The sequence below is a fragment of the Streptomyces coeruleorubidus genome, assembly GCF_008705135.1.
GTDB lineage: Bacteria > Actinomycetota > Actinomycetes > Streptomycetales > Streptomycetaceae > Streptomyces > Streptomyces coeruleofuscus.
In genome coordinates this window covers 508,975-1,431,720 of record NZ_CP023694.1, presented here as the reverse complement: position 1 = coordinate 1,431,720, position 922,746 = coordinate 508,975, and the positions used below count along the sequence as shown (strand labels likewise).

The 922,746-nt window shown below is 71.1% G+C and carries 777 protein-coding genes and 27 pseudogenes (2 of these 804 cut by a window edge); 411 read left to right on the top strand and 393 right to left on the bottom strand.

Annotated elements, in window-relative coordinates; genetic code table 11:
- The 6 genes from CP976_RS06440 to CP976_RS06415 all read right to left on the bottom strand — a co-directional run.
- Window positions 1–634, bottom strand: partial view of a serine/threonine-protein kinase gene (locus tag CP976_RS06440; RefSeq protein ID WP_150479448.1) — the start only. Its footprint begins 1,178 nt before the window's first position; only the first 634 of its 1,812 coding nucleotides appear in the window; its start codon is at window positions 632–634; its stop codon lies beyond the left edge, outside the window.
- 33 nt (window positions 635–667) lie between these two features.
- Complete coding sequence (locus CP976_RS06435) at window positions 668–1,942, bottom strand: DUF6777 domain-containing protein (RefSeq protein WP_308430055.1); 1,275 nt, start codon at window positions 1,940–1,942, stop codon at window positions 668–670.
- Between the two features lie 196 nt (window positions 1,943–2,138).
- Entirely contained in the window at window positions 2,139–3,089 is a 951-nt protein-coding gene (locus CP976_RS06430; RefSeq protein ID WP_150479446.1) for a cytochrome c oxidase assembly protein, read from the bottom strand.
- Between the two features lie 116 nt (window positions 3,090–3,205).
- Complete coding sequence (locus tag CP976_RS06425; protein ID WP_150479445.1) at window positions 3,206–4,231, bottom strand: 6-phosphofructokinase; 1,026 nt, start codon at window positions 4,229–4,231, stop codon at window positions 3,206–3,208.
- A gap of 201 nt (window positions 4,232–4,432) precedes the next feature.
- Window positions 4,433–5,161 carry a type 1 glutamine amidotransferase gene (locus tag CP976_RS06420; protein ID WP_150479444.1) on the bottom strand — a complete coding sequence of 243 codons (729 nt, stop codon included), beginning with the start codon at window positions 5,159–5,161 and terminating at the stop codon, window positions 4,433–4,435.
- Between the two features lie 23 nt (window positions 5,162–5,184).
- Window positions 5,185–6,423: a MurT ligase domain-containing protein gene (locus CP976_RS06415; RefSeq protein WP_150479443.1), complete on the bottom strand. Its 1,239-nt coding sequence runs from the start codon at window positions 6,421–6,423 to the stop codon at window positions 5,185–5,187.
- Between the two features lie 159 nt (window positions 6,424–6,582).
- Between CP976_RS06415 and def the strand changes: the two genes are divergently transcribed.
- The gene (def, locus tag CP976_RS06410) at window positions 6,583–7,131 is read left to right on the top strand and encodes a peptide deformylase (protein WP_150479442.1); all 549 of its coding nucleotides are present in this window, start codon (window positions 6,583–6,585) and stop codon (window positions 7,129–7,131) included.
- A 60-nt stretch (window positions 7,132–7,191) separates the two neighbouring features.
- Here the strand turns inward: def and CP976_RS06405 are convergent, their stop codons facing one another.
- Window positions 7,192–7,836, bottom strand: a complete 645-nt coding sequence (locus CP976_RS06405) for a TetR/AcrR family transcriptional regulator (RefSeq protein WP_086840448.1) — start codon at window positions 7,834–7,836, stop codon at window positions 7,192–7,194.
- Between the two features lie 173 nt (window positions 7,837–8,009).
- Here CP976_RS06405 and CP976_RS06400 point away from each other — a divergent pair, with 173 nt between their 5' ends.
- From CP976_RS06400 to CP976_RS06390, 3 genes are all read left to right on the top strand, one after another.
- The gene (locus tag CP976_RS06400) at window positions 8,010–9,236 is read left to right on the top strand and encodes an acyl-CoA dehydrogenase family protein (RefSeq protein ID WP_150485250.1); all 1,227 of its coding nucleotides are present in this window, start codon (window positions 8,010–8,012) and stop codon (window positions 9,234–9,236) included.
- A 184-nt stretch (window positions 9,237–9,420) separates the two neighbouring features.
- On the top strand, window positions 9,421–10,023 hold the full coding sequence (locus CP976_RS06395; protein ID WP_150479441.1) for a DUF4352 domain-containing protein: 603 nt from the start codon (window positions 9,421–9,423) through the stop codon (window positions 10,021–10,023).
- A 334-nt stretch (window positions 10,024–10,357) separates the two neighbouring features.
- The gene (locus CP976_RS06390) at window positions 10,358–11,023 is read left to right on the top strand and encodes a thiaminase II/PqqC family protein (protein WP_150479440.1); all 666 of its coding nucleotides are present in this window, start codon (window positions 10,358–10,360) and stop codon (window positions 11,021–11,023) included.
- 76 nt (window positions 11,024–11,099) lie between these two features.
- On the opposite strand, the gene CP976_RS06385 is transcribed toward CP976_RS06390, so the two are convergent.
- From CP976_RS06385 to CP976_RS06365, 5 genes are all read right to left on the bottom strand, one after another.
- Complete coding sequence (locus tag CP976_RS06385; protein ID WP_059417701.1) at window positions 11,100–11,336, bottom strand: DUF6213 family protein; 237 nt, start codon at window positions 11,334–11,336, stop codon at window positions 11,100–11,102.
- 25 nt (window positions 11,337–11,361) lie between these two features.
- Entirely contained in the window at window positions 11,362–12,747 is a 1,386-nt protein-coding gene (locus tag CP976_RS06380) for an NADP-dependent succinic semialdehyde dehydrogenase (protein WP_150479439.1), read from the bottom strand.
- A 76-nt stretch (window positions 12,748–12,823) separates the two neighbouring features.
- The gene (locus tag CP976_RS06375; RefSeq protein WP_086840459.1) at window positions 12,824–13,282 is read right to left on the bottom strand and encodes an NUDIX hydrolase; all 459 of its coding nucleotides are present in this window, start codon (window positions 13,280–13,282) and stop codon (window positions 12,824–12,826) included.
- Complete coding sequence (locus tag CP976_RS06370; RefSeq protein ID WP_150479438.1) at window positions 13,279–14,817, bottom strand: ATP-dependent DNA ligase; 1,539 nt, start codon at window positions 14,815–14,817, stop codon at window positions 13,279–13,281. Before CP976_RS06370 ends, CP976_RS06375 begins: the two co-directional genes overlap by 4 nt.
- 48 nt (window positions 14,818–14,865) lie before the next feature.
- Window positions 14,866–15,795: an NAD(P)/FAD-dependent oxidoreductase gene (locus tag CP976_RS06365; protein WP_150479437.1), complete on the bottom strand. Its 930-nt coding sequence runs from the start codon at window positions 15,793–15,795 to the stop codon at window positions 14,866–14,868.
- Between the two features lie 78 nt (window positions 15,796–15,873).
- Between CP976_RS06365 and CP976_RS06360 the strand changes: the two genes are divergently transcribed.
- From CP976_RS06360 to CP976_RS06335, 6 genes are all read left to right on the top strand, one after another.
- Window positions 15,874–16,446: a helix-turn-helix domain-containing protein gene (locus CP976_RS06360; protein ID WP_150479436.1), complete on the top strand. Its 573-nt coding sequence runs from the start codon at window positions 15,874–15,876 to the stop codon at window positions 16,444–16,446.
- A gap of 120 nt (window positions 16,447–16,566) precedes the next feature.
- Window positions 16,567–17,532: an NADPH:quinone oxidoreductase family protein gene (locus tag CP976_RS06355; RefSeq protein ID WP_150479435.1), complete on the top strand. Its 966-nt coding sequence runs from the start codon at window positions 16,567–16,569 to the stop codon at window positions 17,530–17,532.
- On the top strand, window positions 17,529–18,746 hold the full coding sequence (locus tag CP976_RS06350) for an acyl-CoA dehydrogenase family protein (RefSeq protein ID WP_150479434.1): 1,218 nt from the start codon (window positions 17,529–17,531) through the stop codon (window positions 18,744–18,746). Before CP976_RS06355 ends, CP976_RS06350 begins: the two co-directional genes overlap by 4 nt.
- Window positions 18,743–19,825 carry an acyl-CoA dehydrogenase family protein gene (locus CP976_RS06345; protein ID WP_150479433.1) on the top strand — a complete coding sequence of 361 codons (1,083 nt, stop codon included), beginning with the start codon at window positions 18,743–18,745 and terminating at the stop codon, window positions 19,823–19,825. Before CP976_RS06350 ends, CP976_RS06345 begins: the two co-directional genes overlap by 4 nt.
- A gap of 208 nt (window positions 19,826–20,033) precedes the next feature.
- Window positions 20,034–20,897 (top strand): phosphatidylinositol-specific phospholipase C/glycerophosphodiester phosphodiesterase family protein, encoded by an 864-nt coding sequence (locus CP976_RS06340; RefSeq protein WP_150479432.1) that lies wholly within the window; start codon window positions 20,034–20,036, stop codon window positions 20,895–20,897.
- Between the two features lie 161 nt (window positions 20,898–21,058).
- A complete protein-coding gene (locus CP976_RS06335) occupies window positions 21,059–21,253 on the top strand; it encodes a hypothetical protein (protein WP_150479431.1) in 195 nt (64 codons plus the stop codon).
- Window positions 21,254–21,255: 2 nt separating this feature from the next.
- On the opposite strand, the gene CP976_RS06330 is transcribed toward CP976_RS06335, so the two are convergent.
- From CP976_RS06330 to xylB, 6 genes are all read right to left on the bottom strand, one after another.
- Window positions 21,256–22,494 (bottom strand): phosphodiester glycosidase family protein, encoded by a 1,239-nt coding sequence (locus tag CP976_RS06330; protein WP_229876075.1) that lies wholly within the window; start codon window positions 22,492–22,494, stop codon window positions 21,256–21,258.
- Between the two features lie 127 nt (window positions 22,495–22,621).
- Window positions 22,622–23,794: a bifunctional class I SAM-dependent methyltransferase/NUDIX hydrolase gene (locus CP976_RS06325; protein ID WP_150479430.1), complete on the bottom strand. Its 1,173-nt coding sequence runs from the start codon at window positions 23,792–23,794 to the stop codon at window positions 22,622–22,624.
- Window positions 23,795–23,797: 3 nt separating this feature from the next.
- Complete coding sequence (locus CP976_RS06320) at window positions 23,798–24,193, bottom strand: luciferase domain-containing protein (protein WP_150479429.1); 396 nt, start codon at window positions 24,191–24,193, stop codon at window positions 23,798–23,800.
- Window positions 24,194–24,300: 107 nt separating this feature from the next.
- Window positions 24,301–24,903, bottom strand: coding sequence for an N-acetylmuramoyl-L-alanine amidase (locus CP976_RS06315; protein ID WP_150479428.1), 603 nt, complete (start codon window positions 24,901–24,903; stop codon window positions 24,301–24,303).
- A gap of 249 nt (window positions 24,904–25,152) precedes the next feature.
- Window positions 25,153–26,361, bottom strand: coding sequence for an ROK family transcriptional regulator (locus CP976_RS06310; protein ID WP_150479427.1), 1,209 nt, complete (start codon window positions 26,359–26,361; stop codon window positions 25,153–25,155).
- A 15-nt stretch (window positions 26,362–26,376) separates the two neighbouring features.
- Window positions 26,377–27,822, bottom strand: coding sequence for a xylulokinase (xylB, locus tag CP976_RS06305; RefSeq protein WP_150479426.1), 1,446 nt, complete (start codon window positions 27,820–27,822; stop codon window positions 26,377–26,379).
- A gap of 116 nt (window positions 27,823–27,938) precedes the next feature.
- Here xylB and xylA point away from each other — a divergent pair, with 116 nt between their 5' ends.
- Both xylA and CP976_RS06295 read left to right on the top strand, forming a co-directional pair.
- Window positions 27,939–29,105, top strand: coding sequence for a xylose isomerase (gene xylA / locus CP976_RS06300; RefSeq protein ID WP_150479425.1), 1,167 nt, complete (start codon window positions 27,939–27,941; stop codon window positions 29,103–29,105).
- A 247-nt stretch (window positions 29,106–29,352) separates the two neighbouring features.
- Complete coding sequence (locus CP976_RS06295; RefSeq protein WP_150479424.1) at window positions 29,353–29,691, top strand: hypothetical protein; 339 nt, start codon at window positions 29,353–29,355, stop codon at window positions 29,689–29,691.
- On the opposite strand, the gene CP976_RS06290 is transcribed toward CP976_RS06295, so the two are convergent.
- Together CP976_RS06290 and CP976_RS06285 are read right to left on the bottom strand one after the other, a co-directional pair.
- Window positions 29,680–30,963 carry an SWIM zinc finger family protein gene (locus CP976_RS06290; protein WP_150479423.1) on the bottom strand — a complete coding sequence of 428 codons (1,284 nt, stop codon included), beginning with the start codon at window positions 30,961–30,963 and terminating at the stop codon, window positions 29,680–29,682. The genes CP976_RS06295 and CP976_RS06290 overlap by 12 nt on opposite strands.
- The gene (locus CP976_RS06285; RefSeq protein WP_373304900.1) at window positions 30,960–33,842 is read right to left on the bottom strand and encodes a DEAD/DEAH box helicase; all 2,883 of its coding nucleotides are present in this window, start codon (window positions 33,840–33,842) and stop codon (window positions 30,960–30,962) included. The genes CP976_RS06290 and CP976_RS06285 overlap by 4 nt, the downstream gene beginning before the upstream one ends.
- A gap of 224 nt (window positions 33,843–34,066) precedes the next feature.
- On the opposite strand from CP976_RS06285, the gene CP976_RS06280 reads away from it, so the two are divergent.
- Window positions 34,067–34,249 (top strand): hypothetical protein, encoded by a 183-nt coding sequence (locus tag CP976_RS06280; RefSeq protein WP_010040978.1) that lies wholly within the window; start codon window positions 34,067–34,069, stop codon window positions 34,247–34,249.
- Between the two features lie 99 nt (window positions 34,250–34,348).
- On the opposite strand, the gene CP976_RS06275 is transcribed toward CP976_RS06280, so the two are convergent.
- Window positions 34,349–35,206 (bottom strand): hypothetical protein, encoded by an 858-nt coding sequence (locus tag CP976_RS06275; RefSeq protein WP_150479422.1) that lies wholly within the window; start codon window positions 35,204–35,206, stop codon window positions 34,349–34,351.
- 135 nt (window positions 35,207–35,341) lie between these two features.
- Entirely contained in the window at window positions 35,342–35,638 is a 297-nt protein-coding gene (locus tag CP976_RS06270; protein WP_150479421.1) for a hypothetical protein, read from the bottom strand.
- A gap of 98 nt (window positions 35,639–35,736) precedes the next feature.
- Between CP976_RS06270 and CP976_RS06265 the strand changes: the two genes are divergently transcribed.
- Window positions 35,737–36,639: an oxygenase MpaB family protein gene (locus CP976_RS06265; protein WP_150479420.1), complete on the top strand. Its 903-nt coding sequence runs from the start codon at window positions 35,737–35,739 to the stop codon at window positions 36,637–36,639.
- A gap of 35 nt (window positions 36,640–36,674) precedes the next feature.
- On the opposite strand, the gene CP976_RS06260 is transcribed toward CP976_RS06265, so the two are convergent.
- Window positions 36,675–37,274 carry a class I SAM-dependent methyltransferase gene (locus tag CP976_RS06260; protein WP_150479419.1) on the bottom strand — a complete coding sequence of 200 codons (600 nt, stop codon included), beginning with the start codon at window positions 37,272–37,274 and terminating at the stop codon, window positions 36,675–36,677.
- Between the two features lie 152 nt (window positions 37,275–37,426).
- On the opposite strand from CP976_RS06260, the gene CP976_RS06255 reads away from it, so the two are divergent.
- From CP976_RS06255 to CP976_RS06235, 5 genes are all read left to right on the top strand, one after another.
- On the top strand, window positions 37,427–38,200 hold the full coding sequence (locus tag CP976_RS06255) for an MHYT domain-containing protein (RefSeq protein WP_150479418.1): 774 nt from the start codon (window positions 37,427–37,429) through the stop codon (window positions 38,198–38,200).
- A 295-nt stretch (window positions 38,201–38,495) separates the two neighbouring features.
- Complete coding sequence (locus CP976_RS06250; protein WP_150479417.1) at window positions 38,496–41,042, top strand: sensor histidine kinase; 2,547 nt, start codon at window positions 38,496–38,498, stop codon at window positions 41,040–41,042.
- The gene (locus CP976_RS06245; protein ID WP_150479416.1) at window positions 41,039–41,476 is read left to right on the top strand and encodes a roadblock/LC7 domain-containing protein; all 438 of its coding nucleotides are present in this window, start codon (window positions 41,039–41,041) and stop codon (window positions 41,474–41,476) included. Before CP976_RS06250 ends, CP976_RS06245 begins: the two co-directional genes overlap by 4 nt.
- 22 nt (window positions 41,477–41,498) lie before the next feature.
- Entirely contained in the window at window positions 41,499–41,909 is a 411-nt protein-coding gene (locus CP976_RS06240; protein WP_150479415.1) for a DUF742 domain-containing protein, read from the top strand.
- Window positions 41,910–41,972: 63 nt separating this feature from the next.
- Complete coding sequence (locus CP976_RS06235) at window positions 41,973–42,578, top strand: GTP-binding protein (protein ID WP_150479414.1); 606 nt, start codon at window positions 41,973–41,975, stop codon at window positions 42,576–42,578.
- 16 nt (window positions 42,579–42,594) lie between these two features.
- Here the strand turns inward: CP976_RS06235 and CP976_RS06230 are convergent, their stop codons facing one another.
- Window positions 42,595–43,023: a PPOX class F420-dependent oxidoreductase gene (locus CP976_RS06230; protein ID WP_150479413.1), complete on the bottom strand. Its 429-nt coding sequence runs from the start codon at window positions 43,021–43,023 to the stop codon at window positions 42,595–42,597.
- A gap of 104 nt (window positions 43,024–43,127) precedes the next feature.
- On the opposite strand from CP976_RS06230, the gene CP976_RS06225 reads away from it, so the two are divergent.
- From CP976_RS06225 to CP976_RS06210, 4 genes are all read left to right on the top strand, one after another.
- Entirely contained in the window at window positions 43,128–43,541 is a 414-nt protein-coding gene (locus CP976_RS06225) for a roadblock/LC7 domain-containing protein (protein ID WP_086850870.1), read from the top strand.
- A gap of 125 nt (window positions 43,542–43,666) precedes the next feature.
- Window positions 43,667–44,644 carry a DUF6397 family protein gene (locus CP976_RS06220; RefSeq protein ID WP_150479412.1) on the top strand — a complete coding sequence of 326 codons (978 nt, stop codon included), beginning with the start codon at window positions 43,667–43,669 and terminating at the stop codon, window positions 44,642–44,644.
- Window positions 44,645–44,754: 110 nt separating this feature from the next.
- Complete coding sequence (locus tag CP976_RS06215; protein ID WP_150479411.1) at window positions 44,755–45,126, top strand: VOC family protein; 372 nt, start codon at window positions 44,755–44,757, stop codon at window positions 45,124–45,126.
- A gap of 10 nt (window positions 45,127–45,136) precedes the next feature.
- Window positions 45,137–45,922, top strand: a complete 786-nt coding sequence (locus CP976_RS06210) for an Fpg/Nei family DNA glycosylase (RefSeq protein WP_150479410.1) — start codon at window positions 45,137–45,139, stop codon at window positions 45,920–45,922.
- 84 nt (window positions 45,923–46,006) lie between these two features.
- On the opposite strand, the gene CP976_RS06205 is transcribed toward CP976_RS06210, so the two are convergent.
- From CP976_RS06205 to CP976_RS06185, 4 genes are all read right to left on the bottom strand, one after another.
- Window positions 46,007–46,249 (bottom strand): hypothetical protein, encoded by a 243-nt coding sequence (locus CP976_RS06205; protein WP_373304897.1) that lies wholly within the window; start codon window positions 46,247–46,249, stop codon window positions 46,007–46,009.
- A 176-nt stretch (window positions 46,250–46,425) separates the two neighbouring features.
- Window positions 46,426–46,683 (bottom strand): DMT family protein, encoded by a 258-nt coding sequence (locus tag CP976_RS06195; protein WP_373304898.1) that lies wholly within the window; start codon window positions 46,681–46,683, stop codon window positions 46,426–46,428.
- Between the two features lie 119 nt (window positions 46,684–46,802).
- On the bottom strand, window positions 46,803–47,675 hold the full coding sequence (locus tag CP976_RS06190; RefSeq protein ID WP_150479408.1) for an acyl-CoA thioesterase: 873 nt from the start codon (window positions 47,673–47,675) through the stop codon (window positions 46,803–46,805).
- A 37-nt stretch (window positions 47,676–47,712) separates the two neighbouring features.
- Window positions 47,713–50,226 carry a DEAD/DEAH box helicase gene (locus CP976_RS06185; protein ID WP_167537285.1) on the bottom strand — a complete coding sequence of 838 codons (2,514 nt, stop codon included), beginning with the start codon at window positions 50,224–50,226 and terminating at the stop codon, window positions 47,713–47,715.
- Window positions 50,227–50,370: 144 nt separating this feature from the next.
- On the opposite strand from CP976_RS06185, the gene CP976_RS06180 reads away from it, so the two are divergent.
- Window positions 50,371–51,165, top strand: coding sequence for a metal-dependent hydrolase (locus CP976_RS06180; protein ID WP_150479406.1), 795 nt, complete (start codon window positions 50,371–50,373; stop codon window positions 51,163–51,165).
- Window positions 51,166–51,190: 25 nt separating this feature from the next.
- Here the strand turns inward: CP976_RS06180 and CP976_RS06175 are convergent, their stop codons facing one another.
- The 4 genes from CP976_RS06175 to CP976_RS06160 form a co-directional block, all read right to left on the bottom strand.
- Complete coding sequence (locus CP976_RS06175) at window positions 51,191–51,436, bottom strand: type B 50S ribosomal protein L31 (protein WP_150479405.1); 246 nt, start codon at window positions 51,434–51,436, stop codon at window positions 51,191–51,193.
- A 35-nt stretch (window positions 51,437–51,471) separates the two neighbouring features.
- Entirely contained in the window at window positions 51,472–51,942 is a 471-nt protein-coding gene (locus tag CP976_RS06170; protein WP_150479404.1) for a DUF5709 domain-containing protein, read from the bottom strand.
- Between the two features lie 1,003 nt (window positions 51,943–52,945).
- Window positions 52,946–54,727 (bottom strand): ABC transporter ATP-binding protein, encoded by a 1,782-nt coding sequence (locus CP976_RS06165; protein ID WP_150479403.1) that lies wholly within the window; start codon window positions 54,725–54,727, stop codon window positions 52,946–52,948.
- Window positions 54,724–56,544, bottom strand: coding sequence for an ABC transporter ATP-binding protein (locus tag CP976_RS06160; protein WP_150479402.1), 1,821 nt, complete (start codon window positions 56,542–56,544; stop codon window positions 54,724–54,726). Before CP976_RS06160 ends, CP976_RS06165 begins: the two co-directional genes overlap by 4 nt.
- 223 nt (window positions 56,545–56,767) lie before the next feature.
- Between CP976_RS06160 and CP976_RS06155 the strand changes: the two genes are divergently transcribed.
- Together CP976_RS06155 and CP976_RS06150 are read left to right on the top strand one after the other, a co-directional pair.
- Window positions 56,768–58,375: a peptide-N4-asparagine amidase gene (locus tag CP976_RS06155; RefSeq protein WP_190146974.1), complete on the top strand. Its 1,608-nt coding sequence runs from the start codon at window positions 56,768–56,770 to the stop codon at window positions 58,373–58,375.
- A 174-nt stretch (window positions 58,376–58,549) separates the two neighbouring features.
- Complete coding sequence (locus tag CP976_RS06150; protein ID WP_150479401.1) at window positions 58,550–59,929, top strand: cation:dicarboxylate symporter family transporter; 1,380 nt, start codon at window positions 58,550–58,552, stop codon at window positions 59,927–59,929.
- 68 nt (window positions 59,930–59,997) lie between these two features.
- Here the strand turns inward: CP976_RS06150 and CP976_RS06145 are convergent, their stop codons facing one another.
- Window positions 59,998–60,375, bottom strand: coding sequence for a VOC family protein (locus CP976_RS06145; protein ID WP_150479400.1), 378 nt, complete (start codon window positions 60,373–60,375; stop codon window positions 59,998–60,000).
- 85 nt (window positions 60,376–60,460) lie between these two features.
- Window positions 60,461–60,910 carry a MarR family winged helix-turn-helix transcriptional regulator gene (locus tag CP976_RS06140; RefSeq protein ID WP_150479399.1) on the bottom strand — a complete coding sequence of 150 codons (450 nt, stop codon included), beginning with the start codon at window positions 60,908–60,910 and terminating at the stop codon, window positions 60,461–60,463.
- Window positions 60,911–61,015: 105 nt separating this feature from the next.
- Here CP976_RS06140 and CP976_RS06135 point away from each other — a divergent pair, with 105 nt between their 5' ends.
- Both CP976_RS06135 and mltG read left to right on the top strand, forming a co-directional pair.
- Window positions 61,016–62,818, top strand: coding sequence for an ABC transporter ATP-binding protein (locus tag CP976_RS06135; protein ID WP_150479398.1), 1,803 nt, complete (start codon window positions 61,016–61,018; stop codon window positions 62,816–62,818).
- A gap of 43 nt (window positions 62,819–62,861) precedes the next feature.
- A complete protein-coding gene (mltG, locus tag CP976_RS06130; RefSeq protein WP_150479397.1) occupies window positions 62,862–63,707 on the top strand; it encodes an endolytic transglycosylase MltG in 846 nt (281 codons plus the stop codon).
- Between the two features lie 12 nt (window positions 63,708–63,719).
- Here the strand turns inward: mltG and CP976_RS06125 are convergent, their stop codons facing one another.
- From CP976_RS06125 to CP976_RS44645, 5 genes are all read right to left on the bottom strand, one after another.
- A complete protein-coding gene (locus CP976_RS06125; protein WP_150479396.1) occupies window positions 63,720–64,796 on the bottom strand; it encodes an NAD(P)-binding domain-containing protein in 1,077 nt (358 codons plus the stop codon).
- Between the two features lie 102 nt (window positions 64,797–64,898).
- A complete protein-coding gene (locus tag CP976_RS06120) occupies window positions 64,899–65,924 on the bottom strand; it encodes an ABC transporter substrate-binding protein (protein WP_150479395.1) in 1,026 nt (341 codons plus the stop codon).
- A gap of 70 nt (window positions 65,925–65,994) precedes the next feature.
- Window positions 65,995–66,735, bottom strand: a complete 741-nt coding sequence (locus CP976_RS06115) for an ABC transporter ATP-binding protein (RefSeq protein ID WP_150479394.1) — start codon at window positions 66,733–66,735, stop codon at window positions 65,995–65,997.
- On the bottom strand, window positions 66,708–67,577 hold the full coding sequence (locus CP976_RS06110; RefSeq protein WP_150479393.1) for an ABC transporter permease: 870 nt from the start codon (window positions 67,575–67,577) through the stop codon (window positions 66,708–66,710). Before CP976_RS06110 ends, CP976_RS06115 begins: the two co-directional genes overlap by 28 nt.
- Before the next feature lie 131 nt (window positions 67,578–67,708).
- Window positions 67,709–67,792 (bottom strand): putative leader peptide, encoded by an 84-nt coding sequence (locus tag CP976_RS44645; protein WP_349817350.1) that lies wholly within the window; start codon window positions 67,790–67,792, stop codon window positions 67,709–67,711.
- 122 nt (window positions 67,793–67,914) lie between these two features.
- Here CP976_RS44645 and CP976_RS06105 point away from each other — a divergent pair, with 122 nt between their 5' ends.
- The 8 genes from CP976_RS06105 to CP976_RS06060 all read left to right on the top strand — a co-directional run bounded on the left by CP976_RS06105 (window position 67,915) and on the right by CP976_RS06060 (window position 80,932).
- Window positions 67,915–68,337, top strand: a complete 423-nt coding sequence (locus tag CP976_RS06105) for a secondary thiamine-phosphate synthase enzyme YjbQ (protein WP_086604863.1) — start codon at window positions 67,915–67,917, stop codon at window positions 68,335–68,337.
- A gap of 146 nt (window positions 68,338–68,483) precedes the next feature.
- The gene (locus CP976_RS06100; protein WP_150479392.1) at window positions 68,484–71,522 is read left to right on the top strand and encodes a SpoIIE family protein phosphatase; all 3,039 of its coding nucleotides are present in this window, start codon (window positions 68,484–68,486) and stop codon (window positions 71,520–71,522) included.
- Between the two features lie 68 nt (window positions 71,523–71,590).
- On the top strand, window positions 71,591–73,594 hold the full coding sequence (locus CP976_RS43610; RefSeq protein WP_244403662.1) for a sugar ABC transporter ATP-binding protein: 2,004 nt from the start codon (window positions 71,591–71,593) through the stop codon (window positions 73,592–73,594).
- The gene (locus CP976_RS06085; protein ID WP_229876550.1) at window positions 73,591–74,730 is read left to right on the top strand and encodes an ABC transporter permease; all 1,140 of its coding nucleotides are present in this window, start codon (window positions 73,591–73,593) and stop codon (window positions 74,728–74,730) included. The genes CP976_RS43610 and CP976_RS06085 overlap by 4 nt, the downstream gene beginning before the upstream one ends.
- Window positions 74,731–74,778: 48 nt before the next feature.
- The gene (locus CP976_RS06080; RefSeq protein WP_150479391.1) at window positions 74,779–75,942 is read left to right on the top strand and encodes a substrate-binding domain-containing protein; all 1,164 of its coding nucleotides are present in this window, start codon (window positions 74,779–74,781) and stop codon (window positions 75,940–75,942) included.
- Window positions 75,943–76,110: 168 nt separating this feature from the next.
- Entirely contained in the window at window positions 76,111–77,217 is a 1,107-nt protein-coding gene (locus tag CP976_RS06075; protein ID WP_150479390.1) for an FAD-dependent oxidoreductase, read from the top strand.
- A gap of 137 nt (window positions 77,218–77,354) precedes the next feature.
- A complete protein-coding gene (locus CP976_RS06070; RefSeq protein WP_150479389.1) occupies window positions 77,355–78,755 on the top strand; it encodes a cytochrome P450 in 1,401 nt (466 codons plus the stop codon).
- A gap of 695 nt (window positions 78,756–79,450) precedes the next feature.
- Window positions 79,451–80,932 carry an MFS transporter gene (locus tag CP976_RS06060; RefSeq protein ID WP_150479388.1) on the top strand — a complete coding sequence of 494 codons (1,482 nt, stop codon included), beginning with the start codon at window positions 79,451–79,453 and terminating at the stop codon, window positions 80,930–80,932.
- A gap of 21 nt (window positions 80,933–80,953) precedes the next feature.
- Here the strand turns inward: CP976_RS06060 and CP976_RS06055 are convergent, their stop codons facing one another.
- A complete protein-coding gene (locus CP976_RS06055; RefSeq protein ID WP_150479387.1) occupies window positions 80,954–82,942 on the bottom strand; it encodes an SGNH/GDSL hydrolase family protein in 1,989 nt (662 codons plus the stop codon).
- A gap of 313 nt (window positions 82,943–83,255) precedes the next feature.
- Here CP976_RS06055 and CP976_RS06050 point away from each other — a divergent pair, with 313 nt between their 5' ends.
- A complete protein-coding gene (locus CP976_RS06050) occupies window positions 83,256–86,636 on the top strand; it encodes an NACHT domain-containing protein (protein WP_229876549.1) in 3,381 nt (1,126 codons plus the stop codon).
- Window positions 86,637–86,676: 40 nt separating this feature from the next.
- Here CP976_RS06050 and CP976_RS06045 read toward each other — a convergent pair.
- From CP976_RS06045 to CP976_RS06030, 4 genes and pseudogenes are all read right to left on the bottom strand, one after another.
- Window positions 86,677–89,585 (bottom strand): annotated as a pseudogene (locus tag CP976_RS06045) (ATP-binding protein).
- 207 nt (window positions 89,586–89,792) lie between these two features.
- The gene (locus CP976_RS06040) at window positions 89,793–90,800 is read right to left on the bottom strand and encodes a (-)-alpha-amorphene synthase (protein WP_150479386.1); all 1,008 of its coding nucleotides are present in this window, start codon (window positions 90,798–90,800) and stop codon (window positions 89,793–89,795) included.
- Window positions 90,784–92,268, bottom strand: a complete 1,485-nt coding sequence (locus CP976_RS06035; RefSeq protein ID WP_150479385.1) for a cytochrome P450 — start codon at window positions 92,266–92,268, stop codon at window positions 90,784–90,786. The genes CP976_RS06040 and CP976_RS06035 overlap by 17 nt, the downstream gene beginning before the upstream one ends.
- A 271-nt stretch (window positions 92,269–92,539) precedes the next feature.
- Window positions 92,540–95,461 (bottom strand): glycosyl hydrolase 115 family protein, encoded by a 2,922-nt coding sequence (locus tag CP976_RS06030; protein ID WP_150479384.1) that lies wholly within the window; start codon window positions 95,459–95,461, stop codon window positions 92,540–92,542.
- A gap of 232 nt (window positions 95,462–95,693) precedes the next feature.
- Between CP976_RS06030 and CP976_RS06025 the strand changes: the two genes are divergently transcribed.
- Together CP976_RS06025 and CP976_RS06020 are read left to right on the top strand one after the other, a co-directional pair.
- A complete protein-coding gene (locus tag CP976_RS06025) occupies window positions 95,694–95,963 on the top strand; it encodes a hypothetical protein (RefSeq protein WP_229876547.1) in 270 nt (89 codons plus the stop codon).
- Window positions 95,964–96,016: 53 nt separating this feature from the next.
- Window positions 96,017–96,649 (top strand): chorismate mutase, encoded by a 633-nt coding sequence (locus tag CP976_RS06020; protein ID WP_150479383.1) that lies wholly within the window; start codon window positions 96,017–96,019, stop codon window positions 96,647–96,649.
- On the opposite strand, the gene CP976_RS06015 is transcribed toward CP976_RS06020, so the two are convergent.
- A complete protein-coding gene (locus tag CP976_RS06015) occupies window positions 96,646–97,116 on the bottom strand; it encodes an SRPBCC domain-containing protein (protein WP_150479382.1) in 471 nt (156 codons plus the stop codon). The two genes, CP976_RS06020 and CP976_RS06015, sit on opposite strands and share 4 nt — an antisense overlap.
- A gap of 9 nt (window positions 97,117–97,125) precedes the next feature.
- Window positions 97,126–97,569 carry a DUF779 domain-containing protein gene (locus CP976_RS06010; protein ID WP_150479381.1) on the bottom strand — a complete coding sequence of 148 codons (444 nt, stop codon included), beginning with the start codon at window positions 97,567–97,569 and terminating at the stop codon, window positions 97,126–97,128.
- A 174-nt stretch (window positions 97,570–97,743) separates the two neighbouring features.
- On the opposite strand from CP976_RS06010, the gene CP976_RS06005 reads away from it, so the two are divergent.
- Window positions 97,744–98,499: a thioesterase II family protein gene (locus tag CP976_RS06005; RefSeq protein WP_150479380.1), complete on the top strand. Its 756-nt coding sequence runs from the start codon at window positions 97,744–97,746 to the stop codon at window positions 98,497–98,499.
- Window positions 98,500–98,620: 121 nt separating this feature from the next.
- On the opposite strand, the gene CP976_RS06000 is transcribed toward CP976_RS06005, so the two are convergent.
- The 5 genes from CP976_RS06000 to CP976_RS05980 all read right to left on the bottom strand — a co-directional run bounded on the left by CP976_RS06000 (window position 98,621) and on the right by CP976_RS05980 (window position 103,764).
- Complete coding sequence (locus CP976_RS06000) at window positions 98,621–99,463, bottom strand: SDR family oxidoreductase (RefSeq protein ID WP_150479379.1); 843 nt, start codon at window positions 99,461–99,463, stop codon at window positions 98,621–98,623.
- Window positions 99,464–99,542: 79 nt separating this feature from the next.
- Entirely contained in the window at window positions 99,543–100,730 is a 1,188-nt protein-coding gene (locus tag CP976_RS05995) for an NAD(P)/FAD-dependent oxidoreductase (RefSeq protein WP_190147051.1), read from the bottom strand.
- Complete coding sequence (locus tag CP976_RS05990) at window positions 100,727–100,924, bottom strand: ferredoxin (RefSeq protein ID WP_150479378.1); 198 nt, start codon at window positions 100,922–100,924, stop codon at window positions 100,727–100,729. The genes CP976_RS05995 and CP976_RS05990 overlap by 4 nt, the downstream gene beginning before the upstream one ends.
- A gap of 37 nt (window positions 100,925–100,961) precedes the next feature.
- On the bottom strand, window positions 100,962–102,203 hold the full coding sequence (locus CP976_RS05985; protein WP_150479377.1) for a cytochrome P450: 1,242 nt from the start codon (window positions 102,201–102,203) through the stop codon (window positions 100,962–100,964).
- Between the two features lie 76 nt (window positions 102,204–102,279).
- Window positions 102,280–103,764: an MFS transporter gene (locus CP976_RS05980; RefSeq protein ID WP_150479376.1), complete on the bottom strand. Its 1,485-nt coding sequence runs from the start codon at window positions 103,762–103,764 to the stop codon at window positions 102,280–102,282.
- A 121-nt stretch (window positions 103,765–103,885) separates the two neighbouring features.
- Between CP976_RS05980 and CP976_RS05975 the strand changes: the two genes are divergently transcribed.
- The gene (locus CP976_RS05975) at window positions 103,886–104,410 is read left to right on the top strand and encodes a MarR family winged helix-turn-helix transcriptional regulator (protein WP_150479375.1); all 525 of its coding nucleotides are present in this window, start codon (window positions 103,886–103,888) and stop codon (window positions 104,408–104,410) included.
- A gap of 56 nt (window positions 104,411–104,466) precedes the next feature.
- Here CP976_RS05975 and CP976_RS05970 read toward each other — a convergent pair whose 3' ends face one another.
- Together CP976_RS05970 and CP976_RS05965 are read right to left on the bottom strand one after the other, a co-directional pair.
- A complete protein-coding gene (locus CP976_RS05970; RefSeq protein ID WP_150479374.1) occupies window positions 104,467–106,509 on the bottom strand; it encodes a CocE/NonD family hydrolase in 2,043 nt (680 codons plus the stop codon).
- A 48-nt stretch (window positions 106,510–106,557) separates the two neighbouring features.
- Window positions 106,558–107,853, bottom strand: coding sequence for an ATP-grasp domain-containing protein (locus CP976_RS05965; protein WP_150479373.1), 1,296 nt, complete (start codon window positions 107,851–107,853; stop codon window positions 106,558–106,560).
- 211 nt (window positions 107,854–108,064) lie between these two features.
- On the opposite strand from CP976_RS05965, the gene CP976_RS05960 reads away from it, so the two are divergent.
- A complete protein-coding gene (locus CP976_RS05960) occupies window positions 108,065–108,970 on the top strand; it encodes an SDR family oxidoreductase (RefSeq protein ID WP_150479372.1) in 906 nt (301 codons plus the stop codon).
- On the opposite strand, the gene CP976_RS05955 is transcribed toward CP976_RS05960, so the two are convergent.
- Window positions 108,967–111,393 (bottom strand): SpoIIE family protein phosphatase, encoded by a 2,427-nt coding sequence (locus CP976_RS05955; protein WP_150479371.1) that lies wholly within the window; start codon window positions 111,391–111,393, stop codon window positions 108,967–108,969. The two genes, CP976_RS05960 and CP976_RS05955, sit on opposite strands and share 4 nt — an antisense overlap.
- 140 nt (window positions 111,394–111,533) lie before the next feature.
- Window positions 111,534–112,151 (bottom strand): LysE family translocator, encoded by a 618-nt coding sequence (locus tag CP976_RS05950; protein ID WP_150479370.1) that lies wholly within the window; start codon window positions 112,149–112,151, stop codon window positions 111,534–111,536.
- Window positions 112,152–112,262: 111 nt separating this feature from the next.
- On the opposite strand from CP976_RS05950, the gene CP976_RS05945 reads away from it, so the two are divergent.
- Window positions 112,263–112,715 carry an Lrp/AsnC family transcriptional regulator gene (locus CP976_RS05945; protein WP_150479369.1) on the top strand — a complete coding sequence of 151 codons (453 nt, stop codon included), beginning with the start codon at window positions 112,263–112,265 and terminating at the stop codon, window positions 112,713–112,715.
- A gap of 21 nt (window positions 112,716–112,736) precedes the next feature.
- Here the strand turns inward: CP976_RS05945 and CP976_RS05940 are convergent, their stop codons facing one another.
- The gene (locus tag CP976_RS05940) at window positions 112,737–113,687 is read right to left on the bottom strand and encodes a phosphotransferase (protein ID WP_150479368.1); all 951 of its coding nucleotides are present in this window, start codon (window positions 113,685–113,687) and stop codon (window positions 112,737–112,739) included.
- A 174-nt stretch (window positions 113,688–113,861) separates the two neighbouring features.
- Here CP976_RS05940 and CP976_RS05935 point away from each other — a divergent pair, with 174 nt between their 5' ends.
- Both CP976_RS05935 and CP976_RS05930 read left to right on the top strand, forming a co-directional pair.
- Complete coding sequence (locus tag CP976_RS05935; protein ID WP_150479367.1) at window positions 113,862–114,698, top strand: alpha/beta fold hydrolase; 837 nt, start codon at window positions 113,862–113,864, stop codon at window positions 114,696–114,698.
- A 74-nt stretch (window positions 114,699–114,772) separates the two neighbouring features.
- Window positions 114,773–115,429, top strand: a complete 657-nt coding sequence (locus tag CP976_RS05930; RefSeq protein WP_150479366.1) for a DUF5701 family protein — start codon at window positions 114,773–114,775, stop codon at window positions 115,427–115,429.
- 94 nt (window positions 115,430–115,523) lie between these two features.
- Here the strand turns inward: CP976_RS05930 and proP are convergent, their stop codons facing one another.
- A complete protein-coding gene (gene proP, locus CP976_RS05925; RefSeq protein ID WP_150479365.1) occupies window positions 115,524–117,020 on the bottom strand; it encodes a glycine betaine/L-proline transporter ProP in 1,497 nt (498 codons plus the stop codon).
- Window positions 117,021–117,224: 204 nt separating this feature from the next.
- Between proP and CP976_RS05920 the strand changes: the two genes are divergently transcribed.
- The gene (locus CP976_RS05920; RefSeq protein WP_150479364.1) at window positions 117,225–118,775 is read left to right on the top strand and encodes an MFS transporter; all 1,551 of its coding nucleotides are present in this window, start codon (window positions 117,225–117,227) and stop codon (window positions 118,773–118,775) included.
- A 243-nt stretch (window positions 118,776–119,018) separates the two neighbouring features.
- Here CP976_RS05920 and CP976_RS05915 read toward each other — a convergent pair whose 3' ends face one another.
- Window positions 119,019–119,537: an ATP-binding protein gene (locus tag CP976_RS05915; protein ID WP_150479363.1), complete on the bottom strand. Its 519-nt coding sequence runs from the start codon at window positions 119,535–119,537 to the stop codon at window positions 119,019–119,021.
- A 246-nt stretch (window positions 119,538–119,783) separates the two neighbouring features.
- Here CP976_RS05915 and CP976_RS05910 point away from each other — a divergent pair, with 246 nt between their 5' ends.
- The gene (locus CP976_RS05910) at window positions 119,784–121,526 is read left to right on the top strand and encodes a SpoIIE family protein phosphatase (RefSeq protein ID WP_150479362.1); all 1,743 of its coding nucleotides are present in this window, start codon (window positions 119,784–119,786) and stop codon (window positions 121,524–121,526) included.
- A gap of 15 nt (window positions 121,527–121,541) precedes the next feature.
- Here CP976_RS05910 and CP976_RS05905 read toward each other — a convergent pair whose 3' ends face one another.
- Entirely contained in the window at window positions 121,542–122,549 is a 1,008-nt protein-coding gene (locus tag CP976_RS05905) for a zinc-dependent alcohol dehydrogenase (RefSeq protein WP_150479361.1), read from the bottom strand.
- Between the two features lie 110 nt (window positions 122,550–122,659).
- On the opposite strand from CP976_RS05905, the gene CP976_RS05900 reads away from it, so the two are divergent.
- Window positions 122,660–124,375, top strand: a complete 1,716-nt coding sequence (locus CP976_RS05900) for an IlvD/Edd family dehydratase (RefSeq protein WP_150479360.1) — start codon at window positions 122,660–122,662, stop codon at window positions 124,373–124,375.
- Between the two features lie 20 nt (window positions 124,376–124,395).
- On the opposite strand, the gene CP976_RS05895 is transcribed toward CP976_RS05900, so the two are convergent.
- Window positions 124,396–125,607 (bottom strand): cytochrome P450, encoded by a 1,212-nt coding sequence (locus CP976_RS05895; RefSeq protein ID WP_150479359.1) that lies wholly within the window; start codon window positions 125,605–125,607, stop codon window positions 124,396–124,398.
- 139 nt (window positions 125,608–125,746) lie between these two features.
- Here CP976_RS05895 and CP976_RS05890 point away from each other — a divergent pair, with 139 nt between their 5' ends.
- The gene (locus CP976_RS05890) at window positions 125,747–126,403 is read left to right on the top strand and encodes a TetR/AcrR family transcriptional regulator (RefSeq protein ID WP_229876540.1); all 657 of its coding nucleotides are present in this window, start codon (window positions 125,747–125,749) and stop codon (window positions 126,401–126,403) included.
- 15 nt (window positions 126,404–126,418) lie between these two features.
- Here CP976_RS05890 and CP976_RS05885 read toward each other — a convergent pair whose 3' ends face one another.
- The 3 genes and pseudogenes from CP976_RS05885 to CP976_RS44460 all read right to left on the bottom strand — a co-directional run.
- Window positions 126,419–127,078, bottom strand: a complete 660-nt coding sequence (locus CP976_RS05885; RefSeq protein WP_150479358.1) for an FMN-binding negative transcriptional regulator — start codon at window positions 127,076–127,078, stop codon at window positions 126,419–126,421.
- A gap of 39 nt (window positions 127,079–127,117) precedes the next feature.
- Window positions 127,118–127,825, bottom strand: coding sequence for a B3/B4 domain-containing protein (locus CP976_RS05880; RefSeq protein WP_150479357.1), 708 nt, complete (start codon window positions 127,823–127,825; stop codon window positions 127,118–127,120).
- A 93-nt stretch (window positions 127,826–127,918) separates the two neighbouring features.
- Window positions 127,919–128,077 (bottom strand): annotated as a pseudogene (locus tag CP976_RS44460) (EamA family transporter); the annotation flags it as partial.
- Window positions 128,078–128,268: 191 nt separating this feature from the next.
- Between CP976_RS44460 and CP976_RS05870 the strand changes: the two are divergent.
- Window positions 128,269–128,853: a helix-turn-helix domain-containing protein gene (locus CP976_RS05870; protein ID WP_150479356.1), complete on the top strand. Its 585-nt coding sequence runs from the start codon at window positions 128,269–128,271 to the stop codon at window positions 128,851–128,853.
- An 87-nt stretch (window positions 128,854–128,940) separates the two neighbouring features.
- On the opposite strand, the gene CP976_RS05865 is transcribed toward CP976_RS05870, so the two are convergent.
- The 10 genes from CP976_RS05865 to CP976_RS05820 all read right to left on the bottom strand — a co-directional run bounded on the left by CP976_RS05865 (window position 128,941) and on the right by CP976_RS05820 (window position 141,196).
- Window positions 128,941–129,930: a zinc-dependent alcohol dehydrogenase family protein gene (locus CP976_RS05865; protein WP_150479355.1), complete on the bottom strand. Its 990-nt coding sequence runs from the start codon at window positions 129,928–129,930 to the stop codon at window positions 128,941–128,943.
- Window positions 129,927–130,739, bottom strand: a complete 813-nt coding sequence (locus tag CP976_RS05860; RefSeq protein WP_150479354.1) for a carbohydrate ABC transporter permease — start codon at window positions 130,737–130,739, stop codon at window positions 129,927–129,929. Before CP976_RS05860 ends, CP976_RS05865 begins: the two co-directional genes overlap by 4 nt.
- The gene (locus CP976_RS05855; RefSeq protein ID WP_150479353.1) at window positions 130,736–131,695 is read right to left on the bottom strand and encodes a carbohydrate ABC transporter permease; all 960 of its coding nucleotides are present in this window, start codon (window positions 131,693–131,695) and stop codon (window positions 130,736–130,738) included. The genes CP976_RS05860 and CP976_RS05855 overlap by 4 nt, the downstream gene beginning before the upstream one ends.
- Before the next feature lie 79 nt (window positions 131,696–131,774).
- Complete coding sequence (locus CP976_RS05850; protein ID WP_150479352.1) at window positions 131,775–133,130, bottom strand: ABC transporter substrate-binding protein; 1,356 nt, start codon at window positions 133,128–133,130, stop codon at window positions 131,775–131,777.
- Between the two features lie 81 nt (window positions 133,131–133,211).
- On the bottom strand, window positions 133,212–133,973 hold the full coding sequence (locus CP976_RS05845) for a DeoR/GlpR family DNA-binding transcription regulator (protein WP_150479351.1): 762 nt from the start codon (window positions 133,971–133,973) through the stop codon (window positions 133,212–133,214).
- 316 nt (window positions 133,974–134,289) lie between these two features.
- A complete protein-coding gene (locus CP976_RS05840; protein WP_150479350.1) occupies window positions 134,290–135,348 on the bottom strand; it encodes a LacI family DNA-binding transcriptional regulator in 1,059 nt (352 codons plus the stop codon).
- A 108-nt stretch (window positions 135,349–135,456) separates the two neighbouring features.
- Window positions 135,457–137,454 (bottom strand): acetoacetate--CoA ligase, encoded by a 1,998-nt coding sequence (locus CP976_RS05835; protein ID WP_150479349.1) that lies wholly within the window; start codon window positions 137,452–137,454, stop codon window positions 135,457–135,459.
- On the bottom strand, window positions 137,451–139,082 hold the full coding sequence (gene mhpA / locus CP976_RS05830; protein ID WP_150479348.1) for a bifunctional 3-(3-hydroxy-phenyl)propionate/3-hydroxycinnamic acid hydroxylase MhpA: 1,632 nt from the start codon (window positions 139,080–139,082) through the stop codon (window positions 137,451–137,453). The genes CP976_RS05835 and mhpA overlap by 4 nt, the downstream gene beginning before the upstream one ends.
- 33 nt (window positions 139,083–139,115) lie before the next feature.
- Complete coding sequence (locus tag CP976_RS05825; protein ID WP_150479347.1) at window positions 139,116–140,054, bottom strand: fumarylacetoacetate hydrolase family protein; 939 nt, start codon at window positions 140,052–140,054, stop codon at window positions 139,116–139,118.
- Window positions 140,051–141,196 (bottom strand): VOC family protein, encoded by a 1,146-nt coding sequence (locus CP976_RS05820; RefSeq protein WP_150479346.1) that lies wholly within the window; start codon window positions 141,194–141,196, stop codon window positions 140,051–140,053. The genes CP976_RS05825 and CP976_RS05820 overlap by 4 nt, the downstream gene beginning before the upstream one ends.
- 134 nt (window positions 141,197–141,330) lie before the next feature.
- On the opposite strand from CP976_RS05820, the gene CP976_RS05815 reads away from it, so the two are divergent.
- Window positions 141,331–141,966 carry a TetR/AcrR family transcriptional regulator gene (locus CP976_RS05815; RefSeq protein WP_150479345.1) on the top strand — a complete coding sequence of 212 codons (636 nt, stop codon included), beginning with the start codon at window positions 141,331–141,333 and terminating at the stop codon, window positions 141,964–141,966.
- A gap of 9 nt (window positions 141,967–141,975) precedes the next feature.
- Here the strand turns inward: CP976_RS05815 and CP976_RS05810 are convergent, their stop codons facing one another.
- Entirely contained in the window at window positions 141,976–144,546 is a 2,571-nt protein-coding gene (locus CP976_RS05810; protein WP_229876538.1) for an AMP-binding protein, read from the bottom strand.
- A 274-nt stretch (window positions 144,547–144,820) separates the two neighbouring features.
- On the opposite strand from CP976_RS05810, the gene CP976_RS05805 reads away from it, so the two are divergent.
- The 5 genes from CP976_RS05805 to CP976_RS05785 all read left to right on the top strand — a co-directional run bounded on the left by CP976_RS05805 (window position 144,821) and on the right by CP976_RS05785 (window position 150,849).
- Complete coding sequence (locus CP976_RS05805; protein ID WP_150479344.1) at window positions 144,821–145,867, top strand: iron ABC transporter substrate-binding protein; 1,047 nt, start codon at window positions 144,821–144,823, stop codon at window positions 145,865–145,867.
- Between the two features lie 6 nt (window positions 145,868–145,873).
- Window positions 145,874–147,451: an ABC transporter permease gene (locus tag CP976_RS05800; RefSeq protein WP_150479343.1), complete on the top strand. Its 1,578-nt coding sequence runs from the start codon at window positions 145,874–145,876 to the stop codon at window positions 147,449–147,451.
- Window positions 147,448–148,497, top strand: a complete 1,050-nt coding sequence (locus tag CP976_RS05795; protein WP_150479342.1) for an ABC transporter ATP-binding protein — start codon at window positions 147,448–147,450, stop codon at window positions 148,495–148,497. The genes CP976_RS05800 and CP976_RS05795 overlap by 4 nt, the downstream gene beginning before the upstream one ends.
- 161 nt (window positions 148,498–148,658) lie before the next feature.
- Window positions 148,659–149,468, top strand: a complete 810-nt coding sequence (gene nshR / locus CP976_RS05790; RefSeq protein WP_150479341.1) for an NshR/TsnR family 23S rRNA methyltransferase — start codon at window positions 148,659–148,661, stop codon at window positions 149,466–149,468.
- A gap of 169 nt (window positions 149,469–149,637) precedes the next feature.
- Entirely contained in the window at window positions 149,638–150,849 is a 1,212-nt protein-coding gene (locus CP976_RS05785) for an acyltransferase family protein (protein ID WP_150479340.1), read from the top strand.
- A 28-nt stretch (window positions 150,850–150,877) separates the two neighbouring features.
- Here the strand turns inward: CP976_RS05785 and CP976_RS05780 are convergent, their stop codons facing one another.
- The 6 genes from CP976_RS05780 to CP976_RS05755 all read right to left on the bottom strand — a co-directional run bounded on the left by CP976_RS05780 (window position 150,878) and on the right by CP976_RS05755 (window position 157,644).
- The gene (locus CP976_RS05780) at window positions 150,878–152,089 is read right to left on the bottom strand and encodes an NAD(P)/FAD-dependent oxidoreductase (RefSeq protein ID WP_150479339.1); all 1,212 of its coding nucleotides are present in this window, start codon (window positions 152,087–152,089) and stop codon (window positions 150,878–150,880) included.
- Between the two features lie 103 nt (window positions 152,090–152,192).
- Window positions 152,193–153,137, bottom strand: a complete 945-nt coding sequence (locus CP976_RS05775; protein WP_150479338.1) for an RNA polymerase sigma-70 factor — start codon at window positions 153,135–153,137, stop codon at window positions 152,193–152,195.
- A gap of 57 nt (window positions 153,138–153,194) precedes the next feature.
- Window positions 153,195–154,199 (bottom strand): TAXI family TRAP transporter solute-binding subunit, encoded by a 1,005-nt coding sequence (locus CP976_RS05770; RefSeq protein WP_150479337.1) that lies wholly within the window; start codon window positions 154,197–154,199, stop codon window positions 153,195–153,197.
- On the bottom strand, window positions 154,196–155,587 hold the full coding sequence (locus CP976_RS05765; RefSeq protein WP_150479336.1) for a sensor histidine kinase: 1,392 nt from the start codon (window positions 155,585–155,587) through the stop codon (window positions 154,196–154,198). The genes CP976_RS05770 and CP976_RS05765 overlap by 4 nt, the downstream gene beginning before the upstream one ends.
- 26 nt (window positions 155,588–155,613) lie before the next feature.
- Window positions 155,614–156,273, bottom strand: a complete 660-nt coding sequence (locus tag CP976_RS05760) for a response regulator transcription factor (RefSeq protein ID WP_150479335.1) — start codon at window positions 156,271–156,273, stop codon at window positions 155,614–155,616.
- A gap of 21 nt (window positions 156,274–156,294) precedes the next feature.
- Window positions 156,295–157,644 (bottom strand): MFS transporter, encoded by a 1,350-nt coding sequence (locus tag CP976_RS05755; RefSeq protein WP_150479334.1) that lies wholly within the window; start codon window positions 157,642–157,644, stop codon window positions 156,295–156,297.
- 151 nt (window positions 157,645–157,795) lie between these two features.
- On the opposite strand from CP976_RS05755, the pseudogene CP976_RS05750 reads away from it, so the two are divergent.
- Window positions 157,796–158,449 (top strand): annotated as a pseudogene (locus tag CP976_RS05750) (DUF418 domain-containing protein); the annotation flags it as partial.
- A gap of 26 nt (window positions 158,450–158,475) precedes the next feature.
- On the opposite strand, the gene CP976_RS05745 reads toward CP976_RS05750, so the two are convergent.
- Complete coding sequence (locus CP976_RS05745) at window positions 158,476–160,161, bottom strand: ribonuclease J (RefSeq protein ID WP_150479333.1); 1,686 nt, start codon at window positions 160,159–160,161, stop codon at window positions 158,476–158,478.
- 686 nt (window positions 160,162–160,847) lie between these two features.
- On the opposite strand from CP976_RS05745, the gene CP976_RS05740 reads away from it, so the two are divergent.
- The 21 genes from CP976_RS05740 to CP976_RS05640 all read left to right on the top strand — a co-directional run bounded on the left by CP976_RS05740 (window position 160,848) and on the right by CP976_RS05640 (window position 188,322).
- Window positions 160,848–162,326, top strand: coding sequence for a sugar transferase (locus CP976_RS05740; protein WP_150479332.1), 1,479 nt, complete (start codon window positions 160,848–160,850; stop codon window positions 162,324–162,326).
- A 103-nt stretch (window positions 162,327–162,429) separates the two neighbouring features.
- Window positions 162,430–163,746 (top strand): nucleotide sugar dehydrogenase, encoded by a 1,317-nt coding sequence (locus tag CP976_RS05735; RefSeq protein ID WP_150479331.1) that lies wholly within the window; start codon window positions 162,430–162,432, stop codon window positions 163,744–163,746.
- Between the two features lie 16 nt (window positions 163,747–163,762).
- Window positions 163,763–165,016: a glycosyltransferase family 4 protein gene (locus tag CP976_RS05730; RefSeq protein ID WP_150479330.1), complete on the top strand. Its 1,254-nt coding sequence runs from the start codon at window positions 163,763–163,765 to the stop codon at window positions 165,014–165,016.
- Window positions 165,013–166,383 (top strand): Wzz/FepE/Etk N-terminal domain-containing protein, encoded by a 1,371-nt coding sequence (locus CP976_RS05725; protein ID WP_150479329.1) that lies wholly within the window; start codon window positions 165,013–165,015, stop codon window positions 166,381–166,383. The genes CP976_RS05730 and CP976_RS05725 overlap by 4 nt, the downstream gene beginning before the upstream one ends.
- Window positions 166,380–167,933: a Wzz/FepE/Etk N-terminal domain-containing protein gene (locus CP976_RS05720; protein ID WP_150479328.1), complete on the top strand. Its 1,554-nt coding sequence runs from the start codon at window positions 166,380–166,382 to the stop codon at window positions 167,931–167,933. Before CP976_RS05725 ends, CP976_RS05720 begins: the two co-directional genes overlap by 4 nt.
- 3 nt (window positions 167,934–167,936) lie before the next feature.
- Complete coding sequence (gene asnB / locus CP976_RS05715) at window positions 167,937–169,871, top strand: asparagine synthase (glutamine-hydrolyzing) (protein ID WP_150479327.1); 1,935 nt, start codon at window positions 167,937–167,939, stop codon at window positions 169,869–169,871.
- 18 nt (window positions 169,872–169,889) lie between these two features.
- Window positions 169,890–172,061 carry a bi-domain-containing oxidoreductase gene (locus CP976_RS05710; protein ID WP_150479326.1) on the top strand — a complete coding sequence of 724 codons (2,172 nt, stop codon included), beginning with the start codon at window positions 169,890–169,892 and terminating at the stop codon, window positions 172,059–172,061.
- Window positions 172,058–174,001 (top strand): heparinase II/III family protein, encoded by a 1,944-nt coding sequence (locus tag CP976_RS05705; protein ID WP_150479325.1) that lies wholly within the window; start codon window positions 172,058–172,060, stop codon window positions 173,999–174,001. The genes CP976_RS05710 and CP976_RS05705 overlap by 4 nt, the downstream gene beginning before the upstream one ends.
- 8 nt (window positions 174,002–174,009) lie before the next feature.
- The gene (locus CP976_RS05700; RefSeq protein ID WP_150479324.1) at window positions 174,010–175,551 is read left to right on the top strand and encodes a right-handed parallel beta-helix repeat-containing protein; all 1,542 of its coding nucleotides are present in this window, start codon (window positions 174,010–174,012) and stop codon (window positions 175,549–175,551) included.
- Between the two features lies 1 nt (window position 175,552).
- Entirely contained in the window at window positions 175,553–176,791 is a 1,239-nt protein-coding gene (locus tag CP976_RS05695; protein ID WP_150479323.1) for an O-antigen ligase domain-containing protein, read from the top strand.
- 2 nt (window positions 176,792–176,793) lie between these two features.
- On the top strand, window positions 176,794–178,014 hold the full coding sequence (locus CP976_RS05690; protein ID WP_150479322.1) for a glycosyltransferase: 1,221 nt from the start codon (window positions 176,794–176,796) through the stop codon (window positions 178,012–178,014).
- Window positions 178,015–179,259 carry a class I SAM-dependent methyltransferase gene (locus CP976_RS05685; protein ID WP_150479321.1) on the top strand — a complete coding sequence of 415 codons (1,245 nt, stop codon included), beginning with the start codon at window positions 178,015–178,017 and terminating at the stop codon, window positions 179,257–179,259.
- Window positions 179,256–180,050 (top strand): glycosyltransferase family protein, encoded by a 795-nt coding sequence (locus CP976_RS05680; protein WP_086599795.1) that lies wholly within the window; start codon window positions 179,256–179,258, stop codon window positions 180,048–180,050. The genes CP976_RS05685 and CP976_RS05680 overlap by 4 nt, the downstream gene beginning before the upstream one ends.
- On the top strand, window positions 180,047–180,694 hold the full coding sequence (locus CP976_RS05675; protein WP_150479320.1) for a PIG-L deacetylase family protein: 648 nt from the start codon (window positions 180,047–180,049) through the stop codon (window positions 180,692–180,694). The genes CP976_RS05680 and CP976_RS05675 overlap by 4 nt, the downstream gene beginning before the upstream one ends.
- Window positions 180,695–180,697: 3 nt before the next feature.
- Complete coding sequence (locus CP976_RS05670) at window positions 180,698–181,723, top strand: NAD-dependent epimerase/dehydratase family protein (protein ID WP_150479319.1); 1,026 nt, start codon at window positions 180,698–180,700, stop codon at window positions 181,721–181,723.
- Entirely contained in the window at window positions 181,711–182,994 is a 1,284-nt protein-coding gene (locus CP976_RS05665) for a DUF4910 domain-containing protein (RefSeq protein WP_150479318.1), read from the top strand. The genes CP976_RS05670 and CP976_RS05665 overlap by 13 nt, the downstream gene beginning before the upstream one ends.
- A 5-nt stretch (window positions 182,995–182,999) precedes the next feature.
- Window positions 183,000–184,289 (top strand): MATE family efflux transporter, encoded by a 1,290-nt coding sequence (locus tag CP976_RS05660; RefSeq protein ID WP_150485242.1) that lies wholly within the window; start codon window positions 183,000–183,002, stop codon window positions 184,287–184,289.
- Window positions 184,286–185,233 (top strand): glycosyltransferase family 2 protein, encoded by a 948-nt coding sequence (locus tag CP976_RS05655; RefSeq protein WP_150479317.1) that lies wholly within the window; start codon window positions 184,286–184,288, stop codon window positions 185,231–185,233. The genes CP976_RS05660 and CP976_RS05655 overlap by 4 nt, the downstream gene beginning before the upstream one ends.
- The gene (locus tag CP976_RS05650) at window positions 185,230–186,441 is read left to right on the top strand and encodes a polysaccharide pyruvyl transferase family protein (protein WP_150479316.1); all 1,212 of its coding nucleotides are present in this window, start codon (window positions 185,230–185,232) and stop codon (window positions 186,439–186,441) included. The genes CP976_RS05655 and CP976_RS05650 overlap by 4 nt, the downstream gene beginning before the upstream one ends.
- On the top strand, window positions 186,438–186,989 hold the full coding sequence (gene rfbC / locus CP976_RS05645; protein ID WP_150479315.1) for a dTDP-4-dehydrorhamnose 3,5-epimerase: 552 nt from the start codon (window positions 186,438–186,440) through the stop codon (window positions 186,987–186,989). Before CP976_RS05650 ends, rfbC begins: the two co-directional genes overlap by 4 nt.
- A gap of 7 nt (window positions 186,990–186,996) precedes the next feature.
- Entirely contained in the window at window positions 186,997–188,322 is a 1,326-nt protein-coding gene (locus tag CP976_RS05640; RefSeq protein WP_150479314.1) for a glutamate-1-semialdehyde 2,1-aminomutase, read from the top strand.
- Window positions 188,323–188,344: 22 nt separating this feature from the next.
- Here CP976_RS05640 and CP976_RS05635 read toward each other — a convergent pair whose 3' ends face one another.
- The 11 genes from CP976_RS05635 to CP976_RS05585 form a co-directional block, all read right to left on the bottom strand.
- Window positions 188,345–189,004, bottom strand: coding sequence for a phosphatase PAP2 family protein (locus tag CP976_RS05635; RefSeq protein WP_150479313.1), 660 nt, complete (start codon window positions 189,002–189,004; stop codon window positions 188,345–188,347).
- Between the two features lie 90 nt (window positions 189,005–189,094).
- Window positions 189,095–192,193: an alpha-N-acetylglucosaminidase gene (locus tag CP976_RS05630; protein WP_150479312.1), complete on the bottom strand. Its 3,099-nt coding sequence runs from the start codon at window positions 192,191–192,193 to the stop codon at window positions 189,095–189,097.
- Between the two features lie 19 nt (window positions 192,194–192,212).
- A complete protein-coding gene (locus tag CP976_RS05625; RefSeq protein ID WP_150479311.1) occupies window positions 192,213–193,106 on the bottom strand; it encodes a beta-glucosidase in 894 nt (297 codons plus the stop codon).
- Window positions 193,103–194,047, bottom strand: a complete 945-nt coding sequence (locus CP976_RS05620) for a hypothetical protein (RefSeq protein WP_150479310.1) — start codon at window positions 194,045–194,047, stop codon at window positions 193,103–193,105. The genes CP976_RS05625 and CP976_RS05620 overlap by 4 nt, the downstream gene beginning before the upstream one ends.
- A 5-nt stretch (window positions 194,048–194,052) precedes the next feature.
- Window positions 194,053–195,501, bottom strand: coding sequence for an alpha-L-fucosidase (locus CP976_RS05615; protein ID WP_150479309.1), 1,449 nt, complete (start codon window positions 195,499–195,501; stop codon window positions 194,053–194,055).
- An 11-nt stretch (window positions 195,502–195,512) separates the two neighbouring features.
- Window positions 195,513–197,591 (bottom strand): GDSL-type esterase/lipase family protein, encoded by a 2,079-nt coding sequence (locus CP976_RS05610; RefSeq protein WP_229876534.1) that lies wholly within the window; start codon window positions 197,589–197,591, stop codon window positions 195,513–195,515.
- An 81-nt stretch (window positions 197,592–197,672) separates the two neighbouring features.
- A complete protein-coding gene (locus CP976_RS05605; RefSeq protein ID WP_229876532.1) occupies window positions 197,673–198,893 on the bottom strand; it encodes an SGNH/GDSL hydrolase family protein in 1,221 nt (406 codons plus the stop codon).
- Between the two features lie 26 nt (window positions 198,894–198,919).
- Window positions 198,920–202,564, bottom strand: a complete 3,645-nt coding sequence (locus CP976_RS05600) for a beta-galactosidase (RefSeq protein ID WP_150479306.1) — start codon at window positions 202,562–202,564, stop codon at window positions 198,920–198,922.
- Window positions 202,561–204,429 (bottom strand): DUF4091 domain-containing protein, encoded by a 1,869-nt coding sequence (locus CP976_RS05595; RefSeq protein WP_150479305.1) that lies wholly within the window; start codon window positions 204,427–204,429, stop codon window positions 202,561–202,563. Before CP976_RS05595 ends, CP976_RS05600 begins: the two co-directional genes overlap by 4 nt.
- Before the next feature lie 111 nt (window positions 204,430–204,540).
- The gene (locus CP976_RS05590) at window positions 204,541–207,561 is read right to left on the bottom strand and encodes a TIM-barrel domain-containing protein (protein ID WP_229876529.1); all 3,021 of its coding nucleotides are present in this window, start codon (window positions 207,559–207,561) and stop codon (window positions 204,541–204,543) included.
- Between the two features lie 357 nt (window positions 207,562–207,918).
- Complete coding sequence (locus tag CP976_RS05585; RefSeq protein ID WP_150479304.1) at window positions 207,919–208,815, bottom strand: SIS domain-containing protein; 897 nt, start codon at window positions 208,813–208,815, stop codon at window positions 207,919–207,921.
- Window positions 208,816–208,990: 175 nt separating this feature from the next.
- Here CP976_RS05585 and CP976_RS05580 point away from each other — a divergent pair, with 175 nt between their 5' ends.
- The 3 genes from CP976_RS05580 to CP976_RS05570 all read left to right on the top strand — a co-directional run bounded on the left by CP976_RS05580 (window position 208,991) and on the right by CP976_RS05570 (window position 212,144).
- On the top strand, window positions 208,991–210,271 hold the full coding sequence (locus CP976_RS05580; protein WP_229876527.1) for an extracellular solute-binding protein: 1,281 nt from the start codon (window positions 208,991–208,993) through the stop codon (window positions 210,269–210,271).
- Window positions 210,272–210,297: 26 nt separating this feature from the next.
- Window positions 210,298–211,245 (top strand): carbohydrate ABC transporter permease, encoded by a 948-nt coding sequence (locus CP976_RS05575; protein WP_229876515.1) that lies wholly within the window; start codon window positions 210,298–210,300, stop codon window positions 211,243–211,245.
- A 71-nt stretch (window positions 211,246–211,316) separates the two neighbouring features.
- Window positions 211,317–212,144 carry a carbohydrate ABC transporter permease gene (locus CP976_RS05570; RefSeq protein WP_150479302.1) on the top strand — a complete coding sequence of 276 codons (828 nt, stop codon included), beginning with the start codon at window positions 211,317–211,319 and terminating at the stop codon, window positions 212,142–212,144.
- A gap of 62 nt (window positions 212,145–212,206) precedes the next feature.
- Here the strand turns inward: CP976_RS05570 and CP976_RS05565 are convergent, their stop codons facing one another.
- Complete coding sequence (locus tag CP976_RS05565; RefSeq protein WP_086849218.1) at window positions 212,207–212,995, bottom strand: DeoR/GlpR family DNA-binding transcription regulator; 789 nt, start codon at window positions 212,993–212,995, stop codon at window positions 212,207–212,209.
- 188 nt (window positions 212,996–213,183) lie between these two features.
- On the opposite strand from CP976_RS05565, the gene CP976_RS05560 reads away from it, so the two are divergent.
- Window positions 213,184–214,056 carry a class II fructose-bisphosphate aldolase gene (locus CP976_RS05560; RefSeq protein WP_150479301.1) on the top strand — a complete coding sequence of 291 codons (873 nt, stop codon included), beginning with the start codon at window positions 213,184–213,186 and terminating at the stop codon, window positions 214,054–214,056.
- A 63-nt stretch (window positions 214,057–214,119) separates the two neighbouring features.
- On the opposite strand, the gene CP976_RS05555 is transcribed toward CP976_RS05560, so the two are convergent.
- Entirely contained in the window at window positions 214,120–216,033 is a 1,914-nt protein-coding gene (locus tag CP976_RS05555) for a glycoside hydrolase family 5 protein (RefSeq protein WP_190147048.1), read from the bottom strand.
- A 212-nt stretch (window positions 216,034–216,245) separates the two neighbouring features.
- Complete coding sequence (locus CP976_RS05550; protein WP_150479299.1) at window positions 216,246–217,469, bottom strand: metallophosphoesterase; 1,224 nt, start codon at window positions 217,467–217,469, stop codon at window positions 216,246–216,248.
- 412 nt (window positions 217,470–217,881) lie between these two features.
- Between CP976_RS05550 and CP976_RS43605 the strand changes: the two genes are divergently transcribed.
- Entirely contained in the window at window positions 217,882–218,106 is a 225-nt protein-coding gene (locus CP976_RS43605; protein WP_229876380.1) for a hypothetical protein, read from the top strand.
- A 71-nt stretch (window positions 218,107–218,177) separates the two neighbouring features.
- Here the strand turns inward: CP976_RS43605 and CP976_RS05540 are convergent, their stop codons facing one another.
- The gene (locus CP976_RS05540) at window positions 218,178–219,632 is read right to left on the bottom strand and encodes a non-reducing end alpha-L-arabinofuranosidase family hydrolase (protein ID WP_150479298.1); all 1,455 of its coding nucleotides are present in this window, start codon (window positions 219,630–219,632) and stop codon (window positions 218,178–218,180) included.
- Between the two features lie 364 nt (window positions 219,633–219,996).
- On the opposite strand from CP976_RS05540, the gene CP976_RS05535 reads away from it, so the two are divergent.
- From CP976_RS05535 to CP976_RS05525, 3 genes are all read left to right on the top strand, one after another.
- Entirely contained in the window at window positions 219,997–221,427 is a 1,431-nt protein-coding gene (locus tag CP976_RS05535; RefSeq protein WP_150479297.1) for an endo-1,4-beta-xylanase, read from the top strand.
- Between the two features lie 100 nt (window positions 221,428–221,527).
- The gene (locus CP976_RS05530; RefSeq protein WP_150485240.1) at window positions 221,528–222,829 is read left to right on the top strand and encodes an RICIN domain-containing protein; all 1,302 of its coding nucleotides are present in this window, start codon (window positions 221,528–221,530) and stop codon (window positions 222,827–222,829) included.
- Between the two features lie 213 nt (window positions 222,830–223,042).
- A complete protein-coding gene (locus tag CP976_RS05525; protein ID WP_150479296.1) occupies window positions 223,043–224,041 on the top strand; it encodes an RNA polymerase subunit sigma-70 in 999 nt (332 codons plus the stop codon).
- A gap of 26 nt (window positions 224,042–224,067) precedes the next feature.
- On the opposite strand, the gene CP976_RS05520 is transcribed toward CP976_RS05525, so the two are convergent.
- Window positions 224,068–225,240, bottom strand: a complete 1,173-nt coding sequence (locus CP976_RS05520) for an epoxide hydrolase family protein (RefSeq protein ID WP_150479295.1) — start codon at window positions 225,238–225,240, stop codon at window positions 224,068–224,070.
- A 103-nt stretch (window positions 225,241–225,343) separates the two neighbouring features.
- Here CP976_RS05520 and CP976_RS05515 point away from each other — a divergent pair, with 103 nt between their 5' ends.
- Complete coding sequence (locus CP976_RS05515; RefSeq protein ID WP_150479294.1) at window positions 225,344–225,913, top strand: CGNR zinc finger domain-containing protein; 570 nt, start codon at window positions 225,344–225,346, stop codon at window positions 225,911–225,913.
- A 43-nt stretch (window positions 225,914–225,956) separates the two neighbouring features.
- On the opposite strand, the gene adh is transcribed toward CP976_RS05515, so the two are convergent.
- Window positions 225,957–227,474 (bottom strand): aldehyde dehydrogenase, encoded by a 1,518-nt coding sequence (gene adh, locus CP976_RS05510; RefSeq protein ID WP_150479293.1) that lies wholly within the window; start codon window positions 227,472–227,474, stop codon window positions 225,957–225,959.
- A gap of 116 nt (window positions 227,475–227,590) precedes the next feature.
- Window positions 227,591–228,793 carry a sigma-54-dependent transcriptional regulator family protein gene (locus tag CP976_RS05505; RefSeq protein WP_244403660.1) on the bottom strand — a complete coding sequence of 401 codons (1,203 nt, stop codon included), beginning with the start codon at window positions 228,791–228,793 and terminating at the stop codon, window positions 227,591–227,593.
- Window positions 228,794–229,088: 295 nt separating this feature from the next.
- Between CP976_RS05505 and CP976_RS05500 the strand changes: the two genes are divergently transcribed.
- Complete coding sequence (locus CP976_RS05500; protein WP_150479292.1) at window positions 229,089–229,391, top strand: hypothetical protein; 303 nt, start codon at window positions 229,089–229,091, stop codon at window positions 229,389–229,391.
- Here CP976_RS05500 and CP976_RS05495 read toward each other — a convergent pair.
- The gene (locus tag CP976_RS05495) at window positions 229,357–229,845 is read right to left on the bottom strand and encodes a hypothetical protein (RefSeq protein ID WP_086842204.1); all 489 of its coding nucleotides are present in this window, start codon (window positions 229,843–229,845) and stop codon (window positions 229,357–229,359) included. The genes CP976_RS05500 and CP976_RS05495 overlap by 35 nt on opposite strands.
- A 705-nt stretch (window positions 229,846–230,550) precedes the next feature.
- On the opposite strand from CP976_RS05495, the gene CP976_RS05490 reads away from it, so the two are divergent.
- The 20 genes from CP976_RS05490 (at window position 230,551) to CP976_RS05395 (ending at window position 260,816) form a co-directional block, all read left to right on the top strand.
- Window positions 230,551–232,416, top strand: coding sequence for a phage tail sheath subtilisin-like domain-containing protein (locus CP976_RS05490; RefSeq protein WP_150479291.1), 1,866 nt, complete (start codon window positions 230,551–230,553; stop codon window positions 232,414–232,416).
- A gap of 34 nt (window positions 232,417–232,450) precedes the next feature.
- On the top strand, window positions 232,451–232,975 hold the full coding sequence (locus tag CP976_RS05485) for a phage tail protein (RefSeq protein WP_004003113.1): 525 nt from the start codon (window positions 232,451–232,453) through the stop codon (window positions 232,973–232,975).
- A gap of 19 nt (window positions 232,976–232,994) precedes the next feature.
- The gene (locus CP976_RS05480; protein ID WP_150479290.1) at window positions 232,995–233,729 is read left to right on the top strand and encodes a T4 family baseplate hub assembly chaperone; all 735 of its coding nucleotides are present in this window, start codon (window positions 232,995–232,997) and stop codon (window positions 233,727–233,729) included.
- Window positions 233,722–234,474 (top strand): hypothetical protein, encoded by a 753-nt coding sequence (locus CP976_RS05475; protein ID WP_150479289.1) that lies wholly within the window; start codon window positions 233,722–233,724, stop codon window positions 234,472–234,474. The genes CP976_RS05480 and CP976_RS05475 overlap by 8 nt, the downstream gene beginning before the upstream one ends.
- A 228-nt stretch (window positions 234,475–234,702) precedes the next feature.
- Entirely contained in the window at window positions 234,703–235,644 is a 942-nt protein-coding gene (locus CP976_RS05470) for a Pvc16 family protein (RefSeq protein ID WP_150479288.1), read from the top strand.
- 35 nt (window positions 235,645–235,679) lie between these two features.
- Complete coding sequence (locus CP976_RS05465; RefSeq protein WP_150479287.1) at window positions 235,680–237,770, top strand: ATP-binding protein; 2,091 nt, start codon at window positions 235,680–235,682, stop codon at window positions 237,768–237,770.
- Window positions 237,761–238,081 (top strand): hypothetical protein, encoded by a 321-nt coding sequence (locus CP976_RS05460; RefSeq protein ID WP_150479286.1) that lies wholly within the window; start codon window positions 237,761–237,763, stop codon window positions 238,079–238,081. Before CP976_RS05465 ends, CP976_RS05460 begins: the two co-directional genes overlap by 10 nt.
- Window positions 238,078–244,974 carry an eCIS core domain-containing protein gene (locus tag CP976_RS05455; protein ID WP_150479285.1) on the top strand — a complete coding sequence of 2,299 codons (6,897 nt, stop codon included), beginning with the start codon at window positions 238,078–238,080 and terminating at the stop codon, window positions 244,972–244,974. Before CP976_RS05460 ends, CP976_RS05455 begins: the two co-directional genes overlap by 4 nt.
- A 21-nt stretch (window positions 244,975–244,995) precedes the next feature.
- Window positions 244,996–245,667: a hypothetical protein gene (locus tag CP976_RS05450; RefSeq protein ID WP_150479284.1), complete on the top strand. Its 672-nt coding sequence runs from the start codon at window positions 244,996–244,998 to the stop codon at window positions 245,665–245,667.
- Window positions 245,664–246,350, top strand: a complete 687-nt coding sequence (locus CP976_RS05445) for a hypothetical protein (RefSeq protein WP_150479283.1) — start codon at window positions 245,664–245,666, stop codon at window positions 246,348–246,350. The genes CP976_RS05450 and CP976_RS05445 overlap by 4 nt, the downstream gene beginning before the upstream one ends.
- A 9-nt stretch (window positions 246,351–246,359) precedes the next feature.
- Window positions 246,360–246,728 carry a LysM peptidoglycan-binding domain-containing protein gene (locus CP976_RS05440; protein WP_150479282.1) on the top strand — a complete coding sequence of 123 codons (369 nt, stop codon included), beginning with the start codon at window positions 246,360–246,362 and terminating at the stop codon, window positions 246,726–246,728.
- Window positions 246,721–247,860, top strand: coding sequence for a hypothetical protein (locus CP976_RS05435; RefSeq protein WP_150479281.1), 1,140 nt, complete (start codon window positions 246,721–246,723; stop codon window positions 247,858–247,860). The genes CP976_RS05440 and CP976_RS05435 overlap by 8 nt, the downstream gene beginning before the upstream one ends.
- A gap of 85 nt (window positions 247,861–247,945) precedes the next feature.
- Window positions 247,946–248,482: a phage baseplate assembly protein V gene (locus CP976_RS05430; RefSeq protein ID WP_020276139.1), complete on the top strand. Its 537-nt coding sequence runs from the start codon at window positions 247,946–247,948 to the stop codon at window positions 248,480–248,482.
- Window positions 248,483–248,501: 19 nt separating this feature from the next.
- The gene (locus CP976_RS05425; RefSeq protein ID WP_086854391.1) at window positions 248,502–248,846 is read left to right on the top strand and encodes a hypothetical protein; all 345 of its coding nucleotides are present in this window, start codon (window positions 248,502–248,504) and stop codon (window positions 248,844–248,846) included.
- Window positions 248,843–249,235 carry a GPW/gp25 family protein gene (locus CP976_RS05420; RefSeq protein ID WP_150479280.1) on the top strand — a complete coding sequence of 131 codons (393 nt, stop codon included), beginning with the start codon at window positions 248,843–248,845 and terminating at the stop codon, window positions 249,233–249,235. The genes CP976_RS05425 and CP976_RS05420 overlap by 4 nt, the downstream gene beginning before the upstream one ends.
- On the top strand, window positions 249,232–252,342 hold the full coding sequence (locus CP976_RS05415) for a putative baseplate assembly protein (protein WP_150479279.1): 3,111 nt from the start codon (window positions 249,232–249,234) through the stop codon (window positions 252,340–252,342). Before CP976_RS05420 ends, CP976_RS05415 begins: the two co-directional genes overlap by 4 nt.
- Window positions 252,339–256,160: a putative baseplate assembly protein gene (locus CP976_RS05410; protein ID WP_150479278.1), complete on the top strand. Its 3,822-nt coding sequence runs from the start codon at window positions 252,339–252,341 to the stop codon at window positions 256,158–256,160. Before CP976_RS05415 ends, CP976_RS05410 begins: the two co-directional genes overlap by 4 nt.
- Window positions 256,160–258,319 carry a hypothetical protein gene (locus CP976_RS05405; RefSeq protein ID WP_150479277.1) on the top strand — a complete coding sequence of 720 codons (2,160 nt, stop codon included), beginning with the start codon at window positions 256,160–256,162 and terminating at the stop codon, window positions 258,317–258,319. Before CP976_RS05410 ends, CP976_RS05405 begins: the two co-directional genes overlap by 1 nt.
- A 59-nt stretch (window positions 258,320–258,378) precedes the next feature.
- Window positions 258,379–259,923 (top strand): DUF6519 domain-containing protein, encoded by a 1,545-nt coding sequence (locus tag CP976_RS05400; protein ID WP_150479276.1) that lies wholly within the window; start codon window positions 258,379–258,381, stop codon window positions 259,921–259,923.
- Window positions 259,923–260,816 carry a peptidoglycan-binding protein gene (locus CP976_RS05395; RefSeq protein ID WP_150479275.1) on the top strand — a complete coding sequence of 298 codons (894 nt, stop codon included), beginning with the start codon at window positions 259,923–259,925 and terminating at the stop codon, window positions 260,814–260,816. The genes CP976_RS05400 and CP976_RS05395 overlap by 1 nt, the downstream gene beginning before the upstream one ends.
- A gap of 44 nt (window positions 260,817–260,860) precedes the next feature.
- Here the strand turns inward: CP976_RS05395 and CP976_RS05390 are convergent, their stop codons facing one another.
- From CP976_RS05390 to CP976_RS05365, 6 genes are all read right to left on the bottom strand, one after another.
- Window positions 260,861–262,111 (bottom strand): glucarate dehydratase family protein, encoded by a 1,251-nt coding sequence (locus CP976_RS05390; RefSeq protein WP_150479274.1) that lies wholly within the window; start codon window positions 262,109–262,111, stop codon window positions 260,861–260,863.
- Window positions 262,108–263,016 carry a 5-dehydro-4-deoxyglucarate dehydratase gene (locus CP976_RS05385; RefSeq protein WP_150479273.1) on the bottom strand — a complete coding sequence of 303 codons (909 nt, stop codon included), beginning with the start codon at window positions 263,014–263,016 and terminating at the stop codon, window positions 262,108–262,110. The genes CP976_RS05390 and CP976_RS05385 overlap by 4 nt, the downstream gene beginning before the upstream one ends.
- A gap of 28 nt (window positions 263,017–263,044) precedes the next feature.
- The gene (locus CP976_RS05380) at window positions 263,045–263,989 is read right to left on the bottom strand and encodes a carbohydrate ABC transporter permease (RefSeq protein ID WP_150479272.1); all 945 of its coding nucleotides are present in this window, start codon (window positions 263,987–263,989) and stop codon (window positions 263,045–263,047) included.
- On the bottom strand, window positions 263,986–264,915 hold the full coding sequence (locus CP976_RS05375) for a carbohydrate ABC transporter permease (protein ID WP_150479271.1): 930 nt from the start codon (window positions 264,913–264,915) through the stop codon (window positions 263,986–263,988). Before CP976_RS05375 ends, CP976_RS05380 begins: the two co-directional genes overlap by 4 nt.
- Complete coding sequence (locus CP976_RS05370) at window positions 264,912–266,234, bottom strand: ABC transporter substrate-binding protein (RefSeq protein ID WP_150479270.1); 1,323 nt, start codon at window positions 266,232–266,234, stop codon at window positions 264,912–264,914. Before CP976_RS05370 ends, CP976_RS05375 begins: the two co-directional genes overlap by 4 nt.
- A 222-nt stretch (window positions 266,235–266,456) precedes the next feature.
- Entirely contained in the window at window positions 266,457–266,849 is a 393-nt protein-coding gene (locus CP976_RS05365; protein WP_086848662.1) for a DUF5997 family protein, read from the bottom strand.
- Window positions 266,850–266,933: 84 nt separating this feature from the next.
- Here CP976_RS05365 and CP976_RS05360 point away from each other — a divergent pair, with 84 nt between their 5' ends.
- Window positions 266,934–267,725: a LysR family transcriptional regulator substrate-binding protein gene (locus CP976_RS05360; RefSeq protein WP_150479269.1), complete on the top strand. Its 792-nt coding sequence runs from the start codon at window positions 266,934–266,936 to the stop codon at window positions 267,723–267,725.
- Between the two features lie 60 nt (window positions 267,726–267,785).
- Here the strand turns inward: CP976_RS05360 and CP976_RS05355 are convergent, their stop codons facing one another.
- From CP976_RS05355 to CP976_RS05340, 4 genes are all read right to left on the bottom strand, one after another.
- Window positions 267,786–268,550, bottom strand: coding sequence for a DUF4142 domain-containing protein (locus CP976_RS05355; protein WP_150479268.1), 765 nt, complete (start codon window positions 268,548–268,550; stop codon window positions 267,786–267,788).
- Window positions 268,551–268,691: 141 nt separating this feature from the next.
- Window positions 268,692–271,523: a beta-L-arabinofuranosidase domain-containing protein gene (locus tag CP976_RS05350; RefSeq protein WP_150479267.1), complete on the bottom strand. Its 2,832-nt coding sequence runs from the start codon at window positions 271,521–271,523 to the stop codon at window positions 268,692–268,694.
- A 117-nt stretch (window positions 271,524–271,640) separates the two neighbouring features.
- Window positions 271,641–272,336, bottom strand: a complete 696-nt coding sequence (locus CP976_RS05345; protein WP_150479266.1) for an HAD family hydrolase — start codon at window positions 272,334–272,336, stop codon at window positions 271,641–271,643.
- A gap of 12 nt (window positions 272,337–272,348) precedes the next feature.
- Window positions 272,349–272,855 carry an Lrp/AsnC family transcriptional regulator gene (locus CP976_RS05340; protein WP_150479265.1) on the bottom strand — a complete coding sequence of 169 codons (507 nt, stop codon included), beginning with the start codon at window positions 272,853–272,855 and terminating at the stop codon, window positions 272,349–272,351.
- 138 nt (window positions 272,856–272,993) lie between these two features.
- Between CP976_RS05340 and CP976_RS43600 the strand changes: the two are divergent.
- Window positions 272,994–273,285, top strand: a pseudogene (locus tag CP976_RS43600) (FUSC family protein); the annotation flags it as partial.
- Between the two features lie 66 nt (window positions 273,286–273,351).
- On the opposite strand, the gene CP976_RS05330 reads toward CP976_RS43600, so the two are convergent.
- A complete protein-coding gene (locus CP976_RS05330; protein WP_150479264.1) occupies window positions 273,352–274,353 on the bottom strand; it encodes an ArsR/SmtB family transcription factor in 1,002 nt (333 codons plus the stop codon).
- 109 nt (window positions 274,354–274,462) lie between these two features.
- Here CP976_RS05330 and CP976_RS05325 point away from each other — a divergent pair, with 109 nt between their 5' ends.
- The 3 genes from CP976_RS05325 (at window position 274,463) to CP976_RS05315 (ending at window position 276,304) form a co-directional block, all read left to right on the top strand.
- A complete protein-coding gene (locus tag CP976_RS05325) occupies window positions 274,463–274,954 on the top strand; it encodes a peptidase inhibitor family I36 protein (RefSeq protein WP_150479263.1) in 492 nt (163 codons plus the stop codon).
- Window positions 274,955–275,060: 106 nt separating this feature from the next.
- Window positions 275,061–275,963 carry a hypothetical protein gene (locus tag CP976_RS05320; protein WP_150479262.1) on the top strand — a complete coding sequence of 301 codons (903 nt, stop codon included), beginning with the start codon at window positions 275,061–275,063 and terminating at the stop codon, window positions 275,961–275,963.
- Window positions 275,960–276,304: a substrate-binding domain-containing protein gene (locus CP976_RS05315; RefSeq protein WP_268250162.1), complete on the top strand. Its 345-nt coding sequence runs from the start codon at window positions 275,960–275,962 to the stop codon at window positions 276,302–276,304. The genes CP976_RS05320 and CP976_RS05315 overlap by 4 nt, the downstream gene beginning before the upstream one ends.
- 266 nt (window positions 276,305–276,570) lie before the next feature.
- On the opposite strand, the gene CP976_RS05310 is transcribed toward CP976_RS05315, so the two are convergent.
- The 3 genes from CP976_RS05310 to CP976_RS43595 all read right to left on the bottom strand — a co-directional run bounded on the left by CP976_RS05310 (window position 276,571) and on the right by CP976_RS43595 (window position 278,576).
- Window positions 276,571–277,215, bottom strand: coding sequence for a TetR/AcrR family transcriptional regulator (locus CP976_RS05310; RefSeq protein WP_150479260.1), 645 nt, complete (start codon window positions 277,213–277,215; stop codon window positions 276,571–276,573).
- 28 nt (window positions 277,216–277,243) lie between these two features.
- A complete protein-coding gene (locus CP976_RS05305) occupies window positions 277,244–277,648 on the bottom strand; it encodes a PaaI family thioesterase (RefSeq protein WP_150479259.1) in 405 nt (134 codons plus the stop codon).
- A 472-nt stretch (window positions 277,649–278,120) separates the two neighbouring features.
- Window positions 278,121–278,576: an MFS transporter gene (locus tag CP976_RS43595; RefSeq protein WP_229876376.1), complete on the bottom strand. Its 456-nt coding sequence runs from the start codon at window positions 278,574–278,576 to the stop codon at window positions 278,121–278,123.
- A gap of 653 nt (window positions 278,577–279,229) precedes the next feature.
- On the opposite strand from CP976_RS43595, the gene CP976_RS05295 reads away from it, so the two are divergent.
- Window positions 279,230–280,711, top strand: a complete 1,482-nt coding sequence (locus tag CP976_RS05295; protein WP_150485239.1) for an FUSC family protein — start codon at window positions 279,230–279,232, stop codon at window positions 280,709–280,711.
- 168 nt (window positions 280,712–280,879) lie between these two features.
- Entirely contained in the window at window positions 280,880–281,908 is a 1,029-nt protein-coding gene (locus tag CP976_RS05290) for a lactonase family protein (RefSeq protein ID WP_150479258.1), read from the top strand.
- A 105-nt stretch (window positions 281,909–282,013) separates the two neighbouring features.
- Here CP976_RS05290 and CP976_RS05285 read toward each other — a convergent pair whose 3' ends face one another.
- From CP976_RS05285 to CP976_RS05270, 4 genes are all read right to left on the bottom strand, one after another.
- Window positions 282,014–282,937, bottom strand: coding sequence for a sirohydrochlorin chelatase (locus CP976_RS05285; RefSeq protein WP_150479257.1), 924 nt, complete (start codon window positions 282,935–282,937; stop codon window positions 282,014–282,016).
- Window positions 282,938–283,063: 126 nt separating this feature from the next.
- Window positions 283,064–284,047 (bottom strand): N-acetylglucosamine kinase, encoded by a 984-nt coding sequence (locus CP976_RS05280; protein ID WP_150479256.1) that lies wholly within the window; start codon window positions 284,045–284,047, stop codon window positions 283,064–283,066.
- Window positions 284,044–284,721, bottom strand: a complete 678-nt coding sequence (locus tag CP976_RS05275; protein ID WP_150479255.1) for a uracil-DNA glycosylase — start codon at window positions 284,719–284,721, stop codon at window positions 284,044–284,046. Before CP976_RS05275 ends, CP976_RS05280 begins: the two co-directional genes overlap by 4 nt.
- Window positions 284,722–284,832: 111 nt before the next feature.
- The gene (locus CP976_RS05270; RefSeq protein WP_150479254.1) at window positions 284,833–285,930 is read right to left on the bottom strand and encodes a WD40/YVTN/BNR-like repeat-containing protein; all 1,098 of its coding nucleotides are present in this window, start codon (window positions 285,928–285,930) and stop codon (window positions 284,833–284,835) included.
- A 260-nt stretch (window positions 285,931–286,190) separates the two neighbouring features.
- Here CP976_RS05270 and CP976_RS05265 point away from each other — a divergent pair, with 260 nt between their 5' ends.
- A complete protein-coding gene (locus CP976_RS05265) occupies window positions 286,191–286,775 on the top strand; it encodes an Rv1733c family protein (RefSeq protein ID WP_150479253.1) in 585 nt (194 codons plus the stop codon).
- 807 nt (window positions 286,776–287,582) lie between these two features.
- Here CP976_RS05265 and CP976_RS05260 read toward each other — a convergent pair.
- Together CP976_RS05260 and CP976_RS05255 are read right to left on the bottom strand one after the other, a co-directional pair.
- Window positions 287,583–289,661, bottom strand: coding sequence for a HEAT repeat domain-containing protein (locus tag CP976_RS05260; RefSeq protein ID WP_150479252.1), 2,079 nt, complete (start codon window positions 289,659–289,661; stop codon window positions 287,583–287,585).
- 140 nt (window positions 289,662–289,801) lie between these two features.
- Window positions 289,802–291,469 carry an acyl-CoA dehydrogenase family protein gene (locus CP976_RS05255; RefSeq protein WP_150479251.1) on the bottom strand — a complete coding sequence of 556 codons (1,668 nt, stop codon included), beginning with the start codon at window positions 291,467–291,469 and terminating at the stop codon, window positions 289,802–289,804.
- A gap of 75 nt (window positions 291,470–291,544) precedes the next feature.
- Between CP976_RS05255 and CP976_RS05250 the strand changes: the two genes are divergently transcribed.
- On the top strand, window positions 291,545–292,303 hold the full coding sequence (locus CP976_RS05250; RefSeq protein ID WP_150479250.1) for a PaaX family transcriptional regulator C-terminal domain-containing protein: 759 nt from the start codon (window positions 291,545–291,547) through the stop codon (window positions 292,301–292,303).
- A 75-nt stretch (window positions 292,304–292,378) separates the two neighbouring features.
- Here CP976_RS05250 and CP976_RS05245 read toward each other — a convergent pair whose 3' ends face one another.
- Together CP976_RS05245 and CP976_RS05240 are read right to left on the bottom strand one after the other, a co-directional pair.
- The gene (locus CP976_RS05245) at window positions 292,379–293,167 is read right to left on the bottom strand and encodes a pectate lyase (RefSeq protein WP_150479249.1); all 789 of its coding nucleotides are present in this window, start codon (window positions 293,165–293,167) and stop codon (window positions 292,379–292,381) included.
- An 88-nt stretch (window positions 293,168–293,255) separates the two neighbouring features.
- Complete coding sequence (locus tag CP976_RS05240) at window positions 293,256–294,236, bottom strand: pectate lyase family protein (RefSeq protein WP_150479248.1); 981 nt, start codon at window positions 294,234–294,236, stop codon at window positions 293,256–293,258.
- 381 nt (window positions 294,237–294,617) lie between these two features.
- Here CP976_RS05240 and CP976_RS05235 point away from each other — a divergent pair, with 381 nt between their 5' ends.
- Together CP976_RS05235 and CP976_RS05230 are read left to right on the top strand one after the other, a co-directional pair.
- Window positions 294,618–295,700 carry a glycoside hydrolase family 62 protein gene (locus CP976_RS05235; RefSeq protein WP_150479247.1) on the top strand — a complete coding sequence of 361 codons (1,083 nt, stop codon included), beginning with the start codon at window positions 294,618–294,620 and terminating at the stop codon, window positions 295,698–295,700.
- Window positions 295,701–295,797: 97 nt separating this feature from the next.
- A complete protein-coding gene (locus CP976_RS05230; protein WP_150479246.1) occupies window positions 295,798–297,117 on the top strand; it encodes an extracellular catalytic domain type 1 short-chain-length polyhydroxyalkanoate depolymerase in 1,320 nt (439 codons plus the stop codon).
- A 34-nt stretch (window positions 297,118–297,151) separates the two neighbouring features.
- On the opposite strand, the pseudogene CP976_RS05225 reads toward CP976_RS05230, so the two are convergent.
- Window positions 297,152–298,051: pseudogene (locus CP976_RS05225) on the bottom strand (NADH:flavin oxidoreductase/NADH oxidase); the annotation flags it as partial.
- Here CP976_RS05225 and CP976_RS05220 point away from each other — a divergent pair.
- A complete protein-coding gene (locus CP976_RS05220) occupies window positions 298,020–298,391 on the top strand; it encodes an ArsR/SmtB family transcription factor (protein WP_150479245.1) in 372 nt (123 codons plus the stop codon). The pseudogene CP976_RS05225 and the gene CP976_RS05220 overlap by 32 nt on opposite strands.
- Here CP976_RS05220 and CP976_RS05215 read toward each other — a convergent pair.
- The gene (locus CP976_RS05215; RefSeq protein ID WP_150479244.1) at window positions 298,388–299,731 is read right to left on the bottom strand and encodes an FAD-dependent oxidoreductase; all 1,344 of its coding nucleotides are present in this window, start codon (window positions 299,729–299,731) and stop codon (window positions 298,388–298,390) included. The two genes, CP976_RS05220 and CP976_RS05215, sit on opposite strands and share 4 nt — an antisense overlap.
- Before the next feature lie 208 nt (window positions 299,732–299,939).
- On the opposite strand from CP976_RS05215, the gene CP976_RS05210 reads away from it, so the two are divergent.
- Complete coding sequence (locus CP976_RS05210) at window positions 299,940–300,404, top strand: DUF6214 family protein (RefSeq protein WP_150479243.1); 465 nt, start codon at window positions 299,940–299,942, stop codon at window positions 300,402–300,404.
- Window positions 300,405–300,444: 40 nt separating this feature from the next.
- Here CP976_RS05210 and CP976_RS05205 read toward each other — a convergent pair whose 3' ends face one another.
- Window positions 300,445–301,062, bottom strand: coding sequence for a DUF305 domain-containing protein (locus tag CP976_RS05205; RefSeq protein WP_150479242.1), 618 nt, complete (start codon window positions 301,060–301,062; stop codon window positions 300,445–300,447).
- 226 nt (window positions 301,063–301,288) lie between these two features.
- On the opposite strand from CP976_RS05205, the gene CP976_RS05200 reads away from it, so the two are divergent.
- Window positions 301,289–302,791, top strand: coding sequence for an LVIVD repeat-containing protein (locus CP976_RS05200; RefSeq protein WP_150479241.1), 1,503 nt, complete (start codon window positions 301,289–301,291; stop codon window positions 302,789–302,791).
- Here CP976_RS05200 and CP976_RS05195 read toward each other — a convergent pair.
- The 5 genes from CP976_RS05195 to CP976_RS05175 form a co-directional block, all read right to left on the bottom strand.
- The gene (locus CP976_RS05195) at window positions 302,779–303,465 is read right to left on the bottom strand and encodes a TetR/AcrR family transcriptional regulator (protein ID WP_150479240.1); all 687 of its coding nucleotides are present in this window, start codon (window positions 303,463–303,465) and stop codon (window positions 302,779–302,781) included. The two genes, CP976_RS05200 and CP976_RS05195, sit on opposite strands and share 13 nt — an antisense overlap.
- A 156-nt stretch (window positions 303,466–303,621) precedes the next feature.
- Window positions 303,622–304,311 (bottom strand): HAD family hydrolase, encoded by a 690-nt coding sequence (locus tag CP976_RS05190; RefSeq protein ID WP_150479239.1) that lies wholly within the window; start codon window positions 304,309–304,311, stop codon window positions 303,622–303,624.
- A 9-nt stretch (window positions 304,312–304,320) separates the two neighbouring features.
- The gene (locus tag CP976_RS05185) at window positions 304,321–305,013 is read right to left on the bottom strand and encodes a phosphatase PAP2 family protein (RefSeq protein WP_150479238.1); all 693 of its coding nucleotides are present in this window, start codon (window positions 305,011–305,013) and stop codon (window positions 304,321–304,323) included.
- Window positions 305,014–305,161: 148 nt separating this feature from the next.
- Window positions 305,162–306,097, bottom strand: a complete 936-nt coding sequence (locus CP976_RS05180) for a M56 family metallopeptidase (RefSeq protein ID WP_150479237.1) — start codon at window positions 306,095–306,097, stop codon at window positions 305,162–305,164.
- Window positions 306,098–306,197: 100 nt separating this feature from the next.
- Window positions 306,198–306,758, bottom strand: a complete 561-nt coding sequence (locus tag CP976_RS05175) for a DUF5134 domain-containing protein (RefSeq protein ID WP_150479236.1) — start codon at window positions 306,756–306,758, stop codon at window positions 306,198–306,200.
- A 163-nt stretch (window positions 306,759–306,921) separates the two neighbouring features.
- Here CP976_RS05175 and CP976_RS05170 point away from each other — a divergent pair, with 163 nt between their 5' ends.
- A complete protein-coding gene (locus CP976_RS05170) occupies window positions 306,922–308,586 on the top strand; it encodes an FUSC family protein (RefSeq protein ID WP_150479235.1) in 1,665 nt (554 codons plus the stop codon).
- A gap of 365 nt (window positions 308,587–308,951) precedes the next feature.
- Window positions 308,952–309,431: a MarR family winged helix-turn-helix transcriptional regulator gene (locus CP976_RS05165; RefSeq protein WP_150485238.1), complete on the top strand. Its 480-nt coding sequence runs from the start codon at window positions 308,952–308,954 to the stop codon at window positions 309,429–309,431.
- A gap of 106 nt (window positions 309,432–309,537) precedes the next feature.
- Here CP976_RS05165 and CP976_RS05160 read toward each other — a convergent pair whose 3' ends face one another.
- Complete coding sequence (locus CP976_RS05160) at window positions 309,538–310,299, bottom strand: VOC family protein (protein ID WP_167537281.1); 762 nt, start codon at window positions 310,297–310,299, stop codon at window positions 309,538–309,540.
- 178 nt (window positions 310,300–310,477) lie between these two features.
- On the opposite strand from CP976_RS05160, the gene CP976_RS05155 reads away from it, so the two are divergent.
- Window positions 310,478–311,392 (top strand): GNAT family N-acetyltransferase, encoded by a 915-nt coding sequence (locus tag CP976_RS05155; protein ID WP_150479233.1) that lies wholly within the window; start codon window positions 310,478–310,480, stop codon window positions 311,390–311,392.
- 2 nt (window positions 311,393–311,394) lie between these two features.
- On the opposite strand, the gene CP976_RS05150 is transcribed toward CP976_RS05155, so the two are convergent.
- Window positions 311,395–311,787, bottom strand: coding sequence for a VOC family protein (locus tag CP976_RS05150; protein WP_150479232.1), 393 nt, complete (start codon window positions 311,785–311,787; stop codon window positions 311,395–311,397).
- A 70-nt stretch (window positions 311,788–311,857) separates the two neighbouring features.
- Between CP976_RS05150 and CP976_RS05145 the strand changes: the two genes are divergently transcribed.
- Complete coding sequence (locus CP976_RS05145) at window positions 311,858–312,397, top strand: GNAT family N-acetyltransferase (protein ID WP_150479231.1); 540 nt, start codon at window positions 311,858–311,860, stop codon at window positions 312,395–312,397.
- Window positions 312,398–312,424: 27 nt separating this feature from the next.
- On the opposite strand, the gene CP976_RS05140 is transcribed toward CP976_RS05145, so the two are convergent.
- Window positions 312,425–313,108 (bottom strand): glycerophosphodiester phosphodiesterase, encoded by a 684-nt coding sequence (locus CP976_RS05140; RefSeq protein WP_150479230.1) that lies wholly within the window; start codon window positions 313,106–313,108, stop codon window positions 312,425–312,427.
- Between the two features lie 249 nt (window positions 313,109–313,357).
- Here CP976_RS05140 and CP976_RS05135 point away from each other — a divergent pair, with 249 nt between their 5' ends.
- Genes CP976_RS05135 through CP976_RS05125 form a run of 3 tightly spaced genes read left to right on the top strand, consistent with a single transcriptional unit; the run spans window position 313,358 to window position 316,613 of the window.
- Complete coding sequence (locus CP976_RS05135) at window positions 313,358–314,755, top strand: DUF6421 family protein (RefSeq protein WP_150479229.1); 1,398 nt, start codon at window positions 313,358–313,360, stop codon at window positions 314,753–314,755.
- 41 nt (window positions 314,756–314,796) lie between these two features.
- On the top strand, window positions 314,797–315,546 hold the full coding sequence (locus tag CP976_RS05130) for an SDR family oxidoreductase (protein WP_150479228.1): 750 nt from the start codon (window positions 314,797–314,799) through the stop codon (window positions 315,544–315,546).
- The gene (locus tag CP976_RS05125; protein WP_150479227.1) at window positions 315,543–316,613 is read left to right on the top strand and encodes a threonine aldolase family protein; all 1,071 of its coding nucleotides are present in this window, start codon (window positions 315,543–315,545) and stop codon (window positions 316,611–316,613) included. Before CP976_RS05130 ends, CP976_RS05125 begins: the two co-directional genes overlap by 4 nt.
- A 22-nt stretch (window positions 316,614–316,635) precedes the next feature.
- Here CP976_RS05125 and CP976_RS05120 read toward each other — a convergent pair whose 3' ends face one another.
- Window positions 316,636–318,006, bottom strand: coding sequence for a COG1361 family protein (locus CP976_RS05120; protein ID WP_150479226.1), 1,371 nt, complete (start codon window positions 318,004–318,006; stop codon window positions 316,636–316,638).
- A gap of 174 nt (window positions 318,007–318,180) precedes the next feature.
- Between CP976_RS05120 and CP976_RS05115 the strand changes: the two genes are divergently transcribed.
- A complete protein-coding gene (locus tag CP976_RS05115; protein ID WP_167537280.1) occupies window positions 318,181–318,753 on the top strand; it encodes a transglutaminase domain-containing protein in 573 nt (190 codons plus the stop codon).
- Between the two features lie 34 nt (window positions 318,754–318,787).
- Here the strand turns inward: CP976_RS05115 and CP976_RS05110 are convergent, their stop codons facing one another.
- Complete coding sequence (locus CP976_RS05110; protein WP_086853148.1) at window positions 318,788–319,516, bottom strand: lysophospholipid acyltransferase family protein; 729 nt, start codon at window positions 319,514–319,516, stop codon at window positions 318,788–318,790.
- A gap of 185 nt (window positions 319,517–319,701) precedes the next feature.
- The gene (locus CP976_RS05105; protein ID WP_150479224.1) at window positions 319,702–320,118 is read right to left on the bottom strand and encodes a DUF4395 domain-containing protein; all 417 of its coding nucleotides are present in this window, start codon (window positions 320,116–320,118) and stop codon (window positions 319,702–319,704) included.
- Window positions 320,119–320,196: 78 nt separating this feature from the next.
- Between CP976_RS05105 and CP976_RS05100 the strand changes: the two genes are divergently transcribed.
- The 4 genes from CP976_RS05100 (at window position 320,197) to CP976_RS05085 (ending at window position 323,211) form a co-directional block, all read left to right on the top strand.
- Window positions 320,197–320,610 (top strand): thioredoxin family protein, encoded by a 414-nt coding sequence (locus CP976_RS05100; protein WP_150485237.1) that lies wholly within the window; start codon window positions 320,197–320,199, stop codon window positions 320,608–320,610.
- A gap of 83 nt (window positions 320,611–320,693) precedes the next feature.
- Window positions 320,694–321,185, top strand: coding sequence for a flavin reductase family protein (locus CP976_RS05095; RefSeq protein WP_150479223.1), 492 nt, complete (start codon window positions 320,694–320,696; stop codon window positions 321,183–321,185).
- Window positions 321,186–321,404: 219 nt separating this feature from the next.
- Window positions 321,405–322,193 carry an electron transfer flavoprotein subunit beta/FixA family protein gene (locus CP976_RS05090; protein ID WP_086853156.1) on the top strand — a complete coding sequence of 263 codons (789 nt, stop codon included), beginning with the start codon at window positions 321,405–321,407 and terminating at the stop codon, window positions 322,191–322,193.
- A gap of 55 nt (window positions 322,194–322,248) precedes the next feature.
- Window positions 322,249–323,211, top strand: coding sequence for an electron transfer flavoprotein subunit alpha/FixB family protein (locus CP976_RS05085; RefSeq protein WP_150479222.1), 963 nt, complete (start codon window positions 322,249–322,251; stop codon window positions 323,209–323,211).
- Between the two features lie 57 nt (window positions 323,212–323,268).
- Here CP976_RS05085 and CP976_RS05080 read toward each other — a convergent pair whose 3' ends face one another.
- Window positions 323,269–324,174 carry an endonuclease/exonuclease/phosphatase family protein gene (locus CP976_RS05080; RefSeq protein ID WP_150479221.1) on the bottom strand — a complete coding sequence of 302 codons (906 nt, stop codon included), beginning with the start codon at window positions 324,172–324,174 and terminating at the stop codon, window positions 323,269–323,271.
- A gap of 194 nt (window positions 324,175–324,368) precedes the next feature.
- On the opposite strand from CP976_RS05080, the gene CP976_RS05075 reads away from it, so the two are divergent.
- Together CP976_RS05075 and CP976_RS05070 are read left to right on the top strand one after the other, a co-directional pair.
- Entirely contained in the window at window positions 324,369–325,670 is a 1,302-nt protein-coding gene (locus CP976_RS05075) for a DUF6986 family protein (protein ID WP_150479220.1), read from the top strand.
- 145 nt (window positions 325,671–325,815) lie between these two features.
- Entirely contained in the window at window positions 325,816–327,912 is a 2,097-nt protein-coding gene (locus CP976_RS05070; protein ID WP_150479219.1) for a serine/threonine-protein kinase, read from the top strand.
- Here CP976_RS05070 and CP976_RS05065 read toward each other — a convergent pair.
- A complete protein-coding gene (locus tag CP976_RS05065) occupies window positions 327,858–328,691 on the bottom strand; it encodes a hypothetical protein (RefSeq protein WP_150479218.1) in 834 nt (277 codons plus the stop codon). The genes CP976_RS05070 and CP976_RS05065 overlap by 55 nt on opposite strands.
- A gap of 7 nt (window positions 328,692–328,698) precedes the next feature.
- Entirely contained in the window at window positions 328,699–329,763 is a 1,065-nt protein-coding gene (locus CP976_RS05060) for a LacI family DNA-binding transcriptional regulator (RefSeq protein ID WP_150479217.1), read from the bottom strand.
- 160 nt (window positions 329,764–329,923) lie between these two features.
- On the opposite strand from CP976_RS05060, the gene CP976_RS05055 reads away from it, so the two are divergent.
- The 13 genes from CP976_RS05055 (at window position 329,924) to CP976_RS04995 (ending at window position 343,054) form a co-directional block, all read left to right on the top strand.
- Complete coding sequence (locus CP976_RS05055; protein ID WP_150479216.1) at window positions 329,924–330,877, top strand: ROK family protein; 954 nt, start codon at window positions 329,924–329,926, stop codon at window positions 330,875–330,877.
- A 212-nt stretch (window positions 330,878–331,089) separates the two neighbouring features.
- Window positions 331,090–331,563 (top strand): helix-turn-helix transcriptional regulator, encoded by a 474-nt coding sequence (locus tag CP976_RS05050; protein ID WP_150479215.1) that lies wholly within the window; start codon window positions 331,090–331,092, stop codon window positions 331,561–331,563.
- A gap of 10 nt (window positions 331,564–331,573) precedes the next feature.
- Window positions 331,574–331,987 carry a VOC family protein gene (locus CP976_RS05045; RefSeq protein WP_150479214.1) on the top strand — a complete coding sequence of 138 codons (414 nt, stop codon included), beginning with the start codon at window positions 331,574–331,576 and terminating at the stop codon, window positions 331,985–331,987.
- A gap of 119 nt (window positions 331,988–332,106) precedes the next feature.
- Window positions 332,107–334,500: an ATP-binding cassette domain-containing protein gene (locus CP976_RS05040; RefSeq protein WP_150479213.1), complete on the top strand. Its 2,394-nt coding sequence runs from the start codon at window positions 332,107–332,109 to the stop codon at window positions 334,498–334,500.
- A gap of 154 nt (window positions 334,501–334,654) precedes the next feature.
- A complete protein-coding gene (locus tag CP976_RS05035) occupies window positions 334,655–334,930 on the top strand; it encodes a hypothetical protein (protein ID WP_150479212.1) in 276 nt (91 codons plus the stop codon).
- A gap of 50 nt (window positions 334,931–334,980) precedes the next feature.
- On the top strand, window positions 334,981–335,205 hold the full coding sequence (locus CP976_RS05030) for a hypothetical protein (protein ID WP_086600363.1): 225 nt from the start codon (window positions 334,981–334,983) through the stop codon (window positions 335,203–335,205).
- 66 nt (window positions 335,206–335,271) lie between these two features.
- Entirely contained in the window at window positions 335,272–335,502 is a 231-nt protein-coding gene (locus tag CP976_RS05025) for a hypothetical protein (protein ID WP_150479211.1), read from the top strand.
- A 144-nt stretch (window positions 335,503–335,646) separates the two neighbouring features.
- Complete coding sequence (locus CP976_RS05020; RefSeq protein ID WP_150479210.1) at window positions 335,647–336,690, top strand: NUDIX hydrolase; 1,044 nt, start codon at window positions 335,647–335,649, stop codon at window positions 336,688–336,690.
- Window positions 336,691–336,995: 305 nt separating this feature from the next.
- Window positions 336,996–338,027 carry an ABC transporter permease gene (locus CP976_RS05015; RefSeq protein WP_150479209.1) on the top strand — a complete coding sequence of 344 codons (1,032 nt, stop codon included), beginning with the start codon at window positions 336,996–336,998 and terminating at the stop codon, window positions 338,025–338,027.
- 77 nt (window positions 338,028–338,104) lie between these two features.
- Window positions 338,105–339,781 (top strand): ABC transporter substrate-binding protein, encoded by a 1,677-nt coding sequence (locus CP976_RS05010; protein WP_150479208.1) that lies wholly within the window; start codon window positions 338,105–338,107, stop codon window positions 339,779–339,781.
- Window positions 339,782–339,858: 77 nt separating this feature from the next.
- Entirely contained in the window at window positions 339,859–340,851 is a 993-nt protein-coding gene (locus tag CP976_RS05005; protein WP_150479207.1) for an ABC transporter permease, read from the top strand.
- A 27-nt stretch (window positions 340,852–340,878) separates the two neighbouring features.
- Window positions 340,879–341,949 (top strand): ABC transporter ATP-binding protein, encoded by a 1,071-nt coding sequence (locus CP976_RS05000; RefSeq protein ID WP_150479206.1) that lies wholly within the window; start codon window positions 340,879–340,881, stop codon window positions 341,947–341,949.
- A 1-nt stretch (window position 341,950) separates the two neighbouring features.
- On the top strand, window positions 341,951–343,054 hold the full coding sequence (locus CP976_RS04995; protein ID WP_150479205.1) for an ABC transporter ATP-binding protein: 1,104 nt from the start codon (window positions 341,951–341,953) through the stop codon (window positions 343,052–343,054).
- Between the two features lie 97 nt (window positions 343,055–343,151).
- On the opposite strand, the pseudogene CP976_RS04990 reads toward CP976_RS04995, so the two are convergent.
- Together CP976_RS04990 and CP976_RS04985 are read right to left on the bottom strand one after the other, a co-directional pair.
- Window positions 343,152–343,451 (bottom strand): annotated as a pseudogene (locus tag CP976_RS04990) (MBL fold metallo-hydrolase); the annotation flags it as partial.
- Between the two features lie 60 nt (window positions 343,452–343,511).
- Window positions 343,512–344,867, bottom strand: a complete 1,356-nt coding sequence (locus CP976_RS04985) for a dipeptidase (protein WP_150479204.1) — start codon at window positions 344,865–344,867, stop codon at window positions 343,512–343,514.
- Window positions 344,868–345,001: 134 nt separating this feature from the next.
- On the opposite strand from CP976_RS04985, the gene CP976_RS04980 reads away from it, so the two are divergent.
- Window positions 345,002–346,258 (top strand): geranylgeranyl reductase family protein, encoded by a 1,257-nt coding sequence (locus tag CP976_RS04980; protein ID WP_150479203.1) that lies wholly within the window; start codon window positions 345,002–345,004, stop codon window positions 346,256–346,258.
- Here the strand turns inward: CP976_RS04980 and CP976_RS04975 are convergent.
- Window positions 346,242–346,691 (bottom strand): nitroreductase family deazaflavin-dependent oxidoreductase, encoded by a 450-nt coding sequence (locus tag CP976_RS04975; RefSeq protein ID WP_150479202.1) that lies wholly within the window; start codon window positions 346,689–346,691, stop codon window positions 346,242–346,244. The two genes, CP976_RS04980 and CP976_RS04975, sit on opposite strands and share 17 nt — an antisense overlap.
- 192 nt (window positions 346,692–346,883) lie before the next feature.
- Between CP976_RS04975 and CP976_RS04970 the strand changes: the two genes are divergently transcribed.
- From CP976_RS04970 to CP976_RS04960, 3 genes are all read left to right on the top strand, one after another.
- Window positions 346,884–347,609, top strand: coding sequence for a TetR/AcrR family transcriptional regulator (locus tag CP976_RS04970; protein ID WP_150479201.1), 726 nt, complete (start codon window positions 346,884–346,886; stop codon window positions 347,607–347,609).
- Between the two features lie 85 nt (window positions 347,610–347,694).
- Window positions 347,695–348,930, top strand: coding sequence for a sensor histidine kinase (locus CP976_RS04965; RefSeq protein WP_150479200.1), 1,236 nt, complete (start codon window positions 347,695–347,697; stop codon window positions 348,928–348,930).
- Window positions 348,927–349,592: a response regulator gene (locus CP976_RS04960; RefSeq protein WP_150479199.1), complete on the top strand. Its 666-nt coding sequence runs from the start codon at window positions 348,927–348,929 to the stop codon at window positions 349,590–349,592. The genes CP976_RS04965 and CP976_RS04960 overlap by 4 nt, the downstream gene beginning before the upstream one ends.
- Here the strand turns inward: CP976_RS04960 and CP976_RS04955 are convergent.
- Together CP976_RS04955 and CP976_RS04950 are read right to left on the bottom strand one after the other, a co-directional pair.
- Window positions 349,553–349,837 (bottom strand): DUF6332 family protein, encoded by a 285-nt coding sequence (locus CP976_RS04955; protein WP_150479198.1) that lies wholly within the window; start codon window positions 349,835–349,837, stop codon window positions 349,553–349,555. The genes CP976_RS04960 and CP976_RS04955 overlap by 40 nt on opposite strands.
- Window positions 349,838–349,876: 39 nt before the next feature.
- A complete protein-coding gene (locus tag CP976_RS04950) occupies window positions 349,877–350,797 on the bottom strand; it encodes an SAM-dependent methyltransferase (protein ID WP_150479197.1) in 921 nt (306 codons plus the stop codon).
- A gap of 114 nt (window positions 350,798–350,911) precedes the next feature.
- Between CP976_RS04950 and CP976_RS04945 the strand changes: the two genes are divergently transcribed.
- The 4 genes from CP976_RS04945 to CP976_RS04930 are packed head-to-tail and all read left to right on the top strand — an operon-like array spanning window position 350,912 to window position 354,581.
- On the top strand, window positions 350,912–351,907 hold the full coding sequence (locus CP976_RS04945) for a branched-chain amino acid ABC transporter permease (RefSeq protein WP_208838932.1): 996 nt from the start codon (window positions 350,912–350,914) through the stop codon (window positions 351,905–351,907).
- Window positions 351,908–351,917: 10 nt separating this feature from the next.
- Window positions 351,918–352,910, top strand: a complete 993-nt coding sequence (locus tag CP976_RS04940) for a branched-chain amino acid ABC transporter permease (protein ID WP_150479196.1) — start codon at window positions 351,918–351,920, stop codon at window positions 352,908–352,910.
- On the top strand, window positions 352,900–353,838 hold the full coding sequence (locus CP976_RS04935) for an ABC transporter ATP-binding protein (RefSeq protein WP_150479195.1): 939 nt from the start codon (window positions 352,900–352,902) through the stop codon (window positions 353,836–353,838). Before CP976_RS04940 ends, CP976_RS04935 begins: the two co-directional genes overlap by 11 nt.
- A gap of 2 nt (window positions 353,839–353,840) precedes the next feature.
- On the top strand, window positions 353,841–354,581 hold the full coding sequence (locus tag CP976_RS04930) for an ABC transporter ATP-binding protein (protein ID WP_150479194.1): 741 nt from the start codon (window positions 353,841–353,843) through the stop codon (window positions 354,579–354,581).
- A 37-nt stretch (window positions 354,582–354,618) separates the two neighbouring features.
- On the opposite strand, the gene CP976_RS04925 is transcribed toward CP976_RS04930, so the two are convergent.
- Window positions 354,619–355,866, bottom strand: a complete 1,248-nt coding sequence (locus tag CP976_RS04925; protein WP_150479193.1) for an ABC transporter substrate-binding protein — start codon at window positions 355,864–355,866, stop codon at window positions 354,619–354,621.
- A 129-nt stretch (window positions 355,867–355,995) separates the two neighbouring features.
- Entirely contained in the window at window positions 355,996–357,477 is a 1,482-nt protein-coding gene (locus tag CP976_RS04920) for an MFS transporter (protein ID WP_150479192.1), read from the bottom strand.
- A gap of 87 nt (window positions 357,478–357,564) precedes the next feature.
- Between CP976_RS04920 and CP976_RS04915 the strand changes: the two genes are divergently transcribed.
- Window positions 357,565–357,960 carry a MarR family winged helix-turn-helix transcriptional regulator gene (locus CP976_RS04915; RefSeq protein WP_150479191.1) on the top strand — a complete coding sequence of 132 codons (396 nt, stop codon included), beginning with the start codon at window positions 357,565–357,567 and terminating at the stop codon, window positions 357,958–357,960.
- A 5-nt stretch (window positions 357,961–357,965) separates the two neighbouring features.
- On the opposite strand, the gene CP976_RS04910 is transcribed toward CP976_RS04915, so the two are convergent.
- From CP976_RS04910 to CP976_RS04900, 3 genes are all read right to left on the bottom strand, one after another.
- Complete coding sequence (locus CP976_RS04910; protein ID WP_150479190.1) at window positions 357,966–358,694, bottom strand: maleylpyruvate isomerase family mycothiol-dependent enzyme; 729 nt, start codon at window positions 358,692–358,694, stop codon at window positions 357,966–357,968.
- A gap of 55 nt (window positions 358,695–358,749) precedes the next feature.
- On the bottom strand, window positions 358,750–359,628 hold the full coding sequence (locus tag CP976_RS04905; protein WP_150479189.1) for an SDR family oxidoreductase: 879 nt from the start codon (window positions 359,626–359,628) through the stop codon (window positions 358,750–358,752).
- 134 nt (window positions 359,629–359,762) lie between these two features.
- Window positions 359,763–360,935 (bottom strand): MFS transporter, encoded by a 1,173-nt coding sequence (locus CP976_RS04900; protein ID WP_150479188.1) that lies wholly within the window; start codon window positions 360,933–360,935, stop codon window positions 359,763–359,765.
- Between the two features lie 142 nt (window positions 360,936–361,077).
- Here CP976_RS04900 and CP976_RS04895 point away from each other — a divergent pair, with 142 nt between their 5' ends.
- On the top strand, window positions 361,078–362,556 hold the full coding sequence (locus CP976_RS04895; protein WP_150479187.1) for a glutamate-cysteine ligase family protein: 1,479 nt from the start codon (window positions 361,078–361,080) through the stop codon (window positions 362,554–362,556).
- 19 nt (window positions 362,557–362,575) lie between these two features.
- On the opposite strand, the gene CP976_RS04890 is transcribed toward CP976_RS04895, so the two are convergent.
- Genes CP976_RS04890 through CP976_RS04880 form a run of 3 tightly spaced genes read right to left on the bottom strand, consistent with a single transcriptional unit; the run spans window position 362,576 to window position 365,310 of the window.
- Window positions 362,576–363,718, bottom strand: a complete 1,143-nt coding sequence (locus CP976_RS04890; protein ID WP_150479186.1) for a Gfo/Idh/MocA family protein — start codon at window positions 363,716–363,718, stop codon at window positions 362,576–362,578.
- Window positions 363,688–364,398 carry a ThuA domain-containing protein gene (locus tag CP976_RS04885; RefSeq protein ID WP_150479185.1) on the bottom strand — a complete coding sequence of 237 codons (711 nt, stop codon included), beginning with the start codon at window positions 364,396–364,398 and terminating at the stop codon, window positions 363,688–363,690. The genes CP976_RS04890 and CP976_RS04885 overlap by 31 nt, the downstream gene beginning before the upstream one ends.
- Window positions 364,399–364,449: 51 nt before the next feature.
- The gene (locus CP976_RS04880; protein WP_150479184.1) at window positions 364,450–365,310 is read right to left on the bottom strand and encodes a class I SAM-dependent methyltransferase; all 861 of its coding nucleotides are present in this window, start codon (window positions 365,308–365,310) and stop codon (window positions 364,450–364,452) included.
- Between the two features lie 79 nt (window positions 365,311–365,389).
- On the opposite strand from CP976_RS04880, the gene CP976_RS04875 reads away from it, so the two are divergent.
- From CP976_RS04875 to CP976_RS04855, 5 genes are all read left to right on the top strand, one after another.
- The gene (locus CP976_RS04875) at window positions 365,390–365,818 is read left to right on the top strand and encodes a helix-turn-helix domain-containing protein (RefSeq protein WP_150479183.1); all 429 of its coding nucleotides are present in this window, start codon (window positions 365,390–365,392) and stop codon (window positions 365,816–365,818) included.
- Window positions 365,819–365,912: 94 nt separating this feature from the next.
- Window positions 365,913–367,181, top strand: a complete 1,269-nt coding sequence (locus tag CP976_RS04870; protein WP_150479182.1) for an MFS transporter — start codon at window positions 365,913–365,915, stop codon at window positions 367,179–367,181.
- Between the two features lie 500 nt (window positions 367,182–367,681).
- Window positions 367,682–368,173 carry a pyridoxamine 5'-phosphate oxidase family protein gene (locus CP976_RS04865; RefSeq protein ID WP_167537278.1) on the top strand — a complete coding sequence of 164 codons (492 nt, stop codon included), beginning with the start codon at window positions 367,682–367,684 and terminating at the stop codon, window positions 368,171–368,173.
- A 157-nt stretch (window positions 368,174–368,330) separates the two neighbouring features.
- Window positions 368,331–369,107 carry a carbonic anhydrase gene (locus CP976_RS04860; RefSeq protein ID WP_190147028.1) on the top strand — a complete coding sequence of 259 codons (777 nt, stop codon included), beginning with the start codon at window positions 368,331–368,333 and terminating at the stop codon, window positions 369,105–369,107.
- A 117-nt stretch (window positions 369,108–369,224) separates the two neighbouring features.
- Window positions 369,225–370,244, top strand: coding sequence for a LacI family DNA-binding transcriptional regulator (locus CP976_RS04855; RefSeq protein ID WP_150485234.1), 1,020 nt, complete (start codon window positions 369,225–369,227; stop codon window positions 370,242–370,244).
- On the opposite strand, the gene CP976_RS04850 is transcribed toward CP976_RS04855, so the two are convergent.
- Window positions 370,241–374,218, bottom strand: a complete 3,978-nt coding sequence (locus tag CP976_RS04850; RefSeq protein ID WP_150479180.1) for a glycosyl hydrolase — start codon at window positions 374,216–374,218, stop codon at window positions 370,241–370,243. The genes CP976_RS04855 and CP976_RS04850 overlap by 4 nt on opposite strands.
- Window positions 374,219–374,427: 209 nt before the next feature.
- Here CP976_RS04850 and CP976_RS04845 point away from each other — a divergent pair, with 209 nt between their 5' ends.
- The 4 genes from CP976_RS04845 to CP976_RS04830 all read left to right on the top strand — a co-directional run bounded on the left by CP976_RS04845 (window position 374,428) and on the right by CP976_RS04830 (window position 379,432).
- A complete protein-coding gene (locus CP976_RS04845; RefSeq protein WP_150479179.1) occupies window positions 374,428–375,687 on the top strand; it encodes an MFS transporter in 1,260 nt (419 codons plus the stop codon).
- 30 nt (window positions 375,688–375,717) lie between these two features.
- Window positions 375,718–377,181, top strand: coding sequence for an L-fucose/L-arabinose isomerase family protein (locus tag CP976_RS04840; RefSeq protein WP_150479178.1), 1,464 nt, complete (start codon window positions 375,718–375,720; stop codon window positions 377,179–377,181).
- A gap of 258 nt (window positions 377,182–377,439) precedes the next feature.
- Window positions 377,440–378,714, top strand: coding sequence for a cation:proton antiporter (locus tag CP976_RS04835; RefSeq protein WP_150479177.1), 1,275 nt, complete (start codon window positions 377,440–377,442; stop codon window positions 378,712–378,714).
- 430 nt (window positions 378,715–379,144) lie between these two features.
- The gene (locus tag CP976_RS04830) at window positions 379,145–379,432 is read left to right on the top strand and encodes a DUF3040 domain-containing protein (protein WP_150479176.1); all 288 of its coding nucleotides are present in this window, start codon (window positions 379,145–379,147) and stop codon (window positions 379,430–379,432) included.
- Between the two features lie 19 nt (window positions 379,433–379,451).
- On the opposite strand, the gene CP976_RS04825 is transcribed toward CP976_RS04830, so the two are convergent.
- Window positions 379,452–379,952, bottom strand: coding sequence for a hypothetical protein (locus CP976_RS04825; RefSeq protein WP_150479175.1), 501 nt, complete (start codon window positions 379,950–379,952; stop codon window positions 379,452–379,454).
- 262 nt (window positions 379,953–380,214) lie between these two features.
- On the opposite strand from CP976_RS04825, the gene CP976_RS04820 reads away from it, so the two are divergent.
- The 3 genes from CP976_RS04820 (at window position 380,215) to htpG (ending at window position 383,807) form a co-directional block, all read left to right on the top strand.
- Entirely contained in the window at window positions 380,215–380,946 is a 732-nt protein-coding gene (locus CP976_RS04820; protein ID WP_150479174.1) for a hypothetical protein, read from the top strand.
- A gap of 145 nt (window positions 380,947–381,091) precedes the next feature.
- A complete protein-coding gene (locus tag CP976_RS04815) occupies window positions 381,092–381,823 on the top strand; it encodes a class F sortase (RefSeq protein WP_150479173.1) in 732 nt (243 codons plus the stop codon).
- A gap of 85 nt (window positions 381,824–381,908) precedes the next feature.
- Window positions 381,909–383,807, top strand: coding sequence for a molecular chaperone HtpG (htpG, locus tag CP976_RS04810; RefSeq protein WP_150479172.1), 1,899 nt, complete (start codon window positions 381,909–381,911; stop codon window positions 383,805–383,807).
- 12 nt (window positions 383,808–383,819) lie between these two features.
- On the opposite strand, the gene CP976_RS04805 is transcribed toward htpG, so the two are convergent.
- Window positions 383,820–384,065 (bottom strand): twin-arginine translocase TatA/TatE family subunit, encoded by a 246-nt coding sequence (locus CP976_RS04805; protein ID WP_150479171.1) that lies wholly within the window; start codon window positions 384,063–384,065, stop codon window positions 383,820–383,822.
- Window positions 384,053–384,706 (bottom strand): hypothetical protein, encoded by a 654-nt coding sequence (locus CP976_RS04800; protein ID WP_150479170.1) that lies wholly within the window; start codon window positions 384,704–384,706, stop codon window positions 384,053–384,055. Before CP976_RS04800 ends, CP976_RS04805 begins: the two co-directional genes overlap by 13 nt.
- Before the next feature lie 142 nt (window positions 384,707–384,848).
- Here CP976_RS04800 and CP976_RS04795 point away from each other — a divergent pair, with 142 nt between their 5' ends.
- Window positions 384,849–385,235, top strand: coding sequence for a BlaI/MecI/CopY family transcriptional regulator (locus CP976_RS04795; RefSeq protein ID WP_167537277.1), 387 nt, complete (start codon window positions 384,849–384,851; stop codon window positions 385,233–385,235).
- A gap of 6 nt (window positions 385,236–385,241) precedes the next feature.
- Entirely contained in the window at window positions 385,242–386,276 is a 1,035-nt protein-coding gene (locus tag CP976_RS04790; protein ID WP_150479168.1) for a M56 family metallopeptidase, read from the top strand.
- Window positions 386,277–386,339: 63 nt separating this feature from the next.
- Here CP976_RS04790 and CP976_RS04785 read toward each other — a convergent pair whose 3' ends face one another.
- The 5 genes from CP976_RS04785 to CP976_RS04765 all read right to left on the bottom strand — a co-directional run bounded on the left by CP976_RS04785 (window position 386,340) and on the right by CP976_RS04765 (window position 393,111).
- Entirely contained in the window at window positions 386,340–388,808 is a 2,469-nt protein-coding gene (locus CP976_RS04785) for a CBM35 domain-containing protein (protein ID WP_150479167.1), read from the bottom strand.
- A 100-nt stretch (window positions 388,809–388,908) separates the two neighbouring features.
- The gene (locus CP976_RS04780; protein WP_086851056.1) at window positions 388,909–389,733 is read right to left on the bottom strand and encodes a carbohydrate ABC transporter permease; all 825 of its coding nucleotides are present in this window, start codon (window positions 389,731–389,733) and stop codon (window positions 388,909–388,911) included.
- Window positions 389,730–390,653: a carbohydrate ABC transporter permease gene (locus CP976_RS04775; RefSeq protein WP_086851054.1), complete on the bottom strand. Its 924-nt coding sequence runs from the start codon at window positions 390,651–390,653 to the stop codon at window positions 389,730–389,732. The genes CP976_RS04780 and CP976_RS04775 overlap by 4 nt, the downstream gene beginning before the upstream one ends.
- A gap of 2 nt (window positions 390,654–390,655) precedes the next feature.
- Window positions 390,656–391,987 (bottom strand): ABC transporter substrate-binding protein, encoded by a 1,332-nt coding sequence (locus CP976_RS04770; RefSeq protein WP_150479166.1) that lies wholly within the window; start codon window positions 391,985–391,987, stop codon window positions 390,656–390,658.
- 86 nt (window positions 391,988–392,073) lie between these two features.
- Complete coding sequence (locus CP976_RS04765; RefSeq protein ID WP_167537276.1) at window positions 392,074–393,111, bottom strand: LacI family DNA-binding transcriptional regulator; 1,038 nt, start codon at window positions 393,109–393,111, stop codon at window positions 392,074–392,076.
- A gap of 132 nt (window positions 393,112–393,243) precedes the next feature.
- On the opposite strand from CP976_RS04765, the gene CP976_RS04760 reads away from it, so the two are divergent.
- The gene (locus tag CP976_RS04760) at window positions 393,244–395,349 is read left to right on the top strand and encodes an alpha-galactosidase (protein WP_150485233.1); all 2,106 of its coding nucleotides are present in this window, start codon (window positions 393,244–393,246) and stop codon (window positions 395,347–395,349) included.
- Window positions 395,350–395,378: 29 nt separating this feature from the next.
- On the opposite strand, the gene CP976_RS04755 is transcribed toward CP976_RS04760, so the two are convergent.
- The 6 genes from CP976_RS04755 to CP976_RS42780 all read right to left on the bottom strand — a co-directional run bounded on the left by CP976_RS04755 (window position 395,379) and on the right by CP976_RS42780 (window position 402,322).
- The gene (locus CP976_RS04755) at window positions 395,379–396,545 is read right to left on the bottom strand and encodes an acyltransferase family protein (RefSeq protein WP_373304924.1); all 1,167 of its coding nucleotides are present in this window, start codon (window positions 396,543–396,545) and stop codon (window positions 395,379–395,381) included.
- Between the two features lie 231 nt (window positions 396,546–396,776).
- Window positions 396,777–398,417 (bottom strand): cellulase family glycosylhydrolase, encoded by a 1,641-nt coding sequence (locus CP976_RS04750; protein ID WP_150479164.1) that lies wholly within the window; start codon window positions 398,415–398,417, stop codon window positions 396,777–396,779.
- A 123-nt stretch (window positions 398,418–398,540) separates the two neighbouring features.
- Entirely contained in the window at window positions 398,541–399,638 is a 1,098-nt protein-coding gene (locus tag CP976_RS04745) for a GDSL-type esterase/lipase family protein (RefSeq protein WP_150479163.1), read from the bottom strand.
- 101 nt (window positions 399,639–399,739) lie between these two features.
- Window positions 399,740–400,660: an SDR family oxidoreductase gene (locus CP976_RS04740; RefSeq protein ID WP_150479162.1), complete on the bottom strand. Its 921-nt coding sequence runs from the start codon at window positions 400,658–400,660 to the stop codon at window positions 399,740–399,742.
- 68 nt (window positions 400,661–400,728) lie between these two features.
- Window positions 400,729–402,168, bottom strand: a complete 1,440-nt coding sequence (locus CP976_RS04735; RefSeq protein WP_150479161.1) for an MFS transporter — start codon at window positions 402,166–402,168, stop codon at window positions 400,729–400,731.
- On the bottom strand, window positions 402,155–402,322 hold the full coding sequence (locus tag CP976_RS42780; RefSeq protein ID WP_167537275.1) for a hypothetical protein: 168 nt from the start codon (window positions 402,320–402,322) through the stop codon (window positions 402,155–402,157). Before CP976_RS42780 ends, CP976_RS04735 begins: the two co-directional genes overlap by 14 nt.
- A gap of 137 nt (window positions 402,323–402,459) precedes the next feature.
- Between CP976_RS42780 and CP976_RS04730 the strand changes: the two genes are divergently transcribed.
- The 8 genes from CP976_RS04730 to CP976_RS04695 all read left to right on the top strand — a co-directional run bounded on the left by CP976_RS04730 (window position 402,460) and on the right by CP976_RS04695 (window position 413,662).
- Window positions 402,460–403,425, top strand: coding sequence for an AraC family transcriptional regulator (locus CP976_RS04730; RefSeq protein WP_150479160.1), 966 nt, complete (start codon window positions 402,460–402,462; stop codon window positions 403,423–403,425).
- A gap of 163 nt (window positions 403,426–403,588) precedes the next feature.
- Entirely contained in the window at window positions 403,589–405,622 is a 2,034-nt protein-coding gene (efeU, locus tag CP976_RS04725; RefSeq protein ID WP_150479159.1) for an iron uptake transporter permease EfeU, read from the top strand.
- Between the two features lie 47 nt (window positions 405,623–405,669).
- The gene (gene efeB / locus CP976_RS04720; protein WP_150485231.1) at window positions 405,670–406,941 is read left to right on the top strand and encodes an iron uptake transporter deferrochelatase/peroxidase subunit; all 1,272 of its coding nucleotides are present in this window, start codon (window positions 405,670–405,672) and stop codon (window positions 406,939–406,941) included.
- Window positions 406,942–407,183: 242 nt separating this feature from the next.
- Window positions 407,184–408,038 (top strand): ABC transporter permease, encoded by an 855-nt coding sequence (locus tag CP976_RS04715; protein ID WP_150485230.1) that lies wholly within the window; start codon window positions 407,184–407,186, stop codon window positions 408,036–408,038.
- On the top strand, window positions 408,035–408,922 hold the full coding sequence (locus tag CP976_RS04710) for a carbohydrate ABC transporter permease (protein WP_150479158.1): 888 nt from the start codon (window positions 408,035–408,037) through the stop codon (window positions 408,920–408,922). Before CP976_RS04715 ends, CP976_RS04710 begins: the two co-directional genes overlap by 4 nt.
- Window positions 408,923–408,949: 27 nt before the next feature.
- Window positions 408,950–410,602 (top strand): extracellular solute-binding protein, encoded by a 1,653-nt coding sequence (locus CP976_RS04705; protein ID WP_150479157.1) that lies wholly within the window; start codon window positions 408,950–408,952, stop codon window positions 410,600–410,602.
- Window positions 410,603–410,634: 32 nt separating this feature from the next.
- Window positions 410,635–411,702 carry a LacI family DNA-binding transcriptional regulator gene (locus tag CP976_RS04700; RefSeq protein ID WP_373304923.1) on the top strand — a complete coding sequence of 356 codons (1,068 nt, stop codon included), beginning with the start codon at window positions 410,635–410,637 and terminating at the stop codon, window positions 411,700–411,702.
- A gap of 22 nt (window positions 411,703–411,724) precedes the next feature.
- Window positions 411,725–413,662: a DUF2264 domain-containing protein gene (locus tag CP976_RS04695; protein ID WP_190147027.1), complete on the top strand. Its 1,938-nt coding sequence runs from the start codon at window positions 411,725–411,727 to the stop codon at window positions 413,660–413,662.
- A gap of 5 nt (window positions 413,663–413,667) precedes the next feature.
- Here the strand turns inward: CP976_RS04695 and CP976_RS04690 are convergent, their stop codons facing one another.
- The 6 genes from CP976_RS04690 to CP976_RS04665 form a co-directional block, all read right to left on the bottom strand.
- The gene (locus tag CP976_RS04690; RefSeq protein ID WP_150479156.1) at window positions 413,668–415,161 is read right to left on the bottom strand and encodes a tripartite tricarboxylate transporter permease; all 1,494 of its coding nucleotides are present in this window, start codon (window positions 415,159–415,161) and stop codon (window positions 413,668–413,670) included.
- Window position 415,162: 1 nt separating this feature from the next.
- Window positions 415,163–415,702, bottom strand: coding sequence for a tripartite tricarboxylate transporter TctB family protein (locus CP976_RS04685; protein WP_150479155.1), 540 nt, complete (start codon window positions 415,700–415,702; stop codon window positions 415,163–415,165).
- Complete coding sequence (locus CP976_RS04680) at window positions 415,699–416,682, bottom strand: Bug family tripartite tricarboxylate transporter substrate binding protein (protein ID WP_167537533.1); 984 nt, start codon at window positions 416,680–416,682, stop codon at window positions 415,699–415,701. The genes CP976_RS04685 and CP976_RS04680 overlap by 4 nt, the downstream gene beginning before the upstream one ends.
- Window positions 416,683–416,831: 149 nt before the next feature.
- Window positions 416,832–419,945, bottom strand: coding sequence for a M48 family metalloprotease (locus CP976_RS44310; RefSeq protein WP_150479153.1), 3,114 nt, complete (start codon window positions 419,943–419,945; stop codon window positions 416,832–416,834).
- Window positions 419,942–420,475, bottom strand: a complete 534-nt coding sequence (locus tag CP976_RS04670; RefSeq protein WP_190147026.1) for a hypothetical protein — start codon at window positions 420,473–420,475, stop codon at window positions 419,942–419,944. The genes CP976_RS44310 and CP976_RS04670 overlap by 4 nt, the downstream gene beginning before the upstream one ends.
- Window positions 420,476–420,607: 132 nt before the next feature.
- Complete coding sequence (locus CP976_RS04665; RefSeq protein ID WP_150479152.1) at window positions 420,608–422,155, bottom strand: alpha/beta fold hydrolase; 1,548 nt, start codon at window positions 422,153–422,155, stop codon at window positions 420,608–420,610.
- A gap of 364 nt (window positions 422,156–422,519) precedes the next feature.
- Between CP976_RS04665 and CP976_RS04660 the strand changes: the two genes are divergently transcribed.
- From CP976_RS04660 to CP976_RS04630, 7 genes are read left to right on the top strand one after another with little or no spacing between them, the layout of a single operon-like run.
- On the top strand, window positions 422,520–423,635 hold the full coding sequence (locus CP976_RS04660) for a Gfo/Idh/MocA family protein (RefSeq protein ID WP_150479151.1): 1,116 nt from the start codon (window positions 422,520–422,522) through the stop codon (window positions 423,633–423,635).
- A complete protein-coding gene (locus tag CP976_RS04655; protein ID WP_150479150.1) occupies window positions 423,632–424,558 on the top strand; it encodes a DUF6807 domain-containing protein in 927 nt (308 codons plus the stop codon). The genes CP976_RS04660 and CP976_RS04655 overlap by 4 nt, the downstream gene beginning before the upstream one ends.
- Entirely contained in the window at window positions 424,552–425,313 is a 762-nt protein-coding gene (locus CP976_RS04650; protein WP_150479149.1) for a cupin domain-containing protein, read from the top strand. The genes CP976_RS04655 and CP976_RS04650 overlap by 7 nt, the downstream gene beginning before the upstream one ends.
- Before the next feature lie 58 nt (window positions 425,314–425,371).
- Complete coding sequence (locus tag CP976_RS04645; protein WP_150479148.1) at window positions 425,372–426,655, top strand: ABC transporter substrate-binding protein; 1,284 nt, start codon at window positions 425,372–425,374, stop codon at window positions 426,653–426,655.
- The gene (locus CP976_RS04640) at window positions 426,652–427,590 is read left to right on the top strand and encodes a carbohydrate ABC transporter permease (RefSeq protein ID WP_150479147.1); all 939 of its coding nucleotides are present in this window, start codon (window positions 426,652–426,654) and stop codon (window positions 427,588–427,590) included. Before CP976_RS04645 ends, CP976_RS04640 begins: the two co-directional genes overlap by 4 nt.
- The gene (locus CP976_RS04635) at window positions 427,587–428,447 is read left to right on the top strand and encodes a carbohydrate ABC transporter permease (RefSeq protein ID WP_150479146.1); all 861 of its coding nucleotides are present in this window, start codon (window positions 427,587–427,589) and stop codon (window positions 428,445–428,447) included. Before CP976_RS04640 ends, CP976_RS04635 begins: the two co-directional genes overlap by 4 nt.
- 5 nt (window positions 428,448–428,452) lie before the next feature.
- Window positions 428,453–429,046: a hypothetical protein gene (locus CP976_RS04630; protein WP_150479145.1), complete on the top strand. Its 594-nt coding sequence runs from the start codon at window positions 428,453–428,455 to the stop codon at window positions 429,044–429,046.
- 39 nt (window positions 429,047–429,085) lie between these two features.
- Here the strand turns inward: CP976_RS04630 and CP976_RS04625 are convergent, their stop codons facing one another.
- Window positions 429,086–429,793, bottom strand: coding sequence for a phosphatase PAP2 family protein (locus tag CP976_RS04625; RefSeq protein ID WP_150479144.1), 708 nt, complete (start codon window positions 429,791–429,793; stop codon window positions 429,086–429,088).
- Between the two features lie 131 nt (window positions 429,794–429,924).
- On the opposite strand from CP976_RS04625, the gene CP976_RS04620 reads away from it, so the two are divergent.
- Entirely contained in the window at window positions 429,925–430,581 is a 657-nt protein-coding gene (locus tag CP976_RS04620; protein ID WP_150479143.1) for a class I SAM-dependent methyltransferase, read from the top strand.
- Between the two features lie 30 nt (window positions 430,582–430,611).
- On the opposite strand, the pseudogene CP976_RS43585 reads toward CP976_RS04620, so the two are convergent.
- From CP976_RS43585 to CP976_RS04610, 3 genes and pseudogenes are all read right to left on the bottom strand, one after another.
- Window positions 430,612–430,998, bottom strand: a pseudogene (locus tag CP976_RS43585) (HAD-IC family P-type ATPase); the annotation flags it as partial.
- 137 nt (window positions 430,999–431,135) lie between these two features.
- A pseudogene (locus tag CP976_RS44640) lies at window positions 431,136–431,339 on the bottom strand (cation transporter); the annotation flags it as partial.
- A 3-nt stretch (window positions 431,340–431,342) separates the two neighbouring features.
- The gene (locus CP976_RS04610) at window positions 431,343–431,555 is read right to left on the bottom strand and encodes a heavy-metal-associated domain-containing protein (protein WP_150479142.1); all 213 of its coding nucleotides are present in this window, start codon (window positions 431,553–431,555) and stop codon (window positions 431,343–431,345) included.
- A 192-nt stretch (window positions 431,556–431,747) separates the two neighbouring features.
- Here CP976_RS04610 and CP976_RS04605 point away from each other — a divergent pair, with 192 nt between their 5' ends.
- On the top strand, window positions 431,748–432,707 hold the full coding sequence (locus tag CP976_RS04605; RefSeq protein WP_150485227.1) for a hypothetical protein: 960 nt from the start codon (window positions 431,748–431,750) through the stop codon (window positions 432,705–432,707).
- A 3-nt stretch (window positions 432,708–432,710) separates the two neighbouring features.
- Here CP976_RS04605 and CP976_RS04600 read toward each other — a convergent pair whose 3' ends face one another.
- On the bottom strand, window positions 432,711–434,546 hold the full coding sequence (locus CP976_RS04600) for a glycoside hydrolase family 15 protein (protein WP_150479141.1): 1,836 nt from the start codon (window positions 434,544–434,546) through the stop codon (window positions 432,711–432,713).
- A 479-nt stretch (window positions 434,547–435,025) separates the two neighbouring features.
- On the opposite strand from CP976_RS04600, the gene CP976_RS04595 reads away from it, so the two are divergent.
- Together CP976_RS04595 and CP976_RS04590 are read left to right on the top strand one after the other, a co-directional pair.
- Window positions 435,026–435,907 carry an SIS domain-containing protein gene (locus CP976_RS04595; RefSeq protein ID WP_150479140.1) on the top strand — a complete coding sequence of 294 codons (882 nt, stop codon included), beginning with the start codon at window positions 435,026–435,028 and terminating at the stop codon, window positions 435,905–435,907.
- Between the two features lie 13 nt (window positions 435,908–435,920).
- Window positions 435,921–436,781 (top strand): class II fructose-bisphosphate aldolase, encoded by an 861-nt coding sequence (locus CP976_RS04590; protein ID WP_150479139.1) that lies wholly within the window; start codon window positions 435,921–435,923, stop codon window positions 436,779–436,781.
- Here the strand turns inward: CP976_RS04590 and CP976_RS04585 are convergent.
- The gene (locus tag CP976_RS04585; RefSeq protein ID WP_150485226.1) at window positions 436,771–437,904 is read right to left on the bottom strand and encodes a methyltransferase; all 1,134 of its coding nucleotides are present in this window, start codon (window positions 437,902–437,904) and stop codon (window positions 436,771–436,773) included. The two genes, CP976_RS04590 and CP976_RS04585, sit on opposite strands and share 11 nt — an antisense overlap.
- 68 nt (window positions 437,905–437,972) lie before the next feature.
- Between CP976_RS04585 and CP976_RS04580 the strand changes: the two genes are divergently transcribed.
- From CP976_RS04580 to CP976_RS04560, 5 genes are all read left to right on the top strand, one after another.
- Complete coding sequence (locus CP976_RS04580) at window positions 437,973–438,614, top strand: alpha-ketoglutarate-dependent dioxygenase AlkB family protein (RefSeq protein WP_150479138.1); 642 nt, start codon at window positions 437,973–437,975, stop codon at window positions 438,612–438,614.
- A 36-nt stretch (window positions 438,615–438,650) separates the two neighbouring features.
- On the top strand, window positions 438,651–439,892 hold the full coding sequence (locus tag CP976_RS04575) for an ROK family protein (protein WP_150479137.1): 1,242 nt from the start codon (window positions 438,651–438,653) through the stop codon (window positions 439,890–439,892).
- Window positions 439,893–440,021: 129 nt separating this feature from the next.
- Window positions 440,022–440,606 (top strand): TetR/AcrR family transcriptional regulator, encoded by a 585-nt coding sequence (locus CP976_RS04570; protein WP_150479136.1) that lies wholly within the window; start codon window positions 440,022–440,024, stop codon window positions 440,604–440,606.
- A gap of 76 nt (window positions 440,607–440,682) precedes the next feature.
- The gene (locus tag CP976_RS04565) at window positions 440,683–442,029 is read left to right on the top strand and encodes an MFS transporter (RefSeq protein ID WP_150479135.1); all 1,347 of its coding nucleotides are present in this window, start codon (window positions 440,683–440,685) and stop codon (window positions 442,027–442,029) included.
- Between the two features lie 25 nt (window positions 442,030–442,054).
- Window positions 442,055–442,813, top strand: coding sequence for an SDR family NAD(P)-dependent oxidoreductase (locus tag CP976_RS04560; protein ID WP_150479134.1), 759 nt, complete (start codon window positions 442,055–442,057; stop codon window positions 442,811–442,813).
- A 176-nt stretch (window positions 442,814–442,989) separates the two neighbouring features.
- On the opposite strand, the gene ilvY is transcribed toward CP976_RS04560, so the two are convergent.
- Window positions 442,990–443,865, bottom strand: a complete 876-nt coding sequence (ilvY, locus tag CP976_RS04555) for an HTH-type transcriptional activator IlvY (protein ID WP_150479133.1) — start codon at window positions 443,863–443,865, stop codon at window positions 442,990–442,992.
- A gap of 83 nt (window positions 443,866–443,948) precedes the next feature.
- Here ilvY and CP976_RS04550 point away from each other — a divergent pair, with 83 nt between their 5' ends.
- The 3 genes from CP976_RS04550 to CP976_RS04540 all read left to right on the top strand — a co-directional run bounded on the left by CP976_RS04550 (window position 443,949) and on the right by CP976_RS04540 (window position 447,012).
- Window positions 443,949–445,421, top strand: coding sequence for a ketol-acid reductoisomerase (locus CP976_RS04550; RefSeq protein ID WP_150479132.1), 1,473 nt, complete (start codon window positions 443,949–443,951; stop codon window positions 445,419–445,421).
- A 250-nt stretch (window positions 445,422–445,671) separates the two neighbouring features.
- A complete protein-coding gene (locus tag CP976_RS04545) occupies window positions 445,672–446,571 on the top strand; it encodes an NAD(P)-dependent oxidoreductase (protein ID WP_308430114.1) in 900 nt (299 codons plus the stop codon).
- 18 nt (window positions 446,572–446,589) lie between these two features.
- The gene (locus CP976_RS04540) at window positions 446,590–447,012 is read left to right on the top strand and encodes a PPOX class F420-dependent oxidoreductase (protein WP_150479130.1); all 423 of its coding nucleotides are present in this window, start codon (window positions 446,590–446,592) and stop codon (window positions 447,010–447,012) included.
- 18 nt (window positions 447,013–447,030) lie between these two features.
- Here CP976_RS04540 and CP976_RS04535 read toward each other — a convergent pair whose 3' ends face one another.
- The 3 genes from CP976_RS04535 to CP976_RS04525 are packed head-to-tail and all read right to left on the bottom strand — an operon-like array spanning window position 447,031 to window position 449,103.
- A complete protein-coding gene (locus tag CP976_RS04535) occupies window positions 447,031–447,939 on the bottom strand; it encodes a phosphotriesterase family protein (protein WP_150479129.1) in 909 nt (302 codons plus the stop codon).
- Entirely contained in the window at window positions 447,936–448,514 is a 579-nt protein-coding gene (locus CP976_RS04530) for a DUF4865 family protein (RefSeq protein WP_150479128.1), read from the bottom strand. The genes CP976_RS04535 and CP976_RS04530 overlap by 4 nt, the downstream gene beginning before the upstream one ends.
- A 10-nt stretch (window positions 448,515–448,524) precedes the next feature.
- Window positions 448,525–449,103 carry a TetR/AcrR family transcriptional regulator gene (locus CP976_RS04525; protein ID WP_167537274.1) on the bottom strand — a complete coding sequence of 193 codons (579 nt, stop codon included), beginning with the start codon at window positions 449,101–449,103 and terminating at the stop codon, window positions 448,525–448,527.
- Between the two features lie 148 nt (window positions 449,104–449,251).
- Here CP976_RS04525 and CP976_RS04520 point away from each other — a divergent pair, with 148 nt between their 5' ends.
- Window positions 449,252–449,533, top strand: coding sequence for an SHOCT domain-containing protein (locus CP976_RS04520; protein WP_150479126.1), 282 nt, complete (start codon window positions 449,252–449,254; stop codon window positions 449,531–449,533).
- A 206-nt stretch (window positions 449,534–449,739) separates the two neighbouring features.
- Here the strand turns inward: CP976_RS04520 and CP976_RS04515 are convergent, their stop codons facing one another.
- Both CP976_RS04515 and CP976_RS04510 read right to left on the bottom strand, forming a co-directional pair.
- On the bottom strand, window positions 449,740–450,273 hold the full coding sequence (locus CP976_RS04515) for an ATP-binding protein (RefSeq protein ID WP_190147066.1): 534 nt from the start codon (window positions 450,271–450,273) through the stop codon (window positions 449,740–449,742).
- Between the two features lie 183 nt (window positions 450,274–450,456).
- Window positions 450,457–450,780: a hypothetical protein gene (locus CP976_RS04510; protein ID WP_150479125.1), complete on the bottom strand. Its 324-nt coding sequence runs from the start codon at window positions 450,778–450,780 to the stop codon at window positions 450,457–450,459.
- A 400-nt stretch (window positions 450,781–451,180) separates the two neighbouring features.
- On the opposite strand from CP976_RS04510, the gene cds1 reads away from it, so the two are divergent.
- The gene (gene cds1 / locus CP976_RS04505) at window positions 451,181–452,305 is read left to right on the top strand and encodes an L-cysteine desulfhydrase Cds1 (protein WP_150479124.1); all 1,125 of its coding nucleotides are present in this window, start codon (window positions 451,181–451,183) and stop codon (window positions 452,303–452,305) included.
- Window positions 452,306–452,336: 31 nt separating this feature from the next.
- Here cds1 and CP976_RS04500 read toward each other — a convergent pair whose 3' ends face one another.
- A complete protein-coding gene (locus CP976_RS04500) occupies window positions 452,337–452,807 on the bottom strand; it encodes an SRPBCC family protein (protein WP_150479123.1) in 471 nt (156 codons plus the stop codon).
- 64 nt (window positions 452,808–452,871) lie between these two features.
- Entirely contained in the window at window positions 452,872–453,702 is an 831-nt protein-coding gene (locus tag CP976_RS04495) for a DeoR/GlpR family DNA-binding transcription regulator (protein WP_150479122.1), read from the bottom strand.
- Window positions 453,703–453,994: 292 nt separating this feature from the next.
- On the opposite strand from CP976_RS04495, the gene CP976_RS04490 reads away from it, so the two are divergent.
- Window positions 453,995–456,388, top strand: coding sequence for a lipase family protein (locus CP976_RS04490; RefSeq protein ID WP_150479121.1), 2,394 nt, complete (start codon window positions 453,995–453,997; stop codon window positions 456,386–456,388).
- Here CP976_RS04490 and CP976_RS04485 read toward each other — a convergent pair.
- The 4 genes from CP976_RS04485 to CP976_RS04470 form a co-directional block, all read right to left on the bottom strand.
- On the bottom strand, window positions 456,358–458,802 hold the full coding sequence (locus tag CP976_RS04485) for a right-handed parallel beta-helix repeat-containing protein (RefSeq protein WP_150479120.1): 2,445 nt from the start codon (window positions 458,800–458,802) through the stop codon (window positions 456,358–456,360). The two genes, CP976_RS04490 and CP976_RS04485, sit on opposite strands and share 31 nt — an antisense overlap.
- A 227-nt stretch (window positions 458,803–459,029) precedes the next feature.
- Window positions 459,030–459,635, bottom strand: a complete 606-nt coding sequence (locus CP976_RS04480) for an Rv1733c family protein (protein WP_150479119.1) — start codon at window positions 459,633–459,635, stop codon at window positions 459,030–459,032.
- A gap of 176 nt (window positions 459,636–459,811) precedes the next feature.
- Window positions 459,812–460,639 (bottom strand): MOSC domain-containing protein, encoded by an 828-nt coding sequence (locus CP976_RS04475; RefSeq protein WP_150479118.1) that lies wholly within the window; start codon window positions 460,637–460,639, stop codon window positions 459,812–459,814.
- Window positions 460,640–460,684: 45 nt separating this feature from the next.
- Window positions 460,685–461,107 carry a DUF6643 family protein gene (locus CP976_RS04470; protein WP_150479117.1) on the bottom strand — a complete coding sequence of 141 codons (423 nt, stop codon included), beginning with the start codon at window positions 461,105–461,107 and terminating at the stop codon, window positions 460,685–460,687.
- 297 nt (window positions 461,108–461,404) lie between these two features.
- Between CP976_RS04470 and CP976_RS04465 the strand changes: the two genes are divergently transcribed.
- Window positions 461,405–462,667 carry a TerD family protein gene (locus tag CP976_RS04465; protein ID WP_150479116.1) on the top strand — a complete coding sequence of 421 codons (1,263 nt, stop codon included), beginning with the start codon at window positions 461,405–461,407 and terminating at the stop codon, window positions 462,665–462,667.
- A gap of 15 nt (window positions 462,668–462,682) precedes the next feature.
- On the opposite strand, the gene CP976_RS04460 is transcribed toward CP976_RS04465, so the two are convergent.
- Window positions 462,683–463,876, bottom strand: coding sequence for a glycosyltransferase (locus tag CP976_RS04460; protein WP_150479115.1), 1,194 nt, complete (start codon window positions 463,874–463,876; stop codon window positions 462,683–462,685).
- A gap of 39 nt (window positions 463,877–463,915) precedes the next feature.
- Here CP976_RS04460 and CP976_RS04455 point away from each other — a divergent pair, with 39 nt between their 5' ends.
- Together CP976_RS04455 and CP976_RS04450 are read left to right on the top strand one after the other, a co-directional pair.
- Window positions 463,916–464,701, top strand: coding sequence for a glutamate racemase (locus tag CP976_RS04455; RefSeq protein WP_150479114.1), 786 nt, complete (start codon window positions 463,916–463,918; stop codon window positions 464,699–464,701).
- A 116-nt stretch (window positions 464,702–464,817) separates the two neighbouring features.
- Window positions 464,818–465,372, top strand: a complete 555-nt coding sequence (locus CP976_RS04450) for a hypothetical protein (RefSeq protein ID WP_150479113.1) — start codon at window positions 464,818–464,820, stop codon at window positions 465,370–465,372.
- Window positions 465,373–465,384: 12 nt separating this feature from the next.
- On the opposite strand, the gene CP976_RS04445 is transcribed toward CP976_RS04450, so the two are convergent.
- The gene (locus CP976_RS04445) at window positions 465,385–466,410 is read right to left on the bottom strand and encodes an O-antigen ligase family protein (protein ID WP_150485224.1); all 1,026 of its coding nucleotides are present in this window, start codon (window positions 466,408–466,410) and stop codon (window positions 465,385–465,387) included.
- 320 nt (window positions 466,411–466,730) lie between these two features.
- On the opposite strand from CP976_RS04445, the gene lnt reads away from it, so the two are divergent.
- The 4 genes from lnt (at window position 466,731) to CP976_RS04425 (ending at window position 471,764) form a co-directional block, all read left to right on the top strand.
- Window positions 466,731–468,347, top strand: a complete 1,617-nt coding sequence (lnt, locus tag CP976_RS04440; RefSeq protein ID WP_150479112.1) for an apolipoprotein N-acyltransferase — start codon at window positions 466,731–466,733, stop codon at window positions 468,345–468,347.
- 68 nt (window positions 468,348–468,415) lie between these two features.
- On the top strand, window positions 468,416–468,895 hold the full coding sequence (locus CP976_RS04435; protein WP_150479111.1) for an NUDIX hydrolase: 480 nt from the start codon (window positions 468,416–468,418) through the stop codon (window positions 468,893–468,895).
- A 54-nt stretch (window positions 468,896–468,949) separates the two neighbouring features.
- Window positions 468,950–469,750, top strand: a complete 801-nt coding sequence (locus CP976_RS04430; protein WP_150479110.1) for a 3-hydroxybutyrate dehydrogenase — start codon at window positions 468,950–468,952, stop codon at window positions 469,748–469,750.
- A gap of 73 nt (window positions 469,751–469,823) precedes the next feature.
- Window positions 469,824–471,764, top strand: coding sequence for a helix-turn-helix domain-containing protein (locus CP976_RS04425; RefSeq protein WP_150479109.1), 1,941 nt, complete (start codon window positions 469,824–469,826; stop codon window positions 471,762–471,764).
- Window positions 471,765–471,826: 62 nt separating this feature from the next.
- Here the strand turns inward: CP976_RS04425 and CP976_RS04420 are convergent, their stop codons facing one another.
- The 3 genes from CP976_RS04420 to CP976_RS04410 form a co-directional block, all read right to left on the bottom strand.
- Window positions 471,827–473,212 carry an MFS transporter gene (locus CP976_RS04420; protein WP_150479108.1) on the bottom strand — a complete coding sequence of 462 codons (1,386 nt, stop codon included), beginning with the start codon at window positions 473,210–473,212 and terminating at the stop codon, window positions 471,827–471,829.
- Window positions 473,213–473,713: 501 nt separating this feature from the next.
- Entirely contained in the window at window positions 473,714–474,379 is a 666-nt protein-coding gene (locus CP976_RS04415) for a TetR/AcrR family transcriptional regulator (protein WP_150479107.1), read from the bottom strand.
- 16 nt (window positions 474,380–474,395) lie between these two features.
- A complete protein-coding gene (locus CP976_RS04410; RefSeq protein ID WP_150479106.1) occupies window positions 474,396–475,154 on the bottom strand; it encodes an SDR family oxidoreductase in 759 nt (252 codons plus the stop codon).
- A gap of 111 nt (window positions 475,155–475,265) precedes the next feature.
- Here CP976_RS04410 and CP976_RS04405 point away from each other — a divergent pair, with 111 nt between their 5' ends.
- Window positions 475,266–476,213 carry a quinone oxidoreductase family protein gene (locus CP976_RS04405; protein ID WP_150479105.1) on the top strand — a complete coding sequence of 316 codons (948 nt, stop codon included), beginning with the start codon at window positions 475,266–475,268 and terminating at the stop codon, window positions 476,211–476,213.
- A 696-nt stretch (window positions 476,214–476,909) separates the two neighbouring features.
- Here the strand turns inward: CP976_RS04405 and CP976_RS04400 are convergent.
- Entirely contained in the window at window positions 476,910–477,365 is a 456-nt protein-coding gene (locus CP976_RS04400; protein ID WP_150479104.1) for a MarR family winged helix-turn-helix transcriptional regulator, read from the bottom strand.
- 72 nt (window positions 477,366–477,437) lie between these two features.
- Here CP976_RS04400 and CP976_RS04395 point away from each other — a divergent pair, with 72 nt between their 5' ends.
- From CP976_RS04395 to CP976_RS04385, 3 genes are all read left to right on the top strand, one after another.
- Window positions 477,438–478,229, top strand: coding sequence for an SDR family NAD(P)-dependent oxidoreductase (locus tag CP976_RS04395; protein ID WP_150479103.1), 792 nt, complete (start codon window positions 477,438–477,440; stop codon window positions 478,227–478,229).
- A gap of 53 nt (window positions 478,230–478,282) precedes the next feature.
- Window positions 478,283–479,818, top strand: a complete 1,536-nt coding sequence (locus CP976_RS04390) for an aldehyde dehydrogenase family protein (protein ID WP_150479102.1) — start codon at window positions 478,283–478,285, stop codon at window positions 479,816–479,818.
- Window positions 479,819–480,142: 324 nt separating this feature from the next.
- The gene (locus CP976_RS04385; RefSeq protein WP_167537273.1) at window positions 480,143–480,727 is read left to right on the top strand and encodes a TetR/AcrR family transcriptional regulator; all 585 of its coding nucleotides are present in this window, start codon (window positions 480,143–480,145) and stop codon (window positions 480,725–480,727) included.
- A gap of 10 nt (window positions 480,728–480,737) precedes the next feature.
- Here the strand turns inward: CP976_RS04385 and CP976_RS04380 are convergent, their stop codons facing one another.
- Window positions 480,738–482,438: an FAD-dependent monooxygenase gene (locus CP976_RS04380; protein WP_208838931.1), complete on the bottom strand. Its 1,701-nt coding sequence runs from the start codon at window positions 482,436–482,438 to the stop codon at window positions 480,738–480,740.
- A gap of 146 nt (window positions 482,439–482,584) precedes the next feature.
- Here CP976_RS04380 and CP976_RS04375 point away from each other — a divergent pair, with 146 nt between their 5' ends.
- The 8 genes from CP976_RS04375 (at window position 482,585) to CP976_RS04340 (ending at window position 489,681) form a co-directional block, all read left to right on the top strand.
- A complete protein-coding gene (locus CP976_RS04375) occupies window positions 482,585–482,803 on the top strand; it encodes a hypothetical protein (protein WP_150479100.1) in 219 nt (72 codons plus the stop codon).
- Window positions 482,804–482,823: 20 nt separating this feature from the next.
- Window positions 482,824–483,474: a VOC family protein gene (locus tag CP976_RS04370; RefSeq protein WP_150479099.1), complete on the top strand. Its 651-nt coding sequence runs from the start codon at window positions 482,824–482,826 to the stop codon at window positions 483,472–483,474.
- Entirely contained in the window at window positions 483,471–484,142 is a 672-nt protein-coding gene (locus CP976_RS04365) for a fumarylacetoacetate hydrolase family protein (RefSeq protein ID WP_150479098.1), read from the top strand. The genes CP976_RS04370 and CP976_RS04365 overlap by 4 nt, the downstream gene beginning before the upstream one ends.
- Before the next feature lie 37 nt (window positions 484,143–484,179).
- Window positions 484,180–484,923, top strand: coding sequence for a methyltransferase domain-containing protein (locus CP976_RS04360; RefSeq protein ID WP_150479097.1), 744 nt, complete (start codon window positions 484,180–484,182; stop codon window positions 484,921–484,923).
- Window positions 484,924–485,019: 96 nt separating this feature from the next.
- Complete coding sequence (locus CP976_RS04355; RefSeq protein ID WP_167537272.1) at window positions 485,020–486,009, top strand: hypothetical protein; 990 nt, start codon at window positions 485,020–485,022, stop codon at window positions 486,007–486,009.
- On the top strand, window positions 486,009–487,112 hold the full coding sequence (locus CP976_RS04350) for an alcohol dehydrogenase catalytic domain-containing protein (RefSeq protein WP_150479096.1): 1,104 nt from the start codon (window positions 486,009–486,011) through the stop codon (window positions 487,110–487,112). Before CP976_RS04355 ends, CP976_RS04350 begins: the two co-directional genes overlap by 1 nt.
- Window positions 487,113–487,136: 24 nt before the next feature.
- The gene (locus CP976_RS04345) at window positions 487,137–488,024 is read left to right on the top strand and encodes an SDR family oxidoreductase (RefSeq protein WP_208838930.1); all 888 of its coding nucleotides are present in this window, start codon (window positions 487,137–487,139) and stop codon (window positions 488,022–488,024) included.
- A 454-nt stretch (window positions 488,025–488,478) separates the two neighbouring features.
- On the top strand, window positions 488,479–489,681 hold the full coding sequence (locus CP976_RS04340) for an amidohydrolase family protein (RefSeq protein ID WP_229876624.1): 1,203 nt from the start codon (window positions 488,479–488,481) through the stop codon (window positions 489,679–489,681).
- Between the two features lie 115 nt (window positions 489,682–489,796).
- Here CP976_RS04340 and CP976_RS04335 read toward each other — a convergent pair whose 3' ends face one another.
- A complete protein-coding gene (locus tag CP976_RS04335) occupies window positions 489,797–490,564 on the bottom strand; it encodes an IclR family transcriptional regulator (RefSeq protein WP_229876623.1) in 768 nt (255 codons plus the stop codon).
- A gap of 118 nt (window positions 490,565–490,682) precedes the next feature.
- On the opposite strand from CP976_RS04335, the gene CP976_RS04330 reads away from it, so the two are divergent.
- From CP976_RS04330 to CP976_RS04300, 7 genes are all read left to right on the top strand, one after another.
- Entirely contained in the window at window positions 490,683–491,759 is a 1,077-nt protein-coding gene (locus CP976_RS04330) for a cupin domain-containing protein (protein ID WP_150479095.1), read from the top strand.
- A complete protein-coding gene (locus CP976_RS04325) occupies window positions 491,756–492,586 on the top strand; it encodes a fumarylacetoacetate hydrolase family protein (RefSeq protein WP_150479094.1) in 831 nt (276 codons plus the stop codon). The genes CP976_RS04330 and CP976_RS04325 overlap by 4 nt, the downstream gene beginning before the upstream one ends.
- Entirely contained in the window at window positions 492,583–493,305 is a 723-nt protein-coding gene (locus CP976_RS04320) for a maleylpyruvate isomerase family mycothiol-dependent enzyme (RefSeq protein ID WP_150479093.1), read from the top strand. The genes CP976_RS04325 and CP976_RS04320 overlap by 4 nt, the downstream gene beginning before the upstream one ends.
- Window positions 493,306–493,321: 16 nt before the next feature.
- Window positions 493,322–494,875 carry an FAD-dependent monooxygenase gene (locus tag CP976_RS04315; protein ID WP_150479092.1) on the top strand — a complete coding sequence of 518 codons (1,554 nt, stop codon included), beginning with the start codon at window positions 493,322–493,324 and terminating at the stop codon, window positions 494,873–494,875.
- Window positions 494,872–496,932 (top strand): acetate--CoA ligase family protein, encoded by a 2,061-nt coding sequence (locus tag CP976_RS04310; RefSeq protein ID WP_150479091.1) that lies wholly within the window; start codon window positions 494,872–494,874, stop codon window positions 496,930–496,932. The genes CP976_RS04315 and CP976_RS04310 overlap by 4 nt, the downstream gene beginning before the upstream one ends.
- Entirely contained in the window at window positions 496,925–498,583 is a 1,659-nt protein-coding gene (locus tag CP976_RS04305) for a (2,3-dihydroxybenzoyl)adenylate synthase (protein WP_150479090.1), read from the top strand. Before CP976_RS04310 ends, CP976_RS04305 begins: the two co-directional genes overlap by 8 nt.
- A 493-nt stretch (window positions 498,584–499,076) precedes the next feature.
- Window positions 499,077–499,988, top strand: coding sequence for a helix-turn-helix domain-containing protein (locus CP976_RS04300; RefSeq protein WP_150479089.1), 912 nt, complete (start codon window positions 499,077–499,079; stop codon window positions 499,986–499,988).
- Between the two features lie 16 nt (window positions 499,989–500,004).
- Here CP976_RS04300 and CP976_RS43575 read toward each other — a convergent pair.
- The 21 genes and pseudogenes from CP976_RS43575 to CP976_RS04205 all read right to left on the bottom strand — a co-directional run.
- Window positions 500,005–500,199 (bottom strand): annotated as a pseudogene (locus CP976_RS43575) (hypothetical protein); the annotation flags it as partial.
- Window positions 500,200–500,230: 31 nt separating this feature from the next.
- Window positions 500,231–500,353, bottom strand: a complete 123-nt coding sequence (locus tag CP976_RS44305; protein WP_268250167.1) for a hypothetical protein — start codon at window positions 500,351–500,353, stop codon at window positions 500,231–500,233.
- 60 nt (window positions 500,354–500,413) lie between these two features.
- Entirely contained in the window at window positions 500,414–500,758 is a 345-nt protein-coding gene (locus tag CP976_RS04285; RefSeq protein WP_150479088.1) for a hypothetical protein, read from the bottom strand.
- Window positions 500,759–500,962: 204 nt separating this feature from the next.
- Window positions 500,963–501,889 (bottom strand): ABC transporter permease, encoded by a 927-nt coding sequence (locus CP976_RS04280; protein WP_150479087.1) that lies wholly within the window; start codon window positions 501,887–501,889, stop codon window positions 500,963–500,965.
- On the bottom strand, window positions 501,876–502,673 hold the full coding sequence (locus CP976_RS04275) for an ABC transporter ATP-binding protein (protein ID WP_150485218.1): 798 nt from the start codon (window positions 502,671–502,673) through the stop codon (window positions 501,876–501,878). The genes CP976_RS04280 and CP976_RS04275 overlap by 14 nt, the downstream gene beginning before the upstream one ends.
- A gap of 48 nt (window positions 502,674–502,721) precedes the next feature.
- Entirely contained in the window at window positions 502,722–503,828 is a 1,107-nt protein-coding gene (locus tag CP976_RS04270; RefSeq protein WP_150479086.1) for an ABC transporter substrate-binding protein, read from the bottom strand.
- A gap of 153 nt (window positions 503,829–503,981) precedes the next feature.
- The gene (locus tag CP976_RS44455) at window positions 503,982–504,083 is read right to left on the bottom strand and encodes a putative leader peptide (RefSeq protein ID WP_338055604.1); all 102 of its coding nucleotides are present in this window, start codon (window positions 504,081–504,083) and stop codon (window positions 503,982–503,984) included.
- A 143-nt stretch (window positions 504,084–504,226) separates the two neighbouring features.
- Window positions 504,227–504,685 carry an RrF2 family transcriptional regulator gene (locus CP976_RS04265; protein ID WP_150479085.1) on the bottom strand — a complete coding sequence of 153 codons (459 nt, stop codon included), beginning with the start codon at window positions 504,683–504,685 and terminating at the stop codon, window positions 504,227–504,229.
- A 91-nt stretch (window positions 504,686–504,776) separates the two neighbouring features.
- Window positions 504,777–505,676, bottom strand: coding sequence for a TauD/TfdA dioxygenase family protein (locus CP976_RS04260; RefSeq protein WP_150479084.1), 900 nt, complete (start codon window positions 505,674–505,676; stop codon window positions 504,777–504,779).
- Between the two features lie 41 nt (window positions 505,677–505,717).
- Window positions 505,718–506,086, bottom strand: coding sequence for a 4Fe-4S dicluster domain-containing protein (locus tag CP976_RS04255; RefSeq protein WP_150479083.1), 369 nt, complete (start codon window positions 506,084–506,086; stop codon window positions 505,718–505,720).
- Window positions 506,083–507,705, bottom strand: a complete 1,623-nt coding sequence (locus tag CP976_RS04250) for an FAD-dependent oxidoreductase (protein WP_150479082.1) — start codon at window positions 507,703–507,705, stop codon at window positions 506,083–506,085. Before CP976_RS04250 ends, CP976_RS04255 begins: the two co-directional genes overlap by 4 nt.
- A complete protein-coding gene (locus CP976_RS04245; RefSeq protein WP_150479081.1) occupies window positions 507,702–509,012 on the bottom strand; it encodes an LLM class flavin-dependent oxidoreductase in 1,311 nt (436 codons plus the stop codon). Before CP976_RS04245 ends, CP976_RS04250 begins: the two co-directional genes overlap by 4 nt.
- 128 nt (window positions 509,013–509,140) lie before the next feature.
- Window positions 509,141–510,106: an ABC transporter permease gene (locus tag CP976_RS04240; RefSeq protein ID WP_208838929.1), complete on the bottom strand. Its 966-nt coding sequence runs from the start codon at window positions 510,104–510,106 to the stop codon at window positions 509,141–509,143.
- On the bottom strand, window positions 510,103–510,939 hold the full coding sequence (locus CP976_RS04235; RefSeq protein ID WP_150479080.1) for an ABC transporter ATP-binding protein: 837 nt from the start codon (window positions 510,937–510,939) through the stop codon (window positions 510,103–510,105). The genes CP976_RS04240 and CP976_RS04235 overlap by 4 nt, the downstream gene beginning before the upstream one ends.
- Before the next feature lie 4 nt (window positions 510,940–510,943).
- The gene (locus tag CP976_RS04230) at window positions 510,944–511,990 is read right to left on the bottom strand and encodes an ABC transporter substrate-binding protein (protein WP_150479079.1); all 1,047 of its coding nucleotides are present in this window, start codon (window positions 511,988–511,990) and stop codon (window positions 510,944–510,946) included.
- 156 nt (window positions 511,991–512,146) lie between these two features.
- The gene (locus tag CP976_RS44635; RefSeq protein WP_359032849.1) at window positions 512,147–512,239 is read right to left on the bottom strand and encodes a putative leader peptide; all 93 of its coding nucleotides are present in this window, start codon (window positions 512,237–512,239) and stop codon (window positions 512,147–512,149) included.
- A 154-nt stretch (window positions 512,240–512,393) separates the two neighbouring features.
- A complete protein-coding gene (locus CP976_RS04225; protein WP_150479078.1) occupies window positions 512,394–513,176 on the bottom strand; it encodes a sulfite exporter TauE/SafE family protein in 783 nt (260 codons plus the stop codon).
- Window positions 513,177–513,218: 42 nt separating this feature from the next.
- Window positions 513,219–514,448 (bottom strand): acyl-CoA dehydrogenase family protein, encoded by a 1,230-nt coding sequence (locus tag CP976_RS04220; RefSeq protein WP_150479077.1) that lies wholly within the window; start codon window positions 514,446–514,448, stop codon window positions 513,219–513,221.
- 13 nt (window positions 514,449–514,461) lie between these two features.
- Entirely contained in the window at window positions 514,462–515,031 is a 570-nt protein-coding gene (locus CP976_RS04215) for a winged helix-turn-helix domain-containing protein (RefSeq protein WP_150479076.1), read from the bottom strand.
- Window positions 515,032–515,302: 271 nt separating this feature from the next.
- Window positions 515,303–517,279, bottom strand: a complete 1,977-nt coding sequence (locus CP976_RS04210; RefSeq protein WP_150479075.1) for an FAD/NAD(P)-binding protein — start codon at window positions 517,277–517,279, stop codon at window positions 515,303–515,305.
- Window positions 517,276–518,283 carry an amino acid ABC transporter permease gene (locus tag CP976_RS04205; RefSeq protein ID WP_150479074.1) on the bottom strand — a complete coding sequence of 336 codons (1,008 nt, stop codon included), beginning with the start codon at window positions 518,281–518,283 and terminating at the stop codon, window positions 517,276–517,278. Before CP976_RS04205 ends, CP976_RS04210 begins: the two co-directional genes overlap by 4 nt.
- A gap of 598 nt (window positions 518,284–518,881) precedes the next feature.
- Between CP976_RS04205 and CP976_RS04200 the strand changes: the two genes are divergently transcribed.
- The 11 genes and pseudogenes from CP976_RS04200 to CP976_RS04150 all read left to right on the top strand — a co-directional run bounded on the left by CP976_RS04200 (window position 518,882) and on the right by CP976_RS04150 (window position 531,154).
- Window positions 518,882–520,018 carry an LLM class flavin-dependent oxidoreductase gene (locus tag CP976_RS04200; RefSeq protein ID WP_150479073.1) on the top strand — a complete coding sequence of 379 codons (1,137 nt, stop codon included), beginning with the start codon at window positions 518,882–518,884 and terminating at the stop codon, window positions 520,016–520,018.
- Window positions 520,015–520,512: a GNAT family N-acetyltransferase gene (locus CP976_RS04195; protein ID WP_150479072.1), complete on the top strand. Its 498-nt coding sequence runs from the start codon at window positions 520,015–520,017 to the stop codon at window positions 520,510–520,512. Before CP976_RS04200 ends, CP976_RS04195 begins: the two co-directional genes overlap by 4 nt.
- A complete protein-coding gene (locus tag CP976_RS04190; RefSeq protein ID WP_373304919.1) occupies window positions 520,509–521,462 on the top strand; it encodes an ABC transporter substrate-binding protein in 954 nt (317 codons plus the stop codon). The genes CP976_RS04195 and CP976_RS04190 overlap by 4 nt, the downstream gene beginning before the upstream one ends.
- A 21-nt stretch (window positions 521,463–521,483) precedes the next feature.
- A complete protein-coding gene (locus CP976_RS04185) occupies window positions 521,484–522,506 on the top strand; it encodes an amino acid ABC transporter permease (protein ID WP_150479071.1) in 1,023 nt (340 codons plus the stop codon).
- Window positions 522,503–523,309 (top strand): amino acid ABC transporter ATP-binding protein, encoded by an 807-nt coding sequence (locus tag CP976_RS04180; protein ID WP_280117399.1) that lies wholly within the window; start codon window positions 522,503–522,505, stop codon window positions 523,307–523,309. Before CP976_RS04185 ends, CP976_RS04180 begins: the two co-directional genes overlap by 4 nt.
- 10 nt (window positions 523,310–523,319) lie before the next feature.
- Complete coding sequence (locus CP976_RS04175; RefSeq protein ID WP_373304918.1) at window positions 523,320–524,327, top strand: ABC transporter substrate-binding protein; 1,008 nt, start codon at window positions 523,320–523,322, stop codon at window positions 524,325–524,327.
- A gap of 76 nt (window positions 524,328–524,403) precedes the next feature.
- Window positions 524,404–525,672 carry a vanadium-dependent haloperoxidase gene (locus tag CP976_RS04170; RefSeq protein WP_229876288.1) on the top strand — a complete coding sequence of 423 codons (1,269 nt, stop codon included), beginning with the start codon at window positions 524,404–524,406 and terminating at the stop codon, window positions 525,670–525,672.
- Between the two features lie 209 nt (window positions 525,673–525,881).
- Window positions 525,882–527,090 (top strand): LLM class flavin-dependent oxidoreductase, encoded by a 1,209-nt coding sequence (locus tag CP976_RS04165; protein WP_150479069.1) that lies wholly within the window; start codon window positions 525,882–525,884, stop codon window positions 527,088–527,090.
- Between the two features lie 21 nt (window positions 527,091–527,111).
- Window positions 527,112–528,485 carry an NtaA/DmoA family FMN-dependent monooxygenase gene (locus CP976_RS04160; protein WP_150479068.1) on the top strand — a complete coding sequence of 458 codons (1,374 nt, stop codon included), beginning with the start codon at window positions 527,112–527,114 and terminating at the stop codon, window positions 528,483–528,485.
- A 306-nt stretch (window positions 528,486–528,791) separates the two neighbouring features.
- Window positions 528,792–529,358: a PadR family transcriptional regulator gene (locus CP976_RS04155; protein WP_150479067.1), complete on the top strand. Its 567-nt coding sequence runs from the start codon at window positions 528,792–528,794 to the stop codon at window positions 529,356–529,358.
- Window positions 529,359–529,437: 79 nt separating this feature from the next.
- Window positions 529,438–531,154, top strand: a pseudogene (locus CP976_RS04150) (acyl-CoA dehydrogenase family protein).
- Window positions 531,155–531,272: 118 nt separating this feature from the next.
- Here the strand turns inward: CP976_RS04150 and CP976_RS04145 are convergent.
- The gene (locus CP976_RS04145) at window positions 531,273–533,957 is read right to left on the bottom strand and encodes a SpoIIE family protein phosphatase (RefSeq protein ID WP_190147014.1); all 2,685 of its coding nucleotides are present in this window, start codon (window positions 533,955–533,957) and stop codon (window positions 531,273–531,275) included.
- Between the two features lie 200 nt (window positions 533,958–534,157).
- Here CP976_RS04145 and CP976_RS04140 point away from each other — a divergent pair, with 200 nt between their 5' ends.
- Both CP976_RS04140 and CP976_RS04135 read left to right on the top strand, forming a co-directional pair.
- On the top strand, window positions 534,158–535,330 hold the full coding sequence (locus CP976_RS04140) for a PP2C family protein-serine/threonine phosphatase (RefSeq protein ID WP_229876286.1): 1,173 nt from the start codon (window positions 534,158–534,160) through the stop codon (window positions 535,328–535,330).
- A gap of 69 nt (window positions 535,331–535,399) precedes the next feature.
- Entirely contained in the window at window positions 535,400–535,891 is a 492-nt protein-coding gene (locus CP976_RS04135; RefSeq protein ID WP_150485213.1) for a nucleotidyltransferase domain-containing protein, read from the top strand.
- 76 nt (window positions 535,892–535,967) lie between these two features.
- Here CP976_RS04135 and CP976_RS04130 read toward each other — a convergent pair whose 3' ends face one another.
- The 4 genes from CP976_RS04130 to CP976_RS04115 all read right to left on the bottom strand — a co-directional run bounded on the left by CP976_RS04130 (window position 535,968) and on the right by CP976_RS04115 (window position 540,644).
- Complete coding sequence (locus CP976_RS04130) at window positions 535,968–536,936, bottom strand: LLM class flavin-dependent oxidoreductase (protein ID WP_150479064.1); 969 nt, start codon at window positions 536,934–536,936, stop codon at window positions 535,968–535,970.
- Window positions 536,933–538,192: an MFS transporter gene (locus CP976_RS04125; RefSeq protein ID WP_150479063.1), complete on the bottom strand. Its 1,260-nt coding sequence runs from the start codon at window positions 538,190–538,192 to the stop codon at window positions 536,933–536,935. Before CP976_RS04125 ends, CP976_RS04130 begins: the two co-directional genes overlap by 4 nt.
- Window positions 538,193–538,356: 164 nt before the next feature.
- The gene (locus tag CP976_RS04120; protein ID WP_150479062.1) at window positions 538,357–539,631 is read right to left on the bottom strand and encodes a serine hydrolase domain-containing protein; all 1,275 of its coding nucleotides are present in this window, start codon (window positions 539,629–539,631) and stop codon (window positions 538,357–538,359) included.
- Complete coding sequence (locus CP976_RS04115) at window positions 539,631–540,644, bottom strand: sugar ABC transporter substrate-binding protein (protein WP_150479061.1); 1,014 nt, start codon at window positions 540,642–540,644, stop codon at window positions 539,631–539,633. The genes CP976_RS04120 and CP976_RS04115 overlap by 1 nt, the downstream gene beginning before the upstream one ends.
- Before the next feature lie 188 nt (window positions 540,645–540,832).
- On the opposite strand from CP976_RS04115, the gene CP976_RS04110 reads away from it, so the two are divergent.
- Both CP976_RS04110 and CP976_RS43570 read left to right on the top strand, forming a co-directional pair.
- Complete coding sequence (locus CP976_RS04110; RefSeq protein WP_167537271.1) at window positions 540,833–541,831, top strand: LacI family DNA-binding transcriptional regulator; 999 nt, start codon at window positions 540,833–540,835, stop codon at window positions 541,829–541,831.
- Window positions 541,832–541,869: 38 nt separating this feature from the next.
- Window positions 541,870–542,075: pseudogene (locus tag CP976_RS43570) on the top strand (family 43 glycosylhydrolase); the annotation flags it as partial.
- 99 nt (window positions 542,076–542,174) lie between these two features.
- On the opposite strand, the gene CP976_RS04100 reads toward CP976_RS43570, so the two are convergent.
- The 6 genes from CP976_RS04100 to CP976_RS04075 all read right to left on the bottom strand — a co-directional run bounded on the left by CP976_RS04100 (window position 542,175) and on the right by CP976_RS04075 (window position 551,638).
- Entirely contained in the window at window positions 542,175–542,858 is a 684-nt protein-coding gene (locus CP976_RS04100; protein ID WP_150479059.1) for a TetR/AcrR family transcriptional regulator, read from the bottom strand.
- 142 nt (window positions 542,859–543,000) lie between these two features.
- Window positions 543,001–544,656, bottom strand: a complete 1,656-nt coding sequence (locus tag CP976_RS04095) for an allophanate hydrolase (protein WP_150485212.1) — start codon at window positions 544,654–544,656, stop codon at window positions 543,001–543,003.
- A 5-nt stretch (window positions 544,657–544,661) separates the two neighbouring features.
- Window positions 544,662–548,258, bottom strand: a complete 3,597-nt coding sequence (gene uca, locus CP976_RS04090) for an urea carboxylase (RefSeq protein ID WP_150479058.1) — start codon at window positions 548,256–548,258, stop codon at window positions 544,662–544,664.
- Window positions 548,255–549,073 (bottom strand): urea amidolyase associated protein UAAP2, encoded by an 819-nt coding sequence (locus CP976_RS04085; RefSeq protein WP_150479057.1) that lies wholly within the window; start codon window positions 549,071–549,073, stop codon window positions 548,255–548,257. The genes uca and CP976_RS04085 overlap by 4 nt, the downstream gene beginning before the upstream one ends.
- Window position 549,074: 1 nt before the next feature.
- Window positions 549,075–549,971, bottom strand: a complete 897-nt coding sequence (locus tag CP976_RS04080; protein WP_150479056.1) for an urea amidolyase associated protein UAAP1 — start codon at window positions 549,969–549,971, stop codon at window positions 549,075–549,077.
- Window positions 549,972–550,042: 71 nt separating this feature from the next.
- Window positions 550,043–551,638: an amino acid permease gene (locus CP976_RS04075; protein WP_150479055.1), complete on the bottom strand. Its 1,596-nt coding sequence runs from the start codon at window positions 551,636–551,638 to the stop codon at window positions 550,043–550,045.
- Between the two features lie 271 nt (window positions 551,639–551,909).
- Here CP976_RS04075 and CP976_RS04070 point away from each other — a divergent pair, with 271 nt between their 5' ends.
- Both CP976_RS04070 and CP976_RS04065 read left to right on the top strand, forming a co-directional pair.
- The gene (locus CP976_RS04070) at window positions 551,910–553,322 is read left to right on the top strand and encodes a DEAD/DEAH box helicase (protein ID WP_150479054.1); all 1,413 of its coding nucleotides are present in this window, start codon (window positions 551,910–551,912) and stop codon (window positions 553,320–553,322) included.
- A 321-nt stretch (window positions 553,323–553,643) separates the two neighbouring features.
- Window positions 553,644–554,579, top strand: coding sequence for a D-alanyl-D-alanine carboxypeptidase family protein (locus CP976_RS04065; protein WP_190147013.1), 936 nt, complete (start codon window positions 553,644–553,646; stop codon window positions 554,577–554,579).
- A 20-nt stretch (window positions 554,580–554,599) separates the two neighbouring features.
- Here the strand turns inward: CP976_RS04065 and CP976_RS04060 are convergent, their stop codons facing one another.
- Window positions 554,600–556,285 carry a CocE/NonD family hydrolase gene (locus CP976_RS04060; protein ID WP_150479053.1) on the bottom strand — a complete coding sequence of 562 codons (1,686 nt, stop codon included), beginning with the start codon at window positions 556,283–556,285 and terminating at the stop codon, window positions 554,600–554,602.
- A 49-nt stretch (window positions 556,286–556,334) separates the two neighbouring features.
- Here CP976_RS04060 and CP976_RS04055 point away from each other — a divergent pair, with 49 nt between their 5' ends.
- Window positions 556,335–557,102: a TetR/AcrR family transcriptional regulator gene (locus CP976_RS04055; RefSeq protein ID WP_229876284.1), complete on the top strand. Its 768-nt coding sequence runs from the start codon at window positions 556,335–556,337 to the stop codon at window positions 557,100–557,102.
- A gap of 298 nt (window positions 557,103–557,400) precedes the next feature.
- Window positions 557,401–559,821: a SpoIIE family protein phosphatase gene (locus CP976_RS04050; protein ID WP_190147012.1), complete on the top strand. Its 2,421-nt coding sequence runs from the start codon at window positions 557,401–557,403 to the stop codon at window positions 559,819–559,821.
- A gap of 62 nt (window positions 559,822–559,883) precedes the next feature.
- Here the strand turns inward: CP976_RS04050 and CP976_RS04045 are convergent, their stop codons facing one another.
- From CP976_RS04045 to CP976_RS04025, 5 genes are all read right to left on the bottom strand, one after another.
- Complete coding sequence (locus CP976_RS04045; protein WP_150479051.1) at window positions 559,884–561,500, bottom strand: sodium/solute symporter; 1,617 nt, start codon at window positions 561,498–561,500, stop codon at window positions 559,884–559,886.
- Window positions 561,497–561,952, bottom strand: a complete 456-nt coding sequence (locus tag CP976_RS04040) for a DUF485 domain-containing protein (protein ID WP_150479050.1) — start codon at window positions 561,950–561,952, stop codon at window positions 561,497–561,499. Before CP976_RS04040 ends, CP976_RS04045 begins: the two co-directional genes overlap by 4 nt.
- A gap of 145 nt (window positions 561,953–562,097) precedes the next feature.
- Complete coding sequence (locus CP976_RS04035; protein ID WP_150479049.1) at window positions 562,098–562,430, bottom strand: putative quinol monooxygenase; 333 nt, start codon at window positions 562,428–562,430, stop codon at window positions 562,098–562,100.
- A 129-nt stretch (window positions 562,431–562,559) separates the two neighbouring features.
- Entirely contained in the window at window positions 562,560–563,612 is a 1,053-nt protein-coding gene (locus tag CP976_RS04030; protein WP_150479048.1) for an alcohol dehydrogenase catalytic domain-containing protein, read from the bottom strand.
- Between the two features lie 25 nt (window positions 563,613–563,637).
- Window positions 563,638–564,645, bottom strand: coding sequence for an NADP-dependent oxidoreductase (locus CP976_RS04025; protein ID WP_190147011.1), 1,008 nt, complete (start codon window positions 564,643–564,645; stop codon window positions 563,638–563,640).
- Window positions 564,646–565,008: 363 nt separating this feature from the next.
- Here CP976_RS04025 and CP976_RS04020 point away from each other — a divergent pair, with 363 nt between their 5' ends.
- The 3 genes from CP976_RS04020 to CP976_RS04010 all read left to right on the top strand — a co-directional run bounded on the left by CP976_RS04020 (window position 565,009) and on the right by CP976_RS04010 (window position 568,230).
- Entirely contained in the window at window positions 565,009–565,803 is a 795-nt protein-coding gene (locus CP976_RS04020; RefSeq protein WP_150479047.1) for an SCO4651 family lipoprotein, read from the top strand.
- Between the two features lie 213 nt (window positions 565,804–566,016).
- Entirely contained in the window at window positions 566,017–567,264 is a 1,248-nt protein-coding gene (locus tag CP976_RS04015) for an MFS transporter (RefSeq protein WP_150479046.1), read from the top strand.
- 150 nt (window positions 567,265–567,414) lie between these two features.
- The gene (locus tag CP976_RS04010) at window positions 567,415–568,230 is read left to right on the top strand and encodes an oxidoreductase (RefSeq protein WP_150479045.1); all 816 of its coding nucleotides are present in this window, start codon (window positions 567,415–567,417) and stop codon (window positions 568,228–568,230) included.
- Window positions 568,231–568,266: 36 nt separating this feature from the next.
- Here CP976_RS04010 and CP976_RS04005 read toward each other — a convergent pair whose 3' ends face one another.
- Window positions 568,267–570,156, bottom strand: a complete 1,890-nt coding sequence (locus tag CP976_RS04005) for a propionyl-CoA synthetase (RefSeq protein ID WP_150479044.1) — start codon at window positions 570,154–570,156, stop codon at window positions 568,267–568,269.
- A 190-nt stretch (window positions 570,157–570,346) separates the two neighbouring features.
- On the opposite strand from CP976_RS04005, the gene CP976_RS04000 reads away from it, so the two are divergent.
- Window positions 570,347–571,357, top strand: coding sequence for an enoyl-CoA hydratase/isomerase family protein (locus tag CP976_RS04000; RefSeq protein ID WP_150479043.1), 1,011 nt, complete (start codon window positions 570,347–570,349; stop codon window positions 571,355–571,357).
- A 94-nt stretch (window positions 571,358–571,451) separates the two neighbouring features.
- On the opposite strand, the gene CP976_RS03995 is transcribed toward CP976_RS04000, so the two are convergent.
- From CP976_RS03995 to CP976_RS03985, 3 genes are all read right to left on the bottom strand, one after another.
- The gene (locus tag CP976_RS03995) at window positions 571,452–572,465 is read right to left on the bottom strand and encodes an NADP-dependent oxidoreductase (RefSeq protein WP_150479042.1); all 1,014 of its coding nucleotides are present in this window, start codon (window positions 572,463–572,465) and stop codon (window positions 571,452–571,454) included.
- A 222-nt stretch (window positions 572,466–572,687) separates the two neighbouring features.
- A complete protein-coding gene (locus CP976_RS03990; RefSeq protein ID WP_150479041.1) occupies window positions 572,688–572,918 on the bottom strand; it encodes a hypothetical protein in 231 nt (76 codons plus the stop codon).
- A 227-nt stretch (window positions 572,919–573,145) separates the two neighbouring features.
- Window positions 573,146–573,613: a winged helix-turn-helix transcriptional regulator gene (locus CP976_RS03985; RefSeq protein ID WP_150479040.1), complete on the bottom strand. Its 468-nt coding sequence runs from the start codon at window positions 573,611–573,613 to the stop codon at window positions 573,146–573,148.
- A gap of 105 nt (window positions 573,614–573,718) precedes the next feature.
- Between CP976_RS03985 and CP976_RS03980 the strand changes: the two genes are divergently transcribed.
- From CP976_RS03980 to CP976_RS03950, 7 genes are all read left to right on the top strand, one after another.
- Window positions 573,719–574,219: a PaaI family thioesterase gene (locus CP976_RS03980; protein ID WP_150479039.1), complete on the top strand. Its 501-nt coding sequence runs from the start codon at window positions 573,719–573,721 to the stop codon at window positions 574,217–574,219.
- A gap of 188 nt (window positions 574,220–574,407) precedes the next feature.
- Complete coding sequence (locus CP976_RS03975; protein WP_150479038.1) at window positions 574,408–574,998, top strand: TetR/AcrR family transcriptional regulator; 591 nt, start codon at window positions 574,408–574,410, stop codon at window positions 574,996–574,998.
- 227 nt (window positions 574,999–575,225) lie between these two features.
- The gene (locus CP976_RS03970; RefSeq protein WP_150485208.1) at window positions 575,226–575,699 is read left to right on the top strand and encodes a winged helix-turn-helix transcriptional regulator; all 474 of its coding nucleotides are present in this window, start codon (window positions 575,226–575,228) and stop codon (window positions 575,697–575,699) included.
- Window positions 575,700–575,829: 130 nt separating this feature from the next.
- Window positions 575,830–576,324 carry a MarR family winged helix-turn-helix transcriptional regulator gene (locus CP976_RS03965; protein ID WP_150479037.1) on the top strand — a complete coding sequence of 165 codons (495 nt, stop codon included), beginning with the start codon at window positions 575,830–575,832 and terminating at the stop codon, window positions 576,322–576,324.
- A gap of 153 nt (window positions 576,325–576,477) precedes the next feature.
- Window positions 576,478–577,095, top strand: a complete 618-nt coding sequence (locus tag CP976_RS03960; RefSeq protein ID WP_150479036.1) for a DsbA family protein — start codon at window positions 576,478–576,480, stop codon at window positions 577,093–577,095.
- 44 nt (window positions 577,096–577,139) lie between these two features.
- The gene (locus tag CP976_RS03955; protein WP_150479035.1) at window positions 577,140–577,946 is read left to right on the top strand and encodes an MBL fold metallo-hydrolase; all 807 of its coding nucleotides are present in this window, start codon (window positions 577,140–577,142) and stop codon (window positions 577,944–577,946) included.
- 1 nt (window position 577,947) lies between these two features.
- Window positions 577,948–578,358 carry a nuclear transport factor 2 family protein gene (locus CP976_RS03950; RefSeq protein WP_150479034.1) on the top strand — a complete coding sequence of 137 codons (411 nt, stop codon included), beginning with the start codon at window positions 577,948–577,950 and terminating at the stop codon, window positions 578,356–578,358.
- Window positions 578,359–578,402: 44 nt separating this feature from the next.
- Here CP976_RS03950 and CP976_RS03945 read toward each other — a convergent pair whose 3' ends face one another.
- The 6 genes from CP976_RS03945 to CP976_RS03920 all read right to left on the bottom strand — a co-directional run bounded on the left by CP976_RS03945 (window position 578,403) and on the right by CP976_RS03920 (window position 587,027).
- Entirely contained in the window at window positions 578,403–579,263 is an 861-nt protein-coding gene (locus CP976_RS03945) for a 3-hydroxybutyryl-CoA dehydrogenase (RefSeq protein WP_150479033.1), read from the bottom strand.
- Between the two features lie 72 nt (window positions 579,264–579,335).
- A complete protein-coding gene (gene icmF / locus CP976_RS03940) occupies window positions 579,336–582,563 on the bottom strand; it encodes a fused isobutyryl-CoA mutase/GTPase IcmF (RefSeq protein WP_150479032.1) in 3,228 nt (1,075 codons plus the stop codon).
- Between the two features lie 83 nt (window positions 582,564–582,646).
- The gene (locus CP976_RS03935) at window positions 582,647–583,615 is read right to left on the bottom strand and encodes a PDR/VanB family oxidoreductase (RefSeq protein WP_150479031.1); all 969 of its coding nucleotides are present in this window, start codon (window positions 583,613–583,615) and stop codon (window positions 582,647–582,649) included.
- An 18-nt stretch (window positions 583,616–583,633) separates the two neighbouring features.
- Window positions 583,634–584,824 carry an acetyl-CoA C-acyltransferase gene (locus CP976_RS03930; protein WP_150479030.1) on the bottom strand — a complete coding sequence of 397 codons (1,191 nt, stop codon included), beginning with the start codon at window positions 584,822–584,824 and terminating at the stop codon, window positions 583,634–583,636.
- A 28-nt stretch (window positions 584,825–584,852) separates the two neighbouring features.
- Complete coding sequence (locus CP976_RS03925) at window positions 584,853–585,458, bottom strand: histidine phosphatase family protein (RefSeq protein ID WP_150479029.1); 606 nt, start codon at window positions 585,456–585,458, stop codon at window positions 584,853–584,855.
- Window positions 585,459–585,488: 30 nt separating this feature from the next.
- Window positions 585,489–587,027 carry an AMP-binding protein gene (locus tag CP976_RS03920; RefSeq protein ID WP_150479028.1) on the bottom strand — a complete coding sequence of 513 codons (1,539 nt, stop codon included), beginning with the start codon at window positions 587,025–587,027 and terminating at the stop codon, window positions 585,489–585,491.
- Between the two features lie 194 nt (window positions 587,028–587,221).
- Here CP976_RS03920 and CP976_RS03915 point away from each other — a divergent pair, with 194 nt between their 5' ends.
- The 4 genes from CP976_RS03915 to CP976_RS03900 all read left to right on the top strand — a co-directional run bounded on the left by CP976_RS03915 (window position 587,222) and on the right by CP976_RS03900 (window position 590,907).
- On the top strand, window positions 587,222–588,463 hold the full coding sequence (locus CP976_RS03915) for an acyl-CoA dehydrogenase family protein (protein ID WP_150479027.1): 1,242 nt from the start codon (window positions 587,222–587,224) through the stop codon (window positions 588,461–588,463).
- A gap of 59 nt (window positions 588,464–588,522) precedes the next feature.
- Entirely contained in the window at window positions 588,523–589,287 is a 765-nt protein-coding gene (locus CP976_RS03910; protein WP_086847906.1) for an SDR family NAD(P)-dependent oxidoreductase, read from the top strand.
- 3 nt (window positions 589,288–589,290) lie between these two features.
- Window positions 589,291–590,073, top strand: coding sequence for a ThuA domain-containing protein (locus tag CP976_RS03905; protein WP_150479026.1), 783 nt, complete (start codon window positions 589,291–589,293; stop codon window positions 590,071–590,073).
- A 189-nt stretch (window positions 590,074–590,262) separates the two neighbouring features.
- Complete coding sequence (locus CP976_RS03900) at window positions 590,263–590,907, top strand: DUF4328 domain-containing protein (RefSeq protein WP_244403659.1); 645 nt, start codon at window positions 590,263–590,265, stop codon at window positions 590,905–590,907.
- On the opposite strand, the gene CP976_RS03895 is transcribed toward CP976_RS03900, so the two are convergent.
- The 4 genes from CP976_RS03895 to CP976_RS03880 are packed head-to-tail and all read right to left on the bottom strand — an operon-like array spanning window position 590,895 to window position 595,731.
- A complete protein-coding gene (locus CP976_RS03895; protein ID WP_150479025.1) occupies window positions 590,895–591,956 on the bottom strand; it encodes an NAD(P)-dependent alcohol dehydrogenase in 1,062 nt (353 codons plus the stop codon). The genes CP976_RS03900 and CP976_RS03895 overlap by 13 nt on opposite strands.
- Window positions 591,953–593,053, bottom strand: coding sequence for an ABC transporter permease (locus CP976_RS03890; protein WP_150479024.1), 1,101 nt, complete (start codon window positions 593,051–593,053; stop codon window positions 591,953–591,955). The genes CP976_RS03895 and CP976_RS03890 overlap by 4 nt, the downstream gene beginning before the upstream one ends.
- A gap of 27 nt (window positions 593,054–593,080) precedes the next feature.
- Entirely contained in the window at window positions 593,081–594,604 is a 1,524-nt protein-coding gene (locus CP976_RS03885; protein ID WP_150479023.1) for a sugar ABC transporter ATP-binding protein, read from the bottom strand.
- Window positions 594,589–595,731, bottom strand: coding sequence for a sugar ABC transporter substrate-binding protein (locus tag CP976_RS03880; RefSeq protein WP_150479022.1), 1,143 nt, complete (start codon window positions 595,729–595,731; stop codon window positions 594,589–594,591). Before CP976_RS03880 ends, CP976_RS03885 begins: the two co-directional genes overlap by 16 nt.
- A gap of 236 nt (window positions 595,732–595,967) precedes the next feature.
- Here CP976_RS03880 and CP976_RS03875 point away from each other — a divergent pair, with 236 nt between their 5' ends.
- The 4 genes from CP976_RS03875 to CP976_RS03860 are packed head-to-tail and all read left to right on the top strand — an operon-like array spanning window position 595,968 to window position 598,944.
- Window positions 595,968–597,374 (top strand): aromatic ring-hydroxylating oxygenase subunit alpha, encoded by a 1,407-nt coding sequence (locus tag CP976_RS03875; protein WP_229876270.1) that lies wholly within the window; start codon window positions 595,968–595,970, stop codon window positions 597,372–597,374.
- Complete coding sequence (locus CP976_RS03870; protein WP_229876269.1) at window positions 597,359–597,685, top strand: 2Fe-2S iron-sulfur cluster-binding protein; 327 nt, start codon at window positions 597,359–597,361, stop codon at window positions 597,683–597,685. Before CP976_RS03875 ends, CP976_RS03870 begins: the two co-directional genes overlap by 16 nt.
- A 7-nt stretch (window positions 597,686–597,692) precedes the next feature.
- Window positions 597,693–597,908, top strand: a complete 216-nt coding sequence (locus tag CP976_RS03865) for a transposase (RefSeq protein WP_150479020.1) — start codon at window positions 597,693–597,695, stop codon at window positions 597,906–597,908.
- A 4-nt stretch (window positions 597,909–597,912) separates the two neighbouring features.
- On the top strand, window positions 597,913–598,944 hold the full coding sequence (locus tag CP976_RS03860) for an NADP-dependent oxidoreductase (protein WP_150479019.1): 1,032 nt from the start codon (window positions 597,913–597,915) through the stop codon (window positions 598,942–598,944).
- A gap of 36 nt (window positions 598,945–598,980) precedes the next feature.
- On the opposite strand, the gene CP976_RS03855 is transcribed toward CP976_RS03860, so the two are convergent.
- The 5 genes from CP976_RS03855 to CP976_RS42775 all read right to left on the bottom strand — a co-directional run bounded on the left by CP976_RS03855 (window position 598,981) and on the right by CP976_RS42775 (window position 603,626).
- Window positions 598,981–599,295, bottom strand: a complete 315-nt coding sequence (locus CP976_RS03855; RefSeq protein WP_150479018.1) for a putative quinol monooxygenase — start codon at window positions 599,293–599,295, stop codon at window positions 598,981–598,983.
- A 71-nt stretch (window positions 599,296–599,366) separates the two neighbouring features.
- A complete protein-coding gene (locus tag CP976_RS03850; protein WP_150479017.1) occupies window positions 599,367–601,103 on the bottom strand; it encodes a PEP-utilizing enzyme in 1,737 nt (578 codons plus the stop codon).
- 31 nt (window positions 601,104–601,134) lie between these two features.
- Window positions 601,135–601,959: an SDR family NAD(P)-dependent oxidoreductase gene (locus CP976_RS03845; protein WP_229876267.1), complete on the bottom strand. Its 825-nt coding sequence runs from the start codon at window positions 601,957–601,959 to the stop codon at window positions 601,135–601,137.
- Window positions 601,956–603,254: an aromatic ring-hydroxylating oxygenase subunit alpha gene (locus tag CP976_RS03840; RefSeq protein WP_150479016.1), complete on the bottom strand. Its 1,299-nt coding sequence runs from the start codon at window positions 603,252–603,254 to the stop codon at window positions 601,956–601,958. The genes CP976_RS03845 and CP976_RS03840 overlap by 4 nt, the downstream gene beginning before the upstream one ends.
- Before the next feature lie 144 nt (window positions 603,255–603,398).
- Window positions 603,399–603,626 (bottom strand): hypothetical protein, encoded by a 228-nt coding sequence (locus CP976_RS42775; protein ID WP_167537270.1) that lies wholly within the window; start codon window positions 603,624–603,626, stop codon window positions 603,399–603,401.
- Between the two features lie 217 nt (window positions 603,627–603,843).
- Between CP976_RS42775 and CP976_RS03830 the strand changes: the two genes are divergently transcribed.
- From CP976_RS03830 to CP976_RS03820, 3 genes are read left to right on the top strand one after another with little or no spacing between them, the layout of a single operon-like run.
- The gene (locus CP976_RS03830) at window positions 603,844–604,848 is read left to right on the top strand and encodes a thiamine pyrophosphate-dependent dehydrogenase E1 component subunit alpha (protein ID WP_229876266.1); all 1,005 of its coding nucleotides are present in this window, start codon (window positions 603,844–603,846) and stop codon (window positions 604,846–604,848) included.
- A 5-nt stretch (window positions 604,849–604,853) separates the two neighbouring features.
- Complete coding sequence (locus CP976_RS03825) at window positions 604,854–605,879, top strand: alpha-ketoacid dehydrogenase subunit beta (RefSeq protein WP_150479015.1); 1,026 nt, start codon at window positions 604,854–604,856, stop codon at window positions 605,877–605,879.
- Window positions 605,880–605,884: 5 nt separating this feature from the next.
- Complete coding sequence (locus CP976_RS03820; protein ID WP_150479014.1) at window positions 605,885–607,342, top strand: 2-oxo acid dehydrogenase subunit E2; 1,458 nt, start codon at window positions 605,885–605,887, stop codon at window positions 607,340–607,342.
- Window positions 607,343–607,358: 16 nt separating this feature from the next.
- Here the strand turns inward: CP976_RS03820 and CP976_RS03815 are convergent, their stop codons facing one another.
- Window positions 607,359–607,964 carry a TetR/AcrR family transcriptional regulator gene (locus CP976_RS03815; protein ID WP_150479013.1) on the bottom strand — a complete coding sequence of 202 codons (606 nt, stop codon included), beginning with the start codon at window positions 607,962–607,964 and terminating at the stop codon, window positions 607,359–607,361.
- Between the two features lie 143 nt (window positions 607,965–608,107).
- Between CP976_RS03815 and CP976_RS03810 the strand changes: the two genes are divergently transcribed.
- Entirely contained in the window at window positions 608,108–608,797 is a 690-nt protein-coding gene (locus tag CP976_RS03810; RefSeq protein WP_229876264.1) for a TetR/AcrR family transcriptional regulator, read from the top strand.
- Between the two features lie 6 nt (window positions 608,798–608,803).
- Here the strand turns inward: CP976_RS03810 and CP976_RS03805 are convergent, their stop codons facing one another.
- The 7 genes from CP976_RS03805 to CP976_RS03775 form a co-directional block, all read right to left on the bottom strand.
- Entirely contained in the window at window positions 608,804–609,508 is a 705-nt protein-coding gene (locus tag CP976_RS03805) for an SDR family NAD(P)-dependent oxidoreductase (protein WP_150479011.1), read from the bottom strand.
- Window positions 609,509–609,525: 17 nt separating this feature from the next.
- Entirely contained in the window at window positions 609,526–610,680 is a 1,155-nt protein-coding gene (locus tag CP976_RS03800) for a thiolase family protein (protein WP_150479010.1), read from the bottom strand.
- Window positions 610,677–611,120 (bottom strand): Zn-ribbon domain-containing OB-fold protein, encoded by a 444-nt coding sequence (locus CP976_RS03795; RefSeq protein WP_150479009.1) that lies wholly within the window; start codon window positions 611,118–611,120, stop codon window positions 610,677–610,679. The genes CP976_RS03800 and CP976_RS03795 overlap by 4 nt, the downstream gene beginning before the upstream one ends.
- Before the next feature lie 18 nt (window positions 611,121–611,138).
- Complete coding sequence (locus CP976_RS03790; protein WP_150479008.1) at window positions 611,139–612,257, bottom strand: acyl-CoA dehydrogenase family protein; 1,119 nt, start codon at window positions 612,255–612,257, stop codon at window positions 611,139–611,141.
- Window positions 612,254–614,848, bottom strand: a complete 2,595-nt coding sequence (locus CP976_RS03785) for a putative PEP-binding protein (RefSeq protein ID WP_150479007.1) — start codon at window positions 614,846–614,848, stop codon at window positions 612,254–612,256. Before CP976_RS03785 ends, CP976_RS03790 begins: the two co-directional genes overlap by 4 nt.
- On the bottom strand, window positions 614,845–615,477 hold the full coding sequence (locus tag CP976_RS03780; RefSeq protein ID WP_229876262.1) for a hypothetical protein: 633 nt from the start codon (window positions 615,475–615,477) through the stop codon (window positions 614,845–614,847). Before CP976_RS03780 ends, CP976_RS03785 begins: the two co-directional genes overlap by 4 nt.
- Window positions 615,478–615,571: 94 nt before the next feature.
- Complete coding sequence (locus tag CP976_RS03775) at window positions 615,572–616,408, bottom strand: enoyl-CoA hydratase/isomerase family protein (RefSeq protein ID WP_150479006.1); 837 nt, start codon at window positions 616,406–616,408, stop codon at window positions 615,572–615,574.
- 137 nt (window positions 616,409–616,545) lie between these two features.
- Here CP976_RS03775 and CP976_RS03770 point away from each other — a divergent pair, with 137 nt between their 5' ends.
- The 4 genes from CP976_RS03770 (at window position 616,546) to CP976_RS03755 (ending at window position 619,287) form a co-directional block, all read left to right on the top strand.
- The gene (locus tag CP976_RS03770; protein WP_150479005.1) at window positions 616,546–617,763 is read left to right on the top strand and encodes an acyl-CoA dehydrogenase family protein; all 1,218 of its coding nucleotides are present in this window, start codon (window positions 616,546–616,548) and stop codon (window positions 617,761–617,763) included.
- Window positions 617,764–617,858: 95 nt separating this feature from the next.
- Window positions 617,859–618,317 (top strand): SRPBCC domain-containing protein, encoded by a 459-nt coding sequence (locus tag CP976_RS03765; protein WP_150479004.1) that lies wholly within the window; start codon window positions 617,859–617,861, stop codon window positions 618,315–618,317.
- Window positions 618,314–618,664: an ArsR/SmtB family transcription factor gene (locus CP976_RS03760; RefSeq protein WP_150479003.1), complete on the top strand. Its 351-nt coding sequence runs from the start codon at window positions 618,314–618,316 to the stop codon at window positions 618,662–618,664. The genes CP976_RS03765 and CP976_RS03760 overlap by 4 nt, the downstream gene beginning before the upstream one ends.
- 167 nt (window positions 618,665–618,831) lie before the next feature.
- A complete protein-coding gene (locus tag CP976_RS03755; protein ID WP_167537269.1) occupies window positions 618,832–619,287 on the top strand; it encodes an SRPBCC family protein in 456 nt (151 codons plus the stop codon).
- On the opposite strand, the gene CP976_RS03750 is transcribed toward CP976_RS03755, so the two are convergent.
- From CP976_RS03750 to CP976_RS03720, 7 genes are all read right to left on the bottom strand, one after another.
- Window positions 619,288–619,668, bottom strand: a complete 381-nt coding sequence (locus CP976_RS03750; RefSeq protein ID WP_150479001.1) for a hypothetical protein — start codon at window positions 619,666–619,668, stop codon at window positions 619,288–619,290.
- A gap of 68 nt (window positions 619,669–619,736) precedes the next feature.
- Complete coding sequence (locus tag CP976_RS03745) at window positions 619,737–620,372, bottom strand: hypothetical protein (RefSeq protein WP_150479000.1); 636 nt, start codon at window positions 620,370–620,372, stop codon at window positions 619,737–619,739.
- 4 nt (window positions 620,373–620,376) lie between these two features.
- Entirely contained in the window at window positions 620,377–621,081 is a 705-nt protein-coding gene (locus CP976_RS03740) for a YqjF family protein (RefSeq protein ID WP_190147010.1), read from the bottom strand.
- Window positions 621,082–621,181: 100 nt separating this feature from the next.
- Window positions 621,182–621,847 (bottom strand): response regulator, encoded by a 666-nt coding sequence (locus CP976_RS03735; protein ID WP_150478998.1) that lies wholly within the window; start codon window positions 621,845–621,847, stop codon window positions 621,182–621,184.
- The gene (locus tag CP976_RS03730; RefSeq protein WP_150478997.1) at window positions 621,844–623,112 is read right to left on the bottom strand and encodes a sensor histidine kinase; all 1,269 of its coding nucleotides are present in this window, start codon (window positions 623,110–623,112) and stop codon (window positions 621,844–621,846) included. The genes CP976_RS03735 and CP976_RS03730 overlap by 4 nt, the downstream gene beginning before the upstream one ends.
- A 108-nt stretch (window positions 623,113–623,220) precedes the next feature.
- Window positions 623,221–624,066: an ABC transporter permease gene (locus CP976_RS03725; protein ID WP_150478996.1), complete on the bottom strand. Its 846-nt coding sequence runs from the start codon at window positions 624,064–624,066 to the stop codon at window positions 623,221–623,223.
- Entirely contained in the window at window positions 624,063–625,001 is a 939-nt protein-coding gene (locus CP976_RS03720; RefSeq protein ID WP_150478995.1) for an ATP-binding cassette domain-containing protein, read from the bottom strand. The genes CP976_RS03725 and CP976_RS03720 overlap by 4 nt, the downstream gene beginning before the upstream one ends.
- Window positions 625,002–625,279: 278 nt before the next feature.
- Here CP976_RS03720 and CP976_RS03715 point away from each other — a divergent pair, with 278 nt between their 5' ends.
- A complete protein-coding gene (locus CP976_RS03715) occupies window positions 625,280–628,600 on the top strand; it encodes an alpha-L-rhamnosidase (protein ID WP_208838928.1) in 3,321 nt (1,106 codons plus the stop codon).
- 23 nt (window positions 628,601–628,623) lie between these two features.
- On the opposite strand, the gene CP976_RS03710 is transcribed toward CP976_RS03715, so the two are convergent.
- Window positions 628,624–629,406 (bottom strand): alpha/beta fold hydrolase, encoded by a 783-nt coding sequence (locus tag CP976_RS03710; RefSeq protein ID WP_150478994.1) that lies wholly within the window; start codon window positions 629,404–629,406, stop codon window positions 628,624–628,626.
- A 138-nt stretch (window positions 629,407–629,544) separates the two neighbouring features.
- Here CP976_RS03710 and CP976_RS03705 point away from each other — a divergent pair, with 138 nt between their 5' ends.
- On the top strand, window positions 629,545–630,240 hold the full coding sequence (locus CP976_RS03705; protein WP_150478993.1) for a TetR/AcrR family transcriptional regulator: 696 nt from the start codon (window positions 629,545–629,547) through the stop codon (window positions 630,238–630,240).
- A gap of 120 nt (window positions 630,241–630,360) precedes the next feature.
- On the opposite strand, the gene CP976_RS03700 is transcribed toward CP976_RS03705, so the two are convergent.
- The 6 genes from CP976_RS03700 to CP976_RS03675 form a co-directional block, all read right to left on the bottom strand.
- Entirely contained in the window at window positions 630,361–630,972 is a 612-nt protein-coding gene (locus CP976_RS03700) for a TetR/AcrR family transcriptional regulator (RefSeq protein ID WP_150478992.1), read from the bottom strand.
- Window positions 630,973–631,039: 67 nt separating this feature from the next.
- On the bottom strand, window positions 631,040–633,700 hold the full coding sequence (locus CP976_RS03695) for a family 78 glycoside hydrolase catalytic domain (protein WP_150478991.1): 2,661 nt from the start codon (window positions 633,698–633,700) through the stop codon (window positions 631,040–631,042).
- Window positions 633,701–633,766: 66 nt separating this feature from the next.
- Window positions 633,767–635,149, bottom strand: a complete 1,383-nt coding sequence (locus tag CP976_RS03690) for an MFS transporter (protein ID WP_150478990.1) — start codon at window positions 635,147–635,149, stop codon at window positions 633,767–633,769.
- Window positions 635,150–635,254: 105 nt separating this feature from the next.
- Window positions 635,255–637,129 carry a beta-glucuronidase gene (gene uidA, locus CP976_RS03685; RefSeq protein ID WP_229876255.1) on the bottom strand — a complete coding sequence of 625 codons (1,875 nt, stop codon included), beginning with the start codon at window positions 637,127–637,129 and terminating at the stop codon, window positions 635,255–635,257.
- Window positions 637,130–637,232: 103 nt separating this feature from the next.
- Entirely contained in the window at window positions 637,233–638,075 is an 843-nt protein-coding gene (locus tag CP976_RS03680; RefSeq protein ID WP_150478989.1) for an SDR family NAD(P)-dependent oxidoreductase, read from the bottom strand.
- Window positions 638,076–638,101: 26 nt separating this feature from the next.
- The gene (locus CP976_RS03675; protein ID WP_150478988.1) at window positions 638,102–639,307 is read right to left on the bottom strand and encodes a glycoside hydrolase family 1 protein; all 1,206 of its coding nucleotides are present in this window, start codon (window positions 639,305–639,307) and stop codon (window positions 638,102–638,104) included.
- A gap of 142 nt (window positions 639,308–639,449) precedes the next feature.
- Between CP976_RS03675 and CP976_RS44630 the strand changes: the two are divergent.
- Window positions 639,450–639,688, top strand: a pseudogene (locus tag CP976_RS44630) (ABC transporter ATP-binding protein); the annotation flags it as partial.
- A 25-nt stretch (window positions 639,689–639,713) separates the two neighbouring features.
- Window positions 639,714–639,974, top strand: a pseudogene (locus tag CP976_RS44625) (terpene synthase family protein); the annotation flags it as partial.
- Between the two features lie 26 nt (window positions 639,975–640,000).
- Here CP976_RS44625 and CP976_RS03660 read toward each other — a convergent pair.
- Both CP976_RS03660 and CP976_RS03655 read right to left on the bottom strand, forming a co-directional pair.
- On the bottom strand, window positions 640,001–641,035 hold the full coding sequence (locus tag CP976_RS03660; protein WP_229876293.1) for a LacI family DNA-binding transcriptional regulator: 1,035 nt from the start codon (window positions 641,033–641,035) through the stop codon (window positions 640,001–640,003).
- Window positions 641,036–641,171: 136 nt separating this feature from the next.
- A complete protein-coding gene (locus CP976_RS03655) occupies window positions 641,172–641,828 on the bottom strand; it encodes an SDR family oxidoreductase (protein WP_150478986.1) in 657 nt (218 codons plus the stop codon).
- Window positions 641,829–641,917: 89 nt separating this feature from the next.
- Here CP976_RS03655 and CP976_RS03650 point away from each other — a divergent pair, with 89 nt between their 5' ends.
- Window positions 641,918–642,928 (top strand): glycoside hydrolase family 3 N-terminal domain-containing protein, encoded by a 1,011-nt coding sequence (locus CP976_RS03650; RefSeq protein ID WP_150478985.1) that lies wholly within the window; start codon window positions 641,918–641,920, stop codon window positions 642,926–642,928.
- 11 nt (window positions 642,929–642,939) lie between these two features.
- On the opposite strand, the gene CP976_RS03645 is transcribed toward CP976_RS03650, so the two are convergent.
- The 3 genes from CP976_RS03645 to CP976_RS03635 form a co-directional block, all read right to left on the bottom strand.
- Window positions 642,940–643,377, bottom strand: coding sequence for a glutaredoxin domain-containing protein (locus tag CP976_RS03645; protein WP_150478984.1), 438 nt, complete (start codon window positions 643,375–643,377; stop codon window positions 642,940–642,942).
- A gap of 85 nt (window positions 643,378–643,462) precedes the next feature.
- A complete protein-coding gene (locus CP976_RS03640; RefSeq protein ID WP_150478983.1) occupies window positions 643,463–644,956 on the bottom strand; it encodes a tryptophan 7-halogenase in 1,494 nt (497 codons plus the stop codon).
- Entirely contained in the window at window positions 644,953–653,169 is an 8,217-nt protein-coding gene (locus CP976_RS03635) for a type I polyketide synthase (protein WP_150478982.1), read from the bottom strand. Before CP976_RS03635 ends, CP976_RS03640 begins: the two co-directional genes overlap by 4 nt.
- A 109-nt stretch (window positions 653,170–653,278) precedes the next feature.
- Here CP976_RS03635 and CP976_RS03630 point away from each other — a divergent pair, with 109 nt between their 5' ends.
- A complete protein-coding gene (locus tag CP976_RS03630; protein WP_150478981.1) occupies window positions 653,279–653,818 on the top strand; it encodes a phenolic acid decarboxylase in 540 nt (179 codons plus the stop codon).
- A gap of 30 nt (window positions 653,819–653,848) precedes the next feature.
- On the opposite strand, the gene CP976_RS03625 is transcribed toward CP976_RS03630, so the two are convergent.
- The 3 genes from CP976_RS03625 to CP976_RS03615 form a co-directional block, all read right to left on the bottom strand.
- Window positions 653,849–654,094 (bottom strand): non-oxidative hydroxyarylic acid decarboxylases subunit D, encoded by a 246-nt coding sequence (locus CP976_RS03625; RefSeq protein WP_150478980.1) that lies wholly within the window; start codon window positions 654,092–654,094, stop codon window positions 653,849–653,851.
- Window positions 654,095–654,130: 36 nt separating this feature from the next.
- A complete protein-coding gene (locus CP976_RS03620) occupies window positions 654,131–655,555 on the bottom strand; it encodes a non-oxidative hydroxyarylic acid decarboxylases subunit C (RefSeq protein WP_150478979.1) in 1,425 nt (474 codons plus the stop codon).
- Window positions 655,556–655,620: 65 nt separating this feature from the next.
- On the bottom strand, window positions 655,621–656,211 hold the full coding sequence (locus tag CP976_RS03615) for a non-oxidative hydroxyarylic acid decarboxylases subunit B (protein WP_150478978.1): 591 nt from the start codon (window positions 656,209–656,211) through the stop codon (window positions 655,621–655,623).
- A 128-nt stretch (window positions 656,212–656,339) separates the two neighbouring features.
- On the opposite strand from CP976_RS03615, the gene CP976_RS03610 reads away from it, so the two are divergent.
- The gene (locus CP976_RS03610) at window positions 656,340–657,233 is read left to right on the top strand and encodes an AraC family transcriptional regulator (RefSeq protein WP_150478977.1); all 894 of its coding nucleotides are present in this window, start codon (window positions 656,340–656,342) and stop codon (window positions 657,231–657,233) included.
- A gap of 111 nt (window positions 657,234–657,344) precedes the next feature.
- Here CP976_RS03610 and CP976_RS03605 read toward each other — a convergent pair whose 3' ends face one another.
- Entirely contained in the window at window positions 657,345–658,127 is a 783-nt protein-coding gene (locus CP976_RS03605; RefSeq protein WP_150478976.1) for a DUF899 domain-containing protein, read from the bottom strand.
- Between the two features lie 240 nt (window positions 658,128–658,367).
- Between CP976_RS03605 and CP976_RS03600 the strand changes: the two genes are divergently transcribed.
- The 4 genes from CP976_RS03600 to CP976_RS03585 all read left to right on the top strand — a co-directional run bounded on the left by CP976_RS03600 (window position 658,368) and on the right by CP976_RS03585 (window position 670,127).
- The gene (locus tag CP976_RS03600; RefSeq protein ID WP_150478975.1) at window positions 658,368–665,834 is read left to right on the top strand and encodes a non-ribosomal peptide synthetase; all 7,467 of its coding nucleotides are present in this window, start codon (window positions 658,368–658,370) and stop codon (window positions 665,832–665,834) included.
- A 112-nt stretch (window positions 665,835–665,946) separates the two neighbouring features.
- The gene (locus tag CP976_RS03595) at window positions 665,947–668,187 is read left to right on the top strand and encodes an ABC transporter ATP-binding protein (protein ID WP_229876253.1); all 2,241 of its coding nucleotides are present in this window, start codon (window positions 665,947–665,949) and stop codon (window positions 668,185–668,187) included.
- A 315-nt stretch (window positions 668,188–668,502) separates the two neighbouring features.
- Complete coding sequence (locus tag CP976_RS03590) at window positions 668,503–668,727, top strand: MbtH family protein (protein ID WP_150478974.1); 225 nt, start codon at window positions 668,503–668,505, stop codon at window positions 668,725–668,727.
- A gap of 113 nt (window positions 668,728–668,840) precedes the next feature.
- Window positions 668,841–670,127: an acyl-CoA dehydrogenase family protein gene (locus CP976_RS03585; protein ID WP_150478973.1), complete on the top strand. Its 1,287-nt coding sequence runs from the start codon at window positions 668,841–668,843 to the stop codon at window positions 670,125–670,127.
- Between the two features lie 15 nt (window positions 670,128–670,142).
- Here the strand turns inward: CP976_RS03585 and CP976_RS03580 are convergent, their stop codons facing one another.
- The gene (locus CP976_RS03580) at window positions 670,143–670,355 is read right to left on the bottom strand and encodes a hypothetical protein (RefSeq protein ID WP_150478972.1); all 213 of its coding nucleotides are present in this window, start codon (window positions 670,353–670,355) and stop codon (window positions 670,143–670,145) included.
- A 249-nt stretch (window positions 670,356–670,604) separates the two neighbouring features.
- On the opposite strand from CP976_RS03580, the gene CP976_RS03575 reads away from it, so the two are divergent.
- From CP976_RS03575 to CP976_RS44295, 3 genes and pseudogenes are all read left to right on the top strand, one after another.
- Window positions 670,605–670,850 (top strand): DUF5132 domain-containing protein, encoded by a 246-nt coding sequence (locus tag CP976_RS03575; protein ID WP_268250158.1) that lies wholly within the window; start codon window positions 670,605–670,607, stop codon window positions 670,848–670,850.
- 143 nt (window positions 670,851–670,993) lie between these two features.
- Window positions 670,994–671,155 (top strand): annotated as a pseudogene (locus CP976_RS44300) (lipase family protein); the annotation flags it as partial.
- 65 nt (window positions 671,156–671,220) lie between these two features.
- Entirely contained in the window at window positions 671,221–671,583 is a 363-nt protein-coding gene (locus tag CP976_RS44295) for a lipase family protein (RefSeq protein WP_268250157.1), read from the top strand.
- 78 nt (window positions 671,584–671,661) lie between these two features.
- Here CP976_RS44295 and CP976_RS03565 read toward each other — a convergent pair whose 3' ends face one another.
- Window positions 671,662–672,612 (bottom strand): terpene synthase family protein, encoded by a 951-nt coding sequence (locus tag CP976_RS03565; protein ID WP_150478970.1) that lies wholly within the window; start codon window positions 672,610–672,612, stop codon window positions 671,662–671,664.
- A 243-nt stretch (window positions 672,613–672,855) separates the two neighbouring features.
- Between CP976_RS03565 and CP976_RS03560 the strand changes: the two genes are divergently transcribed.
- Window positions 672,856–674,223, top strand: coding sequence for an APC family permease (locus CP976_RS03560; protein ID WP_150478969.1), 1,368 nt, complete (start codon window positions 672,856–672,858; stop codon window positions 674,221–674,223).
- A 126-nt stretch (window positions 674,224–674,349) separates the two neighbouring features.
- Here CP976_RS03560 and CP976_RS03555 read toward each other — a convergent pair whose 3' ends face one another.
- Entirely contained in the window at window positions 674,350–674,799 is a 450-nt protein-coding gene (locus CP976_RS03555) for a spore-associated protein (RefSeq protein WP_086855255.1), read from the bottom strand.
- 388 nt (window positions 674,800–675,187) lie between these two features.
- Here CP976_RS03555 and CP976_RS03550 point away from each other — a divergent pair, with 388 nt between their 5' ends.
- The 4 genes from CP976_RS03550 (at window position 675,188) to CP976_RS03535 (ending at window position 679,445) form a co-directional block, all read left to right on the top strand.
- A complete protein-coding gene (locus CP976_RS03550) occupies window positions 675,188–676,174 on the top strand; it encodes an SCO2400 family protein (protein WP_150478968.1) in 987 nt (328 codons plus the stop codon).
- A gap of 93 nt (window positions 676,175–676,267) precedes the next feature.
- Window positions 676,268–676,993 carry a class I SAM-dependent methyltransferase gene (locus tag CP976_RS03545; RefSeq protein WP_150478967.1) on the top strand — a complete coding sequence of 242 codons (726 nt, stop codon included), beginning with the start codon at window positions 676,268–676,270 and terminating at the stop codon, window positions 676,991–676,993.
- A gap of 98 nt (window positions 676,994–677,091) precedes the next feature.
- Entirely contained in the window at window positions 677,092–677,895 is an 804-nt protein-coding gene (locus CP976_RS03540; RefSeq protein ID WP_150478966.1) for a serine/threonine protein kinase, read from the top strand.
- Entirely contained in the window at window positions 677,892–679,445 is a 1,554-nt protein-coding gene (locus CP976_RS03535; RefSeq protein ID WP_150478965.1) for a serine/threonine-protein kinase, read from the top strand. The genes CP976_RS03540 and CP976_RS03535 overlap by 4 nt, the downstream gene beginning before the upstream one ends.
- 69 nt (window positions 679,446–679,514) lie before the next feature.
- Here the strand turns inward: CP976_RS03535 and CP976_RS03530 are convergent, their stop codons facing one another.
- On the bottom strand, window positions 679,515–680,765 hold the full coding sequence (locus CP976_RS03530) for an SH3 domain-containing protein (protein WP_208838927.1): 1,251 nt from the start codon (window positions 680,763–680,765) through the stop codon (window positions 679,515–679,517).
- A 241-nt stretch (window positions 680,766–681,006) separates the two neighbouring features.
- Between CP976_RS03530 and CP976_RS03525 the strand changes: the two genes are divergently transcribed.
- The 3 genes from CP976_RS03525 to CP976_RS42765 all read left to right on the top strand — a co-directional run bounded on the left by CP976_RS03525 (window position 681,007) and on the right by CP976_RS42765 (window position 681,895).
- Entirely contained in the window at window positions 681,007–681,456 is a 450-nt protein-coding gene (locus CP976_RS03525; RefSeq protein ID WP_150478964.1) for a hypothetical protein, read from the top strand.
- Window positions 681,457–681,546: 90 nt separating this feature from the next.
- Window positions 681,547–681,699 (top strand): hypothetical protein, encoded by a 153-nt coding sequence (locus tag CP976_RS42770; protein ID WP_167537268.1) that lies wholly within the window; start codon window positions 681,547–681,549, stop codon window positions 681,697–681,699.
- A 25-nt stretch (window positions 681,700–681,724) separates the two neighbouring features.
- Window positions 681,725–681,895: a hypothetical protein gene (locus CP976_RS42765; RefSeq protein WP_167537267.1), complete on the top strand. Its 171-nt coding sequence runs from the start codon at window positions 681,725–681,727 to the stop codon at window positions 681,893–681,895.
- Window positions 681,896–681,968: 73 nt separating this feature from the next.
- Here CP976_RS42765 and CP976_RS03520 read toward each other — a convergent pair whose 3' ends face one another.
- Together CP976_RS03520 and CP976_RS03515 are read right to left on the bottom strand one after the other, a co-directional pair.
- Window positions 681,969–682,343 (bottom strand): peptidase M23, encoded by a 375-nt coding sequence (locus tag CP976_RS03520; RefSeq protein ID WP_150478963.1) that lies wholly within the window; start codon window positions 682,341–682,343, stop codon window positions 681,969–681,971.
- Between the two features lie 61 nt (window positions 682,344–682,404).
- Window positions 682,405–682,779: an SH3 domain-containing protein gene (locus CP976_RS03515; protein ID WP_150478962.1), complete on the bottom strand. Its 375-nt coding sequence runs from the start codon at window positions 682,777–682,779 to the stop codon at window positions 682,405–682,407.
- Between the two features lie 270 nt (window positions 682,780–683,049).
- On the opposite strand from CP976_RS03515, the gene CP976_RS03510 reads away from it, so the two are divergent.
- A complete protein-coding gene (locus tag CP976_RS03510) occupies window positions 683,050–683,478 on the top strand; it encodes a VOC family protein (RefSeq protein WP_086855615.1) in 429 nt (142 codons plus the stop codon).
- Between the two features lie 63 nt (window positions 683,479–683,541).
- Here the strand turns inward: CP976_RS03510 and CP976_RS03505 are convergent, their stop codons facing one another.
- Window positions 683,542–684,804, bottom strand: a complete 1,263-nt coding sequence (locus CP976_RS03505) for an MFS transporter (protein WP_150478961.1) — start codon at window positions 684,802–684,804, stop codon at window positions 683,542–683,544.
- A 155-nt stretch (window positions 684,805–684,959) separates the two neighbouring features.
- Window positions 684,960–685,412, bottom strand: a complete 453-nt coding sequence (locus CP976_RS03500) for a YbhB/YbcL family Raf kinase inhibitor-like protein (RefSeq protein ID WP_150478960.1) — start codon at window positions 685,410–685,412, stop codon at window positions 684,960–684,962.
- Between the two features lie 94 nt (window positions 685,413–685,506).
- Between CP976_RS03500 and CP976_RS03495 the strand changes: the two genes are divergently transcribed.
- Complete coding sequence (locus tag CP976_RS03495) at window positions 685,507–686,532, top strand: sigma-70 family RNA polymerase sigma factor (protein WP_150478959.1); 1,026 nt, start codon at window positions 685,507–685,509, stop codon at window positions 686,530–686,532.
- A gap of 188 nt (window positions 686,533–686,720) precedes the next feature.
- Here CP976_RS03495 and CP976_RS03490 read toward each other — a convergent pair whose 3' ends face one another.
- The 4 genes from CP976_RS03490 to CP976_RS03475 are packed head-to-tail and all read right to left on the bottom strand — an operon-like array spanning window position 686,721 to window position 690,013.
- Window positions 686,721–687,824 (bottom strand): CapA family protein, encoded by a 1,104-nt coding sequence (locus CP976_RS03490; RefSeq protein WP_150478958.1) that lies wholly within the window; start codon window positions 687,822–687,824, stop codon window positions 686,721–686,723.
- Window positions 687,825–687,857: 33 nt separating this feature from the next.
- Window positions 687,858–688,313, bottom strand: a complete 456-nt coding sequence (locus tag CP976_RS03485; protein ID WP_150478957.1) for an archease — start codon at window positions 688,311–688,313, stop codon at window positions 687,858–687,860.
- Window positions 688,314–688,369: 56 nt separating this feature from the next.
- Complete coding sequence (locus CP976_RS03480) at window positions 688,370–688,972, bottom strand: DJ-1/PfpI family protein (protein WP_150478956.1); 603 nt, start codon at window positions 688,970–688,972, stop codon at window positions 688,370–688,372.
- 60 nt (window positions 688,973–689,032) lie between these two features.
- Window positions 689,033–690,013, bottom strand: coding sequence for a GlxA family transcriptional regulator (locus CP976_RS03475; protein WP_150478955.1), 981 nt, complete (start codon window positions 690,011–690,013; stop codon window positions 689,033–689,035).
- 171 nt (window positions 690,014–690,184) lie between these two features.
- Here CP976_RS03475 and CP976_RS03470 point away from each other — a divergent pair, with 171 nt between their 5' ends.
- The gene (locus CP976_RS03470) at window positions 690,185–690,841 is read left to right on the top strand and encodes a dienelactone hydrolase family protein (RefSeq protein WP_150478954.1); all 657 of its coding nucleotides are present in this window, start codon (window positions 690,185–690,187) and stop codon (window positions 690,839–690,841) included.
- Between the two features lie 11 nt (window positions 690,842–690,852).
- On the opposite strand, the gene CP976_RS03465 is transcribed toward CP976_RS03470, so the two are convergent.
- Both CP976_RS03465 and CP976_RS03460 read right to left on the bottom strand, forming a co-directional pair.
- A complete protein-coding gene (locus CP976_RS03465; RefSeq protein ID WP_150478953.1) occupies window positions 690,853–692,292 on the bottom strand; it encodes an FAD-dependent oxidoreductase in 1,440 nt (479 codons plus the stop codon).
- 36 nt (window positions 692,293–692,328) lie between these two features.
- Window positions 692,329–693,573 carry a polysaccharide pyruvyl transferase family protein gene (locus tag CP976_RS03460; RefSeq protein WP_150478952.1) on the bottom strand — a complete coding sequence of 415 codons (1,245 nt, stop codon included), beginning with the start codon at window positions 693,571–693,573 and terminating at the stop codon, window positions 692,329–692,331.
- Between the two features lie 271 nt (window positions 693,574–693,844).
- Here CP976_RS03460 and CP976_RS03455 point away from each other — a divergent pair, with 271 nt between their 5' ends.
- Together CP976_RS03455 and CP976_RS03450 are read left to right on the top strand one after the other, a co-directional pair.
- Complete coding sequence (locus CP976_RS03455) at window positions 693,845–694,489, top strand: phosphoribosyltransferase (protein WP_150478951.1); 645 nt, start codon at window positions 693,845–693,847, stop codon at window positions 694,487–694,489.
- Window positions 694,490–694,573: 84 nt separating this feature from the next.
- Window positions 694,574–695,557: a TerC family protein gene (locus CP976_RS03450; RefSeq protein WP_150478950.1), complete on the top strand. Its 984-nt coding sequence runs from the start codon at window positions 694,574–694,576 to the stop codon at window positions 695,555–695,557.
- 19 nt (window positions 695,558–695,576) lie between these two features.
- On the opposite strand, the gene CP976_RS03445 is transcribed toward CP976_RS03450, so the two are convergent.
- From CP976_RS03445 to CP976_RS03425, 4 genes and pseudogenes are all read right to left on the bottom strand, one after another.
- Window positions 695,577–696,767, bottom strand: a complete 1,191-nt coding sequence (locus tag CP976_RS03445; RefSeq protein ID WP_150478949.1) for a CaiB/BaiF CoA transferase family protein — start codon at window positions 696,765–696,767, stop codon at window positions 695,577–695,579.
- Window positions 696,768–696,890: 123 nt separating this feature from the next.
- Window positions 696,891–697,577: pseudogene (locus tag CP976_RS03440) on the bottom strand (helix-turn-helix domain-containing protein); the annotation flags it as partial.
- Window positions 697,578–698,602: 1,025 nt separating this feature from the next.
- On the bottom strand, window positions 698,603–699,577 hold the full coding sequence (locus CP976_RS03430; protein WP_150478948.1) for an alpha/beta hydrolase: 975 nt from the start codon (window positions 699,575–699,577) through the stop codon (window positions 698,603–698,605).
- Window positions 699,574–700,875 (bottom strand): MFS transporter, encoded by a 1,302-nt coding sequence (locus tag CP976_RS03425; RefSeq protein ID WP_167537266.1) that lies wholly within the window; start codon window positions 700,873–700,875, stop codon window positions 699,574–699,576. The genes CP976_RS03430 and CP976_RS03425 overlap by 4 nt, the downstream gene beginning before the upstream one ends.
- 56 nt (window positions 700,876–700,931) lie before the next feature.
- Between CP976_RS03425 and CP976_RS03420 the strand changes: the two genes are divergently transcribed.
- Window positions 700,932–701,918, top strand: coding sequence for an ArsR/SmtB family transcription factor (locus CP976_RS03420; RefSeq protein WP_150478947.1), 987 nt, complete (start codon window positions 700,932–700,934; stop codon window positions 701,916–701,918).
- A gap of 15 nt (window positions 701,919–701,933) precedes the next feature.
- Here CP976_RS03420 and CP976_RS03415 read toward each other — a convergent pair whose 3' ends face one another.
- Window positions 701,934–702,164, bottom strand: a complete 231-nt coding sequence (locus CP976_RS03415) for a hypothetical protein (protein WP_150478946.1) — start codon at window positions 702,162–702,164, stop codon at window positions 701,934–701,936.
- A 116-nt stretch (window positions 702,165–702,280) separates the two neighbouring features.
- On the opposite strand from CP976_RS03415, the gene CP976_RS03410 reads away from it, so the two are divergent.
- Window positions 702,281–703,186 carry a LysR family transcriptional regulator gene (locus CP976_RS03410; RefSeq protein ID WP_150478945.1) on the top strand — a complete coding sequence of 302 codons (906 nt, stop codon included), beginning with the start codon at window positions 702,281–702,283 and terminating at the stop codon, window positions 703,184–703,186.
- A gap of 32 nt (window positions 703,187–703,218) precedes the next feature.
- On the opposite strand, the gene CP976_RS03405 is transcribed toward CP976_RS03410, so the two are convergent.
- Window positions 703,219–703,797, bottom strand: a complete 579-nt coding sequence (locus tag CP976_RS03405) for a TetR/AcrR family transcriptional regulator (protein ID WP_150478944.1) — start codon at window positions 703,795–703,797, stop codon at window positions 703,219–703,221.
- 224 nt (window positions 703,798–704,021) lie between these two features.
- Here CP976_RS03405 and CP976_RS03400 point away from each other — a divergent pair, with 224 nt between their 5' ends.
- From CP976_RS03400 to CP976_RS03385, 4 genes are read left to right on the top strand one after another with little or no spacing between them, the layout of a single operon-like run.
- Window positions 704,022–704,564, top strand: a complete 543-nt coding sequence (locus CP976_RS03400) for a 2Fe-2S iron-sulfur cluster-binding protein (protein ID WP_150478943.1) — start codon at window positions 704,022–704,024, stop codon at window positions 704,562–704,564.
- The gene (locus tag CP976_RS03395) at window positions 704,561–705,553 is read left to right on the top strand and encodes an FAD binding domain-containing protein (protein ID WP_150478942.1); all 993 of its coding nucleotides are present in this window, start codon (window positions 704,561–704,563) and stop codon (window positions 705,551–705,553) included. Before CP976_RS03400 ends, CP976_RS03395 begins: the two co-directional genes overlap by 4 nt.
- Window positions 705,550–707,664 carry a xanthine dehydrogenase family protein molybdopterin-binding subunit gene (locus CP976_RS03390; protein WP_150478941.1) on the top strand — a complete coding sequence of 705 codons (2,115 nt, stop codon included), beginning with the start codon at window positions 705,550–705,552 and terminating at the stop codon, window positions 707,662–707,664. The genes CP976_RS03395 and CP976_RS03390 overlap by 4 nt, the downstream gene beginning before the upstream one ends.
- On the top strand, window positions 707,657–708,805 hold the full coding sequence (locus CP976_RS03385; protein WP_150478940.1) for an XdhC family protein: 1,149 nt from the start codon (window positions 707,657–707,659) through the stop codon (window positions 708,803–708,805). Before CP976_RS03390 ends, CP976_RS03385 begins: the two co-directional genes overlap by 8 nt.
- An 80-nt stretch (window positions 708,806–708,885) precedes the next feature.
- On the opposite strand, the gene CP976_RS03380 is transcribed toward CP976_RS03385, so the two are convergent.
- Window positions 708,886–709,449 carry an NAD(P)H-dependent oxidoreductase gene (locus CP976_RS03380; protein ID WP_150478939.1) on the bottom strand — a complete coding sequence of 188 codons (564 nt, stop codon included), beginning with the start codon at window positions 709,447–709,449 and terminating at the stop codon, window positions 708,886–708,888.
- Window positions 709,450–709,579: 130 nt separating this feature from the next.
- On the opposite strand from CP976_RS03380, the gene CP976_RS03375 reads away from it, so the two are divergent.
- The 3 genes from CP976_RS03375 to CP976_RS03365 all read left to right on the top strand — a co-directional run bounded on the left by CP976_RS03375 (window position 709,580) and on the right by CP976_RS03365 (window position 713,066).
- Window positions 709,580–710,248: a TetR/AcrR family transcriptional regulator gene (locus tag CP976_RS03375; protein WP_150478938.1), complete on the top strand. Its 669-nt coding sequence runs from the start codon at window positions 709,580–709,582 to the stop codon at window positions 710,246–710,248.
- Between the two features lie 82 nt (window positions 710,249–710,330).
- Entirely contained in the window at window positions 710,331–711,380 is a 1,050-nt protein-coding gene (locus CP976_RS03370) for a LacI family DNA-binding transcriptional regulator (RefSeq protein WP_190147009.1), read from the top strand.
- 249 nt (window positions 711,381–711,629) lie between these two features.
- Window positions 711,630–713,066, top strand: a complete 1,437-nt coding sequence (locus CP976_RS03365) for a benzaldehyde dehydrogenase (RefSeq protein ID WP_150478937.1) — start codon at window positions 711,630–711,632, stop codon at window positions 713,064–713,066.
- Here the strand turns inward: CP976_RS03365 and trxA are convergent.
- The gene (trxA, locus tag CP976_RS03360; protein ID WP_150478936.1) at window positions 713,063–713,455 is read right to left on the bottom strand and encodes a thioredoxin; all 393 of its coding nucleotides are present in this window, start codon (window positions 713,453–713,455) and stop codon (window positions 713,063–713,065) included. The genes CP976_RS03365 and trxA overlap by 4 nt on opposite strands.
- Window positions 713,456–713,573: 118 nt before the next feature.
- Between trxA and CP976_RS03355 the strand changes: the two genes are divergently transcribed.
- Window positions 713,574–715,004 (top strand): dihydrolipoyl dehydrogenase family protein, encoded by a 1,431-nt coding sequence (locus CP976_RS03355; protein WP_150478935.1) that lies wholly within the window; start codon window positions 713,574–713,576, stop codon window positions 715,002–715,004.
- Window positions 715,005–715,092: 88 nt separating this feature from the next.
- Here the strand turns inward: CP976_RS03355 and CP976_RS03350 are convergent, their stop codons facing one another.
- Both CP976_RS03350 and CP976_RS03345 read right to left on the bottom strand, forming a co-directional pair.
- Entirely contained in the window at window positions 715,093–716,685 is a 1,593-nt protein-coding gene (locus CP976_RS03350; RefSeq protein ID WP_190147008.1) for an ABC-F family ATP-binding cassette domain-containing protein, read from the bottom strand.
- 141 nt (window positions 716,686–716,826) lie between these two features.
- Complete coding sequence (locus CP976_RS03345; protein WP_150478933.1) at window positions 716,827–717,471, bottom strand: peptide deformylase; 645 nt, start codon at window positions 717,469–717,471, stop codon at window positions 716,827–716,829.
- Between the two features lie 154 nt (window positions 717,472–717,625).
- Here CP976_RS03345 and CP976_RS03340 point away from each other — a divergent pair, with 154 nt between their 5' ends.
- Entirely contained in the window at window positions 717,626–719,035 is a 1,410-nt protein-coding gene (locus CP976_RS03340) for a PepSY-associated TM helix domain-containing protein (RefSeq protein ID WP_150478932.1), read from the top strand.
- Window positions 719,036–719,130: 95 nt separating this feature from the next.
- Here CP976_RS03340 and CP976_RS03335 read toward each other — a convergent pair whose 3' ends face one another.
- The gene (locus CP976_RS03335; RefSeq protein WP_150485197.1) at window positions 719,131–719,421 is read right to left on the bottom strand and encodes a tetratricopeptide repeat protein; all 291 of its coding nucleotides are present in this window, start codon (window positions 719,419–719,421) and stop codon (window positions 719,131–719,133) included.
- A 226-nt stretch (window positions 719,422–719,647) separates the two neighbouring features.
- On the opposite strand from CP976_RS03335, the gene CP976_RS03330 reads away from it, so the two are divergent.
- The 4 genes from CP976_RS03330 to CP976_RS03315 all read left to right on the top strand — a co-directional run bounded on the left by CP976_RS03330 (window position 719,648) and on the right by CP976_RS03315 (window position 723,728).
- Complete coding sequence (locus tag CP976_RS03330; RefSeq protein ID WP_150478931.1) at window positions 719,648–720,613, top strand: pirin family protein; 966 nt, start codon at window positions 719,648–719,650, stop codon at window positions 720,611–720,613.
- A 495-nt stretch (window positions 720,614–721,108) separates the two neighbouring features.
- Complete coding sequence (locus CP976_RS03325; RefSeq protein ID WP_150478930.1) at window positions 721,109–722,068, top strand: hypothetical protein; 960 nt, start codon at window positions 721,109–721,111, stop codon at window positions 722,066–722,068.
- 210 nt (window positions 722,069–722,278) lie between these two features.
- Complete coding sequence (locus CP976_RS03320; RefSeq protein WP_150478929.1) at window positions 722,279–722,863, top strand: DinB family protein; 585 nt, start codon at window positions 722,279–722,281, stop codon at window positions 722,861–722,863.
- A 46-nt stretch (window positions 722,864–722,909) separates the two neighbouring features.
- On the top strand, window positions 722,910–723,728 hold the full coding sequence (locus CP976_RS03315) for an IS5 family transposase (protein ID WP_150478928.1): 819 nt from the start codon (window positions 722,910–722,912) through the stop codon (window positions 723,726–723,728).
- Here the strand turns inward: CP976_RS03315 and CP976_RS44620 are convergent.
- Both CP976_RS44620 and CP976_RS42760 read right to left on the bottom strand, forming a co-directional pair.
- Window positions 723,631–724,017 carry a restriction endonuclease gene (locus CP976_RS44620; protein WP_150478927.1) on the bottom strand — a complete coding sequence of 129 codons (387 nt, stop codon included), beginning with the start codon at window positions 724,015–724,017 and terminating at the stop codon, window positions 723,631–723,633. The two genes, CP976_RS03315 and CP976_RS44620, sit on opposite strands and share 98 nt — an antisense overlap.
- A gap of 198 nt (window positions 724,018–724,215) precedes the next feature.
- The gene (locus tag CP976_RS42760; protein ID WP_167537264.1) at window positions 724,216–724,386 is read right to left on the bottom strand and encodes a hypothetical protein; all 171 of its coding nucleotides are present in this window, start codon (window positions 724,384–724,386) and stop codon (window positions 724,216–724,218) included.
- Window positions 724,387–724,464: 78 nt separating this feature from the next.
- Between CP976_RS42760 and CP976_RS03305 the strand changes: the two genes are divergently transcribed.
- The gene (locus tag CP976_RS03305) at window positions 724,465–725,754 is read left to right on the top strand and encodes a tyrosine-type recombinase/integrase (protein WP_150478926.1); all 1,290 of its coding nucleotides are present in this window, start codon (window positions 724,465–724,467) and stop codon (window positions 725,752–725,754) included.
- Between the two features lie 146 nt (window positions 725,755–725,900).
- Window positions 725,901–728,222, top strand: a complete 2,322-nt coding sequence (locus tag CP976_RS03300) for a tyrosine-type recombinase/integrase (RefSeq protein ID WP_229876248.1) — start codon at window positions 725,901–725,903, stop codon at window positions 728,220–728,222.
- Between the two features lie 119 nt (window positions 728,223–728,341).
- Here the strand turns inward: CP976_RS03300 and CP976_RS03295 are convergent, their stop codons facing one another.
- Entirely contained in the window at window positions 728,342–728,971 is a 630-nt protein-coding gene (locus CP976_RS03295) for a class I SAM-dependent methyltransferase (protein ID WP_150478924.1), read from the bottom strand.
- A gap of 1,143 nt (window positions 728,972–730,114) precedes the next feature.
- Here CP976_RS03295 and CP976_RS03290 point away from each other — a divergent pair.
- The 4 genes from CP976_RS03290 (at window position 730,115) to CP976_RS03275 (ending at window position 735,286) form a co-directional block, all read left to right on the top strand.
- On the top strand, window positions 730,115–730,777 hold the full coding sequence (locus CP976_RS03290; RefSeq protein ID WP_150478923.1) for a (2Fe-2S)-binding protein: 663 nt from the start codon (window positions 730,115–730,117) through the stop codon (window positions 730,775–730,777).
- A 12-nt stretch (window positions 730,778–730,789) separates the two neighbouring features.
- Window positions 730,790–731,770: an FAD binding domain-containing protein gene (locus tag CP976_RS03285; protein ID WP_150478922.1), complete on the top strand. Its 981-nt coding sequence runs from the start codon at window positions 730,790–730,792 to the stop codon at window positions 731,768–731,770.
- On the top strand, window positions 731,767–733,956 hold the full coding sequence (locus CP976_RS03280; RefSeq protein ID WP_150478921.1) for a xanthine dehydrogenase family protein molybdopterin-binding subunit: 2,190 nt from the start codon (window positions 731,767–731,769) through the stop codon (window positions 733,954–733,956). The genes CP976_RS03285 and CP976_RS03280 overlap by 4 nt, the downstream gene beginning before the upstream one ends.
- Before the next feature lie 181 nt (window positions 733,957–734,137).
- A complete protein-coding gene (locus tag CP976_RS03275) occupies window positions 734,138–735,286 on the top strand; it encodes an XdhC family protein (protein WP_150478920.1) in 1,149 nt (382 codons plus the stop codon).
- 51 nt (window positions 735,287–735,337) lie between these two features.
- Here CP976_RS03275 and CP976_RS03270 read toward each other — a convergent pair whose 3' ends face one another.
- Both CP976_RS03270 and CP976_RS43240 read right to left on the bottom strand, forming a co-directional pair.
- Window positions 735,338–736,204 (bottom strand): helix-turn-helix domain-containing protein, encoded by an 867-nt coding sequence (locus tag CP976_RS03270; protein ID WP_150478919.1) that lies wholly within the window; start codon window positions 736,202–736,204, stop codon window positions 735,338–735,340.
- Between the two features lie 176 nt (window positions 736,205–736,380).
- Window positions 736,381–737,123: pseudogene (locus tag CP976_RS43240) on the bottom strand (aldo/keto reductase); the annotation flags it as partial.
- 534 nt (window positions 737,124–737,657) lie between these two features.
- On the opposite strand from CP976_RS43240, the gene CP976_RS03260 reads away from it, so the two are divergent.
- From CP976_RS03260 to CP976_RS03250, 3 genes are all read left to right on the top strand, one after another.
- Entirely contained in the window at window positions 737,658–738,422 is a 765-nt protein-coding gene (locus CP976_RS03260; RefSeq protein WP_150478912.1) for an SDR family NAD(P)-dependent oxidoreductase, read from the top strand.
- Between the two features lie 30 nt (window positions 738,423–738,452).
- Window positions 738,453–739,433, top strand: a complete 981-nt coding sequence (locus CP976_RS03255) for an aldo/keto reductase (RefSeq protein ID WP_150478918.1) — start codon at window positions 738,453–738,455, stop codon at window positions 739,431–739,433.
- 319 nt (window positions 739,434–739,752) lie between these two features.
- A complete protein-coding gene (locus CP976_RS03250; protein ID WP_150478917.1) occupies window positions 739,753–741,009 on the top strand; it encodes an MFS transporter in 1,257 nt (418 codons plus the stop codon).
- A 153-nt stretch (window positions 741,010–741,162) separates the two neighbouring features.
- Here CP976_RS03250 and CP976_RS03245 read toward each other — a convergent pair whose 3' ends face one another.
- The 7 genes from CP976_RS03245 to CP976_RS03215 all read right to left on the bottom strand — a co-directional run bounded on the left by CP976_RS03245 (window position 741,163) and on the right by CP976_RS03215 (window position 748,233).
- Entirely contained in the window at window positions 741,163–742,032 is an 870-nt protein-coding gene (locus CP976_RS03245; protein ID WP_150478916.1) for a helix-turn-helix domain-containing protein, read from the bottom strand.
- A 573-nt stretch (window positions 742,033–742,605) separates the two neighbouring features.
- A complete protein-coding gene (locus tag CP976_RS03240) occupies window positions 742,606–743,979 on the bottom strand; it encodes a metallophosphoesterase (protein ID WP_229876716.1) in 1,374 nt (457 codons plus the stop codon).
- Between the two features lie 495 nt (window positions 743,980–744,474).
- Window positions 744,475–745,017, bottom strand: a complete 543-nt coding sequence (locus CP976_RS03235; protein WP_150478915.1) for an NAD(P)H-dependent oxidoreductase — start codon at window positions 745,015–745,017, stop codon at window positions 744,475–744,477.
- A gap of 276 nt (window positions 745,018–745,293) precedes the next feature.
- Window positions 745,294–745,776, bottom strand: coding sequence for a nitroreductase family deazaflavin-dependent oxidoreductase (locus CP976_RS03230; RefSeq protein WP_150478914.1), 483 nt, complete (start codon window positions 745,774–745,776; stop codon window positions 745,294–745,296).
- Between the two features lie 10 nt (window positions 745,777–745,786).
- Complete coding sequence (locus tag CP976_RS03225) at window positions 745,787–746,632, bottom strand: SDR family oxidoreductase (protein ID WP_150478913.1); 846 nt, start codon at window positions 746,630–746,632, stop codon at window positions 745,787–745,789.
- A 110-nt stretch (window positions 746,633–746,742) separates the two neighbouring features.
- Window positions 746,743–747,507, bottom strand: a complete 765-nt coding sequence (locus tag CP976_RS03220) for an SDR family NAD(P)-dependent oxidoreductase (protein ID WP_150478912.1) — start codon at window positions 747,505–747,507, stop codon at window positions 746,743–746,745.
- A gap of 153 nt (window positions 747,508–747,660) precedes the next feature.
- The gene (locus CP976_RS03215; RefSeq protein WP_167537261.1) at window positions 747,661–748,233 is read right to left on the bottom strand and encodes an ester cyclase; all 573 of its coding nucleotides are present in this window, start codon (window positions 748,231–748,233) and stop codon (window positions 747,661–747,663) included.
- 216 nt (window positions 748,234–748,449) lie between these two features.
- Here CP976_RS03215 and CP976_RS03210 point away from each other — a divergent pair, with 216 nt between their 5' ends.
- Entirely contained in the window at window positions 748,450–749,409 is a 960-nt protein-coding gene (locus CP976_RS03210) for a helix-turn-helix domain-containing protein (RefSeq protein WP_150478910.1), read from the top strand.
- Between the two features lie 116 nt (window positions 749,410–749,525).
- A complete protein-coding gene (locus CP976_RS03205) occupies window positions 749,526–750,245 on the top strand; it encodes a class I SAM-dependent methyltransferase (protein ID WP_150478909.1) in 720 nt (239 codons plus the stop codon).
- A gap of 24 nt (window positions 750,246–750,269) precedes the next feature.
- On the opposite strand, the gene CP976_RS03200 is transcribed toward CP976_RS03205, so the two are convergent.
- Both CP976_RS03200 and CP976_RS03195 read right to left on the bottom strand, forming a co-directional pair.
- Window positions 750,270–750,689 (bottom strand): (2Fe-2S) ferredoxin domain-containing protein, encoded by a 420-nt coding sequence (locus CP976_RS03200; protein WP_150478908.1) that lies wholly within the window; start codon window positions 750,687–750,689, stop codon window positions 750,270–750,272.
- Window positions 750,686–752,656, bottom strand: coding sequence for a heavy metal translocating P-type ATPase (locus tag CP976_RS03195; RefSeq protein ID WP_150478907.1), 1,971 nt, complete (start codon window positions 752,654–752,656; stop codon window positions 750,686–750,688). The genes CP976_RS03200 and CP976_RS03195 overlap by 4 nt, the downstream gene beginning before the upstream one ends.
- Before the next feature lie 97 nt (window positions 752,657–752,753).
- Here CP976_RS03195 and CP976_RS03190 point away from each other — a divergent pair, with 97 nt between their 5' ends.
- Both CP976_RS03190 and CP976_RS43560 read left to right on the top strand, forming a co-directional pair.
- Window positions 752,754–753,146: an ArsR/SmtB family transcription factor gene (locus CP976_RS03190; RefSeq protein ID WP_150478906.1), complete on the top strand. Its 393-nt coding sequence runs from the start codon at window positions 752,754–752,756 to the stop codon at window positions 753,144–753,146.
- A 432-nt stretch (window positions 753,147–753,578) separates the two neighbouring features.
- Window positions 753,579–753,804 (top strand): annotated as a pseudogene (locus CP976_RS43560) (transposase); the annotation flags it as partial.
- 197 nt (window positions 753,805–754,001) lie between these two features.
- On the opposite strand, the gene CP976_RS03175 reads toward CP976_RS43560, so the two are convergent.
- From CP976_RS03175 to CP976_RS03150, 5 genes are all read right to left on the bottom strand, one after another.
- Window positions 754,002–754,829, bottom strand: coding sequence for a class I SAM-dependent methyltransferase (locus CP976_RS03175; RefSeq protein ID WP_150478904.1), 828 nt, complete (start codon window positions 754,827–754,829; stop codon window positions 754,002–754,004).
- A gap of 344 nt (window positions 754,830–755,173) precedes the next feature.
- On the bottom strand, window positions 755,174–755,656 hold the full coding sequence (locus CP976_RS44615; RefSeq protein WP_398659150.1) for an ArsR/SmtB family transcription factor: 483 nt from the start codon (window positions 755,654–755,656) through the stop codon (window positions 755,174–755,176).
- 205 nt (window positions 755,657–755,861) lie between these two features.
- Window positions 755,862–756,275, bottom strand: a complete 414-nt coding sequence (locus CP976_RS03160) for a hypothetical protein (protein WP_150478903.1) — start codon at window positions 756,273–756,275, stop codon at window positions 755,862–755,864.
- The gene (locus tag CP976_RS03155; protein WP_229876611.1) at window positions 756,272–757,078 is read right to left on the bottom strand and encodes a class I SAM-dependent methyltransferase; all 807 of its coding nucleotides are present in this window, start codon (window positions 757,076–757,078) and stop codon (window positions 756,272–756,274) included. Before CP976_RS03155 ends, CP976_RS03160 begins: the two co-directional genes overlap by 4 nt.
- Before the next feature lie 133 nt (window positions 757,079–757,211).
- Complete coding sequence (locus tag CP976_RS03150) at window positions 757,212–758,408, bottom strand: hypothetical protein (RefSeq protein WP_150478901.1); 1,197 nt, start codon at window positions 758,406–758,408, stop codon at window positions 757,212–757,214.
- Between the two features lie 92 nt (window positions 758,409–758,500).
- On the opposite strand from CP976_RS03150, the gene CP976_RS03145 reads away from it, so the two are divergent.
- The 11 genes from CP976_RS03145 (at window position 758,501) to CP976_RS03100 (ending at window position 771,168) form a co-directional block, all read left to right on the top strand.
- The gene (locus CP976_RS03145; RefSeq protein ID WP_150478900.1) at window positions 758,501–759,478 is read left to right on the top strand and encodes an ABC transporter substrate-binding protein; all 978 of its coding nucleotides are present in this window, start codon (window positions 758,501–758,503) and stop codon (window positions 759,476–759,478) included.
- Between the two features lie 71 nt (window positions 759,479–759,549).
- Window positions 759,550–760,632 (top strand): FecCD family ABC transporter permease, encoded by a 1,083-nt coding sequence (locus tag CP976_RS03140; protein WP_229876612.1) that lies wholly within the window; start codon window positions 759,550–759,552, stop codon window positions 760,630–760,632.
- Complete coding sequence (locus tag CP976_RS03135; protein WP_150478899.1) at window positions 760,629–761,636, top strand: FecCD family ABC transporter permease; 1,008 nt, start codon at window positions 760,629–760,631, stop codon at window positions 761,634–761,636. Before CP976_RS03140 ends, CP976_RS03135 begins: the two co-directional genes overlap by 4 nt.
- Before the next feature lie 19 nt (window positions 761,637–761,655).
- Window positions 761,656–762,477 carry an ABC transporter ATP-binding protein gene (locus CP976_RS03130; RefSeq protein ID WP_150478898.1) on the top strand — a complete coding sequence of 274 codons (822 nt, stop codon included), beginning with the start codon at window positions 761,656–761,658 and terminating at the stop codon, window positions 762,475–762,477.
- 57 nt (window positions 762,478–762,534) lie between these two features.
- Window positions 762,535–762,648: a streptamidine family RiPP gene (gene amiA / locus CP976_RS43555; protein WP_244403658.1), complete on the top strand. Its 114-nt coding sequence runs from the start codon at window positions 762,535–762,537 to the stop codon at window positions 762,646–762,648.
- A 102-nt stretch (window positions 762,649–762,750) separates the two neighbouring features.
- Window positions 762,751–763,584 carry a hypothetical protein gene (locus tag CP976_RS03125; protein ID WP_150478897.1) on the top strand — a complete coding sequence of 278 codons (834 nt, stop codon included), beginning with the start codon at window positions 762,751–762,753 and terminating at the stop codon, window positions 763,582–763,584.
- A complete protein-coding gene (locus tag CP976_RS03120) occupies window positions 763,581–765,065 on the top strand; it encodes a CocE/NonD family hydrolase (protein WP_150478896.1) in 1,485 nt (494 codons plus the stop codon). Before CP976_RS03125 ends, CP976_RS03120 begins: the two co-directional genes overlap by 4 nt.
- Window positions 765,062–766,441, top strand: coding sequence for a YcaO-like family protein (locus tag CP976_RS03115; protein ID WP_150478895.1), 1,380 nt, complete (start codon window positions 765,062–765,064; stop codon window positions 766,439–766,441). The genes CP976_RS03120 and CP976_RS03115 overlap by 4 nt, the downstream gene beginning before the upstream one ends.
- 10 nt (window positions 766,442–766,451) lie before the next feature.
- Window positions 766,452–767,657 carry a nitroreductase family protein gene (locus CP976_RS03110; protein ID WP_150478894.1) on the top strand — a complete coding sequence of 402 codons (1,206 nt, stop codon included), beginning with the start codon at window positions 766,452–766,454 and terminating at the stop codon, window positions 767,655–767,657.
- The gene (locus CP976_RS03105; protein WP_150478893.1) at window positions 767,654–769,393 is read left to right on the top strand and encodes an ABC transporter ATP-binding protein/permease; all 1,740 of its coding nucleotides are present in this window, start codon (window positions 767,654–767,656) and stop codon (window positions 769,391–769,393) included. Before CP976_RS03110 ends, CP976_RS03105 begins: the two co-directional genes overlap by 4 nt.
- Window positions 769,390–771,168 carry an ABC transporter ATP-binding protein gene (locus CP976_RS03100; protein ID WP_150478892.1) on the top strand — a complete coding sequence of 593 codons (1,779 nt, stop codon included), beginning with the start codon at window positions 769,390–769,392 and terminating at the stop codon, window positions 771,166–771,168. The genes CP976_RS03105 and CP976_RS03100 overlap by 4 nt, the downstream gene beginning before the upstream one ends.
- On the opposite strand, the gene CP976_RS43550 is transcribed toward CP976_RS03100, so the two are convergent.
- From CP976_RS43550 to CP976_RS03090, 3 genes are all read right to left on the bottom strand, one after another.
- Window positions 771,155–771,352 (bottom strand): hypothetical protein, encoded by a 198-nt coding sequence (locus CP976_RS43550; protein ID WP_229876613.1) that lies wholly within the window; start codon window positions 771,350–771,352, stop codon window positions 771,155–771,157. The genes CP976_RS03100 and CP976_RS43550 overlap by 14 nt on opposite strands.
- A 37-nt stretch (window positions 771,353–771,389) precedes the next feature.
- A complete protein-coding gene (locus CP976_RS43545; protein ID WP_229876614.1) occupies window positions 771,390–771,629 on the bottom strand; it encodes a hypothetical protein in 240 nt (79 codons plus the stop codon).
- Between the two features lie 1,650 nt (window positions 771,630–773,279).
- Window positions 773,280–773,723 carry a hypothetical protein gene (locus CP976_RS03090; RefSeq protein WP_229876615.1) on the bottom strand — a complete coding sequence of 148 codons (444 nt, stop codon included), beginning with the start codon at window positions 773,721–773,723 and terminating at the stop codon, window positions 773,280–773,282.
- Between the two features lie 498 nt (window positions 773,724–774,221).
- Here CP976_RS03090 and CP976_RS03085 point away from each other — a divergent pair, with 498 nt between their 5' ends.
- The 6 genes from CP976_RS03085 (at window position 774,222) to CP976_RS03060 (ending at window position 786,666) form a co-directional block, all read left to right on the top strand.
- Complete coding sequence (locus tag CP976_RS03085) at window positions 774,222–774,785, top strand: hypothetical protein (RefSeq protein WP_150478891.1); 564 nt, start codon at window positions 774,222–774,224, stop codon at window positions 774,783–774,785.
- A gap of 135 nt (window positions 774,786–774,920) precedes the next feature.
- Window positions 774,921–776,438: an ABC1 kinase family protein gene (locus CP976_RS03080; RefSeq protein ID WP_229876616.1), complete on the top strand. Its 1,518-nt coding sequence runs from the start codon at window positions 774,921–774,923 to the stop codon at window positions 776,436–776,438.
- A gap of 92 nt (window positions 776,439–776,530) precedes the next feature.
- A complete protein-coding gene (locus CP976_RS03075; protein ID WP_150478890.1) occupies window positions 776,531–777,604 on the top strand; it encodes a polyprenyl synthetase family protein in 1,074 nt (357 codons plus the stop codon).
- Window positions 777,605–777,656: 52 nt separating this feature from the next.
- Window positions 777,657–778,742, top strand: a complete 1,086-nt coding sequence (locus CP976_RS03070; RefSeq protein WP_208838925.1) for a terpene synthase family protein — start codon at window positions 777,657–777,659, stop codon at window positions 778,740–778,742.
- A 189-nt stretch (window positions 778,743–778,931) separates the two neighbouring features.
- On the top strand, window positions 778,932–785,426 hold the full coding sequence (locus CP976_RS03065; RefSeq protein WP_167537260.1) for a type I polyketide synthase: 6,495 nt from the start codon (window positions 778,932–778,934) through the stop codon (window positions 785,424–785,426).
- A 40-nt stretch (window positions 785,427–785,466) separates the two neighbouring features.
- Window positions 785,467–786,666 (top strand): geranylgeranyl reductase family protein, encoded by a 1,200-nt coding sequence (locus CP976_RS03060; RefSeq protein WP_150478888.1) that lies wholly within the window; start codon window positions 785,467–785,469, stop codon window positions 786,664–786,666.
- A 609-nt stretch (window positions 786,667–787,275) separates the two neighbouring features.
- Here the strand turns inward: CP976_RS03060 and CP976_RS03050 are convergent.
- Together CP976_RS03050 and CP976_RS03045 are read right to left on the bottom strand one after the other, a co-directional pair.
- The gene (locus CP976_RS03050; protein ID WP_150478887.1) at window positions 787,276–788,097 is read right to left on the bottom strand and encodes an SCO6745 family protein; all 822 of its coding nucleotides are present in this window, start codon (window positions 788,095–788,097) and stop codon (window positions 787,276–787,278) included.
- Window positions 788,098–788,102: 5 nt separating this feature from the next.
- On the bottom strand, window positions 788,103–788,984 hold the full coding sequence (locus CP976_RS03045) for an alpha/beta fold hydrolase (RefSeq protein WP_308430107.1): 882 nt from the start codon (window positions 788,982–788,984) through the stop codon (window positions 788,103–788,105).
- A 298-nt stretch (window positions 788,985–789,282) separates the two neighbouring features.
- Here CP976_RS03045 and CP976_RS03040 point away from each other — a divergent pair, with 298 nt between their 5' ends.
- The 10 genes from CP976_RS03040 to CP976_RS02995 all read left to right on the top strand — a co-directional run bounded on the left by CP976_RS03040 (window position 789,283) and on the right by CP976_RS02995 (window position 799,334).
- Window positions 789,283–790,482 carry an acetyl-CoA C-acyltransferase gene (locus CP976_RS03040; RefSeq protein ID WP_150478886.1) on the top strand — a complete coding sequence of 400 codons (1,200 nt, stop codon included), beginning with the start codon at window positions 789,283–789,285 and terminating at the stop codon, window positions 790,480–790,482.
- A 23-nt stretch (window positions 790,483–790,505) separates the two neighbouring features.
- Window positions 790,506–791,132 carry an HAD family hydrolase gene (locus CP976_RS03035; RefSeq protein WP_229876617.1) on the top strand — a complete coding sequence of 209 codons (627 nt, stop codon included), beginning with the start codon at window positions 790,506–790,508 and terminating at the stop codon, window positions 791,130–791,132.
- A gap of 152 nt (window positions 791,133–791,284) precedes the next feature.
- The gene (locus tag CP976_RS03030; RefSeq protein WP_150478884.1) at window positions 791,285–792,808 is read left to right on the top strand and encodes an AMP-binding protein; all 1,524 of its coding nucleotides are present in this window, start codon (window positions 791,285–791,287) and stop codon (window positions 792,806–792,808) included.
- Between the two features lie 84 nt (window positions 792,809–792,892).
- A complete protein-coding gene (locus CP976_RS03025; RefSeq protein WP_150478883.1) occupies window positions 792,893–793,585 on the top strand; it encodes a TetR/AcrR family transcriptional regulator in 693 nt (230 codons plus the stop codon).
- A gap of 142 nt (window positions 793,586–793,727) precedes the next feature.
- Window positions 793,728–794,546 (top strand): SDR family oxidoreductase, encoded by an 819-nt coding sequence (locus tag CP976_RS03020; protein ID WP_150478882.1) that lies wholly within the window; start codon window positions 793,728–793,730, stop codon window positions 794,544–794,546.
- Window positions 794,543–795,355, top strand: coding sequence for an enoyl-CoA hydratase-related protein (locus tag CP976_RS03015; protein ID WP_150478881.1), 813 nt, complete (start codon window positions 794,543–794,545; stop codon window positions 795,353–795,355). The genes CP976_RS03020 and CP976_RS03015 overlap by 4 nt, the downstream gene beginning before the upstream one ends.
- Window positions 795,342–796,565, top strand: coding sequence for an acyl-CoA dehydrogenase family protein (locus CP976_RS03010; RefSeq protein ID WP_150478880.1), 1,224 nt, complete (start codon window positions 795,342–795,344; stop codon window positions 796,563–796,565). Before CP976_RS03015 ends, CP976_RS03010 begins: the two co-directional genes overlap by 14 nt.
- Before the next feature lies 1 nt (window position 796,566).
- Window positions 796,567–797,349 carry an SDR family oxidoreductase gene (locus CP976_RS03005; protein ID WP_150478879.1) on the top strand — a complete coding sequence of 261 codons (783 nt, stop codon included), beginning with the start codon at window positions 796,567–796,569 and terminating at the stop codon, window positions 797,347–797,349.
- Window positions 797,342–798,376, top strand: a complete 1,035-nt coding sequence (locus CP976_RS03000; protein ID WP_150478878.1) for a phosphotransferase family protein — start codon at window positions 797,342–797,344, stop codon at window positions 798,374–798,376. The genes CP976_RS03005 and CP976_RS03000 overlap by 8 nt, the downstream gene beginning before the upstream one ends.
- A gap of 76 nt (window positions 798,377–798,452) precedes the next feature.
- The gene (locus CP976_RS02995; protein WP_150478877.1) at window positions 798,453–799,334 is read left to right on the top strand and encodes an acyl-CoA thioesterase; all 882 of its coding nucleotides are present in this window, start codon (window positions 798,453–798,455) and stop codon (window positions 799,332–799,334) included.
- An 11-nt stretch (window positions 799,335–799,345) separates the two neighbouring features.
- Here CP976_RS02995 and CP976_RS02990 read toward each other — a convergent pair whose 3' ends face one another.
- The 4 genes from CP976_RS02990 to CP976_RS02975 all read right to left on the bottom strand — a co-directional run bounded on the left by CP976_RS02990 (window position 799,346) and on the right by CP976_RS02975 (window position 804,003).
- Window positions 799,346–800,662 carry an aldehyde dehydrogenase family protein gene (locus CP976_RS02990; protein ID WP_150478876.1) on the bottom strand — a complete coding sequence of 439 codons (1,317 nt, stop codon included), beginning with the start codon at window positions 800,660–800,662 and terminating at the stop codon, window positions 799,346–799,348.
- Between the two features lie 83 nt (window positions 800,663–800,745).
- Window positions 800,746–801,450 carry a type 1 glutamine amidotransferase domain-containing protein gene (locus tag CP976_RS02985; protein WP_150478875.1) on the bottom strand — a complete coding sequence of 235 codons (705 nt, stop codon included), beginning with the start codon at window positions 801,448–801,450 and terminating at the stop codon, window positions 800,746–800,748.
- A gap of 89 nt (window positions 801,451–801,539) precedes the next feature.
- Window positions 801,540–802,466 carry an NADP-dependent oxidoreductase gene (locus tag CP976_RS02980; RefSeq protein ID WP_150478874.1) on the bottom strand — a complete coding sequence of 309 codons (927 nt, stop codon included), beginning with the start codon at window positions 802,464–802,466 and terminating at the stop codon, window positions 801,540–801,542.
- Window positions 802,467–802,515: 49 nt separating this feature from the next.
- Window positions 802,516–804,003: an MFS transporter gene (locus CP976_RS02975; protein ID WP_229876619.1), complete on the bottom strand. Its 1,488-nt coding sequence runs from the start codon at window positions 804,001–804,003 to the stop codon at window positions 802,516–802,518.
- Between the two features lie 153 nt (window positions 804,004–804,156).
- On the opposite strand from CP976_RS02975, the gene CP976_RS44290 reads away from it, so the two are divergent.
- Together CP976_RS44290 and CP976_RS02965 are read left to right on the top strand one after the other, a co-directional pair.
- Window positions 804,157–804,624 carry a MarR family winged helix-turn-helix transcriptional regulator gene (locus tag CP976_RS44290; protein ID WP_280117389.1) on the top strand — a complete coding sequence of 156 codons (468 nt, stop codon included), beginning with the start codon at window positions 804,157–804,159 and terminating at the stop codon, window positions 804,622–804,624.
- Between the two features lie 195 nt (window positions 804,625–804,819).
- Window positions 804,820–805,479, top strand: coding sequence for a TetR/AcrR family transcriptional regulator (locus CP976_RS02965; protein ID WP_150478873.1), 660 nt, complete (start codon window positions 804,820–804,822; stop codon window positions 805,477–805,479).
- On the opposite strand, the gene CP976_RS02960 is transcribed toward CP976_RS02965, so the two are convergent.
- The 5 genes and pseudogenes from CP976_RS02960 to CP976_RS02940 form a co-directional block, all read right to left on the bottom strand.
- Entirely contained in the window at window positions 805,463–806,830 is a 1,368-nt protein-coding gene (locus tag CP976_RS02960; protein ID WP_150478872.1) for a phenylacetate--CoA ligase family protein, read from the bottom strand. The genes CP976_RS02965 and CP976_RS02960 overlap by 17 nt on opposite strands.
- Window positions 806,827–808,488, bottom strand: coding sequence for a carboxylesterase/lipase family protein (locus CP976_RS02955; protein WP_150478871.1), 1,662 nt, complete (start codon window positions 808,486–808,488; stop codon window positions 806,827–806,829). The genes CP976_RS02960 and CP976_RS02955 overlap by 4 nt, the downstream gene beginning before the upstream one ends.
- Before the next feature lie 34 nt (window positions 808,489–808,522).
- Window positions 808,523–809,761, bottom strand: coding sequence for a choice-of-anchor Q domain-containing protein (locus CP976_RS02950; RefSeq protein WP_150478870.1), 1,239 nt, complete (start codon window positions 809,759–809,761; stop codon window positions 808,523–808,525).
- Window positions 809,762–810,047: 286 nt separating this feature from the next.
- Window positions 810,048–810,346, bottom strand: a pseudogene (locus tag CP976_RS43535) (DNA cytosine methyltransferase); the annotation flags it as partial.
- Between the two features lie 96 nt (window positions 810,347–810,442).
- The gene (locus tag CP976_RS02940) at window positions 810,443–810,979 is read right to left on the bottom strand and encodes a dihydrofolate reductase family protein (RefSeq protein WP_150478869.1); all 537 of its coding nucleotides are present in this window, start codon (window positions 810,977–810,979) and stop codon (window positions 810,443–810,445) included.
- Window positions 810,980–811,025: 46 nt separating this feature from the next.
- Between CP976_RS02940 and CP976_RS02935 the strand changes: the two genes are divergently transcribed.
- Entirely contained in the window at window positions 811,026–811,523 is a 498-nt protein-coding gene (locus CP976_RS02935) for a hypothetical protein (RefSeq protein WP_150478868.1), read from the top strand.
- A gap of 21 nt (window positions 811,524–811,544) precedes the next feature.
- On the opposite strand, the pseudogene CP976_RS43530 reads toward CP976_RS02935, so the two are convergent.
- Window positions 811,545–811,864, bottom strand: a pseudogene (locus CP976_RS43530) (hypothetical protein); the annotation flags it as partial.
- A gap of 98 nt (window positions 811,865–811,962) precedes the next feature.
- Here CP976_RS43530 and CP976_RS02925 point away from each other — a divergent pair.
- Both CP976_RS02925 and CP976_RS02920 read left to right on the top strand, forming a co-directional pair.
- A complete protein-coding gene (locus CP976_RS02925) occupies window positions 811,963–812,781 on the top strand; it encodes a barstar family protein (RefSeq protein WP_150478867.1) in 819 nt (272 codons plus the stop codon).
- 191 nt (window positions 812,782–812,972) lie between these two features.
- The gene (locus CP976_RS02920; protein WP_150478866.1) at window positions 812,973–813,698 is read left to right on the top strand and encodes a dienelactone hydrolase family protein; all 726 of its coding nucleotides are present in this window, start codon (window positions 812,973–812,975) and stop codon (window positions 813,696–813,698) included.
- Window positions 813,699–813,801: 103 nt separating this feature from the next.
- Here CP976_RS02920 and CP976_RS02915 read toward each other — a convergent pair.
- Window positions 813,802–814,320: pseudogene (locus CP976_RS02915) on the bottom strand (IS5 family transposase); the annotation flags it as partial.
- Between the two features lie 75 nt (window positions 814,321–814,395).
- On the bottom strand, window positions 814,396–814,521 hold the full coding sequence (locus CP976_RS44285; protein ID WP_268250166.1) for a hypothetical protein: 126 nt from the start codon (window positions 814,519–814,521) through the stop codon (window positions 814,396–814,398).
- Between the two features lie 1,047 nt (window positions 814,522–815,568).
- Between CP976_RS44285 and CP976_RS02905 the strand changes: the two genes are divergently transcribed.
- The 4 genes from CP976_RS02905 (at window position 815,569) to CP976_RS02890 (ending at window position 820,850) form a co-directional block, all read left to right on the top strand.
- Window positions 815,569–816,210, top strand: coding sequence for a (2Fe-2S)-binding protein (locus CP976_RS02905; RefSeq protein ID WP_150478865.1), 642 nt, complete (start codon window positions 815,569–815,571; stop codon window positions 816,208–816,210).
- A 12-nt stretch (window positions 816,211–816,222) separates the two neighbouring features.
- Window positions 816,223–817,203: an FAD binding domain-containing protein gene (locus tag CP976_RS02900; RefSeq protein WP_150478864.1), complete on the top strand. Its 981-nt coding sequence runs from the start codon at window positions 816,223–816,225 to the stop codon at window positions 817,201–817,203.
- Window positions 817,200–819,386: a xanthine dehydrogenase family protein molybdopterin-binding subunit gene (locus CP976_RS02895; protein WP_150478863.1), complete on the top strand. Its 2,187-nt coding sequence runs from the start codon at window positions 817,200–817,202 to the stop codon at window positions 819,384–819,386. Before CP976_RS02900 ends, CP976_RS02895 begins: the two co-directional genes overlap by 4 nt.
- A gap of 156 nt (window positions 819,387–819,542) precedes the next feature.
- Window positions 819,543–820,850, top strand: a complete 1,308-nt coding sequence (locus tag CP976_RS02890) for an XdhC family protein (protein ID WP_150478862.1) — start codon at window positions 819,543–819,545, stop codon at window positions 820,848–820,850.
- Window positions 820,851–821,005: 155 nt separating this feature from the next.
- On the opposite strand, the gene CP976_RS02885 is transcribed toward CP976_RS02890, so the two are convergent.
- The 4 genes from CP976_RS02885 to CP976_RS02865 form a co-directional block, all read right to left on the bottom strand.
- Window positions 821,006–821,461 carry a MarR family winged helix-turn-helix transcriptional regulator gene (locus tag CP976_RS02885; protein ID WP_150478861.1) on the bottom strand — a complete coding sequence of 152 codons (456 nt, stop codon included), beginning with the start codon at window positions 821,459–821,461 and terminating at the stop codon, window positions 821,006–821,008.
- Between the two features lie 708 nt (window positions 821,462–822,169).
- Entirely contained in the window at window positions 822,170–822,628 is a 459-nt protein-coding gene (locus tag CP976_RS02880; protein ID WP_150478860.1) for a hypothetical protein, read from the bottom strand.
- A gap of 827 nt (window positions 822,629–823,455) precedes the next feature.
- Window positions 823,456–824,304 carry a helix-turn-helix domain-containing protein gene (locus tag CP976_RS02870; RefSeq protein ID WP_150478859.1) on the bottom strand — a complete coding sequence of 283 codons (849 nt, stop codon included), beginning with the start codon at window positions 824,302–824,304 and terminating at the stop codon, window positions 823,456–823,458.
- On the bottom strand, window positions 824,301–824,798 hold the full coding sequence (locus CP976_RS02865; RefSeq protein ID WP_150478858.1) for an SRPBCC family protein: 498 nt from the start codon (window positions 824,796–824,798) through the stop codon (window positions 824,301–824,303). Before CP976_RS02865 ends, CP976_RS02870 begins: the two co-directional genes overlap by 4 nt.
- 1,208 nt (window positions 824,799–826,006) lie before the next feature.
- Here CP976_RS02865 and CP976_RS02860 point away from each other — a divergent pair.
- Window positions 826,007–826,207: pseudogene (locus CP976_RS02860) on the top strand (hypothetical protein); the annotation flags it as partial.
- 517 nt (window positions 826,208–826,724) lie between these two features.
- Here CP976_RS02860 and CP976_RS02855 read toward each other — a convergent pair.
- The 5 genes from CP976_RS02855 to CP976_RS02835 all read right to left on the bottom strand — a co-directional run bounded on the left by CP976_RS02855 (window position 826,725) and on the right by CP976_RS02835 (window position 831,820).
- Complete coding sequence (locus CP976_RS02855; protein WP_150478857.1) at window positions 826,725–827,825, bottom strand: PDR/VanB family oxidoreductase; 1,101 nt, start codon at window positions 827,823–827,825, stop codon at window positions 826,725–826,727.
- Between the two features lie 23 nt (window positions 827,826–827,848).
- Complete coding sequence (locus CP976_RS02850) at window positions 827,849–828,760, bottom strand: metal-dependent hydrolase (RefSeq protein WP_150478856.1); 912 nt, start codon at window positions 828,758–828,760, stop codon at window positions 827,849–827,851.
- A gap of 87 nt (window positions 828,761–828,847) precedes the next feature.
- The gene (locus CP976_RS02845; RefSeq protein WP_150478855.1) at window positions 828,848–829,771 is read right to left on the bottom strand and encodes an alpha/beta fold hydrolase; all 924 of its coding nucleotides are present in this window, start codon (window positions 829,769–829,771) and stop codon (window positions 828,848–828,850) included.
- Window positions 829,768–830,904: an MBL fold metallo-hydrolase gene (locus CP976_RS02840; protein WP_150478854.1), complete on the bottom strand. Its 1,137-nt coding sequence runs from the start codon at window positions 830,902–830,904 to the stop codon at window positions 829,768–829,770. The genes CP976_RS02845 and CP976_RS02840 overlap by 4 nt, the downstream gene beginning before the upstream one ends.
- 4 nt (window positions 830,905–830,908) lie before the next feature.
- Window positions 830,909–831,820, bottom strand: a complete 912-nt coding sequence (locus CP976_RS02835) for an SDR family oxidoreductase (RefSeq protein WP_208838924.1) — start codon at window positions 831,818–831,820, stop codon at window positions 830,909–830,911.
- Window positions 831,821–831,973: 153 nt separating this feature from the next.
- Between CP976_RS02835 and CP976_RS02830 the strand changes: the two genes are divergently transcribed.
- Window positions 831,974–832,618, top strand: coding sequence for a TetR/AcrR family transcriptional regulator (locus CP976_RS02830; protein WP_150478853.1), 645 nt, complete (start codon window positions 831,974–831,976; stop codon window positions 832,616–832,618).
- Between the two features lie 732 nt (window positions 832,619–833,350).
- Here CP976_RS02830 and CP976_RS02825 read toward each other — a convergent pair.
- Window positions 833,351–833,983, bottom strand: coding sequence for a TetR/AcrR family transcriptional regulator (locus CP976_RS02825; RefSeq protein WP_150478852.1), 633 nt, complete (start codon window positions 833,981–833,983; stop codon window positions 833,351–833,353).
- Between the two features lie 264 nt (window positions 833,984–834,247).
- On the opposite strand from CP976_RS02825, the gene CP976_RS02820 reads away from it, so the two are divergent.
- From CP976_RS02820 to uidA (CP976_RS02805), 4 genes are all read left to right on the top strand, one after another.
- Window positions 834,248–835,447 (top strand): sugar ABC transporter substrate-binding protein, encoded by a 1,200-nt coding sequence (locus CP976_RS02820; protein ID WP_167537259.1) that lies wholly within the window; start codon window positions 834,248–834,250, stop codon window positions 835,445–835,447.
- The gene (locus CP976_RS02815) at window positions 835,444–836,397 is read left to right on the top strand and encodes a carbohydrate ABC transporter permease (RefSeq protein ID WP_150478850.1); all 954 of its coding nucleotides are present in this window, start codon (window positions 835,444–835,446) and stop codon (window positions 836,395–836,397) included. Before CP976_RS02820 ends, CP976_RS02815 begins: the two co-directional genes overlap by 4 nt.
- Window position 836,398: 1 nt before the next feature.
- Complete coding sequence (locus CP976_RS02810) at window positions 836,399–837,274, top strand: carbohydrate ABC transporter permease (RefSeq protein ID WP_150478849.1); 876 nt, start codon at window positions 836,399–836,401, stop codon at window positions 837,272–837,274.
- Between the two features lie 119 nt (window positions 837,275–837,393).
- Window positions 837,394–839,184 (top strand): beta-glucuronidase, encoded by a 1,791-nt coding sequence (gene uidA, locus CP976_RS02805; RefSeq protein ID WP_150478848.1) that lies wholly within the window; start codon window positions 837,394–837,396, stop codon window positions 839,182–839,184.
- A 52-nt stretch (window positions 839,185–839,236) separates the two neighbouring features.
- Here uidA (CP976_RS02805) and CP976_RS02800 read toward each other — a convergent pair.
- Together CP976_RS02800 and CP976_RS02795 are read right to left on the bottom strand one after the other, a co-directional pair.
- Window positions 839,237–839,588 (bottom strand): annotated as a pseudogene (locus tag CP976_RS02800) (transposase family protein); the annotation flags it as partial.
- 305 nt (window positions 839,589–839,893) lie between these two features.
- Window positions 839,894–840,064, bottom strand: a complete 171-nt coding sequence (locus CP976_RS02795; RefSeq protein WP_030933194.1) for a DUF5670 family protein — start codon at window positions 840,062–840,064, stop codon at window positions 839,894–839,896.
- A gap of 313 nt (window positions 840,065–840,377) precedes the next feature.
- On the opposite strand from CP976_RS02795, the pseudogene CP976_RS02790 reads away from it, so the two are divergent.
- Window positions 840,378–840,587, top strand: a pseudogene (locus tag CP976_RS02790) (ANTAR domain-containing protein); the annotation flags it as partial.
- A gap of 107 nt (window positions 840,588–840,694) precedes the next feature.
- Here CP976_RS02790 and CP976_RS02785 read toward each other — a convergent pair.
- Window positions 840,695–841,057, bottom strand: coding sequence for an STAS domain-containing protein (locus tag CP976_RS02785; RefSeq protein ID WP_150478847.1), 363 nt, complete (start codon window positions 841,055–841,057; stop codon window positions 840,695–840,697).
- 214 nt (window positions 841,058–841,271) lie between these two features.
- Here CP976_RS02785 and CP976_RS02780 point away from each other — a divergent pair, with 214 nt between their 5' ends.
- The 4 genes from CP976_RS02780 to CP976_RS02765 all read left to right on the top strand — a co-directional run bounded on the left by CP976_RS02780 (window position 841,272) and on the right by CP976_RS02765 (window position 850,254).
- The gene (locus CP976_RS02780) at window positions 841,272–841,718 is read left to right on the top strand and encodes an ATP-binding protein (RefSeq protein ID WP_150485186.1); all 447 of its coding nucleotides are present in this window, start codon (window positions 841,272–841,274) and stop codon (window positions 841,716–841,718) included.
- A 287-nt stretch (window positions 841,719–842,005) separates the two neighbouring features.
- Entirely contained in the window at window positions 842,006–842,851 is an 846-nt protein-coding gene (locus tag CP976_RS02775) for an RNA polymerase sigma factor SigF (protein ID WP_150478846.1), read from the top strand.
- A 565-nt stretch (window positions 842,852–843,416) separates the two neighbouring features.
- Window positions 843,417–847,691 carry a HAMP domain-containing protein gene (locus tag CP976_RS02770; protein ID WP_150478845.1) on the top strand — a complete coding sequence of 1,425 codons (4,275 nt, stop codon included), beginning with the start codon at window positions 843,417–843,419 and terminating at the stop codon, window positions 847,689–847,691.
- Window positions 847,692–847,788: 97 nt separating this feature from the next.
- Window positions 847,789–850,254, top strand: coding sequence for a SpoIIE family protein phosphatase (locus CP976_RS02765; RefSeq protein WP_373304883.1), 2,466 nt, complete (start codon window positions 847,789–847,791; stop codon window positions 850,252–850,254).
- A 93-nt stretch (window positions 850,255–850,347) separates the two neighbouring features.
- Here the strand turns inward: CP976_RS02765 and CP976_RS02760 are convergent, their stop codons facing one another.
- Window positions 850,348–851,031, bottom strand: coding sequence for a GntR family transcriptional regulator (locus CP976_RS02760; RefSeq protein WP_150478844.1), 684 nt, complete (start codon window positions 851,029–851,031; stop codon window positions 850,348–850,350).
- A 109-nt stretch (window positions 851,032–851,140) separates the two neighbouring features.
- Between CP976_RS02760 and CP976_RS02755 the strand changes: the two genes are divergently transcribed.
- From CP976_RS02755 to CP976_RS02725, 7 genes are all read left to right on the top strand, one after another.
- Window positions 851,141–852,307: a mandelate racemase/muconate lactonizing enzyme family protein gene (locus CP976_RS02755; RefSeq protein WP_150478843.1), complete on the top strand. Its 1,167-nt coding sequence runs from the start codon at window positions 851,141–851,143 to the stop codon at window positions 852,305–852,307.
- Window positions 852,308–852,489: 182 nt separating this feature from the next.
- Window positions 852,490–853,830 (top strand): cation:dicarboxylate symporter family transporter, encoded by a 1,341-nt coding sequence (locus tag CP976_RS02750; RefSeq protein WP_150478842.1) that lies wholly within the window; start codon window positions 852,490–852,492, stop codon window positions 853,828–853,830.
- A gap of 356 nt (window positions 853,831–854,186) precedes the next feature.
- The gene (locus CP976_RS02745) at window positions 854,187–854,936 is read left to right on the top strand and encodes an SDR family oxidoreductase (protein ID WP_150478841.1); all 750 of its coding nucleotides are present in this window, start codon (window positions 854,187–854,189) and stop codon (window positions 854,934–854,936) included.
- A 181-nt stretch (window positions 854,937–855,117) separates the two neighbouring features.
- Window positions 855,118–855,957: a helix-turn-helix transcriptional regulator gene (locus CP976_RS02740; protein ID WP_150478840.1), complete on the top strand. Its 840-nt coding sequence runs from the start codon at window positions 855,118–855,120 to the stop codon at window positions 855,955–855,957.
- A gap of 178 nt (window positions 855,958–856,135) precedes the next feature.
- The gene (locus CP976_RS02735; protein WP_150478839.1) at window positions 856,136–856,729 is read left to right on the top strand and encodes a TetR/AcrR family transcriptional regulator; all 594 of its coding nucleotides are present in this window, start codon (window positions 856,136–856,138) and stop codon (window positions 856,727–856,729) included.
- 106 nt (window positions 856,730–856,835) lie between these two features.
- Window positions 856,836–857,570, top strand: coding sequence for an NADPH-dependent F420 reductase (locus tag CP976_RS02730; protein ID WP_150478838.1), 735 nt, complete (start codon window positions 856,836–856,838; stop codon window positions 857,568–857,570).
- A gap of 274 nt (window positions 857,571–857,844) precedes the next feature.
- Entirely contained in the window at window positions 857,845–858,543 is a 699-nt protein-coding gene (locus CP976_RS02725; protein ID WP_150478837.1) for a nitroreductase, read from the top strand.
- 496 nt (window positions 858,544–859,039) lie between these two features.
- On the opposite strand, the gene CP976_RS44610 is transcribed toward CP976_RS02725, so the two are convergent.
- The 8 genes from CP976_RS44610 to CP976_RS02680 form a co-directional block, all read right to left on the bottom strand.
- The gene (locus CP976_RS44610) at window positions 859,040–859,357 is read right to left on the bottom strand and encodes a molybdopterin cofactor-binding domain-containing protein (RefSeq protein ID WP_373304884.1); all 318 of its coding nucleotides are present in this window, start codon (window positions 859,355–859,357) and stop codon (window positions 859,040–859,042) included.
- A gap of 16 nt (window positions 859,358–859,373) precedes the next feature.
- Window positions 859,374–860,072 (bottom strand): SDR family oxidoreductase, encoded by a 699-nt coding sequence (locus tag CP976_RS02715; RefSeq protein ID WP_150478836.1) that lies wholly within the window; start codon window positions 860,070–860,072, stop codon window positions 859,374–859,376.
- A gap of 232 nt (window positions 860,073–860,304) precedes the next feature.
- A complete protein-coding gene (locus CP976_RS02710; protein WP_150478835.1) occupies window positions 860,305–861,138 on the bottom strand; it encodes an enoyl-CoA hydratase/isomerase family protein in 834 nt (277 codons plus the stop codon).
- Between the two features lie 382 nt (window positions 861,139–861,520).
- Complete coding sequence (locus CP976_RS02700; protein ID WP_150478834.1) at window positions 861,521–862,180, bottom strand: response regulator; 660 nt, start codon at window positions 862,178–862,180, stop codon at window positions 861,521–861,523.
- 189 nt (window positions 862,181–862,369) lie between these two features.
- On the bottom strand, window positions 862,370–863,536 hold the full coding sequence (locus CP976_RS02695; protein ID WP_150478833.1) for a low temperature requirement protein A: 1,167 nt from the start codon (window positions 863,534–863,536) through the stop codon (window positions 862,370–862,372).
- Between the two features lie 36 nt (window positions 863,537–863,572).
- Complete coding sequence (locus tag CP976_RS02690; protein ID WP_150478832.1) at window positions 863,573–864,424, bottom strand: alpha/beta fold hydrolase; 852 nt, start codon at window positions 864,422–864,424, stop codon at window positions 863,573–863,575.
- A 51-nt stretch (window positions 864,425–864,475) separates the two neighbouring features.
- Window positions 864,476–865,291, bottom strand: coding sequence for an oxidoreductase (locus tag CP976_RS02685; RefSeq protein WP_150478831.1), 816 nt, complete (start codon window positions 865,289–865,291; stop codon window positions 864,476–864,478).
- Window positions 865,292–865,602: 311 nt separating this feature from the next.
- Window positions 865,603–866,613, bottom strand: a complete 1,011-nt coding sequence (locus CP976_RS02680; protein WP_229875847.1) for an alpha/beta fold hydrolase — start codon at window positions 866,611–866,613, stop codon at window positions 865,603–865,605.
- Between the two features lie 572 nt (window positions 866,614–867,185).
- Here CP976_RS02680 and CP976_RS02675 point away from each other — a divergent pair.
- On the top strand, window positions 867,186–867,764 hold the full coding sequence (locus tag CP976_RS02675; RefSeq protein WP_150478830.1) for a TetR/AcrR family transcriptional regulator: 579 nt from the start codon (window positions 867,186–867,188) through the stop codon (window positions 867,762–867,764).
- Between the two features lie 356 nt (window positions 867,765–868,120).
- Here the strand turns inward: CP976_RS02675 and CP976_RS02670 are convergent, their stop codons facing one another.
- On the bottom strand, window positions 868,121–869,371 hold the full coding sequence (locus CP976_RS02670; protein WP_229875849.1) for an outer membrane protein assembly factor BamB family protein: 1,251 nt from the start codon (window positions 869,369–869,371) through the stop codon (window positions 868,121–868,123).
- Between the two features lie 80 nt (window positions 869,372–869,451).
- Here CP976_RS02670 and CP976_RS43520 point away from each other — a divergent pair.
- Together CP976_RS43520 and CP976_RS02665 are read left to right on the top strand one after the other, a co-directional pair.
- Window positions 869,452–869,547 (top strand): annotated as a pseudogene (locus tag CP976_RS43520) (ABC transporter ATP-binding protein); the annotation flags it as partial.
- A gap of 63 nt (window positions 869,548–869,610) precedes the next feature.
- Entirely contained in the window at window positions 869,611–870,729 is a 1,119-nt protein-coding gene (locus CP976_RS02665; protein WP_150478829.1) for a substrate-binding domain-containing protein, read from the top strand.
- Here the strand turns inward: CP976_RS02665 and CP976_RS02660 are convergent.
- Window positions 870,686–871,162, bottom strand: a complete 477-nt coding sequence (locus CP976_RS02660) for a MarR family winged helix-turn-helix transcriptional regulator (RefSeq protein ID WP_150478828.1) — start codon at window positions 871,160–871,162, stop codon at window positions 870,686–870,688. The genes CP976_RS02665 and CP976_RS02660 overlap by 44 nt on opposite strands.
- 420 nt (window positions 871,163–871,582) lie before the next feature.
- On the opposite strand from CP976_RS02660, the gene urtA reads away from it, so the two are divergent.
- The 6 genes from urtA (at window position 871,583) to CP976_RS02630 (ending at window position 881,907) form a co-directional block, all read left to right on the top strand.
- Window positions 871,583–872,833, top strand: coding sequence for an urea ABC transporter substrate-binding protein (gene urtA, locus CP976_RS02655; RefSeq protein WP_150478827.1), 1,251 nt, complete (start codon window positions 871,583–871,585; stop codon window positions 872,831–872,833).
- A 114-nt stretch (window positions 872,834–872,947) separates the two neighbouring features.
- Window positions 872,948–873,832 carry an urea ABC transporter permease subunit UrtB gene (gene urtB, locus CP976_RS02650; RefSeq protein ID WP_150478826.1) on the top strand — a complete coding sequence of 295 codons (885 nt, stop codon included), beginning with the start codon at window positions 872,948–872,950 and terminating at the stop codon, window positions 873,830–873,832.
- Window positions 873,829–874,950, top strand: coding sequence for an urea ABC transporter permease subunit UrtC (urtC, locus tag CP976_RS02645; RefSeq protein WP_150478825.1), 1,122 nt, complete (start codon window positions 873,829–873,831; stop codon window positions 874,948–874,950). Before urtB ends, urtC begins: the two co-directional genes overlap by 4 nt.
- Window positions 874,947–875,720: an urea ABC transporter ATP-binding protein UrtD gene (gene urtD / locus CP976_RS02640; protein WP_150478824.1), complete on the top strand. Its 774-nt coding sequence runs from the start codon at window positions 874,947–874,949 to the stop codon at window positions 875,718–875,720. The genes urtC and urtD overlap by 4 nt, the downstream gene beginning before the upstream one ends.
- 5 nt (window positions 875,721–875,725) lie before the next feature.
- Window positions 875,726–876,418, top strand: a complete 693-nt coding sequence (urtE, locus tag CP976_RS02635) for an urea ABC transporter ATP-binding subunit UrtE (RefSeq protein WP_150485182.1) — start codon at window positions 875,726–875,728, stop codon at window positions 876,416–876,418.
- A gap of 278 nt (window positions 876,419–876,696) precedes the next feature.
- Entirely contained in the window at window positions 876,697–881,907 is a 5,211-nt protein-coding gene (locus CP976_RS02630) for a family 43 glycosylhydrolase (RefSeq protein ID WP_150478823.1), read from the top strand.
- A 79-nt stretch (window positions 881,908–881,986) separates the two neighbouring features.
- On the opposite strand, the gene CP976_RS02625 is transcribed toward CP976_RS02630, so the two are convergent.
- Window positions 881,987–882,406 (bottom strand): (2Fe-2S) ferredoxin domain-containing protein, encoded by a 420-nt coding sequence (locus CP976_RS02625; protein WP_150478822.1) that lies wholly within the window; start codon window positions 882,404–882,406, stop codon window positions 881,987–881,989.
- Complete coding sequence (locus tag CP976_RS44280) at window positions 882,403–882,537, bottom strand: hypothetical protein (protein WP_268250147.1); 135 nt, start codon at window positions 882,535–882,537, stop codon at window positions 882,403–882,405. The genes CP976_RS02625 and CP976_RS44280 overlap by 4 nt, the downstream gene beginning before the upstream one ends.
- A 46-nt stretch (window positions 882,538–882,583) precedes the next feature.
- On the opposite strand from CP976_RS44280, the gene CP976_RS02620 reads away from it, so the two are divergent.
- The gene (locus tag CP976_RS02620; protein WP_150478821.1) at window positions 882,584–883,330 is read left to right on the top strand and encodes a phosphotransferase family protein; all 747 of its coding nucleotides are present in this window, start codon (window positions 882,584–882,586) and stop codon (window positions 883,328–883,330) included.
- Between the two features lie 33 nt (window positions 883,331–883,363).
- Here the strand turns inward: CP976_RS02620 and CP976_RS02615 are convergent, their stop codons facing one another.
- Window positions 883,364–884,362: a helix-turn-helix domain-containing protein gene (locus CP976_RS02615; protein ID WP_150478820.1), complete on the bottom strand. Its 999-nt coding sequence runs from the start codon at window positions 884,360–884,362 to the stop codon at window positions 883,364–883,366.
- A 116-nt stretch (window positions 884,363–884,478) separates the two neighbouring features.
- Between CP976_RS02615 and CP976_RS02610 the strand changes: the two genes are divergently transcribed.
- Both CP976_RS02610 and CP976_RS02605 read left to right on the top strand, forming a co-directional pair.
- On the top strand, window positions 884,479–884,898 hold the full coding sequence (locus CP976_RS02610; protein WP_150485181.1) for an MmcQ/YjbR family DNA-binding protein: 420 nt from the start codon (window positions 884,479–884,481) through the stop codon (window positions 884,896–884,898).
- 9 nt (window positions 884,899–884,907) lie between these two features.
- The gene (locus CP976_RS02605) at window positions 884,908–888,039 is read left to right on the top strand and encodes an ATP-binding protein (protein WP_150478819.1); all 3,132 of its coding nucleotides are present in this window, start codon (window positions 884,908–884,910) and stop codon (window positions 888,037–888,039) included.
- Here the strand turns inward: CP976_RS02605 and CP976_RS02600 are convergent.
- The gene (locus CP976_RS02600) at window positions 888,020–888,811 is read right to left on the bottom strand and encodes an ABC transporter permease (protein WP_150478818.1); all 792 of its coding nucleotides are present in this window, start codon (window positions 888,809–888,811) and stop codon (window positions 888,020–888,022) included. The genes CP976_RS02605 and CP976_RS02600 overlap by 20 nt on opposite strands.
- The gene (locus CP976_RS02595) at window positions 888,808–889,779 is read right to left on the bottom strand and encodes an ATP-binding cassette domain-containing protein (protein WP_150478817.1); all 972 of its coding nucleotides are present in this window, start codon (window positions 889,777–889,779) and stop codon (window positions 888,808–888,810) included. Before CP976_RS02595 ends, CP976_RS02600 begins: the two co-directional genes overlap by 4 nt.
- A 187-nt stretch (window positions 889,780–889,966) precedes the next feature.
- Here CP976_RS02595 and CP976_RS02590 point away from each other — a divergent pair, with 187 nt between their 5' ends.
- Window positions 889,967–890,920, top strand: a complete 954-nt coding sequence (locus tag CP976_RS02590) for a sugar-binding transcriptional regulator (RefSeq protein WP_208838923.1) — start codon at window positions 889,967–889,969, stop codon at window positions 890,918–890,920.
- A gap of 85 nt (window positions 890,921–891,005) precedes the next feature.
- On the opposite strand, the gene CP976_RS02585 is transcribed toward CP976_RS02590, so the two are convergent.
- The 11 genes and pseudogenes from CP976_RS02585 to CP976_RS02535 all read right to left on the bottom strand — a co-directional run.
- The gene (locus CP976_RS02585) at window positions 891,006–891,779 is read right to left on the bottom strand and encodes an SDR family oxidoreductase (protein ID WP_150478816.1); all 774 of its coding nucleotides are present in this window, start codon (window positions 891,777–891,779) and stop codon (window positions 891,006–891,008) included.
- Window positions 891,780–891,860: 81 nt separating this feature from the next.
- Window positions 891,861–893,369 (bottom strand): FGGY family carbohydrate kinase, encoded by a 1,509-nt coding sequence (locus CP976_RS02580; protein WP_150478815.1) that lies wholly within the window; start codon window positions 893,367–893,369, stop codon window positions 891,861–891,863.
- On the bottom strand, window positions 893,366–894,355 hold the full coding sequence (locus CP976_RS02575) for a transketolase family protein (RefSeq protein ID WP_150478814.1): 990 nt from the start codon (window positions 894,353–894,355) through the stop codon (window positions 893,366–893,368). Before CP976_RS02575 ends, CP976_RS02580 begins: the two co-directional genes overlap by 4 nt.
- Window positions 894,352–895,245, bottom strand: coding sequence for a transketolase (locus CP976_RS02570; RefSeq protein WP_150478813.1), 894 nt, complete (start codon window positions 895,243–895,245; stop codon window positions 894,352–894,354). The genes CP976_RS02575 and CP976_RS02570 overlap by 4 nt, the downstream gene beginning before the upstream one ends.
- Before the next feature lie 183 nt (window positions 895,246–895,428).
- Entirely contained in the window at window positions 895,429–896,934 is a 1,506-nt protein-coding gene (locus CP976_RS02565; RefSeq protein ID WP_150478812.1) for a sugar ABC transporter ATP-binding protein, read from the bottom strand.
- A 20-nt stretch (window positions 896,935–896,954) separates the two neighbouring features.
- Complete coding sequence (locus tag CP976_RS02560) at window positions 896,955–897,920, bottom strand: sugar ABC transporter substrate-binding protein (protein WP_150478811.1); 966 nt, start codon at window positions 897,918–897,920, stop codon at window positions 896,955–896,957.
- 83 nt (window positions 897,921–898,003) lie between these two features.
- Window positions 898,004–899,017 carry an ABC transporter permease gene (locus CP976_RS02555; RefSeq protein ID WP_150478810.1) on the bottom strand — a complete coding sequence of 338 codons (1,014 nt, stop codon included), beginning with the start codon at window positions 899,015–899,017 and terminating at the stop codon, window positions 898,004–898,006.
- 93 nt (window positions 899,018–899,110) lie between these two features.
- The gene (locus tag CP976_RS02550; RefSeq protein WP_150478809.1) at window positions 899,111–899,920 is read right to left on the bottom strand and encodes an SDR family oxidoreductase; all 810 of its coding nucleotides are present in this window, start codon (window positions 899,918–899,920) and stop codon (window positions 899,111–899,113) included.
- Entirely contained in the window at window positions 899,917–900,897 is a 981-nt protein-coding gene (locus CP976_RS02545) for a transketolase family protein (protein ID WP_150478808.1), read from the bottom strand. The genes CP976_RS02550 and CP976_RS02545 overlap by 4 nt, the downstream gene beginning before the upstream one ends.
- Window positions 900,894–901,775 (bottom strand): transketolase, encoded by an 882-nt coding sequence (locus CP976_RS02540; protein WP_150478807.1) that lies wholly within the window; start codon window positions 901,773–901,775, stop codon window positions 900,894–900,896. The genes CP976_RS02545 and CP976_RS02540 overlap by 4 nt, the downstream gene beginning before the upstream one ends.
- Before the next feature lie 622 nt (window positions 901,776–902,397).
- Window positions 902,398–902,895 (bottom strand): annotated as a pseudogene (locus CP976_RS02535) (ABC transporter substrate-binding protein); the annotation flags it as partial.
- A gap of 1 nt (window position 902,896) precedes the next feature.
- Here CP976_RS02535 and CP976_RS02530 point away from each other — a divergent pair.
- Window positions 902,897–903,388, top strand: a pseudogene (locus CP976_RS02530) (aromatic amino acid lyase); the annotation flags it as partial.
- Between the two features lie 26 nt (window positions 903,389–903,414).
- Here CP976_RS02530 and CP976_RS02525 read toward each other — a convergent pair.
- Complete coding sequence (locus CP976_RS02525) at window positions 903,415–904,023, bottom strand: GOLPH3/VPS74 family protein (RefSeq protein ID WP_150478806.1); 609 nt, start codon at window positions 904,021–904,023, stop codon at window positions 903,415–903,417.
- Window positions 904,024–904,235: 212 nt separating this feature from the next.
- Between CP976_RS02525 and CP976_RS02520 the strand changes: the two genes are divergently transcribed.
- From CP976_RS02520 to CP976_RS02475, 10 genes are all read left to right on the top strand, one after another.
- On the top strand, window positions 904,236–904,850 hold the full coding sequence (locus CP976_RS02520; protein ID WP_150478805.1) for a dihydrofolate reductase family protein: 615 nt from the start codon (window positions 904,236–904,238) through the stop codon (window positions 904,848–904,850).
- Between the two features lie 102 nt (window positions 904,851–904,952).
- Window positions 904,953–906,344, top strand: a complete 1,392-nt coding sequence (locus tag CP976_RS02515; RefSeq protein WP_150478804.1) for an amidohydrolase — start codon at window positions 904,953–904,955, stop codon at window positions 906,342–906,344.
- On the top strand, window positions 906,334–907,374 hold the full coding sequence (locus CP976_RS02510) for a LacI family DNA-binding transcriptional regulator (protein ID WP_150478803.1): 1,041 nt from the start codon (window positions 906,334–906,336) through the stop codon (window positions 907,372–907,374). The genes CP976_RS02515 and CP976_RS02510 overlap by 11 nt, the downstream gene beginning before the upstream one ends.
- 79 nt (window positions 907,375–907,453) lie before the next feature.
- The gene (locus CP976_RS02505) at window positions 907,454–908,203 is read left to right on the top strand and encodes a glutamine amidotransferase (protein ID WP_150478802.1); all 750 of its coding nucleotides are present in this window, start codon (window positions 907,454–907,456) and stop codon (window positions 908,201–908,203) included.
- Window positions 908,203–908,952, top strand: a complete 750-nt coding sequence (deoD, locus tag CP976_RS02500) for a purine-nucleoside phosphorylase (RefSeq protein ID WP_150478801.1) — start codon at window positions 908,203–908,205, stop codon at window positions 908,950–908,952. The genes CP976_RS02505 and deoD overlap by 1 nt, the downstream gene beginning before the upstream one ends.
- Window positions 908,953–909,064: 112 nt before the next feature.
- Entirely contained in the window at window positions 909,065–910,159 is a 1,095-nt protein-coding gene (locus CP976_RS02495) for a BMP family lipoprotein (RefSeq protein WP_229875860.1), read from the top strand.
- Window positions 910,160–910,175: 16 nt separating this feature from the next.
- Window positions 910,176–911,762, top strand: a complete 1,587-nt coding sequence (locus tag CP976_RS02490) for an ABC transporter ATP-binding protein (RefSeq protein WP_150478799.1) — start codon at window positions 910,176–910,178, stop codon at window positions 911,760–911,762.
- Window positions 911,759–912,880, top strand: coding sequence for an ABC transporter permease (locus CP976_RS02485; protein ID WP_229875862.1), 1,122 nt, complete (start codon window positions 911,759–911,761; stop codon window positions 912,878–912,880). The genes CP976_RS02490 and CP976_RS02485 overlap by 4 nt, the downstream gene beginning before the upstream one ends.
- Entirely contained in the window at window positions 912,877–913,812 is a 936-nt protein-coding gene (locus CP976_RS02480; protein ID WP_150478798.1) for an ABC transporter permease, read from the top strand. The genes CP976_RS02485 and CP976_RS02480 overlap by 4 nt, the downstream gene beginning before the upstream one ends.
- 113 nt (window positions 913,813–913,925) lie before the next feature.
- A complete protein-coding gene (locus CP976_RS02475; RefSeq protein ID WP_150478797.1) occupies window positions 913,926–916,913 on the top strand; it encodes an esterase-like activity of phytase family protein in 2,988 nt (995 codons plus the stop codon).
- A gap of 107 nt (window positions 916,914–917,020) precedes the next feature.
- Here CP976_RS02475 and CP976_RS44605 read toward each other — a convergent pair whose 3' ends face one another.
- Complete coding sequence (locus CP976_RS44605) at window positions 917,021–919,453, bottom strand: MFS transporter (protein ID WP_150478796.1); 2,433 nt, start codon at window positions 919,451–919,453, stop codon at window positions 917,021–917,023.
- A gap of 142 nt (window positions 919,454–919,595) precedes the next feature.
- Window positions 919,596–920,075, bottom strand: coding sequence for a MarR family winged helix-turn-helix transcriptional regulator (locus tag CP976_RS02465; RefSeq protein ID WP_373304886.1), 480 nt, complete (start codon window positions 920,073–920,075; stop codon window positions 919,596–919,598).
- A 63-nt stretch (window positions 920,076–920,138) separates the two neighbouring features.
- On the opposite strand from CP976_RS02465, the pseudogene CP976_RS02460 reads away from it, so the two are divergent.
- Window positions 920,139–920,267 (top strand): annotated as a pseudogene (locus tag CP976_RS02460) (2-oxo acid dehydrogenase subunit E2); the annotation flags it as partial.
- A 127-nt stretch (window positions 920,268–920,394) separates the two neighbouring features.
- Here CP976_RS02460 and CP976_RS02455 read toward each other — a convergent pair.
- Complete coding sequence (locus CP976_RS02455) at window positions 920,395–921,429, bottom strand: zinc metalloprotease (RefSeq protein ID WP_150478795.1); 1,035 nt, start codon at window positions 921,427–921,429, stop codon at window positions 920,395–920,397.
- 273 nt (window positions 921,430–921,702) lie between these two features.
- On the opposite strand from CP976_RS02455, the gene CP976_RS02450 reads away from it, so the two are divergent.
- Window positions 921,703–922,221: a YrhB domain-containing protein gene (locus CP976_RS02450; RefSeq protein ID WP_229875865.1), complete on the top strand. Its 519-nt coding sequence runs from the start codon at window positions 921,703–921,705 to the stop codon at window positions 922,219–922,221.
- An 88-nt stretch (window positions 922,222–922,309) separates the two neighbouring features.
- On the opposite strand, the gene CP976_RS02445 is transcribed toward CP976_RS02450, so the two are convergent.
- Window positions 922,310–922,746 carry the 3' portion of a hypothetical protein gene (locus CP976_RS02445; RefSeq protein ID WP_150478793.1) on the bottom strand. 220 nt of this gene lie beyond the right edge of the window, so 437 of the gene's 657 nt are visible here — the last part of the coding sequence; its start codon lies off the right edge, out of view; the stop codon is at window positions 922,310–922,312.

The window sequence follows — 922,746 nt, the reverse complement described above, 5'->3', positions numbered from 1 at the left end:
CCGGCGTCGGCGCTCTGCCGGACGCCCGCTCCGGCGCCAGATACCCCGCCGTGCCGACCAGCGCGGACGCCATCGTGTACCGCGTCTCGCCGGCGTCCGGCTGCACGGAGATGCCATAGTCGGCGAGCAGCACCCGCCCGTACGGAGAACCCGCGCGGTCCGGCGCGAGCAGGATGTTCGCCGGCTTCACGTCCCGGTGCATCACGCCCCGCTCATGCCCCGCGGTCAGCGCGTCGAGCACGGCGAGACCGACGCGGGCGCACTCGGCCGGAGCGAGCGGTCCGCGCCGGGTCACCAGCTCCCGCAGGTCCACGGCGCCGGTCACGTACTCCATCACGATCCACGGCAGCCCCTCGTGCTCCAGCACGTCGTGGACCGTCACCACATGCGGGTGTCCGCGCAGACCGGCCGCGTGCCGGGCCTCCGCCCGGGCCCGCGCGACCCGCGCCTCCCGCTCGTTCCCGGCCTCGGCCGGGTCGCGGAACACGATCTCCTTCAGCGCGACCTCGCAGGCGAGTCTCTGGTCGTGGGCGAGCCAGACGTGCCCCATGCCGCCGCTGCCGAGCCGGCGCAGCAGCAGGTAGCGGCCGGCGACGATCCGGCCCACTCCCGACGTCGGTGATCCTGAGGACATCCGGTGACTCCCGGGTTCGGCGGGGGTGCGGTGCTAGACGGTGGCGCTCGGGGCGGGCGGCGTGGTCGCCGGAGCGGTGGGCACGGGGGCGGTCGTCGCAGGCGTGGTCGTCGCGGGGGCACTGGACGCGGGCGTGCTGCTCACGGGCGGCGGTGCGCTGCTCACGGGCGGCGCCGCACTGCTCGTGACCGGTTCACCGGCGGGAGGAGAACTGGTGGTGCTCGGGGGAGGTGAGCTGGTGACCCGCGGCGGTGAGCCGGTCGCCGTCGGCGCTGCGCTGCTCCTGGGCGCGGCGCTCGTCGGGGGCGGCACGGAGCCGGACGGTGCCTTCGACGGGGGCTGACGAGAAGGCGCGGGGCCGGTACTCGTCGGAGAGGGCCCGGTACTCGTCGGCGGCCTGGAGCCGGCAGGGGGAGTGGAGGACGCCGAGGGCGATGGTGTCGGCGTACGCCCCTCCGTCCGCGACTCCGCCGCCACGCTCAGCGTCACGTACGCCCCGAACCGCAGCTCGGCCCCCGCGGCCGGGTCGGACGCGATGACCCGCGCACGGCCGGAAGGCGGCTCCTCACCCCGGAACGCGACCGCCAGCCCCGCTTCGGCCAGCCGCCGGCTCGCCTCCCCGAACGTCGTCCCGGCGAGGGGCGGCACGGCCCGCCGCTCCGTCGCGTCGAAGCCGGTGTCGGCCTCACCCGTCGTGCCGACGGGCCGCTCGATGCCCCGGCCGGAGTCCTGGACGTCGACGAGGGTGATGCGCTCCAGCTTCCGGGGAGCGGGCCGTACGACCACCACCTCGGCGCGGTCGTAGCCCTGCCACTTCTCGTTGCCGTCCCCGAACGTGACGGATATCCGGCTCGTGTCGCCTTCGAACGGCCGCAGCGGATTTCCGCACGAACATTTGACCGACGGAAGTCCCTGTTCATCGACGAGAATCGCGATTCCCGCCTGGAGCAAGGCCCGGAAGGGAACAGCCTTTCCCTTTTTGTAGTCGTGGTTCAGTGCGAGGGTGTCGTGGCGCAGGAGAACCGGTGTGAGCCGGTCGAGATATCCCGGAATCTCGTCCGCACGCAGATCGAGGGCGGCCGCCCACACCCGCGCCTTGTGATCGTTGCGCGGCTCGGTGAGGAACCGCTTCAGCCGCTCGACATCACAGATCCCCGGCTGCTCGGTCCCGCCGTACAGCCCCGGCGTGTCCCCCTGCTGGAGGCCGCCCGGCACGGCCCGAGACCGCACCTGGGCGTCCCGGCCGAGCCCGCTGTCCTCGGCGAAGAAGGGCGTCAGGGACGGAACTCCCGCGGCGACCGCCTTCACCTCCCACAAGGACCTGCCCGAATCGCACCCCCCGAGAGCAAACAGAAAAGCGACCAGGACAGCGATCCTCCGCATCACCGCTCCCCCCTGCGGTTCCCCCGACGCGTTTCATGCTACTGAAGGAAAAAGCTATTCAGCCGCGTTGTGGAGAAAGAGCAGAGCGAGAACGAGCGGGTGCTTTGGGGCGTGGGAAAAGTCAGTTCCCGCGTGCGTGCAGCGAGCTCAAATAGGCGTTGTACGCCTCGAGTTCCTTGTCCCCGTTCCGGTCGGCGGCCCGGTCCTCGCGCCTGGCCTGCCGCTGGTCCGAGGCGTACCACTGGAACAGCAGCGCGACCAGCACCAGCACGGACGGGATCTCGCTGAACGCCCAGGCGATGCCGCCCGCCGCGTTCTGGTCGGACAGCGCCTCGATGCCGAGCGAGGCGGGCGGGTTCTTGAACGTCTCGACCATCGGCTCGGACGCCATCATCAGCGCGATCCCGAAGAACGCGTGGAACGGCATGCCCGCGAACAGCTCCAGCATCCGCATGAGATAGCCCGGCCGGTGCGGGCCCGGGTCCACGCCCATGATCGGCCAGAAGAACACCAGGCCGACGGCGAGGAAGTGCACCATCATCGCGATGTGGCCCGGCTTGGAGCCCATCAGGAAGTCGAACAGCGGTGTGAAGTACAGCCCGTACAGGCTGGCGATGAACAGCGGGATCGTGAACGCCGGGTGGGTGACGATCCGCATGTAGTGGCTGTGCAGGAACATCAGCAGCAGCTCACGGGGCCCCTTGCGGCCCCGCCCCGCCGTCGGCAGTGCGCGCAGCGCCAGCGTGATCGGCGCCCCGAGCAGGATCAGGATCGGCGAGACCATGCTGATCACCATGTGCTGCACCATGTGCACGCTGAACATGACCATGCCGTAGTCGTTCAGCTGGGTGCACATCACCAGCATGATGCTCAGCACGCCGATGACGAAGGCGACCGTCCGCCCCACCGGCCACTTGTCCCCGCGCCGCACCAGCCGCACGACACCGCACCCGTACAGCGCCAGCGCGGCCAGGCAGGCGATGAGGAAGAACGGGTCGGCCGACCACTCCAGCCCTCGTCCCAGCGTGAACGGCGGCAGATCCATGGTCATGCCGTGCCCGCTGTGATCCATACCGCCGGCTCCTGTTTCGTGGGGGTGTGCAGCAATCTGTCCGCCCCAAGAGTAGAACCGCCCCCGGTCACACAGGTGACCGGGGGCGGTAAGACGTGCTCAGGGGCGCGGGGAACTCAGAGAACGCACTCCGCCTCGGCGTACCGATCCTCCGGCACGGTCTTCAGCGTCTCCACGGCCTCGGCCAACGACACCATCACGATGTCGGTGCCCCGCAGCGCGGTCATCTGCCCGAACTCGCCCCGGTGCACGGCCTCCACCGCGTGCCACCCGAACCGCGTGGCCAGCACCCGGTCGTAGGCGGTAGGCGTGCCACCGCGCTGCACATGCCCGAGGATCACCGGCCGGGCCTCCTTGCCGAGCCGCCCCTCCAGCTCGACCGACAGCTGACGGGCGATCCCGGCGAACCGCTCGTGCCCGTAGATGTCCTTGCCGCCCTCGTCGAACTCCATGGTCCCGGCCCGGGGCTTGGCCCCCTCCGCCGCCACCACGATCGCGAAGCGCTTGCCCGCCTCGAACCGCTCGCCGACCCGCCGGGTCAGTTCCTCTATGTCGAAGGGGCGCTCGGGTACGACGATGGCGTGCGCACCGGCCGCCATGCCGGAGTGCAGCGCGATCCAGCCGGTGTGCCGGCCCATGACCTCGACCACCAGAACCCGCTGGTGGGACTCGGCGGTGGTCTTCAGCCGGTCCAGGGCCTCGGTCGCCACCCCGACGGCCGTGTCGAAGCCGAACGTGACGTCCGTGACCGCGATGTCGTTGTCGATGGTCTTCGGCACACCCACGACGGGCAGACCGCTGTCCGACATCAGCCGCGCGGCCTTGAGCGTGCCCTCACCGCCGATGGGGATGATCGCGTCGAGGCCGAGCTCCTCGACATGGCCCTTGGCCCGCTCCACACCGTCCCGCAGATGGGAGGGCTGGACCCGGGAGGACCCCAGAATCGTGCCGCCGCGGGCGAGGATGCCACCCACCGCGTCGAGGTCGAGCTTGAGGTAGTCGCACTCCAGAAGGCCCTTCCAGCCGTCCCGGAAGCCGATGACCTCGTCGCCGTGGTCGACGACGGCGCGGTGCACGACGGACCGGATGACGGCGTTCAGGCCGGGGCAGTCGCCGCCGGACGTGAGGACACCAATGCGCATAGCCCGAAAACCTTCTCAACGTGGGCCGGGACCGGACCACGTTGTCCGGCTCGAATCCCCGCCACCCTAGCGGCATCGAGGGGCCGGACCGAAGCACGCGTCCGCCTGCTGGACGACCCCGCTCACCTGTGCGGATGTGCCGTCAGACGGGCTGTTGACCAGCAGGTTGACGCGTCCTGGCCGTACGCTGCCGCGCAGTGCTCACGCAGGTTGCTGGGCAGCAGCGATGCGCTCGTTGCGAAGTGCCTCGTACCAGCGGTCGTCGGTCGGCGGCAGCGCGTTGACGTCGAGGGCCAGCTTCAGCAGCAGGTCCGCGATCAGCGGGTTGCGCGCGAGCACCGGGCCGTGCATGTACGTGCCGAAGACGGTGTCGTTGAACGCGCCCTCCGTGCCGTCGCCCGTGCCGTTGCCGTTGCCGAAGCGCACCCGGGCGAGCGGGCGGGCGGTGGGGCCGAGGTGGGTGACGCCCTGATGGTTCTCGAAGCCGGTCAGCGGAGGCAGGCCGAGGCGCGGGTCGATGTCGCCCAGCACGTCACCGACGCACCGCGCGCCCTCGCCGCGCACGGACACCACGTCCAGCAGGCCGAGGCCGGGCTCGCGCTGGCCGAGGTCGTTGATGAACTCGTGGCCGAGGATCTGGTAGCCGGCGCACACGGAGAACACGATGGCGCCGTTCTCCACGGCCCGGGTCAGTCCGCCGTCCCGGCGCAGCCGCTCGGCCGCGAGCCGCTGCGGCCGGTCCTCGCCGCCGCCGATCAGGTAGATGTCGCCGGAGGTCGGGATCGCCTGGTCGCTGCGCACGTCCAGCCGCGCCACGTCCAGGCCGCGCTGCTGGGCCCGGCGCTGCACGACGAGGACGTTGCCCTGGTCGCCGTAGGTGCTGAGCAGGTCGGGATAGATCCAGACGACCCGCAGTTGGTTGTCGCTCACAAAAGTCCCCTGACGTCTCGTGCTCAGTTGCCGACCCGGCGGCGCAGGTCCTGGAACGCCGTGTAGTTGGCGATGACCTCGATCCGTCCCGGCGGGCACGCGGCCACGGCCTGGTCGAGGTTCTCGTACACCTGGAAGTGCTGGTCGGCGACCTCCAGGCGCACCGCGAGGTCCAGCCGCCGGTCGCCGACGACGCAGATCGGGTGGCCGGTCAGGCGCGTGTAGTCGACGTCCCACAGCCAGGAGGTGTCGGTGCCGTCGGCGGAGCGCGCGTTCACCGACAGGATGACCGGGGTGGGCGGCGGGTCGATCAGGGAGAACGTCTCCAGCCAGCCGGCCGGGTTCTTCGCCAGGAGGAGTCTGAGGTCACGGCCCTGGAACTGGACGACGTCGTACCGTCCGGCGACCGCCTGCACCTGGTACATGCGCTCCAGCGCGACCTGCGGCGGCACGCCGAACACGGCGGCGACGGCGGCCGAGGAGGCGGCGTTGGCCTTGTTGGCGCGGCCGGGCAGCTGGAGGTGGATCGGCCACGCGGAGCCGTGCGGATCCAGCACGTGGTCGCCGGAGAGTGCCCAGCTCGGCGTCGGACGGCGGAAGCCGCACTCACCGCAGTACCAGTCGTCGCCCGGGCGCTGCATCACGCCACCGCACGACGGGCAGGACCAGGCGTCGTCCTTCCACATCTGCCCGGCGGCGACCCAGATCACGTTGGGGGAGGAGGACGCCGCCCACACCACCAGCGGGTCGTCGCAGTTGGCCACGACCACGGCCTTGGAACCGGCGAGTCCCTCCCGCCAGTTCTCGGCGAGCATGCGGGTCTCGGCGGCGCGGTCGAGCTGGTCGCGGGAGAGGTTGAGCAGCGCGATGCACTTCGGCGCGGTGTCCCGGGCGACGCCGGCGAGGTACTTCTCGTCGACCTCGATCACCCCGTACCGGGCGTCCGAGCTGCCCGCGAGCGCCGAGGTGATGCCGGCCGGCATGTTGGCGCCGAGCGCGTTGGAGACGACCGGTCCCGCCGCGCGCAGGGCCTCGGCGATGAGCCGGGTGGTCGTGGTCTTGCCGTTCGTCGCCGAGACCAGGATCACGTCCAGGTTCTGCGCGAGCCGGGCGAGGAGGTCGGGGTCGAGCTTGAGCGCCACCCGGCCGCCGATCACCGAACCGCTGCCGCGCCCCGCGGCGCGGGACGCCGCCGCGACCGCCTTGCCCGCGGTCACGGCCAGCTTGGCCCGCGGCGAGAGCGGGTCCGAGTTGCCTGCCATCAGTTCTCGATCCTCCTTGCGTACGCGCCGCGCCTTGAAGCCTGACGGCCACGTGGTGTGGACCTCAGCCTATCGAGATCCATTAGCACTCCCGAACCGAGGCACTGTGGTGAACTCGTGCGGGAGGCGCGGAATGACAGGGACCTTACTCTTGCCGCCATGCGAAACAGTCCCATCCCCGGCGCCCACGGCCACGTGAGACCCCTCACCCTGCACGGAGACCCGCTCCTGCACACACCCTGCGCGGAGGTCACCGAGTTCGGCCCCGAACTGGCCCGCCTCGTGGAGGACTTGTTCGCAACCATGTACGCCGCCCAGGGCGTCGGCCTCGCCGCCAACCAGATCGGCGAGCCGCTGCGGGTCTTCGTCTACGACTGCCCCGACGACGAGGACGTCCGGCACCTCGGCCACCTGGTCAACCCGCGCCTGGTCGAGGCGGACGGAGTGGTGATCCGGGGCCCGGAGGGCTGCCTGTCCCTACCGGGCCTGGAAGCGGGCACGGAGCGCTACGACCACGCGGTGGTCGAGGGGTACACGATGACCGGAGAGCCGGTCACCGTCCACGGCACGGGCTTCTTCGCCCGCTGCCTGCAACACGAGTACGACCATCTGGAGGGCCGCATCTACGCGGACCACTTGACGGGCTGGCGCCACCGCAAGCTGATGCGGCAAGTAGCCCAGGCCTCTTGGCGCCGAGTGGATGGCTGACTCAGGGGCGCGGGGAACTGCGCGAGCAACCCCCACCGGCCCGCAGCCGAAGGGCGACGGTCAGAATCCCGGCCCACCCATTTTGTCCCCGGCAGCCGCAAGACGCCCCCACAACAGATCAGCCAGACTCCGCACCAACTCCGCACGGGAACAGGGCCGTTCCCCCAGCCACCAGTCCCCGGCGGCATGCATCATGCCGACGATCCCGTGCCCCCACACCCGCGCCAGCTGCTGCCCGCCCGGCCCGAGATCCAGCCGCTCCTCGATGACCTGGGCGAGTTCCTCCCCCATCCGCCGCAGCAACGGCGCACTGTGCTTGCCGACGTCGAAACCCTGATCCCCCGGCTGGCCCCCCTCCGCCGGATGCATCAGGAACCGGTACACCTGGGGCCGCGCCTCGATCGCGGCGAGGTACGTGTCCAGCGTCGCCTCGACCCGCTCCCGTCTCTCCGCCGGCGCGTCCAGCGCCGCCCGCAGCGAGTCCAGCAGGGCGTCGGTGTGCCGTTTGGCAAGGGCCGCGTAAAGTCCGCCCTTGTCACCGAAGTGCCGGTACAGAATCGGCTTGGTGATACCCGCTTCCGCGGCGATCGCGTTCATCGAGGCCTGCGGACCGTCGCGCAGCACCACCCGGTCGGCGGCTTCCAGCAGCTCACGCCGTCGGCGGTCGGCGGACCGTTGCTGGTCGGTCCGCTGCGTGGTGTCCATGTGCTCTCCCCACCCGTGCTGTTTCGATGACGCCTGCGCAAACTAACACTCAAAGATGCCCCAGACATCGAACGGGTGCCGACCGGTCGGTAGGAGTTGACGCGGACTACCCACCGGTAACAGACTGGTGTTACCGCAAGTAACATGCACGTGTGCCGCTGAAGGGGACCGACATGGCCGAGTTCACCATGGAGCTCAACGACGAACAGAAGGAGGTCCGGGACTGGTTGCACGGCTTCGCGGCCGATGTGATCCGTCCCGCGGCCGCCGAATGGGACGAGCGTGAAGAGACTCCCTGGCCGGTCATCCAGGAGGCCGCCAAGGTCGGCATCTACTCCCTGGACTTCTACGCCCAGCAGTACTTCGACCCGACCGGCCTCGGCATACCCATGGCCATGGAGGAGCTCTTCTGGGGCGACGCGGGCATCGCCCTGTCCATCGTCGGCACCGGCCTCGCCGCCGTGGGCGTCCTCGCCAACGGCACCGAGGAGCAGATCGGCACCTGGATCCCCCAGATGTACGGCGACGCGAGCGATGTCAAGGTCGCCGCCTTCTGCTCCTCCGAGCCCGACGCCGGCTCCGACGTGGCCTCCATGCGCACCCGGGCCGTGTACGACGAGGCCAAGGACGAGTGGGTGATCAACGGCACCAAGACCTGGGCGACCAACGGCGGTATCGCCAACGTCCATGTCGTGGTCGCGGTGGTCGACGCGGAGCTCGGCTCCAAGGGCCACGCCTCCTTCATCATCCCGCCCGGCACCGAGGGTCTGTCCCAGGGCCAGAAGTTCAAGAAGCACGGCATCCGCGCCTCGCACACCGCCGAGGTCATCCTGGACAACGTGCGCGTCCCCGGCTCCTGCCTGCTCGGCGGCAAGGAGAAGCTGGACGAGCGGCTCGCCCGGGCGCGGGAGAAGGCCAGGCAGGGTGGGGAGCGCGTGAAGAACGCGGCGATGGCCACGTTCGAGGCGTCCCGCCCGGCGGTCGGCGCCATGGCGGTCGGCACCGCCCGGGCCGCGTACGAGGTCGCCCTCGACTACGCCAAGACCAGGGAGCAGTTCGGGCGGCCGATCATCGACAACCAGGGCGTGGCGTTCCAGCTCGCGGACATGCGCACGTCCATCGACGCGGCCCGGCTCCTGGTCTGGCGCGCCTCCTGGATGGCGGTCAACGGCAAGCCGTTCACGGCGGCCGAGGGCTCGATGTCCAAGCTGTTCGCGAGCGAGACGGCCAAGAAGGTGACGGCCCAGGCGGTCCAGATCCTGGGCGGCAACGGCTACACGCGGGAGTACCCGGTGGAGCGGATGCACCGGGACGCGGCGATCTACACGATCTTCGAAGGCACCAGCGAGATCCAGCGCCTGGTGATCGCGCGGACGCTGTCGGGCATGACGATCCGGTAAGCGGCGGTACTCTCGCGCACAGGGCCCCCTCCTGATCGTGGAGGGGGCCCTGACGCGCTTTCGGGCGGACGCGACAACGCCCCCCGAGGTTGCCCCGAACCCCGAAAATTTTCTGGTTAACCGTGCAACCATGCGGTTTCTTCGCGGGTCCTTCACTTATGTGTCACAGAACCCTGGGGGGATCATGAGTAACTACAGCCGCATCAGACTCACCGCCGCAGCGGCGGCCGTGATCGGTGCGCTCACCATCACCGCGTGCGGCACCGGCGACACGGTCGTCGACAAGCCCAAGGCCAAGGCATCGGCCAAGGCCGACAGCGGGCAGAAGGCCGCGAAGAAGCCCGCCGCGAAGGCGAGCGCCGCACCGGAGGTCGCCGAGGCCGGCGACACGCTCGCCCTGAAGGGCATGGAGGCCGGCAGCAAGCTGGACGTCACCGTCGTGAAGGTCGTCGACAACGCCAAGTCCAGCGACGAGTTCATGGCTCCCGAGTCGGGCAACCGGTGGATCGCCGTGCAGTTCCGGCTCGTCAACACCGGGACCAAGGCCTACTCGGACAGTCCGCAGAACGGCGCCCAGGTGGCCGACGACCAGGGTCAGCAGTTCCAGTCCACCTTCGCCGACGTAACGGCCGGACCCTCCATGTCCTCCGACGTCAGCCTGAAGCCCGGCGCGAAGGCGCTCGGCTGGGTCGTCTTCGAGGTGCCGAAGGCGTCGAAGATGGCAACGGTCCAGTTCGCGATGGACTCCGGCTTCGCCGAGGAGACGGGGGAGTGGAAGCTGAGCTGACCCGCGGCGGAGCCCCGGCCCGGCCGCGGTGGCCGGACGGGGCTCACCGGTGGCGGAGACCGCCGTTGCCGAGGATCTCCCGACGTCGCTCGCACCACCCGGCTCCCCGAACCGGACTCCCGCTTCTGCCCGTTGTCGGGGATGCGGACGCGCGGCTCGAAGGCGAGGGTGTCAGCCCGCGCCCGGTTGATCGCCGCGCTCCGGCCGCGCGGCTCAGCCTCGGAGGGTGGTCCACCCACGATCACCCGGTGGGGCGCCGATCTGGCGCGGGACTGCTCCGTATCGCGGACGCCCGTGCCAGGCTCGTTCCGACACCCCCACGACGGAGGACGCGATGACGCACCCGGCCCGGGACCTGCTGACGACGACCACAGCCGAACTCGCCCCGGACCCGCAGTCCAACCCCTTGGTCCCCCGGATCGCCGACGGCACGGCCCCCCGCCCCGCCCTCGCCGCGCTCGCCCTGGAACAGACCTGGGTGATCCCCGCGGACCGCCGGGCGTTTCTGCACCTGGCGGAACGCTCCGCGACGACCGACCCGGAGGCGGCGGCCTTCTTCAGGACACTCGCGGAGGGCGAGGCGCTGGCGGGTGAACGGCTGGACGCCTTCGCGAGGGCGTGCGGCGTGGACGAGGCGGAGGCGGCTTCGTACGAGCCCCTTCCGGGCTGCCAGGCCTACCCCGCGTACGTCGCCTGGCTGGCCCTCAACGCCTCACCGGCGGACGTCGTCCTGGCCCTGACCGCCAACTTCTCCGCCTGGGGCGGCTATTGCTCGACGATCGCCGAGGCACTGCGGGACCGTTACGGCTTCACGGACGAGGCGTGCGGCTTCTTCGACTTCTTCGCGGAGCCGTCCCCGGAGCTGGAGAGCCAGGCGACGGTGGCGGTGCAGGCCGGCCTGGACGGGGGGCGATTGGACGAGACGAGCGCGCACCGCTACGGGCGTCTACTGCAGACGTACGAGGCCATGTTCTGGAACGCGTTGAGTGTGACTCCTTAGGGGCGCGGGGCTGTGCTTGATGTGCGGCTCCGCCGCGTGGGCGCGACCAGCCGCCACGCACCCGCACACGCCAAAACTACGTCGCACCCCCACTGCTGTGCGCGATACAAGCCACATCAATACGGTCGGCCAACTTCGCCAGCTCGATCGTCAACGCGGCGACCGTGTCCTCGTCGAGCCCCGACTCCCCGGCCTCGACAAGCCGCACCCATCGACCCCCCACCGTCCGCAACAGCTTGCTGACATCGGCCGCAGCCACCTGCAAGGTCCCGCGGTCGTCGACGATCAGGGGCAGAGTCACTTCGCGGTTCACAGACGGGATCGTAGCCCCGCAACACTCACGCACCGTGCCAAACGGTCGTGATGTTGCAGAACTCCCGGATTCCGTGCCCGGACAGCTCACGCCCGTACCCGGACCGCTTCACTCCGCCGAACGGGAACGCCGGGTGGGAGGCCGTCATCCCGTTGACGTACACACTGCCCGCCTCCAGGTCCCGGACGAACCGGTCCACCTCGGCCTCGTCCCGTGCCCACACGTTCGAACTCAGTCCGAACGGCGAGTCGTTCGCGATCAGCACGGCCTCGTCCAGGTCGGCCGCCCGGTACAGCGTGGCGACCGGCCCGAACGCCTCCTCCCGGTGGATGCGCATCTCCCGGGTGATGCCGGCGAGGATGGTCGGCGCGTAGTACCAGCCGGGGCCGTCGGGCCGTTCGCCACCGCACAGCACGTCGGCACCGCCGCGCACCGCGTCGTCGACCAGCTCCTCCAGATCGCGCAGTCCCTGCTCGCTGGAGAGCGGCCCCACCTCCGTGTCCTCGGCCATCGGGTCGCCGACCTTCAGCGCCTTCATGCCCTCGGCGAACCGCTCCGCGAAGGCGTCGTAGACGTCCGTGTGCACGATGAACCGCTTGGCGGCGATGCAGGACTGCCCGGTGTTCTGCACCCGCGCGGTCACCGCGACCTGCGCGGCCCGGTCGATGTCGGCGGAGGGCATGACGACGAAGGGGTCGCTGCCGCCCAGCTCCAGCACCGTTTTCTTGATCATCTCCCCGGCGGTGGAGGCGACCGCGCGGCCCGCGGGCTCGCTGCCGGTGAGGGTGGCCGCCTTGACGCGCTCGTCGCGCAGGATGTCGTCGACCGCGGCGGAGCCGATCAGCAGGGTCTGGAAGCAGCCCTCCGTGAAGCCCGCGCGGTGGAACAGGTCCTCCAGGTACAGGGCGGTCTGCGGGACGTTCGAGGCGTGCTTGAGCAGGCCCACGTTCCCCGCCATCAGCGCGGGCGCGGCGAAGCGGACCACCTGCCACAGCGGGAAGTTCCACGGCATGACCGCCAGCACCGGACCCAACGGCCGGTAGCGCACCCGCACGCGCGAGGCGCCGGAGTCCTTCACGTCGGTGTCGGAGGGCTCCTCGTCGGCGAGCAGCTCCTCGGCGTGGTCGGCGTACCAGCGCATCGCCTTGGCGCACTTCGCCGCCTCGGCCCGGGCCTGCTGGATCGGCTTGCCCATCTCGGTGGTCAGCACGCGGGCGATGTCCTGCTGGTCCTCTTCGAGGAGGTCGGCGGCCTTCCTCAGCAGCCGGGCGCGCTCGTCGAACGTCGTCGTCCGGTACGTGCGGAACGTGGCCTCCGCGAGCTGGAGCCGGCGCTCGATCTCCTCCTCGCCCATGGCCTCGTACGTCTTGAGCGTCTCGCCGTTCGCCGGGTTCACCGTTGCGATGGGCATGGCTGACCTCCCTCGGTGCGGGCTGTAGTCCGACCTTCCCGCGTGGCGGAGGGGACCGCAACGCGGGAGCGTCTCCTCAGGGCGAGTGCTCCACCAGGCGGTCGAGAAACGCCGCCTGCGCCTTGACGATCACCGCCCGGGCCCGGTCGAGTCCGAACCACGCCACCCGGTCCAGCTCGGGGAACTCCTGGAGCTGCCCCGACCTCGGCGGCCACTCCATCCGGAACGTGCCGGGCGCGATCGTCGCCGGGTCGAGGTCCGCCTCGATGGCCCAGGCCGTGACGATCTTGCCGTTGGTCTGCCGGACCTCGCCCAGAGCGAGGGCCTCGCCGTCCGGCGGGGGCAGCCCCAGTTCCTCCTCGAACTCGCGCCGGGCCGCCGCCCAGGCGGACTCGTCGGGCTCGTACTCGCCCTTGGGGATGCTCCACGCCCCGGCGTCGCGCCGGGCGAAGAAGGGGCCGCCCATGTGGCCGAGCAGCACTTCGAGGCCGTCGTCGGTGTGGTGGAAGAGCAGCAGGCCGGCACTGCGCTTCACGGGCTCACCTCCGGGTGCGCGGCCAGCAGCGTCTCCACCGTGTCGGCGTCCTCGGGGCGCTTGTCCTCCCGGTAGCGGACCACGCGGGCGAAGCGCAGGGTGACCCCGGCCGGGTAGCGGGTGGAGCGCTGGAGGCCGTCGTAGGCGATCTCGACGACGAGTTCCGGGCGTACGGTCACGACGTGGCCGTTGTCGTCGACGGCGAGCTGCTGAAGCCGCTCGGTCTGCCAGGTCAGCATCGCGTCGGTCATGCCCTTGAAGGTCTTGCCGAGCATGGCGAGGCCGCCGCCGGTGGTGCGGGCGCCCAGGTGGAGGTTGGAAAGCTTGCCGGTGCGGCGGCCGTGGCCCCACTCGGCGGCCAGGACGACCAGGTCGAGGGTGTGGACGGGCTTGACCTTGAGCCAGGACGCGCCTCGCCGGCCCGCGCTGTAGGGGGCGTCCAGCGCCTTGGCCACGACGCCCTCGTGGCCGCGCTTCAGGGTCTCGGCGAGGAACTCCTCCGCCGTGCCCAGGTCGTCCGGACCGGACACCGTGGTCCGGCGCACCCGCATCGGCTCGGGGACCAGCCGGGCCAGCTCGGCGTGCCGCTCGGCGAACGGCAGGTCGAGCAGGTCGTGGCCGTCGACGGACAGCGCGTCGAAGAAGACGGGGGAGACCGGCACCGCACGGGCCGCCGTCGCGACGTCCGTGCGGGAGCCGACGCGGCCGGCGGTCTCCTGGAACGAGCGGGGGCGGCCGCCCTCGTCGAAGGAGATCACCTCGCCGTCCAGGATGAACCGCTCGCCCCGCAACTCCAGGGCGGCGGACGTCACTTCGGGCAGGCGGTCGGTGATGTCGTCGAGGGTGCGGGTGTAGAGCCGTACCGTGTCGCCGTCCCGGTGCACCTGGACGCGGATGCCGTCCAGCTTCTCCTCGACCGCGCAGGCGCCGAGCTTGTCCACCGCCTCGGCGACCGAGGAGGCGCTGTGCGCCAGCATCGGCCAGACCGGGCGGCCGACAGTGAGTCGAAAGCGGTCCAGGGCGGCGGGACCGTCCGCGAGCAGCGCCTCGGCGACCGTCTGGAGGGAGCCGGCGAGCATCACGGCCCGCCGTACGTCCGCCGCCGGCGCCCCGGTCGCCTGGGCCAGTCCCTCGACCGCGACGGCGTCCAGCGCGCCCTGCCGGACCTCGCCGGTGAGCAGCCCGATCAGGAACCGCTGCTCGTCCTCGGTGGCAGCGCCCATCAACTCCCCGACCAGCCGGGCCCGTTCCGCCTGGGAGCCGGGGCCGGCGACCTTGGCGAGCTCCGACAGCCGGGCGTCCACGTCCCGCACGGTCAGGCCCGGCTCGGCGGCGGGAACGACCGGGCGGCTCAGTACCTTCCAGCCGACGCCGATCCGGCCCTGCGGCAGCCGGCCCGCCAGGTACGGGATGACGATCGGCACGTCGTCCGCCTCCGCGTCCCGGAAGAGCTCCGCGAGCAGGGCCGTCTTCCGGGACCGCGCCGAGGTGGCGGCGACCTCCTGGGACACTCGGGCCAGCCGGTGCAACAGCATGCAGCCATGGTGCACCGGAGGGGCCGCCTCTACACCCGGGCGGCCCTTCTACTCCTGGACTGCCGCGTCGAGGTCGGTCATCAGCAGATCCCCGACGATCGCGGCCGCCGCCCGGTACCCCCCGCTCGCCGCGTGCACGACCTGCTCGGCGAAGCCGATCGCGTTGCCCGCGGCCCACACGCCCGGGACGGTCGTCAGCCCGGTCGGGTCGACCACCGGGTACGCGCCGAAGGGCGTCTCGTGCAGCTCGGCGCCGAGCCGCTCCAGCAGGCCGGTCTGCGGGACGGGGCGCGGGCCGACGAACAGCACGGAGCGCGCGTGTGTCGTGCCGTCGGCGAGCCGGACACCGGTGAGCCGGTCGTCCTCGACCACCAGCCCCGCGACCTCACCCGGCACCACGTCCACCCCGGCAGCGGCCAGCCGGCGCAGATCCTCGTCGGACAGCTCCTCCTCGGCGACCGTGTGCAGGAAGAACCGCACGTCCTTCGACCACTGGGACACGATCAGCGCCTGATGCACGCTCGCCGGGCTCGACGCCAGCACCCCGAACGGCTGGTCGCGCACCTCCCAGCCGTGGCAGAACGGGCAGTGCAGCACGTCCCGGCCGAACCGCTCGGCGACCCCGGGAACCGCGGGCAGCTCGTCCTTCAGCCCGGTCGCCATCACCAGCCGCCGGGCCCGTACGGTCCGCCCGCCGGCCAGCACCACGGCGAAGTCCTCGCCCCTCTCCACCTCCACCACCCGGTCCCGCACGAGCTCCACGCCGTAGCGCGCGATCTCCTCCCGGCCGACGGCGAGGAACTCAGCGGGCGGCATCCCGTCGCGCGACAGATAGCCCTGCATGTGCGCGGCGGGCGCGTTGCGCGGCTCGCCCGCGTCGACGACCAGCGTGCGGTGCCGCGCCCGGCCCAGCACCAGAGCCGCGGACAGGCCCGCCGTACCACCGCCGACGACTACGACTGCGTACCTCTCGGTCATGGTGACCACCTCCACTGCCGAGGGTCGCTCCACTGCCACGGGATTGACAAACCTGTTTGCCGAATCTGCAATACCACCATGACTACGGACGAGGTACTCGCAGGCGTCGGCCCCCGGTTGCGGCAGATGCGCAAGGAGCGGGAGGTGACCCTGGCGGCGCTGTCCGAGAGCACCGGCATCTCCGTCAGCACCCTGTCGCGGCTGGAGTCCGGCCTGCGCAAACCCAGCCTGGAACTGCTGCTGCCGATCGCCCGGGCGCACCAGGTGGCCCTGGACGAGCTGGTCGGAGCCCCGCCGACCGGTGACCCGCGGGTGCGGTCGAAGCCGATCGAGATGTTCGGCCGCACCCACTGGCCGCTCACCCGCCAGCCCGGCGGCCTCCAGGCCTACAAGGTGCTGGAACCCCAGCGCAGACAGGAGCCGGACCCGCGCACCCACGAGGGCTACGAGTGGCTGTACGTGCTGTCCGGGAAGCTGCGCCTGGTGCTGGGCGAGCACGACGTGGTGCTGACGGCGGGGGAGGCCGCGGAGTTCGACACCCGGGTGCCGCACTGGTTCGGGTCGACGGGGGAGGGGCCCGTGGAGTTCCTCAGCCTGTTCGGGCCGCAGGGGGAGCGGATGCATGTGCGGGCGCGGCCGAAGAAGTCGTGACGCACGAGATACCAGGTGGCGGGACTCTTTCACCCGGAGACTGTTCCCTGATCGGCAAGCGACCGCTTAGTATGCGAACCGACCCCGGTCAGACGAAGCAGTCCCCCGTGGAGGCCCCGCATGCAGGCATGGCAAGTGCACGAAAACGGTGAGCCGGGTGAGGTGATGCGGCTCGTGGATGTGGAGCCGCCCACACCCGGCGACGGCCAGGTCCTGCTGAAGGTACGGGCGGCCAACATCAACTTCCCGGACGGCCTGCTGTGCCGGGGCCAGTACCAGGTCAGGCCGCCGCTGCCCTTCACCCCGGGCGTGGAGATCTGCGGCGAGACCGAGGACGGCCGCCGGGTGATCGCCAACCCGGCGCTGCCGTACGGCGGCTTCGCCGAGTACGCCGTCGCGGACTCCGCCGCGCTCCTGCCCGCGCCGGACGCCCTGGACGACGCGGAGGCCGCGGCCCTGCACATCGGCTACCAGACCGGCTGGTTCGGTCTGCACCGCCGGGCCGGTCTGGAGGCCGGCGAGACCCTGCTCGTCCACGCTGCCGCTGGAGGGGTCGGCAGCGCGGCCGTGCAGCTCGGGAAGGCCGCCGGCGCCACCGTCATCGGTGTCGTCGGCGGCTCCGGGAAGGCGGCCGTGGCTCGCGAGCTGGGCTGCGACGTCGTGATCGACCGGCGCTCCGAGGACGTCGTCGCCGCCGTCAAGGAGGCCACCGGCGGCCGGGGCGCCGACGTGATCTACGACCCGGTCGGCGGCGAGGCCTACGCCCAGTCCGCCAAGGTCGTCGCCTTCGAGGGGCGCATCGTGGTCGTCGGCTTCGCCAGCGGCACGATCCCCAGCCCGGGGCTGAACCACGCCCTGGTGAAGAACTACTCGATCCTCGGCCTGCACTGGGGCCTGTACAACACCAAGAACCCGAAGCTCGTCCAGCACTGCCACGAGCAGCTCACCGAGCTGGCCGCCCGGGGCGCGATCAAGCCGCTGGTGAGCGAACGCGTTCCGCTCGGCGGAGCGGCCGCCGCCGTGCAGAAGGTCGCGGACGGCCTCACCACCGGCCGGATCGCCGTCGTCGTGGAGGAGGCAGCATGACCAGCGCCGAGGAACTGCGCCGTCGCACACAGGACCTGCTGGCCGCCCACCCCCCGGCCTCGACCGACCGCCTGGACTTCCTCCGGGCCCGCTTCGACGCCGGACTGGCCTGGGTGCACTACCCGGAGGGCCTCGGCGGACTCGGCGCTCCCCGTTCCCTCCAGGCCGTCGTGGACGCCGAGCTGGAGGCGGCCGGGGCGCCCGACAACGACCCGCGGCGCATCGGCATCGGCCTCGGGATGGCCGCGCCGACGATCCTCAAGTACGGCACCGAAGAGCAGAAGCAGCGACTCCTCAGGCCCCTCTGGGTGGGCGAGGAGGTCTGGTGCCAGCTGTTCAGCGAGCCGGGGGCCGGGTCCGACCTGGCCGCGCTGCGTACACGAGCGGTGCGGGAGGATGGGGGCACCTCCCGCTCGAGCGAAGCCGAGAGTGGGGGAGGCTGGGTCGTCAATGGGCAGAAGGTGTGGACGTCCAGCGCCCATGTGGCCCGCTGGGCGATCCTCATCGCCCGCACCGACCCGGACGTGCCCAAGCACCGGGGCATCACGTACTTCCTCTGCGACATGACCGACCCCGGTGTCGAAGTGCGGCCGCTGCGGCAGATCACCGGCGAGGCCGAGTTCAACGAGGTCTTCCTCACCGACGTCCGCATCCCGGACTCCCGCCGGCTCGGCGAGGTCGGTGACGGCTGGCGGGTCGCGCAGACCACCCTGAACAACGAGCGCGTCGCCATCGGCGGCATGCGGCTGCCCCGCGAGGGCGGCATGATCGGCCCGGTCTCCAAGACCTGGCGCGAGCGCCCGGAGCTGCGCACCCACGACCTGCACCAGCGCCTGCTGAAGCTCTGGGGCGAGGCCGAGGTCGCCCGGCTCACCGGCGAGCGGCTGCGCCAGCAGCTCGTCGCCGGCCAGCCCGGCCCCGAGGGCGCCGGCATGAAGCTCGCCTTCGCCCGCCTCAACCAGGAGATCAGCGGCCTGGAGGTGGAACTCCTCGGGGAAGAGGGCCTGTTGTACGACGACTGGACCATGCGCCGCCCGGAGCTGGTCGACTTCACCGGCCGCGAGGCCGGCTACCGCTACCTGCGCTCCAAGGGCAACAGCATCGAGGGCGGGACCAGCGAGGTCCTGCTGAACATCGTCGCCGAGCGCGTCCTCGGCCTGCCCTCCGAACCGCGCACCGACAAGGACGTCGCCTGGAAGGACCTGGCCCGATGAGCGCACAGCCCGACCTGTTGTACTCGGAGGAGGAAGAGGCGCTGCGCGCCGCCGTCCGCGACCTGCTCGCCGACCACTGCGACGCGCCCGGCGTCATCGCCCGCATCGAGTCGGACGCGCCGCACAACCTGGCGCTGTGGAAGGCCCTCACCGACGGCATGGGCCTGGCGGGTCTGCTGGTGCCGGAGGCGCTGGACGGCCAGGGCGCCACGCACCGGGAAGCCGCCGTGGTGCTGGAGGAACTGGGCCGTGCGGTCGCGCCCGTCCCGTACCTCACGAGCGCGGTCGTCGCCACCGAGGCGCTGCTGGCCTGCGGGACCGACGACCTGCTCACCGAGCTCGCCTCCGGGACGTCGATCGGGGCCCTCGCGGTCGCCCTCAACGTCGCACCGGGTGCCGCCTACAAGGTCGTCCAGCACGAGAACGGCCTGCTGCACGGCGAACTGACCGGCATCGCGGACGCGGCCGTCGCCGACGTGCTGCTCGTGCCCGCCGACGACGGCGGTCTCTACGCGGTCGACGCCACCGCCGCGACCGTCACACCCCAGGTCTCCCTGGACCTGACCCGGCCGCTCGCGACCGTCACCCTCGACGGGGCGCCGGGCCGCCTGCTGGGCGACGCCGAGCCCGCCGTTCGCCGATCCCTGCGGGCCGGGGCCGGGCTGCTCGCCTCCGAACAGCTCGGCCTGGCCGACTGGACCCTGACGGAGACGGTCCGCTACCTCAAGGACCGCAAGCAGTTCAACCGGCCCGTCGGCGGCTTCCAGTCCCTCAAGCACCGGCTGGCCCAGCTGTGGCTGGAGGTCGCGAACCTCCGCGCGGCCGCCCGCAACGCCGCCGACGCCCTGTCGACCGGCCAGGACGCCGACGTGGCCGTCACCGTCGCCCAGGCCTACGCGGCGCCCGTGGCCGTCCACGCCGCCGAGGAGGCACTGCAACTGCACGGCGGCATCGGCATGACGTGGGAACACCCGGTGCATCTGTACCTGAAGCGCGCGAAGGCCGACTCGATCGCCTACGGTACGGCCGGAGCCCACCGGGAGGCACTGGCCGGTCTTGTCGACCTCCAGGCCCCCTGAGACACACCAGGCTGACGCCTCGCCGACGCCGCTGAAAAAGGCCCGTCCCACCAGGGGCGGGCCTTTTCGTGTGCCCTGCTCAGGTGAGGTGAACGGATGTGAACGCACGACGGCACTCCGGCCAACTCCCCGCAAGTCCCTGCTTTTTGGTCGTGCCCGAACCCCATACTCGCAGGGTTCCCGTATGGCACTTCCAGGGAGGCAGAGCATGGACCTCACCACCCGTCGCAGAGCCCTCACCACCCTCGGCGCCGCCCTCGCGGGCACGGTCGCCCTCCCCGCCGGCCACGCCCTCGCCGGCGAACGGCGCCACGGGCCCCGCCCGTTGTGGCGCGCTCACGCCCACAACGACTACGAGCACCCGCGCCCCCTGCTCGACGCCCTGGACCACCGGTTCGGCAGCGTCGAAGCCGACATCTACCTGGTCGGCGACCAACTGCTCGTCGCCCACGACCCGGAGGACCTCGACCCGGCCCGCACACTTGAGTCCCTCTACCTCGACCCGCTCGCCGCGCGCGTACGGGCCAACCGCGGCCGCGTGTACCGGGGGTACCGCGGTTCGCTGCAACTGCTCGTCGACATCAAGACCGAGGGCTCCTCGACGTACCTCGAACTCGACCGCCACCTCAGGCGCTACCGGCACCTGTTCACGACGTACGCCCACGGCCGTGTCCTTCCCGGCCCGGTCACCGCCGTCATCTCCGGCGACCGCGCGGCCCGTGCCCCCATGGAGGCCCAGACCGTCCGGCGCGCCTTCTACGACGGCCGGCTCGCCGACCTCGGCAGCCAGGCGCCGGCCTCCTTCGTCCCGCTGATCAGCGACAACTGGACGCTCAACTTCACCTGGCGGGGCGTGGGCACCTTCCCGGACGCCGAGCGGGAGAAGCTGCGGGGCATCGTCCGGGCCGCGCACAACCGGAGGCAGAAGGTGCGGTTCTGGGCGACCCCGGACCTGGCCGGGCCCGCCCGGGAAGCACTGTGGGCCGAACTGCTCGCCGCGGACGTCGACTACCTCAACACCGACGACCTCGCCGGACTGGAGGCTTTCCTGGACGCCCGGCGGGCGGCGTAGACGCGTACGAAACGTCGGACACCTTGGACACGTAGGACACGTAGGACACGGACATCACACGTTCGGCGGACAGGTCAGCCGCCCGGACGGACCCTCCGCTACGCCACACTTACGGCCGAACGCCGTGAACCGGACATAGCGGCGTGGCGGAGGAGTCGACGATGGCCATTTCCATCTCTGTGGTGCTGCTGCTCGCGATCCTGGCGGTGATCTTCGTGCGCAACGGCGGTCTGAAGGTCTCCCATGCTCTGGTCTGCCTGCTGCTCGGCTTCTACCTGGCCAGCACCAGCGTCGCCCCCACCATCCACAGCGGCCTCACGGCGACGGCGGACATCGTCAGCAGTCTGCGGCCCTGACGTCACGTCCCCGAGAACACGCCGATGCCGTTCGGAACGGCCCGTTCGGCGCCGCCACTGGGATGGTTGCGCACGGAGACGGTGCTCGCGCCCGCCTTCCGGGCGACCAGCGTCGACGACCCGCCGCCGTCCAGGCTGAAGGCGTCGTCCGAGCCCAGCTTCCTCATGGTGTCGGCCACTTCGGCGATCGTCAGGCCGCTGCGGTAGGCGGCGGCGCCGTCCAGCGCGAGCAGCAGCATGCGCCGCCCGCTGTCGGCGATCCCCACGGCCGTGCGGACGGCCGACGCCGTGTCGTCCAGGCCCGGCAGCGGCTGCCCGCCCGTGAGGACCGGGTAGCCGCCGAGGGCGAGGCGGTACGCGGCGCCGTCCGTCGCCGCCACGAGACGGTGCTCGACCTCGACCGCTTCGCCGGTGGCCAGCTTCCGCAGCTGCTGGGCCCCGGCCTCCCGGCCGACCAGGACGGTCGTCCCCGCGGCGATGGCACCGCTGCCGGGCGTGTCGGCGGCCGACACGACCTTGCCGTCGCGGACCGTCACCTCGTACGTGTCCGAACTGCACGGCGCGGCCCGGTCCGTGTCCGTGCCGCACGTGGCCCGCACGCGGGAGACGCTGCCCCAGTCGGAGGTGAACGCCCCGACCGAACCCACCGGCAGCGCGTACTGGTTGAGCCCGCCCAGCGGCATCTGCCCCTCGGCCGTACGGACCGAGCCGTCCAGAGCCAGCCGGTCCAGCCGCGCCACTCCGTCGGTGCCGACGCCGAACACGTCCTCGGTGGTCGTGCCGGGCGGCAGCGCGGGCCCGAAACGCTGGCCGTTCGGCACGGCCGCCTTGAGCGTCCGCCCGGCCGCGATCGCCGGGCCGACGCTCGCGCCGGTCACCTCGACGCCCGGATGCTGCGCCTCGGTGATGTTGAAGAAGTCGCCGTTGACACCGGCGACGGCCCCCTGGACGTCGGCCATCCGCGAGACCTGCGCCCGCGAGGCCACCGCCCCGGGATACAGCAGATCGACCCGTACCTGCGGATGGCCCAGGTCCACCTTCAGTACGTGCGCGTGGGTCACCCCCCTGGCCGCCTTGATGTCGAACTCCTCGTACGTGACACCCGGCGCGACCCGTACGCCCTTCTGGACGGCGCCGGCCGGAGCCGCCCCCACCAGGGCCGCACCGGCCAGCGCGCCGAACGCCGTGAGAAACGCCAGTACCGCTCTGCCTGCTCCCCGTCGCCTGCGACGACCTGTCACCGTGCCCCCTGATGCCTCGTCAACTGTCCGGACCCTCAGGGGCAGTGCACCAGACCACGAGGGCCGGCAGGGTGGCTGAGCGCCGACTACGCGGGAACGGCTGAAAAAACGCACCCCTCTGGGTGCTTCAGCTGTCGCCCGTTCCGGTGTCGTACGGCGTGAAGTGAGCAGGCGCGTGGTCGATCGCCAGACCCGGCCGCCAGGCGGTGAGGGCCTGCGCGCTGCACACGAACAGCTCCTCCGGCAGCCGGTCCAGGGCGAACCAGCGCCAGCGGCCCACGCTCTCGCCGGGCTGGTCCGAGGGCTCTCCCCGCCAGGCGGTGACCCGGGAGGCCACCGTCACCCGTACGACACCGCCGGCGTCGTCGAGGAGCGTCCCCAGCAGCCGGACGTCCTCCGGCCGGGCGTCGAGCCCCGTCTCCTCGCCGAGTTCGCGCACGACCGCCTCCCGCAACGACTCCCCTGGCTCCACCGTCCCGCCGGGCAGCTCCCACGTCCCGTGCCGGTGCCGGCCCAGGAGCAGTCCCCGGGGCCCGTGCAGGATGGCGCCGACCCCCAGTGCGGCGTGGGCCACCGGCGGCTTGGCGGTGCGCGGCCGGGAGGAGACGCGCACGGGCCGAGTCACCCGGAAGAGCCGGTACGACGCGTGGTTGCCGTCCTGAGGTGTGTCGAGGACGTCGACCTGCTCCACGCGCAGCCCGTGCTCGGCGAGCAGGGCCGTCCAGAGCTCCGGGCCGAGCACCCACATCTGGACGGTGACGTCCCCGCCGCCGGCCAGCCGCAGGACCTCCGGCCGGGCGACGACGTCGTCCGACGGTCCGTCACCGTGCGAGTTGGTGTGCAGCACGGTGAAGCAGAGCCTGCCGCCCGGCCTTAGCGCCGCCGCCAGGGCGGGCAGCAGCCGGTGCGGGTCGATGTACGGCACCGCGTTGACCGAGTAGATGACGTCGTACGGCTCCGCCGAGCGCAGATGCTCCACCGCGTCGGCCAGGACCAGCCGCAGCCCGGGCAGGGAGCCGTAGCGGGCCCGCGCCCGTTCGTGCTGCCCGGCCGATGAGTCGACCGCGTCCACCAGCGCGCCGTGAGCACGGACCAGATGGGCGGCGTGCCGGGCCGGGCCGCACCCGAGGTCCAGCACGCGTCGGCCCGTCAGCTCCCCGAGCACCTCGATCCCCGGCCCCGCGCCCTCGAACCCCCAGTCGATCCGCGTCACCTCGGGCAACACCGTGCCACGCCGCAGGTGGTGTTCTCCGTACGCACGCCAGGCCTCCGCGTTGACGGCCTCCGGTCGCGTCACCAAGTCTCAGCCGCCCGCCACGGCGTCGCGCGGAAGAACCGCGACACGGTGGAAGTTGCACGCGGCGAGCCCCGGCTCCTCGCCGGCGGGCCGGGTCTGGTGGGACTTGAGGGCGATGCTCACCAGGCTCAGCAGCAGGTCGATGTCCGCCTCGCAGTCGAGGTGGACCGTCGCCCAGCACGATCCGGGAACCAGGTGTATCGCGCTCGAACCGGCCAGGTCGTAATGGAAGCGCTGGATGGCCCGGCGGGTGAGGTGGAGGTCCACGTCCCGTGCCGAGTGGAAGTGGACGATCTCGTCACGGACGGAACGGAGTGCCCGTCCGGTACCGCAACTCGCCGGGCCCGCCATCAGGTCGGGCCAGGCCTGCAGACGCTCCAGGGCGCGCTGGGCCAGAGTCATGGTCCCATCGTCGCGTGCTTACCGTGCCGCAACCAGAGGTTGAGCGATTTGTAACCGGGACGTGAGGTGGGGGCGAGGGGTAAGAGGGGCGGAGAAGTGCGGTGTTCTCAGGCGTACTTGTCGACCAGTCTCATATAGCGCTTCCAGTCCCAGTGGCGGCCCGGATCGGTGTGGTCGCTGCCCGGTACCTCGTGGTGGCCGATGATGTGCGCCCGGTTCCTGGGGATGTCGTACCTCGCGCAGATCGCCGCGGTGAGCCGGGCCGACCGCTGGTACATGGCGTCGGTGAAGTACTTGGGTCGGCTCGCCCAGCCTTCGTGCTCGATGCCGATGCTGCGGGTGTTGTAGTCCCAGTTCCCCGCGTGCCACGCGATGTCGGTCTCGCGCACGCACTGCGCCACGTGCCCGTCGGACGAGCGCACCACGTAGTGCGCGGACACCTTCGTCCTGGGGTTCCGGAAGACGGACAGGGTGCCGGAGTAGGTCGTCTGCGCGACGTGGACGACCACGTAGTGCAGCGGATGGGCGCGGGGGCGGTTCGACGGTGTGTAGTTGCTGCGGCTCGCGGGGTGCCACGCGGCTCCGGGGTGGTCGACTGCCTGGGGCCGGGCGGCGGCCCGTGCGTCGGGGAACAGGGCGTACGGGACGGCGGCGAGGGCGGTGCCCATGAGGAGTCCTCGCCTGCTGGGAAAGGGGGTTGTCCGTTCCATGAGTGTGTGCCTTCCAGGCTCGACGGCGGGTGTCACTTGCTCAACTGCTCGGAGCGGCGGCCATGGTGGTCGCGGCCCGCGTGGATCAAGTTACGGCGCCTGCCGGTCGGCCCGAGGGCAGCGAGGATTTCCGGTGGAGGGACGCGGAGATGTGGACAACTCGCCCACCCGGCCGGGTGATTGACGGGCTTCGTGAGTCGGCTCCAATCGCGTGCCGCTCCTGCTCCGCCTGTAGGTCGGGGCTGGCTCTCAGGCCCGCTCGGCAACGGTGGCCGGATCGTCCAGCACCGCCCGCACGACCGAGTGCGCGGCCCCCAGCAGAGGTCCCTGAGGACCCAGCCGGGACACGGACACGGGACAGGCCGGACCAGCCGTCCGGCGCGCCAACTCCTCCCGCAACGACGGCAGCAGCCACGGCGCCAACCCCGACAGCTCCCCGCCCAGCACCACGCTCTCCGGGTCGAGCAGGTTGACCGCCCCGGTCAGGGCGACTCCGAGCGCGGTGCCCGCGTCGCGCAGGGCACGGCGTACGTCCTCGTCGCCCTCGGCGGCGCGCCCGGCCAGCAGCCCGACCCGGTCCTCGTCCGGCTCCAGTCCGGCCGCGCGCAGCACCGCCTCCTCACCGGCGTACTGCTCCAGACACCCGCGCCCGCCGCACGCGCACTCCGGCCCGTCCGGCTGGACCGGCACGTGCCCCAACTCGCCCGCGAAGCCACGGGTTCCGCGCAGCAGTCCGCCGTCCACCACGACCGCCGCCCCGATGCCGATCTCCGCCGACACGTGCAGGAAGTCGCGCGGCGTGCCCTCGCCGAGCCAGAGCTCGGCCAGCGCGCCGAAGTTGGCCTCGTTGTCCACGGTCAGCGGGAGGTCCGCCGGCAGCAGGCCACCGAGGTCCGTGTCGTGCCAGTCGAGGTTCGGGGCGCGTACGACGGTCCGGGCGTCGCGCGCCACCAGACCGGGCACGGCCACGGCGAGACCGGCCGGCCACAGGCCCTCGCCCTCCGCCTCGGTGACGACCCGGTGGATGAGTTCGGTCAGCTCGGCGAGCACGGGCTCGGGGGAGCGGCCGCGGTTCGCGCCCTGGCGTATCGCGCGCGACCGGGTCGCGCCGCGCAGGTCCACGGCACAGACCGCGAGATGGTCGACACCGACCTCCGCGCCGATCCCCGCCGGGCCGCGTCCGCTCAGCGCGAGCGCGGAGCCGGGGCGGCCCACCCGGCCGGGCCGTTCGGGCCCCAGTTCCTCCAGCAGCCCCGAGCGGATGAGTTCGTCGACGAGGGTCGACACCGCCGCCCGGGTCAGGCCGATCCGCGAGGCGACGGCGGCCCGAGACAGCGGCCCCTCGGCACGGACGGCGTGCAGGACACGGGCGAGGTTGCGGCGGCGCATGCCCTGCTGGGTGTCCGGCAGGGCGCGTCCGGGCCCCGCCGGACGGGCCTCGTGCAGTGGTGCGGTCATGCCTGACGCCAGTCCTCAGTGGGTGTCCGTGGGCCGCTCCAGCAGCGGAGCCGCGTCGGAGAGTACCCCGGCGATCCTGGCCAGCGTCTCCTCGTCCCGCTCGACGGCGTCGAGGACGGGCCCGGCCGCCGTGTTCCAGCGCCGGGCGACCGCCGCCGGGTCCTCCCCGGTCAGTACCCCGGCCGCCTGCGCGGCGGCGCCGAGCGCCACCAGCTCCTTGGCCTCGGGCACCTGCACGGGACGCCCCGACAGCCGCAGGACGGTCTGCTGCCAGGCCGCGCCCCGGGCACCGCCGCCGATCAGCAGCAGGGGCGCCGAGGGGTCCGCGTCCTGGTCCAGGACCAGGTCGAGTGCGCCGAGCAGGGAGTGGACGGCACCGTCGTAGGCGGCCTGGAGCAGCTGGCCGGCGGTCGTGTCGTGGCGCAGGCCGTGCAGCAGGCCGGAGGCGTTCGGCAGGTTCGGGGTGCGTTCGCCGTCCAGGAAGGGCAGCAGCGTCACGGCCGCGCCGGGCTCGACGGTCTCGCGGTCCAGACCCAGCAGCGTCGCGACGCGGTCCACGGCGAGCGTGCAGTTCAGGGTGCAGGCCAGCGGCAGCCAGTCACCGCGGGCGTCGGCGAAACCGGCCACCGTGCCGCTCGGGTCGGCGGGCCGCCGCTGCGACACCGCGTACACCGTGCCCGAGGTGCCCAGGCTCATCACCGGCATGCCCGGACGCAGTCCGAGGCCCAGCGCGGCGGCGGCGTTGTCGCCGGTGCCGGGGGCGACCAGGGTGCCCTTGGAGAACGGCAGGTCGTGGCTGTCGCGCACCGTGCCCGCCACCTCGCCGGGCCGGACCACACGGGGCAGCAGGACCGGGTCCAGCCCCACGTGCGCCAGGATCTCCTCGTCGTACGCCTCCGTACCGGACGCCCACCAGCCCGTCCCGGAGGCGTCGCCGCGGTCGGTCGTGCCCTGCCCGGTGAGCCGCCCGGTGAGGTAGTCGTGGGGGAGGCGCACGGCCTTCGTGGCGCGCGCCGCCTCGGGCTCGTGCTCGGCCAGCCAGGCCCACTTGGTGATCGTGAAGGAGGCGGCCGGGACACTGCCGGTGCGTTCGGCCCAGAACTTGGCACCGCCCAGTTCCTCGGTCAGCCGGCGCGCCTGCGGCGCCGAGCGCACGTCGTTCCACAGGAGCGCCGGGCGCACCGGCTCGCCCCGCTCGTCCAGCGTGACCAGGCCGTGCTGCTGTCCGCCGACCGACACCGCGGCGGCCTCGTGCGCCGCCTCGCCGCACTGGCGCAGGGCCTCGCACAACGCGTCCCACCACTGGCGCGGATCGCTCTCGCGCCCGGCCCCCGAGGAGACGGTGTGCGGCGCCTGGCCGGTGGCGACGACCCGGCCGGTGGCCGCGTCGACGACCAGCGCCTTCGTGGACTGGGTGGACGAGTCCACGCCGACGACGAGCGGACCCTCGGCTTCTGACATCGGGTTTCTCCCTCTGCTCTCGTCCCGAGACACCTTGTCTCTTCCCAGGAAGGTGCTCGCATACTAATTTGTAAATCGGCATGACGAAATAGCCTCAGCGAGCAAGGAGCCGCGGCATGAGCTACCAGCCCACCCCCGAGGACAGGTTCACCTTCGGACTGTGGACCGTCGGCTGGCAGGGACGGGATCCCTTCGGCGACGCCACGCGGCGTGCCCTCGACCCGGTCGAGACGGTGCAGCGACTGGCCGAGCTGGGCGCCCACGGCGTCACCTTCCACGACGACGACCTGATCCCGTTCGGCTCGAACGACACCGAGCGCGAGGCCCACATCAAGCGCTTCCGGCAGGCGCTGGACGCCACGGGCATGAAGGTCCCGATGGCCACCACCAACCTCTTCACGCACCCGGTCTTCAAGGACGGCGCGTTCACCGCCAACGACCGCGACGTGCGCCGCTACGCCCTGCGCAAGACCATCCGCAACATCGACCTCGCCGTCGAGCTCGGCGCCCAGGTGTACGTGGCCTGGGGCGGCCGGGAGGGTGCCGAGTCGGGCGCCGCCAAGGACGTCCGCGCGGCCCTGGACCGGATGAAGGAGGCCTTCGACCTGCTCGGCGAGTACGTCACCTCCCAGGGCTACGACCTGCGCTTCGCGATCGAGCCCAAGCCGAACGAGCCGCGCGGCGACATCCTGCTGCCGACCGTCGGCCACGCCCTGGCGTTCATCGAGCGCCTGGAGCGGCCGGAGCTGTACGGCGTCAACCCCGAGGTCGGGCACGAGCAGATGGCCGGGCTGAACTTCCCGCACGGCATCGCGCAGGCGCTGTGGGCGGGCAAGCTGTTCCACATCGACCTCAACGGCCAGTCCGGCATCAAGTACGACCAGGACCTGCGCTTCGGCGCCGGCGACCTGCGGTCCGCGTTCTGGCTGGTCGACCTGCTGGAGTCGGCTGGTTACACCGGTCCGCGGCACTTCGACTTCAAGCCGCCGCGGACCGAGGACCTCGACGGGGTGTGGGCGTCGGCGGCCGGCTGCATGCGCAACTACCTCATCCTCAAGGAGCGCGCCGCCGCCTTCCGCGCCGACCCGGAGGTCCAGGAGGCTCTGAGCGCGGCCCGCCTGGACGAGCTGGCCCAGCCGACCGCCGCGGACGGTCTCCAGGCCCTGCTCGCCGACCGGTCGGCCTTCGAGGCCTTCGACGTCGAGGCGGCCGCCGCCCGCGGCATGGCCTTCGAGCGTCTGGACCAGCTGGCGATGGATCACCTGCTGGGGGCCCGCGGCTGAGCGCACGCGCGCGCGGGTCCTTGGCATGCGCGGGTGCGGGGCCCGATCGGTTCGCGTGTGCGGGTCCGTTGGCCGGTCATGGGGTGTGTGACCGGCCAACGGGGCCGTAATGCTCCTGAATCACGGTCCGCAGTGCTGTGGAATCACAGTCCGTAATGCTCCGGAATCATGCGGTCCGCGCCATGAGCCCGTATCAACTTCCGTGCGCCCCTCCCGCCTTGAGCGGTGCGCGGCGACGCTGGTCGGTATGGCCATGCCGCCCGTACCGCCTCACCCGCCCGGGCCTCCCCGGCGCCGGAACCCTCTGCTCCTCCTGCTCGCCGTGCTCGTGGCCGTCGTGGCCGTGTCCCTCGTGGTGCTGATGGCCAGGGGAAGCGACGACTCGCCGGACCGGGAGCCGCCCGCCGAGAGCACGAGCAGCACACCGGCTCCGTCCTTCGGTATCCCCACGGAGCTGCCCACCGAGTTGCCCAGCAAGCTGCCGACCCGGCTGCCGTCGGGCTTTGCGAGCCAGTTGCCGAGCGATCTGCCGAGCGGCTTCGAATCGCTCCTGCCGTCCCTGGACGCCGGCGAGTTACTGCCCTGAGCCCGGAGCGGTCTCGTCACCGGCGGCGAGCTCCGCCGACGTCAATGCCGTCGCAGGGTCCTGTGCGGCCCCTCCGGCGGGCAGCCAGCGGCCGCGCGCCTTGTGGTACGGCCACCACCGGCCGTCCCGGCCGAGGCGCAGCTGGATCGGTACGCCGACGACCGTCCAGCGGTTGCCCCGCGCCCGCAGCTCCGGCCGCTCGTCCGCGTCCCAGGCCGATTCCAGGGCGGCACGCGCGCGTGCGAGCGTCTCGCCCTCCACCTTCCACTCCTCGTCGAGCACGGACAACGCGGCCGTACCACCGATGTGCCAGGCCCGGACCGCCGCCGCCAGCCCTTCCCGGCCGCGCCCCGACCCGTCGGCGAGGCGGTCCGCCACCTCTCTCCCGGGCTCGCCGGCGGCCAGCCGTACGGCGTCTTCCGAGACGGACAAGTCCGTGCCGGGAACGTGCCGTTCGTCCGCGTCCCGGAGTGACTCCGCGAGCAGGCGGTGGGCCTGTACGGCGGTGCGGGCGGCCAGGAACTCGAGCGCGGCCGGGTCGATGCCCGGAGCGGGCGGCGTCTCGGTGTCCAGGGACGGCGGCACCCCCGGCTCGGCCGGAAGTTCCGGCAGGGGAGGCAGCGGAGGCAGGATGTCGCCGGCCGCGTACGCCTCGGCCGCGTCCACGCCCGCCTGGACGGAACGCTCCGTGGCGGAGGCGCCGCCGCGCGACTGGAGGTCGTGCAGCAGGGTGGCTTCGTCGCGTCCCCGCATCAGGAGCAGCACGAACGGGTCCTGGTCCAGCAGTCGCGCCACCTGGTAGCAGAGCGCCGCCGTGTGGCCGCAGTGGTCCCAGGCTCCGCAGCCGCACTCCGGCTCCAGATCGCCCAGGCCCGGCAGCAGTTCGACGCCCGCGGCCGCCGCGTCCTCGACCAGGTGCGGAGGCATCTCCCGGTCCAGCAGCGCCGCCACATGACCGGCCCGCTCCACGGTCATGTCCAGGAAGCGGTCCCACTGTCTGGGCGAGAGCTCCTCCAGCAGGACGTCGGCCCGGTGTGCCGTGCGGTCGCGGTCCTGGACGACGGCCGTGAGCCGCCCCGGGCGCACCGACACCGCGCCCACCGCTCCCGCGCGCGCGAGCCGGCGGCCCGTCTTGAGCTGCTTCGAGTCCAGTGCCGTTTCCTCCAGCGCCTTCAGCCAGGCCTGGCCCCACCAGGTCTCGGCGAAGCCCCGCCCGTGCGCGGGCGGCAGCGCGGCGAACGTGCGCTCCGTGTCACCGTCGTACCGAGTCATCGCAGGCCCCCTCGCAGTTCGACCAGATCCGCCAGTTCCGCGTCCGTCAGCTCCGTGAGGGCGGCCTCGCCGGAGCCCAGGACCGCGTCCGCCAGCTTCCGCTTGCGGGCCAGCAGCTCGGCGATGCGGTCCTCGATGGTTCCCTCGGCGACGATCCGGTGCACCTGCACGGGCCGGGTCTGGCCGATGCGGTACGCGCGGTCGGTCGCCTGGGCCTCGACGGCCGGGTTCCACCAGCGGTCGTAGTGCACGACGTGCTCGGCCCGGGTGAGGTTCAGGCCGGTGCCCGCCGCCTTCAACGACAGCAGGAACACGGGCACTTCGCCGTCCTGGAAGCGCCGCACCATGGCCTCGCGCTGGGCTACGGGCGTCCCGCCGTGCAGGAACTGCGAGGGCGTGCCACGGGCGGCCAGGTGCCGTTCGAGGAGGCGGGCCATCTGCACGTACTGCGTGAAGACGAGCACGCCCGCCTCCTCGGCGAGGATCGTGTCGAGCAGCTCGTCCAGCAGCTCCAGCTTGCCGGAGCGTCCGGCGATCACCGGCCGCTCCTCCTTGAGGTACTGCGCCGGGTGGTTGCAGACCTGCTTGAGGCCGGTCAGCAGCTTCACGATCAGTCCGCGCCGCGCCATGCTGCCGGCGCCGGAGATCTCCGCGAGCGCCTCGCGCACCACGGCCTCGTACAGGCCTGCCTGCTCCTGTGTGAGCGACACCGCGTGATCGGTCTCCGTCTTCGGCGGCAGCTCGGGCGCGATCCCCGGGTCCGACTTGCGTCGGCGGAGCAGGAACGGCCGTACGAGCCGGGCCAGCCGGTCCGCGGCGCCCGGATCCTGACCGCCCTCGACGGCCTCCGCGTACCGTCGGCGGAAGGTGCCGAGGCGGCCCAGCAGCCCCGGAGTGGTCCAGTCGAGGATCGCCCACAGTTCCGACAGGTTGTTCTCCACCGGGGTGCCGGTGAGCGCCACGCGCGCGCGTGCGCCGATGGACCGCAGTTCCCGCGCGGTCGAGGAGTGCGGGTTCTTCACGTGCTGGGCCTCGTCCGCCACGAGCATGCCCCACGGCACCTCGGCGAGCCGGGGTGCGTCCAGGCGCATCGTGCCGTACGTGGTGAGCACGAACTCCCCGTCGGCCAGGCCGTCGAGGATGCGCCGTGCGCCGTGGAAGCGCCTCACGGGTGTGCCGGGCGCGAACCGCTCGATCTCCCGCTGCCAGTTGCCCATCAGGGACGTCGGGCAGACCACCAGGGTGGGCCCGGCGGACCGGGCGTCGGTCTGCCGGTGCAGATGCAGGGCGATCAGCGTGATCGTCTTGCCGAGCCCCATGTCGTCGGCGAGGCAGCAGCCGAGGCCCAGTGAGGTCATACCGGCGAGCCAGTTCAGGCCCCGCCGCTGGTAGTCCCGCAGGGTGGCCGCGAGGGCGGCCGGCTGCTCCACGGGCTGCTGTGCCTCGGGGTCCGCGAGCCGCTCCCGCAGGGCCGCCAGCCACCCGGTGGGCCGCACCTCGACCCGGCGGCCGTCCACCTCCGCCCAGCCCGTCAGGGCCGCGCCCAGCGCGTCCACCGGCGTGACCTTGTGGTCGTGCCGGGAGCGAGCCAGGCGTACGTCCTGAGGGTCGATCAGGACCCACTGGTCGCGCAGCCGCACCACAGGGCGCTTGGCCTCGGCGAGCCGGTCCAGCTCTTCGCGGCTCAGCCGCCGGTCGCCCAGCGCGAAGGACCAGTCGAAGGCGAGCAGCGCGTCGGCGGACAGGAACGACGGCATGTCGGCGAAGGCCTTGCCGGACTCCGGTTCGTCGTCGGAAGGCCCCACCATCGCGCGCGTGGTGAACTCGCGGGTCAGCCCCTTCGGCCAGTGCACGTCGACTCCGGCCGCCGCCAGCGCCCCGGCGCCTGTGCCGAGCAGTTCGGTGACCTCCTCGTCGGCGAGCTCGACCGCGTCCGGAACGGTCGCCGACAGCAGGGGCGTGAGAGGCGCCCAGGCCCGGGCCGCGCGGCGCAGGGCGAGCAGGGCGTCCATCCGCGCGCGGGGGCCGAACGCTTCGCCCTCGGCACCGGCCCAGACGTCCGAGGCGTCCGCCACGAGCGCGGCATCGCTCACGCTGTGCACCTGGAGCACGGCCCGGAACGTCACGCCCGTGTCGTCGGCCGCCGCGTCCGTCAGGCCGTCCGGCGTGTCTGTCAGGCCGTCCGCCTCGATCCGCAGCGACAGCCGCACCCCGGCGTCGTGGCCCGCGGCGACGTCGGCGGCCCACGTGCGCTGCTCGGGCAGCCGCACCGGCTCAGATGACGCGTAGGCGGGGCCGCCGGTGACCAGCGGCGCGGCGGGGGAGCGGGGCAGGGTGTCGGCGACCGCGTCGAGGAAGGCGCGCAGGAGCTGCTCCGGGTCGGGCAGCCGCAGCGACCCGGCGTCCGCCAGTGGCACGGCGTGCGCCTCGGGCGGCATGGCGGCGGCGAGGCGGCGTACGGCCTCGACGTCCTGGGCGCGCAGCGGGCCCGTGCGCCAGGCGTCGTGGTCGCCGGGGGACAGGCCCGGCAGCAGGAGCCCGCGCGCCACGAGGTGCAGGGCGTGTGTGGCCGCCGCGCCCCAGAACACGGTGGACCGGTGCCCCTGCGCGCCGATACGCGCGCGCACGAGGACCGGCAGCGCGGCGCGCACCGGCACCAGGACGGCGGGCACGCTCTGCGGCTCGACTCCGTCGACGCCGGGCACGACGACGGTCAGGTCTGATACGGACGCCGACGCCGTCACCGGAGGGGTCTCGCCGTCCGGCCGCCAGAAGGCGACGCTGCCCGACCGCGCCGGGTCGCCAGGCAGGAACGCGGTGCGGCAGTGGGCCAGTTCGGAGAAGTCGGAGGATGCCGGGGGAGTGGGATGCTCGGCTATGGCTGATTCCTCAAATTTGACTAGTTGAGTCGGAGTCGCCGAGGGTACAGCACTTCCCGCAACCTCTGGGTATGACTTGGCTGTGAAGTGGGTCACGATAGAGGTCTCAGGGGTGCCTAAGGGTAGCGCCTCAGGGATGTCTCAGGGTCGCGGTCAGGAACCGCCGCAAGCGCGGGCCCGTTTTCGAGACAGAGAGCGGCAGTGGCCGCGAAGGAGGCGACATCATGTCCAAGAACGCCAAGATCGCCGCAGGTGGTGTGGCGGTCGGGCTCATCCTGTTGATCTGGCTGCCCTGGTGGGCATCGCTCCTGATCATCCTGGGAGTCCCGGCAGCCGCGTATCTCACGCTGGACCCCTCGCAGCGGCGCAGGCTGCGCCGCGCCACCCGCAAGGAGCTGGGCCGTTGACGCGCTGACCCGCGAGGAGTCGGGCCGTTGACGCGCTGACCCGCAAGGAGTCGGGCCGTTGACGCGCTGATGACCGGTGCGGCGCGAGGCCGCACCGGCTCAGTTCGGCCGTACGGCCATCTTGTCGAGGGCTTCGAGGAGACCCGGCAGCTCCGGCCCCCGGCCCACCGGCAGGATCTCGCCCGGTTCCTCGTCCAGCAGCACGAAGGCGATGTCGTCGGTCCTGGCCACGAGCGACCAGCCGGGACCGTCGGCCCGCAGGGTCCGCGCGTCACCCGGCGCGAACGACGACCGGACCCGGCCCAGCGGCGGTGGCGAGTCGATGTAGGTGCGGGCCTCCGCGAGGACGCGCCGGATGCCGCTGTGGCCCTGCTGCCCCTTCTCCCCGCCTCCGCCCGGACCGTCGGCCGCAGCGCCTCCGTCGTCCGGGGTCGCCGAGGACCCCGGGGCCGGGAAGGCCGAGTCGTCGACCTGCTCCCGCCACATCGCCCACTGAAGGGCGATCTCGTCCGCGCCCAGGCGCCGCTGGGCCGGGCCCCAGACGGCGGTGTCCGGCGGGGTCAGCGGGGGCCGGTCGTCGGCCTCCGGGCCGGGATCGTGCGGCGCGGGCACTCCGGGCGCCGCCACGGCGACCGCGAGAGGCCAGCCGGGCAGGGCCGCGACGACCGTGCGCTCGTCGGGCGACAGCTCGTACTCCATCCCGCAGTCCCAGGACGCGATCGCGACGGCCACCAGGGAGACGTCGTCGATGACCACCGTCCACCGGGCTCCCTCGCCGTCCTGGCCGAGCACCAGCCCGTACCCGTCTGCGAGCGGCGCGAGGCCGAGCGCCGCGCACGCCTCCGGATAGTCGTCGCCCAGCACGCTCGGGAACTGCGCCGGCGTCAGCAACACCGCCGTGAGCACATAGAGCGCGTCGTCCGCGGCGGCGACGGTGTCCTCATCCGTCCCGGCCATCCCAGCCTCCCCATCGGTTCGTCCACCGGCGCGCACCCTAGTGCGCGCGGAAGCCGCTTGTCACGGCCTTGCGTGCGCACCAGGGGCTGCCCTTTTCCGGCGGACGGGGCGAATCGGCCGTCCGGTCGGGGCGCGTCACTCCGCCGGCAGCCCCAGCAGCTCACGGGCCACGGTCCGGGGCGATTCGCCGCGTTCCCGTGCGAGCGCGATGACGGCCCGGCCTGCCAGCTCGTTCACCCCGAACGACAGCGCCTCGGGCGAGACCCAGCCGGCCGCCTCGTCGGCCCGCTCCTGGTCGTCCTCCGCGCTCGCCGTGACGTAGGCCGCGGCCGCCTCGAAGAGATTGTGCGGACGTTTGCCCTCACCGGTCTTCGTCTCCGTGCGCAAGGCGTGAGCGACTCTGTCCCCGGCCTTCCGGACCTTGCCCCACATGCTGACCACCTTCCCCCTGTGCGGATGTCCCGCCTGCCGGTCATCTCGCTGACTCCAACGTAAAGTTGGATCTCCGGTGACAGAAGGGGGATGGCACTGTGAAGCGCTTCGCACGGCTGGAACAGATACGGCGGATGGACCCGTACCGGGAGGCCACGGAGATCTACCGGCTGAGCGTGGCGTACGAGTTTCCCTGGGACTTCACCCGCGCCCTGGAGCTGGCCCTGTACCGCACGTACGCCGTCCCGGGCATCGGCCGGCTGCTCGCCGAGACAGCGGAGCTCACGGAGCGGACACAGAAGCGCTACGACGACACGTCGCTGCTCCTGGACGCCGTGGTCGAGCACGGTTTCGGCAGCGACCAGGGCAGGACCGCGATCCGCCGCATCAACCAGATGCACCGCAGCTATGACATCAGCAACGACGACATGCGCTACGTGCTCTGCACGTTCGTCGTGGTGCCCAAACGGTGGATCGACGCCTACGCGTGGCGCAGGATGTCGCGCCACGAGATCGTGGCCAGTGTCGTCCACTACCGCACGCTGGGCCGGCACCTGGGCATCAAGGACATCCCCGAGACGTACGAGGAGTTCGAGAGCTGCCTCGACGGCTACGAGGCGGCCCACTTCGCGTGGGACGAGGAGTCCCGGCGGGTCTCGGACGCCACGCTCGACCTGATGTCCTCCTGGTACCCGCGCCCGCTCGCGCCGCTGCTGCGCACCACGACCCTCGCGCTGCTCGACGACTCTCTGCTGCGCGCCTTCCGCTACAGCCCGCCCAGCGCCGCCACACGCGCGTGGGTGCGTCGCGCTATACGGCTGCGGGGCCGCGCCGTACGTCTGCTGCAGCCCCGGAGCGCCCCGCACTTCGCCCGCCAGAACTGGGAGATCAAGGGCTACCCGTACGGCTACCGGCTCGACGACCTGGGCACGCGCCCCGTCCCGGGCGTCCGGGGCTGCCCCGTGCGGCACGTGGCGGCGCCGGATGCCGAGGCCGGGTGACGGGGCCGGGTGAGGGAGCCGGGTGACGCGGCGGCTCAGTCCTCGCGGACGGCGAGCGCAAGGAAGCGGGAGTCCTCGTCGACGTACGACGTCAGCCGCCACCCCGAACCGGCCAGCAGCGGCCGGAGGTTGGACTCGGCGCGCAGGTCGTCCGGGGTGAGCGGGCGGCCGTGGCGCGCGGCCAGGGCCGCCCTGCCGATCGGGTGGAACAGCGCCAGCACACCACCGGGGCGCACGACGCGCGCCAGCTCCCGCAGATTCTCGGCCGGACTCGCCAGATGCGAGATCAGGCCCGCCCCGAATACGGCGTCCAGCGAGTGCGAGCGCAGCGGCAGCGCGGCGACGTCCGAGAGCAGCAACGCCCCGTCACGGTCCCGTCCGGCCCGCACGGCCTCCCGCAGCATGGCCGGGGTCAGATCGGCCCCGAGCACCACTCCCGAGGGCCCCACGGCGGCACGCAGCGGCGGCAGGGCGCGTCCGGTGCCGCACCCCGCGTCGAGCACTCGGTCGCCCGGGCGCAGTCCGAGCTCGGCGACCGCGGCGGCGTAGGCCGGACCGTCGTCGGGGAACCGGCTGTCCCAGTCGGCGGCGCGGGCGGTGAAGAACTCCTGGACACGCGTCTGGTCGTCGCTCATGTACGGCATGATTCCTCACCGGCACGGATGACGCCTCAGTGCACACGTTCGAGCGTGACCCGATCGTTCCGGTACATCCTTGCGTCATATTCCAACACCTTTCGAAATGCGCCCCCTTTGTGCGCCCCTGCCGGGTCTAGCGTCCCGGGGTCATGGGACACCTGGACCACGCCGCCCTGGGGTGGCTGACCCCCGCGCTGTCGTACGTGATGGCCTGTATAGGCGCCGCCCTCGGGCTGCGCTGCACCGTGCGCGCGCTCGCCGCCACCGGGCGCTCGCGCCGCAACTGGCTCGTCACCGCCGCCTCGGCGATCGGCACCGGCATCTGGACCATGCACTTCGTGGCCATGCTCGGTTTCAGCGTCGCCGGCACCGATATCCGCTACGACGTGCCGCTCACCCTGCTGAGCCTGCTCGTCGCCATGGTCGTCGTCTGCGCCGGCGTCTTCGCCGTCGGCTACGGCCGGGACCGCGGCCGGGCCCTGCTGATCGGCGGGCTCACCACCGGCCTCGGCGTCGCCAGCATGCACTACCTGGGCATGGCGGCCGTCCGCCTGCACGGCGACGTGACCTACGACCCGGTGGTCGTCGGGCTCTCCGTCCTGATTGCCGTCGTCGCCGCGACGGCGGCTCTGTGGGCGGCGCTCAACATCAAGTCGCCCGTCGCGGTCACCATCGCCTCCCTGATCATGGGCGCGGCCGTCAGCAGCATGCACTACACCGGGATGTTCGCGGTGAGCGTGCGCGTGACGCCCTCCGGGGAGGCACTGCCCGGGGCCACGGCGATGCAGTTCATCTTCCCCCTCGCCGTCGGCCTCGGGTCCTACCTCTTCCTGACCTCCGCCTTCGTCGCGCTGTCGCCGACGGCAGGGGAGCGTGAGGCGTCCGCGTCGGCCCAGCGGCCGGTCGAGAGCGTCGCCCGTTAGCCGCGACCGGGGCCCGGCGGGGCGGGCGACAGGTCCTCCGGACGGCACGACCCAAGGTCTGGACGGCACGGCCGTCGGTCCGGACGGCATGCCCCTCGGTCTGGATGGCACGCCCCTGTGGCTGGATGGGCACGGCCGGAAGCCCGGACGGCACGCCCCACGGTCCGAACGGCAAGGCTCACGGTCCGAACGGCAAGGCTCACGGTCCGAACGGCAAGCCCCACGGCCCGAAGCACGGACGGCACGCCCTGAAGCCGGGGCGACACGCCCCGAACCACCCCCGAGCGAGGAGTCCATGCGTACACCCCGTAGGACCCCCACAGCCGGCGCCGAGGCGCCGCTCCCGCCCGTGCGCGGTCGCCGCGCGCATGCCGGACCACCGGCCGACGAGGACTCCGAGGCGCCCTCGGGGGCCGCAGCGGACGGGGTGCCCACGCGCGCGGAGCGCTGGCACATACGCCCCCGTACCGTGCGCGCCAAGATCGTCTGTCTGCTGATGGTGCCGGTCGTCTCCCTCCTGGCCCTGTGGGCCCACGCCACCGTCACCACCGCCCAGGACGTCTCCCGCCTACGGCAGGTCCAGCGCGTGGACGCCATGGTCCGCGCCCCCGTCTCCGCCGCGGTCGCCGCCCTCCAGGCCGAACGCGCCACCGCGGTACGCCGCGCCACCGACCCCTCCGCCGCAGGGAGCGGCGAACTGGACGAACTCGCCCGGCGCACCGACCGGGCCGTCGCGAAACTGCGGCTCGGCGAGAACAGCACCGTCGCCGACAGCGAGGAACTGCCCGCCGGAGTCGCCCGCCGGCTGGAGGCGTTCGTCGCCGGTGCCGAGCAACTGCGTCCGCTGCGGACCGAGGTGCGCGACCGGCGCGCCGGCTGGGCCGAGACGTACGACCGCTACACCCGGACCATCGCCGAGGCTCTCGGCGTCGGCGGTGCCCTCACCGGCATCCAGGACGCCGACCTCGGCTCCGACGCGCGCGTGCTGCTCGAATTCTCCCGGGCCGGCGAGGCGTTGGCCCGGGAGGACGCGCTTCTGGCCAGCGCCCGCCTGTCCGGGACGCTGACCGGGGAGCGGCTCCGGCTGTTCACCGGCGCCGTCGAACTGCGCCGCACCCTGACCGAGTCGGCCGTCACCGACCTGCGCGGCACCGAACGCTCCGCGTGGAACGCCCTCGCAGACAGCAGCGCCTACGCCGGGCTGGGCGACGCCGAGGACGGGATCCTCGCCGGCGGACCGGGAGCCAAGGCGATCGAGGCGGTACCCGAGAGCACCTGGAACACCGCCCACGCGCGCGTGCAGAACGGTATGCGCACGATCGAGGACGACGCCGCACGAGGCGTGGCGCAGCGGGCCGACCCGTTCACGCGGGGACTGCTCACCCCGGCCGGCGCGGCCGTCCTGCTCGGCCTCGCCGCCGTCGCCGCCTCGCTCGTCATCTCCGTACGCGTCGGCCGCGGTCTCGTGGTGGAGCTCGTCAGTCTGCGCAACAGCGCCCTGGAGATCGCCCGGCGCAAACTCCCCGAGGCCATGCGGAGACTGCGCGCGGGCGAGGAGATCGACATCCGCGCCGAGGCACCGCCGGGTCCGTCCGCCGACGACGAGACCGGACAGGTCGCCGAGGCTCTCGGCACCGTCCACCGTGCCGCGCTGCGGGCCGCCGTGGAGCGCGCCGAACTCGCCAGCGGCATCTCCGGCGTCTTCGTCAACCTCGCCCGCCGCAGCCAGATCCTCGTCCACCGGCAGCTGAGCCTCCTCGACAGCATGGAACGCCGCTCCGACGACCCGAACGAACTGAGCGACCTCTTCCGCCTCGACCACCTCACCACCCGCATGCGGCGCCATGCGGAGAGCCTGATCATCCTCTCCGGAGCGGCCCCCGGCCGGGCCTGGCGCAGGCCGGTCTCCCTGACCAACGTGGTCCGCGCGGCCGTCTCCGAAGTGGAGGACTACGCGCGCGTGGAGGTACGGCAGCTCCCCGAGGCGGCCGTCGTGGGCGCGGCCGTGGCCGACCTCACGCACCTCCTCGCCGAGATCATCGAGAACGCCGCCCAGTTCTCGCCGCCCCACACGCGCGTGCGCGTCACCGGAGAACCCGTCGGCAACGGCTACGCCGTCGAGGTCGAGGACCGCGGCCTCGGCATGGGCAAGGAGACCCTCGCCGAGGCCAACCGCCGCATCGAGCAGTCCGAGGCGCTCGACCTGTTCGACAGCGACCGGCTCGGCCTGTTCGTGGTCAGCAGGCTCGCCGCCCGGCACGGCATCAAGGTCCACCTGAGGACCTCGCCGTACGGCGGTACCACCGCGGTCGTCCTGGTGCCCACCGCCCTGCTGCACACCGGGGCGGCGGAACGTGCCCACGGTGAAGCGGAGCGTTCCTACGGCGAAGCGGCGCACGCCCGGCAGCCCGAGGAACGCGCCCACGTGCGCGTGCCCGACGGCATCCCGCATCAGGACACCGCCCCCGACGCCGTCGCGGCACCGGCCGACCGGCGCGCCCTGGTGGCTCCCGTCCCGGCCGCCGTAGAGACCATGAGCCACACACCACCCCCAGGAGTCGCCACCTTGCGACTGCACCGGCCCCAGGAGCAGCCCGAAGGCTCCGACGACCTCCCGCGTCGCGTGCGGCAGGCCAGCCTCGCACCCCAACTGCGCGAGGGGCGCCCCGAGGAGCCCCCGCCCTCGCCCGCACCCCGGGACGACGAACGCACCCCCGAACTCGTCCGGGACCGCATGGCGGCGTACCGCGACGGCTGGACGCGCGGCGGCGGCAGGCGGCCCGGCCGCGGAACCACGCCCGGCCCGACGGGCGACGACAGCTCCGAAGGAGACCCCGCATGATCCAGGACCCGAGCACCCATTCCGCCCGGAGCTCCGGCGAACTCGACTGGCTGCTGGACGATCTGGTGCTCCGCGTGAGCGAGATACGGCACGCCGTGGTGCTGTCCAACGACGGCCTGGCCGTGGGCGCCTCGACCGGCCTCCGACGCGAGGACGCCGAGCACCTCGCCGCGGTCGCCTCGGGCTTCCACAGCCTCGCCAAGGGGGCCGGACGGCACTTCGGTGCCGGCGGTGTCCGCCAGACCATGGTGGAGATGGACGAGGGCTTCCTGTTCGTGGCCGCGGCGGGCGACGGATCCTGTCTCGCCCTCCTCACCGCCGTGACCGCCGACATCGGCCTCGTGGCGTACGAGATGGCACGACTGGTCAAACGTGTCGGTGAGCACCTCGGCACCGCGCCCCGCGTCGGCGCCCGGCCGTCCGCCGCCGGATGAACCGAGAGGGCGGTCCGCGCAGATGACCGAGGACATGATGGGCACCCCGCCCGAGCAGGGCAGCCAGTGGTACGACCACGAGGCCGGCCCGCTCGTCCGCCCCTACGCCATGACGGGCGGCCGCACCCGGCCCGGCCCCACCGGCGTGCGGTTCGACCTGATCGCCCTGGTCACGCTGGACCCGTCCGCGCCCGGCGTGGACGACGTCCCGCTCGGTCCGGAACACCGGACCCTCCTCGACCTGTGCCGTACGGAGACCCAGTCGGTCGCCGAACTCGCCGCGGGCGCGGACCTGCCCGTGGGCGTCGTCAGGGTCCTCCTCGGCGATCTCCTGGAACTCGGCAGCGTCACCGTCAGCCGCCCCGTGCCGCCGGCACAGCTGCCCGACGAGCGCATCCTGCGCGAGGTGATCGCGGGACTGAGGGCGCTGTAGACGCCGGCACACCGCCCACGTACTCACCTCACCCCTTGCCGGCACTCCCGAGAGAAGTGATCAATGGTCTCCGAAGACTCCGACGCCACCGGCGGCGACACCTCCGCACTGGCGTTGAAGATACTGGTCGCCGGCGGGTTCGGCGTGGGCAAGACCACCCTGGTGGGCGCCGTCAGCGAGATCCGGCCGCTGCGCACCGAGGAACTGCTCAGCGAAGCAGGCCAGTTGGTGGACGACACCGACGGTGTGGACCACAAGACCACCACGACCGTCGCCATGGACTTCGGTCGCATCACCATCCGCTCCGGCCTCTCCCTGTACCTGTTCGGCACGCCGGGCCAGGACCGGTTCTGGTTCCTGTGGGACGAGTTGTCGCAAGGGGCGCTCGGCGCGGTGGTCCTCGCGGACACCCGTCGCCTGGAGGACTGCTTCCCCGCGGTCGACTACTTCGAGCACCGGCGCATCCCGTTCGTGGTGGCCGTCAACTGCTTCGCGGGCGCCCGGCGGCACGGCGCCCAGGACGTCTCGCGCGCCCTCGACCTCGACCGGGGCACGCCCGTGGTGTTGTGCGACGCCCGGGACCGCGACTCGGGAAAGGAGGTGCTGATCCGGCTCGTCGAGTACGCCGGGCGGATGCACACCGCCCGGCTTCTCGACTCGGTCGGCTGACCGGGATTCCTCTCCGTCAGTCCGCGACGTCCCGCTCCGCGAGGACCCTGTCGATGGTGACACGGACCAGGAGTTCGCCCGGGACGCCGTTGCGGGCGCCGAACTCCTCGGCGCGCTCCTCGCCCATGTACCGGGCGCCGATGCGGGTGGCCCAGTGCCGTATCTCGTCGAGGTCCTCCGAGACCCGGGCGCGGCCCCGCACCACCACGAAGGAGTACGGCGGCCGGTCGTCGTCCACACACAGGGCGACCCGGCCGTCACGGATGAGATTGCGCCCCTTCACGCTGTCCTTGCCGGTGTTGAACACCAGCGCGTCACCGTCCAGGACGAACCAGATCGGGGTCACGTGCGGGCTCCCGTCGGCCCGGACCGTGGAGAGCTTTCCGGTGCGGGTGCCGTGGGAAACGAACTCCCGCCATTGCGCGTCGGTCATCTTCTCTGCCATGGCTCCCATCCTCCTTGCCCCCGCAGCGGTCGTGGGGAAGGCTGGCGTGGAGATCCTCCGGCCAGGAGGAGAATCGCACGGGGAGAAAACGGGGAGATCGGAACATGGCGCAGAACCAGGGACTGGACTGGCTGCTGGACGACCTGACCGAGCGCGTCCACCACGTGCGGCACGCACTGGTCCTGTCCAACGACGGCCTGGTGACAGGGGCGAGTACCGGCCTGCGCCGCGAGGACGCGGAACACCTCGCGGCCGTGTCGTCCGGACTGCACAGCCTGGCCAAGGGCTCGGGACGGCACTTCGGCGCGGGCAGCGTACGCCAGACGATGATCGAGTTCGACGACGCGGTGCTCTTCGTCACAGCGGCCGGCACGGGCAGTTGTCTGTGCGTCCTCAGCGGCGCGGAGGCCGACATCGGCCAGATCGCCTACGAGATGACACTTCTCGTCAACCGGGTCGGCGAGCACCTCGACGTGGATGCGCGCCAGCCCGAACGGAAACCGGAAACAGGCATCTGACCTGCACGTTCGTCACCCCCGCGGAGTTATCCACAGGCTCGCCACGAGGTGCGCCGAAGCGGCTACGGTTTTTTCACGGCAACCGCACACGGCGTGAGCCGCCGACTCCACGGGGGAGACCGACCATGTCAGGAACCATCGCGAAACCCGACCGCCTCACCTGCGCCGCCAGCTGGGCCGCTCGCCAACTCGACCTGAAGCGGGGCGAGTTCGACCTGGCGGTGAATCTCGGACTCATCCGGACCGTGCCCGACGAAGGAGGCGGAGGTCGACGGGTCGCCCGCGCCGAGCTCGACCGGCTGCGCGCCGAGGACGGCTTCCCGGACGCGCTGCGCGAGCGCGTCGCGACCGCAGGAACCAACGAGGGCGCCGAGCTCATGGACGTGACGCCCACCAGGTTCACGAGCCTCGCGCGCTTCGGCCTGCTGGTGCCCGTGCGCTTCTATCTGAACCGCTACCGCACCGTCGTATGGCTGTATCTGGCCGAGGAGCTGCGGCAGTTCGCGAGCGAGGCGAGCAACGCCCGGCTGCTGACCGGCCGCGCGCCCGCGGAGGTGCGGGAAGGACTGAAGGCGGGGCTGGACCGGCGGCCCCGCAACTGGCGGGGACGGCACATCGGGTTCCTGCTGCGGCAGGCGGGAGACGACCCGTGGGCGCATGCGGCGGCCGTCGCCTGCCTCCTCGACCCGGCCGACGTGGCGGAGGTCGTCGAGGACCCGTACGAGCGCGCCCACCTGGACCGCTGCCGCCCCCGGCTTCCGGCGCACGGCGCGCCCGGCTCACCCGCCGCCGACCGGGCCCAGGAGCTCATGACGGCGAGCGAGCCGGACGAAGTGGCCTGGTTCCGTGCGGATCTCGCCCACACGATGGAAACGGCCCGAAGGCAACGCCCGGCACCACGCCCGGCCCCGGAACCGGCCCTGACCTCGGCGCCGGGACCGGTACCGGCCCCGACCTCGGCGCCGGGACCGGTACCGGCCCCGACCTCGGCGCCGGGACCGGTCGCGGCTCCGGAGGAAGACCGGTCCGTGCCCCCGGCCCCCACGCCTTCCCATGGCGTTCTGGGCTGGCTGCGCCGCAGAGGCCGGCGGCCTGTGGGGTGACCCTGCCCCCGCCTGGGCGGAGGGCACGCCCTGCCGTTCGCCCGATAAGCGATGAGTTTCCGGATGCGTCCCGGTCTGACCTGTGAGGAAACTATGTCCGGGAGGCGATCATGTTCGGTACGACGAAGGCGTACAGCGGTTTCTCCGTGAACGACATCGAGGCGGCCAGGAAGTTCTACGGCGACACGCTGGGACTCCGCGTCTCGGAAGAGCACGGCATGCTGATCCTGCACATCGCGGGTGGCCGGGACATCCTGGTCTACCCGAAGGAGGATCACACCCCGGCGACCTACACCATCCTCAACTTCCCCGTCGACGACATCGAGGCGGCGGTCGACGAGCTGAGCCGAAAGGGGGTGCGTTTCGAGCGCTACGACCACCTCAAGGCGGACGACAAGGGCATTTTCCGCGGCGGCGGCCCGCTGATCGCCTGGTTCACCGACCCGGCGGGGAACGTGCTGTCCGTCCTCCAGGAATCCTGACCCGTCGGTCATGCCCGAGCTGCCCGATGTCGAGGGCTTCCGTCAGGTGCTCGAGTCCTGTGCGAAGGGACGGGTCGTGCGGCATGTCGAGGTGCGGGACGCGGGCGTCCTGCACGGGGTCGGGGTCCGGGGCCTGCGTGACGCGCTGGAGGGCCGCCGCTTCGGCACCCCGGAGCGGCACGGCAAGTGGCTGCTCGCCCGCACCGGCGGCCCCACCCTGGTGCTGCACTTCGGCATGACCGGGCGGCTGGTCTGCGGTCGTCCCGACGATGCCGTCGAGGCCCACGACCGGGTGCTGTTCACCCTGAGCGGCAACCGTCAGCTGCGCTTCCGGGACCAGCGCAAGCTCCAAGGCCTGTGGCTGGCCCGCGACGACTCCGACCTCGACCGGCTGCTGGGGCGGCAGGGCCCCGACGCGATGGCGGTGGACCGCGCGGATTTCGAGGCCGTGCTCTCGTCGCGCCGAGGGCACCTGAAGACCGCGCTCACCGACCAGTCCGCCCTGGCCGGCCTCGGCAATCTGCTCGCCGACGAGATCCTGTGGCGTGCCCGGCTGCGCCCCGACCGCCTGGCGCGTGAGCTCACCCAGGACGACCGCCGCCGCCTGTACAGCGAGATGCGCAGAACCCTGCGGTCCGCCGTCAGCGCCGGCTGCGTGCCGCCGCGGGACTCCTGGCTCACGGGACACCGTGACGACCCCGACCCCAGGTGCCCGCGCTGCGGCAGCGGTCTGCGCCGGTCCCGCATGGCGGGCCGCGGCACGGTGTGGTGCCCCCGGTGTCAGCCGGAGGGGTGATCCGTCCGGCCAGGACCGGTCAGTCCCGGGGGCAGGACAGCGTTCGGGCCGGCCCGGACCGGACAGTCGCCGGGGGCCAGGCCCTCACGGCACTCCCGCCGTCCGGTGGTCCTGGTCCTCGTCCGGCGCCACGAGTGACTGTGTGAACGGAATTCGCGAGAGGGCGAGCACCCCTGCGGCGCTCAGCGCGACGCCGAACAGCTGGGGCAGCAGCCACCACCCGGCGCGGACCGTCTCCTCGTACAGGGTGATGTCGAGGGCGAGGCTCACCATGGCGTCGCCGAGGGTGAGCGCGGGCTGCGAGGCGACCAGGGGACCGGCCTGCATCGCGTTCTCCAGCCGCTGTTCGCACGGTGCGGCGAGAGTGCGTGCCGGGCGTCGCGGGGCAGGCGGGACTTTGCGGACACGCCCTAGTGGTCGCGTCGCTGCTGATGTCGCCGTCGCCGCTCTGCGACGCCCGGAGGGCCGGGCCCGGGCGGCGTGTCTGGGAGGCGCGACGGCGATCAGCTACGCGGTGACTGCACGATCGTCAGCGGTCCGGTCGCCAGCGCCAGCGCCTGGCAGACGGCGGCGCCGATCACCGCGAGGATGCCGGCCAGCCAGACGGGCCGGCGCAGCAGGTCGGTGATCAGCCCGGCCCTGAGCCCCTGGGAGTGCGGCACGGTGAGGGCCGCCTTGCGCTGCAACACCGTCGCGACGGCGTTGCTGAGGGCCGCGCAGACCGCGAAGACGACGGGGAGCACGGTGTGCAGCGTGGTCACCTCCCGGACCGGCGGGCGGGTGATCGCTGGCAGAGTGCCTCCTCCCGCCATGGTCGCCGGAACCGGGCATGGGCGCGATCGGAGCCCCGAAGAGCGGCCCCGACCGGCACATGACCAGGTCAGTCGAGCTTGCGGAAGAGCCCCTCCTGCACGACCGACACGACCAGCCGGCCCTCACGGTCGTAGATCCGGCCCCGGGCCAGACCGCGGCCGCCGACCGCGATGGGCGACTCCTGGTCGTACAGCAGCCAGTCGTCGGCCCGGAACGGGCGGTGGAACCACATGGCGTGGTCCAGTGACGCCATGTCGAAGCCCCGCGGGCCCCAGAGCGGCTCGACCGGGATGCGGACCGCGTCCAGAAGGGTCATGTCGCTGGCGTAGGTGAGGGCGCAGGTGTGCACGAGCGGGTCGTCGCCGAGCGGCCCGACCGCGCGCATCCACACGGCGCTGCGCGGCTCGGCGTCCGCGACCTCCTCGGTGGCCCAGCGCAGCCGGTCCACGTAGCGGATGTCGAAGGGCTGGCGGCGGGCCATCCGCTCCAACTGCTCGGGCAGCGCGCCCAGATGCTCGCGGATCTCGTCCGTGACCGTGGGCAGGGACTCCGGGTCCGGGACCTTGCGGGCCGGCGGCAGCTGGTGCTCGAAGCTGCCCTCCTCCGGCTTGTGGAAGGAGGCGGTGAGATTGAAGATCGTACGGCCCTGCTGCACGGCCGTGACCCGGCGGGTCGTGAACGACCGCCCGTCGCGCACCCGCTCGACCTGGTAGACGATCGGCACGCCCGGGATGCCCGGGCGCAGGAAGTACGCGTGCAGCGAGTGCACGGGACGGTCGCCGTCCGTGGTGCGGCCGGCGGCGACCAGGGCCTGGCCCGCCACCTGGCCGCCGAAGACCCGCTGGAGGGACTCCTGCGGACTGCGGCCACGGAAGATGTTGACCTCGATCTGCTCCAGATCGAGCAGGTCGACCAGTCTCTCGGCCGGGTTCGTCGTCATGCGTGGGATTCTCCTGTGTTCGCTGCTGCCCGGCCGTTCACAGCTGGCCGACGTCGGTGACCCGGACGACCGCGCGGCTCTCCGCGTCCGAGGCGGTCAGGTCGACCTCCGCGCTGATGCCCCAGTCGTGGTCGCCGTTCGGGTCGTGGAAGATCTGCCGGACCCGCCACAGGGCGTTCTCCGGCTCCTCCTCGATGATCAGCAGCTTGGGGCCACGGGCGTCGGGGCCGGTGCCGAGGTCGTCGTACTCGTCCCAGTACTTGTCCATCGCCTCGCCCCACGCGTCGGCGTCCCAGCCGGACTCCGCGTCCATCTCGCCCAACTCCTCGACCTGGTCGAGGGCGGCCAGCTCCACCCGGCGGAACATGGCGTTGCGGACCAGGACGCGGAAGGCACGCGCGTTGGCCGTGACCGGCTTGACCTCGTCGGCCTTCTCCTGGGCCTCCTCGGCGGTCATCACCTCGGGGTTGGCGAGCTGCTCCCACTCGTCCAGCAGACTGGAGTCGACCTGGCGCACCATCTCGCCCAGCCACTCGATCAGGTCCTGGAGGTCCTCGGACTTGAGGTCGTCCGGGACGGTGTGGTCGAGGGCCTTGTAAGCGCTGGCCAGGTAGCGCAGCACGATGCCCTCGGTGCGCGCCAGCTCGTAGTGGGACACCAACTCCGTGAAAGTCAGCGCCCGTTCGTACATGTCCCGGATGACCGACTTCGGCGACAGCGGATGGTCACCGACCCAGGGGTGGCTCTTGCGGTACGTGTCGTACGCGTGGAAGAGCAGCTCCTCCAGCGGCTTCGGGTACGTGATGTCCTGGAGCCGCTCCATGCGCTCCTCGTACTCGACGCCGTCCGCCTTCATCGCGGCCACGGCCTCGCCGCGCGCCTTGTTCTGCTGGGCGGCGAGGATCTGCCGCGGGTCGTCCAGGGTGGACTCGACCACGGACACCATGTCGAGCGCGTACGACGGAGATTCGGGGTCAAGCAGCTCGAACGCGGCCAGCGCGAACGTGGACAGCGGCTGGTTGAGCGCGAAGTCCTGCTGGAGGTCGACGGTGAGGCGGACGACGCGGCCGGTCGCGTCCGGCTCATCGAGCTTCTCGACGATGCCGCCGTCCAGCAGCGAGCGGTAGATCGCGATGGCGCGGCGGATGTGCCGCAGCTGCTGCTTGCGCGGCTCGTGGTTGTCCTCCAGCAGGTGGCGCATCGCCTCGAAGGCGTTGCCGGGGCGGGCGATCACCGACAGCAGCATTGTGTGCGTCACGCGGAACCGGGAGGTCAGCGGCTCCGGTTCGGAGGTGATGAGCTTCTCGAAGGTCTGCTCCGACCACGCGACGAAGCCCTCGGGCGCCTTCTTGCGGACGACCTTGCGGCGCTTCTTCGGATCGTCACCCGCCTTGGCGAGCGCCTTCTCGTTCTCGACGACGTGCTCGGGCGCCTGCGCGACGACGAAGCCCTCCGTGTCGTAACCGGCCCGCCCGGCACGGCCCGCGATCTGGTGGAACTCCCGGGCGCGCAGGGTGCGCACGCGCGTGCCGTCGTACTTGGTGAGGGCCGTGAACAGCACCGTGCGGATGGGGACGTTGACGCCCACGCCGAGCGTGTCCGTGCCGCAGATGACCTTCAGCAGGCCGGCCTGCGCGAGCTTCTCCACCAGGCGGCGGTACTTGGGCAGCATGCCGGCGTGATGGACGCCGATGCCGTGCCGGACGTAACGGGAGAGGTTGCGGCCGAACTTCGTCGTGAAGCGGAAGTTGCCGATCAGCTCGGCGATCTGCTCCTTCTCCTCGCGCGAGCACATGTTGATGCTCATCAGCGCCTGCGCCCGCTCCACGGCCTGCGCCTGCGTGAAGTGCACGATGTAGACGGGCGCCTGCCGGGCTGCCAGCAGGTCGGTGAGCGTCTCCGTGAGCGGGGTGTAGCGGTACTCGTACGACAGGGGCACGGGGCGGGTCGCCGACCGGACCACCGCGGTCGGGCGGCCGGTGCGGCGGGTGAGGTCCTTCTCGAAGAAGGAGACGTCGCCCAGCGTCGCCGACATCAGCACGAACTGCGCCTGCGGCAGTTCCAGGATCGGGATCTGCCAGGCCCAGCCGCGGTCGCCCTCCGCGTAGAAGTGGAACTCGTCCATCACGACCTGGCCGACGTCCGCCTGCTTGCCGTCGCGCAGCGCGATCGACGCGAGCACCTCGGCGGTGCAGCAGATCACGGGGGCGTCGGAGTTGACGGACGCGTCGCCGGTCAGCATGCCGACGTTCTCCGTGCCGAAGATCTTGCACAGTTCGAAGAACTTCTCCGACACCAGCGCCTTGATCGGGGCGGTGTAGAAGGTGACCTCGTCCCGGGCCAGCGCGGCGAAGTGCGCACCCGCCGCGATCATGCTCTTGCCGGAACCGGTGGGCGTCGACACGATCACGTTCGCGCCGGAGACCACCTCGATCAGCGCCTCCTCCTGGTGGGGATAGAGCGTGAGACCCCGCTCACCGGCCCACGACTCGAAGGCTTCGTACAGGGCGTCGGGGTCGGCGGTCCGCGGCAGCTGATCGATGAGGGTCACGCCCCCCATCTTGCCTGGCCTCCTGCCCGATGCGGGAATCGGCTGCGGGCACGAAGATCGCGAACGCTACGCTGTGTCGCCGACGGGATGTCACGCGCCGGTCAACTGGACAGCGGTACACGAGGAATGGGGCGGGCAACGCCGATGATGGGACCAGCACACTCACTGTCGGGCGGCGCCGCCTGGCTCGGCGTCGGTGCGGCGGCCGCCGCGGCCGGGCACCCGATGCCCTGGCCGGTCCTCCTCGTCGGCGCTCTGATCTGCGCCGGTGCCGCGCTCGCCCCCGACCTGGACCACAAGGCGGCGACCATCTCGCGGTCCTTCGGACCGGTGTCGCGCTGGCTGTGCGAGATCGTCGACAAGCTGTCGTACGCCGTCTACAAGGCCACGAAGAAGCAGGGTGACCCGCGTCGCTCCGGCGGGCACCGGACGCTCACGCACACCTGGCTGTGGGCGGTGCTGATCGGTGCGGGCACCTCGGTCGTGGCGATCACCAGTGACCGCTGGGGGGTGCTGGCGATCCTCTTCGTGCACATGGTCCTGGCCATCGAGGGTCTGCTGTGGCGCGCGACGCGCGGTTCCAGCAGCGAGGTCCTGGTGTGGCTGCTGGCCGCGGCCACCGCGTGGATCCTCGCGGGTGTGCTGGACAAGACGGGCAACGGCGCGGACTGGCTGTTCACGGCGCCGGGCCAGGAGTACCTGTGGCTGGGCCTGCCGGTCGTGCTGGGCGCGATCGTGCACGACATCGGGGACGCGCTGACCGTCTCCGGCTGCCCGATCCTGTGGCCGATCCCCGTAGGCCGCAAGCGCTGGTACCCGGTCGGGCCGCCGAAGTTCATGCGGTTCCGGGCGGGCAGCTGGGTGGAGCTCAAGGTGCTGATGCCGGTGTTCATGCTGCTCGGCGGGGTGGGCTGCGCGGCGGCGCTCAACGTCATCTGAGCGCCTGCCGAGCCGGAGGACGGGCTCAGCGGCCGCCGTACCGGCGCTCGTACGCGGCGACCCGGCCCTCCGAGTCCACCGTGCGGGCCTTGCCCGTGTAGAAGGGGTGGCTCTCCGAGGAGATCTCCACGTCCACGACCGGGTAGGTCTCGCCGTCGTCCCACTCGATGGTCTGGTCGCTGGTCGCGGTGGACCGGGTCAGGAAGGCGTAACCGGCGGCCCGGTCGCGGAAGACGACGGCGTGGTAGTCGGGGTGCTTGTCCTGCTGCATGGCTGCTCCTCGTGCGGCTCGGGTCGGTTCTGCGATCAGCCGGGCAGGACGTCCTCGTCGACGATGTGCACGGCTGCCTCCTCGGCCGACGCCGCCGCGCCGTCGATGCCCACGTCCATGGCGACCAGCGCGCTCTCCTCGTCCTCGTGCGCGCCCTCGTCGGGGGCCACGAGCCGGCCGGAGCGGGCGTCGCCGACCTCGTTGTCCAGGAGTTCCCCGTCGGTGCCCTGGCAGTCCCCGAGACCGTCACCGTCCGGGGCGACGGGCTCCGGCAGCTCCTCGGCGAGCCGCTGGTCCAGCGTCTCGCCCCGCTGCCGCTCCGCCGCGGTGACGCCGCTGTGCTCCACGGCCCAGGGCCGCTCGGGAGGGGACCAGCCCCGGTCGAGGGGATCGTCGACGCCGTCGTACTCCAGGGTGTCCTCGGCGTCGAGCAGCCCCGTGTCCTCTCTCTGCTCGGATGGTTCCGGCTGGTAGACGTCGTCTCCCCAGCCGTCGGAGCTCTTCACGGGTACCTCCAGGGGGTGGGGCGGGCCCGTTCACACCGGGGCCCGCGCCGGGCCGCCGCCACACGGAGCACTGACGCCGCCCGCCGCCGGACCGCTGCCGCGGTTCCCGGGCGATCCCCCGAGCCGGTGCCTGTTTCCAGCCTTCCACCCAGCCTCGGGACCGCGCAACGCCACGGAACGCCTCCGGCGGTCACCAACCAGGAGGCCGCGCCGGCCCTGGTCCGTGCCGGCCCTGGTCCGTGCCGGCCCTGGTCCGTGCCGACCCTGGCCCGGGCCGAACCCGGGCCACCTCCGGAGGCCCACCTCCCGAGACGCCCCCGGAGGTGGCCTGCGGCGGAGCCCCCGGAGGTGGCCTGCGGTGGAGCCCCCGGAGGTGGCCCTGCGGAGGTAGCCCCCTAGAGGTGGCCCTGCGGAGGGTGGCCCGCGAAGCCCCCCGCGAAGCGCCCCCCCGCGAAGCGGCCTGCCGGACGTGGCCCTGCGGAGGTAGCCCCCTGGAGGTAGCCCCCTGGAGGTAGCCCCCTGGAGGTGGCTTCCTGGAGGTGACTCTGCGGAGGTAGCCCCCGGAGGTGGCGCTGCCGAGGTAGCCGCCCGGAAATGGCCCTCGGGGTTGCTTCGTGGAGGTGGCCCTGCGGAGGCGGCCCCCCGGGGCGGATCCCCGGGACGGGCCTCCCGGGACGGACTTCCCGGGACGGGCCTCCCGGGACGGACCCCCGGAAGCGGCCCCCCCGGGCGGGACCGTCCGGAAGGCAGGACCGACCCAGATGCCGGTCGATCGGGGCCGGGCCCCGGACCGGACCGGACCGGACTGGGCCTGGCCGGAGCCGACCGTCCGGCCCCGCTCTCAGAGGGCAGGTCGTTCGGGACGCCGTGCCTCCCGGCCGGGCGCCCCGAGGCCCCGCGTCTCACGACGCGCGCCCCGAGGCCTCGCGTCTCACGACGCGCGCCCCGAGGCCTCGCGTCTCACGACGTCCTTGTCACCCTCGGCACCGGCGTCACCGGCTTGTCAGCCGTGCCACGACCTCCACAACGCCGCATACGCCCCATCCGCCGCCACCAGTTCCTCGTGGCTGCCCAGTTCGCTGATGCGGCCGTTCTCGACGACGGCGATGACGTCCGCGTCGTGGGCGGTGTGGAGGCGGTGGGCGATGGCGACGACCGTGCGGCCGTCGAGGACCTTGGCCAGGGATCGTTCCAGGTGGCGGGCGGCGCGTGGGTCGAGCAGGGACGTCGCCTCGTCCAGGACCAGGGTGTGCGGGTCCGCCAGCACCAGGCGGGCCAGCGCGATCTGCTGGGCCTGCGCGGGGGTGAGCGTCAGTCCGCCCGAGCCGACCTCGGTGTCCAGGCCGTCGTCGAGCGCCCGGGCCCAGCCGTCCGCGTCGACCGCGCCCAGCGCCGCCCACAGCTCGGCGTCGCCGGCACCGGTCCGGGCGAGCCGGAGGTTGTCGCGCAGGGAGCCCACGAAGACGTGGTGCTCCTGGTTGACGAGGGCGACGTGGGCGCGGACGCGTTCCGCCGGCATCCGGGACAGCTCGGCGCTGCCCAGGGTGATCCGGCCGTCCCGGGGCGCGTAGATCCCGGCGAGGAGCCGGCCCAGCGTCGACTTGCCCGCACCCGAGGGGCCGACCAGGGCCAGCCGCGTGCCGGGGGAGACCTCCAGCGACACCTTGCGCAGGACGTCCACGCCGTCCACGTAGCCGAAGTGCACCCGGTCGGCGTGCACATGGCGTCCGTCGGGGGACACGGACGGGTCGCCGGCCTCCGGCTCGATGTCCCGGACTCCGACGAGCCGGGCCAGCGACACCTGGGCCACCTGGAGCTCGTCGTACCAGCGCAGGATCATGCCCACCGGGTCGACGAGCATCTGGGCGATCAGCGCGCCCGTCGTGAGCTGGCCGACGTCGATCCAGCCGTGCAGCGCGAACACGCCGCCGACCAGGAGGACCGAGGCGAGCACGGTGACGTGGGTGACGTTGACGACCGGGAAGAGCACCGACCGCAGCCACATCGTGTACCGCTCCCAGGCCGTCCACTCCCGGATCCGGCGCTCGGACAGCGCGACGCGCCGGTCGCCGAGGCGGTGCGCCTCGACGGTGCGCCCGGCGTCCACGGTCTCGGCGAGCGCGGCGGCCACGGCGGCGTACCCGGCGGACTCCGAGCGGTAGGCGGCCGGTGCCCGCCGGAAGTACCAGCGGCAGCCGGTGATCAGCAGCGGCAGGGCGAGCAGCACGGCGAGCGCCAGCGGCGGCGCCGTGACGACCAGCCCGCCCATCAGCAGCACCACCCACACCACGCCGATCGACAGCTGCGGCACGGCCTCGCGCATGGCGTTGGCCAGCCGGTCGATGTCCGTGGTGATCCGCGACAGCAGATCGCCGGTCCCGGCCCGCTCCAGCACGCCGGGCGGCAGCCCGACCGACCGTACGAGGAAGTCCTCGCGCAGGTCGGCCAGCATCCGCTCGCCGAGCATCGCGCCGCGCAGCCGCACCTGGCGGACGAACAGTGCCTGGACGGCCAGTGCCGTCACGAAGAGCCCCGCGGTGAGTTCCAGTCGCAGGTCCCGGGCCCCGTCGGACACCCGCTCCACAACCCCGCCCAGCAGCCACGGACCGGCCATCGAGGCGACGACGGCGACCGTGTTGACGAGGACGAGCAGGAGGAACGCCCGGCGGTGCCGGCGCAGCAGTTCGGCCACGTAGGCGCGGACGGTCGTGGGGGCACCGACCGGCAGGGTGTTCGCCGTCGTCGGAGCCGCCGGATCGTACGCCGGTGGCGCTACGCCGATCATGCCTTCTCCTCGATCTCTTCCAGTTCGTGCTCTTCCAGTTCGTGCAGGACGTCCTTCAGGGCGACGGAACCGGTCAGCGCGACCTCGTCGTCCGTCTCGCGGGTGACCACCGCGCGGTAGCGGGGCTCGGTGTGCACCAGCTCGCGGTGGGCGCCCACCGCCGCGACCTCGCCCTCGTGCAGGAACACCACCCGGTCGGCGCGGTCCAGCAGCAGCGGCGAGGAGGTGAGCACCACGGTCGTGCGCCCCGCGCGCAGCTCCCGCACGCCCTGCGCGATCCGTGCCTCGGTGTGCGAGTCGACGGCCGAGGTCGGCTCGTCCAGGACGAGCACCTCCGGATCCGTGATCAGCGACCGGGCGAGCGCGAGCCGCTGGCGCTGGCCGCCGGACAGGGACCGGCCGCGTTCGGTGATCCGGGCGTCCATGGGGTCGGCGGCGTCCACCGAGCCCTGCACCAGCGCCGCGAGCACGTCGTCGCACTGCGCGGCAGCCAGCGCCGCCCGCGGTTCGACAGCGCCCGACGCGGGCACGTCGAGCAGTTCGCGCAGCGAGCCGGACAGCAGCACCGGGTCCTTGTCCTGGACGAGGACGGCCGTGCGGGCACAGTCCAGCGGGAGTTCGTCGAGCGGCACGCCGCCCAGCAGCACTGACGTGCCCTCCTGCGGCGGGTGTCCGCCCAGTCGTTCCGCCAGCCGGCCCGCCGCGTCCGGGTCGCCGCACACCACGGCCGTGAGCAGGCCGGCGCTCGCGAGCAGCCCGGTGTCCGGGTCGTACAGGTCTCCGGAGGGGAGGTCGGCCTGGCGCGACCCGGCGGTGTCCGTGGCCCGCTCCAGCGCGAGCACGCCCGCGGCCCGTTTGGCGGACGGCCGGGAGAAGGAGTACGCCATGGCGATCTCCTCGAAGTGCCGCAGCGGATAGGTGAGGACCATCACCGAGCTGTAGACGGTGACCAGTTCGCCGACGGTGATCCGGCCCTGGCGCGCCAGGTGCACGCCGTACCAGACGACGGCGATGAGCAGCAGACCCGGCAGCAGGACCTGGATCGCGGAGATCAGGGACCACATCCGGGCGCTGCGCACCGCGGCGTGCCGGACCTCCTGGGAGGCGCGGCGGTAGCGGTCGAGGAACAGTTCCTCACCGCCGATGCCGCGCAGTACGCGCAGGCCGGCGACGGTGTCCGAAGCGAGTTCGGTGGCGCGTCCGGCCTTCTCGCGCTGGACGTCGGCGCGCCGGGTGGCACGGGGCAGCAGGGGCAGCACGGCGAGCGCCAGCACGGGCAGACCCACGGCGACGACGACGCCGAGCGCGGGCTGGTAGACGAGCAGAGCGGCGCAGACCAGCACGATGGTGACCAGGGCGGCGGTGAACCGCGACCAGGCCTCCACGAACCAGCCGATCTTCTCGACGTCACCCGTGGAGACCGCCACGACCTCACCGGCCGCGACGCGCCGGGTCAGCGCCGAGCCCAACTGGGCGGCCTTGCGGGCGAGCAGCTGCTGGACGCGGGCGGCCGCCGTGATCCAGTTGGTGACGGCGGTGCGATGCAGGAAGGTGTCGCCGACCGCGTTGCCGACGCAGGCCAGCGCCAGCAGGCCGCCCGCCAGGGCGAGTTGCCCGCCGGAGCGGTCGACGACGGCCTGTACGGCGACACCGACGCAGAACGGCAGCGCGGCGACGGAGGCGAAGTGCAGCAGCCCCCAGGCCAGCGACTTGAGCTGCCCGCCCAGCTGATTCCGGAAGAGCCACCACAAGAATCGGGGACCCGAACGCGCGTCCGGCACGCCCGGGTCGGGGTACGGAAGGTCTTGAATCTGCATGACGTCCCAGTGGCTCGTGTCAGGGGGGAATGGGGGGTGGAGGGATGGGGGGATGGGGGTTCGGCCGAGGGCAGCAAACCGTGACAGGTTCGCCTCGCCGCGTGGTCGGAGGCAACCGGTTTTCGACCCACCGAACGGAACCGGCCGACAGGGGTGGGAACAGGGCTGCGCGGCGGACAGGAGCTCATTGCGGAGGCGGCGGACTCCCCGTAGAACACCGCCCATGAAGAGACGGATCGTCATGTCCATGCTTGCCGGGGCGACCCTCCTGGCGAGCACCCTCCTCGGGACCGGTCCCGCCCGTGCGGCCGACGTCCCCGCCGAGTTCGGCACCGACTGGCACGACCCGGTCACGGCCGCCCCGCCCGTCGCGAAGCCCGGCGGCAGGGCCTGCGAAGTCACCCTGGCCCAGGCGCAGTTCCGCGACTTCACCCCGTACCGGGGCACGTACACACCGCCCGCCGACTGCGGTGACCGCTGGAGCAAGGTGGTGCTGCGGCTCGACGGCAAGGTCAAGGGGCGCCAGTACGACCGGCTCGGCTACCTGCACGTCGGCGGGGTCGAGATCTTCCGCACCTCGACACCGCAGCCCTCGCCCGACGGCATCGAGTGGTCGGTGGAGAAGGACGTCACCCGCTACAGCGACACCTTCCGCGGCCGCCAGGACGTCGAGATGCTCATCGGGAACGTCGTCGACGACACCTACACGGGTGTCCTCGACGTCAAGGTCACGCTGACGTTCCATCAGGGCCGCCCCGACGGGAAGAGCCCCGACCGGGTCCTCACGCTCGACCAGGGGACCGACGGCGCGACCACCCTCACCACGCCGCGCAACAGCGAACGCGTCGTCGCCGAGGTGTACGCGACCGGCTCCGGCGGCGGCTGCGAGGAGTACTGGTACCTGACGGTGCCCGACCCGGCGCCGTACTCATGCAAGGCGGGCCAGGGCCCCTACCGCGAGGTGCAGATCCGCGTGGACGGCCGGCTCGCGGGCATCGCCGCACCGTTCCCCACCGTGTGGACCGGCGGCTGGTCCAACCCGTTCCTCTGGTACGTGATCCCGGGCCCGCGCGCCTTCGACATCAAGCCGATCACCTATGACCTCACCCCCTTCGCCGGGCTCCTCAACGACGGCCGCCCGCACCGCGTCGAGGTCTCGGTCGTCGGCGTGCCCGAGGGGCAGACCGGCTGGAGCACCCCTGTGAACGTCCTCGTCTGGCAGGACGAGCAGCGCGCCCACGTTCCCGGGAAGCTCACCGTGCACAAGTCGGGCGACCTCACCAACTCCTCGTCGTATACGCCCGCTTCGGAGCACCGGGTCGACACCGAGGGCGCCCACCGGCTGACCGTCGCCGGATACGTCGACACCTCGCACGGCCGCGTCACGACCACTGTCAGCCGTTCGCTCGCCACCTCCTCCGAGCACCGCTGGGTGGACGGCGAGACGACCGATGCCCTCGACGCCACCTGGACCGACGACGAGTCGGTGACCGTCGACGGACGCGGACCGGCCCGCACCACCCGCACCGACCGGACCTACACGATGGACGGCACGACCACCCTCGGCGCGGGCGACCGGCTGCGCACCGTGCTGACCCTCGGCGACCGCGCCACGGCCGTCGAGACGCGCGGCGGCCGCCGTACGGCGTGGTCACGGCTCGACGACTCCTACGCGGGAGACGCCACCTACACGGCGAACGTGCCCCGCGACCAACGGCACGCGGTCGGCACGACGAGCGAGCGCTACCGGCTGTACGGCTCGCACGGTTGCTACGACCGCACGCTGACCACCGTGCAGGGGGTGCTCACGGGGGACCGCCACCGCTGCTGACGGGGCGGGTGTGACCTATGTGACACGCGCCACTTAGGGTGCTTTTACATGGCCGAAACGTTGCGGTCTTGTGCGCGATCAAGACAGCCTCCAGAGTGTACGGCTACGGAATGCGCTTTCCGTATTGCAGAAGTCCCCTCCGGCTTCCGTGCTCCGTCCCCCCAAGGAGGCCCCGTGCCACCGTCCGTACCGTCCCTACAGCGGCGCGTCGCACGCACCCTGCGAACCTCACTCTTCGCGCAGGTTCTCTGCGCGCTCGTCCTGGGAATCGTCGTCGGGAAGCTGTGGCCGGACACGGCCACGGCTTTCCAGCCGCTCGGCGACGGTTTCACCCGGCTCATCAAGACGGTGATCTCGCCTCTGGTGTTCTGCGTGGTCGTCGTCGGCATCGCCAAGGCCGGTGACCTGAAGGCGTTCGGCCGGATCGGGGTCAAGGCCCTCATCTGGTTCGAGGTCGCCTCGACGGCCGCCCTGGTCATCGGCCTCGTCGCCGCCAACGTCGTCGGGCCCGGCAAAGGCATGAACGTCGACCCCTCCTCGCTGGACGCCGCCGCGGTGAACCAGACGACGGGCGGTGGCCAGCTGCCCTCGACGACCGAGTTCGTCCTCAACGCGCTGCCCGAGAGCTTCGTCGGGGCCTTCGCCGAGAACGAACTGCTCCAAGTCCTCATCCTGGCCTGCCTGGTGGGCGCCGCCCTGCTGCACCTCGGGCACACCAAGGTGCCGAAGATCCTGCCCGCCATCGACCAGGCCCAGGAAGTGATCTTCACGGTCGTCGGCTTCATCATGCGTCTGGCCCCGATCGCGGTGTTCGGCGCGATGGCCCACCTGGTCGGCAACTACGGGCTGGGCGTGATGAAGACGTACGCCAAGCTCATCGTGCTCTGCTACGTGGCGGCCGCGCTGTTCGTCGCGCTGCTCGCCGTCGCCCTGCGGATGGTGACCGGGCTCAGCCTCTGGAAGTTCCTGCGCTACATCCGCGAGGAGATGCTGCTTGCGCTCGGCACCGCGTCCACCGAGTCGGTCATGCCGCGCGTGATGCAGAAGCTGCGCCGGGCCGGTGCCCGCGACGACGCGGTGGGTCTGGTGCTGCCCACGGGCTACTCTTTCAACCTCGACGGCGCCTCGCTCTACTTGTCCATCGGCACGCTGTTCATCGCCCAGGCCGTGGGCGTGGATCTGAGCCTGGGCCAGCAGATCACCGTGGTCCTGGTGCTGATGCTGACCAGCAAGGGCATGGCGGGCATCCCCGGCTCGGCGTTCCTCGCCCTGTCCGCGACGGCCTCGTCCCTGGGCGCCATTCCGGCCGGAGCCGTCGCCCTGCTGCTCGGCGTGGACCGCATCATGGACTCGATGCGTGTCGTCACGAACCTGCTCGGCAACTGCGTCGCCGTGTTCGCGGTGTCCCGCTGGGAGGGTGCGCTGGACATCGAGCGGGCCAAGAAGGTGCTGGACGGCGAAACCGCGGCCGAGGACCTGGAGGGCGGCGACGAGCCCGTTCCCGCGGAGGTTCCCGCACAGAAGACCAAGGAGACCGTCGCCGACGCCAGTTGACGACGGCAGGCGAGTGAGCCGCGGTCACCGCCCGGAACAGCGGGCGGCGATCGCGGCTCTTCGTGTGTTCAGTGACGCACCAGGCAGAAGGGATGCCCCGCCGGGTCCGCGTACACCCGCCAACTCCGCCCGTCCGCACCGGCGTCCAGCACCTCGGCGCCCTGGGCCAGCACCTGCTCCTGTGCGCGATCCAGGTCCGCCACGCCGAAGTCCAGGTGGAACTGCTGCGGCCGGGCGGGATCCGGCCACCGCGGCGGCCGGTGGTCCGCCACCCGCTGGAAGGCCAGCACGAATCCGGACGGCGTGTGCAGCGTCGCCCAGCCCTCGTCCAGGGACCATCGCCGGTCCGGCTGGTTGACGACGCCGCCGAGGAGCGACTGGTAGAAGCCGGCGAGTTCCGGTGGAGCGGGGCAGTCCAGCACCACGCACTGAAGGTCGGCGATCATGGCGGGAGTCTAGGGGTCTGTCCGGCGGATCAGACCCCGCGCCTGCGGCCTGACCCGAACGAGACTCTGGCCGCCCTCCCGCGCGTCAGCGGGACCCCACCGGCGTCCCGTCGATCAGCGTGTCCAGCAGCCCTCCCAGGGCCGCGCGCTGCTGCTCCGTCAGGGGGGCCAGGATCTCCTCCGCGGCCGACCTGCGCGCCGCCCGCAGTTCGCGCAGCGCACCCCGGCCGTCGTCCGTGAGCTCGATGCGGATCACCCGCCGGTTCGCCGGATCCGGGACCCGGCGTACCTTGCCGCTCGCCTCCAGCCCGTCGACCAGCGTGGTCACGGCCCGGGGCACCACTTCCAGGCGCTCGGCCAGGTCGGCCATTCGCGGCGGCGACCCCCAGTGCGCGAGGGTGCGCAGCAGCCGGGACTGGGCCGGTGTGATGCCGAGGTCGCGATGCTCCAGATGGCGCTTCTGGATGCGGTGCACCCGGCGGGTGAGCCGCAGCAACTGCTCGGCCAGCAGGCCGTCGGAGTCGGGGGAGGTCATGCGGGAACAATATCAGGATGATGTTCATTGTGAGTATAGGTAACAATGAGCTACGATCCGATTCGCCGCCCTCGCCCCGGCCGTACCGCTCTCTCGAAGGAGCCCATGCACCCCGACCGTGAACCCCCCTGGACCGCACCCGCCGAGTCGAAGGAAGAGCCCCGGCAGGTCCGCCGCATCCTCAGGCTCTTCCGCCCCTACCGGGGCCGCCTCGCGATCGTCGGCCTGCTGGTCGGCGCCGCGTCGCTCGTCTCGGTCGCCACGCCCTTCCTGCTGAAGGAGATCCTCGACGTCGCGATCCCGCAGGGGCGTACGGGCCTGCTCAGCCTGCTCGCGCTCGGCATGATCCTCAGCGCCGTCCTCACCAGTGTCTTCGGTGTCCTCCAGACGCTGATCTCCACCACGGTCGGCCAGCGGGTCATGCACGATCTGCGCACCGCCGTCTACGGCCGCCTCCAGCGCATGTCCCTCGCCTTCTTCACGCGCACGCGGACGGGTGAGGTGCAATCCCGCATCGCCAACGACATCGGCGGCATGCAGGCCACCGTCACCTCCACCGCGACCTCCCTGGTCTCCAATCTCACCAGCGTGGTCGCCACGATCGTCGCGATGGTCGTCCTCGACTGGCGCCTGACCGTCGTCTCGCTGCTGTTGCTGCCGGTGTTCGTGTGGATCAGCCGCCGCGTCGGCAACGAACGCCGGAAGATCACCACCCAGCGCCAGAAGCAGATGGCCGCCATGGCCGCCACGGTCACCGAGTCGCTCTCCGTCAGCGGCATCCTGCTCGGCCGCACGATGGGCCGCTCCGACTCGCTGACGAAGTCCTTCGCCGACGAGTCCGAGGAGCTCGTCGACCTGGAGGTGCGGTCGAACATGGCCGGCCGCTGGCGCATGGCCGTCATCACGATCGTCATGGCCGCCCTGCCCGCCGTCATCTACTGGACCGCCGGCATGGCCCTCCAGCTGGGCGGCCCCGAGGTCTCCCTCGGCACGATCGTCGCCTTCGTCTCGCTCCAGCAGGGCCTGTTCCGCCCGGCCGTGAGCCTGCTGTCGACCGGCGTGCAGATCCAGACCTCGCTCGCCCTCTTCCAGCGCATCTTCGAGTACCTCGACCTGCCGATCGACATCACCGAGCGCGCGGACCCGGTGCGTCTGGACCGGGTCAAGGGAGAGGTCCGCTTCGAGAACGTCTCCTTCGGCTACGACGACAAGGGCGGCCCGGTCCTCGACGGCATCGACCTCACCGTCCCGGCCGGCGGCAGCCTCGCGATCGTCGGCCCCACCGGCGCCGGCAAGTCCACGCTCGGCTACCTGGTGCCCCGCCTCTACGACGTGACGGGCGGCCGCGTCACCCTCGACGGGGTCGACGTCCGCGACCTCGACTTCGACACCCTGGCGCGCGCGGTCGGCGTCGTCTCGCAGGAGACGTACCTCTTCCACGCCTCGGTCGCCGACAACCTGCGCTTCGCCAAGCCCGACGCCACCGACGAGGAACTCCACCAGGCGGCGAAGGCGGCGCAGATCCACGACCACATCGCGGCCCTGCCCGACGGCTACGACACCGTCGTCGGCGAGCGTGGCCACCGCTTCTCCGGCGGCGAGAAGCAGCGCCTGGCCATCGCCCGGACCATCCTGCGCGATCCGCCGGTCCTCATCCTCGACGAGGCCACCAGCGCCCTGGACACCCGGACCGAGGCCGCCGTGCAGGACGCCATCGACGCGCTGTCGGCCGACCGCACCACGCTGACCATCGCCCATCGGCTGTCCACCGTCCGGGGCGCCGACCAGATCGTGGTCCTCGACTCGGGGCGCGCGGTCGAGCTCGGTACGCACGAGGAACTGCTGGAACGGCACGGCCGGTACGCGGCGCTCGTACGCCGGGACGCCCAACTGGAACCGACAAGATGAAAATATGCCGGGTTTACGGCGATATGCGGGTTACCGTGCCCGCATGCAGAAGAACACTCCGCCACGGAGCACGATTCGACTGACGCGCCGGGGCCGGATCGCCCTCGTCGCGACCGGAGCCGTCGTGGTCGGTACCGCCGTGGCGGTGCCGCTGCTGACCCTGGCGCCCGTGGAGGACGGCCGGCCCACGACGCTGGTGATCCCGGAGGGCCGGCGGGCGAGCCAGGTCTACGCCGCCGTCGACAAGGCCCTCGCCCTGCCCCCGGGCAGCACGAAGAAGTCCCTGGCGAAGGCCGCCCTCAAACTGCCGAACGACGCCGCGGGCAACCCGGAGGGCTACCTCTTCCCGGCGACCTATCCGCTCCAGGAGAAGACGACCCCGGAGAAACTCCTGGCGCTGATGGTCGACACCGCGAACGCGAAGTTCAACGGCGCGCCCATCACCGCGGGGGCGCAGCGCAACGCCATGAACGTCTATCAGGCCGTCACCATCGCGAGCATCGTCCAGGCGGAGTCGGCCACCAAGGCCGACATGGGCAAGGTCGCCCGGGTCGTCTCCAACCGCCTCGAACGCGGTATGCCGCTCCAGATGGACTCCACCATCAACTACGCGCTGGGCCGCTCCGCCGTGCGGACGACGGCGAGCGACAGGCGGATCGACAGCCCCTACAACTCGTACCAGCGCATGGGCCTGCCCCCCACCCCCATCGACAACCCCGGCGAGGAAGCGATGCGCGCGGCCGTCAACCCACCCCCGGGCGACTGGCTCTACTTCGTCACGGTCAGGCCGGGCGACACCCGCTTCACCGCGGACTACGCGGAACACCAGCGGAACGTCGCGGAGTTCAACGCGCACCGGAAGGAGGACGGCGCGCGGGCGGCCGGATGACCCACCCGGGCGTCACGCGGCGACCGGCTCCCGCGCCAGCAGTCGCCTGATGTCGCGGACGGCCGCGCGGCCGGCGCGGTTGGCGCCGATGGTGCTGGCCGACGGGCCGTAGCCGACGAGGTGGACGCGAGGGTCGGCGGCCGCGTGCGTGCCCTCCATGCGGATGCCGCCGCCCGGGGCGCGCAGCCGGAGCGGGGCGAGGTGGTCGATGGCGGCGCGGAAGCCGGTGGCCCAGAGGATGACGTCGGCGTCGACGTGCCGGCCGTCCTGCCAGTCCACTCCTGTGGGCGTGACGCGGTCGAACATCGGCTGCCGGTCGAGCACCCCGTCCTCGATGCCCTGGCGGACCGCGTCGTTGAGCGGCAGCCCGGTGACCGAGACGACACTCATGGGTGGCAGTCCCTGCCGTACCCGTTCCTCGACGAGCGCGACGGCCGCACGGCCCGCGTCCTCGTCGAACGGGCCCTCACGGAAGACGGGCGGACGCCGGGTCACCCAGGTGGTGGCGGCCGCGTACGAGGCGATCTCCAGCAGGTGCTGGGTGCCCGAGGCGCCACCGCCCACCACGACGACCCGCTGCCCGGCGAACTCCTCCGGCCCGGGGTACTGCGCGGTGTGCAGCTGCCGCCCCCGGAAGGTCTCCTGGCCCGGATAGCGCGGCCAGAACGGCCGGTCCCAGGTGCCGGTCGCGTTGATCAGCGCCCGCGTCGACCACACGCCCTGCGAGGTCTCCACCAGCAGCCGCCCGCCGGGCCCCTCGCGCACGGCCCGTACGTCCACGGGGCGCCGCACCCGCAGGTCGAAGGCCTTCTCGTACCGGTCGAAGTAGTCGCTGATCACCTCGGCGGACGGCCGGGCCGGATCCGCGTCCGTGAGCTCCATCCCCGGCAGCGCGTGCATCCCGTGCACCTTGCCGTACGTCAGCGACGGCCAGCGGAACTGCCAGGCGCCGCCGGGACCGGGGGAGTGGTCCAGCACGACGAAGTCGCGGTCCGGCTCGAAACCGGATCGCCGCAGGTGATAGGCGCCGGCCAGACCGGCCTGACCCGCGCCTATGACGACTACCTCGACCTCGCGTGTGTTGTTCACGCTTCTACCAACCGTGCCGGGGCCGTGGATCTTCCCGGCTGACCGGTACGGCGAGAGTGCGTGCCGGGCGTCGCGAGGCAGGCGGGACTTTGCGGACGCGTCCTAGCCTTCCGAGGGCCGGGTCGCCGCGGTCGACGGCGGCAGGTCGCCGTTGAACCGGGTGTCGGTGAAGCCGGCGAAGTCCACCTTGCGCGGGATGAGCTTCAACGCCGTGAACGTGTCGGCGATCTCCTGCTCGGAGGCGATCAGCGGCTTGTCGACGGCGACCGCGATCCGGGTCGTGTAGGTGCGCTTCACCGCGGCCAGCGCCACGTCCTCGGGGAGCCCGGTGTCCTTCGCCCAGACCTTCGCCCACTCCTCCTCGTGGTCGTACACCCACCTGTAGGCGCGCCGCAGCCGCTCCAGGTAGTCCTTGACGGCGGCGGCCTTCTTCTTGTCCTTCAGTGCGTCCGGTGCCGCGACCTGGAAGGTGAGCCCGTTCGTCACACCGTCGCCGTCGGTCAGCACCCGGCCCTGCTTGGCCTTCAGGATCTGGGAGGTGTACGGATCCCACACCGCCCAGGCGTCGACCTTGCCGGCGGTGAACGCGGCGAGCGCGTCGGCCGGCTGGAGGTACTTGACCTTGACGTCGCTCAGTTTCAGCCCGGCCTTCCTCAGGGACGCGACCAGCTGGTAGTGCGCGGACGAGCCCTGCGCGACGGCAACCGACCTGCCCTTGAGCTGCTCGGGACTCCTCAGGGACGAGTCGTTCGGGACGAGGATGGTGTCGCCCTTGGACGTGCCGTGCCAGGCGGCCACGACCTTGATCTTCGAGCCCGCTCCGGCCGCGAAGACCGGCGGGGTGTTGCCGACGCCGCCGATGTCGACGGCTCCCGCGTTGACGGCCTCCAGCAGGGGTGGTCCGGACGTGAACGTGGACCACTTGATCTTGTAGTCGAGGTTCTTCAGTTCCCCGGCGGCCCGCAGGATGGCCTCCGAACCGCCCTTCTGGTCACCGACGTCGATCGTGACCGGTCCATGGCCGTCGGTGCCGCCGTCCGACGTGCTGGCGGCCGAGTTCCCGCCGCAGGCGGTGAGCAGCAGGGCGAGGGGGAGGAGCAGGGCGGCGGGGGCGAGACGTCGTCGCATGGTGGTTCCGTTCGTGTCGGTCGTGATGGGGGTGGGCCGTAAAAGGCCGCAGACAAGATGGGCGAGGAGGTCAGGCCGCTTCGGCGGCCGTCGCCTCGACGCCGAGGCGTTCGAGGAGCCCGGCGCGCAGTGCGGCGAAGCGCGGGTCGGTGATGTCACGTGGGCGGTCCAGGTCGATGCGCTGCTCGTGGGCGATGACGCCGCCGTCCATCACCAGGACGCGGTCGGCGAGCAGCACGGCCTCCTCCACGTCGTGGGTGACGAGGAGCACCGCGCAGCCCCGGCGCTGCCACAACTCGCCCACGAGCCGCTGGGCCTTGATACGGGTGAGGGCGTCGAGCGCGCCGAACGGTTCGTCGAGCAGCAGCAGATCGGGCTCGCGCACCAACGCCCGTGCGAGCGAGGTGCGTTGTGCCTCGCCGCCGGAGAGGGTCTTGGGCCAGGCGCCCGAACGGTGGCCGAGGCCGACCTCGTCGAGGGCCTGCTCGGCGACGGCGCGTTCGGGCTTGCCGGGCAGGCCGAGCAGGACGTTGCGCCAGACCTTCTTCCACGGCATCAGCCGGGGCGCCTGGAAGGCGACGGCCTTGCGGCGCGGCACCAGCACGGTGCCCTCGATGTCGCGGTCGAGCCCGGCGAGGATGCGCAGCAGCGTCGACTTGCCGCAGCCGCTGCGGCCGAGCAGGGCGACGAACTCGCCCGGCCGGACGTCCAGTCGCAGGTCGTCGATGACGGCGCGGCCGTCGAAGGCCCGCGTGAGCCCCTCGACATGGACGGCGTGGGGGGTCACCGGCCGGTGAACGTGGGTCGCCATTGCAGCAGCAGCCTTTCGAGGGAGCGGACGATGAAATCGGCGAGCAGGCCGAGGAAGGCGTAGACGACCAGGCAGACCACGATCACGTCGGTCCGCAGGAAGTCCCGCGCCTGCACCATGAGGAACCCGATGCCGGAGTCGGCGTTGACCTGCTCGGCGAAGACCAGCGCGAGCCAGGCGATGCCGAGCGAGTAGCGCAGACCGGTCATGGCGTTCGGCAGCGCACCGGGGAGGACGACGTGCCGCACGAGCCCCCACCGCGACAGCCCGAGGGACTCCCCGGCCTCGATCAACTGGGCGTCCACGCCCCGGATCCCGGCGTAGACGTTGAGGTAGAGCGGGAAGGTCACGCCGAGCGTGATGATGGCGACCTTGGGTGCCTCGCCGATGCCGAACCAGATGATGAACAGCGGGATGAGACCCACGAACGGCACCGTCCGCAGCATCTGCACGGGCGCGTCCACCAGGTCCTCGCCGATCCGGAACAGGCCCGAGAGCAGGGCGAGTCCGGTGCCGACGACCAGACCGAGCAGCAGCCCGGCCGCGACCCGCTGGAGTGAGGTGCCCATGGCCGCGGGCAGCGAGCCGTCGGCCACCATGTCCCCGGCGACCTGGGCGATACGGCCGGGCGAGGCGAGCACGTCCGGCTGCAACGCACCCGTGCTGCTGAGGAGTTGCCACAAGGCCAGCAGCAGGACGGGGCCGGTGGTACGGCGGAGCCAGCGCGGGACGCGGGTGCGGCGGGAGGAGGCGGGGACGAGGGGCTGGAGGTCGAGGTCGGGAGCCGATATAGGCGAAATATCGGGTTCTGATGACATGGGTGGGGCATGACTGATGCTCATGAGGACTCCACGGGGGAGAGCGTGGGCTGGAAGAGGCACGCCTCGCCGCCGCCGCACCGACGGGAGCAGGGGCGCTCAGCGGGCAGGCGGAACCAGGGCGAGGGAACCCGGAGGTGAGGAGGGGAAGGGCGTCAGCAGCCGCGGCGACACGCGGCGGAGGCCACCCGCAGCAGGTCGATGTGACCGCGCGTGGTGAGCAGGGCTGAACGCAACATGCCGCTGAACCTAGCCAGGTGGCATGCGCACGGTCAACAAGCGTCTCGTCCAGTGGACGCCTGTACCGCCGCCCGGGCGGGGGTGATCGGGTGGAATCCGGCTCGTGCGTCAGGATGGGGGCATGTCAGATGTCTTCACCACCCGAGTTCTGAACATCAGCACCGGTTCCACGGAGAGGGTCGTCGACATCACCGGCGACTGCGAGTCCTTCCTGCGGGAGGCGGCGGCCGGGCGGGACGGCCTCCTCAATGTCTTCGTCCCGCACGCGACAGCCGGAATCGCCGTTCTCGAGACCGGCGCCGGCAGCGACGACGACCTCTTGGCCGCACTGCACACGCTGCTGCCCGCCGACGATCGCTGGCAGCACCGGCACGGCAGTCCCGGCCACGGCCGCGACCACGTCCTGCCGGCCCTCGTCCCGCCGCACGCGACCTTGCCGGTGCTGGGCGGCCGGCTGGAGCTCGGGACGTGGCAGTCGGTGTGCCTCGTGGACACCAACAAGGACAACCCGGAGCGGAAGGTGCGGTTGAGTTTCCTGGGGTGAGCGCGGTCCGCCCGGCCGGAGCCGCCGCGGCATGGCGCCCGAACGGCTCCGGCGCACCGTGACGCCCGACCGTAATGCCCGTATTCTCGTCAATGCCAGATTCTCTTCCGAGCAGCGGATGATCGCGGGCGCAAGCGAGGCGAAGCGTGGTTCGGTCCGGCGAGGAACCCAAGCCGGCGGGACGTGCGACTGACGGCACGGGGCCCGCCCGGCTTCGCGAGCGGTTTCTCCAGGGCGAGCAGGTCGACGCGGGTGTCCGGACGTCCATCCTGAACTCGTGGCAGCGCTGCCGCTCCCTGGGGCTGTCGCCGGACACGAGCGACCTCCCCTACCGGGAGGACTTCGACCCGGGGGGCCGTATCGTCCGCGCGGCCGTGCCGGTGCTCGACCGGCTCCAGGACGCGTTCTCCGGCAGTCAGGTCAACATCTCGGTCGCCGACGCGAACGGGACGGTCCTGCTGCGCCGGTTCGGGGACCCGGCGATGGCCAGGAGCCTCCCGGCGATCCAGCGGGTCCCGGGATTCGTCTTCGCCGAGCAGGTCGCCGGCACCAACGGCATCGGCCTCGCCCTGGCGGAGCGGCAGCTCATCCGCGTCTACGGCGCCGAGCACTTCGCGGAACGGTCCCAGGGCAGCGCCTGCGTCGCGATGCCCGTCCGTGACCCGCTCAGCGGACGCATCGAGGGCGTCCTGTGCTTCGGGTATCCGCGTGGTTTCGAACAGCCCGCGCTGAGCGCGGCGATCCGCCGGGCGGCCGAGAACATCGAGCGGCGGCTGCTGGGGCAGAGTTCCGCGCACGAGCGCGCCCTGCTGCGGACGTACCTTTCCACCGGGGGCGAGGGCGGCCTGCACCATGGCGTGGCCCTGGACGCGCTGGCCGACGTAGTGCACCCCCGTGACCAGGCGATCCTGAGGGAGAAGGCCGCCGAGCTGATCTCCCGCGGGCAGCGGGCCGCCGTCGAGGTGGCCCTGCCCGACGGCCGGCGGGTGACGCTCGTGAGCCGTCCGATGGCGAGCGCCTCCGGGGTGCGGGGCTTCGCCATCGAGGCCGTGCTGCCCGGTACCGTGGTGGGGGAGGCCCTCGTCCTGCCGCACCAGGCGGAGGAGCTGCCGGACCTCGCCGCCTTCTCGACCGCCCCACGGCTCGCACGACCGCCGATCACCCTGCCGTCCGGGCATCTCGCCGCCGCGTCCGGCTCGACGGTGGCGCCCGGCGGTGACCGGGGATCCGCGGAGGCCGGCGGTACCGTCCCGGCCGACGGTGGCAGGGGCGGTGACCGGGGACCCACAGGGATCGACGGCACCGCCACGGCGGACGGTGGCACTGTCACGGCCGACGGTGGCGGGGGCGCGGCGGAAGGCGGCAGGGGCACGACCGACGGCGGCAGGGGCGCGACCGACGGCGGCAGGGGCACTACGGACGACGGCAGGGGCCCGGTCGGCGGCGGGGGCGCGGCGGACGACCGCGCCGGCTCACCGTTCCCGGCCCGGGGGCTCGTGATGGTGGGGGAGCCGCATGTCGGGGCCTACGCCCTGGCCGCGCGCCGGCGCCTGGAGCTGCTGTCCGAGGCCAGCGCCCGCATCGGCACCACCCTGGACGTGCGCCGCACCGCCGAGGAGCTCGCCGAGACGGCGGTCCCGCGCCTGGCCGACTTCGTCACCATCGACCTGCCCGATGCCGTCCTGCGCGGCGAGGAGTCCGCCGACCCCCTCGCCGACCTGCGCCGCACGGTGCTGCACGGCGTCCGCGAGGGCCTGCCCTTCACACCGCCCGGCAAGCGCATCGACTTCGGCCCGACCGCGCCCCAGCTGCGCTGCCTGACCAGGGGCGAGGCGGTGCTGGAGCCGGACCTGAAGGCCGCCGCGGGCTGGCTCGCCCAGGACCCCGAGCACACCGCACGGCTGCTCGACCACGTCCACTCCCTCATCGCGGTGCCCCTGCTCGCGCGCGGTGTCGTCCTGGGCATCGCCAGCTTCTACCGCACCGGGAGCTCCTTCGGGGACGACGACCGCTCGCTGGCCCAGGAACTCGCCACCCGCGCCGCCCTGTCCATCGACAACGCCCGGCGCTACACCCACGAACGCACCATGGTCCTGGCCCTCCAGCGCAGGCTCCTGCCGCACGGTCTGCCCGACCAGGACGCCGTCGAGGTCGCCCACCGCTATCTGCCCGCCGAGTCCGACGTGGGCGGGGACTGGTACGACGTCATCCCGCTCTCCGGCGCGCGTATCGGGCTCCTCGTCGGCGACGTCGTCGGCCACGGCATGCTCTCCGCGGCCACCATGGGGCGGCTGCGGACGGCGGCACGCAGCTTCGCCGAGCTCGACTTCTCCCCGGACGAGGTCCTCACCCACCTGGACAACCTCGTGGGGCGCCTGGACCGGGAGGATCCCGACGGCAAGGGCGCCGGCGTCATCGGCGCGACCTGCCTGTACGCCGTCTACGACCCGACCGCGCAGCGGTGCCTCATGGCGCGCGCCGGTCACCCGCCGCCCGCACTCGTCCACCCCGACGGCACCGTGTCCTACCCCGACCTCCCGGCCGGGCCCCCGCTGGGTCTCGGAGGGCTGCCCTTCGACGCCGTCGAGATCGACGTCCCCGAGGGCAGTCAGCTCGTGCTCTACACCGACGGACTCATCGAGGACCGGCACCGCGACGTGGACGTGGTCCTGGAGCAGTTGCGCGTGGCCCTGGCCCATCCGGAGCGCGCACCCGAGGACACCTGCCAGGCCGTGCTGGACACCGTGGCGCCCGCGCATCCGCACGACGACATCGCCCTGCTCGTCGCGCGCGTCCATGCCCTGGACCCCGGCCGGATCGCCGCCTGGGAGCTGCCCGCCGACCCGGCGCTCGTCGGCGAGGTCCGGGCCTCCGCCTTGCGCCGCCTGTCCGACTGGGGACTCGACGAGACCGCGTTCGCCGCGGAACTGATCCTCAGCGAGCTGATCACCAACGCCGTCCGGCACGGCACCGGGCCCATCCGGGTCAGGCTGCTGTACGGGCGCACCCTCATCTGCGAGGTCTCCGACGCCAGCAACACCGCCCCCCATCTGCGCCGGGCGGCCAGCACCGACGAGGGCGGTCGCGGCCTGTTCCTCGTCGCGCAGCTCTCGCAGAGCTGGGGCACGCGCTACCTGCCGGAGGGCAAGGTCATCTGGGCCGAATGCGGGCTCGACGCCGCGTGAGGCGTCCGCCGACCCGCGTACGGGTCCACAGCGGCCGAAAGGTGCCCGAAATGCTGTAATTTGATCGGGTGCGCGACGCCCCTGACACGCCGGTGAAGGCGGCTTCACCCTCCGGGCCGGAGCCCTTGGTCCGTATCCGCGGGCTCGGCAAGCGGTTCGGCGGGACCGTCGCGCTGGCCGGGGTCGACCTCGACGTCCACGCCGGCAGCGTGCTCGCCCTCCTCGGACCCAACGGCGCCGGCAAGTCCACGCTCATCAAGATCCTCGCCGGCGTCCACTCCGCCGACGCGGGACAGATCACCGTGGACGGCGAGCCCCTCGGCAGCCCTGCCGCGTCCCGGAGCATGTCCTTCATCCACCAGGACCTCGGTCTCGTGGAGTGGATGACGGTCGCCGAGAACATCGCCCTGACCAACGGATACGCCCGCCGGAGGGGGCTGATCTCCTGGCGACGCACCCGCGAGCGCTGCGTCGGGGCGCTGCGGGTCGTCGCCGGGCACCTCGACCCCGACGCGCCGGTCTCCGGGCTCGCACCGGCCGAGCGCTCGCTCGTCGCGATCGCCAGGGCCCTGGCGGCCCGCGCGAGGCTCATCGTCCTCGACGAGCCGACCGCCCGCCTGCCCGCCGCGGACAGCGCCCGGCTCTTCGGCGTCCTGCACGCCCTGCGCGACCGCGGCCACGCCATCCTCTACGTCACCCACCGCCTGGACGAGGTGTACGAGGTCGCCGACGCCTTCGCGGTACTGCGCGACGGCCGCCTGGTCAGCCACGGCCGACTCGCCGGCCACAGCCCCGCCCGCCTGGTCCACGACATCGTCGGTGAGGAGGACACCACAGAGGACACCCCACCTACCACCCGCCCTGCCCGACCTTCGCCTGCCACCCGCCCCGCCGGCCCGTCGCCTGCCGACGACCCGGCCCGTCCCTCGCCTGCTGACGGCCCTGCCGCCACTCCGGCCGCTGCTCGCTCGGCAGGGACTCCGGCTGGCGACCACCCTGCGACCCCTCCGGCTGTGGACCGCCCCGTCGCCCCTCCGGCGGCAGCCGAACCCCCCGCTGGGACTCCGGCTGCCGAACGCCCCGCCCGGCCCTCGGAAGCCGACCACCCCGCCGGAACTCCGGCTGCCGACCGCCCCGTCGCCCCTCCGGCGGCAGCCGAACCCCCCGCTGGGACTCCGGCTGCCGAACGCCCCACCCGGCCCTCGGAAGCCGACCACCCCGCCGGAACTCCGGCTGCCGACCACCCCGTCGGACCCCCGGCCGCCGACCACCCCGCCACCCCTCCGGCCGCCGACCACCCGCTCACGCCCCCGGCAGCCGCACTCCCCGTCCTGGCCCTCGACTCCGTACGCACCCCCCTGGCCGGCCCCGTCAGCCTGGAAGTGGCCGCCGGAGAGGTTCTCGGACTGGTCGGGCTCTCGGACGCCGGGCACACCGACCTGGGGCGTGCCCTGGCCGGGGCCCGGCCGCTCCTCGGCGGGCGGGCCGTACTGCACGGGCGGCCCTACCGCCCCCGCACGGTCGCGGAGGCCGTCGCCCTCGGTGTCGGCTTCGTGCCGGGCGACCGGCTGCGGGAGGGCTGCCTCGCCGAACTGACCTTGCGGGAGAACCTCCTGGCCAATCCCCGTGCGGGAGGCCGGCCGGCGCCGCGCTGGATCGGTCCCCGACGGGAACGTGCCGACGCCGCCGCCCTGATCGAGCGGTTCTCCGTGCGCCCCCGCGACAGCGAGGCCCCCATCGCCACCCTCTCCGGCGGGAACCAGCAGAAAGTCATGATCGGCCGCTGGCTGCGAACGGAGCTGCGGCTGCTGATCCTCGAGGAGCCGACCGCGAGCGTGGACATCGGCGCCAAGGCGGCGATCCACCGCCTGCTCGACGAGGCGCTGTCGGCGGGCCTCGCAGTCCTGCTCCTGTCCACCGACTTCGAGGAGGTCGCGAGCGTGTGCGGACGCACCCTGGTCTTCGTCCGCGGATCCGTGACGGCCGAGCTGAGCGGCGGCGCCCTCACCGTCACCGGGCTCACCCGGGCGGCCTCGGCCATGCCCCCGTCCACGGCCGCGACGACCCCATGACCGAACCGCCCTCGCCCTCACCGCCCCGCCGCGGGCGCCTGCGCACCCCCGGCGGGCACCACATCGGCGCCTACGGCCTGCTCGCCCTCACCGCCCTGCTCTACCTGGTCTTCTCCCTCGCCCTGCCGGAGACCTTCCCTACGCTGGACACCGTCGACTCGATCCTCTCCAACCAGTCGATCCCGGCCGTCCTGGCGCTGGCCGCCATGGTGCCCATCGTCACCGGCGCGTTCGACCTCTCCATCGGCTACGGCCTCGGACTGGCCCACGTCATGGTGATGCAGCTCGTCGTCAACGAGGGCTGGCCCTGGCCGCTCGCCTGTCTCACCGTGCTCGCCGGAGGGCTGGTCGTCGGCGTCCTCAACGGCGTCATCGTCGAGTTCGGCCGGATCGACTCCTTCATCGCCACCCTCGGCACCGGCAGCATGATGTACGCCGTGACCGGCTGGATCACCGACGGCAGCCGGATCGTCCCCGGCCCCCAGGGCCTGCCGCCCGCGTTCACCGACCTCTACGAGTCCACGTTCCTCGGCCTTCCGGTCCCCGCCTTCTACGTGCTCGCCCTCGCTGGAGTCCTCTGGCTGGTACTGGAGCGGCTGCCGCTCGGCCGGTACCTGTACGTCGTCGGGTCGAACCCGCGCGCGGCCGACCTCGTCGGCATCCCGACCCGCACCTACACCGTCTACGCGTTCGCCGCCTCGGGGCTGATCGTCGGCTTCGCCGGGGTGCTGCTCGCGTCCCAGCAGCAGATCGGCAACCCGAGCGTCGGCCTCGACTACCTGCTGCCCGCCTTCGTCGGAGCCCTGCTCGGATCCACGGCGATCAAACCCGGCCGGCCGAACGCCCTGGGCACTGTCGTCGCCGTCGCCGTCCTGGCCGTCGGCCTCACCGGCATCGCCCAGCTGGGCGCCGACTTCTGGACGGTGCCGCTGTTCCACGGCGGCACCCTGCTCATCGCCGTGGGCCTGGCCGGATACGCCGCCCGCCGCCGGTTGCGCGGCGGCGCCGCGGCCCGCGACACACCCGCCGCACCACCCCCGCCACCGTCCTCCGCACCGCCACCCTCCTCGCCGCCTCCCTCCCCGCCACCGTCTTGCCCGACGCCGGAGGGCGGCACGGCGGGCACACCGCCCTGACCCCCTCGGCACGTCCCGCCGCGCCGATCCCCTCACAGGAGCCCCCCCGTGCACCGCAACCGCAAGGCCGCCCCCGCAGTCCGCACCGCGCGGCTCGCCTGCTGCGCCCTTCTGGTGACGGCGACCGCCCTCGTCGGCTGCGAACGCGGCTCGTCGGACGGCGCCGAGGAGACCGCGACGGGCCCGAGCGGCTGCCCCGACGTCCAGGCCAGGGCCCAGACCGCCGTCACCCGGGCGGAGCGGACCGACATCCCCTGGGGCGGGCCCACCACCGGCCCGGAGGCGGTGTCCGGCAGGACCATCGTCTACGTCGCCCAGACGATGACCAATCCCGGCGTCGCGGGCGCCGCGAGGGGGGTGCGGGAAGCCGCCCGGGTCATCGGGTGGGACGTCCGGGTGATCGACGGCGGAGGCACCCCGGCCGGTATCCAGGCGGCCATGAGCGAGGCCGTGGCCCTCAGGCCCTCGGGCATCGTCATCGGCGGCTTCGACCCCGACTCGACCGCACAGCAGGCCGCCCGGGCCAACGCGCAGCGCATCCCGCTCATCGGCTGGCACGCGGTCCCCGAACCCGGCCCCAGCCGGGAGCCCGACCTCTTCACCAACGTCACCACCCGCGTCCAGGACGTGGCCCGCATCAGCGCGCAGTGGATCATCTCCGACTCGAAGGGCCGTGCCGGGGTCGTGCTCATCACCGACGCGTCGATCCCCTTCGCGAGGAACAAGTCCGACCTGATCAGGGAGGAACTCACCAATTGCCGCGGGGTGCGGCTGCTCTCCGTCGAGAACATCCCGATCCCGGACGCGAGCAGCCGTACCCCGCGGGAGATCTCCTCGCTGCTCTCCCGGTTCCAGGACCGGTGGACCCACTCCGTGGCCATCAACGACCTGTACTTCGCCGACGCCGCCCCCGCCTTCCGCGCGGCCGGCGAGAAGGGCTCGGGGCCGCCCTACAACATCGGCGCGGGCGACGGCGATCCGTCCGCCTTCCAGCGCATCAACAGCAGGCAGTACCAGGCCGCCACCGTGCCCGAACCGCTGTCCCTCCAGGGCTGGCAGATCGTCGACGAGTTCAACCGCGCCTTCTCCGGCCGCCCGGCCAGCGGGTACACGGCCCCCGTCCACATCGCCACGGCCGGCAACAGCGAAGGCGCCACGACCTGGGACCCGTCGGGGTACCGGGAGGCGTACCGGAGGATCTGGGGGAAATGACGTCCGCTCAGGTGCCCATCCCTTCACGGAACATGCACGGAACCCCGGGGGTCTCTTTAAGTTTCAAGCGCTAATCTCACCGTCAGTCGAGTGGCCGCCGGGGTCGAACCGAGCGGGGCCCGTTCCGCGGCGGCGCTCGCACCCCCCACCAGGCACAGGAGACCGGGCGTGTACGACGGCGATGTAGTGGTGATCGGCGGCGGCTATGGCGGCGTCCGGCTGGCGAAACGGCTGGACGGGACGGCCCGGGTCACGCTGGTGGACCGCAAGGAGGTCTTCTTCCACCGCGTCGCCTCCCTGCGCGCGGGGGTGCGCCCCGAGTGGACGCACACGCCCTTCATTCCGTTCGACCGGCTGCTGCACCACGGCCGCGTGGTCGCGGGCAAGGCCGTCCGCATCGACACCGCGGAGCGGCAGGTAGTCCTCGCCACGGGGGAACGGCTGCCCTACGACGTGGTCGTGATCGCCACCGGCGCCGACTACCCCGAGCCGGCCCGCTTCGTGGGCACCACCGTGGAGGAGGCGGCCAAGTCGTTCGCCGAACACCAGCGCAACGTCGCCACGGCCGAGCACGTCCTCGTCGTCGGCGGCGGCCCCGGCGGTGTCGAACTCTGCGCCGAGATCCGCCTCGCCCGGCCGGACGCCCGGGTCACGCTCGCCCACTCCGGACCGGCGCTGCTCGACTCCACGGGCAGCACCCGGCCGGGACGCAAGGCCCTCGCGTGGCTGGAGTCCCATGACATCGAGGTGCGGCTCGACTCGTTCATGTCGCCCGGCAACGACTTCGGCACCTACCGCGACGGCCGCGGCAACGTCATCGAGGCCGACCTGTCCTTCTGGGCCACGGGCACCACACCCAACACGCTCTGGCTCCGCCTGGCCGGACACGGCGACTGGCTGAACAGGGACGGACACGTCAAGGTCGACCGGACGCTCCGGGTCGAGGGCAGGCTGGACGTGTTCGCCGTCGGCGACGTCAACGACGTCAGCGAATTCAAGATCACCCCCGCCGCCCTCGCCCAGGCGGACATCGCGGCCCACAACATCCGCGCCTACCTCCAGAGTTCGGGCAAGCACCGCAAGGAGCCGCGCTCCTACCGGCCGATCCAGCGCACCCCGCTCATCGTGCCGTTCGGCCCCGCCGACGGACTGACCGTGCTGCCCGTACCGGGCGGCGAGTCCGCGGTCCTCGGCAGCCGCACCACCACCCTGGCCAAGGCGAAGACCCTCATGACGCCCTACATGCGGCGCCAACTCGGTTACACCGCGGCCTGATCCCCGCACGGCCGGCATCACCCCGTGACCCCACCCCCGTCGTTACCCGCCGGTCATCCCTGGGGTAGGGTCCCCACCGTTTCCGGTTACCGGCTGATGGCGTGCCGGTACGGGGCGTGTCGGAGGGTGGCAAGACGATGGAATCCCAGTGGGGTGACGGCGGATCCGTGGACCTGGACGACACACGGTTGGAGGAGCTGAGTCCCCAACCGCTGCTGACCCGGGACTATGAGACGCGCCCCGCGCTCGTGTACGAACGGCTGAGGCAGCAGCACGGCCCGGTCGCGCCGGTCGATCTGCTCGGCGTACCCGCCTGGCTGGTCCTGGGCTACCGCGAGGCGCTCCAGGTGCTCCAGGACAACGACGGCTTCCCGAAGGGGCTGGAGAACTGGCGGGCCCGCTCCGAGGGCCGGGTACCGGCCGACTGGCCGCTCGGCCCGTCCCTGGAGGTCAACCACATCCTGATCCAGGGCGGCCCCGGGTACCGTCCGCTGCGCACCGCCTGGGACGTGGCCCTCAAGCCGTTCCAGGACCCGCGCCACCCCCAGGCCAAGCGCCTCAAGACCGCCGTCACCGCCTATGCCGACGAGCTGATCACCCTGGTCGGACAGGGTGGGAAGACGGGCGTGGCGGACCTGTCCGCACAGTTCTCCCGGCCGCTGCCGCTGATGGTGGCCAGCCATCTGCTGGGCTTCCCCGGTTCGCAGGGCGACGACGCGCTGATGGACATGTGGCGCGTGCTCGACGCGGGCCCGGACGCGGAGGCCGCACTGGAGCGACTGCTGGCGACCCTGGCGGAACTGGCCGCGACGAAGCTGGAGAAGCCGGGCGACGACTTCCCCTCCTACCTGCTGGCCGCGCATCCGGACCTGTCGCTCGACCATCTGGCCCGCGAGCTGTTCATGCTGCTCGGCATGACCTCCGACCACGTCGGCATCCTCATCTCCAACACCGTCGTGGAGGTCATCTCGGGCGAGGGCAGCGTGCGCGCCAGCCTGTCCGCCGGGATGGTCCGTGAGGCCATGAACCGGTCCGTCATGCGCAAGCCGCCCCTGGTGAACTTCGTCCCGCGCTTCGCCGCCGAGGACACCCCGCTCGGCAACTACACGATCCGGGCCGGCGACCCGGTGTGGGTCTCCTCGGCCGCCGCACACGCCGACCCGCTCTTCGCCGACCACGTCGCCTCCGGCACCACCATCAGCACCCGGGCGCACCTGTCCTGGGGGGCCGGGCCGCGCCAGTGCCCGGCGCGGGAGCTCGCCTCCACGGTCGCGGCGGCCGGTGTGGGGCGCCTGTTCGAGCGTTTCGACTACCTCGACCTCGCCCTGCCCGCCGACCAACTGCCCTGGCGTTCCTCCCCGTTCATGCGCGGCCTGCGCTCGCTGCCCGTGCGGTACGAACTCTCCTCGGCGCCCGCGCGGCCGTCGGCGAACGGTCCCGCGCCGGAGGCGGCCGAGGAGGTCCTGCCGGACCAGTCCGCCCGGCAGCGCTCCTCGCTGTGGCGCTATCTGACGGGTCTGATCCGCGGCGGCCGCTGACCGGGAGACCGGGTAGGAACGCCCATGCCGTATCGCCGTTCCTCCCGGTCCCACGGTGACGGTCTCACGCCGCACGCGTGACGAACGGTGCTGTTGCGCGGCTTCCCGCTCTGCGATGCTCGTCGGAGATCGACGGAACAGGGCGCGAGGGCGGGGGCCGGGCAGGTTCACCTCGATGACCTGCCCGCTTCACACCCAGCCCGACTCCACAGCACAGCCGCTCAGCGATCTCCCGGGTGGGAGTGCCGCCGGCGGTCAGCCGCAGCACCTCCACCTCCCGCGGAGTCCGCGGGTTCGCGTCGGCGTCCAGGGCCGCCAACGCGACTCGGGGTCGACGAACCGCTGCCTCCGCACCAGCTTGCGCACCCCGAGGACCAGCCGGTCCGGCGGGGCGCACGGTCCGCCTCCGCGCCAAAGCCACCGGCAGGGGACGGGTCACCCACACCGCGGGCCACCACTACGACGCGGCCCCACCACAGACCAGGCGCCTGCGCCCGAGCAGATCCGGAGGAAGGCGACGGCCTCCGAGGACGGTCAGATCACCCAGACCGGGGGAGAGAGCACCCGGCTTTGATCGAGTGGTGAGGCCCGGGAGCCGGGCGTACCGTCGAACGGTGGACACCGCAGGCAGCAGCCCGCAGCCGGCTACACCACAGACGAGCACCACCAGCGAATCCGGTGGTGGCGGAAACGCGATGGCGCTTCTGGTCATCGCCTCATGCCAGCTGATGGTCGTCCTCGACATCACGATCGTGAACATCGCGCTGCCGCAGATCCAGCGCTCCCTGGACTTCTCCACCACCAGCCTCTCCTGGGTGGTGAACGCCTACACCCTCACCTTCGGCGGACTGCTGCTGCTGGGCGGCCGGGTCGGCGACATCCTGGGCAGGCGGCGCGTCTTCGTCTTCGGCGTGCTGCTCTTCGTGCTCGCCTCCCTGCTCGGCGGGCTCGCCCAGAACGCCGGCCAACTCCTCGCCGCACGCGCCCTTCAGGGCGTCGGCGGCGCCATCGCGTCCCCGACCGCCCTCTCGCTGGTCAGCACGACCTTCCGTGAAGGACCGGAACGCAACCGGGCCTTCGGGGTGTTCGCCGCGGTCTCCGCGGGCGGCGGCGCGATCGGCCTGCTCGCGGGCGGCATCCTGGTGGAGTGGCTGAACTGGCGGTGGGTGCTCTTCGTCAACGTCCCGATCGGGCTGCTCATCGCCCTCGCCACCCCCCGCTGGATCAGGGAGTCCGAACGGCACCCGGGGCACTTCGACATCGCCGGCGCGCTGACCTCCACCGTGGGCATGGTGCTGCTCGTCTACGGATTCATCAGAGCCGCGCAGGAAGGCTGGCGCGACGCCCTCACCCTCGCCTCGTTCGCCGCGGCGGTCGTCGTCCTGACGGGCTTCATCCTGATCGAGAGCCGCTCCAGACAGCCCATCACGCCACTGCACATGTTCGCCGACCGCAACCGCGCGGGCACGTACGGCATCATGCTCTGCCTGGCCGCCGCCATCTTCGGCATGTTCTTCTTCCTGACGCTCTTCGTGCAGAACGTGCTGGATTTCAGCCCGTTGCAGGCCGGGCTCGCCTTCCTGCCGGTCAGCGCGGTCATCGCGATCGGCGCCGGGCTGGCCTCGCGGTTCCTGCCCACGTACGGCCCCAAGCCGTTCATGGTGGTGGGCGCGATCCTGGCGGCGGCCGGACTGGGCTGGCTCACCCTGACCGACGTGCACTCCACCTACGCGGGCAGCGTCCTCGGCCCGATGCTCGTCTTCAGCCTGGGCATGGGCATGGAGTTCGTCTCGCTCACCCTCATGGCGCTCTCCAACGTCTCCACCCGGGAGACCGGAGCGGCCTCCGGACTGCTCAACGCCACCCAGCAGGTCGGCGGTTCCCTCGGTCTGTCCATCCTGGTCACCATGTACGGCACGGCCAGCACCAACGAGGCCGAGAAGCAGGTCCCGCTCTTCCTCCGGCAGGCCACCCCTGCCGAGCGCCTCCGGTTCGAACGCACCGAGCAACTGCCGAAACCCTGGTCCGACGAGGTCCTCACCGCCGGTGTCTCGGCCGCCTTCATCATGGCGGCGATCTTCACCGCCGTCGCCGCGCTGATCGCCCTGATCGTCATCCAGGTCCGACCCTCCGACCTGGAACGCCTCAAGGGAGGGGCGGGCCCCGGCCCGATGTGAGGCCCGCCCGGGGAATCGCCCCTACGCCCCGATCCTCGCCGCGATGAGCGGCGCCAGCCGGTCGGCGACGACCCGGTGCCCCCGGTCGTTGGGATGCACCGAGTCCGTCAGATCGCCCGAGCCCAGCCAGCCGGTCGTGTCGACGAAGGAGACCCGTGTGTCACCGCCGTCGACGGCGGCCTTCACGGCGGCCTCGGTCTGCGGGACGTACCGCCCGCGGAACGTCTCCAGCGCGAAGATCCACGCCTGCGGATACGCCGCACGGACCTTGCGCAGCAGACTGCCGTACGCCGACTGGAACTGCGCGGAACTCACCCCGTGCCCGACGTCGTTGGTGCCGAGGTTGATGACGACCGCGTCGGCCCGGTAGCGGGAGAAGTTCCAGTCGGGCGTGGCGGCGTTCGGGTTGAGCTTGGTGAACTGCCGCTCAAGGCCCACACATCCGTCCGCCGCGGCCACCAGGCATGCCCCGCCCTGCGCGATCTGCGTGTGCTCGACGCCCAGCCGCTCCCCGATCAGCCAGCCGTACGCGGTACGGGCGTTCTGCGAGGACGTCGTGCCCACGGTGATCGAGTCGCCGACGAACTCGACCAGCTTGGCCGGGGCCGGCGCTGCGAAGGTCGTCGCACCGCTGTCGAGGACCAGCCCCTGGAACACCGCGTCGCCCCGGTAGGAACCGGCGACCACCTGGTAGTTGACCTGGAGCGTGTGGTTGCCGGAGGCCAGGGCCGCCGGTGTCAGGTTCACCGTCCCCTTGACGTCGTCGTAGAACTTCACCGGCCCGTTGTCGATCCGTGCCCACAGGTCGATCGTGCCCCGCTGCTTCAGCTTGACCGTCCTGCCGGTGAAGCCGACCCGGTAGTAGGCGCCCGCCCAGTACGGGGTGTAGGCGGTCGTGGAGCCGGTGGTGTCCCAGCGGCCGACGAACTTGATGTTCGGGTCGCCGGGCTGCCCCGGAGCCGCCGCCTTGGCCGTGGCACCGCTGCCGAGCCGGGCGCGGACGACCGGGGCCAGGCGCTCGGCGAACTTGGTGTGCCCCGCCTCGTTCGGATGCCCGTTGCCGTCCTCGTAGTCGGCGCCGTCGGTGAGCCAGCCCGTGGTGTCGACGTAGTGCACCCGGGCGTCACCGGCACTGTTGCGGGCGCTCACGGCGGCCCTGGTCTCGGTGACGTAGCGCTTCTTCAGCGTCTGCACCGCGAAGAGGTGCGCCGCGGGGTACTTGGCACGCACGTCCCGCAGGAACGTGGTGTACGCCGACTGGAAGTCGGCGCCGGACACGCCGTGCCCGATGTCGTTGGTGCCGAGGTTGATGACGACGGCGTCGGCCCGGTACCGGGAGAAGTCCCAGTCCGCGCCGCCGGTGCTGGCCGTCCTGAAGAACTGCCCGCTCAGACCGGTGCACCCCGACCGCGCGACCAGGCAGTACCCGGACCGGGCGATCTGCGTGTGCCGCATCCCCAGCCGCTCCCCGGTCTTCCAGGCGTACGAGTCCAGTGCCAGCCGGTCGGTGAGGGCTCCCGCGGTGATGGAGTCGCCGACGAACTCGACCAGCCCGGTCGGGGCGCCGGCGGCGACGGTCCGCGCTCCGGAGTCCAGGACCAGGCCCTGGAAGACGGTGTCACCGGAGCGGTAGGTCAGGCGCAGGGTGTGGGTGCCGGGGGAGAGCGGCCGGGGAGTGAGGTTCACCGTGCCGCGCACACCGGCGTGGAAGACGTCGGGGCCGCCGTCGATGCTGGCGTAGAAGTTGACCGCGTTCCTGGCCCTGACCTTCACCGTGGTGCCGGTGAAGCCGGTCTGAAGGTAGGCACCGGTCCAGTTGGGCACGGCCGCGGTGCCGGAGGAGGTGTCCCAGCGTCCGACGTACGCGATGTTGGGATCGGACACCGAGCCGTCCCCCGCCGCGGCCCGCGCGGGAGAGCCGCCCGCGAGCGAGAGCAGGCAGGCGAGCAGCACGGTGGTGAGGAGAGCCGGCAGGGCGCGTCTGAGGGAGGGGTGGGGGGAGGTCTGCACGGGGTTCCCTTTCACGTGGGGGGTGGCTGGGAGCGCTCCCATGAGCAGCTTTTCGAGGGAACCAGTGAAACGGTTCAGCGTCAAGTGGTCCGGCGAGGAAGGAAGTTGGGTGTGTGGGTCGGCGTGGTCGGTGCGACGGGTACGGCCGGGTGGCGGGTCCCCGAAGGCTTCGGTCGGGTGAATGTGCCGACCGCGGGCGCCCGGGAGCCCGCCGGCGCGGAACCCTCACAGGGTGAACGGTGGTACGCGTGCTTCCCAGGGTCCTGCTGCCCCGCGACGCGAAGGAGGAGGACTGTCGCGACTGCTCGGGCGGATGCTCCGCGACGGGCTCGGCATGCGCCGCGCGCTGCACCGCCGCCGGCTGATGCGACAGGGCTACGACCGGACCAGGACCTGGCGGGTCCGCAAGAGCGGCGGGTACGTGACGCTGCTTTTGCTGACGTTCCTCGGGGCGCTGGTCCTGCTGTTCCTGGTTGTCACGGCCGTCATCACCCTGTCGCAGGAAAAGAGTTTCGAGTCGCCCACCGCATGGGTGGGCAGACAGTGCGGAAAGGATGGTTTCAGCTGCACCGTCCTCCAGTCCCTCTTCATGCCCTTCCTCACCCTCGCCCTGGCCACCGTCACCTACCTGTTCTTCCGGTTCAGCCATGTGCGCCGGGCCTACCTGCGGAAGGCGCGCCTGGAACCCCACGAACTCGTGGAGACCGCGGGCGGCATCTTCGGCCGGGTCGTCGGCCGGGACCAGCTCTGCTCCGTCCTCATGGAGGACCTGCGGGACCGCCGCTTCCGCCGGACGCACGTCGTCGTCGGCGGTATCGGCACCGGCAAGACGGCGCTGGTCGTGCTGCTGACGCAGCGGCTCGCGGAGCGCGGGGCGGTGCCCGTGCCGCTGCGGCTGCGTGCCGCCGACACCAGGCTCGACTTCCGCGAGCTGGCCTTCGAACGCTTCTGCCGGGAGGTGCAGGCCAACATCCGCTCCGGCGCCGAGGCGGAGAAGGTCTGGCGGCGACTGTGCCAGCAGGGGCGGATCGTGGTGCTCGCGGACGGCCTGGACGAGGCGCTCACCGCCGAGGACCTGACGGAGGAACGCGACACCGTCATCCGGCTGGCCATCCGCCGCGCCAACGAGGAGGGCCTGCCGCTGATCATCACCTCCCGGCCGCACGACTCGCTGCGCGGCATGGAGGCGTCCCTCACCGAGCTGGAGCCGCTGAGCGAGGAGGCCGCCCTCACCTACATCTCGTCCGGGGGCGCCGGGGAGGACCGGCAGCGGCTGGACTGGATCGTCGAGCGGGCCGGCATCGCGGAGGCCCCCACCTACCTGGAGATCGCCGCCGAACTGCACGAGCAGGGACTGCTGGAGCGCGCCCTCGCCGGGCCCGCCGACGAGGAGGCCGTCGAGACGCGGGGCGGCGACCGGGCGTCCCTGAGGTTCCACCTGTTCGAGACCTGGCTCAGCGCCCTCATCAGCGGCCGCTTCGGGCCGCATCTGCCGCTCTCCCCCGAGGAGCGCCGCTCGATCGTCCACTACATGTCCGCGGTGGCGTGCGTGGGACTCGCCCTCGACACCTCCGAGGTGCGGTTCGCCGACGTCGTGGACGAACAGGACCCGGCCCGCTCCCGCTTCCCCGAGATCGTCCGGGAGCTGGCCCGCAGGGTCGGCGACAGCGGCATCGACCTCAGGCTCGCCGCCCACTGGGGCGCCCGGATGGAACTGGTCGAGCTCGGCGGCGACCGCGTCCGCTTCCAGCACAGCGTGATCCAGGCCCAGTTGGGGGCACGCTTCCTGAACGCGGTGATCCACCCGGACGTCCCGGCACAGCCGACCGAGGGCTGGTACTTCCCGGCGGCCCTGCAACGGCCGGGCCGGGAACTGCTGATCGCCATGGTGCTGCACTCCCGGCTGCCCGACGGCGCGTGCGTGCACGATGAGCCGGGCGCGGCCGGCTCCGACGGGACACCGTGGTGCCCGGTGAGCGCCGCGCGGGACCTGCTGATGGAGGCCGCCTGCCTGGCACAGACGGTCAGGAACGCCGGCGACGACAACGACGACAAGCACCACGTACGGCCCCTCTTCGGCCGCACCCTGCACAGCAAGGCCCTGGAGCTGTACGCGGCCGCCCTGGAGATCGACAGCGTCGACGCCCAGCCGGAGCAGCACCTCATCGCCATGCGGCTGTGCACGTCCTGGCCGGATCTGCGGGCCCGCGACCCGCACACCCTGCGCACCGCGAAGGCCCTGCTCGTGTCCCGGTTCGGCGAGGCCATGCGCGGCGTCGCCCAGCGGCAGACCCTCCGGCCCGCCTACCTGGAGATGTTCGAGATCGCACGCCTGGAACCCTCGTACGCGGTCCGGCTGGCCATCGCGCAGGAGATCGGCGCCGGCGGCGACCTCGCCTTCGCCGCGCTCCAGCCGAGACTGCGCGGGCCCCAGGTGGTCGAGGGCATGCGGGTCGAACGGGAACACGACTGGCGGGAGAAGCTGTGGGGCGGGCAGCAGCCGGAGCTGGTGGGGGAACGGGAGACCAGACTGCGCCGGCGGGGCGAGGGCCAGGTCGCGCGCATGAAGAGGGAGCTGAAGGAGCGTGAGGACGAGCGGCGCCAGGAGCGCAGACGGGAACGCGAGGACCGCGAGGCCGAGGAACGGCAGTGGCGGGACAACACCCTGTGCGCCTGGCTGGTCCCGCTGCTCGTCGGTTCGGTCACCACCCACCGGCACCAGGACACCCCGTACGCGTTCCTGGAGAGCTGGGTGCGGCGCGTCGGCATCCCGGCGGACGGTCTCGACGGGCCCGCCGGACTCGACCTCAACGTGGAGGTGGCGCTGGCCCAGGGCTTCAAGTACGCGGCGAACCGCCGGCACCGCCACCCGCACGCCCGGCCCGAGGCCCGCGAGTACCTGAGCGAGCAGGCGTGGGACATGCTCAAGCGCACCCGGTTCTGGTTCACCCGCCTCACGCTGCTGCACGCGCTGACCCTGTGGGACCTGCCCGACGGCGCCGGCGCCGGGCGCCCGTCGCGCGGTCACGGGTCCGACCCCGCCCAGCAGGTCCGTCAGTGGCTGGCCCGGCCGGACGGCGAACCGGAGCATCCGTTCGTGATCGCGGCCGGGAAACTCTGCGTCTGGGCCCTGGAGACCGGGCAGCCCGAACGGTTCCTGTGGATCGACGAGTCGGGCGTCGCCGCGCACGTCGGCTCCCAGACATCCCGGGGCGAGGCGCGCAAGCACAACCTGTGGATCCCGCCGTCCACGGGCTGGAGCGCGCTGCACCCGACCGCGCAGCAACTCCTCGCCGACGTGCTGCTGCTCCTGAACCTGGCCGAACGGGGCGACTGGCCCACCGACCGCATCCGGCGCCTCCAGCACACCGCCCGGCCCGACCTGCCACCCTGCCTCACCCTGGACCGCACCCCGCTCGACCCGGGCCGCACCACCGTCCGCACGGCCTCCTCCCAGGCGGGCTCCAACTGCCGCGACGACTGCGCCTTCGAACTGTGTCCGTACCCGGCCACGGGCCTCGACGGCCACCGAGCGGAACTCGGTGAGGCCTTCTGCCGCACCCAGTCCACCCTCCTGTCCCGCTCCCCGTTCCGGCCCAGGGCCTCCTGGCAGCGCCGCACGAACGTCACGGAGCTGCGGAGGTTCTGGGAGTCGATGGGGCATCGGGCGCAGCACAACTCGAAGCAGCGGTGAGAAGACCGGCGGCCGGGGTGCGTGGCCGGGCTCCCGGTCGCTACCGCTCGTGCCGGGAGCGGTTCGACAGGGCGTCGGGGAGGCCGGATGCGTCCGTGCCGAGTTTTCGGTACACGGAGGACAGCAGTTGCCGTACGCCCTGCTCAGTGAGCCGCAGTTCCTTCGCGACCACCGATGCCGGGTGGCCCAGGGCCGCCATCTCGGCGGCCCTGCGCTCCTGGGTCGTCAGCATGTCCGTCTGCGGGTAGCGCAGGGGCAGCGGGCGCAGTCCGGCGGCGGAGAGCTCCCGCCTGGCCCGGGCGGCCAGACCCTCGGCACCGCAGTGCACCGCGCCTCCAGGCCCTGGTAGAGCCGGTCGGCGGCGTCGTGCAGATGGCCGTTGCGGGCCAGCGCGGCGCCGTGGCCGACGAGGGCGCGGGCCAGTTGGTACGCGGCGGGCGACTGCTCCAGGTGGTCGACGGCCTGCGCGTGCAGATCGAGTGCCGCCTCCCCGCCCGTCACCTCCGCCTGGGCGTGCAGGGCCTGGCCGATCGCGGACGCCGCGCCGAAGTCCCGGGCCCGCTTGACGGCGTCCTCGGCATGGCGGACCGCCTCGTCGGGGGCGGTGCGGGCGAGTGCCGAGGCCAGCCGCAGCTGCCAGGGGCACCATGCGGGGTTGCGCCAGTCCCGCGCCTCCAGCCATTCCCCGACCTCGGACAACAGTCGCGCCGCCTGCGGGAGTCGCCCCTCCGCCAGGAGCAGGTCGGCGTACACCGTGCGGGGGTCGGGGAAGATGACGGCGTTGGGGACCACGTCGCCGTAGTGGTAGCTGTCGGCGAGCCGGCGAGCGTCACCGGTGCGCCCACGGGCCAGCAGGGTCTGGATGAGAATGCCGATGGCGAACCACTGGGCGGGCACCGCTCCTTCGACGCGCTCGGCGGTGTGCAGCCCGGCCCGGACGAGTTCCTCCGCCTCGCGCAGGCAGCCACGGCGGTAGCGGATATAGCCCAGGAGCGTCTGGCCCTGCGCCAGATGGGAGCCGCGCCACCCCATGTGCTCGCACTCGGCCATGCCTTCGGCGAAGAGCTCCTCGGCCCGCCGTGGCTGGTCGCAGTACATGAACAGCAGGGCAACCGCGACGGGCACCTCGAAGCCGCGGTTCTCGTCGGTCCAGCTCATCCCTCCGCCGAGGGCCTCCTCGGCATACCCGAGGGCGGTCCGCCGCGGCTCGCCGCGTACGAGGGCGTCCCACGCCCGCAGACCGAGGATGTAGCGCTCCTCCAGGCCCCGGCCGGGCAGCTTGTCCGCCAGCCGCGCCAGCCGGCGCGAGCGGGCGGAGGAGTCGGGCTCGTCGGCGCGGAACGCGCTCCACACGAAGTGATCGGCCTGCATGCGCAGTTTGACGCGCGCGTTGGTGGCGCGCCGCGCCTCGTCGGCGGCCACGCTTGCGGCCTCGGTCAGCCGGTCGGTGTGGGCCAGCGCCTGGGTCAGCCGGTAGACGATGGAGGCGCGCAGATCGGGGTCGATTCCCGGCTCCTTCAGCGCCTCCCGGAGATGGCTGACCGTGGCCGTGGGCTCGATCAGGAAGGTCGAGCAGGCCAGCTCGTGGAGAAGGGCGGCGCGGTCCTCGGCAGGGGGCGGTTCCCGCAGCGCTCGGGTCAGCACGCGCCGGGCGGCCTCCGGGGCCCCGGCGCGGAGGTACTCACGCGCGGCGGCGCGCAGGCACGCGACCGCCTCGGGCCGGCCGTCGCAGGGAACCTCCAGCAGGTGCCGGGCGGCGACGGTGGGGTCGGCCCCGACCGCCTGGGCGGCATGGGCGGCCGCGTTGTGCATGCCGACCCGCAGGCCCGCGGGGATGTCGCGGTAGATCGTCGTGGCGATCTGCGGGTGGACGAACTCCAGGCTGCCCGCGGGCTCGTCGGTGTCCGCGAGAATGCGGCGGGCGCGCAGCTTCTCGGCCGCCTCGCGGGCCTCCTCGCTGCCGAGAACCGCGAGGTCGGCGGCGACCTCGGGGGAGAAGGACCCGCCCAGGACAGCGCCGGCCCACGCGAAGCGGACGGTGCCCGGGCCGAGCCGCTTGAGGCGCTCGATCAGGCCGGGGCCCTTGACCGCGGCGGCGAGGTCCCGCATCGCGGGCACTTCGTCCTGCGTGCCCCTCAGCTTCCGCTCACGGAGCCTGATGGCCAGTTCGACGGCCTCGAAGGGGCTTCCACCGGTGACCGTCCAGCACTCACCGCAGAACTCGTCCTCGGCTTCCTCGCCGACTTCGTCCCTGATGATCCGCGCCACACCGGCCTCGCCGAGCGGAGACAGCAGGTGCGGACGTCGCTCGTGGCGTTGGACGAGCGTACGGAAACCGGTCGCGCCGGGCGGGAGTTCGTCGGGCCGGTAGCCGACGACGATCAGCAGCGGGAGGTTCGCGACCCGGGGTGCGAAGGAGGCGAGCCAGTCGAGGGATTCGGCATCGGCCCAGTGCAGGTCGTCCAGGAGCAGAACGACAGGCGAGTTCAGCATCGTCAGCCGCGTCATGACCCAGTCGAGGCCGTCGCGTACTCCGGTCGGGTCCGGCACCCGATCGGGGTCCGTCGCCTCGAGACCGAGCGCGGCGCCGACGATGTCGTACCAGCTGCCCAGGAAATCCCGGCGCTCCGTCTCGCTCATGCCGGCCAGGATGGGCTGCATGGCCTGGCGGACGACGCGGAACGCCATGCCCCGCTCGTTCTCGCCGCCCTTGCCGGAGAACACCGTGAACCCGAGGGCGGCGGCGCGGGCACGCACCGCCGCGATGAGTGTCGTCTTGCCCAGCCCGGCCTCGCCGGTGAAGGCGAGCAACCCGCCGCGCGGTACCTGGGGCACGCCGTCGACGGTGTCACGGAGCTCCGCCAACGCGTCGTCGGCAGCCCGGAGTTCCTCGTCGCGTTCGAGTAGAGGCCGGTCTTCGGTGATCGGTTGCCGCAGCCCATGGGCCATGTGGTCTACCGCTTCCTGTCGTTGCTCCCCGCCGGACGGGGCGAGCGTACGCCCTGGTGCAGGCCCCATGGCCGGGTCGGAACAGGAGGTCGACAGAGAGGGTGAATTTCCCGCAGGTGCGGTTCGCGTCTCGGACTTTCGGGTATTCTGCTGTGTTTCCGCCCTTCTCGGGGCCCCTGTGGTGGAAACGACCGGTCGGACAGCGCATCAGGGCACCACGGGTGCCGCCATCGTGTCCGCGTACCGAGGCACGGTCCGGGACCAGAAGTAGCAACCGCGGATCCAGCCGGCCATGCCCTCCACGTAGCCGACGCCGGACGGGCTCAACTCCGGCCTGAACTCACCGTAGAGCTCCTCGAACTCGCGGATCGTGCTGTTGATGTGCCGTGTGGCGAGCGTGACGGCCACCGGCAGGGAGCACCGGTGGGCCCGCTGGTAGGCGAGGGCCAGGTTGATCACGCCGCCCGCCCGCTGTTCCTTCACCGCGGAGAAGAGGTCGGGTATCCACACCGCCGCGTCGGCCGACAGCCGGCTCAGGCGTCGCATGACGGGGTGATGGATCTCCTCCGGGGTCAGTTCGCCCGGCTGTGCGGCCTCGCACAGCGGGTAGAACGGCTCGACGCCCGCGATGAGGGAGCGTACGGACCGGCACAGCTCGCTTCCCACCGGGACGGGGTGGGCCTGGGCCACTGCTTCGTACAGCAGACCGTGCACGTACTCACGGCTGTTCCAGGCCCATCGTGCGGCCTGAGCGGGTGTGCACCGCTCCTGTACCTGTCGGTGGAGGTCGGCCAGGGCCGCCCCGAGCGGGGTGGTGGGGGACTGGCCGTCCCGCAGGATCGCGATGCTCTCGCACAGCATGGGGAGCAGCCGGCCCGGTGTGTGCCGGCCGATGTCCTCCGCGCGGTCGTCGAAGACGAACTGGTAGGCGATCTGGTTGGCCACGATCTGGAGGAGCCCGGAATCCATGGTCGGGCTGTTGTAGGCCGCGAGTTCGGCGGGGCGCGTATAGGAGATCATGGCCGCCACCGCCGGGTCGTCGGTCAGCCCCCAGACGCTCAGCCATTCCTCGACGCCTGCCGCCGCTTCGGACGCGTGGGGATTGCGCTGGAAAGGGAAGGGCATGTAGAGGTTCGCGTCGATCAGTTCCCTCAGGTCGACGACCGGAATTTCCTCCCGCGCGGCGAGCGTGATTTCCTCATGCGTCGCGGACATCGTTGCCACCTGCCGTTCGGGAGTTGTGGACGACGGGTACGACGGTTGTCCCGGGTGCGCGTGAATCCGCCGGAGGCGGTGTGCTCATCGGCGGCCTCGTTCGCGGTTCGCTGACCATGACCAGTCCTCTCGGTCCCAACGACGCCGCGGGCCGCAGCCGTTCGGTGTAGTCGGGCAGATGACGCAGCCGCCAGTGGCGGGCGATGAACGCGACGGCCACCGTGGCCTCCGCCAGCGCGAGTGTCTCTCCGATGCATTTCCGGCTGCCCGCACCGAACGGAATCATCGCTCCGGGCGGGACCGCGACGGCCTGTCCGGGCAGCCAGCGGTCGGGGAGGAAGCGATCGGGGTCGGGGAACACGGCGGGGTCGTGGTGCAGGAGGTACGGGCTGAACATGACGGTGGAGCCCTGCGGGAGAGGGTGCCCGGCCAGCTCCGTCTCCTGGGTGGTGACGCGGGTGAAGAGCCAGCCCGGCGGGCGGTGGCGGAGGGTCTCGGTGAGGACGCGCCGGGTGTGGACGAGGCGCGGCAGCTCGTCGGGGCCGGGCGGCTGCCCTGAAGCGAGCACGGCGTCGACTTCGGCGTGCAGGCGGCGTTCCTCCTCGGGATGCCGCCCCAGGAGCTCCAAGGCGGACGAGAGACACAGGGCGGTGCTCTCGGCGCCGGCGAACATCAGCGTCAGCACCTGGCCGTGGACTTCCTGATCGGTGATCGCCGTCCCCCCGCCATCGGCCCGCGTAGCGGCCAGCAGTGTTGCGAGCAGGTCGTCGCGGTCGTCATGGGCAGTGCCTCGCCGGCGCTGGGCGATGGCCGCGTCGACGATCGCGCGCAGGCGGTCTGAAGCATGCCGGTAACGCCGGTTCGCCGGCGTGGGAACACGGAACAGGGCGTCGACCGGCATCACCGTCCGGACGAACATGCCGCGCACCACGGTGGCCAGGCACCTGCGCATCTCGGCGGCCGTCTCGGTGTCGAGCGAGTCGGAGAAGAGGACGCGGCTGACCACGCGTGTGGACAGGTCCAGCATGGTCGCGCTGATGTCGACCACCTGCCCGGGCCGCCACGCGCGGCACACCGACTCCACCTCCTCGCCCATCAGGCTCACCTGGTCGGCGACGCGGGCCTTGCGGAACTCGGGCTGGAGCAGCCTGCGCTGGCGCCGGTGATCCTGATGCCGGCAGGTGCCGACGCCGTCGCCCAGCAGCATCCGTAACCTGTCGTAGAGCGGACCGCCCTTGTCGAACGTGCGCGGGTCCCTGAGCATTTGGTGGACCAGGTCCGGGTGACACGCCATCCAGGCCCGCTGCGGACCCAGGCGTATCTCGACCAGATCCCCGTGTCCGGGCAAAGAATTCAGAAAAGCCAGCGGTCGACGGACCAAGTCGATACCGTGGCCGATGAATGGGAATATGCCTGGAGCAGTGCCCACTGTCCAATCTCGGGCCGGTCCGGGAAGGGAGCCGCTCATCGAATACCACCTGCCTCAGTTGGCACACGGGATTTTGGTGCGGTCGCACCGACATGATGCTCGCCTCATGTCCTGCCCAGTGGAATCTGTCGACGGCTCGCCGAATCCTTTCTCCGTAGGGGCGCACGGAAGCACGGAGGGGCGTCGAGCGAATCACGGTTGCTGCAATGCGTCCAGCTTTTTTGATTTTCTGTGCACGCAGAAATCTGTGACCCCGTCAGTGCTCCTGGAGAACACCGGCAGTCGCTCCGGGCGACTGCCGGTGACTGGCCTATCGGCCCGGTGCTTCCACGCCCGGTGCGACGGCGGTGCCGGGATTGAAGACGCGGTGGTAGCTCTCCGGTGGCGCCAGACAGCTCGCGGGCAGGCCCCCCGTGTCGACGACGATCTGGTCCACGGCGATCGCGGGGTCGGTCATGAACAGCCGCAGCACGTGTTCACCCGGCTCCGTCACGGTCACCGTGGTGGTCAGCTTCTCGATGCCCTCCTCGACGTTGCGGGCCCAGGCGTCCCCCCGGTTGCCGGTGGCGATCGCCTGGCCGGACAGGAGCGTCGGCGGCTGGTCGTCGAGGGCGATCGCCAGCCGGCGCTTGCCCCGCTCGTCGAGGGAGGGCAGCCGGAAGACGGTCACCGGGAAGGTGCCGGAGCTGGTGAAGCGCACCCGGTAGCGCAGTTCCGGTGACCGGGTGGGGAGGTCCTCGGTGACCGGCGGTGCGGTCGTCGGGACCGCCTCGACGGCGGCCGTACGGCGACCCAGTCCGCGTACGACCCGCCACCGGGCCCCGCCGCGCGCCACCTGGCGGTCGAAGTGCGCGGCGTCGATCGACACATAGCCGTGGGCCTCGACGAAACCGCGGGCACGCTGCCGGGCCCGTTCGCCGTCGTTGACCACCCGCAGGGGCACCTCGGTGATCGTGCCGGTGCCGGTGAAGGTCAGTGTGGGGTGGTGGGTGCCCTCCGGTGCCCGCGGCCAGTCGATCTCCACCCATACCCGTGTCTGGTCGGTGAGTTCGCCGCCCGCTGTGCTGAGCCGGATCCACGGGTGACTCGGCTCGGCCTGCCACTGGAGGGGGAGGAAACCCGTGTTGAAGACGTCGACGAATCGGCGGTCGCGGGTGTAGGAGGAAAAGGAGAGCGGCCGGCTCGCTCCCGTTTCGTTGCCCTCCGCGGCCAGCCCCAGGCCCGAGGTCTCCTGGCGGGGCACCCGCGTGACGGCCGGACGGCCCGGGGCCTTCGGGATCTGCGAGGGGTAGGGGTTGACGATGCCGTCCCACTTGCCGCCCGCGATCTCCGAGTTGTAGCGGCGGGTGATCGCCTGCTCCTCGGCGTGCGCGGCCTCGGCCAGGTCCGCGAAGCGGTTGGTTCCCGCGCCGCGCCCCTGACGGACGGCGAGCGCGTTCCGGTCGGCCCAGTAGTACTTCAGATTCATCAAGTAGGCGCCGTGCACCGGGTACTCGACCAGTTCGTAGAAGGCGTCGCGGTAGGGCTCGGGCAGCTTCGCGCCCAGCTTCCGCACCCGGTCCAGCAACTGCTCGTAGGCGGACAACCGGCGTTCGGCTTCGTCCCCGTGGTGCACCGTCGAGAAGACCGCCTTGTCGATGAACTCCGGGCGCCGCTCCGCCGCCAGGCGGTAGTACTCCGTGCGGATGGCGGCGATCTCCGGGCCGTGGCGCCGGCCGAACTGACGCCCCGCCCATTCCACCAGGAAGTCCTCGACGTTCCCCGGGCCCCAGCGGTCGACGTCCCACGCCATGTCCAGGCAGAAGGACAGGCCGGTCTCGATCGACTTGATGTCACCGACGTTGAAGATCCACATCCGGTCGGCCTGGTGGTCGTGGGCCCGGCGCAGCTCCTGCCACACCTTGCTCAACTGCGTGGTGTCCAGCCACAGATAGCTCCTGGGGCGGCCCCAGTAGGAGAGGTGGTAGTAGATGCCGTTGCCGCCGGCGCGCCGCCGTTCCGCCTCGTTCGGGAGCTGGCGCATGTTGCCGTGGTTGTCGTCCGGCCAGATCAGCGTGACGTCGTCGGGGACCCGGACGCCCGCGTTGTACAGCTCCAGGACCTCCTTGTACGGGATGAAGATCTGCGGCTCGGCCGCCTCGCCCACCTCCTCGGCCAGGATGCGGCGCTGGTCGGTGATGATGTCGTTCATCACCGCGACCTTCTCCGGGATCGTGGTGGCGTACTTCGTCTCCAGCGCGGAGTCGTGCAGTCCGCGCATGCCGATCGTCCAGCTGCTCTCGTAGCCGGCGTTCTGCCGGGCCCGCGCGCGCCAGTAGTCGGAGATGACGGCCGGGTTCACCGTGTAGTCGTAGAGCGGCAGGGTGCCGTCGGGGTTCCGGTGCTCCTCGGCCCACGGCTCCCACTCGTGCACGCCGTTGCGGAGCATGGCCTCGGGGTGACTGGAGCCGACCACGATGCCGTAGCGGTCGGCAAGTTCGGGGTTCTCGCGGTGCTTGTTGAAGAAGTCGGAGTACGGGTGCATCGCGGGCCAGAGGTAGTTGGCCTTGAGGCGCAGCAGCAGCTCGAAGACCCGCTCGTAGGTGCGGGGGCCGATGTTCTTGTCCGGCTCCTGGGTGCGGTGGGACCAGGTGGTGAGGTTCTGCTCGTCGTTGATGAAGATGCCCCGGTAGCGGACGGCGGGCTCGTGACGTACGAAGGGGCCTGCCGGGACCGTCACCGTGTCGCGGCGGACCACCGGCACGTCGGCCCACCAGTACCAGGGCGAGACGCCGATGCGCTCCGAGGTGTCGTAGACGCCGTAGACCGTGCCGCGCCGGTCGCTGCCCGCGATGACCAGGGCGCGGTCCACGCCGGGCAGCGGACGGTCCACGACCCGGGTGACGGACGCCTCCCAGCGGCCCTCGACCCGGGAGACGTCCAGGCGTCCGTGCCGGACGAGCCGGTCGATCACCGGGCTCGCGCCGATCGTCCCCACCACGATGAGGAGTTCGGCCCGCCGGGGCACGCTGTGCAGCAGCCGTGGTGTGACGCCGCCGACCCGTTCCACGTCCGCCACGAGGTCACCGGCCGCGCGGATCACGGCGGGGTCGTCCGCCGCGTCCACGAAGACGTCCGCCGGAGTGCCGTTCCGGAGCAGCGGGAAGTCCGGCCGGGCGGAGGGGGCGGCTTCGGCGGTCGCGGTGGGGAGTACCGCGGCGGGGAGCAGGGGGGCGGCGCCGACGGCTGCCAATCCCCGTAAGAACGACTTCCGTGTGACCTGCGTAGACGAAGATCTGTGCGGCACGGGGCACTGCCTTTCCGCGTCGGACCCGCGTAGGTTCCTCGTCCGGGCCGTCGGCGGGGCCGCGCGCGTGTGGGGTTGGCATGGGCAGGCTAGAAAGCGCTTGCCATCGCACCCTAGGCGAGCCCTCGTGAGGGCGTCCAGAGGTTGGAGAGTCGTGTGCGGCTACACCGCTCCCGCCATGAGGAGCCCCGCCAGCAGCGCCGTGCGTGCCGGTAGATGGTCCAGCAGGGAACCGGCCGTCCTGCCGAACCTCGGCGGCACCCTCCCCAACGACGCCTTCGCGGACATCCTCGGCCTGCCCACCGTGTGGATCCCGCACTCCTACCCCTCCTGCTCCCGACACGCCCCCGAAGAGCACTTGTTGGGCTCGGTGGCCCGCGAAGGGCTGCGCATCATGGCGGGTCTGTTCCGGGACCTCGGTGAACACCCGCCTGACGCCGATCGGTAGGTTGCGGAACGGCGCCGCGGTCCGGCGCTCCGCCCCCACGGAAGGACACCCCTGTGCGTGCGCAACGTCCAAGGTCCACCCTCACCCTCCTCGGCACCCTGACGACCGCGGCCGCCCTGGCGCTCGGGACGGCAGGCCCGGCCACCGCCGCCGAGCCTCCCGTCCCCGTACGTCACGCGGCCGCCGCGCACCGCCTGACGTCGGACCTGACGCCGGTGACCGGACTGCTCGCCCAGCGGCTGCTGCTGGCCGACAAGGTCGCCGCCGCCAAGTACGGCACGGACACGCCGATCGACGACCCGGAGCGCGAGGCGCGGATCCTGGACGACGTCCGCACCCGTGCGGCCGGCCTCGGACTCGACCCGGACGCCGTGGCCGCCGTGTTCCGGGACCAGATCGAGGCGAACAAGCTGGTGCAGCGCGGCCTGTACGCCCGCTGGGAGGCGAACCCCGGCGAGCGCCCCACCGAACGGCCGGACCTGGCCAAGGAGGTCCGCCCGGCCCTCGACCGCATCACCACACAGCTGCTGGCCGCGCTCGACGACACGGAACGGGCCCGGACCCTGCCGTCATGCGGTCACCGCCTGGCCACGGCCGCCGGCTGGTCCGCGTACACCCACCGGCTCGACGGCCTGCACCTGAAGGGGCTCGGGCGGGCGCTGCCGTCCGTCTGCGCCGCGCCTTAGCCGTCCCGGCCGGTTTCGACGAACCGGGCCAGATTCTCCAGGGCCATGCGCGTGCCCGTCTCGTTGTCCGCGGCGGGCACGGCGTCGGGGATCCCCTCGTGGACCATGAGGACGTCGGTGCCACCGCCCTCGGCGTCGGTGAGTGTCGTCGTCAGGGTCATCGTGCCGCCCAGGGCGGGGTCGACGGCCTCGAAGGCGAGCACCTCGACCACCTGCTCGTCCGGCACGAGCCGCGCGAAGTGGCCGTGGTACGTGTCGGTGTGCGCGGCCGACTTGCCGGTGGCGTCCGGTGCCTCGTAGGTGAGCGAGACACGGAACCTGCCGCCCTCCCGCGCGTCGAACTCGTGCACCTCACCGCTCATCCCGGCCGGCACCCGCCATCGCGCGATCGCCTCCGCGCTCACCAGCGCACGGTAGACGTCCGCGCGGGGCGCGCCGACATGCCCGGAGACCCGCGTGGTGTACATGGGCTCACACTAGGCGACCTCGTCCGCCCCCGTCGGCAGTGGCGGTTCCGACTCGAGGCGCCGCAGCTCCTCGTCGGTGAGGAGGCGGGAGCGGAGCAGGAAGCGGACGCCTTCCGGGGCCTCCAGGGAGAAGCCGCTGCCGCGGCCGGGGACCACGTCCACGGTGAGGTGGGTGTGCGACCAGTACGTGAACTGGTCCGCGCTCATCCAGAACGGGGTGTCCCCGGCCACGTGCCCCAGCAGGACGTCCGCGGCACCGACCCGGAACTCGCCGCGCGGGTAGCACATCGGGGCGCTGCCGTCGCAGCAGCCGCCGGACTGGTGGAACATCACCGGCCCGTGGGTCCCGGCCAGCCGCCGCAGAAGGTCCTCGGCGGCGGGCGTCAGTTCGACACGTCCCGTGCGCGCGGTCGTCGGCAGCACGCCGGGGTCGGGGGCGGGTGAGTCGGTCATGGGGTACCTCCCTGCGGTAGGGGTGCCCAGCCATGGTCGCCCGGAAGTATCCGTCTCGGAAACCCGTCCGGGCGCTGTGTGCCGGCCGCAGAATGGGACGTGCACGACGGCGTGCGCCTGCGGGTCTGCTGTGCCGCGCAACCGAGGTCCCGCGCAACCGAACAGGAAGGCCCCATGACCGCCACCGATCCCTGGATACGGCGCTTCTTCCCGAACCCCGCCGCCCCCGTGCAACTGGTCTGCCTGCCGCACGCGGGTGGTTCGGCGTCCTTCTTCCGGCCGGTGGCCCAGGCACTGAACCCCGGTGTCGAGGTGCTCGCCGTCCAGTACCCGGGGCGCCAGGACCGGCACCGCGAGCCCATGATCGACACCATCGGCGGCCTCGCGGACCAGGTGTGCCGGGCCGTGACGGGCGCGGTGGACCGGCCCTTCGCCCTGTTCGGGCACAGCATGGGCGCGATACTGGCCTTCGAGGTCGCCGTACGGCTGGAGCAGGCCGGGCGGGTCGCCGACCGGGTCTTCGTCTCGGGGCGCCGGGCACCGTCGTGCCACCGTGACGAGCAGGTGCACAGGCGTGACGACGCCGGGATCATCGCCGAACTGCGCGGGCTCAGCGGCACCGACCAACAGGTCTTCGGTGACGACGAGTTGATGCGCATGGTGCTGCCGGCCGTGCGGAACGACTACCGCGCTGCGGAGACCTACGTGTGCACGACGGACCACCGGCTCCGCAGCCCCGTCACCGCGCTGAGCGGAGACGACGACCCCAAGACCAGCCAGGACGAGGTACGCGCCTGGAGCGAGCACACCCGGGGCGCCTTCGAGACGGAGCGATACCCCGGCGGACACTTCTTCCTCGTCGACCACGCGCCGGACGTGATCCGCCTCATCCGCGAACGGCTGGCCCAGCCCGCTGCCGCGCCACGCTGAGCGGGTACGGGCCGAGTACAGGCCGAAAGCAGGCGCTTGCGGCGGCGACCAGCCGGACCGTGGCCCGCCCGGCCCGTCGCGGCGTCCTTCCCAGCCGGCCCGGCCGACGTCCCGGCAACCGTCACCCCGTACGCCGCATGTGCCGGCGGATCCATGCCGCCTGCCCGCCGTCGACGAGCAGGTCGCTGCCGGTGATGTACCGGGCCTCGGGGCCGGTGAGGAAGGCCACGGCGTCGGCGATCTCGCCGGGCGTGCCCGGCCGGCCCGCGCCGCACGCGTCGAGCATGCCGAGCATGTGCCCGTCGGCGTCCGAGTCGGCCTCCGCCTTCGCCATGGCGGTGGCGATGACACCCGGGCTGATCGTGTTGATACGGGCGCCGATCCGGTTCCAGGCCAGGGCGGCGGCCTGCACGCGTACGTGGTTGGCGCGTTTGGCGAGGATGTAGGCGGCGGTCGGGTCGTCGCCGAGGGCCCTGACCGCCTTCAGCCCGAGCAGCTCCTCGGCGGGAGCCGTCGCCAGGGCGGCCTCGTCCTCGCCGTCGATCGATGCCATGTGCCCGGCCAGGCTGGCGACACAGACCAGCGAGGTGCCGCGGACGGCGACCTTCTCGAACGCCTCGATCACGTACACCGTGCCGAGCAGGTCCACGTCGAGGATCCTGCCGACCGGGGCGGTCGCGGCGGCGACACCGGCGGTGTGCACCACGGCGGTGATCCGCCCCTGCTCCGCCGCTGTCCGGGCGAGCCGCTCGACCGACGCACGGTCGGAGACGTCGGTGGGCACGCCGTGTGCCGCGTACCCCTCCGTGCCCAGCTCCGCCACCACCTGGTCGAGCCGCTCGCGCGAGTGGTCGGCGAGGATCAGCGTCCGCCCGCTGCCCAGGCGCCGCGCGACCGCCGATCCCATCCCGCCCACGCCGGTGACGACGACCACGTCACCCGGGTCGTCCGTACGGTTCCGCATGTGCGATCTCCTTGCTGAATCCGGAAAGGGCGGGAGCGGCACAGGGGTCCGCTCCCGCCCGGGGTGGTGTGGTGGGGAGTCAGGCCGCCTCGGTCCCGGCGGCCGGAACGGCGTCGGGCCAGGCCGTCCCGCCCGCGATGGCCTGCCGCCAGGCGCGAACGGCCTTGGGCGGCATGCCGACCGCCAGGGCGCCGGTCAGCCGCTCGCCCGTGCGGTAGGCGGCCACGAACCTGCGCTCGGCCAAGTCGCCGTCCACGACGGCGACTTCGTCGTGCCCGCGCAGAAAGCCGTACGCCTGGACCTTCATGTCGTACTGGTCGGACCAGAAGTACGGCACCGGCGCGAACGGCCTGCGCGCGTCCGGTGCGGCGAGCAGGTTGCGGGCGGCGGCCATGCCCTGCTCTGCGGCGTTCGTACGGTGCTCGATCCGCATCGACGTCCCGAACAGCGGGTTGTCCCAGCGGGCCACGTCACCGGCCGCGTACACACCCGGCGCGGCCTCGCAGTACTCGTCGCAGAGCACACCGTCGCCGACGCGCAGCCCGCTGCCCGCCAGCCACTCGATGTTGGGCAGCGAGCCGACGGCTACCAGGACCTCGTCGGCCTCGACCAGTTCGCCGTCCGCGAGCCGCACGCCCCCGCCGGTCACCTCGGTCACGGTGACGCCGGTGCGCAGCTCCACGCCGTGGTCGAGGTGGGCCTGGGAGAGCACCTGGCCGACCTCGGTGCCGACGGCGTGCGCCAGCGGCACGGGAGCCGGTTCGAGCAAGGTCACGCGGGCGCCCAGCCGCCAGGCCACCGCGGCTGCCTCGGCGCCGAGGAACCCGGCGCCCACCACGACCAGCCGGCAGCCCGGCTTCAGCCTCTCGCGCAGCGCGAGGGCGTCGTCCAGGGTGCGCAGCACATGGGCGCGGCCGTCGCCGGGCAGCCGCCGTGGGCGTACCCCGGTGGCCACGATCAGCCCGTCGTACGGCACCCGCGACCCGTCGGCCAGACACACCGCACGGTCCGTCAGGTCCAGCCCGGTCGCGGCCGTCCCCAACCGCAGGTCCAGGCCGAGGGCGTCGAGGTCGGCCCGAAGACGCAGCGGCAGCCGTCCGGTGGTCCACTCGCCGGAGAGGATCTGCTTGGACAGCGGGGGACGGTCGTACGGGGCGTGCGGCTCGTCACCGACGAGGGTGAGCGTGCCGTCGTAGCCCGCCCGGCGCAGGGTCTCGGCCGCCGCGAGCCCGGCGGCCGAGGCGCCGGCCACCACGACGCGCCTCACCCCTCCACCAGCCGGATCGCCGCGGCCGGGCAGACGGCCACGGCCTCGCGCACGTCGTCGAGCAGTTCCTCACCGGGCCGCTCCTCCAGCAGGATCGCGACACCGTCGTCGTCCCGCTGGTCGAAGACGTCGGGAGCGGCCATCACGCACTGCCCCGACGCCACGCACTTCGGTACGTCCAGTTCCACACGCATGCTTGTCACCTCGGTTGTCTCTGGGTGGGGGGAGGGGTCACCAGGCCACGGGCAGGCCGTGCACGCCGTAGGTGGTCCCGGTGTGGTCGAACTCCAGGTCCTCGATCGCCGCGGCCAGCCGCAGCGTCGGGACGCGGCGGTAGAGGGTGCCGTAGACGACCTGGAGCTCCAGGCGGGCCAGGTTCTGGCCCAGGCACTGGTGCGGGCCGTAGCCGAACGCCTGGTGGATACGGGCCGGTCGGGCGATGTCCAGCCGCTGCGCCCCGGGGAAGACCTCCGGGTCCCAGTTCGCGGCGTGCAGGTCGAAGATGATGCCGTCGCCCTTGCGGATGACGACGTCGCCGATCTCGATGTCGTCCTTGGCGACCCTGCGCACGCCGGTCTGGACGATGGACAGGTAGCGCAGCACCTCGTCCACCGCGTTCGCGACCACCTTCGGGTCGTCGGTCTCGCGCAGCAGGGCGAGTTGGTCGGGGTGCTGGAGGAGGGCGAGGGTACCGAGGCTGATCATCGTCGCGGTGGTCTCGTGACCGGCGATCAGCATCGCCACGCCCATGTGGACGGCCTCGGTGTGCGTCATCTCGCCGGCTTGGACGCGGCCGGCCATCTCCGACAACACGTCGTCGTCAGGATCGGCCGTCTTCTGGATGATCAAGTTGTCCAGGTAGGCGGCGAGTTCACCGCTGACCCTCCTGGCCTCGTCCGCCGGGACCGAACCGTCGAGCACCAGGCTGCTGCTGCGCTGGAAGAAGTCGTGGTCCTCGTACGGCACTCCGAGCAGTTGGGCGATGACCAGGGACGGCACCGGCAGCGCGAACGCCGTGAGCAGATCGACCGGGTTGGGGCCGGCGAGCATCTCGTCGATCAGGTCGTCGACGATCTTCTGGACCGGCTCCCGCATCTTCTCGATCCGCTTGACGACGAACGGCCCGTTGACGGTCCGCCGCAGCCGCGTGTGCTCCGGGGCGTCCGTGTTCGTGATGAGCCGCGGTGAGACCGGCGCGATCGCCGCCCGGTGGGCGTTCACGTACGGGAAACCGGGGTCGAGGTCGTCGTCGCTGACGCGCGGATCGGGCAGCAGGGCCCGCTGGTCGGCGTGCCGGGTGACCAGCCAGGGTGTGCTGCCGTTCCAGATCCGCACCCGCGTGATCGGCTTCTCGGACCGCAGCTCCTGTGCGGCCGGGGCCGGGGCCAGCGGGCACTCCGCCGCCCGCGGCAGCGGGTACTCGGGCAGCGGCCCGGAGGCGCCGGTGACGGGGCAGGCCAGGGCATCGGACATGACATCTCCTCAGAGGTGGGGGGAGGGGGAGCCGGCCGCACCCCGGCCGGGGAGCGGTGGCCGAGGGCGGTGTGAACTAGGAGTTCGCGCCGGAGAACTCCGCCTGCTCGGCAGGGCCTTCCGCCACCCGGGCGGGTTCGGCGGCGGCCTGCCGGCGCGGGAGGAAGGAGGCGAGGAAGAAGGCCAGGAGGGCGGCCCCGGCACCGATGGCCATGACCGTCTTGAAGCCGTTCTCGGAGGGCAGCAGGTGGCCGCCGAATCCGGTCGTCATCTGCGCCAGGATGACGCCGGCGAGGGCGCTGGCGAACGACGTGCCCATGGAGCGCATCAGGGTGTTGAGGCTGTTGGCCGCGGCCGTCTCGGAGGCGGGCACGGCGCCCATGATCAGGGCGGGCATGGCGCCGTAGGCGAAGCCGACGCCGCCGCCGATGACGCAGGCGACCAGGACGATGTGCCAGACCTCGGCCATCAGCACGAGGCTCAGGCCGTAGCCGGCCGCGACGACGACCGCGCCGATCATCAGGGTGACCTTCGGCCCCTTCGCCTTGGTGATGCCGGCGGAGACGGCGGACATGGCCATCATCACCAGACCCTGCGGAGCCAGGATCAGACCGACGGCCAGCATCGACTTGCCCAGCCCGTAGCCGGTCTGCTCGGGGAGCTGGAGGACCTGCGGCAGGACGAGCGACATGGCGAACATCGAGAAGCCGAGCGCGACCGAGGCGAGGTTGGTGAACAGCACCTGCCGGCGTGCGGTGGTGCGCAAATCCACCAGTGGCTGGGCGGTGCGCAGCTCGTACCGCCCCCAGACCAGGAAGATCACGGCCGCGGCACCGAACAGCCCGAGCGTCGTGCCGCTGGTCCAGCCCCAGTCGCCGCCCTTGGAGACGGCCAGCAGCAGGGACACCAGCGCGGCGGACAGGCCGAGCGAGCCGGGCAGGTCGAAGCTGCCGCCGGTGCGGACCTTCGACTCGGGTACGACCAGCACCACCAGCGCCAGGGCGGCGACACCGAGGACGGCGGAGGTCCAGAACAGCACGTGCCAGTCGTAGCGGTCGGCGATGAACGCCGCCGCGGGCAGCCCGAGGGCGCCGCCGACGCCGAGCGAGGCACTCATCAGGGCGGTGGAGCCGGCCAGCCGCTCGGCGGGCAGGACGTCGCGGAGCACGCTGATGCCGAGCGGGACGACGGCCGCCGCCAGGCCCTGCATCGTCCGGCCGACGACCATCGGAACGAGCGAGTCGCTCAGGGCGCAGACGACCGAGCCGGACACCAGCAGCACGATGCTGACCAGGAGCATGCGGCGCTTGCCGAACATGTCGCCGAGGCGCCCGACGACCGGGGTGGCGACGGCGGCGGCGAGCAGGGTGGCGGTGACCGCCCAGGCGGCGTTCGACGCCGAGGCGTCCAGGTACTTCGGCAGCTCGGGGACGATCGGGATGACCAGGGTCTGCATCAGCGAGACCACGACGCCGGCGAGGGCGAGCACCGCGACCACGGTGTTCGGTCCGGGCGGGGCGGACGGCCCGGCCTCCGCGTGGCGGGCGACGGTGTCGGACATGGCGGGCCTCCGTGGGGCGGGGGAGCGAGATTGCTTGACTTAGGCAAGCAGATTCGCGTTGCCTAAGTCAAGCAACTTCTTAATGTTGATTAAGTCAGGCAAGCACATCTAGGGTCGTGCCATGTCCACACGCCCCACGGCGGCGCCCGTCCCGACGGATCTGATCGAGATCGAGCGAGCCCTCACCCGCATCGCGTACCTGGCCGGCCGGGCCCGGCAGCACGAGCGTCTGACGGCCGAGTCGGGAGTGTCCCTGGACCGGGCCGCCGCGACGGTCCTGCTGCACATTGCCGAGGGCGACCCGCTGCGCCCCGGGGTACTGGCCGCCCGCCTGTCGGTGGAGGCGTCCCACGTCACCCGGCAGCTGCGGCAACTGGAGCGGACCGGCCATGTGACCCGCGTCCCCGACCCGGACGACCGGCGCGCCCAGCGCGTCCGGCTCACGGAAGCCGGCCTGGACGCGGTCCATCGCATCCAGGAGGTCCGCCGCCGTGGCATGGAGATGGCGCTGTCGGCCTGGTCACCCGGGGAACTGCGGCAGCTCGCCCTGTTCCTCCACCGGCTCCTCGACGACTTCGTCGCGCACACCGAGAGCCCCGTCGACGGCCGTCCGTCGACGGGGCTCTCGCGGGAGGGGGAGAAGTAGTTCCGGCGGCGCCCTCCACACCGGGGGTGGGCACTCCTTTCGCCCAGCGGATCCCGCTACAGCAGGTCGCGCGGTACCCGCTCGTTCCAGGTGCGGGAGAACACCCGGCGGTCGGCCTCGTACGCGTCGAGGGTCGCGTCCACGAAGAAGTCCGTGTCGTCACAGCTCAGCTGGGTCTGCGTCACCACCCGTACGTCCCAGTCGTCCCGCTGGAACCGCATGGTCCACGTGGACTCGCCGCTGACCGAGGTGAAGTCGTCGGCGACCGCCGTGTAGCGCTCGCGGGCGCGGCGCCCGGCCTCCATGTTGATGTCCTCGAAGCGGACCGTGCCCCGGTCCTTCACGATGTCCAGCTCGGAGTGGTAGCCGATCAGGTCCCGCTTGACCTCCCAGCGCTCCTCGGGGGGTGTCACCTGGCTCGTGGCGATCGGGGGAGTGCCCTCGGGTTCGCCGAAGGGGGACGCCGGTACCTCGTCCGGTGCCTCCACCGGCCGCACCGGCAGGGTGAGCGTGCTGGAATGTTCGTGGACGCTCAGCAGGGCGGGCTTCGGCGGTGGCCAGGCCAGCGGCCAGTAGGACGTGGAGAGGGAGAGCCGGATGCGGTGGCCGGGCGGGAACGCCTGGGCCACTCCGTTCAGCGGGACGGTGGCGCGGTAGCGGCGGCCCGGCTCCAGCGGCTCGGGCGACTCCGTGCTGTCGCGGCGGGTGAGGTTCAGGATGCCGTACGAGACACGGGTCGCGGATCCGTCCGGGCTCACGTCGGACAGCCGCGCGGCCACCAGGGCGACCGGTTCGCTGACCGACAGGTCGAGTTCCACGGTCGGCGAGCCGAGGATCTCCACCGGCTCGGTCAGCGGCTCACTGTCGAAGACGAGGGAACCGCCGTCCTCCTCACGCTGGTCGTACGGCAGGTCCGGGGGCGCGTTGTACGAGGCCCACTTGCCCGCGAACTGGCCCACGGACAGCGGTGACTGCACGGTCATCGCGTCGCCGTCGAGGGCGTTCCCCTCGTCCGCCGCCTCCCGCGGAGGCCCGATCGTGTGCCGGGTGAGCGGATGGACGGCCTGCCGGATGTGCGGGGAGGGCCAGTCCGGCTCGCCGACCCAGCGTCCCGGCCGCTCCTCGTACGCGGTGGAGGGGGGCACGCTGTCCTGCATCCACGCTTGCAGCATGGGGCCGTCCATGACGCCGTTGTCGACGCCCTTGAGCCAGTGGTCCCACCACCGTACGAGCTCCTGGAGGTAGCCGATCGCCGGGCCGGGCTCCCCGAGGTGGGGGAACTTGTGCGACCAGGGGCCGATCAGCCCCTTGCGGGGCACGTCCAGGTGGCCGAGCAGCCGGGTCACGGCGTTGGAGTAGCCGTCCGCCCAGCCGCTGGAGGCCAGGACCGGGCAGCGCACGCTGCTGTAGTCCTCGCACACCGAGGCGTGCCGCCAGTAGTCGTCCCGCCGCTGGTGGCGCAGCCACTGGAGGACCCAGGGCTCGGTGTGCTCCAGGCGCTCCTGCCACATCTCCCGCCAGCGGTCGCCGACCACGGCCGGGTCCGGCGGGCAGGTGCCGTAGGCGAACATCGTGCCCGCCTCGGCCAGGTTGTCCGACAGCAGGGCGCCGCCCATGTAGTGCATGTCGTCGGCGTGCCGGTCGTCGGTGAAGGAGGCGATGGCGATGGCCTTCAGGCCCGGCGGCTGCCGGGCCGCCACCTGGAGCGCCGCGAACGCGCCCCAGGAGATGCCCATCATGCCGGTGCCGCCGTCACACCAGGGCTGTTCCGTCAGCCAGGCCAGCACCTCCTCCGCGTCCGCCTGCTCCCGCTCCAGGTACTCGTCGCGCAGCACGCCCTCCGAGTCGCCGGTGCCGCGCAGGTCGACGCGGACACAGGCGTAGCCGTGTCCCGCGAGATACGGGTGGTGGATCGAGTCGCGCACGGCCGTCAGATCTCGCTTGCGGTACGGGATGTACTCCAGCACCGCGGGCACCGGCTCATGGTCCGACGAGGTGGGACGCCAGATGTGCGCGGAGAGCCGGACCCCGTCGGACATCGGGATCGTGACGTGCTCTTCTTCCTTCGTGGCGTGGGGCAGGTTGGTCACGTAACGCATGGAACCCACGTGCTCCTTACTCTCGTGGGGGTTCACTCCGGCGGGGCTTCACTCGGGCGGGGGTTCGTCGAAGGCGAGGCCCAGTGCGGCCACGCAGTGGTCGAACTTCTCCCGCAGCTCCGCCTCGTCCGCACCGCCGGTGTAGATGTGCGCCAACTCGTAGCTGTAGCTGTCCTGTCCGGGGAGGTCCGAGAGCCGGGTGCCCTCCTCGGGGACCACCTCGATGCGCACGCCCGGCGTTTCCCGTTCGATGCGGGCGATCTCCTCGGGCCCGGGCACCCGGCGCACCACGCCGTCGGTGAACCAGCGGTGGTACCACTTCGCCGCCATCGCGTACGGGCCCTCGCCATGCGGCATGCGCGGGTCCTCGCCGAGCGCGAGGCTCACCATGCAGTGGTGGTTGGGGACGCCGTCGACGTACTGGAACAGCTCCGCGTGCGACTGGGAGTGCCGGGGATTGATCTCCAGCAGGTTGATCGACTGCGTCTTCGGGTCGTAGAAGTACTCGATGCTGAAGGTGGCCGAGTCCATTCCGATCTGCCGCATCACCCGCTCCGAGACGTCGTGGAGCTCCGCGATGACCGCCGGCGGCAGCGTCGAGGGGTACTGGTGGCGCAGGAAGCAGGGGGAGTCCGGGTACTGGATGGAGTCCAGCACTCCGTAGACCGTCACCTCGCCCCGGTGGACGTAGCCCTCGACGGCGACCTGGACGCCGGACATCGCCTCCTCCGCCAGACAGACCCGGCCGCCGACACCGTCCATCTCCGGAGGCAGGTCGATGCGTTCGAGGATGTGCTCGAAGGGGCGGCCGATCCGCGAGATGCCCTCGCGGATCTCGGTGACGGCCTTGCGGAACTCCTCTTCGTCATCGACCCCGAAGGCGAGTTCGGACGAGTAGGAGAGCGCGGGCTTGACCCACATCGGGAAGGTCACCTTCTCGGGCGGGCGAGGTGGCTCGGCCGACAGGTCGACCCTGTCGAAGCCCGGGTGCCGGTCGGTCGCCTTCTGCTGCTCCAGCCGGCTCCAGTACTTGTGCTCGCACTTGACCACCGACTCCAGACTCGTGCTCCGCGTTCCGTAGCGTTCGCTCAGCATCGGCACGAGGGTGCTGACCGGGAAGTCCCAGTAGCCGACGATCGCGTCGATGCTGCCGTCGAAGGCGTCCAGCACCTCCACGGCCTTGTCGAACAGCGTGGGCAGATGCACCTCGCCGTACTGGAGTTCCTCGATGGTCAGCAGCTGGTGAAAGCGCAGCCGGTCAGCTCCGGGAACCGCCCGCAGCGTCGGCAGATTGGCTTCGTCGAGCCCGATCACGAAGACGTTCTTCACCGTCTCGTCAGACACGGATCTCCTTCCGACAAGAGGCCCTCCGGCCGGGCCTTCCAAGATCGACTGAGTACCCCTTGCGGGTGCGGCCATGCCGGTCGGCGCGATGCCTGCCGGGCGACAACGGGGAACATGCCTGCCGCCGATGTGGGCACGCGGTGCGGGGAAGAAACGGCGTGACCCGAGGTGAACGGCCGCGCCGTGGACGACACCGGCGAAAGGAAATCCCGTGCAGCCCGAGCAGGAACGGTCCGCACCGCAGGTCGTGTCCGAGCCCGACCCGCCCTACGACTCCGACAAGCAGCAGCGGCCCGGCCTCGAGGCCGATATGCGCACCCGGCCGCGCTACCGGGCGAGCCGCTACCGGGCCAGCGGCAAGCTGGAGGGCAAGGCCGCGCTGATCACCGGCGGCGACTCGGGTATCGGGCGGGCGGTGGCGCTGCTGTACGCGCGGGAGGGCGCCGACGTCGCCATCGTCCACCTTCCCGAGGAGCAGGTGGACGCGGAGCGCGTCCGGCGCGAGGTCGAGGACCAGGGCCGGCGCTGCCTGCTCCTGCCCGGCGACCTCACCGACCCGGAGTTCTGCCGCGAGGCCGTCGAACGGACGGCGGCGGAGCTCGGCGGGCTGAACATCCTGGTGAGCAACGCCGCGTACCTCAACAGCAAGCTCGAACTCGACCAGTTGACCGCCGAGGACTTCGACCTGACGTTCAAGACGAACGTCTACGCGTACTTCCACCTGCTCATGGCGGCGCTGCCGCACCTGGAGCCCGGCGACGCCGTCATCGCCACGGCCACCGAAGAGGCGCTCAAGGGCAGTACGACGATGATCGACTACGCGGCGTCCAAGGCCGCGCTGATCACCCTGACCAAGTCCGTCGCCGTGCACCTGGCCAAGCGCGGCGTGCGTGCGAACGTGGTCGCGCCGGGCCCGACCTGGACGCCGCTCAACGAGGCGGACCAGCACATGCCGCCGGACGGACTCGCCCAGATCGGCAGCGAGGCCCCGCTGGAACGCGCGGCCCAGCCCGAGGAGATCGCACCGACGTACGTCTACCTCGCCTCCGACGCCGACTCCAGCTACACGGTCGGCGAGGTCATCGCGGTGACCGGCGGCATCGTCGACACGCGCTAGGTGTACTGATCACGAGCCCCGCCGGCCTCTCCCGGCAGCGGCTGTTCCGCCCAGATGGTCTTGCCCGTGGGGGTCTGGCGGCTGCCCCAGCGTTCGGAGAGCTGGGCGACGAGCAGCAGGCCTCGTCCGCCCTCGTCGAACACGCGTGCCCGGCGCAGGTGGGGGGCGGTGCTGCTGCCGTCGGACACCTCGCAGATGAGGGCCGAGTCGCGGATCAGCCGCAGTTCGATGGGCGCGCCGCCGTACCGCAGCGCGTTGGTGACCAGCTCACTGACGATGAGTTCCGTGGTGAACTCCGCCTCCGCCAGCCCCCAGGCGGCCAGTTGCTCGCCCGCCATCCTGCGGGCCCGGGCCACGGCCGCGGGGTCGGGCGGCAGCTGCCAGGTGCGCACCTTACCGGCGTCGAGCGCGGCGGTCCGGGCCAGCATCAGCACGATGTCGTCGGCGGGACGGCCGGCCAGCACCGTGCGCAGCACCTGCTCACAGGTCTCCTCCAGCTCCCCGGCCGGGTTGCCCAGCGCCTCGCGGAGCAGGGCGAGCCCGGCCTCCATGTCGTGGTCGGCGGCGTTGATCAGCCCGTCGGTGTAGAGGGCGAGCAGGCTGTTCTCCTCCAGCGGCACCTCGACGGCTTCGAACGGCAGGCCGCCCACACCCAGCGGCGGCCCGGTCGGCAGATCCAGGAACCGTACGGCGCCGTCGGGCGTGACCAGGGCGGGCGGCGGATGCCCGGCCCGGGCCATCGTGCAGCGGCGGGACACCGGGTCGTAGACGGCGTACAGGCAGGTGGCGCCGACCTGTCCCGAGGTCTCCGCCGCCCGCCCGCGCGCCTCCGGGCCCTCTTCCCGGTCGATCCGGATGACGAGATCGTCGAGCTGGGTGAGCAGCTCGTCGGGGGCGAGATCGACATCCGCGAGCGTCCGCACCGCGGTCCGCAGCCGGCCCATCGTGGCCGAGGCCTGGATGCCGTGTCCCACCACATCGCCCACGACCAGGGCGACCCGCGTGCCGGACAGCGGGATCACGTCGAACCAGTCGCCCCCGATGTCAGCTCCGGAACCGGCCGGCAGATAGCGGTAGGCGACCTGCATCGCCGCCAGGTCCGGCGGCCGGTCGGGCAGGAGGCTGCGCTGAAGTGCCAGCGCCGTCCGGCGTTCCCGGGTGTAGCGGCGGGCGTTGTCCACGCTCACCGCCGCCCTGGCGACGATCTCCTCCGCGAGCAGCAGATCGTCCTCGCTGAACGGCTCCGCCGTCCGGTGCCGCAGGAAGTGCACCAGCCCCAGGGTCACCCCGCGGGCGCGCAGCGGCACCAGCATCACCGAGTGGATCATGTGCCTGGACACCGACTCGGCGCGGGCCGGGGAGGACCTGATCCACTCCCGCAGCCCCGGGTCTCCCGGCCGATGCCGCGAGCCCCGGCCGGCGGCCAGCGTCCGCACCGGCAGCGTGTCCACGGGGTAGAACGTGGCGTCGCCCGAGGCGACCACCGACTCCGGGCAGCCCTCCAGCACCGACCGCTGCGCGGTGCGCCGCACGGTGACGGGCGCGTCCAGCGGCACCGGTTCCGGCTCGTCGCCCAGGGCGACGGACTCCAGCAGGTCCACGGTGACGAAGTCCGCGAATCCGCTCACGGCCACCTCGGCCAGCTCCTCGGCCGTCCGGGTCACGTCCAGGGTGCTCCCGATCCGCAGGCCGGCGTCGTTGAGCACCGCCAGCCGGCGGCGGGCCCAGTACTGCTCCGTGGTGTCGAACACGGTCGCGGACATGCCCTGTACCGCACCGGTCTCGTCCTTCAGCGGCGCCATGAACATCGACCAGGCATGCGGCCCGGTCTCGCCCGGAGCCTGGCCGTGCTCCTCGTGGAAGACCATCTCGCCGGTGCGCAGGACCTCGCGCTGGAGGCGGTCGTACGTGTCGAAGGGCGGCCTGGGCTCGATCTCCCAGAGCGTCAGGCCCTTCATCTCCTCCTCGGACCTGCCCATCACCTGGGTCATGATCTCGTTGGCGGCCACGAGCCGGGCCTCACGGTCGTAGACCGCCACCGGCACGGGGAGCTGCGCGAGTGTGAGGTCCCACAGGGGCAGGGCTCCGTGCCCGGCCCGCCTCGCCGTGTGCGCGAGGGTCGCGCCGGTGACGAGCCAGAGCCGTCTGCGGTCCGCGCCCAGCATCGGAGTGCCCTGAAGCCGGACCACGACACGGTCGCCGTCCCGGTGCCACAGCGCGACCTCACCGGCCCAGCGCTGCCCGCCGGCCACATGACGTCGCGTGGCGCCGGGCAGGTCGGCGGCGAGCAGGCGCGCGGCGCCCCGGCCCACGATCTCGTCGGGTTCGTATCCGAGCAGCCGTCGAGCGCCGTCGCTCCACACCGTGATCACCCCACGGGCGTCGACGACGACCGTCAAGTCCTCCGGTACGGGTCCCTGCACGGTGCCTCCGGATGTGACCCCCTGCCGCTTCCCGGCCATCATCTCAGGGAGGACCGCCGACCACCCCTCGCGGCTTCCCGCCACCGCTCCCGCCGGATCCGGAGACGCCCTGACGGTCAGTCACCGCGAGGAGCGCATCATCAGCGGGTCAGGCGTTCCACCAGCAGGAACCCGCCGATGGCGATCATCAGAGCGCCGGAGACACGCGTGACCGCCCGGGCCGCGGCGGGTCTGGTCCTCAGGACGGTGCGGGCCAGGACTCCGACGGAGAGGTAGACGACGGCGCAGGCGGTCATGTGCAGCGTGCCGAGCAGGCCGGTCTGCGTGGCGACCGGCCAGCCGCCCGCGGGGTCGATGAACTGCGGGAACAGCGAGAAGTACAGCAGCAGCGCCTTCGGGTTCAGTCCGCTGGTCCCGGCTCCCTTGAGCATGACCCGCAAGGGGGAGGAGCCCGCCTCGTCGTCGGAGGCCGTCAGGACGGCAGGCTGCCTCAGCACGCCGCAGCCGAGCCACACCAGGTAGCCCGCCCCGGCCAGGGTCAGCGCGGTGAGCAGGCTCGCCGAGTTCGCCACGATCACCACCAGGCCCGCGACCGCGAGCAGGGTGTATCCGGCGTATCCGGCTATCAGCCCGGCGACCGCGGGGACGACCGACCGGCCCCTGACGCCCGCCGTGATCGCATAGGCCCAGTCCGCGCCGGGGGTGAACACCAGCAGCAGATCCACTGCCAGGAATGCCGCCAGCGTCGTCGTTTCCATCGATCGGTCCCTCTCACGTGCCTTGTCGCGAGAGGAAGGCTAGGTCGGATCAGCCCGAAAGTGTTCCCTTCTTTACTCCTTGATCGCGCCATCTGGGGCAGAATCTTCCCCATGGATGCCCTGGACCGGAAAATTCTTACCGAGCTCCAGCTTGACGGCCGTCTCACGGTCACCGAGCTGGCCGCCCGGGTGAAACTGAGCGTCTCGCCCTGCCACCGCCGCCTGCGCGACCTCGAACGCGAGGGCGCGATCCGCGGCTACCGTGCCGTCGTGGACCCGGCCGCCGTGGGCCTCAACTTCGAGGCGCTCGTCTTCGTCACCCTGCGCTGGGAGGACGCCGACACCGTCTCCGCGTTCGAGGAAGGCGTGGCCGCGGTCCCGCACGTGCTCCAGGCGCAGCGCTTGTTCGGCGACCCCGACTACCTCCTGCGCGTCGCCACCACCGACCTGGCCGCCTTCCAGCAGCTCTACGACCAGCAGCTCGCCCGGCTGCCCGGCGTCCAGCGCCTGAACTCCACCCTCGTCATGAAACACATCGTGGACGACCGGCCCCTGCCCGAGTGAGCGGAGCCGGCCGCCTCTCGCTCAGCCGCCCAGGCCACCGGCGAACGGCATCGTCCGCCACTGTTCGACGGCCGGCTGCAACGCGTCGACGAGCATGGGCAGTTGCGGCGCCAGTGCGAGACACGCCACCGCGCGGGACATGCCCACGGCGTTGACGACGCGCAGCACCCCCTCGTCCAGCCGCCGCAGGCCCCGGCGTTCGGCGGCCGCGTTGTAGGCGGCCTCGCATTCGGGGCCGAGTGCCGCCAGGTCCCACTCGACCGGTCCGAACGTGGTCAGTTCGAAGTCGGAGTACAGCTCGCCGTCCTTGGCGGAGACGATGTTGGCCGCGGGGGAGTCACCGTGGATCGGCTGGAACTCGATGCCCGGGAACGCCGCCTCGAACCCCGCGCGTGAGCTGATGACGGGTTCCAGGACGTCCCACTCGCGCCGCGCGCGGTCGAGGTCGGCCGGGGCCAGCAGGTCGGGCCGCCCTTCGAGCGCGGCGAGTCCCTCGGAGACGAACCGCGGTTCGGCCGCCGACAGGAACGGCAGCTCACCCGGGTACGAGCGCAGCGCGGCGTGCAGGTCGGCGACCAGGCCGGCGTGGTGCACGTAATCGGGCTCGACGCTCTGGTCCAGCTCGACGAACTGCCAGAACGTCATCGAGAAACCGTCCCGCTGCACGGGCTCGCGCGGCACGAGCGGACTCGGCGGAATCACCGGGTGCCCCTGTTCCGCCAGCCACGCCACCACATCGAGCTCCAGCCGCTGCCCCGCCGCCTGCGACTCGGGGCCGGAGTACGCCGGCAGGACGGTCGGCACCCGCACCACCACGGGCGACGGAGCGAGGTGCACCACGACGGAGAACACGTCGTAGATCACCCTCGCGTCGGTCACCGTGAGCCCGAGATCACGACCCGCGGCGACGGCCGCGGCGAGAGCGCGGGACTTACGGGCGTCGATCTGATCAGACGTCAAAAACCCTTCCATGCGGCGATGGTGTCACGCCGGTCGCGTCGGCGACGAGGGGTCAACGATCTCCGAACGACTGCTCCTGTGCGCTCCCGGTCAAGCACCGGTGCGCTCCCAGGCAAGCGGCCGCACGACTCCGGGCCTAGCGTTGCCGGGTCCCTCACCAGCCACCCGGAAACGAGGAAGCAACACATGCCGTACATCACCGTGGGCCAGGAGAACTCCACCGCCATAGACCTGTACTACGAGGACCACGGATCCGGGCAGCCGGTCGTCCTCATCCACGGGTTTCCGCTCGACGGCCACTCCTGGGAGCGGCAGACCGCCGTGCTGCTCGACGCCGGCTACCGCGTGATCACCTACGACCGGCGCGGCTTCGGGCAGTCCGCCCAGCCGGCGACCGGCTACGACTACGACACCTTCGCCGCCGACCTGAACACCGTGATGGAGACCCTCGACCTGCGGGACGCCGTCCTCGTCGGGTTCTCGATGGGCACCGGCGAGGTCGCCCGGTACGTGTCCCGGTACGGCTCCGGCCGGGTCGCGAAGGTCGCCTTCCTCGCCTCGCTGGAGCCCTGCCTGCTCAAGTCCGACGACAACCCGCAGGGGGTCGCCCCGAAGGAGTTCTTCGACGGGATCGTCGCGGCCGTCAAGGCCGACCGCTACGCGTACTACACGGACTTCTACAAGGACTTCTACAACCTCGACGAGAACCTCGGCACCCGGATCAGCGAGGAGGCCGTCCGCAACAGCTGGAACGTCGCCGCGGGCGGCGGCTTCTACGCGGCGGCCGCCGCGCCGTCGACCTGGTACACCGACTTCCGGGCCGACATCCCGGCGATCGACGTGCCGGCCCTGATCCTGCACGGCACGGGCGACCGCATCCTCCCCGTGGAAGGCACCGCCAGGCCGTTCCACAAGGCTCTCCCGGCCGCCGACTACGTCGAGATCGAGGGCGCCCCGCACGGACTGCTCTGGACCCACGCGGAGGAGGTCAACTCGGCACTGCTCGCCTTCCTGGAGAAGTGATCCGTCGCGGGAACGTCCCGGCAGACCGGCTCGTTGGACATGAGTTCGCCCACGTCACCGACCATGGGAGCATCGTGCCCGACGCCACGCCCGACACGTCCACCGTCCTCCCCGCACTCCCGGCCCTGAGCGCGCAGGCCGAGCGGCTGATCGAACTGGGGGTGCACGAGATCGCCGGGCTGTCCGCCGACGAGATCCGTACGTTCGCCGCCGGGACCGACGGCGAGGGCGCCCTGCTGGCCGTGCACCCGGACAGGGTCCCCGCCTCCGCCCTGGCGCCGCTGCTGCGCCGCGACGGCAAACCGGGCTTTGTCGTCCTCGACATGCCCGACGTCGACGAGTTCAGACCCTCCGCCGTCGAAGTGCCCGACGCCGCGCTCTACGTCGTCACCGGCGTCGACCGCGGTGACCACATGGCCAACTGGAGCCCGGACGAGGCACTGCCCGCCCTCACCAAGGAGGACCGCACCCCGCTGCTGCTCACCGAGGGCATCCACTGGGTGCTCCAGGAGCCGGCTGCCCTGGAGCGCAACCGCTGCTTCATGACCATCGGGTCCCGGCTGCGCAAGCCCAACGGCAGCATGGACGCCCGCACCCCGGCGATCTGGATCAGCAACGGCACCGGGCGCGACGGCCGCGAGCGGCGCAACGCCCCGAAGGTCGGCTGGTGCTGGTGGAACAACCGGCACACCTGGCTGGGCTTCGCCTCGACGACGGGGCGCAGGTCCTAGGTGTATTGACCCGGGGATAGCGGCGGCGGCCTGTACGACCGCCGCCGCTGCCCCGGGCCTGTGACGCGAAGAACCGCAGCCGTCCGACGGAAGGTCAGAACCTGGGCCGAGGGGCCTGTGCCTCGACGATCTCCGCGGCCTCGGCCCGCGTCTCGACGGACGGCGGGGAACCGGCCAGGGGCTTGTTGGCGGTCTCCTTCATGCACAGGACGGCGATGACGCCGATGACCGCGGCACCCGTGGAGTAGTAGGCCGGCATGAGGGTCGAGTCGAAGGCGCTGATCAGGGCGGTGATCACCAGGGGAGTGGTACCGCCGAAGATCGAGGTGGCCAGGTTGTAGGCCACCGAGAGGGAGCCGTACCGCACATGGGTGGGGAAGATCGCCGGGAGCGCCGCCGACATCGTGCCGAGCATCGTCACCAGGGAGAGCCCCAACAGCAGTAGCCCCAGGGCGATCAGGACGACACTGCCCTGCCGGATGAGCAGGAAGGACGGCACGGACAAGAAGAGGAACCCGAGCATCCCCGCCATCAGCAGCGGCCTGCGCCCGAAGCGGTCCGACAGCCGCCCGACCTGGTTGATGACGCACATCTGAAGCACCATCACGAGCAGTAGGATCAGCAGCCCGTGGTTGGTCTCGTAGCCCAGCTCGTCGGACAGGTACGTCGGCATGTACGACAGCAGCATGTAGTCCGTGATGTTGTACGCCGCGACCAGCGCGAGGCACAGCAGCAGCGGCCGCCAGTACCGGGTGAAGATCTTGCCGAGGTCGGCGGCGGCCGAGGTCTCCACGGCCTCGGCGGCCTCGCTCGCCTTGACCTGGCCGCCCTCCAGCTTCTGGAAGGCGGGCGTCTCGTCCAGCTTCAGCCGCAGGTAGAGGCCGATGAGGCCGAGCGGGGCCGCCGCCAGGAAGGGGATGCGCCAGCCCCACGCCAGCATCTGGTCGTCGCTGAGGAGGGTCTGGAGGACGACGACGAGGCCGGAGGCCCCGACGTAGCCGGCGAGCGTGCCCAGCTCCAGGAAGCTGCCGAAGAAACCGCGCCGCTTGTCGGGCGCGTACTCCGCGATGAACGTCGAGGCGCCCCCGTACTCCCCGCCGGTCGAGAAGCCCTGCACCAGCCGGAAGAAGATCAGCAGGGCCGGGGCCCAGAGACCGATGACGGCGTGCGAGGGGACGACGCCGATGGCGAAGGTCCCCACCGCCATCATGATCATGGTGAGGGAGAGGATGCGCTTGCGGCCGACCTTGTCACCGAGCGGCCCGAACACCATTCCGCCGAGGGGACGTACCAGGAAGGCCACCGCGAACGTCGCGAAGGAGCTGAGCAGTTGGGCCGTGTCGTTCCCCGAGGGGAAGAACACCTTCCCGATGGTCGAGGCCAGATAGCTGTAGATGCCGAAGTCGTACCACTCCATCGCGTTGCCGAGGGCGGCGGCCTTGGTGGCGCGCTTGACCGCCGCCTCGTCGGTCACGGTGATGTCGCTGCGGCGCAGCTTCGGACGGCGTCGTTTCTCGATCGCCCGGAACAGCACCCGGTGTCGTCTCACGGCTGCCGGATCCACCGACTCGTCGTTGTCGGGCGCCGCCATCACGTCGTTCCTTTCGCCGGTCGTCTGTGCCAACCACAACGCCTGCACAGATCTCGCGCGCTCAAACGGACACCTTCGCGCGGCACTCGAATGACTACCGTGGGTGACGGTCGATGCTCGCGGTGGGACCAGCACTGCCCGCCCGCCGGCCGTGGTGTGTCCCTGCCCCGGAGGGGGAACTTGGTTCGCCGGTGCACACCTGGGATGCCTACCTCGGGTGCCTACCCGGTGAGAGGAGCCCATGTGACAGCGTCAGCGGCGGGCGACCCGAACCAGGGCGCGCGGGAGGCCGGGTACGAGCCGGATCCGCACCGGTGGCGGGCCCTGTGGGTCACCCTGGTGGCCGGCTTCATGAGCCTGCTGGACGTGTCGATCGTGGCGGTCGCCCTGCCCTCCGTCCAGCGCGGCCTGGACGCCTCTCCCGCGCAGGTGCAGTGGGTGGTGTCCGGATACGCTCTCGCCTTCGCCCTCGCGCTCGTCACCGCCGGCCGCCTCGGAGACGCGCTGGACCGGCGCCGCATCTTCCTGCTGGCCCTCAGCGGCTTCGTGATCTTCAGCGCGGCCTGCGGGGCGGCCCCCAGCATCACGCTGCTGGTGGTGGCACGCCTCGCCCAGGGCCTGGCGGCCGGCTTCATGGCTCCCCAGAACTCGGCGCTCATCCAGCAGATGTTCCGCGGTGCCGAACGCGGACGTGCCTTCGGCTTCTTCGGCGCCACCGTCGGCATATCGTCCGCCGTCGGCCCTCTCGCGGGCGGGCTGATCCTCGCCCTGGCCGCCGGCGACCAGGGCTGGCGGTGGATCTTCTACGTCAACGTGCCCATCGGCATCCTCGCCGTCCTCCTCGGCCGCCGGCTGCTGCCCCGCACCCGGCGGTCCGGCCGGCAGCACGTGGACCTGCCCGGCGTCGTGCTCCTCGGCCTCGGTGTCCTCGCGTTGATGTACCCGCTGGTCCAGGCGGGCTCCGGCGGCTTCGGCGGGCTGTGGTGGATGTTCCTCGCCGGTGCCGCGATCCTCTTCGGCTTCAGCCGCTGGCAGCGTCGCCTCGTCGAGCGGGACACCCAGCCGCTGCTCGATCCGCGCCTGTTCACCACCGTGCGCGGCTACGCCGTCGGCGCCGGCGTCGGCACGCTCTACTTCATCGGCTTCAGCGGCGTCTGGCTGGTCTTCGCGCTCTTCTACCAGAACGGCCTGGGCTTCTCCCCCCTCCGCTCCGGCCTCGTCGTGACGCCTTTCGCCCTCGGTTCGGCCTGTGCGGCCGCGGTCGCCGGCCGGCTGGTGGACCGGCTCGGCCGCATCCTCACCGTGGGCGGTCTCACGGCCGTGATCGCCGGGTTGGGCGGCACCGCGCTGCTGCTCCGCTTCGCGCCTCTCGACATCGCGCCCTGGGCCGCCGCGCCGGTGCTGTTCCTGGCCGGCGTCGGCAGCGGCTGTGTGATCTCCCCCAACATCACCATGACGCTGCGCGACGTGCCCGTGCACATGGCGGGCGCGGCGGGCGGCGCCCTCCAGACCGGGCAGCGGCTCGGCGCCGCGGTGGGCACGGCCGCCCTGCCCGGCCTCTTCTACCTGGTGCTCGGCAGCGGCGACGACTACCGCGGCGCCCTCGCCGTCGCACTGGGCGCCGGCCTCCTCGGCATGCTGGCGTCCCTGGCCCTCGCGACGTCCGACTGGAGGCGCGACCGGCGCTCGCGCCAGCGGCACGGGGAGTGCCCGGAGGATGTCGCCAACAGCCCCATACACGCCCGGCAGAACTGATTCCGCAGCCGCGCCCACCGGATACGGCGCGCCCACCGGATACGGCGCGCCTACCGGGTACGGCGCGTCCACCGGGTACGAGGCGCCGACCGGGTAGGGGGGTGGGCGTCCACCGGCTACGGGGCGCAAACCGGCTAGGGGGCGCCGACCGGCTGCGGCGCGCCGACCGGCTAAGGCGCGCCCACCGGCTACGGGGCGCGCCCACCACGTACGGAGACCGTCGGCTGCGTACCGAAACCAGAGTCAGCCGGCTGCCAGCACGGGCCCGGGCCTCCCGGCGCCGGCACCCGCACCGGCGCTCGCGTGCTCGTGCGGGGCCAGCCGCAGATAGGCGGTGATCTGCTTGCCCCTGGACCGGCGTGCCACGGCGACCCGTTCGCTGACCGTGTGCACCAGGCGCAGTCCGTGGCCGCCGACGCGGAACCGGTCACCCTGGTGCACCGTGGGCTGCTCCGCCGAGGTGTCCCGCACGGTGATGGCCAGCTGTCCCCGGAACAGTCGCAGGATCAGCTCGCAGGGTCCCGGCGCATGCCGGATGACGTTGGTGATCAGTTCGCTGACGACGAGTTCGGCGTCCACGGCCAGAGAGGCCGGAATCGCGGCGGGGGCGGTGTTCGGACCGTGGGCGAGGAAGGCGCGCAGGGCCAGACGCGCGTCGACGGCGCTTGCCGCGCCGTCGCCCCATGCCGCGCCGAAACGCAGCGTGGCCTGCTCGTCCGCGCCCGGTCGATCTGCCGCCTGCTTCCCAAGCGGGAGGACCATACGGATGCTCTTTCGTTGTGTTCGCCCCTGCCGGGGTTGCTCTGTCGCCCTGCGTTTACCCGGGTGCGCTCCACCCATACCAGGACAGTCACCAGGCGTTCTCGGCAAGCCGCTCCCAGCGGTGGCAGCCACGCGGGGGGCTGGTTTCGACGCCACGGGGCACACGGGGGATGCAACACGGGAGGGCATCCCACGGTGGAAGGCCCACGGTCGACAGAGGCGGCCGATCAGCAAGGAGGCGACGACATGGCAGGGCCGGAGCATACGGAGACCCCCGCACGGCGGTCCGTGGCCGTACTCGACACCTCGCTGACCGGAAGGCTGGACGCCATCGGAACCGGGGCCTACGTCGTCGACGAGGAGGGCCGCATCCTCGCGGCCAACACCCGTGCCCGGGACGTACTGGGCCGGTCCACCGAGGACCTGCTCGGTCATGACGCGCACGACCTGCTGCACCGGGACGCCCACGGGCGACCGCTGCCCACGAGCCGGTGCGGAATGCGGCAGGCCTTCCACGCCGGGCGGACCGCCCAGGCCGACGAGGACTACTTCGCACGCGGAGACGGTTCCCTGCTGCCCATCTCCTGGCTGATCACCCCGTACGACATCGGCGACGACGGAGCCGGCACGCTCGTGCTCTTCCACACCGTCGAACACACGCCGGAAACCAGCCCGCGGCCGGAGCCGACGGGCAGGCCGCTGTCCGAGCTGGAACGGCTTGCCCTGCTGGCCGACGCCACCACGCGGCTGACCTCCACGCTCGATGCCGACGAGGCGCTGGACCGCCTGGTGGGCCTGGTCGTGCCCCGGCTGGCGGACTGGGTGATCGTGGATCTGATCACCGAGCACGACGAGGTCTGGCGTTCCGAAGTGGTCCACGCCGACGGCGGCACCCTGGTGCGCCGGGACGATCTCCAGGGCCCGATGCCGCCCGTCCCGGAGGCGTCCCCGATGCCCCTGTCCAGAGCCCTGCGCGGGGTGGCCTCCACGGTGGCCGGGCCCGGCACCTACCAGCGCGAACCGGATTCCGGCCTCGCGGTCGAGCAACGGCGGCTGTTCGACGTCACGGGGATGCACTCGGCGGCCATCGCGCCCATCCGCAGCACCCGCGCGGTCCTCGGGGCCCTGACCCTCGGCCGGGCCGAGGACCCGGTTCCCTTCACTCCGGCCGATCTCCCGCTGGTCGAGGACATCGCCCGCCGGGCCGGCCTCGCCCTGGACAACGCCCGCCTGTACCAGCGCCAGCGCAAGGTCGCCGAGACCATGCAGAGCCATCTGCTGCCCCAGATGCCGGGAGTCCCGGGCCTCCAGATGACCGTCCGCTACCTGCCCGCACCCGACGCCTCGCAGGTCGGCGGCGACTGGTACGACGCCTTCCCCATGTCCGACGGGTCCACCGCCCTGGCCGTCGGGGACGTCGTGGGGCACGACCTGGAGGCGGCGGCCGGCATGGCGCAGGTGCGCAACATGCTCCGCGCCTACGCCTGGTCCCAGCACGAACCCCCCAGCCGGATCGTCACACGGCTCGACGAGGCACTCCAGCACATCACGGACGTCGACATGGCCACGATGATCTTCGCCCGGATCGACGCGGCGGAGGGCGACGGCCGGTGGCAGCTGTCCTGGACGAACGCGGGTCACCCGCCGCCCCTGCTGATCAGCCGCGACGGCCTGGCGCGCTACCTGACGGACGGACACGGCATCGTCCTGGGCGCCGGAGCCGGCACCCCGCGCCCCGACGCCACGACCTTGCTCCCGCCCGGATCCACCCTCGTGCTGTACACCGACGGCCTGATCGAAGCACCCGGCCACAGCCTCGACGAGGGCCTGGAACGGCTGAGCCGGCACGCCGCCGCCCTCGCCCACCGCCCCCTGTCCTCCTTCACCGACCACCTGCTGCGCCGCGTCCGCCCCGCCGACAACGAGGACGACGTCGCCCTCCTGGCCCTGCGCACACCTGTCCCCAGGGCACCGGCAGCCGGTCGGTGACCCGACTGCGGACCCTCAGGGTTCGACGTGGGTCTTGGGGCCGGGCCCGGAACCGGCCGGGCGCTCGCCGGCGAGGACGGGGCCCACCTCGTCCAGGCCGACGGTGGCGGCGACGAGCGGCCTGGGGTCGACCGATCCGGCGGCGTACGCCCGGATGGTGGCGTCGAGGCCGGGGGAGGCGGACAGGACACCCGTCGCGGTCACGTCCTTGAGGACGAGCGCGCGGGTGTCGATCCTGCTCGGCTCGCCGGCCAGCCCGATGTACACGAGGCGGCCCCCGGGTTCGACCAGTTCCAGGGCCATGTCCGGCAGCAAGGCGGCGTTCGAGGCGTCGACGGCCGCGTCGAAGGGCACGTCCGGTACGGAACCCTCCGTCCACACATGCTCGAAGCCCAGGGAGCGGGCGAAGGCGAGGGAGCTCTCGGTGGCGCCCATGAGGTGCACCTCGGCACCGGACGCGCGCAGGAACATCGCCACCAGCAGCCCGATCGTCCCCGGGCCCAGGACCAGGGCGCGGACCCCGGGCGCCGGCGCGGCGGCCCGGGCGGCGCGCAGGGCGTTGCCGCCGGGCTCGACGAGAGCGCCGAGCACGGCGTCGACGGAATCGGGCAGGGCGTGCAGCGAGGATGCCGGTACGGCGAGTTGCTCCGCCAGCGCGCCGGGCACACCCCCGCGGATGCCGACCTCCCGCCGCTGCTCGCACACATGCTGACGCCCGCGCAGGCAGCGGCGGCAGGAGCCGCAGCCGAGCATGGTGTCGCCCATGACACGGCGGCCGAGCCAGGCGGGATCGACACCGTCTCCGACCGCCGCCACCCGCCCGGCCCACTCGTGGCCCGGCCGCATCGGGTAGGTGGAGTGGCCTTGGTGGAGATAGGCCATCGCGCCGGTGAAGAACTCCGCGTCCGTGCCGCACACACCGACTCGCTCGACATCGACGACGACCTCACCGGGGCCGGCCACCGGCGCCGGAAGCTCCTGGACCTCGTACGCGCCGGGACCGGTCAGGACGAACGCGCGCATCACGCGACGGCTCACCACGGGCGTGACTCGCCCAGGCGGCAGGGCGGAGTCTGCTTATGCTTCATGAGTTCCGGAATCTAGACCGCTGAACCGTCCACCGGAAGGGCTCCATGGAGAGACTCCGCAGCGCGCAGTGGTACGAAGGACAGGACCGCAACGCCTACATCCACCGGGCATGGATGCGACGCGGCGTGCCCGGCGACGCCTTCAGCGGCCGGCCGCAGATCGCCATCGCCAACACCGCCTCGGACCTGACCCCTTGCAACGCGCATCTCGATGAGGTCGCGGCCTCGGTGCGCAACGGCGTGTACGAGGCCGGCGGCATCCCGCTGGACCTGCCCGTGGTGTCGCTCGGCGAGACCCAGGTGCGGCCCACCGCCATGCTGTGGCGGAACATGGCCGCGATGGCCACCGAAGAGATGCTGCGGGCCAACCCCATCGACGGCGTCGTCCTGCTCGGCGGCTGCGACAAGACGATCCCGTCACTGCTCATGGCCGCGGCCTCGGTGGACCTGCCCGCGGTCGTGGTCCCCGGCGGCCCGATGCTCAACGGCACCTTCCGCGGCGGCCTGCTGGGCTGCGGCACCGGCGTGTGGCAACTGTCGGAGGAGGTCCGCGCGGGCACGCTCTCCCAGGAACAGTTCACCCGCTCCGAGTCGGCGATGATCCGCAGCCGCGGCCACTGCAACACGATGGGCACGGCCTCGACGATGGCGCTGGTGGCGGAGGCGCTCGGCACGGTCGTCCCCGGTACGGCCGGGACCCCCGCCCCCGACAGCCGACTGCTGGAGGCCGCGCACCGCACCGGCCGGCTGGCGGTGGACATGGTGGGCGCCGACCGGCGGCCCGCGACGTTCCTGACCGAGGCGTCCTTCCGCAACGCGATCGTGGCACTGGCCGCCATCGGCGGCTCGACCAACGCCGTCGTCCATCTCCTGGCCGTCGCGGGCCGGTTGGGCATCGACCTGTCGCTCGACGACTTCGACCGCATCGGCTCCCGCGTGCCGGTCCTGGTGGACCTCCAGCCGGCCGGCCGCTTCCTCATGGAGGACTTCCACCGCGCCGGCGGCCTGCTCGCCGTCCTGCGCGAGGTGCGCGACCTGCTCGACCCCGACGCGCTGACCGTCACCGGCAGGCCGCTCGCCCACTACCTCGACGACGCCGAGATCTGGGACGGCGAGGTCATCCGCACCCGCACCCGGCCGCTGGTCGCCGAGGGCGGCATCGCGGTCCTGCGCGGCAACCTCGCACCCGACGGCGCCCTCGTCAAACCTGCCGCCGCATCCCCGCACCTGCTCCGGCACCGGGGCCGGGCCGTCGTCTTCGACAGCATCGAGGACTTCCGCGCCCGTGTCGACGACCCCGGACTCGACGTCGACGCCGACTCCGTCCTCGTGCTGCGCGGCTGCGGCCCCAAGGGTTATCCGGGCATGCCCGAGGTCGCCAACATGCCCCTGCCGAAGAAGCTCCTCGCCCAGGGCGTCCGGGACATGGTCCGGGTCTGTGACGGGCGGATGAGCGGCACCGCGTACGGCACGGTCGTCCTGCACGTGGCTCCCGAGGCCGCGGCCGGCGGCCCCCTCGCCCTCGTACGGACCGGGGACGTCATCATCCTCGACGTCGAGGCCCGCCGTATCGACGTCGACGTGCCGGACGGCGAACTCGCCCGCCGGGCCCCCGACCAGGCCACCGTCACGGGCTTCGCCGCTCCCCGGCGCGGCTGGGAACGCCTCTACGTCGACCACGTCCTCCAGGCCGACACCGGAGCCGACCTCGACTTCCTCGTCGGCTCCAGCGGCTCCGAGGTGACCCGTGAGTCGCACTGACACCAGATCACCTCGGGGGTTCACCACGTCACGGGCAGCTCCGTGACGCCACCGGTGAGGGTGGTGCGCACCTCCAGTTCGTCCAGCTCCTTGCCGAGCCGCAGACCGGGCAGGCGGCGGGCCAGCGTGGCGAACACGATGCGCAGCTCCACCCGGGCCAGGCTCGCGCCGATGCAGAAGTGCACGCCGTGGCCGAATCCGAGGTGGGTGCGTTCCGGGCGGTCGGGGTCGAAGGTCTCGGCGTCGGTGTAGACGGAGGAGTCGCGGTTGGCGGAGTTGACCGACAGGATCACAGCGTCGCCGCGCCGGATGGTGACACCGGCGACCTCGACGTCGGTGTGCGCGTACCGCAGCAGCCCGAGGTCGCCGGGCGCGCCCAGGCGCATGATCTCCTCGACGGTGGCGTTGACCCGGCCGTCGGGGTCGGCGGTCAGTGCCCGCCACTGGCCGGGACGCGTGAGCAGGAAGAGCGTGCCCAGGCCGATGCGGTTGACCGTGGTCTCGTGGCCGGCGAACAGCAGCCCGACGCAGAGCTGGATCATGTCGGCGTAGTCGTAGTCCTCGTCGGTGCTCTGCGCGCGGACGAGGTCGGAGATCACGTCCTCGCCCGGCCGCGCTCGCTTGGTCTCGGCGAGAGAGGTCATGTACTCGTTGAACTCGTCCCGCGCCCGGTGGGCTTCGTCGCCGATGGTGTAGTCGGACATGCGCTCCGACAGCGAGGCGAAGCGCTCACGGTCGCTCTCGGGCACCCCGAGCAGCCGGCAGATGACGGCGACCGGCAGCGGGAAGGCCAGCCCGGCCTGGAGGTCCACGACCCGGTCGGGGGCGGCGGCGTGCTCGGTGATCAGCCGGTCGACGCACGTGTCGACCAGGTGCTGGACGTGGTCGGAGAGCATCCGCATCCGCTTGGCCGAGAACGCCGGGGTCAGCAGCCGGCGCATCCGCGTGTGGTCGGCCTCCTCGGTCTCGTAGGTGCCCGTGGGGCCGTCCAGGACCGCGGCGGACGTCAGGCGCGACGCCCGTTCCGGCTCGGGGTGGGAGCGGCCGAGACGCTTGTCGCCGAGCAGGTCGCGCACCTCCTCGAAGCGGGTGACCAGCCAGGCGGGGTCCCCGGCCGGTGTGGTGACCGGCGTGACCGGCGCCTCGCGGCGCAGTACGTCGTACAGCGGCGCGAGGTCGAGGACGTTCGGCCTCGGGAAGGGCAGTTGCTGTCGCTCGGCGGTCACGCTCATGGCGCTCCTCCTGTGATCTCCGCATGCGATCTTCGAGCCGCCCCGACCGTAGCAGTTTGTTGGCAGTAACTGTCATTAAAGTTTCGGTCAGTCGTCTCCCCTGTCGCCCGCGTGTTTAGATCGCCTGATGGAGGACCTCATGGTGGACAGCGGTCGTGCACCCCGCCGGGGCCGGCCGCCGGTGAGCGACGAGCAACGCGGGCGGCAGCGCCTCGACATCTCCCGCCACGCGGTCCGGCTGTTCGCCGAGCAGGGCGTGGCCGCCACCTCCGGCGAGCAGATCGCGCGGGCCGCCGGAGTCTCCGAGCGCACGCTGTGGCGCTGTTTCCCCACCAAGGAGAGCTGCGTCGAGCCGCTGCTCACGAAGATGCTCGACGCCTTCCGGACGGTCCTGCACGCCTGGCCGCCCGGAGTCGGCCTGATCGAGCACCTGCGCACGGCCTACCAGCCCGTCCTCGACTCCTCGTCCGGCGAGGACGTCGAGGCGGTTCTCGCCGTGGTCCGCATGACCCATGACGAACCCGCGCTGCGCGCCGCCTACCTCGTGCTCCGGGAGCGCGCGGAAGAGACGTTCACCGAGGTGCTCGCCGAACGCATGGGCATGCCGCCCGCGACGTTCGAGGTGCGCGTGCAGGCCGCCACCATGAACGCCGTGCTCAAGGTGGCGGCCGACGAGTTCGCCCGTGAGACGGTCGGCCGGGGCATCACCCCCGAGGTGCTGAAGGATCACCGCGAACAACTCGCCCACGCGCTCGGCCTCGTCACCAGGAGACTCTCGGGCACAGACGTCGGCTGAGGAGCTCGTAGCGGTTCAGCGCTCTCGACGACCGGCCTCGGCGGCGTGCGGGTTGTGGGCGCGTACCGCTGCCGCGACCGCGGCGTCGTCGGCCCGGTCGCGCGCTTCGAGGCCCGCGGCGACGCCCTCGATGTTGCTCTGCGGCTGGTTCTGGCTGAGCTTGAACTTGGCCTCGACACGGCTGATGACCACCTCGACGCCGACGATGGCGCGCAGTTGCCGCTCGACGAACTTCGCCGGCGCCTGGTCGACGGACCAGGGCTCGGCGCGCCCGGCTTCGTGCCGGTCGGTCAGTCGGCGTATCCGGCTCTCGATCCAGGCCGGGTCGTCGTGCACGACCAACTGCCCGTACACGTGCGCGGTGATGTAGTTCCAGGTCGGCACCACCCGGTGGTGCTCCTCCTTGGCCGGGTACCACGACGGCGTCACATAGGCCTCGGGCCCGCGCACGATCACCATGGCCTCGCCCTGCACCGGCCGGCGCCACTGGTCGTTGCCGCGCGCCATGTGGCCGATCAAGGCGCCGTGTTCGCCGGCGTCCGGGTCGTACTCGAAAGGCAGCAGGGTGGCCACGAGACCCTCAGGGGTCATGGTGATCAGGTCGGACGCGCCCTGGTTCGCCAGCAGGTCACGGACCGCGGCCTCGTCGGGGACGAAGTGCTTGGGGAGGTACATGGGCTGCCTTTCGCGCGGGCGGTGGTCCTGGACAGAAGCTCAGACGGTGGCCCGGGGCTCGGCCGGGCCGAGGAAGTACACGGCGGTCTGCGCGGCATGCGGGGCGAGCAGGCCCCGCAGCTCCTCCGCCGCGACCTTGAGGAGGTCGCCGTCGTGCGTGGCGCGGAGGGTTTCGAGGACGAAGGCGACGTGCGTGGAGTCCTCGGTGACGCGGGTGCGGTGGGCGTCGCGGTGGTTCCAGTGGCGTGTCAGGACGCCGGTGGTGTCCGCGTAGATGATCTCGCCGGACTTGGGGTGCTCGACGGTGTCGGGTTCGCCCAGCGGTGTGAAGGACTCGGTGCCGTCGGCGTAGCGGATGGTGACGTCCCCGGTGACGTGGGCCAGGTCGAAGGCGCCGGCGGGCAGGCCGTGGCGGACGGAGACGGCGTTGTAGGAGTCGACGGCCGGGTTGATGCGCGGCAGCGTCCCCTTCTTGGCGAGGCGGCGGCCGAGCGCGTCGACGCTGGGGCGGATGCGGCGGGGGTTGGTGCCGAAGGAGCGGTAGGCGGTGTGCCAGGTTTCGATGCGCGGGTCGGTCTCGTCGGCGGGCTGCCAGGTGCCGTCGGCGAGTTGCCGCTCCAGGTCCTCCGCGGCCGTGGCGGTGTGGGGCCAGGAATCGTGGCCGCGCAGGCCGGTGGCGGTGACCAGGGCGATGAGGGTGTCGGGGAAGGCGTCCGCGACGGCGGGGGTGAGGTGGAAGGCGGGCATGGCGGATTTTCCGTTTCTCGCGTCGGGGCGGGCCTTGGTTCGGTGATGCACAGGTGCGGGGCCGCTCAGGTCAGGGGTGCGGAGCCGCTCATGTCAGGGCAGCAGGCCGACCGCTACGGCGGCGGTGCCGAGCCCGACGAGCCGCCCGCGGTGGATCCGTTCCGCGAGCACGCCGCGGGCCGGCAGGACCGTACCGGCCGGGTGGAGGGCGGTGATCACGGCGACGACGGCGAGGTCTCCGCGCGCGCCGAGCCCGCGCCGTAGCCGCCGGGGAAGTCGGCGCATCCGTGGGCGAGCGAGCTGCCCAGGGCCAGCAGCAGAGCGATCACAGGACATCCCTTACCATTCAGTGGAACGACCAGACCGTACAACAGAACGACCGCCCGGTGTCAACCAAACGACCGGACGGTGCAGCCGAATGTTCCAGCGAGGATGGTGATCAGGTGGCCGAGACAGCCGCAGCCCTGCGGACGGTCGCGCACAACGTCAGGGCGGCCCGCATCCGCGCGGGCCTCACGCTGGAGGAACTCAGCCGGCGCGCCCAGGTCAGCAAGGGCGCCCTGGTGGGACTGGAGAAAGCCCAGGGCAATCCCAACCTGGCCACCCTGGTCCGGCTGGCCGACACCCTCGGCATCTCGGTCTCCGCCCTGATGCAGGGATCGCCCGAAGGCCGCGTCCGTGTCGTGTCCGCCGAGGCCGTGGCCCCCCTGTGGACCGGAGAGTGCGGCGGCGAGGCCCGGCTGATGCTCACGACGTCAGGACCGGCGCCGGTCGAGGTCTGGCGCTGGCGCCTGGAACCCGACGAGGAGTACCCCAGCCACCCCCACCAGGCCGGAGTCGTGGAAACCGTCAGCGTCACCTCCGGACGGATGACCCTGATCGTCGATGGCACCGAGCACACCGTCGAGGCGAGCCAGACCGCCACGTTCGACGGCGACACCCCGCACACCTATCGCGGCGCGGGCACGGAGACCTGCCACCTGATCATGACGGTCCATCTGCCGCCCGGCCCCGCCCCGGCGAGCTGACCCGCAGGGGCGGCGGCCGGTCGCGCTCGCGGTCCTACGAGAAGCCGGGCTCAGGGTCCGCGAACCTCATCCGTCACTCCAGTGGGGTCAGGGCAGTACGACGATCTTGCGTCCCTGGCCGGCCGCGAACTGTTCCAGTGCCTGCGGGTACCGGGCCAGCGGAAGCCGGTGGCTGATGAACACCCGCGGATCGAGTACTCCGGCGGCGAAGAGTTCCGCCGCGCGTTCGTAGCTGTGCAGTACCGCCATGGAACCGGTGATGGTGATCTCCTGGTTGTAGATCCGGTACGGCGAGACGGTGGCCGTCGTGGCGTAGTCGGAGACCCCGAACTGCAGGAACGTACCGGCCTTGGCGACCCGCTCCAGGCCGTCCTGGATGGCGGCGGCGTTGCCGGTCGCGTCGACCACCACGTCCCAGCCGCCCGGCTGCCCCAACTCCTCGGCCGACAGCGCCGTGCGGGAACAGCCCAGCTTCCCGGCCGTCGCCAGCCGCTCCGGGTTGACGTCGACGACATCGATCGAGGCGGCACCGGTGCGCTTGGCCAGCTCCAGCATCATCAGGCCCATCGTGCCGCTGCCGTAGATCAGCACATGGGAGCCGAGTCTGCTGTTGAGCACGTCGTAGCCGCGCACGGCACAGGACAGCGGCTCGATCAGTGCCGCGTCCTGGACGTCCACGTGGTCCGGCAGCCGTACGCAGTTCGCGACCGGCGCCACGGCGTACTCGGCGGCGCCACCGGCCACGGTCACGCCGATCGCCTGCCAGCGGTCGCAGAGGTTGTTGCGCCCCACCCGGCAGTAACGGCACTCGTTGCAGTACAGCGAAGGGTCCACGGCAACCCGGTCGCCGATGGCGAGTTCGGTCACCTCGCTGCCGAGGCCCACGACCTCCCCGGCGAACTCGTGCCCCGGCACGACCGGCAGGGTCGGTGCGAACTCGCCATGAAGGATGTGCAGATCGGTCCCGCACAGCCCGCAGGCCGCCACCTCGACCACGACCTCGCGCGGCCCGGGAGTGGGGTCGGGCACAGTGGTGACGGTGACCTTGCCGGGGGCCTCGATGACAGCGGCTTTCACTTGACTGCTCCTAGGGACAGGCCGCGCACCAGTTTGTCCTGGGCGGCGAAGCCGGCGATGAGGACCGGCAGGGAGACCAGGGTGGCGGCGGCGCAGAGCCGGGCGAGGAAGAGGCCTTCGTTGGTGATGAAGCCGACCAGGAAGACGGGGGCGGTGGACGCCTGGGTGGCGGTGAGGTTGACGGCGAACATGAACTCGTTCCAGCTGAAGATGAAACAGATCAGCGAGGTGGCGGCGAGTCCGGGCAGGGCGATCGGCGCGACGACCCGCCACAGGACGGTGAGCAGGTTGGCTCCGTCGACTTCGGCTGCTTCGAGGATTTCTTTGGGGACTTCGGCGAGGAAGGAGCGCATCATCCAGACCGCGATCGGCAGGTTCATCGCGGTGTAGAGGACGATCAGGGTCCAGACGTTGTCCAGCATCCCGGCGTCCTTGACGATCAGGTAGACCGGCAGCAGGGCCGCGATGGCCGGGAGGAACTTGGTGGACAGGAAGAAGAACATCACGTCGGTCCACTTCTCGACCGGCTTGATGGACAGGGCGTAGGCCGCCGGCACCGCCAGGGCGAGCACCAGCAGTGTCGAAATGACGCTGGCCATGGCGGAGTTGAGGAGGAAGGGGGTGATGTCCCGGCTGAACAGTGTTTCGTACTGGTCGAAGGTGAACGGGGCGAGGGGGCTGGGCGGGTTGGTCGCGGCGTCGGCCTCCTGGTGGAAGGAGGTCAGCACCATCCAGGCCACCGGTGCGAAGAACGCCAGGGTGGCGAGCCAGGCGACGAAGGTCCACAGGGGCGTGAGCCGGGCGGTCATCGGGACACCTCCTGGCGGAACAGCGACGCGATGGTGCGCAGGGCGAAGGTCGCGATGACGATCGAGCCGAGAACCACGACGACTCCGGCGGCGGCCGCTTCGCCGTACTCGTACTTGCGGAACATGGTCAGGTAGATCTCGTAGGGCAGGTTGGTCGTCCGGGAGCCGGGGCCGCCCTGGGTGATGGTGTAGACGGCGTCGAAGGTCTGCACGACGTAGATCGTGCCGAGCAGGATGCCCAGTTCGAGGTACTGGCGCAGGTGGGGCAGGGTGATGTGGCGGAAGGTGGCCATGGCCGAGGCTCCGTCGACGCGAGCCGCCTCCAGCACGTCACCGGGCTGGGCCTGGAGGCCGGCGAGGATGATGAGCATCATGAACGGGGTCCACTGCCAGACCAGGGAGACCACGACGGCCGGCATCGGGTACGTGGACACCCAGTCGACCGTCGGACCGTGGTCGGCTCCGAAGAACCGGTAGAGGGTGTTCAGGGTGCCGTTGAGCAGTCCGTAGTCGGGGTTGTAGATGGCGTGCTTCCACAGCAGTGACGCCGCGACCGGCATGACGAGGAACGGTGCGATGAGCATCGTGCGGGCCAGTCCGCGGCCGGGGAAGCGGCGGTCGAGCAGCACGGCCAGGCCGAGACCGAGGAGCACGCTGATCAGCACCACCGAGGCGGTGAGGACGACGGTGTTGAGCACCGCGGTGCGCAGCCGTTCGTCGGTGAAGACGAACGTGTAGTTGGACAGGCCGGTGAAGTGCCTCTCGCCCGGCCGCAGGATGTTCCACCGGAAGGTGGAGATGACGAGCGTGGCCACGAAGGGCAGTTGCGTGACGACGATCGTGAAGATCAGCGCCGGCAGCAGCGGGATGCGGCGCCGCCACTTGTCGACGCCGGAGGGCGTCCGTGGGCCGGCGGGCGGCGGTGCGGTCCTGGGTGGAGTGGTGAGCGTGGTCATGGGTGTTTCCTCTGCCGGTGACGGCCGGGGTGGGGAAGTGGTGCCCGGCCGGCCGGGAGCGCCGACCGGGCCGTGAAGGTCACTTCTGGTAGTTCTTCGCGACCGTCTCGGCGAGCTTCTGGCCGTCGTCGAGCGCCTGGTCCACGCTGGTCCTGCCGGCGATGGCGGCGGAGATCTCCTGGGTGACCTTGGTGCCCAGGTCCTGGAACTCGGGAATGGCCACGTACTGGACGCCCACCGTCGGCCGCGGCTGGGTGCCGGGGTCGGCCGGGTCGGCTCCCTCGATGGACTTCAGGGTGATGTCACCGAAGGACGCGGCGGCCTTCCGGTACTGGGGTATGTCGTAGGTGCTGGCCCGCTTGCCGGCCGGGACGCGCGCCCAGCCGAGCCTCTCGCCGACGAGCTTCTCGTACTTCTTGCTGGAGGCCCACAGCATGAACTGCGAGGCGGCGTCGGCGTTCTTCGTGGTCTTGGGCATGGCCCACGCCCAACTCCACAGCCAGCCACTGGACTTGGTCTCGGCGGTCGGCGCGTAGGCGTACCCGACCTTGCCGGCGATCTTGCTGGAGCTGGGGTCTTCCAGTGACCCGGCCGCGCTGGTCGCGTCGTACCACATCGCGACCTTCTTCTGGCTCATGGCGTTCAGGCACTCGGTGAATCCGGCCTGCGGGGCTCCCGCCTCGCCGTGCTCGCGCACCAGGTCGACGTAGAAGTTGGTCGCCTTCTTGAACGCCGGGCTGTTGACCTGGGCCTTCCAGTCCTTGGTGAACCAGGTGCCGCCGAAGGTGTTGACCATGGTCGTCAGCGGCGCGCCCAGCTCGCCCCAGCCGGCCAGCCCCCGCAGGCAGATACCCCGCATGCCCGGTTCGGCGCCGTCGACCTCGGCCGCGATGTCGGCGATCTGCTGCCAGGTCGGCCGTTCGGGCACCGTGATGCCCTTCGCCTGCATGACGTCCTTGTTGTACATGAGGAAGGACGACTCGCCGTAGAAGGGCAGGGCGTAGAGCTTGCCGTCGGAACCCGACAGGGACGTGACCATGGGCTTGAGAAGGTCGGCCTTGTCGAAGCTCGCGTCCTTGTCGGCGTAGGAGCCGAGTTCGTGCAGCCAGCCGTTCTTCTCCCAGATGGGCACCTCGTAGGCGCCGATGGTGGCGACGTCGTACTGGCCGGCCTGAGTGGCGACGTCCTGGGTGACCTTGTCACGCAGCTCGTTCTCGGGCAGGACGGTGAAGTTCACCTTGATGCCGGTGTCCTTGGTGAAGGAGTCCTTGGTCAGCTTCGCGATGTCCTCCATCTGCGGGTTGCCGACCATCAGCACGTTGATGCTCTTGCCGCCGCCGGAGGCCGAGGTGCCGCCCGCCCCGCTACAGGCGACCAGTACCGAGCCGGCGGCTGTGGCGGTGACGAGTGCGTGGACCATTCTTCGTGTGCGCATGACTGACTCCAGGGGATGGTTGAGGGCATGGGGAACGCAGGCCCCGGCCTCGCGGGGTGCGACGGGGAGATGGATCGGGCCTCAGGCCCGGATGACTTCGGGGCCCAGCAGTGAGTAGCGCTGTGCTTCGGCGGCGGGGAGTCCGGCGTCGGTGACGATCGCCTCGAACTCCGCGACGTCCGCGAAGCGGCAGAAGCTCACGGCACCGAATTTGGTATGGACGCCGGAGAACACGCGGCGTCGGGCGGCCCTCATGACCTGGGCCTTCACTGCGCTGACCGCGGGTTCGGGCGTGGTGAGTCCGTGCTCGCGGGAGATGCCGTTCGCGCCGACGTACGCCAGGTCGATGACGAAGCAGGACAGCATGCGGACAGCCCATGGGGCGACCGTGGCCGGCGTCCCGCCGCGGACACGGCCACCGAGGAGCAGCACGGTGATGTTCTCGGCGGAGGCCAGGTCGCCCGCGGTGGCGAGCGAGGAGGTGACCACGGTCAGTGGCCGGTCGCGGGGGAGCGCGGCGGCGATGAGCTGAGGTGTGTAGCCCTCGTCGACGAACACCGTCTCGGCGTCCCCGAGCAGTTCGGCCGCGGCGGCCGCGATCCGGGACTTCTCGGGGACATGCATGGTGGTACGGAAGGCGAGCGTGGTCTCGAAACCCGCGCTCTCCACGGCGTGGGCACCGCCGTGTGTACGCCGGACCAGCCCGTGCCCCTCGAGCCGATTGAGATCCCGCCGCACTGTCTCCTTGGAGACCCCGAGGTCGGCGGCGAGCTTTCCGACGTCCACGGATCCGGAACGGCGGGCCGATTCCAGTATTCCCCGTCTTCGTTCCTCGGCGTCCACGGCGACACCTTCCTTCCACGGCTCCGGGGCGTCGTGACCGCGCCCGCACATGTCCGGAGCCCGGCCCGTTCGGCCTCCAGTGGCCAAATTTCTACAAGGCGTTCGCCCGTACTGACCAGGTTCGTCGTAGAGCGGTTCGTGACCGAATCTGCCCGCTCTTCGGAGGGTGGAGCCCCTGGTTGATGAGGGGGATCGCCTTGCGGCACAGGAGCCGCTGCCCGCTTGTCGGCCCGGGTTTGTCCGGTCGCTGCCCACTTTTACGGAAGGATCCGGACACGAGGCCGGGCTGAACACTGACTTTCGGCCACCGGCAAGCTCAGGGAGAGGGGAGAGAACCTCGCTCCGCCGGTGGGGCCGTGGTCCGGCGTGGCACGAGTGTGGGGGAGAGGACGACCCGGGTCGTGGGTCGCCGGCGGTCGGTGATGCGGTCGAGGAGGAGGCGGACGGCGCTGTGGCCCATCTCGTGGCCTGCCTGGTCGACGCTGGTGAGTGAGATGGGGCCGAGTGCGGCGAAGGTGGTGTTGTCGTATCCGGCGACGGAGATGTCGTCGGGGACGGACAGTCCGGCTTCGGTGACCGCTTCGAGTACGCCCATGGCGGCGATGTCCGCTCCGGCGAAGACGGCGGTCGGGCGGTGGGGGCGGGTCAGCAGTTGTTTCGCGCCCTGGTAGCCGCCTTCCTGGGTGTAGCTGGTGGAGACGACGTCGGTCCATCGCTCCAGGCCGTGTGCTCGCATGGCCTGGCGGTAGCCGTCGGCGCGCCGGGCGTTGGGCATGTCGGCGAGGCGTGCGGGGTCCGTGTCGTGGTGTTCGATGTGGGCGATCCGGCGGTGCCCGAGGCCGGCGAGGTGGCCGACGATCAGGGAGGCGCCCTCGACGTCGTCGTCCACCACCGTGTCGTACAGGTCGGAGGTGCCGTGCCGGCCGATGACGACGGTCGGCACGGCGGAGGCGATGTGTTCGAGGCGCTCCCGCGTGGAGACGGGGGCGACCAGGATGATGCCGTCCATGCCGCGGTCGATCATGGCCTCGGTGACCTGGGCTTCGGCCTGCTCGCCGTTGCAGCCCGGTCCGAGGAACACCTGGTACTCGGTGTCCTCCAGCGCGTCCGTGATGCCGTCGAGGATCTCGGGGAAGAAGGGGTTGCGGATGTCGGGCAGCATCACGCCGAGGGTGAAGGTCTGCCCGCGCAGGCCCCGGGCGCCGGCGTGGGGACGGTAGCCCAGTTCGTCGATCGCCTGACGGACCTTGGCGCGCATCGCGGGGCTGGCGCCGTAGGCGCCTCGCAGGACCTTGGACACGGCGGTGGTGGACACCTGGGCGTGTCGGGCGACGTCGACGATGGTGACTCTGCGACGTCGTGCCGGCGGTTCCATCCGGGCCCTGCCTTTCCGGGAAACGTTGCCGCCGAGTGTATGCCGGGCCTCTTGACCGCACTCAGGCCACTTTCTAGGGTCTGGCCACACCCTGCAGACACTGTGCTCTCACGCCTCGGTGCTCCTCCGACCGCGGCGGTCGGCTCCGAGACGGGCGTAGTAGCCGACGAGTTCCGGGGCGTCCACCGTGGCGGGATCGACGACCTGCTCGGCGGGCGCGCCCTGGAGGAGGCGCTTCACCGGCACTTCGAGTTTCTTGCCCGTGCGGGTGTGGGGGATGGCAGGCACTTCGAGGATCTCGTCGGGGACATGGCGCGGTGAAGCGCCGGTGCGGATCGCCTCCTTGATCTTCTCGCGCAGGCCGTCGTCCACCGTCACCCCGGCCGCCGGAACCACGAAGAGGGGCATCCAGTAGCCGCCGTCGGGTTCCTCCGCGCCGATGACCAGCGCCTCGCTGATCTCCGGGAGGCGTTCGACGGCGTCGTGGATGTCGCCGCTGCCGAGGCGTACGCCGTTGCGGTTGAGGGTGGAGTCGGAGCGGCCGTGGACGATCACCGAGCCGTGCCCGGTGACCGTGATCCAGTCGCCGTGCCGCCACACCCCGGGATACGAGGAGAAGTAGGCGTCCCGGTAGCGGCTGCCGTCGGGGTCGTTCCAGAAGCACAGCGGCATGGACGGCATCGGGCGCGTGACGACGAGCTCGCCGACCTGGCCGACGACCGGGGAGCCCTCGGCGTCGTAGGCGGCCAGGGCGACGCCCAGGTTGGGAGCCGACAGTTCCCCCGCCCAGACGGGGGTCGTGGGCGCGCTGCCGGCGAAGCCGGAGACGATGTCGGTGCCGCCGCTGGTGGATGCGAGCAGGACGCCGTCGCCGACGTGGTCGCGGACCCAGGGGTAGGCGGAGGCCGGAAGGGTGGATCCGGTGCAGCCGACGACGCGGATCGTCGACAGGTCGTGCACCGAGGGGTCGATGCCGAACTTGGCCATGGCCAGGAGGTATTGGGGACTGGTGCCGAAGACCGTGACGCGGTGGCGGGCCGCCAGTTCCCACAGGACGTCGGGGTGGCCGAGCGGGGCCGGGCTGCCGTCGTAAGTGCACGTGGTGGCGCCGGTCAGCAGTGTGGAGGCGACCAGGTTCCACATCATCCAATGGGTGGTGGTGTACCAGAGGAGGCGGTCGCCGGGGCCGAGGCCGGAGTGCAGGCCCAAGGTTTTCAGGTGCTCGAGCAGGACGCCGCCGTGGCCGTGCACGATGCCCTTGGGCAGGCCGGTGGTACCGGACGAGAAGACGACCCACAGGGGATGGTCGAACGGTACGGCGGCACAGGAGAGTTCTTCCGAGCGGGTGGAGGCGTCCTCCCACGGCACGACCAGCGACGGGTAGGCCCGCGAGGGCCACGGCAGGCCCACGTGGTCCACGAGCAGGGTGGCCTTCAAGGCCGGCAGGGCGTGGGCGAGTTCGAGTGCGGCCTCGCGGCAGTCGTGCGCGGTGCCGTTGAAGAGGTAGCCGTCGGCGGCGATCAGGACGGTGGGTTCGAGCTGGGCGAAGCGGTCGGCGGCGGCCTTGGGGGAGTAGTCCTGGCCGCATACCGACCAGACCGCGCCGAGACTCGCGGCGGCGAGGAAGGCGACGATCGCGTGCGGGGTGTTGGGGAGATATCCGACGACCCGGTCGCCCGCTCCCACGCCCAGGTCGCGCAGGGTGGCGGCGACGGAAGCGACCTGGGAGCGCAATCGCTTCCCGGTCACTTCGTACCCGGAACCGGTCTCGTCCAGGGCGACGATCGCCACCTCGTCGTCCGCGAGGTCGCGCAGCGCGTGGTGGGCGTAGTTGAGGGTGGCGCCGCGGAACCAGCGGGCACCCGGCATCCGCTCCTCGGCCAGCACACGCTCGTACCGGCTGTCCGCGTCGATGTCGAAGTACTCCCACACCGCACTCCAGAAGCCCTCCAGATCGGTGACCGACCAGCGGTGCAGGGCGGCGTAGTCGGCACCGGCCTGCACGCCCCGGTGCCGGGCCGCCCAGTGGGCGAAGTCCATGATGCGGCTGGCGGCTGCCGCCTGCGGATCAGGCGTGTGGAAAGGGGCCGGATGCGGTGCGTTCATGGCGTCGTGCTCCTCAGCAGGCTCTTCTCAACGGTCCGTTGGGAAGGAAAAGGGCTTCGTGTGGTGTGCAGCAGGGACGCCCAGCCGGCCGTACCCCTGAATTCGCGACCGCCGGGCCGTACGACGTCCATCACGACGCGATCCGGCCGCAGCAGCACGGCGTCCGCCCGCCCCTCGCGCAGCCAGCCGCTGAGCCGGCCGTCGTCGCCGAGGCCGGCCACGGACAGGACCCGGGCACCGAGGCCGTCGGCGACCGCCGTCAGCGAGGGGGAGAGCGATACGGCGGTCAGGACGGCGAAGGAGTCCCCGAGCAGCTCGTCGAGGCGGGCGGGCCGCCCGTCGACGCTCACCCAGGGCTGCGGGCAGAAGCCGCCTGTGAGACAGCGTCCGCCGAGGCGGAGACGGCGTGGTACGAGCGGCCCGGCGGTCAGTGCCGGGCTGAGGTCACGGGCAGCAGCCGTGGCCAGGCCGGGGACGCGAACAGCCGCGCCCAGGGCGCCGCGGCGGATCGCCGCGGCGCCGTCCTGGCCACCGGTCATGGCCCAGCCCATGGCGACCGCGAGCCGGATCACATGGCGGGCGTGGGGCTTGCGTTCGCCCTCGTACGTCTCCAGCAGGCGCTCCGGCGCGCCTTGCCGGAGGAAGCGGGCGAGCTTCCAGCTCAGGTTGTAGGCATCGCGCAGGCCCGAGCACAGCCCCTGGCCGATGAACGGCGGGGTGAGGTGCGCGGCGTCGCCGAGGAGGAAGACCCGCCCCCGACGCCAGCGATCGGCGATGCGGGCCCGGAAGGTGTACTGCGCCTGCCGCACCAGCTCGAAGTCGCCGCCGTGCGGGAGATCCACCCACGGAGCGATCAGCTCCCTGAGTCGTTCGTGATCCGGTTCCGAGTCGTCCGGGAGGCGGAACTCCCAGCGGTAGCGGTCCTCGCTGACGCGCATGAACGTCGCCGGCCGCTGCGGATCACAGATCTGTTCGACGCCTTCCCAGCAGCGGACGGGGAGGCTTGTGCGCACGTCGACGACCGTCCAGCGTTCCTCGAAGCGCAGGTCCTCCCATACGGCGCCGATGGCGTCGCGGGTGAGGCTGTTGGCGCCGTCGCAGCCGAGGACGGCGTCCGCCCGCACCAGGCGTTCGCCCTCGTCGTCGCGGTAGGTCACGCGGACCGGGCCGTCGTCGTCCTGCTCGACGCCGACGACTTCGACGCCGCCGCGCAGCTCGCACTCAGGGGCGCGGGCCAGTGCGGTGCGCAGCACCCGCTCCAGTTCGGGTTGGTCGAACATACTGGTCTGCGGGAAGCCGTGCGCTCCCTGGGTGGCCCGCGGGAACTCGGCCAGCACTCGGTGCCGGGCGTCCAGCAGCCGCAGCCCCCGTGCCGGGCGGGCGATCGCGGCGAACTCCTCCTGCACCCCTGCCGCCTGGAGAATGCGGCGGACCTCGTCGTCGGTGGCGACGGCGCGCGGAAGGGAGTAGACGTCGTGGTGACGTTCGAGGACGAGAGTCCTCACACCACGCCGGGCGAGCAGGAGGGCGGCGGTCACGCCCACGGGCCCGGCTCCGACGATCACCACGGGTACGTGTCCCGCTCCGGGCGCGGTCTCCCGTGGTCCGGCGGTTTGGTCGACGGTCATGTGCGGCTCGCTTCGGGTATCGGTTCGCGTCGGTCAGGTCGCGTCGGTCACGGGGGTGCGCTGCTCACCGAGATCGATGCGTCCGTCCGGTGTGGCGATGGTGGCGGTCATGAGGTCGCCGGCGTGCAGGTAGTGCGGGTTGCGGGCCTGGCTCTTGAAGAACGCCTTCCATTTCGCGGCGGGCGGCAGCAGCGAGCCGATCTTCTCGACGGCCTTGGGCGGGGCCTTCAGTGCGGTGCCGCCGGGAGTGCCGGTCAGCAGCAGGTCGCCGGGATCGAGGACCTGGAAGCGGGCGAGCAGTGTGAGCGCCTGCGCCGGGCGGACGATCATGTCGGCGAGGGTGCGGTCCTGACGCGGATCGCCGTTGACCGACAGCTTCAGCCGCAGATCCGGGAGATGGGCGAAGTCCTCCGGCTCCAGCAGCGCCAAGTACGGCCCCGTCGGCGTGAAGCCGGGGTACGACTTGCTCTCGTAGAACTGGGTCTTGGTCAGCTGGACGTCCCGAGCGCTGACGTCGTTGGTGATCACGAGTCCGGCGACGTACGACGGCAGGTCCCGCTCCTCGACGACGGTGCCGACCGGGAGGGGGCTGCCCATGACCAGGCCGAGCTCGATCTCGTAGTCCAGGAACCTCACATGGGAAGGCCGGACGACGGCGGCGTGCGGGCCGCTGACCGAGCCGGACGCCTTGCGGAAGAAGGTGGGCGGAATCTCGCCGGTGAACCCCGAATCACGGGCGTGGCTGCGGTAGTTGACCATCTGGGCCACCACGCGGCAGGGGGTGGTGACCGGGGAGAGCGCCACCAGGTCGGCCACCGGGGTGCCCGTCGCGCCGCTCGCGGCGGCCTCCCGGACGGCGTCGCGGTCGGTGAGAAGGCCGGCGGTGGTGACAGCCTCGGTGTCGATACGGACGGCGCGCGTGTCGCGCACCACCCACCACCCGTCGGCGGTGCGCAGGACGTTGGTGCTCATGAGTTCATCGCTTTCAGCAGGCCCAGGAGCCGGGCCGGGTCGAGTTCGTTGTCGCCGCGCAGGGCATGCAGCACCTCGCGGACCTTGGCGGGAGACGGATGCGCGCCGAGGAAGTCGCGGGTGGCCGGTGGCCCCCATTGCGCGAGGCCGCTCGCGGACATGGGCGACCAGCCGGGTTCGACGTCGCAGGAGAAGAGATCGCCGTCGGCGAAGTGCTCCAGCATGAAGCGGTCCGGGTCCCGCCAGTAGTCGAAGAGCTGGCTGCCCTGGATGTGCCGGCCGATGCCCCAGCTGCGCTGATAGCCACGCTCGGCGAGGTACTCCCCGCCCGCCGCGATCGCGTCCAGGTCGGTGACCTGGTAGGCGGAGTGGACATAGCCCGTCCCCGGCCCGAGATGCATCGCCAGCGTGTGGTGGTCCACCGCGACGCCTCCCTGGTCGCAGCGGATGAACGCCATGACCGGGCCGCGCTCGCGCTGACCGTCCAGGAAGTGGAAATCGCTGACGATCATGCCGAGGGTGTCCAGGTACCAGTCCAGGGCACGGGCGAACACCTGCGTCTGAAGCACCACGTGACCCAGCCGCTGGATCCGTGACGGCTCGCGCGGCGGGCGCTGGGTGACGTTCGTACGACGGTGATGCGTCCCGAAGTTGAGCAGGAGCGGCCGCTGTTCGGGCAGCGCGCGCAGCTCCTCGGCACGGTGTACGACCCGTACGGGGAAGCCGGACGGGTCGAGCAGGTCGACCACCTTGCCGCCGCCGGGCGCGTCGACGTCCCGCACGTCGGAGCCGGTCGCGCGGGCCAGCCGGTCCAGGTCGGCCCGCTCCGCCGCGCGGAACACCGGGCCGATGAAACGGGACGCGGGGCCGCGCCGGATCACCGTGCAAGGCGAGCCGGCGAACGTGCCCCGCAGCCACAGCGCGCGCTCACTGCGGGCGGCGATCCCGAAACCGAAGTCACGCGCGAAGACCTCCGCGCGGTCGAGGTCGGGCTTTTCGAACTCCAGCCAGGCCAGGTCGGCCACCTTGATCAGCGGATTGCGGGAGCGCCCGGGGTGTTCGCCGCGCAGGGCGCCCTGTTCGCTGTGGAGATCCTGGTGGGCTGTTCTGACGTCGGTCCCGCCGACGCGTGTTTTGGACACGGTGCCTCCCAGCGCATTGCCATAATGATGAAATCATCATGTCTGAGGAAACCATCGTCAAGGGTTTCGTCTGAGCCACCTGATGAATCCATCAGAAATGCGATCCTCATCGTCGCCGTTGCTAGACTCACCGCATGCCGACCTCAGCTCCGCCCAGCAACCGCTTCGAACGGCGCCGTGCCGAGACCCGCCAGTCGCTCGTTCGTGCGGCCCGGCAGATCCTGGCCGACACCGGGGACACCGGCGCCAGCATCCAGGCGATCGCGGAGCGCGCGGACGTGGGTTTCGGCTCCTTCTACAACCACTTCGCGTCGAAGGCGGAGCTCTTCGACGCGGCGGTGGTGGACGCGCTGGAGGAGTTCGGTCAGGCCGTCGACGAGCACCTGCGGGAGACCGAGGACCCGGCCGAGCTCGTCGCGGCGGGCTTGAGGCTCAGCGCGCGGATGGTCGACTCCCACCCGGAGCTCATGCGGGTACTGCGCCACCGCGGACTCGGCCACATCCACTCCGACCGGGGGCTGGCCCCCCGAGCCCTGCGTGACCTGGAACGAGGCGTCGCCGAGGGCCGGTTCGTCGCCGTCGACCCGACCGTCGCCCTGTCCGCGCTGGGCGGGTCCCTGCTGTCCCTGGTGGAGCTGAGGTTCGCCCGCCCCGAGCTCGACGCCGACGAGACGGCCGCCGGCCTGGCGGAGATGATCCTGCGCATGCTGGGGGTCCCTCCGGACGACGCCCGCGACATCGCCCGTCGCCCCCTGCCCGACCTGGTCTGAGGTCTGCCGTTACAGCGACCGGACCGTCCGCGTCACCCGGGTCACGACCGCCGCGTAGCCGATGCCGACGGCGAGGGAGGCGAACAGGGCGGTGAGCGGGAAGTCCTCCTGGAGATAGGGGTAGACCTGGTAGTGCGTCAGGTAGATGTAGAGGGAAGCGCTCGCCAGGACGCCGGCGAGTGCGTTGAGCGGCCTGAGGCTGGGCAGGGTCGGCACCCAGATCAGCAGCGCCAGGCCGGCGATCACGAGGGTCGTGCGCAGGGGCTGGTCCTGGAACAGGCCGGGCAGGGTGAGCAGCAGCAACCCCGTCAGCAGCACGCGTCGGCGTACGGTTGCGGCTCGCGCCGCCGCCCACCCCAGGGTGAACAGCCAGAAGACCACCGTGGGGCTCAGCTGGGGACGGGCGGACGCCAGGCCCAGCAGGTCGTAGCGGCCGACCAGGCCGACGGCCGTGAGGGCCAGCGGCACGCCGAACGCGTACCGCCGCTCCAGCCGGTCCAGCAGCGGCACGGCCAGGAGGGCGGCGAGGACGACGAGGAAGTAGACCAGGGCCTCCACGAACCAGTAGGCCCAGTCGAACCGGTCGTTCCCCTGGTCGAGCAGGCTGTTGAGCAGCACCGCGTTGGCCGGGTCGTAGAAGTCCGTCAGGAGTACCGCGCCGGTGATCCACACCATGCTCGGTATCGCGATGCGGGCGATACTGCGCCCCATGTGCCGCAGCCGTTCGCGGCGTTCGGCGCCGGTCAGCTGGAAGCGGGCGAAGTTGTACCCGGCGACGCAGATGAGGATGTGGGCGAAGCCCTTGATCTCGAAGACCTGGACGTGCGAGCCGACGATGAGGACGATCCCGACGGCGCGCAGGGCGATGCCGGTCTCCAGAGTGCGGCGGGTCCGCCAGGAATGCGGGGTGGTCCAGGAGCGCAGTGCCCCGCGCAGTCCCGGCGCCGGGCGGGCCCGCTTCGGCTCAGGCCGCTCGTCCTGTCCTTCCGTTCGCTCCGGCGCCGGTGCCGCCATGGCCCGCAGCTCGCGGATCGTTGCCCTGTGCCAGTCGGTGGGCAGGCGGCCCAGGGCTTCTTCCAGGCGCAGCGACATCTCGACGTAGCACAGTGAGTCACCGCCCAGGCCGGCGAAGCTGCTGTCCTCGGTGACGTCGGTGTGGTCGAGGATCTCCGTGTAGAGATCGAGGAGATCCTGGCCGGTGCCGGGTGGTGCCTCCTGGGCGGGCCGCGTCAACCGCCGTACCGCCTCGTAGTCGGGCTTGCCCGTGGCCAGGCGGGGGAGTCGGTCGAGGACCCGGACCCGTACGGCGCGGGAGGGGAGCCCGCACTCCTCCGCGACCAGCCGCCGGATCCGCGCCTGTTCCCCGGCCCGCCCGAGTGCGGCCACCGCGAGCGCCTCCCCGTCCCCAGCGCAGTACGCGGTGATCCCGTGCTCCTCCAGCAGCGACTCGACGCGCTGCGGGTCGATCCGCAGCCCCAGGATCTTCGCGAAGCGGCTGCGGCGGCCCACGATCTCGTACAGCCCGTCGGGCGCACGCCGGGCCAGGTCCCCGGTGCGCAGTTCTTCCACTGTGCGGCCGAGGGCGAGGTCGGCCGGGCTCTCGGCGTATCCGAGCATCACGTTCGGTCCGGAGTAGAGCAGTTCACCGACGTCCGGACCGTGGCCGTCCGTCGGCAGCAGCCGGAACGAGCCGCCGGGTATCGGTACGCCGACGGCCTCGGGGCGCTCCGCGGCGAGCTGCGGCGGGAGGTAGGCCATGCGGGCCGTGGCCTCGGTCTGGCCGTACATCACGAACAGCTGCCAGCCCGAACGGCGACCCGACTCGGCGTAATGGGCGACGCGTTCGGGAGCGAGCCGGCCCCCCGCCTGGGTGACGCGGCGCAGCCGCGGCAGCTCCATGTGCGCGAAGCCGATCCGGTCGAGCAGGTCGAAGGTGTACGGCACGCCGGCCAGCGAGGTGCCGCGTCCGGCGCGGAACTCGTCCCAGAAGGCCGCCTCGGACACCGACCGCTCGGTGAGGATCAGCCCGGCTCCGCGCAGCAGATGGCTGTGGATGACGGACAGGCCGTAGCAGTAGTGCATGGGCAGCGTGGTGGCCGCCCGGTCGGTGTCGTCGATGCCGAGGTACGTGGCGATGGATTCGGCGTTGGCCTGAAGGTTCTCGTGGGAGAGCCGCACCAGCTTGGGCGAGCCGGTGGAGCCCGAGGTGCTCAGCAGCAGCGCGAGGTCCGGGTGGAGGGCGTGGACGCCGGTGCGGTGCCTTTCGGTCAGGGTCCAGGTCCCGTCGGCCTCCGGGCAGGCCACGACGTCGGGCGCGTACGCCTCCGTCAGCGAGCGGATCGTGCTCTCGTTGTCGCCGGGGACGAGCAGGACCGGGTGTCCGGCGGACAGGGCGGCCAGATACGTGACGAGCGCGTCGACGCGGTTGGCCCCGGCCAGCAGGACCAGCCGCCGGACGGACCCGAGGCGTTCGGCGGTGCCGGCGACCCGCTCGGCCAGCTCACCGTACGACAGCTCTCCCTCCGGCGTGATGAGCGCGACGCGGTCGCCGTAGGCCGCGAGTTCACGCGCGAAGGGCACGCCGTTCGGTCGCAGAGGCCGAACAGGCCGCACGGGCAGCAGACGCACGGGAGACGGAGCCGGGAAGGGCTCGGAGGGGTGGAGCACGGGGCGCGCCCTTTCCGCGGCAACGTCCGCTTTCAGCACAGAACCCTTGACGTTTAGGTAACCCTTACCTTATTCATAGCAGGGTCATAATCAAGCCACAGAAGAATCACAGGTTCCTCTTCGCCCTCGCCGCCACCGACGTGGCCGGCGGCGGCACCGAGGCGAACCCCGCAGGAAGGCACACACCATGCGACGCCCCTCGGTTCGCCGGATGACCGCGCTGGTCACGGCTACTTTGCTGCTCCCCGCCCTCGCGGCGTGCGGCTCCGGCGAGAAGGACGGCGGGGGCGAGGGCGACGCCTCTTCCCTCGTCATCTACTCCGGCCGCAACGAGAAGCTCGTCAAGCCACTTCTGGACAAGTTGGAGAAGGCCGTCGGCACCGAGGTCGACGTTCGCTACGGCGACAGCGCGGAGCTCGCCGCCCAGATCCTGGAGGAGGGCGACCGCACCAAGGCCGGGCTGTTCTTCTCCCAGGACGCCGGAGCCCTGGGCGCCCTGTCCAAGGAGGGCATGCTGCGGAAGCTGCCTGCGGACACCCTCGACGAGGTCGACGAGGCCTACCGCGGCTCCGGCGGTGACTGGGTCGGCCTCTCGGGACGCGTCCGCGTCATCGCGTACAACCCGGACCAGGTCGGCGAGGACGAGGTTCCCGACAGTGTCTTCGACGTCGTCAAGCCGCAGTGGAAGGGCAAGGTCGGTTTCGCGCCGACCAACGCCTCCTTCCAGGCCTTCGTCACCGGTATGCGCGTCCTGAAGGGCGACGACGCCACCCGCGAGTGGCTCGAGGAGCTCAAGGCGAACGGCGCCAAGACGTACGCCCACAACCTCGCCACCCTGGACGCCGTCGAGGCCGGCGAGGTCTCCCTCGGCCTGGTCAACCACTACTACTGGTACGAGCGGGTCGCCGAGAAGGGCGAGAGCAAGGTCAATTCCAAGCTGCACTTCCTGCCCGGCGAGGACCCCGGCGCGCTCATCAACGTCGCCGGCGCGGGAATCCTCAAGGACAGCGGACAGAGCGAGACCGCCCAGAAGGCCGTGGACTACCTGCTGTCGAAGGAGGCACAGACCTACTTCGCGGACAGGACGAAGGAGTACCCGCTGGCCGCGGGCGTCACCAGCACCGTGGAGGACCTGCCCGCATTCGAGTCGCTCGAGTCCCCCGACATCGACCTCGGCGAGCTGGAATCCCTCCAGGAGACGCTGGCCATGCTCCAGGACGTCGGACTGGTCTGACCCGCCGTGCCCACCTCGCCGTCCACGTCCAGACGGGCGCGTACGCCATCCCGTACGCCACGACGAGCGCGCACGGCCGGCCGCAGGCCACCCCTGGTCCTGCTCGTCCCCGGCTGCGTGGCCGCCCTCTTCGCCCTGCTGCCCCTCGGCTACCTCGCCGTCCGTGCCCTGGAACGCGGGCCGGCCTTCGCCTGGGACGTCGTCTCCGACGAACGCACCCTGGGCCTCCTCGGCCGCAGCCTCGGGCTGACCGTCGTGGTCGTGGCCGCCTGCCTCGTCCTGGGGATCTCGCTGGCCTGGCTGACCGTGCGCACCGCACTGCCCGGGGCCCGCGCCTGGTCGGTGCTGGCCACGCTGCCGCTGGCCGTGCCCAGTTACGTCGCCGCGTTCGCCTGGCTGTCGGCCGAGCCGGGCCTCGCCGGATTCGGCGGCGCCGCCCTCGCCCTGACACTGGTCAGCTTCCCGTACGTCCATCTGCCGGTCGCCGCCGCCCTGCGGGGCATCGACCCGGCCCAGGAGGAGGTGGCGCGCTCCCTCGGGCACGGACCGCTGCGGACGTTCCTCAGGGTCACACTCCCGCAGCTGCGACCGGCGGCCGCGGGCGGAGCACTGCTCGTCGCGCTGTACGTGCTCTCCGACTTCGGCGCGGTGTCCCTGATGCGGTACGACACCTTCACCCGGGCCATCCACACCTCGTACCGCGCCTCCTTCGACCGGACCCCGGCCGCCGCCCTCAGCGTGGTGCTGGTCGTGATGACCATCGTCCTGGTGGCCGCCGAGGCCCGCACGCGCGGACGCGCCGGGCACGCCAGGACCGGTACGGGCACCGCCCGCCCGGCTCTCCCGGTCGCCCTCGGCCGGTGGCGTCCGCTCGCCCTGCTGTGGTGCGGGGCGGTGGCTGCCGTGGCCGTAGCCTTCCCGCTGGGCACCCTCGGGTACTGGCTGGCCGTCGGCAGTTCGGCCGGCCGGGACCTCGGCGGCCTCGCGGAGACGGCCTGGGCGACGTTCTCCGTCGCGGCCGCGGGCGCCGGCCTCACCACGGTCCTCGCCCTGCCGGTCGGGGTGATCGCCGCCCGGCACCGGGGCCGCGGCGCCCGTCTGCTGGAGCAGGCGGCGTACGCGGGGCACGCCCTGCCCGGCATCACGGTCGCGCTCGCCCTGGTGTTCTTCGCCGTGCGCTACGCCTACCCGCTGTACCAGCAACTCCCGCTGCTCGTCTGTGCCTACGCCGTGCTGTTCCTGCCGGTGGCGGTGGCCGCCACCCGCGCGGCCGTGCTCCAGGCGCAGCCCGTCCTGGAGGACGTGGCCCGCTCACTCGGGCGACGGCCGTGGCAGGTGCTGCGCGAGGTCACCGTGCCGTTGGCCGCCCCCGGTGTGGCCGCCGGGGCCGCGCTCACCTTCGTGGTCTGCATGAAGGAACTCCCGGCGACCCTGCTGCTGCGTCCCACCGGCATGGACACACTCGCCACCCGGCTGTGGACCGAGACCGGCGCCGGCTCCTTCGCGGCAGCCGCCCCGTATGCCGCCGCGCTGATCCTGCTGGCCGCCGTCCCCTCGTACCTCCTAGGCAGGCACCGGACATGAACGAACTGCACGTCGAAGGGCTCACCAAGTCCTACGGAGCCGGGGAGCCGGTCCTGCGCGGACTCGAACTCACCGTCCCCGCAGGCACGTTGGCAGCGGTCCTCGGCCCTTCCGGCTGCGGCAAGACCACCATGCTGCGGGTCGTCGCCGGGTTCCTGCGCGCCGACGCGGGCACCGTCCGGCTGGGGGACCGCCTCCTGAACGGGCCCGGGGTCCACGTGCCGCCGGAGCGCCGCCGCATCGGCATCGTGCCCCAGGAGGGCGCACTCTTCCCGCACCTGAGCGTGGCCCGCAACGTCGCCTTCGGTCTGACCGGTGCCGACCGCGGCGAACGGCGGCGTACCACGGACGAGATGCTCGAACTGGTAGGCCTCACCGGATACGGCGACCGCATGCCACACGAGCTGTCCGGCGGCCAGCAACAGCGCGTCGCCCTGGCCCGCGCACTCGCCCCGCGCCCCCGACTCGTGCTGCTCGACGAGCCGTTCAACGCCCTCGACAGCGCACTGCGGGCGGGAGTACGGGCGGACGTACGCTCCGCGCTGCGGGCCACCGGCGCCACGGCCGTGCTCGTCACCCACGACCAGCAGGAGGCCCTGTCCACCGCCGACCTCGTCGCCGTCGTACGGGACGGCCGGGTCGCCCAGTGCGCCACCCCTCAGGACCTCTACCGGCACCCGGCGGATCCCTGGATCGCCGGCTTCGTCGGCGACGCCGTCCTGCTCCCCGGCACCGTCGACGTCGACTCCGGCGACACGGCCCGGACCGCCTTGGGCGCGGTGCCCCTCGCCGCTCCGCCCGGCGGCCCGCGCGCCGGCACGGTCCTGCTCCGTCCGGAACAACTCCGCCTCACCGGCGAGGACTCCGTCGGCGCGGTCAGCGGAACGGTCACCGACGTCTCGTACTACGGCCACGACGCCATGGTCACCGTGACTGTCGACGGCCACGACACCCCCATCGGCATCCGCGTGGCGGGCCCGATCCGCGTCCGCCCCGGTGAGCAGACGGGCGTCCGCGTCGAGGGCGAGGCGGGTTTCCACTCGTAGGCGATCCGGCGAGTACGGCACCCGCAGTTTGGCTCGACGCAGCCCAGAAATGTATGATCAGGGCGAATACTTCATGTGCGGGGATCGACCGCGCGGGTCGTCACGCAGGGCGTCACACCCCAGGAATCGCGTCACTGAACACAGCAGCCGGTAGGACGACCATGACTGAGTTGGACACCATCGCAAATCCGTCCGATCCCGCGGTGCAGCGGATCATCGACGTCACCAAGCCTTCTCGATCCAACATCAAGACAACGTTGATCGAGGACGTCGAGCCCCTCATGCACAGCATCGCGGCCGGGGTGGAGTTCATCGAGGTCTACGGCAGCGACAGCAGTCCTTTTCCAACTGAGTTGCTGGATGTGTGCAGGCGGCAGAACATCCCGGTCCGCCTCATCGACTCCTCGATCGTCAACCAGTTGTTCAAGGGGGAGCGGAAGGCCAGGACGTTCGGCATCGCCCGCGTCCCCCGCCCGGCCGGGTTCAGCGACATCGCAAGCCGGAGCGGGGACGTCGTCGTCCTCGACGGGGTCAAGATCGTCGGAAACATCGGCGCGATCGTACGAACGTCGCTCGCGCTCGGAGCGTCGGGGATCATCCTGGTCGACAGCGATATCACCAGCATCGCGGACCGGCGTCTGCAAAGGGCCAGCCGGGGTTACGTCTTCTCCCTTCCCGTCGTTCTCTCCGGTCGCGAGGACGCCATCGCCTTCATCCGGGACAGCGGTATGCAGCTGATGACGCTCAAGGCGGACGGCGACATTTCCGTGAAGGAACTCGGGGACAATCCGGATCGGCTGGCCCTGTTGTTCGGCAGCGAAAAGGGTGGGCCTTCCGACCTGTTCGAGAAAGCGTCTGCCGCCTCGGTTTCCATCCCCATGATGAGCCAGACCGAGTCTCTCAACGTGTCCGTTTCCCTCGGAATCGCGCTGCACGAGAGGATCGACAGGAATCTCGCGGCCGGCCGATAGGCGCCTTTGTCAGTGATGATCACCTCATGCGGCAACGATCACCACTGACATATCGAGGTCAACTGTCGCGCCCCCCGGTAACCCCCCTCGGAGTCCGCGAGGGTATGGCCCTCGACGGCCACCCGTCCAACACTGTGGGAACGCAGTGCGAGTCGGGGGAGGAAGCGGTATGGCGACGCGTACGGAGTCACCGCAGGCGGCGTTACCGGAGCGCCGGCGGCCGGAGTTGGACGCGATGCGGATGCTGGTGGTCGTCGGACTGGTCTTCTTCCACTCCGCGCTGGTGTTCGCGACCGAGGGCGACTTCTACGTCACGAACGCCGAGACCACCGAAGCCATCACGGTCATCGCCGGGTTCGGGGTCGTCTGGGCGATGCCGCTGCTGTTCCTGATCTCCGGCCTGGGTGCCTGGCACTCGCTGCGGCGTCGTGGTGCGGGCACCTTCACCAAGGAGCGCTTGCTCCGGTTGGGCGTCCCGCTGCTCCTCGCGACCCTCCTTCTGAACCCGCTGCCGCAGTGGCTACGGCAACGCTCGTCCGACCCCCACTACGACGAGTCGTACGCCGGTTTCCTGCCGCGCTTCTTCGACGTGCACCTGGAGTTAGACGAGGTGCCCTTCCTCGTCCAGGGTGAGTACTTCGAGACCGGACATCTCTGGTTCGTCGTACTCCTGCTGACGTTCTCCCTGATGCTGGCTCCTCTCCACCACTTCCTGCCCCACGAGCCCTGCCGCCGGCTCGCCGACCGCGTGGCGGCCGTGACCCTGCGCCGACGAGGCGTCGTCCTCCTCCCGGCCCTCGCCTTCGCCGCGATCTGCGCCTTCGCCGGCATGGAGGAGGACTACGCGGGCTGGCACCGCTGGTCGTACCTTCTCTTCTTCGCCGCCGGCTTCGCCCTCGCCACCGACACCCGCTTCCGTACCGTCATGCGTCGCGACGCACGCCCCGCGGCCTGTCTCGGCGCTCTCCTGTTCGTGGCGGCCGCCCCGGGCTTCACCACGGGCGACGACCCCTTCACGGACACGACCCCGCCAGCCGTCGTCTCCCGGGCCCTGTTCGGGGCGGCCGGCTGGTGCCTGGTGGTCGCGATCCCGGGCCTCCTCGACCGCCCCCGCCAACAGCCGTCAGGGGCCCGGGCTCCGACGGCTCCGACGACGCGTCAGCGCGTCTACGGGTACCTCGCCGCCGCCGTACTTCCACTGTACGTCCTCCACCAGCCGATCGTCGTCGCCGTCGCGTACTTCGTGGTGGGCTGGGCGGCGCCGATTCCGGTCGCGTACGTGGTGCTGGTGACGATCTCCCTCGCCCTGACGGTCGCGGCGTACGAGCTGCTGGTACGCAGGACGCGGGTGACGCGTTTCCTGTTCGGGATGCGGGGCTGAGGAAGGACCGGGACGGCCGCCGTGCGAGTCAGGCCGCTGTCCTGACCGGCGAGCCCGCACGGGCCGGCTGCCGTACGACGTGGCGGCGGCGGGTCGGCAGGCCGAGAGTCGGGTTGGTGACGCCCCAGGCCGCGCCCTTGCAGACCAGTTCCTTGTAGACGGCGGCGAACCGGCCCGTCAGGGCCGCCCGGACAGCGCGGTCGTCGGCGGTGACGTACTGGATCAGGCCTTCCCTGCGGCCCAGCGAGATGCACTGGTTGAAGTAACGCAGCGGCGCGTTCGGGAGCTTGCCGCCGGTCAGGCGGGCCGCGATGGCGTCGGCGGCCTGCCATGCCATGGGGGTGCCGGAGGCGCACGACATCCGCAGCGGCTTGTCGCCGGGGCCCATGGCCAGGGCCGCGTCGCCGATGGCGTACACGTCCGGGTGCGAGACCGAGCGCATGGTCCCGTCGACCACGATCCGGCCGGTGTCGGTGACGTCCAGGGTGGTGGCCTCGGCGATCGGGTGGACGGCGAAGCCGGTGGTCCACAGGGTGACCGCGGCGGGGATCGTCCCGCCGTCGGCGGTGGTGACCCGGTCGGCCTCGACGCCGGTGACGGCGGTGTGCTCGTGGACGGTGATGCCGAGCTTGTCGAACACCTTCCGCAGATGCCGGCGGCCCTTGGGCGAGAGCCAGTCGCCGAGCCCGCCGCGGGCGGCCAGGGCGACGTCGAGGTCCGGGCGGGCCTCGGCGATCTCGGTCGCGGCCTCCAGGCCCGTGAGTCCGCCGCCGACCACGACCACGGACTCTCCGGCGTCCAGGCGGGCCAGGCGCTCGCGCAACCGCAGTGCGCCGGGGCGGCCGGCGATCTGGTGGGCGTGCTCCGCGGCGCCGGGGACGCCCTGGTCGTTCCAGCCGCTGCCGAGGGCGTACACGAGGGTGTCGTACTCCAGCTCCTCGGTCTCCGGCTCCCCGGGGCCGTCCGCGTCGACGACGGCGACGGTCCTGCGGTCGACGTCGACGCCGGTGACCTTCGCGAGCTTCAGTTCCACGCCGGTGCCCGCGAACATCTCGCTGAGGGGCAGGGACCTGAGGTCCTGGCCGGCCGCGAGCTGGTGCATCCGGACGCGCTCGGCGAAGTCGGGTTCGGCGTTGACGAGGGTGATGGCGACGTCTTCGCGGTACAGCCGCCTGGCGAGGCGGCCAGCGGCGATGGCTCCGGTGTAGCCGGCTCCGAGGACGACGATGCGGTGCTGCATTTCCGGACTCCTGTCTCGAGCGGGATTCGCCCCTTGAACCGGGCAGCCCGCCGTTTCCTGACAGGAACGCGGTGTGAAGCACGTCACATCACGGTCGGCTGGGTCAGAAGACCCTGAGCAGGGGATCGCCGTGGTCGGTGGCCGCCCATCGCCTGGTCACGCGTTCGAGCTTGTCGGGGTTGACCTGGTTGCGGAACGCGGCGATGCCGTCGGGGGTGACCTCCAGGCACATGACGCCGATGACCCGCCCGTCGAGGACCACCACCAGGGCCGGGCCGCCGTTGGCGGTCGTCGCGTAGACGTCGGGTGAGCCCCCGACCAGGTCGCGCTTGGCCTTGCTGGGTTTGAACAATCCCCGCATGAACTTCGCGACCGCGAGGGCACCCTCGAACGCCCTGGCGCGGGCCGGGACCTTCCCGCCGCCGTCGCCGACCGCGATGGCGTCCTGGGTGAGCAGCCGCACCAGCGGCTCGGTCCGGCCGCTGGTGGCGGCCGCGAGGAACTCGTCGACGATCCGCCGGGCGGCGTCCTCGTCGACCTCGGTGCGGGCCTTGCCCTGCGCGACGTGTTTCTTGGCGCGGTGGAGGATCTGCTGGCTGGCGGCCTCGGTGATGTCGAGGATCTCGGCGATCTCCCGGTGCGGGTAGTCGAACGCCTCCCGCAGGACGTACACCGCCCGCTCGTTCGGGGTGAGGCGCTCCAGCAGGGCGAGGACCGCGAACGAGACCGATTCGCGCTGTTCGGCGGTGTCGGCAGGGCCGAGCATGGGGTCCCCGGCGAGCACCGGCTCGGGGAGCCACTGGCCCACGTAGGTCTCCCGCCGCGCGCGGGCCGAGGTGAGCTGGTTGAGGCACAGGTTGGTGAGCACCTTCGTCAGCCAGGCCTCCGGGACCTCGATGTGGTCGACATCGGCGGCCTGCCAGCGCAGGAAGGTCTCCTGCACGGCGTCCTCGGCCTCGCTCGCGGAACCGAGGAGGCGGTAGGCGATGGCCTCCAGGCGGGGCCTGGCAGCCTCGAACCGGTCCACGTCGTTCATGGTCATGGCCATGGCCGGGATCCTAGCCGTCACGAGCACCGGGCGCCGGACTGCGGCGCAGCGGCGTCGTCAGCCGTGCAGTTCGCGATAGGCGGCGACCGCCCCCGGATGCAGGGGGACGGCGCCCGTGGAGATCAGGCTGCGGGCGTCGAGGAACTGGGTGCCGAGGGCCGGGGCGGGGACGAGGCGGCCGGCCCGGCGGACCAGGACGTGGGTGAGGGCCGCGGCGACGGGGACGGGGAGATCGGGGCGGCAGAGCAGGAGGTTGGCGACGCCGATGGTGGGGACTTCGGGGTTGCGCCCGTACGCCCCGGCCGGCACCGTCACCGCCTCAAGACCCGATCCCGCCGGGCCGAGACCGGCCCGCAGCCGGGGCAGCAGGCCGGACAGGGGCAGCAGACGGATGCCGGGGCGGGCGTCGAGCCCGGACAGCACGGGGAGCGGGACACCCCCCGCGACCAGCAGGGCGTCGATCGTGCCGGACCGCATCGCGCGGGCCGCCTGCGGCATCAGCAGATGCCGGACCTGTACGTCGGTGCCAGGGGTCAGGCCCGCGGCCCGCAGCAGACGGTCGCCGAGCACGGCACCGCCGGACGCGGGCGCGCCCAGCGAGACGGTGCGGCCCGCCAAGTCGGCCACGGTGTGGAGGGGCGCCCCGGAGCGCACGGCCAGCTGGACGTAGTTCTCGTAGACCCTGCCGATCGCACGCAGCGGGACGCGGCGGTCGAACGGCGCGGTGCCGCCGTACGCCGCCCACGCGATGTCCGACAGGGCCGGCGCCACCTCGGCCCGGCGGGCCTGGAGCAGCCGTACGTTGGCCACGCTGCCCTCGCTGTTGACCACCTGGCAGGACAACCGAGGGTAGGCGGCCGTGACCTGGGCGGCGAGCAGTCGGCCGAAGGCCGCGTAGAACCCGTCGGGCTCGCCGGTCGCGATCCGCAGGTCCCCCTCCGGGCCGCTGCCCGGGCGCCGCGCGTCCGCCGTCGCGGAGCCCGCGAGCAGGCCGGCGCCCGCCGCGCCGAGTGTGGCGCGCAGGACGGTGCGGCGGGGCGTGGGGCGGGCGGGACCGGTCATGGCATGTGCCCCTTCGGGAGTACGACCCGGACGCGCAGGCCGTGCGGTTCGGCCGCCGTGAACCGGACGTGTCCGGCGTGACCGGCCACCAGCCGCTCGGCGATCGCCAGGCCGAGGCCGCTGCCGCGTACCTCGCGGTGGCGTTCCGAGCGCCAGAAGCGGGTGCCCGCCCGGGGGAGTTCGCCGGTGTCCAGGCCCGGTCCGTCGTCCTGTACCTCGAACACCGCGTCCGCGCCCTCGATGAAGCAGCGTGCCTCCACGCGGGCGCCGCTCCCCGCGTACTTGATCGCGTTGTCGAAGAGGATGCCGGCCACCTGGGCCAGCTCTCCCTCCGCGCAGGCCATGGGGACGGCCGGGCCGGGGACGAACTCCAGGCGGACCGAGGCCTGTTCGGCCACCGGCTGCCACAGCCGGGCCTGGGCCGCGGCGACCTCCGTCGCGTCGCAGCAAGATTCCCGCGCGTCCGTGACGGCCAGCTCACCGGCGCGGTGCTCGGCGTTCGCCAGCGTGAGCAGGTCGTCGAGGAGGTGCTCCATGCGTTCGAGTTCGGCCGTCACCCCGCTGTACGTGCGGGTGGCGGAGGTGCGCAGGTGGGGCTGGAGCGAGTCGATCCGCAGCCGCAGGGCGGCCAGGGGGTTGCGGAGCTGGTGCGAGGTGTCGGCGACGAGCCGGCGCTGCTGTTCCAGAGCGGTGGTGACCGCGTCGGCCATGCGGTTGAAGCCGGTGGCGAGCTGGCGCAGCTCCGGCGGACCGCCGGCCCGCGCGTGCTCGGGCGGCAGACCGGCGGCCAGCGTGCCGACCGCGCGGTCGAGACGGTGCAGCGGCCGTACGACCCACTGCGTGGCCCGGCGGGCGAGCAGCACACACGCCACGGCGAACAGGCCGGCGCCGACCAGGACGAGCGCCCAGCGCAGGGCGATGTCGTCCGCGGCGGCCCGCACCGAGACCCGCAGCACCACGGCGCCGGACACCCTGGTCCCGGTGCCCACGGGGCGGGCGAGCAGCCGGTCGGCCCGGGACCAGGGTTGCAGCGTCCCCCCGGGCGGGACGGGCTGGTTGCGCAGCGCCGCGTCGACGAGCCGGGCGACGGCCGGGTCGGCGGCGCGCAGACCGCCTGTCTGCACCACCGGGGCGCGGCGGGCGTCGACGACCACGACGGCCTCGCCGTACAGCTCGGTGTAGCGGCGCACGTCGGCGGTGAGCGCGCCGGTGTCGTCGCTCTCGGCGGCCTGCTCGGCCAGCCCGGCGAAACGGTCGAGGTCGGCGGTGCGTGCCGCGACGAGCTGCTGGGTGCGCTGCGCGGCGGTGACGGCCAGCAGCGGGACGGCGAAGCCGGCCACGGCCAGGACCGCGAAGGCCAGGACCACGGTGAGGACACGGGTGCGCATGAACAGGGCCTGCCGTGAGAACCGGCTCAGTCGCCGAAGCGGTAGCCGAAGCCGCGGATGGTGGTCAGCACCTCGGGGCGGCCGAGCTTGGCCCGCACCTGGGTGAGGTGCACGTCGAGCGAGCGGGACACGGCGAGGAAGGCGTCGCCCCACACCTCGTCCATGAGCTGCTGGCGGCTGACCGCCGTGCCGGCCCGGGCCGCCAGCGCGGCGAGGACCTCGAACTCCTTCGTGGTCAGCCGCACCTCCGCGCCGCCGACCGTCACCCGGCGCGCGTCGAGATCGACCTCGACGTCGGCGACGCGGACGGTGCGCGGCGCCGGGGCGGCGGGTGTCGTGGCGCGGCGGGTGACGGCCTCGATCCGGGCCAGCAACTCGGCCAGCCGGACCGGCTTGACCAGGTAGTCGTCGGCGCCCAGCCGCAGGCCGCGCACCACCGACCGTTCGTCGCCCCGCGCGGTGAGCACCACCACCGGCAGGGGGCTGACCGCGCGCAGCTTGCGCAGCACCTCCAGACCGTCCAGGTCGGGCAGGCCGAGGTCGAGCAGCAGCAGGTCCGCCTGCCGGTGACGGGCGAGCACGTCCTCGCCGCGCCGCACCCGGGCCGGCAGGTGGCCGTTGTCGTACAGGGCCTCGGTCAGCGCACCCGCCACACCGTCGTCGTCCTCGGCCAGCAGCACCCGCACGGTCGCCTCCTTCCCGCCTCGTCAGCCGCGAGACCCGGAAACGCCCTCATCGAGGGGCGACCCCTCGGAGGTCTCGCGCATCCGAATGTAGACGAGCAGCGAGATCAGGACACAGGCGGTGACGTAGTAGAAGTACCAGTTCTCGTGTCCGGCGTTCTTGAACCAGAGGGCGACGTACTCGGCGGTCCCGCCGAACACGGCCACGGTCAGCGCGTACGGAAGGCCGACGCCGAGCGCCCGGATCGAGGTCGGGAACAGCTCGGCCTTCACCACCGCGCTGATCGAGGTGTACAGGGAGCTGACGGCCAGCGGCCCGACCATGAGCAGGAACGCGTACACGGGGTCGCTGGTGTGCGACAGCAGGGTGAGCGAGGGCACCACCACCACGGTGCCCAGCACCCCGAACGCGATCAGCAGGGGACGCCGTCCCACCCGGTCGGAGAGCAGTCCCATGACCGGCTGGAGCACGACGAACACGAGCAGCGCGAAGAAGTTGATCCAGGCCGCCGTCGGCTTGGCGATGCCGCTGGTGTTGACCATGAACTTCTGCAAGTAGGTCGTGTACGTGTAGAAGAACAGCGTGCCGCCCATGGTCAGCCCGACGACGACCAGGCACTGCCGCGGGTAGGACAGCAGCAGTCGCAGGCTGCCGCGGGCCGGGCCGCTCTGCTCCTCCTCGCCCTCCGACGCGGCGCGCTCGAAGCTCTCGGACTCGTCCATGCCGCGCCGCAGCCACAGCACGACCACCGCGCCGGCGGCGCCGACGACGAACGCGATGCGCCAGCCCCAGGACTCCATCTGCGCGGGGCTGAGCACCTGCTGAAGGACGATCTGCAGGCCGAGCGCCGTGAGCTGGCCGGCGATGAGGGTGACGTACTGGAAGCTGGAGTAGTAGCCGCGACGGCCGGGCGAGGCCACCTCGGACATGTAGGTGGCGGAGGTCGAGTACTCACCTCCCACCGAGAGCCCCTGCAACAGCCGCGCGGTGACCAGCAGTACGGGCGCGGCGACCCCGATCGAGCCGTACGACGGGGTCAGCGCGACGATCAGCGAACCGGCCGCCATGAGCGTCACCGACAGCGTCAGCGCCGCGCGGCGGCCACGGCGGTCGGCGTAACGGCCCAGGATCCAGCCGCCGATCGGCCGCATCAGGAAGCCGACGGCGAACACCGCGGCGGTGTTGAGCAGTTGGGCGGTCTGGTCGCCGGAGGGGAAGAAGACGGAAGCGAAGTAGACGCTGAAGGCGGTGTACGCGTACCAGTCGTACCACTCGATCAGGTTGCCGATCGATCCGCGCACGATGTTGCTGACGACCCTGCGTTCGTCGCGGCGCGGTTTCCGCGCGCGCTCGGCGGTGGTCTGTGTGGCCATCGGAACTCCCTTGTCTGCGGCTCGGGAGCACACAGAGTCGACGGCGCGAACAGGGTCGCTCAATGCCGGGAGCCAAGTCCTTACAGTCCCTTAGGGCTTCCCCGGTCCGCCGGCGCGGTCGCCCTGCCCATCAGCCATTCGAGCGGCCCACCGGCTCAGCGACGTGGGAGTGCTCGATCTGCTGTTCACCGGCTTCTACCCGCCGATCACGTGGATGGCGTTCGTGATCGCCGGTATGGCGCTGGCCCGCCTCGACCTGTCCCAGGCCGCCGTCCAGTGGCGCCTGGCCGCGCTCGGCGCCGGCCTCACCGTGGCCGCGTACGGCATGTCCTTGCTGCTGGCCGGCAAGGACGCGTTGAGGAGCACGGCGGAAGACGGGCCATCGTCCAGCAGCTCCGGGTCGATGCCCCTCGACAGCGGGTCGCTCGAGTCCCAGGCATCGTCGCTCTTGACGGCCGGGCCGCACAGCGGGACCACGTTCGACATCATCGGCAGCGTGGGAGTCGCCATCCTCATGATCGTGGGCGCGACGGCGGCGATGGACCCCCTGCCGCGACTGCGCCGCCTGGCCACACCGGTCATCGCCATGGGCACCATGTCCCTGACCGCCTACGTCGGCCACTTCGTCGCACAGTCCGCGCTGTCCATGCCCAGCGGGACCAGCACCCAGCAGTCCTGGGTGCCGCTGCTCATGTTCGTCCTCGGGACGATCCTGTTCACCGCGATCTGGTCCCGCTTCTTCCGCCGCGGACCCCTGGAGTACCTGCTCAACGCCGCCACCAAGCCGGCGAAGCGCATCCGATGAGGCCCCTCGCAGGCTTCCACCCGCGTTCAGGCGTCGATGATGACCGGGATGATGAGGGGCCTGCGGCGGTGGGTGCGGAACGCCCAGTTCGCCACGGCGCGGGCGAGGAGTTGTTCGAGTTGGCGGGCGTCCCCGACGCCTTCCTCGGCCGCGGTGGCCAGGGTCTTCTCGATGACGGGGATGACCGGCTCGAAGGTGGCGTCGTCGTGGACGAAGCCGCGGGCCAGGAAGTCGGGGGCCTCGGCGAGGGCACCGGTGTCCGCGTCGACGATCGCCACCACCGTGACCACGCCTTCCTCCGCGAGGGTGAGGCGGTCCTTGAGGGACGCTTCCGTGGCGCCGCCGACTTCCATGCCGTCCACGTAGACGTTGCCGGCCGGGACTTTGCCGGTGATGGACGCGCGCCCGTCGACGAGGTCGACGACGACGCCGTCCTCGGCGATGACGACCCGGTCGGGGTCGACGCCGGTACGGATGGCGAGATCGCCGTTGGCCCGCAGGTGGCGCCATTCGCCGTGCACGGGCATGACGTTGCGGGGCTTGACGATGTTGTAGCAGTAGACGAGTTCGCCGGCGCTGGCGTGCCCCGAGACGTGCACCTTGGCGTTGCCCTTGTGGACCACGTGGGCGCCCCACCGGGTCAGTCCGTTGATCACCCGGTAGATGGCGTTCTCGTTGCCGGGGATGAGGGAACTGGCGAGCAGGACGGTGTCGCCCTTGCCGATGCGGATCTGGTGGTCGCGGTTGGCCATCCGTGACAGCGCGGCCATCGGTTCGCCCTGGGAGCCGGTGCACACCAGAGTGATCTTGTGGTCCGGGAGCTTCTCCAGCTCCTTCGTGCTCACGACCAGACCGGACGGGACCTTCAGATAGCCCAGGTCACGGGCGATGCCCATGTTGCGGACCATCGACCGGCCGACGAAGGCGACCTTGCGGCCGTGCTCGTGGGCGGCGTCCAGGACCTGCTGGATGCGGTGCACGTGGCTGGCGAAGCTGGAGACGATGACCCGGCGCGGCGCGGTGCGCATCACCTGCTCGATCGCCGGGTTCAGCTCACGCTCGGAGGTGGTGAAGCCGGGGACCTCGGCGTTCGTGGAGTCGGTGAGGAACAGGTCCACACCCTCCTCGCCGAGGCGGGCGAAGGCGCGCAGATCGGTGATGCGGTCGTCGAGAGGGAACTGGTCCATCTTGAAGTCGCCGGTGTGCAGCACCATCCCGGCGCTGGTGCGGATCGCGACCGCGAGGCTGTCCGGAATGGAGTGGTTGACCGCCACGAACTCGCAGTCGAAGGGGCCGAAGCCGCGCCGGTCGCCCTCCCGCACCCGCACCGTGCGCGGCCGGATGCCGTGTTCCTTGAGCTTGGCCTCGATGAAGGCGAGGGTGAGCTTGGAGCCGACGAGGGGGATGTCCCTCCGCTCCCGCAGCAGATAGGGCACGCCGCCGATGTGGTCCTCGTGGCCGTGGGTGAGCACCACGGCCACGATGTCGTCCAGCCGGTCCCGGATCGAGGTGAAGTCCGGCAGGATCACGTCCACGCCGGGCTGGGTCTCCTCGGGGAACAGCACGCCGCAGTCGACGATGAGCAGCTTGCCGGCGTGCTCGAAGACGGTCATGTTGCGGCCGATCTCACCCAGGCCGCCCAGGGCGGTGACCCGCAGACCTCCGGCGGGAAGGGGTGTGGCGGCTTTGAGTTCGGGGTGCGGATGGCTCATACCTCGACGTTACCCGGAGAGCGGGACGGGATGATCCATCGCCTGCGTGATCTCTTCCTCCCCTGCCCCGCGTCCCCGCCGACGCCGACCGGGAGTGCCGGGACGCCCCGGAGCTGCCGGTGCGGGAAACCCGGAGAACCCCCGTCATCACAGGTCACAGGCACGCCTTCGTCGCCGACGCCCCGCCGGCGGTCACCGACCTGTGGACACGGCTTCAAATCTTGAGCACAAATTCCACACACCCCTCTCTTCAGAAGGGCCCCGATAGTCTAGATTGACCGTGCTTCCCATGCTGGGACACGAGGCGACAAATGATGATCTACAAGTCCGGTGCGACGGACGGTCAGCGATTGCGTCTCCGGTGCCAGACGTGGAGGTGATCGGTTCTTGGAGCCCGGGAGGGGGCTTCGGGTGCGGGGAGCATCCGAGGTTTCGACGGGTTCCCACACGCACCTCGAGAGTCTGGCAGGACAGGCGAGTCCGCTGCCGTCGGCGCGGGTCGTTCAAGCAGCGCTGAAGCAGCCGGGATGTCATACGCGGGCCAGGGGTCTCCCGCGGGCAAAGAACAGCGCGGCGCGGGGGCCGGGGGTCCCCCGAGGGGAGGAAGCGTGCGGGGGGCGGAGCCTCCCGGGGAGAGGAACAGTGTTGGGCGACATCGTCGAATCACTGGGAACCGGGGGGGTTCTGTGCGGCAGGGGGGATTAGTCGGCCCTTCATCGTCGGCGCGCGGGAGTCTGGCGAATGGGGCAATCAGCAGGCCCGCGATCGACTGGGAGCAGCGGTACCGCCGTACCGTGATCACCAGCGACACGGTGGCCACCGCCTTGGTGGTGGCGGCGATCGGCAACTTCTTCGGGGCCCGGGACGCGGCCAACTGGCACGAGAAGTGGGGAATTCTCGCATTCGGCACCGAGCTGCTGGTGCTGGGAGCGCTCGCGGTGAGCAGGTCGTGGTCTCCGGCCGTGCTCGGCCAAGGGGCCGAGGAATTCCGCCGGCTCGGACGCTCACTGTTCGCGGCGACCGTCGTACTGGCGCTCGGCGGGATCGCCCTCACCTCGCGCAACATCAAGCTCTGGATCTTCGTCGCGGTCCCCGCGATCGCGCTCGTCACCATGACCGCGCGGTATCTGCTCCGCCTCCGGCTGCACAAACAGCGTAAGGAGGGACGGTGCCTGAGACCGGTGCTCGCTGCCGGGAGCCCGGACACCTTGCGCGACCTGATCACCCGTACCCGCAAGTTCCCGCACCTCGGCTGGCGGGTGGAGGCGGTGTGCACGACGGACGGTCGCGGGCTCGACGGTGACCAACTCGACGGAGTACCGGTCGTCGGACAACTGGCGGACGTCGCCAAGCACGTCCGCCACGACGGCTACCGCGTCGTCGCGGTCACACCGGACCCGCACTGGTCACCGGACCGGCTTCAGCGGCTGGCCTGGAACCTCGAAGGCAGCGACACCGAGATGGTCGTGGCCCCCGTGCTGATGGAGGTGGCCGGGCCGCGGCTGCACGTCGACGCGGTGCTCGGGATCCCGCTGCTGCGGGTCAGCATGCCGACCTTCACCGGAGGGCGCCGGGTGATCAAGGGGGTGGTCGACCGGGTGGGCGCGGCGGTCCTGCTGGTGCTGTTCGCGCCGCTGATGGTGCTCGTCGGGCTGCTCGTGATCGCGGACAGCCGGGGCGGGGTGTCCTACCGCCAGCGCAGGGTCGGCAAGGACGGCCGCGAGTTCACCATTCTCAAGTTCCGCACCATGGTCGCCGGGGCTCACGGGGCACGTGCCGAGCTGGCCGACCGCAACGAGGGTGCGGGGCTGCTGTTCAAGCTCCGCCGGGACCCGCGGGTGACCCGGGTGGGAGCGGTGCTGCGCCGGTACTCGATCGACGAGCTCCCGCAGCTGTTCAACGTGCTCACCGGCTCGATGTCGCTCGTCGGCCCGCGGCCTCCGCTACCGGAGGAGTCCGCCGCGTACGGCCCGGACATTCGGCGGCGGCTGCTGGTCAAACCCGGGCTCACCGGCCTGTGGCAGATCAGCGGACGCAGTGACCTGCCGTGGGAGGAGGCGGTCCGGCTCGACCTGCGGTACGTGGAGGACTGGTCGCTCGCCCTGGACACAGTGATCTTGTGGAAGACCCTGCGTGCGGTGATCCATGGGCAAGGGGCCTACTGATGCGCGCGGGCCGTCGTCCGGCCGGCGCGCGGACCGCAGGCCACAAGGGCCTGCTCGGGGGGATCGCAGGCCACCAGGGCCTGCCTGGGGGGAGGGACGGGTCATGAGAGTCAGCGTTTTCGGGCTCGGCTACGTGGGCTGCGTTTCGGCCGCGTGCCTGGCCAGCATGGGGCACGAGGTCATCGGGGTGGACGTGAACCAGGCGAAGGTCGACCTGGTCAACGACGGCAAGGCCCCGGTGGTCGAGGAGCGGATCGGCGAACTCGTCGCCGACGTCGTGAGCACCGGAGCGTTACGCGCCACCGGCGACGTCCGTGAGGCGATCACGGGCAGCGAGGTGTCGCTGGTCTGCGTGGGCACGCCGTCGGAGCCCAACGGCAGCCTGTGCACCACGTACTTGGAACGGGTCACCGAGCAGATCGGCGCCGCGCTGGCCGAGCGGGGCGGGCGGCAGACCGTCGTGTTCCGCAGCACCATGCTCCCGGGCACCTGCCTGAACCTGCTGGTACCGATCCTGGAGAAGTACGTCGGAGGCACGGCCGGGGTGGACCTGGGGGTCGCGGTCAACCCGGAATTCCTGCGCGAGGGCACGAGCGTGCGGGACTTCTTCGATCCGCCCAAGACCGTCATCGGCCAGCTCGACCCGGCGAGCGGCGACGCGGTGATGGCGCTGTACGACGGCCTGCCCGGCGAAGTGTTCCGGGTGCCGGTGCCGACAGCCGAGGCGATCAAGTACGCGGACAACGCGTTCCACGGCCTCAAGATCGGCTTCGCCAACGAGCTGGGCGCGGTGTGCCAGGCGCTCGGCGTGGACTCGCACCAGGTGATGGACGTGTTCCTGGCCGACCGCAAGCTGAACGTCAGCCCCGCCTACCTGCGGCCCGGCTTCGCCTTCGGAGGCTCCTGCCTGCCCAAGGACCTGCGCAGCCTGGTCCACGCGGCGCAGCGGGCCGATGTCTCGGTGCCCATCCTCGCCCACGTGCTGCCCTCCAACTCCGCGCATCTGCAGCGCGCCGTGGAGCTGGTCGAGCGCACCGGCAAACGCAGGGTGGGCCTGTTCGGGCTGTCCTTCAAACCCGGCACCGACGACCTCCGCGAGAGCCCGCTCGTCGAGCTGGCGGAGAGGCTCTTCGGCAAGGGGTACGACCTGCGGATCCACGACGCCAACGTGAGCCTCTCCCGGCTGATCGGCGCGAACCGCGAGTACATCGAGACCCGGCTGCCGCACCTCGCGCAGCTGCTCGCGGATTCCGTCGACGAGGTGCTCGAACACGCCGAGGTGTGCCTGGTCGGGACCAGGGATCCGGCCGTGCTGGCGGCGCTGCCCCACGGCGGCCGCCCGGTGATCGTCGACCTCATCCACCTTCCCGACGCCGAGGCGCGCCGGGCCGAACCGGGGTACGTGGGCCTTGCTTGGTGACAGATCGTCAAATGGCATGGCCGGCGGCGACCGGCCTGCCCGGCGCGCGCTGATCCTGGTGGAGAACCTGTCGGTGCCCTTCGACCGGCGGGTGTGGCAGGAGTGCACGACGCTGCGCGACGCGGGCTGGACGGTGCACGTCATCTGTCCCCAGGGGAGCAAGCGGGACACGGAGCCGGAGGCGGAGATCGACGGGGTGCGGATCCACCGCTACCCGTTGCGCGCGGCCACCGGAGGACCGGCCGGCTACCTGCGGGAGTACGGATCGGCGTTGTGGCACACGGCCCGGCTGGCCCGCAAGGTCGGCCCGGTCGACGTGGTCCACGCCTGCAACCCGCCCGACCTGCTGTTCCTGCCGGCACTGTGGCTGAAGAGGCGCGGCGCGCGGTTCGTCTTCGACCAGCACGACCTGGTACCCGAGCTGTACCTCTCCCGGTTCGACCGCGGCGAGGATCTGCTCTACCGCGCCGTGTGCGCGCTGGAACGCCGGACCTACCGGGCCGCGGACATCGTGCTCGCCACGAACGAGAGCTACCGCGACGTCGCGGTGCGCCGCGGCGGCCGACGGCCGGAGGACGTCTTCGTGGTGCGCAGCGCACCCCAGATCGACCGGTTCCAACCGGTGCCGCCGGAGCCGGAGTTGAAGCGCGGCAAGCCTCATCTGCTGTGCTACCTCGGTGTCATGGGCCCTCAGGACGGCGTCGACTACGCCCTGCGGGCCCTCGCGAAGCTGCGCGACGAGCTGGGGCGGACCGACTGGCACGCGGTGTTCGTCGGCTCCGGCGACGCCTTCGACGCGATGGTGGAGCTGTCCCGGCGGCTCGGGCTGTCGGAGCAGGTGCAGTTCACCGGGCGGATCCCGGACGCCGACCTGGTGCGCTACCTGTCCACCGCGGACGTGTGCCTTTCCCCCGACCCGCGCAATCCGCTCAACGACGTGTCGACCATGAACAAGGTCCTGGAGTACATGGCGATGGGCCGGCCGATCGTCTCCTTCGACCTCCGGGAGGCGCGAGTCTCCGCCGGTGACGCCGCCGTCTACGCGCCCGCCAACGACGAGACCGAGTTCGCGCGACTCATCGCGCTGCTCCTCGACGACCCGGAACAGCGGGCCAGGATGGGCAGGACCGGCCAGGAGCGGATCAGCGGGCCGCTCTCCTGGCGGAACTCGCAAGCGTCGCTGCTCGCCGCCTACGCCGCCGCCTGCCGTGACGACACCCCGGTGTCGGCGGGCGACCCGGTCCGCACAGAGAAGAGGCCGCGTCGTTGAGCGAGGACACCATACGCCTGGCCACCATCGGGCGGATTCTCCGCCGGCGCCGGCGGCTTCTCGCCGTCCTCGCCGTGGTGGGCGCGCTCTTCGGCTACGGCACCTCGCTGGTGTTTCCGCCGCGGTACACGACGTCGGCATCCGTACTGCTGCCGGGGCAGTGGGAAGAGCGTGAACTGCTGACCCAGGTGGACGTCGCGACCAGTTCGACGGTGGTCGACCGCGCGGCCGCCACGATCGGCTGGACGGGCGTCAGCGGCGCCGAGCTGCGGGATCGAGTGACCGCCGAGGCCGCCGACGGGAACCTCATCAAGATCTCCGGTACGGCCGACACCCCGGAGCGCGCGCAGCGGCTCTCCGACCAAGTGGCCCGGCAGTTCGTCGAGTTCGCCGCGCGGATCGCGGGCGGCGGCACCGACGCGGAAGTGGCCACGGAGCCCGAGGCGCTGCGGAAGAAGGTCGAGGAGACCAACCGCCGCATCACCGACCTGGCCAACGCGGCCGGTCCGGGGCAGACAGTGGAGAGCGTGCAGGGCCGCACCGCGCTCGAGAAGCTGCGCACCTCGCTGGAACAGGCCATGACGAAGCTGGACGAGGCCGACCCGGCGACCAGCAAGGCCGGCATGGTCGTCATGGGGCCGGCGGCCCGGCCGACCGGCGAGGCACCGCCGACGAGGACGCAGCTCATCGTCGCCGGGGCGCTGTCGTTGTTCCTGCTCGCGGTCATCGGCCATCTGGCCGCCGCACGGACGAATCGCCGGCTGCGCACCGAACCGGAGATCGCCGCGGCGCTGGGCTCGGCGCTGCTGGGCACCGTCGACGTGCCCGAGGAACAAAGCGGCGCGCACCGGCCGGAAGACCGCGTCCCACGGGCCCGGATCCGCCGCCTCCTCGGTCTCGACACCCGGTGGGACCTGCCGACGCCGCCGGGCTCCGGCGACGAGGCCGGCAGACGGATCCGCTACCGGCGGGTGTGCGCTCGCCTCCGGGACCGGACACCGGCCCCCGGGCGGCTGCTGGTCGTCGTACCGGACGGCGACGAGACCGCCCGCCGGGCCGCCGGACAGCTCGTCGCCGAGGCCGATGGCGATCCGCTGCTGCGGGTGGTGGAGGTCTCGGTGGACCGGCCGATCGTGCCGGACCGCGACACGGAGTCCGGTGCCCTGGTCGTCATCAGCGCGGGCAGCCGGACCGCGGAGGAGCTCGCGGGCATCGCCGAGGCGTGTGCGGACGGCAGGCATGAGGTCGTCGGCGTCGTCGTCGCCGGCACGGTCCGGATCCGTCCGACGAGGTCCGCCGGCCGGCCTCCGGATGACGCCACTCCCGCGCTCGCGGTTCGCGGCCAGGCGACGGGAGGTTCACTGTGACGACGAGCACGACGTCGGAGTCGTCGGCAGCCGCTCCGCTCTTCGACCTCCAGGCGCTGGTGGTGGCGGTGCGCAGGCGCCGCCGCCTCTGGTGCGCGATGGCGCTGCTGGGACTGCTGGCCGGCGCGGCGGTGGCGGTCCTGATGCCGCCGCCGCCGACGGCGGTGACCAAGGTGCTGGTCGCGCATCGGGAGGACCAGCCGAACGACACCGGAACGCTGATCCGCACCGACGTCGAGCTGCTGGGGACCACACGGATCGCCGGCAAGGCCCTGGAGGCCCTCAACTCCCGGGAAGACCCCGAGGACTTCATGCGGGACTACCGGGCCACCGGCTTGACCAACAACCTGCTGCGGATCGATGTGACAGGTGACAGCGACGCGCAAGCGGTGGCCCGGGCCAGGGCGCTGGCCGACGCGTTCGTCGCGGACCATGTGCGGCGGATGCGGGAAACCGCGAAGGCCGAGTCCCAGGCCCTGCTCGACCAGCGTGACCGCATGCGGGACGAGCTCGCCCAGGTCAACAACGCGATCGGAGACCGATCGGCGGAGAGCGACCCGAAAGCGTCGGCGAGCACGGAGTCACTCTTCGCCCGCCGGGCCGAACTCAACTCGCGGATCGCCGACTTCGACCAGCGCGCCGCGGAGGCGCGCACCGGCACGCCGCAGGTCATCTCCGGCACGCAGATCGTGGACGCCCCGCGTGCGGTGCGGCACTCCCTGCCCAGGGCCGCCGCCACCAACGCCGCGATCGGACTCGTCCTCGGGCTCGTCCTCGGGCTCGCGCTGGCCGCGGTCGGCACGGTGGTGGCGGACCGCCCCGTGCTGCGCCGGGACATCGCGGCGAACCTGGGCGCCTCGGTCATCGCGGAGCTGCCCCGCCGGTCGGGCAGGCTGTGGCAGCGCCGACGGACCCGAGCGGCACGGATGAGGCTCACCCGGACCCTGGCCCGCACCGTGCGTGGCTCCGCGGAACCGCTGTCACTGCTGGAACTGGGCTGTGCGCGCGGCACGAGCGCGCTGGCCCTGGACCTCGCCGGGGCGATGGCGGCGGAGGGGCCGGTGGCCGTCATCGACGGTCTGCCGGGACCTCAGCTCGCGAACCGCCGCCCGAAGCCGGGCGACCCCACCGTGGTCAGCGGCGAGCCTGCCGCGGGTGTGTCTCCTCAGGAACGCCGGATCGGCGTCGGATCGGTGGCGCCCGGCACGGCCTGGACCGACCTCCGGTACCTCGGCGCCCGGACCGTGCTCGTCGTGCGTGCCGGGCACGGCAGCGCCGCATGGCTGCACACCGTGGCGCGACAACTGGCGGACCAGCGCATTCCGGTGATCGGGGTGGTGCTGATCGACCCCGATCCGCGTGACCGGACCGACGGCACGCTGTGGGACGGGCCGCACACCGCGCCACGCGGCCGGAGCGAGCGGCCGGCCGGGCAGAACGGTGGGGGTACCTCCCACGCCGTTCAGGCAGTGGGGGAGGGCCCGGTGCGGACGGAACGGCAGCCGCTGTGGGCCGCACGGGTCCCGGACGACGACCAGGAGGCGCGGTAGGACATGTGTGGCATCGCAGGCACTTACCGATGGCCGGACGGGAAGGCCGTGACCGACCGGCTCACCGAAACCCTCGCCCACCGCGGTCCGGACGGGGCGGGCCGCTACGGCCACCCCGTCGGTGACGGCGAAGTGCAGCTCGGGCACCGCCGGCTGGCCATCATCGACCTGTCCGAGACCGGCGCCCAGCCGATGGTCTCCGACGGCCTCGCCCTGACGTACAACGGCGAGCTGTACAACGCGCCCGAGCTGCGGGCCGAACTGGCAGCCACCGGGGCGCGCTTCCGCGGCACCTCCGACACCGAGGTGCTGCTGGAGGCCTGGCGGCGCTGGGGCACGGACTGCCTGCCCCGGCTGCGCGGCATGTTCGCGTTCGGGATCTTCGACGAGCGCACCGGTGAACTGGTGCTCGCCCGCGACCAGTTGGGCATCAAGCCGCTGTTCCTGCTCCGGCGCGGCACGGGCCTGGCTTTCGCCTCCGAGCTCAAGGCGCTCGCCGCCGCGACCGGCGGGAAGCTGGAGGTCGACCACGCGGCGCTGGTGGCCTCGCTGCTGTACTACTGGGTGCCGGACTCGCGCTGCGCGTTCCGCGAGGCGGAGAAGCTGCCGCCGGGGAGCTGGCTGAGATGCCGGCCCGACGGCCGGGTGGAGCGCGGCCGGTTCTGGAACCTGAAGGACGTCGCGGCCGAGGGCCGGGAGCGGGCCCGGGCCGGCGAGCGGCCGGACCTGGCCGCCATCGTCGAGGAGTCGACCCGGCGCCACCTGCTCTCCGACGTACCCGTGGCGACCTTCCTCTCCGGCGGCCTCGACTCCAGCTACCTGACCGCCCTCGCGGCCCGCCACCGTCCCGGGATCTCCGCCTACACGATCGGATTCCGCGCCGAGGACGCCAAGTTCGAGGCGATGCCGGACGACCTGCGCTACGCCCGGCAGGTGGCCCGGCGGTTCGGCGTCGACCTGCACGAGATCGAGATCGCCCCGAACGTGCTCGACCTGCTGCCGCGGATGACGTACCACCTGGACGAGCCGATCGGCGACCCCGCCGCGATCAACACGTTCCTGATCTGCTCGGCCGCCCGGGAGGCCGGAGTGAAGGTGATGCTCTCCGGGATGGGTGCCGACGAGCTGTTCGCCGGGTACCGCAAGCACCTGGCCAACCTGCTCGCGCTGCGCTACCAGCGCGTCCCGCGGCCCCTGCGGCGCGGCCTGTTCACCGCCGTGGACCGGCTGCCGGTCGCCACGGCCCGCCGGGGGTACCGGTCGGTGCGCTTCGCGAAGCGGTTCCTCTCGTTCGCCGATCTGCCGGAGGAGACCGCGTTCCGGCGCAGCTACACCATGTACGACCAGGACGAGTTGCTCGCCCTCGTCGCCCCGGACCTGGCCGGGACGGTCGAGGACGTACTGACCGAGCATGCGGACACCTACCAGGACAACGACCTCGACGATTTCGTCAACCGCATGTGCCTGACCGACGCCCGGATGTTCCTGCCGGGCCTGAACCTCACGTACACGGACCGGTCGAGCATGGCCGCGTCGACCGAGGTGCGGGTGCCGTACGTGGACGTCGAGGTGGTCAGGGCGGCGTTCGCCGTACCCGGCGATCGCAAGATCGTCGGACGACAGGGGAAGGCCGTCCTCAAGGAGGCGGCCGTCTCGGTCCTGCCCCGGGAGATCGTGTACCGGCCCAAGGGCCTGTTCAGTGCCCCGCTGCGCGCCTGGATGAGCCGGGATCTGGCACCGCTGGTACGCGAGGTGGTGCACGACGGCGAGCTCGTGCGTTCCGGGTTGCTGCGCCGCGAGGCGCTGGCGCGGATGGTCGCCGAGGACGCCGCTGGGCAGCGGGACTTCTCCAAGCATCTGTGGCATGTGCTGACCCTCGAGTACTGGTATCGCGACGCGACCTCTGGGTCCGGCCAGAGCACTCGGTCAACGGCTTAGGAAATCAGAGGAGTTCGGGTGAAGCAGGTTGTACAGAACTACAAGAGCGGCGAGCTGGCGGTGCTCGACGTGCCGGTGCCGGGATGCAAGCCGGGTGGTGTGCTGGTCCGCAGCGCCTTCTCGCTGATCTCCACCGGGACCGAGCTCATGAAGGTGTCCGAGGCCGGCATGTCGATGCTGGGCAAGGCCCGCTCCCGCCCGGACCAGGTGGCCAAGGTCATGCAGAGCGTGGCCACCAACGGGGTGCCCGCCACCTACCGCAAAGTGATGGGCAAGCTGGACTCCTACACGCCGCTGGGCTACTCGCTGTGCGGGGTGGTCGAGCAGGTCGGCGCCGGGATCGACGACGTGAAGGTGGGCGACCTCGTGGCCTGCGCCGGCAACGAGCACGCGCTGCACGCCGAGCTGAACTGGGTGCCGAAGAACCTCTACGCCCGGGTGCCGGACGGCCTCGCGCCGCCGCACGCGGCCTTCGGCACCGTCGGGTCGATCGCGTTGCAGGGCGTTCGCCAGGGCGAACCGCAGCTCGGTGAGGTGGCACTCGTCATCGGCCTCGGGCTGATCGGGCAGTTGGTGGTGCAGCTCCTGGCCGCCTCGGGAGTCCGCGTCGTCGGCGCCGACCCCGACCCGGCGCGCTGCGAGCTCGCCGAGCGCCTGGGCGCCCAGGCCGCCGGCGATCCGGCGTCCGCGGCCGTGGAGTCCGCCGTCGCCGAACTCACCGGCGGGCACGGCGTGGACCAGGTGTACCTGGCCGCAGGCGGCGGCAGCAACCAGCCCGTGGAGCTGGCCGCGCGGCTCTGCCGGGACCGCGGCCGGGTCGTCGACATCGGCAAGTGCCGCCTGGACCTGCCGTGGAACGCGTACTACGAGAAGGAACTCGACGTCCGCTTCTCCCGGTCGTACGGACCCGGGCGCTACGACCCGGAGTACGAGCTGGAGGGGCGGGACTACCCGATCGGCTACGTGCGCTGGACCGAGCGCCGCAACCTGGCGTGCTTCCTCGATCTCCTCGCCCGCGGCAGCGTCGACGTGGAGCCCTTGATCTCCCACGTCGCCGAATTCGACGATGCCGTCGAGACGTACCAGCGCCTGAAGGACGGCGACTTGAAGGCCGTGGCCGTACTGTTCCGCTACCCGGACCACACGGCGCAGGCAGAGGCCCCGGCGGTGGCCGTGCCTACGGTGAACGTGCAGCGGAGCCCGGCCCGGGCCGCCAGGACGCCCGTACGGCTGGCGTTCGTCGGCGCCGGGAACTATGCGACGTCCATGCTGCTGCCGCACCTCGCCCAGCGCGACGGCGTCGAGTTGTCCACGGTCGTCACCACGACGGCGCTGTCCGCGGCCAACGCCCAGCGTAAGTTCGGCTTCGCCGAGGCGACCACCGACCTCGACGCCGTGCTCGGCGACAAGTCCATCGACGCGGTCTTCGTCGTCACCCGGCACAGCTCGCACGCCGAACTGACCCGGCGGGCACTCCTCGCCGGCAAGACCGTGTTCGTGGAGAAGCCCCTGGCTCTCACCGAGGACGAGCTGGCCGGCGTGCTCGCGGCGGTGGAGGAGTCCGGCAACGACCGGTTGCAGGTCGGCTTCAACCGCCGGTTCTCGCCACTGCTGCGGGAGGCCCGGCAGCGCTTCGGCACCCGGACGGGTCCGGCGAACCTCCGCTACCTGGTCAACGCGGGCCGGCTGCAACATGGCAGCTGGTACCTCCAACAAGGCGCGGAGGGCTCCCGGTTCGCCGGCGAGGGCGGACACTTCATCGACACGGCGAGCTGGCTGCTCGATGCCGACCCGGTATCGGTGTACGCGGTCGCCACGTCCGGCAACGAGGACCTCCAGGTCGTCCTGCGCTACCCGGACGGGTCCACCGCCACCATCAGCTACGTCACCACCGGCCCGGCCGGCTTCCCCAAGGAGACGCTGGACCTGGTCGCGGACGGCCGTGCGCTGCGGCTCGACGACTTCGTCCGTGCGTCGGTGTACGGCTCCAAGCGGTGGGTCAGTTCGCGGCTGCCCAAGGCCCGGGACAAGGGCCAGTCCGCCGAACTGGCCGCCTTCGTCAAGGCCGTGCGGACGGGCGGGCCGATGCCGGTGCCGCTCCAGTCGCTGGTCGCCACCACGGCGGCCACGCTCGCCGTGCAGGCCGGCCTGGCGGGCGGTGCGCCGGTGACGCTGGCGAGGTCGCGATGACCATGAGCGCGGGCTGGTACCTGCGGCGGCTGTCCCGCATGGGACCGCGGGAGGTCGGCGGCCGGGCGGTCGACGCGGTGCGCAGGCGGTGGTGGCGGTCGGCGCGGCCGGCCTGCCCGAGCGTGACCGGCGCCCGGTTCACCGCCGTACTGCCCGCCGGGACGATCGCCGCGATACCTCCGGACGCCGCGAAACGTCTCATCGCCGAGGCGGACCGGCTGATGTACGGGCACGCCGAGTACTTCGGGGTGGTCCGCGACGACCTGGCCGATCCGGACTGGTGGTGCGACCCGAAGACCGGGCGCCGGGCTCCGTGGGGCTACGCCTTCGACGTGCCGTACCGGGACGAGGAGGCGGTCGGGGACATCAAGCAGATCTGGGAGCTGTCCCGGCATCAGTACCTGACCCAGCTCGCCGCCGCCTACGCGATCACCGGCAACGAGCGGTACGCCGAGCGAGTGGCCGAGCACCTGCGGTCGTGGTGGGCCGCCAACGCGCCGCTGCGCGGGGTGCACTGGATCAGCGGCATCGAGCTGGGCATCCGGCTGCTGTCCTGGGTATGGATCCGCCGGCTGCTCGACGGCTGGCCGGGCGCGGCCGGGCTGTTCGAGGGCAACCCGGTCGCGCTGAACCAGATCTGGCACCACCAGCGCTGGCTGGCCGCCTTCCCCAGCCGGGGATCTTCGGCGAACAACCACGTCATCGCCGAGGCGGCCGGGCAGTTGGCGGCGGCCTGCGCGTTCGGGTGGTTCCCTTCCTCGGCGCGCTGGCGGGCCGACGCGCTGCGCTCGCTGGAGCGGCATCTGCGAGGCAACACCTTCGACTCCGGTCTCAACCGCGAGCTGGCCACCGAGTATCACGGACTGGTACTGGAGCTCGGCCTGGCCGCGGTGGCCGAGGCGGATGCCGCCGGCGTGCCGGTTCCCGCGTCGATCCGGCTGGTGCTGCTGCGGATGACCGACGCGCTCGCGGCCATCGTGGACAGCCGCCTGCGGCCGCCGCGCCAGGGGGACGCGGACGACGGACACGGTCTGGTCGTGGACGGCGCGGGCACCGACCGCTGGGGCTCGCTGCTGGCCACCGGGGACGCCGTGTTCGGCCGGCTCGCGTGGTGGCCGGAGGTGACCGGTACCGATGTGCGCACCCCGCTGCTCGCCGCGCTCATCGAACCCACCGAACCCGCCGCGACCCGCCCGGCAAGCCGGCCGGCGCACTTCGCGGACGCGGGGCTCACCATCCTGCGCGGCCCGGAGGAGATCTGGTGCCGCTGCGACGGTGGCCCGCACGGCTTCCTGTCCATCGCCGCGCACGCCCACGCGGACGCGCTGTCCGTGGAGGTCCGGCACGACGGGGTCGACGTGCTCGCCGACCCGGGGACGTACTGCTACCACGGGCAGCCCGAATGGCGGCAGTACTTCCGGTCGACCCTCGGGCACAACACGCTGCAGTTGAACGGCAGCGACCAGTCCGTCTCCGGCGGCCCGTTCCTGTGGCTCCGGCATGCCAGGAGCCGCGTCCTGGCCGTGGACACCTCCGGCGAGGGGGTGGCCCGCTGGTGTGCCGAGCACGACGGTTACCAGCGCTCCGTGCACCGCCGCCGGGTGGAGCTGACGGCCGCGAGCCGGGAGCTGAGGGTGGTCGACGAGGTGCGCGGCCCGAGCCGGGACGTACGCCTGGCGTTCCACCTCGGCCCGGCGATCGCCGCGGATCTGGTGGGGAACCGGGCGGTGCTCACCTGGGTCCGGGACGGCGAGGGGTGCTCCGCGGTGCTCGACCTGCCCGGGCAGTTGTCCTGGCGGGCGCATCGCGGCGAGACCGGCCCGCCACTGGGCTGGTACTCCGCCGGATTCGGGCGCAAGGAACCCACCACCACGCTGGTCGGCACGGGCTTCGCCGACGGCACGCAAGGGTTCACCACCGAACTCAGGTTCCGCGGCTAGGGGGGCGGGTGGGGATCAAGAGGCGGTACTGGGCGTGGGCGGCGGCACCGCTGGCGCTGGCCCTGCCGGCGGTGACCGGCTGTGAGAGCACGGGCACGGACACGAGCACTGCGGACGCCCGGGCGAAGCCGACCGCCGCGCCGTCGTCCACGCCCGTGGCGCGGGTGTGCGCCAAGCCCGCGGCCGGGCCGGTGAAGGCGCCGGCGGGCGCGGTGACGGTCGACCCCGCGGTGGTCGGTGACCTGGCGGCGAAGACCAGGAACAACCCCCCGAACACCACGTTCTGGCTTCGACCGGGCAAGCACAGGCTCGACCCGGACCGCTACGCCCAGGTCATCCCCAAACAGGGGAACCGCTACCTCGGCGCCCCGGGCGCGGTGCTCGACGGCCGGAAGACCAACCAGTACGCGTTCGGCGGTAGCGCCCGCGACGTCACCATCCGCCACCTGACCGTGCAGCGTTTCGTCGCGCCGCATGACGAGGGTGTGGTCAACCACGACTCGGCCGACGGGTGGGTGATCGAGCATGCCACGATCCAGAACAACTCCGGCGCCGGGCTGATGGCCGGTGCCCGCCAGCGGGTCCGCGCAAGCTGTCTGCGCGGCAACGGTCAGTACGGCATGAACGCGTACAAGGCCACAGGCCGTATCAGCGGTCTGGTGGTCGAGGGCAACGAGATCACGGGCAACAACACCGGCGACTGGGAGCGGCGGCGGAAGGGCTGCGGCTGCACCGGAGGCGTGAAGTTCTGGGCCGTCAACGGGGCCGACGTGCGCGGCAACTGGGTGCACGGCAATCGCGGAACCGGGTTGTGGGCGGACACCAACAACAACGACTTCCGCATCGAGAACAACGTGGTCGAGGCCAACGACGGTGCCGCGCTGATCTACGAGACCAGCTACAACGCCGTCATCCGGAACAACACGATCCGGCGGAACAACTGGGTCGAGGGCCGCAGGCAGGCCGACCGCGGCGACAACTTCCCGTTCGCGACCGTCTACCTGTCCGAGTCCGGTGGCGAACCACGGATCCGAGCCCGCACGGACAAGATCGAGGTCTACCGGAACGTGCTGGAGGACAACTGGTCCGGGATCACCCTGTGGGAAAACGCCGACCGGTTCTGCAACAGCCCGGCCAACACCTCGTCCGGTGACTGCACTTTGCTGGTACGCGACACCGACCGCTGTGCGAACCCGGCGATCGCCGAGCCACCCCTCTACGCCGACTGCCGGTGGAAGACCCAGCGGGTGGACATCCACGACAACCGCTTCGTGCTGGACAAGTCCGTCGTCAAGTGCACGGCGAAGTGCGACCGCATGGCGGTACTGGCCAACTACGGCACCTACCCCGACTGGTCGCCGTACAAGGGCAAGCGGGTGGCCGAGGCGATCACCCACGAGCAGCACAACCGCTGGCACGACAACGTCTACCGGGGACCGTGGAAGTTCGTCGTCCAGGACCCGAGCCAGGTGCTCGACCCAGGGCATTGGCAGGGCCCGCCGTACCAGCAGGACGCGGGCAGCACCTTCGCGGAACGGGCCGGTGGTTGAGATGGACCGTGACCGCACCACCACCACACCGAAGACCGTCGGGATCGTCTGGGGGCTGCTGGTCCTCAACACGCTCGGCTCCGCCGGGGCGAAGACCATCGTCCCGCTGCCCCGCTCCCTCATCCAGATGGTCACCATGGGCGCGCTGGTCGCCGCGTTCGCGCTGGCGCTCGCGGTCAATCTCCGGCTGCGCCTGCGAGCCGGCGCCTTCCTGTTCCTGCTCACCCTGCTGCTGGTGCCGAGCGTGATCTCCAGCGCGCACCTGGAGTCCGGGTTCGGCGCGCTGTTCCGCTGCGCCCGGCTGGCTCTCTTCGTCGGCACGCTGTGGCTGCTCAGCCGCTGGTGGGACGGCGGCACGACGTTCGTCCGGCACCACATCCGGATGTACTTCGCGGTGCTCGGGTCGGTGGCCGCCGGCCTGGTCATCTCACCGGGCGCGGCTCTGCCCGAGCTCTACGGCGGGCGGCTGGTCGGCGCGTTGTGGCCGCTCACCCCGCCGCAGATCGGACAGTACGCCGCGGTGATCACCGGGCTCACCGTGCTGCTCGTGCTGGGCCGCCGGACCGACAGGGCCGGCGCGGCGCTGGTCATCGTGCCGTCACTCGTCCTGCTCGCGTTGACCCACACCCGGACGGCCACGCTCGGCCTGCTCATCGGACTGGCGTTGGCGATCGGCTCGCTCGTGCTGACCAGCGCCGCCGCCCGCCGGTTCTTCACCTGGGCGGTGCTGTGCGCCGGGGTGGCCGCGGTGGGGTTCGCCTCCGCGCTCCAGGCCTGGTTCCTGCGCGGACAGAGCCAGGAGCACTTCACCAGCCTCACCGGCCGGGCCAAGGTCTGGGACGCGCTGCTGGCGGCGCCCCGGACGACCACGGAGCAGGTGCTGGGCGTGGGTCTGGGCGACAAGTCGTTCGGCGGGCTGCCGATCGACAACAGCTGGCTGGCCGTCTACCACGAGCAGGGTCTGACCGGAGTCGCCTTGGTGGCGGCGATCATCATCGTGCTGGGTGGCGTCGCGTTGCTGCGGCCGCCGTCGCTGTCGAGGGCCTGCGCGATCTTCCTGATCAGCTACTGCGCGATCGCGTCGTACACCGAGGCCGGCCTCGGCGACGCCTCACCGTATCTGCTGCACCTGGCGGTTGCCGCCTCGCTGCTCGCGGCACCTGCTCCGGCCGCTCCTCTCGACGCCCGAAGTCCCTCGACCACGCATCCCGTGCCGGCCCGGAGATCGGAGGTGACCTGAGCATGCACGTCCTGGTGGTGCACAACCGCTACGCCTCGGCGCAGCCGAGCGGGGAGAACAGGGTCGTCGACCAGGAGGTGGAGCTGCTGCGCGGGGCCGGCCACCGGGTCGAGGTGTTCGAGCGGCGCAGTGACGACATCGCCGCCCGGTCCCTCCTCGCCAAGGCGGCGGTGCCACTCCTGGTGCCGTGGAACCCGGTGGTCCGCGCGGAACTCGCCGCCCGGCTCCGCAGCGAGCGACCGGACGTGGTCCACGTCCACAACGTCTTCCCGCTCCTGTCGCCCGCCGTGCTGGCCGCTTGCGCCGACGCCGGCGTGCCCGCCGTCGCCACGCTGCACAACTACACCCAGGTCTGCCCGCCCGGCACGCTTCAGCGGGACGGCCGGCCGTGCACCGAGTGCGTCGGGTCGGCCCCGCTGCCCGCCGTCCGGCACGGCTGCTACCGCGGCTCCCGGCTGGCGACGGTGCCGCTCGCGGTCAGCCTGTCGGTCAACCGGCGGCGGTGGTGGTCCGGCGTGGAGCGGTTCCTCTGCATCTCCGCGGCGCAGCGCGACGTGCTGGTGCGGTCCGGCATGCCGGCCGAGCGGCTGGCGGTGAAGCACAACTTCGTGCCCGACCCGGGCGCCTGCCGAACGGGCCCCGGCGAGCACGTGCTCTATCTCGGCCGACTCGCGGAGGCCAAGGGCGTACGGCTGCTCATGGCCGCGTGGGACGAGATCGCGGCGAGCGGCGGCGTGGGCGTACCACTCGTGATCGCCGGCGCGGGGCCACTGGAGCCGGAGGTGACCGCCTGGGCGGCGGGCCGGGACGACGTGCGCTACGTCGGCCTGTACGACCCGGCCCAGTGCCGTCAGGCCATCGCGCGGTCGGTCGCCGTGGTGGCCCCCTCGACGTGGCTGGAGGCGTTCGGCCTGGTCGTCGTGGAGGCGATGGCGGCGGGGGTCCCGGTCGTCGCCGCCGGTCACGGCGCCTTCGTCGAACTCGTCGAGGACGGCGTGACCGGGCTGCTGCACCGGCCGGGCGAGCCCGCCTCGCTCGCGTCCCGCATACGCCGGATCGCGGCCGGGCCGGCCCGCAACCGGGAGATGGGCCAGGCGGCCCGGCGCCGCTACGAGCAGGGGTTCAGCCCGGCCGTCGGGCTGGAGCGCCTGGTGGAGGAGTACCGCACCGCGATCGCGGGACGGACGGAATCAGCGGGGGACGGAATCAATGGGGGGCAGTAGATGACACGATGCCGACTCTGCGGCTCGGCGACGCTGGCGAGCGTCGTCGACCTGGGGGCGACGCCGCCGTGCGAGAGCTTTCTCGCCGCGGACCAACTGGACGAGCCGGAGCCGGCGTACCCGCTGCACCTGCGGGTCTGCACCGACTGCTGGCTCGCGCAGATCCCGCCGCTGATCACGCCGGAGGAGACGTTCAAGGAGTACGCGTACTTCTCCTCGTACTCGACCTCCTGGGTGGAACACGCGCGCACGTTCGTCGACGGTGCCGTACAGCGGGTGGGACTCGACACCGAGGGCTCCGACGCCTTCGTGGTCGAGGTCGCGAGCAACGACGGATACCTGCTGAAGCACGTGGTGGACCGGGGGATCCGCTGCCTCGGCATCGAGCCGTCGGTGAACGTCGGCGCCGCGGCGCGCGAGGCGGGCGTGCCCACGCTCACGGAGTTCCTGAGCCCGGACACCGGCTCGGCCGTCCGCGCCCAACACGGCCCGGCGGACCTGGTCGTCGCCAACAACGTGTACGCGCACATCCCCGACGTGGTCGGGTTCACCCAGGGGCTGCGCGCCCTGGTCGCCGACGACGGCTGGGTCTCCGTCGAGGTGCAGCACCTGCTGACCCTGATCGAGGAGAACCAGTACGACACGATCTACCACGAGCACTTCCAGTACTACACGGTCGCGTCAGCGACCCGGGCCCTTGCGAGCGGCGGACTCACGCTCGTGGACGTCGAGTTGCTGCCCACGCACGGCGGTTCCATCCGGCTGTGGGCCCGGCCGGCCGAGGTGGCGGGCGAGCCGACGCAGCGGGTGGCCGACGTGCTGGACCGGGAGAAGGCCGCCGGGCTGCAAGAGCTGTCCGGGTACACCGAGTTCTCCGCCCGGGTGGCCAAGGTGCGCCGGGACCTGCTGCGGTTCCTCGTCGAGGCGGCCGAGCGCGGCGAGACGGTCGTCGGCTACGGCGCCCCGGGCAAGGGCAACACCCTGCTCAACCACTGTGGCATCCGGCCCGACCTGCTCCCGTACACGGTCGACCGCAACCCCTACAAGCACGGCAGGTTCACCCCGGGCACCCGCATCCCGATCCTGCCACCCGAGCAGATCGCCGCCGACAAACCGGACTACGTCCTCGTCCTGCCGTGGAACCTGCGGGCCGAGCTGGTCGAGCAGCTGTCCTTCGTGCACGACTGGGGCGGTCGGCTGGTCTTTCCCATACCGGAACTGAGCATTGTCGAGGTCAAGGCATGAAGGTCGTTCTGTTCTGCGGCGGTTACGGGATGCGGATGCGGAGCGGTGCCGCGGACGACGTGCCCAAGCCGATGGCCATGGTCGGCCCGCGACCGCTGATCTGGCACGTCATGCGCTACTACGCGCACTTCGGGCACACGGAGTTCATCCTGTGCCTCGGGTACGGGGCCCACCACATCAAGGACTTCTTCCTCAACTACGAGGAGACGACGTCCAACGACTTCGTGCTGCGGGGCGGGCGGACCGAGCTGCTGTCCACCGACATCGCGGACTGGACGATCACGTTCGCGCAGACCGGCATCGAGTCACCGATCGGGGAGCGGCTGCGCCGGGTGCGCCACCACCTGGACGGCGACGAGATGTTCCTGGCCAACTACGCCGACGTGCTCACCGATGCCCCGCTGCCGGAGATGATCGACCGGTTCGCCCGGCGCGACGCCGGCGCGTCGATGATGGTGGTGCCGCCGCAGTCCTCGTTCCACTGCGTGGACCTGGGCGAGGACGGCCTGGTGGGGGGCATCACCGCGGTGAGCGAACTGCCGCTGTGGGAGAACGGCGGCTACTTCGTGCTCCGCCAGGAGGTCTTCGACCACATCCCGGAGAACGGCGACCTGGTCGCCGACGGATGCGCCCAACTGGCCAAGCGCGGACGGCTGGTGGCGCACCAGCACCGCGGCTTCTGGAAGCCGACCGACACCGTGAAGGAGCGGGCCGCGCTCGACGACGCCTACGCCCGGGGCGACCGCCCGTGGGCCGTGTGGGAACGGGACGGCGCGGGGGTGAGCGCGTGATCCGGCTCGGGGCCGGGCGCCTGGACCGGATCGTCGCGGTGGGCGCGCACTGCGACGACATCGCCATCGGCGCCGGCGGCACGCTGCTGACTCTGTGCCTCGCGCGGCCGGGTGTCCGCGTCGACGCGCTGGTGCTCTCCGGCGGCGGCAGCGAGCGGGAGCAGGAGGAGCAGGCCGCGCTCGCCGCCTTCTGCCCGGGCGCCGACCTGCGGCTGACCGTGCACAAGCTGCCGGACGGCCGGCTGCCCGCGCACTGGGAAGAGGCCAAGGCCGCGGTCGAGGAACTGCGCGAGCGCACCGACCCGGATCTGGTCCTCGCCCCACGTACCGATGACGCGCACCAGGACCACCGCGGCCTGGCGCGGCTGATACCGACCGCGTTCCGCGACCACCTCGTCCTCGGCTACGAGATCGTCAAGTGGGACGGCGATCTCGGCCGTATGGCGGCCTACCAGCCGCTGCCGCCGGAGATCGCCGAACGGAAGGTGCAACTGCTGCAGGAGCATTACCCCTCGCAGCGGCACCGGCCCTGGTACCACCGGGAGGCCTTCCTCGGGCTGGCCCGGATCCGCGGCATCGAATGCCACGCGCGCTACGCCGAGGCGTTCGCCGTCACCAAACTCACGCTCAATCTGGGGGGATGAACCGTGCGCGTACTGCTGACCGGACACCAGGGATACCTGGGCACCGTGATGGCCCCGGTCCTCGCTGCCGCCGGACACGAGGTCGTCGGCCTCGACGCCGGCCTGTTCGCCGACTGCGTCCTCGGCCCGACACCCGCCGACCCGCGGGGGCACCGGGTGGACCTGCGCGACGTCACGGCCGACCACGTGGCCGGGGTGGACGCCGTGATCCACCTGGCCGCGCTGTCCAACGACCCGCTGGGATCGCTGGCGCCGGAACTCACCTACGACATCAACCACCACGCGTCCGTACGGCTGGCCCGGCTGGCCCGCGACGCCGGAGTGCGACGCTTCCTCTACGCGTCGACCTGCTCGGTCTACGGCGCCGCCGGCGGCGACGACCTGGTGGGCGAGGACGCCCCGCTGCGCCCGGTGACGCCGTACGCCGAGTCCAAGGTGCGGGTGGAGGACGACCTGCACGCGCTGGCCGACGGCGACTTCACCCCCGTGTTCATGCGCAACGCCACCGCCTTCGGCTACTCGCCCCGGCTGCGCGCCGACATCGTGCTGAACAACCTGGTGGGCCACGCGCTCCTGTCCGGCGAGGTCCTGGTGCTGTCCGACGGCACCCCGTGGCGCCCGCTGGTGCACGCAGCCGACATCGCACGGGCCTTCGCGGCCGCGCTGGTGGCGCCGCGGGAAGCGGTCCACGACCGGGCGTTCAACATCGGCAGCGAGATCAACAACGTCACGGTCGCCGAGATCGCCGGGCAGGTCGCCGAGGCGGTGTCCGGCGCGAAGGTCGTGATCACGGGGGAGACAGGGGCCGATCCGCGGTCATACCGGGTGGACTTCTCCCGGTTCCGCGCGGCGGTGCCCGGCTTCGACTGCGAGTGGACGGTGAAACAGGGCGCGCTCGAACTCGCCGACGCCTACCGGGAACACGGGCTGACCCGGGAGGACTTCGAGCGACGCTTCACCCGGCTGGCCGTGCTGCGCGCGGCGTCCGACGCCGGCACCGTCGACGACACCCTGCGGTGGCGCCCGTGACCGAGACCGGCGAGGAGATGTACGCGCTGGTGGAGCGGCTGTACCCGCTGTGCCGGAGCATCACCGGCGACGGGGTGCGCGCCACCCTGGACATCGTCGGCGAGTACATCCCGCTCCACGTGCACGAGGTACCGACCGGGACCCAGGTGCTCGACTGGACGGTGCCGCAGGAGTGGAACATCCGCGACGCGTACATCGCCGACACCACCGGCCGGCGGATCGTCGACTTCGCCGAGTCCAGCCTGCACGTGCTCGGCTACAGCGTGCCCGTGTCGGCGACCATGCCGCTGGCCGAGCTGCGGGAACACCTGCACACCCTGCCGGACCACCCGGGCTGGGTGCCGTACCGCACCAGCTACTACAAGCCGGAATGGGGGTTCTGCCTGGCCCAGGACACCCTGGACGCGATGCCGGACGGCGAGTACGAGGTGCGCATCGACTCCACGCTCGCGGACGGCCACCTCACCTACGCCGAGCACGTGGTCCCGGGCCAGGTCCCCGACGAGGTGATCGTCTCCTGCCACGTCTGCCACCCGTCGCTGGCCAACGACAACCTGGCCGGCATCGCGGTGGCGACGTTCCTGGCCCGGGCGCTGGCCCGGCAGACGCCGTACTACACCTACCGGTTCATCTTCGCGCCCGGCACCATCGGGGCGATCACCTGGCTCGCGCGCAACGCGGAGCGGGTGGAACGGGTCAAGCACGGCCTGGTGCTGGCCTGCGCCGGTGACCCGGGGCACCTGACGTACAAGCGGAGCAGACGCGGCGACGCGGAGATCGACCGGGTGATGCGGTACGTGCTGACCGCCTCCGAACGCCCGCACCGCGTCACCGAGTTCACTCCGTACGGCTACGACGAGCGGCAGTTCTGCTCACCCGGGTTCGATCTCGGCGTGGGCTCGCTCACCCGGACCCCGTACGCCGGCTACCCCGAGTACCACACCTCGGCGGACAACCTGGACTTCGTCTCCCCGGAGGCGATGACGGACACGCTCGCCGTCTGCCGCGAGGCGTTCGCCGTCCTCGACCGCAACCGCCGGTACGTCAACCTCAGCCCTTACGGCGAACCGCAGTTGGGCCGGCGCGGGTTGTACGACGCGCTCGGCGGCCGCAGCGACACCCAGCAGGCCCAGATGGCCATGCTCTGGGTGCTCAACCTCTCCGACGGCGAGCACGGTCTGCTGGACGTCGCCGAGCGGTCCGGCCTGCCGTTCGGCACCGTCGCCGCGGCGGCCGACGCCCTGCACGGCGCCGGACTGATCAAGGCATGACGCCGATGACCACCGAGGGGGAGAGGACGAGACCGAAGGCGGCGAACGCCGGGCGGGCCCTCGCCGGCCGGCTGTCCTGGGGACTGGCCGACCAGGCGGCCTCCAGCATGTCCAACTTCGCGGTGGGCATCTACGTGGCCCGCTCGCTCGGCGTGACCGCCTTCGGCGTGTTCAGCCTCGCCTGGGTGACCTACGGCGTGGTGCTCAACGTCTCCCGCGGACTGACCACCGACCCGCTCATGGTGCGCTTCAGCGGCGTGCCGGACGCGGACTGGCGCGGGGCGGTGGCCCGGTCGTCGGGTACCGCGCTCGGTGTCGGTGCCGCCCTCGGCGCGGCGTGTCTGGTGGCCGGCGTCGGCGTCGGCGGCCGTGTGGGGCCCGCGTTCGCCTGCCTCGGCGTCGTCCTGCCGGGGCTGCTGTTGCAGGACGCCTGGCGGTTCGCGTTCTTCGCCGCCGGCGCCGGGCGGAAGGCGTTCGTCAACGACCTCGTGTGGGGCGTCGCGCTCGTCCCCGCCCTGGTGGTGGCGGCGCGCGTGGGCAGTGTGGCCGCCTTCGTGCTCGCCTGGGGCGGATCCGCGGCGGTGGCCGCCGCGTGCGGCTGCTTCCAGTCCGGCATCCGGCCCCGTCCGACCGGAGCACGCGAGTGGCTTCGCGCCCACCGCGACCTCGGCTACCGGTACCTGGTCGAGAACGTCAGCAACAGCGGCGCGAGCCAGCTTCGGGCCTACGGGCTCGGCGCGATCGTCGGAGTCGGCGCGGTGGGTGTGATCCGGGGAGCGGAGCTCCTGCTCGGCCCGTTCCTCGCGGTGCTGATGGGGCTGTCGTTGGTCACCGTCGCCGAGGCGGCACGGGTGCTGCGGCGGGCCCCGCACCGCCTCGGCCCGTTCTGCCTCCTGCTGGGCGGCGGACAGGCCGTCGCCGCGCTGCTCTGGGGCGGCGCGCTGCTGCTGGTGCCGGACCGCCTCGGCGCGTTCGTGCTCGGCGGCGTCTGGAGCTCCGCCGCGGAGCTCATCGTGCCGGTCACGCTCGGCGTCGCGGGCGCCGGACTCGGCACGGGCGCGGCGGCCGGGCTGCGCGCGCTCGGCGCGGCCCGGCGCAGTCTGCGTGCCCAACTGCTCGCCTCCGCCTGCTATCTCGGCGGCGGGCTCGGCGGGGCGGTCGCCGCCGGCACGGTCGGCTCGGCCTGGGGCGTCGCCGCCGCGACCGCCTGCGGCTCGGCCGTGTGGTGGCTGCACCTGCGGACCGCCCTGCGCGAACACCGCCAGAACCCCATCCCCGAAGTGAGGACCTCATGACCGCCCAACCCAGGCTGAGCATCGGCCTGCCCGTGTACAACGGCGAGGAATACCTGGCCGAGTCGCTCGACGCTCTCCTCGGCCAGACCTACGAGGACTTCGAGCTGGTCATCTCCGACAACGCCTCGACCGACGGGACCCAGGACATCTGCCGCACGTACGCGGCCCGGGACTCACGCATCCGGTACATCCGCCTGTCGCGGAACATCGGCGCCGCACCGAACCACAACCACGTGTTCACCGAGTGCCGCGGCGAGCTGTTCAAGTGGGCCTCGCACGACGACCTCTACGCCCGCGACCTGCTGCGGCGCTGCGTATCGGCGCTGGACGAGCGGCCCGACGTGATCCTCGCGCACGCCGACCAGGCGGTCATCGACGAGGACGGCCGGGTGAAGGTCCCGTACGAGTACACGCTCGCCACCGCCTCGCCGCACGCCCCGGAGCGCTTCCGCAGCATGCTGTTCGAGCCCGGCGGCGACGACTTCTACGGGGTGATGCGGGCCGACGTGCTGCGCCGGGTGAAGCCGCACGACAGCTACCACCATGCCGACCGCACGTTCGTCGCCGAGATCGCCCTGCACGGGCCCTTCCACCAGGTGCCGGAGCTGCTGTACTTCCGCCGCGACCACCCCACCCGCGCCGAGCGGGCGAACCCTTCCAAGCGCTCCCGGTGCGTCAACCTGGACCCGCGCCGGGCCGGCCCGCTGCACCCGACGCCCCGGCTGCTCGCCGAGTACGTCTGGGGCTTCGTCTCGGCGATCCGGCGGGCGCCGCTGTCCCCGGCCGAACGGCGCGCGTGCCACCGCCACCTGGCCGCGTGGCTGACCAGCCGCATCCGGCCGGGCGCCGGCGAGCGGGTCGAGGACCGCGCCCCGGTCGACCCCGGACGGCACACCGCCGCCGTCGACGCCCTGGTCGCCGGCCGCGAGGGGAGGCGCACATGACCTCGGTGCGGGTGGGGGTGTTCGGCCTGCTCGGCTCCGGCAACCTCGGCAACGACGGGTCGCTCGAAGCCGTGCTCGGCTACCTCCGCGCCGAGCACCCGGAGGCGGTCGTGGACGCGCTGTGCGGCGGACCCGAGGTCGTCGCGGTCCGGTACGGGATCCCCGCGACGCGGCTGCACTGGTACCGCGGGGAGTACCGGACCGCGTCGCGTGCGGGCGCGATCGCGGGGAAGGGGCTGGGCAAACTCGTCGACGCCGTCCGCACCGCCGCCTGGGTGCGCCGGCACGACGTGGTGATCGTGCCGGGCATGGGCGTCCTGGAGGCCACCCTGCCGCTGCGGCCGTGGGGCTTCCCCTACTCGCTGTTCCTGCTCTGCGCGACCGGCCGGCTGTTCGGCACCCGCGTCGCGCTGGTCGGCGTCGGCGCCGCCGCGATCGGCAACCGGTCGACCCGGGCCCTGGTGCGCTGGTCGGCGCGGCTGGCCACGTACCGGTCGTACCGGGACACCCAGTCCCGCGACGCGATGCGGGCGATGGGCGTGGACACCACGCGCGACGACGTCTACCCGGACCTCGCCTTCGCCCTGCCGACCCCGCCGGCGAGCGCGCCCTCGGGCCGGCCGGGCCCGGTCTGCGTCGGCGTCATGGCCTTCCACGGCGGCGACGACGACCGCGCCCGGGCCGAGGAGATCCACCGCCGCTACCTCGACGGGACGACCCGGTTCGTCCGCGCGCTGGTGGAGGACGGCAGGCCGGTCCGGCTGCTCACCGGCGACGCGTGCGATGCTCCGGTGGTCGCCGCGATCCTCGACGCGGTGGACTCACCGCTGGTCACCGCCGCCGAGGCGGCCTCGCTGGCCGACCTGATGAAGGAGACGGCGGCTGCCGACGCCGTGGTCGCGACCCGGTACCACAACCTGGTCTGCGCGCTGAAGGCCGGCACACCGACGCTCGCACTCAGCTATGCGGCGAAGAGCGACGCGCTCATGGACCGGATGGGCCTCGGCGCGTACTGCCACCCGGCGCGCGAGGTCGACGCCGACCGGCTGCTGGAGCAGTTCCGGGCGCTGGAGCGGAAGTCGGCGGAGCTGCGGCGGACCCTCGCCGAGCGGAACCGGGTGGCCGCCCGGCAACTCCAGGATCAGTTCGACGCCTTGACCTCGGCCCTGTTCCCGGCGGCCGACCTCGTGTACCGGGAGGCTCCATGAAAGCGATCCGAGTCCCGGAGATCGCCGGCGCGTACCTCTTCGAGCCGACGCCGTACGCCGACGAGCGCGGCTTCTTCTGCCGCACCTTCGACGCCGACCTGGTCCGCTCGGTGGGCATCGACCCGGACGCCTTCGTCCAGGACAGCCTGTCCCGCTCGGTCCGGGGCGTGCTGCGCGGCCTGCACCTGCGCTCCGGCGCCGGCGAGGCCAAGCTCGTGCGATGCTCGTCCGGCAGGATCTTCGACGTCGTCGTGGACCTGCGGGCAGACTCGCCGACGTACCGGGGCCGGGCCTTCTTCGAGCTGTCCGGCGAGACGCAGGTGACGCTGTACATCCCGGCGGGGTGCGCGCACGGCTTCCAGGCGCTCACCGACACCGCCGACACCTCGTACCGGATCGACCGCCCGCACGATCCGTCCGAGGACGTGACGATCGCCTTCGACGACCCGGAGCTCGCCATTCCCTGGCCGCTGCCGGTCACCTCGATGTCCCAGCGGGACCGGGAGGCGCCGAGTCTCGCCGAGGTCCTGAAGCAGAGAGAGAAGTGAGGCCGGCGTGGACACCGAAGAGTTCCAGCTGCCCAGATCGCGGCAGGCGAACGAGCGGCTGCACGCCATGATCCCCGGCGGCGCGCACACCTACGCCAAGGGCGACGACCAGTACCCCGAGAACCTGGCCCCGGTCATCAGCCACGGCCGCGGTGCCCACGTGTGGGACATCGACGGCAACCGCTACGTCGAGTACGGCTCCGGCCTGCGGTCGGTCAGCCTCGGCCACGCCCACCCACGCGTGACCGAGGCGGTGCGGCGGGAACTCGACCGCGGCAGCAACTTCGTCCGGCCGTCCATCGTGGAGGTCGAGGCCGCGGAACGCTTCCTGGCCACGGTGCCGACCGCCGAGATGGTCAAGTTCGCGAAGAACGGCTCCGACGCCACCACCGCCGCGGTGCGCCTCGCCCGCGCCGTCACCGGGCGCCCGCGGGTGGCCGTCTGCGCCGACCATCCGTTCTTCTCCGTCGACGACTGGTTCATCGGCACCACGCCGATGTCCGCCGGTATCCCGGCGGCGACCACCGAACTCACCGTGGCGTTCCCTTACGGGGACCTGGCCGCCACGGAGGAGCTGCTCACCCGGCACCGGGACGAGGTCGCCTGCCTGATCCTCGAACCCGCCACCCACACCGAGCCGCCGCCCGGATATCTCGCCGGCCTGCGCGAGCTGGCCGACCGGCACGGCTGCGTACTGATCTTCGACGAGATGATCACCGGCCTCCGCTGGTCCGAGGCGGGTGCCCAGGGCCTGTACGGTGTCGTCCCCGATCTGTCCACGTTCGGCAAGGCGCTGGGCAACGGGTTCGCCGTCTCCGCGCTGGCCGGGCGCCGCGAGCTGATGGAGCGGGGCGGGCTGCGTCACTCCGGCGACCGGGTGTTCCTGCTGTCCACCACGCACGGTGCGGAGACGCACTCCCTGGCCGCCGCGATGGCCGTGCAGACCACCTACGTCGAGGAGGGCGTCACCGCGCGGCTGCACGCCCTCGGCGAGCGGTTGGCCGCCGGTGTCCGCGACGCCGCGGCCGCCATGGGCGTCGGCGACCACATCGTCGTCCGGGGCCGGGCCAGCAACCTGGTCTATGCCACCCTCGACGAGAACGGGCAGCCGTCACAGCGGTACCGCACCCTGTTCCTGCGTCAACTCCTCGCGGGCGGGGTGCTCGCCCCGTCGTTCGTGGTGAGCAGCGCGCTCAGCGACGCCGACATCGATCACACCGTCGAGGCGGTGGCCCAGGCATGTGCGGTGTACCGGAAGGCACTGGACGCCGCCGACCTCACCCCCTGGCTCGCCGGGCGGCCGGTGAAGCCCGTCTTCCGCCGCTTGGCGTGACGTGTCGTGTCGTGTCGTGTCGTCAGGAAGGTTCCCGCCGACGGGAGTCGGCCGTCCGGTCGACCAGCCACGCGGTCGCCGGTATCACCGCCAGCGTGGTGCACCAGCCGCCGAGGACGTCCGTCGGGTAGTGCGCGCCCAGGGCGATCTGTGCCCAGCCCATCGCGGCGCCGGCCACCAGCGCCGCGGCGAGCACGAGTGACGCCCCGGCCGTCCTGCCGAGACCGAGCCGGCCGGCCGCGAGCAGCGCCACCATGAGTGCGAGCGCGGTGAGGAAGGCGGTGTGCCCGCTCGGGTAGGACAGGTGCCCGTCGTGGATGGTGCGTCCCACCACGGGCTTGAGTACCTTCGTCGTTCCCACGGCCATGGCCGCACCGACAACGATGAACACCGCCGCGCGAGGACGCCGAAGCAGCAGGCAGCCTGCCACGGCGGCCACGACCAGCATCGCCGCTCCGGCGGGCTCTCCCAGGAAGTCCGTGGCCAGAGCGACGCGCCGCCACGGCGGTCGCACACTGTCCGCCGTCGGCTGGATGACCCACCTGTCCACCCGGCCGGGCTCGTCATGGCCGGCGTACAGGACCCCGAGCGCGACGACCACCAGCGCGGCGAGGGCCGCGATCAGCCCGAGCCACGTGCGCAGCGGCGAAGGCAGCACCGCGGGCGCCGGCCGGCCGGTCACACGCCCACCGCGCCCGGTTCTGCTCCGGCCAGGCGATCCCACGCGAACTCCCCCCAGGGTCCTGGCCATCACCCTAACCAACGAAAGAGATCACGCCACCGTGAATCCGTCGAACGTGGCGATGCCCCGAGTGCCGTTCCAGCCGTTGGCCGCGGTCATGAAGACCCCGACGTCCTGCGCGGCGGCCGCGCCCCCCGGCGTGGCCGTGCCCACCGTCGTCCAGGTGACGCCGTCCCTGCTGGCCTCCCCGGTGTACGAGGCGCCGGACCTGGTCAGCCGCAGCCGCACCGGCGCGGTGAAGGAGCCCGACTGCGCGATGGAGTCAAAACGGCCGTCGCCGTCGGCGTCCCAGCTCAGCACGCAGCCGTTGGACGGCGTGACCGCCAGGTTCACATAGCCCGCGCTCCCCTGAGTGCCCAGGTTGTTGCGGACGACGAGGCCCGCCCGTGCCCAGCCCCCGGTCATGTCCTGGGAGGTGATCGTGACCTCGGCCACCGTTTTGTCGCCGTACGCGCCCGCCCGGTACACCGCCCCGAACTCGTTGGTGGCGCCCCACAGGTCGGCCCCCGCGCCCTCGATGGCGATCTCGTCGCCGGCCTGGCCGAACACCGCGTCGTTGAAGGAGACCGTGCGGTACGGGTCACCGACCCCGGCCGCGGCCATCAGCCGTACCGGCGCCACCGCCTTCCCGCCACCCGCGTACGCCGCCGTCGCGACGACCCGGCCGACCAGTTCCGTCGGCTCACCCGCCAGAGAGACCTCGAAGCGAGCGGCGAACTTTTCGCCGGACGCCACCGACCCCTTGCGCACCGGATCGAGCGGCTTCACCGCCATGCCCTCGGGTGCGGTGACGGAGAGGGCCACGTCGCGTGCCGTCGCGAACCCGTTCCTGTTGGTGAAGGTGACCGTCACCGTCGCGGGAGTGCCCTCGGCCACCGCTCCCCGGTCGGTCCCCGCGGTGAGGACCGCCTGATAGGGAGTGGCGGCGAGCAGGTCGCGCACGCGGCGGGCCAGGGCGTACGGGGAGCCGTTGGGCTCGGTCGGGTGTGTCTCGTGGGCGTGCGCCCAGCGGTCCTCCAGGGCGAACCAGTCGATCGCCGACGGGTCCTTGCCCTTGGTGAGCGCGTCGAAGTACATGGTCCAGCGGGTGCGGTACAGGCCGCCGACCAGCCCTGACCACTCCCGGTTCGCGTAGTCGTGCAGGCCCTCCTCGCTGCTGGCGCGTCCGCCCCAGGTGGTGATGAGGGAGCGGACGTCGTATTCCAGGCGGTCCTTCTCGGCCCGGTCGGCGCCCCAGGAGCGGGCGTCGGCGAGCCACCTCCCGAGCAGGTGCGGGCCGGAGGTCGCCAGCAGGTCCTCGAGGAGGTCCATCCACTCCAGCCAGGTCTTGGTCAGCTTGCCGAACAGGGCCTTGTCCCCGGCCTCGTGTGCGGCCTTGATCTGGGGCAGCAGGACGCGGCTGCGGTTGGACAGGACCTGCCGGGCCACGTCGACGACGTCGTACCGGTAGGCCGAGCTGTCCCTCAACTCCGCGCGGACCGCAAGGAGTTCGGTGAGTGCGGCATCGAAGGCGGTGGTGTCGTAGCGGTCCTGCTCCGGGCCCCAGGCGGCGGCCTTGTTCGCGTTCAGGCTGGGACGGGCGCCGAACAGGCCGTCGGGTGCCTCGCTCCAGCCGTCCGCGCGGGACATGTTGTACGCGGTGTCGCGGATCGTCTGCCAGGCCGCGGCGGCATGCCGGTCCGGGCCGCCGTAGCGGGAGAGGGCGTACGCGGCGAACCAGTCGTCCAGGTCGACGGTGCCGGGTGTCCAGGCCAGGTCGGTGAGGAGGGCGAGGGCGGGCGCGTTGTTGTCGGCGGCTTCCGGCATCGCCGCGATACCGGCGAGCGAACTGTCCTTCTTGTCACGCCACTTGGGGTACTGCTCCACCCAGTCCGGGGCGTTGGCGCCGATCGGGGTGTGGCCGCCGAAGTTCCAGATGCTGCCGAAGGCGTAGGGGGTGCCGCCCCAGTCGCTCTCCCGGTCGGTGACGGTGGTGTAGCGGTCGGACAGGCCGTCCACGATCAGCATCCGGGCCTTGTCGACGCCGTCGAGCAGCGCCTTGGACGGGTTGGACTGCCAGCCCAGGATGGCCCAGATCGCGCCCGGGTGTGCTTTCTGAAGCGCCCCTTCGACGGCTGCCGCGGCTTCGCCCACCGGCACGTCACCGGGGTTGCCGCCCTCGTGCAGCAGGTCCATCTTGTACATCGTGCTCGCGCCGAACCGTTCCTTCTGGACACGGTAGAAGGCGGCGGCCACGTCGTCGAAGGCCGTGGTGCGCGGGTCGAGCCAGTCGGGGCGTTTGAAGGCGCCCCAGTCCCCCTGCGCCACCACCGCCGCGTCCCCGCCGTGCTTGGCGGGGAAGTCGTCCGGCACGCTGCCGTAATAGCCCGGCAGGACCGGCGTCATGCCCAGGTCACGTATCCGGTCGACGATCTTCTCGGCGAGCGCGGCACGTCTTTCGAGGAGCTGCCGCGAGACCGGCCCGCCGAAGCCCGACATGTTCTGGAGCAGCCACCAGGGCTGGTGGGCCGGGGCCGGGATCCAGGCGCGCATCTCGGCGTCGGTGTACCCGAACTGGCGGAACGTGTCGTAGTAGACGGCGTCGCCGCCGATGTAGACGAGCACCCGGTTGACTCCGTGCAGGGCCAGCACGTCCAGCTCGTACTGCCAGGCGTCCCAGTCGCGGTACGGGCCGGTGTAACCCTCGTTGGTGTCGTTGAAGGCGAAGCGGTGCGGCACATCGGCCGTTCCCTTGATCTCCCCGGCGGGCGCCGGGAGGGCGCGCGGCAGGTTCAGCTGATCGCCGGTCCAGGAGACGGAGGCGTGCGCGGTCCGCCGCAGGTAGGTGTGGAGGCCGGTGAGCAGCACGGCGGGGCTGGTGCCCTCCACTGTGATCCGCCCGGCCCGGCCGGTGACCCGGAAGCGGTCGCTGTCGGCGTCGACGGCCCGCAGGGTGACCTGCTGGTAGTGGTCGGGAAGCAGCCGCTTCAGCGCGGCTGCGGCGGGCGCGGTGTCGAACGGGGCGCCGTCGGCCGCGTACGCGCCCAGCGGGCGGGGCAGCAGCGCCGCGCCGCCCAGCACGACCGCGCCGGTGAGGATCCGTCTGCGGGTGACACCTGTGATGCCGAGGTGGTCTCGGTTGTCGTGCATGAACGTCCTTCCGCAGAGCTCAGTCGATCGTCAAGGCGAAGATGTGCAGGGCGGGCAGGCCCGCCTGGATGCCGTCGCTGACCTCGGGCAGGACCACGGAGCGCAGCTCCTTGCTGGCCGTCAGATCGACGCCGAAGGTGAACAGGCTGACGGGATTGTCGTCCCGGCCCGTGGAGTTGTAGCGGTAGGGCAGCACCACCGCGGCGGAGGAGTTGGCCCCGTACCAGTCGGGAACGGTCACCGAGAACGCCTGCTCGGTGCCGTCGGCGTAGACGACCTTGCCGTCGCCCTTGCCCTCGCCCCAGGTGCTGGTGCCGAGGAAGGACAGCCGGGAACCGGAGCCGGACAGCAGCACGGTCTGGCCGGAGGAGATGACGTTGTCCTTGCTCCCGGGCCGCGTGTCCGGCCAGGTGAAGGGCACGCCGTCGTAGGTGACCGTGGCACCCGGAGTCAGGCCCACCGACGCCAGCGCCTCGGCGGACAGAGCGGAGTTCGAGCCGTCGATGTTGGCGACGAGGGCGTCGGCGGAGGCGATCCCCGCGTTGTCGAAGGCTGCCCGCAGCGAGCGGTACGGCAGCAGGGCGGAGGAGGTGGTGCGGGTGCAGTCGGAGCCGTGCAGGTGCACGTCGAAGAGGGCGTGCGCGGTGAACACGATCCGGCCCTCGGCGTCGTCGGCGAGCCGGGTCCGCCAGGTGCGGGTCACCGACCGTCCGGGCGCGAGGTCGCCCAGGCTGTCCCTTTCGGCGGTGTCGTCCACGGCGAGGTAGAGCACGGTGCCGCGCAGCGCGATCCTGGTGGTGTTGGTGAGGGTGGCCGACAGGGTCACGGCCTTGCCCGGCTCGGGTGCGGACGGGGTGAAGGTGAGCGAGACGGGTGGCGGGAGGAAGTCCTCCTCGGGGCGGTAGGTGTTCATGACTCCTCCACGGTGAAGCGGTCGAACACGGCCTGGACCGTCGTGCCGGGGTAGTTGAGGTTCACGGCGCTCGCCACCACGCCGGCGTCCAGGGCGCCGCTCGCGGACGGCACGGTCGCCCGCGCGGTCTCGGTCCAGGAGAGACCGTTGTTGGTGCTGCTGTGCGCGATGTACGTCGTGCCGTCGCGGACCAGGCGCAGCCAGGCGGGGTGGGTGGAACCGCCGCCGCCGGCCCAGGTGTCGAGGTGTCCGTCGCCGTCGCTGTCGGTCATGAACTCCAGGCCGTACGACTTCGACATGGTGAGCACGGCGTAGCCGCCCTTCTCCGGCGCGGTCAGGTCGTTCGCGACGGCGATCCCGTACTTGGCGGTGGGGTTGTCGCTGCCGGTGAGGCTGACCGTCTTGACCTGCACCACGCTCGACTCGGCGGCGGAGCCGGGAAGGAGGATGCCCCCCTTCTCGTCGGTGCCGCCGGAGAAGTCGCGGCCGCCCGCCCAGATCACCAACTGGCTGCCGTACTGGCCGAACTCGGCGTCGTCGGTGGTGGCGAACGTCCGGTACGGGTCCCGGACCCCGTTGGGCCGGTAGGGCACCGTGAAAGTCTTCGCGGACCGCGCGCAGTCGCTGCTGCGCCCGTCGACGTCGAAGACCACGTGCGCGGTGAACGACACGTTCCCGGCCACGTCGGCCGGCATCGCCGTCTCCCAGCGCCGGGTCGTCTTCGCGCCGAGCCGCAGGTCGCCGAGCGGGATGGTCTTCGCCGCCGTGGTGGCGCCCGGGTTGATCAGGTGGAGCACGACGTTGCGGAGCGGGAAGGGGCAGTCGTTGGTGAGGACCGCGGTGGCCGTGATCGTGTCACCACCGGCCGGCTCGGCGGGTTCCGTGGTGACGCTGAGCGTGGGCCCCAGGGTGTCGAACTGGGTGCCGTCAGAGATTCCCATGCCGGTCACCGCGCCCAGTCGACGGTGAAGACGTTGGCGATGCGGCTGGGAAGGGAGGACGGCACGGTGATGTTGATCTTTCCGTCACGGCGGGTCCACCTCAGACTGCCGCTCGTGCCGAGCAGCCGGACCCGGGACGTGGCGCTGATGGGGATGTCGCCGGGCACCGAGAGGGTGCCGCTGGGCGCGCCCAGCACGATGATGTTGAACTTGCCCGGGGAGACGGTGTAGCGGATGCCGAGCGCACTGCCCTCCTCCTCCGCCCGCACCCAGGGCGTCGACCCGTAGATCGCGGGGCCGTTGACCTTCAGCCAGGCGCCGATGTCCTTCAGTCGCTCCTGCATGATCTCGGGGATCGTGCCGTCGGCCTTGGGACCGATGTTGAGCAACAGGTTGCCGTTCTTGCTGACCACGTCGGCGAGCAGCTGGATCAGGAACTCGGAGGTCTTGTAGTCCTCGTCCGGCTCGTGCTTGTTGTAGCCCCAGGAGTAGCCCATCGTCATGCAGCACTCCCACTTCTGCGGATCCATCGTGGGGTTGGTGCGCTGCTCGTACGTCGCGAAGTCGAAGTGGGTGTCGAACCGGTCGTTGATCACCACGCCCTTGGGGCGCTCACGGTTCTTGGCCTGGTTGTAGTAGTGGGCCATGGGTTCTTCGCTGCGCCACGGCGGGTTGCCGGTGGGCCGGAACCACTGACCGTCCGCCCACAGCAGCTCCGGGTCGTAGCGGTCGATGATCTCGTAGAGCTGCTTGAGCTCGTAGTCGCCGATGTAGTCCTCGACCGGCTTGTAGCCGGTCATCGGGATTTCCTCGTCGGTGTAGAAGTTGCGCATCGGCCGGCCGATCGCCGGGTTGAAGTACTCGCCGAGCGAGTAGTACAGGCCCGGGCGCACGGTGCCGCGCCTGCGGGCCGCGGTCATCAGCTCACCGACGAGGTCGCGCTTCGGGCCGTACGCCACGGAGTGACGGTCCGTCACCTTGCTGGGGTAGAGGGCGAACCCGTCATGGTGCTTGCTGGTCAGCGCGAAATACTCGGCGCCCGCCTGCTCGAACAGCTTCACCCAGGCGTCGGGATCGTACTTCTCGGCCTTGAACTGCGGGATGAGGTCGTCGTAGGTGACGTCCTCGCCGTAGGTGTCGCGGTGGTACTTCCACTCGGCGGTGTCCTTGGTGCTCTGGTACCAGAGGTACCACTCGGAGGCGCTTCTCGGCGTCGCCCCGGCGATCACCGAGTAGATGCCCCAGTGGACGAAGATGCCGAACTTGGCGTCCTTGTACCAGCGCGGCACGGGATGGGTGTCGAGGGACGCCTTGGTGGGCTGGTAGTCGGGTATGCCGGAGCCGCCCGGCACCGCCGCGCCGGTGAGGGCCTGGGCGGTCCCGGGCGGGGCGAGGAGCACGGCGCCGCCGACGGCGGCCGCCGTGGTCATGAACTGCCTGCGATTGACTGCCATGGGGAGACCTCTCACTTCGTGCTGGAGAAGGAGTCGAATACGGCGGTGGTGGTCTGGCCGGGATAGTTGAGGTTGACGGCGCTCGCGACCATTCCGGCGTCCCCGGTGCCGCTGGCCGAGGGCACGGTGGCTGTCGCGACCTGCTGCCAGGCCGTGCCGTCGGAGCCGGCGTACGCGGTGTAGGTGGAGCCGTCGCGGACGAGCTTCAGCCAGGCCGGGTGGTACGAACTGCCACCGCCGGCCCAGGTGTCGAGCCTGCCGTCGCCGTCGCTGTCGGTCAGGAACTCCAGGCCGTACTGCGCGGACATGGTGAGCACGGCGTAGCCGCCCTTCTCGGGCGCGGTCAGGTCGTTGGCGACGGCGATCCCGGCCTTCGCGGACGGGCCGCTGCCGGACTGGGCGGCTACCCGGGCGGTCACGGTGCCGGACGGTGACGCGGCGTCGGCGAGGTAGATCGCCGCCTTCTCGTCCTTCCAGCCGGACAGGTCCTGGCCGCCCGCCCAGATGGCGAACTGGCCGTCGTTCTTAGTGTATCGGGCCTCTTCGGTGGTGGTGGCGGTCGTCAGATACGGCGCGCGCACGCCGGACGGAGCGGGGGTCACCGTCGCGTCCACGCTGTCGGAGTCGCGGCGTGTCCGGCCGTCCTGGAGGAAGGAGGTGCGGACGCCGATCTGGTGGGTGCCCCAGGCCGCGTCGGCCGCGGGGGTCACCGTCCAGGTGACGGTGGCGCTGTCGCCCGGGGCGAGAGTGCGTGTCCGCGCGCTGCCGGCCGGTTCGGCGGACCAGCCGTCGGGGAGATCGAGGCGCGTGCTGACCTCGGTGACCGTTTTGGGGCCGGTGTTGGTGACGGTCGACGTGATCTCCGTGCCGTCACCCCCTGCTTGCAGGGTCGGCCGGTACGGGGTGAGCCGCACGCGGGCCGACGGGCAGTCGCGGGCCGCCCCGAGGGTGGTGAGGTCGACCGCGTCGGCGAACGCCTTCATGCCGGTGTCATTGGGGTGCAGATGGTCACCGGAGTCGAACGCGGCGGCGTACCGGGTGGGGTCGTCCGGGTCCCGTACCGCCTTGTCGAAGTCGGCGTAGTCGTCGAAGACGCCACCGGAGTCGCGGACGAACGCGTTGACCTTCTGCCGGTCGGCCTCCTTGGCCTCGGTCCACCAGTCGCCCCAGCCGCGATACGGCACGACGGTCGCGCCGATCAGACGCAGCCCGCGGGCGTGGACACGGCGCGCGATCTCCTTCATGCCGTCGATCACCTGGTCGCCGGTGGCGCCGCCCCAGCTGAGGTCGTTGACGCCCTCGAACAGGACCACCGTCCGGGCGCCGGGCTGCGCCAGCACATCGCGTTCCAGCCGGTCCAGCGCCGACGGGTTGCCGTCGACACCGGCCGTGATCCGGTTGCCGCTGATGCCCTCGTTCAGCACCCCGGCGGTGGACGAACACGCCGACAGCCGCCCGGCCAGATAGTCGGGCCAGCGCCGGTTGGCGTTCGCCGTGGAGGACGCGCCGTCGGTGATGGAGTCGCCGAGCGCCACCACGGCGCCCGCCGCGTTGCCGCCCTGTACGTCGACGCCGGTCAGGAACGGGAAGGTGGAATCGGTTCTGGTGAAGGCGTCCCCGTCGGCGTCCGAGGCGTGGTCGCCGCCGCCGTCGGGCGTCCAGTAGACGGTCTGGAGACCCATCCAGTGCTGGCTGATGTCGGTGAGCCGGCCCGGGAAGTACAGGCTGACGACCAGGTCGCTGCGGGCGGGCACGGTGAGCTGGACCTGATCGCTGGCCGCCTGCTCGCCGGCCGGGATCGTCACCTCGCTCTTCCCGCCGAACCGCAGCCTCTGCGGCTTCCTGACGTCGGAACCGCCCTCACGAAGTCCGACGGTCGCGTGCCCGATCGTCACCGGCTCGGTGGTGAAGCCGTTGGTCAGGCGGATCCGTACGCTCGACCCGCCGGCGCTCACCCGCACCGGTATCCGCACCGTCACCTCCGAGGTGCCCGGGTCGTACGAGGCGTGCTGCGCGGTCGCCCAAGTCCCCGTCCACCCCGGCTGCGTGGTCTCGGCCGTGGCCGGCGCCGCCGGAAGCAGCGCTGCCAAGGTCGCCGCCAAGGCTGTGGCCAGGGCCGCGCATCTTCGGTGTCCACGCAGGCGTGCAAGCGTTCTGGACACGGGTCCTCCTCAGGAACACGCGCGGCCGAGGCCGAGCGCGGTCAGATCGATGGAGTCGGCGAACGCCTTCATCCCGGCGTCATTGGGATGCAGATGGTCACCGGAGTCGTATGCCGCGCCCAGCCGGCGCGGGTCCGCCGCGTCCCGGACCGCCCGGTCGAAGTCGGCGTAGTCGTCGAAGACCCCGCGGGAGTCCCGGACGAACGCGTTGACCTGCTGTCGCCGCGCCTCGGTCTCCTCGCTCCAGCCGCCCCAGGTGAAGTCCTTGTACGGGGTGATCGTGGCGCCGACGACCCGCATGCCGCGCCGGTGCGCCCGGTCGGCGATCTCCGTCATCCCGGCGATGATCCGCTCGGCACTCGCCCCGCCGAGATCGTTGATCCCCTCGAAGAGGATCAGGGTCCGCGCCCCCGGCTGGGAGAGCACGTCCCGCTCGAGCCGGTCCAGGGCGGAGGGATTCGTCCCGGTCCCGGCGGTGATCCGGTTGCTGGTGATGCCCGCGTTGAGCACTCCGGCGCCGGGCAGGCAGGCGTTCAGCCGGGCGGACAGCAGGTCGGGCCAGCGCTGGTTGGTGTCGGCCGTCGAGAAGGACCCGTCGGTGATCGAGTCACCGAGCGCCACCACCGCCCCGGTCCTCGGCGCGGTCACGTCGACGCCGCTGAGGAACGGCCAGCTCGTGGTGGTCCAGGTGTAGGCGTCGCCGGAGGTGTCGGCGGCGTGGTCGCCCGCCCCGTAGTCCGTCCAGTACACGGTCTGCTGCGCCCACCAGTGATCGGTGATGTGCGTGACCTGGCCGGGCAGATGGAGACTGACGACCAGGTCGGCCAGGGCCGGAACGGCGAGTCCGACCGGGTCGCTCACAGCCTGGCCGCCCGCCGGGATGGTGACCGCGCGCTTCCCGCCGAACCGCAGGTCGTACGGGCGGGCCACGGCGGAACCGCCGTCGCGCAGGCCCACGGTCGCGTGCCCGATCGTCACCGGGTCGGTGGCGTAGGCGTTGGTCAGGCGGATGCGTACGGAGGAGCCGCCGACGCTGGTGTGCACCGGCATCCGCACCGTCACCTCGGACATCCCCGAGACCTCGTAGTGCTCGCTGGCCGCGGTCGCCCAGGTCCCTGTCCAAGCGCGCCGATCGTCCTGCTGACCGGCCTCGGCGGGTGCCATCGTCCCGGCCACGACGGCCGAGACCGCCAGGAGCAGAGCCGCGAGCCTGCCGCGCATCCCCTGCATATGACGCCCCTTGCTCAGGCTGGGCATCAGGCACCGCCGCAGGTCAGCTTGGCCTCGGCCCAGTCGGCGTGGTCCGAGGAGACATCGCCGTCCCCGTCGACCAGCAGGTCCAGCCAGCGCGCGCCGGTCACGTCCACGTCGATGTCGGTGCCGCCGTCGGAGCCGCGCACCACCGGGGTCGTGGCGAGGGAGCGGCCGTCGGCGATCACCTTGAAGGAGACGCTGCCGCCGTCGCCGACCTCGTCGTCCACCCCGGCGGTGGCGGTGAACCGGGTGCAGCCGCCGCCGAGATAGACCCGGATCTGGCTGTTCGCATGCACGCCGAGGCCCTTGGCGTAGGTGGTGCCGCCGATACTCAAGGGGCGACCGTCACCCGCCGCGTTCTCCCCGTTGGAGGTGTCCTTCTCCACCGGACCCCAGCCGTTGACCGCCTTGACCAGGGTCAGGTCGCTCACATAGGCGTCGGCGGACAGCCCGGGCGGTGGCACCTGCACGGCCCGTACACCGGTGACGGTGCCCGGGTGGCCGGGCTGGGTGAGCTTGGCGGTCGCGGACAGGACGGCGTAGTGGACCGGTTCGCCCGGTGGGGTGACGGTGTAGTCCGCGGTCACGGTGCCGCCGGGCCGCACCTGGTCGAAACGGGTGGTGTCGCCGGTGGTCGCGGTCCAGCCGTCCGGGACCTTCAGCGCCAGCTCGACCTTCGAGGCGGTCGGCGCGTCCTTCGGCACGCTGAGGGTGACGGGGACCTTGGCGGCGGTGCCGGTGCCCAGGAACGGCTCGGCGTCGACGGTGACACGGGCGCCGGAGTCCGGCATGGCGTACGTCGTGGCGTTGTACGAGGGCGCGGCCACCGTGCCGACCTTGATCCCGCCCGCCGAGGCGCCGAGGCCGACGAGCTTCGCCGAACCCGGGCCCGCGCCGGCCTTGGTGGACCAGACGGCCAGGGCGATGGTGTTGGTGCCCTGCTCGCGCAGGATGCCCTTGGGGATGACGAACCGTGTCTGCGGTCCGGTGTCCGGCAGGTAACGGCCGATCAGCCAGCCGTTGACGAAGATCTGGGCGCGGTAGCCGGTGCTGCCGCCTTCGCCCTCGGCCAGGTCCAGCGCGACCGCGTTGTCTTGGCCCTGCGGCAGGTCGAGCCGCGCGGACGTGCGGTACCAGCGCACGCCGGGCCCGGTCTTGCCGGTCTGCCCGGAGAGGGAGGTGCTCTTCCAACTGCCGTCGGGGTAACCGGAGAGGGACCAGCCGGCCCGTTCCCCGTACAGCCCGCCGTTGTTGTACGGGCCTCGGGCGGTGTCGACCGGGTCCTCACCGCCGCGGCTGCCCTGGATCTTCCAGGTGAGGGTGGAGGCCCCGCCGATCACCTCGGCACTGAGCAGACCGCGCGGCTCCTTGGAGTAGTCGTGACCCCATTCCTCGTTGTGGCCCGCGTTCTCCACCAGGACGGAGAGGACGTTGTCCCCGCCGTCTCCGGCGGACTTCAGTGTGCCCGCCGGGATGCCGAAGGTGTGCGCGCCGTTGCCGGAGCTGCCGAGGTAGCGGCCGTTGAGCCAGACCGCGTACTGGCCGGTGTTACCGGTTTTGGCGTCGAGTGCGAGCGCGGTCGCGGCGCCGGTGGTCTTGAACCGGCCGCGGTACCAGACGTTGCCGTGGTGGAAGCCGTACTCGTCCATCGCGAGGACCGGCAGCGACCCGGCCAGCTCCGGGTTGTTGGCGGTGAGGCGGTCGGCGGTGGTCCAGGTGGAGTCGTCGAAGCCGGGAGCGGACTCCGGTGCCTCCTCCTTGTACTTCCACGTCGTCAGCGCGGGCAGCTCGACCGGGCGCGGCGCCTGGGTGGCGGCGACCTCGCGGCCGTTCCAGGTCACCTTCTTGGCGTCCGCGATGACCTCGATCTTCGCGGCCTTGGTGGAGTCACCGGTCAGCTTCAGGGTGCCGTCCGCCAGTTCGGCCGTACGGACGAGGGACGGTCCGCGTACGAGGACCGGTCCCGAGGCGGTGTCCTGCCGCCACCAGTGGGCGGTCTCGGCGGTGTCGGCGATCAGCAGTTCCATGCCGTTCACCAGCACCCGGGCCAGGCCCTTGTGCGTGTAGTTCAGGCGCAGGTCGCCGCGTTCGGCGTCCCAGGTGGTGGTGACTTCGCCGTCGAGGACGGTGACCTCGGGCCGCTCGGCGTACCGCAGCACGGTCTCGCCGGCCTCGCCCTCACGCCCGTACAGCAGCGCCACGTCCCGGTCGGCGATCCGGGCGTGCGTCATGATCTCCGAAGTGGAGTAGACGAGGCGATGCTTCTCGCCCAAGTCGTAGCCGGCTACGAGGAGTTTTGCGTCCCGGCCGTCCACGGCGATCGTTCCCTGCTGGGGAACGCGCGGGTAGTCGCCGTCCTCGCCCTTCAGCGACAGGGTGGTCTCGTCCTTGTCCTTCACGCGGGTGTCGGCGTGCCGCACGGTGAAGAACTGGGTGCCGTCGTCGGGGTTGACGCGCCGGTCGATGCGCAGGGCGTCGTCGGACGGGGTCGGGGCTTCGGCCTTGTCGGTGCGCGCCAGCGAGGTGACGGAGTTGACCATGTACCCGAGGCGCTTGAACTCCTGGTACTTGTCCGTCAGTTGGCGCGACTCGTTGATCGGAGCGCCGTAGTCGTACGACGTGTAGACCGCGTTGGGGTCGGCGAGCCAGCCCCAGTTGGTGCCGCCGTACGTCATGTAGAAGGACTGGCCGCTCACCCCGGCGGCGATGTTCATCTTGCTGAACACCCGGGTGAAGTCGGTGCCGGTGAGCTTGGCGCAGTCCTGGTATCCGGTGCCGCCCCAGGGGTCGAACGCGCCGCCCTGCGCCTCCGGGATGATCAGCGGGGACTCCGGCTTCCACTCGTTGACGTACGAGTAGTCGGGCAGGTTCCTCCAGGTGTCGGGGTCCTTGCAGTCGAAGCCCTGCGGGTAGGCGTCGAAGCCGTAGATGTCGGGGGCGCCCTTGCCGCTCACCCAGTTCTTGTTGGCGCCGCCGTCATTGACGAAGGTGGGCACATCGATGCCGTCTTCCTTCGCCCAGTCGATGAGGGTCTGCATGTAGTCGGCGTCCTGTCGGCCGCCCTGGTACTCGTTCTCGACCTGGTACAGGATCACCGACCCCGTGCCACGGGTGAGTTGATGGCGGGCGATGATCGGGTTGATCCGGCTCATCCACTCCCGGGCCGCCTTGAGGTACTCCGGCTCGGAGGTGCGGTTCACGCCGGCCTGTGTCTTGCGCCAGGCGGGCATGCCGCCGCCGGAGACCTCCGCGTTGATGTACGGGCCCGGGCGGGCGATCACATACAGGCCCGCGCGCTCGGCCTCGTCGAGCAGCCGCTCCACGTCACGAGTGCCGGTGAAGTCGTACGAGCCGGGCTTGGGGGAGTGGTAGCCCCAGTCGAAGTAGAGCGAGACCGCGTTGAATCCGCCCGCCTTGATCTTCTGCAGGACATCGCGCCAGGCGTCGGGGCTGGGCAGTCGGAAGTAGTGGAACTCGGCGCCCCAGATGTACAGGGGCTTGCCGTCGACCCGCACGGAGTACTGGTCGTAGGTGACGGTGTGCGGGGCCTTGGGCGCCGCCTCGGCCGGTGCCGCTACCCCCGCACCGGCCATAGGCATGACGGTCAGCGCTCCGGCGAGCAGCAGAGATCTCCACTTGCCTTTCATGAGGTCAGCCCCTTCACGACTGCCGCCCGCGCGGTCTCGATGTCGCCCACGTCCTTCGTCCGGCCGTCGAGGTTCCGCGTCGCGGTGGTGAGGGCCTCGGTCAGGGCGTCGCTGTCGGCGCCGCCGTCCTTCTTCCGCAACTGGGCGATGAGTTCGTAGTCCTCGATGCCCTCCTTCAGCTGCTCCCAGCGGATGCTGGACATCGGGCCGTCCTTGCCCGGGTAGACCAGGTACTCGTCGCCCTGCGTGAAGATGTGCACCGGCTGCTTGAAGGGGTCGCTGGTCCAGCTGTTGTACGACCAGCGCAGGAAGCCGTCCAGATTCCGCTGGGCGGAGATCCACGGCAGCATCCGCGACTCGACGGCGGGCGAGAACGACAGCGTGTTGGGGTGGGCCGGCGCGCCGTACACGTAGAAGGTGGTGATCTTGCCGGCCTTGCGCCGCTCGGCGACCTTCTCCTTCGTCATCGCGTCGATGCCGCCCCAGTCGACGGACAAGTTGGACGCGACGCCCTCGGTGCTGATCGAACCGGCCACGGAGATACGGCTGTCGAAGGTCGGCGCGACCTCGTGGACGAAGTCCTTGACGACCGTCATCGTGCTGATGGGCCGCTCGTCGAAGGACAGCCAGGTGTTCTCCAGCCAGCCCTTGTCCTTCAGATGCTTCTCGAAAGCGGGGAGGAACGCTCCCCACGCCTCCCGCCAGCGGTCGCCGCCCAGATCGACGTTCTCGTAGACGGTCCTGCCGGTGCGGGTGTCGGTGTAGGTGAGGTGCTCCTGGTCCTGGAACGCCAGCATGGAGAAGGCGCCGATGTCGGGCCCGAGGCCGGCGCGTCTGGCGGTCTGGACGTACTTGTCCCAGCGGCCGAAGTCGAAGGAGAACGTCTTTCCGTTCCAGCTCCAGCCCACCATGCTGCCGTACGGCGTGGCTGTCTGCGACTCCCGGGTGCCGAGTGACCACTGGTGGTGCCAGGGGTTGTCGACGATGGTGGTGTTGATGACCTTCTGGCCGCGCGACGCCAGGTCGCGGTTGTACTTCTCGATCAGCTTCCAGTGGTCGTCGGACCAGAGCTTGACGCCGTGGTTCTTGGCGATCGTCTCCGGTTGTGCCCATACGTCGAGGAAGAAGTCGTAGTCCTTCGGGTCGGGCACACTCGCGTCGGCGACCTCGATGGTCAGCGGGTAACTGGCCTGGGTGCGGCCGTCGGCGTTGACCTTGACCGTGCCGGTGTAGGTACCGGGCGTGGCCTCTTCGGGGATGTGGAAGGTGAACCACAGCGGCTGCGCCGCGTACGCCGGTACGTCCACGGACGACCGCTCCTCGAGCGCGTCGCCGACCACGTCGGGGTTGCGGTCGCCGGACACCTCCTTGCCGGAGCTGACCTGGTCGATGGTGGCGGACCAGTCGACCTCGCTCTTGGAGCGCTGCACGGGCACGTACTTGACGAACCGGACCTGGGTGTCGGCACCTGACAGTTTCGCCCCGCCGGGCCCGGTGAGGTCGCCGACCACGGCCTTGACGTCGTCGAGGTTCCGGCCGGAGGCGATCGCGAGCTGCGCCGAGACCTGTTCGTTGCGCACGGCGGAGAGCTTGAGCTCCTTGGTGTCCTTGCCCTGGATGGTGGTCATCGGGTAGCGCGGGACGCGTTCCTCCGCGGAGCCGGCGAAGGAGCCGGTGGGGACCCAGGTGATGGTGTCCCTGGTGCCCATGGCGTCGGCGACCTTGACGGTCAGCCAGGTGGTGGTTGCCTTGGAATTCACGTCGGTGTCGGTGGTCGTCATACCGGTGACGGCGATCGCGGTGGTACTGGCGGCCACGACCACGCCCGCCACGAAGCCGGCGACAGCTGAGGATGTACGTGCCATGGAGTGGGTTCCAATTCTCACGGCTGTGCAGGGAGGGGTCCCCGGCAGGCCCCCATGGGGGTGGGAGGCCTGCCGGGAAGCGGGGGGTGGCGGTGGTGCCGGACCGGCGTGTCAGGAGGTGACGGAGAATCCGCTGAAGACGGCTTCGATGTTCTCGCCGGGGTAGTTGACGTTGGCCGCGCTGGCGACCATCCCGGCGTCACCGGTGCCGGTGGCCGACGGCACCTGGGCGGTGCCGACCTGCGACCAGTTCTCGCCGTCCTTGCTGGCGTACGCCGTGTACGTTGCGCCGTCCCGGGTCAGCTTGAGATGGGCCGGGTGGTAGGTGGAGCCACCGCCCGCCCAGGTGTCGAGCTTCCCGTCGCCGTCGCTGTCGGTCATGAACTCCAGTCCGTAACTCTGGGTCATGACCAGCACCGCGTAACCGCCCTTCTCGGGCGCCGTCAGGTCGTTGGCGAGGGCGACTCCGGCCTTGCCGACCGGTGATGCGCTGTCCTGGGAGACCAGCTGGGCCTGCACGGTGGCCTTCTCCCCGGCCGCGTCGTCGCGGTAGATGACGCCCTTCTCGTCCTTCCACCCCGACAGGTCCTGGCCGCCCGCCCAGATGGCGAACTGGTCGCCGGCCTGGGCGTATTGAGGATCCTCGGAGGTGGTGTCGGTCGTCAGGTACGGCTCCTGCACACTGCCCGGGGCGGCCTTCACCTGCGCCTGCACGGTGTCGGACACCTTCGTCGACCCGTTGTAGGTGGCGGTGCCGGTGAGGTTGTGACTGCCCCATCGGGCGTCGGCGGCCGGGGTCACCGTCCAGGTGGTGGTCAGGGTGGCGCCGTTCTTGAGCGAGTTGGCGGTGGTCGGGCCGGTCGCCTTCGCCGTCCAGCCCTCGGGCAGAGCCAGCGCCGCCTTGGCGTTCTCGATGGTCCGGGCGCCCCAGTTGGTCACCTCGGTGGTCACCTCGAACGGCTTGCCGGCGTCGGTGGACGGGGCGTCCGGGGTGATCAGCACGGAGGCGGCCGGAGCGTCGTCGCGCTTGAGCGCCTTGATGGCCTTGTCCGCGCCCTCGGCCTTGAGATCGACGAAGGCCGGGGTGACGCCGAGCGGCGCCGCGTACCCCTTCAGGGTCTTGGGGCCACGGATCACGGTGCCCTGGTTCACGTCGTACCAGGCGCCCGGCGGCAGATGGACGGAGCGGGTGGCGCCGGTGCTCAGCTTGGGCGCGGCCAGCACGGCCGGGCCGAGCATCCACTCGTCGGTGACCGTGTAACTCGCCTCGTCCTTCGGGAAGTCGAAGAACAGCGGCCGCATGATCGGATCGCCGGTCTTCAGGGTGCTCTGCACCTGGTCCCAGATGTAGGGGGCGAGCTTCTCGTGCGTCTTGATCGCCTGCCGGTAGAGGTCGACCGTCTCCTGGTCGTAGTCCACCTTCTGCCCGGTGGTGGTGTCGTTCGTGTCGACCGGGGAGGTCGAGGCGTACATCAGTGGCATCAGCGAGGCGGACTGCGCCCACCGCACCAGCACGTCCTTCGACGGTGCGGGCTGGCCGCCGGAGCCGCCGATCATGTCGGACTCGACGAACGGGTAGCCGATGGTGGAGATCGCCAGGTTCTGGGTGGCGGAGGCGCGCAGGGAGTCCCAGCCGGTGCCCTTGTCGACCTGGCGGGTGACGAAGCCGGCCTCGTGGGCCGTCTGGTTCCAGTGCACCCGGATGCCCGCGCCCTGGAGGTCGAACTCGTCGGCGAGCTGCGTGCCGAGCTTCTGGTAGTCCGTGGCCTGGTGGCCCTCGCGCGGCGCGCACTTCTCGTCGAAGAAGCGGGTGTCGAACTTCAGCCCGTCGATGTCGTACGTGTCCATCAGCTTCTTGAGGTTGCCCTCGTACCAGGCTTTGGCGTCCGGGTTCGCCAGGTCGATGATCCCGGCCTGGCCGTTCCACCAGGTCACTTCACACGGCTTGGTCGTGTCCTTGGCGTCCATGAGCAGGTAGCCGTTGTCGACCGCGTACTGGTAGTTGTCGGAGTCCAGGTTGATCCACAGGGTGACCCAGATGCCGAAGTCGAACCCCATGTCGTGGATCTTCTCGGACAGGCCCTTGGGATCGGGGAAGGTCTTGGGATCCCAGGTCAGATTGCCGTAGTTCGACTCCCACTTGTCGTCGAGCTGGATGGTGTGCCCGTCCAGACCGTTGTCGTGGAGGTCGGTGGTGTAGTCGAGCAGTTTCTCCTGGTCGATCTTGGTGTAGAACTGCGCCCAGGAATTCCACAGCGGCTTGGCGTACTGCTCGTAGGTCGCGTCGCTCTTGGTCGGCTTGCCGACGATGCCGATGTAGTCGCGGTAGACCTCCAGCGGCGTCGACTCGACGAACACGGTGGCCTTGTAGGTGTCGGGCGACTCGACGGTGAAGGTGCCGAGGCCGTCCTTGCCCTTGTTGAGCCGCACGTCCATGACATCCCCGGTGTCGACGCGCAGACCGGTCGACTTGGAGGTGTACCAGAACGGGTCGATCATGTTGTACGACGCCGGGCCGAAGGTCTCGTGGTCGACCTCGCCGGCGTCGAGCGGCCAGGGCTGGTTGACGCCGGGACCGCCCTGCGGGGTCTCCGCCTCGCCGTGGCCGTACCAGTGGCCGGCCGATGACAGGTCATAGGCGAGACCCAGCTGCTTCGGCCCGCCGCCGTGGACCTCCCAATCGAGTTGGTAGCGGTCGGCGAGGGGGGTGATCCGGGCCTCCACCGTGGTGCCGTCGAGCGTGCTGTCGGCGGTGACGGTCAGGACGCCGTTCTTCCACGTCCAGTCCGTGACGTCGGTCGCGTGCTGCCACGTGCCGTCGGCCGCGGTGAAGCGCAGGGCGCCGGTGTCGCCGGAGGCGGTGGCGAGCACGGTCTTCCCGGAGCGGCGCGTGGTCAGGGCGAGTTCGTCGGTGGCCACGTCGAGGGTGTAGCCGGGGGCGCCGGCGGAGGCCGGCACGGAGACCGTGACGGCGTCCGCGGTGGGGGCCACCTTCGGCTCGCCGGTGGTGGCGGTGGGGCGGGCGTCGGCCGCGGCCGCAGCGGGGGAGCCGGTGACGGGCGCCGTCAGCAGGGCGGCGGTCAGGGCAGCTGCGAGCAACGGGCCGCCGGGACTGCTCAGTCGGGGCTGCACTCGTGTCCTCCTGTCGGACAGGACGGTGACTCAGGAGCGGCGGTGCGTGGTGCCGGTGGCGTGCGCAGTGCACGGTCACGAGGAAGCGCGGTGCCGGGCGGGGCTTGCGATCTGCTTGAAACTGCGTGCCGATGCAAGATTCCAACTGATTTCGCTCATGCTCTTGCGGTAATCGCCACCTGTCAACATGTGGGGCAGGCGGCTTCCGGGGTGCTTGGAGCGTTCTCCTGAAGCAGCTGTTGTCGCTGGTGGCGGTCGCTCCGGGGTCCCGCCGAGAGGCCTCGGCGGGACCGGAAACCGTTCGTAACAGGCAGGTAAATTCTGCGAACCCCCGAGATCCTTTCCGGGGGTGCATGGTCAGGCCAGGATCACCGAGCGGGTCAGGTGGCGTGGATTGTCCGGGTCGAGACCGCGTGCGGAGGCGAGGGCGGCTGCCAGTCGGTGCACCACGACGAGGTCCGCCAGTGGGTCCCGGCCGAGTGCCACCAACTGCCCGCCGGTGCGGGCGATGTCGTCGGCGAGACCGGACGGCAGGGCGGCCGGGTCCCCGAACCACCACGCCACACGGCCGGGTCCGGTGACGCTGATCGGACCGTGCCGGTACTCCATCACCGGATAGGCCTCCGTCCAGGCGGAGGCGGCCTCGCGCATCTTCAGCGCCGCCTCCTGGGCGATCCCGTACCCCCAGCCCTGTCCCAGGAAGGTGAACTGCTCGGCTTCGAGGACCCCGGCCGGCAGCGGTTCGTCCAGCGCCGAGCGCCCCTGCTGCGGCAGATGCCCCAGGTCCTCGCCCAGGTGCGCCCGCAGGAGCACCAGTTCCGTGCTGGCGAACCGGGTCTGGACGACCGAGGTCTCGTCGGCGAAGTCGAGCGGGACGACGGTGTCCGCCGACCCCCTCACCGGCGACTCCGGTACCGCGGTCACCGCGGTCGTCGGGGTGCGCCCGCGGAGCCGGCGGAGCAGTTCCAGCACCTCGGTCGTCGTGCCGGACCGGGTCAGCGCGACCACCCGGTCGTAGGCGCGCCCCGCCGGCATCTCGGAGGCGGGGAAGGCGTCGGTCTCGCCGTGGCCGCCCGACTCCCGCAGTGCCGCGTACGCCTGGGCGATGAACCACGACGTCCCGCAGCCCACTACGGCCACTCGCTCGCCGGGCCGGGGCAGCGCGGCGGCGGGGCCGTCGGGCTGCCGGGCCAGTGCCACGGCCTGCCGCCAGCAGTCGGGCTGGGTGGCGATCTCTGTCTCGGTCTGACTCATCGGGAGGTCTCCCCTCTCAGGCGCACGGCGTGACCGATGCGTCATGCGGCGGCTCTTGACACCGTGTGCGTTTCCTGGAGCATCATGTCGTTCAGTGATTGATAGCACCTGGATTCGAGCATAAACAAGCAAGCGGGCACGCAATCAGGCGAGCACGCGCTGGACGAAGCACGCCATGCGTGCGGAGAGGTACTCCGTGAAACGGCACCTCGCAGGCCTCGCCGGAGGACTGGCCCTGGCCCTGGCCCTCACTGGATGCGGCAAGGGCAGCTCCTCGGACAGCGGCGGATCCGACGGCAGGACGATCAAATTCGTCGCCGCGAAGTACGACGACGACACCCAGGCTTACTGGACCGCGCTGATCAAGGACTTCGAAGCCGCCAACCCCGGCTACAAGGTGAATCTCGAAGTCGTCGACTGGGAGCAGATGGACTCCAAGGTCAAGACGTACGTCCAGACCAAGCAGGTCCCCGACGTCCTCAACTACAACAAGTTCTCCGACTTCGCCCGCGACGGCCTGGTCCACAAGGCGCAGGACGTCGTCTCACCCAAGGTGCTGACCGACTTCCTCCCGCTGTTCCGGCAGAAAGCGCAGTACAAGGGGGCTCAGTACGGCCTGCCGTTCATCTCCAGCGCGCGCCTGTTCTTCTACAACAAGGACATCTTCGCCAAGGCGGGCATCACCCGGCCGCCGTCCACCTGGGCCGAGGTCGAGGCCGACGCCAAGAAGATCAAGCAGGCTGGTTACATCGGTCTCGGGCTGCCCCTGGGCCCCGAGGAGGCTCAGGCCGAGTTCCAGATCTGGGCGATGAACAACGGCGGCGGCTGGACCGACGCCTCGGGCAAGTGGGCCGTCGACCAGCAGGCCAACGTCGACACGCTCACCTATCTGCGGAAACTGACGAAGGACAAGCTCACCCAGCCCAACCCGGAGGCCACCAACCGCAAGGACGTCTTCAACCAGTTCGCCCAGGGCAAGATCGGCATGCTGAACGGTGCGGTCTTCATGCGGAAGGGCTTCATCGACCCGGTCGACGCGAAACTGAACTACGGCGTCGCGGCCCTGCCCAGCAAGGACGGCAGTACCCACAAGACGCTCGGCGTGCAGGACTACCTCGTCGCGTTCAAGAAGAGCGACGGGTCGAACAAGGCGGCCGTGAAGAAGTTCCTCGACTTCTTCTACCAGAAGGAGAACGCCGCCGAGTTCGTCTCCACCGAGGGGTTCCTGTCGGTCACCAGGTCGGCCGGTGAGGTGCTCAGTTCCGACAGCCAGAACGCCGCCTACTACAAGCCGTTCGTCGACGCCCTCTCCAGCGCCGAGTTCGCCCCCACCGACGACCCCGCATGGGCCGCGGTCGACGGCGCCGTGAAACAGCGCATCGGCACGGCGGTGGCGGGCGGAGACCCGGCGAAGGTCCTGGGCGAGATCCAGAAGACCGCACAGAAGGGCGACTGACCCCGGTGGCCGTACACGATGTCACCGTGAGCGCCACCGGGGCCGAACACCCGGCCCCGGCGGCGCCACCGCCGCCGCCCTCGCCGCGCCGCGGCCGCAGGACATGGCGCGCGCTGGAGCCCCTGTTGTGGCTCGGTCCCGCCACCCTCCTCATCCTGACCATGGTCGTCTGGCCGGTCGTCGAGATGATCCGTACGTCTCTGACGCGGGTGAGCTCCACGGGTCTGTCCCAGGGGTTCGCCGGAGTCCGCAACTACACCGACCTGTTCGCCGAGGGCGACCTGCCCGGAGTGCTGCTGCGCACCGTCGTGTGGGTCGTCGGGGTCGTCACCGTCACGATGGTGGTCTCGCTCGGCCTGGCCCAACTGCTGAACTCCAAGTTCCCCGGGCGCCGGCTGGTGCGGTGGGCGCTGATCGTGCCCTGGGCCTCGTCCGTGCTGATGACGGCACTCATCTGGCGCTGGATGCTCAACAACTTCTACGGCGTGATCAACCGGCTGCTCATGGACCTCGGCGTGCTGGACGCGCCCGTCAACTGGCTGGCCAACCCGGGGCAGGCCCTGGTCGCGATGATGGGCGTGGCGGTGTTCGTCTCGCTGCCGTTCACCTCGTTCGTCCTGCTGGCCGGCCTGCAGAGCATCCCGGCCGAGGTGTACGAGGCGGCGCGGGTGGACGGCGCAGGCCCGCTCCGCGGCTACCTGGGCATCACCCTGCCCCTGCTGCGGCCCGCACTGGTGGTCGCCGCGATCATCAACGTCATCAACGTGTTCAACTCGTTCCCCATCATCTGGGCCATGACGCGCGGCGGCCCCGGCTTCGCCACCGACACGACCACCACCTACCTGTACAAACTCGCCTTCGACAACCAGGCGGTGGGGGAGTCGGCCGCCATGGCCGTCGTCAACTTCGGGCTGATCCTCGCTGTGGTGCTGGTCTATCTGCGCGTCGTCCGCCGACAGGAGGACACCCCGTGAGCAGGACCGCCGTCATCCCCCGCAAAGCCGCACACCGCGAAGCCGCGCCGCGCAGAACGCGGCGAGGACCGATGAAGTTGCGCACCGTCCTGCTCACCGCCGTCGGATGGCTGGTGGCGCTGGCGTTTCTCGCGCCCTACGCGCACATGCTGCTGACGGCGCTCAAACCGACGCCCGAACTGATGAAGTCCCCGCCGTCCTATCTGCCCTCCCAGTGGGAGTGGTCGAACTTCACCCACATCTGGTCGCTCACCGACCCGCGCGTAGCGGACGCGCTGATGTTCTCGCTGTACGTCGCGGGGGCGTCGACGCTGCTCGCCCTGGCCGTCGGGATGCCCGCCGCGTACTACACCGCCCGGCACCGCTTCCGCGGGCGCGGCGCCTTCCTGCTGCTCGTACTCGTCACCCAGATGTTCGCTCCTACAGCGCTGCTGGTCGGCATCTACCGGGAGATGGTCAGTCTCGACCTGACCGACACCGCTGAAGGCCTCATCCTGGTGAACGCGGCGTTCAACCTGCCGTTCTGCGTGTGGATCCTCAACGCGTACTTCGCGAGCATCCCCCGGGAACTGGAGGAGGCGGCCTGGCTCGACGGCACCGGGCGGCTCGGCTCCCTCACGCGTGTCGTCCTGCCCCTCGCGATGCCCGGTGTGGTGACCGCGCTCGTCTACACCTTCATCAGCGCGTGGAACGAGTACGTGGTGGCACTCACGATCACCTCGTCCAGCGACCGGATGACCCTGACCAAGGCGATCCCCGGCTTCGTCACCTCGTACCACGAGCAGTGGCAGTACCTGTTCGCCACGTCGCTCGTCGCCATCGTTCCCGTGGTGGTGCTGTTCGTCTTCGTGGAGCGCCACCTCGTCGCGGGCCTGACCGCGGGCGGCGTCCGGGGATGACACCGGGACGCGCATCGGAGCCGAGGCCGTGGCCGGGAAGACCACGGAAGCGGCGTGCGGTGTCAGGCGCGGATGACCTCTACACCGGCCGCCGTGAACGACTCGGTCAGCTCGTCCGAGGCGCCCTTGTCGGTGACCAGGACGTCGATGTCCTCCACCGGGCAGATGCGGGCGAAGGCCCGCCGGTCCAGCTTGGAGGAGTCGGCGACCGCGACGACCTGCTGCGCGCGGCGGGCCAGCGCCCGGTTGATGCTGGCCTCCCCCTCGTGGTGGGCGGTCGCCCCGTGGGCCACGTCGATGGCGTCCACCCCGATGAAGACCTGGTCCAGTGCGATCTCCGCGAGCAGTTCGGTGGCCAGCGGCCCGATCAGCTCATAGGACGCCGGCCTGGCCACCCCGCCGGTCACCACGAGCTTCACGTGGCGCCGTACGACCAGTTCGTTGGCGATGTTCAGGGCGTTGGTCACCACGGTGACCGCCGTCTCCGCGCCGCCGGAACTCAGGTCGGCCCGTGTGGCCAGTGCCCGGGCCACCTCGGTGGTCGTGGTGCCGCCGTTGAGCCCCACCACGGCGCCGGCCTTGACCAGCCCGGCGGCCGCGTCCGCGATCCGCTCCTTCTCCGGAGCCTTGCGCGCGGCCTTGTAACGCAGCGGCAGGTCGTAGGCGATCGCGTTGATCACGGCTCCGCCGTGCGTGCGGGTCACCATCTGCTGACGGGCCAGCTCGTCGAGGTCGCGCCTGATCGTCGCGGCGGAGACCCCCAACTCCTCGGCAGCCGGTTCGACTTCGATCCGTCCGTCGCGCGTCAGCATCTCCAGCAGCGCGCTCCACCGGGCCTGTGGTGCCGCCATGTCTCACAACTCCCTGTCGCTGATGTGCGCCCCGATGTGCGCACCTCCATGAAACCACAGCGCTTGATTGGGTGTTTTATGGTCCACAAACGAGCAAAACCCTGCACGTGCCGCAAGTCCATGTTGCTGCCGCCGTCCCTGCCCCTGCGGCTGTCGCGGCCCTCGTGTACCACCACAGGAGGCCGTCCGTGCCGCTGACTCCCACCGCTCACGTGGTGAGCTCCGCGTGCCGCGAGGGACGGGCCGTCGGCGCGTTCAACGTGATCACCCTGGAGCACGCCGAGGCCGTGGTCACCGGGGCGGAAGCCGCCGGCCGCCCGGTCATCTGCCAGATCAGCGAGAACGCCGTGCGGTTCCACGGCGGCCGGCTCGCCCCGATAGCCCGCGCCACCGCCGCGCTCGCCGAGGCGGCCACCGTCCCCGTGGCCCTGCACCTCGACCATGTCACCGACGAAGCCCTGCTGCGTCGCGCCGCGGACTGCGGCTTCGGATCCGTCATGTTCGACGCGTCCGCGCTGCCGCACACCGAGAACGTCGCCGCCACGCGCGCCGCGGCACGGTGGGCGCATGCGCAGGGCCTGTGGCTGGAGGCCGAACTCGGCGAGATCGGCGGCAAGGACGGAGTGCACGCACCCTCGGCACGTACGGACCCCGATCAGGCGCGCGACTTCGTGTCCGTCACCGGGGTCGACGCACTGGCCGTCGCGGTCGGCAGCTCCCACGCGATGACCACACGTACCGCCCGGCTGGACCACGGTCTCATCGCCCGCCTCGCCAAGGCGGTCCCCGTGCCGCTGGTCCTGCACGGCTCGACGGGCGTGCCCGACGCAGAGCTCAGGCAGGCGGTGGCGTCCGGCATGGTCAAGATCAACATCGGTACGGCACTGAATGCCGCCTTCACCGGCGCGGTCCGCGACGCACTCGCCGCGGCACCCGCGGCGGTCGACCCCCGCCCGGCCCTCACCGCCGCGCGCCGGGCGATGACCGATGCCGTTGCGTCGGCGCTGCGGACCCTGTCGGGCGGCGGGTACGGACTGAGACGAGCCGACCGGGGACCGTAAAACCCGACGGCGCCCCGAACCGCTCGGAGGAGCCCGGCACGACGACCCTGGTGGCGCAGCCGGTCAGCTCAGCTTTCGGCAGTAGAGCGCGTCCGGAGTCCGTGCTGAGCCCACCCGACCCGTGTACGCGATCCCGGCCGCGTACTCGTCGTCCGCGCACTGGCCCTTGTAGCGGCCCTGCGCGAAGTCGCCGCCTTTGGCGGCCGAGCCCCTGTTGTCGCCCCGGTCGAACCAGACGGTGCGGCCGCTCGTGCCGAGCGCCCCGACCGGAGCGGCCGCGCACAGGGCGGCGGAGACGGCGGAGCCGCGGACGCTGTAGCCGGTCAGGAAGTGGCCGTCGGCGCACTGGAGTTTGGTGTATCCGGACGCCCAGTCGTGGCCCGGCCTGACGTACCGGTCGTCGGCGACCACGACATGCCCGCCGGCCGGGTCCCACAAGGGGCCGGTGGACACGTCCGAGCACAGGCCCCGGTTGCCGGTGTGACTGAGGCCGAGCAGCCGCTGTCCGTCGGGGCACACGGCTTTGCGGGCGCCAGGGTCCCAGTCGGGCAGGGCCCGTATCCGCCGCGACTGGACGAAGTCGCCGTGATCGGGGCTGAGCATGGACCAGTCGGCCACGGGCTGCACCGGGCCGGTGCGACCCTGGGTCCGGATGAGCCGGGTCCAGGCGGCGGCCCGCCAGTCATCACCGTCGTAGAGGCCCATGCGGCGGCCCTCGGCGTCCCAGTGCAGAAGAGCCCAGCCGTTGCCCTTGCGGTCCTTGTGCCAGCCGACGAGCGGCCAGTACGCGAAGTCGGCGTCGGTACGGATCAGGTGGTCGACGAAGTTCCCGAACCAGGCTCGCTGCCTGTCACCGGTCTCGTCCCGGCCACCGGCACCGAACTCGCTGATCCAGACAGGCGCGGTGAAGTGCCGGTCCGTTTCCGCGGTCACGAAGAAGGCCTGGCGGTCCAGCACCTTGATCAGTTCGGCGGGACTCAGGTCGCGGTAGCGGGGGTCGCTGGTCTCGCCCGTGCCGGTGGCGCCGCTGTGGTTGGGGCCCGTGTAGTCGTAGAAGTGGGCGGAATACACGAGCTTGCCGGAGTCGACGAGCGTGTGGGAGAGGCGGCGTACGGGCTCCAGCGTGGGGCGTTCGTGGGGGAGTCCGTCGACGGGGATGCCGGTCCAGTTGATGCCCTCCACGATGATCAGGAGGTCGGGGTCGGCCTCCGTCAGGATGCGGTCACCGACGCGCTGGGAGGCGGCGAACCAGTCGTGGTGGTCACCGAGCCCCCAGTTGGGGTCGTCCCAGACAGTGCGGCGCACCTCGTTGTAGAGGTCGGCGCCGACGACGCGTTGGTTGTCCCGGTAGCGGCGCGCCATGAAGAGCCAGTCGTTCTCCCAGGTCTCGGCGGACTGGCTCGCGTTCCAGCGTTCGTTGCCGTCGACTCCGCAGCACCAGCGTGTGGTGTTGGTGTGGTTGTTCAGGATCACCGCGAGTCCGGCGGCGGTGAGTTCCCGTACCACGACGTCGTAGACCTGTAGTGGGGTTTTGCCACGCAGGGAGGGATTGGCGGCCACGGAACCGTCCGTGACGGGACGGCTGTCGTGGATCATCTCGTTGGAGAAGGGCAGCCGGATGCTGTTGATTCCGATCTCCCTGAAGCCGGCGATGATCTGGGCCATGGGAGCACGGTCCAGGCCGAGCGGTATCCGGCCGGAGTTCTCCCCCGCGTGGTGGTTGGCGTCCTCGTCCGCGCTTCCCGAGCCGTTCCAGGTGCCGCTGGCTCCGTGCCAGTTGCCGGACCGCAGCTTGAAACGGTCGCCGTCCGCGTCGACGATCCAGCGGCCCCGCGTGCTGAGCGGCGGCGTCCAGTCCGCCGCGGTCGCGGCGATTTCGGGTCGGGCGCCGGCCTCGGGGGCGGGTTGTCGTCCGACTGCTGCCTCGGCCGCGGGCGCCAGGGGCACTACGAGGAGTACGGCGGCCAGTGTGGTCATGGCCCTGATGAAGGATCCGCGCACGGTCACCACCCTGAGGCATGCATTGTCATGGCAGCGTCATCATGAGGGACCGTGCGGCATTGGTCCAGTCCTGCGTGCAGTCCCTCGCTGAAGCGCGGAACCATGCCGACCGGCTGGTCGAGAAGTGGACGGGTACACCAGTGGGAGGAACGGGGAGTCGGCGCGCGAGTCGGGCTCGGCCGAGAAAATCAGGCTGAGCGAACGGCGCCTGACGGGGAGCGGAGCACGAGCAGGGTGATCTCGCTGGGGGCGAAGACACGGAACGGCGGGCCCCAGAAGCCGGTGCCGCGGCTGGTGTAGAGGAGGGTGCGGGGGCCGTGGTGGCTGAGGCCGGCGAGGGCGGGCTGGTCGATGCGGACCAGGTGGTGGAAGGGCCAGATCTGGCCGCCGTGGGTGTGGCCGGAGAGTTGGAGGTCGATGCCGTCGGCTGCCGCCCGGTCGACGAACGTGGGCTGGTGTGCCAGGAGCAGGACGGGCAGGTCGGGATCGGCGCCGTTCAAGGCTCCGGCGAGGTGGGCGCGGTGGCCTGCCAGGCCGGAGGACTCGGCGGTGACGTCGTCCACGCCGGCGACCACGAGGGTGTCGCCTCCGCGTTCGAGCAGCAGGTGGCGGTTGCGCAGCGGCTCCCAGCCCAGCTCGTCCATCAGGTCGACCCAGCCCTGGGCCTCGCTGTAGTACTCGTGGTTGCCGGTGACGTAGACCCGGGCCCGGGTGGCCCGCACGGTACCGAGTGGGACGGCCTGGGCGCGGCGGCGTTCGGCCGTGCCGTCCGCGATGTCGCCGGTGTGGCAGACCAGGTCGGCATCCAGAGTGTTCACCGTCTCGCATACCCGCTCCGACCAGCGAGTGCGATCGAGGGGGCCGTAGTGGGTGTCGGTGATGAGGACGACGCGGATGCCGTCCAACCCGGCACCCAGCCGAGGGAGTTGCACGTCGAGTCGGCGCACGCGCGGCACGCGGCGGGCTTCGGCGTACCCCCAGGCGAGTAGTACGGCGGTGATGCCGAGGACGGCCCAAGTGACGATTCGGGCCCGGTCCTGACTCTCGCCGACGCCGGCCACGGTCAGGGCGAGCCGCAAGAAGACGCCGAGCAGAACGGACCAGGTGAACAGAACCCAGCTGGTGCCCAGCAGGGTGTCACCGACGATCGCCGCCCGGTCCTGCTGGCGCCGGCCGTGGCCGCGCACCATCGCGAGCGGCATACCGACGAGGCCGAGGGCGAACAGGGCGGTGCCGGCCAGCGTGACAGGCAGCGGCCAGTGCTGGCCGGTGTGCAGGAGCACCCAGCAGGGCACGGCCCACAGCAGGACAGGGGCGACCAGGGGGATGTAGCGCATCAGGCGGTGCAGTCGGCTCTGTCGCGGAGCTTGCGCTGCGCTGTCGGCGGGTCGGGTGTTGCTGGTGTCGGTCACGCTTGCCCTCCCTGACCAGGCTGCCGTCTCGCGCACTGTATCCGGTCGCCCTCTGGCCGGCCGGACCGGCGTTCCCGGGCGGGGCCCCTTGGGGCGAAGGGTTCTCCGCGGGAGGGCAGGACTCCGCCGCAGACACCTTTCTTGGCATGAGCCGCGATCAGGGCGCTAGGGCGTGTCCGCAAAGTCCCGCCTGCCCCGCGACGCCCGGCACGCTCCCCCACTGCCTTAAGGGCGTGGGAGGTGCCCCCACTCGCCGCACCGGGCGAACACCCGCGTACAACCAGTACGCGGGCGTCCGCCCGGCACTCCCCCAGCCTTCGGCCGGGGGTACCCCCAGAGCACGCACCGGACGCCGCGGGGCCCGCCCTCCGGGCGAACGACGGGACTTTACGGACACGCCCTAGTGCGCCGCGTGTACGAGCGCATCGCCGCCCACGACCCGAGCGGCGCGGCCGAGGCGATGGTCACCCACATCACCGAAGTCCGGCTCGTCCGCCACAATGCACCAGGCGACCCGGTGTGCCTGCACATTGGCAAGCGCCACCGGCACCACCGCGTTACGGGATGGCCCTCGGGCTGGCGAGCGTTGCCCGACCCCGCGCTTCGTCGCCGTGCGAGCGGTGACGTTGTCGCGTGACCGGGCGGGCTCGGCCTTCCGCCGAGCCCGCCACGCCGGCTCCATACCGGAGCCGGACCCGTGTCACGCCGTCAGCGCCGCAGGGTCAGCAGACCTGGACGGTAGGGCCAATGGCCGTACTCGCCGCCGGAGTTGGGGTTGCGTCCCTGGTAGAGGAACTGCAGGTTGCAGGGGTCGACGGTGAAGGTCTGATCGGCGCTGGTGCGGATCAGTTCGCCATGGCTGATGTCGTTGGTCCAGGTGGCGCCGCTGTTGGCCTTGCCGGCGAAGGGGTTGCTCTCGGTCGCGGCCTGGGGTGTCCATGAGCCGTTTAGACTGGTGGCCGTGAACGAGCGGAAGTAGCGGCCCTGCGAGCCGATCGCCTCGACGATCATGAGGTAGCGGTTCTGGCCCTGGAGCTTGTAGACCTGCGGGGCTTCGAACAGGTTGTTCGTCGTATCGCTCATGATCGTGGTGTAGCTCGAGCCGAAACTGCCCGGGAAGTTCCCGATCGGCATGCTGGCCCGGTAGATCTTGCCGTTGTCACCGGCGAAGAACAGGTACATGTTCTGGCCGTCAGCGATGAGCGTCTGGTCGATGGGGCCGGTGCCGGAACCGGTGATGCTTCCGGAGAAGAGCACCTGCTGTGCTGACCAGCCATTGGGGTTGGTGGGGTCGCTCGACGTCCGGTAGGAGAAGGCGCTCCCACCGCCCCACTGGTAGGCGAGCACCCAGATGTTCTTCGGCGCGAAGTAGAAGAGCGTGGGCGCGACGGTGGAAGTCGACATCGTGTTCTGGCTGGCCGAGGCCATCTCCGGCCAGTTGCCGAACAGGCCGAAGTTCATCGAACCCCAGCCCGCTCCCGTTCCCGCGGCGCCGTGCGTCGTCGCATAGACGAGATGCTTGCCGTTGTAGGGGGCGACGGTGAAGTCCTTGAGCGAGGCCCACCCGGCCTTGGGCTGCGCCAGCGCACCCGTTGACGTCCAGCGGTAGGTCGACGGAAGATCGCACGAGCCGGGGTTGTCGGCGCCGACCTTGACGATCTGCCACTGCTGGTTGGTGCCGCCCCAGTCGTCGTACTGGACGATGTTCGCGTTGTCGGCGGTGGAGCCGCCCTGCACTTCGAGCGCCTTGTTGCTGTGACGCGAGATGAGCCTCACGTAGCCGTCCGAGCTGTCGGCCAGCCGCCACTGCTGGTTGGTGGCGTTCTGGTCGGCCCACTGGACGATCGCGCCGCCGTTCGCGGTGGACCAGTTGTGGATGTCCAGCACCTTGCCCGAGTGGCGGGACTTGATGCGGTAGTAGCCGCCCCCGGAATCGACGAACTGCCACTGCTGCTGGGCCTGATCGTTCCTGGCCCACTGGGTGATGCGGGCGCCGTCGCCGGTCGCCATGTTGTAGACGTCCAGGGCCTTGCCGCTGTTGCGGTTGACCAGCACATACGAGGCGTTGGGGTCCACGGTCGCCGCGCCGGCGGGCTGGGCACCGAGGAAGGTGGCCACGAGCAACAGGGGCGCGAGGACGGCGAGTAAGCGTCTCAGACGCATCAGCGGGCACTCCTTTGGGGCGAGGGTGAGGGGACCCCGGGGAACCATCTCGAAATGTTTCGAAGAATTCCCGGAAGCTTTGACGCCACAAGCTAGGAATGAGGGGCCCTCCGGTCAAGACCTGTCGCCGATCTGTCCACAAACAGCGTCTCGCCCAGCCTCGAATGTTTCGGACGAGAAATCGAAACTTCTTCTGCGAGGAGTATTGACGATGCATCGTCAATCCCTCAATCATCCGGTCTGAGAAACCGGCCGTAGTTCGATATATCGAACCACGTCGGTCCTGAGCAATCTGTGCTGCACGACAGGCGCCACTTCCCCTGCGCTTCAGTCCTTCCTTGATTTCTACCTTGGAGGCACAGTCATGGGCTCGTATGCCCTTCCCAGACCCGCTGTCCGCCGGACGATCCGCGGCCTGCTGCTGGCGCTGGTCGTCGGCGTCCTCGGTGTGGTCACCGCACTGGTCGCGCCGCCGGCCGCACACGCCGCCGAGAACACGCTCGGTGCCGCGGCGGCGCAGAGCGGCCGCTACTTCGGCACCGCCATCGCCTCGGGCAGGCTGGGCGACTCGGCGTACACGACGATCGCGAGCCGTGAGTTCAACTCGGTGACGGCCGAGAACGAGATGAAGATCGACGCCACCGAACCGCAGCGGGGCCAGTTCAACTTCACCGCCGCTGACCGCGTCTACAACTGGGCGGTGCAGAACGGCAAGCAGGTGCGCGGCCACACCCTGGCCTGGCACTCCCAGCAGCCCGGCTGGATGCAGAGCCTCAGCGGCAGCGCGCTGCGCCAGGCGATGATCGGCCACATCAACGGCGTGATGGCCCACTACAAGGGCAAGATCGCCCAGTGGGACGTCGTGAACGAGGCCTTCGAGGACGGCAATTCGGGAGCCCGGCGCGACTCCAACCTGCAACGCACCGGCAACGACTGGATCGAGGTCGCCTTCCGCACCGCCCGCGCCGCCGACCCGGCCGCCAAGCTCTGCTACAACGACTACAACGTCGAGAACTGGACCTGGGCCAAAACCCAGGCCATGTACCGCATGGTCCGAGACTTCAAGCAGCGCGGCGTGCCGATCGACTGCGTCGGCTTCCAGTCGCACTTCAACAGCGGCAGCCCCTACAACAGCAACTTCCGCACCACCCTGCAGAACTTCGCCGCCCTCGGCGTCGACGTGGCCATCACCGAACTCGACATCCAGGGCGCCCCGGCCTCGACCTACGCCAACGTGACCAACGACTGTCTGGCCGTCCCGCGCTGCCTCGGCATCACCGTCTGGGGTGTGCGCGACACCGACTCCTGGCGACCGGGGGACACGCCGCTGCTGTTCAATGGCAACGGCAGCAAGAAGCCCGCCTACACCGCCGTCCTCAACGCACTCAACGGCGGCTCCACTACGCCCCCTCCGGATGGCGGACCGATCAAGGGCGTCGGTTCGGGCCGCTGCCTGGACGTGCCCGGCACCGGCACCACCGACGGCACCCAGCTCCAGCTGTGGGACTGCAACAACGGCACCAACCAGCAGTGGACGCACACCGCCGCCGGCGAGCTCAGGGTCTACGGCAACAAGTGCCTTGACGCAGCTGGCACCGGCAACGGCACCAAGGTCCAGATCTACAGCTGCTGGGGCGGCGACAACCAGAAATGGCGCCTCAACTCCGACGGAACCATCGTCGGCGTCCAGTCCGGCCTCTGCCTCGACGCCGTCGGAGCCGGGACCGCCAACGGCACCCTGATCCAGCTCTACTCCTGCTCGAACGGCAGCAACCAGCGCTGGACCCGCACCTGATGGGGCCTGTCACAGACGAAAGGGTGAGTCGATGAAGACCTACGGTGCGGCTTCCCCCGCCCCTCCACACAGACATCGCTGGTGGTCCCGGATCGCCGCCGTGGTGGCGGCGACCCTCGCCGTCGGCATGCTCACCGCGGTGAATCCGACGCCCGCCGAGGCGGCGACGGTGGACCCCAATGCCTGGTACGTCCTGGTCAATCGCAACAGCGGCAAGGCGCTGGACGTCTCCGGCACGTCCACCGCCGACGGCGCGCGGGTCAGCCAGTGGACGCGCACCGACGGAGCCAACCAGCAGTGGCAGTTCGTGGACTCCGGCGGCGGCTTCTACCGCCTCAAGGCCCGGCATTCGGGCAAGGTTCTGGACGTTGCCGGCGCCTCGACCGCGGACGGTGCCGCGATCCAGCAGTGGGCCGACCACAACGGGGCCAACCAGCAGTTCCGCCTGGCCGACTCCGACGCGGGCCACGTCCGGCTGGTCAACCGCACCAGCGGCAAGGCCGTGGAGGTGCAGGGCGCCTCCACCGCCGACGGCGGCAACGTCGTCCAGTACTCCGACTGGGGCGGCGCCAACCAGCAATGGCAGATGGTCAAGCTGTCGTCCGGTGGCGGCGGCGGATGCGGCAGCGCCCCGACTCTGACGAGCGGTACGCACACGATTCAGAGCGGCGGCAAGAGCCGCAGCTTCATCCTCCGGGTTCCCGCCAACTACGACAGCAGCCACCGCTACCGGCTGATCTTCGCGTTCCACTGGCGGGGCGGAACCGCCGGCGACGTCGCCTCGGGCGGCACGAGCGGGAGCGCCTGGTCCTACTACGGCCAACAGGAACAGTCGAACAACAGCGCTATCCTCGTCGCCCCCCAGGGCCTCGGCAACGGCTGGGCCAATTCGGGCGGTGAGGACGTCACCTTCGTCGACGACATGATCCGGCGCGTCGAGGGCGGCCTCTGTGTCAACCCGGCACAGCGCTTCGCCACGGGATTCAGCTGGGGCGGCGGTATGAGCTACGCGCTCGCGTGCAGCCGGGCGAACGTCTTCAGGGCCGTCGCGGTCATCTCCGGCGCCCAGATCAGCGGGTGCAGTGGCGGCACCCAGCCCATCGCCTACTTCGGAATCCACGGCATCAGCGACAACGTCCTCAACATCGGGCAAGGACGGTCCCTGCGCGACACCTTCGTCCGCAACAACGGCTGCACCTCCCAGAGCCCGCGCGAGCCCGCGCCGGGCAGCCGAACGCACATCACCACCACCTACTCGGGCTGCCGTGCCGGATACCCGGTCCAATGGGCCGCGTTCGACGGAGGCCACGGGCCCGGTCCGGTCGACGGCTCCGGCGGCGAAAGTGGCGTCACCACCTGGACCAAGGCAGAGATCTGGAGGTTCTTCGCACAGTTCCAGTGACACGAACGCACCACTGAGTGGAGCCAGGATGATCCTGGCTCCACTACGTCGACGTCGATCCCGGATCGAAGGACGGAGAGGCCTTTCAGGAGAGGTCCCACGCCCAGGATCACCCCGCCCGCCGAAACAGCGCATGCGGCCGCAGTGATGAGTTTTCGCGCCCGCAGCCGTCACACCTACGACGGGACACGAGCGAGGCGGAAGGACGACGTGATGAGTGCGGACACGCGGCTGGAGGAGCTGGGCGTGAGCGGTCTGGGCGAGGTCGACGAGCCGGCGTTCTCGGGGCTGGCGGAGCGGCACCGGCGGGAGCTGCACGTGCACTGCTACCGGATGCTCGGGTCGTTCGACGACGCCGAGGACACGGTGCAGGAGACGTTCCTCCGTGCCTGGCGGGGGCGGGAGACCTTCGAGGGGCGGTCGACGTTCCGGGCCTGGCTGTACCGGATCGCCACGAACGCCTGCCTGGACCTGCTCGCCAAGTGCCGCCCGGAGCCCGCGGCCGGCGGCGAGGTGCTGTGGTTGCAGCCCTACCCGGACCGGCTGCTCGACGAGCTGCCCGCGGGTGACGCGGACGAGCCGGAGACCGTCGCCGTCGCGCGGGAGACGATCGAGCTGGCGTACCTGGTCGCAGTCCAGCACCTCGCGCCGCACCCGCGGGCCGCACTGATCCTGCGGGACGTGCTCGGCTGGCCGGCGAAGGACGTCGCGGCGTTCCTCGGGGACTCCGTCAACTCCGTGAACAGCGCGCTGCAGCGGGCCCGCGCCGGCATGCGGGAGCACCTGCCTGCCGAGCGGCAGGACTGGACCGGCGGCGAGGAGGACGCCGGAACGCGCGAGCTGGTACGCCGCTACACCGACGCCAGCGTGGCCACGGACATCCCGGCTCTCGCCGCGATGCTGCGGGACGACGTCCGCTGCTCGATGCCGCCCACGCCGGGCCTGCACGTCGGCCGCGAGGCGGTGGTGAACGACTGGGTCGAGAGCGGCTTCGAGGGCATGAAGGGCCTGCGCACCGTCCTCACCTCCGTGAACCGGCAGCCCGCCGTCGCCTTCTACCTCTGGCGGAAACCGGAGGGCGCGTATCTGCCACTGACGATCGACGTCCTGCGCTTCACTGGCGGTGCGATCACCGAGATCGTCACGTTCCACGACGACCGGTTCCCGCGGCTCGGGCTGCCGGACCGCCTGCCGGCGGACGGCACGGAGTAGTCCCGGCATGAACGGCGCATCTGCGTTCAACGATTGGCGGCCAGCACTGCCGCGAGGCCCTCTTGCAGATCTTTGACGAAATACTCGGGAACCTCCAGCGACGGGAAATGCCCCCCGGTTTCGGGGGACCTCCATCGGACGATCTGCCGGTACCGCTCCTGTGCCCAGGCCCGCGGAGACTTCTCGATGTCGCGGGGATACATGGTGATTGCCGACGGGACGTCGACCCGGAGTTCGGGATCGAGCGAGTTGTGGCTTTCGTAGTAAATGCGGGCCGCCGATGCGCCGGTCCGCGTCAGCCAATACAGGGTGACGTCGTCTAGAACGCGGTCTCTGGAAATCGTCTCGAACGGGCTGTCCTCGGTGTCTGACCACTCGGCGAACTTGTCAAGGATCCAGGCGAGAAGCCCGACCGGTGAGTCGACGAGCGAGTAGCCGATGGTCTGCGGTCGGGTCGCCTGCTGCTTCGCGTACGCCGCGCGGTGGCGCCAGAAATCGCGGGTTTCCTCGGTCCACTTGCGCTCGACCGCCGTCAGCCCGTCCGCTGTCAACCCGGGCGGTGCCTCCGCGAACAACGTGTGGATGCCGAGAACGTGCGCCGGGAACCTGCCGCCGAGGACCGTGGTGATATTGCCTCCCCAGTCGCCGCCGTGGGCTGCGAACTTGCTGTAGCCGAGCCTTCCCATCAGTTCCACCCAGGCGGCCGCGATCTTTTCGGTTCCCCACCCGGTGGTGGCCGGCTTGTCGCTGTAACCAAAGCCTGGCAGCGACGGGATCACGACGTGGAACGCCGGGGCGTCCGCATCTTCAGGATCTGCCAGCTCGTCCACCACATCGATGAACTCGGCAATGCTGCCCGGCCAGCCGTGCGTCAAGATCAGAGGAGTGGCATCCGCGCGCGCGGATCGGCGGTGCAGGAAGTGGATTCCCAGATCATCAATGGTCGTGCGGAACTGGCCGATACGGTTCAGGCGCTCTTCGAACGACCGCCAGTTGTACCCGGTGCGCCAGTAGTTCACGACTTCGACGAGGTCGGCGAGAGGAACGCCCTGTTCCCATCGGCGAGGGCCGGGCGCGGCGCGAGAGACCGTCTCAGCCTCCGGTAGTCGCGCCGCGGCTAGTCGCGCGCGCAGATCGTCGAGGTCAGCGTCCCTTGCGTGGGCTTCAAATGCTTGCACGTCGCTGGTCAGACGGGGCATGAGACCTCCCGGCCATCGCGGAACCGGCTACGACCAATCGCGAACCGGCTAAGACGGTTCTAGCAGGCCTCCATGCCAGTGTGCAACCAGCTAAGGTGGTTCCATGCGTACCGGATTCCCTGACTTCCGCCTCGGCAGCGTGCTGGCGACCAGCTTCACGGGGACTCTGTCGGAGCGTTACGGCGACGCTGTGGAGCGCATTCCCACGCCGCACCGCCTCGTCGACTGGCTGGCAGTGAACGGCCTCGCCGTGGACTCCTGCACCACCGCCCAGCTCGAACTCGCCCGGGAACTGAGGGAGTCGATTCACGCCGCCGCGACAGCGGCCGCGATCCAGGACGCTCTTCCTGCGTCTGCTGTCCAGGTCATCAATGACCGCAGCGCTCAGGGTCGGGCCGCGGCGATCCTGACGCCCGAGGGCAAGCGGCGCTGGCAGCTCAGCTCGGCCTCCTGCGTGGAAGACGCCCTCGGCGTGATCGCCGCCGACGCGATCAGCATCATCGCGGGCGAACGAGACGGAAAACTGGCCTTGTGCGCATCGCCGAGCTGCCAAGCCGCCTTCTTCGACACCAGCCAGAGTCGCACCCGCAAGTGGTGTGACATGAACACGTGCGGGAATCGTCAGAAGAAGGCGCGCTTCAATGCCAACCAGCGCCGCAGATCAGCGGAGTGATCGTTACCTCGGTACATCCAGGTCAGGCGCCTTTTTCGGGCGTCTAGAAGAAGCCCAGCTTCTTCGGCGAGTAGCTCACCAGCAGGTTCTTCGTCTGCTGGTAGTGGTCCAGCATCATCTTGTGGGTCTCACGGCCGATGCCGGACTTCTTGTAGCCTCCGAACGCGGCGTGCGCCGGGTACGCGTGGTAGCAGTTGGTCCACACCCGGCCCGCCTTGATCTCGCGGCCCAGGCGGTAGGCGGTGTTGCCGTCGCGGGTCCAGACGCCCGCGCCGAGGCCGTACAGGGTGTCGTTGGCGATCTTCAGGGCCTCGCCGACGGAGTCGTACGTCGTCACCGAGACCACCGGGCCGAAGATCTCCTCCTGGAAGATCCGCATGCCGTTGGTGCCGCGGAAGATCGTCGGCTCGACGTAGTAGCCGCCCTCCAGGCCGGGGACCGCGCGCGGGTTGCCGCCCGTGACCAGTTCGGCGCCTTCCTTCCGGCCGATGTCCAGGTAGGAGAGGATCTTCTCGTACTGGTCGTTGCTCGCCTGTGCGCCGATCATGGTGTCCGGGTCCAGTGGGTCGCCGCCGCGAATGGCCCGGGTGCGCTCGACGCAGCGGGCCATGAAGTCGTCGTAGATCGACGAGGGGATCAGGGCGCGGGACGGGCACGTGCAGACCTCGCCCTGGTTCAGGGCGAACATCACGAAGCCCTCGACCGCCTTGTCCAGGAAGTCGTCGTCGGCCGCCATGACGTCGGGCAGGAAGATGTTAGGGCTCTTGCCGCCCAGTTCGAGCGTGACGGGGATGATGTTCTCGCTCGCGTACTGCATGATCAGGCGGCCGGTCGTCGTCTCGCCGGTGAACGCCACCTTCGCCACGCGCGGGCTGGAGGCCAGGGGCTTGCCCGCCTCCACGCCGAAGCCGTTGACCACGTTGACCACGCCGGGCGGGAGCAGGTCGGCGATCAGCTCGATGACGTAGAGGAGGCTGACCGGGGTCTGCTCGGCCGGCTTGATGACCACGCAGTTGCCGGCGGCCAGCGCGGGGGCCAGCTTCCAGGTGGCCATGAGGATCGGGAAGTTCCACGGGATGATCTGGCCGACCACACCCAGCGGTTCGTGGAAGTGGTACGCGACGGTGTCGGCGTCGATCTCCGCGATGCTGCCCTCCTGGGCGCGGACGACGCCGGCGAAGTACCGGAAGTGGTCCACGGCCAGGGGGATGTCGGCGGCCAGCGTCTCGCGGACCGGCTTGCCGTTCTCCCAGGTCTCGGCGACCGCGATCTTCTCCAGGTGCTCCTCGATGCGGTCCGCGATCCTGTTGAGGACGCGCGCCCGTTCCGCGGTGGAGGTGCGGCCCCACTGGTCGGCCGCCCGGTGCGCGGCGTCCAGGGCCAGGTCGACGTCGGCCGCGGAGGAGCGGGCGACCTCGCAGAAGACCTTGCCGGTCACGGGGGTCGGATTCTCGAAGTAGCGGCCCTCGACGGGGGCGACCCAGTCGCCGTCGATGAAGTTGTCGTAGCGGCGGGCGAAGGTGACGATGCTGCCGTCCGTTCCGGGCTGCGCGTACACCATGGCGGCTCTCCTCGGTGAAGGGCGGTGCGGGGCGGGGGACGGCCCTCACTGTGCTCCTGGGAGGTTGGCGCAAGGTTGGCGCGTGATGACGGCCCGTCAGTCGCGCAGGGCCGCAGTCAGCCGGCCCGCCGCGATCGCACGGCGCGTGTCCTTCGGGCCGAGCAGCCGCAGCGCGTGCTCGTGGACCTCCGCGTCGTACGGGGCCCGTTCGCCGTAGCGCAGGGCGTTTTCCGGGCGGGCACTCGCCAATACGGCCTCCCGTACGGCCACTTCGAGGCGGCTGCGCCACTCCTCGATGCCGGGTGCCTCGGAGCGGGGCAGGAGCGGGCCGCCGTAGCGGAGCAGGGCGGTGTCCGTGTCGCCCTGCTCCAGCGCGCGCAGGACGTCGGCGGCGTCGCAGGAGACGGGGGCGGTGAGGGCGTAGTGGCGGGGGATATCGCGCCGCCCAGCGCCCGGCGCAGGTGGGAGATCTCCGCCTTGAAGGTGGAGGACGTGACCGGCCGGTCGCCGTACAGGGCCGCGCGCAGCCGTTCCGGGGAGAAGCCCCCGGGTTCGAGTGCGAGGAGGGTGAGGATCTCCAGCTGGCGGGGGCGCAGGGGGAGGGGCCGTCCCTCGCGGGCGACTTGTTCGGAACCCAGGCACGTGAGCCGCAGCCGGCTCGGGCGGGCCACCTCCGTTGTCAGGCGGGCCTCGATCGTCGACACCAGCGTGCGGACGGTGGACATGGCCAGGGGGTGCGAGCGGTCCCAGGTGGTCGACAGGTCCAGTACGCCGAGGACGCGCCCGTCCGGGCCGTGGACCGGGGCGCAGTAGCAGACCCATCCGTGCAGGGCCGACACCAGGTGCTCGGCCGAGAAGACGGAGCTGGGACGGCCGGTGCGCAGGGCGAGGGACAGGGCGTTGGTGCCCATGGCCTGCTCGTCCCACCGGCCGCCCGGCGCGAAGTTCACGCGCTCGGCGTGGCGGCGCATGGTCGGGCCGCCGCAGGTCCACAGGATGGTGCCGGACTCGTCGGTGACCGCCGTGACGAACCCGGCGTCCTCGGCGATGCTGCGCAGTTCTCCGGCGAGGCCCGAGACCGGCCGGTACAGCGGTGAGGACGTCCAGCGCTCGTGCACCGGGCCGCCGTCGGTGACCGGGGCGCTGTCCCGCCCGGGGTCCACGCTGCTCAGCGATCGCGCCCAGGACTCGGTCACCTCGTGGCGCAATGCCGCGCTGCCGCCCGGCCGCGCGCCCGCGACGCTCAGCCGCGGCACCCAGCGGGACCACTCGTGCTCCAGCACGGCCCTGCGCTGCCGGAGGTCAGGGCGCTGTGACATGGCCTCTCCCTGCCGTCGTACCGGGAGGACCGGTTCCGGGCGCGGTGCCGGCCCGGTCCTCGGTCTGACGTCAGTGTTACCGGATGCGTACGGCCGCGGTCGAGGAGACCGCCGCAATGCGCAGGAGCCGCCAGAGTGCGCAGGGCCCGGAAACGCCCCCGCCCTGAACGGGCGACCGCCTGACTGGATGTTTGTCCGGTGCCCGCGTGCCGCCGTACGGGTGACGGGTTCACTCGACCCGACGGACGGGGCCCGGCTCGCGTACCACCGGCGCGCCCCGTCGCGTTGCCCGGGCATGGACAGCACTGAGACGGCGCGGCGCCTTCTCGGGAACGACGCCGCTCCCCGGTCGTATGCCGAACTCACCAGCGGATACGGGGGTCATCCGCCCATCTATGCGGCGCTCGTCGCCGAGTGGCAGGCCAGGGGCCACGAGGTCCCGGAGCACCGTGACGGCCAGTGGGTCTCCTTCGCGGCTCCTTCCGCGAGCGAGACCTGGGCCGCCCTCACCACATGGACCGTCGGCCGGCACCCGGGGACGGCCGCCCCCGACGGCACCCGCCTCACCAGCAGTCGGCCACCGCGTGCTCCGCGCTGACCGGCGCCAGCACGGCGAGGGCCTCGGTGGCCTCCCGCAGGGCCGACTCCAGCGTGCCCGGGGCGTGCAGGCTGCCCGTGCCGTCCGGCGGGACGAGCCACTCCAGGCGCCCGGCGGGCCGGTACGGCGGCGGCACGGCGACCCAGGAGCCCCGGCCGACGTGCCGGACCCCGGAACCGACCCACTCGCTGACGGGGTCGGGTGGCAGGAAGAAGCCCACTCTGCGTGCCGCGCAGTCCACCAGGGTGGGGCCGGGCACCTTCAGGGGGTCGCGCCACAGACAGTCCAGGGCGAGCAGCCCGAGCCGGTCGGGGACGCTGAGCACGTCCCAGTACCGCCCCGCCTCCACGAGCACCGTCCCCGTGCCGTAGTCCCACTCCCGCTTGCACTCCTGAGGGTCCCGGGCGGCCGCCGCGAGCCACTCGACGGCTTGCTTCCACATCACGCTCTGCATGGCCACCCCAGGCACAGTCGGTCGCGCCCCGGCGGGCGCACGCTGGACACGGGCCGGTGACCCGCGGGGCCTCGGGCTCCGCGTGCCGGTCCGGCAGTGGCCATGCTCGTAGATATTTCTACGTGCTGGAAGGGGTGGCGCGGTCTGGCGTTTGGGTCGGGCATGTCCCGGTCGAAAGGGGGCACTCGAAGGTGGATCCCGTAAGGCATCGATCAACTCCGTGCGCGTCCATGCCGCCCCGCTGAAACCGGCCATCGAGGGATGGACGACTGGGGGAGGACTCGGGGAGCGCGCCGGGCGGATGAGGCGCCGGTGCCGGAAATGCGGGGTCTCCCAGGCATGCTCTCCGCCCGGCGATCACCGCCGCTGTGCGGGAGGTGTGGATCAGTCCACGAGGGCGCGCGGGCGGGATGTGCGGATCGCGGATTTTTGCCTTCACAAAACCTCCTACTGTGCTGGCCAGAACCCGCCTTGTTCGGTCAACTCCGAACGCAGCAAGGTGGATTGAGCACTTGAGCATCAGGAGTCACAAGCGAGCTGCTTGACCCGTGCGACCGAACGCGCGGGTACTGACGGGGGAACTGATGAGGTGCGCGCGTGTCCACCGCCGACGGGTGGGGGCCAGGTTCTCGCGCACGGCCGCAACGTCTCTCCCTCCTCTCTTGGTGCCTTCATCCGGTGCCCGAGACAGGGATAGGAGGGGGAATGCCGATGAGTGCAGTGAGCGCCGCCAAGCCGACGTATCCCGGCGTCTACGTCGAAGAGCTTCCCAGCAGCACCCGCACCATCTCGACCCTGACCACTTCGGTGACCGCGTTCGTGGGCCACACCCGGCGCGGTCCGCTGAACGAGCCGGTCCGCGTCACCAGCTTCACCGAGTTCGAGCGCCGCTTCGGGGGGCTGAGCGCCCAGAGCGCCGTCGGCTACGCCGTTCACCAGTTCTTCGGCAACGGCGGCACCGTCGCCGTGATCGTCCGCGTCGCCAAGGCCGGCAGCGGCAAGGCCGCCGGCGTCACGCTGGAGTCCACCGAGGGCCACAGCGAGTGCGACGTCCTCAAGGTGCACGCCAAGGAACCCGGAGTCTGGGGCAACGGCCTGCGCGTCGCCGTCGACTACGACACGCCCTGCCCCGACGAGACCTTCAACCTGCGCGTCCACGACGCCAAGGGCGAGGCCCGCGAGAGCTACACCGGCCTGTCCGCCGACCCGTCCCACGGCCGGTACGTACAGACCGTCGTCAACGCCGGCTCCCGGCTGATCCGCGTCGAGGTCGTCGGCGAGGGCCGGCCCGACCCGTCCGGCACCGTCTCCAAGCCGTTCGGGCACGAACTGCCCGACCTCGCCGTGGACCTCACGGTCAAGATCGGCGACGTCGAGCGGGAGTTCACGCTCTACGACCCCGACTACGACGGCGAGGCCCCGCACTCCGTCGCCGAGCTGGCGCTGCTGCTGGAGCGCAAGCTGCGCGCCCTGCCCGACGCGCCCGGCAAGCACGCCTTCGCGGGCGCCGAGGTCACCGCCTTCGGCCGGCGCGTCCAGGTCGTCGCGGGCTCCACCAAGCCCGAGGACGTCGTCCGCTTCCTCGGCGAGTGCGCCAACGACCTCGGCCTGGAGGCCTCGGTCAACCCGCCCGTCTTCCCGCTGGAGGGCGGCGAGGACGGCGAGGCGCCCGGACCGCGCGACCTCATCGGCTCCGAGGCCGACAAGTCCGGCATCCAGGCGCTGCGCGGCGTCGCCGACGTCAACCTCCTCGTGCTGCCCGAACTCGCCGCCTACGAGAAGACCGAGGACGCCGTCACCGTCGTCTCGGCCGCCCAGCGGCTGTGCCAGGAACGGCGGATCTTCCTGCTGGTCGACGCGCCGGGCACCTGGGTCAGCGTCGACACCGCCCGGGCCGGGCTCGCCGCCTTCGACGCCGTGCGCGGCAACCACGCGGGCCTGTACTTCCCGCACCTCCAACTCACCGACCCCCTCACGGGCCGGCTGCGCTCCTTCCCGCCGTCCGGCGCGGTCGCGGGTGTCATCGCCCGTACGGACTCCGAGCGCGGCGTGTGGAAGGCCCCGGCCGGCACCGAGGCGCGGCTCGCCGGCGTGCACTCGCTCACCGTCAACCTGACCGACCGCGAGACCGGCCTGCTCAACCCGCTCGGCGTCAACTGCCTGCGCACCTTCCCGGTGACCGGCCCGGTGGTCTGGGGAGCGCGCACGCTGGAGGGTTCCGACGCCCTCGACAGCGAGTGGAAGTACGTGCCGGTGCGGCGGCTCGCCCTGCACGTCGAGGAGAGCCTCCAGCGAGGCCTCCAGTGGGTGGTGTTCGAGCCCAACGACGAGAACCTGTGGCAGCAGATCCGGCTCGCCGCCTCCTCGTACCTGCACACCCTCTTCCGCCAGGGCGCCTTCAAGGGCGGCACGCCCCGCGACGCCTACTTCGTCAAGTGCGACAGCGACACCACGACCACCGAGGACATCGAGAACGGCATCGTCAACGTCCTCGTCGGCATCGCGCCGGTCCGCCCGGCCGAGTTCGTGATCGTCAAGATCCAGCAGACGTCCGGGCAGTTCGCGCTCTAAGGAACGCTCCTAGGAATCCCTGAGGACATTTTCGATGGCAGAGTTCACGGTCAACGCCCATCGTTTCGACCCGTACAAGAACTTCAAGTTCCTGGTCCTGTGGGACGGTCGGACGGTCGCGGGTATCAGCAAGATCAGTCCGCTGAAGCGGACGACGGAGGTCGTCAAGCACCGCCACGGCGGCGACCCGTCCTCCCCGCGCAAGTCGCCGGGCCGCTCCGAGTTCGAGGGCATCACCCTGGAGCGCGGCGTCACGCACGACCCCGAGTTCGACCGCTGGGCCAACAAGGTCTGGCAGGTCGGCGCGGGCCTCGGCTCCGAGGTGTCCCTCGCGGACTTCCGCAAGGACATCGTGATCCAGGTCCTCAACGAGGCCGGCCAGGTCGCCGTCTCGCACAAGCTGTACCGGACCTGGCCCAGCGAGTACCAGGTCCTCGGCGAACTGGACGCCAACGCCAACGCGGTGGCCATCCAGTCGCTGAAGCTCGAGTGCGAGGGCTGGGAGCGGGACTACGAGGTGCCCGAGCCGGAGGAGCCCTCCTTCCTGAACCCGGCGTAACGCGGGGCTGGGGGGAGGCATGGCCATCACACAGGCGGCCGAGTTCCTGGCCACCTGGGAGACCGGTCTTGACCGGGCCCCGGCCGGGCGGGCCCTGCTGCTGCACGGGGCCGCCCGCCCGGACCTGGGCGGCGACCGGCAGGCTCTGCTGTCGCTGCCGGTGGGGCAGCGCGAGGCGGACCTGTTCGCCCTGCGCCGGGCCCTGTTCGGCGAGCGCATGCAGGTGCGTCTGGAGTGCGCGGCGTGCGGCGCGGACATGGAGTTCGAGCTGGACGCCGGGGAGTTCGCCCGCACCCTGGCCGACCGGGGTGATCCGCTGGTGCGGGTCGCCGAGGACGGCTGGGAGGTCGAGTTCCGGGTGCCCGGCGTCGCCGACCTGACGGCGGCGGCCCGGGACGCCGACCCGCGCCGGGCCCTGCTGGCCCGGTGTGTGGTCACCGCGGTACACGACGGGCAGCCCGTGTCCGCGGACACACTGCCCGTCGCCGTACAGCGCAGGGTCGCCGAGGCGGCCCGGGCCGCGGACCCGGGCGGTGACGTCACGCTCAACGTCGCCTGCCCCGAGTGCGGGGAGGGCACGCGGGCCGAGCTGGACATCGCCTCCTTCCTGTGGACCGAACTGGACGCCTGGGCCCGGGACCTCCTGCTCGACGTCCATCTGCTCGCCACCGCGTACGGCTGGAGCGAGCCGGAGATCCTGGCGCTCAGCCCGCTGCGGCGCCGCTACTACCTGGAGCTGTGTGCGGATGTCTGAGTCCACTGCGGAGGGGCGGGCGGAGCCCGACTTCCTCGACCGGCTGCTCGCCCGGCACGCGGCGCCCGTCGCGCAGCGCCCCGGCGTTGTGCGCGTACGGCCGAGGCTGGCCGGACCGTTCGAACGCACGGAGGCGGTACGGGGCGCCGCACCGGACCCGGACGGCGCCGAGCCGCTGTGGCCCGTCGCCGCCCCGGCCGCCGTCACCCGGCCGGACCGGGCACGCCCGGCGGCCCGCGAGGTCGTCCGTACGGAACGGGAGCGGACGGTTGTACGGACCGAGCGGGCCCCGGCACCGGCCGAGACCGGACCTCGTCCGGCCCCGCCGGCCGAGCCCGAGGGGCCGCTGCTGCGTCCCGTCACCCCGACGGGTCCCGCGCTGCGGCCGGTCCCGGACGCCGTGCGTCGCGCGGCGGGCCGGGGCCCTACCGAGCGGGCGGCCACCGCGAACGCGGCGTCCGTGCCGACCCCCCCTGGCACGGACGCCGCTCCCCCCGCCGCCGTGTCCGCCGCGTTGCTCCCCAGCGCGGCGGACACGGCGGCCGCCCGGGACGCCGTCCGGCAGGCGGCGGCCCGGCGGACCGGGCGTCAGGCCGAGCAGGTGGTGCAGGTGCAGATCGGGCGCCTGGAGGTGACGGCGGGCGGGACGCCCCAGGGCGGTGGCGGCAGGCCCCGGCCACGGGACGCGGAGCGCCCGCGGGCCGCCGTCAGCCTGGCGGACTACCTGGCCAGGGGGCGCGAGTGAGGACGACGAGGCCGACTGGCCGGATGAGCGGGACGACGGGACCGGTCGGCGGGATGAGCGGGACGACGAGGTCGACGGGCGGGACGAGCAAGACGGTGCGACTGGCCGGCGGGACGAGCAGCACGACGAGATCGGCCGGCGGGACGAGCAGGACGACGTGGCCGGCCCGCGGGACGAGCGGGATGACAGGGACCGAGGACAGGACCAGAGAGACCGGGAACGGACGCCATGAGTAACGCACTTGCCATCGCCCATGTCACCCAGGCCCTCGCCCTGCTCATCGAGACCAACCTGCCGCCGGACATCGACATCGCGGTCAAGGTCGAGCCGCGCAAGCCCCCGGCCGACCCGCCGACCGAACCCACCATCACCGTGTTCCTGTACCAGGTCACGCCCAACACCTCACAGCGCAACACCGACCTGCCCACCCGCGCCGCCGACGGCACCCTGGTCCGGCGTGCGGCCGCGCCGCTCGACCTGCACTACCTCATCAGCGCCTACGGCGAGGAGGCGGAGCTGGTCGGGCAGCGGCTCATCGGGTCGGTCGTGCGCACGCTGCACGAGATCCCCGTCCTGCCGAAGGACATCATCGAACTGGCGGGCGAGCGCGCCCACTTGTCCGGAAGCAACCTGGCCGAGGCGGCGCAGCGGGTGCGGTTCACGCCCACCGTGATGGACATCGACGAGACGTCGAAGCTGTGGGGGATGCTCCACCAGACGCCGTACACGCTGTCGGTCGTCTACCAGGCCGCCCTGGTGTTCATCGACGGCCGCGAGGTGCCGGTGCCGGGTAAGCCGGTGGAGCGTCACGAGGTGCGGGTGCTGCCGTTCGGGGCGCCCGGCGCGCCGGTGCCGCCGAAGCTTCCCGAGGCGGGGGAGCGGCCGGCCCTGGGGTCCGGGGGCGCGGAGCCGCCCGCGGAGTCAGGGAGTGCCGAGCCGCCCGAGTCCGGACGGGAGGCGGACACGACCGTCGTGAAGGCCGCTCCTGCCAAGGCTCCCGACAAGGGGCCCGTGAAGGCGGCCGCGAAGGCCCCGGCCAAGGCCGCCGCCAAGGCTCCGGCGCGTGGTCGCCGGAGCGCGACCGCGAAGAAGGCCGCCGCCAAGTCCTCCGCCGAGGAGACGAAGGACGCCGGGGGCCGGGCCGGCGGCGCCGAAGACACGGAGAACTGAGGCGGCGCATGGCAGCGACGGGGGGAGGAGACGACATGGGAGCGCACGGTTCGCACGAGGTGCGGGAGCCGCGGGCGGCCGCCGCACACGGTGGCGGGCCGACGCTGGCCGACGAGATCCGGCGTGTCCTGGCTCGTGTCGACGCGCATGCGGGGCGCGGCAGGGGTGGTGACGGTGGGGCGTCTGGGGCCGCTTCGGCGTCCGGGTCGAGCTCGCTCTCCGGGTCCGCTCCTGCCGCCCGGGCCGGTGACAGCGGTGGCGCGTCCGGGGACACCTCGACGGCGGCAGTCGTTGATGACCCCGACGGCCAAAGGGCCGGTCCCGGAACCGCTCCCCTCGACGCCCTCGTCGCCTGCTTCGGTCTCACCCCCTTCGAGCGCGACCTCGTCCTGCTCACCGCCGCCCAGGAACTCGACCCCACGACCGCAGCCCGCTGCGCCGCCGCGAGTGCCGACCCCGAGCGGGCCCACCCGACCTTCTCGCTCGCCCTGGCCGCCCTGGCGGAACCCCACTGGAGCGCCCTCACCCCCGTGTCGCCGCTGCGCCGCTGGCGGATCGTCGAACTGGACGACGACACCCGGCTGACGACCTCCCGGCTCCGGCTCGACGAGCGCATCCTGCACTTCCTGCTCGGCTCGCCCTACCTGGACACCCGGCTGCACGGCCAGGCGCGCCGCACCCCGGTACCGGACCGGCTGCCGCCGTCGTACGACCTGGCCGCGAGCCGGGTCGCGGCGGGCTGGGCGGACGGCACCCGGCCGGACGCGCCGCTGCTCGTCGAGCTGGTCGGCGGCGACCTGCGTAGCCGCGCCGACATCGCCGCCGCGGGTGCCGCACGCGCCGGACTCGGCCTGTACACGATGAGCGCCGAGGACGTCCCCACCGATCCCGCCGAGCGCGACCGGTTCGCCCGGCTGTGGCAGCGCGAGGCGATCCTGCTGCCCGCCGCGCTGCTGGTCGAGGCCGGAGAGCTGGACCGGGACCAGCAGGCGGCGACCGAGGCGTTCCTGGCCGGGGCCGCCGTACCCGTCGTCGTGTCGAGCACCGACCCGCGCCGCAGCGACCGACCGCACGGCACCCGCGTGTCCGTGCCGCGCCTGGACGACGACGAGCAGCTCGACCTTTGGGCGGACGCCTTCCAGGGCGTCGCCGACCTGGACGACGGCGAACTGCGGTCGCTGGTCGCGCAGTTCCAGCTGCCCCCGCACATCGTGCGCTCCGCCGCCGCCACCGTACGGCGTGAACTGCCCTACGAGGACGAGCTGGACGCCGTACAGCTGGCCTGGCGGGCCGGTCTGGACGAGGCCCGTATGGGCATGGACGAGCTGGGCCGCCGTGTCGAACCGCAGGCCGGCTGGGACGACCTGGTGCTGCACGAGCGGCAGACGAGCGTCTTGCGGGAGATCGTCGCCCATGTGCGCCAGCGCGCCACCGTCCACCAGGAGTGGGGCTTCGCACAGACCCTGCGCCGCGGCCTCGGTGTCACCGCGCTGTTCGCGGGCGGCTCCGGCACGGGCAAGACCCTCGCCGCCGAGGTGATGGCCAAGGAACTCGGCCTCGACCTGTTCGTCATCGACCTCTCCCAGGTCGTCAGCAAGTACATCGGCGAGACCGAGAAGAACCTCCGCCGTGTCTTCGACGCGGCCGAGGCGGGCGGTGCGCTGTTGCTGTTCGACGAGGCCGACGCGCTGTTCGGCAAGCGGAGCGAGGTCAAGGACAGCCACGACCGGTACGCCAACCTCGAGGTCAGCTATCTGCTCATGCGGATGGAGGCCTACCGCGGGCTCGCCGTCCTCACCACCAACATGAAGAAGGCCCTGGACAACGCCTTCCTGCGGCGCATCCGCTTCGTCGTCGACTTCCCCTTCCCGGCCGAGCACGAGCGCGCCGAGATCTGGCGCCGCGTGCTGCCGCCGCAGGCACCGGTCAAGGACCTGGACCCCCGGCTGCTCGCCCAGCTCACCGTGGCGGGCGGCTCGATCCGCAACATCGCCCTGTCCGGGGCGTTCCTGGCCGCCGAGGAGGGCGAGGCGCTCCAGATGCGGCACATGGCCGCGGCGGCCCGGACCGAATACCTGAAGCTGGAGCGCTCCTTGACGCCGACGGAGGTTCGCGGATGGGTGTGAACGGGCCACATCGGGAGAGCGCGGCCGGTCGCCCCGAGCCGCGCGAGATCCGCGTCGACATCGGCGAGCTGGTCCTGGACGGCTTCGGCCCGTCCGTGGACCCGCGGCGGGTATCGGCGTCGTTCGAGCGGGAGTTGACCCGTCTCGTACACGAACACGGGGTGCCGCTGGCCGCGGACGGCGCCGTGTCGCTGGACGGCCTGTCGGGCCTGCCCTCGATGCCCGCCGGGCTGTCCGCGCGCCGCCTGGGCCAGGAGCTGGCCCGCGCGGTGCACGCGGGGCTTTCGGGCCGTGGGGAGGTGACGCGATGACCGCGTCCGCCGCTCAGGACTCCCAGGCGGCCCAGCAGGCCGCCGCCGAGCGCCGCCGCAAACGCAAGGAGCGCGCGGCGAAGAACCGAGCGCCCGAGCCCAAGAACATCGTCAGCGGGGCAGGGCAGCCGCTGGACGCCGGCGTGCGCCGGGAGCTGGAGGAGCAGCTCGGCCACGACCTGGGCTCCGTACGCCTGCACACCGACCGCGACGCGAGTGCTCTCACCGGCATGCTGGGCGCGGACGCGGTGGCTGTGGGCCAGGACATCTTCTTCGGCGAGGGCCAGTACCAGCCGGGCACGGAGCAGGGCCGCGCCCTGCTCGCGCATGAGTTGCTGCACACGATCCAGCACCCGTACGCCGGCGGCATGCTGGCGGCGGGCCGTGACCTGGGTCAGGTCAGCGCGCCGCACGAGGCGGCCGAGCGCGCCGCCGAGGATGCCGCCCAGGCTGTGGCGCGCGGCGAGCAGGTACCCGAGGTCGCCCCGGAGGCCAACACTCCGGCGTGGATGCGCTACACCACCGTCCACGCCGACCGCAATCGGCTCGAGCACCTCGACCCCGCCACGCTGGTCGACCGCCTCGCCAACACGGTCATCCGGTCGCTCCGCACCGACCCGACGGACAGCGCGCAGCGCGTCCGCGCCTCCCTGGCACCGCTCTCGGAGGAGCTTCAGGAGCGCGTACTGGATCGCCTGGAACACCGGCTGCTCACCTCGGAGCACGACTTCGTGGTGGACCTGATCACGGAGATCGACGAGGAAGGCCGGGCGGAGAGCGAGGCCACCGCCCGGCAGCGCGGCCTCCTCGCTCCGGAGATCGAGGAGGACACCGCCGAGGAGGTGCGGGCGGAGCGGGAGAAGGAGCAGGAGGCCGCCCAGGAGGAGCAGCAGCGCACCGAGCGGACGGGGCCCGCTCCCGGCCCGGAGAAGCAGTCCGTGGACGGGGACGGGGCGGGGAACACCGCTCTCGCCGCGGGCAGTACGCCGGAGAACGCGGGCGGCACGATCCCGCAGGGCGGCACTCCGGGCGCGGACGCCGGGAAGGCCGAGGACGAGAAGGACTCCGACCCGCTGACGGGTGGGGACGCGTCCAGGCCCAAGGGGGACGGCGAGCAGCCCACTTCGCCCGCCGCGCAGTCCGAGCAGAAGGCGGGTCGGCAGGAGGCCGGGGCAGGCGAGGCGGCCGGTGCGCAGGCGGCCGGTGCGCAGGCGTCCGGGAAGCGGGACGCGAAGTCCGGCGCGGAGAAGAGCGGACAGCAGGGGCAGCAGCAGGACAAGGGGGACAAGGGGAAGCAGGCCGGCGGGAAGGACGGCGACCGGGCCGGGGCGAAGCAGGCCGAGGAGCAGGCCAAGAAGGAAGCCGGCCAGGACGAGGCGGCGGGCCCGCGCACCGACGCCGAGGACGAGGCCGCCGCCAAGGCTCGCGAGAGCGCCGCCGCGGCCGAGGCGGCCAAGAAGGACGAGCCCGGTCGCGACGAGGGCAGCCCCCAGGTCGCGGGCAAGGACGAGGGGTTCCCCGGCCGCTCCAGCACGCTGGACGGGGCGCGCGCCCAGGACCAGGAGGGCGAGGAGGAGCGGGAGGAGCCCGCCGTCCAGGGCGGCGACTCCGAGGTGGAGGTCGGCGGCGGGGAGGAGAGTGCCTGGGACATCAAACTCAGGCCGGAGGACTTCCTTCCCGAGCAGGACCTCGACGTGTCGAACGTGCCGACCTCCGCCCAGACCGACGAGTCCGCCGGGAACTCCGCCCCGCCCACCCCCTCCTTCTCGGCCCCGCCGCCGACCAGGGCCGAAAAGGTGCAGGCACGGCGTGAGCAGGAGGACGAGGAGGACGCCGAGCGCGAGGCGGCGGCGGAGAAGGACGACCCGGGCACCGAGGACTCCCCGCCCGTGCCCGGTGCCGAGGAGGAGGCGGCGGAGCAGAGCCGCCGTACGGAGAGCGAGCTCGGACCCGAGGAGAGGCCCGAGCCGAAGCCGGCGCCGGGCGTGGCTTCCAAGGACCCGAAACAGGGCGACGATCCCAAGGCCGGTCCGGTCGCCGCCGAGGCCAACACACAGGAGGCCGACGACCGTTCGAAGGAGACGGGCGGCGGTACGGCCGAGCAGGCCGCCAAGGAGGAGAAGGGCACGCCGACCGCGGGCGGACCGGGCGACAAGGCGTCGGGCGGCGACAAGGGCTCCGCGCAGGCCCGCTCCGACACCTCGGCGACCGAGTCCCCGTCGGACACGGCCAAGAAGGGTGCCGAAGGGGAGAAGACGGCTTCCGACGAGGGCGCTACGGGAGCGGCGAAGCCCGAGGAGTCCCCCGGCCCACAGGAGTCGAAGGGCCCCAAGGACGAGGGCGGGAGCGGCACTTCGGGAGGCTCCGCGTCCGGGGGCGGGACGACCGGCTCCGACAACTCGGCTGATACCGGTACGACACCGTCGTCCGGCTCGACGTCCAGCCCCTCTTCGGACAGCGACAACTCCGCCCCGGACACGGCAAGTTCCGGCTCACGAACGGCGTCCCGCTCCTCCTCCCGCACGGAGAAGGCGAGCCCGAGGGCACAGGAACCGCGTACCGAGGCCCCGAAGGAGCAGGCTCCGCAGCCGCAGAACAGGGTCGACTCCGGCGGCGGGGGCGAATCCGGCTCCCGGCCCGCTCCGGCGGCGGCACGCGGTGGGGGCGGCGGTGGCGGCTCGAAGGGAGGCTCCAAGGGCTCCGCGACCAAGGGGAAGAAGGCGTCCAAGGCTGCTCCGGACCTCTCCGGTGTCTCCCCCGAGGAGGGCCTTTCCGCCGCGTCGAACCTCAAGCCGCACCAGGCCGTCGAGGCGATGGACAGTGTCGGCGGCGCCGTGGACAAGGACGTCGGCAAGGAACACGGGCAACTGGCGTCCAAGCCGCCCGCCATGGACCGCCCCTCCGGCGCCCCGAGGACGCTGCACGGCAAGCCGGACGCCGAGGAAGCGGCGCAGTACAACCAGGACAAGGCACAGCGCGCCGAGGACGCCAAGGGCGAGAAGGCCGAGGTCAAGGGCGAGAAGAAGCCGGAAGGCAAGATCGAAGCCGAGGAGATGGAGGAGCCGGACTTCTTCGACCAGATCGGGATGATGGCCGGCTACGCCATCGGTGGGATCGGCGACTGGCTCGGCTTCGACGTGACGGCGGAGGACCTGGCCGCCCAGTTCGCCGGGATGCCCACCAAGGACGAGGCCATGAAGGAGGCGCAGAACGGTACCGCGCCGGGCGTCGACATGCAGGGCCAGGCCGACGACAAGGCCGCGGAGCAGGGCGGCAACACCGACGACAAGAGCCAGGAGGCCGCCGAGACCGGCGCCGACGACGCCGGTCGCAAGATGGGCGAGGACCAGGTCTACCCGGACGCGCCGAAGGAACGGCTCGAGGGGAAGGTGCCGGCCCAGCAGGGCGGCAAGTCGCAGGTGGGCGGCGGCGGTGCGAGCACCGGTGCCGTACCGCCCGAAGCGGCCTCGGAAGTGGCCGAGCACGAACGCAAGCCGCAGTTCAAGAAGGCTCTCAGTGACGGCCGCCAGGGCATGGGCAAGGGCCGGGAGAAGAAGACTCAGGACACCCGCAGGTCCCAGGACGAGCACAAGCGGCAGGTCGACAAGGAAGTCCAGTCCAACACCAAGGAACAGACGGGCAAGCGCGAGGGCGTCCTGACGGACGTGGACAAGCAGCGCTCCGACTGGACCAAGGAGCAGGACGAGGAGCTGAAGAAGCTCGGCACGAAGAAGTCCGACCGCGAGAAGAAGATCCGCGACGACGTCAAGAAGGAAGAGGAGGACACCGACAAGGACGTCGAGACGGAGAAGGAGACCAGCGACAAGGACATCAAGGACAAGGGCGACAAGGCCGAGGAGGAAGCGGAGAAGAAGAAGGACGAGAAGGTCGACGACTCCAAGGGCTGGCTGTCGAAGACGCTCGACTGGATCAAAGAGAAGTTCATCGAGCTGCGGGACAAGGTCGTCCAGATCATCAAGGACGCCCGGAACGCGATCATCGAGGCGCTGAAGAGCTTCAAGGAGACGGTCGAGGGCTGGATCAACGCGGCCCGCGAGGGCATCGTCGAGATGATCAAGAAGTTCATCGAGGACCTGATCGAGTTCGTCACGTCCCTGGTGGAAGCGGTCATCGAAATCGCCCGCCGTATCCGCAAGTTCATCACGGACCTGATCAACGCGGCGCTCGCGTTCGTCACTCAGCTCGCCAACGCGCTGAAGCAGATCATGAAGGATCTGCTGGAGTCCATCGCGAAGCTTCTCAGCGACATCCTGAACGTCCTGAAGAAGATGCTTCTCGACGTTCTCAAGGCGTGCAAGGACGCGCTCAAGTCGATCCTCGACTTCGCTACGAAGTTCATCGCCGCCTTCGGCGAGTTCATGATGATCCTGGTCGACATCCTCTCGGACCCGGGCGGCTGGCTGAGCGGCGCGAAGAACTCCGCGTACGACGGCGCGAAGAACCACCTCTTCAACGAGGTCAAGAGCGCCGTGAAGCAGTGGTTCAACGACAAGGTCAAGGAGATCACCGGCCTGACCGAAGCCGTCTGGAACAAGCTCATGAAGGGCGGCTTCACCGTTGAGAAGATCGCCCAGGAGGTGTGGGACGCGATCGTCCCCCAACTCCCCTTCATCATCGGCGAGATCGTCATCACGAAGGTGCTGGCGAAGCTGATCCCCGGCGCCGGCTGGGGCGCGGCCATCCTGGAGGCCATCCAGGCCGCGATCGGCTCACTGGGCGAGATCCTCAAGGCCATCGGCGCGGTCATCACCTGGCTGAAGTCCGTACGCCAGGGCGGCGCGGGCGTCCTCTTCGCCAAGGCGATAGCGGCCGGCATCGTCGTCCTGCTGGAAATGGCCTACGAGCTGATCCTCAGCGGGATCGGCAAGTACGTGTCGAAGGTGGGGACGCGACTGAAGGGCGTCGCCGCCAACTTGGGCAAGGACAAGGGCGGCGGCAAGGACAAGGCCAAGGACGGGCAGGGCGGGGACGACAAGGGGTCCAACAAGGACGGGGACAAGGGCGCGCCCTCGTCGACACCCCCCAAGACGCAGACGGCCACGCCGCCCCCCGGCAAGAAGTCCCAGGACGCGCCAGGCAAGCCGAAGGGTCAGGACGGTCCCGGCAAGCCGAAGGATCAAGCCGGTCCTGGGAAGCCGAAGGACCAGACCCCTCCCCGCAAGCCGAAGGGTAAGGACGGCCCGGCGAAGCCGACGGACAAGGGGGCGCCGGCCAAGTCCATGGACAGGGACACTCAGGCTCCGTCACCCAAGCCGACGAAGCCCAAGGCCCCCACGAACAAGAACGACACGACCGAGGGCAAGAACAACACCCCGAGCGACAACTCGACCAAGCCGACCCCTTCCACGTCGAAGGACAAGAACGGCAACCCCAAGAACGAGAGCACGAACGACAAGAAGGACACCCGGCCGACACCGTCGCCGAAGCCCACCACGCCCGATCCCAAGAAGACGGACGGTCCGGACAGCTCCAAGAAGGACACCGCTTCGGACGGCAAGGGCAAGGATCAGGGGCCCGACAGCAACAACGGCAAGGCCGACTCGGACCGGAGCGGCAAGAAGGACACCGACGGGTCGAACGAGAAGGACGCCGACGGGCCGAGCAAGAAAGACAAGACCGATTCGGACCGGAAGGGCAAGAAGGACGGCGACGGCTCGGGCAAGAAAGACACCGACGGCAAGGACAAGGAATCGGTCGGCGGCAAGCAGGACAAGAAAGACGACCGACGCAAGAACGAGGACTCTCCGGACGCCCTGGATGATCGACTCGCCCTCATATCGGCTCGCATTCGGGCGTATCTACTCCCAAGATTGCGAGAAGGGATGGCGGAATCGAATTTTGACGCGTCCCTCGTTGCGTTGAAGAACTGGTACCGCCTGACGAGTCTGCGAGCGCATGGCGACCCGGAGATCGATGTGATCGCCAGGCTCAATCCCACGTCGAACCCGGTGGACGCGGTCCGCACCCGTGACCCCAATGACCCGCATCAGCGCCAGCCGGAGATCCGCCTGGACGAAGTGAAGGAAGACGGCCTCCCCGAGCCGGAGATGCCGCACTTCAACAGTTCACGAGCCGACACGATAGAAGCCGACTACCTGAGTCGCGGCGTCAAGAACACCGGCAAGGCCCCGGCCTCGTGGAGCCGACCTGACGGCTGGTCTTACATCACAAAGAACCATCTGTCGGAAGAGAGTAAATGGGTGCGCATGCACCTGCTCCCCGACCGGTTGGGTGGAATGCCGTCGAATAACAACCTCGTACCTGCCCGCGGGCCCGCGACAAATATCCCCATGCGGGCCCAGTTGGAGGACCATGCCTTCGACGCCATCGGAACCAAAAAGCCCATGATCTGGTACAAATCATGGGTAGAATTCCACCCCGACACCGTGGACGCGAATAGGGATAAGCTCGAAGGCTTCCCCAGCTCGATCACCTCTTCCTACGGCTTCTACAAGCAACTGAGCGAGACTGGGGATAAGGGGTCGGATTGGTCTCGAATAGACACTCCGGAGAAATCGGTTTCCTTCACTGACATAAAACTCCCTACGCCGGAGGAGCACGGGCAGCTCCTCATTAATTCAGCTGGAGAGGATGCCATCTGGAACTCCCTCGGCGGCAAGGAGAGCGGCTTCTCGATAACGATTCCGCGATACATCTCCGGAAAAGACAGCAACGGTAAGCAGAAAATGAAGACGGAGAATGGTCAAGACGTGGCGGATCCTCATCCCGTCTACCGCAAAGTTGCTGACATCGAGACATATCTGGAGAGCAGGAAAGGTTCGATGCGCGAGGTTTCAAGGAAGGCGATCGCCGACATCATAGCCAAGCTCAAGGAGCTGGATGAAGCGGGCAAGATAAATTGGGATATTTAAAGGAAGGGAAGGGGAAGGTCTATGTCTGCCAGCTATTTTGACTCTGCTCTTGATGACGCCGTCAGGCGTATGGGGCAGACTCAAGGACTCACCGTGGATGAGTACGAGCGCAGCGAACATCAAAGTGGTCAAGATGTCGACGCCGCACTTCAGGAGTTGATGTCCGTCAGCCCGAACACCCCTCCTGATACTGCTGGAGCCCATCTCTTGCAGGCGGAAAGGGTCTATGTCCGCTGGCACCGGGATGACTACTACCTTGATGGCGAGTTCGCCCTCAAGAGTCTGCACTCCTGCCTCAGTGGAAACTATGTGACCTTTGAGGATTCCCGACTGGCAGAGGATCAGCGGGAAGTGATGCGCGACTTGAAGATATTCGAGGAGGCGCCAGGGTCCGGGCGCATGACGGGGATCCGCTTCCAGGCTGGTGGTACCAGCGAATCGGAGATTTGGTTCTACGACATGAACCAGCTCAAGTTGGAGTCATTGGACATCGACTACACCACGTATCTTGACACCCTGCTTGCCACCGGAGGGGTTGCTGGGTGGCAGTATCTTTTCGCTGACCTGGACTTCAGGAACGACGCCTTTCGCGGCATCGCGAAAGATCTGGGGGAAATGCTCAGTTACTTCCGGCAAGTCTTTCCGGATCGTGACTACGAACCCCTGCTTCATCGCCTGGAGGCCCGCCTGTGACCCGCTACGCAGACATCCCCAAACCCATCCGCTCCGGAATAGTCCTCCTGGACCCCGAACGCGGCACCCCCCAACGCATCATCGTCCTCCAGTTCAACCCCGACACCCTGGAACGCAGCCTCTCGCCCCAGTCGGCAGGAGGCAGTGGTGATTCCGGCGGAGGAGGCAGTGGGAGCGGGGACAGAAACGAGGCCCTCCGCCTCAAGGGGCCGGCTCAGGAAACGTGGAAGTTCACCGCCGAGATCGACGCCACCGACCAGTTCGAGATCGCCGCGCCCGACGGTATCCACCCCCAGCTCGCCGTGCTCGAAATGCTCGTGCAGCCGACCTCCGCGCAGCTCAGGGAAGCGAGCCGGCTGTCGAAGAAGGGGACCATCGAGATCAGTCCGATCGAGATGCCGCTGACCCTGTTCACCTGGGGCAGCAAGCGCGTCATGCCCGTGCGGCTGACGGAGCTGTCCATCAACGAGTCCGCCTTCGACGTCAACCTCAACCCCATCCGGGCCTCCCTGAGCATCGGCCTCAAGGTGCTGACCGTCAGTGACCTGCCGCTCGGCCACCCCGGCGCCGAGCTGTACTACGCGCACCTCGCGCAGAAGGAACGCCTCGCCGGCGCGGCACGCACCGCGGGGCTCGGATCGCTGGGGCTCAGGCCCGGTGACATCGCGGTGGGAAGGGGCTGAGTACCGGACATGGCCGGCATCGAACCGTACGAGAGCGCGCTGGACGCGATACCGGGAGCACACCCGTACCCGCGCACCAGCCGTTACCACGACGCCGAGATCGGGGTGCACCGGCAGCCCGACGGGACCGAAGTGCGTTACACCAAGCGCCGGTTGCTCCCCCCTCTCGACGAGAGCGAGGACACGCAGGTGCACACCGTGCGTACCGGCGAGCGTCCCGACCTGCTCGCCCAGCGCTACTTCGGCGACCCCGGCCAGTGGTGGCAGATCGCCGACGCCAACCCCGTACTGGACCCGCGTGAGCTGACCGCCGAGCCGGGCAGCGAGGTCGACATCCCGCTCGCCGGGCACTTCCCGCGGGGGGACCGGCGTGTCTGAACTGCCGGTGGGGCGCGGCCCCGTTCACGTCACCCTGCACATGGGACCGCAGCTGGTGCGCCCCGTTCCCGCCGAGGTGACCGAGGCCCTGCTGTCGGCGCAGATCACGGCAACCGCGGGGGAGCGCAGCGGTTTCCAGCTGGCCTTCGACCTCACCAAGAACGGGCTCATCAACCGCACCCTGCTGCCTGAGGGCTTCTTCGATCCGAAGACGCGTCTCGTCGTGAACGTCACCGTCCGCGGCACGCCCGAGGTGCTGTTCGACGGGCTGATCGTGCGTCAGGAGGTCGGGGCCAGCAACCAGCCGGGGCACTCCACCCTCACCGTCACCGGCGAGGACCTGGCCCTCGTCATGGACCTGGAGGAGCGCACGGACCGGTACCCCAACATGCCGCCGTCGCAGCGGGTCCTGACCATCCTGCGCCGCTACTCCGGCTACGGCGTCCGGCCCGACGTGTACACCGAGAAGGTCACCCAGCCCCCGCACCAGGACCTCCGCGTCCACTACCAGACGGGCACCGACCTCCAGTACATCAACGACCTCGCGCGGGCCAACGGCTACACCTTCTACCTGGAGCCCGGACCGACCCCCGGACAGTCCAGCGCACGCTGGGGGCCCGAGGTCCGCCTGGGCATCCGCCAGCACGCCCTCAACGTCAACATGGACGCCAACTCCACCGTCGACCAGCTGACCTTCGCCTACGACGGGACGGCGCGGGAAGAGCCGCAGGCCCGCTGGCAGGACCCGGGGACCCGGCAGTCGACCCTGCTGCCGCAACCGCCGATCAGCCCGTTGCGGCCGCCCCTCGGCAAGCGGCCCACCCCCGCCCTGAAACGCAAGACGCTCTCCGGTACCGCCAAACAGCAGCGGGAGCAGGCCGAGGCCGAACTGCTCGCCAGGGCCGCCGTGTCCGCCGACGTCATCTCCGGTTCCGGCTCGCTCGACGTGAACCGGCACGGCTACATCCTCCAGCCGCGCCAGCTGGTCGGCGTGCGCGGCTCGGGCCGTACGTACGACGGCGACTACTACGTCAAGTCCGTCACGCACAACCTGCGCCCGGGCTCCTTCCGGCAGAACTTCACGCTCTCCCGAGAGGGACTCGAAGCACGCAGCCCGTACGTGAGGCCCTGAGCAGCGCCTACACAAGGTCCTGATCAGCGCCTGCGTCAGGGCCCTGATCCACCCGAACCGATCATCACGACCAGGAGCAGTACACATGGCGGCACCCGGCAATCGCTACCTCGGCAAGTTCCGCGGCCGAGTCGTGGACAACAACGATCCACTGCACATCGGCCGCATCACCGTCGAGGTCCCGGACGTCCTGGGGGACGAGCCGTCGACCTGGGCGCTGCCCTGTCTGCCGTTCACGGGTCCGCAGGCCGGCCAGTTCGTGGTGCCGTCGCCCGGGGCCGGTGTGTGGGTCGAGTTCGAGCAGGGCGACCCCAGCTTCCCGGTGTGGACGGGGTGCTGGTACGGGGAGCAGGCCGAGCTGCCGCCCGACGCCCGCCGGCTCGTCCAGCCGGCGTCCCAGGCCAAGCCCGTCGTGGTCCAGACACCCGAGGCGCACAAGATCGTGATGAGCGATCCGCCCGGCACCGACCAGGGGATCCTGCTCCAGGCCCAGGGCGGGGCGTACATCCGCATCACCAAGGAAGCCATCGTGATCTCCAACGGCCTGGGCGCGGAAATCACCCTGCGCGGCGACCAGGTGGACGTGAACGAGGGCCAGTTGACCGTCGCGTCCAAGCGATAAGAACGGGGGAACGAAGAACGTGTCCGGAACATCCGGGAGTCTGCTGGACACCGCCGCCGTGATCGGCTGCCCGCACGGCGGGCGCGTCACGGCGGCCACCCCACCGGCCGGCGGCGTACGCGTCGCGGGAGCCGCCGTCGCCACCACCGCGCACAGCTACGTGGTCACCGGCTGCCCGCACACCGTCGACCGGGTGCCCATGCCGTGCGTCACGGTCCGCTGGACCGCGGGCGGCAGCGGCATCACCGTCGACGGCGCGCCCGTGCTGCTCGACATCTCCGCCGCGCAGTGCTTCACCGCGGCCTTCGTCCCGCAGGGACCGCCCGTCGTCCAGGGCACGCAGCGAAAGGTCACCGTCCGATGAGTCCCACGAGCCGCGGGACACGCCCCCGCAGCGACATCGCCTTCCCGTTCCGCGCGGACCGCCGCGGACGCACCGCGCACGCCACCCACGGCGAGCACGTCCACGACCTGATCGAGCAGTTGCTGTTCACCAGCCCCGGCGAACGCGTGATGCGCCCCGGCTTCGGCTGCGGGCTCCTCGACCTGGTGTTCACACCCAACAGCCCCGAGCTGATCAGCACGCTCGAACTCTCCGTGCAGGCCTCGCTCCAGAGCTGGCTCGGCGACCTCATCGACGTCGAAGCCCTCGACGTCGTCAGCGAGGACCACGTCGTGCGCGTGTACCTGTCGTACGCCCTGCGCGCCACCGGCACCCGGCACGAGGACGTCTTCGAAGGGAGGGCGGCATGACCACCGGCACCACCGCCTCCCGCCGGGCCCGTGTACGGGCCGCCCAGCTTGGCGGCGTCGACACCGTCGAAGCCGGCGACGGCGGCCTGCTGCTCACCGTCACCTTCCTCGGCAAGGCCCCGCACGGCCTCGGCCCCGAGAACGTCCGCATCGACGGCGGCCGGCGCGTCACCGGCATCACCGCCGTCGACGTGAGCGTCGAACGCGAGGAGGACCCCGAGCTCGACGACCGGCTCTACGTCACCCTCGACAAGGCAGGCGACACCTCCCGCTACCGGCTCTCCCTCGTCGAGGCCGACCCGTACGGACGGCCCGGCACCGAGCCGTACCGCGGCTTCGACCAGCGCTACCACAGCGCCACGTTCTCCTTCCGGCCCGACTGCCCGACCCCCTTCGACTGCAAGGACCAGGACCAGCCGGAGCCGGACTTCCCCGCCGCGCCCGTCATCGACTACACCGCCCGCGACTACGACACCATCCGCAAACTGCTCCTGGACCGCCTCGCGCTCACCACCCCCGACTGGGTGGAACGCAACCCCGCCGACCTGGGCACGACCCTCGTCGAACTCCTCGCGTACACCGGCGACCAGATCAGCTACCAGCAGGACGCGGTCGCCACCGAGGCCTACCTCGACACCGCCCGCCGCCGCGTCTCCGTACGCCGTCACGTGCGGCTCATCGACTACGCGATGCACGACGGCTGCAACGCCCGCGCCTACGTCACCGTCCGCACCGCGGACGACCGGACGCTCGCCCCGGGCACCTTCCGCTTCGCCTCCGTCGACGTGCGCAGCCTCGACCCACACGACCGCCCCGAGCCGGGCACCGTCATCGACGAGAGCGAGCTCGGCGACCTCGACGAGCGCGGCTCGGTGGAGGTCTTCGAACCCGTCGTCGCCACCGACCCGCTGGAGCTGAGGGTCGCGCACAACGCGATCCGGCTGTGGACGTGGGGCGGCGAGGTGTGCACCCTGCCGAAGGGCGCCACCGCCGCCACCCTGCGGGACTCCTGGGTGGACCCGGAGACCTGCCGCGAGCGCCGTCTCGACCTCAAGCCCGGCGACGTCATCGTCCTGGAGGAGGTCAAGGGCCCGCGCACCGGCACCCCCGGCGACGCCGACCCCGGCCACCGCCAGGCCGTCCGCCTCACCTCCGTCACGCCCGGCCTGGACCGGATCGAGGACCAGCCGGTCCTGGAGATCACCTGGGCCGCCGGGGACGCGCTGCGTTTCCCGCTCTGCCTCACCACGCGCGGCGGACGCGACTGCCTGCCCGTCGAGGACGTCACGCTCGCCCGCGGCAACGTCGTCCTCGTCGACCACGGCCGGACCCTGGCCGGGCTGCCCGAGACGGTCACCGTGCCGCCCGTGCCCGCCGTGGTCGCTCCCTGCGACCCACCCGCGTTCGGCTGCCGCGACACCGAGGAGGGCAACGCGCCCGCGCGGCTCATCAACGCCCTGACGGACAAGACCCGGTCGGGCCGGGCGCTCGTCCCCGACGACGTCCGCGAACTCTTCGAGGTCGTCGGCGAGCGCGCCACCGCACGCGCCGGCCTCGGCCTGGAGAGCGCCGGGCAGCGGCACGAACAGGTCGTCCCCGGCACGGCGTACGCCCAGACCGCCGCGCTGCGCACCCTGCTCGCCCAGTCCGTCTACCCGGGCATCGCGCCCCGCTTCCGCCCCGTCCTCGGCCGTACGCCCGTCACCCAGGCGGTGCCCTTCCCCGACCCCGGCACCGTCGCCGCCGGGCAGGCCGAGCGGATCGCCGCCATCCCGGGCCGCATCCGGCAGCGGCTGGTCGAACTGTGGCGCAGCGCCCGGGACCGGGACGGGCTCGGCGAGAAGGAGATCGCCGAACTCGCCGTGGTCTACGGCCTGAACGTGCTGGAGCGCTTCGAACTGCGCCGCCACCCGGTCCGCGCCCTGCGCGAACTGCTCTACCGCAGCGACCAGTTGCTCGACACGAAGCTGCGCCGCGTCGAGGTCCTCGCCGCCCGGGCCCGCGCGGGGACCGTCCTCGACGGGCACATCGCCTGGGAGATCGCGCACAGCTGGGGCCCTGCCTACGCGGCCGGACTCCACCCCGAGGAGACGGTACTGCGCGGCTCGGCGACCGCAGCACTCGCCCAGCACCCGCGCCGGGCGCTGCCCGCCGTACGCGTCGAGGGCGACGAGGAGACCTGGGAGCCGCGCCGCGACCTGCTCGACAGCGGTCCGCGCGAGCGGCACTTCGTGGGCGAACTGGAGGACGACGGTCGTATGGCCCTGCGTTTCGGCGACGGCCGGCACGGCGCCAAGCCCACGCCCGGCTCCCGGCTGGCATTGCGCTACCGGCTCGGCGGCGGCACCGCCGGCAACGTCGGCGCCGAGGCCATCAACCACCTTGTCGTGCAGAGCGGTTGCGAAGCCCCGGCCGTCTCCGTGCGCAACCCGTTGCCCGCAGTGGGCGGCACCCTGCCCGAACCGGTCGAGCAGGTACGCCAGTTGGCCCCGCTCGACCTGCGCCGCACCCGGCTGCGCGCCGTGACCGCCGAGGACTACGCGGCCCTCGCGGGTGAACTGCCGGGCGTGCAGCGAGCGGCGGCCGCACTCCGCTGGACCGGCAGCGTCCAGGAGGCGCACATCGCGATCGACGCGTACGGCACCGCGGCCCCGTCGCGGGAGCTGCTCGACTCGGTCGCCCAGGCGCTGGAGACGTACCGGCGCATCGGCCACGACCTCGTCGTGGGCCCCGCCCGCCTGGTGCCGCTCGACATCGCGCTCACCGTGTGCGCCGAGCCGGGCCACCAGCACGGGCAGATCCTTGCCGAGCTGTACCGCGTGCTCGGCAGCGGACGGCTGCCGGGCGGACGGCTCGGCTTCTTCCACCCGGACGCGCTCACCTTCGGCGAACCGGTCCGGCTCAGCCGCCTGGTCGCCGTCGCCGCGGCCGTCTCAGGAGTGGCGAGCGTCGAGGTCACCCGGCTGCGACGGCTGCACGGACAGGACCGAGGAGAAAGGGAGGACGGCGTGCTGCGGCTCGGCCCGCTGGAGATCGCCACGTGCGACAACGACCCGGACCGGCCGGAGAACGGCCTGCTGGCGATATCCCTGGGAGGTGCCCGATGACGGACACGCACCCGGTCCCCGCGACCGACGAGTGCGGCTGCGGCGGCGCCTGCCGCGGCGGCCACGACGAGCGCCTCGCGCCGTCCCCGTTGCACAACCCGCCCGGCCGCACCGCGCTGGACTACCGTGTCGGGGAGTACGGCTCCTTCCTGGCCGCCCTGCTCGACCGGCTCGCCTCACCCGCCTACCCGGCCCTGAACCGGCTCACCGTCCGCACCCCGGACGATCCGGCGATCGGCCTGCTCGACGCCACCGCCGTCCTCGGCGACCTGCTCACCTTCCACTCCGAGCGCATCGCCGACGAGGCCTACGTCCGCACCGCCAACGAGCACCGCTCCCTGGTGCTGCTCGGCCGGCTCGTCGGACACCGGCCGCGCCCCGGCGTCGCCGCCGCCACGCACGTGGCGTACACCCTCGAACGCGACCCGCGCGCCGAGGCCCAGAACGTGCTGATCCCGCGCGGTGCGCGCAGCCACAGCGTGCCCGCGTCCGCCGACGAGGAGTCGATGACCTTCGAGACCAGCCGGGACCTGACGGCCCGCTGGGACTTCAACGAACTCAAGGTCCGGCGCCGCCGTCCCTCGCTCGTCACCCCGCGGGATCTCGAGAAGCGCTCCGAACTGTTCGTCGAGGGCACCGCGCACTCCCTGCGGACCGGCGACCAGTTGCTGTTCGTCTTCGGGGAAGGCGCCGGCGGCGAGCGCAAGCTGGTGCCGGTGGCGGACACGCGCGTCGACCGGGACGACGACGTCACGGCGATCTCCCTGCCGCAGTCGGCGCCGCCGAGTTTGAAAGAACTCGTCGACGAGGTGCGGCGCTGGACGGCTCCGCCGGTGCAGCCGGGGGAGCCGGGGGAGGAGCCGCCGACCCCGGAGGTGCCCAACCCGCGTCCGGTCAGTCGGCTCATCGAGGACTTCGAGGACCAGGTCCTCGCCCCGCTGCGGGCCGACCTGGAGGACGTCAAGACCCCCGAGCGGCTCGCGGCCCGTCTCGCGGAACCTCTCGCCCGTCTCGGTGAGGCGCAGGTGCTGGCCGAGCCGTATGAGGACGTGGCGGAGTGGTTCGAGCAGTTGGAGGCGGTGTTGGCGGAACTCGCGGAGCGGGCACTGGAGTTGGCGCCTGCGCAGGCGGATGAGGTGGGTGCCTCGATGGGTGGTCGGCCGTCTGCGGCGCCGTCTGGGCTGGGCGCGCAGTTCCCCGCGCCCCTGGGGGGCGACTCGCGCGCCGCCGCTTGGGATGCTCTGGGCGCCATACTTCCCGCCCTGCGCTCCACCGCCAACCGGGGCACCACCGGCGTCCGTCAGCTCCCCGGTACCGACGCCGCCCGGCTCCTCTCCGCCCTCAACCCGGGCCTCGGCAGCCTCTACTCGGCCTGGCGCACGGCCGCCGCCCCCGGCGCCCCGCAGCTCCTGCGCGAGCTGCTCGCCCTGCGCGTCACCGCGGCCCCCTTCGGCGCCACGGCCCCGCTCAAGCCGGTCCAGGACGACCGCGGCCGGGTCATCCGCACCGCCGACTGGCCGCTGACCGGAGCGGTGCTGGCGACCATGCGCGTCGTCTACGACACGGCGGGCAAGGCCCCGGTCCGGGCCGAGTTCCAGTACGTCGAGGGCAGCAGCTCCGACCAGCGCGCGGAGAACCTGCCCGTCACCCAGCCGGTCACCTTCACGCTCGGTCCCGGCCAGGTCGAGCTGTCCGTGCGCTCCGGCCAGGACCGCGACCTGAGCTGGCTCAACCGGCGGCCCGCCGACTCCCAGGAACCCGGCGTCACGGCCCGCCTCCACTCCGGCCTGCCCGAGCGCACCCTGTTCGTGTCGCGGCCCGACGACGAGGGCCTGGTCCACGTCGGCGTCCACAACGGCACGTCCGAGCAGATCGCCCTGCGGCCGGGCGCCGCCGAGCAGTTCACGCACGGCGAGCACGAGGTCAGCCTCAAGTACACGGTGGGCACGGCCGAACCCAACGTCGAGATCGTCATCGCCACCAAGCCGGAGCAGGTCAACCGCAGCACGCTCCAGCTCGACACCGTGCACGAGGGCATCACCGGCGGGAGCTGGGTGGCGATCCAGCGGCCCGCCAAGGGCGCCGACAAGGGCGTCCCCGGTGATCCGAAGCTGGCGTTCGTCACCACCCAGGTGAAGGCCGTGCGCACGGCCGCGTACACCAACTACGGCATCACCGGCCGCGGCACCGAACTCACCCTCGCCGACGCCTGGCTGGACGAGTTCGACGTGCTCCTGTCGCACATCCGCGACACCACCGTGCACGCGGCGGGCGAGCCGCTGCGCCTCGCCGACGAACCGCTCGGCGAGGACGTGCACGGAAACGAGATCGAACTCGCCGAGCTGTACGAGGGCCTCAGGCCGGGCCGCACGCTCATCGTCGAGGGCGAGCGCAGCGACATCCCCGGCACGGCCGGGGTACGGGCCACGGAGGTCGTCACGATCGCCGCCGCCGGCCCCGCCGCGGACCCCCGGATCCCCGGCGACCACGTCCACACCCGGCTCACCCTCACCGCCGACCTCGCCCACCGCTACCGCCGCGAGACGGTCCGCGTCCTCGGCAACGTCGTCGAGGCCACCCACGGCGAGAGCCGCGAGGAGGCCATCGGCAGCGGCGACTCGGACCGCGTCAACCAGACCTTCGCCCTCTGGCAGTCCCCGCTGACCTGGCTCGCCGACGACAACCCCCTCGGCGCCACGCCGGTGCTGGAGATCCGGGTCGACGGCGTGCTGTGGCACGAGGTCGACAGCCTCGCCGGACGCGGCCCGACCGAGCGGGTCTACATCACCGGATCCACGGCCGACGGCCGCACCACCGTGACCTTCGGTGACGGCGTGCACGGCGCCCGGCTGCCCTCCGGACACGAGAACGTCCGCGCCCGCTACCGCTTCGGCACCGGCAAGGCCGCGAACGTCCCGGCGGGCCGCGTCACCCAGCCGCTCACCCGGCCCCTCGGCGTCACCGCGGTCACCAACCCGCGCCCCGCCACCGGCGGCGCGGACGCCGACGGCCCGGGCCTGACCCGCCGTACCGTCCCGCTGGCCGTCTCGGCCCTGGACCGGCTGGTCTCCGAGTCCGACTACGAGGACTTCGCCCGCTCCCGGGCCGGCATCGGCCGGGCCGCCGCGCGCGAACTCTTCGACGGACGGCGGCGCGTGCTGCACGTGACGGTCGCGGGCACCGACGACGTGCCCATCGCGCCGGACTCCGACACCCTGCGCGCGCTGCGCGGCGCCCTCACCGAGTACGGCGACGTGAACCTCCCGGTCCGCGTGGACGGCCGGGAGTTGGTCCTGCTGCTGATCGCCGCCAAGGTGAAGGTGGCCCCGGATCACGCCTGGCAGATCGTCGAACCGCGCCTGCGGCAGGCCCTGCTGAACCGGCTCGGCTTCGAGGGCCGGGAGCTGGGCCGCCCCGCCCGCCTCTCCGAGGTGCTGGCCACCGCCCACACCGTGCCCGGCGTCGACTACATGGACGTCGACGTCTTCACCGGCGTGCCCGCCTCCGCCACCCCGGAGGAGCTCACCGAGCTGCTCACCCGGCCCGGCCCGCCCAGGGCGACCGTCCCCGCGCACCCGGCGACGTACGACGAGAAGACCCACACCGTCCGCGCCGGCAACGGCGAGACGCTCTCGGAGATCTGCGCCCGGTACGGCCTGCCGCTGGCCGAACTCCTGCGCCTCAACCCCGACATCACCGACACCCGGCGCCTGCCCGAGGGCCGGTCGGTGTACGTCTTCCGCGGCATCCGCCCGGCCCAGCTCGCACTGCTGTCGCCCCGGGCCGCGGACACCCTGATTCTGACGGAGGTCAAGTGATGTCCCCGGACACCCAGATGGAGACGCCGGCCCCGGTGGTGCCCAGGGAACCCGACGGGCTCGCCGAACTGCTGCCTCGCTGGCACCTGCTGCGCGACGCCGAGGAGGGCGGGCCGCTGCGCGCCCTGCTCGCGGTGATCGCCGAGCAGATCGACCGCGTCCGCGACGGCGTCCAGCAGGGCTACGAGGACCTGTTCGTGGAGACGGCCGCCCCCTGGGTGCTGCCGTACCTCGGCGACCTCGTCGGTTACCGCACCCTGCCCGGCTACGAGCGCGTCCTGACCACCGGTCTGCACGACGGCGGCCGGGCCGCCCTCGCGGAGGCCATCGCCCCGCGCCGGGACGTGGCCGCCACGGTCGCGAGCCGCCGCCGCAAGGGCACCCTGCACCTCCTGGAGGAGCTGTCCGAGCGGGTGACGGGCTGGCCCGCGCGGGCCGTCGAACTGTCCCGGCAGGTCGCCCACACTCAGCCGGTGAAGCTGTACGGCACCGGGGAGCGTGGTACGCGCGGACGCCTCGTCGACCTGCGCGACGGCGCCGAACTCGCCCTCGGTGGCGGCCCGTTCGCCAACGCGGCCCGTACGGTCGACGTCCGCCGCGCCGAGTCACGGCACCGGCAGGGCGGCTGGAGCCCGGCCGGCGTCGCGCTCTTCGTGTGGCGGCTGAAGGCGTACGCACTGACCCGGAGCCCGGCCTACTGCATCGACCGGGCCCGCAACCTCTACACCTTCTCGATCCTCGGCAACGACACCCCGCTGGTCACCAAGCCGTTCCCGGAGCCCTCACCGGCACACATCGCCACCGCCGACAACGTGCCGGCCTTCGTCACCCGCCGCCTCCTGCACGACCGGCTGCTCGACTACTACGGCCCCGGCAAGAGCTTCGTGATCCGCCTCGACGGCGAGGACAACCCCGTACCGCCCTCGGACATCGTGGTCGCCGACCTGTCGGACTGGCGCTACCGGCCGAAGCGCGGCCAGGTGGCCGTCGACCCCGAGCTCGGCCGGATCGCCTTCGGGTCGCGCTCCGCGCCCCGGCAGGGCGTGTGGGTCGACTACCACTACGCGTTCGCCGCCGACATGGGCGGCGGCGAGTACGAACGCGACCGCGAACCCCGCCCGGACGCCGAGGTGTACCGGGTCGGCCCCGGACAGCCGTACCGGCAGATCATGGACGCCTACCGGGCCTGGCAACACGACCGCCGGGCCGACCGCACGGGCCCCGCCGGCATCATCGAGATCACGCACAGCGGCGCCTACCAGGAGCAGCTCGACTTCGACCTCGACCCGGGGGACCGGCTCGAACTGCGCGCCGCCGAGGGCACCCGCCCCGTCGTCCGCCTCCTCGACTGGTACAGCAACCGCCCCGACGCCCTCAACATCCGCGCGGTGTCCGACGACTGCGCCCCGCACGAGCGGCCGCGGGTCGTCCTCGACGGGCTGCTCGTCGCCGGACGCGGCATCAACGTGGCGGGCGCCATGGGCGCCGTCGTCCTGCGGCACAGCACGCTCGTGCCCGGCTGGTCCCTGGAGCCCGAGTGCGAGCCGCACTCGCCCGAGGAGCCGAGCATCATCCTGGACCGCACCACCGCCTGCCTCCAGATCGAGCACAGCATCCTCGGCACCATCGAGGTCATCGGCGACGAGGTGAGCGAGGACCCCCTCGACATCCACATCCGCGACAGCGTCCTCGACGCCACCGCCGACGACCGCGAGGCCCTGTCCGCCCCGGACTGCCGCCACGCCCACGCCGTGCTGCACCTGCACCGCACCACCGTCATCGGCGAGATCCACACGCACGCGGTGCAGATCGCCGAGAACAGCGTCTTCACGGGCCGGCTCCACGTGGCCCGGCGCGGCATCGGCTGCCTGCGCCACTCCTACGTCCCCACCGGCTCCCGCACCCCGCGCCGCCACCGCTGCCAACCCGAACAGGCCCGGGGCATCAGGCCGTCGTTCACCTCCCAGCGCTACGGGACGCCCTGGTACGGCCTGTTGTCCGACCGCTGCCCCGAGGAGATCAGGCGCGGCGCGGACGACGGCGCCGAGATGGGTGCCTTCCACGACCTGTACCGGCCGCAGCGCGAAGACGGCCTCCGGGCCCGGCTCGCCGAGTACACGCCCGCGGGCACCGACGCCGGGATCTTCTTTGTGACGTGAGGCGCGCGCCCGCCACCGACCTTGTGAACCGCACTTCTGAACCAGGGGGGACACCCTTCATGCACGCAGACCTCTCCCGCTCCACGTTCCGCCCGGAGCGGCACTACTCCGCGGTCGTCGCCCAGCAGGGCCGCGTCCAGCTCGACGCCGACCTCAACGAACAGACTCAGATCCAGCTCCACCAGGCACGCGGCCTCGCCGCCGACCTGATCGGACCGCACGGCGGGCCGCGGCACGCCGCCGGCTTCCGCATCGAGTACGTCGGCGGCAAGCACGAGATCGACACCCTGCTCATCCACGGTGGCCGCTACTACGTCGACGGCATCCTGTGCGACGCCGGCCGCCCGGCCGCCGGTGTGCCCGTCACCGACGAGGACAGCGAGGAGCCGGCGCCGGAGCCGCCCGCGCATTGGACCTACTGGGACCAGCCCGACGGCTTCCGCGACCCGGAGAAGCCCGGCGACCGGCTGCCCTCGCCCGCCCAGACGCCGTTCGTCGTCTACCTGAACGTGTGGGAGCGCTCGGTCACCGCGGCCGAGGACCCCGCGCTGCGCGAGGTCGCCCTCGGCGCGGCCATGCCCGACACCGCCGCCCGCCTGAAGGTCGTCTGGCAGGTGCTGCCGCTGTCCCTCGCCGCGCTGGAGATCGAGGAGACCGACCCGTCCAAGGACGTCGTCCGCGCCGCGTTCACCCGCTGGGCGCAGCGCCGGTCGGCCCCCTCGGCCCGGCTCGCCGCCCGCAGCGAGCGGCCCGACCACGCCGACGAGGACCCGTGCCTGGTCAAGCCGGACGCCCGCTACCGCGGCCCGGAGAACCAGCTCTACCGGGTGGAGGTCCACGAGGGCGGCGAGGCGAAGGAAGCCACCTTCAAGTGGTCCCGCGAGAACGGCTCCGTCGTCTTCCCCGTCGACGAACTCGACGGCACCTGGGTGCAGTTGGCGTCCCTCGGCCACGACGACAAGCTGGATCTGGACGTCGGCGACCACGTGGAGTTCGTCGACACCGCCTACGCCTCCCGACTGGAGCCCCTGCCGCTGCTGCGGGTCGAGGAGCTGGACCTGCCGGGCCGCCGCGTCCGCCTGTCCGCCGAACCCGCCCCGGGCGTCGGACGGCTCGCGCACCTGAACCCGTACCTGCGCCGCTGGGACCACCGCGGCGGCCCGAAGCGCAAGGGCCGCAGCACCGCCCTGCGCGGCGGAGCGGTTCCCGTCGCTGAGGGGGAGTGGCTGCCCCTGGAGGACGGCGTCGAGGTGTACTTCGCCAAGGGCGGCGCCTACCGCACGGGCGACCACTGGATCGTCCCCGCCCGCACCGCCACCGGCAGCGTCGAGTGGCCGGTGGACGCGGCCCGCCGTCCGCTGCTCCAGGGCCCGGCCGGCATCGCCCGGCACTTCGCCCCGCTGGCCCTGATCAAGGGCGAGGGCAGCGCCGTCGACCTGCGCCTGGCGTTCGGCCCGCTGGCGAGCAGCATGCCGCCCGCGGACGAGGCCACGCTCGCCGCCGAGGAGCAGGCCCACCGCGAGGAACTGGCCGCCGAGGACCCCTCCCACGGGCGGTCCCAGACCACAGCCGAGGCGGAAGCCGCCGTGGAAGGAGACAACTGATGGCCAAGCCGCTGAGCGCGTCCAAGCTGGTGGAGATCCTCCGGGCCGAGGGCCTGACCGTCCACGAGGTCCGCAACTGGCGCACCCACAACCGCAACAGCAAGGGCCCCTGGGGGCCGGTCAACGGCGTGATGATCCACCACACCGTCACCTCCGGCACTGCCGCCTCCGTCGACATCTGCTACGACGGCTACTCCAGCCTGCCCGGCCCGCTGTGCCACGGCGTCATCGACAAGAAGGGCCACGTCCACCTGGTCGGCAACGGCCGCGCCAACCACGCCGGCCTCGGCGACGGCGACGTCCTGCGCGCCGTGATCAACGAGTCGAAGCTGCCGGCCGACAACGAGGCCGACACCGACGGCAACCGGCACTTCTACGGCTTCGAGTGCGTCAACCTCGGCAACGGCAAGGACCCCTGGCCCGAGGCGCAGAAGGAGGCCATCGAGAAGGTGTCAGCGGCGATCTGCCGCCACCACGGCTGGTCCGAGCGCTCCGTCATCGGCCACAAGGAGTGGCAGCCGGGCAAGGTCGACCCGCGCGGCTTCACCATGGACAGCATGCGGGGGCGCATACGCGACCGGCTCAAGGGCGCCGGAGGCGGCAGCAAGCCGGCCCCGGACCCCAAGCCGTCGCCCAAGCCGTCCTACGAGCCGTTCCCCGGCGCCGCGTTCTTCCACGTCGGCCAGCGCTCCCCGATCATCACGGCGATGGGCCGCCGCCTGGTCGCCGAGGGGTGCAGCCGCTACGAGGAGGGGCCGAGCCCCGACTGGAGCGAGGCCGACCGCCGGTCCTACGCGCTCTGGCAGCAGAAGCAGGGCTTCTCCGGCAAGGACGCCGACGGCATCCCCGGCAAGCTCACCTGGGACCGGCTGAAGGTGCCGAAGTCCAAGTAGGTGACCGGGTGCGCCCCTCCGCGCGGAGGGGCGCACGCCCGTTTTCACCAGCGGGGGAGCCGCAGCTCGTACTCCGGCTGGATCCGCCGCATGTAGCCGGTGTCGTCCCGGCCGCGCATCCCGGAGTCGACGTACCGCCGGTGCAGCCGCTCCAGCTTGTCGTGGTCGAGCTCGACGCCCAGCCCCGGCCCTGTCGGCACCCGGACCTCCCCGTCACGCAGCTCCAGCACACCGGGCACGATCACGTCGTCCGCCGAGTTCCACGGGTAGTGCGTGTCGCAGGAGTGGTCGAGGTTGGGAATGGCCGCGGCGACATGGGTCATCGCGGCGAGGCTGATGCCCAGGTGGGAGTTGGAGTGCATCGACAGGGCAAGCCCGAACGCCTCGCACACGGCGGCCAGTTCCCGGGTGCGGCGCAGCCCGCCCCAGTAGTGGTGGTCGGTGAGCAGGACCTGGATCGCGTCCTGCTCGACGGCCGGCTTCAGATGCTCCCAGGCGATCACGCACATGTTGGTCGCGAGCGGCATGGGGGAGTCCTTCGCCACCTCCGCCATGCCCTCGATGCCCTTGGTCGGGTCCTCCAAGTACTCCAGTACACCGTCGAGTTCACGGGCGACTTCCGTGGACGTCTCCACCGTCCACGCCACGTTCGGGTCCAGACGCAGCGGCTGCCCGGGGAAGGCCTCCGCCAGCGCCCGGATCGCGGCGATCTCCTCGTCGGGCGGGAACACGCCGCCCTTGAGCTTGAACGACCTGAAGCCGTACCGCTCCTGCATCAGCCGGGCCTGCTCGACGATCCCGGCCGGGTCGAGGGCCTCGCCCCAGTCGTCGGTGATGGCCGGACGGCCGTCGAGCGCGGGGTGCTCGGCCCACTTGTAGAAGAGGTACGCCGCGAACGGCACCGCATCGCGGACCCTGCCGCCCAGCAGATCGCTGACCGGACGGCCGAGCAGCTTGCCCTGCGCGTCGAGACAGGCCACCTCCACCGCCGAGGTGGTCCAGCCGCGCTCGTGGGAGCTGGGTACGGTCGGCAGCAGCGCCCCGTCGATCGCGGCGGCGACGGCGGTGGCGTCGAAGACGTCCATGCCGACCACCACCTTCGCCGCGGCCTGAAGCCGCTCCAGCCGGGCGGTGCCGCCCGGGGACTCGCCGAGTCCCACCGTGCCGTCCTCCAGCACGAGTTGGAGGATGATTCGCAGGGCGAGCGGCTCGTGCACGCCGTTGGAGTTGAGCAGCGGCGGGTCGCCGAAGGCGATCGGGGTGACGATCAGCTCCCGGATGCGCGTCTGGCTCATGCGCCGACCACCTCCAGACCACGGTCGATGAGTTTGGACAGCCGGGCGATGTGCTCCGGTGCCGGATCCAGCAGCGGCGCCCGTACGCCGCCGACGTCCAGGCCGCGCAGTGTCACCCCGGCCTTGACGAGCGACACCGCGTACCCGGGGACCTCGTCGCGCAGGGCGACCAGCGGGCCGTAGAACTCGTCGAGGAGCCGGGAGACGAGGGCCTCGTCATTCTCGGCGAGGGCCCGGTGGAAGGCCAGGGCGATCTCCGGGGCGAAGGCGAACACCGCCGAGGAGTACAGCGCGACGCCGATGCCCTGGTAGGCGGGTGCGGTCATCTCGGCGGTGGGCAGGCCGTTGAAGAACTGGAAGTCCTCCGTGCCCGGCACGGCACGCACCGCGCGGACGACGCGGTGCATCCGCTCGATGTCCCCGATGCCGTCCTTGAGTCCGACCACCCCGGGCAGGGCGGCGATCTCGGCGGCCGTGTCCTCGGTGAGCCGGGCGGTGCCGCGCTGGTAGAAGACGACGGGCAGCCCGGTGGCCGCGGTGACCTCCCGGACGTAGCGCACCAGGCCCTGTTGCGGGGCGCCGACCAGGTAGGGCGGCAGCAGCAGGATGCCGTCGGCGCCGGCGCGTTCTACCCGGGCGGCCTGGTCCCGGGCGACCGGCACAGGACCGCCGGCGGCCGCGAAGACCGGTACCCGCCCGGCGGTCGTCCGCACCGCGACCCTCGTGGCCCGCTCGATCTCATCGGCCGACAGGGCGTGGAACTCGCCGGTGCCGCAGGCGACGAACACACCACCCGCGCCCGCGGCGACACCCGACTCGATGTGCTGGGCAAGCCGTTCCTCGTCCAGTGAACCGTCCGCCGCGAACGGCGTGACCGGGAAGAACAGCACTCCGTGGAACTTCATGTCTCCCTCATACGTGGGGGGTGGGTGGTCAGCCCTTCGTGGCACCGGCGGCGATGCCGGTGACCAGCGAGCGCTGGAGGAGCAGATAGACGATCAGGCTGGGGATCAGGGCGATCACCGCACCGGCCAGCACCACCCCCGAACCGACCTCGGGGTCGGTGCGCAGGATGGACAGGGCGACGGTGACCGTGTAGTCGGTGGGGTCCTTGGCGGCGATCAGGGGCAGCAGGTACTGGTCCCAGATCATGATGAAGCCGAGCACCCCGGCCACGCCGAGCGCGGGCCTGCACAGCGGCAGGATGACCTGCCACAGCATCCGCAGCTCACCGACGCCGTCGATACGGGCGGCCTCCTCGATCTCGGCGGGGATGTCCTTCATGAACTCGGTGAGCACCATCACCGAGAAGCCCCACGCGCCGAGCGGCAGGATCACGCCCCAGACGGTGCCCTTCAGATCGAGTCCGACCACGGGCACATGGCCGAGGACCAGGGACAGCGGGATGGCGATGACCTCCTCGGGGAGCATCATCGTCAGCATGAACAGGGTCAGGATCAGCGCCTGCCCGCGGAACCTGTGCCGGGCCAGCGCGTACGCGGCGAGTGTGCAGACGACTAGCTGGAGCAGCAGCCCGCCGCCCGCGATGACCAGGGAGTTGCCGAAGTAGTCCCAGATGCCGCGCTCGCCCGCCACCTGGAAGTTCAGCAGGCTCGGGTGGTGGGGGAGGAACGACAGGGTCGAACCGCTGGCCTTCTCGCTGAAAGAACCGGAGAAGACCGTCAGGAACGGCGCCGCGAAGACGCCCAGGGCGAGCGCGCAGAGCAGGACGCGCAGCGCCCAGGCGGGACCCGGCCGGTCGCTCCAGCCGAGGGCGGTGTCGAAACGGGCGGGGGTGGTGCGCCGCTTCCCCGCGGACTTCCGCTCGGGGGAGGCGGTCACCGGGGTCCGGACGGGCTCGATGGCGGGCGCGCTCATCTCACGTCTCCCCTCTTGCGGAAGTAGTTGACCGTGACGGTGAGCAGCAGCGTCACGCAGAGCAGGAGCACGGAGGCGGCCGAGGCGCCGCCGATGTCGTTGCGGGAGAAGCCGAGGGTGTAGGCGCGGGTCATCCAGACGTCGGTGGACCCGGCCGGGCCGCCGCCCGTGAGGACGTACACCTCGGTGAAGACGCGCAGCCCGCGGATCGCGGCGAGGGTGAGGACGATGCCGAGGGCCGGGCGGATGGCGGGCAGGGTGATGTGCCGCAGCCGCTGCCACAGCGACACCCCGTCCATCGCGGCGGCCTCGTACAGCGAGCGGTCCACGCCCGCCAGTCCGGCGAGGATGATCACCATGTTGTAGGGGGCGAGCATCCAGATGCCCATGGCCATCGTCGCCCACAGCGCCGTGTCGGGGTTGTCGAGGTAGGGCACGGGCCCCAGGCCGAGGAGCCCGAGACCGCTGTTGATCAGGCCGTCGGAGGTCGGGTAGTACATCAGCCGCCACATCTCGCCGACCACCGCGGTGGCGGTGACGACGGGCAGGAAGACGGCGGTACGGATGATCTTCAGTGACCGGGCCTGGCCTTCGAGCAGCAGGGCCAGGAGGAAGCCGGCGACGATGCCGCCGAGGGACATGCCGATGCCGAGGACCAGGGTGTGGCCGATGGCGTCCTGGAAGCGGTGGTCGGTCAGGACCCGCGTGTAGTTGTCGAGGCCGACCCACTGGTCACCGAGGAAGGGCCGCACGTCGAAGAAGCTGAGCCAGACGCCCTTGCCCATGGGGAGGAACTTGAAGACCAGGGCGAGCAGCAGACCCGGCGCGAGGAACAGCCAGGGCAGTACGGCCTTCTTGCCGAGTACGGCTTTCTTGCGGAGGACCCGGGCTCTACGCGGCCCGGGTGTCGTCACGGTCGCGGTCATTTCAACAGGTCCTGGTCCTTGAGGTCACCGGCGAGGGTGTCGTTGAGTTCCTTGAGACCGGCCTTGACGTCACTGCCGCAGTACGTGAACAGGGCGTTGAGGGAATCGGCCGTGTCCTGCTTGATCGGGGCCCAGTCCGGTGCGTTGGGGAACTGCTGCGAGTCGTCCTCGTACGCCTTCTGCACGACGCTCCAGCGCGCGTCGCCCCGCACTTTCGCCGCGTCCAGCGTGGAGTTGACGGGGATCCGCACGACGGGCTGGTGGTCGCCGGTCATGGCGAGCGTCTGGCCCTCGGGGGAGATCAGGAACGCGGCCAGCGCCTGCTCCTGCTTCGCCTTCCCGGTCCTGGCGCCGAAGTAGATGTTCTCGCCGTCGGCCAGCACGTCGTTCCCGGCCGGGCCCGCAGGGGCGGGCAGCACCTCGTACGTGGCCTTGCCGAGCGCCTTGTCGAACGTGGAGATGTTGTACGGGCCGGTGAGGTACATCCCGGCGTTGCCGTCCTGGAAGTTGGTGGTGTTCGCGGTGACGGAGGTGAGGGCGCTGGGCTGGATGACACCGTTGTCACCGCAGAAGAGGTTGTCCTTCATCCAGGTGACGGTGCGCAGGGCGGCCGCCGAGTCCATGGCGGGCCGGTAACCGGTGCCCTCCTTCTCGACGATCCGCACGCCGCCCTGCCACAGCCAGCTCGCGCCCCACCATGCGACATAGCCGTTCTGCGCGCTGCCGGGCACGACCATGCCGTACGTGTCCCTTTTGCCGTCCCCGTCCGGGTCGCGGGTGGCGAAGGCCTTGGCGAGGGCGAGCGTGTCCTGCCAGGTCTTGGGCTGCGGCAGGCCGAGCTTCTCGCGCCAGTCCTTGCGGACGAACAGCGTCATGGCCTGGCGGGAGTACGGGATGCCGTAGTGCCGGCCGTCGCGGCCCACGGTGGACGACCAGGACTTGGCGGTGATCTCGCCGTGTCCGGCGATCGAGGCCGGTGTGACGGGCTTGAGCAGGCCCTGGCCCTGGTAACTGCCCATCAGGGCCGTGTCGTTGATCATGACGTCCGGCAGGTCCTTGGTGGACGCGCGGCTCTGCAACTGCTGGTCGAAGTTCATGACCGGCTGGTAGTCGATCTTGATGCCGGTCTTCTCGGTGAAGGCGGCGAACACCCGCTTGTAGGTCTGGGCGGAATCCGGATCGCTCCGGGTCCACACCTCCAGCGTGTTCGGATCGCCGGCCCGGGCGCTGCCGGAACCGGAGCCGCAGGCGGCCGTTCCGAACAGGAGCCCCGAGGTGGCGAGTGCGGCGGCCAGGCGGCGCCCGCGGCGGAGCCGCATATCGATACAGCGTCGGCGATCCCGCATGGATGCCTCCGTTCATATCCGTGAACCAACTTCACGAATCTAAATGATCGGCCAAGCTACGGATCGTTTCATCACCATGTCAAGACATGGCTGAAAGATTTCACCGAGGTCACACGAGGTCGTGGCAGGGCCCGGAAAACGACAGCGGCCCCAACCGGATGGACCGGTTGGGGCCGTGTAAGAGAAAGTTCGAGGTCAGCCGCTGCGCTCGGCGCGCTCGGCGTTCTTCCTCTTGATGCGCTCCGCCTCCTTGCGGACCTCCGCCTGGGTGGCGCGCTCCCGCTCGAGCCACTCGGGGCTTTCCTGCTTCAGCGTCTCGATCTGCTCGGTGGTGAGGGGCTCGGTGACGCCGCCGCGGGCGAGACCCGCGATGGAGACGCCGAGCTTCGCCGCGACCGCCGGGCGGGGGTGCGGGCCGTTGCTCCGCAGGTCCTGAAGCCACTGCGGCGGGTTCGCCTGGAGCTCGTTCAGCTCGGCGCGCGAGACGACACCCTCCCGGAACTCGGCGGGTGTGGCCTCGAGGTACACACCCAGCTTCTTCGCCGCGGTCGCGGGCTTCATGGTCTGGGTGCTCTGGTGCGACGTCATGAGGCCCAGGGTATCGAGCGTGTGCGCGACCGCTGACCACAGCCGCTGACCACGACCGCTGACCACGGCCGGTAACCTGGCCGGGTGACAGGCTCGGAAGAATCATCGTCGTTCCGGCTCGTGTACGTCCCCGGGGTGATGCCCGACAAGTGGGTGCGCGTCTGGAACGAGCGGCACCCCGACGTCCCGCTGGCCCTGACGCAGGCGCCGGCCGGAGCGGCGGCCGGGCGGCTGCTGGACGGGGACGCCGACGCGGGCCTCGTACGCCTTCCCGTCGACCGGACGGTCCTCAGCGCGATCCCGCTCTACACCGAGCAGACGGTCGTCGTGGTGCCCAAGGACCACCTGGTCACGGCCGTCGACGAGGTCTCCCCGGAGGACCTCTCCGACGACATCGTGCTGCACCCCCTGGACGACGTCCTCGACTGGGAGAACCTCCCCGGACGGCCCGCCTTCGAACGCCCCGCCACCACGGCCGACGCCGTCGAACTGGTCGCGGCGGGGATCGGCGTGCTCATCGTCCCCCTGTCGCTCGCCCGCCTCCACCACCGCAAGGACCTCACGCACCGTCCCCTCAAGGACGCCCCCGAGTCGAGCGTGGCCCTGGCCTGGCCCGAGGACGCGACCACGGACGAGGTGGAGGACTTCATCGGCATCGTCCGCGGCCGCACGGTCAACAGCACGCGCGGCCGCAGGCCGGCTCATCCGGAGGGGAATCCCAAGGGCGGCGCCCGGCGAAAGCCGGTGCCTGGGGAGTCGGCGGCCGGGAGGCCGGCGGCAGCGAAGCCCACAGGCAAGGGTGGCCAGTCGGCCGGTCGGAGCGGGCGCGGCACCCCCAAGGGCGGCAAGCGCGGCAAGCCGCGCCGACGTTCGTAGCCCAGGGCCTGTCCGGCCTAGGGGCCGCCGCCGGAGCGCGGCCCCCGCCCGGTCTCTGGTTCAGCCGGCCGACGGGGACGGCTGCGGCTGCGCGTAGGACGGATTGGGAGCCACCGTCTCCAGATCCTTCAGGTTCTCGGGGATCTCCAGCACCCGGACCGGCGCACCCGCCTGCGGGGCCGGCGGCGTCACCTGTTCCTGGGGCATCTTGGGCGGGGCGGTGATCTGGAAGCTGACCTGCTCCTGGTTGACCATGCCGGTCTTCTCCAGGACCGAGATGTGGTCGAGCACGGTGTCGTTGGTCTGGTCGGCGAGCTCCCGCACGAGGCTGTTCCGGGTGGTCGCCCGGATCTTGGCAACCGTCGGGAAGATGCCGCCGTGCGCGACACGCATGATGTTCACCGCCGTGGAGTCGAACTCCTTGCCGGTGGCGCCCTCCGCCGTCGCCACGAACTGCTGTTGCTGCGGCGACGGCTCGTTGGGCAGGGTGATGCCCAGTTCGAGGGAGATCCTGCGGGCGGTGCTGTCGAGCCGGCCGTGTCCGACGATCAGATGCTCGCCTGCCTCCTTCATCTCCGGCGTCGTGCCCCGCTGGAGCACCAGGTTGCCCAGCGGGTACTCCCACAGTCCGGCCGCGCGCACCTTCACCACGAAGTCGCGGTCCGCCTCGGTCAGCGGACCGTACTGCGTGTTGGCGATGATGCGGTCCTGGCCGGAAGCCGTGTTCTGCACGCCCAGCATGCTCGGGTAGGCGAGCGCGGTGAGCGTAAGGATCAACGCACCGCCCACGAACGCGGTTCCTGCCGTGCTGCGCGAGATGCGCATCGTGCCTCCTGGGATATGAACGGCCCAACGCCAGGAGGTACGGATGCCAGGGGCGAAACAATCACCGCTGCCGCAAAAAATTTTGTGAACCGACCGGGTCCGGTGCCGAGGGTGGTACGGCACCGGACCGGCCGGAAAGGCTCAAGGCCGGTACGAGGCCGCGCCCGCCGTGCTCACCACCTTGTCGCCGTCCGCCCTGCTCAGCAGCCCGGCCGTCACCCACGCGTCCACCGTGGACCGCACCCGTGCCACCAGCGCCCCCTTGTTACGGAACGGCGCGCCCGCCCAGACCTCGTCCAGCAGCGTGGTGCCCTCCGGCTTCGCCGGGTTGGCGACGCCCGAGTCCCGGCCGCCGAAGACGACCTTCGGCTCCGAGCGCCGGAAGTAGGCGTGCGTCGGATCCTCCGTCCCCTCGGCGAACGGCGCCCACTCCCTCCCGTCCAGCGTGAAGTGCAGCGGCTTGCCCGGCACCGGTGCGAGGGAGTGCGACAGATCGCCGGACAGTCCGGCACGGCCGTACAGCCCGACCTTCAGGTACTCCGTCGCGGCGTCGCGGGCGACCAGGTTGACCGGGCCGTGGAACAGCGTTTGCAGCGACGGGTCGTCGAGGGCCTTCTCCACCCGCGTCCGGAACGGCATGGCGATGCGGACGGTGTCACCGGCCCGCCAGGTCCGCGACACGTCGAAGTAGCTCCCGGGCTTCGGAGTCCCGGACACCGCACGCCCGTTGACGGTCACCCGGAACCCGGCGGTCGCCCACGACGGCACCCGCAGCCGCAGCGTGAAGGCGGCACGACGGCCTCCGAAGGCCAGGGTGCTGCCCTGCTCCTGCGGATAGCGGGTGGTCTGCGTGACCGTGACACCCTTCTCGGCCCAGGTCAGCGTGGACGGGCTGTACAGATTGACGTACAGGGCGCTGCCGTCGGACTTCGCGAAGTACACCGAGTCCTGGTACTTCGTGGCGCTCTCCATGCCGGTGCCCTCGCAGCAGGTCGTGCCCTGCTTGGGCGTGTAGTCCCGGACGTGACCGGGCGTCAGCCCGATGAAGTACGTGACGAGCGGCTTCTCCGCGTCCGGCTTGTCCTGCTTCGAACCGAGCACCTGGTTGTACAGGGCACGCTCGTAGTAGTCCATGTACTTCGGGTCCTGATCGTGGAAGAACAGGGTCCGGCTCAGCTTGAGCATGTTGTACGCGCAGCAGGTCTCCGCGGTGGTCGCGCCGATCGTGCCCGCGATCACGTCCCGGGCCTTCCAGAACTCCTGGGTGCTGGTGCCGCCGATGCCGTACATGCGGTGCGGTACGACCATGTCCCAGAAGTTCTTCGCCGACGTGAGGTAGCGCTCCTCGCCCGTCTCGTCGTAGAGCCGCACGTACCCGGTGAAGATCGGGATGTGCTGGTTGGCGTGCAGCCCGTCGAGGACGTCGGTGTTCGCCGCGCAGGCGTCGATCAGCCGGTCGAGGTCGAACAGCTTGGCCAGCGCGAGGTGTTCGGCCTTGCCGGTGATCGTGTGCAGGTCGCAGATCGCCTCGACGATGCCGCCGAACTCGCCGCTGGAGAAGATCCCCCACATCCGCTGGAGCGTGGACTCCGGCAGTTTGGACAGCCGCGCGTACATCCAGTCGCACATGCCGGACGCGAGGTCGAGGGCCCGGTCGTCGTCCGTGGCGGTGTACGCGTCGAGCAGACCCCTGAGGATCTTGTGCGCGGTGTAGTACGGCGCCCACACCTTGGTGTAGTCGGGGGTGGTCCTCGACTCCAGTTCGATGAACTGCGTCTCCGGGTACGCCGCGAGGAACCCGGGGTGGCTGGGTCCGCCCCAGGTGCGGTGCAGGGTGGCGGTCAGGCCCCGGCCGGAGGCGTCCGCGAAGCTTCCGCCCGCCGTCTCGTCGAAGGCGTACGACGCCAGGTCGCCCCGGCCCGTCGAGGCCTCGGCGGCCCGGCGGCTCTGCAGATCGGTGATCTCGGCGGCGGTCAGCGCCCGCGAGAAGACGTTGAACTCCTCGAAGGCGCCCGCGAAGACCGGGTCGGCGGAGAAGTTCGAGCGGCCGAGCCAGTTGTTCTTCAGCGTGCCGAGGGCCGCCGGGGTGAGGCTCATCGAGGTGTTCCGCGCGACGGCGGTGCCGTTGACGTAGAGCGTGCCGGTACCGCCCGCGATCGTGACGGCGAGGTGGCTCCACTGGTTCAGCGGCAGCGCGGCCGTGCCGTCGAGGGCCTGCTCGCCGCCGGGACCCGACGTGGTGATGGCGAAGCGCGGCACTCCGGCCTGGTTGCGGGCGGCCAGATACAGGTAACGGGTGGTGTCGTTCCCGAAGTCGAAGACACGGGTCCAGTTCGCGTCGTGCGTGGGCCGCACCCAGACGGACAGCGTGATCGCCGAGGCCCCGCCGAGCACGGCCGCCGGCAGATCCACGTACTGGTAGGAGCCGCGCACCTGATCCGCGGCGGTCCCGAACCTGCCGGCGACGCTCAGCACCGCCGGGTCACGCCGCAGCGCCGCGCGCACCTCGGTCAGCGCCCCGACCATGGTGCCGATCCGGTCGGCGAACACCCGTTCCTTCGTGCCGCGGTACGCCTGCGCCAGCATGGTCAGGAAGTGGCCGGTGTAGTGGCCCCGCAGATTGCCGTTGGCCTCGCCGTCCAGCCCCTCCCAGCCGCCGGGGGCGACCGCGCCGCCCGTGGCGAGACCGGCGTTGGCGCGGAACACCTGGAGCAGCCGGTTCACGTCGTAACCGCGGGCGTGGTCCAGCATCAGCTGCCGCTTGTCGGCGAAGACGCCCCGGCCGAGGCTGACGTCCTCCAGGTCGAACGGTCGTACGGTCCAGGCGGACGGGACGTCCATGGCTGCCGCCGCGACGACCGCGGCCGCGGGAGCCGCCGCGGCTCGCCCGGCCGTCGTCTCGGAGAGCGCGGGCGCGGCAGCGGCGATCGCCGCTGCCTGAAGAAGGGTCCTTCTGGAGACGGGCCGTGCCATGTGTGCTCCTCCAAGGGTCCACCGTACTCATGGTCGACATATCGAACGCTGTGCGGATGATCGACCAGACCCTAGGGAGGGGACGGGGGAGCGTCAACGGGGCGGGAGGGGTGAAGTTCAGGAAAGGCCGACCGAGTTCAGGAGCCAGTCGTATGCGGCTTGTGCAGTGAACTCCTCCTGGCCGCCCCGCAGAAGCAGACCCGCGGTGGCGAACTCCGGTGCGTCGGCCTGGGCGGCGACGTAGGGGAGGGCGACGCAGCGCATCCCCGCCGCGTGCGCGGCGGCGGCGCCCGGGGCGGCGTCCTCCAGCACCACGCAGGCCGCCGGGTCCGCCCCGAGCCGGCGGGCTGCCTCCAGGAAGACGTCGGGAGCCGGCTTGCCGTGCGCGACCTCGTCAGCCGAGACGACGGTCCGCAGGTGGGCGTCCAGGCCCGTGCCTGTCAGCACCGCCTCGATGGCCTCGGGCGAGGATCCCGAGGCCACGGCCATGGGCACGCCTTCGGCCGCCAGCAACTCGACGAACTTGCGCATTTCGGGGTACGCGCGCGTGGAACTGCGCGCCAGTTCCAGATAGCGGCGGTTCTTGGCGGTGAACAGCTCTTCCACGGAGGCCCGCAGGCCGTACCGCTCGATCCAGTCCGCGACCGTCTCCTGCGTGCTGATGCCGACGTACCGCTCGTGGTCCGTCCAGCCGAAGTCGCGGACGCCGTGCTCGGCGAGGGTCTGCCGACCCGCCTCGTAGTAGTTCGGCTCGCTGTCCACGAGCGTTCCGTCGAGATCGAAGATGACCGATATGCCGCCGAGACTGCTCATGGTTCCAGCATGTCAAAGACCATGATCCCTAGGTCGCCGGGGGTCAGGCCCGGCCGCGCGGCCGATCGACTCCACCAGCGGCAGCAGCCGGTGGGGGACGCGCTCGCGCAGGGCGATCTCGGTGCGGGTGCGGACGACCCCGGGCAGGCTGATCAGCTTCTGGACCACATCCTCCAGATGCGCGTTGTCCCGCGCCACGACCCGGGTGAGCAGATCCCCGCCGCCCGTGATGGAGAACGCCTCGACGATCTCGGGCACCGCCGCCAGCGCGTCGCCCACCTCGTCGAGATGGCCCTGGGTGACCTCGATGTGCACGAACGCGAGCACCGGATGCCCGAGCGCGGCGGGGGAGAGGGCCGGTGCCGTGCCGGTGATCACGCCGTCCCGCTCCAGGCGGTCGAGCCGGGCCTGCAACGTGCCCCGGGCGACGCCGAGGAGACGGGCGTACTCGCGCACACTCGTGCGCGGCTGCTCCAGCAGCAGCCGCAGGATGCGGGTGTCGAGCTCGTCCACGGTCATGCGGTGCCCTCCTCGTGGCTCTGCCGCGGCCGCCTTCCGGCCGCTCCGGCTGTGCCAATGGCCCAGTCTAGAAGGAGGCTGTTGAGCCGGTGGCGTCCGAGATGGTGACAGTGAGGCGTCGATGGCGCTGCGGACCACCACCCGGTGGCCCGGAATCGCACCTTCCTCGCCGTGGTCGGCGCCGGCGTGTACGCGCGCCGCTGGGTCCGCGCGGGCACAGCCTCGGCGTGTTCGTGTTCATGACCTTCTTCGTGGCCCGGTTCCTGCACGCCACCACGGACCAGTTGCCCGAGCTGTACGCCGGGGTCCCGCTGTCCGTTCTCGCCGCCGCCGGAGGTGCGCTTCGGGCTGTGGTGCTACGAGCGCCGCCTGCCCCCCGGCCGCCGTGCCCGCCCCGCCGGGCGGCAGCGGGCTGGCCCGGGTGACCACACCACCTCGCGCGGCGAGAGCCTGGTCCGCGGCTTGCGTGCCGCCGGTACGCACCCGCAGCCTTCGCTCAGGGGGCGGCCGTCGAGGCTCGGGCGTCGGCGCGGAGCATGGACAGACCGGCCGGTGTGAGGGTGTGCAGAACGTTCCCGCCGTGTCGGCTGCTGATCAGCAGTCCCGCACCGCGCAGGACCCCGACGTGTTTGCTTACGGAGGACGGGGAGATCCCCGCTGCGCGGGCGATCTCCCCGGTGGTGGCGCCCGCTCCCGACGCCGCGACGCGCAGTACGGTCGCCCGGGTACGCCCGAGCAGTGCGGTCAGCGGGGTGGTGAGGGTCGCCGCGGCCGGTTCGTGCAGCAAGGGGCAGAGCAGCACGGGCGGTAGCCGGGGGTCGGCCAGGCTGACGGGGTTGTCCCAGCAGAAGTAGGACGGGACGAGCCGGATGCCCCGGCCGCCCAGATGCAGGTCCCGGTCTTCCGCGTAGCGGACGTGGAGGACCGGAGGCTGCCAGCGCATGGTCGGGCCGAGCCCGGCCAGCATCCCCTGGACGCCCCCAGCGAGGAGGTCGCGGCAGGACGACGACCGCTTCGCCTCCAGACGCGCGTGGATCTGGTCGGCGAACGGCCGCACGGCGACGTCGTGGTAGGAGCGGATCGTGGCCACGAGGTCCCGGCGCTCCTGCGTGCCGGTCAGCCGTCGTACCCACGCCGGAGCTCCGACTCTCCGGTCGAGCAGGGCCAGTTCGCGGCCTACCCGGCCGGCCGGTGTGGACACGATGGCGTCGAGCCCGGCGTCCAGCCCCTCGCCGCCACAACCCGGTTGGCTGGGCGTCAGGAAGTCAGGAAAGTACCGGGCTCTCGGAAACAGCGGCAGCAGCACCTCGCGCACGATGCGGTCGAGTTGCCGCTCACGTAATCGGGCATAGGTGGTCCGGTACCACCCGGCGTACGCCCAACGGCCCGCGCGGGTCTGGAAGCGGTGCAGGCTCGCGGCCACCTCCCAGAGTGCGTCGGGTGCCGTGGCCACCCGGGTTCTCGCCAGGTCAGCGTCCGTGAAGTGAATTCGGAGCACGCCGTTCCCCCTTGCGACCACGGCTTTTTCCTCCTGGCGACACAGCATGGCCAGTGGGGTGGAGGTTGGCAATAGTGAAGGCGACCAACTCGAAGAGTAAGGGGGAAAGATGAGGCGTATATTGGCCATGATCGCAGGAGTGGTCCTCCTGCTCGGTGCCATGGCCGGTACCTCGGCGGCCAGTTCGGCGAACGGCTCCGATCAGCAGAACCAGGTTTCCGCGGCGGCATTCAAGTCGGTGAAGATCGCTGCCGCGCCGTCCGGATGCAGTTCAGGAAACTTCTGCTTCTGGCCGAACGCCGGTTATTCGCCGGCGGGAAATCCGGGCGAGCTTTCCGGTAGGAACGCCGACTGGTCCGTCTTCTACCGCGGCGACTGTCCCAACGACAACTGGGACAACTGCGCGTCCTCGGACTACAACAACGGAAACAGCTGCGAAGCCGTCGTCTGGACCGGGAAGTCCTACTCCGGCACCGCGGGCTGGGTCCTCCGCGGCACAGGCGGGAACTTCAACTCCACGTTCAACAACGCCGTCTCCTCGAACAGCTGGGGCACGGCCTCTGGCGGTACGAGCGCGACCTGCGGCGGCCCTGTGCCGTAATCCGGGCTCAGGGTACCTGCCGTTCCAAGGTGTCCGCGGGCAACCGTCCGCGGACACCGCATCTCACCTCCGCCTTCCCATCAACGACCGAGAGGGTCCGGGCACCATGCGACTTGCCTCGCTCGCCTGCGCGATGGCGGGCGTCCTCGCACTGAGCGCCTGCGGGACATCCGCCACAGACAGTGATGCGACCGGCGTCGAACTCACCGGCGTCGAACTCGACCTCCTCACCCGTTCCGGGTCCTTCACCCGGTCCAATGTCGATCTCGCGAACGCGGAATCGAAACTCATATCGGCGTGCATGAAAGCGAAGGGGTTCCGCTACCGTGCCGAAGTGTCGGCCCCGGTGGCCGAATCCGATGAGGAACGCTCCCTGAACATGAAGGAGCGACGCGCCAGGGGCTACGGACTCGCTTCTCAGTACGGCTCCGACAAGGAAACCGCCGGCGCCGCGACCAACGACGCCTACGTGGCCGGACTGTCGAAGAAGAATGCCGACGCATACATGAAAGCTCTGCGAGGAGACACCACCGACTTCCGCGAGATGAGGTTCGGGGGCGGCCGGAACATCACTTTCTCGGCGCGTGGCTGTGAGGCGAAGAGCCGTACGTCTCTTTACGGAAGCCTGGACGACTGGGTCTCCGTCGCCTACTTCCCGCAGAATCTGAACAGCGAGCTCAGCCCCCGCGTGGAGAAGTCCCCGAAGTACCGCAGGGCCATGAACGACTGGCGGACATGTATGCGCGGCAAGGGATACACCTACGCGTCCCCCGACACGGCCTACGATCAGCTCAAGGCCGCCTACCGCGCCAAGGGCGTCACCACCGCCCTGCGAGACCGGGAGATCGCCGTCGCCGTGGCGGACGGCGACTGCGGCGCCGAAGTCCACGTTCCCTCCACCGTCCTGGCCCTGCGCCGCGACCACGCGCAGACGCTGCGCACCACTGACAAGCTCCAGCTACGGCGCCTCGCAGCCATCTGGAAGGCGGCCGCCGACCGCGTCCGGTGACGCCGGCGCCAGCACGTGGTTGTTCGGGTGCAGCCCGGACCCTGTGGGAAGACGCCGAGGTGACGGCGGTCGTCGCGTTGTCCGATGTGCACGCGGCGGCCGCCATACGCGTGGCGCGGGACCGCGGGATGGCGGTTCCGGACGATGTCTCGGTGATCGGTTACGACGACGCGCCCGTGGCCGCCCTGACCGACCTCTCCACGATCCGCCAGCCGATCGTGGAGAAGGGCCGGCAGGCCGCCGTCATGCTGTTGGACCGCATCGCCGGGGGCGGCCGTAAGCGGACTGTGCTGCGAACCAGGCTGGTGGAGCGGGGTTCCACGGCCGCGCCACGCCTGTGAGGCCGTGACACCCCGTTCCTCCTGGCGCGGGCTCCGGGGCTCTTCGACGCAGAGTCTGGGGCTCGGCGGCCGTCCACGTGGTGTCCGAGTCGTGAGCACGCAAGGTGGGCAGGAGCGGTGTGGCCGACCGTGCGTCGCGGGTGAGCAGCGGGCCCGATCCGCGCCCCGTGCGCTCGGCGTGTGCGAGCGCCTCGTCTCTCCAGGCCATCCCTGTGGTGACGACGACCTGGTAGTCACCCATGTCCGCGTCCGTCTTCGAACCTGGTTCAGCCCGACCGCATCACGGCGGACATCGAGGGCCGGGATGGGTGAGACGCGGTGAGCAGAGCGCCGTGCACGGCTGAGGACGCCGCCCGGGTGGCATAGCGAGCGGTGTCCGGAGGCCATGCGTCACGTTCCTGGTGGATCAGGAGACAAACCGCGCCGTGCACGCCGGCACACAGCAGTCTGGCGGTTTCGGTGGTGCTCTCCACCGGTACTCCGGCATCGGCACAGGCTGCGACCTTGTCCCGGAAATAGCGGAAACACGCGTCCTCGTTCCGGCGACTGGCCTCGGTGGCCTCGCCATCCATCACCAGTCGGTACTGGGAGGGGTGGCGAAGCCCGAACGCGATGTAGGCGACGCAGGTTTCGTAGAGCGCCGTCACCGGGTCCGGGACCTCCCGGGACACTGCTTCCAACTCGATGAACAGTGAACTCCACACACGCAGGCACGTGGCGTGGACGAGTTCCCTCTTCGAGGCGAAGTGGAGGTAGACGGCCGGCGGGGTGACTCCCGCGCTTGTCGCCACCGCGCGAATCGTAAGAGCGTCGGCGCCACCGTCTTCGAGCAACTGGTCGGCGATGTCGAGAAGCTGGTCGCGGAGCAGGCCGCCCTGGCCCTTGGCGGCACGAACGCGGGATCCGGTCACAGCAAGGTGCCTTCGGACGAGAGCGGCATCAGGATGTCTTCGGTTTGACGCTGGTGACGACCTGGGTCACCCGGGCGCACAGTTCCCCTTCGGCATCGTGCACGTCGACCTCGACGACGGTGTTGCGACCCACACGCAGGGGACGAGCTGTCGCGACGACGTCTGTGTGTGCCGGCCGAAGGAAGTGCGTGGTCGACTCCACGGTGGCCGGTGCGGCGCCGGCCGGACCGTTGAGGGCGGCGCACACGGCACCGCTCACATCGGCGAGTCCCATCAACGCGCCCCCATGGAGGGCACCGCCCACTGTGGAGAGCGAGAGATCGTGCGCCAGCGTGGCTCGAACGCCGGATGCCGTCATCTCGTCGAACACGACTCCGAGGGTCTTGGCGTACGGCGCGAGCGCGTAGACGTCTTCGGCTTCGAGTGTGGGCACGGGCTGCTCCCATCTGAGTTGAGTACGACAAGTTATCAACGTTAACTCAGGCCGTCGACCCGGGACTTCGGATCGGCACCTGCATGGCAGGTCCCTGTGGTCCACACGGTGCGCGACTGACGTACGACGGCTACGGGGAAGTCCTTTCGCGGAGAGCGGGGCTCGTGTCGCCTGGTGGTGTGCCGACGCGGCCCAGCGACCGGTCGGCTGTGCACAGGGCCAGGAACACAGCGGCCACACCGATGAGCAACCAGGCCATGGCATGCAGTCCGGAACTGGTGGCGCCGCCGCGGAAGAACACGGCGCCCGCCGCCGCCGCGAACATGCGTTTCGAGGAACCGCTGGACCGCGGGGAGGACCGCGAAGTGGTTGTGGCCGGTGCCGGGCACGATGTCGAGGCGTGCGTCGATGCCGTGTTCGCGCCAGTTGGCGCGCAGCGCGTTGATACATTCCATGCGGTTGGCCCCCGCGGTCACGGGCCGGCGCTCGTCGTCCGGTACGAGCTCGGCTGCGTCGGTGTCGTTCTCGCCGATGACCAGTTGCACGGGAAGGCCGTGCAGAGCTGCCGGGTCGGCGTCGGTCCCGAATCCTTGATGACGTCCCAGGGTGAGGCGAAGTCGGCGGACGGTCGTTTCGCGACGGGGTGCGTCTCGGTGGCGGAAGGCTGACCGGTGTGCGACAGCGTGGCGGCGTGGTGCCGGCGGCCCAGGAAGAACCAGGACGTGGCGAGCAGCAGCAGCATGAGGACGGGCGGGATGGCGAACGCCAGGGTGATCCTGCGGTCGACGACGAGCAGGCTGATCAGGGACGAGACGACGATCGTGAGACTGACGCCGGCCTTCACGAAGCCCTGGGCCTTGCCCCGGTGGGAGGGGGCGACGTAGTCGGGGACCAGGGTCTCCGTGATGCCCTTGAACGCGTTGGCCATGGCCGCACGCAGGCCGCCTCTCCCCAGCCGTGGACCGGCGAGAACGGCCCGCGTCACGCATGAATCAGCTGGACTGGAGCGAGGGGACGGTCGGCGACCGGGACGGGTTCGGGGCACCCACACAGCCTTCACCACTTGAATCACCGTCATCCGGCGGCTGTTGTACCAAGCATGTTTATTTCCGCCCAGACGGACATGCGGTGGCGTCCTCCAGAGCTGGTCGTCGAGGTTGGCGCTGCCCCACTGGACGACGGGGGCACCGTGCCCGCGTCGGTGAGGGTCCACTTCTGGGAGCCGGCGCTGGAGGCGGTGTTCTGGACGAGGGCCGACGGCGGTGCCGGCGGTGGTGGAGCCGGCCGGGATGCTGCCCTGGTCTTGGCCGAATCTGATCCATTGGCCTCCCATTGGCCGGGATCGAGACTGATCATCTGTGCCATTGGCACAGTCAATGGGATGACAGTTGAGCCATTGGGCCCCGAGGTGGTTATCTTTGTCCTATCCATGTACTTGCGGCGCCGCGTAGCGCCGGACGGCGACGAGGCCGGGTCCGGACCGCGGTGCCTTCGTCGTGCCTGCTTGTTGCCCGCCACCCGGGACGACCGTGGGCAGGACGCGTACCACCGCGAGGGGGGCGGCGCACCGCCGTGAAGAGGATGTTCGTGGCTCCGGACCCGGGGCGCCTGAGGCTGCGGAACGCGACCCGCGCTGTCATCGGTGTCGCCGCCGCCGTCACCGTTTCCGAACTCTGCGGGCTGTCGCTCACCGCATCGATCACCGGAGGGCTCGCGGCACTGCTCGCCCTCTTCACGGTCACCGATGCGACCGTCCGTGACCAGCGGATCACCACCGCCCTGCTTCCCATCGCCGGATTCCCCGTGCTGGCGCTCGCCACCTCACTGCACGGCATCACCCCGGCCCGCGACGCCGCGTTCCTGGCCGTCGTCTTCTGTGGGGTCTACGCCCGCCGCTGGGGCCCGCGAGGCCACGCGCTCGGGATCTTCGCGTTCATGAACTTCTTCATGACACAGTTCCTGCACGCGGTTCCCGCTCAACTGCCCGAGCTGTACACTGCCGTGGGCCTCGCCCTTTTCGCGGCCGGCGCCACGCGCTTCGTGCTCTGGCCCATCGAGCGTCACACCCCACCCGCGGCAGCCCCGTCGGCCCTGCCCGGCAGCGGATTGGCGCGGCCCACCACCCGACAGGCCTTCCAGGCCACTGCTGCCTCGACTCTCGCGCTTCTGGTCGGGCAGCTGCTCTCCCAAGAGCGCTGGTACTGGGCCGTCGGTACTGTCTGGTGGATCTTCGTCAACACGGCTTCTCGCGGCGAAACCCTGGTCCGCGGTTTCCGCCGGGTCTTCGGAACTGTGATCGGTATCGCCGTCGGGCTGCTGGTCGCCATCCCGCTGCACGGCGCGCCCGCGCCGACGGCCGCCCTGGTCGCCGTCTGTGTCTTCGGCATCTTCTACACCGCCGCCGTCTCGTATTCCTGGATGATGCTGGCAGTGACGGTCATGGTCAGCTTGCTGTACGGCCTGCTGGGCGTGCTGGACCCCGGCCTGCTCGGGCTCCGTCTTGCAGAGACCGGTGTGGGCGCGCTGTGTGCCGCGCTGGCCGTGGCCCTCGTCCTGCCGGTCACCACGCACGCCACGAACGATGCCTGGATCCAGCGGGCCCTGCGCTGTGTCCACGCCTGCACCGCCGAGACCGCCCGGCGCCTGGCGGGCGCGGTCGACGCCGACCCCGCCCCACGGGTGGCGGAACTGGAGCAGCTGCTCGCCCGGGTACGGCTCTCGGTCGCGCCGCTGGTGCACCCGCTGAACCCGATGCTCGGCCGCAAGCGACGCGCCCGGCACGTGCTCGCCCTCCTCGACGCCTGCGCCCGGGAGATCCGGGGCCTGGTCGCCGTCGCCGCGGACCCGGAGGCCTCCCACGACGCCCGGCTGGCCGCCGCCTGCTACCGCGTCCAGGCCGCGGTCGAGGCGCTCACCGACGGCGGAGACGTCTCCCTCCAGCCGGACGACTCCGCCGCGACGGAACCCGCCCTGGCCCACCTGCACGGCCTGGAACGAGCCCTGGCGGAACTCGCCCGCCCCCTCCGCACGCCGCCGTCTGGTTCGCCGCTTGTCGGTGCCTGAGCGCTGTACGGCGCTGAGGGGCCCCGGCCGGGCTCGCTCGGCGGGCGGCTCTCCGCCCCTGGAACGGGTCGGCTCAGTCCTTGACCGTTTGGTCTAGACCGCGCATGATCGGCAGCGCGGGCATTCCGGACGGTCGAGGGACGTGTTCAGGGACGAGAGGGGACAGCGGTGGCGGACGGCGGCAGGCGGAGGGCGTACATCGGGTCGTTCACGGCGGCCGGCGGCCCCGGGATCGTGACGGCGGCCGTCGATGCCGACAGCGGTGCGCTGACCGCCCTGAGCAGCGTCGACGCCGTCCCCGACCCCGCCTCCTTGGCCTTGTCCCCCGACGCGCGGACGCTGTACGCGGTCAGTGAGACGGCCGAGGGCGCGGTGGCCGCGTACCGCGTGGACGGGGACAGGCCCGAGCCGGCCGGACCGCCCGTGCCGGTCGGCGGGAACGGGCCGACCCACCTCAGTCTGTTCGCCGGACACGTCCTGACCGCCAACTACGGCTCCGGCAGCGTCACCGCGATCCCCCTCCGCCCGGACGGCACCCTCGCGCGGTCCCGCGCCCACGTGCTCCAGCACACCGGCTCGGGCCCGCACAGCCCGCGCCAGCAGGGTCCGCACGCCCACCAGGTACAGCCCGACCCGAGCGGCCGCTGGGCCGTCAGCGTCGACCTCGGGACCGACTCCGTGCGGGTCTGCACGCTGACGGACGGCGCCCTCGTCCTGCACAAGGAGACCGCCCTGCGGCCCGGCTCGGGCCCGCGCCACCTCGCCTTCCACCCGGAAAGGCCGTACGCGTACGTCGTGAACGAACTCACCCCCTCCGTCACCGTCTGCCGCTGGGACGAGGCCGAGGGCGTGCTGACACCGCTGGCCGAGACCCCGGTCCTGCCCGGCGCACCGGCCGGCGACGCCTACCCCTCGGGCATCGTCACCTCGCCCGACGGCCGCTTCGTGTGGACCGCCACGCGAGGCGAGGACGTCCTGTCCGTGCTCGCCGTCGAGGGCGAGCGACTGCGGCTGATCACCACGGTGCCCTGCGGTGGCCACTGGCCCCGCGCCCTCACCGCGTCCGACCGCTCCCTCTACGTCGCCAACGAACGCTCGGGCGACGTGACCTGGTTCGCCACCGACCCGCGCACGGGCATTCCGCGACGCGCCGGCTCGATCGGAGTGACGGCGGCGTCGTGCGTGATCCTCGGCTGACGGGGATACGGGGATACGGGGATACGGGGATACCGGGGGGCGCCGCCCCGACGACGAAGGCCCGCCCCTGACCGGGGCGGGCCTTCTCGGCCGTACCGGGGGACGTCAGCGAACCGGCGTGCCCTGAGCCTGCTGCGGCGCGATCCCCAGCGCCGTCGTGTACTTGGCCAGCGCCAGCTTCCCGATCGCCGGGTACGCACCGAGCGACTCGGCGGCGGAGCACTCCGCCTCCTTCGCGGCCTCCTCGACCAGTCCCGGCTCGATCTCCGGGCCGATCAGATACGGCGCGAGGGCGAGCTGCTGCGAACCCGAGGAGCGCAGCTGCTCGGCGACGGACGCGATGGAGCCCTCCTGGTCCAGGGCCGCCGCCATCACCGGCACCGCCAGGCGCGCGGCGAGCAGCATGCCGGTGATCCCGGCCGCCTGCACGGCCTCGTCACCGCCCACGGAGGCCAGGATGATGCCGTCGGCGGCGGTCGCCACGGTGAACAGCCGGGCGCGGTCCGCGCGGGCCAGGCCGGCCTCGGAGAGCCGCACGTGCAGCGCCTCGGCGAGCAGCGGGTGCGGACCGAGGACATCGGTCAGCTCGGCGGCGATCCGGCTCTCCATGACGGCCTGGCGGACCCGGCGCAGCAGCGCGCTGTCCGGGCCGGCGAGCAGCGGCACGACGACGGCGACCGGCCCGTCGGGCTCCCTGACGTCCAGGCCGGCGGCACGCGCCTGCTCGAAGCGGGCGGTGCGCTCCTCGGCGGCGTACGTGAGCACGGCCTGGAGCGTGGGGAACTCCGCGTTGTCCCCGTCGAGGTACCCGATGCGGGCGTCGAGGCCGGGCAGCTCGGAGCGGGCGATGCTCACGACCTCTTCGGCGAGGCTGCGGGTGGCGCTACTGGGCGTGCCCGGCACGGCGAGGACGAGCGCGGGCGCGCCCTCGGGAGCCACCAGCGGCTCCGGGCGGCGGTGCCGTCCGGGCTGGCGGGGTCGCGGCATTCGTACTGGGAGGCCGGACTCGGGTCCAGTGGGGGAACTCATGGCGCCGCATGTTACTGGCTTCTTGGGCTCCCCTGTTCGGGGAGGGGTCAGGTGAGCGGTATCCGTCCGCTTTTGTCTGATGAGTTACGTACGGATTGAATGACCTGCGGATGGTGCGCGATCGGATCAATCACCCGATCGGGTGGTCACGCTCAGCATGGTCTCGTCACCCGGCAGGGTGAGCGGACCGGCGCTCAGCTCGGCCGCCATGCGCACCGAGCCGTGCAGCGGATCGCCCTCGGCCGGCACCCGTCGCGCGTGCGGGAGCCGCTTCGCCAGTTCCTCGTCGAGGGGTGCGAGGAGCGGGTGGCCGATCTTGAACAGGCCGCCCGTGACGGCGACGCGCGAGGCGCCGCCGGGGCACACGGCCGCCGCGGAGTCGGCCATGTGCCGGGCGGCCGCGCGCAGGATGCCCGCCGCCACGGGGTCCTCCTCCGCGCAGACGGCCACCCGGGGCGCGAACGAGGCGAGGACGGCGGGGCGGTCCGGCCGTGGATACAGTGCGCCGGGCAGCCCGGCCACGGGCCCGAACACCTCCTCGGCGCAGGCCAGCAGCCGGGCCGAGCCGCCTTCCCGGCCGTCGTGGGCTCGCAGCGCGGCCTCCAGCCCGGCCCGCCCGATCCAGGCACCGCCACCGCAGTCGCCGAGCAGATGCCCCCAGCCGTCCGCCCGACGCCAGCCCGCCAGGTCGGTCCCGATCGCGATCAGTCCCGTACCACCGGCGATCACGGCACCGGGCCGGGGCCCGAGGGCACCCACGTACGCGGTCACCGCGTCGGCGGCCAGCGCGACCCTCCGCACACCGAACTCCCGCGCCAGGGCACCCGGCAGTTCGGCGCGCAGCCCGGCACCGAGGGAGGCCAGCCCGGCCGCGCCGACGACGGCGGCGGTCAGTCGCACAGGACCGGCCTCGGCGGTCAGGGCGCGCACCAGCGGCACGAGTCGCGCCATGAAGTGCTCCGGGTCGATGCCCCGGTCACCCGTGCGCACCGGCTCGTCGGACGTCCGCCGGGCGAGCGGTCCGCGCTCGGCGGTTCCGACCACCACCCGGAGTCCGGACCCGCCGGAGTCCACCGCGAGGAAGCCGGAGCCTTCCGGCGCCCCGGTCACGGCAGGCGCCAGTCCACCGGTTGGCCGCCCTGACGGATCAGCAGGTCGTTGGCCCGGCTGAACGGGCGGGAGCCGAAGAAGCCCCGGTCCGCCGACATGGGGGAGGGGTGGGCGGATTCCACGGAGGGCAGGTCGCCGAGCAGTGGGCGCAGGTTGCGGGCGTCACGGCCCCACAGGATGGACACCAGGGGCTTGCCGCGCGCCGCCAGGGCCCGGATCGCCTGCTCGGTGACCTCCTCCCAGCCCTTGCCCCGGTGGGCCCCGGGCTTGCGCGGGGCGGTGGTGAGCGCCCTGTTGAGCAGCAGCACGCCCTGCTGCGTCCAGGGCGTGAGGTCACCGCAGGACGGCTGCGGCAGTCCCAGATCGGCGTTCAGCTCGCGGAAGATGTTGATGAGGCTGCCGGGCAGCGGCCGCACCTCGGGCGCGACCGAGAACGACAGCCCCACCGCGTGCCCCGGGGTCGGATACGGGTCCTGACCGACGATCAGGACCCGTACGTCGTCGAAGGGCTGCTGGAAGGCCCGCAACACGTTCGGCCCGGCCGGGAGGTAGGTGCGTCCCGCGGCGATCTCCGCGCGGAGGAAGTCCCCCATCGCGGCGACGCGTTCGGCCACCGGTTCCAGGGCCTTCGCCCAGCCCGCTTCGACGATTTCATGCAAGGGTCGTGGTGCCACGGGCGTCACCCTACTGCCGTACGGGCAGCGGCGATCAACCAGTGGCCAAGGGCCGCTCGTAAGCTCATCCCTCGCCTCGTACCTCCCCCCGTCCCCCACCTGGTCCCCGCCTCAGCCGACGACCGCGGCCCGCACGCACAGCACGTCCGGCAGATGCGCGGCGAGCTGCTGCCAGCTGTCGCCGTCGTCCGCCGAGGCGAACACCTCGCCGTTGCGGTTGCCGAAGTAGACGCCCGCCGGGTCCGCGTCGTCCGTGCACATCGCGTCGCGCAGCACCGTGCCGTAGTGGTCCTCCTGGGGCAGCCCCGCCGAGAGCGGCTCCCAGCTCTTGCCCGCGTCCGCCGTCCGGTAGACCCGGCACCGGCGGTCGGCCGGGACCCGGTCGGCGTCGGCGCTGATCGGGAACACGTACGCGGTGTCCCCTCTGTGCGGATGTGCGGCCGCCGCGAAGCCGAACGTGGACGGCAGGCCCTCGCCGATGTCCGTCCAGTGCGCACCCGCGTCGTCGCTGCGGTAGACACCCCAGTGGTTCTGGAGGTAGAGCCGGTCCGGGTTCGCCGCGTCCCGCGTCACCTTGTGCACGCACTGGCCGAACTCCGGGTTCGGGTCGGGCAGGAACACCGCGGAGACGCCCGAGTTGGAGGGCGCCCAGCTCGCTCCGCCGTCCAGCGTGCGGAACACACCGGCGGTCGAGACGGCGACCGTCACCGCGTTGGGGTCGCGTGCGTCGGTGAGTACGGTGTGCAGGCCCTCACCGCCACCGCCCGGCACCCACTTCGACCGCGTGGGGTGCTCCCACAGGGGCCGGACGAGCTCGAACGTCTCGCCACGGTCCTCCGAGCGGTACAGCGCGGCCGGTTCCGTGCCCGCGTACACCACGTCCGGCTCGGCCGCGGCCGGGTGCAGTTGCCACACCCGCTCCAGGGACGCCCCCGTGTCCTGGGGGAACTTGACGGCCGGCCGGGCCGGTTCGGTCCAGGTCCGGCCCAGGTCGTCGGAGTGGAACACGGACGGGCCCCAGTGCGCGCTGTCGCCGCCGGCCAGCAGCCGCGGGGTCGCGGTGCGGGTGTCGATGGCGACCGAGTACACGGCCTGCGCGTTGAAGTAGGGGCTCTGGTCGAACTCCCAGGCGCCACCGTCCCGCCGGCGCCCGATGAACAGGCCTTTGCGCGTGCCCACGGCGAGCAGTACCTCGGTCATGCCGATCACCTCCGCGGCGTCGTCGTCGACGCCCTCGTCTCAGACACGGGCCAGTCTGCACCCCACCACTGACAGTCACCCCCGGAGCGGACTCCGGCGCAGGTCAGGGCCGTGTCGGCGCCGCGTACGGGCGTCAGGCGCCCCGCCCGCGAAGACGCTGCCACAGCCCGAGGCGCCCCCTTGTGGGTACGTGCAGTGAGCATCCAGCGGCCCTCTTCCGTATGGGGAGGGCGGCGGGATGGTCATGCGCTCGTGAGGAGGAGCCTTCGATGGCGTTACGTGGTCCGAAGGTGTGGCTGTGGCGCTGGCGGCGCAATCCGCTCAAACGGCGCGCCGACAGGGTGGAGGCCTGGGTCGTGCTGGGCGTGTGGATGCTCACCGTGTTCGTCGGGGTGCTCGCCGGCCTGACGGTGAGCCGTTCCGTGGAGGACGGGCTGGCCCGCGAGCGGGTCGAATGGCGCCCCCTCGTGGCCCGGCTCGCCGAGCGGGCTCCCGGGACGGCCTCCGAGAACGGCGACGTCTCCCGTGCCGAGCACGTCTGGGCGGAGGCACGGTGGACCGCTGCGGACGGTTCCCCGCAGTCCGGCCAGGTGCGGGTGCTGGCGGGCAGCCAGGCCGGTTCGCCGATCACCGTGTGGACGGACCGCGAGGGCCGCCAGGTGACCCGCCCCGTCACCGAGTCCCAGGCTCGCGTGCGCGCCTCGCTGATCGGCGGCGTGGCGGGCGTCTGCGCTGCGCTCGCCCCACTCGCCGTCGGCCGCGCGGTACGCCGCCGCCTGGAACGCCGCCGCATGGACCAGTGGGACGCCGAGTGGTCCCGCTTCGGCCCGATGTGGGGGCGCACGACGGGGTGACCGGAGGGGCTGGTCCCGGTCCGGTGGAAGGACTGGTCGCCGTCCGATGGGCGCGGCGGGTCGCAGTCCGGCGGGGCGGGTCGGTCCCGGTCCGGCGGGGGCGGCTGGTCGCTGTCCGGCGGGGCAGGGGGGCAAGGCCGCCGAGGGCTGCTGGTCCCCTTCTGATGGGCGCGGTTGGTCGCGGTCCGATGCGGCGGGGCGGTGCCAGCCCAGCGGGGGCGGGTGGTCCCCGTCCGATGGGCGCGGCGGGTCGCAGTCCGGCGGGGGCGGCTGGTCGTGGTCCGATGGGGCGGGGCGGTCCCCGTCCGATGGGGACGGCTGGTCGCAGTCCGACGGGGCAGGGCGGTCCCAGCCCGGCGGGGGCGGGTGGTGCCTGTCCGATGGGCGGGATGGTCCCCGTCTAGGGGCTGGTCGCGGTCCGGCGGGGCAGGGCGGTCCAAGCCGCCGAGAGCCACTGGTCCCCGTCTAATGGGCGCGGCCGGTCGCGGTCCGGTGGGGCAGGGCGGTCCCCGTCCGGCAGGCAGGGCGGCCCCAGCCCGGCGAGGGCCACGGTTCACCGTCCGACGGGCGCGGCCGGTCACGGTCCGATGGGGCGGGGCGGTCCCGGTCCGGCGGGGGCCGCTGGTCGCGGTCCGATGGGGCGGGAGGGTCACGGTCCGGCGGGGGCGGCTGGTCGCGGTCCTACGGGCGGGGCGTCCCACGTCCGGCGAAGGTGGCTGGTCCCCGTCCGGCGGGACCGCCGGTCCCGCCCGACACGGCAGGCCGGTCCCACCCGGACGCGGGCGTACGCGTTCCACCCCGCCCGCTCTACCCGCCACCCTCCCGGCTCAGCGCCCCCCGGCACAGCCGCAACAACCCCTCGTCCTCATGGATGCCGTGGCTGCCGCAGCCGCCGGAGTCGGCCCGATGCCGTCGTGGGGACGTGAGCTCCGCTCGCAGCAGGTCGTGCAGGGGCGCTCCCATGGGGCCCAGCGCTGCCACGCACCCGGCGATCGCCGTGCGGGTGCGCGGGTGCTCCGTCCATGCGGCGCGGAGGACGGGCAGGACCTGCTCCCGTTCCGGCTCCCCGGTGATCCGCCACACCGCGCAGGCCGCCGCTGCCCGTTCCGGCGCTTCGCCGGAGCCGGTCATCCGGCGCAGCGCGGGCAGGGCCGTACGGGCCGCCGGCCCCAGGCGTCCGAGTAAGTCGGCCGCCGCCGGCCGATACCGGCCCCTCCCGCCGTCCGTCAGCTTGCGGAGCAGTACGGGCACGACGGCATCCGCCTCACCCGTGACCGACCACAGGGCGTCCGCGGCCGCGACGGCGCAGTCGGTCTCCAGCAGCCCGCGCAGATCCGGTACCGCCTCGTGCGCGGCGCTGCCCACCGCCCCCAGGGCACGGACCGCCGCCTCCGTGACGGCGCCGCGCAGCCGCAGCCCGTCCGGCATGCCACGCAGCAGGCGCAGCACCGACGGCACGGACTCGGCGTCGCCCAGTGCCGCGAGTGCCGTCAGGAGGGGGACGGCCCGCTCATGCGTGTCGGGGCCGCCGAGCGGAACACGGGCGAGGCGTCGCCGCAGGGCGGGGGCGAGCGGCGCGGCAGCGCGGCCCAGATGGGGTATCACCAGCCCCAGGTCGTGCGGTACGACCGGGCCTGCCAGCACCTCGGCCAGCACCGGCGTGGCCCGCGCGTCCCCGGCCCTGGCCAGTGCCTTGAGCGGGCTGCCCAGCGTCGGCGCCCCCCGCTCCCCGTGGCGTACGCGAAGCTCGGGACGGCCGGTCACCAGGGCGTGGAGGTGGTCCGAGGCAGGCAGGGCCAGTTCGAAGAGCTCCACCAGGACGGCGACCGCCGCGTCGTGCAACCAGCCTTCCTCGGCGTCCAGTTGGGCACCTATGAGGGCGACCGGCTCCACCACGTCGGTACGCCACTCGCGGAACAGCCCGGCCGACATCCACACGGCGTTGCACCGGTCGAGGGGATCCGGACTGGTCAACTGTCCGCACAGCAGGGCGACCCGGTCGGCCACCCGGCAGCCGAGCGCGGAGTGCAGGGTGCGCAGCAGCCGGGAGCCCTCCTCGTCCGAGGGGCGCAGGCGCCGCAGCCGCCCGGCGAGCGTGTCCGCGCCGGGACCGTCCTGCGCGAATCTCTCGCAGCCGCGCTGCCCGGACCTGTCCCGGAGCAGCCGGACCACCGTGGGTACGAGATCCGCAGGAAGCAACTCCGGGGCGCACTGCGCCAGCTGGCCGAGCGCGGCGAGGCGCAGCCCCGGTTCGTAAGGCGGCCCGCTCAGCGCCGCCAGCAGGCCCACCGCCTCCGCGGCGTGACAGTCACCGGCCGGCAGGTGCCGCCGTGCGAACAGGCCGAGGCTCTCGGCCAGGGCCAGCAGGACCCGGTCGTCCCGCTCCACGGTGAGCCGCTCCCGTAACAGGGCGAGCACACGAGCCGGTCGGTCGAGGAACCGCACAAGCGCCGCCGGGGCCGCCCGGCGCACTCCGGCGTCCGCGTCCCCGGCCAGCAGTACGAAGACATCGGCACCCGCGCGCAGGACGGCACGAGCCTGCGCGGCGAGATCGTCGGCCCCACCCCCGTCCCCATCGAACTCACCCCCGCCGGCCCCGACCCCACCCCCGTCGGCCCCGCCGATACTGACAAGGAGCTCCACGACCCCCGCCCGGTCCCGCACCTCCTCACGGACGGCGAGCGCGAGGAGAAACGGAACACAGGCGAGCGTCGAGTCGTACAGGCCTCCCTGGTGGTGCACGGCGCCGTACATCCGGTCGAGCGCGGTCTCCCGCTCGGCCTGGTCGGCGGAGGCCAGTCCCCGGAGCAGTCCGGGCACGTCCTCCGCGCTGCCGTAGGCGTGCCGCAGCGAGGCCCAGTCGACCTCGTCGATCCCCCTGAACACGTTGTCCTCCCCGGGCGAAGTGCCAACTGACGGGGAGTCTGCACCACGGCACTGACAACGAAGTGGAATCGGGAGGTGACTGTCCGCGAACTGTGTGCCCGTTGGCCGACAGCGGCTCGTCGCCGCCGGGGGAGGACCGCTCAGTTCCCGACGGGCAGCGCGCGGTCCACGATCGCGTCGAGGTCCGCACCCTCCGGCAGCGTCCCGAACGCGTGCCCCCAGTCGCCCCCGAGCCGGGTCGCGCAGAACGCGTCGGCGACCGCCGGCGGGGCGTACCGGACGAGGAGGGAGGCCTGGAGCGTCAGTGCCATCTCCTCCACGAGACGGCGGGCCGTCGTCTGGGACGCCCCGGACAGCCGGTCTCTGAGCCGCACCACGGCCGCGTCCAGCCGCGCGTCCGCCCCCCGGGCACGGGCGAACTCGCCGAACAGGGCCTCGGCCGTGCCCGGTTCACGGCTCAGCGCTCGCAGCACGTCGAGGGCGTTGACGTTCCCCGAGCCCTCCCAGATCGACAGCAGAGGAGCCTCGCGGTAGTGACGGGGCATACCCGAGTCCTCGACGTAGCCGTTGCCGCCGAGGCACTCCAGCGCCTCCGCGGTGAAGGCCGGACCTCGCTTGGTCACCCAGTACTTGCCGACGGCGGTGGCGATCCTGCGGAACGCGGTCTCCTGGGCGTCCCCGCGGATCGCCCGGTCGGCCGCCCCGGCCAGCCGCAGGGTGAGGGTCGTGGCGGCCTCGGACTCCAGCGCCAGATCGGCCAGAACGTTGCGCATCAGCGGCTGGTCCACCAGCCGTGCGCCGAACGCGCTGCGGTGCCGCGCGTGGTGCCCGGCCTCGACGAGCGACTTGCGCATCAGTGCGGCCGACATCATCACGCAGTCGAGCCGCGTGCAGTTGACCATCTCGATGATGGTCTTCACACCCTGCCCCTCGGGGCCGACCAGCCAGGCGACGGTCCCGTCGAACTCGGGCTCGGAGGAGGCGTTGGACCGGTTGCCCAGCTTGTCCTTCAGACGCTGGATGCGGAAGGTGTTGCGGGTGCCGTCGGGCAGCACGCGCGGCACCAGGAAGCAGGACAGGCCGCCCGGGGCCTGCGCCAGTACCAGGAACACGTCGCACATCGGCGCAGACGTGAACCACTTGTGCCCGCGCAGGGTGTACACCCCGGGTTCGGACGTGGGCGTGGCCGTCGTGGTGTTCGTCCGGACGTCGGAGCCGCCCTGCTTCTCGGTCATCCCCATGCCCGCCAGCAGCCCGCGCTTCTCCGTGGGCACCCGCAGCCCGGGCTCGTACTCCCGGCTCGTCAGCAGCGGTCCGTAGACCTTCGCCAGCTCCGGCTGCCTGCGCAGTGCGGGGACGGCCGCGTAGGTCATCGACGTCGGGCAGCCGTGCCCGGCCTCCGTGTGGCCCCACACCAGTCCGCCCGCGGTCCGGGAGACATGGGCGCCCGCCCGGTCGTCCGCCCAGGGCGACGCGGCCAGTCCCTCGGCGATCGCGGTGCGCATCAGGTGGTGCCAGCTCGGGTGGAAGTCGACCTCGTCGACGCGGTTGCCGTACCGGTCGTGCGTCCGCAGCTCCGGCTCGTGGCGATTGGCCAGGTCGGCCCACTCCTGCGCCTGGACGCTGCCGGCCTGCCTGCCGAGCCGCCGCAGGTCCTCCTCGGACCACCCGGCGCCCTCCCGCCGCAACCCCTCCAGCAGGGCCGCGTCCTCGGAGGCGTCGTACGGGGCGTACGGCGGAGCCTGGTTGGTGACGTCGTGCGTGGCGGCTCCGCCGTACGCCCGCTGTTCGTCGAGTGTCGAGACCATACGTCGAGTGTTGCACTCTTCCTGCAGTCGCAGCAATCCTGCAACACGCAATTCCGCCGCGTACAGTACGTGACCATGCCGATGAACGTCCCGGCGCGGCCCGGCGCGCTCGATCTGCGGCCGCTGTCCGCGCGGTCGGTCGTGCTGAGCCTGCTCCTCGGAACGCATCCCCCCGAACTGCCGGTCAGGGAGCTCGTGCGGCTCGTGGAGGGCTTCGGCGTCGGCGGCTCCACACTGCGGGCGGCGCTCAGCCGAATGGTGGCCGCCGGCGATCTGCGGCGCACGGACACCGGCTACCGCCTCAGCGACCGGCTGCTGGATCGCCAGCGCCGCCAGGACGACGCCGTGCACCCGCGCACGCGCGCGTGGGACGGCGACTGGGAGATGGTGGTGATCACCGCGACGGGACGCGGCCCCGCCGAACGCGCCGATCTGCGGGCCCGGCTGACCGCCCTCCGGCTCGCCGAACTCCGCGAGGGCGTCTGGCTCCGCCCCGCCAACCTGGCCCGCGCCCTCCTCGGCGACCTGGACCGGGTGGCCCAGCACTACACGGCCCGCCCCGACCGGCCCGCCCGCGACCTGGCCCGGAGCCTGTGGCCGCTGGACGCCTGGTCCGCCACGGCCCGCGCGCTGCTCGCCCACATCGCCCGGACACCCCGCCCGGCCGACCGCCTGACCGCCTTCGCCGCCGTCGTGCGGCACCTGCTGGCCGACCCCGTCCTGCCGCCCGGACTCCTGCCGGCCGACTGGCCGGGAGCCGAGCTGCGCGCCGCCTACACCGACTACCAGCGGGAGCTGATCGGCGAGGTGCGTGCGCGGGTGCGGGGCGTATGACGCGGACGGCCGTGCGAAGCGCCCGCCAGGACGCTTCGCACGGCCGTCTTCACCGTGGGGGGACTGCCTCAGGGACTACCTGTAGGTGATGTCCGAGGTGGAGTACTTGCAGTTGGTGCTGTCGGGTCCCGTCCCCACGGCGGTGTTGTTGTTGTACTTCTGGCAGGGGACGACCTTCCGGCTCGCGTCGTTGCGGATCGTGATGCCGCGCAGCGTCGCCACGTCGTTGCGGTTGACGTTGATGCCGACGAGCCGGGCGGTGGTGCCCGTGCCGGTCACGTCGATGGTGTTGAGGTTGACCTTGCGGGTGTACTGCGTGGAGCAGTCGCCGCAGGAGCGGTAGAGCGTCTTGAACTCCTGCACCGCGAAGTTGGAGATGTTCAGGGTGCCGCCGCCGTTGTGCTGGAAGACCTTGTCCGCCGCCTTCTTCGCGCCGCCGCCGATCACGTGGTACGTGGCGCCGGTGCCGCCGCGGAAGGTGGCGGCGTCCTCGCCGACGTCCTCCCACCAGACGTTCTGGAGCGTGCAGCTGCCCTCGCAGTGGATGCCGTCGGCCGCGGGGGCGCCGAGGATGACGTTCTTCAGCACCGCGCCGTCGGTGAGCTTGAAGATCGGGTCCTGGCCCTCCTCCTGGCCGTCACCGGCCAGGCTTCCGGTGCCGTAGAACCGCTTCATCCCGTAGTCCTTGGTGCCGGACACGGAGATGGTGGAGGAGGTCCCCTGGCTGCCGTTGGGGGTGGGCCAGGTGGCGGCGCTCGCCGTCGGCGCGTTGGTAGTCATGATCATGCCAACCGACAGGCCGAGGGTGGCCAGCGCGCCGGTCAGCGCGCGCCTGCGGGCGCGCGGACGTGTCGCAGAAGTCATGTCCCGATTCCTTCTGTCGTCTGAGCGGGTGAGGGGTGTCCGAGCGGAAGGGGTGTCCGGGCGGACGGGGTGCCCGACCGGGCGGGTGTCAGAGCTTTCCGGCGCCCGCACCCGACGTCACCGAGGCGACGACGGACGAGGCCGGCTCCGCCGTGTAGGCGTACGGCGGGCTGGTGAAGGTGCCGACCCGCGAGATCTCGGTGGCGGCTCCACCGAGGTCGTTTCCGCGCAGGTTGGCGTATCCGTCGACGTCGCTGCTGCGGTTCGTGGTGACCGCGACCTTCGTCGAGCGGAAGACGTTGTTCTCGACCAGCATCTGGGCGCCCATGCGCGAGTGGCAGGCGGTGTCGGCGCCCTCTACGTAGTTGTTGTAGAAGTGCCCGGTGCCGAAGCGCAGACTGGGGATGCGCGAGTACACGTTGGCGAAGTGGTTGTGGTGGTACGTCACCTTCAGCCGGCCGGTGTCCTCGCTCGCGTTGTTGTCGCTGTGGCCGGCGAGCGAGCCCTTGAAGTGGTTCTTGAAGGTGTTCCAGGACACCGTGACGTTGTCCGCGCCGTGGTTGACGTCCAGCAGACCGTCGTAGTGGTCCTTGTCGTGATCGCGGTCGGCCGAGAAGGAGTTGTGGTCGATCCAGACCTTGCTGGACGCCTCGACGGTGATGCCGTCGGCGGGTGCCACCGGCTTGCTGATGTTGAGATTGCGGATGACGACGTTCGAGACCTTCTTCAGCCGGAGTCCGCCGCCGGTGAACCCGGACGCGGAACCCACGCCCAGGACGGTCGTGTTGGACCCGACGTCGACCTGACCGCTCAGCGAGATCAGGCCGTTGACCCGGACGACCTTGGCCGAGTTCCCGGTCACGGCCGTCTTGAAGGCGCTCAGCGTGGAGACGGTGACCGCCGAGGCGCTGCCGCCGCCGGTCGTCCCCGCGCCGAACCCCACCGGAGAGGTCTCTGCGGCCCCGGCCGGCTGGGGAACGGCCAGGACCGTCACGGTCGCCAGTGCGGATGCGGCGGCGAGCGCCAGGGTGGATCTGCGGACACGTGTACGTGGGGGTTGAGTACGCATGTGGGGTGCGTCCCTTCGTGGTGCCTTCATGGTGCCAGGTCGGTCATGTACATGAATGACGTTCGCCATGTTGTTCACCGCGCGCGCTGCGTGCGACTGCTCCGGAGGTCTTGCCACGCCTCAGGGGTGCACATCCCTGGACCTGGCAGGCTCCGGCGGGCGCCTTGGCGGAGGCGCTACCGGGTCACACTGCTGAACGGAACGTAGGGGGCAAGCGCTTTCTAGTCAACGCCTCGCGCAGAACACATTCGGCCGGACCTGGTCGGAGCGCCGACGCCGGGGGAAGTGGCGTGGGAGCGCTTCCATGACAGCCATGTCCATGTCACCATGCCGATCGGACGCTTCCCTTCAGGAGAGGGCGGGTCGATGAGGACTCCGCGCATGCGTACGTTCGTCAGCGGACTCGTGTTCATGCTGCCGGCCGTCGGTGTCCTGGCCCTGGCGCCGGGACCGGCGCTCGCGGGCACGCCGCAGCCCGGCCGGGAGGGCTCCCTGCCGGGGTCGTTCTCGTGGTCTTCGAGCGGCCCGCTGATCAGCCCGAAACCGGATGCCGGCCACCCGATCCTCTCGGTCAAGGATCCGACGGTGTTCCGGTACCGGGACCGCTGGCACGTCTACTTCACGACCGCCGACACCGCCGGGCGCTGGAGCCTCGGATACACGAGCTTCGCCCGGTGGTCCGAGGCCGGCTCGGCTCCGCAGACGTTCCTCGACACCAACCCGGACATCGGCAGCCGGTACGCGGCGGCGCCCCAGGTCTTCCACTTCGCGCCCCAGCAGACCTGGTACATGGTCTACCAGACCGGACCGCCGTCCTACTCCACGACCAAGGACCCCTCGGACCCGCTCAGTTGGAGCGCGCCGCGGAACTTCTTCGGCGGTGAGCCGCCCATCGTGACCGAGAACAAGGGCGACGGCACCTGGCTGGACTTCTGGACGATCTGCGACCGGACGGACTGCTACCTGTTCTTCTCGGACGGCAACGGCCACCAGTACCGCTCGCGCACCACCCTCGCCGAGTTCCCGAACGGCTTCCGCGACACCGCCATCGTGCTGTCCGAACCCAACCGCTTCGACCTCTTCGAGGCGGGCAACGTCTACCGGCTCGGCGACGCGGACGGCTACCTCATGCTCGTCGAGGCGCTCGCGACCGGATCCGACTGGCGGCGCTACTTCCGGGCCTGGACCGCCGACAACCTGGGCGGCGCGTGGAAACCGCTGGCCGACACCGAGGCGAACCCCTTCGCCCGCTCGTCCAACGTCGCCTTCGAGGCCGGACAACCCGCCTGGACCAGGGACTTCAGCCACGGCGAGATGATCCGCGCCGGCGTCGACCAGACCCTCACGATCGACCCGTGCCGTCTCCGGTTCCTCTACCAGGGGATGGACCCGGCCGCCGGCGGCGAGTACTACCGGCTGCCCTGGCGCCTGGCCCTGCTGACCCAGACGAACTCCACCTGCTGAACCGCCGTACGACGTCCTGCGAGCCGCGCCTCACAACCGAAGGGACCCGGACGTGCCTGCCACCCCCCGCCCCACGACGAGGAGACCGCTGCGGTCGATGCCCGCCGCACTCCTCGCCACGCTCCTCGCCGCGCTGCTGCCGTTGCTCGCGGCCACGGTGCTCACCGCACCAGCGGCCGCCGCCCGTGATTCCGCCCGTGATTCGGCCCGTGATTCCGCACGTGAGAAGGCCGTGCCCACCGCGACCCTCACAGAGGTCACCGGCTTCGGCACGAACCCCAGCAACCTGCGGATGTACCTGTACGTGCCGGAGAGCGTCACGCCGAACCCGGCGGTCGTGGTCGCCGTGCACTGGTGCACCGGCTCGGGCCCGGACATGTACAACGGCACCGAGTACGACACCCTGGCCGACCAGTACGGGTTCATCGTGCTGTACCCGTCCGTCACGCGCAGCAGCAAGTGCTTCGACGTCTCCTCGCCCCAGGCGCTGCGCCGCGGCGGCGGCAGCGACCCGGTCGGCATCAAGTCGATGATCGACTGGGTGACCCGCACCTACGACGCCGACACCGGCCGGGTGTTCGCCACCGGCATCTCCTCCGGCGCGATGATGACGAACGTCCTGCTCGGCGACTACCCCGACGTGTTCGCGGCGGGCGCCGCCTTCTCCGGCGTGCCGTTCGCCTGCTTCGCCACCACCGACGGCTCCGAGTGGAACAGCAACTGCTCGGGCGGCACGGTCACGCACACCCCGAAGGAGTGGGGCGACCTCGTCCGGAACGCGTACCCCGGCTACAGCGGACCCCGCCCGCGGATGCAGATCTGGCACGGCACCGAGGACGACGTCCTGCGCTACCCCAACTTCGGCGAGCAGATCAAACAGTGGACGAACGTGCAGGGCGTGAGCCAGACGCCGGCCGCCACCGACTCGCCCCAGTCCGGCTGGACCCGCACCCGCTACGGCGGCACGGGTGACCAGGCGCCCGTGGAGGCGATCAGCCTCCAGGGCATCGGCCACAACCTGTACTCCCACGGCATGGCATCCCGCGTGCTCACCTTCTTCGGCCTCGACAAGTCGGGCCCGGCCCCCCAGCCCCAGCCCGGCGCCTGCAAGGTGACGGCCGCGGTGAACGCCTGGAACACCGGCCTGACCGCCTCCGTGACCATCACCAACACCGGTACGACGACGGCCAACGGCTGGAAACTCGGCTTCACGCTCCCCGCCGGGCAGACGGTCACGGGCGGCTGGGGCGCCACGTACACGCCCTCCTCCGGGTCGGTGACCGCGGCCAACGTGTCCTACAACGGCACCATCGCGCCGGGCGCGAGCGTGAGCATCGGCTACCAGGCCGCGCACGGCGGCAACAGCGCCGCCCCGGCCGCGTTCACGCTCAACGGGACGGCGTGTGCGACCGGTTGACGCGGGCGCCTTGCCTCGCGGCTCGGGTGCCGGCTCAGACCGACCGGTGGTACTGGTCCGGCACCCGCACCTCACCGCCGAGTTCCCGCGCCGCGAGCCGGGCCCACGAAGGGTTGCGGAGCAGCTCACGGCCCAGCAGGACCGCGTCGGCCTCGCCGTTGGCCAGGATCTTCTCGGCCTGCTCGACCTCGGTGATCAGCCCCACCGCGGCGACCGGCAGCGTCGTCTCCTGCTTCACCCGGGCGGCGAAGGGCACCTGGTAGCCGGGGCCGGTGGGGATGCGCACGCCGGAGGCGTTGCCACCGGAGGAGACGTCCAGCAGGTCGACGCCGTGGGCCCGCAGGTCGGCGGCGAAGCGGACGGTGTCGTCCGCGGTCCAGCCGCCCTCGTCGAGCCATTCGGTCGCCGAGACGCGGAAGAACAGCGGCTTGTCCTGCGGCCACACCTGCCGTACGGCGTCGACGACTTCGAGCGCGAAACGGGTGCGGTTCTCGTACGAGCCGCCGTAGGCGTCGGTGCGGTGGTTGGAGTGCGGGGAGAGGAACTCGTTGATCAGATAGCCATGGGCGCCGTGGATCTCGGCGATCTCGAAACCGGCGGCGAGCGCGCGGCGGGCCGCGTCCGCGAACTGCTTGACAATGTCCTTGATCTGATCGGCGGTCAGCTCGGCCGGAACCGGGTGCCGGTCGTCGAAGGCGATCGGGCTCGGCGCGACGGAGTCCCAGCCGTGGGCGTCCGGGCCGACCGGGGCGCCGCCCTTCCAGGGGCGGTCCGTCGAAGCCTTGCGGCCGGCGTGGGCCAGCTGGATCGCCGGCACCGTGCCCTCTGCGGCGAGGAAGCGGGTGATGCGGCGGAACGCCTCGACCTGGGTGTCGTTCCAGATGCCGAGGTCGTACGGCGAGATGCGCCCCTCCGGGGACACCGCCGTGACCTCTCCCGCCGTCAGCAGTCGCGACCTGCCGCATCCCGTGCGCGACGAGATCCGGCTGGAGGGTGTGCTGCACGCGCTCTCCGACCCGATGCGGCTGCGGATCGTGCGGGAGCTCGCCGCGGCCAGCGGGGAGTTGTCCTGTTCGCACTTCGACCTGCCCGTCACGAAGTCCACGACCACGCATCACTTCCGGGTGCTGCGCGAGAGTGGGGTGATCCGGCAGGTGTACCGGGGGACGGCCAAGATGAACGGGCTGCGGCGGGACGATCTGGACGAGCTGTTCCCGGGGCTTATGGATGTCCTTCTCGATGCCGCGGGCCGGCAGGCTGTCCGTGGCGGCTAGAGCACGTCGCCGTGCGCGGCGGTCATGAGGGACTGCCAGTCGGGGAGTTTCACCACGTTCCTGCCGAGCGACGCCCCCAGCAATGCCTCTGCCTGCTCGATCGACTGCCAGCCCGTCCACTCGACCGGGTCGGCCCCCTCTGCGCGCAGTGCCGTGATCGGGTCCTCCGCGACGTTCTTCCGGGTGAGGACCGGGGCGTCCTCCAGCAGGGACGTCGCCGTCTCCTTCGCGCAGGGGCGGTTCGAGCCGATGACGCCTGTCGGGCCCCGCTTGATCCAGCCGGCCACGTATTCGCCGGGTGTGACGACGCCCTCGCGCAGGACACGCCCGGCCAGATTCGGCACCGTGCCGCTGTCCGGGTCGAAGGGCAGCCCTTCCAGCGGCACCCCGCGATAGCCCACCGAGCGCAGCACCAACTGTGCCTCGACGTCCTCGAACCGGCCCGTGCCCGTCACGCCGCCGTGCCCGTCCGGTGCCGTCCGCTCGAAGCGCACAGCGCCCACGTGGCCCTGCTCGGCGAGCAGTGCGGCCGGGCGGAGGAAGAAGCGCAGCCGGATCCGGCGCGGGGCGCCGCTCGGCGGAGTCTCGGACCAGCCGCGCAGCACCTCCACGTTGCGGCGCTGCGCGGCGGGCAGTGCGGACGGGTCGGTGTACCCGGGGTCCAGGGCCAGCTCCGCCGGGTCCACGATGACGTCGGTCTCCGGCAGGGTGCCCAGTTCGCGCAGCTCCTTGGTGGTGAAGCGGGCCTGGGACGGGCCGCGCCGGCCCACCATGTGGATCTCGGTCACCCGGCTCGCCGCCAGTGTCGTCAGGGCTGCCTGGGGCATGTCGGTCGGGCTGAGCTCGGCCAGGCCGCGCGCCAGCATCCGGGTGACGTCCACGGCGACGTTGCCGACGCCGATCACCACGGCCGACCGGGCGTCCCGCAGGAATCCGGCGTCCACGGCGTCCGGGTGAGCGCTGTACCAGGACACGAACTGCGTCGCCGACCAGCTGCCCGGCAGGTCCTCCCCGGGGATGCCCAGGTGCCGGTCGGTCGCGGCGCCCACGCAGTACACCACCGCGTGGTAGAGCTCCCGCAGCCGGGCGACCGGCACCCCGCCGGGGCCGGCCTGGACGCCTCCGACGAACCGGACCCGGTCGTGTTCCAGGATCGTGCGGAGGTTGTTCTGGAGCGACTTGATCTTCTCGTGGTCCGGAGCCACGCCGTACCGGACCAGGCCGTACGGGCACGGCAGCCGGTCCAGGACGTCGACGCGCACCTCGGGGTCCTGCTGGACGAGGCTCTGGGCGGTGTAGCACCCGCTCGGCCCGGAGCCTACGACGGCGACTCGCAGCACGGCGGAACTCCTTACCCGGGGATCCCGAGGGATCGCAGGAGGTGCTGATGCCTCCAGCATCGCACCGGCCGGGCTCCGCTGACAGGGTGCTGTGCTCCGCCCGGGGTGCGTGTCCGATCTATAGGGAATGTGATCATTCGGTTACGTTCTGTGTGTGCTGGAAGCATCCTTTCTTAATCTTTCCGATCGCTCCCCGGCGGACAGTGCGGTGTCCGTGCGGCCCGCGTGGGAGGTGCGGGAGAACGAGGACGCCACGCGGTGGTTCGACGTCCGGCTGGCCTTCGCGGACGGCGCCCACGTCGACGCCCTGGCCGTCGTGGCCGGAGGACGCGTCGGCGTCGAGGACGTACGCGCGCAGCCCGCGCTGTCCCTCGACGACCTCGCGGTGCTCGCCGACTGGATCGAGGACTCGCTGGCCGAGGCGTGCTGCGCCGGTGCCGGGACGGCTCCGGAAGACGGCGGCAGCCAGCGGCGGCGCGCCCGGTCGGCCTGGCCGCGCGGTGCGGAGGGGCGGTGGCTGGTCGCGCAGGAGTACCGCGCGGCACAGCTGGAGGGTGCCGATCCCGTCCTCGCCGTGATGTGCGCGACCGGACACAGCCGCCGCACGTCCCTCAGGCTGATCGGCCAGGCCCGGGACGCCGGACTCCTGACCCCGCGCCGCGCCCGGCACTGAGGAGTCCGGCCCGGCGCTCGACCGGGACCGATTAGCACGCCTAGAGCATGTCCCGCATGCGCGAGATCTCGCTCGTCTGCTGGGCGATCACCTCGTCGGCCATCTCCTCGACCCGGATGTTGTTGCCCTGCCCCTTCACGTCCGTGGCCATGGTGATCGCGCCCTGGTGATGGGTCGTCATCAGGGTCAGGAAGAGCTGATCGAACGCCCTTCCGTCAGCCGCGCGCAGCTTGTTCAGCTGTGCCGCGGTCGCCATCCCGGGCATCGTGGCGTGCTCGTGCCGCTCGGCCTTCAGCGGCTTCCCGTACGATTTCAGCCAGCCCTTCATGGCCTCGATCTCCGGCTTCTGGGCGGCGGCGATCCGGGCGGCGATCCGTTTCACCTTCGCCGACTCGGCGCGCGCCGGGGCGAGTTCGGTCATCACGAGGGCCTGGGCGTGGTGCTCGATCATCATGCGGGCGTAGGAGACATCCGCCGAGTTGGGAGAGTCGTTCTCCGAGTGCTGGTCTGCGGCTTCCTCGGCGGACAGGGTGCGGTTCGCCTCGCCGGGCTTGCCCGGGGCGATCACGGCGGGTCCGTCCGCGGCGGCCGGCTTCCGGTCCGGACCGGAGTCGCAACCCCCGGCCGCGAGTGCGGCCAGGGCGACCAGTCCCGTCATGGCGACGGACGTACGAGACGCGCGGCGGAAGGGCACAACGACCTCCTGTGGCAGGCGTGTTGGTGGACACCTGGTGGTACTTACGGCCATTCGGGCATGCTCGCGGGTCATTGAGCGAGCGACTTCTTTAAGATCCTGTTGCCGCCTGTTGGTATGTGCATGGCGAGGACGATACTGCGTGGTGCGTGAACCGTTCCGCAGTGAACGGAACCAGGGAGGAAAAACAGTGATCCTGTTCAACGACCGCAGAACCCGCCGCAGACGCCTGGGAGCCGGCGCGATCGCCGGCGGAGTGCTGGCCGCGCTCCTCGTGGCGGCGCCGGCCGGGGCCACCCCCGACCCGGGGGACGTCCCGCCCAGGCCGAAGGAGGTCTCCAAGAGCGCCCAGGCCGAGGCGCGCGAGGCCATCGAGAACGGCGAGATACCCGGCCAGGACGAGATCGTCCACTCCGCGAACATCGAGCACGTCGCCAACATCCCCAAGGACGTGCTGGCAGGCACCAACACGGACCTGGCCTTCCAGGGCAGGTACGCCTTCGCCGGCAACTACGACGGCTTCCGCATCTTCGACATCAGCAACCCCGGGTCACCGAAGACGGTCGCCCAGGTGCTGTGCCCGGGCTCCCAGAACGACATCTCCGTCTCCGGCAACCTGCTGTTCCTGTCCACCGACTCCTCGCGCAGCGACAGCAGTTGCAGCAGCACCACGCAGCCGGCGACCGAGAAGTCCTCGTGGGAGGGCCTGAAGGTCTTCGACATCAGCGACAAGCGGAACCCCAGGTACGTCGCCGCCGTCGAGACCGCGTGCGGCTCGCACACCCACACGCTGGTGCCGGAGCGGCGGAACGTCTACGTGTACGTCTCCTCGTACTCGCCGAACGCCACGTACCCGGACTGCCAGCCGCCGCACGACGGCATCTCCGTCATCAAGGTGCCGCGCAACGCCCCCGAGAAGGCGGCGGTCGTGGGCTTCCCGGTGCTGTTCCCCGGCGAGGGCCCGGACGGCGGCGGCAACCCGGGCGGGCCCACCAACCCGGGCGTCTCCAAGACCACCGGCTGCCACGACATCACCGTGCTGCCCTCGGCGGACCTGGCCGCGGGCGCCTGCATGGGGGACGGCATCCTGTTCTCCGTCAAGGACCCCGAGCACCCGAAGGTCATCGACCGGGTGCAGGACAACGTCAACTTCGCCTTCTGGCACTCGGCGACCTTCAACCAGAAGGCGAACAAGGTCGTGTTCACCGACGAGCTGGGCGGGGGCCCCGCGCCCACCTGCAACGAGGCGACCGGCCCGAACCGCGGTGCCGACGGCATCTACGACATCGTCGGCAAGGGCGACAAGCGCAAGCTCGTCTTCCGCACCTACTTCAAGATCTCCCGCCACCAGGCGGACACCGAGAACTGCGTGGCCCACAACGGCTCGCTGATCCCGGTGAAGGGCAGGGACCTGATGGTCCAGGCCTGGTACCAGGGGGGTGTCTCCGTCTGGGAGTTCACCGACTCGTCGAAGCCCAGGGAGATCGCCTACTTCGAGCGCGGCCCGGCCAGTACCGAGCAACTGACCTTCGGCGGTTCGTGGTCGGCGTACTACTACAACGGCTACATCTACTCCAACGAGATCACCAAGGGCTTCGACGTCCTGAAGATCAAGGACCGGCGCACGGACCCGGCACGGTGGGTCCATCTGCGTGAGTTCAACGCGCAGACGCAGCCGGACTACTTCGGCTGAGCCCGCGGGTCGCACTCCGGTGCGGCCCCGGTCGCGAAGAACCGCGACAGATCCCTGTCACCCCTCCCGCCGGAGGCTCCGGTCTCCGGCGGGACACCCAGCTCCCAGTCGAGCCGGTAGCGCGCGAACAACTCGCCCCGCAGCACCGGGACCGGCATCGGCGCCCCCGGCACCAGGGCGGCGTACACGGCACCCATCAGCAGGGCCCGCAGCATCGGATAGTCGCTGTCGACGTCCCGCGAGCCGTGGCGGGCGACGGTGTCCCGCAGCAGTTCGGCCAGGCGCCGCTGTTCCGGGCAGGGCACGAAGCCCTCGGCCTGCAGCAGCCCGGCCATGTGCTGGCGCATCAGCACGGGCCGGTCCCTGGCCAGGCCCAGGATCGCGTCGATGGCCCGCGCCATCCGCTCCCGGCCGTCCTCGGTACGCGGCTCGCGCTCCAGCGCCTCCTCCAGCGTGCGGTGCATCAGCCGGTGCACGGCGGACTGCACGAGCTGGCGCTTTCCCGGGAAGTAGTACGAGACCAGCCCGCGGGCCGAGCCCGCCCGGTCGGCGATGTCGCCGAGCGTCGTGGCCTCGAAGCCGCGCTCGCCGACCAGTTCGACCGCCGCTTGGAGAAGCCGCTCCTTGGAACGCCTCCGCAACTCTTCATTGACCGAGGCGCTGCGCGGGGACATGCTGAAACTCCTGCGTTGACTGGCTGCCAGCCAACTATACTCGGAGAGGTCCGGCCAGAACCGCGCGGTCATGGCCGGGGGATGCCGTCTGCCTCGGGCGACACGGGGGATCGTCCGAGGCGGGCGAGCAGATGACCAGGTGACCTGGTGGTGGCCTCAGCTCACCAGGTCCAGGACCGGCAGCAGTCCGTCCGGCCGGTCGGTCACCGGCAGGTGGTCCACGAAGTGCACCCCGCATCCCAGGGCGGCGGCCCCGCCGTCCGCCCTGCGGTCGTCGCCGACCATGAGCGTCCGGCGCGGTTCGGCGCCGAGCGCCTCGCAGGCGGTGGCGAACAGCCGCGGGTCGGGCTTCTGGATGCCGTGCTCGTACGACAGGACGTACACGTCGATGTAGCCGTCCAGGCCGTGCTCACGGAACACCGGGCGCGGGTCCCAGCCGATGTTGCTGACCACTCCTACGGGGATGCCCCGTTCCCGCAGGGTGCGGAGCACCTCCACGGCGTCCGGGTACGGGGTCCATGCAGCGGGTGTCATATGGCGGTCGTACAACGCGTCGTGCAACGCCGGGTCGGGCAGCGTGACCTGGCGGGAGAGGCCGGTGTAGGCGGCCCGGTGCAGTGCGGCGCTCTGGTCCCGGATCAGCCAGGAGTCGGCGAGTTCGGCCGGCACCCGTGCGGGAGCACCACCGCCGGGCAGCGCTCCCGCTGCCTCCAGCGCACGCACGGCGGCGGTCAACTCCGCCTCGGTGAAGGGGACTCCCGCGTCGGCGACGACGCCGCGCAGCCAGGAATCGGTGGACTCGACACGGAACAGCGTTCCCGAGAAATCGAACAGCACAGCCGTCATGGGGCGATCCTACGAGGCGCTGTCCGGGTGGGTGCGCGGCTGCCGGTGCTCGTGCGTCCACACGGCCAGGGCCACCACGGTCGCGCCCAGCAGCCAGCCGCCCACCACGTCCGACGGCCAGTGGACGCCCAGCCAGACACGGGTCAGTCCCACGCCGACCACGGACACGACGGCCACGGTCACGGCCGTACGCCACACGGCACGGCCGACGCCGTGCCGCCGCAGGAGCCACAGGAAAAGGCCGCACACCACCGTGGCGGTCATGGCGTGGCCCGACGGGAAGGCCGCGTAGTGGGCCGAGTCGACCGGGTCGGGCCAGACCGGGCGAGGGCGGTCCACCAGTGCCTTGAGGGCCTGCTGGAACAGCGTGCCCAGCGTGACCGCCAGCGCCAGCCACAACGCCGTCCAGCGCGCCGCCAAGCGCACCACCAGCCACACCACGACGACCGCGCACAGCAGTCGCATGGTCCACGGGTCCCACACCCAGTCCGTGAGGATGCGGCACGCCTGGGTGACGCCTGATTCCTCGACCGCCCAGCGGTGGGTGGTGGCGGAGATGTCTCCGTCCGCGCTGATCAACGGACTCCATCTGGCCGCGACGAGGGTCAGCAGCAGAACGGAACACAGCGCCAGGACGCCGGCCGACCGGGCGGCGGTGCGGTGCTGCGGGCGGGGCGGGGAGTCGACGGACGGGGCGTTCATGATGCGATCCTCGCCGAACCGGGGCCTCCGGATCCAGTACGGCGAAGATCTTCGGTCCCCGAACCGCATGCTTCGGCCACCCTGACGCCCCTCCGGCGCCCACGAAATCGGCCAGGACGCCACCGGCGCCCCGGGTCGTGGATCCCGGCTATCCCAGCGCCCGCAGCCCCGGTCCGAACGCCACCAGCACCGGCACCACGGGCACCAGTGCGGCCGCCGCCGTCAGCCGCAGCCGGCGTACCGGGGGCAGACGGTCCGGGGGAGTGAGCAACCGGTGCACCCGTGCCGGGACATGTGCCTGCGGGGTCGGGCAGGGGCCGAACACACCGCGGTGCTCGTTGAGTTCGACCAGGGCCAGGGCCGTGGTCAGGCGTCCGAAGCGGCGGGACGCCGTGTCGTCGGCGGCGAGTTCGACCAGGCGGTGCATCTCGTCGCGGAACGCGGCGAACACCGGCACCTGCGGAAAGCCGCCCGCCAGTGCGGAGGAGCAGTTCAGCAGCCAGTCGTGCCGGGCCCGCGCGTGCCCCTGCTCGTGGGCGAGCACGGCGTCCAGTTGCCGGCCCTTCAGCCGGCGCAACGCGGCCGTGGTGACGACCAGTTGCGGTGGAGTGCCGGGTTGCCACCAGGCGTCGGGCTGCTCGCTCTCCAGGACGACGAGCCGGCCGGACACGGCCACCTCGCCCGGCATCAGCGGCGCCCTGACCAGCAGATCGGCCCGCCGGCGGCGGCCCCGGGCGCGTGCTCCGCCGATCTCGCGGACCAGCATCGCCGCGCTCCACAGCCCGCCGCCTGCCAGCGCCACGGCCATGGCCGCCGCCCAGGGGCCCGCCGTACCGAGGGCGTAGGCATCGACGACCGGGCTCGGCGCCGTTGCGAAAACATGCCCGCCGACCGCGTGCCAGGCCGCCGCCGCGCTGAGTGTCATCGCCAGCGCGCAGCACACGAGCACGGCCGCCACCACGCACTGCCACACCCACAGCGCCACCACCGGCTCACGATCCGGCCAGTCCGCACGGGCGAGCAGCCGGGGAGCGACCACTGCGATCAGGGCGCCGAGCAGCAACAGTGCCGCGGGGAGCATCATGAGGCGCAGCCTATGAGTGACGCACCGCTCAGGGGTACGACTTGTGGCGCCGAAGTGACGCAGGCAACGAATCCGTACGGGCGTACCGGGATCGTCCCGCTCACAGCGACAGCAGCATCGCCACCATCGAGATCCCCATGGACAGCCGGCAGGCCCGCGCCAGCTCCGGCCGGTCACCCCACCCGGCGGATCCGCCGCCCCCGGCCCCGCTTCCCGCCACGGCGGCCACCGGCACCAGTCGGACGCCGGTCAGCAGCACGTATCCGGCGAAGTAGAGCAGCAGCGCACCCGTCAGGAGCGGGACTCCCGATCCCCCCTGCCCGTGCGCGTGTGCGGGAGCGCCGGCCATGACGACCGACATGTAGACCATGGCCCCGGCCCCCACCAGGTGGTGGAGGTGGTGCGCGCCGGCCCTCGCCGCCCACAGCGCGGGGACCGCGGCCGCCCCGAACACCACCGCGTACACGGGCCAGGCCCATGAGGGCGGAGTGAACACCGCCGCCGGCACGGCCATCGCGGCCATCCCGAAACCCATCAGCGCCTCGCCGCCCGCGGCGCCGCGCTCCTCCCCGGCGCCGCCGCGCATCCGCGCCAGGCAGTAGGCGCCGGTCACCGCGCAGAGCGCCACCAGCAGCCAGCCGGACGAAGCCGGTCCGTGCACGCGCACCTCCCGCTCGACGGTCGGTCAACTCGGCAGTCGGTCCATCGATGCCCGGGCCATGCGGCGCGCACGCGAGCGCAAGGGTGTACACGGGGAGCATCCGACGGAGCACAGCAGGTGAGGGCTATGTTTTACGAGTAAAACACCTGTTAATCTTTGTCCCATGAGCAGTGCGACCCCAGCCCCGGCATCCCCACCCGCCCGGTTTCTCCCGCTGGCGGGCGTGCTGCGCGTCGGCCGGCCCTCGGACATCTGGTTCAAACCCGCGCTGAGCGTGGTCGCGGCGATCGCCCCGCCCGGCGTCATCTTGCTGGCGCTCGGCCGGCTCGACCTGGCGATGTACACGATGGCCGGATCCCTGTGCGCGCTGTACGCCCACAACCGGCCGTACGCCGCCCGTGCCGGGGTCCTGGTGTGGGTGGTGCTCGGCATGCTCGGCGGGCTCGCCGTCGCCCTGGTCGCGGCCTCGCTCACCGGCAGCGCCGTCGTGCTGGTCACCGTCGGCGCTCTGCTGGCCGCCGCCCAGAAGGTGCTGTGCGACGCCACCCGGGTCGGGCCACCCGGCAACGTGGTCCTCACCTTCGTCAGCTCCGCATCCCTCTTCGCGCCGCAGACCCTCGCCCAGGTTCCCGGCCATCTGGCGCTTGCCGCCGCGACGGGTGCCTGGGCCTGGCTGGTCTGCATGGCGCCCGCGCTGGTCCGCCCGCACGGCCCGGAGCGACGCGCCACCGCCGCCGCGCTGAAGGCCGCCGCCGCGTACGCCGGGACGGGTGGCACCGGTGAGGGCCATGCCCGGGCCCGCGCCGCGGGCTACGCCGCCGTGCAGGCCGCCTGGCAGGCGCTGCTGTCCACCGGTGCCCGCTCCCGCACCCGCCGCGCGCTCGAACGGCTCGTCGTCCGTGCCGAGGTGGCCCTCGCCGCACCGACGGAGGCGGACGCCGGCCGTCTGCGGGCGTGGGCGGGCGCGCTGCGCGGCACCGGGCCCATCCCGCAGGCCGGGCTGCCGCGGGCGGCCGCCGACGAACTGCTCGGTGTGGACGCGGCCCGCGGCCTCTGGGCGCGGCTGGGCCCGCTGACCCCGCTCGCGGTACGCACCGCGCTCGGCTGCGCGCTAGCCGGCTACGCCTCCCTGGCCCTCGGCGTCGGCCGCCCCTACTGGGCCCTGGTCACCGCCGCCTCGCTCTACCAGGCGAACATCGCCCTGACCTGGAGCCGGGCCGTCCAGCGCGTCGTGGGCAACGTCGTCGGAGTGCTCGTCTTCGCGGCCGTCGCACCGCTCGCGCACCTCGGCCAGGCGGCCCTCGTGCTGTGCTGCCTCGCGTTCAGCTTCGGCGCCGAGCTGCTGATCAGCCGCAACTACTGGCTCGGCAGCGTCTGCGTGACCCCCATGGCGCTGCTCATCACCGAGTTCGCCGGATACCAGAACCCGGGCGAGCTGATGACGGAGCGGGTCGTGGACACGGTCCTCGGCGCCCTGGTCGGCTTCGTCGCCGCCGTGGCCGTCACCAACCGCCGTGCGGGCGACCGCGTCGAACGGGCCCTGACCGCCGCCGACCGGGCGCGCGAGCGCGCCGCCCGCCTCCTGGCCGAGCGGGACCCCGACGCCGCCGCCCTGGAGGCCGCCCGCCGTGGACTCGCCGTCGCCCTGGCCGAGCTGCGCGCCACCGCCGACGCCGCGGCCGGCGAATGCTGGCAGCGCGCCCTGCCCCAGGAGCGGGTCGTACTGGCCGAGCAGTCCGGACACCGTACGCTCGCCGCGACGGCACGACGCCAGGGGCTGCTCCCGGACCGGGGCACGGACACAGAGACGGAGGACGCACGGCCATGACGGCGACGGATGGACCATCGGCCAACGGGGGCGGGCCAGGGGGCGGCCCGGAGCCGGGGACCGGGGCCGGCCCGGGGGCGGGCCCGAGGCCGGTGGCCGGAGGAGAGCCGGTGGGGGACAGGCGGGTGGCTGACGGGGCCCGGGCGGCGGGAGAGGACCGTGCCGATCGTGCCCAGGGGGCTGGAGAGGGCTCAGGCGGCGGGATCACTCCCGCGGCTGGAGGGGGCCCGGGCGGTGACGTCTCCGCGGCCGATGGAGGCCTGGCCGGTGAGGCCCCTGCGGCTGGATGGGATCCGGACGGTGAGGCCTCGGGCGTCGGTGGGGACTTCGCCGGCCGTCGGCGGGGCGACACCGTCGCCGCCGTCGTGCGGCAGTGGCAGGCCGTGCACCCCGGGCTCGACACCGGGCCGATGGAGATCATCGGGCGGATCAACCGTTGTGCCGCCCTCCTCCAGCAGGCCGAGGACGCGCCCCTGCGCAGGGCGGGGCTCAGCCGTCCGGAGTTCGATCTGCTCGGCGCGCTGCGCCGCACCGGGCACGAGCTGACGCCCGGGGAGCTGGCCCGGGAGACCTTCTCCTCGGGGGCCGCCGTCACCAAGCGCCTCAAGCAGCTGACCGAACGCGGTCTGGTCGAACGCCGCGGCGACAGCCGCGACCGGCGTGTCGTCCATCTCCGCCTCACCGACGCCGGACGCGAACTCGTCGACGGCATCCTGCCCGCCCAGCTCACCTACGAGACCGCCGTCCTGTCCGGCTTGGACGGCCCCGAGCAGGGCGAACTGGCGGCCCTGCTCGGCGAGTTGCTCGGCCAGCTGGAGGGCCGCCTGGGTGCGCTGCGGAGCTGATCCGTCCATCGGCGGGGCCGGCCCGGGGCACAGCCGCCCGGGCCTGCGGTCCGAGCACGTCGTGCGCCGTGCGGGAAGCCGAGCGGCGTCCGAGGCCCGCATGACCTCAGCCCTCGTCGCCCGCCCGGTACACACCGAACATCGCCCCCTGCGGATCCCGCAGCACCGCGATGCGCGGTCCGTCGGGTACGGAGGTGGGGACCATGAGGACGTCGCCGTGCGCCTGGACGACGGCGGTCGTGGCGTCCACGTCCGCGACGGCGAAGTACGGCAGCCAGTGCGGCGGAACCTCCGGCGGGAACTTGTCGTCCATCGTCACCATGCCGCCGAAGTCCGCCCCGTCGACGCCCCACTGCGGGTAGCGCTCCGAGGCGTTGACGGTCCAGCCGAACACCCGTGTGTAGAAGGCCACGGCGTGTTCGGGATCCCGGGTGTACAGCTCCACCCAGCCCAGCGAACCGGGCGCGTTGAACAGCCCGGCGCCCGGGAAGGCCCCCGCCTGCCACATCTGGAACACGGCACCGCCCGGATCGGCGGCCACCGCGAACCGGCCCGCGTCGAACACGTCCGTCGGGCCGAACAGGACCGTCCCGCCCGCCTCGGTCACCGCACCGGCTACGGCGTCCGCGTCGGTCACCGCGAACGACACGTTCCACGCGACCGGCTGCGACGGCTGGTACAGCGGCGCCAGCGCGGCGACGGCCGCGTCCCCGAGGTGCGCGATGGTGTAGCCGCCCGCCTCCTGACGCGGGTCCGTCTCGGGCCGCCAGCCGAACAGTCTGGTGTAGAACCGCCGGGCCGCCTCCAGATCGGTGGTCCCCAGCTCGGTCCAGCAGGGCCCGCCGGTCACCGGTGCGTCGAGCTTCATGGCGTTCCTTCCGCAGACAGTTCCCGGGCGTGAGCCTCTCCAGCACGCTAGGCCGCGCTCCGTCCTCCCCGCCATCCGGGGAAACCCACTGGTGTGCCGCACCGGCCCCGGCATACCCTCGGTCCGTACCGCACCGCGTGGCGGCCTCCAGCTCCTTCACCCTGCCCGGAGGTTTCCCATGCCCGCGCTCGAGGTGCGCCCCTTCCGCCGGGCCGACCGCGACCAGCTCACCGACCTGGTCAACATGCACGTGGCGGCCGTCGTCCCCGGCGTCTCGGTCTCGGTCAACACCGTCCTCAGCGACCTGGAGCGGCAGCCCGGCGAGTTCATCACCGACCCTTGGGTGGCCGAGCGGACGACGCTCGTCGCCGAGCAGCGCGAGTACGTCGTCGCCGCGGCCCATCTGCTGCGTTACCGCGCCGACGCCGAGGTCGGCGAGTCCTACCGGGACGCCGCCGAGATCGACTGGTTCGTGTGCCGTCCGCCGGCGTCCTTCTCGCCGGACGCCGACCAGGCCGCGGACCTGCTGATGCGGGCGTGCCTGGCGCGGTTCGCCCGCTGGAACGTCCGCGTCCGGTACGCCGACGGCGCGCTGCCCGCCCCCCTCGTCTACGGCCTGCCCCGCAACTGGCCGCACATCCGGGCCGTCTACGAACGCGCGGGCTTCCGGCACGTCGGGGACACCGAGGTCATCCTCATCGCCCGGGTGGCCGACCTGCCGGAGCCCGAGCCCCGGCCGGGCGTCACGGTCGAGCGCACGCTGGGGGAGTGCGGCACCCGCTTCACGGCCCGCGCCGGCACCGGCGCCCTCGGGTTCGTCGAGATCGACACGGCCCTGGCCCGCCCGGAACGCCACGCCCGGGCCGCCGGCCTGGCCGACATCGGCAACCTGCGCATCGAGCCCGCGCAGTACGGCACGGGACTGGAGCACTGGCTGCTCGGCCAGGCCGCCGACTGGCTCCGCCTGTGCGGCGTGGACCGGCTCGTCGCCTACGAATCCGCCGCGGACAGCACCATCCTCGGGCACCTGACGGGCGCGGGCTTCCGCGAACTGACCCGTACCGACCGGGGCTGGGAGCACCGCCCCGGGTGACCTCAGATGCCGGGCCGGTAGCGCATCGGGTGGTCCGCCGGGACCTCCACCAGCACGATCGGCGTCCCGTCCGGATCCGCGATCCACATCTCGACCAGCCCCCAGGGCTCCTTCACCGGCGGCCGGACGATCTCCACGCCCTTCGCCCGCAGCTCGTCCTGCGCCGCCGCCGCGTCGGCGACCTGGAGCCACAGCCGCGCGGCCGGCGCCGGCGGGGTCTCGGACCGGCCCGAGACCTCCAGGAAGCCCCCGCCGAGGAAGTAGACCGTCCCGCGTTCCGGCCCCGTGCCGAACTCCCGGTACACGGGGAGCCCGAGCTGTTCCCCGTAGAAGGCGCGGGACCGCTCGGGGTCGGTGGGGCGGAGCAGAATCCGGCTGCTGAGTACATGCACCATGCACCGGAGCCTAGTGGCGGAGTTACTCTCATCCCTGCCCGCGCGCCCCACGAAACGGAGACGTACGCCCATGGACACCGCCGCCACCGGACTGACCTTCCGCGATGCCACGGACGCCGACGTGGACGAGCTGGTCGCGCTGATCGAGTCGGCGTACCGGGGTGACGCGAGCCGGGCCGGGTGGACCACCGAGGCGGACATCCTCCAGGGGCAGCGGACCGATCCGGAGGGTGTGCTGGCCGTCGTCAAGTCGCCCGACGGCCGGCTGCTGACGGTGGAGCGGGAGGGGCGGATCGTGGCCTGCTGTCAGGTCGAGCACCGGGGGGAGCACGCCTACTTCGGGATGTTCGCGGTCAGTCCCCGGCTCCAGGGTGCGGGCCTCGGCAAGGTGATCCTCACCGAGGCGGAACGGCTGGCCCGTGAGACGTGGGGCGTGACGGAGATGCACATGACCGTGATCTCCGTACGCGACGACCTCATCGCCTGGTACGAGCGCCGCGGCTACCGCCGTACGGGACGGATGACCCCCTTCCCGTACGGCGACGAGCGCTTCGGCGTGCCGCAGCGCGACGACCTGGAGTTCGAGCTGCTGGTCAAGGAGCTGGTCTAGTCACCAGGGCCTGTCCCGCGACAGGCCCTACGCGGTGAAACGGCCCGTGCGCTTGATGTCCGGGTGGTCGGTGGTCGCGCCGTCCAGACCGAAGGCGCGGACGAGACGCAGATGGTCCTGCGTGTTCACCACCCAGCCGATGATCCTCAGGTCGGCCTTGCGGGCGCGTTCCACGATCTCCAGGGTCAGCCGGCGGATGTTCAGGCAGACGGTCGCGGCGCCCGCCTCGACGGCCCGGTCCACGATGTCGGTGCCGTAGCGGCTGGCGATCAGCGCGGTGCGCACACCCGGCACCAGTGGCTTGATCTCGGCGATCGCCTCGTCGTGGAACGAGGACACCTCCACCCGGCCGGCCAGCCCGCGCCGGTTCATCACCTCGGCCAGGGCCCGCGCCGCCTGGACGTCCTTGATCTCCGCCTGGAGCGGCGTCGACACGGCCTCCAGGACCTCCTCGAAGACCGGCACCCGCTCGCCACGGCCCGCGTCCAGGGCCCGCAGCTCGGCGAGGGTCTTCTCGGCGATCGCCCCGGTGCCGTCGGTCGTGCGGTCCACGTCCGTGTCGTGCATGACGACGAGCGCGCCGTCCTTGCTCAGATGCAGATCGAGTTCGATGACGTCGAGGCCGGCCTCCTGCGCGGCGACGAAGGACCGGAGGGTGTTCTCGGGTTCCACACCCATGACTCCGCGGTGACCGATGGTGAGGAAGTTCAAGACGCGACTCTCTTCCGTCGACAGGCGGCACTGGGGGCCTGACGGCCCACCTGACCGTATCGCCTGCACCCGCCCTGTGCAGAGGGTGAGGGCATGGTCGGCGTGCGTGCGGGCAGAAGGATGGTCGACAGGAAAAAGTGCGGTGAAGGGCCGGGTGAGGCAGGATATTTTCCCGAGGTGGCCCTTGCTGGGAGGAACCTCGTATGTATACGGTCGGCGTACGCGAGATTCTCCCGTGGAAGGTGTGACATGACGGAAATTCTTGTGCAGGTGGGTTCGGAGGAGCAGGTTCCTCCCGTGGTCAGGGTGGTGGAGCACCCGGCATGGCCCGTGCTCAAGGATGCCGTGGAGCGGATCCGGCCATGGCAGTCCAAGGACGGGTCGATCGACTTCGACGCCGAGGGCGCGCCCGACCCGGCCGACGCCGAGCTCGCCGTCCGCCAGGTCACGGACGCGGTCCTGGAGCTCTCCCCGCTGCTCCCGCACGACCGCGACTATCACGAGGCCCTGGCCAAGGACCTCGGCCGGTGGGCCGACGGCGGGTTCCAGGTGCCCGACTTCCTCGACTCGCTGCTGGCCTTCCAGCCCGCCGCGAACCGTGCGGACGGCCTCCAGCACCTGGTCGTCTTCCCGATGTACACGCAGAACGGCAACCCGGACCGCAACCTCGAAGCGGTCGTGCTGCGCATGGTCTGGCCGGACTGGCTGGCCGAACTGGAGCGCACCCGCTACGACAACCCGCTGTTCTGCGGCATCAAGTTCGAGGACTTCACGTCGGGCTACGACACCAACTCCGCCGTGCTCTTCCCCGAGACCATCGCCGTGCGCGAGGCCCCCGAGCGGTTCAGCTGGGGCGGCATCTTCTGCGACCGCGAGGCCGCCCGCTTCCGCCGCGTCACCGACGCCGCCGTCGACATCCTCGGCCTGGAGCTGCCCGAGGACGTCGCCGCGATGGTCCACGACCAGAAGCGCTGCGAGGAGGCGTTCGTCCTGTGGGACATGGTCCACGACCGCACCCACAGCCACGGCGACCTGCCGTTCGACCCGTTCATGATCAAGCAGCGCCAGCCGTTCTGGATGTACGGCCTGGAGGAGCTGCGCTGCGACCTCACCGCCTTCAAGGAGGCCGTGAAGCTCGCCCAGGACGGCGTGCCGCAGGCGCGTGACGTACAGGTCGCGGTGCTCTTCGACCGCATGTTCCGCTTCCCGGTCACCGGCGAGCGCGTCCGCAACTACGACGGCCTCGGCGGCCAGCTCCTCTTCGCCTACCTGCACAAGCACGACGTCGTCCGCTGGACCGACAACAAGCTGACCATCGACTGGGAGCGCGCCCCGCAGGTCACCAACCAGCTGTGCGCCGAGATCGAGCAGCTCTACCGCGACGGCATCGACCGCCCCAAGCTCGTCCACTGGTTCGCCGGGTACGAGCTCGTCTCCACCTACCTCGCCCCGCACCCGGGCTCGAAGTGGGCCAAGGGCCCCGACGCGCTGGACGTGACGCAGCCGCCGCGGAAACTCGTCGATGACGTGCTTCCGGACGAGTTTCCGCTGAGCATGTTCTATGAGGCACTGTCCAAGAAGCTCAAGAACGTGATCGCCTCCACCAAGGGCATCACGGCGGACGACGCCGAGCGGGTCGCCGCGTGAGCGATCGGCGAAGCGAGAACACTGCTCAGGAGGCGAAGACCATGGCGGGGAACGGGGCGCTCAGCGGCGCGGTGATCGCGGTGGCCGGAGCGGGAGGACCCGCGGGCCGGGCCGCACTGCTCAGGCTGGCCGAGGCGGGGGCCACCGTCATCGGCTCGGACAACGATCCGGAGCGGCTGGCGGAGGCGGTGGACGCGGCGAGCTACGCCACCGGCGGCGCCACCGTCACCGGTGACACGGTCGACCTGCTCGACCTGCGGGCCACCCACGACTGGGCCACCCGCATCGAGAAGGACTTCGGCCACGTCGACGGACTGGTCCACCTCGTCGGCGGCTGGCGCGGCAGCGAGACCTTCACCCGGACCAGTCTCGACGACTGGGACTTCCTGGAGATGCTGCTCGTGCGCACCGTGCAGCACACCTCCCTCGCCTTCCACGAGGCGCTCCAGCGCAGCGACCGCGGCCGGTATGTGCTGATCAGCGCGGCGGGCGCCAGCAAGCCCACCGCGGGCAACGCCGCGTACGCCGCCGGCAAGGCGGCGGCCGAGGCGTGGACGCTGGCCATGGCCGACTACTTCCGCAAGGCCGGCGGCCCCGAGGGCCTGACCTCGGCGGCTACGATCCTGGTGGTGAAGGCACTGGTGCACGACGCCATGCGTGCCGACCGCCCCAACGCGAAGTTCGCGGGCTTCACCGACGTCCAGGACCTGGCCGAGGCCATCACCGGCATCTGGGAGAAGCCCGCCGCCGAAGTGAACGGAAACCGTCTGTGGCTCACCGAGAAGCCGTGAACCCGCCGAAGACCGACGCCCGTCGCCATCACGACCCCGAGGTCCGCGGTTTCGCCAGCGACAACTACGCCGGCGCCCACCCGGAGGTGCTCGCCGCCCTGGCCCTGGCCAACGGCGGGCACCAGGTCGCGTACGGCGAGGACGCGTACACCGAGAACCTCCAGCGACTGGTCCGCAGCCACTTCGGGCCCACGGCCGAGGCGTTCCCGGTCTTCAACGGAACCGGCGCCAACGTCGTCGCCCTCCAGGCGGTCACCGACCGCTGGGGAGCGGTGATCTGCGCCGAGAGCGCGCACATCCACGTCGACGAGTGCGGGGCGCCCGAGCGGGTCGGCGGCCTGAAACTGCTCACCGTGCCCACGCCCGACGGCAAGCTCACGCCCGAGCTGATCGACCGGCAGGCGTACGGCTGGGACGACGAGCACCGCGCGATGCCGCAGGTCGTCTCCATAGCCCAGGCCACCGAGCTGGGCACGGTCTACACGCCGGACGAGATACGCGCCATCTGCGAGCACGCCCACGCGCACGGCATGAAGGTGCACCTGGACGGCTCCCGGCTGGCCAACGCCGCCGCCACCCTGGACGTCCCGATGCGGACGCTCACCAACGCCGCCGGCGTCGACCTCCTCTCCCTGGGCGGCACCAAGAACGGCGCCCTGTTCGGCGAGGCGGTCGTGGTCCTGAACCAGGACGCCGTCAGCCACATGAAGCACCTGCGCAAGCTGTCCATGCAGCTCGCCTCCAAGATGCGCTTCGTGTCGGTGCAGCTGGAGGCACTGCTCGCCCGTGACCTGTGGCTGCGCAACGCCCGCCACTCCAACGAGATGGCCCAGCGCCTCGCCGAGGGGGTACGCGCCGTGCACGGTGTGGAGATCCTCTACCCGGTGCAGGCCAACGCCGTGTTCGCCCGCCTGCCGCACGACGTGAGCGAGCGCCTCCAGAAGCGGTTCCGCTTCTACTTCTGGGACGAGGCCGCGGGCGACGTCCGCTGGATGTGCGCCTTCGACACGACCGAGGAGGACGTGGACGCGTTCGTCGCGGCACTGAAGGAGGAGATGGCCCGCTAGGGCCATCTCCTGATGACCGCCGTCAGTTGACGACGATCCCCGCGCTGTTGTTGCGCAGGTTCGGGTCGAACTTCCTGATGCTCAGCTCGGGATCGTCGTTGACGGTGGCGACGGTGGTGCGTGCGCCCCGCACCACACGGTCGATCCGCAGCGGGATCTCGAAGGTGTGCGACGCCTTGTCGTGCAGGTAGATCGGCGTCTTGCAGTAGTACGTCGTGGGGGACGCGGGGTCCTCCGAGGTCCAGCAGTCCTCCTCCGGGGGCACTGTCACCGTGGTCCCCTCCGGCGCCTGGAACCGCACCTTCGCCACGGCCGCGCCCACGCCCAGCGACGCCACCCAGGCCGGACCGCGGTTGTGCACGGTGACCCGGGCGGTGACGGTGTCACCGGCGGCCCCGCTCACCCTGCTGCCGGTCAGCTTCAGATCGGCGGTGTTCCGGGCGTCGAGGATGACGGTCCGGTAGTTGTCCTGCGGATCGATGTCGGGGTCCGCCGCCGTGGCCCGGGCGGCGGCCACGGGGCGCAGGTCCAGTTCGGCGCCCGTGCCCCGGGTCCACGTCCAGTCGCCGCGCATCTCCTCCACCGCCTCGTCGGAGTACGGATGGACGGAGTGGTCGAACCGCTCGTACAGCGCCTTCCGGCCCACGCCGAGACCGGTGTCCAGCGCGTACCGCTGTCCCGGTGCCACCGCCTCGTCCAGCACGCACAGGGCGGACGTACCGGTGTCGTGCTCCCGGTACTCGCAGTTGGCGTGCCGCTCCCCGAAACGCAGCCCGTACGAGGCGTCGAGCGACAGCAGGGTGCGCTCCGCGGTGCGGTTTCCGCTGTTGGACAGTGTCGCCCGCACGCTTGTCTTCGAGCCCGGCCTGAGGTCGCGCTGGTAGTCGGCCTGACTGAGACCGAGGTCCGGCCCGTTGCCCACGCCGACCCGGGTTTCGGCCGGGTGGGCCGTCGCCTCTCCGGCGGCGGCCGAGTAGCGCACGTACCCCGAGGCGCCGGTGTCCGCTCCGGGCAGCGCGCGCAGCCCGAACGCGGCGGCCGGCACGCTCTCCGTCCCGGCGGGCATCTCGGGGAAGTCGCAGACCGCCCTGACCTCGGACTCGGGCTCGCAGTTCGCGGGCCACGACGCCCGCGCGAAAGAGGCGATCTCGCTGATGTCGACGGTCAGTCGCCCGGCCGGCACCCCGCCGTCGGCGACATCGCGGCTGACCTGTACGGCCAGGCCGCGCTCACGCGCGCCGCCGTCCGCGTCGGCGCCCGGCAGCACCGTCTCGTACGGCGCGCTGATCCACAACTGGTTCTCCTGGGCGTGCGCGGGCCCGGCCCCGACTCCGGCCGCCGCCAGGGCGCAACTCGCGAGCGCGGCGCCGAGCAGGCGGTGTGGGTGCTTCATGTCTTCCCCCTTGTCACGGATCTGCGGAGGCCGAGACCGGTGGCGCGGGGGAAGGGTTGTGGCCGGGCGGGTGGTTGCGGCGGTGTTCAGCCGTTCTTCCGGTCGATGCATATGTATGCGGTAGAACGAAAATGCATTGACCCGGGAGTGATCTCGTCCCTATGCTCTGCCCGCATGCAGCTGATCCAGGAAACCCCCGACCTCTCCGCCTACTTGGTCGCTGACGAGGCGGTAGACCATCACCATCCGCTCGTTCGCGAGACGGCGGCCGAGCTGGCCAGGAGTGTGGCTAACTCGTATGAGTATGCGCGGGCGGCGTTCGAGTTCGTGCGCGACACCATTCCGCACTCGCAGGATTCGGGCGATCTCCGTGTCACCTGGCGAGCCTCCGATGTCCTGGAACAGCGCACCGGCATCTGCTACGCCAAGGCCCACGCGCTCGCGGCGCTGCTGCGGGCCGAGGACATCCCGACCGCGTTGTGCTACCAGAAGCTCGACGTGGTGCACGGTCTGGTCGCCGTGCGGTTCAACGGCGCATGGCACCGGCAGGACCCCCGGGGCAACAAGCCGGGTGTGGACGCGCGGTTCTCCCTCGACGGCGAGCGGCTCGCCTTCACGCCCGACCCGGCTTCCGGTGAGACGGACTGGCCGGTCCTGTATGCCGCGGCCCACCCGGTCGTGCTCGACGCCCTGAAGTCAGCCGACGACCGGCCCCACTTGTGGGAGACACTCCCCACCGCACTCTGAGGCGGGACCCGAGCCCGGGCCGGCCGCCCCCGTGTCAGTGCGCCTCGGCCGCCCGCACCTGCTCCGGCGTCGGAGCCGTGCCGCCGAGGTGGGCCGGCATCCACCAGGTGTCGTCCGGGCCCTTCGGGCGTACGGGGTAGGCGCGCTGGGCGGCCTCGAGGAGTTCCTGGACGCGCTCGCGCAGCTGACGGGTGATCGCGCCGGCGTACTTGTCGCGGGATGCCTCGATCGCCTCACCGACCCGGATCGTGATGGGGATGTGGCTGCGCTTGAAGTTGCGGGGGTGGCCCTTGGTCCACAGCCGCTGCGTGCCCCACACCGCCATCGGAATCAGCGGGACGCCGGCCTCCTGGGCCATGCGCGCGGCACCCGACTTGAAGCTCTTCAGCGTGAACGACTGCGAGATGGTCGCCTCGGGGAAGACGCCGACGATCTCGCCCGACCGCAGTGAGTCCAGGGCGTGCGCGTAGGCCGCCTCGCCCTGCTTGCGGTCCACGGGGATGTGCTTCATCCCGCGCATCAGGGGGCCCGAGATCTTGTGACGGAAGACGGACTCCTTCGCCATGAAGCGCACGAGACGTTTCTGTGGCAGCGCCGCCAGGCCGTTGAAGACGAAGTCCAGGTAGCTGATGTGGTTGCTCACCAGCACGGCGCCGCCCGAGCGCGGGATGTTCTCCGAACCCTGACAGTCGATCTTGAGGTCCCACGCCTTGAACAGCGTGCGGGCGCAACCGACGACGGGACGGTAGACGAGCTCTGCCATGGGCGGGTCGGACCCTTCCTGCTCTGCCTGGGAAGGGATTCCCAGTGGAAAGTTACGCAGCCGTAGGTTTACGGCTTGTCGAGATCGTGCCCGAAGAACGGCCGGGTAGCCAGTCCCCGTGCCCGCCCGTGAAGAGATTCTCGTCACGTCTCCGCCGGACCCCACCTCGGGCTTTTACGTCCGTATTACTTCAGGCCTACCGTCATCCGCCGTACGAGCAGGTACATCTCGCACCCCAGGCAGTACCCGAACACGGCGTTCAGGAAGGCTGCCGCGAGCGCGGCGCCGGTTGCCGCGAGACCAAGCCAGCCGGGTCCCAGGGCGTAGCCGGCGAGCCCGATTGCGGCGAAAAACAGCCCCACCGCCTGGGCGAAACGCGGCGGTTCGGGCGCCTCGAACGCGGTCGGAGGCCCGAGCCGCGGCCGTACGGCCTTCCGGAACAGCAGGCCGTAGGGCGCCCGGGTCACCCCGCCCGCGGCGCCGAGCAGGAACGCCAGCGTCTGCCAGGCCAGCAGCCACGCGCTCCCCGTGACCAGTACGACCGCCAGGACGACGGTCGTCACGGCCGCGCCGAAACGCGGCCCTCTCACATCGATGTCCATGGGAAGCAAGCATTCCGCAGCATGCGCCCGAGGTGAGGGCGGGAATCTTTGCGGTCTCGTGAACGCTTGCAGCAGGTGATGACCGGACTGGTGGTGTGCGTGCTGGTGCTCGCGGTGGCGAGCGCCTACGGAGTGCTGCAACGGCGGCGGAGCGGGAGAGTGCGGGTGCGCGGGCGGGACGAGGGCAAGCGGCTGGACGCGGCCGAGCTGGGCGCGGAACTGGGCGAGCGGGCCACACTCGTGCAGTTCTCCAGTGCCTTCTGCGCGCCCTGCCGGGCGACCCGGCGGGTCCTCGGCGAGGTCGCCGGCATGGTCCCGGGCGTGACCCACGTCGAGATCGACGCCGAGGCCCACCTGGACCTCGTGCGACGGCTGGACATCCTCAAGACCCCGACCGTGCTGGTCCTCGACGCCGACGGCCGGGTGGTGCGGCGGGCCGCCGGCCAGCCGCGCAAGGCCGACGTGATCGCCGCGCTGGGGGAGGCGGTGTGAGGGACGCGACCCGGTCAGTGAGCCATCTCCCACATCGGGGAACGAACTTGACTGCGCCAACCATTTATCGTCAGCCTGACCCCATGCCTGCGGACCTTCTCGGCACGCCCGACCTCCTGCGCTCGGTCTTCCGGCGGCACGCGGCGGGGGTCGCCGTGATCACCGCCCGTGGCGACGCCGGTCCGGTGGGCTTCACCGCCACCTCCCTAGCCTCCGTCTCGGCCGAGCCGCCCATGCTGTCCTTCGGGGTCGGCACCGGCTCCTCCAGCTGGCCCGCGATCGCGGCGGCGGACCATGTCGGAGTCCACATCCTCGGTGAGCACCAGCAGGAGCTGGCCGCCACCTTCGCCCGCAGCGGAGCCGACCGTTTCGCGCCGCCCACGGCCTGGCGTGAGGGGCCCGAGGGAGTCCCCGTGCTCGACGGTGTGCTGGCCTGGCTGGTGGGCCGGGTCGTCACGCGCGTGCCCGCCGGAGATCACCGGATCGTGATCGCGGAGGTCGTGCTCGGCGACCCCACGGGCACCGGCCGGCCGCTCCTCTACCACCAGGGACGCTTCAACCGCCTGCGCGATTGATCACCTGTTCCCCGGGCTGCGGGACCGTCGAGTTCCGGTTACGCTGCGTTGCGAAGGTCACAGTTCAAAGCGCTTGCTTAGCGGGAACGAACTGGGTGTACTGACGAGTAATATTTCGCTCGGAGCAGGGGTCGCCCCCGACCGGGATCGGCCGCTTGAGGCGCCTATGCTGCCTGCAAGTAGGCAGCATGGAAATGACGATGCAGTAGGAGAGCCGGCGTGAGCTTGAGGATCGTTGTCACTGTGAAGTACGTGCCCGACGCCACTGGCGACCGGCACTTCGCCGATGACCTGACCGTCGACCGGGACGACGTGGACGGTCTGCTCTCCGAGCTCGACGAGTACGCGGTCGAGCAGGCGCTGCAGATCTCCGAGAACTCCGACGACGACGTGGAGATCACCGTTTTGACGGTGGGCCCCGAGGACGCCAAGGACGCCCTGCGCAAGGCGCTGTCCATGGGCGCCGACAAGGCGATCCACGTCGAGGACGACGACATTCACGGCACCGACGCCATCGGCACCTCCCTGGTCCTGGCCAAGGCGATCGAGAAGGCCGGCTACGACCTGGTCATCTCCGGCATGGCCTCCACCGACGGCACCATGGGCGTCGTCCCCGCGCTGCTCGCCGAGCGTCTGGGTGTGCCGCAGGTGACCCTGCTGTCCGAGGTGTCGGTCGAGGACGGCACGGTCAAGGGCCGCCGCGACGGCGACGCCGCCTCCGAGAACCTGGAGGCCTCCCTGCCGGCGGTCGTGTCGGTGACCGACCAGTCGGGCGAGGCGCGTTACCCGTCCTTCAAGGGCATCATGGCGGCCAAGAAGAAGCCGGTGGAGTCCTGGGACCTGTCCGACCTCGACCTCGAGGCGGAGGAGGTCGGCCTGGAGGGCGCCTACACCACCGTCGAGAACGTGGCCGAGCGTCCGGCCCGTACGGCAGGCACGATCGTCAAGGACGAGGGCGAGGGCGGCAAGCAGCTCGCTGAGTTCCTCGCGGGCCAGAAGTTCATCTGAGCCCCGCATTCGCTGACCGCCCCTCATCTTTCGCAAGCAGGAGAGAAGAAGTCCCATGGCTGAAGTTCTCGTCTACGTCGACCACGTGGACGGTGCCGTCCGCAAGCCCACCCTGGAGCTGCTGACCCTGGCCCGCCGCATCGGCGAGCCGGTCGCCGTCGCGCTGGGCAACGGCGCCGCCGACACCGCCGCCGCCCTCGCCGAGCACGGTGCGGTGAAGGTGCTCACGCACGAGGCGTCCGAGTACGCCGACTACCTGGTCGTACCGAAGGTGGACGCCCTCCAGGCCGCGGTCGAGGCCGTCTCCCCGGCCGCCGTGCTGGTGCCGTCCTCCGCCGAGGGCAAGGAGATCGCCGCCCGTCTGGCGCTGCGTCTGGGCTCCGGCATCATCACCGACGCCGTCGACCTGGAGGCCGGCGACGAGGGCCCCGTGGCCACGCAGTCGGTGTTCGCCGCGTCCTTCACCACCAAGTCCCGTGTCTCCAAGGGCACCCCGGTCATCACGGTCAAGCCGAACAGCGCGGCCGTCGAGGCCTCCCCGGCCGCCGGTGCGGTCGAGGCGCTGTCCGTGACCTTCTCCGAGAAGGCCACCGGCACCAAGGTCACCGGTCGCACGCCGCGTGAGTCGACGGGCCGTCCGGAGCTGACCGAGGCCGCGATCGTGGTCTCCGGTGGCCGTGGCGTCAACGGCGCGGAGAACTTCGCGATCATCGAGGCCCTGGCCGACTCGCTCGGCGCGGCCGTGGGCGCCTCGCGTGCCGCGGTGGACGCCGGCTGGTACCCGCACACCAACCAGGTCGGCCAGACCGGCAAGTCCGTCTCGCCGCAGCTGTACATCGCCTCCGGCATCTCCGGCGCGATCCAGCACCGCGCCGGTATGCAGACCTCGAAGACGATCGTCGCGATCAACAAGGACGCCGAGGCCCCGATCTTCGACCTCGTCGACTACGGCGTCGTCGGCGACCTCTTCGACGTCGTCCCGGCCCTGACCGAGGAGATCAAGACCCGCAAGGGCTGATCGACCCCGGCTGTGGAAGGCCCCTGTGACCGCACGAACGGTCACGGGGGCCTCTTCTCATCCCAGGGTCATCGAGGCCTGCACCGGCAGGTGGTCGCTCGGGTACGTCCCGTCCACGGAGAAGGTGTTCATCCCGGCCCAGTGCGTGGTCACCCCGGGCGTCGTGAGGATCCAGTCGATGCGCCGCCCTCCGGGCTTGGGCCCTCGGTAGCCGTGGTGCGTCCCGTACGCCGGACTCCGCGAGGCCGCCGTGTCCCAGGCGTCCACCAGTCCGATGTCCAGCATCATGTCGTGCACCCGGTTGTCGTGGGCGTCCGCATTGAAGTCGCCGGTGACGATGACCGGTAACGACCGGTCCCACCCGGCGATCGTCTCACCGATGAGCCCCGCCGAGCGTTCCCGGGCGTACTGGCTGACGCTGTCCAGGTGGGTGTTGAGGACGTAGAACTCCCGTCTCTCGTTGGCGAGATCGGCGAAACGGACCCAGGTCACCATGCGCAGCCAGTCCGCGCCCCAGGTGTTCGAGGCGATCGTGTACGGGGTGTCGGACAGCCAGAAGTGATCGAACTCGATCGGGTCGAGTCTGCGCGTGTCGTAGAAGACCGCCATGAACTCGTCCTTGCTGCCGCCCCCGCGTCCGGTGCCGATCCAGTCGTAGTGCCCGCCGAGATCCTTCTCGATCGCGCGCACTTGCCGGTAGAGCCCTTCCTGGGTGCCGATGACGTGCGGTCGCTCGCGGCGCAGCAGTTCTCGCATCACCGGTCGGCGCACGTCCCAGCGCGGTGTCGTGTCGACGACGGTCCCGAAGCGCACGTTGAACGTCATGACGTTCAGAGCGCCTGGGTGCTCGCCGGCGGAAGCGGGCTGTGTGGGGCCCGCGCTGGTGAGCAGCGGTCCTGTGATGGCGGCGGCCGCCGCCGCCTTGAGCCCGTGGCGGCGCGTCACTCCGGCCTCGTTCGGCACGTGGTCTCCCTCCCCTTGCACGTCAGGATGAAGCTTGCCTTCTGAATACGGAAGAAGACGGCGGGTCGGCAGTGACCAAGGGTGAAGGATGGGGAATACCACTTCAAGACGGTGTTGACCAGGCCGAAGGCCGACCGATAACTTCGCTCTACGGATTGTTGATTCCGTACAGCGGAAAATAGGAGGGTCTCGGAATGGGTCAGGGCCAGCAGGAGAAGGTGGCGACGAGCCTCGCGGGCGCCGTCAGCGAGGAGATCAGCGCCTCCCTCGCGCCGGTCGACGCCGAGCTGGAGCGCCGCTACCCCGGTGACCCCGGCACCCGCCAGCCCGTCCACACCGTCTACGTCCCCGGCGACGCCTTCGCCGCCGACACGATCCGCTCCTGGGGCGACCGTGCCCTGGCCGCCCTCGACGAACACGCCCCGGACGCCGCGTCCTTCGCCGCCGTCCTCGGTCTCTCGGACGAACTCGCCGAGCCCGTCCACGCGCGCGTGCGCGCCAAGCTGGAACGCGAGCCGATCGAGGACCTGCGCGTCGACTTCGAGGACGGCTACGGCAACCGCCCCGACGCCGAGGAGGACGAGGCCGCCGCCCGCGCCGCCCGGCTGATCGCCGAGGCGTACGAGGACGGCACCGCGGCCCCCTGCATGGGCATCCGCATGAAGTGCATGGAAGCGCCCGTACGCGCCCGGGGCATCCGCACCCTCGACATCTTCCTCACCGGCCTGATGGAGGCCGGAGGCCTGCCCGGCGGGCTGGTCCTCACCCTGCCGAAGGTGACCTACGCCGAGCAGGTCACCGCCATGGCCCGGCTGCTGGACGCCTTCGAGAAGACACACGGCCTCGAACCCGGCCGGATCGGCTTCGAGATACAGATCGAGACCAGCCAGTCCATCCTCGCCGCCGACGGCACCGCCACCGTCGCCCGCATGATCCAGGCCGCCGAGGGCCGTGCCACCGGCCTGCACTACGGCACCTTCGACTACAGTGCCTGCCTCGGCGTCTCCGCCGCCCATCAGGCCAGCGACCACCCGGCCGCCGACCACGCCAAGGCCGTCATGCAGGTCGCCGCGGCCGGCACCGGCGTCCGCGTCTCGGACGGCTCCACCAACGTCCTGCCCATCGGCCCGACCGAGAAGGTGCACGCCGCCTGGCGCCTGCACTACGGCCTGACCCGCCGCGCCCTGGCCCGCGCCTACTACCAGGGCTGGGACATGCACCCCGGCCACCTCCCCACCCGCTACGCGGCCGTCTTCGCCTTCTACCGCGAGGGCTTCGAGCAGGCCGCCGCCCGCCTCGCCCGCTACGCCAACCGCACCGGCGGCGACGTCATGGACGAACCCGCCACCGCCAAGGCCCTCAGCGGCTACCTGCTGCGCGGCCTGGACTGCGGCGCCCTGGACATCGGGGAGGTCGCACGGCTGACCGGCCTGACCCGCGCCGACCTGGAGAGCTTCGCGGTACCGAGGCGAGGGGACCTGACCGCGTCCGCCTGACGGCTTCTCCCCGGGGGTCTGCTCCCCCGTACCGGCACTGTCACAGCAGTCACCTCCGGCTGTCGCCGTCACAGCCGCCCCGTAGTCTGTACGCCACGCACGGACGTGTCGGTGAATCCGGTGGGGTCAGAGGAACGGGGCAGCGGTGTCGACGGGGGAGTACGGGCAGGCGGACGGGGCCGGTCGGCTGCTGGCAGACCGCTATCGCGTCACGGCCCAGCTGGGTCGCGGCGGCATGGGCGTCGTCTGGAAGGCCGTCGACGAGGTCCTCGGCCGTGAGGTGGCCGTCAAGGAACTGCGCACCTACACCGACGCGGCCGGCCCCGAACTGGCCGGTCTGCGCGTGCGGATGCAGCGCGAGGCGCGTGCGGCGGCCCGGGTGCGCCACACCGGAGTCATCGCCGTGCACGACATCGCCGAGGTCGACGGCCGCCCCCTCATCGTCATGGAGCTGGTCGACGGGCCGTCCCTGGACGACGTACTGCGCGACCGCGGCCCGCTGGACGCACGCGAGGCGGCCGGGATCGGCGCCAAGGTCATGGACGCCCTGGCCGCCGCCCACCGCGCGGGCGTCCTGCACCGCGACGTGAAGCCCGGCAACATCCTGCTCGACCGCTCCGGCCGGGTCGTCCTCACCGACTTCGGCATCGCCACGATGGAGGACCCGGGCGACGGTTCGGCCACGAACCTCACCCGCAGCGGCGAACTCGTCGGCTCCCTCGACTACCTGGCCCCCGAGCGGGCCCAGGGCGCCGACCCGGGCCCCGCCTCCGACATCTGGGCCCTGGGCGCCACGCTGTACGCGGCCGTCGAGGGTTCCGCGCCCTTCCGCCGTACGTCCACGTTCTCGACGCTCACCGCGATCGTCTCCGAGCCGCTGCCCGAACCCCGGCGCGCCGGTCCTCTCGCCCCCGTCCTCCGACAGTTGCTGGACAAGCGCCCCGAGGGCCGCCCGGAGGCCGACCGGGCCCGCGAGATGCTCCAGGCGGTGGCGGACACGGGCGGAATCGACACGCCGACGTCCTCACTCCGAGGCCGTGCGGCTCCGACCTCGCCCACGCGCCCGGAGACGGAGCGCGTCGTCCCCTCGATACCGCCGGGATTCGGCCCACCGCAGCACGGTCTGCCGGGCGCCGCCGGAACCCACGAGGACCCGGGCACACCGGGCTCCGGCACGGAGGCCGGTTCCGGGGCCACCGGCGCTTCAGGAGCGACCGCCTCCGGCGCACCGGGACAGACCGGATCGGGCTCGGACGGGCCGGCGCAGGCAGGGGTCGGTGCGCAGGGCTCAGAGCTCGGCTCGCAGGGGACCGATCCCCATGGCTCGGGACAGGGTCCGCAGGGCGCAGGAGCCGGCTCGCCCGGCTCAGGGGCCGCTCAGCATGGTTCAGAGCCCGGCCTGCACACCACTGTGTCCGGCCCGCACACCACTGTGTCCGGCCCACACGACCCAGGACCCGGCCCGCAGGGCTTCGGGCCGGCCGGCCCGGGCAGCCCCGCCGCCGGCGCCTCCGCTCCCACAGGTCCGATGAACGCCGGAGCCACGCCTCGCCGTAAGACCCGCGTCCTCCTCGCCGCCGCGGCCGTCACCGTCGTCCTCGCGGCGGCCGGTACGACGGTCGCCCTGATGAATGACTCCGACGGCAAGGACACGGGCGCGCGGACCGACGCCGCCCGTGCGGATGCCGCGGCCTCCGCGGCTGAGTCCGGTCGTGCTGACGACGGTTCGAACGCCCCCAGGCCCGAGGGGAAGGGCGACGAGAAGGGCAAGGCCCCGTCGAAGAAGCCCGGGGACGAGAAGAAACCGGAGCCCACCGGCCGGGCGACCACCTCGGCCCCCGCCAAGTCCCCCGGCGAGACGACCGGGGGAACGTCCGGCGACACCTCCGAAGGCGGCGGCACCGGCGGCGGATCCGGCGACGGCGGTACGACGGGCGGCGGCGGAACCCCCAGCGAGGCACCCGTCTGCCACGCCATCGGCGGCGGCAAGTACAACTGCACGGTCTGGAAGACCGCGGACTCCTACACCGCCTCCGGCACCAAGGTCGGCATCCTCAACGCCGGCACCAACTACTTCTACTGCCAGCAGAACCTGGGCCGGCGGGAGACCGACGGCCGGTGGACCAACATCTGGTGGGCCAAGACGGACGACGACAGCGGCAACACGGACGTCTGGGTCAGCGACGTCTACATCAAGGGCGGCGACAACGACGCGCCCGTCCCCGGGCTCCCGGTCTGCTGAGCGCGCAGCGACACCGCCGCGTACCGCTCCAGCCCGGAGGCCGTCACCAGCTTCTCCTCGACGAACAGCCGCGTTCCCCGCTCGCACAGCCGCCGATCGGAGCGGGCGCGTGCGCAGAACTCCTCGGGCACGACGCCGAACAGCTCCCGGAAGCGGGGCAGGCCGACGAGCAGCTCGGTGAGCAGCACCCGCTGGCCCGGGTGGGTGCGCGGCACGCCGGTGCCGTCGTGCAGGACACCGTGCCGGTTGACGTACGCGTACGCGCCGGGCAGGCGGGTGCCGTCCGCGAGATCGATGCGCACGTCGGGCGAGGGCAGCCAGGCACGGTCGTAGTTGCCGGTCGGCACCGGCACGCCCTCGCTCGCGTCGATCACGGCGAGCTGCTCGGCGTCGAGCCAGAGGACGAACAGCTCCCGTACGGTGTCCGGGGCGCCGACCGGTGAGGCCGACACGTACCCCATGCGGCTCACATGCGCCGACACACCCGCGTCGACGCCCGTCACCCGGGCCTTCACCATCGGGATCGGCGACATGATCCCGAACTCCTGCATCTTGTGCCGCAGTTGCCCTGGGCAGGCGTTCGAGCCGATGGCGAGAACCGGCGTGCGGTCCTCGTGCACGAGCCGGTCCAGCGGCAGGAAGCGGTCCCCGTCGAGGAGCCCGGAGTCGGCGGGCCACGCGCCCGGGTAGAGCAGGGGGTGCTCGCGCGGCGCCTCGGCCAGGCCGAGTGCTCGCAGTGTGCGATCGGTGACGTGCTCCGTGTGCTCCGAGGGTTCCATGGGCCGCTCAGTCCGCCGGGGGCAGCTCGCCCGAGCCGCGGGTGATCAGCCGGGTCGGCAGCTCGATGCGTTCCGGGACGACGAGGGTGCCGTCCAGCTGCCGGAAGAGGCGTTCCGCGGCGGTGCGGCCGATGGCCGCCGGATCCTGGGCGACGACCGTGACGCCCGGCTGGAGCAGGTCGGCGAGCTCGATGTCGTCGAAGCCGACCAGGGCGACCCGGCGGGTCTGCTCGGCGAGCACGCGGATCACGGTGACGGTCACCCGGTTGTTGGCCGCGAAGATCGCGGTGACCGGGTCCGGGCCGGACAGCATCTCCTCGGCCGCCCTGCGCACCCGCTCGGGGTCGGTGACACCGAGGGACATCCAGGAGTCCGCCACCGGTATGCCCGCGTCCTCCATCGCGGCCCGGTAGCCGCGCAGCCGCTCGGCGGCGGTGTGGATGCGGGGCATGTCGCCGATGAAGCCGATCCGGCGGTGCCCGTGCGCGACGAGGTGGGCTATGCCGTCCCGGGCACCGCCGAAGTTGTCCGACAGGACCACGTCGGCGTCGATGTGCCCGGCCGGCCGGTCCACGAACACCGTGGCGACACCCGCCCTGAGCTCCGGCTCCAGATACCGGTGGTCGTCACCGGCCGGGATCACCACCAGCCCGTCCACCCGCCGCGCGCACAGGGCCAGCACCAGCTCCTGCTCGCGGTCCGGGTCCTCCGCGCTGGAGCCGTTGATCAGCAGGGCCCCGTGGGCGCGGGCCACCTCCTCGACCGACCGGCTCAGCGGCCCGTAGAAGGGGTCCGCGAGGTCCTCCAGGACCAGGCCGATGCTCGCCGTGCGGCCCTTGCGCAGCACCCGCGCGCTGTCGTTGCGGCGGAAGCCGAGCGCGTCGATGGCCTCCTGGACACGCCGCTCCGTCTCCGGGGTCACGCCCGGCTCCCCGTTCACGACGCGGGAGACCGTCTTGAGTCCGACCCCGGCACGTGCCGCGACGTCCTTCATGGTCGGCCGGGTGCCGTAGCGCGTGGCGGATCGGAGGTTGGTCTCGGGCACGGTGCGGTGTCCTGTCCTGTCGTCCACGGGGGTGCGTCGGTCCTGGGTTTGTATGAGGATGTGGCGTCGAGCATAGAGCCTGGACAACGTTGTCAGCCTCGGGAGAGACTGTCCACCGCAATCTGCGGACCGTGCTCCGCTGCCGGCCGGCCAGTCCTTTCACCGTTGACGGGGAGTTCCGACACTCATGCACACCGACCTCGTGGCCGCGCTCGACATCGGCGGCACCAAGATCGCCGGCGCTCTGGTGGACGGTCAGGGACGGATCCTGGTCCGCGCCCAGCGGCCGACGCCCGCCCGGGAGGACGGTGACACCGTGATGCGGGCCGTGGAGGAGGTGCTCGGCGAACTCACCGGGTCACCGCTCCGGGACCGGGTCACGGCCGTGGGGATCGGCAGCGCCGGTCCGGTGGACAGGTCGGCGGGGACGGTCAGCCCGGTGAACGTGCCCGGCTGGCGCGACTACCCGCTCGTCGGGCGCGTCCGGGCCGCGGCCGGGGGTCTCCCCGTCGAGCTGATCGGCGACGGTGTGGCGATCACGGCGGCCGAACACTGGCAGGGGGCCGCCCGCGGCCATGACAACGCGCTGTGCATGGTCGTCTCCACCGGTGTCGGCGGCGGCCTGGTGCTCGGAGGCCGGCTGCACGCCGGGCCCACGGGCAACGCCGGCCACATCGGCCACATCAGTGTGGACCTCGACGGCGATCTGTGCCCGTGCGGCTCGCACGGCTGTGTGGAGCGCATCGCGAGCGGTCCCAACATCGCCCGGCGCGCCCTGGAGAACGGCTGGCGGCCCGGCGCCGACGGCGACACGTCCGCCGCCGCGGTGGCCGCCGCGGCCCGGGCCGGCGACCCGGTCGCCGTCGCCTCCTTCGAGCGGGCCGCCCAGGCCCTGGCCGCCGGGATCGCGGCGACCGCGACCCTCGTGGAGATCGACATCGCCGTGATCGGCGGGGGAGTGGGCAAGGCGGGCGACGTCCTGTTCGTCCCCCTGCGCAAGGCCCTGAGCACCTACGCGACGCTGTCCTTCGTGCGGCACCTGACCGTGGCCCCGGCCCAGATGGGCACCGACGCCGGGCTGGTGGGCGCGGCGGCGGCCGCACTGGCGCGGCGGACGGACACGGCCGCGGCCGGGGTGTGAGACCGGGCAGGAACGTTCAGGGGGGATACGTCCTGAGCGTGGCACGTTCCTGAGCCCGGCACGTTCTCGATCTGGAGGGAACCGCTCCGGCGCGGGCGGCATCTGACCCTGCGGATGCCGGAGACACGCACCGCACCTGACGGGCGGCGCCACGTACTACACCTGACGGACGCCTGTCCGGCATACCGGGTTTTCTCTCGGAAAGCGCCCGAATGTCTGTGCGATGTGACACGATCACGCGTGTGAACAGCAGACCCGCCCCGGCCCAGCGCCTGCGCGACCTCGCCCTCCTGCGCCGGGTCAAGGACCGGATCGACCGGGAGTACGCACAGCCTCTGGACGTCGAGGCGCTGGCCAGGGGTGTGCACATGTCGGCCGGGCATCTCAGCCGCGAGTTCAAGCGCGCCTACGGCGAGTCGCCGTACAGCTACCTCATGACGCGCCGCATCGAGCGCGCCATGGCGCTGCTGCGCCGTGGGGACCTCAGCGTCACGGAGGTGTGTTTCGAGGTCGGCTGCTCGTCGCTGGGCACCTTCAGCACCCGCTTCACGGAACTGGTCGGCATGCCGCCCAGCGCTTTCCGGCGCGAGGCGGCCCTCGCCACCGCGGGAATTCCGTCGTGCGTGGCGAAACAGGTGACCAGACCGATCAGGAATCGAGAAGCGCCCACCCCGAGCCGAAACTAGCGTGATGGCCATGGACCTCACCATTCACGCCAGCTTCCTTCCGCACGACGACCCGGACGCCGCCCTGGCGTTCTACCGCGACACCCTCGGCTTCGAAGTCCGCAACGACGTCGGCTATGAGGGCATGCGCTGGATCACGGTCGGCCCCGTCGGTCAGCCCGGCACGAACATCGTCCTGCATCCGCCGGCCGCCGACCCCGGCGTCACCGAGGACGAGCGCAGGACCATCGCCGAGATGATGGCCAAGGGCACCTACGCCAGCATCGTCCTGGCCACCCCCGACGTCGACGCCGTCTTCGAGCGGGTGCAGGCGGGCGACGCCGAGGTGGTCCAGGAGCCCGTGGACCAGCCGTACGGCGTCCGCGACTGCGCCTTCCGCGACCCCGCGGGCAACATGGTCCGCATCCAGCAGCTGAAGCCGTGACGGCGCGGTAGCAGCCGGCCCGCAGACCCACACGCAACACCCCCGCGCCGCGCCTCTCGGCCGGCGCGGGGAAGCCAGATCGTCCGACCGCGGCAGCCCCGCCCGACAGATGGAGACCGATGAGCATGGCCATGAGGACGGAAAGACAGTCGTCCGGGCCGCACGTTGCCGACAGCCACGATGCGATCCGCGTGCACGGCGCGCGCGAGAACAACCTCAAGGACGTCAGCATCGAGATCCCCAAGCGCCGGCTGACGGTGTTCACCGGTGTCTCCGGCTCGGGCAAGAGCTCGCTCGTTTTCGACACCATCGCCGCGGAGTCACAGCGGCTGATCAACGAGACCTACAGCGCCTTCCTCCAGGGCTTCATGCCGAACCGGGCCCGGCCCGAGGTCGACGTGCTCGACGGGCTGACGACCGCGATCGCCGTGGACCAGCAGCGGATGGGCGGCGACCCCCGCTCCACGGTCGGCACCGCCACCGACGCCAACGCGATGCTGCGCATCCTCTTCAGCCGGCTGGGCAAGCCGCACATCGGCCCGCCCAGCGCGTACTCCTTCAACACCGCCTCCGTCCGGGCGAGCGGCGCGATCACCGTCGAGCGCGGCGCCAAGACCAAGGCACAGAAGGCGACCTTCGAGCGCACTGGCGGTATGTGCAACCGCTGCGAGGGCCGCGGCAAGGTCTCCGACATCGACCTCACCCAGCTCTACGACGACTCCAAGTCGCTGTCCGAGGGCGCGTTCACCATCCCCGGCTGGAAGTCGGACAGCCAGTGGACCGTGCAGCTCTACGCCCAGTCGGGGTTCGTCGACCCGGACAAGCCGATCCGCGAGTACACCAAGAAGGAGCTGCACGCCTTCCTCTACGGGGAACCGGTCAAGATCAAGGTCAACGGCGTCAACCTCACCTACGAGGGACTGATCCCCAAGATCCAGAAGTCCTTCCTGTCCAAGGACAAGGAGGCGATGCAGCCGCACATCCGGGCGTTCGTGGAGCGGGCGGTCACCTTCACGGTCTGTCCCGAGTGCGACGGCACCCGGCTGAGCGAGGGCGCCAGATCCTCGAAGATCGACGACGTCAGCATCGCCGACGCCTGCGCGATGGAGATCAGGGACCTGGCCGAGTGGGTCCGGAAGCTCTCGGAGCCGTCCGTGGCGCCGCTGCTCACCGCGTTGCAGGGGACGCTCGACTCGTTCGTGGAGATCGGCCTGGGCTATCTCTCGCTCGACCGGCCGGCGGGCACGCTGTCGGGCGGTGAGGCGCAGCGCGTGAAGATGATCCGCCACCTCGGCTCCTCGCTCACGGACGTCACCTACGTCTTCGACGAGCCGACCATCGGCCTGCACCCGCACGACATCCAGCGGATGAACGACCTGCTGCTGCGGCTGCGGGACAAGGGCAACACGGTGCTCGTCGTGGAGCACAAGCCGGAGGCGATCGCGATCGCCGACCACGTCGTCGACCTCGGGCCCGGCGCCGGCACGGCGGGCGGCACCGTCTGCTTCGAGGGCACGGTCGAGGGGCTGCGGGCCGCGGACACCGTCACCGGCCGTCATCTCGACGACCGGGCCACCCTCAAGGAGACCGTGCGCAAGGCCACCGGCGCGCTGGAGATCCGTGGCGCCTCGGCGAACAACCTGCGGAACGTCGACGTCGACATCCCGCTCGGGGTGCTCACCGTGGTCACCGGTGTCGCCGGCTCCGGCAAGAGCTCCCTGCTGCACGGGTCGATCCCGTCCGACGCGGGTGTCGTCTCGGTGGACCAGAGCCCGATCAAGGGCTCCCGGCGCAGCAACCCCGCGACCTACACCGGGCTGCTCGACCCGATCCGCAAGGCCTTCGCGAAGGTCAACGGCGTGAAGCCGGCCCTCTTCAGCGCCAACTCAGAGGGCGCCTGCCCCACCTGCAACGGCGCCGGAGTCATCTACCTCGACCTGGGCATGATGGCCGGCGTCGACACCCCCTGCGAGGACTGCGAGGGGAAGCGGTTCCAGGCCTCGGTGCTGGAGTACCACCTCGGCGGCCGTGACATCAGCGAGGTGCTCGCGATGTCGGTGACCGAGGCGGAGGAGTTCTTCGGCGACGGCGAGGCCCGTACCCCGGCCGCGCACAAGATCCTGGAGCGGCTCGCCGACGTCGGGCTCGGCTACCTCACCCTCGGGCAGCCTCTCACCACGCTCTCCGGCGGCGAGCGCCAGCGCCTGAAGCTGGCCACGCACATGGCGGAAAAGGGCGGCGTCTACGTCCTCGACGAGCCGACCACCGGTCTGCACCTCGCGGACGTGGAGCAGCTGCTCGGCCTGCTCGACCGGCTGGTGGACTCCGGTAAGTCGGTCGTCGTCATCGAGCACCACCAAGCGGTCATGGCGCACGCCGACTGGATCATCGACCTCGGCCCCGGCGCCGGCCACGACGGCGGCCGGATCGTCTTCGAGGGCACCCCGGCCGACCTCGTCGCGGCCCGCTCCACCCTGACAGGGGAGCACCTCGCGGCCTACGTCGGCGCCTGACACGGGAACGGTCGTGAGGCGAGTGCGCCACGGAGTCACTCGCCTCACTACCACCACAAACAGCCCAGTCTGTACATAAGCCTCAAATCGGGTGAATAACGGCACGCTCCGAGGGCACTCCGTTTCCGGAACCCCCCACGGAACGGAGTCGCTGATGATCATCAAGAAGATGCACGAGAAGGGCGTCCGCAGCGAGCACGCCTACATGGCCGCCATGGCGTCCATCGGCTTCAGCGTCGTCGCCTGGATGGGCTCGCTGAAGATGGAACCCGGCACCAACCTCGCCCGTGCCGACCGCTGGGGCATCTTCGTGGGCGAATGGGCACCGACCTTCTTCGGTCTGGGCCTGGCACTGTCCCACTACGAGCAGCACGACGGCACCCTCACCGCCGACGTCCACGAATTCCGGCAGACGCAGAAGGCGAGCTGAACGGCCTGCTCCGGCGAGCGCCCGGCGCCGATCCCGCGCACCCTGGTGCCATGGCGTCCGTGAAACCCGTCGTGGTCTACCCGCCCGCCACCGACGGTGGCCGGCGGGTACGCGTGGACGACCAGTTCCTCGGGATCGCGTACGGGCTGCTGGACGTCGCCGAGTTCCTGCGGCGGGCGGGGATCGAGGACGCGGACGAGGCGTACGTGGCGGCGTCGGGTCTGATCGAGTGGCGCGGCGGCGGGCCCGGAACCTGGGGTACCGGGCTCGGCTGAAGCCGATGCTTCCCCCGAATGGCCCAGCGGCGTGACCCCGGAGCGGGTCCGGCAGTTGAGTCGGGCATGAAGAAGCGCAGCATGCTCGCCATCGCCTCCCTGGCCACCGGCTTCGTCGTCGCCGCGGTCACTCCGTCGCACGCCATCGGGGAGAAGCTCCCCGCCATCAACGTGGACGAGACCCTCAAGACGCTCGACCAGACCGTCGGGAAGGACGGCCTGTCCGTGGCCGGGAAGGACGGCGTCCAGAAGAAGAAGGGTGCCCAGAAGAAGGGTGCCCAGAAGAACAAGGGCTGACGGTCCGCCCGTCCCCGGCTCACGGCGCCGGCGCTCCCGAGTCAGGGGGCGCCGGCGCCGTCGTCATGCGCCCTCAACTGCGGCTGGTTTCCGTGGCAGGGTGGAGCGGGCAAGCCTCAGGGGGCCAACAGAAGAGGGGGACCTGTGACCGTCGTCTGGATCAACGGCGCGTTCGGTGCGGGGAAGACCACCACCGCACAGGAACTGATCGAACTGATCCCGAACAGCACGCTCTTCGACCCCGAGGTCATCGGCGGAGCGCTCCGGTACCTGCTGCCGCCCAAACACCTCGCCGAGGTCGGCGACTTCCAGGACCTGCCGATCTGGCGCCGGCTCGTGATCGACACGGCGGCCGCGATGCTCGCCGAACTCGGCGGGACCCTGGTGGTCCCCATGACCCTGCTGCGCCAGGAGTACCGCGACGAGATCTTCGGCGGCCTGGCCGCCCGCAGGATTCCGGTCAGTCACTTCCTGCTCGCTCCGGCCGAAACGATACTGCGGGAGCGGATAGCGGGCCGCGAGGTTCCGCGGGACCTGTCCGACGGCGAGATGCGAATACGCCAGTGGTCCTTCGACCACATCGAGCCGTACCGGGCCGCACTCGCCTCCTGGCTCACCGCCGACGCCCACCCGGTCGACACCAGCGACCTCACACCGCACGAGACCGCCGCCCGGATAGCCGAGGCGGTCAACAGCGGCTCCGTGCCCGTCTGCGACATCGTGCAGACGCCCGAGCCCACCGCCGAGACACTCGCCGCCGGTGTGCTCCTCTTCGACGAACACGACCGGGTCCTGCTCGTCGACCCCACCTACAAGGCCGGCTGGGAGTTCCCCGGCGGGGTCGTCGAACCCGGTGAGGCCCCCGCACGCGCCGGTGTGCGGGAGGTCGCCGAGGAGACCGGCATCCACCTCGACGAGGTGCCGAGCCTGCTCGTCGTCGACTGGGAGCGCCCCGCGCCCCCCGGGTTCGGCGGCCTGCGGCTCCTCTTCGACGGCGGCACCCTCGACTCCACGGAGGCCGGACGGCTGCTGCTGCCCGGGCCGGAGCTGCGCGACTGGCGGTTCGTCACCGAGGAGGAGGCCGCCGACCTGCTGCCACCGGTGCGCTACGAGCGGCTGCGCTGGGCCCTGAGGGCACGCGAACGCGGAGCGGCGTTCTATCTGGAAGCCGGGGTACCGTTCGGCTGAGCCGAGCTCCCAGTGCCCGCCCTTTACCCGGCGCGGGGGATTCCGAGGGAAAAGCAAAAGGAAACGTCCACGGGCCCATTGCTAAGTACTGCCCAAGGAATCTCCCGCACTCCTTCACGCGGCGGGTAATCACGTTCCCTGCTCTCGTCAACACTTTTCCATGACCGCAAACAATCCCTTTTCTGCCCCCTGCTCGGCTTGACCGGACTCGCACGGCATTGCGAAAGTCCGCAGAGTCTCACGGCGGTGATTGCGACCGCCACTCAATTTCCTTGCCTCAGGGGCAGATCCGGGATGTCCGTACGATGACCACGCAACACCAGCCGGCCGACGCCGGCGGCGGCACCGCGCTCCTGGCCGAGCCGCCGACGCAGGATCCCAGAACCGGCGGCACGGTCGTCGCCGGCCGCTCACCGGCCCGCATGGCCTGGAAGCGGATCAGGCGGGACAAGGTCACCACGGCCGCCCTGGTGGCCACCCTCCTGTTCATCGTGATCGCACTGATCGCGCCGGTCCTCACCGCGCTGACCAGCTGGGGACCGATCACCCCCGACAACAAGGCGATCAACCCGGACACGGGCAACTTCCCCTACGGATCGCTGGGCGGCATCAGCGCCCAGCACCTCCTCGGCGTCGAACCGGGCACCGGCTACGACCTGTTCGCCCGCATCGTCTACGGCCTGCGCACCTCGCTCTACGTCGGTTTCGCCTCGGCCGTGCTGTCCACCGTGGTCGGTGTCGTGGCAGGGCTCGCGGCCGGTTACTTCGGCGGCTGGGTCGACTCCCTGCTGTCCCGGGTCATGGACGTGATGCTGGCGTTCCCGCAGCTGCTGTTCATCATCGCGCTCACCCCGGTGATCCAGAACGCGCTGCAGACCAACAGCCACGGCGGCACCGACGAGAACCTCCGGCTGCTCGTCCTGGTGCTCAACATCGCCGTCTTCGCCTGGGCGTACACCGCCCGTCTGGTGCGCGGACAGGTGCTGTCCCTGCGCGAGCGCGAGTTCGTCGACGCCGCGCGGCTGATGAGCGCCGGCCGGCGGCACATCCTGTTCCGGCAGCTCCTGCCCAACCTGTGGGCGCCGATCCTGATCTCCTTCGCCCTCGCCGTCCCGCAGAACATCACGACAGAGGCGGCCCTGTCGTACCTGGGCGTCGGCGTCATCCCGCCCAACCCCGACTGGGGATCCCTGCTGTCGGACGCCTCCCAGTTCTTCCTCCAGGACCCGATGTACCTCTTCGTGCCCGGTGTCCTGCTCTTCCTCCTGGTCCTGGCGCTCAATCTCCTCGGGGACGGCGTCCGGGACGCCCTGGATCCCCGCGCCCGGCGCGGCTGACAAGCCACCCCCCGAGTGTCGGCCGGGCGGCCCCACGAACGGCCGCCCGGCCCGTAGCAAGAAACGGAGTTTCCTCAATGACGCGCAGCACGCGCAGATCGCGCACGGTCGCTCTCACGGCCTCCGCCGTGGTGATCGCCCTGGGGGCCACCGCATGCGGAGGTTCCTCCGGCGACAGCGGCAGCGGCACGCCCGGCAAGGGCGGCACCCTGACCGTCCTGAACAAGGCGGACTTCGACCACCTCGACCCCCAGCGCGTCTACACGACGGAGGGCTCGAGCATGGACGTGGAGATCGTCCGGACGCTCACCGGCTGGGACGAGACGGGCTCGGCCCCGAAGCTGGTCGGCGACCTCGCCACCGACACCGGAACGCCGTCCAAGGGCGCCACCGTCTGGACCTTCCACCTGCGGCACGGGGTCAAGTACCAGGACGGCAGCGAGGTCACCGCACCCGACGTCAAATACGGCGTCGAGCGCTTCTTCTCCTCCGACATCAACGGCGGCCCGCCCTACGCGTCCCAGTGGCTCGTCGGCGGCGCCGACTACAAGGGCCCCTACCAGGGCAAGGAGCTCGGCTCCGTCCAGACGCCGGACAAGTACACGATCGTCTTCCATCTGAACCAGCCGGTGGCCGACTTCAACGAGACCACCGCCATGCCCGGCTGGTCCGCCGTACCCAAGGCCCACGACACCGGCTCGACCTATGACACCAAGGTCTGGTCCGACGGCCCGTACATGATCAAGTCGTACGCCAAGAACAAGGAACTCGTCCTCACCCGGAACACGTACTGGTCGCAGTCGACCGACCCGATCCGGCAGCAGAACGTCGACGAGATGGACGTGAAGTTCGGCCAGGACGAGGCCGCCATCGACCAGCAGATCAAGGCCGATGCCGGCACCGCCCAGACATCGATCCAGCAGTGGCCGATCGCGGGCTCCGACCTGGCACAGCTCGCCAACGACCCGGCCCTGAAGAGCCGTTACTACAAGATCCCGGCACCCGGCATCAACTACCTGGCGATCAACACCACCCGCGTCAAGGACCTCCGGGTCCGCCAGGCGATCGAGTACGCCATCGACAAGACCACGGTTCGCGGCGCCTTCGGCGGTTCCGCGTACGGCGACTACGCCACCACCATGCTGAGCCCCGGCATCGGCGGCTACAAGAAGTTCAACCTGTACAGCGCCAACCCCTCGGGCAACCTTGCCAAGGCCAAGGCACTGATGAAGCAGGCGGGCGACCCGAAGCCGACCATGTCGATCGCGGTGGAGAACACCCCCACCCAGGAGCACTTCGCCGACGCGGTGAAGACCGCGCTGGAACGCATCGGCATCCACGTCAACATCTCACCGATCGAGGCGGCGAACTACTTCAGCACCGTCAACAACACGAAGAACCAGTACGACCTGACGTGGGGCGACTGGATCGCCGACTGGCCCAACGCCTCCACGGTGCTGCCCACCCTCTTCGACGGCCGGCTGATCAAGAAGAACCCGCAGGCCAACCAGGACCTGTCCTATCTGAACGACCCGAACGTCAACACGCTGATCGACAAGGCCGCCACGATGACCGACGTCAAGCAGCGCAACGCGACCTACGGTCGGATGGACGAGCAGATCATGAAGGACGCCGCCGTGGTCCCGCTGACGTACATGAACTTCAGCGACATGTCCGGCTCCAAGGTCGGCGGAGTCATCCCCGACACGATCCTGGCCGAGCCGAGCCTGGTCCACGTCTACGTCAAGCACTGACGGCAGCAACCCTCTCGACCCCGCCGGCGGCCTGGGCCGCCGGCGGGCACCCCACTCACGTCAGGTCCCGGCATCCCATGCTTCGTTACCTCATCAGACGCCTGCTGGCAGCGGCCTTGATCATGCTGGTGATCACCACGATCACCTTCTTCATCTTCTTCGCGCTGCCGTCGAACCCCGCACTCCTGGCCTGCGGAAAGACCTGCTCCCCGTCCCGCCTGGCGGAGATCAAGCACTCGCTGGGCCTGGACCAGAGCTACCTGACTCAGTACTGGGAGTTCCTCAAGGGGCTGTTCGCCGGCCGTGACTTCGGCGACCAGAGCGTGCGTATCCACTGCCGGGCGCCCTGCCTCGGCGTCTCCTTCCAGACCGACACCCCCGTCCTGACCACCCTGCTGTCGGACTTCCCGGCGGACCTCTCCCTCGGACTCGGCGCCGCGGTGGCGTTCCTCGTCCTGGGCGTCGGCCTCGGCACCGTCGCCGCGGTCCGCAGGGGCAGGGCCGCCGACAAGGCGGCGGTCGGACTGGCCCTGTTCGGCGTCTCGGTGCAGATCTACTTCATCGGTCTGCTCCTGCTTTACCTCTTCGTCGACAAGTTCCAGATCCTGCCGGCCTCCGGCTACACCTCGATCACCGAGGACCCGGCCGGCTGGTTCAGGGGCCTGATCCTGCCGTGGGCCACCCTGGTCATCGTCTACCTCGCGATGTACACCCGGCTCACCCGCTCCTCCATGCTGGAGGTCTTCGCCGAGGACTACATGCGCACCGCCCGCGCCAAGGGACTGCCGGCCGCCACCGTCGTCCTCAAGCACGGACTGCGCGCCGCCATCACTCCGATCATCACCATTTTCGGCATGGACGTCGGCTCCCTGATCGGCGGCTCCGCGGTCATCACCGAGTCGGTGTTCGGCATCAACGGCATCGGCAAGCTCGCGGTCGACTCCGTCCAGAACTCCGACCTCCCCGTCATCCTCGGCACCACGCTCTTCGCCGCGACGTTCGTCGTCCTCGCCAACGTGGTCGTCGACCTGGTGTACGGCCTCGTCGACCCGCGCGTGCGCCTCGCCTGAGCCCTTCTTCCGTCCTTAGGAACACCCGTGTCCGTTCAGACCTCACCGCAGCCCGCGGACGTCACGCCCGCGCCCGCACCCTTCCTCGACGTACGTGACCTGAGGGTGCACTTCCCGACCGAGGACGGCCTCGTCAAGTCCGTCGACGGCGTCTCCTTCACCCTGGAGAAGGGCAGCACCCTCGGCATCGTCGGCGAGTCCGGCTCCGGCAAGTCGGTGACCTCGCTGGCCCTGCTCGGACTGCACAAGGGCACCCGCGCCCGGGTCTCCGGCGAGATCTGGCTGGAGGGCCGGGAACTCGTCGCCCTGCCCGAGGCCGGCATGCGCGAACTGCGCGGCCGTACGGTCTCCATGATCTTCCAGGACCCGCTCTCCGCGCTGCACCCCTTCTTCACCGTCGGCGCCCAGATCACCGAGGCCTACCGCGTCCACCACAAGGTCTCCAAGAAGGAGGCCAGGGACCGCGCGGTCGAGATGCTCAAGCGCGTCGGCATCCCGCAGCCCGAGCGCCGGGTCCGGGACTATCCGCACCAGTTCTCCGGCGGCATGCGCCAGCGCGCCATGATCGCCATGTCGCTGGTCTGCGACCCCGCCCTGCTCATCGCCGACGAGCCCACCACCGCCCTCGACGTCACCGTCCAGGCACAGATCCTGGACCTGATCCGCGACCTTCAGGAGGAGTTCGGCTCCGCCGTCGTCATCATCACCCACGACCTCGGCGTCGTCTCCGACATAGCCGACGACATCCTGGTGATGTACGGCGGCCGCCGGATCGAGTACGGCTCCACCCGCGACGTCCTCAAGCAGCCCCAGCACCCCTACACCTGGGGCCTGTTGCAGTCGATGCCGCACCTCACCGGGGACGTCGGCGAACGGCTCAACCCGATCCCCGGCACCCCGCCGAGTCTGATCAACCTGCCGGACGGCTGCTCCTTCCACCCCCGCTGCGCCTACAAGGGCTGGGTCCCTCAGGGGCGTTGCACGGTGGAACGGCCCGAGCTGCGCCTCGTCCCCGGCACCGGAGGGCACCTCGCCGCGTGCCATCTCAGCGACGAGGCCAAGCACGAGATCCGTGACGGCGCACGACAGGGAGCATGACGTGAGCACCACCGAGTCCCTCACCGGGCAGACCACCGACCGCCCCACCGGTGGGAACCTCCTCGAAGTACGCGGTCTCCAGAAGCACTTCCCCCTCCGGCAGGGCATCCTCTTCCAGCGGCAGATCGGAGCCGTGCGAGCCGTCGACGGCATCGACTTCTCGGTCGGGCCCGCCGAGTCGCTGGGCCTGGTCGGCGAGTCCGGCTGCGGCAAGTCGACCACCGGCCGCCTGATCACCCGGTTGCTCGAACCCACCGGCGGCTCCGTCGTGTTCGACGGAGAGGACATCACCCACCGGCCTCCCGGACGGATGCTCCAGGCCCGCCGCAACCTCCAGATGATCTTCCAGGACCCGTACTCCTCCTTGAACCCCCGGCACACCGTCGGCACCATCATCGAGACGCCGATGCGGCTCAACGGCATCAACCCGCCCCAGGGCCACAAGCGACGAGCCCAGGAACTCCTGGAGACGGTGGGTCTCAACCCCGAGCACTACAACCGCTATCCGAACGAGTTCTCCGGCGGCCAGCGCCAGCGCATCGGCATCGCCCGCGCCCTCGCCCTGCGGCCCAAGCTGATCGTGGCCGACGAACCCGTCTCCGCACTGGACGTCTCCATCCAGGCGCAGGTCGTCAACCTGCTCCAGGACCTCCAGCGGGAGTTCGGCATCGCCTTCGTCTTCATCGCCCACGACCTCGCCGTCGTACGGCACTTCTCCGAACGGGTCGCCGTGATGTACCTCGGCAAGATCGTCGAGGTGGCCGACCGGGAGTCGCTCTACACCCGGCCACGGCACCCCTACACGCACGCGCTGCTGTCCGCCGTGCCCGAGGCCGACCCGGACGCCACCGAGCGGCGCGAGCGCATCCGGCTGGCCGGGGACGTGCCCTCACCGATCGACCCGCCCTCCGGCTGCCGCTTCCGCACCCGCTGCTGGAAGGCACAGGACAAGTGCGCCACCGAGGAACCCCGGCTGGCCGGCGTCGAGGGCAGCCCGCCGGGTCACCTGACCGCCTGCCACTTCCCCGAGGAGCCGACGGTCGCGGCGCGCGAGGAGGACATCGTCCTCGACCCGGCGCTCGCGGAGCTCAAGGGCAGCCTCTGACCACCGCCGGTCACGCGTACGCCATGGCCCGCAGCGCCCCGGCCGCCCCCCGCGTCACCGGATCCGCGTGACCGAAGCAGGCCACGTTCGTGTGAGTTTCGCCCCGGACGACGGGCGCGTCCAGCCGGTCAACCAGCACCTCGGCACCGCCGAACGCGGCGCACTCGCCCACCCCGCCCGCGTGGTCCTCGTGGAAGTGGGTCAGCACGACCCGCCGCACGTCCCGCGGATCCCGGCCCAGCGCGGTCACCGCCTCGGCGATCGGGGCGCCGGAGCCCGCCGGGCCGGCGTCGATCAGCGTCAGCTCGCCGCGGTCGTCGCCGTCGCGCCACAGGTAGGCCTGGCCCACGGGGAAACGCGGTAAGTGGAGGCGGGGGAGGAGCTCGATGACGTCCATGGGACGACCGTAGGCAAGGCCCCCGTCCGCGGACGAGGGCCTTGGCTGTCGGCAGAGCGGTCAGCTGGCCGCGTAGTTGCGCAGGAACAGCGCCTCCGCCACCGACAGCCGCTCCAGCTCCTCGGGGGACACGCTCTCGTTCACGGCGTGGATCTGGGCCTCCGGCTCGCTCAGCCCGATGAGCAGGATCTCCGCACGCGGGTAGAGGGCGGCGAGGGTGTTGCACAGCGGGATGGAGCCGCCCTGGCCGGCGTACTGCATCTCCTGTCCCGGGTACGCCACGGCCATCGCGTCCGCCATGGCCTGGTACGCCGGGCTCGTCGTGTCGGCGCGGAAGGCCTGGCCCTGGCCGATCTGCTCGGTGCTCACCCGCGCACCCCACGGCGTGCGCGCCTCCAGGTGCGCCTGGAGCAGCTTGGTGGCCTCGGCCGCGTCCACGCCCGGCGGCACCCGCAGGCTGATCAGCGCCCGGGCACTCGCCTGCACGGACGGCGTGGCGCCGACGACGGGCGGGCAGTCGATGCCGAGGACCGTCACGGCCGGGCGCGCCCAGATGCGGTCGGCGACCGTCCCGGAACCGATCAGCCCGACGCCGTCCAGCACCTTGGCGTCCTGCCGGAACCGCTCCTCGTCGTACTGGAGCCCGTCCCAGGCCGTGTCCCCGGTGAGCCCGTCGACGGTCGTCGAACCGTCCTCGGCGCGCAGCGAGTCCAGGACCCGGATCAGGGCGGCCAGCGCGTCGGGCGCGGCGCCGCCGAACTGGCCCGAGTGCAGGTTGCCGGCGAGCGTGTCGATCCGGACGCGGACGAGGGTCATGCCGCGCAGGGTGGCGGTGACCGTCGGCAGTCCGACCCGGAAGTTGCCCGCGTCGCCGATGACGATCGTGTCGGCCTCCAGCAGCCCCGGGTGCTCCTCCGCGTACCGCTCCAGGCCGCCCGTGCCCTGCTCCTCCGACCCCTCCGCGATCACCTTCACGTGGACCGGGACACCGCCGTTCGCCTTCAGAGCGCGCAGCGCCAGCAGGTGCATGATGACGCCGCCCTTGCAGTCGGCGGCTCCGCGCCCGTACCAGCGCCCGTCCCGCTCGGTCAGTTCGAACGGCGGGGTCGCCCAGCCGGCCTCGTCCAGCGGCGGCTGCACGTCGTAGTGGGCGTACAGCAGGACGGTCTTCGCGCCCTCGGGGCCGGGCAGGTAGCCGTAGACCGACTGCGTGCCGTCGGGGGTGTCGAGCAGGGCCACGTCCTGGAAACCCTCGGCGGCGAGCGCGTCCGCGACCCAGCGGGCGGCACCCTCGCTCTCGCTCCTCGGGAACTGGTCGAAGTCCGCCACCGACCGGAAGGCCACCAACTCGGTGAGCTCTTCCTTCGCCCTGGGCATCAGCGAGGCGACGGTCTCGGCGACCGGATTCGACGACATGGGCACGCTCCTTGTGGGTGCGACGTTGTAGCGGTGAGTGCCGTAGATCCTCCCACAGCGGCCTTCGGCCAGGTCCGCCGTAGGATGCGGGAGACAGCAGGGGCAGGCGGCTTGATCGGGAGCAGTAGACCATCGTGAGCAGCGAGAACTCTTCGGCGGACGACGTGCGACAGGTGTGGGACGTCGTCGTGGTGGGCGCGGGACCCGCGGGCGCTTCGGCCGCGTATGCGGCGGCGGTCGCCGGGAGACGCGTGCTGTTGCTGGAGAAGGCGGAGCTGCCGCGGTACAAGACGTGCGGCGGCGGCATCATCGGCCCCTCGCGCGATGCGCTCCCGCCCGGCTTCGAGCTGCCGCTCAGGGACCGCGTGCACGCGGTGACCTTCTCGAACAACGGGCGCTTCACGCGCACGCGCCGGTCCAAGCGGATGCTGTTCGGGCTGATCAACCGGCCCGAGTTCGACCAGCAGCTCGTCGAGCACGCGCAGAAGGCGGGCGCCGAGCTGCGGACGGGTGTCACGGTCCAGCGGGTCGAGCAGCACGGCTCGGCGGTGCCCGACCGGCGCACGGTCGCCGTGATCCTCCAAGGCGGCGAGGTGCTGCTCGCGCGGGCCGTGGTCGGCGCGGACGGCAGCGCCAGCCGCATAGGGGCGCACGTCGGGGTCAAGGTCGACCAGGTGGACCTCGGCCTGGAGGTGGAGATCCCGGTGCCGGAGACCGTCGCCGAGGACTGGAAGGGGCGGGTGCTCCTCGACTGGGGCCCCATGCCCGGCAGTTACGGCTGGGTCTTCCCCAAGGGCGACACCCTGACGGTCGGGGTGATCTCGGCGCGGGGTGAAGGCGCCGCGACGAAGCGGTACTTGGAGGAGTTCATCGGGCGGCTGGGTCTCGCCGGCTTCGAACCGAGCATCTCCTCCGGGCACTTGACCCGCTGCCGCGCCGACGACTCGCCGCTCTCGCGCGGGCGGGTCCTGGTGTGCGGCGACGCGGCGGGGCTGCTGGAGCCGTGGACCCGCGAGGGCATCTCCTTCGCGCTGCGGTCCGGGCGGCTCGCGGGGGAGTGGGCGGTACGGATCGCCGAGGCGCACGACGCCGTGGACACGCGTCGGCAGGCCCTCAACTACGCCTTCGCGGTCAAGGCCGGGCTCGGGGTGGAGATGAGCGTCGGCAAGCGGCTGCTGACCGTGTTCGAGCGCCGTCCCGGCCTGTTCCACGCGGCGCTGACGAGCTTCCGGCCGGCCTGGCGGGCGTTCAAGGAGATCACGCAGGGTTCGACGTCGCTGGGTGAGATCGTCCGCACGTATCCGGTGGCTCAGCGGGCCCTGACCGCGCTGGACCGCCGTCCCGCCCCGACGGGCGAGGCGCAGGCGGACGAGGTCAGCCCGTCACCGTGATCTCGAAGACCGGGTGGTCGGGGGCGATACGGCGCAGTTGGTCGTCCGGGGAGTCGGGGCCGACTCCGTTGAAGAAGACCCCGACCTCCGCCTTCCAGCGCTTGAGGTAGGCGCGCAGGACCGGGGTCTTGTCGTGGTCGGCCACCTCGATCGCGGTGAAGGTGTCCACGCGCTCGCCGAGGTGCAGTTCGCCGCCGCCCGCCGCGCGCATGTTGTGCGTCCACTGGACGTGGCCGCGGGGCGCGACCAGGTACTGCCGGCCGTCCAGGGTCAGCACGTTGACCGGGGTGGTGCGCCACTGGCCGCTCTTGCGGCCGCGGACGGCGAGGACGCGGGAGCCCCAGACGCTGATGCCGCGGCGGGTCAGCCAGGCGACGAGCCGGTTGAAGACGTTGATGGTGAGCCAGCCGGGCTTGCGGACATGCGTGGACATGGGGTTCCTCCCCCTGTTGGGTGGGGAGCAGCGCTCTCCTTTGTGAGCGCTGCTCTCGCTCGGTGTTGCCAGTCTGCCCGAGACCGGTGCCCCAAAGCAAGAGCACTGCTCTCTTTTTTGGGTACCGCTCTCGCTTGTGTGCGCCGATCTCGTTCGTGTGCACTGCTCTGTTTCCATGGCACACTGCCCCGCATGAGCACCGCACACGGCGCCCGTGCCCGGGCCAGGATCGAAGTCACCGCGGCCATCAAGGACGAGGCCCGCAGACAGCTCGCGGCCGAGGGCGCCGCCCGGCTCTCGCTGCGGGCCGTCGCCCGCGAACTCGGCATGGTCTCCTCCGCGCTGTACCGCTACTTCCCCAGCCGCGACGACCTGCTGACCGCCCTCATCATCGACGCGTACGACTCCCTGGGCGGGACCGCCGAGGCCGCCCACGAAGCAGCCGCCGGCTCGGGCCCCCTGCAACGCTGGATCGCGGTGTGCGAGGCGGTGCGGCGCTGGGCGCTCGACCATCCCCATGAATACGCCCTCATCTACGGATCGCCCGTGCCGGGCTACACCGCCCCCGACACCACCGTCCCGCCCGCCGCCCGCGTCGGTCTGCTGCTCTTCGCCATCGTCCGCGACGCCTACCGAGGCCTCGGCCTGGCCAGGCCCTCGCTGCCGGCCGACCTGCGCCCGGAGGCCGAGCGGATGGCCGCCGACCTCGCGCCGGACCTCCCGCCCGAGACGGTGGCGGCCCTCGTCGCGGCCTGGGCCCAGCTGTTCGGACTGGTCGGCTTCGAGCTGTTCGGGCAGTTCAACCGGGTGGTGCAGGATCGCGAGACGTTCTTCCGCCACACGGCGGGGCAACTCGCCCACGGGGTGGGGCTGGTGTATCCGCAGAACGGGCCCGCCGCCAGGAACCCGGCGTCCTGACGGGCGCCGTACTCCCCGGGGAGTACGTGTGATCACCGCACCTGGCTGACGCCGCCGCGGGCGGGTGGCGTCTAGCGTGGCCGCTATGGACGAGCAGCGTGTGCGGGGCGGTCCGCCGCGGTGGTGGCGGCACGGGCCTGTGTGGTGGGACCGGTGGGGTGAGGGGGAGCGCGCGCCCCGCATGCCCTGGCGGTCCACCGTCGTCGTCACGGCCTTCGTCCTGGTCGGCTCCCAGTTCGCCGCTCGTGGCCAGGAGGGCGAGCGGGCGGCCCTGGACCCCTTCGCGCGGGTGCTCCTGCTGCTGGCAGGGGCGCTGCTGCTGTGGCGCAAGCGGTACCCGGTGGCCGTGGTCTTCGGCACGGCGGGTGCTGTCATGCTCTACCTGGGGGCCGGGTATCCGTACGGGCCGGTGCTCCTCACGGTCGCCCTGGCGTGCTTCAGCGCGATCGTCGCCGGGCACCGCTGGGCGGCGTGGGCGGCGATGGGAACGCTCTGGGCGGGGCACGCCCTGGTGGCGCACTGGCTCTACCAGTGGCTGCCGCCGTCGGGGGACTCCGCCGCTTCCTGGGGCGAGGAGATCGTGGTCGCCACCTGGGTGGTGGCGATCGCGGCGGTGTCGGAGCTGTTCCGGATCCGGCGCGAGCAGTGGGTCCGCGAGAGGGCCGAGCGCGCCGAGGCCGCGCGGCGACGGGCCGACGCGGAGCGGCTGCGGATCGCGCAGGAACTGCACGACGTGCTCGCCCACAGCATCTCCGTGATCAACGTGCAGGCGGGGGTCGGCCTCGCGCTCCTCGACTCCGATCCCGAACAGGCCCGTACGGCGCTCACCACGATCAAGGCCCAGAGCAAGGAGGCGCTCGGCGAGGTGCGCCAGGTGCTTGACACGCTGCGCGCGCCCGGTGACGCGCCGCGCGCCCCCGCGCCGGGGCTGGACCGGCTGCCCGAGCTGGTGGAGCAGGCGGCGAGCGCGGGCCTGACCGTCGACGTCGAGGGCGCGCCGCCGCGCCTCGCGCCCGGCACGGACCTCGCCGCCTTCCGGATCGTCCAGGAGGCCCTGACCAACGTCGTACGGCACTCGGGTTCGCGGCACGCGCGCGTGCGTCTCGCGCACGACGCGGACGTGCTGCGGCTGCGCGTCGACGACGACGGGCCCGCGACCGGTGCCGACGCCGGTGGCAGCGGCAACGGACTGGCGGGGATGAGGGAGCGCGCCGCCGCGCTGGGTGGCACCATCGAGGCGGGGCCCCGTCCGGACGGCGGTTTCCGGGTGCTCGCCGTACTGCCGCTGACGGCTTCCGCCGAGGTCGAGGAGGACCGGTGATCCGCGTACTGCTCGCCGACGACCAGTCACTGGTCCGGGCCGGGTTCCGGGCGCTGCTCGACGCGCAGCCCGACATCGAGGTGGCCGCGGAGGCCGCCGACGGGGAGGAGGCCGTGCGCAGGATCCGCGAACTGCGGCCCGATGTCGTCCTGATGGACATCCGCATGCCCGCGCTCGACGGCCTGGCCGCGACCCGCCGGGTCACCGGGGACCCGGACCTCGGGGACGTCAAGGTGGTCATGCTCACCACCTTCGAACTCGACGAGTACGTCTTCGAGGCGATCCGGTCGGGCGCCTCCGGCTTCCTGGTCAAGGACACCGAGCCGGACGAACTCCTGCGCGCCGTACGGGCGGTGGTGGCGGGCGACGCGCTGCTCTCGCCGGGGGTGACGCGCCGCCTGATCGCCGAGTTCGCGGCCCGCTCCAAGGAACCGGCGGCCGCCGACGCGCTGGCCCGGCTCACCGAGCGGGAGCGCGAGGTGATGGCCCTGGTCGGCATCGGTCTGTCCAACGAGGAGATCGCCCGCCGCCTGGTCGTCAGTCCGCTCACCGCGAAGACCCACGTCAGCCGCACGATGGTGAAGCTGGGCGCCCGCGACCGGGCCCAACTGGTCGTGCTCGCCTACGAGTCGGGGCTGGTGCGGCCGGGCTGGCTGGGCTGACCCCCCGAGCGGAACCGGAGCAGCACACTGACGACCCGGGCGGCGAAGAGGACGGGCGCGAGCACCAGCCCGGCGTGCAGCAGCAGGCTCTCCGGAGTGTCCGGGAGGTCGAAGAGCAGCGCGGGACCGGCCACGGCCCCGAAGACGACCGCCGCCGCGAAGGCCGCACTGCACAGCGCGTACCCGATCTCGACGGTGATCGCGTCCCGTTCGGCCTGCGTGCGCCGTCCCCCGTGACTGGTCATACGGCGAGTCAAACAGGAGGGCGCCCGGTGGGCAAGCGGCTACGGGGCACCGTCGGCGACGCCGACCGCGGGTTTGTCGAGGACGTACGCCGTGTAGCGAGTGACGCGCCCGATGGCCCGGTGAGCCCGGACGACGGCGATGACCTCGTCCCAGTCCTGTGCGTCGAGCGTCCTGAGGCCGGGCCACCGCACGCACAGGGCCCGTCGCCCGGCCCGGGTGGACGCGGTGCCGACGAACAGGGCACAGAGCTGGGCCGCCCTGTGGAGCACGGGCGTGGTCCAGTCGAGGATCCGGCGCGTGGTGAAGCCGGCGGCGGAAGCCATCAGCGGGTACCGCTCGCAGGGTTCGATGTCGTCGAAGCGCCAGGTCCCGCGTACGAGGCCGTTCGGGTCGAGGGTCCCGATCGGCTGATCCGTACGGGACGTGACATCCACGAGGACGAGCCGGCCGCCCGGGCGGAGCAGCCGGAAGCTTTCGTTGAGGAACGACCTGCGGCCCTCGTGGCCGAAGTGGAAGGCGGCCTCCAGGCAGTGCACTCGGTCGAACGAGCCATCCGTCAGCGGCATCTCCGCTGCCCGCCGCGGCAGAGCCGTGGCGTCGGCGACGGCGAAACGCACGCCGGAAAGGCCGCCGAAGCGGCGACGAGCCTGGTCGATCTGCGCGGGCTGGATGTCCACCCCCAGCGCCCGGCACCCGGCGGCGCCCAACCGCGCCGTCGTGTCGCCGCGACCGCATCCGGCGTCCAGGACGAGCTGTCCGGGCCGGGCGTCCAGCAGCGCCAGCGACCGGCGGACCAGACGGCGCTGAAAGGGCACCGGCCCGGTCAGGGCCGCGAACGGCAGGGTGGGCGGCGTGAAGTAGCCGATGTTGGCCAGGCTGTCCCAGCCGAGGTGCCGCAGCACCCGGAAGAGCACACTGTCGTCGCTGTACGCACGCGCGAGGTCCCCGCTGTCGTCCATCCCGCATCCTCCGCTTCCCGTGGGCACCGATACCGGACGCACTGCCCGTGTCACCGCCCCGACCTGCGCTTACACTGAGCCCATAAGGGATGTTCGTGACGTACCGGAACCGTCGTGCGCTATCAGCGGCTGCTCGTACCGGCCCTCGCCCTGATCCTCCTGATGGTGCCCGCGATCTCCGCCCGGGCACAGGGTGAGGAAGTTCCGCGCGGCCCCACCTTCGCCGCCCGTGCTCTTCAGGCGCTGATCGACGGTATCCAGTTCGGGGTGATCATCGCGATCACCTCGGTCGGGCTCTCGCTGATCTTCGGCACCATCCACCTGATCAACTTCGCGCACGGTGAGTTCGTGACGATCGGCGCCACCTTCGCGTTCTTCCTCAACGTCTCCGCGGCCGGCCCCGGCTGGCACCTGATCCCCGCCGCCCTCGCCGCGGTCGCCTTCGGAGCCCTGCTGGGCGGGGCCGTCGATCGCGGCATCTGGCGCCCGCTGCGCGCTCGGGGCACCGGGCTGATCAACATGTTCATCGTCACCATCGGGCTCTCGCTGGTGCTGCGCCACGTCGTACTCGTGCTGTACGGAACCCGTCCCGCCTCCTACGCGCAGTACGACATCCAGAGCACGATCGACCTGGGGCCGGCCGGCATCACCCCACGGGACCTCACCGTCACCCTGCTCGCCGTGCTGGTACTGCTCGGCGTCGCCGCGCTCCTGCAGAAGACGCGGATCGGCACGGCCGTGCGGGCCGTCTCCGCCAACCGCGACCTCGCGGAGGCGTCGGGCATCGACGTGCAGCGGGTGGTGCTGTTCGTGTGGATGCTCGCCGGCGGACTGGCCGCGCTCGGCGGTGTCTTCTTCGGTCTGGTGGAGATCGTCACCTGGGACATGGGCTTCAAGCTCCTGCTGCTCATGTTCGCGGGGGTCATCCTGGGCGGCCTCGGCTCCGCCTACGGCGCGATGGTCGGCAGCCTCGTCATCGGCATCGTCGCCCAGATGTCCACCCTGTGGTTCCCGGTCGACCTTCAGTACGCCTGGGCGCTGCTCGTCCTCATCCTCGTCCTCCTCGTCCGGCCGCAGGGCATCCTCGGCCGGGCCGAACGCGTCGGGTGAGGGGTGCGCCATGGACTTCTCCGCAATCGTCACCGACGCCCTGCGCTCGGGAATCGGCCCCATCGCCGCCGTCTACGCCCTCGCCGCGATGGGACTGAACCTGCACTTCGGCTACACGGGGCTGCTGAACTTCGGCCAGGTCGGTTTCATGCTGGTCGGCGGCTACGGGCTCGCCATCACGGTGTCGACGTACGACGGCCCGATGTGGCTCGGCGTCCTGGGCGGCATCGCCTGCGCGATCGTGCTGGCCCTGCTCCTCGGCCTGCCCACCCTGCGGCTGCGCGCCGACTACCTCGCCATCACCACCATCGCGGCGGGCGAGACGCTACGGCTGTTCTACCGCTCCAGCTGGGCCGAGCCGGTCACCGGTGGGGTGTTCGGACTCCAGAGGTTCGCGAACGACTTCTACGAGCTCAGCCCCATCGACCCCGGCACCTATGGCGTGTGGCTCGTGAGGTTCAGCTCCCGGGACCTCTGGGTGATGATCGTCGGATGGGCCCTGGTGCTCGTGGTCGGAGGTCTGATGGCCCTGCTGATCCACAGCCCCTGGGGCCGTGTCATCCGGTCGATCCGTGAGGACGAGGTCGCCGCGCGCAGCCTCGGCAAGAACGTCTACGCGTACAAGATGCAGAGCCTCGTGCTCGGCGGCGTCATCGGGGCCGTCGCGGGCATGATGCAGGCGATCCAGGTGCAGTCCGTGAACCCGGACAACTACGATCCTGGCGTCACGTTCTTCCTGTACACGCTCCTCGTGCTGGGAGGCGCCGGGCGGATCCTCGGGCCGGTCGTCGGCGCGATCCTGTTCTGGTTCGTCCTCAGCTTCCTCGACAGCGCGCTCCGCCAGGCCATCGACGCCGAGTACATCTCGCCGGACCTCATCAGCACGTCGGAGGTCGGCGCGGTGCGCTTCGCCCTGGTCGGGGTCGCCCTCATCCTGCTGGTCGCGTTCCGGCCGCAGGGCATCCTCGGCAGCCGGAAGGAGATGCTGCTCAGTGGCCGCTGACCCTGTAGGGCCCCACCCGGGCCGGCTCTCCGCGATCGATCCCGAGCCGGGGGTGCGCAAGCCCGACCCCCTGCTGGTCCTGGACCAGGTGACCCGCACCTTCGGCGGTCTCGTCGCCGTGCGGGTCGAGCACCTGGAGGTGCAGCGCGGGGCCATCACGGCGCTCATCGGGCCGAACGGCGCCGGCAAGACCACCCTGTTCAACGTGGTGAGCGGGTTCGACCGGGCCGACGACGGCCGGTGGTCGTTCGACGGACAGCCGCTCACCGGCGCCCCGGCGCACCGGGTGGCGCGGCGGGGAATGGTCCGCACGTTCCAGCTCACCAGGACGCTCGCACGGCTCACCGTGCTGGAGAACCTGCTGCTCGCCGCGCCCGGGCAACGCGGCGAGGGAGTGCTGCCCGCGCTGCTGCGACCGCTGTGGCGCGGGCAGGAGCGGGAGTCCGAGCGCCGGGCCGACGAACTGCTGGACCGGTTCCGGCTCGGGCCCCTGCGCGACGACCACGCCGGCACGCTCTCCGGGGGGCAGCGCAAACTGCTGGAACTGGCCCGCGCGCTGATGGCCCGGCCCGTCATGCTCCTGCTCGACGAGCCGATGGCCGGGGTGAACCCCGCGCTGACCCAGTCGCTGCTCGGACACATCACACGGCTGCGTGACGAGGGGCTGACGGTGTGCTTCGTCGAGCACGACATGGACGTGGTGATGGGCATCAGCGACTGGGTGGCCGTCATGGCCGACGGCCGCCTGGTGGCCGAGGGCCCACCGCACACGATCGGCCGGAACCCCGCCGTCGTGGACGCCTACCTGGGCAAGCGGCACGACGAGCCGGAGGCGACCGAGGAGAGGGGCGACGACGAGCCGGAGGCGACCGGCAAGAAGGGCGACGGGGAGCCGGAGGCGACCGACGAGAAGGGCGAGGAGGAGTAGCGATGTCCGCCGAGAATCAGGCACCGGTGCTGGCGGCCGACGACATCGTCGCCGGTTACGTCCCGGGTGTCGACGTGCTGCGCGGATGCAGCGTGGAGGTGCGGCCGGGCGAGGTGGTCGGTGTGATCGGCCCCAACGGTGCCGGCAAGTCGACGCTGGTCAAGGCCGTCTTCGGGCTGCTGCGGGTGCGCGGCGGGACCGTGCGGCTGCGCGGCGAGGACGTGACCGGCCGGCCCGCGCACGAGCTGGTCCGGCGGGGCGTGGGCTACGTACCGCAGCTCCAGAACGTGTTCCCCACACTGACCGTCGAGGAGAACCTGCGGATGGGCGTGTATCTGCGGCCCAAGGACCAGGCGCGGCGGGTCGCGGCGGTCGAGGAGCTCTTCCCCGTGCTGGCCGACCGCCGCAGGCAGAAGGCCGGCGCGATGTCCGGCGGCGAACGCCAGATGCTCGCGATGGCCCGCGCCCTGATGATGGAGCCGCAGCTGCTGCTGCTCGACGAGCCGTCGGCCGGGCTGTCACCGCTCCACCAGGACCACGTCTTCGACCGGTGCAGAATGATCAACAGCGCGGGCGTCGCCGTGCTCATGGTCGAGCAGAACGCCCGCAGGTGCCTTCAGCTCTGCGACCGCGGCTACGTCCTCGACCAGGGCCGCAACGCGTACACCGGCACGGGTACGGCCCTGCTGCACGACGAGAAGGTGATCGAGCTCTACCTCGGCACACTCGCCCGCGTCCGTTGACTCCCGCTTCCTCGGTCCTGTCTGTCAGCCCTCCCGGTCACTCCTCGGCCTGGCTGGTCTCGGTGCGCAGGGTCTGCAACGCTCCCTTGTCGTCGTAGCCGTACACCTCGATCGTCGCCTGGCCGGGTTCGCCCTTGTCGGTGAAGTTCAGCGGACCGCTCACACCCTCGTAGTCGATGTCCCTGCCGTCGGCGAGCAGCTCCTTGCAGGCGGCGAACGAGTTGCACTTCTCGCCGTCCTTGGTGATCCCGTTCATCTCCTTCACGTAGTCGCGGGGATCGTCGGACTCCGCCTTCTCCGCCGCGAGCGCGATCGTCGTCGCGCAGTCGAACACCTGCGGTGCGAACTGGAGCTCCTTCAGCTTCGGCGCGAACTCCTTGAGGTCCTTCACGTACTGCTCGTTCTCCGCCGATGCCGGCGCGGTCCCCTTCATCCCGGAGAGCCTCTCGGGCTGGCCCGGGGCGACCAGCGAGGGCAGTTCCTCGCTGCGCAGTCCGTCGGCGCCGTAGACGCCGATCCGGTCGGGTCCGATTCCGGACTCGATCATGCCCTGAAGGATCTGGGCGCCTTCCTCGAAGGCGATCACCACGGCGGCGTCCGGCCTGGAGTTCTCGATCTGCTGGGCGACCTGGTCGAAGTTGGTCGCCTTCGGGTCGTAGGTCTCGGCGAGCGTCACCGTCAGCCCGCGCTCCTCCAGCGTCTTCCGGGTGGCCTCCATCAGGCCGCGCCCGTAGTCGTCCGCCCGTGCGACCAGGGCCACCCGGTCGTGACCGTCGTCGCGGACGACGTCCGCCAGGATGGGCCCCTGCAAGGCGTCGCTCGGGACGGTACGGAAGTAGAAGCCGTCGTCCTCGTAGTCGGTGAAGGTGGGAGCGGTGTTCGACCCCGAACACTGGACGACGCCCGCTCCGGTCACCCGGTCGATGAACGCCAGCGACATGCCGGAAGCCGCGGCGCCGACGATCGCGTCCACGCCTGCCGCGAGGACCCGGTCCGCCGACTGTGCGGCAACGGCCTCCTGGCCCGCCTCGTCACTGGAGACCACATTCGGCACGGCCTTGCCCAGGACTCCGCCCGCGTCGTTGATCTTCTGTATCGCGAACTTCAACGACTCGATCTGGGGTGGGCCGAGGTAGGCCAGCTGTCCCGTCTCCGGCAGGACGTAGCCGAACTGGAGCTCACCATCGCCCGGCTCGGCCTGGGCAGTGCCCGTCGTACCGCAGACGGCTATCACAAGAGCAGCCGCGCTTGCGAAGATCGCGGACCGCCGTATCGACGCTTTCATCTCCGCCTCCGCTCGTTACAGGCGGCGGTGGTCGACTGGCCGGCCCTCCGCCCGCCATCTGTACATGAGCGTAGAACGCATTCGTGGTCCAGAAAAGCATGAAATGTGAGCTTTTCTATTGTTGTGCTTCTAGTCGCGTACGGTGACGCGCTCCGTCTCCTTCGGGGCGGACCTGGCGACCACGACGGACGGCCGCTCCCGCCGGGGTCGCAGGCCCGTGAGGGTGATCAGCAGGCCGGCGAGGGCGATGAGCGTCACGACCACCAGGCCGGGCCGGTAGCTGTCGAGGACGGCCTGCGGGGAGGCGTTGCCCTGCTCGGGGGAGTTCGCGGTCACCACCGCCGTCACCACGGCGAGGAAGATCGCGCCGCCCACCTGGACCGAGGTGTTGAGCAGCCCGGAGACCATGCCCTGCTCGTGTTCGTCGACGCCGTTGGTGGCCTGGACGTTCAGGGACGGGAAGGTCAGCGCGAAGCCCGAGCCGACCAGCAGCATCGTCGGAAGGATCACCGCCGCGTAGACCGGGTCGAGGTCGATGCGCAGGAACAGCACGTAGCCGGTCACCATCAGGGCGAAGCCCAGCACCATCAGCCGGGCGGTGCCGAACCGGTCGATGACGGCCCCCACCTTCGTCGCGGACAGCGCCACCAGCGCACCCGCCGGCAGGAAGGCCAGGGCAGTGTGCAGTGCCGACCAGCCGAGCAGCTGCTGCATGTAGAGGGTCACCAGGAACTGGAAGCCGATGTAGCTGCCGACGAACGTCAACGCGCCGAGCTGAGCCCGCACTTGCGGCCCCGAGCGCAGCACGCCGAGCCGGATCAGCGGGCTGGGGCTGCGCCGCTCGACGGCGACGAAGGCCGCCAGCATGACGGCGACGGCGGCGAAGGACAGGACGGTCCGGGCCGATCCCCAGCCCACCTCGGGCGCCTCGACGACGGTGAAGACGAGCAGAAGCATCGAGGTGGTGCCGAGGACGGCGCCGGGAATGTCGTAGCCGCCCCGGCCGCGCTCGCGCTCACTGCGCGGCAGCAGCTTCAGGCCCACGAACAGGGCGATCAGCGCGATGGGAGCGGGCAGGAGCATCGTGAGCCGCCAACTGGCCTCCGTGAGCAGGCCGGAGAAGACCAGGCCCATCGAGTAGCCGGTGGCGCCGCAGGTGGTGTAGATGGCCAGGGCTCGGTTGCGCAACGGGCCCTCGGGGAACGTCGTGGTGATGATCGACAGGCCGGCGGGGGCCGTGAAGGCCGCGCTCAGGCCCTTGATGAACCGGCTGGCGATGAGCAGCGGCCCCGAGTCGACGAGACCGCCGAGCAGCGAGGCCAGCGCGAAGACGCCCAGCGCCACCAGGAAGACCTGGCGCCGGCCCAGCAGGTCGGCGGCGCGTCCGCCGAGGAGCAGCAGACCGCCGTAGCCCAGGATGTAGCCGCTGACGATCCATTGCAGCGCCGAGGTCGACAGGCCGAGGTCGGCACCGATGGAGGGCAGTGCGACGCCGACCATGGACACGTCCAGGGCGTCCAGGAACATGGCGGCGCAGAGCACCAGCAGGGTGCCCCAGAGCCGGGGAGTCCAACGCCCGTCGGACGTGGGGGAGGTGAGCGGAGAGGTCATGCCCCGAGACATTACATGCGCGTGCATGAGATGCAAGCGCATTTAATTCGGATGCAACAATCATGGTTCTCTGTTACGGTGCGGCGCATGGCGGCGACCCAGGCCGAGCAGGCGCTCGTGGAACAGTGGCGGGACATTCTGGCGCTGCACGCGCGAACACAGTGCGAACTCGACCGGGTTCTGCACGACCACGGCCTGTGTGCCAGCGACTTCGAGGTGCTCGACGTCCTCGCCGGGTGCCGGGCGGCGAAGGGCACGCCCTCCTACCGCGTCCAGGAGATCTCCGAGCGGATCCATCTGAGCCAGAGCGCGCTGTCACGGCTGATCGCCCGGCTGGAGAAGGAGGGGCTCGTCGAGCGCTGCATGTGTCCGGAGGACCGGCGGGGTGTCCGCGTCGCTCTCACGGCGAAAGGGCGCACGCTGCACGGTGAGGTGCTGCCCGTGCAGCGTGCGGTGCTGGCGCGGATGCTGGCGGACGGCTGACCCGGTCAGATCCCTGAGGTCTCCCGCCACAGCTCGGCGAGCGCCCGGTCGCCCGTGACCGACGGCAGGGGAGCCCGGTTCCACAGCGCCAGGTACAACTGCTCGGCCGTGCCGGACAGTTCGCACTCCGCCTCCCCGGCGGCGCCTCGGGTGGTCACGGGGGGCTCGGACGACAGCCGGACGGTCCACACGGCGCCGGTGTCGTCCGTACGCACCCGCAGGACGCGCGGCTCGTCCGTGCGCACCCGGCTCCTGGAGCGGGCGTGGAAGCCGCGCAGCAGTTCGTCGATGCCGTCGGTCGCGAAGTCCGGGGCTACGGCGGTGGGTCCTGACCCGCCTGCGGACTCCGCGTCGAACCGGTGCACGGTCGTCTCGTGTGCCTGCCGCCGGGTCCAGAAGGCCAGCGGGGACGGCGCGGGCAGGAAGAACCAGCACTCCACGTCGGGCGCGGCGTCGGCCAGCGTGCCGACTAGGAGACGGTGGCTGTCGCGGTACCAGGCCACGAGCTCCGCGCCGTCGAGGTCCGGGACCTCACCCAGCGGACGGCGCTCGGTGTGCCGCTCGGCGACGTACGACGCGGCCCAGCGGTGCACGGCGCCCGTGTGCCGCAGCAGATCACGCACGTGCCACTCCGGGCACGTCGGCACCTTCGCGTCCGTCCCGGCCTCCTCGGCGGCCGCGGCCAGCAATCGGCCCTCTGTCTCCAGTGTCTGAAGGAACTCGGCGGTCTCCATGGCGCGAGTCTGCCGCACGGAGCGCACTCCGAGCGCCGGAATTTCCCAGGGGACGTTACGGCAGCGGTGTGCCGCCCGTGGCGTTGACGATCTCCGCGGTGATGTACGACGCGTCCTGGGAGGCGAGGAAGACGTACGCCGGAGCCATCTCGGCCGGCTGCGCGGGCCGCCCGATGGGCGCCTGCTTGCCGAACTTCTGGGTGTCCGGCATCGTCGCCGGGATGAGCGGCGTCCACACCGGGCCGGGCGCCACGGCGTTGACGCGGACGCCCTTGTCGATCACCATCTGCGCCAGCCCCTGCGTGAAGGTGACGATCGCGCCCTTGGTCGTCGCGTAGTCCAGCAGATGCGGACTGGGCTTGTAGGCCTGCACCGACGTCGAGTTGATGATGCTGCCGCCCTCCGGGATGTGCGGCAGGGCCAGCTTGCACAGCCAGAACATGCCGTACAGGTTGGTGCGCATCACCCGGTCGAACTGCTCGGTGGAGATCGCCTCGATGCCGTCGGGCTGCGACATCTGGTACGCCGCGTTGTTCACCAGGACGTCGATCCGGCCGAACTCCGCGACGGCACGGTCGATCAGCGCCCGGCAGTTCTCCTCCTCCCGTACGTCGCACGAGACGGGTACGGCACGCCGTCCGGCCTCCTCGACCAGCCGGGCGGTCTCGGCGGCGTCGTCCTTCTCGTCATCCAGGTGGGTGAAGACCACGTCAGCTCCCTCCCGGGCGAACGCCAGGGCGACCGCGCGGCCGATCCCGGAGTCCCCGCCGGTGATGACGGCCTTGCGGTCGGTCAGCCGGCCGCTGCCCCGGTAGGACTCCTCACCGTGGTCCGGGGGCGGGTCCATGGGGCCGGTCCAGCCCGGGTGCGGCTGGTCCTGGGAGGGAAACTCCGGGGTGGGGTGCTGTTCGCCGGGGTGCTGCTGATCGGTCACGGGTCTGCCTCCTTGTGCATGGCGTACGGCCCGGTGATCACAACCGCCGATCACAACGGGCGAGGCCCCGGGTACCCCGCTGCCGGGGTACCGATCACCTGGCTGCGGACATGCCCGGCGCGCCGGCAGAAGGATCAGCGCGCCGCGGCACCGCGCGTCGCGAAACCGATGGCCGCCGCCACCGCGGCAAGGATCGCCACGCTGGTGAGCGCGGCCGGCAGGGAGAACCAGTCCGCCATGAACCCGATCGCGGGCGGCCCCAGCAGCATGCCGCCGTAGCCCAGCGTGGAGGCCGTGGCGACTCCGCTGGGTCCGGCGAGCGCGCCCGCGCGTTCCACGGCCACGGGGAAGAGGTTCGCCAGGCCGATGCCCGTGACCGCGTACCCGAGCAGGGCCATCCACAGGGCGGGGGCGAGCGAGCCGAGCAGCATCCCGGCCGCCGCCGTGGCGCCGCCCGTGACGACGGTCCGGGTCCGCCCCAGACGTTCCAGGAGCGTCGTGCCGGTCAGGCGGCCCACCGTCATGGCCAGCGCGAAGCAGGAGTAGCCGATGGCCGCGGCACCCGGCGAGGCGCCCAGGTCATCTTCCAGGTGCAGGGCGCCCCAGTCGGCCAGCGCCCCCTCGCCGTACGCGGTGCATCCCGCGATCAGGCCGAAGACGAGCACGAGTCCCCGGGTACGGCCGTCGAGCCGGCGCGGGGCGGCGTCCTTCGCGGGCCGGTCCCGTTCCGGCGGCTCGGGCGGCTTCTGCCGCAGGAGCGTGGGGCCCGCCACGGCCGTCACGAGCAGTCCGACAACGGTGAGCAGGAGCAGGTGCCGGGTGGGGGAGAGGGACCCCGCGACCAGAGCGCCCAGCCCGGCGCCGATCATGCCGCCCAGGCTGAACGCGGCGTGGAAGCTCGGCATGATCGGCCGCCGCATCGCGGCCACGAGGTCCACGGCGGCGCTGTTGAAGGCGACGTTGATCCCGCCGTACGCGGCGCCGAAGACCAGCAGGACGAGGCCGAGCGCGAGGGCCGAGTGGGTCAGCGGGGGCAGGGCGACGCTGAGGGAGAGCAGGACGGCGCAGGCGACGGTGACCCGGTGGTTGCCGTAGCGGCGGCACAGCCGTCCGGTGAGCACCATGGTGACGACGGCTCCGGCGGAGACCCCCAGGAGGGCGAGTCCGAGGGCGCTGGCGGAGGCTCCGGTCTGTTCCTTGATGGCGGGGATGCGCACGACCCAGCCGGCGAAGACGAAGCCGTCCAGGGCGAAGAAGACGGTGATCGCGGTACGGAGTCGGGTGAGGGAGTTGCCGTTGCCCGGCACGGCACTGTGCGTTCGGGGTTTGTTTATTTCCGGCACAAAATCAGGCTAGGCGGGTGCGCGCGCCACGACAAGGTGCGCCGCCGGGACGAGAAGGTGCGACGCTGGGACGAGAGCCATCCGCCGAGGGAACTCGGGAGCGTACATGGGACGTGACGTGCCGGCCCTGGTGTTCACACGGGAGGACCGCCGTCGATACCGGGCCAAGATGCAGACCGACCTCGAAGTGCTGGCCCGGATGCTGAGCGAGTCCAGCTTCGAGAGCGAGCGCCCCCGGGTCGGGCTGGAGATCGAGCTCAACCTGGTGGACGACCGCGGGCTGCCCGCGATGCGCAACACCGACGTGCTCCAGGCCATCGCCGACCCCGCCTGGTCCAGCGAGCTGGGCCGCTTCAACCTGGAGATCGACATCCCGCCCCGGGAGCTGACGACCGGCGGCCCCGGAGCCTGGGAGCAGACGATCCGGGACGCCCTGAACCACGCCGAGGACCGCGCCGCGGCCGTCGGCGCGCACCTGATCATGGTCGGCATCCTGCCCACCCTGGACGAGGCGGACGTCAGCGAGTCCGCCCTCTCCGGTGACCCGCGGTACCGGCTGCTCAACGAGCAGATCTTCGCGGCGCGGGGCGAGGACCTGCGGATCAGGGTTGACGGTGTGGAGCGCCTGTCGACGTACGCCGACACGATCACTCCCGAGGCCGCCTGCACCAGCACGCAGTTCCATCTCCAGGTCGCCCCCAAGCAGTTCGCGGACTACTGGAACGCGGCCCAGGCCGTCGCCGGCGTGCAGATCGCCCTGGCGGCGAACTCGCCCTTCCTGTTCGGCAGGGAGCTGTGGCGCGAGACCCGGATCCCCCTGTTCGAGCAGGCCACCGACACCCGCCCCGAGGAGATCAAGGCCCAGGGCGTACGCCCCCGGGTGTGGTTCGGGGAGCGCTGGATCACCAGCGTCTTCGATCTCTTCGAGGAGAACGTGCGCTACTTCCCGGCCCTGCTGCCGCTGTGCGACGACGAGGACCCGCAGCAGGCGCTCGACAGCGGAGGCGTCCCGCAACTGGGCGAACTGACCCTGCACAACGGCACGATCTACCGCTGGAACCGCCCCGTCTACGCCGTCACCGAGAGCGGCCCGCATCTGCGCATCGAGAACCGGGTGCTGCCCGCCGGCCCCACCGTGGCCGACATCATCGCCAACGGCGCCTTCTACTACGGCCTCACCCGCGCCCTGGTCGACGAGGACCGGCCGGTGTGGACGCGGATGTCCTTCTCGGTCGCCGGGGAGAACCTGCACACCGCGGCCCGCGACGGCATCGACGCCCGCCTGTACTGGCCCGGCACGGGCGAAGTGCCGGTCACCGAACTGGTGTTGCGTCGTCTGCTGCCGCTGGCGCACCGGGGTCTGGAGCTGGCCGGTATGGACGCGGCCTGGCGCGAGCCCCTGCTGGGCATCATCGAGCAGCGCTGTGTCACCGCCCGCAACGGCGCCCTGTGGCAGGCGGAGATGGTCCATCATCTGGAGAAGACCGGCGTCTCCGACCGGCGTGAGGCTCTGCGGCAGATGACCGCCACGTACATGGACTACATGCACATGAACGCGCCCGCGCACACCTGGCCCGTGGACTGACCGCCGCGGCATCGCCGGGTCACGCGGGGCTGGGCGCGGCCCGGCCGCCCCGCTCCTCGGCGGCGCCGCCCCAGTCCTCAGAGGCCGTCAGCGGGACGGGGGCGGGCGGCTGCGCCGACGTCGTCAGCTCGATGCGCCGTCCCTCGGCCGACGAACGCAGGAGCGCGGTCATCGTCTCCAGCACGTGCAGGGCGAGTTCGCCGCTCGCACGCGGTGCCCGCTGCCCGTCGGCGGCGAGGAAGTCGAGCAGCCCCACTCCCCGGGCGCCGTCGACGTAGCCCGCGGACGGCGGGAGCGTGCGCCACTGCGTGTCGCCGAGTCCGAAGAGCCGTACGTCGCCGTCGAAGCGGTTCGGATCCGGGACGGCGAGCGTTCCCACCTCACCGTGGACCTCGATCGGGGACGCCGTGGTGGCCACCCCGTCGAAGCTCGTCGTGATCGTCGTCAGCGTCCCGTCCACGTGCTCCAGCACCCCGGAGACATGGCTGTCCACCTCCACCGGTATCCGCTCTCCCGTACGCGGGCCGGAACCGATGACCCGCTCGGCGCGCAGCCTGCTGGACGCCCCCGTCACGGCCCGCACCGGGCCCAGCAGATGGACGAGGGAGGCGAGGTAGTACGGCCCCATGTCCAGCAGGGGGCCGCCGCCCTCGGTGTAGTAGAAGTCGGGGTGCGGGTGCCAGCGTTCGTGGCCCGGGGTGACCATCACGGCCGAGGCGAACAGGGGGCGTCCGATGCTCCCCGCCGCCAGGGCCGCCCGCGCCGTCTGAACTCCGGTGCCCAGCACGGTGTCCGGCGCGCACCCCACACCGACGCCCGCCCGCGCGGCGGCCGCCATGACGGCGTGGGCGTCGGTGAGCGTGGCGGCGAGCGGCTTCTCCCCGTAGACGTTCTTGCCGTGGCCGATGGCCCCGAGGGCGATGCCGGCGTGCGCCCCGGGGGTGGTGAGGTTCAGTACCGTGTCCACGTCCGGGCTGCTCAGCAGCTCGTCGACGGTCAGTGCCAGGACGCCGGGCAGTCCGGCGGCGACCGCTGCCGACCGGGAGGCGTCGAGGTCGGCGACCGCGGTCACGCGCACGGCGGGATGACCGGCCAGCGTGTCCAGGTACGCGCGGGAGATGACTCCGAGCCCTACGACGCCGATGCGGTGCGCGTCGCCCACAGCATGCCCCTCTCGATGATGGTGCGGACGTTGGGGTTCTCCAGCACGTCGAGGCTGTGCCCCGGCGTCGTCACCACGATCCGCCCGGCCCCCCACCGGCGGGTCCAGACCGCCGGTGAGGTGACCGGCCGGTGCCAGGGCTCCCACGGCCGGGTGGGGTGCGTGGTGGTGGCCAGGACGTCGATGAGGTCGTCGTGGAGCACCCAGTACTGCTCGGTGTGCAGCTCGAAGTCCTCGATGCCCGCGGTGACGGGGTGCTCGCGGCCCGCCTCGGTGACGGCGATGGTGTGCGGCAGGAAGTTGTCCTCCGGCCCGCCCCGGCGCTCGCACGGTTCCTTGCCCGGGTGCGTGGCGAACTGCCCTCCCACCAGGTGGAGATAGTCGGAGGAGGCGCGGAACGAGTCGGCGACGCCGCCGTGCCAGCCGGTGAACCCGGTGCCGGCCACGACCGCGGAGCTCAGCCCCGCGAGCTGCTCGCGCGTGATCTCCGACATCGTGACGCACTGCACGATCAGGTCGGTGCCGGCCATCTCGGCGGCGTCGGCGTAGACGTCGGTCGACTCCTCGACCCGGACGGCGTATCCGTTGCTCCGCAGGAAGGGCAGGAACAGTTCCGTCGCTTCGACCGGCTGGTGCCCCTCCCAGCCGCCGCGGACCACCAGGGCTTTCTTCAGCGTCATCGTGATCTCACTATGCGCCGGGCGTCCGCGCTCACGAAAGAGGGCCGGGCCTCACGAAAATTTCGCTGACGAGGCCCGGGCGGCGACCGTCCAGCAGGCCGCGGTGAAGCGGACCTCCGAGCCGTGTACGAAGGGCTCGAAGGCGGCACGGACCGTCTCGACGACCCGCTCGCGGGTCTGCTCGTCCACCTCGGGCAGGTACATGCCCACCGGACCGAGCCGGGTGAAGTAGCGGACCAGCTCCTTCTCGGGCAGGGTGCAGACCACGTCGACCGGCCGGATGTCGATCCCGGTCCAGCCGCTCTCCGCCAGGATGCGCCGAACCTTGTCCGCGTCCGCGAAGGCGAACTGTCCCGGCTCGTCCGGCCGGCGGACGGGCAGGTCCGGCAGCAGCGGTGACGCGGCGCGCTGGGCCGTCGTCATGAACGGGTTCTCGGCCGGATCGCGCCAGACGACGCACCGCAGCGCGCCCTCGTCCCTGACGGCGCGCCGGAGGTTGGCGAAGGCCCGGACGGGATCGGGGAAGAACATGACACCGAACCGCGAGATGACGGCGTCGAAGGCGCCGGGTTCGAAGGCGTGGTCCCCTGCGTCGTCGCAGACGAACGACGCCCGTACGTCCTCCTGTTCGGCGTACTCCCGGGCGGTGCTGATCATCGGTTCGGAGATGTCGACGCCGACACAGCGACCCTCCGGACCGAGCCGTCGCGCCACGGCCAGCGTGAGGCCGCCCGTACCGCAGCCGACATCGAGCACGTGCCGCGCCTGTTCGGCGGCGACGGCATCGACGAGGAGCTCCTCGATGGGCCTGAACATCTCGTCCAGTACGCCCTTCAGCTCGCCCCACGCGTGACCGGCGCGTCCGTTCCAGCGGGCCGGCTGCTCGTCGTCGGCCCTGCGCGCAGCGTCCATGACCGTCTCTCCTTCTGGTTGCCTTCGTCGTGCCGGGATGACAGCGTTCTACTTCAAGTCGACTTGAGGTCAATGCAGAATGGCAGAGCTGGACATCGCCGAAGTGTCGCACCGCGCCGGGGTACCGGCATCGACCCTGCGCTACTACGAGGAGAGGGGTCTGATCTCCTCGACGGGCCGGCGGGGCCTGCGCCGCCAGTACGATCCGGGCGTGCTGGAACGGCTGGCGCTGATCGCGCTGGGGCGGACGGCCGGGTTCTCGCTCGACGAGATCGCGCTCATGTTCGCGCCGGACGGGCAGCCGCGTATCGACCGGCAGAAGCTGGCGGCCAAGGCGGACGAACTCGACAACAGGATCCGCGAACTGGGCGTACTGCGCGACTCCCTGCGCCACGCCGCCGCGTGCCCCGCGCCGAGCCATATGGAGTGCCCCACCTTCCGCCGCCTCCTCGACGCCGCGGCGTCCGGCGGTGTCGCGGTGCCGGGCAGGCGGGTTCCCGGCAGATAGGGGACGCCGGCGCTCTTGGTCCAATCGTGGTACCTGCTTTGCCCGATTCCCGGTGTCCCGTGCCTAGCCTCGGCTCCGAACTCGGGAGGCCGCAGTGCTGAACACCGTGAAAGGGCAGGCAGCGGGTCTGACGAAAGACCAGCGCAACGCCTTCCTGGCCGCCTATCTAGGCTGGGCGATGGACGCGTTCGACTATTTCCTGGTCGTGCTCGTCTACAGCGAGATAGCCGACGAATTCCATGTCTCCCTGACGGACATGGCCTTCCTCACCACCGCGACGCTGGTGATGCGGCCCGTCGGCGCGCTGCTGTTCGGCATGTGGGCGGACCGCCGCGGCCGCCGCGTACCGCTCATGGTCGACGTCGTCTTCTACTCGATCGTCGGATTCGCCTGCGCCTTCGCGCCGAACTACACCGTGCTGCTGGTGCTGCGGCTGCTCTACGGCATCGGCATGGGCGGTGAGTGGGGCCTGGGAGCGGCCCTGGCCATGGAGAAGATCCCGGCCTCCAGGCGTGGCTTCTGGTCGGGGCTGTTGCAGAGCGGCTATTCGCTGGGCTACCTGCTGGCCGCCGTGGCGTTCTTCGTCATCGAGCCCGTCTTCGGCTGGCGGGGACTGTTCGCCTTCAGCCTGCTGCCCGCCCTGGTCGCGCTGTGGGTGCGCAGCCGGGTGGAGGAGAGCGAGGTGTGGGAGAAGAGCGTCCGGCTCAACCGCACCCCCGCGCACCAGGTGTTCAAGGACCCGGCGGTGCTGCGGCGCTTCGTCTACCTGGTCGCGCTGATGACCGCCTTCAACTGGATGTCGCACGGCACCCAGGACATCTACCCGACCTTCGTGAAGAAGGGCCTGGACCTGTCCGCGAACACCTCGATCGCGATCGCCGTCGTCTACAACATCGGCGCCATGATCGGCGGTGTGCTGCTCGGTGCGTACTCCGAGCGGCTGGGGCGCCGCCGGACGATCATGATCGCGGCTGCCGGGGGCCTGGTCGTGGTGCCGTTCTTCGTGCTGTCCACGACCGTCGGCTGGCTGATGCTGTCGTCCTTCCTCATGCAGGTGTGCGTGCAAGGGGCCTGGGGCGTCATCCCGGCCCACCTGACCGAGATGAGCCCGGACGCCGTCCGGGGCTTCTACCCGGGCGTCACCTACCAGCTCGGCAACCTGATCGCCGCGCTGAATCTGCCGATCCAGGAGGCCCTCGCCGAGCGCCACGGGTATCCGTCCGCGATGGCGTGGACCATCGTGCCCACACTGGCCGTGGTGATCCTGCTGAGCGCGATCGGCAAGGAGGCCAAGGGCGTCCGCTTTGGAACCAGCGGCTCACAGGCGCCGAGCACGACGGCGCGGGGCGCGGCCCAGCCCTGACGGGCAGTGTGCGGCACACGCCGGGTGAGCCCCGGCCGCCGCACAAGCCCTCGCGCAGGGCAGGCCTTCGCTGCCGCGCAGGTTCTTGCCGCCGGGTGAGCCGCGAGTGCTGTGGATGCCTCCGGCGTCGCACGAGCCCTCGGTGCCGGGGGAGGCTCCCGCCGCGTGAGCACCCGCGCCGTGCAAGCCCCCGCCACCGGAAAGCCCCCGCCACCGAGCGAGCCCCTGCCCGCGCAAGCCCCAGCCACCGCGCGAGCCGTACCCGGTGCCACCACCCGGCGCCACCGCCGCCGGCTCCGGCGGCGTCGTCACCGTCAGCGGGCCATCAGTTCACTGGGGCGGTGTCCCCCCGAACTTGACTTCCGCAGGGCCGAGTTCGAGGAAGACGGCGACTGGTTGAAGAGCGATTTCCCGGCCTGCACCGGGCACGCGCTCCTAGAGTGACCCCCATCCGACCGGAAGCAATGGAAGCACCGGAAGCACCGGAAACAGGGGGACGTATGACCGAGGACACCCGCAGCGCGGCACGCGCGATCATCGACGGGAACCTGTACATGGTGCTGGCCACCGTCGGCGCGGACGGCGCCCCCTGGGCCTCGCCCGTCTTCTACTCCACCGAGGACGGACGGGACTTGTACTGGGTCTCGTCCCCCGAGGTCACCCACTCCCGCAACATCGCCCATGAGCCCCGGATCGGCATCGTCCTGCACGACTCCCGGGCCCCGGTGGGCACGGCGAGTCCCCTCGCCCTGTACCTGAGGGCCACGGCGGAGGAACTCCACGGGGAGGAGGCCCTGGAGGGCCTGCGGGTGATCCCCGGCCCCGCCGGGCGCGGCGGCCGCTCCCTCGCCCCGGAGGAGGTGCGTCCGCCCGCCCCGTGGCGGGTGTACCGGGCCCGGGTCAGCGAGTACTCGATGATCTGTCCCCGCGGGGAGGGACGCTGCGCCGAACACGGTCTGGACTACGAACACCGCGCGGCAGTCCGCCTCTGACGAGGGATCACACAGCGTCCGGCCCTCTCACTCCCCGCGTTTTGGAACAGCGCTTCTCCTGCCCTGCATCAGCGCTGTACGGGCGCTAACCGGTCTCCCACGACAGTTGGATCACCGCTCCCGCCAGGGAGAACGGGGACCGAAAGGGAACGGCCACATGAGTACCGCCAGGACACCACAACGCAGGGCCATACTCACCGGCGGGCTGGCTGCCACCGCAGCCATGCTCACCGCCTGTTCGTCGAACTCGGACAGCACGAACGGGGGGAAGACGTCGGCCGTGGGAGCGGCGAAGACCCCCTCGCCCTCACCCGCGGCGGGCGCGCGACCGGACTCGCCCTGGGCGGCGTTCGCCCGGCTGATGGACGGCAACAAGCGCTGGGTGGACGGAAAGCTCCAGCACCCCGACCGTGACCCCGAGCGGCGCGAGTTCGTCGCCGAGGCACAGGATCCCTACGGCGTCATCCTCTCCTGCATCGACTCCCGCGTTCCGCCGGAGCTCGTCTTCGACACGGGCCTCGGCGACCTGTTCGTGATGCGCACCGGCGGGCAGGTCGTGGGACCGGTGGTCGTCGGTTCCGTGGAGTACGGGCCGATGACGTCCGGCACCCCGCTGATCGTGGTCCTCGGACACCAGCGCTGCGGTGCGATCAAGGCGGCCTACGAGGCGATGCGCGACGGCAAGAAGCTGCCCGGCAACCTCCAGGCGATCTCCGACGCCCTGCGGCCGGCCTACCGGGAGACCACCAGGGGGAAGCACGCCGACCCGGTCGACGCCATGGTGCGGATCCACACCAAGCAGACCGCCGCCGAGCTGCGGACCAACCGGGACCTCGCCCCGCTCGTGAAGAAGGGAGACCTGGCCGTCGTCAGCGCCTACTACTCGCTCGACACCGGCCGCGTGGAAGTCCTCACCGGCGCGCCCTCCGCCTGATCCGGAGAGATGACGTCGACCGGGCGGGAAAAACGTTCCACGCCCGGTCACGTTATACTTGCGGCGCCCGTGAAGGACACCGTCGTGCCTGGTCGCACGGCTTGCGACAGCGAGGGGGTGGACGCCGTTCCGGCACGCCCCGCCCGCATCCAGGACGTCGCGGCAGCCGCCGGCGTCTCGGTGTCCACCGTGTCGAACGTGCTCAACCGGCCCGAGCGCGTCAACGCACGGACCGCCGAACGCGTCCGCGTCGCGGTCGCCGCGCTCGACTACGTCCCCCACCCGGGAGCCGCCGGCCTGCGCACCGGCCGCGCCTCGGCCATCGGCCTGGTGCTGCCCGACGTGACCAACTCCTTCTACGCGCGCATCGCACGGGGCGCCGCGGACGCGGCCTACGACCACGGCTACTCCCTCGCCCTCTGCCACAGCGGGGACGCCCCGGAGCGGGAGCAGGGCTACTTCAGCATGCTCGTCGAGCAGCGGGCCGTCGGCGTCGTCGTCGTGCCGCTCAGCGCCGACCCGGGCCGGCTCGCCCGGCTGCGCGAGCGGGGCATCCCGCTCGTCCTGGCCGACCGCGCGATGCCCGACCGGGAGGGCTGCTCGGCCTCCGTCGACGACATCGCCGGCGGCCGTATCGCCGTACAGCACCTCCTCGACCGCGGCGCGCGCGACATCCTCGTCGTCAACGGCGAGCGCGGCATACGCCAGTGCGCCGACCGCTACCAGGGCGCCCGGCAGGCGGTGCGCAGCCGGCGCGAGGCACGGCTGGACCAGGTCGTCGCCGGGCGGATGACCGTCGCGTACGGCACACAGATCGCGCACGACCTCGGGGAACTGCCCGACGGGGTCTTCTGCACCAACGACTTCCTCGCGGCGGGCCTGTGCCGGGGCCTGACCGACCGTGGCGTGCGCATCCCCGAGGACGTTCAGGTGGTCGGCTACGGCGACCTCGACATCGCGACCTTCGGCGCCACCACCCTCACGACGGTACGGCAGCCGGTCGAGGAACTGGGCCGGGCGGCCGTGGAGATGCTCCTCGACGAGATCGAGGCCCGCGCGGACCACGTCCACGAGACCCGTGTCTTCGCCCCGGGCCTCGTCCTGCGTGACTCCACCCGGCCGCCCTCCGACGACTAGACCCCGCCACCCCGGCGGTAGGCCGGAATTCGCAGCGTCACCGGCCCCAACAGCCCCGAAGACAGCTGTGAGTCGAACGCCCAGGCCGTCGGCGTGGCCTCCGCGAGATAGGGCGCCAGCGTGCCCCGGACGGTCACCTCCAGCCGGACGGTACGCCCGGCGGCACCCCGCAACGGGAAACGGTACGGCGCGCAGAACGCCTCACCGGCCGGCTCCCCGTCGACCGACACCTCCACACTGCCCCGCACCCGCCCGAGATCCAGCACGGGATCGGGCCCCGGCGGCACCTCCAGCGCCCGCGCGTACGTCACGCCTCCGCTCCAACTGCCCAGCCCCAGCTCCCGCCAGTCCCCCAGGGGCAGCGGCGCCGGTACGGCGCGCACACGCACCGGCCCCCGCCAGGCGGAGCCGGCCCGCAGGACCGCCGTGGGTTCCGTGACCACCTCGACCGGTGCGGGCTCCGGGAGGGGGTGACGGAGACTGAGCTGTGCGTCCTTCAGGGGCAGTTCCGGCCCGTCCCCGACGCGCACGCTCGCGCTGAGCGCCAGCGGCAGGTCGAGCGACACCGTTCCCGCCGGCACGGTGAACCGGAAGCGCTGTGCTGTCGCGTGGACGTCGTCGGTGGACCGTGACGGCCATACCGTGCCGCCGAGCACCGGCCGGCCCGTGAGCCATCCGGAGTCCGGCAGCGGGTGCGGCCGTACCGCGGCGTGGCAGTGCTGCAACTCGCCCCGCCTGCGCTCGTCCTCGACGGTCCGCCCCCGCCGGCCGCCCGACTCGGCCTCCCAGCCGGCGCCGCTGACCAGGGCCGTCACCCCGGCCCCGGAACGCACCACCAGGTCGACGAACACCGCGTCCCGGGCGTCGGCGCTGTCGGCCACGACCTCCAGGGTGTGCTCGCCCGCCCCGAGCGCGGGTTCATGGCGGAAGAACATGGGCACGGCGCCCCAGTCCGCCTCGTAGTACTCCACCTTCTCCTGCCGCGCCACGACCTGCCCGTCGAGCAGCACGGTGACCGCCGAGGCGGCACCCACGACGAGCACCGCCCGCGCGTCGTCGCCCGGGACGTGGATGCGCGCGCGGTAGGTGACGCGGCCGTCCGGCCGCACACCGTCGGGTGGCCGCATGAACCTCGGACGCGGCCCGAGCCCGCCCGGCTCCGACAGACAGAAGAAGCTGCCCAGGGGAGTGCCCTCGGCGGCCGAGATCGTCGAGGGGCGGCCCTGAGCGCCGGACAGTTCGTACTCGAGCACGTTGCGGTCCCGGGCCACCGCGACCCGGGCGGAGGCCAGGTAACCGCCGCCGTCCGGCTCCAGCGGCTCGCCGTTCCACCACACCCGCTTGACGCACTCCGCGCCGACATGCAGTTCGGCGGGCCCCCGGTGATCGGTCTCCACGATGCCCCGGACCCGGGCGGCCGTTGTGCCGCCCGGCACCGGAACGCGCACGAACTCCTCGTTCACCAGCCCCTTGAGGCCCAGCAGCCCGCCCGGGTCAGGGATGCCCCGGCTCGACGAGTACACGGCGACGTCCCAGCCCGTGTCGGGTGGCACCAGGGGCAGTTCACCGGCCAGGATCCGCTCCACCGCCGTGGCGTCCAGCGGCTCGGGCACCTCATCGAACGGCACCGGTGGCAGGACACGGACCCGGTTGCCGTACGTGACCCGGGTCCGCTCCCACGTCCCGCCCTCGGTCCACTCCATGGCCCAGATCTGCGGTTCGTCCACCGACGAACCCGGGGGCAGTGCCAGATCGCCCCAGGTGTTGTCCATGGTGGGGACCAGGCGGCCGTGCCAGCCGGTCGAGACGTCGATCACCCGGGCGGGGGGCGCCTCCTGTTGCGGGCGCCTGGGCGCCGGCCGGCCCTCGCGCCACACGACCAGGGCCGCCGGGGCGCCGTCCAGCGGTACGTCGATGGTCGAGACGGCGCCGTCGGCGGAGACGGTGACGTGCGCGGGGGCGCGGGCGCCGGTCGCCGGGTTCCAGACCTCGGCCTCGGCGACCGAGGCCCGCACGGTGACGGACGAGGCGCCGACGGCATCACCCGAGGGGGAGGGCCCGCCCCGCAGCGGATGCGCGCCGATCTCGGGGAAGGCCGCCGTGACCAGTGCCACCGCCTCGTTGCCCGTCCGCCTGACGAGCAGTGGCACCTCGCCCGTGGCGTGACCGGCCGCGTCGGCCACGGCCGCCGCGCCCGACTCCGGGTCGCGCACCCGCTCCAGCCGGGGATGCGCCAGCAGGGCCGCGACCACCGAGTCGTCGCCGGACCGGCCGGCGGCCGTGGCCGGCGGACGGCCCACGACGACGACGCGGCCGCCCGCGTCGAGCAGTTCGGTCAGCCGCCGCGCCGTCTCCTCCTCCAGCACGCTCACCGACGGCAACAGCACCGCGCGGTATGCCAGGTCCCTGATCCGCAGGGCGCCGTCGGCGGCCTTGGCGCGCTGCACCGAGTCGTCGTCGACCACGTCGAAGGAGATGCCGCGCCGGTCCAGGGCGCCGGGCTGCGGGGCGAGCCAGTTGTTCGTGCCGCACAGGTCGAGGTAGTGGCGCTGTGTCTCGTCGGCGTCGGCGTGGCCGTCGCCCAGCCGGCCGTCGCCGAAGTGCCGGACGGGCGCGTCCAGCGGGACGAGGGCCTGCATCGTGGCGGTCGGGTGCAGGACCGCCACGTCGGCGGCGTAACCGCCCCAGGACATGATCGAGCAGATCCGGGCCACGGCCCGGGAGAACGCCGGGTACTGCTTCCAGTACGGCTGGCGCCAGTCGGTGGACGGCGGCGCCCACTCGAACCAGCCGCCCGCTGTGCCGAAGTAACTGGCGTGCGGGTTGTACAGGTTGGCGCCGCTGCGCAGGAACGGCAGCAGCCAGTGGTAGGTGTCCTCCAGCGTGCCGCCCCAGCCGGAGGAGTGGAACGCCTCGATCCACACCCGCTCGTGGCCGTAGAGGTGGGCCATGGAGGAGTGCACCTTGGCGTCGCCGTGGTGGTCGCTGCCGGCGGCACCGTACCAGCGGTGGGTGCGGAAGTAGTCGGTGTAGATCTGCGTCGACTGGGCTGGGTATCCGGCGCGGGCGGGGTGGCTCTGGTCGCTGCCCAGCAGCATCCCGCGCTCACGGTGCCATGCCGCCAGCGGCCGGAAGAGGGACTCTTCGGTGAGTTCCGCGCGGACCGCGTAGTAGTCGGCGCGGATCTTCGTCTCCGGCACGGGGGTGTCCGTGCCGAACAGGGCCGGCAGGTGGTCGAGCAGGTCGTAGCCTCGCCGGGCGCGGAACTCGTCGGCGAAGCGGTGGCTCCAGGCGTTCGTGCCCGGCAGTTCGTCCTGGAAGCTGCCCGCGATGACGGTGCCCAGGTGCTCGGGCACACGGCGGTCGTACTCGTGGTGCACGGCGTCCATCAGCAGGCCGACGGCGTGCGGGTCCAGGTAGTCGAACGCCGTGGGCACGGTGGTGACGAACCGTACGACGGTTCCGTCGGCGGCGGCGACGGCCAGGGTGTCCGGGCCGTCCGGGGCGAGGCCGAGGCGCCGGCCCTGCGCGGTGTACGCGGCCAGTGGGGTCTCGGCATCCCGCAGGGCGACGGTGCCCCGGGAGACGGTGACGTCGCGGCAGCGCAGCGCACAGCCCCTGGCCCCGGAATGACGCCGTGTCACACCGCCCTGGACATTGGCGCCGGAGAACCCGATCTGGTCGTAGAACCACAGGTGGGTGCCCAGCTCCGCCGCGATCTCGCAGGCGTCGGTGAAGCGTGCCCACCACTCCTCTCCGAACCACGCCGGATCGTCGGCCCGGGCGCCGAACGTCGGGCCGGCCGGGGCCAGGTTGATCACGACGAGGTCGTGGACGCCGCCCTCGGCGAACGCCCGCATCTGCCAGGCGAGTCGCTCACGGGTGACCTTCGCGCCCGACCACCACCACAGGGGGGCGGGACCGAAATCACGGGGCGGGTTGTCGAAAAGCTGCCGGAGCGCGGGGGAGATCACGGATGCGGTCCTTCCCCTAAAACGTTTTTAGGCCACCCTTCACGGTAGGCGACCAGGAACGGCCACGCCATACGCGAGCACGCCCCCGGGAAAGCCGACGTCATGTCACGCATGTCTGCGAGACACCTTGTTGCAACGTTTTTCTCGCCCTATATTCGCTGCGACCAGGCCCCCGGAACCGCGATGTCACCAGACGACGGAGTCGCATCATGGCCGGTACCCGCCCCATCCCCAAACCGCTCTGGAAGGCCGCCGCCCTGTCTGGCATGGCCTCCTATCTCGACGCCGGGCTGATCGTCAGCATCTCCGTCAACCTGGCCATCTACCGCGACAGTTACGACATGGGCGTGTGGATGGCCGGTGCGATCAGCGCGATCGTCACCGGCTGCATCGCCGTCGGATCCCTCGTCGGCGGCCGGCTCGCCGACCTCTTCGGGCGCCGCCGCGTCTACAACTGGGACATCTTCTGCTTCGCGCTCGGGGCGATCGTCATCACACTGGCACCCGACGACATCACGCTGCTGACCGGCGTCCTCATCGCGGGACTCGCGGCCGGCGCCGACCTGCCGACGTCCCTGGCCGTGGTCTCGGACGCCGCGCCCTCCTGGGCCCGGGGACGGCTCGTCGCCTTCACCCAGGTCATGTGGATGCTGGGCATCGCCGTCGCCATCTTCCTCGGCTTCGTCCTGTCCACCACGGGCATGACCGGAGCCCGGCTCATCACCGGACAACTGGCCGTCGCCGCGCTCGTCACCTGGGCCCTGCGCTCCCGCCTGAAACTCTCCGACGAACAGGACACGGAGGAGAAGACGGCGGCCGCCCCGCCCGGCAGCGCCCTGAAGAACATCCGGACGCGCGCCGCCCTGCTGCCGATGACCGCGACGTTCGTCTTCTACGTCACCTGGGGCCTCGGGGCCAACACCTTCGGTCAGTTCGGCACCTATCTGCTCGTCACCGTCAGCGACGCCTCACAGAGCCTGGCCACCGGAATCAACCTGGCCTTCATCCCGATCGGGGTGCTGCTCACCTTCGCCTTCGTCCGGGTCGCCGACACCCCCTGGCGCGACCGGCTGTTCCACGTGGCCGCGGTGGTGCAGATCCTCGCCTTCGTCATCGCGTCCCTGACCGCGGGCGCGCTCGTCGGCATGCTCGTGTTCTTCGTGCTCTACCAGCTCTCCAACCCCTTCGCCGGCGAGGCGAACTACAAGGTGTGGTCGCAGCTCACGCTGCCCGCGGACACCCGCGGCACCACCCAGGGCCTCACCTACGCCCTGGCACGGGGGGTCTTCGCGGTCGCCGCGTTCTTCACCCCCGCCCTGGCCGACTACAGCCCGGCCGTCCTGCTCTGGACGATCACCGCCTGCATGACGGCGGCCGCGTTCGCGGGCGTGTTCATCATCCGCGTCCTGGTCCCCCGTGCCACCGGCGCGGCGCAGGACAGAGCGGACCTGCGAGTCCCCAGCACCTGAGCCGCAGCACACCGACAAGGAGCACCGACCATGGCAACGACCGCGGACCGCACCGCCGGACGGGCCGCCGCCCTGCACGATCTGCTCCCGCCGGTCACCCGGCGCCGCACCCGGATCGGACTGGTCGCCGGCGGACTCGGCACGTACTGGCCGCAGTTCCCCGGTCTCCTCCCGCAGCTGAAGGAGTCGGCCGCCTACGTCGCCGAGCGCTTCCGCGGGATGGACGCGGAGGTGACCGACGCCGGGTTCGTCTCCGACGCACAGGAAGGCGCCCGCGCCGCCGAGCAGTTGCGCAAGGCCGACTGCGACCTCATCGTGCTGTTCCTGACGACTTACCTCACCTCCTCGATGGTGCTGCCGATCGCGCAGCGCACGCACACGCCGGTCCTGGTCATCGACCTCCAGCCGTCCGAGAAGATGGACCACGCCTCCTTCGACACCGGGGCCTGGCTGGCCTACTGCGGGCAGTGCCCCGTCCCCGAGGTCGGCAACGTCTTCCGGCGCGCCGGCATCCCCTTCCGGTCGGTGTCGGGCTGGCTGCGGCAGGAGTCGGCCTGGCGGCGCATCGAACAGTGGATCCGGGCCGCGCACATCCGCGCCGCGCTCCGGCACGCCCGGCACGGCCTCATGGGACACGTGTACCCCGGCATGCTCGACGTGCAGACCGATCCGACGCTGCTGTCCACCACCTTCGGCTCGCACGTGGAGGTGCTGGAGTTCGACGACCTGCGGCACCGGGTGGAGCGCGTGACCGAGCAGGAGACCAGGGAGCGCATGGCGCTCGCCCGGCAGGTCTTCACCCTCGACGACAGTGTGGTGGAGGAGGACTTCGCCTGGGGTGCGACCGTGTCGGTCGCCCTGGACCGGCTCGTGGCGGACTCCCAGCTCGACAGCCTCGCCTACTACCACCGGGGTCTCGACGGGGAGCTGCACGAGCGGCTCGGCGCCGGCATGATCCTGGGCGCCTCCCTGCTCACGGCCCGGGGCGTGCCGGCGGCCGGGGAGTACGAACTGCGCACCAGCGTCGCCCAGCTCGCCTCCCAGAGCGTCGGCGCCGGAGGCTCCTTCACCGAGATCCAGGCCCTCAACTTCGAGGACGGCGTCGTGGAGATGGGCCACGACGGACCCGCCCACCTCGCGGTCAGCGCCCGCGACCCCCTGCTGCGCGGGCTCGGCGTCTACCACGGCAAACGCGGCTGGGGCGTGAGCGTCGAGTTCGACGTCCAGCACGGGCCCGTCACCCTGCTCGGCCTCGGCCAGGACGCCGACGGCAGCCTGTCCTTCGTCACCTCCGAGGGCACCGTCGTACCGGGACCCCTGCTGGAGATCGGCAACACCACCAGCCGCGTCGACTTCGGCCGCGATCCCGGCGAATGGGTGGACGCGTGGAGCGCCACGGGCGTCGGCCACCACTGGTCCCTCGCCGTCGGCCACCACGCGGCCGACTTCAGGGCGGCGGCCAGCCTGCTGGGCGTCGACCACCGGAACGTGTGAAGGGAGATCGGGGCCGTCCCGCCCGGAGATGGGTGTCGCCCCCGCCCGGAGATGGGTGCGGACACCGATGGTGACGGGCCCGGAGCCCGTGTGAGGCTGGAGCGTCGCCGAGGCTCGCGTCGGTCGCCATGGCCGCGGCCTCGGGCGGCGCTGAGACGCGCACGACGCGTCCGCCCCAGCCCCACGAAGGAGGAGCCCCTATCCATCCCCGCACGGTGAAACGATCCGCCCCCAGCGCGCCCGCGAAGGCGGTGACCCGTGGGACACGCTGACAGCCTCCTCGCCATGGGCGGAGCCTTCCTGGCCGCCGCCCTCCTCGCCCGCCTCGGCGGCAGGATCGGACTCCCGACCATCCCGCTCTTCATGCTCGCGGGCATCCTGCTCGGCCCGCACACCCCGGGCCTGGTCATAGTCGAGGACGCGCACGACTTCGAGATGCTCTCCGCACTCGGACTGGTGCTGCTGCTGTTCTACCTGGGCCTCGAGTTCCACCTCGACGACCTCAGGAACGGCGGCCGGCGACTGCTGACGGCGGGTGGCATCTACCTGCTGCTCAACGTCGGCGCGGGGCTGGTCTTCGGGTTCGCGCTGGGCTGGGGTGTCCGGGAGGCGCTGGTGCTCGCCGGTGTCCTGGGGATCTCCTCGTCGGCCATCGTCACCAAGATCCTCATCGACCAGGGCCGCATCGGCCGCCCGGAGACCCGGCTCATCCTGGGCGTCATCGTGGTCGAGGACATCTTCCTGGCCCTCTACCTCGCCGCGCTCCAGCCGGTCATCAGCGGCGCCCAGGGCATCGGCGACACGGTGCTCCAGAGCGCCAAGGCCTTCGGCTTCCTGCTGGTACTGGCCGCGGCCGCCCGCTACGGCACGAAACCGGCCGGACGCCTGATCTCCACCCGCGACAACGAACTGCTCGTCATCAGCTTCCTCGGAGCGGCCGTCCTCGTGGCGGGAGTCGCCGAGGTCCTCGGAGTCGCCGACGCCATCGGCGCGTTCATGGTCGGGCTGATCCTGGCCGGCACGCCCTCCGGGCCGCGCATCCGGGAACTCGTGCATCCGCTGCGCGACGCCTTCGCGGCGATCTTCTTCTTCGCCTTCGGGCTCTCCATCGACCCCGGCGACATCGTCTCCGTCGTCGGACCGGTCACCGCGGCGGCGGCACTGACCGTCGTCATGAACGTTGCCGCGGGACTCCTCGTCGCCCGCGTGTACCGCTACGGCACCGAGCCCGCCGCCGAGATCGCCACCACCCTCGTGGCCCGCGGGGAGTTCGCCCTGATCCTGGCCGCCATGGCCGCCGGCGCCGGGCTCGACGCCCGCCTCGCCCCGTTCATCGCCGGGTACGTCCTCGTCCTCGCGATCCTCGGCCCCATCGCCGCCGGCCGGGCCCACCTGCTCGCCCGCGCGCTCCGCGCCGCCCAGGACCTCCGGCCCGGCCGCACGGTCCCGTCGTACGACACCGAGCCCCGCCCCCGGGACGACAGCGCATCGTCGTCCGCCTCCGCCGCGCTGCCCACCGAGGCCGAGCGCTAGCGCACTCCCGGCTCGGGGCTCGCGGGCCGGTTCCGGACGGTCTTCATGCCCAGCTTCTGGAGCGGGTTCGCGCGGTGGCGCTGTTCCCGGACACCCCCTGGGCCGGTGCCGGCGGGCAGGGCACGAGCACGCCTGCCCGGAGGCGGGCTCCCTCCGGCGCGCCGCCATCCGTGCCACCACCCATCATTGGCCGAACATCCGCCTTACGGCAGGGCGTTCGTAGGGGGCGGCCACCGGGAAGGATGAGGATTGGGCCCGATGGCGGACACCGTTGGAGGAGGGAGAGGCTGAAGCCCTGGTGAGACCGGCCGCGCCGCGCGTCGGCGGGCTGTCTCCCTCCGTATCGCCACGCGGCCCGACAACCCAGGACTTGCCATGGCCTCGGCCGTGCCCTGCCTCGAAGCGTGTCGGGTTCCGGGAAGGAGAAGCCGTGCCCCAGTCCGAAGACCAACGTCTCGTCGACCTCGAAGCACGACTCGAGCGGGAGGACCCCAGGTTCACCCGGGCCATGAGATCAGGCCGCCCGGCCCGGCCCCGGGAGTACCGGCGTACCGGAGCCTGGTGGGGGCTGGCCGTCGGCGTGGCCGTCCTGGGCTCCGGCATCGCCCTGGCACAAGGGCTGCTCATCGCGGCCGGGCTGGTCCTCGTCGGCATGGCGGCCCAGCTGGCCGACCCGGACCCGAGCCGCCTGGGGCGTCAGCGGCAGAGGCGCTGGTGACCTGTGCGCCAGCCGGGACCTACGCCCCGGCCCACTTCCGCAGCAGCGCCTCGCGTTCCTCGTGCGGCGGAGTGCCCTCGGCCGCGTGGTCACGGCCCCAGGCGAGGAGATCGCCGATGTCGGTGCCGCCGTCGGCGAGCCGCTGGAGGAGGGTGACGGAGAGCTCGTACTCGGAGGGCAGGTAGATCCCTCCGGCGACGGCCGCGTGCACATCGGCCTGGACGGTCTCCTCGGCCGTCGCCACCTCCACGGAGAAGGCGGGCGGCAGATCGCCGTAACCCGTGACCGCGACGAGCGCGGCGTCGAAGGCCATGGACGCCAGCCTCCGCGCCCCGGAGCGCACGGGCACATCGCGCGTCTCGATCCGGACCACCTCGTCCCACGTCCAGAACCTGCCCCGGCCGGCCCCCAGCACCTCGACGCCGTCCTCGGACAGCCGCACCCCGGAGGCCGCCCCCTCGGGCTCGGCCCCCACGTACACCGAGTCCTCGCCGATCCAGAACAGGCCGACCATGGCCATGAACGCCTCCCGCAGTTGGTCCGGGGGGAGAGCTGATCCCGCCCCCCGTTTCGCCGTAGGAGACGGGCGTGACCGGCGAGAGGTTGCGATCTTTCCGGCCGGACCGGCGTGGGTGAATGCCGCCGTCAGGGTGGGGCCGTAACCCATGTGAACGTCCTGGATGGTGGGACGGCCCGGCATGACTGACGGTGGTGCACGTCGGGGCCGGGTCTCGTGAGCTGGCGAGGCGTCAGCGCCCGGTCCGTGACGGAAGGACTCACCGATGCGCTCTGCAGGCATGCTGCTCGCGACGGCCACGGCCACGGCCGCCCTCGCGATCGCCGCACCCACCGCCTACGCCGAGACGATGGGCGACGGGGACCACGACTCCACTTCCTACAGCAAGGAGCACGACAAGGACGGCAAACACCACAAGCCGCGCGGCGGGATGCACACGGGTGGTGGAGCGCTGGCCGCGGTGACCGCGGACGACGCGGCCACCCGCAACCACGACGAGCACGACGAGCACGGCAAGCATGACGAGCACGGCAAGCACGACGGGCACGGCAAGCATGACGAGCACGGCAAGCACGACGAGCACGGCAAGGACGACCACGGCAAGCACGAGAAGGACTCCCGGCACGGCGACAAGCACCACAAGCCGCACGGCGGGGTGGACACGGGTGGCGGCGCGCTGACCGTGGCGAACACGAACGACGACTGGGACCCCAAGCACGACCCGGACACCTACAAGGACGGCGAGCACGGCGACGACTCCTGGGGCGACAAGCACGACGAGGACCCCTGGGGCGACGAGCACGGCAAGCACGACGACCACGAGAAGGGTTCCTGGAACGGCGACAACCACGACAAGCCGCGCGGCGGGATGCACACCGGTGGCGGCGGGCTTGCCGGCGCGCCGGGCGTCACGGCCGGCGGGCTCGCGGTGCTGGCGGTCGCCGGCACCGGCCTGTACGCCCTGCGGCGCCAGAAGGCCTCCCAGGGTGCGGCATGACCGAGGCCTGACCGCATAGCCGCCGCGGCCGCCGCACGTGCTCCTCGCGTCGCGGCGGCCCGGCTCGTCCTCCCGCGCGCCGTGTCCGCTGTCGTGTCCGCTGCCGTGTCCGTTCCGCTGCCGTGTCCGAATGAGGTGGTCTCCGATGGCAGCCAGCCCCAGCCCCCCGTCCCCTGCCGAACCCGGCCCCGCGCCGTCGAAGCGGCGGCTCCGCACCGTCGTGTCGGTCTTCTGGGGTCTCGCCGCCCTGGTCCTGACCGTGAGCCTGGTCGCCGGCCGCGGCGAGTCGTCGTCCGACGCCGGCGGTCCGCCGCACGCCCCGCCGGCCGTCCCGACGGCCGCGCCCGCCACCTCCGCCGCGCCGGACGCGCCGTCCTCGTCCGCGGCGCCGCACCGGTCCGACGCGTCCGGGACCGGCCGGCATCTGCCGCGGTCCCGGCCGGTCCGCCTGTACATCCCCAAGATCTCGGTGAACGCGCCCTTCACCGACCTCGCCATCGGCCGTTCGGGTCAGCTCGAACCGCCTCCGGCCGACGACATCAACCTCGTCGGCTGGTACGCGAAGGGCGCCTCGCCCGGCGAGCCCGGAACGGCGATCATCGCCGGGCATGTGGACACCGCGACGTCCCCGGCCGTGTTCGCGGGGCTCAGCGCGCTGAAGAAGGGCGACCGGTTCCACGTGGCGCGAGCCGACGGCAGCAGGGCGACCTTCGTCGTCGACGGCACGCAGTCCTTCGACAAGGACGACTTCCCCAGCGAGCGCGTGTACGGAGACACCCCCGACGCCCAGGTCCGGCTCATCACGTGCGCGGGTGCCTACGACCGCAAGGCCCGGGACTACACCGAGAACCTGGTGGTCTTCGCCCACCTCGTCTGACTTCCGGGCCCCGGCCTGACTAGGTGTTTTAAAGTGACTGCACCAGCTTCAGGCGACTGTGGGACCTGTGAGGTATTCGCGAACCATGACGACCGAAACGTTTGAGTTCCAGGTAGAGGCGCGTCAGCTGCTCCAGCTGATGATCCACTCGGTCTACTCGAACAAGGATGTCTTCCTGCGGGAGCTCCTCTCCAACGCCTCCGACGCGCTGGACAAGCTGCGCCTGGAGAAGTTGCGGGACGACTCGCTCGACGCCGATGTGTCCGACCTGCACATCGAGATCGACGTCGACAAGGAGGCCCGGACCCTCACGGTGCGGGACAACGGCATCGGGATGTCGTACGACGAGGTCGGACAGCTCATCGGCACCATCGCCAACTCCGGTACGGCCACCTTCCTGAAGGAGCTGCGGGAGGCCCAGGACGCGGCCAGTGCCGAGGGGCTCATCGGCCAGTTCGGCGTCGGCTTCTACTCCGGCTTCATGGTGGCGGACGAGGTGACGCTGGTGACCCGGCGCGCCGGCGAGGGCCAGGGGACCCGCTGGACGTCCCGCGGCGAGTCCACGTACACGCTGGAGAAGGCCGACGACGCGCCGCAGGGCACCTCCGTCACGCTCCACCTCAAGCCCGCCGACCCGGAGAACCAGCTCCACGACTACACGTCGCCGTGGACGATCAAGCAGATCGTCAAGCGGTACTCGGACTTCATCACCTGGCCGATCCGGATGGTCCCGGAGGCGGCCGACGGCGAGGACGCGCCCGAGCCCGAGACGCTGAACTCGATGAAGGCCCTGTGGGCGCGGTCGCGCGACGAGGTGTCCGACGACGAGTACCACGAGCTGTACAAGCACATCAGCCACGACTGGCGCGAGCCGCTGGAGACGATCCGGCTCCAGGCCGAGGGCACCTTCGAGTACCAGGCCCTGCTCTTCGTCCCCTCGCACGCCCCGCACGACCTGTTCACGCGGGACTTCAAGCGCGGCGTCCAGCTGTACGTGAAGCGCGTCTTCATCATGGACGACTGCGAGGCGCTGCTGCCGCCCTACCTCCGCTTCGTCAAGGGCGTGGTCGACGCGCAGGACCTGTCGCTCAACGTCTCCCGGGAGATCCTCCAGCAGGACCGGCACATCCGGATGATGCAGCGCCGGCTGACCAAGAAGGTCCTGTCCACGATCAAGGAGATCAAGACCAAGGACGCCGACCGCTACGCCACCTTCTGGCGCGAGTTCGGCACGGCCTTGAAGGAGGGCCTGGTCACCGACTCCGAGAACCGGGACGCCATCCTCGCCGTCGCGTCGTTCGCCACCACGCACGCCGAGGACGAGCCGACCACGCTCGCGCAGTACGTGGAGCGGATGAAGGACGGCCAGGACGACATCTACTACATCACCGGCGAGTCCCGGCAGAGCATCGAGAACTCCCCGCACATGGAGGCGTTCCGGGACAAGGGCATCGAGGTCCTGCTGCTCACCGACGCGGTCGACGAGGTGTGGGTCGACGCCGTCGGCGAGTACGAGGGCAAGAAGCTGCGCTCCGTCGCCAAGGGCGAGATCGACCTCGACGGCGAGAAGGACGAGAAGGCCGAGGGGGAGCGGGAGAAGCAGGCCGAGGACTACGCGGGACTGCTCGGCTGGATGCGGGAGCAGCTGGACGAGGACATCAAGGAGGTGCGTCTGTCGGCGCGGCTCACGGTCTCCCCGGCCTGCGTCGTCTCGGACGCGCACGACCTGACCCCGGCCCTGGAGAACATGTACCGGGCGATGGGCCAGGAGGTGCCGCGCACCAAGCGGATCCTCGAACTCAACCCCGGCCACCCGCTGGTGAAGAACCTGAACGAGGCGTACAAGGAGCGCGAGGACCGCTCGGGTCTCGTCGAGTCCGCCGAGCTGCTCCACACGCTGGCGGTGCTCGCCGAGGGCGGCCAGCCCAAGGACCCCGCACGCTTCGTCAAGCTCGTGGCCGACCGCCTGGAGCGCACGCTGTAGGCAGGGAGCGGATCAGCGGGGGTCCGGGGCGTCCGCCGCCCGCGCGCCGGGCGGGGTCGTGCCGGTGCCCGGCGGGACGATCTCGCCCTGGACCACCCGCGGCGCGGCTCCGGCCTCCTCGTCCTGCGCGGCGCGTGCCTCGGCCTTGAGGATGCGGGCCGACTTGCCCGCCGACCGGGCCAGTTCGGGCAGCTTCCTGGCTCCGATCACGGCTATGACGACGATGAGGAGGATCGCGAGCTCGCTCAGTCCGAACATGGTGTCCTGTCCTTTCCCGCCCGGGCCGGGCACGGCGCGAGCGTATCGGGCGGGGAGCACGGTGTGATCCCCGCCTCCGCAGGTGCGACCGCCGGATGCCGGAGCAGATGGGGCAGGATGCCGCGGTCGAGCAGGGCCTGCCGCCAGGCGAGCCGGGCGTGCTCCACGCGGTCGGCCCGTCCGCCCAGGGCCGAGCGCAGCAGCGCGGCCAGGCCGATGAGACCGGTCACGGCCGCCACGAGCGCCAGCGTCCAGCCGGCCGCGACGAGCGATCCGGGCAACGGGCCCGGTGCGTCGGCGACTTGGAGCAGGCCGCCGAGCAGGAGCAGAGCCCCGGCGGACGTCGCCGCCACGAGCGGCGTGAGCACCGCGAGGGCGGGCAGCAGAGTGCCCGTCGCGAGCGGGCGCCGCGCGTCCTGCCGGGCGGCGGTCCGCGCGGCGCGGTAGGCGCGGTAGGGCTCGCCGGCCGCCGCCGTGATGTCGTCGGCGTGGGCGAGCGCGTGGGCGCGCAGGTGCGCGGCCGTCCTGCCGGTCGGGTCGGCGCGCACGGCGCCGTGGAGGTCCGCGGTGCTCAGCGCCAGATCCAGTACCGCTTCGAAGTCCGCGCGGTCCTCGGGGTGAAGGCGGGGCGGATCGGCCACAGAGTCTCCTTGTCGGTTGCTGTGTCGGACGTCGGTACCCGACGCAGTGAAATCTACAACACTGTAGAAGTAGCTGGGGTCGGCCCCGCGGATCTATACGATGTCCGCAGGGCAAGGCAGGGCGGCGAAGGGAGACAGGGCGGTGACCGAACCCCGGCAGCGTCCCCGGCGGGGGCAGGGCGAGCTGGAGGCGCTGGTGCTGTCGGCACTGCGCGAGGCGGACGGTCCGGTGACGGCCGGCTGGGTGCAGGAACGCCTCGGCGGTGACCTCGCGTACACAACGGTGATCACGATCCTGACCCGGCTGCTGGGCAAGGGCGCGGTCACCCGGGAGCGGGTGGGCCGGTCCTTCGCGTGGACGCCCGCCGCGGACGAGGCGGGACTGGCCGCCCGGAAGATGCGCAAGGTCCTGGACGCCGAGAGCGACCGCGAGGCCGTCCTGGCCAGCTTCCTCACCGGCCTCGGCCCGGACGACGAGCGGCTGCTGCGTGACCTGCTGGAACAGGCCCATGGCGAGGGGGAAGACTGAAGCCTCATGGGGGTCTTCGTCTTTCTGCCACTGGTTCTCCCGCTCACGGCATGGCCGGTCGCGCGTCTGGCCGAACAGCATCTGCATCCACGCACCGCGACCCGGTTGCTGACCGCGATGGCCGCGGTGCTGGCGCTGTGCAGCACGGTGTGCCTGGGTCTGGTCATGGTGGTCGGCACCGCCCAACTGCCCGGCAATCCGCTGCCCGACGGCTGGTCGGACCCCGAGGTGCGGGCGGCGGTGCCGTTCGACGAGGTCGTCGGCAAGGCCGCGATTCCCGCGCTGTGCGCGGTGGTCGTCGCCTGCGCCCGCACAGTGTGGCGGCACGCCCGGGTACGCAGCCGGGCCCACCGCGCGCTGGCCGGGCTGCCGGACACGGAGGTGGCCGTACTGCCGGACGGCGCTCCCTACGCGTATGCGCTGCCCGGTGGTGGGCGCCGTGGCGTTGATGCTCCGCGGGGCGGTGCTCGGCGTGGCGGTCGCACTGGCGATTCCGAGCCGCACGGCCGCGCCGGGCGCCGTGTCCGTGGTCGGCGCGGGGGGCGTGTCGTGGTGACCACGGCGCTGCTGGACCGGCTCCGGCCGGCCGAGCGCCGGGCCCTGTTCTCCCACGAGCGGGCGCACCTCGACGCCCGGCACGACCGTTTCCTGCTCACCGTGCAGCTCGCGGCCCGGGCCAACCCGTTCCTGCGGCCGCTGCGCACCGCCGTGGCGTACACGGCCGAGCGGTGGGCGGACGAGGAGGCGGCCCGGGCGATCGGCAGCCGCCGCACGGTGGCGCGTGCCATCGGCACGGCCGCCCTGGTCTCCCGGGGCACCCCGGCGCCCACGCTCGCGGGACTCGCCGCGCCGGGCCCGGTGCCGCGCCGGGTGGCGGCCCTGCTGGGCCCGCCACCCGCCGTACGCACCTGGCCCCCGGTGTTCACCTCGGTCGGGCTGGCGGCGTGGGGCGCGGCCGCGGGAACGGCCGTGTCGGCGATGTCGTCCGCGAACTCCGCCGTCACGATGGTGCTCATCCTGCACGCCGCGACGCCTCTTTGAGGGGTGGGGTGCCGCTTGCGGCGGCACCCCTGTGAGGCGAGCGGGCTCACCTCACCACGCGAGTCAGCCCACGACCCGGCCCAGTTCGATCCGGTCGATGTTCGGCGCCCAGGCGCTCGCGTTGCCGAACGTCACCTTGTTCGCGCCCTTCGCCAGATCGACCGGGACGCCGACGGTCCAGTAGTCGTCCCAGCTCCAGGTGTTCTTGAAGGTGACCTTCACCGGGTCCGCGGACCCGATCGTGACGTCCGCCGTACGGGACATGATGTCCGTGTTGTAGGCGTGGCCGTTGTCCCGGCGGTCGTTGTGCGCGTAGTGGACGACCAGCAGGTAGCGGCCGGACCGGGGCGCGTCGACCGTGAACTCGGCGGTGCTGGAAGCGCTGTTGCCGAGCCAGCCGATGTACGACCCGGCCGACGCGTGCGGGGAGTCGACGAGCTTGGCCCCGCCGGCGAGCGTGGCCGAGGCGCCCTCGTAGGAGAGGGTGCCGGCGGACGAGCCGTCGCCCGACACGTCGAGGGAGCGGACGGCGGAGTGGCCCGACGTCATCGCGATCCGGTTGTTGCCCGCGACCAGGTAGAGCCGCAGCGGGCGGCCGGGCGAGGCCGTCACCGTCTCCCCGTGCAGCGAGAGCTTCACGGCCGCCGAGGTCCGCGGCACCACCGTGTAGTAGCCGTCGCGTGGGGCGTAGACGTCGAACACCGCCTTGTCACCGGAGCGCAGCACCAGGGAGCCCGTGCCCACCCCGGCCGACGAGGTGTAGTCGTACGACGGCTTGCCGCTGATGTCCGCCAGCGTGGCCTCGTAGGACGCGGAGGGCGCGCCCGTCCGCGTGGTCAGGTCGATCCGGTCCAGTGTGACCTCGGCGTCGCCCTTCGACAGGGTCAACTGGTGTGTGCCCGCCTTGAGTTGGACACTGACGTCCTTCTTGGCGCGGTACGTCCAGTTCTCGGTGGAGGGGTAGGTGACCGTCACCGGGTCGCCGCCGTCGACCGACAGCTTCTGCGTGGCGGGGCCGCCCGACTGGTTGCCGTACAGGATCGCCAGGTCGTACGTGCCGTCCTTCGGCACCGTCACCGAGAAGGCGACCTTGCTGCCGGGCTGGTTGAGCGAACCGACGTCCTTGGTGCCGGACGCCGCGTAGCCGTTGGCGTTCTGGACCGTGCCCTGCGTGTAGACCTTGCCGTCGGTGATCGCCGCGTCCTCGGCCTCGTACGACGCCGACCACGGCACGGAGGCGGCGGACGGGGTGCCGGAGCCGCCGGGCGTGAGGACGACCCGGTACGCCGACATCTTGTGCAGGCCGCGCAGCGGCACGGTCACCGAACCGTCGTCCGCGACCTTCACCTTGGTGCGCGCGAGGACCCGCGGCGCCGCGTGCTGCCCCTCGTACCCGGACCAGGCGGCCTCGGCGACGGTCGCGGTGACCGTACGGCCGAACACCGACCGGGGGACGCCCCGCACGACGACGTCCGAGTCGGCCGCGGAGCCGCCGAGCAGGACCTGCGCCTGGCGGCGGGAGGTGTCGAGGGAGGCGAGCCCCTGGAGGGTGTCGATGGTGTTGGGCTGCGGCGGCGTCACCTTCACGGTGTTGCCGGTCATGCCCGCGTACCAGCGGAAGAGCCACCAGCCGCCGTTGGGGATGTTCGAGCGCACGACGTGGCCGCTGAGGTTGCCGGCCGCGTCCCAGTACGCCATGTTGGCGTACACCTTGTTGCGCTCGAACAGGGACACCCACTGCACGAGCTGCCCGGGCACGGACAGGTCGCGGCGGTTGGCGTACTCGTCGATGTCGATCTTCAGCGGGACTATGCCCGCCTCGCGCTCCAGCTTGCGGTAGTCGTCGTAGTGCGCCTGGAAGTCGCGCAGCGAGCCGGAGCCCAGCTCGTGCCAGGTCATCACCTGGGGGAGCACGTTCTCGCGCTTGGCGAAGGCGAGGAAGTCCTTCAGCAGGCGGGTGTGGTACGCGGCTTCGTTGGGTCCGGCGATCCTCGCGTCCGGGTCGATCGCGCGGATCCGCTGGTACACCGTCTTCCAGTCCTTGAAGAACCTGTCGCGGTTCTTCTCGTACTGGGCCTGGTCGGCGACGTCGAGCTTGTACCAGATCTGGTCGGGCTCGTTGAACGGGATGTAGACGAAGCGGTCGCTGTTCGGGTCGGCCGAGACCTCCTTGGCGATCTTGTCAACCTTGGGGAGGTAGTCGTCGATGCCGAGGTCCTCGTACGGCCACTTGGCGTAGATGTCCTGCATCATCACGTTGATCTCGCCGCCGCCGTTGCGGAAGAACGACTTGGAGACCGTGAGCGCGTCGCCGTTGGGGTGCTGCGCGCCGCCCTCCGGCTTCTGCGAGATGCTGGTGATCTTCAGGGGCGCCATCGCGGCGTCGCTGGGCACCCCGTCGTCGCTGACCCCGTACAGCGAGCCGTTGGCGCCGAGCATCACCGGTCCCTCGGAGGCTTTGAGGTCGACGGTGAGGCGCTGTGGATCGGCTGCCGCTGCCGCGTTGCCGGCTGCGGGGAGAGTGGCTGCCATGGCGGCTGCTCCAAGTAGTGCTGTCATCAAGGCGGTTCTGGTACGGGACCTCGTACCGGCTCTCGTGCGGGTGGGGGTGATCACGCTGCTGGACCTCCAGTCACTTCACGGCTCCACTGGTGATTCCGGACACGATCTTTCGCTGGCCGACGAGGAACACGGCGACCATGGGCAGGCTCATCACCACGACGTACGCGAAGACGAGATGCCAGTTGTTGAGGTAGAGCTGGGCGCTGGCGACCTGGTAGAGGTTGAGCGGCAGGGTCGCCCGGTCTCCGCCGCCGAGGACGAAGAACGCGTAGAAGATGTCGCTCCAGGCGTAGAGCATCACCATGATCGTCGCGGTGGCGATCACGGGCCGGAGCAGCGGCAGGACGATCCGCCAGAAGATGCGTGACGGACTCGCCCCGTCCATCCGGGCCGCCTCCTCCAGCTCCATGGGGATGGCGCGGATGAAGCCGGTCATGAAGAAGATCGACGTCGACAGGTACATCCCGGTGTAGACGGCGATCATGCCGGGGCGGGTGTTGGACAGCCCCAGTTGCCGCAGCTCCATCACGATCGTGATGACGGCGGGTGGCAGCAGCAGTCCGCTGATGCACAGCGCGTACGCCGCCGAGACCAGCTTCGACTTGCGGCGGGCGAAGACCCAGGCGGCGCCCGCGCCCAGGATCAGCACCAGGACCACCGAAGGCACCACGACCAGCAGCGAGTTGAGGAAACCGCGCAGCATCTCGCCCTGGCTGACGGCGTCCGCGTAGTTGCTCGCGGGCTGCCACTGCCGGGGCAGGTCCAGGTTCGGCTTGATCGCCTCGGCCTGCGGCTTGGCCGAGGTGACGGCGACCAGCCACAGCGGCACGCCCACGGCCAGCGCGGCGAGCAGGACGACGAGGGAGGGGCGGCCGTACCGCCACACCGCGGTCACAGCAGCTGCTCCCTTCGCCGGAGCCCCACGACCAGCGGGATCGCCACGGCGACCACCACCAGGAACAGGACGAGGCTCATCGCGGACGCCTGCGCGTAAAGGCCCTGCCCGAAGATCCGGAACATGTAGATGTTGAAGACCTCGGTGGAGGCCGCGGGGCCGCCGCCCGTCGTGGCCTGCACGATGTCGAAGGTGTTCATCGAACCGATCAGCGCGGTGGTGACGTTGAAGGTGACGGCCGGCGCGAGCATCGGCCAGCGCACCGACCAGAAGGTCCGCCAGGGCCCCGCGCCGTCGCACTTCGCGGCCTCCAGCATCTCGCCGGGGATGCCCTTGAGCCCGGCCAGATAGATGAGCATCGACAGGCCCATCCACTTCCACCCGTGGATGAGCGTGACGATCACCAGCGTCCAGGTCGTCGAGCCCAGCCACGGGATGTCCGTGCCCAGGACGGAGTTGACGGCCCCGTCCTGGTCGAGCAGCGCCTGGAAGACGTAACCGGTCGCCAGGGCCGAGATCAGCACCGGCAGGAAGAAGACGGCACGGAAGAACCGGTTGAAGCGGCTGTCGTCCTCCAGCAGCAGCGCCAGCACGAGCCCGAAGCCGTTCTGGAACAGCGCCGCCAGCAGCGCGTACACCAGGGTCGTGCGGATCGCCCGCAGCAGCGAGCCGTCCTCGGCGATGGTCTGGAAGTTGTCCAGGCCCGTGAAGGCGATGTCCGCGTGGTACGAGGACCAGTTGGTGAACGGGTAGTAGAAGTTCAGCAGGTTGGGCACCAGGAAGAAGCCCGCGAAGACGACGATCGCGGGGAGCGCGAACCACCAGGGGTGGTGCACGGCGGCGCGTGGCAGCCGTCCCACGCCCTTCGGTGCGCCTTGTGCAGCCGGCTGCTTGCGCGTACGTACGACCGTGTCCGCCATGGTCAGAACCCGGGGGCGCCCTGGGCCTTGGCCACCTGCGCGAACTGGTCCTGGATCGCCTGCGCGACCTGCTGCGGGCTCTTCTTGCCGAAGATCATGTCGGCGAGGTAGAGGTGGGTGTCGGGGGCGACGATCGCCTTGGCCTGGAAGACGCCGATGGCCTTGGGCAGGGCCGCCACCTGGGCCTCGGACGCCTCGGGCAGTCCGTCGGGGGTGGGCACGGACGGCTGCACGGACGGGATCTTCATCGTCTTGATGTAGTCCGGGTAGTCCGGGCCGAGCCAGAAGGCGAGGAACTGCCGGGCCGCGTTCTGGCGCTTGTCGTCACCGGTCTTGAAGGCGACGACACCGTTGGTCTGGTCGGGGGAGTACAGGCCGGTTGCCGAGGAGTTGGCGACCGGGAACCAGCCGATCTTCTTGTCGAGCTCGGCGGTGGAGTATTTGGCCTGCAACTGGCTCTGGAAGGAGGTGACGTTGAGGACCATGCCGGCCTCGCCCTTCCACAGCGCGTCGGCCTGCCCGGTGAAGGTGCCCGTCCGGTAGTTCTTCTGGGCGAGCCCGGCGTCGAGCAGCTTCTCCTTGTACTTCTTGATCGCGCCGACGACGACCGGGTCGGTCCACTTCTTCTTGCCGGCGTTCAGGTCGGCCCACCACTGCCGGTCGAGGTCGGTGAGCTGGACCTGCATCTGCCACTGGAGCGGCCACTTGTCGCCGCCTGCCTCGTAGAAGGCGGCCGCGTCGGTCTTGTCGACGACCTTGCGGCCGAGGGCGAGGAGCTCGTCGTAGGACTTGGGGAAGTCCTTCTCGCTGAGCCCGGCCTGCTTGAAGACGTCCTTGTTGTAGTAGACGCCGAGCATGGCGGGGCTGGTGACGATCGCCGCGTACCGCTTGCCGTCGATCATGCCGAGGGACTTCTCGGTGTCGCCGAGCTTGGCCTCCCACGGCTCCCCGTCGAGGGTCAGGAGGTTCTGCTTCGGCTGGATGAACGGCAGCGTGGAGATGGACGGCTGCCAGAACATCAGGTCGGGGCGGTCGCCCGAGGCCAGCTTCGTCGGCACGTTCTGCTCGTAGAGGTCCGGGATCGCCTGGGTGTCGACCTCGGCGCCGGTGGCCTTCTCGAAGGCGTCGATGACCTGCTTCGGCGCGTTCACCGTGTTCTGCGCGGTCCACATGGTCAGCTTCACGCCATCCAGCCGCGCGGTCGGATTCACCGCCGCCTGCTTGGCGTCCGAACCGTCCGAACCGGAGTCCCCGGCGGTCGGGTCGCTGCACGCGGTGGCGGCCAGGCCGGCGGCGCATATCAGCGCCAGGGCGGGGAGAGCTCTTCTCTTCATCTCGTGCCTTTCCGGAGCATGCGGTTCGGTTCAGAGAGCGGGACTCACAACTGCTGCGCTGGTTCGGGTTGTTCAGGCATCGGTGGTTAGGCGTCGGCGGGCGGCGGCCCCGAGCTCTCCCGCACCACCAGTTCCGGTACGGACACGGGATGCGGGGCGACCGGCGCGGACTCCTCCAGCGCGCCGTGCAGCAGGGCGAACGCGGACCGCCCGAGGCCGGTGAAGTCCAGGCGTACGGTCGTCAGGGACGGGGTGAGGAAGGCGGAGTGCGGGGCGTCGTCGAAACCGGCCACGCTGACCTCGCCCGGCACCGGGCGGCCGGACTCGTGCAGGGCGCGCAGCACGCCGAGCGCGAGGTCGTCGTTGCCGCACAGGATCGCGGTGACGGACTGGTCCTTCGCCAGCTTCAGCCCGGCGGCGTGCCCGCCCGCCGGCCCCCAACTGCTCTGCACGGGGCGGGGTTCCGGGGCGCCGGCCTCCTTCAGCGCCTGCCGCCAGCCGCTGGTGCGGGCGCTGGTGCGGCGGGTGCTGGACGGGATGGCCACGTAGTGCACGGTCTCGTGGCCGAGGGAGAGCAGGTGGCGGGTCGCCTGGTAGGCGGCCTCCCGGTCGTCGGCCCACACCCACGGACGGTCGCCGCCGGGCGGGCTCGCGGGGGTCTCGACCACGCCCACCACCGGCAGCCCGGCGGGCACGGCTTCCAGCGCCCGGACACCGGCCGGATCGTATGCGATCACGACGATCCCGCCGCCCGCGTCCGCCGCGCGCTGCACCTCGGCGGCGACGGCCGCGTCCTCGGCCGACTCCAGCACCCCGATCCCGACCGCGTACGACGCCGCGCGGGCGGCCTCCTCGATGCCCTGGAGGATCGAGGCGTAGCCGTAGTGGGTGGTGTTCGCGGTCAGCACGGTCACGGCCCGGCTGCGCCCGCTGGCCAGGGCGAGGGCGGTCGCGTTGCGGCGGAAGCCCAGTTCCTCGATGGCGGCGAGCACCCGCTCCCGGGTGGACGGCCGGACGCTGGGATGGCCGTTGATCACTCGCGAGACCGTCTGGTACGAGACCCCCGCGGCGGTCGCGACGTCCCTGATGCTCGCCGGGCGCCTTGTGTGACCGGTCACATTCATGCGAGGATTGTGACCGGTCACACTTGGGTCGTCAAGAGACCGTAACGAGGGATTCACGCGGACCTCCGCTCCCCGAAGCGGGGCGGGGCCAGGAGGGGGAGCACCTTGACCGGCACGGCGGATGCGGCGCACATGGCCTCCAACCAGCGGCAGGACGAGTTCACTTGGGGACATCAAGCCCTCCGGGCCGGGTTCGCGATCGCCGCCGACGGGACCCTGCGGCTGGTCCGGCTGGCCCACCCCGACGACGATCGCCCCGCCACCCCCCACTCCGCGCTCCCGCTCGTGGAGCTCACCGCCCTCGGCCACGGCAGCGGCTGGTCCGGCCCCCGCTTCACCGGCACGGCCCTCGGCGCCCGGCTCGCCTACCGGACCCACCGCACGGACAGACGCGACGGCTGGGAGTGGCTGACCGTCGAACTCCACGACGCGGACACCGGATTGACGGCGTCCGTCGAGCTCACGTCACCCACCGGACTGCCCGTCCTGCGCTCCCGAGTCCGCCTCCGCAACGAGGGCCGGGCGCCCCTGGTCGTCCAGTCCGTCAGCAGCCTCCTGCTCGGCGGCCTGCCCGCCCCGGACGCCCTCGACGTCCACCGGGCCCGCAACGACTGGCTCGCCGAGTGCCGTTGGTACGCCGAACCGTTGCGCGCCGCCGTCGCCGACATCCACGTCGACGTCCACGAGCACGACAGCCGGGCCGCCCTCGCCCTCACCGGGCGCGGCAGCTGGCCCACCGACGGACATCTGGCCATGGGCGCGCTGACGGAACGGGACGGCGGCCGGGCCTGGGCGTGGCAGGTCGAGTCCCCGGCCGGCTGGCGCTGGGACCTGGGCGAACGCGCACACGGCACCTACCTTGCGCTGAACGGCCCCACCGACGCGGAACACCAGTGGCGGGTCCGGCTCACCCCGGGCGAGGAGTTCACCACCGTGTACGGAGCTCTAGCACTCGGCTCCGACCTCGACACGGCGATCGGCGCCCTGACCTCCTACCGCCGGGCGATCCGCCGCCCCCACCCGGACCACACCGCCCTCCCCGTCGTCTTCAACGACTACATGAACACCCTGATGGGCGACCCGACCACGGCCAAGCTCCTGCCGCTGATCGACGCCGCCGCCGACGCCGGCGCCGAGTACTTCTGCATCGACTCGGGCTGGTACGACGACGACACCCGGGGCTGGTGGGACAGCGTCGGCGCCTGGCAGCCCTCGCCGCGCCGCTTCCCCGACGGCGGCATCCGGGCTGTCCTGGACCGCATCCGGGAGCGCGGGATGGTGCCCGGGCTGTGGCTGGAGCCGGAGGTCGTCGGGGTGCGCAGCCCCGTCGCGGCCGAACTGCCCGACATGGCGTTCTTCCAGCGCGACGGCGTGCGCCTGACCGAACAGGGCCGCCACCAGCTCGACCTGCGGCACCCGGCCGCCCGCGCCCACCTCGACAAGACCGTGGACCGGATCGTCGGCGACTGGGGCGTGGGCTACCTCAAGCTGGACTACAACATCGTGGTCGACCCCGGCACCCAGGCACCCGGCGACCTCGCACCGGGAGCCGGGCTGCTGGGCCACGCCCACGCCTACCTGGACTGGCTGTCCGGCGTACTGGACCGCCACCCCTCACTCGTCGTGGAGAACTGCGCCTCGGGCGGCATGCGCATGGACGGCGCCACCCTGGCCGTCTCCCAGCTCCAGTCCACCAGCGACCAGCAGGATCCCCTGCGCTACCCGCCCATCGCCGCCGCCGCGCCCACCGCCGTCCCGCCCGAACAGGGCGCGGTCTGGGCCTACCCGCAGCCCGAGTTCGACGACGACCTGACGACGTGGACCCTGGGCGGGGCGCTGCTCGGCCGCATCCACCTCTCCGGCCACCTCAACCGCATGCCGGAACACCAACTGGCCCTCGTACGGGACGCGGTCGCGGTCTACAAGTCCATCCGCGGGGACCTCGCGCGCGCCCTGCCCTTCTGGCCGCTCGGCCTGCCCGGCTGGACGGACGAGTGGCTGGCCCTGGGACTCTCGGTCCCCGGTGACCGCACGGCGTACCTGTCGGTCTGGCGCCGGGGCGGACCGGCCGAACTCCGCGTCCCCGTCCGGCACCTGGCGGGCCGGAGCGTCCGCGCGGAGGTCCTGCACCCTTCCTCCGCGGAGGCGGGCCGGGTCGTCTGGGACGGGGACGGGCTGACGGTGTCCGTGCCGCGCACGCCCGGTGTGCTGCTGATCCGGCTCACGCAGAGCGGGTAGGCCAGGAGGTGTGGGCGGGGCGCCTGGCGTCACCCGCGTACGGCGTTCCCCTCGCGGACGGCATTCCGTTCCCGAGCCTGCTGATGCGCGTCCCGGCGGAACGCCCACGGCATCTCGGGCTCCATCACCCAGCGGAACAGCCGCCGCACCGGCGGGGTGCACAGCGCGGTCACGAGCACCGCGGCGAACGCCGTCACCACGACCACACCGACGGGCTGGTGGACCCACGCCGGCTCGTACCAGCCCCAGAACTTGGACCCCTGCGCGACGAAGCCGTGCAGCAGGTAGCCGTACAGCGTCCCCGCGCCCAGTGCCGTGAACCACGCCCGGCGCCCGGGTACCCACGCGAGGAAGCAGGCCACCAAGACCAGCGAACAGCCGAAGGTCACCAGTGTCATCACGGGCCCGTACCAGGCGGGTGCGGCGAGTTCCTCGGCGCTGTCGCGGTGGTAGAACCAGGCACCGGTCATCCGCGGGACCGCCCAGTAGGCCACCACGACCGCGGCGGCGAAGACCGGCACGGCCAGCACACGTGCCGAGCGGCGGCGCACCAGCCGGAAGTGCTCCGGCTTCAGCAGCAGACCGAGGACGAAGTACGGCAGGAACTGAAGGGTGCGTTGCAGGTCGAGGTCGTTGCCGACGGACGACGAGAGCGTCGCCAGCATCGCGATGACGAGGGCGACCGGCAGCGGCCACCGCACGCGCCGCCACACCGGCGTGGTCAGCCGCCAGATGAACAGCGCCGCCAGGAACCACGTCAGATACAGGGGATCCAGCAGGCTCACGGGCCGGTCGGGCTCCTGGTCCGTCCATCGCGTGAACAGCGTGTACGCCGTCTCGAAGACGACATAGGGAACGGCGAGCCCGGTGACCAGGCGCCTGACCCGCCCCGGGCTCGCGTCGAAGGAGCGGGAGAAGTAGCCGGAGATGACGATGAACGCCGGCATGTGGAAGGCGTAGACGACCATGTAGAGCGCGCTGACCGCGCGGCTGCCGTCCCGCAACGGCTCCCAGGCGTGCCCGATCGCCACCAGCACGATCGCGAGGTACTTGGCGTTGTCGAAGAACGCGTCGCGCTGCCCGGCCTGCTTCGGCGGGGCAGCGGCCTCGCGGGACGTACTCGCCCCGGCCTCGCCGCGGGTGCTCGCGACGGGCCGCATGCGCAGGGTGTCCTCGCGCAGAGTGTTCTCACTCATCGCGCCTCCCGCGCACGGTGCGGGGAACCGGGGCGGGCGGATACGCGTCTTGCCGGGGTTACGGCGGTTGGGTGCCGGTGCGACATCTCCGCCGCCTGACCCATGCGGAGCGACGTAAACCGCTTTCCGGGGTGGATGTCGCGCGGATCACACTCGCGGATCACCCCTGTGGCGACGGTGTCGCCGCGTCCGGCCCTTCCCGGGCGCGCCGGCACCGTCGCACACGGCCGGTCAGCTCACCGAGCAGGCCGCGCCGTTCAGCGTGAACGCCGTCGGGCTGGGGTTCGCCGTCGCCCGGGAGGCCGTGAAGCCGAGGGTGACCGAGCCCGCCGCGGGGATCGTCGCGGTGTACGGGGCGGCCGCGACGCTGACCTCGGAACCGCTCTGCGTCGCCGTACCGCCCCAGAGGTTGCTGATGCGCTGGCTGTCCGGGAAGGTCCAGCGCAGCGTCCAGCCGTTGATCGCCGACGTGCCGGTGTTGCGCAGGGTGATCTCGCCCTGGAAGCCGCCGGGCCAGGTGCTCGTCACCCGGTAGCCGACGCCGCAGGCCGCCGTCGAGCCGCCGGAGGACGTCGTGAGCGTCACCGTGGCCGAGCGCGGCGAACGGTTGCCGGCCGCGTCACGGGCGTAGACGGCGAAGGTGTAGGAGGTGGCGGGGGACAGGCCGGTGAGGGTGGCGGTCGTCCTGGTTGTGGAGGTGACCGCCGTCTCGGCGCCGCCACCGATCCGGACCACGTCGTAACCGGTGACGCCCGTCGCATCGGTGGCGGCGGCCCAGGTCAGGGTGGCGGACGAGGAGGTCACCCCGGAGGCGGTCGGGGTGCCGGGAGCGGTCGGGGGAGTGGTGTCGCCTCCGCCGGAGGAGTAGATCGCGGCCTCCTTGGCGGTGGCGGCGATGCCGTTCGCGCCGTTGAAGAGCCGCTGCCCCCAGCTCGTGAGCTGGTCCGGATCGAAGTTCGTGACCATGTCCAGGTACTCGACGCCGCCGCCGTTGCCGCTCCAGGACCAGCCGAGGTAGCCCAGGCGGAGCTGCTGCGCGACGGCCAGGATGGTGTCCTCGTCGGGGTTGCCGTCCGAGTGGTCGTGGCCGAACTCGCCGACGACGATGGGGAGTTTCGCCGTGACGAAGCGGTTCAGATAGTCGGTGATCTCGGCGGCGGTGTCGAAGACGCCGTACATGTGGATCGAGAAGATCGTGTTGGCATCCGGGTCGGAGGCGAAGACCGAGGCGGCGTTGTCGCGCATGGTGAACGCCCAGTCCTGGCCCCAGTTGGGCGCGTCGACCATGATCGTGTGGTCGAACCCGGCGTTGCGCAGCTTCTGGATGGCCGCCTTGGTGTCGGCCGTCCAGGCCGTGTAGCCGGTGTTGCCGTGCGGCTCGTTGCCGATGTTGACGATGACGTAGTCCTCCTGACCGGTCAGCGCGCTCTGCACGCTGATCCAGTAGTCGGCGGCGCGGGAGAGCGTGACGGCTCCGCTCTGTTCGCCGTACCCGGTGGTGTCGTGCACCTCCAGCACACAGATCAGCCGGTTCTGCTTGCACTGGGCGACCACGTTCGCCACGTCGGCGGTGTCGTTGCGGGTCCAGCGGTCACCGCTGGAGAGGACCACCCGGACGGTGTTGGCGCCCTTGGCCTTGATGTGGGAGAGGGAGCTGATCCGGTCCGGGAACCAGGTGTGGGCGTGGTTGACGCCACGCATCACGAAGTCGTTCCCGGACGCCTCCAGCAGCCGGCCGTTGTCGATGCGGAAGCCGGTGGGGGCGGCGTGTGCCGGTGTGCCGAGCGAGAGGAAGGAGAACAGGAGCCCGAGGAGGGCGACGGCGACGGTGGCCACGCGTGGGGTGGGGGCGGTGGCGGTGCGGGGTCTCATGGCGGCTCCAGAGGTGGGGGTGGAATGGGATGGGGCCTGTGCCGGGTCTCGTCCGGTCCTGGGGAGAGAGCGGTGGGTGTGCTGCCGGGCCGGCTGGTCCTGGTTCCTGGTCCGGGCCGGGTGTCAGTTGGCGGAACTCTTCGCCGTGCACGTGACGGTCGCCGCCGGGGCGCCGGCCGTTGCCGGGGCGGTGGCGACGAAACCGAACGTGGCACTCGCGCCGGGCGCCAGCGCCCCGTTCCACGCCGCGTTCGTGACGGTGGCCGTACCGTCCGCGGCCGTGCTGTGGGTTCCGTTCCAGACCTGGCCGATGCGCGCGCCGTCAGCCGGTACGACCGTCGCGGTCCAGCCCGAGGCGGCGGAGGCGGACGTGTTCGTCACGGTCACCTCTCCCTGGTAGCCGCCCTGCCACGTGGAGACGGCTCGGAAGCGGGCCGTGCAGGCCGCCGGGGCGTCGGGGTCGTCGGGGTTCTGCGGGACGCCCGCGTCGAGGACCGCCGCGAGGGCCGGGAACCAGCGGGCGGCGATCTTGTCGTCACCGGAGGCGTTGGGGTGCACCCCGTCGTAGGTGTCCGTGACGGTGCTGAAGCCTGTCCACTGGTCGACCACGGTGATCGGGGAGCGTTCGGTGCCGGTGGCCCGGGCCCAGTCGGGGATCCGCGCGTTGAAGTCGACGACACGCTGAGCACAGGCCGCGCAACTGCCCGGGTTCATGGGGATGAGCTGTGCGACGAGGATCCGCATGTCCGGATTCGAGGCCCGCATCTGCGTCACGAGCTTGGTGTAGGCGGCCAGGATGCGGTCCGGGGCGATGCTGCTCCACACGTCGTTCGTGCCGAAGTGCATGACAACGATGTCCGGACGCGTGGCCGCGAGCCTGCCCGGCAGCAGGTTCTGGTCGGCCACGTTGGTCACCAGCTCACCGCCGTGCCCCTCGTTGTCGCCGTCGTGCGCCTGTCCGCAGCCCTGCGGCGGGAGGGTGCCGACGAAGTCGACGTCCGTGTATCCGCTGTTCAGCAGCCGGTTCCAGAGCACCGCACGCCAGCAGCCCGGCGAGCCGGTGATCGAGTCGCCGAGCGGCATGACGCGGACGGGGTCGGCCGCCGGTGCGGCCGTGGCGCGGGGCGCGAAGGTGAGACCGAGGGGGAGGAGCAGGGCGGCCAAGAGGCCGAGAACCGGGATGATCCGTAAGCGCGAGGACGAGCGGCGGGTTCTGCGCATGGTGATCCCTTCCCTGGGCGAGGTGGGAGCGCTCCCATGCATCAAGCCACTGTTGTCATTGACGCGTCAAGAGGGGTGGAGGTAACTCGTGCGGTGGTCGGTCACCCGGCGGACCGGGCCCAGTGTTCCCAAGGCTGTGCTTTGACCCACTCGATCACCGGCGTGAGCCGTACACCCAGAGCGCTCTCCACGGCGGCGGGCGACGGAGCGAGCAGGTCGCACGCCCGGGCCGTGCCGGCGTAGTGGTAGATCCCCGCGACCCCGGCCGCGGCCTCGGGGCCGAGCAGCTGGGCGAGCCCCTGCTCGAACTGTGTGACCTCCAGCGGGACGTACCGGATCTCACGGCCCAGGGCCTGCCCGAACGCGGCCGCCAGCTCCGGACCGGTGAGCACGTCGGCGCCGCCGACGTTCAGCACCTGCCCGGCCGGCACGTCGTCGTCCAGGGCCCGGGCCAGCACACGCGCGAGGTCGTCGTGCGACATCCACGCCACGCGCTGCTCGGCGGGCAGTGGGTAGGCGAGGACGCCGTCGTTGACGATCGAGGGTCCGTTCCAAGGGCTGAAGAGGTTCTCCAGGTAGACCGGCGGCCTGACCACGACCACGGGCACCTCACCGGCCCGCAGCACCTCTTCCGCCAGGCGGCGCGTCTCGAAACCGGCGTACGGCGTGGTCTCGTCGGGCACGGGGGTGTTGACGTTGTAGACCAGCCGTCGAACCCCGGCCTCACAGGCCACCTCGGCGAAGTTCCGGGCGTAACCGGCCACCGTCTCGGGGTCGTACTCCAGAGGCATCACGACGACCGCGTGCGTGACGCCCCGGAAGGCGGCGCGCAGGTCCTCGACGCTGCCCAGGTCGCCGCGCACCGGCGTGACCCCGGCCGCCGAGACCGACGCGGCCTTCGCCTCGTCCCGGATCAGGCCGCGGACCTCGTGCCCCTGGTCGGCCAGCAGCCGGGCCACCGCGCCGCCCTGGAAACCGTTGGCTCCGGTTACGAGGACGCGCTTGCGGTGCTCTTGTGTCATGTCGGGCCTTTCTTCGTGGTGTTCGTTTCAGTGGGCGCGCGGTCCCCGGACCGGGCGGGCGGGCGCGATCAGGGCACGGCGCGCCGGTGTTCGGCGGCGGTGCTCGCCTCCGGCGGTGCGGGGGCGTCCGGAGCGGGAAGCCGCAGCCGGAGAGTGAGCAGCAGGGCGACCAGGGCCGGCACGGCCCCGACCAGGAAGGCCGTGCTGAAGCCGTCGGTGAGCGCCACGTCGCGCGCCGCGGAGGAGGCGTCCGTGCGTGCGGCGGCCACACCGGACAGGACGGCGAGACCGAGGACCGAGCCGAACTGCAGGCTCGTGTTGACCAGCCCGGAGGCGAGGCCGGCCTCCTCCTCGCGGGTGTCGAGCGTGGCTGCGACGTTCGTGGTGATGGACACCAGCGGCAGCGCGACGCCCAGCAGGAGACTCGGCGGCAGGACGTCCGCCACGAAGGAGCCGTCGGCCGACAGCAGCGACTGCCAGGCCATGCCGACGGCCACCAGTACGAACCCGGCGCCCATCACCGCGCGCAGGCCGAACCGGCCGATCAGCCGGTCCGCGGTGGAGGCGACCGTGATGACGACCAGACACAGCGGCAGCAGGGCCAGGCCGCCGAGGACCGGTTCGTACCCGAGAACCGCCTGTAGGTACAGGCTCACCAGGAAGAACATCGGGAACAGCGACATCTGCCACAGCGCGGCCAGGATGTTGGCCAGCCGCAGCGTCGGCCTGCGCAGCACGGCGAGCGGGACCAGCGGGTGCGCCACCTCGCGTTCGACCAGGACGAACGCGGCGAGCAGTACGACGGCGGCGGCCCCGGTGGCCAGCGTCGGCGTGGAACTCCAGCCGGCCTCGCCCGCGTTCACCACGGCGTAAGCCAGCAGCCCCAGGCCGGTGGTGACCGCCACCGCGCCGGGCAGGTCGAAGCCGCGCTCGCGCCCGCCGGGCGTACCGGGCGGCAGCAGCCGAGGCACGGGCAGGACCAGGGCGATGCCGGCCACCACGTTCAAAGCGAAGGTCGATTCCCAGCCCAGCCAACTGGTGAGCACGCCGCCGAGCACCGTGCCCGCGGCGCCACCGGCACCGGCCATCGCGGCGAACACGCCCAGCGCCCGGTGCCGTTCCGGGCCGTCCTCGAACAGCGTGAGAATCAGGGCGAACGCCGCCGCTGCGGCCATGGCCGCCCCGACGCCCTGCACCGCGCGGGCGGTGATCAGCAGGGCTGCGCCGTCGGAGAGGGCACCCAGCAGCGAGGCGGCCGCCAGTACACCCAGACCGGCCACGAACACCCTGCGCTGCCCCAACAGATCGGCGGCACGACCGCTGAGCAGCAGCAGCCCGCCGAAGGAGACGAGGTAGGCGTTGGCCACCCAGGACAGCGCGGCGGGCGAGATGTCCAGGCTCTCCCCGATGGACGGCGCCGCCACGTTGATGATCGAGGTGTCCAGGATCAGGACGAACTGGGTACAGGCGAGCAGGGCCAGCGCCCGCCGGCGGTCAGCGCCCGCCATCGAAGCTCCCCGTACCGCCCGTCAGCTCGTCCAGCCGGTACCCGTCCAGGCGCGACTGGGTGAAGGCGGCCGGCAGGTCCGGGTTGGCGTACTTGGCCAGATCGGCACCCAGGCCGGCGACGGCGGTCAGGCCGCCGATGCCGGCACCGGTCATCAGAAACATCATGGAACGTGTCCCCCAGAAGTGCGGCCCCGTGTGCCGACCAAACAGCCCCGGCTTCGCCTCTCATCGTTCTGGGAGCGATCGGTACGATCAATTAATCATGAGCCGAATCGCTTTAAGGATCGTCCGTGCATGACGATGTGCTGAGCGAGCTGCTGCGCCCGCTGTGGCTCACCGGCATCTTCCACAGCATGTGGGAGGCCGGTGGAACCTGGGGAGTCAAAGGCCACGACGACAATTGCGCAATCGTTCATTACATGCTCGCGAATTCCTCTGTCATTACCTTCGGCGACGACCCCGAACCGGTGGAACTGCACGAGGGTGACCTGGCGATCTTTCCGCACGGCACCGCCCACACCTTCGCCGGCGAGTACGGCGTACAGGCGACGCCGCTGTCCGCCCTGGTGCCGCACTGCCGCCCCGGCGAGTCCGGCGTCGTCAGGGTCGGGACACCGCCGTACATCACACGCATGCTCTGCGCGAGCCTGCACTACAGCGCCATCGGCGAGCCGGGGCTCTACAGCGCCCTGCCCCGGATCATCGTCCTGCGGCGGCACATGCTGGAGGGGGAGCCACTGCTGCTGCGTACCCTGGAGTCCTTGCCCTCCGAGATCGGGCGTACGGCGCCGGGCTCCCGGCTCGTGACGTTACGGGCCTTCGAGACCGTGTTCGTGCTCTCCCTGCGGATCGCCATGGAGGAACTGGCGGAGGAGTCAACCGCGCTGACCGCGCTGCACCACCCGGGTATCAGCAAGGCGCTGATGGCGATCCACGGCTCCTACGCCGAGCCCTGGACGGTGGAGTCCCTGTCCCGTGAGGCCGGCATGTCCCGCTCGGCGTTCTCGCAGATGTTCCGGGAACTGGTGGGCGAGCCGCCCATGCGGCATCTGACGGTGCGCCGCATGCAGGAAGCCAGGCGACTGCTGTCGGACACCACCGTGCCGCAGCAGGAGATCGCGCAGCGCATCGGCTACCGCAGCCAGGTCGGATTCCACCTCGCGTTCCGCAAGGAGTTCGACATGACCCCCGGCGACTTCCGCTCCCGCCGGGCGTCGAGGACCCGGCTCGTACAGCAGGTCCGGGACGACGGCTGAGCCGCTTCCTTCGGATCACTCCCGCTGGGCTTTTGCCATGTCATGAGCCTTGCATGACCAGATGCCCAGAGAGCCGAGGTCATGATGGTCGGCGTCGGTAAGGCATGCCTTGCTAACTCGCTTGCGTGGTGGTCGGGGCGGAGGGCCGGGAGGGCCGCAGCACATGTGGGACGACGCGTTTCCGAGTTTCCTGATCGGACTGAGGGAAGGGCTGGAAGCCGGCCTCATCGTCTCCGTGCTGGTCGCCACACTCGTGCGGGCGGACGCCAAGTCCCGTCTGCCGCAGGTGTGGACCGGCGTACTGGCCGCGATCGCGCTCTCGATGAGCTTCGGCGCGGTCCTCACGTTCACGGCCGCGTCCCTTTCCACCGCCGTGCAGGAAGCCTTCGGCGGCGCGCTGAGCATCGTGGCCGTGGCCTTCGTGACCGCGATGGTGTTCTGGATGCGCCGCTCGGCCCGCAGCCTGGCGGGAGAGATCAAGGAGAAGGTCACCGAGGCACTGACCATGGGCGCCGGAGTGCTGGTCCTCACCTCCTTCCTGGCGGTGGGGCGCGAGGGCCTGGAGACCGCCCTGTTCCTGTGGACCACGGCCCGCGCGGCAAACGAGTCGGTTGGGCCGCTGACCGGTGCGGGCACAGGCCTCGTTCTGTCGGCGGTGCTGTGCTGGGGGCTCTACCGCCGGGTGCTCTCCATCAACCTCACCCGCTTCTTCACCGCTACCGGCGCCGTCCTCATCGTGATCGCCTCGGGTGTGCTCGGTTACGGGCTGCGCGACCTCCAGGAGGGCGGGGTCCTGCCCGGCGGGGCGGCCTACGCCGTCGACCTGAGCGGCAGCGTCGACGCCGGGTCCTGGTACAGCACTCTGCTCCAGGGCGTGCTCAATCTGACGCCGACGATGACGTGGCTTCAGGTGGTGGGGTACGTCGGGTATCTCGGGGTGGTGATGACGCTGTTCGTGCGGGGGGTGCAGGGAGTCGCCCCGGTCGCGAGCGCGACACCGGCCCTGCCCGTTCAGGGCACGCCGCCCCTCCCCACCCCCACCCGCCCCGCCTGGCTCATCCCCGTCGCCGTGGTCGCCGTCCCCGTCGTCCTGGCCGGGCTCGTCGTCGTCCTGGCGCACCCCGAGCCCGCCGGGGGCGAGACGGTCGCCGTCTCCGCGAAGGACTGCGGTCAGGGCTTCACCGCGCCCGAGCCGGGGCGGCAGACCTTCCAGATGCGCAACACCGGCGACCAGACGTCCGAGGTGTACCTCATCGACCCGGCCACCAACGCGGTCTACGGCGAGATCGAGGGCCTGGCCCCCGGCACCACCCGGGACCTCGTCGCCACCGTGGCGGGCGGTACGTACGCCTGGCGCTGTGTGCCCAGCGACGGCAAGGCCGTCACCTCCAAGGCGGTCCGGGTCGGCGGCGCCGCCGGCGCCGGGGCCGTCGTCCCCGTCTCCGAGCAGGATCTCGCCGGGCCGCTGAGGGCGTACAAGGCGTACGTGAACCGGGGTCTGGCCACCCTCGTCACCGAGACCCGGAAACTCGGCGGCGACATCCGCGCCGGGCACCTGGGCGCGGCGCGCGCCGACTGGCTGACCGCGCACCGCACCTACGCCTCCCTCGGCGCCGCCTACGGCACCTTCGAGGACTTCGACCAGAAGATCAACTGCCGGCCCGACGGTCTGCCGGGCGGGGTTCACGACAAGGACTTCACCGGCTTCCAGCGGATCGAGTACGGGCTGTGGCACGGTCAGTCGGCCGGCGAGCTCAACGGCCTGGCGCGTCAACTCACCGACGACACGGCCGGGTTGCGGAAGGCCTTCCCCCGCCAGGACTTCGACGCCTCCGACCTGCCCCTGCGCGCCCACGAGATCCTGGAGAACACCCTCCAGTTCGAGCTGACCGGCGACACCGACCAGGGCAGCGGCACCGGACTGGCCACGGCCGACGCCAACCTCTCCGGTACACGCGAACTGCTCACCGTACTCCGGCCGTTGCTCACCACGCGGGCCCCGCGTCTGCTGCCCACCGTCGACGCGGACATCGCGCGACTCCAGGCGCTGCTCGACGCCGGGCACCGCGACGGCCGCTGGACTCCCGTCGACCGGCTCGGCCGGACCGCGAAGGCCCGGATCGACGGGGCCACTGGGCAGCTCCTGGAAGACCTGTCGCCCGTGCCGGACCTGCTCGAGATCAGGAAGTCCGCGTGAGCACCGGCCGCCACGAGCACAACGAACACGCCGAAGGGAACGTCTCCATGCCGTCCGCTGACACGCCTCCGCCGGGCTGCCCCGCCCACGCGGGCCGCCGGTCCTTCGTCAAGACGGCCCTGGGCGCCGGGGCCGCGGGCGCGGTCCTCGCCGGGGGAGGCGTGGCGCTCGCCGAGACCGGCAGTGGCGCGGCCCGAGCGGCCGAAGAGACGAACGCCGCCGTGCCCTTCCACGGCCCCCACCAGGCCGGGATCCTCACCCCCCAGCAGACGGCCGCCGCCTTCGTCTCCTTCGACGTCATCGCCGGCGACCGCGCGGAACTGGCCGACCTGCTGCGGACCCTGACCCAGCGGGCCCGTTTCCTCACCGCCGGCGGCACCCCCGCCGACCTGGGCGTCGGCGCTCCGCCCTCGGACAACGGCATCCTCGGCCCGGTCGTCCCGGCCGACGCGCTCACCGTGACCGTCGGCGTCGGCGCCTCCCTCTTCGACGACCGCTACGGACTCGCCGAGGCGAAGCCGCGCCGGCTCACGCCCATGCGCACCTTCCCCAACGACGACCTCAACCCCGCCGAGTGCCACGGCGACCTGTCCCTCCAGATCTGCGCGGGCCGGCAGGACACCGTGCTGCACGCGCTGCGCGACATCGCCAAGCACACCCGGGGCGCGATGCAGATCCGGTGGCGTGTCGACGGCTTCCAGAACGTGCCGCGGCCCAGCGGTACCCAGCGCAACCTGCTGGGCTTCAAGGACGGCATCGTCAACCCGGACGTCGCGTCGGCCCGCGAGATGGACCACCTCGTGTGGGTCGGCGACGGGCAGGGCGAACCCGGCTGGGCGACCGGGGGCAGCTACCAGGTCGTGCGGATCATCCGGATGCTGGTGGAGTTCTGGGACCGGGTCTCGCTGACCGAGCAGGAGCAGATGTTCGGCCGCCGCAAGGACACCGGCGCGCCGCTGGACGGCGCCAAGGAGTCCGACAGCCCGAACTACGCCAAGGACCCGCACGGCACGGCCATTCCGCTCGACGCCCACATCCGCCTCGCGAACCCCCGCACCGCGGCGACCGACGACTCCCGCATCCTGCGCCGGGGTTACAACTACGACAGGGGCGTCGACAGCGTCGGCAACCTCGACATGGGCCTGGTCTTCTGCTGCTACCAGCAGGACGTGCGGCGCCAGTTCGAGGCGACGCAGACCCGGTTGATCGACGAACCCCTCGTGGACTACATCTCCCCGACCGGCGGCGGCTACTTCTTCGCCCTGCCCGGCGTGCGCTCGTCCTCCGACTGGTTCGGCCGGGGACTGCTCTCGGCTTGAAGTCCCGTCCCCAGGCTTGAAGTCCTGTCTCCAGACCTGAAGTCCCGTCTGTGTCAGAAGTATTGACCGTGTCGTGTAAACGTTTTAACTTCCCTTCACCGGACACGCCGAGGTGAGGGGGAGCCGTGGCAACTGCCTTACGGGAACGAGCAGGTACGAAGGGGGTGGACCCGAGTCGGGGCGATCCCGAGGGGGTGAAGCGCGAGCGTAAAGGTTTTCAGAGCCGGACGTTGTTCCTGCTCATGCTGCCCGGCGTCGCCTACTTCCTGCTGTTCCACTACGGCGCACTCGTCGGCAACGTCATCGCGTTCAAGGAGTACGTGCCGTTCGACGGCCTGTGGGGCAGCCCCTGGGTGGGCCTGGGCAACTTCCAGCGCATGTTCGAGGACGCGGCGTTCTGGGACTCGGTCCTCAACACCCTCTGGCTCTCCGTCCTCCAGCTCGTCTTCTACTTCCCCGTGCCGCTCGGCCTCGCCCTGCTGCTGCACTCCCTCACCTGGAGCACGGTGCGGCGGTTCGTGCAGTCCGTGGCGTATCTGCCGCACTTCATCTCGTGGGTGATCGTCGTCGCGCTCTTCCAGCAGGTGCTGGGGGACACCGGCCTGCTCAACAGCGGTCTGAGCGGGGTCGGCCTGCACACCGTCGACATCATCGGCAACCCCGACGCGTTCGAGCCGCTCGTCGTCGCCCAGGTCATCTGGAAGGACGCCGGCTGGGGCACGATCATCTTCCTCGCCGCGCTCGCCCAGGTCGACGAGCAGCAGTACGAGGCCGCCGCCATCGACGGTGCCGGACCCTGGCGGCGCTTCTGGCATGTCACTCTGCCCGCCATCCGCCCGGTGATCGTGCTGCTGCTCATCATGCGGCTCGGCGACATCCTCTCCGTCGGCTTCGAGCAGATGCTGCTGCAACGCGACGCGGTCGGACCGGAGACCGCCGAGGTCATCGACACCTTCGTCTACTACCAGGGCATCGTCGGCGGCGACTACGGATTCGCGGCCGCCGCGGGCCTGTTCAAGGGTGTTGTCGGCGCCCTCCTCGTCTACGCGGCCAACAAGGTCGCCCACCGCCTCGGCGAACAGGGGGTCTACAAGTGAGCGCGTCCGCCCGGCCCGGCTGGATGGAGAAGCCCCGGCCGCTCACCCAGGCCGCGAAGGCCCTCGCCCTGGCCGCCGTCGTGCTGCTGGTGTGCGTGCCCTTCCTGGTGATCGTGTCGACCTCGCTGGCGTCCACCCGGGAGGTCGTCGACAACGGCGGCTGGGTGCTGTGGCCCAGCGAGCCCACGCTCGACGCCTACCGCGACATCTTTGACGGCGGCATCGTCACCCACGCCCTCGGCGTCAGCGCGGGCGTCACGATCGTCGGCACCCTGCTCAGCCTCGCCTGCACGGTGACCCTGGCCTACGCGCTGTCCCGCCCGGGCGTCTTCGGCGGCAAGCCCGTCCTGCTGCTGGTGCTGTTCACGTTCCTCTTCCCGCCCGGCATGATCCCGAGTTTCCTGCTCGTCAAGGAACTCGGCCTGCTCGACTCGTACGCCTCGCTCGTCCTGCCCGTCCTGGTCAACGTGTTCAACCTGGTCGTCCTGCGCGGCTTCTTCCAGTCGGTCCCCGAGGAGCTGTACGAGGCGGCCCGGCTGGACGGGGCGGGGGACTGGCGGGTGCTGGTGTCGGTGGTGCTGCCGCTGTCCAAGGCCGCGCTCGCCGTCGTCGGCCTGTTCTACGCCGTCGCCTACTGGAACTCCTGGTTCTACGCCTCGCTCTACCTGGAGAGCGACCACTGGCCGCTCCAGCAGGTGCTGCGCACCTACGTGGTGTCAGGCGCCGGACTCACCGACGCGACCACCGGCGAGGCCACCGTCACCGCTCCGCAGAGCGTGCAGATGGCGGTGCTCGTGATCGCCACCGTGCCGATCCTGCTCGTCTACCCGTTCCTCCAGAAGTACTTCACCAAGGGCGTGCTCACCGGCGCCATCAAGAGCTGACCCAAGCCGACACGAGGTGATTCACCCATGCCCAGCATGTCCCGACGCACCCTGCTGCGTACCGTGGCCGCCGGTGGTGCCGCCGTCTCCGTCCCCGGTCTGCTGACCGCCTGCTCCTCCTCGGACTCCGGGGACGGCGACGTCTCCAACGCGGGCAAGAAGCTCGCCCCCTGGCCCGCCTACCGGCCCGCCGCCGGGCCCAAGCCCGACCTGGCCCCCACCGACGCCGGTGTCCAGGCCGGGTACACCACCTACCCGTCCGACCTGGTCAAGTCCGTCTCCCGCACCCCGGGCGACGGCTCCACCGTCCGCGTCATGACCGTCTCCTTCGGCACCCCGCCCAAGCCAGCCTCACAGAACCGCTTCTGGTCAGCCGTCGAGAAGGCCCTCGGCGTGAAGATCGAGTACACGATCATCTCCCAGGCCGACTACCAGAAGAAGATGGCGACCGTGATGGCGGGTGAGGCCGACGCCCTGCCCGACATCATCAACATGTTCGCCGGCTTCACCCTGCCGCGTGAGGCGCAGTTCGTGCAGCGCCGCGCCCAGGACCTCACGCCGTACCTGTCGGGCAACGCGGTCGCCGACTACCCCAACCTCGCGGGCATCCCCACCCACGCCTGGCGCGACATGGGCCGCATCGGCGGCCGCATCTACGGCATCCCGCTGGAACGCCCGCTGCCGGGCTCCACCCTCTGGATCAACCAGGACATGTTCGCCGACGCGGGCATGAAGGAGGGCTGGACCGCCGACGACTTCACCGCCGTGGCACGGCAGGGCACCCGCGGCCGGACGTACATGCTCGGCGCCGCCAACGGCTCCCTGTTCGGCAACGCCTACCACTCCGCCGCCCACAACGCCCCCCAGCGCTGGGCCGTCACCAAGGACGGCACCTTCCTATCGGCCGCCGCCGACGAGCGCTACAAGGCCTCGATCGCCTTCCAGGCCCAGCTGCGCAAGAACGGCTCCTACCACCCCGACGCCACGTCCATCTCCCAGATCGACCTGACGACCCTCTACTACAACGGCACCGTCGGCTCCATGCAGGACGGGTTCGGCGCCTACCTGCCCAAGTACCGGGAGTCCAAGGGCAAGATGAGCCCCGCCGCGGCCCTGCCGTACAGCGTCGGCGGCGAGCCCGGCGGCATCGTCGCCGCCCGCCGCTCCTTCGGCTACACCGTCCTGAAGCAGGCCAAGAAGGAGCGCATCGAGCTGCTGCTGCGCATCCTCGACTACCTCGCCGCGCCTTTCGGCAGTCAGGAGTGGGAACTCGTCCACTACGGCGTCGAGGGCGTCCACTTCACCCGCGGCAAGGACGGCTCGCCCGAACCCACCAAGCTCGGCGAGGTCGAGAACAACACCAACCTGCCGCTGAAGTACCTCGCCGAAGGCCCTCAGGTGCTGTTCGTGCCCGGCATGCCCGACGCCGTGCGCGCCCTGCACTCCTGGCAGCGGAAGGTCGTACCGCACGCCATCCGCGACGCCTCCTTCGGGCTCCAGTCCGCGACGAACAACTCCCAGGGCGCCACCCTCAAGACGTTCCTGGACGACACCATCACCGGCATCATCGCCGGACGGCTGCCGATGTCCGAGTGGGACGCGGCCGTGAAGAGGTGGCGGAGCCGGGGCGGCGACAGAATGGCCGAGGAATACGCGAAGGACTACGCGGCCAACACCTGAACAGCGGTGGGGCGGAAGAGGAGACGCGGGGGATGGGGAACGACATGGTGTCCAAGGGACGGGTCACGATCCGCGAGGTCGCCGAGCGGGCGGGCGTGTCGACGGCCACCGCCTCCCGCGCGCTCAGCGGCAACCATCCGGTGCCTCCGGCGACCCGGGCCCGGGTCCTGCGCGCGGCCCGCGACCTCGACTACGTGGCCAACGCGCACGCCCGCGCCCTGGTCGGCGGCGGCCGCAAGATGGCCGCCGTCGTGGTCCGCCAGGTCACCAGCCCCTTCTACGCCCAGGTCGCCGAGGGCGTGGAGGCGGAGGCCGCCGACCGCGGCTGGCTCTGTGTGGTCGGCGCCACCGGCGGCGACGCACAGCGCGAGATGGAGTTCGTGCAGCTCATGCGGGAGGAGGGCGCCCGGCTGGTGATCCTGGTCGGCGGGGTCGTCGAGGACGACGCCTACCGCGAGCGCGTCGCCCACTACGCCCACGCCCTCGACTCCTCCGGGGCCCGGCTGGTGCTCTGCGGCCGGCCCGCGCCCGACCCGGAGATCCCGGCGCTCGTCGTCGAGTTCGACAACGAGGCCGGGGCCCGCGCCATCACCGCCCATCTGCTGTCGGCCGGTCACCGCAGGATCGTCTTCCTCGGCGGACTGCCCGGCAACACCGCCCTCGACGCCCGCGTCGCCGGCTACCGGGCCGCCCTCGCCGAGCACGGGCTGCCGCCCGAGGCCGCACACGTCGTCGACTGCGGCCTCGGCCGGGCCGCCGGCCACCGCGCGATGACCGAACTGCTCAAGTCGACACGGGAGTTCACCGCGGTCTTCGCCGGGGACGACATGGTCGCCGCCGGTGCCCTGCGCGCCATCGCCGACACCGGACTGCGCGTCCCTGGCGACATCTCCGTCGTCGGCTACAACGACATCCCGCTCGCGGAGGACTTCAACCCGCCCCTCACCACCGTCCGTACCCCCGCGGAGGAACTCGGCCGCGCCGCCGTGCGCATCGCACTGCGCGACCCCGAACACGCCGCCGGGGCCCACCATCTGCTCGGCACCCACATCGTCGTACGCGACAGCGTCGGCGCGCCCCCGCCCGGGCGCGCCCTGTGACCAACGGAGGAACCGCACCCGCATGAGCGCGCCGCACGTGTCGCTCCCCGACCCGACGCACCTCCCCAACCTGCCCCACCTGCCACCCCCCGACCCGCTGACCTCGCCCCTCACCGGCTGGACCCGCGCCCACTGGGAGGCGATCGCCGACCGCCTCCTCGACGCCCTGACGCCCTACGCCTCCCCGGGCCTGGCCCAGTACCGGCTGCCCGGCCCGCCCAGCCACTCCGGGCCCTGGTCGGACGGTCTCGAAGGGTTCGCCCGCTCCTTCCTGCTGGCCGCGTTCCGCATCGCCGGTTCGGGCGGGCAGGGCGTGTCCGGCCTGATCGAGCGGTACGCGGCCGGGCTCACGGCCGGCACCGACCCGCGCAGCCCCGACCGCTGGCCGCCCATCACCGACCGCTCCCAGCCCATGGTCGAGGCCGCGTCCCTCGCGATCGCCCTGCACGAGACCCGCCCCTGGATCTGGGACCGGCTCGACGACCGGGTACGGCAGCGGGTCGCCGACTGGCTGGGCGGCTTCGTCGGAGCCGTGGTCAACGACTCCAACTGGCGGCTGTTCCAGGTCATCACCGAGGAGTTCCTCGCCTCCGTCGGCGCCCCGCACAGCCGCAGCGAGATCGACGCCGGCCTCGCACGCCTGGAGGACTGGTACCGGGGCGACGGCTGGTACACCGACGGCGACGGCCGCAAGTTCGACTACTACAACGCCTGGGCGTTGCACCTCTATCCGGTCCTGTGGGCCCGTATCGCGGGGCCGCGCGCCGACTCCCGGCTGGTGGCCGGACACCGGACACGCCTGCGGTCGTTCCTCTACGACCATCAGCACTTCTTCGGCGCCGACGGCGCGCCGGTCCACCAGGGCCGCTCGCTCACCTACCGCTTCGCGACGGCGGCCCCGCTGTGGGCGGGCGTCCTCGCCGACGCCACCCCGCTGCCGCCCGGCCGCACCCGCCGCCTCGCCTCCGGCGCGCTGAAGCACTTCGCCGAGCGCGGCGTGCCCGACGCCCAGGGGCTGCTCACGCTCGGCTGGTACGGGCCCTTCCTCCCCGTAACCCAGCGGTACTCGGGCCCGGCCTCCCCTTACTGGGCGAGCAAGGCCTTCCTCGGCCTGCTCCTGCCCGCCGACCATCCCGTGTGGACGGCGCCCGAGGAACCCGGCCCGGTGGAGACGGCCGACGTGTGCCTCGCGTTACCGGCGCCGGGCTGGCTGCTGCACTCCACCGCCGCCGACGGGATCGTCCGGCTCGTCAACCACGGCAGCGACCGGCTGCCACCCCCACCCGCAACGGCCGAGGACAGCCCGCACTACGCCCGGTTCGCCTACTCCAGTGCGACGGCGCCCGAGACACCGGCCGACCGAGCTACTGACAACCACATCGCCCTGCTCGCCCCCGACGGCACGCCCACCCCGCGCGGCCGCATCCACCCGCTCGGCGTCGAGGGCACGCGGGCCGCCTCCTGGCACCGGGCGGTGCTCCCGGGCAGCGACGAAGGACACCGCATCGAGACGGTCAGCATGGTGCACGGCCCCTGGGAGGTCCGCGTGCACCGCGTCGACGCGCCCCCCGGCACACCCGTGCGCGAAGGGGGCTGGGCCGTCGCCGACGACAGCGCGCCACCGGCCGCCCGGACCGGCCCCGGCTGGGCGCTGGCCCGGCGCGCGGACGGGCTGACCAGCACGGTCGTCGGCCTGCACGGGTGGCAGGACGCCGGGACGACGGTGGCACACGCGGTCGGCACCAATGCCTGCGGCCACCACTCGGCGACCCCGTACCTCACCCTGCCCGCCCACCCGGGCGGCACCCATCTCCTGGTGACCCTCGTCGTGCTGAGCGCCGACCCGGAGACGAACGGCGACCCGCACGCGCGGCGTTCAGGACCGCGCGTACGGGTCGCCGCGACCGGCGAGGTGGAGATCCGCTTCCCGGACGGCACCCGGGAACGGGTGCCGCGATGACCGGGTCAGGCCGCGGCGCGGCCCCGCGTCACCGCCTTCCTCAGCAGCGGCCAGACCAGCAGCAGCACGATCACCGCGTACACCGTCACCGCGAACGGCGTGTTGAACAGCCCCGACACGCTGCCGTCGCTGATCTGCAGTGCGCGCCGCAGCTGCTGCTCGGCGTTCGGGCCGAGGATCACGCCGATGACGGCGGGCAGCACCGGCAGGCCGTAGCGGCGCATGCCGAAGCCGATCAGGCCGATGATCAGGAGGATCAGCAGGTCGATCACCTCACCGCCGACCGCGTACGCGCCGACCGCCGCGAAGAACATGATCCCGGCGTAGAGGTACGGGCGCGGAATGCGCAGCAGTTTCGCCCACAGCGGCGCCAGTGGCAGGTTGAGGGCGAGCAGCAGCACCATGCCGACGAAGAGCGAGGCGATCAGGCCCCACACCAGGTCGGGTTCGCGCTCGAAGAGCAGCGGGCCGGGCTGGATGCCGTACTGCTGGAAGGCCGCCAGCATGACGGCCGCGACCGCCGTGGTCGGCAGGCCCAGGGTCAGCATCGACACCAGCGTGCCCGCCGCCGAGGCCGACGCCGCCGACTCCGGACCGGCCACGCCCTCGATGGCGCCCTTGCCCCACTCGTCCTTGTGCTTCGACAGACGCTTCTCCGTCACGTACGACAGGAAGGTCGGGATCTCCGCACCGCCCGCCGGGATCGCGCCGAACGGGAAACCGATGAACGGACCGCGCAGCCACGACTTCCAGGTCCGGTTCACATCCCCGCGACCCAGCCACGGACGCCCCACCGGGATCGGCTCCGGCGGGCTGCGCCGCAGGTGCGCCGCCACCCACAGGGCCTCGCCGATCGCGAACAGACCGACCGCGACGATCACCACGTCGATGCCGTCGGCCAGCTGGAGCGAGCCGAAGGTCAGGCGCTGCTGGCCGGTCATCTGGTCCAGGCCCACCAGGCCCAGCGTGAGGCCGATGAGCAGGGAGGCCAGGCCCCGGATGCGGGACGAGCCCAGCACGGACGTCACCGCGATGAACGCCAGCACCATGATGGCGAAGTAGTCCGGCGCGCCGATGTCCACGGCCAGCTTGGCGACCGTCGGGGCCAGCGCGACCAGCAGGATCGTGCCGATCAGGCCGCCCGCGAAGTGCCCGACGGCGGCCGCCGCGAGGGCCTGTGCGCCGCGCCCGGACTTGGCCATGGGGTTGCCCTCCATGGCCGCCACCACCGCCGCGCTCTCGCCGGGCGTGTTGAGCAGGATGGAGGTGGTCGAGCCGCCGAACATCGCGCCGTAGTAGATGCCGGCGAACATGATGAACGCGCCGGTCGGTTCGAGCCCGTACGTCACCGGCAGCAGCAGCGCGACCGCCATCGCCGGGCCGATGCCGGGCAGCACGCCGATGGCCGTGCCGAGCAGCACGCCGATGACGGCCCAGAGCAGGTTGACCGGGGTGAGGGCCGTACCGAAGCCGTCCAGAAGGGAGTTGAAGGCGTCCATGTCACAGCACTCCCATCAGCGGACCGCCGGGCAGGGGCACTCCGAGCAGGTTGTTGAAGACGACGTAGGTGACGAGGGACAGCCCGGCCGCGATGAGCGGATCGCGGTCGATCCTGCGGCTGCCCAGCGCGAACGCCGCACCCCAGAACAGCAGCGCGCCCGCGACGGGAAAGCCGAGCGGCTCGATCAGGACCGCTGCGCCGAGGAACACCCCGGCGAGCAGCAGCACCGTGCGCCAGTCGGCGGGTTCCGACAGGTCGACGTCCTCGCCGGTCTCGGCCTGGCCCCGGCCGCCGCGCAGCACGTCCACGGCGAGCAGGGCGGCTATCACCAGCAGACCGGCGCCGACCACGACGGGCACGGTCTTCGGGCCGACCGGACCGCGCTGGGCGATGTCGACGTCCATGGTGAGCGCGTCCGTCAGGACCAGCACGCCCAGCGCCAGCAGCAGCACGCACACGCCGAGTTCGGAGTGCTCCCGCAGCCATGTGCGCCGCTCGTTCCGCTCGGCCGGGGGAATCCCGGTGGTCTGCGTCGTCACAGTCCCAGCTCCTTCAGCACCGACACCACGCGCTTGTCCTCGGCGTCGAGGAACGCGCCGAACTTCTCCCCCGTGAGGAAGGCGTCGTCCCAGCCGTTCTGCTCCAGGGACTTGCGCCATTCGTCCGAGCCGTGCAGTTCCTCGAGCAGCCGCACGAGCTTGTCGCGCTCTTTGTCGGTCAGACCGGGCGGGGCGACGATGCCGCGCCAGTTGGTGAAGTTGACGTCGTATCCGGCCTCCTTCAGCGTGGGCGCGTCCAGCCCCTCGACGCGCTCGGGGCCGGTGACCGCGAGGAGCCGCAGCTCGCCCGCCTTGATCTGGTCGAGGTACTCGCCGACGCCGGACACACCGAAGGCGACCTTGTTGCCGAGGATCGACGCGAGCAGCTCGCCGCCGCCGTCGAACGGGATGTAGTTGACCTGCTTCGGGGGGATCCCGGCGGCCCGCGCCATCAGCATCGGCGCGAGGTGGTCGGGCCCGCCGGGCGACGAGCCGCCGCCCACCGGGAGCTTGCCCGGGTTCTTCTTCCAGGCGCCGATGAGGTCGTCGATCGTCTTGTACGGGGAGTCCTTGGCGACCACGACGACGTCCTGCTCCTCGGTGAGCCGGGCGATCGGTGTGGTGTCGCCGAGCGTCTTGGGCGCGTCGTTGGAACGGACGGCGCCCACGACCCCGAGGCCCATGGACATGGCGAGCTTGCCGTTGCCGTGCTCGCTGACCAGCCGGCTCAGTCCGACGGTGCCGCCGGCGCCGGGCAGGTTGAACACCTCGATGTTGTGGGTCAGTTCGGCGTCCTCGGCGTTCTTGGCGGCCGTGCGGGCCGTGATGTCGTAGCCTCCGCCGGGCGTGTTGGGGACCATGAAACGCAGGCCCGGGATCTGTGTGCCGGTCTCGGAGCCGCTGCCGGCGGTCAGCAGCGGTGGTCCGACGAGCACGAGCACGGCGGCCCCGAGCAGGGCGAGGGGAGTGCGCAGGCGCACGAGTGCCACCACCTGTCGGTACGTCGTTGCGGGTAGGGAAGGCCCTGTGGGGGAGGGTGACGTGGGCCACATGGTGCCCGGACGCCGACGAGGTGTCTCGCTTGCGGAATCAACGGAGGTTGTGGTCTTTGCGGTCGCAGGGTGCCGTGTCAGGTGTCCCCGCGCCTGTTCGCGGGCAGGGCCACCTTCTCGACCTCGGTCAGCAGCTCACCGAGGGCCACGGTGGTTTTCTGCACCCCCTCCACGGACGTCGTGAACGCCTTCGAACGCTCCGCTTCGGTCTTGTACGTCTCATCGCCCGGGGCCGTCGCGTCCCGGCAGGTTTTCGCGTGGTGCGACAGCGCGGTGAGGGTCTCGGACCACTTCTTCTGTATGCCCTGGTCGGGCACGGGAAAGTAGGCCATGGCGTCCTCCGTGCGGCGGACCAGCGTGCCGCAGATGCGGTGGAACTCCTTCTTCTCCACCCGGGCCTTTCCGTTCGGGCCGGGTTTCTCCATGGCTGCGAGGAGTGCGTCGCTGAACTCCCCTGCCGACTTGTTGATCGCACCGAAGTGATCGAGGCCGCCGTGCATGAGCCAGGCGAGTGCCTGCCACGCGCGGATCTTGGCCGACCTGGCGCGCGGCGCGGCGTCGGTCACCGTGTCGCCCGGCATGGCGGACGCGCCCACCTTCTTGTCCGACGACGACTTGGTGGACGCGGAATGGGCGGCGGCGGTGAGCAGCAGAGTGGGCACGACCAGGGCGACGACGGCACCGGCGGGAGCGAGCCGCCGCCACCGCGGGCCGGGCGCGGCGGCGGGTCCGTGCGGTGCCCCCTTGTCCGGCGTCACTTGGGCGTCCGGGGTGGTCGGGTCTGCCGCTGCCGGGGCGTGCGGGGTGGTGCCGTCTGCCGTTGTGGGGACGGACGGGGTGGTCCTGTCCGCGGGCACTCGGGTGTCTGAGGTGCCCTGGTTCTCTACGGGGGCGTGCGGCGTGGACCCGTCCGCCGCCGCAGGAGCACCCGGGGTGACCCCGTCAGCCCCTGGCCAGGCGGCGTGTTCCTGCTGCCTGCGGCGCTGCCGTACCAGCCGCCCGGCCACCCCGCGCGCTCCCGCACCGCCCACCGCCGCGCACGCGGCGAGGAGTACGGCCGGGGTCAGGGCGTTGAGCACGGTCCGTCTGGCGAAGGGCCAGCCGGCCCCGGGGACCCAGGCGCACCGGTCCACGAACGCGCTGAACGGTCCGAGGCAGCCGTCGGCCGAGAACATCACGAAGATCGCGGCGTACCCGAAGAGTTGTGTGACGGCCACGGCCGCCAGGGCCCGCGGCAGCCACAGGTGCCGGGACAGGGCGGCCACGGCCGCGGCGGTCAGCAGGCAGGCCGCGAGGACGGCGGCGATCAGCAGCCAGCGGTGGACGAAGAGGTACGGCCCGGTGCGTTCCGCCCAGGTGGCCGGACGGCGTCGGTGCTGGAACCCGTTCACCGCGAGCAGCAGCGCCCAGCACAGCAGCCCGCCCGCCACGCCCGCGCCCAGCGTCCGGCGCAGCCGCAGCCCGGACGCCGCGGACGTCGACACGCGCAGCACCAGGGGGAAGATCCACAGGAGCAGGGCTGCGACCAGGAGCAGCACGCCGGCGTTGAGCGTCGTGAGGGTCGGCAGGGCCTGGGCTATGGCCGACAGTTCAAGGGAAAACGCCTCCCACGAACCCGGAATCACCTGCCGCACCATGTCGCGGTGCTCCTCGACCTGGCTGTAGACGCCCATCGTCTGGTACCAGCCCACCACGTACCACCAGTACAGCCCACCCCACAGCAGCACCGCGGTGACCAGCAGGTTCAGCAGCCCGGCCGCTCGGCGCAGCCATGTCCTGGCCAGCCCCAGCGCCAGGCGTGTGCACTGCGCCGACCACGCCGCCGCGACGGCTGCCGTCAGGAGCAGACCGAGCAGGAACCCCGGTTCGGGGCCCAGCCAGTCGGTGCCGTGCTTGCCGTTCGCGAACTCGCCCAGCACCAGGCCGCAGCCGAGCCAGAACCCCGAACGGAGCCCGGACTCCTTCCGGCCCGAGACCTGCGCCGCCGTCACCGAACGGGCCAGCGAGACGTACAGCACCGGGGCGAGGAACGCCGTCGTCAGCCACGCACCACCCTCGCTCGTCGACGCCCGGGGCACGACGTCCCCGGCAATGTTGACCAGCACCGTTCCGCTCACCCCGACCAGCAGCATCGCCAGCGCGCCCACCCCCGACAGCCGTCCGGGCTCCGCCAGGGCGCGCCGCCTCTCGGCCCAGCTCGGATGGGTCCGCAGCAGCGCGGTCACCCGCCGGACCGAGGCGGCGACGGCGCTGTCACGGTCCCGGTGGGCCCACGCGGAGGCGGACGCGCCGCTGCCCACAGCCCGTGCGTCGGCGTACAGTTCGCGCCGGCGCAACAGGTCGGCACGGGCGAGGTGTACCAGCCCGACCAGCAGGAGCCCGGACAGGACGGACCGGGTGAGCATGGACGCCACCCCAGGCCAGAACGGCGAGGTGGTCCGGCCGGTGAGTCCGTCGAAGAGCAGGGTGCCCTCGTGCCAGAGGTACGGCAGCAGGGCGAGCACAACGAAGGTCCGCCACAGGGCCGTACTGGCCGAGGCGTACTCCACGTCGCGGTTGCGGATGTGGGCGAGCTCGTGCAGCACGACCGCGCGGAAGCCCTCGGGATCCGTGGCCCGCCGCACCAGCAGCCCCGCGTGCAGACACACGGTGTACTCCCCGAGCCGCCCGTACACCACGGCCCCGGAGCTCGTCCGCGTCGGATCCACCCGGAACCGTACGTCCGACGCGACGCCGGCGAGCTCGCGCAGGACGCGGAGTTCCGTGCCCAGGGAACCGTCGGTGTCCAGAGCCCCGGCCGGTACCGTGCGCCGCCACCGTTCACGCAGGCGCGGCTGCCACCAGTACACGAGGGCCGCGACCGCCAGCAGGGCGGCCGTCGCGGCCATGCCCTTCCAATACTCCACCGTCGGCACGCCGGACATGCACTCCGCGAGCGCTTCCGGATGGCGCATGGTGGCCAGCACGTTGTCCAGGTTCCGCCCGTCGGGATCCATCCCGGCCGCCAGCAGACAGCCCAGCGGGTCCCCCGGGGTGTCGTTGGGATCCGGAGCCAGGACCGCATCGAGCATCCTCACGCTGGACGCGACGACGCCCGTCATCAGCAGCGCGAAGCGCGGTCCGGTGTCGGCCAGTCCGTACCGCCCGGTGTGGGCAGGCGCGGTGGCCGCCACCGAGGGGGACGTGCTCACGGAGCGTCCCCGCCGGCCGTGGGGGTGGTGCCGCCCGCGTGGTCGGCGGACTCGTGGGCCTCCGGATCCGCCGTGGCGAGGTGTGCCACGACGGCGTCCGCGAGGGCCTGCGCTTCCGAGCCGTCGATACCGCGCTCGACCGCGCGATCGACGATCTGTACCCGTACGGCGGCCAGCTCGGCTCGGTCCCACTCCGGCAGGAGCCGGGGCGGTTCGGCGGGAGCGCGGCGAAGCAGCCGGCGCAGTCCGCTCCGGCTCCGCTCGATCGCGCTGTCGGCCGCCGTGTCGATCGCCCGCCGGGCCGCCTGATCCAGCACCAGCCACACCACGGCGGTGACAAGCGCGGTGACCTCCGCCAGACCGAACCCGAGGGGCTCCCTGCGCGCGCCCTGCCCGGCGAGGATCCGGACGGCCCGCTCGTCGTCCAGCGGCCACAGCGCATCGAGGAGCGGCAGCTCATGTGATGCGCGTTCGGTCACCACCGCGCGTACGACGCCCCTTACGGTTGCCGCATCCGCCGGTTCGATCACTGTGAACTCCCTTGTTCCCAGAAGCCGTTGGGATCCTATGCGAGCACAGTGAACCGTCTGCCGCCACTGTCCCGGCCACGACGCGGGGGAGGCCGGGGGGCGCACAACGTTCGCGTCGTGCGCCCCCCGGGCTCACCGGGCGGGCGCTGCGCAGCCCACGTCCCGGGCCGGCAGGCGACCCGTGGCCAGGTACGCGTTGACCGTGTCGTCGACGCACGGCACACCGTAGACGCTGTACACCGCGTGCTGGTCGGCGCCGTGCAGGGTGATCAGGCGCGAGGAGGGCCACATGCCGCGGACCGTCCGGGCGCCGTCGTAGTCGGTGCGCGGGTCGCCGGTGGCGTTGACCAGCAGGGCCGGCAGGTCGTCCCGGATCGCGGTCGGACGCTCGCGCGGCCGGTCCCAGAACGTGCACGGGTTGAGGTTGTGTGTGACGGGCGCGAACAGCGGGTCCTCGGCCCGCGTGCGCTGCACGTCTCGCCAGTACACATCCGGGTCGCGCGGAGCCGGGCCGTCGCCGCACAGGATCGCCGTCTGCACGCTGCCGTAGTGGGAGTCGGTGTCCGTGAGCACGAACTCGAGCACCCCGGCGAGCCACGGTGACGGCGTGACCCGCTGCCCCCGCGACGCCCGCAGCATGTCCCGGACGCCCTGCGCGAAGTCCCCGTAGGCGGCGTCGTTGTGCTGCGACAGGCCGTTGAAGGCGACGATCGGCATCACGTGCTCGTCCAGCCGGTGGCCGCCGAGCCGCAGCGGCGTGCGGGCCGCGGCCTCGCGGACACGGTCCACGGTCGCCAGCACCTCGCCCCGGGTACGGCCCAGCCCGTACGTCGCCTCGCGGGCGGCGGCCCAGGAGGCCCAGCCCTCCAGCGCGCGCCGGTTGGCCCGCTCGACGCCCCGGAGCAGCCTCGGGCCGTACCGGTCCGGGTCGATCACACCGTCCAGGACGACCCGGTCGGTCCGGCCGGGGAACATCGTGGCGTACACCTCGCCGAGGTAACTGCCGTACGAGTAGCCGAGGTAGGAGATCCGCCGCTCGCCCAGCGCTGCCCGGATGACGTCCATGTCGCGGGCGGTGTTGCGCGTGGTGGCGTGGGGGAGAACATCGCCTGCGTGGGTGCGGCAGCGCTCGGCGAGGTCCTTCGAGAACGCGGCCACGCGGTCGAATCCGGCCCGGTCCTCACCCGCCCCGCGCCAGGCCGAGCCGGTCGGCCAGTGGCAGTCCAGCGGTGTGCTGCGGCCGACGAAACGGGGATCCACGCCGACCACGTCGTACCGGCCGGCGACGTCCTTCATCGCCTTGCTCACCCATGGCGGGTCGCCGAGGGACGTCCCGCCGGGGCCGCCGCCGTTGAGCAGCAGCGGGCCGACGCGGTGGGCGGTGTCGGTGGCGCGGATCCGGGATATCGCGACGGTGATCGTCCGGCCGTCGGGGTCCGAGTGGTCCAGCGGTACGGTCACGTCGGCGCAGCGGGCGCCAGCCTGCTCCAGTTCCTTGCCGGTCGTGTCGTCCGGTCCGAGCACACAGCTTTTCCAGGTGAGGCGCTGGTCGTGGTAACGGGCGAGGGGGTCGGGGCCGGGATTCGCCCCGGCCGTGGCGGGCAGCGCCGTCAGGGTGAGACCGGCGGCCGTCAGGGCGAGTACGGCTCGCCTCGCGGTTCCCGGGATGCGGGATAACACGGGTGGGTGTCCTTTCTGTCGCCGATGCCCCCTCGCGACTGGCAGGGACATGCCCGAGAGGGGTGCGGTGCGACAGAACGCTAGGGACGGGCCGCCGTCCGATCACTCCGGCTGGCAGCCGGCTCGGGGTGGGGCGAGCCCCAGTACAGAGGCGGGGGACCACCGTTTCCATGACCCCGGCAACAACCGGAATCACGGCCCCGAGCTGGGAGAACGCTCGGGAAGACCTTGTGCAGGTCGATGCAGGGGGGTTGTCCTGACATTCGCTCACGCCTAGGGTCGGCTTCCGAGTGCAAGCGCTTTCCAAAGTGCTTTCCACAGTGCTTCCCAAGCGTGTGTCCGCCGGCCGTCCGAGGAGCGCCGCATGTCCTTGTCCCCCACCCGCCGCCGCGTGGCCGTCGTCGGCACCGGAGCCATCGTCGGCGGCAGTCATCTGCCCGCGCTGCGGGCCCATTCCGACCGGGTGGAGCTGGTCGCCGCCGTCGACGTCGACCAGGAGCGGCTCGACGCCTTCCGCGAGCTGGCCGGCGGTCAGGTCGCCGGGTACACCTCGGTGGACGCGATGCTGGACGCCGTCCGCCCCGATCTGGTCCTCATCGGGACGCCACCGTCCCTGCACCGCGACCAGACGGTGGCCGCGCTCAAGGCCGGTGCCTGGGTGCTGTGCGAGAAGCCGCTCACCCTGTCGCTCGCCGAGTACGACGAGATCGCCGCCGCCGAGGAGGCCTCAGGGGCGTACGCGGCGGTCGTCTTCCAGCATCGCTACGGCTCCGGCGCGGTGCACGCCCGCGAGCTGATCACGAGCGGCGAGCTGGGCTCCCCGCTGGTGGCGCACTGCCAGACCACCTGGCACCGGGACGCCGCCTACTATTCCGTGCCGTGGCGCGGCAAGTGGGCCAGCGAGGGCGGCGGGCCGACCATGGGCCACGGCATCCACCAGTACGACCTGATGCTGCACCTGCTCGGCGAGTGGGAGGAGATCCGGGCCATGGCCGCCCGGCTCGTCCACGACACCGAGAGCGAGGACGTCTCCACCGCGCTGGTCCGGTTCAAGAGCGGCGCCCTCGCCACGGTCGTCAACAGCGTGCTGTCCCCGGACGAGGTCAGCCGTATCCGCATCGACTGCGCGGACGCCACCGTCGAGCTCACCCACCTGTACGGCCACACCAACGACAGCTGGGTCTACACCCCGGCCCCGCACGTCGGCTCCGACCGCGCCATCGCCTGGCGGACCCCCTCGAACGACGTGCCCAGCTCGCACACCGCCCAGCTCGGCGAGCTCCTGGACGCCTACGACGCCGGTACCAGACCACCGGGCAGCGGCCAGGACGCCCGCGCCACCCTGGAGTTCGCCGCCGCCCTGTACAAGGCGGCGTTCACCGGCCGCTCCGTGCACGCAGGAGAGATCGGCCCGGGCGACCCCTTCTACGAGGCCATGCACGGCGAGTACCCCGACTGGGCCCCCAAGGAGCGCGCATGAGCATCCGAGTCACCCACACCCACGGCGAGGACATCGCCGTCACGGCGGCGAACGGCACGGAGATCCTCCGCTACGTCTACCGCCCCGACCCGGATCCCTTCGAGTCCCGCAAGCCGTACGCCCACCCGGTGCGCACCCTGTCCGGCCGGACGGTCACCGGCTACCGCCCGAACGACCACCGCTGGCACAAGGGCCTGCAGATGACCGCGAGTCATCTGTCCGGCCAGAACTTCTGGGGCGGCAACTGCTACGTCCACGGCCAGGGCTATCTGCGTCTGCCCGAGCGGGTCGGCTCCATGCGGCACGACGGCTTCCCGGAGTTCACGGTCGAGGACGACCGCCTCGCCTTCACCGAGGAGCTCACCTGGGTCGAGAACGGCGGCGAGGAGTGGGCACGCGAGGTGCGGGGGCTGACCGTCCACTCGGTGGACGAGGAGGCCGGCGCCTGGGCCCTGGACTGGTCGATCCGGCTCACCAACGTCCGTTCCGAGCCGCTGGCCTTCGGTTCCCCGACCACCGCCGGCCGCGAGATGGCCGGTTACACCGGACTCCAGTGGCGCGGCCCGCGCGACTTCACCGGCGGTACGGTCTTCGCCCCGGACACCGACGCCGACGCGGGCAAGCTGATGGGCACCCAGGGCCCCTGGCTCGCCTTCACCACCGAGCACGACGACGTCGACGGCCACTCCACCCTCGTCTTCGCGCACGCGCCCGAGAACCTCGACGAGACGTCCGCGATCCACGAGTCGCACTGGTTCGTCCGCTCCGAGCCCTTCCCGACGGTCGCCTTCTCCTGGGCGTTCTTCGAGGAGTTCGAACTCCCGCCGGGCGAGTCCTTCGCCTTCCGCTACCGGCTCGTCGTCGCCGACGGCGCCTGGGACCGCGACCGGGTCGGCACGCACCTGGAGGGCCTGCCGTGGTGAACGACCCCAAGCCCGCCCTGCCGCACCCGCTGCCCGGCGCGATCGGCCTGTCCCACCTGAGCGCCTACGACTGGGAGGCCGCCGACGGCGTCTGCGGCGGCAGTCCGCATCTGCACCTGGTCTGCACCGAGGCGTACGTCGTCACCGGCGGCCGGGGCGCGGTCCAGACGCTGAGCCCCGACGGCTACCGGGACATCCCCCTGGAAGCCGGCTCCATCGCCTGGTTCACGCCGGGCACCGTCCACCGCATGGTGCAGGGCGGCGATCTGCGCATCACCGTGCTGATGCAGAACAGCGGCCTGCCCGAGGCCGGGGACGCCGTGTTCACCTTCCCGCCCGAGGTGCTCGCCGACCCCAAGAGGTACGCCGCCGCGGCGACCCTGCCGCCCGGCACGGGACCGGAGACGGCGGCGGCCGCCCAGCGCCGCCGCGACCTCGCCGTGGAGGGCTACCTCACCCTGCGCGAGGCGCTCGTCGCCGGCGACAACGGCCCGTACCTGGAGTTCCAGCGGGCCGCCGCCCGGATCGTGCGCGACAAGGTGCCCACCTGGCGCGCCCTGTGGCGGGCGGGCGCCCTGGCCACCGCCGAACGCACCGGCGCCCAGCTCGACGCGCTGGCCGACGGCGAATCCGCCTACCTGGGCGAGGCCACCGCCTACGAGGCCGCGCCCACCCGGCTCGGAGGCTTCGGCATGTGCGGCCGGCGGGACGAGTACAACCTGCCTGGGACGACGCTGCCGTACCAGGGGGAGTAGCCGCACGAACGAGGGGGGACCTCAACCCGAATCCGAGGAGAGAAGAGGTGACCTCGGCATGCCCGGACACAGGACAAAGGGGTTCTGCGCGTCGGCCGCCGCACTGGCACTGTGTGCCGTGCTGGCGGGCTGCGGAGGATCCGGGGAATCGGCCGGCGGCGGCAAGGTCGTGCTGCGCTACACGTGGTGGGGCAACCCCGACCGCGCGGAACGCACCGAGCAGGCCGTCGCGCTGTTCGAGAAACAGCATCCGGACGTCGACGTGACGACGTCGTTCTCCGGCTACGACGCCTACAAACAGAAGCTCGCCACCCAGGCCGCCGGCGGTGACGCGCCGGACGTGATGCAGCTGGACTACCGCCAGATCGACCAGTACGCCTCCGGCGGCGTCCTGCTCGACCTGGCGAAGCAGAAAGCCGTCCTGCGCACCTCCGAGATCGACCAGGGCCTGCTCGCCACCGGCCGCGTGGACGACGTCCAGTACGCGATCCCACAGGGCCGCGGCACCGAGACCGTCGCCTACGACGTCGGGACCTGGAAGAAGTCGGGCGTGCCCCTCCCCGGCAAGAGCTGGACCTGGAGCCAGTGGGCCGACACCATGCGGGCCCTGGCGAAGAAGACCGGCAAGCCCGGGGCGACCGACCCCGGCCAGAGCGAGGACGCCTTCGAGGTCTGGCTGCGCGGGCAGGGCAAGGCCCTCTACACCGAGGACGGCGGACTCGGCTTCACCGCCGACGACCTCACCCGCTGGTGGACCTTCACCGACAAGCTGCGCCGCGAGGGCGCCGTCTCGCCCGCCGAGCAGACCACCCAGCTCGACGGCTCCGTCGAGAACACCCCGCTGGGGCGCGGCACCTCCGTCACCGACGCCAACTGGGACGCCCCGGCCAGCGGCTTCCTCGCCCTCGTCAAGGGCGGCGTCGCCCTCGCCCCCATGCCGTCCGGCGAGGACGGCACACCCGGCCAGTACTTCAAGCCCTCCATGTTCGTCGGAGTCTCCGCGAACACCGCCCATCCGAAGGAGGCGGCACAGCTCGTCGACTTCCTGGTCAACGACCGGCAGGCCGCGAAGATCCTCGGCGCGAGCCGCGGCATCCCCGTCAACGAGACCGTCCGCGACGAGATCGGCCCGCAGCTCAAGGACTTCGACAAGACCATCGCCGACTTCCAGGCCTCCCTGGAGGGCAAGCTCAAGGACCCGCCCCAGGCACCGCCGGCGGGCGACAACGCCCTCCAGAGCACCTTCCAGCGCGACTACGACCAGGTGTCCTACGCGCGCATGTCGCCCCGCGAGGCGGCCGAGAACTACATCACCGAGGCGAAGGCGGAGCTGAGGTCATGACCACCACCGCGATCCCCACGGAGACACAACACGTCCCCGCCACCGCCCCGAAGCGCCGCCCCAAGCGCGAACGCGAGGGCGCCGCCTGGGTGTTCCTCTCGCCCTGGGTCCTCGGCGCGATCGTCCTGACCCTGCTGCCGATGGCCGTGTCGCTGTACCTGTCGTTCACCGACTACGACCTGTTCAACCCGCCAAAGTGGGTGGGCCTGCGCAACTACGTCCAGATGTTCACCGAGGACCCGCGCTACTGGCGCTCGGTCGTGACGACGGTGACGTACGTCGTCATCGCCGTGCCCCTGCAACTGGCCCTCGCCCTGGTCGTCGCGCTCGCCCTGAAAGGCATGAAGCACGGCAAGGCCTTCTACCGCTCCGCCTTCTACGCGCCCTCGCTGCTCGGCGCGTCGATGTCCATCGCCCTCGTCTGGCGAGCGGTCTTCAACGACGGCGGCACGGTCGACAACCTGCTCGGCACCGGCGGCTGGGTCAACAAGCCCGGCTGGTCGCTGCTCGCCGTCGCGCTGCTGACGGTGTGGCAGTTCGGCGCGCCGATGGTCATCTTCCTCGCCGGTCTCCAGCAGATCCCCGCCGAGCTGTACGAGGCGGCGGCGGTCGACGGGGCCGGGAAGTGGCGGCAGTTCCTGTCGGTCACCGTGCCGATGCTGTCCCCGGTGCTGTTCTTCAACCTGGTCCTCCAGACCATCCAGGCCTTCCAGGTGTTCACGCCCGCCTTCGCGGTCAGCGCGGGCAAGGGCGGACCGGCCGACTCGACCCTCGTCTACACCATGTACCTCTACGACCGCGGCTTCGTCGCCTCCCACATGGGCTACGCCTCCGCCATGGCCTGGGTGCTGCTCCTCGTGATCGGTGTGGTCACGGCGGTGCTGTTCCGCACCTCCCGCTCCTGGGTCTTCTACGCCTCCGAGGGGGACCGATGACCTCGACCGCCGTTTCCCACAAGCCCGTCCGATGGGGGCGGGTCGCCGTCCACCTGGGCTGCCTGGCCGCCCTGCTGGTCATGCTGTACCCGCTGGCGTGGCTGCTGGCCACCTCGCTCAAGCCCGCCGACGAGGTCATCGCGAGCCTCGACCTGCTGCCCAGCCACCTGGAGTGGTCGAACTACTCCACGGCCATGGAGGGCGTCAACGACGTCTCCGTCTGGCGGCTGCTCACCAACTCCCTGCTGATCGCCGGCGGCGCGGTCCTTGGCAACGTCATCAGCTGCTCGCTCGCCGCCTACGCCTTCGCACGCCTCAGGTTCCGGCTGCGCGGGCCGCTGTTCGCTTTCATGATCGCCACGATCATGCTGCCGCACCACGCGGTGCTGATCCCGCAGTACATCATCTTCAACCAGCTCGGCCTGGTGAACACCTACTGGCCGCTGATCCTGCCGAAGTTCCTCGCCACCGAGGCGTTCTTCGTCTTCCTCATCGTGCAGTTCATGCGCGGCCTGCCGCGCGAGCTGGAGGAGGCGGCCCGGATCGACGGCTGCGGCCCCTTCCGCAGCTTCTTCCAGGTCGTGCTGCCGCTCACCCGGCCGGCCCTGATCACCACGGCCATCTTCACGTTCATCTGGACCTGGAACGACTTCTTCACCCAGCTCATCTACTTGTTCGACCCGGACAAGTTCACGCTGACCCTCGCGCTGCGCTCCTTCGTGGACGCCTCCAGCACCTCAGCGTTCGGCCCGATGTTCGCCATGTCGGTGATCGCGCTGCTGCCGATCGTGCTGTTCTTCCTCGCGTTCCAGCGGTTCCTGGTGGAGGGCATGGCCAGCTCCGGAGTGAAGGGGTGAGCGGGATGCGGACCCAAGAGGCCGGTGAGGTGTTCGGGCCGCGCATGACGCTGTTCGCGGACGTGCTGAGCGTCGGCCTCGCCACGTCGGTGGCCTGCCTGCCGCTGGTGACCGCCCCGGCCGCGCTGTCGACGGCCTGCGCCGTACTGCGCGGCGCCGGACAGGACCGGCCCGTCACGGCCGGGAGGTACGTCGTCCTGCTGCGGCAACGGCTGCGGGCCGGTGACGTGCTGGCGGGGGCCGTCGCCCTGGCGGGTCTACTGCTGTTCGCGGCCGACCTGGCGCTGGCCGGGGCCGGGCTGCCCGGGGCGCCGCTGTTCGCGGTGACCGCCGCGGTCATCGGCGCCTGCGCAGCGGTCGTCGGCCTGCGGGCCTGCGCACGCCCCGAGTCGCTCACCGACTGGCGCGCGGCGGTGCGCGGGGCCGCCCGGGACGCCGTGGCGGACGTGGGCGGCAGCGGGCTGGTCCTGCTCGCCGTGGCGACGGCCGGGCTGTGCGCCTGGATGCTGCTGCCCCTGGCCTTCCTGGCCCCGGGACCGCTCGCCCTGGCGCTCACGGCCGTCGACGTACGCCGGTCCGCTGCTGTTTCCCTGCAATAGCCAACGCGTGCGACAGCACTGCGTGGACGTACTGCGGCCTCACTGCCGCAGGGCAGCGCCGATGCTGATCCGCGGCCACGAACGGGCTGTCGTGAGGAGCGCCTGCGTCCTGGCCGACGGAGTGGCCGCCGCCGCTGCCGCCGCCAGGGCCGCCGCGGCGCTCGCGATGCCGAGGACCGCGCCCGCGGCCACGTCGCCCGGATAGTGCACGCCCGTGTGAATACGGGAGTAGCCGACGGCGCTCGCCAGCGCCCCGAGCGGCACCGCGGCGGGGGGCAGGACCACACCGACGGCGGTGGCGAACGCGACCGCCGACGCCGTGTGCCCGGACGGGAACGAGGCCGACGTCGGCATCGGAACGTGCCGGTCCACCGTCACCCGGGCCGCTTCCCGGTCCGGCCGGGCCCGGCGCACCAGGCGCTTGCCGAGCAGGTTGGCGGAGGCCGAGGCCACGGCGATCGCCCCGACACCGGCGAACGCGGCCCTGCGCGGCCGCTTCCCGCCCAGCGCCAGGGCCGCGGCGATGGCGAACGAGATCTTGGAGTGGTCGGCCGCGTGCGACAGATGGCGCAGCGTCCGGTCGAGCGTGGGCGTGGGTGTGGCGGCCACCGCCGCGTACAGGGCGCCGTCCACGGCCCTGAGATCGCCCATGACGGCAGCCAGGAGCCGGCCGGGCCCGCCCGAGGGCTTCCCGACCTTCGGGAGCGGACGAAGGGCGTCCTCGTCTGTGGTCGTCGGATCGGTCATGTGCTTCTCCCCGCAGTGGCCTTCCTCAGCAAGGTACCGGCTCACGCCGGGCGCACGCTCGGCGCCCCCGTGGGCCGGTACCTCCCGAGTGCCCATGTCGGGCGACTGAACCCGTCTGCTGGACTGGGGGCATGACGCCCCTGTCACGCCGGGTCCTGCGCGCACTCGACCGTTTCCACGCCGACCGTCCGTGGGACCACAACGCCCACTTCCACCGCTGGATCCTGCGGCAGCTCCCCAGGCGTGCCGGGGCCGCCCTGGACGTGGGATGCGGCAGCGGCGACCTCGCCCGGCTGCTGGCCGGCCGGGCCGAGCGGGTGCACGGGGTCGACGCCGACCCGGCGATCACGGCCCGGGCGCGGGAGCTGACCCCCACGGCGGTCCCGGTGACGTACGCGGTGGCCGACGCGCCGGCCGGGCTTCCCGACGGCCCGTACGACGTCATCACCTGCGTCGCCGTGGTGCACCACCTGCCGTTCACCGAGGCGCTGGAGGCTTTCCGGGACCGTCTGGCCCCCGGCGGCACCCTGGTGATCGTCGGTGTCTCCCGGGAGCGGACACCCGTCGACCACCTGCTCGGCGTCGCGTCGATCCCGCTCAACATCGTGACGGCCCTGCTCAAGAACCGGGGCCGCCCGGTGCCTCGCCCCGTCTCCATGACGGCCCGTACGCGTCCGCCGGACATGACCTTCCCGGAGATCGTCCGCGAGGCCCGGACCGTTCTTCCCGGCGCACGCCTGCGCCGCCGCCTGTTCTGGCGGTACACGCTGGTGTGGCGCCACCACTGACGGCCCGGCGGATCAGGGGCTCTCGCCCCCTCAGCCCGCGGCGCGGAACGTGCGGAGCCGCAGGGAGTTGCCGACGACGAAGACCGAGGAGAAGGCCATGGCCGCCCCGGCGATCATCGGCGTGAGCAGACCGGCCGCGGCCAGCGGCAGGGCCGCCACGTTGTAGGCGAAGGCCCAGAACAGGTTGGAGCGGATGGTGCCGAGGGTGCGGCGGGCGAGCCGGATGGCGTCCGAGGCGGCCCGCAGATCGCCCCGTACGAGGGTGAGGTCGCCGGCCTCGATCGCGGCGTCCGTGCCGGTGCCCATGGCCAGACCGAGATCGGCCTGGGCGAGAGCCGCCGCGTCGTTGACGCCGTCGCCGACCATGGCGACCGAACGGCACTCGGTCTGGAGCCGCTTGACGACGTCGACCTTGTCATGGCCATAGCCACGACGGGAACCGCCAGCACCACGGCCGTCACCAACCGCTGCCGCAGCGGCCGCAGTCCGTCGGGCTCCTCCGCCCGCTCATCCTGCCCGGCGGGGGGAGCGGGCTCCTGCGCTGTGTACCCGGTCGCCTCGACGGTGGCGATCAGGTCGCCGACGGAGACGTCACCGCCGTAGCTGACCTTCGCCTTCTCGGTCGCGTAGTTGACGGTGGCGGTGACCCCGTCCATGCGGTTGAGCTTCTTCTCGATGCGCGCCGCGCAGGAGGCGCAGGTCATGCCGCCGATGGCGAGTTCCACCTCGGCGCCGGTACCGGTCGTGCCGGTGGTCATGGCTCACACCCGGCCGGTCAGCTCGTAGCCGGCCTCGTCGACGGTCTCGGCGACCAGGGCGTCGTCGGGCTCGCCCGCGCTGATGACGGTGACCTGCCCGGCGTCGAGGTCGACCTCGACGCCGCTGACGCCGTCCAGCTCGCCGATGACCTTGGTCAGCGTGGCCTTGCAGTGGCCGCAGGACATTCCGGAGACGGCGTAGGTGGTGGCGGGCATGGCGTGCCTCCTGGGTACGGTCACGGTTCTTCAATACGGGGCGGGGGTATCCCCCCGCCAGTCCCTGTATACCCCTGAGGGGTATAAGATGCAAGCGGAGAACAACTTGACTTGATACCCCCTAGGGGTATGGTGAGCTGCATGGAGGCCCGCATGAGCGCGGGCGACCCGGTCCTGAAGGAGAAGCCGGCCGTGAACACCGGACTGAAGATCACGAGCTTCGCCGCCGTCCTGGCTGCGACCTTCGGCACGGCCTACGGCGTCGGCCAGGGCGTCGACCCCGTCGTCGCCGACAAGCCGCCGAAACACAAGGACGAGCACACCCCGCCCACACCGCGGCCCGAGGAGGCCGGCGGTCACACCGGGCACGACACGCCCCCGGCCGGCGGGCTCCAGATCTCCGAGGACGGCTACACCCTCGACCTGGAGACCCCGAGCGTCACCGCCGGGAAGCGGGCCGACCTGCGCTTCACCGTCAGGGACGGCAGCGGCCGGGCCGTCACCGCCTATCAGCGCGAACACGAGAAGGAACTGCACCTCATCGTGGCCTCACGCGACCTGGTCACCTACCGCCATCTGCACTCCACCCGCGCCGCCAACGGCACCTGGAGCACCCCCGTCGACCTGCCCCGCGCGGGCGGCTACCGCGTCTTCGCCGACTTCACCCCGGCGAAGAAGGACGCCCGGAACCTCACCCTCGGCGCGGACCTCGCCGCCTCCGGCCCGTACCAGCCGAAGGAACTGCCGGCACCGAGCCCCACGGCCACGACCAACGGCTACGAGGTGAAGCTGGCCGGCGCCCTGCGTCCGGGCAAGGCGAGCGAACTGAAGCTGAAGGTCTCCCGCGCCGGCGAGCCCGTCACGAACCTCCAGCCCTACCTCGGCGCCTACGGCCACCTCGTCGCCCTGCGCTCCGGCGACCTCGCCTACCTCCACGTCCACCCGAACGGCGAACCCGGCGACGGAAGGACCAGGCCCGGCCCGGACATCTCCTTCACGGCCACGGCCCCCAGTGCCGGTTCCTACCGCCTGTTCCTCGACTTCAAGCACGACGGAAAGGTCCACACGGCGGCGTTCACCGTCAGGGCCGGGGGAGCGGCGGCCGGTTCCGGTACCCCCGAGGGGCATGCGGACGACGGCCACGGGCACTGAACGTCAGCCGAGCGCCCGGTCCAGGTTGAAGGCCGCGCTGATCAGCGCGAGGTGCGTGAACGCCTGCGGGAAGTTGCCCTGCTGCTCGCCGGTGTGGCTGATCTCCTCGGCGTACAGGCCGAGATGGTTGGCGTACGTCAGCATCTTCTCGAAGGCGAGGCGCGCCTCGTCGATCCGGCCGGCGTGCACCATGGCCTCGACGTACCAGAACGAGCAGATGGAGAACGTGCCCTCGTCGCCGCGCAGCCCGTCCGGACTGGCCTGCGGGTCGTAGCGGTAGACCAGCGAGTCGGAGACCAGTTCCTCGGTGAGCGCGTCCAGGGTCGACAGCCACTTCGGATCGGTCGGGGCGATGAACTTCGTCAGCGGCATCATCAGCAAGGCCGCGTCCAGCACGTCCCCGTCCTCATGCTGGACGAAGGCCCGGCGCGCATCGGACCAGCCCCGGCTCATGATCCGCCGGTAGATCGTGTCGCGGCACTCCCGCCAGCGCGGCAGGTCGGCGGGCAGGCCGCGCCGGTTGGCCATCCGGATGGCCCGCTCGATCGCCACCCAGCACATCAGCCGTGAGTACAGGAAGTTCTTGCGGCCGCCCCGCGTCTCCCAGATCCCCTCGTCGGGCTGGTCCCAGTTCTCGCACACCCAGTCCACCAGCGCGCACACGTCGTCCCACTGGTCGCTGGAGATGGGCTTGGCCCACTTGTCGAAGAGGTAGATGGAGTCGATCAGCGCGCCGTAGATGTCGAGCTGGAGCTGGTCGGCCGCCGCGTTGCCGACCCGTACCGGAGCGGAACCCTGGTGGCCCTCCAGATGGTCGAGTGTCGTCTCCGGCAGCTCGGTGCGCCCGTCGATGCCGTACATGATCTGCAAGGGACCGGAGGGCTTGCCGTCGCCCGGGCTGATGTGCCGGGTCACGAAGTCCATGAACGCCTCGGCCTCACCGGTGAAGCCCAGCCGCAGCAGGGCATAGACACAGAAGGCCGCGTCGCGCACCCACACGTACCGGTAGTCCCAGTTGCGTTCGCCGCTGAGCTGCTCGGGCAGACTCGTCGTCGGCGCGGCCACGATCGCCCCGGTCGGCGCGTAGGTGAGCAGCTTCAGTGTCAGCGCCGAGCGGTGCACCATCTCCCGCCAGCGGCCCCGGTACTTGGAGGCGGACAGCCAGCGCCGCCAGTACGCGACCGTCGCCGCGAACTGCTCCTCCGCCTCGGTGTGCGCGCACCGGCGGGGCAGGACGTCGCCGCCCACCTTGTCCAGCGCGAACACCGCCGACTCGCCCTCGGCGAGCTTGAAGTCCCCGCGTACGTCCGGACCGTCCGTCTCCAGCGGCATGGTCGCGGTCAGCGCCAGCGCGAGCCCGTCCGCCTCGAAGAGCGCCGTCTCACCGCTCAGCCGCACGGTGTGCGGCCGGGTGCCGTAGTCGAACCGGGGAGCGACGCGGGTGCGGAACGGGATCGAGCCGCGCACGCACACCACCCGGCGGATCAGCCGGTGCCGCTCGGCCTCGGCCGACGTACCGTCGACCGGCATGAAGTCCTGCACCTCGCCGACGCCGTCCTCGGTGAAGAACCGGGTGATCAGGACGTTGGTGTCGGGGAAGTAGAACTGCTTGGTCCGCGCCGGCACCGCTGCCGCCAGTTCGAAGCAGCCGCCGCGCTCCGCGTCCAGGATCGAGGCGAACACGCTGGGCGCGTCGAAGGACGGGCAGCAGTACCAGTCGATCGTGCCGTCGGTCCCCACCAGGGCCACGCTGCGCAGGTCGCCGATCAGCCCGTGCTCCGCGATCGGCAGATACCGCCGGCCGCCCGGCACGTCGTGGTCCTCCGCTGGTCCGCCCATGACCGCCTCCCTGGCCGGTACGCGCCTCAGCTCCAGCCTAGGGCGTGTCCGCAAAGTCCCGCCTGCCCCGCGACGCCCGGCACGCTCCCCCACTGCCTTAAGGGCGTGGGAGGTGCCCCCACTCGCCGCACCGTGCGAACACCCGCGTACAACCAGTACGCGGGCGTCCGCCCGGCACTCCCCCAGCCTTCGGCCGGGGTACCCCCAGAGCACGCACCGGACGCCGCGAGGCCCGCCCTCCGGGCGGACGACGGGACTTTACGGACACGCCCTAGGGCGTCGATGCGGGGTACGGCGATCACACCGTGACGACCCGCAGCCAGGCCTCCTCGAACCGCCGCACCGTCTCCGCGGCGACCTCCGCACCTCCACCTCTCGATCTCCGGCGCGACCCTGGCGCACGGGTCACACCCCCGATGCTTGATATTGCTCGAAAGTTGGAGATATCTTGCAGGAACAATCACGGCGGAGGGTGCCGCATGACGCATGTCGAGGACGAGCTGACCAGCCAGCCCGAGTGCTGGGCACGCGCCGCTTCGCAGGCGCCCGGGTACGCGGAGGTGCTGCCGGCGCCGGGGGAGCGGGTGGCGATCGTCGGGTGCGGCACCTCGTACTTCATGGCGCAGGCGGCCGCGGCCCTGCGGGAGAGCGCCGGGCAGGGCGAGACCGACGCGTTCGCCGCCTCGGAGTTCCCGTACGGCCGCGCCTACGACCGGGTCGTCGCCCTCACCCGCTCCGGCACCACGACCGAGGTCCTCGATCTGCTCGGCAGGCTGAAGGGCAGTACCCCCATCACCGCGATCACCGCCGCCCCGGACACGCCCGTGAGGACGGCGGCCGATGACCTCGCCGTCCTCGACTTCGCGGACGAACGCTCCGTCGTCCAGACCCGGTTCGCCACCACGGCCCTCACCCTGCTCCGCGCCCACCTGGGACTCCACCCCGAAACCGCCGTCACCGACGCGCGCACGGCCTTGGCGGAGCCCCTGCCCGAAGGCCTGGTCGACTGCGCTCAGTTCACCTTCCTGGGGCGCGGCTGGACCGTCGGCCTGGCCAACGAAGCCGGGCTGAAGATGCGCGAGGCGTCACTGTCCTGGGCGGAGGCCTATCCGGCGATGGAGTACCGGCACGGGCCCATCAGCGTCACCACGAGCGGCACCGCTACCTGGATGTTCGGGGACGCGCCGGACGGACTCGCCGAACAGGTGTGCGGCACGGGCGCGTTGTGGGTCGCCGGAGCCTTGGACCCGCTCGCCGAGCTCGTCCGTGCCCAGCGTCTCGCGGTCGCCGTCGCCGCGGCACGCGGCCTCGACCCGGACCAGCCGCGCCACCTCACCCGCTCGGTGATCCTCGCCCACTGACCTCGGAGGCACCGTGCCCCTCACCACCACCGGCGAGCTCATCACCCGCGCCGCCGCCGCCCGTTCGGCCGTCGCCTCCTTCAACGTCATCACGCTGGAGCACGTCGAGGCCGTCATCGCGGGCGCCGAGTCCGTGACCGCCCCCGTCGTGCTCCAGGTCAGCGAGAACGCGGTCAAGTTCCACGGTGGACAACTGCTCCCGCTCGCCCGCGCGGCCGTCGCCGCGGCCGAACGAGCCGCCGTGCCGGTCGCGTTGCACCTCGACCACGTGCAGAGCGAGACCCTGCTGCACCAGGCCGCGGAGGCCGGCTTCAGCTCCGTGATGTACGACGCGGCCCGGCTGCCCTACGAGCAGAACCTCGCCGCGACCAGGGCGGCGGTCGACTGGGCGCACACGCAAGGGCTCTGGATCGAGGCCGAGCTGGGGCAGATCGGGGGCAAGAACGGCAGACCCCCGCTGGACGCGCATGCCCCGGGCGCCCGCACCGACCCCGACGAGGCCCGGGCCTTCGTCGCCGACTCGGGCGTGGACGCCCTGGCCGTCGCCATCGGCAGCGCCCACGCCATGACGACCCGCACCGCCACCCTCGACCATGCCCTCCTCAAGCAACTGTCGGCCGCGCTGGACGTCCCGCTCGTCCTGCACGGCTCCTCCGGCGTCCCGGACGACGAACTCACGGCGGCGGTAGCGGGGGGCATCACCAAGGTCAACATCGGCACGGCCCTGAACATCGCGCTGACCGGCGCGATCCGGGAGTTCCTCGCCGACCGGCCCGAGGCCGTCGACCCGCGCGGCTACCTGACGGTCGCGCGGGAGGCCATGGCCCGGGCGGTGGCGAGGACCCTCCAGACCCTCGGCGCGGCTACCGCTTGACGGCCTTCAGCACCACGAACTTCGGATCGCTCGCGACGAGCCGGCTGTTGCCGAACAGCTTCCGCAGCTTCACGTGGTAGCCCAGATGCCGGTTGCCGATCACCCACAGCTCGCCGCCCGGCCGCAGCGCACGCCGCGCCCCGGTGAACATCCGCCAGGCCGTGGCGTCCGTCGTCGCCTGATGGGAGTGGAACGGCGGGTTGTTGAGGACCAGGTCCACACTGTCGGCCGGCACGCCCGCCAGCCCGTCGCCGACCCGGAACTCCGCATGCCCCGGCACACCGTTCGCCTTGTACGTCGCCTCCGCCGAGGCCACGGCCTGGAACGACTCGTCCACGAACAGCACCTCGGCCGCCGGGTCGGCCAGCGCCACCGCCGTCCCGACCACGCCGTTGCCGCACCCCAGGTCCACCACCCGCCGGCCGCCCCCGCCGCCCGGCAGATGCTCCAGGAAGAACCGCGTGCCGATGTCGAGCCGGTCGGCGCAGAAGACACCCGCGTGGTTCACGACGGTGCGCCCCGACGCCGGCCCGATGCCGTCCGGGAGCGTGTAGACGTACGGCCACGGACTGCCGGGCCGCTCCAGCGCGGGATCCGGCGTGCAGAAGATCAGCCGGGCCTTCTTCTCGGCGAGCGAGGTGCGGGTGGGGCCGAGGATCCGCTCGAACAGCCGCAGCGTGGAGGTGTGGATCTCCTTCACCATGCCCGTGCCGACGACGACCGTCCCCGCGTGCACCGCGGGCGCCAGCCGCAGCAACTGGTCCTCCAGCAGCGCCAGACTCTTCGGCACCCGCACGAGGAGCACGTCGACGCGTCCGGGTGGCGGATCCTGCGTGGTGAGCAGCCGGACCGCGCCGGGCTCGACGCCGTGCCGCGCGAGGTTGGCCCGGGTCGCCTCCTGGGTCAGGTGGGAATCCGTGATCTGCGCCGGCCGGTGCTCCGCGAGCGCCGTGACCAGGGCACCCCAGCGGTCCCCGACGACCACGACCGTGCCCGACAGCGGGACCCCCTCCTGCGCCAGATACCTCAGCAGGTACTCGTCGGAGGCGTCCCAGGCACGCAGCCTGTCGCGCGGGTCCTCCGGGAAACGGGTCAGCGCGAGCTCGCCCCAGGGTGTCGTCATACGGTCGTTCATCGTGCGTCCAGGCTAGCCGAGCCGCAGCTCAGCCCAGGTCGGGGAGGATGGGAGGCATGGACGGCGAACTGTTCCCCAGAGCCCGTACGCAGGTGGCGCCGGGCGCGGTCCACGTGCCGGACTGGCTGGACACCGAGCACCAGAGCGAGCTGCTGGAGGCCTGCCGCGCGTGGGCGCGCCCGCCGGCCGGGCTGCGCACGGTCCGCACCCCCGGCGGCGGCACCATGACCGCCCGGCAGGTCTGTCTCGGCTGGCACTGGCACCCCTACGCCTACGCCCGCACGGTCGTCGACGGCGACGGCGCCCCGGTGAAGCCGTTCCCCGACTGGCTGGGCGAGCTGGGCCGCCGGGCGGTGCGGGACACACTCGGCGGACCGGCCCCGGCGTACGACATCGCCCTTATCAACTTCTACGACGCCGACGCCCGGATGGGCATGCACCGCGACAGCGACGAGAAGTCGGACGCGCCGGTGGTGTCGCTGAGCCTCGGCGACACCTGCGTCTTCCGCTTCGGCAACCCCGAGACCCGCACGCGGCCCTACACCGACGTCGAGCTGCGCAGCGGCGACCTGTTCGTCTTCGGCGGCCCGTCCCGGCTCGCCTACCACGGGGTCCCCCGGGTACACGGAGGCACGGCACCGCCCGGGCTGGGCCTGACCGGACGGCTCAACATCACGCTCCGGGTCAGCGGCCTGTAGGCCGCGGGCCCTACGGATCATGGGAGACTCGCCCTCATGAGCGGGAAGGCGGACCCCCGGCCGGCGGGGGATGGGAGCACCTCGACGAGGACGCGGCTGGACCGGGGGCGCGGAGCGCTCGGACCCGCGCTGGAGCTCGTGCACACCGGACGCGCGCCGACCCGGGCCGTACTCACCGCCGAGCTCGGCGTGACCCGGGCGACGGCCGGAGCGGTCGCCGCCGAACTGGAGGCGCTCGGGCTGATCCGGGTCGACGCCCGGCCCGGCGCGGGGGCGGGTTCGCAGGGCCGGCCCTCGCACAAGCTGGCCGTCGCCGAGGACGGGCCCGTCGCGCTCGCCGCACAGGTGCACGCCGACGGCTTCCGGGCGGCGCTGGTCGGACTGGGCGGCCGGATCGTCGCCACCGCGCCCGGCTGCGAGGTCGTCGACGCCGACCCGGCGAAGGTGCTCGCCTCCGTCGTCACGGCGGGCGCCGAGCTGCTGCGGGAGACGGGGCGGCGGTGCGTGGGCGCGGGGCTGGCCGTCCCCTCCGCGGTCGCCGAACCCGAGGGCCTGGCACTGAACCCGCTGCACCTCGCCTGGCCGGCGGGCTCGCCCGTCCGGGACATCTTCGCCGAGCAGGTGCGCGCCGCCGGTCTCGACGGACCCGCGTTCGCCGCGAACGACGTCAACCTCGCCGCGCTCGCCGAGCACCGGCACGGCGCCGGACGCGGCTCCCGCGACCTGCTGTGTGTGGCCACCGGCCACCGGGGCGTCGGCGGCGCGCTCGTCCTCGACGGCCGCCTCCACCGGGGCAGTTCGGGCCTCGCGCTGGAGGTCGGCCACCTCACCGTCCACCCCGAGGGCCGCCCCTGCCACTGCGGCAGCCGCGGCTGCCTGGACGTGGAGACCGACCCCCTGGCCTTCCTCACGGCGGCGGGACGCGAACCGGGCCCCGAGGTGTCCCTGCTCCAGCAGTCCATCGACCTGATCCGTCACCACTACGACGACCCGGGCGTCCGCACGGCCACCGAGACCCTCATCGACCGGCTCGGCCTCGGACTCGCCGGTCTCGTCAACATCCTCAACCCGGACCGGATCATCCTCGGCGGTCTGCACCGCACCCTCCTGGACGCCGACCCCGGCCGGCTCCGCGCGGTAGTCGCCGACCGCAGCCTGTGGGGCCAAAGCGGCGGCGTCCCGATCCTCGCGTGCACCCTCGACCACAACAGCCTGGTCGGCGCGGCCGAACTGGCCTGGCAGCCGGTCCTGGACGATCCGCTCGGGGCGCTCACCTGAGCAGTCTCGTGAGGAAGGTGCTGAGTACGCGCCGCCTGACGCTGCTTCGATGCCTCCGCCACATGGCCAAAGGCCTCGACGACACAGTTAATTGACTGATCGTTCTGGATACGTCTATGGTCTCTAGGTGTGGCCAGGACCAAGGAATTCGATCCGGACGCCGCGCTGCAGTCGGCCCTTGAGCTGTTCTGGCGGCGCGGCTACGAAGCGACGTCGATGAGCGACCTCGTCGAGCATCTCGGCATCGGCCGCGCCAGCATCTACGCGACCTTCGGCAGCAAGCACGAGCTGTACCTGAAGGCCCTGGACCGGTACGCCGAGACGCGCGACCCGTCTCTCCTGGCCGAGCTGTCCCAGCCGGGCCCCGCACTGCCCGCGGTGCGGGCGGTGGTGCGCCGCTTCGCCGCGGAGGCCGCATCCCCGGAGAGCCGGCTGAACGGTTGCTTCGTCACCAATACCGCCGCCGAGTTGGCCCCGCACGACCCCGCGGCGGCCCGGCGGGTCGAGATCAGCTGGGAGCACGTGGAGACCCCGTTGTACTCCGCGCTCGTACGCGCCCAGGCTCAGGGTGAGCTGCCCGAGGGTCGTGATCCGCACGCGCTGGCTCGCATGCTGTTCGTCCTGCTGCAGGGCCTGCGCGTCGTCGGCAAGGCATCGAATGATCCCGCCCGGGTGCGGGACGCGGCCGAGCAGGCGCTGGCCCTGCTGGACTGAATGACACGCACCACAGTCACCGGGTTTCCTGCAGCACGCCCGAATAATGAACCGATCGGTCAAGAAAGGGCGAGGTATGACCGCCACGGACGCCGCCCGCGTTGCTGCCATACAGCAACGATGCGCCTTCGTCCTCCTCGGCAGTGTCCAGACCACGCTGATCTTCACGCTTGCCTCGATCTCCGTACCGCTGCCCGCCATCGGGCGCGAATTCGGCCTGCAACGTGCCGACTTGATCCTGCTCAGCGCCGCCTACGGATTGACCTTCGCCGGACTGCTGCTCTTCGGCGGGCGCCTCGCTGACCGCTACGGCGGGCGGCGTGCCCTCACCACAGGCCTGGTCCTCTTCGCCGCCGCCTCGGCCGCAGCCCCGCTCGCCCCCGGCATGGGGACGCTGCTCGTAGCGCGCTTCGCGCAGGGCGCGGGGGCGGCTCTGATCGCGCCCGCCGCCATGGCCGTGCTGCACGCCGTCTTCCCCTCCCCACCCGCGTACGGCAGGGCGATGGCCACCTGGGGCGGGTTATCGGTACTCGGCGCGACCGCGGGCAATCTGCTCTCCGGCGTCATCTCAGCGCTGCTGTCTTGGCGTTGGACCTTCGCCGTACCGCTCGTGGTGGCCCTCGCAGCCCTCGCCCTCATGCCTCGGCTGCTGCCGGACACCACGCCGAGCCGGGGCAGGACTCTCGACCTGCCGGGTGCTCTGCTCGCCACCGCCGGGACAACCCTCGCCAGTTACGGGCTCGTCGTCACCGATACCCACCCCTGGTCGTCGGTCGGCGTGCTCGTGCCGCTGCTCTGCGGGGCCGCGCTGCTGGCCGTGTTCTGGTACGCCCAGCACCGCGCCCGCGACCCGCTGCTGCCGCCCCGCTTCCTGCTCGACCGGCGGCGGGTCCTCGCTCTCGCCGCCATCGCACTGAGCGCTTGCGGAACCGCGATGACCTTCGTGCTCCTCTCGCTCCACCTCCAGCAGGCGCGCGACTGGTCACCGCTGCAGACCTCGGCGGCGTTCGTACCGTTCGCTGTTGGGCTGATCGCCTCGGGCCGGGCGGCAGGACCGCTCATCGGCCGGTACGGGGCCCGAACCGTCACGGCCGCCGGTCTCGGCACCGGCGCGGCCGGGCTCGCCCTCCTCGCGCTGACCGGTACCGACGCGCACATCTCATACGGGTACGGACTGTTGCCGGGTCTGGTGCTGTTGCCTGTCGGCACGGCGGCTTCCTTCGCAGGGGCCGCCGTACTCGCCACCGAAGGCGTGCCGAAGCAGCAGACAGGACTCGCGGGCAGTGTGCTGAACACCGCGATGGAATCCGGTCCGACCGTCCTGTTCGCGATCCTGCTCACGCTCGGCAGTGATGCCTCCTCCCTGGCCTCAACAGGGGCCGCTCTCGCCTCAGTCGCCCTCCTGAACCACCGCACCAAGTAACCCATCGCTCAAGGGAGCCACCGAAATGAACCGCTTCACCGGCAAGACCGTCCTCGTCACCGGCGCGGGCTCCGGCCTCGGCCGCGCGATCGCGCTCGCATTCGCCGCCGAGGGCGCATCCGTGGTCGTCGCGGGACGCACCGCGGCCCCCCTCGACGAGACGGTCGGCCTCATTGAGGCCGCCGGCGGCACGGCCGCCGCCGTCACCGCTGATGTCACCGACTCCGGCCGGCTCCAGAACCTCGTATGCGAGAGCGTCACCCGCTTCGGCGGACTGGACATCGCGGTCAACAACGCCGGGATACTCCGCGGCACCGTGCCGGTCGGAGAGGTCAGCGAGGAGGAATGGGACGCGGTGCTGCGGACCAATGTCACCGGGGTCTGGCTGGCCATGAAGCACGAGATCGCGCACATGAAGGAGAACGGCGGTGGCACCATCGTCAATATCTCCTCCAACCTGGGCGCACACCTGCGGATCCCCAACGCCGCCGCGTACATCGCCTCGAAGGCGGCGGTCTCGGCGCTGACCCGGGCCGCTGCTCTCGACCACATCCACCAGGGCATCCGCATCAACGCGGTCAGCCCCGGTGCATCGGCCGCTCCCATGTCGCTGCGGCCCGGCGAGACCGAGGCCGACCGTGCCGAGCGGGTGAAGACGGAAAACCCGCTCGGACGGGTCGCGGAGGCCGAAGAAGTGGCGGCCGCGGTGCTCTATCTCGCCTCGCCCGCGGCCGGTGCGGTGGTCGGCGCCGACCTGGTCATCGACAGCGGCTCCTCGGCCTGACGGTTCGTGGGCTCCGGCGACGCCCTTCCCCGGCAAGCAACTCCGCCACGAGGGGCTGATGATCCTCGCCTGCCGCGGCGAGGCCCGCGGCAAGGCGACCGGAGCACGGTTGAAGGGTGGAATCCGTCTGGTCCGCCCGGTGATCCAGACCCAACCGCTGAGCCACCCGCGGCCGCTCACCCAGGCCACTCGGGGCGCGCACCCGGGCCGGCCAGACTCCACAGCGCCGCCACCAGCGGCCGCCGCAGATCGGCCCGCCGGACGCACAGCCCGATCGGGAACGGCTCCGGCGCCGGATCCGCCGGCACCACCGCCAGCCGCTCCCGCACCGCGCTGTTGTCCAGCACCAGGCGCGGCACCACGCCCGTGCCGCACCCCAGCGCGACCAGCGTGAGCAGCCCCTCGTGGCCGTCCGGTTCACAGGCCACGTCGGGTGCCGCGCCCCGGGCGCGGAACCAGCGGTCGGCGGCATCGCGGACCAGCCCGCGGTGAGGGAGGACGAAAGGCCCGTCGAGCCCCGGATCCGGCCGGTCCCGGGCCGTGACCAGGACAAGCTCGGTCACCGCGACCGTCCGGCTCGCCAGCGCCTCCGGCAGCCTCGGCGGGATCCCCGCCACGGCCGCGTCGACCTCCCCCTCGTCCAGCCGGGCCAGGGCGGCCGCCGCGTCACCCGTACGCAGATCGAGCCGGACCTGGGGATGCGCGGTGCGGAAGGGCGCCAGCAGGTCCGGCAGCAGCGCCTGGCACGCCGTCACCGTGGCGAACAGGGCGAGGCGGCCGGTGAGTTCGGCCGGGTCGGGGTGCTCCTCGCGGTAGGCGCGCCACAGCTCCAGGGCCCGTACGGCGTACTCGCGGAAGCGGTGCCCCTCCGCCGTCAGCGACACCCCGCGCGGCCCCCGGTCGAACAGCCGGTGCCCGAGGTCCGCCTCCAGCCGCTGCACGGTCCGGGTCAGCGTCGCCGGGCTGACGTGACAGTCCAGGCTCGTCCGGCCGAAGTTGAGCGTCTGCGCCAGGTGCAGGAACAGCCGCAGCTCCCGGTGATCGTCCCGCACGGCCTGCGCCTTTCATTCGATGCAACAGGGCGCTGCACAAGTTGCGCTTGCCGCAACGCTCCGGCCGAGCCTACAACTCGACCATGACCTCGACGACCACGTACACCTCCCGCGTCTTCCCCCTCGACACCATGGACGTGCCCGGCGGCACCGAGACCGTCCTGCGCGGCGGACGGCACCTCTTCCCGCTGCTCCCGCAGGCCTTCGCCGGTGTCCGGCGGATCGGCGTCATCGGCTGGGGCCCCCAGGGGCGGGCGCAGGCCCTCAACCTGCGCGACTCCCTCGCCGGCACGGACATCCGGGTGGCCGTCGGACTGCGCCCCGGCTCCGGCTCCCGCGCCGACGCCCGCGCCCACGGCTTCACCGAGGACGACGGCACGCTCGGCGACTGGCTCGCGGTGGCGGGAGAGAGCGACCTGGTGATCCTGCTGATCGCCGACCACGCGCTCGCGGCCCATCACGAGGAGATCTTCGCGGCCCTTGAGCCCGGCGCCGTCATCGGCCTCTCGCACGGCTTCCTGCTCGGCCATCTGTGGGAAACGGGCGGCGAGTTCCCGCCGGGCCACGGGGTGATCGCCGTGTGTCCCAAGGGCATGGGCGACTCCGTGCGGCGGCTCTACGAGCAGGGCGCGCACGTCAACGGCGCCGGGATCAACAGCAGTTTCGCCGTGCACGCGGACCCCGACGGACGGGCCGTCGACCTCGCGCTCGGCTGGTCGGTGGCGCTCGGCTCCCCCTACACGTTCCGCACCACGCTCGACAGCGAGTACCGCTCGGACATCGTCGGCGAACGCGCCGTCCTGCTCGGGGCCGTCCACGGCATCGTCGAGAGTCTGTACACCCGCTACCGCCTCGCCGGCGACGACGAGGTGACGGCGTACGAACGGTCCTGCGAGAACGTCACCGGCCCGATCGCCCGCACCATCTCGCGGGCCGGGCTGCGGGCCGTGCGCGAGAGCCTCGACCGGGAGGGCCGGGACGTCTTCGACCGGGCGTACACGGCCGCCTACGCCCCGGCGCGCGAGATCGTCGAGGAGATCTACGACGAGGTCGCCGACGGCACCGAACTGCGCAGCGTGATCCTCGCGGAACGACGGATCGGCGCACGTCCGATGAGCCGGATCGGGGGATCCCCGATGTGGTCGGTGAGCGACCGGGCGCGGGCCCGGCGCGGCACCCGCGAGCTGCCCGTCGACCCGTTCACCGCAGGCGTGTTCGTCGCCACCATGACCGCCCAGATCGACGAGTTCACCGAGCGCGGGCACCCCTGGTCGGAGATCGTCAACGAGTCCGTCATCGAGGCCGTCGACTCGCTGCTGCCGTACATGCACGCCCGGGACGTGGCGTACATGGTCGACAACTGCTCCCGCACGGCCCGCCTCGGCGCCCGCCGCTGGGGCCCGCGCTTCCATGCCGCCTACGAGCAGATCGCCTACCCCGCCGCCGACCACCCGGCGGACGTGACTCTGCTCGCGGCCTTCGCCGCCCACCCCGTGCACGAGGCCCTGGCCGCGGCGGCGAAGCTGCGGCCGTCCGTGGACATCTCGGTGACCTGAGCCGGTCACCCGGTCACCGCATGCGCCTACGAGGGGAGACCCGAGCGGCGAGGCCGTGCCGGCCAGGTCGGCTGCACGCCCGCGGCAGCCGCGTGAACAGCACGGTCTCCTCCGGCTCCCGTCCCACCTCGTGCTCAACGGCCATTCGGCACGGCTCGACGGGCTTGTCCGCGCCGCTTCCGGGAAGGCTCGCGCCTGAGCGGGCAGGCTGGACCGCAGGCGGCACGCCCGCACCGTACGAACGAGGAAGATGGACGTCATGACCGACAAGCTCACCGTGAGCGTCCTGGGCACCGGCATCATGGGCGCCGCGATGGCCCGCAACCTGGCACGCGCCGGGCACACCGTCCACGCCTGGAACCGCACCCGTGCCAAGGCCGAGCCGCTGGCCGCCGAGGGCGTGCACATCGCCGACACCCCCGCGCAGGCGGTCCGGGGCAGCGACGTCGTCCTGACCATGCTCCACGACGGCCCCGCCGCCCTGGACACGATGCGCCAGGCCGCGCCCGGACTGCGCCCCGGCGCCGCGTGGGTGCAGTCCACGACCGCCGGCGTCGAGGCCATCGGCGACCTCGCCGCCTTCGCCCGCGAGCACGGCCTGGTCTTCTACGACGCCCCCGTCCTGGGCACCCGCCAGCCCGCCGAGGCCGGGCAGCTGACCGTGCTCGCCGCCGGCCCCGTCGAGGGCCGGGACACGGTGACGCCGGTCTTCGACGCGGTCGGCGCCCGTACCGTGTGGGCCGGCGAGGACGGCGCGGCCGGCGGCGGCACCCGGCTGAAGCTGGTCGCCAACAGCTGGGTCCTCGCCGCCACGGCCGCCGCCGGTGAGGCCCTGGCGCTGGCGAAGGCCCTCGACGTCGACCCGCACGGTTTCCTCGACCTCATCGCCGGCGGCCCGCTCGACATGGGCTATCTGCACGCCAAGTCCGGCATGATCCTCGAACACCGGCTCACCCCGCCCCAGTTCGCGGTGACCACCGCGGCCAAGGACGCCCGCCTCATCGTCGAGGCCGGTGCGAGCCACGGCGTCCGCCTGGACGTGGCCGAAGCCGCCGCCGCCCGCATGGAGCGTGCCGCAGCCCAGGGCCACGGCGACGAGGACATGGCCGCCGCCTACTTCGCGAGTTTCGACGACAACCCGTCCGCCTGATCACCCTGGAGGTTCCCCATGTCCAAGCCGCCGCTGCCGCCCGAGGCCGACGCCCTGCTGAGCCGGCCCAACCCATGCGTCATGGCCACGCTCCGCTCCGACGGCACACCGGTCTCCACCGCCACCTGGTACCTGTGGAAGGACGGCCGGGTGCTGATCAACCTCGACGAGGGCCGGGTCCGCCTGAAGCACCTGCGCCGCGACCCGCGCGTGACCCTCACCGTTCTCGCCGACGACAACTGGTACACCCACGTCACCCTCATCGGCCGCGTCACCGAGATGTACGACGACAAGGACCTGACCGACATCGACCTGCTCTCCCGGCACTACGGCGGCCGGCCTTACCCGAACCGCGTCCGGCCCCGGGTCAGCGCCTGGATCGAGGTCGACCGCTGGCACGGATGGGGCGAGATGAAGGACAACGACCAGGCCGCGGGCTGAGACCGGCCGGCGACGCCGTCAGCGCCACCGCACGGCGAACGCCCGGCCCGGGTTCTCCCTGAGGATGCGCCCCACCAGGTCCTCGCCCACCGCGTGGACGAGCCGGGGGCGCACCCGGCGCAGCAGATACGGCATCCCTGGACCGCCGCCCACCGAGCGGGCGGCGGCCGTCGTGGTGTCCGCGCCCAGCAGCAGCCGGTCGCCGAACCCGGCGTCGGCGAGGGCCCGTACGGCGTCCGGCATCCGCCAGTCGGTGGCGTGGTGGGCGTGTGACGGACCGTCAAAGGCCAGATAACACCCGGACTCGGCGGCCTGCCGGTGCACCACGAGATCGGGGGAGCGGTTGAGGTGCCCGAGCACCACGCGATGCGGCGGCACCCCCAACTCCCCGCACAGCAGGTCCAGTACGTCCAGCGCCCCGGTGCCCAGCTCCAGATGCACGGCGACGGTCGCGCCCGTGGCGTGATGCGCCTCGGCCGCCGCCGTCATGGTCCAGCGGGCGTGCGCGTCCAGGGCGTGGAAACCGCCCGCGACCTTGACGAGCCCCGCCCGCACCCCCGACGCCCCGATACCCTCCGTGAGTTCCGAGACGAAGACGTCGGCGAGCCGGCCCCGCAGCCCCGCGAGCGTGTCCTCGTCGTAGTGGACGGCCTGGTGCAGCCCCGTCGCCGCGACCACGTGCACCCCGGTCTCCCGGGACAGCGGCGGCAGATCGGCGGCCCGCCGCCCGAGCCCGTACGGCGTCCACTGCACCACGGCACCACCGCCCTGCTCCCGGAACGCGACCAGTTCCGCCCGTGCCGCCGCCACGCTGCGCAGCTCCTGGCCGGGCAGTCGGGGACTGCCGAAGAACAGGTGGTCGTGGGCGTCGCACACGCCCAGCTCCCCGGGCGGCACGTCCCCCAGCACCGTGCGGACCGCGCTCACCACCGCCGCCCCCGGGGCAGCCGGTCCAGGCCCGGTGCCGACAGGTGCAGCACCTCGAACACGTCGCCGTCGGCCTTGGGGGTGTCGTGTTCCCAGAGGGAGAAGTGCACCAGCTCCCAGCGGCTCGTGTCGACGGCGGCCGCGGCGAGCACGGCCCCGTCCTCCGCCGCCAGCCGCCGGGCCTCCCGCACCGCGTCCCCCACAGCCTCGGCCAACCGCCCCGAAGCTGGGACGGGTTGGCGCCGCCGTACCGCGAACCGCGCGTGCGAACCGCCCCCTTCCTCGTACGCGAGCCCCGTCCACTGCCGTACGGACGGCCGCCCGAAGTCGTCGCTGAGCCCCTGGAACCCGCCGCCCCAGAGGAAGGCGTTCATGCCTTCGACGGTGTTCCACAGGTAGAAGGGCGCGTACTGGTCGACCGGCGAGCCGCGCAGACCGCGCTCGCGTATCAGGTAGGCCTTGACGCCGAGCCCGTCCCAGTCGTCGAGCAGATGCCCCAAGCGGGCGACACGGTCGCGGATGACGCCCATGTCGTAATCGGCGGGCAGAGTGAGCTCGTACTGCATGGCGTGCATTCAGGTCTCCTCAGGCGGGGCGGGGTGCCAGCAGCGACAGCAGGCCCCGCACACCCGTGTCGAACGCGGCGGGGGAGCCGGAGGCGCGGGCGAGGACGTAACCGCCCTGGACCGTCGCGACGACCGCCGCGGCGATCTCCTCGCCGTCCAGCGAGGGCGCGAACTGGCCCTGCTCCTTGCCCTCTTCGACGATCCCGGCGATCCGCTCGCGGATCCAGTCGAGCGTCTCGTCGACCGGGGCGCGCAGCTCGGCGCTGGCGATCACGTCCGGGTCCATGGTCAGCCGGCCGATCGGGCAGCCCCGCAGCACATCCCGCTCGCGGCGCAGATACGCCTCGATGCGCTCGTACGGCGTTCCCGGCCCGTCGAGCACTCCGGCGGCGACAGCCCGCATCTCCTCGGCGGTCCGCCGGATCGCGGCCAGCGCGAGGTCGGGCTTGCCCTTGAAGTGGTGGTACATGCTGCCCTGCCCGGCGCCGGCGCGTTCCAGGATCGCCTTGGGGCTCGTGCCCACGTAACCGCGCTCCCACAGCAGCTCGCGGGTGGACTCGATCAGCCGTTCCGAGGTGCTCATGCACCTACTGTACATACCAGTAGTTACAGAAATCGACCCGGCGCCTACCCCTCAGGGCGTAGGCGCAGTGTCGCTGGACGTACGACGACCGGGGGCCCCTCGTGGGGCGACTCTCGAAAGCGACGCACAGACATCCGGCACGGCGATCGAGGAGTGGGACGACATGCAGACCCTGGCACACTTCGGCGACAGCGGCCCCGGACCGTGGATCCTGTTCTTCCCGGTCCTCTGGGCCCTGCTCATCGGCGGCGGCATCGCACTGCTGCGCCGCACCGTGTGGCGCAGCCACCGCGGTTGGCGGCAGCCCACGGTCGAGAACGACTCGCCCATCGCCGTACTCGGCCACCGCTTCGCTTCCGGCGAGATCGACGAGGACGAGTACTGGCGCCGACTGTCCGTACTGAACGAGGAGTTCGGCCGCACGGCCAAGGGTGGAGGTGCCTGAACATCCGGCCGGATGCCACGCGTCGCCCCGGCCGGATGCCACGCGTCGCCCCGGCCGGATGCGACGCGTCGCCCCGGTCGGATGCCACGCCGGGAAGGCGGCGGGCGCACGCCGAGTGGTTCCGCGCCGCCGTCACCGGGTGACGTGCGCGCGGCGGCGAACGTCACCCGGTGGCAACCGCCGTGCGAACGGTGGTCACCGCCCGGTCAACCGGCAACGGCGGACCGGGCGGGAGCATGTTCGGGCCGTAGCCCGTCGGTGGTGTGCCCGACCTCCGCGAACCTGCGCGCGGGTTTCTCCAGGACCGTGCGCCGGGCCCGGCGCGACGGCGCCGCGACCGGGGCGGAGGACGTCGGGAGGGTGAACCAGACGACCTTGCCGGACTCGCCGTCCGGCCGGACGCCCCAGCTCTCGCTCATGGCGGCCACCATCGCGAGCCCGCGCCCGCAGGTCGCCAGCGGCTCGGCGTCGTCGATCACGGGCATCCGTGGGTCGTGGTCGCGCACCGAGACCGTGAGCCGGTCGAGCAGCAGCTCTATCTCGACGGTGCACGTCTTGTCGGGCTGGGCATGCCGGTGGACGTTGGACAACAGCTCCGTCACGCCGAGCGAGGCCCGGTCGATCAGAGCGTCCAGATGCCAGTAGCGCAACTGCGCAGAGACGATTCTGCGGACCTGGCCGATCCGCGACGGCAGGGCTTGGAGCTCCACCGTGCAGTGCCTGCTTGGATAGCTGATCACGGCTGCGACTCCCCGACGTGAGGTCCGGAAGAACACGGAGTTCGGATCCAGCAGGGCGCCTTCGTGACGCTGTCGCCCGCTGTCGTGGCCGGCGGGCTGGTTCGCAGCGTTATCGCCGGTAAACCCAGAGTGACGTGAGACCAGAGTGGCGCAGGGGGTAAGGGACCGCAACTCGCGGACATCTCAGTCGCCGCGCCCCGCCGCCCTGCGCACGGCCTCGATGAAGCGCCGTGCGGCCGGCGGCCCCGGCTCGCCCGGAGCGGGGTCGTGGTCGCCCATGGTGAGCAGGTACCGATTGCCGTTGAGGTCCGCCGTGGCCCGGTCATCGGGGCCGAACCAGGGCCTGGAGGCGCGCACCGCCTGCACCGGCGCGCTGTCGATCTCGCTGCCGTAGCTGGTCAGCAGCTCGAGCCGGCCGCCGCTGATCCGGACCTGTCCGGCCCGGGTGAGCGAACGCAGCCGCTTCCCGATCCGCACGCCCGTGGCCCTGAACTCCGGCTCGGCCATACCACCCGCCCCCTTGTGCGCGTCGGTGCACCGGCCGCCGCTCTCCGCGGTACCCGGCACAGGCTCGTGTCCTGATCCAGTGTGCCCCCGTCCGGATGCTTGCTCCGGTTGGTGCTTCGACCCCTGCCGGTACCCCGTTCGGAGCCCCGGTCCCGCGGTGAAGTCTGCCCCCACCCGGCGTCGAGCACCAGTGCAGCAGACCCCCTCTCCTGGGGGCGCCTGGAGCACACACCCAAGTGCGCCCCCCTGATCACGCGCCCCCTTGCCCCGGGCCCTGCCCCAGGGGGCGCTTTGGGGGGCTCAAAGGTGCGTTTATGCAGGTGAGAAGCGTGAGGAAGGTGCATATGATCGGGGTGTCGGCCGCGCGACGCGTCGTCGGCGCGCAGCGTTAGGAGCCCCCGTGAGCACTCCCCAGCAGACCCGGACCGGTGTGACCCTCGACGTCGACCACAGCGACGCCGCCTACCGCGCCTGGCTGAAAGAAGCCGTCCGCAGAGTCCAGGCCGACGCCAACCGCTCGGCGGACACGCACCTGCTCCATTTCCCCCTGCCGGAGCGGTGGGGGATCGACCTGTACCTGAAGGACGAGTCCACCCACCCCACCGGCAGCCTCAAGCACCGGCTCGCCCGCTCCCTCTTCCTCTACGGCCTCTGCAACGGCTGGATCCGGCCGGACCGTCCGGTGATCGAGGCCTCCAGCGGCTCGACGGCCGTCTCCGAGGCGTACTTCGCCAAGCTCATCGGCGTGCCCTTCATCGCCGTCATGCCGCGCACGACGAGCGCCGAGAAGATCCGCCTCATCGAGTTCCACGCCGGCCGGTGCCACTTCGTGGACGACCCCCGCACGATGTACGAGGAGTCCGCCCGCCTCGCGGCCGAGACCGGCGGCCACTACATGGACCAGTTCACCTACGCCGAACGGGCCACGGACTGGCGCGGCAACAACAACATCGCCGAATCCATCTTCCGGCAGCTGCGGATGGAGCGGTTCCCCGAGCCGGCGTGGATCGTCGCCACGGCGGGCACCGGCGGCACCTCGGCGACCCTCGCGCGCTACGTCCACTACATGCAGTACGACACGCGCGTCTGCGTGGCCGACCCCGAGAACTCGTGCTTCTTCGAGGGCTGGACCACCGGCGATCCGGACGTCACCTACGACTGCGGCTCCCGCATCGAGGGCATCGGCCGGCCCCGTATGGAACCGAGCTTCGTGCCCGGCGCGATCGACCGGATGATGAAGGTGCCCGACGCGGCCAGCGTCGCCGCGGTACGGGCACTGGAGCGCGCCATCGGCCGCAAGGCGGGCGGCTCGACCGGCACGGGCCTGTGGAGCGCGCTGAAGATCGTCGCGGAGATGGTGTCCGAGGGACGGCAGGGGAGCGTCGTGACGCTGCTGTGCGACCCGGGGGACCGGTATCTCGACAAGTACTACTCGGACACCTGGCTGGCCGCCCAGGGGCTGGACATCGAGCCGTACACGGCCGCGATCGACTCGCTGCTCAAGACGGGCGTCTGGCCCGACTGACCCGAGACCCCGGGCCCGCCGACAGGCGGTGCTACGACGCAGCCAGCCTCCGGTCCAGCGCCGTGACGGCGTCCCGGAAGGCCTTGGCCTGAGCCGCCCGCACCGGCCTCAGGGCGAGCCGGTACGCCGCCGTACCGTCGGTCGCGAACGTCCACCGCACCCGGGTCCCGGTACCGGCCGGGGCGAGCCGCCACTCCTCGGCGATCGCCCGCACCCCGGGCACGTTGGTGACGTCGACGCGATAGGCGTACACCTCGGGTCCCTCCGCCGCGATGACCGACTCGCGGAACCGGACGCCTCCCATGAGGCGGATGTCGCGCCCCTTCCCGCCGTCGATCGGACGGGCGGCCGTCACCTGGGGGAACCAGCCGACCCAGCCGGGCACGTCCTCCAGCGCGCGGTAGACCGCCTCCACCGGAGCGGAGATCTCCCGCTCGGACACATGCCGTACGGGCGCGGTCCCGACGAAGTCGAGCCCCACCGGGCGCAGACGGTGAGCCATGGACGAAGCCCTCCTCGTACGGGATCGGGCGATGACCGGCAGCGTCACCCTAGCTGGCGCCCCGTCAGATGTCTGCCGCTTCGTCGGGCTCCCCGGCCACCACCAGCCGCCGCAGATGCTCCACGACCACCCCGCGCGCCTCGTCCGGCAGGCCGGCGTCCGTCACGAGCGTGTCGATCCGCTCCAGCGAGGCGAACGAACTCAGGCCCACCTTGCCCCACTTGGTGTGGTCGGCGACCACCACCACCCGCCGGGCCGACTGCACGAGCCGCCGGTTCGTCTCCGCCTCCGCGAGGTTCGGCGTCGACAGGCCGGCCTCGACCGATATGCCGTGCACCCCGAGGAACAGCAGGTCGAAGTGGAGCGCCGCGATCGCCTGGTCGGCGACCGGCCCCACCAGCGAGTCGGACGGGGTGCGCACACCGCCGGTCAGCACGACCGTGGCCGCGCCCTGCCGCGGACCCGAGGTGCGCTGCGCCGCGTGGAAGACGTCGGCCACCCGCACCGAGTTGGTGACCACCGTCAGGTCGGGCACGTCCAGGAGCTGCTGTGCCAGCGCGTACGTCGTCGTGCCGCCGGACAGGGCGATCGCCGCGCCCGGGGCGACCAGCTTGGCCGCCGCCCGTGCGATGTCCTCCTTGGCGGTCAGCTCCAGCCCCGACTTGGCCTCAAAACCCGGTTCGTGCGTACTCGCCTCGACCACCGGGACAGCGCCGCCGTGCACCTTCTCCAGCACGCCCTGGCGGGCGAGCGCGTCGAGGTCGCGGCGGACCGTCATGTCCGACACGCCGAGCTTGCGCGTCAGCTCGTTGACCCGGACACCGCCCCGGCGGCGGACCTCGTCGAGGATCAGGGATCGCCGCTGCTCCGCGAGGAGGTTCTGATTCTCGCTCACGTACGCTCCGGTCCTTTCGCCTCAATGCCGTCCGACACGTCCTACGCACCTGCCGCAACCAGGGCATTCTCCCCCGGCTCCGGTGCGCGGACGCCCCATCCTTGCATGTCGCGGCGTCGGCGGCGCCACCGACCGCTCGTCGCGTACATGCCACCCGGGGCCTCGCTCGTCGCTCCGCAGTGTTACGGATCGGAGAGATTCCGTGACGGGAGGTGTGCGGCGCCGCGGAAGTGGAGATCCTTGTGCCCGCACGGACAGAGCCGACGGCGTGTCACGGGGGAAGTGCGAATCAGTGGAACGTGCACGGGAACATGACTCGACCGGCGGGCCCGACCAGCCCGCCCGGCGGCCCGGTGAGACCGGGACCGCCCTGGAACTCCTGGTCCACGGCGTGGGCGGCACCACGCCGCAGGAGATGCTCAACGATCCGCGCACGGTGCGGATCACCGGCGACGGCATCGCGGCCGTCTTCCGGCGCGCCGACGACGTCGACGCGGAGAAGAGCGCCGACGACCGCCGCCGCGACGGACCGGTGCCCGAGGCCTACGTCTGGTGCAACCTGACCTCCGGAAACGGCACCCGGGCCCTGTGGCTGTTGCTGCTGCCGTTCATGGTCGTCAACCTCGCCCACTGGATGCGCCCCAGCGCCCGGGGCCGCCGCCGCACGGTGCGCCTGTACGGCCTCCTGGTGCGGCTCACGGGGCTCACCCTGACGGTGCTGCTCGTCGCGGCGGCCTGCGAGGTCGCCCTCGACCTGGCGGCCTGGCAGTGCGCGGGCACGCGCGCGTGCGCCGACCGGCACTCCTGGCTGGGCTTCCTCTCACCCACCGTCTCGGACGGCGGCTGGTGGAGCAGCCCCGGCCGCAGGCTCGCCCTGGCGTCCTTCGTCCCGACCGCCCTGACCGTCCTGCTGTGGTACCTGTCCCGGCGCACCTGGAGCGACTACGAGTCCCAGCAGCCGCTGGCCCGCGACCCCGAGCCCGAAGACGACGGCGGCGGCACGACCGCGCTCGGCCGGCCCGGCTTCTGGTACGGACGCCGGCTGGTGGCCCGGCTGCGCGCCGCGCACACCGCCGCCGGGCTGGTCACGGTCGCCGCCGCGGTCGCCAGCGCCGCCGCCCGCCACGACCGCCGGCCCGGCGGCCCCGCCGTACTGAACATCCTGGGCCTGCTCCTGGAGGCGGCCCTCGCGGCCTGCGCGGTCGCCGTGGTGTGGGTGGTCTGCCGCCGGGGCCGCAGCGAGAGACGCATCGACCGGGAACTCGACGAGCGCTTCGTACGGCGCCTGCCGCTCGCCGCCCTCGTCCTGCTCGCCCTCGCCCTGCTGTACGCGGGGTGGGAGCGCCCCGGCTGGGAGTCGGCCGGCCGGCTGCCGGGTGATGCCACCTTCGGCGGTCTCGCCCTGGTCCAGGGCCTGCTGGTGATCGTCCTCGCCGGCGTCGCCCACGCACTGCACCGCACCGACCCCGACCGGCGGGCCGTGCTGCGGGGTCTCGGCGGACCGGCCGTCGCGATGCTGGCCTGCGCCCTGGGCGGGGTGATGTCCGGCGGTGTGTCGCAGCGCGTGTCCGACTGGCTGGACGGCACCGGGACGTCGATCGACGGCCCGCCCGTCCTGCTGACCTGGCAGGCGTCCGTGATCCCGCCCCTGATCGTGGTGCTCCTGGTGCTCTTCGGCTGGCTGGCCCACCGCGCCTGGCAGCTCGCCCGCGCCGAACGCGAGGCGGTGGCCCGCGACTACCCGGACGAGGCCCAGGACCGCGCCCGCACCCGCCGCATCGCCTACACCCGCGCGATGGCCTCCCTCACCGACCGGGGACCCCGCATCGTCGCCGTCACCTCCGGCGTCACCCTGCTGCTCGGTGCCGCAGCCCTCGTGGGCGCCATGGCCACCGACGAGACGCCCGGCGAGGCGGCGCGGGGCACCTACCCCCTCGTCCACGGCGCCGCCGAGACCGCCCAGGCCCTCGGCTCCTGGCTGATCGGCCTCGGCTTCATACTGTTCGTCACCTGGGGCAGGCGCGCCTACAAGGACGCCGCCGCGCGGCGCACCATCGGCATCCTGTGGGACGTCGGCACCTTCTGGCCGCGCGCCGCCCACCCCTTCGCCCCGCCCTGCTATGCCGAGCGCGCGGTGCCCGACCTGACCTGGCGGATCGCGACCTGGACCCGCGTCACCGGCGGACGGCTGGTCATCTCCGGGCACTCGCAGGGCAGCGTGCTCGCCGCCGCCGCGGCCTGGCAACTCACGCCGTCCACCCGCAAACGCGTCGCACTGCTGACGTACGGCTCCCCGCTGGAGCGGCTCTACGGCCGCTGGTTCCCGGCGCACTTCGGCCCCGCCGCGCTCGGTTCCCTGCACCGGGAGGTCGACTGCTGGCGCAACCTGTACCGGCTCACCGACCCCATCGGCGGCCCGGTGCGTCTGCCCGGCAACCACGACCTCGGGGTCGACCACGTGCCGCTGCAGGATCCCCTCTCCTACGGCCGCAACGACCTGCACCCGCTGCCCGCGCCGATCCTCGGCCACTCCGACTACCAGGCGGACCCGGCGTTCGCCGAGGAGCGCCGCAAGCTGCTGGCCCGGCTGCGGCCGGACCTGCCGGCACCGCGGCACACGGCCGAGCAGCCCTGCCCCGATCCGGAGGCGGATCCTCAGAGCAACTCGGGCAGGTCCTCCGCGTAGAGCAGGGTCAGGTCGTCCGTGCTCGGCTCGGCGAACTGGGCGACCCGGCTCGCGTGCCGCTCCACCATCGCCTCGAAGGTCTGCCGCGCGGTACGGCCGTTGCCGAACGCCGGGCCCTTCGGGAGCTCCGTGAAGTACGTCCGCAGCGCCTGAGCCGCGCCGGGCGCCAGCCGGTACTCGTGCTCCTCGGCCTGCTGCTCCACGATCCGCAGCAGGTCCTCGGGGCCGTAGTCGCTGAAGGTGATGGTCCGCGAGAACCGGGACGCCACACCGGGGTTGACCGAGAGGAAGCGCTCCATCTCGGCCGTGTAGCCCGCGACGATCACCACGACCGCGTCCCGGTGGTCCTCCATCAGCTTCACCAGCGTGTCGATGGCCTCCTTGCCGAAGTCGCGGCCCGCGTCCTCCGGGGACAGCGCGTACGCCTCGTCGATGAACAGCACGCCGCCGCGCGCCTTCTCGAAGGCCTCCTGCGTGCGGATCGCCGTCGAGCCGATGTGCTCGCCCACCAGGTCGACCCGGGACACCTCGACCAGGTGGCCCTTCTCCAGCACACCGAGGGACGCGAGGATCTCGCCGTACAGCCGCGCGACCGTCGTCTTGCCCGTACCGGGGGAGCCGGTGAAGACCAGGTGCCGCTTGACCGACGCCGCCTTCAGGCCCGCCTGCTGCCGGCGCCGGCCGACCTCGATCATGTCCGTGAGGGCGCGCACCTCGCGCTTGACGCTCTCGAGGCCGACCAGCGCGTCCAGTTCACCGAGGACGTCCTTGGAGCTACGGGCCGACTGCTCGGGCTCCGCGACCGGGGCCGGGGCCGGAGGCTCCGGTTCGGTGCGCTGACCAGGGACGGCGCCCAGCAGGCCGCCGGGGGAGTGGCTCACCGTCTGCACAGCCGTCTCCCGCGCCCCGGGCGTCCGCAGCCCGCCGCTCTCGTCACTGGTGCAGTCCTCGACGAGCGGGCCCGCCCCGGACGCCGCGTCCGCGCCGCTGTCCGCGAACTCGTAGCCGCCGCGCGCGCACCGCTCCGTGCGGCACTTCCGCAGCGTCGTACGGCTGCCGTCGATCACATGGAAGCCGTAGCCGCCGCTGCCCGTCACCCGGCAGTTGTGGAAGCTGCCGCGGCCTCCGGCCGACACGTACACACCCGCCTCCGCGGGTGAGTCGATCGTGCAGCGCTCCACCGTGGGGTCGGCGCCCTTGGTGACGATGACGCCGGTCTGGGTGCCGTCCAGCGTGCAGTTGCTGAGGGTGCCGCCGCTGCCGTGGTCGCGGAACCAGGCGCCCGTCGCCGCGTCCCGGATCCGGCAGTCGTCGAGCTGGGCTGTCGCACCGTCGCTCACCGACACGGCCGTATTGCGCACCTGCGACAGGTCGCTGTCGACGACGTCGGCGCGCGAGCCGCGGTCGAGGACGAACAGGGCGTCCGGCACGTCGTGCACCCGGCACGAGTCGAGCACCGCGGTGGCGCCGTCGCTCACCCACACCGCCGGGTAGTCGCCCGTGCTGTCGAAGATCTCGCACTGGTTGGCGTCCACGCGCGTGCCCGGGTCCCACACCGACAGGCCGTTGCGCCCGAACTGCCGCACCGTGGTGCGGGTCAGCGTGAGCACGGAGCGGGAACGCAGGTCGACCGCGTTCTCCGGGATGTCGTGGATACGGCAGTCGGCCAGCGTCAGCACGGCGTCCGTGTCGAGCGTGACCCCGTCGGCCGTCGTGCGGTGAACATCGCAGTCGGTGAGGTGCGCGGTGGCCCGGCCGGTGATCTGCACACCGCTGCCCCGGACCTCGTAGATCTCGCAGCCCACCGCCTCCAGCGCCGAGTTCTCCCCGGTCGCCGACAGGCCCGAGCCGGAGGTGTGGTGCACCCGGCAGCGCTCCAGACGGGGGTGGGCGCCGCCGCGCACCGCCACGCCCGCCTGGCCGGCCGCGACGACCTCGCACTCTTCGAACACCCCGCCCGCGCCGTCGAGTACGGCGATGCCGATGCCCGCCGGATTGTCGACGGCGCAGCGCCGGACCGTGGGCCGGGCGTTGCCGCGCACCTCGATCCCGGCCGCCGACCGCGTGACCACCCGGACGTTGCTCAGCTCCGGAGTGCCCTCTTCCACCAGCACCGCCGGGGCGGCCGCGTCCTGGCCCTCCACATGCAGGTCCTGGACCACCGCCGAGGCGCGCACGGTCAGCGGCACGCCGTCCACGGGCGCGATCCGCACCGAGCCGGGGGAGCCCTCGGGGCCGCGCAGGGTCACCGCACGCTGCACGACGAGGTTCTCCCGGTAGGTGCCGGGGGCGACCGTGAGGACGTCTCCGTCGGCCGCGGCCTCCAGGGCAGCGGCGAGCGATGCGTACTCACCCGTGCGGCGCCGCCACCGCGACGTGCCGGTGTGCGTCACCTGGACCGTGCCCTGTGCCATGGTGTAGCTGTGCCCCCACCTCGGTCGTACTGATGGCTCGTTCGCCTTCGGGACGCTGCCACCGGTGTCGGGACCGCGACCGGGCCGGGCCCCTCGGGCCTGCGCGCGCACGCGGCATCGAAACCGGCGCGCCCCTCCTGCTCGCTCGCGCGCGGGTGTGCCGAACGGTTCGGCCGGACCACCGTAGCGTGCGCGCGGGTGGTGGGTTGACCAGAGCCGGAAGGCTGTCAGCTGCCGGTGCCCGTCCTGCCCCAGTCCGGGCCCGCCTTGTCCCATGCCTGGTCCCAACGGGCGTACCGGCGGCGGACCATGCGCCAGACGATCAGCCGTCTGCCGCCCTCGACGAGACCACCGACCGCCAGGGCCGCGCCGAAGCCGGCGAGGACCGCGTGCGTCGACGCCGTCGCGGAGTCGAGGGGGCGGGCCACCATCTGGCCGTGCCGGTCGGTCCATATCCGGAACGTGTCGCCCTGCTGCGGGTCCTTGAGGCCCGCCAGCACCGGGCCCTGATGTGCGGTGCCGTCCGGTGCCGTCCAGTCGGCGAGGACGCGGTTGCGCAGATCCCGGCCCGTGGAGGTCTCCGGATCGGCGTCCAGCGGGGAGGGGTCGAGCTTGCGGACCACTGTGGCCGTCACCAGATGCCGCGCTTCGTGCTGCTCGCGGACGGAAGCCTGGAGGGCGTCCCGGGCGGCACCCCCGACGAGGGAACCGGCCACCGGCGCGGCCAGGAGGATCAGCACCAGGGCCGCCAGCGCCAACCAGGCCTCGGCCAGATCGGTCGCGCGGCACAGCGGGTTGCGCCGCCAGCGCCAGAGTCCCCTGATCGCTCGCACCGCCTGCACCCCCTTCCCCGCTCCGTGATAACCCCCTGCCGAGCCGTCCACGCGCCAACCGGGTGAAGAGAGAGCGAAATCACCTCTCACCGGCGACTCTCATGAACTTCTCACACAAGCCCAACGCCCGGGCGCTTGGGGCGGTTCCCGCCCGGGGGCGCCGACCGCCGACCCCGCTACTGGAGGATGCTCACCGGATCGCCGACCCGGATCGTGCCCCGGGACAGGGGCACCAGGTTCTGCCCGAAGACCAGCTTGCCGTCGAGCCGCCGGTGCCGCCCCAGGCTGTACAGGGGCTCGCGGCCGCGCTCGCCCGTGCCCTGGTCCGTGGTGGTCACCACGCACCGTCCGCAGGTCTTGGCGACGCGGAAGGACACGTCCCCGATGGCGAGGCGCGACCAGTCGTCCTCGGCCCAGGCGCCGGTGCCCGCCACGACCACGCTCGGCCGGAAACGGTTCATGGGGAGCGGGCCCTCGTCCGCGTGATCGCCCTGCGCGATCAGGGCGTTGAGGGCCTCGAGGGAGGCCGTCGTGGTGAGCAGCAGCGGAAAGCCGTCGGCGAAGGACACGGTCTCGCCCGGACGCGCGTACTCCGGGTCGACGGGCCGGCGCGTGGCCGGGTCGTCCATGTACACGAGACGCGCGTCGATGCCGAGATAGGCACTGCACCAGGCGTGCGCGGCCTCGTCCTCGGCCGGGACCGCGTCGACCTTGTCACGGAAGATCTCCACCGGCACTGTGTCCAACGGCCTGGGAACGGGCACCGTCAGGGGCTCCATGCCGGGTGCGGACAGGCGAACGCCGCCGTCCGGCAGAAGCTCGGCGGCGGCCAGGGCGAGGCGCGGATGCCGACGCTGCGTGAGGACCTTCTCCCCGTCGTCGACCAGCGCCCAGCGCCGGTCCCCGGTCAGCCCCCAGGGCTCCACGACGGCCTCCCGGGGCGCGAGGCCCCGGACCGCCTTGACCGGATGGACGTGGATCGAATGCAGGTGCGCGTTCCCCATGGGGCCATCGTGCCAGCCGGCACCGACAGCCCCCGGGCGGGCGGCTCAGTAACCGCGGTACTGCTGGTTGTTGTACGGGTCCTGATAGGGAGCCTGGGCGGGCCGGGGAGCCGCGGGGCGCATGGCCTCGTAGCCCGCGGGTGCCGCGGGGCGCGGCTGCTGCGGGCCGGGGTAGCCGCGCGGTGCGGTGGCCTGCTGCGGGATGTACGCCGCCGGCGCCTGCTGGAGCGGGGCGGGTTGCTGCGCCTGCGGATAACCGTAGGCGGGCTGGGACGGGGCTGCCGGGAGAGCGGGCAGCGCCGACGGGAGGGCGGGCAGGTTGCCGCCCGGCGTGTCGTACTGAGCGGGGACCCGGATCGGAGCGATCTGCGGGGTGCCCCGCTCGGCGACGAGCTTGTCGTAGATCGGGGTGTCCGGGAAGGAGGCGGAGTAGTAGCCGCCGCCATAGGTGGAGCGGGGGGAGGTCATGGCACATAAGTTAAGCCCACGATGTGCTGGTTGGGGAGACCGATAAGAGGGTTGTTTTCCGTGTCCGCAGTGACCGGGTATCCCCAATGCGAGCGAACTCGGCAAAAAGGGGCGCCGAACAAGGCTCCGATCGTGTAAAGGCCGAGTTCCGGGTGGGTTACCAGGGGTTGGCCACCGGGCTTCCGCCCGCGGCGCATGAGAGTTCGCCGCGGGGGAGGAATAGGTTGTGCGAACGGAACTCGACGGACGGCCGGGGTGTGCCCGGCGCGGTGACACGCAATGGGGGCGGACATGCAAATGCTGAAAGGTTCAAATACTGCGGTGCCTACCGCGGCGCTGCGGGTGGAATTGGGCTGGCGGGCCGGACCGGGTGTGCCCGACGCCGACACCTCCGCTTTGCTGCTGGTAAGCGGAAAGGTCCGCTCGGACGCGGACTTCGTCTTCTACAACCAGCCCGCGCACTCCTCCGGCGCGATCCGGCACGACGGCAAGCGCAACGCCGACGGCCGGGTGACCGACACGCTTATCGTCGACCTCGCGCGCGTGGAGCCCGAGGTCGAGACGATCGTCCTGGCCGCCTCTTCCGACGGCGGCGCGTTCGGGCAGGTCCCTGGCCTGTACATCGAGGTCCAGGACGCCGCCCAGGGAACCCCGGTCGCCCGCTTCGACAACCCGGGCGCCACCACCGAAACCGCTTTCGTCCTCGGCGAGTTCTACCGCCGTCAGGGCGCCTGGAAGTTCCGTGCCGTCGGCCAGGGCTACAGCAGCGGACTCGAAGGACTGGCCACGGACTACGGCATCACGGTGGACGAGCCGCAGCAGGCGGCCCCGGCTCCGGTCCCGGCCCCCGCACCTCCCGTCGCCGCGCCCTCGGCGCACACGCCCCCGCCGGCCGCGCCCCCGGCGGCACCGCCCGAGCCCGTCCGCCTCACCAAGGTGACGCTCACCAAGGCGGCCCCCTCCGTGTCGCTCACCAAGCAGGGCGGCACCTCCGGTGCCCTGCACGTGAACCTCAACTGGCAGGTCCGCAAGCAGTTCTCGGGATGGAGCAGCAAGTTCGGCCGCCCGGCCGCGATGCACTCCGACCTCGACCTCGACCTGTGCGCGCTGTACGAACTCACCGACGGCAGCAAGGGCGTCGTACAGGCCCTCGGCAACGCCTTCGGGGCGCTGCACCAGCCCCCGTACATCCACCTCGACGGAGACGACCGCACCGGCGCCGTGTCGACGGGTGAGAACCTCACCGTCAATCTCGACCACAAGAACGACTTCCGGCGCATCCTCGTCTTCGTCACCATCTACGAAGGCGCCCGCTCGTTCGCCGACCTGAACGCCACCGTCACCCTGCGGCCGCAGCACGGCGCCCCCATCGACTTCTCCCTCGACGAGTGCACCGTTCCCTCGCCCGTGTGCGCGCTCGCCCTGATCACCAACACGGGCGGCGACCTGGTCGTCCAGCGGGAGGCGCGCTACCTCGTGCCCGAGCGCGGGGTGAGTCCGCAGCGGACCGTCGACTACGCCTACGGGTGGGGCATGAACTGGACCCCCGGCCGGAAGTGACTCCTCCCGCGGCCGTCAGCCCTCGTCGGCCACGGCGTCCGGGCGGGCGTAGGTGCGGCCCTTCCAGGCCGCACCGCGTCCCTGATAGTGCCGCACCGCCGAGTCGACCGTCATGAGGAGATAGAGGAACGCGGTGAACGGCAGCAGGGGAGCGAGCCACAGCGGCTGCCGGTAGTAGCGGAGCATCGGCACGTACGTCCCCGTCATCACGATCCAGGCCGCCCCTCCGACGACCGTGGCCGCCGCGTTCCCCGCCACCAGCCCCACCACGACCGCCGCCGGCGGCACCAGGTACACCAGCGCCAGCCCGGCGACCGTCCCGGCCAGCAGCAGGGGGTTGTGCCGCAACTGGGCGTACGCGCTGCGCGACACCATCCGCCACAGGTCGCCCAGCCGCGGATACGGCCGGACGCTGTCCACCCGGTCGGCCAGCCCCAGCCACACGCGGCCGCCGCCGCGCTTCACCGCCCGCGCCAGGGCCACGTCGTCGATCACGGCATGGCGGATCGCGTCCGGGATCCGCGCCCGTTCGGCGGCCTCCGTCCGCAGCAGCACGCAGCCACCGGCCGCGGCCACCGTGCGCGTGCCCTCTCTGCCGATCCGGCGGAAGGGGTAGAGCTGCGCGAAGAAGTAGACGAAGGCCGGCACGACGAACCGTTCCCACGTGCTCTCCACGCGCAGCCGGGCCATCTGCGAGACGACGTCGAACCCACCGGCACGGGCCGCAGCCACCAGTTCCCGGAGACTGTCCGGCGCGTGCGCGATGTCGGCATCCGTCAGCAGCAGGTACTCGGGATCACGCGCGCGTGCCAGGCCGATTCCGTGGCGCACCGCCCACAGCTTGCCGGTCCAGCCCGCGGGCGGCTCACCCGGCGAGCCCACGGTCAGCGGCAGCCCGCCGGTCCCGCGTGCCAGTTCACGCGCCAGGTCACCGGTGCCGTCCGTACTCCCGTCGTCGACGAGGAAGACCTCCGCCCGCCCCGGGTAGTCCTGCCGGAGCAGCGACGGCAGCGCGGCGGGCAGCACCGCCGCCTCGTCGCGGGCCGGGACGACGACGCACACGGACGGCCACGCGTCCGGGTCCCGGCGCGGCGGCAGCCGCACATCCGTGCGCCAGAAGAAGCCCTGGCAGAGCAGCAGCCACAGCCAGGCGAGAAATGATCCAGCGGCAGTCCACACAACGGCGCTCACGCGCGCAGTCTGCCCCACCGGAACGGCCCGGGACCGCTCATCGTCTATCGTGACCGGGTGAAGATCGCGCTCATGGACTCCGGAATCGGTCTGCTGGCGGCCACCGCCGCGGTGCGGCGACTGCGCCCCGACGCCGATCTCGTACTCTCCCTGGACCCCGACGGCATGCCGTGGGGCCCGAGGACCACGGAAGACCTGACCGAGCGCGCCCTGGCCGTCGCCGAGGCGGCCGCCGCGCGCCGCCCCGACGCCTTGATCGTCGGCTGCAACACCGCGACCGTGCACGCGCTCACCGCCCTGCGCGCCCGTCTCGAACCGGAGCTTCCGGTCATCGGCACCGTCCCGGCGATCAAGCCGGCCGCGGCCGGCGGCGGACACCTCGCCATCTGGGCCACCCCGGCCACCACCGGCAGCACGTACCAGCGCACCCTGATCCGGGACTTCGCCGACGGGGTCCCCGTCACCGAGGTGCCCTGCTGGGGTCTCGCCGAGGCCGTCGAACGCGCGGACGAGGCGGCGATCGACGCCGCCGTGTCCGCGGCCGCCGCACTGACGCCCGACGAGGTGACCACCGTCGTCCTGGGCTGCACCCACTACGAGCTGGTCGCCGAGCGCATCCGGGCCGCCGTACAGCGCCCCGGCCGGCCGCCCCTCGTGCTGCACGGCTCCGCGGGCGCCGTGGCCGCGCAGGCCCTGCGCCGGCTCGGCGAGCAGCCCGCGCCGGGGGCCACGCCGCACGGCACCCTGACCGTCCTGCTGAGCGGACGCGAGGGCACGCTCCCCGCAGCCGCCCTGGCGTACGACGAAGGACGGCTGTTGCAGGCGGTCACGCCGGCCGGCTGACCGGCACCGGTCTCCGAGCGTCGTCGGTCTGCCGGATCCGCGCCCGCCGCCCGGCCGGCGCAGTCACGCTCCGCCATGAGGTACCAGCGGAGCGAAACCTGAGTAACCTCATAGGCATGAGGGACCACCGCCACGGCGAGCACGCTCCCCACCCGCACCCCGACGTCTGGACGGGCCGGGCCACCAACCGGGTCCAGTGGCTGCTGGCGCTCATCGGCGCCGCCTGCATGGCACTGGGCATCGAACTGGCCGTCGACTCGGCGTGGACGTCCGGCGTCGTCCCACTGGTCATGGCCGTGGTCGGCTGCATCGCCGCCGGGCTGCTGGTCCTCTTCGGAACGCTCGCCTTCGTGCATGTCGCCCTGCGGGTCGACGAGCAGCACCTGGAGGTGCGCTGCGGCCACATCGGCCTGCCCCGCCGCCGCATCCCGCTCTCCGATGTGGCGGGCGCCACGTACATCTCGCACGTCACTCCCCGCCACTGGGGTGGCTGGGGCTACCGGTGGCGGCCGGAGAAGGGCACGGCGGTCGTCGTACGACGGGGTGAGGGCGTCGTGCTGGAACTGTGGGACGGACACACCTTCACGATCACCGTGGACGACGCGGAGGCGGCCGTACAGGTCATCAAGGCGCGGCTGGGGCGGACCAAGCCGGGCGCTGCCGCGCACTGAACGGGCTTCCGATCACCACGCCGGGGTACGTCCGGCGCCCCTGGAACGTGTGTCCGGAGCGGTGCCCGCCGGTTCGGCGACGAGCGGCCGGGCCGTGGCCATGCCCGCCAGCAGTCCCGCACCCACCGACACCGCCGTGAAGCTGAGCGCGTTGCCGATCGCGGCGATGGCCGCCAGCGCCGTCAGGGCCGCGCCCGCGGTGAGCGCCACCGGCGTCGGGCGAGGGCCGCGCCACAGCGCGTACAGCACCCAGCCGAACGCCGCCGCCAGCAGGACCACACCGACGAGCCCCTGCTCGGCCGCCTGCTGAAGGGGTGCCGAGTGGGGTTTGCCGTCGGACAGCAGTGACTGTGCGGACGTCGTGCTCAGCTCCCCGAAGCGCCCCGGGCCGATCCCCAGGGCGGCGTCGTCGCGCAGCAGATGCCAGGCGTCCTGCCAGAGCTGTACGCGGTGCGGCGTGAGCCGCTCTTCGACGGCGGTCACGAGCCCGCCCGGTACGGCCCGCGCCGCGACCGCCCACGTCAGGCCGGTCACCAGGACGGCGACCGTGCCCAGTATGGCGAGGCCCGCGCCGCGGTGCCGGGTGCGGCCGGCGGCCAGCGAGCACAACAGCACCGCGACCGAGGCGACGCAGCCGGTGGCCGACCCGAGCACGGCCGCCAGCACCGCCGTCCCGGCGGCCAGCAGCCGCAGGGCGAAGCGCACGGCCGGAACACGAGCGGCCCAGGCCGCGCAGCACGCGGCACCGGCCGACAACGTCAGCACGGCAGCCGTCGCCCCGGCATGCCCGAGAGGTGTCGCGATCTGCGGGCCCGGCGCGAGATGCGGAACGGCCACGGTCAGCCCGACACCGGCCAGCGCCCCGGCGCAGGGCGCGCCGACCGGCAGCAGCGCCCCGCCGATCCGGCCGGCGGCGTACCCGGCCGCCACGGCCAGCACCGCGAGCAGCACACCCTCGGGCCGGCCGCCGTGCACCGCCGCCGTGATCAGGGACCAGCCGGCGCAGGCCCCCAGCACCACGACGCCCGCCGCGTCCACAGCGATCGGTCTCTCACCGTCCGCGTCCTGCCCGGACGCGGGCGTCAGCCCACTGGAACCCACCCCGCCCCGCCCCCCGCACCGCGTCGCCCCCGACCTGTGAAGGCCCCGGTCGCACAGGCCGCCACCGGCCGCACGACTGAGGCTTCGGGACACCGTAGCCGCTGGTGGACGGTTTGTGGATGTGTCGTCACGAAATGAGCAGGAACGTTGCGGCAGATCCACGGCGAGGCCCTGCGCGATCGGGCCCGCGGTGCGTGACGCCGCCGCCTGGTGGACCGCGCTGTCGGTGTCAAGGTCACTCGCCTTACACTCCGGGAGTGACCGTCACCGCAACCTCCGTCGGCGAGTCGGACCAGCTGGAGCCGCGGATCGCGCCCGAGGCGCGGGCCTGGGCCCGGCGGCTCGGGCGCCTCCTCCCGGCCGTAGCAGCCGCGCTCTCCGGCCTCCTGCTCTACGTCAGCTTCCCGCCCCGCACCCTGTGGTGGCTGGCCCTGCCGGCCTTCGCGATCTTCGGCTGGGTGCTGCGCGGCCGCGGCTGGAAGGCGGGGCTCGGCCTGGGCTACCTCTTCGGTCTCGGCTTCCTGCTGCCGCTGCTGGTGTGGACCGGAGTGGAGGTCGGTCCCGGCCCCTGGCTCGCCCTCGTGGCGATCGAGGCGATCTTCGTCGCGCTGGTCGGCGCGGGTGTCACCGTCGTGTCGAAGCTGCCCGGATGGCCGGTGTGGGCCGCCGCTGTGTGGATCGCCGGCGAGGCGGCACGCGCGCGCGTGCCGTTCGAGGGCTTCCCCTGGGGGAAGATCGCCTTCGGGCAGGCGGACGGTGTGTTCCTGCCGCTCGCCGCGGTCGGCGGCACCCCGGTGCTCGGCTTCGCGGTCGTGCTGTGCGGCTTCGGGCTGTACGAGGTCGTCCGCCTGGCTGTGGTGTGGCGGCGCACCGGCACGGTGCGCAGGACGGCGGCGGCGGTGGGTCTGCTGAGCCTGGCCGTCCCGGTCGTGGCGGCCGTCGCCGCCCGGCCACTGGTCAGCGACAAGGCCGAGGACGGCAGCGTCACCGTCGGCGTGGTCCAGGGCAATGTGCCGCGGGCGGGCCTCGACTTCAACTCCCAGCGGCGGGCCGTTCTCGACTACCACGCGCGGGAGACCGAACGCCTGGCCGCGGAGGTCAAGGCAGGCAAGGTCGCCAGGCCCGACTTCGTGCTGTGGCCGGAGAACTCGTCCGACATCGATCCCTTCGCCAACCCCGACGCCCGCGCCGTGATCGACCAGGCGGCCAAGGCCGTCGGCGTGCCCATCTCGGTCGGCGGCGTCGTCGAACGGGACGGCAAGCTCTACAACGAGCAGATCCTGTGGGATCCGGCGAAGGGACCCGTCGACACCTACGACAAGCGCCAGATCCAGCCGTTCGGCGAGTATCTGCCGTTCCGCTCGCTGATCGGGGCGATCAACAGCAACTGGACCTCGATGCAGCGCCAAGACTTCAGCCGGGGCACCAAGCCGGGCGTGTTCACCATGGACGGCGCCAAGGTCGGTCTCGTCACCTGCTACGAGGCGGCCTTCGACTGGACCGTGCGCTCCGAGGTCACCGACGGCGCCCAGATGATCTCCGTGCCGAGCAACAACGCCACCTTCGACCGCAGCGAGATGACCTACCAGCAGCTCGCCATGTCCCGGGTCCGAGCGGTCGAGCACAGCCGGACCGTGACCGTGCCGGTGACCAGCGGCGTCAGCGCGATCATCATGCCGGACGGCAAGATCACGCAGAAGACCGGCATGTTCGTCGCCGACTCACTGGTGCAGAAGGTGCCGCTGCGCTCCTCGCAGACGCCCGCCACACAGCTCGGCATCCTGCCGGAGATCGCCCTCGTGCTGGTCGCGGCCGGCGGACTGGGCTGGGCCGTCGGCGCCGGAATGCGCGGGCGACGCGCCGGTGACGTGTAGCCGTACGCCGGACACACGCCGCCTGAAACCCGCCGGGCCGCCGGAAGCCGCCCATTAGGGTCGGCGGCATGGCTACTCCCGACTTCATCCGCACCCTCCGTGCCTCGGCCGGTCATCAGCTGCTCTGGCTCCCCGGAGTCACCGCCCTCGTCTTCGACGACGAGGGCAGAGTGCTGCTCAACCGCCGGGCCGACACGCGCCGGTGGTCCGTGATCGGCGGCATCCCGGACCCGGGGGAGCAGCCCGCGGCATGCGCGGTGCGGGAGGTCTACGAGGAGACGGCCGTGCGCTGTGTCGCCGAACGGGTCGTGCTCGTCCAGGCAGGGGACCCCGTCACCTACGACAACGGCGACACCTGCCAGTTCATGGACATCACCATCCGTTGCCGGGCCGTCGGCGGCGAGGCGCGGGTCAACGACGACGAGTCGCTGGACGTGGGTTGGTTCGACGTCGACGCCCTGCCCGAGCTGAACGAATACGGCCTGTTCCGGATCAAGCAGGCTGTGTCGGACGCCCCCACATGGTTCGACCCCACTGCCTCCGGCTGAACTGTAGGGCGTGACCACATGGGGCGGAGCAGGGGTGCTGCCTAGGGTCGACGCATGACCGCGCCCCATGTCCTTCCGGTACCCCACGCCTCCCCGCTCGATCTCGGTGGCCGCACCGCGCTCGTCACCGGCGCCGCCGGCGGCATCGGCCGCGCCTGCGCGCTGCGGCTCGCGGCCGCCGGGGCGAAGGTGAGAGCGGTCGACCGGGACGCCGTGGGCCTGGAGGCCCTCGCCGGACAGGGTGGTGGCCTCGCGGGCACCGTGGAACCGCACGTCCTCGACCTCACCGACCTGGACGCCGCCGAACTCGCCGCCGCGGGCACCGACGTCCTCGTCAACAACGCCGGGCTCCAGCTCGTGAGCCCCATCGAGGACTTTCCGCCCGACGTCTTCCACACGGTGCTCACCGTGATGCTGGAGGCACCCTTCCGGCTGATCCGCGGTGCCCTGCCCCACATGTACGGACAGGGGTGGGGCCGCATCGTGAATGTGTCGTCCGTCCACGGGCTGCGCGCCTCGGCCTACAAGTCGGCCTATGTGGCAGCCAAACACGGGCTGGAGGGACTCTCCAAGACCACCGCCCTCGAAGGCGCACCCCACGGTGTCACCTCCAACTGTGTGAGCCCCGGCTATGTGCGCACCCCACTGGTCGAGAAGCAGCTCGCCGACCAGGCCCGGGCGCACGGCATCCCCGAGGAGCGCGTGCTGTCCGAGGTGCTGCTCCAGGACAGTGCCGTCAAGCGGCTCATCGAACCGGAGGAGGTCGCCGAGGCCGTGGCGTACCTGTGCGGTCCGCAGGCGTCCTTCGTGACCGGTACCTCGCTCGTGCTCGACGGCGGCTGGACCGCCCACTGAGCGGCCCTGAGCGTCCGTCGGGAGTTGTCCACAGGGCTGACGGGACGGCCCGGTCATGGTGAATCCTGTGAGCATGTCCAGCGATCACGTGCAGCCGGCCGAGCGCTCCGCCGGCATCGCCGAACCACCCCCGGCCGCCGCGGAGACGCCGTATCTCGAGCTTCTGGCCCGGGGCGCGTCCGCCGACGCCTACGAGCAGCCGGTGCTGCTCGCGCGCGCCGAAGGGCGCCCGGCGGAGTGGATCGCCGCGCTCCAGCGGGCCAAGCCGCTCGCCCTGCGCGTGCGTTCGGAGCTGGAGGGACGGCGCCGCCGCGAGGCCGAGCTGTCCGCACTGTTCGAGACCGCCCACGACCTCGCCGGGCTGCGCGACCTGGACGCCGTACTCCAGGCGATCGTGCAGCGCGCCCGGTCGCTGCTGGGCACGGACGTCGCCTACCTCAGCCTGAACGACCCGGCGAGGGGCGACACCTACATGCGGGTCACCGAGGGCTCGGTCGCGGCCCGGTTCCAGCAACTGCGGCTCGGCATGGGGGAGGGCCTCGGCGGCCTGGTCGCACAGACCGCACGCCCCTATGTCACCGACGACTACTTCAAGGACGACCGCTTCCAGCACACCCTCACCATCGACGCCGGCGTGCGGGACGAGGGACTCGTGGCCATCCTCGGCGTGCCGCTGACGCTCGGGCACCACGTCATCGGCGTGCTGTTCGCCGCCGACCGCCGCGCCCGGGTCTTCGAGCGGGAGCAGATCGCCCTGCTGGGCTCCTTCGCCGCCCTCGCCGCGGCCGCCATCGACACCGCCAACCTGCTCGCCGAGACCCGCTCGGCCCTCGCCGACCTGGAGCGGGCCAACGAGATCATCCAGGACCGCAGCGGCGTCATCGAACGCGCCTCCGACGTGCACGACCGGCTCGCCGAACTCGTCCTGCGCGGCGGCGGGGTCCACGACGTGGCCGCCGCCGTCTCCGAGGTCCTCGACGGCACGGTCCAGTTCGCCGAGGCCACCGCGGCACCGGCCGATGCCCTGGAGGCGTCCCGCGCGGAAGGCCACGCGGTGCGGCACGAGGACGACTGGATCGCCGCCGTCGCCGCCGGCGGTGAACTGCTCGGCGCGCTCGTGCTGCGCGGCCACCCGGGGCTCGACCCCGTCGACCAGCGCACCCTGGAGCGTGCCGCCATGGTCACCTCCCTGCTGCTCCTGGCCCGCCGGTCCGCCGCCGAGGCCGAACAACGCGTCCGCGGCGAGCTCCTGGACGACCTGCTCGACGCCCGCGACCGTGACCCGCGCCTGCTGCGGGAGCGCGCGGCCCGCCTCCACGCCGACCTCGACGCCGTCCACGTCGTTCTGGCCGCGCGCCTGGAGGGTGACGCGCCCGACGCCGACCAGGAGGCGGACGCCCGCAGACGCCTCGCCGCCGCCGCGTCCCACCTCGCCGCGACCCGGCACGGCCTCGCCGCCGCACGCGACGGCGGCACCGTCCTGCTGCTGCCCCTCGGACCCGGCGACACCGCCACCGAACTGGCCCGTCGCGCCGCCCGGCACCTGGGCACAGCGGTCCACGCACGGGTCACCGTCGGCGCCTCCGCACCCGCCGAGAGTCTCGCCACCCGCCCCGACGCCGTGGCCACGGCCTACGCCGAGGCCCGGCGCTGCCTCGACGCCCTGCGGCTCCTCGGCCGCTCCGGGGACGGCGCCGCCGCCGAGGACTTCGGCTTCCTGGGGCTGCTCCTTGCCGGAGACCGGGACATCCCCGGCTTCGTCGACCGCACCATCGGCCAGGTCGTCGCGTACGACCGACGACGCGGCACCGAACTGCTGCGCACGCTCGACGCGTACTTCGCCTGCGGCATGAGCCCCGCCCGCACCAAGGACGAACTGCACGTCCATGTGAACACGGTCGCCCAGCGCCTGGAGCGCGTCGGCCGCCTCCTCGGCGACGACTGGCAGAGCCCGGCCCGCACCCTGGAGATCCAACTCGCCCTGCGGCTGCACCGGTTGTCGGCGCGGCACTGACCCCCATGGGCGGGCCCCCGAGCACGCGGGGACGCACGCACGGGGGCCGGTGCCGGGACATCTCAGGGGGTCCGGGCGTCCGCCGCCGGTGCTGGGGTCCGGTCCGCGTCGGCGAGAGGGGCGACGTCGGCCAGGTCCCGGTGGCGGGTCTCCTTGGCCACCGCAACCGCGATGACCGTGAGGACGGCCGCGCCGATGACGTACAGGGCGATCGGCGTGGAGCTGCCGTAGTCGGACAGCAGCGCGGTGGCGATCAGCGGCGCCGGCGCACCCGCCGCGACCGAGGCGAACTGGGCGCCGATGGACGCGCCGGAGTAGCGCATCCGCGTCGCGAACATCTCGGAGAAGAACGCGGCCTGCGGCGCGTACATCGCCCCGTGCAGCACCAGCCCGACCGTGACGGCGAGGATCAGGTTGCCGAAGCCGCCGGTGTCGATCAGCGAGAAGAACGGGAACATCCACAGGCCGACACCGACGGCACCCATCAGATACACGGGACGGCGGCCGATCCGGTCGGAGAGCGCGCCCCACGCCGGGATGGCGGCGAAGTGCACGGCCGAGGCGATCAGTACGGCGTTGAGCGCGGTCTGTTTGGAGACGCCGGCCGAGGTGGTGGCGTAGACGAGGATGAACGCGGTGATGACGTAGTAACTGATGTTCTCCGCCATGCGCGCGCCCATCGCGATCAGGACGTCACGCCAGTGATGCCGCAACACGGCGACCAGCGGCAGCTTCTCCGCGGTCGCGGCCCGGTCCGCCTTGCGGGCCTCGGCCTGTGCCAACGCCTGCTTGAAGACCGGCGATTCATCGACAGACAGACGTATCCACAAACCGACGATCACCAGCACTCCGGAGAGCAGGAACGGGATCCGCCAGCCCCAGTCGCCGAACGCTGCGTCGGACAGGACGGCGGTCAGCAGCGACAGCACGCCGGTGGCGAGGAGTTGCCCCGCCGGCGCGCCGGTCTGCGGCCAGGAGGCCCAGAACCCACGCCGCCGCGCGTCCCCGTGCTCCGACACCAGCAGCACGGCACCGCCCCACTCGCCGCCGAGCGCGAAGCCCTGCACCAGCCGGAGCACGGTGAGCAGGACCGGCGCGGCCGTCCCGATGGTGGCGTGCGTCGGCAGCAGCCCGATCGCGAAGGTCGCCCCGCCCATCAGCAGCAGACTCAGCACCAGCAGCTTCTTGCGCCCGAGCCGGTCGCCGTAGTGCCCGAACACCAGCGCACCGAGCGGCCGGGCCGCGAACCCGACCGCGTACGTCAGGAACGACAGCAGCGTGCCGACGAGCGGGTCGGAGTCCGGGAAGAACAGCTTGTTGAACACGAGCGCGGCGGCGGAGCCGTAGAGGAAGAAGTCGTACCACTCGATCGTGGTGCCGATGAGGCTGGCGGTGACGATGCGTTTGAGGCTGGCTGGGGGTGGGGGAGCGGTTGCTGCGGAGGTCATCTACGCCACTTCCTCGTGTGCGGTGGGGACGGGCAGGTATCGGCACACCGTAGAAACACGCAGGTCAGGCGCACATGTGGCGGGGCAACATAGTTCGGGGACTTGGTATGCGTGCGGCCACCATGCTGACTCAAGGAAGGGCGGTTCAGGGACCCGGGGGAGGCCGGAACGAGCGCTGTCCGGGAAGTGTGGTTCGGGGTGATTTGACGGTGTGGTGCTGACTCCCGTTCTTGAGCCGAGTTGGTCCGCATGGGTGCGTCCGTGAGGGTTGGTGACTCGCCTGTGATCGCTCGTGACACGACGACGCCCCGCCGGCTTGCTGCGGCGGGGCGTCGTCGTGCAGCCAGCATGCTACGCGCGGCCCCGCCGTTCTCGTCTTTTGTCTCATTCATCCGCTTGCGGCCCGTGAAGGGCGCCTTGTGAGGGGGAAGATTTTGAAAAGGGCAGGCCGCTGGTGCCCGAAGCCACGTGGGCGCTGCGTTGGTTGTGTGGGCGGCTGGATCAGCCCTCGGGGGCGTTCCACAGTTCGCTGAGTTCCGCCCAGTCCGGTGCCGGGCCCTGCAACGTGGTGGGCTGGTCGGCGGCCGGCGTGCGCAACCCGGCGAGGATCACGTCCAGGTACCGCAAGTGGAGCGCGGTGGCGCGCTCGTCCGTGACGGGAATCCGCGCGGTGAGGTGTTCGAGCAGCAACGGGACGTCGGCGGCTGTGAAGTCGGCGCGCAGTACTCCCGCGCGGTGCGCGCCTGCCACCAGGTCGTCGAGGACGGCCCGGAGCTGGGCGGCGGCGGCCACGATCTCGTCCGTGGCCGGCAGGCGGCCGCCGACCAGGGGGAGTAGTGGGCCGCCCGGTCCCTGGGCCGAGAGTGCGTCCCGCAGGAAGCGGGCGAAGGCGGCCCAGGGGTCGGGTTCCTCGGTGAGAGCCGTGCGTGCCTGGGTGACGAGCTGTTCCATCCCCACGATGCGCATCCGCTGGGCCAGCAGTTCCTTGCTGGGGTAGCGGCGGTAGAGGCTGCCCATGCCGATGCCGGCCCGGCGGGCGATCTCCGAGACGGGGGCGTCCCAGCCTTGCTCGGCGAACACCTCGCGCGCGGCCTGCATGAGGCGGGCGTCGTTGAGGTCCGCCTCCCGTCGGCGGCCGCGCGGTCTGCCGGTCTGCGTGTCACCCATGGACAGGTATTTTCCCCTACCGTCGTGCCACGCCGTGCCCACCGTCGACGGTGAGCACCTCGCCGGTGACGAAGCCGGCTTCCTCGCCGAGGAGCATCGCGATCGCCCGGGCCACGTCCTCCGGTTCCGCGACCCGCCCCAGGGGCGTGTTCTCCGCCAGCCGCCGCTGGAGCTCCTGCGGCATGTGCGCGCTGCTTTCGGTGCGGACGTAGCCGGGTGCCACGACGTTGACGTTGATGCCAAGCGGGCCTGCCTCGTGGGCGACGAAGCGGGCGAAGGTGTTCAGGGCGGCCTTGGCGGTGCCATGGGCGGCCATGCCCGGGGCGGGCGGCCCGTCGGCCACGGCGCTGGAGACATACACGATGCGGCCCTGTCCCCGGGAGCCCATGAGTGCCAGCGCGTGCTGGGTGAGGGTGTAGACGGAAGCCAGTTCGTCCGTCACCTTCGTCCTGAAGTCGTCCCAGGCGAGGGTCTGCACGGGCGTGGGGGTGAACCGGGCGCCGGCGTTGCAGACCAGGACGTCCAGACGCCCGTCAGTTGTCGAACGCTCCAGCAGTTCGGCTGCTTGGGCGGGGTCGTGCACGTCGGCCTGAACGGCGAAGGCTTCGCCGCCGTCGGCCTCGATGAGCTTGACCACCTGCTCGGCCGCCTCACGGTTCGAGAAGTAGTTGACGGCTACGCGGTAGCCGCGAGCCGCCAGTTCCCGCGACGTGGCAGCGCCGATCCCCCGGCTGCCGCCGGTCACCAGGGCCGTCGGCGTCGTCGTGGCGTGCATGTGTCCTCCCGCGTCGGTTGATCGGTCGCCAACATATCGGAGCGGAGCGCTCCGCTCAAAAAAGTCCCGTGAGGGGGAATCGGCCCTTCCGGCACCGTGTTGTCCTCTGACATGAGCGAAGCAGTAGTAGCGCGTGCCTACGGTGGTCCCGAGGTGCTGTCGGTGATCGATGTCGCCGCAGCGGAGCCCGGGCCGGGTCAGGTGCGCATCGAGGTCCGCGCCGCCGGCGTCAACCCCTTCGACCACAAGACGTACAGCGGCGCCTTCGGGACCGATCCGGCGAACCTGCCGATGCGGCTCGGCGCCGAAGCGGCCGGTGTGGTGACCGCGGTCGGCGCCGACGCGATCGGCCCCGCCGGCCCGATCGAGATCGGCGACGAGGCGATCGCGTACCGAGCGCCCGGCGCGTACGCCGCCGAACTCATCGTCCCGGCCTCGTCGGTGGTGCCCAAGCCCGCCGCTCTCTCCTGGGAGCAGGCGGGAGGACTGATGGTCACGGGCGTCACCGCTGTGCACGTCCTCGAAGCGATCGGCCTGCGTGAGGACGACACCGTGCTGATCCACGGTGCCGCGGGAGGCGTCGGCCTGATGGCCGTGCAGCTGGCCGTCGAGCGCGGTGCCAGGGTGCTGGGAACGGCGAGTCCGGCCAAGCACGACGTACTGCGCGACCTGGGGGCGATTCCGATCCCGTATGGGCCGGGTCTGGCGGACCGGGTGCGTGCGACAGCGCCGGAGGGCGTCCACGCGGCTGCCGACCTGGTGGGTACCGACGAGGCGGTGGACGTCTCGGTGGAACTCGTGGCGGACCGTTCCCGCATCGCGACCGTCGCGGCGTTCGAACGCGGGGCCCGAGCCGGCATCAAGCTCCTGGGCGGCGGGCCCGGCGCGGACCCCGGCACGGAAGTCCGCGCCGCCGCGCGCATGCAGCTCACCGAAGCCGCGGGGGCCGGGCGACTGCGCGTCATGATCGCCGCCAGCCATCCGCTGCGCGAAGCGGCCGCCGCGCATCGGCAGATCATGACCGGGCGTACGACGGGGAAGATCGTCCTCGTCCCGTGACCCGGCCCTCGACCGCACCGGCGACTTCGTGCGGATGACCGTGGCCGGCTGGTGTCCGAGTCCCGACGTGGTGTGCCCGTGCCGTCACGACGCAGTGAGAAGAGATGAGGCAGTGTCCGAGACGGCAGCGGTGAGCAAGAAGCTCTGCCGCCTTGCTCGCGGTGGTGGGGACCGCTGGGATCTGCGCCACGCACCTGGTTCAGGCGGCAAGGCGTGCGCCGTCAGGGTCCGTGCCGCCGTGCACGTTCGTGTACCTGTCCGCCCTCCACCCGCACACGGGTGCTGTGTGTGAGTGGCCACGGCTCGGCGACCCGCGGACTGGCGGGACGGCCCGTCCCGCTCGCCGAGGCCGTGCGCGCACGAGCCGTCGACCTTGAGGCGGCGAGGGCGGTGGACTGGGCGGAAGCGCCGCTTGCGCCCGGTGTGGCCCACTCTCCCTCCCGGCATCGGACATGCGCGCCGTGGCAGGACTACTACCGCCACGGCCTGCGCGGCAACAGCAACGTTCCGCGGATGCTGCTCGCCGTGAACCCGCGTCCTTCGAGCAAGTGGCCGCTGCCTTCGCCGCGGGCTGGGCGGCTCCGCAGTCGGACGGACCCCCCTGGCGGTCGACGCACGATGCGCCGGACCGAGAGGGAGGAGTCAGCGTGCGCCGCGCCGCGCGCCCCGACGCACAGTCGCGGCCGGCCGACGGGCTCAGGCGTCGCGCACCGTCTTGCTCACCCGTTCGAGCAGCGTCCGCAGCTGCGCGCTCTCGTCCGGTCCCAGGCCCTCGGTGATGTGGCGCTCGATGTCGGCGATCACCTGGTCGGCCGCGCGCAGCGCCTCCCGTCCGGCATCGGTGAGGTGCAGTTCCTGGACGTGCCGGTGACGGGGGTGTGCGCGCCTCTCCAACTGCCCGCGGCCCTCGAGGCGTGCCACCAGTGAGGCGACGGCCTGGGGGGTCACGTTGAGGCGGCGGGCCAGCTCGGCGCCGGCCAGCCCTGGTTCGCTGTGCACCGACATCAGGAGTGTGTAGTGCGCGGCGGCCATGCCCAGCGGGCGCAGCCGCTGTTCCTTGAGTGTCTGCACCGCCAGTTCCGCGCGGCGCAATGCCCAGGTCACCCGGTCAAGCGCGCCGAGCCCGACAGGCTCCTCGTCATCACGTATCACCCGCCAAGAATACGACACTTCATGAGAATCAAGCGTTTGACACAAGGCTAACGCTTGAGGCACGCTCGAGGTATGACTCGTACGATCGCTCTCATCACTGGCGCTTCCTCTGGCATCGGCGCCGAATACGCCCGTCTCCTGGCGGACGACCATGACCTCGTCCTGGTGGCGCGCCGCGCGGACCGGCTCGGCGACTTCGCAGGGGGGCTCCGCGCCCGGGGTGCAGCCGTGGAGGTACTGCCCGCCGATCTCGGCACCCATGAGGGCATCACCGCTGTCGCCGATCGCCTGGCCGCGGGGGACGTGCGCCTGCTGGTCAGCAACGCCGGCGCCGGCGGCTACGCCCCGCTCGTCGATGTCGACCCCGCCGACATCGACCGCCTGTTCACCCTCAACGCAGTGGCCCCCGTTCAGCTGGTCCGCGCCGCGCTTCCCGGAATGCTCTCCGCCGGAGAAGGCGCGATCATCACCGTGGCCTCGCTGCTGGCCTTCAGTGGGGGCCTCGAGGATCCCCGCGCACCCCGACGCACTCTCTACGCGGCGGCGAAGGCCGCCACCGTCGCCTTCACCCGGACCCTCGCGGGTGAGCTCGCCGACACGCCCATCCGTACGCAAGTGTTGCTGCCCGGCGTCGTGGCCACGGAGTGGAACGGCGGCGTCGGCCGCGACATCCCCTGGGCGATGCCCCCGCAGGACGTCGCCGCGGCCAGCCTTGCCGGCCTGCGTCTGGGGGAGACCGTCTGCGCCCCCGGTCTGGAGGGCCAGGCCGCAGCCCTTGATGCCTTGCTGTCCGCGGAGTCCGCTTTGGTCACCGGCGGGAACCAGCCCACTCCTGCGGCTCGCTACCGCGGCCCGCAGGCGTAGAGCGGGCGCTTCCTCGGCGCTGCTCCCGACCCTAAGAAAGTAGGGGAAGACTCATGACCGACAACACTCCGACGATCACGCGTGACGGCGCCATCGCATACGACGCGACCGAGATCGTCACCATCAACCAGGCCACCGGAGCCGAGTTCGCGCGATACCCCGTGGCCGGCAAGGAAGAGGCGGCCGCGGCCGTCGCCGCCGCACGCTCGGTCACCGGGGCCTGGTGGGACCTCGGCTTCGAGGGCCGCGCGGAGCGGCTGCGCGCGTGGCGGCGGCAGATAGCCCTGAGCGGAGAGGAGGGCGCCGCGCTCATTCACGCCGAGAACGGCAAGCCCCTCGACGACGCCCGCGTCGAAGTGCTCGGGACTCTCGAGCACCTGCAGTACGCCGCTGACAACGCCGCGCGCGTCCTGGAGCGCCGGGAGGTCCCGGCCGGCCCCACCACGCCCAACCAGCGTGCATGGGTCGAGTACCAGCCCTATGGCGTGGTCGGCGTCATCGGCCCGTGGAACTTCCCCCTGCTCACCCCCGCGGCCATCCTCGCCGACGCGCTCGCGGCCGGGAACGCCGTCGTCCTCAAGCCCAGCCAGATCACGCCCGGCGTCGCTGAATGGCTCATCCGGACCTGGCAGCGCGCCGTTCCGGACCTCCCCGCCGTCCTGCAGAACCTGAACGGATACGGGGCCACGGGGCAGGAGCTCATCAAGGCCGGCCTCGACAAGCTCGCGTTCACGGGCAGCGTCGCCACGGGCAGGATGGTGGCCGGCCAATGCGCTCAGACCTTGACGCCCGTTCTGCTGGAACTCGGCGGCAAGGACGGCGTCATCGTCGCCGAGGACGCCGACCTGGACGAAGCCGCCGCTCACATCGTGTGGGGCGCCATGCAGAACACCGGGCACGGTTGCATCAGTCTCGAAGTGGCCTACGTCGTCGAGTCGGTGCACGACGAGTTCGTCCAGAAGATCAGCGAGCTTGCCGGGCAGGTACGCGTCGGCAGCGACGAGGATGCGGAGATCGGGCCGGTTCCGCTGCCGAGCCAGACCTCGATCATCCGGGAACACATCCAGGACGCTCTCGAGCGCGGCGCGACAGCCACCGTCGGCGGCCTCGACGCGGTGGGTGACCGCTATGTCGCGCCCACCATCCTGGTCGGAGTGGCCCCCGACGCCCTCGCGGCGACGCAGGAGACATTCGGGCCGACACTGGCGGTCATCAAGGTCGCCGACGCCGACGAGGCCGTCGCTCACATCAACGCCGGCCAGTATGGGCTGGGCAGCGCAGTCTTCAGCCGCGATCGCGGCGAAGCCATCGCCCGTCGCCTCCGCGTGGGAATGACCAGCATCAACGATGCACTGGTGTTCTCCATGAACCCCGCAGTGCCTTTCGGTGGTCGCGGCGACAGCGGTTACGGGCGCAAGCAGGGCGAGGAGGGACTGCGGGAGTTCGCCTACGCACACTCCTTCACCGCCAAGACCGGTCCCGCGCGGTTCTCCGCCTCGACCTTCGGCAGGCCCGCGGGTGCCATGGCGGGAGCCCTCGCCGGCGTCCGTAACAGGATCCTGGCCGAGAGCGGCGAGACGTCGGACTGATTCAAGTCACGGGCGCCGACGGACGTCCCAGGCCGAGCCCGGTCCGTCATACGTCCCCTCACGAGGCAGGCCATCGACCGGCCCGGCACCCGGGTTCGAGACGCTGCACCGCCTTGGACCCGGGTCTGGGACGCCACGCCGATGTCGGGGCGCGTGGGGCGGTTCCTGCACTGGATGCGGTCGACGGTGTGTCCTCGGCAAAGGATCTCCAGGGACTCCTCGCCCGGGCCCGGTGGTCACCGCACTCCTTCCTCCTGAGCAGGGCGCGGCCTGCCAGGTGTCTACACTCACGTGAGATGTGGTGAACTCATGGGAGGAGTCGGGATGCCGCGGAACCGCCAACAGATCCCCCGGGAGGAGCGCACGGGTGATCTGCTAGCCGCGGCCACCGAGCTCTTCCTGGCGAAGGGCTACGCCAAGACCACGATGGCGGACATCAGTTCCGCCGCGGGCGTGGCCCGGGGCAACGTCTATTGGTACTTCGACTCCAAGGACCACATCTTCGCCGCCGTCATGAACCGCCTGCTCAGTCGCGAGATCCGCATCCTCAACGAGGAGCAGGCCGGTGCCGACCCACTGAGCCGCCTCGTGCGCGGGCTGTCCGACATGCGCTACTCCCGGCCGCTGCACCAGGCCATGCACGACCGACTTCCTTATTCGGAGGCAGTCCGCGAGGCCCACAACACCTTCCTGAACTGGATCGTGGGACTGGTCGACGAGCTCATGGCCGAGCGCGGCCTCGATCACGACCCTGGCGTCGATGCCGCGCTCGTCCGCGATGTCGCGCTCGCCGTGTTCGAAGGGGCGAACGTGCCCAACGACCGGAACAGGCCGGCCCACGAGATGATCCGGTTCCTGATGGAGTCCGTCATGGCCAGGAGCGCAGGGGCCAAGGGACGAGAGCGCTGAGCGCGGCACCTCAGACGAGGTGAGCCCCGACTCCCGTTGATACCGCTTGCGCCGCTCCGGGCGCTTTCGCGTCCGGAGGCGGGACCGCCGCCCCGCGCAACATGTCGAGCACGGCGACGGGATGTGCGGGAGCCTGCCGGCCCCGCCAGCCGACGTGACCGTCCGGGCGGACGAGCACCAGCGGCCGCTCGTACAGCTCCGCGGCGGCCGGGGCGGCGAGGCGCAGCACCGCCAACGGCACACCACACCGGCGCGCGGCCTGCACCAGAGGCGTCGGGTCCGCGGAACCCGATACCACGAGCGTGAATCCGCGCCCGAAGTGGTCGAGCACCGAGCTGCCGTCGGGCAGCCGGACGTGCGGTGCGCGGCAGCCGGGCCAGGTCGATGGTACGTACTCGTCCGGCTCGTCGGGCGGCTCCGGACTGCCGTCCGGTACGCAGATCGGGGAGCCGCTGTAGCGGTATCCGAGCTGGACGCCCGTGCAGCGGAACTCCTTGGCGCGGGTCCGGCGGATCTCCTCGCTCATCTCACGTCGGACCTGTTCGCCTTCCGCGTCCATGCGGTCGAGCACTGGATCGGGGACGAGCCGCGCGTCGGCCCTCCAGTTGCTGGAGGCTTCCATGACGTTGCGGACGGCGATCGGCCGCCGCTCCTGTTCGTAGCTGTCCAGCAGCGCCGGGCCTCCCCATCCTTGGAGGGTCGCGGCGAGCTTCCAGCCGAGGTCCACGGCGTCGCCGATCCCGGTGTTGGCGCCGAAGCCCCCCTTGGGCCACAGCAGATGCGCCGCGTCGCCCGCGAGGAACACCCGCCCCGCACGGTAGGTGCGGGCCACGACGCAGTGCCCGCTCCAGGGCTGCGCCGCGAGGACCTCCACGTCGATCGGCGCACCGACGGCCTCGCGTATCCAGGCGACCGCGTCATCGGGATCGGGCTCCTCGTCCAGGTAGACCGAGAGCCGCCACTCGTCCACGCCGTTGACCACCGTGATGTACGGCCTGCGCGCCGACGACAGGGTGTGGATCTGCACCGCGGGGCCGCCCAGCCGCTCCCGCAGCAGGTCGAGCAGCTGGGGCGCACGGAAGTGCACAGCGAAGTTGTGGCCCTGCGCGAACCTGCCCTCGAACTCGATGCCGAGCTCCCGACGGATGCCGCTGCGGCCTCCGTCGCAGGCCACCAGGTACGTGCCGGCCAGCTTCTCGGTGGCACCGCTCGCCATGTCGCGCACCACGGCCAGGACACCCTCGGAGTCCTGCTCGATCGTCTCCAGGCGGGTGCCGTACCTGATCTCGACTCCTGGCAGTTCACTCGCCGTGCGCGCGAGCAGCGGCACGAAGGAGAACTTGGACAGGAAGGCGGGACCCTCCGGAGTCAGCGAGGCGTACACGCCCGAGGACCGGTTGGTGACCCCGTAGTCGAACTCGGTGAGGACGCTCCCCGTTGCGGAGGTGGCGAACACCGTGCGGTGCGGGTAGTCCGGGGGCGGTGCCGACTCCGTGCGTGCCTCTTCCGCGCAACCCCAGCGGCGAAGGTGTTCCATGGTGCGGGAAAAGATCGCCTCACCTGCTGGAAAGGGCACGCGGCCGTCGCCCTGATCGATCACGGTGACCGGTACACCACGCCACCCCAACTCGGTCGCGAGGGCGAGGCCCACGGGCCCCGCTCCCACGACCAGGACGCGCCGAGATCCGGCTCTCTCGTGCTGGTCAGACATCAAAGATCTGCCTTCCTGAGCAAGGGTCGGACCGCTCATGGCCCGATCTCTTGAACCGGGGTCAGAGTCGCATGCGCATGCCGCTGTATGGAAGACCTGTAGAAACACAAGACTTTTGAGGGGTCATACGCGGTGCTACGCTCGTCTTGGGTTCAAGAGACAGGCGGCGCAGCGAGATTCTCGACTTCCTCCGTGCGCGGGAGGCCGACAGGGCGCGGCAGACCGTCCACGTGTTTGCCCATGAGGTCACCACCACCCAGGCCGGCCGGCCCCACGGCAAGTCCGTCCACCACCAGTTCCGCCGTACCGGCGGCAAGCAGCGCATCACGCGCCGTACCTCAAGGCCGTTGCACCCCACCGATTGACGGGCAAGGAGGCCCCCACGATGACGACGACCTCCCAGACCGAGACCGGGACCGGGACAGGGGCCGGCGGAACGCAAGCCGTCGCGTTGCAGCTCTCCGAACTCGTGCTCAAGACCGGCCGCTACGACGACATGGCCGCCTTCTACACGCACGTACTGGGACACGGCCCGTTCTACGAGCGGACCCCGGATCCCGACGCTCCGCCGCGTCCCGTGGGGATGCCCGAGCGAGCGGTCGACGTCCGGCTGGGCTTCTTCCGTGTGCGTGACTCCCCGCACAGCCAGGTCCTCGCGCTGTTCGGCATCGACAGTCTGATCGGGACCGACGCTTCCGGGCCGGGCCTGCATCACTTCCAGTTCGGCGTCGGCACCCTGGGCGACCTCATCTCCCAGCACGAACACATGGCCTCCATCGGCGTGCGCCCGCACCGTGCCGCCAACCACGGCCAGGCCACCAGCTTCTATTACCGCGACCCGGACGGGAACATCGTCGAGTTCTCCTGCGCCAACTTCGTCACCACCGAGGAGGAGGTGGCCTTCATGTCCGGGCCCGTCTTCGCCGCGAACCCTTCCGGCCTGGAGCTCGACCCCGATCGCTTCACCGCCCGCTACCGTGCCGGTGACCCCGAGAGCGAGTTGCTGCGCCTCGACAACCAGGCCGTGGCCCTGTGACCAGGCTCGTCAGCACGGCCAAGGGAATCGGCAGACCTGAGGACGACGGCGAAACCGTCGCCCTTCTCGACCTCGACGCGGCGGACCTCGGCGCCGCCCTGCAGGCCGGCCTCGACATCGCGTCCATCGCCACGGCCTCGGTCCGTGACCGTGTCCCCGTGGCTCAGGCTCAGCTGATCGCCCCCGTCCCCAGACCTTCCAAGATCTGGGCGGTGGGCTACGCGTACGCCGACCACCGCACCGAGGTGGACTACAACGGCGTGGCGGAGGAGCCGGTCGTCTTCCTGAAGGCTCCTTCCTCGGTCATCGGCACGGGCGGGCGGATCCGCTTCCCGAAGGCAGCCCCCGACGAGGTCGACTACGAAGGCGAACTCGCGGTCGTCATCGGCCGGCGCGCGACCGATGTGTCCGAGGCGGAGGCGTACGCGTTCGTCGCCGGCTTCACGATCGTCAACGACGTCAGCGCCCGCGACGTGCAGAAGGGCCGCGTCCCCGGCCGGGCGGCCTCCTATGTCTCTCGGCAGACGACCCTGGAGCCCGGCGACGTGATCGCCACCGGAACGCCGGCCGGTGTCGACACAAGGAGGGACGCTTCCTGCAGTCCGGCACCGAGGTCCGTATCGAGATCGAGGGCATCGGCTCCCTTGTCAACACCTGCGCTTGATTGACCGGGCGCTTCCCGCAGGCTACGGAGGACATGACGACATGAGCACACCAGCCAAGGACAGCTTCGGTGGCGGCGACCCGTGGGGATACATCCAGCCGTGGGACGAGGAGCGTTTCGGCCCGGAGATCCATGACGTCACCCAGCGGGCGAAATGGGAAATGGCCATGGCCATCGCCGGTGGTCTGCCGTACATATGGCAGGAGCTGGCCCGGCCGATCTCCGAGATCGTCTACGGTCTGCTCGAACTCCGCCCCGGGGACCGGGTTCTGCTCATCGGTGAGGGCATCGCGCCCTCCGGGTGGGTCGAGGACATGCGGGCCCTGGTGGGACCGGAGGGTGTCATCGACACCGTGGAGATCATCAAGGACGGACGAAACGCCGTCCTGGGCAAGGTCCCCGGCCGGAACGGCCAGATCGGCTGCTGGCGCTGGTCGTACACGGACTCGGTGGGCGACGAGGCATACGATTGCGTCGCCGTGCTGCAGGCGACACAGCACTGTGACGACTGGCACGAGACGGCCGCGGACCTGCTGCGGGTGATGAAGCCGGGCCGGCGCATCGTGCTGGCCGAATCGGTCTTGAAGGGAGCGACGTTCTCCTCCCGTATCAACTCCGACGTCCACCTTCGGCAGTGGTTCGACAAACTCTTCGCGCACGTCCCCGTGGACGACATTCCCTACTACTCCGGAGAGCAGATCCGCGAGGCGTTCGGGGACAAGGTCGACAGCCCTCAACTGATGGAGTGGAAGGGCATCGAGATGTACTGGGGCCGAAAGAGGTGAGCACTGCCACGGGCTTCAGGCAACAGGCTGCGGCACACATTCCCTCCGCGTCACCCGAGTCGATCCACTCATTCACCCAAGGACAAGGAGGTCCCCATGAGTGTCGTTGAAGACGTCATGGTCTTGGGCTCCGACCAGCCGTTGCGCAGTATCGTCCGCGACGAGCACCTGCTGCTCTCGCCGCCTCATCCACCGAAGGTGCCCGTCAAGCTGTGGGAGGAGCACCCGCCGCTGACCGTGGTGCACTACCCGCAGCAGTACGAGCCGGAGGCGTTCGCCCCGCCGCGCGGCGTCTACGAGAACGACGAGATCCGCGTCGAGTGGCAAAAACTCGACGGCCGGCAGCCGTTCTACCACCGCAACTGCGACGTCGACGAAATCTCCTACCAGATCGGCGGCGAACGGACCCTGATGTCCGAACTCGGCGTGATCGAGTTCCAGCCCGGCGATTTCTCCCGTATCCCGCGCGGCGTCGCCCACGACAACTACGGCCGCGAGGACAGCCACGTGCTGTTCTACATCCCCGCGCCGGTCACCGAGCTGGCGCCGGCCCAGCGGGAGTCAGGGGCCGTGTTCCCGCCGTTCCCCGGCTGGCAGCCCGGCGAGGCCAACGAGGCGATCACTCAGTGCATGGCCGCGCTCGGCCACGACATCACCGTCTTCGGAGTCGACGAACAGCTCCTGCTCGAGCAGGTGCACCAGGAGGACCGGCGGATGGCGGTGCTGCGGGCCGATCCCGGTCAGGACGTCACTCGGCTGTACACGACCGATCGCATCCGCCTCGGCATGGTCACCACCGCTCCTGGCGGGCAGCGCCGCTACCGGCGCACCCTCGACGCCGACGAGATCCAGTACCAGGCCCACGGCCACCGCACGCTGATCACCCAGCGGGGCATCGTCGACCTCGAGCCGGGCGACTTCGTGCGCATCCCGCTCGGCATCTCCCACGCCAGCGTCGCGACCGAGCCCGGCGACTACGTCAGTCTCCTCTCGCACCAGGAACTGCCCCAGGTCGCCGAGACCACGCGTACAGCGGATGCCTACACCCCCGAACGGCTCCCGAGCCTCACCGTGGAGGCCCGCTGATGGCCACGATGCTTGCTCTGCGAGCGCACCAGGGCGCCGAAGCACTCGTCCTGGACGAACTGCCCGTCCCCGAGCCAGGTCCGCTCGACGTGGTCGTGAAGGTCGCCTCCGCCGGCCTGGCGCCGGGCATCATGCGCCTGCTTCGGATGGGGGCGCTCAAGCATCTGCCCACCACCCTCGGCCACGAGGCCGCAGGCGTCGTCTCCGCCGTCGGCCGCGATGTCATGGGGCACGCGGTCGGCGACCGGGTGCGGGTGCACCCCCTGCTGAACTGCCGTGAGTGCGACTACTGCCGTACCGACCGGGACATGATGTGCGCCCAGCAGGCCATGCTCGGCCACGCCGCTTTCGGCGATGGTCCGATGCCGCTGTACGAGGAGTACCACGACGGCGGACTCGCGGAGTACGTCCGTGTCCCGCACTGGCTGATCGATTCCCTGCCGGACTCCGTCGGCTTCGACGTCGCGGCCAAGGTCCAGGATCTGGCCAACGCCGTGCGCGCACTCAAGTGCGCCGACCTTCCGGAACGGGCCACTCTCGTGGTCACCGCCGCGACCGGCACCATGGGAACCGCGACGGTCAAACTCGCGGAGCACTTCGGAGTCGCCCGTCTGATCCTCGTCGGCCGCGCCACCGAGCGTCTCCACCGCGTCGCCGGGCTCGCCGGCGGCATACCGGCCAGTGTCGTCGCACTCGACGAACTCCCTGAGAACTGGTCGACCGACGGCACTCTCACCCGTCGGCTGCGCGAGCTGGCACCCGAGGGAGCCCATGCCGTCATCGACTTCATCCCGGAGGGTCCCGTCCTCGGCCAGACCATGGCCGGCATGGCCACCGGCGGCACACTCGTGCACATGGGCGGCAACTCCACCCCGCTGTCGCTGCCCCCCATCGCCCTGATGATGCACTGCTGGCGCTTCGTCGCCACTCGCGCCTACACCCGCCGGGACGCAACGGATGTCCTGCGTCTGCTCGAGACGGGCACCCTCACCGCCGACGAGCTCATCACCCATCGGTTCCCGCTCACCGAAGCGCTCAAGGCCATGGACGCGATACAGCAACGAGTCGACGACCCCATGTGGATGACCGTGATCAACCCCTGATCCAAGCGAGAGGAAACCGGGAAAGTGTCCGAGTCAGAAGCCGTACGCGGCCAGGAGCAGCCGCTGATCGCGGTGATCGGGGCGGCAGGGCTCTGCGGTACGCACGTGCTGGAGGCCGCGCTGCGGGCTCCATTCCGGGTCCGGGCCGTGGTGCACGGCCCGTCAGGGCGGGAACGAGTGGCTGCCCTGGGCGTGGACGACATCGTCGAGGCCGACCTGGAGGAGCCGGACGCCGTCCGCAAGGCGCTGAGGAACGCCGACTTCGTGTTCATGATCCCGCCGGCGTTCCATCCGGAGGAAGACGTGCTCGCGATCAGGGCGCTCGAGGCGGCTGAGCACGAGGGCGCGCGCCGGTTCGTGTACCTGTCCGTCCTCCACCCGCACACCCCTGAGCTGCGCCACCACATGCGCAAGGCGAACGCCGAGGCCGCCGTGCGGGCCTCGAACCTGGAATGGACGATTCTCCAGCCCTCAATGTTCGCGCAGATCGTCCTGTCGACGTGGGGGCGGGCTCCGGCCGGGCACGTGAACGTGCCGTTCGACGTCCACAACGAGTTCTCGTTCATCGACTTGCGTGACCTCGGCGAGGCCGGCGCCAAGGTGCTCTCCGAGCAAGGACACGACTCGGCGACCTACGAACTCGCGGGACCCGCCCTCACGTTGTACGAGGCGGTGCGCATCGCCGGACGTGCACGAGGAGTGGATCTGGAGGCGAGGACGGTGGACTGGGCGGACGCACCGCTCCCACCGGGAGTTGCCGACTCCGCGTCCCGGGCCTCCGACATGCGCGCCATGTGGCAGGACTATGACCGGCACGGCCTGCGCGGCAACAGCAATGTCCTGCGGATGCTGCTCGGCCGCGAACCCGCGTCCTTTGAGGAAGCGGCCACCGCGTTCGCCGCGCGAGGCTGAGCGCTCCCTACGCAGTCGCGGGGTGTCTCCCCAGATGGAGGGGAGACACCCGCGCAGGGACTGCAACGGAAAACCACCACGGGGCCAACGGCTGCCCGGTACGCGGCAGCACGATGACCTGCGGGCTCCTCGCCTTCACCGCCGGCAGCATGAAACCAAGTGACCCCTCGGATTCTTGACTACGAGTCATGAGATGAGGCTGTGTCTATCCGGCTTCCTCACTGGTCTTGACTGAAAAGTACCCTGGAACTAGCTTGGCTCCAGTTCAAGAGAGGGGAAGTGGGCAGCAGTCCCACGTCACCCAGGAGCGCTCTGCCCGACAGGTTGCACTTGCCCTCGGACCCGGTCGCCGGACGCGGCCCGCCGACTCTGCGAGCCGACCAGGACCAGCCGGTCACAACAGCCATTGGCAGGACCCCGGCAATCACCCGCGTGCCCTCGAGGGAGAGTGGACATGCCCGACGACCGTCCCTTCCAAGCCGTGACTCCGCCCGCCGAGTCCCGCACCAAGCCTCCTACCGAGGCCACCCGGCGAAGATTCATCGCCGCGACCGCTGCCGCCGGGGGAGCCGCCGTGGCCGGCGGTCTGGCCGCGGGGCAGCCCGCGCTCGCCGCCGAGACGGCGCCCGGCAGCCGTACCTCCACCACGGTCGGCGGCTCGAAGGGCCGTCGAAACGCCAAGAAGGAGAAAAAGATGCGCATCGTGGCCGTGGAAGAGGCCTTCTCCATTCCCGGAGCCATCCGGCAGGAGGCAGCGATCCGGCAGCGCATGGCGGTGCCGGAGGCGATCAAGCGGGAGTGGTTCCGGCGCCTGGACGATCTGACCGAGCTGCGGCTGGCGGACATGGACGCCAACGGCGTCGATGTCCAGGTCCTCTCGTATTCCACGCCGGGCGTGGAAGTGATCGAGGACCCCGCGGAGGCCGTGGCGGCCGCGCGGCACATCAACGACCATCTCGCCAAGGCGGTCGCCGCACATCCGAAACGGTTCGCGGGCTTTGCCACCCTTCCCTTGCAGGACCCCAAGGCCGCGGTTGTGGAACTGCGTCGGGCGGTGAAGGAGCTCGGGTTCAAGGGTGTGCTGTACAACGACCATGTGCGGGGGCACTACCTGGACGAACCGCAGTTCAGGCCGGTATGGGCCGAGCTGGAGCGCCTCGGCGTGACGCTGTATCTGCATCCTGCTGTGGTGCCGGCGGACAACTGGCGGGTCTTCGACGGGTATCCCGTGCTGGTCGGGCCGTCCTGGGGCTGGACCGCGACGGTGGGTGCCCATGCGCTCCGGCTGATCTACGGCGGTGTGTTCGACCAGTTCCCGGGCGCCTCGGTGATGTTGGGGCACATGGGCGAGCTGCTGCCGTTCCAGATGGCCCGGCTCGACAGCCGCTACGACCAGGTGCCTGCCGAGCACAGGGTGCGGCACCTGCCCTCGTACTACCTGCGGAACAACGTGTATGTCACCACCAGCGGAGTCATGTCGCATGCCGCGCTGCTGGGAGCCGTCCATGCCGTCGGCGTCGACCGGGTGCTGTTCTCCATCGACTACCCGTTCGAGTCGAGCGCCGAGGCGGTGGGATTCCTGCGTTCCGCACCGTACGCGCCGGCCGACCTCGCGAGCATCGCGCACGGCAACGCCGAGCGGGTTCTGAGGCTGTGAGGAGACACGCTGCCGAAAGGGCGCGATTCGTGGAGCAGGGATCGGCGTACTGAACGTGGGCGATTGCTAGGCGCACGCCACCATGCGGCTTGACGGCGGCGTGCGCCACTGCCCTTCACAGGCCTTGCCCGATGTCCCGCGCGGTCGTGAGCAGAGGTCGGGACAGTTCAGCGAGCCTTGCGCGGGTGCAACGGACGGACGGAGCCGCCACGACCACGGCAGCTATGGCGGTGCCCGTGCGGTCGCGCACACACGCACCGACGGCGTGCACTCCGCGCTCGCTCTCCTGCCGGTTGGTCGCGTAGCCGTCCCGGCGCACTGCTACCAGCTCGTTCATCAGGCTCTCGAAGTCCTTGGGAGCCTTGGCCCCGTCCTCGGGGAGTCCGTTGGGGTAGAGGGCCAGGAGCCGGTCCGCCGGCATCGCCGCGAGCAGGGCCTTGCCGCCCGAGGTCACGTGGGCGGGCAGGAGTGTGCCGGTGCGGTAGCTGACACGCAGGGCCTGGGGGCCCTCCACGCCGTCCAGGAAGCGTGCTCCGTTGCCCTCGAGCACCATCAGGTGGGTCGTCTCACGGACGGCGTCCGCCAGTCGTTGAAGGTGAGGGTGGGCGATGGTGATCAGGTCCGGGGGAGGGGCCGCCTGACTTCCCCTGATCGCCTGCAGAGCCGGCCCCGGCCGGTACACCTTGCGGCGGTCCTGCGCCGCGAATCCCTCGTGGACGAGCATCGCGAGGATCCGGTGGGCGGTCGAGCGCGCGACGCCGAGCCGGTCGGCCACGTCCATCACCCGCAGCTCGTCGAGCTCGTGCAGCAGCCGGACGACACGTAGGGCGTTGCCGGCTCCACTCACGGGATACGAGGGGCCGGGCCCATCCGAATTCTCCATAGAGGAATTCTACCCCGAGAAGATTCCGCAAAAGGGAAATGGCGGCGTAGCGTCCTCTGCAGCGCGCAAGTGAGCGCGCCCTCGGGCGATACACAGAACCCATTACGTGGAGGTTGTCTTGACCGACACAACCAGCGAGCAGACCGAGCGGAAGCTGCTCGACGAGCTCTATGCGGACTTCGAGGACGCGGGCCTGATCCCGCTGTGGACCCAGGTGGACGGCCTCATGCCGATGTCGCCGCAGTCCGCAGCGGTGCCGCACCTGTGGCGGTGGGCGGAGCTGCTGCCCATCGCACAGCGCTCCGGCGATCTGGTGCCGGTGGGACGTGGCGGCGAGCGCCGCGCCATGGCCCTGTCCAACCCCGGCCTCCCGGGCCGTCCGTACGCCACGCCGACGCTGTGGACCGCGATCCAGTACCTGGGTCCGCGCGAGGTCGCCCCCTCGCACCGGCACAGCCAGGGAGCCTTCCGGTTCGTGGTCGAAGGCGAGGGCGTGTGGACCAACGTCGACGGGGACGCGATCGCCATGAAGCGCGGTGACCTGCTGCTCACGCCGAGCTGGGCCTTCCACGAGCACCAGAACGTCACCGACAAGCCGATGGCCTGGCTCGACGGCCTCGACATCCCGCTCGTCTCCCAACTGGACGCCGGCTTCTTCGAGTTCGGACCCGATGAGCTCTCCACCCGCGAAACCCCCGAGCGCTCGCGCGGCGAACGACTGTGGGGCCACCCCGGGCTGCGCCCGATGGGCCTGCCCGACCAGCCCAACTCCCCGCTGGCCGCCTACCGCTGGGAGCACACCGATGCCGCGCTGACCGCCCAGCTTGAACTCGAGCAGGAGGGCGTGCCCGGCGTGATCGAGGCCGGACACGCCGGCATCCGCTTCTCCAACCCCACCACCGGCAGGGACGCCCTGGTCACGATGCGCACCGAGATGCGCCGTCTGCGGGCCGGCGCCCAGACCACCCCGGTGCGCCAGGTCGGCTCCTCGATCTGGCAGGTGTTCGAGGGCGAGGCGGTCGCCCACGTCGGCGACAAAGTCTTCGAGATCGTCAAGGGCGACCTGTTCGTCGTCCCGTCCTGGTGCGAGGTCTCCCTCGTCGCCCGCACCCAGGTCGACCTGTTCCGGTTCAGCGACGAGCCCGTCTACGAGGCGCTCGGCCTCGCCCGTACCTCCCGAGGAGAACACAAGTGAAGCTCGCCACCATCCGGGTCAACGGCGCCACGCGCGCCGTCCGCATCGATGACGACAGGGCGGTGGACCTGGGCGAGAGCGACCTGGTGGCCTTCCTGCGCCACAGTGACTGGGCGACGCGTGCCGCGGACGCCGATGGCGAAACGTACGAGGGCGCCCTGGAGTACGCCCCCGTCGTCGTCGCACCGGAGAAGATCGTGTGCGTCGGCCTCAACTACCGCACCCACATTCTGGAAATGGGTCGCGAACTCCCCTCGCACCCCACGCTGTTCTCCAAGTTCGCGCGGGTGTTGGTCGGCGCGTACGACGACGTGACCCTGCCCGCCGCGTCCACGCAGATGGACTGGGAGGCCGAGCTCGGCGTCGTCATCGGTGCCGAGGTCCGGCACGCCGACCCGGAGCAGGCACGGGCCGCGATCGCCGGGTACACCGTGCTCAACGACGTCACCGCCCGCGACTGGCAGTACCGCACCACCCAGTGGGACCAGGGCAAGAACTTCGAGGCCACCACCCCCATCGGACCGTGGCTGGTCACCGCCGACGACCCCGCGGCGGCCGCCCAGGGCCTGAGCCTGACCTGTGAAGTCGACGGCGACACGGTCCAGAAGGCCGACACCGGTGACCTCGTCTTCGACCCGGCAACGCTGGTCGCGTACCTGTCCGAGATCATCACGCTGGTGCCCGGCGACGTGATCGCCACCGGCACTCCGGGCGGGGTCGGCCACGCCCGTAAGCCCGCCCGCTATCTGCAGGACGGTACGCGCCTCGTCACCCGCATCGAGGGGATCGGCGAGTGCCGCAACACCTGCCACCGGGAGACGCGGTGAGCGCACGCCCGGCCGCGATGCTGGAGCGGGCCGCCAAGGGGACGGCCGCCTTCGAGGCGGCCGTGCACCGGCTGACCGACGCGGGGCTCACCCGACCGTCGTACCTGCCGGGCTGGAGCAGGGCCCACGTCGTCGCCCACGTGGCCCGGAACGCCGACGCGCTCGTCAACCTGATGACCTGGGCGCGTACGGGTGTGGAGACCCCGATGTACACCAGTGCCGACCAGCGTGCCGACGGGATCGAGGACGGAGCCCGCCGACGGGCGGGCGTGCTGCGTGAGGAACTCCTCGCGGCCGACGGACGACTGGCCGAGGCGTTCGCCGGCCTGCCGGACGAGTGCTGGGGCGCGACCGTGCGGACGGCACGGGGACGCGAGGTGCCGGCCTCCCAGGTGCCCTGGATGCGCGTGCGCGAGGTGTGGGTCCACACCGTCGATCTGAACATCACCACCTTCGACGATGTCCCGCACGAAGTGTGCGCGGCGCTCGTCGACGACGTGGCCGCCGCCTTCCGGGCCCGCCCGGACTGCCCCTCCGTCGAGCTGCGGACCGAGAGCGATGTCCGCACCTGGCTCCTGGGCGCGCCCGGCGGCGCGGAGCCGGTCGCGGTGAGCGGTGACCTTCCCAGCCTGGCCGCCTACGCGACCGGGCGCCCCGTGCCCGGCCCTCTGTACCCGACCGGCGGAGAATCCCTGCCGAAGCTGCCCGCGTGGCTGTGAGCACGAAGGAAAAGCCATGAAAGTTGCCTGCATCGGCGCAGGTCCCGGAGGACTGTTCTTCGCCACGCTGCTGAAGCGGAGTCGGCCCGGCGCCGAGGTCGTGGTATTCGAACGCAACCGCCCCGACGACACGTTCGGCTTTGGAGTGGTCTTCTCCGACGCCACACTCGACGCCATCGACGCCGCCGACCCCGTCCTCAGCGAGGCGCTGGAGAAACACGGCAGGCACTGGGACGACATCGAGGTCCGCGTGCACGGTACGCGGGAGCGCGTCGGCGGCATGGGCATGGCGGCCGTGGTCCGCAAGACTCTGCTGAGCTTGTTGCAGGAACGGGCCCGCGCCGAGGGCGTGCAGATGCGTTTCCAGCACGAGGTCCGCGATCCCGCCGAGCTGGACGAGTTCGACCTGGTCGTGGTGTGCGACGGCGCCAACAGCCGCTTCCGCACCCTGTTCGCCGACGACTTCGGACCGACCGCCGAGGTGGCGAGCGCGAAGTTCATCTGGTTCGGCACCACCTACATGTTCGATGGGCTCACCTTCGTCCACCAGGACGGCCCTCACGGTGTCTTTGCCGCCCACGCGTATCCGATCAGCGACTCGCTGAGCACCTTCATCGTCGAGACCGACGCCGACTCCTGGGCCGCAGCGGGCCTCGACGCCTTCGATCCTTCCACCCCGCCGGGCCCCAGCGACGAAAAGACCAAGAGCTACCTGGAGGACCTGTTCCGCGAGCAGATCGACGGGCATCCACTGGTCGGCAACAACTCCCGCTGGGCCAACTTTGCCACCCGCAGGGCCCGTTCGTGGCGACGTGGCACGTGGGTGCTGCTGGGCGATGCGGCGCACACCGCGCACTTCTCCGTCGGGTCCGGCACCAAGATGGCCATGGAGGACGCCGTCGCGCTGGCCGAGGCCCTGGGGGAGGCGTCGCGCAGTGTGCCGGAGGCACTGGAGATCTACGAGGAGCGTCGCCGCCCCAAGGTCGAGAGGATCCAGAACTCGGCCCGTCCCAGCCTGTCGTGGTGGGAGCACTTCGGCCACTACGTCCGCTCGTTCGACGATCCCACGCGTTTCGCCTTCCATTTCCTCACCCGCAGCATCCCGCGCGGCAAACTCGCCGTGCGCGACGCGGCGTACGTGGACCGCGTCGACGGATGGTGGCGGCGACGCCACGAGGCGGAGCCCCTGGAGACGCCTTTCCGTGCCGGGCCGTTCCGCTTTCCCTCGCGCCGGGTGACGGCCGGCGACGACGGGCTGACCGGGGCTGACGGCACCCGCATCCCGATGGTTCCGTTCGACGACCGGCCGTCGCACGCGGGCGTGTGGATCGACGCCCCGGGCACGGAGGAGGGTCTGCCGCTCGCCCTCGATCAGGTGCGCGAGACAGCACAGGCGGGCACACCGCTCATCGGCATACGCAGCGGTACGGCACTGACGCGCGTACTGGTCGCGGAGGAGGCCCGGCTCGTGCACGGACTGCCTGCCGCGGTCATCGGCGCGTATGACGACGACACGGCGACCACGCTCGTGCTGTCCGGCCGGGCCGACCTCGTCGGAGGCATCAAGTGACCACCCTGAACCCGCTGTTCGCACCCCGAGCCATCGCCGTACTCGGCGCGTCGGCCACGCCCGGGAAGCTCGGCGCGGCGATGACCGACTCCCTGGCTTCCTTCCCGGGACCGGTGATGAAGGTCAACTCCGGCCGCCCGGACCCCGATCGGGGCTTCTTCCCCACCGCCGACGAGGCGGCCGAAGCCCAGGGCATCACGCCGGACCTGGTTGTCTCCTGCATCCCGGCCGCCGTGACCGCCGACGCCCTGCGCGAGGCGGCGGCCGCAGGGGCCCGCGCCGCCCTTGTGTGCGCGGGCGGGTTCGCCGAAGCCGGCGGCGACGGTGCGCTGTACCAACAAGCGCTGGCCGAGGTCGTGCGGGACACCGGCATCCGTGTCCTCGGGCCGAACACCTCGGGCTTCCTCGCGCCCCACCGACGGCTCACCGCCAGTTTCGTCCCGGGCGTGGCCGACCTGGAGCCGGGTCCGGTGGCAGTCGTGGCCGCCAGCGGCGGCGTGAACCACGCGCTGGCCTTCGCACTGGCCGAGGCCGGCGTCGGCCTGCGCCTCGGAGTCGGGCTGGGCAACAGCCTGGACGTCACCCAGGCCGACGTCCTCGACCACCTCGCCGACGACGACGGCGTACGGGCCGTCGCCCTGCATGTGGAGACGGCGGCGGAAGGCCGCCGTCTCACCGAGGCCGTACGCCGCCTGACCGATCGTGTCCCTGTCGTGGCCCTGGTCGTGGGCCGCAGCGACATCGGCGACTTCGCCCGCTCCCACACCGGCGCCCTGGCCACCTCCTGGCGCGTGACCAGGGCGGCCCTGCGGCAGGCCGGAGCCGTCCTGGTCGACGACGAACGCGACCTCGTCGACGCCGTCACCGCCCTCAGCCGCGTACGCCTCCCCGCCGACCCACGCCCGGGCATCGGCCTGGTCACCGCGCAGGCCGGACCCGGGCTGCTGCTCACCGACGACCTGCGCTCGCACGGCATCCAGGTTCCGCCCCTGGTCGAACGGACGGTGAAGGAACTGCGCGAGCTGCTTCCCGCCCTCACCTACCTGAACAACCCCGTCGACACCGGCCGCCCCTCACCCGCGCTCACGCAGGTCGTCGAGCGGGTCTCGGAGGACCCCGGCATCGACGTCACCGCCGTGTACGGGCTGCTGGAACCCACCGCGGTGGACCTCCCGGCCGCGCTGACCGCCGCCCGCACCGCCACCCCGCTCGTCGCCGTCGTCGGCGGACCCGTGGAGCAGGCACGGCAGACCCGCCGACAACTCGGGAAAGCCGGCATTCCCTGCGCGGCCACGCCGGCCTCTGGTTCGGTCATGGTGCGTGCGCTCGTCGAGGACGCGGCGGCCCGCACTCGCCTGGAGACCGCCGACGTCACCGGGTGCGGTGCACCCGCGCTGCCCCTGTCCGGCCCTGTCGACGAGCACACCGCCAAGGGTGTCCTCGCGGACTTGGGCATCCGTACGCCCGTAAGCCGCGTGTGCGCCGACCCCGCCGCGGCACACACGGCTCTCGACGAGCTCGGCGGACCGGTCGTGGTGAAGATCCTCGACGCGGAGATCCTGCACAAGACGGAAGTCGGCGGGGTCCAGGTCGGCATCCGCACGCACCAGGAACTCGACGACGCCCTCGCCCGCATGCCGGCAAGCCCCGCATGGCTGGTCGAGCGCATGGCCCCCGCGGGCCCCGAACTCATCGTCGGCGTACGCCGCGACCCGGTCTTCGGCCCCGTGCTGGCTCTGGGCGCCGGGGGAACGGCCGCCGAGATCCTCGGCGACGTCTCCCTGCGTCTCGCGCCCCTGTCCGCGCACGAGGCGGACACGATGCTCGACGAGCTCGCCACCCGCGAGGTGTTCCTCGGTGCGCGCGGCGCCACCCCGGTCGACCGCGCGCGACTCACCCGCGTGCTGCTCGCCCTCTCGTCCCTGGCCGCGGACAAGACGGTGGCCGAGTGCGAGATCAACCCCCTGCGCGTCCTACCCGACGGCGACGTCGTCGCGCTCGACGCCGTACTGCTGCTGCGTGACTCCCGGGATCAAGGAGGATCCGACGATGCGTGAGGGATTCGTTCCCTGGCCCAAGGAGGCCGCCGACCGCTACCGCGAAGCCGGGTACTGGCGTGGCAGGCCGCTCGGGTCGTACCTCCACGAATGGGCCGCGACCTACGGCGACGCGGTGGCCGTCGTGGACGGCGACATACGCCTGACGTACGGTCAACTTGTCGACCGAGCCGACGGATTGGCGTGCCGGCTGCTGGACAGTGGTCTCAACCCCGGTGACGCGATGCTCGTCCAGCTGCCCAACGGCTGGGAGTTCGTCACGCTCACCCTGGCGTGTCTGCGGGCGGGCATCGCTCCCGTGATGGCGATGCCCGCGCACCGCGGTCACGAACTGCGCTACCTGGCCGAGCATGCCGAGGTCACGTCGATCGCCGTACCGGACCGACTCGGCGACTTCGACCACCGGGCCCTGGGTCTGGAGGTCGCCGAAGCCACGTCGAGCGTACGGCTGTTGCTCGTCGCAGGTGGCACGGTCGGCACCGATGTCACGGATCTGCGCGCCCTGGCCGCACCGGCCGACGACCCGGCCACCGCACGGGTCCGGCTCGACCGGATCGCCCCGCAGAGCAGCGACATCGCCGTCTTCCTGCTCTCCGGCGGTACCACCGGACTGCCGAAGCTCATCACCCGCACCCACGACGACTACGAGTACAACGCGAGGCGCAGCGCCGAGGTCTGCGGCATCGACTCCGACACCGTCTACCTGGTGGCATTGCCCGCCGGACACAACTTCCCGCTGGCCTGCCCCGGGATCCTGGGCACCCTCATGAACGGTGGCCGCGTGGTCCTGGCCGGCACCCCGCACCCCGACAAGGTGCTGCCGCTGATGGCAGCCGAGGGCGTGACGGCCACCGCGGCCGTGCCCGCCGTCGTCCAGCGCTGGATCGACGCCGTCGCCTTCGGCCGCCACGCCGCGCCGCCCGCGCTGCGGTTGCTGCAGGTCGGTGGCGCCCGACTCGCCCCGGAGGTCGCCCGCCGCGCCGAACCCGTGCTCGGCGGCACGCTCCAACAGGTGTTCGGCATGGCAGAGGGGCTGCTGAACTACACGCGCCCGGACGACCCCGACGAGATCAAGATCGAGACCCAGGGGCGCCCCATGTGCCCGGACGACGAGATCCTCGTCGCCGACGCCTCCGACAACCCGGTCCCGCCCGGCGAGATGGGCACCCTGCTCACCCGCGGCCCGTACACCCCACGCGGCTACTACCGGGCCGACGAGCACAACGCCCGGGCGTTCACGCCCGACGGCTGGTACCGCACCGGAGACGTCGTCCGGCTGCACCCCTCGGGCAATCTCGTCGTCGAAGGACGAGACAAGGACCTGATCAACCGGGGCGGGGAGAAGATCTCCGCCGAGGAGGTCGAGAACCTCATCTACCGCCTGCCCGGTGTTGCCCGTGTCGCGGCCGTCGCGAAGGCTGACCCCGATCTGGGGGAGCGGGTGTGCGCGGTCGTGGTCGTCGAACCGGGGGCCGACCTGACCCTCGAATCGGTCCGCGCCGCCCTCACCGCGATGCAGGTGGCCCGCTACAAACTCCCCGAAGACCTGCTGGTCATGGACGAACTGCCGCTGACGAAGGTCGGCAAGATCGACAAGAAGCGTCTGCGGGATGTCGTCCGTGGCAAGGCAGGATCCGTCGAGGCGGTGTGAGAGGGCGGGCCGACGACGTTGCGGTGATGTCCCGCTTCCCCTGGGGAAGTCAGAGCTGCCCTGTCGGCCCGGTCCGCCGCCCAGGGATTGCACTTCGCCACACGGGGTGTGCGTGGCGAACGGCAGGCCGGAACCGGGGGGCGGTCCAGGTGCGAGGCGAACTCCAGGGTGCCGAGCGCCGCACGGAGGTGCTCGGTGTGGAGGTGAGCCGGTCGGGGAGGTCGTCGACGGACAGCGGGGCGGTCGGACAGTCACATGAACAACGACTTCTGTCAGTACCTCTTTGGACCATGCCGTCGGCCCAACGGTGCAGGCGGGCTCGGTGCCAGGCGGAGTCGTACGACGGGGCGGTTGCGCTGCGCGGACGAAGGTCGGTACCGCCGTGGCTGCGCCGCTGGCGGTGGCGAGGGAGCTCGGTGCGCTCCGGAGAACTCACCCGTTGCCGCACCAAGACGCTTGAGTCTCCAGCGGCTGGAAGGTCCAGGATATCGCCATGGACGACGAACGCCCCGACGTGCTCACCATCGGCCGACTCGCGCAGCGCACCGGACTTCCCGTGCGTACCCTGCGCTTCTGGTCGGACGAAGGAGCGGTGCCGCCCGTGGCCCGCTCCGCGAGCGGCTACCGGCTGTACGACGCCGAGTCCGTGGCCCGCGTCGAACTGGTCCGCACCCTGCGCGAGCTGGGCTTGGGGCTCGACGACGTGTGCCGGGTGCTGAGCGGTCGGACCACGGTCGCCGAGGCCGCCGACGCCCATGTGGCCGCGCTCGACGCGCAGATCCGCTCCCTCAAGGTGAGCCGGGCCGTCCTGTCCACCGTGGCGAAACGTGGTTCCACCGCTGAGGAGACAGCACTGATGAACCGGTTGGCACGGCTGTCCGCCGCCGAACGCAAGCAGATCATCGATGAGTTCAAGGAGGAGGTGTTCGGCGGTCTCACCGTCGACCCGCGCCTGCGTCACCGCATGCGCACCTACAGCATCGAGTTGCCCGACGATCCCACGCCTGAGCAGGTCGACGCCTGGATCGAACTTGCCGAACTGGTGCGGGACCCCGGCTTTCGCGCTCGGCTGCGCACATGGCTGGAGCTCAACACGCCCGTGCCAGGGCAGAGCCGTCCTCCCGGGGCGTCCATTTGGTGGGCCAGGAAGGTCGCGCAGACCGTCGCGGAGGTCAGAAGCCGCGGAATCGCCCCCGAGGGGCCGGCAGCGGCCGAGGTGCTGTCCGAGCTGTTCGGTGACGCCGATCGGGCCGCCGTGCTGCGCAGCCTGGAGGCCGGGATCGAGGCGAGGGCGGAGCGCTACCGCAGGCTCGTCGCCCGTGTGCGCGGGCAGTATTCGTCGCCCGACGCGACCGAGGAATTGGAATGGCTTGCGCTGGCTCTGCGGGCCGCGGATCAGACCTGAACGGACACAGGTCCCGAACGGCCACGGTCTGTTCGTCCAGCGCGGTGAAGACGTCCTCAATCAGCCGCTCGGCAATCGCGGCATTCTGCCGCAACAGGCTGATCAAAAGACGTCGTCCGGCCTTGCGGATGCTGGCCGGCGAGCCGAATCGCCCCAGCAGTCCGGTCGTCCCCGCCCGGCCGTCCCACGGCACCGATCGCACATCACAACGACCAGGGCGGCACCCCCGGCCCGTGCCATGGCTACTCGCCGAGTACGTCTTGTTTCTCCAGGGCCTTGCGCAGTGCCCGCACGGCGTAGAAGGCGCGGCTCTTGACGGTGCCGGGCGGGATGCGAGGTGCTCGGCTGCCTGGGCCACGCTGCATTCCAGGTAGTACATGAGGCGGATGACGGTCCGTTGCTGTTCTTTCAGCTCCCGCAGTGCTTCACCGGGCGTGTTTCCAGGCACGGGCCGCGGTCTCCTGGAGTTCGTCGTCGCCGCGCTGCTGCCTGGGCGCCATCGAGGTGCCCAGGCAGCGATGGAGGTTCAGTGGGCGAGGTCGAAGGTGGCGGCGCGGGGCAGGAACACCGTGCCCCCGTCCTTTTGCCGTCGCCGGCGCCGAGACGTACCAGGTGCCCTGGTCCAGCACGTCCGCGGTGAAGGTGAGCGAGGCGCGGCACTCGCCGGGTGCGGCCACGACCAGTTGCCCGCCGAGCAGCTCTGGACGGGCAGCGCGGCCGGCGTGCTGGTACGGCGGCGATAGGACACGTTCCTCCCTGGCGTGATCCATGCCAGCCGGCACGAGGCCGGCCGGTTGAGGAGGCGTGGCTCGGCAAGCGCACACCCACCGTGTGCGTGAGACCACCGGATCGTCGCGCAGTCGGCGCGCTGCCCCGCCTGGGCAACGCGCCGACTGTGCAGTCGGTTGCCGGCTCTTTGACACGGACGGCCGGTGACTTGTCCCTGTTGGCGCAGGCTGGCACTTTCCGTTCCTTCAGCGGGTGACCAGCAGTCCCCGCCCGCGCAGCACCCGCCGTTCCAGCGGGCTGAAGATCAGCAGGTCGATGGCGATGCCGACGAGCAGGATCAGGAAGATGGCCAGGAAGACCTGCGACATGCTGGCGTTGTTCCGTCCGTTCTCCAGCAACTGGCCGAGGCCGACGCCGAGGTCGGGCGAGGAGGCGATGATCTCGGCGGCCATGAGTGAGCGCCAGGAGAACGCCCAGCCCTGCTTCAGTCCCGCCAGATAGCCGGGCAGCGCCCCCGGCATCACGATGTGCCAGGACTCGCGCAGCCCGGTCGCGCCCAGGGTGCGCCCGGCGCGCAGGAAGAGCGGCGGGATCTGGTCGATGCCCGCGACGAGGCCGTTGGCGATGGAGGGGACCGCGCCGAGCAGGATCACGGCGTACATCATGGAGTTGTCGAGGCCCAGCCACAGCACGGCCGGCGGCACCCAGGCGACCGACGGCAGCGACTGCAGACCGGACAGGATCGGGCCGATGGCCGCGCGGACGAACCTGACGCGGGCGACCAGCAGGCCGAGCGGCGTGCCGATGGCGAGTGCCATCAGGAAGCCGAGCAGACCGCGCGAGACGCTGGTCCAGATGTAGTCGAGGAGCGTGCCCTGCCGCCAGGCGACGGTCACCTCGTCCCACACCGCGGACGGTGACGGCAGCTTGTAGTCGGGGACGATCCCGGCCCACACCAGCAGTTGCCAGATGACCAGGACCAGTGCGATGGCCGTGATGGGCGGCAGCACCTTGCGGATCAGGGTCTCGCGCAGCGGTGTGCGACCGGTCTGCACCGAGTCCAGTGCGTCGAGCCCGGCCTCCAGCCCCGCCAGATCCTGGCTGTCCTGTGGCTCCCCGGTTGGCGACGAGCCGTCCTTCCCGGTGACGACGCCGGTGTCAGTGCTGGCCATGGCGGCGGATCTCCCTACGCAGTTCCTCGGTGATCTCGACGGACAGCTCGGCGACCGCGCTGTCCTCGATGCGGCGTGGCTGCGCAATGCCGACGGTCCATTCCCGGGCTATCCGTCCCGGTCGGGAGGACAGCAGCACCACCCGCTGCGACAGCTTCACCGCCTCGCGCACGTTGTGCGTGACGAACAGCACCGACAGTCCTGTCTCGCGCCAGATACGAGTCAGTTCGTCGTGCAACACGTCGCGGGTGATGGCGTCCAGCGCGGCGAACGGCTCGTCCATCAGCAGCAGTCGGCTGTCCTGGGCCAGCGCCCGGGCCAGTGCGACGCGCTGCCGCATGCCGCCGGACAGTTCGTGCACCCGCTTGCGGTACGCGCCCTGCAGCCGTACGAGTTCCAGCAGCCGTTCAGCCTCCTGGCGGCGGTCCGGCCCCGCGACCCCGCGCAGTTTCAGCGCGAGTTCGATGTTCTTGCCCGCGGTCAGCCATGGGAACAGGGCGTGTTCCTGGAACATCAGGGCGGGTCGGCCGTCCGTGTCGATCGAGCCGGCGGAGGGCAGGTCCAGTCCCGCGACCAGGTTGAGCAGGGTGGACTTGCCGCAGCCGGAGGCTCCCAGGAGGGTGACGAACTCGCCGGGTGCGACGTCGAGCGTGATGTCGTCCAGTACGAGCTGTTGTCCGCCGGGCGTGCCCGGCGCGGGGAAGGACTTCGAGACGTGCTCGATGCGGGCGGCGTGCGTCACAACTGTGGCGTCCTGTGCAGCCTTGGCGACCGCGGTGGCCATGGTCGTCACCTCCTGGTAACTCATCGGATCCGGTTTTCGGTTACTCGGCTATTCGGCGCCGAGACCGGCGTCGTCGACCTCGTCCTTGCCCTCGGACTTGAGGACCTTGTTCAGCGGTGCGAGGTCGTAGATGCCCTTCAGATCGGGCTTTTCCAGCAGACCGGACTTCACCGCGTGCTCCGCCTCGGTGTTGAGGGTGGACGCCAGCGGGTCGTCGAGGAAGGTGATGGACTTCCAGGCCGGGTCGATGACCTCGGCGGGCAGTGCCTTGCCGGACTCCTCCTTCAGCGCCTCGTTGGCCGAGGCCTTGGCCTTGTCCGGGTTGGCGTTGATCCACGCGTTGGTCTTCACCGAGCCGCGCAGCACGGCCTCGACGACGTCCGGGTGCTTCTTCAGGAACTCCTGCCGGACGATGATGTTCGTGATCACGAACTTCTTGTCGGGCCACAGGTCGGCCTCGTCGAGCAGCACCTTGCCGCCCTCGGCGACGAGCTTGGACGCCGTCGGCTCCGGCACCCAGGCGCCGTCGATCGAGCCGGACTTGTAGGCGTCCGGCGTGATCTTGTTGTCGGTGCGGACGACGGAGACATCGCCCTTACCGCTCTGCGCGTCGACCTTCCAGCCCTGCTCCGAGATCCAGTTCAGCAGCGCGACGTCCTGGGTGTTGCCGAGCTGCGGGGTGGCGATCTTCTTGCCCTTGACGTCCTTCAGGGACTTGATCTTCTCGGGGTTGACGACCAGCTTCACGCCGCCGGAGGCGGAGCCGCTGATGATGCGCAGGTTGTTGCCGTTCGACTTGGTGTAGCCGTTGATGGCGGGGGACGGGCCGATCCAGCCGATGTCGATGGAACCGGCGTTCAGCGCCTCGATCTCGGAGGGGCCGGCGTTGAAGGTGGACGGCTTGATCCTGGTGCCGCCGAGCTCCTTCTGGAGCAGGCCTTCCTGGACGCTGACCAGCGCTGTGGCGTGCGTGAGGTTGGGGAAGTAGCCGATCTTCACTTCGTCGGCGGAGAGCTTCTTGGCGTCCGCCGCGACCTCGGTCTGCTTGCCGTCGTCGGTGGACTCGGCGCCGTAGCCGCAGGCGGTCAGCAGCAGGGGGAGCGCCGCGAGGACGGCGAAGGTGCGCAGGGTGGTGAGCGGTCTTGCGGCAGACACAGAGGTGTCCTCTCAAGGGAAGGGCGTTCAGGGAGCACGGCACGGGAGGCGTGGAGCCTGCTGATACACACCGGCACACCGCTTCGCCCGCCATCCCGGCGGGACGGCAGGGGCGCAGCGGTGTGGGGGGGCGTGCGGATTGCGCGGAGAGTCTCAGACCAGCTGACAGATGGCGCTGGAGGTACGGCCGAAGTCGATGTGGCGACGCGAGGTCAGGAGGGGCGGCAACAGGGCCGTGCGGTTGCGCGTTCGCATGACGACCCCACCCCGCAGATTCCTAGTTTTCCTACCTGGTTGCTAGGGATCGTGGCAGAAGTGAGCGTCCACCCCAAGGGGTCGTCCATATGATGGACGATGTTTTCTCGCTTTTTGGGACCGGTGGTTATTGGTCCAGTGTGTCAGGGGTTTCCCCAGGCACCTGGGGCGTTTGTCAACGCAAGGACATCGGCGGGCAGTTGGGCCGACACGACGTCGGTGAGCGACACGCCCTCCAGGATCTCGCGCACGTTGGACCGCAGCGCGACCCACAGGGGGAGCAGCGACTCGGCGGGGCCGGTGTAGGTCAGGTCCGGCGGGCGGACGCCGCGCACCGAGACGAGGGGCCCGTCCACGGTGCGGATGACGTCGGCGATGCTGATGGACTCGGCGGGCCTGGCCAGCCGGTAGCCGCCGTTGCCGCCGCGCTGGCTGAGCACGAGGCCGCCCCGGCGCATGTCGTTCAGGATGCTTTCGAGGAACTTGTGCGGAATGTCCTGGGCGTAGGCGATGGCCTCGGCTTTCAGGGGCGCGTCGTCCCGGGACGCGGCGAGCTGCAGTGCGGCACGTACCGCGTAGTCCGCTCTGGCTGAGATCCGCATGTGCACATTGTCCCGTACGGCTTCGGTCGGCGTTCGTCGCGGGCGGGCCGCCGGGCAGGGACGGGTGTCCGCTGCCCGGCGGCCGAGGTGCTCAGGCCACGGCGGGGGTGTAGTGGGAGGCGTCGTCGCCTTCGAGGACGTGGCTGGGGGTGCCGTCGATCCCGGTGGGGACGTCGCCGGCGACGGTCACCCGGTGCAGCAGGCGGGGCAGGTCGCCGTAGTCGTCGGGGGCGTAGTGCTGGGTGATGCGGTTGTCGAAGAGGACGAGGTCGCCCGGCGTCCAGGCCACGCGCGCGATGTTCTCGGGGCGGGTGACGTACGACTGGAAGATGCGCAGCAGGTCACGGGAGTCGGACGGGCCGAGGCCGACGATGCTCTGGGCGAAGCCGCCGATGAACAGGCCTCGCTCGCCGGTCTCGGGGTGGACGCGGACGACCGGGTGGACGGTGCGGTACTTGCGCGAGACGAACCGCTTGCGGTGCTCGGCGGCCTTCTCGTTCTTCGGGGCGGCGTAGTCGTAGGCGTTGGTGTGCACGGCCCACAGCCGGTCCGCCAGCTCGCGCAGCGGCTCGGGCAGATCCCGGTAGGCGGCGGCCGAGTTGGCGATGAGGGTGTTGCCGCCGTAGGGCGGGACCACGATGCTGCGCAGCGTGGACGCCTTCGGGGGCGTTCGGACGAAGGTGACGTCGGTGTGCCAGTGGTTGGCGCGGATGCCCTCGTCGCCGTCGACGGGCAGGATCTGCGGCTGCCCGTCCACGGAGGGGACGGTGGGGTGGGCGGTGGTGAGTTCGCCGAAGAGGGAGGCGAAGCGGAGCTGGCCCGCGTCGTCGAGCTGCTGGTCGCGGAAGACGAGCGCCTTGTGCTCCAGAAGCGCGGAGTTGATTTCGGAGACGAGGGCGGGTTCGAGGTCGCCGGAGAGATCCACACCGTGGATCTCGGCGCCGATACGGCCGCCGATCCTGCGGATGTCGAAGCCGGTGCTGGTGGTCATGTGCGGGTGTTCCTTTCAGGAGGTGATCAGTCGGGAGGTCGTCAGGAGGTGATGGGTGGGGACGTTCCCCCGGATCCCGGGGGTCCGAGGGGAGGGCCGACGGCCCGTAGCGCGCCGGGGGTGCGGCCCCGTCCCCAGCCGATGTGCCGGCGGTAGCTGCCGAGCAGGCCGGTGCGGGCCAGGTGGTCCTCGTCGCGGGCGGTCGAGTCGTCGGGCAGCGGGCTGGTCAGGGGCGCGACGTAGAGCGCGTCGGCCGGGCAGTTCGCCTCGCACTGGAAGCAGGTCTGGCAGTCGTCGCGGCGGGCGAGCACCGGGATGCCGTCCTCGCCCCGGTCGAAGACGTTGGTCGGGCAGACCTTGATGCACTTGTCGCAGGTGATGCAGCGTTCCGCCGAGACCAGTTCGATCACGAGATCACCTCCAGTGGTGCGGCCGGTGCCGTCGATGCGGGTGGTGCGGTCGTCAGGGGCTCGGGGCGGGTCCACACCTGGTCGAGGCCGCCGGTGACGATGCGGTGGTGCCAACGGGGGTCCTGTGCCGGGAAGTCGAGCCGTTTGGCCATGCCGCGGGTCTCGGTGCGCACGAGCGCCGCGGAGTACATCCAGCGGGCGTGCGCCACCATGGCCGCCGCCTGCCTGGCCCGTACGGTGTCTCCGCCCGCGGCGTGCAGGGAGGCGCGCGACTCCTCCCACACGCTGTCGAGCACCTCCAGGGAGGCGGTGAGCCGGTCGCCGTGGCGCAGGTAGTTCTTGTCGTACGGCAGCACTTCGCCCTGGACAGCGGTGATGACGTCCCGGAAGCCGTCGGCCGGGCCGGGTGTCCCGGCGGGCCGGAGCCCCGCACCGCCCGCGGCCACCAGCCGCCTCGTGGTGGCGCCGGCGCCGAGCGAGCGGGCGTGGCGGGTTGCGCCCCGGCCGGCCCAGGTGCCGGAGGAGATGGCCCAGGCCGCGTTGTGGCTGCCGCCGCCGGTGAAGCCACCGCAGATCAGCTCACGGGTCGCCGCGTCCCCGGCCGCGTACAGTCCGGGGACGGTGGTGGAGCAGTCGTCGCCGGTGATGCGGATGCCGCCGGTGCCGCGCACGGTGCCCTCGGCGAGGAGCGTGACGGCGAAGGGCTGGGTGAAGGGGTCGATGCCGAGCCGGTCGAAGGTGAGGAAGAAGTTCGGCTGGGCCAGCCGCATCGCCTGCCGGGCCGCCGCGTCCGCCCGGTCGAGTCGGCAGTACACCTTCTCGCTGAGCAGCGCACGCGCGATCACGGACCGGCCGCCCTGGCTGGCGGCACCCTCCAGGACCGTGCCGTCCTCGCGGTAGAAGGTCGCGAAGGAGTAGAACGCGGTCTTGGTGACGGAGGTGCCCTCGGGCGCGATGCCGTACGCGTTGGAGAACTCCATGCCGGACAGCTCCGCGCCCACTTCGGCGGCGAACAGCGCGCCGTCGCCGGTGTTGACGTTGCAGCCGAGCGCGCCGCTGAGGAACGCGCAGCCGCCGGTGGCCAGGACGACTGCCCCGGCGCGGACCTGGAAGGGCTGACCGGCCCGCAGCCGGTGGCCCCTGGCTCCGCCGACCGCTCCGGAGGTGTCGGTGAGCAGCTCGGTGACCGGGCTGTGGTCGAGGACGCGGGCCCCGGCGCGCTGGACGCGGATGCGCATCCTGCGCATGTATTCCGGTCCCTGCAGGCCGTTCCTGAGCTGCTTTCCGTCCGGCCCTGTGGGAAAGGGGTAGCGGCCGGCAGCGGCCAGCTCGTTCATCCCGGCGTACGTCTGGTCCAGCACCCGGGTCATCCAGCGTCGGTCGGCCAGATACCCGCCCCGTGCCTCCCTGCTCGCCATGGCGGCCTCCCGCGCGGCGGACTCCGGGGGCACGTACCAGACGCCCGTTCCGGCGGAGGCGGTGGCGCCGCTGGTGCCGCAGTAGCCCTTGTCGGCGAGGACGACGTCCGCTCCGTCCTGGGCCGCCTTGAGCGCGGCCCAGGTGGCCGCGGGACCGCCGCCGATCACCAGGACGTCCGCGGTGAGGTCCGGCCCGGTCATGCGAATTGCCCTTCTCCTACGGCCGCCGCGGCCAGCTGGTTGGCGGGGCGGGGGAGGCCGTAGTGCTCGCGCAGGGTGCGGCCGGTGTACTCGGTTCGGAACAGGCCGCGCCGCTGCAGGATCGGCACGACGTGGTCGACGAAGTCCTCCAGACCGCCCGGCAGATGCGGCGGCATGATGTTGAAACCGTCGGCGGCGCCCTGGGTGAACCACTCCTGGAGCTGGTCGGCTGTCTGTTCCGGGGTGCCGGCGAACACCCGGTGCCCGCGCCCGGCGCCGAGGCGGGCGATGAGCTGGCGCAGGGTGAGGCCGTCGCGGCGGGCGAGTTCGGCGACGAGCGTGAAGCGGCTCTTGTTGCCGTTGATGTCCCGCTCCTCGGGCAGCTCGGGCAGTGGCCCGTCCAGCGGCAGCCCGGTGAGGTCGGTGCCGAGCATCCCGGACACCTGGGCGAGCCCGTACTCGGGGACCTGCAGGTCCGTCAGTTCCTGCTCCAGGGCGCGGGCTTCAGCCTCGGTCGAGCCGATGACGGGAGCGATGCCGGGGAGTACCAGCAGCTGGTCCTCGGTGCGGCCGTAGCGGGCGAGCCGGGACTTGAGGTCCTTGTAGAAGGCCTGGCCGTCGGCGAGGGTCTGCTGGGCGGTGAAGACGGCCTCGGCGTACTGGGCGGCGAACTCCTTGCCGTCCTCCGACGAGCCGGCCTGCACCAGCAGCGGATACCCCTGCGGGCTGCGCGGTACGTTCAGGGGTCCCTGCACCCCGAAGTGCGTGCCGCGGTGGTCGATCTCCCGCACCTTGTCGGTGTCGGCGTAGACGCCGCGCTCACGGTCGAGCAGGACCGCGTCGTCCTCCCAGCTGTCCCACAGCTTGGTGGCGACCTCGATGAACTCCCGCGCCCGCTCGTAGCGCAGCCGGTGCTCCAGGTGCTCCTCCCGGCTGAAGTTGCGGGCTTCGTTCACGGTGCCGGAGGTGACGATGTTCCAGCCTGCCCGGCCGCCGCTGATGTGGTCCAGGGAGGCGAACTTGCGGGCGGTGTGGAAAGGCTCGTTGAAGGTGGTCGAGACGGTGGCGATCAGGCCGACGTGCTCGGTCACGGCCGCGAGGGCGGACAGCAGGGTGAGTGGTTCGAAGCCGCCGAGGGCGTTGTGCCGGACCTTGCCCCACAGGGCGAGGCCGTCGGCGAGGAACACCGAGTCGAGCAGGCCGCGCTCGGCGGTTTGCGCGAGCTGCTGGAAGTAGCGCAGATCGGTGACCCGTTCGGGCTGGGTGCGGGGGTGGCGCCAGGCGGCGTCGTGGTGGCCGGCGTTCATCAGGAAGGCGTTGAGATGCAGGCGCCGGGGGGGCTGGTCGCGGTCATGGGGTTCCTCGGATCGGGTGATCGAGACGATCGGGAGAAGGAAGGGATCGGCGAAGACGGTGGGACGAGAGGGCGGCCGAGTCAGCCGCCGACCGGTATGCGCCAGGAACTGAGCCGCCGCTCCATGGCCACCAGAAACTGGTTGAAGATCACGCCGATGCCGGAGATCGTGATGATGCCCGCGTACATCTGCGGGATCGCGAAGTTGTACTGCGAGGCGTTGATCAGATAGCCGAGGCCTGCCTTGGCGCCGATCATCTCGGCGGCGACCAGCACCAGGATGGACACCGCTCCCGCCAGCCGGATGCCGGTGAACATCACCGGCACCGAGGCCGGCAGGATGACCTTCTGGAACAGACGGGGCGCGGACAGGTCCATCGACTTCGCCAGCTTCAGCAGGGTCGGGTCGACGTTGCGGACCGCGCTGATGGTGTTGAGCAGGATCGGCCAGGTGCACGCGTACACCACGATGGAGATCTTCGAAGTCTCGCCGATGCCCAGCAGCAGCACGAACACCGGCAGCAGGGCCAGCGCGGCGGTGTTGCGGAACACCTCCAGCAGCGGTCCGAGGAGGTCGGCGATCGGCCGGTACCAGCCGATCAGCAGCCCGAGCGGCACCGCGACGGCCACCGCGAGACCGAATCCGCTGAACGAACGCGTCAGACTGGCACGCGCGTTGTCGGCGAGCTGACCGTCGACAGCCAGCCCCCACCACGCGCGGGCGACCTCGCTGAAGGGTGGCAGGAAGGTCCGGTCGACCAGGCCGAGTCGAGGTGCGGTCTCCCACAGCAACAGCAGAGCCACGATCGCCGCGGACTTGGTCGCCCCGTTCAGCAGCAGGTACGGCAGTCGGCGGACCGCCCGGCGGATCCGGGCCCTGGAGGAAGGGGCTCGGCGCGCGTCCGACGGTACGAGGCCGAGGCCAGGTGGCGCGAGCCCAGCGGACCCGGCGGACGCGGCGGTGGAGAGGGCCGGGCCGGGCGCGGCGGTGCTCTCCGAGCCCCTCGCCGTGGTCTCGTCGGTGGCCGTGCCGGTTGTGGGACTCATACGGAAGCCTCCTCCTTCTCCAACTGCTGGGCCCTGGCCACCTCGTCGTGCAGCAGCGACCAGATCTCGTGCCGGTGGCGCGCGAACTCGGGGCTGGAGCGGAGGTCGTCCGTCGCCGTACGGGAGCCGAGGGCGATCGGCACGATCTGCTTGATGCGGCCCGGCCTGGACGTCATGACGGCGACGCGCTGTCCCAGGTAGACGGCTTCGTCGATGCCGTGCGTGATGAAGACGACGGTCTTGCCGGTGCGCTGCCAGATGCGCAGCAGTTCGTCCTGCAGGGACTCCCGGGTCTGGGCGTCCAGCGCGGCGAACGGCTCGTCCATCAGCAGCACATCGGGGTCGTAGGCGAGGCTGCGGGCGATCGCCACCCGCTGCCGCATCCCGCCGGACAGCTCATGAGGATGGCGGTCCTCGAACCCGGTCAGGCCGACCAGATCCAGGAACTCCCTGGCCCGTGCCCCACGTTGACGTCGGGGGACGCCGGTGGCCTCCAGGCCGAACTCGACATTGCCCTGCGCCGTGCGCCACGGCAGCAGCGCGTACTGCTGGAACACGATGCCTCGGTCCAGGCCCGGTCCGGTGACGGGTTCGCCGTCCAGCAGGATCCGTCCGCCGGTGGGGCGGGCGAGTCCGCCGAGCAGATCCAGCAGTGTTGACTTGCCGCAGCCGCTGGGACCGACCAGGACGATGAACTCACCGGCCGCTATCTCCAGATCGATACCGTCAAGGGCGGTGAACCGGGTTGGCTGCCGAGTTCCCGTCCTGTCCTTGACGGTGAAGTCCTTCCGTACGTCCTCGAACACGATCTTGGGTGTGGTGGATTCCGGCATGGGATCAGCTCCCGCTCTTCGGTGCGGAGGAGGAATTCGCATTGCCGTTGAACTCATTGGTGTAGAGGTCCGACAGCGTGACCTGGCCCTTTTGGATGTCGCCGCGGTCGGCCAGCCAGTCGATCCACAGCTGGAGTTCCTTGCCGGTGATCAGGCCCGCCCTCTCGGCCACACCGTAGGACCGCCAGTACTTCAGGGGCGCGGTGTCCTCGTTGCGGCCGCGCTTGTTCACGATGTCCGTCATCCGGGCGACGACCTCGTCGCGCGGAGTGGAACGGGACCACTCGATGGCCCGCCCCACGGCGGTGACGAAGATCCGGGCCGTGTCCGGGTTCTGCTTCAGGAAGCGGTCCGTCATCACGTAGGTGCCGGCGCTGAACGCACCGAGCAGTCGGTAGTCGGTGAAGAGCGGGCGGATGCCACCGGTGGCCAGTGCCTTGTCGCGCAGGATGCCGCCGAGCACGGCCACATCGATCTGCTTCTGCCGCAGCGACTGCTCGGTGTTGACCGGGGGTACCACGAGCGGTTCGACCTTGCCGATCTCCGCCCGGGACAGACCACCGCGCTGAAGATAGATGTCGAGCATGGCCTCGGAGTGAGCTCCGAGGGTGTTCATTCCGACCTTCTTGCCGAGCAGATCCCGGGCCGAGCGGATCGGGCTGTCCTCGAGGACGTAGAAGCCGTTGTAGGCGTACTTGTCGGCCCCGTAGTAGCTGATGACGGCCTTGACGGGGGCGTTGTTCGCGGCCAGTTTGACGACCGCGCCGTTGAACGCGCCGCCGAAGTCGACCTGGCCCGTGGCCGCGGACTGGATGTCCTGCGGCCCGCTGATGGTGTTGCCGACCCACTCCAGCTTCAGGTCCTCCAGATAGCCGAGATCCTCGGCCAGCTCCGGCAAGGTCACCTGACCCGCCCAGCCCTGGTACCGGAGCGTCTTGGTCCGGCCCTTGCCGGACGTGGCTCCGGTCGCGGCCGTGCCGCAGCTCACCGCCACCGTCGAGAGACCGAGCAGAGTGAGGAACTGACGTCGGGTCGATGCCGTAGTGGCCATGGAAGGGTCCTGTTCAGGAAACCGGTCAGGGAAATGCAGACGTCGAATGGCGGAAAGAGGCCCCGGTGAAAAGGGCTACGACGAGCCTGACGTTTGCGAAAACAGCGGCTTGGCGCAGAAGCCGGCTGTGAAATGGAGCGAAGGGAGCTGTGCCTGTCAGTGAGTGCGGCGACCGGCGGCACAGATGGCGCTGGCCTGACGTCGCAGATCGACGTGCAGGCGCGCGGCGAGGGTCTCGGAATTGCTCACAGCCACGAGAGTTGCAGCGGAATCCAGCCAGGTCAATGTCGCTTGCGGACGCGTCTCATATTCTCAACGGTGCGACATGCGCACGAAGTGCGGTGTTCACAATTCTCCGGACGGGCGGCGGCGTGGTGACCGTCGTCTGCGTCGGCCCCGGCCGTCAGCGCAGTGACTGCACGGCGTAGAGGGCACCGAGGACGGCGGCCAGGACGCCGAGCAGGAGGCGAAGTGCGGTCTCGGGCAGACGAGGTCGCAGACAGGCACCGAGGTAGCCCCCGACCAGTCCGCCGAGACCGCAGGCCAGGCCGAGGTGCCAGTCAGGGGCGATGTCACCGGAGCCGGTCAGGGACAACAGCGCGAAGGCCGCGGCACCGGCCACGGAGGTGGCGAAAGTGGAGGCGAGGGCGGCCGGCGCCACCCGCGCGACGGGCATGCCCCGGCCGACCAGGACGGGGCCGAGGATGGATCCGCCGCCGATCCCGTAGATCCCGCCGACAACGCCGACGACCAGGGACAGTCCGGTGATGGTTCGGGGGGAGGGTTCCGCAGCCGGGGCCGGCCGGGTGGGCCGGATGGTTCGCCCGATGAGCCACAGGCCCAGTGGCATCAGCAGAGCCGCGACCAAGAGGCGGAATGCGGTGGCCCCCGGGACGGCGAAGACCCGTACCACGGCGCCGATGACCACACCCGGCAGCGTGCCGGCCACCAGGCGGCGCGTCAGCGCGCTGTGCAGCAGCCCCTCGCGGTGGTGGCGCAGCAGGGCGCCGGGCCCGGCCACCACGTTGTACAGCAGGTTGGTGGGCGTGACCGCCGGGCTGGGCACCCCGAGTACGCTCAACTGCACGGGAAGCAGGAACACCGCTCCCGAAACGCCCACCGGCGCGGTCACCACCGCTATGAGCAGGCCGGCGGTCAGACCTGCCAGCCCCGTCGACCATGTCATGGCAGCCCTCTGAATGAACGTCCGTCCAGTATCGCCTCCTGGTCAGGCGGGCAGGACGAACGGAGGGTGGGCGCCGTTGAGGAAGTAGTGTCCGACGTCGCGGAGCCGGTGGGTGACGGGCTCGTACAGGGTGTGGGTTCGGGCGTTGCGCCAGAACCGGTCGAAGCCCAGCCGCGCGGAGGTGGAGCGGGCACCGACGATTTCCAGGGCGCGGGTGGTGGACTCCTGCGCTGCCCCGGCCGCGGCGGTTTCGGCCATGGCCACGAGGGCGGAAATGTCCGCGGACTCGTCGTAGGTGAGGTCGTCGCCGCGCTCAAGGCCGCCCCGCACGGCTTCCAGGGCCTGATCGGTGAGTGCCGACGCGGAGCGGGTGAGGACGGTGAGTTCTCCGTAGGCGGTCTGCACCTGCGGGTCCTGCGGGGTACCGGCCGGCCAGGCGGGGTGCCAGGGCGCGTGGCCCGTCCTGCTGAACTCACGGGCTTCGGCGAGCACTCCCTCGGCCATGCCGAGAAGGAGCTGGGCGGAGAAGAGACGCCCGACCGGAGATGCCAGGGCGGCCCGGGGCGACAGCAAGTCCTCGTCCGCGGACAGGGAGCCGAGCACGTCGTCGGCACCCACCGGTACGTCGTCGAACTCCACGCTGCCGCCGGCCGCGAGCCGCTGGCCGAAGGGGTCGGCGTCGCCGTCGATCGTCACACCGCGACGGGCGGGATCCACCACGACGGCGAGTGGCTCACCCGTGTCCTTCCGCACGGCGCGCACGGCGAGACGGTCGGCGACCAGGACCCCGGTGGTATAGCTCTGCCGACCGTCGAGCACCAGTCCGTGGGAGGTCCTGGCCAGCATCAGAGGCGGCTCCTGACGTGCGAAACCGCCGCCCCAGCACCACTCCTCGGCCGCGGACCGCTCCTCGATCTGCGCGGCGAGAGCGGGCCCGGCGAAGAAGCGGGCACTCCACGACAGGAAGTAGTGAGAGCCGAGCAGTTGGCCGATCGCGCCGTCGGCTGGGGCGATCTCCCGGACGACGGCGTAAGCCGTCAGCCAGTCCGCGCCGCCTTCCTGGGACCCGGCCGGCATCAGGAGCGACAGCAGTCCCGCCTCGCGCAGCCGGGACACCTCGTCGAACGGGGCCTTGCCCGCCTGCTCCCTGGCCACGGTGTCCGTGGCCAGGTCGTCCGCCGCTTCACGGGCCACGCGCAGCCAGTGAGCTCGGCCGGGTGCGGTCATGTCGGATGGCGGGGTGGGGCGGGACGGCGCGGAGGCAAGGCCCATGGAAGTGGTCTCCTCAAGGTCGGCCGCAGAGCGCGGCGTCGGGGCTCACCTGCTGGTCGGGCACGTACTTGTAACCCACGCGCCGAACGGTGACGATCCGGTGCCGGTGAGCCCGGCCCAGCTTGCGACGCAGGCGGGCGACGTGGACATCCACGGTGCGGCCGTCGCCGATGTGGTCGTAGCCCCAGACGGCGGCCACCAGCCCGTCGCGCGACTGTACGTGGTGGGGATGCCGAACGAGATGCGCAAGCAGCTCGAACTCCAGGTAGGTGAGGTCGAGTTCACGCCCGTCCACCTCGGCGACATGGCGCGCGGGATCGATGCGGACGACGTCGTCTCCCGTCCGCCGGTCAGGGGCCGGCTCCGCGGCGACGACCGGTCGGATCTCGGGCCGCGGCCTGTCCTTGACGAAGAGCTCGGCGGGATCGGTGCCCTCCGGGACGAGCACGAGGTAGCTGACGAGCGGGGCAGAAGTGTTTCCCTGGGTGCCTCTCCGCGCGGTATCGCCCACCAGGCGAAGACGGGGTGTGTCGGAGAGTGGCGGATCGTGTGGGGTGGCCTGGGCCGGAAGTGCCGTGGTCATGGCGGTTGTCCCTCGGAAGAGTGTCGGGCCGTCAGGCGTAGTGGGTGACCTCACCTGACGCCTGGGAAGGGCGGGGGCGGAGCGGCACGGTGAAGGTGTGAGCCGCGTGCCTCACGCGCGACAGCAGGCGGCACTGACGACGTGACCAAAGTCGACATGCCGACGACGAACGAGTCGTTGCTGTGTACGGGACATGTTCATCATCCTGCGCACCCTGGGTGAACACCGTCAAGGCTTCCCTAGTAATTCCATAGGAAAAGTAGGGAAGGTCTCACACTCTGAGAGACGGGCCGTCCACCTGAGACGTTGCCGTCCCGGCCTCGGTGGTGCTCAGGGCGCGCAGGAGCACGCGGGCCACCGCGTCGTTCTGGCGGAAGGCCGGCGCGTTGGTGCGAGGGCGGGCGAAGGCGGCGACGGCCCGGCTGTTGGTGGGGGCGCCGAGGGCGATGCGGCGGGGATGGGGGCTGCCGAGGGACGGGTCGACGAGGTGGCCCTCCGCGGGGGAGACCGCGAGCAGGCCGGAGCGGTGGGTGTGAGTGGGGTCGGTGATGACCTCCTCGGTGAGGGCGCCGGTCCGGTGCAGGTCGCGCAGGAGGGGGTCCTCGGTGCGGTCGAGGGAGGGGCCGGGCAGGTACGCCTCGATCAGGGCCGTGGCGTGGGAGATGTGCCCGGGGACGGTGGAGCTGGTCGCGGTGAAGGTGCCGGTGCTCTCGTCGGTGCCGATGCGGACGTCGGCGCCCAGGAAGTGGACGATGCCGGCCCGGGACAGCGCGAGGAGCTGACGCAGGCGGAAGCCGGGCGGGCCCGAGGCGAGGAAGCTGAAGAAGCCGTGCCACCAGCCGTCGAGTCGCTCGGCGACGGACCGCGCGGTCAGCCGTCCCGCGGCGACCAGACGGGGCAGCTGGCCGTAGACGGAGAGCAGGGCGAGGAACGCTCCGAGGTCGGCGCTGAACTCCGGGTCCTCGCGGCGGGCGACATCCTCGGCGATGTGCTCGCGCAGATGCTCCTGGAGCGCGTCCGCCGTCGGGAACGCGAGTCCGTCCAGCGGATGGTCCAGGACCTCGAAGTCCAGGCGGTCCGCCGGATCGGGTACCGCCGTGGCGACGAGGGCCGCCATGTCGTCGTCGTACCAGCCCAGACGGTCGTACGCGGCGATGAAATCCGCCCAGGGAAGAGCGGTGCGCTCGGGATGGGCGTGGAAGAGCTCGTGGTAGTGGCCGAAGCCGATCTCCTTCGCCATCAGCGGCCACACATCGCACCGCAGGTCCAGCGGGCGTCCCTCGGCGAGCAGCGCGTCGACCGCCTCGGGCCCGAAGTGGCGCGGCAGCGGGGGCCGAGGGCCCTGGAGCCGGTAGCGGGTCTTGGAGTGGTACGGCACCCCGCGCCGCGACCCGACGTGCAGGACGGGCTCGCGACCGGACGGAAGGTAGGTGAGGGTGCCGTCGGCCTCGGTGCGGTACGTGCCGCCGCGGCCCTCGGTGAGCAGCGTCATCAGGTCGATGAAGGCCAGGCCGAAGCCGCGCAGGAGGACGTGCTCGCCGGGCCGCAGCCCGGACAGGTCGGCGTCGGCGGAGAACTCCGGCGAGAGGTGGAAGCGGCCGTGGCGGAGGGCGAAGGCGGCGTGGTCGCGGTGCTCGGCGGTGGGCGTGGAGCCGAGGTGTCCCTGGGCCAGGACCACCAGGTCGGCGGTGAGCGGGGTGGCGCGGTCGGCGAGGTGCACGTATTGCGGGCCGTCCGGGGGGCCGGTGACGGCGGTCGCGGTGGTGCGGTGCCACTCGACGGTGACCGAGGGTGGCAGCTCGGTCAGCGTCCTGCGGAAGACCCAGTCCAGGTAGGCGCTCTGCGCGCGGCGGGTGGGGAAGTCGGCCCCGGTGAGCGTGCGTAGTTCGGCGAGCACTTCCGGGTCGGCGGGTTCGGCGTACGGGGTGTGGCGTGGGCCCCGGCCGGAGAACTGGGCGGCCCACTCGGCGAGCGACGGGCCGGGCCGCACCGGGCCCTCGATGGTGGACGACTCGTCGGTGAACATGGTGACGTCCTCGGCCATGGAATTCATCCGGAGCAGCGCCGACTGCTCGTGCCGCCAGATGCGTCCCGGGCCGGGCGGGTGCGGGTCCACAAGGTGGATGCGCAACTCCCGTGACCCGTCCCACAGTTCGCGTGCGTTGGCGGCGATGCGCTCCAGCAGGCCGGTGGCGCGCGGGCCCGCGCCGACGATGACCAGGACGGCCGTGGAGGGGGTGCTGCTCACCGGTCACCGCCGATCGCCGGGCGGGCGTCGGCAGCGGTCGCCGCACTCAGCCGGTGGCGTACGGCGGTCAGGTGGCCCCGCAGCCGCTGCAGCGGAGTGGGCGGCAGGGCGCGGGAGTTGCCGCGGGCGTAGTACCGCTCGACGTAGAACTGACCCGCGCTGAGCACGGTGGTGACGGCGATGTACCAGAGGGTGGCGACCATCAGCAGCGGGATGACCTGGTAGGTCTGGTTGTAGATCAGCTGCACCGAGTACAGCAGGTCGTGCACGGCCAGCACGCTGACGATGCTGGTGCCCTTGAGGGTGCCGATCAGCATGTTGCCGGCGGTCGGCACGATGGAGCGCATCGCCTGGGGGACAACGATCCGGCGCAGCGTGCGGCGTCTGCTCAGACCGAGTGCCTGGGCGGCCTCGGTCTGCCCGGAGTCCACGGAGAGGATGCCGCCGCGCACCACCTCGGCTGCGTAGGCGCTCTCGTGCAGGGTCAGGCCGATGACGGCCGTCAGGGTGGGGCCGAGCAGGTTGACCGTCTTGACGGTGATGAACTGCGGGCCGAACGGGATGCCGAGGCCGAGCGTCGGGTAGAGCGCGCCGATGTTGAACCAGAACAGCAGCTGCACCAGCAGGGGAGTGGACCGGAAGATCCACACATAGCCCCAACTCAGCGTCCGCAGCACTGCGTTGGCGGACAGCCGCATCACCGCGAGCACGGTGCCGAGCAGGAAGCCGAGCACCATCACCACAGCCGTCAGCCACAGGGAGAGCAGCAGCCCTTCGAGCACGGCGGCGGTGGTGAAGTATTGGCCCACCACGTCCCACTGGAACGCCCGGTTGCGGACGACGGAGTTGAGCACCATCGCGAAGAGCAGCAGGGCGACCGCAGCGGTCAGCCACCGGCCGAGGTGCCGGCGAGGCACGATCCGCGGCACGTCCGGGCCGAGGGCGCCCACTCGATGCGGTGGCTTCGCGGCAGGGGCTGGCGTGACTTCGGAAGACATGACCATGGAGAGGCTCTCCGGGGGGAAGGGAATCGCAGGCGGGGTGACCACCCGGTGGCACCCGTAGGGAGCGCAACGGCACAGGCGCTGCGTGCGTACGGTGCGGCCGGGGCTCGGCGTCGTCACATTCGCCGCGTCCCTCAACGCGGCCGGAGAGGCTGCCGCGCATCGCGGAGCCGGTCCGCCGTCGATCGTATGTGCCCGTGGCGTCGATGTGTCAACAGCGCGCAGAGAGGCGCTGGTCGAGGCGGTCCGGTATCCGGGCGCTGCTTGACGAGCGCAGCGATGTACTGCTCAAGTAGTCGCATGAATGCCCAGCAGCGCTTGGTCACGCGCGATCACATCGACTTCGGTCGGGTGTGGTCCGCGGCGTGTTGCGCCTGACTCGGCAGCGGGCCGTCTGACCGGCCCTTCCCTCCCTCGGTGACCCCGTCGCGGGCCGAGCTCTCTCTTCACGCGCGCTGCCGCAGCCCCGCTTCTCCCGACGCTCGACGTCGTCACGACTGCACCGACCTGTCTGCCTGAAGGTCTGTTCGCTCATGCCCGCACGCAAGGCGATTCCGCCATGCCCGCGTGCCGCCGCCATCCCTGAAAGGCCACTCCCATGCCCGTGGAGTTCCTTGGCATCGCCGCGACCAACGACGGCTCCGAAACGACCCCGCGCTCCGGCGCCGCCTTCGACAAGGAGTACACGCTCCGGCTGGCCCGGGCACACGAGGACCACGGCTGGGACCGGGTGCTGTTCGCCTACGGCTCCGGATCACCCGATCCGGCACCGGCCGCCGCGTACATCGCGAGCCGGCTGGACCGCCTCCAGATCCTCCTCGCCCACCGGCCCAACGTCTCGTACCCGACCTTCGCCGCCAAGACCTTCGCGACCCTCGACCGGATCAGCGAGGGCCGCCTGACCGTGCACTTCATCACCGGCGGCAACGACCGCGAACAGGGCCGCGAGGGCGACACGCTCAGCAAGGACGAGCGCTACGCCCGCACCCGCGAGTACATCGGGATCGTCAAGAAGATCTGGACGACGCACGAGCCCTTCGACCACGAGGGCGAGCACTACCGCTTCCACGACTTCGTCAGCGACGTCTTCCCGGTCCAGCAGCCCCGCCCCGACGTGTCGTTCGGCGGCTCGTCGCCCGCCGCGTACGCCGCCGGGGGCGCCGAGGCCGACGTCTACTGCCTGTGGGGCGAGCCGCTGGAGAAGACCGCCGAGCAGATCGAGAACGTGAAGGCCGCGGCGAGGGCGGCCGGCCGCACCGACGTGCCGCGTGTCCAGGTCGCCTTCCGCCCGATCATCGCCCCGACCGAGGAACTGGCCTGGGAGAAGGCCCACCGCACGGTCGGCGCGATCAAGGCCCGCAAGGAGAAGGGCGAGTCGATCACCAAGCGTCACAACGGGCTCGCCCAGCCGCAGAACGCCGGTTCGCAGCGGCTGATCGCCATTGCCGACGAGGGCGAGCGCTACGACCGCGCCCTGTGGACCCCGACGGCCGCCGCGACCGGTGGCGCGGGCAACTCCAACGCGCTGGTCGGCACGCCGGAGACGGTCGCCCAGGCGCTGCTCGACTACTACGACCTCGGTGTCGACATCCTCTCCGCCCGGGGCTACGACCTGCTGGGTGACGCCATCGACTTCGGCCGGTACGTGATTCCGATCGTCCGCGAGGAGGTCGCCAAGCGCGACGCCGAGCGGGCGGCCCGCGGGACGCAGAATCTCACGGCGGTGAACGGATGACGTCCGCACCGGAACTGACATTCATTCACGTCCCCGTCTCGGACCCCCGCGTCGAACCGCTGCTGCTCGAACTCGGCAACGAGTACTCCCGCCGCTACGGCAGGGACGCGCACGCCGAGATCGCCCGCTATCCCGACGACGAGTTCACCGAACCGCACGGCGGTCTGCTCCTGCTGCTCCTGGAACGCGGCGAACCCGTCGCGGGCGGCGCATTCCGCCGGTACGACCTGGCCACGGCCGAGCTGAAGCGGATCTGGACCCACTCCGCCCACCGGCGGCGCGGTCTGGCCCGGCGCGTGGTCGCCGAGCTGGAGCACGAGGCGTCCCTCCGCGGCTACCGGCGGATCTTCCTCACGACCGGCCCGCGCCAGCCCGAGGCCCGCGCCCTGTATCTGGCCACCGGCTACACCCCGCTGTTCGACACGGAGGCCGACCCGGAGTCCATCGGTCCGCTGCCGTTCGAGAAACACCTCGGAGAGGCCCTCACACAGTGAACATCCGCACGATCAGCACCCGTCTACGCGGCACCGCCGCCTTCGTGCTGCTGCCCGCCCTGGCGCTGACGGCCTGCGGCTCCGGCGGCACGGCCGGGACCGGTCCGGTGGGCGCGCAGTCTTCCGCGCCGACCGACGACCCGGTCGCCGCCGTACGCGAGGTGGACTCGGTCGCCGCCCTGCTGCCCGCCGACGTCCGCAAGGCGGGCACGCTGCGCATCGGCAGCTCGATCGGGTTCCCGCCCGGTGCCTACTACCCGGACGGGCCCGGCAAGCCACCCGCGGGCCAGGACATCGACATCACCGACGCGGTGGCGAAGATCCTCGGTGTGAAGGCGGTGCGTCAGGACGCCTCGTTCGAAACGATCCTGCCCGCCCTGGGCAGCGGCAAGTACGACGTCGGCACCGGCAACTTCGGCGTCACCACCCAGCGCCTGAAGACCGTCGACTTCGTCACCTACATCAACGACGGCCAGGGCTTCGCGGTGAAGAAGGGCACCACCACGCTCAAGAAGAAGGTCACCGACCTGACCCAGCTGTGCGGCCTGACCATCGGCACCGGAGCCGGCACCACCTTCGAGACGACCCTCACCGCACAGAAGGACGTGTGTGCCAAGGCCGGCAAGAAGCCGTACGAGGTGAAGGTCTACTCGGAGAACGGCGCGACGCTCACCGCGCTCCAGCAGGGCCGCATCGACGTGATCATGTCGACCATCAACGGCCTGCGCTACCAGGCGTCCCAGCCCGCGGCGCAGACCGCCTTCCTCGGCGAGTACCACCGCCTCGACGTCGGCTTCGCCTTCAAGAAGGGCTCCCCGCTCACCAAGGCCTTCCAGGCAGCTGTCAACGAGCTGATCGAGGACGGCACCTACGCCCGGATCCTCAAGAAGTGGGGCACCACCGCCTCGGCGATCGACACATCGCAGATCAACCCGCCCGAGCACACATAAGAGTTGAGCAGGAACACCACGATGGCATCCTCAACCGACACCGCGCCGCCCGGCGCGGCCGCCCCGGGCACCGGCCCCGAAGCCCCGCCCACTCCGCACGATCCGGCCTCGCCCAAGGTCGTACCCGCCCGCCACTACGCCCGCTGGGCGGCGGCCGTCGCCGTGGTCGTGCTGGTCGCCCAGTTCGTGCACGGGCTGGCCACCAACCCCGTCTGGGAGTGGCACGTCTTCCGCGACTACGTCTTCTCCGAGACGATCGTGCAAGCGGTGTGGGTGACCCTCCAGCTCACCGCCTACGCCACCGTTCTCGGCTTCCTCCTGGGAACCGTGCTGGCCTTCATGCGGTTGTCGCGCAGCCCGGTGCTGCAGACCGTCGCCTGGAGCTACATCTGGATCTTCCGGTCGATCCCGATGATCGTCCAGCTCGTGTTCTGGTTCAACCTCAGTGCCCTGTACGAGGAGTTGGGCGTCGGCATCCCCTTCGGGCCGGTGTTCTGGTCCGTCGACAGCAACAGCCTGATCGGCACCATCGGCGCCGCCGTCATCGGGCTGACCCTGCATCAGGCCGCCTACGCCGCCGAGATCGTCCGCGGCGGTGTCATCGCCGTCGACCACGGACAACTGGAGGCCGCGGCCGCGCTCGGCATCCCCCGGCTGCGGCAGATCCGCCGGATCGTGCTCCCGCAGGCCATGCGCGCCATCCTGCCCACCGCGGGCAACGAGATCATCGGCCTGCTCAAAGGCACCTCGGTGGTCTACGTGATGTCCATCGGCGAGCTCTTCTACCAGGTGCAGGTCATCTACGGCCGCAACGGCCGGGTGATCCCGCTCCTGCTGGTCGCCACCGCCTGGTACGTCGTCCTCACCTCCCTGCTGTCGATCGCCCAGTACTACGTGGAACGCCGCTACGCCCGGGGCGCCAACCGCACCCCACCACCCACACCGCTCCAGCGCGCCCGGCGCTTCGTACGCAACCTGCGCGCGGCGGCGGCCCGGCGCAACCAGCCCGTCGTACCCCTGAAGCCCTTGGGAGACAGCCGATGAGTGACGTGACGGTGGCAGTCAAGGACGCGAAGCCGGCGGTGGACGGCGTGATGGTGGACGTCCACGGTGTCCACAAGAACTTCGGTCCGCTGGAGGTGCTGCGCGGCGTCGACCTGAGGGTCCGCGCCGGTGAGGTCACCGTGGTCCTCGGCCCGTCCGGCTCCGGGAAGTCCACGCTGCTGCGCACCATCAACCACCTGGAGAAGGTCGACCGCGGCTGGATCAGCATCGACGGCGAACTCATCGGATACCGCCGCTCCGGGAACAAGCTGCACGAGCTCAAGGAGAAGGACGTCCTCAAGCAGCGGACCCACATCGGGTTCGTCTTCCAGAACTTCAACCTCTTCCCGCACCTGACCGTCCTGGAGAACCTCATCGAGGCCCCCGTCTCCGCGCTGCGCCGCCCGCGCAAGGAAGCGGAGGAGAACGCCCGCCGGCTGCTGGAGCGGGTCGGGCTCGCCGACAAGACCGACGCCTATCCCCGGCAGCTCTCCGGCGGCCAGCAACAGCGCGTCGCCATCGCGCGCGCACTCGCCCTCGAACCCAAGGTGCTGCTCTTCGACGAACCCACCTCGGCGCTCGATCCTGAACTGGTCGGCGAGGTCCTCGACGTCATCAAAGACCTGGCCCGCACCGGGACCACGATGATCGTCGTGACCCACGAGATCGGCTTCGCCCGGGAGGTCGCCGACACGGTGGTGTTCATGGACGGCGGAACCGTCGTGGAGCAGGGCCCGCCCGCAGCCGTACTCGACTCCCCGCAGCACGAGCGCACCCGCGCCTTCCTCTCCAAGGTCCTCTGACCGCCACCCCATGACGCACGCAAGGAGCACCACCGTGACCACCCTCGCCGCCCGCCGCACCACCGCCGCAGCGCTCGGAATCGCCGGCGCCCTCCTCCTGGCCGCCTGCGCCAACCCCGACGACGGCGGCACGACCGAGGTCGCGGCCGAGTCGGGCGGCAAGACGAAGATCAACATCAGTCCCGACCAGAACCGCGTCACCACCGGCAAGGTCGACTCCATCGCCTCCGAGGTCCCGGAGAAGATCCGCAAGAGAGGCACCCTGGAACTCGTCGCCTCGTCCGGCTCCGCCGCGCCGCTGACGTTCTACGCCACCGACAACAAGACCGTCATCGGCGTCGAGCCCGACATCGCCCACCTGGTCGCCGACGTCCTCGGACTGAAGGCGCACATCAACACCGTCTCCTGGGAGAACATCTTCGTCGGCCTCGACAGCGCCAAGTACGACGCCGGCTTCAGCAACATCACCGTCACCGAGGAACGCAAGGAGAAGTACGACTTCGCCACCTACCGCGAGGACAACCTGGCCTTCGAGGCGAAGAAGGGCAGCGGCCTGAAGGTCACCGGGCCGAAGGACGTGGCGGGCGAGACCGTCGCCGTGGGCAGCGGCACCAACCAGGAGAAGCTGCTGATCGAGTGGTCGGCGCAGAACAAGAAGGCCGGCCGGAAGCCGGTGGACATCAAGTACTACCAGAACGACAGCGACACCTACCTCGCTCTCCAGTCCGGCCGCATCGACCTCTACCTCGGCCCCAACCCCACCGCCGCCTACCACGCGGCCACCACCGGCAAGACCGAGGTCGTCGGCACCTACTCCGGCGCCGGCGCCCGGCTCCAGGGCCTCATCGCGGCCACCACCAAGAAGGACAGCGGACTCGCCAAGCCGCTCGCCGACGCCCTCAACCACGTCATCGACAACGGCACCTACGCGAAGGTGCTGAAGCGCTGGGGCCTGTCCGACGAGGCCGTGACCAGGTCGGAGATCAACCCGCCCGGCCTGCCCAAGACCGACACGTAGCCGTCGCAGGGTGCGAGGGCGTGAAAGTCCACCGAACTCGACAGGGCCCCGACAGCATGTCCGCGAAGGAGTACGCGTGAACCCGTTCAGAAACCGTCACCCCGTCCGTCCCGCCCTGGTGGCGCTGGGCTCGGCCGTCCTGCTGGCCGCCTCCGTCACCGTCCCGTCCGCCGGGGCTGCCGGGGCGGAGGAGCAGCCGCGTTCGTCCGTGGTGCTCGACTGGTACGACACGACAGCGGCCACCATCGCGGCGGGCGGCGCCCCGACGCAGATCACGAACAGCCGGATCTGGGCCGTCAGTTGGCTCGCGGCTGCCCGCGCCACCCGCCTGGTGCCGGCCGGCGTCGACCGGGGCGACTTCCAGGACGCGGCCCTGGCGTCCGCCGTGCACGACGCTCTGGTGGCGCTGGTCCCTTCCCGCACTGAGGAAGTGGACGCCGCTCTGCGCACGACGCTGGAGGGCGTTCCCGACGGACCGGCCGAGTCGGAGGGCGTGGCGGCCGGTGCCCGGCAGGCGCGGCTGGTGCTCGCCGCCCGCGAGGGTGACGGCCTCGACCCGGCCTCGGTCAACGCGCCGTTCACCGTCCCGCCGGCGGCCCCTGGAGTGTGGCAGCCGACCCCGCCCGCCTACGCCCCGGCCGCGCAGTACGGGAACCGGCTCGCCCGTCCCTTCCTGCTGGACAGCCCCGACCAGTACCGTCTGCCCGCCCCGCCCGCCCTGGACTCCGCGCGTTACCGCGCCGACCTGGCCGAAGTCCGTGCATACGGGGCGGTGGACAGCACCGTACGCACGGAGAAGCAGACAGAGACCGCCGACTTCTGGCTCGGCTCCTCACTGACGCTGTACACCGAGCCACTGCGGGTGGCCCTCGCCCGGTCACCGCAGTCCAGCGCCGGACGGGCCGGGCTGGTGGCCCTGTTCCACGTCGCCCTGGTGGACACGCAGATCGCCACCTCCGACACCAAGTACGCCTATCCGCGGTGGCGCCCGGTCACGGCCATCCGTGCCGGTTCGATCGACCCCGACCCCGCATGGACGCCGCTGCACACCACACCGGCCCATCCCGACTACCCCAGTGGCCACAACACGTACTCGGGCGCCGCGGAAGCGGTCCTGTCGGCGCTCGTCGGGCCGCGCACGGCGCCTTTCAAGCTGACCAGCCCCACCGCTCCCGGAGTGACCCGGACGTACACGGCCTGGAGCCGGCTGTCCCAGGAGAACGTGGATGCCCGCGTGTACTCCGGCATCCACACCCGCTCAGCCGACGAGGCCGGTCTCGTCCTCGGCGAGCGGGTCGCGACGCACGCCCTGCGCAACGCCGCGCGTCTGTTCGGCACGCTGTGAGCGGCACCGACCCGGACCATCGCGGCCGCGGCCCGGCCACGCGCCTCATCCGCGCGGTCCCGGCAGGCATCCGCGCCCGGCGCCACATCGACCTCAAGCGCGTTGCCGGCGCGCTCTGTTGCTCCTGACCCGTTCCTTCACCGCCGTTACCGCCTCATACGTGAGGCGGCCGGCGTTCTCGTCACGGACTTTCAGGAAGGCACCTGCTCGTGTCCTCAACACCTGCTTCTTCCCTGCACCTTGCCGTCGCCCTGGACGGCACCGGCTGGCATCCCGCCTCCTGGCGCGAGCCGGTGGCCCGCCCCCGGGACCTGTTCACCGCCGCATACTGGGCCGACCTGGTCGCGGAGGCCGAGCGCGGTCTGCTCGACTTCGTGACCATAGAGGACGGTCTCGGCCCGCAGTCCTCCCACTTCCTGGACCCGGACGAGCGCAACGACCAGGTGCGCGGCCGCCTCGACGCCGTCCTCGTCGCCTCGCGCGTCGCCCCGTTGACCCGGCACATAGGTCTGGTGCCGACGGTGGTCGCCACCCACACGGAGCCGTTCCACATCTCCAAGGCGATCGCCACCCTCGACTACGTGAGCGCCGGCCGCGCCGGCCTGCGCGTGCAGATCACCGCCCGCCCGAACGAGGCCGCGGACTTCGGCCGCCGCATCATCCCGCGCATCGATGCCTACGACAGCCCCGCCGCCCGGGAAGTGGTGACCGAGCTCTTCGACGAGGCCGCCGACTACGTGGAGGTGGTGCGCCGCCTCTGGGACAGCTGGGAGGACGACGCGGAGATCCGGGACGCCGCCACGGGCCGCTTCATCGACCGGGACAAGCTGCACTACATCGACTTCGAGGGACGACACTTCAGCGTCAAGGGCCCCTCGATCACGCCCCGCCCGCCGCAGGGCCAGCCGGTCGTCAGCGCCCTCGCCCATGACACCGTCCCGTACCGGCTCGTGGCCCGCGCCGCCGACATCGGTTACGTCACCCCGTACGACGCCGACGAGGCCCGCGCGATCGTCGCCCGGATCCGTGCCGAGCAGGACGCGGCGGGGCGAGCCGCCGAACCTCTGCATGTCTTCGGCGACCTGGTGGTCTTCCTCGACGACGACCCGGGCGCCGCGACCGCCCGCCGGGAACGGCTCGACGCGCTCGCGGCACAGCCGTACACAAGCGACACCCTCGTCTTCGCCGGCACCCCCTCCGGACTCGCCGATCTGCTCCAGGAGTTGCACAGCGCCGGGCTGAGCGGATTCCGGCTGCGCCCCGCCGTCGCCGGCCACGACCTCCCGGCGATCACCCGCGGTCTGGTCCCTGAGCTTCAGCGCCGGGGCGTCTTCCGCCGTGCCTACGAGGCCGACACCCTGCGCGGCCTGCTGGGCCTGGCGCGCCCCGCCAACCGCTATGCCGCCCCCACCACCTGAGCCGGAGGGACGTCCACGACCATGAGCAAGCCGTTGAAGCAGATCCACCTGGCCGCCCACTTCCCCGGCGTCAACAACACCACCGTGTGGAGCGATCCGCGGGCCGGCAGCCACATCGAGTTCAGCTCCTTCGCGCACTTCGCGCGCACCGCCGAACGCGCCAAGTTCGACTTCCTGTTCCTCGCCGAGGGACTCAGGCTCCGTGAACAGGGCGGAAAGATCTACGACTTGGACGTCGTCGGCCGCCCCGACACCTTCACCGTCCTCGCCGCGCTCGCCGCCGTCACCGAGCACATCGGCCTCACCGGAACCATCAACTCCACCTTCAACGAGCCCTACGAGGTGGCCCGCCAGTTCGCCGGCCTCGACCACCTCTCCGGCGGCCGCTCCGCCTGGAACGTCGTCACCTCCTGGGACGCCTTCACCGGCGAGAACTTCCGCCGCGGCGGATTCCTGCCCCAGGAGGAGCGCTACTCCCGCGCCAAGGAGTTCCTGGCCACGGCGAACGAACTCTTCGAATCCTGGCACGGTGACGAGATCCTCGCCGACCAGGAGACCGGCACCTTTCTGCGGGACGCCAAGGCCGGGGCCTTCGTCCACACCGGACAGCACTTCGACATCCACGGGCAGTTCAATGTCCCGCGCTCGCCGCAGGGCCGTCCGGTGATCTTCCAGGCCGGCGACTCCGACGAGGGCCGCGAGTTCGCCGCGCAGAGCGCGGACGCGATCTTCAGCCGGTACGCGACGCCGGAGGCGGGGCAGGCCTTCTACACGGACGTCAAGAACCGCCTCGCCAAGTACGGTCGTCGCCCCGACCAGTTGCTGATCCTGCCCGCCGCCACCTTCACGCTCGCCGACACCGACGCCGAGGCGGAGGAGCTGGCCAAGGTGGTGCGCCGCCAGCAGGTCAGCGGCGCCACCGCCATCAAGCACCTGGAATTCGTCTGGAACCGGGACCTGTCCTCCTACGACCCGGACGGGCCGCTCCCCGACATCGACCCGGACGTCAGCGACCACCACATCTCCAAGGGCCGCGCCCAGGTCCGCATGTACCGGGACCCCCTGGCCACCGCCCGCGAGTGGCGCGAGCTCGCCGCCGCGAACAACTGGTCGATCCGTGACCTGGTCATCGAGACCGGCAACCGGCAGAACTTCATCGGATCGGCGGAGACGATCGCCCGCACCATCAACGAGTTCGTGCAGGCCGACGCCAGTGACGGCTTCATCCTCGTGCCGCACATCACCCCTACCGGCCTCGACGAGTTCGCCGACAAGGTCGTCCCGCTGCTCCAGGAACAGGGCGTGTTCCGCACCGAGTACGAGGGCACGACCCTGCGCCACCACCTCGGCCTCGCGCACCCGGACGACGTCCGTGACGAACGGGTGGCGTCGTGAAGTTCCTCGCGATCATCTTGATCTTGCACCGCCCGGTCCGATCACCGGCTTTCGCACCCACGACCACGCCGACCGGGTGAGGTCGTACCGGCTGCTCGCGGAGGCGTGGAGCCGGAGACGAGGGGGAGGCCCGGCGCGCGGGAGACCGCCGCCGGGCCTCTCGCGCGCAGGCCGCGGGGAACGGTCGCGGGGCCGATCGGAGTGAACCCGCGCAACGAGGGTCGTCCACCGCCGCCCCGCGTGAGCCCTGTCTCACCTGGGCAGCGCCTCTTGGCTATGCAACGAGTTGCATATGAGGATCAAGGTATGGCGCTCGAACACGCGATCCTCGTCTCCCTGCTGGAGAAGCCGGGCTCCGGTTATGAGCTGGCCCGGCGGTTCGAGCGGTCCATCGGATACTTCTGGACCGCCACGCACCAGCAGATCTACCGCGTTCTCAAGCGCATGGAGAGCGAGGGCCTGCTCGCCGTCCGTGAGCTGTCGCAGCAGAGCCGGCCGGACAAGAAGGAGTACTCCGTCGTAGGCCCCGGCCGCACCGCCCTCTCTCAGTGGCTGCACGAATCGATCCAGCCCGAGAGCATGCGGCACGAACTCGCCGTGAAGATCCGCGGCGCGGCCTTCGACGACCCGTCCGTGCTGATCCGTGAGGTCGAACGGCACCGCCAGGTGCACATCGACCGGCTCGCGCACTATCTGGCCGGGGAGCTGCGCGACTTCACCGGCCCGGCGGCTCCCACCCCGCTCGACGCCGGTCAGGAACTGCAGCATGTCGTGCTGCGCGGCGGCATCGCGTACGAGCGGATGACGATCGCCTGGCTCGACGACGTACTGGCCACCCTCCGCCGGCTCGGCACGTCACCCCCGCACGTCTGACCTGCCGGCCACCGACGCCCGCACCCCGCGACCTTCAGACCCGCACCCTCCACCCTCAACCCTCGGAAGGCGGACCCACATGGCCGACCCCCTCCTCTTCAACCCCCGTACCTACGACCCGGCGCACTTCGACCCCGACACCCGCAGGTTGCTGCGTGCCACCGTCGACTGGTTCGAGGACCGCGGCAAGCGCAGGCTCATCGAGGACTACCGCTCCCGCGCCTGGCTGGCGGACTTCCTTGCCTTCGCAGCCAAGGAGGGGCTGTTCGCCACCTTCCTCACCCCGGCGTCCGCCGCCGGACACAAGGACCAGCGCTGGGACACGGCCCGGATCGCCGCCCTCAATGAGATCTTCGGGTTCTACGGTCTCGACTACTGGTACGCATGGCAGGTGACCATCCTCGGCCTCGGCCCGGTCTGGCAGAGCGACAACGCCGCAGGGGACCCGCGCGGCGGAACTCCTCGCCCAGGGTGAGGTGTTCGCCTTCGGTCTCTCCGAGAAGACCCATGGCGCCGACATCTACTCCACCGACATGCTGCTGACGCCGGACGGCGACGGCGGCTTCAGGGCGACGGGCTCCAAGTACTACATCGGCAACGGCAATGCCGCCGGGCTCGTCTCGGTCTTCGGCCGACGCGCCGACATCGAGGGCCCGGACGGCTACGTCTTCTTCGCCGCCGACAGCCGTCACCCGGCCTATCACCTCGTCAAGAACGTCGTGGACTCCTCGAAGTACGTCAGCGAGTTCCGCCTCGAGGACTACCCGGTGGGCCCGGACGACGTCCTGCACACGGGCCGCGCCGCCTTCGACGCCGCCCTCAACACCGTCAACGTCGGCAAGTTCAACCTCTGCACCGCCTCGATCGGCATCTGCGAGCACGCGATGTACGAGGCGGTCACCCACGCGCACAACCGCATCCTGTACGGCCGCCCCGTCACCGCCTTCCCGCACGTGCGCCGCGAGCTGGCCGACGCGTACGTCCGCCTGGTCGGCATGAAGCTGTTCAGCGACCGAGCCGTCGACTACTTCCGTTCCGCCTCGCCGGACGACCGCCGTTACCTGCTCTTCAACCCGATGACGAAGATGAAGGTGACCACGGAGGGCGAGAAGGTCATCGACCTGATGTGGGACGTGATCGCCGCCAAGGGCTTCGAGAAGGACACCTATTTCGCCCAGGCCGCCGTCGAGATCCGGGGGCTGCCCAAGCTCGAAGGCACGGTCCACGTCAACCTCGCGCTGATCCTCAAGTTCATGCGCAACCACCTCCTGCACCCCGCCGAGTTCGCGCCCGTACCGACCCGCCTCGACGCGGCCGACGACACGTTCCTCTTCGAGCAGGGACCGGCCCGTGGCCTCGGCTCCGTACGCTTCCACGACTGGCGCCCCGCCTACGACGCATACGCCGGCGTGCCGAACGTCGCCCGCTTCCGGGAGCAGGCCGACGCCCTGTGCGAGTTCGTCGCCACCGCGGCCCCCGACGAGGAGCAGAGCCGCGACCTCGATCTTCTTCTCGCCGTCGGCCAGCTGTTCGCACTGGTGGTGCACGGCCAGCTGATCCTGGAGCAGGCCCGCCTGACGGACCTGGACGAGGATGTGCTCGACGAGCTGTTCTCCGTCCTCGTCCGCGACTTCTCGGCCTTCGCCGTCGAACTGCACGGCAAGGACTCCGCCACGGCGGATCAGCAGCGCTGGGCGCTCGGTGCCGTCAGGCGTCCCGTCGTCGACGAAGCGCGTTCGGGACGCGTCTGGGAGCGTGTGGAGGCGCTGTCCGGGGCGTACGAGATGGCCCCGTGACAGTCCGCCCAGGGGGCTCGTCGACAGGTGACGGTCAGGGCCCCCGGGAGCAGTGACGCTCGCACCGTGGCCCTCCGCGCGACCTGCCGCGCGGGGGGCCACGGTGCGAGCCATGGGCTCAACGGACGACAACCTCGGGCAGGGCCTGTTCGGCCCAGATCACCTTGCCCTGCGGGGTGTACCGGGTGCCCCAGCGCTCAGCCATCTGCGACACCAGGAACAGGCCCCGGCCTCCCTCGTCGGTCGTCGCGGCGTACCGCAGATGCGGTGAGGTGCTGCTGCCGTCGGCCACCTCGCAGATCAGCGTGCGGTCGCGGATCAGCCGCACGTGGATCGGCCCGGCGCTGTAGCGGATGGCGTTGGTGATGAGCTCGCTCAGGATCAGCTCCATGGTGAAGCCGAGCTCTGACAGGCCCCATGCTTCGAGCCTTCGGGACACAGCGTCGCGCATACCCGAGACGGCGGCCGGGTCCGCTGGTACATCCCAGTCGGCGATGCGGTCGCGCGGCAGTACCCGAGTGCGGGCGATGAGCAGGGCGACGTCGTCCTTGGGACGATCGGGGAGCAGGCTGGCCAGCACCTCCTGGCAGGTCTCCTCGGGCGGCCGGCCGGAGTGGCCCGTCAGGGTGTCGCGCAGAATGTCCATTCCCACGTCCACGTCGCGTCTGCGGTCCTCGATGAGTCCGTCGGTGTACAGGACGAGCTGGGTGCCCTCCGCGAGGCACAGCTCCGCGGTCCGGAACGGCATGCCGCCGAGGCCCAGGGGCGGACCGGCCGGCACGTCCGGGAAGGTTACGGTTCCGTCGGGCTGGACCAGCGCGGGCGCCAGATGCCCCGCACGCGCCATGACGTAGTGGCGCGTCACGGGGTCGTAGATCCCGTACAGGCAGGTGGCGCCCACGACGCCCGCTGCGCTCTCTGCCGTCTCGTTCTGGTCGATGCGCCCGACCAGGTCGTCCAGATGGCTCAGCAACTCGTCGGGTGGCAGATCGAGGGCGGAGAAGTTGTGCACCGCGGTCCGCAGCCGTCCCATCGTGGCGGCGGCGTGCAGGCCGTGGCCGACCACATCGCCGACGGCCAGTGCCACCCGGCTCCCCGGCAGGGGAATCACGTCGAACCAGTCTCCGCCCACGCCCGACTGGGCGGGGAGGTAGCGGTAGGCGATGTCGAGGGCGTTCTGCTCCGGCATGGCCTGTGGCAGCAGGCTGCGCTGGAGGGTGACTGCCGTAGCGTGCTCACGGGTGTAACGGCGGGCATTGTCGATGCTTATCGCGGCACGGGCCACGAGCTCCTCCGCCAGCGACAGATCCTCTTCGTCGAAGGGCTCATGCGGGTGCGCGCGCCAGAAATTGGCCATGCCCAGCACGACGCCACGGGCCTGGATGGGGGCGCTGATGAGGGAGTGGATGCCGTGGTCGATGATCGCCTTGGCGCGCTCGGGGTCCTGCACGCGCCAGCCCGTGGCGGTCGGCAGATCGCTCACCAGCTGGGACCGGCCGCTGCCGTAGCCACGCGCCTGGGGCGTGGTGGGAAGGTAGTCGAAAAGCCGGCCCTGTTCGGAGAGCGGATGGTCGTCCTCAATGCCGCACACGGCCGCGCGTCGCATGTCCGTCGCCGTGAGGGCCGGCTCCTCGCCGTGCAGGACGGCGTCGGCCAGGTCCACGGTGACGAAGTCCGCGAAGCGAGGAATCGGGACCTGCGCCAACTCGTCGGCGGTGCGCAGCACGTCCAGGGTGGTACCGATGCGGAGTCCGGCGTCGTACAGCAGCCTGAGCCGCTCCCGTGCCACCTCCGCCCTGCCGGTCACCGCCTGCAGCTCGGTGGAGTCGCGCAGTGTCACCACCGTTCCCTCGGGGCCTCCTCCGAAGTCCGTGGGCCGTTGGTTGACCGCGAGCAGCCGCTCGCCCGCGAGGTGCACCTCGTCGGTGGCCTCGCGCCCGGAGACGAGCAGCGCCTTCGTCTCGGGATCGAGGCCCGGCAGCTCCGAGACGAGCTGCCCCTCGACGTCGGGGGGCAGCTCCAGCAGGCGTCTGGCTTCGTCGTTCGCCAGCATCAGCTGCCCGTCGGCGGCCACGATGAGTACCCCTTCCCGAACGGAGTGGAGCACCGTGTCGTGGTGCTCGTACATCAGGGTCATCTCGTCCGGGGCCAGGCTGTGTGTCTGGCGTCGCAGCCGCCTGCCCACCAGCGCCGTCACACCGGTGGACAGCGCGAGCGCTGCGGCCCCGGCGCCCAGGATGATCGGTAGTTGCCGGTGCAACTGACTTTCGACGTTCTCCACCTTCATCCCGGCCGAGACCAGGGCCACCACCTGGCTGTCGGCGTTCTCGATCGGGACCGTGGCCTGCACCTCGCGACCGAGCGGGCCGTCGACGCTCTCCACGTAGACCTTCCCCGCCAGCGGCGGCCCGATCTCGCCCACGAACCGCTTTCCGATGCGGTCCGGCAGGGGGTGCGTGTACCGGATGCCCTCGGTGTCCATGACCACGATGAAGTCGACGCCGGCGGCCCGGCGTGCCGCCTCGGTGAGCGGCTGGAGAGTCTTGCTCGGATCCGGGGTCTGCAATGCCGCCAGGACGCCTGGTGAGTGCGCGTAGGTCTGTGCCACGGCCGTGGAGCGCCGCCTGGCCTCGGCGCTGGAGTCCCGCTCCGACTGCAGGATGAGAGCGAAGACGCCGCAGGTCACGAGCAGCACTACCAGAGCCACCTGGAAAACCAGCACCTGCCCGGCCACGCTCCGCGTGCCCTTGCTGAGGAGGCGCTTGACTGATAGGTGTCGAAAACGGGCGAAAGGATTCGCCATGCGACCTTTTTAGCATCGGTGATCCCAAGGGGCCAGGGCTCGGCCGACCCGTGCCCGGCTGACTTCGGGCGCCCGGGTGGCAGGCGCCGCATGGCTTCGGCTCCTCCGGACGTGGCCGTCCGGTCCGGATTTCTCGCGTGCGGCCCATGATCTTTCCGCGCCTGATATCCGATTAGGCCGATATCATGCATTTTGTGATCATGTCTGCACGGCTGTGGCGCCGTCGCCCCGCCTACAGCGGCCGATGGGAAGCTGCCCGGCTGTCACCCCTCATCCTGACCGCCCTCATCGCAGGCCTGGCGTTCTCCACGCCCAGGGAGATCGCCTTCAGCCGCCTTCTGCCCGCAGCGCCCGCCCTTGCCGCCGCGATGTGGCCCGTCCTCCCCACGATCCTGTTGGGGGCGTTCTGCCTGCTGCTCATGATCGTCCTCAGCTTCTTCTACACCGATCTGGGGACGCAGTACACGGCGGCCGCGATCGTCGCGGTCACCCTGGCGGCCGCATACGGGAGTCATGTCCGACTCCAGCGTGAGGAAATGCTCTTCCAGATCCGGCTCGTCGCCGACGCAGCCCAGAAGGTGCTGCTGCGCCCGCTGCCACGCCGCATCGAGGGCGTCGAGATCGAGTCGCTGTACCTGGCGGCTCAGGAGCAGGCCCGGATCGGCGGCGACTTCTATGAGGCGATCGGTACACCGCACGGGGTCCGGCTGCTCATCGGCGACGTACGGGGCAAGGGCCTGTCCGCAGTGGGGGCGGCCTCGGCGGTGATCAGTTGCTTCAGGGAGGCCGCTTACGACGAGCCCGACCTGCAGGGCATCATCCACCGTCTCGAGACCGCCGTCACGCGCCACAGCGCTGCGTTTCCGGCCCAGGACCAGCCCGAGCACTTCGCCACTGCTCTCCTCGCCGAGATCCCGCACGACGGCGGCTACGTACGACTTCTCAACTGCGGGCATCCCCCGCCGCTGGTCACGCATCACGGAAAGGTCCGGGTCCTGGTCCCGACCATCGCCTCCCCGCCTCTCAACCTCGCAGCGCTCATCGGTGACCGTTACTGGGTCGACGTCGTCGCCTTCGACCCGGGGGACCAGCTGCTGCTCTATACGGACGGCGTATCGGAGGCCCGGGATCACGAGGGCGAGTTCTTCCCGCTGCCGGACTGGATGCGGCGGCAGGGCCTTGAGCAGCCCCGCGAGCTGCTCGACCAGTTGCACCGGGCTCTGCTGCAGCACAGCGGCGGAAGGCTCGACGACGACATCGCGGCCCTCGCGCTGAGGTCCTCCAACGCGCAGGGTGCTGGTGCGGGCCACGACGGAGACCGGGGGCAACCTGACGATCGAAACGCTGGAGCGGCTGGGTCGGCGACGCTGTGAAAAACCGCAGGTCCTGGCTCCGATCGATCGTAGGCTCTCCGTCTTGGGAGAGCGAAAGGCAGGGTGACCGTGACTGGCGATGATGTGTTGGAGATCTTGGACGCGCTCCGAAGGGCCGGCACGGATGTCTGGATCGGTGGAGGCTGGGGCATCGATGCCCTGCTGGGCAGGCAGACCCGCCCTCACCGGGATCTGGATCTCATACACCGCCGTGAGCAGGAACCGACTGTCGTTGCGGCTCTTGCCGAAGCCGGCTTCGCCGAATCGCTCGACTGGCGCCCCGTGCGCTTCGTCGTCGCGGATGCGACAGGACGCGAGATCGACCTGCATCCGCTGGTCTTCGCGCCCGATGGAAGTGCCACCCAGGCCTCGTCGGAACCAGGGTGCCCGTTCGTCTATCCGACGGCCTGCTTCGTCACCGGCACGATTCAGCACAGCACCGTTCCCTGCCTGTCCGCTGAACAGCAGGTCTACTTTCACCAGGGCTACGAGCCCAGCGACCGGGACCGCCACGACATGGCCCAGCTCCGCGAGGCATTCGGGATCACTACGCACTTTTGATCCGCCGCGCTCACGTGTCGCAGTGGCCAAGCCGGCAGTGCAGAGAAGGTCCGACCACACCAGATCTGCGACCTTGTCAGAGGATCTTGGCCAGACCGGCGAGCGCGGACCGGTAGTCGGGGCCGACCGGGCTGAGGACGGTGGTTGTGACGCCTGACTCGAAGAGGTCTTGTACGCGGGCACGGACCTGGTCGGGGGTGCCCGTCAGGGCCAGCCGGTGTGCCCACTCCTCGGGTATCGCCAGAGCGAACTCCTGGGCGCTCTTGCTGGTGTGGCGCAGCGCGGTGAGCTCGTCATGGAAGCCGAGGGGGACGATGTGGGGCGCCCAGTCGGGATCGCCCAAGGGTTGCAGGGCGGGCCGTGCCGCGCAGAGGGCGTTGTGCGGGTCGTCGTCGACGACGGTGATGTTGTAGGCGGTGATCCGGTGCGGGCGCTGCGGGTTGATGCTGGTGAGGGCTTGGCGGACGTACTCGGGTGATACCGGCTCGGCGAGCAGGGTGCCGTCGGCCACTTCACCGGCGAGGGCGAGCGACTTGGGGCCGCGCACGCCGGCGAAGATGTCGGGGGCGTGCTCGGGCAGCGCCGATGGGTCCAGGCGTAGTCCGTCGAGCCGGATATAGCGACCGTCCGTATCGGCCGGCCGACCTGCCAGCAGTGTCTTGAGCGTGTGGATGTACTCGCCCAGCAATGTCAGAGGGCTGGCCGGCCAGGCTCCGACGCTGCGCATCCAGTCGGGCATGCCGTGTCCGACCGCGATGTCGAGGCGGCTCGGGTGGAGTTGGGCGAGAGTGGCCACTTCCATCGCGGCGAAGGCGACGTTGCGGGCCGCGGCGGGCAGCAGCCCGACTCCGACGCGGATCCGGCGGGTGCGGGCCAGCACGGTGGCGGCCTGGACAAGCCCTCCGCGGTAGCCGAGGTCTTCGACGACCCACAGTTCGTCGAAGCCGTAGGCGTCCGCTTCCTGCGCGAAGGCGATGACGTCGGCCTGGGGGATGTCGCGGGGGAGGAGGACGCCGATCGTGCCGGACGCTACCTGCGGGCTCATGAGCGGCCTCCTTGGTGCTGCTCTGCGGGAGTGGTGCCGGGGCGCGTGCGCTGGGACAGGTCCACCGTGGCGGCGGCGCGGTCACGGGTGTCGGCGGCGGGAGCGATGAGGATGGCGGCGGCCACGAACACCAGAACCACCACCATGGCCGAGCGCAGCCCGTAGTGGTCGCCCAGGAACCCGAGGGCGGGCGGCCCCACGAGGAAGGCGACGTAGCCGATGACGGCGACCAGCGAGACGCGGGCGGTCTGGTCGGGACCTGAGTCCCCCGCCGCCGACAGGGCCACCGGGAAACCGAGGGAAGCCCCAAGCCCCCAGAAAAGCACGGCCGCTGCCGCTACGACAGCGTTGTCGGAGAAGATGACCAGGAGGAGTCCGACGGCACCGGAGACGGCGCTCGCGCGCACGACAGCGGCCCGCCCGAAACGACTGAGGAAGAAGCTGCCGCTGAAGCGGCCCAGGGTCATCGCCGCCGCGAACCCCACAAAGACGAGCGAGCCCATCGCGGCGTCAAGGCCGTGGCCGTCGACCATGAGCAGCGGCAGCCAGTCGTTGGCGGCGCCCTCGGCCAGCGCCATGGCCAGCACGATGGCGCCGATCAGCAGCAGTTTCCGGTCCTTCCACACCTGCGGCTTGGATGGTTGCCCCGGGACCGGCCCCGGCATCGACGGCGCGGTGCTGATGCCGATACCGGCGGGGACGGCACGAAGAGCGTGGACCAGCATCCCCGTGGCGACCAGGGCGACCACGGTCAGATGCCAGTGAACGGGGAGCGCGACGGCGGTGGCCGCCATTCCGGCCGACCCCCCGATGACCGTGCCCAGGCTGAAGCAGCCGTGCAGCGTGGGCAGCACCGCGGTCCCGGTGATGCGCTCCACGTCGGCGCCGTCCACGTTGACCGCCACTTCGCCCCCGCCCATGCCCGCGCCGAACAGGCACAGCCCCGCGGTGACCAGGGGTGCCGACCGCACGGCGCTGCCCATCCCGATGACGACCGTGCCCGCGATGATCAGGAGCGTGCCGAGCGCGATGACCGGCCGGGTGCCGAACCGGGATACGAAACGGCCGGAACACAGGATGCCGATCATGGAACCGATGGACAGACCGAACAGGACCAGCCCCATCTGTCCAGTGGACAAGCTCAGTTGATCGCGGACATCGGGGGTGCGCGTGACCCAGGACGACATGGCGATGCCTGGAAGGAAGAACAAGAGGAACAAAGCTCGACGGCGTCGGCGTACGGCGCGGTCTGCCAAGGGGGAACTCCGCTGGGTTTGGAGGAACGGTTCGGCAGGGGAGACGTCGGATCGTTTGTCGAGTATCCGCACACTCGGCAAGCGATCGACAAGAGAAAGAGAAGGGGGACGGCTTCAAATGCGTCTTGGGCGGCGCGGTACGCCTCGATGCGCTCGCGTACCTTTCATTCGGTCGTGCTGCGGCCGGATGCGTTCAGACAGTGCCTCGCTGCCGCGACGAGTGTGAGGGCTGCGGCACTCGCTCCGCCGACAGGCGGGCTGACGTTGGTCGTGAAGGCCATGCCGACGGAGAACCGAGGATCGGCCAGCGCGAGCGAGCCGGCGTGTCCGTCATGCCCGTACGAGGCAGGCCCGAGGAGGGGAAGACGAGCCGTGGGCCTTTGGACTCCGGAACCGAAGTGGGACGGCTCGCCGAGGACCTCGTCGGGCCCGATGGAGCGGGTACGGGCGAGCGCGGCACTGCTCTCGGTGTCCAGCAGGCGCACACCGTCAACCGGTCCGACGGTCGCGGCATACAGCCGTGCCAGGTCGCGGGCACCGGCGACCAGGTTGGTCGCGGGCCAGGGCGCTGCGAGAACGTCCGGCTGATTGAAGACCGAGGGGTCGTCGAGCAGTCCGAGGCCGACGGCATCGAAGAGCCGCCCGGGGCGGGCCGACTGCAGCGGGGTGCGCATCGGAGGGCGTGTCCGCAGCGGCAGCACGTCGTCGTTGTCGGAGGGCGGAACGCCGAGAGCGAGGTCGAGACCGAGCGGTTGCCGGATGTGTGCGTGGATGTACTCGGCGACGCTGGTGCCCAGGGCCCGCTGGAAGACGCCGTCGAGCAGGGCTCCGTAGGTGATGGCGTGGTAGCCGTGCTTCGTCCCCGGTTCCCAGGAGGGCTCCTGCTGCTCCAGGGCGGTCTCGAGCTTGCCGGCCACGTGGTCTGCCACGGTGAGCTCCTGGTCGACCAGGGGCAGCCCCGCCTGATGGCTGAGCACGTGACGGGTGGTGATGCGGCGGGTCGCTGTCCGTCGCATGGCGGGCCAGACATCGCAGATCGGGGCATCGAGGTCGAGCCGTCCGGCAGCGTGCGCGTGCTGGGCGGCGATCGCCGAGACGCCTTTGGAGACGGAGAACAACAGGTACCGGGCGTCGCTGGGACCTCCGTGCGACAGGTCTACGACTGGATGCCCGTCCAGGTGGATCGCCAGGGCGGCGGCACCGTCTCCCTGTTCCGCGACGACTCGCGCGAACACATCGGCGAGGGCTGCGAACGGGGCCCGGGCCCAGCCTTCCACCCGCACGGCACCGGCTTCGGTGCGGCCCGTGGCTCTCCCGTGCGGCTGGCGCGCCGGCTCTCGGGTGACTGAGGTGGCCGAGTCGCCTGCGGCGACGGAACCGGTGGGGCCGTGGACCGGCGATGTGGTCACCGCCGGCACCGACCGCCGGTCCAGGCTCATCAACGGGTGCCCTTCGCGGCGAACTGGGCGATCTGGTCGACGTTGGACTTGTCGACGAAGGCCGGGCCGGTCAGGATCGCCTGTTCACCGCCGCCCATGTAGTTGCCGTTGTTCTTGTACAGCCACAGCGAGTCGATCGCCAGGTAGCCCTGGAGGTACGGCTGCTGGTCGACCGCGAACTGGATCGTGCCCTTGCTGATGGCGCCGGTGAGATCCTTGTTCAGGTCGAAGGTGGCGATCTTCGCCTCGCTGCCCGCCTCGGACACGGACTGCACGGCGGTCAGCGCGTACGAGGCACCGAGGCTGACGATGTAGTCGATGGAGCTGTCCTGCTTCAGCTTGGCTGTGATCGTCGACTTCACGGACGGCATGTCGGTGCCATTGACGTAGAGGTTCTCCGTCTTGCCCTGGAATGTCTTCTTCACGCCGTCGCAGCGCTGGGTGAGGCCGATGTTGCCCTGCTCGGTGATGACGCAGACGGCCTTCTTGGCGCCGACCTCGTTCAGCTTCTTGCCGAACGCCTCGCCGGCCACGCTCTCGTCCTGCCCGAAGAACTCCGTCAGGCCGAGCTTCTTCCACTCGCTCACACCGGAGTTGAGGCCGACGACGGGGATACCCGCTGCCGTGGCCTTGCGCACGACGTCCTTCATGGCCTCCGGCTTGGCGAGCGTGATCGCGATGCCGTCGACCTTCTGATCGACGGCGTTCTGGACCAGGTTGGCCTGGTTGCCCGCGCTCGGGTCGTTGGAGTAGACGAGCCGGATGTTGTCCTTCGCGGCGGCCGCCTCGGCGCCCTTGCGGACGATGTCCCAGAAAGTGTCGCCGGGCCCTTGGTGGGTGATCATCGCGACCGTCAGACGGGGAGTGGTCGCCTTGCCCGCGGAGGCGCCGTCGGCGCTTTCCTCGGCCTGCTTCCCGCCCGAGCCGCTGGAGCAGCCGGCGAGGGTCAGTGCCGTGGCCGTGGCCACGGCCACGAGGGAGGCGGATCTGCGCGGATGAGAAGAGCGGTGCATCTGTCCTGGACCTTACTGTGCGACAGGGAGAGAAAAGAGGGGACCGCGCGAGCTCAGAACCTGAGGTCCTGGAGATCGCGTGGCTCGAGCGGCGTCGCGGCGCCGGACAACGGCATTCTGTTGGAGCGCTCCAATGGCCTACACTTTGGAGCGCTCCAACAGGTACGTCAATAGGTCCGGGAGGCTGCGTGTCGGTAACGCTGGAGGACGTCGCGGCCCGAGCCGGCGTATCGCGGTCCCTGGCCAGCCTGGTGATGCGGAACGATCCCCGCGTCTCCGCACGGCGCCGGGAGGCAGTGCTGAAGGCGGCGGCCGAGCTGGGCTACCGCCCCAATGCCCATGCCGCCCAGCTCGCCAGCCGGCGCACCATGACGGTGGGGGTCGTCCTGGCGGAGCTGCGCAATCCCGTCTACACGGAGATCTTCACCGGCGTCCAGGAACAGGCGGAGCAGGCCGGCTACGGAGTGCTCCTCACCGGCGGAGAGCTTCTGACCTCGGACACCGAGCGACGGGCCATCGACGGTCTGCTCGAGCACCGGGTGGACGGCATTGTCCTCGTCGGTCCCCGTCTGGCGTCGAAGGACCTGCGCGAGCTGGCCGACCGCGTGGCCCTGGTTGTCGTGGGCCGTCATGTACAGGGCGTCGACTCGGTCGCGGTCGACACCCGGCACGGCACCCGCCTCGCCGTCGAACATCTCGTCGGCCTCGGCCATGAGGACATCGCCCACATTGACGGCGGCAAGGGTCCTGGGGCCGAGAGTCACCGCCGGGCTTACCTCGACACCATGGAGCAGCATGGACTGTCCGCATACAGCCGCATCGTCCGTGGCGACTACACCGAGCACGGCGGGAGGCGAGCAGCGGAGATCCTGCTGTCGAGTTCCCGCCCTCCCACCGCTGTTTGCGCGGCCAACGACCTGTCCGCTCTCGGTGTCCTCGCGGCCCTCAAGCATCGAGGGATGAGCGCGCCGGAAGACCTGTCGCTGATCGGCTTCGACAACACGGTTTTCGCCCAGTTCGGCTATATCGACCTGACCACAATCGACACCCCCCGCCAAGACATGGGAGCGACCGCGGTGACCATACTGACCGCCCGGATCGAGGACACCGGCCGCCCGACCCGCCCCGTGCAACTCGCTCCACGGCTCATCGTGCGCTCCACCACCGTCCCGCACCCCGGGGTGTAGCCCGCGCGGTACACGGGGCGGACGGCCAGGCTGCGGCAGGGATCCATGCGCCCACGCTCCGCTACCACGACGGCCGCTCCTGGCCGACCGTCACGAATCTGAGCGGCGACGGCAACCGGCTGTTCACGGCGACCGATCCGACCCGCCCCTGGTCCGACCCGGTCCGGCTGTCCGGGCTGCACGGCATCGACCCGGACCTGGCCTCGACGACGACGGCGACTGCTGGTGCAAAACGGCTGGCCTGCTTCGCCGCCAATACCGCGACGGAGCGTACAGGCACCATGATCGGTGAACCCGCAGAGCAGATGCTCACAATTGCTCGATTCGCCCGTCGAGCCGCCGGTCAGTCGAAGCGGCTCAGCAGGACCCGTGACTCGTCCCTGGCGGCGGCCACCTCCGACTCGCCGAGCCCGCACAGCCGCAGGCACGAGGACGCGATGACATCGGTGTCGGCCGCTTCCGGCTCACGAGAACGCCGTATCTGAATGACGACCTCGACCAACTGGATCAGCAGTTCGCCGATCCGCTCGGCGGGCACGCTGCGGGCGACGCCCTCGGCCGCCGCCTGGGCGCCGAGAATGCCGTAACTCTCCTGCAGCCGGCCCCGCTCGGCTCGGAAGGCGTCGAAACGCTCGGCCCGCACCTCCGGCAGCAGATAGAGCGTGCCGATGTTGTACGAAGTGCGGCAGAGGGTGCGTACATCCATCGCGGCCACCGCGTAGAGCGCCGCGGCCGGAGTCGCCCGCTCGGGCACCAGTGCCTGGATCCGCTCCACCATCTGAAGACTGGGGCGCACGGAAGTGGCCAGCAGCTCGGCGAGGATCTCTTCCTTGGTGGCGAAGTGGTAGTAAAGGGAGGCCTGCCTGATGCCCACCCGTTCGGCGATCATCCGGGTGCTCGTGCTGGCGATCCCGCGTTCCACGAAGAGCGCGCCCGCGGCGTCGATGATCTGTTCCCGGGCGGAGGCGCCAGGGTCGGACGGCGGCGCGTGCCGGGGTCTGCCTTGGCGGGGACGCGTGATCGACATATGTCCATCCTGCCACCTTGGTGGCGGACCTCTTCGGTGCCCGGTACTCGAACACGGCGGCCGGGAGCACGAAGAAGCACCAACGTCTGCGCCGGTCATGCTGTTGACGCAGGCTTGAATGCCGCCCCCTGTCGCCTGACGGTCATACGGACGCCTGATAGGCCCGCCAGCCGCCGAAGCGAGTGATGTCGGGCGCGCCCTCGACGGCGTACGGCTCCACGAGGAAGCCGCTGACCTGTCGCCCGTCGGCCAGCTCGACGGTACCGATGGTCATCGGCGCGGGAGCGGCGGTGGTGAACGCCCCGAACCCCGAAGCCGGCAGCCGCCAGATCTCACCCTCGATGCCTCTTCCCGCCCCGCCCTCGGGCACCCGGACCAGGCCCGGCTTGGGCGGTTCGGTGGCCAGGGCGTACAGCCGGTAGCCGTCGGCGGTGCGGGCCGGGCCCACCAGTGTGCCGCCCGCCTGCACCAACTGGGCGTTGAGCGGCTGCCCCGTGAGGTGGGCGCCGACCACGAACAGGTCGAGCCCCGGGTTGGCGAACCGCTCGGCGAGGGCGGCAAGGGCGCGGTCGGAGAACGCCGGGCCGGTGAACATCACGCCGAACGGCAGGCCGTCCACGAACCCGGCGGGGACGGCGAGCGAGGCGTGGTCCAGCAGGTTGGCGAAGTTGGTGAAGCGCCCCATCCGGGCGTTGGCGCCGACCGGATCGGCCGCCACCTCGTCGAGGGTGGGGTGCCAGGTGGTGGTCGGGGTCAGGAGCGCGGCGCAGCCGTCGAGGGCCGCGCGTCCGGCGGCGCCGAGGGCGGCGAGGCGGGCGGTGTCGGCGGCCCAGTCGGCGGCGGTCTTCTCCCGCCCGGCCAGCACGATGGAGGCGACGGTGGGGTCGAGATCCGTACCGATCAGGTCGCGGTGCTTCTCCAGGTGCCCGCCCACGGCGGCGTACCGCGCGGCGACGAACGCGCCGCCGTACAGCAGTTGCGCCGCCTCCAGCAGTGGCGTGATGTCGGCCTCGACGATCTCCGTCCCGGTGCTCGCCAGGCGGGCGACCGCGGCGTCGAAGGCCTCACGCCAGCCGTCGGCCATGCCCTCCAGGTGCCGTGGCCCCGGGACGGCGACCTTGGGGCGCGCGGGTGGCAGCGAGAGCTGGGGGCCCGTGCGGCAGAGCGGGTCGGCCGGGTCGGGGCCCTCGACGATCTCCGCGGTGACGCGGGCGAGCCGCAGGTCGCGGGCGAAGACGGTCACGCAGTCGAGGGTCTGGCACGCGGGAACCACTCCGGTCACGGGCACCAGACCCTTGGTCGGCTTGACCCCGACGATGCCGTTGAGGGCGGCGGGCACCCGTCCGGAGCCGGCCGTGTCGGTGCCGAGCGCGATGTCGGCGATGCCCAACGCGACCGCGACGGCGGAACCGGAGGACGAGCCGCCGGAGATGCGGGTCGTGTCCCAGGCGTTGCCTACCGCCCCGTAGGGGCTGCGGGTGCCGACCAGGCCGGTGGCGAACTGGTCCAGATTGGTCTTCCCGAGCACCACCGCGCCGGCCGCGCGCAGTCGCGCCACCGCGGGCGCGTCGGCCGGCGGCAGGTAGGCGTACGACGGGGCGCCCGCGGTCGTGGGCAGGCCGGCCACGTCGATGTTGTCCTTCACGGCCGCGACCAGGCCGGCCAGAGGCAGCGCCGGGTCGATCCCGGCCGCCTCGGCGAGCACCTCGCTGCGGGGCCTGAGGTGGATCCAGATCTCGGGCCGGCCGGCGCTCTCGATGCGGTCGTACGCGGCCTCGACGCGTGCGGTCGTCGTCATGGCGCTCATGACCTCACCGCCGCGAGGACCTGGCCGGCGGCGACCTGTTCACCGGGCTTGACGTAGATGTCCAGCAGGGTGCCCGCGGCGGGGGCGCTCACCTTCGACTCCATCTTCATCGCCTCCAGGGAGAGGATCGGGTCACCCTCGGCCACGACGGCGCCCGGCTCGGCGACGGTCTGCCAGACGGTGGCGGTGAACGGCGCGGTGACCGGGACCGCGCCGTCCGGGACGGTGACCGCGACGGTACTCGCGGCTGCGGGTCCGGGATCGTCGTCCCGGTCGAACTCGCCCGTGGCCCGCCAGCGATCCTTCTCGGCCTCGAACGCGGCGCTCTGCCGCGTGCGGAAGGCGGCGATCGAATCGGCCTCGGCGGACAGGAAGGCGTTGTACTCGGCGATCGAGAAGGCCCCCTCCTCGGTCCGGAAGGCGCCGCGGCCGGCGTCGGTCTCGGCGCGCAGTTCGAGCAGTTCCTCCGCGGTGACGGGATACCACTCGATGCGGTCGAAGAAGCGCAGCGCCCACGGCGAGTCCTCGAACAGCCCGCCCTTGCGGAACCGGTTCCAGATCTGCACCGTGCGGCCGACGAACTGATAGCCGCCGGGACCCTCCATGCCGTAGACGCACAGATAGGCGCCGCCGATGCCCACGGAGTTCTCCGCGGTCCAGGTGCGTGCCGGGTTGTACTTGGTGGTCACCAGGCGGTGCCGCGGGTCGAGCGGGGTGGCGACGGGGGCGCCGAGATAGACGTCGCCGAGGCCGAGCACCAGGTAGGAGGCGTCGAATACGGTGCGGTAGACGTCGTCGGCGGTCTCCAGGCCGTTGACGCGGCGGATGAACTCGATGTTCCACGGGCACCACGGGGCGTCGTCGCGCACCCCCGCCATGTAGCGCTCGATGGCGAGCCGGGTCGCCGGATCGTCCCAGCTCAGGGGAAGCCGCACCGTGCGGGAGGGGACCACCAGCTCATGCGTGGGCGCGACCTCGTCCTCCAGCTCACGCAGCAGGACGGTGAGATCGCGGGCCTTCAGCCGCCGGGTGTCGGTGTGGATCTGCAGTGAGCGGATGCCCGGGGTGACGTCGACGATGCCGTCGGGCGCGTGCGCGGCGAAGGCCTCCTGCAGGGCGTGCACGCGCATCCGCAGCCCGAGATCGAGCACCATGGGGCCGTACTCGACGAGGACGTTGTCGTCGCCGGCCCGGCGATAGGTGACGCAGGGGCGGTCGTCGGTGGCCTCCAGACGGCCGAGTACGCCGTCGTCACCGTCTCCGCCCGCGCTGATCAGCGCGGGCGAGGCACGGCGGGCATCCAGGGCGGCCGCCTCGGCCTCCCTGACCGGTACAAAGCGGACGGTGTCTCCGGGGCGGAGCTGACCGAGCTTCCACAAGTCCCCGCTGGCGACCACCGCGGGGCAGACGAAACCGCCCAGGGACGGCCCGTCGGGGCCCAGGATGATCGGCGTGTCTCCGGTGAAGTCGAGGGCGCCCACCGCGTACGGCGTGTCGTGGATGTTGGAGGGGTGCAACCCTGCCTCGCCGCCGTCCTGGCGGGCCCACTGGGGTCGGGGCCCGACCAGGCGGATACCGGTGCGGGCCGAGTTGTGGTGCACCCGGTAGTCGGTGGCGTAGAGGGTGTCGATGTCCTCGCGGGTGAAGAACTCGGGCGCCGCGTGCGGGCCTTCGGTGACACCGATCTGCCAGTGCGGGGTGATCGCCGGCCGGCGCTCGGGCGGTGTCGGCCCGCCACCGGCGGTCGCGGCGGCCCCGGGCCGCAGGACGTCTCCGGCGAGCAGTGCCCGACCGCCGTGTCCGCCGAAGCCTCCGAGGGTGAACGTCGAGGCGCTGCCCAGGTATGCGGGTACGTCGACGCCGCCCCGGACGGCCACGTAGCTGCGCAGGCCGGGACCGCGGCAGGCGCCGAGGACCAGGGTGCCGCCGGCCGGGACCGGCACCGGCTCCCACAGGGCCGCCGCGGCGCCGTCCACCGTGACCGGGACGGGGGCGCCGGTGACGGCGACCACGCAGGCGGCTGAGAAGCGCAGGGTCAGCCCGCCCGCGGTGACTTCGAGCCCGGGCGCCCCGGCCGGGTTGCCGACGGCCAGGTTGGCCTCGGCGAAGGAGACGGGGTCGAAGGGCCCGCTCGGCGGCACGCCGACATGCCAGTGGCCGAGCCGGCCGGGAAGGTCCTGGACGGTGGTCATCGCTCCCGGCACCAGGACGTCGACGCGTGGCTCGGGGTCGGTGGCGGTGGCGAGGGTGCTGGTGCTGTGCGCCGCCTCGCGCACCTCGTCCCGCACGGTCAGCGAGCGCAGCAGGCCCAGGTTGGTGACGACGCCGTCGACCCGGCTGGCGGCCAGGGCCTGGCCGAGCACGTCGAACGCGGTGTCGCGGTCGGGGCCCTTGCCGATCACCTTGGCGAGCATGGGGTCGTAGTACGGCGAGACCTCCAGGCCGGTCTCGGCGAAGCCGTCGACGCGGACGCCGGGAATCTCGTCGGCGCCCTGGCCGGGGAAGGCCGCCCGGGTGATCAGGCCCGAGGAGGGAGCCGAGTCCTTGCCCGGGTCCTCGGCGTAGACGCGGGCTTCCACGGCATGTCCGGCGGGCGTCCACTCCCGCTCGAACACCCAGTCGTCGACCCTGCCGTCGCGGGCCAGGGTGAGCATGAGCGCGACGAGGTCGACGCCGTACGCCTCCTCGGTCACCGGGTGCTCGACCTGGAGCCGGGTGTTGACCTCCAGGAAGGCGGCCTCCTCGCGCACGGGGTCGTAGACGAACTCCACGGTCCCCGCGCCGCGGTAGCCGACAGAGGCGAGCAGCCGGCGCGACGAGTCCCGCAGCAGTCGGCGGACACGGTCGGGCAGGGCCGGGGCCGGGGCCTCCTCGATCACCTTCTGGTTGCGGCGCTGCAGCGAGCAGTCGCGGTCGCCGAACACGGCGATCCGGCCGGTGCCGTCGCCGAAGACCTGCACCTCGACGTGGCGGGCCGGGCGTACCAGACGCTCCAGGAACACCCCGGCCGACCCGAAGTGGGACTCGGCGAGCGCCGCCACCCCGGCGAAGGCCTCGCGCACCTCGTCGCCGGTGGCGCAGGCCCGCATGCCGATGCCGCCGCCACCGCCCGTGGCCTTGACCATCACGGGCAGCCCGATCGACTCGGCCGCGGCGACGGCCTCCTCGGCGCTCCCGAGCAACTCGGTCCCGGCCAGCAGCGGGACTCCGGCCGCCCCGGCCAGTGCGCGGGCGGTGTGCTTCTCGCCGAAGGCGGTGATCTGGTCGGCGGTCGGGCCCGCGAAACGCAGGCCGGCCTCCTCGACGGCACGGGCGAAGGCGGTGTTCTCGGAGAGGAAGCCGTAGCCCGGGTGGATGATTCCGGCGCCATGGGCGAGCGCGGCCTCGATGATCGCGTCGCCGCGCAGATACGAGTCGCGGGCGGGCGCCGGACCCAGGCGGACGGCGTGGTCGGCTTCGCGGACGTGCGGGGCGGCCCGGTCGGCGTCGGAGAAGACGGCGACGGTACCCAGGCCCAGCTTCCGGGCGGTGCGGATGACACGGCGGGCTATCTCACCGCGGTTGGCGACGAGAACAGCGGTGGGGCGGGTCACGCGGCGTCCCCCGGGGTGCGCGGGGCCCGCGCGGACCGCGGGCCACCCGCGACGGGACCGGGGCCCCCGCCTCGTGCCGGGGCCACGACGATCATTCGCAACGGGGTCGGGTTGAAGTCGTTGCACGGGTTGTTCATCTGCGGGCAGTTGGACACCATCACCAGGACGTCCATCTCGGCGCGCACCGCGACCCGGCGGCCGGGCGCCGACATGCCGTCCACGATGCCCAGCGCGCCGTCCGCCTCGACGGGCACGTTCATGAACCAGTTGAGGTTGGAGACGATGTCCCGCACCCCCAGACCGCGCCGCCCCGCCTCGGCGAGGAAGTTCTCCCGGCAGCCGTGATGGAACATCACGTGGTGGCCGTAGCGCAGGGTGTTGGACTCCTTGCCGCAGGCGCCGCCGATGGTGTCCTGGCGGTCGATCTCGTTGGCGACGACGGTCATCAGCGGGCGGCCCTCGCTGCTGCGCAGCACGGTGCCGGTGCGCACATAGGCGTTGCCCTGCCAGGCCAGGGTGTCGGGGACGCTGTAGCGCTCCTCGGGGTCGTCGGCGTTGTAGAGCAGGCAGTCGGCCGACTGGTTGCCGCCGACGTCGACGATGGTCAGGACGTGTCCCTCCGTCACCACCGCCGACCAGGGCGCGTTGGGGGCCACCTTCTCGTCCAGGACGACCGCGCCCTCGACCAGGCTCGCTCCCCAGTCCAGGGGGGAGCCCCCGGCGTACACCGCGCCGACCGGGACGGTGGAGGGGAGGGTGCCGCCCGAGGTGGTCGGGTAGGTGGCCGACGTGCTGTCGGTCTGAGTGGTCGCCATGTCACAGCCCCCGGGCTTCGCAGTAGTCGACGGTGTTGAGGTAGGCCCGGTGCAGCTCGGGCGTGGCGGTGAACCGCGGATCGGCCGGGCCGGTGGCGGCTGCGCGCCAGGCGTGCACGCGCAGCGGCCCGACGACGTAGCCGGGGCGCGGGTCCAGCGGATGCGCGACGTTGGCGACCAGCACCAACAAGGGCATTTCCGCGAGGAGTTCGACGTGCTTGCCCGGACCGGCGCTGCCCCGCCAGGCGAGGGCACCGTCCGCCTCGACACGTACGCCCTGGAAGAAGGAGAGGCTGGGCGGCAGGTCGCGGCGGCTCAGGCCGTGTTTGGCGGCCGCCTTGAGGAAGAGTGCGCGGCCGGAGGGGGACGGCCCGTGGGGGCGGGCGTCACCGTACTTGCGTTCGTTCCAGGCGTCGGTGGTGGTGCCGCAGAAGGCGTCGTGCCGGCCGGAGGAGTCACCGGTGACCACGGCCAGGACCCGGCCGTCGCCGGACAGCAGCGGATGGTTCTCGCCGAGGTAGGCCTGCCACGGGATTTTCTGGGTGTCGGCGACGTTGAGCCGCTCCGTCGGTTCCAGGGCGTTGAAGAGCAGCAGGTGGGGGCAGGCGTCACCGGTCGGGTCGTCGAAGCGCAGCCGGGTGCCGCGGGCGAGGACCTTGTGGGTGTAACCGCCGGGTGCCACCGTCTCCGCCCATACCAGGGCGGCCGGGTCCACCGCCGGCGGGCAGTGCGGGCTGCCGGACGCCGGGAGGTACGGCATCCACGCGCCGGCCTGTCCGCCCTGGGCGCGGGCGTCGTCGCGGGCACTTCGGACACTGTCGGTCAGGTGCAGATCACGGACTCCGGTGGGGTACTGGTCGTGAGGTGCGATGGCCGTCGGCTCGTCGGCTGTGGTCATGGATGTCCCGTCATCCCTTCGTCAGTACGTCATCAGGGCGTCTGGTTGCGGCGCGCACGGCCGTCGAACCCTCAGGCGGGCTCGGCGACGGCCTCGGCCTGTGCGGGCGGCTCGACGTGCGTGGGGGGTACGTGCCTCAACTCGATGTGGCGGTGCAGCCGCCGGGCGAGGAAGTAGGTGGCGCCGACGGCCAGACTGAGCCCGATGAAGAGAAGGGCGCTCCACCGCAGCCACCACGTGCCGCCGGTGAGGTCGTAGATCTCCGGACGGGGCCAGATCAGGTTGACCGTCATACCGGCCCCGTAGAGCACCGCGAGCGTGTTGACCGCCGTCCCCCAGCGGCCCAGCGAGAACAGCGGCCGGCCTGTCTCGTCGACGCCCTCCGGTTGCCCCCGGTGCCGGATCCGGGCGACCAACTGCGGCAGCGTCACGCCCAGATAGGCCAGGTACAGCATGGCGATGCAGAGGCTGGCGAGGGCGGTGAAGATCGCCGTCTGGCGAAGGTTGACCACGAGCGCGATCGCGGCGCCCACGCCCACCACGACCGACGTGGTGATCGGCGTACCGGTACGGGCCGAGACCTTGCCGAGGTGCCGGTGGAACGGCAGGGCGCCCTCGCGAGCCATGGAGTAGATCATCCGTGCGCCGGAGGTCTGCACGGCGAGCGTGCAGGCGAACACCGCGACCGCGACGCAGCACAGCAGCAGCCGGCCCAGGACGTCGCCGAGCCGGTCGGTGAGCACCCAGGACAGACCGCCGGTGGCCAGGTTCCCGTCGGTCAGGCTGCTCGCCGCCATCAGTCCCGAGAGGATCAGCAGCGCGCCGCCGACGCCCGAGAGGATCAGTGCCCGCAGGATGGTCCGGGGAGTGGTCCGGCGTGGGCTGTGTGTCTCCTCGGCCAGTTCGCCCGCCGAGTCGAAGCCGACCATGACGTAGGCCGCCATCAGCGAGGAGGCGAGGAACGCCCCGATGTAGCCGCCGTCGCCGGCCCAGCCGGTGTGGTGGGCCACCACCTGCGGGCCCCGCTCGGGCAGGAAGAAGAGCACCAGCACCAGCGCGATCACACCGACGATCTCGATCGCGACGCCGACGCTGGTGGCGGCGGCCATTTGGCGGATGCCGAGGATGTTCACCGCCGTGGTGAGCACCAGCAGGAGGCAGCCCAGAAGAACCGCGTTCTGAGCGCCCGTCGGGGAGCCGACCGACGGGTCGGCTCCCGCTCCGCCGACGATCTGGAAGCCGGACCAGATGCCCGGCAGCACCGCCTGCGCCGCGATCGCGGCCGCCGCGACGGTGAGGATCTGGCCGATGATCATGATCCAGCCGACGAACCAGCCCACCGTGGTCCCGGCCAGCCGGCTCGACCACTGGTAGATGGCCCCGGAGATGGGCCAGCGTGCCGCCAGTTCGGCGAAACAGAGCGCGACCAGCATCTGGCCCGCGAAGACCAGCGGCCAGGTCCAGAAGAACGCCGCCCCACCGAGGCCGAAGCCGAGGCCGAAGAGCTGGAAGACGGTGGTGAGGATCGACACGAAGGAGAAGCCGGCGGCGAATGACGCGAAGCTGCCCACCCCCCGGCGAAGTTCCTGCTGGTAGCCGAGGGTGGCGGGACTTGTCGCGACGCCACCGTCGGGGCTCTGCCCAGGGGCGAGTTCGGGCCGACCCATCACGGCACCTCCGGTCGATCAAGGAATACCTGTCGATTGACAGGTATGGCGATGGTGGGGCGGACGCGTCTCACGTCTGGGTCCCGGACGTTAACTTCGTGTGTCTGGTGCCACGCGAGCGGCGCGACCACGACAGGCCCGGGCGGCGTGTCCCGTGCTAGCGTTACCCGTTTGCAGCGTCGCTGTGCCGGTCTCCATTCGGTGTCTCTGGCTGGTGCCTGCGTCCCTGCCGCGCCTTCCTCGGTACGGTCCCTTCGGAGGAAGGCTCTCTGTGAGCGAATCAGCACGTGCCGATGCCCGGCAGCGGGACGAGGCGTCGGGGGCCGCTTCGGCGCCGCACACGGCGGCGTCCTTCGCGGAGCTGGGGCTGCCGGCCGAGCTTCTGCGGGCGCTCGATGAGCACGGTGTGACCGTGCCCTTCCCCATCCAGGCGGCGGCGCTGCCGAACGCGCTCGCGGGACGGGACGTCCTGGGCCGGGGCCGCACTGGATCCGGCAAGACGCTCGCCTTCGGCCTGGGGATGCTCGCCCGGACGGCCGGGCGGCGCGCGCAGCCGAAAGAGCCGCTGGCGCTCGTTCTGGTGCCCACCAGGGAGCTGGCGCAGCAGGTCGGTGAGGCGCTCACCCCGTACGTCGAGGCGCTGCGGCTGCGGCTCGCGACCGTGGTGGGCGGCGTGTCCATCGGACGGCAGGCCGCCGTGCTGCGGGACGGCGCCGAGATCGTCGTCGCCACGCCCGGTCGGTTGCACGACCTCATCGAGCGCAAGGGCTGCCGTCTGGGACGGGTGCGCATCACGGTCCTGGACGAGGCCGACCAGATGTGTGACCTGGGGTTCCTGCCACAGGTCACCGAGATTCTGGACCAGGTGCGCCCCGACGGGCAGCGGATGCTGTTCTCCGCCACCCTCGACCGCGACGTCGACGAGCTGGTGCAGCGCTACCTGCGCGACCCCGCCGTCCATTCCGTGGACCCCTCGTCCAGCGCGGTCTCCGCGATCGAGCACCACGTCTTCGTCGTGCACGGCCCGGACCGTTACGCCGTGACCACGGAGATCGCCGCGCGGGACGGCCGTGTCCTGCTGTTCCTGGACACCAAACACGGCGTCGACCAGCTCACGCGGCATCTGCGGGCCAGCGGCGTGGCCGCCGCCGCACTGCACAGCGGGAAGTCCCAGCCGCAGCGCACCCGGACCCTGGCCCAGTTCAAGAACGGACAGGTCACCGCGCTGGTGGCGACGAACGTCGCCGCACGCGGCCTGCACATCGACGACCTGGACCTCGTGGTCAACGTCGACCCGGCCACCGACCCGAAGGACTATCTGCACCGCGCGGGCCGCACGGCCCGGGCCGGCCGTTCCGGCACCGTCGTGACACTCGTCCTGTCGGGACAGCGCCGCGAGACGAGCCAGGTCATGACGGACGCCGACGTGGCCCCCAAGGTCACCAAAGTGCGGTCCGGCGAGGCGGAGTTGAGCCGGATCACCGGCGCCAGGACCCCCTCCGGAAAGATGCTTGACGGCGGGCCGTCCGTACCGCGCCCCAAGAACCACAACGCCCCGTTCCGCGGCCTGGGCAGCACCAAGGACGCGAAAGACGGCTCCGGCGGCAGGCCGTCCCGCAAGAGCAGCGAGGCCCGCAAGCTCGCGGAGGCCCGCAAGGCGGCCCGGGTGCGGCGCGGCGGCTGAGACCGGCTTCCCGGACTGCCCGGGGTGTCTTCGTCTACTCCGGGCTTCTTCGGCGAGAGGACCTCCTGACGTTCCAGCGGCCACTCCTGCGCTCCGGGCCGTGGTACTACATGGCCGACGACGTCGGTCGGCGCCCGCGCACGCCGCTCCGCCGTCGGCATGCGGTCCACGTTCAAGCGTGCGGCGACGCCGACCGCCTCGTCGGGGTATTACTTCCGCCCGCCCTACAACCCTCGGTGTCCCCCGTGAGTCTCCCTAGAGCCTCCCCCCGCTTCATTTCGCAGATGCCCTCTGGCATTTGACACACTCGGAGCGTTCATAGTGAAAACCGGCATCAAGGGCGTACGTATCCGCAGAGCCGCAGCTGTCGCCGGCGCCGGCGCGCTGCTCGCGGGCGGCGCCCTGACCGCGCCCGCGCAGGCGGCGACCGCGCCCTCGGTCAGCGCCAAGGGCGCGTTCATGCTCAACAGCGCGACGGGCTCCACGCTTTACAGCAAGTACGCCGACACCAAGCGGCCCATGGCGAGCACCACCAAGATCATGACGGCTCGGGTCGTGCTGAGCACCCCCGACCTGAACCTCGACCGGAAGGTCACCATCAAGCAGGCTTACCGGGACTACGTCACTGCCAAGGGCGCGAGCACCGCGGATCTCAAGACCGGCGACAAGGTCACCATCCGCCAGTTGCTCCATGCGATGCTGCTGCCGTCCGGCTGCGACGCCGCGATGGCCCTCGCGGACACGTTCGGCACCGGTACGACCATCTCGGCGCGGACCAAGTCGTTCGTCAGCAAGATGAACGCCAAGGCGGACACCCTCGGCCTGACCAACACGCACTTCGACTCGTTCGACGGCAACTCGACGCAGAACACGAACTACACGACGCCGCGCGACCTCGCCAAGCTCGCGCGCAGCGCGATGAAGTACTCGACGTTCGCGGGCATCGTGAAGAAGCCGAAGACCGTGCAGTACGCGACGACCAGCACCGGCGGCACCCGCACGTACACCTGGTACAACACCAACCAGCTGCTGGGCTCGTACAGCGGCGCGATCGGGGTGAAGACGGGTACCAACACGCCGTCCGGCCCCTGCCTCGTCTTCGCCGCGACCCGCAACGAGAAGACGGTCATCGGCGTGCTCCTCAACGACCAGTACCGCTACACGGACGCCGCCAAGTTGCTGGACTACGCCTTCGGCACCAGCTCGGCGAGCACCATGCGGCTGCGCACCCTGCCGACGGGCGCTCAGAGGGACTGACCTGGTCTGACGCTGACGATTTACGCGAGCCCCGAGCCGTGGGGAAGCACCAGTGCCGAGTCCGTGTGGAGTGTGATGCGCACCGGTGTGAAGGTGGTGGCGTCCATCGGTGACTCACCGGTGCCGGGACTGCGGGCGTAGCGCGGGTGGGCGCCTCCGCTGATCTGCCAGCGTATGCGGTGGCCGACGGGGAAGCGGTGGGCGGTGGTACTCATCGGCACCGTGACGTGAGAGGGCGCCTGGTCGGCCGTCCGGAGTCGGCCGAACCCGTCACAGATGTTGACGGAACGGCCTTGTGGGTCCACGTCGCACAGGCGGGTGAAGACGTCGGCGTGCCCGGTGTCCGTGGAGATGCTCAGCCGTGCGGAGACGGGGCCCAGGATGTCCAGGGGCTCGGTCAGTGGCGGGCTGGTGAATGTCAGGACGTCGTTTCGTGCCTCCAGGGTGCCGTTGTCCCGGGGGCCGGCGGTGCGGGAGAGCAGGGGCCCGCCGAGGGAGGGCGTGGGGTCGGCGGGGTCGTAGCGGAACGCCGTCACGGGTGCGGAGTCCACGGTGGCCTGCTGGGTGAGATGCCCGCCGGGGACGGGGTACCACGAGCCGGCAGCCGTGGCCGGCGGCCAGTCGTCGAGGTCCCGCCAGGTGTTTTCGCCGCCGATGTGCACACGCACCGCGGTGGGACGCAGGCCGGAGGGATCGGCGTACAGGTGGGCTCGCAGCCAGGCGAGGCTTTCGGTGAACACCTCGGGCCATCCTTGCTGCAGGGCCGAGGTGTGGGTCCAGGGACCGACGAGCAGGGCGGTCTCGCACCCGGCCTGGCGCAGTCGGTCGTACTGCTCGAAGGTCTGGTCGACCAGTGCGTCGTGCCATCCGGTGATCAGAGCTGTGGGCACGCGCAGCCGCTCCGCCGACTCCGCCAACGACGCGCCGCGCCAGTAGGCGTCCTTGGCGTCCGGGTGTGTCATCACGTCGTCCAGCCAGGGCACTTCGCCCCCGAGGGCTGACACGTACGCACCGCGCAGGGGCCGCGCGGTGATGACGTCGCGCAGGCGGCGCTGCAGACGCAGCATCGCCCTCAGGAACGGCGCCATGCCTCGGTGCTGGTAGTGCATGCCCGCGCCGACGACGAGGGCGTTCTCCAGGCGGAGCGCACCGTCCGCGTGGAACAGCGCGTAGGGATCGTGCAGCCCTACTTGCACCACCATTGCCTTGAGTTCCGGCGGTGGGTCCAGAGCGAGGGCCCATTGCACGTAGCCCAGGTAACTGGGGCCGACGGTCCCCAGTGTTCCGTTGAACCAGGGTTGCTCGCGCAGCCAGGAGACCGTGGCCCGGCCGTCGGCGGGCTCGTTGCGCCACAGGTCGAACACGCCGCCCGAACCGCCGGTGCCGCGGCAGCTCTGCAGGACCACGTGGAAGCCCTGTTCGGCGAAGAGCAGGCCGTACTGGGGTGACCACGGCAGGCCTCGGCCATAAGGCGAGCGGACCAGGAGGGTGGGGAAGTCGCCCTGGGTGCGCGGAAAGTAGTGGTCGGTGATCAGCGGGCTGCCGTCGGCGGCCGGCACCACCAGCCCCGGCTCCCATCCGACCTCGTGCCGTTTCGCCGGCAGACCTCGCCAGGTCGCCCTCATCATCCGGGAGGACAGCGGCGGCTTTCCGGCGGGTGGCACCCAGGCCGGTCCGGCCACGGCGTCGGGCGTGCGTGATGGCATCGTTCTCTCCTCTATTCTCGTACGACGTACGAGAATAGAGGATGCTTGGATGAACCTGGCAAGAACCACCTCGACGACCAAGGGGAAGGAGTGCGAGGCCGTGCCCAGTGACGGGAAGCCCGGTGCCGTCGGCGTCGATCCCGAGCAACTCTGGCTGCGTCCCACTGAGCCCCGCAGAGGCCGCAGACCCTCCTTCAGCCGCGAGGCGATCACCGCGGCAGCCGTCACTCTGGCGGACGCGGAAGGACTTGAAGTGGTCACCATGCGGCGGGTGGCCGCCGAGGTCGGAGCGGGCGTCATGTCGCTCTACAGCTACGCCCCTGACAAGGAGACGCTGCTGGAACTGATGGTCGACCACGTCAGCGGGGAACTCACGGTGACGGACCCACCCAGCGGCGACTGGCGTGCCGATCTGAAGACCGTGGCCCACTTGCAGCGCGCCCACATGCTGCGCCACCCCTGGCTGCCCGCCGCCTTGACCACCCGTCGCGTCCCGGGCCCCAACACACTGGCCTTCCTGGAACACGTGCTGGCCGTCCTGCGGCCCACCGGGCTGGACGGTGCGGCGAAGCTGGAGGTCTTCGCCCAGCTCACCGCATTCGTAGCCGGGCACGTCGGCCATGAGATCGCGCAGGCCGCAGTCTCACGATCGCCGGACCGGGCCGCGGCCGAGGGCCGCTACCTCGCCGCTGTCGCCGCCGACGGCAGCCACCCGGAGCTCGCCGAAGCCCTTTCCGCCCCCGGACGTCCCCTCACTCCCGAGGCCACCTTCACCCGGTTCCTCAACCGCCTGATCGACGGCCTCGACACCGACTGATGCCACGCACAGTGACCGGCCGTCGCCATCCCGATCGAGACAGTCCCGTAGCGGCTCGTCATGAGGGGCCACCAGGCCTGCCGTAACCCCTCATGCCCGCCACGCCGCGCCGCGCGCCGGACAAGGCGGCGGCCTTCGCCGGGTTTCAATAGGCTTACAGGGTCAGCAGACCGGCATGCATTCGGGAACACCGAGCCACCGCCACGGACGCCGTCATGCCGGTCACCGGCCGCGGTCAGGACCCGCGGCAGCACATCGGCGACCGAGTACACGGTGGTGTCCAGCGGTGGAGAAGCCGATGACGGAGCTCAGCGAAGGCCAGGACGATCCGTTCGCCCTGCACCTCGCCGCCTTGGTGGTGCTCGACGACCGGGGAACAGTGGTCGGGTGGAGCAGGCGGGCTCAGGAACTGCTCGGCCATCCGGACACAGCCGTGATCGGCCGTCCGGCGTACGAGGTCCTGGTCGATCCTCGTGACCTGCCGGCCGTCACCGAGGCCGCGGCGAAGTGCAGGAGAGCCGGTGGCTGGTTCGGCGTGCTCACACTGCGCCACCGCGACGGGCAGCTCGTGAAGCTGGGGCTCAGGGCCCATGAGCTGTCACGCGGTGGCCGGGGCCGTGAGTGGTTTCTCGCGGGGGCACTCGCGGGTGACGTCCTCGAATGGCAAAGGGACCGCGCGGTTCTCGACGGTCTGTACCGCCAGTGCCCGATCGGCTTGGTCATCCACGGCCCCGACCAGAGGATTCTCCGGGTCAATCGGGCCATCGAACGGTTCAGCGGCGTCCCGGCGGCGGACTTCCGGGGGCTGTCCACCGGCCGGTTGCTCCTCGCCGACGACGCGCGCAAGGCTGTGGACCGGGTACGCCAGGTGATGCAGACCGGAAGACCGCTGGTCTACTCCGAGCAGTTCGTCCGCCTGGAGCAGGATCCGGCACGAGAGCGGGTCGCGTTGGTCTCGTCCTTCCGGATGGAGGATCCCTCCGGCCGCGTCCTGGGTGTGGCCGAGATGATCGAGGACATCACCGATCGCCACCGGGCCCAGCGTCGGCTGGCGCTCCTCGACCAGGTGGGCAGCCGTATCGGAACCACGCTCGACGTGGCCGAGACCGCCCGGGAACTGGCCGAAGTGATGGTGCCCCACCTCGCCGACCATGCCTCGGTGGACCTGCTTCAGGCGGTGACGCGCGGTGAGGAACCGACGCGCGCTGTGGCAGGGCCCGTGGTCCGGTTGGGGACCTGCAGCGTCGGTGCCCAGCAACCCGGCCCGCCCCACCCCGAGGGCGAGCCCGTGCAATTCGGGCCCGACACACCGCAGGCCGGATGCCTGGCCGAGGGACGGCCCGTCCTGGAGCCGGTTCTCCCGCCCGACTGGGTCGCGGCGGCAGGCCGTCAGGGGGCCCAGGCTCCGGACCTGGGCGCCCACTCCCTGATCGTGGTACCCCTGGCCGCGCGTGGCCTGGTGCTCGGTGTGATGACCCTGTGGCGCTCCCGCCGCCCCGATGCCTTCGAGACGGACGATCTCACCCTCGCTCAGGAACTCGGCTCGCGCGCCGCCGTCGCCATCGACAACGCCCGGCGCTTCACCCAGCAGCAGCAGACCGCGTTCACCTTGCAGAGCAGCCTTCTGCCCCGGGCGGTTCCGGACCAGTCGGCCGTCGAGGTGGCCCTGCGGTACCTGCCGGCCAGCGCAGGCCCTGGCCTGGGCGGCGACTGGTTCGACGTCATTCCCCTGTCCGGGGCCCGGGTCGCCCTCGTCGTCGGCGACGTGGTGGGACGCGGCATCCACGCCGCCGCCACCATGGGCCGGCTGCGCACCGCCGTCCATACCCTCGCCAGTCTCGACCTGGAACCGGACGAGGTCCTCTCCCGCCTCGACGACCTGGTCAACCTGCTGGCGGTCGAACAGGAGGCAGTCGGCGAACGGCCCGTGGGTGAGCAGGTCGTCGGCGCCACGTGCCTGTACGCCGTGTACGACCCGGTCTCCGGACGCTGCTCCGTGGCCCGCGCCGGTCATCCGCCGCCGGTGGTGACCGCTCCGGACGGACAGGTGGCTCTGCTCGACCTTCCCGCCGGCCCACCGCTCGGCCTGGGCGGCCTGCCGTTCGAGGCCCGGGACATCGAACTGGCCGAGGGAAGCCTGCTGTGTCTGTACACCAACGGAATCATCGGCGAGCGCCACATCGATGCCGACGTCGGCCTGACGAAGCTGTGCGCAGCGCTCGCCCGCCCCGCGGGCGCGCTGGAGCGCACCTGCCAAGCCGTGGTCGACGCGCTTGTGCCCTCGCGCCCCAGCGACGACGTCGTCCTGCTGATCGCCCGCACCCGCGTGCTGCCACCGGACAGTGTCGCCTCCTGGCGTCTGCCGCCGGAGCCTGCCAGCGCCGGCCGGGCCAGGGCGCTGGCCTCGGCCAAGCTGAGCGAGTGGGGTCTGGAGCACCTGGCGTTCACCACCGAGTTGATCGCCAGCGAACTGGTCACCAACGTCTACCGCTACGCCGGCGGCCCCGCGACCCTACGGCTGATCCGTGAGCAGTGTCTGGTGTGCGAGGTCAGCGACACCAGCCACACCTCACCACACCTGCGCCGCGCCCGTACGACCGACGAGGGCGGGCGCGGCCTGTTCCTGGTGGCCCAGATGACCGAACGCTGGGGCACCCGCTACACCCGCGAGGGCAAGACCGTGTGGACCGAACAACCGCTGACCGGCACGCCCGTCTGACCGCATCGGGCCGCGGCCGGCGCGGAGGGCCGCCCGGAGTCGGCCCGCCCACGCCGCCGTGGTCATTGGGCCGCGGCGAGAAGCCGTGCCTCGCTCTCCTCGTACAGGCGCCGCTGCTCACGGCTGTCGGCGGCACGGCGACGGTGGTCCAGAAGGCTGCCCAGCCAGCCCGAGAGATAGCCGAACGGGATGGAAACCAGCCCGGTGGACTGCATGGGGAACAGATCGAAGTCGGCATGCGGGAAGACGGCGGACGGCGTGCCCGAAACGGCCTTGGAGAAGACCATGAGCAGCAACGCGCACGCCGCGCCGCCGTAGAGGGTGGCGAGCAGGCCGGTGCGCGTGAACCCTCGCCAGAACAGGGAGTAGGTGAGCGCGGGTGCCACCGCCGACGCCCCTATGCAGATGGCCGCAGTGGTCAGCACCCCGACGTCCCAGTTCTGCACCATGGTGGCGAGCCCGATGGCGACGATCCCCACGGCCACGCTCGTCCACGCCGCCACCGTCATCTCGGTACGGGGCTCGGCCTGTCCCCGCCGCACCGCATGGGCGAACAGGTCGTGGGCGAGTGACGAAGCCGCGGCCAGGGTCATCCCCGCGACCGACGACAGCAGGGTGATGAACACCATGCCTGCCACGGCCGAGTACAGGGTCGTCGCGCCTGCCGAGCCGGGGGGCCCGCCGAGCATCTGGGACAGCATGAGCACCGATGTTCTGCCGTGCGGGTCGGCCGCGGTGATGTACTGCGATCCCACCAGGGCCGCCGCGCCCGTACCCATGATGATCACGAGCAGGCAGAACGCGGTGACCGTGCCGACCGCCCATGACATGGAGCGGCGCACGGCCGGTACGTCCTGCGCGGAGTACAGGCGCATCGTGATGTGCGGCAGGCAGGCCACGCCGAGGATGACGGTGATCTGGAGACTGACGAAGTCCAGCCGGCCACCGGTGGACGTGCCGAGTTGCAGACCCTGCTGAAGGTAGGCGGGGCCCGCGCCGCTGCCGTGCTGGGCTGCCCTGAGGATGTCGCCGGGGCTCCAGTCGAAGCGGTTGAGCACGAGAGCGGCGACGACGATGCTGGTGCCGAGCAGGAGCACGATCTTGATCATCTGAATGAGCGCGGTGCCCCGCATACCGCCGATCGCCGCGTAGATGATCATCAGAGTGCCGACGATGACGATGCACGCCGTCCTGGCGCCCGCAGCGTACGGAATGTCGAGGATGAAGGTGAGCAGCGACCCGGCTCCGGAGAGCTGGACGACCAGGAAGGGCAGGGTCGCCGAGAGTGTCACCACGCAGGCCGCGATACGCACGGCCCGTCCGGACATGTTGCGGGCCAGGACGTCGCCCATGGTGAACCTGCCGGCGTTGCGCAGGGGCTCGGCCAGCAGGAACATCAGCAGCACCAGGGACAGGGCGGTGCTGACCGCGAGGACGTAGCCGTCGTATCCGGAGAGCGCGATGATCCCGGTGGTGCTCAGCACCGTGGCGGCGGAGATGTAGTCGCCCGCGATCGCCAGGCCGTTCTTGAGCGGGGTGAGCGACAGGTAGCCGGTGTAGAAGTTCGCCAGGTCGTCGCGGTCCGGCCCCGCCATGACGCACATCAGCAGTGTGACGGTGACCAGCGTGGTGAACAGAACCAGGACGAGGGCCTGGGTCCCGGAGCTGAAGTCGTTCATCTCGCCATCCCCGCGTTCCGGCCGGCGGGGACCGTCCGCTCCCTGACGGCGCGGGCCAGAGGATCCACCGAGCGTTGTGCACTGCGTCCGTACCAGAAGACCGCCGCGAAGGTGACGACGAGCTGGAGGATGCCCAAGGCCATGCCCAGGCTCAGCTCCCCGGTGACCCTGGATCCCATCAGACCGGGCGCGTAGCAGGACAGCACGACGTACACCACGAAGGAGCCGAGTGCGGTGAGCGTGGAGATCCGGCGGAGCAGGCGGTAGGCCGAGCGGAGGGCGGCGAGGTCGGCGTCGTCTCGATGAGTCTCGTGCGCGTAGGGGGCGTCCCAAGGGGCGTTCCATGGGGCTTGCCGCCCGTACGAGTCGTATCGCGGGGCGTCGTGCCCGTACGACTCCGGCCATCCCGTGGGTGCTGAGGGTGGGTAACGGTGCTCGTCTGCGTATGTCATCGCCTGGCCTTCCACTACGGCACGGATGCGTGCGGTGAACGGGAAAGGATGCTTCAGGCGGCGCACCATACCGACTGGTTGGAATGCCCGTAAGCCTGCCGTAGGTCACATTTCGACGTTGAGCCGGCCGCAGTCGGAGACCGTCCTACCCCTGCTCGTGAACCGCCATCTCGCCCAGGAGCGACCAGTCGTCCTGCGGAACGTTCGCGTTCACGATGCGGGGGGTCTCGACCAGATGGGGCGGCAGGGTCTGCTGCGCGGCCCTGAAGTGCGCCGACTGCACGTGAGAGGCGCCTGCTTCGTCATCGCGGAAGGCCTCGACCAGGACGTACTCCGTGGGGTCCGTCAGGCTTCGCGACCAGTCGAACCAGAGGCAGCCGGGCTCTCGGCGCGTGGCTTCGGTGAAGTCGGCGGTGATCTCCGGCCACCGGTCGGCATGCTCGGGACGGACTCGGAACTTGGCGGTGATGAAGATCATCGGCCTTCCTGTCTCCTCGTGATGCGTGGTGACAAGACCGTACGACGTCAGCCGCGCACGGGCAGTTCACGCGGGCCGGGAAGTGCCCTGTATGAGAGGGAAGCCATGTCTTCCCTCTCATGAACAGGGTCAGCGGGTGGGATCGAGGAGGATCTTGCGCACGCCGTCGGAGCGGTCCGCGAACAGTTCGTACGCCGCCGGACCTTCGGAGAGGGCGTAGCGGTGGGAGACGACCACCTCCGGATTGATCCGGCCGGCACGGGTGAGGGCGATCAGGGGAGGGAGTTCGTAGTGCACCGAGCACAGCCCGATGGCGAACTCCAGTTCCTTGACCTGCGCCAGCCCCATGTGGAATGGGAACGCCTTGTTCTGGCTGACCCCGATGACACTGACCCGGCCGGCTTGCCGGACGGCCTTGAGGGCGAGCTCGATCGTGGCGTCCGAGCCCACGGCCTCCACCACGGCATCCGGCCCGCGTCCGCCCGTCATGTCCCGAATGGCCGTCCGCGCGTCCTCGCCCTCGACCGGTTCGACACCCAGGGTGGCGGCGAAAGCGCGGCGTTCCGCGACCAGGTCCGCACCCAGCACCCGTGCGGCGCCCATGGCGAAGGCGCCCTGGGCGGCCATGAGGCCGACCGGGCCGAGGCCGACGACCAGGACCGTCTCACCGGGCTGGATACGGGCACGGCGGCAGCCGTACCAGGCCGTGGGGGCGTTGTCCGTCAGGACGACCGCGGCTTCGTCGGAGATGTCCTCGGGCAGGTGCACCAGATTGACATCGGCGTACGGCACCGCGAGGGCCTGGGCCTGGCTGCCCTGGAGCTGCGGGCTCACCCCGTAGCAGAGTTCCGTGCTGGACTTGGCGCGCTCGCACCGGGCGGTGAATCCGGCCGCGCACGACCGGCACTCGGCACAGCCGACCGAGGCGGGCACCAGGACCCGGTCGCCGGGCTTGAACCGGGTGACCTGGTCGCCGATGTCGGCCACCACACCGACGCACTCGTGTCCCGGTGTGTAACCCAGCTCCGGGCTGAACGGGTTGCCGTGGTAGATGTGCAGGTCGCTGCCGCAGATGCCGGCCGTGGTGACCTGGACGACCGCATCGGTGGGGTTGGTGACGGCAGGCTCGGGGACGTCCCCGTAGCGGATGTCGTGACGTCCGTGGTAGCTCAGTGCTTTCACCGGAATCCTCCCTCCCTCTGCCCGGTCAGTCCGCGATCTTCAGCACCAGCTTGCCGTGGTTCTCACCACGGAAGAGCCGCATCAGGGTTTCGGGGAACGCCGCCACGCCGCCGGACACCACGTCCTCCAGGGACTTCAGCCGGCCCTCTGCCCGCCATGCGGCCAGTTGAGCGACGCCTTCGGCGTACCGGTCGGCGTAGTCGAACACCACCATGCCCGTCATGGAGGCGCGGTTCACCAGCAGCGACAGGTAGTTGCCTGGGCCCTGCGGCGTCGTGCTGTTGTACTGGGAGATCGCGCCGCACACGACGATGCGGGCACCGCGCGCCAGCCGCAGCAGCACGGCGTCCAGCACGTCACCGCCGACGTTGTCGAAGTACACGTCGACGCCGCCGGGGGCATGTACCCCCAGGGCCTTGCGGACGTCTTCCTTCTGGTAGTCGATCGCGGCGTCGAAGCCGAACTCGTCGACCACCAGCCGGCACTTGGCCTCGCCACCGGCGATGCCGATGACCCGGCAGCCCAGGATCTTGGCGATCTGCCCGACGACACTGCCGACCGCCCCCGCCGCTCCGGAGACGACGACGGTCTGACCGGGCCCGGGACGCCCGATGTCGATCAGGCCGAAGTAGGCCGTCAGGCCCGACATGCCGAGAGCACCGAGATAGGTCGGCAACGGGGCGGCCTCCGGGTCGACCTTGGTCACGTCGCGGCCGTCCGACACGCAGTACTCCTGCACGCCGAACGAGCCCGACACATGGTCACCGACCGCGAACCCGGAATGCCGGGAGGCGATCACCCTTCCCACCGCGCCGGCGCGCATCACCTCGCCGATCTCCACCGGACGGATGTAGGACCGGCCCGCGTTCATCCAGCCGCGCATCGCCGGGTCGATCGACAGGCAGAGCACCTGCACCAGGAATTCCCCGTCGCCGGGCTCTCCGGCCGGCTCCTCGACGTGCTCCCAGTCGGTGGGCCGCGGCTCGCCCACGGGACGTGCGGCCAGACGCACCTGGTGGTTGATTCTGCTCATCTCCGGCGGCTCCTTCGACGGTCGCGTGGGATCGGCGGTCAGCGTGGCCGTGCGGGCCGCCGTGATCGCGTACCGACACCTCCACCTGACATACCGGCCAGTCGGTACGAGCGGTGAGCGTACGGTGCTGTCCCGCCGGAGGCAAGAGGGGCCCGGTACGGCGTCGGCGCAGGCGCGCGGCCCCTGCCCGTTCGCCGGCTCCGCGGGTCGGGCGTTCCGGTCGGTGAACTCGTGCTTGGGGTGTGGCAGTGGACGGCGTGTCGGTGGGTCCGTCACCCCCGGGCCCCGCCATCGGTTTCATGCGAAGATCTACAGGCCCTGTCGGGCTCCACCCTGCCGCAGTAACGATTCCTCGGAGAGTCCATGCGCCGCGCCCACCTCCTCTCCGCTGCTGTCCTCCTGCTCTGCACCGCCTGTTCCGGCGGTCCGGGCCATGATTCGGGGGAGAGTGCGGAGAAGGCCGTGGATCACGGGGCGGCCGTGCGCGCAGCGATCGAGAGGACGAGCGCGGACAGCGCCCGCGTGGACGAGAAGATCGAGTTGCGGTCCGCCGACAGTCCCACGACGTACGTGTTCGCGATCGCCGGCGCCTTCGACCTGGCGGGTGACAGGGGCCGGCTGACGGTGGAGCTCAAGGACAGTGGCATGGAACCCGTCGAGGAGGTCTTCGTCGGCGACACCGTTTATGTGCGGGGCTCGCGGGCGGTGGGCGAGGGCAAGTGGGCCTCGGCCGTCCGGAGCGAGGCCCTGACCCGCTACTTCCTGCGGGCGCCGCTGAACGACCCCGAGCACATGCTCCGTCAGATGAAGGCGATGCGGCAGGTGTCGAACGAGGGCGAGGAGCAGGTGAACGGCGCCCCTGCGGTGCATTACCGGGGCACGATCGACCACGCCACCGCGACGCTCCGGATGACAACGGAGACGAAACAGGGGCTGGCCGACCTGCGCGAGAAGCTGGGGGACGACATGCCCGTCTTCGCGGACGTGTGGGTCGACGGGACAGGGCGCGCCGTCCAGGCCCGGCTGTCCTACTTCGGCGGTTTGAAGGCCGTGACGACGCTGACGCTGTCGGACTTCGGGACGCCGGTGAAGGCCGAGGCGCCGCCGGCCCAGCAGGTCGTCCCCGTGACGGCGGGTGAGGATGTCCTGCTGGCCTGAGCGGGTGCGAACCCGGCGCGGGCAGTCGAACGAAACAGCGCGCTCCGACAGTCGGACGTTTGCGGCGTGTTGGGCGTTTCCTTCAAAGTCCACGCCGGAATACGGTTGGCCGACCGGGAGAGGCGGCCGGGCTTGTGGCAGCGGCACACCTGGCCCGGTGCCCGTCCTTTAACCCGTTGACGGGCGCGCCGCCCGGCCCCAACGATCAGGCGCATGTCTGCCGCCCTGGCGCCCCTGCGCCACCGCCCGTTCCGTCACCTCTTCATCGGTACGACGGCCAACCTGCTCGGCAACGGGGTGGCGCCGATCGCCCTGGCCTTCGCCGTGCTCGACGCCACGGGCTCGGTCGGCTCGCTCGGGTTGGTGGTCGGCGCCCACTCCGTCACCAGCATCCTGTTCCTGCTGTTCGGCGGGGTGTTGGCGGACCGGTTGCCGCGCGGCCCGCTGCTGGTCGGCAGCAGCGTGGTCAGCGCCGCGAGCCAGGCGGTGGTCGCCGCCCTGGTCCTCACCCACAGCGCCGCCATCCCCCTGCTCATGGTGCTCGCCGCGGTCAACGGGGCGTCAAGTTCCTGCTACCAGCCCGCCGCCCAGGCCCTGCTGCCCCAGGCCGTGCCGGCCGAGTCCCGCCGCGCCGCCCTCGCGCTCTCCCGGATCGCGGGCAGCAGCGCTTCGATCGTGGGCGCCTCGCTGGGCGGCGTACTGGTCGCCGCGGTCGGCCCCGGCTGGGGCCTGGCCGTCGACGCGCTCAGCTTCGCGCTCGCCGCCGCGTCCTTCGCGCTGGTCCGCGTCCAGGTCGCACCGCCCGCGCCCAGCCCCGGCCTGGTGCATGAACTGCGCGTCGGCTGGCAGGAGTTCACCTCCCGCAGTTGGGTGTGGGTGATCGTGGTGGCCTTCTGCTTCCTCAACGCCGGCGTCACCGCCTCGTTCACCGTCCTCGGCCCGGCCGTCGCCGACACGACCGGGATCGGCCGCAGCGGCTGGGGCCTGGCCCTCGCCGCGGGCTCGCTCGGCGCGGTCGCCGGCGGCTTACTGTCCCTGAGATGGCGGCCCCGGCGCGCGATCCTGGTCGGCTGCGCGCTGATGGGCCTGACGGCGATGACCCCGCTGCTGCTCGCGCTCGCCCCGTACACCTGGGTGCTGGTCGTGGCCAACTTCGTGGCGGGCGTGGGCGTCGAGCAGGCCGGCGTCGCCTGGTACTCGACCCTCAACGAGCAGATCCCCGAGGACCGCCTGGCCCGCGTCTACGCCTACGACGACCTCGGCTCCTACCTCGCGCTCCCGTTCGCCCAGTTCGCCGCCGGACCGGCCGTACTCCTCCTCGGCCTCCATGCCACCCTCTACGCGGCGGCCGCGCTCATCCTCCTCGCCACCCTCGCCATGGTCGCCACCCCCTCCATCCGCGCGCTGGTCCCGAAGACCGTGGAACCGCTGCCCGCCTCCGAAGATCCGGTGCCTCGCTGAGCTCGACTCGGACGCGTGGACACCACAGTCAATGGTGGTGTCGATCGCCGGCCGCCACCGCCACTTGCCATCGAGGGGCTACCGCCGTATGGTCGTACGAACATAAGGCGTACGATCATAATTCAAAACTCGAAACCAAGGGAACTCGTGATGGCGACAACTCGGCCGGTGGCGCTCGTGACAGGTGCCTCATCGGGGATCGGCAAGGAAACGGCCCGCGCCCTCGTCGCGGCGGGTTTCGACGTGATCGGAACCGGCCGCAAGACCTCCGGACTCACCCCGCCCGCCGGTGTGACGTACCTCGACCTCGACGTGGCCAGTGACGACTCGGCCACCGCCGCGGTCGCAGACGTGATCACCCGGTTCGGGCGCATCGACGTCCTGGTCAACAACGCGGGCGTCGGCTTGGCGGGTGCCGTCGAGGAGAACTCCGTCACCCAGGCCCAGAACATCCTGAACATCAACGTCCTGGGTGTCATCCGTATGACGAAGGCCGTCCTGCCGCACATGCGCGCCCAGGGCGGCGGACGCGTCATCAACATCTCGTCCGTCCTGGGGGTCGCCCCCCAGCCCTTCATGGCCCTCTACGTCGCGTCGAAGCACGCCGTCGAGGGCTACTCCGAGTCGCTGGACCACGAGGTCCGCGAGCACGGTGTCCGGGTCCTGCTCGTCCAGCCCGCCTACACCAAGACCAGCTTCGACACCAATGCCGCGCAGCCCGACACCCCGCTGCCCCTGTACGCGGAGCGGCGGCGCGTCTTCGACGAGGTGATGGCGGAAGCGATGGAGGCAGGCGACGACCCCGCCGTCGTCGCCGAAGTGATCGCCGCCGCGGCCACCGACAAGAAGCCGAAGCTGCGCTACACCGCCGGTCCGCTGGCCTCACGCGTCACCACGGCACGCCGCCTCGTCCCCGCCGGAGTGTTCGACAAGCAGATCCGCAAGAACAACCGCATGGCCGGCTGACCTGGCCCGCCGCCGGGCCAGGGCGCTGTCAGCCGTTCACGGGGTGTGACCGGTGCGGCGGAGGACAGGGCGCAGGACCTCGATGACGTCCGGGTCGTCCACCGTGGACGGGATGGGTTCGTCGCGGCCGTCGGCGATGCCGCGCATGGTCTTTCGGAGGATCTTGCCCGAGCGGGTCTTGGGCAGGGCGGCCACGACCGTGACGTCCTTGAGGGAGGCGACGGCGCCGATGCGCTGGCGTACGAGCCGGACGAGTTCGGCCTCGGCCTCGCCCGGTTCACGGTTGCTGCCGGCTTTCAGGACGACGAAGCCGCGCGGGATCTGGCCCTTGAGTTCGTCGGCGACACCGATGACGGCGCATTCGGCGACGTCCGGGTGGGCGGCCAGGGCTTCTTCCATGCTGCCGGTGGACAGCCGGTGTCCGGCGACGTTGATGACGTCGTCGGTGCGGCCCATGACGAAGACGTAGCCGTCGTCGTCGATGTGGCCGCTGTCGCCGGTGAGGTAGTAGCCGTCGTAGGCGGAGAGGTAGGAGGCGACGTAGCGGTCGTCGTCGTTCCAGAGCGTGGGGAGTGCGCCGGGCGGCAGGGGGAGTTTTACGACGATCGCGCCGTCGGTGCCCGCGAGCGCCGGCTCGCCCGAAGGGTCGAGGACCCGCACGTCCCAGCCCGGCAGCGGGCGGGTCGGGGAGCCGGGCTTGACAGGAGCGGCTTCGATACCGACCGGGTTGGCGACGATGGGCCAGCCGGTCTCGGTCTGCCACCAGTGGTCGATCACCGGGACGCCCAGGAGGGCGCTCGCCCAGTGGTAGGTCTCGGGGTCCAGGCGCTCACCGGCGAGGAAGAGATAGCGCAGGTGGGAGAGGTCGTAGCTCGCGGTGAGCGCGCCCTTCGGGTCCTCCTTGCGGATGGCCCGGAAGGCGGTGGGTGCCGTGAACATGGTCTTGACCCGGTACTCGGCGGCGACGCGCCAGAACTGCCCCGCGTCCGGGGTGCCGACCGGCTTGCCCTCGTACAGGACCGTCGTCGCGCCGGCCAGCAGGGGCGCGTAGACGATGTAGGAGTGCCCGACGACCCAGCCGACGTCGGAGCCGGTGAACATCGTCTCGCCCGGGCCCACGTCGTACACGGCGCCCATCGACCAGTGCAGGGCGACTGCGTAACCGCCGCAGTCACGCACGACTCCCTTGGGCTTTCCGGTCGTTCCGGACGTGTAGAGGATGTACAGGGGATCGGTGGCGGCGACGGGAACGCAGTCGGCAGACGGCGCGGCGGCGACCAGGTCGGCCCAGTCGAGATCATCCGGCCCCAACTCGGCCTGCTCCTGCGGGCGTTGCAGGATCACCCGCTTCTGCGGCTTGTGGACGGCGAGTTCGATGGCCCGGTCCAGCAGCGGCTTGTACGGGATGACCCGCTTGCCCTCGATGCCGCAGGAGGCGGAGACGACCACCTTGGGAGCGGCGTCGTCGATGCGGAGGGCGAGCTCGCGCGGGGCGAACCCGCCGAAGACGACCGAGTGGACCGCGCCGATCCGTGCGCAGGCCAGCATCGCGACGGCGGCCTCGGGGACCATCGGCATATAGATGACCACCCGGTCGCCGTGTCCCACGCCGAGCTGTGCGAGCGCTCCGGCGAAGGCCGCCACCTCGTTCCTCAGCTGCGCGTAGGTGTAGGTGCGGCGGGTGTCGGTCACGGGGGAGTCGTAGACGAGCGCGGGCTGTTCGCCTCGGCCGGCTTCGACGTGCCGGTCGAGCGCGTTGAAACAGACGTTGAGCCGTCCGTCGGGAAACCAGCGGTAGAACGGTGCGCCGGAGGAGTCGAGGGCGTGCTGGGGAGTGACATCCCAGTCGAGGGCCTCTGCCGCCTTCAGCCAGAAGCTCTCCGGGTCCTCGGTACTGGCGCGGAAGACATCCTCGTACGTTCCCATCGCGCACTCCTTTTGTGGCATCGAGGGACGGTGGTGGGGCTGCGTGCGGAACGGTGCCGGACACAACTACCGTATGCCGACCCTGGCCGCCGGTAGGCTCGTGGAGGCGCTCCGAGCCCTGTGCGAGGATCCTGAGGTGCCAACCTGATGGCCAGGACTGCAGGCCCGTGCGGAGACGAGATGACGACCGTTGACTGATACCGCTGCCGTCGAAATTCTCGCCGACGTCCACCGGGGCGTCGGCCGCATCCTTTTGAACCGGCCCAAGGCGCTCAACGCCCTGACGACAGGCATGGTCGTCGCTATCGACCGGGTGCTCGTCGAGTGGGAGCGCCTACCGCTGTCCGCTGTGGTGCTCGCCAGCACCAGCACGAAGGCGTTCTGCGCGGGCGGGGACATCCGCACGATCCGCGAGCACAGCCTCGCCGGGGACGCCGAGGCCAGTGAGCGGTTCTTCGCGTCGGAGTACCGGCTCAACGCCCGGATCGCCGAGTATCCCGTCCCGGTCGTGTCGCTCATCGACGGCCTGTGCATGGGCGGCGGTCTCGGTCTGTCCGTCCACGGCAGCTTCCGGGTCGTCACCGAGGGCGCGGTGCTGGCGATGCCCGAGACCGGCATCGGGTTCTTCCCGGACGTCGGGGCCAGCTACTTTCTGCCGCGGTTGCCCGGCGCGATCGGCATGTACTTCGGGCTGACCGGGCACCGGCTCGACGCCGCCGACGCCCTGTACACGGGGCTGGCCACACACTTCGTCCCCGCGGACGGGCTCGACGCGGTCGGGGATGCCCTGGCCGAGAACCCCGGTGACCCGGTGGACGCGGTTCTGAACCGCCTCGCCGGCCGTTCCCCGGTGGCGGGCAGCAGGCTGGCGGACGTGCGCGGGGACGTGGACTGGGCGTTCGGCGCGCCGACCCTCGGCGAGATCGAGAAACGCCTGCGCCACCTCGACACCCCCTGGGCGGCAGAGGCGTTGGTCGCCCTGGAGTCCGCCTCGCCGCACAGCCTGGAGATCACTCACGCCCTGCTGGCCCGGGGCAGGCAGCGCACGTTGCGCGAGTGCCTCAGCGCCGAACTCGCCCTCACGCGCACGACCATCCGCACTCCGGACTTCCTGGAGGGCGTCCGTGCGGCCCTGGTCGACAAGGACCGCAGTCCCGACTGGCAAGGTGCGTCGCTCGGCGGACGGACGTCGCCGTCCTGAGCGTGTCCGCCGTGAGCGTCGAGAGCCGCGAGCCGTCGGTGCGTCTCGCCCGACCCGGCCGTGCCGGACGGAGGGTCGGTGGCCGGGGACGGTCTCAGTCGTTGTCGGGCACCATCGAGACCACGACCTTGCCGGCCTTGGTGTGGCCCTGCTCGACGTGTGCCATCGCCTCCAGCGTCTGGTCGAACGGGAAGGTGCTGTCGATGACCGGGCGGAGCTTCCCGCTGTCGTAGAGGGCGCCGAGTTCGCGCAACTGGGAGCCGTTGGCCCGCATGAAGAGGAACTCGTAGCGCACGCCAAGCGCCTTGGCCTGCTTGCGGATCTTGCGACTGAGCCTTTTCATGATCAAGCCCATGAATGACGGGGCGCCGAGCTGCTTGGCGAAGCCGGCGTCCGGCGGGCCGACGACACTGATGGCCAGGCCGCCGGGCTTCAGCACGGTCAGCGACTTCTCGAGGTTCGCTCCGCCTAGGGAGTCCAGCACCAGGTCGTAGCCGGACAGCACCTTCGAGAAGTCTTCCTTGGTGTAGTCGACGACGACGTCGGCGCCGAGGCTCCTGACCAGCTGCTCGGTCTTGCTGTTCGTGGTCGTCGCCACTGTGGCGCCGAGGTGCTTGGCGAGCTGGACGACTGTCGAGCCGAGGCCACCGGCACCGGCGTGGATGAGCACCTTGTGACCCGGCCGCACGTGGGCACGGTCGACGAGAATCTGCCAGGCGGCCAGGGCCACCAGCGGCACGGCGGCTGCCTCTTCGAGGCTGAGAGAGGCCGGCTTGGGCGCGACATCGTCCATGTCGATCGCGATGAACTCCGCGAAGCCTCCGATCCGCAAGTCGCGCGGACGGGCGTAGACCTCGTCGCCGACGTTGAAGCCGCGTACGGCGGAGCCGACCCGCGTCACGACGCCGGCCACGTCGTGCCCGAGTACGAACGGAAGCTTGTACTTCAGGAGCTGCTTGAACTCCCCGTTGCGGACCATTTTGTCCAGCGGGTTGATGCTGGCGGCGCTCACTTTGACCAGGACGTCCCGGTCTCCGACCGTGGGCTCGGGCACCTCAGCGGCGCGGGCGCCGTCCTTGCCGTACTTCTCGACGACGAATGCCTTCATGCCGGCCGCCTTTCCGTGTGGGTGTTCCAGTGGTCGATCTGATTCTTCGCGCAGGTCCCCCTGCGCGCCCGTTTCTCGCGTGCGGCCGGGTTGATGTGATGGTCGCGACGCTACATTCTGAGTATAGAAAAGTAAACCCAGGTGGGCATGCCGTGCGGGCGGAAGGCATCGCGAGTGTCCCCGGCCCTGCATTCCGGACGAGGATGGGCGGGGGAACTGGGTTCAGGATTCCGGTCGATCCGCGTGTGGCTCAGTCAGGGCTTTGTGGGTCGACTCCAGGATCTTCTCCGACAGTTCTGTGTCCGCCGTGGCCCGGGCAAGCAGGATCGCGCCGACCAGAGTGGCCACCAGGGGAAGGCCGTCATGGGTGTCGGTGGACAGCCACGAGGCGAATTCCTCGACCCCGGCTGCGTACGTTTCGCGCACCTCCTCGGGTGTGGGCTCGCGAGCCACGTCCCCTGCGAATCCCGCGGTGGGGCAACCGGTGCCGGGCTGGTCACGGTGCTCGGCCGACAGGTAGAAGTCGATGAGGGCGCCGCGCGCGGTGTCGTGATCGCTGTGGGCCAGCTACGCGCGCACACGCCGCGCGAGGGTCAAGCTCGCCGACTGTCGGGTCGCCCACCGCAAGTGGCCGAGCTCGCCGACTCTCGGGTCGCAGTCCGGGAGAGGAGTCTCGCGGCTCACGACCGGACGCGGGCGCCTGTTCCCAGCCGGGCGGTGACTTCACGGGGAGTGAGGGGTGAGTGCTCGGCGGAGCACTCGACGACGACGCGGACCGGGGCGTCGCACTCGGTGTGACGGACGTCCAGTGCAGGACCCTCGGAGCCGAGGGCGTATGCCTCGCCCCACTGGCTCAGCGCCATAAGGACGGGCCAGAGGTCCCAGCCTTTACGGGTCAGGCGGTATTCGTTGCGGGAGCGGCTGCCGGGCTCGCGGTAGGGGACGGTCTTCAGGATGCCGGCCGAGGTCAGCTTGCGGAGGCGGTCACTGAGGACGGCTTCCGACAGGCCGATGTGGCGGTGGAAGTCGTCGAAGCGGCGCACGCCGTTGACGGCGTCCCGCAGGATCAGCAGCGTCCACTTCTCCCCGATCACGTCGAGCGTGCGCTGGACGGGGCAGTTGTCCGTGCTCGCCTCAAGCCACTCCATCCCGCCATCGTAAGGGAGCTGCCTTCACCATTGACAGTCAGGCGAGCAAAAGCCTAGCTTCACCTGGAAAAGTCAGGTGACAGTCAGAGGGAAGGGCGCTGGACCGTGGGGCGAACGCGTACGTATCACTGGGACGATCCCGCGATCTCGGCGGAGGCCGCCGGGCGCATGGCAGGCATCGACTTCCTGCGCGAGGTGCAGGCGGGGCGGCTGCCGAGGGCACCGATCAGCCACACCGTCGACTTCGCCCTGGACGAGGTGGAGCCCGGCAGGGCGGTCTTCTCCCTGATACCGGGCGAGGAGCACTACAACCCGATCGGCAGCGTCCACGGCGGCGTCTTCGCCACTCTGCTCGACTCGGCGGCGGGCTGCGCCGTCCAGTCGACTCTCCCGCAGGGCGTGGCGTACACCTCGCTCGATCTGACCGTGAAGTTCCTCCGGCCGATCACCGTGGACACGGGCCCGGTGCGCGCCATCGGCACGGTCGTCAACAAGGGCCGCCAAACCGCTCTCGCCCAGGCCCAGTTGGTCGACGCGAAGGACCGTCTCCTCGCGCATGCCACCAGCAGCTGCATGCTCTTCCCGGTGCCCGGCACTCGGGTGTGACTCGGCAGGCATGTCCCCGGGTCCGTAGGAACAGCTGGAACAACAGGGACCTGAGCGGGGGAGCGGTCTGCCCGTGGGTCGGTCGACCGTCGCCGCTGTCGACTCTTTGGATTACGCTCGCAATACCATAGGCTGGGGAAGTCGGTGAAGGGCAACCGGTCCTTCCGGCCGGCGAAGGAGCGTGCGCTGTGGCGCGGTACGGAAAAGAGCACAAGGCGGAGACGCGGCGGCGGATCATCGAGACGGCCGGCCGTCGGTTCAAGCAGGACGGCATCGACGGCTCCGGGGTCTCGACGCTCATGAAGGACGCGGGGCTGACCAACGGGGCCTTCTACGCTCACTTCGAATCCAAGGACGACCTCGTCACCACGGCGATCGCCGACCAGTTGAAGGCGCAGGCCGAGAACGTCGTCGCGCGGGCTGCGCCCGGCCGTGCCGGACTCGAGCAGATCGTGCGCGGGTACCTGTCACCCCAGCACCGCGACAGCATGGGCGACGGCTGTCCCAACGCCGCCCTGCTCGACGAGATCGGGCGCTGCGCCGACACCACCAGGCAGGCGTACACCGACGGCGTGCTGATCCTCATCGACGGCATCGCCGACCGCATGGCGCCCGAGGCCCCCGCCTCCGCACGTGTGAAGGCGCTCAGCCTCCTCGGTCTGATGGCCGGGACACTGCAACTCGCCCGCGCCTTGACCGACAGCCAACTCGCCAACGAGCTCCTCGAACAGGGGGCGAGGAACGCCCTCGCCCTGCTGGATGCCGGGCAGCGCGTCTGACGCACCGCATCCCCAGCGGGCAGTTCGTGGCGGAAGCCCTCGACTTCCTTGAGCGGTAGTGGGTGTCAGGGCGGGCGGCACGTCCGTTGCGGCTCGGTCGTCACTCTCAGCGCATGAACGTCTGGGGCGTTCTCTCTTCGCCGATGGCTGAGTATCTAAAATTAAACTCAAGCTCGGCTAGGATCGCTCCCATGGATGCGTGGACCGAAGTTCTTCAGGACACCGGCATGGACCCCCGACTCGACCGGGACACGTCCAACTGCTCGATCGCGCGGACTCTTGAGATCGTGGGCGAGAAGTGGACCATCCTCATCCTGCGTGAGGTGTGGTACGGCTCGTCCCGGTTCAGTGACTTCGAGCGTGTCCTGGGCTGTCCTCGTAACCTTCTGGCGACGCGGCTTCGGATGCTGGTGGAGGAAGGGATCCTGGCGACCGAGACGTACAAGGAGCCCGGTTCGCGGAGTCGGCCGAAGTATGTGATCACTCCCAAGGGCATGGATCTGGTGCCGGCCGTGATGGGGCTGCTGCAGTGGGGTGACCGTTACCGCGCCGACCCGGAGGGACCGGCGGTGCTGGCGCGACACCGCGAGTGCGGCGCGCGCGTCGACGTCCAGGTCCGCTGCGAACGAGGTCACCCGGTGCAAGCGAAGGACATCGAGAGCGTCCCCGGGCCGGCCTTCCGCTTGAGGTCGTCCGAGTGAGCTGAGGATTCCTCCCGTCGGCTATCCGTGTTCCGGCCGCTCGTCCCGTGCCGCAGGCCGCGCCCGACCGGCCCTGCCGACATGATCGGTACGGTGGTACCGGGGCGGCGATGAGAGGGGCGGCGAGGTCGTGGGTGAGGAAGCGGAGATCAGGACGGCGAAGGAGGCCGCCGACCACGAGCTCATCCTGGCGTTCGGGCGGTTGCAGGGGGCGGCCAACCGGCTGGAGTACATCCTCGGCCGGGCGCTCGAAGTGGAGTGCGGCATCAGTCATCTGGTTTTCGAGGTGCTGCTGATCCTCGGCCGGGCGGGCGAGCCGGGGCTCTCGATGCGGGCCATCGCCCAGGAGCAGGTGCTGACCACCGGCGGTGCCACCCGGCTGGTGGATCGCATGGAGTCGGCGGGTTACGTGACGCGCGCGGAAGCCCCCGGCGACCGGCGCGGGAAGCTCGTGCGGCTGACGCCGCTGGGTGAGGAGACGGTCGTACGCGCGTCTTTGGTGCACCTGGAGAACATCAAGCGGTACTTCGTGGAGCCGCTCCCCGGGGCGGACCGCGAGCGGTTCGCCGAGAATCTGCGGATCCTCAGTCATACGGCTCGAGACGAGCTGCCCCGGCTGCCCTGACCTGCGGCCCGACGGCACCGCCGGTGTCATGACCTCAGTCAACGCCCATGCGTCGCACCTCACGCGACCCTGGAAATATCTGACGAGTCAGTTACTGCTTCCTCAGGTGAATCGCTCGCAGCCGGCGGGCACACATCCCTGCCGAGGTCTTCGATGAAGCTCGTCTACGTCTTCGACGCCTACTGCGGCTGGTCGCACGGGTTCTCCGCCACGCTGCGCGAGGTCGTCGCCCGCCACCCGGGGTTGCCGGTCGAGGTGATCTCCGGCGGTCTGTTCACCGGGCCGCGCCGGGTGCCGATCCGGGAGTTCGGCCACGTCCGGGGCGCGAATGCCCACATCGCCGAGCTGACCGGCGCCGAGTTCGGGGAGGCGTACGAGCGGCTGATCGCCGACGGCTCGTTCGTGATGGACTCCGAGGCCGCCGCCCGCGGTGTCGCGGCCCTGCGCCGGACCGCCGCCGACCGCGCGCCGGAACTCGCCGCGGCTGTCCAGCACGCCTTCTACGTCGACGGCCTCAGCCTGTCGGAGGCGTCCACCTACCGTGCGGTCGCCGAGGCGGCCGGGCTCGACGTGGATGCCGTGATCTCGGCCTTCCAGGACCCCGAGGCGTCATATGCGGCAGCGGAGGACTTCCACCGCGCGGCCGAACTCGGCGTCAGCGGCTTCCCCACCTTGCTGGCGGTGGACGGCAATGCCGTCACCTCCCTGGCCCGTGGCCACGCCACCGCCGACGAGGTCGACCAGCGGCTCGCAGCCCTGGCCACCGCCTGACCTCCTTCTTCTGCCCCCATCCATCACCCTCTAGGAGGCTCCACATGAGCACGCTCGACTTCAAGGTCCTCGACCTCGACTTCCCGGCCGGAAGCAAGAACAAGACCGCCACGCTCGTCACCGGCGAGACCGAAGCCCTGCTGGTGGACGCCGGCTTCACCCGCGCCGACGGCCACCGGCTGGCCGCCGAGATCCTCGACTCGGGCAAGAAGCTGACCACCGTCTTCGTCAGTCACGGCGACCCCGACTTCTACTTCGGCGCGGAGGTCCTCGCCGACGCCTTCCCGGACGCCGTCTTCGTCGCCACCCCGATCGTCATCGAGCACATCCAGCACTCGTACGAGGGCAAGCTCAAGGCCTGGGCCGCGCTCGGCCCGAACCTGCCCACCCGGCTGGTCGGCCTCCAGCCGCTGACGGGTGACCTCACCTTGGAGGGCCACCGCTTCGAGCTCAAGGGCGGCCCGGCCGGTCTGCCCGACCGCCACTACCTGTGGCAGGCCGACCAGCGCGCGGTCCTCGGCGGTGTCCTGCTCTTCCAGCAGGAGCACGTCTGGGTCGCCGACACAGCCACCCCGGGCGACCGCGCGGCCTGGATCGACCTGCTGGACGAGATGGCCTCCCTCGACCCGGAGCTGGTCGTCCCCGGCCACCGCCTGCCGGGCACCGCGGCCGACGCCTCCGCCATCACCGCCACTCGCGACTACCTGCTCGCCTTCGAGGAGGAGCTGGCCAAGGCGGCCGACGGCGCGGCGCTCACCGAGTCGCTCGTGAAGCGCTACCCGGACCACGGCATGCTGATCGCCGCCCAGATCGGCGCCAAGGTCGCCAAGGGCGAGATGAAGTGGGGCTGACATGACGGACTTCGCCACCTCCACCGCCCCCGCCGACGTCGTACGCCGTCAGTACCTGGCCTCCGCCGCCGGTGACCTGGAGGCTCTGCGCGCCACCCTCGCCCCCGACGTGGAGTGGACCGAGATGGCCGGTTTCCCGCTCGCGGGCACGTACCGCACTCCCAGCGGCGTCACCTCCCACGTCATGGAGGAACTCGCCAAGGAGTGGGACGACTGGGCCGCCCACGACGACACCTACGTCGTCGACGGCGAGAACGTCGTCGTCCTGGCCCGCTACACGGCCGTCAACAAGGCCACCGGCAAGCCGCTCGCCGTCCGCGTCGCCCATCACTTCGTCGTACGCGGCGGGCTCATCGTCCGCTTCGAGCAGTTCGTCGACACCGCGCTGGTACGTGAGGCGATGAGTGCCTAGACGGTTACGCCACCTGGAGCTTCGCCCCAGGCGGGCATACGCGCTCAGGCGTCGTAGACGTGGAAGCCGCGGCCGCTCTTGCGGCCGAGGTGGCCCGCGGCGACCATGCGGCGCAGGAGGGCCGGTGGGGCGTACAGCGGCTCCTTGAACTCCTCGTACATCGACTCGGCCACGGCCTGGGCGGTGTCGAGGCCGATGAGGTCGAGCAGCCGCAACGGCCCCATGGGGTGGGCGCATCCGAGTTCCATGCCCCGGTCGATGTCCTCCGGCTGCGCGGCGCCCGACTCCACCATCCGTACCGCGCTGAGCAGGTAGGGCACCAGGAGGGCGTTGACGACGAAGCCGGAGCGGTCGGGCGCCTGGATGGCCTGTTTGCCCAGCTGCTCGGCGAAGCCGCGGGTGCGGCGCACGGTGTCCGCGCTGGTGGTGAGGGCGGGAATGAGCTCCACCAGCTGCTGCACGGGCACGGGGTTGAAGAAGTGCATGCCGATGACCTGTGCGGGCCGCTCGGTGACGACGGCGAGATCGACGATGGGGATCGATGAGGTGTTGGTGGCCAGGACCGCCGCGGGGTCTTCGACCACCTTGTCGAGGGTGCGCAGGACATCCGTCTTGATGTCGCGGTTCTCGGCGACCGCCTCGACGACGAACTGGCGGTCGGCCAGGTCGCTGAGGTCGTGGGTGAAGGAAAGCCTGGCGAGGGCCTGGTCCCGCTGCTCCTCGCTGAGCTTGCCGCGCCGTACGCCTCGGTCGAGCGAGGCGGTGAGCCGGCGGCGGCCTGACTCCAGCGCGTCCGGCGTGGCCTCGGCGACTCGGACGTCGATGCCGCCGCGGGCCGCGACTTCGGCGATGCCGGAGCCCATGAGGCCGCATCCGACCACGCCGAGACGAGTAACGGGATCCATCTGAGGTCCTATCTGCTGAGTCGCTGCGGGGTGGCTTCCGGGACTTTACGAACACGCCCTACGGGGGCTGGGTCAGACGTTGCGGCGGTACTGTCCGCCCACCTCGAAGAAGGCCTCGGTGATCTGCTGGAGGGAGCAGACCCGGGTGGCGTCCATGAGGACGGCGAAGACGTTGTCGCCGTTCGTCGCCGCGTTCTTGAGAGCGGTCAGGGCGTCGTGGGCCCGGTCGCGGTGGCCGGTGTGGAAGTCCCGCACGCGCTCCAGCTGGGACTGCTTCTCCTCCTCGGTGGCCCGGGCGAGTTCCAGCTCCTGAGGCCGGCTGTCGCCGCCGGGGCGGAGGAAGGTGTTGACGCCGATGATGGGCAGGGTGCCGTCGTGCTTGCGCTGCTCGTACAGCATCGACTCGTCCTGGATACGGCCCCGCTGGTAGCCGGTCTCCATCGCGCCCAGTACGCCACCGCGCTCGCTGATCCGCTCGAACTCCTGGAGTACGGCCTCCTCCACCAGGTCCGTGAGGTCGTCGATGATGAACGAGCCCTGGAGGGGGTTCTCGTTCATCGCCAGGCCCCACTCGCGGTTGATGACGAGCTGGATCGCCAGCGCCCGCCGCACCGACTCCTCGGACGGGGTGGTGACGGCCTCGTCGTAGGCGTTGGTGTGCAGCGAGTTCGCGTTGTCGTAGATGGCCGTGAGGGCCTGGAGGGTGGTGCGGATGTCGTTGAAGTCCATCTCCTGGGCGTGCAGGGAGCGTCCGGAGGTCTGGACGTGGTACTTCAGCTTCTGACTGCGTTCGTTGGCCCCGTACTTCTCCTTCATCGCGACGGCCCAGACACGGCGTGCGACCCGGCCGAGGACGGAGTACTCGGGGTCCATGCCGTTGGAGAAGAAGAACGACAGGTTCGGGGCGAAGTCGTCTATGTGCATGCCCCGGGCGAGGTAGGCCTCGACGTAGGTGAAGCCGTTGGCGAGGGTGAAGGCGAGCTGGCTGATGGGGTTCGCGCCGGCTTCGGCGATGTGGTAGCCGGAGATGGACACGGAGTAGAAGTTGCGGACCTTGTGGGCGATGAACCACTCCTGGATGTCGGCCATCATCCGCAGGGAGAACTCGGTGGAGAACAGGCAGGTGTTCTGGCCTTGGTCCTCCTTGAGGATGTCGGCCTGCACCGTGCCGCGCACGCTCGCGAGCGCGTGGGCCCGCAGCTCCTCCGCCTCCTCGGGGGACGGGTCACGGCCCTCGGCGGCTCGGAACTTCTCCGTCTGCTGGTCGATGGCGGTGTTGAGGAAGAACGCCAGGATCGTCGGCGCGGGGCCGTTGATGGTCATGGAGACCGAGGTCGTGGGTGACGTCAGGTCGAAGCCGTCGTAGAGGGCCTTCATGTCCGCGAGCGTGGCCACCGACACCCCGGAGGTGCCGACCTTGCCGTAGATGTCGGGGCGTTCGTCCGGGTCGCGGCCGTAGAGGGTGACCGAGTCGAAGGCCGTGGACAGGCGGGTGGCCGGCTGGCCCTCGGAGAGCAGCTTGAAGCGCCGGTTCGTGCGGAACGGATCGCCCTCACCGGCGAACATCCGCGCCGGGTCCTCGCCGTCGCGCTTGAAGGGGAACACGCCTGCTGTGAAAGGGAAGTAGCCGGGCAGGTTCTCCCCGCGCCAGAACCGCACCAGCTCCCCGTGGTCGGTGAAGCGGGGCAGGGCGACGCGCGGGACCTTGTTGCCGGACAGGGACTCGCGGGTCAGCTTGGTGCGGATCTCCCTGTCCCGGACCTTCACCACCTGCTCGTCCCCGGAGTAGGAGGCGATGACGGCGGGCCAGTTCCCGATCTGCTCCGTGATCTGGTGCGGGAGCTGCTTACGGGCGTCGTCGAGCAGTGAGTCCACGTTCGCCGCGTCGGAGCCGGCCTCGACGAGCTCGTCCCGGACCGCTTCCAGGCGCTGCAGCCGCCTGGCCGCCTCGGCCAGTCGCTCGGTCTCGGCGTGGTACGCGCGGACCGTCTCGGTGATCTCGGCGAGGTAGCGCACCCGGCCTGCGGGGACCACCTGCCGGATGCCGGAGGAGTGGCGTACCCCGACCGGTGCCAGCGCGCCCTCGGACAGCGGCAGGCCCTTCTCCGCCAGGCCCGTTTTCAGGTGCTGGTAGAGCGCGGTGACACCGTCGTCGTTGAACGTCGCCGCCGACGTGCCGTACACCGGCATGTCCTCGGGCCGCATGCCGAACGCCTCGCGGTTGCGGACCAGTTGGCGGCCCACGTCACGCAGCGCGTCCTGCGCGCCGCGCCGCTCGAACTTGTTGATCGCCACGACGTCGGCGAAGTCGAGCATGTCGATCTTCTCCAGCTGCGAGGCGGCACCGAACTCCGGTGTCATCACATACAGCGAGGTGTCGACGAACGGCACGATCGCCGCGTCGCCCTGGCCGATGCCCGGCGTCTCCACGATCACCAGGTCGAACCCGGCGGCCTTGACCACGTCGATGACGTCGGTCAGGTGCTCGGGCAGCTCGCGACTGCCACGGGTGGCCAGGCTGCGGAAGAAGACCCGGTTCCCGTCCAGGGAGTTCATGCGGATCCGGTCGCCGAGCAGTGCTCCGCCGCCGCGGCGGCGGGTCGGGTCGACCGCGATCACGGCGATCCTCAGCTTGTCCTGCTGGTCGAGGCGGAACCGGCGCACCAGCTCGTCCGTCAGTGACGACTTGCCCGAGCCGCCCGTGCCGGTGATGCCGAGCACCGGCATGACCCGCGCCGCGGCGGCGGCCCGCAGCCGCTCCAGGAAATCGGGGGGCAGCTTGCCCAGTTCCGCGCCGGTGATGGCGCGGGCGATCGCGAACCGGTCACCGGCCAGCACGGCGGACGCGTCGGTCGGCTTGCCGTCCCAGAGGTCGAAGTCGCAGTCCTTCACGACAGAGTTGACCATCCCGGCCAGGCCCATCCGCTGCCCGTCCTCGGGCGAGAAGATGGTCACCCCGCTGCCGAGCAGCCGGGCGATCTCCTCGGGCACGATGACGCCGCCTCCGCCGCCCACCACACGGATGTGGTCGGCTCCCCGCTCGCGCAGCGACTCGACCAGGTACTCGAAGTACTCCACGTGCCCGCCCTGGTACGACGAGACGGCGACACCGTGGGCGTCCTCCTCCAGAGCGGCGTCCACGACCTCCCGCACCGACCGGTTGTGTCCGAGGTGGATCACCTCGGCGCCCTGGGACTGGAAGATGCGCCGCATGATGTTGATCGACGCGTCATGCCCGTCGAACAGAGCCGAAGCCGTGACCAGACGGACGGGATGCACGGGTCGGTGCAGATCACTCATGGGGGCCTTCCCGGACGGGGCGGAGGTACTGCCGACAGAAGAGATACTAGGACGTCCTAGTAAATTGCTGGTAGTGATCGCCGTCACAGATCCAGGACGAGTCGAGTCCCGCACGAGCGGGACACGCAGATGAGCATGGTGTCGCAGGCAGCCCGCTCGTCCTCGGTCAGCAACGAGTCGCGGTGGTCGGGCTTGCCGTCGAGTACGTCGGTCTCGCAGGTGCCGCAGGTGCCTTCCCGGCAGGAGAAGTCCACCGCGACACCGGCCTGCTCCACGGTTTCGAGCACCGAGCGGTCCGCCGGGACGGTGAGGGTGAGCCCGGATCGTGCGAGCTCCACCTCGAAGGCCTCGGCCTGGCCGGTCGCGTCCGTCCGTACCGGGGCGAACCGTTCGACGCCCAGCGTGCCGGGAGGCCAGTCCCCGCAGTGTTCCTGCACCGCCTGCAACAGGGGCTCGGGACCGCAGGCGTGCACCAGCGTGCCCTCTTCGGGGACCCCGAGGTGGGCCGCGAGGTCCAGCAGGCCGTACTCGTCCTGCGGACGGACGAGTACCCGGTCCCCGTGCGGGGCGAGGCGGTCCAGGAACGCCATGGAGGTGCGGGTGCGCCCGCCATACAGCAGGCGCCAGTCGGCCCCCGCGGCCTCGGCGGCCTCCACCATCGGGAGGATGGGCGTGATACCGACGCCACCGGCGATGAACAGGTGGCGGGCGGCGGGCCGCAGCGGGAAGTTGTTCCGCGGACCGCGGACCCGCACGGCGGCGCCTTCGCCCAGGTGGTCGTGGACGTACGCGGAGCCGCCGCGGCCCTGCGGCTCGCGCAGCACGGCGATCTGCCAGGAGTCGAGCGCCGCCGGATCTCCGCACAGGGAGTACTGACGGATCAGACCCCCGTCGTCACCGTTCAGGAGTACCTCGATGTGGGCGCCCGGTGTCCAGGCGGGGAGCATCCCGCCGTCGGGGCGGCGCAGGGTGAGGGAGACGACGTCGTCGGCGGCGAGGGTACGGGCCGCCACGACAAGGGTCGTCGCGACCGAGGTCAGCTGGACGTTCACGATGATTCGGCTCCGGGTTCAGTCCTGGGTCGGCACATGCAGCAACAGCGCGTCGCCCTGGCCGCCGCCCCCGCACAGGGCCGCCGCTCCGCTGCCGCCTCCACGCCGCCGCAGTTCCGCCGCGAGAGTCAGCACCAGCCGGGCTCCGGTCATGCCGACCGGGTGCCCGAGCGCGATCGCTCCGCCGTTGACGTTCACCTTGTCGAGAGGGAGGTCCAGCTCCCGTACGGAAGCCAGGGCCACTCCGGCGAACGCCTCGTTGATCTCGAACAGGTCCAGGTCGGCGGTCTTCAGGCGGCCGTCCCGGGACAGGGCGTCGCGGACCGCGCCGGCCGGCTGGACGAGCAGTGAGGGGTCGGGGCCGGCGACCGTTCCGTAGGCGCCGATCTCGGCGAGCGGGGTCAGGCCCTCGAACCGGGCGCGCTCCGCGCTCATCACGACGACGGCCGCGGCGCCGTCGGAGAGTTGTGAGGAGTTGCCCGCGGTGATGGTGCCCTCGCCGGAGAAGGCGGGCCTCAGGCGCCCGAGGCTCTCGGCGGTGCTTCCCGGCCGTACGCCCTCGTCGGTGTCCACCACGGTCTCGCCCCGGCGTCCCGCCACGGTGACGGGGGCGATCTCGGCGGACAATGCCCCCGACTCCTGGGCGTGGGCTGCCCGTTGATGGGACAGCGCGCTGTACTCGTCCTGCTCCTCGCGGGTCAGGGCGAACGGCCGCTGGTAGCGCTCGGTGGCCGCGCCCATGGAGACGCCGTCGAAGGCGCAGACCAGGGCGTCGCGGTCGAGGGCGTCCTCCGCCGCGGCGGAGCCGTACTTCCAGCCGGTGCGTGCCCCGCGCAGCAGGTGGGGGGCGTCCGACATGGACTCCATGCCACCGGCGACGACCACTTCATGGCGGCCGGAGGTGATCATGAGGTCGGCCAGGGCGATGGCGTGCAGACCGGACAGGCAGAGCTTGTTGACGGTGCTCGCGGGGACGGAGAACGGAATGCCGGCGCGGACCGCCGCCTGCCGCGCCGAGTTCGGGCCGGCCCCGGCCTGCACGACGTGACCCATGACGACGGCTTCCACGGCCGCCGGGTCCAGACGGGCGGCGGCCAGTGCCGCGCCGATGGCGTGGGCGCCGAGGTCGACCGCGGACACGGTGCTCAGGGCACCCGCCAGCCTGCCGATGGGCGTCCTTGCTCCGGCGACGATGACGGATCCGGGCATGCCGGGACCTCCTGGGGTGTGGGGCGGGTCAGGCGACCGCGTCGACGGCACGTTCGGCGACCATGTGGGCCGTCTCGTTCACCGAGTGCAGGACGATCCGGCCGCCGGGCATGCGCCGCACCCGGCTGACGGACGTGTAGTCGGGGTGGAACCAGAACATCGTGGGCAGGCCGAGTACCGTCGCCAGATAGGTGTTGGTGATGCCGCCGTGGCACACGACCGCGACCCGCCCTCCGGGATGGGCGTCGAGGATGGTGCCCATGGCCCGCCCGGCACGGGCGCGGAAGGCGTCCCAGTCCAGCTCGGGCACGAAGTCCTCGTAGCGCCCCTCGGCGAGCGCCGCAGCGCGGGGATCGTCCGCGCCGATCTGCTCCGGCGGCATGTAGGGCTGGGACACGTCGGTGTCCCACTCGCGCAGGTCGTCGAGGACGGTGGCGGTCATGCCGGTGAGGCGCTCCAGGGGTGCCACGGTCTCGCGGGCACGCCGGTACGGGCTGGAGTACAGCGCGTCGACGTCCTCGTGCACGAGCCAGGAGGCGAGGCGCTCGGCCTGGGCGGTGCCCTCCGGTGACAGCCGGGGGTCGAACACGCCCGCCTGGGGGAGGCCGTGCCGGATGAGGAGGAGTTCGGTCATGGGTGGTGGTCCTTACTGGGTGGGCCCGGCTCAGCCGGCGATGGTCCGTTCGGAGTGCCAGTACGGGCGGCGCATCGCGCGTTTGTCGAGCTTGCCCATCGCGTTGCGCAGCAGCTCGGGGACGAACTCGTACGACTTCGGGCACTTGTGGGCGGCGAGGTGCTCGCGGCAGAACCGGTCCAGCTCATCGGCCGGCGGCTCGTCCGCCGCCACCACGACCAGCGCCCGCAGGGACTCGCCGAAGTCCGGGTCGGGCACGCCGACGACCGCGACCTCGGCGACCGCCGGGTGCCGCCGCAGGACCGCCTCGCTCTCGGCCGGGTACAGATTGACGCCGCCGGAGACCACCACGTCCGCGGCCCGGTCGGTGATGAAGATGTAGCCGTCCGCGTCGACGTAGCCGATGTCGCCGAGCGTGAAGACGCCGGGGGAGAGATAGGCGGACCTGGTCTTGTCCGGGTCCGCGTGGTAGCGGACGCCCTGGTCGTCGGGTGCCCGGAAGGCCAGCAGTCCGCGTTCGCCGGGCGGCAGCCGCCGGCCGTCGTCATCGGTGACCAGGACCTCGAAGGGGGCCCGGACGCGCCCGACGGAGCCCGGGTGCGCCAGCCACTCGTCGCTGCTGATGCGGGCCACGGTTCCCGCCTCGCTGGCGCCGTACGACTCGGTCAGCACCGGACCGAACCACTCGATCATGGCTCGCTTCACGTCCGGCGGACATGCCGAGCCGGTGTGGGACACCTGCCGCAGGCTGGAGACGTCGTACCGGGCGCGGACCTCCTCCGGGAGGGCGAGCAGCCGCTGGAAGTGGGTGGGCACCATCACCGTCGAGGAGACCCGCCACCTCTGCACCCGGCTGAGGAACGTCTCCCCGTCGTATCTGCCGAGGACGACCACCGGCTGACCGGCCGCCAGGTGGCGCAGCGAGGTCAGCGGCGCGTTGTGCTGGAGCGGGCCGCACACCAGGTGCGGTCCCGGCGGGAATCCGGGCCGGGCGGACATCGCGGTGAGGTAGGCGGCGCTGTCGGCGACCGGGCCGCTCACCCAGCGCACCTCGGTGCCGCGCGCCCGTCCGGTGGTGCCTGAGGTGTAGACGAGCGGAGGCCGGGCGGGCCGGTCCGCCGGGACGGCGCGTCCGGCCGGCGCGGCCGCCAGCCACAGGTCCCAGTCGAAGGCGTGCCCGACGGCCGGCGTTCCGTGCGTCACCAGCGGCAGGCCCAGTTCCCGGGCCGCGTCCAGGGCGGCACCCGCCCCGGCGGGACCGGTGACGATCGCGGTCACGCCCGCGTCGATGATCTGGTCGACGAGTTCGCCCGAGGTGAGGTTCCGGGACGTGGCCACGGTCCCGACCCCGGCGCGCAGGCCGGCCAGATGGGCCACCAGCGTCGGGATCGCGTTGTCACCCAGGACGGCGATCCGGTCGTCGGGGCCGGGCGCGAACTCCAGCAGCCGTGCCGCCGCCCGCGCCACCTGGTCGGCGAGGCCGGACCAGGACAGCACGCCCAGGTCGTCCACCAGGGCGGGTTCCTCGGGTGTCTCCTGGGCGCGACGGTCGAGTGGCAGCAGCGACATGGCTCCTCCGGCGGCTCATCGGCCCTCTCCCGATTCGAGGGGAGAGGTGATGCGGAGACTGTAGCGTTTATCAAGAAAGTACGGAACACTCTGATCCCAAGCGGAGGCGTTACCGCATGCTCAAGGGACCTGCAAGCACACTTTGTCGCCACCGTTACTGAATCTTTCGTCTGGTAAGTGTCCGAGGAGGAGTCATGCCCCAGCCCGATCCGGACGCATGGCGCACGCAGGTACGGCAGTGGCTGGCCGGCGTGCTCGAACCGGCGCGGGCGCCGGAGTCCGCCGGAGAAGATGCCGGTCTCGCCGTGTTCCACAACCTCCCCGAAGACGAGGAACGCCTGCTGCTGGAGCGCTGCCGCGCCTACCAGCGGGCCCGCTTCGACGCCGGCTACCAGGCGCTGACCCTCCCCGCGGACAAGGGCGGCGCGGGCCTGACCGCCGCCCACGTGGCCGCCTTCGCCGAGGAGGAGTCCGCCTTCGAGGTGCCACCCTCCACCGAGCTCATCAGCGTCACCGTGCGCCTGGTCGCGATGGCCGTCTCCCTGTTCGGGACCGCCGAACAACTCCACGACCATGCACGCGCGTTCCTGCGCACCGACCTGCTGGCCTGCCAGCTCTTCAGTGAGCCGGGTGCCGGGTCCGACCTCGCCGCCCTGCGCACCCGCGCCCGGCAGGCCGACGGGGGCGAGTGGGTGATCGACGGCCAGAAGGTGTGGACCTCGGGCGCCCAGTTCGCCGACTACGGCCTGCTGCTCGCCCGCACCGACCCGGACGTCGTCAAACAGGCCGGCATCACCGCCTTCCTGGTCCCGATGGACGCCCCGGGCGTGGAGATCCGCCCCATCCGGCAGATGAGCGGCGGCGCCTCCTTCAACGAGGTGTTCCTCAGCGGCGTACGCGTCCCGGACCGGCTCCGGATCGGACGGCCGGGCCAGGGCTGGGAGGTCGCCACCACCACCCTCGCCTTCGAACGGACCGCCTCCGGCAGCGGCAACCGCCGCAAGGGCGGCACCTTTCCGGACGTGCTCGCGCTCGCCCGCTCCCTCGACCGCACCTCGGACCCGCTGGTCCGCCAGCGGCTCGCCGACCTGTACGTGCGTGCCGCCCTGCGCGCGGCCACCGTGGATCGCGTCGCCCGGACGAGCGCGGCCGGCGGCCGGCCGGGTCCCGAGGCGTCGTTGACCAAGCTCATGGCCTCCGACCTGCTCACCCGCACGGGACAGGTCGCCGCCGAGCTGATGGGTGCGCGCATCAGCGCCGACACCGGGGAACCGGGCACCTTCGCCTGGACTCAGCACCTGCTCGGCGCCCCCGGCTACCGGCTGGCCGGAGGCACCGACCAGATCCAGCGCAACCTCATCGGCGAGCGGGTGCTGAAGCTGCCACCCGAGCCGCGGGCGGACCGGGCGCCGTTCTCGCAGCTTCCCGGCAACTGAGGGACTGCTCAGCTACCGAGCTACCGGGACTGTCCGGCAATCACAAAGGAGTGACATCGATGGATCTGGGACTGACAGGCGCGAAGGCGCTGGTGACCGGCGCGAGCCGGGGCATCGGCCGGGCGATCGCCGGAACCCTCGCGGCCGAGGGCTGCGCGCTGGCCCTGTGCGCCCGGGGCGAGGAAGGGCTGGCCAAGGCCGCTGCCGAACTGCGCGGCGAGGGGGCCACGGTGTTCGCGGAACCGGTCGACGTCACCGACCCCGCCGCCCTCGCGGGCTTCGTGGAGCGGGCGGCCGGTGAACTCGGCGGCCTGGACCTGCTGGTGTCCAACGTGTCGGCGGGCAACGTGAAGGGCCCCGAGTCCTGGGAAGCCAGCCTGCGCGGCGACCTGATCCCGTTCGCGGGACTCGTAGAGGCGGCACTTCCGCATCTGGAGGCCTCCGACCGGGCCGCCGTCGTGGCCATCGGCACCACCAACGCCTCCGACACCGCGCGCCCGGCCGGAGCGAACTCCTACTCCGCGCTCAAGGCGGCCGTCGTCCAGCACGCCTCGGCCCTCGCGCACTCCCTCGCGCCGAAGGGCATCCGCGTCAACACCGTCTCGCCCGGGCCGATCGACTTCCCCGGCGGCGCCTGGGAGACCATCCGCACCAGCCGCCCGGAGGTGTACGAGGAGGTCCTCGCCAAGCTGCCGATCGGCCGCTACGGCACCGCGGAGGACGTGGCCGCGGCGGTGGCGTTCCTGCTCGGGCGGACCGGCTCCTTCTGCGTCGGGGTCAACCTCGTGGTGGACGGCGGGCTGCTCACCCGCGTCCAGTACTGAGCCGTGGCGGGCCCGGCCGGACGCCTGGACGCCGTACTGGTCTGCGGCGGCCGGTGGCACGACTTCGACCACGCGCGGCTGCGGCTGCTGGAGCTGCTCGGCGAGCATCCGCGGGTGCGCACCACGGTGTACCAGGACTACGACTGCCTGGCCGCCCTCGACAGGGCGGACCTGCTGGTCACCTACACCTGCGACGTCCGGCCCCGCCCGGCGCAACGGGCCGCGCTGGCGCGGTTCGTCGAGCGGGGCGGGCGCTGGCTCGCCCTGCACGGCACCAACGCGGTGATCGAGCCGTCGACGGGCAACGGGCAGCGGTTGTTCACGACTCCACGGCTGCTCGGGGACCTGGCGAAGGTCCTCGGCAGTCAGTTCGTCGCCCACCCGCCGATCGAGCCGTACGAGGTGCTGGTGGCCCGGCCCGACCATCCGCTGGTCGCCGGGATCGAACCGTTCACGGTCACCGACGAGCTGTACGTGTGCGAGCTGCACGGCGAGCTGGAGGTACTGCTGCACGCCGAGTACACGGGGCCGTGCCGCGGTTTCGCCGAGGGCGACACGGCGGCCCTCGACCGTGCGCCCCGGCCGGTGCTGTACCTCAAGCGGCACGGCCGCGGCGAGGTCTGCTACTTCACCCTCGGCCACTGCCGGGGCCGCTACGACGTGCAGGACCTCGGCGTCGACGACACCGGGCGCGTGGACGTGGGGCCCTGGGAGACACCGGAGTTCCTGACCGTGCTCCGGCGCTGTGTGGAGCGGACGGTGGGCGGGCGAGGCCCGGCTCGGTGAAACGCGGGCCGTGGAGTGGCTGTCCGACCTGCGGATTGTTATGGACGGGGCCTCGCAGCAGGCGTACCGTGCCTCCGCACGCGCTCTATCGCGGGCCTTTTCGTACTCCGCCCGTGGGGGGCCACCGTCGTGTCCGCATCCAATGAACTCCGTCCGCGTCGCATGCTACCGAACGGCACACCACGCTCGGTGCGCGGCCTGCTGGCAGCGGCGTCGGTGTCGCTCGCGATCGTCGCCCTGAGCGATGTCCTCGCCGTCTTCGCCGGAGCCCGGATCTACCTGCTCATCGACGAGGACCAGGGATTCACCGCCGCTCCCCGGCAAAGGCTGGACGCCGCGTACTCGCTGTACCAGACAGCCGGCAACATTCAGGGCATCGTGTTCCTGCCCTGCGCGGTCCTCTTCGTCGCCTGGTTCTTCTGGACGCGCCGCAACACCGGGCTGCTGGCACCCGATCGGTTCCGTAAGGGCCCGGGCTGGGCCATCGGGGGCTGGCTCATCCCACTGGCGAACTTCTGGCTGCCGTACCGCATCGCCGTCGACATGTGGGGTGCGGCAACCCCCCTGCCCGCCGACGGGGAGCCGTACCGGGCAGGGATCTGGCCCGTGAACCTGTGGTGGGGCCTGCTCGTTTCCAGCTCGCTGTACGGCCTGTACGCCTCGTCGCGATACGAGAGCGCAGAGACCCTCACGGAGATTCGGTCCGCGGTGATGCAGTACATGGCAGCGGACGTCCTGGACCTGGCCGCTGCCGTGGCCGCGGTGTACTTCGCCGTCCGCCTGACGTCCATGCACTGGCTGAAGGCGACCGCGAGCAGCCCTTACCGCGAGTGAGGCGACGAGGCGTGCGGCAGTACCACCGCGCGGCCGTCGATCTCCCCGGCGTGCAGGCGCTCGTACGCCTCTGGCGCCTGTTCCAGCGTGAAGGTCTCGACGTGCGACGACACGAGACCCTGGCGCGCGAGCTCCAGAACCTCCATGAGCTCCGTCCGGCTGCCCCAGTAGGGGAAGGAGGCCGACACCTCGAACGGCAGACCGCCCCCGAAGCCGACGGCCAGCGTGCCCCCGCCGAGGCCGACGACGGTGACGTCGCCCGCCACCGCCACCGACGCTGCGGCGACCGCCAAGGTCGCCTCGGCTCCGACGAAGTCCAGGACGACCTCAGCTCCCGTACCGCCGGTGAGTCCGCGGATCCGCGCGGCCGCTTCGCTGTCGGAGAGGAGCGTCTCGTGCGCGCCGACTTCGCGGGCCAGCTCCAGTTTCTCCTTGCTCACGTCCAGGGCGACCACCCGGGCCGGGGTCAGTGCGCGCAGCAGCTGCACGGCGAGATGGCCCAGACCGCCGACGCCGATCACCACCGCCGTGCTGCCGGGCAGCAGCTTCGGCAGCGATCCGCGGAGCGCGTGATACGGGGTCAGCCCGGCGTCCGTGAGGGGTGCGGCCTGCACCGGGTCGAGTCCGTTCAGCGGCACCAGGTGCCGGGGCGAGTCCACCAGCACGTACTCCGCCAGGGCACCGGGTGAGCCGAGCCCCGGCGGCAGGATGCCGAGCCCGGCGGCGTGCGGACAGCAGTTCTCCTTGCCCTCGGCGCACGGGTGGCAGCGCCCGCAACCCCACGGGCCGTACACCGCCACCGCCTCGCCCTCCGCCACGGCGGTGACACCGGCGCCCAGCTCCGCCACCGTCCCGACGCCCTCGTGACCGAGTGTCATCGGCAGGGCGTAGGGGAACTGCTCCTCGGGCCAGCCCATCACCGCCAGATCGGAGTGGCAGAGCCCGGCCGCCGTCACCTTCAGCAGCACCTGGCCCGGGCCGGGTTCAGGGACCGGGACTTCCACGACTTCGGGGGCCTGGCCCACGCGCCGGTATTGAAGTGCCTTCATCTTCGGATCTCCTTGCTGGTGGACGGGTCCGGCCGGGTCTTCGCCCGGCGGCGCAGCACGGTGGGCAGGGCGATTCGGCCACCGGTGAGCACCAGCGCCACGATGAGGACCGAGCCGGTGAACAGGCTCGCGGCCCACTGCGCGCTGGTGGCGAGCCCGAGGCCCGTGATGCCGGTGCCGAGCAGGAGGACCGCGAGGACCGTGCCCCAGGCGTTGAAGCGGCCCGCCCGCAACTGGGTCGCCCCGACGAAGGCGGCGGCGTAGGCCGACAGCAGGTACGGGGTGCCCGCGGTCGGCGATCCGGAGCCGACCGAGGCCGTGAAGACGACACCGGCGAAACCGGACAGCAGCGCGGAGGCCACCAGGGTCAGAAAGCGCAGCCGGTCGGTGCGCACCCCTTGCAGCCGGGCCGCGTCGGCGTTGAATCCGGTGGCGTACAACCGGCGCCCGGTGGCGGTGTGTTCCAGCAGGAACCAGATGGCGAGGGCGGCGAGCAGCAGATACAGCACCGGCAGGGTGACACCGCCGGCGTCCAGCTGGGCGATGCTCGCGAACGGCTCGGCGAGCAGCCGCACACCGGTGATCGAGCTGTCGTTGGTGACCATGGTGATCAGGGACTGGATCAGCGCACCGGTGGCCAGGGTGGCGATGAACGAGTCGACGCGCAGGACCACCACCACGATGCCGTTGACGACCCCGACCAGCAGCGCGGTGGTCATCGCCAGGGCGATGGCCGTGCCGGGCCCGAACCCGGCGGAGACCATGAAGTGGGCGGTCAGCACGCTGGTGAGCGACATGGTGAAGGCGATGGAGAGGTCGAAGACGCGTGCGGCCAGCGGCGGTACGACGCTGAGTGCGACCAGGCCCGCCACGGCGTTGCCGTTCAGTACCTGCTTGACCGTGATCATGGTCGGGAACGTGTCCGGCGCCCACACGGTGAAGAGCACGACGATGACCAGCCACACGTACACGGCGCCGATGTTGCGGAACGACAGGGCGGCCGCCGCCCGTCGGGCCCATGTCCCCGGCACGTACACCGCGGATCTCTCCGGTGCGGACGGCGGGACCTCCGCCGCCCGGGTCGGGGTGGACGTCATGTCACTCGGTTCCTTCCAGGGCTCATGTCACTCGGTTCCTTCCATGGCGTGCACGAGCGCGGGCTCGGTGATGTCCCGGCCCCTGATCTCCCGTGCGATCCGGCCGTCCCGCACCACCAGGACGCGGGTGCACAGCGCGAGCAGGTCCTGCGTGTCGGAGGAGGACACGATGACGCCCATGCCCTCGTCGGACTGACGCCCAATCAGGTCGTACAGCTGAAGGCGGGTGGCGATGTCCACGCCCGCCGTGGGTTCGCACAGCGCCAGCACCGGCGGCCGCCCGGCCAGGCAGCGGGCCATGACGACCTTCTGCTGGTTGCCGCCGCTCAGCGTGGTGATCCGGGCTGCGTGTCCTGCCGTACGCACTCCGACCCGGCGGATCCAGTCCTGAGCCAGGGCGGACTCGCGGCGCCGACGGAGCCGCCCGGAGCGGGAGCGCAGCCGGTCCAGGAGCGGCAGGGTGAGGTTCTCGCCGACGGAGAAATCGCCGATCACTCCCTCTCCCGCCCGGTCCGCAGGGACCAGGGGAAGACCCAGGCCGCCGGCGTCACGCGCCTCGGTCCACCGCTCGGAGCGCTCCGGCAGCCGCAGCCTGCCGCTCACCCGCCCGGCATGCGCCCCGCACACCGCGTACGGCACGATCTCGTGGCCGGAGCCGACCAGCCCGGTGATGCCCAGGCGCTCGCCCCCGGCCAGGTCGAAGTCGACTCCCCGCAGTGGCCCGGCCCACAGGTCGCGGACCTCCAGCACGGGGTTGGTGGGACCGGAGCGGGGTGCCGGACGGTGGGTGGTCTCCATGTCCTCGCCCGCCATCAGCTCCGCCAGCAGGCGCGGAGTGAGCTCGGCGACCGGGCGGGTGGCGATCCGGCGCCCGCCGCGGATCACGGTGACCCGGTCGGCGAGAGCGAAGATCTCGTCCATCCGGTGCGAGACGTACAGGACACCGGCGCCGGCGTCGCGGACCTCCCGCACGATGTCGAAGAGGCGGGCCACCTCGCCGGGCGGGAGCACGGCGGTGGGCTCGTCGAGCACCAGGACCCCGCGGCGGCCCTCCCAGCCCTGGAGCGCGGCGGCGATGGCCACCACCGCGCGCTGGACAGGGGTGGCCGTCACCAGGGGTCTGCGTACGTCGATGCCGAGGCCGAACCGCTCGACGAGGGCGCTCGTCCGCCGCTCCATCTCCGGCCAGCGGATGTTGCCGAACGCCGTGCGGGCGAAGCCGTGGCTGAGCGCGAGGTTGTCGATGGCGCTCAACTCGCCCACCAGCCCCAGCTCCTGGTGGACGAAGCGCAGCCGGTCGTGGCGGGAAGCCGCGACCTGGCCGAGGCCGAAGGGCTCGCCGTCGAGTTCGGCCACCGCACCGGGCTCCGCGTGGTGGTAGCCGGCGAGGATCTTGATGAGGGTGGACTTGCCTGAGCCGTTGGGACCGATCAGGGCGTGGATCTCGCCGGGCAGGACCTCGAGATCGACGTCCTTCAGCGCCTGGGTGCCGCCGAATCTCTTCGACAGGGCGGCCACCCGCAGGACCGGCCCGGTCAACTCAGTCCCCACAGCGCCTTGAACTGCTTCTCGTAGTCCTCGACGATCGGGAAGTCGCCGTCGGCGGAGGGCAGGTTGTCCTTGGTGACGAGCATGTTGGGCAGCGCCGCCTTCTGGTCCACCGCCATGGGCTGGCCGGTGAAGTGCCGGGCGAGCGCATCGGCCTGGATCCAGGCCGTCTCGTGCGAGTTCAGCGCCATCGCGCCGTCGGTGAGACCGCCCTGGATGTACTGGTAGTTCTGCGCGTCACCGACGTTGACGACGATGTGCTTGCCGGTGATCCCGGCGGTCTTCAGCGCGGCCGGCACACCCACGTTGAGCAGGCCCAGGGAGAAGACGACATGGGTCACCTTCGGGTGCGACCGGAGGTACGACACCACGCGGTCCGGCATGTCCTTGCCCACCGAGGTGATCGGCACGTCGACGTTGTCGAGCGCGCAACCGTCGCACCATTCCTTGTACTTGGCCGCGAAGGAGTCCTTGACGGGCTTGAGGATCGTGTAGGCCGGCAGATCGAAGTAGACGGTGTCCGCCTTGGCGCCGCTGTTCGACACCACCCATGAGGCGAGCATCTCGCCCTGGACGCCGACGTCCTTCGGACCGTTCTTCAGCAGGGAGATGCCGTCACCCGCCACGTCGTCCGCGTTCGACTGGATGACGGGGATGCCGGCCGCCTTCAGCTGTGCCAGCTGCTTGGCGTAGACGGCACGGGGGAATCCGGAGGCGACGACGGCGTCCGGCTTGTCGCGTACGGCCTGCTCGTAGGCGGCCTGGACGGACTCCGGGGTGCCCTGGGTGGCGATCTGCTTGACCTGCCAGCCGAGTTCCTTCGCGGCCTCGGTGAAGAAGTCGGCGAGGTCCTTGCAGGACTGGACGCCGCAGAGGATGAAGTCGATTGTCTTGCCCTTGGGGATCGCCTTGCCCACCGGCTCGGTCACGGAGATCGTGGCCGGTCGTGCGGAGTACTTCGCCAGGGCTGCGCGGGCCGCGGTCAGGCCGGGGGAGCCGGGCGCCCCCGCCTGTGTCGAGTCGGCGGCCGGAGTGGTCCCGGTGCCGCATGCCGCGAGGGCGAGCAGGGCGGTGACGGGGAGGGTCGCGGTGATGGCGCGGCGGACCGCGCGACGGGGTCTGGAACTCATCGTTGAGCGCTCCCGTGGGGTGACGTAGAAACTTATGAGGCACTACAGCCTCAAGTGGGTCGGAGTGTGACATGCCCCAGCAGGCTTGGGGAGAGGGTTGCCGCAAGAAATTCCGGAATAACGGTGCGAAACTGCGGTGACCTCGTCAGGTACGAGATCGTCCACCGGTATGAGTGTTGCTCCCTGCGGCAACCGGTAACTACACTCAATCTAAAGTTTCTGCCGGAGGAGAGATGATGGACGAAACGTCGGAACCGGCCACGGCACGGTGCCCCGGGCCCAGCGTTCAGGACTACCTCGACCAGGACAGCCGTCCCGTTCCCCCCGCCCTGAGGTACGAGCGGAACGACTACCTCGGCAGCGAGGACATCGACACCGCCCGTTTCACCTCCCGCGAGTGGGCCGAACGCGAGATGCGGCAGGTCTGGCGGCGCGTCTGGCAGTTCGCCTGCCTGGAGAGCGAGATCCCCGAGGTCGGCGACCACGAGGTCTACGAGATCGGCGACGACTCCCTCATCGTCGTCCGCACGGCTCCCGACGAGATCCGCGCCTACGTCAACGTCTGTCTGCACCGCGGACGCAAACTGCGCACCGGCGGCGGCAACGTCAGCGAGTTCCGCTGCTCGTTCCACGGCTTCACCTGGAACCTCGACGGCACGATGCAGACCCCGCCCTGCGCCTGGGACTTCCCGCACGTCACCCCGGAGAAGTTCGCCCTCCCCGAGGCCCAGGTGGCGACCTGGCGCGGCTTCGTCTTCATCAACATGGACCCGTACGCCGAGTCCTTCGACAGCTACCGCGGCACCTTCGACGACTACTACATCTGGCCGCTGGAGAACCGCTACAAGTCGCTGCACATCGCCAAGGTGCTGCCCTGCAACTGGAAGGTCGCGCAGGACGCGTTCATCGAGTCCTTCCACGTGATCGCCACCCATCCGCAGATGCTGACGTGGCTCGCCGACGCCAACTCGCAGTACGACGTCATGGCGGACCAGCCGAACTGGAACCGGATGATCAACATCCAGGGCGCGCCCAGCCCGCACGTGGCGGACTCGGTCACGGAGGAGGACGTCCTGGAGACCTTCTACGACTCGCGATCGTTCTATTCCGCCGCCCAGGGCCGTGACCTGGTCATGCAGGAGGGTGACGAGCTGCCGGCGATCCCGCCCGGCGGCACCGCCCGGCAGGTCCTCGCCGCGCGGATGCGCGAACAACTGGCGGCCACCTCGCAGCAGGACTTCTCGCAGACACCCGACACCGAGCTGCTGGACGCCATCAACTACTTGCTGTTCCCCAATTTCAACCCCTGGGGCGGCGCCAAGTCGAACATCATCTACCGGTTCCGGCCCAACGGCCTCGACCCCGACTCCTGCACCGCCGAGATCATCTTCATGTCGTCCCCGAAGCAGCCCGGCGAGACGCCGCCCCCGGCGAAGATCCGCTGGGTGCCCGAGGACACACTCTTCGCCGACATCCCCGAACTCGGCGTGCTCGGGCCCGTCTTCGACCAGGACTGCGAGAACCTGCCCTACGTCCAGCAGGGCCTGAAGGCGATGCGCAAGCCGGGCATCACCCTGGCGAACTACCAGGAGAGCCGCATCCGCCACTTCAACCAGACGCTCGACCAGTGGATGAGCAGATGACCCACCGGGTGGCGGTCAGGCCCTCCGGCGTCGAGCTCGAAGTCCTCGACGGCGAGGACGTGTTCACCGCAGCCGGGCGCCTCGGCTACCGCTGGCCCACCGTCTGCGGCGGCAAGGGCACCTGCCGTACCTGCTTCGTCCAGGTCGAGGAGGGCGCCGAGAACTGTTCCCCCGTGGGCCCGCTGGAGCGCGAGGGCATCGAGGCACTGCGCAGACCGGTGGACGGCCTGACCCGGCTCGCCTGCCGGCTCCGGGTCGAGGGCCCGGTGACCGTGACCAAGCGCGGCGTACGCCGCCGAGTGCAGGAGTGAGACCCCCATGTCCAAGCAAGTGATCCACCCGCTGACCGGCCATGTGTACCGGCTCACCGAGGACGGCCTGGTCGAGGTGACCGATCCCAGGACAGGGGTGCGGGGCGTCTTCGACTTCCAGGCCCGGTGGCAGTCGGGCGAACTGCGCCACGCCGACCTCCAGATGGCCGGCTGGGTCGGCCGCCTCGCCCAGCGGCGCACCACCCCGCAGCCGGAGGAGTGACCCCGTGACGCCACGCACCACCCGGGTGGTCTGCCTGGCGCGCCGGCCCGACGGAGAACCGCTTCCCGGTGACTTCGTCGTGGAGGAGCGCCCGCTGCCGGCCCCGGGGGAGGGACAACTGCTCGTCCGCAACCTCTACATGAGCGTCGACCCGTCCATGCGCGGGCGGCTGTCGACCACCGAGAAGCACTACACGCACAATTTCACCCCGGGCTCGCCGCTCGACGGCCGCGCCCTCGGTGTCGTGGAGGAGAGCCGCTGCGCCTCGGTGCCGCCGGGCACGTACGTACGCCATCAGCTCGGCTGGCGGGAGCGGGCCGTGCTCGACGCGGCGTCCGCCGACGGCGCCGGCCGCATCGACCCGCACCTCGCGCCGCTGCCCACCTGGCTGGGCCTGCTCGGCCAGACCGGATTCACCGCGTACGTCGGCCTGACCCGTGTCGCGCGACTGCGGCCGGGCGACACCGTCTTCGTGTCGGCGGCGGCCGGCGCCGTCGGCACCGCCGCCGGCCAGTTCGCCCGTCTGCTGGGCGCGGACCGCGTCATCGGGACCGCCGGAGGGCCGGACAAGTGCGCCCTGCTGGTGAAGGAGTTCGGCTACGACGCGGCCGCGGACTACCGTGCCGAGCCGGTGCGCGACGCGCTGGCGCGGCTGGCACCCGACGGCATCGACGTGTACTTCGACAACGTCGGCGGTGAGCAGCTCGCCGCCGCCCTGCACGCACTGCGCACCGGTGGCCGGGTCGCCCTGTGCGGCATGATGTCGCAGTTCGGCGGCGCAGGGCGGACCGTGGACATCAACCAGTTGATCCAGGCGGTCCTCAAGCGGCTGACCTTGTCCGGGTTCATCGTCCGCGACCACGAGGACCTGCGGCCGGAGTTCGAGCAGCGGGTCGCGGGCTGGCTCGCCGAGGGCCGGATCACCGCGCGCGAGACGGTCGTCGACGGCCTGGAGAACGCCGCGGGGGCGCTGCTGTCCCTGCTGGGCGGCGGCAACGTCGGCAAGATGCTGGTGCGGCTGGACGGTTCCCACTGAGACTGCCGGCAACGGCGCCCCGGCCGGGGCGCCGCTTCAGCGCATGGGATGTGACGCGGCGACGGTGTGGGCCGTCAGCGAGACCCCGACCCGGGCCAGCCCCGCGACGGCCGTCCGGAAGTCCTCGATGTGCGGGGTGGCGAAGTGCTCGTCGAGGGCCTGCCGCGAGGTCCAGTACTCGTACACGCGGATACGGCGCTCGTCGGTGGGATCGGCGGTCATCGCGTAGTCCAGACAGCCGGGTTCCTCCTCGCGGGTGCGCCGGCCCAGCTCGACGAGGGCCGCCAGCACGGTGTCGCGGTCGCCGGGTTCATAGTCCATCCAGCCGGAGACGATGAGTTCCTCAGCCATGGCGATCCTTTCCAGGTCGTGCCCGCGGGCCCGTCGCTCCGGTGCAGGGAAGCGACGGGCCCGCGGAGTTCTCAGATGCCGAGCGGGGCGGGAACACTGTCCACGGTGACCGTGCCCCGCTCACCGTCGACCGTGATCACCATGCCGTCCCGCAGCCGCCGCGTCCCGCCCTCGACGGAGATCACGGCCGGGATGCCCAGCTCACGGCAGACCACCACGGCGTGGCTGTTGAGCGCCCCCACGTCCACGACGGCCGCGCCGGCCACCAGGAACAGCGGGGTCCAGGCCGCGTCCGTGATCGGCGCCACCAGCACCTCGCCGGGCTCCAGCGCCTCGCACGAAGCCGGGTCGGTGACCACCCGCACCCTGCCGGTGTACGTGCCGTGGCTGCCGCCGACACCGCCGAGCACATCGCCCTCGACGGCCGCCTCGGTCCGCTCCTCGGCGCGGCGCGGCCAGGTGTCGATCTCCGTCTGCGCGTCGTCGGCGACGAAGAACGGCGGTTCCAGCTCGTGCAGACCCGCGTACTCCTCCAGCCGACGCGCGATCACCGGGCCGAAGGACTCCGGAGCGGCGACGTAGCCGTCGAGTTCGGTGTCCAGCAGCATCATCACGTCCTCGGGCCGGGCGAAGAGCCCCGCCGCGACACCGCGACGGCCGAGCTCCCGTACGGCCATGCGGATCTCGTTGACGACGGTGACGCAGTTCGCCTTGGTGCGCTCGCGGGCCGGGATCCATACCTGGGAGGCGTGCATACCGGCGTCGAACATCGGCTGCGCCTCCTCGGGCAGCACGGCCCGGATCTCCTGTGCCGTCCGCTCGCGCCCCTCGGTCAGCCGTGTGCGCCGGGCGGCCGGGGAGTCGTCGTCGGGGCTGTGCCGGATCCGGTCGACCAGGGCCAGCGCCTGGACCGGCGCCGCCTCCCACGACAGCGCGTGGATGTCCCACTCGTTGGGGCCGCGGTCGCCGGACTCCGCGAGGAACTCCTCGAAGGAGTCACGGAACGCCTTCACGTCCCCGCTCGCCCCGTCGAGCGCCCGCTCCACCGCGGCCGGACCCTGGTCGAAGAGCGCGCTCAGTTCGGCCGAGGCCGCCACCTGCCGGGACAGCGTCCACAGCCCGGTCGACGGGGAGGCGGAGTCGACGTCGCCGAGACCGCCGATGAGGTCGAGCATGGCGCCGGGGCGGTCCACGCTCGCGCACAGCGGGCCGAGGATCGCCGGCCCGACGGACGCGGGCAGCGACGACTCGACGTGCCGCTGGAAGGTCGTCTCCACCTCGTCGAGCAACGACCGTACGTGCGCCACCAGTTCGGCGTCGGACAGCCTCGTCAAGTCGGGTCGCGAGCGGCGCAGGGCGCGCAGCCGTTCCCGGTCGGCGTCGGCCTCCGGGAAGCCGGCCTGGCCGAGCATCCGCTGGAGCGTCGCGCCCGCCTTGGCGGTCAGCTCCTCGTCCTGGTCGTCCGGGTGCGCCAGGTACACCGGCGTGTCGGAGCGCTGACCGACGAAGGCCGCGTCGATCTGGTCCGCCGTCTGACCCATACGGATGCCGAACAGCCGCATATGGGACAGGTTCAGGTAGAAGTGGCCGCCGAACATGCCGACGAACGGCGGCCGGGGGCCGGCCACCTCCTCCTCGCGGTAGATGCCGAACCCGACGAAGCCGCGACGCCAGCCCTGCAGGCCCCGTCCCCAGACCAGGGTCCAGCCCAGGGGGCTGGCCGGTTCCGGCAGGGTCTCGCCCGCGTTGGCCCGGGTGTAGTGCGGCAGTCGCTCACTGCGCTGCCAGTCCGTGATCCAGCTCTTCATGACCGAGGTCTCCCGCTGTCCGTACCCGCGCCTACCACTGCGCTGTTCCGCCGTCGACGCTGATCAGCGTGCCGGTGATACCCGCCCCCGCCTCGCTCGCGAGCAGCGAGGCGACGGCCGCGACCTGCTCCACCGTGGTGATCTTCTTGGTGGCGGCGTGCTCGGCGAAGCGGCCCAGCCAGTCCTCGTAGGAGATGCCCTCCGCCTCCGCGGCGGCGGGACCCGCGGCCCGCATGAGGTCGGTGTCGACGGCGCCGGGGCAGATGGCGTTGCAGGTGATGCCCAGGGTGCCGTACTCGAAGGCGGTCGCCTTGGTCAGGCCGTGGATGGCGTGCTTGTTGGTGATGTAGTGGCTGATCGCGGGCTTGTTGGCCTGCTTGCCCTCCACCGAGGAGATGTTGATGATGCGGCCCCAGCCGCCCTCCAGCATCTTCGGCAGGGCCCGGCGGGTGCCGTAGAAGTAGCCGTTGACGTTCAGGTTGAGGGCGTCGTGCCAGGCCTCGTCGCTGAGCTGGTGGATCGGGGCGAAGCCGGAGCTGCCGCCGACGTTGTTGACCCAGATGTCGAGCCTGCCGAAGCGCTCGGCGGCGAAGTCGGCGAGGCCCTCGATGTCCTCCTGGCTGTTGGCGTCGCAGGGGTGGAAGACGGCCCGGTCCCCGGCGTCCATCTCCTCCAGGGCCTGCTTGCCCTTGACCTCGCTGCGGCCGCTGACGACGACCGTGGCGCCGTCGGCCAGGAAGGCCTCGGCGATGGCGCGGCCGATGCTGCGCGTGCTGCCCGTGATCACCGCGACACGTCCGTCGAGGCTGCCCGTAGCCACCATGGTGTTCTCCCGCGAGTCTTGTTGGTTGCTCACCTGGCGGCTCTGGGGGCTGCTGTGTCCAGGTGCTGATGGATGGTGCGGTGGAAGTGCTGGAGCCCGGGCTCGTTGCGTCCGAAGACGAAGTCGGTCCCGTCGAGGGCCTGCAGGCCCTGCTGGACTCCGTAGGTGGTCGCGTAGTCCTCGTCGCGGACCACCTCGTGGAACCACGCGCCGAACCGGTCGGCGGCCTGGCGCTCCTCCTCGGTGACCGCCGGGTCCCGCAGCAGGATGATCTGCTGGGTCACCGACTCGGTCGCCGTCCGGGGGAGCACCAGGGAGACGGCGATCTTCTGGCGCCAGCCGCCCGCGATCGCCAGGCCCGGGAAGAGCCAGTAGATGGGCCCGACACAGTCCCCGGGGTCACGCTGGTCCGGCGGCAGCTCGACCGCCTGCGCGATGGGGCGCAGGGCCGGCGCGATGCGCTGGTGGGGGCCCCAGGTGTCGTGAGCCATCATGTTCGAGAGGTTCGTCTCGAACACCGTCTTCGGGTGCAGCGAGGCGAAGTGGTACGTCTCCAGGTACCCGTCGAGGGTAACCTTCCAGTTGGGACTGGTCAGCTCGCTGGTGGCGTAGTGGTGGCACTCCGCCAGCCGGAGGCCCTCCAGCAGGGGCTGGAGGTCGCCCAGCCAGGCGTCCAGGTCGGGCTCGGCCGCCGGGTCCAGCGAGACGAAGACGATCCCCGCGCGCTCCCCGGCCGGGAGCCGGACAAGGCTGCGGCCCTCGCGCGGCACCTCGCCGAAGGTCTTCTCCGCGTACACGCCCCGCAGCTCTCCGGCGAGGTCGTACGACCAGGAGTGGTAGGGGCAGGTGAGCCGCTTCGACACCCCGCAGCCGGGTTCGAGGAGCTTGGCTCCCCGGTGCCGGCAGGCGTTGATCATCGCGTGCACGGTGCCCTGACGGTCACGGGTGATCAGCACGGGCATGCCGAGCACGTCGATCGCCTTGTAGGTGTTCGGCCCGGGAAGCTCGCAGGACATGGCGAGCGGCAGGGGAACGCCGCGGTGGACAGCGTCCGTCTCGCGCTGCCAGCGGTCGGCGTCGAGGTAGTTGGCGACGGGTTCCGTCCACTGGCCGTCCGCCTCGTGCGTCGTGTTGTCGCGGTAGTGCGTCATCACACGCTCGACGAGCTCGGCGGCCTCCCGCCGCATCGTCAGGGACGCGGCGTCGGTGGACCGGTCCTGGCTGATCCACGACGAGTACTCGGGGGCCGAGGGGGCCGACGGTGCCGGGATCGACGACCTGGGCTCGGCGTCTGTTCCCCGAATCTCCGGCGAACTGGTTTGGACCACGATGTCCTCACATCCTCCCAGCCGCGAGCCGGTGACCGGCTTCGGAACGCGACAGCTGGGCTGTGTCCGAAACGACAACAGCACTTAGTGTGGTCTGTCAATAGAAAGTGGCGAAGTTGCCGCTCGGTGTCTGATGGAGCGCTTCTACTGTGACGTGCTCGGCTGCCGCGCCGAGCGCCGCTCGGGCGTACCGGAGTCCGTCGGCGGCCCGGCCAGGCTCGGCGGCGAGCTGGTGGTGGCCTGGCTGGGGACGCCCTCCGGGGGGTGCGTGAAGTTGATCCTTCCCCGGTCGGCGGCGGTGTCGGCGGGCGCTGTGGCCTTGCCGGCCGGGCATCTCGGGCTGTCGTATCCGACCTTCCATCTCGACGGCATGGGCCCTGTGGTGGTGGCGCTGCCGACCGCGGATGCCCGGCTTCTGGGTCGATCCGGAGGGCAATGTCGTGGAGTTGGTGGACGCGCGTGCCGACGACCCCGGCTCGGACCATAGTAATTAGAGACGCTGTTCAGTAAGGTGCCTTTGCTGGTTACTGTAGATCGGCACAAGTAAGTCCGATTGCTTGGCAACCTCCCTCGGACGAAGGGGCGGACGGTGGCTCAACGAGTGTCAACGGCGTCGAAGAAATCCACGCAGGTCAGCGCGCAGGTCATCAAGGACCTCCACGAGCGCATGGTGCGCATCCGGCTCTTCGAGACCGAGGCGGGAAAGCTCATGGAGGCCGGCAAACTGCCCGGCTTCCTGCACCTCTATGTCGGCCAGGAAGCCGTCGCCGCCGGCGTGATGGCGGCCCTGCGCGACGACGACCAGATCACCTCCACCCACCGCGGCCACGGGCACGCCGTGGCCAAGGGTGTCGGCTTCCGCGAGATGTACGCCGAGCTGTACGGCCGGGTCACCGGCGCCTGCCTCGGCCGCGGCGGCAGCATGCACATCAACGACCTCACCCGCGGCATGCTCGGCGCCAACGGCATCGTAGGGGCCGGCGTCCCGATCGCCGTGGGCGCGGCATTCGCCGCCCGGTACAAGGGCGAGGACAACGTCGCCGTGACCTTCTTCGGCGACGGCGCCACCAACATCGGCGCCTGGCACGAGGGCGCCAACATGGCCGCGATCCTCGGCCTGCCCGTGGTCTTCGTCTGCGAGAACAACGGCTACGCGGAGTTCACCCCGCAGTCCGCGCACATGCTGCTCACCGATGTCGCCGACCGCGCCGCCGCCTACGGCATGCCCAGCGTGATCGTCGACGGCATGGACGCGGTCGCCGTCCACCGGGCCGCCGTCGAAGCCGTGGAACGGGCCCGGTCCGGCGCGGGCCCGATGATGATCGAGGCCAAGACCTACCGCTTCTTCGACCACCAGGGCGTCAAGGGCCTGCGGCACCCCTACCGCTCCGACGAGGAGGTCGCGGAGTGGAAGGCGCGTGACCCCATCGACCTGCTGGAGGCCCGGGCCGTCGCCGACGGCACCGCGACCCGTGCGGAGCTGGACGACGTATGGCAGCGCACGCGCGACGAGATCGCCGAGGCCATCGCGTACGCCGAGGCGAGCCCGCTGCCCGACCCCGCCGACCTGCTGCTCAACGTCTACTCGGGATGACCGCCATGACCACCACCACCGAGGCACCGGCCGTCACCCCGGTCGCCGCCCCCCGCAAGCTGTCCTACGTCAAGGCCTTCAACGAGGGACTCGCGCAGGCCATGCGCGAGGACGAGAACGTCTTCGTCGCCGGTGAGGACGTGGCCGGATACGGCGGCGTCTTCCGCATGTTCGACAACCTGCTCGACGAGTTCGGCCCCCGCCGCATGATCGACACCCCCATCTCCGAAGCCGCCCTGGTCGGCCTCGGTGTGGGAGCCGCCGCCCGGGGCCTGCGGCCCGTCGTCGACCTGATGTTCATGGACTTCATCGGCGTCTGCCTCGACCAGATCGTCAACCAGGCCGCCAAGATGAAGTACATGTTCGGCGGCGCGCTGTCCGTGCCGCTCACCATCACCACCGCCTCCGGCGCGGGCCTCGGCGCCGCGGCGCAGCACAGCCAGAGCCTGGAGGCCTGGCTGGCCCACGTGCCCGGCCTCAAGGTGGTCATGCCCAGCGACGCGTACACCGCCAAGGGCCTGACCGTCTCGGCCATCCGGGACGACAACCCGGTCGTCATCATGCTCAACAAGGTCCTGCTCGGCAGCACCAGTGAGGTGCCCGAGGAGATCTACGGCATCCCGCTGGGCCAGGCGCACACCGCGCGGCACGGCTCCGACGTCACGGTGATCGCCCTGGGCCGCATGGTGGGGGAGGCCCTCGCGGCAGCCGACGAGCTGGCGGCCGAGGGCGTGGAGATCGAGGTGATCGACCCCCGCAGCGTGCAGCCGCTGGACACCGAGACGATGTTCGCCTCCGTCCGCCGCACCAACCGGGTGCTCGTGGTGCACGAGGCCGTCACCTTCGGCGGGCTCGGCGCGGAGATAGCCGCCCAGATCCAGGACTCCGCCTTCGACTACCTGGACGCGCCGGTCCTGCGCATCGGCGCCCCCTTCTCCCCGGTTCCCTTCTCCCCGGTCCTGGAGAAGGCGTACGTGCCCGATCGCGCCCGCATCGCCCAGGGCTGCCGGCGTCTCCTCGAAAGGGCGTGACCGACATGGCGGTCGAGGTTCTGCTGCCGAAGATCGGTCTGACCATGCAGGAAGGCACGATCGACGAATGGCTCGTGCCGGTCGGCGCGGCCGTCGCGGAGGGCGACGCGCTGCTGAGGCTGGCGACCGACAAGGTCGACGTGGACGTCGAGGCGGAGGCCGGGGGACTGTTCCACCCGGTGGTCCCGGCGGGCGTCACCGTCCCCACCGGGGCCCTCATCGGCTGGCTGCTGGCCGAGGGCGAGCAGCCACCGGACCCGGCGGGTACGCCGATGCCCGCCGGGTCCGGGGCCGGTGCGAGTGCTTCGCCGCCCGCGCTCGACGGCACCGACGCCGGGGCTGCTCCCGCGGTGCCTTCCGCCAACGGCACCGATGCCGACGCTGATCCCGCTGCGGCCTCCGTCAACGGCACCGCCGGCCGGCTCCTGTCCTCACCCAACGCCCGGCGGGTCGCCACCGCTGCCGACGTCGAGCTCACCGCCGTACGCGGCACGGGACCCGGCGGACGGATCGTCTCCGAGGACGTGGAGGAGTTCCTCGCGGCCCTCCCCGGCGACCTCGGTGACCTGGTCGACCTCGGCGAGCCGGTCGCGCCGGGCGGTACCTCCTCCTCGCCGCTGGTCCGCAAGCTGGCCAAGGAACGGGGCATCGACCTGTCCGAGGTGAACGGCACCGGGCCCGGCGGCCGGATCCGCCGCTCCGACCTCGACGCCGTCACCGCGGCCCCTCCTCGCCGGGACACGGCCCCTCCCCTCCGGGGCGCGGCCCCTCGGCCCGGCGACGTCGTCCCGCTCACCGGGATGCGCGGCACCATCGCCCGCAGGATGCACGCCAGCCTCCAGGAGATGGCACAGCTGACGCACGGCTACGAGGTGCGGATGGACGCCGTGGTGTCCCTGCGGGACCGTCTCAAGGAGGAGTGGGCCGACAGTGATCTGCCGGTGCCCAGCCTCAACGACTTCCTGCTGAAGGCCGCCGCCCTGGCCCTGCGCGAGCACCCGCTGCTCAACGCGACGGTGCGGGAGGACGGCATCCATCTGCTCGACGGCATCCACCTGGGCTTCGCCGTGGCCGTTCCGGGCGGCCTCATGGTCCCCGTGATCGAGGATGCCGTGCAGCTGCCGTTGCCCGAGATGGCCCGCCGCTCCAGGGACCTGGCCCAGGCCGCGCGCGAGGGGCGGATCTCCCCCGCGCAACTGGAAGGGGCCACCTTCACCGTCACCTCACTAGGCGGATACGGCGTCGACTTCTTCACCCCGGTGATCAACCCCGGCAATGTCGCGATCCTCGGGGTGGGCAGGCTCAGGGACGGCGTCGAGTGGGCGGACGACCGGCCGCTGCGGACGCGCGTGCTCACCTTGAGCCTCACCTTCGACCACCGTGCCGTCGACGGGGCACCCGCAGCCGAATATCTGCGCACGGTCGGTGACTTGCTGAGCAGGCCCCTCCGGCTGCTGGTGTGATCCGCCGGACCGTCCCTCAGGTCGCCGGGTCGGCGATCCGCTCCGCGAGAGCGCCGACCTCGCGGACGAACGAGCGGTGCCCCAGCGACCGGTACACGTCGTCGCCCCGGACCTGCGAGATCGCCGCGGTTTCCAGCAGCGCCAGCAGGCCCAGCCCGATCACCGCCGCCTCGGCGTCGGTGACGGACGTGCGGGCCTTGCGGATCAGCCGCACCAGCTCGTCCAGCAACTCGCTGCGGCTCTCCTGGCGCAGCGCCTCGGCCTCCTGGCTCATGCCGGCCGACGACACGAAGAACACCGTGGCGGCGGAGCGGTGTTCGCCCAGCCAGGCCAGCAGCGTGGTGACCGCCGCACCGATGTCCGAGCCCGGTTCGTGGGCCTCCGTGAGTGCCTGCAACTGCTCGCGCAGTGCGGTGGCGAACGCCCGCATCCCCTCTGCCAGGACCTGGTCCTTGGAGGAGAAGTGGTAGTACACCGCTGCCGAGGTCATCTCCGCGCGAGCGGCGATGTCGGCCACCGTCACCTCGTCCGGCGGCTGGGTGGCGAACAGCTCGGTGGCTGCTTCGATCACCCACTGCTTGCGCGACGGACGGTGAGCGGCGCGGGTTCCGGAGGTCGTCATGGTGTCAAGTATGCCGGGCGGCGAGTGTCCCGTAAGCCCACGCGCAGCAGGAATTACTTCGCCGGCCGGTTGGAGTTACTGGATAGCATGGGCAGTACACAGGGCCCGCGGACGCGGGGTCACGGCAGCCGGCAGGGAGCATGATGGCCAGCACGAAGAACGGCAAGCAGCCCGCCCACCGACCCTCGCGGCGGCAGCACATCATCACCGCCGCCGTGCGGGTGTTCGGCCGCAACGGGTTCGCGGAGACCAGCATCCAGGACATCGCGGACGAGGCCCAGGTGGTGCCCACGGCCGTCTACTACCACTTCGACGGCAAGGAGGAGCTGCTCGAACTCGCCATGCGTCGCGTGTTCGACCAGCTGAACGCGGTCGTGGAGGCGGCCCGTCCCGAGTCCGAGCCGGGTGACGCGGAGGGGCTGATCCGCGTCATCGACGCCGTGTGGGACTGGGTCGAACAGAACCCGGACGAGGCCCGCCTGTACCAGGTTCAGGTCGCCTCCGCCAACGGCAGCGTCAAGGTGCTGCGGGACGAGTTCGAGCAGCGGCACGTCCAGCGTGGCTACGACTATCTGCCCGAGGGCACCACCCGCAGCCCCCGGGCGGCGAAGGTACGGCACGCGTCACAGGCGCTCGCGGTCCGCACCCTGATCAGTACGACCATGCTCGTCACCGCGCTGCGGGCGGAGGGGGGACCGCTGTCCCAGTTGCCCTCCCGCTCCGTGCTGGAGGCGGTCAGGGAGCTGGCGCTGCGCATCGTCGCCACCGAGCAGAAACCGGCGAAATCGACGAAAGCATCGAAGTCGGCCAAGCCGGTCACGTCCCGGACCTGAGACGGTTCACCAGGCCAGTGGCCTGCGGTCGGCGAACAGCCCGCCGGTCGTCTCGTCGCCCTCGGGCAGGGTCGCCAGCCAGACCGGGGTGTCCGCCCCTTCCCGCGGACCGCGCGGGGCGGAGGAGCCGCCCATGCCGCTGCGGGTCCAGCCGGGGTCGGCGGCGTTGACCAGGACGCCCGTGCCGTACAGCTCGGCCGCGAGCATGCGGGTCAGGGCGTTGAGCGCCGTTTTGGAGATCCGGTAGGCGGGACGCCGGCCGGAGTCCATCAGCGTCAGCGAACCGTACGAGCTGGTGACGTTCACAACCCGCCCGTAGCCGGCTTCCACCATGCCCGGGACGACGGCCTGGGCCACCCGCCAGGCGCCGGTGAAGTTGGTGTCCAGCGTGGCGTGCAGGACGTCCTCGTCGACGTAAGGGGGCCGCAGGTCCCCGTCCAGCGACACCCCGGCGTTGTTCACCAGCACGTCGATCCCGCCGGTCAGCTCTCTCGCTTCCCGGACCGCTTCGGTGACGCTCCTCGCGGAGGTCACGTCCAGGGCCAGCGGCACCGCCGCCGGGCCGATGGCACGGCACGCCTCCTCGGCGGCCTCCGGTCTTCGCGCCGCGACCAGGACCCGCAGCCCCCGGTCCGCGAGCTGCCGGCCGATCTCCAGTCCGATTCCCCGTGCCCCGCCCGTGACGAGGGCGGTTCTGCCGTCGTGCCGCATGGCGGTGTCCGCCCCTTTCACACCGTGAGGACCGAGCAGGCGCTGATACCGGGCGCCCCGTACACATGGGTGAAGCCCACCCGGGGCGCGCCGGGCACCTGCAGCCCCGGCGCCCGGCCCTGCAACTGCCGTACGACCTCGTGGAACTGACGCAAACCGGAGGCGCCGACGGGCTCCCCGCCGGCCAGACAGCCGCCGTCGGTGTTGACCGGTATCCGGCCCGCCGCATCGGTGTCCCCGGCGGCCAGCAGCGCCTCCTGCTCGCCGTGGCCGCACAGCCCGGTCTCCGCCAGGTGGATCAGCTCCGAGCCGCTGTCGGTGTCCTGCAACTGGGCCACCTGTACGTCCGCGGGACGCAGCCCCGCCGTGCGGAAGACCGCCTCCGCGGCGTCCACGCTGGGGCTGCGGTGCGGTCCCGGCGGCAGCCAGGGCGAGAACACCTCGAACGAACCGAACCGGCGGGTCCGGAAGGCCAGCGACGCGAGCCTGACCGGCCGTTCGCACAGGTCGAACGCGCGGTCGCCGAGCGCCAGCACCAGCGCGGCCGCGCCCTGTCCCGGCGAACAGAACATGTATTGGGTGAGCGGGGGACTGACCTCGGCGGAGTCCAGGATCTCCTGCTCCGTCAGCGGCTTGCGCCGCCACGCCAGGGGATGGTGCGTGCCGTTGCGGAAGGCCCGCGCCGCCACCATCGCCAGCGCCCGCTCCGAGATCCCGTGTTCGTACAGGTACCGCTGGGTCTTGAGGGCGAAGAACTGGGTGGTGAGCATCATGCCGGTCTCGGCGTACCAGTCGCCCAGGCCGTAGCGGGCCGCGGAGACGTGGAACGCGCCCCGCTCGTGCTTGTCGAACCCCACCGCCAGCCCCACGGAGGCCTCGCCCGCGCGCAGCGCGTTGGCCACCGTGAGCACGGTCGAGGCGCCGGTCGCGCAGCCGTTCTGCACGTTGACGAACGGCACTCCGGTCAGGCCCAGCCGGCCCACCAGGGTGTCGGGCTTGCCGGACACGTCGGAGCCGCCGGCCGCGTAGCCGATGTCCTCCCAGGCGACACCGGCGTCGGCCAGCGCCTCGCGTATCGCACGCTCGGCCATGTCCATTCCGGTGACGCTCTCGTCGCGGCCGAAGGGGTGCATACCGCAGCCCACGACATAGACGTCGTCGGTCCGCCTCATCGTCCGCCGTCCCCATCCGGTGCGAACGCGAAGGTCAGCACCTCGGTCCCGTCCTCGTCCTGGTACGCGGTCACGGTGGTGAGCCGGACCGGCAGACCGATCCGGATCTCCGCGCGGGGCACCGCCAGCCGCGCCTCGACCAGCACCTCACCGAGGTCCACATAGCCCACGTGGTAGGCCCGGTGGCCGCCCGACGGCGGCCGGTACGGCGGCTTCGGCGGGAACGCCTGGAGCGTCCACGACCACACCCGCCCGCTCACCGGCAGCACCCGCGCGGACATCACCCCGTCCGGACACCTGGGGCAGGAGTCCTGCCGGGGGAAGACGACGGTGCCGCACGCGGAGCAGCGGGCGCCCACGAGCCGCGGAGGATCCCCGGCGTCGGAGCCCCCGCCGAACTCCCCGTCGAACAGTGACTCGTCGATGAGTCTGGTGGCCATGCCGTCCCGCCTTCCACGTCACCAGCCCAGCAGCCCGGCCAGCCGTTCCCGATGGTGTGCGGCGCCGCCCAGCAGGACCGCGTCCGACTGGGCGCGCCGGAAGTACAGGTGCGCGTCGTGCTCCCAGGTGAAGCCCATCCCACCGTGGAACTGCACGCACTCGGCGGCGACGGCGACGAACGCCTCGCCGCACCACGCCTGCGCCACCGCCGCCGCCTCGGCCAGCGCCCCCGGTGAGCCGTCCGCCAGGACCGCGCGGACCACGGCCGACCGTGCGGCCTCGACCTGGAGCAGCATGTCGGCGCAGGCGTGCTTGACCGCCTGGAAGCCGCCGATCGCCCTGCCGAACTGGGTACGGTCGCGCACGTGGGCCACCGTCATGTCCAACGCGGCCTGTGCTCCGCCGAGTTGCTCGGCGGCCAGGGCGATCAGCGCCACGTCCAGGGCGCGGGAGACGATGTCCGTTCCCTCGCCGCCGGCGGTCAGCGCCCTGGCCCGGGCCCCGGAGAAGGTGACCACTGCCTGGCCCCGGCTGAGGTCCAGCGTGGGCACCCGGCGCACCGTGACCCCGGGCTCGCGCGGGTCGGCCAGGAAGAGGTCCACGCCGTCGGTCCCCGCCGCGGCCACCACCAGCGCCTCGGCGTCGGCGCCGTCGAGGACGAACGGCGCGGTGCCGTCCAGCAGCGGGACACCGCCCTGCCAGGAGACGGCCACCGGCACGGCGTCGGCCCGCCACCTCCCGTCGGGCGCGGCCACCGCCAGGGCATGCACGGTGCCCTCGGCCAGCTCGGCCAGCGCCTTGTCGGCCGTACCGCAGCCGGCCAGGACCTGCCCGGCCAGCACGGTGGAGGACAGCAGCGGTACCGGTGCCAGCGTCCTGCCCAGTTCCTCGCAGACGGCGGTGATCCCGGCGAGGCCGCCGATGCCTCCCGCCGACTCGGGCAGGCCGAGGGCCGCGAGGCCCACCTGCCGGCCCAGGGTGTCCCACAACTCGGCGTCGATGCCGGGGGCTTCCTCGGACATCCGGCGGACCGCGGCGGTGCCGCCGGCGTCGGCGCACACCGACCGCACGGTCTCGCGCAGATCGTCCAGCTCGGTGTCCGACAGGGCCGTGCCCTCGGTCGTGGTGCTCGTCATCGTGCGCTCCCGCCCTCGTCCTGCCGCTGCCGCAGGGCACTGTGCGCGGCGGCCATGCGGGCCACCGGTACGCGGTGCGCGGAACAGGAGACGTAGTCGAGGCCGACGTCGTCGCAGAAGGCGATCGACTCCGGGTCCCCGCCGTGCTCACCGCACACGCCGAGCTTGATGCCGGGCCGTACGCTCCGTGCCCGTTCGGCGGCCAGGGCGACGAGCGCCCCCACCCCGTGCGGGTCGAGCCGGGCAAACGGGCTGGCGGTCAGGAACCCGCGCTCCTGGTACGAGGCGAGCACCTGGCGCTCGACGTCGTCCCGGGAGAACCCGTAGGTGAGCTGAGTGAGGTCGTTGGTGCCGAAGGAGAAGAACTCGGCGTGCTCGGCGAGTTCACCGGCCAGCAGCGCGGCCCGCGGGGTCTCGATCATCGTGCCGAGCCGGTACGGGACCTCCACCCCGGTGCGGGTGGCGACCGCGTCGGCGGCACCGCGCACGTACGCGGCCGCGGCGGCGAGTTCCTCCGGCAGGCTGACGAGCGGGATCATCACCTCCAGCTCCGGCCGCACCCCGGTGGCGGCGACATCGGCCCAGGCCGTGAAGAGCGCCTCGGCCTGCGCCGGGTAGAGCCTCTCGTGCAGCAGTGCCAGCCGCACCCCGCGCAGCCCGAGCATCGGATTCGCCTCGCGCAGTGCGGCGGCCCGCTGCTCCTCGCCCGCGTCCAGGGCCTGCCCGGGGGCGGGCAGGAACTCGTGCAGCGGGGCGTCCAGCAGGCGCACGGTCACCGGGCGGTTCCCGACGGCGGCCAGCAGTGCGCGGAAGTCCTCGTGCTGCGCGTGCTCCAGCGCCACCAGCGCCTCGTCGCGGGCGGTCGGGTCGGCGGCCAGGAGCACCCGGCGGATCAGCGGCAGCCGCTCGCCGAGGAACTGGTGTTCCGTACGGCACAGTCCGACACCCTCCGCGCCCAGGGCGAGAGCCGTGTCCACTTCGGCGGCCGTGTCGGCGTTGACCCGCACGCCCAGCCGGCGCATGCCGTCCCCCCACTCCAGCAGGGTGGACAGCTCGGGCGGCGGTCCGGCGACGCTGACGCTCAGGGTCCCGGCGTAGACGGCGCCGGTACGGCCGTCCAGCGAGACCGGGTCGCCCTCGCGCACCACCCGCTCCCCGAAGCGGACCGTCCCGGCGGCCAGGTCCACCCGCAGCCCCTCGGCGCCGCACACCGCGGGTTTGCCGGCGCCCCGCGCGACCACGGCGGCGTGCGAGGCGATCCCGCCGCTGCCGGTCAGCACGGCAGCGGAGGCCAGCATCCCGGGAACGTCCGCCGGGGTCGTCTCAGCGGCCACGAGCACGACCCGCGTACCGTCCGCGGCCAGTTCGAGGGCACGTTCACTGGACAGCACGACCGCTCCGGTCGCCGCCCCCGGGGACGCGGGCAGCCCCCTCACCAGGAGGTCCTCCCCGCCGGTCAGCCGTAGCTGGGGGTGCAGCAGTTCCTGCACCTGCGCGGGGGTGATCCGCCGTACGGCGTCCTCGCGGCCGAGCGCCCCGTCCCGGGCCAGGTCCGCGGCCAGGCACACCGCCGCCCTGAGCGGCGGGCGGAGCTGCGCCGAGGCGGCGAGCAGGGAGATCTCGTCGTCGCGCACCTCGAAGTCGACCGACACCGGTGCCCGCAGATGACGCTCCAGGGTGAGCAGGGAGTGCTCCAGCAGCGCGGTCCCGCCCGCGAGCCGGTGCAGCGGTTCACCGGTGTGCGGCGGCGGGGCGCTGCGGCGCACGCCCCGGAAGAAGAAGCCCTGGGGGGAGAGCCGCCCGGTCTCGGGATCGCGGCTGACCGCCGTGCCGTAGCCCGAGTGGTCCGCCGGGCCGATGCGCAGCGCCTGCACGTGCAGGGCGAGCGTCAGATCGGCGGGGAGCCGCTGGGCCCGGCGGGACCTTCGCGCACGCGGCGAGTCCCACCGGGCGAGGAGGGCGCGGGCGGCCAGCGCGAGCTGCTGCGCCGGGTCGTCGGGGAAGGGCTGGGAGCCGTGCCGCGCCACCAGGGCCAGCAGTGCTTCCACTCGCGCTCGCGGCTCGGGCGTGTCCAGGAGGGCGTCGTCGAGCACCGCACCGGACACGTCGAGGGCGTACTCGGCGACCATCCGTACGGTGGCGGCCCACACCTCGTGCAGGGCCTCCGTGCGCCCGATGACGGCGCCCAGGTCGTCGGCGTTGCCCGAGGTCACGCCGAGACAGGCCAGGTCCGGCGGCAGCCCCGCGATCTCGGTCGGCGCGCTCGCGGACAGACGCAGCAGCAGCGGCCGGCCCGCGTCGCCGATCCGCCGCCCCGAGAGCTGTTCGACCAGATCGACGGCGGCCTCGGCGGTGCCGGGCTCCCCCAGCGACGTGGAGGCGCCCGCGGGCACGGTGAGCCCCGGCACGACCGGCAGCCCGAGGGCCACCAGCCGGTCCATCGCCGCGCCGTGCGCGCCCAGCTCGTCGGCGTCGAGGCCCCGGATCCGGCCCTGCCCGTAGGGCACCAGGACCCGGCCGGGGGCCTCGGAGGGCGCGAGAGGAGCGCCGGACTGTGCGAGCGGGCCCGCCGCGCGGTCGGCGACGCTCACCCCCGGCTCCTCGTGACCAGTTCCTCTTCCAAGGCCTCGTCCTCGGCCCGGCTGATCCCCAGCACGAGCAGCAGTTCCTGGTGCAGCCGCATCCACACGGTGTGGTACGAGTCGCACAGAGGTGAGGCCAGCCACGCCGTCGCGCCGTCGTCGAAACGGTCGAGGGCTTCCTCCAGGGCCGGGAGGTACCGGTCGCTGCCCGCGAGCACCCGCTCCAGCCTGCGCAGCACGGGCTGGATGGCCTCGTGCACGTCTTCCAGCGACTCGCGCACCCCGGCGTCGTAGGCGTCGTCGGAGTGGTCGTTCGCGGAGCCGTCGGGGCGGCACTGCCAGGCCGTGCACACGTCGCGGATCTTCCGGTTGACCGGCAGGAACGCCTCGTAAGCGGCGGTGATCCGCGCCTCCTGCTCGGAGCCGGCGGGGACCCGCAGCATCCGCGCGGCGGCGGCCTTGGCCCGCTCGGTAGGCAGCACCACCGGACCCTTCACCATCGCCAGCCCGGCGTCGACCAGCGGACGGTGCTCCGACTCCGGCCGGCCGCGCCACATGCCGCGCAGAACGAGGTCGACGACGGCTTCGCCGAGAGGCTCGTCGGGAGCGTCCGGAAGGCCCACGGCAGCAGATTGCATCGCCACACCTTTTCCCCGGCTCTGTGGTGACCGGTTCCTCGGATCTGTGTTGCCCGGAGGTTACGCCTCGGCGAGCCTGTTAGTGAAGAGGGACTCAAGAAACACTTTTGGATTCGCCCGCTTCGGTCCGGCCGTCGCCCGCCTTCGGGCGGTCCCGCGCGGCGAGGAACGACGCCATGCGGTCCCGCGCCTCGCGGCCGTCCGCCAGGGCGGCGATCAGCCGCGCCTCTTCGTCGAGGTGGCGGCCCAGTTCGTCGCCGGTGCCGGCGCGCAGCAGGCCCTTCGCGGCGCGCAGCGCGTCACCGGCGCCGGCGGCCAGGCCGGCCGCTGTCCGGTGTGCCGCGTCGTCCAGTTCCTCGTCGTCCACGGAGTGCGAGACCAGGCCCCATCGTTCGGCGTCGTCGCCGGTCAGGACCCGGTTGGTGAGGATCAGGTCCGCCGCCCTGCGAGGGCCCACCAGGCGGGGCAGGAACCAGGAGGCCCCGCAGTCCGGCGTCAGCCCGATCGCCGTGTACGCCAGCCGGAACCGCGCGGACCGGGCCGCCAGGACGATGTCGCCCACCAGCGCCAGGCCGATCCCGCCACCCGCGGCCGCGCCGCGCACGGCGGTCACCAGCGGCACGGGCAGCTCGTAGAGGGCCTGTACCGCCGCGTGCGCGGCGCTCGCCACGGCATGGACGTAGGCGCCGGTCCCGGTGCCGCGACCGGCGAAGGCGCGCAGGTCACCGCCCACGCAGAAGCTGCCGCCCGCCGCCCGCAGCAGCACGGCGCCGCCCGGGTCCGCGGCCACCTCGCGCGCGGTGTCCCGCAAGGCCTCGGCCGTCCTCAGATCCAGGGCGTTGCCCCGCCCCGGGTCGTCGAGTCTCAGCTCGACGACCCGGTCGGGGTGGCGGACGATCCGGACCGGCTCGGTGCTCACGGCAAGGTCCATGGGTGCTTCTCCTGTCGTAGCTTCCCGTCGCCGGGTGCTTCCCGTCCCCGGTGCTTCCAGGCAAGATACTTAAGAAGCTATACAGTTTCTAGACGCGACGGGACCCGATGCCCGTACGCCCGTCGGCGGGAGGTCCCGTGCCCATCCAGTTCGATGTAGACCCAACAGTCACTCAACTCGCCTCAAAGGCCGCCGAGTTCGTGCGCGAGGTGGTCATTCCTGTCGAGCGTGAGTGCGGCGGCTCCGTGCACGACGCCCCCGAGGCCCTGCGGGAGACACTGCAAAAGGCCGCCCGTGACGCGGGGGTCTTCGCTCCGCACGTGCCGGCGCGCTGGGGCGGACACGGGCTCGACCTGCGCGGGCAGGCGGTGGTGTTCGAAGCGGCGGGCTACTCCCTGCTCGGACCTCTGGCGCTGAACTGCGCCGCCCCGGACGAGGGCAACATGCACCTGCTGGACAAGGTGGCCACCGAAGAGCAGAAGCAGCGGTACCTGCGCCCGCTCGCCGCGGGGGAATCGCGGTCCTGCTTCGCCATGACCGAACCGGCTCCCGGGGCGGGTGCCGATCCCCGCTCCCTGCGGACCACCGCGACCCGGGTCCCCGGCGGCTGGCGCATCGACGGGCGCAAGTGGTTCATCACCGGTGCCGAGGGAGCCGGCTTCGCCATCGTCATGGCCCGCACCTCCGGCAGTCCCGGCGACCCGGGCGGCGCCACCATGTTCCTGGTCGACGCCGAAAATCCCGGCATGCGCCTCGTCCGGACCATCGAGACCCTCGACGAGTCGCTCTTCGCCGGGCACAGCGAGATCGCCTTCGAGGAGTGCGTGGTGGGGGAGGACCAGGTGCTCGGAGCGGTGGACCACGGCTTCGAGGGTGCCCAGGTCAGGCTCGGCCCCGCCCGGATGACGCACTGCATGCGCTGGCTGGGAGCCGCCCGCCGCGCCCAGGACGTCGCCCTGGAGCGGGCCGGGAGCCGGATGGCGTTCGGCTCGGTGCTGGGAGACCTCGGCATGGTCCAGCAGATGCTGGCCGACTCCGAGATCGACATCGAGGCGAGCCGCGCCCTGATCCTGCGCACCGCCTGGGAACTGGACACCGGCTCCGCGGCCGCCTCGCAGCTCACCTCGGTGTCCAAGACCTTCGTGGCGGAGGCGGTGAACCGAGTGGTCGACCGCGCGGTGCAGATCTGTGGAGCGCTGGGCATCTCGGCCGCCGACGCCCCGCTGGCCCGTCTGTTCAGGGAGGTGCGGCCGTTCCGCATCTACGACGGCCCGTCGGAGACGCATCGTTTCGCCATAGCGCGCCGCGCGCTGCGTCCCTACCGGCAGCCGCGCACGGGTGTCGCCGACGGCTGATGACGACGGCAACCCAATGCGCAACCAAACGTTGCGCATAAACGCCTGCTGCCGTACTCTGATACGCAACTAAAGGTTGCGAAAGGGTTCGGGCAATGGAGTACGGCAGCATCGAGCGCGAGATCCACGTCGACGCACCACCGGAGGTGGTCTTCGAGGTCGTCAGCTGGCCGGAGCACATGCGGGAGTGGTGGCCGGACGACGCCCGCTTCAAGTCCGTCGCGGGAGCGCCTGGTGAGCTCTTCTGGCGGGACGAGACGACCGGCGACACGATGACCGTCGCGCTCACCGTCGTCGAGGTCGACCCGCCGTCGCGGTTCTCGTTCAGGTGGTGCTACACCGACGCCGAACGTCGCGGGGACTCGTTGCTGGTCACCTTCGACCTGGTGCCGACGGAGCAGGGGACCCGGGTGCTGATGACCGAGACCGGGTTCCGCGAGATGGGCTGGGAGATCGCCGTTCTCGAGGAGCAGTACCGCGATCACGTGAGCGGCTGGGACCACTACATCCCCCGGCTGGGCGCGTACATCGCGCGACTGGTGTCGACTCCATGAGCACGCCGGTCGACGACGAACTGTGGTCGGCGATCGGTGACCCCACCCGGCGCACGCTGATCGACCTGCTCCTCGCGTCCGGAGCCGGAACGGCCACCTCGCTCAGCGCCGGCCTGCCCCTCACCCGGCAGGCCGTGTCCAAACACCTCGCCGTCCTCGACCGGGTCGGGCTGGTTCGTGCCGAGCCGGCCGGCCGCGAGCGGCGCTACCGGGTCGACGAGGCACAACTCGCCCGCGCGGCCGCGCAACTGGCCGCGGTCGGCACGTCCTGGGACGCCCGGCTGCGCCGGATCAAGCACATCGCGGAGACGATCGAACGCAGCCGCGACCACACCGAAGGAGAATGAAGATGCCCGACATCCTGCATCGCGTCGGCGCCCTAGGGCGTGTCCGTAAAGTCCCGTCGTCCGCCCGGAGGGCGGGCCTTGCGGCGTTCGGTGCGTGCTCTCGGCGTGCCGGGCGGACGCCCGCGTACTGGTTGTACGCGGGTGTTCGACCGGTGCGGCGAGAGTGCGTGCCGGGCGTCGCGAGGCAGGCGGGACTTTGCGGACACGCCCTAGCGCCGCTGGACGACGTCTACCGGGCCATCGCCACGCCCGAGGGCATCGCCGGCTGGTGGACGACCGACACCACCGGCAAGAGCGAGGTCGGCGGTCAGCTGGCGTTCCGCTTCGGCGACGTCGGCGGCTTCGACATGGAGATCCTGGAGCTCGACCCCGTCGGCCGGGTGCGGTGGCGCGTCACCGACGGCCCCGCGGAGTGGATCGGGACCGAGATCGACTGGAGCCTCAGCCGGCGCGACGGCTACACGATCGTCCTGTTCAAGCACGAGGGCTGGCGTGAGCCGGTCGAGTTCATGCACCACTGCAGCACGAAGTGGGCGACCTTCCTGATGAGCCTCAAGGACTTCGCGGAGACGGGACGCGGCAGGCCGGCCCCCGACGACGTCCGGATCAGCGACTGGCACTGATCAGCGACTGGCACTGGGGGCGGAACGCAGCCAGGCGGCGATCCATCCCGTCTGCATCGCGGCGTCCAGGAGGTACGTCGGCCGGATCCGCCCCTTGGGCACGTAGATCAGGTCGATGGCGAGCAGGGTGGTGGCCGTGCCGAGACCGATGCGACGGGCCTGGACCGGCCCCTGCGGTCCCGGAGCCGCAGCGAGCTGTGCGACGCCGGCCGAGACCAGCATGCCGCCCGTCGTCATCTGGAGCCAGACGTCGGCCTTGGGCCCGAAGACCCACTCGAAGCTGCGCAGATGCACCAGCGGCCACAGCCCGCCCACGACGTTGAACAGGCCGTGCGCCACCGCGACCGTGTCCGCCCGGTCCGGCACTCTCGTTCTGCCCATACCGGCGTCCTTTCCGCTCTCTTCGCGGTTCGGCCGGGTACCCGGCCGAACCGGTGAGGAAACGAAGGTCACCGGCCCAGCTCCACCGTCGTCGTGACCCGGGTGAGGGTGGGTTTCCGGGGCACCGAACCGAACCCGAAGCGCACGGGCGGTTCGACCGGTGCCATGACACCGAGATCGAGGCCCTCGAAGACCGCGGACATCCCGCCGACCGGCCGCATGTCCCGTACGCCGTACCACTCACGGCGTCGCGCGCCCGTACGGCCGCGGGTCCGTACCTGCGTCGGCAGCAGGTGGGCGGGCCCGTTCGTCAGGGCGGCCCATGCCGGGCGGGCGGCGAGTACGCCGGGCACGGCCCGCAGGAGAACGCCCAGCGGCCGTCGTCGCGCGACAGTGAAGTGCAACTCCAACGGCCCGGCGTCGACCGTCCAGGTGTCGTCCGCGACGCTCACCTCGACCGGCACGACACGCACCGTGTCGAAGCCATAGGTGTCACCGACGAAGTCCGCCGTCCGGTGCGAGGGGGCGAGCAGCAGCCGTTCCCCGTCGGCCCGCTCGATCATCACGTCGCTGAACGGCCCGAACGGCGACCGCTGCCAGTGCCCCAGCACGACGCGCGTCCCGGAGGAGGTGCCCACACCCGCGATCCAGCCGTCGAAGCGCAGCCGCGGGTGCCTTCCGCGGGTGCCGCGCGTGCGGCTCACGGCGCTACCCACCTGACAGACCTGGCGTCGGGACGCGCGGCCTCGACGCCCCGAGCCGCACGTGCCGCACCCCCTCCGAGAAGTGCACCAGGGGCTCGGCGGCGGGCGCGGGCAGGCCTGCCGCGCTGGTCAGCGTCTCCTCGAGCACGTCGACGGCGGCGTGGGCCAGCGGCCAGGGTTCGTGTTCGACCGGCGTCTCCCAGAGCATGCCGAGCCGACGGGTGTACGCCCGCCAGCGCGAGGTCAGCCACACGTCCCGCTCGGTGGGCGTGATCGGGTCACCGGGCCGGACCACCAGGCGGTAGGAGGCCTCGCCGACCCACCTGGACCCGGCGTACGCAACGGCGTCCCCGTTCAGGGAGACGCTCAGCCTGCCCGGGTTGTACGGCGCGCCCACGGCCCTGGCCGCCAGCATCAGCGGGCAGGCCACCTCGATGGACAGGAACCACAGCCCGTCCGCGCCGTCCCGGTGCCGGACGAAGGTCCGCAGGTTGGTCTCCGCGAACGTCGGGAGCCCGGGCACCTGGGCGGGCACCGCGGGAGGGCGCACATCCGCCATCACGAAGGGGGTGAGCCCCACCCAGGCCGACCCCTCGTACTCGTCCACCACCAGTTCCTCGGGCAGCAGCGCCTGGACCGCGTCCGGCGGAAAGGCCCAATGGACGAACGTCTGCCTCAGCCAGCCTGCCCGTAGCGCGGGAACGCGCACGCGCCGCTCCGCTCCATACGCGACCACACACGGCGAGTCCCCCGGCACGGTCGGCGGAAAACGCCCGGCCGGTCTTCAACGACTACTTCCGTGGGGCCGGTCAAGCGCCGGGTTGGGCGAAGCCGGTCTGGTAGGCGATCACGACGAGCTGGGCGCGGTCGCGGACGCCGAGCTTGGTCATGGTGCGGTTCACGTGGGTCTTGGCGGTCCAGGGCGAGACGTGCAGTTGTTCGGCGATGGCGTCGTTGGAGAGGCCGGCGGCGACGAGGACGAGCACTTGGCGCTCGCGTTCGGTCAGGCTCGTCAGCTCTGGGGCGGGAGCGTTCGTCAGGTCGGGTGTGGTCAGGTACTGGGCGATGAGTGCCTTGGTCGCCCTGGGCGACAGCAGCGACTCTCCTCGGGCCACCAGCCGGATCGCCTCGAGGAGGTCGGAGAGTTCCACGCCCTTTCCGAGGAACCCGCTGGCCCCGGCACGCAGCGCCTGGAAGACGTACTCGTCCGCTTCGAACGTCGTCAGGATCAGCACCCGTACGCCCGCGAGGTCTTCGTCCGCCGAGATGGCGCGCGTGGCGGCCAGGCCGTCCATGTCGGGCATCCGGATGTCCATCAGCACGACATCGGCACGGGTACTGCGGGCCAGTCCGACAGCCTCGCCGCCCGTTGCCGCCTCTCCTACGACCTCCAGGTCCGGTTCCGAATCGATGAGCATGCGGAAGCTGGCGCGGACGAGGGCCTGGTCGTCGGCGAGCAGAACACGAATGGTCATCCCTGCCTCCCGTCAGCGGCGGTCGGGTACAGGATTGTGCCGGACCCGTCCGACGCGTCAGTGCCGGCCGGTGGTGCGGCTTCGGGCAGCGGCAGACGCACGTCGAGGCGGAACCGACCGTCGGGTTCCGCTCCGGCACGGAAGCTGCCGCCGACCGCGTGGGCGCGCTCGCGCATGCCCGTCAGCCCGTGTCCGGTGCCCGCCGCGGCCGGGACCGGGGACGGGCGGGTGTGCAGGAGGTTGGTGATCCGGACGCGCAGTGCGTCGGGCCCGTAGCCGACGAGCAGGTCGGCCTCGGCGGTGGCACCGTGCTTGTGCGCGTTGGTCAGCCCCTCCTGGATGACGCGGTAGGCGGCCAGGTCGACGGCGGTCGGCAGGGGGCGCGGCCGGCCGGTCTGCCGGTGGCGGACGCTCAGCCCCGCGGCGGTCAGCGATTCGAGGAGCCCTCCGAGCCGGGCCAGGCCGGGCACGGGTTCGGCCGGCTGCGTCTCGTCCGGCTCGTCACCGGACTGCCGTAGTACGTGCAGCAGCGAACCCAGTTCGTCCAGCACCGTGCGGCCGCCGTCGCGGATGTGGCCGAGCGCCACGTCGGCCTGGTCCGGCCGGTCACGCAGGAAGTGCCCGGCGACACCCGCCTGAATGGTGATCAGGGCGATGTGATGAGCGATCACGTCGTGCAGTTCCCGGGCGATCCGCAGCCGCTCCTCGGCGACGCGACGACGGGCCTCCGCTTCCTTGCTCGCCTCCGCCCGCAGCACTCGCTCCTCCACTGCAGCGACGTAGTCGCGCCAGGTGCGCACGGTACCTCCGACAGCGGCGAACATCCCGGTCCAGGCGAACACCGCGCCGGCCTCCGGGGTGTAGGCAGAACCCATCGCATACGTGATGACGGCGTACAGCACGAGGGCCGTGCCCGCTGTGACGATCAGCGCTGTCCGCCGGGGGACCGTACGTGCCACGGTGTAGATGACGAGCAACACGGTGATCTTGAGAGCCCGCGACGGCTGTGACGCGAGGACGGTGAACGCCACCTCGCCGAGCACGGTCAGCGCCAGGACGGGCAGCGGTGCCCGGCGGCGCGCCAGCAGCAGCAGGAACGCGGCCACGGCGGCGACGGCGTCGGCGCCCGACGCCCGGTCGCCGTCGGGCCAGCGTCCGAACAGCAGGGGCACCATGCCCGCACCGCCCACGAGAGTGGCGAGGGCGGCATCCAGCAGGCGCGGGTGGGCGCTGGTCACCCGTCGCAGCGACGCCGGTCCGATCACGGCTTCACCGTTCCTCCGTACGGATCCTCGCTACGCAGGGACGCGGCCGCCCGCCTCCACGCCCGAAGGCGTACGAGGGGGTCGGCGGCGTGCCCGCGGCAGCCGGGCTCACGCGTCGCGCCGCTTGAGCAGGATAGCCGCGCCGGCCAGGAGCACGACGAGGTACACGGCGAACACCGCCAGCCCGGACCCCGACGACAGCGAGTCACCGCTCGTTTGCACGGACATGAACGCGTTCGCCGCGTTCGACGGCAGGTACGGGCCGATGGCGTCGTTCCAGCTGCTCGGCAGGAGCTGGATCACACCCGGCAGCACGAACAGCGCGCCCACCACGGTGGTGATCGCCCCGGCCGTGTTGCGCAGCAGGACGCCGACCGCCAGCCCGATCAGCCCTGCACCGGTGAGGTAGACCGCCGCGCCGGTCAGAGCGCGGAACACGCCCGGATCGGAGAGCGCGGCGGTGGCCATGTCACGCGAGGACAGGACGGACTGACCGGCCAGGAACGCCCCCAGGGCCGCGACGAACATGAGCACGAAACTGACCACGGCGAAGACGAGCACCTTGCCCCACAGCACCGGCAGGCGTGACGGGACCGCGGCCAACGTGGCGCGGATGGACCCGGTGGCGTATTCGCCGGCACTCATCAGGACCCCGAGCACCGCGACGGCCAGCGAGGCGAGCATCACCCCGCCCAGGCTGATCGAGGTCGGGTCACTGAAATCGTCCTCCCCGGGGCCCTGCCCCGAGCCGACCAGGCTGCTGAACAGCAGTCCGAGGCCGATGACCAGGGCCACGGTGATCGTCAGCGTGTAGAGCGTCGAGCGCAGCGACCGCAGCTTGATCCATTCCATGGTGACCACCCGCGGGAAGGTGACCCGCAGACCGCCCGTGTGCCGACCGGCGGACCCGGTCGTCTTCTGTGTGTCCTGGGTGTCAAGGGCGGCAGTGCTCATCGGTTCGTCCCTCCGGTGGTGGCGAACTCGGAGGTGGCGGCGTGGTATTCGACGGCATCACGGGTCAGCTCCATGAACGCCTCCTCCAGCGACGCCTCCTGGACGAACAGCTCGTGCAGCACCAGCCCGGCGGCAGCGGCGCGTTCACCGATCTCGGCGGCCTCCAGTCCCTGGACGTCCAGGACACCGGGCCGGCTGCCGGTGACCGAGACGCCGTCACCCACCAGCAGGTCCCGCAGGGCCCCGGCCTGCGGCGACTGCACCCGTACGCTGCGGCTGGAGGACTGCGCGACGAAGTCGGCGAGCGGGCCCGCCGACAGCAGCCGGCCTCGCCCGATCACGATGAGGTCCTCGGCGATCAGTGCCATCTCGCTCATCAGATGGGAGGAGACGAAGACGGTCCGCCCCTGGTCCGCGAGGTCCTTCAACAGGTTGCGGATCCACAGCACGCCTTCGGGATCGAGTCCGTTGACCGGCTCGTCCAGCATGACGATCCGCGGGTCGCCGAGCAGTGCGGAGGCGATGCCCAGCCGCTGCCCCATGCCCAGCGAGAACCCACCCGCCCGCTTGCGGGACACCTCCGTCAGGCCGACCATGTCGATCACTTCCAGCACCCGCCGCCTGCCGATGCCGTTGCTCGCCGCGAGGGCCAGCAGGTGGTGATACGCCGAGCGTCCCGGGTGGATCGCCTTCGCCTCCAGCAGTGCCCCGATCGTCTCCAAGGGCGCCTCGTGCTGCTCGTACGGGCGGCCGTTGACACGTACCGTCCCGGCCGACGGCCGGTCCAGCCCCATGATCATCCGCATCGTCGTCGACTTGCCCGCGCCGTTGGGCCCGAGGAAGCCCGTCACCACACCAGGACGCACGGCGAAGCTGAGCGCGTCCACCGCGAGCTTGTCCCCGTACCGCTTACTGAGGTCGTTCACTTCGATCACGATCCACCTCCGGGTTGTTCAAGGCCTCAAGGCTCCTGCAAGGCGGTCGGTTCTCGCGTCGCCCCACGGCGGTCACCGCGCGTACCACGACCGGAGTACGCCGCTGCCGACGGCAACGACCCTGGGGGGACGCCCGTCGTCGACCGCCGTGGTCGAACAGGGCTGAACGCCGCCCGGGATGTGCCGATCCACCCGCCCCTACCTCTTGACGTGTCCGGCGTCACATCAGTACCGTCCCGGCAACCTGCATGTTTGAAACGATTCAAAACGGAGTTGCCATGGGCGAAAAGCGCTCGGTCCTGCACGTGCTCCTCAGAGGCTTCGTAGTGCTCGCCGTAGTCGGAAGCGTGGCGATCCTGCCGACGCCCATGTCCTCCGCCGCGTCAGTGTCCGACGCTCCGTTCACCGTGAAGGCCCTGACCGCCAACGGCCGGGTCAACCCGCTGGGCATCGGTGATGAGGACCCGGTCTTCGGCTGGCAGTCGGCGTCGGCCCGGCGGGCGACGTCGCAGAAGGCCTACGAGATCCAGGTCGGACGCAGGCCGGGGTCCGCCGATGTGTGGTCGTCCGGCAAGGTGGTGTCCGGCCGTCAGGTCGGCGTGAGGTACGAAGGTCCCGGCCTGGAGGCGGGCACACGGTACTTCTGGCGCGTCCGGGCCTGGGACGGCAAGGGAGCCGCCAGTCCGTGGAGCGCGACCGCGTACCTCGAGACCGGCCTGCTGAACTCCGGCGACTGGGACGGCGCCCAGTGGATCACTCGCCCCGCGGCTCCCAGCGACCTGGACAAGTGGACCGACTACACCGCCACGGTCGACTTCAAGCTCGACAGTGCCGCCTTCGGTATGTTCCTGCGTGCCTCGGACGCGAGCAACGGCTACATGTGGCAGTTCAACGTCACGGGCCCCACCCCGATGCTGCGACTGCACAAGCAGGTCAAGGGCACCTACACCGTGGTCCAGCAGGTGGATCTCGCGCCCTACGGCTTCACCAACGCCGGTCTCCTCGACGGCCGGCACACCGTCCGCTACGACGTGGCGGGCACCACCATCAGGACGACCCTCGACGGCAAGCCGGTCAGCACCCTCACCGACTCCACGTTCACCAAGGGCTACATAGGCTTCCGCACACACGCCTGTTGCGGCGAACGGGGAACGGTCTACGACGCCGTCGTGACCGGCGCCGACGGCAGCACACTCCTCGACACCGACTTCGCCTCCGGCCGGAACCCGTTCACCGGCGGTGACATCACCGACTCCGCCCTCGTCGTCTCCGGCACCACGGACGCCCTCTACGGACCCACGGCCCGCCCGCAGCCGCTGCTGCGCAAGGACTTCGCGACCGAGCCCGGCAAGAAGGTCGCCTCCGCGCGCGTCTACGCGTCGGCACTCGGCCTCTACGAACTGGAAATCAACGGCAAGCGGGTCGGCGACCAGGTCCTCGCCCCGGGCTGGACGAACTACCACAAGCGCATCCAGTCCCAGACCTACGACGTGACGAAGCTGCTCGACGGCGGCGACAACGTACTCGGCGCGTCGTTGGCGGAGGGCTGGTGGGCCGGCAAGGTCGGGCTCGGCTGGAGCCGGCAGTACGGGGACACCCCCGCCCTGGTGGCGAAGATGCGCATCACCTACACCGACGGCTCCGTCCAGTGGATCGCCACGGACGGTTCATGGAAGTCGGCCGACGGCCCCTATGCCAAGGCCGATTTGCAGGACGGCGAGACCTACGACGCCCGGCTGGAGCCGTCGGGCTGGAGCCGGCCCGGGTTCGACGACGCGAAGTGGGAGCCCGCCGCGAGCCTTACGTCCCGCACCGCCCTGCTGGTCCCGCAGAGCGACGAGCCCGTGCGCCGGACCCAGGTGCTCCAGGCCAAGAAGATGACCGAACCCACCGCCGGGATTTACGTCTACGACCTCGGTCAGAACATGGTCGGCGTGTCCCGGCTGAACCTGACCGGTTCCGCCGGCCAGACCGTCAAGATCCGCTACGCGGAGGTGCTCAACAAGAACGGCACCCTCTACACCGACAACTTCCGCAGTGCCAAGGTCACCGACCGCTACACCTTCGCCGAGACAGGAACTGTCACCTACGAACCCACCTTCACCCAGCACGGCTTCCGCTACATCGAGATCACCGGGGTGACCGAGCCTCCCGCCCTCTCCGACGTCAAGGGCGTCGTATGGGGATCCGACCTCCCGGCCACCGGCACGCTCAAGACCTCGGACGGCATGCTCAACCGGCTGGTGAGCAACATCTCCTGGAGCCAGCGGGGCAACTTCCTCTCCATCCCCACCGACACTCCGGCCCGTGACGAACGCCTGGGCTGGACGGGAGACATCAGCCTGTTCGCGCCGACGGCCAACTACCTCGTCGACACCCGCGCGTTCCTGTCCCACTGGATGGCGGACGTGCGCAACTCCCAGTACGCCAACGGTGATCTGCCCGCGGTCGTACCGACCCCTCAGGGCCAGTTCGGCGAGAGCGGTGTGGGCTGGTCCGACGTGATGATCACCGTGCCGTACTCCGTGTGGCGCTCCTACGGCGACACCCGCATCCTGCGGGAGAACTACCCCGCCATGCAGAAGTTCTTCCAGTTCGTGCGCGACAGCGCCGGACCGGACCTGCTCGAGCCCGGCCGCACCACCTTCTTCACCAACGACTGGCTGCACCTGGACGACCCCACCGAGCAGGGCATCCTGGGCACGGCCTACTACGCAGAGAACGCCCGCATGATGGCCGAGGTCGCCGAGGCCCTGGGCGACGAAACGGCGGCGTCCGACTACGGCAAGCTCTCCGCCGACATCCGCGACGCCTTCACCGAGGCCTACGTCGCATCCGACGGCACGGTGAAGCGCGACTCGCAGACCGGATACGCGCTGGCCCTCGGCATGGATCTGATCTCGGATCCGGCACTCGTCGAGAAGGCCGGGAGCAAGTTCGTGGCCAAGCTGGCGCTCACCGACCACCACCTGCGGACCGGCTTCATCGGCACACCGCTGCTGCTGCCCGCGCTGAGCAAGATCGGCCGGGACGACCTGGCCTACAAGATGCTGCTGCACAAGGACTACCCGTCCTGGGGCTACGAGGTCGTCAGCGGTGCCACCACCATGTGGGAGCGCTGGAACTCGATCATGCCCGACGGCAGCTTCGGCCCGGTCGACATGAACTCCTTCAACCACTACGCCTACGGCGCCGTGGGCGACTGGATGTTCCAGAACATCGGCGGCCTCTCGGCGATCGAGCCCGGCTACAAGCGCTCACGCATCGCGCCGGCACCCGGAGGGAACCTGACGGAGGGCTCCGGAAGCCTCGAGACCGTCTACGGCCGCCTCTCGTCGCAGTGGAGCACGGACAACGGCGCTGTCGATCTGAAGGTGACGGTGCCGGTCAACACCGTCGCTGAAGTCCACGTGCCCACGCGGACCCGTTCGGCGGTCACCGAGGGCGGCCGGCCGGCCGATGCCGCCAAGGGTGTCCGGTTCCTCCGGATGGAGGACGGGGCCGCCGTGTTCGAGGTCGGGTCCGGGTCCTACAGCTTCGGCGTCGGCCCCGTCCTCGGCGGCCCCGGCGAGACCGGGAGAACTGCAGTGACCCGGTAGGGCACGGTCCTGCGGCTCATCGCCTACCGGCGGCCGAGGAATTCGGTGATGAGCTCCAGCCATTCCGTGGGCCGCTCGACGAACGGGAGGTGCCCTGTGGGCAGTTCGGCGATCCGAGCGCCGGGGACGGCGGCGGCCAGCTCGTGTTGCAAGGTGGCGGGCACGAGGGAATCGGCGGTGGTGACGACGACGAGGGTCGGGACGGTGATCGCGGCGAGGTCGTCACGTACATCGACCCGGCGGACCAGGTCGACCTGGGCGCCGGTGCCCGGCGGCATGGCGAGGGCCGTCTGCTCGGCGGCGGCGCGGGCCTGGGCTGGGCTGAGGGAGTTCAGGGCGGGGGCACTGAGGACCAGTTGGGTCAGGTACCGGGCGAGCAACCGGGACTGCCCGGAGGTGAAGAGCTGGTGCCAGACGTCGGCGACCAGCTCCGTGCGGGTGTCCAGGCGGGCGAACGTGGCGCTCAGTACGAGCGAGGTGACCCGTTCCGGGTGGCGGGCGGCGATGCGGATGGCGACCGGGCCACCGAGGGAGTACCCGGAGACGGCGAACGTGTCGAGCCCTTCGGCATCCGCAGCCGCGACCAACTGGTCCGCCAGCTCGTCGAGTTCCAGGGTGCCCTGCGCGGTGGGGGTGTCGCCGGAGCCCGGGTAGTCGACCCCGACCACGGTGTGCCGGGCGGCGATCCCGTCGATGATCGGGCCGTAGTTGGCCTCGATGCTGCCGCCGGCGCCGTGGGCGAGGAGGAGGCCGGGGCCCGAGCCGTGGACGGTGCGGGCGTAGGGGGCGGGGACGGTGGTGGTCATGGCTGGATCCTTGATGCGCGGAAGGTGGGCATGGGTGCTCGATCGCGCCAGCTTTAGCGATCGCTAAAGCTGGCGTGTGGTGTGACTGTAGCAGTGCTGCTTTATCGTTCGCTAAAGATGGCGGGTTAGACTGCCCAGGTGACGGAGAGCGGGGAGAAGGAACGGCAGGGCCGCAGGCGGCGCGGCACGGGCGCGAGCGGAGAAGGCGGCGACTCGCCCACCGCCCCGCCGGGCAGGCCCGCTGCGACGCGGACCCGTCGCGCCTTCGACCGGGACGAAGCCCTGGCCGCGGCGCTCAGGGAGTTCTGGACCTACGGGTACGAGTCCACCTCCATCGCCTCGCTCACCAAGGCGATGGGGATCAATCCGCCCAGCCTGTACGCGGCGTTCGGTGACAAACGGCAGTTGTTCGGCGAGGCGGTGCGCCTGTACCAGCGCACCACCGCCACAGCCCCCTCGACCGAGGGTCAGGACGCGCGCTCGTCGATCGAGGCCATGCTGCGGCACTTCGCGGCCGACTACACCGACCCCCGGCATCCCCCGGGCTGCCCGATCATCTCGGCCGCTGCGAACTGCGGACCGGGTTCGCAGGATGTGAAGGCGGAACTCCGCGGCATGCGGGAGGCCTCGAAGGCGGCCATCGCCGCCCGCATCCGCCAAGACGTCGATGCGGGGCGCCTGCCTGGAGACACGGACACGGAAGGCCTTGCGGCCTTCTACGCGGCCGTCATCCAGGGCATGAGCCAGCAGGCGTGCGACGGTGCCTCGCGGGAGGTGCTGGAGAAGGTGGCGGAGTCGGCGATACGGGCCTGGCCCACGACCGGCCAGGGCTAGTCGGCCGGTCCTCGCGGCTCGGTACGACAGGAGGCCCAACCCCTGACACGTACCGCACGCCGGTCAGGTCAGGTCACCGGAAGCCTTCACGGCCGACGCGCGGTGCCGGTGACCCTTCGCCTACCCCTCGTCTCCGTCGTCCCGGTCGAGAAGCAGGCGGACGAAGTCGTTGAGCGGTCCGATGATGTCGAGGTCCTGGTCCAGGACCCACTGCAACTGGAGGCCGTTGAGCACGGCATGGAAGAGAGCCGCAGCGCTCTGGGGGCTGACTCCCTCGCGCAGCCGGCCGCGGGCCGCCTGGTCGAGGAAGCCCTCGGCGAACTGCGTGCGCCCGCGTTCGTAGCGCTCGACGAAATAGGCGTGGGCGGGATGATCCGTGCGTGAGGCCGCGGCGGCGAGCTCGATCCACAGACGCATGAGCTCAGGGGCCTTCTGGTGGTGACGGATGAGCTCACCGAGGTAGGGCGCGAGCTGGTCGAGGCTGTCGACCTGTGCCGCGCCGTGCTGCCACTCCTCGGAATCCCGCTCGGCGAGCACTGCCGCAAGGATCTCGTCCTTGTTGCGGAAGTGGTGGAGGAGCCCGGCATGGGTGATGCCCGCCCGCTCCGCGATGTCCCGCAGGGAGGCCTTGGCGTAGCCGTTCTCGGCGAAACTGTCACGGGCCGCCCGTACGATCTCCGCTCGGCGGGCCGGTGTCTTGGCGTACGGCCCGCGCGCTGTTGCCTGACCCACGGTGCGCTCACTCTCCCCGGCGAAGCCGGTCCCGACAAGTCGTGCGCAGTGATTGACCTTTCAAAAATTACCATACGGTCGGAATTTGCTTCGTCCGCCTGAAGACACCTGTCGTAGTGACCTCGGTGGTGCCGTCGGGGAAGACGACGCGTGCGGAGGTGCCGGGAGGCACGTCGACCGTGAGGGTCAGCTCGTCGCCGGCCGTCCGCCACTCGACGGTGATCGTGCCCTGCGGGGACTCGTGCGTGCCCCGGGCCCACGACAGCGACGGGTGGGGGACGGGCGCGACCTCGATGGACTCCCAGGCGACCGACCCCACTGCCTGGCGCAGTCCCAGCGTGTGGGTGTGCAGGAAACGGATCACGGCACCCTTGCTGTAGTGGTTCAGGGAGTCGTGGGCGTCACCGTTGTCGTCGATGCCCTCCCAGTCCTCCCAGATGGTCGTCGCGCCGCGGTCGAGCATGTACAGCCAGGACGGTGCGGTGCGCCGCAGGAGAAGCTCGTAGGCGGTGTCGCTGTGGCCGGTGTCGCAGAGCACGGGAAGCAGGTCGCCGGTGGCGAGGAAGCCGGTGCCGAGGTGGGTGTCGGCGGCGCGGATCAGTTCGACGAGGCGGGCGGCGGCGGCCGGGCGCAGCTCCTCGGGGACGAGCCCGAGGGAGAGTGCCCGTACGTAGGCGGCCTGGGTGTCGCCGGTGGTGCGTCCGTCGGGGGTGAGGAACTCGGTGCGCCAGGCGTCCCGGACGAGCTCGGCGGTCTCGGTGTAGCGGGCCGCGTCCTCGGTGCGGCCCAGCACCCTTGCGACATCGGCGAGGGTCGACGTCGAGCGGTACAGGAACGCCGTGCCGACCTCGCCCTTGTCGGCCATGAACCATGCGATCGGGTTGGTCTTGATCGGGTCGATGGGGGTGCCGTCGGCCGTCTTCTCCTTCGGCTCGGTCCACTCGCCCCAGTGGAAGGAGCCGTCCCAGATGAACCGCTCGTGGGGGAGCGGCTGGGCCGAGCGTTCGATCCGGGACTGGTGGCGGGCGGTGCGGGCCGTCCGCAGGGCCCACTCGACCCAGCGGACCATCGCCTCCCAGTTCTCGGCGAGGACTTCCTGGTCGCCGTAGGACCGGTACAGCTCCCAGGGGACGGCGACGATCGCGTCGCCCCAGCCTGCCGAGCCGGTCATCATGGCGAACTGGTCGTCGAGGTGGTGCTTGATGCGGCGGCCGTCGGGCGAGAAGTTGGCGATCCGGCCGTCGGACAGCTGGTCGTCGCGGACCGAGCGGAGCCATTTGCGGCTGAAGCCGAGGACGTCGTACAGGCGCGTGGCGGTCGGCGCGAAGACCTGGTAGTCGCCGGTCCAGGCGAGCCGTTCGCGGGTCGGGCAGTCCGTGGGCACGTCGACGGCGTTGCCGCGGAAGCTCCAGTCGGCGATCTCGTGCAGGCGGTTGAGGTCGTCGTCGCTGCACGCGAAGGTGCCGGTGCGGCGCAGGTCGGTGTGGACGACGCGCATCCTGACGCTCTCCGGGTCGAGCGGGGCGCCGTCGCGGCGGATGCGCGCGTACCGGAAGCCGTGCACGGTGTGGCGTGGCTCGAACGTCTCACCCCGGCCCGCCGAGACGGCCTCGTCGCGCTGCACGAAGAGGATCGGGTCCTCGCCGGGGCGCGTGGAGTCCAGGTGGGTGGTCGTCAGGTCACCGTCGGCGCCGATGTGTTCGCCGTAGTCGATGACGGTGCGGGTTCCGGCCGGGCCCAGATCGTCCAGAGCGATCCAGCCGGAGGCGTTCTGGCCGAAGTCGGCGGTCCAGAGGCCGTCCCGCAGTTGCCTGACCGTCTCGGCCGGGCGCGTTTCGACGACGCGCACGGGTGGCGCAGGCGACCAGTCGATCGCGGGTGCCTCGACCTGATCGACGAGGACCGGCTGCTCGGCGCCCGGCCCGGCGCGGAAGTCGGTGGTCTGCCCGGCCATGAGGTCGGCCCGGGTGATGGCCGACCGGGTGCTCGTCCAGGTCCCGTCGCTGCGCTCGACCTGGCGTGAGCCGTCCTCGTACACGACGTGCAGTTCGGCGCGTGCGCCGAGCACCGTCCCCCAGCCGGCCGGCAGACGGAACGCGCCGACCTGGCCCCGGTACCAGCCGTCGGAGAGGACGATCTCGACACGATTGCCGCCCGCCTTGACCGCGGACGTGACGTCGGACGCCTGGGCGTAGAGCGTGCGGTCGTACGAGGTGGATCCGGGGGACAGTTCGGCGGTACCGGCGCGCTCACCGTTCACGTACGCCTCGTAGACGCCGAGCGCCGTCGCGTACAGCCGGGCCGAGCGCACCCCGGCCCGTGCCTCGAACCGGGTCGTCAGGGTGTGAGCCGGGCGCTTGCCGTAGCCGGGATCGCCGGATTCGGCCGGCGATATCCAGTGCGCCCGCCAGTCCTCGTCGAGGAGGCCGACCTCGAACGCGTTCCACTCCGACCACGGTGACGGCCCTCCCGCGCCGTCGGCCCGGACGCGCCAGGCGACCTGCCGGCCACTGCGCAGAGCCGCCCACGGCCAGGGGAGGAACCGGTGCCGGCCGGGCGCGACCCGTACCGCGGGCCGCGCCTCGCCGTCGACGGTGCATTCCAGCTCGTGCTCCGTCGGGCGTTCCGCGTCCGACGCCGGCTTCCACGACAGCCGGGGTGCGGGGCCCGACACGGTGAACTGGTCGCCTCCGCTGTCGATGCGCAGGTCATACGGTGCGTTGTTCATGCTCTGCCTTCTCGGAACTCGTCGGACTCTGCTGTTCTCTTTGCGGTCGGCTGCCGACCTGCCCTGCTACCGGACGGACTTGACCTTGAACTTGATGATCAGTCCGCCGAGGAGCGCGAGCACCGCGCCGCTCAGGTAGAGCAGCGTGTAGTTCTTCTCCTCTCCGCTCGCGACACCGACGGTGATGACGAGCGGTGCGATGAGCGGGGCGAGGGCGCTGGGGATCTTCTGCGCGAAGGCGACCACCGCGAGATAGCGGCCGGCCTGGGCCCGGTCCGGGAGGACGGCGAACACGATCGCCTGGTCGACGGCGCTGAACATCGCGATGGCGACCTGCATCAGCACCGCTCCGACGACGAGCTGGGGCAGCGAACGGGCGAACGCCTCGGCGACGGCCCCGGCGACGAAGATCGCGGAGCCGATCACGGTGAACAGCTTGCGCCGGCCGAGCTTGTCGGAGAGGAAGCCGCCCCCGATGGCGCCGCCGGTCGCCGCGAGCACCCCGAGGATCCCGATCGTCGCCACGACGCCGGCGACCTCCTTGACGGGCATGTCGAGCCGCTGGGCGTAGAAGAAGGTCCCGAAGGTGGTGTTGAAGTACAGGCCCATGAAGAAGACGAAGCGGCCGAGCCAGTTCCAGCCGAAGTCGGGGTACTTCCGCGGATTGAACCCGTAGCTGGCGACCAGGCCCTTCAGGCTCACCTCGCTGGTGTGGACGAGTGCGCGGGAGTCGCCTTCGGGCTTGAGCACCGGGAACAGCAGCAGCATCACCGCTCCGATGACACCCGGGACCAGGAACACCAGAAGCGTGCTGGAGGCCACCGTGTACGCGATGCCGATGCCGATCACCGGCGCGATATGGGTCATGACACTGGTCACCGCCGAGACGCGTCCGCGCTGCTCCTCGGGTACGCGGTCGGCCTGGACGTTCTGGATGGCCTGCCCGACCGTGGACCAGCCGACCATGCCCACGACCCACGTCAGGCCCACCAGGAAGACGGTCGGGGCGACGGCGATCCCCAGGAGCCCGGCCAGGCCGATGACCGTGCCGGCGAACATGAACGGTGTCCTGCGGCCCAGGCGGGAGCGCATCCGGTCGCTCCAGAAGCCGATCAGCGGGCTGAGGACCAGATAGACGAACTGGGCGGATCCGGTGACGTATCCGAGCAGTTCCTCGCGTCCGGGGGCGAGGTCGTCGATCCGCACGGCCAGCGAGTAGGAGAGCGGAACCATCAGGGCCAGGGAGGCCCCGAAGCTGGCGATCATGATCCAGGCGAGGTAACTGCCGCTGACCCTCTCCAGCGGCGGGGCCTCGATCTCGGGGGCGGGGGTCTCGGCCGGTTCCTCCCCGAAGACCTCGGCCCCCCGGGTCGGCTCCGCACCGTCACCCTTCGCCTGCTCGGTCGGCGGGGGCCCGGCCACACCGATGTCACGGTCGTTCTGAGGCATGAGGACTCCTTCGTCTCATGAATGCCAGGTGGCGCGGCGGTTGGCGGAGGACGGCATGCGCGGTCGTGGAGGGAGCTGCCGATTGGAACGTTTCAGTCGCAGGCGTCAGTAGTCCGTCGTGGCGCCAGGCTCGCGTCCGTCCGCGAGACGGGGCTTGCGTCCGTCTGCGAGACCGGGCTTGCGCCCGTCCAGGCCGCGCCAGCGGCGGCGGAGCGAGAACGCGGCCGTCTTCGGCCTGCGGTCGCGGGTGAAGACACCCTTCTTGTTCCCGTCGACGCGGTGGATGCCGTTGGAGGTCTGGAAGTCGGCGAAGTTCCAGACGTGTTCGCCGAGGAACTCGGGGAGGCGGTCGAAGACACGGTGGTACATGGCGAGGTAGTCGCTCTGGTACTCCTCGCTCCACGGGGTGTCCCAGACGGAGTGCAGGCCGGGCTGGGTGTCGGCGCCGTACTCGGACATCATCACCGGCTTGCCGAAGCGCCGGGCCCAGCCGCGCAGGTCCTCCTCCAGGTACTGCTCGGCGGTCGCGAGGTCGCCGGTGAAGAGGTACCAGCCGTAGTAGCGGTTGATGCTCAGGACGTCGAACAGGTCGCCGACCAGGTCGTTCTGCGGCGTGGCGAACATGACCGCCGCGTAGGTGAGGGGGCGGGTCGGGTCGAGCTTGCGGGCCAGTTCGACCAGCGGCTCGAAGTACTCGCGGGCGCCGTCCTCGTTGGAGGCCGGTTCGTTGGCGAGGCACCACATCACCACGCTCGGGTGGTTCTTGTCCCGCTCGATGAGCTCCCGCAGGTGCTGTGCGTGCACCTCGCCGGTGACTCCGCCGAAGTTCTCCGGCGCGAAGGTCGGGGTCGGCGCGGCGCCGGTGAGGCCGCCCATGACGCCCAGGTTGAGGCCGACGGCGGCGGTCTCGTCGATGACGACGATGCCGTGCCGGTCGGCGAAGTCGAGCACCTCCTCGGCGTACGGGTAGTGCGAGGTGCGGAAGGAGTTGGCGCCGGTCCACTCCATGAGCTGGAAGTCGTGGACGAGGTAGGCGTCGTCGTGGCCCTTGCCCCGGACGGGGGTGTCCTCGTGCTTGCCGAAACCGGTGAAGTAGAACGGTTCGCCGTTGATGAGGAACCGGGTGCCACGTACCTCGACGGTGCGGACGCCGAAGGGCTGGGTGTAGCTGTCGACGAGTTCTCCCGCACCGGCCGGGTCCTCGGTGAGCAACTCCACCACGAGGTCGTAGAGGTAGGCGGCGCCGGGCTGCCAGAGGGTGACGTCCTCGATGCGGAAGGTGCCCTCGGGGCCGTAGGCCTCCGCCACGGTCCGGCCCGCCTCGTCGACCGCGCGCACCCGGACGGCCGTCGCCTCGGCGGCCTCGCCGCCGGTCTCCACGCGGTAGTCGACGACGCCGGCGGCGCCGTCCCGTCCGGTGACGACCGTGACGTCCTCGACGAAGGTCGGCGGTGTGCTGCACAGCCGGACCGGACGGGCGATGCCGGCGTAGTTGTAGAAGTCGTGCAGGTAGGACTGGCGTTCGCGGCCGTCGGGGCCTGTGGTGACGGTGCCCGGCGGGATCGTCTCGTTCGTCAGCCGGTTGTCGACGCCGACCGTCAGCCGGAACTCGGCGCCGGGGCGCACGATCCCGGTCAGGTCCGCCTCGAACGGCGTGTAGCCGCCGACGTGTTCGGCCACCAGCCGGTCGTCCACGTACACCTGTGCCGCATGGGTGACGGAGCCGAAGCGGAGGACCACCCGCTCTCCCGCCCAGCCGCGCGGCACCCGCACGTCGCGCTGGTACCAGGCGACGCCGACGTGGTCGCGGATCTCCGCGTCCACGAACAGGTCGTTGTAGCTGGCGGGGACGGGGGCTTCGAGCGACGAGGTGAGCCGCGACGTCCACGGGTCGGCACCGGCGCGGGTGTCGAGGGCGAATCGCCAGAGGCCGTCGAGGCTGACGATGTCGCGGGTCGGGCTGGTACGGGGGGAGAGCATGGGGCTCCTACGCGTCGTTGCGGACAGTGGCCAGAGGGCCAGAGGGCCAGAGGGCCAGGGGCTGGCAGGGGGTGGGGGAGTGGAGGGGGTGGGGCGGACGGGGCTAAATCGTTTCTCCGGCGTCGGCGAGGAGCGTGCTCCCCGTCATGAAGGCCGAGAGGTCGCTCGCGCAGAACAGCACCACCCGGGCGATGTCGTCGGGTACGCCGAGGCGACCGAGCCGGCTCGGCCGCATCACGGAGACGATGTTCCCGGCGGCTGCGGGATCCCCGGCGACCGCGGTGGCAGCAGCCATGTTTCCCTCGGTCGGCACGTACGTCGGCGCGACGCCCAGCACGCGAATGCCGAACGGGGCGAATTCCAGGGCGAGTTGCCGGGTGATCCCCCGTGCGGCGTGCTTGGAACCGACGTAGGCGGCAAGCCCTGGGGCCGTTCCCCGGAACCCCGCCGTGGAGACGACGTTGACGATGACGCCCCCGCCCCCGGCCTCACCCCTGCCCCCGGTCTCGCGCATCCGGCGCGCGGCCTCCCGGGATCCGAGGAAGACGCCGCGCGTGTTGACGGCGAACACCTCGTCCCAGGCCGTGTCGGACATCTCGAGTGCGGGGACGCTGGGGAAGATCCCGGCGTTGTTGACCCAGATGTCGAGTCCGCCCAGCTCCCGGACGGCGAGGTCGGCGGCCGCGATGACGCTGCCGGCGTCGGAGACGTCCGCATGAGCGGCCACCGCACAGCCCGGGCGGAGGGCGTTCAGGCCCTCGGCGGCGGTGGCGGCGAGCTCTGGTTCGATGTCGGCGACGAGCACGTCCGCGCCCGCTTCGGCCAGGCGCCGGGCGATGGCCCGGCCGAGACCGCGGCCGGCGCCGGTCACGACGGCCCGTCGTCCGGACAGCGAGATCAGTTCGGCCAGGGACCGGGACGAGACGTCCGGTACGGATATCTGCACAGTGCGTCCTTCCGGCGGCGGGGCCGTCAGCCGCGCAGGCGGCGGGCGGTCTCGCCCAGCCAGGCGAGGCTGGGCTTGGGGCGGCGCTCGAAGGTCTCGCGGTCGACCTCGATCAGGCCGAACGTCGGCTCCCAGTGCCCCCACTCGTAGTTGTCCAGCAAGCTCCAGTGCAGATAGCCGCGTACGTCGGCGCCGTCGGCGATCGCCGCCCTGAGGTGCTTCAGCGCCTCGTCCGTGTAGGCGATCCGGCGGGTGTCGTCGCGGGTGGCGATGCCGTTCTCGGTGACCAGGATCGGCATGCCGCCGGTGACCTCGGCGGTGTGCCGCACGGCGATGCTCAGGGCGTCGGGCCGGTAGGCGGTGCCCACGAGGGTGTTGTCCGGGTGCTGCGGGTGCGGCTCGACACCGTCCGGGCCGACCCACTGGCTGGAGTACGACTGCACGCCCACGAAGTCGTCGCCGCGCGATCCCTCCAGGTAGAGGTCCTCCCAGATGTACTCCAGCTCCCGCTTCCTCTCCTCGGCCCCCGGGCGGGCGACGAAGGCGCGGTTGGCGACCGTCCAGCCGACCTTCGCGCCGGTGTGCTCGCGCAGCACCTCGCGGACGGCGTGGTGCGCCTCGACCAGCCGTTCGCCGATCTTCACGTCCGGGGCCGGAGTCTTCGGCCGCGGGCCCTCGTTGTCGACGGTGGGGCTCAGCCACGCGTCAGCCGCGTGCGGGTCGTCCTGCAACGCCCGCGCCATGCCGATCATGATGGCCAGCATGTTCGGCTCGTTCATGGTGACGACCCACTCGACGCCGTCGAGGATTGGGGCGACCGCCTCGGCGTACGCCCGGAACCGCTCGACGGCACGGTCGCCGAGCCAGCCGCCCTCCTGGGCGAACCAGAGCGGGCTGGTGAAGTGATGCAGGGTCACGACGGGCGTCAGACCCAGCTCGAAGGCCGTTTCGATCATGCGCCGGTAGTGGGCCAGTTCGGCCCGAGAGATCATCCCGGGGACCGGTTCGATCCGTGCCCACTCGATGCCGAAGCGGTAGGCGTTGAGCCCGGCGTCTGCGAGCAGCGTCATGTCCTCGCGGTACCGGTGGTAGCTGTCGCAGGCGTCACCACTTCGCTCCATGCCCGGCATGCGCCCCTCGCTCGCCCAGAAGTCGCTGTTGAGGTTGTTGCCTTCGATCTGGTGCGGTGCCGTGGAGGCCCCCCAGAGGAATCCCGGAGCGAGCTCGGTCATCGTCGACTGCCTTCCTGAGTGTCGGCCAACTCTTACCACGTGGTTGGTTTTCGGGAACGTAGACCGGGATCACGAGGGTGGGAAGACCGCGGTTCGGCTTCGTGATCAGAGCGTTATATGGTGACGCTTCGTCAGGAGTGGGATTTCGTACCACCTGGCTTACCGAGTGCTGGCCGAATTGCGTGTGCGCGTCTTCGACGGGCTCGCCCCCGGCGCACCCGCCCGCATGGCCGGCCGGCGCAGCGGGGACCTGGTCGCGACGGCGATGCCGACGGGGAGCCACTGGAGTTCTTCTACGCCCACACCACGGCCCAACTCCTCGTATCCGGCGTGGGGTTCACCGGCGGAGCCACCGCACTGGCCACAGTGGAGACCTGGCTGCCGGGCGTTCCTTCAGTCCTACGCGACGGAAGCCGGTCTCAGCGCCCGGGGGACCGCACCCCGCCTGGATGCATACCTCGGCTGGAGGATGTACTCCGTCGGGATGCCCTGGCTATGGGACCCGGACGAGCTGCGCCTTCCTGTGTTCCTGCCCGACTCCGTGCGCACGTGCGGTCCGATGTACCGGCTGCGTCCCGCCGGCGCGGTGCACATCGCTCTGGTCCAACGGGTGAACGGGGGAAGTTGCACGGAGCCGTCGACATCATCCGTCAGCCGGACGCCGTGACCCGGCCAACGCCGACCGCAACGGCTTCACATGCGCGGTGCGGCCGTGGAACCCCGCTTCACCAGCCTGGTCCGCAGCAGCGTCCGCTTGCGGGTGCCCCCGGCGATGCGATCCAACAGCATGCCCGCCGCCTGCCGGCCCTTCTCCACGATCGGCTGATGGATCGTGGACAGGTCGGTCAGAGCGGCCACGGGCGCGTCGTCGTAACCGATCACCGAGACATCACGCGGCACTGACAATCCCCGGTCCCGCGCGACGCGCATCGCGGCCGCCGCGTGCACGTCGGACAGCGCGACAACCGCCGTCACTTCGGCATGTTCGAACAGAGTCAGGGCCGCGCGAGCGCCCGCCACCTCGTCGATCCCCGCCGCGTCCACGAGCCGCAGGTCGGACAGCTCCAGGCCGGCGTCACGCCAGGCTTTGAAGTGACCGGCCAGCCGTTCCCTCGCATTGCGCTCAGTTGCCCTGCGCGCCTGGGCAAGGCTCACCAGGCCGCCATCGCCGTGGGTGAACAGCTTGTCGACGAGAATGCCCACGCGGCGGTGGCCGAGCTCCAGCAGGTGTTCCATCTGTAGCCGGGCCCCACGCCGGTCATCGATGCCTACGTACGGCAGGCCGCTGCCCCGTGGTGAGTCCACGGCCACCGCAGGAATGCCCGAAGCCGCCAACACCCCGGCCAGGGGATGTTCCTCGGGCATGTTGTGCAGGACGATCCCGTCGACCAGGCCCCGCAACGCTTTGGACGTCCTTACGTCCTCGCCGGCGGTCAGGAGCGTCAGGGCCACGCCCTCAAGGTCGCCGACTTCGGCGATTCCCTTCATCAGCAGAATCGTCGAAGGATCTTCCAGGGCGTCGACCACCGAGTCCATGACGACGACACCCACCGCGCCCACTCGCCCGGAGCGCAGGCTGCTGCCCACGGCGTTCGGTCCGGCGTACCCGAGCTGGGCGGCCACGGCGTAGACATGCTCACGCTGCGCTTCGGAGACCCTGCCCAGGTTGTTGTAGACGTACGACACCGTCGCCTGCGAGACGCCCGCGGCGCGTGCAACGTCCTTCATGGTGACCAACGCGCTGTCCCACCCTCCGACGATGGTGCGGGCCCCCGGTCGCCCGACAGCCCAATCCTAATTACTCCCGCTGACGCCCTGCCTGCGTCGCAACGGCACGGGGGCCGCATGCACCTGCCTCGTTGGGCTAACGTCGATGGGCGTTGGCGCGGACGGCATCCCGGATCGGAGTGGATCCGGTATTGAGTTCGAGGATCTGCCGGCCGATGCCCGGCTCGTGCAGCAGCTCGGCGATGGTTTCGGCGACATCAGCGCGGGCCACCTGGCCATGGAACTCTGCCGGCCCCAGTGAAATCGTGCCAAGTCCAGGATCATCGACGAGCAACGACGGGCGAATGATCAGCCAGTCCAGATCACTGCGGCTGAGTGCCATGTCTGCCTCCTTCTTCACGGCGAAGTAGTACTCGACCTCGTCACCCAGATCACGTTCGCGCCAGGCCTCCGGGAAGACCGACACATGCGCGAGGCGGTCGACCCCCGCGCGACGGGCAGCCTCGATCGTCTTGACGAAGCCATCACCGTCAACGGCCTTGGTGAACTCCCTGGATCCGCCGTTGGATCCGGCAGTGAACACGATCGCGTCAACGTCCCCGAACGCCTCCGCCAGCTCCTCCACTGACATGCCGGCCAGGTCCCCGACCACCGCATTGACCCCGTGCGCGGCAAGGTCCGCCCGCTGTTCTTCGCGGCGCACGAGCCCGTGAACGGCATCCCCCCTGGAGAGAAGCTCCTGCACAAGCAGGCGGCCGATTTTTCCCGTAATCCCGATGATGAACACGTTCATCTGCACTCCCTTCCACGGAGCTTGACGGCCTCAACAACATATGCGAACGTCCGTGGTTATTCGTATCACCAACGGTGGAGGAAGGTGTCATGAGCCAGCACAGCCGCGATGCGTATGCGGTACTCCTGCCGGTTGTCAGTGAGTTGTCCGTGAGTCCCTGGCTCCGCACGCTCCTGGAGCGGGGGACCGTCGCCGTGTTGCCCGGTGAGAGCCGCGAAGAGTATGTGGCGCGGAGCATGAGCCCCGAGCGCCGCTCCACTGAAACGGCCGCGGACTTCACCCGGTTCGTCACCGAGGTCGAAGACCTGGCGGGGGCACCTGTTCTCGTGGCGGTCGACCAGGAGCCGTGGGGTATCCAGCGACTGCATGGACTCGTCCCCTCCTACCCCCAGCCCAGCCTGCTGCCGCAGCTCTCCGACGAGGAGATCCGTGCGTCCTCGAAGGCGGTGGCGGCCGCGGCGGCGGGTGTCGGAGTGAACATGTTCCTTGCGCCTGTACTCGACATCTTGACCGGGAGCAATCCGTGGCTCGAGGGTCGTTCACTCGCGCTGAAGCCCGAAGAGGTGGGCAGGATCGCGGCCGCTGTCGTCACCGGTGTGCAGGAAGGGGGCGTGGTCGCTGTCGCCAAGCATTTTCCCGGCTTCCCGCAGCTCGATTTTGACCCTGCCCTCGAGGACACCGTTCTGGCGGCCCAGGCAACCGACGAAGGTGACCTCGTCCCCTTCCGCCGGGCCATCGAGGCCGGGGTGGGAGCAGTCATGCTCGGCCCTGCGGTCGTTGAGGCTCTGGACGCCGGCGAACCGGCGGCCACATCGAGGACGGCGGTGGACCTTCTGCGCCGGTCGCTCGCGTTCAACGGGCTGATCATCAGCGATGACCTCGACGCGCCGAGCACCACACACGGCCGCAGCCTTGTCGACACGGTCTTCGCAAGCATCGAGGCCGGGGCGGAGCTGCTGCTTCTGCCTGGCGGGGACGAGGTCATCGCCCTGGCGGAAGCGATCGCCGCGAGGTCTGGAGACGATCACGCCTTCGGGCAAGCCGTTGCGCGGGCCGCACAGCATGTGCGCAAGGCTGCCGAAGCGGCCAAATGCGTGTGAGTTGTTTCTGATCAAACAGCGGGGGAGAGCTGCTCGCGCACCCATTCCGGATCAGGGTTGGTGTACGGCCGGCCCGCGACGACGACAGTCGGCACTGTCTCATTGCCGGCGTTGGCCGTCCTCACCGCCGCGGCTCCTGCCGGGTCACGCCAGATGTCGACCCAATGCAACTGGCGGGCGCTGCGGCCCAACCGGATGCGCAGTCGAATGCAGTACGTGCAGCCCGGCCGCCAGAAGACGACCGGCCGGCCGTCGATCGCGCTGCGGCGTTGGGCCTCCAGCGCGCCGATCGACTTCGGGAAGAGCAGCGGCGAGTTCACGCCTGCCGGCACCAGGAACACCAGCAGGAGCGCTGTGGCTGCGCCGGTTCTCTCCCCGAGGACCAGCCCCGTCGCCACGGCGGAGCCGCAGAGCACAAGCAGTATCGGCAGGATCCAAGCGCGCATCATGATGCCGCAGGCTACCTGTGAGGATGCGGACGTTCTCCGTCGGCCGGTCGTCCGTCCGCCCCGGGCCAACACGCTTCCCGTCCCGCTACTGCTCGGGCTCGACCCAGGCCAGCCCGTCCTCCGACGCCACCAGACCGCCGGGCCGCAGCGGCGCCTCGGTCTCCAACGGCCCGCCGAACAACCCCCGTTCCTGTAGGACGGTTCCCTCCTGGAACACCTGCCGGAAGGTCTCGGACTCGTAGAGGGGGTTGCGCAGGTCGTCGGCGTCGGGAAGGCGGCGCACCGCTCGCTCGAAGTCGTCGGCGGCCGCGGTGAGCCGTTCGCCCGCGGGCCCGGCTCCGGCGAGCGACGCGTCGCCGGACGCCAGGCCGCCCACCAGCTCGACGAACGCCTCGAGTTCCGTCGTGCCGACGTTGGTGACCTTGCGGGCCTTCCAGAAGTACGACCGTTCGTCCTGGTGCATGTCGTAGAAGGAGACCAGGAACTCGTGGAACAGGCCGTACTCGTGCCGGTAGCGGGCCTCGAACTCGGCGAACAGCCGGGTCTCGTCCGGGCTTCCGGCGAGGGAGCTGTTGATGGACCGGGCGGCGAGCAGCCCGCCGTAGGTCGCGAGATGGACTCCGCTGGACAGTACCGGGTCGACGAAGCACGCAGCGTCTCCGACGAGTGCCATGCCGGGCCGCCACAGCCGTGACTTCCAGTACGACCAGTCCTTGCGGACGCGGACCTGGTCGTAGGGCGTCTCGGTGGCCTGGGGGACGCCGTCGAGGAAGCCGCGTATCTCCGGGCAGGCGTCGATCAGGCGGCGCCAGGCGGTCGCCGGGTCCCGCTGGACGGCCTCGGCGTTCTCGCGGGCGACCACCGCTCCGACACTGGTCAGGTCGTCCCGGAGGGGGATGTACCAGAGCCAGCCCTCGTCGAAGGCGGCGCAGAAGATGTTGCCGTCGTTCGGTGCCGGGAGCCGCTCGCCGCCGGCGAAGTAGCCGAACACGGCGATGTTGCGGAAGAAGTCGGAGTAGATCCGCTTTCCGCCGACGTGCGGGTGGATCCTGCTGCCGTTGCCGGAGGCGTCCACGACATACCGGGCGGCGGCCTCGCGGACCTCACCGTCGGGACCGGTCCAGCGCACCCCGCGGATCCGCTCCTCGTCGGCGAGTACGCCGGTCACCCGGCAGCCCTCCCGTACGTCGACGCCGACCCGGCGGGCGTTGTCCAGGAGGATCGCGTCGAACCGGGACCGCTCGACCTGGTAGGCGAACGACGTCGGGTCGGCCAGCCGGGGCGACAGCGCGAAGGAGAACTGCCAGGGGTCCCGGTTGCGGCCCCAGCGGAACGTGCCGCCGCGCTTCGGCTTGAAGCCCGCACGCGCCATCTCCTCCTCGACGCCGAGGATCCGGCACACGCCGTGCACCGTGGAGGGGAGCAGGGACTCACCGATCTGATACCTGGGGAAGGTCTCCTTCTCGACGAGGAGGACGCGATGGCCGCGCAGGGCGACGGCCGCCGAGACGGTGGCCCCGGCCGGGCCGCCCCCGACCACGATGACGTCGAAGTCCTGCGCAGGCTCGGCGTAACTCACTGGCTTCCCTCCGCCGTTCGGGCGTCGATCCACGTGCGGATCGCCGACACGGTTGTCTCCGCGTGTTCCCGCATCATCGTCAGATGGTCTCCGGGGACGTCCACGACATCGTGAGCCGCGGGCCAGGACGTCCGCCAGTCGTCCGCTTCCGCGGCGGCCGCCATGGCGGGCGTGGGCCGCTGCGCGCGCACGAGGAGCGTGGGCGTGACGATCGGCTCGGGGGACCAGCCGAGGAAGATCCGGTTGTAGGCGCCGATCGCGGCCAGTGTGCTGTCGTCGTCCCCGGTGACGAGGGGTTGTCCGGTGTCCTGCGGCGGTGGAGCGGCCAAGGACAGCAGCCAGTCCTTGCCGCTGTTGTCCGGCGTGATGTGGTAGGTGTCCAGCAGCACCAGACCGGCCGGTGCCCGGCCCGTGTTCTCCAGTTGGTGCGCCACCAGGTGCGCCACATTGCCGCCCGCCGACCGTCCTACGACCACGAAGGGCCGGTCCCCGACGTGCCGCAGCACGTTCCCGGCCTGCGTACGCGCCAGCGCAGTGAGGTTCTGCGGTATGCAGGCCCCGGCGCCGATACCGGGGTGCGGGAATTCCAGGATCTCCAAGGCCTCGGGGCCGTCCTGGAAAGCGCGGTGGAACCGAGGGAAGTCTCCGGCGTCCGACGTGAGCGACGGATGGTAGGCCGGGAAGTAGACGACCGTCGGCCTTTCGGAGCGGGAACTGGAACTGGAGCCGGAGCGGGCGGGGGAGCGGCGGATCGGGGGCAGCGCGTGCTCGCGGCCCTGGGCGGCGGTGAAGGCGGGGAGCGCCCAGGACGCGGTGACGAGCAGGTGCATCGCCGCCACCGGTTGTCCGGCGGCACTGACCGACCGGAACAGCGACGAGAGGGTGTACGCGGGCCGCTCCGGCCCCGTGGCCCCTGCGTCCTCGGCGGCTCTTGCGGCCTCGGGGGCGGCCGCGGCGGCCGGTTCGCCGTCCAGCAGGCCGAGCAGGTGGCGTGCCAGTTCATCGGCCGTGCGGTGCTCGAACACCACCGCGGCCGACAGCCGGAGCTTCAGCGCCATGCTCAGCCGGTTGCGGATCTGCACGGCCGTGAGGGAGTCGAACCCCAGGTCGGCGAGGGACTTGCCGGCCGGGAGCGCCTCGGCGTGCGGGTAGCCGAGTACCGCGGCCACGTCGGCCCGCAGCAACTCCACGAGCTTCGCCTCCCGTTCTCCCGGGGGCATGGCGGCCAGCCGCTTCCGCCAGGCTCCCGGCTCCAGCATCTGCCCAGGGGAGCCGGCGGAGCCGCCGGAGGCCGTCGTCGCGGCGGGTGGCCGGTGGTGCCGGACGAGTCCGCGCAATGGCGGTGGCAGGTACCCCGCACCGGATCGAAGCGCCGCCCGGTCCAGCAGGATCGGTGCCAGGACCGGCTCCGTCGAGCGCAGCGCGGCGTCGAACAGGGCCATGCCCTGCGGTGTGGACACCGGCACCAGCACCTCACGCGACGGGCGCTGCGGGTTCTGCCCCGCCGCCATGCCGCCGACGTGCTCCCACGGGCCCCACGCCAGCGAGAGCGCCGGCAGTCCCTCGGCGGCGCGGCGGTGGGCGAGGGCATCGAGGAACGAGTTCGCGGCCGCGTAATTGCCCTGGCCCGGCCGGCCCAGCAGGCCGGAGACGGACGAGAACAGGACGAACGCCGAAAGACCCATGTCGCGGGTCAGTTCGTGCAGGGTCCAGGCCGCGTCGGCCTTCGGACGCAACACGGCCGCCATCCGCTCGGGGGTCAGCGAGTCCAGCACGCCGTCGTCCAGCACCCCGGCGGCGTGCACCACAGCGGTCAGCGGCGGCTCGCAGCGCTTGACCACCTCGGCCAGCGCGGCACGGTCGGCCGCGTCACAGGCGACGATGCCGACCCGCGCCCCCAACTCCTCCAGGTCGTCGCGCAGTTCCGCCGCTCCGCGTGTCTGCGGCCCACGGCGTCCGGTCAGCAGCAGGTGCCGTACGCCGTGTTCGGCGACCAGGTGGCGTGCCAGCTCCGCGCCCAGCGCGCCCGTGCCTCCGGTGATCAGGACCGTGCCCTCCGTGTCGAAGGGAGCCCCCGGGCCAGAGGTACCACCGGCGGCGGCCAGCCGTGGCACCGTCACTTGCCCGCCCCGCACTTGGAGTTGCGGCTCCCCGGTGGCGACGGCCGACGGCAGCATCCGAAGCGACTCGGGCCGCCCGTCGACATCCACCAGGACGACACGGCCGGGCAGCTCCGACTGCGCCGTCCGCACCAGCCCCCAGACCGCCGCGCCCGCCAGGTCCGGCACCGGCCCTGTGGCGTCCCGCGTCACGACCACCAGCCGTGAGCCCACCGCGCCCGGATCGTCCTGCCAGTCCTGGAGCGTCTTGAGTACTCGGCCCGTCAGCTCGTGAGTGGCGGAGAGCGGATCGGACCCGGCCCCACGGGCGATGGCTGTGACGGCGACGACTTCGGGATTCACGCCGCCGGGCACGAACTCGGCGAGGTCCAGCTCGTCCGGCCCGTGCACCGTCCAGGCACGCTCACCGGCGTCACCGGAGCCGTCTCCGGGGAGGTCGAGGGCGGCCCACTCCGGGCACAGCAGGGCCCTTCGTACGGTGTCGTCCGTCATGTCTGCCCGGCCGGCCGGGAGCTCCCGGGTGGCCAGCGAGTCCACGCGTGCCACGAGCCGGCCCGACGGGTCGGCGAGGGTCACCGAGACCGTGTCCGGGCCCGACGAGGTCACCCTGACCCGCAACTCCGTGGCTCCCGAGGCATGCAGACTCACCCCGCTCCAGGCGAACGGCACCCGGACCGTGCTCGTGTCGGCGGACCCGGCCAGCAGCGGCGCGTGCAACGCGGCGTCGAACAGCGCCGGGTGGAGTCCGAAGCGGCCCGCTTCCGCTGTGCGCGAGGCGGGCAGCCGGACCTCCGCGAAGACGTCGTCGCCGCGCCGCCAGACCGCGCCGACCCCCTGGAAGGCAGGCCCGTAGGCGAGCCCGGCGTCGGCGAGGGAGGCGTACGCGCCGGTGAGGTGCACCGCCTCGGCGCCCTCGGGCGGCCAGTGGGTCAGTTCGTCCTGCGCGGTGTGAGGACCTCGGCCCAGTTGCCCGGAGGCATTCCGGATCCACGAGGCGTCCTCGGCGGACTCCTCCGGCTTCTCCGGCTCGTCCGGTCGGGAGTAGACGTCGACGGGCCGCCGGCCCGAGTCGTCGTCCCGCGCACCCACCACGACCTGTACCCGCACTCCCGCGGAACCGGTCAGGGCGAGCGGCGACAGCATCACGAGGTCGTCGACCGCGTCGCAACCCACCTCCTCGCCCGCCCGCAGGGCCATCTCCACGAACACCGTCGCCGGCACGACGACCCGCCCGGCGACGACATGGTCCGCGAGCCAGGGGTGGGCCGCGAGGGACAACAGCCCGGTCACCACTGTCCGCTCGGTGCCCGGCACCGGGAACGCCGGGCCCAGCAGGGCACCGGCGTCGGTCGCCGTCGGCCGCGGCGCGTCCAGCCAGTAGCGCTGCCGCTGGAAGGCGTACGTCGGCAGGTCCACGCGGCGCGCGCCGGAACCCGCGTACACCTCCGCCCAGTCGACCGCGGCCCCGGCCACATGCAACCGCGCCACGGCCGACAGGAGCGTCTCCGGTTCGTACGCACCGCTTCGTGTGGCCACGGCGAGGACGGGGCCCCTCGTGGGCGCGTCGGCCAGACAGTCGGTGGCAGCCGCGGTGAGTACGGGTCCGGGACCGAGCTCCAGGTAGGCGGAGACCCCGTCGTCCGCCAGCCGGCGCACGGCGTCGGCGAAGCGCACGGGCATCCGGGCGTGCCGCGCCCAGTACTCGGGCGAGCACAGTTCCGAGGGCTCGGCGACTCGGCCCGTCACGGTGGAGACGATCGGTATGCGCGGCGGCCGGAAGTTCAACTCTCCTGCTATGGAGAGGAATTCGTCGACCATCGGCGCCACGAGAGGCGAGTGGAAGGCGTGACTCACCCGCAGTCGTACGGCCCTGCGGCCACGCGCCTCGAAGCCGGCCGCGACCGCGAGCACCGCGTCCTCCGCGCCCGAGATCACCACCGAACGGGGCCCGTTGACGGACGCGACGGCCACCTGGGCCGCCTGCGCCTCGGACTTCGCCAGCGCCGCGACGACTTCCTCTTCGGTCCCGTCCAACGCCACCATCGCTCCACCGTCGGGCAAGGCCTGCATCAGCCGGCCGCGAGCGGCGACGAGCGTGGCAGCGTCGGGCAGATCGAGTACGCCGGCGACGTGCGCGGCCGTCAGCTCGCCGACGGAGTGGCCCACGAGGCGGTCGGATCGCACGCCCCACGACTCGAGCAGCCGGAACAACGCCACCTCGAAGGCGAACAGTCCGGCCTGGGCGAAGTCCGTACGGTCGACGAGAGCCGCTTCCGGCGAGCCCGGCTCGGCGGACAGCACCGCGCTCAGCGTCCGGGGGAGACGGTCGTCCACGTGCCCGCAGACCTCGTCGAAGGCGTCGGCGAAGACGGGGAAGGCGGCGCGCAGTTCGGCGCCCATCCGGGGGCGCTGGGCGCCTTGTCCGGTGAACAGGAAGGCCGTACGGATCTCCGGGTCCGCGAGTCCTCGTACGACTCCCGGTGCATCCCGGCCCTGCGCGAACGCGTTCAGCGCGTTCAGCATCGCGGTCCGGTCACCGGCCGGGACGAGTGCGCGATGGGTGAGGGCGGAGCGCGACACCGCCGACGAGTAGGCGACGTCGGTGGGGGACAGGCCCGGACGGTTCGCCGCCTCGGCCGCGAGCCGTCGGGCCTGGGCGCGCAGGGCGGTCTCGTCGGCGGCGGAGAGCAGCCATGGAACGGGCGGCGCCCCGGCTGCATCCGGCGAGCCCGACGCCTCCGGGGAGCTCGACGCATCCCGGCAGCCCGTCGCATCCTGGGAGATCGCCGCATCCTGGGAGATCGCCGCCTTCTGGGAGATCGCCGCCTTCTGGGAGCCCGCCGCCTCCGGCGAGGCTGCCGCCTCCGGCGAGACCGCAGACTCCCGTGAGACCACACTCTCCTTCTCCGGCGCCTCTTCCAGAATCACATGCGCGTTGGTCCCGCCGATTCCGAAGGCCGAGACCCCCGCCCTCCGCGGCCGGTCCGAGGCCGGCCAGGGCCGTGGGGTCGTCAGCAGTTCCACGCGGCCGGCGGACCAGTCGACGTGCGGTGTCGGCGAGTCGGCGTGCAGCGTTCGGGGCAGCTCGCCGTGCCGCATGGCCTGCACCATCTTGATGACGCCGGCGACACCGGCCGCCGCCTGCGTGTGCCCCAGGTTGGACTTGACCGACCCGAGCCACAGCGGCTGCTCCCGGCCCTGTCCGTATGTGGCCAGGAGGGCCTGCGCCTCGATGGGGTCGCCCAGCCGCGTGCCCGTACCGTGGGCCTCCACCACGTCCACGTCACCGGCGCGCAGCCCCGCGTCCGCCAGCGCACGCGTGATCAGCCGCCGCTGTGCCGGCCCGTGGGGCGCGGCGAGCCCGTTGGACGCGCCGTCGGAGTTCACGGCGGAGCCGCGGAGTACGGCCAGGACCGGATGGCCGTTGCGCCGCGCGTCGGACAACCGCTCCAGGAGGACGAGTCCCACGCCCTCGCCCCAGGCCGTACCGTCGGCCGCCGCCGAGAACGACTTGCAGCGCCCGTCCGGCGACAGCCCGCGCTGCCGGCTGAACGCCAGGAACGGCTTGGGCGTCGCCATCACCGTGACCCCGCCGGCCAGGGCCAGCGAGCACTCGCCCGAGCGCAGTGCCCGCGCCGCCCAGTGCAGCGCCACCAGCGAGGAGGAGCACGCGGTGTCGACCGTGATCGCGGGACCTCGCAGTCCGTACACGTACGAGATCCGCCCGGAGGCCACGCTGCCCGCCGAGCCCAGCCCCAGGTGCGCCTCCAGCTCGTGGTAGCCGGTGAAGCGAGTGGAGTAGTCGGCGTACATCACGCCCACGAACACGCCGGTGTCGCTCTCGCGCATCGACGCCGGGTCGATCCCGGCCCGCTCCCACACCTCCCAGGACGTCTCCAGGAGCAGCCGCTGCTGCGGGTCCATCGCGAGCGCCTCGCGCGGCGAGATCCCGAACAGCCCGGCGTCGAACTCCACGGCCCGGTGAAGGAATCCGCCGTGTCGCGTGTACGACGTGCCGATCCGGTCGGGATCGGAGTCGTAGAGGGCGTCCAGGTCCCAGCCGCGGTCGGCCGGGAACTCCGAGATGGCGTCCCGTCCCCGCGACACCAACTCCCACAAGTCTTCGGGGGAGTTGACGTCCCCGGGATACCGGCAGCCCATGGCGACGATGACGACGGGATCGTCCTCGGCGGACGCGGCCTGTCCGCCGTATGCCTGCGGCCGCTGGACGGGCTCGCCCTCGAAGAGCGCCGTGCGCAGGTAGCGGGCCACCTCGGCCGGTGTCGGGTGGTCGAAGACCAGCGTCGACGGCAGGCTCAGCCCGGTCAGCGCGGCGAGCCGGTCCACCAGCTCGACGACACCGACCGATGTCATGCCGAGGTCGACGAACGGGCTGTCCGCGCCGGGCAGATCGCCCGGGGTGTGCCGGCAGACCTCGGCTGTTTCGCTGAGCACCGTTTCACGTAGCGCGCGCTCCTGGTCGTCGCGCGAGAGGGGCAGGAGCCGCTCACGCAGGGTGGTACCCGCGGCGTCGGCCGCGGCCGCGGCGGCCGGGGCGGGGACGACCAGCTCGTGCCGGGCGATCTTGCCGGACGCGGTGCGTGGGACGGCGGCGATCTCGCGGATCTCGGTCGGCACCTTGTAGTCGGCCAGCCGGGTCCGGCACTCGGCGAGCACCTGCCGTGCGTCGATCCCGTCCGGACCAGGTACGACGAAGGCGAGGGGCACCTCGCCGAGCACGTCGTGCGGTACACCCACGACCACGGCCTCGGAAACGCCGGGACACTGCGCCAGGACCTGCTCGATCTCCGTCGGGTGGATGTTCTCGCCGCCGCGGATGATCAGCTCACTGACCCGGCCGGTGAGCCGGAGATGGCCGTGCTCGACGCGGCGGCCGAGGTCGCCGGTGCGGTACCAGCCGTCCCGCAGCGCGGCGGCCGTCGCCTCGGGCTGCTCGTGGTACCCGGTCATCAGGCTCGGCCCCCGCACCCAGACCTCGCCCTCGGCGCCGTCCGGGACGTCCTCGCCGCTCCCCGGGTCGACGACGCGTACGTCCATGCCCGGGACGGGCAGACCGCAGGAACCGTCGACCCTGGGCCCGTCCGGACGGTTCACCGCGATCATGCCGCAGGTCTCGGTACTGCCGTACGCGTCCAGCAGCGGCGCCCCGAGGGTCTTCTCCACGGCCGCGCGCAGTGCGGGGCCGCTCGGGGCCCCGGCCACGACGCACATCCGCAGTGCCGGCGGGGTCTCGCCGTCGGAGTCGAGCAGCCGGTGATACGTCGCAGGCACGCCGGCCAGCATGGTGAAGGGCCCGCCGAGCCCCGCGTGCGAGGTGAGCAGCTCCCGCCGCAGACCGCCCGGCGGCAGCAGTTCACCGGCGATCCGGGCGCTCGCCCCCACGGCCGTCACGCCCAGGATCGCCAGCGAGTGGCTGAAGCTGTGGAAGAGCGGTAGCGGCCAGAGCAGCCGGTCGTCGGGCGAGAGACCGAAGATCGGGGCGTAGCAGGCGGCCACCGACCACAGCGCGGCCCGCTGCGTGGACAGCACGCCTTTGGGCCGGTGCGTGGTGCCGGAGGTGTAGAGCATCCAGGCCGGATCGTCGAGGCCGAGCATGTCGATCTCCGCGGGCCCGTCGCTCTCGGCCGCGCTCCGGAACGAATGGGCGCCGTCCGGGGCCGGGCCGCTCCCGGTGACCAGGACGCCCAAGCCGTCGTACGGCGGTCCCAGGCGCCGCAGTTGTGCGAAGTGCGCGGCGTCGGTGATGACGAACGCGGCGCCGCTGTCCTGGAGGAAGTGGGCCAACTCGGCGTCGGAGGAACGCGGATTGAGCGGGACGCCGACCATTCCGGCCCGCAGGACGGCGAGGCAGCTCTCCACCATCTCCACGCGGTTGCCGAGGCAGATCGCGACGCGGGCGCCGCGGCGCAGTCCTGTCCGGGTGAGGTATCCGGCCAGCGAGCGCGTGCGCCGCTCCAACTCGGCGTAGGTGACGCTGCGCGAGGAATCGGAGTAGGCGATCCTTTGTCCAGCCGCCTCGGCGTGCCGCCGTAACAGCTCCGACACCGGCCGGATCAGCTCGTCACGCCTCATGTCTCCGCCTTCCCCGAATCCTCGCGCCCCAACGATGTTGAGCCTATGCGAACGGGGTTACTCGTACGGTTCGCCGCATCGGCACGCGCGGCAGCAAGGAGGTACCCCCATGGCCAGCAACGGAGCGCACGTGACCACCGTCCAGAGCCCTGTCCCCGAGCAGGAGCTCACCGGGATCGTCGGCCACCGCTTCATCTACACCTACGCCAACGGCTGGCAGTACGAGATGTACGTGAAGAACCCGACCACCATCGACTACCGGATCCACTCCGGCATGGTGGGCGGCCGCTGGGTCAAGGACCAGCGGGTCGACCTCGTCCAGCTTGACGACGACCACTACAAGATCTCCTGGAACGAGCCCACCGGCACGTCGGTCTCCGTCAACGTCATGCCGGGCAAGCGCCGCCTGCACGGCGTGATCTTCTTCCCGCACTGGGTCGAGGAACACGGCGAACGCACCGTCCTCTACCAGAACGACCACCTCGACGAGATGCGCAGGTACCGCGACGAGGGCCCGACCTATCCGATCTACGTCGTCCCGGAATTCGCGAAGATCACGCTCTTCGAGTACGTGGGCCCCGACGACGAGACGGTCATCGCCACGGCCCCCGGAGACCTCCCGCAGGGCTGGTCCGACCGCACCAACTGACCGAGGCCGACTACTAGGCAGGCCTGGAGCTCAGGACGTCCTCAGCGGCGGGACGGCAGGCACCTCGGAAGCGCTGCGGATGTCCTCGGCGGTCATCCGGAACGCCTCGGGATAGGCGTGACGCCGGGTGCGGCGCTCGGGCTCGCTCGTACGCCACATGTACAGGCACCGCCCGCACTGCAACACGTCCCAGACGCCCGGGACGGGCGAGGTGAAGACCAGCTCGACGGTCTGGTGGGCGCAGCGAGGGCAGACGGTGGCGGTCGGGTCGGCCATGGCCGGTGTCCTTTCCGGGAGTTGGTGAGACGGCGGTCAGCGGCGGGCGGAGAGCCGCTGCAACCGGGTGAGCCACTCGGCGGCCTCGGGCAGGTCGTGCACCTGGGTGCTGTAGTTGCCGCGGCGGTCGGGCTCGACCGGGGTGGTGGCGTCGATGACGAGCTTGTCGACGATGCCGGGGGACTGTGCCTGCGGGGCCAGCTCCAGCACGGGCAGGTTGGGGATCGTGATCAGATCGCCGGACGGGTTCATCTTCGTGGACAGCGCCCACATGACCTGCGGAAGGTTGAAGGGGTCGACGTCCTCGTCGACCACGATGACGGTGGTGGCGTAGCCGAGGCCGTGCGCCGTGGTGAGCACCCGCAAGCCGACGGCCTTGGCGAAACCGCCGTAGCGCTTCTTCGTCGAGACGATGGCGACCAGCCCGTGGGTGTACATGGCGTTGACGGCCTGGACCTCGGGAAAGTCCTTCTTGAGCTGCTCGTACAGCGGCACGCAGGTGCTGGCGGCTATCAGGTAGTCGACCTCGGTCCAGGGCATGCCGAGGTAGAGGTGCTCGAAGACCGGGTTCGTGCGGTAGGAGATCCGGTCGATGCGGATGACGGTCATGCTGCGACCGCCGGAGTAGTGGCCGGTGAACTCGCCGAAGGGGCCTTCGATCTCCCGCTTGCGGCCCTCGATCACGCCCTCGATGACGACCTCCGACCCCCACGGCACGGGCAGCCCGGTCAGCGGGGCCTCGGCGATCGGCGCCGGGGCCCCGCGCAGCGCTCCGGCCAGCTCGTACTCGTTCTCGTCGTACTTCATCGGAGTCGACGCCACGATGGAGATCACCGGGTCGTTGCCGATGGTGATGGCGACGGGCAGGTCCTCGCCCTCCTCCTCGGCCTTGCGCAGATGCTGGGCGATGTCGTGCATGGGGACCGGCTGGAGAGCGAGCTTGCGCCTGCCCTTGACCTGGATGCGGTAGATGCCGACGTTCTGCTTGCCGGAGTGCTCGGGGTCCTCCGGGTCCTTGGAGACGACCGCGGCCTTGTCGATGTACAAGCCGCCGTCGCCGTCGTTGAGCCGGATCAGCGGAAGCACCTGGAAGATGTCGACGTCGTCGCCCTCCTGGGTGTTCTGGGCCCACGGCGGGTCGGCCCGCCGTTCAGGGGCGACGGGGAACTCCGCCCAGCGGCGGACGAACTCCTCGACCTGCTCCTTGGTACCCGTCTCCTTGGGCAGGCCGAGGGCGAGGGCGTGGTTGGCCCATGAGCCGTGCACGTTCATCGCGATCCGGGCGTCGGTGAAGCCCTTCACGTTGTCGAAGTACAGGGCCGGGGCCGCATCGCCCAGTCGCGGGGCGGCGTTGGCGGCGGCGGCGATGTCCGGCTCGGGGTTCACCTCCTCGGTGATGCGAAGCAGCTGGCCCTCCTTGTCGAGGGCCTCCAGGAAGGAACGCAGGTCGTCATAGGCCATGGCGGAGATGTCCTTGTCTACAGCGGTGTGTTGGGTCCCACAGCGGTGCGTGTGGAGGGCGGCGCTCAGACCGCGGTCCTGAGGGCGCGGGCGGCGCGCATGCCCTCCCAGCGCTTGGCGGCGGGCGCGGGCAGCTCGAACTGGTCGAGGACGCGGGCGGTGATGTGGTCGACGATGTCGTCGACGGAGGCCGGGTGGTTGTAGAACGCGGGCATCGGCGGCACCATCTGCGCGCCGAGCCGGGTCAGGGCGAGCATGTTCTCCAGGTGGATCTCGCTCAGTGGGGTCTCCCGCGGGACGAGGACGAGCTTCCGGCGCTCCTTGAGGACCACGTCCGCGGCGCGGCCCACCAGCCCCTCGGCGTAACCGGCCCGGATGCCGGCCAGTGTCTTCATCGAGCAGGGCACGATCACCATGCCGCCGGTCGTGAAGGACCCCGAGGAGATGGTGGCGCCCTGGTCCTCGGGATGGTGTGTGACGTCGGCCAGTGCGCTGACGTCGGCGACGGAGAGCCCGGTCTCCAGCTCGATGGTGGTGCGCGCCCAGCGGGTGAGCACCAGGTGGGTCTCCACCTCGGGCAGTTCGCGCAGGTTCTCCAGCAGACGGACGCCGAAGGCGGCACCCGTCGCGCCCGTCATTCCCACGATCAGTCGCACAGCGGTCAGCTCCCTCGCACGGATTCGGCGACGATGACCGCACCTGTCATTTTCGGTCACCGCTCGCCTCCGACCACTCCACGCTAGGTGCGGGCCACTGGACCAAGCCCATATCCTGGCGACAGGCCATGAACAGAAACGGACACGAAGATGTCACCGACCTCCCGTTCCGGCCCTCCGTCGGGGCCCCGTCCGGAGTCGCCGTGCTGGACTTCGCCGGGCTGCTCGGCCGGGCGCACGGCCACGGAGTCGACGCCTTCGCCCCCCTGCGCCCCGCCTTCCACCACCTGATCACGGTGCGCTCCGGAGCGTTGCGCTGCTCGCTGGACTTCACCGACCACACGCTGTCCGAGGGCGACTGGCTCTGGGCACGGCCCGGCCAGATCCTTCAGTTCGGCACCGACCTCGCCGAAGCCCGGGGCACCGTCGTGCTCTTCCCTTCCGGCTTCCTCGGCGGCCCCATGGTCGAGGCCGCCCGTGTCGACCAGCCGGCCCCGCGGCAGCCGCTCGTTCCCCGGGACGAGGATCAACAGCAAGCGCTCCGGCGCGTCCTGGACCTGCTGGAGAGCGAGTACGACCGACTCGCCGAACTGCCCTTGGACGTGCATATCGAGGTCGTCCGGCACCTGCTCGCCGTCCTCGTGCTGCGCCTGGCCCACCTGCACGGCGCCCAGGACGGCGACGAGGCGGGGAGCGAGGCTTACCGGCGCTTCCGGCAGGCCGTGGAGCGGGACTTCGCCCGAAGTCACCGGGTGGAGGAGTACGCCCGGCGACTCGGCTACAGCGTGCGCACCCTCACGCGCGCGACCCGGGCCGTGACCGGGTCCGGTGCCAAGCGCCTGATCGACGACCGGGTGCTCCTGGAGGCCAAGCGCCTGCTGGTGCACACCGACCTGTCCGCCGCCGCCGTCGGCGAGCGGGTCGGCTTCCCCGGCGCCACGTCGTTCACCCGCTTCTTCCGGGATCGGGCCGGGGAGACTCCGGCAGCCTTCCGCGAACGAGCCCGGGGAAGCCGGCGATGAGTCGCCGGGGTGGCGGCACCCGCTCGCTCCTCGGACATGGCGACCTCGACCTGGCCCGGTGGGCGGCTCTCGCGGCGCCTCCGTGGGGCTGCGCCGCTCGGCGAAGGCGCGTCAGTGGTGGTGGCCCTGCCGGCCCAGGGTCTCCACGGGGGTCGCGCCGGGGCGCGTCCACTGCGGTACGGGGCGGCTGGTCGGGCCCCAGGTGGCATTACCTTCCGCGTCCGAGCGCCAGTACCAGCACGGGCTGTGCCCCTCGGGCCGGCCCTCGGGGTTGTCCTCCCACGCCTCGCCGCGGCCGTAGGGCGTCATGTCGAGCAGGCCGAGGGAGCCGTTGACCCGCTCGTTGCCACGGCCCGTCGTGGAGTAGGTGAGGAACACGCGGTCGCCGTCGCGCAGGAAGCAGGTGAGGTAACCCATGTCGCCGCCGACCGGCGCGTCCACGTCGCGCACCGAGTACCAGGGCTGCGTGTAGCCCATGAACTCGACGTAGGAGGCCACCTCCTCCCACCGGCCCGTGGTCAGGACCGCGAACGAGACGCCGCGGGCGTTGAGGTAGACGGCGTCCTTCAGATGCCAGGCCGTGGTGGTACAGCCCTCGCACTGCCCCTGGTGCGGCGCGCCGTCGTACCACATGTGCTTGTAGACCACGAGCTCGTCGCGGCCCTGGAACAGGTCGAGGAACGGGACCGGACCGTCGGGCCCGACGACCTCGACCGTCCCGTCGAACTCCACCATCGGCAGCCGGCGGCGGGCCGCGGCGAGGGCGTCGCCCTCGCGGGTGTGGGCCTTCTCGCGGACCAGGAGCTCGTCCCGCGCGTCCTGCCAGGTGGCCAGCTCGGCGACGGGCGGGCGGCCGGGCAGTGGGGTGGTGGGGTCACTCGGCGTGGTGGTCATGGTGTCCTCCGCGGTGGCTCGTGCCGGGCAGCGTCGTACGGCGTCATACGCCGCTCACCAGGACAGACCCAAGACGCGGCCGGAACTCATCGCGACAGTGGCGCGTAGTGCGCGGCCCGTCATTCCTTCGGGTGGCTATTTTGCTCCGGACGCGGGAAATGCCCTGGTAGGTGTCACGATGGGTGATCTGGCGAAGGCCGGTCGTGATCAGGGGGCGCCGGCACCACAGGAGGTTCCTAGTTGTCCCGTCGTCAGCTTCCCGCACACCATGTCGATGACCAGACGCAGACCCGGGACCAGACACCCGATACGCCGGCCGAGATCCTTCCGGTGACCGCGGGACAGCGCGAGGTCTGGCTCGCCGAGCAGCATTCCCCGGACGTGAGCCCGGCCTTGCGCCTGGGCGAGTACCTGGAGATCCACGGACCGGTCGATCCACCCCTCTTCGAGGTGGCACTGCGTCAGGTCGTCGCCGAGACCGACGCGCTGCGGGTACGCCTCGTGCCCGGCGAAGACGGCCCGGTGCAGATCCTGGAGCGCGAAGTGCCCTGGTCGCTCTCGTTCGTCGACGTCAGCGACGAGCCCGACCCGGAGGCGGCCGGCCGCGCGTGGATCGCCGCCGACCTGGCCCGGCCCATGGACCTGGCCTCCGGACCACTGTTCAGCTACGCGCTGTTCCGGCTGGCCCCTGACCGGTTCTGGTGGTACCACACCTACCACCACGCCGCCGTGGACGCCTTCGGCTACGCGCTCGTGGCCAGGCGGGTCGCCGAGGTCTACACGGCCCTGGTCCAAGGGGACAAGGCCGGCCCCTGTCCCTTCGGCCCGTTGTCCGCGCTGGTCCAGGCCGACCGGGACTACCACGAGTCCCAGGAGCGTGCCGAGGACCGTGCGTACTGGATGCGGCAGTTGGCGGGATGGACGCGCCCGCAAGCGGCGTCCTCCGCCGATTCGGCGCACGGGCCCGTTCCGCGAACGGACCTGCTTCCGCTGCCGCGCCCGCAGGTACTGAAGGCGGCGGCCACGCGCGCCGGCGTCTCCCGCTTCCGTTTCGTGTTCGCCGCCGTGGCGCTGTACACGCATCGTCTGACGGGCGCGCGGGACGTCGTGGTCGGCCTGACCGTGGCCGGTCGGGTGGGGGAGGCCTCCCGTGCGACGCCGGGGATGCTGGCCAACAGCGTTCCCGTACGCCTCACCGTCCGGCCCGACATGCCGCTGCGGGAGCTGCTCGCCCAGGTCGACCATCGGATGCGCGAAGCGGTGGAGCACCAGCGCTACCGTGCTGAGGACCTGCACCGCGACCTCGACCTGACCCGTGGTCCGGGTGTGGCGTTCTCGCCGATGGTCAACCTCATCGGGTTCGACTACGACATCTCCTTCGCGGGCCACACGTGCACGGCGCACAACCTCTCCTTCCCGCTGGCCGCCGACCTGATGATCATGGTGTGGGACCGCCGGGACGGCTCCGGCCCGCACATGAGACTGCACGCTCCACCCGGCGCGCCCGGCGCCGACGAACTCGCGGAAACCCAGCGGCGGTTGCTCGACTTCCTCGCGGACATGGCCGACTCGGACCCCGATCTCCCGGTCGGCGGGCTCGATGTTCTGGCGGCCGGCGAGCGACATGACCTGCTCGCGATGGGGGACGCCACCGCGGCGGGCGTGCCCCCCGTCTCGATGCCGACGCTGTTCGAGGAGCAGGTGCGCCGGGCGCCGGACGCGAACGCGGTGGTGTCCGGCGGCATGACCGTGACGTACGGGGAGCTGAACGCGCGCGCGAACCGGCTCGCGCACGCGCTGACGGCCCGTGGGATCGGTGCGGAGGACATCGTCGCCCTCGTGCTGCCGCGCTCCGTGGACCTGATCGTGGCCGAGCTCGCCGTACTCAAGGCCGGGGCCGCCTATCTGCCGGTGGACCCCGAATACCCGGCGGCGCGCAGGGAGTTCATGCTCGCCGACGCCCGCCCGGCCTTGGTCCTGGACGGTCCGCGGACCGTGGCCGAGCTGGCGGAGGGGCAGCCGGACACCGACCCCGGCATCGCCGTGGACCCGCGACACCCGGCGTACGTGATCTACACGTCGGGCTCGACAGGGCGGCCCAAGGGGGTGATGGTGCCGCACACGGGCATCGCCTCCCTGGTCGCCTTCCACGCGGAGCGTCTGGGGATCACCCTAGGCAGCAGGTTCTCGCAGCTGGCCTCGCCCGGCTTCGACGCCTCCACGTGGGAGATGTGCGTCAGCCTGCTGACCGGGGCGACCCTCGTACTCGCCCCCAGGACCGATCCGCTGTCGGTCCTCACCGACCCCGATGCCCGGATCACCCATGCCTTCGCGCCGCCGTCGGCCCTGGCGGTCGTGGCCGAGAGGGACAGTGCCGTTTCGACGCTCGTGGTGGGCGGAGAGCCGGTGCCGCCGGCGCTGGTGCAGCGGTGGGCTCCGGGCCGTCGCTTCATGAACGTCTACGGACCGACGGAAACGACCGCGATCGTGACCACGAGCCGGCCGCTGCCGCCCGCCGGCACGACCCCGCCGATCGGGGAGCCGCACTCCGGCAGTCGTGCCTACGTGCTGAACGGCAGCCTGCAACCCGTGCCCGTGGGGACGGCCGGGGAGCTGTACCTCTCCGGTGTGTGCCTGGCACGCGGCTATCTGCGCCGGCCGGCGCTGACGGCCGAGCGGTTCGTCGCCGACCCGTACGGCCCTCCCGGGACACGGATGTACCGGACGGGTGACGTGGTGCGGTGGCGGGCGGACGGGCAGCTGGAATACGTCGGCCGCGCCGACCGCCAGGTCAAGATCCGCGGCTTCCGTATCGAGCAGGAGGAGGTCGAGGCCGCGCTGATCGCGTGCCCGGGCGTGGCGCAGGGCGCGGTGCTCGCCCGCCGTCACCGGCGGCAGGGCGATCTCAGGCTCGTCGCCTACGTCGTGGCGGACGGGAGCGGGACCCGGCCGCAGTCGCTGCGTGAGCACCTGCGCGAGCGGCTGCCCGACTTCATGGTGCCGTCGGCGTTCGTGATGCTCGACGAGCTGCCGCTGACCCCGAACGGAAAGATCGACCGCGACGCCCTGCCGGACCCGGACGACGACACCGGCCCGTCGACCGGGCGGGCACCGCGCACGCCGCGGGAACAACTGCTGTGCGAGCTGTTCGCGGAAGCGCTCGGCCTGCCGCGGGCCGGGGTGGACACGAACTTCTTCGACGCGGGCGGGCACTCGCTGCTGGCGCTCCGCCTGGTGTCCCGGATCCGCGCCGTGCTCGGGGCGGAACTGAACCTGGGCGAGCTGTTCGAGGCACCCACGGTCGCCCTCCTGGCGGCGCGGCTGGACCGGGCGGACGGGGCACGCCCGGCGCTGACCGTCCAGGAACGGCCGGACCTCACCCCCTTGTCGTTCGCGCAGCGGCGGCTGTGGTTCCTGCACCGAGTCGAAGGACCCAGTGCCACCTACAACATTCCCCTGGTGCAGCGCCTGACGGGCGAGCTCGACCGGGGAGCGCTGGAGCGCGCGCTGGGGGATGTGGTGGGCCGGCACGAGAGCCTGCGCACGGTCTACGCCGACGTCGGCGGTGAGCCCTTCCAGCGCATCCTGGACGCGTCCGCGGTCCGTACGCCGCTGCCCGTCACAGAGGTGGACGACGAGGAGGCGCTGCACGCGCGATTGCTGGACGCCGTCCGCTACCCGTTCGACCTGGCCGTCGAAACGCCACTGCGCGCCGAGCTGTTCGCGCTGGGGCCCGCCGAGCACGTCCTGGTGATCGCGGTCCACCACATCGCCGCCGACGGCTGGTCCATGGCCCCGCTGGCCCGTGACCTGGCGACCGCCTACACCGCCCGGTGCCACGGCGAGGAGCCGGCCTGGGAGCCACTGCCCGTCAGGTACACCGACTACGCCCTGTGGCAGCGTCGGATCCTGGGCGACCCCGACGAGTCCGACAGCCTCCTCAGCCACCAACTGGCCCACTGGTCCGCCGCGTTGGCGGGACTCCCCGAGGAACTCACGCTTCCCTGCGACCGGCCCCGTCCGGCCGTCGCGTCCCACAGGGGCGCCCGGGTCCGCCTGCGGATCGACTCGGAGCTGCACACGGCGCTGAGCGAGCTGGCGCGCAGGTCGGGAGCGAGCCTCTTCATGGTGCTGCACGCGGGACTGGCGGCGCTGCTGACGAAGCTGGGCGCGGGCACCGACGTGCCGGTCGGCACCGTGATCGCCGGCCGTACCGACCAGGCCCTGGACGACCTGGTCGGGTTCTTCGTCAACACGCTCGTACTGCGGACCGACACCTCGGGCGATCCCGCCTTCACCCGGCTGCTGGACCGTGTCCGCACCACCGCACTGGCCGCCTACGCGCATCAGGAGGCGCCGTTCGAGCAGGTCGTGGAAGCGCTGAACCCGACGCGGTCACCCGCCCGCCACCCGCTGTTCCAGGTCGCGCTCTCCCTCGACGCCGACGAGGCCGCGGTGTTCGGGCTGCCGGGGCTGGAGACCTCCAGACTGCTGGTGCCGACCGAGACCGCCAAGTTCGACCTGGACATCGGCCTTTACGAGAAGCGCTCCGCGCAGGGCGAGTGCCTCGGCCTGGACGGCACCGTCGACTACGCCACCGACCTGTTCGACCACGGCACGGTCGAGGACCTGGCCGCACGCTGGGTGCGGCTGCTGGAAGCGGTCGCCCGGGACCCGGACCGTCCGATCAGCCGCATCGACGTCCTGTCCGGCAGCGAACGCCGCGACCTCCTGGGCGACGCCGGCCGGCCCGTGGCGGCGGGCACGATTCCGGAGCTCTTCCAGGCACAGGTGCGTGCCACGCCCGACGCGGTGGCCGTCGTCGCGGACGGCGCCACCCTGACTTACGGGGAGTTGAACGCGCGGGCGAACCGGCTCGCTCACGCATTGGGCGCGCGCGGCGTCGGCCCGGAGGACGTGGTCGCCCTCGCCCTGCCCCGATCGCACGATCTCGTCGCGGCGGTGCTCGCCGTGCTCAAGGCGGGGGCCGCCTACCTGCCGCTCGATCCGGAGAACCCGGCTGCGCGTCTCGCGGCCATGGCCGAGGACGCACGGCCCGCGCTGCTGCTCACGAACACCACCACCGCCCAGATTCCGGGTACTCCGTCCCTGCTGCTGGACGCGCCGGAGACCGCGGAAGAACTGAACGGCCTGCCGGACAGTGATCCGGTGATCCTGCTGTCGCCCGACCACCCGGCTTACGTGATCTACACCTCGGGATCGACCGGGGTGCCCAAGGGTGTCGTCGCGTGCCACGCGAGCGTGGTCAACGTCGCGGCCCAGTACCGGGACCAGGTCTTCGGACCGGCGGCCGAACGTCTCGGGGACCAGGGTCTGCGGGTCGCGCTGACCGCCTCGGTGTCCTTCGACGCCTCGTGGAGCCAGCTCGCCGCCCTGACGGCCGGTCACGAGCTGCATGTGCCCGACGCCGCCACCTGGGTGGATGCCGACCGGTTCGTGGCCTGGCTGATCCAGCACCGGATCGACTCGGTCGACGTCACGCCCTCGTACATGCGCGTCCTGTACGACCGCGGCCTGTTCACCGACCGGCGATGGCGGCCGAGCGTGGCCGTGCTCGGCGGCGAGGAGCTGCCCGACCGGCTCTGGACGGAACTGCGGGCGGTGGACGGGCTGGCAGCCCACAACATGTACGGGCCGACCGAGTGCACCGTCGACTCGCTCCAGGCGCGGCTCGACGCCGCCGCGCACCCGGTCCTCGGCCGGCCGGTCCCCGGCACCCGCGCGTACGTCCTGGACGCGGCGCTGCGGCTGGTACCGCCCGGGGTGACCGGCGAACTGTACGTGGCCGGTGCCGGACTGGCGCGCGGTTATCTGAGCCGCCCGGGCATGACGGCCCAGCGGTTCGTCGCCGATCCGTACGGCCCGCCGGGGGCGAGGATGTACCGCACCGGCGACCTGGCCCGATGGCGCCGCGACGGACAGCTCGTCTTCGCCGGGCGGGCGGACGACCAGGTCAAGATCCGCGGCCACCGCATCGAACCCGGCGAGCTCGAGTCCGTCCTCTCCTCGCACCCCCGGATCGCCCACGCGGCCGTCCTCGCCCGCGACGACCACCGGGGAGAGACCCGCCTGGCCGCCTACGTCGTACCCGTCGCCGGCTCCGGGGTCGATCCGGCCGAGCTGCGGTCCTTCCTCCGGGAGCGCGTGCCCGTCCACATGGTGCCGTCCGTGTTCACGGTGCTCGATGCCCTGCCGCTGACCTCGAACGGCAAGCTCGACCGCCGCGCCCTCCCCGAGCCGGACTTCACCACCGCCGCCGGCGGCGGCCGGGCCCCCGACACCCCCGAGGAGCAGGCCCTGTGTGACCTGTTCGCCGAGGTACTGGCCGTGCCTGCGGTCGGCGTCGACGACGACTTCTTCGCCCTGGGCGGCCACTCGCTGCTCGCCACCCGCCTGGCGAGCCGGATCGGTGAGAGCCTGGCCGTCCCCTTCAGGCTGTCGGCGCTCCTGGAGGCACCGACCCCGGCGGGCCTGGCCAGGCGCCTCCGCGCGGGAGACCCGGACACCACGACGTCGTGGGTGCCCGACACAGAGGCGGAACTCGCTCCCGCCCTGCGCTTCACCTCTGCCCCTCAGCGAGCCTGCGACCCGCGCGAGGTCCTGCTGACCGGAGCCACCGGATTCGTCGGAGCCTTCCTCCTGTCCGAACTCCTGCAAAGGACAACCGCACAGGTGCACTGCCTCGTCCGCGCGCGGACCGACTCCGAGGCGCGCGAGCGACTGTCCGGAGTCCTGCGCACCTACGGCATCACGGCGACGGTGGACGATCCACGCCTGCACATCGTGCGCGGAGACCTGGCCGTCGCCGGTCTCGGCATCGGCCGGACAGACTGGGCACGGCTGCGCGAGACGATCGACACGATCGTCCACAGCGGCGCGTACGTCCATCACCTCTCGCCCTACGCACGGCTGAAGCCCGCCAACGTGGAGGGCACCCGGACCCTGCTGCACCTGGCGGGGGAAGGCCGTCCGAAGGCGTTCCACCACCTCTCGACCCTCGGCGTGTTCCGACCCGGCCAGAAGCCCCGGCTGGTCACGGAGGATTCGCCGATCGAAGGTGAACGGCATCCGTTCGGGAGGGGTTATGCGGCGAGCAAGTGGGTGGCCGACCGGCTGGTGGAGCGTGCCTTCGAGCGGGGAGCCGGCGGTGGCATCCACCGCCTCGGCCGTATCTGGGCCCATTCCTCGACCGGTGCGGTCAACCGGGACGACATGTTCTCCCGGCTGCTCACCAGCTGTGCGGCGCTCGGCTGTCATCCGGTGCATCCCGAACTGGAGGAGACCCTGCTGCCCGTCGACGTCCTCGCCGCCGCCCTCGTGGAGCTGCTGCGCGACAGTGACGGGACCGGCCGCGTCCACCACCTTCACGACACGCGCCGGATCGGACCGGGCCCGTTCCTGGCCGCCTACGACCGCGTGCACGGGACGGACTCGGAACAACTTCCGCTCGCCGACTGGCTGCGACGCCTGCGTCGCGCGACCGAACGGGGACAGGAGCTGCCGATCCTGCCCTACCAGGCCTACCTGGAGGAGCAGTCCGGGAAAGGGCAGGCCGCACAGGGGCCGACCTTGGAGTTCGACAACGACAGGACGGTCCGGCGGCTGCGGAAACTGGGCGTGGTGATCCCCGAGATCGGCGATGCCGCGATCTCCGGCTACTGGAGCTTCATGGAGAGCAGTGACTGACGCGATGGCCTTGCTCGAAAGTCCCCCGGGCGACCGCCCGACGACACGATGTACCCCCACGAGAGCGAGGATGCGGCCACGCTCGATCGTTCCGGGCCGTCAGCGCTGGGAGGTGGACCTCCTGCGTGGCAGACCCGCCTCGGCGCGGCTGACCGAGACGTCACTCCTCGAGGCCCCGGGCATCGAGGAGGTGCACGCCAGCCCGGTCACCGGCCGGGTGCTGGTGAGGCACGACCGCACCGTCAGTCCGCGCGAGGCCGCTCGGTTGCTGCGGCGGGCGATCGCCCGGACGCTGGCAGCCCTGCGCGCGACCGCGGCGAACCTGCCGTGGCCCGACACCACCGCACAGCCCGGTGAGGGCATGCCGGAGGACCGTGGGGACGGCGCGGGCGCCGGACGCTGGCTGCCGAGGATCCTCGGGGCCTCGGGCGCCGTGGCGGCGGCCGTCATCGGCGGGCCCTTCCTCCTGAAGCTGCTCAGCAAACCCCTGCTCACCCTCGGGCTGACCACCGTCGCCACGACAGCGGTGGTCCGAAGAGCGTGGCGCAGATCCGACAGCGCGAAACAGTCGGCGGACGAGGCCGCGGCGCGCCGCCACCCCTTGCGCCGCATCATCGGACCGCACAAGCGGAAGTTCGCTCTCGCGGCACTGCTGTCCGGTCTCTCCCAACTGGCGGAGATGGCGCTGTTCGCCCTCAGCCCCTCGATCGTGCTGCTGGTCGCCAAGGGCGGCAGCGCGACCCTCGCCAAGTACGGAGTGGCCGGAGTCACCGCCCAGTTGTCGCTTCTCGTGGGCGCCGCCGGAACGGCCTGCCTCGCCATGGCGGCCTTCGGCTACGGGGCCAGTGTCGTCTGGCGACAGCTGGCCCAGACCATCGAGGACGACTGGCGCACCCGTACCTACGAGCACGTCCAGCGCGTGGCACCGGCCGACCTGGAGAAGGAACGCGTCAGCCGGGTCAACGCCGTCCTGTCCGAGGACATCGGCCAGATCAGCACCTTCGTCGGCACCAACATGAACGACGTCGTCCAGATGTGCACCAGCCTGGCGCTCCTCATCCCGGCCTTCCTGCTGCTCGCTCCGCAGATCGCCTGGATCGCCCTCGCACCGATCCCGCTCGTCGCCTGGCTGTCCTTCCGCTTCCACGAACGCGCGGTGGCCGGCCACGCCGCCTCCGACGCCCGTCGATCGCGGTTGAACGGCCGCGTGACCGAGAACCTCCACGCCCACACCACCATCAAGTCCGCCGTCACCGAAGAGCACGAGATCGCCCGTATCACCGAGCTGAACCGCGAGTGCAGCGAGGCCGACCGCGCCGGCGGACGCAGCTCGGCGATCCCGCCGCAGATCCTGCGGCTGGCCGGTGGCTCGGCACTGGTCGGCACGGTGCTCCTGGGCGGCAGGGCCGTGCTCCGGGGCACCCTGTCGACCGCGGCCTTCGGCCCGCTCATCGAGATGCCGGGCATGGCCATGCTGAAGCTGTCCCGACTGGGCAGCACCACCGACCAGTACCAGCGCGCCGTCACCGCCCTGGACCGGGTGGAGCGGCTGCACGACCTCCCCCTCGAACCGTTCGCCGAGGGCCGCCCGATGCCCAGACAGCAGGTCAAGGGCGAGATCGAACTGCGCAACGTGACCTTCGCCTACCCCGGCCGGCCGCCGGCGCTGCGCGACACGTCCCTGGTCGTCCCACCCGGCCGCACCACCGGAATCGTCGGTACCAGCGGCGCCGGCAAGACCACCGTCGCCAAACTGCTGATGCGCTTCCACCACCCCGACCGCGGACGGGTGTTGCTCGACGGCGCCGATGTGCGCACCCTCGCGCTGCCCGACCTGCGCCGCGCCATCGGATACGTCACCCAGGAGCCCTTCCTGTTCGACGCGACGATCGCGGAGAACATCCGCTACGGCACGTTCGACGCCACCGACGAGCAACTCGTCACCGCTGCCCGCACAGCAGGCGCCGACGCGTTCATCGACAGTCTGCCCGACGGCTACGCGACCCGCGTCGGCGAACGGGGCGCCGCGCTGTCCGGCGGACAGAAACAGCGCATCGCGCTGGCCCGGACCATCCTGCGCGACCCCCCGGTCATCATCCTCGACGAGGCCACCTCCGCCGTCGACAACGAGACCGAGGCCATCATCCAGCAGGCCCTCCAGGTGTTCGGGACGGACCGGACGATGGTCGTCATCGCCCACCGGCTGTCCACCGTGCAGCACGCCGACCAGATCTACGTGATGGGGCCCGGGGGAGTGGTGGCCGAACACGGCACGCACGAGGAGCTCGTGACACGCGGCGGCACCTACACCACCCTGTGGCAGCTCCAGGCCGGCACTCCCGCACTCGCCTGACGGACGGGCTGTTCAGCCGCTCGTCATTCGTTCGGGTGGCAGCGGCTGACACTGTCCCGAAAACCGCCGCTGACCTGGCAAGATGGATGTCTGATTCCCCGCCTGTCCGCTGATCGGCGCCAACCGGTCACTCGACATCGCTGATGTGCGGGTGGCCTGACCCCAGGCCTCACCGTGCCCGCTCCGATCGAGGAGCGGGCACGCCCGAGCCCTCTTCCGCGCGGGCGCGCTCATGACCGCCCGTCCGTTCCTCCCCACTCGACCCGCCGGCGCCTCGCTCACCCGGACCCGGCCACGAGAACCAGGAGAACCGACATGACGCATGCGACCAACCCGTTCGAGGACGACGACGCCCGTTTCCTGGTGCTCGTCAACGACGAGGGCCAGCACTCGCTGTGGCCGGTCTTCGCCGACGTACCCGACGGGTGGACCGTCGCGCACCCGGAGGACACACGTCGGGCGTGCCTCGACCACGTCGACCGGGTGTGGACCGACATGCGGCCGCGCAGCCTCGCCGAAGCGACGGACGGCGGAGGGTGAGACCCACAGGGCGACACCCGTCCGCGTCCAGCGGCGCATGACCGGGGAGCCGCCCCCCCCGGGGCTGCGCCCGGTGAACCCCCCTCATCCCACGAGCCGTTAGGACACCGCACGTGTTTCTCTCGGAATCCTGCGCCGTTCTCGCCCGCCATCCCGCCCTGAAGGACTTCGCCTCCTCCGTCACCGACTTCCTCGACATGCACCTGCCCGAGCCGGTCACGGAGGAGGCGGCCCGGCCGCCGTGGCTCGATCTGCGCAAGCGCGCCGCCCAGGCCGGGCTGACGGGGTTCGACCTACCGCGCGCCAAAACCGGGCCGGCGCACGCGTGCGGTGTCGCGGGGGACCGGGCGGACGCGACCCGGACCGTTCCCCCGCACCTCGAACGAGTGGCCCAGGGGCTGGCCATGTTCCTCGCCGGGCGCCGGGACTGCGACGCGCGGGAGATCTTCAGCTCGGGACACGGCGCCATGGCCGTGCGGTACGGCAGGCCCCTCGTCGCCCGCTCGGTCCATGACAGGATCGTGGGCTGCGGAGAGCTGGCGGGCGTGGCGTCGAGCGAACCGCACTCCGGCTCCGATCTGCGCGGCTTGCGCACCGTAGCGGTCGACCAGGGCGACCATCTGCTGCTCTCCGGCACGAAGGGTCTGGTGAGTCGCGTGGAGGAGGCCACCGGGTTCGTCGTCTTCTGCAAGGTGGTCGGGCCCGAACAGGCCGCCGGGCGGGACGCCGACGGGGCATGGCTGCGCGAAGTCCCGCTGTCAGCGGTGTGGTTGCCGACCGCGACCGCCGGCGTCCTCACGGAGACCACCGTGCCCCTCGGGCTACGCGGCTGGAGCCTGGGCCATCTGCACTTCGACAACGTGCGCGTCGGCAAGGAACTCCTGCTCGGCAGGCCCGGCGACGGCCGCCGCATCTTCGACAGCCACTTCTCCGGCTGGCGTCTGATGATGGCGATGGTCTGCCTGGGTGCGGCGACCGCGGCGATCGAGGAGACGATGGCCCGGGCCCGCCACCGCAGCGTGGGCCGCACCTCCCTGGCGAACGTCCCGTCCGTCGTGTCCCGGCTCGGCACGGCCGCGGCCGAGGTCCAGGCGGCCACGGCCTGGTGCTTCTCCCTGCTGGAGCGGATCGAGCGGGACGGAGACGATGTGGACGTGGCGGCCTGCTCCGCCGCCAAGGCCCTCGCCACGGACGTGTCCTACCGAGCTGTCGACATCGGCCTCCAACTGCACGGCAGCGAGGGCTACACCCGCCGCACTCCCATGGAGAAGCGCCTTCGCGACATTCGTGGCCTCCGTATCGCCGACGGCCCCAACGACACCCTCTACGGAGTCCTGGCCCACTCCCTGCTCACCGACTCCCGGCCGGCCGTGCCCCTGGTGGCCCAGCGGCAGGCATGACGCCTTTCGCGCCTTTCAGGAAAGCTTGCTCCTGAGCATCGCGAGATAGAAGGGGAGTTTCTTCACGGCGGCTTTCGGCACCACGTAAACTTCCACATCGCCGTGCAAGTGATCGCGGATGGTGAGAGTGCATTTCCCGTTCGCATGGCGCACTTCAGCGGAATACAGCACTTCCTCTGATGTGGGCTCAGCCCCAGCAACGGCCTCGTCAGTTGCTGTCTTTTCCACATTCACTCCCGGCTCAATTTTCTCACGTGGAGGCGGACAATTACAGCGTGCCTGTCTCGCACGGTAGGTCACAGGGAGACGGAAAAGATCAACGCCGGGCAGTGTGCACACGAACGGGTGAACGTTATGAGATGCCCTGGTGAGAGAGTTTCTGGGGAGCTAAGCTCGGATTTCCAGAACACTGTCCGATAATTCCGGCAAGCTGCGAGAAGGGCTGTACTGACAATGCTTCCTGTGATTCCCGTCTTCTTGGTTGGGGTAGCGTCGGCGCCTCTCCTGAAGAAGCTGATCAGGCCGGTCGTCCGAGGAACTGTGAAGTCCTCCGTAAAGCTGGCGATGGACGCCAAGCGAGTCGCCCACGAGATCAACGAAGACCTGAGCGACATTGCGGCGGAGGCGACGGCCGAGGCGTTCGCCGCCGATCTTCAGGACGGGTCGGACGTGCCGCGCCAGACCACGAAAAAGGCCCGCCCGAGCAGCGCCGCGAACGCGTGAGAAAAACGGGCGAACGACAATTGAAGGAGTCGAAGGGAATTCCGTGACCGCTCCTGTCACCCTCGACCACCGCGCCTCCGGCTACAGCCTGCGCCTTGCCTACTGTCTCTGACACGCAGGCCTACACGCCGGCCGGCGACCACATGGTCATCACCGCGTTCCGCGGCACGGAACCGACCCAGATCAAGGACTGGCTGACCGACGGCACGGCACCGCCGAGGCGCGGCCCGGACGGCAAGGGACACGTCCACCACGGCTTCGCCGAGGCCCTGGACTCGATCTACCCCGACGTCCTGGCCACGCTGGAGGAGTGGCGGACCAACGGCCAGACCGTGTGGTTCACCGGGCACAGCCTCGGCGGAGCCCGGCCATGCTCGCCGGCGCGCGGATGTTCCTGGAGGAGCCGCCTCTGGCAGCGGACGGTGTCTACACCTTCGGCCAGCCTCGGACGTGCGATCCGACGCTGGCCGCCGCGTACAACAAGGGCTACAAGAACCGGACCTACCGCTTCGTCAACAACAACGACATCGTGCCGCAGCTCCCGCCGGAGCCTGTCTACACGCATGTGAACGCCCTGCGGTACATCGACTCCCACGGCAGGATCCGCGCGTCCATGCCCCTGATCGGTGGGCTGGCCGACCGAGTGAGCGGGCTGACCGCGGATGTCCTCGCCCCAACGAGCGACGGAGTACGGGACCCCTACCTGAAGGTGCTGGAGAAGAACCTGGACTGAGGCGAGGGAGGATGGCGAGGGGATTCCCGTCGCCATCCTCCCTCGGGCCTTCATGCCTCACAGAGAGCTGCCGCCTGGTCAGTCCAGTCGGGTCCACAACCAGGCGATGTCCGGATACGGCGGCGGGGTGAGGTCGGCGGGGTCCCACAGCCGGGGGGTGCCGGTCCTGGACAGCGCGGGGGGAACCAGCGATGTTCCGCCGGGGCTGTCCTGATCGAGGGGCGTGAGGTAGCGGACGCTGCGGGACATCCAGTTGACGGTGGCGGGCAGCCACTGCGGCAACTCGGCGGCGTAGCGGGCGACCGAGGGGCGGCTGTCGCGCAGAAGCCGCTCCTGCAGACGCGACATGAGCCCGACGAACCTTTCGTACAGCTCCCACACCTTCAGCAACGCCTCGGCGAGACCGATGCCGTGCTCGGCCGCCACCGCGGAGACCAGGTTGACGTGCCCCTGGCCGTTCGCTTGCTCCTTCAGCAGGCTGCCCAGCTCGTTGATGATGGTGCAGGGATAGAAGACGGCCTGGGTGAAGGCGCGCACCAGCGGGTCGTACTGATCGGCCGGAGACAGCGCGTAGCCGCCGCCCGGGGGGACCAGCGCGGCCAGGACGCCGGTGCCGGCCTTCTGCCAGCGCATGCGCAGCCACTCTCCCACCGTCGGCGGCGCCGGCCTCCGGTGCAGGGCGAGCTTCCACAGCTGTCCGCCCAGCCACTGCGTGTGCTCGGCACGCATCGCGTGCACCCCGTTTGGGCCGAGGCACTCCTCGGTCATGCGGCGGATGTCGCGCAGACTCCTCACGAACGGGTCGTCGATCAGCGGGGCGGCTTCCGGTTCGGTCATCACCCGGTTCGCCTCCCCGGTCAGAGCGATGGCCGCGTCCGGGTCCTGGACGAGACCGTCGAGGTGGTCGTCCCACAGAAACGCCCAGTAGGTGTAACACGTCAGGGCCACGGCCGCTTCACGGCTGAACAACGGCGTGCCGGCCGTGATGAGTTCTCCGAGGCCCGCCCGGGTGAGCAGTGCAGCGGTCATCGAGGGTGGTCCCACCAGCCGAATCCGACACGTCCGGCTCACCCGGCCACAAGCCATGAAGAGGGGCGCCATCGGATCACACGGAGCACTCCTCCCGCTGCCGTCGGCACCCGCGCCACCCCGGTGATCAACGCGCCTGTCCCGTAACGTTTTTGCGCACTGGCGCGACAAGGCATCACCAACTGGTCTGCCGGGCAGGGGAGACGTTGTTCCGATCCGTGTCGACCACCTCAGGGAGCTTTCGTGTCCGCAACCGGCAGGGATGCAGCCGCCGCATCGGAGAGAGGGGACGACGACACCCCGCTGCGGCGTGCCATAGGCCCCAAACTGCTGATTCTGTTCGTGATCGGTGACATCCTCGGCACCGGCATCTACGCGACCACCGGGCAGGTCGCCGGCAAGGTCGGCGGGGCGCTGTGGCTGCCGTTCGTCATCGGGTTCGTCGTGGCGATCCTGACAGCCGCCTCGTACGTCGAGCTCGTCGGCAAGTACCCGAAGGCGGCCGGAGCCGCGCTCTACACCCAGAAGGCGTTCCAAGTCCCGTTCCTGACCTTCATCGTCGCCTTCATGGTCATGTGCTCGGGCCTTTCCTCGGCGAGCGCCGCGGCCCGCGCCTTCAGCGGCGACTACCTGTCCGAGTTCACGGACTTCTTCCCGCCCACCCTCGTCGCGATCCTGTTCATCCTCGCCCTGGCGGCCCTGAACCTCCGAGGCGTGTCGGAGTCCGTGAAGACCAACGTGGTCCTCACCGTGGTCGAACTGACCGGCCTGCTCGTCATCCTCACGATCGGCGCCTGGGCCGTCCTGACCGGTGACGGCGAACCCTCCCGGCTCGGCGAGTTCCAGGCCGAGGGCAGCGGTTACGCATTGCTCACCAGCGTGCTGGGGGCGACGGCCCTCGGCTTCTTCGCCTTCGTCGGCTTCGAGGACTCCGTCAACATGGCCGAGGAGACCAAGGATCCGGTGCGGACGTTCCCGCGCGCCATCTTCATCGGCGTCGCCGTCACCGGCACCATCTACGTCCTGGTCGCCCTGGTCTCCTCGCTGCTCGTCGACTACCGCGTGCTGGAGGACTCCAGCGGCCCGCTACTGGAGGTCGTCAAGGCCGGCGGGATCGACTTCCCGCCCAAGCTCTTCGCCCTCATCGCGCTCTTCGCGGTCACCAACTCGGCACTGATCAACATCATGATGGCGTCCCGCCTGTGCTACGGCATGGCGAACGAGCGCATCCTGCCGCGAGCCCTGGGTCGCGTACTGCCCCGGCGCCGCACCCCGGTCGTCGGCATCGTCTTCGTCTCGCTCCTCGCCATCGGCCTGGTCTCCACCGGGGAGATCGAGGGCCTCGGCGACACCACGGCCTTCCTCCTGCTGTGCGTCTTCGCCGTCGTCAACATCGCCGTCCTCGTCCTGCGCCGCGACCGCGTCGAGCACCGGCACTTCCGTACGCCGACCGCCCTGCCGGTGCTCGGTGCGATCACCGCCCTGATCCTGGCCAGCCCGTTGTCCGACCGGCCCGCGGAGGTCTATATACGGGCGGGCGTACTGGTGGCCATCGGCATCGGGCTGTGGGTGCTCAACAAGGTGGTGCTGAAAGCGCGCGGCGAGGGGTGAGCAGGACGACCGCCGGGCGGTGCGCCCGAGAACGGGCACCGGGCCACCACGGCTCCCGCGCGACGGCGGCGGGAACGTGATGGCCCGGCAGGGGGGTGCTTCAAGGTGGTTCAGAGGAGGGGCCCGTCACCGGGTGAACGTGACCCGGTGTTCCTTGAGGGCGCCGCAGTTGGAGCCGTACACCTGCACATACACGTTCTTGATGCTGCCGCCCCAGTCGACGCAGTGGCCCTTGCCGTAGACGTAGGTCGGTCCGGCGAAGGACGAGAAGCGCCCGACGTCCTCGTGGCTTTCCTCGGTGTCGGGGACGTAGATCCACGCGCCCATGTCCACGGCGGTACCGGGGTTGTTGCGGATGGTCGTGACGCAGTTCTGCCCGTTGGCGGCGTTGTACGTCAGGTAGACGGTGCCCAGCGAACCGACGGCGGCCGAGTTCACCGTCTTGTAGGCGCTGCCGCAGACCTTCTGCGGAGTGGTGTTGGGCGCGGCGGAGGCGGGTGACGCCAGGGCGGTCGTGGTACCCACCGTCAGCGCCGCCAAGGCCGACGCGGCCAGGACGGAACGGGTGAATCTCATATTTCCCCCTTGCAACTCTTCGAGGTGGTTGCTCCTGCATGATGTGACCCGTTGGGCATTCAAAGGGTTGTGCGTCAGTTCGCAGGAAAATTCGGTGAGTTGGGGCGCGAACACGTGAGATTCCCGTTCGTGACGGCCGTCCGCGGCAGGAATCCGGGCCGGGCTCCTGGTCCCGCCTGGGCAAGGGGCCCAGGATGCCCACGCCCCGTCACCTTTACTCACGGGTCGCTTATGGCACACGTGAGATGCAGAGGATCTGCTCAGGGGTGTCACACATGCTGCACATCCCCCTTCCAAAGTCTCGTTAGCGTTACGGCTCGATCCCACGTACGAACGTGACCAGGCCGCGGTCGGCAAGCCGTCGGCACAGCAAGATCGGGAAGGCCACATGGACTACTGCTCCTCGTGCCGTAGGCACCTCAACGGCGCCTTGGTCTGCCCGGGGTGCGGGGCCTACGCCCCGGACATCGACCCCTCCGCAGCCGACGGCCGTACCGGCCCGGCCGCATGGGAGCACCCGGCCGCCTCCGGCGCATGGCGCGACGGGAACCTGTGGGACGACGGGAGTGTGTGGGACACCAACCGCGCCGGCACGCGTGAGCTCCCCCTCGCGTACACCGGCTCGTCCGGCGGCCCCGGGACCCTGGGCGCCGACCCGTCCGACGGTCACGAGAGCCCGGGCCCCGACACGGACTCGTCCGACGGACCCGAGGCCGCCGGCGCCACCGGGTCCGACGGCTACGAGGCACCGCAGCAGGGGCGTGCGGCGCGGCGTCGTCAGATGGCCCGCTGGAAGAAGAGCCAGCGCCGGGCCGTGGTGGCGACCGCCGTCGCGCTCGTCGGAGGCGGTCTCACCGTCGCCGCCATGAAGGGCGACTCGACGCACGGCGTCCAGTCGGCCACGGCGCCCGAGGACACGACCATGGGCGGCACCGAAGGACAGGCGCCGACGTACTCCGAACCGACGTCGACCCGGCCCGACACCCCGCGCTCTTCGCCCACGCCCACCGATCCGCCGCACACCGACCGCACCTCGCGGCGCGAGCAGCAGCCCCGGACCACCGCTCCCCGCAGCACCCCGGCGGCCCCCGGGACGGACGCGGCCGCCGAGCCCCGGGAACTGCCGAAGACGACGCAGCCGAGGACCACCGCCCCGGACAGCGTCGGCACGGTCACCGGCAACGGCGAAAAGTCCACGTCGACGGCGACCGAGCAGACGAACCCGCCCGCCGCCGGCACCGGCTCGGACACGCAGCCCGCGTCCCCCGAGACACCCCCGTCCGAGGCGAGCACCCCTCCGCCTCCCTCGAACTCCGGAACCGGCTCCGACACCAACTCCAAGGAGCTCTGCCTGCTCGTCGTCTGCCTGGGCTGAGACGCGCGCGGACGGCAGCCCAAAAGCGGCAGACGAAGAGCGGAGGCCGAAAACCCGTGGCCGCACCGCGGGCGCCCTCGTACCTTCGGGCGCATGGCAGACGAGTGCTTCCGGCATCCGAGGCTCGCCGCGGTGTACGACCCGCTCGACCCCGACCGCGCCGATCTCGAACCGTATCTGCGCATGGCGGAGGAGTTCGGGGCCCGCTGGGTGCTCGACATCGGCTGTGGCACGGGCGTGTTCGCGCTGCTGCTGGCGGAACGCGGCGTCGACGTCGTCGGCGTCGATCCCGCCGGGGCATCTCTGGAGGTGGCGCGCGGCAAGCCGGGCGGCGAGCGCGTGCGGTGGATCCACGGCGATGCGACGGCACTGCCGCCCCTGGCCGCCGACCTCGCGACGATGACCGGCAACGCCGCCCAGGCGGTCGTCGATCCCGAGGACTGGCGGCGGACCCTGCGCGGGGCCCGTGCGGCGCTGCGGCCCGGCGGCCGTTTCGTGTTCGAGACCCGGATTCCCGCCCGCCGCGCCTGGGAGGAGTGGAACCGCGAGGCCACGCACACCGTGACGGACGTCCCCGGTGCCGGCGCCGTCGAGTCCTGGGTCGATCTGCTCGACGTGACCGGGCCGCTGGTGACGTTCCGGTGGACCTACGTCTTCGCCTCGGACGGACAGGTGCTGACGTCGGAGTCGACGCTGCGCTTCCGCGAGCGGGACGAGGTCGAGGCGGAACTCGTCGCGCAGGGCTACGTGGTGGACGGCGTGCGCGACGCGCCCGACCGGCCGGGCAGGGAGTTCGTGTTCGTCGCGCGGCGTCCGTGAACAGCGGCTGACGCGGGCCCTGCCGTCTCCGCGCAAGCGGAATCCGCCCGTACAATCCTCGCGACCAAATCGGGGGCGTCATCAGCGGGGGAGTCCGCGTGGAAACCATCATCGTGCAGTTGCCCGGACCCACACAGTGGGGTGCGGACGAGACGGGCAGGCCCGACCTGATCCATCTGGGGCCCGGGGACATCGCCGACTTCGGCCGCGGCACGCCCGGCGGCGCGGGGGTGCGCATCGTGCTGACCGACCCGGGGATCTCACGCCGGGCCGGGCAGCTGGAGGCGGCCGGGGACTACTGGCGGCTGTCCAACTTCAGCCGCAGCGTGTCGTACGTCGTGGAGAACCTGGAGGGAGCCGGCGAGTACCTGACCGTCGCCCCGGGGCGGCTCGGCGCGCCCGTGCCGTTCGAGTTCTCGCGCGTGGTGCTCCCGGCCCTGTCCGGCACCGCCACCTTCAAGGTGTTCGCGCCCCAGCACGCCTACCTCGGTGAGCAGTCCGCGCCGGGCGGCGGTGAACAGACCGTCCACCCCTTCGCCCTGGACCCGACGTCGAAGTACTTCCTCGTGCTGGTGGCCCTGTGCGAACCCCGGCTGCGCGACCCCTCCGACACGGCGCTGCCCGGGGTCGGGCAGATCGTGGAGCGGCTGCGGCCGCTGGAGTCCTGCCGGGACCTGACCCGCTCCGCCGTCAACTACCACATCGACTACCTGGCCTTCGCCAAACTGCGCCTGGACCTCGGCGAGGAGACCGCGACCGGAGCCGACGGCGGCCGCACCGGAGCCAAGCGCTCCCGGCTCGCCTCCGTCGCGCTGCGCTTCGGCCTGGTGCGCGAAGAACACCTCGGCCTGCTGCCGTCCCGCGGCGCCGGCCGCCTCACGCCGCAGGAGGCAGACGCATGACGGGATCCGACGTCCCGGACGACCTGGAGATACCCGGGCCGCCCCGCCTCCCGGAGGGTTTCCGGATCGAGGGCTGGGAGGTGGGCGCGGTCGTCGGCTCCGGCGGCTGGGGGACCGTCTACGAGGCCCGTACCGTCGCCGACGGCACGCCCGCGGCCGTCAAGGTGCTCCCGACCGGTGCCCTGGGGCCCGGGCAGCGTGCCGCGCTCGGTGAACTCGTCGAACGTGAGGTGCGGTTCAGCGCCGAGGCCGATCACCCCCACCTCGTGCGCACCCACGCCGTGTGCACCGTCGAGGCACCGGAACTGCCCGCCCTGGACGGTGCCATCGCGCTGGTCATGGACCGCGCCGAGGCCAGCCTGAAGGACGTCCTGGACGCGGCCGGAACCGGCGGGCCGATCGACGGCGCCGACCGCGTCCTGCGCGGAGTCGCCGCCGGACTCGCCCACATGCACGACGCCGGCTGGGTGCACGGCGACCTCAAACCCGCCAACGTCCTGCTGGGCCCGGGCGGGCAGGTGTGGCTGGCGGACTTCGGGCTGGCCGCCGAACTCGACGGCACGCACGCCCATCTGCCGCCGCTCGGCACCCTCGACCACCTGCCGCCCGAGTGGTGGTCCCAGCGCACCGGCACCCAGGGCGCCGTGGTCCGGCCCACCGCCGACATCTGGGCCTTCGGCGTCCTCGCCCACCAAGTGCTCACCGGCGGACTCCACCCCTTCCCTGGCGCCACGGCCCGGGCCCGCTCCCTCGCAGCCCAGGCCTACGCACGCGGCACCGCACCCCTGCGGCTCGACGGCGGCCTCGGCGACGACATGCGCCGGCTGATCGCCGACTGCCTGGCGCCGGACCACACCACCCGGCTCCCGCACACGGCCCGTGACATCGCCGCCCGGGTCGAGAACCTCACCGGCGGTCCGCGCCCCGGCCGGCGACGCCTGGTGCCGGCCGTGGCGGCCGGGCTCGTCGTCCTGACCGCCGCCGCACTCGCCGGCGCGGCACTCCTCGGCGGAGGCGGCGACACCCAGGAGGACGACCGTGACCGCGGCGCCTCCGCCGCCGTCACCGACGCGCACAGACCGGTGCCCGGTGAGATCCCGGAGGACTCCGACGTGCCCGAGGCGCTGCGCCCCGTCATCGCCAAGGCCGCCCACCGCTGCACCGACGAGGAGATCACCCCCGCCCTGCTCGCCGCACTGCTCAAGGCCGAGAGCGGCTTCGACGCCGGCGCCGCCCGCCCGGAGAACGAGGAGTACGGCATCGCCATGTGGACGCCGTCGGTGTTCCGCGCCTGGGCGGTGGACGGGGACGGCGACGGCGACAAGGACCACATGTCGCCGCCGGACGCGATCGCCACCATGAGCCTGTACGTGTGCTGGCTCGACCAGCGCTTCAAAGAGGCCGGACTGCCGAAGAAGGACCTGCCCGCGCTGGTCGCGGCCGGCTACCGCACCAGCGACCGCACGGTCATCGAGGAGGGCGGCGTCCCCGCACGGGTACGCCCGCACGTGGACAAGGTGCTGGGCTATCTCGCCGAGTACGAGCGCTGACCTCCGGACGTACGCGAGCGGTGGGCCGGACCCGTCAGGGCCCCGCCCACCGCTCGTCCCCCGTTCCCGTCACGGCCGCGGCGAGCCGCACTCCGGGACGTTCGGCAGCCGGTTGTCCGGCGAGCTGATGTAGATGTTGGAGATGTAGCCGCCGTACTGGGGCAGATAGGCCCACCACTCGTTGGTGTAGGGCGGCACGCTGACCACCTGGCCCCGGGTCTGGCAGCCCACCAGCACCTCGACCCCGGCAGGGAGTTGCGTGACCCGGGCGTCGGCCGTGGCCGGGCCCTTCCGTACGTTCACGAACTCGCCCCAGGTGCCGAACCAGGCCCCCGCCGGCCGCGCCCCGCCCGGCACGTTCAGCGAGCGGGTCAGCCGGCCGAGGTCGGTGTACGCCTTCCCGTACGACGTGCCGACCGGATGCAGCGTCAGCACGGCCACGATCGTGCGGTCGTCCGCGCCCACCGTGCCCGTGGTGTGCAGTGCCGGACGGGTGAGGTCCACGCCGGCTGCGGCCCGGGCGGCGGGAGCGGCGGCCGGTTCCGCCTCGGCCGCGGCCCCCGAGGCGCCGCACGTCCCCTTCCCGTACTCCCCGGACCAGCCCTGCTTCACCGCCCAAGGGCGGTCGAAGGAGCCCGCGATGCCGAAGTGCTGGTCGAAGCGGTCCGAGGCGCAGCGCGTGGAGCGGCGCAGGTTGTCCATGACGAAGTCGCGGACGGGGGCGGGCGCCTTGTCCAGGATGTAGCGGTAGACCGCCACGGTGTCCCGGGCCGAGAGGGCGGTGTAACCCCAGTAGCCCTCGTACCCGGCGGGCGGCGGCGCGGTGTCGCGCAGACCGAGCCGGGTGGTCATCCGGTCGATGATCGCCGAGCCGCCGTACTCCGACCAGTAGTGGTTCGCGGCATCGTCGTCGCTGCCGCGGAGCATCGGCTCCAGCCGCGCCCGGTCGGCCTCGGGGATCGTGTAGCCGGGCCCGCGGTTCCACAGGAAGTCCAGGGTCAGCAGCAGTTTGACGACCGAGGCGGAGCGGAACCGCGCGCTCTCGTCGACCTGTTCGGTGAACGTGCCGGCGCGGCGGTCGAAGACCGCGACGCCGGCGGTGACGCCGTCCGGGATCTGAGCGCTTTGGGCGGCCTGGGCGGCCTGGGCGGCCTGGGCGGCCTGGGCGGCCTGGGCGGCCTGGGCGGCCTGGGCGGCCTGGGCGGCCTGGGCGGCCTGGGCGGCCGTCCCAGGCCGGGGGAGTGCCGCCGCGCCGCCCGGCAGCGCAGCGACCGTGACGACGGTCGCGAGCGCCGCGGCGCCGCGCAGGAGAATGCGCATGGTTGCCCTTCCTGGCCGCCGGTGGCCCGGTGCGCGGTCGCACGGTTGTCCGGCGGAGCCCTTTGGTCCCGCGCCGACACCCTAGGAGCCCGCGCGGTGCGGCCGGTCCTGACGAATGTCAGGGCTCCCCCGAAACGCGACGACCTGTGGCTTTCGACCCTGATAAGTGTCAGGTGTCGCAGGTGTGGTGACGCCCGTACGGTCACGACCGGAACACCCGCCGACACACGAAAGAGGGCTCATGAGCCGCCGATCGCTCAGGACACTGCTGGCCGCCGGGGGCGCCGCCGCGGTGATGGCGCTTCTCCCCACCTCCGCCCAGGCCGCGCCGCACTCGGGCGGCAACTACGGGGCCTACGGGAACGAGGGGCAGTACCCCACGACCTCCTACTGCTCGGGCACGTTCCGGCAGATCGGGCCCACCAAGTACGCCGAAGGCATGGCCCTGAAGTACTTCTACTCCGACAAGTGCGGCTCCTTCGCCCGGATCGAGAACTCCCGGCCCGGCTGCGTCGCCGTACTCCACCGTTCCAACAACGGCGTGGGACGTGTCGACGGCTGGGTCTCCGAAAGCGTCGACCCGGGCATCACCTACGCCTACACGCAGATGGGCAACAACCTCAACGGCCGCGTCTCGCGCGCCGTGCTCTCGTGCGACGGCCACGACCTGACCGAGACCGGCTGGTACTGAGCCGCACACACGTCACAGGGGGCGGCCGGGGTTCCGGTCCGCCCCCTTTCGCGCACCATCCCACGCAGCACGAGCAAGAAGGAGTCAGCCATGCGCACACACATCCGGCGCGCCGCGTGTCTCGCCCTGGCGGGCGCGGCCCTGGCCCTGTCGCCCGTCACCGCCCACGCCCAGGAGCAGGCGCCCGCTTCCGTGGCGGACACGCAGCAAGTGCAGTCCCGGGGCGGGTACTTCCTCGGGTGACGGTGTCAACATCCGCAGCCGGCCGGTGGACGGCACGATCCACGGCCAGGGCTACTTCCGCGAGACGTTCACCGCGCACTGCTGGAACGCCGACGGCCACTGGATCTACCTGACGGCCCACCGGGGCAACGTCACCGGGTGGGTCAGCGTCGACTACGTCTACTACACGGACATGGGCCCGATGGGTTACTGCTGACCGGCAACACGCCCGCGGCGGGCCACCAGGGAGATCTGGTGGCCCGCCGCAGGCGCGTGGAAGGGACGGTGCGTCAGCAGTCCGGGACGCCGGCGATCTTCTGGCCGCCCCGGATGTACAGGTTGTTCACCCAGGCGACGTCGCTGCCCGAGAGCTCCATGACGGCGGTCCACCAGTTGTTCGTGCCGACGGCCGGGTCGTGCACGGTCTGGCCCTGCTTCTGGCAGATCGCGTCCGCCCACCACTGCGAACGGACCGCGAGCCGCGGGGAGTTGGTGGTCGGCTCCTGGCGCAGGTTGACGTCGGTGGCCCAGATGTAGACGTCGGTGAGGGTCGGGTCGCCGCCGTTGGCGACGGCCGGTGCCGCCTGGGCCGTGGTGGCGAGGCCGCCGACGGCGAGCGCGGTCACGGCGAGGCCCAGGGCGGTGCGGCTGATCATTCGCTTCATGTGTCTGTCCCCCGTAGGACGATGGTGAGGATGGTGTGGCCGGAAGTGGTCATGATCCGGGTCAGCAGCGCGCCGAGGCGGGCAGGTTGCCGTACTCGTTGCCCTTGAGGTACACGGCGCTGACGTAGCCCTCGAGGAGCTTCACCCAGACGTCGTTGCTGTAGCCGTTGTCGGTGATGCGCTCGCCGCGGGTCCAGCAGTAGGCGCCGAGCGGCTGGCCCGCCGCGACGGTGGCGAGGATTCCGTAGGAAGTGCCCGGCCCGTAGCGGACGTTGACGTTCTCGTACGGTACGACCGCGTACGGCGCGGCCATGACGCGGGCGGTGCCCTCCTCACCGGCGGCGGAGGCTGCTGCGGTTCCGGCGGTGAGCGGACCGAGCAGTGCGAGCGCCCCGGCGCCGACGAGCGCGGCCCTGGCGAAGATGCGAGTGGACATGTCGAGTTCCCCCTGAGGTGTGGCCGACGCTCAGAACTGTAGGGAGAGCAGGGGCGACGCGGTCCCTGACAATTGTCAGGGTCGTGCGGGACAACAGGGGCACGGGCGAGGGTACTTGGCCCCGCTGGGCATGGGCGGCGCGATACGGCCGAAAACCGCTCGACGACCGCGACCACCTCTGCCTACGATCCACCGCGCGGCATCGCGTGCCGGTCACCGGCCGGGTGAGGCATGGAGGCGCCGCGGAGATGCCCGTGGAGGCATTCAACCGTGTCAGTCGAGTTCAATCACACCATCGTCCTGTCCCGTGACCGGGAGAAGTCCGCTCGTTTCCTCGCGGAGATCCTGGGTCTGGAGGTCGGGGCACCGGCCGGGGTGTTCCTGCCGGTGACGACCGCCAACGGTGTCACGCTGGACTTCCTCACCATCGACGCCGACATCCCCATGCAGCACTACGCGTTCCTCGTCTCCGAGGACGAGTTCGACGAGGCCCTCGCCCGGCTCGTCGCGGCCCGGATCCCCATCCAGGCCGACCCGCACGGCAACCACCCGCGCAAGATCAACCGCAACGACGGCGGCCGGGGCGTGTACTTCCTCGACCCGGCGGGCCACGGCCTGGAGATCCTCACCCGTCCGTACGGCACGGACCCCTCCTCGCCGCTGAACGGCGTCACGGAGGACGTGCCCGGGGCCGTCTGATCCGGTCCGGGCCGGGGGCGGGGGCGACGCCGCTCCCGCCCCCGGCCCGGCCGATCGGGGCGTTCAGCCGCCGTCCTTGAGTGCCAGGGGAGCCGGCTCGGGGCCGGTGTCCGGTGTGTGGTCGCGGCGGGGGAGCAGGGCGGGAGTGAAGAGGAGAAAGACGCCGGCGAGGGCGATGGCCGTACGGGGGCCGGCCAGGTGGGCCAGCAAGCCCCACAGGGCGGTCACGGCCGCCGTGGTGGCCTTGCCGGTGGCCGACCAGGCGGACAGGGTGCGGATGACCCGGCCCGCGGGGGTCCGTTCGAGGCGGTACGTGGCGAACACCGGGTTGAACACGGCACAGCAGGTGATCAGCCCGAACTCGACCATCATGACCAGCGCCAGCCCGGCCGCACCGGGGCCGGCGAAGGCCAGCCCGAGCGACCAGCACGCCCGCAGCGCCCCCGCGCCGAGCATGACCCGGTGCCGTCCGAACCGCGTGACGAGCCGTGGTGCTAGGCGCGAGCCGAGCAGACCGCCCGTGCAGGGCACCGCGAAGGCGAGCGCGTACTGCCAGGGGGCGAAGCGCAGATCATCGACCATCAGGACCATGAGCGGGGGAGAGGCCGCCATGATCAGGGAGTTGGCGAGGACCGTGTTGAAGAAGAGCGGGCGCAGCGCCGGGTCGGCCAGGATGTACCGCCAGCCGTCCAGCAGGTCGCCCGCCCGGGGCCGGGTGGAGCCGGACGCGGACCGCACCGGGAGTTTCTCCTCGCCGCCGATCGCCCGGAGGCCGAACGCCGAGAGCAGATAGCTCACCGCGTCGGCCACCACGGTCGTCACCGGACCGAACAGCCCGATCGCGGCCCCGCCCAGCGGCGGCCCGACCATGCTGGCCGTCCAGGTCGTCGCCTCGAACCGCCCGTTCGCGACGAGCAGGTCCCGCCGCGGCACCAGTCCCTTCAGAAACGCCCCGGCCGCCGCGTTGAAAGTGATGTCGGACGCCGCGACGACCACCGACACCAGCAGCAGCTGGCCGAAGCCCAGCCGGCCGAGGGCGTACGCAACGGGGATGCTCAGCAGCACCGCGCACCGGACCAGGTCCGTCGCGATCATCACCGGCCGTTTGCGGCGGACCTCCACCCACGGCCCGAGCGGCACCGACACGGCCGCGCCGACCGCCGGTCCCACCGCCGCCAGCAGGGACACCTGCGTCGGTCCGGCGTCCAGCACCAGGACCGCCATCAGCGCGAAGGCGTCGAACGCGAGCCAGGTGCCGGCCGTGCTGACCGCGTACGCGCCCCACAACCACCCGAACCGCCGCCCCAGCGACCGCCTGCCCGCCATACCCGGCGCACACTCCCAGCTCCCGCGGACAACCCGGTGTTGACCGGCAGCCATCCAAGCGGGGACCGGGACGCCCGGGCAAACAACCGCCCGTCACCCGTCTTACAACCAACCGTTGTGACACGAAGGCACGGGCGGTCCACCCGTAAGCCGACTCAGCGCTGGTAGAGCCCCACCAGCGTGCCGTCCGCGATGCGGCGCTTCTCGACCTCCTCGTGCACCTGGTCCGCGCGGGGCGCGTCGGGCAGGACGCACGGTTCGGACAGGGCGTAGAGCCGGAAGAAGTAGTGGTGTGCGTCGTCCCCGGGCGGGGGATGCGGACCGCCCCAGCCGTGCTGCCCGTAGCCGTTCACGAGTTCCGTGCCGCCCGGTGGGCAGTGCCCGGCCTCGACGCCGTCGCTGTGTGGGTCGATGCCGACCACGACCCAGTGCGCGAAGGTGCCCGACGGGGCGTCGGGATCCTCGCAGAGCAGGACCAGTTCGGCCGCGTCGTCCGGTACGCCGCTCCAGGTCAGCGGCGGAGAGACGTTCGGTCCCTCGTACGCGTACCGGCGCGCGATGAAGGAGTGGTCGTTGAACGCGTCGCTGCGCAGTTCGATGCCGGTCATGCGCCCCGGAGTACCCCCGCGGGACCCGGACATGCGGTTCGGGACCGATCGCCTCGGGTACCCGTGAGCCGTCGGAGATGGGGGATGGAGGATCATGAGGATATCTCCCCAGGCAGAAGACTCAGCGGCACAGCCCCGGGAGGACCGCCGCGCCCCCGCTCGCACCGCACGGCTGCGCAACCGCATCCCCGAGCCCGACGAGGAACCCGACCTCCTCGGCCAGTACCTCACGCAGATCGCGGCGACACCGCTGCTCACGGCGGAGGACGAGGTCCGCCTCGCGCGGCGGATGCAGGCCGGCGTGCGGGCGCTGGAGGAACTGGAACGAGCCGACGCCGGTGAAGTCGATCTCGCGCCGGAGCGGCGCCGCGAGCTGGAGGAGGCCGCCCGGGACGGGCAGGCCGCCAAGGACCACATGGTCCGGGCCAACCTCCGGCTCGTCGTGTCGATGGCCAAACGGCACGCCCACCGCGGGCTGCCCCTGCTGGACGTCATCCAGGAGGGCAACCTGGGGCTGATCCGGGCCGTGGAGAAGTTCGACCACACCAAGGGCTTCAAGTTCTCCACGTACGCGACCTGGTGGATACGCCAGGCGATCGAACGGGGCCTGGCCGCGCACGCGCGCACCGTGCGGCTGCCGATGCACGTCGTCGAGCAGCTCCAGAAGGTGGCCAAGATCGAACGGCGTCTGCGACTCGACCTGGAACGCGAACCGAGCATCGAGGAGGTGGCCCGGGAGAGCGGCCTCGCCACCGACAGGATCGGCTGGCTGCGCCGCGTCGGCCGGCAGGCCGTCAGTCTCGACACGCCCGTGGACGAGACCGGCGAGACCGTGGTCGGTGACCTCATCCCCGACACCGAGGTGCTCCAGGCCCCGGAGGTCGCCGAGTACCAGGCCCTCGCTGAGGAACTGCGCGAGGCCGTCGGCACGCTGGCGCCCCACGAGGCCATGATCCTCAGCCTCCGCTACGGCCTGCACGACGGCCACACCCGCACCCGCGAGGAGGTCGCCCGCCGCGTCGGCCTCACCCCCGAGCGGGTACGCCAGCTGGAGAAGCAGTCCCTCGCCCGGCTGCGGGCGCCCGGGAACCGGGAGCGGCTGGTGGTCTGGGCGGGCTGACCTCCCGGCTTACGCGGTGCCGCCGGACCGGTCTCTGCCGGTGCCGCCGGACCGGTGTCCTGAGTCAGGCGGCGCTGCCGGACCGGTGTCCCGGCTCACGCGGTGCTGCCGGACCGGTCTCCCCGCTCACGCGGTGCTGCCGGATCGGCCGACCGAGTCGCCACCGGTTCCACCGGTTGATCCGCGCGTCAGCACGCCAGCGCCAGCGAGCCGTCCGGCTCCAGCGTCACCCCCACCCCGCCGCTGATCCGGTCGAGCGTCGTCCGCAGCCACGCGCGGTCCGCCCGGGACGCGGGCTCCAGGCGCATTCGGCGCGCCCGCAGCGGCACCATGCGCAGCCCCGCCAGCCGGCCGCTGTCCGCCTCGACCGAGGCGAGGAACGCCAGCCGCAGGTCGTCGCGGTACTCCTCGTAGCCGGTGATGCCCTCGTAGTCGTCGACGAAGTCACCGCAGCCGTACAGGATCAGCCGGTCCCGGTACACCTCCAGCGGGCGGGGGTGGTGCGAGGAGTGGCCGTGGACGAGGTCGACCCCGCCGTCCACCAGGGCGTGCGCGAAACGGACCTGTTCCCGGGGCACGCGGAACCCCCAGTTCGTGCCCCAGTGCACGGACACGACGATCACGTCACCGGTCTGTCGGGCCCGCCTCACGTGCCGCAGCACGGCGTCGGCCGCGGCGGGCGAGAGCTCGGGCACGTACGCCACACCGGGCAGGTCCGCCGTCGCCGCCCAGCCGGGCGGGATGCCGCTGGAGCGCGCCCCGACGGCGAGGACCAGCAGGCGCCGGCCGCCGGGGAGGGGGACCGCGGCGGGTGCGTGCGCCTGCTCGGCGTCACCTCCCGCACCCGCCGTCCGCAGTCCTGTCCGGGTCAGCGCGTCCAGGGTCTCCAGCAGGCCCGGGCGGCCGAAGTCCAGGACGTGGTTGTTGGCCAGGACGGTCACGTCGGGCCGGGCCACGGCCAGGGCGGGCAGGTTGGCCGGGTGCATCCGGTAGTGGATCTCCTTGTCCGGGGCGAACGTGTCGCCGGACGTCACCGATGTCTCCAGGTTCACGATCCGGGCGTCCGGGGCGGCCTCGTCCAGCACCCGCAGCGCCTCGCCCCACGGCCAGGCCGGTTCGACGGGCGCCGGCACCGGGCCGTGCGCCGACTCCGCCAGCCGGACGTAGGACCGCGCGTCCTCGACGTACGCCTCCCGCAGTGCCGGATCACCGGGGTGCGCCAGAATCTGGTCGACGCCGCGCCCGAGCATCACGTCACCGCACAGGAACAGCGTCACGACGCCGCCGCTCACACCCCCACGGTAGGCGCACCCCGGCCGTCGGGTTCACGCGTCGACCGTCACCTCACACGACCACCCGTACGGACCCGGCCCGATCCGCATCTCGTTCCACACGACGGCCGTCGGAACCGCCCCGGTGATCTCCACGTCCGCCAGGCCGGTGACCGCCAGCCGTACGTCCAGGCCGCCGTCGGCCTCGTCCGCCTCCACGTCCACGGGCACCTCGCCGTACTCCTCCAGCCGGAAGATGATCTCGTCCAGCAGCGAGGCGAGCAGGTCGTCGTCGCTGGCCTCGGCCAGCCGCACCCGGTCCACGGCGGTCGGACGCACTCCGGAGACGTCCGCGAAGCACTCCACCATCGCCAGGACGGCCTCCGCCAGACAGTGCTCCCGGCACGCCGCCCACGCCTCGATCCGGATGTACTCCGGATGCGGCACCGCCCGGTGCCCGCACTCGCCCGCCTGCCGTCCCTGCCCGTCGTCGCCCCTGTCACCGCCCATGAACATCGACTGCCCGAGGCTCGCGCCCCCATGCAGCGACCGGCCCGGCTCGTGGATCAGACGGGCTCGTCCGCGAGGTACGGCGGCGCCGGGTCGTACTGGATGTAGCGCCGCACGGCCCGCGCGTGGTCCCGGCCGTGCAGCCGCCCGACCAGCCACAGCGCGCTGTCGATACCGGCCGAGACGCCCTGGCTGGTGATCAGGTTGCCGTCCACGACATAGCGGGCGTCCCGGACGACCGTCACGTCGCCGAGTGCCTGGAGAGTGTCCTCGTGGCTCCAGTGGGTGGCCACCCGGCGCCCGCGGGCGGGCCCGGCGGCGTGCAGCAGGAGCGTGCCCGTGCACACGCCGTGCACCCACGCGGTCTGTCCGGCCGTCTTCCCGATCCAGTCGGTGACCACCCGGTTGTGCGGCTGGACCTCCCGCGCCCCCCGGCCGCCCGGCACGTGCAGCACGTCCAGGGGCGGATGGTCGTCGAGGGTGTGGTCGGGCAGGACGCGCAGGCCCTTGTTGCAGCGCACGGGCCCGGGGTGCTCGGCGATGAGCACGGCCGAGTCGACGCCGTCGCGGAGCTGGGAGGAGACGGTGAAGACCTCCCAGGGCCCCACGAAGTCGAGCTCCTCGGCGTCCTCGAAGACCAGCAGGCCGTATGTCGTCATACGGGTTCCCCTTTCTGTGAGACGTGGTGAGCGTTTTTCTGTGAGACGTGGTGAGCGTTCCTACGAGACGTGGTGCGCGTCGGCGGGTTCGGCCGTGGAGCGGAAGCGGGCGCGGTAGTCCGACGGCGCGGTGCCGAGCCGGCGGTGGAACGTGCGGCGCAGGGTCTCCGCGGTGGCGAAGCCGTAGCGGCGGGCGATGGCCTCGACCGGTTCGTCGCCCTCGGTGAGCGCGCGCTGGGCCGCCTCGACACGCACCCGCTCCACGTACGCGGCCGGCGGCACGCCCAGTTCGGCGGTGAAGCGGCGCTGGAGGTGCCGTGGACTCAGCCCGGCGTGCGCGGAGAGCGCGGCGATGTCGTGCCGGGCGCCCGGATCGGCGTGGATCGCGGAGACGGCGGCCCGCACCGGGTCCGTCGCCGGCTGCCGCGACCACAACGCCACACTGAACTGCGACTGGCCGCCCGGCCGGCGCAGGAACAGCACCAGCTGCCGGGCCACCGCGTGCGCGACGTCCCGGCCCATGTCGTCCTCCACCAGGGCGAGCGCCAGATCCATACCGGCCGTCACACCGGCCGACGTCCACACCCGCCCGTCCCGGACGAAGATCGGCTCGCAGTCCACCCGCACCTCGGGATGCTCCCGGGCCAACTGCTCCTCACGGGCCCAGTGCGTGGTGACCCGGCGCCCGTCCAGCAGCCCCGCCGCCGCCAGCAGGAACACCCCGCTGCACACCGAGGCCACGCGCCGGGCACCGGCCGCCGCGGCGGCGATCCAGGAGACCAGCGCCTCGTCCTGCCGGGCCCGGTCCACACCCCCTCCGCCGACCACGACGAGCGTGTCGATCCCGGCCGGGCCCAGGTCCGCCACGCCGTGCTCGGCGTGCACGAGCAGCCCGCTGCCCGACCTGACCGGCCCCGCCCGGGGCGCCACGACCTCGCAGGCGTAGGCGTCGCCCGCGCCGCGGAACACCTCGTGCGGGCCGGTGAGGTCGAGCGGCTGGAAGCCGTCGAAGACGACGAAGACGATACGGCGATCGGTCACGCCTCCACGCTCCTCCCGCCCTCGGCATGGCGTCAACGACACACATCCCACAGATCGCGCCATGCCGGAGCCGGGACGGCTGCCGAAGTGTGGGTAGCCGGGCGGAAGAACCCGGCAACCGCGGCGCGAACGGCCCCGGAAATCCGGGAATTGGAGGAGAGGAGGCCTCCGATGATCTCCCAGACGGTCACCGTGCCCGCCGACGGCGCCGCGCTCACCGGCGATCTGACCGTGCCGTCGGCCGCCCGTGCGGTCGTGCTGTTCGCGCACGGCAGCGGCAGCTCCCGGCACAGCCCCCGCAACCGCGAGGTCGCCGCCGGCCTGCGCACCGCCGGACTCGGCACCCTGCTGATCGACCTGCTCACCGAGGAGGAGGAACGGCTGGACGTCCGCACCGCCGAACTCCGCTTCGACATCCCCCTGCTGGGCCGCAGGCTGGTGGCCGCCATCGACTGGCTGGCACAGTCGCCCGGCACCCAGCGCCTGCCCGTCGTCCTGTTCGGCGCCAGCACCGGCGCGGGCGCGGCCCTGGTCGCCGCCGCCGAACGCCCCGACCGGGTGCCGGCGGTCGTCTCGCGCGGCGGGCGGCCCGACCTCGCGGGCGACGCCCTGGACGCCGTCCGGGCTCCCGTACTGCTGATCGTGGGCGGCCGGGACCAGCAGGTGCTGCGGCTCAACGAGGAAGCGGCCCGACGGCTGCACGTCCCGCACACCCTCCACGTGGTGCCCGGCGCCACGCATCTGTTCGAGGAGTCCGGCGCGCTCGAGCAGGTCACCGAGAGGGCCCGGCAGTGGTGCCACGACCAGCTGAGGACCGCGGCGGGCTGACGGCGGCAGCGTCAGCCGGCCACCGGCAGATCGATGCGCAACCGGGCGCCCTGCCGCAGCAGTTCCCGCTGCACGAGCCGGTACGGCACACCCCGCGGCCCGTGCCCGTGGCGCACGGTCAGCGCGGCGCACACACCGGCCGCCTGCCCGGTCGCCATCGCGATCGGCATGACCCGGTACGACGAGTGCGCCACGTGCGTCCCCGAGATGCAGCGGCCCGCCACCAGCAGCCGCTCCGTGCCCTGCGGCACGAGGCAGCGCAGCGGGATGTCGTAGAAGCTGCCCGCGGGCACCCGCTTCAGGACCGTTCCGGAGCCGCGCGGGTTGTGGATGTCGACCGGGTAGGCGCCGTGCGCGACGACGTCCGCGAAGCGCCGGGCGGCCAGGATGTCGTGGCCGGTGAGGTGGTAGTCGCCGACGACGCGCCGGGTCTCCCGGACGCCGATGTGGGTGCCGCTCTGCACCACGTACGACTCCTCGAAGCCGGGCACGCGGGTGCGCAGGAAACGGTCGATCTCCGCGAGCTGGCGCCGGGCGGTGTACTCGGCCCGGGTCAGGTCCCACACGCTGGTGCCGAGCACCCTGTTCACGCGGGTGCTGTTGACGCTGACCTCGCGCGGATGCGGTGTCGCGAAGAACAGGATGTCCTCGCGCGGCAGCCGCAGATCGCCGTCGGCCCGGGCCTCCTCGACCAGGTCCCACAGACCGTGCACCCCGCGCCACTGGTCGGGATGCTCCCGCACGTACTCCGCGAAGTCCGGCCGGGCGAAGTCCGCGACCCGGAACATCAGCGTCATCGGCTGCACCAGCCCGTCCTCCGGCCGGCCGATCTCGTACGGCGCCCCGCAGGCCGCCGCGACGTCGCCGTCGCCCGTGCCGTCCACGACCACGTCGGCGTCGATCACCACCGGCCCCGACTTGGTCTCGAACACCACACGCCAGCCGTCGTCGAGGCGCAGCGCGGTGGAGGCGAAGGCGTGGAACAGCATCCGCACGCCCGCCTCGTCCATCATCTCGAGCAGGACCAGCTTGAAGAGCTCCGGGTCGAAGGGAACCGTGTATCCGGTCCTGGGGGAGGGCTTCAGGCAGCCGCCGCGTCCCATGAGCCGGTCCAGCAGCCGCCACAGCACGCCCTGGACGACCGGCTCGCCCTCGCCGTGGTCGGTGGGCAGCAGCCGGGCCTCGTCCCCGGACTCGGTGAACGTGGCCTGCTTGTGCTCGTTGTGGAAGGACATCAGCGGCATGACCAGGGCCGCGGTCGCGTTGCCGCCGAGGAATCCGTAGCGCTCCACCAGGACGACCTCGGCCCCGGCGTCGGCCGCCGCGACCGCGGCGGCGAACCCGGCCGGGCCGCCGCCGACCACCAGGACCTGCGTCCGGCCGCCGTGCCGGGCGGGCCGTTCGGGCAGGGTGACGGTGCGGGGCTCGGGCGGTTCTTGCAGGATCGGCATCGGTGTCCTCCCGCGGGCGGGGCCTCGGCGTCGGCGTCACACGCCCAGCGGACGGGGTTCGGCAGTGGGCGGATGCGGTGGTTCTGCCTGCGTGTCCAGCAGGGGAGCGGTGCCGATGGCCGCCTCGGTGCCGCCGTCGACCTCGTCCAGCAGGACTCCGCAGCGGGCGCAGGTCTCCAGGGCCTGCGCGGACAGTTCCCGGACGCGGGAATGCAGCTCCTCCCGGCGCTCCGGGTATTCGTCCCACAGGCGGTCCACCTCCGCCAGCAGCAGCCCGGCCTGCTCCCGTGCCACGCCCACCAGGGCCGGAGCCCCCATGCGGCGTGCGAAGTCGAACACCTTGCCGGAGTAGGGCAGTGGCAGCACCGGCAGCCCGGAGAGCGCCGCGAAGATCACGAAGTGCAGACGCATGCCGACCGCCAGGTCCAGGTGGCGCATGAAGCCCAGGACCTGCCCCGGGCTGTACGAGCCGTGCAGGATCCGCCCCTTGTCGGGAGCGGTCATGTGGGACAGCACGGCGTGCGCGTGCCGCACGTCGTGCCGCTCCATCGGCAGGAACACCACGTGCGCGTCCAGCCGGCGGACGAGGAAGTCGGCGACGTCGGCGAGCAGCGCGTGGTAGTCGCCCTCGTCCAGCTTCTCGGCCGCCCGGCCCGGCTCCCGCACCGACATCCCCACCAGACGCGAGTCGGTGGGCACGCCCTCGTGGCGCATCATCTCGTCGGTGAACGGCTCCGGCTCCAGCAGCAGCGCCGGATCGGCGGTGACGACGACGTCGCGTTCGACACCGACCTCCTCCAGCACCAGCTTGGACTCCTCGTCGCGCACCACGACGTCGTCCATGTCCGCCAGCACGTTGCGCACGGCCTCCCGGTCGTCGGCCTCGCGCAGCGGGCCGGCGCCGATGGCGTAGGCGAAGGTACGGATGCCGCGCTCCTGGGCGGCCCGGACGAGGCGCAGATAGCGGCGTGCCTCACCGTCGAAGAGGAGTCCGCCGCCGCCCAGGACCAGTACGTCCAGCGAGGCCAGCGCGTCCAGGACGTGGTGGCGGCTGACGCCCTCCCAGTCCACCACCTCGTCGGCGGACGGATGATGCACCCGGGTGTGCTCGGCGTTCCGGCTGAAGACGACCAGCCGGGCCTCGGGCCGCTGGGCGCGCAGACAGTGCAGGACACAGGTCAGGATCGACTCGTCGCCGATGTTGAAGCCGCCGTACGAACCCAGCACGCCGATGCGCGGGCCCGGCCGGGCGGGCTGCGGATGAGAAGGGGCAGTGGTCATCCGGGTGCTCCCGTCGCGTCGGAGTCTGCTCAGTGGCCTGGTGCGCCGGTCGTGCGGAGAGGGCCGTGCCGTACGTACGGTTCGTGCCGTGCGCACGGTCCCGGGTTGCCTGCGCCGCACGGCCGGAAACACCCCGCGTTCCGAGTGTGACGGAGGTCCGGAAGGTGCGCATTGTCCGGTAGGTGAGGTGTGCATCGTCCGGTGGGCGGGGGGTACGCGGGAGCCGGACCGGCCGAGGGTCCTCTCCGTGCGGGAAGCAGAGGTGACCGTCATGCGGTTCCGTGATCGCCGGCAGGCCGGCGGGGAACTGGCCGAAACGCTGCGCGTCCGGCAGCGCGAGGGGGCGCTGCCCGATCCCCTCGTCCTCGCTCTGCCCCGCGGCGGGGTCGCCGTGGCGCGGGAGGTCGCCGAGGCGCTGGACGCCCCGCTCGACGTGCTCGTCGTACGGAAGATCGGGGCGCCCTTCCAGGAGGAGTTCGGCGTCGGCGCCATGGCCGGGGACGAGGTGCCGCTCCTCGACGAGGACGCCATGCGTCACCTGGGCCTCCGGGAGGCGGCGCTCGGGCCCGTCATCGAGCGGGAGCGCGCCGAACTGCGTCGCCGCGAGGCGCTGTACCGGCAGGGCCGTCCCGCACCCGACCTGCGAGGGCGCACCGTGATCGTGGTCGACGACGGCCTGGCGACCGGTTCCACGGCCCGGGCCGCGCTGCGATTCGTCCGCCGTCAGGCGCCCGAACGGGTGGTGCTGGCCGCGCCGGTGTGCTCCCCGGAGGCGGCCGAGCTGATGCGCGCCGAGGCCGACGAGGTGATCTGTCTGCACCAGCCCGCCGCGTTCATGGCCGTGGGCCTCTGGTACGAGAACTTCGACCAGTTGACGGACCGGGACGTCCTGGAAGCCCTGCACGCACAGCTGTGACCAAGTGTTCACCTTTCAGGTGTGGCGGAAATCAGCCACGTCGGACAACGATGTCCCATCCCCACACCTGTAACAGGAGCACCAGTGAACGTCTCGCTTTCCGTGTGGCTGCTGACCGTGGCAGCTCTGTGCCTGCTCGTCGCCGTCGACTTCTTCGTCGGCCGCAAGCCCCACGACGTGTCCGTCAAGGAAGCCGGGACGTGGACGGTGGTGTGGATCGTCCTGGCCGTGCTGTTCGGGCTGGGGCTGTGGTATTTCGGTGGGAGCGGGCCCACGGGTGAGTTCTTCGCCGGTTACATCACCGAGAAGTCGCTGAGCGTCGACAACCTCTTCGTGTTCGTCCTGATCATGGGGAAGTTCGCGGTGCCCTCGCAGTACCAGCAGCGGGTGCTGATGGTCGGCGTCCTGATGGCCCTGGTGCTGCGGGCCGGTTTCATCGCGGCCGGCGCGGCGATCATCACCGCCTTCTCCTGGGTGTTCTACCTCTTCGGCGCCTTCCTCATCTGGACCGCCTGGAAGCTGATCCAGGACGCCCGCAAGCAGGACCACGAGGAGGAGTACCAGGAGAACAAGCTGCTGAAGATGGCGGAGCAGCGTTTCGGCGTGGCCGACCGCTACCACGGCACGAAGCTGTTCATCACCGAGAACGGCAAGCGGATCATGACCCCGATGCTGGTCGTGATGCTCGCGATCGGCTCCACCGACGTGCTGTTCGCCCTCGACTCCATCCCGGCGATCTACGGGCTGACGCAGGACCCGTACATCGTGTTCACCGCGAACGCCTTCGCCCTGATGGGCCTGCGCCAGCTGTACTTCCTCATCGGCGGCCTGCTGAAGAAGCTGGTCCACCTCTCCTACGGCCTGTCGATCATCCTCGGCTTCATCGGCGTGAAGCTGGTGCTGCACGCCCTGCACGAGTCGGGCGTGCACGTGCCCGAGATCAGCATCCCCTTCTCGCTGAGCTTCATCGTGCTGGTGCTGGCCGTCACCACGATCACGAGCCTGCGGGCTTCGAAGAGGCAGGAGGCCGAGGCCGAGGAGGCGGAGCGGGCCGCCGGGTCCCGGTAGGTCCGCCCCGTCGGGGACGTCAGACGACGCCGTCCGCGCGCAGGGCCGCCACCTCCTCCTCGGTGCGGCCCAGCTCGGCGAGGATCGACCCGGTGTGCTCGCCGACCGCCGGGACGGGGTCCATCCGGGCGGGCAGGCCCGCGAGGTCGGCCGGCGGGAGCAGTGCCTCCACCGTCGCCCCCGGCACCCCGACCTCGGTCCAGCGGCCGCGGGCGGCCAGCACCGGGTGGTCCAGGAACGCGGCGACGTCGTTGACCCCGGCGCAGGCGATGCCGATGGCCTCCAGGTCCTTGAGGATCTCCTCCGAGCCGGAACGGGCGATGCGGGCGGCGACGATCGTGTTGAGCTCCTCGCGGTGGGCGACGCGGTCGGAGGCGGTGGCGAAGCGCGGATCCCCGACCAGCTCCGGCCGGCCGAGGAACTCGGTGCACAGGGCCGCCCACTCGCGCTCGTTCTGGATGGAGAACAGCACCTCCTTGCCGTCGGCGGCCTCGTACGTCCCGTACGGCGCGATGGTGGCGTGCTGGGTGCCGAGGCGCGGGGGCTGGGTGCCGCCGTGCCGGGTGTAGTAGGCGGGCTGGCCCATCCACTCCGCCAGCGCCTCGAACAGGGACACCTCCACCGGGTGGGCCTCGCCGGTGACGGCGCGGGTGTACAGCGCCGTGAGGACGCCGCTGTACGCGTACATCCCGGCGGCGATGTCGGCGACGGAGATCCCGGTCCGGGCCGTCCCCTCCGGGGTTCCCGTCAGGGACACCAGACCGGTCTGGCACTGCACGAGCAGGTCGTACGCCTTGCGGTCGGCCCAGGGACCGGTCGTGCCCCAGCCGGATATCGTGCACGGGATCAGACCGGGGCGGCGGCTGGTGACGGTGGCGGCGTCCAGGCCGAGGCGGCCGGCGGCGCCCGGGGCGAGGTTCTGTACGAACACGTCGGCCCCGTCGAGGAGTTCGTGCAGGATCTCGCGGCCCCGCGGATCCTTGAGGTCCAGCGTGAGGGACTCCTTGGACCGGTTGAGCCACACGAAATAGCTGGAGTGGCCGTGCACGGTCGTGTCGTACCGGCGGGCGAAGTCACCGCCGCCCGGCCGCTCCACCTTGATCACCCGGGCGCCGAGGTCGGCGAGCTGCCGGGTGGCGTAGGGCGCGGCCACGGCCTGCTCCAGGCTGACCACCGTGACCCCGGCCAGGGGATACCGCTGCACGCTCATGCCTCATGCTCCTGAACCTCGTACCGGACGGCGCCCGGACAGTCTCTCCCAGCGGGACGGCGGCATCACGGCTCCGCGTCTGCGGCGTGATCCAAACGACAGACGACAGACGACCGACAGACCCTAGGGCCGGGCCAGCTTCCGCATCGCCAGTGCCAGTTGCAGCCGGAGCCGGCCCTGCGGGGTGCGCACCGGCCAGCCGAGCAGGTGCTCGGCGTGGGCCAGCCGGTCCTGGAGCGTCGAGTGGTGGACGTTGATCTCGCCGGCCGCCGCCCGCAAGCTCGCCGTGTACGCGACCGCGTGCAGCGTCTCCGACAGCCAGGGGGTGGTCGCCGCGGCCGTCTCCAGGGCCCGGGCGTCGGGCGGCGGTTCGGCACCCGGTACGACGAGATCGGCGAGGAGGGCGATGCCGCCCAGCTCGTCGGCGTACACGACCCGCGGCCCGGGGTCCTGCGGCGTGCCCTCGGCGGTGAAACGCAGGGCGGTACGCGCCTCGGCCCACGACCGGGGGAGCTCCAGCACGGGAACGGCGGGCCCGACGCCGAGCCGTCCGACCGCACCGCCCTCCGCCCCGGCGGGTACGACGCGTGGCCGGTCGTTCAGCGGGGCGAGAGCCCGGGCCGGGACCGTGGGATCCAGGCCGAGGCGACGAGCGGCATGCAGCCGGGCCGGTTCCGGGGCCGTGCCGTCGAGGAGGGTCTCGACCAGCGCCGGATCGTCGGCCGGGGCCCGCCCGCGAGTGCGGTCGAGAACGAGCCGTATGGCGCCGGCGGCACGCTCGAGAATCACCGCGTCGACGACGCTGGGCGCGACCCGGACGTGCCCGACTCGGCCGACGCGGGACGTCGCCCCGGCCTGGCCGGTGTCGACCACGCGAGACACCGCCCTGGCTCGGTCCGCGTTCACGGCGCCTTCCCCCGGCCCGCCAGGGGCCGCGTTCATGAGGCGGGGCGCGTTCCTCGCGCGGCCGGGGTCCTCGGCGCCCGGGGCCGGCCTGTCAGGGGCGGAGTTCGCGACGGCGGACGCGGTCCCGGCATGGTCCGTGCTCGGGGTGTAGGGCGGTGTCCCGGCGTGGTCGGTGACGCTGGATTCAGGCCTGGTGTGATCGCGGGCCGCGGCGCCCGGACCCGACCCGCCAGGCGGAGGGTTCGCGACGGCGGACGCGGTCCCGGCATGGACCGTGTCCACGGTGCAGGACGCCGTCCCGGCCCGGCCGATCCCGTCGACGCCGGATGCAGCCGTGGCGCGGTCCCGCCCCACGGCGCTCGCGGCCGCCCCGGCAAGGGCAGCCTTCTCGGCGCCCGGCGCGGACCCCGCAGAGGCAGCCCCCGCGCCCGCTGGCGCCGCCCCCGCACGGCCCGTGTCCTCCACCTCGTGGGCCGCCCCGGCCCGCTCCAGCCACAGTGCCGCCGTGGCGTCCGGGGTCAGCCGGGCGGACGGCCAGGTGGGGTCGGGTGGCGCCTCGGTGTCTCGCCTCGTGCCGTCCGGCTCCACGCGGACGTGCACGCGCCGTTCGCGGTCCACCAGCCGGGCCGGGCACCCGGCCAGTACGGCGGCACCGCGTACGAGTGCCTCCACACCGGCCCTGGACTCGGCCAGACGGTCGAAGTAGGCGATGACCCGGACCGCCGCACCGGCATCCGGATCGAGCGCGGTCAGGCGCCCGGCCAGCTCTTTCATAGGCCCATGGTGCGGCATGCGGCCGCCGAACGGGCCTGGCATGCCACAGGACAGGCCACCGGGGGACGGTCAGCCGGGCCCGTGCGGCAGGAGCCGGAGTGGAGGCAGGGCGAGCTGCGCGCGCTGCCCCGGCTGCCTGCCGGACTCCCCGCCCGTCACGCGCTCAGCAACCTCCGCAGCCAGTTGACATGCGCCGCCCGCGCCGACTGGGAGAGCGCCGCCTGAGGTGCGAAGCCGTCGAAGCCGTGGAAGCCGCCGGGCCACACGTGCAGCTCCGCCACGCCACCGGCCTGCCAGATGCGCGAGGCGTAGGCGACGACCTCGTCGCGGAAGGTCTCCGCGGAGCCGACGTCGAGGAACGCCGGGGGCAGCCCGGACAGGTCCTCGGCACGGGCCGGAGCCGCGTACGCCGGCACGTCGGGGCCGCCGCGCCGCGCACCCAGCAGCGCGGTCCAGCCGGTCTCGTTCGCGGTGCGGTCCCACACACCGAGGCCCGCCATCTGGTACGTCGACGGCGTGTCGTTGCGGTCGTCGAGCATCGGGCACATCAGGACCTGCCCGATCGGCTGCGGCCCCTTGCGGTCCCGCGTGAGCAGGGCCAGGGCCGCGCACAGCCCGCCGCCCGCGCTGGCACCCGCGATGACGATCCGCTCGGGGTCGGCACCGAGCTCGGCGGCGTGGTCCGCCGTCCACAGCAGTCCGGCGTACACGTCCTCGATCGGCGCGGGATACGGATGCTCCGGCGCCAGCCGGTACTCCACGGACACCACCACCGCGTCCAGCGCCTGCGCCCACGCCAGCGGGACGTCGACGCCTACCCGGCTGTTCCCGATGACCATGCCGCCGCCGTGCACGTGGTAGATGACCGGCCGCGCCCCGGCGCTCGCCGGAGCGGTCGGCCGGCAGATCAGCAGCGAGATGTCGGGCTCACCCTGCGGCCCGGGCACCTGCCGGTCCTCCACCACGAATGCTCCGCCCATCGTCAGGTCCAGATCGGCCAGCATCTGTATCCCCGGCCCCTGGCGCACCTCGGCGATCTCGTCCAGGGTGAGCCCCGGGCTGATCATGTCCTTGATCAGTTCCAGGGCTCCGGCGAGTTCCGGGTCGAACGGGGGCGGAACATGCGTCATGACGTCTCCTCGTGTGAGGTCGCGGCGGCTCGTGCTGCCATGGTCTGTCCCGTCGTGCCGGACCCGGGCGCCGCCGTCCGGCGGAACCTCCCCGCCGTACGGCGGGTGCCGCCCAGGTGGCGGACGAGGGCCATGGCCGTGAGCGCCGCGACCAGCCCGCACACCCCGAGCCACCCGAAGCGGCCGTACGCACGCATGCCCAGCCACGAGCCGACGGCGCCACCAAGATACGCGCAGGTCATGAAGGCGGTGGTGAGCCGGCTGCGCACCTCGGCGCGCAGCGCCTGGATCCGCACCGTGTTGGCGACCATCCCGGACTGCATGCCGACGTCGAGCAGCAGCGTGCCCACGACCAGGGCCGCCACCCCCGCCGCACCGCCGGCACCGCCGAGCGCCAGCACGGCGGCCGAGACGCCCACGACCAGGAAGCACACCCGGTTGACCGCGTCCGGCCCCCGCCGGTCGACCTGGCGGCCCGCGACCGGCGTGCACACCATGGTCACCGCGTTGACCAGGGCGAGCAGTCCCACGGCTCCCGCACCCATGCCGTACACCGGCCCCGTGAGCAGCAGCGCCACCCCCGTCCACACCGCGGAGAAGCCCGCGAACACCAGGGACTGGTACAGACAGGAGCGGCGCAGACAGGGCTCGGTGCGCAGCAGCCGCAGCGGCTCGGCCAGGAGCGCGGAGTAGCCCTGGGAGGAGGGCGGGGACGTCAGCGGAAGCAGGCGAGCCGCCAGGGCGGCCACCGCCAGGGACAGCATGGCGGCCAGGACGTACGGTGCCCGCCAGCCCAGCCAGTCGCCGAGCGTGCCGCCGACGGTGCGCGACAGCAGCATGCCCGCGAGGGAGCCGCTCAGCAGGGTGCCGCCGGTGACACCACGCCGCTCCTGAGGCACCAGCCCGGCCGCCAGCGGGCCGGCGAGCGGTGCCACCACCGTCGTCACCCCCACCAGGGCACTGGCGGCGGCCAGCGGCACCAGCCCTGGCGCGGCACTCGCCGCGAACAGCCCGAGGCCGGTCAGCGTGAGGAGCGTGACCAGCAGCGGGCGGTACGGCAGGCGGTCGCCGAGCGGGACGAGCAGGCAGATCCCGGCCGCGTAACCGAACTGCGTCGCGGTGACGACGCCGGCGGCCGCGCCGGGCGAGACGTGCAGCCCGGACGCGATCAGCGGGCTGAGGGCCTGGGGGAAGTAGACATTGCCCACGGCCGCGCCGCAGACGAGCGCCAGGGCCAGGATCACCCGGGGACTCGCGCCCGGGTCCGCTGTAGGCTGCCGCTGATCGTGATCCGTCATGGACCGAAGTCCACGCCATGGCCGGGCGGTTGCCAAAGGATGTAGCGGGGGCCTTAATGATCAGCTTCCGGCTCGACGCCGCGGACCTCGCCGACACCCGCTTCGCGATCTCGCCCCTGCGCGAGGTGATGGGCAGCCTCCGCGCCCTGCGCGCCCCCGCCCTCTACCCCCTGCACGTCCGGTGGCGCGCCGCCGTGCTCCAGAAGCTCGACCCGGCCGATGCCCGGCTGCTCGCGGCCCTGGTGGGCGACACCCTGGCCCTGCCCGACTTCCTGACCCCCAGGCCGATGTCCTTCGCGCCCACGCTCGACGAGCAGCTGACCGTCGTCCGCGCCACACCCGCGCCGACCGTACGCCGTGACCTGCTCGCCGCCCACGCGCCCAGGCCCCTGCCGACCGCCCTGCGGGCCGTCACCGCGCCCGGTGACGCTCCCGTCGCGGAGCTGCTGGAGGAGCTGTGCGAACTCCTGCGGCGGTACTGGGAGTCGGCGCTGCTGCCGTCCTGGCCCCGGATGCGGCTCGTGCTGGAGGCCGACATCACCCACCGGGCACGGCAGCTGGCCACCGGCGGCGCCCGGCTGCTCTTCGCCGACCTGCACCGCAACCTGCGCTGGGACGACGGCGTCCTGCGCGTCGACCGGATGCGCGGACGCCACCACGTGGACGGCTCGGGACGCGGACTGCGCCTGGTGCCGTCCCTGTTCGCGCACCAGCCGGCGCCTCCGGTGAGCGCCGCCGAACCGCCGATGCTCGCCTACCCCGGCCGGGGCGCCGCCACCCTGTGGGAACCGGAGCCCGAGCCGGACGCCCCCGCCCTGACGGCCCTGCTCGGCGCGCCCCGCAGCACGCTGCTGCGGCTGCTGGCCGAGCCCCTGCCGACGGTGGAGCTGGCCCGGCGCCTCGGGGTGACCCCGAGCGCCGTGTCCCAGCACCTGCGCGTCCTGCACGCGACGGGCCTGGTCACCCGCGCCCGCGACGGCCGCCGTGTCCTGTACCGGCGCAGCCCGCTGGGGGAGCGGCTGGCCCGGCAGGGCAGGGACTGAGTGCTCCCCGGGTGCTCAGCGGCTCGCCGTGCCCGACCGAGCCGGAGCCGACCCGGACGGCGGCCTGCTGCGCGAGACGACGCGCATGCCGCCGCCGTCGACGACCCGGACCTGGAGCGAGCCGCATCCGCAGCGCGTCCACTCCGTGCGGCCCGTCGCGGTGGCGTGCCGGGACAGCACCTGGAACGGCTCGCCTCCGTCCGGCCAGCCGCAGTGCGGGCAGACGGTGCCGGTGGTGCTGATCATGTCTTGACTCCTCGTACGTCGTGGCTGGTTGACCGTCGCGACACAGCCAGGGTGCGCCGGAGCCTCCGTACACGTCCAGGTTGACTTTGTGGACGTCATTGTGAAGCGTGGGCTTCATGATTGACCTGCGCCGACTGCACGTCCTGAGGGCGGTCGCCCACTACGGCACGGTCACCGCGGCCGCCCGAGCCCTGCACTTCACCCCGTCCGCCGCCTCCCAGCAGATCCGGCAGCTCGCCCGTGACCTGGACGTCGACCTGCTGGAACCGCAGGGACGCGGGGTCCGCCTCACTCCGGCCGCCGAGAGCCTGCTCGCCCACGCCGACGCCATCCAGGCCCGCTGGGACCAGGCGGAACTCGATCTACGGGCGGACCACGGGGCGCCGTCCGGAGTGCTGCGGGTGACGGGCTTCCCCGTGGCCATCTCGGTCCTGCTGGCGCCGATGGCGGCCCGGCTGGGGGAGCGGCACCCGCGGCTGTCCGTACGGATCACCGAGGCGGGCGTCCCGGAGAGCTTCGACCTCCTCTTCGAGGGTGACATCGACCTGGCGATCGTCGAGTCCACCCCGCACAACCCGCCGCTGAGCGACATGCGCTTCGACCAGCAGCCGTTGCTCGACGACCCCTTCGACCTGGTCGTCCCCGACGGTCACCGGCTGGCCGGACGGGCCCGGGTCGATCTCGCGGAGGCGGCCCATGAGCCGTGGATCGCGCCGGTGGAGGAGAGCGCCTGCCGCCCGCACGTCCTGTCCGCCTGCGGCGCGGCCGGTTTCACCCCCGGCGTCGTCCATCACGCCCTCGACTGGAACGTCGCCGCCCATCTCGTCGCCCACCGGCTCGGCGTCGCCCTCATCCCCCGCCTCGCCCATCTGACCCCGCACCTCCCGATCGCCCGCATCCGCTGTGAGGGCAACCCCCACCGCAAGCTCCTGACCTGCACCCGCGGCGGCGGCCACGCCCGCCCGGCGGTGGCGACGGCGCTCCGGGAACTACGAGAACTGGCCTCCACGGCAGTCGCCTGAGACCCGGGCCCGGGCTCCTCCCGCCCGCCCCTTCACCGCCCGGGCGCCCCCACCCGCAGCGCGTCCATGACGAGATCCAGCAGGCGGCTGGCGCGTGGTTGCCAGTCGGTGTGCGGGTCGATCGTCCAGATGCCGCCGACGGCGAGGAAGAGGTCGTCCGCGGTGATGCCCGGGCGGATGGTGCCGGCCTTCTCGTTGGCGCGGAGGAGGAGTTCGGCCGCCTCGGTCAGCGGCGTAGGGGACGGCTTCGCCGGCTTTCCCGGCGCGCCGGTTGCCTGGCGGATCGCGTCGGCCAGACCGGCCTTCGTCATGGCGAACTGCGCGCAACGGTCCAGCCACTCGCGCAGCGCCTGGTCCGGTTCCCGGCTCTCCAGCAGCGGCGCCGCGGTGTCGGCGACCTGCTGCATCTCGTGCCGGTAGATCTCCATGACGAGCGCCTCACGGCTGGGGAAGTGGCGGTAGAAGGTCCCCTGCCCGACGCCCGCCTTCTTGGCGATCGCGCTCAGCGGGGCGTCCGCCGCACGCGTCAGTTCCACCAGTGCGACTTCCAGGATGCGCTCGCGGTTGCGCTGCGCGTCCGAGCGCAGAGGAGCGTCCTTCTTGTGCCGCACTCGCCCTCCTCGCGGTCCTTGGCCGAAACCCGGTCCTTGTTAAGCGGACAGTTGTCCGTTACGTTTCCGGGTAACGGACAAGTGTCCGCTTGCCCCATCGTACCGGCGGGACGCCCCTGCGGACAGCCCGAGACGGCCGTACCGCGCATCCTGCACCGTTGCGAACCGGCCCCGCCACCACGACTCCCGCCTCCTGACCGTGCGACGTGAGAAAGAAGGCTTCCATGCCCCCATCGACGTCCAGCGACCTCACCCTGTCCGTCAACGGCGAGAAGTACACGCTGACCGTCGACCACCGCACCACCCTCCTGGACGCCCTGCGCGAGCGCCTCGATCTGACCGGCACTAAGAAGGGCTGCGACCAGGGCCAGTGCGGCGCCTGCACGCTGCTGGTCGACGGCCGCCGGGCCGTGTCCTGTCTCCAGCTCGCGGTGGCGGCCGAGGGACGTGAGATCACCACCATCGAGGGTGTGGCCGAAGGCGATCAACTGCACCCGGTGCAGCAGGCGTTCCTCGACCTCGACGGTTACCAGTGCGGTTACTGCACGCCGGGGCAGATCTGCTCGGCCATCGCCCTGATCGAGGAGCACGCGGCGGGCTGGCCCAGCGCCGCCACCGACGACATACGGCCCGACGCGGGACCACCACCGCTGACCCCTGAGGAGATCCGGGAGCGGATGAGCGGCAACCTGTGCCGCTGCGGCGCGTACGTGTCGATCGTCCAGGCCGTGGCCCGCGCAGCCGAGGCGAAGGGGGCGGCGGCATGAGGGAGTTCGGCTACCAGCGCGCCTACGACGTCTCCGGCGCCGTGGCGCTGCTCGACGGCGACGGCGAAGCCCGTTTCCTGGGCGGCGGCACCAACCTCGTGGACCTGATGAAGACCGGCGTCGAGCGGCCCGCCCTCCTGGTCGACGTCCGTGAACTGCCCCTGGACCGCATCGAGCCGGCCGGCGACGGCGGCCTGCGCATCGGCGCGACCGTCACCAACAGCGACCTCGCCGCCCACCCCGAAGTCCGGCGCCGCTACCCGGCGTTGGCCCAGGCCGTGCTGGCCGGCGCCTCCGGGCAGCTGCGCAACATGGCCACCGTCGGCGGCAACCTGCTCCAGCGCACCCGCTGCGGCTACTTCGCCGACGTCACCTCCGCCTGCAACAAACGCAACCCCGGCAGCGGTTGTCCCGCCATCACCGGTGAACACCACAATCACGCCATCCTGGGTGCGTCCGACCACTGCGTGGCCACGCACCCCTCGGACATGGGCGTGGCGCTCGCCGCGTTCGACGCCGTCGTGTCCTACGAAACGGCGGACGGGCCGGGGGAGTTGCCGCTCGCCGACTTCTACCTGCCGGTGGGGGAGACCCCGCACCTGGAGACGGCCCTGCCTCCGGGTGCGCTGATCACCGGCGTCACCCTGCCGCCCACCCCGGTCGCCGCCGACTCCCGCTACCGCAAGGTGCGCGAGCGCGCCTCCTACGCCTTCGCCATCGGCTCGATCGCCGCCGCGCTCGACGTCGAGGACGGTGTCGTACGGGATGTCCGCCTGGCCTTCGGAGCAGTCGCGTCCCGCCCCTGGCGGGCCCGCGCGGCCGAACGCGCCCTGCTCGGCGCGCCGGCCGACGCCGAGAACTTCGCGGCCGCCGCGGACGCCGAACTGGCCCACGCGAAACCGCTGCCCCACAACGGATACAAGGTGACCCTGATGCGCAACCTTGTCATCGCCGTGCTCAGCGAACTCGCCGAGGAGGCCACCCGATGACCACCGCCACCCAAGGCTCCGTCGGCACCGCCCACACCCGCATCGAAGGCCGCGACAAAGTCACCGGAGCGGCCCGCTACGCCGCCGAGATCCCCTTCGCCGAACTCGCCCACGGCTGGCTGGCCCTGTCCACCGTCGCCCGCGGCCGCATCCGCTCCATCGACACCGACGCCGTGCTCCGGATGCCCGGCGTGCTCACGGTGCTCCACCATCACAACGCCCCGCGCGTCGACAGCGACTACGTCGGCCTGCTGGGCGTCCCGCCGGACCCGAGCGTCGCCCTCTTCCAGCACGACCGGGTGGTTCACATGGGCTGGCCGGTGGCGCTGGTCGTCGCCGAGACCTCCGAGCAGGCCAGAGAGGCGGCCGAGGCCCTCGTCGTGACGTACGACCAGGAGCCGCACGACGTCGCGTTCTCCGCCGAGCGGCAGGCCGAGGCGTATCCGGTCGACGGCCATGCGCCAGGCGTGATGGAGAAGGGCGACCTGGAGGCCCAACTCGCCTCCTCCGCCGTCGTGGTGGACGCGGAGTACACCACTCCGGAGGAGTACCACAACCCGATGGAGCCGCACGCCGCGACGGCCCTGTGGGAAGGCGGCCGGCTCGAGGTCGTCGACTCCAACCAGGGCACCACCTGGGTCGCCGGCGAACTCGCGAACCTGTTCTCCCTCGACCCCGCCTCCGTGCGGGTGCGCTCCGAGCACGTCGGCGGCGGCTTCGGCAGCAAGGGTGTCCGTTCGCACCAGGTGGCCGCCGTGATGGCCGCGACCGTCCTGCAACGCCCGGTCAGGGTCGTCATGACCCGCCGGCAGATGTTCTCGCTCGCCGGCTACCGCAGCCCCACGGCCCAGCGGGTCAGGCTCGGCGCCGACGCGGACGGACGACTGCGCGCCCTGGAGCACCAGTCCCTGAACATGACCTCGTCCGTGCACGAATTCGTGGAGCCGAGCGCCGCGGCGAGCCGGGCGATGTACGACGCCGACGCGCATCACACGGCCAGCCGGGTGGTGCGGCTCGACGTACCGACCCCGACCTGGATGCGCGCCCCCGGGGAGGCGCCCGGCTCGTTCGCGCTGGAATCGGCGTTCGACGAGCTCGCCGAGCGGTGCGGCATCGACCCGATCGAGCTGCGCCTGCGCAACGAGCCCGCGGTGGGCCCGGTGTCCGGGCTGCCGTTCAGCAGCCGCAACCTGATCGCCTGCTTCGAGGAAGGCGCCCGCCGGTTCGGCTGGGCCGACCGGGACCCTCGGCCCGGCGTGCGCCGCGACGGCCGCTGGCTGCTCGGCACCGGCACCGCCGCCGCCTCCTTCCCCGCGGGAGCCATGCCCTCCACGGCGGCCGTCACCGCGGAGGCGGACGGCACCTTCACGGTGGGGATCAACGCGGCGGACATCGGCACCGGCGCCCGGACCGCGCTCACCCTGGTCGCCGCCGACGCGCTGGGAGTGCCGACGGACCGCGTCCGGGTGCGCATCGGGGACAGCGACCTCGGTCCGGCGATGATCGCCGGCGGTTCGACGGGCACCCGCTCCTGGGCCTGGGCCGTCACGGCAGCCGCCGAGGAGCTGCGGCAGAGCCTCGCGCCGGGCGCCGACATACCGCCGGAGGGCATCACCGTACGGTCGAACACCGCCGAGGCCATCGGTGCCCTCGCCCAGAAGGAACGGCACTCCTTCGGCGCGCAGTTCGCCGAGGTCGCCGTCGACCCGGCCACCGGCGAGGTCCGGGTGCGCCGCATGCTGGGCATCTTCGCGGCCGGCCGGATCGTCAACCCGCTCACCGCCCGCAACCAGCTCGTCGGCGGCATGATCTGGGGCATCTCGATGGCCCTGCACGAGGAAGCCGTCCGGGACCGGGCCACAGGCGGTGTCTACGGCGCCGACCTCGCGGGCTACCACGTCGCCGCGCACGCCGACATCCCGCACGTCGAGGCCGACTGGGTCGACGACCCCGACCCGGACGATCCGATCGGCATCAAGGGCATCGGTGAGATCGGCATCGTGGGCGCCGCCGCGGCGGTCGCCAACGCCGTCTGGCACGCGACCGGCGTCCGCCACCGCCACCTGCCCATACGGCCCGACCGTGTTCTGATGGCGGGCGGCGATGCTTGACCTCGCCGGGCACCTGCACGAGTGGATCGAGGAGGGCCGGGAGTTCGCCGTCGCCACGGTCGTCGCCGTCGGCGGCAGCGCCCCGCGCCCTCCCGGCGCCGCCCTGGCCGTCTCCGCCGACGGCACGGCCATCGGCTCGGTCTCCGGCGGGTGCGTGGAGGGCGCGGTGTACGACCTGTGCCTCCAGGCCCTCCAGGACGGTCGGACGCGTGTCGAGCGGTTCGGCTACAGCGACGAGGACGCCTTCGCGGTCGGACTGACCTGCGGCGGAACCATCGACATCATGATCGCCCCGTACGGCGCCGACCGGACGGCCCAGGCCGCCGCACTGTCGGCCGCTCTGTCGGTCGCCGCCCACGGCGAACCCGTGGCGCTCGCCCGAGTGGTCCACGGTCCGGCCGGCCTGCTCGGCCGGGCGGTGCTCGTACGCCCCGACGGTGCGCACGAGGGTGGTCTCGGCGGTCACCCGGACCTGGACCGCACGGTGATCGCCCAGGCCCGCGCGCTGCTGGATGCCGGACGCACCGGCACGGTCGAGGTCTCGGAGGACGGTTCGCAGTGCCCGGGCGGACTCACCCTGCTCGTCGAGTCGGCCGTCCCGCCGCCCCGCATGATCGTCTTCGGCGCGATCGACTTCGCCGCCGCCCTCGTACGGGCGGGCAAGTTCCTCGGCTACCACGTCACCGTGTGCGACGCCCGCCCCGTCTTCGCCACCCGGGTCCGCTTCCCCGACGCCGACGAGATCGTCGTCGACTGGCCCCACCGCTACCTCGCGAGCACGGACACCGACGGGCGCACGGTGCTGTGCGTGCTCACCCACGACGCCAAGTTCGACATCCCCCTGCTGACCGAAGCCCTGCGGCTGCCGGTCGCCTATGTCGGCGCCATGGGCTCACGCCGCACCCACGAGGACCGCAACCGGCGGCTTCGCGAGGCGGGCGTGAGCGATCGCGAGCTCGCCCGGCTCAGGTCACCCATCGGCCTCGACCTGGGCGCTCGTACGCCCGAGGAGACCGCCCTGTCGATCGCGGCGGAGATCGTCGCCGCACGGCACGGCGGCACGGGCCGGCCGCTCACCGGATCGGAGACCCCGATCCACCGGGACGAGCGGGTGGCCGGGCAGCTGCCGCAACCGGTCTGAGCGGGGGCTTCCCCGGCGACGTGCCGGAGGGGCCGTGGCCGGTGACGGCCTCGGCCCCTCCGCGGCACCGCGCGAGCGGGTCAGGCAGCGGCCGGCTCCGTGGCGTGGCCGTGCAGGCGGGCGATGACCTCGGTCAGCTGCGCGGCGACCTCGGCGTCGTCGGCCGGGTGCGTCTCGGCGAAGCGGGTCATCGAGCCGGGGATGGACAGCTTGACGTCCTCCAGCACCTTGCCGCCGGCCACGCCCACGGACTTGCGGGTCTCGTCGTGCGCCCAGACACCGCCGTACTGGCCGAACGCGGTGCCGACCACGGCGACCGGCTTGCCGCTGAGGGCACCGGCGCCGAACGGGCGGGACAGCCAGTCGATGGCGTTCTTCAGGACGGCCGGGATGGTGCCGTTGTACTCGGGCGTGAACAGGATCAGGCCGTCGGCGGCGGAGGCGGCCTCACGCAGCCGCGCGGCGGCGGCCGGGACGCTGCCCTCCACGTCGATGTCCTCGTTGTAGAAGGGGATCTCGGCCAGCCCCTCGAACAGCTCCACCTCGGCGCCCTCGGGGGCGAGCTTGACGGCGGCCTCGGCGAGCTGGCGGTTGTGCGAACCGGCGCGAAGGCTGCCGACGAGCGCGAGGATACGAACAGACATGCTGACTCCCACGTAGTGAAGAACGACTCCGAAACACTGCCGTTACGATCCGGACCGGGGTCCGTTTAAGGTTCTAGCATCCTAACCGGACCGCGGTCCAGTTTTGTTCCCGATGCTTTACGCTGGCTTCATGTCCGCCGTCCCGCCGCCCTTCCCGACGCCTCAGGAGTCCGTCGACCACCCCGAGCTGCTTCAGGTCGGCACCGCCCTGGAGCCCGACGAGCCGTGCCTGCGGGCCGACGCCGCGCGCAACCGTGCCCGGCTGCTGGAAGCCGCCGCGCGGCTGGTGGCGGAGCGGGGCGCGGACGCCGTCACGATGGAGGCGGTGGCCGCCGAGGCCCGTGTGGGCAAGGGCACGGTCTTTCGCAGGTTCGGTGACCGCACCGGTCTGCTGACGGCGCTGCTCGATCACTCCGAGAAGAAGTTCCAGGCCGCGTTCCTGTCCGGGCCGCCGCCGCTCGGACCGGGAGCGCCCCCCGTGGAGCGGCTGCGGGCGTTCGGCTGTGCGACGCTGCGCCGCTGCATCGACGAACTGGAGCTGCAACTGGCGGCCGAGCCGGGCGCCGGCCGCCGCTTCACCGTCCCGCCCCGCCGGGTGCGCCACCACCACGTGGCCATGCTGCTGCGGCAGGTCGTCCCGGAAGCGGACTGCGAACTGATCTCCCACACCCTGATGGGCCAGCTCGACCCGGCCCTGATCCACCATCTGACCAGGCAGTGCGGGATACCCCTGGTCCGCCTGGAGGACGCCTGGGTCGACCTCGTGAACCGGGTGACGGGCACGGCCCCGGCCCGCTGAGGCTCACCCCCGGATCTCCGTGACCGCTCACGGCTTCCTCACAACTCCCCCGCCTGAGAAGCGCATTGGGGCTTCTGCCAAGATGCCGTACGTCATGGTGCAGATACCTAGAACGCCCGCGCCCCCGTCCCCCGTGCCGTCGCGCTCCGTGCCCACGAGTGCCGACGTGGCCCGCCTGGCCGGAGTCTCGCGCGCGACCGTCTCCTACGTCCTCAACAACACCAGCGCCGTACGGATCAGCGAGCCCACCCGCCGCCGGGTCCACGAGGCCGCGAAGGAACTCGGGTACGTCCCGCACGCGGCGGCCCGCAGCCTGCGCGCCGGGCACAGCCGTATGGTCCTGATCCCCGCGCCGACCTTCCCCGTCGGCCCGCTCTACAGCCAGTTCCTCAGCGACCTCCAAGGTGCGCTCGGCAGCCTGGACTACACGGTCGTGCAGTACGGCACCGGCGGCCCGCACGGCGACGAAGCCGCCCGCGCCTGGGCCGAACTGCGGCCCGTGGCCGTGCTCGTGCCCGGTTCCGGGCTCGGCCCGCGCGGAGTGGCGGTGCTCAAGCGCTCGGGAGCGCGGGCCGTGGTCACCCTCGGCCCCGAGACCATCGAGGGCGCACACGCCCTGCTCATGGACCACGACGTGGTCGGCCACAGCGCGGGCTCCCACCTCTACGACCGGGGCAGACGCCGCATCGGCGTCGTCGTCCCGCGGGAACCCGGCCTCGAGGCGTTCTCCGCGCCCCGGCTCGACGGGGTGCGTCAGTCCCTGCGGGGCACCGACGCCACCGTGACCGAACTGCCCCTCCCGTACGAGGAGGAAGCCGCCGCGCGCCTCGCCGCCCGCTGGCGTGGCCTCGGCCTGGACGCCGTGTTCACCTACAACGACGAGTACGCGATGCTGCTGATGCGGGCCCTCCAGGACGAGGGCATCCGCATCCCCGAGGAGACGGCCGTGATCGGCGCCGACGATCTGATGCTCGGGCGGCTGCTGCGGCCGCGGCTCAGCACCGTCCGCCTGGAACTGCCCTCCGGCCGTGACCTCGCCGAACTGGTCGACCGCGCCGTGCGCAGGCCCGGGACCGAGCCCGAGACGCACAAGGTGCTGGGCGCCACGGTGCTGCACCGCGAGTCGAGCTGACCCGACTCCGTAGCGGTTGCTCCGGATGGCGCGGGCCGGAGCGGAAGGCGGTCGGCCGGGTCGTCGTCCCGCGGCATGACTAGGATGTTGCACGCTCAACAAAATGGGGACGCGTACGAACGCGGGCCACCGGCACGCACGGCTGCGCCCCGGTCGGCGCGTCCCGCCCTATGACCGCCGAACCGGCCGCGCACTCACGGGAGTTCCGCCCACCCCGTGCGCCGGTGACCGATCGATCGGAGAGCCGTCATGCCGTTGCTCGACACCAGGACCTGGCAGCCCCAGACCCTGACGGGGCCCGGGTACACCGTCACTGAACCCGCCACCGGCCAAGCCCTCGGCGCCCTGACCCTCGCCACCCCCGAGGACGTCGGAACCGCCGCCGGGAGAGCCGCCGCCGCCCAACTCGAGTGGGCCCGCACCCCGCACTTCGCCCGGGCCGCCGTGCTCCGCAGGGCCGGCGACCTGTTCACGGCACACGCCGCCGAACTGCGCGAATGGCTCGTCCGCGAATCCGGCTCCGTCCCCGGCAAGGCCGACTTCGAACTGCACGTCGCCGCCCAGGAGTGCTACGAGGCCGCCGCGCTCGCCTCTCGCCCGGCCGGCCAGGTCCTGCCCAGCGAGGCGCCGCGCCTGTCGTACACGCGCCGCGTCCCGGCCGGGGTGGTGGGCGTGATCTCCCCGTTCAACGCCCCGCTGATCCTGTCCATCCGCTCCGTCGCACCGGCCCTGGCCCTCGGCAACGCGGTCGTCCTCAAGCCGGATCCGCGCACCGCCGTCTGCGGAGGACTGGCCCTCGCCGCGGTCTTCGCCGCCGCGGGCCTGCCGCAGGACCTGCTGCACGTGCTCCCCGGCGGCCCGGACGCCGGACAGGCCCTGGTCGCCGACCCGCGCGTTTCGGTCATCTCCTTCACCGGCTCCACCCCCGCCGGGCGGGCCGTGGGCGAGGCCGCCGGCCGCCACCTCAAGCGGGCCCACCTGGAACTCGGCGGCAACTCGGCCATGATCGTGCTGCCGGACGCGGACCTCGACGCGGTGATCTCCACCGCCGCCTGGGGCTCGTTCTTCCACCAGGGCCAGATCTGCATGACGACCGGACGCCACCTGGTGCACGCGTCCCTGTACGACGAGTACGTGGAGCGGCTCGCCGCCAAGGCCGAGTCACTCGCCGTCGGCGACCCGTACCGTGAACAGGTCCACCTGGGCCCGATCATCGACTCGGGCCAGCTCGCCAAGATCAACGGCCTGGTCGAGTCCAGCACGGCGTCCGGCGCCAAGATCGCCGCGGGCGGCACCTACGACCGGCTCTACTACCGGCCCACGGTCCTCGCCCACGTCGGCGACCACACCCCCGCGTACGCGGAGGAGGTCTTCGGCCCCGTCGCGCCCGTACGCTCCTTCGACACCGCCGACGAGGCGGCGGCCCTGGCCGCGCAGAGCCCCTACGGACTCTCCCTGGGCATCGTCACCCGCGACACGGCCCGCGGCCTGGACCTCGCCGAGCGCATCCCGACCGGCATCGTCCACATCAACGACCAGACGGTCAACGACGAGGCCGTGGCGCCCTTCGGCGGAGTGGCCGCCTCCGGCACCGGCGCCCGCTTCGGCGGCGAGGCCAACCTGGAGGCCTTCACCGAACTGCGCTGGACGACGGTACGCGGAGACGTGGCTCCGTATCCGTTCTAGCCCTGCGGCGCCTGCTGGCCCTCCTGGGCCTGCTGCTCGGCGACCGCCTTGCGGACCTCGTCCATGTCGAGGTTCCGGGCCTGCCCGATGACGTCCGTCAGGGCGGCCTCGGGCAGGGCGCCCGGCTGGGCGAAGACGGCGACCTGGTCGCGGACGATCATCAGCGTGGGAATCGACTGGATACCGAAGGCCGCGGCCAGCTCCGGCTGCGCCTCGGTGTCCACCTTGCCGAACACGAGGTCCGGGTTCTCCTCCGCGGCCTTCTCGTAGACCGGGGCGAACTGCTTGCACGGCCCGCACCAGGACGCCCAGAAGTCGATCAGGACGAACTCGTTGTCCGTGACCGTCTGGTCGAAGTTCTCCTTGGTGAGCTCCACGGTGCTGCTCATGGCGTAAATCCCTCTTCCTGGTGTGGGTCAAGCCGTCGGCACAACACGGCCGACCTGGTACGTATTCCGCGCCCCTACCCGTGTGGCCGGCGCGCACACCACCCACCAGACTGACCCCATGACGGAAACGGAAACCAACGCGTACGACGTCGTGGTGCTCGGGGCCGGGCCCGTGGGGGAGAACGTCGCCGACCGCACCCGCGCGGCCGGTCTGACCACCGCGGTCGTGGAGAGCGAACTGGTCGGTGGCGAGTGCTCGTACTGGGCGTGCATGCCCAGCAAGGCCCTGCTGCGGCCGGTCATCGCCCGCGCGGACGCCCGCCGCGTGCCGGGCCTGAGCCAGTCGGTGCAGGGCCCTCTCGACGCCTCCGCGGTCCTCGCCCACCGCGACTACTACACCTCCGACTGGAAGGACGACGGACAGGTCGGATGGCTCGACAGCATCGGCGCCGACCTGTACCGCGGCCACGGCCGCCTCACCGGCCCGCGCACGGTGACGGTCACCGGCCCGGACGGCGGTGAACGCGTCCTGACCGCCCGGCACGCCGTCGCCGTCTGCACCGGCAGCCGCGCCGCCCTGCCGGGGCTGCCCGGACTGGACGAGGTCCGGCCGTGGACCAGCCGGGAGGCCACCAGCGCCAAGAACGTGCCCGGCCGTCTGATCGTGGTCGGCGGCGGTGTCGTCGCCACCGAGATGGCCACCGTCTGGCAGGCCCTCGGCTCGAAGGTCACCATGCTGGTGCGCGGCAAGGGCCTGCTGCCCCGCATGGAGCCCTTCGCCGGAGAACTCGTCGCCGAGGCGCTCACCGAGGCGGGCGCGGACGTCCGCACCGGCACGTCGGTGGAATCGGTGACCCGCGAGAACGGCAGCGTCGTGGCCGTCACGGACAACGGCGACCGCATCGAGGCCGACGAGATCCTCTTCGCGACCGGCCGCGCACCGCGCACCGACGACCTCGGCCTGGAGACGATCGGCCTGGAACCCGGAACCTGGCTCGACGTCGACGACAGCCTCCGCGTCACCGGCCACGACTGGCTGTACGCGGTCGGCGACGTCAACCAGCGCGCCCTCCTCACCCACCAGGGCAAGTACCAGGCCCGCGTCGCGGGCGCCGCCATCGCAGCGCGAACCACCGGCGAGAATCTCCTGGCCGAGCCCTGGGGCGCCCATGCCGCGACCGCCGACCACGCCGCCGTCCCCCAGGTCGTCTTCACCGACCCGGAGGCGGCGGCCGTCGGCCTGTCACTCGCCGAGGCCGAGCAGGCGGGGCACCGGGTGAAGGCCGTCGACGTGGACCTGTCCACCGTCGCGGGCGCGGGCCTGTACGCCGACGGCTACAAGGGCCGCGCCCGCATGGTCGTGGACCTCGAGGACGAGATCCTGCGCGGGGTGACCCTCGTCGGCCCCGGCGTCGGCGAGCTCATCCACTCCGCCACGATCGCCGTCGCCGGCCAGGTCCCCGTCGGCCGCCTGTGGCACGCCGTCCCCTCGTACCCCACGATCAGCGAGGTGTGGCTGCGGCTGCTGGAGGCCTACCGCGACTCCTGACCTGCGGATCGTCCGGCCCCCGGGTCCGTCCCCGCTCGGCGCGGGACGGTCCCGGGGCTTTCCCGCAGTCGACCGGGATCCGGCAAGATCAGGCGTGCGCGGGCACCACCAGCTCCCGGTAGTCGTCGCTCCACAGGTCCTCCTCCGCCTCCGGCAGCAGCAGCACCCGGTCCGGCCGCAGGGCGTCGACGGCGCCCTCGTCGTGCGTGACCATGACGATCGCGCCCGGGTACGTGCCCACCGCGGCCAGGACCTCGGCGTGGGAGGCCGGATCGAGGTTGTTGGTGGGCTCGTCGAGGAGCAGCACGTTCGCCCCCGAGTGCACCAGGCCCGCCAGGGCGAGCCGGGTCTTCTCGCCGCCGGAGAGGACACCGACGCGCTTGCCGGCGTCGTCGCCGGAGAACAGGAACGAGCCCAGGACCCGGCGGACTTCGCCGTCGGTGAGGTGCGGGGCGGCACCTGCCAGATGCTCACGTACCGTCAGTTCCGGGTTCAGCGTGTCGTGTTCCTGGGCGAAGTAGCCGAGGCGCAGCCCGTGCCCGTGGACCACCCGGCCGCCGTCCGGCGCGTCCTGCCCGGCGAGGATCCGCAACAGGGTCGTCTTTCCGGCGCCGTTACGCCCGAGCACCACCAGACGGCTGCCCCGGTCGACGGCGAGGTCGACGCCCCGCAGGACGTGCTGACCGCCGTACGACCTGGTCAGGCTGACGGCGCCGAGCGGGATCCGGCCACAGGGTGCCGGCTCGGGCAGCCGGATCCTGGCCGTCTTCTCGGCGCGCCGGGCCGGTTCGAGGTCCGCGAGCATCCGGTCGGCGCGGCGGGCCATGTTCCGCGCGGCCACTGCGGTCGCCACCCGGGCCCGCATCTTGTCGGCCTGGGCGTGCAGCGCCGCCGCCTTGCGCTCGGCGTTCGCCCGCTCGCGGGTCCGTCGCCGCTCGTCGGCGTCCCGCTGGGCCAGATACTCGTCCCAGCCGGTGTTGTGGACGTCGAGCGCGGCACGCCCCGGGTCCAGGTGGAAGACCCGGTTCACGGTGCCGGCCAGCAGGGACGTGTCGTGGCTGATCATCACGAGCCCGCCCTGGTGGCTCGTGAGGAACCCGCGCAGCCAGGCGACCGAGTCCGCGTCCAGGTGGTTCGTCGGCTCGTCCAGCAGCAGCGTGCCGTGCCCTGCGAACAGGATGCGGGCCAGCTCGACGCGCCGTCGCTGACCACCCGACAGGGCGCTCAGCGGCCGGTCCATCAGCCCTGAAGCCAGTCCCACTCCGGCGGCGACCCGGGCGGCCTCCGCCTCGGCCGCGTATCCGCCGCGCGACTGGAACTCGGCCTCGGCCCGCACATAGGCGTTCATCGACCGCTCCGTCCCGTCGGCCATCGCGGCCTCGGCGCGACGCAGCGCCCGTACGGCGTGGTCCAGGCCGCGCGCGGACAGGATCCGGTCGATGACGGTGACCGACTGGTCGGCCGCGCGCGAGTCCTGCGGGAGATGGCCGACGTCACCGGTGTGGGCGACGGTCCCGGCGGCGGGCCGCAGGGCGCCCGCCAGGGTGTGCAACAGGGTCGTCTTTCCCGCGCCGTTGCGGCCGACCAGGCCGATGCGGTCGCCGGGGGAGACGTGGAAGGAGACGCCGGACAGCAGCAGACGCGCGCCCACGCGCACGTCGACGTCACGAACGGTGATCATGAGAAAACGCTCCGAACAAGCAAGAGGACACACGGGTGGCGTGGAAGTGGGTCCTCGGCTAGGAAATTCGGGGCGTAGACATGGACGTCACGGTAACGGAGGCGCCCGCCGGACGCCTCCGAATTTCCGCGGCGGCCGGCGTTACGGCAGCTCGAAGCCGAGTGCCCGCGCGGCCTCCTCCGGCGTCGGCTGAGCCCAGCGCTCCGTCACCGCCCGATTGGACGACAGCGAACGCGACTCGGCCCGGTCCAGATACAGGACCCCGTCGAGATGGTCCGTCTCGTGCTGCACGATCCGCGCGGGCCAGCCCGTGAACACCTCGTCCAGGGCGCGTCCGTGCTCGTCCTGCCCGGTCAGCCGCACCTCGGCGGGCCGCGCCACCACCGCCTGCCAGCCCGGCACGCTCAGACAGCCCTCGAAGAACGCGGCCCGCGCGCCACCGACGGACTCATAGGCGGGATTGACCAGAACCCGGAACGGCTGCGGAACCCGCCCGCGCGCCAGCCGCACCTCCTCCGGCACCGGCGCCGGGTCCTCGATGACCGCGATCCTCAGCTCCACACCGACCTGCGGCGCCGCCAGGCCGACCCCCGGCGCCGCGCGCATGGTGACCCGCAGGGCCTCGACGAACCGGGCCAGCAGCGCGGGCCCCAGCTGACCGTCGTACGGCTCGGTGCCGCGCCGCAGCACCGGATCGCCCGCCGCGACGATGGCCAACGGGCCGCCACCCGCGAGGAGTTCCTCGACCCGCTCGGTCAGGGGTGCGCGATCGCCAGGAGTTCCCATCGCGTCAGGATGGCACGACACCCCCCACCCTCGTGTGTCGCACGTCACACATACTCGCCGGGAACTGGACGCCCCGCCGAACCGACTACTGCATCGCAACGGCCGCCGACCGCACTGCGACGGCCAAGACGACGTCCCCCGGAGAAGCCCGCCGATGACCACCGCTCCCTCGACCACCACGGACGAGGCCCCGCAACCCGCCACCCCGGCACCGCCGAAGAACAGCTGGGCCCCACTGCGTCCGCTGATCCTCCGCCTGCACTTCTACGCCGGGGTGCTGGTGGCGCCGTTCCTTCTCGTCGCCGCCGTCACCGGCCTGCTGTACGCCGCCTCCTTCCAGGCCGAGAAGATCGTGTACGACCACGAAATGACCGTCCCCGCAGGCGAGCGGAAGCTGCCGGTCAGTGAGCAGGTGGCCGCCGCCCGCAAGGCCCACCCCGAGGGCACGATCTCGGCCGTACGCCCCTCACCCGATGCGGACGCCACGACCAGGGTGCTGCTGTCCGGTGTCCCGGGCGTCGACGAGGGACACACGCTCGCCGTGTTCGTCGACCCGTACACCGCGAAGGTGCGCGGCTCCCTCGAACAGTACGGCTCGACCGGCGCGCTGCCGCTGCGCACCTGGATCGACGAGTTCCACCGGGACCTGCATCTAGGTGAATCGGGCCGGCTGTACAGCGAACTGGCGGCCAGCTGGCTGTGGGTGATCTCGGCCGGCGGGCTGGTGCTGTGGTTCTCCCGCCGCCGTGCCCTGCGCAAGGTGCGCGGGACGAGCGGGCGGCGCCGCACCCTCGGACTGCACGGCAGTATCGGCGTGTGGGCGGCGGCCGGGTTCTTCTTCCTCTCGGCGACCGGTCTGACCTGGTCGGCCTACGCCGGGGCCAACATCGACGAGCTGCGGACCTCGCTGGGGCAGGCCACCCCCTCGGTGTCGGCCTCGGCGGGCGGTGACCACGCCGGCCACGGCTCCGCCGCCGGGCAGGCGGGAGACGCCGCGCACGGGGTCGGCCTGGACAAGGTCCTGGCCGCGGCCCGGTCGAAGGGGCTGGGCGACCCGGTGGAGATCGTGCCGCCGGCGGACGCGAAGTCGGCGTACGTCGTCAAGCAGGTGCAGCGCAGCTGGCCCGAGAAGCAGGATTCCGTCGCGATCGACCCGGCCAGTGGCGAGGTCATGGACGTGGTGCGGTTCGCCGACTACCCGGTGCTCGCCAAGCTCACCCGGTGGGGCATCGACCTGCACACCGGCACCCTGTTCGGCCTGGCCAACCAGATCGCCCTGATGCTGCTCGCGCTCTGCCTGATCCTGCTGATCGTGTGGGGCTACCGCATGTGGTGGCAGCGCGGCCGCGGCACGGCCTTCGGCCGCCCGATCCCGCGCGGAGCCTGGCAGCAGGTGCTGCCACAGATCCTGGTCCCGCTGCTGGCGGGGATCGCCGTACTCGGATATTTCCTGCCCCTGTTCGGCATCCCGCTGGCGGCCTTCCTGGCCGTCGACATCCTGCTGGGCGAGATCGCCTACCGGCGGGGACGGCGGACGTACGGAGCGGGGACGCCGGCACAGTAGCGTGGATCGCCCGGCACACAGGTGCCCGGCGGGGGCCGCCCGGCACACAGGTGCCCGGCTCCACACGGAGCCGGGCACCTTCGGGCATGTACCGGTCAGCGCTCCTCGAAGTCACCCGCGAGCGCGGAGGCGATCCGCAGGTGCGACTCCGCCTCCTCGTGCCGGTTCTGCCGCTGGAGCGTGCGGCCGAGCATCAGCCGGGCGTAGTGCTCGACGGGGTCCCGCTCGACGATCGTCCTCAACTCCGATTCCGCGCGCCCCAGTTGGGCCGAGTGGTAGTAGGAGCGCGCCAGCAGCAGCCGCGGCCCGGTCTGCTCGGGCACCTCCTCGACCAGCCCGCCCAGGACCCGCGCGGCGGCGGCGTAGTCCTTGGCGTCGAAGAACATCTGCGCGCGCTCCCAGCGCTCCGCCGGTGTCCCGTGGGCGTAGTACGCGGTGTCGTAGGTCGTGTTCACTCGTGCCTCCTTCGAGGCCGACAACCGAACAGGTTGGTTTAATATTCCACTACAGGGCGGACCGCTACTCGGTAAGGGCGGCCGGCCGACGCGGGCGCCCGGGCGCGACCCGAAGGACGCGCGACGCGGGCCCTTCCACCGGACTAGGTTGTGAGCCATGAGCAATCTTGAGCGCGAGGCGGCTCCCTCCCTGTGCGGTGGCCGCGGCTTCGTCGTGGCCGAGCCGGTTCGCGAACTCCTCAGTCCTCGCCATGTCAAGCTGGGCGAGTCCAGCGAGGTCCGCAGGCTGCTGCCCAACCTCGGCCGCCGTATGGTCGGGGCCTGGTGCTTCGTCGACCACTACGGCCCCGACGACATCGCCGACGAACCCGGCATGCAGGTGCCGCCGCATCCCCACATGGACCTCCAGACGGTGAGCTGGCTGCACGAGGGGGAGGTGCTGCACCGCGACTCCACCGGCAGCCTCCAGACGATCCGGCCGCGCGAACTGGGCCTGATGACCTCCGGCCGGGCGATCAGCCACTCCGAGGAGAGCCCTCGCTCGCACGCCCGTTTCCTGCACGGCGCGCAACTGTGGGTCGCCCTCCCGGACGGCCACCGCCACACCGACCCGCGCTTCGAACACCACGCCGACCTGCCGGTCGTCACGGCACCCGGCGTCAAGGCGACGCTGATCCTCGGCGACCTCGACGGCGCGACCTCGCCCGGCACGGCGTACACCCCGATCGTCGGCGCCGACCTGGCCCTCACCCGAGGTGCGGACGTCCGCCTCCCCCTCGAACCGGACTTCGAGTACGCCGTCCTGTCCATGTCCGGCGAGGCCCATGTCGACGGCGTCCCGGTCCTGCCCGGCTCGATGCTCTACCTCGGCTGCGGCCGCAGCGAACTGCCGCTGCGGGCCGAGTCGGACGCGGGCCTGATGCTCCTGGGAGGTGAGCCGTTCGAGGAGGAGCTGATCATGTTCTGGAACTGGATCGGACGGTCGCAGGAGGAGATCGAACAGGCGCGTCGGGACTGGATGGAAGGGACCCGGTTCGGGGAGGTGAAGGGGTACGACGGGGCTCCACTGCCCGCACCGGAACTGCCGCCGGTGCCGTTGAAGCCGCGGGGAAGGGTGCGCTGACCTGCGGAAACGCGTCAGCGTTGGTGGCCGCGGGTCGGAAGACGGTCGGGCCATTCTCGCTGTCTTCCACCTGCTTGCCGGAAGGCGTCCAAACAGCCGGCTGGCTCAGGCCGGTGCGGTTGGCGATTCCACGGTGTGGCTGTCTGTGGGTGGCTGTGGCAGGACTCTTGCTGACCTGATGCTGACTTTGCTGACGCCTTGTCAGGCTGGGATGCGAGATCCTTTTCCCAGCTTCAGCGCATGTGTAGGCGTTTGCAGGTTCGGTCGTGTCCGGACCGATGCTGACCCGGCTGGCGGTCGAGTCAGGCGTTGGGGAGGGACGGCGTCGCTTACACTGCCGCCTTGTTGAGATTCCACAAGATTCCGATGTCACCGCTGGCTGTCGGCAGCGCCGCTTGTGTCCGATCCGAAAAGCGCTGCGCCGTAGAGGGGCTAGCAGGTTCTTGGTCTGCTGGTCGTACGCCCGGCATGGTGGTCTGACCAGGCGTCCTCTTCGTGTTCGGCCGTGCTCTCCTGCGACGGCGGGTGGCCTTCTCGGCCCTGGAGCTCTTCCGGGCGGGAGCAGATCACGACGCGGCAGCGCCCGGTGTCGGCCAGGGACCGGGCGGCGTTGGCGTAGAAAACGACTGCGTCCTTGGTGGCGGAGACTGTGTCGGCGCGGACCATGCGGCGCTGCTGGCGTTCGGGGATCTCGCGGACAAGTGCGCCGCCGAAGACGAGCTGGGCGCCGAACGGGGAGTCGGTGCTGAAACCGGGGAACGGCTGGTGAAGGTGGGCGACGCTGACCTATTCACCGACGCCTGGCTTCGAGACCTTCTGCGGGCCAACACCCCCTTGGCTCTCCCGGCTTTCCGCCACTGGGCCGCACACTTTCAACCTGAAGCTCCGCTCGCGTTCCCTCAAAGCATTGTGAACTGCTACACCCTCGCCATCCAGGGCTGCGCTGCTCATACGCAAAGCCCGCCCCCTCTCTTGCCCGGGCGAAGAGGCATGGATGCGGAGGCCTGGCGTGCTTACGGCCGGATCTTGTTCTGGCTGCATCGGCCCGACCTCACGCCAGTTCAGCAGCGACAGAGATGCCGGCCGTTGTGGGAACGGCTCAGCGCCGACCTCGCGCCGGCTGCGGTCGACCCGCTTCATTGGCTACATCAGGCAGCCAGCCTGAGTCCTGACTCGAGCCAGACGGCGCTGGGACGCCTGATCCAGCGATTCCCCGACCGTGTGCGCGCCATCCTCCACCACGGTCTTGAGAACATCGACGTTCTGACCTCTGCATTTCCCCACCCCTCATCTGAGGACCGGTCCAGGACTGTCATTGGATTGCTGTCCACGCTCGGCGACGCGACCTCTGAGTCCGTCCTCACCCGGTTCATCGAACACCCGACACTTGCTGTACCGGCTGTCCACGCAATCCGCCGTATTAAGGCAGCTGAGGCGGCAGGAAGTGACTGGTAGAACGGAACGCAGTTCCACGTAGTGGCGGCGCAGAATCTCGCAATCCGTAGTGCAGGAATTTCTACCTAAGAGGTTGTCTCACGTGGCAAGTTCCGCGAGCTTCTTGAGTAGCTCAGGGCGGTGGCCATGGCCAGGCTTCGGCTCTGCCGGTCGTTGCGGTCCACGTACGGGATCTTGAGGCCACGAGTAGCCCATGGCAGGCTCATGCGCATGATCGATGAATTCGCGAAGAACAGCCTGCACGGGAGACTGCGGCGGGACCGCAAGGCGCTGCTCTGGAAACTCGACGGCCTGTCCGAGTACGACGCCCGCCGACCTTTGACAGTGACCGGGACCAACCTCCTCGGCCTGGTCAAACACGTGGCCAGCGTCGAGGCCAGGTACTTCGGCGAGGTCTTCGACCGGCCGTCCCCGGAACCGCTGCCCCGGTGGCAGGACCACGACGGCAGCGATCTGTGGGCGGCTGAGGACGAGGCGCGCGATCAGATCATCGAGTCCTACCGGCGCACGTGGGAACACTCAGACGCGACGATCGACGAGCTTGCCCTCGATGCCCCCGGCCACGTGCCGTGGTGGCCGGAGCCTTATGCCGACACGAACCTGTTCGCCATCCTGGTCCACGTCCTCGGCGAGACCAACCGGCATGCCGGGCACGCCGACATCCTGCGCGAAGGCGTCGACGGCCGAACCGGGATGCGCCCCGAACACGAGATACAGATCGATGAGGACGCCCGCACCGCCTACTGCGCGAAGATCGAGCAGGCCGCCAGATCGGCCGCATCAGTCAAGGCATAGAAGGCCGTCCCACGTAACTTGATGTTCGAGCGGCATGATGCCAGCCGTGAGTGCTGATCTGTCGAAGCGTCTGGTTCCTGATGAACTCTGGGAGTTGGTCGCCCCGTTACTGCCGTCGTTCGCGGCTCGACCGCAAGGTGGCGGGACCGCTCCGCGTGACGAGCAGGCCGTGTTCACCGCAGTGGTGTACATGCTCACCAGCGGCTGTGCCTGGCGGCATCTGCCGCCGACGTTCGGCACGTTCTCCGCCACCGCGCATCGCCGCTTCACGGTATGGACCGAGGTCGGCCTGTGGCGTCGGCTGCATCGGGCGGTGCTGGACGAACTCGGGGTCCGGGGCGAGGTGGACTGGACCTCGGCGATCGTCGACGCGGCCTCCGTTCGCGCCAAAAAGGGGGGATCGCTGACGGGGCCGAACCCGGTCGATCGCGGCAAGAAGGGCAGCAAGCTGCACGTGCTGTCCGATGCCCAGGGCATCCCCCTCGCCGTCGCCGTGTCACGTGCGAACATGCACGACAGTCTCGCCCTCAAGCCGCTCATCCTCGGCATCCCCGCCGTCCGGTCCCGCCGGGGACCACGGCGGCGCCGGCCCGTCAAACTCCGTGCGGACAAGGCGTACTTCTCCGCCGAACACCTCAGCTGGCTGCGCGAGCGTGGGCTCGTCGCGCGCATCGCGCGACCAGGCATCGAGTCTGGCGAACGCCTTGGTCGGCACCGCTGGAAGATCGAGCGGTCGATCGCTTGGCTCTTCGGCTACCGCCGCCTGACTATCCGATGCGAACGAAAGGGCTCGCGCTTCCTTGCCTTCCTCGGCCTGGCCGCTGCCCTGACCTGCTGCAAGAAACTCGCGAAACTTGCCACGTGAGACGCCCTCTAAGACCGTGGGCCGCGGCGATGTGAGGCCTTTGAGCGAGGAGGGTTTCGAGCCGGCTTTCCGGCCACAAGTCGATGTGGGGAGCGACGCCTTCAGCATTGTGGCGTTCTGCCCAGGTGACCGCGTCGGCGGTGAACCGGCCGCTGGTGGCGATCACGATGCCGTGCACCAGGGGCGGCGCCCACAGCTTCCCCGCAGTGGCCGTCTCGCTCACCGCGGCAGCGTTCACTGACCTGCTGAGCCAGTGCTTGGCCTGCACGATGACTCGTTCAGTGCGCACGCCTACCGTGCCATCACGAAGTACGCGGTTTCCGGCGTGAGCCTAGCGATGAGGACGCCGACATGTGTCTGCTTCGCAAACTCGAATAGACCTCGGACCCCGGACCAGCTTCGTCCGGTCCGGGGATCGCTCGCGTATCCGCAGGGGTCGGATGTTCATGCACGCGATGCCGCGCTCAACGACGTCGCCGCGTGCCGGTCACCCCGCGCTGATGGCATCGCCGGGAGATGGCCGGCCTTCCTGCGCGGCGAGTGCCTTGTCGACGAAGGCCTGCACAAGCTCGGTCACCTCGGCCGCCGTGACGTCCTTCGTCCAGTTGCTGACCGCAAGGAAAGCCCCGCGGCGGGGTGGGATCACTGCCACGAGCACGGCTATGTCCGAGGCCCGTTAACCGAACTAACTCGTGAGTTCTTGCAGGTCAGACGGCTTCTCCACTAGCTTCTCAGGATGCTTCAAGGCGATGTCCCCGAGCGGGACTTGGCAGCGTTCGTCCTGCCCGAGTTGGGCAGACTGCAGGAGACCGGTGATCAGTGGGCGCCGTACCAGTTGCTCGACCAGGATGGCGTTGTTGTCGACCCCGTCCGGGTCTTCTTCGCCGAGCTGCAGGCAGAGGACAAACCTGCCTCCACGGTCCGCTCATACGGCATGGACCTGCTGCGCTGGTGGCGGTTTCTGTGGGCTCTCAACATCGAGTGGAACCGGGCAACGCGTACTGATGCACGGGACTTCATCCGGTGGATGCAGATCGCGAACAAGCCCCAGCGCCTGCACTGGCGACACCGGAAGGCAGGCTACTCCGAGAAAACGGTGCCGAAGCCGCGGACGACGCGCAAGAAGATCCCCGGTACGCCGAACGCCACCACGGGCAAGGTCTCACCCGGCCCGCAGTACGCCGCGAGGACGCGCGCGCACTGCGAAACCGTGCTCCGCACGTTCTACGACTTCCACCAGGACGAGGGCACCGGGCCAATCATCAACCCGTTTCCGCTCGATCGCTCGCGTCGCAACAGCCGCGCGAACGCCCACCACACGCCTGACCGGCCCTTTGCCCAAGAGCCGACAGGCCGCTACCGGCCGACCATCCCGAAACGTGCGCCCCGGCGTATTCCGGACGAGATGTTCAACGCGCTGTTCGCCGCCCTCCGGCACAATCGAGATCGCGCTCTACTGGCTTTCTGGGTTTCCAACGGGGCCCGCGCAGAAGAACTGCTCACCAGCCGGCAGCGCGATGCGCTACCCGGTCAGCAGTTGGTCGGCGTGATCCGAAAGGGAACCCGCGCCTACCAGCAGCTTCCTTGCTCAACCGACGCCTTCGTCTGGCTGCGCCTCTACCAGGAGGAAACACGGCGAGATGGCATCCCGCGGGGCAAGAACCTGCCGTTGTGGTGGACCCTGAGGCGTCCCTGGCGCCCGCTGAACTACGACGCGGCGCGGGCGATGTTCAACCGCGCCAACGATCTCCTCGGGGCGAACTGGACGCTCCACGATCTACGCCACACCGCGTCCTACCGACTCGCCCGCGACCCCAACATGCCCCTGACCGACGTCCAATGGGTCCTCGGTCACGCCCATCTGACGACCACACAGCTCTACCTTCCGGCCAGCCAAGACGAAGTGATCGAACGTGTCCGCGCCCATCATGCACGCCGGGCAGAGCAGCGTGACCGGCCGCCCGCGCCACCGGCCCCCGGCTACAACCCCGACTCGTTGAAGACTCTCTTCGGGAACTCATGGTGACGAGCACAGAGACCTTGCGCGCTCCGGCCGTCATCCGAGATGCACAGCCACTCGCCGGCGAGGCTCTCCGGGCAGCCAAGAAGCGTTTCCCGCCGCGGCCCTACGAGGACGCTTGGCCTGCCACCGGCCAGTCCTACGAGGAGGTCGTGGCTCAGCTGAACCGGCCTCCGCTTCGGGCCGCGAGCGAGTCCACCCATTTCTACCGGCGGCGAGGCGCAACGCTCATTCTCCGCTGGCTCCTGGACCAGCCGGGCTCCACCTGGCAACAACGGTGGAACGCGAGCCCCGCTGCAAACGCGACCGGGGCACAGTGGAACAAGCTCAACGCCAGCTGGGTCGGCTACGACGCGGCGAATGCGAACGGCATTCTGAACACGGGCCTGTTCGCCCTGGTCTGCGCCGATGTGCTCCGGCCGTCGCTCCACTGGCAGCTCACCCGGACCTCGACCAACCTCCGTGCCATCATCTGCCAGTACCGTGACCCTGAGGGATTTGCCCGCCTTCAGGAGCTGGTGGGCCCAGAATCGTGGTCCTCCCACCTCGGCATCCTCGCCAAGAACGTTCTGGTCAAGCTGGTCATCGCCAAGGGCGGGGGGCTGGCCGACATCAATGTCGGGGACGCCATTGAGTACATGGAAGCGCATCGAGCTCAGCGGGCCACATCGGGCGGGCAAAGCCTGTTCTACTCCTGGCTGAAGGACCTGGGTCACCTGCCACCCGACGCGCCCGTGTCACTGAGGCTTCTGCACCGAACGTCCGGCCAGGTCACGGTCGAGCAACTCGTCGACCGCTACCGCCCGCAGTCCAAGCCCATCCGGGATCTGCTGGTCGAGTACCTCAAGGAACGCCAGCCCACCATGGACTACACGTCCTTGGAGGACGTGTCCCGGACGCTTGTGAGGAACTTCTGGCTGCAGATTGAGCGCATCCAGCCCGGCATCGACACACTCCGGCTGCCGCCTGAAGTCGTGAGCGCATGGAAGCAGGTCAGCCGGACGAAGGTCACACGCCGCCGGCTGCCGGATGGCACAGTCCATGAGGCGGTGACGGAGCGGGCCAACTACGGCAACCTCATGATCGGAGTTCGAGCCCTCTACCTCGACCTGGCCCACTGGGCCGTCGAGGAACCAGAACGCTGGGGCCCGTGGGTTGCTCCCTGCCCGGTCAGCGCCGCCGACGCCAGTACCTCCAAGCACGAGAAACGCCGCAAGGCCAAGATGGACCAGCGCACCCGCGAACGACTGCCCGCGCTGTCCACCGTCGTCCGCGCCGCTAAGGCGAACTGGACAGAGGCTCGTGAGGGGATGGACGCCCTGCAGGCCGCCCCACTCGGCGGCCAGTTCACGTTCAGAGGCAGAACCTACACGCGCCAGAAGAAGGACTCGTCGACTCCGTTCCGGGCCTACGACGAGTCCGGCCGACGCATCCATCTGGGACTGCTCGAGGAACGGGCCTTCTGGGCCTGGGCCACGATCGAATTCCTGCAGCACACCGGCGTCCGGATCGAGGAGATGCTGGAGGCCAGCCATCACGCCTTGATCCAGTACAAGCTGCCCACCAGCGGTGACATAGTGCCTCTGCTCCAGGTCGCTCCCTCGAAAACAGACGAAGAACGGCTTCTCCTCGTCAGCCCAGAATTGGCCGACGTCCTCAGCACGATCATCGCCCGCGTCCGTGACCCTCGAACAGGCGCGATCCCGATGCTGCCCAACTACGACGTCGCGGAGAAGATCTGGAACCCGCCGATGCCGCTGCTGTTCCAGTGGACATACGGAGGCCAGCGCACGCCAGTGTCCCGACAAATGATCCGCGACGGTCTCAACGAGGTCCTGAAACGGACCGGGCTCACCGACTCCGCGGGCCAGCCCCTCGACTTCGCTCCGCACGACTTCCGAAGAATCTTCATCACCGACGCAATCCGCAGCGGCCTGCCGCCCCACATCGCGCAGGTCCTCGCAGGTCACTCCGACATCAACACCACGATGGGCTACAACGCCATCTACCCGGCGGACGCCATCGAAGCCCACCGCGCGTTCATCGCCCGCCGTCGATCACTTCGTCCCAGCGAGGAATACCGGACCCCGACGAACGAGGAGTGGGACGCCTTCCTCGCCCACTTCGAGAAACGGAAGGTGTCCATCGGTACCTGCGCACGCGCCTTCGGGACCCCATGCATTCATGAACACGCTTGTATCAGATGCTCACTCCTCCGACCTGACCCGGCCCAACGGGCACGGCTTGCCGAGATCCGCGACAACTTGATCGCCCGAGTCACCGAAGCCGAGACGGAAGGCTGGCTCGGCGAGGTCGAAGGTCTCCAGATCAGCCTGGCTGGCGCCGAGGAGAAACTCAGCCAGCTCGACGTACAGATCTCCCAGCAGCAGGAGTCCGTTGACCTGGGAATTCCCACCTTCCGGGAGATCGTTGCTCACACCACTACCGTGGCCACACCGCCGGAGCCTTCGTGACCAGGACGGTCGTCACCTCTGGCGATGCTCAGTGGACGTCGGCACAGAACGCGGCGGCGCGGACGAGCTTCATCCACGCGGATGATCTACACCACCCCGACCCAGGCCACGGGCACGCTCTACGGGCGGCGGGCCAGAAAGTGGGTGTCGAGGAAGCCACGCTCGGACGCTGGGTCGTGGAGCAACCGAGCCACCGTGACAAGGCCGGCACCGGCCAGCAACTCGGCAAACTGCTCCGCCGGCCAGCTATAAGCGGGCGCCACCTTGTGGTCGAAGCGGACCGGTTCCGGCCCCTCCGTCCCGAAGAAGGACACCAGGAGCAGACCCCCTGGTGCCAGGACACGCACCTGCTCAGCGAGCAGTGCGGGCAATTCTCCAGGTGGGGTATGGATCATCGAGTAGTGGGCCAGCACCCCGCCGAGCGCGCCGTCCTCGACCGGCAAGGCCTCCATGCGCGCTTCGTCGAATCGCAGCGCCGGCTCGGCCCGCCGAGCGTGGTCGACCATGGCCGGGGAGAGGTCGAGCCCGAAGGCGTCCAGCCCCAAGTCGTGCAGCATGGCTGTCAGATGACCGGGTCCGCACCCGACGTCGGCTACCCGCAGGTTCCCCGAATCGCGCACGAGCTCGGCGAAGGTGCCGATCATGTTCCGCGCGAACGGCTGCGTCTCCAACCGACTAGTGAACATCGACGCATAGAGCTCGACGACCCCGTCGTAGGCCGCCCTGGTCTCATCCTGGTGTTTTAACACGGGCAGGAAACTAACACCCGCGCCGTTCGCAGCCGTTCTCCGGCCCTTCCTCTCGGGACTGATCGTCCCGTCGCCGGATCACGGGACGCCCCGGTAGTTCGGAGAAGGGCCGCTCTGCGGCAGCTGCAACACCCGCGAGGGCACGGGCATCCCGCACTACTACCTCCGGCTCGAAGGCGCCGCGCTGCAGCACCTCCTGGAGTGCCGCGGCTGCCTCGAACAGCCGGTCAGCAATCAGCACTTCCTGACCGCCTCGAACACACTAGACGTTTTCAACACGGTCACAGATCGGGGACGCCGACGCCGGCCCGCATTCCGCGAACTCCACGGTTCGAGTGGGGTACAGCCCCGCAGCAGCTTAGGGGCCAACGTACATCAGGTTGGCGGGCTCTACCCGATTGCTCAGTTCGCGTTTACGGCATCGTGGTTGATGCAACCCAGGATTGCGTCGTTGATCCGATCATGCCGAGCTTGCCCCGTCGGCATGGCGGTGTCGCATGGCCGCCTCGCCGGGGTGGCTGGGTGCGACGGGTACCAGCGGATATCGAGAGCTGATCATGCGCAACATGGTTACCCGGCTGTACGGCGGTGCTCCCGCCCTGGTCAGGTCACCGCTCGGTGACGTGCGGACGGTCTACTGGAGTCTCCCGCCCCATGCCCCTCGAATGCGGCGGGCTGGAATGCGGTGGGCAGACTCAAGAATGACGCTCAACGGCGCGCGAAGAGCAGAGCAGCACAGCGCAGCAGAATTGAGCTGAGCCACGCACACATAGTGGAGAATTCGGCAAACGAACCCGGCCTGTTCGGCGGGGACCTTCCGCTGACACGGCCCTACGCTGACCTTACTTCCGACATTTTCACCGTCGTGTGTGTGCGCAGAAGATGGAGTTTTCCATCCTGGGCGTCAGACATCCAGACAGAAAACTCTACCCCCCACGCGACTGCCAACTGATGGCAAGCTGACGGTCATGGCCAGCTACGCTCTGAGCGAGCTGGACGAATTCCCCTCTGCCCTGTGCCGAGTCCCGCATCGCAACTCACAAACACGGCCGGAGCACACCGGCGATAACGACGACGCGGATTCTGCCCCTGGGCACGCCGATGAACAGGCCATCGACCTTCCGCCGATCCGAAAGCGTACGCATGTCCACTGAACTCACCGAGTCAGCTGTTTCTCCCCCCACCGAGCCCTCTGCCGAGCCCGCCAACGTGCCCTCCCGGCGCACGTTCATCGCGACGACCACCGCGGTCGGTGGGGCCGTCGTGGCCGGCGGCCTGATGACGGGTCCGGCTGCACTTGCCGTCGAGACGGGGGCTGCCGCCAAGGCGCCGCCGAGCAGCCGTGTCTCGCTGACGGTCAACGGGAAGCGTCACACCGTCACGGTGGACAACCGGACCTCGCTACTGGACCTGCTGCGCGAGCACCTGGACCTGCCCGGCTCCAAGAAGGGCTGCAACGCCGGTGCCTGCGGCGCGTGCACGGTGCTCGTCGACGGACGCCGCGTCAACTCCTGCCTGACGCTCGCGATCCGTCTGGAGGGCGCCCAGATCGCCACCATCGAAGGGCTTGCTCCCGGGGGCGAGGACGGCGAACTGCACCCTTTGCAGCAGGCGTTCATCGACGAGGACGCCTTCCAGTGCGGCTACTGCACGCCGGGGCAGATCATGTCCGGTGTCGGCTGCATCCAGGAAGGCCACACCGGATCGGCGGACGAGATCCGGGAGTGGATGAGCGGCAACATCTGCCGCTGCGGCTGTTACGTGAAGATCGTGCGCGCGGTCGAGCAGACCGCCCACGGGAAATGAGACCCGCCTCCCATGTATCCCTTCGCCTTCACCAAAGCCTCCAACACCGCTGAAGCGCTCAACGCCGGGCGACGCGGTGGGCGTTACATCGCAGGCGGCACCACCCTCGTCGACCTGATGCGCGAGACTGTCGAACGCCCTGAGACGCTGGTCGACATCAGCGCACTGCCGCTGCGCGAGGTCACCGTCACCGAGCGCGGAGGTTTGCGCATCGGCGCGTTGGTGCGGATGGCCGAGGCCGCCGCGCATGCCAAGGTCCGCACCATCTACCCGGTCATCTCGGAGGCGTTGGAGCTGAGCGCCTCGGCCCAGCTGCGGAACATGGCCACCATCGGCGGCAACATCATGCAGCGCACCCGCTGCACCTACTTCCGCGACGTGACCGCCGCCTGCAACAAGCGTGAGCCCGGCTCGGGTTGCGCCGCACTGCACGGCTTCAACCGCACCCACGCGATCCTCGGCACCTCCGACTCCTGCGTGGCCACGCACCCCTCCGACGTGGCCGTGGCCTTCGCCGCGCTGGAGGCGACCGTCCGCCTGCTCGGCCCGGACGGTGCACGCAGCATTCCTTTCGCCGACTTCCTGCTCCGACCCGGCAGCACCCCGAACCGCGAACAGTCCCTCCGTAAGGGAGAGTTGATCACTGCCGTCGAGATTCCGGCCCTCCCGCGTCCGCTCAAGTCGGGCTACATGAAGGTGCGTGACCGGCAGTCGTACGAGTTCGCCCTGACTTCGGCGGCCGTCGCGCTGCACGTACGCGGCGGGGTGATCCGCGAGGCCAAGGTGGCCGCCGGTGGCGTCGGCACTGTGCCGTGGAAGCTGCCCGCCGTCGAGAGGCACCTCATCGGCGAGCGGCCCTCGCGGGCGCTGTGGGCCGAGGCCGCCAAGCATGCGGTGGACGGGGCCCGCCCGCTGGAGCACAACCGCTTCAAGGCCGAACTCCTCAAACGCACCGTCGAGCGCCAGCTGCGCATCGTAGGAGGTACCAAGTGAGCCCGCAGCCGCAGGCAGCCGTCGGAGCGCCGCTGTCCCGGGTGGACGGCCGGCTGAAGGTGACGGGGAAGGCGACGTACGCCGCCGAACACGACATCAAGGGCGTCGTCCACGCCGTCATCGTGGACAGCACCATAGGTCGCGGGCGCATCACCGGCATCGACACCCGTGCCGCCCTCGCCCAGCCCGGCGTCATCAAGGTCATCAGCCACCTCAACGCGCCCAGGCTGGCCTACCGCGGCACGGAGAACGACTGGCCGGACAGCAAACAGCTGCGGATCTTCCAGGACGACAAGGTTCTCTTCCGCGGCCAGCCGGTCGCCGTCGTGGTGGCCACCACCCTGGAAGCCGCGGAGCACGCTGCGCACCTGGTCAAGGTCCGCTACGACGCCGAGAAGACCTCGACCGACATGGCCACCGCACCGGCCGGTGAACCCGTGAACTACGCGCGGGGCGACGCGGACAAGGCGTACGAATCCGCCGCCGTACAGGTGGACGCGACCTACCAGCAGGCCCGTGCCCATCACAACGCGATGGAACCGCACGCCACCATCGCCCGCTGGGACGGCGATCAGCTCACTCTGTGGGACAAGACCCAGTGGCCGATGGGCACGCAGAAGGACGTCGCCGCCGTGTTCGGCATCCCGAACGACTCGGTGCGCGTCATCTCGCCGTTCGTCGGCGGCGGGTTCGGCAACGCCATTCGCGCCTGGCCGCACATCGCCATCGCGGCGGTCGCCGCCCGCGAGACCGGCCGCCCGGTCAAGCTCGTGCTGTCCCGCAGGCAGCTGTACTTCGGGGTGGGCTACCGGCCCTCGTACGAGTACCGGGTGCGCCTGGGCAGCGACCGGCGCGGCCGGGTGAGCGCCATGGTCCAGCACCTGAAGTCCGAGACCTCGACGTACGAGAACTTCATCGAAGGCGTCCTGAACACCGGGCAGATGGTCTACAACGCGCCCCACGTCCGCCAGGACCACCGCACGGTGCCGCTGGACGTGAACACCCCGATCTGGATGCGTGGCCCCGGTTACGCCACCGCCGCCTTCGCCATCGAGTCGGCGATGGACGAACTCGCCCACGAGCTGGACATCGACCCCATCGAGCTACGCCGGCACAACGAACCGGAGGAGGACCCGTCCAACGGGCTGCCGTTCTCCACCCGGCGACTGCGCGAGTGCTACACCGTCGGCGCCCGCGAGTTCGGCTGGAACCGGCGCGACCCCAAGCCCCGCTCCACCCGCGACGGCGATTGGCTCATCGGTACCGGCATGGCCGTCGGCACCTACGACGTGATACGGAACGGGGCCCAGGCCCGAGTCAGGCTGAACGCCGACGGCACCGCCCTGATCCAGTCCGCGACCAGCGACATGGGTCCGGGCACCTACACCTCCCAGTCCCAGGTCGCCGCGGACGCCCTCGGCCTGACGATGCGCAATGTGACCTTCCAGCTCGGCGACTCCACCATGCCGACGGCACCGCCCCACGGCGGCTCACAGACCATGATCAACATCGGCTCCGCCGTCCAGGACGGCTGCGACAAGGTGCGCAAGCAGGCGATCAAGCTGGCCGTCGAGGACAAGGACTCGCCGCTGTACGGCGTCGATGCCGAGGACATCGTGGTCCGCGCCGGACGGCTGCACGTGTCGGACAATCCGGCACGCGGGGAGACCTACCGGCAGCTGCTGACCCGCAACAACCGCACCCACCTCGAAGTCCTCGGCTCCTGGACCCCCGGTCAAGCACGGCACTCCATGTACACCTACGGTGCGATCTTCGCCGAGGTCGCCGTCGACGCCAGTCTCGGACTGGTTCGGGTGCGGCGGATGCTCGGCGTCTTCGACGCGGGCCGCATCATCAGCCCCAAGCTCGCCGACAGCCAGGCGCTGGGCGGGATGGTCGGCGGCATCGGCGCGGCCCTCCTTGAGCACACGGTCACCGACCACCGCGACGGCCGCATCGTCAACGCCAACCTCGCCGACTACATGGTCCCGGTCAACGCCGACATCCCCGACCTGCGGGGGATCTTCCTCGACGGCGGCGAAGACCTGGAAGCCGACCCCATCGGCGTCAAGGGACTCGGCGAGATCGTCTACATCGGTGTGGCGCCCGCCATCGCCAACGCGGTCTTCCACGCCACCGGCCGCCGCGTCCGCGAACTGCCCATCACTGCGGAAGCGCTGCTCTAAGCCACCCAGGGGCTCGCCCGGTTCGAGCCCGCAGTGCTCACCCGACCGTCCGGCGGCTGCCATTCCCCGCCGCCGGACCGACAGGGCCGCCGCCGCGTCCTTCTCCCCCGGACGGCACGGCGGTGGCCCTCAAGCCGTCACCTCAACGACGTCCGACGTCGTCTCACCCGGAGACCTGCCCATGCTGAACATCGCGGACACGCTGTACGACTGGTGCCGCGAGGCCCGCCCCTTCGCCCTCGCCACCGTGGTTCAGGTCAGCGGCAGCGCACCCCTGCCACCCGGCACCGCGCTCGCCGTCAACGCCGACGGCACGGCGGTCGGCAGCATCTCAGGCGGTTGTGTGGAAGGAGCCGTCTACGAACTGTGCCAACAGGTGCTGGCTGACGGTGGCACTCCCGCCCTGACCCGGTTCGGCTACTCCGACGACGACGCCTTCGCCGTCGGCCTGACCTGCGGCGGCGAAATCGAGGTTCTCGTACAGCGTGTGTGCCCCACTACCGAGCCCCACCTCGCCGCAGCCCTCGAAGCCGTCACCCAGGGCCGGCCGACTGCCCTCGCCCAGGTCATCGACGGCCCGGAAGGACTCCTCGGCCGCACCCTCGCCCTCCTCGGTGACGGCAGCGCGTACGACGGAACCCTGAGCAGCGCGCGCGAGGACCGCGCGGTTGCGGCCCGGGCCCGCGCGCTGCTGCGGGCGGGTCGAACCGCTCGCACCGAGGTAGGCGGCGACGCCGACACCTGCCCCGAGAGACTGTCCGTCCTCGTCCACACCCACGCGCCCCGCCCCCGCATGCTGATCTTCGGCGCGGTCGACTTCGCGGGTGCGCTGAGCGAGGTCGGGCGCTTCCTCGGCTACCACGTCACCGTCTGCGACGCTCGTCCGGTCTTCGCGACGCCGACCCGTTTCCCGCATGCCGACGAGGTTGTCGTCGACTGGCCGCACCGCTATCTGGAGGGCACGGAGGTGGATTCCCGCACTGCGGTCTGCGTACTCACGCATGACGCCAAGTTCGACATCCCCCTTCTTCGTCTCGCCCTTGACCTGCCCGTCGGCTACGTCGGTGCGATGGGTTCACGGCGTACGCACGACCACCGTCTCGATGCACTGCGCGAAGCCGGCGTACCGGACGACCGGCTCGCGCGCCTGCACTCCCCGATCGGGCTCGACCTCGGCGCCCATACCCCCGAGGAAACCGCCATCTCCATCACCGCCGAGATCATCGCCAACACCCACCACGGCAGCGGCCTGCCCCTGACCCGCGGTACCGGACCCATTCACCAGCCCGCCCCGGACACTCTTGCATCGGCCACACGAACAGCTGCATGACGACCCACCTGCCCGCGGCACGGCGCGGGGACGCGCACCAACAGAAGGAGATCAGCCGGCGGCGTCAGTGCTCGGCTGGTGGTTGGCGGCCCAGCAGGCGAGGAAACGCAGCCCTTCGTGGGATGCGGTACCGGGCTCCGCGGTCCAGATGACGAGGTGCTGGTCGGGGTCGGTGGGGCAGGCGAGGGTCTCCCAGTCGAGGGTGAGATCGCCGGCCACGGGATGACGGAAGGTCTTCGTCCCCACGGAATGGTGGGCCACCTGGTGGGCGGCCCACCACTCCCGGAACTGAGGATCCTTTTCGGACAGCTCCTCGACGAGTGCAGTCATTCTTGGATCGTCCGGGTTGTCCGCTGCTTCCATCCTCAGAAATGCCACGACGGTACGCGCTACGGTTTCCCAGTCCGCATACAATTTCCTCATTGCGGGATCGGTGAAGAGCATTCGCGCAGAATTGCGCTGCCCTTCCGGAATCTGAGAGAAGTCCGCGATCAAGGCGACCGAAAGGTGATTCCAAGCGAGAATGTCCATGCAGCGGCCGAGAACGATAGCGGGGGTGTCGGTGAGATTGTCGAGGAGCCGCTGTGTCGACCGCCGGACCTTCTGCACCGAGCGCCGACGTGGCCGCGTGTTCTCCTTCCCGGCAAGTTCGAGCATGTAGTCACGCTGGTCGTCGTCCAGGCGAAACACGCGGGCCAGGGCCATCAGCACCGGAGCGGAGGCTTCGATGCGCCCCTGCTCCAGGCGGGTGTAGTACACAGTGCTGATCGCGGCCAACTGCGCCACTTCTTCCCTGCGCAGGCCCGGAACCCGCCGCAAGGCCCCGCCCTCGGGCAGACCCATTGCACGCGGGCTCAGCTCGGCGCGCCGGGCCTTGAGGAATTCACCCAGCTCGCTGAGGTGTGCGTCCCTGCTCATGCCCGCCACGGTACTGCGCGGGCCGTCCCGGAACAGCCCAGGTGGGGGGTAGAGATCTGTACCCGGAACGTGCCTTCCTCCGAATGAGGAGAGGGCCCACGCCGTCTTCACCATTAATGCTCGGGTTCTTTACAGCGATAACCGAGCAATGGGTTGCTCTGACGACACGTCGTTTTCCAGTCGAGGATCGCCATCTGCTCCGGCGAAAGGCGGTCGCCCCTGGCCGCAGGCAGGCGGCTGAGCCTCGCAAGGTGGTCGGGGGTCAACTGCACGTCGACGGAGGCGGTGTTCTCCTCCACGTAGGCGACGTGCCGGGTGCCGGGGATCGGCACAGTGTCTTCTCCCTGTGCCATCAACCAGGCCAGCACCGCCTGCGCGGGTGTGACACCTGCCTCATCGGCAATGGCCTTCACCTCGTCGACGAGGCGCAGATTGCTCTGCAGGTTCGCCGGTTCGGAGAACCGCGGCATGGTCAAACGCATGTCATCCGGGGCGAACGACTCCATCGCCCGGAAGGCGCCTGCGAGGAATCCCTGGCCCAGTGGGGACCAGGGCACGAAGCCGGTACCCACGTGGTCGGTGCCCAACCGCCTGAGAGATCACTCAAGGGCCACCGGGACGTTCGCCGGGCTGCTGTCGAGCATGCCCGCACGTCCCGAGTGCGAGACGAATCCGAACTTCGTCGCGACGACGGCGGCCTGGTCACGACGGCCTTTGAGCGCCCGACCGACCAGCTCCTCATTGAGGAAAGGCCCGTACACCTCGGCCGTGTCGATGAAAGTGACACCCAGCTCCAGTGCCCGATGGACGGCGCGAATCACCTCAGCGTCGTCCGTGTTCTTGCCCGTATAACCGTGGGACGCCGTCAGCCGAGATCGATGCGGGAGACCTCCAGATCCCCCAGCATGACGTGTTTCATGTTCCCATCCGTTCTTCTGAGGCGCATAGCCGGCCCCGGGCCGTTTCATCCACACCTCCCGCGTTCCCGTAGGTAGCGGCGGCCATACGGGGAGAAAATCGTACCCCCTACCTTCCTGCATATTGCTTTGGAGCCAAAATTACACTCTGCGCGCCAAGCGTCCCTCTTCCAAAAATTCGTGGGGGGTAGAGTTTTATACCCGGAAAGATCTCTCCCATTGTCGCCTTCCGGAGTCGATGGCACGGTTGCATCCGTGCCTTCGACGGATCCGGCAGACGGTTGACGAATGAGCATGCTCGACGCGAATGCGTGGGAGCTCGCTGTTCTTCCCTGGCCGACCAGGGCGAGTAGCCGCGTCAGGGGAGACCGCTACCGCAGCCACCCCTGCAAGGACGAGACGGCCGCCGCTGGTTTCTACCCGGCACACCTCAACTGCCCACACAGAGGTCCACGCCGCGCGTGGGAGTAGGCCGCTGAGGCGGCGCCCAGCCGTCTGCTCCTACGCCGTGTATCAAGAGGAAAGGACTAACTCCTATGGCATCGAAACTGACTGGCACTGTTGCTCTCGTCACCGGTGCGAGCAGCGGTATTGGCGAGGCCACCGCCCGCCAACTCGCCGAGCATGGTGCGTCCGTGGCCCTGGTGGCTCGCCGCAAGGACCGTCTGGACGCACTCGCCGCCGAGATTGGGAAGGCCGGTGGCACCGCGCTGGTGGTGGAGGCCGACATCACCGACCGCGCCCAGGCGGAGGCGGCGGTCGAGCGGACGGTCGAGCACTTCGGTCGGCTGGACATCCTGGTCAACAACGCCGGTCTGATGCTGCTGGGCCCCGTCGTCGGCGCGGACGCCGAGGAGTGGGAGCGCATGATCGCCGTGAACGTGAAGGGTCTGCTCTACACCACCCGCGCCGCCCTCCCGCACCTGCTCAAAGCCGCCGAGGACGGTACGCGCCGGGTCGCCGACATCGTCAACATCAGCTCCATCGCGGGCCGCGTGGCCTGGAACGGTTACGGCGTCTACAACCTCACCAAGTTCGGTGTGAACGGCTTCACCGAGTCCCTGCGCCAGGAAGTCACCCAACGGCACCTGCGCGTCGGTGTCCTGGAGCCGGGCGGTGTGAACACCGAACTGGACTCGCACAACAAGCCCGAGATCCACGGCGAGATGATCCAGCCCTTCCTCGACACGACCGAGATCCTCGCCCCCGAGGACATCGCCGACGGCGTCACCTACATGGTCACCCGGCCCCGCCACGCCTCCATCGCCGAACTGTGGATCATGCCCACCGACCAAGCCTGACTGACGGGCCGTTACGACAAGGAGTACCTCATGAAGCACGTATCACTGGGCGGGCTCGATGTCTCGCGCATCGGCCTGGGAGCCATGACCATGGCAGGCGTCTACACCACGGGCGGAGGACTCGACGACGCAGAGTCCATCCGCACCATCCACCGGGCCCTGGACCTCGGGGTCACCCATATCGACACCGCCGAGATCTACGGCCCCTTCCACAGCGAGGAACTCGTCGGCAAGGCCATCAAAGGCCGGCGCGACGACGTCGTCATCGCGACGAAGTTCGGTCTCGTCTCCCACGCCGGCGACGGCCCCGGCGTCATCGACAGCAGCCCCGCCAACGTGAAGACAGCGGTCGAAGGCTCGCTCAAGCGGCTCGGCACGGACCACATCGACCTGTACTACCAGCACCGCGTCGACCCGAACACGCCCATCGAGGAGACCGTCGGCGCGCTGGCCGATCTGGTCGCCGAGGGCAAGGTCCGCCACATCGGACTGTCGGAGGCCGGGCCCGAGACGATCCGCCGGGCCCACGCCGTGCATCCGGTGGCCGCGCTGCAGACCGAGTACTCGCTGTGGACCCGCGACGTCGAGGCCGAGATCCTCCCGCTGCTGCGCGAGCTCGGTATCGGGTTCGTTCCCTACTCGCCGCTCGGGCACGGTCTGCTGACCGGGCAGATCCGCACCGTCGACGACTTCACCGACGACGACTGGCGCAAGACCAACCCGCGGTTCACCGGCGAGAACTTCCAGCGCAACCTGCGCATCGTCGACGAGGTGCGGGCCATCGGAGCCGAGATCGGAGCCACCCCGGCCCAGACCGCGCTGGCATGGCTGCTGACCCGCGGCGACGACATCGCCCCCATCCCCGGAACCCGCCGGGTCTCACGCGTCGAAGAGAACACCGCCGCCGACGCCATCGAACTCACCGCCGCCCAGCTCGACCGCCTCAACAACCTCACACCCGCCGCCGGCGAACGCCACGACGAGGCGAACATGGCCAGCATCGACCGCTGACGTCGGCGCCGCACGTCCAGAGCGGCGAGAGAAGAACCATCATGAGCTCTTGGAGCCAGAGAGAGTTCCGTGCGATCGCTTAGGTGCGTGCCGCCAGCGGACAGCCGTCAACACTGCTGTAGACGCCGCTTTGAGCCCCACCTCGCAGCGCACCCGGGTCTCGCCGGAGGCGTTCACGCGGGCCGGTGCCGTACGAAGCCGCTGAAGATTTCCAGATTTTGGCCGTCGGCGGCGCCGGCGACCGGCTCGCCACGGCTGACCGCATCACCGTTGAATCCGATTCCTGACCCACCAACTACTTGCAAGGAGAGGCACACGTATGCCTTCCGCAGCCGGGACCGCCCCCGGCAAGCTGCCTTTCGTCGTCTGGGTGCTCGCCGCCTGTACGTTCCTGATGGGGACCACCGAGTTCGTCATCGCCGGCCTGCTGCCGGAGATGGCCGGTGACCTCGGTGTCAGCGTGTCTCGCGCCGGCCTGCTGATCACCGCTTTCGCGATCGGCATGATCGTCGGCGGGCCTACCATGGCCATGGCCACCCTGCGCCTGCCCCAGCGCCGGACACTGATCCTGGCCCTGACCGTCTTCGCCCTCGGGCACATCGTCGCCGCGCTGAGCAGCTCCTTCACGATTCTCCTCATGGCCCGCGTCGTCACGGCCCTGGCCACCGGAGCATTCTGGGCGATCGGATTCGTCATCGCCACAGCTGCCGCGGGCCCCGGCAATTCCACCAGGGCTGTCGGCGTGATGATAGGCGGCCTGACCCTTGCCAACGTCATCGGCGTACCGATCGGCTCCTTCGCCGGCCAGTTCACCGGCTGGCGCGGCCCCTTCTGGGCTCTCGCCGCCCTCTCGGCCCTGGCGGCCGCATTCGTCGGCCGCTTCATCCCCACCGTCGAGCAGCGCGCCGAGGTATCGGTGCGGGCCGAGCTACGCGCTCTGCGGCAGGGCCGACTGTGGCTGGCACTCGCCGTCGCCGTACTGATCATGGGTGGTGTTCTGGCGACCTACACCTACATCACCCCGCTGCTGACCGACCGTGCCGGCATTGTGCAAGGGGCCGTGCCGCTGGTCCTGATCGGTTTCGGCGTCGGCGCACTGGGCGGCACCGCCATCGGCGGAGGCATGGGTGAACGCCGTCCGATGGCCACGACCATCACCGCCGCCGCGGCCACCGCCCTGACGCTGTTCTTGCTGGTCCCACTGTCGAACAGCCCGGCCGCGGCCATCGTCTTGGTGTTCCTCATGGCCCTGACGGGGTTCACCGTCCCCCCGGTCGTCACGTCCCTCGCCGTCCGGTTCGCAGGCGACGCCCCCACCCTGACCTCGGCGTTGACGACCTCCGCCTACAACACGGGCATCGCCGCCGGATCGGCCATCGCCGGCCAAGCCATGGACTCCGCTCTGGGCCTGACCGGACCGGCCCTGGTCGGCGCGGTCTCCGCCGCGCTGTCTCTGTTGCCGTTGATCGCTCTCGCTGTCAGCGGCGCACCCCGCCGTGCGCGGATCGTGGCCCAGCGCACAAGCTCCACCCACGTGCAGGACGACGCCGCCACACCGGCACCGTCACAGCACTGACGGGCGCCCGCATCCCGCATCCCGTACAGCTCCGTTGGGAGCCGCTTGAGGGCGGACGGCGGTGACGTAGCGCATGGCGATCTGCTCGGGCGATGCCGATGGCGGGTGCCCCGCATGCCGTCGGCAGTCCCAAGTCGCCCCGCACCCGAGCGGTCAGGTGGTGCTGTCGGGTGCGGGCTGCTGGTGTTTCGTGGCCCAGGAGGCGAGGATGCGCAGCGCGTCGTGGGAAGGGGTGCCGGGCTCGGCGGTCAGCACGACGAGTTGCTGCTCGGCGTCGACGCTTGCGGTGAGGGTGTCCCAGTCAAGAGTGAGCTTGCCGGCCACAGGATGGTGGTAGGTCTTGGTCCCCATCGTGCGGGCGGCGACATGGTGGTCGCCCCACCAACGGCGGAAGTGCGGGTCCTGCACCGACAGCTCTCCGACGAGTGCGACCAGCCGGGAGTCATCGGGATACTTGGCAGCCTGCATGCGCAACTGCGCGACGGTGGTGTGAGCGACCTCCTCCCAGTCCGCGTACAGCCTCCTCATCGCAGGATCGGTAAAAAGAATTCGTGTATGGTTTCTTTTCTTCTCCGGAATCTCCGCGAAATCGGTCATCAGCGCGGCAGCCAGGGAATTCCAGGCAAGGACGTCTGTACGGCGACCCAGAACAATTGCCGGTGTGTCGATCAGGTTGTCCAGGAGGCGCTGCAGCGTCGGCTGTATCTTCTGCACGGCACGGCGACGAGGCCGATCCTGGCCCCTACCGGCGAGTTCGAAGAGGTAGTCCCGTTGGTCGTCGTCCAGACGGAGTACCTGCGCCAGAGCGGACAGCACCGGCCCCGACGCAGGGATACGACCCTGCTCAAGGCGGGTGTAGTACTCGGTGCTGATGGCGGCAAGCTGGGCGACTTCCTCACGGCGCAAACCTTTGACCCGCCTCACGCCGCCCGTCTCGGGCAGGCCCACTGCGCGGGGGCCCAGTTCGGCCCGGCGGGTCTTGAGGAACTCGCCCAGCTCGTTGAGATGTGCGTTGCGAGTCATACCGGCCAGTGTGACACCGAATGGGCAGACATTGAGGGGTAGGGATTTATACCTGGAACCTTTCATCCGGGTAGGGAATCCTTCTCTGCACCGATGCGCGTGGAGGTGCGAAGCCTGATGAAGTGGCTGGGATGGAATCGTCGGGGCTTTGGCAGCCCCGGTGCTGCGCAATTGACCGGGCCCGGCCGATGCGCCTTACGCTGCGCGCGGGCGTGGCCACTCAGATGAGCCAGATGCCGGTCGGCGCCCCGGCCGCCTCCGGTGCGGCACTGCTGAAGTCGCAGTCGGCGGCCCTACAACACTGCACGCCGACATTCCGCCGTCGACGTGTCCTTCCTGGACGACCCGGATCCGACCACGCCGCTCGGCATTCAGGTTCTCACTACCGCCGGAGCGAAACAGACGGCTGTCCGATGCAGGGGCTCGAGCTCCACCTGCCACTCGGCCTCGGCCTTACGCAATTCACTTTTCTCCTGGAACCTGTGAACCGCCGTCTCGCTACTGTGAGTTCCTGTCGCCCTCAGCGCACGGGGCAGTGAGACCGGCGGATCAAGACACGAAGTCGCCGCGCAGTCAGGCCCGTTTCGAGGCGAGTTCGACAACGGTGATGTCCGAGGGTGCACCCACGCGGACGGGTGGGCCCCAGGCCCCGGCGCCGCGGCTGACGTAGAGCTGGGTGTCGCCGTAGCGTTCGAGTCCGGCGAGTGTCGGGTTCGTCAGGTCGGCGATGAGGTTGCCGGGCCACAGCTGGCCGCCGTGGGTGTGGCCGGAGAGCTGCAGGTCGACGCCGTGGCGGACGGCGTCGTGGATGACGATCGGCTGATGGGCGAGGAGGACGGCGGCGCGGGAGCGGTCGCGGTCGCCGAGGGCCCGGGTGAAGTCTGGCCCTTGTCCTTCATCGGTGCCGGCCAGGTCGTTGACGCCCGCCAGGTCGAAGCCGGGCAGTTCTGTGCGGGCGTTCTCCAACGGCCGCAGACCCAGGTCCCGTACTTTCTCGACCCACTGCTCGGCGCCGGAGAAGTACTCGTGGTTGCCGGTGACGAAGAACGCCCCGTGACGTGCCCGCAGCCCGGCGAGCGGTTCAGCGGCCGGGCTGAGGTCCTTCACGCTGCCGTCGACCAGATCACCGACGACGGCGATGAGGTCGGGCTGGGTGGCGTTGATCGTGTCGACGACATGCTGGGCGAAGTCGCGGCCCAGGACCGGGCCGAGGTGGATGTCGCTGACCACGGCGATCCGGAACCCGTGCGCGCTGCGCGGGAGTTTGGCCAACGGAACGGTGAGCCGCTTGACCTTGGGGCCGCGGAGCACGCCGTACGTGCCGTAGCCGACGGTGCCGACGGCGAGGGCCGCTGCGCTGCCGCCTATGACGCGGGAGACGAACAGGCGACGTGAGGGGCCCGCCGTTCCAGGGCGTGGCAAGGATCCGGGCTCCGGTGTGCGCGGGGGCTTTGCCACAGCGACAGTCGCCGCTGTTTCCGGGGTGGTGCCGGACAAGCCGTGCGCGGCCAGCGCCGACCGGGGCCCACCGGCGGCACGTTCCGTGTTCCGGTTTGTCGCAGACGCACTGGGCGAGGCTGGGACAGCCCCGACCACCGGGCGGGTCTCCTCGTGTGCCTCAATGCCCCTTCGTCGCGCGAGCAGGCGCCACAGCACAGGCCGGACGGCCTCGCCCGCGAGCAGTGCGAGCAGGAGGTAGAGGAACAGCACCATCCACAGGTATCCGGGCCAGGCAAAGATCTGTTGGAAGAGAAAGGGGGCTCTCGTCTCGGCCGCCAGGGCGGCAACGGTCAGCAGAGGACCGGCAACGAAGACACAGCTTCCGGCGCGCCGCAGGAGCGAGCCGGGACGTGTCGTGTCGCGTACGAGACGGCGCCAGGCATACCAGTGGAGCGCGCCGAACATCGCCAGCACGGCGCCCCAGACGAGGGTGATGACGATGACCACGGCTCAGCGCAGCCCTTCCTTACGACGTTAATGAAACGGATGGTTGCCCGCACCGGTCTATGACCGACCGTGTCTGGTCACCCACCTGCTCCACGGCATGAAGCCCCGCTGACGCCTTCTCGCGAGGGGGCGGTACGGATCGTGACGGACACGGTCCCGGAGGTTGCGGAGGACCTGGGCGTCAAAGAGACGACCCGGGCGAGCTGAGTCTCAAGAGCGACGCGGGCCGAGAGGGCTGCGCCGGAGGACCAGGACGTGTTGATCGCCCCGCTGACGACGGAGAACACGGCGAGCAAGATCGCCCCGGGGAGAAACCTGTTCGACCCGCACGTTCCATGATCGGTTGAACTGCGGCTTCTTACCAGGAAACCCTGCGGTTGCGCGGTCACTTCACCGGCCGCTCGAGGCTGATACGGCGAAGAGCGGCCGGAGACTGGTGTGACCCAGAACCACCGCGTCACCTTGGGAACAAGGGGCCGCAGTGGTGAGAGAGCGTCAGGCGGCGTAGGAGGCGAGCAGTTCGTTGTACTGCTTGGCGGCGGTGGCCAGGTCCTCGTCGGAGAGGCCGAAGGCGGTGCCGTACACCTTGACCATAGGCTGCTGGATGTCGAACTGGCACAGCCGCAGGGTCGCGTGCCAGTTGCTGAGGAGGGTCTCGATGGTGGCCTTGTTCGCGCCTTCGGGGGTGTAGTGCTCGCCGGGGACGCCGGTGGTGACGGCGACGACGGCCTTCTTGCCGGCCAACTGCGAGGCGGAGCCGTCCATGGTGAAGGCCCAGCCGAGGGTGAAGACCTTGTCCTGCCACTGCTTGAACAGCGGGGTGGTGTTGTACCAAAACACCGGGTGCTGGAAGACGATCACATCGTGGTCGGCCAGCAGCGCCTGCTCTGCGGCGACGTCGATCTGGAAGTCGGGGTAGGTGGCGTAGAGGTCGTGCACGGTGACATGCGGCAGATCGCGGACGGCGTCGACGAGCGCCGCGTTGGCCATCGACTGGGACAGGTCGGGGTGGCCGACGACAAGGAGAACCTTGGACATGGTCAGAAACCTTTTCAGTGATCAGGGAGAGGGTGAATGGACGCGGGTTGGTCGGTGTGACGGGTCAGGGAACTTCGCCGGGGCGTCAGTCCTTCGCGAAGTCCGGGCGCGGGCTGTTCCGGGGATGGGGGCGATGTCGTCGCCGCTGCGGTGTGCCACCAGTCGGCAGACCTTGGAAGTGGGGGTGTGTTGCTCAGGCGCGGGGTTGCCGTAGGCCAAAGCTGTGTTGTCAGTGACAGGCGGCTGGGATCGGTAGGCTGAACCGGCTGTGCCGGGTCAGTGCTCCTGGGCCGCCGGCTCCAGAACGAAGACTGGAATCTCTCGATCCGTGTTCCTCTGGTACTCGGCGTAGGGCGGGAACGCCTCGACGGCTCGGGCCCACCACATGGCCTTCTCGTCCCCGGTCACCTCGCGTGCCAGCATGTCCTGGCGCACTGGGCCGTCCTGGAGTTCGACTCGGGGGTCGGCCACGGCGTTGTGGTACCAGACCGGGTGCTTGGGGGCTCCTCCGGCGGAGGCGACCACGGCGTAGGAGCCGTCGTGCTCCACCCGAATGAGGGGAGACTTGCGGATCTTGCCGCTCTTGGCGCCCAGGGTGGTCAGGATGACGACGGGCACGTCCTCCAGTTTCTCGTCTTCTTCGCGTGTGACCAGGACACCCAGCGTCGTTCCTCGGGTGCCGCCGGAGCTTTCGTACAGCTCGACCTGGTCACGCACGAACTGCGCCGTGCTCGGCTCGTACTCACCTTTCAGTGGCATGGTGTCCCTCTCAGACGTGGGTGTCGTCGTAGGCGAGGTTGTCGCCCAGTTCGCGGGAGGCTTCGGCCTGGGCGAGGAGTTCCTTCGCCTTGGCCTCGACGGCCTCGATGGCGTCCGCACCGGCGACGAAGCGCTGCAGAGGCTTGTCCTGCCGGGCGATGGTGAGCAGGGCGCGGGCGAGCTTGGCGGGGTCGCCGGGCTGCTTGCCGTTCATGCTCTTCATGCCCTCGATCGTCGGGGCGGTGCGCGGGGCATAGTCCTCGATGGACAGCTCGGGCCAGACCGTGGAGCCGTCCACGAGGAGTTCGGTGCGGAAGAATCCAGGCTCCACGACCGTGGTGTGGATGTTGAACGGCTCGACGTCGTGGCGCAGGGACTCCATCCAGCCCTCTTCCGCGAACTTGGAGGCGGCGTAGGCGGAGGTGAACTCCATGCCGACCAGGCCCGCGGTCGAGGTGATGGTGATGACGTGGCCGGCGCGCTGCCGGCGCATGATCGGCAGGACGGCGCGGGTCACGTTCATCGGACCGAACAGGTTGGTCTCGAACTGCCGGCGCATCTGCGCGGGCGAGATCTCCTCGAAGTAGCCGGTGAACAGGTTCCCGGCGTTGTTGACCAGGACGTCGAGGCGGCCGAAGCGGTCGACGGCGGCCTGCGCTGCGGACTCGGCGTCCTCGGGGCTGGTGACGTCGAGCTTGGTGACCAGCAGGTTGTCCTGAGGTCCACCGAGGGTCTTCTCGACCTCGTCGGGGCGGCGGCCGGTGGCGACGACCTGGTGGCCGGCGGCGAGGGCCTCGCGGGCGATGTCCGTGCCCAGACCGCGTCCGGCACCGGTGACGAGAATGACCTTGCTCATGGGTTTCCTTTCAGGCGCCGTGCATCCGGCATCTGGTGTGTGCGGTGGTGATGGGTCGTGCGTTCCCGGCGGCCGACCAAGCGGGGAGGGATCGGGCGGGCCGGACGGCGTCAGGCTTGGTCGGTGGGCATGATCCACAGTTCGGCGATGGAGGCATGCCGGGGGCGTGTGACCATGTAGGTGACGCCGTCGGCGATGTCCTCGGGGGCGAGGATCTCGGTCGTGTCGAGGAAGGGCTGGATCATCTCGCCGTGGATCTCGGGCTTGTTGTGCGAGTCCAGTTCGGTGTTCACACCGCCCGGCTCCAGGACACCGACGCGCAGGTGCCGTTGGGTGACTTCCTGGCGCAGGGACTCGGTGAAGCCGTTCACACCGAACTTGGTGAGGTTGTAGACGCCGTAACCGTTCCAGGCCACGCGGCCCGCGATGGAGCTGATGTTGACGATGTCGGCGACCCGGCGCGTACCGTCCTCGGCGGCTTTGAGCAGGTGCGGGAGGGCGGCGCGGGTGGTGTAGAGCAGACCCTTCACGTTCACGGCGATCATGCGCTCCCACTCCTCGGCGTCCGCGCCGACGACGGGGCCCAGCAGCATCAGACCGGCGTTGTTGACCAGGATGTCCAGCCGACCGAAGTGCTCGACGGTCCGCTCGACAGCCGCCTCCGCCTGGGCGCGGTCGGTGATGTCGGCCTCCACCACCAGCGCGGTGCCACCGGCCTTCCCAATCTCGGCGGCGAGTGCGTCCAGACGGTCCTTGCGGCGGGCCACCAGGGCCACGGACGCACCGTGCTCGGCGAGTTGGCGGGCGGTGGCCTCGCCAATACCGCTGCTCGCACCGGTGACGAGAGCAACAGTGCCAGTCAGTTTCGATGCCATGGGGGGTGTCCTGTTTCCTTGGTTCTCTTCGTCGGTTCTCTGCATGTGCGGCACAGGGCCGGGGGGCGGGCCTGTGTGTGCCGTGGGCGCGGCGAGCGCCGGTCATCGCGTCGGCGTGGGGGCTGAATGCGGGTGCGGTACAGAGTTCCGCTGCTATGCGGCGGGGATGGCGCCCATCTGCCGGAGGATGCCGAGCATGTCGAGCTGGGCGCGCTCCTCGACGATCTTGCCGTGTGACAGGCGGTAGAAGGCCATGCTCTCCGAGCGGATCGCCTTGCCCGTGGCCTCGACCCCGGCGAAGGGTCCTTCGTGGGTGCCCGTCATGGTGTAGCGGACGGCCACGGTGTCGCCCTCGGCCCGCATGTCCTGCACCGTCCACTTGAGGTCGGGGAACGCCTTCAGGTTCGCCGCGACGATGCCGAGATAGGTGTCGCGGCCCTGCCACGTCTGGCCGCCGGAGTGCACGACGATGTCCGGGCTGACGAACTTGCTCGCCAGAGCAGGATCGCGACCGGGCAGGTACTCACTGGTGTAGCGCTCCATGATGCGCTTGTTCATCTGAGCGGTCCCGTGGTTCCAGGAGACCGATTCCGCCGTGACTCGAGACGGTGACCCGGAACCGGTGGTGCGGTCGGCCGTATCGGCCGCCACTCCCGATCCGAAGGCCGCGAGGCTGAGCGCTCCCAGCGCCGTGACTACGGCGGCCTGCTTGGTGTATCGACGCATGATCGTCCTTCTGACTCTGGTGATCACGGCGCCGACTGCGCCGCGAAGGGGACTGGAAAGCGGCGGAACAAGCGCCGCCGTATCCGGGACGTTCACACCGCCGTGGGGCGGTGCACCACCAACAAAACCGGCTGTCATGGGAGCGTGGGAGTCCCTGAGGAGGGGGTCACTGACAGGGACCCCCAACCCCGCGGAAGCGCTCGTAGAGTGGAGCCCATGGCAGGCAGAAAAGACCCCTACGGCACCAACCGCGACATCCGCGATGATTTCCGCGCAGAGATCCGGGAATTCCTGGGCACACGACGGGCCAAGGTCACCCCCGAACAGGCCGGACTGCCGACCTACGGCGGAGAGCGCCGACGCGTCACCGGGCTGCGCCGGGAGGAGGTCGCCCTGCTCGCGGGCATCTCCAGCGAGTACTACACCCGGCTGGAGCGCGGCAACGCCACCGGCGTCTCAGAAAGCGTCATCGAAGGCATCGCGCAAGCACTGCAGCTCGACGAAGCCGAACGAATCCACCTGCTCCACCTCCTGCGCGGCGCCGGCACGACCCGTCCGCCACGCCGCCGGCCCGCCCAGCAGCGCGTGCGGCCCGCAGTGCAGCGCGTCCTCGACTCGATGAGCGGTACACCCGCGTTCGTCCTCAGCGGGCGGGGGGACATCCTGGCCACCAACGACCTCGGGCGCGCCCTGTACTCCCCGGTCTACGCCGACCCTGTGCGCCCGCCCAACAACGCCAGGTTCGTCTTCCTCGACCCGCAAGCGACCGAGTTCTTCCGCGACTGGGACCAGGTGGCAGGCGACTGTGTCGCCATGCTGCGCGCCGAGGCCGGCCGCGATCTCTACGACCGGCGGCTGACCGACCTGATCGGTGAACTGTCCACCCGCAGCGAGGAGTTCCGTCACCGCTGGGCCGCCCACAACGTCCGCATCCACACCACCGGCGTGAAGCTCCTCCACCACCCGGTCGTCGGCGACCTCGACCTGCCCTTCGAGACCTTCCCGGTGGGCGACGACCCCAGCCAGGTCCTCCTCACCTACACCGCCGAGCCCGCCTCACCCACGCAGGACGCCCTGAACCTGCTGGCCAGCTGGTCCGCGGCCAACGACGACATCGAGCGGTCCACGCCCGCCGACGATTCCGAGCCGGCCGACTCGACCGAGACACCCGACTGATCGGTTGAAACGGCAGCCGCTGGCAGCCAGAGCGGTTCCGGAGGAGGTCGCGAAGAAGCTCGCTACCGTGCCGGAGGAGCTGGGCGCCATAGCCAGAGTCGACCGGAATCTCCGGCATGGTCGGCAGACAGGCCGCCAGCCGGTCCAGACTGCTGCAGTGCCTGCATGTTCCCGTCCAGCAGACGCCCGGCCATCGGCTGGGTCGACTTACGCCGCCCGGCCTTGCAGAGATCGGCCCAGGCACAGGGGTCTTCACCGAGACACTGCTGGAGCTGCTCGGGCCGGACGGCGAGATCTTCGCGATCGAGCCGACGCGCATCATGCGCGCCGCCCTGGTCACGCGGTTGTCCCGCATACCGGCAGCTGCGGACACAGTGACCGTGCTGCCCGAGGACGCCCTGGAAGCCGAGGTGGACATCCCGCTGGACGCCGTGGTGCTGTTCAACATCATCATGCACTTCTCGCCGGAGCAGCGGGCTCGGCTCTGGCGCAAGTGGGCCGCTGCGCTCCGGCCCGGCGGCCTGCTCATCATGGAGTCGCAGCACCCCCAGACGGCGACCGCCATCCCGCCGTCGGTGATCCCCGGCGGCACGCTGGGACGGCACCGCTACGACACCCTCGCGCGCGCCGACGTCGTGGGCGAGGACCTGATCCGCTGGGTGATGACCTACCGGACCTGGCGCGGCGACGCCCTGATCCAGGAAGAGACCACAGAGTTCGACTGCCATGTCATCTCCGACGAGACGCTGGCCGCCGAGCTGTCGGCGGTGGGGCTCGAACCTTTGCCGGCCGCGCCCGAAGGCATCCAGACATGGCGGCGTCCGCAGGCCCTGTGAGCCTCTTCCTGAGGGTCCCGTACGTCAGCCCTCCACCTGCCCGCGCACGCGGCGGGAGGGAGCGAAGCCGTACAGGTCGAGGATGCCGGGCGGGTCGGCGAGCCCGGGTCCGCCCTGTTCGATCCAGGTGGTGATGTCGGCTGTGGCGTCGGGGTCGTTGACCAGGCCGAGCCACACGGGCCGGCCGCCTGCCGCGCGGCCGGCGGGTGAGGGCTGCACGACGACGACGTTGGCGTGCTCGCAGGCGTCCAGGCAGTCGGTGACTCGGACGGTGGCGGTGCCATCGAGTGCCCGGCGAAGGCCGCGCAGCTGGGCCGCGTGGTCGAAGCCGGGGATCTTCGGGGTGCCGCAGCAGCAGCCCCGGCACACGGTGACCGTGCACCGCGCCGCCCCGGCGGACGTGGGGGAGGGGGCGGCGGCAGTGCGGCGGGAGCGCTTGCTCACGCGATGTCCTTTCCGGGGTTGGTCCAGGCGGCCTCGCGCAGCAGGCGCAGGCCGTTGAGGCCGACGATGACGGTGGAGCCCTCGTGCCCGGCGACGCCGAGCGGCAGCGGCAGCGTCCCGATCAGGTCCCAGGCGACCAGTACGGCGATGAACGCCCCGGCGATGGCCAGGTTCTGGATCACCAGGCGGCGGGCGGTGCGGGACAGCCGTACGACGGCGGGGATGGTGGCGAGTTCGTCACGCACGACGACGGCGTCGGCGGTCTCCAGGGCGAGGTCGGAGCCGGCCTTGCCCATGGCGATGCCGGTGTGTGCGGCGGCCAGGGCCGGGGCGTCGTTCACACCGTCGCCGACGACCAGAACCTTCCGGCCTTCCTGCTCCCAGGCGCGGACGGCGGCCACCTTGTCCTCCGGGAGCAGTCCGGCGCGGACGTCGGTGATGCCGACCTCGGCGGCCAGCTGCCGCGCGGCGCGTTCGTTGTCGCCGGTCAGCAGGGTCGGGGCACGGCCGGTCAGGGCGGTGAGCGCGGCGATGGTGGCGGCGGCATCGGGCCGCAGCCGGTCGGTGATACCCAGCGCACCGGCCGGTTCCCCGTCGATCAGAATCACCACGGCGGTACGCCCGGCGTCCTCCAGCCGTTGGACGACGGCATCCGCCGGGCCGGCGCCGGCGGGCACGAGCCGGTCCGGGGAGCCGACCTGGACGGTGCGGCCCTCGACGGTGGCCGTGACGCCGTGGCCCGGCACGGAGGTGAAGCCGTCCGCGTCCGCGAGGGTAAGCCGGCTTTCGCGGGCGGCGTCGACGACGGCGCGGGCCAGCGGGTGCTCGCTGGGGTGCTCGGCGGCCGCCGCGAAGGCCAGCAGCTGGTTCTCGCTCAGGCCGCTGCCGGTCAGCGGGCGGATGTCGGTGACGCGGGGCGTGCCTTCGGTGAGGGTGCCGGTCTTGTCGAGGGCGACGGTGTCGATCTGGCCGAGGCGTTCCATGGCGACGGCGGACTTCGCGAGCACGCCGTGGCGTCCGGCGTTGGCGATGGCCGACAGCAGTGGCGGCATCGTGGACAGCACCACCGCGCACGGCGACGCCACGATCATGAAGGTCATCGCGCGCAGCAGTGCCGACTGCAACTCGTCGCCGAAGAGCAGCGGAACGGCGAAGACCGCCAGGGTGGCAGCGACCATGCCGACCGAGTAGCGCTGCTCGATCTTCTCGATGAACAGCTGGGTCGGCGCCTTGGTCTCGGAGGCTTCCTCGACCATCTTCACGATCCGGGCGATCACCGAGTCCGACGGATCCCGCTCCACCCGCACCCGCAGGGCGCCGGTGCCGTTGACCGTGCCGGCGAACACCTCGTCGCCCGCCTCCTTGGTCACCGGCAGCGGCTCGCCGGTGATGGTGGCCTGGTCCACCTCGCTCGCGCCGGCCACGACCCGGCCGTCCGCGCCGACCCGCTCACCGGGCCGCACCAGGATCACGTCCCCGACCGCCAACTGCTCGGCGGGCACGCTCTCCTCGCGGCCGTCGGGCAGCAGCCGGGTCGCGGTGGAGGGAGCCAGGTCGAGCAGGCCGCGCACCGAGTCCGCGGTCCGGGCGGTCGCCACCGCCTCCAGAGCGCCGGAGGTGGCGAAGATGACGATCAGCAGCGCGCCGTCCAGGACCTGGCCGATGGCGGCGGCGCCGAGCGCGGCGACCACCATCAGCAGATCCACGTCCAGAGTCTTGTCCTTCAGGGCCTTCAGGCCTTCCCAGCCCGGCTCCCAGCCGCCGCTGACATAGACGGCGGCATACAGCGGACCCCACAGCCACACCGGGGCGCCGAGCAGATGCAGCGGCAGTGCGATCAGGAACAGGACCAGGGCAGCCAGCGCCCAGCGGGCTTCGGGCAGCGCCAGGAGCCGGGTGCGCCGCCGCGGCGGGGACCCGGCGGCTCGGTGCCCCGGCGCAGCGGGAGCGGTCAGCGTGGAAGTCATCAGACGGGTGCCTTCGAGGGGACGGGGGTTCCGACATCTCCACCGTACAGGAACATCTGAACAGCTATTCATGCGTTCATTCCCGTACGATGGCCGCATGGGCCATGGACAGAAACCCCCCGCGAGCGACTCCGCCACCCCGCGCACCCGGCTGACGCCGGAGAACGCGCCGAAGGTCGCCGAGACCCTCCAGGCCCTCGCCACCCCCTCACGGCTGCTGATCCTGGCCCGCCTGCGCGAAGGCCCCTGCGCGGCCACGGAGCTCGCCGACGCCGTCGGCATGGAACAGTCCGCCTGCTCGCACCAGTTGCGCGTGCTGCGCAACCTCGGCCTGGTCACCGGCACCCGCCGGGGCCGCTCCGTCGTCTACGCCCTGCACGACAACCACGTCGCCGGACTCCTCGACCAGGCCCTCCACCACATCGAGCACCTGCACCTGGGTCTCACCGACGAGCCCGAGGAAGAGCCCGTGCCGGTCGCGATCCCCTGACGGCCCGCTGCGCGGGCAGCCTTCGTAGACGCGCGTCTCCTTAGCCTCGGCGGCGAGCGGACGGGTCACGTTTGGCGGTATGACCGTGGTTCTGAACACGGCCCCGGCGCCGACGGCAACTGTCACAGGGCGCTGCAGGCCGGAGCCCGCAGCCAGGGCGATTCGGTTGGATCACTCCCGCAGGCCGACATTGTCGTCGATGATGTCCAGGTGACTAACCGCGTCAGCCTTCTGATCTCGGCCTTCGGCGTCCTTGTCAGCACCCTGCTGCTCACCTTTGCCGTTCGTGAGTACCGTTCTGGGGCGTCGGCTCTCTGGATCGGGGCTGGAGCTGTGATCTTCGTCAGTGCCTCGTATGCGTTCGTGCGGGACGTGCGGCGGCTCTGCTCGGGACCGACGGCCTGACAAGCAACCCCCTATCAGACACGGCCCAAAAGGGGGATCCACGCGGGCTTCTCGCCGGTCGACCGTGGCTGGGCCGGCTCGAAGCACCATCTAATCACCGACGGGCACGGCACCCCGCTGGCGGTCCTGCTGACCGGAGGCAACCGCAATGACGTCATCTGCTGCCGCTGCTCGACGCGATCCCACCGGTCTCGGCCGGGTCGGGCGTCCGCGCCGGAAGCCGGACTTGCTGTTCGCCGGCCGAGGTTATGACCAAGCTGGTACCCCTGATCGGTCGGGATCGGTCCCATTGAGGGCTCCCTCTGATCGCTCGAACACTGATCGAGTCGACGGTGCCGCGCCAGTCCACTTCGCCGACGGCGCCGAACCGATGCAGGAGTGCGCCGTGCCGCTTGGCCCGCACCACCCGTCACAGAGGTGTCGGATGCGGACTGAGATCGGTCGGCGCTGTCAGGGCAGCCGGAGCAGGTTCAGCCGGTAATCCTCGACCTGGGGAAGTCGCTGGGTGGCGAGGCCGCTGAGCATCTCCTGGACAGGGGCCGGGAGTTCGTCGTACATCGGGGCAGGAAGGCTGCTGAACGTGCAGGAGGCCAGTACTTCGACTCCCGGTCGCCACTCGGCGAGCTGTAGTGGATCGGCGCAGCTCCACTGCATCCGGGCGTCGACCTTGCCCAGCGCGTCCGGCTGGTCCTGGGTGTCGAAGTGGCCGGGGCCGGAGGTGTCGAGGGCCAGTAGGGAGCCGGGGAAGTGGTCGGCGAGCAGGCCGATGACGTTCCGGACGTCCATCTCGTGGAGGTAGGGCAGGACGGCTTCGGCGGTGAAAAGGTAGGGGCCGCCGGAGTGTGCGGCGACGGTGTCCGCCCATGCCTCGTCCGTCACCGACGCGGCGATCATCGTGCGGCGCGGGGTGTCGGTGAAGAAGTCACGGCGCAGCTCGATCACGTCGGGCAGGTCGAGGTCGAACCAGCGAGCCCGGCCGTTGTCGGCGCGTTCATAGCGGGTGTTCAGGCCGGCACCGATCTCCACCACAGTTCCGGCGGGATGTTCGGCGAGGAAGTCCGCCACCCAGCGATCGAACAGGCTCGTGCGCAGGACGGTGCCGAGCAGCATCGGCAGGCCGTCGAAGCGGGCGAAGTCGTAGTCGATCGCCGCGACGAGCCTCTCGGCGACGGAGTCGCGAAGGACCGCTTCCTGCTTGCGGTTCTCCACCGCCCGGCCGTAGAGCGGGATCAGCAGGGTTTCCTGGATCGTGCCCAGGCGTACGTCGCGCTCGGTCATGACCGCCTCCACAGTCCTGCGTGTGTGCGACGACGCTATATGAAAATGGGATCCATTAACAGGAGTTCGGGTGCCGCAGTGTTGTGACGGCGCCCGAACTATTCCTGTGTGTGCCGGATGGCGTCCAGCACGATGTGGGCGATGTGTTCCCCGAGGGCGGTGACCAGCTCGTGGACGTACTTTCCGCCTCCGGGCAACTCGCGCACGATCCCCACGCGGACGGGGGAGGCCAGTGCCTCAGTAGGTCAATCACGACCTCCAGGACGCGTGTTGGCTTATCCGCCGGAGCTGTCGAAGGGGGAGGAGTCAGAGGAGTCATTGGCGCATGCATGCATTAGCGAGTGTCAATGGGTGGTGTGGTCTGCACTCGCGCACTCGTCGACGTGACCCGCGTGCGCCTTGTGGAGGTGGCCGTCGTGCGCGTAGTCGATGTGGTCGCCGTGGTGTTGGTCTTGTGGTGCTCCTCGTGCTCTCCGTTGCCTGAGGCTCCCGCCCCCGCAGGCCGTGCGTGGCCACATTGGCATGTGGCAATTCACGCATGTGTCGCTCGAAGTCGACCCACTGAGCCACAGTTGCTCTCGTGGATCGGAGCGGTCGCTGGCCACGAAGTCCCGCACGCCGAGCCGCAGGTGCTCGATGTGGTGGACCGCCTGGTCGAGAAGCTGTGCCACGTGGTCGTCGTAGAGGCGGTAGACGATGCGGCGGCCGTCGCGCTGCCCGGCGACCAGGCCCAGGGCGCGCAGCAGCCGCAGCTGGTGGGAGGCCGCGGACTGCTCCATCCCGACAGTTGTCGTGAGTTCGGTGACCGAGCAGGCGGACTGGCGCAGGGAAATGAGGATGAGCAGGCGGGAGGGTGTCGCCAGCGCCTGGAGCGTGGCGGCGACCGAGACGGCGTTGACTCGTCAAGGTGGGCGGCCGCGATGACGTCGCGGCCGTGCAGCACCTCCTCCGCATGTGTGCTCCCTTATGCCCCATGGCGTGGACCACTGAGTCCGTGGTCCTGGGGGTTGTGGCGACGGGTGTCCGATGCTGCTACTGCCCCGAGCGTCGCGACGGACGCACGGCCAACAGGCGGCGCGGCGGGCGGCGCCCTTGATGCAGGCCCTCCGCCAGCCAGGTCGCCAGAGCGTCAGCCTGCTCCGGATCAGTGAGCGGGCCGAAGGCCAGAGAGGGACCGAGCGGCGTGCGGTCCTGGGCGCACGGCTGGACCACCACGCGGTGACCCGCGCGCGGCACCTGGTTGCCCTCGTGGTGCGGACAATGCAGATGCCGGCCCAGGCAGCCGGTGGCGACGAGCAGCCCGAACGGCACCCGCCGGGTGGCGCCGCGCAGTGCTTCGAGGACACGGCCGTCCGCCGCGCCGCAACCGCCCTCGGCCCGGCAGATCGCGGCCGTGAAGCCCTCGGCGGCCTGCCGGGCGGCGGTGTGATGCGGCCCCCGGGTCATGCCACAGCCGTCCCGGTCAGGATCCGGGCATCGAGATCCGTCACCGACGCCGCCTCCAGCGCTGCGGTGAAGTGGGCGCGGACGCGTTCCACCGCGGCGGGCGCCAGCCCGTCGAGCAGGGCGCGTGTACCACTGCCCACCGCCAGGTCCCAGGCGGTAGCGGGGGTCAGCGGCACGGCGAGGTCCCGGCGGACGACCCGGGGGCTGCGCAGGCCGAGGCTCTCCAGCCAGGCGGCGAGCGCGTCGGCGGTGTCGATCCGGGCCAGTTGGTCCGACTGCGACGACCCCGGCCACTCGCGCTCCGTCTCGACCGCGCTCTTGAAAGCCTGCCCCCAGCCGCCGAGCGCCCCCTTCTCCCATACGGTCACCGCGAGCCGGCCACCCGGCCGCAGGAGCCCTGCAAGCCTGGCGGTGTCACGGTCCATGTCGGGGAAGAAGAACACGCCCAGCGCGCACTGCACCAGGTCGTAGCCGCCGTCCGGCGCCACCCATGCCGTCACGTCGTGCTCGTGGAAACGCAGGTTCGCCAGGCCCTCCTGCCCTGCGCGCCACTCGCCGAGCGCTACGAGGGCCCCGGCGACGTCCACCGCGTCGACCAGCCCGTCACGGTCGACCGCACGGGCTGCAGGCAGTGCAGACGCTCCGGCACCACAGCAGGCGTCGAGTACCCGCTCGCCATGGCCCGGAGCCGACACCTCCACCGTGGCCTGCCCGACCTGGTCCCACAGCAGCGGCGACCAGCGGTGGAACTCCTCGGCCCCGGCGCTGAACACCTCGCCGATGGTGGCCTGTTGTGCGGTCACGTCAACTCCCATGCACAGCGAAACGGTTGTCGTTATCGACAAGCTACTTGCTGCGGCTCCCCGGTGAACACCCTCGGACGGTGAGACCGCGACAAGCACCGACCGCCCCACCCCGCCTGTCGGTGATGGATTGTCACCGGCCCACGGGATCCCCCTGGGCGCCGTCGTGCCGCGTGCGCAGCATGGCGTGGCCGCCGTGGTGCAAGGGGGTACTCAGCTTCAAGTGGGCTGCTTCGCAGGCCGTTCGGGCGTAGAAGACGTGAACCTCGCCGTGGCCACCACGGGTCACGGCGACCCAGTCCGTGCCGGGTGAGGCGGCCACCGCGCGGCGCTGGACGCCCTCCCAGGGGGTGCCGCCGCGGCGGGGGGCGCCGTCCATTGGGGGGAGGGGGGTGCGGTGTACGGCTGCGTCGGCGTCCAGCAGGATCAGTTCGTCGCCGTCGGGGTGGATGCGGGTGAACGCGGTGTGGTCCTTGGCCAGGGCCAGCCGGAAGACCAGTCCTGGACCGAGTTCCGTCACGGTCGTGCGGTCTGTTTGCAGGTCGTGGCGCCATGCTTGATTCGTCCACTCCGGCCATCGCAGTGGGTCCGCGGGGCCGCCCCGCAGGGTCGACCACAGGGTCCGTCGTCGCGGGTCGAGACGCAGGTACCAGCCCCGGGCGGGTGAACCCCACGGGATCGCCGGCTCCGGAACGAGGGCGTCGCCCTCGCGGCGCGCCCGGCGCACCCCCTCGCCCGTGGCCGCGAACACGCGACCGCTGTACGGATCTTGGGCATCGCCGTGCCCGTCGTCCGGCAGAGGGAGGTGGGTGTGGGGCGTGACCGGTGGGCAGCCGGGCGGTGCGTCGAGCAGGTCGGCGAACCGGTGAACGGCCAGCGCGCCGGGTTCCCGGTGCCGCAGGACGGCCAAGGGGGCGCCGCCGCCCAGTACCGTCACCCCCGGCTCGCCCGCGCGCGTCCGCACCCGGGCCGCGTCTCCCGTGGCCAGGTCGACGACCGTGAGCACATCCGACCACGGTTCGCTGTTCTTGCCCAGGCCTGTCGTGACGGCCGCCCACCGGCCGGAAGGGTCACAGGCGAGGTGCTCGGCCGGCACGGCGACCGGAACAGCGGCCTCAACCAGCTCACGGCCGAAGGGGTCGAGGACCAGCAGCTCGCCCCTGCGGTCGTCGACGCACGCCGCCCGCCCCCTCGGCAGTGCCAGAAAGCCGGCGTGCTCGGAAAGGTGACGGCCGGTGAGGCGGTGCACCTCGACGCCGTCCGGCACGGTCAGTACGTGGACGGATCCCCCGACATGGTCGGAGACGAGCAGCAGCGGGCCGTCGTGCATCGAGAGCCTCCAGCGAGAAAAGGGGTCTGATGAAAACGATTATCATGTATTGTCGACGCGTTCCGGAGCCATGAGAAGAAGCGAGGGCATCGATGCTGCGCTCACCGTCGAAATCCGTCCGCAGTTGGATCACCGCAGCCGTAGTGGGGTCCGTGCTGGTCGGATGCGGAGCGTCCACCGAACCCGCGGGCGACGATGCCGCCGCGGCCGGTACGAAGACCGACGTCACCGTGGAACCCATCAAGTCGACAAGGGAATTGACCGACGCGAACGGCTTCAAGGTCTCCCTGAAGAAGGAACCGCAGCGGATCGTCTGCCTGTTCGCGCTCTGCGACGACATCCTGACCGAGCTGGGCATCGTCCCCACGGCCACGAACAGTGCCCTCCTCGCCCATCCGGACTTCCTGGGTGAGGAGAAGGCGAAGAAGGTCGACATCATCCCCGGCGGTTTCATCGCTCCCGAGGTGGAGGCGATCCTCTCCCACAAGCCCGATCTCGTGATCGGTCTGGAGGACACGCACGGCAAGCTCGCCCCGGCCCTGAAGGACGCCACCACGTTCTGGCCCATGCAGCCCGAGACGTGGCAGGACAGCGTGGGGTACCTGCGCAATGTCGCCGCCCTCACCGGACGCGCCGCACAGGGCGAGAAGGCCGAGAAGACCTTCCGCACCAAGCTCGCCGAGGCCGAGAAGAACAAGAGCGACAAGACCGCGCTCGTCATCTACGGCAGCGACGAGAACTTCGGTGTCGCCACCCCGGGGACGGACGTGGCCGCCGGGCTGTTCCCGAAGATCGCCGACTACCCCTGGAAGTCCCGTGGCGTCGAGGGGAGTTACAGCCTCGAAGAGATCCTCGCCCGCGACGTGGACGTGCTGTTCGTGGAGACGATCGCCTTCGGCGAGGCCGACGGAAAGCTGTCGGAGAAGCTGGCGAAGAACCCGCTGTGGGAGAAGATCCCGGCCGTCAAGAACGGGGACGTCCACGAGGTGAACTCCGAGGTGTGGGCCAAGGGGCGAGGCACCCGCTCGCTGGGCATCGTCCTCGACGAGGCCACGGCCGCCCTGCGGTGAGCGCACGCACCGCGACAGAAAGCGCGGTAGATACGGCGATCTCGGGCAGGCGATTTCCGCGATCCGGCACGATGTGGCAATTTGCCGTGCTCATCGGGCTGTTGGTCGCGGCGTCCGCTTGCGCGCTGAGCCTGGGCACGCCGTACGTCCCGCTGCACCGGCTGCCCGGTGTACTGCTGGACGCGGACGCCACGCTCGCCGGGGTCGTCGTCACCGAACTCCGCGTGCCCCGGCTGGTGCTGGCGCTGGTCGCCGGTGCCTGCCTGGGCGCGGCAGGGCTCGTGCTGCAGGAGGCGCTGCGCAATCCCCTGGCGGTCCCCGAGATGCTGGGCGTGTCCTCCGGGGCCGCGCTGGGAGTGGCCGCGCCACTGGTGCTGGCCGTGTCCATCCCCGCCGCCGTCCAGCCGTTGCTGGCCATCGGCGGGGCAGCACTCGGCGGTGCGCTCACGCTGCTCGCCGCCGGACTGGGACGCAGCCCGTCCGCCGTACTGCTGACCGGAGCCGCGGTCGCCGCCGCGTTGCAGGCCGCGCTGCTCGTGCTGATGGTGATGGCCGACCAGCTCGACCTCCAGTTGATCTACCGCTACCTGCTCGGCTCACTCTCCGCCCGTACCTGGGACGACGTCACCGGCCTGTGGCCCTGGCTGCTGGTCGCCATGCCCGCGCTCGTGCTGTGCGCGCCAGTGCTGTCGGTGCTGCGGCTGGGGGACGAGGACGCCGAGGCGCTGGGGGTGCGCGCACAGCGGGCCCGGTTCGCCGCACTGGCCATCGCCATTGTGCTGATCGCGCCGGTGACGGCCGTGTGCGGGCCCGTGGCGTGGGTCGGCTTCCTCGCCCCGCACTTGGCGCGGCGGCTGAACCCGGCGGTCGACGCGGTGCGTTGGCTGCCGTGGTCGGCGGGGTGGGGTGCCGTCGTGGTGGCCGTCGCCGACCTGCCGGCCCGGCTCGCGCTGGCGCCCGTGGAGACGCCGGCCGGTGCCTGGACGGCCCTCTTCGGCGTGCCCGTCGGCGTCGCCCTGCTCCGGTCGGGCAAGCGGAGGCCGACGGCGCGACGACGACCGACGGCGGGGCCCGAGGCACCCACGTCGTCGGGCGCGGACGAGCGGGGGAGTGGTCCTGAAGTCGTGTCGACCAAAATGGGGGAGTCCCGGTGAGCCGGCGTTTCGCGGTGTTCGCCGCGCTCGTCGTCGTGTGCGCCTGCGCCGAGTTGGCGGCTGGGCGGGGCATGTCCCCGGCCGTGCTCTGGGATGTCCTCGGCGGGGGCGGAGACGCGACGGAGCGGCACATCGTGTTCCAGCTCCGCCTGCCCCGGCTGTTGGTGGCTCTGGGCGCGGGGGCGTGCCTGGGCGTGGCGGGTCTGGTCCTGCAGTCCGCCCTGCGCAACCCCCTCGCCGGGCCGGAGGTCACCGGGGTGACGCCGGGCGCCGTACTCGGGGCCGTCACCGCGAGCGGTCTCGGGCTCGCGGGGTGGGAATCGCCCCTCGCCGTCGTGGTGTCCGCGTGCGTGGGCGGCTTCGTCGGGGCCGGTCTGCTCTGGCTGCTCGCCGGGCGTGGCCGGGGCGACCCCGCGCAGACGGCCGTGCACGGGGTGCTCGTCTCGGCGGTGCTCGGCGGGCTCACGGCCATGGTGCTGCTCGTGGCGCCGGGTGAGCTGGGCAGTGTGGTCCAGTGGCTCGTCGGCACGACCGAGGGCCGTGTATGGCAGCACTGGCACCTGCTGTGGCCGTGGGCGCTCGCCTGGGGTGCCGTGGCGTGGCTGATGGCCGGGCCGCTGACCCTGCTGCGCTGCGGTGATGACATCGCCGGTGCCGCCGGGCTGTCCGCCGCTCGGGCCCGGACCCTCGCCCTGGTGTGCGCCGTGGCGCTGACGGCGGGTGCGGTGGCCGCGGTGGGGGCGCTGGGTTTCGTCGGACTGCTCGTGCCGCACCTCGCCCTGGCCGTGTTCGGTGCGGACCTGCGGATGACGCTGCCCGGGGCCGCCCTCGTGGGTGCGGCCGTGGTGTGCGGGGCGGACGCGGCGGCGCAGCTGGTGTCGCAGCTGCTGGCGGTCGCGCTGGACTCCGGGCGGCTCACGCTCCCGGTCGGGGCGCTCACCGCGTGCGTGGGTGCCGGGTTGCTGCTGGTCGTCGTACGCCGTACGCCGAGCCGAACGTTCTGATGTCGACGAAGGACAGAGCATGACCGAACCCGTGGGGATCAGTGTCGAGGGAGTCCACTTCGGCTACCCCGGCCGACCCGTGCTGCGCGGCGTCGACGTGACCGTCGAACCGGGCGAACTGACCGCCCTCATCGGCCTCAACGGCTGCGGCAAGTCGACCCTGTTGCGGCTGGCCGCCGGGCTCCTGCAACCGGACGAGGGGCGCGTGCTGCTGGGCGGTGACGACCTGGCCCGGCTCACCCGGCGCTCCACCGCCCGGCGGGTCGCGCTGCTGCACCAGTCGGCCCCTGCCGTCCCCGGCATGACCGTCCGGCACCTCGTGCGGCAGGGGCGGTACGCGGCGCGCGGGCCCCTCGGCATGCTGCGCGAGGGCGACGACCCCGTCGTACGGCGTGCGTTGCGAGACGTCGGCGTGGAGCAGTGGGCCGAACGTGACGTCGACGCCCTGTCCGGGGGTGAGCGGCAGCGGGTGCGGCTCGCCATGGCGCTCGCCCAGGACACCCGCGTCCTGCTGCTCGACGAGCCGACCACCTATCTGGACCTGCACCACCAGCTCGACGTGCTGCAGACCGTGGTCCGGCTGCGCGAGGAGCGGGGCCTCACCGTGGTGATGGTGCTTCACGACCTGGCTCACGCAGCCCGGTTCGCCGAGCGGATCGTCGCCCTGCGGGACGGCTTGGTGGTGGCCGACGGGACGCCGAAAGAGGTCGTCACGCCCGGGCTGCTGGCGGACGTCCTCAAGGTGGCGGGGCGGGTCGGCCGTGACCCCGAGGGCGGCTGGCCGGTGTGTTACCCGGATCACCCTCTCCCAGATCTAGAATATGAAAATCGTATTCATTAGAGTTCTCGTGCGGCGCTCAACAGAACGCTGCACCTCCCTTGTGATGAAGGAGAGTTCATGGACAACGAGCAGATCTTCGCGCCCATCGTCGACCCGGGTCAGCTGGCTCACGACTCGGCCTCCCACTCCAACGCGCTCGTCGAGAACCCCTTCGACGACACCGAGGAGTAAGCGAGAGCAAGCGGGGGTCCAGACCCTCGACCGTGGGCTCGCCCGTCACCTGACGGGCGGGCCCACGCCCTGCCAAGGCCCCTTTCCCGACAGGAGGACTGAGTGTCGCGCAGCCAGCTCGCATCCGGTGTCGAGGTCGTCGCCGTACCCGGGCGGGGGCTCGCCGTCCGCACGGCCGACGGGGAGTTCCTCAGCGTACGGACGGGCGACGCGGACGAGGGTGCCCTCCTCTCCCGGCTCTCCGGCTCGGCCGCCGACGAGCCGGATGCCGAACTCGACCGGATTCTGGGGGCCTTCGAGAGTGCCGGATACATGGCGGACGGGTTGCGGCGCGCGCCCTGGCCCGTCGAGCGCCGGGACATCCGGCTGCTGGGTGATACCGGGCTGACCGAGCCGCTGGCGGAGCTTCTCCGCGCCTCGGGCGCCGACCCCCGACCCGCCGCTCCTGACGACCTGGCCGATTCTCTGGCCCGGGAAGAGCCCGCAGCTGTGGTGTGGTGCCTCGACGGCCCCGTTCCCGAAGGGCTGTGGGAGGCGGCCGACCGGTTGCCGGAGCGTGGCATCGCCTGGCTGCGCTGTCACCGGGAGGGTTGGCAGGCGTACGTGGAGCCGCTCGCGGCCGCGGCCGGGGACGTCACCTCGGCGCACGTCCGTGCCCGTCGGCTCGCCGCCACGCCCGCGCACCGTGAGCTGGCCGCCTACTGGAACGGGCCTCGCGCGTCCGGCACGCCCGTCGACCTCACGGCCCCCGCGTCCGGGTTGCTCGCCGCCCTGCTCGCCGACGACCTCGCCCGGTGGGCCACCGATGCCCCCGACACCGGCGGGCTGCCCGCCCGGCGTCGGCTCCGATGCGTCGACCTGCGCACGCTGACCGTCACCGAGCACCCCGTTCTGCCCGTCCCCGACGTCTCCCCGATGCCGGGGAAGAACGGATGACCCTGGTCACCATGGTCGTCGAGGGCCTTGCCACCGACGCCCGACTCCCGGACGGGGACGGGCCCTTCCCGGCCGTCCTCATCCGCACGCCCTACGACCGGCGCCGCCACCACGCCGAGCTGCGCGGGTGGGCCCGGCGCGGGTTCGCCGCCCTGGTCCAGGACGTACGCGGCCGGCACGCGTCGCCGGGGGAGTGGCACCCGTACGAGAACGAGGCCGCCGACGGAGCGGCGACCGTCCGCTGGATCCGTCAGCAGCCCTGGAGCGACGGGCGCCTCGTGGCGGTCGGCGCCTCCTACGCCGCTCACTGCGCACTCGTCCTCGCGCTCGACGCGCCCGAGGATTCCCGCCCCGACGCCGTCATCGCCGCGGTACCCGCCCTGGGCATCGCCGAGACGGCTCGTGAACCCTCGGGCGTCGAACGACTGTTGGCCCGTGCCGGGTGGTGGGCGGCCCATGGTGACCGGCACGACTCCGACGAGGAGGCCCTGGCGAAGGCCCTCGCCGCAGAGCCCGACCTACTCGCCCACCTGCCGCTGAGCGACCTCCCCCGGCGGCTCGGCCGAAGCCTTCCCTCCTGGCCGGGCTTGTGGCGGCACCGCGAGCGCGGCCGCTTCTGCTCCCGCGCGGAGCATGCCGGTGTGCCCCTGCTCGCGGTGGGCGGCCACCACGACCACTTCACCGAAGACACCGTCACGCTGTGGCGCGGCTGGGGTGGGCCCTCGGCACGGCTGCTGATGGGCCCGTGGGGTCACCGTCTCGCCGCCGGACCCGGCCCCGACGCCTGGCAGGCACACCGGATCAACCTCGGCGAGCTGTATACGCGCTGGGCCCGCCTCGCCCTCACCGGGGACCTCGAGCCCGGGCACCGTGGCGCGATCGGGCTGGGCGGCAGCCCCCTGTGGCTGCCCGTGGGCGCGGAGGGCGAGCCACGCACTCAGCGCCTGCAACTGCTGCACGGAGCGTCCTTCACGGCCGATCCCGAACGCCCCGTGTCATCCGAGGGCTTGACCATTCCCGCAGACGGCGGCACCCCTGACCGCTGCCTGCTCGTCACTCCGCCGCTGCCCCGCCCGCTGGACGTCCTCGGCACCGCAGAGGTGGCCCTGCGCGCCACCGCCGACACACAGTCCGCCGACTGGGTCGCCCGGCTCGTCGCGATCAGCCCCACAGGGGCGGCCGAGCGGCTCGCCGTCGGCACCGTCCGGCGGGAGGATCCCCCGGGGCAGGCCGCAGAGATCACCGTGGCGCTCGGCCGGCTCGCACGACGGCTGTCCGCGGGCACCCGGCTCCGCCTGGAGATCGCCGGGCACCACTTCCCCGCCCACGCCCGCAACCCCCACACCGGCGACGACCCGGTCACGGCCACCCGGCTGCTCGCCTCCCGGCGAGAGGTCGACCCCGGGACTGTGGCGCTTCGCCTGCCCGTGCTCCCCACCCGCCCCGCCCCCACCGACCCCGTACAGGAGATCCTGCGATGACGGCGCTGCCGCTGGAAGCCCTGGTCGACCCTGTCTGCGGCATCGTCCGCAAGGTCAAGCCCGTCGAGCACCCCGTGGGCGCGCCACCCCGCTACACCGCGCTCACCGCTGAGATAGCCGACGCCCGCAGGCTCGGCCTGTGGCCCGCCGACCGGGTGTCGCTCGGCACCACCTTCGGTGACCCCGAGGGCGCCCGCATCGCCGCCATAGCGGAAGGAATCGAGCGGTACTGCGGCAACCGCGTACCGCCCCCCGGCCACCCCGACGCCCCACTGCGCGCCACCGCCGCCGAGCTGACCGGGAGGGGCCTGCGGCTGTACGGACCGGGCGAGCTGCCGGCTTACGCCGACTGGCAATACGCCCGCGAGAAGTTCCCCTACCGCCCCCTCACGCCCGACACCCCGTCCCTGTGGACGCGCGGCGAGGAACGGCTGCCCGGCGGGGAGCGGGCCGAGGTCTGGGCACCCGTCGCGCTCACGCACCTGAACTGGCGTCAGGGAGAGCTGCGTTCACTGCCCCGAACCCATCACCTGAACTACGCGGGGATCGCCACCGGACAGGGCCTGGACGACGCGATCGAGCGCGGACTGCTGGAGATCGTCGAACGCGACGCCCTCGAACTGTGGTGGCACCTCGACGGCCCGACCCGCGGCATCGACCCGGCCAGTGTGCCCGGCCTCACCGACGACCTCGCCGGATCCGGGCTCGACGTCCACCTCGTCGAGATGCCCTCGGAGTTCGCCCCCTGCATGGCCGCGCTCGTCCACGACCCCCGGCTCGGCCTCTACGCCGCCGGGTTCGCGTGCAAGTACGACCCGGCCGAGGCCGCCCGCAAGGCCGTGCTCGAGGCCGTCCACACCTGGGTGTTCACCCAGGGGCTCACCGATCCCGACGGCTGGGTCTTCCAGGCCGTCGAGGCCGGACTCCTCGCCCGCGGCCTCTACCTGGACCACCGCGAGGACCGCCGCTACCTCGACGCGTGCGGCGAACACTTCGAGCACGTACGGGACCTGGGCGCACACGTCCAGGTCTGGCTGGATGAACGGATGGCCCCCGAGGCTCGGAGATTCACCGAACCCGCGCACGGCATCATGCCTGTCGACGCGGTCGAGCCCGGCAGCCGGGACCGGCTGGAGCGCGCCCTCCACGACCGCGGCCACCGCATCATGACGTTCGACCTCACCACTGAGGACGTGGCCGAGACACCGCTGCGCGTCGCCCGCGTCCTCGTCTCCGGACTCATTCCGAACGCCCCGGCCGCCTTCGGCTACTTCGGCAGCCCGCGCCTCGCCGACATCGCCACCGGCCGCGGCTGGCGTACGACCGCACCGAGCGCGCCGGAGGACTTCACCCTGGCTCCTCCACCTCACATGTGAGGGCGGCCTCGTGGATCTCGTCACCGCGCTCGCCCGCGCCCGTTCCCCCGAGAAGCCCGGACCGGACACGCCCGCCGGGCCCGCCGTCCACCCGTGGCCGGGACAGCCGCGCTCGCTCCCGGAGGGATGCCCGGGGGAGCTCGACCTGGGTCGGCTGCTCCGCCTCTCCCTGGCGGCCTCGGACGGTGCCGGACGGCTGCGGCCCGCCCCGTCCGCGGGCGCACTGCACCCGGTGGACACCCGGCTCGTCGTGGGCACCGGATGCTCGCTGCCACCCGGGCGTTACGGATACGACCCACTGCGCCACCGTGTGCACTGCCTCGGCCCGGAGCCCGGCGGCGCGCCGCCCGGGGCGACCGTCGAACTGTTCGCCACCCCGCAGCGCACGGTCTCGCACTACGGCCACCGTGCCTGGCCGTTGATCTTGCTGGACACCGGGCACGCCGCCGGGGCGCTGTGGCTCGCGGGGCGCGCGCTGGGTGGGGCACCGGCGACGGTAGGCCTCGACGGGGGCGGTCTTGACAGGGGTGACCAAGCCCCCCTTGCCGCTCTGCACTTCGCGCAGTCCGACGAGGTGCCAGCGGTTCCCGTGGCCCGGAGCCCGCGCCGAGTTCTCCTGGCCGAGGAGGCAGGTGGGGTTTCCTGGCCCGAGGTTGCACACCAGGTCCCGTCACCAGACGTGGGACACCAGGCCGTGGACGTGCCCACGCCCGGCGAGCTGCTGGCCCGCCGCAGCGCCCGGCCACCCCTGCGGGGCACCCCGCCGAGGGACGCCCTGCGTGCGGTGCTCGCCACGGCCGACGAAGCGAGCGCCGGTGCAGTCGGCTGGTGCGTGGCCGTCGGCGAACCTGAGCCCGGACTCGTCGGGTTGGCGCCCGACGGCACCCTGCGACGCCTTGCTGTGGGGGAGGCTCGGCCGACGCTCGCCGCCTGGGCCGCCGGTCAGGCGTGGATCGCGGACACGGGCGCCGTCCTGCTGGGCTACGGCTGTCCGGCGGGCGCAGATGCGCCACTGATCCGCCGGACACACCTGCGCGCGGGCTTCGCCGTCCACCTGGCCCATGTGGCCGCAGTCCGACACGGCCTGTACGGCCGCCCCGTCGGTTCCTGGCAGCAGGCCGATCTCGGCGCCGCCCTGGGCGCCCCGCCGGGCCGCGACTGGATCATCCATGGCCTTGCCCTCGGCACCACCCACTCCGAAGAGGGGTCCTTGTGATCGTTCACCCCGAGCTGCGCCGCGCCGCACACCACGCACGGCGCCCCCTGCTCGCGGCCACCCTCCTGCAGGGGGCCGTCACCGTCACCCACCTCGGCCAGGCCGTACTGCTGGCCGTCGCCCTCGCCGACGTGGCCCAGGGGGACACCGACCGGCTCCCGCTGCTGCTCGGCGCGGTGCTCGGCGTCGTCGTCGCCCGTGCGGGGCTCGGCTACCAGCAGCGGCGTACCGCCACCCGCGCCGGGGCACAGGTCAGGGTGCACCTGCGGGACGAACTCCTCGCCCACCTCGGACGGCTCGGACCCGCGCACCTGACCACCGCGCGCGCCGGAGCAGTCCGCACCACCCTCGTCGACGGGGTCGAGGGCGTGGACGCCTACGTCTCCCGCTACCTACCCCAGCTCCTCATCACCCTCACTGTGCCGCCCCTGCTGCTCGCTGCCCTGACCGCGGTCGAACCGGTCGCTCTCCTCGGCCTCGTACCCGCGCTGCTGCTCGCCCTGTTCGGGCCGCGCGCCTGGGACCGGCTCCTTGCCAGGCGCGGCAAGGAACACTGGGACACCTACGAAGGACTGGGCGCCGACTACCTCGAAGCACTGCAAGGCATGCCCGCGCTACGGGCCGCGGGTGCCGTCGGGCGCACCCGGGAGCGGCTCGAGGCACGGTCGGCGGCGCTGCACCGGGCCACCGTCGCCAAGCTGCGTGTGTCGCTCGTCGACACAGGACTCACCGACCTGGCCATCCAGGGCGGTACGGTGGCCGCCGCGCTGCTCGCCTGCTGGTCGGCCGTCACCGGATCCACCACGGCGACCGGCACGTATCTGGTGCTGCTCCTGGCGTCCGAGTGCTTCCGGCCCGTCCGTGACCTGTCCCGCGAGTGGCACGCCGGATACCTGGGCGTGTCGGCCGCGGACGGCCTCCGGGCACTGCGCACTGCGCAACCGGCGGTTCCCGACACGGGAAGGGCACGAGCACATTGGCCCGGCCCACCCCAAGTGCGCTTCGAGAACGTTGAATTCAGTTACGAGGGCGCCGAGACGCCCGCGCTCCGCAACGTCACCTTCACTGCCGAGGCGGGACGCACCACCGCGATCGTCGGCCCTTCGGGCGCCGGCAAGTCCACCCTGCTCGCCCTGCTCCTGCGCCACCGCGACCCGCAGCGGGGACGGGTCGCCGTCGACGGCCGCGACGTGACCGAGTACGCGCTCGACTCGCTGCGCCAGGGCATCGCGGTCGTCTCTCAGGAGACCTACCTCTTCCACGCCACCATCGCCGACAACCTGCGCCTGGCCCGGCCCGACGCCACGGACGACGACCTCATACGCACGGCACGGACCGCCGGCATCCACGACGAGATCGCCGCTCTCCCCGACGGCTACGCCACCGTCCTCGGCGAACGCGGCGCCACCCTGTCCGGCGGGCAGCGCCAGCGCCTCGCCCTTGCCCGGGCCCTGCTGGCCGATGCCCCGGTGCTCGTCCTCGACGAGGCCACGAGCGCGGTCGACGAACGCCGCGAGGCGGGCATAGTGCGCGAACTGCTGGACGCCGCGGGCGACCGGACCGTCCTGGTCGTCGCCCACCGGCTCGCCGCCGTCCGGCACGCCGACCGCATCGTCGTCCTCGACGGCGGACGCGTGGACGCCGTAGGCGACCACACAGCCCTCGTCGAGGCCGGAGGCGTTTACGCCGAGCTCGTCAAGGCGGGCCACACCTACGAAGGAGGGCTCGCCGCATGAGCACCACGACCGACGCGGGCACCGATGTCACCGTCGGCGGCACCGCCGACGCGACCGAGCCCGCGCGGGGCTCACTGCGCGCCCTGCTGCCCACCCTCGCCGGGCACCGCGCCATGATGGCCCGCACCTGTGCCGCGGCACTCATCGAACAGGGCTCCCTGGTCGCGCTGTTGACGCTCGCCGCGCACACCGTCGGAACCGCCGTCATCGAGGACCGCGCCCCCTCGGCGCTCACGGTCACCGCTCTCGTCGCCCTCGTCCTCGTACGAGCCTTGACGACCTGGCGCGAGATGGACCTCTCCCACGACCTTGCCTACCGAGTTCTGGCCGAACTGCGCGTACGGGTCTTCGACGGGCTCGCCCGCAGCGCACCCGCCCGCGTGGCCGGCCGCCGCAGCGGGGACCTCGCCGCCACCGCCATGGCCGACGTGGAGGCGCTGGAGTTCTTCTACGCCCACACCACCGCACAACTCCTCGCATCCGGTGTGGTGTTCACCGGCGGAGCCGCGGCACTGGCCACGGTGGAGCCGTGGTTGCTGGTAGCGGTGCTGCCGGTCGCCGCGCTGCTCGCCGTCGCACCCTTCGCCGACGCGCGCGGGCGCGCCACGCGCGGGGCCCGCACCAGGACGGCCTCCACGAAGCTCTCGGCCGACACCGTGGAGGCCGTCGACGGGCTGCGTGAACTGCTCGCCTTCGGCGGGCTGAGCGAGCGGCGCGGCCGTCTCGCCGAACAGGGCCGAAGGGTGGGTGACGCACAGCGGGCGGAGGCCACCTGGGAAGCCATGGCCGCCGCCGTCCGCGACGCCCTCATCGTGCTCGCGGTCCTCGGTGTGGTCGCCGCCGCCGCGCAGTCCGTTACCTCCGGGCGGCTGCACGGGGCATGGGCGCCGGCGGCGATGGCGCTCGCCCTGTCCGTGCTGGGACCGGTCGCCGAGTCGGCCAGGGCGCTGAGCCAGGCTGTCGGCCTGCGCTCCGCGGCCGCCCGAGTCCACGCGGCCCTGAAGGCCCCCGCTCTCGCCCCGCCGCCCGCCGCACCCCGACCGCTCCCTCCGGGCCCGCTGGGCATCCGGCTGCACCGCGTGAACTTCGACTACGGGGAACGACGTGTGCTGGACGGGGTCGAGCTGACGGTTCCCGCAGGGCAGACCCTCGCCCTGGTCGGTGCCTCCGGCGCCGGCAAGTCGACCTGCGCCCACCTGCTTGCCCGCTTCTGGGACCCGTCGGAGGGTGCGGTCCACCTGGTTTCCGGCGACGGCCACTTCGTCGACCTTCGCGACCTGGCCGACGCCGACCTGCGCCGTGCCGTTGCCGTCGTGGGTCAGGACACCCCCCTCTTCCACGGCACGCTCGCCGAGAACCTTCGCCTCGCGGCACCGGACGCGGACGACGAACTGCTGGCCGAAACGGCCATGCTGTGCGGGGTCGACCAGATCGCCCCCATGGACTCACTCATCGGGGAGCGCGGCACCACCCTCTCCGGTGGCCAGCGTGCCAGGATCGCTCTCGCCCGTGCGTTGTTGGCCCGGCCCCGGATCCTCGTGCTGGACGAGACCACCGCGCATCTGGACAACGCCGGCGACGCCCAACTCGCCACCGCGGTCGCCCAGGGCAACCGCACCACCGTCGTCATCGCCCACCGCCCTGCCACCATCCGCCGCGCCGACCGCATCGCCGTCCTCGAAGCCGGCCGGATCGTGGAGGAGGGCACCTGGGACGACCTCACCGCCCGCACCGATGGCGCACTCAACCGTGTGTTGGCCGTCACGCCGTCCTGAACTCGGGCGCGTCCCGGTACTCACCGACCTTTCGGTGCTTGAGCCGCTCGTACTGGCAGGTGGTCCGGTTGACCTGCTCGGTGATGCGGTAGACGTCGTCGGCGACGATGTTGTCGAGGTTGACCGCGAACGCCTCGCCGTTGCGCATGCCGCATCCGCTCATCAGGTCGGCGACCAGCAGCAAGCTGTCGTCACCGGCAGTGCGTATCTGCCGCAGAGTCTCAGGCGAACAGTCCCAGCCGGTTCGTATCCAGCAAGATCGCCTTCAGCTTGTCGAACGCGTTCGCCTGAGCCGCCAGGCCAACCCCGTTACGCTCCATGGTCTGAAGAAAGCCCTCGACCACCTTGTGGTCGAAGGTGTTCATCCGCCGACTGCCCAGCAGCGGCAGCAGATGGATGTTCAGCAGCGACTCCAAGTGCACCACCGAGGCCGAACCCAGATCCCGCTGGCCGGCCTCCACTCGCCGGCGTACTCCTCGAACCGCATCGCGCCGTACCGGGCGATCCGCTCCGCCTTCGCCCGACCCCGCGGCGCCGCCTTCTTCGCCTTGTAGATTTCCGTCCAACGCTCGGCGGCGGCATCCTGGGTCGCGAACCCGGACTCCTCCAACTTCCGCCCCGCCGCCGACCGATACCGGATCCTGTACGAGTGGGGACCACCGCGACCGCGGATGCTCACACTCCTTGAAAAACGACCCCATCCCACGAACCAGGGCAGCGGAACCCATGGTTGCTGACTCCTCCACGACCGATGCTGACAGCTTGCTGACCCTCACCGGTTCGGAACACCGCTGACCTGCACTGATGTGCGCAGGATTCGCTATGTTCTGGAACTGACCTCGGGAACGCTTCTGCGTTGGTGGCCGCGCCGGACGGACGGCGGTTGGGTGATTCCTGCCGCCTCCCAGCTGCCTGCCGGAAGACGTCCGAACAGCCCGGCTGGCCCAGCCGGTGCGTTTGGCGGTTCCATGGTGTGGCTGTCTGTGGGCAGCTGTGGCAGGACTCTTGCTGACCTGATGATGACTTTGCTGACGTTTCGTCAGGTTGGGGTGTGAGGTTCTTCTCCCAGCTTCGGCGCTTGCGCAGGCGTTTGCAGGTTCGGTGGTGTCCGGACCGATGCTGACCTGGCTGGCGGTCGAGTCAGGCGTTGCGGAAGGGCAGCGTCACTCACATTGCCGCCTTGTGGAGAGTTCGTCCTCGGGGCGATCCTGTTCGCCGCGATATGGCCCCGCTTCTTCCGCTGCGGACCCCTGGAGTACCTGCTCAACGCCGCCACCAAGCCGGCGAAGCACATCCGATGAGGCCCGGCCGGGGTGGCTCGACCTCCACATCCCACCGCGGCATGGACGGCTCGCAGATCCAGCAGTCACTGGGCGGCCCGCGGCCTCCACCGGCTGCTCGGCCGGCAGCGTGTGAACGGCCGGAGATCCGTTCTCGGCGAGCCAGTCATGAGGGAGCGGCAAGCGTGTCGGTCGGCACAGGGCTCTTTCGGTGATCGCAGGTTGATGTGTCCACGGGTGCATGAGCGCTGGTGGTCATACGCCTCCCCCGAGGGGGTGGCGATGCCTGTCGCGTCTCGACGGAGCGCACGGAGTTCTGCCGTCCGCCGCCGAGCCGGCGCACGACCGAGGACAGGAACTGGGGGATGTAGAACTCGTCGAAGCTGGTGATGAAGGAGAAGATCGCCGCCGTCCGGCGGCATCACGTCAACCAGGGCTCACAGATCACGGCTCGGAGCGAGACCCACACCCGACCGGCCCCCGTCCGGGTGTGGGTCACGGCAAGCACCCTCCGGATCGCTGAGACCCAGATGAGCAAAGCCAGCTCCTGAACCACGAGACATGGCCCACGCACAAGTTGTGAAGGCACCGCGCCGGCAGAGCACCGGCCAAGTCATGGATCACCGCGAACGTGTCCACGCGGGCCGCTCCACCGCGCACGCTGCTCTTCCCGACGTGTCGTGGGGACATGGCAGAGCTGGTGCGCGCAACCCTGATTCCGGGTCGTGCACTCCCGTGCACAGGAAGAGCGCGGGCAGCTGACTGGCCCCGGGAGAGAGCGGGGCAGCAGGACACGGTTCGCCTGAAGGCGAGCGGCAGGCGTCCTGGTGGTCAGTCGTCGTACCGCTTGAGGTAGAGCTGCTTGCCGTATTCCTGGCCCAGCCACAGGCGCCGGTCTTCCCCGAAGTCGGCGAGGTTCGGATTGTCGAAGCTGTGTGGATGGTCGGTGTCGGCGTTGACGTTGACGACGATGCGTTCGAGGCACCACGCGGGGTCGGGGCCCACGGGCTCGAACCTCACGTAGACGGGGTAGCGGTCGAGGTCGTCGGTGTCCAGCTGCGGCCTTCTCGGATCGTTGTAGGCGGGGTTCTCGACGTTGGCGTCCTCACCGAGCACGAAGGTCCAGTTGTCACCGGTCCGGGTGCCGCTGGCGGTTCCGGAGGCGTTGAGCACGAACTCGCGGCCGGCGATGCCCAGGTAGACCCACCCCTGGGTTCCCCCGTGCGGTACGTCGGCGGTGCGGACATGCGCCTCGATCCTCGTGATCCTTGCCATTGGAAGTGCCCTCCTTTCTCCCGCCGAATTTCCCCGGCGGCTCTCTGAGTCTTTCTGCATTAATCCCCCCGGGGTGGGCCGCTGAATCCGCTTGCGCTGCAATGACTTTTTGATCGTGTTTGAGTCGAGAGTGAGGGCGGGGCTGCGTCCGCTAAGCCCTTCCGGCGGTATGTAGATAGCAATTACAGAACCAGGATGCCGGGTCTCCAGGTAGCGGACACAGGCGTATCGGCGCGGCTCTCCCCGCCCGGCGGTCGTTTGCGCCCCCACCGGTATCCCGGCGCGCGACGGCGCACGGAGCCTGCGGGGAGAGCGCTTCGCTCAATTGAATGAACCGTTGCGGGGGCGTGTTTCCATGTGGTGCCACAGGTCAGAATGAAGAAAGTCGGCAGGAAACAACCTGCGCTTTCATGCAGGCGAGTGCGGGCCCGATTCAGCGCATTCACTGGGCCTGCGAGGGTAATTCCTCGTCTCTCTTTTCCGGAAAGGGTGCATAGCATGTCCCGTCGCCGTTCCCGTACGTCGTTCAGTCATGCGCTGCGCAATATCGTGCGTGCCACGGAGGATCTGGTGGACGACGCCCTGGACAGGGCGGGTGATTTTGAATGCGGTCTGCGGAGATCGGTCAGCCGGGCCCTGGATGACGACGACTACGACGACCATCGCGATCGCCGCGGCCACGACTACTACGACTGCGACTACGACGATGATGACTGGGGCGGACCCCGCGACCGTCAGCACCGCCGCGGTCGCCGCCCAGGGGACGGGCCCCGCCGTCGGCTCGGACCGGACGAGGGTGAGCCCTACGCGTCCGTTCCCCCGCCGGGTTCGCGTCTCCGCTCGGACGACGACCACCCCGACGGGGACCCGGACGAGCTCACGGCGCTCAAGGATCAGCTGGAGCTGCTGCGGGGGCGGATGGGGAGGCGGTTGGGCGAGGGGGACCACCCGGGGGGCCGGGGGAGGGTGCCGCGGGCCCGGGGGGCGGAGGACGCGGAAGCCCTGAAAGACGAGCTGGCGCGATTGGCCGATCGCATCGACCGTTTCCGCGATGCGCGCTGACCCTGTGCCGGGCTGCTGTGTGCCGTCCCAGGCCCGTCCGTCCCCCGGGCGGGCCGGGGACGGACGGGGCGGCCCGGTCCGGGAGCACGAGCGGGCCGGGGACGGACGGGGCGGCCCGGTCCGGGAGCACGAGCGATGAGCGCGGGCCGGGGGCGTGTGCTGATGCGGGTGCTCACTCACCTGGTCCGCCAGGAGGCGGCGCTCGCGGCCACGCCCGTGCCCGGAGCGGCCGAGGGAGGGGACGCCCGGGCCGTACGCCGGGCCCGCAACGTCCGCCGTGCGCTGGAGAGTCTCGGGCCCTTCTATGTGAAGGTCGGCCAGATGCTGGCCACCCGGCCCGACATCGTGACCCCCGAGATGATCGGCGAGTTCGAAAAGCTGCAGGACGAGGTATCGCCCGCTCCCTTCGGTGACTTCGAGCCAGTCCTCCGGCAAGAGCTCGGAGCCGGCTGGGCCGCGCGGTTCCGTGACATCGACACCCAGCACCCCCTGGGCACGGCCTCGCTGTCCCAGGTGTACCGGGCGGAACTGCCGGACGGCCGGCCGGTTGCGGTGAAAGTCCAGCGTCCCGGTGTGCGCGAGACGGTCGAGGCGGACATGCAGCTCATGGGCTCCCTGTCCCGCTTTGTCTCCCGGCGGGCATGGCGTTTCAACGAGGTCATCGACGTCGAGGCCATGCTCAATGTGGTCTTCGACGCGATGCGGCCCGAACTCGACTTCGTGATGGAAGCCCGGAACATGACCGAGGCGGCCAAAGCCGCGGAGGACTTCGACTACGTCCAGGTCCCCGAGGTGGTCGAAGCCACCGGGCGGGTCCTGGTGCAGGGACTCGCTCCGGGGACGCCGATCCGGGAGGCGGACAAGGACCGGTTCGACGCCGAGGAACGCAAGGCCATCGGGCAGGACCTGCTGGCCTTCATGTACCGGGGCTACTTCGTGGACCGCATCTTCCACGCGGACCCGCACCCGGGCAACATCTTCGTCGCCCCCGGCCACCCGGCCACCCTGATCGACTGGGGCATGGTCGGACGCATCGACCGGCCCATGAGCACCAGCATCCTGCTGCTGCTGCTCAACCTGGCGATGAACGACGGAGCCGGTACCGCCCGGGCCTGGATCGACATGGGCAGCGCCACCTCGTGGGCGAACACCCCCGCGTTCGCCGGGGACATGGCTTCGCTGGTGCCGCAGATCGCCACGGCCTCCCTGGAGGAGCTCAACTTCGGAGTGACCCTCACCGCCGTGCTGCAGCACTCCACCCGTCGTGGCATCCGCACCAGCCCCATGGTCTCCATCCTGGGCAAGTCCTTCGCCAACATCGAGGGGTCCATCCGGCACCTGTGCCCGGAGCTCTCGCTCATCGACGTCTTCTCCGAGGAACTGGTCGGCATCGTCACCGACCTGGTCAAGGAGTCGCTCTCTCCGCAGCAGGCCGTCAGGACAGCCCTGGAGGTGATCACGGCCGGAGCCGCGGCGCCACAGCAGCTGCGCGGAATCACCAAGGACCTGTCCAACCGGGACCTGACCATGCGCATGAACCTCAACGGCTCCCGCTCGGCCCGACGTTCCACCGGCCTGCGCAGAGGAGCGGCGGACGTGTCGTTCGCGCTCGCCACCGCGATGCTCTGGAACCACTACACCAAGGACCGGTGACCGGTGCGTCATCCGCCCCGACCCCACCCCCACACCCGACCTCACCCCCACGCCCGCTCCCGTCCGCCGGCCTGCCCGCAGGGAGAAATCCCATGAGCACCGACCTCGCTGCCACGCTCGACCTCGACGCCGTCCAGGACCGCATCGAGACCGTCCTGGCCGATTTCCTGCGCCGCTCACCAGCCGGCATTCCCTCCCAGAAGGGCGGAGGCGGCGAACTGACCCATGCCCTGGCCGATTTCGTCCTCGCGCCCGGCAAGCGCATCCGGCCCCTGCTGTGCGTCCTGGGCTGGCACGCGGCGGGCGGCGGCGACGGGGAGGAAAGCCTGTGGCGGATGGCAGCGAGCCTGGAGGTCTTCCACGCCTTCGCTCTGATCCACGACGACATCATCGACAACAGTCCCACCCGCCGCGGCCGCCCCAGCACGCACCGGGCCTTCGCGGCCCGGCACCGGGCCAGGCCGGACGCCGACGCCTTCGGCGTCCACGCCGCGATCCTCCTCGGTGACCTCGCCCTCGTCTGCTCCGACGCCCTCATGAACTCGGCCGGACTGAGCAAGCGCCAGCGGCGGACGGTGCTGCCGCTGGTCGACGCCATGCGCGGCGAGGTATTGCTGGGCCAGCACCTGGACCTGCTGGCCACCGGACGACCCACCGGCGACGTCGACGAGGCGATGGCCATCACCCGCTTGAAGACTGCCAAGTACACCGTTGAACGGCCCCTGCACCTGGGGGCCGCCCTCGCCGGCGCCGACCGAGACCTGCTCGCCTTGTGTTCCGCCTACGCGCTTCCCCTGGGAGAGGCCTTCCAGCTGCGAGACGACCTCCTCGGTGTCTTCGGCGACCCGGCCCTGACCGGCAAGCCGGTCCTCGAGGACCTCCGCTCGGGCAAGGCCACCGTCCTCATGGCTCTTGCCATCCGGCGGGTCACGCCCGAACAGCGCAGAACACTCGACGCGCTGGTCGGCCGGGCGGACCTCGGCGAAGAGGACGCCGTGCGCATCCGGCGCATCCTCCAGCACACCGGCGCCCGCGACACCGTCGAGTCCATGATCATCGAGCGGTACGAGAGGGCGCTGGCCGCCCTCGACACCGACCTGCTCGCGCCGCCGATCGCCGCCGCGCTCCGGCAGATCGCGGCCCGCGCCGTCATCCGGACCGCCTGACCACGTCCGCTGCACGCCGCTGAACTCCCTGTGCCGCGTGAGAGGAGCCCCCGTGGCCGGTATTGCCCTCGACGCCCCGCCTTTCTACTGCCCCATCGAATCCGCCATCCATCCCGAGGCCGAGGAGACCGAGCGACGGGCTCTGGCGTGGATCGACCGCAGCGGTCTGTGCCGCACCGAGACCGATCGCGCCCTGTACGCCGCCACCCGCAGCGCCGACTTCTATGCACGCTTCGCCCCGCACGCCGATCCCGACCGGCTGTGGATCGCGGCCTGCTGGGTCTACTGGGGTTTCGCCTTCGACGACGCCCGCTGCGACGAGGGGCCGCTCGCTGCCGACCCCGCCGCCTTCGCCACTACGGCCTTCTCGGTGCAGCGCGCCCTGGAGGTACCGGGCCACCTGCACTGCGCCGACCCGTACGCGGCCGCCGTGCACGAGATCGGGGAACTCTTCCGCGCGGCAGCCGGCCCCGTACAGAACCGCCGCTTCCAGCAGGCCCACCGTGCCTGGCTCACCGGCGTCCAGTGGCAGATCGGCAACCGGGCCACCGGCCGCATGCCCGACCTCGACGACTATCTCAGTATGCGGCTGCACTCAGCCGGCGGAGGGCCCACCTACGCCATGCTCGAAATCGCCAACGGCTTCGACGTGCCGGACCGGGAGATGGACTCACCCGCGGTCCGCGCCCTGACCGAGATGGCCATGATGGTCGCGTCACTCGACAACGACCACCACTCACGGCTCCGCGAGACCAGCCGCCGGCAGACCGAACAGAGCATCTTCAACGTCCTCATGACCCGCCACGGCTACTCCCCCCGCCAAGCCGTCGACGAGGCCGTCGCTGTGCGTGACGCCGTGCTGGAGCGATTTCTCAGCCTGCGCGACCGGGTCAATCCCCGCGCCAGCAGCCCTCTGCGCCACTACCTCACCGACCTCGGGCACGGCATCCGCGGCAACATCGAATGGGGACTGCGCGTCCCCCGCTACCTCAGCCCGGACGGCGTCGCCCCCGCCCAGCGGGCCCGCATTCCCGCCCAAACGGCCACCAGCCACTGGACCGACACTCCCCGCACCAGCCGGCAGGACCCGCGGCGACTGCCGTCCATCGCCTGGTGGTGGAACGACCTCGCCTTTTGAGGAATCGCCCGGACGGTGACGCGGCCGGCCGCGTCGGCGTGTTCCTGCCCGCAGACCGAGCGCCCTTGGGATACGCCCCGTCGGGTGCCGAAGCAAACCAATGTCTCAAGTTCGATGCGAGGCGCGGCCGAGCACGTTCCGGAGTTCGGCCGCGTCCCCGACATCTTCGTGGTGAAGGACGGAGAGCCCATGCATGCGCGACCTGGCGTCGAGGAGCCCGCAGCGAGTCAGGACGAACCCATCGCGGTCGTCGGAGCCGCCTGCCGATTCCCTGGTGAGGTCCGTTCCCTCACCTCACTGTGGCGGTTGCTGATGGCACGTCGGGAGACCGTGCGGGAGGTGCCCCCTGAACGGTGGGAGCAGGCGGAGCTGACCGGTCTTCCCGCCCAGGTGGCGGCCCGGCTGCGCTACGGCTGCTTCCTGGACGACGATGTCTACGCCTATGAGCCGGAGTTCTTCGGAATCAACGCACAGGAAGCACCCTGGGTGGATCCGGAGCACCGGCTGCTCGCCGAAGTGGTCTGGGAGGCCATCGAGCACGCCGGAATCCCGGCCCAACGGCTGTCGGGCACGCCGACGGGCATGTTCTTCGGTATCTACCAGAAGGACTACATGCTGCGTGTGCAACGGCCTCTGGAAGAGGTCAACGCCTACGCGATGTACACCGGCTTCGACAGCATCGGTCCCGGCCGCGTGGGGTTCATGCTGAACCTCAGGGGGCCGCAGGTCGTCGTGGAGAGCGCCTGCGCGTCCGGACTGGTCGCCGTGCACTCCGCCTGCCAGAGCCTGCGGACCGGTGAGTCGGATGTGGCGCTGGCCGGTGCCGCCATGCTGGCTCTGGGGTCGCAGGGGGTCATCGCCCCGGCGTTGTGGGGCGTTTTCTCCCCTACGGGCCGCTGCCACGCCTTCGACGCCGCCGCCGACGGCTACGTACGGGGCGAGGGCTGTGGTGTGGTCGTGCTCAAGCGGCTGGAGGATGCGGTACGGGCGGGGGACCGGGTACTGGCGGTGCTGCGCGGCACGGCGGTCAATCAGAACGGCCGGGGCACGCGGCTGAGCGCGCCCTCGGAGCCCGCGCAGATCGATCTCTACCGTCTGGCGCTGGAGCGCGCGGGCGTCGACGCCGGGGACGTCGGCATGGTGGAGGCGCACGGCCCTGGCACGGCGGTGGGCGACCCCATCGAGTTCGCCGCAGTGGCCACCGTGTACGGCAAGGGACGGGACCGGTGTGCGCTGGGTTCGGTGAAGACGAACATCGGCCACACGGAACCGGTGTCGGGCGTGGCGGGCCTGCTGAAGGCCATCGCGTCCCTGCGCCACGGCATGGTGCCGGCCAGCCTGCACTTCCGGGACTGGAACCCGCAGATCGACCCCAGCGGCACCCGGCTGTTCGTGCCCACCGACACGGTGGAGTGGCCGGTGCGGAACGGCACCCGGCTGGCCGCGGTGTCCTCCTTCGGTATCAGCGGCACCAATGTGCACGTCGTGCTGGAGCAGCCTCCCGCTTCCAGCCCCGTACGGCGCGACGTCCGTCCCCTTCCGTCCGGCGAATCCGGCCCGCCCCGGGCCGACGAGGCGCTGCGCGTGTTCCCGCTGTCCGCCGGCACTCCCGTGGCCCTGCGGTCCGCGGCCGGACGACTGGCGCAGTGGCTGCGGGGAGAAGGGGCGCGGGTCCCCCTGGGAGACGTGGCGCACACGCTGGCCGTGCGCCGTTCGCCCGCCCGGGAACGAGCCGCCGTCGTCGCCGCCGACCGGTCGGAGCTGGTGGCACGGCTGGAGGAACTGGCAGCCGGGACCCCGCCCACCGCCGGGGTGGCGACCGGCAGTGCGGTGCCGGATGCCGGGCAGCGGGTGGTGTGGGTCTTCTCGGGACACGGCTCGCAGTGGGCGGGAATGTGTCGGCAACTGCTGGATCACGACCCGGAGTTCACCCGGGTCATCGACGAACTCGAACCGCTCGTGGCCGAGGAGTCCGGCTTCTCCCTGCGTCAGACCCTGTGCCGCCCCGAGGTGGTGACCGGGTTCGATCGGGTGCAGCCGGTGATTTTCGCCATCCAGTTGGGTCTGGCGGCGATGTGGCGGTCCCACGGCGTCGAGCCGGCGGCCGTGATCGGCCACTCCATGGGTGAGGTGGCCGCCGCGGTGGCCGCCGGAGCGTTGAGCGTCCGGGACGGAGTGCGGGTCATCTGCCGGCGGTCGCGCCTGATCCTGCGGACCGCCGGGCAGGGCCTGATGGCCTCGGTCGCGCTCAGTCGTGCCGAGGTCGAACGGCTGCTGGCGGAACAGGACGTGCGAGGGGTCGGTGTCGCGGTCGTCGCATCGCCGGAGAACACCGTGATCGGTGGGGACGCCGACCACATCCGCCAACTCGCCGAGGAGTGGGACGCGCGCGGCGTGGGCATCCGCGTGATCGAGGTGGACGTCGCCTCGCACACCGCCCACATGGACCCTGTCCTGCCCGACCTCGCCGACGCGCTCGCCGACATCACCGGCGGATCGTCGGTGACCGCTTTCTACAGCACCGTCGCCGACGACCCGCGCGAACACCCCGCATTCGACGCCGCCTACTGGTCGGACAACCTGCGCCGCGTGGTGCGCTTCGCGGACGCGGTACAGGCCGCGGCCGAGGACGGGCACCGGTTGTTCCTGGAGATCGGCCCCCACCCGGTGCTGGCCCAACCGGTACAGGCCACGCTCGCCGCGCACGGCCACAGCGACACCGCGGTGGTGCCCTCCCTGCTGCGCGACACCGACGACGCGCTGGCGTTCCACACCCACGTGGCGGCGCTGCACTGCGCCGGCCACCCGCTGGACTGGGCCGACCGGTACGGCGACGGCGCCCTGGCCGACGTACCGCCGACCACCTGGGAGCGCACGCGGTACGTCGTCGCCCCCTCCCCCCTGAGTCAGTCGGCCGGGGTTCGCTCCCTGCATTCCGCACATCCGCTCACCGGACCGCACACCACGGACCCCGACGGCGAGGGACGGCATCTGTGGCAGACCCGCATCAGCCCCGCGACGCTGGCCTGGCTGGACGCGCACCGCGTCAACGATGTCGTCGTGGTGCCCGGTGCCGCTCTGTGCGAGATGGCCGTCGCCGCCGCCGCCGACCTCTACAGCACGGGGCCGGAGCGCCTGCGCATCACCGACGTCGACCTGGAACGACTGCTGCTGCCGGCCTCCGACGGCACGTCCGTCACCGCCACCGCCGAGGCAACCGGACCGGACACCGCCCGCTGGCGTGTGATCAGCACGGCTGCCGACGGAACGTGCGTCCAGCACGCGCAGGCGGGTCTGCAGGCGGCGCCCCGAGAAGAACCCGTTCCGGAAGGCTGCGATCCACAGCATCTGCTGGCGCAGTTCCCGCACGCCGTGGACGCGTCGGACGTCTACCGGCAGATGCGCGAGGAGCGCGGCGTGCACCACGGCTCGCCGTTCCTCGGTCTTCAGGCCCTGTACACGGACGAGGCACCTGAGCGGTCCTCGGCGTGCTTCGAAAGCACCCGCCTCCTGGCCCGCGTCCACGTTCCCGATGAGGGCCGGGCCGGCGCGCAAGCGCTCCACTGCCACCCCGTCGTCCTGGACACGTGCCTTCAGGCCGTCGCGGGCGCCGTCCTGCGCACCGGCACGGTGCCCGCCGGCGGCATCCTGCCACGGCGCATCGAGGCGCTACGGCTGTACGGACGGGTCCCGCTGAGTGGGTACTGTCTGGTCACGCTCGGGCGGATGGACGGCGACCGGTACACGGCAAACTTCCGGCTGTGGGCCGACGACGGGGCCGTGGCGGCGGACGCCACCGGAGTGGAGTTCCGTCACGTACCCGCCGAGAGCGCGGAAGAGCGCTTCGCCGGCCGTCTGCTCCGGGCGTCCTGGGAGCCCTGCGAGCGCGCCGCGCCGCAACGGGCGACCGGAACGTGGACCCTGTTGGGGGAACCCGGGCGCGAATCGTTCACGACCGCGCTGGGCGCTGCCTTGCAGGAGCGGGGCGCCGCGGTGGACATCCGGACGCTCACTCCGGAAGACATCTCAGGGGACAACCCCGCACCACTGTTGTCGTCAGAGCCCGGCGGACAGGCGCCGCAGGCGGTGGTGTACCTGCCGGCACCCGGCACCGCGTCTCTGCCCCCCGACCGCCTGGCACGGGAGCAGGTCGCCCGCCTCGTGGGAACCGCCCGTGCGCTGGCGGGCACCGCGAGGGACGGAGCGGCGCCGCGGCTGTGGACCGTCACCGGCACAGCGCAGCAGGTCGCGTCCGGCGACCTGCCGGACCTGGGGCAGGCAGGTCTGCGCGGGCTGGTCCGGGTCCTGAGCTACGAGCACCCCGAACTGCGCCCCGGCATCCTGGACATCGACCCGCAGACACCGGTCGAGGAAGTGGCCGCCGAACTGCTGTCCTGCCCCGACGAGCAGGACGAGATCGCCTACCGGTGCGGGACGCGGCACGTGGCCCGGCTGCGCAACGCCCCGCTGGACGAGCACGAACGCCGCCGGGCCACCGTCGACAGAGCGCACGACCGGGTGGCCCTGTACCTGGCACGCTCCGGTGACCTGGACTCCTTCGAGTTCGTCGCACAATCCCGCTCCCGCCCCGGACCGGGCGAGGTCGAGGTCCGCCTCGACGCCACCAGCGTCAACTTCATCAACGTGCTCCAGGCCATGGGCGTGTACCAGCGCTTCAGCGCGGGCGAGGAGCGCCCGGACGTCTGCGCGTTCGACGGCGCGGGCGTCGTCACCGCCGTCGGCGACGGCGTCCGGGACGTACGGGTGGGGGACCGCGTGGCCGCGATGTTCGTGGACGCGGAGCAGACCGCCGTCATGTCCTCCTTCACGACCGTCCGCGCCGACTGCCTCCTGCCGGTGCCGGACGGGATGAGCGCGCAGGACGCCGCCGGCCTGCCGTGCGCCTATCTGACCGCCTGGTACGCCCTGCGGCACCTGGCCCGGCTCCGGCCCGGCGAGAAGGTGCTCATCCACTCGGCGAGCGGCGGCACTGGTCTCGCCGCGCTGAACCTCGCGCGAGCCTGTGGCGCCGAAGTACTGGCCACCGCGGGCAGCGAGGCCAAGCGGGCCTACCTGCGTGGCCTGGGCGTCCCGCACGTCATGGACTCCCGGACCCTGGACTTCGCCGACCAGGTGCGCGACCTCACCAAGGGCGGCGGCGTCGACGTCGTACTCAACTCCCTGACCGGCCCAGCGCAGTCCGCCGGCCTGGAGCTACTGGCGCATCGGGGCCGGTTCATCGAACTCGGCAAGCGGGACATCTACGCCAACACCCGTCTCGGGCTGCTGCCCTTCCGCCGCAACGTCACCTTCGCCGGTGTCGACGTGCTGATGATGATGCAGCAAGACCCGGACCTGCTCGCCGAGGGCTACCGCGAACTGGCCGGCATGCTCGTGGGCGGCACCCTGCCGCTGCTGCCCGTCACAGAACACCCCGTCACCGAGGCGCCGTCGGCCTTCCACACCATGGCTTCCGCCCGGCACACCGGCAAACTCGTCCTCACCTGGCCCGCCGAGGGCACGGACACCCTGCCCATGCGGCCCGAGGACGTCCCCGTCGTACGGCCCGACGCGAGCTATCTGGTCACGGGCGGGCTCGGCGGCCTGGGGCTCCTGGTCGCCCGGTGGCTGGCCGAACGAGGTGCCGCGGCCGTCGTACTCACCTCCCGCAGCGCCCCCACCGCGGCCACCCGTTCCGCCCTCGACGCCGTCACCGCCGACTTCGGCACCCGCATCGAGGTCGTGTGCGGGGACCTCGCCGAGCCGGGCGTCGCCGACACCCTCGTCCGGGCCTCCCTGGACACGGGCAACCCGCTGCGCGGGGTCGTCCACGCCGCAGCCGTCGTCGAGGACGCCACCGTCGCCAATCTCTCCCACACCCTCCTGGAGAAGGTCTGGCGTCCCAAGGCGACCGGAGCCTGGCTGCTCCACCACGCCACGGCCGGCCAGGAGCTGGACTGGTGGGTCACCTTCTCCTCCGCCGCCTCCCTGCTGGGCAACCCCGGCCAGGGCGCCTACGCGGCCGCCAACGCCTGGCTGGACGAGTTCACCTCCTGGCGCCGGGCCCAGGGGCTGCCGGCCACCTGCGTCAACTGGGGGCCGTGGGCGGAGGTCGGCCGCGGCGCCGGAATGGCGGAACGCGGCTACGCCATGATCGCGCCCGTGGAGGGCATCGCCGCCCTGGAGCGCATCCTCGCCCACGACCGCGACCGCACCGCCTACACTCCCGTGGACCTGTCGCGGTGGCTGGAGTCCTATCCCGCCACCGCCCGCACCGCCTTCTTCGCCGAACTGGCCGCTCCAGCAGCGGGTGCGGATTCCTCTGACGCCCGCAACGCCCTGCTGCAATCCCTGCGGGAAACGGACAGCCCCCAGCAGCGTCAGCAGCTGCTGCAGTCCCGGGTCGTCGAACACATTGCCGCGGTGCTGCGGCTGGGAACCGACCGGTTCGACGCCAACACGTCCCTGGTCACCCTCGGCCTGGACTCGCTCATGGCCATCGCCCTGCGCAACCGCCTGCAACGCGAACTGGCCCTGGACATCCCCACCACGGTGATGTGGACCCACCCGACGGCCTCCGCGCTCACCCGCTACCTCCTGGCCCGCCTCCACCCCGAGCAGGAACCGGACGACGCCTCCTGCGCGACGGACCCGGCCGTCACCTCGTCAGCCGTCCCCGGCTGACGGTCCCTACCCGCCCGCCCGATCGCTAGGTGGCCACCGCATGCACCCTCCTTCCGCCCCCACTCGCACCCCCGGCACGTGGGACGTGATCGTCGTCGGCGCCGGCCCGGCCGGCGCCACCGCCGCCCGAGTCGCCGCCGAGAACGGTTGTCGGACGCTGCTGCTGGAGCGCGCCGCCATCCCCCGCTACAAGACCTGCGGCGGCGGCCTCATCGGAGCATCCCTCGCCGCCCTGCCCCCCGATCTGCCCCTGAACATCTACGACACGGCCCGGCAGTTCACCTTCAGCCTCAACGGCCGCAGAGAACGCACCCTGGTCTCCGGTTCCCCGACCATCGCCATGGTCTACCGCAGCGAACTCGACGCCGCGCTGACCGAGGCCGCCGCCGCGGCAGGCGCGGAGGTCCGGGACAGCACCGCGCTGGCCACCCTGCAGCAACAGGGCGACACCGTCACCGTGAAGACCAACCGCGGCGACACGCTCCGCGCCCGAGCCGTCGTCGGCGCCGACGGCAGCGCCAGCAGAGTCGCCCGGTACGTAGGAGTGCGGTGCGCACAGGTCGACCTCGCCCTGGAGGCCGAAGTACCGGTCGACACGCGGACGGCCGACCGCTGGCGAGGCCGTCTCCTGATGGAATGGGGGCCGCTGCCGGGCTCCTTCGGCTGGGTCTTCCCCAAAGGGGACGTCTGCACCGCCGGAGTGGTGGCCGCCCGCGGCGAGCCCGCCGCACTGCGCGCCTACAAGGACGACTTCCTCGAACGCCACGGACTTCGCGGCCCCCGTCCCCTCCACGACACCGGCCACCTGACGCGGTGCCGCCACCCCGGCTCCCCACTGGCCCGCGGGCGCGTGCTCGTCGCCGGCGACGCCGCGGCTCTCGTCGACCACTGGTCCCGCGAAGGCATCTCCTACGCGCTGCGCTCAGGAGATCTCGCGGGCCACGCCGCTGCCCGCCTCGTCACCGCCGCCGACGAGGCGGAGGCGCACACCACCGCCGTCCGCTACGGACAGCAGGTCGACGACGTCCTCGGCGTCGAAATGCGCGCCAGTGGCACGCTGATGGACCTCTTCACCCGCAACCCCGGCCTCGTCCACACAGCCCTGACCCGCCTGCCGCCGGCGTGGCGCCGTCTCGACGCCTACATCGCCGGCCGCACCAGCGTCGCAGGAATCATGACCACACCGTTCGCACGCACCGCCACTGCTCTCGCCACCCGCCTCCCACGCAGGCCTGCCTGAACCCTCCCCCGATTCGCACCCGACATCGCTTGGCCGCAGGTGCGTAGCGGCGGAGCTGGGGTTGGGCGACCGGCGGACCGTCCGGGCAGGACGGACCCATCTCCTCAGCTCCGGAGGCAGGTTTTCGATGCATCTGCGTCCAGGCGAGACCGAGGCCGTTGGCTGGCGGGTGGTGACCGTGCTCGACGCCGTCCGGCAACTGCGGTCCGGGGAACCGCGGCCGACCTGCCCCTGCTCGTCAACGGCCGCCTGTCCTACGAAGCAGAGGCCCTCGCGCACGAGGGGGACGAGCACCTGCTGGGCCACTGGTTCGCCAACTCCGCCATCTGAGGCCCGGCGGGTGTGCTACGCCTCGACTGCCTCGCAGGTGCGCCGGTGCGGTCGACAGGTGGACCGAAAGGTGGAAGGAGCGAGTGCGATGAGCCGAGCGAAGCACCGCGCCCGGAGCGACATGGACAGCCCGCAGGCTGAGGAACTGTTCGGCGGTGCCGTCGTCCGCCGGCGGCACTGAGCACACAACATGCCCCCTCCGCGGCCGTGGCACGCAGCCTCGGGGCATGGCCGGCAGTTCCAGCCGATGAAGCACGAGGTGGAGGGGAGAGGCGGCGGTCAGCCGACCTTGAGAAGGCCGGCTTCGACGACGGCGCGGCCGAAGGGGCTCGCGAGATCGGCGAGCCGCTCACAGTCGGCTTCACCCAGTGCGGCGTAGGCGGGAAGGGCCAGGTGGTCGGTGCGGTCCTCGATGTGTCGGCGCAGGGTCGCGCCTTCCGGGCTGAGGGAGTCGCCGTCCAGGAGACCTCGCTCGCGCAGGTGCTCCTCGGCGGCGGTCCACTCCTCCTCGGGCCATGCTCGGCTGGCTTTGAGGAAGTCGACGGGTACGTCACCGGTGGCGGCGTGCAGGATCAGGGCTTCCAAGCCGCCGACGCCCTCGCTCAGCAGACAGGCCACGTGGCCGTCTCCGCGGAACTCCCGGAGCAGTGTCTGGGCGTGCCACAGCTGCAGCACCGGCTCCAGCGGCCAAGGCAGTGCGGCATGCGCGGCGAACAGCGGGCGGCCCTGCGCGTGTTCGCCGGCCGCCTCGGCCGCCCGGCGGGTCAGCGCCAGGACCTCGCTCAGGTAGGGCAGTTCGTGGACTTGCGCCCGCCGCAGAGCCTCGCCCGCCGCGGCGTACCGCGCGTCCAGCACCTGCTGCGGCGTCGCCGTCTCCCAGACCCCGTCGACCGCCTGCCGTACGACATCGGGGTTGAAGTTGTAGAAGGTGGAGATGACCAGCTCGGCGGAGGCTCGGCCGAAGGCGGCGCTGCGGAAGGCGAAGTAGCCGGCGCGTCCTCTCAGGCCGAGCTCCGTGTACCGTCGCCTTGCCTCGGGGGCGAAGTAGATCATGGCGTGTACGGGCTCGAGGCGGCGCCAGGCCGCACGCGCAGTCTCCATGGGGGTCACCTTTTCTGAGGGTCGACGACAGCGTTTTCGCTGCGGGTCGAGTACTCGCCGTGCGCTCGGAGATGGTCGAGCAGCAGGTGGCTCAGCGGCTCGGGCGCTTCCTCGGGGATCCAGTGGCTGACACCTTGGAGGGTCTCGAATCGGTACGGCCCGTTGACCCATCGCTCGGTCTCCTGCGCGGCTGCCGGGCCGAACGCGCCGTCGTCCGTGCTCCAGACGTACAGCGTGGGAACGTCGATGACACCGATCGCGCCGTCGGGGCGGCCGGCGCGGTACCAGTTCAGCGCAGCGGTGAGAGCGCCAGGCTGGGACAGGTGACGCACATAGGTGTCCGCACTGTCTTGCGGGACCTTTCCGGCGTAGAAATCGCGAAGCTCTTGGGCGTCGTGGGCCACCATGCGCTCTTCGGTCGTGGGCGTTTCGCGCCAGTCGATCATGTAGTGCGAGCGACTGCGCTGGTCCTCATCCGTGCGCAGGGTGGTGGCCAGGGCGCCGGGGTGCGGGGTCGAGACGACCGTGAGGGTGCGCACGCGGCCGGGGTGGGCGTCAGCCGTCCACCAGGCCACCGCACCGCCCCAGTCGTGGCCGACCAGGTCGAACGTCGCCCAGCCCAGTTCCTCCGTGATCGCGACGACGTCGTCGACGAGATGGCTGATCCGATAGTCCTCGGGCCGCTGGGGGCGGGCTCCGGGGGAGTACCCACGCTGGTCGGGTGCCACCACCCGGTAGCCGTGCGCGGCCAACGCCTCGATCTGCCGCCGCCACACCACCCCCGTCTGCGGGAACCCGTGCAGCAACAGCACCGGGCGGCCCCCGGCGGGACCGGCCGCGATCGCGTCGAACACGCCCGCATGCGTGGAGATGCTCAGCTGAGTCACGATCCACCCTTTCGTACCGACTGGTCGGTACCCTTGCGGTAAGGGGATGGACTGTCAATAGCCGACGATGGTTGAACCTGACGTCGAATTCAAATATAACCGGTCGGAAGGCCGACTCCTGTCACCCTTGCGGCCATGACATGTCCTCGGATCACCCGAGGAGACGGTCATGAGCCGTATCCGCAGGGCAGTTGGCGTTCGGCACCGTTCATCGGCAATCGAGCCCGGCTCACGGAGCTCGGAGTTCCGGCCCCGGAGCCCCCGGGCGAACCGGACCGACAGGAAACAGCGAGGCGACATGAGGGAAGCAGTCATCGTTTCGACGGCACGGACGCCGATCGGAAAGGCCTACCGCGGCGCGTTCAACGACACCCAGGCGCAGGAACTCGCCGCCCACGCCCTTTCGCACGCAGTGCGGCGCGCCGGGCTCGAGGGAGGCGAGGTCGAGGACGTCATCTTCGGCTGCGCCGTGCAGCAAGGGTCCTCCGGTTTCAACGTGGCGCGTCAGGCCGCTCTGCGTGCCGGACTTCCGGACACCGTGTCGGGGATGTCGATCGACCGGCAGTGCTCGTCGGGCCTGATGGCCATAGCGACGGCCGCCAAGCAGATCGTCACGGACGGCATGCAGGTCACCGTCGGCGGCGGTGTCGAGTCGATCTCCTTGGTCCAGAACGACCACATGAACACCCACCGGATGACGGATCCCTGGCTGGTCGAGCACACGCCGGGCATCTACCTGCCGATGCTGCAGACGGCGGAGATCGTCGCTGAACGCTACGGCGTGAGCCGCGACCGTCAGGACGAGTTCGCGCTGGTCTCGCAGCAGCGCACCGCGGCGGCGCAGGAGGCCGGCCGGTTCGACCAGGAGATCGTCGCGCTCAGAAGCGTCAAGAAGGTCCTGGACAAGCAGTCCGGGGAAGTACGGGACGAGGAAGTCACCCTGACCCGGGACGAGGGCAACCGCGCGTCGACCACGCTCGAGGGACTGGCCGGGTTGGCGCCGGTACTGCCCGACGGTCAGGTGAGCGCGCATTCCAGCGTTACGGCGGGCAACTCCTCGCAACTGTCGGACGGTGCTTCGGCGTCGGTTCTGATGGAGGCGAAGGAGGCCGAGCGCCGCGGACTCGAACCGCTGGGCGTCTACCGGGGTATGACCGTTGCCGGATGCGCGCCGGACGAGATGGGCATCGGCCCGGTGTTCGCCATTCCGAAACTGCTGAAGCAGCACGACCTCACCATCGACGACATCGGCCTGTGGGAACTCAACGAGGCGTTCGCCTCCCAGGCGCTGTACTGCCGGGACGAACTGCACATCGACCCGGACCGGTTCAACGTCAATGGCGGCGCCATCTCGGTCGGTCATCCGTACGGAATGACCGGTGCCCGCCTGGTGGGACATGCCCTCATCGAGGGCAAGCGCCGGGGGGTCCGGTACGTGGTGATCTCCATGTGCATCGGCGGCGGAATGGGTGCGGCCGGACTGTTCGAGGTCGCCTGAGCATGGATACGTTGTCGAACGCGGTGGAAAAGACCCGAAACGCAGTCCTGGTGGACTTCGGCGGTGTCATCACCTCCAGTGTGCTGCGTGCCTTCACCGAATTCGGCGCCTCGCTCGGCGGCGACCCGCGCCTTCCGCTGGACCTCCTGAGCCGGGACCAGCCCTCACGCACCCTGCTGGCCGACCACGAGTGCGGACGCATCGACGCGGCAGCCTTCGAGCGGGGATTCGCCGAACGCCTCCGTGTCCATGGCGCGGAGATATCGGCCGAGGGGCTCACGGCCCGGATGCAAGCGGGAATGTCGATCGACCAGGACATGCTCGGGCTGCTCGGTGAACTCCGGGCCGCCGGCCATCCCGTTGCGCTCGTGTCCAATTCGTTCGGTACCGGAACCTACGACGGCGTCGACCTCGCCACCGTCGCCGATGCGATCGTCATCTCCGCCGAGGTCGGGATCCGCAAGCCGTCCCGGCGGATCTACGCGATCGCATGTGAACGCCTCCGCATCGACCCCGAGGAGGCAGTCATGATCGACGATCTGCAGCAGAACCTCGACGGAGCGGCACGGATCGGAATCGGGGGCGTGCTGCACACCAGTGCCGCCGACACCCGCCGCCAACTCGCCGAACGCTTCGGGATCACCGCCTGACCGATATCCATCGACTGACCGACCGGACGCACTGAGGTCGGTCATCCGGCCACACTGCCCGAGGACTTGATGTCGAAGCCGGGCCAGGTCAACTCGTCGGCGAGGGTGCGATCCGCATCATTACCTGCTCACATCCCGGAAGGCACCGCCCCATGACCAGCGTTTTCGATCCCGTGTGCCGCCATGCGGCCGCCACTCCCGACAACATCGCACTGCGCGGCGCCACGGACCAGTGGACCTACCTTCAGCTGCGGGACGCGAGCATGCGGTACGCGGGTGCCTTGGCTGCCGCCGGCCTGTCCCCGGGGGACCGGGTGCTGCTCGCGGCGCCGTCGGTGCCCGAGTTCGTGGTGGCCTACCTGGGGATCCAGGCCGCGGGCTGTGTCGTGGTGCCGGTCAACACCATGTCCACCCGGGCCGAGGTCGAGTACGTACTCGGCGACGCCGGATGCTCATTGGCGATCGCATGGCACGCCCTGGGCCCCGCCGTCGCGGAGGCGGCCGCGGCGCTCTCGGTGCCCTCCTGGGCCTTGTCCCCGGGCACGCCGGTCACCGCTGCCCATGCCGACGTCGTCGACCGTGACCGCGACGAGACCGCAGCCGTCCTGTACACCTCGGGAACCACGGGGCGGCCGAAGGGCGCCCAACTCAGCGTCGGAAACCTGCTGTCGGCCGGAGAGATCGGCGCCGAGTGCAGCCGGGCATCGAGCGCCGACCGTACCGGCACCGGACTCCCGCTCTTCCACGTGTTCGGCCAGGCCTCGGTCATGATGGCGATCTTGACCGTGGGTGGCTCGATGTCGTTGCTGGCCCGATTCGACCCGGCATCGATGCTGGAGATGCTGCGCCGCGACCGGCTCACCATCATGGCCGGTGTACCGACCATGTGGAACGCGATGCTGCACGCGGCGGGTGATGCGAACCCGGAGGACTTCGCCGGCCTCCGTGTCGCCGTCTCCGGCGGCGCGTCGCTGCCGGGGGAGATCGCCCGGGCCTTCGAGGCCCGCTTCGGCTGCACCATCCTCGAAGGGTATGGGCTCACCGAGACCACCGCGTTCGGCACCTTCAACGACCTCGACCGCGGCGCCAAGACCGGATACACCGGCAGGGCAGTGCCGCGGATGCAGGTTCAGGTGCGTGACGACGACGGCAACGAGTGCCCGCCGGGTACCGTCGGCGAGGTCCACATCAAGGGGCCCACGGTGATGCGCGGCTACTGGAACCGCCCCGCTGACACCGCCGCGGCCATCTCGTCCGATGGCTGGTTCCGCACCAGCGACCTCGGTGAAACCGACACGGACGGCGACCTGCGCATCGTTGACCGTGTCAAGGACCTGATCATCCGCGGCGGCTACAACGTCTACCCCGGCGAGGTCGAGGAAGTTCTCTACGAGCACCCCGACATCGTCGAGGCAGCCGTGATCGGCGTTCCCGACGACCACTACGGCGAGGAGGTCGCCGCGCTCGTCGCCGCCCGGCCCGGTGCGGAGCTCGGTGCGGCCGACGTGTCGAGCTGGGCACGGGAGCGGCTGTCCGCCTACAAGATCCCGCGCATCGTCCGGTTCGTCGACGCGCTGCCCAAGGGGCCGACGGGGAAGATCCTCAAGCGGTCCATCGACCGCAGTGCTCTGACCCGTGACACCGCCCTCGGTGACGTTGGCGCCCGCCGCCCCTGAACCCCGGAAACCAGGACATCAGCCTGCCCCGTCTGCCCTTTGGGATTTATGACTATGGCGTCGGATTCAAGTAAAGTCCCGGGGATGGACACTACTGCGCCCGAGGAGACCGACAGCGAGCAGGCGCCGCCCGTGGCGCCCTTCTCGCAACTTCGCGAGCCACCCACGACGAAGCGCGGAGCGCGGACCCGGGCCGCACTGGTGAAGGCCGCTCGGAAGGTGTTCGAACGGGACGGCTACCTCGACACCCGCCTGACCGACATCACCAAAGAGGCTCAGTGCGCGGCAGGATCCTTCTACACCTACTTCACCAACAAGGAAGAGGTGCTCGCCGCCGTCCTCCTGGAGGCGCAGGAGGACATGATGCACCCCGGCATGGGCCGGGTGCAGGGCACCGACGATCCCTATGCGGTACTCGAGGCGAGCAACCGCGCCTATCTCGCGGCATACAAGCGGAACGCGAAGCTGATGGCACTGCTGGAGCAGGTCGCCCAAGTGGAGCCGGAGTTCCGTGAGTTCCGAAGGCGGCGCGGGGACGCGTTCATCCGCCGCAATGCCCGCGGCATCGCCGACCTGCAGGCGCGGGGCGTCGCAGACCGTGAGGTCGACCCGATGATGGCGTCCCGTGCGCTGTCCGGCATGGTCAGCGTCATGGCTTACAACGCTTTCGTGCGCAGTGAAGAGCAAGAAGAAGATATGCCGGTGGACTTCGAGGAACTCGTGTCCACGGTCACCCGCCTGTGGGCGAACGCCCTGCGGTTCCCCGGCCACCGCTGATCCGCCCGCCTCGCAGCCGCTCATACCCCTGGGGTTGGGCGGCTTTCTTCATTGGTTCCGTGCGGACAGCTATTGAACTTGACGTCGGATTCAATTATACAGGTCGGACGCATCGCACGCCCCGTCAACGGAGAGGGTTGCCGTGAACCTTGCAGAAAGAGTCGCCATCGTCACCGGTGGGGGCGGCGGCATCGGCAGCGCGCTGGTCGCACGGCTCGCCGGCGAGGGTGCCCAGGTCGTCGTAGCCGACCTCGACGCGGAGGCCGCGCGGGCGGTGTCGGAGACAGTCAACGCCGACCGTCGGGGCAGCACCGTCAGCGCCGGCGCGGACGTGTCGGACACCGAGCAGATCCAGCAGTTGATCGACCTGGCGGAGAGCACCTTCGGTCCGGTCGACTTCTACTTCGCGAACGCGGGCATCGGCGGCGCGCTCGGCCTCGACGTGAGCGAGCAGGACTGGGATCGCTCGATCGACGTCAACCTGCGAGCCCACATCCGTGCGGCAAGGCTGCTGGTACCCCGGTGGCTCGAGCGTGGTGAGGGCTACTTCGTCAGCACGGCTTCGGCGGCCGGACTGCTCACCCAGGTCGGCTCCGCCACGTACGCCGTCACCAAGCACGCGGCCGTCGCCTTCGCCGAGTGGCTGAGTGTCACCTACGGCGACCGCGGGGTTCGGGTCAGCTGTCTGTGCCCGATGGGCGTGAACACCAGGATGCTGACCGCCGGGGAGGACTCCGGGGACGCGCTGGGAAGAGCCGCGACGCGGGCCGTCACCTCCGCTGGTGACGTCCTGGAGCCGGCCGAAGTCGCCGACGCCGTCCTGGCCGCCATCGAGGACGAGCGCTTCCTCGTCCTGCCGCACGAAGACGTTCTCGAGATGTACCGGCAGAAGGGCTCGGACTACGACCGCTGGGTGCGCGGGATGCGCCGCTACCAGAGCTCCCTGCTGGCGCAGGCATGACCGGCGCGCCGGGCGAGCTCGTCCTCGCCGAACGCCGAGGGCCGGTGCTGCTGGTCACGTTCAACCGGCCCACCAAGCTGAACGCCTGGACCGACGAACTCGAGGACCGCTATTTCGCGCTGCTCGACGCCGCCGAGGACGATCCGGACGTACGTGCCGTCGTGGTCACCGGCGCGGGACGCGGATTCTGCGCCGGAGCCGACCTGCAACGGCTGCAGGCGGTCGGTGAGGTCTCCGAGGCGGACCGGGCCCGGCGCCGTCCCCGGGACCTTCCGCTGACCCTGCGCAAGCCGCTGATCGGAGCGATCAACGGAGTGGCCGCCGGCCTCGGCATGGTGGAGGCGCTCTACTGCGACCTTCGCTTCGGCTCGCCCTCGGCCCGGTTCACCACGGCATTCGCGCAACGCGGGCTGATCGCCGAGTACGGGATCTCCTGGCTGTTGCCCCGGCTGGTGGGGCACAGCCGGGCGGCGGACCTGTTGCTGTCGAGTCGCATGGTGGATGCCGAGGAGGCCTTGCGCATCGGACTCCTCGACCACCTGGTCCCCACCGGCAGCGTGGGGGATGCCGCTGTCGCGTACGCCACCGATCTGGCACAGCGCTGCTCCCCGGCATCCATGGCCACCATCAAGAGCCAACTGAGCAGCGACGCGGACGGCACCTACGCCGATTCCGTGACCCGGGCGGAAGGCCTCATGCTCCAGGCCTTCCGCGGGTCCGACGTCGTCGAAGGCGTGGCCAGTCACCTGGACAAGCGCCCGCCCGACTTTCCCTCCCTACCCGTCAGGAGTTCGGATGTCCCTGTTTGAGATGTCGGACCGTGCCAAGAAGTACCGGGCGGATCTGCTCGAGTTCATGGATGAGCACATCTACCCCGCCGAGGCGGTGTACGACGAGCAGATGCGCGCGTCCGGCGACCCGCACTTCCACCCGCCGATCCTCGAGGAGCTCAAGGCGGAGGCGCGCAGGCGTGGACTGTGGAACCTCTTCCACCCGCACCCCGAGTGGGGCCCCGGTCTGACGAACCTCGAGTACGCGCCGCTGGCGGAGATCATGGGCCGCAGCCACATCGCCTCCGAGGCGTGCAACTGCAACGCGCCCGACACCGGCAACATGGAGGTGCTCACCCTCTTCGGCACCGACGAGCACAAGGAGAAGTACCTCAAGCCCCTGCTCGACGGGACGATGGCCTCGGCCTTCGCGATGACCGAGCCGCGTGTCGCCAGCTCCGACGCCACCAACATCGAGCTGCGGATGGAGCGCGACGGCGACGAGTACGTGCTCAACGGCCGCAAGTGGTTCGCCTCGAACGCGATGCACAAGAACTGCAAGGTGCTCATCGTGATGGGCAAGACCGACCCTACAGCGGCCCCTCATCGCCAGCAGTCGATGATGGTCGTACCCGTAGACGCCCCCGGGGTCACCGTGGTCCGCAACCTCCCGGTGTTCGGGTACGCGGATCGCGAGGGCCATGCGGAGATCGTCTTCGAGAATGTCCGGGTGCCGGCCAAGGACGTGCTCAAGGGCGAGGGTGAGGGTTTCGCGATCAGCCAGGCCCGGCTCGGGCCCGGTCGTATCCACCACTGCATGCGGGCCATCGGCGCGGCCGAGCGGGCACTGGAACTGATGTGCCGGCGCGCACAGTCGCGGGTGACCTTCGGCAGCCCGGTCGCCGAACGGTCCAACATCCAGGACTGGATCGCGGAAGCGCGGATCGACATCGAGATGATCCGCCTGCTCACGCTCAAGGCCGCGTATCTGATGGACACGGTCGGGAACAAGGAAGCGCGCACCGAGATCGCGGCCATCAAGGTGGCCGCCCCCGACATCGCGTTGAAGATCGTCGACCGTGCGATCCAGGTGCACGGGGGAGCGGGAGTGACCGACGACTTCCCGCTGGCCATGATGTACGCGCATCTGCGGACGTTGCGGTTGGCGGACGGTCCCGACGAGGTGCACAAGCGGGCCATCGCCAGGCATGAACTGCGGCAGTACCGCGATGCGGCGGCGGTGAGCTGAGATGGCAGGACTCGATCTCACCGGTCGCACCGCCGTCGTCACCGGGGCCTCGCGCGGTATCGGGCTGGCGATCGCCCAGGCCATCGCGGAGGCCGGCGGGAACGTCGTCCTCACCTCCCGGTCCCAGGAGGCGGCGGACGCCGCCGCGGCCCAGGTCAAGGGCACAGCGGTCGGCGTCGGTGCGCACGCGGTCGACGAGGAGGCGGCCCGGCGCTGTGTGGATCTGACGCTCGAGCGCTTCGGCAGCCTGGACATCCTCGTCAACAACGCGGGGACCAACCCGGCGTTCGGACCGGTCATCGACCAGGACCACGGCCGGTTCGCGAAGACCTTCGACGTGAACCTGTGGGCGCCCGTCCTGTGGACTGGTCTGGCCACGCGAGCCTGGATGGGGGAGCACGGCGGGGCGGTCGTCAACACCGCGTCGGTGGGCGGCATGGCCTCCGAGGCGAACATCGGGCTGTACAACGCGTCCAAGGCCGCGCTGATCCATCTCACCAAGCAACTGGCCCTGGAACTCTCGCCGAAAGTCCGCGTCAACGCCGTGGCACCGGGCGTGGTGCGCACGAAGCTGGCCGAGGCTCTGTGGAAGGAGCACGAGGAGGAGGTGTCCGCCTCGGTGGCGCTGGGCCGCATCGGGGAGCCCGCCGACATCGCCTCCGCGGTCGCCTTCCTCGTCTCCGACGCCGCGAGCTGGATCACCGGCGAGACCATGGTGATCGACGGCGGTCAACTGCTCGGCGACGCGCTCCCGTTCAGGCAAGGAGCCGGTATCGGTGTCTAGCGCGGACATCGTCGGAATCGACGCCGGGGCGGTGGGCCGCTGGTTCGCCACCCTCGGCGTCGACTTCGCCGGGCCCTTGGCCTTCGAGCGGATCGGGCTGGGCCAGTCGAATCTGACGTATCTCGTAAAGGATCAGGACGTTCGCAGATGGGTGCTGCGGCGCCCACCGCTGGGTCACCTGCTGGCGTCGGCGCACGACGTGGCCCGCGAGGCGCGGATTCTGACCGCCCTGGACAGCACCGCCGTCCCGACTCCACGGGTGCTCGGGCTGACCGGCGATCCCGCCGTGACCGACGTCCCGCTGCTGCTCATGGAGTTCGTGGACGGCCAGGTCGTCGACACGATGTCGATCGCGCGGTCGTTGACGCCCGAGCGTCGCCGGGCGATCGGGGTGTCGTTGCCGCGGGCTCTGGCGAAGATCCACGCGGTGGATCTCCAGGCGACCGGGCTGACCGGTCTCGCCAGCCACAAGCCGTATGCGCAGCGTCAGCTCAAGCGGTGGTCGGCCCAGTGGGAGAGGTCCAGGACCCGCGAGCTGCCCGCCCTGGAGGACCTCACCCGGCGCCTCGTCGCGGCCGTCCCCGACCAGCGCGAACTGACGCTCGTGCACGGCGACTTCCATCTGCGCAACGTCATCACCTCCTACGACACCGGGGAGGTGACCGCGGTGCTCGACTGGGAACTGTCGACGCTGGGGGATCCGCTCGCGGACCTGGGCAGCCTGCTGGCCTACTGGCCGGCGAAGGGCGAGAACACCTCGGGCGACTTCGCCGCGACCGCTCTCGACGGCTTCCCGACCCGTGAGGAACTCGTGGCGGCCTACTCGGCGGCGTCGGGACGCGACCTGACGGCGCTGGGCTACTGGCACGCGATGGGACTGTGGAAGGTCGCGATCATCGCGGAGGGCGTCATGCGCCGCGCGATGGACGAACCGCGGAACAAGGCCGCGTCCGGGACCCCGACCGCGGAGCGCATCGACGCACTGGTGGCGCAGGCCCACGAAGTCGCGGACACGGCAGGTGTCTGAACCGATCGCCTGCCCACGGGACTTCGACACCCACGCTCAGAGGAAAGCAGCAGTGAAGAGTGAGAGGAGCCGAAGCATGGCCGGCCTGCCAGAGGTCCTGGCCCTCGACGAGATCGGGCCGGACCTGTTCCGGTCCGGCCCGATCCCCAGCGAGTGGGCGCGGACGTTCGGTGGCCAGATCGCCGCCCAGTCGCTGATGTCCGCGGCGCGCACCCTCGACCGGTCGTACGTGGCTCACTCGCTGCACGGGTACTTCCTGCGGCCGGGCCGTCCGCACGAGCCGACCGACCATCTGGTCGAGCGGCTCCGCGACGGCGGCAGCTTCTGCACCCGCCGGGTGACCGCAGTCCAGGCCGGGGAGGCGATCTTCACGGTGACGGCGTCGTTCCATCGCGGGGACGAAGGATTCTCTCACCAGGTGGACATGCCGGTGGTGCCGGCACCTGACGACATTCCGGAGTCCGACCGCATCAACGGCTGGGGCATGCCGCGGCCCGCGGAATGGCGCCACTGGGAGATGCGCTGGGTGCCCGGCGAGATCGGCCACGTCCCGGGGGCGCCGGCCCGCCAGCGGGTGTGGATCAGGTACGGACATCCGCTGCCGGACGATGGTGCCGTCCACGCCTGCGCACTGACCTATCTCAGCGACATGGCGCTGCTGGGCTCCGCGCGACTGCCACATCCCCCAACCGCGGTACAGGGCGCGTCGTTGGACCATTCGCTGTGGTTCCTGCGTCCCTTCCGCGCGGACGAGTGGCTGCTGTACGACCAGGTCTCCCCTTCGGCCGAGCACGGCCGGGCGCTCACCCGCGGAAGGCTGTTCGACACGGGCGGGCGCCTGGTCGCCGCGGTCGCGCAGGAGGGGCTCATGCGCTTCGACCGGCCCCGGCCGACGGAGGACGGCGACGGGGAAGTGTCCCTGTCGCCGCCCGCTCCAGCTGTCCCCGACCTGCGTTGACCACCCGTTCGTCACAGGGGCTTGGCGAGGACGGCTTTGCGGTGGCTGAAGGTCTCGATGGAGTAGCGGCCGTGGTAGCTGCCCATGCCGCTTTCGCCGACGCCGCCGAACGGCAGGTCGGAGATGGTGAGATGGGCCAGCGGCAGGCCGAACCCGAGGCCGCCGGAGGAGGTTTCGGCGGCGAGCCGCTCCCGGGTGGCGTCGGAGTCGGTGAACGCGTACAGGGCCAGCGGCTTGTCGCGGTCGTTGATGAAGTCGATGGCCTCGTCGAGCCCGGCCACCTCGACGATCGGGAGGATCGGGCCGAAGATCTCCTCCTGCATGACCGGCGCGTCCGCTGACACCTCGGCCAGGACGGTCGGCGCGATGTACTTCGTCTCGCGGTCGTGCGCGCCGCCGGTGACCTGACGGCCGGAGCCGAGGAGAGCGGTCAGCCGGTCGAAGTGGCGTTCGTTGACGATACGGCCGTACTCCGGGGAGGCGGCGGGGTCGGACCCGTACAGGCCCTCGATGGCACTGGCCAGGGCGGCTTCCAGAGCACGTGCGGTCTCGGGGTCGGTGAGGACGTAGTCGGGGGCGACGCAGGTCTGCCCGGCGTTCAGGAACTTCCCGGCCGCGAGGCGGGCGGCGACGGTGCCCAGGTCGGTGCCCCGGTCCACGAACGCCGGGGACTTGCCGCCCAGTTCGAGGGTGACGGGCGTGAGGTGCCGGACGGCCGCGGCCATCACGATGCGGCCGACCGTGCCGTTGCCGGTGTAGAGGATGTGGTCGAAGCGCTGCTCGAGCAGGGCGGTGGTCTCCGCAACCCCGCCTTCGACCACGGCGACCGCATCGGTGTCGAGGTACTGCGGCACGAGACGGGCGAGCGCGGCGGAGGTGGCCGGGGCCAGTTCGCTGGGCTTGGCGACCACCGCGTTGCCCGCGGCCAGGGCACCGGCCACCGGGGCCAGCAGCAGCTGAGCCGGGTAGTTCCAGGGGGCGATGACCAGTACGACGCCCAGGGGGTCGTACTGCGTCCAGGCCCTCGCCTCGCCGATGAACGCGGGGACGGGGGCCGGTTCGGGGCGCAGCCACCCGTCGAGATGCTCCAGAGTGTGGTCGATCTCGCGTATGACGAAGTCGATCTCCGTGCGGTAGGCCTCGGTGGAGCTCTTTCCCAAGTCGGCGTGGAGCGCCTCGGCGAATGTCTCCCCCTGCTCGGTGAGCAGGGTGCGCATCCGGTGCAGCTGCTCGGTGCGCCAGGCCACGGGCTTGGTCTTGCCGGCGCGGAAGGTGGCGCGCAGCCGGGCGACGAGCTCGGCGGGCTGCGCGGGCGCGGGGTTGCTCATGGTTCCCTCACAGGAGCGGTACGGGGACGGGGCGTTGTCGCCGCGCCGCGGGACAGCCGGGGCGTCGGCGTCGGGCAAAGGGATCAGCCGCGGTTCAAGGTGTCGATGACGTTCCGGGCGAGCTGCTCAGAGGAGGCGGGGTTCTGACCGGTGTGCAGATTGCGGTCCGCCACGACGTGCTCGCTGAACGGGGCCCCGGCCTCGAAGTCGGCACCCAGTTCCACCAGGCGGTCCTGGAGCAGCCACTTGGCCTTGTCGGCGAAGCCGGCCGCGGTCTCCTCGGTGTTGGTGAAGCCGGTCATGCGGTAACCGGTGAACGGCCAGCTGCCGTCCTCGCGCCGGGCGGCGAGCAGGGCCGCCGGGGCGTGGCACAGCACCGCGAGCGGCTTGCCGGAGTCCAGTGCCGCGGTGAGCAGGCGACCGGAGTCGGCGTTGACGGCGAGGTCCTCCATGGGGCCGTGGCCACCGGGGTAGAGGACGGCGGCGTACGCGTCGAGGTCGACCTCCTCGAGCTTGACCGGGTTCTCCAGGTCGGCGCGGATGGCAGCCAGGTACGCGGCGATGGCATCGGCCTGCTCCTTGCCGCCGGTGGACTCGGCGGCGAGGCTGACGGCGTCGACGGTCGGAACAACGCCGCCCGGTGTGGCGACGGTGACGTCGAACCCGGCCTCGCGGAACAGCCGGTGAGGTGTGGCGAGTTCCTCGGCCCAGTAGCCGGTGGGATGCGGGGTGCCGTCGGCGAGCGTCCAGTGGTCGGTGCCGGTGACGACGAACAGAACTGCGGTCATGACTGTCTCCTTCACAGTGCGCGCGGGTAGCGCGGTGGTGGGGGCGTTGTCCGTGGGGTGCCGGTGGTGGTGCGGCGGCGAGCGGTGGTTCAGGCGACGGTGATGATGATCTTGCCGCGGGTGTGACCCTCGCGGCTGAGGCGCTGGGCGTCGGCGGCCTGCTCCAGGGGGAACGCGGCGGCCACGTCCACCCGCAGCTCCCCGCGCTCGGCGAGTTCGGTGAGAGCCTCCAGGTCCCGGGCGTCGGGTCGCACGAAGACGTACCCGCCACCGAGGTCGAGCACGGCGCCGTCCACGGCCGAGGCCAGGCGGCCGCCCCCGGCGAGCAGCCCTGGCGAGACCTTCAGGGCGTCCCCGCCGGCGAGGTCGAGGACGGCATCCACGCCCTGCGGCGCGAGGGCGTGCACACGGTCGGCGAGGCCCTCGCCGTAGGCGACCGGCTCCGCTCCCAGCCCTCGCAGGTAGGCGTGGTTGTACTCACTGGCGGTGCCGATGACCCGGGCGCCGAACGACTTGGCGATCTGTACGGCCAGAGAGCCCACGCCACCCGCCGCGGCGTGCACCAGGACGGTGTCGCCGGCCCGCACCCGCAGGGAGCGGGTCAGCGCCTGGTATGCGGTGAGGCCGGCCAGCGGAAGGCCGGCGGCCTCCTCGAAGGAGAGGTTGGCGGGCTTGCGGGCGAGCGTACGGACCGGGGCGGCGACGTACTCGGCGAAGGTCCCGCGGGAGACGAAGTCCTCACGGACGTAGCCGATCACCTCGTCGCCCGGAGCGAACTCGGTGACCCCGGCGCCGGTCTCCTGGACGACGCCCGCCACGTCCCAGCCGGGGATGACGGGGAAGACGGCGTCCATGACGGCGTCCAGGTACCCCGCCTGGATCTTCCAGTCGACCGGGTTGACGGACGCGGCCTTCACACGGACCAGCACGGTGTCCACGCCGAGCTTCGGGTTCGGTACATCGCCGTGCTCCAGGACCTCCGGGCCGCCGTAGGTGCGGTAAGTGATGGCCTTCATGGGGGGGTGACTCCTTGTGTAGTGATAGTGCGGATCGCGGTGGAGTTGGTCAGGCGGCGGTCGTGGCAGCAGCCGGCTCCGCCGCGGGCAGGTGTTCCGTACGCGGCGCCTGCTGTTCGCGCTTGAGGCCGACCAGTGAGAGGGCCAGGACGAAGGCGAAGGCGACACCGGCAAGGGTGAAGCTCAGGGTGAACTGGCTCTCGGCGGGCAACGGGGGCACCCCGGCCGGAAGGTTCTCGATGGTCCTGGAGGCGAGCAGCGAGGTGATCAGCGCGCTGCCGATCGCGCTGCCGACGGACCGGGAGATGGAATTGATGCCGTTGGCGATGCCGGTCTGGTGAGGTGGCACCCCCGAGACGATGAGGGCGGGCATCGCGGCGTAGCCGAGGCTGATGGCTGTTCCGACAGCCATTCCGGCGCTGATGACCGAGGGAGTCGAGGAGTGTGCGGCGGCCAGCCAAGCGAAGCCGACGATGCCGGTCACCGCGCTCAGGGCGAGCGTGAGGCGTGGGCCGATCCTGCGGATCAGCACGCCACCGAACTGGGAGACGACGAGCGACGCGATCGTGCTGGGCAGCAGGTACTCGACGGAGGCGCGGAGCACGGAGGCGCCGAAGCCGTAGCCCGCGATGTCCCTCGGCACCTGCGCCAGGTAGGAGACGCCGAGGAACTGGGCGAACATCCCGAATCCCACGAAGAGGCCCGCGAGGTTGCTGAAGAGCACCGGGCGGTGGAGGAACATCTTCATGTCGACCATGGGTTCGCGGACGCGGGTCTCGGTGAAGCTCCAGACACCGGCCATGAGGACCGCTCCGGCGAAGCTGCCCAGCGTACGGGCGGAGGTCCAGCCCCACTCGTGGCCCTGGGAGATCGGCAGCAGCAGGAGAACCAGGAAGAGGCCGAGGGTGAGGGCGCCGAGCATGTCGGTGCGTCCGCCGGTCTTGGTGCGGCTCGCCGGCACGAGGAGGACGACGGCGAGCAAGGTGACCGCTGCGAGGCCGGTGGCCAGCCAGAAGACGCGGTGGTAGTCGGCGTCGTCGCCGCGGGTCAGCAGACCGGTGGTGACCAGTGCGAATCCGCTGCCGAACGCCAGGGTGCCGCTGACCAGCGCCATCGCTCCCGGTAGACGGCGGGCGGGGACCTCCTCGCGGAGCACCGACAGAGCGAGCGGGAAGATCGCGGTGGCGGCGCCCTGCAGCACGCGGCCGACGATCAACCAGAGCAGCGAGTCGGTCGTGGCGGCCAGGACCGAGCCGACGATCATCACCGCCAGCACGCCGATGAGGGTCGGCTTCTTGCCGTGCTGGTCGCCGAAGCGGCCGAGCAGCGGGGTGAAGACGGCTGCCGATAGCAGGGTCGCGGTGGTGACCCAGCTGACCTCGGCGGAGCTGGCGCCGAGGCTGCTCTGGATCAGGCCGAGGATCGGCACCACCAGTGTCTGCATCATCGACACGATCATCGCGGCGAGGCTCAGGGCAAGGATGACCGCGGTCTCGGCTCGGCGTCGGCCGCGCGGCGGAGCAAGGGGTTGTGACACGGGTGGTTTCTCCGGTGCGGGGCGGGCGCTGGGCTGGAACCCGGCAGGGGTACTGGTTCGGGATTAGATGCTTGATGCATCCAAGCAATGACGGAGACGGTAGACCTCAAAGGTTGATGAAGTCAAACGTTGAGCTTCGCCTACACTTGAGGCATGGCCCACACCTCCGCCCCGCCCGCCGACCGCTCCGCCGCGCAGGACAGCGACCCTGCCCACGACGCGCTCATGGAGCGCCTGGCGCGCGCCGCTGCCGGTTACTACCGGGACCTGACAGCGGCGGCAGCAATGCACGGGCTCACCATGACGCAGGCCAAAATGCTCATCCTGCTTCGGCAGCAACCGCTGCCCATGCGCGCCCTCGCAGGACGGCTCGCCTGCGACGCCTCCAACATCACCGGCCTCGTGGACCGGCTGGAGGCGCGGGGACTGGTCGCCAGACACGCCGACGCGGCCGACCGGCGGATCAAGAACGTGGTCGCCACCGAAGAGGGAAGGGAGGCAGTCCGCCTCATCCGCGCCGACATGCGGGCCACCTCGGCGGCCTTTGCGCGTCTGGACGAGGAGGGCCGCCGCAGTCTCTACGAGCTACTGGGGCGCCTGCACCCGGAGGAGACAAGCTGATCGCGGGCCGGGTGCCGACCGCTGCGTGTCACCACGAAGGCATGCAGCGGCTGCACAAGGGCCGGGACACGATGAAGTGCCCGACCAGGGAGGGGCTGCGGGACGCGGTCCGAGAATTCGGTTCCCCGGAGAACCGAGCCGTACATGCCCCGCGCGCAGGTTCCGTCGGCCTGTGCTTCCTCTAGAGTCGGCCCTATGACGGAGGCACCGGCCCTGGACCGTGGCGCGCGGTCCCGTGACGCGATACTCGACACCGCCGGCGACCTGATGTCGCGTCACGGCTACGCCGCCACGTCCATCTCGATGATCTCCTCCGCATGCGGGCTGCCGGTCAGCTCCATCTACTGGCACTTCCGCAGCAAGGACGGGATCTACGTCGCGGTGCTGGAGCGAGCCAGGACCGCGCTGCTGGCGGCGCTGCCCCCGGGCGAGGTGCCGGGCGCCGACGTCGCGCAGCGTCTGGACGCCTTTCTCGCGCAGGTCGAGGACGCGTTCCGGCGTCACCCGCACGGTGTGAAGCTGCTGTTGGGGCTGGGCATGGTGCAGCAGGATGCCAGTGCGGCGGCCGTGGCCGAGGTACGTCACTACCGCGACGCGCTGGTCGTCTGGGCCCGGGATGCGGTCAGCTCCGTCTTCGCCCTGCGGGACCGCCCCGAGGTGGCGGACGAGTTGGCGCGCTTCACGCTGAGGATGGCGAGCGGGACCGCCGTGGCCCGGTGGTTCGAGCCGGACACCGTCCTGGAGACCGGACCACTGCGCGTGGCGTTGCTGGCGCTGGCGGCCCGCCACGGGATTCCGTTGCGGGGCGTCCCCGGCGAGGACGCCCCGTCGCGCGGCGTCACGAGCGGGGAATGACGACCCGGTACTTGCCGCCCGGAGACTGCTCGGGTGGCTCGTCGGCGCGTTCGACGCTCACCTGGCCCGCCCCGTGGGCGGTGAGCAGGGCGATCATCTCCTTTCGCACCGCCGCCCACAGCCGGTCCCGATCGGCTCCGGCGGCGGAACGGATCCGCACCCGGACACAGCTGGGCGCCGTCTGGACGATCTGGAACAAGTCGATGTCCGGGATGCTCTCCAGGAGGGTCTCGAAGGCCATGGGCACGATACGGACGCTGCCGCCGTCCCGGCGCGGGAAGGACAGCAGGTCGGCCGCGCGGCCGCGGACCTTGATCGCGGGGAGCGGATCTCCGCACGGACACGCGTCCGGGCGCAGCAGCACACTGTCGCCGAGGTCGTAGCGCAGGATCGGCTGCGCCCACCGGCACAAGCTGGTCAGGAGCACGGTGAAGGACTCCCGGCCCGGCGGAGTGGGGCGGAGGTCCGAGTCGACGGGCTCCAGGATCAGCCAGTCGCTGTGGACGTGGAGCCATCCGAACCCGCAGCCATAGGCCAGGGCGAGGCTCTCGTTGCAGCCGTAGGTGTTGACCAGGCGTGCCCCGAAAGCGGAGCGGATCCTCTGGTGGTCGCGGTCACTGACACCCTCGGCCAGCAGCGACACCACGGCCGGGGCGATGCACAGCCGGCCGGCCTGCTGCTCGCCGGCGAGCAGCGCGATCACAGTGGCATAGCCGGCCAGGAACACCGGGCGGTACCGATTGAGCTGGTCCACCAGCTCGGGCAGCGGGCTGTGCGCCGACAGCACCCGGCTGCCCCGGGTGGACAGCCGGCCGGCCGCGCGGGAGCGGGCGATGACGGCGTACGCGGCCAGATGACCGCTGGTGGCCACGATGTGCGCCGACCGCATGTGGCGAGCGAGCAGCCGGGCCGTCACCGGGGGAGTGAGGGACCGCCGGGCGGCCCGCAGCGACAAGGCCCTGACCACCGCCGCCGCGTGGTCGTCGAGCAGGAACAGGCCGCGGTGGCCGGTGGTCCCGGACGTGGTGGTGACCAGGTATCTGCCCAGGAAGCGTTCGCCGACCCGTCGGCGATCCGCGACGAAGGCCCGTAACCGGTCGATGGTCACCTCGGGGTCCGTGACCCAGTCGTCGAAGCGCGCCATCAGGTCCTGTTTGTGTGTGACCGGCAACAGGGCGGGGTCCTCGACGCGTTCGGGCAGAGTCCGGTACAGCTCGCGGTAGTACGGGGAGTTGGCGCGGGCGAAGTCGACCATCGAGGCCAGCCGCTCCCGCTGCCGGTGCGCCAGGGCGTCCGGGCCCTGCCGCAGGGTCCGGCGCCCGTCCCGGACCAGGGCGAAGGCCGATGTCATCGCTCGGCTCCTCGGGGACCGGGGGAGGGCTGCCAGAACGCGCAGTGGTGGTCGGCCGCGAACCCGGTGGTGGGTCCTACCCGGTCCGGCGTCAGCACCTGGATGCGGTCCTCGTCGGCCGTGTAACGCGGCCAGGGCGGAGTCCCGGGCGCGTTGGGGTCGCCGGTGGCCGCGAAACGGGCCCAGTAGGCGGTCATCGTGGCGGACAGCCGCCGTTGGGCGGGCGTCAGGGGCGATACCGCGTCCATGGGGAAGAGATAGGCCAGTTCGGAGGCGTGGAAAGCACCCTGCGGCGTGTGCGGTGCCGGGATGAACGGCGGTGCCTGCGGGTCGTGGAACTCGTAGGCGTAGACGGGCACCCGGTTGCCGTACAGCCGGCTGTCGGCCCGTGCGGGGCAGGCGAACCGCTGGTCCGTGCCGACGGCGGAGTACGCCAGGTTGGGGGAGGGATACGCCGAGGCGGGGTAGGTGCCGAGGACCGCGGCCGCACGGTTGCCGTGCTGGAGCTGGATCAGGGCGGCGTACGACGCGGGGGTCAGCGGGCCGCCGCCGAGCAGATCCACGTGCAGCGCGGTGAAGTAGCGGTATTCGTCGTGGGTGCTGCCGCTCAGCGTCGGGACCGCGTTCACCCGTCCATCGGCCCATGCCTCGTGCGGTGGTCGCGGCAGGACGCGCGGCCCGGTGTTCGGACTCCACGAGGACGAGGCCCCGGTACCGATGGCGCGGATGAGCTCGGTGACGGGCACGGTGCGCAGACAGGCCGTCGCGGTCGGCGGGTCCGTGCAGCCGACCGCGGCTGCGAATTCGCTTCCCTTCCGCTCGGCCGCGTCGAGCGTGAGCGGTGTCAGACCGCCGCCCGCGGCGCAGCTTCCGCTCTGCTGGATCGCCCGGTGGAACAGGCCTTTCGCGGTCGGCGAGGCGATGTGGAGGCAGGTGTCCGCCGATCCGGCGGACTGACCGCCCAGCGTCACCCGGTTCCGGTCCCCGCCGAAGGCACCGATGTTGCGCCGCACCCAGCGCAGCGCGGCCTGCTGGTCCATCAGGGCGTAGTCACCCGAGGCGCGGTCCGCGCCCTCGGCCGACAGGGCGGGGTGGGCGAGGAACCCCAGTGCTCCGAGGCGGTAGTTGACGGTCACCACGACCACGCCCCGTGTGGCAAGCGCTGCGCCGTCGTAGTCGCTTCCCGCGCCGTAGACGTTGCTTCCGCCGTGCAGCCACACCAGCACAGGGAGGGGGCGGCCGTCGGTGCGGGCGGGTGTCCAGACGTTGAGGTACAGGCAGTCCTCCACCGTGCTGCCGGTGCGGTTGGACTCGCCGGGCAGGACGGGGCCGCGGTCGGGGAGCAGCGTCAGCGGTAATTGGGGGCAGGGATGGGCCGGTTCGGTGGCGTCCCGTACGCCGGACCACTGCGGCGCGGGTCGCGGCGGACGCCAGCGGAGCTCACCGGTCGGCGGGGCGGCGAACGGGATCCCCTGGAAGACCCGCCCGCCGTCGTGGACGGCCGCGCCCCGCACCCAGCCCCGGTCGGTGCGCACGACCAGGGAGTCGGTGCCGGAACGGGCGTGGGCGGTGGGCGGGGGAACGGTCAGTGACAGGAGCAGGGCCGCGACGGCGGCTGCGGCGCGGGCCAGGGCGTGGCGCAGACTCGGGGCTCTCATCCCTCACTCCAGGTGCCGGTATGGGGGTGGGGGGTCATGGCGTGCGCTCATAGGCGCCGATGTCACAGGCGGCGCCCTGGGGGCGGGCGACGCCGCGTTGATCGGTGGCCGGGCAGCCGTCGGCCGCGTCCAGGGCGGGGCTGCCGGGCAGCAGCGCGACGGTGTCGGTGGGGCCGCCGTTGTCCGCGAGCGGTCCGATCACCGGGGCGCGGCTGGGTAGATCGCCGGCCGCGGTCAGGCGGCAACTGCCGTCTCCATCGAGGTTGTTGCCCTGCGACGCGATGGTGGCGAAGGCCTTCTTGCAGTCGGCGGGCACGCCGTCGACGGTGTTGCCCGCGACGACGGAGTTGCGCAGGGTCATCCGCCCCAGCGGCAGATCGACGATGTCGGGGATGGGCGCGGGCAGGCTGTCCAGATAGGCCGGCGCGATGTTGATTCCGCCCCCGCCGTCGGTCGAACTGTTCCGGGTGATGGTCGAGTTGAGGATCCGCACGGTTCCCAGGCCGCGGATGTCGATGCCGCCGCCGTAGCCGCCGAGGCTGCCGGGGCGGTCGCCGGGGTCCGTCACCCGGTTGTCGGCGATCGTCGAGTTCGTCACGGTGCCGCTGTCGTCGAATCTGATGCCCCCGGCCTCTCCCGCGGCGTTCCCGCTGACCGTGCTCTCCATGAGATCCAGATGGGAGTCCGGGACGTTGAAGATGCCGCCGCCATAGCCGGCGGAGTTCCCGGTCACGGCCACTCGACGCAGCGTCAGGTGCCGTCCGTTGGCGATGCCGCCGCCACCGGTGTCGGTGAAGGGCAGTTCGCGCTGCACGGCCCGTCCCCCGGTGATCGTCACATCGGACATGTGGGTGTCCGCCCGCAGGCGGAAGACCCGGTCCAGGCGGTTGGCGTCGATGACGGTGCTCCGCGCGCCGGTGCCCTGGATCGTGATGGGGGCATCGACGTTCAGGTCGCCCGTCGTGGGGTCGGGGTTGTCGCCGATGATCAGCCGCGGGTCGGGCGGGATCGTGAGCCGGTAGCGGCCGGGAGGCAGCGTGATCGTACTGCCCGGCCGGGCGTTGGCGGCCATGACGGCGGCGCGCAGGCTGCACGTGCCCGACGCGGTGCGGCACCGGCCGTCCGACGGGTCGGCGTCCACCGCGTCGGAGGTGGTGTCCACGGTGAACTCCGTGGGGTCGGCGGCCCCGGGAGCGGCGGCACCGGTGGCGGGATGCGCCGCACTGGCAAGGAGGACGGCGGCGAGCGCCGCCGGGATGGCACTGACCTTCATGGGTGAACCCCTCTCGGCGAGGCATGTGGGCGTACCAGGACTCGGCTGCTGCGAGGCTTGCGTGCTGGTGCGCAATGCGCGGCTCGTGCGGAGAACGTGGCGGGGTTGCGCTGGAGCGGCGACGCCGACCGAAGAGCAGAAGGTGAACCGGCGGAGCGGGAGAACAGGTCCGCGTCTGTAGGGAGCGTTCCATTCAGAGTCGGCGATGTCTACACGCCCGCAGGGAAAGGCCGAGCGGATCGGTGCCGCCGGAAGTCAGCTCTGCGGACTGGGGGACACGAGCAGGTGCGGCGGGCCGTTGTGGGCGCCAGAGATCGCGCTCCCGGGCGTTGGCGAGTGTCTGACGGGACCCGGAGGGGAATGACTCGGGGCCGCCTCCCGGTCCGCCGTCGGCGCACAGGGTGGGCACGGGCCGGTCGGTGGCGCCCCAGCCGAGGGCCTCGGCCATAGACACCCACCGAAAGCGGCCCGGCCCGAACAACGACTTGCTACCTGGGCGTGGGTGGGAGCGGGCGATAGGGCTGTACGGACCCGTGAGGCGAGCAGGATCGCCCGCTTTCTCGTCTGCGGTACGCCGAAGTCGGCTACAGCCACCGTCGGGCCAGTTGATGTTCAGCGAGAGTGGGGAACTTGCCCCACGGGATGGGGGCCATGACAGCAGGCTAGTAGTTGCGACCGTGCCTACTTGCGCACGTGGAAGCGCAGCAGGGTGACCCCGCCCGACTGGACGTTGCTGAACGGTTCCAGGTCGATCCGGTCGAGGCCCGGCGGCGCGAAGCGGACGCCGTCGCCGAGCAGCACCGGCAGAAGGTACACCAGGATCTCGTCGACGAGGCCGCGCTGCAGGCACTGGGCGGCCACGTCGGCGCCGAGGATCTCCAGGTTCTTGTCGCCGGCGGCGCGGCGTGCCGTGGCCACGGCTTCCTCGATGTCGCAGGTGAGGAAGGTGACGTTGGGGTCCGGCTCGTCGGGCAGGCGGTGGGTGAGGACGAACTGCGCCCCGCCGTCGTAGTCGGTGTTCTCGTCGGACATGCGCTTGCCGACCTCGTACGTGCCCCGGCCGATGAGCATGGCGCCCGTGGCCGCCATGACCTCCGGGAACGTCGCCGACGTCATGTGCTCGAAGATCCAGTCCATCGTGTGGCCGGGACCGGCGATGAACCCATCGAGGGACATCACCCTGTTCACGACCACTTTGCCGGTGCTCGCATCCGTCATGCGTCTTCTCCAAGCAGGTGGATGGCCGGGATCGCATCATAGGTCGGTGAGCAACATCTTCTCCGGCGGTAGCCACGACCTGGACCTGTCCAATGGCGCCACCGCGGTGTTCATCGACGTGCTGATGCTGGCCGTGTCCGATCTCGCCTCCGAGGACTGGGACTTCCGCTTCGCGGCGCTGCTGACCCTGCAGGACCAGAACGTCATGGGGCGCGGTGCCGTCGGGTTCGACCTGGCGGAGTTCGACTGGGGTGCGACGGAGCGGGAACGCGCCCGCGCGAAGGACTTCGTGCTGCGTGCCACAGCACTCGCGGCGAGCGGACATCACTGGAGCGAGCTGGGCTACCACCCGCCCCGAGTGCATGACTACCTGCACCGCTTCACGACCATGGTGGAGTCCTGCACCCCGCCCGCCGACAGCAGTGCCGCACGCGGCTTCCCCGGCCCGGACGAGGCCGCGGTGGCCTCGTGCGTGCGCCACCACGTCCTCAGCGCGCTCCCGCTCTGGGACGGCTGCTTCCTCTGCAATCGGCCGCACTACTAGCCCGGCTCGATTCCACATAAGGCAGCCGAGGCAGCTTGATTTCGGGGTGTCCGCGAGGCCCAGTGACGTGAGAAAAGAGGATGCAGTCACTGCGTGACCAGCCCATGTCGATGAGCGGGTGCCGGTTGCGCATGTAGCGGACATCGGCGTCCTTGGCGCGGTGGAACTCATCGGTGGAGATGCCGACCCACTGCTCGACGAAGACATCCTTCGGAACGCGCTGAGGGTAGGGGGTATCCGAGGAGGTCGCGGATCTTCCTCTCGATGGGTTTGATCTTGTACTCGCCCGTGCTTCTCGGCACCTCACTCTCATGAGTGAAGGCGGGTATGTGGCTCGTCAAAGGGCCTCCGAGATGGGGTCAGGGGTGGTGGCGGCGCCGGCGGCCGCCGGGCAGATCCCCCGGCGTCGGTAAGATCAGCGCTCTCATGGGGGGGTGCGATGCGAACGTCGGGGCTGGGCGGCGAGGGGCAGAAGTACGCGCTGACCTCGGATGAGGACGACAGCGATTTCTGGGGCTTCGCTCACGAGGCCGAGGGGCTGTTCACGCCCCTGCCGGATGAGGAAGGAGCGCGCCGAGTGCACCTCGCGGGTTGCCTCCCGCAGGGCGGCCTCCTGAGGTGCGTTGACCACGTCGGCAGTCGTCGTGCCGTGGCGGGAAACGCCTGGTTCGAGCTCCTCGACGGTGACGGTGCCACCATGGGGTCCTACTTCGTCAACGAGGTCACCGTCATCGACGTCAAGCCCTCCGCCAGCGGTGGCCGCCTCGTCGACCTCACGGTGACGCTCTGGTGCGAGAACGCCCTGCCCGGAGCGGAACGACCGTGGGAGCTGATTCGCACCGGTCACCTGAACCACACCGGAATGTGGCACGAACTCGCGCCCGAGGACCGACACGCGTGGCTGTCGGTGGCCCTGTGGTCCCGGGAGTACCAACGCCAGGGGAAGCCCGATGCGCCTGCAGGCCAGGTGTTCACCTTGGACGGCCGGCATGTCGTCGACCGGGACACCTTCTACTGCGCGATCGGTGAGGCCATCAACGGACCCGGTGGATACTTCGGCTGGAACCTGGACGCTCTGGACGACTGTCTGACAGGCGGCTGGGGCGCGACCACTCCGTTCACCTTGCACTGGGACTCCTCGGCCGAGGCTCGGACGCGGTTGGCAGAGCGCGTGCCCGTCGGCGATCGCGAGCTTGTGCTGTTCGACCTCCTACTGGAGATCTTCGAGGAACGAGGTGTGAGCGTCATCCTTCGGTGAGAGCCTGTGAACCAACCCCGTCTGCGCGCAGCGGCGTCCGGTGCGCCCGCCCTTCGGGCGGACGGCGGTTTGTTCACAGGCTCTGAGCTGAACCGCTGACGGGGTGGTTCCGGAATACGCCAGGGACCTGCCTTCTGCCAGCGGCAGAACACCGGCCCGACCGGACTCGACGATCACTACAGTCCAGGCTCATGACGACAGTTACAACGCGCACGATCGAATACGCGGCCGACGGCCTGACGATGATCGGGCACCTCGCGCTCCCGGCCGGTGTCGACCGCCGGCCCGCGGTCCTGGTCGGGCCCGAGGGGGTAGGGCTCAGCGACGTCGAGCGTCGCCGGGCCGATGCGCTCGCCGAGCTGGGATACGTGGCGCTGGCCTTCGACCTCCACGGCGGGCGCTATTTGGGCGACCCTGAGGAGATGTTGGCCCGTTGCATGCCGCTGCTCGCCGACCCCGACCGGATGCGAGGCATCGGCCACGCGGCGCTCGACGTGCTCCGCGCCGAGCCGCGGACCGACCCGGACCGGATCGCCGCCGTCGGCTACGGCACCGGGGGCGCAATCGCGCTGGAACTCGGGCGCGACGGCGTCGACCTGCGCGCGATCGCGACAGTCAACGGACTGACCACGGGCCGACCAGGCGAGACGGCGCGCATTCACTGCCCGGTGTGGGCCGGGGTCGGGTCAGAAGACCCGATCATGCCGCCCGCGCAACGGGACGCATTCACCGCCGAGATGCAAGCTGCGGGCGTCGACTGGCGCCTCGTGGTCTACGGCGGCGCCTTGCACGCCTTCCATCACCCACCGGTCGACCACATCGTGCTTCCCGGGGTCGGTTATCACCCTCAGCACGCGCAGCGAGCTTGGCGGGACGTCGTCGATCTGCTCGCCGAGTGCCTGCCCATAACGGAGTGATCTGGGCAGACTGGGGTGTGTTCACAGGCTCTGACAACTCCTGCATCTTCTCCTTCAAATGCGAAATCTCTTGAGATCATTTACGGGACAGCTCTTACAACGGCTAACACAATGAGCCGAGCTGTCGATGGGTGATGAGACAGCAGGCGAGTTTGAGGAACGCTTCATGGATGTCGGCCCGCCGTTCCCAGCGGATGCGCAGGCGTCGGAAGCCGTGGAGCCAGGCGAAGGTCCGCTCGATCATCCATCGGTAGGTGCCCAGTCCTGTGCCGTGCCGGGTGCCGCGGAGGGCGATGGCTGGCACGATGCCTCGCTCGCGGACCTGGTTGCGGTAAAGGTCGTGGTCGTAGCCGCGGTCGTCGAAGAGCGAGTCCGGCTTGCGGCGGGGACGGCCGACCCGGCCACGGACCGGTGGGATCGCGTCGAGCAACGGCAGCAGCTGGGTGACGTCACTGCGGTTGCCACCCGTCAGCAGAACCGCGAGCGGGGTGCCGTGCCCGTCGGTGATCAGGTGATGTTTCGAACCGGCCCGGCCCGGCCCGGCCCCGGTCGACCGGCGAGGGGCCCGTGTGGATCCCCCTTTTAACGCCCTGACGTGCGAGGAGTCGACCACGCAGCGGGACCTGCGAAGCGGCCCACCTCGTCGAGGGGCTCATGGGCATTGACGACCGACCCGGTATCTGCGCGCCCTGCACCGCTACGAGCAGACCACGCGCGGATGCGCCGACGACATCGTGGACGGCTCCATCGCCCCGCTGCGCCGACTGAACAGGATCAGCAATTCCTTGGTCCACACCGCCGTCACCCGTACCCGCGCCACCACGTTCGCCTCATCGGAAAGAGCATTACATTGCCGTCCCGGAACTGACCCGGCTCAGCCCACACGTCCTGGCCACACGTCGGCAGGATCACTCTCGTCGAATCGGGCGAGGCCGGTAGCGACACCCTGGTGCTGGACGCGATCCGCCGGACCGGGCGCACCGAGCAGGACCTGGTTCCCATAGTGCTCACTCACTGGCACCACGACCACACTGAGGCGCTGCGGCACTCGCCGAGCGGACCGGTGCCCAGGTCTGCGCCGGACGCGCCGACGCCCCGGTCATCGGCGGCCAGCAAACCGGCGTTCCCCCGGTCCTCACGCCCGCCGAAGATCCCCTCATGGCTCGCCTCGCCGGGCACATCCCCCGGCCCCGCCTGTCCGGTCCACCGCTAACTCGACGACGGCGACGTCCTCACCGACCCCGACGCCGACCCGCATGCCGAACTCGACCCGGGCCCCCTCATCCTCGCCATGCCCGGCCACACCCCGGCACCATCGCCATCCCCCTGCCCGGCGAACGCGTCGTCCTTACCGGCGACATCGCCGCGCACCTGAAGGAGGGCAGATCACACTCGGACCCTGCTACACCGACCGTGAGGCCACGGCACCCCCTCATCCGGGACGCCGCCGTCGCCTTCGCCGACTGGACCGACCCGCAGCCCCTTCTGAGCTTGTCTCGGCGATCCCCCAGCTACCGCTCTGGCCCATGGCCCACCACTACCTGCGCGGTCATCGCCTCCGCGCCCAGATTTCCAGCGGCGCCTTACTTCCCTGCGCTCGCAACCCCGCCCCGGCGAAACCCGCGTCATGGCCCACCATCCTCCGTGCGGCCGACCGGCAGGTCCTCCGTGGGCCGGCACACCCGTCCGTCATGGTTCTGCCGACGCGGGCTACTGCTCGAGGAGCAAGTATCAAGATGCTTGATGCAACTACGCTTGCTTGATTGTTCACAACGGTGAATGCTGGGCGAGGGTCCCGAACCTCCTGGATCGACGCGGCCGCCGGTACGCCCTGCCGGGACGCCACCCGTACGCCATCAAGGGAGTTGGCATGTCTACCGAACGTCCCGACTCGGCTGTGCCACCAACCGCCGAGTCCTGCTCGGCGCCTTCCCGGCGCACCTTCATCGCCACGACCACAGCCCTCGGGGGAGTCGTCGTGGCGGGTGGCATGGTGGCGGCGCCACCCCCGCTCGGCGCCGAAAAAGCGGTCGCCGCCGGGGCACCGCCCGGCGGCAGCGTCTCCTTGACGGTGAACGGCGTCCGCCACACCGTCACGATCGACAACCGCACCTCGCTGCTGGACCTGCTGCGCGAGCACCTCGACCTGACTGGTTCGAAGAAGGGCTGCAATGCCGGTGCCTGCGGCGCCTGCACCGTCCTGGTCGACGGACGCCGGGTCAACTCGTGCCTGACGCTGGCGGTGCGGCTGGAAGGTGCCGAGGTCACCACCATCGAGGGCCTGGAGAAGGGCGACAGGCTCCACCCGTTGCAGCAGGCGTTCATCGACCAGGACGCCTTCCAGTGCGGCTTCTGCACGCCGGGGCAGATCGTGTCCGGGGTCGGGTGCATCCAGGAAGGCCACACCGGTTCGCCGGAGGAGATCCGGGAGTGGATGAGCGGCAACCTGTGCCGCTGCGGCTGCTACGTGAAGATCGTGCGGGCGGTCGAGCAGACCGCCGAAAGGAAATGAGGGCCGATCGCCATGCATCCCTTCACCTACACCAAGGCCACGGACACGCGTGAGGCTCTCAACGCCGGTCGGCGCGGCGGGCGATACATCGCCGGCGGCACCACCCTGGTCGACCTGATGCGGGAGACCGTTGAACACCCCGGAACCCTGGTCGACATCAGCGCCCTGCCACTGCGCGAGGTCACCGTCACCATGAGCGGGGGCCTGCGCGTCGGCGCCCTGGTCCGCATGGCCGAGGCCGCCGCCCATCCCAAGGTCCGCGCCCTGTATCCCGTCATCTCGCAGGCGCTGGAGCTGAGCGCCTCGGCCCAGTTGCGGAACATGGCGTCCATCGGCGGCAACATCATGCAGCGCACCCGCTGCACGTACTTCCGTGACGTCACCGCCGACTGCAACAAACGTGAGCCCGGCACCGGGTGCGCCGCGCTGCACGGCTACAACCGCAGCCACGCGATCCTGGGCACCTCCGACAGTTGCGTGGCCACGCACCCCTCCGATCTCGCGGTCGCCCTCGCTGCCCTGGAGGCCACCGTTCACCTGCTGGGCCCGGACGGCGAACGCACCGTGCCCTTCGCCGACTTCCTGCTCCAGCCGGGCAACACCCCGAACCGCGAACAGGACCTCAAGCCCGGCGAGTTGATAACCGCCGTGCAGATCCCGGCGCACCCGCGCCCACTGAAGTCCGGCTACCTGAAAGTGCGCGACCGCCAGTCCTACGAGTTCGCGCTCACCTCGGCCGCGGTCGCGCTGCACATCCGCGGCGGCGTCATCCGCGAGGCGAAGGTCGCCGTCGGCGGGGTCGGCACCGTGCCCTGGAAGCTCCCTGCCGTCGAGCAAGCCCTCGTCGGCGAACGCCCCTCCGACCGGCTGTGGGCCGAGGCCGTGGGGCACGCGGCCGACGGGGCCCGCCCCCTCACGCACAACCGCTTCAAGACCGAGCTGCTCAAACGCACCGTCGAACGCCAGCTGAGCACCATCGGAGGCACCGCATGAGCCAGCCACAGGCAGCCGTCGGCGCGGCGGTCCCCCGGGTCGACGCTCGACTGAGGGTCACCGGCCGGGCGAAGTACGCCGCTGACAACAACCCCGACGGGGTCGTGCACGCCGTCATCGTCGACAGCAGTGTCGGCAAGGGCCGCATCACCGGCATCGACACCCGCGCCGCTCTCGCCGAGACCGGCGTCCTCACCGTCATCAACCACCTGAACGCGCCGGAACTGCCGCCCCGTCAAGGGGGATTCCCGCCGGGCGAGCCGCTGCGCGCCTTCCAGGACGACCGCATCCGGTTCTTCGGTCAGCCCGTCGCGGTCGTGGTGGCGACCACGCTGGAAACCGCACAGCACGCCGCGAGCCTGGTGAAGGTCTCCTACGACGCCCAGCCTCCCTCGACCGACATGAGCGTCGCCGACCCCGCCGGTGAACCGGAGACCTACGCACGCGGCGACACCGACGGGGCCCTGGACTCCGCCGCCGTCCGGTTGGAGACGACGTATCGGACGGCCCGCAACCACCACAACGCGATGGAACCGGCCGGCGTCGTCGCCCGCTGGGAGGGCGACCGGTTGACCGTCTGGGAGAAGACCCAGAACGTGGTGGGCGCCGTGCGCACCCTGGCCGGTGAGTTCGGCATACCGCCGGGCAACGTCCGTATCATCTCGCCCTTCATCGGCGGGGCCTTCGGCAACGCGGCCCGCACCTGGGTGCACTCCGTCATCGCCGCCATGGCCGCGCGCGAGGTGAAACGCCCCGTCAAACTGGCGCTCACCCGCAGGCAGTTGTACTTCGGCGTGGGCTACCGGCCGGCATACGAGTACGCGCTGCGCCTGGGCAGTAACCGCCGGGGCCGCCTGACCGCGTCGGCGCACGACGTCCGCTCCGAGACCTCCAGCTACGAAACGTACAGCGAAGACGTGCTGGCAGCCGGCCGGATGCTCTACAGCACGCCCAACGTCCGTCAGGTGTACCGGCATGTGCCGCTGGATGTGAACACCCCGACGTTCATGCGCGGCCCCGGCTACTCCAGCGGCGCCTTCACTGTCGAGTCGGCGATGGACGAACTCGCCCACGAACTCGGTCTGGACCCGATCGAGTTGCGACTGCGCAACGAACCCGCCGACGACGAGTCCATCAGGCTGCCGTTCTCCACCCGCCGCCTGCGCGACTGCTACCGCGTGGGCGCCCGTGAGTTCGGCTGGGAGCGCCGCAGGCCCAAGCCCCGCTCGACGCGCGACGGTGACTGGCTCATCGGTATGGGCATGGCCGCCGGCGTCTACGACACCGCACGATCCCAGTCCCAGGCATCCGTCCGGCTCGACGCCGACGGCACCGCCCTCCTCCAGTCCGCGACCAGCGACATGGGACCCGGCACCGCCACCTCCATGACCCAGCTCGCCGCCGACGCCCTGGGCCTGCCCATGCGCCGGGTGAGCTTCCGGCTCGGCGACTCCCGGATGCCCCCGGCCGCCGGACACTTCGGTTCGCAGACCATGGCCAGCGTCGGATCCAGCGTCCAGGACGGCTGCGACAAGGTGCGGGGGCAGGCCATCACCCTCGCGATCGCGGACGAGGGGTCACCACTGCACGGCGTCGACCCCGCCGACGTGGTGGTGCGCGGCGGCCGTCTGCATGTGAAGGACAACCCCGTGCGCGGGGAGACCTACCAGCGGCTCCTGGCCCGCAACGACCGCACCCACCTCGAAGCGCTCGGCACGTACGCCGGAGCGTCGGAATCGGAGAAGTTCTCCTTCTACGCCTACGCCGCGACCTTCGCCGAAGTGGCCGTCGACGCCCGACTCGGCCTGGTACGGGTCCGGCGCATGGTCGGCGTGTACGACGCCGCCCGGATCATCAACCCGAGACTCGCCGACAGCCAGGCCATCGGGGCCATGGTCGGCGGTATCGGTCAGGCCCTCCTGGAGCACACGGTCACCGACCACCGCGACGGCCGGATCGTCAACGCCAACTTCGCCGACTACCTCGTGCCGACCCACGCCGACATCCCCGAACTGAAGGCGATCTACATCGAGGGGGAGGACTTCGAGGCCGACCCGATCGGCGTCAAGGGACTCGGGGAGGTCGTCCTCGTCGGCGTGGCGCCCGCCATCGCCAACGCGGTCTTCAACGCCACCGGCCGCCGGGTCCGCGAACTGCCCATCACCCCGGAAGCCCTCCTCTGAACGAACGCCCGGGTGGGGCCGGTCCGCCCACCCTGGCGCTCCCACCAGTATCCGGCGACCAACCACGCCACACTGCCGGGTACCCCGGCCGCCGCCGCGCCCTCCTCTCCCAGTGCGCGGCGGCGGTCCCCAAGTCCCCCTTACGGAAAGCCCGCCATGCTGAACATCGCGGACACGTTGCATCAGTGGTGCCGCGAGGCCCGCCCCTTCGCCCTCGCCACCGTCGTCCACGTCAGCGGCAGTGCACCCCTGCCCGTCGGCACCGCACTGGCCGTGGACAAGGACGGCATCGCGGTCGGCAGCATCTCCGGAGGCTGTGTCGAAGCGGCGGTCTACGAACTGTGCCAACAGATGCTGGCCGACCGCGGTGCCCCCGCCCGAGCCAGGTTCGGCTACTCCGACGACGACGCCTTCGCCGTCGGCCTGACCTGCGGCGGCGAGATCGACGTCCTGGTCCAGCGCGTGGAACCCGGCGCCGAGCCCCACCTCGTCGCCGCCCTCGAAGCCGTACTCGCGGGCCGCTCCTGCGCCGTGGCCCAGGTCATCGACGGCCCTGGTGAACTAGTCGGCCGTACGTTCCACGTCCCCGACGAGGGGGCCCACGACGGCACTCTCGGCGAAGAGAACGAGGACCGGGCGGTCGTCGAGCAGGCCCGTGCGCTCCTGCGGGCGGGCCGCACCGCCCGGATCGAGGTCGGCGGTGGTGGGGGAGAAGCCGAGAGCCCGGGGGACAGCACCTGCCCACGGAAGCTCACCGTCCTCGTACACGTCCACGCGGCCCGCCCCCGCATGCTGATCTTCGGCGCCATCGACTTCGCCGCCGCCCTCAGCCAGGCTGGGAGCTTCCTCGGCTACCGGGTCACCGTCTGCGACGCCCGCCCGGTCTTCGCAACCGCCGCCCGCTTCCCGCACGCCGACGAGGTCGTCACCGGCTGGCCCCACCGTTACCTCGCGGCCACCGAAGTCGATCCCCGCACCGCCGTCTGCATCCTCACGCACGACACGAAGTTCGACATTCCGCTCCTGCGGCTGGCGCTGACCCTGCCCGTCGGCTACGTCGGCGCCATGGGCTCCCGACGCACACACGACCGGCGTATCGACCTGCTACGCGAGGCCGACGTCCCCGAGGAACAACTGGCCCGTTTGAACTCCCCGATCGGCCTGGACCTCGGCGCCCGCACGCCCGAGGAGACAGCGGTGTCCATCACGGCGGAGATCATCGCCCGGACCAACCACGGCACCGGTCTGCCCCTGTCGCGAGGCACCGGCCCCATCCACCGCCCGGCCGACGCCGGCGGCCGCCTGGTCGGCCGGGATGCTGTGATGGACCGGGGGACGGTTGCGGCAGGCAGGCCGATTGCGCAGATCACCGGCCCGGGCGACGGCGTGCCGTCGGCACCGACGGCGAGCCACCGAACGAGCCCGGTCTCTACCGCCGCCCCGAAGACATCTTCCTCGCCCTGATCGAACCTCCCTGATCGAAGGGGAGGCTTCGTGAGTGACGGCCGGAAACCGCATCCGGCTACCAGGCGGCTTCACTCCCCGCTTCGGGTGGAGGCCGTACGGCTGCGGCTGAACGTGGCGCGACAGCACGATGGCGCTGATGGGTGCCGGACCCGTCACGCCTCCCGGAGCACGTCGCCCACCTCATCGAGAAGTTCCCTCAGTTGCGCGGTCTTCTCGGGTCCCAGCTTCTTGGCGATCCGCTGTTCGATCTCCACGATCACGGCATCGGCAGGGCGCAGGACGTCGCGGCCGGTGTCGGTGAGATGAAGCTCCTGCACATGGCGGTGGCGCGGGTGGGGTCGGCGTTCCAGTAGGCCCCGCTCCTCCAGGCGGGCCACCTGGGAGGCCACCGCCTGTGGGGTGACGCTCAGATGGCGGGCCAGCTCCGCGCCGGTCATGCCGGGATGTCTGTGGACGCTCATCAGCACGGCGTACTGCGCGGCTGCCAGGCCCAGCGGCCGCAGCCGCTGATCCTTGCGCGCTTGCACGGCCCACTCCGCACGCCGCAGCGCCCAGGTCACCCGGTCCAGGGCGTCGGCAGCGATCGGCCCCTCATCGTCCTGTCTCACGCCCCGATAATACGGCACCTGAGCTGGCATCAAGTAGATTGATACTTGGCAGCGAGTGTCCCCTCGTACCCTCGCGTCAGCCCGCCGCCCCGGCTCCGCCGCCGCATCGGTGGGCCTCCGGCCGTCCGCCCCGTATCCGGATCGGGCGACACGACCGCGGGCTTCCTGGAACACCGGCGTGCAGGTAGAGCGGTACGTCCAGGCGTGCGGCGCTCTCCAGGACCGGTGCGCAGTCGGGGTGGTCGAGGAAGCGGCCCTGGGTGGTGCCGTGACTATCTGAGGCGTGCCTGCCAAGACGTCTCCATGGGAGTCGGGGTCGACGAGTCGACGTTCAGGAGCCGGGCAGACGAGTTACGAGAACGCGCGTACCGAGCAATGGCGAAGACCCCTCCCGCAGATGCCGATGACTTCTTCTACGGGCCCTTCGCTACCCAAATGAGGTGGCTGCAACAGCAGGTCGAGGACGCCGTGCGGCGTAACGATCGTGCGCTTGCCGACTGGTTGCGTGATCCAGGAGCGGATCCGCGCAGCCCATTCGCTCACCACGACCCATGGGAGGGTGCGCGGATGCAGCGGCAGGTATCAACTAGCCATCTTTACCAGCTAATCGAACGGGGCGAATTGCACCTCGCACTGGCGAGATCACTTCGTAGGAGCCCTTGGCCAGGTGCGGGGGCGGCTCGGGAGATGCGAGCCGCCATCAGCAAGCTAGGCGTTCGGCCAGAACTGTGCGATGTAGCGCTCGACTCCGTGCACCACACCGTGCTGGGTCTGCGCAGATGCCGCCTCGCGGCCGGTGCACACCACTCGCACCGTCCAGACGCCCGGCCCGTCCGACAACTCGATCGCCTTTAGCATCGGTCCTGCCGCCATCCCCCTGGCGCGCAACTTGCCCGAAGAACAAACGATGCCTGCCAAAGCTGTCTCGTCCCACTCTCCGGCCGGCACTGCAGGCTCCCCGTCCCAGATCTCCACCGTCAGGGACGCGGTGTGGGTGGGCCCGGCACTGTAGAAATCAAGGCGCCCAGGGTGAGCAGTGAGGAACGTGCCGTTCTCGAAACCCTCAGGGAACAGCACAGGAACCTGCGTGTCGTCGAAGTCCTGCAAGGCCCATCCGTTGTAGTCCACGTTCACCGGATACTCCTGGCGCCTGATCAGGCTTGCCACCTCACCCACTCCTTGTCGTCGTCTGGTGCGATGGGCTCCATCATTCGCGGTAACTGCGCAGACATGACATGACACATGGCTTATTTCGAAAGACTTGTAAGTGGCTTGACTCAGTCATTGAGCTCTTGCCATCCTCAGTCACACCGTTGACCTGCACTGATGCGCGCGGGATCCGCCGGGTGGTGTCATTGATGGCGTTACCGCGGTGGTCTGGCAGGGACAGAGGGCCGACGTGCACGCTGGCCCGGAGTCGCAGGACGGGACTACTGGCCAGACGCTGCCCCTCGTAGCGCACCAACGCCGCATTCAGTCGGCCCAGCAGCGGGTCCATGAGCCGGGCCAGTACCAAGGGCGGGAACAGCAGGATCGCCCCCATCACCACTGTCCTTGTAGCCGCCGGGAAGTTCCTGTGGGTCGGGCAGTTGACATTCGGCGAGTACGGTCGCCACGACGTCGTCCACGTCGCACCGGGCGGCGGCCATCCTCGCCTCGGGGATCTGGCTGTACTTCTCCATGTCGATCGCCACGAGGGCGAGTTCGGCGGGTACGTCCAAGGGCTCTGCGTGCAGAGGCGCATCCATCGGGCACCGTCCTTTCAGCACAGGCGATCAGGGAAGTGCCCATGCTGATTGGGCGGGGCAGCCGCCGCTGCCCAGTAGTGGGCAAGCCTGAAGTGCGGCCTGTCACGCCTGCGTACGCGCGTGCGATTATGGCCGAGCTCGTGAGCGTCCGGAAAATACGGGCTCGCGCGCGACTGGGTTTGGCACCCCGCAGGATGTTTGCGATGAACGGCCAGATGCCGAATGAGTTCCTCGGCGCCCCGATTGTCAGCGGGCTTCGCTGAGCCGGGACGCGCGCATGAGATCGAGTTGGTCGGCGCCGCGGGTTCCCGGGGCCGCTGTGTAGGTGACGATGCGCAGGTCGACTCCCGGCAAGGTCAGCACGTCGCAGTCCAGGGTGACATCGCCAAGCTCGGGATGGCTGATCGTCTTCACGTCCCCAGCCAGCTGCTCCATGCCCGCCACGGCCCACAGTTCACCGAAGAACGGCGAGGCCCTGCGCAACCCGTCCACGAGCGCGGCCAGCTCCGGGTCGGTCGGATAGCGGGCGACCGCTTCGCGCAGGTCCGCGACGATCGCCGTCTCGAACGCGTACTGTCCGGCCGACGATGAGACGGGGTACAGGTGCCAGCGCCCCTCTCCCGTGCCGAAGAGTGCGCGGGCGAGGTTGCGTTCGGCGGGCGCCAGGCCGGACGGGTCGCCGTGCAGAGCCGTCCACATGTCGTTCCACCACAGCAGGCTCCAGTCGGCGGCGAACACGCCGATTGGGAGGTCGCCGAGGCGGGCGACGAGGCGGCGGATGCTCGGGGGCACGTGAGTGCCGACGGTATGGTCGCGCGGGGCGAGCAGGCCGGCAGCGCGGAAGAACCGGTCGCGTTCGGCCGGGGTGAGCCGCAGCGCGCGGGCGACGGCCGAGACCACCTGCGCGGAGGGATTGGTGGCCCGGCCCTGCTCCAGGCGCAGCACGTACTCGACGGAGAGACCGGCGAGCTCGGCGAGTTCCTCGCGGCGCAGGCCAGGGGCGCGGCGGCGGGCCGACCGGGCGTAGCCGGCATCGGCCGGGTCGAGGCGGTCGCGCCAGCCGCGCAGTAAGACGCCGAAGCTCAGGTCGCTCACTCCTCCATGATGCCACCGGGTGTTTCCTGCACCACGGTCACCATCCTGGTGAGTGCAGCGCGCATGAAGCGGGCCCAGAGCGGCTTGAACGGCCCCGCGACGATCCAGCGGCGGCCTGGCAGCGGCCGGAAGTCGTACGTCCATCGGATCGACGTGCCGGTGCCATCGGGCAGGAACGACCACTCGCCGCGCACCCCGGAGATCAGCTTGGCCAGCACATTGGTGAAGCCACTCAGCTCATAGGCGAACCCGTGCCCCTCCGCGATCTCGGTAAGCCGCTCGTCGGCCTTGGAGCCGTCGGTGAACCAGGTCTGGCGCGACGTCCCCGGCCGGTTCCAGGTGCCGGTCTGGTCGCGCACTTCCGCGACGCCGGGGAACGGTCCCCACGGCTTGAACACCTGGGCGAGGTCGATCGGCACGATGACCTGGTAGGTGTGCGCGGGGCTGGACGTTGTACGGGCGAAGACGGTGATCGGGACACTCGTTTTGGTCATGCCACGAGCATCGCGGCCAGCGCCTGCCCGAGGCAGACACCTGTCAGTACATACCCTCGCGGTCTCGTCGTGTTCGCCGTGTCAACGGCGCAGTGTCCGTCGTGTCGTCGCCGGAGCGCTGCTGGCTGAGAAAGTTTGGTGTGAGACGCCATCCCGAAGGTCCGCAACCGATCAATCGGGCCGGCCGCTGTTCTGGCAGCGACCCGACCAAAAGCTTCTGCTCCCGCAATAGCCCAGCAGCTTCGGTGCCCCCCGTTCCGCGCGGCGCATGTCTTCGCCCTCTGGCGCATGGCAGGGCTTTTTGAACAACACGGGCGAGTTGACGAAGCAGTGTCGTGCGCGAAGAAACTCGCCCAGCAAGGCAACACATCTGCGCTCCACCTCACAGCATTCCTCACAACGCGACAAGCCAACCACGAGGAGGCACTTTCCTGGTACAGGAAGGCAGTCTTGGCTGATACTTCCCGCTGGCCCTATCGCCCGGCAGGCACGATGCACGGGGCGGGCGGGTCCGCGCCTACTGCGTGCGCAGACGCCGTACGGCCGATGTCGACGGGATCGTGGCTTCCCTGCGCAGGCGGAGGGTGTTGATCGAGCAGCCGCTTAGGCGTCAACGCAGCGTGAGGCTCCGGCCGTTCGCCAGAGTGGGAAACTACAGCCTGTCGGCCGCGACGCAACTTCTCACCAGCCTGCGACGAATCGCGCTGATATGTCTGAGCTGCCGCCTGTGCAGCTGACGGGGAGGAAGCGTCTCGGGATCGGCGTCGTAGCTGTACGGGTTGCCGACCGTGGGCGGTCTGCGTAGATTCCTGAACACACAAGATCCCCGGAAAGCACCCGGAGCGGCCCTGGAATGGAAACTGCTCGGCGGAACGAGCCGTTTTGATCGAACAGGCCGGAAGTGCGTCCTTCCGTCCAAGAGATGTGTGAACGCGATCGGGGTCATTCGCCTGCCCAGGCGTGGGATGCAGCGGATCCGCTGGCTCTGACCGGCCTCGCCGGAGCCTTGCGCGGAAGGCGGCCGTACGACAGCTACTGGATGAACTCCCGCGCACCCGGCTCGACGGGCAGAGGGGCGAGGCGGGCCACAATCCCGGGGCGGGCAGCCTCGGCGACGAGGTTGCCGGCGGGCGCTGGAATGCGGACTTCTGCTGACTTCGAGGGACCTGCACCTTCTTGACCTGCGGAAACGTCTAGCAATCCAATGGTTCTGGAACTGGATCGGGCGATCTCAAGAAGAGATCGAACAGGCGCGTCGGGACTGGATGGAAGGGACACGGTTCGGCGAGGTGAAGGGGTACGACGGTGATCCGCTGCCGGCCCCCGAGCTGCCACCGACGTCTTTGAAGCCGCGGGGAAGGATCCGTTGGCCTGCGGAAACAACTGATCATTCGGTGCTGGGTGGGTGACGCGCTGGCGGGTGCTGTCTCCTGCCTGGCGGCCGCTCGCGGGGAGCGGATGCGTGCCGCAGCTACGGTTTCCGGTGCGGGGCGGTTCCAGGGTTTGGCTGTCTGTGGGCAGCTGTGGCAGGACTCTTGCTAACCCTTTGCTTACTCTACTGACGCGTCATCAGGTGCCGTCGGCGGCTCGTGTTCTACCTCGCGGGGGTGGGGTGGTCATCGTCGGCTGAGTGGTCACCGATGGATTCCGACCTGGCGGGCGACCGAGTCGCATCCTGGTCTCAGGACCTGGCGCTCGGCCAACCAGCAACCTTCCGCTCCGGGCAGTGGAACCCGGCGCCCCACCCGGCGTGACAACCATGCCGCCGGCCTGACCACCATCAGCTCCGGAAAGCGAAAAGGTTCACCGACACCGTCGGCAGTCGGTAAGGGGGACGGGTGCGGGCTCGGTCCTCGTCGGAACACCCCTTGGTTACGCATGCGAGGGCGTCAGGCAAGACTTCCTCGACGGATGCTCGGCCATCGCTCACACATCCAGCACCAACCGCTCTCCTTCCGGTGCACGCGAGACGCAGGGCAGCATGGCGCCGGCCGCACGTTCGGTGGCCGTGAGCCGGCGGTCACGATGATCGACATGGCCATGGACCACCCGTACCCGGCAGGTGCCGCAAAACCCCTGGCGGCAGGAGAACGGCAGGTCCGGCAGGGCATCGTGGAGAACATCCAGGGCGGAGCGGTCGTACGGCACCGGCAGAACCCGTCCGGTGTCGCCCAGCTGAAGTTCGAAGGGACGGCCGTCCGCGATCGGGGCCGGGGCGAAACGCTCGAAGTGCAGGGCTGACGCGCGGCTCCCACCGAACGCGCGCCGAACGCCGTCGATCATGGGCGCGGGCCCGCAGCAGTACACCGCACCCGCCGCCGGGCTCACGCACAGCAGATCGGCTGCTTCGGGCACGCCGGACTCGTCGTCAGGACGGATGGAGACCCGGCCAGGGGCTGCGGCGGCGAGTTCGGCCAGCTCTGCCGCGAAGGGCATCGAGCCGCGACTGCGGCCGGTGTGCACGAGCCTCCAGTCCAGCCCGCGTCGGGCGGCTTCCCGAGCCATCGGCAGGATCGGGGTGATTCCGATGCCACCCGCGATGAGCAGGAGGGATGCTTCGGCGGCGAAGGGGAACGCGTTCCGGGGCCCGGTGACGGCGACCCGCATACCCTCTCCGAGGGCGTCGTGTACCTCGGCCGAACCGCCTTTGCCGTTGGCGATACGGCGCACCGCGATGCGGTACCGGTGCCGGTCGGCAGGGTCGCCGCACAGCGAGTACTGCCGCTTGCGGCCGGAGGGCAGGTGCAGTTCGATGTGGGCGCCGGGCTGCCAGGGCGGCAGTGTTCCCCCGTCGGGCGTTGCCAGCCGCAGGGAGACGACATCCTCGGCCTCTTGGTGCTTGGCAACGACCACCAGTTCCCGGATCACGGGCATCTCGGTGGCCGGTGGGCGCCTGGGAGGAGTGCTGCGCCGCGCGAGTCGCGTGACCGCGTTGTCGCTGAAAGCCGCCAGCTTCTGCATGAAGGAGTCGCTGCGCGGCCTGCCGTACAGGTCCGGCGGCCGGGTGACGGGTGTGCTGATGTCCATGGGATGCCTCACTGGTTGCCGGGTCATCGGGCAGCCGCTCGGGCGGCGGGGGACGCCGCCAGGTAGGCGACCGCCTGCTGAGTCGAGCCGTCCTGGGTCGGGTGGTAGCCGGGGTGGAAGTAGCGCAGCACCGAGCGGGCGAACGCGCCCGGCCGGGGCAACAGGTCCTTGCGGGCGGCGGCCAGGTAGTCGCGGAAGCGGACCTGGACCCGTTCGTCGAGTTCGGGGTCGGCGCTCATCAGGAAGCGGACTCCGCGGATCCACAGCCGGGTCAGCACCGGAGCGGTGACGAGCATGCCGACCACTCGGCGCCGGTACCGGGGATCGAGGTGCACCAGCAGGTCGAACGCGACCGAACGGTGTTCGACCTCCTCCGCGCCGTGCCAGCGGAACAGATCGAGCATCGCGGGGTCCGCGCCGGCCTGGTCCAGGTGCCCGTTGTCGAGAATCCAGTGACCCATGTACGCGGTGAAGTGCTCGAAGGCCGCTATGAGGGCGAGCCGTTGGAGGAGGTGCGCGTGTGCGGCGGCCGGCGTCAGCTCCGGCCGGTCCCCGAGCACCCTTCGGAAGATCCACTCGGACTGCCGGGTGTACGGAGCCGGGTCCAGCCCCTTGGCGAGCAGGTGCTCCAGGACCTCCTGGTGCGCCTCGGCGTGCATCGCTTCCTGGCCGATGAACCCGCGTACGTCCTCGCGCAGCCGGTCATCGGTGATCAGTGGCAGTGCCTGCTCGAAGGTGCGCACGAACCAGCGTTCGAGCTCGGGGAGCATGAGGTGGAGCACATCGAAGGTGTGGGTCGCGAAGGGCTCACCCGGCAGCCAGTGCAGCGGGGTGGCGCCCCAGTCGAAGGTGACGTCCCGGGGTTGCAACACCAGGTCGTGGTGGTCGATGGGCTCGGACGGACGTTCCGGGTGGGCAGGTGCGGCTCGGAACATGACAGGTTCCTCCTCCGTCAGCGAACGGTGTGTGTGAGGGGGCGGTCAGCAGTCGTCCAGTACTGCCGGTCTGTTACTGCTGGGCTGTCAGATCGGGTGCGCGGTGTGGTCCGTATTGCGGCGGGAGCCGTCTTCGACGCGGTGGGCGAATTCCGCGATCCGGGACGCGATCTCCTCGGGGTGGCTGAGCTGTACCCAGTGCCCGGCGTCGATCGGGCGCCGTTGTATGTGGCGCGTCCAGTGCTCCACTCCGTACGACAGCACCGGGGTGACGCAGAAGTCGCGCGTGGGGATGATGAGTTGAACCGGCACGGTGGTCGGCCGGTCCCGGGGACGCAGCAGGCGGGGCAGCATGTTCGCGCGGTACAGGGCGGTGCCGCGCGCGGCGTCGCGGGCCAGCGTCGGCGCGGGGTAGGGGGTGTGCTCGGGCACGCCTTGGGAGCCGGTGAGGAAGGTGCGCCAGCGGTGTCCCAGTGCTCGCCAGGTCAGCGCGGGCAGGAGCGGAAGGTGGAAGTAGGCGATGTACCAGGACCGTGCGGCCTGCCGCAGTAGCTTCGGCAGATCCGGATGTCGCGGCCGCAGGCGGGCACGGATCAGGTGGCCGACGTGGTCCAGGCAGGGTCCGGAGATGGAGGTGAACGAGGCGATCCGCCCGGCCAGGCGAGTGCCGGTGACCGACTCCCAGGAGTGGATCGATCCCCAGTCGTGTCCGACCAGGTGCACCGGGCGGTCGGGGCTCACGGCGTCGAGAACCGCCTCCAGGTCGGCTTCCAGGCGGGACATCCGGTAGGCGCTCAGCCCCCTGGGCCGGTGGGAGGCACCGGCTCCCCGCACGTCGAAGGCGGTGACGTGGAAGCGATCGGCCAGGCGCTCGGCGACCGGGCGCCACACGGCGCTGGTGTCCGGATAGCCGTGGACCAGCACCACCGGGGGAGCCGTGGACTCTCCCCATTGGTAGGCGGCTAACTCCACGCCGTCCGCAGCGATCCGGAGGGCGGCCGGGTCGGTCATCGGCCACCGCCGGCGGGGGTCAGTTCGCCGTAGTTCAGACCGCCGTGGAGGAAGCTGGGCAGCACCGGCCAGTGCCGTTTGAAGGGGGCCAGCTCCGAGGAGGGCAGGATCTGCAGCCAGCGCGGATCGCGCCGGCTGGGATCGGCGAGGGTCTTCTCCTTGACCATGGAGTCGTACTGGTCGAGGGAGTCCTCCAGGGTGTTGGCGTTGGGCACCACCTCACGGCCGTAGAACGCGGCGTGGCGGCGCACCCCGGGGATGCGGGAGAGCTCGGGCTGCCAGTTGTCGGCCGAGATGCCGTTCTCGGAGGAGACCCACACGCCGTCGGGGGTGTTCAGCACCAGGGAGTGGTTGCCGTCCGTATGGCCGGGGGTCCACAGCAGGCTGACGCCGACACCGAGTTCGACGTCGCCGTCGAAGGCGGTGACGCGCTCGGCCGGTACCCCGTCCATGCCTCCGTCGACGTACCAGGCCCACTGCATCGGATGCGTCGATTCGAAGGTGCCCAGCTCCCTGCGGTGCACCAACAGCTGGGCGCGGGGGAACAGCGCTTCCCGGGGTGCCCGTTCGCCGGGAATGATGCTGGTACTTCCCATGATCATGCGCACGTCCTGGACGTGCAGGTGGTCGAAGCTGACGAAGTCCACGTCCTCGGGTCGCAGACCGCAGGAGGGCAGGACGGTGTTCGGGTCCTGGTAGTAGCGGGCGAAGACGTGCTCGGTGAGAAAGTCCCCCGCCAGACGCTTGAGTTGGGCGTAGAACGGCGCTTGAGCCGTTCCGGCGGCGACGGTCGGCTCCCACACCAGTGTTTTCGGCTCACCGTCGAAGCCGTCGAACTGCACGACGAGCATCCGGTTGACAATGCTCACGAACGGGTTGAGGGCGAGCGCGGCGCCGTGGAAGCCGAACCGGGTCGGGTACGGGGCGGCGGCGATGTCGAAACTGCGGACGGCGTGGATGCGGCCCTGCTGGACGAACCGCTCACGGTAGGCGGCCGCGGCGCTGCGCACGGCGCGCAGCCGGTCACCACGGGGCCATACGTCGTGGACACCTTCGAATTCGGGGATGGGACGCGGAGCGGCGGCGTCCTGGGCCTTCTTCGCGCTGGGCGCCGGCTTGGGCGTGGTGGTCACGGGCTCATCCTTCGGGATGGCGGGCGGTCCAGGTGCGCTGCTCGTAGGCCGCGCGGACCGACCGGTCGGACAGGGCGGCGAGCTGGTCGGGGACAAGGAGGTGATGCAGGGCGTCGCGGGCACGGCCCGGCAGCAACGCGGCCAGCCGGGTCAGGGCGGCTATCTGGCGTGGAACGAAGACCTCGAACCGCGGGCGCAGCACGACGTCGAGCACCGCGTCGGCCACCTGATCCGTCGTCAGGCGTCGGGTGGGGCCGGTCGCGGTGCCCACGGCCAGCTCGGTGTCCACGACGCCGGGCATCACCAAGGACACGTGCACGCCGGTGCCGCGCAGTTCGGCGCGGACGGCTGTGCTGTAGCCGTGGACGGCGTGCTTCGTCGCCGCGTAGGTCGCCTCGCCGGCCGGGGCGACCTTGCTGGCGGCGGAGGCGATGTTCACCACGTGGCCGCGACCGCGTTTCCGCATCCCCGGGATCACGAGTTTCATCCCTCGCAGTACGCCGTGGACGTTGACGTCGAACTGGCGCAGGGCGGCTTCCTCCGGTTCCTCCTCGGAGGGGCCCACCCACATGACTCCGGCGTTGTTGATCAGTACGTCGATCGGCCCCAGCCAGGTCTCGACGGTGCGCAGGAAGTCCTCGAAGGAAGGTGTGTCGGTGACGTCGAGAGACAGCCCGAGCAGCCGGCCACCGGGATGCGCGCCGATGGCACCAGCCGTCTCCATGGCAAGCGCTTCGTCGAGATCGCCGATCGCCACGGCGGCTCCGGCTGCGGCGAGCCGGGCCGCGACCGCGCGCCCGATTCCGCGGCCCGCCCCGGTGACCGCGATCACTCGGCCGGTCAGCGGTTGTGTGCGGGGGAGCCTGTCGCGGTCTTCTCGGCTGAACGTGTACGGGTATTTGGGCGGTGCTGCCACGATCGAGCCCCTTTCTTGCCCTGAGCATGAGCGGAACGCTGAGCGGCAAGCGGCCCCCACGCACCTTCTGACACGATGCCGTGTCAGATGAACTGACAAGCTAGAGTGTCAGTTCGGAGTACACCGGTGTCAACACCTCTGCGAAGGGGAAAAATGACCGGCACACAGACCGCCGGGCGGCGCTACGGCGGACGCGACGCGGCGCAACGACAGCAGGAGCGCCGCACGCGCCTCATCCAGGCGGGCCTCGACCTGTTCGGCACGGTCGGATACACCTCGGTCTCCGTCAAGCAGGTGTGCTCGCATGCCGGACTGACCGAGCGCTATTTCTACGAGTCGTTCCGCGACCGCGAAGACCTTCTCGCCGGGGTCTACAACGAGCTGATCACTACGATCCAAACCGAAACCGCACAGGCCGCAGCCGCTACCGCACCCGATGTCGACGCCCAGCTGCGCGCCGGCCTCGAGGTGTTCATCCGCACACTGGCCGGCGACGCCCGCATGGCCCGCGTGGTGCTCATCGAGGTCGTGGGCGCCAGCCCCCGCCTCGAAGTGCGCCGCCGTGAGGTCCTGCACGAATTCGCCGCACTGATCGCCGCCGTCGTCGTCGCACCGCTCCCTGACCCGGAAGCCTCCTCCAGCCGGCTCACCATGACCGCGATGAGCCTGGTCGGGGGAGTCAACGAACTCCTCGTGGACTGGACCCTCGGCCACCAGAACGCCACCGTCGAAGAACTGATCGACCTGTGCTACACCCTGTTCACCGCGGCCTATCGAGCCATCAGCGATCAGCCCTGATCCCGCAGGCCCGCATGCCTTCAGGAGCTTCCTGCGCCTCCCGGCAGCCTCATGGCCCCTGTTTACCGGTCCGGCGCACTCTGCGGCTCTGTTCAGAGCAGGCAGGCCGGTAAGACCCATCGCGCTGAATGGAGGTGCGGCGCACCTGCTGGCCATCGACTGTCGGACGGGTTCCGTACCCATCGTCCATCCGGAAGCGACGCAAGGCGATCGGGCTGAGCGGCTGCGAACCATGACGGGCCCGTTGACGCCCGGGCCGGACACGCAAGAGCAGTGCTCGACCAACAGGGGCGGTTTCCGGCGAGGCTGAAGTCGGCACCGTGTGCGCGGATCTTCCGGTTCGCACGAGCCTGACAAGTGGTGCGTGACCGGCCGCCGAGCGGGACTGTGCGCCGACGTGAACGACGCCGCCGCCCCCGGCTGAAGCGGTCGGGCCCCTCGCGGGACAGCGAGAGCCAGGTGAGAGACACACACATGGTCGCCCCGCCGGCGGGGCACTGACAGCCTCAACGAGTGGAGAGGTGCGCTGAGATGGAGCCACCACCGGCCTGACGATCCACCTCGGCGTCGATCCACCGGAGCGGCACGGATGGGAACGTACGGTCTGGCACTCGCCCGTCCGCATCCCAGGCTCGTTCAGATGCGCGAGCAGCGGCCGGTCGCGTGCCGGTCGCGACCGATGGTCCAAGGCGGGTGACGCGGCGGTCTGGTCCGGAAGGGCGCGACGTGCTGCTACGGGTGTGGGTCACCGGCGGCGGGAGCGCCCAGCAGATCCTCCAAGCCGGCCGATACCCCCGCCAAGAGATCACGCCGCGGGTCGATGAGCCACTGGAGCTGGAGGCCGTCCCACATCGCGACAAGGGCCGCCGCGATCAGTTCGGGGTTCCTCCGGTTCGAGATGCGACCCAGGTCCTGGTCCCGGCGTACCGCGGTCGTGAAAGCGGTGACGACCCGCTCGTACCTGTCACGGAACCACTCGTGCGCCGGGTGGTCGGGAGCCGAGGCCTCCGCGGCCATCAAGGCGAGGAGCCGCAGCATCTCCTGCCTTTCCAGGTTGCGGCGGACGTACCGCAGGACCGCGTAGACCACACCCTTTCCCTGGCTGTCCGACTCGAAGGAGTCGATGCTCGCGGAATCGGCGTTTTCGAGGACGGCCACGAGGAGCTCGCTCTTGCTGGGAAAGTGGTGCACGACGCTGGTCAGGCTCAGGTCGAGCTGCTTGGCGATCTCCCGCAGGGACCCTCCCCGGTAACCGCGAGCCGCGAACACAGCGGTAGCTGAGGCGACGATCTCGACCCTGCGTTGTGCGCTCTTGGCGTATGGGCCTCGGCGAGTGGCCGGACGGGCCGCCGTCTTCTCGGTCATGCCCCAAGCCTAAGCGGGCGGTGCTGAGCAGTGGCCGAAACAGAGTCCACCGTCGTCGCCATCGCTGAAACTATGGCATCTGTTCGGGTTTCGCTGTACCGTCTCGCTGACCCACCACGACGTGCGGTAGAGCCGCTCACGCATCCACGGGTGGAGAGGAGACGGACGATGATGTTCACCTCACATTTGTCGAAAGCGCTCATCGGCGGTCTGACCGCCACACTGGTTCTGGCCGGTTGCGGCCGGTCCGATACACAACGAGGCGTGGGCGCCAAGGGCGCTCCCGTCGGCACCTCACAGGCCAAGGGACACATCAGCGTCTGGGCCATGGGCACCGAGGGCGAGCGCCTGCCCGAGTTGGCCGCGCGGTTCGAGAAGGCCAACCCGGACGCAAAAGTGCAGGTCACTGCCATCCCGTGGCAGGACTACGCCAAGAAGGTCGAGACGGCGATCGCCTCCAAGGACACGCCCGACGCCACCCTCGTCGGATCCGCCGACCTGACGAACTTCGCCTCGACCGGCGGACTCGAGCAGGTGCCGACGGGCCTCGTCGACACCTCGTCCTTCTACCGCGGCGCCGCCCGGAGCACCACCTTCGACGGAGGCACGTACGCCGTCCCCTGGTACGTGGAGACGCGCGCCCTCTTCTACCGCAAGGACCTGGCACGGGCTGCCGGAGTGTCCGCGCCGAAGACCTGGCAGGAGTACGGCCCGTTCCTCAAGGCCCTCCAGAAGGAGGGCGCGAAGTGGGGTCTGTCGCTGCCCACCGGCGTGGCGCAGAGCTGGCAGAGCGTGCTGCCCTTCATGTGGCAGGCAGGTGCGAACCTGATGAACGAGGACGGCACCGAATTCACCTTCACCACGCCCGAGGCCCGCGAGGGGATGAAGCGCTACCAGTCGTTCTTCACGTCGAAGACCGCGAGCCGCAACGGGCCGGTGAGCCTCGGGGAGATCGAGCCGCAGTTCGTCGACGGTTCCACCGCCGCACTCATCTCGGGCCCCTGGGAGACGGCCCTGCTGAAGGAGGCGGGCGGGGCGGACTTCGTCAAGGACAAGGTGGGGGTCGTCGCGCTCCCGAAGGGGCCGAAGTCCAACGCCGGCTACATCGGGGGAGGGCACTGGTCGGTGTTCAAGGAGGCGAAGAACCGCGACGGGGCCTGGAAGTTCGTCCGGTGGCTCTCCCGGCCCGACGTCCAGCAGGACTGGTACGAACTGTCCGGGGACCTTCCCGCCGTGCAGACGGCCTGGAGTGAGGGGAAGCTCAAGTCGGATCCGACGCTGGCCGTCTTCCGTTCCCAGCTGGAGACCGCGCTGCCCACCCCGAACGTCACGACGTGGAAGCAGATCACCGCGGTCCTCGATGCCGAGATCGAGAAGGTGGCCAAGGGTGTCTCATCGCCCGAGGCGGCTCTGGAACGGGTCCAGGCGAAGGCGTCCTCGATCGGAACGGGGCGGCCTCGATGACCACGACCACCTCCGTGGAACCCGCACGCGAGAGGTCTTCCACCAGGCAGCGGCCCCAGGGGTCGAGGGGCGGTTCCGGACGCCTGCGGCGCACACTGGTCGCCTGGGCCTTCTGCTCGCCCTTCGTCCTGCTGTTCGCCACCTTCGGCTTTTGGCCGGTCCTCTCGTCACTGTCGATGAGCGTCACCGACATCACCAGCAAGGACGTGGAGACGCCCTTCAGCGTCAACTTCGTCGGCCTGGAGAACTACGTCACGCTGTTCGCCGATCCCACCTTCGTCCGCGCCGCTCTGAACACGCTCTATTTCGTCGCTGTGGGAATCCCTCTGACGATGGTGATATCCCTTGCGATCGCCGTCGCTCTGAACTCCGGGATCCAGCGGGCGAAGGGCTTCTTCCGGGTCGCCTACTTCGCTCCGGTCGTGACGAGCATCGTGGCGATAGCGGTCGTGTGGAGGTACCTCTACAAGCCTGACGGGATGATCAACTCGGCCCTGACGCTCGTAGGGATCTCGGGGCCGGACTGGCTGAACGATCCCAACTGGTCCATGCCGGCCCTCATCCTCATGGCGGTCTGGCGGCACTTCGGCATCCCCATGGTGATCTTCCTGGCGGGACTGCAGTCGATACCTCCCGAGCTGCACGAGGCGGCCGTTGTGGACGGCGCGTCCCGCTGGCGTGCCTTTCGCAGCGTGACCTTGCCGCTGCTGCGGCCCGCCACGCTGGTCGTCGCCGTTCTGCTCAGCATCAGCTACCTCCAGTTCTTCGAGGAACCGTTCGTCATGACGAGCGGCGGCCCCTTGGACAGCACGACGTCGATCAGTTACTACGCCTACGAGCAGTTCGGCTTCGGGAACTACGGAATGGCCTCGGCCGCGTCCTATGTGCTGGTCACCGCTATAGCTCTCTTGAGCCTTCTTCAGTTCCGCATCTTCCGAGCGAAGGCCTGACATGACCGCCCCCACCGCAACGACCGGTCCGGCTTTCCGGGACCGACGTCCGCCCCGGCGCGTCCCTACGGCTCGTGTCGTCCTCTACTGCGCTCTCGTGCTGGGACTCCTCGCGACGCTGGCGCCTTTTGCCTGGATGTTCCTCGGCTCGGTGAAACCGACGGGTGAGATCGTCGCCCATCCGAGTTCCTGGATCCCCCGGTCCCCGACCCTCGCCAACTTCGAACAGCTGCTGTCGAAGCAGAACTTCGGACTGTACTTCCTGAACAGCACACTCGTCGCGGTGGCCTGTGTTCTGGGAAATCTGCTGTTCTGCTCGATGGCCGGATACGCCTTCGCGAAGATCGAGTTCGCGGGAAAGCGTCTGCTGTTCGGCCTCGTCCTCACCATGCTGATCATCCCCGGCGTCACGACCTTCGTCCCGCTGTTCGTGCTCGTCAGCAACATGGGCCTGGGCAACTCCTACCTCGGACTCGTCCTGCCCTTCCTCGTGACACCGTTCGGCGTGTTCATCATGCGGCAGTTCATCCAGGACATCCCGGACGCCCTCGTCGAGGCGGCGCGCCTCGACGGTGCGGGCGAATCCCGGATCTTCCTGAGGGTGATCCTTCCTCTGACACAGCCTGCGCTGGCGACGCTGGCGATCCTCACCTTTCTCGCGCAGTGGAACAACTTCCTGTGGCCGCTCGTCGTCGCGCAGACCGAGGACCACTACACGCTGCCCGTCGCCCTCGCACTCTTCTCCGTGGGAGCCAACGGCACCAACTACGGCCTGCTGCTGGCCGGGGCGGTCACGGTCGTCACACCGATCATCCTGCTCTTCCTCGCCCTGCAGCGCCACTTCATCCAGGGCATCGCCAACACCGGCATCAAGTAGACCGACCGCGCCCGACCCGACCGGCCCCCGCAGGCGCGGACGGCTCCCTGGGCGCCCTTCACTTTCTGCCTTTTTCGACTGCCGCGTCGACACGCGCACATACAACAGGAGAACCCACCATGCTTCGTCCCCAGGATGGCCCCACTCGTGAACGCCGCTCTCTCGGCGGCCTGTGGAGCTTCCGCCTGGACGCGGAGGGGGCCGGCCGGGCCGAGGGCTGGTGGCGCTCGCAGCTCGCGAGCGCCGTTGACATCCCGGTGCCGGCCAGTTACAACGACATCTTCCCGGACACAACCGTTCGTGACCATGTCGGGGACGTCTGGTACCAGAGGCAGGTATGGGTTCCTGCCCGGTGGGCGGGGGAACGGACGGTACTCCGCTTCGACGCCGCGACGCATCGTGCCACCGCCTGGGTCAACGATGTGGAGGTCGCCCAGCACGAAGGCGGCTACACCCCCTTCGAGGCCGACGTCACGGCGCACTTGCGGCCGGGTGCCGAGAACCGTGTCACCGTCGTGGTCAACAACGAACTGACCTGGGAGTCGATACCACCTGGCCGAGTGGAGGAACGAGCGGACGGCCGCAGGGTGCAGCACTACTTCCACGACTTCTTCAACTACGCGGGTCTGCACCGGCCCGTGTGGCTGTACACCACGCCCCCCGTCCACATCACCGACATCACCGTGACCACCAGCCTGAAGGACACGACCGGCCTCGTCGCCTACCGCGTGGACAGCAGCGCACAAGCCGAAGAGCACGTGGTGCGTGTCTCACTGCGTGATGCCTCCGGGGTCGAGGTCCATGCCGCCACCGGGGCGGAGGGGACCCTGAAGATCGCGGACGTGCACCCCTGGGCGCCCGGCGACGGCTACCTCTATGAACTCGAGGCCACGCTGTGGAGTACCTCCGGCGACCTCGTCGACAGTTACCGGCAGTCCGTGGGGGTGCGCACGGTGGAGGTACGGGGCAAGGAGTTCCTGATCAACGGAGTCCCGTTCTATTTCAAGGGTTTCGGCAAGCACGAGGACGCCGCCGTGCGCGGCAGGGCTCATGACGACGTCCTGATGGTGCATGACTTCGCCCTGCTGGAGTGGACCGGCGCGAACTCGTTCCGCACCTCGCACTACCCCTATGCAGAGGAGGTGCTGGACTATGCGGACCGACAGGGTGTGGTGGTCATCGACGAGACGGCAGCCGTCGGCCTGAACCTGAACATCGCGGGAGGTGTTTTCGGCTCCGGCCGTAAGGCGTCGACGTTCTCGCCCGACACCGTGGGTGAGAGCACACTTCGCACGCACATGCAGGCGGTAAGGGAGCTCGTGACGCGCGACAAGAACCATCCGAGTGTCGTGCTGTGGTCCATCGCCAACGAGCCGGACAACGTCCAACCAGAGGCGCGCGACTACTTCGCACCGCTGGCGGCCGAGGCACGCCGACTGGATCCCTCACGGCCCGTCGCCTACGTCAACGCGCTCATGGGGAAGCCGGACCAGTGTGTGGTCACCGACCTGTTCGACGTCGTGCTCCTCAACCGTTACTACGGCTGGTACTTCGGCCCCGACGACCTGGCGGCGGCAGAGACGGAGTTGGAAGCGGAACTGCGGCAGTGGGCCGTGCACGACAAGCCCATCGTCATCACCGAGTACGGAGCGGACGCCTACCCCGGACTGCGTAGCGTCGTACCCAGCCCGTGGACCGAGGAGTACCAGACCGAACTGCTCGACGTGTATCACCGGGTGTTCGACCGTGTCGACGCGGTCGTCGGCGAGCAGGTCTGGAACTTCGCCGACTTCGCCACGGCGCCCGGCGTCTTCCGTGTCGACGGCAACAAGAAGGGAGTATTCACCCGCGAACGTCGGCCGAAGGGCGCGGCGTTCAGGCTGCGCGCCCGCTGGCGGAAAGGCGACTGATAGGCCCTAGAGCTGTCGGTCATATGACTTTCGGCTTGGATGCTCGTAGGTCGAGTCGTGGGGGAAACGACAGCTTCGGCTCGGGGATGACGTGCATCCCGCAGTTGAGATAGGCACCGTCGCCGAGGACGGTCACACCCTGGCAGTGCCGGCTCAGCCCGGACGACCGCCAGGCGTGGGCGTCCGCCGTGGTGCCCGGCACCGGTCGCGCGGCCGCGATCACCAGCCGGGTGTCGGCGTCCACGATGACCTGTACGTTCGCCGAGAACCGGTAGTTGCGGCTGGAGGCCGCTACACTCCGGTCGCACCGGGATCAGCGTGCCGTCCATGATCCACAACCGGTCTGCGGCATCCGCGGGGCGGGCCACAGGCTCGAGTGCGAGCAACGGCCCAAGCCGCACCACGGCCGACCCCGCAAGGTTCCGTTGCCGCTCCGTAAGCGAGAGCGAGAGCGGTTGCCTGCGGCGCAGCAGTCGCCGACGTGGACCTGGACTCTGCCATGAGTGCAGAAGAACCGGCGAGCGGGGGAGCGACGGTGATGCGTGTGCGCTGTCCGGACAGGCTGCCGGAGGAGACCTACCGGCAGATCGTGGAGCAGCTCGCGGAGCTCTCCCCGGTGGTGCAGATCCTGCGCAGCGTTGCCGATCCGAGACATGCCTGTGGGCTCCGGATACCTCCGGAGCCCACAGGCGTGCTGCTGCTTGGCGGGTTACCAGCGATACCAGCGGCCCTTGCGGCCGCCCGTGTCCGCGGAGCGCATGACGAAGCCCAGCAGCCAGACGACCAGCACGATGACGGCGATCCACCACAGTGCCTTCAGCGCGAAACCCGCGCCGAAGAGGATCAGAGCCAGCAGAAGAACGAGAAGCAGGGGAACCATAGTTATCAACCTCCGCCGCTCCTCGTGCCCGGCGAATGCAAGAACACACGGTCGATTTTCCTGGTTTCTCCACTGCCGTTGCGGGCATTGAACCCAGTTTCTCCACGTGTTCACCTCACCGCCGGGCCGGTGGGCGGCTGTCGGTTCAGTCGAGTTCTCCGCAGCGAGGCCGCAGGTACCGGCAGTACGTGACACGACCGACGCCTTCCGCCGGCGCACGATCGACCCCTCAGGGGCGAGTTCTTCGTGCGGCGCAGCGGGGCGTCTTGCTGTCGCGGTAGGGGGCAGGTGTACAGGGAAGCCTTGCCCTCGTATGGAGACCAGCATGACGACTTCCCGCGTGCCGCGGCCCTTGCCCGGCGGCACTCGTGACGACGTCACGCACGCCTGCCTGGAACGGGAGAACGCGCAGCTGCGGCATGCGATCGACTCCCATGCGACGGTGGACCAGGCCATCGGGGTACTCACCGCGATCCACCAGCTGGTGCCGGTGGCCGGGTTCGGGATGCTGCGTGAGGTGTCCCAGCACACCAACGGGAGCTGGACGCGGCCGTGCAGCGGCGTCCACACCGGCAGGACGCCCCGGACGTGGAAGCCGGGTGGAGCGCCGTGGGCCGGGCACGGCGTGGGTCAGGCGTTCAGAGCCTGTTCGACGGTGGAATGGCAGTCGATGACCTGGTCCAGGCCGACGAGCTCAAGGACCCGCAGCACCGATGCCTGGGCGCCGGCAATGCGTAGCCATCCCTGGGCGTCACTCATGCTCTGTTGGGCGGCGATGAGGACGTTGATTCCGCTGGAGTCCATGAAGGTCACGCCGCTGAGGTCCACCACGGTCCGCGGCCGCGTCACGCTGCCGTAGGACAGCAGGGCCTCGGTGAGCTCGTTCGTGACGGCGTGGTCGATCTCGCCGCGCAGAGTGACCACCCGGATGTCGTCGGCGGCGGTGTGGTCGACTGACAGGCCGGGCCGGGGTGCTCCGTGAGTGTCTGTCACCGTTTCCTCGCCTGCGCTCGCTGATGGGGGGCTTAAGGCTCCGACACGATGTGCGTTGGAGGCCTGCCCCTGATATTACGGTGAACACCCGTTCGGTCCTCTGTGTAACAGAGCTGAAGGGGCATGCGAGGCAGAATCCGGGGTAAGCGCACGCGGGTGAACGGGGGAAAGGGTGGAGCCGACGGAATCAGTTCCCGATGGTGAGGGCAGCGTGATGCCTGGTGCCCATCCGATGCGTGACACGGTTGCCCTGGACGGTGACGGATCCTGTATCGCCGAGGCACGTCACCGGGCGGTGAATTTCCTTGCCCGCGTCCAGGCTGAGCACGGCCTGCCGGTGTCCGCACGTGCGATGGACCTGACTCAGCTGGTGGTCAGCGAGCTGGTCACCAACGCCCGCAAGTACGCGCCCGGGCCGGTGCTGATGGAACTGCGCATTTCCGGCGCTGTGGTGGAAGTGGTCGTGTGGGACAGCGATCCGGTCCTGCCGGTGGCCCGTGCTGCCGATGCGGGCAGGGTCGGGCAGCACGGCCTGGAGATCGTGATGGCCGTCGCCCAGGGTTTCGAGGTCCAGCGGGAGCCGGTCGGCAAACGCATCACCGCCCGCATCGCCCTCCCCGACGATCTGGACGGTGACATCACCGGACGCCGCCCTCAGTAGCAGCGGCCGGCCGGGGGGCGACGACGGCAGGCGAGAGGCGAGAGGCGAGAGGCGGGGACGGGCGCGGTTCCGGCGTGCAGTGTCGCGGGCGACGGCGATGCCGACGCGATCGGCAGGGAATCCTCGACGATCTCGGATCTCGGCAACTCGTGGATGGGCAGCTCGCAGTCGGGCAAGCCGCAGTGACCGAGAAGATGAGGCGTGGGTGCAGGATGAGGGGGTAGACGCTGCGTCGTCGGCCGCTTCGGCCGGCCGCGGCGGCGGGATCGATCTGGGAGGGGAACGGCATGGCGCCCACGAGCATGGCGGCAGCACAGACGCGGACGGCCGAGCTGCCGGAGGTCGCCGACCCGTCCCGGGTGGCGCCCAAGGACGCCCGCGAACTTTCGAAGCTGTTCTTCCAGCAGCTGGCCGTGCTGGAGGAGGGCACCCCGGAGTACCAGTACGCGCGGAACACGCTGATCGAGATGAACATGTCCCTGGTCCGCTTCGCGGCCGGCCGGTTCCGCAGCCGCGGGCCGGAGGAGATGGAGGACATCGTCCAGGTCGGCATGATCGGGCTGATCAAGGCGATCGACCGCTTCGAGCTGTCCCGGGAGGCGGAGTTCACCTCCTTCGCCATCCCGTACATCGTCGGCGAGATCAAGCGGTTCTTCCGCGACACCACCTGGGCCGTGCACGTCCCGCGACGGCTGCAGGAAGCCCGCGTCCAGCTGGCCCGCGCCACCGAGGAACTGCGCAGCCGACTGGGCCGCACCCCGACGGTCAAGGAGCTGTCGGAGCTGATGAGCCTGCCCGAGGCCGAGGTCCGCGAGGCCCGCCTGGCCGCCAACGGCTACAACTCCGCCTCCCTGGACGCCACGATCAACGGCAGCGAGGACGGCGAAGCCGCGTTGCAGGACTTCATCGGCGCCCTGGACACGGACCTGGAGCTGGTGGAGGACTTCCACGCCCTCGCCCCGCTGCTCGCGGAACTCGACGAGCGCGACCGGCAGATCATCCACATGCGGTTCGTCGAGGAACTCACCCAGGCCCAGATCGGCGAACGCCTGGGCGTCTCCCAGATGCACGTCTCCCGGCTCCTGTCCCGCACCCTTGCCCGACTGCGGGAAGGCATGCTCACCACCCGCTGACGCCTGACGCCTGACGCCTGACAGGGAGGACGGGAGGGCGGCGCGGACGCTGCCGGGGATCGAGGCGCGCTCGCCGTTCTCGCGCGTCGGCCGCGGCCGCTCTGAGCCGGCGGGCACGGTGCAGGCACGCGGGCTTGCGCCACCGGCGGGAGGCACCGGGGACGAACTCGATGCCGACCTCCAGCACCCACCCGTCTGAGCCTGACACGCCCCTCGTCCGTGCGGCGCCCCGGCCGACCGGTGCGAGATCGGCGGCTTCATCACGTCGGTGAGCACCCGCCACCGCACCACTGCGAGGACGCGCATCTCCGGCTGCGAAACCGTGTCCAGTACCCCCGTTCCGCACGGGCATGCGCGTTCCGTGCTGTCCTTATTCCCACGGTTCCCGGCTGGGTCCGGTGCTTTGTTCCGCGCCTGGAACCTGGGTTAACCTGCGGCGTATTTTTCACCTTGCGTACGTCCGTGAACTGCGGAACTGCACGCACGACGGCCGGGCCGCCGATCGGTTCGGGGGGTTCGGAGTCCTCGGTGACGAGGACTCCTGGGGAGCGGAACGAGGTTGCGCATGACCAGCAACAGCGCCGGGGGCGACGAGGTCTCCCCGGGTGATCAGGAGCTGCGGCGGCTCCTGGCGGGCCTGACGGCCGTCCGGGACGGGGACTTCGGCACCCGTCTGCCGGTCGACGCCGACGGCCTCATGGGCGACATCGCCAAGGTCTTCAACGGCATGGTGGACCAGCTGTCCGTGTTCACCTCCGAAGTCACCCGGGTGGCCCGCGAGGTCGGCACCGAGGGGACGCTCGGCGGACAGGCGGAGGTGCCTGGCGTCTCGGGCACCTGGGCCGACCTGACGGACTCGGTCAACGCCATGGCGGGCAACCTGACCACCCAGGTCCGCGACATCGCACAGGTGGCCACGGCGGTGGCCAAGGGCGACCTCTCCCAGAAGATCGACGTGCCCGCCCGCGGCGAGATCCTGCAGCTGAAGGAGACCGTCAACACGATGGTCGACCAGCTCTCGGCGTTCGCCGACGAGGTCACCCGCGTGGCCCGGGAGGTCGGTAGCGAGGGGCGGCTCGGCGGACAGGCCCAGGTGCCGGGTGTGGCCGGTGTCTGGCGTGACCTGACCGACTCCGTCAACCACATGGCGGGCAACCTCACCGGCCAGGTCCGTTCCATCGCCCAGGTGACCACGGCGGTGGCCCAGGGTGACCTCTCCCAGAAGATCACCGTCGACGCGCGTGGTGAGATCCTCGAGCTGAAGAGCACGATCAACACGATGGTCGACCAGCTCTCGGCGTTCGCCGACGAGGTCACCCGTGTCGCCCGGGAGGTCGGCACCGAGGGTCGTCTGGGCGGACAGGCGGACGTCCAGGGTGTCAAGGGCACTTGGCGCGACCTCACCGACTCCGTGAACTTCATGGCGGGCAACCTCACCGGCCAGGTCCGCAACATCGCGCTGGTGGCGACCGCGGTGGCCCAGGGCGACCTCTCCCAGAAGATCACCGTCGACGCGCGTGGTGAGATCCTCGAGCTGAAGAGCACGATCAACACGATGGTCGACCAGCTCTCGGCGTTCGCCGACGAGGTCACCCGCGTGGCCCGCGAGGTCGGCACCGAGGGACGCCTCGGCGGACAGGCCCAGGTGCGGGGCGTGTCGGGCACCTGGAAGGACCTCACCGACAACGTCAACGTCATGGCCTCCAACCTGACCGGCCAGGTCCGTTCCATCGCCCAGGTCGCCACCGCCGTGGCGCGCGGCGACCTGTCGCAGCGGATCACGGTCGAGGTCAAGGGCGAGGTCGCGGCGCTGGCGGACGTCATCAACACGATGGTCGACACGCTGTCGGCCTTCGCCGACGAGGTCACCCGCGTGGCCCGCGAGGTCGGCACCGAGGGACGCCTCGGCGGGCAGGCGCACGTGCCGAACGTCGCGGGCACTTGGAAGGACCTCACCGACAACGTCAACTCGATGGCCAACAACCTCACCGGCCAGGTGCGCAACATCGCGCTCGTGACGACCGCGGTGGCCAGGGGTGACCTGTCGAAGAAGATCGACGTGGACGCCCGCGGTGAGATCCTGGAACTCAAGACGACGATCAACACGATGGTCGACCAGCTCTCCGCGTTCGCCGACGAGGTCACCCGCGTCGCCCGCGAGGTCGGCACCGAGGGACGCCTCGGCGGACAGGCCGAGGTGGAAGGCGTCTCCGGCACCTGGAAGCGCCTGACGGAGAACGTCAACGAGCTGGCGGGCAACCTGACCCGGCAGGTGCGCGCCATCGCGGAGGTCGCGAGCGCCGTCGCCGAGGGCGACCTGACGCGTTCGATCACCGTGGAGGCCTCCGGCGAGGTCGCCGAGCTCAAGGACAACATCAACTCGATGGTGGAGTCCCTGCGCGAGACCACCCGGGCCAACCAGGAGCAGGACTGGCTCAAGACGAACCTCGCCCGGATCTCGGGCCTGATGCAGGGCCACCGCGACCTGCCCGTGGTCGCGGAACTGATCATGGACGAGCTGGTCCCCCTGGTGGCGGCCCAGTACGGGGCCTTCTACCTGGCCGAGGACGGCGACGACGGCCCCCGGCTGCGGCTCGTCGGTTCCTACGGCTACCCGGAGGACGACACCCGGCCCACACGCATCGCCTTCGGCCGCACCCTGGTGGGTCAGGCCGCCCGCAGCCGGCGCACCATCACGGTGGACGACCTGCCGCCGGACTACGTGACCATCTCCTCGGGGCTCGGCCACGTGGTGCCGACCGCGCTCGTGCTGCTGCCCATCGTGGTCGAGGACCAGGTCCTCGGCGTCATCGAGCTGGCGTCGGTCACCTCCTTCACCCAGATTCAGCACGACTTCCTGGCTCAGCTGATGGAGACCATCGGCGTCAACGTCAACACCATCGTGGCCAACGCCCGTACCGACGAGCTCCTGGCCGAGTCGCAACGCCTGACGGCCGAACTCCAGGACCGGTCAGCGGAGTTGCAGGTACAGCAGGAGGAACTCCAGCGTTCCAACGCCGACCTGGAGGAGAAGGCCTCGCTGCTGGTGGCACAGAACCGGGACATCGAGGCGAAGAACCTGCAGATCGAACAGGCCCGGCAGGAACTGGAGACACGTGCCCAGCAGCTGTCGCTGGCCTCGAAGTACAAGTCGGAGTTCCTGGCGAACATGAGCCACGAGCTGCGCACCCCGCTCAACAGCCTGCTCATCCTCGCCCAGTTGCTGGCCCAGAACCCGTCCCGCAACCTCACCCCGAAGCAGGTCGAGTACGCGCAGATCATCCACTCCGCCGGCTCGGACCTGCTCCAGCTGATCAGCGACATCCTCGACCTGTCGAAGGTCGAGGCCGGGAAGATGGACGTCACGCCCGAGCGGGTGGCGCTGCGCCAGCTCATCGAGTACGTCGAGGCCACCTTCCGGCCCATGACGACGCAGAAGAGCCTGGACTTCACGGTGACGACCGCCCCCGGCGCGCCCGCAGACCTGCTCACGGACGACTCGCGGCTGCGCCAGGTGCTGCGCAACCTCCTGTCGAACGCCGTGAAGTTCACCGAGCGGGGCGGCGTGCAGCTGAGCATCGAACCAGCGGTGGACGAGGAGGTGCCCGAGGGAGTGATCCGGGGCGGCGCCGTGGTGGCCTTCCGTGTGAAGGACACCGGCATCGGCATCCCGGAGCAGCAGCTGGAGACGATCTTCGGCGCCTTCCAGCAGGCGGACGGCACGACGAGCCGCAAGTACGGCGGCACCGGTCTCGGCCTGTCCATCACACGGGAGATCGCCCATCTGCTGGGGGGTGCCGTCACGGTGGACAGCACGCCCGGCCAGGGCAGTACGTTCACGCTCTTCCTGCCCGTGGCCCGTCCCGACTTCGAGGAACTGCTCGGCCACGGCAGCACCGCGGAGCGGGTCCCGGCCGAGCCCCTCCCCGAGGGGGTGTCACGCCGGGTGCCGGTGCCTCGGATCGGGCCCGGACCGCGGCCCCGGCGCCTGCTCGTCGTGGAGGAGAGACCGCGCGGTCTGCTGACCCTCGTCGCGGAGAGCGTGGTCGCGGACCTCACGCACGGCCGTGAAGACGGTGGACAGCGGCCCGCGGTCGACATCATCACCGCCGTCGGGGCTCAGGAGGCGGCGGGCGCCCTCGCGGCCGAACCGTGCCACTGCGTCGTCCTGGATCTGGGCACGCGGGAAGGCGAGGCCTCCCGGTTCCTAGAGGCCCTGGAGGGTGACTCGGCGCTGGCGAGTGTTCCCGTCCTGGTGCACAGCGGTCATCGCGCAGACCTGGTCCTGGAAGAGACGTTGCGGTCCCGCTCGGCGGGCGGGGCGCTGGAGTTCCTGTCGAGTCTCGACGAACTGCGCGAGCGCATCGCCCTGCACCTGTCCGCCGAGGAGCCCGGGGACGTCCTGTCCCTGGTCCGGCCCGAGGAACCGCGGCCTGTGACGCCGCACCCCGTCGACGACTCGCCGGCGGCGGGCCGTACCGTCCTCGTCGTCGACGACGACGCGCGCAACCTCTTCGCGCTCAGCGGGATCCTGGAGCTCCACGGCTTCCGGGTCCTGCACGCCGAGAACGGGCGCCAGGGCATCGAGACGCTGGTGAACAACCCTGACGTCGCGCTCGTGCTCATGGACGTGATGATGCCGGAGATGGACGGCTACACCGCGACGGCCGAGATCCGCAGGATGCCGCAGTACGCCGAGCTGCCCATCATCGCCGTCACGGCCAAGGCGATGCCCGGCGACCGGGAGAAGAGCCTCGCCTCGGGCGCCAGCGACTACGTCACCAAGCCCGTCGACACACGCGATCTCATCGCCTGCGTCCGGCGCTGGCTGCCCGTATGAGCACGCCGGTGCCCGTCCCGCACCCCGGTGGGCCGGACGCCCCGCAGCGCCTGCCGTTCCGCGCCCCAGGGTGCTTCAGCCGAGGAGCCTTCACACCGTGAGCAAGTCCGAGCATCCGGGCGAACCGGGTCGCGGCGGTGAGCCGAAGCTCGAATCCGGCACTTCCCCGGCATCATCCTCCCCGCCGGTGACCTCCGCCGACGGGACACCCGCGGATCCCGTGGGTGTCCCGCCCGCCTCGCCGGTGGGCAGACTGGCGGCCACGGTGGAACGGCTCAGCCGTGAGGTGCGGGCCGCCCAGGCGGATGCCGAGGGGCGCGCCCTGATCGAACTCGCCAAGGGCATCCTGGTCGAACGGCTGACGTGCGGGCCGGCCCAGGCCGCCCGGCAGCTCGCCGAGCTGGCCGAGCAGGCCCAGGTCACGCCCCTCGAACTCGCGGTCGACATCATCAACCAGGCTGCCCGGGACCGGATGTCCGAGGTGACGGACGCGTTCCTCGCCGCCACCAGGGCAGCGGACGAGGCGAAGACCGAGTCGGCCGCCGTACGCCTGCGCGCGGCGGAGAGCGGCGCGCTGTCCGCGGACGACACCCAGGCAGTGGCCGAAGCCCTGCTGGAGCAGGCGCTGCGCCCGCTCGGCGCGGTGGCCGTGGCCGTCTGGGCCGCGGGTTCCGACGGTTCGCTCACCCTGGCGGGCAGCGCCGGGTTCTCCCCGGCCGAGGCCGCACGCTGGCGCTACGTCCCTCCGGACGTGGTGACGGTGGCGCGGCGCGGCCTCACCGAGCGCATGGGGCAGTGGATCACGTCCCTCGCGGAGACCGGACTGCCCAGCATCGGCCTGCATCACCATCCGCAAGGAGGCAGGGCCGCCCTGCCCGCCGGCACCGGGGGCCGCATCCACGGCGTGCTGGAGATCGCCTGGCCGACGCCCCTGGCGCCGCAGCCCCCGCAGATCATCCGCCAGGTGGAGGCCCTGGCGGAGCTGTGCGGCCACACGCTGGAGACGTACACGCTGCAACACGGTCCCGCCCAGGAACCGCGCGTCCTGCCGGACGCCGCGGAGCTGATGGACCTGGCCGACGGGCTGCACGACCCCGCGCTGGTCCTGGTGCCGCACCTCGACGACGCCGGGCACCTGGTGGACTTCCGCATCCAGCACGTCAACAACCGCTTCCTGGATCCGGCCGGCCGGCCGCGCGCGGTCGTGAACGGCGCACTGCTGCTGGAGGCATACCCGATGGCCGCGGGGGACAGCGAGCTGTTCCAACGCATCGAGCGCGTGTATGCCACCGGTGAGCCCTTCAGGGCCCGCCGGATGAACCTCACCGCCCTCGTCGACCAGGTCCCCCTCTCGGCGATCGCGGACATCAGTATCAGCCGGCACGGCACCACCGTCCTCCTCATCTGGCGCATCGAGGACGAGACGGCGCGACTGGCGAGCCTGCTCCAGCACGCTCAGCGCCTCGGCCGCATCGGCGGCTTCGAGGAGAACCTGCTGACCGGCGAGATCACCTGGAACGGGCAGCTGTTCGACCTCTACGGGCGCCCGCAGTCGAGCACCCCGGTGCCCCTGGAGAATCTGCCGGCCCACGCGCATCCGGACGACGGCGTCTCCATCCGCCGCTTCCTGCGCACGCTGCTGCACCACCGGCGGCCGGCCGCCGCGGCCTTCCGGCTCCAGCGGCCGGACGGGGTGACCCGCCACATCCGCGTCGTCGCCGAGCCGGTACTCGACACCGACGGCCGGCTGCTCCTGATCCGCGGCGCCTGCCAGGACATCTCCGCCCAGCACTGGACCGAGGTGGCGCTCGCCGCTACCCGCGACCAGCTGGCGCACACCGAGCAGCAGGCTACCGAACGCAACCGGCTCACCCTCCAGTTGCAGCACGCCATCATGCCGCCCGCACAGGCACCGTTGCAGGTCCCCGGCCTCCAGGTGGCCGTCCGCTACCGGCCCGCGGAGACCGAGCAACTGGTGGGCGGCGACTGGTACGACACGGTCGTGCTGCCCTCCCGGCAGGTGCTGCTGTGTGTGGGAGACGTGGCCGGCCACGGCATCGAGGCCGCGACCAGCATGGTCGTCCTGCGCAACGCGCTGCGTGGCCTGGCGGTGACCGGCGCCGGGCCTGGCCAGCTGCTGTCGTGGCTCAACATCGTGGCGCACCACCTGACGGGCGCCGTCACCGCGACGGCGGTGTGCGGTCTGTACGATCCGGCCCTGCGGACGCTGCGCTGGGCCAGGGCGGGCCACCTGCCGCCCGTGCTCGTCCAGGGCAGTGAGGCGGCTGCCCTGCCCCTGGTCAAGGGGATGCTGCTCGGAGCGCTGCCCGAGGTCGTGTACGAGGAGGCCGAGATTCAACTGGCCGAGGGGGACACCCTGTTGATGTACACGGACGGCCTGATCGAACGCCGCGACCGGTCCGTGGAGGAGTCCCTGATCCACCTGCTGACCACCGCCCGCACGGCGCCCAGCACACTCGACCAGCAGCTGGACCGCCTGCTGACCTACAGCAATTCGGACACCGACGACGACACGTGCATCGTGGGCATCCGGGTGGGGTGACGGGCTTGGACGTCCCACATTCCTGCGCCTCGCCACCATCCACCAGAACAGAGGTGAATGCCCCTCATGCATCACCGCGCCGGTCGCCGCGCGTCACGTCCCGCGAATGCCCTCGCGGTCTTCGAGGGCGCTGATGGCGGTGGCGGTGAGGCTGTGGGTGATGTGGCCTCGCATCAGCTGGGCGGCTTCGGCGGCGCGGCCGTCCACGATGAGGGAGACAAGTTGGTGGTGCTCCTGTAGGTCCCGGGTGCGGGGTTCGTCACCGGGCGGGAGTTCGAGGCCGAGGCGCCGGTAGCGGTCGGACTTGTCCCACAGGTCGTCCAGGAGACGGATGAGGACGTCGTTGTGCGAGGCCCGGTACACCGCCTGGTGGAAGGCGCGGTGGGCCGTGAGTGCCTCTTCCCCCCATTGGCGGGTGACGGGGAGGAGCTTGTCGACGGCGGCCCGCATCGTGGCGATGTCGTCGTCGGTCCGTCGCTGGGCGGCGAGTTCGGCGGCGGTCGGGTCCAGGGACAGGCGGACCTCGAACAGCTGGCGGGCCTCGTTCGAGTTCATCACGGAGACCCGGACGTCGCGGTGGGTTTCGACGGTGACGAGTCCCTCGCTGCTGAGGCGGCGGATGGCCTCGCGCAGGGGCGTGATGCTCATGTTGAGGGACTCGGCGAGGTCGTACTGGGCGAGCCGTGACCCGGCAGGAAGAGTGCCGAAGAGGATCCGATCGCGGAGTTCCGCGTAGGCGAGGTCGCTCTTGCTGAAGAACAGGTTCTGTCCTGCCATAGCCTCCTGACCGTTCCTTCCCGGAGGTTCCCCACCCCTTGACATCCCGCAGCGGACCAGCCCAGTCTAACAGCCGTCGCATCTTATAAGATATGAGAAAGGCTCCGCAGTGAAGATCACCAACGTCTACGAGGACGTCGTTACGATCAGCTCCTCGATCCGCAACGCCTGGATCGACTTCAGCTCCATGGACTGTTCGATCGTGGCGATCGAGAGCGACGTCATCCGGGACGGCAAGCCCGTGGTGGGCTACGGCTTCAACTCCAACGGCCGCTACAGCGCCGGAGAGATCCTGCGCCGCCGGGTCCTGCCCCGCCTCCTCGAGGCCGAGCCCGGCAGCCTGCTCGACGAGCAGGGCAGCCTGGACCACGCCAAGGCGTGGGACGTGATGATGACCAACGAGAAGCCCGGCGGGCACGGCGAGCGCTCGGTCGCGGTCGGTGTGGTGGACATGGCCCTGTTCGACCTGGCCTCCAAGATCGAGGGCAAGCCGCTGTACCGGTATCTGTCCGAGCGCTACGGCGACGGGCAGCCCGACGAGTCCGTCTTCGTCTACGCCGCCGGCGGCTACTACGCCCCGGGCAAGACGCTCACCGACCTTCAGGACGAGATGCGCGGCTTCCTCGACCTGGGCTACGACGTCGTCAAGATGAAGATCGGCGGCGCCGACCTGGCGGAGGACCTGCGCCGTATCGAGGCCGTCATCGACGTCCTGGACGGCGACGGGTCCCGGCTGGCCGTCGACGTCAACGGCCGCTTCGACCTCGACACGGCCCTGGAGTACGGGCGGGCCATCGAGCCCTACGGGCTGTTCTGGTACGAGGAGATCGGCGACCCGCTCGACTACCACCTCAACGCCACCGTCGCCGAGCACTACACCGGCTCCATCGCCACGGGCGAGAACCTCTTCTCCCTCCAGGACGCCCGCAACCTGATCCGCTACGGCGGCCTGCGCCCCGACCGCGACACCATCCAGGTTGACCCCGCGCTCTCCTACGGTCTGGTGGAGTACCTGCGCATCCAGGACATGCTCCGTCAGCACGGCTGGTCATCTAGGCGCTGCATCCCGCACGGCGGGCACCAGTTCTCCCTGCACATCGCAGCCGCCCTCAAGCTCGGCGGCAACGAGTCCTACCCGGGCGAGTTCCAGCCCACCGGCGGCTTCGCCGACGACGCCGTCGTCGAGAAGAGCCGCGTCGGCCTGACAGACACCCCCGGCATCGGCTTCGAAAGCAAGGCCGCCTTCTACAAGGTGCTGCGCGCCCTGCACAGCTGACCGCCACCTCACCGCAGACGCACCCACCACAGACGCGCCCGCCACCGGGCGGGCGCCGTCGTCCGGCGCCGCCGGATACGGGCGCCACACACGAGATCGGGGGCGCGCGAGCCACGTTCGCGTCCCCCGCACCCCCCACGGGACAGGGCTACACACGATCGTCGTGCAAGGGAGCACCAACGATGACAAGCACCACCACCGCCGGCCGCCCGCAGCGGTCACGGCTGAGCCTTCTCATACGGGAGCTGTGGTTCCAGGTCGTACTGGCCGCCGTCCTCGGCATCGCCGTCGGCATCCTCGCGCCCGGGCTGGGTGAGGACCTGAAGCCGCTCAACGACTGGTTCATCGCGCTGGTCAAGATGATCGTGATCCCGGTCGTCTTCTGCGTGGTCACCACCGGCATCGCCTCCATGGACAACCTGCGCAAGGCGGGCCGGATCGGTGTGAAGGCGATCGGCTACTTCCTGGTGCTGTCCCTGGCGTCCATGCTGATCGGGCTGGTCGTCGCCAACATCTTCCAGCCCGGCTCCGGCCTGCACGTCGACCCCTCGTCACTGAACGCCGACGACGTGCCCGAGACCGCCACCGAGCACGCCACCTTCACCGGCTTCGTCTCCTCCCTCATCCCCGCCTCCCTGCTGGGCGCGATCACCGGGGACGCGATCCTGTCCGCGCTGATGGTCTCGATCGTCTTCGGTGTGGCCCTGAACATGGCCGGCGAGGAAGGGGCACCGCTGACCCGCGGCATCAAGGCGCTGTCGGACGTCGTCTTCCGCATCGTGGGCTGGGTGATGCGGCTCGCGCCCCTGGGCACCTTCGGCGCCCTGGCCACCGTGGTCGCCACCTACGGCGCCGAGAGCCTCAAACAGCTCGGCTACCTCATCATCCTGTTCACCGCGACCTGCATCGTCTACGTCCTGGTCGTCCTCGGCGCCATCATGCGGGCCTGCCGCCTGAGCCTGTTCGGCCTCATCCGCTTCCTCAAGGCCGAACTGCTCGTCGCCCTCAGCACCTGTTCCAGCGAGGCCGTCCTGCCCCAGCTGGTACGCAAACTGGAGATCCTAGGCATCGGCCGGCCCGTGGTCGGCATCGTCATCCCCTCCGGGTTCTCCTTCAACCTGGACGGCTCCGCGGTCTACCTGACGATGGCCTCCCTCTTCCTGGCCCAGGCCATGGGCATCGACCTGTCCTGGCAGCAGCAGTTGGTCATGGTCGGCGTCATGATGCTCACCAGCAAGGGCACCGCCGGGATCGCGGGCGGCGCGTTCATCGTCCTCGCCAGCACCGTCACCGCGGTCGGCCACATCCCGCTCGCCGCCCTCTCCCTGATCGTCGGCATCGACCGCATCCTCAACGAGGGACGCGTCTTCATCAACGTCCTCGGCAACGCCGTCGCCACCATCGTGATCGGCAAGTGGGAGAACGACTTCGACACCGAACAGGCCCGCAAGGTCCTGCGCTCCCGCACCACCACGCCGCCGCAGGCCGAGTTGGACACCGCCAAGGTCGGCGCCGACAAGTAGCCGCCCGTCGAGTGCGGTCGCCCCTCGACGGCATATACGTCACCTACCGGCGGCCTCCTCTTCGCCGTCATCACCTCCGAGCCCGCGCTGGACGAGGCTGTGGAGTCCAACCGCTCCCTCCACAGCTGACCAGACGCCGCGCCCTGCGGCACGGCCTCCGCGGCCGTGCCGCAGCGCCGGGGACTCCCGCCAAGGGATCCCTTTGCCCACCACCGCCTCAGCTTGACTCGATGCCGCGACGCAGGCAGAGACCGCCGATCCATGGATGAACCCTCCTCTCCCGCCCCTGCGCGGGCGCCCCTACGTTCGAGGCCGCAGGCGCTCACCGGCCCGCCGTAACGAAGGAGCGAGACCCCATGAAGATGACCGGCAACACGATCCTGATCACCGGCGGCACCTCGGGCATCGGGCTCGGCCTGGCCCTGCGCCTCCACGAGGCCGGCAACAAGGTGATCGTCGCCGGCCGGCGCAAGGAACTCCTCGACGACATCACGGCCGAGCACCCGGGCATCGACGCGCTCGTCCTCGATGTCGCGGACCCCGACGCGATCGCCCGGGCCCGTGAGACCGTTGCAGCGAGCCACCCGGGGCTGAACGTCCTGGTCAACAACGCCGGCATCATGCTGCGGGAGGACCTCCTCGACCGGGCCGGACTCCCGGTCGCCGAGGACCACGTCACGGTCAACCTGCTCGGCACGATCCGGATGACGTACGCCTTCCTGCCGCTGCTGGTGGGCAAGGACGACGCGGTCGTCATGAACGTCACCTCCGCGCTGGCGTTCGTCCCGTACCAGAGCACCCCGACCTACAGCGCGACCAAGGCCGCGCTGCACTCCTTCTCCGAGAGCCTGCGCATCCAGCTCGCCGGTGCTGACGCCGGCGTCCAGGTGATCGAGGTGGTCCCACCGGGCGTGCGCACGACCCTGCTGGGCCAGCAGGACAGCGACCAATCCATGCCGTTGGACGACTTCCTCACCGAGACCCTCGACCTGCTGCGCGAGAAGCCCGACGCGAAGGAGTTTGTCGTCGAGCGCGCCAAATTCATCCGCGACGCGGAGGCCAACGGCTCCTACGACGACGTCCTCGCCATGATCAGCGGCAGCTGACCGACCTGTAATGACCGACGCGGAACAGTAAGGAAGCGCCTTCGGCTTCGCCCCGGTCGTCGCACTGCGAGCGGCTCGGCGTCGGCCGTGCGGGGCGCCTTCGCGGGGGTGGGAGCGGAGAGCTCAGCCATGGATCGGCGGTCCCTGGATAGCCGGGCGGGATGCGGCGAGGATGGGGGGCATGGACAAGAAGAAACTGGCGGAATTCCTGCGCCGTCGGCGTGAGATGTTGCGCCCCCGCGACGTCGGGCTGGTCGAGGGGCCGCGCAGGCGTACGCAGGGGCTGCGCCGCGAGGAGGTCGCGCAGCTCGCCGGCATGTCCACCGACTACTACGCCCGGCTGGAACAGCAGCGTGCTCCGCAGCCCTCCGTCCAGATCACCACCGCTCTCGCCCGGGCACTGCGGCTGACCCTGGACGAACGCGACCATCTCTTCGTCCTCATCGGCCACAACGCCCCGGCCCGCTTCCACCGCTCCGAAGATGTCAGCCCGACGCTGCTGCGGGTCCTGGACCGCCTGGACGACTCCCCGGCCCTGGTGCAGACCGACCTGGTCGACACCCTCGCGATGAACCCCTTGGCCGTCGCGCTGCTCGGCGACCAGACCCGCCACACCGGTCTGGCCCGCAGCGGCTACTACCGCTGGTTCATGGACCCGTCCGAACGTCTGATGGTTCCCGAGGAGGCCCGTGAACGCCACGGCCGCGCCCAGGCGGCACGCCTGCGGGCCGCGCTGACAGCCGGCAGCGACACCCCCCGGGCCGCCCGGATCCTCGCCGAACTCCAGGAGCACAGCTCCGAGTTCGTCCGTATGTGGGAACTTCAGGAGGTCGCCCGGCGCTACGACGACTGCAAGACCATCCTCCATCCCGAACTCGGCCGCATCGACGTCGACGCCCAGGTCCTGTTCACCGAGAACCGTGCCCAGACCCTGGTGGTGCTGACCACTCGCCCCGGCACGGAGAGTCACAGCAAACTCGAACTGCTCTCCGTCATAGGGCACGAGCAGCTCACGCCCTGACGTCCTGGACCCCGGGGGACGGGGCAAGGCTCGGCGCGGGAGGGCCCGGATAAGTGCACCCGGAGTGGTTGCGCGACCTCCGGTTTGACCGGAGGGCTCCTCCGTTTTACTGTCGAGTGCGTACGGAGGCAGCATCCGTTTTGGTGCGGCCGCAGGATCACGGCAGGCAGGAGGGCGCATGAGCGCCGCTGAACAGCGGGGACGCAAGCCCCGCGCGGACGTCCAGCGCAACCGCGCTGCCCTCCTGGAGACCGCGCAGCGTCACTTCCTGCAGCACGGGGTCGGCACCTCCCTCGAGGCGGTGGCCAAGGAGGCGGGCGTCGGGCCCGGCACCCTGTACCGGCACTTCCCCACCCGGGAGGCGCTGCTGGCGGCTGTGCTGCAGACCCGCTCCGAGGAGCTGGTGGCCCGCCAGGCGGACATCGATCAGCTCGGCGACCCGGCCGAGGCGCTGGAGCAGTGGCTGCGGGCGATGGAGGAGTACTTCAGCGCCTTCAGCGGGCTGCCGGACCCGCTCATGGCCGCGGCCCGGGCGCAGGAGCCGGACAACCCGCTCACGATTCCCTGCGACATCCTCATCTCCGCCACCGATCAGTACGTGCGAGCCGCGCAGCTCGCGGGGCGCGTGCGCGCGTCGGTGCGGGGGCAAGACCTGTTCCTCGCGGCCTGTTCCATTGCCTGGATCAAGGGCAACGGCACCGAGGAGGAGTCGCTCGACCGGCTCCGCATGCTCATCGCGAGCGGCTACCGCCAGCGGGACACCCAGGCGTAAAACCTCAGGCACCCCGCCCCGACTCCCGCAACGCCAGGTGGCACCACCACCCAGCCATCACATTGCGCTGCCCTCAGGGGTGGCACAACCTTCTAAGGGACAAATCGTGAAAATTACTGTCATAGGCGCCGGCGCCATCGGCGGGAACCTCGCTGCCAAGCTCAGCACAGCCGGTCACGACGTCCAGGTGGCCGACGCCCGCGGCCCCGAGGCCGTCCGGCCGGAGGTGCTGGAGTCCGGGGCCCGCGCGACGGAGCTCGCCGACGCCGTCCAGGACCGGGACGTCATCGTCCTGGCCGTCCCCTTCGGGGTGGCGGGAAAGCTGGCCGATCTGTTCGCCTCGGTCCCCGCCGAGACGGTGGTCATCGACACCTCGAACTACTATCCGCACCTCAGCGGGCAGATCGAGGCCGTGGACAACGGCGCGATCGAGAGCGTGTGGAACGCCGAGCAGCTGGGGCGCCCCGTGGTCAAGGCGTGGAACGCCGCCCTGGCAGAGACCCAGCGGACCAAGGGTGTTCCGGCCGGAACGCCCGGTCGCCTCGCCATCCCCGTCGCCGGCGACTCAGAGGAAGCGCGGCGTGTGGCCATGCGGCTCGTGGACGACACCGGCTTCGACCCCTACGACGCCGGCACGCTGGCCGACTCCTGGCGCCAGCAGCCCAACAGCCCCGCCTACTGCACCGAGTTGACCCTCGAAGAGCTGCCGGCGGCCCTGGCCGCGGCCGACCGCGTCAAGGACGCCCGCATCCGCGACAGCGTGCCGGAACGCCTCGCCGCCCTCCCGGCCACGGCCACCCTGGAGGACGTTGTCGAGATGAACCGCGCCGCCCACCGCTGAGCCACCCGACGCGGCTCTCGTGCACGCAAGGGCACGAGGGCGGCAGCGTCGGCACGCCACGAACACACACGACGAACACGAAGAGCGCACAGCCCCCCGCGCTGCAGCCTGCAGTCTCGGCGTTCCGCTGCCTGCGAGCATCCGCAAGCCCGCCGGTCCCGCCGGGTGCGTACGCACCCCGCCCTTACACCGGCTGCCTCCTTGCGTGGCCCGCCGTACTGCGCTGCGCTGCTGCCGCCGTGGCGGTGACTGCGCGCCATGGAGAGGAACCGCCTTGCCCGGCACCGCATCACCCTTCACCGACATCGCCCGCTCCCGACGCTCCCCCCGGCAGTTCCTGCCCACCGCCCTGTCCCCTTCGGACATCCGCGGCGTGCTGGAAGACGCACAGACGGCCCCCTCGAACAGCAACACTCAGCCGTGGACGGTGCACGTCGTCTCGGGTGCGGCGCGGGACGCCCTGGCCAAAGAGCTGCTCCGGGCCGAGGAGGAGGGGCGGACCTCCCCGGATTTCACCGATGGCTACGGCGAGGGCCTCTACCTCGAGCGGTCGCAGGCCCTGGGCGCGAGTGTCTACCGGGCCCGGGGTGTCGAGCGCTCGGACCGGGACGGCAGGAGGGCGGCGGTCCGCGAGAACCTGGAGTTCTACGGCGCTCCCCATGCCGCCTTCCTGTTCATGCCGGCCCTCGGCGACGGGGTGCGGACGGCCGGCGACATCGGCATGTACGCGCAGAACTTCCTGCTCTCGCTGGCGGCCCGAGGGCTGGCCGGCATCCCGCAGACCGTACTCGGCGTCTACGCCGACACCGTCCGCGAGTTCCTGGGTGTCCCCGCGGAGCTGAAGCTGCTGTTCGGCATCTCCTTCGGCATGGCCGACCCGGCGGCACCGGTGAACACCCTCCGCACGGAGCGGGTTCCGCTGCAGCGGAGCGTGGTCCTGCATGACACCCCGGGAGTCCTCGACAGGCAGTAGTTCCTGCGTCGTCTATCTCGTCGAAGGCCGGGACATGGACACGCAACTTGGCCCTCTGCCGCACGACAAGCCTCGTTCTCGCCGCCTAGGGTGCCGTCGTACGTGCTGCCGTCGCCGAGCAGGCTCAGGGGGCGGCCGAGGAGTTCATCGGGGCCGTCAACGATCCGGGCCACGGTGGCGGGCCTGCCCCGTACTGCTTCTTCGAAGGGGCGGGCCTCGCGGCACCAGGCGTGCAGCGCGTCTGCGATGTTGAGCACGGACGAAGCTTTCGTCGGGGACGGTGTTGGGCGGGCCGCCGCCGTGTCGGCGCGGGAGAAGTGACACGGCGACGGCCCTGTTGGCGTTGACGATGCGGCCGTCGCGGTGGTCGGTGACCGTGTGCTCCAGGAGGGCCTGGCCGCCGACCATGCGCCGTAGGCGAACAGGGAGTGCCGTTCCGGTCCCGTGGGCCGGGTGAAGGAGCCCATCGCTTCGAGGTGGGTGCGCTTGTCGCGGCTCAGGAGTTGCCGGTAGGTCTCGCCGCGCGCCGGGTTGGTCTCACGGGCAGTCGGCCGGCGCGGACGACGACGGTGTCGGGGCCGACGCCGTGCAGCGGCGACTTTTCGTCCTCGACGGCGAGCTTGGTGGCCGGCTCGCGTAGTTTGTCGCAGCCGTCCTGGACGGCGGAGCCGACGCTGGCCATGGTCCAGGAGCCGCCGTGCGGCGGGGCGGGCGGCATGAGGGAGTCGCCGAGGCGGAAGGTCACCTTGCCCATGGGCGGGCCGAGGGCGTCCGCGGCGAGTTGTGTGTTGGATGTGTAGGTGCCCGGGCCCATGTCGCCGGCCGCTTCGTCAGGGCAGCTGCGGATACAGGGCGGTGACGCCTCCCGCAAGCCCGGCCTGCACCTGGCTACTGATGTCATCCACGACGATCTCGTAGGCGCCCTCGGCGATGCCGTCGGCGGCGAGGCGGGCGACGTCGGCGGGGGCGGTCTTGGGGGCGGTGACCGTGCTGGTCATGTCGGTGTCCATGTACCCGACGTGCAGTCCGGCCACCCGGATGCCCTGGTCGGCGAGCTGGAGGCGCAGGGAGTTGGTGAGCGACCACTGGGCGGACTTGGCGGCGCAGTAGGCGCCGGCTTCCGGGAAGCTGAACCAGGACAGGGCGGACAGGATGTTCAGGATGGCACCGCCGCCGCCCGCTGCGATCTGGGGTGCGAAGGCCCTGACCACCGAGAGGGTGCCGAAGAAGTTGGTGTCCATGTCCCGGCGGATGTCGTCCAGGTCGCCGGTGAGCAGGTCGCTGCCGGTGGATATACCGGCGTTGTTGATCAGAACGGTGACGTCACCGGTGGCCTTGGCGGCGGCCGCCACGGAGGCGGCGTCGGTGATGTCGAGCGCGATCGGCCTGACGCCCGGCAGGTCCACCTGGTCGGGGTTGCGGGCACCGGCGTAGACGGTGGCGCCACGGCCGAGCAGCTCTGCGGCGAGGGCGTGGCCGAGGCCGCGGTTGGCTCCGGTGACGAGAACGGTGCTGGTGGAGAAGTCCATGAGAAGTCCCTGTTGTCTTGAGTGGGGGAAGGGGTCGCTGATCACATGGTGGGTGGCGTGTCGTACCCGGATGTCGTTCAGCTGCAGGGCAGCCAGTCGAAGAGGTGCTGGATCCGGGACGCACTCGTCGGAGGTGCGCTGCGGCGCGCGAGCACTGGTGACGGGTTGTCGTCCGCGTGGCGCCGGCCCGCCGCCGCACGATCTGCGCGGCGTCTTGGTGAGCGGGCGGTGCCTATGCCTGCTGGTTGGCGATGCCGAGGTAGTCGCCCAGGTTCCGCTCGATCTCCTCGACGCCGATCTCCGCGATGAGCTTGCCGAGTTGCGGGATGCGGGCCTGGAATCCCGGCCACGTGACCGACTCCGCGAACTCCGCCCAGGACGCTCGCAGGTCGGCCACCGGCGGCAGGGTCGACCGGTTGATCTGTGCCTTGGCGCCCAGGACGGACGCCTTGTCGAAGGACGCGATGCGCGCGGCCACGCCGCCCACGACGTCGTCGAGTTCGGCGTCGGGGACGGCCCGGGTCACCCATCCGTACCGCTCGGCGTGCTCGGCGTCGTAGTCGTGGCCGGTGAGGACCGCTTCGAGCGCGCGGTCCCGCCCCAGAAGTCGGGCCAGCCGGTCGCTGCCGCCACCACCGGGGACGATGCCGATCGCGACCTCGGGCTGGCAGAAGACCGCCTCCTCACGGCTGGCATACCGCAGGTCGAAGGCCAGGGTGATCTCGTCCCCTCCGCCCCGCGTGCGCCCGCGGATGGAGGCGATGCTGATGAACGGGGCGCTGGTCAGGCGGGTGACGAGCTCGACCCACGTCGGAGTCCCGTCCGCGTTGTTCAGCGCCAGGAGGTCGGGCACCTGGGCAAGATCGGCGTGGTTGTAGAAGTATCCGGGCGTACCGCTGTCGAAGACGACGACCTGAACCTGCTCGTCCCGGCTCAACTCGTTCACGACGTCGAGCAGTTGGACGACGGTGTCCGCACCGACGACGTTCACCGGCGGATTCGAGAAGGTGACCTTGCGGATCTTCGGCGCCACGGTCTCGATCTTGAACATGCTGTGCTGGGTCATGCTGTGCTCCAGTGCTGAGAGGGATGCCGCGGGGTCTGTTCCGGCTGACGTTCATCGGCCGGTGAGGACGCGCTGGTCCCCTGGGTGGGCCGGTCCTTGGTGCGCGGGACCGGGCGACCGCGCGATGTACGTATGCCGACGGGAGGTTCGGCCACACCACCGGCTGCGCTCCCACCCTGGAGAACCGCCCGGTCAGCTCGGTGACCACGACGTCGGCGCGGTGAGGGTCCAGACCGGCGGTCATGGCCTGGGCGAGGGTGGGGGAGCTGGGCGCGATGGCGCCGGTGAGCCGGGGGCTGCGGAGGAACTCCCGCATGATCGACATGTCCAGAAGCTAGACATCGGTGGTGTCGTCGGGAGTCATCCCGGGCGCCCGGCCGTATCATCCGCCAGGGCGAACCAGTCCGCTCTCGTAGGCCAGGACGACGGCCTCTATCCGGTCGCGGATGTGAAGTTTGGTGAGGATGCGGGCCACGTGGGTCTTGACCGTGGTCTCGCCGAGGAACAGCTTCTCGGCGATCTCCGTGTTGTTCAGCCCGCGGGCGACCAGAGACAGCACCTCACGCTCCCGGTCGGTCAGTATGTCGAGGCGCTTGTCGGTGAGGGGAGCGACGGCGCCCGTGACATACCGGTCGATCAGCCGCCGGGTCACCGAGGGGGCGAGCATCGTGTCGCCGCGTAGCACGCCGCGCACGGCGACGAGCATCTCGGCGGCTGGTGTGTCCTTGACGAGGAAGCCGCCGGCCCCGGCCCGCAGCGCCGCGTAGGCGTACTCGTCGCGATCGCAGGCGGTGATGACCAGCACCTTTGCCTGCGGCAGTGCGACGCGGACCTGTGCGGTGGCCGAGATGCCGTCGAGGCGTGGTAGCCGTACGTCCATGAGGATGAGGTCCGGACGCAGTGTGAGTGCCTTCGCCACGGCCTCCTCGCCGTCCCCGGCTTCGCCGACGACCGTGAGGTCCGACTGGCTGTCCACCACCATGCGCAGGCCGACCCGCATCAGCTCCTGGTCGTCGCAGATCAACACACCGGCCTCCGCCATGGCGTCCCTCCTTCGCAGAGCCGGTCGGCACCGGTGGCGGGGACGTCGCTGGTGAAGAAGTCCACGGACAGCTCCTGGGTAATTGACGAATATGGCGAAGGGGGCAGACCGGAAGGCGCGCTGGTCTCACCGAACGGCCTGTCGTTGTTCCGGCCCGGGATCGCGGGCCGGCCGCGGCGGTGCTGCACGTCACGGACGTGGGGGGCCTGATGCGGTCGGCTTCGCAGTGGCATCACCAGACGTGCGGCGGTCTTCGAGCGCGGCCAGGGTGACGACGATCGCGGCGGCGGTGACGGCCGCCAGGTAGGCCGGGGCCGTCGTCGTGACGGCGCATCCGACGATCAGAGCGGACAGCGCGACCAGCCGCGCCTTGGGCAGGTCGTCGAACAGGGTCCTGCCGTGCCACGTCTGCGCCCCGATGAAGAGGACCGGCCCGCCGAACAGCAGCAGGTTGGTGATGATGCCGGCGTGATGGGCCGGGTGCGCGATGACGCGTTCGTCGCCCGCGGCGGCGGCGATCATCCCGGCGACGGAGACCATGAGGCTGTAGACGCCGCTGCGCCCGGCCCGTATGGGGTCCTCGGTCCGCTCGTAGTGGCGCACGATGTGCTCGGAGCGGCTGAAGAACAGCCAGAACAACGCGACCGTGCCGGTGAGCGCCACACTGCTGGTCAGCAGGGTCATCGGCGCGTACGGCGCTGTGGTGAGCGCGGAGCCGGTGGTCAGTACCGCCTCACCGAACGCGATGATCATGAACAGTCGGCCGCGCTCCAGCAGGTGCCCGCCGGCGAAGCCGACCTTCCGGGAGTCCAGCCTGCGGCCGGGCAGCGGATGCGCCGTCCAGGTGCCCGCCAGCTCGACCAGGGTCGCCGCGGCCCACCACACCAGCCGCGCGCCGCCGTCGGCCGCCGCGCCGGTCAGCCAGAAGGGGGCGGCCGCGGCGAACCAGACCAGGACACGGCGCCAATGCTCCTGATCACGCCGGTCGAGGCCCACCCTGAGCAGCCACACCGTCCGGCCGAGGTGAATCAGCAGGAAGGTGACGACGAAGACCCATCCGGCATCGCCGAAGGCGCGCGGGATCGCGGCGTTCATGAACAGCCCCAGGAGCATGACCGTCAGCAGCATCCGCCGGGTCCGCGGATCCTCGGCCGGGACGAGGGTGACCGCCCAGGTGGTGTACGCCCACGCCGCGTAGACGGCGAGGTAGAGCACGAGCGTCTGCGCGGCGCCGGTCCACGTCGGGTGTGCCAGGAGCTGATGCGACAGCTGGCCGATGGCGAAGACGTAGACCAGGTCGAAGAACAATTCCAGCGGCGTGACCTCCCGGCGCACCGGATCGCTGGTCGACTGCACGACGAATCTCCTGGGTTGACGGTTTCACCGCGTTGCTCAGTCGGCGAGGAAGGTGGTCACCTGGGCGGCGAAGTCCTTGGCGTGCTGGAAGAGGAAGGCGTGGCCGGCGTCGCCGTACACGACGAGGGTGGCGTCGGTGAGGTGCTGGACGGCGGTGTAGGCGGCCAGGGCGGGGATCATCGCGTCCTGCATGCCGGTCGCGTACAGGACGGGCTGCTTGATGGACTCCAGGTCCGCCCGCACCTGGTCGAAGGGAATCGCCGCGTCCTTGCCGATCGCGGTGATCTGACCCATGGCCGCCGCCTCGGACACGCCGGGGATGCCGGTGGCCAGCCGGGTGGCCACCCGGGCGAGGTGCTCGTACCCGGCGGCGCGCCCGGTCTCCGTCTCGGGGAAGAACAGGTACACCAAGTCGTCCCCTGTGACCTCGGGCTTGGTCATGGCGGCCCGCACCTTGGGGTCCGGGTCGGGGGCGCCGGGCACCGTGCCGCCGGGGTTGGCGGCCGCCACGACCAGTTTGCGGACCAGGTCGGGTCGGGTGCGGGCGATGTGCTGGGCGACGGTGCCGCCCAGCGTCCAGCCGAGCAGGTCCACCTGCGGCAGGCCGAGGGCCTCGATGAACTCGACGGTGCCGTCGGCGAGTCCCTCGACGGAGTCCGGTGGGGTGCCGGTGGTGTAGCCGGTGCCGACGTTGTCGAACACGATCACGTCGTGGCCGGCGGCCAGGTGGTCCAGGAACTCGGGGTCCCACCAGTCCAGCGTGCCCCGGACTCGGTTCAGCAGGACCAGGGGGATGCCGCCCCGCGGGCCGATGCGCCGGTAGGTGAACGTCGCGGAGGGGCCTTCCACGGTGAGGTTCTCGGCCGTGTCTGCCAGATAGGTGCTCATAACTGGGCTCGCTTTCCTGTCGCTGTGCCTCATGGGGGCTTGTGGGGGTGGTCAGGCGGGCAGTCGGTTCATCTTGCGGAGCTGCTGGTCGAACATGCGCGTGGGGACGATGCGGCGCATGGTGCGGACGCGTCCGGTGATGGCACCGGCGGTGTAGCGCAGCTTGGGCTTGGTGTCGGTCGCCGCCGCGACGATCTCCTTGGCGACGACGGCGGGGTCGTCGCCGTCCTTGACCGCTCCCGCCATGTACTCCTCGAAGACGTGCCGCTGGCCGGCGTAGATGTCCAGGGGCTGGTCGGGGCGGACGCTGGCCGCGTCGAAGGCGGTGTTGGTCCAGGCCGGTTCGACGAGCAGGACGCGCACGCCGTGTTCACGGACCTCGTGGTCGACGGACTCGGAGTAGCCCTCGACGGCGTGCTTGGAGGCGGCGTAGACGGCCATGTAGGGCTGCGGCATGAACCCGACGATGGAGGAGATGTTGATGATCCGTCCGCTGCCCGCCGCGCGCATGTGGGGCAGGACGGCGTTGGTCATGCGGATGACGCCGAAGACGTTGATGTCGAACAGGCCCTGCGCCTGGGCGGCGGAGGACTCCTCGGCGGCGCCCGCCGAGCCGATGCCGGCGTTGTTGACCAGGACGTCGATCCGCCCGAACCGGTCGATCACCTCTCCGACCGCGGTGGTCACCGACGCGTCGCTGGTGACGTCGAGGTCCAGGAAGGTCACGCCCTTCAGCGGAGTGACGTGAGCGGTGTTGCGGCTGGTCCCGACCACCTCGTAGCCCGCCGCGGCCAGCGCGAGGGAGGTTGCCTTTCCGATACCGGAGGACGCACCCGTCACGAGGGCTACCGGACGTGTTGTCGCCATTGTGAGCTCCTGACTCATGGACTGCTTCGTCATGCGGGGTGAGGGATCGCGGTGTCGGACGTGGACGACGGTCGTACGAGGTCCGTCGCCGCAGCGCCCTCAAACGGTTTCATGAATGTATCAGTTTCTAAGTAAGAAGCAACATGCGAGCATCAATTAAGTATGCATCCGTAGCGTGCGCGTATCTTCTACGGAGAGTCAAGGTGTGCTCGTGGATCGCCCTGGTCAGGGCGCCGTCACACGGCGGTACCCCGCCGGATTCCGGTCCCGGCGGGGTATCGGGCATGACCGTCTCGCGGCGAGCCCTGCTGTCAGCGGTCGAGGAAGGTGTTCACCTCGGTGCCGAACTTGACGGCGTACTGGTAGAGGAAGCCGTGGCCGGCGTCGGGGTAGATGTGCAGTTCGGCGTTGGGGAGGTGTTTGGCCAGCAGGTGGGAGTTCTTGGCGGGCATGAGGATGTCGCTCTCGCCGTCGGCGACCAGGACGGGCTGGAAGAGTGCGTTCAGGCGGACCAGCTTGGACTTGTCGGGGATGCCCCACTCGGACCACGCGGTGAGCTGGCGGTCGCGGGTGGCGAGGCCGGTGGGGGCGTCGTGGTCGGTGGTGCGCTGTCCGAGGCGCTGGAGGAATTCCTTGCCTGCGGCCTGGCTGGAGGCGGTGTTCTTGAAGAACAGGAAGAGGTAGTCCTCGGGGCCGGGGTTGTCTTTGAGGGTCCGCTGCAGGATGTCGGGGTCGGTTGCGCGCTGGTCCACTCCGCCCTGGGGGCCGGTGCCGGCCAGGACGACGCGGCGGACCTGCCAGGGGCGGCGCAGGGCGACCTCCTGGGCGACCTCGCCGCCGAGGGAGAAGCCGAACACGTCGTAGCGGGGCAGCTTGAGGGCGTCGATGAAGTCGATGGCGTCCAGGGCCATCTGCTGGACGGTGCTGGCGGTGGTACCGGTGGAGCCGCCGACGCCGGCGTTGTCCACGAGGATGACTTCGCGCTTGGCGGCGATGGTGTCGATGAGCTTGGGGTCCCAGGCGTCGAGGTTGCCGCGGAAGTGCTGGAAGAAGACCAGGGGCACGCTGCCGGGGGTGGGGTGACCGAAGCGGCGGTACTGGTAGGTGACGCCGTTGGTGGCTTTGACGCGCAGGTTGGGGGCGGTGCTGGCGCTCTCGGCGTTCTGCGTCTGGGCGACCGCATGGCGGGTGCCGCTGGAGCTGCCGTTGACGGCGTTGGCCATGCCCGGTGCCGTGGCGGCGACAGCAGCGACGACCGACATGCTGGCCAGCGCCATCGCGGTCCGACGGGAGACAGGGGTGCGTCGATGGGTTGAGGACATGCCAATTCCTTGAGTTGGGCCGGAGGTCTGTCCGGCGCGTTGAGGCCGCCGTGCGCTCGGCGTACGGATGTTCTGCGGGACGCGTGGGGGTGGGGGCTACGCCTGACCCGGCGACTTGGTCACGCTGGGCCGGCCGCCGTACGCGTCTGAAGGCGCCGATGAGCCCGCTGGCCTCCGGCCGGATACGGACCGGAGGCCACAAACTGCGTGTGGGTGGGGGGAGCTGGGAGCGGCGACGCCGGTGAGACGAAGGGGCTCCCGCATGATCGACATGTCCTGAAGCTAGACATCGGTGGTGTCGTCGGGAGTCATCCCGGGCGCCCGCCCGGGTCGTCCGCCAGGACGAACCGGTCCGCTCTCGTAGGTCACGACCACGGCCTCCATCCCGCTGCGGATGCTGACCGGGCGCCTTCGTCGAGTCGTCAGCTGGGTGTGGCGCGACTTCTCATCCGTATCATCGACGTATCAGGTAGAGGCGCATGCGCGGCAAGGGAGAGTCAGTTATCGGGATACCGGTAGCGTTCACGTATCCTCTACAAGGGACCAAGAACGAACGAGACAGGGAGACCGCCATGGGCCGAGCACTGCGGGCAGATGCCGAGCGCAGTGTGCGCGCGATCCTGGAGGCGGCCGAGCGGGTCCTCGCCGAGGACGCCGGTGCCTCCATGGAGCAGATCGCCGAAGCGGCGGGGCTGACCAGGATCACGGTGCACCGCCGATTCGCGAACCGGCAGGCGCTGCTGGAGGCGCTCGCGGTCTCCGCGAAGCAGCAGCTTCTCGACGCCATCGGGGAAGCCCGCCCCGATTCCGCTCCCGCGCTCGTGGCCCTGTACCGGGTGACTGCGAACGTCCTGCGGGTCAAGAGCGCCTGGCGCTTCACTCTCAGCCACAGCACGCCCCACAGCGAGGCCGCGGCCGCCCTCTGGGCCGAGATCGACAAGTACACCGTCGAACTCCTGACCCGCGCGCAGAGCGAGGGAATCCTCGCCCCGGACGCGGACCTGGACTGGACGCGGCAGGTGTACTACGCACTCCTCAGCGAAGCCCTCAACAGGCCCGGCACCGGCCAGGACCCGGCCGCACAGGACCCCGACGCGCTGGCCGCACTCGTCATCGACACACTCCTGCACGGCGCAGGACCTCACGACTGAGCCCCACCCCGACCAAACTCACCGCGGGACGCACGCCGGGCCACCGTCCAGACGCCCGCCGCGGACGACGACGGCCCCCGCAACTGACCGCTGTGAGCTGCGCAGCGGACAGCTCATGGCACACCACGTCGCCTCACTGTCCGGAGCGGGTACCTGCGCCGGGGCCGGCACCAAACGAGGCCGCTCCCGGCGCTGCCGGCTCTGGAGGATCGACCCTCGTGCGGCGACCTTGTGGCCGGTGATCACTGCCGGGGCAGCCCATACCAAATCTGCGACCTTGTCAGAGGACGGCGTCCACGGCAGCGTCCTGCCGACGCCAGGTGTCCCGACCGGTCGGCCGTCCCGCGCGACGGCCCTCAGGGCAGTGGGACGGAGTGCAGGGCGGGGTGGATCCGTGCCGCGACGACGACGTGGCCTGCGTCGCCTCCGGGCACGATGAGCGCCGGGCGTTCGCCGTCCCAGGCCTGTCGCGGGGGCGGCGACAGGCGTGGCGCCGCCGCTCCGGTCCCCTCGGGTCCGGCGCGCAGATCCATGCTGATCAGGCGGGACTTGGGGGGACCGTAGGCGTCGGTGAAGGTGACGAACCGTCCGTGGGCCAGACCTGCCCCCTGTGAGGAGGTGGGGTAACTCCACAACCTGCGGGGGCGTTCGAGGTCGTACGCGTTCCAGGCACCGGCGCCCGGGTCCTCCGCGCTGTCCTCGTACAGGACCAGCACACCCTTGGGCGAGACCAGGCCGCTTTCGGGTTTCATGCCGCTGTCCTCGGCGGTGGCGAGCGGACGGAGGGTGGCGGGAGCGAGGCGCCGCAGGGGCGGGAAAGTGTCCGAGGCGGACGCCGGGCTGCCGGTGCAGACCAGGTAGCGGCCACCGGAAAGGAGGCGGGGGCACTCGGTGCCTGGGGGAGTGGTCGCCGTCGGGGTGCCCGTGCGGGCGTCGCGGGCGGTGACCTTGGTGCCGTCGGTCGTGTAGATCCGGCTGCCGAAGGCAGCGAGACCGCCGTCGGGGTCCGCGTGGAGCTCCTCTCGCCAGACGGGAGAACCGTCGGACGCCCGGTACGCACCGAGAGCGAGGTCCGTGTCGTCGCCGCCGTCGCTCGGGGCGTCGAGCGCGTAGACGGTCCTGTCCGCGGCCACGAGGCCGACGGCCACCCGTCCGGCGGGCAGTTGCCGGGACCAGGCCTGTACGCCCCTGCGCAGGTTCGCGGCGCGCAGCACTCGTTCGGAGCTGGTGAAGGCGCGTTCGTCGGCGGAGTCGAGGACGAGCGGCCCGCTCTTGCCGCCGCCGCTGCCGGGCACGGCCCAGTTGACCGTGCCGTCGGCCCGGGACCTGCCGACGAAACCGCCCGAGGCGGTAGTGCAGACGACTTGGTGGGGCGTGGCACCGCAGGCCCCGGGCCCCTTCTCGGCGGAGAGCGAGCTCACCCAGGCGCGCCACGGTCCGTCGACCGGCGAGGCCGAGGCGGAGTGGACCGGAGAAGCGGTCGTACGCCCGCCCTTGTCGGGCCGAGCGTCCCCGGCAGGCGCACACCCGCCCAGGAGCAGACCCACCAGCGCGGCACCGGCACAGGAGACGGGCACCGCCCCTCGTACCCACCGCATCTGACGCATCAGCAGTCACCCCCGTGCGAAGTCCCATGCTCGCAGAAGGTTCCCATCACCGCACTCCACTGTGGCTCTCCACGCCAACCACCGGCGCGAGCCTGCTCGCGGTCGGCCACGACCGCACCCTCCTACAGCGCTGGTGCAACCGCACGGTCCACTGGGACGGCACAAGGCAAGACGCATCGAAACGGTCTCGATCCAGGCCGCCGCTTGGGTGCCGAGGGCGGTGCGGCAATCATGGGCCCATGCACCGGCCGCCGCTCCGCCTCCACGCCTCCGAGTGGTTCACGGCCGACGAGTCGACCCTGAATGTCGCGCTTGTGTACCCGATGCAGGGGCCTGCCGGGATCTTCGGCCCCACCTGCGAGGCGTGCGCGCGGCTGGCCGCTGAGGAGATCAACAAGGCGGGCGGCGTGCTCGGCAAGGAGCTGCGGCTGCTCGAGGTCGACGGTGGCGTGGATCCCCAGCAGGTCGCGGACGAGGTCGAGGCCCTGGTCGCGACCGGGGCGGTGCAGGGCGTCACCGGCTGGCACATCTCCTCGGTGCGGCAGGCGGTGGCTCCGCGGATCGCGCACCGGGTGCCGTACGTCTACACGGCCCTGTACGAGGGCGGCGAGCGCACCGAGGGCGTCTACATGACCAGCGAGACGCCCGCCTGGCAACTGCTCCCTGCGATGCGGCTGCTCGCCGAGGCGCGGGGCGTGCGCCGCTGGTTCGTCGTCGGCAACAACTACGTATGGCCCCGGCGCACCGCCCGGGCCGCGCGCCGCTACGCGCGCGACTGCCGGGGCCGGGTCTGCGGCGAGGCGTACCTGCCGCTGGGTACCGACGACTTCACCGACATCCTGCGGCGCATCGAGCGGGCGGACGCCGACGGCGTGCTCATGCTCCTGGTCGGCAGCGACGCGGTCCGATTCAACCGGGCCTTCGCCGCCGCCGGCCTCGACCAGCGCTGCCTCAGGCTGAGCACGCTCATGGACGAGAGCATGCTGCTGGCAAGCGGCCCCGAGGCAACCACCGATCTCTACAGCACGGCCGGATTCTTCGCCTCACTGGCCGACCAGAACACGATGGACTTCCACGGCCGGTACGCCGGCCGCTATGGGCTGGACGCACCGGTGCCCGGCAGCCTCGGCGAGTCCTGCTACGAGGGCGTGCGGCTGCTCGCGGCGCTCATCGAACGTGCCCGCACCCTCGACGTGGCCGCCATCGGAGCGGCCGCCGAGAACGTCGCGTACGAAGGTCCGCGCGGCCTGCTGAGCCTGGACGGACGGCATGTGCGCCAGCGCATCTACCTGGCGCAGGCGGACGGGCTCGACTTCAACGTGCTCGCCCAACTGCGCGCTCCCCACGAGCTGTTGTGACTTTGCCGCTGCCCTCCAGCGCCCCGGCCAGCAGATCGAGCAGGGTCTTCAGCTGCTCTTCTTCGTCCTCCGCGAGCACGGGCCCCGACTCGCCCCAGTCGGCCAGGACCGCGCGGGACAGCCGCTGCCGTCGCCGCATGCCCCGTGGCGTGAGCTGGACCAGGACCCGGCGCCGGTCGGCGGGGTCGACGCGGCGGAAAACCAGGTTCTGGTCGACGAGTTGGTCGATCAGCTTCGTCAGGCTCGGTGCCGGCAGGAAGGCGTGGTCGGCGAGGGCCGTCATGTGGTGACCCTCGCCGTCGGAGAGCAGGTCGAGTACCCGCCATGCCTCGATGGAGCAGTCGAACTCGTCGAGCACGGACTGGACTCGGCGCGCCGAGAGGCGCTCGGCCCGCGTCAGCAGGTGGAGCAGTTCCTGGGGCCGCCTCGCCATCGCACTCCTCAGCTCGCGTCCGCAACGTCCCCACGGCGGGGGATGCCGTGAGCCTACCGCCGATCAGCGCACCCTTGACAGAGGATTCCCGAAATCTGGTCCTTTCCGGTGGAAGCAATAAATGCCGTCACTGAGACGCCGTCAACAGTGCGCCGCCGGCGACGGCTTTTCTCTTTTTTGACCTACCGAGATATTTCCGCTGGAAACTGTTCTTCAATTGCACAGAAACGCAGTTGAAACAGTTCCGCCGCAGGCTGTGGACGCACTTCAGCGACCAGCCCGGAGGTCACCCCGGAACGGCTGGGGGACTCGCGCGCCAACGCCGCTGCCTCGCTGAAGGGCGCCCCATCCACTCCCTCCATTCCTTCCCGAGGGTCTTCCGCTCATTTCGCACCGCCCTTCGGGGCAAGGAGGTATTGAATGTCCGGGTTCAGCATCAGCAGACGCGGTCTCCTGGCGGGCGCATCCGCCCTCGGCGCATCGGCCGCCCTCAGCGCGTGCGGCGCCAAGACCGGCAGCGACACGTCCTCCGCAGGCGCCAAGGCGGACACCTCCGGCGACACCGTCAAGGTGGGTCTGCTGAACTCGCTCTCGGGCACCATGGCCATCAGCGAGGTGACGGTCCACAACGCGCTGCTGCTCGCGGTCAAGGAGATCAACGCCGCCGGCGGCGTGCTCGGCAAGAAGCTCAAACCGATCAGCCAGGACGGCGCCTCCGACTGGCCCACCTTCGCCGAGAAGGCGCAGACCCTGATCACGGACGACAAGGTCGTCGCCACCTTCGGCTGCTGGACCTCCGCCAGCCGCAAGGCCGTCAAGCCCGTCTTCGAGCGCAACAAGTCGCTGCTGTTCTACCCCGTGCAGTACGAGGGCCTGGAGCAGTCCCCGTACATCTTCTACATCGGCGCGACCACCAACCAGCAGATCATCCCCGCGCTGGACTACCTCAAGAAGCAGGGCCTGACCAAGCTCTACCTGGTCGGCAGCGACTACGTCTTCCCGCGCACCGCCAACAAGGAGATCAGGGCGTACGCGAAGGCCAACGGCATGGAGATCGTGGGCGAGGACTACGCGCCGCTCGGCTCCACGGAGTTCAGCACCATCGTCAACAAGGTCAAGGACGCCGGCGCGGACGCCGTGTTCAACACCCTCAACGGCGACAGCAACGTGGCCTTCTTCAAGGAGTACAAGTCCGCCGGGCTCACCGCGAAGAGCCTGCCGGTGCTGTCGGTGTCCATCGCAGAGGAAGAGGTCAAGAGCATCGGCACCCAGTACCTGGAAGGCCAGTTGACCGCCTGGAACTACTACCAGACCACTCCGGGCGCGGCGAACGAGAAGTTCGTGAAGGCGTACCAGGCCGCTTACGGCAAGGACAAGCCGACCAGTGACCCGATGGAGGCCGCCTACATCTCGGTCTACCTGTGGAAGGAGATGGTCGAGAAGGCCGGCTCCTTCGACGTGGCGAAGGTGAAGGCCGCCTCGGACGGCATCGAACTCGACGCCCCCGAGGGCAAGGTCACCGTCGACGGCGCCACCCAGCACGTCTACAAGACGGCCCGCATCGGCAAGGTCGGCTCGGACGGTCTCATCACCGAGGTGTGGAACTCGGGCAAGCCGATCAAGCCGGACCCGTACCTGAAGGGCTACGACTGGGCCTCCGGTCTCTCCTGACCCGGCTCGGCTCATCCCCCCGGGCAGACCCGGCCTTGCCCCCAGGCCGGGTCCGCCCCGCGCCCGCGCACCCCGCACGCACCCGGTACCCCCGTCCTTCTCCGGAGCCGCTTCATGACGGTCATCCTCAACCAGTCCTTCACCGGCATCAGCATCGGTGCCGTCCTCCTGCTCATCGCGCTCGGCCTGACCCTGACCTTCGGTCAGATGGGCGTGATCAACATGGCGCACGGCGAGTTCATCATGGCCGGCGCCTACACCACGTACGTGCTGCAGAAGTCCATCAGCAGCGCCGGTGTCTCCCTGCTCGTCGCCCTGCCGCTGGCCTTCCTCGTCGCCGGAGCCATGGGTGCCCTGCTGGAATGGCTGCTCATCCGGCGCCTGTACACCCGGCCGCTCGACACCCTGCTGGTCACCTGGGGCGTCTCGCTGATGCTCCAGCAGCTCGCCCGTGACCTCTTCGGCGCCCCGAACGTCCAGACCGCCGCCCCGGACCTGCTGACCGGCAACATCTCGGTCGCGGGCATCACCCTCGCCAACAACCGGCTGTTCATCCTCGGCCTCGCCCTGCTGTGCGTCCTCGGCCTCACGCTGATCCTGCGGCTCACCCCGCTCGGACGCCGTATCCGGGCCGTCGTCCAGAACCGCGACCTCGCCGAGGTGTCGGGCATCGCCACCGAGCGGGTCGACCGCACCACGTTCTTCATCGGCTCGGGCCTCGCGGGTGTGGCAGGTGTCGCGCTCACACTGGTCGGCCCGATCGGCCCGACGATGGGCACCAACTACATCGTCGACGCCTTCCTGGTCGTGGTCGTCGGCGGCATCGCCCAGCTCAAGGGCAGCGTCATCACGGCCTTCGCGCTCGGCGTGCTCCAGTCCGTGCTGGAGTACTCCACGACCGTCAGCGTCGCCAAGGTCATCGTGCTCGTGGCGATCGTCGCCATCCTCCAGTGGCGACCCCAGGGCCTGTACACACTGCGCACCCGGAGCCTGGCATGACGACAACGACCTCCCCGACCAGGACGACATCCGTCGTGCAGCCGTCGGCGTCCCTCCCGGAACGCTTCCGCGTCCCCAGCGCCTTCCTCCTCGGCGCGGTCCTGCTCCTCGGCGTGGCCCCGCTCGTCCTCTCCGACTTCCGGCTCAACCTCCTGGCCAAGTACCTGTGCTACGCGATCGTGGCAGTCGGCGTGAGCCTCGCCTGGGGCAGGGGCGGGCTGATGGTGCTCGGCCAGGGCGTCTTCTTCGGCCTCGGCGGCTATGCCATGGCCATGCACCTCAAGCTCGCCGACGCCGCCGCCACCGGCCAGACACTGCCCGACTTCATGCAGCTCTACGGCACCGGTGACGCGCTGCCCTGGTGGTGGAAGCCCTTCGCCGATCCGGCCTTCGCTCTCGCCATGACCGTGCTGCTGCCCATGGCGGTCGCCGCGCTGCTCGGCTTCCTCGTCTTCCGCCGCCGGGTCAAGGGCGCCTACTTCGCGATCCTCAGCCAGGCGCTCGCCGCCGCCCTGGCCATCTGGCTCGTCGGCCAGCAGGCCACCACGGGCGGCACCAACGGCCTGACCGACATCCAGGGCTTCTTCGGCTACGACCTCAACGACCCCGCCAACCAGCGGACGGTGTACTTCATCATCGCCGCCGTGCTGCTGTTGCTGATGGCCGCCGCCCGCCAGCTTTTCCTCAGCCGCTACGGCGAACTCCTCATCGCCGTACGGGACTCCGAGGAACGGGTGCGCTTCCTCGGCTACAACCCGGCCAACGTCAAGCTGGTGGCGTACGTCGTCGCGGCCGGCATGGCGGGTCTGGCCGGTGCCCTCTTCGTGCCCGCGGTCGGGATCATCTCCCCGGCCCTGATCGGGATCGTGCCCTCCATCGGCTTCGTCATCGGCGCGGCGGTCGGCGGCCGGGCCAGCCTGGTGGGCGCGGTGCTGGGTGCGATCGCGGTGGCCTGGACGCAGAGCACGCTCTCGGACGCCTACCCCGCCGCGTGGACGTACCTCCAGGGTCTGCTGTTCGTTGTGGCGGTCGGCTTCCTGCCCGGTGGCCTGGCCTCGCTGGTCACCGTCCTGCGCAAGCGCCGTATCCCTACCCGTACGACTGGAGAGACAGCATGAGCGGCGAGGGACTGACCGTCCGCGACCTGCGGGTCACGTTCGACGGGTTCAAGGCCGTCGACGGCGTGGACCTGGACATCCGCCCCGGCGACCTGCGCTTCCTCATCGGCCCCAACGGCGCCGGCAAGACCACCCTCGTCGACGCGGTCACCGGACTGGTGAAGGCCACCGGGTCCGTGCGCTTCGGCGGCGAGGAACTGCTGGCCAAGCCCGTGCACCGCATCGCCCGCCTCGGGATCGGCCGCACCTTCCAGACGGCCACGGTCTTCGAAGAGCTGACCGTCCTGCAGAACCTCGACATCGCCGCCGGAGCCAGGCGCGGCCCGCTGACGATGCTGCGGCGCCGCAAGGGCATCCCCGAGGCAGTGACGAAGGCACTGGAGACCACCGGCCTCACCGACCTCCGTGACCGCCCGGCGGGCGTGCTCGCCCACGGCCAGAAGCAATGGCTGGAGATCGGCATGCTGCTCGTCCAGGACGTGAAGCTGCTGCTGCTCGACGAGCCCGTCGCCGGCATGAGCCACGAGGAACGCGAGGCCACCGGCGAACTGCTGCAACGGGTCAGCGAGGACCACACGGTCGTCGTCATCGAGCACGACATGGACTTCATGCGCTCCTTCGCCCGCAGCGTCAGCGTCCTGCACGCCGGCAAGGTGCTCAGCGAGGGCTCGGTCACCGAGGTCCAGGCCGACGCCAAGGTCCAGGAGGTCTACCTCGGCCGCGCCTCCGAACCCGAGCCCGCTGCCGTTCCTGTCCCTGAGGAGGCGTGACGCCCATGCTGGAGATCAACACCGTCCGGGCGGGCTACGACCGTACGACCGTGCTGCACGGAGTGACCGTCGCGGTACCGAAGGACGGCGTCGCGGCCGTCCTCGGCCACAACGGCGCCGGCAAGAGCACGCTCCTGCGGGCGGCCATGGGGCTGATCAAGCCGGCGGGCGGCACGATCCTGCTGGACGGCGAGGACATCACCCGCCTCGCTCCGCACCAGCGGGTCGCCCGCGGTATGGCGTACGTCCCGCAGGGCCAGCAGTCCTTCCCGCACCTGACCACCGCCGAGAACCTCCAACTCGTCGCCGACGGACGCCCCGACGGCAAGGCGGCGATCGCCGAGGCGCTGGACCTCTTCCCGGTCCTGCGCGAGCTGTCCGGCCGTCGCGCGGGCCTGCTCTCCGGCGGCCAGCGCCAGCAACTCGCCATCGCCCGCGCCCTGATCACCCGTCCCAGGCTTCTCCTCCTCGACGAACCCACCGAGGGCATCCAGCCCTCCGTCGTCGCCGAGATCGAGGAGACGATCCTCGCCCTCACCCGGCGCGGTGGCCTGTCCGTCCTCCTCGTCGAACAGCACGTGGGCTTCGCCATGCGGGCGGCCCGGCAGTACTACGTGCTGGAAGCGGGCCGGGTGACCTCCTCCGGCGAGGGCGGGGTGGAGTCCGAGCAGACCGTCAGGGCGGCGCTCAGCGTATGACGGAAGGGGCAGGCGCCACGGACGGTGGCGTCCTGCCCACACGCAGAGCGCCCGGCTCACCCCTCGTAGACCACCACGAGCCGGTCAGATCTTGTTCGACCTGTCGGACATTGTTCGGAACCTATTGACGCTGCCCGGGACGTCGAATGAGACTCTCGCAACACACGTCACCTGCGTGTAACGGCAGGCCCCCGGCAAAGACTTGCCGTCGCCTCGTCGACCCCTCGTCTTCGTTCCGCCTTGTCCGTCAGCAGCTTGCCTCAGCAGGGAACCCCGACATGACGCACGTCGCACGATGCGCACGACTTCGCTGCCGCGCGAGACGTCGGGCGGGCCATCTCGCCGGACTGACCGCCGCGTCGATGCTCTTCACCCTCGCCGGACCCGCCGCTTCAGCGCAGGCGGCACCGGCGGTCGTAGCCTCGGAGATCACCGACGGCCTGGCCCTGTGGTACAAGCTCGACGCCGATTCCGGCAGCACCGTGACCGACGCCTCCGGCAACGGCCGGAACGGCACCGTCAGCGGTACCGCCGACTGGTCGGCATCCGGTCAGGGGCTCGCCTTCAACGGATCCGACACCTACATCAAGGTGCCGGACGACGTCATGAAGGGCATGGACTCGATCACCGTCTCCATGGACGTACTCATCGATTCCGCCCAGAGCACGCCCTACTTCATCTACGGCTTCGGCAACACCAGCGCGGGCAACGGCAACGGCTACCTGTTCACCACCGGCAACTCCTTGCGCACCTCCGTCGCGACGGGTAACTGGTCGACCGAGCAGACCACCAAGCCGTCCGACTCCCACAACCTGACCCGCGGGGTGTGGAAGCACATCACCTACGCCCAGACCGGCTCCACGGGCGTGCTCTACGAGGACGGCGTCGAGGTCGGCCGCAACACCTCGGTCACGACCACACCCGGCGCCATCGGCTCCGGCACCACCACGGCCAACCACATCGGCAAGTCCGTCTACGACGGCGACAAGCTCTTCAAAGGCCGGATACGCGACTTCCGTGTATACGACCGGGCGCTGGCCGGCTCGGAGGTCGAGCAGCTCTCCCTCCCCGTCGCCACGCAGGGCGTCGCCGACGACAAGGACGCCCTGAGCCTCGGTGACACCAGCGGCGTCACCTCCGACCTGGACCTGCCCAGGACCGGCACGGCCGGTGGCTCCTCCATCAGCTGGGACAGCGACAACCCGTCCGTGGTCTCGGACACCGGGAACGTGACCCGCCCCGAGGCCGGCTCACCGGATGGCCACGCCACGCTCACGGCGACCCTGAAGAAGGGCACCGTGACCGGCACCAAGACCTTCGACGTCACGGTCCGGCCCGCCCTCGACGACGACGCCGCCACCCGGCAGGCCGCCGAGGCGCTCACGGTGCACAACCTCGACGACGCACGCGGCAACCTCACCCTGCCCAGGAGCGGCGCCTTCGGCACGACCGTGACCTGGTCCTCCGCCAAGCCGGACGTCGTCTCCGCCGACGGCGAGGTTCACCGCCCCGCGCACGGCGACGGCGCCACCACCGTCGAGCTGACCGCCACCGTCACCAAGGGCGAGGCCGAGGCCACGCGCGTCATGACGGCCAAGGTGCCCGAGCTGCCCGCCAAGGCTGACCTCAAGGGCTACATGTTCAGCTACTTCACCGGCGAGGGCACCTCGGACGGCGAACAGCTCTACGCCGCCCTCAGCAAGGGCAACGACCCGCTGCACTGGCGCGAGCTGAACGACGGCAAGCCGGTCCTCACCTCCACGCTCGGCGAGAAGGGTCTGCGCGACCCGTTCATCATCCGCTCGCCGGAGGGCGACAAGTTCTACCAGATCGCCACCGACCTCAGGATCTACGGCAACGGCGACTGGGACGCCTCCCAGCGCACCGGCAGCAAGTCCATCATGGTCTGGGAGTCCACCGACCTGGTGCACTGGACGAACCAGCGTCTGGTCAAGGTCTCACCCGACAGCGCGGGCAACACCTGGGCTCCGGAGGCGTTCTACGACGCCGAGCGCGGCGAGTACGTGGTCTTCTGGGCGTCGAAGCTGTACGACAACGCCGACCACTCCGGCGACACGTACAACCGCATGATGTACGCCACCACCCGCGACTTCCACACCTTCAGCGAGCCCAAGGTCTGGATCGACCGCGGCTACTCGGTCATCGACTCCACGATGATCCGGCACGACGGGACGTACTACCGCCTGTCCAAGGACGAGCGGAACAACTCCTCCTCCACTCCCAACAGCAAGTTCATCTTCCAGGAGAAGAGCGACTCGATCCTGGACCCGTCCTGGACCGCGGTCGCCGAGGGCATCGGCAAGGGCGCGATGAACGCCGCCGAGGGACCGCTCGTGTTCAAGTCCAACACCGAGGAGAAGTGGTACGCGTTCCTCGACGAGTTCGGTGGCCGCGGCTACATCCCGTTCGAGACGACCGACCTCGACTCCGGCACCTGGACCCCGTCCACCGGCTACGACCTGCCCGCCAAGCCCCGCCACGGCACCGTGCTGCCGGTCACCCAGGCCGAGTACGACCGGCTGCTGCGCGCCTTCCAGCCCGACCAGCTCGTGAAGAGCGTCGAGGACGTGTCGGTGAAGACGCGGGTCGGCGTCGCCCCGGTCCTGCCGGCCACGGTCGTCGCCGAGTACGCCGACGGCGTCAAGCGGCCGGTCTCCGTCGACTGGGAGGACGTCCCGGCGTCGAAGTACGCCCAGGCCGGCACCTTCACCGTCACCGGCAGCCTGCCCGGCGGCGCCGCGATCCCGGTCCGGGCCGAGGTCACCGTGTCGGACGAGGGACCGGACGTCCCGGCGGACCTGCTCCTGCACTACGACTTCGACGAGACCAGCGGCAGCATCGCCCGTGACTCCAGCGGGCACGGCCACCACGGCACGTACGTCCGCACGCCCGACTTCGGCAGCGGCGTGCACGGCGGCTCGTTCAGGATGTCCGGCGACTCCGCGTCGCCGTACGTGAAGATCCCGAACGGCGTGCTGAAGAACGCCGACAGCGTGACGGTGTCGACGTACGCCAAGTGGAAGGGCGGCAGCAGCTTCCAGTGGCTGTTCGGGCTCGGACCCGACAGCGACAAGTATCTGTTCGCCACTCCGTCCAACGGCGGCTCCAGCCTCTACTCGGCCATCACGAAGGCGAGTTGGTCGGCGGAGTCGAAGCTCACGGCCGGCTCGCAGCTCACGCCCGGCCAGTGGCGGCACGTCACGGTGACGCTGGACGGCGCCACCGGCACCATGGTCCTCTACGCCGACGGCGTCGAGGCGGCCCGCACGACGACCAGCATCAAACCGTCCGAGCTGTACGACGCGGCCAAGGACTACAGCGGCTACATCGGCCGGTCGCTGTACGCGGCGGACCCGTACTTCGGCGGCGAGGTCGACGACTTCCGCGTCTACGACCGTGCCCTCGGCGGCGCCGAGGTCATGGAACTCAGCGGCAACACCGCGGGCATCGCCAAGGTGACGCATCCGGCGCTCAAGGTCGACGCGCTCGTCGACAACGCGGGCGGCACGATCACCCTGCCGATGAAGGAGGGTACCGATCTCACCGCGCTCGCACCGGAGTTCGCGCTCGCCGAGGGCGCGACGATCAGCCCCGCCTCCGGCAGCGTGCGCGACTTCACCCAACCGGTGACGTACGAGGTCACCGGGTCGGACGGCAAGAAGCGCACCTGGAAGGTCTCGGCGCTGATCATGAAGACACCGGTCCTGCCGGGGCTGAACGCCGACCCGGACATCGTGCGCTTCGGCGACACCTTCTACATCTACCCGACGACCGACGGCTTCGAGGGCTGGAGCGGCACGCAGTTCAAGGCCTACTCCTCCACGGACCTGGTCCACTGGAAGGACCACGGCGTCATCCTCGACCTGGGGCCGGACGTCAGCTGGGCGGACAGCAGGGCCTGGGCTCCGGCGATGACCGAGAAGGGCGGGAAGTACTACTTCTACTTCTGCGCCGACGCGAACATCGGCGTCGCGGTGTCCGACTCGCCCACCGGGCCGTTCAAGGACGCCCTGGGCAAGCCGCTGCTGAAGGCCGGTGACTTCCGCGGCCAGATGATCGACCCGGCGGTCTTCACCGACGACGACGGCACGAAGTACCTCTACTGGGGCAACGGCCGCGCCTACGTCGTGCCGCTGGGCGACGACATGGCCTCCGTCGACACCTCGAAGGTCCAGGACATCACCCCGAGCGGCTACAACGAGGGCACCTTCGTCATCAAGCGCAAGGGCACCTACTACTTCATGTGGTCGGAGAACGACACCCGGGACGAGAACTACCGCGTCGCCTACGCGACCGGTCCCTCGCCCACCGGTCCGTGGACCAAGCAGGGCGTGATCATGGAGAAGGACCTGTCCCTGGGCATCAAGGGACCGGGCCACCACTCCGTCGTCCACGTCCCGAACACCGACGACTGGTACATCGCCTACCACCGCTTCGCCATCCCCGGCGGTGACGGCACCCACCGCGAAACCACCATCGACAAGCTGGAGTTCGACTCCGACGGCCTGATCAAGAAGGTCGTCCCGACCCTCGGCGGCATCGACCCGGTCACCGTCGTCCACGCCGGGCCGGACGCCACCGGTGCCGAGGGAGAGGCGATCACGCTCGCCGGCACCGTCTCCGGGGCCGGCACCCCCAAGTGGACCGTCCAGGACGGCGCACCGTGCGCCGTCAAGGATCCCGCGTCGGCCCGGACGACCCTCACCTGCACCGACGACGGCACCTTCCAGGTCACCCTGACCGGCGGGCGCGGCAGCGACACGACGTCGGTCAAGGTCTCCAACGCCGTCCCGTCGATCACGTCCGCCAAAGGCCCCGGCTCGCCCGTCCGGGCGGGCAAGGCCGCCATCGTCACGGCGTCCTTCGACGATCCGGGCTCGGCCGACCGCCACACCTGCCAGGTCGACTGGAAGGACGGCAGCCGGCCGACGGCCGGCACGGTCACCGACTCCGGCTGCCGCGCCGCACACGTCTACGACGACGCGGGCATCCACCGCCCGGTCGTCACGGTCACCGACGATGACGACGGCACGGACTCCACCACGCTCGCCGAGCTGATCGTCTACGACCCGGCCGCCGGATCCGCTGCCGGCGCCGGCACGATCACCTCGCCGGCCGGTGCCTACCCGGCCGAGCCGGGACTGACCGGAAAGGCGGCGTTCACCCTGGGCGCCCAGTACCGGAAGGCAGCCACTGTCCCCACCGGCAAGGCCACGTTCGTCTTCGGCTCCGCCCGGCTCACCTTCCGCTCGACCGGCTCCGACTGGCTCGTGGTGAACGGCTCCCAGGCCACCTATCAGGGCACCGGGACGGTGGGCGGCAAGGGTGGCTACGCCTTCAGAGTCACCGCCACCGACGGCCCGGACACCTTCCGCATCAAGATCTGGAAGAAGTCCACCGGTGATGTCCTCTACGACAACAGGACCGGCGCCAGGACGAAGGGCGTCGTCACCATCGGAAACCACTGACGCTAGGGCCGCCTTCGGAGATCACCGGTTGGTGAGTCCATGGTGGCTTGATGCCGCGCCGTGAACTGACTGTCTCGCGTCAGCCCTCCACCTGTCCCCGCACCCGCCGCGACGGTGTGAAGCCGTACAGGTCGAGGATGCCGGGCGGGTCGGCGAGGCCAGGTCCGCCCTGTTCGATCCAGGTGGTGATGTCGGCGGTGGCGTCGGGGTCGTTGACCAGGCCGAGCCACACCGGCCGGCCGCCTGCCGCGCGGCCGGCGGGTGAGGGCTGCACGACGACGACGTTGGCGTGCTCGCAGGCGTCCAGGCAGTCGGTGACCCGGACGGTGGCGGTGCCGTCGAGCGCCTGGCGAAGGCCGCGCAGCTGAGCCGCGTGGTCGAAGCCGGGGATCTTCGGCGTGCCGCAGCAGCACCCCCGGCACACGGTGACCGTGCACCGCGCCGTCCGGGCCGACGTGGGGGAGACGGCAGCGGCAGTACGGCGGGAGCGCTTGCTCACGCGGTGTCCTTTCCCGTGACGCTGGGGTCCTCGTGCCCGGCGACGCCGAGCCACAACAGCAGCGTACCGACCAGGCCCCAGGCGACCAGCACGGCGGTGAACACCCCGGCGACGGCCAGGTTCTGGGTCACGCGATGAGCCCGGCGACGTCGACGGTCGTCCGGGATACTGCTCGGCATGGATGAGGTCGAGGTCGTCGTCGCTCACTCCGAGCGCGCCACCCTGCGCGTCGGTGACGTGTTCTTGAAGGTGGACCGCGATCAGGCGCGCATCGATGTCGAGGTCGAGGCGCTGGCCCTGGCGCCGGTACCGACCCCGGAGGTCCTGTGGCGCAAGCCGCCCGTGCTCGCGATCGCCGCTGTCCCGGGGACGGCGCTCGGCCGCCTCGGCGAGCCGTCGACCGCGTCGCCGGCGGCGTGGGCCACGACGGGTGCCGCCATCCGGAAGTTGCACGACGGGCCGTTGCCAACCCGGCCCGGCCGGGCTGGACGGGGTCTCGACGAGTTGGCGGCGGAACTCGACGGCGAGTGCGAATGGCTCGTGGCGAACGGCGTTCTGCCCGCCGACTTGGTCACCCGAAACCGCCAGGTCGCCGAGGCCGCGCTCCGGCCGTGGACTCCGGTGTTCACGCACGGCGACCTGCAGATCACTCACGTTTTCGTCGACGGCGACGAGGTGACCGGCATCATCGACTGGTCCGAAGCGGGCCAGGGCGATGCCCTGTTCGACCTCGCCACCTTGACGCTCGGACACGAGGAGCACCTCGGCGACGTCGTCGCCGGCTATGGCACAGACGTCGACCTCGACGTGGTCCGCGCGTGGTGGTCGTTGCGAAGCCTGCTGGCGGTTCGCTGGCTGGTCGAGCACGGCTTTGACCCGTTCGCGCGGGGCTGTGAGGTCGACGTGCTGAGATCCCGGCTGTGAGGCTGCGCGGGCTCGACTGCGCCCCGCTCGTTTTCAGGGATTCGGGGTGGCCTGACGAGCCGCGTAGGCGGTGGGTGTGAGGCCGGTGTGGTGCCGGAAGAAGCGGCCGAAGTTGGCCGTGTCGGTGAAGCCGAGGTGGTCGGCGACTGCGCGGGCGGTCCATCGGGCGTGGCCGAGGAGGCGGCGCGCTTCTAGCAGGCGGCGCTGATCGATGACCTGCCGTGCTCCGGTGCCGACGGTGGCCCGGGCGGCGCGGCTGAGGGTTCGTACGGAACAGCCGAGCAGCCGGGCGTAGTCGTCGACGCGGTGCAGCTCGCGGAAGTGCAGCTCCAGGACGTCCAGGAACCGTTCGTAGACCGGCCGTCGTGCCGAGGCGTCGCCCGGGGAAGTGGGTTCGGCGGCGACCGGAGCTTGTGTGACGTCCGGTGAGTTGGCGAGGCGGAGCAGCAGGGCTTCGAGGAGGCTGCACCGCAGTGCGTGGTGGGCCGCGAGCGGACGGCGTCCCAGCGCCCGGTGTTCGTCGAGGAGCTGGAGCGCGGTCTGCTCGAGCCAGGTGGCGTCGTCGGGATGCGGTGTCAGTACGGCGGGGGCGTCGTGCGAGGTGAGGGGAGCCAACTGGCGGGCGATGTCGGGCCGGAGAGCCTCCGGTTCGAACAGGATGAAGGGGCCATGGGCGGTGCCGGGGTCGTGCCAGCACTGCACGTGCCCGGGGCGCACCCACAGCCATTGGCCGGGAGCGACGGTGCGCGTGACGTGGTCGACGTCGTGCCGCAGTGCACCCTCCGTCACGAGGATCAGGTAGTGGAAGGTGGCACGGCCCGGACGGGGCGGGTTCCACGGCCAGTCGTCGTGGTCGGCGTGGAAGTCCTCGACGGTGGTCACTTCCAGCCCGTACGGGGTGCCGACCGGGGGCTGGAAGCCGTACAGCGGGACGGACTTGGGCTCTGCGTGTGCGGCGGGGACGGGCCGCGGCACGAAGAGGGCGGAAGGAACCCGCTCTGACCGCGATGGATGTCGCCTGTCGACCATCATGTGTCCGCAGTTTATCGCTCGACGTGTCGTTCGCGGGGACAGGATGGTGACCGCGGCCACCGCGTGTGCGTGCTCCGCCGGGCGGGGCGTACCGATCGATGAAGGAGCTGATGACCATGGACGGAGAGACGCTGCAGAAGACCGCGGCGGACTGCGCCGAGGAACTTCCCGGGGCCGGGCTGGAGCACCCGTTCGGCCCCGAGTGGGAGGTGTACAAGGTGCGCGGCAAGGTCTTCATGCTCATGACGCAGGTGACGGGTGAGCCCATGGTGATTCTCAAATCGGCGCCCGACGAGGCGACCGTCCTGCGTCACGAGTACGCGGAGATCACCCCTGGCTACCACATGAACAAGAAGCACTGGATCACGCTGGAGGGCGGAAACACGGTCGACGAGACGCTGGTGAAGGAGCTCGTGACCGACTCCTACCTACTGGTCGTCAGCGGGCTCGCCAAGTCCAAGCAGCCCGTCGACCCGCACACCTACGGCCTGCGGGGGCGATCCCGTTCTCCTCGGAGTCGCGGGCGACTTGGCTAATCTGCACGCGTGACCACCGACCTCACCTTCCTGCCGCGCGTCGCCCATCGCGGACAGGAGATCACCGCGCCCCGGCTCCGCGGCCTCCTCGCGCTGCTTGCCGGCGACTTACGCACGGGCTGCAGCACCGAGCGCCTGGTGGCGGGGCTGTGGCCGGACGAGTTGCCGGAGCGGCCGGCGAAGGCGGTGCAGGTCCTCGTGTCCAGGGCGCGGGCGCAACTGGGCGCGGACGTCATCGTCGGCACGCCGAGCGGATACCGGCTCACCCTCGCCGAGGACCAGGTCGACAGCTCCGCCCTGCTGTTGCACGCCGCCGCGAGCGCGGACCGGGCCAGGGCCGGGGACCATGCGGGATCGCTGGCCGAGGCCGAGGCCGGGCTCGCGCTGTGGGAGGGCACGCCTGACGCGCCGTACGACCCCGGCGACCCTGTAGCCGCGCTGCGCGCCGAGCGCGCTCCCGTCCGCGGCGCTCTCATCCGCGCGCGGGCGCTCGCGCTCGCCCGCCTCGGACGGCACGCGGAGGCGGCCGGGCCGCTGGCCGTGGCCGCCTCGGAGCATCCGCTCGACGAGGAGGTGCTCGCCGAGCTGCTGCGCTGCGAGGCAGCGACGGCGGGCCCGTCCGCCGCGCTGACGCGGTACGAGGCATACCGCCGTGAGCTGCGCGAGAGGCTCGGCACGGATCCGGGCGCCACGCTCAAGTCCGTACAGCGGGAACTGCTGCGCGGCGAGGCACCTGTCGTCCGGCACGGTGTGCCGCACGAGCCGAACCCGCTCCTGGGGCGGGACGAGGACATCGCGGCGGTGCAGCGGCTGCTGAGCGCCTCCCGTGCCGTCACCGTCGTAGGGCCCGGTGGCCTCGGCAAGACCCGGCTCGCGCACGCCGTCAGCCGCCGGGCCGAGCAGCGCCTGGTGCATTTCGTGCCGCTCGCCGGCGTCACAGCGGACGAGGACGTGGCCGCGGAGGTGGCTTCCGCGCTCGGCGCGGGCGAGGGGCGGCCCGCTGCCATGAGCGGCCACGCCTCGGCCGATCCGGTGTCCGGCATCCTCGGCGTGCTCGGCTCCGGGCCCGCGCTGCTGGTCCTCGACAACTGCGAGCAGGTCATCCGGGGCGCCGCCGACCTCGTACGGGCCCTGGTCTCGTCCTCCAAGGACCTGCGGGTACTCGCCACCAGCCGGGCCCCGCTCGGCCTCACCTCGGAAGCGGTGTACGCGCTGCCGGAGCTCGGTCTCGACACCTCGGTCGAACTGTTCACCCAGCGTGCCCGGGCCGCCCGTCCCGGAGTCGAGCTGCCGCCGGACGCGGTGGCCGGGCTGTGCCGCCACCTCGACGGGCTGCCGCTCGCCGTGGAGCTGGCCGCGGCACGGGTGCGGGTCCTTTCGGTGCCGGAGATCGCCCGCCGCCTCGGCGACCGGTTCGCGCTGCTGCGCGGCGGGGCTCGGGACGTACCGGAGCGCCACCGCACGCTGCACGCGGTCGTGGAGTGGAGCTGGAACCTCCTCGACGAGGACGCCAGGGCGCTGCTGCGCACGATGTCCGTCTTTCCCGGCGGCTTCTCCGCGGATGCGGCGGAGCATGCGCTTGGCGAGGACGCGCTGTTCCTGCTCGAGCAGGTGGCCGATCAGTCGCTGCTCACCGTCGCCGACACCCCGGCCGGCGTGCGGTTCCGGATGCTGGAGACCGTACGGGAGTTCAGCGCGGCCAGGCGTGCGGAGGCGGGAGAGGACGAGGAGGCCATAGGCCGGTTCCTCGCCTGGGCGCGGGACTTCGGGGTCACGTACCACGACTGGATCTTCGGTGCGAAGCCGCTGACCGCCCGGGAGCGGATCAGGGGCGAGCAGGACAACCTCGTGCTGGCCCTGCGACACGCCCTGGCCCGTACGGACGGCCCCACCATCGCCGCCCTCACCGCCGTCCTCGCCGCCCTGTGGTCCACCGGCTCCGACTACCCCCGCCTCACCGCCCTCGCCGCGGACACCGGCCCGCCGCTGTCGCACTACCACCCCGAGCCCGAATACGTCGAAGTCGCCCGCGCCGCCGCGGTGTTGTGCGCGGCGAGCCTGTTCATGGGCTACGGCCCGCACGTCGTACGCCAGCTCGTCACCCTCCGGCGGCTGCCCCCGGCCCCGCCGGACACGCTGGTGCGCGCCACGGCAGTCGTACTGAGCGCGGTTCCCGAGATGCTGCCTCCCGACTACGACGTGCTGCGGAAGCTCTGCGACAGCGAGCAGCCGCTGCTCGTCGGCGTCGCCGAGTGCGTAGCCACCTACGTCTGGGAGTACGAGCACGACCTCGACCGCGCGCTCGCCTCGGCGCGCCGGATCGTCACCGCACTGGCGCCGGTCGACAGCCCGTTCCTCCAGGTCATGGGCTACGCCCGGCTGGGTGAGCTGTGCTTGAAGACGGAGCAGGGCGAGGCCGCGTACGGGTACCTCAAGGCGGTGCTCGAGGCGCTGCCGCGGCTCGGCGGCGAGCACGACTTGCTCGGCGTCCGCTGGGGCCTCGCCCTCGCCTGCCTGCAGCGTGGCGACCCCGATGAGGCCGAGTACTGGCTGCGGCAGGCGGAGGGCGACAACACCCCGCAGGACGACTCCTTCTCCGACCTCGGCGGACGTGCCGAGATCGCGCTCGCCCGCGGACTGACCGAGGTCGGGCTCGGCTTGTGGCGCAGCGCCGCGGAGCTCGTGGCCGCGTTCGGCTCGATGCACAGCGGCGACCCCTTCCTCGACCGGTGGGCCCTGCAGATCCAGTCGGTGGCGGTGACGGCGCACGCGCATGCCGGCCGCCTCGACCTGGTCGCGGAGCCGGTCCACCGGCTGCGGCAGGGGCTGCGGACTCTGCTCTGCGGTCCGTCCGGCTCGCCCATGGATCTCCATCTGTCAGGGACGGCGCTCCACGCGCTCGGCATGGCAGGGCTCGCCTCCGGCGACGCCCGTGCCGTGCGGATGATCGCGCTGGCGGAACGGCTGCGGGTGCTGCGCGAGTTCCAGCCGACGATGTCGGCGGACCGCGCCCGGAAGGCGGCCCAGGACGCCGACAGGGCGGCCTACGCCGACGCGGTGTCGGAGTACGCCGCCCTGGAGCGGGACGAGCTGCGGGAGGCGGCCCGCACTGTCATGGCGCTTACTTCGGGTCGCGGTTGAACAACGCCGTCGACCAGCGGTAGCCGAGCGCGGTCAGGCCGACGCACCAGGCGATCGCGAACCACCCGTTGTTGCCGATCTCGGTGCCGAGCAGCAGCCCGCGCAGCGTCTCGATGGCGGGCGTGAACGGCTGGTACTCGGCGATCGGCTGGAACCAGCCCGGGATCGCGTCGATGGGGACGAAGGCGCTCGAGATGAGCGGGAGGAGGATCAGCGGCGTTGCCATGTTGCCGGCCGCCTCGGGGTTCGGGCTGGCCATGCCCATCCCGACCGCGATCCAGGTGAGCGCCAGGGTGAACAGCGCGACCAGTCCGAACGCCGCCAGCCACTCCAGAGCCGTGGCGTCCGTGGACCGGAAGCCGATGGCCACGGCGATGGCACCGACGAGGACCAGGCTGGCGAGCACCTGCAGCACGCTGCCGACGACGTGCCCGACGAGCACGGACCCGCGGTAGACCGCCATCGTGCGGAAGCGGGCGATGAGGCCCTCGGTCATGTCCATGGAGACGGAGATCGCGGCCCCGATCACGGTGCTGCCGACGGTCATCATCAACAGGCCCGGGACGAGATACGCGATGTAATCGGAGCGGTCCGCGCCGCCGCCCTCGATGCCCGCGCTCATCACGTCTCCGAAGACGTAGACGAAGAGCAGCAGCAGCATGATCGGCGTGAGGAGCAGGTTCAGGGTCATGGACGGGTAGCGCCGCACATGCAGCAGGTTGCGGCGCAGCATCGTGTTCGAGTCGCGGACGGCGAGGGAGAGGGCGCTCATCGGACGGTCTCCTTGGACTGGTCGGGGACGCCGGCACCGCCGGTCAGGGCGAAGAACACGTCGTCGAGGTCGGGGGTGTGCACGGTCAGCTCGTCCGCCTCGACGCCGGCCGAGTCCAGCCAGTCGAGGATGGAGCGCAGTTCGCGCTGGCTGCCGTCGCTGGGGATCTGCAGCGCCAGAGCCTCGTCGTCCCTGGTGGCCTCACGCAGGGAAACGGTGGCGGACTGGTACGCGGCCGGGTCGGTGAAGCGCAGCCGGACGTGTCCGCCCGGGACGAGCCGCTTCAGCTCCCCGGCGGTGCCCTGGGCGGCGATCTTGCCGTCGTTGAGCACCGCGATGCGGTCGGCGAGTTCGTCGGCCTCCTCCAGGTACTGGGTGGTGAGGAAGACGGTCACCCCGTCGGCGACGAGTTCGCGGATGATCTGCCACATGTTGTGGCGGCTGCGCGGGTCGAGGCCGGTGGTCGGCTCGTCGAGGAAGATGATCCGCGGGTTGCCGACCAGGGTCATGGCGATGTCGAGGCGGCGCTTCATCCCGCCGGAGTAGGTGGAGACGGGCTTCTTCGCGGCCTCCACCAAGTCGAAGCGCTCAAGGAGTTCGGCGGAGGTACGGCGGCCCTCGCTGCGGGAGAGGTGGTGCAGGTCCGCCATGAGGAGCATGTTCTCCTCTCCGGTGATCAGCCCGTCGACGGCGGAGAACTGCCCGGTGACGCCGATCACGGCCCGCACGGCCTGCGGGTCGTCGGCCAGGTCGTGTCCGCCGACGTGCAGCTCGCCGGCGTCGGCGGTGATGAGGGTGGAGAGGATCTTGACGGCGGTGGTCTTGCCGGCGCCGTTCGGGCCGAGCAGGGAGAACACGGTGCCGGCGGGCACAGCGAGATCGATACCGTCGAGCACCGTCTTGTCCCCGTACACCTTGCGCAGCCCCTTGGCCGCGATGGCGAGTGAGCGGGATGTCGTCGTCGTCATGCCGCAGAGGTTGCGGCAGGGCGCATTCAGCGTGGTTTCAGGGCGCTTTCAGCGCCCCGAGGCCGGGGGTTGCCTCGGAGCCGACCTTCCGGCCTGTGCGAATATCTATGCAGGGCCGTGGAGGCAAGCGTGGGCACGCGTGTGCTCCGGCGGCTCGGACGGCAGGAGACGACAGGAGAGGTGTCCCGTGGCGATCGTCGGCGAGGAACTGCGGATGATGACGCACGTGGCCCGGCTGTATCACCTTCAGGGCATACGACAGCCGGAGATCGCGGCGCGGCTGGATCTGTCGCAGGCGAAGGTGTCGCGGCTGTTGAAGAAGGCGCAGGACCGGGGCATCGTGCGGATCACCGTGACGCCGCCGTCCGGCACCCACCCCGACCTGGAGGACGGTCTGCAGGAGCGGTACGGGCTGAAGCTCGCCCTGGTCGTCGACACCGCTCCGGACAACGAGCGCACGATGCTCGGCGATCTCGGCGCGGCTGCCGCCTACTACCTCCAGACGACGTTGCGCTCGAGCGACACCGTGGGCATTTCGTCATGGAGCGCCAGTCTGCTCGCCACGGTGCAGGCGATGCAGCCGGTCCCCGGACTGAAGGGCGTGCGCATCGTGCAGGCGGTGGGCGGCATCGGCGATCCCGCCGCGGCGGGCCACGCCTCGCGTATGACCGGGCAGCTCGCGCAGTTGGTGAACGGTGAGGCCGTCTATCTTCAGGCGCCCGGTGTGGCCGGGTCGGCGGAGAGCGCGCAGGCGCTGCGCGCGGACCCGTTCGTGTCGGCGGCCCTGGGCGAGCTCGGCGACCTGGACGTGGCGCTGGTGGGCATCGGCGAGATCACACCGTCCAGCACGCTCGCCCGCAGCGGCAACGCCTTCTCCGACGAGGAGCGCGCCGGGCTGGAGAAGCTGGGCGCGGTGGGGGATGTGTGCCTGCGGTTCTACGACGCCGAGGGCCGGCCGGTCGAGTCGGAGCTGGACTCCCGGGTCGTCGGCATCAGCCGTGAACAGCTTGCCGCCGCCCGCCGGAAGATCGGGGTGGCGGGCGGCAGTCGTAAGCACAAGGCGATCCGGTCGGCCGTGGCGGGCGGCCTGGTGGATGTGCTGGTGACTGATCAGGAGACGGCTGCGGCCTTGATGGCCTGATCCCCGGGCACGGCTTCGGCTGGACCGGAGTCGTCCCGGTATTGCCGACAGCGGTCCCGGGAGCGCTACGGGTGCCGGGCACCTCTCACCAGCAGACGTACCCGCCGTCGACGATCAGGTCGGAGCCGGTGACGAAGGACGCGGCGTCGGAGGCGAGGAACACCGCGGGGCCCACCATCTCCTCGACCTCGGCGATACGGCCCAGCGGGGTGTCGGCGGCGTACGCCTTGAGGCGCTCGGCCACCTCGGGCCGCTTGTTCATCGGGGTGAGGGTGTAGCCGGGGCTGATCGAGTTGACCCGGATGCCGCGGTCGGCCCACTCCGTGGCCAGGCTCCTGGTGAGGTGCATGACGCCGGCCTTGGAGGCGTTGTAGTGGGCCTGAAGCAGTCCGCGGTTGGCGATGGTCCCGGACATGGAGGCGATGTTGATGATCGAGCCGCCGCCGTGGGCGAGCATCACGCGGGCCTCGGCCTGGGCGCTGAGGAACACGCCCGTGAGGTTGATGTCGACGACACGGCGGAAGTCCTCGGCGGGCATGTCCTCGGCGGCGGTGGCGCCGGCCACGCCCGCGCAGTTGACCGCGGTACGGATCGGGCCGATCGATTCGGCGGCGGTGCGGACGGCCTCGGCCAGGGACTCGGGGGAGGTGACGTCCCCGCCGACGCCTACCGCCCTGCCGCGCGCCGCGACGATCTGGTCGGCGGTGGCCCGGGCGGCCTCGGCGTCACGGTCGAAGCAGGCGACGTCGGCGCCGCAGGCGGCGAAGCCCAGGGCGATGGCCCGGCCGATGCCGCTGCCCGCGCCGGTGACGAACGCGGGCTTGTCTTCGAGGGAGAACGCCTCGGGGGTGAAGGTCATGGTGCGGCTCTTTCAAAGTGGTGAGGCAGGGGTGAGTCAGCGGAGGAAGACGGGCGCCGGTGCTGTCGGTCCCGGTGGCTTTCAGGTCCGCTTTCCGCGCGCGCAGGCGACCGCGTCGCGCCAGCCGGCCATACGGCGGTTGCGCCACGCGCCGTCCTCGTGCGAAGCGAAGCGGGTGCCCTGCGGTGTGAGCTCGGGCAGGTCGGCGTCGTCCCAGACGCCGAGCGCGGTGCCGGCCAGGTATGCGACGCCCAGGGCGGACACCTCCGGCCGGCCGGCGCGTAGCACGGGTCGGCCTATCAGCTCGGCCTGGAGGGCCATGAGGCGGTCGTTGCCCGTCGGACCGCCGTCCGCGCGCAGCTCGGCGACCGAGCCACCGAGGACGGTGTCGAAACGGGAGAGCGTGTCGGCCACCTGGAAGGCCATCGACTCGACCGCGGCACGCGCCACTTCGGCGGGGCCGGTGTCGAAGTCCATGCCGACCAGGAGCGCGCGGGCGCCGCGGTCCCAGTACGGGGCGCCCAGTCCGGAGAACGCCGGGACCAGGTACACCTCGGAGGCCTCCCGCGCGTCGACCGCCAGGGCGGCGATGCCGGCGGAGTCGGTGCCGAGCAGCCGGGCGGCCCAGCGGATCGCCGTGCCCGCGGAGGCTATGTTCGCCTCCAGGGCGTGCGCGGCACCGCCGTCCCGGGTGCGCCGCCACGCCAGGGTGGCGGCGATGCCCCCGGCGGGCCGGTGGCCCTCGGGGTTGAGGACCATGAGCGAGGCGCCGGTGCCGTACGTGGCCTTCACCACGCCCGGCCTGCCATGGCTCTGCGCGAAGAGCGCGGCGTGCGAGTCCCCGAGCACCGCCGCGATGGGCAGCCCGTGCGCGAGGCCCGGTACGTTCCGGGTGTGGCCCAGCTCCTCGCCCGTACCGTCCGAGGCGGCGATGCGGGGGAGTGCCGTACGGGGGATGCGGAACAGGTCGAGCAGGTCGGGATCCCATTCGGCGTCGTCCACGCGCACGAGCTGGGTACGGGAGGCGCAGCCGGTCTCGGTGGCATCGGTGGCGCCGCCGGTGAGCCGGTGCAGCAGCCAGGCGTCGACCGTGCCGACGCGCAGCCGGCCGGCGGCGGCCGCCTCGCGGCTCGGGTCGAGCCGGTCCAGCAGCCACTCGGCCTTGGTCGCGGAGAACATCGGGTCGACCGGCAGACCGGTGCGGCCGCTGATGAGCTCACCCTCGGGCGAGGCGGTCAGCTTGGCGCACCGCTCGGCGGTCCGCCGGTCCTGCCAGCTGACGAGCGGCGACAGCGCGGCCCCGGTGACCGGGTCCCAGACCAGGACGGCCTCACGCTGGACACTCAGCCCGAGGCCGACGACGCGCGTGCCCGCGGTGGCGGCCTGGGCGGCCAGTTCCTCGGCCACGCCGGTGACGCTGCGCCACAGGGCGGCCGGGTCCTGTTCGACCCACCCGGGCTCCGGGTACTGCTGGGTCAGGGGCCGGTGCGCGGTGGCGACGACCCGTCCGTCCTCCTCGACGAGCAGTCCCTTCGTGCCGCTGGTGCCCTGGTCGAGGGCGAGGACGGCGCCTCTGCTCACGGCACTCACGCCGCCGCTCCCTGCCCGGCGCCTGTCAGCTCGCGCGCGGCACGGGCGATGGCCTCGGTGTCGATGCCGAAGTACTCGGCCAGGAAGGCCGGACTGCCGGTCGGGGTGAACTCGTCGCGCACGCCGAGCAGCTTCATCGGCACGGGCTCGCGGGCGGCGAGGAACTCCGCGACGGCGCTGCCGAGCCCGCCGTGGACGTTGGCCTCCTCGACGGTGATGATGCGGCCGGTCTCGGCGGCTGCCGCGAGCAGCGTCTCCTCGTCCAGCGGCTTGACGGTGGAGAAGTTGAGCACACGGGCGTCGACCCCCTCGGCGGCCAGCTTTGCGGAGGCGGCCAACGCGGCGGAGACCGTCGTGCCCACACCGATCAGCGTAATGTCACGGCCGTCACGCAGACATGCGGCGCGTCCGGCCTCGAAGGGGACGTGGGGGGCCAGGTCCGGCACCTTGGTGCGGCCGATGCGCAGGTAGACGGGGCCGTCGTACTGGTGGGCCCAGAGCATAGCCTCACGCGTCTCGGCCGGGTCGGCCGGTGCCAGGACGACCATCTCGGGCAGGGTGCGCAGCCAGGCGAAGTCCTCGACACCGTGGTGGGTCGGGCCGAGCTGACCGTAGGCGAAGCCGGGGCTCATGGCGCACAGCTTGACGTTGGTGCGCGAGTAGGCGACGTCCGCCTTGATCTGTTCCAGGGCGCGGCCGGTGAGGAAGGGAGCCGCGGCGCAGACGAACGGGACGCGGCCGCCGTTCGCGAGGCCGGCGCCGGCGCCGACCATGAGCTGCTCCGCGATGCCGACGTTGACCAGCCGGTCCGGGAAGCGCTGCTGGAACTCCTTGAGGTTGGAGGAGCCGACGGAGTCGTTGCACACGGCCACCGTGCGCGGGTCGGTCTCCGCGAGCTCGATCAGCGTCTCGGCGAACGTCTTGCGGCAGTCGTGCAGCTCGGCGGCTGCGGCGGTGGCGGTGCTCGCTGCGGCGGTGGTGCTCATCGGGCGGTCAGCTCCTCGAAGGCGGCGGCGGTCTGTTCGGCGGTGGGCACCTTGTGGTGCCACTCGACGCGGTCCTCGATGAAGGACACGCCCTTGCCCTTGATCGTGTCGGCGATCAGGCACAGGGGGCGGTCGTCGAGGGAGCGCTCCTCGCTCAGGGCCTGGTAGAGAGCCTCGTAGTCGTGGCCGTCGACGGCGCGGACGTCGAAGCCGAAGGAGGCCCACTTGGCGTCGAGCGGGTCCAGGCCCGAGGTCTCCTCAGTGGCGGCGCCCTGCTGGAAGCGATTGCGGTCGACGATCACGGTCAGCCGGCCGAGACGCTGCTGGGACGCGCTCATCGCGGCCTCCCAGTTGCTTCCTTCCTGGAGCTCCCCGTCACCGGTGAGTACGTAGGTGCGGCGGCTGGAGCCGTCCAGCTTGGCGGCGACCGCCATCCCCACGGCCACCGGGAATCCGTGCCCCAGCGGACCGGTGTTGGTCTCCACCCCGGGCACCTTCCGGCGGTTGGGGTGGCCGTTGAGCGGCGACAGCGGCTCCATGAACGTCGTCAGCTCGGCCTCGGGGAAGAAGCCGGCGTGCGCCAGGGCCGAGTACAGGATGCCCGCGGCGTGGCCCTTGCTCAGCACGAACCGGTCCCGCTCGGCCCACTCCGGCTCCTCGGGGCGGACGTCGAGCACCGCGAAGTACAGAACGGTGACGATGTCGGCGGCGGAGAAGTCACCGCCGATGTGGCCCTGACCGGCCCGGCTGATCATCTCCAGATCGCTGCGGCGGATCGAGTAGGCCAGCTCCCTCAGGCGCGCGGCGCGCTCTGCCGGGGGCGCCGCGCGCAGCTCGCGCCGGAGACCGGCAAGCCGCGCCGTGGCGCTGGGGACTGGTGCGAGAACCATGGTGCATATCCATTCAGGTCTGCGTTTCGATTCATTCGAAGTGAAGCCCGCGAAACCGGATGAGTCAAGGGGGTCGGCCTCAACGGCCCGGGCGAGAGACGGAAGGAGCCCCACCGGCACACCGACGGCGTGGGGAGACCGCTGCCCGGGCCGTAGGCCCGGGCAGCGGGTCAGGCCAGTGGCTCATGCCGTAGCGAGGTGCATGACCGCCGAGTTCGTCGCCTCCTCCGCCGGCAGGATGCCCTGTTGCCGCCCTCGGCTGAGGACCAGCACGCGGTGGGACAGTCCCAGGACCTCGTCGAGATCGGAACTGACGACCACGACCGCCATGCCCGATCGGGCCAGGTTCGCGATCACCTCGTAGATGGCCGCCCGGGCACCGACGTCGATGCCACGGGTGGGCTCGTCGAGGATGATGACCTTGGGCTTGCGCTCCAGCCACTTGGCGATGACGACCTTCTGCTGATTGCCGCCGGACAGCGTCCGCACCGGCTGCGCGGCCCGTCCTTTGACCGTCATCATCTTGATGGCGTCGGTGGCGACCTCGGTGACGCGCTGCGGGGTCAGCCAGCCTTGCCGGGCGACCCGGCCGAGGCTGGGCAGCACCACGTTGTCGCCGATCGAGAGGTCGAGCACGGCGCCCTGGCCCTTGCGGTCCTCGGGTACGAGCGCCACCCCGGCCTCGATGGCGTCCCGGGGCCCGCGCAGCCGCAGCACCCGGCCGTCGACGGAGACCTTTCCCTCGGTCACCGGGTCGACTCCCGCTATCGCCCGCACGACTTCGGTGCGTCCGGCGCCGACGATCCCGGCGATGCCGAACACCTCGCCGGCGCGCACGCTGAAGGAGACATCCCGGAAGGAGGGGTTGGACAGTCCCTCCACGCGCAGCACCTCACGCTCCGTCGGCACTCCCGGGTCGGGGAAGAGCCGGTCGACGCTGCGTCCCACCATCTCCTCGACGAGCTGTGACACGGGCACCTGCGCGGTCGCATGGGTGGCGACCCGCTGCCCGTCCCGCATCACCACGATGCGGTCGCAGATACGGGCGATCTCCTCCAGGCGGTGGCTGACGTAGATGAAGGACACGCCTTCCTTCCGCAGCGCGTCGATCCGCTCGAAGAGGTGATCGGTCTCGTCACCGCCCAGAGCGGCTGTCGGCTCGTCGAGGATCAGCAGCCTGGCGTTGAGGGTGAGGGCCTTGGCGATCTCGACCTGTTGCTGCGCGGCCACACGGAGCGTGCCGACCAGCCGGGTGGGGGAGATGTCCAGCCCGAGACGGTGCAGTTGTTCCTCGGCGCGGCGGTTCATCTCCGTACGGTCGATGCGTCCTGCTCGGGTGAGGAGCCGGCCCAGGAAGACGTTCTCCGCGATGGACAGGTCCGGCAGCAGGCGCGTCTCCTGATGGATGAGCCCGATGCCGTGAGTGATGGCGTCCCCTGGCGACTTCGGCTCGTAAGGCCGTCCCTGCCAGGTCATGTGACCGGTGTCGGAGGGGAACGTGCCGGCGATGATGTTGCCGATGGTGGACTTCCCTGCGCCGTTCTCGCCGAGCAGTGCCACCACCTCGCCGGGGCGCACGTCGAAGTCGATCCGGTCCAGGGCCTGTGTCGCGCCGAAGCGCTTGGACACGCCCCGCACGACCAGGCCCTCGTGTGCCTGGTCCCTCGTGACTTGGCTGACGTTCGTCATGATGACGTCGCTTCCCGGGCTCAGGGGTGGGTCTTGATGTACTCGTCGGCCTTCGCCTTGTCGTCCTTGGTCAGGAGGAAGGCGGGCTGCAACTGCGTCGCCGGGACGTCCTTGCCGCCGAGGACGTCCAGCGCGGTGCTCACCGACATCCGCCCCATCTTCTGGGTCTGCTGGACCATGGTGGCGTCGATGGTGCCGTTGCGGACGGCCTTCAGGCCCGCGACGTCGCCGTCGAAGCCGACGATCAGACGCTTCTTGCCGTCGGCGCTCTTCACCGCCTGCGCGGCACCGAGGGCCATCGCGTCGGCCTGACCCCACATGATGTCGATGCTCGGGCGGGCCTGGAGCATGTCCTGGGCCACGGAGTACGCCTTGTCCTGCGCCCAGTCGGCGGTCTGCTGTGAGACCACCTTGATCCCGGGCGCCTCGGCGAGCGCCTGGCCGAAGCCCTTCTGCCGGTCGACCTGTGGAGTGGTGCCGATCTGGCCCTGGAGGATGGCCAGTTGGCCCTTGCCGTCCTTCTGCTTGATCACCCACTCGCCGAGTGTCTTGGCGGCCGCGACGCTGTCGGTGGCGATGAACGACTTGCCCGGGGCGTCCCCGGGGTTGCGGTCGACCGTGATGACGGGGATCTTCGCGCGTTCCGCCGCCTTCACCGGCACACCGGCGGCCGTGGCGCCGGCCGGGATGTAGATGATGGCGCTGACCTGACGGCTGATGAAGTCCTGGATCTGGTTGACCTGGGTCGCCGCGTCACCGCGGGCGTCCGCCACCACGACCTTGACGCCCTTCTTCTTCGCTTCGGCTTCGACGGACTGCTTGATCTGGTTGAAGAAGTCGGCCTGGAGATTGGCGACGGCGAGACCGATCGTCACCGGCTTGCCGTCGGCGGTGGCCGTGCCGGCGCTTTCTCTGTTGCATGCGGTGACGCTGACGGCGAGGGCGGCGACGATGCCGGTGGCGATCCAGCGGTAGTGCGACTTCATGGCGATGGTGCTCCTTCGGGAAGCGGACCCGGCGACTCGGGGAGAGCGGCGGTTCCAAGTGGGGTGGGGACGGGCTGAGACGGTCAGCGCGTCTCGTGTCGGCGCAGGACGTCGACCATGACGGCCAGAGCGATCACCACGCCGATGACGATCTGCTGGACGAACGGGGAGACTCCGAGCAGGTTGAGCCCGTTGTGCAGGACGCCGATGATCAGGACGCCGAACAGGGTTCCGGTGACGGATCCGACGCCGCCGCTCAGGCTCGCGCCGCCGATCACCACGGCAGCGATCGCGTCGAGTTCGTAGCCTGTTCCGGCGCTCGGCTGCGAGGAGTCGAGACGCATCGAGAGGAAGACACCGGCCAGGCCGACCAGGACGCCGGTCACGGTGTAGACGAGCACCGTCCTCTTCCGCACGCTGATGCCGGCGAGCCGGGCGACCTCCGAGCTGCCGCCGATGGCGTACAGCTCACGCCCGCCGGTCCGGTAGCGCATGTAGGCCCACCCCGCCACGTACAGCACGACCAGCACGAAGGTGACGAAGGTGAAGACGCCGAGGTACCGCACGGTGGAGAGGTTGCCGAACCACTCCGGGTACCCGACGATCTGCTGTCCGTCGGTGATGACGTTGGCCAGGCCACGGGCGATCGACATCATCGCCAGGGTGGCGATGAAAGGCGGGAGTTTCGTGAAAGTGACGCCCAGCCCGTTGGCCAGGCCGCACGCTCCCGCGACGCCGATCGCCACGAGCGCGCTCAGCCACAGCGGCCAGCCCAGGTCGTGGGAGGTCCACCCGAGCACCATGGTCGCCAGCGCCAGCACGGCGCCGACCGAGAGGTCGATGCCGCCGGTGATGATCACGGCGGTCATGCCGAGGGCGAGAAGACCCAGGATCACCGCCTGGTCGACGATGTTCAGCAGATTGTTCTGGGTCAGGAAATACGGCGTCGCTATGTAGAAGACGACGCACATGACGATCAGGCCCACTGCCGGACCGCGGGATCCTGTGAGCAGTCCGGTCACCCAGGACGGCGCCTTCAGCCGTCGTTCGGCCGGCGGTGCGTCCAGGGGCTTCGCCGCGTTGCTGGTCGTACTCATGAATGTCTCCGGATAGTGAAAAGTGCATCCAGGTCGGGAGGGGTGGCATGGACCGCATGCGGTCACCGGCGCTGCCGTCACGGGCGTGACGTGCTAGTTCATGAACATCCCCCCGTCGACGTTGACCGTCTGGCCCGTGATGTACGCCGCTTCCTCCGAGGCGAGAAAGAGCACGAGATCGGCCACGTCGTCGGCTGTGCCGGCCCGTCCCAGCGGGATGTTCGCGACCCACTCGGCCATGAGCTCGCCCGGTTCGTAGTCGCCGAGCAGCCGGCCCCAGGCGCGGTCGTTGTAGTCCCACATGTCGCTGCCGACGATGCCGGGGCAGTAGGCGTTCACGGTGATCCGGTCCTTGGCGAGTTCCTTCGCCAGACTCTGCGTGAGACCCACGACACCGAACTTGCTGGCCGCGTAGTGCGGCGTGTAGACGAAGCCCTGACGTGCCTGGCCCGAGGCGGCGTTGAGGATGCGCCCGCCGCGTCCGTGCCGTCGCATGCTCGCGGCGGCGGCCTGGGAGCAGAGGAACGTCCCGGTGGTGTTGACGGCGAGGACCTTCTGCCAGTCGGCGAGGCTCAGGTCCTCCAGCGGGCTGATGGTGATGAAACCGGCGTTGTTGACCAGGATGTCCACACCGCCCCGGGTGCGGTCGGCGAGGTCGAAGGCGCGGGCCACGTCGTCCGCCGAGGTCACATCCGCACGGACGCCGAGCGCGCTGCCGTCGGGGTGCTGGGCGGAGACCTGCTCGGCCGTCTCCTCGACCGCCGCGGACAGGTCGAGCATCAGGACGTCGGCTCCTTCGCCCGCGAACCGGGCGGCTATCCCGCGCCCGATGCCCTGTGCCGCCCCGGTGACGACGACGCTCTTGCCCGCGAACCGGCGGGAACACCTTTCAGCCGTGCTCATTGCGCACCCCCGTGGCGGTCATCGGCCACGAGATCCCGTACGGCGGAGACGATGCCGTCGGCCGTGAGCCCGAAGTGCTCCAGCAGGAAGGCGGCACTCCCGGTCGGGGCGAACTCGCGGTGCACGCCGAGAATCCGCATGGGTACGGGATGCTTCTGCGCCACGATGCCCGCCACCGCCGCGCCGAGGCCGCCCGTGGTGGTCGCCTCCTCGACGGTGACGATGCCTCGCGTTTCCCGAGCGGCCCGCAGGACGGCTTCCACGTCCAGCGGTTCGACGAAGGTCATGTTCAGCACCCGTACACCGACGCCCTCGGCACACAGCGTCTCGGCGGCGGCCAGGGCGCGGGAGACCATGGTTCCGACGGCCATGACGGTGACGTCGCCGCCGCTGGTGAGCTGGAGGCTGCGCCCGGGTTCGAACGGTGCGTCCCGCGGCGTGACCGACGGGACCTTGAACCGCGGGATCCGCAGGTAGGTGGGGCCGTCGTGCGCGGCGGCCCAGCGTACGGCGGCGCGGGTCTGCTCCGGGTCCGCGGGCACGGCGACGGCCAGGTCGGCGATCGCTCGCATCCAGGACAGGTCCTCGATCGAATGGTGGGTCGGACCCAGCTCCCCGTAGGCCAGACCAGGGCTCTGGCCGCAGAGCACCACCGGAAGTCCGTTGTAGGCGGCGTCGGTCTTGATCTGCTCCGTGGCGCGGCCGGTCAGGAAGGGACCCGCCGCGCTGACGAACGGAACGAACCCGCCGATCGCGAGCCCGGCGCCGACGCCGACGAGATCCTGCTCGGCGATGCCGACGTTGATGAGGCGGTCGGGGAAGAGCTCTCTGAACCGGACGAGGTTGCTCGACCCCACGGAGTCGTTGCAGACAGCGACGATCCGCTCGTCCTCGGTGGCCAGCGCGATCAGTTCGTCCGCGAACGCCTGGCGGCAGTCGTAGGTCTGCGTGGTCTCGGGTACGACGTCGGCAGTCATCGGCTGAGCTCCTCCAAGGCGGCCTGAACCTGCGCGGCGTTCGGCACCTTGTGGTGCCACTCCACGCGGTCCTCGATGAACGACACGCCCTTCCCCTTGACGGTGTCGGCCACGACGGCGACCGGCCTGCCGGTGGTGGAAGGGCGCAGTGCGGACAGCAGCTCTCCGTGGTCGTGTCCGTCGACCCCCCGGACCTCCCAGCCGAAGCTCGCCCACTTGTCCGCGAGCGGCTCGAGCCGCTTGGTCTCCTCGGTGCGAGCACCCTGCTGGAGACGGTTCCGGTCGACGACCGCCGTGAGCGAGGCGAGGTCGTAGTGCGCGGCGGTCATCGCCGCCTCCCAGTTGCTCCCCTCCTGGAGTTCGCCGTCGCCCAGGACCACGAAGGTGCGGTACGGGCGGCCGGCCACCTTGGCCGCCAGGGCACAGCCGACCGCGACGGGGAAGCCGTGCCCGAGGGGCCCGGTGTTCGTCTCGACGCCCGGCACCTTCCGGCGGTTCGGGTGGCCGTTGAGCGGGGAGAGCGGCGCCATGAACGTGGACAACTCGGACAGCGGGAAGAAGCCGCTGTGGGCGAGCGTCGCGTACAAGGCGGCCGCACAGTGCCCCTTGCTGAGGATGAAGCGGTCGCGATCGGGATCGCGCGGCTTCTCGGGGTCCACGGCCAGCACCCCGCCGAACAGGGTGACGAGGATGTCCGTCACCGACAGATCGCCGCCGATGTGACCGAGCTGGGCGCCGTCGATCATCCGCACGACGCTGCGCCGCACATCGGTGGACAGCTGCCCCAACTCGCGGAGCCGGCCGGCCAGATCTTCCTCGGCGACACGCCGACGCCGTTCCCGGAACCGCACGGTCCCGGCTGGGTCTGTGGTGAGCATCTGGATCGTCCTTGATCGCTGGATCTGGGGGCCCGACGGGTCTCGCGGCGTCGGCCGGAGAGGCTCGGCGAACGGGGCGAGGCGTGGATGCGGGGTGGGGCAGAGACTGGCCACCGGAACGGGCTGAATAGCTATTCACTGGTGAATCGCGAACGCCATCATGCTGGGCGCGTTTCGGCCACGTGTCAATAGGGTGAATCGATGCCTTTGAAGCCCGCCGAAGTCGGGATCGGCCAGGCAGGGGCGGCACGCGTGCCTGTCGCGTCATGGCGCCGGGGGCGGTGAGGGCCCGTCTGGCCTCACCGGCGCAGGTTTGAGCGCTGTGACTGAAGTGGCGGGAGGCCGCGACGGGAAGAGGCGCGGTTCCGCGCCGCTGGCGTCGGGGTGCCGGCCGGGGCCATGGCGGCCTCATCGGGCTGGGCGAGCTTCACGCGTCAGTACGAACAGCTCACCGGGACGTGCCCGTGCTGGCGAGGGTGACGCAGGCCGGCGCCGTTATGTTCCGGGGGCCGGACGGAGTCCTCGACGACCTCGTGGTCGGAGATGAGCCGCCGGCATCCCCTGGAGCTGCCGGTTCAGCGTCTCGGTGTGTCTCCAGGGGGCAGTCGGATTCCCGGCGTCCTCAAGCCAGCCCGTGCTGCTTCGCGTACGCGTTCGCCACGTCCTCCGGGTCCTTCTTGTCCTTGTCCACCTGGCGGTTGAGCTCGGTGAGCTGGGCCGTGGTGAGGACGTTGCCGAGGCGGGCCAGGGCCTTGCGGACCGTGGAGTCGGCCTTGCGGTCGGCGATGAGCGGGACGACGTGCTGGCCGGGGATGAGGTTCTCAGGGTCGGTCAGTACCACCCAGTCGTTGGCCTGGACGTCGGTGTCCGTCGTGAAGAGGTTCGCCACGTCCACGTCGCCCTTCTTCAAGGCGCCCTTGACCAGGGGACCGGAGGAGTCGACGGACTTGAACTCCTTGAACTCCACCCCGTGGACGTCCTTGAGGCCGACCACGCCCACCTGGCGCTTCTTCACCTCCGGTGCCGCGCCGATGACCAGCCTGCCGTTCTGCTTCTTCAGGTCGGCCAGGGAGGTCAGGCCGTATTTCTTCGCCGTCTCCCGCGTGACCACGAAGGCGTCCAGGCTGGCCCTCACCCAGGTGGCCCGGCTGTCGACGTCACGGCTCTCCACCCTCAACGAGCCCGTCTTCACCCGCCTGCGCCCCTTCCTCGCCGACCACCAACCCGCCTCCTCCGGTGTCATGATCCTTGAGTACGCCGCCGGCGCCGCCCTCGGCGATCTGCGGGCCTTCTCGGCGCCCGCGTCGCTCGGCCACGCCGTACTCTCCCGAGGCGTCGAGGAACAGCCCAGCTTCGCGTCGCTCGCCGCACGTCAGACGCTGCGCGCGTGCGGTGCGTACCGTCTGGTCGTCGGCTGCGAACTCGTCGCCGTGGTACGGGCGTTGCGCCAGCGCGAGATCTGGCCCGATCCGGATCTTCCTGTGGGCCGCGCGCTGGAGCTCGCCCTGTCGGTACTCGACGAGGACCAGGCCGACCGGCCGCTCACGGATGACGTGACGGCTGCGGCCGCACTGCTCGACCGTTTCACGGACATCTGGAGGAGGGGCGGGTGATGGTGTGGCCGCCGAGCGCGCGGCTTCTAATCGCCCCGCCAGATGTTGTCGAAGGCCGCCTCGTCGATGGCTCGCCGTTGCCGTTCGGCCTCCAGACCCCTCACCGCGTCCTGGACGGCAGCGAGCACTGTCGCCACGGCCTCGTCGGCCACGCTCGGTGACTCTTCAGTCAGTTCGTCGCCGGTCCCGGCGGCTGCCGCGAGGGCGGCGAGGACGGGCTCACCCGACGCATACCGGGTCGCCGCGTGGCGGCGTTCGGGCGAATCAACCAGCACCGTGTGAGTGGGCTGGAAGATCATCCAACGGTGGTGGCGTCGACGGCTGAGCCGCCCTTCTGCTTCAAGGGCGGCCAGATAGGCCTCGGACAGGTCGCGGCCCCTGCGCCACAGCCAGGCGTCGACCGAGTCGTACGGCGCCTGCCGCGCGAGCGACGACGCAGCCTCGTCCAGCATCCGATCAGCCACAGCACGCCGGTCACTCGGCACGATGTGATCACCGGCCAGCGTGACGGCCCGGGCGTCCAGGAGGTCGATCAGCTCGGCTCCCGCGAGCGCGAGTGACAGATTCCCTCGCTCCAGCGCGCGACTGGCCGCCAGGTCCATGGTGGTGATCAAAAGGTCCCGTGGCGTGGTCATGAGCGGCTCCCCCTCACCTCAAGGAGCTGGAGGCGAGCGACGCGGTGCGCCGGATGCGCTTCGGCCCGCCAGGCAGCACTCCTGTACGAGCCTACGGAGCGAGGACGACGGCCGCACCCCAGCGGCCGCCCGGCGTGGTCGGTGCGATGCGTGAGCGATGAGTTGCGATGCATGAGCGATGAGTCTGGGCGGCGGATCGGGTCTGCCCTCGTATGACTCGCATCATCGCTGACATCTCGGTCTCTCTCGACGGTTTCGTCACCGGGCCCGACCCCGGCCCGGACAACGGCCTGGGCACCGGCGGCGAGGCCCTGCACACCTGGGCGTTCTCCGACGACCCCGACGACCGCCGGTATCTGCGCGAGGGGACCGCCCGTTCGGGCGCCGTAGTCCTCGGCCGCCACCTCTTCGACGTGGTCGACGGCCCGAACGGCTGGGACGACAAGACCGGCTACGGCGCCGGCGAGGTCGGCAAGCCCGCGTTCGTCGTCGTGACCAGCTCGCCACCGGAGTCGGTGCGGCTCACCGACCTCGACTGGACGTTCGTCACCACCGGTCTGTCCGACGCCGTCACCGCCGCGCGCGAGCGCGCCGAGGCGGCGTCGTCGCACAGCGGCAAGGATCTCGACGTCGTCCTCATGGGCGGCGGCGCCACGATCGGCTCGGCGCTCGACGCCGGGCTGGTCGACGCGTTGACGCTGCACCTCGCCCCCGTCGTGCTGGGCGCCGGGACGCCACTGTTCACCGGCGGAGCGCCACGCACGCTCGTGCAGCGGAGCGTGCTCTCGACATCGACGGCGACGCACCTGACCTACGACGTCCTCTGACGACGTCGTTTCGGTCTCCTCACCGCTCGGCCGGGCGGTGGTTCGGCAGGGGCCCGGACCTCAGGGTTGTGCAAAACGTTTTGGATACCTAGCTTGTGCGCCATGAGCGACAGAACGCCCCCAGCGACCGGCCGCCTCCTGGTGAGCGGCTGCGATGTGCTGCGGGTCCCGCCGGAGGGCGAGTGCGAGATTCTGCGGGCTCAGGACATTGTCGTGACGGACGGCGTCATCGAGGCGGTACGGCCGACCGGCACCACCGGCATCCCCGGTCCGACCGGCGCCACCGGTCCGACCGGCGCGACGGACGTGATCGACGGGCGCGGCCTGCTGGCCGTTCCCGGCCTGGTCAACGCGCACACGCACAGCCCCATGGTGCTGATGCGCGGCGCGGCCGAGGACGTGACCGTCGAGGGCTGGTTCAACGACCGCGTCTGGCCGATGGAGTCCAACCTCACCCCCGAAGACGTACGGGCCGGGGCCAGGCTCGCCTGCGCGGAGATGATCCGCTCCGGTGTCACCACCTTCGCCGACCACTACTTCTTCCCCGAGCAGATCGCCGAGGCGGTCGCCGAGACCGGCCTGCGGGCCGACATCGCGCCCACGTACTTCAGCAGCCGGGGCGAGGCGGCCCTGGAGGACACGGTGAGGTTCGCGGAGGCCTGGCACGGCGGTGCCGACGGCCGGGTCACCGTCTCGCTCGGGCCGCACGCCCCGTACACGGTCGACGACGGCGACCTGCGGACCCTCGCCGGGCACGCCCGGCGGCTCGGCCTGCGCATGCACATCCACGCCGCCGAGCACCTGGAGCAGACCCGGTCCAGCCTGGAGCGGCGCGACATCACCCCGATCCGTGTGCTGCACGACACGGGGGTCCTCGACGCAGGCGCCCTGATCGCGCACGGCTGCGGGATCGTCCAGGACGACCTGCCGCTGCTGGCCGAGTACGCCGGCACGACCGCCGTGGCCTGCTGCCCCAAGGTGTATCTCAAGCACGCCCTGTCCCCGCTCACCCCGGTCCGCGACCTGCTCGACACCGGAGTCGCGGTCGCCGTGGGCACGGACGGCGCCGCCGGCCACAACACGCTGGACGTGTGGGAGGCACTGCGGCTGGTCGCCCTCACCCAGAAGCAGGCCGTGCGGGACGCCACCTGGATGACCGTCTCGGACACCCTGCGCCTGGCCATGCGCGGCGGGGCCCGAGCCCTCGGTCGGCGGGACGAGATCGGCGCGCTGGAGCCGGGCATGCGCGCCGACATCGTGCTCACCGACCTGACCGGGCTGCACTGCCGTCCGTTGCACGATCCCCGCGCCGCGCTGGTCTACAGCGCCCGCGCCAGTGACGTACGGACGGTCGTCGTCGACGGCCGGGTGCTGATGCGCGACGGCCGGCTGCTCACCGTGGACGAGCCCGCGCTGCTGGCCGAGGCCGATGCCCGGGTGGCCCGGATCCTCGACACCTCCCACGGCAGGGCGGTGCAGCACTATGACCCCTGAGCCCTTCCAGCGGGAGGCGGTCCGGCGCCCGGCCTCCATCAAGGACGTGGCCGCCGCGGCAGGCGTCAGCGCCACCACCGTCTCGCACGTCCTCAGCGGCAACCGGCCGGTCAACGAGCACACCGCCGCACGGGTCCGCAGTGTCGTCAATCGGCTCGGCTACGTCCCGGCGTCCCTGGCCCGCAGCCTCCAGGCCGGTTCCACCTCGGTGATCGGCCTGCTGATCCCCGACATCAGCAACACCTTCTTCGCCGAACTCGCCAAAGGCGCCGAGGACGCCGCCCACGACCTCGGCTACGGCCTGATCCTCTGCAACACGGAGTTCGACGCCGACCGCGAGGACCGCTACCTCGGCATGATCCGCAGCCGGTTCATCGACGGCATGGTGTACGCCTCGGGATCCCCGCCGTCCCGGCGGAGGCTGGAGGCACTGATGGGCAAGTTCCCCATCGCGCTCGCCGACGAGGAGGTCGAGGGACTGGAAGGTGCCCTCATCGCCACCGCCGACCACGAGGCGGGCGGGCGGCTGGTGGGGGAGCACCTCCGGACGCTCGGTCACCGCCGGGCCCTGATGCTGACCGGCCCGCGCGCCCTGAGGAGCAGCAACGCCCGTGCGAACGGTTTCGTACGGGCCTTCCGGGGCGAGGTCGTCGAACTCGTCGGCGACTTCAAGGAGAGCTCCGGGTACGGCCTCGTCGCCAAGCTCCTCCAGGAAGGCGGTCTCCCCGAGGACTGCACGGCCGTCTTCGCTGCCAACGACCTGATGGCCTTCGGCGCCCTCCTGGCGCTCAGGGAGGCGGGACTGTCGGTGCCGGAGGACGTCTCGGTGGTCGGCTTCGACGACATCCGGGCGGCCTCGCTGGCGCATCCGCCCCTGACCACCGTCCACCAGCCGGCCTACGACGTGGGCCGCACCGCCACCGCGCAGCTCCTCCAGTACGTCACCCGGGGCGAGGTCCCGCCCGCCTCCCGGCACACCCTCCCCGTCGAACTCAAGGTCCGCGGCAGCACGGCACCCGCCGCCCGCTGACCCCACGCCAGACCCCAACTGCCATTGCGCCGCACGGAGTTCCCGTGCCGATACCCCCTGCCTCGAAAGGCGGTTCGCCATGCCCAGAGTGCTCGTTGTCGGCGAGTCCTGGTTCACCTACACGGTCCACCAGAAAGGCTTCGACGCCTTCCACACCAGCCAGTACACCGAGGGCGGAGGTGCCTTCCTGGACGCGCTCCGCTCACGCGGCCACGACGTGACCTACGTGCCCTCGCACGAGATCCCGACCCGGGTCCCTGCCACCGCCGACGGCTTCGACGCCTACGACGTCGTCGTCATCAGCGATGTGGGCGCCAACAGCTTCCAGCTCCCGCCCGAGACCTTCGACCACTCCGTCCCCGCGCCCGACCGGTCCGAGCTGGTGCGCGGCTTCGTGGAGCGGGGCGGCGGGGTGCTGATGATCGGCGGCTATCTGACCTTCAGCGGCATCGACGCCCGCGCGCGCTGGGGGCGGTCCTCGCTCGCCGCCGCCCTGCCGGTGACGATGCTGGACCGCGACGACCGGGTGGAGCTCCCGGCCGGAGCCGCCCCCGAAGTGGTGGGCGAGCACGCGGTCGTACGAGGGCTGGAGCGGTCCTGGCCCGCGCTGCTCGGCCTCAACGAGGTCGCCGCGCGGCCGGAGGCGTCGCTGCTGGCCGAGTGCGCCGGGCACCCCCTGCTCGTCGTCGGCGGCCACGGCGCGGGCAGATCGGCGGCGTTCACCTCCGATGTGGCACCGCACTGGGCACCGCCGCCGTTTCTGGCCTGGAAGGGGTACGCCGAACTGTGGGACCGGCTGGTGCGCTGGCTCGCGAGAGCGGAGCTGTGATGCCCGGACAGGTGGACACGTCCGTCACCGGTACTCCCCACATCGCCGCCGCCCCCGGGGATTTCGCGCCCCTCGTCCTGATGCCGGGCGACCCGCGCCGCGCCCGGCGGATCGCCGAGACCTTCCTTCACGACGCGCGGCAGGTCACCGACGTACGCGGCATCCTCGGCTACACCGGCAGCCATCAGGGCGTGCCGATGTCGGTGCTCGCCTCCGGCATGGGCATCCCGTCCGTGACGATCTACGCGACGGAGCTGTTCCGCCACTACGGCGTGCGCAGGATCGTCCGGGTCGGCACAGCCGGCGCGATCCCGGCCTCGGTGTCCCTACGGGACGTGGTGCTCGCCTCCGCCGCGCACACCGACTCCAGTCTCAGTCGCGTCCTCGTGGAGGGCGTGACCCTCTCCCTCGCCCCCTCCTACGGGCTGCTCCGTGCCGCCGCGGACGCCGCCGAGCGGGAGTTCTCCGGGACCGAGGCCGTGCACATCGGGCCGGTCTTCAGCAGCGACCACTTCTACCTGGACCGCCCCGCCCTCTTCGACGCCCTGGAGCGCCGGGGCACGCTCGCGGTCGAGATGGAGGCGGCGGGGCTGTACGCCGTGGCCGGCGCGGAGGGTGGTGAGGCCCTCGCGGTGCTGACGGTGTCCGACCACCTCCGCACCGGTGACGCCCTCACGGCCGAGGAACGCGAGACGGATTTCGACCGGACGCTGCGCATCGCCGCCACCGCGCTGCTCACCGACGACTGAAGTTCCCCCACCCGAAATGAAACAGAAACCGGGCAACGTAGCCAAAACGTTTTGCACTTTCTACTGTCAACGCAGCCGCTCACTCGGCAACGAAATGATCAGGAGATCGAAGATGAGATACGGAAGAAGCGCCGCCGTCGTCGTGACAGGGATGCTCGCGCTGACCGCGTGCGGAGGATCGGGCGACATGGACGATTCCGGAGCGGCCTCGTCCGGCAAGCCGCGGATCAAATTGGTGATCAATGGCGGGCTGGGCGACAAGTCGTTCTTCGACTCCGCCTACGCAGGTCTGCGGCGGGCCACGAAAGACCTCGGTTACCAGCTCAAGGTGGTGGAGCTCGGCTCCGACCGCACCAAGTGGGAGCCCGGCTTCGAGGACGCCGCCTCGGCCGACGACTACGACATCCTCGCCGCCGGCACCTTCGACGTCACCGACTACATCGGCAAACTCGCGCCGGAATTCCCCGACAAGAAGTTCTGGGTCTTCGACGCCCCGGTCGACTACAGCGGCAAGAACGGCGCCTGTTCCAACAAGTGCGAGAACGTCTACTCCGTCACCTTCAAGCAGAACGAGGGCGGCTATCTCGCGGGATTCCTGGCCGAGAAGCTGGTGGCCGCCAAAGCCCTCAAAGGAGCCGAATCGCTGAAGAAGGTCGGTGTCATGGGAGGCGTGAAGATCCCGCTGATCGAGGACTTCGTCGTCGGCTTCACATCGGGCTTCCGGGCCGCCGGCGGAAAGAAGTCCGACGTCCTCGTCCAGTACGTGGGCGGCGACAAGCCGTTCGGCGATCCGGCCAGGGGCAAGGAGATCAGCACCGCCATGTACGGCCAGGGAGCGGCGCTGGTGTGGCCGGTCGCCGGGCTCTCCGGGCTCGGCACCTTCGAGTCGGCCGTCACCGCCAAGCGGTACGCGTTCGGTGTCGACTCCGACCAGTACCAGACCCTCAGCGACCAGGCGCAGAAGAACACCGTCGTCACCTCCATCCTCAAGAACGTCGGCAACGCCCTGTACCAGGCCGCGCAGGACGACCAGAAGGGCTCCCTGAAGTACGGCGCCGTCTCCAGCGTCGGCCTCGCCGAGGACGCCGTCGGCTACGTGAACGACGACCACTTCAAGGAGTTGGTGCCCGAGACGATCCGCACCGAGGTCCAGGAAGCCGCCGACAAGGTCAAGTCCGGCTCCGTCACGGTGCCCAGCGCCCTCTAACCGAACGGCCTTGACGATGAACGAGCCATGGGGCGAGGACGGTCCGGCCGTCGCCGCCCGCCAGGTCACCAAGACCTACGCCAACGGGGTGCGCGCGGTGCGCGCCGTGGACCTGGAGGTCCCGCCGGGCGAGATCCGGGCGGTCGTCGGCGAGAACGGCGCGGGCAAGTCCACGCTGATGAAGATGTTCTACGGCCTGGAACAGCCCAGCACGGGCGAGATCCTGGTCGGCGGACGGCCACGCGTACTGCGCGGCCCGGCCTCGGCGATCGCCCTGGGTGTGGGCATGGTGCACCAGAACCTCATGCTGGTGCCGTCCTTCACCATCGCCCAGAACGTCGTCCTCGGTGTGGAGCCGGGCCGTCGCGGGCTGGTCGACCCGAAGGCGGCCGTGGAGACGACCGCCCGGCTCGCGGAGGAGTCCGGACTCACCGTCGACCCCAAGGCGCGCGTCGACGAGGTGTCGGTCGGGATGCGTCAGCGCACCGAGATCCTCAAGGCGCTCCACCGGCAGGCACGCGTACTGATCCTCGACGAGCCGACCGCCGTGCTCACCCCGCAGGAGAGCGAGGACCTGTTCGCCGCCGTGCGCCGGCTGCGCGACGGCGGGATGACCGTGCTGTTCATCTCGCACAAGCTGCGCGAGGTACGGGAGATCAGCGACCAGGTGAGCGTGATGCGCGCCGGTGCCCTGGTCGGCACGATCGCCACCGCCGACGCCACCGAGCGCTCCCTCGCCTCGATGATGGTCGGCCGGGACATGTCCCTGGACGTGGACCGCACCCCTGCCCGTCCCACGGACACCACCCTGCGGGTACGGGGCCTCCGCTACGAGGCTCCGACCGGCCAGTCCCTGCACGGTCTCGACTTCGACGTAGCCGCCGGGGAGATCGTCGGCGTGGCCGGCATCGAGGGCAACGGCCAGAGCGAACTCGCCGAGATCCTCGCCGGATTGCGCCGCCCGACGACGGGCACGGTCCACATCGACGGCACCGACACGGCCGGTCTCGACGTGGCAGGACACCGCAGGGCCGGCATCGGCTACGTACCGGAGGACCGGCTGCACAACGGCGCCGCCCTCGACGCGTCCATCGCCGACAACCTCGTCGTCGACCGCCACGAGCGACCGCCCCTCGCCCGCCACGGTGTCCTGCACCCGGGTGCCGTACGCGCCCACGCCGAGCAGCTGATCGACCAGTACGCGATCCGCACGCCCGACCCGTCGGTCCCGGTACGCGCGCTGTCCGGCGGCAACATGCAGAAGGTCATCGTCGCCCGCGAACTCTCCGCACAGCCAAGCCTGTTGATCGCCTCCCAGGTCACCCGCGGGGTCGACATCGGCGCGATGCGGTTCATGTACGAGCGTCTGGTCGACGCGCGCGACACGGGCGCCGCCGTCCTGCTCATCTCCGCCGACCTCACCGAACTCCTCGCCCTCTCCGACCGGTTGCTCGTCCTCAAGGACGGCCGCCTGGTCGCCCGGTTCGACGACACGACCGGCCTCACCGAGAAGCGGGTCGGGCTCTACATGCTCGGCGTCGAGGAGCACGACCGCGGCCGGCTCACGACCGGTCTGGAGAACGTGGGGGAGGAGGCCCCGTGACCACCACCCCCACGACCCTGATCGAGACCGAGGACCGCCGCCAGTACCGGGCCACCCGGCGCCGCGACTTCGCCGTCGACCTCAGCATGGCCCTGGCCACCATCCTGGCCGCCCTGGCCATCGGCTTCCTCGTCATGCTCGCCACCGGCAACGACCCGGTACGGGCCTACGAGGTGATGCTCACCGGCCCGCTGGACCGCTCCTTCCGCGTCGGCCGCTGGCTGGAGGACGCCACCACCCTCACCCTGCTCGGGCTGTCGGTCGCGATCCCCTTCCGCGCCCGGCAGATCAGCCTCGGCGCCGAGAGCCAGGTCTACGCCGGTGCCCTGGCGGCCGCGACCGTCGCGATCTTCCTGCCGCTGCCACCCGTCGTCGCCGTGATCGTGCCCATGGCCGCGGCAGCCGCCGCGGGCGCCGGAATGGGCCTGGTGCCCGGCGCCATGAAGGCACGCCTCGGCGCCAACGAGATCGTGGCCACGCTGATGCTCAACGCCATCGTCGTCCGCGTCTACGACTACCTCGTCAACGGCCCGCTGAAAGAGTCCGGCAGCAGCGCCGTGCACTCGAAGTCCGTCCAGCAGGACTCCGCGCTCACGCCGCTGAGCGACTGGTTCGGCGTCCCGCTGGGCCGGGCCAACATCGGTTTCGGGGTGATGCTGCTGACCGCCGTCGCCCTGTGGCTGCTCATCACCCGCACCCCGCTCGGCTACCGCATCCGCATGACCGGCGCCAACCCCGACTTCGCCGCGTACGGCGGCATCCGCGTGCCCCGCGTCATCGAGTGGAGCTTCGTCATCGGCGGCGCCGTCGCGGGCCTGGCCGGCGCCCATCTCGTCCAGGGCGCGTACGGGAGGCTCGAACCCGGGCTCGCCGGAAGCCTCGCCTTCGAAGGGATCGTGGTCGCCCTGCTCGCCAGGAACAACCCGCTCGTCGTCGTGGTCGCGGGACTCTTCTACTCCTACCTGCGCGCCGGGGGCGACATCATGGAACAGCAGACGGACGTCGGCACCGAGATCGTGGTGGTCATCCAGGCGGTCATCGTGCTGCTGGTCACCGCCCAGGCCCTGCCCAACCTGCTCAAGCGGCGGATCGCGCGCAGGCAGGTGGGCGTCCGATGAGTTCCGTGCTCGACGTCGTCCTCAGCAGCGCCTTCCTGGCCGCCGCGCTGCGGATCGCCACGCCGTACCTGCTCGCCGCCTTGGGCGGGCTGGTCGCCGAACGCGCCGGCATCAGCAACATCGCCCTCGAAGGCCAGATGCTCTCCGCCGCCTGCACCGGTGCGCTCGTCGCCGGATACAGCGGCTCCGTCACCGTGGGCGCGCTCTGCGGAGTCGCCGTGGCGACACTCCTGGGCGTACTGCTCGCCGCCCTCCGCCTGGAACTGGGCGCCGACGCCATCATCGCGGGCATCGGCCTCAACCTCCTCGCCTCCGGCGGCACCGCCTACGCCGTCTACAGCCTCCTCGACGACAAGGGCGGCACCTCCGGCCTGAAGAGCGGCAGCCTGCCCACGGTCACCCTGCCGGGCGTCGAGAACGTGCCGGTGCTCGGCGATGTGGTGAGCGGCCAGAACATGGTCACTTGGCTGGCCTTCCTGGCCGCGCCGTTCGTCGCCTGGCTGTTCTACCGCACCCGCTTCGGCTTCCATCTGCGGGCGGTCGGGGAGATGCCGGACGCGGCGGCCTCGGTCGGCATCGCCGTACGGCGCGTCCAGTACACCGGACTCGCCCTCAGCGGGGCCCTCGCCGGACTCGCCGGGGTCTTCCTCAGCATGGGCTACGTCTCCTTCTTCGTACGGGACATGACGGCCGGACGCGGTTTCATCGCCCTCGCGGCCGTATTCCTCGGCGGCATGCGGCCGTGGGGTGTCTTCCTCGCCGCGCTCGGCTTCGGAGCGGCGGAGGCACTGGCCGTGCAGCTCGGTTCGCTCGACGTACCGCCGCAGCTGGTGTCGACGATCCCGTACGCGATGACGCTGGTCGCCCTCGCCCTGTACGCGTGGCGCCGCAAGCGCCGGGGCCGTGTCGTGCCGACCGCCGCCTCACTCTGACGCTTAGTCAACCCCTCTCTCACTGGGCTCTCCCACCCGTCCGCACCTTGCCGAGCGTGCGGGTCGGCGAGTCATGCCCGCACGCCCGTGCGCCGCCTCTTGGAAGGACACTCATGCGCCACAGATCCCCAGCGCGCCGCAGACGCCCGCTCCTGGCTTCCCTCGCCGCGGCCGGCCTCCTCGGCAGCCTGGCCCTGACGAACGGCTTCGCGGCGGAACCCGAGGCGGACACCTCCGCCAAGCCGCAGGACGTGCGGCTCCTCGACACCCTCACGGTCCCGGCCGGGACGACGGAGTTCGGCATGCCGTTCGGCGGCTTGTCCGGCATCGACTACGACCCGCGGTCCGGCGAGTACGTCGCCCTCAGCGACGACCGCTCGGAGAACGGCAAGGCTCGCTTCCACACCCTCCGACTCCCGCTCGACGGGGCGGCTTTCGCCGGTGACAAGCCCGCCCTCGACGGCCTGACCGTGCTCGCCGACACCACCGGCGAACCCTTCGCCCCCAAGGCGGTCGACCCCGAGGCGATCCGCTGGACACCGGACGGCGAGAGCCTGCTGTGGACCAGCGAGGGCGCCTCTTCGGCCGGGCAGCCCGCCTTCGTCCGCGAGGCGACCACCTCCGGCGGGTACGTACGCGAACTGCCGCTGCCCAAGGCGTACGCCCCCGTCCGCTCGGCCTCGGGCACCCTCACCGCCGGGGTGCGCAACAACCAGGCCCTGGAAGGGCTCACCCTCTCCCCGGACGGGCGCAAGGTGGTCACGATCACCGAGAACGCCCTTGTCCAGGACGGCCCAGCGGCCGGGCTGACGGTCAAGAGCCCGTCCCGCCTGCTGCAGATGGACCGTCAGACAGGGAAGCCGGAGGCCGAGCACGTCTACGAGGTCGACCCGATCTCCGACGCGCCCACCGCGCCCCTGCCCGCCCCGGTCGGCACGTACTCGGCGGACCGGGGTGTCTCCGAGATCCTCGCGATCAACGAGACCGACTACCTCACCGTCGAACGCTCCTTCGCCTCCGGTGTCGGCTTCTCCATCCGCCTCTACTGGACCAGCACCATCGGCGCGACGGACGTCAGCGGCAAGGAAGCCCTGTCCGGCACCGAGAAGCCCATGTCGAAGAAGCTGCTGTACGACTTCACCACCTCCGGCGCCGACGCCGACAACGTCGAGGGCATCACCTGGGGGCCGCGGCTGCCCGACGGCTCCCGCTCGCTCGTCCTCGTCGCCGACGACAACTTCGGCTTCAACGGCAGCGTCACGAAGTTCCACCTGCTGTCGGTCCGGCCGGATCTCCTCGCCACCCGCACCCCGGACGTCAACCGGGACGGCGCCGTCAACGCCAAGGACCTGGCGGCTGTCCCGACCGCCGGTGCGGCCGGAGACCTCGACGGCAACGGCCGTACGGACGCCGTCGACGTCCGGTTGTGGATCTCGTACACCCGCGCCTTCCCCACCACGCAGCAGCCGCCTTCCACCGTCGACGTCCAACTGCTGTCCTTCAACGACTTCCACGGCAACCTGGAGCCGCCCACCGGACGCGACGCCAACCTCGGCTCAAAGCTCGACCCCAAGTCCACGCCCGTCGGCGGCGCGGAGTACCTCGCGGCCCGGCTGGGCCAGCTCCGGCAGGGCACGGACTCCTCGCTGACCGTCGCCGCGGGCGACATCATCGGCGCCAGCCCCTTCCTGTCCGGCCTCTTCCACGACGAACCCACCGTCGAATCCATGGAGAAGCTGCACCTGGACGTGACCAGCGTCGGCAACCACGAGTTCGACGAGGGCACCGACGAACTGTTGCGCATGCAGCACGGGGGCTGCCACCCCGAGGACGGCTGCTTCATCGAGGACGAGCCGTACGACGGCGCGAAGTTCCCCTGGCTGGCCGCCAATGTCATCGACCGCGACTCCGGCAAGCCCCTTCTGGCGCCCACCTGGGTGAAGAAGGTGGACGGCGTGAAGGTCGGCTTCATCGGCATGACGCTGGAGGGCACCCCCGAGGTCACCGGCCAGTCCGGCATCACGTCCGTGCGCTTCCTCGACGAGGTGCAGACCGCGAACGCCTCCGCCCGCGAACTGCGCCGCCAGGGCGTGGAGGCGATCGTCGTCCTGCTGCACGAGGGTGGCGTGCAGGCCGGATCGTACGGCCAGTGCGACGGCATCTCCGGCCCGATCGTGGACATCGCCAAGGACCTCGATCCGGCGATCGACACCGTGGTGACCGGCCACACCCACCAGCCGTACATCTGCTCCCTGCCCGACCCGGCCGGCCATCCCCGCCTGGTCACCTCGGCATCGTCGTTCGGCCGGGTGGTCACCGAGACACGGTTGCCGGTGGACCGCCGTACCGGGGATGTCGTACGGGACCAGGCAGCCGCGATGAACCACCTCGTCACCCGCACCGGCGCCAAGGACGCCGACCAGAGTGCCGTCATCGACAAGTGGAAGGCGCTGTCGGCGCCGCTGGCCAACCGGGTCGTCGGCAGTGTCACCGCCGACATCACCCGCTCCGAGACCCGCGACGCCGAGTCCGACCTGGCGAACCTCGTCGCCGACGCCCAACTCGCCGCCACCTCGGCACCGGAGCGCGGCGGAGCCCGGATCGCCCTGATGAACCCGGGCGGGGTGCGGGCGGACCTGGTGCACGGGTCGTCGACGGGCGGTGAGGCACCCGGGGAGATTACGTACGCGGAGGCCTTCGCCGTACAGCCCTTCGCGGGGTCCCTGGTCTCCGTGAACCTGACGGGGGCGCAGATCGAGAAGATTCTGGAGGAGCAGTTCAACGACTCCGGCACCCGGGCACCGACCCTCATGCTCGGCGTCTCCAAGGGCCTGACGTACTCCTTCTCGCGCGGTGCCCCGGTCGGCGACCGCATCGACCCGGCGTCGATCACGCTCAACGGCGAACCACTGAAGCCGGACGCCACCTACCGGGTTGCCGCGAACACCTTCCTCGCCGCGGGCGGCGACGGCTTCACCACCTTCGCCGAGGGCACCGGCACCGTCGGCGGCGGGGACGACATCGCGGCCCTCACCGACTACCTCACCGCCCACAGCCCGGTCGCCCCACCGGGCACCGACCGCGTGACCGAGCTGCCCTGACGACAGCGCGGGCCCGGCACGTCCCCTGACGCCACCGACCACCGGGCCCGGGGACCCTCACCGCCGGGCCGGGCGCGCCGCTCTTCGCGCGTCCGGCCCGGCGACTCTCACTCGCCCGGGTGGGAGAGCTCGATGTCGTGGCTCTGCACACCGGAGCCGTGCACGGTCAGGTTGGTGGCCTTCGGCGGGTAGCCGGCCGCCATGAGCGTGTACTCGCCGCCGTCGAGGTCGGCGAAGGCATAGCCGCCGTCCTCGCCGGTGGTCGCGCTGGCCACCACGTTGCCGGCCGCGTCGACGAGCGTGACCCGCGCGTCGTTCAGCGGCCCGCCCGCGGCCTGGACCACGCCCTGCACCTGCAAGCCGGAGGACAGTTCGACCTCGGTCCTGGTGACGCCCTGCGCGGCGATCTCGACGGGCAGCGCCACCGGCCGGTAGCCGGCCGCGGTCACCGCGAGGGTCAACGGGCCGGGCACCAGCTCGGCGAAGCCGAAGGTGCCGTCCGTGTCGGTCAGTCCGGCGGCGAGCACGTCGCCGCGCACGTCGGCCGCGACCACCATGGCGCCGACGACCGGCTCCTTGCGGTCGGCCGACCTGACCGTGCCGGCCAGGCCGCTGGTGCCGGAGAGCAGGATGTCGTACGAGACCGGCTCGTCGCCGACCACCACCGTGGAGGCCTGCGGCTGGTAGCCCTCGGCGGAGGCGATGAGCACGTAGCTTCCCGCGCCCGGCGCGTCCACCGTGTACGAACCGTCCGGGTGGGCCACCACGCGGCCCACCTGCCGCCCGCCAAGGGAGACCAGGGTGACGGCTGCCCGCGGCACGGGTGCCGACTCGGCGCCGATGACGAGGCCGCTGACCGGGATGCCGCCGGAGGACAGGACCGCGGCAGCGGCGGAACCCGAGGTCGCCGCCGGGACCGGCGAAGTGTCTGTGGCGGCTGCGGCCGGGCTCGCCACGTTCTCGTCGTCCTCGTCCTTCCGGCCGCGAAGGCCGAACGCCGCCAGGGCGGCGCCCAAGAGGGCGAGGACGCCGGTGACCAGGACGGCGGTGTGGACGCCGTTCATGAAGGCGGTGTGGCTGCCCTCCACCACGGCCGTCCTGAGCTGTGCGGGCATCGCGTCGGAGACCGGGGCGACGCCCATCGCGACCGCGTCCTTCGCCTCCTCGAAGCGAGCGGCTGCCGAGTGGGGCACGCCGGCGTCGGTCAGCGAGTCGGTGAGGGTGGCGCCGACGCGGCTGCTGATGAGGGAGACCAGCACCGATGTGCCGAGCGCTCCGCCGACCTGGAGCGAGGTGGCCTGGAGGCCACCCGCGATGCCACCGTCCTGGACGGGGGCGTTGCCGACGATCGCGTCGGAGGACGCGGACATCACGATGCCGACGCCGAGACCGAGCGCGACGAACGGCGGCCACATGGTGGCGTACGAGGAGTCGGCGCTCCACGTGAGCATCGTGAACGCGGCGCCGGCTTGGAGCACCATCCCGAGCGGCATGGTCAGGCGCGGGCCGAACTTCTCGGTGAGCTTCGCGCCGAGCGGGGAGGCCAGCATGGAGGCGAGGCTGAGCGGCAGGGTGCGCACACCGGACTCGACGGGCGTGAAGCCGCGTACGTTCTGCAGGTACAGCATCACGAAGAAGATCGCGCCGAGCAGGACGAAGAAGTTCAGCGCGGTGACGAACACACCGATGGTCAGGGCCGGGTTGCGGAACAACCGCATGGGCAGGAGCGGGTGCGCGACACGGGTCTCGTACCAGCCGAAGAGGACCAGGACGACGACACCGCCGACGATCGCGCCGAGCGTGCCGGCCGAAGTCCAGCCCCACGTCTCGCCCTTGACGACGCCGAAGACGACGGCGAGCAGGCCGAGGGCGAGCAGCACGACGCCGGGCACGTCGAACTTCTCGCTCGCTGCCGCCTCGTTCCTGGACTGCGGCAGCACCACGAGGCCGAAGACGAGGGCGATCACGCCGATGGGGGCGTTGATGTAGAAGACCGACTCCCAGTTGACGTGCTCGACGAGCAGTCCGCCGACGATCGGGCCGAGCGCGGTGGAGACGGACGAGATCATCGCCCAGATGCCGACCGCCATGCCGAACTTCTTCGGTGGGAACACGGCGCGCAGCAACGCGAGGGTGTTGGGCATCAACATCGCGCCGAAGAGGCCCTGTACGGCACGGAAGGCGATGACACCCTCGATCGAGCCGACGAGTCCGATCGCGACGGACGCGGCGGTGAATCCGACGACGCCGACCAGGTAGACCGTACGGCGCCCGAGGCGGTCGCCGAGCTTGCCGCCGAGAATGAGGGCGGCGGCGAGGGCGAGCAGGTAGGAGTTGGTGACCCACTGCAGTTCGGCGGTGGTGGCGTTCAGGTCGCGGGCGATCTCCGCGTTGGCGATCGAGACGACGGAGCCGTCGAGGCCGACCATGAACAGGCCGAACGCGACGGCGACCAGCGTCAGCCAGGGGTTGGCGCGAAGGCCGCGGTGGTGGGGGCCAGATGTGGGAGTGGGCGCTGGGGAGACAGCGGTGACTGACATGTGTGAGCTGTCCTCGGGACGTGCGGCGCGCGGCTGGGGCGCGTGGACATGTGTATGAGGGGGGAGATGTGTATGCGAGCAGCACACCCAGCCCCCGCCGCGGCAGCGGCAAGGGCAGTAGGCGTACGGGGAGTCGGACCGATCAGGCGGAGTGGTCGCCCAGACGTCGGGTGAGGGCCGCGAGGGCGCCGAGCGCCGAGCCGAGGGCGTCAAGGTCGCCGTCGGTGAGGGTGCGCAGCGCGGACGCGAGCTGCGCCGCCGCGATGTTCTGCACCTCGCCGATGCGCTGACGCGCCTTGGCGGTGACGCACAGGTGCGCCACACGCTTGTCGGTGTCGTCCTGACGCCGCTCGAGCAGGCCCGCTTCGGTGAGGCGGGTGACCAGGGCGCTGACATTGTTCGGCATCATCCGCAGCGCCTCGGCCGCCTCGTGGACGGTCGCCCCGTCGTGCTCGGCGACGTACTGAAGCAGGGCCAACTGCCGCTCGGGGAGCTTGGGATAGGGCAGTTGCCGGTCGATGCTCTGCTTGACGTACCGGTTCAGCGCGGGCAGGCACGCCACGAGGCCTGCGGCCACATGGTCGACGCCCTGGCTCGTGTGAGCCTCACTGATACCGGTCACGCCGCCAAAGTTACCTATGACAAGAAACCTATGTCAAAATACTGACTGGCGGTCGCGGCCGAGGTACGCAAGGTCGTTCACCTGTCGCTGACCTTCGACCACCGCGTCTGCGACGGCGGCACCGCGGCCGGATTCCTACGCCATGTGATCGCGCGCAGCACTGCAGCCGAAGACCCCGGAACAAGCCGATGAGGCCTCCGAAATGAAGGGCCGCGGCAGGCGGCGGCCACCGGATGCGACACGCTCTGTCAGCGAGGGCGCCGTGCGGTGCCGAGCCACTCGTCGGTGGTGCCGGCAGACATGGCGTCCCCTGCTCGGCTCAGTCGGCGCCTGCGGTCTGTGCGGCGGCCAGCGCCTCCACCCGGCTGCGGTATGCCTCGACCAGGTTGCCGCCGTTCGATTCGGGAAGGCTCTCCGTGCCGACCCCGGCCCCGATCGACTGCAGGACCGCGTCGGCCCGGGCCTGAAGGCCCGCCAACTCATCCGCCGTGTGCGGGTACAGCAGGTTGAGCCCGCGCTTGTCGCCGTTCGACAGGCTCTGACCATTACCGGTCGGCGCGCAACTGCTCGGGTTGGACTTGTAGAAGAATGGCGGGAACCGGTACAGCATCACGGATTGCGGGTCGAAAGGCCCGGCGACGACATCCGGGTCATCCTCGGTGCGAAGGTTGTGATCCACCTTCGCGCGCGGCCATCGGTTCGGCTCACCCGCGAGGTACGTGTAAATGCCGGGGCGCCGGCCTTGGAAGTCCGCCACGAAGACGCCGTCCTCATCCCGTGTGGGAACATACCCGGCTTCGTCATCCCAACGGAATTCGTTCTCGCAGGTGCCGCGCATGTTCTGGTGGGAGTGGTGGAATCCGAGTGCGTGCAGGAACTCGTGACGCACGGTGCCCTCCCACTGGGCGGGCCTGTTCACCGCGTAACGCCCGAGGTTGAGGCTGCGCTGTCCGGGATTACCCCCGACCGGGCCGCCGCCTCCCGCGCCGATGGTGCGATCCGTGCTGTCGGTGCCGACCAGGGAGAAATAGCCTTGCATGTCGAAGCTGACTCGGATTTCGGCGGCGAAGGCGGTATCGGCTGTGGTCCATCGCCGGAACGTTCCGGTCGCCGCGTCGTGACCGAAGTCGAGTTTCAGGTTGCAGGAGTCGGTGATCTGCGTCGTCGCTCCTGCGATGTCCGCGTGCAGCTGTTCGTCCCCGTCGAGAAACGCGACCCGCACGGTCGAACCGGGGGTCCACCGCGAGATGTCGGTGACCAGGAACTCCAGGCCACCGGCAGCCGATGCGCGCCTCCAGCGATCCCGCACTTCGATCGCCGCGACGACGTCATCCGGGAGAGATTCGAGTTCCATGGTGCATCCTTTCGCATCACGTTCGAAACGGTCCCCCCGACCGCTCTGACCATGGATGGGCTGCCCGGCTCGACGCGCGAGCGTGCCGACATTGGAAACTCACGATCCAGTATGGTCCGAGTGAAGATATGGCGCGACTTTATTATCGCTTCGAGTAGTTCGAAATTCACCGAAAGCTGCGCGTTACAACAGCCCTGCGCCCGCCTTGGATTTGGGCTCACTCTCGTTGCGCCGTGGTGCAAGATGAGGAGCGTGGTTACCAAGGAGTGCGCCGTGGAGCTGGTAAAGGCCCTGCTGTCGAGACAGCGGCAGGAGTCACCATGGATGGCGCGACTCCCCGAGCTCGCCGTCGACGACGTAAAGGAGCACGCTCTCGGGTGGTTGGTCGTCTGGCAATCGGTGGAGTACATCCGCAGCCGCGACATTGGGAAGATGTCGGTGGGCCACGGGCCCTACCTGGTGGACCGGCAGGACGGGAGTATCCACCACATCCCTGCCACCACATACGCCGCCGATGTCTGGGAAGACCTCTACCTCCAGCAGATCAGGGGCGTCCGGCCGCACGATCCGCTGGCCGCGGCTGTTGAGGCGCTCGTGCACTCCGAGGGGACCATGGCCGCAATGCGCCACCTGCGGAAGCACGCCCCGCAGTTGGGGCTGCCGCAGGCGAAGGCCTATGTCATGGCCGTCCGGGACGGAGACGATCCCCCGGAGGAGTTGGTCGACCTCGCCCGGACACCGGAGAGGTGCCCTCCGCCGTCCATCAGCACCCTGGCCGGCCCGGTTCAGTAACGGTGGCTCAGAGGACGGGATCCTGGCCGTGCGGCCGGCCCTCGCCGGGAGAGTCAGCGGACCATGATGCCGATCACCGCCCAACCGATCATCGTTCCGGTTGCTCAGCCTTCCGGACGCCGTCGAGTTGGAAGCGCCAGACGACCGCGATCGGGGAGTCGTCCAAGGCCGCGGCCGACGCTTCCGGGCACCAGTGCAACAAGTCCCAGGACATATGGGCCGGGAGTGGGTCCGGGGCGGTTTCGGGATCGAGGGAGTGGCGCGGGCGGCGGGGTTCCTCGCATTGCCTGACTTGGAAGCCCAGGGGGAGAGCTGCGGCGAGGTAGGCGCTGAGCGGGCGGTGGTGCTCGGTGAGGAGGGACGGGCGGCCGTCCGGGCCGGGACGGCGGGCCAGGGTCGGCCGGAGGTAGGACACCAGCAGGTGTGCGTCCGAGATCACGAGGCTTCCGCCGGGGCGCAGAACACGCGCGAACTCCGCCAATACGCGCTGCTCAATGTCGATCATCTGGTTGCCAGGCGCGTCAT

Excerpts from the sequence above, each read along its gene's own strand:
- CP976_RS06430 (WP_150479446.1), bottom strand. The coding sequence starts at position 3,089 with ATGGATCACAGCGGGCACGGCATGACCATGGATCTGCCGCCGTTCACG.
- CP976_RS06425 (WP_150479445.1), bottom strand. The coding sequence starts at position 4,231 with ATGCGCATTGGTGTCCTCACGTCCGGCGGCGACTGCCCCGGCCTGAAC.
- CP976_RS06415 (WP_150479443.1), bottom strand. The coding sequence starts at position 6,423 with ATGGCAGGCAACTCGGACCCGCTCTCGCCGCGGGCCAAGCTGGCCGTG.
- def (WP_150479442.1), top strand. The coding sequence starts at position 6,583 with ATGCGAAACAGTCCCATCCCCGGCGCCCACGGCCACGTGAGACCCCTC.
- CP976_RS06405 (WP_086840448.1), bottom strand. The coding sequence starts at position 7,836 with ATGGACACCACGCAGCGGACCGACCAGCAACGGTCCGCCGACCGCCGA.
- CP976_RS06400 (WP_150485250.1), top strand. The coding sequence starts at position 8,010 with ATGGCCGAGTTCACCATGGAGCTCAACGACGAACAGAAGGAGGTCCGG.
- CP976_RS06395 (WP_150479441.1), top strand. The coding sequence starts at position 9,421 with ATGAGTAACTACAGCCGCATCAGACTCACCGCCGCAGCGGCGGCCGTG.
- CP976_RS06390 (WP_150479440.1), top strand. The coding sequence starts at position 10,358 with ATGACGCACCCGGCCCGGGACCTGCTGACGACGACCACAGCCGAACTC.
- CP976_RS06380 (WP_150479439.1), bottom strand. The coding sequence starts at position 12,747 with ATGCCCATCGCAACGGTGAACCCGGCGAACGGCGAGACGCTCAAGACG.
- CP976_RS06370 (WP_150479438.1), bottom strand. The coding sequence starts at position 14,817 with ATGCTGTTGCACCGGCTGGCCCGAGTGTCCCAGGAGGTCGCCGCCACC.
- CP976_RS06365 (WP_150479437.1), bottom strand. The coding sequence starts at position 15,795 with ATGACCGAGAGGTACGCAGTCGTAGTCGTCGGCGGTGGTACGGCGGGC.
- CP976_RS06360 (WP_150479436.1), top strand. The coding sequence starts at position 15,874 with ATGACTACGGACGAGGTACTCGCAGGCGTCGGCCCCCGGTTGCGGCAG.
- CP976_RS06355 (WP_150479435.1), top strand. The coding sequence starts at position 16,567 with ATGCAGGCATGGCAAGTGCACGAAAACGGTGAGCCGGGTGAGGTGATG.
- CP976_RS06350 (WP_150479434.1), top strand. The coding sequence starts at position 17,529 with ATGACCAGCGCCGAGGAACTGCGCCGTCGCACACAGGACCTGCTGGCC.
- CP976_RS06345 (WP_150479433.1), top strand. The coding sequence starts at position 18,743 with ATGAGCGCACAGCCCGACCTGTTGTACTCGGAGGAGGAAGAGGCGCTG.
- CP976_RS06340 (WP_150479432.1), top strand. The coding sequence starts at position 20,034 with ATGGACCTCACCACCCGTCGCAGAGCCCTCACCACCCTCGGCGCCGCC.
- CP976_RS06335 (WP_150479431.1), top strand. The coding sequence starts at position 21,059 with ATGGCCATTTCCATCTCTGTGGTGCTGCTGCTCGCGATCCTGGCGGTG.
- CP976_RS06320 (WP_150479429.1), bottom strand. The coding sequence starts at position 24,193 with ATGACTCTGGCCCAGCGCGCCCTGGAGCGTCTGCAGGCCTGGCCCGAC.
- CP976_RS06315 (WP_150479428.1), bottom strand. The coding sequence starts at position 24,903 with ATGGAACGGACAACCCCCTTTCCCAGCAGGCGAGGACTCCTCATGGGC.
- CP976_RS06310 (WP_150479427.1), bottom strand. The coding sequence starts at position 26,361 with ATGACCGCACCACTGCACGAGGCCCGTCCGGCGGGGCCCGGACGCGCC.
- xylB (WP_150479426.1), bottom strand. The coding sequence starts at position 27,822 with ATGTCAGAAGCCGAGGGTCCGCTCGTCGTCGGCGTGGACTCGTCCACC.
- xylA (WP_150479425.1), top strand. The coding sequence starts at position 27,939 with ATGAGCTACCAGCCCACCCCCGAGGACAGGTTCACCTTCGGACTGTGG.
- CP976_RS06295 (WP_150479424.1), top strand. The coding sequence starts at position 29,353 with ATGGCCATGCCGCCCGTACCGCCTCACCCGCCCGGGCCTCCCCGGCGC.
- CP976_RS06290 (WP_150479423.1), bottom strand. The coding sequence starts at position 30,963 with ATGACTCGGTACGACGGTGACACGGAGCGCACGTTCGCCGCGCTGCCG.
- CP976_RS06280 (WP_010040978.1), top strand. The coding sequence starts at position 34,067 with ATGTCCAAGAACGCCAAGATCGCCGCAGGTGGTGTGGCGGTCGGGCTC.
- CP976_RS06275 (WP_150479422.1), bottom strand. The coding sequence starts at position 35,206 with ATGGCCGGGACGGATGAGGACACCGTCGCCGCCGCGGACGACGCGCTC.
- CP976_RS06270 (WP_150479421.1), bottom strand. The coding sequence starts at position 35,638 with ATGTGGGGCAAGGTCCGGAAGGCCGGGGACAGAGTCGCTCACGCCTTG.
- CP976_RS06260 (WP_150479419.1), bottom strand. The coding sequence starts at position 37,274 with ATGAGCGACGACCAGACGCGTGTCCAGGAGTTCTTCACCGCCCGCGCC.
- CP976_RS06255 (WP_150479418.1), top strand. The coding sequence starts at position 37,427 with ATGGGACACCTGGACCACGCCGCCCTGGGGTGGCTGACCCCCGCGCTG.
- CP976_RS06250 (WP_150479417.1), top strand. The coding sequence starts at position 38,496 with ATGCGTACACCCCGTAGGACCCCCACAGCCGGCGCCGAGGCGCCGCTC.
- CP976_RS06245 (WP_150479416.1), top strand. The coding sequence starts at position 41,039 with ATGATCCAGGACCCGAGCACCCATTCCGCCCGGAGCTCCGGCGAACTC.
- CP976_RS06240 (WP_150479415.1), top strand. The coding sequence starts at position 41,499 with ATGACCGAGGACATGATGGGCACCCCGCCCGAGCAGGGCAGCCAGTGG.
- CP976_RS06235 (WP_150479414.1), top strand. The coding sequence starts at position 41,973 with ATGGTCTCCGAAGACTCCGACGCCACCGGCGGCGACACCTCCGCACTG.
- CP976_RS06230 (WP_150479413.1), bottom strand. The coding sequence starts at position 43,023 with ATGGCAGAGAAGATGACCGACGCGCAATGGCGGGAGTTCGTTTCCCAC.
- CP976_RS06225 (WP_086850870.1), top strand. The coding sequence starts at position 43,128 with ATGGCGCAGAACCAGGGACTGGACTGGCTGCTGGACGACCTGACCGAG.
- CP976_RS06220 (WP_150479412.1), top strand. The coding sequence starts at position 43,667 with ATGTCAGGAACCATCGCGAAACCCGACCGCCTCACCTGCGCCGCCAGC.
- CP976_RS06215 (WP_150479411.1), top strand. The coding sequence starts at position 44,755 with ATGTTCGGTACGACGAAGGCGTACAGCGGTTTCTCCGTGAACGACATC.
- CP976_RS06210 (WP_150479410.1), top strand. The coding sequence starts at position 45,137 with ATGCCCGAGCTGCCCGATGTCGAGGGCTTCCGTCAGGTGCTCGAGTCC.
- CP976_RS06205 (WP_373304897.1), bottom strand. The coding sequence starts at position 46,249 with ATGCAGGCCGGTCCCCTGGTCGCCTCGCAGCCCGCGCTCACCCTCGGC.
- CP976_RS06190 (WP_150479408.1), bottom strand. The coding sequence starts at position 47,675 with ATGACGACGAACCCGGCCGAGAGACTGGTCGACCTGCTCGATCTGGAG.
- CP976_RS06180 (WP_150479406.1), top strand. The coding sequence starts at position 50,371 with ATGATGGGACCAGCACACTCACTGTCGGGCGGCGCCGCCTGGCTCGGC.
- CP976_RS06175 (WP_150479405.1), bottom strand. The coding sequence starts at position 51,436 with ATGCAGCAGGACAAGCACCCCGACTACCACGCCGTCGTCTTCCGCGAC.
- CP976_RS06165 (WP_150479403.1), bottom strand. The coding sequence starts at position 54,727 with ATGATCGGCGTAGCGCCACCGGCGTACGATCCGGCGGCTCCGACGACG.
- CP976_RS06160 (WP_150479402.1), bottom strand. The coding sequence starts at position 56,544 with ATGCAGATTCAAGACCTTCCGTACCCCGACCCGGGCGTGCCGGACGCG.
- CP976_RS06155 (WP_190146974.1), top strand. The coding sequence starts at position 56,768 with ATGAAGAGACGGATCGTCATGTCCATGCTTGCCGGGGCGACCCTCCTG.
- CP976_RS06145 (WP_150479400.1), bottom strand. The coding sequence starts at position 60,375 with ATGATCGCCGACCTTCAGTGCGTGGTGCTGGACTGCCCCGCTCCACCG.
- CP976_RS06140 (WP_150479399.1), bottom strand. The coding sequence starts at position 60,910 with ATGACCTCCCCCGACTCCGACGGCCTGCTGGCCGAGCAGTTGCTGCGG.
- CP976_RS06135 (WP_150479398.1), top strand. The coding sequence starts at position 61,016 with ATGCACCCCGACCGTGAACCCCCCTGGACCGCACCCGCCGAGTCGAAG.
- mltG (WP_150479397.1), top strand. The coding sequence starts at position 62,862 with ATGCAGAAGAACACTCCGCCACGGAGCACGATTCGACTGACGCGCCGG.
- CP976_RS06120 (WP_150479395.1), bottom strand. The coding sequence starts at position 65,924 with ATGCGACGACGTCTCGCCCCCGCCGCCCTGCTCCTCCCCCTCGCCCTG.
- CP976_RS06115 (WP_150479394.1), bottom strand. The coding sequence starts at position 66,735 with ATGGCGACCCACGTTCACCGGCCGGTGACCCCCCACGCCGTCCATGTC.
- CP976_RS06110 (WP_150479393.1), bottom strand. The coding sequence starts at position 67,577 with ATGAGCATCAGTCATGCCCCACCCATGTCATCAGAACCCGATATTTCG.
- CP976_RS44645 (WP_349817350.1), bottom strand. The coding sequence starts at position 67,792 with ATGTTGCGTTCAGCCCTGCTCACCACGCGCGGTCACATCGACCTGCTG.
- CP976_RS06105 (WP_086604863.1), top strand. The coding sequence starts at position 67,915 with ATGTCAGATGTCTTCACCACCCGAGTTCTGAACATCAGCACCGGTTCC.
- CP976_RS06085 (WP_229876550.1), top strand. The coding sequence starts at position 73,591 with ATGACCGAACCGCCCTCGCCCTCACCGCCCCGCCGCGGGCGCCTGCGC.
- CP976_RS06070 (WP_150479389.1), top strand. The coding sequence starts at position 77,355 with ATGGAATCCCAGTGGGGTGACGGCGGATCCGTGGACCTGGACGACACA.
- CP976_RS06060 (WP_150479388.1), top strand. The coding sequence starts at position 79,451 with ATGGCGCTTCTGGTCATCGCCTCATGCCAGCTGATGGTCGTCCTCGAC.
- CP976_RS06050 (WP_229876549.1), top strand. The coding sequence starts at position 83,256 with ATGCTCCGCGACGGGCTCGGCATGCGCCGCGCGCTGCACCGCCGCCGG.
- CP976_RS06040 (WP_150479386.1), bottom strand. The coding sequence starts at position 90,800 with ATGTCCGCGACGCATGAGGAAATCACGCTCGCCGCGCGGGAGGAAATT.
- CP976_RS06035 (WP_150479385.1), bottom strand. The coding sequence starts at position 92,268 with ATGAGCGGCTCCCTTCCCGGACCGGCCCGAGATTGGACAGTGGGCACT.
- CP976_RS06025 (WP_229876547.1), top strand. The coding sequence starts at position 95,694 with ATGAGGAGCCCCGCCAGCAGCGCCGTGCGTGCCGGTAGATGGTCCAGC.
- CP976_RS06015 (WP_150479382.1), bottom strand. The coding sequence starts at position 97,116 with ATGTACACCACGCGGGTCTCCGGGCATGTCGGCGCGCCCCGCGCGGAC.
- CP976_RS06010 (WP_150479381.1), bottom strand. The coding sequence starts at position 97,569 with ATGACCGACTCACCCGCCCCCGACCCCGGCGTGCTGCCGACGACCGCG.
- CP976_RS06005 (WP_150479380.1), top strand. The coding sequence starts at position 97,744 with ATGACCGCCACCGATCCCTGGATACGGCGCTTCTTCCCGAACCCCGCC.
- CP976_RS06000 (WP_150479379.1), bottom strand. The coding sequence starts at position 99,463 with ATGCGGAACCGTACGGACGACCCGGGTGACGTGGTCGTCGTCACCGGC.
- CP976_RS05990 (WP_150479378.1), bottom strand. The coding sequence starts at position 100,924 with ATGCGTGTGGAACTGGACGTACCGAAGTGCGTGGCGTCGGGGCAGTGC.
- CP976_RS05985 (WP_150479377.1), bottom strand. The coding sequence starts at position 102,203 with ATGTCCGATGCCCTGGCCTGCCCCGTCACCGGCGCCTCCGGGCCGCTG.
- CP976_RS05980 (WP_150479376.1), bottom strand. The coding sequence starts at position 103,764 with ATGTCCGACACCGTCGCCCGCCACGCGGAGGCCGGGCCGTCCGCCCCG.
- CP976_RS05975 (WP_150479375.1), top strand. The coding sequence starts at position 103,886 with ATGTCCACACGCCCCACGGCGGCGCCCGTCCCGACGGATCTGATCGAG.
- CP976_RS05970 (WP_150479374.1), bottom strand. The coding sequence starts at position 106,509 with ATGCGTTACGTGACCAACCTGCCCCACGCCACGAAGGAAGAAGAGCAC.
- CP976_RS05950 (WP_150479370.1), bottom strand. The coding sequence starts at position 112,151 with ATGGAAACGACGACGCTGGCGGCATTCCTGGCAGTGGATCTGCTGCTG.
- CP976_RS05945 (WP_150479369.1), top strand. The coding sequence starts at position 112,263 with ATGGATGCCCTGGACCGGAAAATTCTTACCGAGCTCCAGCTTGACGGC.
- CP976_RS05940 (WP_150479368.1), bottom strand. The coding sequence starts at position 113,687 with ATGGAAGGGTTTTTGACGTCTGATCAGATCGACGCCCGTAAGTCCCGC.
- CP976_RS05935 (WP_150479367.1), top strand. The coding sequence starts at position 113,862 with ATGCCGTACATCACCGTGGGCCAGGAGAACTCCACCGCCATAGACCTG.
- proP (WP_150479365.1), bottom strand. The coding sequence starts at position 117,020 with ATGGCGGCGCCCGACAACGACGAGTCGGTGGATCCGGCAGCCGTGAGA.
- CP976_RS05920 (WP_150479364.1), top strand. The coding sequence starts at position 117,225 with ATGCCTACCTCGGGTGCCTACCCGGTGAGAGGAGCCCATGTGACAGCG.
- CP976_RS05915 (WP_150479363.1), bottom strand. The coding sequence starts at position 119,537 with ATGGTCCTCCCGCTTGGGAAGCAGGCGGCAGATCGACCGGGCGCGGAC.
- CP976_RS05910 (WP_150479362.1), top strand. The coding sequence starts at position 119,784 with ATGGCAGGGCCGGAGCATACGGAGACCCCCGCACGGCGGTCCGTGGCC.
- CP976_RS05905 (WP_150479361.1), bottom strand. The coding sequence starts at position 122,549 with ATGCGCGCGTTCGTCCTGACCGGTCCCGGCGCGTACGAGGTCCAGGAG.
- CP976_RS05900 (WP_150479360.1), top strand. The coding sequence starts at position 122,660 with ATGGAGAGACTCCGCAGCGCGCAGTGGTACGAAGGACAGGACCGCAAC.
- CP976_RS05895 (WP_150479359.1), bottom strand. The coding sequence starts at position 125,607 with ATGAGCGTGACCGCCGAGCGACAGCAACTGCCCTTCCCGAGGCCGAAC.
- CP976_RS05890 (WP_229876540.1), top strand. The coding sequence starts at position 125,747 with ATGGTGGACAGCGGTCGTGCACCCCGCCGGGGCCGGCCGCCGGTGAGC.
- CP976_RS05885 (WP_150479358.1), bottom strand. The coding sequence starts at position 127,078 with ATGTACCTCCCCAAGCACTTCGTCCCCGACGAGGCCGCGGTCCGTGAC.
- CP976_RS05880 (WP_150479357.1), bottom strand. The coding sequence starts at position 127,825 with ATGCCCGCCTTCCACCTCACCCCCGCCGTCGCGGACGCCTTCCCCGAC.
- CP976_RS05860 (WP_150479354.1), bottom strand. The coding sequence starts at position 130,739 with ATGACCGCCCGGCTCACGCCCCTGTGGACCTTCGTCGCCTGGCTCGCC.
- CP976_RS05855 (WP_150479353.1), bottom strand. The coding sequence starts at position 131,695 with ATGACCACGCTCACCACTCCACCCAGGACCGCACCGCCGCCCGCCGGC.
- CP976_RS05850 (WP_150479352.1), bottom strand. The coding sequence starts at position 133,130 with ATGCGCACACGAAGAATGGTCCACGCACTCGTCACCGCCACAGCCGCC.
- CP976_RS05840 (WP_150479350.1), bottom strand. The coding sequence starts at position 135,348 with ATGGAACCGCCGGCACGACGTCGCAGAGTCACCATCGTCGACGTCGCC.
- CP976_RS05835 (WP_150479349.1), bottom strand. The coding sequence starts at position 137,454 with ATGAACGCACCGCATCCGGCCCCTTTCCACACGCCTGATCCGCAGGCG.
- mhpA (WP_150479348.1), bottom strand. The coding sequence starts at position 139,082 with ATGACCGTCGACCAAACCGCCGGACCACGGGAGACCGCGCCCGGAGCG.
- CP976_RS05825 (WP_150479347.1), bottom strand. The coding sequence starts at position 140,054 with ATGAGCACCAACGTCCTGCGCACCGCCGACGGGTGGTGGGTGGTGCGC.
- CP976_RS05815 (WP_150479345.1), top strand. The coding sequence starts at position 141,331 with ATGCCGACCTCAGCTCCGCCCAGCAACCGCTTCGAACGGCGCCGTGCC.
- CP976_RS05805 (WP_150479344.1), top strand. The coding sequence starts at position 144,821 with ATGCGACGCCCCTCGGTTCGCCGGATGACCGCGCTGGTCACGGCTACT.
- CP976_RS05795 (WP_150479342.1), top strand. The coding sequence starts at position 147,448 with ATGAACGAACTGCACGTCGAAGGGCTCACCAAGTCCTACGGAGCCGGG.
- nshR (WP_150479341.1), top strand. The coding sequence starts at position 148,659 with ATGACTGAGTTGGACACCATCGCAAATCCGTCCGATCCCGCGGTGCAG.
- CP976_RS05785 (WP_150479340.1), top strand. The coding sequence starts at position 149,638 with ATGGCGACGCGTACGGAGTCACCGCAGGCGGCGTTACCGGAGCGCCGG.
- CP976_RS05780 (WP_150479339.1), bottom strand. The coding sequence starts at position 152,089 with ATGCAGCACCGCATCGTCGTCCTCGGAGCCGGCTACACCGGAGCCATC.
- CP976_RS05775 (WP_150479338.1), bottom strand. The coding sequence starts at position 153,137 with ATGGCCATGACCATGAACGACGTGGACCGGTTCGAGGCTGCCAGGCCC.
- CP976_RS05770 (WP_150479337.1), bottom strand. The coding sequence starts at position 154,199 with ATGACCGGTCCCGCCCGCCCCACGCCCCGCCGCACCGTCCTGCGCGCC.
- CP976_RS05765 (WP_150479336.1), bottom strand. The coding sequence starts at position 155,587 with ATGCGCACCCGTGTCCTCACCGTGGTCCTGGCCTTCGCGGTCCTGGCC.
- CP976_RS05755 (WP_150479334.1), bottom strand. The coding sequence starts at position 157,644 with ATGGCCACACAGACCACCGCCGAGCGCGCGCGGAAACCGCGCCGCGAC.
- CP976_RS05745 (WP_150479333.1), bottom strand. The coding sequence starts at position 160,161 with ATGAGCCATCCGCACCCCGAACTCAAAGCCGCCACACCCCTTCCCGCC.
- CP976_RS05735 (WP_150479331.1), top strand. The coding sequence starts at position 162,430 with ATGAGAGTCAGCGTTTTCGGGCTCGGCTACGTGGGCTGCGTTTCGGCC.
- CP976_RS05730 (WP_150479330.1), top strand. The coding sequence starts at position 163,763 with ATGGCCGGCGGCGACCGGCCTGCCCGGCGCGCGCTGATCCTGGTGGAG.
- asnB (WP_150479327.1), top strand. The coding sequence starts at position 167,937 with ATGTGTGGCATCGCAGGCACTTACCGATGGCCGGACGGGAAGGCCGTG.
- CP976_RS05705 (WP_150479325.1), top strand. The coding sequence starts at position 172,058 with ATGACCATGAGCGCGGGCTGGTACCTGCGGCGGCTGTCCCGCATGGGA.
- CP976_RS05695 (WP_150479323.1), top strand. The coding sequence starts at position 175,553 with ATGGACCGTGACCGCACCACCACCACACCGAAGACCGTCGGGATCGTC.
- CP976_RS05690 (WP_150479322.1), top strand. The coding sequence starts at position 176,794 with ATGCACGTCCTGGTGGTGCACAACCGCTACGCCTCGGCGCAGCCGAGC.
- CP976_RS05685 (WP_150479321.1), top strand. The coding sequence starts at position 178,015 with ATGACACGATGCCGACTCTGCGGCTCGGCGACGCTGGCGAGCGTCGTC.
- CP976_RS05680 (WP_086599795.1), top strand. The coding sequence starts at position 179,256 with ATGAAGGTCGTTCTGTTCTGCGGCGGTTACGGGATGCGGATGCGGAGC.
- CP976_RS05660 (WP_150485242.1), top strand. The coding sequence starts at position 183,000 with ATGACCACCGAGGGGGAGAGGACGAGACCGAAGGCGGCGAACGCCGGG.
- CP976_RS05655 (WP_150479317.1), top strand. The coding sequence starts at position 184,286 with ATGACCGCCCAACCCAGGCTGAGCATCGGCCTGCCCGTGTACAACGGC.
- CP976_RS05650 (WP_150479316.1), top strand. The coding sequence starts at position 185,230 with ATGACCTCGGTGCGGGTGGGGGTGTTCGGCCTGCTCGGCTCCGGCAAC.
- rfbC (WP_150479315.1), top strand. The coding sequence starts at position 186,438 with ATGAAAGCGATCCGAGTCCCGGAGATCGCCGGCGCGTACCTCTTCGAG.
- CP976_RS05630 (WP_150479312.1), bottom strand. The coding sequence starts at position 192,193 with ATGCACGACAACCGAGACCACCTCGGCATCACAGGTGTCACCCGCAGA.
- CP976_RS05625 (WP_150479311.1), bottom strand. The coding sequence starts at position 193,106 with ATGAACACCTACCGCCCCGAGGAGGACTTCCTCCCGCCACCCGTCTCG.
- CP976_RS05620 (WP_150479310.1), bottom strand. The coding sequence starts at position 194,047 with ATGGGAATCTCTGACGGCACCCAGTTCGACACCCTGGGGCCCACGCTC.
- CP976_RS05615 (WP_150479309.1), bottom strand. The coding sequence starts at position 195,501 with ATGGCAGTCAATCGCAGGCAGTTCATGACCACGGCGGCCGCCGTCGGC.
- CP976_RS05605 (WP_229876532.1), bottom strand. The coding sequence starts at position 198,893 with ATGCAGGGGATGCGCGGCAGGCTCGCGGCTCTGCTCCTGGCGGTCTCG.
- CP976_RS05600 (WP_150479306.1), bottom strand. The coding sequence starts at position 202,564 with ATGAAAGGCAAGTGGAGATCTCTGCTGCTCGCCGGAGCGCTGACCGTC.
- CP976_RS05595 (WP_150479305.1), bottom strand. The coding sequence starts at position 204,429 with ATGGCACGTACATCCTCAGCTGTCGCCGGCTTCGTGGCGGGCGTGGTC.
- CP976_RS05585 (WP_150479304.1), bottom strand. The coding sequence starts at position 208,815 with ATGAGTCAGACCGAGACAGAGATCGCCACCCAGCCCGACTGCTGGCGG.
- CP976_RS05580 (WP_229876527.1), top strand. The coding sequence starts at position 208,991 with ATGCGTGCGGAGAGGTACTCCGTGAAACGGCACCTCGCAGGCCTCGCC.
- CP976_RS05570 (WP_150479302.1), top strand. The coding sequence starts at position 211,317 with ATGAAGTTGCGCACCGTCCTGCTCACCGCCGTCGGATGGCTGGTGGCG.
- CP976_RS05565 (WP_086849218.1), bottom strand. The coding sequence starts at position 212,995 with ATGGCGGCACCACAGGCCCGGTGGAGCGCGCTGCTGGAGATGCTGACG.
- CP976_RS05555 (WP_190147048.1), bottom strand. The coding sequence starts at position 216,033 with ATGACCACACTGGCCGCCGTACTCCTCGTAGTGCCCCTGGCGCCCGCG.
- CP976_RS05540 (WP_150479298.1), bottom strand. The coding sequence starts at position 219,632 with ATGCGTCTGAGACGCTTACTCGCCGTCCTCGCGCCCCTGTTGCTCGTG.
- CP976_RS05535 (WP_150479297.1), top strand. The coding sequence starts at position 219,997 with ATGGGCTCGTATGCCCTTCCCAGACCCGCTGTCCGCCGGACGATCCGC.
- CP976_RS05525 (WP_150479296.1), top strand. The coding sequence starts at position 223,043 with ATGAGTGCGGACACGCGGCTGGAGGAGCTGGGCGTGAGCGGTCTGGGC.
- CP976_RS05520 (WP_150479295.1), bottom strand. The coding sequence starts at position 225,240 with ATGCCCCGTCTGACCAGCGACGTGCAAGCATTTGAAGCCCACGCAAGG.
- CP976_RS05515 (WP_150479294.1), top strand. The coding sequence starts at position 225,344 with ATGCGTACCGGATTCCCTGACTTCCGCCTCGGCAGCGTGCTGGCGACC.
- adh (WP_150479293.1), bottom strand. The coding sequence starts at position 227,474 with ATGGTGTACGCGCAGCCCGGAACGGACGGCAGCATCGTCACCTTCGCC.
- CP976_RS05505 (WP_244403660.1), bottom strand. The coding sequence starts at position 228,793 with ATGTCACAGCGCCCTGACCTCCGGCAGCGCAGGGCCGTGCTGGAGCAC.
- CP976_RS05500 (WP_150479292.1), top strand. The coding sequence starts at position 229,089 with ATGGACAGCACTGAGACGGCGCGGCGCCTTCTCGGGAACGACGCCGCT.
- CP976_RS05495 (WP_086842204.1), bottom strand. The coding sequence starts at position 229,845 with ATGCAGAGCGTGATGTGGAAGCAAGCCGTCGAGTGGCTCGCGGCGGCC.
- CP976_RS05490 (WP_150479291.1), top strand. The coding sequence starts at position 230,551 with ATGCCGATGAGTGCAGTGAGCGCCGCCAAGCCGACGTATCCCGGCGTC.
- CP976_RS05485 (WP_004003113.1), top strand. The coding sequence starts at position 232,451 with ATGGCAGAGTTCACGGTCAACGCCCATCGTTTCGACCCGTACAAGAAC.
- CP976_RS05480 (WP_150479290.1), top strand. The coding sequence starts at position 232,995 with ATGGCCATCACACAGGCGGCCGAGTTCCTGGCCACCTGGGAGACCGGT.
- CP976_RS05475 (WP_150479289.1), top strand. The coding sequence starts at position 233,722 with ATGTCTGAGTCCACTGCGGAGGGGCGGGCGGAGCCCGACTTCCTCGAC.
- CP976_RS05470 (WP_150479288.1), top strand. The coding sequence starts at position 234,703 with ATGAGTAACGCACTTGCCATCGCCCATGTCACCCAGGCCCTCGCCCTG.
- CP976_RS05465 (WP_150479287.1), top strand. The coding sequence starts at position 235,680 with ATGGGAGCGCACGGTTCGCACGAGGTGCGGGAGCCGCGGGCGGCCGCC.
- CP976_RS05460 (WP_150479286.1), top strand. The coding sequence starts at position 237,761 with ATGGGTGTGAACGGGCCACATCGGGAGAGCGCGGCCGGTCGCCCCGAG.
- CP976_RS05455 (WP_150479285.1), top strand. The coding sequence starts at position 238,078 with ATGACCGCGTCCGCCGCTCAGGACTCCCAGGCGGCCCAGCAGGCCGCC.
- CP976_RS05450 (WP_150479284.1), top strand. The coding sequence starts at position 244,996 with ATGTCTGCCAGCTATTTTGACTCTGCTCTTGATGACGCCGTCAGGCGT.
- CP976_RS05440 (WP_150479282.1), top strand. The coding sequence starts at position 246,360 with ATGGCCGGCATCGAACCGTACGAGAGCGCGCTGGACGCGATACCGGGA.
- CP976_RS05430 (WP_020276139.1), top strand. The coding sequence starts at position 247,946 with ATGGCGGCACCCGGCAATCGCTACCTCGGCAAGTTCCGCGGCCGAGTC.
- CP976_RS05420 (WP_150479280.1), top strand. The coding sequence starts at position 248,843 with ATGAGTCCCACGAGCCGCGGGACACGCCCCCGCAGCGACATCGCCTTC.
- CP976_RS05415 (WP_150479279.1), top strand. The coding sequence starts at position 249,232 with ATGACCACCGGCACCACCGCCTCCCGCCGGGCCCGTGTACGGGCCGCC.
- CP976_RS05410 (WP_150479278.1), top strand. The coding sequence starts at position 252,339 with ATGACGGACACGCACCCGGTCCCCGCGACCGACGAGTGCGGCTGCGGC.
- CP976_RS05405 (WP_150479277.1), top strand. The coding sequence starts at position 256,160 with ATGTCCCCGGACACCCAGATGGAGACGCCGGCCCCGGTGGTGCCCAGG.
- CP976_RS05400 (WP_150479276.1), top strand. The coding sequence starts at position 258,379 with ATGCACGCAGACCTCTCCCGCTCCACGTTCCGCCCGGAGCGGCACTAC.
- CP976_RS05395 (WP_150479275.1), top strand. The coding sequence starts at position 259,923 with ATGGCCAAGCCGCTGAGCGCGTCCAAGCTGGTGGAGATCCTCCGGGCC.
- CP976_RS05390 (WP_150479274.1), bottom strand. The coding sequence starts at position 262,111 with ATGAGCCAGACGCGCATCCGGGAGCTGATCGTCACCCCGATCGCCTTC.
- CP976_RS05385 (WP_150479273.1), bottom strand. The coding sequence starts at position 263,016 with ATGAAGTTCCACGGAGTGCTGTTCTTCCCGGTCACGCCGTTCGCGGCG.
- CP976_RS05380 (WP_150479272.1), bottom strand. The coding sequence starts at position 263,989 with ATGAGCGCGCCCGCCATCGAGCCCGTCCGGACCCCGGTGACCGCCTCC.
- CP976_RS05375 (WP_150479271.1), bottom strand. The coding sequence starts at position 264,915 with ATGACCGCGACCGTGACGACACCCGGGCCGCGTAGAGCCCGGGTCCTC.
- CP976_RS05370 (WP_150479270.1), bottom strand. The coding sequence starts at position 266,234 with ATGCGGCTCCGCCGCGGGCGCCGCCTGGCCGCCGCACTCGCCACCTCG.
- CP976_RS05365 (WP_086848662.1), bottom strand. The coding sequence starts at position 266,849 with ATGACGTCGCACCAGAGCACCCAGACCATGAAGCCCGCGACCGCGGCG.
- CP976_RS05355 (WP_150479268.1), bottom strand. The coding sequence starts at position 268,550 with ATGCGCATCTCGCGCAGCACGGCAGGAACCGCGTTCGTGGGCGGTGCG.
- CP976_RS05350 (WP_150479267.1), bottom strand. The coding sequence starts at position 271,523 with ATGGCACGGCCCGTCTCCAGAAGGACCCTTCTTCAGGCAGCGGCGATC.
- CP976_RS05345 (WP_150479266.1), bottom strand. The coding sequence starts at position 272,336 with ATGAGCAGTCTCGGCGGCATATCGGTCATCTTCGATCTCGACGGAACG.
- CP976_RS05340 (WP_150479265.1), bottom strand. The coding sequence starts at position 272,855 with ATGACCGTGGACGAGCTCGACACCCGCATCCTGCGGCTGCTGCTGGAG.
- CP976_RS05325 (WP_150479263.1), top strand. The coding sequence starts at position 274,463 with ATGAGGCGTATATTGGCCATGATCGCAGGAGTGGTCCTCCTGCTCGGT.
- CP976_RS05320 (WP_150479262.1), top strand. The coding sequence starts at position 275,061 with ATGCGACTTGCCTCGCTCGCCTGCGCGATGGCGGGCGTCCTCGCACTG.
- CP976_RS43595 (WP_229876376.1), bottom strand. The coding sequence starts at position 278,576 with ATGGCCAACGCGTTCAAGGGCATCACGGAGACCCTGGTCCCCGACTAC.
- CP976_RS05295 (WP_150485239.1), top strand. The coding sequence starts at position 279,230 with ATGTTCGTGGCTCCGGACCCGGGGCGCCTGAGGCTGCGGAACGCGACC.
- CP976_RS05285 (WP_150479257.1), bottom strand. The coding sequence starts at position 282,937 with ATGAGTTCCCCCACTGGACCCGAGTCCGGCCTCCCAGTACGAATGCCG.
- CP976_RS05265 (WP_150479253.1), top strand. The coding sequence starts at position 286,191 with ATGGCGTTACGTGGTCCGAAGGTGTGGCTGTGGCGCTGGCGGCGCAAT.
- CP976_RS05255 (WP_150479251.1), bottom strand. The coding sequence starts at position 291,469 with ATGGTCTCGACACTCGACGAACAGCGGGCGTACGGCGGAGCCGCCACG.
- CP976_RS05250 (WP_150479250.1), top strand. The coding sequence starts at position 291,545 with ATGCCGATGAACGTCCCGGCGCGGCCCGGCGCGCTCGATCTGCGGCCG.
- CP976_RS05245 (WP_150479249.1), bottom strand. The coding sequence starts at position 293,167 with ATGACTTCTGCGACACGTCCGCGCGCCCGCAGGCGCGCGCTGACCGGC.
- CP976_RS05240 (WP_150479248.1), bottom strand. The coding sequence starts at position 294,236 with ATGCGTACTCAACCCCCACGTACACGTGTCCGCAGATCCACCCTGGCG.
- CP976_RS05235 (WP_150479247.1), top strand. The coding sequence starts at position 294,618 with ATGCGTACGTTCGTCAGCGGACTCGTGTTCATGCTGCCGGCCGTCGGT.
- CP976_RS05230 (WP_150479246.1), top strand. The coding sequence starts at position 295,798 with ATGCCCGCCGCACTCCTCGCCACGCTCCTCGCCGCGCTGCTGCCGTTG.
- CP976_RS05220 (WP_150479245.1), top strand. The coding sequence starts at position 298,020 with ATGCGCCCCTCCGGGGACACCGCCGTGACCTCTCCCGCCGTCAGCAGT.
- CP976_RS05205 (WP_150479242.1), bottom strand. The coding sequence starts at position 301,062 with ATGACGGGACTGGTCGCCCTGGCCGCACTCGCGGCCGGGGGTTGCGAC.
- CP976_RS05195 (WP_150479240.1), bottom strand. The coding sequence starts at position 303,465 with ATGTCCCCGCGCAGCGCCTCGGTCAATGAAGAGTTGCGGAGGCGTTCC.
- CP976_RS05190 (WP_150479239.1), bottom strand. The coding sequence starts at position 304,311 with ATGACGGCTGTGCTGTTCGATTTCTCGGGAACGCTGTTCCGTGTCGAG.
- CP976_RS05185 (WP_150479238.1), bottom strand. The coding sequence starts at position 305,013 with ATGAACGCCCCGTCCGTCGACTCCCCGCCCCGCCCGCAGCACCGCACC.
- CP976_RS05180 (WP_150479237.1), bottom strand. The coding sequence starts at position 306,097 with ATGATGCTCCCCGCGGCACTGTTGCTGCTCGGCGCCCTGATCGCAGTG.
- CP976_RS05170 (WP_150479235.1), top strand. The coding sequence starts at position 306,922 with ATGAGCAGTGCGACCCCAGCCCCGGCATCCCCACCCGCCCGGTTTCTC.
- CP976_RS05160 (WP_167537281.1), bottom strand. The coding sequence starts at position 310,299 with ATGAAGCTCGACGCACCGGTGACCGGCGGGCCCTGCTGGACCGAGCTG.
- CP976_RS05155 (WP_150479233.1), top strand. The coding sequence starts at position 310,478 with ATGCCCGCGCTCGAGGTGCGCCCCTTCCGCCGGGCCGACCGCGACCAG.
- CP976_RS05150 (WP_150479232.1), bottom strand. The coding sequence starts at position 311,787 with ATGGTGCATGTACTCAGCAGCCGGATTCTGCTCCGCCCCACCGACCCC.
- CP976_RS05145 (WP_150479231.1), top strand. The coding sequence starts at position 311,858 with ATGGACACCGCCGCCACCGGACTGACCTTCCGCGATGCCACGGACGCC.
- CP976_RS05135 (WP_150479229.1), top strand. The coding sequence starts at position 313,358 with ATGACGGAAATTCTTGTGCAGGTGGGTTCGGAGGAGCAGGTTCCTCCC.
- CP976_RS05130 (WP_150479228.1), top strand. The coding sequence starts at position 314,797 with ATGGCGGGGAACGGGGCGCTCAGCGGCGCGGTGATCGCGGTGGCCGGA.
- CP976_RS05120 (WP_150479226.1), bottom strand. The coding sequence starts at position 318,006 with ATGAAGCACCCACACCGCCTGCTCGGCGCCGCGCTCGCGAGTTGCGCC.
- CP976_RS05115 (WP_167537280.1), top strand. The coding sequence starts at position 318,181 with ATGCAGCTGATCCAGGAAACCCCCGACCTCTCCGCCTACTTGGTCGCT.
- CP976_RS05110 (WP_086853148.1), bottom strand. The coding sequence starts at position 319,516 with ATGGCAGAGCTCGTCTACCGTCCCGTCGTCGGTTGCGCCCGCACGCTG.
- CP976_RS05105 (WP_150479224.1), bottom strand. The coding sequence starts at position 320,118 with ATGGACATCGATGTGAGAGGGCCGCGTTTCGGCGCGGCCGTGACGACC.
- CP976_RS05100 (WP_150485237.1), top strand. The coding sequence starts at position 320,197 with ATGACCGGACTGGTGGTGTGCGTGCTGGTGCTCGCGGTGGCGAGCGCC.
- CP976_RS05095 (WP_150479223.1), top strand. The coding sequence starts at position 320,694 with ATGCCTGCGGACCTTCTCGGCACGCCCGACCTCCTGCGCTCGGTCTTC.
- CP976_RS05085 (WP_150479222.1), top strand. The coding sequence starts at position 322,249 with ATGGCTGAAGTTCTCGTCTACGTCGACCACGTGGACGGTGCCGTCCGC.
- CP976_RS05075 (WP_150479220.1), top strand. The coding sequence starts at position 324,369 with ATGGGTCAGGGCCAGCAGGAGAAGGTGGCGACGAGCCTCGCGGGCGCC.
- CP976_RS05065 (WP_150479218.1), bottom strand. The coding sequence starts at position 328,691 with ATGGAACCCTCGGAGCACACGGAGCACGTCACCGATCGCACACTGCGA.
- CP976_RS05055 (WP_150479216.1), top strand. The coding sequence starts at position 329,924 with ATGCACACCGACCTCGTGGCCGCGCTCGACATCGGCGGCACCAAGATC.
- CP976_RS05050 (WP_150479215.1), top strand. The coding sequence starts at position 331,090 with ATGTCTGTGCGATGTGACACGATCACGCGTGTGAACAGCAGACCCGCC.
- CP976_RS05045 (WP_150479214.1), top strand. The coding sequence starts at position 331,574 with ATGGACCTCACCATTCACGCCAGCTTCCTTCCGCACGACGACCCGGAC.
- CP976_RS05040 (WP_150479213.1), top strand. The coding sequence starts at position 332,107 with ATGAGCATGGCCATGAGGACGGAAAGACAGTCGTCCGGGCCGCACGTT.
- CP976_RS05035 (WP_150479212.1), top strand. The coding sequence starts at position 334,655 with ATGATCATCAAGAAGATGCACGAGAAGGGCGTCCGCAGCGAGCACGCC.
- CP976_RS05030 (WP_086600363.1), top strand. The coding sequence starts at position 334,981 with ATGGCGTCCGTGAAACCCGTCGTGGTCTACCCGCCCGCCACCGACGGT.
- CP976_RS05025 (WP_150479211.1), top strand. The coding sequence starts at position 335,272 with ATGAAGAAGCGCAGCATGCTCGCCATCGCCTCCCTGGCCACCGGCTTC.
- CP976_RS05015 (WP_150479209.1), top strand. The coding sequence starts at position 336,996 with ATGACCACGCAACACCAGCCGGCCGACGCCGGCGGCGGCACCGCGCTC.
- CP976_RS05010 (WP_150479208.1), top strand. The coding sequence starts at position 338,105 with ATGACGCGCAGCACGCGCAGATCGCGCACGGTCGCTCTCACGGCCTCC.
- CP976_RS05005 (WP_150479207.1), top strand. The coding sequence starts at position 339,859 with ATGCTTCGTTACCTCATCAGACGCCTGCTGGCAGCGGCCTTGATCATG.
- CP976_RS04985 (WP_150479204.1), bottom strand. The coding sequence starts at position 344,867 with ATGTCGTCGAATCCGGTCGCCGAGACCGTCGCCTCGCTGATGCCCAGG.
- CP976_RS04975 (WP_150479202.1), bottom strand. The coding sequence starts at position 346,691 with ATGTCCACGCATGTCCGCAAGCCCGGCTGGCTCACCATCAACGTCTTC.
- CP976_RS04970 (WP_150479201.1), top strand. The coding sequence starts at position 346,884 with ATGAGCACCGCACACGGCGCCCGTGCCCGGGCCAGGATCGAAGTCACC.
- CP976_RS04965 (WP_150479200.1), top strand. The coding sequence starts at position 347,695 with ATGGACGAGCAGCGTGTGCGGGGCGGTCCGCCGCGGTGGTGGCGGCAC.
- CP976_RS04955 (WP_150479198.1), bottom strand. The coding sequence starts at position 349,837 with ATGACCAGTCACGGGGGACGGCGCACGCAGGCCGAACGGGACGCGATC.
- CP976_RS04950 (WP_150479197.1), bottom strand. The coding sequence starts at position 350,797 with ATGGACGACAGCGGGGACCTCGCGCGTGCGTACAGCGACGACAGTGTG.
- CP976_RS04940 (WP_150479196.1), top strand. The coding sequence starts at position 351,918 with ATGGACTTCTCCGCAATCGTCACCGACGCCCTGCGCTCGGGAATCGGC.
- CP976_RS04930 (WP_150479194.1), top strand. The coding sequence starts at position 353,841 with ATGTCCGCCGAGAATCAGGCACCGGTGCTGGCGGCCGACGACATCGTC.
- CP976_RS04925 (WP_150479193.1), bottom strand. The coding sequence starts at position 355,866 with ATGAAAGCGTCGATACGGCGGTCCGCGATCTTCGCAAGCGCGGCTGCT.
- CP976_RS04920 (WP_150479192.1), bottom strand. The coding sequence starts at position 357,477 with ATGACCTCTCCGCTCACCTCCCCCACGTCCGACGGGCGTTGGACTCCC.
- CP976_RS04915 (WP_150479191.1), top strand. The coding sequence starts at position 357,565 with ATGGCGGCGACCCAGGCCGAGCAGGCGCTCGTGGAACAGTGGCGGGAC.
- CP976_RS04910 (WP_150479190.1), bottom strand. The coding sequence starts at position 358,694 with ATGGAGACCGCCGAGTTCCTTCAGACACTGGAGACAGAGGGCCGATTG.
- CP976_RS04895 (WP_150479187.1), top strand. The coding sequence starts at position 361,078 with ATGGGACGTGACGTGCCGGCCCTGGTGTTCACACGGGAGGACCGCCGT.
- CP976_RS04885 (WP_150479185.1), bottom strand. The coding sequence starts at position 364,398 with ATGACGCTGAAGAAAGCCCTGGTGGTCCGCGGCGGCTGGGAGGGGCAC.
- CP976_RS04880 (WP_150479184.1), bottom strand. The coding sequence starts at position 365,310 with ATGGACGCTGCGCGCAGGGCCGACGACGAGCAGCCGGCCCGCTGGAAC.
- CP976_RS04875 (WP_150479183.1), top strand. The coding sequence starts at position 365,390 with ATGGCAGAGCTGGACATCGCCGAAGTGTCGCACCGCGCCGGGGTACCG.
- CP976_RS04865 (WP_167537278.1), top strand. The coding sequence starts at position 367,682 with ATGACCGAGGACACCCGCAGCGCGGCACGCGCGATCATCGACGGGAAC.
- CP976_RS04860 (WP_190147028.1), top strand. The coding sequence starts at position 368,331 with ATGAGTACCGCCAGGACACCACAACGCAGGGCCATACTCACCGGCGGG.
- CP976_RS04845 (WP_150479179.1), top strand. The coding sequence starts at position 374,428 with ATGGCCGGTACCCGCCCCATCCCCAAACCGCTCTGGAAGGCCGCCGCC.
- CP976_RS04840 (WP_150479178.1), top strand. The coding sequence starts at position 375,718 with ATGGCAACGACCGCGGACCGCACCGCCGGACGGGCCGCCGCCCTGCAC.
- CP976_RS04825 (WP_150479175.1), bottom strand. The coding sequence starts at position 379,952 with ATGGCCATGGTCGGCCTGTTCTGGATCGGCGAGGACTCGGTGTACGTG.
- CP976_RS04820 (WP_150479174.1), top strand. The coding sequence starts at position 380,215 with ATGCGCTCTGCAGGCATGCTGCTCGCGACGGCCACGGCCACGGCCGCC.
- CP976_RS04815 (WP_150479173.1), top strand. The coding sequence starts at position 381,092 with ATGGCAGCCAGCCCCAGCCCCCCGTCCCCTGCCGAACCCGGCCCCGCG.
- htpG (WP_150479172.1), top strand. The coding sequence starts at position 381,909 with ATGACGACCGAAACGTTTGAGTTCCAGGTAGAGGCGCGTCAGCTGCTC.
- CP976_RS04805 (WP_150479171.1), bottom strand. The coding sequence starts at position 384,065 with ATGTTCGGACTGAGCGAGCTCGCGATCCTCCTCATCGTCGTCATAGCC.
- CP976_RS04790 (WP_150479168.1), top strand. The coding sequence starts at position 385,242 with ATGGGGGTCTTCGTCTTTCTGCCACTGGTTCTCCCGCTCACGGCATGG.
- CP976_RS04785 (WP_150479167.1), bottom strand. The coding sequence starts at position 388,808 with ATGGCAGCCACTCTCCCCGCAGCCGGCAACGCGGCAGCGGCAGCCGAT.
- CP976_RS04775 (WP_086851054.1), bottom strand. The coding sequence starts at position 390,653 with ATGGCGGACACGGTCGTACGTACGCGCAAGCAGCCGGCTGCACAAGGC.
- CP976_RS04770 (WP_150479166.1), bottom strand. The coding sequence starts at position 391,987 with ATGAAGAGAAGAGCTCTCCCCGCCCTGGCGCTGATATGCGCCGCCGGC.
- CP976_RS04765 (WP_167537276.1), bottom strand. The coding sequence starts at position 393,111 with ATGAATGTGACCGGTCACACAAGGCGCCCGGCGAGCATCAGGGACGTC.
- CP976_RS04760 (WP_150485233.1), top strand. The coding sequence starts at position 393,244 with ATGGCCTCCAACCAGCGGCAGGACGAGTTCACTTGGGGACATCAAGCC.
- CP976_RS04755 (WP_373304924.1), bottom strand. The coding sequence starts at position 396,545 with ATGAGTGAGAACACTCTGCGCGAGGACACCCTGCGCATGCGGCCCGTC.
- CP976_RS04750 (WP_150479164.1), bottom strand. The coding sequence starts at position 398,417 with ATGAGACCCCGCACCGCCACCGCCCCCACCCCACGCGTGGCCACCGTC.
- CP976_RS04745 (WP_150479163.1), bottom strand. The coding sequence starts at position 399,638 with ATGCGCAGAACCCGCCGCTCGTCCTCGCGCTTACGGATCATCCCGGTT.
- CP976_RS04740 (WP_150479162.1), bottom strand. The coding sequence starts at position 400,660 with ATGACACAAGAGCACCGCAAGCGCGTCCTCGTAACCGGAGCCAACGGT.
- CP976_RS04735 (WP_150479161.1), bottom strand. The coding sequence starts at position 402,168 with ATGGCGGGCGCTGACCGCCGGCGGGCGCTGGCCCTGCTCGCCTGTACC.
- CP976_RS42780 (WP_167537275.1), bottom strand. The coding sequence starts at position 402,322 with ATGACCGGTGCCGGCATCGGCGGCCTGACCGCCGTCGCCGGCCTGGGT.
- efeU (WP_150479159.1), top strand. The coding sequence starts at position 403,589 with ATGTGGGACGACGCGTTTCCGAGTTTCCTGATCGGACTGAGGGAAGGG.
- efeB (WP_150485231.1), top strand. The coding sequence starts at position 405,670 with ATGCCGTCCGCTGACACGCCTCCGCCGGGCTGCCCCGCCCACGCGGGC.
- CP976_RS04715 (WP_150485230.1), top strand. The coding sequence starts at position 407,184 with ATGCTGCCCGGCGTCGCCTACTTCCTGCTGTTCCACTACGGCGCACTC.
- CP976_RS04705 (WP_150479157.1), top strand. The coding sequence starts at position 408,950 with ATGCCCAGCATGTCCCGACGCACCCTGCTGCGTACCGTGGCCGCCGGT.
- CP976_RS04700 (WP_373304923.1), top strand. The coding sequence starts at position 410,635 with ATGGGGAACGACATGGTGTCCAAGGGACGGGTCACGATCCGCGAGGTC.
- CP976_RS04695 (WP_190147027.1), top strand. The coding sequence starts at position 411,725 with ATGAGCGCGCCGCACGTGTCGCTCCCCGACCCGACGCACCTCCCCAAC.
- CP976_RS04690 (WP_150479156.1), bottom strand. The coding sequence starts at position 415,161 with ATGGACGCCTTCAACTCCCTTCTGGACGGCTTCGGTACGGCCCTCACC.
- CP976_RS04660 (WP_150479151.1), top strand. The coding sequence starts at position 422,520 with ATGTCCTTGTCCCCCACCCGCCGCCGCGTGGCCGTCGTCGGCACCGGA.
- CP976_RS04655 (WP_150479150.1), top strand. The coding sequence starts at position 423,632 with ATGAGCATCCGAGTCACCCACACCCACGGCGAGGACATCGCCGTCACG.
- CP976_RS04645 (WP_150479148.1), top strand. The coding sequence starts at position 425,372 with ATGCCCGGACACAGGACAAAGGGGTTCTGCGCGTCGGCCGCCGCACTG.
- CP976_RS04640 (WP_150479147.1), top strand. The coding sequence starts at position 426,652 with ATGACCACCACCGCGATCCCCACGGAGACACAACACGTCCCCGCCACC.
- CP976_RS04635 (WP_150479146.1), top strand. The coding sequence starts at position 427,587 with ATGACCTCGACCGCCGTTTCCCACAAGCCCGTCCGATGGGGGCGGGTC.
- CP976_RS04630 (WP_150479145.1), top strand. The coding sequence starts at position 428,453 with ATGCGGACCCAAGAGGCCGGTGAGGTGTTCGGGCCGCGCATGACGCTG.
- CP976_RS04625 (WP_150479144.1), bottom strand. The coding sequence starts at position 429,793 with ATGACCGATCCGACGACCACAGACGAGGACGCCCTTCGTCCGCTCCCG.
- CP976_RS04620 (WP_150479143.1), top strand. The coding sequence starts at position 429,925 with ATGACGCCCCTGTCACGCCGGGTCCTGCGCGCACTCGACCGTTTCCAC.
- CP976_RS04610 (WP_150479142.1), bottom strand. The coding sequence starts at position 431,555 with ATGCCCGCCACCACCTACGCCGTCTCCGGAATGTCCTGCGGCCACTGC.
- CP976_RS04600 (WP_150479141.1), bottom strand. The coding sequence starts at position 434,546 with ATGGGCGGACCAGCGGAGGACCACGACGTGCCGGGCGGCCGGCGGTAT.
- CP976_RS04595 (WP_150479140.1), top strand. The coding sequence starts at position 435,026 with ATGACGCATGTCGAGGACGAGCTGACCAGCCAGCCCGAGTGCTGGGCA.
- CP976_RS04585 (WP_150485226.1), bottom strand. The coding sequence starts at position 437,904 with ATGACGACACCCTGGGGCGAGCTCGCGCTGACCCGTTTCCCGGAGGAC.
- CP976_RS04580 (WP_150479138.1), top strand. The coding sequence starts at position 437,973 with ATGGACGGCGAACTGTTCCCCAGAGCCCGTACGCAGGTGGCGCCGGGC.
- CP976_RS04575 (WP_150479137.1), top strand. The coding sequence starts at position 438,651 with ATGAGCGGGAAGGCGGACCCCCGGCCGGCGGGGGATGGGAGCACCTCG.
- CP976_RS04565 (WP_150479135.1), top strand. The coding sequence starts at position 440,683 with ATGACCGCCACGGACGCCGCCCGCGTTGCTGCCATACAGCAACGATGC.
- CP976_RS04560 (WP_150479134.1), top strand. The coding sequence starts at position 442,055 with ATGAACCGCTTCACCGGCAAGACCGTCCTCGTCACCGGCGCGGGCTCC.
- CP976_RS04550 (WP_150479132.1), top strand. The coding sequence starts at position 443,949 with ATGACCTCGACGACCACGTACACCTCCCGCGTCTTCCCCCTCGACACC.
- CP976_RS04545 (WP_308430114.1), top strand. The coding sequence starts at position 445,672 with ATGGACGTCATGACCGACAAGCTCACCGTGAGCGTCCTGGGCACCGGC.
- CP976_RS04540 (WP_150479130.1), top strand. The coding sequence starts at position 446,590 with ATGTCCAAGCCGCCGCTGCCGCCCGAGGCCGACGCCCTGCTGAGCCGG.
- CP976_RS04530 (WP_150479128.1), bottom strand. The coding sequence starts at position 448,514 with ATGCACGCCATGCAGTACGAGCTCACTCTGCCCGCCGATTACGACATG.
- CP976_RS04525 (WP_167537274.1), bottom strand. The coding sequence starts at position 449,103 with ATGTACAGTAGGTGCATGAGCACCTCGGAACGGCTGATCGAGTCCACC.
- CP976_RS04520 (WP_150479126.1), top strand. The coding sequence starts at position 449,252 with ATGCAGACCCTGGCACACTTCGGCGACAGCGGCCCCGGACCGTGGATC.
- CP976_RS04510 (WP_150479125.1), bottom strand. The coding sequence starts at position 450,780 with ATGGCCGAGCCGGAGTTCAGGGCCACGGGCGTGCGGATCGGGAAGCGG.
- CP976_RS04500 (WP_150479123.1), bottom strand. The coding sequence starts at position 452,807 with ATGGCTCACCGTCTGCGCCCGGTGGGGCTCGACTTCGTCGGGACCGCG.
- CP976_RS04485 (WP_150479120.1), bottom strand. The coding sequence starts at position 458,802 with ATGGCACAGGGCACGGTCCAGGTGACGCACACCGGCACGTCGCGGTGG.
- CP976_RS04475 (WP_150479118.1), bottom strand. The coding sequence starts at position 460,639 with ATGGGGAACGCGCACCTGCATTCGATCCACGTCCATCCGGTCAAGGCG.
- CP976_RS04470 (WP_150479117.1), bottom strand. The coding sequence starts at position 461,107 with ATGACCTCCCCCCGCTCCACCTATGGCGGCGGCTACTACTCCGCCTCC.
- CP976_RS04465 (WP_150479116.1), top strand. The coding sequence starts at position 461,405 with ATGCTGAAAGGTTCAAATACTGCGGTGCCTACCGCGGCGCTGCGGGTG.
- CP976_RS04450 (WP_150479113.1), top strand. The coding sequence starts at position 464,818 with ATGAGGGACCACCGCCACGGCGAGCACGCTCCCCACCCGCACCCCGAC.
- CP976_RS04435 (WP_150479111.1), top strand. The coding sequence starts at position 468,416 with ATGGCTACTCCCGACTTCATCCGCACCCTCCGTGCCTCGGCCGGTCAT.
- CP976_RS04430 (WP_150479110.1), top strand. The coding sequence starts at position 468,950 with ATGACCGCGCCCCATGTCCTTCCGGTACCCCACGCCTCCCCGCTCGAT.
- CP976_RS04425 (WP_150479109.1), top strand. The coding sequence starts at position 469,824 with ATGTCCAGCGATCACGTGCAGCCGGCCGAGCGCTCCGCCGGCATCGCC.
- CP976_RS04420 (WP_150479108.1), bottom strand. The coding sequence starts at position 473,212 with ATGACCTCCGCAGCAACCGCTCCCCCACCCCCAGCCAGCCTCAAACGC.
- CP976_RS04415 (WP_150479107.1), bottom strand. The coding sequence starts at position 474,379 with ATGGGTGACACGCAGACCGGCAGACCGCGCGGCCGCCGACGGGAGGCG.
- CP976_RS04410 (WP_150479106.1), bottom strand. The coding sequence starts at position 475,154 with ATGCACGCCACGACGACGCCGACGGCCCTGGTGACCGGCGGCAGCCGG.
- CP976_RS04405 (WP_150479105.1), top strand. The coding sequence starts at position 475,266 with ATGAGCGAAGCAGTAGTAGCGCGTGCCTACGGTGGTCCCGAGGTGCTG.
- CP976_RS04395 (WP_150479103.1), top strand. The coding sequence starts at position 477,438 with ATGACTCGTACGATCGCTCTCATCACTGGCGCTTCCTCTGGCATCGGC.
- CP976_RS04390 (WP_150479102.1), top strand. The coding sequence starts at position 478,283 with ATGACCGACAACACTCCGACGATCACGCGTGACGGCGCCATCGCATAC.
- CP976_RS04385 (WP_167537273.1), top strand. The coding sequence starts at position 480,143 with ATGCCGCGGAACCGCCAACAGATCCCCCGGGAGGAGCGCACGGGTGAT.
- CP976_RS04380 (WP_208838931.1), bottom strand. The coding sequence starts at position 482,438 with ATGTCTGACCAGCACGAGAGAGCCGGATCTCGGCGCGTCCTGGTCGTG.
- CP976_RS04370 (WP_150479099.1), top strand. The coding sequence starts at position 482,824 with ATGACGACGACCTCCCAGACCGAGACCGGGACCGGGACAGGGGCCGGC.
- CP976_RS04360 (WP_150479097.1), top strand. The coding sequence starts at position 484,180 with ATGAGCACACCAGCCAAGGACAGCTTCGGTGGCGGCGACCCGTGGGGA.
- CP976_RS04355 (WP_167537272.1), top strand. The coding sequence starts at position 485,020 with ATGAGTGTCGTTGAAGACGTCATGGTCTTGGGCTCCGACCAGCCGTTG.
- CP976_RS04350 (WP_150479096.1), top strand. The coding sequence starts at position 486,009 with ATGGCCACGATGCTTGCTCTGCGAGCGCACCAGGGCGCCGAAGCACTC.
- CP976_RS04340 (WP_229876624.1), top strand. The coding sequence starts at position 488,479 with ATGCCCGACGACCGTCCCTTCCAAGCCGTGACTCCGCCCGCCGAGTCC.
- CP976_RS04335 (WP_229876623.1), bottom strand. The coding sequence starts at position 490,564 with ATGGAGAATTCGGATGGGCCCGGCCCCTCGTATCCCGTGAGTGGAGCC.
- CP976_RS04315 (WP_150479092.1), top strand. The coding sequence starts at position 493,322 with ATGAAAGTTGCCTGCATCGGCGCAGGTCCCGGAGGACTGTTCTTCGCC.
- CP976_RS04305 (WP_150479090.1), top strand. The coding sequence starts at position 496,925 with ATGCGTGAGGGATTCGTTCCCTGGCCCAAGGAGGCCGCCGACCGCTAC.
- CP976_RS04300 (WP_150479089.1), top strand. The coding sequence starts at position 499,077 with ATGGACGACGAACGCCCCGACGTGCTCACCATCGGCCGACTCGCGCAG.
- CP976_RS44305 (WP_268250167.1), bottom strand. The coding sequence starts at position 500,353 with ATGCAGCGTGGCCCAGGCAGCCGAGCACCTCGCATCCCGCCCGGCACC.
- CP976_RS04285 (WP_150479088.1), bottom strand. The coding sequence starts at position 500,758 with ATGGATCACGCCAGGGAGGAACGTGTCCTATCGCCGCCGTACCAGCAC.
- CP976_RS04280 (WP_150479087.1), bottom strand. The coding sequence starts at position 501,889 with ATGGCCAGCACTGACACCGGCGTCGTCACCGGGAAGGACGGCTCGTCG.
- CP976_RS04275 (WP_150485218.1), bottom strand. The coding sequence starts at position 502,673 with ATGGCCACCGCGGTCGCCAAGGCTGCACAGGACGCCACAGTTGTGACG.
- CP976_RS44455 (WP_338055604.1), bottom strand. The coding sequence starts at position 504,083 with ATGCGAACGCGCAACCGCACGGCCCTGTTGCCGCCCCTCCTGACCTCG.
- CP976_RS04265 (WP_150479085.1), bottom strand. The coding sequence starts at position 504,685 with ATGCGGATCTCAGCCAGAGCGGACTACGCGGTACGTGCCGCACTGCAG.
- CP976_RS04260 (WP_150479084.1), bottom strand. The coding sequence starts at position 505,676 with ATGACCACCAGCACCGGCTTCGACATCCGCAGGATCGGCGGCCGTATC.
- CP976_RS04250 (WP_150479082.1), bottom strand. The coding sequence starts at position 507,705 with ATGACCGGGCCGGACCTCACCGCGGACGTCCTGGTGATCGGCGGCGGT.
- CP976_RS04245 (WP_150479081.1), bottom strand. The coding sequence starts at position 509,012 with ATGAACGCCGGCCACCACGACGCCGCCTGGCGCCACCCCCGCACCCAG.
- CP976_RS04240 (WP_208838929.1), bottom strand. The coding sequence starts at position 510,106 with ATGAGTCCCACAACCGGCACGGCCACCGACGAGACCACGGCGAGGGGC.
- CP976_RS04235 (WP_150479080.1), bottom strand. The coding sequence starts at position 510,939 with ATGCCGGAATCCACCACACCCAAGATCGTGTTCGAGGACGTACGGAAG.
- CP976_RS04230 (WP_150479079.1), bottom strand. The coding sequence starts at position 511,990 with ATGGCCACTACGGCATCGACCCGACGTCAGTTCCTCACTCTGCTCGGT.
- CP976_RS04225 (WP_150479078.1), bottom strand. The coding sequence starts at position 513,176 with ATGACATGGTCGACGGGGCTGGCAGGTCTGACCGCCGGCCTGCTCATA.
- CP976_RS04220 (WP_150479077.1), bottom strand. The coding sequence starts at position 514,448 with ATGGGCCTTGCCTCCGCGCCGTCCCGCCCCACCCCGCCATCCGACATG.
- CP976_RS04215 (WP_150479076.1), bottom strand. The coding sequence starts at position 515,031 with ATGACCACGGCACTTCCGGCCCAGGCCACCCCACACGATCCGCCACTC.
- CP976_RS04205 (WP_150479074.1), bottom strand. The coding sequence starts at position 518,283 with ATGGTCATGTCTTCCGAAGTCACGCCAGCCCCTGCCGCGAAGCCACCG.
- CP976_RS04200 (WP_150479073.1), top strand. The coding sequence starts at position 518,882 with ATGCCCGTGGAGTTCCTTGGCATCGCCGCGACCAACGACGGCTCCGAA.
- CP976_RS04195 (WP_150479072.1), top strand. The coding sequence starts at position 520,015 with ATGACGTCCGCACCGGAACTGACATTCATTCACGTCCCCGTCTCGGAC.
- CP976_RS04185 (WP_150479071.1), top strand. The coding sequence starts at position 521,484 with ATGGCATCCTCAACCGACACCGCGCCGCCCGGCGCGGCCGCCCCGGGC.
- CP976_RS04180 (WP_280117399.1), top strand. The coding sequence starts at position 522,503 with ATGAGTGACGTGACGGTGGCAGTCAAGGACGCGAAGCCGGCGGTGGAC.
- CP976_RS04175 (WP_373304918.1), top strand. The coding sequence starts at position 523,320 with ATGACGCACGCAAGGAGCACCACCGTGACCACCCTCGCCGCCCGCCGC.
- CP976_RS04160 (WP_150479068.1), top strand. The coding sequence starts at position 527,112 with ATGAGCAAGCCGTTGAAGCAGATCCACCTGGCCGCCCACTTCCCCGGC.
- CP976_RS04155 (WP_150479067.1), top strand. The coding sequence starts at position 528,792 with ATGGCGCTCGAACACGCGATCCTCGTCTCCCTGCTGGAGAAGCCGGGC.
- CP976_RS04145 (WP_190147014.1), bottom strand. The coding sequence starts at position 533,957 with ATGGCGAATCCTTTCGCCCGTTTTCGACACCTATCAGTCAAGCGCCTC.
- CP976_RS04140 (WP_229876286.1), top strand. The coding sequence starts at position 534,158 with ATGTCTGCACGGCTGTGGCGCCGTCGCCCCGCCTACAGCGGCCGATGG.
- CP976_RS04130 (WP_150479064.1), bottom strand. The coding sequence starts at position 536,936 with ATGAGCCCGCAGGTAGCGTCCGGCACGATCGGCGTCCTCCTCCCCCGC.
- CP976_RS04120 (WP_150479062.1), bottom strand. The coding sequence starts at position 539,631 with ATGAGCCTGGACCGGCGGTCGGTGCCGGCGGTGACCACATCGCCGGTC.
- CP976_RS04115 (WP_150479061.1), bottom strand. The coding sequence starts at position 540,644 with ATGCACCGCTCTTCTCATCCGCGCAGATCCGCCTCCCTCGTGGCCGTG.
- CP976_RS04100 (WP_150479059.1), bottom strand. The coding sequence starts at position 542,858 with ATGTCGATCACGCGTCCCCGCCAAGGCAGACCCCGGCACGCGCCGCCG.
- CP976_RS04095 (WP_150485212.1), bottom strand. The coding sequence starts at position 544,656 with ATGACGACGACCGCACGCGTCGAGGCCGCGTACGACCGCATCGAGAGC.
- CP976_RS04085 (WP_150479057.1), bottom strand. The coding sequence starts at position 549,073 with ATGGCGACCACTCAGACCGACAGCACGTCGGCCACCTACCCGACCACC.
- CP976_RS04080 (WP_150479056.1), bottom strand. The coding sequence starts at position 549,971 with ATGACCACAGCCGACGAGCCGACGGCCATCGCACCTCACGACCAGTAC.
- CP976_RS04075 (WP_150479055.1), bottom strand. The coding sequence starts at position 551,638 with ATGGGTCGGCCCGAACTCGCCCCTGGGCAGAGCCCCGACGGTGGCGTC.
- CP976_RS04060 (WP_150479053.1), bottom strand. The coding sequence starts at position 556,285 with ATGCCATCACGCACGCCCGACGCCGTGGCCGGACCGGCCTGGGTGCCA.
- CP976_RS04055 (WP_229876284.1), top strand. The coding sequence starts at position 556,335 with ATGAACCTGGCAAGAACCACCTCGACGACCAAGGGGAAGGAGTGCGAG.
- CP976_RS04050 (WP_190147012.1), top strand. The coding sequence starts at position 557,401 with ATGACGGAGCTCAGCGAAGGCCAGGACGATCCGTTCGCCCTGCACCTC.
- CP976_RS04045 (WP_150479051.1), bottom strand. The coding sequence starts at position 561,500 with ATGAACGACTTCAGCTCCGGGACCCAGGCCCTCGTCCTGGTTCTGTTC.
- CP976_RS04040 (WP_150479050.1), bottom strand. The coding sequence starts at position 561,952 with ATGACATACGCAGACGAGCACCGTTACCCACCCTCAGCACCCACGGGA.
- CP976_RS04035 (WP_150479049.1), bottom strand. The coding sequence starts at position 562,430 with ATGATCTTCATCACCGCCAAGTTCCGAGTCCGTCCCGAGCATGCCGAC.
- CP976_RS04025 (WP_190147011.1), bottom strand. The coding sequence starts at position 564,645 with ATGAGCAGAATCAACCACCAGGTGCGTCTGGCCGCACGTCCCGTGGGC.
- CP976_RS04020 (WP_150479047.1), top strand. The coding sequence starts at position 565,009 with ATGCGCCGCGCCCACCTCCTCTCCGCTGCTGTCCTCCTGCTCTGCACC.
- CP976_RS04015 (WP_150479046.1), top strand. The coding sequence starts at position 566,017 with ATGTCTGCCGCCCTGGCGCCCCTGCGCCACCGCCCGTTCCGTCACCTC.
- CP976_RS04010 (WP_150479045.1), top strand. The coding sequence starts at position 567,415 with ATGGCGACAACTCGGCCGGTGGCGCTCGTGACAGGTGCCTCATCGGGG.
- CP976_RS04005 (WP_150479044.1), bottom strand. The coding sequence starts at position 570,156 with ATGGGAACGTACGAGGATGTCTTCCGCGCCAGTACCGAGGACCCGGAG.
- CP976_RS03995 (WP_150479042.1), bottom strand. The coding sequence starts at position 572,465 with ATGAAGGCATTCGTCGTCGAGAAGTACGGCAAGGACGGCGCCCGCGCC.
- CP976_RS03985 (WP_150479040.1), bottom strand. The coding sequence starts at position 573,613 with ATGGAGTGGCTTGAGGCGAGCACGGACAACTGCCCCGTCCAGCGCACG.
- CP976_RS03970 (WP_150485208.1), top strand. The coding sequence starts at position 575,226 with ATGGACCCCCGACTCGACCGGGACACGTCCAACTGCTCGATCGCGCGG.
- CP976_RS03960 (WP_150479036.1), top strand. The coding sequence starts at position 576,478 with ATGAAGCTCGTCTACGTCTTCGACGCCTACTGCGGCTGGTCGCACGGG.
- CP976_RS03955 (WP_150479035.1), top strand. The coding sequence starts at position 577,140 with ATGAGCACGCTCGACTTCAAGGTCCTCGACCTCGACTTCCCGGCCGGA.
- CP976_RS03950 (WP_150479034.1), top strand. The coding sequence starts at position 577,948 with ATGACGGACTTCGCCACCTCCACCGCCCCCGCCGACGTCGTACGCCGT.
- CP976_RS03945 (WP_150479033.1), bottom strand. The coding sequence starts at position 579,263 with ATGGATCCCGTTACTCGTCTCGGCGTGGTCGGATGCGGCCTCATGGGC.
- icmF (WP_150479032.1), bottom strand. The coding sequence starts at position 582,563 with ATGAGTGATCTGCACCGACCCGTGCATCCCGTCCGTCTGGTCACGGCT.
- CP976_RS03930 (WP_150479030.1), bottom strand. The coding sequence starts at position 584,824 with ATGCCCGGATCCGTCATCGTCGCCGGAGCAAGGACGCCCATCGGCAGG.
- CP976_RS03925 (WP_150479029.1), bottom strand. The coding sequence starts at position 585,458 with ATGACCGAACTCCTCCTCATCCGGCACGGCCTCCCCCAGGCGGGCGTG.
- CP976_RS03920 (WP_150479028.1), bottom strand. The coding sequence starts at position 587,027 with ATGTCGCTGCTGCCACTCGACCGTCGCGCCCAGGAGACACCCGAGGAA.
- CP976_RS03915 (WP_150479027.1), top strand. The coding sequence starts at position 587,222 with ATGCCCCAGCCCGATCCGGACGCATGGCGCACGCAGGTACGGCAGTGG.
- CP976_RS03910 (WP_086847906.1), top strand. The coding sequence starts at position 588,523 with ATGGATCTGGGACTGACAGGCGCGAAGGCGCTGGTGACCGGCGCGAGC.
- CP976_RS03895 (WP_150479025.1), bottom strand. The coding sequence starts at position 591,956 with ATGAAGGCACTTCAATACCGGCGCGTGGGCCAGGCCCCCGAAGTCGTG.
- CP976_RS03890 (WP_150479024.1), bottom strand. The coding sequence starts at position 593,053 with ATGACGTCCACCCCGACCCGGGCGGCGGAGGTCCCGCCGTCCGCACCG.
- CP976_RS03880 (WP_150479022.1), bottom strand. The coding sequence starts at position 595,731 with ATGAGTTCCAGACCCCGTCGCGCGGTCCGCCGCGCCATCACCGCGACC.
- CP976_RS03875 (WP_229876270.1), top strand. The coding sequence starts at position 595,968 with ATGGACGAAACGTCGGAACCGGCCACGGCACGGTGCCCCGGGCCCAGC.
- CP976_RS03865 (WP_150479020.1), top strand. The coding sequence starts at position 597,693 with ATGTCCAAGCAAGTGATCCACCCGCTGACCGGCCATGTGTACCGGCTC.
- CP976_RS03855 (WP_150479018.1), bottom strand. The coding sequence starts at position 599,295 with ATGGCTGAGGAACTCATCGTCTCCGGCTGGATGGACTATGAACCCGGC.
- CP976_RS03850 (WP_150479017.1), bottom strand. The coding sequence starts at position 601,103 with ATGAAGAGCTGGATCACGGACTGGCAGCGCAGTGAGCGACTGCCGCAC.
- CP976_RS42775 (WP_167537270.1), bottom strand. The coding sequence starts at position 603,626 with ATGCCGTCGAGATGGAAGGTCGGATACGACAGCCCGAGATGCCCGGCC.
- CP976_RS03825 (WP_150479015.1), top strand. The coding sequence starts at position 604,854 with ATGACCACCACCACCGAGGCACCGGCCGTCACCCCGGTCGCCGCCCCC.
- CP976_RS03820 (WP_150479014.1), top strand. The coding sequence starts at position 605,885 with ATGGCGGTCGAGGTTCTGCTGCCGAAGATCGGTCTGACCATGCAGGAA.
- CP976_RS03815 (WP_150479013.1), bottom strand. The coding sequence starts at position 607,964 with ATGACGACCTCCGGAACCCGCGCCGCTCACCGTCCGTCGCGCAAGCAG.
- CP976_RS03810 (WP_229876264.1), top strand. The coding sequence starts at position 608,108 with ATGGCCAGCACGAAGAACGGCAAGCAGCCCGCCCACCGACCCTCGCGG.
- CP976_RS03805 (WP_150479011.1), bottom strand. The coding sequence starts at position 609,508 with ATGCGGCACGACGGCAGAACCGCCCTCGTCACGGGCGGGGCACGGGGA.
- CP976_RS03800 (WP_150479010.1), bottom strand. The coding sequence starts at position 610,680 with ATGAGGCGGACCGACGACGTCTATGTCGTGGGCTGCGGTATGCACCCC.
- CP976_RS03795 (WP_150479009.1), bottom strand. The coding sequence starts at position 611,120 with ATGGCCACCAGACTCATCGACGAGTCACTGTTCGACGGGGAGTTCGGC.
- CP976_RS03790 (WP_150479008.1), bottom strand. The coding sequence starts at position 612,257 with ATGACGAGCACCACGACCGAGGGCACGGCCCTGTCGGACACCGAGCTG.
- CP976_RS03780 (WP_229876262.1), bottom strand. The coding sequence starts at position 615,477 with ATGCAATCTGCTGCCGTGGGCCTTCCGGACGCTCCCGACGAGCCTCTC.
- CP976_RS03775 (WP_150479006.1), bottom strand. The coding sequence starts at position 616,408 with ATGGACCTTGCCGTGAGCACCGAGCCGGTCCGGATCGTCCGCCACCCC.
- CP976_RS03765 (WP_150479004.1), top strand. The coding sequence starts at position 617,859 with ATGGAGTACGGCAGCATCGAGCGCGAGATCCACGTCGACGCACCACCG.
- CP976_RS03760 (WP_150479003.1), top strand. The coding sequence starts at position 618,314 with ATGAGCACGCCGGTCGACGACGAACTGTGGTCGGCGATCGGTGACCCC.
- CP976_RS03750 (WP_150479001.1), bottom strand. The coding sequence starts at position 619,668 with ATGGGCAGAACGAGAGTGCCGGACCGGGCGGACACGGTCGCGGTGGCG.
- CP976_RS03735 (WP_150478998.1), bottom strand. The coding sequence starts at position 621,847 with ATGACCATTCGTGTTCTGCTCGCCGACGACCAGGCCCTCGTCCGCGCC.
- CP976_RS03725 (WP_150478996.1), bottom strand. The coding sequence starts at position 624,066 with ATGAGCACTGCCGCCCTTGACACCCAGGACACACAGAAGACGACCGGG.
- CP976_RS03715 (WP_208838928.1), top strand. The coding sequence starts at position 625,280 with ATGGGCGAAAAGCGCTCGGTCCTGCACGTGCTCCTCAGAGGCTTCGTA.
- CP976_RS03710 (WP_150478994.1), bottom strand. The coding sequence starts at position 629,406 with ATGACCACCACCGTCCCCGCCCCCTACGCCCGCACCGTCCACGGCTCG.
- CP976_RS03695 (WP_150478991.1), bottom strand. The coding sequence starts at position 633,700 with ATGAACAACGCACCGTATGACCTGCGCATCGACAGCGGAGGCGACCAG.
- CP976_RS03690 (WP_150478990.1), bottom strand. The coding sequence starts at position 635,149 with ATGCCTCAGAACGACCGTGACATCGGTGTGGCCGGGCCCCCGCCGACC.
- uidA (WP_229876255.1), bottom strand. The coding sequence starts at position 637,129 with ATGCTCTCCCCCCGTACCAGCCCGACCCGCGACATCGTCAGCCTCGAC.
- CP976_RS03675 (WP_150478988.1), bottom strand. The coding sequence starts at position 639,307 with ATGACCGAGCTCGCTCCGGGATTCCTCTGGGGGGCCTCCACGGCACCG.
- CP976_RS03660 (WP_229876293.1), bottom strand. The coding sequence starts at position 641,035 with ATGAAGGACGTTGCACGCGCCGCGGGCGTCTCGCAGGCGACGGTGTCG.
- CP976_RS03655 (WP_150478986.1), bottom strand. The coding sequence starts at position 641,828 with ATGAACGTGTTCATCATCGGGATTACGGGAAAAATCGGCCGCCTGCTT.
- CP976_RS03650 (WP_150478985.1), top strand. The coding sequence starts at position 641,918 with ATGAGCCAGCACAGCCGCGATGCGTATGCGGTACTCCTGCCGGTTGTC.
- CP976_RS03645 (WP_150478984.1), bottom strand. The coding sequence starts at position 643,377 with ATGATGCGCGCTTGGATCCTGCCGATACTGCTTGTGCTCTGCGGCTCC.
- CP976_RS03635 (WP_150478982.1), bottom strand. The coding sequence starts at position 653,169 with ATGAGGCGTGACGAGCTGATCCGGCCGGTGTCGGAGCTGTTACGGCGG.
- CP976_RS03630 (WP_150478981.1), top strand. The coding sequence starts at position 653,279 with ATGGCCAGCAACGGAGCGCACGTGACCACCGTCCAGAGCCCTGTCCCC.
- CP976_RS03625 (WP_150478980.1), bottom strand. The coding sequence starts at position 654,094 with ATGGCCGACCCGACCGCCACCGTCTGCCCTCGCTGCGCCCACCAGACC.
- CP976_RS03620 (WP_150478979.1), bottom strand. The coding sequence starts at position 655,555 with ATGGCCTATGACGACCTGCGTTCCTTCCTGGAGGCCCTCGACAAGGAG.
- CP976_RS03610 (WP_150478977.1), top strand. The coding sequence starts at position 656,340 with ATGAACAGAAACGGACACGAAGATGTCACCGACCTCCCGTTCCGGCCC.
- CP976_RS03605 (WP_150478976.1), bottom strand. The coding sequence starts at position 658,127 with ATGACCACCACGCCGAGTGACCCCACCACCCCACTGCCCGGCCGCCCG.
- CP976_RS03590 (WP_150478974.1), top strand. The coding sequence starts at position 668,503 with ATGACGCATGCGACCAACCCGTTCGAGGACGACGACGCCCGTTTCCTG.
- CP976_RS44295 (WP_268250157.1), top strand. The coding sequence starts at position 671,221 with ATGCTCGCCGGCGCGCGGATGTTCCTGGAGGAGCCGCCTCTGGCAGCG.
- CP976_RS03565 (WP_150478970.1), bottom strand. The coding sequence starts at position 672,612 with ATGACCGCTGCACTGCTCACCCGGGCGGGCCTCGGAGAACTCATCACG.
- CP976_RS03555 (WP_086855255.1), bottom strand. The coding sequence starts at position 674,799 with ATGAGATTCACCCGTTCCGTCCTGGCCGCGTCGGCCTTGGCGGCGCTG.
- CP976_RS03550 (WP_150478968.1), top strand. The coding sequence starts at position 675,188 with ATGGACTACTGCTCCTCGTGCCGTAGGCACCTCAACGGCGCCTTGGTC.
- CP976_RS03545 (WP_150478967.1), top strand. The coding sequence starts at position 676,268 with ATGGCAGACGAGTGCTTCCGGCATCCGAGGCTCGCCGCGGTGTACGAC.
- CP976_RS03535 (WP_150478965.1), top strand. The coding sequence starts at position 677,892 with ATGACGGGATCCGACGTCCCGGACGACCTGGAGATACCCGGGCCGCCC.
- CP976_RS03530 (WP_208838927.1), bottom strand. The coding sequence starts at position 680,765 with ATGCGCATTCTCCTGCGCGGCGCCGCGGCGCTCGCGACCGTCGTCACG.
- CP976_RS03525 (WP_150478964.1), top strand. The coding sequence starts at position 681,007 with ATGAGCCGCCGATCGCTCAGGACACTGCTGGCCGCCGGGGGCGCCGCC.
- CP976_RS42770 (WP_167537268.1), top strand. The coding sequence starts at position 681,547 with ATGCGCACACACATCCGGCGCGCCGCGTGTCTCGCCCTGGCGGGCGCG.
- CP976_RS03520 (WP_150478963.1), bottom strand. The coding sequence starts at position 682,343 with ATGAAGCGAATGATCAGCCGCACCGCCCTGGGCCTCGCCGTGACCGCG.
- CP976_RS03515 (WP_150478962.1), bottom strand. The coding sequence starts at position 682,779 with ATGTCCACTCGCATCTTCGCCAGGGCCGCGCTCGTCGGCGCCGGGGCG.
- CP976_RS03505 (WP_150478961.1), bottom strand. The coding sequence starts at position 684,804 with ATGGCGGGCAGGCGGTCGCTGGGGCGGCGGTTCGGGTGGTTGTGGGGC.
- CP976_RS03500 (WP_150478960.1), bottom strand. The coding sequence starts at position 685,412 with ATGACCGGCATCGAACTGCGCAGCGACGCGTTCAACGACCACTCCTTC.
- CP976_RS03495 (WP_150478959.1), top strand. The coding sequence starts at position 685,507 with ATGAGGATATCTCCCCAGGCAGAAGACTCAGCGGCACAGCCCCGGGAG.
- CP976_RS03485 (WP_150478957.1), bottom strand. The coding sequence starts at position 688,313 with ATGGGCGGTGACAGGGGCGACGACGGGCAGGGACGGCAGGCGGGCGAG.
- CP976_RS03480 (WP_150478956.1), bottom strand. The coding sequence starts at position 688,972 with ATGACGACATACGGCCTGCTGGTCTTCGAGGACGCCGAGGAGCTCGAC.
- CP976_RS03470 (WP_150478954.1), top strand. The coding sequence starts at position 690,185 with ATGATCTCCCAGACGGTCACCGTGCCCGCCGACGGCGCCGCGCTCACC.
- CP976_RS03465 (WP_150478953.1), bottom strand. The coding sequence starts at position 692,292 with ATGCCGATCCTGCAAGAACCGCCCGAGCCCCGCACCGTCACCCTGCCC.
- CP976_RS03460 (WP_150478952.1), bottom strand. The coding sequence starts at position 693,573 with ATGACCACTGCCCCTTCTCATCCGCAGCCCGCCCGGCCGGGCCCGCGC.
- CP976_RS03455 (WP_150478951.1), top strand. The coding sequence starts at position 693,845 with ATGCGGTTCCGTGATCGCCGGCAGGCCGGCGGGGAACTGGCCGAAACG.
- CP976_RS03445 (WP_150478949.1), bottom strand. The coding sequence starts at position 696,767 with ATGAGCGTGCAGCGGTATCCCCTGGCCGGGGTCACGGTGGTCAGCCTG.
- CP976_RS03430 (WP_150478948.1), bottom strand. The coding sequence starts at position 699,577 with ATGACGCATGTTCCGCCCCCGTTCGACCCGGAACTCGCCGGAGCCCTG.
- CP976_RS03425 (WP_167537266.1), bottom strand. The coding sequence starts at position 700,875 with ATGACGGATCACGATCAGCGGCAGCCTACAGCGGACCCGGGCGCGAGT.
- CP976_RS03420 (WP_150478947.1), top strand. The coding sequence starts at position 700,932 with ATGATCAGCTTCCGGCTCGACGCCGCGGACCTCGCCGACACCCGCTTC.
- CP976_RS03415 (WP_150478946.1), bottom strand. The coding sequence starts at position 702,164 with ATGATCAGCACCACCGGCACCGTCTGCCCGCACTGCGGCTGGCCGGAC.
- CP976_RS03410 (WP_150478945.1), top strand. The coding sequence starts at position 702,281 with ATGATTGACCTGCGCCGACTGCACGTCCTGAGGGCGGTCGCCCACTAC.
- CP976_RS03400 (WP_150478943.1), top strand. The coding sequence starts at position 704,022 with ATGCCCCCATCGACGTCCAGCGACCTCACCCTGTCCGTCAACGGCGAG.
- CP976_RS03395 (WP_150478942.1), top strand. The coding sequence starts at position 704,561 with ATGAGGGAGTTCGGCTACCAGCGCGCCTACGACGTCTCCGGCGCCGTG.
- CP976_RS03390 (WP_150478941.1), top strand. The coding sequence starts at position 705,550 with ATGACCACCGCCACCCAAGGCTCCGTCGGCACCGCCCACACCCGCATC.
- CP976_RS03385 (WP_150478940.1), top strand. The coding sequence starts at position 707,657 with ATGCTTGACCTCGCCGGGCACCTGCACGAGTGGATCGAGGAGGGCCGG.
- CP976_RS03380 (WP_150478939.1), bottom strand. The coding sequence starts at position 709,449 with ATGTCTGTTCGTATCCTCGCGCTCGTCGGCAGCCTTCGCGCCGGTTCG.
- CP976_RS03375 (WP_150478938.1), top strand. The coding sequence starts at position 709,580 with ATGTCCGCCGTCCCGCCGCCCTTCCCGACGCCTCAGGAGTCCGTCGAC.
- CP976_RS03370 (WP_190147009.1), top strand. The coding sequence starts at position 710,331 with ATGCCGTACGTCATGGTGCAGATACCTAGAACGCCCGCGCCCCCGTCC.
- CP976_RS03365 (WP_150478937.1), top strand. The coding sequence starts at position 711,630 with ATGCCGTTGCTCGACACCAGGACCTGGCAGCCCCAGACCCTGACGGGG.
- trxA (WP_150478936.1), bottom strand. The coding sequence starts at position 713,455 with ATGAGCAGCACCGTGGAGCTCACCAAGGAGAACTTCGACCAGACGGTC.
- CP976_RS03355 (WP_150478935.1), top strand. The coding sequence starts at position 713,574 with ATGACGGAAACGGAAACCAACGCGTACGACGTCGTGGTGCTCGGGGCC.
- CP976_RS03350 (WP_190147008.1), bottom strand. The coding sequence starts at position 716,685 with ATGATCACCGTTCGTGACGTCGACGTGCGCGTGGGCGCGCGTCTGCTG.
- CP976_RS03345 (WP_150478933.1), bottom strand. The coding sequence starts at position 717,471 with ATGGGAACTCCTGGCGATCGCGCACCCCTGACCGAGCGGGTCGAGGAA.
- CP976_RS03340 (WP_150478932.1), top strand. The coding sequence starts at position 717,626 with ATGACCACCGCTCCCTCGACCACCACGGACGAGGCCCCGCAACCCGCC.
- CP976_RS03335 (WP_150485197.1), bottom strand. The coding sequence starts at position 719,421 with ATGTTCTTCGACGCCAAGGACTACGCCGCCGCCGCGCGGGTCCTGGGC.
- CP976_RS03330 (WP_150478931.1), top strand. The coding sequence starts at position 719,648 with ATGAGCAATCTTGAGCGCGAGGCGGCTCCCTCCCTGTGCGGTGGCCGC.
- CP976_RS03320 (WP_150478929.1), top strand. The coding sequence starts at position 722,279 with ATGATCGATGAATTCGCGAAGAACAGCCTGCACGGGAGACTGCGGCGG.
- CP976_RS03305 (WP_150478926.1), top strand. The coding sequence starts at position 724,465 with ATGCTTCAAGGCGATGTCCCCGAGCGGGACTTGGCAGCGTTCGTCCTG.
- CP976_RS03290 (WP_150478923.1), top strand. The coding sequence starts at position 730,115 with ATGTCCACTGAACTCACCGAGTCAGCTGTTTCTCCCCCCACCGAGCCC.
- CP976_RS03285 (WP_150478922.1), top strand. The coding sequence starts at position 730,790 with ATGTATCCCTTCGCCTTCACCAAAGCCTCCAACACCGCTGAAGCGCTC.
- CP976_RS03275 (WP_150478920.1), top strand. The coding sequence starts at position 734,138 with ATGCTGAACATCGCGGACACGCTGTACGACTGGTGCCGCGAGGCCCGC.
- CP976_RS03270 (WP_150478919.1), bottom strand. The coding sequence starts at position 736,204 with ATGAGCAGGGACGCACACCTCAGCGAGCTGGGTGAATTCCTCAAGGCC.
- CP976_RS03260 (WP_150478912.1), top strand. The coding sequence starts at position 737,658 with ATGGCATCGAAACTGACTGGCACTGTTGCTCTCGTCACCGGTGCGAGC.
- CP976_RS03255 (WP_150478918.1), top strand. The coding sequence starts at position 738,453 with ATGAAGCACGTATCACTGGGCGGGCTCGATGTCTCGCGCATCGGCCTG.
- CP976_RS03250 (WP_150478917.1), top strand. The coding sequence starts at position 739,753 with ATGCCTTCCGCAGCCGGGACCGCCCCCGGCAAGCTGCCTTTCGTCGTC.
- CP976_RS03245 (WP_150478916.1), bottom strand. The coding sequence starts at position 742,032 with ATGACTCGCAACGCACATCTCAACGAGCTGGGCGAGTTCCTCAAGACC.
- CP976_RS03235 (WP_150478915.1), bottom strand. The coding sequence starts at position 745,017 with ATGTCCAAGGTTCTCCTTGTCGTCGGCCACCCCGACCTGTCCCAGTCG.
- CP976_RS03230 (WP_150478914.1), bottom strand. The coding sequence starts at position 745,776 with ATGCCACTGAAAGGTGAGTACGAGCCGAGCACGGCGCAGTTCGTGCGT.
- CP976_RS03225 (WP_150478913.1), bottom strand. The coding sequence starts at position 746,632 with ATGAGCAAGGTCATTCTCGTCACCGGTGCCGGACGCGGTCTGGGCACG.
- CP976_RS03220 (WP_150478912.1), bottom strand. The coding sequence starts at position 747,507 with ATGGCATCGAAACTGACTGGCACTGTTGCTCTCGTCACCGGTGCGAGC.
- CP976_RS03215 (WP_167537261.1), bottom strand. The coding sequence starts at position 748,233 with ATGCGTCGATACACCAAGCAGGCCGCCGTAGTCACGGCGCTGGGAGCG.
- CP976_RS03210 (WP_150478910.1), top strand. The coding sequence starts at position 748,450 with ATGGCAGGCAGAAAAGACCCCTACGGCACCAACCGCGACATCCGCGAT.
- CP976_RS03205 (WP_150478909.1), top strand. The coding sequence starts at position 749,526 with ATGGTCGGCAGACAGGCCGCCAGCCGGTCCAGACTGCTGCAGTGCCTG.
- CP976_RS03195 (WP_150478907.1), bottom strand. The coding sequence starts at position 752,656 with ATGACTTCCACGCTGACCGCTCCCGCTGCGCCGGGGCACCGAGCCGCC.
- CP976_RS03190 (WP_150478906.1), top strand. The coding sequence starts at position 752,754 with ATGGGCCATGGACAGAAACCCCCCGCGAGCGACTCCGCCACCCCGCGC.
- CP976_RS03175 (WP_150478904.1), bottom strand. The coding sequence starts at position 754,829 with ATGACCGAGCGCGACGTACGCCTGGGCACGATCCAGGAAACCCTGCTG.
- CP976_RS03160 (WP_150478903.1), bottom strand. The coding sequence starts at position 756,275 with ATGACCCGGGGGCCGCATCACACCGCCGCCCGGCAGGCCGCCGAGGGC.
- CP976_RS03150 (WP_150478901.1), bottom strand. The coding sequence starts at position 758,408 with ATGCACGACGGCCCGCTGCTGCTCGTCTCCGACCATGTCGGGGGATCC.
- CP976_RS03145 (WP_150478900.1), top strand. The coding sequence starts at position 758,501 with ATGCTGCGCTCACCGTCGAAATCCGTCCGCAGTTGGATCACCGCAGCC.
- CP976_RS03140 (WP_229876612.1), top strand. The coding sequence starts at position 759,550 with ATGTGGCAATTTGCCGTGCTCATCGGGCTGTTGGTCGCGGCGTCCGCT.
- CP976_RS03130 (WP_150478898.1), top strand. The coding sequence starts at position 761,656 with ATGACCGAACCCGTGGGGATCAGTGTCGAGGGAGTCCACTTCGGCTAC.
- amiA (WP_244403658.1), top strand. The coding sequence starts at position 762,535 with ATGGACAACGAGCAGATCTTCGCGCCCATCGTCGACCCGGGTCAGCTG.
- CP976_RS03120 (WP_150478896.1), top strand. The coding sequence starts at position 763,581 with ATGACCCTGGTCACCATGGTCGTCGAGGGCCTTGCCACCGACGCCCGA.
- CP976_RS03115 (WP_150478895.1), top strand. The coding sequence starts at position 765,062 with ATGACGGCGCTGCCGCTGGAAGCCCTGGTCGACCCTGTCTGCGGCATC.
- CP976_RS03100 (WP_150478892.1), top strand. The coding sequence starts at position 769,390 with ATGAGCACCACGACCGACGCGGGCACCGATGTCACCGTCGGCGGCACC.
- CP976_RS03090 (WP_229876615.1), bottom strand. The coding sequence starts at position 773,723 with ATGGCAAGGATCACGAGGATCGAGGCGCATGTCCGCACCGCCGACGTA.
- CP976_RS03085 (WP_150478891.1), top strand. The coding sequence starts at position 774,222 with ATGTCCCGTCGCCGTTCCCGTACGTCGTTCAGTCATGCGCTGCGCAAT.
- CP976_RS03080 (WP_229876616.1), top strand. The coding sequence starts at position 774,921 with ATGAGCGCGGGCCGGGGGCGTGTGCTGATGCGGGTGCTCACTCACCTG.
- CP976_RS03075 (WP_150478890.1), top strand. The coding sequence starts at position 776,531 with ATGAGCACCGACCTCGCTGCCACGCTCGACCTCGACGCCGTCCAGGAC.
- CP976_RS03065 (WP_167537260.1), top strand. The coding sequence starts at position 778,932 with ATGCATGCGCGACCTGGCGTCGAGGAGCCCGCAGCGAGTCAGGACGAA.
- CP976_RS03060 (WP_150478888.1), top strand. The coding sequence starts at position 785,467 with ATGCACCCTCCTTCCGCCCCCACTCGCACCCCCGGCACGTGGGACGTG.
- CP976_RS03050 (WP_150478887.1), bottom strand. The coding sequence starts at position 788,097 with ATGGAGACTGCGCGTGCGGCCTGGCGCCGCCTCGAGCCCGTACACGCC.
- CP976_RS03040 (WP_150478886.1), top strand. The coding sequence starts at position 789,283 with ATGAGGGAAGCAGTCATCGTTTCGACGGCACGGACGCCGATCGGAAAG.
- CP976_RS03030 (WP_150478884.1), top strand. The coding sequence starts at position 791,285 with ATGACCAGCGTTTTCGATCCCGTGTGCCGCCATGCGGCCGCCACTCCC.
- CP976_RS03025 (WP_150478883.1), top strand. The coding sequence starts at position 792,893 with ATGGACACTACTGCGCCCGAGGAGACCGACAGCGAGCAGGCGCCGCCC.
- CP976_RS03015 (WP_150478881.1), top strand. The coding sequence starts at position 794,543 with ATGACCGGCGCGCCGGGCGAGCTCGTCCTCGCCGAACGCCGAGGGCCG.
- CP976_RS03010 (WP_150478880.1), top strand. The coding sequence starts at position 795,342 with ATGTCCCTGTTTGAGATGTCGGACCGTGCCAAGAAGTACCGGGCGGAT.
- CP976_RS03005 (WP_150478879.1), top strand. The coding sequence starts at position 796,567 with ATGGCAGGACTCGATCTCACCGGTCGCACCGCCGTCGTCACCGGGGCC.
- CP976_RS02995 (WP_150478877.1), top strand. The coding sequence starts at position 798,453 with ATGGCCGGCCTGCCAGAGGTCCTGGCCCTCGACGAGATCGGGCCGGAC.
- CP976_RS02990 (WP_150478876.1), bottom strand. The coding sequence starts at position 800,662 with ATGAGCAACCCCGCGCCCGCGCAGCCCGCCGAGCTCGTCGCCCGGCTG.
- CP976_RS02985 (WP_150478875.1), bottom strand. The coding sequence starts at position 801,450 with ATGACCGCAGTTCTGTTCGTCGTCACCGGCACCGACCACTGGACGCTC.
- CP976_RS02980 (WP_150478874.1), bottom strand. The coding sequence starts at position 802,466 with ATGAAGGCCATCACTTACCGCACCTACGGCGGCCCGGAGGTCCTGGAG.
- CP976_RS44290 (WP_280117389.1), top strand. The coding sequence starts at position 804,157 with ATGGCCCACACCTCCGCCCCGCCCGCCGACCGCTCCGCCGCGCAGGAC.
- CP976_RS02965 (WP_150478873.1), top strand. The coding sequence starts at position 804,820 with ATGACGGAGGCACCGGCCCTGGACCGTGGCGCGCGGTCCCGTGACGCG.
- CP976_RS02960 (WP_150478872.1), bottom strand. The coding sequence starts at position 806,830 with ATGACATCGGCCTTCGCCCTGGTCCGGGACGGGCGCCGGACCCTGCGG.
- CP976_RS02955 (WP_150478871.1), bottom strand. The coding sequence starts at position 808,488 with ATGAGAGCCCCGAGTCTGCGCCACGCCCTGGCCCGCGCCGCAGCCGCC.
- CP976_RS02950 (WP_150478870.1), bottom strand. The coding sequence starts at position 809,761 with ATGAAGGTCAGTGCCATCCCGGCGGCGCTCGCCGCCGTCCTCCTTGCC.
- CP976_RS02940 (WP_150478869.1), bottom strand. The coding sequence starts at position 810,979 with ATGACGGATGCGAGCACCGGCAAAGTGGTCGTGAACAGGGTGATGTCC.
- CP976_RS02925 (WP_150478867.1), top strand. The coding sequence starts at position 811,963 with ATGCGAACGTCGGGGCTGGGCGGCGAGGGGCAGAAGTACGCGCTGACC.
- CP976_RS02920 (WP_150478866.1), top strand. The coding sequence starts at position 812,973 with ATGACGACAGTTACAACGCGCACGATCGAATACGCGGCCGACGGCCTG.
- CP976_RS02905 (WP_150478865.1), top strand. The coding sequence starts at position 815,569 with ATGTCTACCGAACGTCCCGACTCGGCTGTGCCACCAACCGCCGAGTCC.
- CP976_RS02900 (WP_150478864.1), top strand. The coding sequence starts at position 816,223 with ATGCATCCCTTCACCTACACCAAGGCCACGGACACGCGTGAGGCTCTC.
- CP976_RS02895 (WP_150478863.1), top strand. The coding sequence starts at position 817,200 with ATGAGCCAGCCACAGGCAGCCGTCGGCGCGGCGGTCCCCCGGGTCGAC.
- CP976_RS02890 (WP_150478862.1), top strand. The coding sequence starts at position 819,543 with ATGCTGAACATCGCGGACACGTTGCATCAGTGGTGCCGCGAGGCCCGC.
- CP976_RS02865 (WP_150478858.1), bottom strand. The coding sequence starts at position 824,798 with ATGACCAAAACGAGTGTCCCGATCACCGTCTTCGCCCGTACAACGTCC.
- CP976_RS02855 (WP_150478857.1), bottom strand. The coding sequence starts at position 827,825 with ATGGACATCAGCACACCCGTCACCCGGCCGCCGGACCTGTACGGCAGG.
- CP976_RS02850 (WP_150478856.1), bottom strand. The coding sequence starts at position 828,760 with ATGTTCCGAGCCGCACCTGCCCACCCGGAACGTCCGTCCGAGCCCATC.
- CP976_RS02845 (WP_150478855.1), bottom strand. The coding sequence starts at position 829,771 with ATGACCGACCCGGCCGCCCTCCGGATCGCTGCGGACGGCGTGGAGTTA.
- CP976_RS02830 (WP_150478853.1), top strand. The coding sequence starts at position 831,974 with ATGACCGGCACACAGACCGCCGGGCGGCGCTACGGCGGACGCGACGCG.
- CP976_RS02825 (WP_150478852.1), bottom strand. The coding sequence starts at position 833,983 with ATGACCGAGAAGACGGCGGCCCGTCCGGCCACTCGCCGAGGCCCATAC.
- CP976_RS02815 (WP_150478850.1), top strand. The coding sequence starts at position 835,444 with ATGACCACGACCACCTCCGTGGAACCCGCACGCGAGAGGTCTTCCACC.
- CP976_RS02810 (WP_150478849.1), top strand. The coding sequence starts at position 836,399 with ATGACCGCCCCCACCGCAACGACCGGTCCGGCTTTCCGGGACCGACGT.
- uidA (WP_150478848.1), top strand. The coding sequence starts at position 837,394 with ATGCTTCGTCCCCAGGATGGCCCCACTCGTGAACGCCGCTCTCTCGGC.
- CP976_RS02795 (WP_030933194.1), bottom strand. The coding sequence starts at position 840,064 with ATGGTTCCCCTGCTTCTCGTTCTTCTGCTGGCTCTGATCCTCTTCGGC.
- CP976_RS02780 (WP_150485186.1), top strand. The coding sequence starts at position 841,272 with ATGCCTGGTGCCCATCCGATGCGTGACACGGTTGCCCTGGACGGTGAC.
- CP976_RS02775 (WP_150478846.1), top strand. The coding sequence starts at position 842,006 with ATGGCGCCCACGAGCATGGCGGCAGCACAGACGCGGACGGCCGAGCTG.
- CP976_RS02770 (WP_150478845.1), top strand. The coding sequence starts at position 843,417 with ATGACCAGCAACAGCGCCGGGGGCGACGAGGTCTCCCCGGGTGATCAG.
- CP976_RS02760 (WP_150478844.1), bottom strand. The coding sequence starts at position 851,031 with ATGGCAGGACAGAACCTGTTCTTCAGCAAGAGCGACCTCGCCTACGCG.
- CP976_RS02750 (WP_150478842.1), top strand. The coding sequence starts at position 852,490 with ATGACAAGCACCACCACCGCCGGCCGCCCGCAGCGGTCACGGCTGAGC.
- CP976_RS02745 (WP_150478841.1), top strand. The coding sequence starts at position 854,187 with ATGAAGATGACCGGCAACACGATCCTGATCACCGGCGGCACCTCGGGC.
- CP976_RS02740 (WP_150478840.1), top strand. The coding sequence starts at position 855,118 with ATGGACAAGAAGAAACTGGCGGAATTCCTGCGCCGTCGGCGTGAGATG.
- CP976_RS02735 (WP_150478839.1), top strand. The coding sequence starts at position 856,136 with ATGAGCGCCGCTGAACAGCGGGGACGCAAGCCCCGCGCGGACGTCCAG.
- CP976_RS44610 (WP_373304884.1), bottom strand. The coding sequence starts at position 859,357 with ATGGGCCCGGGCACCTACACATCCAACACACAACTCGCCGCGGACGCC.
- CP976_RS02715 (WP_150478836.1), bottom strand. The coding sequence starts at position 860,072 with ATGGACTTCTCCACCAGCACCGTTCTCGTCACCGGAGCCAACCGCGGC.
- CP976_RS02710 (WP_150478835.1), bottom strand. The coding sequence starts at position 861,138 with ATGACCCAGCACAGCATGTTCAAGATCGAGACCGTGGCGCCGAAGATC.
- CP976_RS02700 (WP_150478834.1), bottom strand. The coding sequence starts at position 862,180 with ATGGCGGAGGCCGGTGTGTTGATCTGCGACGACCAGGAGCTGATGCGG.
- CP976_RS02690 (WP_150478832.1), bottom strand. The coding sequence starts at position 864,424 with ATGAGCACCTATCTGGCAGACACGGCCGAGAACCTCACCGTGGAAGGC.
- CP976_RS02685 (WP_150478831.1), bottom strand. The coding sequence starts at position 865,291 with ATGGCGACAACACGTCCGGTAGCCCTCGTGACGGGTGCGTCCTCCGGT.
- CP976_RS02680 (WP_229875847.1), bottom strand. The coding sequence starts at position 866,613 with ATGTCCTCAACCCATCGACGCACCCCTGTCTCCCGTCGGACCGCGATG.
- CP976_RS02675 (WP_150478830.1), top strand. The coding sequence starts at position 867,186 with ATGGGCCGAGCACTGCGGGCAGATGCCGAGCGCAGTGTGCGCGCGATC.
- CP976_RS02670 (WP_229875849.1), bottom strand. The coding sequence starts at position 869,371 with ATGCGTCAGATGCGGTGGGTACGAGGGGCGGTGCCCGTCTCCTGTGCC.
- CP976_RS02665 (WP_150478829.1), top strand. The coding sequence starts at position 869,611 with ATGCACCGGCCGCCGCTCCGCCTCCACGCCTCCGAGTGGTTCACGGCC.
- CP976_RS02660 (WP_150478828.1), bottom strand. The coding sequence starts at position 871,162 with ATGGCGAGGCGGCCCCAGGAACTGCTCCACCTGCTGACGCGGGCCGAG.
- urtA (WP_150478827.1), top strand. The coding sequence starts at position 871,583 with ATGTCCGGGTTCAGCATCAGCAGACGCGGTCTCCTGGCGGGCGCATCC.
- urtB (WP_150478826.1), top strand. The coding sequence starts at position 872,948 with ATGACGGTCATCCTCAACCAGTCCTTCACCGGCATCAGCATCGGTGCC.
- urtC (WP_150478825.1), top strand. The coding sequence starts at position 873,829 with ATGACGACAACGACCTCCCCGACCAGGACGACATCCGTCGTGCAGCCG.
- urtD (WP_150478824.1), top strand. The coding sequence starts at position 874,947 with ATGAGCGGCGAGGGACTGACCGTCCGCGACCTGCGGGTCACGTTCGAC.
- urtE (WP_150485182.1), top strand. The coding sequence starts at position 875,726 with ATGCTGGAGATCAACACCGTCCGGGCGGGCTACGACCGTACGACCGTG.
- CP976_RS02630 (WP_150478823.1), top strand. The coding sequence starts at position 876,697 with ATGACGCACGTCGCACGATGCGCACGACTTCGCTGCCGCGCGAGACGT.
- CP976_RS02620 (WP_150478821.1), top strand. The coding sequence starts at position 882,584 with ATGGATGAGGTCGAGGTCGTCGTCGCTCACTCCGAGCGCGCCACCCTG.
- CP976_RS02615 (WP_150478820.1), bottom strand. The coding sequence starts at position 884,362 with ATGATGGTCGACAGGCGACATCCATCGCGGTCAGAGCGGGTTCCTTCC.
- CP976_RS02610 (WP_150485181.1), top strand. The coding sequence starts at position 884,479 with ATGGACGGAGAGACGCTGCAGAAGACCGCGGCGGACTGCGCCGAGGAA.
- CP976_RS02600 (WP_150478818.1), bottom strand. The coding sequence starts at position 888,811 with ATGAGCGCCCTCTCCCTCGCCGTCCGCGACTCGAACACGATGCTGCGC.
- CP976_RS02595 (WP_150478817.1), bottom strand. The coding sequence starts at position 889,779 with ATGACGACGACGACATCCCGCTCACTCGCCATCGCGGCCAAGGGGCTG.
- CP976_RS02585 (WP_150478816.1), bottom strand. The coding sequence starts at position 891,779 with ATGACCTTCACCCCCGAGGCGTTCTCCCTCGAAGACAAGCCCGCGTTC.
- CP976_RS02575 (WP_150478814.1), bottom strand. The coding sequence starts at position 894,355 with ATGAGCACCACCGCCGCAGCGAGCACCGCCACCGCCGCAGCCGCCGAG.
- CP976_RS02570 (WP_150478813.1), bottom strand. The coding sequence starts at position 895,245 with ATGGTTCTCGCACCAGTCCCCAGCGCCACGGCGCGGCTTGCCGGTCTC.
- CP976_RS02565 (WP_150478812.1), bottom strand. The coding sequence starts at position 896,934 with ATGACGAACGTCAGCCAAGTCACGAGGGACCAGGCACACGAGGGCCTG.
- CP976_RS02560 (WP_150478811.1), bottom strand. The coding sequence starts at position 897,920 with ATGAAGTCGCACTACCGCTGGATCGCCACCGGCATCGTCGCCGCCCTC.
- CP976_RS02555 (WP_150478810.1), bottom strand. The coding sequence starts at position 899,017 with ATGAGTACGACCAGCAACGCGGCGAAGCCCCTGGACGCACCGCCGGCC.
- CP976_RS02550 (WP_150478809.1), bottom strand. The coding sequence starts at position 899,920 with ATGAGCACGGCTGAAAGGTGTTCCCGCCGGTTCGCGGGCAAGAGCGTC.
- CP976_RS02545 (WP_150478808.1), bottom strand. The coding sequence starts at position 900,897 with ATGACTGCCGACGTCGTACCCGAGACCACGCAGACCTACGACTGCCGC.
- CP976_RS02540 (WP_150478807.1), bottom strand. The coding sequence starts at position 901,775 with ATGCTCACCACAGACCCAGCCGGGACCGTGCGGTTCCGGGAACGGCGT.
- CP976_RS02525 (WP_150478806.1), bottom strand. The coding sequence starts at position 904,023 with ATGACCACGCCACGGGACCTTTTGATCACCACCATGGACCTGGCGGCC.
- CP976_RS02520 (WP_150478805.1), top strand. The coding sequence starts at position 904,236 with ATGACTCGCATCATCGCTGACATCTCGGTCTCTCTCGACGGTTTCGTC.
- CP976_RS02515 (WP_150478804.1), top strand. The coding sequence starts at position 904,953 with ATGAGCGACAGAACGCCCCCAGCGACCGGCCGCCTCCTGGTGAGCGGC.
- CP976_RS02510 (WP_150478803.1), top strand. The coding sequence starts at position 906,334 with ATGACCCCTGAGCCCTTCCAGCGGGAGGCGGTCCGGCGCCCGGCCTCC.
- CP976_RS02505 (WP_150478802.1), top strand. The coding sequence starts at position 907,454 with ATGCCCAGAGTGCTCGTTGTCGGCGAGTCCTGGTTCACCTACACGGTC.
- deoD (WP_150478801.1), top strand. The coding sequence starts at position 908,203 with ATGCCCGGACAGGTGGACACGTCCGTCACCGGTACTCCCCACATCGCC.
- CP976_RS02495 (WP_229875860.1), top strand. The coding sequence starts at position 909,065 with ATGAGATACGGAAGAAGCGCCGCCGTCGTCGTGACAGGGATGCTCGCG.
- CP976_RS02490 (WP_150478799.1), top strand. The coding sequence starts at position 910,176 with ATGAACGAGCCATGGGGCGAGGACGGTCCGGCCGTCGCCGCCCGCCAG.
- CP976_RS02480 (WP_150478798.1), top strand. The coding sequence starts at position 912,877 with ATGAGTTCCGTGCTCGACGTCGTCCTCAGCAGCGCCTTCCTGGCCGCC.
- CP976_RS02475 (WP_150478797.1), top strand. The coding sequence starts at position 913,926 with ATGCGCCACAGATCCCCAGCGCGCCGCAGACGCCCGCTCCTGGCTTCC.
- CP976_RS44605 (WP_150478796.1), bottom strand. The coding sequence starts at position 919,453 with ATGTCAGTCACCGCTGTCTCCCCAGCGCCCACTCCCACATCTGGCCCC.
- CP976_RS02455 (WP_150478795.1), bottom strand. The coding sequence starts at position 921,429 with ATGGAACTCGAATCTCTCCCGGATGACGTCGTCGCGGCGATCGAAGTG.